The sequence below is a fragment of the Arthrobacter sp. SDR-2R genome (assembly GCF_057747955.1).
On sequence record NZ_CM173231.1, the window covers coordinates 2,665,536 to 3,588,281 of the forward strand.

Genomic DNA, 922,746 nt, shown 5'->3' on the forward strand with positions numbered 1-922,746 from the left:
ACAACGCCGGCTTCCGCCAGCAGGGCCACAAGCCCTGCCATGTCCAGTGCGCCGGCTGCGGAATCGACGGCCGCCGATCCGGCCCGGGCCGCGATCGCCTCCGCGAGGTCCTGCTCGCTGCTGTCACCGATAATGACCACCCGCGAGCCGTCCGCTGCGCAGGCAGCGGCAAGTTCGGCGAACTTGTCAGCAGGCCAACGACGGCGGGGGTCGGTGGCGCCGGGATGGATCACCACCAGCGGCTGGCCGGCGGCGCCGTCTAGGGCTTCGTGTGCGGCTCCCCCGCCGGCGGGCGCCAGCCGGGCTTCGAGATCGACCGGGAAGGCACCAGCGAACCCGGCCACTTCCAAAGCCCTGAGTGGTTCGTGCTGGTAGTAAAGGTAGGGGACGGTGCGCTCGAGGCTGGCTGCATCGGCAGTCCGGGTCCCGACGGTATGACGGGCGCCGAGCCTTAGCAGGAAGGGGTTTGAATAGCGGCCGCCGCCATGAAGCTGGACAGCCAGGTCGAAGGTGCGGCCCCGCATGTCGGCAAAGAAACGGTCCAGTTCAGCTGCCTCTTCCTGCCCAGGCCTGACTCCTTCGGCGAAAGGCAGGACCACCACCTCATCCACGGGGCTTTTCACCGCCTCCAGCAGCGCCTTGTGGATTGGTGTTCCCAGCAGCGTGATGGTTGATCCCGGATAAGCCACCTTCAGTGCCGCCATGGCCGGGATGGCGAAAATCAGGTCGCCCAATCCTCCGCCGCGCAGGATGACAATCCTGGACACGTCGGTGAACTTCTCCAGCACAGGACCGACGCCCACGCCGATTTGTCCTGCACCGCCAAACTCTGCGGTGAGTTGTTCCACACACTGCCCCTTCCGTCATGCAGGGGGACCAGTACCCTGTCCCCCCACTGCCCACGCGGCCGCAATGCGCTCCTGGAACGTGCGGCTGCTCCTTAGGACCTTTACCCAATAGGCGGCGGATTCACGCTCACTGTTGGGGAATACCCTCCCGATGCTGTACGTTTCATACCCGACAGCCAATCAAAGAAAAGAGAAGCACCTAAAGTGGCAACCGATTACGATGAACTGCGTTCCGACGTCAAGGAATCGCAGGACAACTCACTCGAGCAGCTCCAGTCAGCAAATGCTCCCGACGCCCGCAGTGTTGTGCAGGAGTTGGACGAGGCTGACGGACTGGACGGCGCCGGCGTCCCTGGCGGCGAATTCGTCGCTGAGGAGCTCGTAGTCCAGGTCATCCCGCAGGCTGAGGATGAGTTCACCTGCTATTCCTGCTTCCTGGTCCGCCACCGGTCCCAGATCGCCCGTCAAAAAGACGGCCACAGCTACTGCACTGAGTGCGAAGGCTAGTCGGGAACCTTTCGGGCAGCGATTCGCACGTCCCACCAACGCCGAAGGCACGCCGCAACGGGCGTGCCTTTCGACTTTAAGCCTTCGCCCAGCTGGGGTGCGTAGCGTTGGAGTAGGACATTTACGACGCCAACTGGCAGCCAGGAGGCAATGTTGGACAGCTCCGCGAGCTTGTGGAACACCTTCAGTGCGGCGTTCGCGCAGGCAAACGTACCCAACGTCACCTGGATCGAGATGCTGTTGTCCGTGGCGGCAGCCATCGGTCTGTCCATACCCCGCCGCAGCTGGCGCTACTTCGGGCTCCTCGCTACCACCACCCATGAGCTGGGTCACGCGTTCGCGGCCTTGACGTCCGGTCAGCGGCTGTCGGGAATCCGCCTCAGGCTTGACCATTCCGGAACCACCACCACTTACAGCAGGAGCCGGCTTGCAGCAGCATGGTCCTGCTTCTGGGGATATCCGGTACCGGCTATGGTCGGTGCCGCTTTCGTCTGCTGCGGCCTTGGCGGGTGGGGCCCGGCTGCCATGGCCGTGAGCCTGTTGGTCCTGGCCGCGTCGCTGATCTTCCTCCGCAACCTTGCCGGTTTCATCATCACTGCCGCCGCCATCGCCGGCGCGGCTGCCCTTACCTTCCTTGCACCGGCGCCAGTCGTGGGGCATGTGGCCGTCATCTTCGGTCTTGCACTCCTGGTGGCTGCTGTCCGTGACCTGCTCAAACTCACGAACGTCCACATCCGGCGTCGCGGAAGCCTTGGCAGCTCCGACGCCTACCTTCTGTACCGCGCCACCTCCGTCCCCTCCGGAGTCTGGATTGCTTTATTCACCCTCCTGGTTGCCGGAGCGTGGCTGGTTGCCTGGCAGCCCGTCTCGGCGATCCTCGGGGAAGGTGCCTGGAACGGATAGCCGGCGAATAGGCTTGTGGCATGAGCCAGGAAACGCACAGCACCCGTGGAGCCTATGTGACCGGCGGCACGGAGTTCACCCGGGACACCAATTACATCGAGGACCGGATCACCAGGGATGCCTCCCCGGGCAGCAAGGGCGAGCCGGGGTGGCCGGTGGAAGCCGGGCGCTACCGCCTCATCGCCGCCCGTGCCTGCCCGTGGGCAAACCGCACCGTCATTGTCCGCAGGCTGCTGGGCCTGGAAGAAGCGATTTCCCTGGGCCAGCCCGGCCCTACCCACGACGCTCGCTCCTGGACGTTCGACCTGGATCCCGGCGGAGTGGACCCCGTCCTGGGCATAGAGCGCCTCCAGGAGGCCTACTTCAAACGGTTCCCCGGCTATCCGCGGGGAATTACCGTGCCTGCCATCGTGGATGTACGCAGCGGTGAAGTCGTGACCAACAACTTCCCCCAGATCACCCTCGACTTCTCGACCGAGTGGACGGACTTCCACCGGGCAGGTGCGCCGCTGCTCTACCCTGGACACCTCCGCGACGAAATCGACCAGGTAAACAAGCGCGTCTTCACGGAGGTCAACAACGGCGTCTACCGCTGCGGTTTCGCGGGTTCCCAGGAAGCCTACGACTCGGCGTACGACCGGCTGTGGACTGCGCTGGACTGGCTTGAGGACCGCCTGTCCCGGCAGCGCTATCTGGTGGGCGACACCATCACCGAGGCGGATGTGCGCCTGTTCACCACGCTTGCCAGGTTCGACCCCGTGTACCACGGCCACTTCAAGTGCAACCGGCAGAAACTCAGTGAGATGCCGCATCTGTGGGGCTATGCACGGGACCTGTTCCAGACGCCGGGTTTCGGGGACACTATCGACTTCGTGCAAATCAAGCAGCACTACTACATCGTGCACGAGGACATTAATCCCACGGGCATTGTTCCGGCCGGTCCGGACCTGGGCGGTTGGCTGCAGGACCACGGCAGGGAATCGCTGGGGGGCCGGCCGTTTGGAGACGGCACGCCGCCCGGGCCGGTCCGGCCAGGCGAAGAGGTTGCGCCGGGACACGGCGCGTTGCGCTAGACAAACCTCGGGCAGGAAATCGCTTTCCTGCCTACACTGAGGGCATGCAGACATCTCTTGGTTCCGTGGCGCCAGGGGTACGAAAACGTCCTGGCCCTGTTTGAGTCGTTCCTCGCTGAGGACTCCCGGTACAGCGCACAACTCGCCTGCTACCACAACGGGATGCCGGTGGTGCGCCTGACGGGCGGCCCCGACATGGCTTCGGAAACCGTGACCGGGGCCTATTCCTGCTCCAAGGGCGTTGCCGCCATGGTCATCGCCCTGATGGGCCAGGATGGCGTCCTTGACCTGGATAAGGCAATGGTCCATTACTGACCGGAATTCGGTGGCCACGGAAAGGACAGGCTGCTGGTCCGGGAAGCGCTGTCGCATCAGGCAGGACTGATGGGCGTCGAGGGCGGATTCCGCCTGGATGAATTCACCACGTCCGCGGCCGCGGCGCGCCTTGCCGCTGCCGCTCCCGCCTGGGAGCCCGGGCGGCAGTTCGGCTACCACGCCCTGACCATCGGAATCCTTATGGAGGAGTTGTGCCGCCGCGTCGCGGGCGAGTCGCTGCAGGCCATGTACGACCGCAGGATCCGGCAGCCGCAGGACGTGGATTTCTTCCTGGGGCTCCCGGAGGAGCTGGAGCCACGGTACAGGGACGTCCTCTATGAAGAAGATCCCGGCCAGGGCTGGGTTGATCCACTCAGCCTCGAAGGCATGAACAGCAATGCGCCGGTCAGCACCGTCATGGAACTGCCGAACATCCGCGCCGTCCGGGCGGCCGGAATGTCCGCCGCCGGCGGTGTGGGCTCCGCTGAGGGCCTGGCGCGGTTGTACGCCGCTGCGACCACAGGCGTCGACGGGGACAAACCGTTCCTGGCGGCCCGGACGGTGGAGGCCATGACCCGGGAACAGGTGTGGGGCCTGGACCGCTCTTCAGGCCTGGACAACGCGTTTGCGGTCGTCTTCATGAAGCCCCACCCTTCCCGAAACTTTGGCAGCCACCGGGCCTTTGGACACGAGGGTGCCAACGCGGCGCTCGGTTTTGCGGATCCGGCCTACGGGCTTGGCTTTGGCTACATTCCACGCCGCCAGGAGGAGGGCCGGACGCCGGGAAGGGCGCATCGCCTGGCCGCCGAAGTGCGGCGTTCCGCAGCGGGCTTGTCCTGAAGGGCGCCCGGCCCTACTGTGGTCCGGATGGGCAACACTCAAGCACGACCGGATGCACGGTGGGCTCGGGGGACCCAACTTCTCAAACAATCGGTGGCGGGGCTCTCCGCTGCCTTTGCGGCGCAGCGCCTGCAGTTGGCTGCCAAAGCCGCGCTTGCCGCGGGCCTGGCGTTCGCCATCGCTCCGCTAATGCCGGGCGCGGCCTCGCACTATGCGTACTATGCGCCGCTGGGGGCCCTGGTGGCCATGTACCACAACGTCGCGGGCTCAGTGAAGCAGGGGGCGCAGGCCCTCGCGGGGCTGGCAATGGGAATCGGCCTTGCTTTCATTCTGGTCAGCCTTGCCCAACCCTCCCCGTTGACGGTGGCCCTGTTCATGGGAGTCGGTGTGCTCCTGGGCGGCTTGCCGGGTATCGGCTCGGGCCGTGACTGGATTCCGACGGCGGCCCTGCTGGTCCTGCTGGTGGGCGGAAGCAACGCGGACGATTTCTCCTTTGGCTACCTGGTCCAGATGGGTGCGGGCGTGGGCGTGGGGATCGCAGTCAATTTTCTGATCTTCCCGCCGCTGCACTTTGATGCAGCGGCTTCAAGCCTCGATGATCTCCGCCTCGCCCTTGGGCGGCAGCTTACGGACATGGGGGCGGCGATTACCGAAAAGTGGCCTCCGGAGCACGAGGACTGGGCGCGCCGGTCGGACGAACTGGCCGAAGCAGCTCGATCGGTGCGGCATCTGGTCAAGGAAGCCGATGCCAGCCGCCGCGCCAATCCCAGGCGGAAGCTGCACCCCAGGGACGTGGACAGGGACTACCGCGACCTGCGGGAACTGGAGCGGGTCACTTTCCATATCCAGGACATGACGGACGTGCTCTCGGACGTCATCTGGGAAAGCGACGCCCCCTACGATATCCCCCTGCAGGACAGTGAACCGCTTGCTGCCGCCATCACGGCCACCGGTGAGCTGCTGGCGTCCTACAGCGAAGCTGACGAACAGACCCAGAAACACCGCTTCGCCGCCGCGAAAGAGGCGGTGGACGCCTGCATGGCGGCCGCTGCAGGCAGGGAGGCAACCCAAGGCACCGTCCCTGCCTCCGAATCGGTCCTCCTCAGCCTCCACCGGATCCTGCGGGCAGTCCGCCCGCAGGACTAGTCCTGGCGCCGGGAACCGGGCTGGCTAGAGCGCGGCAACCGTCCCGCTGAAATGGCGGCGCCCGGAGCGGGGGCTCCAGGCGACAAAGCGCGAGTGTCTCCATGCCCCTGATCCGCTTTGTTCGGTGGCGATTTCCAGGGCAACCCGGGAGGGCAGGAACACCGGAGCCTCGAACTCCACGTCCCACGTGAAGGAGTCACCGCGGGCAGGGCCGACATCTGCGAGCGCACGCGAGGCCAAGTACATCCCGTGTGCTATCGAACGCCGCATGCCCAGCGCTTTTGCCGACAGCACGCTCAGGTGGATCGGGTTGAAATCCCCGGATACCGCGGCGTAGGCCCGCCCCGTGTCAACGCCCAGGTGCCACAGGGCCGTCGGGTCCGGCGGCGTGAAATCGGCCTTCGGTGGCAGCGCAGTAGGTTTGTCGATTCCCGGCAGGAACACGCCCTTGGCCAGGTAAGTGGAGACGCCCCGCCAATGCACATCCGGCGAGCCGGCAGGGCGCACTTCCGCTACCACGTCCACCTGCGTGCCGGAACGGTGCCCACGGAGGTTTTGCACCCAAGCGGTCATGTCCAGAACGTCCGTGAAGACCAATGGGGACCTTTGTTCGACGCTGTTGTGCAGGTGGATCATGCCCAGCAGGGGCAGCGGGAAGTCGTCGCGGTTAAGGACGCTCATGGCCAGCGGGAATACGATCGCGTGGATGAAACCGGCAGGCAGGACATCGCTTGCCGTCTCACCGATCAGGTGCTGGTAGGCCGTGAGGTTTTCCACCCCCACCACCACCCCCCTGACTTCATGGCTCTCGGCCGGGAGGACGGCGGAGTCATGTGTGCCCAGGAGCCTGCGCCGTGCCGCCTGGGCGGCGGCGTTGACGTAGAGCTTGGACAAGGACGGCATCTCGGCCAGGATCACCGGCTGTGCGAGCGTCATGCCCCCACCAGGTTTTGCCCGCACACCCGCAGCACCTCCCCGTTGATTCCGCCTGCGGCGTCGCTGGCGAGGAACGCTATGGTCTCGGCGACGTCGGAGGGCAGGCCGCCCTGCTGGAGTGAGTTCAACCGTCGTGCCACTTCACGGACGGCGAAGGGGATGCGCGCGGTCATGTCGGTTTCGATGAATCCGGGTGCCACCGCATTGATGGTGCCGCCCCGGGACGCGAGCAGCGGGGCGCTGGCACGGACCATTCCCATAACTCCCCCCTTGGATGCGGCGTAGTTGGTTTGTCCCCGGTTCCCGGCGATGCCGCTGGTGGAGGCAACAGAAACGATACGCGGCGAAGACCGGAAGTGTTCTGAGGCCAGCAGGGCCTCGTTGATCCGGAGTTGGGCGGCGATGTTGATGTTGATGACCTGGTTCCACCGCGCCTGGTCCATGTTGGCCAGCAGCTTGTCCCGCGTAACCCCGGCATTGTGCACCACGATGTCCAGACGTCCGTACCGCTGTATGGCGTGGTCGATGATCCGCCGGCCCGCGTCCGCTGCGGTGATGTCGAGCTGCAATGCCGTCGCGCGTACCTCATTGGCTACGGCCGCCAGCTGGTCTCCCGCTGCCGGAATGTCCACCAGGACCAGCGTGGCACCATCGCGGTGCAGCGTCCGGGCAATCTGCGCGCCGATGCCGCGGGCTGCGCCGGTAACTACTGCCACTTTTCCTGCAAGTGGCTCTTCCGGGTCGGCGGGCAGTGCGCCGTCCTCCGTTGAAACCGTGAGGAACTGTCCGTCCACGAACGCTGAACGGCCGGAGAGGAAGAACGTGATGGCACCGAGCGTGCTGGGGCTGGTGGAAGTGGTGCCATCAGCGAGGAGCACACCATTTCCGGTTGCTCCGGCACGCAGTTCCTTGGCAAGGGATCGCAGGAAGCCATCCACCCCCTGGCGTGCTGCTGCAGCGTCGGGAGTGGCAGCTTCCGCCGCCGGGCGGGACAAGGTGATGATCCGGCCCCCGGCCCGCAGGTCGCGGAGGGAACCCGCGGCCGCCAACACAGGCTTTTCCAGGTCCGCCGGGTGCCCGAGCTCATCGAGGACCAGGATGATGGCACCCAGTTTTTCGGCCGGAACGGCGTGCCGCCTGACATCGAGGTCCCAGGACAGCAGCTCGGCGGCAAGTTTGTCCGCGCCGGGGGTGTCGCCCAGGACAACGACAGGCCCGGTCACCAGGGGCTGCCCCGGCTCGTAGCGGCGCAGGACAGCGGGCTGCGGAAGGCCGAGTTTCTTTGCGAGGTTGCGGCCTACGCCGCTGTTGACCAGTTGTGCATATGTGTCAGCCATGCCGTCCCCTACAGAGATTCCAGGATCGCGACGACGCCCTGGCCGCCGGCTGCGCAGACGGACACCAGGCCGCGCGAAGGACGACCTGTGGACGCCGACTTGGCGTGGAGCATCTTGGCAAGCGTGCCGACAATGCGGCCGCCGGTCGCCGCAAACGGGTGGCCCGCTGCCAGCGAGGACCCGTTGACGTTCAGGCGCGAGCGGTCGATGCTGCCAAGAGCACCGTCCAGGCCGAGGCGGGTACGGCCGAATTCCTCGTCCTCCCACGCGGCCAGGGTGCTGAGGACAGTGGCGGCGAATGCTTCGTGGATTTCGAAGAAGTCGAAGTCCGCCAGCGTAAGGCCTTGGCGGGCAAGGAGCCTGGGCACAGCGAACACGGGGGCCATCAGCAGCCCGTCCTTGCCGTGGACAAAGTCCACGGCCGCAGCTTCAGCGTCCACCACTGCTGCCAGCTTCGGCAGGTCGCGGGCATCTGCCCACTCGTCGGACGCCAGCAGCACTGTGGAGGCACCATCGGTCAGTGGGGTCGAGTTTCCTGCCGTCATGGTTGCATCTGCCCCGAGGTTCCGGCCAAACACCGGCTTCAGGGACGCAAGCTTTTCCAGCGATGTATCGGCCCGCAGGTTGGCGTCCCGCGTCAGTCCGCGGTAGGGGGTCATGAGGTCATCGAAGAAGCCGGACTCGTAGGCGGCAGCCAGATTGTGGTGGCTGTTCAGCGCCAGTTCGTCCTGGGCTTCGCGGGAGATCTTCCATTGTGCCGTTGTGAGGGCCTGGTGTTCACCCATGCTCAGGCCGGTGCGGGGTTCTGCCGTGCCCGGGGCCAGCGGTGCCAGGTCCTTGGGCCGGAGGCGGCTCAGGATCTGCAGGCGCTGGGGAAGTGTCTTGGCGCGGTGAAGGTCCAGGATGACCTCGCGCAGCCCTTCGCTGACTACCACCGGCGCGTCGGAGGCTGAGTCCACGCCACCGGCAATGGCCGAGTCGATCTGCCCGAGCTTGATCTTGTTCGCCAGGCCCACCACCGTTTCAAGTCCCGTGGCGCAGGCCTGCTGGAGATCGTAGACCGGGGTCTCGGCGGAAAGTGCCGAGCCCAGCACGGCCTCCCGGGTGAGGTTGAAATCCCTGGAGTGCTTGAGTACGGCGCCGGCGGCCACCTGGCCCATCCGTTCGTCCTGGAGCCCAAAGCGTGCGATCAGTCCGTCCAGGGCAGCTGTAAGCATGTCCTGGTTGGAGGATTTTGCATAAGCGCCGCCGGCACGGGCGAACGGGATCCGGTTGGCCCCTACGATCACTGCCCTCCTGGTTGCCGGGACCCCGGCCGCGATTGATCCGTCGGGTGTGGGGGTGGACTGTCCGTCTGTGGACATGGATGGCTCCTCTGGTCACATGTGGTTACCGATACCCAGCGTACCTGATACGCTGGGTATCGTGAACTTTCAGGACACGCGCTTTCCAGCGACGGTTGAGCTGCCGTCTTCCGCCAGCTCTGACGGCCGTTCGGCGCGCTGGCAGAGCCACCGGGAGGAACGGCGCCGCGAACTCATCAAGCAGGCCCGCCGCGCTGTGCACGCACTGGGCAGCGACGCCTCCATGGAGGACATTGCAACGGCGGCAGGAACCTCGAAGTCGGTCTTTTACCGGTATTTCGGGGACAAGGCCGGACTGCAGCAGGCCGTGGGCGAAGTGGTCCTCAGCCAGATGCAGCACCGCATCCAGGAAGCAGCGCAAAGCGCTGTGACCCCCCGGGAAGGTTTACTGGCCATGGTCTCGGCATACCTGCAAATGGCGGACACCAGTCCCAACGTGTACACGTTCGTCACGAGCTATGCCCCCGGCGACCCCGCCAACCCGCCGCACCCGTCGGCGGCAGGCGGCCCGCTGGGCCACTTCTTTGACGCAATTGCGGACATGATCGCCACCCCCATGCGGTCGCACCTGGGCGACGACAGGGAAACCGTCATCGGCTACTGGCCCAAGGCGGCAATCGGCCTGGTGCGGAACGCCGGCGAACAATGGCTCAGCACTCCGGACTCCCCCTCCAAACCAAGCCAGGAGACCATGGCGCGCCAGATAACCGCCTGGCTGTGCGTGGGCATAGCCCCCGAACTCACTCCCGCCCCACCGACCACCAAGTTATCCGCCAAAGAAGGACTGTGACATGACTGACGTAGTGGACCGCCCCGCCCGCAAGGGGCTTCGCCCCGCGGCGACCCCTGCAGCCAAACCCGCAGGCAGCAGCCCTGCCCCCGCCGTCGACGTCGAGGCACTGGGCCGGCAGCTCCTGGGCAAGTGGGCCGACGTGCGGCTCCAGGCAAGGGACCTGGCCGCCAGGCCGGAACTGCACAAGACCGAGGGCCTGACGCACACCGAACACCGCGCCCGCGTGTTCGACCAGCTCAAATACCTTGTGGACAATGAAGCCGTGCACCGCGCCTTCCCGGCGGCACTGGGCGGTTCCGACGACCACGGCGGAAACATCGCCGGGTTCGAGGAGCTGGTGGTGGCTGACCCGTCCCTGCAGATCAAAGCCGGCGTCCAGTGGGGACTCTTTGGATCCGCGGTGATGCACCTGGGCACCGCAGACCACCACGCCAAATGGCTGCCGGGAATCATGAACCTCGAAATCCCCGGCTGCTTCGCCATGACAGAGACGGGCCATGGTTCGGACGTGGCCAGCATTGCCACCACCGCAACCTATGACCCCGCCGCCGGGGAATTCATCATCCACACCCCCTTCCGCGCCGCCTGGAAGGACTACATCGGCAACGCCGCCATCGATGGCCTGGGCGCCGTGGTGTTCGCCCAGCTGGTTACCCGCGGGGTTAACCACGGGGTGCATGCCTTCTACGTTGACCTGAGGGACCCCGCCACCAGGGAATTCCTGCCCGGGATCGGCGGGGAGGACGACGGCATCAAGGGCGGCCTGAACGGAATCGACAACGGCCGGCTGCACTTCACCAACGTCCGCATCCCGCGGACGAACCTCCTGAACCGGTACGGCAACGTCGATGCCGACGGGACCTACACGTCGCCCATCGCCAGCCCCGGCCGGCGCTTCTTCACCATGCTGGGAACGCTGGTGCAGGGCCGGGTGTCACTGGACGGTGCCGCCGTCGCAGCGTCCAAAGTGGCCCTGAAAGCAGCCATCCAGTACGCCACCGAACGCCGCCAGTTCAACGCCTCGTCGCACACGGAGGAAGAGGTCCTGCTCGACTACCAGCGGCACCAGCGGCGCCTCTTCACCCGGCTTGCCACCACTTACGCGGCCGGCTTTGCCCACGAGCAGCTCCTGCAGAAGTTCGACGATGTCTTCTCCGGTGCCCACGATACCGACGCGGACCGACAGGACCTGGAAACCCTGGCCGCAGCGCTGAAGCCGCTGAGCACCTGGCACGCCCTGGACACCTTGCAGGAATGCCGGGAAGCCTGCGGCGGCGCCGGCTTCCTGATTGAGAACCGGTTCGCATCACTGCGCGCCGACCTGGACGTGTATGCCACCTTCGAGGGCGACAACACGGTGTTGCTCCAACTGGTGGCCAAGCGTCTGCTGGCCGACTACGCCAAGGAATTCCGCAGCGTGGACTTCGGCGTGCTGGCCCGGTACGTGGTGAACCAGGCTGCCGGCGCAGCTGTCCACCGCACCGGACTGCGCCAGGTGGCCCAGTTCGTGGCCGACACCGGTTCGGTCCAAAAGGCTGCCATCGCGCTGCGGGACGAGGAAGGCCAGCGCGCCCTCCTTACCGACAGGGTGCAGACCATGGTGGCCGAGGCCGCGGCTGCTTTGAAGGGCAGCAAACGGCTGCCGCAGGACCAGGGCGCCGCCTTGTTCAACCGGCACCAGAACGAACTTATTGATGCCGCCCAGGCGCACGCCGAACTGCTGCAGTGGGAGGCGTTCACGGACGCCCTGCAGCAGGTGGACGACCCCGGAACCAGGAAGGTGCTGACCTGGCTGCGGGACCTATTCGGCCTGTCCCTGATCGAGAAGAACCTGGCCTGGTACCTCATGAACGGCCGGCTCTCCATGCAGCGGGCACGCACCGTGGGCGGGTACATCAACCGGCTGCTGGAGAGGATCCGGCCCCATGCCCTGGACCTGGTGGACGCCTTCGGGTACGGCGGGGATCATGTGCGGGCGGCCATCGCAACGGGCGCCGAGAAAACCCGGCAGGACGAGGCCCGGGCCTACTTCCGGAATGAAAGGGCAAGCGGGCAGTCGCCCGTGGACGAGAAAGTCCTGATTGCCAGGACGGCAGCGGCCCGGAAAGCCTGATCAGCCGCCGGCGCGCAGGCCCGGAAAGCACGACGGCGCCGCTCCCCCTGGCTGGGGAGCGGCGCCGTCGTTGTTGCCGTCCTTAGGCGTCCGTGGCGGTACGCTCAGCGGGCCGCAGGCAGCACCGAGCGGTAGACCTCAAGGGTGGTCTCCGTGATGGACTCCCAGGAGAAGTGCTTTTCGGCGCGCTCCCGGCCTGCCTCTCCCATTGCGCGGGCCCGTGCGGGATCGGATACCACCTCGGTGAGGGCCTCAGCGAACTCCTTGACGAACTTTTCAGGGTCCAGGGGCGTGCCGGTGCCGTCGGTCACCTGCTCCAGGTCCACCAGGAGTCCGGTCCGGCCGTGCTCAACCACCTCGGGGATACCGCCCGTGGCGCTGGCCACCACGGCTGCCCCGCAGGCCATGGCTTCGAGGTTGACGATGCCCAGCGGTTCATAGATGGACGGGCACGCGAAGGCGGTGGCATGGCTGAGCACCTGGATCAGCTCATGGCGCGGCAGCATCCGTTCGATCAGGACAACGCCTGTGCGCTGCTTCTGCAGCTCTTCGATGAGCGCTGCGGTTTCGGCTGCCAGTTCGGGGGTGTCCGCGGCGCCAAGGCACAGGACCAACTGAACATCGGCGGGAAGCTTCGCCGCCGCCCGCAGGAGGTAGGGGACGCCCTTCTGCCGTGTGTTTCTTCCCACAAAGACGACGCTTGGCTTGGCGGGGTCGATGCCCAGGGCGCGGACGGCGTCGTCGTTTTCATCACGCTGCCAAAGCTCCACGTCGATGCCGTTGTGGACCACGCGGACCTTTGTGGGATCCACGTTGGGGTAGCTGCGCAGGATGTCCTGGCGCATGCCCTCGGAGACGGCGATGATCGCCGCAGCCGCTCCATAGGCCGTCTTTTCCACCCAGGAGGACAGGGCGTAGCCGCCGCCGAGCTGCTCAGCCTTCCAAGGCCGCAGCGGCTCAAGGCTGTGCGCGCTGAGAACGTGCGGGATACCGTGCAGCAGGGAGGCCAGGTGCCCGGCCATGTTGGCGTACCAGGTGTGCGAATGGACCAGGTCCGCGCCTTGGACGTCGGGCACGATTCGCAGGTCGACGCCCAGGGTCTGCACCGCTGCGTTCGCCCCGCCCAGGTCCTCCGGGACCTGGTAGGACGTCACGGTCGCGCCATGGTAGTCGGCGTCGCGGGGAGCCCCAAAAGCACGAACCTGCAGGTCAACGTGCTTGCTAAGCACCCTGCTCAATTCGGCTACATGCACCCCGGCGCCACCGTAGATCTCCGGCGGGAACTCTTTAGTCACAATGTCTATTCGCACAAGACCCAAGGTAGTCCTTCACGCATAACTGTTCTAGTGTGAAGGAGTCCGGGCCTACCGGACTGTCTTGGGGAGTTACGAAGGCGTACAGGAGCGACCATCATGCCGTTAACGAAAAAAGTCCTGGCCATTGTCCTCGCAGGTGGCGAGGGAAACAGGCTGATGCCACTGACGGCAGACCGGGCAAAGCCCGCCGTGCCCTTCGCCGGCAGCTACCGCCTCATCGACTTCGCGCTGTCCAACCTGGTCAATTCCCGCTACCTCCAGATCGTGGTGCTGACGCAGTACAAGTCGCACAGCCTCGACCGGCACATCTCCGAGACGTGGCGGATGTCCACCCAGCTGGGCAACTACATCGCTTCGGTTCCCGCCCAGCAGCGCGTAGGCAAGAGCTGGTTCCTGGGCAGCGCCAACGCCATCTACCAGTCCCTGAACCTCATCCACGACGCCAACCCGGACATTGTTGTGGTGGTGGGCGCCGACCACGTGTACCGCATGGACTTCGCCCAGATGGTGGCACAGCACGTGAACAGCGGTGCCAAGGCAACGGTGGCGGCAGTGCGGCAGCCGCTGCACATGGCCGACCAGTTCGGCGTCATCGAAGTGGACCAGAACGATCCCCAGAAGATCGCCGCCTTCGTTGAGAAGCCGTCCTCCACGCCCGGCCTGGCTGCCGATCCTTCACAGTTCCTGGCCTCCATGGGCAACTACGTGTTCGACGCCGATGCCCTGGTGGCTGCGCTGCACGTGGACGCTGAGCGCCTGGACACCAAGCACGACATGGGCGGGGACATCATTCCCTACTTCGTCAACCGCGGCGAGGCCGGCGTTTACGACTTCACGCTCAACGACATCCCCGGCTCCACCGAACGCGACCGCACCTACTGGCGCGACGTTGGCACCATCGACTCCTTCTACGACGCCCACATGGACCTCATCTCCCCACTGCCGGTGTTCAATCTCTACAACTCCGAATGGCCCATCTACACGCGGCAAAGCATTTCCCCGCCGGCCAAGTTCGTCCGCGGCAAGAACAACACCGTGGGCACGGCGCTGGACTCGATCGTCTCCAGCGGCGTGGTGATCTCAGGCGGCGTGGTGGAAGGCTCCGTGCTGTCCAACGACGTATACGTGGCCACCAGCGGCAGGGTCATCGACTCGGTACTGATGGACAAGGTCCAGGTGGGCGAAGGGGCAGTGATCAACCGGGCCATCCTGGACAAGAACGTCAAGGTGCCAGCTGGTGCCGCAATCGGACTGGATCCGGACCTTGACCGCGCCCGCGGCTTCAAGGTCACCGATTCCGGCATCACTGTCCTTGCCAAGGGCCAGGAAGTCCCTGAGCCGGGCGAAGAGGAACGCCGGCTCGCTGCACGGCACCTCAGCCAGCTGCCCAACGCCGTGAAGGCCGCCACGGACCAGTACCCGAACATGCGCGAGGCCGCGGACAAGGTGGCTGACACGCACGCCGCCGCGGCCGCGGAAGCCGCGCCCGGCGCCAGGGTTTCCTGACCCCGGGCCCTCCCCAAAGGCATCCTGCAGGCCGGGACACCGCTGATGGTGTCCCGGCCTGCGGCGTACGCTGTAAAATTTTCCCAATGAGCTCCCCCGATCTGACCCCTGAGGACATCCAGGCCTGCCTCAAGGTCCTGAACACCATCCACGCCTATGACGAGGAGCATCCGGACTACATCTCTGTACGCCGCGCCACCGGAAAGATGTTCAAGGCCGTCAAGCGCCACCGCAGGGTCACCAAGCGCGACTCGATCGCCGACGCCGACCGGGCCGTCATTGCCCAGACGGCCACCGCCGCACCGGACCGGATCGATGACGAGACCCGCGGCAACAAGCTGGCGCCCTCAGCCACCGGCAAGATTGCGGGCCACCTCATCCGGTCCCGCCCCTGCTACATCTGCAAGCAGCACTACACGCAGGTGGACGCCTTCTACCACCAGCTCTGCCCCGAATGCGCTGCCTTCAGCCACAGCAAGCGCGACGCCCGGACCGACCTGACCGGCCGCCGCGCCCTGCTGACCGGGGGCCGCGCCAAGATCGGGATGTACATCGCCCTCCGGCTGCTGCGCGACGGGGCGCACACCACCATCACCACCCGCTTCCCCAAGGATGCGGCCCGGCGCTTCGCCGCCATGGAAGACAGCGGCGAGTGGCTGCACCGGCTCCGGATCGTGGGCATCGACCTGCGCGATCCTGCCCAGGTCATGGCACTGACCGACTCCCTCAACGAGGCCGGTCCACTGGACATCATCATCAACAACGCCGCCCAGACCGTGCGTCGCTCCGGCAACGCCTACAAGCCGCTGGTGGACGCCGAGGACGAGCCGCTGCCCGCGGCGCTTGAAGCGGCCAACGGCGGCCCCGAACTGCTGACCTTCGGCCATGCCCATGACAAGCACCCGCTGGCGCTTGCAGGCAGCGTCACCGAACATCCGGTCCTGGCCGGCGACGCCATCACATCACTGGCATTGTCCACCGGATCCGCGTCGCTGGAGCGGATCGCTTCGGGGACCGCCATCGACGCCGGCGGCCTGGTCCCGGACCTTGCCACCATCAACAGCTGGACCCAGGTGGTGGACGAAGTGGATCCCCTCGAGATGCTCGAGGTGCAGCTCTGCAACGTCACCGCGCCGTTCCTGTTGGTCAGCCGCCTGCGCGGGGCCATGAAGCGCTCCTCCGCACGGCGGAAATACATCGTGAACGTCTCAGCCATGGAGGGCCAGTTCTCCCGCGCCTACAAGGGCCCGGGACATCCGCACACCAACATGGCCAAAGCCGCGCTGAACATGATGACCCGCACCAGCGCCCAGGAGATGCTGGACACCGACGGCATCCTGATGACCGCGGTGGACACCGGCTGGATCACGGACGAACGTCCCCACTTCACCAAGGTCCGGCTCATGGAGGAAGGCTTCCACGCACCCCTGGACCTGGTAGACGGCGCGGCCCGCGTTTACGATCCAATCGTCATGGGCGAAAAGGGCGAGGACCAGTACGGTGTCTTCCTGAAGGATTACAAGCCCAGCCCTTGGTGAAGGGCGTATGCTCACCGCATGAGCAACGAGTCATCTACCCAAGTGCAGAACCTCGAACACCATGAATGCTGGGCCCTGTTGCGTACCGTATCCGTGGGCAGGCTGGCAGTACTGGTTGAGGGACGCCCGGACATCTTCCCGGTGAATTACACGGTGGACGGCGGCACGCTGGTCTTCCGGACCGGCCAGGGAACCAAACTCTCGGCGGCGACCGGCGACGATGCTGCAGTAGCCGTGGAGGCGGACGGTGTGGACGCCGACACGGGCCTGGCATGGAGCGTGGTGATCAAGGGCACCGCCGCCCTGGTCAAGAGCACCGAGGAGGTGCTGGAGACCTCCCGCCTGTACCTCTTCCCGTGGCAGTCGGGGCGGAAGGACGCATTCGTGCGCATCACCCCGGACTCAGTCACGGGCCGCCGCTTCAAGGTCACTGATCCGATGACATGGTGGACCCAGATCAGCAGCACCGCCAGGACGGCGCCGGAATAGAGCCGGCGGCCCGGGTTCCCCGGCGATGGAAGCCGGGGAACCTGACGTGGCTCAGGCGAGCTGCGTGATCTCCACGCTGACTTTCAAGGCGGACCCGCCGCCTCCGGACAGGATGCCCTTGAGCGGTGGCACGTCACGGTAATCCCGTCCGCGGGCCACCGTGACGTGGAAGTCGCCGGCGGGTTTGTGGTTGGTGGGATCCCAGCTGCGCCAGTCACCGTCCCACCATTCCAGCCACGCGTGCGACTGCCCGGCCACGGTCTCGCCGATGCCGGCGCTGGACCGCGGGTGCAGGTAGCCGGACACATAGCGGGCCGGAATGCCGCAGCTTCGCAGGGCACCGATGGCCAGGTGCGCCAGGTCCTGGCACACGCCCTGGCGCTGGCCCCAGGCTTCCTCCGCATTGGTGGTGACGGCGGTGGAGCCGGACATGTACGTCATCTCCCCCCGCATCCAGGCAAAGACGGCCATGGCGGCCTCGTGCGGGTTTTTCCCGGCCACGACGTCCGGGATGATGCCCAGCACTTCGTCGCCCGGCCCGCTTAGCCGGGACTGCGGCAGCCAGTCGCTGAACGCGTCCAGCGTCTCCGGGGAGGCAAGGACGTCCCAGCCCACGATGTCCGCTTCAGCCGGGATCTTCTCGGCACGGTGGACTTCCACCGTGATGTTGGAGACCACCTCAAGGTTCTCGTGCGGCATCTGCATGTCGAACGCGGTCACCCTGGTCCCCCAGTAATCGCGGTACGTGCTCACCGCCGCCTGGGACGGGGACACCTTCACCACGGACTCCAGGACCACCTGCTGCGAATCCGTCAGCGGCGTCATCCGGGCCTCGTTGTAGGACAGGGTCACCCGTTTGTTGTACTTGTAGGCCGTCCTGTGGACGATGCTCAACCGGGTCATGACACTTCTCCCACCCAGGCAAGTTCGTCCGCCTGATTGAAGTACTTACGGGAAATGGCATCCGAGGCCTGGGACACTGCCTTCTGTACACGCTCCATGTGCTCGGGCAGTTCGGACATGAGGTCATCCGTCCGGTGGAACTCAAGGAAGGTCCGGGCCTGCCCCACGATGCGGCGGGCGTCGTTGATGAAGCCCACCCGCTGCGCGGACGGGTCCAGCTTGGCCAGGCACTCGTCGGCGTCCCGCAGCGCGTAGACGATGGAGCGGGGGAACAGCCGGTCCAGCAGCAGGAACTCCGCGGCGTGCTGGTCCCCGAATGCCGCCCGGCGGGTGCGCAGGAAGGATTCATAGGCACCGGCGCAGCGCAGCATGTTGACCCAGGACATGCCGGCGGAGAGCACGTCGCGGGTGGACAGCATCCTGGCCGTCATGTCCGCGCGTTCCAGCGAACGGCCCAGGACCAGGAAGAGCCAGCTTTCGTCATGGCTCACTGTGGTGTCGGCAAGGCCGCTGACCATGGCGGTGCGCTCCAGGGTCCAGTTGCAGAAGCGGTAGGTGCCCACCACGTCCTTGCGGTGCTGGCTCAAGCCGTAATAGGTGGTGTTCAGGCTCTCCCAGAGGCCCGAGGACACGGTTTCGCGGGCACGGCGGGCATTCTCACGGGCAGCACCCAGGGAGCCGGCGATGGACGTGGCGCTGGTCTTGTCGTAGGCCAGGGCATGGAGCAGTTCCGGCAGGCCGAAGTCCTCGCTCTGCGGCCGGGCACCCATGACCGCCAGCAGTTCCTGGGCCACGCTCTTGCGCTCCTCCATGGGGAGGTGGTTCAGGCGTTCCAGGTGAACGTCAAGGATGCGGGCGGTTCCGTCCGCCCGTTCGACATAGCGGCCGATCCAAAACAGGGACTCGGCAATACGGCTAAGCATTCGCGGCTACCTCCAGCGTGCCCGGAACAGTGAAAGGGAAATGCCCGACGGCGGCGCGGCTCACTGCTGCTGCTCCGACTGGCGGTCGCGCCAGTTGCTTTCCACCGGCCACACGGAGACCCGTTCACGGACCGTGACGGACTGCCGGGGCACGGTTTCCACCGGCATCTGGGGTGAATCGGCCAGGACCCAGGTGTCCTTGGATCCGCCGCCCTGGCTGGAGTTGACGATCAGGGACCCTTCCTTCAGTGCCACGCGGGTCAGGCCGCCCGGGAGCACCCAGACGTTGTCGCCGTCGTTCACGGCAAAGGGCCGCAGGTCCACGTGCCTCGGGCCGAATTTGTCCCCGCCCAGGGTGGGAACGGTGGAGAGCTGCAGTACCGGCTGGGCAATCCAGCCGCGGGGGTCCGCGATGATCCGCTGCCGGAGGGCGTCCAGTTCGTCCTTGGAGGCATCCGGACCGATGACCAGGCCCTTGCCGCCGGAACCGTCAACGGGCTTGACCACCAGCTCCGCGAGGTTGTCCAGGGTGTACTCCCTGGCCTCCTTTTCCTCCAGGCGGAAGGTGTCCACGTTGGCGATGATGGGTTCCTCGCTGAGGTAGTAGCGGATCAGGTCAGGCACGTAACTGTAAACCAGTTTGTCGTCGGCCACGCCATTGCCCACCGCGTTGGCGATGGTGACGCCGCCGGCGCGGGCGGCATTCACCAGTCCGGGGCAGCCAAGCATGGAATCGGAGCGGAACTGGAGCGGGTCAAGGAAGTCGTCGTCGATCCGCTTGTAGATGACATCCACGCGCTGTTCACCGGCCGTGGTGCGCATGTAGACGCGGTTTCCGCGGCAGATCAGGTCGCGGCCCTCCACCAGCTCAACGCCCATCAGGCCGGCCAGGAGGGTGTGTTCGAAGTAGGCGCTGTTGAACACCCCAGGCGTCAGGACGACGACGGTGGGATCGTCCACGCCCGCGGGTGCGGTCTTGCGCAGGGCCGAGAGCAGGCGGCGCGGGTATTCCTCGACGGGCCGGATGAGCTGCTGGCCGAAGGCCTCGGGCAGGCCCTTGGCCATGGCACGCCGGTTCTCCAGCACGTAGCTGACGCCGGAAGGGACGCGGACATTGTCCTCCAGGACCCGGAAAGTGCCCGCGGCATCGCGGACCACGTCGATGCCGGAGATGTGGACCCGGACCCCGCCTGCCGGCTCGAAGCCGTGGACCTGCCGGTGGAAGTGGGCGCTGGTGGTCACCAGCTGGCGCGGGATCACGCCATCGGACACCACGGTCATCTTGTCGTAGACGTCGTTCAGGAAAGCTTCCAGGGCGCGGACGCGCTGGGCAACGCCCTTTTCCAGCACGTCCCATTCGGCCGCCGGGATGACCCGGGGAACGATGTCCAGCGGAAAGGGCCGCTCCTCGCCCGCGTAGTCGAACGTCACCCCGCGGTCCAGGAAGGTGCGGGCCATGGAGTCGGCGCGTGCGCTGACGTCCGCCAGGGAGAGCTTCCGGAGCGCGTCCGCCACCTGCCCGTACGAGTCCCTGGCCTGCTGCCCCGGGGCGAACATCTCGTCGTAGGCTCCGGTGCGGCCTGCGGCCTCGGAGTAATCCTGGAATAGGTCTGACATGTCCAATAGCCAACCATCTTTTTGTTTCGAATTCATTACTGCCATCCATTCTGGCGTGTTGGCGCCAATGGCCCGGTTCGTACTTTACGGGCACTGTCGGGCACAGTAGGAGAGTGCCAGTCAGCAGAATCCTTCCAGCGCCGGGCCACGGCGGTTCCGGACCCGGGATTGCCCGGCTGGTTCCGGGTCTGCTGACCGCCGCTGCCGCCGTCGCGGCGGCGTTCCTGGTGCATGGGCTGCTGCCGGCCCTTCCTGCCATGACCCTGGCCGTGGTCCTCGGCGTGCTCGCCGCCAACCTGCCCGGTGCCGGCGGCTGGACGGCGGGCCGGGCCCGCCCGGGACTGGACTTCGCCGGCAAGCACCTGATGCGCGGTGGAATCGTACTCCTTGGACTGAAGGTCAGTGTCATGGACGTCCTGGGCCTGGGGTGGCTGGCACTGGTCCTGATCGTGGGCGTCGTGGCCGCCAGTTTCGGCGGGACGTACGCGATCTCCCGCCTGTTCCGCCTCCCGCCCGTGACGTCACTGCTGGTGGCCACCGGATTCTCCATCTGCGGTGCCTCCGCCATTGGCGCCATAGCCGCGGTCCGGCGCATCCGGCATGTGGAAACCGTCCTGCCCGTGGCCCTGGTCACCCTTTGCGGGACGCTGGCCATCGGCGTCCTGCCCCTCCTCGCCCAGCCCCTGGGACTCACGGCCACAGTCTTCGGGGCGTGGACCGGCGCGTCGGTCCACGACGTGGGCCAGGTGGTGGCCACGGCGCAAACCGCAGGTACCGCTGCCCTGGCGGTCGCCGTCGTCGTTAAGCTCACCCGCGTGCTGCTGCTGGCGCCCGTCGCCGCCCTGGCGGGTGCGCATCACCGCAACGGCGTGCGGGCCTTGGGCGCCGAGGGCGTGACAGCGGAAATGCCTCCGCTGGTGCCGCTGTTCGTGGTGGGCTTTGTTGCCATGGTGGGCCTGCGCTCCACGGGCTGGCTGTCCGGCGGCTGGCTGGACCTCGGGACCACGCTGCAGGACATCCTGTTGGGTGCGGCCCTGTTTGGCCTTGGCTCTGCGGTGCGGATCCGCACCCTGCTCCACACCGGCGGGCAGGCACTCCTGGCGGCCCTCGCGTCCTGGCTCCTGATTGCCGTGCTGGGCCTGGGTGCCGCCTTCCTGATCGCCGGCTGAGCCAACGAATCAGCACCGTGATTAGATAGCCGGGTGTCACATGAGAATCTGCAGCGCCGTGAAGCCGCTGAACGTTCAGCACTTGTCCGCACCACCAGTTACGACATCTTCCTGGATGTGCGGCAGGCAGCGGATCCGGCGGTCCCCGGGTACACCAGCCGCAGCGTCATCACCTTCACCGCAAACCCCGGTGCCACCACGTTCCTGGATTTCATCGGCAGCGACGTGCACAGCGTGTTCCTCAACGGCAAGGGGTTGCGGGTGGACGACGTGGTGGACGGCGCACGGATCCGGCTGGACAACCTGCGGGCCGAAAACCAGGTCACGGTCACCGGAACAGCGCTGTACAGCCGCTCCGGCGAAGGCATGCACCGGTTCGTGGACCCCGCGGACGGCCAGTGCTACCTGTACACGCAGTACGAGCCCGCCGATGCCCGCCGGGTCTTCGCGAACTTCGAACAGCCCGACCTGAAGGCAACCTTCACCTTCCATGTGATGGCCCCTGCCGGGTGGCAGGTTGCCTCCAACGGCGCCGAGGCCAACCGCACCCTGCTGACCAGCGATCCGGCCACCGCGTGCTGGGACTTCGCCACCACCCTGCCCATGTCCACGTACATCACCACGGTCCTGGCCGGTCCGTATTTCAAGGCCGAGGACCGCTGGCAGGCCACGCTCGACGACGGCACCAGCCTGGACGTCCCGCTCGCCCTCTACTGCCGCGCGTCCATGGCGGACTCCTTCGACACCGCGCAGCTCTTCAGCCTGACCAAGAAGGGCCTCGACTTCTTCAACCGCCTCTTCGACTTTCCCTACCCCTGGGGCAAGTACGACCAGGCGTTCGTCCCCGAATACAACCTCGGCGCCATGGAGAACCCGGGGCTCGTCACCTTCACGGAGAGCTACGTGTTCACGTCGCGGGCCACGGACGCCCAGTACCAGGCGCGGGCTAACACGCTCATGCACGAGATGGCGCACATGTGGTTCGGCGACCTGGTGACCATGCAGTGGTGGGATGACCTGTGGCTGAAGGAATCCTTTGCGGACTACATGGGAACGCTCGGTGTTGACCGGGCCACGGACTGGGACACGGCCTGGGTCAACTTCGCCAACAAACGCAAGGCATGGGCCTACGTGCAGGACCAGCTCCCCACCACGCATCCCATCGTGGCGGACATCCCGGACCTTGAGGCTGCCAAACAGAACTTCGACGGGATTACCTACGCCAAGGGCGCCTCGGTCCTCAAGCAGCTGGTGGCCTACGTCGGCTTCGACGCCTTCATCGCCGGGTCGCGGGAGTACTTCCGGAAGCACGCCTACGGCAACACATCCCTGGCCGACCTCCTCGCGGCCTTGGCTGCCGCCTCGGGGCGGGACCTGTCCGAATGGGCCCGGCAGTGGCTGCAGACCTCCGGAATTTCCCGCTTGTCCCTGGACCTCGGATCCGCCGGCGGGAAGGACGACGACGGCGTGCCGGGCCGGGTGGCCATCGTCCAGGAAGCAGTGGACCCGGTGACGGGACGTGAGGAGCTGCGCCCCCACCGCCTCCGGGTGGGCTCCTACGATTTTGACCCCGACGGCGCACTGGTGCGGACCGGAAGCATCGAAACGGACGTGGCCGGCGCGCGGACCGGGCTCCCCCAGCTCGCCGGGCGGCCGCGGCCGGCACTCCTGCTGGTCAATGACGAGGACCTGACGTACGCCAAGGTGCGGCTTGATCCGGTGTCGGAAGCCACGGTCCGTGCATCCCTGGACCGGATCAAGGACCCCATGGCCCGCGCCCTCTGCTGGACTGCACTGTGGAATTCCGCCCGCGACGGCGAAAGCCCGGCGAGCCAATATGTTGACGCCGTGGCCGCCTTCGGTCCCGCTGAGACGGGCATCGGGGTGCTGCTGAATATCCTGGACAATGCAACTACCGCCGTCGAACGCTACACCCCGGCGGACACCCGTGACAGTGTTCGTGCTTCCTTCCTGGCGGCAGCCATAGCGGAGCTGGACCGGGCGGTCCCGGGCTCCGACGCGCAGCTTGCCTGGGCGCGCACCCTTGCCACCCTCAGCCGGCACGATGCAGCAGCGCTCCCCCGGCTCCGCGGCCTGCTGGACGGCACGTTCCCCGTGGAGGGCCTGGCGGTGGACGCCGAGCTGCGCTGGCAGCTCTGGCATGCGCTGGCCGCCAACGGGCAGGCCAGCGCGGCCGGGCTCGACGCCGAGCTGGCGCGGGACACCACGGCCTCAGGCCGGGCCGGACACGCAACTGCCATGGCATCCCGCCCCGACCCGGAGGTCAAGGCAGCAGCCTGGCAGGCCGCGGTCCAGGGGAATGAGCTCTCCAACCAGCTCCTCACCGCCACCATCACCGGCTTCACCACCGCGCCGCCGGCCTTGTTGGAGCCGTACGTGGAGCCGTACTTCGACTGCCTGCGCACTGTCTGGGATGAGCGCAGCATCGAAATCGCCAGCCGGATTGTCCGCGGACTCTATCCCGCAGCGCAGGACCTGGCGGCGGGCACACGCCCCGAAGACCACCCGGTGGTCCGCCGGACGGACGACTGGCTGGCCGCCAACCCCGGCGCACCGCACGCCCTGCGCAGGATCATCATCGAGCAGCGCAGCCACCTGCTGCGGGGACTCACCGCGCAGGCCGCCGGGTAATCTGAGCGCTAACCGCGGTGCCAATGGACCCGTCTTGCGCAGTGAAGGCCGGGGCCGGTGCGCACGGGCGGTCCCTGCGCATCGAACCCTAAGGCCAGGGCGCTGCCCGGTTACGGGACCCTATGGAGCCATTCCCTGGTGCCGAACTTGGCGGCCACCCGTTCCTCGGCGGCCGCCAGTTCGTGTCCCGCCAGCTCTGACGGCGTTGCCCCGTAACGCTCGCTGAAGACCGCCATCATCGCCTCGATGATCGACGTGCGTGCCAGGCCAGTCTGGCGCCGCAGCGGGTCCACCCGCTTCTTGGCGCTGCGGGTGCCCTTGTCGGAGAGCTTCTCCTTGCCGATCCGCAGGACCTCCACCATTTTGTCGGCGTCGATGTCATAGCTCATGGTGACATGGTGGAGCATGCCGCCATTGGCCAGGCGCTTCTGTGCGGCGCCGCCGATTTTTCCCTGGTCCGTGGCAATGTCATTAAGCGGGATGTAGAAGGCGTTGATGCCAAGCCGTTCCAGTGCGGCCATGACCCACGCGTCCAGGAAGGGGTAGGAATCGGCGAAGCTGAGCCCGTCCACCAGGGTCTGCGGCAGGTAGAGCGAATACGTGATGCAGTTGCCGGCCTCCATGAACATCGCTCCCCCGCCGCTGATCCGGCGGACCACGTTGATGCCATGCCTGGCGACGCCGTCGGGGTCCACCTCGTTCTGCACGGACTGGAAACTGCCGATGACCACGGACGGCTCCTGCCAGTCCCAGAACCGCAGCGTGGGCGTGCGAGCCCCCGCGCCGACGGCCTCGGTGAGCACCTCGTCCAGGGCAACGTTGATTTCGGTGGGAAGCACGGTAGGCGCAATGACGTTCCACTCGTGGTCTCCCCAGGAGGTTGCCTTGGCCAGGGCACGGCGGACGGTGACGGCAACGGCGTCCGCGGAGAAGCCGAACAGCACGGCTCCGGCCGGCAGTGCGGCCGTGACGGCGGCTGCGAGGTCCTTGGCGGGCGCGGTGTCCGGCAGGCCGGTCAGTGCGCGGTTCATGTCCTCCAGTGCCTCGTCCGGCTCCAGGAAAAAGTCCCCGCTGACGGAGACGCCGGACAAGGCACCGTCCACCACGGCCAGGTCAACCACCACGAGCTTGCCGCCCGGAACCTTGTACTCGCCGTGCAGGCGCTGGTTGCTGGCGGCATCATGGGCAGGAATATGCGGCTCGGTCATGCTTTCCATCCTGCCCCAGAAAACGGGTGCACGGTTAAAAGCGGAATGCCCGCGCCGTTTCCGGTGCGGGCATTCCATCAGACCTTGGGGAAGAAATTTACTTCTTGCCGCCGAAGCCCTTGAAGCGAGCGTTGAAGCGCTCGACGCGGCCTGCAGAGTCCATGATGCGCTGCTTGCCCGTGTAGAACGGGTGGGACTCGGAAGAGATTTCGACGTCGATGACCGGGTAGGTGTTGCCGTCTTCCCACTCGATGGTCTTGTTGGAAGACACGGTGGAGCGGGTCAGGAACTTGGTGCCGGAGGCCAGGTCGTTGAAGACAACAGCTTCATACTTCGGGTGTGTATCAGACTTCATAATGGGACCTTTGTTCGCGCAGCTGGATTTTGCCAGCTGCCAGGTATGAATGGGATGGCTGGGATCTGTTGCATCAGCCGAAGCTGAAAAAGCAGGACAACCAGCTATCCATCATAGCGGATGCGGGAGGGACTGACGAACCGGTTCACCTGCGGCTTCGCCTACCCCTTCCGCGCCCGGAGCTCCCAGAACGCCACGGCCGAGGCGGCAGCAACATTGAGGGAATCCACACCGTTGCGCATGGGGATTTTGACGGCGAGGTCGACGGCGGCGAGGGTCTGGGGGCTCATGCCGGCGCCTTCGGTGCCAAGCACCAGGGCGAGCCTGTCCACGTTGCGCGAGGCGACGGCGTCGACGTCCTCCGCGTCCGGCGTCAGCTCCAGTGCGGCAACCGTGAAGCCGTGGTCCTTGAGCACCTGGAGGTCGCCCGGCCAGTCCTGCAGGCGCGCCCAGGGAACCTGGAACACCGTGCCCATGCTGACCCTGACGCTGCGCCGGTACAGCGGGTCCCCGCACCGGGGTGAGACCAGGACGGCGTCGATGTCCAGCGCCGCGGCAGAACGGAAGATGGCGCCCACATTGGTGTGGTCCACGATGTCCTCCAGGACGGCCACACGCCGCGCTCCGGCCAGGAGATCCGGCAGCGGCACCGGCGCAGGGCGCTGCATGGCCGCCATGGCGCCGCGGTGCAGGTGGAAACCCGTGATTTCCTCCAGCAGGGCTGCCGAGCCAATGAAGGCCGGGACGTCGGGATATGCCTGGAAGACGTCGCCGAGGTCCGCCATCCACTTCTCCGCCAGGAAGAACGAGCGCGGCTGGTGGCCCGCAGCCAACGCCCTGCGAAGGACCCGCGACGACTCGGCGATGTACATCCCCTCGGCGGGTTCACGGAGCTTGCGCAGGTGCACGTCCGTCAGGGTGGTGTAGTCGCTGACGCGCGGGTCATCGGCAGAGTCGAGGTAGTGGAAGGTCACCCGGTGATTATTTCAGCAGGTTGGCGATCATCACGCCGAGGGCCACGATGCCCAGGCTGAAGATCACCGCGCGGAGGACGCGCGGCGAAAGCTTCCGGCCTACCTTCGAGCCCATAAGGCCGCCGATGGTGGAGCTGACCGCAATGAGCAGCACCACCAGCCAGTTGATCCGGTCGAAGGCGAACAGCAGGTAGGAGATGGCCGCCACCATGTTCACGCCGAGGACCAGGATGTTCTTCATGGCGTTGGCGTTCTGGATGGTGCCGGTGAGGAATATGCCCAGGATGCCGACCAGCAGGATTCCCTGCGCCGCAACAAAGTAGCCGCCGTACACGCCGGCAAGGTACACCAGCACTATGAGGAGGATCCCGTGGCGCTTGTCCCGGACGGCGTGCTCCGGGTTGGCCTCGCGGTTGCGCACCCAGTCCTGGAGCCGCGGCTGGAACACCACCATCAGCAGCGCCAGGACCAGGAGGACCGGCGCAACGTAGTGGAACACCTTCTCCGGCAGGTGCAGCAGCAGCCAGGCGCCGGAGACGCCGCCCAGGACCGATGCCGGCAGCAGGCGCAGCACCTGCCGTCCCCGGCCGGCCAGCTCGCGCCGGTACCCGAAGGCGCCGGCAGCGGTCCCCGCCACCAGGCCCATGGCATTGCTCATGGAGGCCACCACCGGGGCCACGCCCAGGGCGATGAGCACCGGGAAGGTGACCAGGGTGCCGGACCCGACCACCGCGTTGATGGTGCCGGCCCACAGGCCGGCGATGAACACAATGATGCTGCTGAAGAGTTCCAAGGTAGTTGGCGCAGGCCTGCTCTAGCGGCGGGCTGTGGCGGTGTAGCGCCCGGCGTTTTCGGTCACCGACAGCGGCAGGCCGAAGGTGGTGCTCAGGTGCTCTTCGGTCAGCACCTCGGTGATGGGACCGGCGGCCACCACGCCGCCGTCACGCAGCAGCATGGCGTGCGTGAAACCCGGAGGGACTTCCTCGAGGTGGTGCGTGACCAGGACCATGGCCGGCGCGGCCTCGTCGCTGGCGAGTTCGCCCAGCTTGTGGACCAGCTCTTCGCGGCCGCCCAGGTCCAGGCCGGCGCCCGGCTCGTCCAGGAGGAGCAGTTCGGGGTCCGTCATGAGGGCCCGGGCGATCTGGACGCGCTTGCGCTCGCCTTCGGACAGGGTGGCGAAGGTCCTGTTGAGGAGCGGCCCCATGCCCCAGTCGTTCAGCAGACGGAACGCGCGGCGTTCGTCGTCGCGCTCGTAGCCTTCGCGCCAGCGGCCGGTGACGCCGTAGGCCGCGGTGACCACCACGTTCAGGACGTTCTCCTGTTCGGGGATCTGGGTGGCGAGGGCTGCGGACGAGAGGCCGATGCGCGGGCGGAGTTCGAAGACGTCGACGCGGCCCAGGACTTCGTCGAGGATGCCCGCGGTGCCGCTGCTCGGGTGGAGCCGGGCCGCCGCGATCTGGAGGAGGGTGGTTTTGCCGGCGCCGTTGGGGCCCAGGATGACCCACCGTTCGCCTTCATTGACCTGCCAGTCAACCTTGTCCAGCAGGGTTTTCTTACCTCGGACAACGCTGACGGAGTCCAGTTCCAGAACATCACTCATAGGAGTAGACACTAGGACAAAAAACAAGATGACTGATAACCGGTGTGAAGGCCCCCTAAGTGGCAGTCTCCGGCTGGCGCCGGCTTTGCCCTCAACCGCCGTCCTGGGCTCCGGCCGCCGGCACAGTTCCGGAACGCAGCCTGCCGCCCAAGTACTGCCCTGCCCTGTAATACCAGTAGGGCCAGGCCAGCCACGCTGCGCCCACCGCCGCTGCCCCGGCCGCCATCAGTGCCGTCCGCAGCCACGCCGGCCGCTCCACGGAGAAGCCTGCTGCAGCCAAGGCAAATCCAAACAGCATTCCACCGCCGATGGCGCGCCCCAATCCGGACAGGCTGCGCGGATAGTCCTCCACCCTGCGCAGCCGGGCGTGGATGGCCAGGAACCACGCGCCCTGCAGGGTGATGGACGCGACGGAAACAGCGGTGGAAGTGTTGAAATCAAGCAATCTCAGGACAAGCAGTGCGGAACTGGCAGCACCTGCAGCGCAGGCTGAAACCGTGAGCCAGGTCACTGGCTCCGTCCACACCGCACGGGGCGCCCTTCGGTGGACCTGAAGGATGACCGGAATGGCCAGCACGTTGAACGCAGCGCCGGTGGCGTCGTTGATGGTGCCGAATACGTAAGGGCCGCCCCGGGGGACCTCGACGGCGTACATGACCCCCAGGGTCACCGCGCCCAGGGCCCCGGCAGCTGCCGCGGCGTAGGCGCACACTGCTGCGGTCCTGTCGCCGGGAATCGTGGTTGGCTGGTCCATCTGTGTCTCCTGGTGTCAGGACGCGTCCGTCGGAAACCCAGCCACGATTATGGTAGGCCCGGCAGCAGTGCCGGCGCTATCCGCCTGTCCGCAACGAATTCCGGTCGTCCGGTCGGCGCTGGCTAAGATTGCAGGCATGACTTCGAACGTGACTGCGGTCAGCTATGGCCGCAATGTGACCCCAACCGGGCTGGAGGAGCTGCGTTCCGTCCTTGCATCGCACGGCGCCCAGGTGCTGTCCGAATCGTCTCCGGCGGACGACCGGTACCAGGTCCGCATCCTCGAACTGGCCCTTCCGGACGTGACCGCGGCGGCGCTCGCCGCCCTGCGCCGATCCGTGGCGGACGCCGCGACCGGAGATTTCGACACGGCGCTTGTTCCAGCCGGTCTTCGGGCCGCTGCCCGGAAGCTGCTGATCATGGATGTGGATTCCACCCTGATCCAGCAGGAGGTCATCGAACTCCTGGCCGCCTACGCCGGCAAACGCGAGGAAGTCGCGGCTGTCACGGAAGCTGCCATGCGCGGCGAACTGGACTTCGCCCAGAGCCTGCACGCCCGGGTGGCGGTGCTCGCGGGGCTGCCGGCCAACGTCGTCCATTCCGTGCGCCACGAAGTGAAGCTCAGCGAAGGCGCCGGGGAGTTGGTGGCGGCGTTCAAGGCGGCCGGCCACGTTGTGGCCGTGGTCTCCGGCGGGTTCAACCAGATCCTTGAGCCGATTGCCGCCGACCTGGGCCTGGACTACTGGCAGGCCAATGAACTTGAAATCGTTGACGGCGTGCTGACCGGCAGGGTGCTGGGCGCGGTGGTGGACAGGGCCGCCAAGGAGAAGTACCTGCGGGAGTGGGCCGCGGCGGAGGACATCGCCCTGGAGCACACCGTGGCTGTAGGCGACGGCGCCAACGACCTGGACATGCTCGGCGCTGCGGGGATCGGGGTGGCGTTCAACGCCAAGCCTGCCGTGCGCGCCGTGGCCGACGCAGCCCTGAACATGCCGTACCTGGACGCCGTCCGCCACGTGGCCGGCGTCTGACCCTGCTGGCGCCTTAAATGGCTGTGGCTCCCGCCGCCGAATTGCCCGGCAGCGGGAGCCACGTTCCTGGTACCTAGCTGGAAGGCTGCTGGGCGCCCTTGCCGAAGTAGTCGGCTCCGCCGGCGTACTCGGTGTGGCCGGATTCGACGTCGGCCGTTGCCATGCCGGCCACCACCTGGGCGAACTCCTCCACGGAATACAGTTTCCCGGCTTCCGCGCGGCGGGCCTCAATGGCGCCCGGGGTGGAGCGGTCCAGGAGCGTGGCGGTGACGGTGCCTTCGATCATGTCGCCGGACACCACCACCAGGGAGATGCCCTTCTCCGCCAGGTTGGGGATCAGGCCGCGCAGGGCATCCTCGCCGGCGCGCTTGCTGCGGGCCACGGGCTCATAGGCCGGCATGGTGGGGACGGTGTTGATGAAGTGGGCCTGGTGGCTGGTGACGAACACCACGCGGGAACCTTCCTTCATCAGGGGCACTGCGGCGTTGAGCATGTTCACCTGGGCGTCGCGGTTGAGCTTCAGGGCGTAGTCCTCCCCCATGCCGGTTTCCATGCCGCCGGAGGCGTTCAGCACCAGGATGTCCAGCGATCCGAAGTTCTCCATGGCGGCACTGGCGAGGGCCTGCACGCCCTCCTGCGTGGTGAGGTCGGCGCCGACGGCGACAGCGCGTCCGCCGGCGGCTTCAATTCCCTGCACCACCTTGTTGGCGCGGGGCGCCTTCTGGCGGTAGTTGACCACGACGGCGGCCCCCTCCGAGGCGAGGATCTTTGCTACGTCGGCGCCGATGCCCCGCGATGATCCCGTGACGATGGCCGTCTTGTTGTCCAGCAGTCCCATTCGAGCTTCCTTTGTTCAAAACATCTAAATCGTTGTGGTCTGCAGTCCATCATGCCAGCGGCTGTTGCCGATATCCCTTGTGCGGCTCCGACAAATAAGCGCCGCCCGGCTAGTTTCCTGCAGGGGCAAGGTCCGGACGAGTCAGTGGCCCATGCCCAGGCCGCCGTCCACGGGGATGACCGCGCCGGAGATGTAGGCGGCCTCGTCGCTGGCGATCCACCGGACCACGTTGGCCACCTCGGACGCTTCGGCAAAGCGCCCGGCGGGGATGCTGGCCAGGTAGTCCTTCTGGGTGGCTTCGGGGAGCTCGGCGGTCATGTCGGTGTTGATGAAGCCGGGAGCGACCACGTTGGCCGTGATGCCGCGGGAGCCGAGTTCGCGGGTGAGGGACCGGGCGATGCCCACCAGGCCGGCTTTGGAGGCGGAGTAGTTGATCTGGCCCGGGGCGCCGTAGAGACCGGAGACGGACGAGATCAGGACCACGCGGCCCTTGCGAAGCCGGATCATGCCCTTGGAGGCACGCTTGATGACACGGAAGGCGCCGGTCAGGTTGGTGTCGATGACGGAGGTGAAGTCGTCCTCGCTCATGCGCAGGAGCAGGGTGTCCTTGGTGATCCCGGCGTTGGCCACCAGCACTTCCACCGGGCCGTGGGCAGCCTCCACTTCTTTGAACGCTGCGTCAACGGAAGCCTCATCGGTGACGTCCGCCTTGACCCCGAGGATGCCGTCAGGCAGCTGGGTTTCGCTGCGGTAGGTCACCGCCACCTTGTCACCGTTGGCCAGGAACGCCTGGGCGATGGCCAAGCCGATGCCGCGGTTGCCGCCTGTGATCAGGACGCTGCGGGGCGCGGAAGCTGTTTCAGTCATAGAGGGGCTCCGGATTCTGCGGCAGGCTGCGCCGCGGTAGCGGGTGTGGTTTGGGCTGCCTCCGATCTTAGCGGCAGGCCCGCTGCGGGTTTGGGCAGCACTGCCGATGGTGCGAGAATTGAGGGAAGCCTTTGGAGCGTGATCATCCACCGTGACCCTTGAAAACCATGCGGGACATTCCGCGCCCGAAGAACCGGGCCGGTTCTCCGGCGACACCGAGGTCCACAGCATTACCGACGCTGCCGGCGCGCACTCTGAGGACATGCGCCAGCGGATGATCAAGTACGCCCTGGCGATGGGGATCCGCATGGTGTGCCTGATCCTGATCTTCGTGGTGGACGGCTGGTTCAAGATCATTGCCGTGGCGGGCGCGGTGTTCCTGCCCTGGATTGCGGTGGTCATCGCCAACGGGAGCGACAAGGCTGAGGCCCACAGCGATTTGCTGCTGGATTCCGCTCCCCTGGCCGAGATTGAAAGCCCGGTTCTCCCGGATACGGAAGACCAGCCGGGAAGCGCTGTGCTCCAGGGCGAACTGGTGAAGGATGAGGAGCCCGGGCCCGGGGAGGAGCGGCAGGCATCATGAGCATTTTCGATTTTGCAGCAGGATCGGACCTGGCATCCGAAACGGCCGCCATCTGCTCACGGAAGGCTTGCAGGGCCCAGGCGTCCTGGCAGCTCCTCTGGAACAATCCCAAGATTCATGCGCCTGAACGCCGCAAGATTTGGCTGGCCTGCGCCGACCACCGGGACTGGCTGGAGGAGTACCTGCAGACGCGGGGGCTCTGGAAGGAAACGCTTCCCCTGCGCCCAGGCGACGACGGTTCACCCGAGCAGGACATCTGAATGTACCGCTTCCTCTTTTCCAGCAAATGGCTGGGCTATCTCCTGCTGGCCGCGATCTTTGCCACCGCATGCGTCTTCCTGGGCCGCTGGCAGATGGACCGCCGCGCCGAGACGCTGGCCGAGATCAACCGCGTGGTCAGCAACTACTCGGCCACACCCATCCCCTTCACGCAGGCACGGGACCAGTTCAACCAGCTGGACCCGGCCAAGGAGTGGACCCAGGTTGAGCTGAAGGGCTCCTACGATGCCGCCGGCCAGCGGATTGTCCGCAACCGCCCGCTCAACGGGCAGCCGGGGTACGAGGTGGTGGTCCCCTTCCGCCTGGCCACCGGCGAAACCGTCGTTATCGACCGCGGCTGGCTGCCCATCGGAAACAAGAACCCGGGCAGCCCGGATTCGGTGCCGGCACCCCCGTCCGGTGAGGTCACCGCCGTCGTCCGCCTGAAGCACGGCGAGCCGGAACTTCAGCGCGGGGCGCCCGAAGGCCAGCTCGCATCGATCGACCTGCCCACGTACGCCGCGCAGCTGGGCTATCCCCTGCTCACGGGGGCCTACGGCCAGCTTGCGTCGGAGACGCCGCCGTCCGCCGACATGCCCGTCGCGTTCCCCAAGCCGTCCACGGACGAGGGCACACACTTGTCCTATTCACTGCAGTGGTTCGCCTTCGGCGTGCTCATGTTCGTCGGCTTCGGTTACGCGGCCCGGCAGCAGGCCCGCAATGCAGCGATCGACGCCGAGGAGGAGGAAGAGGCTCTGCCGGACGGCGCCGTGCATTCAGCCGTCCCCGCCTCCCGCCGCCGGCCGGCCCCGCCGCGCAAGCGCAAGAGGGCCACGGCGGAGGAGGAAGAAGACGCCCTCCTGGACGCACAGGGGTACTGAGGCATGACCACGGACGACGGCGGCCCTGTCGCCTTGGTGCGGGCGGCCTTGGTGGGTGCCGGAGTCGGCGACACGGTGCGGACCTTTGAAGCCGGGGTGCCGACGGCGGCGGCGGCTGCAAAAGCTCTGAAGTGCGATCTGGCGGCCATCACCAACAGCCTGGTCTTCGACCTCAACGGTGAGCCGCTGCTGATCCTCGCAAGCGGTGCCGCGCGCGTCGATACAAAGCTCGTGGCCGGGCAATTGGCCCAGGGCCGGATCCGGCGCGCCTCCCCTGCCTTCGTCCTGGAACATACCGGCCAGGAGGTAGGCGGGGTAGCCCCGGTCGGCCACCCGAAGCGAATCAGGACCCTGCTGGACTTGAGCCTCCAGGAGCACGAAACCCTCTGGGCCGGAGCAGGGGACCACCAGTCAATGTTCAGCATCACCTACGCCCAGCTCCGGAGGATCACCGGCGCCCTGGAGCTGAAGGTGCGCTAGGCCAGGGTGATCAGGTCCAGGTAGTCCTCGTTCCAGAGGTCTTCGACGCCATCGGGAAGCATGACCACGCGTTCGGGGTTCAGGGCTTCAACAGCGCCCTCGTCGTGGCTGACCAGGACGACGGCGCCGGTGTAGTTGCGCAGGGCGCCGAGGATTTCGGCGCGGCTGGCGGGGTCCAGGTTGTTGGTGGGTTCGTCGAGGAGGAGGACGTTGGCGCTGGAGGCCACGATGGTGGCCAGGGCCAGGCGCGTCTTCTCGCCGCCGGAGAGCACGCCTGCCGGCTTGTCGACGTCGTCGCCGGAGAAGAGGAAGGAACCGAGGATGCCGCGCACCTCGGCGTCCTTCATGTCCGGCGCAGCGGAACGCATGTTCTCAAGCACCGTGCGGTCGTGGTCCAGGGTTTCGTGTTCCTGCGCGTAGTAGCCCACCTTCAGCCCGTGGCCCGGGATGACTTCGCCGGTATCAGGGGTGTCCACCCCCGCGAGCATGCGCAGCAGCGTGGTCTTGCCGGCGCCGTTGAGGCCCAGGATGACCACCTTGGAACCTCGGTCGATGGCCAGGTCCACGTCGGTGAAGATCTCCAGCGAGCCGTAGGACTTGCTGAGACCGTCGGCGGTAAGCGGGGTCTTGCCGCAGGGTGACGGGTCCGGGAACCGGAGGGCTGCCACGCGGTCCTGCTCGCGGACGGCTTCCAGTCCGCTGAGCAGCCGTTCGGCGCGCTTGGCCATGTTCTGTGCGGCCACGGCCTTGGTGGCCTTCGCACGCATCTTGTTGGCCTGGTCCATGAGGACCTGTGCCTTCTTCTCTGCGTTGGCCCGTTCACGCTTCCGGGCACGCTCGTCCGTCTCCCGCTGCAGCAGGTACCGCTTCCAGTCCATGTTGTAGAAATCGATCTGGGCACGGTTGGCGTCCAGCAGGAACACTTTGTTGACGGTTGCTTCCAGCAGGTCGGTGTCGTGGCTGATGACGATCAGGCCGCCCTGGTGGTTTTTCAGGAAGTCACGCAGCCAGGCGATGGAATCGGCGTCCAGGTGGTTCGTGGGTTCGTCCAGGAGCATGGTTTCGGCATCGGAATAGAGGATGCGTGCGAGCTCCACGCGGCGCCGCTGGCCACCGGAAAGTGTTTTGAGCGGCTGGTTCAGCAGGCGGTCAGGGAGTGCCAGGTTGGAACAGATGGAGGCAGCTTCGGCCTCGGCGGCATAACCGCCGGCCGCGAGGAATTCGGACTCCAGCCGGTCGTACCGGTTCATGGCCTTGCGCTGGACGTCGGCGTCCTCGCTTGCCATCTCGTCGTGCGCCTTGCGGAGTTTCCCGACCACGATGTCCAGGCCGCGGGCGGAGAGGATCCGGTCCCGTGCCAGCTGCTCCATGTCAGGGGTGCGCGGGTCCTGGGGCAGGTAGCCAATTTCACCGCTTCGGGTCACCTTGCCGGCCGCGGGAAGGCCTTCGCCCGCAAGGACACGCGTCAGCGTGGTCTTGCCGGCGCCGTTCCGGCCCACCAGGCCGATCTTGTCCCCTTTATCGATGCGGAAGCTCACCTGGTCCATCAGGAGCCGGGCACCGGCACGCAGTTCAAGATCCTGGACAGTAATCACAGCAGGTAAGGCCTTTCACAACAGGGAACGCCCTGGTCCGCGCACGTACTACGTAAGGGACGCTGGGGCAGAGTGGCCGGAGAACGGCACAGTCCAGTCTACCGTCCGCCGGAGCAGTGCACTTTCCGCGGGAACCTGCTGCGGGGAATTGCTGCTGATGCCGTGGGCGTCACCGCGGCCTGCGGCCCCGGAGTGTCGGAGAGAATGAGGTCATGGAATTCGATCGGCTGCTCCAGATCCGGCGCATCTACGCCCAGCCTGCCGCGTTGGAGCTGCCCCGGGGACAGGAGATCGTGGCACGCTGGCCGGATGCCGACGTCGTACTGGTCGAAAACCATTGGAACATTCCGGACGTGCATGGTGACGAAACCAACGTCCCGCGCTGGTCCCGGATCAAGACAGAAGCGCTGGTCCTTGGCGTCAAGAAGTCGCTGGCCGTCAAGCCCAATGGGCGGTCAGCAGACTTCATCGCACCCTCCACAGCCAACGGCTGCGCCATGGCCTGCGCCTACTGCTACGTGCCGCGCCACAAGGGCTACAGCAATCCGGTCACGGTCTTCGCCAACATTGGCCAGATCGCCGGAGCCATTGAGCGGCACGCCGTCCGCCAGGGGATCAAGCTGGAGCCCAACCAGTGCGACCCGGAACTCTGGGTCTACGACATCGGCGAAAACAGTGACTGCTCGGTCGATGCACTGATCAGCGACAACGTGGAGGAGCTTGTCACGCTTTTCCGCGAACTGCCCAATGCGAAGCTGTCCTTTGCCACCAAGTTCGTCAACCCGGCAATGCTGGACTGGGAGCACGGCGGGCACACCCGGATCCGCTTTTCGCTGATGCCCGCGGACCTGGCGAAGTCCATTGACGTCCGGACGTCGCCGGTGGCGGAGAGGATGGCCGCCATCAACGACTTTGTTGAGGCCGGCTACCAGGTGCATGTGAACTTCTCCCCCGTCATCATCACCGACACCTGGCTCTCGGACTGGGAGCAGCTGCTGCGCCAACTCGATTCGACCCTGACGTCGGCGGCCAAGGAGCAGCTGGCCGCGGAAGTCATTTTCCTGACGCACAATGACCAGCTGCACCAGGTCAACCTGGGCTGGCATCCGCAGGCTGAAGACGTCCTGTGGCGTCCCGATCTCCAGGAAGCCAAGGTCTCGTCGAACGGTTTCAGCAACGTCCGGTACCGGGCGCGGGCGAAGGCGGGGTACGTCCGGCAGCTCACCACACTGATGGGGAAGTTAACTCCCTACTGCCGCATCCGCTACGCGTTCTAGGGTTCGCTCCCGAGGTACGCGCTGTCCGTCAGGCGTCATGCTTCTTCGGGCCAGGGGCCTCGGCCCGGGTCGTTTCCGCGTGCTCGTCGTGGCCGCCCTTGGCCTTGCCGAACGGCAGTACTTTCAGCAGCGGTCCTACGACTGCCAGGATTACCAGGCCCCAGGCGAGACCGATAACTGCCGAGCACAGGGTGTCGACCAGCCAAGCCAGGAAGCCGCCCACAACCGCAACCCCGGCCACCGGGTGCTCGAGTGCATGGATCAGGTCATAGGGTGCATGCCAGCCGAGGTCGTGTGCCCCCTGCACCATGATGTGCCCGCCCACCCACAGCATGGCGATTGTTCCCACCAAGGTAATGGTGGTCAGCACGGCGGGCATGCCCCTCACCAGCAGATGCCCAAGGCGCTTGGCGCGGGGAGAGTCCTTGGCAGCCAGATGGACCCCGATGTCGTCCATCTTGACGATGAGTGCAACCGCGCCATAGACAAGCACCGTGATGGCGAACGCGACCATGACCAGGATGAATGCGCGGACCCAGATGGACTCGGCGGCAACCTCGTTCATGGAGATGACCATGATTTCGCAGGACAGGATGAAGTCCGTGGTGATGGCGCCCTTGACCACCTTGGCCTCTGCATCGTGCCCGCGGTCCACCGCCGGAGTATCCCCGTCCTCTTCGTGGCCGCCGCGGAGTTTGTGCCAGACCTTTTCTGCGCCCTCGTAGCAGAGGTAGGTGCCGCCCAGCATGAGGATGAACGGGATGATTCCCGGGACGAACGCGCTGATGAGCAGCAGGGCCGGGAGGATGATCAGGAGTTTGTTCCGGATGGAGCCCCAAAAGATCTTCTTGATCATCGGCAGTTCACGGGACGGGTCCGAGCCCGACACATACTGCGGGGTGACGGCGGCGTCGTCGATCACGACGCCCGCGGCCTTGGCCCCAGCCTTGGCGGCGCCGGCCGCGACGTCGTCCACCGAGGCGGCCGCAATCCGGGCCAGGGCCGCAACGTCATCGAGCAGGGCAACCAGGCCGCCGCTCACAGCTGGCCTCCGCGCAGCACGGTAACGGACCGATGGGTATTGAGGGCTGGGTGCGAGAAGGGCATGTTGGGAGTATATTGCAGCGGGCGCTCAGCCCTTCTTCAGTTCCTCGGCGAGCATTACGATGATGCCGCTGGGCCCCCGGACGTAGGTCAGCTTGTAGACGTCTTCGTAGGTGGCCACACCGCGCAGGGGGTGGCAGCCGTGCGTCGCCGCGATTTCAAGTGCTGCGTCGATGTCCTCCACTGAGAATGCGACGCGGTGCATGCCGATCTCGTTGGGCAACGTGGGTGGAGTCTCGATCGCCGCGGGGTGGATGTACTCGAAGAGCTCAAGGCGGCCGTGTCCGTCCGGGGTTTGGAGCATGGCGATTTTGGCGTGGTTCCCGTCAAGGCCCACGGCGGTGTCCGCCCACTCTCCACTGACCGTCTGCCGGCCCAGGACGGTGAGTCCGAGATCGGTAAAGAACGCGATGGCCGCGTCAAGGTCGCGGACGGCTATGCCGACGTTTTCCAGCTTGATGGGCATGGCCAGACATTACCAAGTCGCAGGGGGTTTCAGGACACCAAACGGACAACGCGCCGGTCCGGTCCTCAGAACCATGAGATGTAGGACCGGGTCGGGCTCCAGTGAATAACGCCGCCCTGGTAGTTCTGGGCCACGCTTCCGTCATTGCCCGTCGCGTATTCGTTACTGGTGGGGTATCCGAGGCGGCCGGATTCAAACCCTGTGGAGGCCCAGATTGAACGGATGCCGCCAACGGAGATGTGGGCCCCTGTTGCCGGCGACCAGATGATGGCGCCGCCCTGGTAGTTCTGGTACACCCCGCCGTCCCTGAGCCCGCCCACTTCGTCGGTGACCGGGTATCCCAGCCCGCCGTTTTCAAACCCCGTGGCCGCCCAAAGACTGCGGATCGCCCCCACCGAGATGTGGGCCCCTGTTGCCGGCGACCAGATGATGGCGCCGCCCTGGTAGTTCTGGTACACCCCGCCGTCCCTGAGCCCGCCCACTTCGTCGGTGACCGGGTATCCCAGCCCGCCGTTTTCAAACCCCGTGGCCGCCCAAAGACTGCGGATCGCCCCCACCGAGATGTGGGCCCCTGTTGCCGGCGAGTAGAGGATGCATCCGCGTTCAAAACACTGGTATCCGCCGTTGTCCTTCAGGCCGTAGATCTCCGGGGTGGTGGCTGCTCCCAGCCCACCGTTGAGTGACGCCGCCTTCACCGCAATGGGAGTCTGCGCGGGTGCGGGCGCAGCCGTGGTGAAGGTCCACGTCCTGTCCGATGCCAGAGGATTGCCTGCTGCATCCTTTACCCCGGCCACGCCGCCCGTGATGGTTGCCGTGTACGTCGAACCGGCCGCCAGGTCGGCACTGGGGTTCAATGTGGCCACTTTGTCTGTGCTGTTGTACGACACGGCGGCCGGCACCGTCGTCGTCCCCGTCTTCAAGGTGAACGTGTTCGCTGTAATCGTCGAGGCAGTCATGGCCTCCGAGAACGTCCCGGTCACGTTCGCCGCCACTGCCACACCCGTGGCACCGGCAGCGGGAGACGTCGCCGTCACGGTGGGGGCTGCCGTATCAGTGCTGCCGCCGCCGGTCGGATCGTAGTAGTGCCAGTACCGGCTGGTCGCATTCGCATCCGCAAGCACCAGCAGGCCGCTGTTCGCCGTGCCACGGTCGGCACTGTTGAGGTTTTGTTTGGTCGAGGTCACGTTGTGCACATATTGGTCGGCGTCCACGATGCGGGCTGTCTTGGTGGTGGTGAAGCTGATCTTGTCCAGCGGCGTGGACTTCTCGTAGATCGCGCCTCCCGTACTGGTGCAGACACCGGCATCCGTCGTGCCGCTAGGTTTCGGATAGGTGGCGAAAGTACGCAGCCGCTGGGTGCTCTCGTCAATCATCACGATCACGCGGTTGGGACACTCCGCCACGGTTGCGATCGTGTGCGCCGACCACGTGGTTCCACTGAGTGCCAGGAGCTGTATCAGGGGCTGCGATGCTGACGTGTAGGACGTCTTGATAGCGGCGAAAACCCTGCCACCCGAGGAGTCCAGCCACTTCAGATTCATATGGTCATCGCTGCTGCTCTGGCCCGAAACTGCCGCAACGGGGGTGCTCCAGGACGTGGTCGAGGCGCCGTCGACGTGGTAGCTCCAGTACATGCCATCGGTGGAGTCGCCGACCTGCCGGCTCCACATGACGCCCATCTTCCCGTCGAACGCGATAACGGCCGACGTGTCATCCACGGAGACGTTGCTCATCGATGCCGGATGCTGGAAGGGGGTTCCCCACGTTTTGCCGTCCGTGGCGGTCACGTTGAGGTAGATCCTGTTTCCCTGCTGCCACGTGGCCCAGACCCTGCCAGTGGTGTCCTTATCGATGGTCAGGACCTCAACTTTGGAGTTGTTGATCTGGGTGGAACTCAGCAGGCTGTACTTTTTGGTGCTCGAGTCATAGCTGTAGCGGCGCAATGTTGTGGGGTAGTTGGGCTCAGCCGGCAGCTCGTCGTTAACGAACCGGTAGCTGGCCACATACAGCGTCTTCCCGTCCCACAACACGTCGTGGTGGGTGCTTGGGCGGGGATCAGTTGCCACACCCGTATCCACCCAGGAACCCGTCGCGGCATTGAACCTGAAGATGTGGAAATCCGACGTGGCCGAACTCCACAGGTTGCCCCACCAGGAGCCGTCGGTGAACCACAGCGAACTGGTGGCCCGCTTGGTGCCCGTGGGACTGTCCGTTCCTGTATGCGATGGACCTTCAACGCCAACATCACCGGTGGCAGCCGACGCCGGGACCGGCACTGCCAGAGCAGCCAGCACAACCAACATCGCTGTCAGGAGGCCGCAAGCCAAGCGATCAAGTCCTAGCAATTGGAAAAGCGCGGCCCTTCTGGAACTACTGCCACGCTCGCCCCTGTGGAAAAACGGACTATAAATCAATTTAGCTCCCCGGAGTCCAATGCCACCGCCAATTATCAGTTCGTTCAGTGTCATTGCTGGGGGCATCCGAAACAATCCCGGGCTCCCCCTAATCCCTGCCCCTACACGGCAAAAGGAACGTATTCTTCGGGTTTCCACAGCAGTTCCACATTGTTATTGCATAGACTTCAATTTTGTGGAGGCCTGCTAAAAAGCATTTTCAGCACGAAACCATTTACGTCTGAATTGACAGTTCTGCTGGATGTTTGCAGCGGTGTATGGACTACCGCTCGTGATCCGTTCCGGCACTTCCTATCGCCTGCGGAGCGCACACGGGTCCACCTCCGTCAACCGCCGGTCTGTACAGCGAATACCAAACGACGGGAGACTATCGCCATGCGCAACCTCACCTTCGCCATGAACATGAGCGTGGATGGCTACATTGCCGCGCCCGGGGACAACCTCGGCTGGGGCGTACCGAGCGACGAGCTGTTCCAATGGTGGTCGGACCGGGTTGCGGTGACCGGGCTGGCGCTGTACGGGCGCAAACTGTGGGAGACCATGAGCTCCCACTGGCCGACTGCCGACCAGCAGCCTGGCGCCACACCGGCGCAGATCGAGTTCGCCCACCGCTGGCGGGAGATGCCGAAGGCAGTGTTCTCCTCGACTATCAGCACGGTCGGCTGGAACACCCGCCTGGTCACCGGCGACGCGGTCACCGAAATCACCCGGCTCAAGGCCGGCGACGGCGGCGCCATGGACATCAGCGGTGCCACACTCGCCGGGGCGGCCATGCGGGCCGGGCTGATCGACGACTACGTGCTCGTCACCCATCCGGTCCTGGTGGGCGGCGGCACGCCGTTCTTCACCGCCCTGGACAACTGGGTAAACCTGAGCCTGGTGGAGACCCGGCCGTTTCCCGACGGCGTGCTGCTGACCAGGTACGAGACCAGGCGCTGAATACCCGACGTCGGGTCAGCATGGCCCCGGGCCAACCAAGCATCTCGCTGCACTCTGTTATGAGGCGATGGACGTTCGTGCAGGATCGTGTTCTTCACCAAAGGCGACCGTCCGGGTATGGATCCGACTGAGGGGCAGCGGCCCATTCAATTGGGCCCATTCGGTGCCTCGAAGGCCTCTGCACCTCGAAACACCGGGACTCTTACTTACCCGAGTCATGAGACAGATCCAGACGGACCAGGGGACGAGTTTGGCTGTCCGCAAGGGGATCGGCTACCGCACCGTTGTGAAGTGCTCAACGACCGGGAACGGGTCGTAGAAATGGTGCAGCAGGCCCTTCCATTGCTCGTAGTCGGCGGACCCACGGAAGCCGTCGGTGTGAGCTTCCATCGAATCCCACTCAACGAGGAGAAGGTACACGTTTGGGGACTCGATCGACCGCGAAATCGAAAGACTGCGGAACCCCGGCTGCCTGCTGATCAGAGGTCGCGCCACCCGGAATGCCTCTTCGAAATCCGACTCGCTGCCGGTACGGACGGGGAGGATCGCGTGCTCCAGAATCACTCGCTCAGCTTCTCACAGCCGTCCGGTTGACGATCCCTTACGGGGACAGGATGTAGCGTCGTTCCGGCCGGCCCGGCGAGTTGCGAACCTTAACGTCGGACGTTGGAATCCAGCCGGCACTTTCGTAGGAGGCGATGGCTCTCGTGTTGTCAGCGATAACCCAAAGCTCCATAGAAATCTGCACGTCCAGCGAGTGGCGTCGGACATGATCAAGGAGTTGGCGCGCAAGACCGTTGCCCCAGGCTTCCGGGTCAACTGCTAGATAGAGCACTTCCAAAACATCCAGTCGAGGAACGACGATCGAGAACGCCATCGCGCGATCACCAGTACGGGCCATTAGTAGCAGCGCCCCGTCAAGGGCAAGCGCTGATTCAATACCCGGCAGTTTGTCGTCGACCGCTGGAATTACGGGGAGTTGATCCCGCAGAGCGGTAGCGCGAGCCCAGATTCCGGCCGCGTCCCGTGCGGACGCGCTTCCCTGCTCCGCACGAACGTCTGGAAGTGGTGTTAGGTTCATTAGTCGATCCTGTCACGACGACGAGCAGGGATATCTCAGTGCGCATTGGCTCAGCCTGGGGAAGTGACGATGTACCGCCCGTAAGCCGGTGGCCGAGCGCGCGGCCACGCAAGATTCTTCCCTCGGCACCGTTGCTGGCCTCCCTATGCACGTTTACCCCGCACGATGATTGCACGGTGAAGGTGCGGCGGATTCAAGTGGTCGACGCAACAACGGGCTACTTTCGGGCTCTGTCGCCCTGTGGTTGAAGTCTACGAGAGTACGAAGGGGAGCTATAGAACGGCCCCCTGGATAGGCTGCGCAAAGAGGTTATCCCTCATTAGAAAGATCGCCTGTAGATTCGGTACCGGGACGTCCAAAGAACACGTCCTTCCGCAATGAAGGGGGCGTTGTCGTGGGCCTTGATGGTTACAAGGGAAAACCAATCGTGGAGATAACTGAGCACTGGCGATCGCCCTTAGGTGCCAGCGCCGCCATCGAAGCCATTGCGGGATCGTTCGCTAAGTCACGCGCGAAGGTTGAAATCGACGGCGGAGCGGTACGTATCCGTGCTGGCTCTAATTGGTTTTATAGGATCCTCGGAAACCTCCTTTCAGGCGAGAAAGTTCTTCCAGTTGCCCTGGAGGTTACGGCGACAGCAATCGATGACGGGTGCAAGCTTCAGGCACGCGCTTTTGACACTTTCGGGTGGCGTTTGACGGACCGAACTTTTTTCGGCGCAGAACAGTCTTTTAGGAATCGCCTTGAAGATCTACTGAAGAGTGCTGCCACTGCAGGCCACGTTGTGAACCGGAGGATAGGGGCAGACTGACGGGACGCGAGAGAGGCGTCGCCAGTCGGCAGCTGGAGGCTCTTGGCGCGGGAGCCTATCCGTCCGTCGAGAATTGAAAGATTGCTGCCGGAGTGAGGTAGCCGAGGCTTTTGCGTGGCCTGCTGTTCAGCTCGACGCAGACCTGTTTGACGTGGACCTCTGAATGGACGGAGAGATCCGTACCCTTTGGGAAGTATTGGCGCGCGAGGCCATTAAAGTTCTCATTCGCGCCGCGTTGCCAGGGGCTGGACCGCTCCGCGAAGTAGATCCGCAGTCCGGTAGCGGCCGCTAATTCCTGATGACGGGCCATTTCCACGCCTTGGTCCCAAGTCAGTGTCTGCTTCAGGTGAGCCGGCAAGCCTGAGAAGGCAGCGATGATCGCTTGGTTGGTCTGCGCTGCGGTGTGTCCGTGCGGAAGGTTGATGATGATTCCGTAGTGGGTCTTTCGTTCCCGTAAGGTGACCATAGCGGATGCGGAACCAACCCCCACGATGAGGTCACCTTCCCAGTGGCCGGCCTCTTCTTTGGCATCAACCTCTGGCGGTCTTTCGTGAATCATCGTCATGTTCTTCACGACGGAACCATGACCTGATCCTGTCCGCCAGCGGTGCTTACGAATCTTTCGCCCTGTGCGCAGGCGTGGCTTGCCAGCCGTTCTTAGCCCGCCATGATCGCCGAACAATAGTGCTTGGTAGATTGTCTCCGGACAGAGCCGCAGCGCTGGTTCAGCGGGAAATTCCAGCGCCAACCACCCGCAGATCTGCTCCGGCGACCAGTGACTGGTTAGCTTTGTTTGCACCAGTGCGTGCAGGCGTGGATTAGCGTGCAATTTCCGATCCCTCGGCCGACGTCGCTGGCTGCGCGCTTCGTGATCGGCGATATGGGGCAAGTAGCGCCCCCGGGGATCACGGTGCCGGTCAAGCTCCCGTTTGATGGTCGAGGCATGCCTCCCCAGCTCCCTGCCAATTTGCCGCAGAGAACATCCCAAGCGGAGCAGGTCCGCCATTTGAAGCCTCTCGCGCAGGCACAAGTACCTGCCCGATGGTGGTTTGAGGCTGGCCCGTGGCTGTTGCGCCCTCTGGTTCCGAAGCCTTGTCCCGATAACCCTGCTCACGCCCAACATCCTGCAGGCGGCAGCATTGGAAGCACCGGAGCCCACCAACTCCCAATATCGTGTCTCCCGTAACGCGCGTCGCTTTTGTGCTGGAGACAAAGGAGCTGCAACCCTCTCGGCAACGATCCTCGCGGTCCGAATCGCTTCCCGCTCGGCTTTCAGCAGACGTGCTTTTTCGGCTTCCAGTTCTTTTCTCCGTTGGGCTTCCCATCTAACGGTTGTCCCCGGGGACAGTCGTAACGCATCGACAACCTCTGCCAGCGGAAGTCCACTTCGCAGAGCGATGAAACGCCGGTAGACCCACCGGTACCCTGTCGTGTGCTTTACGCCTGCTGATGTTGCAGCAGCCAATACGCTCATGCCGGTGGAGTATGAGGACCAGAACGCTTCCTCAACAGCTGGGTCGACTTGGAAGTGATGGCGCCCGGAGCTTCTCAGGAAGCGTTCGTTCCATTTCTCGGCATTGCGTGACGTGAATCCCAGTTCGACCTGGGCAGCTACGTGGTCGAGGCCTTTGCTGCGGAATCGGAGGTACTCATCACGCAGCCACCGGTAACCCGTCTCCTTACCGACTCCGGTCACCCGTACTGATAATCTGAAACTCTTGCCCTCCTTTATGAGAGCAAGAAACCTGACACCGGTGGGCGAATCGAACTGTTGATACATCGAAGGAACTCCCTGGATTGGGTGTTGCTTCGATCAACAGAATCAGGGGTGCCCTAACCGCTACACATCAAATCGTCTCAAAACCGGTGGTTTTCTGGACGGTTTCGAGACGTCGGAGCAGATGGGGGCATGAGGACCAAGGTACGCCGGCATGGCAGTGGGATGCGCGCCGGCCAGCTGCGCCTGCGGCGCCTACACGATTCGACGTGAGGCCGGTAGGACGGGGGCCACGCCCTGGCGCCGCCGGTGTCGTCACCTGCTCCTGGGGTTCTCCCCCGAGACCCAGAAGCCGGGAGACTCCCGCAACAAAGTCTGACAACCGTTCGGTGGAAGAGGTGCAGCCACCAGTGGATAGGAGCCTCGTCGGTACGATCAACAGTGGGGGCCTCACGCGCCGGAAGAAGCGACAAGACCCGTGACCGAGGGCTCTTTGTGCCCAGCCCGAGGCAGGCGCGGCCCGGTTTAGTAGATCCCCTACAAAATGGGCGGTGATCCACCCCGGTAGCGTCGGCTGTACATTAGATTCCGCTTGTACAACCCCGACAGGACCACCATGAGCAATACCGAGACCACCCCCAAGAACGGCCCGCGGACGGAGCGCCGCCGCTGGAACGGCACTGACCTTGGGCTGATCGCCGTTTTTGCCGCCCTCGTGGCCGGCGCAGCCCTGGTGCCCGGACTGGCCCTGAACGGCTTCGGCGTCCCCATCACCTTCCAGACCCTGGCCGTCATGCTCACCGGACTGGTGCTGGGCCCCGCCCGCGGGTTCGCCGCCGTCGGGCTTTACACGCTCCTTGGCCTGGCCGGCCTGCCCATCTTCAGCCAGGGCCGCAGCGGCCTGGGCATCCTCGCCGGACCCTCGGCCGGCTACATCATCGCCTTCCCCATCGCCGCAGGCGTCGTGGGATGGCTGGCCACCGTGGTGATCAAACGCACCACCAAGGCCCGCGCCCTCTGGTTCTTCGTGGCTGCCACGGCCACGAGCATCGTGGTTGTGCACTCGCTGGGCATCCTGGGCATCGCGCTGAACTCCAAGGCCACCCTGGAGCAGGCCTTCCTGAGCGACCTGGTCTTCTACCCGGGCGACATCATCAAGAATGTCCTCGCCGCCGCGATCGCCGTCGCCCTTCACCGCGCCTTCCCCGACGTCCTGGTCCGCCGCGCGCGCCGGCGTACCGCCGCGTCCGAAAGCGCCTAGGACCTCCCGCCATGCCCGCAGTGACCTTTGACCAGGCGTCCGTCGCCGTCGAAACGGAGAACTCCGCACAGCCCAAAGTCCTCCTTGACGCGGTGACCCTCCGGCTGGAGGAGGCACGCGTGGGCGTCATCGGCGCCAACGGCTCGGGCAAGTCAACGCTGCTGCGCCTGGTCAACGGGCTCATCCAGCCCACCACCGGCACGGTGACGGTCGACGGCGACGATACAGTGCGTGCCGTGCGGAAAGTCAGGCGGAACGTCGGCTTCGTCTTCACCGATCCCCTCTCCCAGCTGGTGATGCCCACCGGCAGGGAGGATGTGGAGCTTTCCCTGCGCCGTTCCGTGAAAAACGGCCCCGAGCGGCGCCGCCAGGCCGGCCAGGCGCTCGAACGGCTGGGGCTCCTGCACCTGGCCGACCAGAGCATCTACGAGCTGTCCGGCGGTGAGCGCCAGCTCATGGCGCTCGCCGCCGTGCTCGCAGTGAACCCTGCGGTCCTGGTCCTGGATGAACCCTCCACCCTCCTTGACCTGCGCAACCGTGAGCTGCTCCGCCGGACGCTGGCCAACCTGGACCAGCAGATCATCATGTCCACCCATGACCTGGACCTGGCACTGGAAATGGACCGCGTCCTGGTCATCGAAGCAGGCCGCGTGGCATTCGACGGCGCCCCTGGCGAAGCCGTGGCAGCCTACCGTTCGTGGTGCCTGCAGGGGCTGAATCCGGCAGGCAGGGACGCTCCGTGAGGGGCCACGGATTCCTCCTGGCCAATTACGTGCCAGGCAACTCCCTTCTTCACCGCGCACCGCTGGCGCTGAAGTTCGGGCTTGTGTTTGCCTGCGGCCTGGCGTCCTTCGTCATCGTGGATTGGCGCATCTCCGCTGCCGTGCTGGCCATGCTCACCGGACTGTTCCTGTTGGCAGGCGCCGGCGCGAGACGGATCTGGGGAGCCGTCCGGCCGCTGGCTCCAGTGCTGTTGGCCATCGGGTTCTTCCAGTGGTGGCAGCTCGGCGGCCCCACTGCGGCGCGGATCGTCCTGAACATCCTGGTCTGCGTGGTGGCGGCGTCCCTGCTCACCGCCACCACACCCATTCAACAGCTCCTGGATGGCGTTGTCCGGCTGGCGCGTCCGTTCAGGAGGCTCGGCGCTGATCCTGAACGCTTCGCCCTGACTATTGGCATCATGCTCCGCAGCATCCCGTTCATTGCCGGCACGTTCGCCGACGTCCGCGATTCCGCCCGGGCACGGGGCCTGGAGCGCAACCCGCGCGCATTGATCCTGCCCGTGTTCATCACCTCCGTGGCCTACGCCCGCCAAACCGGCGAAGCGCTCGCCGCCCGCGGCCTCGGCGAGGCCGAGGACTGACACAGCCCCCCTGAAGATCAGGCTGGCGCCAGCTGCCGGTACTCCAGCAGTGCCGCGGTCCCCATGCCGCCCGCCATGCTGATCATCGCCAGCCCCAGGGTTCCCGGCGTGCCGGCGCCCCTCGCCTGGGCCAGCAGCCGCGTCACCAGGACGGCCCCGGACGCACCGTAGGCATGCCCCAGAGCCAACGCACCGCCGTCGAGGTTTGCCCGCTCGGGATCGATGCCAAGCTGGTCCAGGCAGGCAAGTGCCTGCGACGCGAACGCCTCATTGAATTCCACCAGGTCCACCTCGCCGGCTGACACCCCGGCACGGGCCAGCACCTCCCGCGCGGCAGGGGCAGCACCGATCCCCAGTACCTGGGGGGCCACGCCGGCTGTGCCGGTGCCGCGCACCACCAGGCCGTCGCGTGCCCCCAGCCGGCGTGCGCGCTCCAGGGAGGTGATGACGACGGCGGCGGCGGCGTCCGCGTCGAAGCAGGAGTTTCCGGCGGTAACGGTTCCTCCCGGCACGAAGGCGGCCGGGAACCTTGCCATGATGGCGGGGGTCAGGCCGGCCCGCGGGCCGCCATCGACGGAGACGGTCCCGGCAGCGGTGGCCAGTGGCACGAGTTCGCCCGCGAAACGCCGGTCCCGGGTCGCCGTGAGGGCCTTCCGGTGGCTGGCAAGGGCGAAGGCATCCTGGCGGTCCCTGCCGACTCCGTATTCCGCGGCCACCGTTTCCGCGGCGGTACCCATGTCCGGATCGCCGTAGCTGGCCGGCACAAACTGGGCGCGGGCGTAAAACTCCGGGCCGCCGTCGTCCCTCCGGTTGGCGCGCAGGGGCGCGGTGCTGGTGCTCTCCACTCCCCCAGCCAGGTAAACGGGGCTGCCTCCTGCCGCCACGAGCCGGGCCGCGAGGACGATGGCGTCCAGTCCTGAGCCACACTGCCGGTCCACGGTGATCCCGGGTACGGTGACGGGCAGACCCGCCTCCAGCAAGGCCAACCGGGCCACGTTTCCGCCGCCGCCCACCGCGTTGCCGATCACGACGTCGGCAACGGAGTCCGGATCCAAGGACAGTTCGGAGACGAGCGCGCGCAGCACCGGGGCCAGGAGTTCATGTGCCCGCAGGGTGCGCAGGGCTCCGTTGACCGGGCACACCGGGGTGCGGCGGGCGGCGATGATCACCGGCTGGCGGTCCGGTGGCAGGAGCTCAGCGTGCACCGCGTCAGCCACCAAGGGGCCGTACCCTGGGATCCCGGGTGTTGATCCACTCCAGCAGCAGGTTCCGGCTGACCTTGCCGCGGTCCGTGGTGGGAAGTTCCGGCAGGAGGTAGTACTGCAGGGGCCGCTTGTGCCGGGACAGGATATCCTCCAGGCCGGCGCGCAACTGCGTGGCCGTCAGCCCGCCATGGGATGCAACCACTCCCGCCACCACGCGCTGGCCGCGCAGATCGTCAGGCACGCCGGCGGCCACCGCTGCCGCCACACCCGGGACTGCCGCCAGGGCCAGTTCCACCTCGTGCGGGTAGACGTTCCTTCCGGCGGTAAGGATCATGTCCGCGCGCCGGCCAAGGATGTGCAGCTCGCCGTCCAGAAGGTAGCCCTGGTCCCCCACCGTGTACCAGTCGCCGAAGGACCGCAGCGCCTCGCCGTCGTCGCCCCACAGGTAACCGTTGCTCACCATGCCGCTGCGGACGCAGATGTTGCCGTAGCCGCCATCCGGAACCTCTCCGCCGTCGTCATCCAGGATCCGGACGTCCACGCCGGGAAAGGGCCGCCCGATTCCCGTACCGCCCGCCGCCGGAACCTGTCCCGCGGCCAGGCCCAGGCCGGAGACGAAGCTCAGCTCGGAGGCCCCGTAGTACTCATAAATGGTGGCGTTCGGCGCCCAGCGCCGTGCCGCTTCCAGGGTGCGGGCATCGAGTTTGGAGCCTGCACAGATGATGGTGCGGATTCCGGAGGCGTCCACGCACCCTGTCATCCCCCGTTCGCTGAGCATCCGCAGCATGGTGGGCACCAGGACCAGCCGGGTGACCCGGTCGTGGGTGATGGCAGCGTGGACGTCGCCGACGTCGAACGTCTCCAGTGTTTGGAACTCGGATCCGGCGTAGAGGCATTCGGCCAGGGCATAGAGGTTCAGGCTGGCAGCCAGCGGCCCGGGCGCAAGGGTGACGTCGTCCTGGCGAAGCCCGAAAAACTCGATTGAAGCGTCGAAGGACTGCTGCCATGACCGCCGGGAGCGGGTAAACGCCTTGGGTACAGACGTAGTGCCGGAAGTGAGGCCGATGAGGAAGCTGGAGCCAGGCGGGCCGTCGGCCAGCACGTCGTCCGGGGAGACCTGGGCCGGAACGGCGCATGCCTCCACCCGCCGGACAATATCCTCCTGCAGCGGTGCGGGCCACGAAGGGTCCAGGACCGCGCACTGGCGGCCGCCGGCCACGGCGGCTGCGAACTTCACGGCAAAGTCCACCGAATTGGACTCGCACAGGGTACTGACGGACTTCATCTCCGGCACCAGACCCGCGGCGGCATCCAGCAGCTCCGCCCAGTCCAGTCGCCGGCCCGCGATCACCACGGCAGTGTCCTGCGGCCGTTGCCCAGCCCAGAGCTGGATCTTGTCGAGGAAAGGCACGGACCAACTTTACCTGCCGCCACGGGTTGAGCCCCCGGCCCGCGGGTATTGTGACGATATGAGTTTCAATGACAACGTGCAGCTTGATCCTTCCCAGGTCCAGGACCGTAGGGGCATGGGCACCGGCGTGAAAATCGGCGGCGGAATCGGCGGCGGCCTGGTGCTGCTCGTTGCGCTCCTGCTGGGAATCAACCCGAACATGCTCGGCGGGCTGGTGGACAACGGTGCCGGCGGACAGTCCCAGGGCACGGCACCGGCCTGCACCACCGGAGCGGACGCCGATGCCCGCCTGGACTGCCGGATCACCGGCACGGTGAACAGCCTCAATGCGTTCTGGCCCGGCTACCTGAAGCAGTACAACGTGCAGTACCCCCGCCCGGAGGCCGTGATCTTCAGCGGCGGCACCAACACCGGGTGCGGGGCCGCAACCTCCGAAGTAGGGCCCTTCTACTGCCCCACGGACACTACCGCCTACTTTGATCCCGGTTTCTTCCAGGAACTCGTGGACCGGTTCGGTTCCTCAGGCGGACCTCTGGCCCAGGAATACGTAGTGGCGCACGAGTTCGGCCACCACGTCCAGAACCTGCTGGGCGATCTGCAGCGGGCGCAGCAGGACCCGCAGGGACCGGAGTCCGGTTCCGTCCGTACGGAACTGCAGGCGGATTGCTATGCAGGCCTGTGGGCCAAGTACGCATCCACCACGCCGGACCCGTCCACCGGGCAGCCCTACCTGGAACCGCTCACCCAGCAGGACGTCAACGACGCGTTGTCGGCGGCCGCATCAGTGGGCGATGACCGGATCCAGAAGGCAGCCACCGGACGTGTCTCCCCCGAAGGCTGGACACACGGCTCCAGTGAGGAACGCCAGCGGTGGTTCAGCCGGGGCTACCAGACCGGCGACATCAAGCAGTGCGACACCTTCAGCGCCGCCAGCCTCTAACCTCGATGGAACGGGGTACGACGACGGCCGGTCACCTTTCGCGGGAATGGTGACCGGCCGTCGTCGTACTTTTTTCTAGATGTTGAAGCCGAGGGCCCTCATCTGGTCCTTGCCGTCATCGGTGATCCGCTCGGGACCCCAAGGCGGCATCCAGACCCAGTTGAGGCGCCAGTCGTCAACGACGCCGTCCAGGGCCTGGCCCACCTGCTCCTCGAGCACGTCGGTGAGCGGGCAGGCTGCGGTGGTGAGCGTCATGTCGATCAGGAGCGCACCGTCGTCATCGGAGTACTTCAGGCCGTACAGGAGGCCCAGGTCCACCACGTTGACGCCAAGCTCAGGGTCGATGACGTCCTTGAGCGCCTCTTCGACGTCCTCCAGGGCCGTGCGGCCCGGCTTGATTTCGGTCATGACAAGTCCTTACTAGGCCTGTGCTGCGGCGGCAGCCGCGATGGTGGCTGCGCCGGCGCCCTTGGCGTAACGGTCGTAGCCTTCTTCCTCGAGGCGGTCGGCCAGCTCGGGGCCGCCCTCCTCGACAACCTGTCCGTCCACGAACACGTGCACGAAGTCAGGCTTGATGTAGCGCAGGATGCGGGTGTAGTGCGTGATGAGCAGCGTGCCCATGTTTCCCTCGGAGTGCGCACGGTTGACGCCCTCGGACACAATCTTGAGCGCGTCCACGTCCAGGCCGGAGTCGGTCTCGTCCAGGACGGCGAACTTGGGCTTGAAGAGCTCCAGCTGCAGGATCTCCACGCGCTTCTTTTCGCCGCCGGAGAAGCCTTCGTTGACGTTGCGCTGGGCGAAGTCGGCGTCGATGCGCAGCTTCTCCATGGCGGCCTTGACGTCCTTGGTCCAGGTGCGCAGGGCAGGCGCCTGGCCGTCGATGGCGGTCTTGGCCGTGCGCAGGAAGTTGGTCATGGTGACGCCCGGAACCTCCACCGGGTACTGCATGGCCAGGAAGACGCCGGCGCGGGCGCGCTCGTCAACACTCATGGCCAGCACGTCTTCGCCGTCCAGCGTGATGGTGCCACGGGTGACGGTGTAGCGGGGGTGCCCTGCAATGGTGGACGCGAGGGTGGACTTGCCCGAGCCGTTGGGGCCCATGATGGCGTGCGTCTCGCCGGTCCTGATGGTCAGGCTGACGCCCTTCAGGATCTCCTTGGTGCCCTGTTCCGTCTCAATGCTGACGTGCAGGTCCTTGATCTCAAGAGTTGACATGCTCTTCTTTCTTTTCGCTCGTAAGTCTGGTGCTGCGGGCGCTCAGTAGTTGTCTACTGCTGCGCCGTTCAAAACGTTGGTGACGTCCACGTAGACGTCGTCCCCGTCGAGTTCGACGGCGAAGACCGGCACGGGATCGTAGGCGGGGAGCTGGAGCGGCTGGCCGCTGCGCAGGTCGAACTGGGAACCATGCCCCCAGCACTCGATGGCGCAACCTTCCACGTCGCCTTCGGACAGGGAAATGTCCGCGTGCGAGCAGGTGTCACCGATGGCGTGGATGTCCCCCATCGAGTCCCGGACCACGGCTACGGGGTAGCCGTCCACCAGGATGCGCAGCGCCTGCTTGACCTGGATGTCATTGGCGCTGCACACCAGCTCACCCTTGGGTTTGCCGCTCATACGTTCCTGCCTGCCTGTCTCTAGTAGTCGATTGCCGCGAGTTCGCGTTCCACGGCATCGGTCAGGCGCTCTTCGAGGGCCGGGACCTTGATCTGCTGGATGATCTCGTTCAGGAAGCCGCGGACCACCAGGCGGCGGGCAACATCCTCGGGGATGCCGCGGGCCATCAGGTAGAACAGGTGCTCGTCGTCGAACCGGCCGGTGGCGCTGGCGTGGCCGGCACCCTCGATCAGGCCGGTCTCGATCTCGAGGTTGGGCACGGAGTCCGCGCGGCAGCCGTCAGTCAGGACCAGGTTCTGGTTCTTCTCGTAGGAGTCGGTGCCCTCGGCCTGCTTCTGGATCAGCACGTCGCCAACCCAGACCGTGTGCGCACCCTTGCCCTGCAGCGCGCCCTTGTAGAGGACGTTGGACTTGCAGTTGGCCACGTTGTGGTCCACGAAGGAACGGTGCTCCAGGTGCTGGCCTGCATCGGCGTAGTAAAGGCCCAGGAGCTGTGTCTCGGCGCCTTCCCCGGCGAAGCGGACGTTGGAGTTCAGGCGCACGATCTTGCCGCCAAGAGTTACGGCAATGTGCTTGTACACGGCGTCCTTGGCAACCTCGGCGTCATGCTGTGCCAGGTGCTTGGCGTCGTCCCCCCAGAGCTGCAGGGAAACCACCGTGAGGTGGGCGCCTTCGCGAACCAGGACCTCAACGTTGCCGTTGTGGTCTGAGGTGCCGTCGTGCTCGATGATCACGACGGAGCGGCTGTTGACTCCGGCTTCGATCACCACGTGGGAGTTGGTCCGGCGGCCTGCGCCGTTGCCGGTCAGGACCAGGCGCACCGGCTCGTCCAACTCGGCGTTCGCCGGGATGGAGATGAGCTGGGCGTCGCCGGCGTTCGCGGAAGCCACGACGGCGGCACGGTCGGCGGGGACGAGGGTGGCGCCACGGGGGGCCTCACCTGCGCGGAGGGTCCGCTGGACCACGGCTGCAGGTGCCTCGACCGTAACGCCAAGGGCGCCGGCCTCCGACGGGGTATCGGACAGCAGGTTGGCCAGTTCACGCACCGGGGTGAAGCGCCATTCCTCTTCCCGGCCGTTGGGCAGGGCGAAATCGGCCACGTCATGGCTGGTGAGCCGCTCGGCGCGGGAGGCCATGACCTGTGTGCCGTGGCTGTGGTGGCGGTCCACCTTGGAGGCGACGAGGTGCTCGCCCTCCTCGGTGAAACCGGCGATCGACGGTGCGCCGACGCGCGCCTTTTCGGTAGTTGCTTCGGCAGTCATTAACCGACGGATCCTTCCATCTGGAGTTCGATGAGGCGGTTCAGCTCGAGGGCGTATTCCATGGGCAGTTCGCGGGCGATCGGCTCAATGAAGCCGCGCACGATCATGGCCATGGCCTCGTCCTCGGGCATGCCGCGGGACATGAGGTAGAACAGCTGTTCCTCGCTGACGCGGGAAACGGTGGCCTCGTGTCCCAGCTGGACATCGTCCTCGCGGATGTCGATGTACGGGTAGGTGTCAGACCGGGAAATGGTGTCCACCAGGAGGGCGTCGCAGCGCACGGTGTTGGCCGAATGCTTGGCTCCTTCCCGGATCTGGACCAGGCCGCGGTAGGCGGCGCGGCCGCCACCACGGGCAACGGACTTGGAGATGATCGAGCTCTTGGTGTTCGGCGCGATGTGCACCATCTTGGAGCCGGTGTCCTGGTGCTGGCCCTCGCCGGCGAAGGCGATGGACAGGGTCTCGCCCTTGGCCCCTTCGCCTACGAGGTACACGGCCGGGTACTTCATGGTGACCTTGGAGCCGATGTTTCCATCGATCCATTCCATGGTGGCGCCTGCTTCGCAGATGGCACGTTTGGTCACCAGGTTGTAGACGTTGTTCGACCAGTTCTGGATGGTGGTGTACCGGACGCGGGCGCCCTTCTTGACGATGATCTCCACGACGGCGGAGTGCAGCGAGTCCGAGGTGTAGATCGGCGCTGTGCAGCCTTCGATGTAGTGGACGTAGGAGTCCTCGTCGGCGATGATCAGCGTGCGTTCGAACTGGCCCATGTTTTCCGTGTTGATGCGGAAGTAGGCCTGCAGGGGGATCTCCACGTGGACGCCCTTGGGGACGTACACGAACGAGCCGCCGGACCAGACGGAGGTGTTCAGCGAGGCGAACTTGTTGTCGCCTACCGGGATGACGGTGCCGAAGTACTCCTGGAAGATCTCCGGGTGTTCCTTCAGCGCGGTGTCGGTGTCCAGGAAGATGACACCCTGCCGCTCAAGGTCCTCCCGCAGCTGGTGGTAAACAACCTCAGACTCGTACTGGGCGGCAACACCCGAAACAAGGCGCTGCTTTTCGGCCTCGGGGATGCCCAGCTTGTCATACGTGTTCTTGATGTCCTCGGGCAGGTCTTCCCAGGTGGCAGCCTGCTTCTCGGTGGAGCGCACGAAGTACTTGATGTTGTCGAAGTCGATGCCGGAGAGGTCCGCGCCCCAGGTGGGCATGGGCTTGCGGTCGAAATACTTCAGGCCCTTCAGGCGCAGGTCGAGCATCCATTCCGGCTCGCTCTTCTTCGCCGAAATGTCCCGGACTACCTCTTCGTTGAGCCCACGGCGGGCGTTGGCGCCGACATCGTTCTTGTCAGCCCAGCCGTACTCGTAGTTGCCGATGCCGTGGAGCTCGGGATTCTTTTCCAGAATCTCCGAGATCACAGTGTTTTCGGCGACTGCTTTCTCTGATAGTTGGTCCGTCATCACGGCCTTTCTTGCTGATGGTTGATTACTTCGTCCAGGCTGGCGGGGGCTGCCGCCGGCACCGTGGCCGGTTTGGCAGGCAGCCTGCCTGTAGGAATATGTGTGGTGCAGACGTGGCCGCCGCGGGCCAGCGTGGAGAGGCGGCGGACGTCAACGCCCACCAGCCTTGAAAAGACTTCGGTCTCGACGTCGCAGAACACCGGGAAGCGGGCGGCGAGCTGCTGGATGGGGCAGTGGCCCTGGCAGAGCTGCACGCTGGAAAGCGCCGCGGGCAGCGGTGCCTTTGCCTCGATGGACGCAGCGGAGGCCACGAAGTTGTCGCGGGTCAGCGCCGCTGCGAGTGCGGTGGCGCGGTCCCGGATGTCCGGGCCGGCCTGCTCGATTTCGGGTGCGTAGCGCCGCTCCATGTCCGCAAAGCGCTCCTCGGCGAAGGCGCGCACCGCGTCCGGGCCTGCCATCTTTTGCAGCTGCTGGAGCGCAAGGGCGGCGATGTCCAGGTAGTCGTTGCCCAGGCTGGACTGGCCCTGTGAACTGAGGACGTAGCGGCGGGCCGGACGGCCGGCACCCGCGCCGGGCTTGGCCACCCGCTTGACCTCGATGACGCCCGCACGCGAGAGGTGGTCCAGGTGGCGCCGGACGGCGGCCGGGGTGAATCCCAGCATGTCGCCCAGTTCGGCCGCGCTGACGGGCCCGTGCTCCAGGACGGCAGCGAGGACCCGGTCCCGGGTGCGCTCGTCGGCATCAGCCACAGGCCCGGGCGCAGGCACGGCAGTAGCGTTGGTCATGGAATACACAACACAATCATGTCGTAATTTAGTCCCGCACTCCAGTAAGGGCAGGCTGACCTATGCCAGGCAGCTGCACAGGCCCGGGGGACGGTGCTAAATACTACATCCCGTAGAATACTGTGGTGCGATCCCCCCAGTCCCCCGTTCTGTCCATCCATGGGCTCATCAAGGACGTCGGCCCCCTTTCCAGCCTGGACGGAAAGATGCTCAGGGTTGTCAGCGGCGTTTCACTCGTTGCCGAGCGCGGACAGGTAACCGCCCTCCTCGGCGCCAACGGTGCCGGAAAAACCACCACCCTCGAATGCGCCCAGGGCCTGCAAAAGCGCAGTGGCGGCACCATCTCGCTGCTGGGCCAGGACCCGGCGGCGGCAGGCGCTGACCTCCGGTCCCGCGTCGGCGTGATGCTGCAAGACGGCGGCCTCCCGCCGTCGGCCCGGCCCCTGCCGCTGCTGCGGCACATCGCCGGGCTGTACGCCCGCCCGTGGCCGCTGGAAGACCTGGTGGGCAGGCTGGGCATCGACTCCTTCAGCCGGACCAGCGTGCGCAGGCTGTCCGGCGGCCAGAAACAGCGCCTGGCACTCGCCGCCGCCCTGGTGGGCAGGCCCGAAGTATTGTTCCTGGACGAGCCCAGTGCCGGACTGGACCCGCAGTCCCGGCAGCTGGTGTTCGACCTGATCGCCGAGTTGCGTGACAGTGGGATGGGGATCATCCTCACCACCCACCTGATGGACGACGCCCAGCGCCTGGCGGACTACGTGTACATCATCGACGGCGGCCGCAACGTTGCCGAAGGGACCGTGCAGGAACTGCTGCAGCGCAGCCCCGTTGCGGACCAGGACGGCGGGCACATCCGGACGCTGGTGTTCGAAGCCCCGCCCGGGCTGGACCTGGCAGCCGCTTTGCCGGATGACGTGGACGTTTCCGAACCCCGTGCCGGCAGCTACACCATCACCGGCGCCCTGACGCCCCGGCACCTCTCCGCCCTGGCCCGGTGGTGGGAGGCGAAGGGAATCATGCCCGCCTCGATGAGCCTTCAGGCGCGTAGCCTTGAAGACGTCTTTTTGGATATCTCGGGAAAGGACATCCGATGAGCACCGCAGCAATGCAGGAGGCCCAGCAGCCGGCGCCCCTGCTGCGCCGGGTCCTGCTGCAGGGCAAGTACGAGGCACTGACAATGCTGCGGAACGGCGAGCAGCTGATCCTGGCAGTGGTGCTGCCGCTGCTGGCACTTGTGGGCCTGACGGTCACCCCGTTCCTGGACGGAATGGGATCCAGCCGCATCAACGTGGCCGTTCCCGGAATCCTGGCCCTGTGTGCGATGTCCACGGCCTTCACCGGCCAGGGCATCGCCACCGGCTTCGACCGCCGCTACGGCGTACTCCGGTTCCTGTCCACCACCCCCTTGGGCCGCGGCGGCCTGATTGCCGGCAAAGTCCTGTCGGTCCTGGCCGTTCTGTGCCTCCAGGTGGTGGTGGTTGGCGTGGTTGCCCTGGCCCTGGGATGGCAGCCGACGGCGGCGGGCTGGCTCCCGGGGCTGGCGCTGCTCGCGCTGGGCGCGGCGGCTTTCACCGCGTTGGGGCTGCTGGTGGCCGGGACAGTCCGGCCGGAAGCCACGCTGGCCATCACCAACCTGCTGTGGATCCTCCTCGGCGCCATGGGCGGCATCGTCATCCCCGCGGGGCGACTGCCTGCCGCCGCGCAGGCAGTCGTGCATTTCCTGCCCTCCGGCGCCCTGGGCGAATCGATGCGGGCCGCCTTCCTGGACGGGGCCGTGAACGGCGGCGCCGCCCTCATCCTGCTGCTCTGGACGGTCATCGCCGGCGCCGCAGCCATCCGTTGGTTCAAGTGGAATTGAGATAACCGTGTCCACGGCTTCACGCCTCCCCCAGCTCGCCGGCCGCCTGGCCTCGCGGCTCCCACGCACCGTGGACGTCCGCATCCGCCGCCTCGCCGTCGCCTCCCTGATCGGCCAGACGCTTCTGGTGGTCACCGGCGGCGCCGTCCGCCTCACCGCATCGGGCCTTGGCTGCCCCACCTGGCCCCGCTGCACCTCCGACTCCCTGGTAAACACTCCGGAGATGGGCATCCATGGCTTCATCGAGTTCGGCAACCGGCTCCTGACGTTCGCGCTGGCCGCCGTCGCCGCCCTGATGCTGGTGTACCTGTGGAACCTCCGGAAGGAGCGCAAGGACCTCTTCCTCCTGGCACTGGGCCTGCTGGCCAGCATCCCCGCCCAGGCCGTGATCGGCGGTGTCACCGTGCTGACCAACCTCAACCCGTGGGTGGTGGGCCTGCACTTCCTGGTCTCCATGGCGCTGGTGGTCTTCGCCACCCTGCTGGTCAACCGTGCCTTCGGGCGGACCGGCCGCTTCCTTGCCACCCGGCCCGCCGCCCTGCCCGCACCCCTGCGCCCGGTGACGGCCGCCGTCGCGCTTTTCTCCGCCGTCGCCGTGATGCTCGGTGTGGTGGTCACGGGGGCCGGCCCGCATGCCGGTGACGCCGATGCTCCCCGCAACGACCTGGACTGGGATTTGTTCTCCCACATCCATGCCGTGCCCGCGTACCTGGTGACTGCCGGGACTGTAGTGGCCCTGGTCCTGGTCATCAGGCGCCGCATTACGGGCCCCTTCCGGACGGCCGTCCTGGCCCTCCTTGGCGTCACCGTGCTCCAGGCGGTGATCGGGTTTACGCAGTACTACAACGGTATTCCGGCGCTGCTGGTAGCGGCCCACATGCTCGGCGCGGCCCTGCTGATGGCGGCATCGACCAACGCCTGGGACATCGCCCGTTCCAGTGCCGTGGACTCATCCAGGGCAGCGAAGTAGGCGCCCGCCCACCCGTACAGCGCGCAGGCGCCCCGGCCCGGGATGGGGCCGGGGCGCCTGCGTTTTACCGCCTTTGTATGTTTCGCCGCCTTGCAGGCGTCCCGGGAAATTACCGTTCAGCGAAGGCGTTGATCCGAAGCCCGGACCCGCCGGCCGGGTCAAGGTTCCGGATCCCCGTGGCGGTGATCTGCAGGACCTGCGCGGTGGCAATGTCGTAGAAGAGGCCCGTTGCCTGCACCTTTCCCTCCACCAGCGCCGGGCCCGTCACCGGGTGGTCCTGCAGCTTGGCCAGTTGCACGGCCACGTTGACCATCGCCAGTTGGTCCACCCGGGCGTAACCCGCCGCCGCCGCCTGCCGGCCCACCGGATGCCCTGCCAGCAGCTCCGTGTAGCTGGGCCGGGCGTGATCCAGCCACTGTCCGAATGCCGGACCAAGCGAACTGTTGTCTTCGCCGCCGGCCTCTGCGAGCAGCGCCTTCATGGCGCCGCAGTTGGAGTGCCCGCAGATGGCGACCGACTGCACTCCCAGGCCGTTGACGGCAAAGGACAGGGCAGAATCCGTTGAGGCGTCCTGGCCATTGCCGCACACCACGTTGCCGATGTTCCGCAGCGTGAGCAGGTCCCCCGGGCCGCTGCTGGTGATCAGGTTCGGATTGACGCGCGAATCGATGCAGCCCACGAACAGGCTGTCCGGGTTCTGTCCTTCCGTCAGGTCATGCACCAGCGGACGGACCTGGTGCGCAAACCGGCGGTGGTATTTGTTGACGCCCTGCAACAACGGCTCCTTCCTTGGCGGAAGGGGCAACTCGGTGGCTTCCTCGCGCCGGGGAGCCTGGTGGGCGGCGTCCCGGAACACCGAGTTGCCGTGCTCCTCAAGGTTCACCGTGCCGCCGGCGGCCTGGTGCTGGAGCTGCCAGGCCAAGAGGGCTTCCCGGAAGGAATGGTCAACATAGTCGGCGTTGAGCTCCACCACCACGTCCGCGCCGGCGGGCACCGACTGCAGGACGCCGTTGAGCTTTGGCAGCGCGAAGAAGCTGCATGATCCCGCGATGGTCACCCGCCAGGGCGACGGCGGTGCGGCGGGACGGTGCGCCTGGATGGGGGCCCGCAGGACACGCCACAGCACACTGGCAGCGGCGAGGGCCAGGCCGATCATGACTCCTTCCAACAAGTTCAGGAACACCACGCAGATGAGGGTAACCGCGTAAATGGTGAGGTCTCCCGTGCGCAGGCTGGTCCGGATGTCCGCCACCTTGATCAGCCGCGCGCCGATAACCACCAGCAGGCCGGCCAGGACGGCCAGCGGGATCAGCTGGATCAACCCGGCAAAGAGGGCAGAGAAAGCCAGAACCCAGACACCGTGCAGCACTGCGGATGTCCGGGAAGCCGCTCCCGCTTCCACATTCGTGGCGCTGCGGACAATGACGCCCGTCACGGGCAGGCCGCCCAGGGACCCGGAAACGATGTTTGCGGTGCCCTGCCCGATGAGCTCCCTGTTCAGGTTGGTCCGCGGACCGGTCTGCATCTTGTCCACGGCCACGGCCGACAGGAGGGACTCGATGCTGGCGATGAGGGCCATGGTCAAGATGGCAAAAGCGAACGCGCGCCAGTTGCTGTCCGGAAGCTGCGGCAGGGCGATGGCATCGAAAATGGAGCCATCAAGGGAGATGCGCTCAACACCGGGGGCAAAGGCCACGGCCAGTGCGGTTCCTGCCGCGACGGCGGCCAGGGGGCCCGGAACACGCCGGACCGTGGCGGGCAGGAACTTCCAGCACAGCAGGATTGCCACGACGGCCAGTCCCAGCAGGGCCGCGTGCAGTTCCAGGTTGGTGATGGCTGCCGGCAGTGCCGCAAGGTTCTCGAGGGCCGAGCCTGCCGGCCGGGATCCGAGAAGCACGTGGACCTGCTGCAGGATGATGGTGACACCGATGCCGGCGAGCATGGCTTTGACCACCACCGGTGAGACGGCCAGGGCGGCCCGGCCCACGCGACTGATGCCCAGCAGGAGCTGCACGGCGCCCGCGGCCGCGGTGATGGCGCAGGTCACCTGCCATCCGAACTCCTGGACCAGCCCGGCCACGACGACGGTCAGCCCGGCCGCGGGTCCGCTCACCTGCAGCGGTGAGCCGCCCAGGCTTCCGGCCACGATCCCGCCCACGGCTGCAGCGATGAGGCCTGCCATGATGGGGGCTCCCGACGCGGCTGCGATGCCGAGCGAGAGCGGGAGGGCCACGAGGAACACCACCAGGGATGCGGGTACGTCGGCGCCCAAATGGGCAGCAAACGGCGGGCGGCGGAAGGTGAAGCGGCCACGGCTTCCCCTGCCTCCCGGCGGGCTGTGGCTGGGGGCGGGAATTGTGGAGGGACGGACTTCCATGGATTTTTTCCTTTGATCGAGGGAAGGGTCCACCCCACCGTAAGCAGCCGGTCATGATGGATGACACTTAAAGTGACCGATATGACAAAAATGTCATATCGGTTTCGATTCCGTGCACGCGCAACCTGCGCCGGTTAAGCAAACGGCGGCCCCCACCACTCAGGTGGGGGCCGCCGATGGGCTTGGGCCGGGGATGTGCGCCGGGGATCTGCGCCCCGGGGCCTAGCCGGCCATGATTGCATGCCCGACGAACGGGTCCACCGCCAGCGCGATGAACAACAGCGTCAGGTAGCTGATGGAGCCATGGAAGACCTTCATGGCGCGCTTGTCCGGGATGTCCTCGCTGTGGGCGCGCGAATACAGGGCATGGGATTCATAGAGGAACCACGCGCCGGCCAGGACTGCGGTTACGGTGTAGACCCAGCCGGCCCCACCCGCAGGAATCATCAGCAGGGAGCAGGCCACCATGGCCCAGGCGTACAGGACCACCTGGACGGACACCACCTTGGCGCCGGCGATGGCACCGAGCATGGGGACGTTGGCGTTCCGGTAGTCCTCGCCGTAACGCATGGACAGGGGCCAGTAGTGTGGCGGGGTCCACAGGAAGATCACCATGAACAGGACGACCGCCGGCCACTCAACAGAGTTGGTGACGGCAGCCCACGCGATCAGCACCGGGAAGCAGCCTGCTGCACCGCCCCAGACAATGTTCTGCGCCGTGCGCCGCTTGAGGATCATGGTGTAGATGACCACGTAGAAGAAGATGGCACCCAGCCCCAGCCAGGCGGAAAGCGGATTGGCTCCGAACCAGAGGATCACGATCGAGGCGGCACCCAGCAGCCAGGAAAAGACCAGCGCCTCGCGCGGGGTGACTTCACCGGTGACCAGAGGCCTGTTCTCCGTGCGGTGCATCAGCTTGTCGATGTCGCGGTCGATGTAACAGTTGAAGGCTCCGGCGCTGCCCGCAGCGAAGGCACCGCCCACCAGCGTGGCGAGGATCAGTCCGATGGATGGGAAGCCCCGCTGGGCGTAAATCATAGTGGGCAGGGTGCTGACCAGCAGCAGTTCGATCACGCGCGGCTTGGTGAGGGCGAGATACGCCTTGGCCTTACGGGCAAACCCGGCGCCGGAGGCCCGGGATGCGTTCAGCGGCGTATCTGTTGTGCTCACGGTGGCAGTCACCCGTTCTGTGTGGCAGTTGAGGCTGGCAGTGCAGCTCCGGTCGTGCGGCCCGGACCCGGGCACGGCAAGAAGGGAGGAAATGCTTCAGGTGCGTGCAACAGTCGGGAAACCCCGGACGGCGATAGGGATGCACGCCCGGCGTTGGCCTCCGAATATCATACCGCGCCGCGGGCGCTGTCCCGGCCCCGCCATATGCGCAGATGATTGCTCACGGGCCCATTCGAGCAGATTAACTCAACCCTTCGTGACGGTGATTCACAAAAGGGGAAATTGCGTCCAAAACGTGAGATTTGGGCCGCCCGCAGAATGGATAAGAGCTAAGCTGTCAACAGATCAGCACGCAGCAAGAAAGCGGTGGAAAACGCATTCCCGCTGCTGTCCGTGACTGAATGCAAGGATCAACGTTTCGATGGTGAACGGCTGGTACACACCGCAGCAGGCGCCACGCAGTGCGCCCTTAAACGGAACCGGTGTACAGCCGCCATCAGCACAGAGAGGGGCCCGGTTTTCGTGCCACATTTGGAAGAGCAAGAACTGTCATGGACCAGCTTGGACCAGCGCGCCGTGGACACCATCCGCGTCCTGGCCGCCGATGCCGTAGAGAAGGTGGGCAACGGCCACCCCGGAACCGCCATGAGCCTGGCCCCCGCCGCTTACCTTCTTTTCCAGAAGCTGATGCGCCATGACCCGCGCGATCCGCAGTGGCTGGGCCGCGACCGGTTCGTCCTGTCCCCCGGCCACACCTCGCTGACCCTTTACATCCAGCTGTTCCTCTCCGGCTACGGCCTGGAACTGAAGGACCTGGAGGCGCTTCGCACGTGGGGTTCGCTGACCCCGGGACACCCGGAGTACAAGCACACCGCCGGCGTGGAGATCACTACCGGACCGCTGGGCCAGGGCCTGGCCTCCTCGGTTGGCTTCGCCTACTCCCAGCGCCGCCAGCGCGGCCTGTTCGATGCTGATGCCCCCGCCGGCGAATCGCCGTTCGACCACACCATCTGGGTCATTGCGTCCGACGGCGACCTCCAGGAAGGCGTCACGGCCGAGGCTTCCTCGCTCGCCGGCCACCAGGAACTCGGCAATCTCGTGGTCATCTACGACGAGAACCACATCTCCATCGAGGACGATACCGACATCGCCTTCACCGAAGATGTCCTGAAGCGCTATGAAGCCTACGGCTGGCACACCCAGCGGGTGGACTGGACCAAGACGGGCGAATACAAGGAAGATGTGCAGGAGCTGTACTCGGCCCTGCTCGCAGCGAAGGCTGAGACCTCCAAGCCCTCCATCATCTCCCTGCGCACCATCATCGGCTACCCGGCGCCCAAGAAGCAGAACACCGGCAAGATCCACGGCTCCGCCCTCGGCGCCGAGGAAGTCGCAGCGCTGAAGGAAGTCCTGGGCTTCGACCCGTCCAAGTCCTTCGATGTGGACCAGGAAGTCCTGGCCCACGCCCGCTCCGTAGTGGACCGTGGCGCCGCCGCCCGCAAGGAATGGGAAGAGTCCTTCAATGCCTGGCAGGCAGCCAACCCTGAAGGCGCGGCTCTGCTGCAGCGCATCGAGGCCAGGGAACTCCCCGAAGGCGTGGACGCTGCCCTTCCGGTCTTCCCGGCAGGCAAGGACGTTTCCACCCGCGCAGCATCGGGCAAGGTACTGAACGCGCTGGGCCCGGTACTGCCCGAACTCTGGGGCGGCTCCGCCGACCTCGCCGAGTCCAACAACACCACCATCGAGGGCTCGCCGTCCTTCGTGCCGGCCTCCAAGCAGACCGGTGCCTGGTCCGGCAACCCCTACGGCCGCGTGCTGCACTTCGGCATCCGCGAGCACGCTGCTGCCTCGATCGTGAACGGCATCAGCCTGGCGGGCAACACCCGCGCCTTCTCCGGCACCTTCCTGATCTTCAGCGACTACCAGCGCCCCGCCATCCGGCTCGGCGCGCTCATGGGTGTTCCGTCGCTGTACGTCTGGACCCACGACTCCATCGGCCTGGGCGAAGACGGCCCCACCCACCAGCCGGTGGAACAGCTCGCCTCGCTGCGTGCCATCGTTGGCCTGGACGTGGTCCGCCCCGGCGACGCCAACGAAGTGGCAGCTGCGTGGAAGACCATGCTCGAAAACCACAGCAACCCTGCCGGCATCGTCCTGACCCGCCAGAACATCCCCACTTGGGAACGTGGCGCGGGCGACGCCGACGGCGACACGTTCGCTTCCACCGCAGGTGTTGCAAAGGGCGGCTACGTCCTGGCCGAGGCCTCGAAGGACGGCGCCACGGTTCCGGCCGACGTGATCCTGATCGGCACCGGCTCCGAGGTCCAGTTGGCCGTCCAGGCCCGCGAAGCCCTCCAGGCCGAAGGCATCGCAGCCCGGGTTGTCTCCATGCCGTGTGTCGAGTGGTTCAAGAAGCAGGACGCCGCCTACCGCGAATCCGTCCTGCCCGCCGCCGTCAAGGCACGCGTTTCGGTGGAAGCAGGACTGGCCCTGGGCTGGCGGGAATTCGTCGGCGACGCCGGCCGTTCCGTAAGCCTTGAGCACTACGGCGCTTCCGCGGACTACAAGCGCCTCTTCCAGGAGTTCGGCATCACGGCAGAAGCAGTGGCTGCCGCAGCCAAGGACTCCATCTCCAGCCTCCAGGCCTGAAACCCTCATCTTTTAGGAGATACAAGAAATGACTACTCCCACCCAGCAGCTCTCCGACGCCGGAGTCTCCATCTGGCTCGACGACCTTTCCCGCGGACGCCTGCAGACCGGCACCCTCCGCAAGCTCATTGAAGAGAAGAACGTGGTCGGCGTGACCACCAACCCGTCCATCTTCCACGCAGCCATCACGTCCGGCACGGACTACGACCACATCATTGCCGGCAAGGCCGCAGAAGGCGCCAGCGTGGAAGACACGATCTTCGAGATCACCACCACCGACGTTGCTGATGCCTGCGACCTGTTTGCACCCGTGGCTGCTGCCACCAAGGGCGTTGACGGCCGCGTCTCCATCGAAGTCGACCCGCGCCTTGCCTGGGACACCGCAGGGACCATCGCCGAGGCCAAGCACCTCTCGCAGCGAGTCAACAAGGACAACGTCCTGATCAAGATCCCGGCAACCATCGAGGGCCTTGAAGCCATCACGGCAACACTGGCCGAGGGCATCAGCGTCAACGTGACCCTTATCTTCTCGCTGGAGCGGTACCGCGCGGTCATCAATGCATTCCAGTCCGGCCTGGAACAGGCCAAAGAGAACGGCCACGACCTTTCGAAGATCCACTCCGTTGCCTCGTTCTTCGTCTCCCGCGTGGACACGGAAATCGACAAGCGCCTCGACAAGATCGGCACCGACGAGGCAAAAGCCCTCAAGGGCAAGGCCGGCGTGGCCAACGCCCGCCTGGCCTACCAGGTCTACGAAGAGCTCTTCGCCACCGAACGGTGGGCGCTGCTGGCCGACGCCGGGGCTCTCCCCCAGCGCCCCCTGTGGGCTTCCACCGGTGTGAAGGATCCTGCTTACCCGGACACCCTCTACGTCACCGAACTCGTGGCCCGCGGCGTGGTGAACACCATGCCGGAAAAGACGCTGGATGCCACCTTCGACCACGGCGTGGTTACCGGTGACACCATCACCGGCACCTACGCCGAAGCAAACGCAACCCTCGACGCCCTTGAAAAGCTCGGGGTCTCCTACAACGACGTCGTGGCACTCCTTGAAACCGAAGGCCTGGACAAGTTCGTGGCCAGCTGGAAGGAACTGCTGGCCGACGTCGAAGGTGCCCTGGCCTCTGCACGGAAGGCTTCCTAACACCTATGAGCACTCTCAGCTTCGACGCCACCGGCGCTGCCCAGCACGCGCTTGAACAGCACCTTCCCGCCCTGGTGGAGGACCGGGTCGCCACGCGGATCTTCGCCAAGGACCACACCCTGTGGGGTCCCGACGCCGAATCGGAGTCGGCAATCCGCCTTGGGTGGGTGGAGGCGGCAACAGTCTCACAGCCTTTGGTCAAGGACATCGTGGAACTCCGCGACGCCCTGCGCGCGGAGGGAGTGAGCAGGATCGTGCTCTGCGGCATGGGCGGATCCTCGCTGGCCCCTGAGGTCATCGCGGGCACCGCCGGCGTCGAGCTGACAGTGCTGGACAGCACGGACCCGGACCAGGTCCGGGCTGCCCTGGCGGACCGGCTGGGCCAGACCGCAATCGTGGTCTCGTCCAAGTCCGGCTCCACCCTGGAGACCGACTCGCAGCGCCGGATTTTCGAGCAGGCCTTCACCGAGGCCGGCGTGGACGCCAAGAGCCGGATCATCATCGTGACGGACCCGGGATCGCCGCTGGACAAGGCCTCCCGTGAAGCCGGCTACCGCGCCGTCTTCAACGCCGACCCCAACGTGGGCGGCCGCTACTCCGCGCTGACAGCGTTCGGCCTGGTTCCTTCCGGCCTGGCCGGCGTGGACATCCAGGCATTCCTGGACGAAGCCGAGGAAGCTGCCGAGATCCTCAACGACGACGCCCCTGAAAACATCGGGTTGGCACTGGGCGCCGCGCTGGGCGGAACCAGCCCGCTGCGGAACAAGGTCGTCATCGCCGAGGACGGCTCCGGCATCGTTGGCTTCGCGGACTGGGCTGAGCAGCTCATCGCCGAGTCCACGGGCAAGCTGGGAACCGGGATCCTGCCGGTCGTCGCGGGGCCGCAGGCCCCGGAGGTAACCTCCGGTGCCCCCGACGTCCTGGTGGTGCGGCTCGTCGCCGCGGATGCCGACGTCGAACCCGGTGACAACCAGGTGGCCATTGCCGGCGGCCTTGCCACCCAGATGATGGTGTGGGAGTTCGCCACCGCCGTTGCGGGGCGCCTGCTGGGGATCAACCCCTTCGACCAGCCCGACGTTGAGGCCGCCAAGGTGGCAGCGCGTGGGCTGCTGGACGCCCAGCCGGAGCCCACGCCTGCGGCATTCGTCGACGGCGCCATTGAGGTGCGCGGCGGGGACTGGCTCGGAAACGCCGCCACGGCGGAGGGCGCCGTCAAGGCCCTGCTGGGCACCCTGGCCGCGGACAGCTACCTGAGCGTCCAGGCGTACTTCGACCGGCTGGCGTTCGCCGGGCTGGAGGGTATCCGGGACGAACTTGCCGCCGCGACCGGCCGTCCGGTGACGTTCGGCTGGGGTCCGCGCTTCCTGCACTCCACCGGCCAGTTCCACAAGGGCGGTCCCGCCATTGGCGTGTTCCTCCAGGTCACCGCCACCCCCGCCGAGGATCTGGGGATCCCGGACCGGCCCTTCAGCTTTGGCGAACTCATCGCCGCACAGGCAGCAGGCGACGCCCAGGTCCTGGGTGGGCACGGACGTCCCGTGCTCCGCCTCCACCTCACCGACCGTGCCGCCGGCGTGGCGCAGCTGCAGGACATCGTCGCTGCCCTGTCCACCCGCGCATCCGCTACCGAAAGCTAAGGCGCAGAAGCAACCATGCCAGAAACTGAATACGGCAGGAAGGGCGCGGGCCGCGGGCGTAATCCGTTGCGCGATCCGCGTGACCGCCGTTTGAACCGGATTGCCGGTCCGTCGTCGTTGGTACTCTTTGGGGTCACGGGTGATTTGGCCCGGAAGAAGCTCATGCCTGCGGTGTATGACCTTGCCAACCGCGGGCTGTTGCCGCCGAGTTTCGCGCTGGTGGGTTTTGCCCGCCGGGAGTGGGACAAGGAAGATTTCGCCGCCGAGGTGAAGGCCTCGGTGCAGGCCCATGCGCGGACGCCGTTCGATGAGGCCGTGTGGAACCAGTTGTCCGAGGGCATCCGGTTTGTCCAGGGCGAGTTCGACGACGACGCGGCCTTTGAGCGCCTTGGTGAGACCATCAAGGAACTCGACGACGTCCGGGGCACCCGGGGGAACCACGCGTTCTACTTGTCGATCCCGCCCAAGGCGTTCGAGCAGGTCTGCCGGCAGCTCTCCAAGCACGGCCTGGCGCAGGCCGAGGGGGACAAATGGCGGCGCGTGGTGATCGAAAAGCCGTTCGGTCACGACCTGCAGTCGGCCAGGCAGTTGAACGACATCGTCGAATCGGTGTTCCCGCCGGACGCGGTGTTCCGGATTGACCATTACCTGGGCAAGGAAACGGTGCAGAACATCCTGGCGCTGCGTTTCGCGAACCAGTTGTTCGAGCCGTTGTGGAACGCCAACTACGTGGACCATGTCCAGATCACCATGGCCGAGGACATCGGCACCGGCGGCCGGGCAGGATATTACGACGGCGTGGGCGCGGCCCGCGACGTGATCCAGAACCACCTGCTGCAGCTGCTCGCTTTGACGGCGATGGAGGAGCCGATCTCCTTCAACGCCGATGACCTGCGGGCAGAGAAGGAAAAAGTCCTCGCCGCGGTCAAGCTCCCGGACGACCTGTCCACGCACTCGGCCCGCGGGCAGTTCACCGGCGGCTGGCAGGGCGGCGAGCAGGTCCAGGGCTACCTGGAGGAAGAAGGCATCCCCGCCGATTCCACCACCGAAACCTACGCCGCTGTCCGGGTGGACATCCACACCCGCCGCTGGTCCGGAGTGCCGTTCTACCTGCGGGCCGGCAAGCGCCTGGGCCGGCGCGTGACCGAAATCGCGGTGGTCTTCAAGCGCGCCCCGAACCTGTTGTTCCGTGACCACGGGGAGGATGACTTCGGGCAGAACGCCGTGGTGATCCGGGTCCAGCCCGATGAGGGCGTGACCATCCGATTCGGTTCCAAGGTCCCGGGCACGCAAATGGAAGTCCGCGACGTGACCATGGACTTCGGCTACGGGCACTCGTTCACGGAGTCCTCGCCGGAGGCGTACGAGCGGCTGATCCTGGACGTGCTTCTGGGTGAGCCGCCGCTGTTCCCGAGGCATGAGGAAGTGGAGCTGTCCTGGAAGATCCTTGACCCGTTCGAGGAATACTGGGCGTCCCTGAGTGAGCAGCCCGAACCCTACGCCCCCGGTTCCTGGGGCCCCGCCTCGGCCGATGAGCTGCTGGCCCGTGACGGACGAACCTGGAGAAGGCCATGATCGTTAACCTGCCCGACACCACCACCTCAAAGGTGTCCAAGAAACTCATGGCCCTGCGCGAGCAGGGCGGCGTGATCGCGCTGGGCCGGGTCCTGACCCTGGTGGTCGTGACCAAGTCCGGGCTCGAGGAAGAAGCGATCGAGGCCGCGAACGACGCCAGCCGGGAACACCCCTGCCGGATCATCGTCCTCGCCGACGCCGGGAAGGACGCCGAAGACCGGCTCGACGCGCAGATCCGGGTCGGCGGGGACGCCGGCGCCTCGGAAGTGATCGTGCTGCGCGGCTACGGCCAACTGGCCCACGAGTCCGAGTCCCTGGTGGCCGCGCTGCTGCTCCCGGACGCCCCGATCGTGGCCTGGTGGCCGCACGGCGCCCCCGCGAACGCGTGCGAGACCTCCATCGGCGCGATCGCGCACCGCAGGATCACCGACTCCGCGAACGAACCCGACCCCCAGGCCGCACTGGAACGGATCCACCGCACCTACAAGGCCGGCGACACCGACCTCGCCTGGACCCGGCTGACCAACTGGCGGATCCAGCTCGCGGCAGCCCTGGACGAAGTGGACTCCTCACCGGTCACGGCCGTCGCGGTCGAAGGCGCCTCGGACTCACCCTCCACCATCCTGCTGGCAGCCTGGCTCACCCTGACCCTGGACGCACCCGTGACCATCGTCGCGGACCCGGCAGGGACCGGCATCCGCCGCGTCCGCCTCAGCCGCCCCGGCGGCGACGTCCAGCTCTTCCGCCCCGGACTTTCCGTCGCCGAACTCACCCAACCCGGCCAACCCGCCCAACGGATCTCCCTCCCACGCCGCAGCCTCCGCGACTGCCTCGCCGAAGAACTCCGCCGCCTCGACCCGGACGAAGTCTTCGGGGAAGTGATTACTATGGGACTGCCACGTACCAATCTAAGGAGCGTCCGACCCAGTGAGCGTTGACCCACGAGTAAGCATCCATCCAGATTCGTCCGTCCTCATGGCCGCCATCGCGGCCCGCCTGATCACCAAGCTCGTTGATGTGCAGGACAAGTACGGCGAAGCCACCGTGGTGCTCACCGGGGGAACCGTGGGGATCGGCACGCTGAAGGCGGTTGCGGACTCACCGGCAGCGCCCGCCGTCGACTGGTCCAAGGTCAACTTCTGGTGGGGCGACGAACGATTCGTCGGGTCTGCCGATCCTGAGCGGAATACCAGGCAGGCGTTCGACGCACTGCTGTCCCACATCCCCGTCGATCCGGACCGGGTGCACTCCCCTGGTTCTTCGGATGAGTTCGGCACTCCGGAGGAAGCCGCCGAGGACTACGCCCGCCAGCTGCGGGAAGCCGCAGCAGACGAACACGCGGCCGACATGTCCGACGACCGGCCGGAGGAGCCGTCCTCGCTCCCCCGGCTGGACGTGGTGCTGCTCGGCGTGGGGCCCGACGCACACATCGCATCGCTGTTTCCGGAACAGGCCGGCATCCGCGAAAAGGAGCGCACGGTGGTGGGTGTCAGGAACTCCCCCAAGCCGCCGCCGCTGCGGATCTCGCTGACCCTTCCCGCCATCAATACGGCGGCGGAGGTTTGGATGGTTGTGGCCGGTGAGGACAAGGCAGGAGCTGTGGGGCTGGCCCTGGCCGGGGCCAACCCTGTGCAGGTACCGGCGTCCGGCCCCCGTGGAACGTCCCGTACCCTGTGGTTGATTGACGAGAATGCAGCCTCACGTGTCCCGCAGCAGTTGGTCCGGAAGGACGCCGCGGGCGCGTAGCTTTTCCAGCGCTCCGGCCAGGACGTCTTCGGCGTCCTGGGCGGAGCGCCGTTCTTTAACGTATTCCAGATGGCTCTTGTAGCCGTCGTCGAAAGGGTCGTCAGCAGCCGCGGCCCGTCCGTCCCTGGTGGCGGGTCCGCCACAACGCCTGCAGTCCCACGTCGCGGGAATCTGGTCCTCGGGCATCTTCAGGAACACGGGCTGCGTCTCATGCCCCCTGGCACACCAATAGGACACCCGGATACGGGGAAGAGGGCGCGGGGACGAGTCGTTGGACTGCAGGCTCGACCCGGACCCTGCAGTAACCCCGGCGCGGGTGCCCCGGAAGCCTGATGACGGATGGACCATTACGACTCCTGCCTCGAAGCGGACGCCGGGGACCTGCAGCTTAAACAAGACTGTGGCCGCCGGGTGAACCGACAGCCACAGTCTAATTGGCAGGCCTACCGGGCGGCAGGGCCTAAAGGACCTTGTACAGCAGGGGTCAGGAATCCCCGGTCCCGCTGAACCGCATGATCAGGCCAAGGGCGATGATCACCACGCCCCACGTCACGCCCAGGATGATGGTGAAGCGGTTGAGGTTCCGTTCTGCCACGCCTGAAGAGCTGAGGCCCGAGCTCATGCCGCCGCCGAACATGTCGGACAACCCGCCGCCGCGTCCCTTGTGCAGGAGGATCAGCAGCGTCAGCAGGAGGCTGGTGATGCCCAGGAGGATCTGCAGAATGACATGAAGAACGTCCACGACGGCCTTTCAGAAGTTGGGATTGCGGGAGTTTTCGCTGGCTGGGGACTAGTCCGCGACCAGGTGGCTCTCGAACCTGACAATATTAGCAAACTCGGCGGGGTCGAGGCTTGCGCCTCCCACCAGCAGGCCGTCCACGTCGCGTTCCTGCAGGATCGCTGCCGCGTTGTTGGCCTTTACCGAACCGCCGTAGAGAAGGCGGGTCTTGCCGGCTGTCCCGGCACCGAACAGCGATTCCAGCTCGGCGCGGATGGCGGCGCACATTTCCTGTGCGTCCTCCGGTCCTGCCACTTCACCGGTGCCGATGGCCCAGACGGGCTCGTAGGCCACCACCAGTTCGGCGGCCTGTTCGGCCGTCAGGCCGGACACTCCGGCACGGAGCTGCTGCAGCGTGTGGTCGACGTGGGTTCCGGCCTGGCGGATCTCAAGGCCTTCGCCGACGCAGAGGACCGGGGTGACCCCGTGCCTGAAGGCGGCCTTGACCTTGGCGTTGAGGACGTCGTCGGATTCATTGTGGATGGTGCGGCGTTCGCTGTGGCCCACCAGGACGTACTTGCAGCCGAGCTTGTTCAGGAACTGCCCGGAAATGTCGCCGGTGTAGGCTCCTGAGTCGAACTGGGACAGGTCCTGGCCGCCGTAGGCGACCTGCAGGTCGTCGCCCTGGACCAGGGTCTGGACACCGCGGAGGTCCGTGAACGGCGGGAAGACGGCCACCTCGACGCGGCTGTAGTCGTGCTTGGCGTCGGAGAGGGTCCAGGCCAGCTTCTGCAGGAGCGTGATGCCCTGGACGTGGTCCATGTTCATTTTCCAGTTGCCCGCGATGAAGGGCTTGCGGTCGAAAGCGCCGTTCGTTGACGTAGTCACGTAATCTCCAAAAAGTTCTTGATATGTGTGCGGCCGGCAGGCTGCCGCGGGCAACCTGCCGGCCGGAGGACTGCGAAGTCCGTTTACTGCTGGGAAAGCAGCGGTGGTTCTACCGGCCTGGCCCTACCGGTCCAGGACGCTGAGGCCGGGGAGTTCCTTGCCTTCAAGGTATTCCAGGCTGGCGCCGCCGCCAGTGGAAATGTGTCCGAACTGGTCATCACTGAAACCCAGCGTGCGCACGGCGGCAGCGGAGTCCCCTCCGCCCACCACGGTGAACCCGCCGGTTTCGGTGAGGGCCTGGGCGATTGCACGGGTGCCGGCCGAGAATGCCTCGAATTCGAAGACACCCATGGGGCCGTTCCAAAAGACTGTCCGCGCGCCCTTGATCCGTTCGGAGAAGGCAGCCGCTGTATCCGACCCAATGTCCAGGCCGATGCCCTGGGCGCCGAAGCTGCTGCCTTCAATGGCGTCGGCTGCCACGGTCTCGTGCCTGGCGTCGGCGGCGAACTTCTCTGCCACCACAACGTCCGTGGGGACAACGAATTCCGTGCCGGCATCGGCCGCGCGCTTCAGGTAGTCCTTGACGACGGTGATCTGGTCCTCCTCAAGGAGGCTGGAGCCAACCTTGTGGCCTGCTGCCGCCAGGAACGTGAAGAGCATGCCGCCGCCCACCAGGATGGTGTCAGCCTTGCCGATCAGGTTGTCGATGACCGCGAGCTTGTCCGAGACCTTGGAGCCGCCGAGCACCACCACATAGGGGCGCTGGGTGTCGGTGGTCAGCTTTCGGAGGACTTCCACTTCGGTGTGCACCAGGTCGCCCTGGTATGACGGAAGCCGGGTGGCGACGTCATAGACACTGGCATGCTTGCGGTGGACGGCGCCGAAGGCGTCATCCACGTAGGCGCCGTTGCCGCCGGTGAGCGCCACGAGCTCATCCGCGAAGGCTCCGCGTTCAGCGTCGTCCTTGCTGGTTTCGCGGGCGTCGAAGCGGACGTTCTCGAGGACCAGCGCTTCACCGTCCTGCAGTGACGCGGCGGCTGCCTTGGCGGCATCGCCGACGGTGTCGGCTGCAAGGGTGACCTTGAAGCCTGCCAGTTCGGCGAGGCGGTCCACTGCGGGGCGGAGGGAGTACTTGTCTTCCGGGGCGCCCTTGGGGCGTCCGAGGTGGGCTGTTACCAGCACGCGGGCACCGGCGTCCGTGAGCTTTTGCAGCACTGGCAGGGAGGCCTTGATACGGCCATCATCAGTGACTGTAGAGCCGTCGAGCGGCACATTCAGGTCACTTCGAACCAGAATGTACCGCCCGCGGACACCTTCAGCGATCAGTTCGTTGAGGGTGTGAGATGTCATGTGTCTAACCCTAGCCCAGCTTGGATGCGACAAGCTCCGTAAGGTCTACGAGGCGGTTGGAGTAGCCCCATTCGTTGTCATACCAGGAAACAACCTTGACCTGGTTGCCGATGACCTTGGTCAGGCCGGAGTCGAAGATGGAGGATGCGGGGTCGCCGACGATGTCGGAGGACACGATGGGCTCGTCCGTGTAGGTCAGGAAGCCCTGCAGTTCCTCGGATTCTGCGGCGCGCTTGAGGGCTGCGTTGACTTCCTCCACGGTGGTCTCGCGGGAGACGGTGACGGTGAGGTCGGTGGCCGAGCCGGTGGGCACGGGAACGCGGATGGCGTAGCCGTCCAGCTTGCCCTTCAGCTCAGGCAGGACCAGGCCGATGGCCTTGGCGGCGCCGGTGGAAGTGGGGACCATGTTGATGGCGGCAGCGCGGGCGCGGCGCAGGTCCTTGTGCGGGCCGTCCTGCAGGTTCTGGTCTGCGGTGTAGGCGTGGACGGTGGTCATCAGGCCGCGTTCGATGCCGAATTCGTCGTTGACCACCTTGGCCAGCGGGCCGAGGCAGTTGGTGGTGCAGGAGGCGTTGGAGATGATGTGGTGCGTGGCGTTGTCGTACAGGTTGTGGTTCACGCCCATCACGATGGTGATGTCCTCGTCCGAGGCGGGAGCGGAGATCAGGACCTTTTTGGCGCCGGCATCGATGTGCTTCCGGGCATCGGCGGCCTTGGTGAAGAAGCCGGTGGACTCGATGACGATGTCCACTCCCAGTTCGCCCCAGGGGAGGTTGGCGGGGTCGCGCTCAGCCAGTACCTTGACGACGTTGCCGTTGACGACGATGTTGCCGTCCTTGACCTCAATGGTTTCCTTCAGGCGGCCGCCCACGGAGTCGTACTTGAACAGGTGGGCCAGGGCTTCGGGGCTGGTGAGGTCGTTGACTGCAACGATCTCCAGGTCGGCGCCCTGTGCCAGGGCTGCGCGGAAGTAGTTGCGGCCGATACGGCCAAAGCCGTTGATACCAATACGGGTCGTCACTTTTTCAGTCTCCTTGGTGCTTTCAGAAGCACAACTAGTTGAGCGGGCTATCAAGCCAACTAACAGATCCCGCACGCCATTGGGCAGAGATGATTTACAAACGGAGGGCGACCAGCCTCATTGCTGAAGGCTAACCGCCTTCCGTGACCTATCTTACGTTTAACTGGGTCCGCCCCCGCAAGTGCGGGGGCGGACGGTCCACATTGCGGGTGGTTTAAGTCCGAATGTGAAGTTTGTTACAGCAGGGTATGGTGCCGCCCACTACGGGAGGGTGATGAGTCCCGTGGCGTTGGTGCGTGCTGCCTCGAAACGCTTGGCAACGTCCGCCCAGTTGACGATGTTCCAGAAGGCCTTGACGTAGTCGGCCTTCACGTTGACGTAGTCCAGGTAGAAGGCGTGCTCCCACATGTCCAGCATCAGCAGCGGGGTGGTTCCCAGTGCCGTGTTGCCCTGCTGGTCGTACAGCTGCTCGATGACGAGGTTTCCGCCGATGGGCTCGTAGGCGAGGAAGCCCCAGCCCGATCCCTGGAGGCCCAGGGCAGCAGCGGAGAACTGTGCACGGAAGGCATCGAAGGAGCCGAAGGCGTCATCGATCGCGGCAGCCAGCTCACCCTCGGGCTTGTCGCCGCCGTCCGGGGAGAGGTTCTTCCAGAACACGGAGTGGTTGATGTGGCCGCCGGTGTGGAACGCGAGGTCCTTGGAAAGCCGGTTGATGTTGGCGAAGTCGCCCTTTTCGCGCGCCTCGGCCAGCTGGGCGAGGGCGTTGTTGGCGCCTGCCACGTAGGCGGCGTGGTGCTTGCTGTGGTGCAGTTCCATGATCCGCGCGGAAATGTGCGGTTCGAGGGCGGCGTAGTCGTAGCTGAGTTCCGGCAATACGTACTCGGTCACAAAATCCTCCAATATCGTGGACCTGTCTGGCCCGGTTGGTAACTCTCGGATTGTGCATCCGGGCAGCTGGTGCCCGGAATTATTTTTGATTCTATGGGGCGGTTACTCGTCCAGCATTTCGGGCGTCACATTGGCGTCCGTTCCGGGAATGCCCAGGTCAAGGGCGCGCTTGTCCGCCATGGCCAGCAGCCGGCGGATCCTGCCGGCAATAGCATCCTTGGTCATGACGGGGTCGGCCAGGCGGCCCAGCTCGTCCAGGCTGGCCTGCTTGTGCGCCACCCGCAGTTCGCCTGCGTACTTCAGGTGGTCCGGAACGTCGTCGCCGAGGATTTCCAGTGCCCGGTCCACCCTTGCCCCTGCCGCCACCGCTGCCTGTGCGGAACGGCGCAGGTTGGCGTCGTCGAAGTTGGCGAGGCGGTTGGCGGTTGCCCTGACCTCCTTGCGCATGCGGCGCTCCTCCCAGACCATCAGGGCGTCGTGGGCTCCCATGCGGGTCAGGAGTGCGGCGATGGTGTCACCGTCGCGGATCACCACCCGGTCCACTCCCCTGACTTCCCTGGCCTTGGCCTGGATGTCCAGGCGGCGGGCCGCGCCCACCAGGGCCAGGGCGGATTCGGGTCCCGGGCAGGTGACCTCCAGCGATGATGACCGGCCGGGTTCCGTGAGGGAGCCGTGGGCCAGGAAGGCCCCGCGCCAGACGGCCTCGGCGTCCGCCGCGGAACCGTTCACGACGGCGGACGGCAGCCCGCGCACGGGGCGTCCGCGTCCGTCCAGGAGGCCGGTCTGGCGTGCCAGCGCCTCGCCGTCGCGGACCACGCGGACGACGTAGCGGCTGGCGCGCCGGAGTCCGCCGGCGGAAACGACGATGATTTCGCTTTGGTGTCCGTAGACCTCTGCGATGGCGGCACGGAGCCTGCGCGCCGTCGAGGCCAGGTCCACTTCCGCCTCGATGACGATCCGGCCGGAGATGATGTGCAGTCCCCCGGCAAACCGGAGCATGGCGGAAACCTCAGCCTTGCGCACTGATGACTTCTTGATGTCCAGACGGGACAGTTCTTCCTTGACTGATGCTGTCAGTGCCATGGCACCTTCCTAACTGTTCCCAAAAATGTCCTGGTACGCCGTCGCCAGCCGCAGCGGCTCGTGGACAGGGCGGCGTCCCGACGCCCCTACTTTACCCAAGACCACCTCTGCGCCGAGCATGCCGGCGGCCTTCTCGAACTCCCGGCGGTCCGGTATGGAGGTGGGATCGGCCAGGACCACGTCCACGCTGAACTCCGGCGCGTAGCGCCGCAGGACGTGGAGATGGTCCGCCGCCGTCATGCCCGTGGTTTCCTTGGTGTCCGTGGCAAGGTTCATGGTCAGGCAGCGTTTGGCGGGGGTGCTGCAGAGGGCCTGGCGCATCTCCGGCAGGAGCAGGTGCGGCAGGACGGACGTGTACCAGGAGCCCGGACCCAGGACCACCCAGTCCGCCAGTTCGATGGCCGTCAGGGCGTCCGTGCAGGCCGGCGCCGCTTTCGGCAGGAGGCGGACCTCCTCGAGTGAGCCTGCCACGGCACAGCGGGCCTGGCCGTGGATGGTTTGCAGCGCGGTTGAGCCGTCAGGTGCGGTAACGCGCACATCACCTTCAATGGTGAGTGGCACGGTGGACATGGGCAGGACCTGGCCGCGGGCGCCCAGCAGGGCACCCGCCCATTTGAGTCCTGCGACGGTGTCCCCCAGCAGTTCCCAGAGCGTGACGATCAGCAGGTTCCCCATGGCGTGCTCGTCCAGCGATCCGCCAGGTCCCTTTGCGGCGCGGAACCGGTGCTGCATGACATCGCGCCAGGTACGGCCCCAGTCGGTGTCGTCGCAGAGCGCAGACAGCGCCATGCGGAGGTCTCCCGGCGGAAGGACACCGTACTCCTCGCGCAGACGCCCCGACGACCCGCCGTCGTCCGCCACTGTGACCACCGCGGTGAGTTCGGAGGTGAGCAGGCGGAGCGCGGACAGCGAGGCCGCAAGGCCGTGGCCGCCGCCCAGGGCCACCACGTTGGGGCCCTTGTCCTGCTGGCCAGAGCCCTTGCCGGCGGCAGGCGGCACCAGGGGCAGTGCTCCGGTGAAAAGTGCCATTATTCGCGGCCCAGATCCCGGTGCGCGGTGGTCACCGTGACCCGGGGGTACTGCGCAAGTTTCTTGGAAAGTTCCACGGCGACCGCAACGGAGCGGTGCTTGCCGCCCGTACAGCCGACGGCGATGGTGGCGTAGTGCTTGTTCTCCCTGCGGTAGCCCTCCAGGACGGGTTCGAGTGCCAGGACATACCGGTCCACGAAGTTCTTGACGCCTTCGGCCTCGAGCACGTAGTCGCTGACGTCCTTGTCCAGGCCCGTCAGCGGGCGCAACTGCGGTACCCAGTGCGGGTTGGGGATGAACCTGACATCGGCCACATAGTTGGCGTCCACCGGCAGGCCGTACTTGAAGCCAAAGCTCATGACATTCAGCCGAAGCGCCACCGGACCGGTTTCGCTGAACAGTTCGGTGATGGCGGTGGCCAGCCCGTGGACGTTGTAGTTGGAGGTGTCGAGGACGACGTCGGAGCTGTCGCGCAGTTCCTGCAGCAGCTCACGTTCGGCAGCGATGCCGTCCAGGATGCGTCCGCCGCCCTGCAGCGGATGGGGCCGCCGCCCCTGTTCGAACCGCCGGACCAGGACGTTGTCGCTGGCGTCGAGGAACAGGACGCGGAAGGTGACACCGCTCGCGGCGAGTGCGCCCAGGGCTGCGCGGATGTCCGCGAAAAGGCCCTTGCTGCGGACGTCGATCACCACTGCCAGCCGGGGGATGGACTGCGGGGCGTGCGAAACAAGCTCCGCCAGCGTGCCCAGCATCTGGGGCGGGAGGTTCTCCACGACATACCAGCCATGGTCCTCCAGGGCGTCCGCGGCGGTGCTCCGCCCGGCGCCGGACATTCCGGTGACCACCAGCAGTTCCGCTTCGAGCGGTTTGACGGGCTCCAGCCCGTCCTGATCCGCTCCGGATCCCGCCGTCGTGTCTGCCATGAAGCCTGCCCCGTTTCCTCGTTGTCCACCGGCAGCCGTGATGGCACTGCCCGTCCTTTACCCTAGCTAAATTTCCGGGAACTCCGCTAAGTCTCGATGATTTCGCCGGTGGTCATGTTGATCGCGGGCACGGCAACGGCCTCGGGCCCGTCAGCGGCGAAGTGGTTCACGATGGCGCTGGCGAGTGCCGGACCAATCCCCTTTGCCTGCGAAAGCTCTTCCACGGTTGCGGCCTTCACGCCCTTGACCGATCCAAAGTGGGCCAGCAGGGCCTTGCGCTTGGAGGCGCCCAGGCCCGGAACAGCGTCCAGCGCGGACACGGTCATGGCCTTGCCGCGCTTTTGCCGGTGGAAGGTGATGGCGAAGCGGTGCGCCTCGTCACGGATCCGCTGGAGCAGGTACAGCCCCTGGGAGGTTCGGGGCAGGATGACGGGAAAGTCGCTGTCCGGAAGCCACACCTCCTCCAGCCGCTTGGCCAGGCCCACCACGTAGACGTCGTCGATGCCCAGGTCCTTCAGGGCGCGGGCCGCTGCGTTCACCTGTGGCTGCCCGCCGTCCACCACCACCAGGTTGGGCGGGTAGGCGAACCTGGCCTTGGGTGCAGGAGTGGTGGTGTCCAGCACGGCGGCGTCCACGTCCGGTTCCAGGCCGTCGGATGCCAGGACGGATTCGTCCACCTGCGCGGACTTGTCCTGCAGGTAGTGGCGGAACCGCCGGGTCAGGACGTCATGCATGGCCGCCGTGTCGTCGGCGGCCGCGGGGCCGGTGATGGAGAACTTGCGGTAGTCCGACTTCTTGGGCAGCCCGTCCTCCACCACCACCATGGATGCCACCACGTTGGTGCCCTGGACATGGGAGACGTCGAAGCATTCGATCCGGAGCAGGGGCACGGGCAGGTCCAGTGCCTCCTGGAGTTCCTGGAGGGCCTGGGACCTGACGGTGAGGTCCCCGGCGCGCCGCGTCTTGTGCAGCTTCAGCGCGTGCTCGGCATTCTCGCGGACGGTGGACATCAGCGCCGCCTTGTCTCCGCGCTGCGGCACCCGGATGTCCACCTTGGCGCCACGGATGCCGCCCAGCCATTTGGCAAGGTCCTCCGCGTTGCTGGGCGCCACGGGCACCAGGACTTCGCGCGGCAGCCGGCCATGGGTGTCGCCGTCCTCGCCGTAGACCTGCTGGAGCAGGTGCTCCACCAGGTCCGGAGTGGTGAAATCCTCCACCTTTTCCACCACCCAGCCGCGCTGGCCGCGGATCCTGCCGCCGCGGACGTGGAACACCTGGACGGCGGCTTCCAGCTCATCCTCATGCAGGGCGAAGACGTCTGCATCCGTGTCCTCGGACAGCACCACGGCGTTCCGTTCGAAGACCTTGCGCAGGGCCGTGATGTCGTCGCGGAGCCGGGCGGCGTGCTCATAGTCCAGCTTCGCCACGGCGTCGGCCATCTGCTTTTCCAGCTTGTTGATGAACCGCTTCGCCTCGCCTCCCATGAAGGCGCAGAAATCCTCGGCAAGTGCCTTGTGGTCCTCCGGCGAGATCCGGCCCACGCAGGGCGCGGAGCACTTGTCGATGTATCCCAGCAGGCACGGCCGCCCGCTGGCCTCCGCCCGCTTGAAGACGCCGGCGCTGCAGCTCCGGACCTGGAAGACGCGGAGCAGGGTGTCCATGGTCTCGCGGATGGCCCCGGCGGTGTACGGGCCGAAGTAGCGGGTCCCCTTCCGCTTGTCCCCCCGCATGACCTGTACCCGGGGGTACTTTTCGTTCATGGTCACGGCGAGGTAGGGATAGGTCTTGTCGTCCCGGAACACCACATTGAACCGGGGCTTGAATTCCTTGATCCAGGTGTATTCCAGCTGCAGCGACTCGAGTTCGCTGCCAACGACCGTCCACTCGACGCTGCTGGCCGCGTGCACCATGGCATAGGTCTTGGGCAGCAGTCCGGCCGGGTTGGCGAAATACGAATTCAGCCTGGACCGCAGGCTTTTCGCCTTGCCCACATAGATGACCCGGCCGTGCGGATCACGGAACCGGTATACGCCCGGGTTGGTGGGGATTTCACCGGTTTTGGGCCGGTAACTTGCTGGATTTGCCACCTATCAAGTCTACTGAGTCGCGCCGGGTCTCCCTGCCAGCCGGCCAGGACGGGGTCCGTTCCGGCTGTCCCTGGCCGGCTTGCCGGCTATTCCGGGGTCTTGCTCTGGTTGTAACTGGCCGAACGTTCCTGGCCGCTGAGTTCGGCGATGGCGTCCATGATGCGGTCCGTGACCTCGCGGCGGGCAGGCAGGGAGTGGTCCGGGCCGGTCTTGTCGAAGTACAGCGGCTCCCCCACCTTCATGGTGAAGTGCTGCGGCCTGACCCCCTTCTCGCCGGCGCGCTGCAGCTTCTCGGTGCCGATCAGGCCCACGGGAATCACCGGCGCCCCGGTAGTGAGCGCCAGCCAGCCGACCCCGGTGCGTCCCCGGTAGAGGATGCCGTCCCGGGAACGGGTTCCCTCAGGGTAGATGCCGATGCCGCGGCCTGACTCCAGGATGTCCAGCAGTGTCTTGAGCGCCTGGACACTTGCGGCCTGTTCGCCGCGCTCCACCGGAATGGAGCCCACGGATTCGAAGAACGCCTTCATGACCTTGCCCTTGACGCCGCCGGTGGTGAAGTATTCGGCTTTGGCGAAGAAGGCGACCGGCCGCGGCATCAATGCCTGGACGATCACGCTGTCGAAGAAGGACAGGTGGTTGGGAGCCACGATAAACGGGCCGTCGGAGGGGACATTGTCCAGCCCGACGACGGTGGGCCGGCAGGTGCCGGAGATCAGGTTGCGGGTGGTCCAGCGGACGGCATCAAACATTTCCATCGTTGCTCACCCCGCTCATTGCCGCGACGTGGACGGCCTGCAGACGCTCGATGACCGCGACCAGCTCCTCATCGGTGCTGACGACAGCCACGGAGCCGGCTTCCTCCAGTTCCCCGTCCGGAGCGAACCCCCATGCGACGCCGATGCAGTCCAGTCCGTTGGCGATGGCCCCGGACACGTCCTGGGCGCGGTCCCCCACCATAATGGCGTGCTGCGTGTCCAGGTCCCGCAGGGCGGCAGCGATGATCTGGGTCTTGCCCACGGGAACACCGTCCACTGCCGCTTCGTCATCGCCGGAGCCGTGGATTCCGTGGAAGAGGCCGTCGATGCCATGATGCGCCAGCACCGTATGCGCCAGACGCTGTGGCTTTTGGGTGGCTACTGCCACAGGCCGGCCCGCTGCGGCGAAGGATTCAAGGATCCCGCGGATGCCCGGGTACAGCCGGCTTTGGGCGATTCCGGTGGCCACGTAGTGTTCGCGGTACCGGCGGACCACCTCTTCCAGGCGGTCCGCCGGTACCTTTGCCACGTTGAGCAGGGAATCGCTCAGCTTGGGGCCGATCATCGCGTTGAGCAGGTCCTGGCCGGGAACCGGGAGCCCCAGTCCGCGGAGGGCCGCGGCAATCCCCTCGGTTATGCCACCTGCCGGGTCGACAAGAGTGCCGTCCAGGTCAAAGATCACGGGCACTGTTGTTGAAGTCACCGGGTTAGTTTCTCATGACAGCAGGAGTGCCTGAAACTCGCATTCCCCGTGAGGAATATTTCGGTGGAATTTCCTCCGGTCAGCCGAGTATCTCGGCCAGGAACTTCCCGGTGTGGCTGGTGCCGGACTTGGCCACCTGCTCCGGCGTTCCGGCCGCGACAATCTGGCCGCCGCCCGAACCGCCGTCGGGCCCGAGGTCAACCAGCCAGTCGGCACTCTTGATGACGTCCAGGTTGTGCTCGATGGTGATCACCGTGTTCCCCTTGTCCACCAGCCCCTGCAGGACCATCAGCAGCTTGCGGATGTCCTCGAAGTGCAGGCCAGTGGTGGGCTCGTCCAGGACGTAGATGCTGCGGCCGTTGGAGCGCTTCTGCAGCTCCGCCGCGAGCTTGACGCGTTGCGCTTCACCGCCGGAGAGGGTGGTGGCGGGCTGTCCGAGGCGGACATACCCGAGTCCCACGTCCACCAGGGTGTTCAGGTGCCGTGCGATGGGCGAGAAGGCCGCGAAGAACTCGGCGCCCTCTTCGATGGGCATGTTGAGGACGTCGGCGATGGTCTTGCCCTTGTAGTGCACCTCCAGGGTCTCCCGGTTGTAGCGCGCACCGTGGCACACCTCGCAGGGGACGTACACGTCAGGCAGGAAGTTCATCTCGATCTTCAGCGTGCCGTCGCCGGAGCAGGCCTCGCAGCGGCCGCCTTTGACGTTGAACGAGAAACGGCCGGGCAGGTAGCCGCGGACCTTGGCCTCGGTGGTTTCGGCGAAGAGCTTGCGGATGTTGTCGAAGACACCGGTGTACGTGGCCGGGTTGGACCGCGGCGTGCGGCCGATGGGGCTTTGGTCTACATGGACCACCTTGTCGAGGTGCTCCAGGCCCTGGACCGTCTTGTGCCGTCCGGCCACCTGCTTGGCGCCGTTGAGCTTGTTGGCCAGCACCTTGTAGAGGATTTCATTGACCAGGGTGGACTTGCCCGAACCACTCACGCCCGTCACCGCGGTGAAAAGACCCAGCGGGAAGGCTGCGTCGACGTTCAGGAGGTTGTTCTCCCGTGCGCCCAATACCTTGATCTCGCGCTTCTTGTCGTACTTGCGCCGCTTCCGGGGCACCTCGATGGCCTTGCGGCCGGACAGGTAGTCGCCGGTCAGGGACTCCTTGTTGTCCAGCAACTCCTTGTAGGTTCCCGAGTGGACCACCTGGCCTCCATGCTCGCCCGCGCCGGGTCCGATGTCCACGATCCAGTCGGCCACGTGGATGGTGTCCTCGTCGTGCTCCACGACGATCAGGGTGTTTCCCATGTCGCGGAGCCGGGTGAGGGTTTCGATGAGCCTGCGGTTGTCCCGCTGGTGCAGCCCAATGGAGGGTTCATCCAGGACGTACAGGACGCCCACCAGGCCGGAGCCGATCTGGGTGGCGAGCCGGATGCGCTGCGCTTCGCCGCCGGACAGGGTGGCCGAGGGGCGCTCCAGGTTGAGGTATTCCAGCCCCACGTCCAGGAGGAAGGTCAGGCGGGCCTGGATCTCCTTGAGGACCTGGTGGGCGATCTGCGCCTCGCGCCCGGTCAGCACCAGGTTGTTGAGGAAATCCGCGCAGTCCCGCATGGGCAGGGCGGCAACCTCGGCGATGGACTTGCCGTTGATCAGCACCGACAGGGATGCCGGGTTGAGCCGCGCGCCGTTGCAGGCGGGGCAGGGAACCTGCCGCATGTACTCCTCGTAGCGGTCGCGGGCCCAGTCGGAATCGGTCTCGCCGTGCTTGCGGTGGACGTACTGGATGGCGCCTTCAAACCCGGTGCTGTACTTGCGTTCGCGGCCAAAGCGGTTGCGGTACTGCACCACCACCTTGTGGTCCTTGCCGTGCAGGATGGTCTGGCGCACGTCCTTGCCCAGCTTCTCCCACGGTGTGGTCATGGAGAAGCCAACCTCCTTGGCCAGGCCCTCGAGGAGCCGGTTCCAGTACTCCGTGGTGGCAGTACCCAGTGACCAGGGCGCGATGGCTCCCTCCGACAGGGAGAGTTCCGGGTTGGGAACAATGAGTTCCTCGTCAACCTCGAGGCGGGTGCCGATGCCGCTGCAGGCGGCGCAGGCGCCGAAGGGGTTGTTGAACGAGAAGGAGCGCGGCTCGATTTCGTCGATGGCCAGGGGGTGCTCGTTGGGGCAGGCGAGGTTCTCGGAGAACGCCCGGATCCTTTCGGGGGCGTCCGCGTCCACGTCGACGAACTCCGCCAGGACCCGGCCCTCGGCCAGTCCCAGCGCGGTCTCGATGGAGTCGGTGAGCCGCTGGCTGATGCCTTCCTTGACCACCAGGCGGTCAACCACCACTTCGATGGTGTGCTTGAACTGCTTGCCCAGCTTGGGGGGATCGTTGAGCTGGACGAGGTTGCCGTCCACCCGCGCCCGGGAGTAGCCCTTTGCGGTGAGTTCCTTGAAGAGGTCCACGAACTCGCCCTTGCGGCCACGCACCACCGGCGCCAGGACCTGGAAGCGGGTTCCCTCGTCGAGTTCGAGGAGCTGGTCCACAATCTGCTGCGGCGTCTGCTTTGACACGGGTTCACCACAGACGGGGCAGTGCGGCCTGCCGACGCGCGCCCACAGCAGGCGCATGTAGTCGTAGATCTCGGTGATGGTTCCTACAGTGGACCGCGGGTTCTTGCTGGTGGATTTCTGGTCGATGGAGACAGCCGGGGAGAGCCCTTCGATGAAATCGACGTCGGGCTTGTCCACCTGGCCCAGGAACTGGCGTGCGTAGGCGGACAGCGATTCGACGTAGCGGCGCTGGCCTTCGGCAAAGATTGTGTCGAACGCCAGCGAGGACTTGCCGGATCCGGAGAGGCCGGTGAAGACGATCATGGCGTCGCGCGGCAGGTCGAGGTCCACGTTGCGCAGGTTGTGCTCCCGCGCGCCCTTCACCACAAGGCGGGAGAGGTCCGGGCGCTGCGGGGCGGCGGCGGCAGGGACCGCGAAGGACGTGGAGGGGGCAGGGGTTTCTTCAGCTACGGCTTTAGGCACCCCATTATGCTAATCGAAAACTTTTTCGAACACTCGCGGTTCCGCCGTCAGGGAACATCGTAGGCGGCCGCCAGGATTTTCACGGCCTCGGCAAAGCTGGCCCCTTGGGATTTGGCGACGGCGGCGTATGCGGCGGCTGCGGCGGACAGGCCGCCCAGGCGCTCGTCACGCGCGGCAACCACCGTACCGTTCCGGCCACGGGTGGTGACGATCCCGGCGGCCTCCAGTTCCTTGTACGCCCGGGCCACGGTGTGCGGGGCGACGTCGAGCTTCTCCGCCAGGGCCCGCACGGCAGGCAGCCTGGTGCCCGGCGCCAACGCGCCGCTGTCCGCCAGATGGATGACCTGAAGCCGGAGTTGCTCGAACAGCGCCACGCTGCTGGCCGGGTTGGGGCGCCAGGATCCCGGGAAGTCGCCTGCGGCGCTCACAGGCCGCCCTCCAGGATGCCCGCACGGCCGTCGCGTTCGGCGAACTGTGCGTTGTACAGCCGGGCGTAGTAGCTGTTGGCGGCAAGGAGGCTGTCATGCGTGCCCTGCTCGACGATCCGTCCATGGTCCATGACGAGAATTAGATCAGCGTTCCGGATGGTGGACAAACGGTGGGCAATCACGAAACTGGTCCGCCCCTGGCGCAGCCGCTGCATCGCCTGGCGGATGAGCACCTCCGTCCTGGAATCGACCGAACTTGTGGCCTCATCCAGGACCAGCACACTGCGCCCGGCGAGCTGCGCCCTGGCGATGGTGATGAGCTGCCGCTGCCCCTGGCTAAGCTGCTCGCCGCCGTTCTCCAGGACTGTGTCGTAGCCGCGCGGCAGGGACCTGATGAAACGGTCCGCGTGCGTTGCCTCCGCGGCGGCAACTATGGCCGCATCCGCAGCGCCTGGCAGCCCGTAGGCGATGTTTTCCCGGATGGTCCCGGCAAAAAGCCAGGAATCCTGGAGCACCACGCCGAACCTGCCCCGCAGCTGGTCGCGGGGAATTTCCGCGATGTCCCTTCCGCCCATGGTGATCCTGCCGGACGAAGGTTCCAGGAACCGCATCAGCAGGTTCACCACGGTGCTCTTGCCCGCGCCCGTGTGCCCCACGATGGCCACCGCCTGGCCCGGTTCCACCGTGAAGGTGAGGTTGCTGACCGCCGGAACGGAACCGGGATAGCTGAAGGTGACGTCATGGAAGACGATGCGGCCGGCGGCGGGAGCGCCGGCCGCTGCGCCGGCCGGTTCCTGGAGGTCTTCCCCGGCATCGAGGAGCACGAAAACCCTTGCCGCCGAGGCTGCGCAGGACTGAATAACGTTGAGCAGGCCGCCGATTTGCCCCACCGGCTGGGTGAACAGCCGGCTGAATTGGATGAAGGCCTGGACGCCGCCGATGGTCATGGCGCCTGCGATGACCTGCAGCGCACCCACCACTGCGACAGCAATGTAATTGAGGTTGGACATCAGCACCATCAGCGGCTGGACCACACCGGCTGAGTACTGGGCTTTGGCTGCCGCCCGGGCCAGGCGGCCGTTGCTGCGGCTGAAGACCTCCGTGGCCTGCGCCTGCCGGCCAAAGGCCTTGATGACTTCATGCCCGCTAATGAATTCCTCCACGTGCGCGTTGAGTTCGCCGGTCTCCTTCCATTGCCTGGCGAAATGCTCCTGGGACCGCCGGGCCACCAGGACGGTGATCCAGGTGGAAACGGGGACGCTGGCAATGGCAATGGCCGCGAGCAGCGGCGAGATCCACAGCATCATGGCCAGCGACCCGCACAGCATCAGGACGGACACGATGAGCTGGGTCAGAACCTGGTTCAGGGCCTGGGCAATGTTGTCGATGTCGTTGGTGGCCCGGCTCAGGACATCCCCGCGGGAGCGTTCCCGGAAATACGTGGAGGGGAGCCGGTGCAGCTTGTCCTCAAGCGCTGCTCGCAGGCCATACATAAGTCCCTGCACCGCACGTGCCGTCAGAGCGCCCTGGATCCAGTTGAAGAGGGAAGCGAAAACATACATCAAGGCCACGGCTGCCAGCAGGACTCCGAGGCGCTGGTCCAGGCTTCCCTGGAAGATGCCCTGCACCACCATGTCCGTGGCGTCGCCCAGATACTTGGGGGCGGCAACGTTGACCCCTGCGAAGGCGCACGTTGCCGCCACGGCCCCCAGCATCTGCAGCCGGAACGGGCGCAGCAGGCCAAGGAGCCTGCGGGCGGTCGGCCAGAACCTGTGCGCCGATTCCGCGGATTCCTCCACCGCCGTCACAGTGTGCCGTCCAGCGCGAGCTGGGAGTCTGCGATTTCCCGGTAGGTGGCGGACGTTTCCAGCAGCTCCCTGTGCGTTCCCTGCGCAACCAGCCGGCCGTCGTCGAGCACCAGGATGAGATCCGCGTCTTCGACCGCGGAAATGCGCTCGGCCACGATGATGACCGTTGCGGCGGCGAGCGCCTGGTCAAGTGCGCGCCGCAGCCTGGTGTCGGTGTCATAGTCCAGCGCGGAGAAGCTGTCGTCAAAGAGGTAGAGGGGCGCTTTGCGCAGGAGGGCCCTGGCGATGCAGAGCCTTTGCCGCTGGCCGCCCGACAGGCTGGCGCCGCCCTGGCCGACGGGGGTGGCAAGTCCAAGCGGGAGGTCGCGCATGAAACGCATGGTCTGGGCAGCCTCCAGGACAGCCCACAGTTCCTGGTCCGTGGCGTCGGGGTCCGCCATCCGCAGGTTGTCTGCGATGGTTCCCGTAAAAAGGTGGGAGTGCTGGGGCACGATAGCCATGGCAGCGCGGAGTTGGTCCAGGGGCAGGTGGCGGATGTCGTGGCCTGCAAGGGTGATGCGGCCGTGGGTGGGGTCCAGGAAACGCGGGATCAGGTTCAGCAGCGTGGTCTTGCCGCTTCCGGTGGAGCCCACGATTGCTGTGGTGGTACCGGGAGCTGCCGTGAAACTGATGTCCGCGAGCACGGGCGCTTCTGCTCCCGGATAAGAGAAGGCAACATCGTGGAACGCCAGCGTTGCCTGCCGCCCCGGCAGCACGGCGCCGGGCGGCGGAGGCGCGGCTGCCTTGTCACTGGCTGCCTTGTCGCTGGCCGCTCGGTCACTGGCCGCAGTGTGATTGCCCGGATCGCCGACGGACGGCTCGGTGTCAAGGACCGCCTGGATGCGTTCCGCGCAGACTGCCGCCCGCGGCGCCGTCATGAGCACGTACATGGACATCATGATCGCCAGCAGTATCTGCATGATGTAGGCGATGAACGCCGTGAGCGCCCCAAGGTTCATCTGGCCTGCCTGGATCCGGTGCCCGCCGAACCACACCACCGCAACCGAGCTGGTATTGACCACCAGCATGATGATGGGCAGCATCCCCGCCACCAGGAGCGCGGACTGCAGGTTGTTGGCGGTGAGGCCGGCGTTGGTTTCCGCAAACCGCCGGACCTCATGGCCCTGGCGGACAAAGGCGCGGATGACATCCACCCCGATGATCTGCTCGCGAAGAATCCCGCCGGACCGGTCCAGCAGGTCCTGGCCCTCACGGTAGAGCGGAATCAGCCGCCTGACAATCAGGTACATGATCAGCAGGAGCAGGGGCACGATGACGATCACCACCAGGGACAGCGCAACATCCTGCTGCACGGCCAGGACGATGCCGCCTACGCCCATGGCGGGCCCGGCAAAGAGCATGGTGAAGACAAGCACCGCGAAGGCCTGGATCTGCTGGACATCGTTGGTGGCGCGGATGGTCAGGCTCTGTGTTCCGAACAGGGCCACGTCCTGGGAGGACAGGGACTGGATCCGGGTGAAAACCTCGGCCCGCAGGCGGTGCCCGATCCTCATGGCCACCACCGCCCCAAGGTAGCCGGCAGCAATGGCGGACGCTGCCTGCACCACGGCAATGACGGCCATGAGCACGCCAAGGCGCGAGACCACCCCCGGCTCCCCTGCGACAATCCCGTCATCGATAATGGCGGCGTTCACGGTGGGCAGCAGCAGGTTTGCCGCCGCCTGGATCAGCTGAAGGAAAACGATCGCCCATACATACGCGTATTGACCGGCAAGCTGCCGCTTCACGAGTCCGACCAGCAAAATACCCCCTGTAAATGCATGGGCCGAAGAGGGGGCCAGCGGCTTGACCCCTAAACCACAGTCGCCATTGTAAGCCAGATCACTTTTCACTGCTGTCACAGCCTGTGACGGGCGTGGAAAACCCGTGGGCCGGGTACCGGTTAGCCGGCTTTGCGGCCCACTGCGAAGATGCGGCGGAAAGGCAAAACGGTGCCGTGGACCCCGCGGGGGTAGGCGTCCCGCAAAGAGGCCGCGTACTCGGTCTCGAAACTCCTGGCGTCCTCCTCGCCCAGGGCGGCCATCACAGGCCGCAGTGCCGTGCCCCGGACCCATTCCAGCACGGGGTCCGGCCCCGGCAGGACCTGCAGGTAGGTGGTTTCCCACGCATCCGCCGCGCAGCCGGCGTCGAGCAGGATCCGCAGGTATTCCTCCGGCTCCCCCACGGCCTCCCCGCCCCGCAGCACACCGTCCAGCTTTGCAGCCCAGCGGTCCGACCCCGCGATGTCCCGCATCAGGGAGTGCGAGGGGGCGTTGAAATTTCCGGGTACCTGCAGGGCGAACCAGGCCCCCGGCCGGAGCACTTCCAGCCACTTGCGCATCATGTCCTGGTGGCCCGGAACCCACTGCAGGGCGGCGTTGCTGACCACAACGTCCGTCTCCGGACTGGGCATCCAGCCCTCGATGCCGGCCTGCTCAAAGCGAAGGGAGGGCTTCTCCTCCGCCAGTGCCGACGCCTTTGCCAGCATGTCCGCGGAGGAATCCAGGCCCAGGACCCGGGCGCCCGGCCAGCGGTCAGCCAGGGTTGCCGTCAGGTTCCCTGGCCCGCAGCCCAGGTCGACCACGCGCTTGGGCCGGTCGGCATGGATCCGGGCCGTGAGATCGAAGAACGGCCGGTTCCGGTAGTCGCCGAACTGGACATACTTGGCGGGGTCCCACTTCATGAATCTCTCCAGCTTCTGACGCGCACACGGGCAAGGCGTAGCCTAACCCGCCAGGGACTCCGGATCCGGCCGCAACGTGGCACTAAGGTTGAAGTCAATGAAACTCGTTGACCAGCTGATCGATCTGCCCGCCCCCGCCCCATCCGCCGCCGTCGACCCCGACGCCCTTTACACCCGGTTCGTGGAGTGGACGGAAAGCCGGGGCCTGTCGCTGTACCCGGCACAGGACGAGGCCATCATGGAGCTGGCAACCGGGGCGAACGTCATCCTGGCCACGCCCACCGGGTCAGGGAAGTCCCTGGTGGCCATTGCGGCGCACTTCCAGGCCATGGCCCAGGGCCGCCGAAGCTATTACACGGCACCGATCAAAGCCCTGGTGTCCGAGAAATTCTTCGCGCTCTGCGACATCTTCGGAGCAGAGAACGTGGGCATGATCACCGGCGACTCCGGGGTGAACCAGGATGCTCCCATCATCTGCTGCACCGCCGAGATCCTGGCCAACATCGCGCTCCGGGAAGGCGCCGCAGCCGAACTCGGTGCGGTGATCATGGACGAGTTCCACTTCTACTCCGACCCGCAGCGCGGCTGGGCCTGGCAGGTCCCCCTCATGGAGCTTCCGCAGGCCCAGTTCCTGCTGATGTCCGCCACCCTGGGCGATGTCACCCGGTTCGAGGAGGGGCTCACGGCGCTGACCGGACGTGCGACCACCACCGTCAGTTCCGCCGAACGGCCCATTCCGCTGCACTACTACTACCACCAGACACCCGTCCACGAGACGCTGGAGGAGTTGTTGTCCACCCGGCAGGTGCCCGTCTATGTGGTGCACTTCAGCCAGCTCGAAGCGATCGACCGTGCCCAGAACCTGATGAGCATCAACGTGTGCACCCGGGAGGAAAAGGACAAAATCGCGGAGCTGATCGCCAACTTCCGGTTTGCCGCGGGCTTTGGGAAGACGCTGAACCGCCTGGTCCGCCATGGGATCGGTGTGCACCACGCCGGGATGCTGCCCAAGTACCGGCGGCTGGTGGAGCAGCTGGCGCAGGCGGGGCTGCTGAAGGTCATTTGCGGCACGGACACCCTGGGCGTGGGCATCAACGTCCCCATCCGGACGGTGCTGCTCACGGCTTTGAGCAAGTACGACGGCGTCCGCACCCGGCTGCTCAACCCGCGTGAGTTCCACCAGATTGCGGGCAGGGCAGGCCGTGCGGGCTACGACACCGCCGGGACAGTGGTGGTGCAGGCACCCGAGCACGTGACTGAGAACGTCAAGGCGATGGCCAAGGCCACCGCCAAGTTCGGCGATGACCAGAAGAAGCTGCGCCAGGTGGTGAAGAAAAAGCCGCCCGAGGGTTTCGTCTCCTGGGGTGAGCCCACGTTCAAGCGGTTGGTGGAATCGGTACCGGACCCGCTGACGTCCAGCTTCACGGTAACGCACGCCATGTTGATGAACCTGATGGAGCGGCCCGGCGACCCGTTCGCGGCGGCCCGGCGGCTGCTCACCGAAAACCACGAGCCGCGCGCTTCCCAGCTGCGGCTGATGAAGAAGGCCCTGGGCATTTACCGGGAACTGCTGGCCGCCGAAGTGATCGAACGCATCCCGCCGGAGGAGCAAGGCCCCGATGGCCGTTCCGTCCGGCTGACCGTCCATCTGCAGCCGAACTTCGCGCTGAACCAGCCGCTCTCCCCCTTTGCGCTTGCCGCACTGGAGCTCCTTGACCCGGAGTCGCCGTCGTACGCCCTGGACGTGGTGTCCGTGATCGAGGCGACCCTGGAGAAACCGCGGCAGATACTGTCGGCGCAGCAGAAGAAGGCGCGCGGCGAAGCGGTGGCCGCCATGAAGGCTGAGGGCATCGACTACGACCAGCGGATGGCCATGCTGGACGAGGTCACCTACCCCCAACCGCTCGCGGAGATCCTGGGCGAGGCGTTCGAGGTCTACCGGAAGGCCGCGCCGTGGGTGGGCGACTTTGAGCTTGCACCCAAGTCGGTAGTCCGCGACATGTACCAGCGGGCGATGAACTTTGGCGAATTCGTCCAGTTCTACGGCCTGGCCCGGTCCGAAGGAATCGTGCTGCGGTACCTTGCCGATGCCTTCAAGGCGTTGCGCCAGACTGTTCCGCAGGACATGCTTCGCGAGGACCTGGAGGACCTGACCGCCTGGCTGGGTGAGCTGGTGCGGCAGGTGGACTCCAGCCTCCTGGACGAATGGGAGGAGCTGGCCTCCGGGGCGGCGCCGACGCCGCATGACGCGCCGCCTCCCCCGCCGCCGTCGCTCACCTCCAACATCCGCGCCTTCCGGGTGATGGTGCGCAACGAGATGTTCCGGCGGGTGGAACTGTTCGCTGACGAGGACGCGACGGCGTTGGGCGAGCTCGACGGCGGTTCCGGGTGGGGTGCCGAACGCTGGGAAGACGCGCTGGACGACTACTTCGACGAACACGATGACATCGGGACCGGGCCCGACGCCCGCGGTCCAGGCCTGCTCATGATCACCGAGGAACCCGGAACGTGGAAGGTGCGCCAGATCTTCGATGACCCGGCGGGCAACCACGACTGGGGGATCTCCGCCGAGGTGGATCTTGCGGGCTCGGATGCCACCGGGACAGCGGTGGTCAAGGTGACGGAGGTTAACCGGCTCTGACACCGACCTGGCCGGGGCAGCCGTCCCGGCGCCGGCGGTAAGCTCGGAGAATGAGTGCAATCCGCCCCGCAACCCGCCACGACGTGCCCGCCATCCTCCGAATGATCCATGAACTGGCCCATTACGAGAAGGAACCCGACGCCGTCCGGAACACGCCCGAGCGCCTGGAACAGGTGCTCTTCGGCGACAACCCCCGCGTATTCGCGGCCATGGCCGAAAACGCGGCGGGCGAGGTGCAGGGCTTCGCGCTGTGGTTCCTGAACTACTCCACCTGGGAGGGCGTTCACGGGATCTACCTGGAGGACCTTTACGTCAGCCCTGAAGCCCGGGGCGAAGGCCACGGCAAGGCGCTGCTGCAGCACCTTGCGGCGATCGCGGTCGAGAATGGCTACGCACGGGTGGAATGGAGCGTGTTGGACTGGAACGAGCCCTCCATCAACTTTTACCGCCGCCTGGGTGCGCGCCCCATGGACGGCTGGTCCACCTTCAGGCTGACCGGCGAATCACTGGACCGGTTCGGCCGGGCCACGTCCCGCGACTCCCTTCCCGCTTCTGCCCGTGGCTGACGCGCGCCGGGTCCAGGCGACCGCCGTCGGGCATGACGTCAAGGCCCGGCATGAATTCCGTGGCATGCGCACGGTGGAGCACTACTTCACAGTCCCGCTGGACCATTTTGCTTCGGAGGATCATGCCGTGGCCGGCGGCCAGCCTCGCGGCGAAACCATCACGGTTTTCGCCCGGGAGTACGTGTCTGCTGCGCACAGCGAAGAAGCCGCCGCGCGGCTGCCGTGGCTCCTCTTCCTGCAGGGGGGCCCGGGCGGCCGCGGCAACAGGTGGGGTTCCCTGGGTGGCTGGAGCAAAGCCGCGGCGCAGGACTTCCGCATCCTGATGCTTGACCAGCGCGGCACGGGCCTCTCCTCGCCCATTGACCGGATTACCCTGCCCGGGCGCGGAAGCCCTGCGGAGCAGGCGGCCTACCTTGAGCACTTCAGGGCGGACTCGATCGTGGCGGACGCTGAGGTGATCCGCCACGCGCTGGAATCACCGCCGTGGACAATTTACGGCCAGAGCTATGGGGGATTCTGTGCGCTCACGTACCTGTCCTTCGCGCCCGAAGGTCTGCGCGAGGTGATGGTCACGGGCGGCCTTGCCCCGCTCACCGGTTCCGCGGACGACGTGTACCGGGCCACGTACCAGCGGGTGGCGGCCCGCAACGACGAGTACTTCCGCTGGTATCCCGAGGACAGGAACGTTGTGGAGCGGATTGCCCGCCACCTGCGCTCCACGCCGGAGTTCCTGCCCGACGGCGGCCCCCTCACCGTGGAGCGGTTCCAGATGGCGGGGGCGTTCCTGGGCGGCAACACGCGCGTGGACAGCCTCCACTACCTGCTCGAGGACGCCTTTGTGGACACGGCGGCCGGACCGCGCCTGTCCGACGCGTTCCTGGAGCAGCTCCAAGGCGTCATCTCCCGCCGGTCCAACCCGCTGTACGCGCTGATGCACGAATCCATCTATGGCCAGGGGCAGGCCACCGATTGGTCAGCGTGGCGGATGCTCGGCGAAAACCCCTGGTTCCGGCCGGATGCCGACCCGCTGCTGCTCACGGGGGAGATGGTGTATCCGTGGTACTTCGAGCAGGACCCTGCCCTCCGGCCACTGCGGGAAGTGGCGGAACTGCTGGCCGGCAAACAGGACTGGAAGCCGCTGTACGACGCGCGGGTACTGGCCCGCAATACTGTTCCCGTGGCTGCGGCAGTCTACTCGGACGACATCTACGTGGACCGGGAGCTTTCGCTGCGGACCGCCGCTGCGGTGCGCGGGCTGCAGGTCTGGGAGACGGCGGACTTCCATCACGACGGAATCGCCGACGACGGTGAGCGGATTTTTGCCCGCTTGCTGGGCATGGTGCGGTCAGGCGCCCGCTGACCGGCGGTGTGACAGGCGCGTGGCCACCGCTGCGGCCAGGACGGCCGCCCCGATGGTCCCGCCCAGAAGGTTCAGGCCCAGGTAGCCGGCAACACCCAGGACAAGTCCCGACACCGCGCCGCCCAGAGCCCCCGCGGCCCCCATCAGCATGTCGGAGACACCCTGGACCGCCACCCGGGCTTCCTGCCCCACGCTTTCCGCCAGGAGCGTGGAGCCGGAAATCGTGGCCGCAGACCAGCCCATGCCCAGCAGGACCAGCCCGGTGGCCACCGCGGCGGTTGAGGACTGGCCGAACCCGGCAACGGCCACCGCCGCGATCAGCAGCGTGAAGCCGATCATGATGGTCTCCATCCTGCCCGCCCTGTCGGTCAGCCAGCCCATGACCGGGGAGAGCGCAAACATCCCGGCGATGTGAAGTGAGATGGTGAAGCCTATGATGACCAGCACGTCCCCCTCGGCAACGTGCCCGGCGTGCGGACCGGGTCCCTCCACGAGGTGCTGGAGGTGCAGCGGCGTCATCGACATCACGCCGACCATCACCGCGTGGGCTGCCACGACGCCCGTCACCGCCAGCAGTGCTGTCCGCGATCCACGGATGGCACGAAGCCCCCGGCTGAGCGAACCCGGGGAGGCAGCTGCGGCGGCCGCGGAGACAGTGGGTGGGGCGTCCATGGGAGGGGCTTGCGAGGGGGCGGCAGCAGCGACCCCGGTTCGCGCTGCCGCTGACGGCGGAAAGGCTCCACCAGGGCCGGCGGCCGCACGTTGGCGTGCCAGCAGCAAGGGGTCGGGGCGAAGGCCTGCGAACAGGATTACAGTGGCAATGAGGAGCCCGGCCCCGGAAATCACAAAAGGACCAGCAACCGGAGGCAGGCCCAATGCTGCCCCCACGGCTGTGCCCGGCTGGATCAGGTTGGGTCCGGCAACGGCGCCGACAGTCACGGCCCAGACCACGGTGGACAGCGCCCGCCCGCGGTGTTCGGCAGGAGCGAGATCGACGGCGGCAAACCTTGCCTGCAGGCTCGCGGCCGTGCCCACCCCTATGCCTGCCGATCCAAGCAGCAGCAGGACGAAGAGGCCGGAGACAACGGCCAGCACCATCAGCACGGCGCCTGCCAAAGCGGCCGAGAGACCGGCCACCTGCCCGGCCCGGCGTCCGCGCCGTTCCGCCAGCGATGCCAGCGGCAGTGCCGCGGCCGCGGCCCCGAGGGTCATCACCGTGGCAACGGCACCCGCCCAGGCGCTGGAACCGGAGAGTTCCACGGCCAGGATTGAGCCTATGGAGACGGTTGATCCCGTCCCAAGTCCACTGAATACCTGGGCCACGCTCAAGAGCACAACAGTGCGCCGCTGCACGTGGCGCACGTCCTGCTCCATCACAAGTGTGCGGGCCATGTTCAGAGCATAGTCCCGGCGCGGCGCACGCCACAGGGGTTTTTGCCCGCTGCCTCAGGAAGGGTTAAATGCCGGATCCCGGCCGCGCGTGCGGCCGGGATCCGGCGGATTGGAGCGGGCGGGGGCGCCTAGTCGACGTCGCTGTGGCTCCTGCGGACGTCTTCCTCAAGCCGGGGATCCATCTTGGCAGCCTGCGCCTTGGAGCTGACCAGGCTGGCGACCACGGCGATGATGATGGTGCCCACAATGACGGCAAGGGAGACGAACGTGGGAATCTCCGGCGCCCATTCGATGTGGTGTCCACCGTTGATGAAGGGCAGCTCGTTCACGTGCATGGCGTGCAGGACCAGCTTGACGCCGATGAACGCGAGGATGAAGGACAGTGCGTGCTTCAGGTAGATGAGCCGGTTCATCAGGCCACCGAGCAGGAAGTACAGCTGCCGCAGTCCCATGAGGGCGAAAAGGTTGGCCGTGAAGACAATGAAAGGGCTCTGGGTCAGGCCGAAGATGGCGGGAATGGAGTCAACCGCGAACAGCAGGTCCGTGAGGCCGATGGTGATGAAGACGATCACCATGGGGGTGAACACCTTCTTGCCGTTCACCGTGGTCCGCAGCTTGCCCCCGTCGAACTTCTCGGACATGGGGATGACCTTGCGGATCCTGGCAATCAGCGGGTTTTCCCGGTCTTCTTCCTCTTCGCCCTCGTCCTGGGCCTGCTTCCAGGCCGTCCACAGCAGGAATGCGCCAAAGATGTAGAACACCCAGCTGAACTGTTCGATGACGATGGCGCCCAGCATGATGAAGATGCCTCGCAGGACCAGCGCGATGATGATGCCCACCATCAGCACTTCCTGCTGGTACTTCCGGGGCACGGAGAACCTGGCCATGATGATGATGAACACGAACAGGTTGTCGATGCTGAGGCTGTATTCGGTGACCCAGCCGGCCACGAACTGGCTGCCGAACTCGGCACCCGTGAAAGCGAACATGGCACCGGCAAAGGCCAGGGCGAGGCTGACATAGAAGGCTACCCACAGACCGGCTTCCTTCATGGACGGCTCGTGCGGCCGCCGGACCACCAGGAGGAGATCGATCAGGAGAATCAGGCCAAGGACGACAAATGAGCCGACCTCGAACCAAACAGGCAAATCAAGCACAGGGAAGCCTTTCGCAGGGTACACAAAAATGGTGTAAGTCTCTCCGGCCTGCCTGTGCACTTGGTGCTGATGCGGCGGCCCGCTACGCCCGGCAGGGCAACTGTGCCCTGCGTGTTGACGATCGTAGCGCTTGGGATACTCCCCTACGTGCCATTAACTGTACCCCAGGGGGCTGACCGGCGCGCCCCGGGACGCGGGCGCACGTCGCTGGATAACGTTTTCCCCCAAACCGTTGACGGCCGCCGGCACGCTTGCAATAATCACGTCCAGGCGGGAAAGCGGTTTCTCGCTTCGACCCGGCGTCCCGGCGTCATTCCCAGAAAATCAAGGTTGGTCAATGAAGACTCCTCATCGCACTGGCGTGGTGGCCAAGGCCCTTGCCACCGCCGCCGCGCTGGCCATGCTGGCCAGCGGCTGTTCGTCCTCCCCCTCTTCATCGTCGGGCGACGGCGGAAACGTCACCATCCGCTTCACCTGGTGGGGCAACGACCTGCGGAACAAGCAGACGCAGCAGGTGATCGATGCATTCCAGGCTTCGCATCCCAACATCACCGTCAAGGCTGAGCCCGGGGTGTGGAGCAGCTACTGGGACAAGCTGGCCACCACCACGGCCGCCAACGATTCACCGGACGTGATCCAGATGGACCAGGCATACATCGCCGAGTACGGCGGCCGGGGCGCGCTGCTGGACCTGTCCAAGCAGGGCAACGTCGACACGTCCAAGATTGACCAGGACGCCCTGAAGTCCGGCCAGGTGAGCGGCAAGCAGTACGGCCTGAGCACCGGGCAGAACGCCAAGGCCGTGATGATCAACACCAAGATGTTCCAGGACTACGGGGTTCCCATCCCGGATGACAAAACCTGGACCTGGGACGACTACGCCCGGACCGCCGCCCAGATCGCGGCGGCTGCGGGCAAGGCCGGCCAGACCAACTACGGCAGCTCCTACTCCCTGACCGACTCCGACCTGAACACCTGGGCCATGCAGCACGGCGAGTCGCTGTACTCGGCGGATGGCGGCCTCGGCTTTGACGAGGGCACGGCAGCGTCCTTCTTCCAGAACGTGTTGAACCTGCGTAACAAGGGCGCCGCCCCACCGGCCAACATTGCCACCGAGGACATCAGCGCCCCCGTGGAACAAACCCTGTTCGCCACCGGCAAGACGGCCATGTCGTGGTGGTGGACCAACCAGGTGAATGCGCTCCAGTCCGCACTGAAGACCGAGGTGAAGATCCTGCGGGCACCCAGCTCCACCGGCAGCGCCAAAGACAACGGCATGTCCTACAAACCGTCCATGTTCTGGTCAGTTTCCTCGCGCAGCAAGCACCCCAAGGAAGCCGCAGAAGTGGTCAACTACATGCTCAACAACCTGGATGCGGCCAAGACCATCCTGACTGAACGCGGCTTCCCCACCAACTCCGAGGTCCAGACGGCGATCGACCCGCTGCTGACCCCTGCGGACAAGGCCGCTGCCGCGTTCCTGAAGGACATCAAGCCGGACCTGAAGAGCGGTCCGCCGGTACCTCCCACCGGTTCCTCCGGCGTCCAGGCGCTTATCCAGCGGTACAGCACTGATGTCCTGTTCGACCGGAAATCCCCTTCGGATGCTGCGAAGGGCCTGATGCAGGAAGCTAAGGGAATGATCGACTCCGCCAGGAAGTAAGGCAACAGCACCACAGCAGAGAAAGCGCGACGGCGGGCACCCGGGGTGGGTGCCCGCCGTTTCCGGTCATGGCTGCGGCTGCCTGGAAAAGCAGCGCCTAGGCGTGGCCGGCCGCCTGCATCTGCCGCAGCTCCTTCTTCAGGTCGCTGACTTCGTCGCGGATGCGGGCCGCCACCTCGAACTGCAGTTCAGCCGCAGCGCCGTGCATCTGTTCCGTCAGCTGCTCGATCAGGCCCACCAGGTCCTCGGCCGGTGCAGCGGCCAGCCCGTCCGCACGCACCTGCGCTGCGCCCTTGGCGCCCGACTTGCTGCGCTTGGCACCCTTGGCCAGCCGGTTGTTGTTCAGCAGTTCCTGGGTGTCGGCGTCCTCGCGGGCCAGCTGGTCCGTGATGTCCGCGATCTTCTTGCGCAGCGGTTGCGGGTCAACGCCGTGTTCCTTGTTGTAGGCCACCTGGATGGCGCGCCGCCGGTTGGTTTCGTCGATGGCGTTGGCCATGGAGTCAGTGATCCGGTCCGCGTACATGTGCACCTGGCCCGACACGTTGCGGGCGGCACGGCCTATGGTCTGGATGAGCGACGTTGAGGAGCGCAGGAAGCCTTCCTTGTCTGCGTCCAGGATACTTACCAGGGAGACCTCCGGCAGGTCCAGTCCTTCACGGAGCAGGTTGATGCCCACCAGGACGTCGAAGCTGCCGAGGCGCAGCTCCCGCAGGAGTTCAACGCGCCGCAGCGTGTCAACGTCGGAGTGGAGGTACTCCACCCTGATGCCGTGCCCCAGGAGGTAGTCCGTCAGGTCTTCGGCCATGCGCTTGGTAAGCGTAGTGACCAGGACCCGCTCATCCTTCTCCACCCGGGTGCGGATCTCGCCCAGCAGGTCATCGATCTGGCCCTTGGTTGGTTTGACGATCACTTCGGGGTCGATCAGCCCGGTGGGGCGGATGATCTGCTGGACGAAGCCGTCGGCCTTGCCAAGTTCGTACTTGCCGGGGGTGGCGGAAAGGTAGACGGTCTGGCCGATCCGTTCCAGGAACTCATCCCACTTGAGGGGCCGGTTGTCCATGGCGGAGGGCAGCCGGAAGCCGTGGTCCACCAGGGTCCGCTTCCGGGACATGTCGCCTTCGTACATGGCACCGATCTGCGGGATGGTCACGTGGGATTCATCCACCACCAGCAGGAAGTCGTCCGGGAAGTAGTCCAGCAGGCAGTGCGGCGCAGATCCGCCGGGGCGGCCGTCGATGTGCCGCGAGTAGTTCTCGATGCCGTTGCAGAAGCCCATCTGCTGCATCATTTCGAGGTCGTAGGTGGTCCGCATGCGGAGGCGCTGTGCCTCCACCAGCTTGTTCTGGCCCTCCAGGACCGCCAGCCGCTCCGCGAGCTCGGCCTCGATGGTCTTGATGGCGCGGCTCATCCGCTCCGGCCCGGCCACGTAGTGCGACGCGGGGAAGACGTACATCTCCGTCTCCTCCCGGATGACATCGCCCGTCACCGGATGGAGGGTGTAGATGTTTTCCACTTCATCCCCGAAGAACTCGATCCGCAGCGCCAGTTCCTCGTACATGGGGATGATCTCGACGGTGTCGCCCCGTACCCGGAACGTGCCGCGGTGGAAGTCCATGTCGTTCCGGGCATACTGCATGGACACGAACTTGCGCAGCAGGGCATCCCGGTTCATCTCCTGGCCCCTGCGCAGCGTGACCATCCCTGCGATGTATTCCTCCGGCGTTCCCAGACCGTAGATGCAGGACACGGTGGCCACCACGATGACGTCACGGCGGGTCAGGAGGGCATTGGTGGCGGAGTGGCGCAGCCGTTCGACTTCCTCATTGATGGAGGAGTCCTTTTCGATGAACGTGTCCGTCTGCGGGACGTAGGCTTCGGGCTGGTAGTAGTCGTAATAGGAAACGAAGTATTCCACCGCGTTATTGGGCAGGAGTTCGCGGAACTCGTTGGCCAGCTGGGCGGCGAGGGTCTTGTTCTGCACCATTACCAGGGTGGGGCGCTGCACCTGTTCGATGAGCCAGGCAGTGGTGGCGCTCTTACCGGTACCCGTGGCACCGAGCAGCACCACGTCCTTCTCGCCGTTGTTGATCCGCTCCGTCAGCTCCGCGATGGCCGCCGGCTGGTCGCCCGCGGGCTTGAATTCGCTGATGACCTCAAAGGGCGCTACAACACGGTTGATCTCCTGCGCAAGGCTCATGGATCTAATCTACAACCGGGCACCGACACTGGGCGGTCCCGTCCGTTACAGGCGAACAGCCGCCCGTCCAAGGACCTGCCTCAGGACGCGTACGACGGCGGCACCCACCCTGTTGCCTCGGCCCAGGCGGACATGCGCGGCCAGGCAACGTCGGTGAACCAGGGCTCCTTGGCGTCCGCGTAGGCCCTGGTGGTGGCGGAGTCCGCGAAGCGTCCTGCCAGGTCCGCCTTGTGCGCTTCGTAAAGCCGGACCGCGGAGGGGTCAGTCCGCAGCCAGTCGCGGAACATCAGCGCGTAACGCCACCCGGCCGAGCCGGCGGCCCGGACATGGACGTTCACGGCCCGGCACGGGTCCGCGTTGGCGTGGAACCGCTTCTGCCATTCGGCATGATCAGGGGCGTTGGGCTTCGGGGTGTCCGATTCGGCTCCCCGTACTGCCGGGAAGCCGGCAGCCGCCAGGAGCGGCGCGATCCTGTCCGCGGTTTCCAGGTCCGGCACCGCCACTTGCAGGTCGATGACGTCCTTGGCGGCCAGGCCGGGAACGGAGGTGGAGCCGATGTGGTCCACGGCCAGGATGAGGCCGGGCGCAGCCGCTTCCAGCCGGGCCGCGATCCGGGCCGCCTGCCGTGCCCATTCCTTCCGGTGCGGCTCCAGCACCGGTCCCCCCTTCCGCGGTGCGCGGGTCCCGGCCGCCAGGTTGCGCGCAAACGGCACCAGCCGCCGGTCCCAGAGCCTGTCTACCTGCTCAAGCAGGTGCAGGATGGTGCCGGAGTTGTCCAGGACGACGTCGGCAGCGGCCAGCCGTGCCTCCCGGGTGGCCTGGGCGGCCATCCGCGCGCGCGCCGCTTCGGCGGTCATGCCGCGCTGCTCCTGCATGCGTTGCATCCGCACCTCGTCCGGGGCGTCCACCACCAGCACCAGGTGGAAGGCGGCCCCCTGCCCCGTCTCCACCAGAAGGGGGATGTCCTGGACCACAATGGCGTCTTCCTGCGCCGCTGCCGTGATGGCGGCGGCGCGGGCGCGTACCAGGGGGTGGACGATGGCGTTCAGCGCAGCCAGACGCTCCTGGTTGCCGAACACCGCCCCGCCGAGCCGTGCGCGGTCCAGCCGCCCGGCGCCGTCGAGCATGTCCGCGCCGAACTCCCCCACAATCCGCTCGAGGCCCTCGGTGCCGGGCTCAACCACCTCCCCTGCCAGCGCATCTGCGTCCACCAGCACGGCGCCACGTTCCTTCAGCCGCGCGGCCACCACCGATTTCCCTGAAGCGATCCCGCCCGTCAGCCCGATTTTCAGCACCCCGCCAGCCTACTAGTCCCCGGCCGCAGGTCCGCCGCCTGGAAGCAGGGAGGTGAGGCCGCCGGCGGGTGGGCCTAGACTGGGGCGGATGCAAGAGCAAGACAGCCGGTCAGGCACCTACACCACGCTGGCGGCCGGCCGGGACTTCCGGCACGAACTCGAGATCAAGCGCTCCCGGTTCATCACGGTCCTGCGGAGGGCCGGCACGGAGGCTGCGGCCCGTGACCTGGTGGCGGACCTCCGCCGGGAATTCCACGACGCGCGCCACCATTGCTCGGCGTTTGTCCTTGGGCCGGACCGCACCATCCAGCGCTCCAGCGACGACGGCGAACCTGCCGGGACTGCAGGCATCCCCATGCTCGAAGCCCTGCTGAAGAGGGAGACCGCACCCGGGGTGACCGACCTCAGTGACACCAGTGCCGTCGTCGTGCGTTATTTCGGCGGCGTCCTGCTCGGCGCCGGTGGGCTGGTCCGGGCCTACTCCGAGTCGGTTTCGGCAGCCCTGGACCTGGCGCCCCTGGTCCGCCGCAGCAGGCTGCGGATCTGTTCCACGGCGGTACCGCACGCCGCCGCAGGGCGGCTGGAGAACGACCTGCGTGCCACCGGCGCCGTCATGGCGGAGACCAGCTACCAGGACCGGCACACGGTGCTGCGGATTGCCGTGCCGGACCACGCAGCCGCCATAGCTGCCGCAACTGACCGCGTCCTGCAGCTGACGGCAGGGTCTGCCACGCTCACGCCCGGTGAAACGGAATGGGTGGATGAAGCCATCACCTGAAGTGACCCTGGTGGACGTCGATGAAGCCGTAGCGGACCAGCTGCTCCAGCTGGCCAAGCGCGACGCCTCCCCGGATGAAGTCGCTCCCCCACTGGGCGGCCCCGGCTGGAACCTGGAGCGCACCGCCTGGTTCTACAGCTACCATCACGCTGCGGCAGCCGGGTTGGGAGGCCCCGCAGCGGAAAAGTCCTGGGCCGTCTTCAGCGGCAGCCGGATTGCCGGCTCCGTGCGCCTCAAACGGAACGCTGGTGCCGACGTGCCTTCCGCGGAAACCGGGATCTGGCTTGGCCGGAGCTTCCGTTCGCGCGGGATCGGCGCCGCCGCCCTGGACCTGGTCCTTGCGGAGGCCCGCCGGGCCGGCCTGAGGCGCGTCACCGCGCGTACCCTGGCTGGGAACCACCGCGCCCAGCGGCTGCTCGCGGCAGCCGGGGCGGCACTGACCTCTGACGGCGAAGGGACGGTCCTCGCCGTCGTCGAGCTGTAGGCCCGGCTGACCGCAACGCCCCATGCGTTGTCGGGCAGCTGCCAGCCAGCTGTCGCGTTAAAGCACAACGGGCCCCCGCTTTCGCGGGGGCCCGTTGTGTCAGCCCGGAATCCGGGCCGGCGGCAATTAGTTGCCGGTCAGCTTCTCGCGCAGGGCAGCAAGTGCCTCGTCCGAAGCCAGGGTGCCGGCACCGGTGTCGGTGGCAGCGGGCTCGGAGGAGTAGCTGGTGGCGCCGGAATCGCCGTCACCGGACGTTGCGGCAGCAGCGTCGTCGGCAGCGTGCTGGGCAACCTGCTTCTTGTGGGCTTCCCAACGGGCCTGGGCGTCAGCGTACTGCTGCTCCCAAGCGGCGCGCTGGGTCTCGTAGCCTTCGAGCCATTCGTTGGACTCGGGGTCGAAGCCCTCGGGGTACTTGTAGTTGCCCTCTTCGTCGTACTCTGCGGCCATGCCGTACAGAGCCGGATCGAATTCGGTGCTGTCGGCGTCGACGCCCTCGTTGGCCTGCTTGAGGGACAGCGAGATGCGGCGGCGTTCCAGGTCGATGTCGATGACCTTGACGAACAGTTCGTCGCCAACGGAGACAACCTGCTCGGCCAGCTCCACGTGGCGCACGGCCAGCTCGGAGATGTGGACCAGGCCTTCGATGCCGTCTTCGACGCGGACGAACGCACCGAACGGAACCAGCTTGGTGACCTTACCCGGGACAACCTGGCCCAGGGCGTGGGTGCGGGCGAAGGTCTGCCACGGGTCTTCCTGCGTAGCCTTGAGCGACAGGGAGACGCGCTCGCGGTCCAGGTCGACCTCGAGGACCTCGACGGTGACTTCCTGGCCAACCTCGACAACCTCGGACGGGTGGTCGATGTGCTTCCAGGACAGCTCGGAAACGTGGACCAGGCCGTCTACGCCGCCCAGGTCCACGAAGGCACCGAAGTTGACGATGGAGGAAACAACGCCGGGACGGACCTGGCCCTTTTCCAGCTTGTTGAGGAAGGTGGAGCGGACCTCGGACTGGGTCTGCTCCAGCCATGCACGGCGGGACAGGACCACGTTGTTGCGGTTCTTGTCCAGCTCGATGATCTTGGCTTCGATCTGCTGGCCGATGTACGGAGCCAGGTCGCGCACGCGGCGCATCTCGACGAGGGATGCGGGCAGGAAGCCGCGCAGGCCGATGTCGAGGATAAGACCACCCTTGACAACCTCGATGACGGTACCGGTGACGACACCGTCTTCTTCCTTGACCTTCTCGATGTCGCCCCAGGCACGCTCGTACTGAGCGCGCTTCTTGGAGAGGATCAGGCGGCCTTCTTTGTCTTCCTTGGTGAGCACCAGGGCTTCGACCTGATCGCCAACGGAGACGACGTCTCCGGGGTCAACGTCGTGCTTGATGGAAAGCTCGCGGGAGGGGATGACACCTTCGGTCTTGTAACCGATGTCGAGCAGGACTTCGTCGCGGTCGACCTTGACGACGGTACCTTCGACGAGGTCTCCGTCGTTGAAGTACTTGATGGTCGCGTCGACTGCTGCGAGGAAGTCCTCAGCGGTACCGATGTCGTTAATGGCGACTACGGGGGTACCGGGCTTCTCGGTGGAGGTGATGGTCATGTAGTAGGGGCTCCGTTGTGGATAGTTAGTCGGTCAGGCAAACCGGCGCGCCCGCGTTATGGAACGCAGGCGCGATTCGCGGTGAATCCGACGGATCCTCCGGGTCATCCTGATTTTGTGGATTGCTTTCAATGCGCCCCGCGAGGGGACGCAAGTGCGTGCACGTGGTACACGCCCGTTTATTCTAGTCGCTGCCCGCAATTCGGGTCAAAGCGGGCAGGCGCAGTACGCCGGTGGCGTGTTCACCCAGGACCGGACCCCATGCAGTCAACCGACCTCAGAAGTGGGTGAGGCAGTGCGTCGCCCGTTCGACGGCGAACATCTGCATGGCCGTCAACGCCGAACCTGCCGTGTGCTCCCGGATTTTGCCGGCTGCCGCCAGCGTAACCGGACTGACCCCGCCGACGTAGATGGACGACAGGGCGGACACATCGAGGGTCAGGTCCGCCTCCGCGGTTTCCGGCAGGCGCTCGACGGTGGCCTGGCCGCCGTCAGACGAAAGGGCGTATGTTCCAGCCGTGAGGCCGAGCGGGTCCAGGACTTTCAGCGCCAGGCGGCCTGCAGTTGGGTAATGCCGCCCGGAGAGTGCCTTGGGGACATCGAGGATGCGCAGCCAGAGCATGTCCCGGCTGTCCGAGGAGTCGATGCAGCGGGGATCGTCCAGGGCCCAGGCCAGGGGGTCGTCCAACGGGGCTTCCGTCCAGGACACGCGGTCCACCAGATCGATGGCACCAAGGAACTGCCAGAGTTCCAGGTAGGCATCGTTGCTGCCGGCCAGCAGGTCCACTACTTCCACGGTGTAGGGCTCGGTGCCCCAGCCGAGGAACTTGTAGGAAACGTAGCCGTCAATGTCGCCGCCCGGGCCGTAGTGGAGCGCCACCTTGATGGCGGGGTCCTCCTTGCCGTCGCGGCCGAGCGCGCCCGACGCAAGCAGCCGATACCAGTCCTGCCGGCCTACGGACCCCGGAGTCAGCCGGTGCACCTGGTCGAAGACTTCAGGAGCCAGCTGCAGCAGGGCCTTGGGGTCGGCGACCTCCACGGTGCCGGTGGCCTGGTGCCGCAGGCTGAACCGCGCAGTGGTGTCCACCTTGGCAGTGCGTTCAAAGCTGGCCACGCCGTAGCCGAACCGGCCATAGATGGTTCCCTCTGATGCGGTCAGCGCCGCCACCGCCACCCCGTCGTCCTTCGCGAGCTGGAGGTCCTCACTCATCATCCGCCGCAGCAGCCCACGCCGCCGGTGCGAGGTGCGGACGGTAACGGCGGTGACCAGGTGGGCTTCCACCAGGCGCCCGAAGCCTACGTTGAGGGTATTGCGCATGGTGCCGAAGGTGGCCACCGGCACGTCCGCGGGCAGCGAGGAGGGCGCTACCGGGCCCGTTTGGTAGGCGCCGGTGAGGACGCGCCGGTCTGCCTCATACGTTTCGAGCGTCTTCGCGACGTGTTCCGGGGTGCGGGTGGATTCGTGGAAGCCGAAGGATACGGCGCGGCTCCAGGTTTCCGCCTGGGCGTAACCGTCTTTGCCCCTGGATACAGCACCAAAGCGCCGGATTTCGTAGTTTCCACTCAGATCAGCCACGCACCTGAGCCTAGCCAAGACCTCCGGCGCCTGGCCAGCATCAACACACGTTAGTGCCCGGCGTCGTACCAGCTGGGCCCGACGCCGATCTGGACTTCCAGGGGCACGCTCAGGTCCGCGGCTGCCGCCATCTGCTCGGTCACCAGTTTCTCCACGGCGGTCCGCTCCCCGGCAGCGACTTCCAGGACCAGTTCGTCATGGACCTGGAGCAGCATCCGCGATTTCAGGCCCTGCCCCTGCAGTTCGGCATGGACACCCAGCATGGCGCGCTTGATGATGTCCGCCGCCGAACCCTGGATGGGGCTGTTGAGCGCGATGCGCTCGGCGTTCTCGCGCAGCTGGCGATCGGTGCTGGTCAGGTCCGGCAGGTAGCGGCGGCGCCCCTCAATGGTGGCTGTGTAGCCGTCGACCCGGGCCTGGTCCACTACTCCCCGGAGGTAGTCGCGGACGGCGCCGAAGCGGTCGAAGTAATCCTTCATCAGGGTCCGTGCCTCATCAACGGAAATCTCCAGCTGCTTGGACAGGCCGAAGGACGTCAAACCATAGGCAAGACCGTAGGACATGGCCTTCACCTTGGAGCGCATGGCGCTGGTGACCTGGTCCGTGGGGACGTGGAAGATGTTGGAGCCGACGAAGCGGTGCAGGTCCTCGCCGTCCCTGTACGCCTGGATCAGGCCCGCATCCCCCGAAAGATGCGCCATGATGCGCATCTCGATCTGGGAGTAGTCGGCGGACAACAGGCATTCGTAGCCATCGCTGACCACGAAGATGCCACGGACGCGCCGGCCTTCCTCGCTGCGGATGGGGATGTTCTGCAGGTTGGGGTTGTTGGACGAGATCCGGCCGGTGGCGGCCACGTTCTGGGCGTAGGTGGTGTGGATCCGGCCGTCCTCCGCCACGGACTTCTTCAACGATTCGAGCATCTGGCGCAGCTTGGCCGCCTCGCGGTGCGCCATGAGCTGCACCAGGAACTCGTGCCCTGTCTTTTCCAGGAGGTTCTTCAGGGAAGCGGCGTCCGTGGTGTAACCGGACTTGATCTTCTTGGTCTTGGGGAGCTGCAGTTCGTCGAACAGGACGGTCTGCAGCTGCTTGGGCGAGCCCAGGTTGACCTCGTGGCCGATGGCAGCGAAGGCCTGTTCCTGCGCCTGGTCGATCACCCGCGCGAGGTCGGCAAGCTGTTCATCCATCTTGTCCATGTCGATGGCGATGCCGGCGAGTTCCATGTCGGCGAGGACCCGGCTGACCGGCAGTTCCAGGGTGGACAGCAGTTCCTCCGCCTTGCGCTCCTTGAGCTCGTCCTCGAAGTAGCGGCTCAGGGCCAGCACGACGGCGCCGGCCTGGACCAGGGCGTCGGCGGCTGCGGTGTCGTCGCCGTCGAACGACAGTTCCAGCTGCCCGGCCTTGGCCGTGGCGGCGGGGATTCCCACGTTGAGGTGGTGCTGGGCGAGTTCGGCGAGTTCATAGGTGCGGCGGTCCGGCTGGATGAGGTAGCCCGAGATGGAGGTGTCGTCCACCACGCCCTCCAGCTCCAGGCCGCGGGCAGTGAGTGCCTTGAGCGCGGCCTTGAAGCCGTGCATCACCTTGGGTGCTTCGGGGTCGCGCAGCCATCCGGCCAGTACATTTTCGGTTTCGGCGTCCTGGCCGGCGAGGTCGACGTAGACGGCGGCGTCGCCGCGCACGATGGCCAGCGCGGCGGCGTCCTCGCCAATGCGGCCGGGCACGAGGTCCACAGCGAGGGCGGTCCGCTGGCCGGCGCCTGCGGCCAGGAAGGCGGCCAGTTCGGCGGCACCGGCAGGCGTGGTGTAGTGCGGTGTTTCGATGCTGTCGCGTTCGGCGGCGGGAGTGTCAGCGTCGCCGTAGAGGGCAAACAGCCGGCCGCGGATGGCCTTGAACTCCAGCTGGTCGAAGAGGTCCTCAATCGCGGCCTGGTCGGGGCGCGGCTGGTAGAGGTCGTCCAGGGTGACGGGGAGCTCAAGATCGGTGTGGAGCTGGTTCAGCCGGCGGTTGCGCTTCACGGCGTCGACGTTCTCCCGCAGGGCGTCGCCCACCTTGCCCCCGATGGAGTCAAGGTGCTCCAGGACGCCTTCCAGGCCGCCGTACAGGTTGATCCATTTCGCCGCGGTCTTGGGCCCGACGCCGGGCACGCCCGGCAGGTTGTCGGCCGTCTCCCCCACCAGGGCGGCAAGGTCCGAGTAGCGGGACGGGCTGACGAAGTATTTCGCTTCAATGGCCGCAGCGTCCATCCGCGGGATGTCGCTGACGCCCTTCCGCGGGTAGAGCACGAAGACGTTGTCCGTGATGAGCTGGAAGGCATCCCGGTCACCGGAGACCAGCAGGACTTCGAATCCGGCCTTTTCACCCATGGTGGCGAGCGTGGCCAGGATGTCGTCGGCCTCGTAGCCGGGCATTTTGATGGTCTTGATGCCCCACGCTTCCATGACCTGCGCGATCAGGTCGATCTGGCCGCTCATCTCGCGGGGGGTTTCGTTCCGCCCGCCCTTGTAGTCGCTGTACTCGGTCTTCCGGTGGGTGGATTCGTCCGAGACATCGAATGCCACCGCGATGTGGGTGGGCTGCTGCTCCTTGATGAGGTTGATCAGCATGGAGGTGAAGCCGTGGATGGCGTTGGTGTGCTGGCCGTTGGACGTGGAGAACTTGTCCGCGGGCAGGGCGAAGAAGGCGCGGAACGCCATGGAGTGGCCGTCAAGGACCAGCAGCCGGGGCTGGTCGGTGATGGGAATCACGGGCGCTTCCGTGGCTGAAACAGACCCACCGGCAGCGGGGGTGGCGGCCTTTGCAGAAGGCCTGGGCGTGGAGGACGAAAGCTGCGCGGCAGCCTCCTCAGCGATGGCCGAAGACGGGAAAGGGGCCGGTTTGGTTGTTTCACTCACAGGTGCCAGCCTAGTTGCCATGACAGACAATTTCACGCCGGGCGCTTTCGCCGAGGAGCTGGCGGCCGCCGGCATTCCCGACCACATGCACGGCTGGCTGGGCCGGTTTGGCGTTGGCGCCCTGGTGGTCAAAATGGGAATCCATTTCCTGGAGATGAGTCCGGAACGGACCGTTGCCACCATGCCGGTGGAGGGCAACACCCAGGTGGCAGGCATACTCCATGGCGGCGCGCACGTGGTGCTGGCCGAGACCCTGGGTTCGTTCTCCGCGGGGATGCACGCCGGTCCCGGCCGGCATGCCGTCGGCATCGAGGTCAGTGCCACGCATCACCGGTCCATTGCGAAGGGCATGGTGACGGGCACCTGCACGGCGATCCATTTGGGGCGCACGCTTGCCACCCATGAAATCGTCATGACCGATGCCCAGGGACGGCGCCTGTCAACGGCACGGATCACCAACATGCTCCGGGACGACGCCGGCTGAGGTACGTGCGTCAGGACCGCGGGCCCGTTCGGCCGGGCAGCAGATAGCGCAGCTCCACGATCCCCCTGCCCATGGTGCGGGACGCAGCCAGCTCAAGCGGCGGCGTCGGTCCTTTTACCGGAAGCAGCCGCTTCCCGCTGCCCAGGACCACCGGGATGACGGAAAGGATGATGTCGTCCAGCAGTCCGGCATCCGCGAACTGGGCCGCCAGGTTGCCGCCGCCCACTACCCAGATGTTCCTGTCCCCGGCCGCGCGCTCGAAGTCGGCCATGAACTCCAGGACATCCCCGCGGACGAACGTGATGTCTGCGCCCTCCGGGGCACGGTATTCGTGGTGCGTGAAGACGTAGCTGGGTGTGTCCGTGTACGGCCACCTGCCGGGCTCGTGCTCCATCAGCCAGGCGTAGGTTTCCCCGCCCATGACGATGCAGCCCACTCCGGACATGAACTCGCCGTAACTGTCGGCCCCGCCTTCGAAACCGTCGAACTGCAGGAGCCAGTCCAGATCGTCGGTTGACGTGGCGATGAAGCCATCAAGGGACGCGGCCACAAAATATTGGATGCGCGGCATGGCCCCAGCCTAGCCAAGCGGCCCAGTCCAGCCAATGGCCCGGGCCATGCCCGGGCTGCGGCTCTCCGGGCTGCAGCTTCCGGGAATGGCTACTTGGAGAAGTACGGAATGATCAGGTACAGCCCCACCAGGACAGCCAGGCCGCACAGGCCGAAGCAAGCATAAGCGAACGAGCGCTTCATGGCCGGGGACGTCTGTTCGGCGTCAGCGGCGATGGCCGTCAGCCGGACGCCGAGCGAGTAAAGGGTCACCACTGTTGCGGCAGCAACCAGCGTGGCGCCGGCAACGGTCAGGAGTTCCAACCACTTCATCGCCGATTCTCCTTGGGGTTGTTGGCTTTGGCGTCGGCCTTGGCTTTAGCCTTGGCTTCGGCCCGGGCGCGGGCCATGGCCTTCTTCTTGGCGAACCGGACAGCCTGGCCGGCTTCCTCCACCTCGACGGCGTTCTGGTGGCTCACGGAGGACTTGCGTGAGTAGAAGAACATGAAGAGCACCGCGGCGCTGCCGGCAATCGCGGCAATGAGCACGCCCACGACGCCGGTCTTCACCAGCAGGGCGGTCAGGGCACCGACGATGCCGGCGGCAGGCAGGGTGAAGAGCCATCCCAGCGCGATCTTGCCCACCATGTTCCAGCGGACGGTGGTCCCGCGGCGTCCCATTCCGGAGCCGATGACGGAACCCGAGGCTACCTGCGTGGTGGAAAGGGCGAAGCCAAGGTGGGACGAGGCGAGGATGGCGGACGCAGTGCTGGTCTCGGCCGCGAAGCCCTGGGCGGGCTTGACTTCGGTCAGGCCGGAACCCATGGTGCGGATGATCCGCCAGCCGCCGGCATAAGTACCGATGGCGATGGCGAGGGCGCAGGCGGCGATCACCCAAAGCTGGGGACCGGACCCGGGCGCCTGGCTTCCGGCGGCGATCAGGACCAGCGTGATGATGCCCATGGTCTTCTGGGCGTCATTGGTTCCGTGTGCCAGGGCCACCAGGCTGGACGTGAAGACCTGCCCCGTGCGGAAGCCGCCGCGCTTCTGGGTGAGCTTGGTGCCCGTCTCGGGATCGTGGCGTGACGTGAGGGCGTAGGCAAGGCGCGTGCAGACGTAGGCGGCAAGGCCTGCGATCAGCGGTGCGAAGACCGCCGGAAGAATGACCTTCTGAAGGAGCGTCTCAAGGTTGACGGAGTTGAACCCTGCGCCGACGATGGCCGCGCCGATCAGTCCGCCGAACAGTGCGTGGGATGAGCTGGAGGGCAAACCCTTCAGCCATGTGACCATGTTCCACAGGACGGCCCCCATCAATCCGGCGAAGATGATCTCCGGCGTGATCTGGACGCCGCCGGACCCTTCGCGGATGATGCCGCCGGACACTGTCTTGGCCACCTCGGTGGAAAGGAAGGCGCCCACCAGGTTCAGGACGGCTGCCAGGGCCACGGCTGTCCTGGGCTTGATGGCACCGGTTGCGATGGGCGTTGCCATGGCGTTCGCGGTGTCGTGGAAGCCGTTCGTGAAGTCGAAAAATAGTGCCAGTGCGATGACCAGCGCCACCATGAAGGTGATATCCACCTGTTGCCCAATCTGCAGAGTCGACGTTCAGCAGTTTCTCTTACCCGGCTGCCTTGGACAGCATAGTTCACCAGTTGTTTGCTTTGGAATGACTTGCGGCGATGGCACAACCGGCGGGAAACCTTATCGATCGTACGCGTACCGGGCAGGAGGTCAAAACACGGGCCCGGCCAGGAAAGAGCGGAGCACGTCCAGTTCCGCGGGCGTGATTCCCTGCCGCGGATGGGGCGACACCGTGAGGATGCGCCTGCCCAGGAAGCGTGCCCATGATTGTGCTTCAGCCTCGAACGCCAGCTGGTCATCCACCCACGCCACCGAGTCGGGTCCGGTCTTCTCGACGTCGCCCTGGATGGCCCGGAGCTTCCACCAGACGGCCCCGCCTGCTGCCCCGTCCGCGGCAAGGTATGGCCAGCCGCTGCCCGCAAGTCCGACGGCGGGACACAGGTATTGGGGCGCCAGCTCCTCCCAGCTGGTAAGCCAGACACAACGCAGCCCGGGCGTCATGGCCAGGGAGTTGAGCCCCGATACGAGTTCTGCGGCGAAGGTGACGGGCAACAGCCCAGCGTCGGCGCGCTGCCAGGCGGACCCCCAGCCGGTGGTTCCCTCCGGGCCGAACGGGCAGACCACGCCGTCGACATCCAAATAAAGCGTCCGCCGCACGCTGCACCTGCAGGGGCTTCAGCCCTGGTGGAACTGCGGCGGCCTGGGACCTGCATCCAGCGGCGGTGCGATTCTGCCCTCAAGGGCCGCCACTGTGACGTCCGGCAGGACGATGAGCCCGTCCAGCTCACGCCGGGCCCGCTTGTAGGCAGACTGCCGTTCGGCCGGGGTAGCCGCATGGTTCTCGGCAATCATGAGCAGTTTCCGTGCCACGGCAAGCCGTTCGCGTTCGGGGCCGCTGAACTTGCTGTCCCTGATCCGTATGGCTTCGCGCTCGGCCACATCCAGGGCCACCGCGAAGTTGTTCACGGCCTGCCGGTAGGCGTCAAGGCCGGCCACTGATGTCAGGTCTTCGGCAGAGGGTGGCCGCAGGCCGTCGGCTTCGCGTTTGGCGCGCAGGAAGGCGACCGTGAGGGGTTCCCGGACGTCCGTCATGAGGGGAAAATCAATGAGCTTTCCCACGTCGAGCTCATAGTCAAGCCATCGCCGGTTGGTGGCATCGTGGGTGGCCATGAGCGACTTCACGTCGGCCACCGACGCCCTGTCAGCTTCGCGTGCCTGGTTCTGGAGTTTGTCCTGGTTCTGGAGTTTGTACAGTTCGACCCGGCGCCGGTACCGGCGGTCGCCGGCACGCCGCCAGCCGCCTGCCCAGCGGCCGGCCACCGCCATCAGTGGAAACACCATCCACCACTTGTCGTACAGGAACTCCATGAGGGGCCTCACGCATCAATCCTCCCAGCCCGGGGGCCCGGCCTCAAGGCGCAGGGGCAGATCCATGCAGGCTGGCCGGCCCTCCCCCCTCCACGTCCTCAGGGTCCTCAGGGTGCCGGCGTGGCCTGCGATGCGTTGACGTTGACCAGCCAGGCGACTCCGTACCGGTCGGTGCACATGCCGAAGATGTCACCCCACGGCGACTTTTCCATGGGGACTGTCACCGCGCCGCCATCGCCGCTGAGCTGCTCGTAGTAGCCGCGAAGCTCCACTTCATCATCGCCGCTGAGCGAGATGGAGATGGCGGAACCCGGGTGGTACTCCATGCTGTTGGGGGTATCAGCGCCCATGAGGACCAGGCCCTGGGTGGTGGTCAGCATGCCGTGCATGATCTTTTCCGCTTCCGCAGGATCCTCGCTGGCCTGGAAGTCACCAAAAGTGCTGAGTGTCAGCTCGCCGCCGAACACCTGCTGGTAGAAGTTCAGTGCCTCACGGGCATTGTCCCGGAAACTTATGTAGGGATTGAGGATTGTTGGCATGGCAGGTTCTCCTTCACAGGGGCCGGAACTGCTTCGGCCGGAACGCGGGCAGACAACATCCTGCCCTATCCGGCCGCCACCCGGTAGGGGAAGTCTCCCCTGTTCATCCCGTGTTCCGGGGTTTGAATGTCAGGGGACGAAACTGTTTCCGTGTCGAGGCATATCCCGCAGGAAAGGGTGCGGCGCGGGCCGCGGGAACGTAGGCTCGGGGCATGGCCCGATTCTTTGATGTGCATCCCCAGGACCCCCAGCCGCGCGCCATCGCGCAGGCAGTGAACATAATCCGCGACGGCGGCCTGATCGCCTACCCCACGGATTCCTGCTACGCGCTGGGGGCGCAGATGGGCAACCGGGAGGCGCTGGACCGGATCAGGAGCATCCGGCACCTGGACGACAAGCACCACTTCACGCTGGTCTGCCGCGATTTCGCGCAGCTGGGCCAGTTTGTGAACATCGGCAACGACGTGTTCCGCAGCATCAAGTCCGTTACCCCGGGCAGCTACACCTTCATCCTGCCCGCCACCAAGGAGGTTCCCAAGCGCCTGCTCCACCCCAAGAAGAAGACGGTGGGCGTGCGGATTCCGGACAACCGCGTGGTCCAGGCGCTGCTCGCCGAACTGGGCGAGCCGCTGCTGTCCAGCACGCTGCTGCTGCCGGACGAGGAAGAGCCGCTGACCGTGGGCTGGGAAATCAAGGAGCGGCTGGACCACCAGGTGGATGCCGTGATCGACGCCGGGGACTGCGGGGCAGAGCCCACCACCGTTATTGATTTCTCCAGCGGGGTGGCCGAGGTGGTCCGGCGTGGCATGGGCGACCCGTCCCGCTTCGAATAAACCTGCTTCGAAGTAACCCGGGCCGCACCTGCGGTCCCGGGGCACTTTGGCGGCGCCGCCGTCGTAATTTCCGACGGCGGCCGGCGTGTCCGTGCCAAAGTGCCCCGTTTTGGAGGGCGCAGGTCAGTCGTTGTTGGCGTCAGTCTGCTTTTTCGCCCGGCTGGGCTGGACCCGGGGCGGTTCGCCCGGCATCTTGGGGTAGTCCGGCGGGAAGGGCATCTCCCCCAGGCCGGCTTTGCAGTCGCGGTCCCACCATTCCAGCAGCGTGTCGATGGTCCCGGGCTTGGCGTTGAAGCCAGCCCAGGGGTCTCCCACCGTCTTCAACCGTTCCGGAACCGTGAGGATGGTGAAGTTCTTTGGATCCGCGTGTTCCAGTTCCTCCCAAGTGATGGGGCAGGACACGGGGGCGTGGGGCAGGGCCCGCGGGCTGTAGGCGCCGGCGATGGTGCGGTCGCGGTTGGCCTGGTTGAAGTCCAGGAACACCCGTTGGCCGCGTTCTTCCTTCCACCACGCCGTGGTTACTTTGTCCGGGATCCGGCGCTCCACTTCCCGGGCAGCGGCAATGACCGCGTGCCGGACGTCCAGGAATTCGCGTGTTGGTTCGACGGGTGCGTAAACGTGCAGCCCGCGGTTGCCGGACGTTTTGATGAAGCAGGTGAGGCCTGCCTCGGCGAGGACGTCCTTCAGCACCAAGGCGGCGGGAACGGCGTCGTCGAAGTCCGTGCCCGGCTGCGGGTCAAGGTCGATCCGCAGCTGGTCCGGGTTGTCCGTGTTCTCCGCCCGGGAGGGCCAGGGGTGGAAGACCACGGTGTTCATCTGTACGGCCCAGACGGCAGCTGCCGGTTCGTCAAGGACCAGCTGGGGGTGGGACCTGGCGCTCGGATACACCACCTTGACGGACCTGATGAAGTCCGGCGTGCCTTTTGGCGGGTTCTTTGAGAAGAACATTTCGCCTTCGATGTTGTCCGAGTACCGCTGGAGGGACACGGGCCGGTCCCCGTTGGCGGCGATGAATGCCTCCCCCACGTCGCAGATGTACCTGGCGAGGTCCAGCTTGGTCAGGCCCAGGTCCGGCCAGAGGACGCGGCTGGGGCTGGAGATGCGCATTTCGCGCCCGCCGTTGGGACCCGGGACAGTGATGGTGGTCTGTTCGCTCGCCATGGGGACAACGTACACCCGGCCGCCGGCAGACACCGGCATATCCGCCGGCCTCCGGCATGATGGAGCCATGCCCTCATCCGATCAGCAGCTCATGGTCGCCGTCGGTGACGCCTCGTTTTCCGCCGTCTACGCCCGTCCCGGGAAGCCCACCGCCACTGTGGTGGTGGCGCATGGTGCCGGTGCCGGCAAGGACCATCCGTTCCTCCGCGGCTTCAGCGACGCCCTGAACGGGCTGGGCCTGGCCACCCTGCGCTTCAATTTCCCGTACCTGGAGGCAGGGCGGAAGTTCCCCGACCGCCCTCCGGCTGCCATCGCCGCATGGCGGGCCGCCATGGACGCAGCCCGCGCCCAGGCGGAGGCCAACGGCGACAGCGGCCCCGTCTGGGCGGCGGGCAAGTCGTTCGGCGGCAGGATGGCGTCCATGGCCGTTGCCGACGGCATGGAGGCCACAGGCCTGGTGTACCTCGGCTACCCGCTGCATGCCCCCGGCAAGCCGGAGAAACTCCGGGATGAGCACCTGTACGGGATCACGGCGCCGATGCTGTTCCTGCAGGGAACGCGCGACACGTTTGCCACGCCCGACATCCTGGCGGGCGTCGTGGCCCGGATTGGATCCAACGCGGTCCTGCAGTGGGTGGAGGGCGGTGACCACTCCTTTGCCGTGGCGGGAAACAAGCGCCCCGCCGATGAGGTGGGTGCGTCGCTGGCGCTTCCGGTGGCGGAGTTCATCGCCGGGCACGGCTGACGCTGCTAGGCAGCGTCCTCGTGCCACCAGCCTTCCCAGGCGGCGGAAGTGAGCCGGCCTTCCGGGAACGTGCCGGTGTCGGTGTTGCGGGACCCGCCGGCCTCACTGCGTCGGCCGTCCAGCAGGAGGTTGAGGCTGTTCAAGAGAAACATGGTGTGTCCTTCCGTAGGGGAATGCGGACCACGTTGTCCGCGTACTTAAGAGCGTAGGGAAGGCATGTTTCAGCACGTCGACGCGACGTTTCGGCTGTGTATCGGAGTTCTCACGCAGCCTTCCCCGGCCGGAAAGAATCGGACGTGGTTTCAGTTCCGCTTGTTGGTCCGTGCCGTGGCGGGAGCCGACCAGGGGTCCTCCGGCCAGGGATGCCTGGGGTAGCGGCCCCGCATTTCGGCGCGCACCTGGGTGTACGGGCCGGACCAGAACGATGTGAGGTCGCCGGTGACCGCCAGCGGCCTGCGGGCCGGGGACAGCAGGTGGAACAGGACCGGGACACGGCCGCCCGCCAGGCGCGGGGATTCAACCAGCCCGAAACACTCCTGCAGTTTCACCGCCACCACGGGCGCGGCGGAGTCCCCACCTGGTTCCGGGTAGTCGATCCTGACGCGGGAGCCGCTGGGGACCTCCAGGTTTTCCGGCGCAAGCTCGTCCAGCCGGGCCGCTTCGGGCCAGGGCAGCAGCCGGCGCAGGGGGTGGGCCAGGTCGATTGAGGTGACCGGCTTCCCGGCCGCCAGGTCTTCCAGCTCGGGCCCCAGCCACTCTTCCAGCCGCCCAAGCAACGCCCCGTCCGACACATCAGGCCACGGCGCCCCCACCTCGCGGTGCAGGAAGGCGAGGCGGCGCCGCAAGGAGGCCGCCGCCGTCGACCACGAAAGGGCGGCAAGGCCGCTTGACCGCAGCGCGGCTTGCACGGCCCTCCAGCCCTGTTCGGCGGTGGGGCGCACGGGGGTTGCGGAGAGTACGACCGCTCCCAGCCGCCTGGTCCTGCGCGCGCTCAGCCGGCCGCCGCTGAATTCCGCGTCCACACTGTCGGACAGCAGGTGGGACGCCGCCGCTTCGGCAATGCCAAGGGTGATGGGGGCTGCGGCGCGGATCACGGCGCCCGTACCGGCCGCGTCCCTTCCCTCGGCGCGGGACACGTCGGCCACGGCCAGCCACTCGTGGCCTGACAACGTGCTGCCTGCCGGCAGCCCCGCCCTGGTCCCGGACGTCAGCAGGTACTGTCCGGCGCCGTCGCTGCCGGGCACGCGGCGGGCCACGCGGTCGGGAAAGGCGAGCGCGACGACGGCGCCCGCAGCTTCGTTTCCAGCGGCAGGGATGGCGGGAGGGGCCGTGGCGCCGTCCTGTTGCCGACCCGCCAGGGCGCCCAGCCGCCTGGACTCGTCCGCCCAGCGCCTTCCGGCCGGGCCTGTGTCGGCTTTGAGCTGGGCCAGCAGGCGGGTCAGGTCCGCTCCGGGTGCGCGGTGGTCCCCGGAGAGCGCGGCTACCACCCCGGCGGCGAACCGGTGTCCGGTGGAGGTGCCGCCGTCGAGCAATGCCCGGGCAAGCCGTGGATCGGCGGGGATGCCGGCAAGGGCGCGGCCCGTTGCAGTCACGTAGCCGTCACCGGACACTGCGCCCAACTCCCGGAGCACCTCAACGGCGTCATCCATTGCCTGACCGGGCGGTGCGTCCGGCAAGGCAATCCCCTTCCCCCGGGGCGCGCCCCAGCAGGCAAGGGTCAGGGCGGCGCCGGTCAGGTCCGCCACCTTGATTTCCGGCGTCACGTGGGCGGGAGCGGCACCATATGCGTGCTGCGAGTAGCAGCGGACCACTGTCCCCGGGCCTTGCCGTGCGGCACGCCCGGCCCGCTGGTCGGCTGACGCCCTGGAACAGGACACGGTAACCAGCCCGCTCATGCCGCGGCCTGCGTCCCGCCGCGGTTCCCGGGCCAGTCCGGAGTCTATGACCAGCCGGACGCCGGGCACTGTCAGGGAGGACTCGGCAAGATCGGTCGAGACGATGATCCGCGGGAGGTCCCCGGGACCACGCCCCGCCACTGCCCTGTCCTGCTCGGCTGTCCCCACCTGGCCGTGAAGTTCCAGCACGTCAACACTGCTGCCCAGCCGGCTGCGCAGGACCGCTGCAACGTGCGAGACCTCCCTGGCCCCTGGCAGGAACACGAGCGCGTCCACGGACCCGTCGGCCGCAACGGCACGTTCATGGGCGTCCGCGGCTGACGTGGCCACATAATCCAGGAAGGTGCGCGCCACTCCCCTCGCGTCCAGCCGGGCGGCGGGCGCCGGGAGCCACTGCACGTCCAGTGGATGGTTGACGGAGGGGCAGTCGACGACGGGTGCGGGCCCGGCGCCCTCGTCATCCCCCAGCAGGGCTGCGAACCGGGGCGCGTCCAGGGTTGCGGACATGGCGACGACGGCGAGGTCGCCGCGCAGCGCACGGACCTCAGCGAGCATGCCGACCAGGAGGTCTGTTTCCAGTCCCCGCTCGTGCACTTCATCCAGGACGACGGCGGCAGTGCCCTCCAGCCCGGGATCTGCCAGCAGGCGTCGCAACAGGATGCCCGGGGTGACGAACTCAATCAGGGTGTCCGGGCCCGCCTGGCGTTCCCCGCGGACGGTGTAGCCCACGCGGCCAGCCATCCGGCTGCGGTCGAGCGCAGAAAGGCGCCGGGCGGCGGCACGGGCGGCAACCCGCCGCGGCTGGGTGACGACAACGCGGCCCCGCCGGCCGTGAAGGTTCGCCAGCAGGGGCGGTACGAGGGTGGTTTTTCCCGTTCCCGGCGGTGCCTGCACAACGGCGGCACCCGGGATACCATCACTTCCCAGTGCCTCCCGCAAAGCGGAAAGGGATCCTTCGAAGGCGAGTCCGGCACCGAGCGCCCGGAGGTCGAAGGCGTCGGCGGCGGGGCGGCCCTCAGGAGGATTCATCCATCCATTCTCCCTTGGCCGGGGAGCTGTTTGCCGCTGCGGTCAGGGCTTGCCCTGGCCTTTGCCCTTGCCTTTGGCTTCCTTCGCGGTGTCCTGATGCTCCGGCCCGGGGGCCTGCGGAGCGGAGTCTGCCGGGACCGGCGCCGGAGCGACGGCCGGAACGGGGGGATCCACGGGAGCGGCTTGGTTCTGCCCGGTGCCGGCAAGGGCAGGGTCTGGCGAAACGGCGCCCGGCGCTGTGTCAGGGGATGCTGCCGCGGACGCTGCTGCCACCTGCGTGGCGAGATCTGTCCGGACCACCGACAGTGCATTCTCGATGCTCCGGTACCGCGATGCCGAAAGCCGGCCATTTGCTGCCGCATCGCCCAGGTCCTTCTCGAGGGCCTGCAGGGCAGCCAGCGCCCCATCCATCCTGTTCTCGGCGGCGGCCTGGCTGATACTCAGCACCCGGATCTGGAAACCGCGCAGGACGTTTTCGTCTGCATCCCCGGAACGGATGCCGGAGGCGCCGGCAACCAGCGCCGCCGCAACGACGGCGCAGCACAGGAGCATCAGGGCACGGACTCCGCGGCGACGCCGGGGTGCGGGATGCGGTGCGCGTTGCTCAGGAGTCAGCACCGGGTCCGCCGGTGCCTGCGCCTCAAGCGGCATGCCTGCCCCGCAGCGGGACTGCGGAGGCGGTCCGGACGGGGAGTACAGTCACGGAGGCGAGCTCCGCTGCCGGGGGTGCCACGGGAGCGCTCCGCCGCTGGGATCCTGGCCGGGCCAGGAGATGCCGGATGCCGATGCGCAGTCCGGTGGCGAACAACAGGCCGATCCCCACTCCGAGGAGCACGTGCCCGGCCATATAGTGCTGCGCGGCTCCCGGGCCACGTTCTGCCGCCACCGCCGCACCGCCAACGGTCAGCACCAGTGACAGGGCCGTACCGAAAATTGCGCCCATAGCTCCTGCTCCCATCCCATTTAATCAGCAAGCTTACTAGTAATGCTCAGCAAGCTTACTACTGGATGGAGCTAAAGCAAGGGCACGGAGGCGGGGTCCCGGGGCATCGGCAATGCCCGGTGGATTGGGCGCGCCAGTCAGCCGGCCGCTTCGAGCAGGCGCTCCGCGGGGGCGAGTCCTGCATACCGGCCCTTGAAGAACAGCAGGGGTTCGGCGTCGTTCCGGGCACTGAGGTGCCGCACGGCAGCCACCGCAATGGTGTGGTCGCCGCCGTCGTATTCTGCATGGAGTTCGCAGTCCAGCCAGGCGAGCGCGTCATCCAGCACCGGGTTCCCCAGGGGCGAGGATGCGTGGCTGACGCCGGCGAACTTGTCCGTCCCCGAGCGCGCGAACTGGCCCGCGAGGTGCTGGTGTTCGGCCGGAAGGATGTTGATGGTGAAGGACCCGGCCCTTCTCAGTGCAGGCCAGGTGGTCGATGTCCGCGCCGGGCTGAAGGTGACCAGCGCCGGCTCCAACGAAAGGGATGCGAAGGACTGGCAGGTGAACCCGGTGGGCCCATCGGGGGTGGAACCCGTAATGATGGTCAGGCCGCTGGCAAACGTGCCGAAAATGTCCCGGAGCCGGCGCGGAGCAAGATCTGAAGTGACTGTCATGGAAATGGCCTCTCATCTGGATCGTTACCTCACCAAACCATCAGCAAATCGGCTCATTCAAGCCGCCTGAAACGCACCGACCCGCGGCGAAACGAATTGTCATGCCCGTACTTCCGGCGTCATCGGCGCGTGGCTTCAGGGACGCTGACGTGTCGTTGTTTGACGCAACAGAAGGACGTAACCAGCACTGGCCGGTCGGGACAGCCCCGGTTAAGGCCGCAGGTCCAGCGCGGCCAGCAGCCGGCGGACCGAGCCGCCCAGGTTCCACTCGACGCCCAGCTGCTCCAGTTCCGCGCGCCGGTCGCCCGTGACGGGCTGCAGGCGGGCGCCCGCCTGGTCCAGGGTGGGAAGCTCCAGGTTCCGCACCAGGCGTACGACGGCGGGGGCTGCTTCCAGGTACGCGGAGGCAGCGGAGAGCTTGGCCCGGACAGGTGCCGACACGCCCGTGCCCGGCTCGTCAGCAGCCGCCAGCAACCCTTCGAGGGTTCCGTACTTCAGCAGCAGCGACGCTGCCGTCTTATCGCCGATGCCCGCCACTCCGGGCAGGCCGTCGGAGGCGTCTCCGCGGAGTGTGGCGTAGTCGGCATACTGCTGGGGCAGCACCTTGTATTTGGCCACCACGGTTTCTTCCGTGATGACTTCGAGGTTCTTCATGCCGCGGGCGGTGTAAATCACCCGGACAGCCCGTTCGTCGTCGCACACCTGGAAGAGGTCGCGGTCACCCGTGACCACGTCCACCGGGAAGCCGGCATGGCTCGCATAGGTGCCAACGACGTCGTCGGCCTCGTGGTGTGCCGCGCCCACAATGGCGATGCCGGCCAGCTCCAGCACGCGGCGGATCATCGGCAGCTGCGCCTGGAGGCCCTCCGGAACCACCTCGATGTCGGCGCCGCCGGAAACTGCCTCGGCCACCCGGTGGGCCTTGTAGGTGGGGATCAGGTCCACCCGCCACTGCGGCCGCCAGTCGTCGTCCCAGCAGGCCACGAGGTGGGTGGCATGGTAGTCGGTGCTGAGCCTGGCGATCATGTCCAGCAACCCGCGGACCGCGTTGACCGGCGTTCCGTCCGGGCGGCGGATGCTGTCCGGCAGGCCGTAAAAGGCGCGGAAGTACAGGGAGGCAGTATCGAGCAGCATGAGTCGCCGGGGCATACCTTGATCCTGACACGGAATCGGCTACCTGGGCAGCAGCGGCTGGCAGTTGCCGAGGGTTTTACGGTTCGCCGGTGAGCGGCGGGCGGTCGATGACGCGGGGGATGTACTCGAGCAGCTGCAGGCGTCCGTCGAAAATCCTGCTGTCCACCATTTCCAGGGCGACGTCCGGATAGCCGTCATAGATGCGTTCACGTCCGGTACGTCCGGTGATCAGGGGGAAGACGACCAGCCGGAACCGGTCCACTAGACCCGCTGCCACCAGGGAACGGCAGAGGCTGAGGCTGCCGAGGGTGCTTAAGAGTTCGTCGTGGGTCCGCTTCATCTGCCGGACGGCCTCGACCGCGTCCCCGGCCACCAGTTCGGAGTTCGGCCAGCGGAGGGGTGCGGCCAGGCTGGAGGAGAACACCACTTTGGGAACGGCGGCAAGACCCGTCAGGGAGGTGCTTTCGTCCGGCGAATATCCCGTGCCCCCGGCGGCAGCATCTTCCGACATCCCCGACATGAGGCGGTAGGTGTTGGCCCCCATCAGGTAGGTACGGTCCCCTCCGGCCTCCTGCTGCAGCCAGGCCAGATATTCAGGACCTTCCAGGCCCCACCAGCCAGGCCATCCCTCGCCCGAGGCGAAGCCGTCCAAGGTGATGATCATGTCCACCATCAACTGGCTCATGGCGGCCATGGTATTCCCGCCCGCGAAGCCCGGCAAGGGACCAGTGACCCGGACTCACGGACCAGCCCGGACCGCAGAACCGGTCAGAACCAGTCGCCGTCGGCGTAGGCGCTGCGGACGTGCGCCCGGAGGTACTCCCCCACCACCGCGGCACCCAGGTCCCCCACCTCCGGCGCCACGACCCTGCCGTCAACGCGCTGCGCCATCCGCCGGATGAAGCGCTCCAGGCCGGGGTCGTTGCCCAGGCGGAAGAACGTGGTCTGGACGCCCGAACGGCCAAGCCGGTCCAGTTCGGCAACGGTGGCGCGGATGGTCCCGGCGTCCGGCGGCCAGTTGAACCAGGAGTCCCCGTCCGGCAGCAGGTGCGCCGTCGGTTCGCCGTCGGTGACCACCAGCAGCACGGGCTGCATGGAGGGGTGCCGGCGGAAAAAGCGCCCCGCCAGCAGCAGGCCGTGGTGCAGGTTGGTGCCCTGTTCGCGGAGGGCCGGCAGGGCCGTGAGTTCCCCGATGTCCATTGACTGCGCGTAGCGGCCGAACGTGATCAGCTGCAGCCTGTCGCCGCGGAACCGGGTGGAGACCAGGTGGTGCAGTGCCAGCGCGGTCCGCTTCATGGGAACCCACCGCCCCTCGGCAGCCATGGAGAAGGAAACGTCCACCAGCAGGACAACGGCGGCCTGGGTACGGGCCTCGGTCTCGCTCACTTCGATGTCGCCGACGGCGAGCCGCAGTCCGCGGGCCGGATCGCCGCCGTCGGCCATGGTGCGCCGGATGGCGTTGGTCATGGTGCGGGTAACGTCCCAGGGCTCGGCGTCCCCGAACTCCCATTGGCGGCTGGAACCCGTTTGTTCCCCGGCGGCCCCGGCCACCCTGGTGTCACGGTTCCCCTGGCGCCCGGAGAGCTGCCTGGCGGTGTCCCGCAGCAGTGATTTCCCCAGCCTGCGCATTGCCTGCGGTGACAGCCGCAGGTCGCCGTCGGCACCGCGCCGCAGGTAGCCGCCGTCCTGCATGGCGCGCTCGATCTCGGCAAGCGTGCGCGCACTCACGGCTGCGTTCTCGCCCAGCTGGCGGGCAAGGGCATCAAGGTCCAGGTCATCAAGCCGGGAGCCGTTGTAGGACTGGGACAGTTGCTCAGACAGTTCGTCAAGCTCGGCGATGTCCTGCAGGACACCTGTCCCGTCACCCAGCCCCAGGCCTTCCTGTCCTTCGAAGCGTTCCGATCCCGTCCAGTCCTCCCCGGGACGCAGCGCCTGCAGGGTGGCGTCGAGCTCGCTGAGCTGGGCCATCAGCTCAGGAGAGCCGAAGGCCTGGGCCGACAACCGCATCAGCTCCTCACGCTGTTCCGGGGACATGGACTGCAGGAGCCGCTGGGCTGCGGCGGCCCGTTGCGCCAGGGCATCCACCAGTTCCTCGACCGATTGCGGATTCTCCGGAAAGAACTGGCCGTGCCTGGCCATGAACTCCTGGAAATCGGCTTCCGTGTCCTCGCCCCGCCGGTGTTTGCCCAGCAGCTCATTGAGGTCCCGGAGCATTTCGTTGACTGCCTCGCGGTCCTCATCAGTGGCGCTTTCCAGAGCCTGCTTCATGCCGGCGAACCGCTGTTCCAGGACCTCCCGGCCCAGCAGGTCCTTGATCCGGTCGTACGCTTCCCTGGCCGCGCTTGACTGCCAGTCGTAGGACGCAAGCTCGTTGACGGCCGCCGCTGTGGAGGGCGGCAGGTTCTGCAGCTGCATCTCGCGGAAGGCGCGTTCGGTGTTGTCCATCATGGCGTCCCGTGCCAGCTGCTTGCGCTCCTCCAGGATGGCGGTGTCCAGGAGTTTCTTCACTTCATCCAGGGTGCCGTCCAGCCGGTGGCGGCTGAGCAGATCACGGCGCCGCTGCTGGACGCGCCGGGCGAGATCGTCCAGTCCGTCGCGGTTCCGGCCGCCGCGCCGCAGGAACTCCTGCAGGGCATGGCGGGGCGAGTAGCCTTCCATCACGTCCTGGGCGACGGCTTCGAGCGCCTCCGCCAGGTCAACCGGCGGGGCCAGCGGGTCCGGACCGCCGGTGTACCGGCCGTACCTTGCGGACCGCTTGTGGATGGCCATGGTGCCTCCCGTGCCTAGCCGTAAATGGTTTCCTCGTCGTCGGATTCCTTGGAGATCCGCCGTCCGAGGTACAGGCCTTCGAGCGCCAGTTCGACGGCGGCTGCCCGCTGCCCGTCATTCGTCGCACCCAGGCGCCGGCCGATTTCGTCATACAGGCCTGATCCGTTCAGGGCCGGGAGGTTGCCGAGGAACTCCTTCGCCGTGACCTGCTCCCCGGTGGTGACGGTCCGGTGGCCGTCCAGGGCAGCCACGAGCGGACCCATGTCCAGGCCCTGGAAGTGCGCCCTGACAGCTTCGGCGGTGGCGGTGCGCAGGAGGTGGTCCAGGACGCCCTGTTCGCGTCCTTCCTCGCCCGATTCGAACTCAAGCTTGCCGGTCAGGACTTCCACGGCGGGCTCCAGGTCAATGATCCGGGCCACGGCCTGGTCCTCGCCCCGCAGGCTTGACCTCCGCAGCGCGGCCGCGGCCACCGTCTCTGCCCCCGCGATGGCGAACCGGGCGGAGACGCCGGATGTTTGGTTGATGGCCGGAGACTGCCGCAGCGCCCGGGTATAGCGGGCCAGGATCTCCAGGATGAAGGGAGGAACGTCCGCCACCAGCCGGCCCTCCTGCCGGATGACCGAGACCTCGTCCTCCAGTTCAATTGGGTAATGGGTCCGGATCTCGGCGCCGAAGCGGTCCTTCAATGGGGTGATGATCCGGCCCCGGTTGGTGTAATCCTCCGGGTTGGCGGACGCGACCACCAGCACGTCCAGCGGCAGCCGCAGGACGTAGCCGCGGATCTGGATGTCGCGTTCCTCCATGACATTGAGCATCGCCACCTGGATGCGCTCGGCCAGGTCCGGCAGTTCGTTGATGGCGATGATGCCGCGGTTCGAGCGGGGAATGAGCCCGTAGTGGATGGTCTCGGGGTCTCCCAGGCGGCGGCCTTCGGCGACGCGCATCGGGTCCACGTCGCCAACCAGGTCGGCCACCGAGGTATCCGGCGTCGCGAGCTTTTCCACGTAGCGCTCGGACCGGTGACGCCAGGCGATCCGGAGCCGGTCCCCTTCGGTCAGGGCCCGGGCGCGGGACTGTTCGGTAATCGGTTCAAAGGGGTGTTCGTTCAGCTCCGAATCCTCGATCACCGGCGACCACTCGTCCAGCAACCCGGCCAGGGTACGGAGCAGGCGGGTTTTGCCTTGCCCCCGTTCACCCAGAAGGACAATGTCATGCCCCGCAATCAGGGCCCGCTCCAGCTGCGGAATCACGGTCCGGCCGAAGCCGTACAAACCCGGCCAGGGGTCGCGCCCCGCAGCCAGGGATGCGAGGAGATTGTCGCGGATCTCGTGGCGAAGGTCCTTGTGGACATGGCCTGCCGCACGCAGTTCACCAACGGTAAAGATATCGGGGCGATCAGTCACCCCTCTACGGTAGTCCCCGCCCTGCGGCTAATCGAGAGTTTCCTCCAGATTCCTCGAAGCAGCGTGACGATGCGGCGTGGCCGGCCATGGGAGCCAGCCGGCGTCCCGGCCCGTGCCGGCGGGGCGCAGGCAGGCAGCGGGGCGTTAGGCTGGTTGCTGATGACTGCTGAGAGTACGTTGATCCTCCTGGTGCGGCACGGCGAAACACCCACCACGGGTACTGTCCTGCCCGGCAGGGCCCCGGGACTGCACCTTTCCGAGCGCGGCCGTGCCCAGGCGGACGCTGTTGCCGAACGCCTTTCCGGCCTGCCCGTCCAGGCCATCTACTCCTCTCCCCTGGAGCGTGCAAAGGAAACCGCGGAACCTGCGGCGGCACGGACAAGCATGGCGGTGACGGAAGAACCCGGACTTCTGGAGTGCGACTTCGGTGACTGGACCGGCGCCGCGCTCGCCGGCCTTGCGGGCCTGCCGGAGTGGCAGACCGTCCAGCACAATCCGTCGGCCTTCCGGTTCCCCAACGGAGAGGGCTTTTCCGGGATGCAGGCCCGGATGGTCGGCACCCTGGAGAACCTTCGCGCAGCCCACCGGGGCGGCGTGGTGGTGTGCTTCTCCCACGCGGACCCCATCAAGGCGGCCGTGGCCCACGCCCTGGGCACCCATCTGGACCTTTTCCAGCGGATCATGATCAGCCCGGCGTCGGTCTCCGCGATTTCCTACGTGGACGGCCGGGCGCCGGCCGTGCTCACGGTGAATTCGACGTCGGAACCCCTGAGCGGGCTGAGGTCGCCGTGATGCCGCGCGGAGTGTCATCGGATGGATGGCCGCGGGACGCGGCCGCACGGGGCATGTGGTGTCCGGCCGGGAACTGACCCTCCTTAACGAGGGCCGCGTGGAACTGCTGGGCCGCATCATGAGCGGCAGCAACGCCACCTTCCTGGTGGAGGTTTCCTGCGCGGATGAGTCCGCCTGGGCGGTCTACAAGCCCGAAGCCGGGGAACGGCCGCTCGCGGATTTCGACGCCGGCCTGTACCGCCGGGAACGCGCAGCCTATCTGCTCAGCGAAGCACTGGGGTGGGGCATCGTTCCGCCAACAGTTGTCCGATCGGACGCGCCGCTTGGGGTGGGCTCCCTGCAGTGGTTCGTCGAAGGGGACCTCGAGGAGCACTACTTCACCCTCTACGCCGACTCGCCCGGGACCCACGCCGCGTTGGCCCGGATCGCCCTGTTCGACTACGTGGCAAACAATACGGACCGGAAGAGTGGGCACGTACTGCGCAGCACTGACGGCCACATCTGGGGAATCGACCACGGCCTGTGTTTCTCTGCCGCGTTCAAGCTGCGCACCGTGATCTGGGACTTCGCCGGCGACCCCATTCCGGACAACTTGCTTGAGGACATCAGTCCCCTGGCCACCACGGTGCCTGCCGATGTGGCCGGGCTCCTCGACCACGCCGAAGTGGCAGCCCTCCGGCGGCGCGTCCAGCGCCTGCTTCAGGACAAGGTACTTCCCGTTGACCACACGGGCATGCGCTACCCGTGGCCCTTGATCTGAGTCAGCTGCGCCGGGAAATCCCGGTCCGGCCGGCGCTCACTGGGCCTCCGGACGGCCTTGCGCTGCGGCCGCGGCCGGGGCCGCCTGCTCCAGGTAGGCGCCGATGTGCTCCAGCAGGTAATGCTGTCCCAGCACCGTGGGGTGGTCGCCGTCCGGGCCGATGAGGTCGTCAAAATCGTCGCTGATCCAGCCCTCGGCGATGGGGTCCACGAACTCCCCGCCTGCCTGCCGGGCAGCGGCCCTTAGCTGGTCGCTGATGTCCACGAGGGCGGGGTCCGGGGTTGCAGAGTACGACGGCGGCCCCACCACGATGATCTTCGCTTCCGGGGCAAGGGCTTCCGCACGGTCCATCGCGGCCAGGGCGGCGCCGCCAACGTCTGCGGGCGCAAAGCCAAGGTCATTCTCTGAACCGAAAAAGACCACGATGCCGGTGTCCGGTGTCACGAAGTCTTCGACCTCGGTGCCGAAAGTTCCGTCAAGATCACCTGTGCTGAGGTAGCCGCTGCCATTCTCGGCGGCGTTGACAACCTCCAGGCCGGCGCCCAGCGGGTCCTTGCGCATCAATGCCGGCCACGCCTGCTGCGGCGAAGTGCCGTGACCGGTGCTCAGCGAGTCCCCCACTACCACTACGCGGACCGGCGCCGCGGCGGCCGGGGGCTGGGTGGGGGCCGTACTCCCTGAGGTTATGGCCAGGACCAGGCCAACTGCTCCCGCCGCTATCACGCGGCCGGGATGCCGGTACACGGGATGTCCCTGAAGCAGCACGCCGTGGTGCATCGGTCCACCTCCTGCCAGCAAATCGTCGCGGGCCGGAGGCGGCTGCGCGCCGCCAATCCGTCCCCTGTCCGTATCCCATCGTAGGCAATGGTGGGAATACTGTAGGGCCAAGGTGACCAGGATCAAAGGATGCACAGCGACTGCACAGGAACTTTAGGGGCCTTAGGTATCCCTGGGCTTGGGCGGCATCCGCCATTTGCGGCTGCCTGCGGCTACTCTTTTACCCGTGCAGCAGCAAACCGCGGGGTGGGACCCCGCAACCAGCCTTTCCGAGCAGGCACCCGGCGTGTATTTCGCTGAAGGGCCGGCGTCCAACTGGATAGTGGTGCGGGACGGCACGGGATTCATCCTCATTGACAGCGGATATCCCGATGACCGCCGCCACGTCATCGCGTCGCTGCACCACCTGGGCCTGGAACCTGCGGACGCCCTTGCCCTGCTGGTCACGCACGGCCACGTGGACCATACCGGCTCCGCGGCATTCTTTTCCGAGTCCTTCGGGACCCCTGTCCTGTGCGCTCCCGCGGAGGTGGCGCATGTGCAGGGGAAGGAGAAGCACCAAGTCACCCTGGGCCAGGTCCTCAGGCGAGCGTGGCGGCCGCGTGTGTTCCGCTGGATGGTGCACGCCATCAGGGCCGGCGCGCTGGCGGCCAGGCCCGCGACGCAGGCGGAGGCCTGGGACGACGCCACACTCAAAGCCCTGCCGGGCAGCCCTGTTGCCATCTCCGTGCCCGGGCATACGCCCGGCAATGCAGCAATCCTTCTTCCGGCTGCGGGTGCCATCGCCGTTGGAGATTCGTTTGTCAGCGGCCACCCGATCAGCCGGACGTCCGGTCCGCAGATGCTGCACGCGATGTATCACTCAGACCGGGCCGCGGCGCTGGCCTCCGTGCGGACCCTGGCCGGCGTTGATGCCCCGGTTGTCCTGCCCGGCCACGGGCCGGCCCTGCGCATCCAGCTGGACGAAGCGGTAGCCGGCCTGGTCAGCCAGGCCGGCCCGGCAAGTCCGGGCGGGCGCCGTAAGTAAGGCCGCATCCGGGCATCCCGGTCCCGGAAGGGGCCCAGGGGCACAAGCTAGAACTTTCCGTACCGTGCCCGGGCCATGGAGTACACCCCGTAACAGATGAGCCCTGCGGCGATGGCGCCCAGCAGGAACACCCCATAAGGCTGCGAGCCCAGGGTCTTCAGCCCGCCGTCCAGGCCGGAGGACTTGGAAGGGTCGGCAGTTGCGGCCGCCACGATGATCAGCACGCCAACGACGGCGAGCACCACGCCTTTGGCTGCGTAACCGACTGTTCCGAGCCACTTGACGGCGGTCCGGGCGTTGCCCGGGTCCTGCAGGTCCTTCATGAACTTCCGGGTGATGCCGCGGTAGGCGTAATAGACGCCGGCGCCGATGATTGCCAGCCCCACCGCTATCACAAGAACCACGCCTGCGGGCGCTCCCATGAGCTTTGCCGTGAAGTCACTGGCGGACTGGCTGGAGTTCTTGCTGCCCCCGGAGGCGAAGACGGCGAAGGTGAAGGCAAGGAAACCGAAGACCACGGCCTTTCCCCCGGCGCTGGCGGCAGCCTTCAGCTTCTTCTTGGAGTCTGTCTCGGAGCGCGCCCCAATAAACGCCTCACTGAGCATCCACAGGGCAAGCGCAGTGCAGGCCACCGCCCCGACCCACAGCAGAATGCCGCCGCCGGGCTTGGAAGCCAGGGATCCGATCGCCCCGGACTGGTCAGCTTCACCACCCTGGCCCCGGTCCACCTGCAAGGCGATGGCTCCGATCAGGATGTGGACCAAACCGATGAAGACAAATCCGGCACGGGCCAGAATTCGGACCGCGGGGCTGCGGCTCGCCGACGCGGCCTCGGATACTGCCTTGTTCGCTCCCTGCGACGCGTTGCCCATGGCCGGCCCTTCCTCAATATGTAGTTGGTCTTCTGTCCCCGGTCGGCGTCCCCCGCCTGCCTGCGTCACGGAATGCTTTAGTGTAAATCCGTCCGCGCTGTCCCGACAGGTCCCCTCAAGTTCCGGCCAGGCACGGTTGGCCACTACAGTCGAAGCGGTGCATGCCAAACAGAACGCTGAGCAACTGACCTCGCTGGACCTCCCGGGTTTTACGGCCGACCAGGCCGAAGACGGCTTCGTCCGGGTGCGGGGCGCCCGGGAGAACAACCTGCGCAACGTCAGCGTGGATGTGCCGCGGGATGCCATTGTGGCGTTCACTGGAGTATCGGGCTCCGGCAAGTCGTCCCTGGCCTTTGGCACGATCTACGCCGAGGCGCAGCGCCGGTTCTTCGAGTCCGTCGCGCCATATGCCCGCCGGCTCATCCAGCAGGGCCACAACCCCAAGGTGGAGCAGATCACCGGGCTGCCGCCCGCCGTCGCCCTCCAGCAGCGCCGGGGCACCGCCACTTCCCGGTCCACGGCAGGGACCGTCACCACGCTCTCCAATTCGCTGCGCATGCTGTTCTCCCGCGCCGGCAGCTATCCCGCCGGAGCTCCCCCGTTGGACTCGGACGCTTTCTCCCCCAACACCGCGGCAGGCGCCTGCCCGGAATGCCATGGCCTTGGCACCGCCCACACCGTCACTGAAGCATCACTGGTTCCGGATCCGTCACTGAGCATCCGCGACGGCGCGATCGCCGCCTGGCCCGGCGCCTGGCAGGGCAAGAACCTGCGGGACATCCTGGCCCACCTGGGCTACGACGTCGGCACCCCCTGGCGGGAACTGCCGAAAAAGGACCGCGACTGGATCCTGTTCACCGAGGAACAGCCCGTGGTGGAAGTGACGCCGCAGCGGGACCGCGTGGCCAAGCCGTACAAGGGCCGGTTCTGGAGCGCCCGGAGCTACGTGATGCACACACTGCTCGATTCCAAGAGCCCCGCCATGCGGGAGAAGGTGCTGCGCTTCATGGAAACCGGACCGTGCCCGCGGTGCGGCGGAACGGGGCTTCGGCCCGAGGCCCTTGCGGTGACCTTCGCCGGGCACACCATCGCCGGGCTCAATGCCGTGCCCATGACCGAACTGGCGGAGATCATCCGCCCCACCACCCTGCTGGCCACGGCGGGGACGGCATCGCGGAAGCAGTCATCCGAATCCAACGAAGTGGCCGTGGCCATCACCCGGGACCTGCTGCAGCGCATCGGCGTGCTGTTGGATCTTGGCCTGGGCTACCTGGCGCTGGGCCGGGCCACGCCAACGCTCTCGCCGGGCGAGATGCAGCGGCTCCGGATTTGCCACCCAGCTCCGGTCCGGGCTGTTCGGGGTGATCTATGTGCTGGACGAACCGTCGGCCGGCCTGCACCCCGCCGACGCCGAACCCCTCCTGGATGTCCTGGACCGGTTGAAATCATCCGGAAACTCCGTGTTCGTGGTGGAACACAACATGGATGTGGTCCGGCGTGCCGACTGGCTGGTGGATGTTGGTCCCCGGGCCGGCGAAGACGGCGGGCAGGTGCTCTACAGCGGGCCCGTTGAGGGCCTCGACGCCGTGGCAGGGTCGGTGACCCGGCCGTTCCTGTTCCCAAACGGTTCAGCAGGGTCAATGGACGACGGCGGCGCCGCCAGGGGTGCGCCGCGGAAACCCTCCGGGTGGCTGGACCTGCGCGGCATCAACCGGCACAACCTGCGAAACCTGGACGTGGCCTTTCCGCTTGGTGTCCTGACAGCCGTCACCGGCGTATCCGGCTCGGGAAAGTCCACCCTGGTCAGCAAGGTCCTGGCGGACGTCGCCGGCACGTCCGGGCAAGCCGGCGACGACAACCTTGAACCAGGTGACGAGCCCGGCGCGGACCGTGACGAAGAGGGTGTGGGCAGTGTGGGGCGGGTGTCCGGGCTGGATCGGATCGACCGCACGGTAAAGGTGGACCAGAAGCCGATCGGCCGCACGCCCCGCTCCAACCTGGCAACATATACAGGCCTCTTCGATGCCGTCCGCAAGGAGTTCGCTGCCACCGGCGCTGCCAGGAGCCTGGGTTTCGGGCCCGGACGTTTTTCCTTCAACGTGGCCGGCGGACGGTGTGAAACATGCCAGGGCGAGGGCTTCGTCGCGGTGGAGCTGCTCTTCCTCCCCGGCAGCTACGGTCCGTGCCCCGAATGCAACGGCTCGCGCTACAACCCCGAAACCCTGGAGGTCACCTACCAGGGCAGGACCATTGCGGACGTGCTGGGAATGACGGTCAATGCCGCCGCCGGTTTCCTGGTGGGGGTTCCCGCCGCCGCGCGGTCCCTGCAGACACTCCAGGAAGTAGGCCTGGGCTACCTTCGCCTGGGCCAGCCCGCCACCGAGCTGTCCGGTGGTGAGGCGCAGCGCATCAAGCTGGCCACCGAGCTGCAGCGCGCCCGCCGCGGCCACACGCTGTACCTGCTGGACGAGCCCACCACGGGACTGCATCCGGCCGATGTCGAACTCCTGATGGCGCAGCTCAACCGCCTGGTGGACGCCGGCAACACCGTGATCGTGGTGGAACACGCCATGGATGTGGTTGCGGCCGCGGACTGGGTAATGGACCTGGGACCGTCCGGAGGCGACGCCGGCGGGAAGCTCGTCGCCGCCGGCCACCCCGCCGCCGTCGCACGTTCAGCCAACAGCCGCACAGCGCCCTACCTGGCAGCCGCCCTCCGGGACCGGAAGGCCGGGGACGGAACGGTAGCGGGCAACGCCCTTGCCCCGGACCGCGCAGAGGCGTAGGACGGAGGAATGCGTTCCCGGCCGGCCATGCCCCCTCACACTGTGCTCCAAGGCAGGGTGGCGGTGGTGACCGGCTCCAGCCGCGGGCTGGGGTTTGCCATGGCCCGGGTGCTGGGCCTGCATGGCGCGGCGGTGGTGCTGGCATCCAGAACGGACGACGGCGTTGCTGCCGCCGTCGGGCGTCTGCGCCTGGAAGGCATCGCGGCGGACGGAAGGCGCTGCGACACCGGCGAGCCGGCGGACGTGGAAGCACTCCGGGACATGGCCCTCAGCCGTGGAACGCTGGACATCTGGGTCAACAACGCCGGCACGCCAGGGGTCTACGGACCGACGGCATCGGCGCCCGTGGATGACTTCACACGGGTGGTGCGGACCAACATCCTGGGCACGTTCCACGGCGCCAGGGCGGCCCTGCCGGTGTTCCTGGAGCAAGGCCATGGTGACCTGGTGAACCTCTACGGCCAGGGTGACCGCGGACCCGTGGCGATGCAGAACGCCTACGCGTCGAGCAAACGGTGGGTCCGCCAGTTCACGGAGACGCTGAGGCTGGAAACCAAAGGTACGGGGGTCCGGGTGCACGGCATGAATCCCGGCCTTGTGGAGACGGCCCTCCTGGGAAAGGTCACGTCGCAGGCCGGGTACGAACACCGTCTCGGGGCACTGCAGGTGGTGGTTGGCCTGTGGGGGCAGAGCGCCGACCAGGCCGCACAGCCAATCCTGGACCTTGTGACGTCCGACAAAGCGGAATACCGGTTCCTGACCAGGAGGCGGCTGGTGACCCACGGGCTGCACAACATCCTGGCCGGCCGCCTGCGGCGGACAAACAGGATGCCCCTGGAGGTCACCGTGGTGGACACAGACCGGGAGCCGTGACAGGGCCGCTCCCCCTCCCCGTTCCGCGCCCGCGCGCCGTTAGGGAACCGAGACCTTGCCAATACAGGCTTGTGACGCGGAACACACTATGCTCGACAGCACCATCGGGATCGCGGGAAGAGGCACCATGAGCATCGACACTGAGGTTGGGTCCATCCACAGCACCGGGGATGCAGCGCTGGTCACCGCGGCAGCGAATGCCATCACCACAGCCGTTGCCACCGCCATGCAAAGCGTCCTGGAACGTCACGCAGCCTACAACTGGGTCTGGACCGACGAAATCCGCTGCCGGGGGTGCGGAGCCAGCCTGCCAATACCGTACCTTTCCAGCACACGGGCCAATGCCGACCTCGTCTTCGAGGCCCACCGGTCCGCGGAAGTCGGAACCCTCCTGGCCACGGGTTCGGAGTCCCCGAACCGCCGCTGACCGGTCGCAGCGGCACCCACGGACCGGCACTCTCCTGCCGGACGCCTGGCCGCACCCTTCCGGCATCTGCCAGGCGCCGCCGTCGTACGCCCTTCATCGTTGCTGCAGGCAAATATCGGCCCGGCTCTGGACTCTTGACCGGGGCCCAACGAGACTGGCTACAACAGCTGGCCAGGCGCAGATTCCGAAAGGTCGGACAAATGGCCGGCTGCATTCATTGGGGTTTTACCGTGAAGCGATTTTCGCGGCATTGAAAGGACCTGGCCATGCCGGACTTTGCACCGTTCTTCCCGTTAATTTCCACTGTTTTGGGCGTACTTGTTGCCATTGCCTTCATTTGGGTGGCGACGAAGCTCATGTGGAAGGTGGCTGAACCCAACGAGGCCCTGATCATCTCCGGACTGACCCGGGGAACCCTTGAGACCCGGGCCGGAATGGACTTCAAGATTGTGACCGGCAAAGGCGCCCTGGTCCTTCCCGGCCTCCAGACGGTGCGGACCCTGTCGCTGACACTGAACGAAACCGAGCTCAAGGTTTCCTGCGTGACGTCACAGGGTATCCAGGTCATTGTGGAGGGCGTCGTCATTTACAAAATAGGTGACGCACCGCCGTTCATTGCAAATGCGGCCCGCCGTTTCCTGGGCCAGCAACCCAAAATGGAAAGCCAGGTCTACAACGTCTTTGAGGGCCACCTCCGCTCCATTATCGGCAGCATGACCATGGAGGAGATCATCCGCGAGCGGGACAAGCTTGGGTCCCAGGTCCGCAGCGCCAGCGGAGTGGAGATGGAGAAGCTGGGCCTGGTGGTGGACTCGCTGCAGATCAAGGACCTGCAGGACCCAACCGGCTACATCCAGAACATCGCCAAGCCGCATATTGCGCAGGTAAAGATGGAGGCCCGGATTGCCGAGGCCACCCGCAACCGGGAAGCGGCGGAGAAGGAGGCGGAGGCTGCGGCCCTGATCGCGGACGCGCAGAGCGTTTCGGCAATCCGGCAGTCCGTGGCGCAGGCCAACGCGGAACGCGCCAGGGCGAACGCAGCCCAGGCCGGGCCACTCGCAGAGGCCACGGCCCGGCAGCAGGTGGTGGTCCAGGAAACCGAAGTTGCCAAGCTTGAGGCGGACCGTGAGGAGCAGAAGCTGCAGACCAGTGTCCGCAAACCCGCTGATGCGAAGGCCTACGCCAAACGCACCGATGCTGAAGGCCAGAAGGCGGCGGACATCAGCGCCGCCGAGGCGCTGGCACGCCGCACCGAGCTCGAGGCGCAGGCGAACGCGCGGCGCACGGAACTCCAGGCCCAGGCAAATGCCACCGCAGCTGCCGCCGCAGCCGGAGCAACCAAGGTCACCGGCGAGGCTGAAGCCGCCGCCACCAGGGCCAAAGGCGACGCCGCGGCGTCCGCCATCAAGGCCAAGGCGCTGGCCGAAGCGGACGGCATCAAGGCCCGGGCCGAAGCGCTGGGCACCAACCAGGACGCCGTCATCTCCCAGCAGCTTGCCGAGAACATGCCCGCCATCATCGCCGCTGCAGCCGAGCCCTTCTCCCACGTAGGCAACATGACCGTCCTCAACGGCGGCGAAGGCGTCAACAAGATGCTGGGCGGCATCCTGGCACAGGCGGGCGACTACCTGCCTGCCCTCGCATCAGCGCTCCGGAAGGGCGAAGACACCAAGCGTCCGCCGAAGGCTCCCGGTGCATAGGCCCGCCCATGCGCAAGGACGTTGACCGGAGCCTGACGGGGAAGATCGGCCGGGTGACCGGGCGCATCGGCCCGGGCACCATCGGGGAAGTCATGCTGCCCTACCTCGGCGGCATCATGGCGTTCCACGCCCACCCGTTCGACAAAACCAGCGACTTCCCGGTGGGCAGCGAGGTGCTGGTGATCTACTACGAGCCGCCGCAAACGGTGTATGTGGACGAACTGCCGGACGTGTTAAGGCACGGCGGGTAGTCGCTTCCGCCGTCCTGCCTTCGCGGTCAGGCTACCGCCCGCCCTCCATTTTGCGGCTGCGCTGTTCCTCAGCCATGGGGCCATAGGGATATACGCCTGCCTCGGGCCGGCTGGCCTTGGTGAGCCGGTCCACTTCACCGGCGCTGAGCTGAAGGTCGGCGGCGGCGAGGTTGTCAGCGAGCTGCTCCGTGGTCCGCGCCCCCAGGATCACCGATGTGACAGCCGGGCGGTCCGCCAGCCAGGCCAGGGCCACCTGGGACGGGGTCACGCCATGGGCGTCGGCGATGTCCTGGACAGCGTCGATGACAGCCCACGTTCTTGGGTTCTCGTTGCGCGCCTTCCAGGCCTCCATGCCGCGTTCGGGGTTTTCGCCGAGGCGGGTTGCACCGGAGGGGTGCTGGTCGCGCTTGTACTTGCCGGACAGCCAGCCGCCGCCCAGGGGCGACCACGGCAGCAGTCCGATTCCTGCGTCAAGGGCTGCCGGGACGATCTCGAATTCGATATCGCGGACCAACAGGCTGTACTGGGGCTGCAAACTGACGGGCGGGTTCCATCCGTGGTTGCGTGCAACGTGCACAGCCTTGGTCAGTTGCCAGCCCAGGAAGTTCGAGAAGCCGTAGTAGGCAATTTTGCCGCGGGTCACGGCGTCGTCCAGGAAGCGGAGGGTCTCCTCCAGCGGGGTGATCGGATCCCAGGCGTGCAGCTGGTAGAGGTCGATCTGTTCCACGCCCAGGCGGCGGAGGGAATCATCAAGGGCGCGCGTCAGGCGCCGCCGTGAGGTCCCGACGTCGTTGGGCGCCGTCCCCATGGGAAAGCGCCCCTTGGTGGCGATCACCGCCCTGTCCCTCACGTCGGGGCGGTTGGCGAGCCAGCGGCCGATGACTTCTTCCGACACTCCGGCGCTGTAGACGTCGGCGGTGTCGATGAAGTTGCCGCCCGCTTCGAAATAGCTGTCCAGGATGGCATGGGATGTCTCCTCCGTCGCCTCCGCGCCGAAGGTCATGGTGCCCAGTGCGTAGCTGGTGACAACGGCGCCGCTGTGGCCAAGGGTTCGGTGCTGCATGGTTTGTCCTCGTGATCAGTGGTTGTGGGGCGGAAAGTGGCGGGAGGCCGCGTCCCTGGTCGTGGTACGGATCCGGTACAGGCTTGTGGTTGCGGTGATGTAGAGGTCCTGGCCGTCGGAACCGCCAAAGCACAGGTTCGAGACGGTCTCGGGCACTGTGACGGTGTCCAGGAGTTGGAAGGACGGTGAGTAGATCCTTACGGATGGGCCGGCGGAGGTCCAGATCCTTCCTAGGACGTCGACCCTCAGTCCGTCGGCCGGATACCCGTCTTCAAGTTCGAGCGTGCCCGTCCTGGCGAGGCGGTGCCCCTCATGCACGCTGTAGGCAGCGATGCGCAGCGGAACGCCGTAGCGGGAACCGGCCGTATCCGCGACATAGAGGACCGACTCGTCAGGCGAGAAGGCGAGCCCGTTGGGGTGCACCAGGTCGGTGACGACGGCGGTCAGTGTTCCGGCGGCCGGCTCAAAGCGGAAGACGTGGCAGCCCCCATATTCCTGCTCGCCCTCGTGACCTTCTTTGGTGCCCGGAAGGATGCCGTAGGGCGGGTCAGTGAACCAGATGCTTCCATCGCGGGCGATGACCACGTCATTGGGTGAGTTCAGCCGGTGGCCCTCGAAGGAATCCACCAGGCCCGTCACCGTGCCTTCGCGGTCGCGCTCCACCCGGCGCCGGCCGTGGCTGCACTGCACCACGCTGCCGTCGGCGTCGAGGGTGCGGCCGTTGGTGAACTCAACGCCCACCGCGTAGTCCCGGGTGGTCCCGGTGGCGGGGTTGAACTCAAGGATGCGGTCGTTAGGGATGTCGCTCCACCGAACGGTTTTCGACGACGGCACCCACACGGGGCCCTCTGACCAGACCGAACCCGTGAAAAGGCACTCAAGCCGGCCCGTGGTTAGTTCGTCAGCCAATGGAGCTCCTTTGCATTCCAGGTACCTGCCGCCGAGTTGGCCGGCAAGGTGGACGGCGCCCTGGTCCGGGGGCACGGATCCACAGGCCCGAACTTACCCTAGCCCCGGCCCTGGGTCTGCGGGACGCGCAGGCTGCCGTACCTTTCCATCCGGTGCCAGCGAAGGTGCACTCCGGCCACTGCTGTGACAACAGCCTGGATGACCACCAGGTACATAAGCTGCCGGTAGACGAACTGCTGCAGGGGAAGCGTCCAGAGCGGGCCCGGCCGTTCCCTGTCGAGCCGGAACGCGTAAGCAGCCATAAGCAACTGGACCGCCAGGAAGACGAGCCACAGCAGCCCGATCCGCAACGGGTCAAGGAAGATCAGGCCGTACAGGGCAAAAACATCGACGACGGGCGCGAAGAGGGGAAGCAGTACCTGGAGGACAAACAGGTAGCCGAGTCCGCGGCGGCCGAGCTTTCCGGCCGGCCCTTTTTGCAGCACAGCCCCCCGGTGCTTCCACATTGCCTGGAGGGTGCCGTAGCACCAGCGGTACCGCTGGCGCCACAGGGCGCCGATGGTTGCGGGCGCCTCCGTCCAGGCCCTGGCGTCCTCCTGGTACACCACGCGCCAGCCGTCCCGGCACAGCGCCATGGTCAGGTCGGTGTCCTCGGCGAGCGTGTCATCGCTGACACCGCCGACGTTGCGGAGGGCCTCGATCCGGAAGGCTCCAATTGCCCCGGGAACGGTGGGCATGCATTCGGCGACGTCGAACAGCCTGCGGTCGAGGTTGAACCCGACGACATACTCGATGTGCTGCCACGCACCCAGGATGCCTCCCCGGTTGGCCACCTTGGTGTTGCCGGAAATCGCCCCCACGCGGGGGTCTGCGAAGGGCTGGATGAGGGCGCGGACCGTATCCGGTTCGAAGACGGTGTCACCGTCCACCATGACAACAAGATCGTGGCTCGCCGCATGGATCCCGGCGTTAAGGGCGGAAGGTTTGCCGCCGTTCTCCTTGCGGATGACGGTTACGCCGGGCAGGCCGAGAGCCTCCACGATGTCGGCCGTGCCGTCGGTTGAGCCGTCGTCCACCACGATGACTTCCACCGGATGCGTGGAGGCAAGGATGGACCGGACCGCGGCTTCGATTCCTGCGGACTCGTTGTAGGCGGGGACAACCACCGTGGCCGGTTCGGTAACCGCCGGCCCCACCCTCACGTCGATGCGGCGCCTGCCGCGCCCAGCCCTGGGGAGGCGCCGCGCTGCGCGGCTATGGCGGGCAGCGAAGAACATCACCAGGACGGCGCGCACAAGAGTCACGGCACCAGCGGCAACGAGTCCCCAGGAGATGGCGGTGACAACGAAGTCACTGAGGCGGATGCCCCACACGAACGCAGAGCCGCGAATCTGTTCCATGCCGGAGGCGGGGCGCATGCTGTCAACGCCCACCGCATCCCCCACCGTGGTGACGCGGTACCCCTGCCCGGAGAAACGTGAGAGGGCGGAGTCCAGCGCGGCGACGGTCTGTTCCCTGTCACCGCCCCCGTCATGCATGAGAACCACCTGCCCCTGCGGCCCGGACGGCGCGAGATTGTCCTCGATCGCTCCGGCGCCCGGCATTTGCCAGTCCTTGCTGTCCATGCTGCTCAGCACGGTGAGGTATCCGTCATCCGCCAGCCCCCGCAGAGCGGACCACATGCTGTCCGTAACGGCCTCGTTGCCTGAGGTGTAGGGCGGCCGCAGCAGGGAGGCTGCCTGGCCGGTGATCCCCACAATCGCGTCCTGTCCGCCCTGCACCTCCAGTTCCCGGCGCCAATCTGGAGCTGCGCCGAGGTCTGTGTGCGTCAGCGTGTGGACGCCTACTTCATGGCCTTCGGCCACGATGCGGCGTAGAAGTTCAGGGTGGTCCACTGCAGCGGAGCCCACAACGAAGAAGGTTGCATGGACATGGTGTTCCCGAAGGACGTCGAGGATGCGGGGCGTCCACACGGGGTCCGGGCCGTCGTCGAACGTCAGGGCGACCGTCCGGTCCGGCGGCCTGACGGACGTTACGGTCCCGCCACGGGAATCCAGCACCGGGCCACCGTGGGAAACGGCATCCGGGACATTCCCGGATGCCTGGTTCACGGGCACCTGGTCCACGCCGGCACCGCCCAGGTGGTGCAGGTATCCCTGCACCGCCAAAGCCAGCCCCAGCGCCATCAAGGTGGCCAGGAGGACGAACCAATGGGCCCTGACATTCGCGGGCACATTGCTCTTTGCATTTCTGGTGCCCTTGTTCCGGAGGGTCATGTTACTGGCGGGAAGGGGCCGACGGCCGCGTTGCCTGGCCCGGCGCAACACCGCTGGACCCCGGCGCAACACCGCTGGTACCCGGGGCCGTCCCGCTGGAGCCGGGGGCGGTTCCAGCGGCACCGGGAGCCGTCCCGCTCAGTCCGGGTTGAGTGGACGCAGCAGGAACCGGAGCAGAAACAGGGGCGGAAGTCGCGACGGCGGTACCGCCCACCGGGGGTGCGGCCGGTGCGGCGGCCAGGGCCACCGGCACTGCCGCCGGGGACTGCTCAACGGGCGGAGCGGCGGGGCCGGACAAGGCTGCGGCAGTGTGGGAATCAGCCGCTGGTGAAGACGGCGGAATTGACGGCTGGTCGTGGGGGCCTGCCGCGGCGGGCAGGGGCAGGAAGGGCGCGGAGACCCCGGAGCCGCCAATGAACGCGGCAAGCACCAGGACGACGTATCCGGCCACCAGCCCGAGAACCCCCAGGCCAATCAGCTGGACCCGCCGGAGGCGCCGTCCTGAGGCATCAACAAAAACGGGTCCGCGCGGGGAACCTGCGGGCAGCTGATCGGAAGTCTTCTCAGGGGCTTTCATCGAGCATCAACCTTAGGGGACCCGGATTGGCTACCACAAAACCCGGGCCCCCGGCCCCTGGCCAACGGCGGGGTGGAAATCCAGGGGCGGGCCGTCACCATTCCACCCCGGCGCCGGCAAAGGCGGGCACCACTTTGGCCGGTCAAAACGAAAACGGCGTTCGAGTGCCACAACCATGGCATTGGTGTCGGATAGAATCCCCTCTCGGCGAGTCCCACTCGCCTCGATACCCGCTAAAGGGCGGAGGTTGACAGCAGAATACAAGGGGAAGCAATGAGGCATGCCGCGGCTAAGGTCCGGGCGCACGGCACCAACGGCTCCGGGGCCAGACGGGACATCCAGGGCCTCCGCGCACTGGCCGTTGGGATCGTCGTCATCTACCATCTTCGGCCTGAAGCCCTCCCGGGCGGGTTCGTAGGAGTCGACGTGTTCTTCGTCGTCTCGGGCTTCCTCATCATCGGCTCCCTTGCCAGGGAAGCGTCAAAGAACGCGTCAATCTCCGTTCCCGAGTTCTACGCACGGCGCATCCGCCGCCTCTTTCCGGCGTCGGCCGTTGTTTTGGTTGCAGTCCTGGCCGGGGCAATGCTGCTGCTTGCCCAAAGCCGCTGGCAGAACATCTCCTCCGATGTCCTGTTCTCGCTGCTCCAGGTACAAAACTGGCATCAGGCCCTGTCCGCAGTCTCATACGCCGGCGCAACGCAGGAAGTGTCTCCCCTTCAGCACTTCTGGTCCCTTGCCGTCGAGGAGCAGTTCTACCTCGTCATCCCGTTCTTCTTCCTTGGCCTGATCTCCGCGGCGCTCGCCACAGGCAAGCCGCCCGGCCGCTTCATCGTCCCGGCGTTGTCCGTGACTGCCCTGGCGTCGTTCGTCTACAGCATCTACCTGAGCGGCCATGAACACACCCTCGCGTACTTTGCCACGACGACGAGGATCTGGGAACTCGCCGTCGGCGGGCTCGCCGCTCTCCTGCCGGCACTGCCGAAACCGTCCGGCCGGCTTGCAGCGGTCAGCGGGTGGCTGGGCGTCTCTGCCATCGTCGTCCCCGCTTTTCTCTTCAGTACTGATATTGCCTTCCCCGGCAGCATCGCCGGCATCCCAGTACTCGGGACCGCCATCCTCTTGCGCACTGGCCCTCCAGCAGCAGCCGTTCCGTGGTCCGCTTCCAGGTTCCTTGCCATCCGGCCCATGACGCTCGTCGGAGACGTGTCGTATTCCCTGTATCTGTGGCACTGGCCCGTCATCGTTTTCGCTGTCGCGCTGTTGGGCCGCACGCCACGCATCAGGGAAGCGCTGCTCCTCGCCCTGCTCAGTCTTGTCCTCGCCGTAGCCTCCTACCACCTGGTGGAACAGCGCTTCCGGCACCGCTCAGGGCATGCTGGCTGGAGCGTTTACCGCCGGACTTACGCGATGGCGCTGTGCGGCGCGATGGTGGTGTCCGTTGCAGCGTGGGCGCCGTGGCAGGTAATTGAGATTAAGCGCGCACAACTGTCGACCGAACTGTCGGACCACGATTACCCCGGCGCCCAGGCTTGGTCCACCCGCCCCGCGCCGGTACCTGCCGGCCTCCCCATCCGCCCTGATCCCTCGGTCGCCATGCAGGATGTACCTGCCACCAGCGCCGGGGCCTGCGGCGTTTACGACCCCGCCGTGGTGCCTGACACTGATTGCTGGTTCGGTTCGGTGGCACAGCAGGATGCGCCTGTTGTTGTGGTTGTCGGGGATTCACACGCCGGCCAGTTTGTTGACCCCCTCATTGCCGTATCCCGGAAGATCCCGCTGAGAATCCACGCCCTGGTGCGGAACGGCTGCCCGTTTGCCTTGACTCCGCCGCGGTCCGAGACCACCCTCTACGCCAACTGTTCGAACCAAAATTCCATAACAGCCGAAAGAATCGCGGCAGGAAGACCGGACCTCGTCCTGGTTGCCGGGATGCGCGAGTCCGGTTATAAAAAGGCTCTTGGGTGGTCCTGGGCGCCGGATGCCCCGCTTGTCGAGGGTTATGTTCAGACCCTTTCCCGGCTGCGTGCTGCGGGACTGCGGGTCGCGGTCGTCGCGGACCTGCCGTATCCACAGGGCAACCCGGTGGAATGCATTCAAAAGTATGCCGACCACGGCGCTTGCGCCACGCCTGCCTCGGAGGCCCTTGCGGGCGGGGATGACGCGCTTGTTGGGGCGGCCCGCCGGGTTGGAGGCATTGAAATTGTTGACCTCTCCAGGCTCTTTTGCCGGGACGGCCTTTGCCCGGCTGTCATCGGGAACGTCTTGGTCTATCGGGACAACCACATGACCAATACCTTCGCGAAGTCACTGGGACCGGACCTCGCCGTCGCCTTACGCCTGGGGTAGGTGTCTGTTGCGGTTCCGGCAATCCCACAGACGGCGGCGGGGCCCGCTGCCAGCCAGACTTCAATAGCGGCCAGGGATTTCGACGGCGGGACTGATGACCCAGGCGCAGGCTTTGGTTAGGATCAAGGTTCCACGCTCAGTCGTTTGAGGCCTTGGCGCCCGCCGTGCCCCCGGGAGCGCCAAGGAGGCAGAGAGGCCACCATGGACGTCACACAGGCTGCTGAATATCCGCTCGATCCCTTTCCCCACTACGAACAAATGCGTGCAGCCGCTCCTGTCTTCCAGGACGGCCAATCGGGGAGCTGGCACGTGTTCCGGTATGACGATGTTCAGCGGGTGCTGTCCGAGCACGCTACGTTCTCATCCCGCATGGGCGGTGAAAATCCGTCCGGCTCCGGCCAGCTCTTCGCCTCAAGCCTCATCACCGCCGATCCCCCGAGGCACCGGCAGCTGCGCTCCCTGGTGACACAGGCTTTCACGCCAAAGGCCGTTGACGCGCTGGCGCCACGTATCGCCGACCTCACGGACGAACTCCTGGAGGGGATCGCGGCCCGCGGGAGCGGCGACCTGATCAAGGAATTGGCGTACCCGCTGCCGGTCATCGTGATTTCCGAGCTCATGGGCATCCCGGCGGAGGACCGCGAGCGTTTCAAGCAATGGTCCGACGTGATTGTCAGCCAAACCCGCACTGGCCCGGCCAGCGACGGGCAGGACGCAACCGCCTCAGAGATGATCGAATACTTCCTGGCCCTCATCGACCAACGCAGGAGCCGCCCCGGCAGGGACCTGATCAGCAGCCTGCTGTCTGCCGAGATTGACGGCCAAAAGCTCACGGTCCCTGAACTGCTCGGCTTCTGCAGCCTGCTGCTCGTCGCCGGCAATGAGACCACCACCAACCTGATCGGCAACGCCGTTCTATGTTTGTCTGAGTCGCCGGGCTCTCTCGAGCGTGTCCTTAAGGAGCCGGCCCTGCTTCCCCAAACCCTCGAAGAGGTACTGCGGTTCCGGTCGCCGGTCCAGTCCATGTACCGGGTGACGGTGGCCGAGACGATTTTGGGCGATCAGCGAATCCCGGCCGGGGCACCGGTTGTTGCCTGGATCGGGTCCGCCAACCGCGACGGGCAGCAATTCGAGCGGCCGGCGGAGTTCGACATTGACCGCAACCCCAACCGTCATCTGGCGTTCGGCCACGGCATCCACTTTTGCCTCGGCGCGCTTCTTGCCCGGCTGGAGGCCAGGATTGCGCTGGAGGCACTGCTGGCCCGCTTGCCTGGGCTCTCCTTGGCTCATGAAGCGCAACTGGAGCGGATGGAAAGCACCATCGTTTACGGACTGAAGGCACTTCCCGTCAGGTGGCAGCCTGCCTGACGCACGGACGGCCGAGTCCACGGGGAGACCCCGTATGCACCTGAAGCCGGCACTGCGACCGCCAGCCGCCCGGCATCATTCGGGGGTGCCCGTTTCTGCGGCGTAAGCGGTCGCCTGGGCCCGCACCTGACGGATGTAGGCATCGGACTGGTTGTAGGAGTGGATGGCGTCTGCCCACCCCTGCGGGGTTGTGAGGTCCCGGCCGTGGGCGCACAAATATGTGGCCGCGCTGAGGGCGGCGTCGTCGATGTTGGACGGGTCCGCTGTTCCGTCCCCGTTCCCGTCCCTTCCTGCAAGCCGCCACGTGGAGGGAATGAACTGCATCGGCCCCACCGCGTGGTCCCACCGGGCGTCGTCGTCAAGGGCGCCGCCATCCGTATCCGCGATGGCGGCGAATCCATCGCCGTTAAGGCTTGGTCCCACGATGGGCCCGCTCGCATGGCCGTTGCTGTCCAGGCGGCCGCCGCCATAGGTTCCATGGGCTGATTCGACGAAGCCGACAGCAGCCAGAGTATTCCAGCCGATTCGACACATCGGGGTGGCGTCATTGGCGGTGGCGGCGGCACCAACGTAGGCCCGCAGGGCCCGGGCAGGGATACCGGTCTGGGTGGAAGCCTCCAGCAGCCACTGGGCGTCCGGGCTGCGTGTTACGTTGACGGCGGTGTCGATGCCGGCGGGGCCGAGTGCGAAAGTTGCCCCTGCCCGCGGCGGTGCGGAAAAGGCCACCCGGGCGTCCGCGCCTGGCTGCCGGATGAGCCAGAAGGAGACAGCAGTGCTGATGCAAACGACAAACAGGCTGAAAACAACAAAGCGTTTTACACGGAGCACTGACTAATCAAACCATCAACCGCGAGGGCTGAATGACGAGCCGGTTCCCAACCCACCATGCAGCGCCCGGGAACATCGTCGGATCCATCTTCTTCAGCACGCAGTATCGGTACCATCAGGCATGGGCAGGAAGAACTACCTCATCGAAGGCGGCTCAGGAACCGGCAAGACCGCTGTCTGCGACGAGTTGCGCCGGCGCGGTTATCACGCAATCAACGGTGACCGCGAACTGGCCTATCAAGGCGATCCTGAGACCGGTGAACCACTCGCCGGCATCACCGGCGTCTCCGTGCACCATCACCATCTCTGGAGGGTGGACGACGTGAAGGCCCTCACCGAAGACCGGCGGGAGGCGGTGACGTTCTTCTGCGGCGGATCCAGGAATCTCTCAAAGTTCATTGAGCTTTTTGACGCGGTGTTCGTTCTTGAGGTGGACCTCGAAACGCTTCGCCGGCGGCTTGATGCGCGCCCAAAGGACGAGTGGGGAGGGCGCCAGGCTGAACGGAAGCTCATAGAACGCCTTCACGGAACACGGGAAGAAATCCCGTCCGGTGCCATTGCGATCGACGCTACTGCACCACTCCAGAGCGTGGTGGATGACATCCTCCACAGGACCGGAACAGGTTCCGGGAGCTAAGCAGGCGGTTTACGAAACCTGCGCGCGATGGTTGTCTGCAAGGACGGCAAGGTCGCGGATCAGGCGCTGTACCTCATGTTCCCGCCTGCTGGAACGCGAGGTCTGTTGAACCGTGCCGGGTCTTGCCAAGGGCCCCACAGGTGGAGCGGGCACCGGCCGCGTCACCGTATGTTCGTCCTTGGCGGCCGGCGGATTGCTTGTGCTCATGCGGCCCCCCTTGGCCTGGTCAATTGGGGGACTGTCCCCCAAGTCGTAGCTGTACGGCCACTTTAGGAAGCCCTGCGGCCACGGGGAAGATATTTTGTCCACTACAGGGATTTATTGTTTCAATCTTGAGCTTGGCTTCATTGTCGGCTGTCGACCAAGAACCCCCACGGCCTCCCGCCGCGAAGGTGCTGCCAGTGACCGGACCATTGCCTTGAAACGCGGGCATGGCGACCATGGAAAGGTGGGAATGAAGGACAGGCAGCGTGGTCTTGCTTTCACCCTTTGCTTGCCGATTGTGGCCTGGGGAACCGCCGGCTGCGCGTATGAGTACAAAGAGACTGTGCAGAGTCCCATGACGAGCCCGTCCCCAGTCGCTGATTCCCCTGCCCCCTACGTTGACCCGCTCGTCCTGGAGCGCGAGGTGGGAAACTATGCTGAGCTGGACCGGCTTCTTAAGGCAGTACCCGGGCCTGCGCTCCTTTTCGAGGAAGGACCCCTGGATGGCCCCGTCAGGGGGTTTGGCACGATGGCGAAGGTGCCGGCGGCTGGGCTGTACACCGTGACCGTAGCCTGCGTGGGTGGTTCCGGCGCTGTGGTCTCCGTGGGGCAGGAGCATCCCGGCGCCCCCTTTCAGCCGGTGGAGCTGTGCCTGAAGTGCGCAGGGGCCACGTCCAGGGTCCTCCCACTTGAGCAGGGGTACGTTTTTGCGCATCTGGTGCTGCCCGTTCCGGGCGATACGCCGTGGACAGGGGCGGTGGGCGGAGTACGTGTCACCGGTCCCGGCGCGTCATCGTTGGGCCCGTCACCGGATTCTTTGTTGGACTCCTCCAAAATCGAGTCGCCCAGGGAGAACTAGCGTCTGCTGTGAGGCATATTCCATGTAGACGCAAAGGACCAATTAATGACCATCCAGGCAAACCTTCCCAGCGTCGGCAGCACCGGGACCACCGCGGGCGGAGGCTGCGCAATCCTGGAAACCGCCCGCCGGCAGGTTCTCGGGGACGGCATCGGCCTGAACCAGGCCCAGCTCGAAGAGGTCCTCCGGCTCCCGGATGAGGCACTTCCAAGCGCCCTTGAATTGGCCCACCAGGTACGGCTCCGCCACTGCGGGGAGGAAGTGGAGGTAGAGGGCATTATCTCCATCAAGACCGGCGGCTGCCCGGAGGACTGCCATTTCTGCAGCCAGTCCGGTCTCTTTGACTCCCCCGTCCGTGGCGTGTGGCTGGATATCCCGGAACTGGTCAAGGCCGCCAAGGAGACAGCCGCCACCGGGGCCACGGAGTTCTGCATCGTCGCTGCCGTCCGGGGGCCCGACATCAAGTTGATGAACCAGATCAAGTTCGCCATCGACCGCATCACCCAGGTAGTGGACATCAACATCGCCTGCTCGCTGGGCATGCTGACGCAGCGCCAAGTGGACCAGCTCAAGGAGTGGGGGGTGCACCGCTACAACCACAACCTGGAAACGGCACGCAGCTACTTCCCCGAAGTCGTCACCACCCACACCTATGAGGAACGGCTGCAGACCTGCGCCATGGTCAAGGACGCCGGCATGGAACTGTGCTGCGGCGCCCTTATCGGAATGGGTGAAAGCCTGGAGCAGAGGGCTGAACTGGCCGCCCAGCTCGCAGCCCTGGAACCCCACGAAGTGCCGCTCAACTTCCTCAATCCCCGGCCTGGAACCCCGCTGGAGAGCCAAGGCATCATGGAGGGCAAGGACGCCCTCCGCGCCATCGCCGCCTTCCGCCTGGCCATGCCCCGCACCGTTCTTCGGTACGCCGGCGGCCGCGAACTCACCCTCGGCGACCTCGGCACCCGCGATGGCCTGCTCGGGGGCATCAACGCCGTCATCGTGGGCAACTACCTCACCACCCTCGGCCGCCCTGCCACCGCAGACCTGAACCTGCTCGTGGACCTCAACATGCCCATCAAGGAACTTCAGAAAACGCTGTGAAGAGAGCTTTTCCCTCCATGCATTCAGCCGCCGGGAACTTTTGCGGGCACTGCGGCGAGGCGTTCGACGGCGGCAACCACCCGCCGTCGTACGCCCACCAACGCTGCGGCGAACGCATGGCAATGGAACCGCCGCGGTACTGCGCCGCCTGCGGGCGCCGGATGAAAGTACAGGTGACGCCGCTTGGCTGGACAGCGGAGTGTTCCCGGCACGGCGTGGTGGTGGCCTGAGCCGGGGGCTTCGTCCACGTCTATTGACTATGGTGTGGCACCGCGCTATACCTCAACTAAGTCCAGCAGCAGGCCCCGCTCAGCTCAGCCGGAGGCCGCTGTGACATCACCCCTATCCCCCACCCGCTGCAGGATCCTGCGCGTCAGCAGCCACCCCGGACCCCACCATGGCATGGGACCGCCCGTGGTGCGTCCGGGTACAGAGGCACCACGCCAATGACCCCGTTCTTTACGTGAACCAGCAAACCCCTGCTTCCTGAGGAAGTGCCGCAGTGGACACGATTCCGACAGTGCTCCTTGTCATCGGCGTTGCGTTCGCCTGGATCGGCCTGACCGTCCTCGTGATCGTCCATCTTCGCCGCCGAAGGAGCGGATCCACCCTGGTGGCGTCAGCGCCGTCTACCACGGTCCACCTTCATGCAAGGCCATGGCACAGCCGCATGCGCCGAAACCGTGCCGCTCCACACCCCCGGAGGGTAAGCCGGCGGCGGGCACGGGGCCGAGGCAATACCCCCCACATCTGATCACTGTCTCGAAAGCAGCGCCGCGCTGGACCCTTGCATACTGAAAGCACCGCCATGGTCCCAGGCACCAAATCGCCTCAAGGAAGATAAGCCGTGTACCGCCTTCTTCGCTTTGCAGGCCCCGGCAAAGTAGAGATCATCGAGGGCCAGAGCGTTGCCCTCCAGCCCGGAGAGGTTCGGGTCCGCACCCTGTTTTCGGGTATCTCGGCCGGGACCGAGATGACCGCGTACCGGGGCACTAATCCCTACCTGACCTCCGAATGGGATCCCGGGATCCGCCTGTTCCAGCAGGATCTACGTGAACCGCGGCTTGGCTACCCCCTGGACGGGTGGGGATACTCGGAGGTCGGAGAGGTCGTGGAGGTTGCTGCCGTGCCCGACCCGGTCGATGAGGGGAAGGACGCCGGCCGGCCTGTCAAAGTCGGAGACACCGTCTGGGGCATTTGGGGGCACCAGTCCGAGGCTATCCTGCTGGCAAAAACCGTGGCCGGTCACCAACTGCCCGAGGGCATGGACCCGCTCGCTGCCGTATTTGTGCGGGTGGGAGCGATAGCCCTGAACGCCGTCCTGGCAGCTGACCTGGGGGTGGGTTCGACGGTTGCCATTTTTGGCCAGGGCGTCATCGGCCTGCTGGCCACCCGCTTCGCCGTTTTGAACGGCGCGACGGTGATCGCAGTTGACGGAATCAGGGTGCGCCAAAACAAGGCACTCGCTTGGGGTGCGGAGGAAGCCTTGGCGCCGGACCCGGATCCCGCAGCCCGGATTCGCGAACTTACCGGCGGCATGGGGTGCGATTGCGCCATTGAACTCAGCGGGAACTACCGCGCCCTCCACGAGGCCACGCGGGCCGTGGGTGCCGATGGCACAGTGGTTGCTGCCGGCTTTTACCAGGGCGGCGCGGCACCTCTCCGCCTGGGAGAAGAGTTCCACAACAACCGGGTCCAGATACTCGCCTCGCAAATCGGTTCGGTCCCAAACCGGCTGCGCACCCGGTGGAGCGTTCCCCGCCTGGAACAGACAGTGATCGCTTCGATCGCGTCCGGCGCCCTGGATGCAGCCTCGCTGGTGACCCACCGGTTCGACATCGCAGATGCTGCCAAGGCCTACGAGCTGTTGGATAACAATCCCGAGTCTGCCCTTCAGACAGTTTTGGAGTTCCGATGATCCCGCTCACCGTACAAGAGCAGCACCTGCCCGGTAGCTGCCTGGAGGAGAAATTTGAGAGAGCCGTTGCCTGGGGCTTCGACGGAATTGAGCTCCGCGCCCAAGGCGACCTGGGTTTCCAGAACCGTCTGTCCGAGCTTCGGCGCGCACGGAAGAACGGAGTGGTCATGCCCACCGTATGCGTGGACATGCTTCACTTCATCGGAGACTTTGACGAGGCCCTCCGTCGGGACGCCGTGGTTCAACTTCGATCCCAGCTAAGTGTCATGGCCGAGCTGGGGGGCCGGGGCGCCGTAACCCCGGCCTCCTACGGCATGTTTTCAAAACGCCTTCCCCCGTTCATTCCGCCGCGAACCCAGGAGGAGGACACGGCCGTGCTTGTTGATGTTCTCGGTCAACTTGGCGGGCACGCCGCGCGCGAAGGCGTAGAACTCTACCTGGAACCCTTGAACCGGTACGAAGACCACATGGTCAACACACTCGCCAAGGGCGTGGAACTGCTGCGGAAAGTCGGACTCGGTTCGGTCAAGCTTGCCGCAGACACCTATCACATGAACATTGAAGAAGCAGATCCCGCAGCGGCCCTGGAGGCAGCGGGCGCTTTCGTCGGCCACGTCCAGGCCAGCGACTCCAATCGACTGGAACCGGGCGCCGGCCACATCGACTGGGCTCGGATCGGCGCCGCCCTCAAGGCCATGGGGTACCAGGGAACAGTGGCCCTCGAGTCCCGGCTTTCCGGTCCCCCTGAACTGGTCCTGCCCCGAGTCCCGGAACTGCTCAGACGCTTCCTCTGAGACGCTGGCCTTCCGGGGGATAATCCATCGGTGGCCGGCGCCTTTGTAGAACGATGCTTTCTTGCCGCCGCTGAACGCCCTCCTACATCCGTCCCGAGGCAAGATCTGCGTCGACATTCGCATCCGCACCGCTCATGTCCTGCGAACTGTCCGAACGCACCGTCTCTTCCTTGGACGCCTGCATTGAGCGCCAGACTGCTGCCCCGGCCGCCAACGCTACGAGCCCTGCGATCCACCACCACATCCGGAAGGCCGGCTGCCGGGACCTCACCGGGCCGCGTCTCTTGGCTCGTCCGGCCGGTTTCGGGCCAACGCGCTTAAGCTGTCCCTGGACCCGTGGCGTCAGTGTCTCCACACCCCCGGCAAGCTCATCGGCCAACCGGCGCAACAGCGCCTGGAGGCGGGGAGAAGCGGTCTCGATGCCTGCATCCAGCCCGGCCACCGCCCGCTGAAGCGCAGCCTGCACACCAGGCGTGGCCCATTCCCTGCCTCTGGCCAGCTGGCCCATGAGGTTCTCGGAGAGATGATGGACCCGCTCGGTTTCAGTCATTGCTGCTCTGCGCATGGATGCCTCCTTGATGTAATGGATGACGACAGACTAGGGCGCGGAGAAGTGCCCAAACAGGGTCTTTGGAACCAAGACAGGTCTCCGGGGCGTCCCGGCGCTCCAGAGGTACAGGGTGCCATGACCAAAGCCCCTACTCCGCCATTGCCTGCACTATCACGCTGGGAGTTGGGGGTAGCAGCTCCCGGGTCACCGGCGGGCGCGCGTTTGGTCAGGCAGGAGGGTCCCCATGACAACGCAACCACAGCCCGGAGTGCCGCTCGTTTCGGGCGCCGCCGGCAAGGGGTTCTCCTCGTTCACGAGGCGCCATCCCTTGCCTGTTTTCTACCTCCTCGCATTTTTCATCTCCTGGGGCGGAATGGTTGCCATTCTCAGTGCAGGGCACCTAACCGTAACCTGGGCCGCGGCGGCGCTCCCGGCAGGGCCCGCCGCAGCCGGCGTTTCCCTTACCGCCCTTCTATACGGCCGAACAGGGCTTCGGGAACTCGGGACCCGGCTGCGCCAATGGCGGGTGGGCCCCCGGTGGTACCTTTTCGCCCTTCTTACTGGCCCGATCGTCATGGCTACGACGGCGGCCATGGTCTCGATGATGTTTCCGGGTTACTACGCGGGCACGACCACACTGGAGGGGACAGCGGCCATTATCCTGGGCGGCCTCCTGGTCGGGCTCGCGGTCGGCATCCTGGAAGAGCTTGGCTGGACGGGCTTTGCCCTGCCCAGACTCCGTAGGCGTTACGGCATTCTTTTGACTGGCCTCATCATGGCCCTGCTGTGGGGAACCTGGCACTACCCGATGTTCGCGGACAGCACTGACCCTTCAGGAGCTATACCAAACGCGGTTATCGTGGCGGTGTTCCTGTTTGCCTGGCTGCCCCCATTCCGGGTGCTGATGGTGTGGGTCTACGACCGGACAGGGAGCCTCCCGCTGGCGATGCTCATGCACGCGCCGCTTTCGGCAGGGGCGTTCATCAACTCTTTCATGGCATCAGGTACGGCGACCGGGATGGCGGTCCTGATGCCGGCACTGCTTTGGGGTGCTGCATTCTGGACGATTGTTGCGGTTGTCTTCCTCGTCAAAGCCCGTCGACTTCGGGACGCAAACCCTTAGCGCACCACCTTGCGGTGGCCTGCGTCCAACCGCTGGGTCCACCCCCGCGAATCGAGGTGTTCCAGCAGTGGAACCGCTATCCGGCGCGTCGTTCCGAGGGCTTGGCGCGCCTGGCTGGTGGTAAAGGGCTGCTCCAGGCCGGCTAGGGTTCGCATCGCAAGGGCCGGCGCCGTTGGCAGCAGCACCACGCCGTCACGCAGCCTCAGCAGGCGGCCCGAGCGTTCTGCAGCAGCCAGCTCCCGCGTGCCCAAACCCAGCGCGGCCAGCTCCTCGGATTCCGGGGCCTGGAACGTATGCGTGGTGAGCCTGCGCTCCAGCTCGGCAATTGCCGGTTCGATGGGGCCAAGGTGGCCCCGGCTGCCGGGCAGCCGGATGTGGCCTGCGTCCTGTTCCAGGGCGGCCCCACGGATGACATGGGAAAGCAGCTTCTCGTCGGGCAGGCGAAGCAGGTTGCGGGCTGCCCCCATGGAAAGGCCCGGCGCCAAGGGATCGGATTCCTGCAGCGCCTGGACTGCGTTGCGAAGCTGGTGCTGCCAGGCCTCAAGGACAGGAGCGTGCACCCACCAGTCGTCGATGACCTGCACGCCGGACGGCCCTTCCGGGTCCTGCCCGGACAACAGCCCGAGCCGGCGCAGATGCTCCACCTGCACGGCTTTGCGGGCTGCCACCTCCCCCAGCACGTCACCCGCCGGGTCCATGCCTGCAAGCCGCTGGGCCCAGTGGGCGCCGTCTCCGCGCCGCCGCAAGGCCGGTGGATCGGCGTCGAGGATGCGTGCCCCGCCCAGCACAGAGCGGCTTCCGGGGTCGCGCAGCACCAGCCGGTCGCCCAGGACGAGAGGCAGGTGCCTGTCGAGGACGAGCCTAGCGTGGTCGGCGCCGAAAGGACGCAGCCTGGCCGGCACGGACGCGGTGCCAACATGGACCATGAGCTGCTCCGGCACATCCGTATACGCCACACCGGTGGTCCGTTGGATGCCCACGACGCCGGTGGTGGGCCAGGCATCGAGGGTGAGCAGCGCATCACCGCGCCGGATGTCCGTGGCGGAAACGTCGCGCAGGTTGAGGGCCACACGGCTGACTGGCGCCACCGAGGTGTACGAGGTGTCGCGGCTTTGCAGGCCGCGGACGACGACGGACCGGGAACCAAGGTGACCAAAGAGGCCCAGCCGGTCCCCCTGGACGATCGTTCCTGCGGCCAGCGTTCCGGTCACCACGGTGCCGGAACCGGTGATCGTGAACGACCGGTCCACCCACAGCCGGACCCGCCCATCTGTGGCGGGTTGGGGCACACTGGCCAGGACGCCGTCGAGCGCTGAACGCAGCTCAGCCAGGCCGGTGCCGTCGATGGCGGACACGGCAACGGCCGGGGCATCCCTCAGACCAGTCCCGGCCAGCTCCACCCGGGCGCGTGCCAGGACGTCCGCCACCCGCTGGCTGGACGCCCGGTCCGCGCGGCTGAGGACCACCACACCGTGCTCGATGCCCAGCGCCGCCACGGCGTCCCGGTGGTCACTCGACTGGGCCTGCCAGCCTTCGTCGGCGGCGACGACGAAACACACCACCGGCGCGGGTCCGATGCCGGCAAGCATGTTGCCCAGGAAACGCTCGTGGCCGGGGACGTCGACGAACGCAACGTCCTGCCCGGACGGCAACGTGGTCCAGGCGTAACCCAGGTCGATGGTCAGCCCGCGGCGCCGTTCTTCGTCCCAGCGGTCCGGCTCCATGCCGGTAAGGGCGCGGACAAGGGTGCTCTTGCCGGAATCGACGTGACCGGCCGTGGCAACGACGTGCACGGTTCAGCCCGCCCTGCCTGCATCCGCAGCCTCGAGGGCTGCCAGCGCCTGCCGAATGGCCTCGAGAATCCGGTCGTCGTCCGCGGCGGGCACGCACCGCAGATCGATCAGGCAGGAACCGTCGTGGACGCGCGGAAGCACGGCGGGATCGCCGGTACGCAGGAGCCGCGCCAGTCCTTCGGGGAGCCGGAGCGCCCACCCGGGCAAGGCAAAACCGGGGGCGCCCCCGCCGCCTACCCTGCCGTCATGCGGCACCACCGCTGCCCCGAGTTCCTGGGCCAGCCGTTCCGTGCGGCGCCGCAATTGCCCGACGTCGGCGTGCAGCGCCTGTACGACGGGCGGCATTCCGCCGGCCACGGTCGCCTCCAAGGCAGCGAGGGCAAGTTTGTCGGCCCGGACGGCCCGGGCAAGCGGGTGGCGGGCCAACCGGGTGATGACCTCCTTGCGGCCCAGCAGCAGGCCCGCCTGGGGTCCGCCGAGAAGTTTGTCGCCGCTGGCGATGACGACGTCGGCCCCGGCCGCCAAAGCGGAGGCAACATCAGGTTCATCAGGGAGGTGCGGGTCGGGTGCCAGCAGTCCACTGCCAAGGTCGGCCACGAGCGGTACTCCGTGTGCCTGCGTCAGCGGGGCCAGTTCATGCAGCGGAACAGCGGAAGTGAAACCGTCTACCCGGAAGTTGCTCGGATGGACCTTCAGCACGCAGCCCGTATCGGGGCCGAGGGCCGCTGCGTAGTCGTGCAGGTGGGTCCGGTTGGTGGTGCCCACCTCGCGAAGCCTTGCCCCTGTCGATTCCATCAGGTCGGTGAGCCTGAAGCCTGCACCGATCTCAACGAGTTCGCCGCGGCTCACCACCACGTCCCGGCCGGCGGCCAGGGCTGTAGTGGCCAGTACCAGCGCCGCTGCTCCGTTGTTGACCACCAGTGCGTCCTCAGCGGCGGGACAGGCGGCGAGCAGTACCGCCCGGGCCCCGGCGCCACGGCGGGAGCGGTTTCCGTCAGCCAGGTCGAGTTCCACGTCAACGTAGCCGCTGGCTGCGATAACAGCTTCGACCGCGGCCGCGGAAAGGGGTGCCCGCCCCAGGTTGGTGTGGACGATGACCCCGGTGGCGTTCAGCACCGGGCGGAGGGTTGTTGCCTTGCGGTCAGCGACGGCGGCCAGCAGGACTGGCTCCACCTGGCCGGGAGGAAGGTCACCGCGCCGGGCCTGGTCCTGGATGTCCCGGACGAGTTCGCGGATCACACGCTCACTCAGCCGTGACCGGGCTTCGCGGACGGGCGGCAGTGCCAGCAGGTCGTCCGTGCGGGGAATCAGGCGGCGGGGATCGACGTGGTCCACAGCCCTCCTCATATCGCGGCATTCACTGCCGAAAGTTGGCGGTGGCGGACGGGAATCGAACCCGCCAGGCCGAGATGCTCAGCCGCACCGGTTTTGAAGACCGGGGGGCCCACCAGGACCCGGACGCCACCGCGCCTCAATATAGCAGGTCGATTCACGGGGGTACGCTAGGCGGGTGAATGAGGCCCAGACGTCAGTCCAGCAACTTGATGAGGGCGCCGTGGGCGCCCTTCGGCTCACCGACTACGCCCACGGAGGAGGCTGTGCCTGCAAGATCCCGCCGGGTGAGCTCGAAGATGCCGTCCGTGGCCTCATCGGCCAGCCGGGCGCAGAGGTGCTGGTTGGCCTGGACAGTGGCGACGACGCGGCGGCCGTCCTGGTGCGGGACGACCTCGCGGTTCTTACCACGGCGGATTTCTTCACTCCCGTTGTCAACGATGCCTTTGACTGGGGCCGGATCGCCGCCGCCAATGCGCTCTCGGATATCTATGCAATGGGCGGCCGGCCGGTCACGGCCATCAACCTGGTGGGCTGGCCCCGCGGCGTCCTGCCAATGGAGCTGATGACGGAGGTCCTCCGCGGCGGGCTTAGTGTGGCGTCGGAGGCCGGTTGCCCGGTGCTTGGCGGACACTCCATCGACGATCCGGAACCCAAGTACGGCATGGCCGTCACCGGCGTCGCGCACCCGGACCGGCTGCTGCGCAACGACGCCGCCCGGCCGGGCCTGCCCATCACGCTGACAAAGCCGATCGGCGTCGGGCTTCTCAACAACCGGCACAAAGCGACCGGTGAAGTGTTTGCCGAGGCGATAGCGACCATGGTGGGTCTCAATCGCGACGCGTCCGAGGCAGCGGTGGCCGCCGGCGTCCGGGCAGCAACGGACGTCACGGGTTTTGGCCTGCTTGGCCATCTTCACAAGATGGTCCGGGCATCGGAAGTGGGCGCAGTGATCGACCTGAAGGCGGTACCGCTGATTGATGGAGCCCGCGAGGCACTGCGCGACGGCTTTGTCTCCGGCGGGACCCGGCGCAACCTCGACTGGGTGCGGCCGCACCTGCAGACCGCACCGGGCATCACCGAAGACGACCTGCTGCTGCTTGCCGATGCCCAGACTTCCGGCGGGCTGCTGGTGGTCGGCGAGCTGCCAGGGCACCCCGTCATCGGCCACACCACTGCCGGCCGGGGCATCAGGATCCGCTGATGCCTGGCGGCCAGGTCAGCTGGCGGTCGTGATCGCGTCGCCGGTTACGCCGGCTGCGCGGCGGGCTGCGAGCCGGGCCTTCTGCGGTTCGATGGTGTACCGCGGGTCCTTGGCAGAGGCCAGCCCCGCTTCGAAGATGCCAAACCGGGTCAGTGCAGAAGCGGCCAGCAACGCCACCCCCGAAGCGGCAGCTGCGACGCGGTTGCGGCCACCCAGCACGGTTCCCAGGCCGCCGGCGACTGCCAACCGCTCGCTCCACTTCAGCATGGTGCCTGCCTTGCCCTGATGAAGGGGCTCGGCTGCCACCGGATCCATCCGGCGCTCCATGATCTTCATGGCAAGCACGTCGCCCACGACGCCAAGCACCGCGAGTTTGCGGGCGGGACCGGTCTCGCGGGCCGGCGTGGTGACCATGGCGAGCCCGGCAGAAGCGAGGCACGCCGAACTGACGAAGACGAACGGCAGTTCCTCGTGCGCAGCGTTCCAGGTGGGGGTGGCGGTGTCGCCAAGCAGGACAGCTGTGTATGCCGCCAATGGTCCGGCGAACACCGCAGCCTCGACGCCCGCCGGTCCTTCCACGGCCTGCAGCACCCTGCGCAAGGGTCCCAGCGGCAGCCGGTTTCCGCTCATCCGGTCGATTTCGGCCACTGCGGCAACACCCGCACCTGCGCTGAAGGCGCTGAGGATCCAGGAGCCCACGCTCATCGGCGAGGTCACTTTGAAGGTCCGCAGCATATGCAGGAAACGCTCCGGCCTGCCCAGGTCCTTCACCAACGCGACGGCGCCGGCACTCACGGCGGCCAAGGCACCCAGCCGGGCATTCCGGCGAAGTATCGGCCGTCCGGTCAACTGGCCGCCGAGGCCAAGCAGCGCCGAGCCTGCTGCCACGCCGCCCAGGAACAGGTAGATGGCAACGTCATCGCCCCACGGCGCGGGCTTTACGACGGGGCGGCCGTAGTAAGAGGTGAATTCAGGCTCCGGGACCATGGGCACTTCGCGGGAACCGTCCCCGTTGTCCCTGCGGCGGCGCAGGCCGGGTTTGCCGTCCTGCCGGCGGCGCCGGGCACGCTCCGCCGGCCGGAAGCTGTCGAATTCCGAAAGGGTCACGCCCGTCCTCCCAGGAAAGCCAATGCTGCAGCCGCGGCCATGCCCGCTACAGCCATGCCTGCCCGCCGGTACATCTGCGGCAGGTCGGCTGTGGGGACGCGCGGGTCCGGCGGGAGCCCGTACACCTCGGGCTCATCCAGCAGCAGGAAGACCGATCCCGTTCCACCGACGCCGTCGTTCTCGTTCGCACCGTAGAGCCGCGCTTCGGTGAGGCCTTGCGCGTGCAGGTGGGCCACCCGCTCCCGGGCTGTTTCCACCATGTCGTCGTGGTCGCCGAACTTGATGGACGTCGTCGGGCATGCCTTGGCGCACGCGGGCGTCTCATCGGCCACCAGCCTGTCGTAGCACAACGTGCACTTCTGGGCCACGCCCACGTTGGGGTCGGCGGGATGCTTTTCGTGCTGCTCGTCCCGCTGGCCGGCCACCTTCACCGTGCCATTGCTGCGGCGTTCGATCACGCCGAAGGGGCACCCGGCCACGCAGGTTCCGCAGCCGTTGCAGACGTCGTCCTGGACCACCACGGTGCCGAATTCGGTACGGAAAAGGGCCCCCGTGGGACAGACGTCAAGGCATCCGGCGTGGGTGCAGTGCTTGCAGACGTCGGAGGACATCAGCCATCGGAAGTCTGCCGTGTCCGGGGGCGTCGTGTCGGCCTCTGCCAGATCGGTCGCTGCGGACCCTGCCGTGGCGGGAGGACCAATGCGGGGCATGCCCAAATTGACCAGGGCCCGCCCGGATTCCCGGGCCTCGGTAATGCGTTCCTGGCCTTGCTCAATGAACGCCACATGCCGCCAGGTGCTGGCGCCCAGGGATCCGGTGTTGTCGTAGGAAGACCCCAGCAACTCGAGGTTTCCGTCCTGCGGGTTGTGGTTCCATTCCTTGCAGGCAACTTCGCAGGCCTTGCAGCCGATGCAGATCGAGGTGTCGGTGAAGAATCCCTTGCGCGGATGGTTGTGTTCCCAGTGGGCATCGGCGGTGGGGTCGGTCGGTCCGGACAGCTGGCCCATCTAGTCCTCCGTTGTGGGATCGGTATGCGGGGCGGGTTTGTTGCCTTCCGCCGTCGGATTGGTGACGGCGCTGTTCCCCGTCTCGATGGTCACTCCTGCCCGGGCCTGGTACTCCGCAACCAGGGCAAGCAGTTCCTTCCCCCGCGGACGGCGGCCCGGACGGATATCGCACGAAGCCACCTTGGACTCCTGGATCTGGACGTTGGGGTCCAGGGTCACACCCAGCAGGTCGTTGGCCGCGTCACCACTGACCACGGCATTGCTGCCGACGCCCCAGTGGTAGGGCAGCCCAATTTGATGCACGGTGTGGCCGCCAACAGCCAGGGGCCTCATCCGGTCCGTGACAAGAACCTTCGCCTCGATGGCGGAGCGCGGCGAAATGATCGTGGCCCACCCGTACGGCTCAAGTCCGCGCTCGGCGGCCAGTTCAGGCGAGACCTCGCAGAACATCTCCGGCTGGAGCTCCGACAGGTATGGGAGCCAGCGGCTCATCCCACCCGCCGTATGGTGCTCCGTGAGCCGATATGTGGTGAAGACGAACGGGTAGACGTCTGCCCCGCTGGTGCCGGCGCTCGGTGCGCTGAGGTTGTCCGCGCGGGGGAACACCAGCCGCGCAGGACTTTGCTGCTGCGGATAAAGCGCGTTCGCCACCGGTGATTCCTGCGCCTCGTAATGGGTGGGAAGGGGTCCATCCATGAGGCCCTTCGGCGCGAACAACCAGCCTTTGCCGTCTGCCTGCATGATAAAGGGATCATCACCGCTGAGTGCGGCTGGACCACCGACAGAGGGATCGGGTTTGCTGCCAGGTGCCCGGTCAACCGGGAAGTCCGGCACGTCGTCTCCGACCCACTTACCCTGTTCCTGGTCCCACCAGATGTATTTCTTCCGCTCGCTCCACGGGTTGCCGGCCGGATCAGCCGACGCGCGGTTGTAGAGGATCCGGCGGTTGGCCGGCCATGCCCAGCCCCATTCCGGGGCCGCAGGCCCCTGTTCCTTGCCCGGCTTCCGGTTGGCGGCGTGGTTGACACCGTCAGCGTACACGCCGGTGTAGATCCAGCAGCCGGCCGCCGTGGATCCGTCGGCGCGCAGTTCGGTGTATGCCGAGAGCGGCTTGCCCGCATCCGGGCCGTCCAGGTGGCGGCCGTTGATTTCCGCCAGCACGGCTTCACCATCAGGTTCGCCATGCCCGTCCGTGGGGTAGTCCCAAGTGAGGTCCAGCAGCGGACGGTCCCGTTCGTCCTGCGACCCGGCCAGTTTCTCCCGGATCCGCTGGCCCAGTTCGAAGAAGAACTGCAGCTCGCTCTGGCACTCCCCCGGCGGCGACACCGCCTGGTGCCGCCACTGCAGCAGGCGCTGGGTCTGGGTGAAAGAGCCGGCTTTCTCAACGTGGGTTGCGGCAGGCAGGAAGAACACTTCGGTCTCGATGTCCTCGGTGCGCAGCTCCCCGGATTCAATTTCCGGACCGTCTTTCCACCACGTGGCCGACTCGATGAGGTTCAAGTCACGCACCACCAGCCACTTCAGGTGCGACATGGCCAGGCGTTGCATCCGGCCGTGGGCCGAACCCACTGCAGGATTCTGGCCGAGAAGGAAGTAGCCCTCAACTTCGTCCTCGAGCATGCCCATTACTGTCTCGTACGTTCCGTGGGCCCCCGTCAGTCTCGGGAGATAGTCGTAAGCCCAGTCGTTGTCCGCGTTGGCAGCCTCACCCCACCAGGCCTTTAGGAGGCTGATGGTGTAGGCGTCGGCATCAGCCCAAAAACCCTTCTGTTGCTTCGAGCCAATGACTGACAGGTACTCCTCAAGGCTGTCATGGCGTCCGGCGCTGGGCATGGGCAGGTACCCGGGCAGAAGGTTGAAAAGGGTGGGGATGTCCGTTGAGCCCTGGATGCTGGCATGGCCACGCAGGGCCATGATCCCGCCACCGGGGCGTCCGACGTTCCCGAGCAGAAGCTGCAGGATGGCGGCGGCCCGGATGAACTGAGCCCCAAGGGAGTGCTGGGTCCAGCCGACGGCGTAGGCGAAACACGTCGTGCGGTCGCGCCCGGAGTTTTCCGTGATGGAGCGCGCCAGGTACTCGAAGTCCGCGGCGTCGATCCCGCACATGTCCTGGACCATCTCCGGGGTGTAGCGGGCGTAGTGCCGCTTGACGATCTGGAAAACAGTCCGCGGGTCCTGGAGGGTGTCGTCGCGCTGCACTTCGGCGTGCTCCAAAGGTGGTCCGCCGCTGCCAAAGGCGTGGCCGGCGGCGCGGGCCGTGGCATCGGCTCCGTGTTCCGAACCTGGCCCGGGCTCATCGATGGCACCGTCCCCTTTTTCCGCATAGGCCCACGATGACGTGTCGTAGGCGCGCTTCTCCGGATCAAAGCCGGAGAACAGCCCACCCAGGTCCTCGGCGTCGCGGTAATCCTCATGGACCAGCGTGGCGGCGTTGGTGTACGCGCTGACGTACTCCTTGAACCACAGGTCATTGGTGAGGACATAGTTGATGAGCGCACCAAGGAGAACCACGTCGGAGCCTGCACGAATGGGAATGTGCTTATCCGACACTGCCGACGTCCGCGTGAACCTGGGGTCAACGTGGATGACCTTGGCTCCGCGGGCTTTAGCCTCCGCTACCCACTGGTATCCCACGGGATGGCACTCGGCCATGTTGGAACCCTGGATAACGATGCAATCGGCGTTGGCCATGTCCTGCAGTGACTGCGTTGCACCACCGCGTCCAAACGAGGCTCCCAAACTGGGAACCGTGGCGGAGTGTCATATGCGGGCCTGGTTCTCGGTCTGCACCGCCCCTGCAGCCGTGAAGAGCTTCTTGATCAGGTAGTTTTCTTCGTTGTCCAGGGTTGCGCCGCCCAGCGAAGCAATGCCCATGGTGCGGCGAAGCAGCCGGCCCTGGTCGTCCTCCTGCTGCCACGTCCTGCGGCGCGTTTCGATGAACCGGTCCGCCACCATCTCGACGGCCGTGGCCAAATCCAGGTGTTCCCACTCCCTGGAGCGCGGCGCACGGTAAAGCACCTTGGTCTGCCGGCCTGGTGAATTGACCAGTTGCTCGCTGGCAGAACCCTTGGGGCACAGGCGGCCGCGCGAGATGGGTGAGTCCGGATCGCCTTCGATCTGGATGACCTTTTCGTCCTTGACGTAGACACGCTGTCCGCAACCCACGGCGCAGTAGGGGCAGACGCTCTGGACAACGCGGTCAGCAGTAGCTGTGCGGGGGGCAATGGCCTGGGTCTTGGCCGAGGTGACAGCGGGCCCACGGCCCAGCAGATCCCCCGTCGACAATTGACGGATGACCGGCCATTGAAGGAAACTTCGCGGTGCCATTTGTGGAGCATATCCCGAAGCGCCGCGAAAGCAACAGGACAGCGTTCGCGTGTCTTCCGCAGAAACTACGGCGCCGAAATTCAAGTAGTCCCCACAAAAGTCAAGGAGCACGACGACGGGACGCACCGCCGTCGTGCACCTTCCGCCGGTGCCCCCTCCCCCAGGCGGACGCAAAAAGACATTCGCCCCGGTCCGACCGCCCCGCGTTCAGCTTCATGGTGGAACGATGGACGCATCAGAAGGTAAAGGGAGAGAATTTTGAACCAGTTTGATAACTCCGACGACGGTGTTGAAGGCGGCGAACGCGGTTCGCATGCGGGCGGCACCCCCGCGGCCTTTACGGTCGACCAGTTACTGGAAGAGAGCCGCAGCGGGCTCGTGCGTGTCCACCCTTCGGATCTTGAGCGGGAAATGGCAGCGGGCGCCCTTGTTGTTGACATTCGGCCCGTGGATCAGCGGGACCGGGACGGCGAACTTCCGGGAGCCGTCGTGATCGACCGCAACGTTCTTGAGTGGCGGCTCGATCCTTCCAGCGCCCACCGGCTCCCGATCGCTGACGACCCCGCCCGCCGCATCGTGGTTGTGTGCAACGAGGGCTACAGTTCCAGCCTCGCTGCGCACACCCTGCAGAGGCTGGGGCTGATCCGTGCCACCGACCTGATCGGCGGTTTCCAGGCGTGGGCGGCGTTGCGCAACCAAAGCAGTGAGTAACCGGCCCCGGGCCAGCGTCCAACCGGATTTCACACGCCTTAGCTGATGCGCGCCCGGGTCCAGTCAGCACGTTTTTTCGTAGTTTTTGGCGGTGTCAATTAATAGATTGACACCCTGCGTGGCACGAGTCACACTGTTGCATATGGTGATCGATGTTGCGTACAGCGCGAACAGGGACGTCCCCGACGGACGCATTGGTGCAGGTCGATCCTCCCCAACCTTTATGACTGCAAAGTTGCGGCAACGCCGGTTGCCGCCTCCAACTCTGTGGTCGCCACGAATCGCACACCAGCCAGCCCTCCCGGGAGGAAACCCAACATGACTGCTTCAGTGAACGTCCCCCTCAAGCGTGGAAAACTCGCTGCATCCCTGCCTGCCGAGCAACTGGCGGAAATCACCGAACTGTTCGAGTTCCGGCGCACGGGATATTCCCTCGATGCCCCCTTCTACACGGACCCGACGATCTTCAACATCGACATGGAGGCCATTTTCGGGCAGCACTGGATCTTTGCCGCCAGCACTGCCGAACTGCCGGAACCGGGCGACTACGTCACTGTCGACTACGGGCCCTATTCCCTGATCGTGCTGCGCAACGACGACGGCGGCGTGAACGTACTGCACAACGTGTGCCGGCACCGCGGCGCCCGCGTCCTGACGGAATCCACGGGATCAACGGGAAACCTGGTCTGCGGCTACCACTCCTGGACCTACTCGCCCAGCGGCGACCTGATCCACGCCTCGGCCCCGGGGGAAACGAAGTTCGACAAGAGCTGCTTCGGCCTCAAGCGCGCCCACGGCCGGGAGGTGGCAGGACTGATCTTCGTCTGCATCGCGGACGTGCCGCCGACGGACTTCGATGAAACCGCAAAGATCTTTGAGCCCTACCTCGCGCCCCACGATCTGTCGAAGACGAAGATTGCCTACCAGCAGAACATCATCGAAGAGGGCAACTGGAAGCTGGTCATGGAGAACAACCGGGAGTGCTACCACTGTGACGGCCACCCCGAACTCGCTTGCTCCCTCTTTCCCACCTGGGGCCTCACGGAGGGGCTGATCCCGACGCACCTTGAGGAAGTGTGGGACCGCAACAAGAACGCACAGTCATCGCTCGAGGAGCGCTGCCGCCGCTACGGCCTTCCATACGAGGTGGTCGAGGAGCTCGACACGCGCATCGCGGGAATCCGCATCTCACGGGAATCGCTCGACGGCGAGGGCGAATCGTTCTCGCCCGACGGACGCAGGCTTTCCAAGAAACTGCTTGGCGACCTTCCGGACTTCCGCCTTGGCCGCTGCTCGATGCACCTGCAGCCCAACAGCTGGTTCCATTTCCTTGGGGACCACGTCATCACCTTCGGTGTCTTCCCCATCAACGAACACCAGTCGCTGGTGCGAACCACCTGGCTCGTGGCGGACGACGCGGAAGAAGGCGTCGACTACGACCTGGACAAGCTCACCTACACCTGGAAGCAGACAAACCTGCAGGACAAGGCGTTCGTGGAGCTGTGCCAGAAGGGTGCCGGCAGCCCTGCCTACCAGCCCGGCCCCTACATGAAGAGCGAATACCAGGTGGAGGCCTTCATCAACTGGTACGTTCAGCGCGTTCAGGAGCACTTGGCATGACGGAACTCCTTACTGAAACGGTAGTCCAGGAACCCCAACGCATCCGTGGCCTTGAGATGCCGTGGAACAGGGTAATGGGCAGCGCCGAGGCACCCGCCCGCGCTGCACGTGCTTTGGGTCCCTGGCATCCGCAGGAGTTCATGGCGGAATGTGTGGAGACCGTACCCGAGGCCGGGGGCATGATGACCTTCGTGTTCCGCCGCTGCGACGGCGCACCCCTGGCATTCAGGGCCGGCCAGTACGTGAATATCGCCTTTCCCGTGAACGGCGAGGACCAGGAACCCGTGGACCGCAGCTACTCAATCTCCAGCTCACCCACGGAACCCTGGACCTTCAGCGTCACCGTTAAGCGCGATCCCGGCGGACTGGTTTCACCGTGGGTGCATGACAACGTCAAACCCGGCACCGTCCTGGACATGCTGGGACCCGTGGGGGCATTCCACCTGCCCGATGCCGACCGGCGCGCACGGTACCTCTTCCTGGCTGCCGGCGCGGGCATCACTCCGATCATGTCGATGCTGCGGACCATCCACTCGCTGCCCGGTACGGCCAATGTGGTAGTGCTCTACCACGGAGCGGAAGCCGGCGGCTTTGCCTTCCACCGTGAACTGGCCTACATTGCGTCGGTGGACTCGCGCGTCAAGGTCTTCTACGCCCTTGGCGACCGCGGCCGGCCCGAGGAGTGGGATGGCTTCAGCGGAAGGCTGTCCTCGGCCATGATCGACGAGGTCGCTCCTGATGCCAACGGCCGCCAGGTGTACGCCTGCGGCCCGGAAGGTTACCTGAACACCGCCACCGAGCTGCTTAAGAAGGTCGGCGTCGACGACACCTCCATTTACATGGAGTTCTTCTCGGGGGATCGCCAGACACTCCTTGAATACCAGGCAGAAATCGCGCTCGCTTCGGACATCGCGGAGGAGATCGCCGAGGAAATCGCCGATTCCGCCGAGGACTACTTCGAAAGCCAGCCCAGCGCGTTCGGGCTCTACGAGCCCGGCTACGACGACGAGGGAACCTTGAAGGCCACGGGGCTGCCGCTGGAAACGGTCGACCCGGGCCCGGCGGCCGCCGAAGGCGGATCAGATGCGGAACCGGAGGCCGCGTCCCCCGACGCCTCCAGCTTTGACACTGTGGGAACGGGCAGCCTCACGTTGTCCTTCATGCGGACGGGCATCAATGTGCGGATCGGCCCGGACGAACACATCCTCGGAGTGGCCCAGCGTGCAGGCGTCCGGATCGGCGCGAACTGCAAGGAGGGTATGTGCGGCTCCTGCAAAGTCGTCAAGCTTTCCGGCGAGGTGGAGATGAACCACCAGGGCGGGATCCGGGCACGTGAGATCACTGCAGGCAAGTTCCTACCCTGCTGTTCAACCGCGCTGACCGACATGGTTATCGACGCCTAGCCGCTCGGTCCGGCCCGCCCGGCACCTCAATCCACCCCCCTTGCTTCACGAAAACTGACAACTCTTGCCCCACGGAAGGTCTGATGCAGCCGGCGTCAGGCCTTCCGCGCCAATTCGAACACCAACCATAGGAGCCATGCCCATGTCAGCCAACAAAGCCGTTGCGTACAAGGCACCCGGGATTGTCGAAATCATCGATACCCCCTACCCCACCTTTGAACTGAAGGCCGGCCCCGGAGTCAATCCCGTCAACGTCGGCCGGAAGGTCCCGCACGGCGTCATCCTGCGCACCGTGAGCACCAACATCTGCGGGTCGGACCAGCACATGGTTCGCGGCCGCACGACCGCCCCCGCCGGCCTGGTCCTGGGTCACGAGATCACCGGGGAAGTCATCGAGACCGGGCCCGACGTCGAGTTCATCAAGGTCGGGGACATCGTCTCGGTCCCGTTCAACATCTCCTGCGGGCGCTGCCGGAACTGTAAGGAGCGCAAGACCGGGATCTGCCTGAACGTGAACCCGGACCGCCCAGGATCCGCTTACGGCTACGTCGACATGGGCGGCTGGGTCGGAGGGCAGGCGGAGTACGTCCTGGTCCCTTATGCCGACTGGAATCTGTTGCGGTTCCCCGACCGCGACCAGGCCCTGGAGAAGATCCTGGACCTGACCATGCTCTCCGACATCCTCCCCACCGGATTTCACGGCGCCGTCACGGCAGGTGTCGGCGTCGGGTCAACCGTCTATGTTGCCGGGGCCGGACCCGTAGGACTTGCCGCGGCCGCAAGCGCCCAGCTGCTGGGGGCCGCCGTGGTCATCGTAGGGGACCTCAATGAGGATCGTCTCGCCCAGGCCCGGTCCTTTGGCTGCGAAACGGTCAACGTGGCCAACGGCGACCCGGCCGACCAGGTCGAGCAGATCCTCGGCGTTCGGGAGGTCGATGCCGGTATTGACGCAGTCGGTTTCGAGGCCCGCGGGCACGGGCATGGCGCCAAGGAAGCGCCGGCCACCGTGCTCAATTCGTTGATGGACCTCACCGCCGCCGGCGGGTCCGTGGGCATTCCCGGCCTTTACGTCACCGGAGACCCGGGCGCCGCGGACGAGGCGGCCCAGAAGGGTTCACTGTCCCTGTCCCTGGGCACTGGCTGGGCAAAGTCCCTCTCCTTCGCGACCGGCCAGTGCCCGGTGATGAAGTACAACCGGCAACTGATGATGGCGATTCTGCATGACAAGATCCAGATCGCCAAGGCGGTCAACGCCACAGCCATAGCGCTGGATGATGCACCGCGGGGGTACGCGGAATTCGATGCCGGAGCGGCCACAAAGTACGTCCTGGACCCGAACGGCTACCTCAGCAACTAGATCCGGGCAGGAAGCGGGCTGCCTGGGCAGGCTACCTCGTGTGAGGTCCGCCGGTTCGTCACCGGCGGACCCGCTCCCCCTGTCCGGTATCGCTCCCCCGCCGCCTGCGGTTCTCCGGCCGGTTCAAGTGACGGTGAGCTCCGTGTACATCCCTGCCCAGTAGTGGCCCGGGAGATTACAGAACAGTTCATACCGCCCGGGCGGCAGGTCAAGCGTGACCCAGCCGCTCGTGGACGGCAGGATCCCCTCTCCTTCACCTTCGGCGCAGGCAGCGGAGGCCTCGCCCAGGCTGCCGGCCTCGTCGGCTCTTCCGTCCCGGCCCACGGGGCGCGTTCCTGCGCTCTGGGTGCCCGCCACGGGGACGACCAGCATTTCATGGGGAATGGTGCCGGCGTTGACGACCAGGAAGGACACTTTGCCGTGGACCACGGTGGCCCGGTCCGCGGTCAGGCGCATGCTGCCGCGCATCATCCTGGGACCGGCCATCATGGGCCCGCCCCTATCGATGGTAGTGACGTTCACGACGGTGCCCGCGAAACTCGGCGCCGCACAGCGGGTGGTGCCGGGATTCCCTGCTCCGCCCGGATTCGGGCCACCGCCCAGCAGCGCGATCCCCGTCATGGACAACGCGGTCAGCATTACTGTCGCGATAGCCCCGATCAGGATCTGCGTGCTGCGGGAGAGTGTCTTCACGGCCTGCGTCGGAGAGCAGCCCGGCGTTCATTCAGCTCGGTAGCGTCGATTTCCCCCCGCGCGAAACGTTCATTCAGGATCCGCTCAGCCTCATCATGAGCAGACCCATAGTATCCCCCGTGCCCCTGGCGTCCGCCGCGGACCAGAAGAATCACGACCGTCACCACACCACCCCAGAACAGCAGCATCATCAGGGCCATGACAATCCAACCGCCCACACCCCAGTCGCCATACCATCCGTACATCATCCCCGGACCCGCCCCTTCAATCCCTGCCGTTCATTCCAGCTTTGCGCGGTCACCGCCGGGCGAACAGAGCCATTAGTCACCTGGTTTCGGGCCTTCCCGAAACCACGGGATTCCCTGGCGTCCCGCCCGTCGCGACGGCGCATTCCGCCGGATCGTCCATCTGTGCTGTGTTCAAACCAAGCCTTGAACAGCAGGCACTTTCTCATCTGGCTGACATGCAGAGCCGGTCAAGGGTCTCGTTCAGGGAGGACTCGACCTGGCTGTCCAGGAGGTCACGCCTGTTCCCGGTGGACGGGCCTTCGAGTTCGGTGGGCAGTGATGGCGTTGTGACTGTCATCGCCGCCTGGTAGCGCCCGTCAGCGCTGCTGACTGCTATGGTCCGGTATCCCCAGAATGAGCCCCTTCCTTCGTGCCGCGACTCTTTCGAGCATCCGTCCGCCTGCTCCCACAGGCCCAGCCCGTAGGGGCCAAGCCCGGGCCTGGTGTTCACCCTGGAAGGGCTCCTGCCCGTGGATACCCTCCACGCCGTTACGGTGGGCAGGCAGGGTTGTTTCGGACGCTCGAAGCAGTGACAAACACAACGGGAAGGGCGCGCTCACTGAACGGAGCGCGCCATACATGGCACGCCTCTTCACTGGCAAAGCGGTTACGGTGGAGTTGCTGCGGGAAATGGAGACCAGCCCGGTTTCGCCCCGACGGACTGGGCATGTGGGAGCAGGCTCCGCAGCCCTGCACAACTGACCAAAGAACTATTCTGACTGTCTTGGCACCGTCGAATCAAGGGCACAACAAAGCCTCGGACCAGCAATGGTCCGAGGCTCCCCAGATGCGCCTAACGATCGATGCGGACGCTGAGATCCAGGTGGATGTTCTCGGCCATGAGGCGGTCCTGAAGGTACTGGGCGAGGCTCGCATCGGTCGCGGTGTGCGGGCCTTTCGGCGCAGCCCCGCGGAACAGGGCCTGGGTGTTCGTTGACTTGATAACGTCCAGCGGCGTCCACCGGAGATGTCCGTCGGTCATCCGCTCGATGTCGGTGCGGAAGGTGCGCCGGTGGTCGTCTCGGACCGAGGCGCGCATAGTGAAGGGAATGAAAGCAGTGGGCAAGAGGGTCCTTTCGAACGAGGCAGCCAACCGTCGGCGCCTCACTGGGAACAAGCTCAAAACCAGCACTGGTATTCCCTCTAAGCCAGAATGAGGTGGGCGTCACTGACGGACGTCAAGGACCCGCTTGTTGGGGGCAGGACCTTGAATGGGGATAGGGCCGGCGGCCGTGGCAGCTTTGAGACAGGATGCTGCCCTCTAACCGCCGCCGGCCCAGCCTTTCCCGGGCATCTGCGTGGGAGGGCTCCTGCGCCGATGATACCTGCGTGCCAAGAATCATTTGGGGCCCGGGCCTCGGCTGGAGCTGACACCGGAGCTTGAAAGACGACGCCGGCTGGACGCTTAGCTTTTGGCGTCGAGTCCGGCCTGCGAAATGAGCTCGCTCAGCCACGGCCGGTGTTCGCGGTGGAAAGTGATGCCCTCCGGCAGGCCCTGCACCGATGGGCCAGAGGGGGTGATGTCAATGGTGATCCGGCCCCCGGCCAGGGGCGCATTGGTAATGTGCAGATCCCCGTACGATGCCGGCAGAGCAGGATCCATCCAGAAGCCGCCCCGCGACACGTGGGCGTCGTACCGCATCAGGCTGGTGATCAGCATGATGGGTGTGGTGGCCGCCCACGCCTGGGGTGAGCAGGCCGTGGGGTACGGCACCGGTTCGGTTACCTGTTCCCGGCTGAAACCGCAGAACAGTTCCGGGAGCCGCCCGTCGGAGTAGTCCGCCGCTTCAAGCAGGGCCGTGGCGATCCGTTGCGCCTCCTCCACGAAGCCGTAACGCATCAGGCCCGCCGCGATAATGGCATTGTCGTGGGGCCAAACAGACCCGTTGTGGTAGCTTGCCGGATTGTAGGCGCCCATGTTCGTGGCAAGGGTCCGCACGCCCCATCCACTGAACATTTCAGGCGACATCAGCCGCTCGGCCACCATCGGCACCTTGTCATCATCAATGATGCCGTGCCACAGGCACTGGCCCATGTTTGAGGCGCAGGCATCCACCGGGCGTTTCCTGCCGTCCAGCGCTACCGCGAAGTAGCCGCGTTCCGGCAGCCAAAACGCCTCGTTGAACCTCTTCTTCAGCGCCGCCGCCTCATCGGTGAGCTGCGCGGCCAAACCCGCGTCGCCGCCGTCGTACGCCATCCACGCCCGTGCCTGCAGCGCGGAGTACACCAGCGCCTGCACCTCGCAAAGGGCTATCGGCGGCTCGGCAAGGGTGCCGTCAGCGAAGTTGATGCCGTCCCACGAGTCCTTCCACCCCTGGTTTAGCAGGCCGTGGTCATTGAGGCGGCAGTACTCGACGAAGCCGTCGCCGTCCTTATCGCCGTAGTTCCGAACCCAGTCCAGTGCGCGGTCCGCGTTGGGCAACAGTGCCGCAATGGTTTCCTTCGCGAAACCCCACCGGCTGACGGAGGCCAAAGTCATCACGAACTGCGGAGTGGCGTCCACGCTGCCGTAATAGACCGACTTTCCGCCCAGAGCCAGCCCGGAAGATACCCCAAGCCGTACCTCGTGGAGGATCTTCCCGGGTTCCTCCTCACTCACCGGGTCCACCACCTTGCCTTGGCGGTCAGCCAGGGTCTGCAGGGTGCCAAGAGCCAGTGACGGATCCACAGGTAGGGCCATTTCTGAAGCCCACAGCGAATCACGCCCAAAAAGGGTCATGAACCATGGCGCTCCTGCGGCCACCACAATCCGCTCCGGATACGCAGGGTCCTCGATCCGAAGTGCGCCGAGGTCGTCGTAGCTGCGCCGCAGCGTCCGTTCGATGGACCGGTTGGTCATCTGCAGCCTGGGTATCTTCGCGACCCATTCCTGGTGCCGCCGGTCACTCTGTGAGGTGCCGTGCCGGACAGGGCGTGAAACGTCCTTTTGCGCGGCCGGTGCAACGCTTAGCCGCGTTCTCCAGTGGCCGGAAGCGGGCACCATCGCCTGGTATGTGAGTGCGCCGGCGGTGGCCACGGCCCCGCGTCCCCGCACCAGGACAGCCTTCCGCAGGTCCTGCCATGCCGCGCTGATAATCAGGGAATCACCGTCGGCTCCACGGACGACCTCCCAGCGCCGCTGGACCCTCGCCTCCTTCACCTCGAACAGGTCCGCGAAATCCGAATCGACGCCAACGGAGACGCTGCACTCCACAGGGTTTCCGGAGTAGTTGCGAATGGTGATTTCCTCTATCACGCCGTCAGCGACTTCCCGCAGGCGCTCCACGATCAGAGGGCTGTCCGCGTATCCGTCCCCGCGCGGAACGCGGCCGATGAACAGTGCCCGGTAGGGTTCTTTCGTTTCCGCGGCCAGCGGCTCAAGCGACTGGCCGTTCACCGTCATGCTCCACCCGGACAGGATCCGGGTGTCCTCGTGGAAAACACCGTGGGGAAGTTCCGAATGGATGTCGCCGTTGGCAGCGGAGATGCAGAAACATGAGCCTTCCACCAGCGTTACAGTTCCCGCCCCCACCGGCCCCGCCGCTGTGTCCGCATTCCATCCAGCCATGTCCGCTCCTCTGACGGCTACGACCGTTCCCGGCGGAATAGACGATACGCCGCCGCCAGGGCTCATGAAAGGGCCATCGGCAGGAGTGGCAGGGCGTCATCCCGCACATCCTCGACAACGGACTGGAGCGACGTCGACCGCATGAAGACCTGGGTGGAACTCCCCCGGACGGCATCGCCGGCGGGACGCGAGTTCATGGGGACGAGCCCCAGCCGTTTCAGACTGGTCCTGGTGAGGCTGGGGCATGTGGCTGTCCCGTGAGTATTGGAGGACTGCTGACTTCACACCCGTCTGCAGGCCCTTAGGAATTGTCAATAAATGTTGACGCTGGCGATTTCCGTCAACTAATGTTGACGCATGGAGGTGGACCGGATGAAGACATTGGTTGCATCAATGGACGGCAAGGGCCCCGCTGACGCGTTGCGCGCGGTCGCTGAGCTGCAGAAGGAGGTTGGGCGCACCGAAGCGTCCCTGGTCAGGAAGGCCCGGCAGGCCGGCCTTTCTTGGGAAGCCATTGCCCTGTGCCTGGGCGTAAGCAAACAAGCCGTCCACCGCAAGTACGGGAAGCGCTAAGCGCTGCTCCTCAGTCTTTCTACCGGCTCGTCCCCGCCGGATGGGAGCAAACTTTGGCAGGACAGACAGGTGCCCCATCTCCCGCGCCGAAGAAAGTAGCCGTCCGAGGAAGTTTCCCACCACAATCAGCAAAGTCTTGTTGTGCCCGCTCCCCCGGCCCTTGCACCGGTGCTGGCCATCCCGAACCAACCCGACACAGCCGGAAACGAAGCCGGCTGTTCGCTGTTCAGCTTTTTGATTCGGGGTCGACTGCCTGGCTCTTTGCCGCTGCTGGCGACCGGGAGGGGCGGATGCGAGACGGTGGCGAGGGCCCTTCGACACGGACGTGCAGCTCGTTGTCCCCGCGCAGAATGGCGCGGAGCAGCCACCGCTCCTCCCATCTGAGTGACCTGAGCGCGTGACCGCGCCGCAGTAGCAGACCCCCGTTCGGGGTGGCGTACCACTTCTGCAGATCTCCCAGCTCCTCGGCTCGCAGCAGCGCGACCGTGCTGCCCGCCGCCGAGTCGATCATGCTGACAAGCGACGAAGGTCCCGTCAGATCGGTCGAAACGACTCGCCGCTCGCTCTCGGCGAGGATTGTCTTTTGCGCTGCGCGTGTCACGACGAGGGGACGGGACGGGCCGTCCAACAGCCCGGTCAGCACGTCCGCCGCAGCGTCAGGGCGGCCCGTTCTCCGCGCCGCCGCCTGCATCCGCTGCAGGCGGCCCGGCTCCCGCAGCAGCTCGTCGATCTTCCAACCGATCGTCGCGGGAGTGTTGCAACGGACCGCCGCCCCCTGCTCCATCAGGTAATCCCCGTTGCGAACCTCCTGCCCCGGAATGGGGTTCACAAGCACCATGGGCAGCCCTGCAGCCATGCACTCCGCCGCCGCCAGACCGCCCGGCTTGCCCACAAACAGGTCGGCGCGGCGCAGCAACTCGGGCATCTCCGCCGTGAAGCCGAGCACGCGGTAGCGGTCGCCAGCGGGCGCCACTAGCTGTTCGATACGCTGCCGCAGGGCATCGTTGCGTCCGCACAGAACCGTGGCCGTGAAGGATGAGCGCATGTGCAGCGTCTGCCGCACGACCGAGACGGCATAGTCTCCGCCAGTCGCGCCCGCCGAGATCAGCAGCATCGGGGGCTCGTTTACATCGCGCGCAGGCGCTACATCCAGCTGGCTGGCGATCGGGATGCCCGTGGCCGCGACGCGGTCGGGGGGCAAACCCAGCGCTATCAGCTCCACCCTGCCCTCTTCCCTGGCCAGGAAGAGCGCATGGAACGCCCCCGTAAGCCATAGGCCCTGGAAGTCGTAGTCCGTCATGACGACGGCGGTCCGCGCGTCAATCACGCCGCGAAGGAGCAGCGACGCCAGCAGTTGGGCTGGCAGGAAGTGCGTGCACAGGATTGCGGTCGGCCGGAATCGCTTGATCGCACCGATCACCGGAAGAGCGTTCACCCGTGTCCAGGGATCAACTGGGACCCGGCGCCGGAACGGACGGTCGTTGATGTCGTAGCCCCACTCGACCAGCCAGGGCAAGTCCTTGACCAGGACGAAGTAACCCTTGCCAAGCAGTGAGCGGTAGAGCACGCTGCTCACCTGCAGCACGTCGAGCACCTGCACCTCATCAATGTCGGCGCGCGCGGCACACGCCTGCCGCAGCGCCGCCGCGGCGCTGTTGTGCCCCGCTCCTACCCCTGCTGACAGGATAAGTACGCGCTCGCTCCCAGCGGCGTCGGGGCCTCGTGCCGAGGTTCTGCGCATGAAACGAGTCTAACCGGCCCGGCTTTTCCCACCACCGCCTGACCCCAAGTAGTACTCGATCGGCGTGGGCTTGGTTCTCCTGTTGACGGCCCTGCAATCCTTGGCCCCTCAGGCTTTCCGGCAGGAGTTGTGTTGGAAGCACCGTCCATGACCTAGCCCTCTCACGTCTGCCACAACATGAGCGATTCCTTTGTGCTTTCTGAACGTGTCTGTGAATCTCAAAAAGTCGCTATTTCTGGTGCTGACCTATAGGCGAAGTGAGGTGCCCTCCAGTAAGCAATTTCACGGGCATAAAAATAACCGCGAAGCGTGGACTACTTCCTGGCTGCTCGTTAACCCCAGTGGCGTCGGCTTCTTGCCGGTTTTGGGTGTCGTTACTTTCGTTGCAATGTACCTGCGCCTCAGGCGTTTTGGGCGTTTCGATAGGCAAATAAGCGAAACAGCTACCTGACCTGTTCAACGCGCGACATATCCGAATATCAGTTAGGCCCTGGACAGAACCGTTGGGGCCTAACTGCTCCAATCAGGATTCACTCGCACCGAACGGCAGGTACGCCCGCAGCAGGCGGAACGATTCGGTCATGAACGGCCAGGGAGAGCCCGTATGCACTTCTGAAAGGTGGCACAAACATTGTTGGTTCGCTTCGACGCCTACTGACTACAGCCTTCAGGCACAATGGCGTCATGTGCGGCAGATACGTGATGTCCAAGGCCACCGGCGACCTTCTGAGCTACTTTGATGCCAAAGAGGTAGAAGGTGACCCGCCTCCTCCGAGCTGGAATGTGGCGCCGACACAGAGCGTGCATATCGTGGCTGAGCGCCTGGACGAGGGTTCCATCGAGCGGCATCTGCTCGTGGCCCACTGGGGTCTGGTCCCCTCTTGGGCGAAAGACATCAAGATCGGCAAAAAGCTGATCAATGCCCGCAGTGAACTGGAGAAGCCGTCTTTCCGCAAAGCGGCGGTCAAACGAAGGGCAATCCTCCCGGCTGACGGATACTTTGAGTGGCAGAGCACCTGCTGGGCTCTCTGCCGGAGCCAACCCTGACACCCCGGGTTGTCAGCACGAGGGTAAACAGCGTCCGTAACAACGGACCTGAGCATCTCGAGCGGGCCGGGTGATCGAGGCGTAGAGCACCACGATGCCGTTCCCGCATGCCCCGATGTGGCTTATGGCTGGCAGGCTTCGCGTCCCATGTAATTGTTTTTGCATGGCGAAATTGGCCGGCATTGAAAGGTCAAGGATGCCTTCAAGGAGTAACAGTTCTATACGGGAAGGGCGCGCGCTCAGCGAACGGGGCGCGCCTTCTTCGTGCCCTCTGACCTTCCTGCGTTTGAACTTGAAATAGCGTGGCACCAGGCCACTGGCTGCCTCCGCTCTCCGGCCGTCTCTGCGGCGGGAGGAGGATGGAGTTAAGAGGTGCCCGGAGGGCCGTCCGCCATGTCGAAGAGGTCAAGGACCGCTGCGCCCTCCTCCAGCAGGGGGTCGCGATCGGCTGTCTGCGCCACGAGCCGGGTTACGTCGCTCATAAGGGTCTGCACATACTGCCGAACGACGGCGCGGTGCGCGGCGTCTCCGAACCAGGCGAGATCACGGCACACCCGCAGCAACGCCCTGACGACGCGGGGTTCGTTCGATCCGTAACGCCGAACCTGTCCGAGGGCCAGATCGACGAGATAGGCGAAGTCGCGGGCCGGGATGTGGAGCCTGACCGTACCTTGGGCGTCTGTCACTGCTCGCGGGCCGTGCTGCCTGAGTGTAAGCGCGGCGAGGATCGTGCCCAGATGGTCGACCGCCTGGTTCGCCGTGTATGGGTCATTAATAGCTGGCGAGAGCGCCTTGGACGCGACGTCCGCGAGCTGTCGGATCCCGAACGCGACGTCCTGCTCCAGGGTCCGTTCGTAGCCGATGCGTACACTCTGCGCTAGTGCACGCCGAAGCGGGGCGGAAGCCTCGGGCACATACGGTCTCCCGCTGCCGTCAGCGACGTCCCATACCCAGGCGATGGGTGCTCCGGCAACCACGTGCCGGCCCACCATGGGCACCATCAGTGCCTTCAGGCCCCGCTCCGCGAGTGCACCGACGAATGGCCCGACATGGAAGGCCTGGACGTATCCCGATGCCGGTGCCGGCAGGGCGGTGGCACCCTGCGGCACGTCCGGCATGGGGATCCCAGGGTCGCCGGGGACGTATGACTGCTCGATCACCTTCAGCGTCGCCGTCTCGACGCCCTTCATGACTTGGTCCACCTGGATCGAATGCGATAGATGGTGGACGAAGAACACGAGCATCACCATGCTCACGAACAGCAGCATCAGCGCGCCGCTAACGGCGAGTCGGGGGTACTCCTCGATGCGTTGGCCGCCTGCGATGCCCACCGTGTAGAGCCCCGCCGTGCTGTACGCGAAGGTCGCGACGAAGGCGCTCAGGGTCAGCTGGTTGGGGATGTCGCGGAGGAAATTCCGCAGGAGCCGAGGGCTGAACTGCGTCGACGCGAGCTGCAGGGCCACCACGGTAAGTCCCAGGACGAGGGCGATGACCGTGACCATCGTGCTGGCGATGCTCACGAGCAGGTTCCGGGCGTCATCGGATGTCCCCTGGAAGAGGAGGACAGCAAGAGGCGACCTCTTGTCGATCTGCACAGCGGAAAGGCTCGCCCCCGCGATGAGCGCGAGCACGACGGCGCATGTCGGCATCGCCCACAGTGCGCTCGCCAGATACTCCCGAAGAGCCACACGCTTCACATGTGCCACTCTCTGCCGACGGTCCTCGGTCGTCAAGGGGCGCTGTGCTGAGTGCTGAGTCCGGTCCACCGGAGGTCACTGGTCTTCGCAGGACGGAAGCCCATGGCATCCATGCCCTTGCTGGTCTCCTCAATACCGCCACCGCCGAACCACCCGAGGTGTTTCTGCCACCCGTGTGCGACCAGCACACCGCCAAGTCCGGCACGGAACAGGGCGGGCTCCCCGAGTTAGGTTTTTTACCGCTACTGCTTTCGGGAGCTACCCCAAAAGCTCCCAGTCCCAGCCATAGATAACCACAGGAGTCATAGGGTTTGTAGGGATGCGGCGATGTCGTTGGCGAGCAGTTGGGTTCTTCGTGGGGCGCGAAGTGTCCTCCACGGGGCATGAGCGTGTATCCCCTTACGTCGTACGTCCGCTCCGCCCAGCTGCGTGGTGGGGTTGCAAGGTCGTGCGGGCCGAGGGCGACAGCGCTGGGGCGAGGGTGAGGGGCAGGGTCTGCTAATGCTGGTAGGCGCCCTCGGCTGCGATCCGCGCCTGAACCTTGTCTAGATGCTCCCGCTCCTCATCGGTAACTGTCGCCTCGTCAATGTGAAGCGGGGCAGCGACCGCCAAGAGATGGTACCTGCGACGGCGCCACGATACGCCTGCCCGAGCCGCGAGGTGATTCCGGCGCCGAGATCACCACCATGCGCCGCGTACTGCTGGAGGCCGAGATGACGGTCATCAAGTGGTGCCAGAGTTTAATGCGTTTGCTCGTCCAAAGTTGGTCGCTGGGGCGAGAAGGGAAACCCAGGAAGGGCCGGAACGATCACCGTAAGGGCGCGGTCTGGGTCGCCACCGCAGCGCGACGGCGTGGCCAGGCGCTGTGCCACTTCAAGGAGCTCGAGGACACTGATTGGCCACCCATTGGTAAGAATGCTTACTCAATTCGGACGGGAGGGAAAATAGATTGTCTTCAGTGAAACTATCGTGGGCGCCATCATCCCGGGTCCGCGTCGGCATCTTCCCCAGAGATGGACGAGAAAAAAGTCCGTGCCACCCCGACGTCGACGGTGTTGGCGTGCATGGGTTCGCGAAACAAAGCTGTCAGGGTCCGCTGCGCCAGCCCCGACGCCTAAGCCCGGGGTGAGGTGTCCCGTCGTCGATATGGCGTACCGGTCTGAAAGCCGCTGACTCCTGTATAGCCGCCTCGGTTACATTGATATTCCATACTCTGGACTTCTGCATTCGACAGTCGTACTCTGACGGGCACGAGCTGGGGAAGCCGCAAAGGAGGGGCCATGTCCTCAGCGCTGGAAATTCTCGAACTCCGCGTCCATGGGGTTCGTAATACTCCGCCTCATGAAATGTTGGGGGTCGAGCCGGGCGATGTGGTGCCAGCCGACGCTGACGGCATCAAACTCGCCGACAATCTAGCTGGTTTCTACAAAGCTAAGCAGCCGCCCGCGGAAGCATTGTTGGCGCCAGATTCGCGAATACGGATAGAGGCATACAGCTGGGGCAAGCTGGACCGCTTCGCGCCGTCTGGACTTCTAGGCAAGGCTGCCCGGGCACTATATAACATCGGGTGGTTTTTGATCGCACCATTCGGTCTTGCTAACGCTGCCTACTGGGCCCGTGTTCTAAAGGCTGACAACCGTCGCGAAGGCGATGTCGGTCCAGGCACAGGCGCGGCGCTCGTGCGTCTCTTCAGTCTGCTGTTGACGCTCTTGTTCGCCACTGCCGTGGCCACGGCCGCCATGGACTTTGTCGCTGTTCAGTGCTTTCGTACTGAGAATGGGCAACGCCAGATGTGCGATGCCTTGCCGCACTGGTTCGATGGTCTTCGCGACCTGGAGCGGGGTCAGCGCCTTGCCGCCGTATCAATTTTTCCGATCCTCGCCGTGACACTTTTGGCAGCCGTTAGCCTGTCCAGCGATGTTCGTTTCCGCACCCGGTTCACCGATCAGAAACGGGTTCAGAGTCATTTGAAAGTACCCGGGGAGAAGCCAAAGACCCGGAGAAATATGTTGAAGGACGCACCTGTCCTCGCTGCACCGCGGCTCTGGATTCGCAGGGTCAACTCGCCGACGGGCGTGGCGCACATTGCCGCGACTGTCCTGCTCGTCGCATTCCTGCTCGCTGCTGACCTCAAGGCAAATTCGAAGGACGACGCTGCCGCCGCCACAACTTTTGCGGCTATTGCCTGCTTTTTGCTTGCAGTTGTAGCAGGATCTGTCATGGTTTGGGGATCAAAGAGCGTGCGGGCACCCTTCAAGGTCAGGTTCTCGCGAATGGCCTTGGCGGTGGCTCTTCTCCTTGCGAGTCTCCTCGTCTATCTTTTGACCGTCGTGGTGGTCTGCCGCGCTACTACTGTGAACGAAACAGCCCCCTTTACCGTGGCCCAGATCGTGCCGATCGTGCTGGTGGCCCTCCTGGCGATATTTGCGACGTCGGGGTGTTTCATGCGACTGAGCCCGGCTGCCGCCGTCTTCTGGGGAACGCTGTTATGGTGTTGCGGCTTCATCGGCGGCCTCATCATCGTCAGCCGCTTGGATAGGGCACCAATGTCCGTAAGCGCGGCCTATGGAGTGTGCGCAATCTGCTTGATCGCTGTGGCGGCTTCCCTCATGAAACAGGGAGAGAGGGCTCCGGTGCGGCCACTTGGCCGGAAGGCTGAAGCGTGGCACGGTCTTGCTCCTGCCGTGATGATGTACCTCAGCCTCCTGCTCGCTGCCTTCTACTCCAGCGCAATCGTCGTCGGAATCGGCAACTGGCTGCAGGCTGGCGGACTCCTTTGGCAACAGGACACCAACCATCCGCTCTTCCGCAACCTACTGAAGGACGACGCCTCTGCAATCAAAATCCCCTTCCTCTACTGGGCAGCTGGTGGAGTCATGGTGCTCCTGGTCCTGGCCGCCGTACTGTTAGTGGCCGCGCTAATGCTCAGCAGCCTATGGAGTGGTAACGGAGTCACAAATCCTGACATCGCTGAGGTTGAACAGCCCTATACATCGGAGATTTTGGCTGTCCGTCGCAGAAGCGCCTTGCTTCAGCGCGGGGAGCGAGTAGTAGAGATCGCAGCCCTGGCAACTATGTTTGGCGTCATCGTGGTTCTGGCATTGACGATCCTCCATGAGTACGGTCCAGGCCGCCAGTGGCTGCAGCAACAATGGCTTTGGGAAACGTTCGCACCTGCCGGCACCTGGGTGACCACATGCGCACTAACAGCAGCAGGGGCCCTGATAGTGGGCGCAGCGATTACCAGTGCGGCAGTGGGAACAGGCAGGCCGCTGGGGCTCCTCTGGGACTTGGTGGCTTGGCTGCCAAGGGCCGGCCATCCTTTTGGTCCTGCTTGTTACTCCGAACGCGCGGTTCCCGAACTGGCAAGCAGGATGCTCCAATGGCTCACGGACCAGAAAAAAGTAGATGATCCGGAGGTGCTCGATCAGGTGCAGCCTGCGCGTCGCATCCTCCTGGCTACGCACAGTCTTGGAGCCGTCCTAGGCATCGCCGCCCTGTATCATCTCGCGGCCACGGTCCAACAAAAGGAGCTCGACGCGCGAGAAAATATGGCTACCGCAGCCGCCAAGGAAGCCGCCGAGCAGAAGACCAGGGAGCTCCTATCCAGGATCAGGCTGCTTACTTTCGGGATTCAGCTCCGCCCATACTTCGGGAGGTTCTTCCCCGACCTGTGGGGACCGGCTGTCCTTGGAACGCCAGGAGTAAAGGGACCACGCTACTTCGCAAGCGATCCATGGAAGGACCGCTTTTTGCCCACGCCACCACCCCTACTGCCGCAGAATCCGCCTCAAGGCCATCTTGTGGGGCTTCTGCGTGGAGGAGCAGACGGCCCAGGAGTTTGGCAAAATTTATGGCGCCGAACGGACTACCTCGGCTTCCCTGTCTACTCGTATCCAAACGACACTGCAGATAAGAACGCACTGGATGCCACCGCCCTTGAGATTGAGCCTGACTCCTATCAGGCGCTAGTAGCTACCCACGGGAACTACTTCAAGACAAGCAGTTATGCTGTCGCCCGTGAGAGCCTACTGAAGGATTGGGAGTTCCAGGAAGGGCGTGCGCCTGCCGGCACAACCATGGCGGTCGTGGTTGTTGGAGTCATGGGGTGGTTCTGGTGGCGCCTGAGACCGGACGGCTCCCGATTGAAAGTCCAAGCCGCGAAGGACAAGCCGGATGAGATGTAACTTCGCCCCGGCTTCGGCTCCGTGCAGAGATTCTTATTGCCCTGGGCTCTCGATTACATACCCGGTATTAGGAACAACGGATGAAAGACAGATGGCCTTTGACCTGCGGAATCACTGTGCCCGAAGTGGGACTCGAACTACATTCTGGGCCTTGCAGACGCTGAGAACTCTATACAAAATGCGGAATCCGAAACAGTCCGAGGGCTGTTCGACACAGTCAGAGGCGAAGGGTGTTGACATTGTCAACAGACCGGTTTTCACCGCCGGAAACGTCTTCTCCCGACGGTCTAAGATCCGCCACTCCCCCCGAACCTCGCCGCTCCAGCCCAGTCCAACGCCGGTACAATCGAATCCGAAGCCTAGGGTGTGGGCACTTCCACACCCTTTCCTGACGGTTCAGGCTGGCCTAGCGTGGGATTACATGCCCGGAAATCAGGCCTGCGGATTCCTGCAGTTCAGTGTTGCCGGCAGCGACGCCGACCACGAGGTCAAAGCCCTCATCTGTGGTGAAGTCATGGCGATATCCGTTGATCCACAGCAACAAGACCGTCAGCGGGGCAACGAGAGTACGACGTACCGGGGAGCTTCCGCAACTGTCGCAATCCATCGGGGGAAGTCGCCATCTGGCGCCTCCTAGAAGGACAGTGACTCGCTACGGACATTAGATTAACGTTCGTATCAGCCGACGTCGCCATGCCTGAGCGGAGGTCGGCATGACGTCACTGACAGCCGTCTCAAGTTCCACCCCATATGCACGAATGACCCGCATCCCGTGCTCTGGAGCGCCTTCCATCATGGCCCTGATCGTGGCGGCGTCGCTGAAAATATAGGCGGCGAGAATATCGAGCTCATCCCGAAGTTCCAGCTTGAGGTCGAACAGCGCGCTCCGAAATCGGATGTACTCACCGAAATCATCGGCGTCTTCCATCGCTCGTCCGACCACAAGGAGCTGATGGACTGGAATAACTGCAAGATCCGGATGATCTACATCGCCGTGAGGAAGACATTCGTGGTTCCAAACAGCGCCTCCATAGGAATGGAGGGGCACAGCTATTCCGTACACATTGCTGGTCGGGGCAGCCCAGGTCAACCCGTCGACTGTCACCCCACCGCCACGTCTGACCGCATCCATTCGTAGCTTGAGCTGTGTCGCTGCCTTGCTCACATGGTCCGTGAAAGTGTGAATGACGGTGCCAGGCGTCTGGACGGCAGCCATGGCTTTGCATTCACCGATGAACGTATGCACTGACGAGTCCCGGAAGATAAAGTCCGTTTCACCTTTGTTCTTTGTCTCGGGGATTGGGATAAAGACAGGGGCAAGCGGAAGGTCGATTCCTGGGGGTAGGACCTGACGGAGGGACCGTATCACTGCATTCTCAAAAAGGTCGGAGCGGTCCTTGTTGTCGGCGAGGAGACTGCGGGCCAGATTGAGGAGGGCCAATTCAACCTTGTATGTCGCCTCTCGCACTGCCACCGGCGCGAGGATGCCTCCGACCTTGACGAACGGATAGGCCTCAATTTCGAGCGTATCCACTAACTCCTCGAAGGATTTGGATCGGTACTCGTCGCCCTTCACCGCCAAGGCCTCCACCAGTGGGCGAGCGAACGGGGAAGGCGATGGCACTGCCCCGACTGCTTCCCCGGCCGCCTGCCGATCCACCCTATTTACGTATGCCTCAACCCACTTGAAGAGATCCGTGACGGCCCGCTGACTAACCAATTCCAAGCCGCCGTACTTGGTTCGATTGCTCTCAATCTCACGAGCCATGGAGCTACAGAAGAGTTCTGAAACCCAACGGAAGTGCACATCAACCGACCACATGCGCCTCTGTGTCTCCTGCCACGGGTTCACCTGAACTCCACGCGCAAGGCCCTTGTCGATGTCAGCGACCTGCCAGATTATTCGTGAAGTGGCCAACCACGCGCCGCAAGCAGCAGCGAACCTCTGAACGTTCTCCGGATTCCTATCGGCGCCTCGCCCTGAAACCGCGAGAATCCAGTGAAACCGGTTGAATCCGGCGCTGCTGGCATACCTTGCTGCAGATGAATTCGCCATCGCTCGCTCAAGAGCCTTCATGTCCAAAGCGGTGGCACTGTCCAAGATTCCAAGGAGAAACTCGGCCCTTCGGCGTGACCTGTCCCTGTAATCGCCCACTCGGGCTAATACGGCTTCGCGCTCCTCCGGGCTGGCTTTGCCTGCAAGCACATCAACAATTCCCTCGGTGACAGCGGACGGGAGAGCCCGCCGCTCTTCCTCACAGAAGCGTCGCCGTTCCTCTTCTGCCGCCCATTCTGGTCCCGACTGCCTCTGCCCCATCTGTCTCTCTTCTTCGTGGTTCCTTTCCGAATCCTAAGTGCCTCACAGAGCTCATCTGGATATTCAGGCGCGACACCCAGCGGTGCCTGCTATTCAATCCACTCCCGAGGGATCAACGCGGTTCCATCTCGCCAAGTCTCGATGATTGAACGTTGGAACCATGGGTCGCTGAAGTCAGCATGGTCGAAGGCGATGATCTGCAGCTCTCCATTGAGCTCAGATGTGGCGTCGTACATCATCTTGTAGAGATTGCGGGTGTTGTCACGGTCGGTATCTGACAGTTCATCTAAGTCACCTCCAGTCTTGCGGTCTCGTGGAAAGAAGGCCTGGCTGGGCTGGTCCAGCACGATGAATCGTGGAACCGGTCTGGTGGCTTCGATGAAGTAGCCGTGCAGGGCCAGATAGGCCGTTAGGTGGTACCCGACCCAGCTCATTCCGCTGCCAATGGCTCCGGCGTCCATGTACGCCGGCCCGCGTAGAGTGTCGGCAACCACCGTCAGACGGTAGGGGTCGATACGGACACCGTGCTCAGAGTGCTCAAGTGGAAAGGCCTGTGCAAGTCGCGTCATTCTGCGACTGACTATGTTCAGAACGGAATCGACCGCTGAACGAAGCGCATCAGGATCCAGCTCCTCAGTGAGCAGCTCGGCCTGGTCGCGGAGAGTCGCGACCTGCTCTAGTAACGCCGACATCGTGTCGTCGCGATCGAGTGAGGTAGTTTCAAGATGCTGGGCAATGCGACCTCGAACGAAGCTCTGCTGATCCCAAAACTTCCCTGCTCCTGCTCGAGCGTCATCTGTGAGCGCAAGTTCATCTAGCGCTCCGTCAACGTCTGCGAGCTCCGCCCTCGTCCGATTCCGGTCCTGGACCAGCTCCGTGCGGGCTTCGCTGATCCTAGGCTGATCCCTCTGGGCGAGCTCAATTCGCCGGGCAACACGACCAAGGCTATTTGGTGATGGCGCCATGAGCGTCAGCGTCCTCAACAAGAGTGCGCTGGCATACGGGGCACGCCGCGGCGGGGTCGTTTGAGTCAGGGATAAGGCCAATCGAAGCAAGCCGAACGCGGTGTTCGTTTAGTTCGGCTCCATATTCAGTATCAACGCGAGCAAACTCCTCCAAGCCTCGAATCTTGTCGTTTATCTCGCGCAGAGAATCTCTGAGCGCAACACGACGCGCCAGCAGGCGTTCTGTTTCGGCCTGATCATCAACGTACTCGGCATCCGCTATAGACGAAACCGGATAGAGAACTCGCGATAAGAGCTCAAGGGCCTCCCCTGCATCACTAGGGACGACATCTGAGGAGAGAAGACCACTAGCTCGTGCATCGGCAATGAGCCCAGCTGCGCGGCCCACACCGAGTTCTCTCGCTTCCCGGGCTTCGTCGAGCTTGCGGGTATGACGCCGGATATCGCGACGCAGTTCTGATAATTTCTCCCTCTTCCGGAGAGTGTCTGCTCCCTGGGCGCCGAGAAAGTACGGGAAAGTGTCGCGGATCGCCTGCTTCTGGTAGTCACGATTCTGGCGGTGGAAAAGCAGATCGGGGTTGGCGATTTCTCCCTGGCCTTGGAAGCTGTAGTACAGGGCGTGCTTGAAGTTAGCAGCAAGGGCACGGCGGGTCTGCCCCTCCCCCGGTACGTGGAGGTTCTCCTCAATGCCAATTAGACCACCGAGGTAGTCAAGCAGGTCGGTCGTGTTGGCGTTGACTACTAGTTCAGCGAAAGTCGGGACTTCCAGCGAACCGATGGTGAGCATAACTTGCGAGCTACTCACGCCGTGCGGAGGAGCAGGTCGGCCGATGAAGAACGAAGTGTCGCCAACGTGCGCGAGCAACCCGTACCACGCGACCGTGTTTTGAATTGGCCCGAGGGGTGCATTGGGGCTGTCACCCCCGAGCAGGAATCGGAGGATTCCGATGATGCTCGTTTTCCCCGTACCGGATTCTCCAGTAATGATGTTGAGTGTGCCGGGCCGGAATCGGATTTCCCGTATCCCGCCATCGGCGTTGTAGAGAAGTAGTGCGTCGAGTTGCATTACGGTTGGACTCCCCAGTGTGCGAGCGTATTGGCTTCATCGATGTCAGATACTCCGAACCACTTTCCGAGAAACTTGGCTGCCCGAAGGCAGCTATTCCAGTCGGCTGTGGGGTGAAGCGTACGCGGACGTCTTCCCACAGTGCCTGCGGCGAGACCATCGTGCGTTCCTGACAAAACTGCATGCCGGAGCCCAAAAGTGATAGCAGCGGCGGTGAATGGCCGGAAGCCCCGGACTCTATCAGGGAGGTCCATAACGAGGACCGGGTTCTCTCGAAGCCAGCTCCACATTGACGTAGCAGTAGTCCCTGGAAGCGCTTCCCGTGTCGGCCTATGCAAAGCGGTGGGCAACAGAAGGAAAGCAATAGTGATGGGCATAGGAGCGTCCGCCTTCTCGGAGTACCCCTTGCAGGCGTTGTGGAGCAGGACTGAACAGAATGCGGGATTAAACAACGCGCTTGTTTCAGAACCAAACCCGGGCCCGAGAGTTTGAGCACTCATACAGATTCCTTAAATCCACTCACGGTTTGGCCTCGGCGAGCCGATGTCGCATGAGGTCGATCCAGTCCCGGTGCCAGCCGATCTCAAGTCGGTCGGCGAGAATGTGAAGAGAGCCCAGAGGCAGATACCCAGACCTTACTCCTGAACGGATTTCTGGAAGACTGCACTGCTGCATTGAGGCATAACGCTCCCGAGCCTCACGTCGCGCCTCGGCAGCATCGGCTCCGACCTCGTCGGCGGGTTCCCCGAGCGGGAGGAATACACGGTTCCACTCCTCAGTGAGAGACGGGACTGCCCCGGCTTTTGTTGACTCGGGGTCTTAGGCCGCTGTGAGCGCGGTCCGGTTGATTGTTTCATATTCGATCGGCGTGAGTTTTCCCAGCCGTCTTTGCCGTCGCCGGCGGTGGTAGGTACGCTCGATCCAGGTCGTGATGGCCAGGCGGAGTTGCTGGCGTGTGAGCCACCGCTGGCGGTCCAGGACGTTCTTCTGCAGCAGCGAGAAGAAGGATTCCATTGCGGCGTTGTCCGCGCACGCGCCGACCCGGCCCATAGACCCTGTAAGCCCGTGGTGCCGGAGCGTTTCGACGAAGCGGCGGGACCGGAACTGGGATCCGCGGTCCGAGTGCACGACGGTTCCGGCTGGGCGGCGTGTCCGCACGGCGTTTTCCAGTGCGGCGACGGCGAGCGAGGACTTCATCCGTGGGTCCATCGAGTAGCCGACGATCCTGCCGGAATAGACGTCCTTGACCGCGCAGAGGTAGAGCTTCCCCTCTGCAGTGGGGTGTTCGGTGATGTCTGTCAGCCACAGCTCGTTCGGCGCCTCAGCGGTGAAGTCCCGCTCGACCAGGTCGTCGTGGACCGGCGGTCCTGGTTTCCGGTTCAGGCCACGCTTCTTGGAGAACACCGACCAGATGCCGTGGTCTCTGCACAGGCGCTGGACCCTGTTTTCGCCCGCCGTGATGCCCTTCTCGGGGAGTTCGTCGGCGATGAACCGGTACCCGAATGCCGGGTCGTCCGCGTGGATGTCCAGAGCGGCGTTGACCAGGTGTGCATCGACCCAGTCCCGGTCCGTCACCGGGCTGGCCTTCCACCGGTAATAGCCTTGCTTGCTGAATCCCAACACCCTGCAGGTCACCGCCACGGGGACTCCGTCGGCGGCAAGATCCGTGACCAGCGGGTAGATCATTTTGGGTTGATGTCCCTTGCCAAGTAGGCGGCTGCCCGGCGCAGGATCTCGTTCTCCTGTTCCAGCAGGCGGTTCCGCTTCTTCAGCTCGCGCATCTCGGCCGACTCCGCCGCGGCCGGGCCGGCCCCGGATTCCTTGCGCTCGGCGATGGCAATCCACCGTTTCAGCGTCGTGACCGAAAGCCCGAAATCCTTGGCAATCTGCGTCAGCGGCGCCTCGCCCTTGCGGGCTACATCAATAACATCCTGGCGGAACTCCGCCCCATAAGCCGTGGGCATGGTCAACATCCTTCCACGAGCACAAGCTCGCTAGGTCAAGGAGTCAACAAAACCGGGGGCAGTCCCTGGCATCAGTTGCCGGCAGCTAGGAACAGAGGCCGTTCTCTCGGCTATTTCCGGGCTGAGAGAGGGCGGGTGAGTCTAGGCGTCGGGCCCATCCTCCGAGTAGGACAACAAGTACGAAAAGTTGATCCAGTAGGGCAAGTCCGAGTTGACTTCTTCTACCGCCGCTTTGACCTCATCGGGAATCCGCATTGCCGAATACACCTCGTAGTGCTCTTTGTCGACTCTTCTGACAAAGGCACGGTCCCAGCTACCTCGGGCTATGAGGCTGTCATTGATGATCTTTTCAAACCGGGCTGGACGACTTCCATCCTCTGCCGCTGCGGTGATAGTAAGGCCGCCCTTTTTGTCTCCCCGTTCCAGCAGCTTTTCGACACCGTCAAAGGTCGCACGAGAGTTTTGATCAAGTTTCAAGACCAGCTGGTGAATGTCCTCCAGACGTAACTGCGTCGGCGACATCTCGGGCTTATAGGCGTAATCGTTCTTTTCAATGCGCGCGAAGATGTCTTCCATCTTGCCCCAGTGGTAGTTGAAGGCCTCATCCAGAATGTTCTGGGCAACGGGCAAGGAACGTGCCTTATTGAGAGAATCAATTAGCTTCTTGAATTCAGACTTCCGCCCTTGGGGTTTCTTGAGCTGCCTAAGCTGGAAGTTCTTCAGTGGGCTTGTGAGATCAGCCAAGTCGAGATCGATCAGGATGGGGACAACATTGCTGTCTCCCTCTACCGACTTCCAAAGCGCTCCGGCCTCGTAGTTGATCCACGATCGATCCTGGTTCTCTGCTGTGGTGACAATGATGCCGTATTTCGTGTCTGAGAGCTGGTGGTGGATCTCAGCCATAGAGAGCGTGCCCGAATCGATGTCCATGTCGCTAACCCACGGCTGAAGATTCTGCAGTACATGGGGAAGCCAGCCCCGCAGCTGGATCGCGAAGTCTTTAGATTTCTCGCCGGACCAGCTAATAAAAACCTTCACGACACTTCCCCATCCTCAACTGAATTGCTCAGCCAAGGGTACCAACGTCACCTTGGTTCAGCTCGTCCGCTTTGAATACTTCCCGCCCGGAAACGTGCCGCCAGATCACGTGGTCCAGCCGCCTCGGCTGGGTCGGATAAAGTTCCGCCACCTGCTGGATCAGATCGGCGGTCTCCATCGGCGTCAGTTTCTTTGCGTCGAGTCCCGCGTGCTTTGCCACGAAGCGGATAACCATCCGGTCGGGCTTTACGGACTGAAAGCCGGCAAGAATCAGAAGGTAGTTATAGGTCACTCCCGACTTCTGGCTGGGCAGCCCCAGCCAGGCATCCTTCAACTTTTCTCGGCTCGCTTCGTCAGCGTAGGCCGCACGCAGTTCATCTTGCGTGGTGATCTGAAAATCTTCCTCCTCCAGCAGCGCAGCCGCGCGCCGGATGATTTCAAGCTTTAGCGGCGCATTCTTCTTGGTGTGGGACGGCTTCCTATTATTGACCATCTCCGCCCAGCCAGCGCTACCTCCTGCCGCCTTGAAAGTCTGTAGCAGCTCGGCGGTTCCGTCTCGGTCGGCGTCTCCACCCTCGGCCTTCCTGTAGGCCCGGTATTCGTTCACAACATTGATGACGGCCTGATACTTCGAGCCCGTGGAGTAGATGGAATCAATGATTGAAAGGGCTAGGCTATCCGGATAGCCGTCCGCCGTTATCCACCGCGACTCATCGCCAAAGATGGAACGACACACTTCATTAAGTCTATGGGCTGCTGGGGTGAGATCAGTCGTCATTTCTGGACTGTAGCAAGGTTTCATCATCCAGCTCGTCAGGAGTGAGGTATGTATACCAGCGCAGTTCATCAAGAGTGGCGGGATTCAGCAAGAAGCCACTCACAGAATCAAAAAAACAGAGACTCGGCGCCCCACGATTTAACACAGGGCTCACCCACTGAGTAGTGGTCATCGGAATGACTCATAAAATCCCAGCCTGTTCGACTACCCACTTACCGAGCGCTTCTTCATACTCAGTTTTGATCAGGTGGCCATCTTCCTGGTGCATATCGACAGTTAGTCGAACAGGCCTAGCAGCACCTAATACCTCTAGATCGATATCCAACTTCAGCGACGGGCTACTCCGGAGAATCTGACGTTTGTGTGGCGGGATGTTTTTCGATGCGAAGCCCAGAGTGACCGCACCCGACGTAGTAACTGTGATGGCCTCCCTAGTCGTAATGGGTGCGGCTAAGGGGTCCGGCTGTTTATCTTTATCGAGCACCTGCGGCCCTACCTTCGTTGCGAAAGCCTCATCACCTATCCAAAGCCGTCCCCTCATGATGTGCGTAGGAAGCGTTACGGCTTCGCGCCCGTTATGGGCGATGAAGACGCGAAGGTTGCCGCTGCAAACTAGCGCCTCTTCCTGTCGTTCCGAGCGGCCCTGCGGAGTGGCCCTCCGAACCTCCGGTCGATATGTGGCGCGAAGAAAACCCTGAAGTGCGATTACTTCAGGCAGCCTAGTGCTCGGTATCAACATTCTGAGCAACTCGTCACGTCGGGCGCTCCGAGTTCCCGTACCTTCTCGCATTGGTACCTCTAGGCTCGGGTTGGCAGAACCAGTCTTGACCACATACGGAGCGCGGTCGGAAGCGATAGCAACGGCTACGACGCTTTCTTCATTGGGACCAACCGGAACGTGAATGTGACGCGTCATCTCAGGAGGCGTGTGGTCGAACTTGTTCGTAATTTGCGCCCACCAGTCGAGAATGTCGGTCCCAGCTACATCGTGGACCGCTCCGTCCTTTTCATCGATGCCGATGATGTAGATGACCGGATCGCCTGCCGCCCGGTTTAGGCTGCCTGCCAACTGACGCGCCTTGTTTTCCTTAGGCCAGTCTCTCTTGCACTCGATGAAATCATTCTCCACGGACTGTCCGGCTCGTATCCGATCAACGGTGGAAATCACTCTGGCTTCAAGATCGATGGCGCGCATGGCGTCCACGCTATCCAATGGCAGCGACAAGCTCTATCTGGCGTTGACCGTTGGCGTGGTATGTCCTAGATCTGACGCCTCGTCAAGGAACAGCACTCCGCCGTGCGCGCCGGGTATATGCATCTGGCCGCCCTCGTAGCCCGAGCAGGGACCGGCCCACCGTCCCGTTGATGAGCCGTAGCATGTTCCAGCTTTCACCTAGGGAGGGATTCGGGTGCGCCCCCAAGGGAACATCTGGTCCGCCAGGTGCAGAGGATGCTGCGCGATCCAGCGCCCCTTGCCAGAGGCGCGCGTGTCACACATGACGACTTCCGAAAAGTCAAGCTTTGTCAACACTCAAAGAGGAAACAGGCCCTTGACCTGCGAAAACACTGTGCCCGAGGTGGGACTCGAACTGTATTCCAGCCCTAGCAAACAGTGGAGGCTCCCGGAAACATGCGGAATCGGAGGCAGTCCAACCGGTGTCCGACCCACTTCGACGGCGAAAGTGTGGACATTGTCCACGCCCCCACTTCCCCCGAAATGTGTCCCCCACACCGCGCCGGCGTGGCCGGCCGATATGCGTCGGGCTAGGTGCTTGGTGCCACAACGTCCTCAAGCACTGACCTGTCGAAGAAGCGGATCTCGCCCGTTGCTTCGAAGAACACCGGAACAACTGACGTGCTCAAATCTTTGGACGTTTCGTAGATATCGGCCGCGCCCCCATGCTTCCTGGCAATTGTTCCAACCAGCTCGGTACCGCGAACCCGAACAGTTCGATATTTGTAGCTCATCATGACTCCTTCGTCGGCTAGGCAACCCTACCCCCTAGGAATCCCGCTTCGGGAGGTTTGCTCCTGTGAGGCCAAACCAGTGGTGGGGACGGCCTCGGCGCACTCCTCCGTTCCTGGGCCGGGGCTCCGTCGTAGCCACTCCTCTTGAACGGGTCTTCTTTGGCAAGAGAACGCGCATTGAATGCCTCCATGGCTCAGGCCCCGGGACGCCGGCCCCGAGGGCGTGCTCCAGCCATTACGCCCCACGCGGAGGCAGCGGCAGGCGCACGTTCATGGGACCTGTTCGATCTCCATTGCTGGAGAGTCAGCAGGAACACCCGCATCAAAGAGAGCAAAACAATAATTTAATCGCAAATGAGAAATTATTCTTGACTCTGTCCGGGCTGGGTCGTAGGCTCAGTGTGCGGCATAGAACACCACAAGCACCCGCAGCAGATGTTGAGAAGAGGCACTTTCATGGACCACCCATCTCCCTTTGACCTGACCGGGCGCAGGGCCCTGATAACAGGGTCAAGCCGGGGTATCGGGAAGGCTTTGGCGACGGGCCTTGCCAAGGCTGGAGCCGCCGTCGTGCTCCATGGCTTGGACCCGGCACGGCTGGAAGCCAGCCGTAAGGAACTGGCGGAATTGTTCGGTGCGGACAAGGTTGGCGCCGTTTCCTTCGACATCACCTCGGAAACCGAGGTGGCGGCAGGGATAGCCCATGCCGAGGCGGCCTACGGCCCGCTCGACATCCTGGTGAACAACGCGGGTATCCAACACCGCGTCGCCCTGTTGGAACTGGACATCGCCGACTGGAACCGGGTGCTCGCTACCGACCTCACCAGCGCTTTCCTGGTGGGCCGCGAAGCCGCCCGACGGATGCTGGAGCGCAATCGCGGGAAGATCATCAACATCGGCTCCGTCCAATCCGACCTGGCCCGGCCCACCATCGGCGCCTACACGGCAGCCAAGGGCGGGCTGCGCAACCTCACCCGCGCCATGACCGCGGAGTGGGCATCCCGGGGCCTGCAGATCAACAGCATCGCCCCCGGATACATCCACACCGAGATGACCCAGGTCCTGGTGGATGACGAGTCCTTCAACTCCTGGATCCTCGGCAGGACCCCGGCCGGCCGCTGGGGAACCGTGGACGACCTGTCCGGGCCGGTAACGTGGCTCGCCTCGGACGCGTCGAACTACGTCAACGGACAGACCATCTTCATCGATGGCGGAATGACAACGGTGGTTTGAGATGACAACAACAGCAACGAACACAGCCGGCCCCGCCGTCGTGGTCCACGGCGTCGGCGACCTCCGGATCGAAACCATTGACCACGCAGCTCCCCAACCCCACGAGGGCGTGGTGGACATCGCCTATGGCGGCATTTGCGGCTCGGACCTGCACTACTGGCTTCATGGCGCCGCAGGCGAATCCCTCCTCCGCGCTCCCCTGGTGCTCGGCCACGAAGTAGTGGGCACCGTGGTCCAGGCCGCCGCAGATGGCACCGGTCCCGCGGTTGGCACCAACGTTGCCGTACACCCTGCCACCCCGGGTGGTACGGGCGCCCGCTACCCCAAAGACCGTCCCAACCTCTCCCCCGGGTGCACCTACCTCGGCAGCGCCGCCCGCTTCCCGCACACCCAGGGCGCCTTCAGCCGCTACTCTGTGCTGGCCGCCAGGATGCTCCGGCCCCTCCCCGACGGGCTTTCCCTCCGCTCGGCCGCACTCGCCGAACCAGCCAGTGTTGCCTGGCACGCCGTCGCCCAGGCCGGTGACGTCGTCGGCAAACGCGTCCTCGTGATCGGCAGCGGTCCCATCGGCAGCCTCATCGTTGCCGTCGCCAAGCGTGCAGGCGCCGCGGAAATCACCGCCGTCGACATGCATGAAGGACCCTTGAAGATCGCGACGGCGGTGGGCGCCACGGGAACAATCCTCGCCACCGATGCGGACGCCATCGCGGCCGTCGAGGCAGATGTGGTGCTGGAATCCTCCGGCAACCACCGTGGGCTCGCATCGGCGCTCCGCGGTGCCATGCGCGGTGGGCGCGTAGTCATGGTGGGCCTCCTGCCATCCGGTGACCAGCCCGTCCCGATTTCCCTGGCCATCACCCGCGAACTCCAGCTGGTGGGTTCGTTCCGCTTCAACGACGAGATCGACGAGGTCCTGGCCGCCCTTGCGGACGGTTCCCTGTACGTGGATCCGGTGGTCACCCATGAATTCCCTTCCACCCGGGCCCTCGAGGCCTTTGACCTCGCCAAGGACGCCACCAAGTCCGGCAAGGTGCTTATCTCCTTCCGCAACGAATAACGCCACCAGGAGCCCCGCCATGATTTCAACCTTCACTGCAGCCGCCCAACGTTGCCGGACGTCCCTGCCCATGACCGCACGCACCGGAACCCACTGCCCCGTCAGCGGCACGTGGAACCCGGTCGGCGACCGGCAGAACAGCCAGCTGTTCTTCGAGGGCAGCGTTATGCCGCCGTTCGACGGCGCCCCCGTGGTGTGGGTCCTCGACCCGGACGCGGAAAGGCACTAGTGTGGCCGTCCAGCCTGTGCGGGCGGGCCGGCGGCGCCGCTTCGAACCCATCGACCAGGAAAAGCTCCGCGACGAACTTGCTATGAACAGGCAGCACATCGCACAGGCGGACAGCAGCATCCGCACCGCCCTCAGCCGCCTGAATGAAAGTGTCGCCCAAGCCCTCGCGGACCGCGTCCCGGTGCCCGCCCTCGCTGAAGCTGCCGGTGCCAAGAAGGTCGACGTTCGACGACGGCTCGGCCTGGGGTATAAGGACCTCGCGCCTGCCGGCTGGTCCGCTGCCGCGCATATCACGGCGATACGGGGAAATGCCCAGGCCCTGTCCGGGTGCATCGAGCGCAAGTCGGAGCTGGAGGCGCGCCGCCGGTCACTGACGGTGATGGCCCTGAAGACAAGCCAATTGGATCTGTTTGAGGTTGCATCCCTGGCGGCCATTCCTGCAGAGATCATCCGGCGCGAGATGCGCGGAATCACCTTGCGAAGCGTACGGCTGGCCGAGCGAAACTAGTCCGCTCCCCGGGCAGGCAGAAACTGGCGACAGATCAGCCGGCGGGTTTTGTCCGGCCTGTTTTGTCCTGGTCCCAACCCTTGAGGGCGCCGCACAGGGCCGCGACCAGCCGCTCGCTGGCCTGTTGCCTGGACAGCCCGACAGTATTGATCAGGTCGAGGATTTCGCGGGGGTCAAAAAGAATGTTCCAGAGGAACATGGCCTCGTCGCCCAGCGGGCTCAATCCCAGTTCGGTGCAGGCTTCCTCCAGCGGCCGCTGCAGTGCCTCTGCCTGGACGGTGAGGTAAAACGCACCGGTGCGGAGCCGGGCGAGATAGCCCTCGCCGGAACGGGTGTAGAGCATGGCGCCGCCGTGCTTGACCACCAGGTCCACCCATTTGCGGCTGACGGCTTCGAGTAGTTCGAGTCCGCCCGTGGTCTGCTTAAGGCTGTAGTCCCGCAGCTTCTGGCCCACGTTGAAGCGGTACTCCGCCAGGACTTCCTCAACTGAGGCGAAATGCCGGTAGGCAGTGGCCGTGGAAATCTCGGCGTGTTTGGCGATGTCGGTCATGTTGATCGGCCCGCGGCGCGCGGCAAAAAGGGCCCCGGCCGCATTGATGAGTTCCCTGCGGTTTCGTTGGGTGTCGCTTCGCACTCCCCAGCCCCTTTCTGTTGCGTTCCAAGCTTATTGCCTGTGACCGGCGTCCGGGCCGCACCAGCCTTTCAGGGCTCCGACCAGCGTGGCGACCAGGCGCCGCGCCGTGTCCTCCGGGGAAAGACCGAGTGTTTCGATCAGGTCGAAGATCTCGCGCGGATCGAACAGGACGTTCCACAGGAACATTGCCTCGTCGCCGGGATTATCCACGCCCAGGTCCCTACAGGTGTCCCCGAGCGCCGGGCTGAGGGCGTCCGCCTGGACCGTCAGGTGGGTGGCACCGGTGCGGAGGCGGGCGAGGTAGCCTTCGCCGGACCTGGTGTGAACCATCGCCTTGCCATGGGCCACTACCAGTTCCACCCACTTGGTGCTCACCAGTCGGAGCAGTTCCAACCCTGTGGCGTGCTGCTCCCGGCTGTATTCGAGCAGCTCGCTGCCCACATCGAACCGGAACCTGGCAAGGACGTCGTCCACGGAAGCGAAATGCCGGTAAGCCGTGGCGGTGGAAACTTCGGCAGCGCGGGCAATATCGGCCATGGTGGCTTGCCGTCCCTCGGCGAACAGCCGACCGGCGGACCGGATGATGTGCTTCCGGTTGCGCAGCGTATCGCTGCGCAACCCGGGAGCGGCGCTGGTGGCAGCCACGGGTGGCTACTTCAGGGCTGCGAAGCCGGCGGCGAGCCGTTCCACGCCCTTGGTGATGGCGTCGGCGCTGGCCGCATAGGAGAGCCGAAGATGGTGCTCGCCGTTGCGGCCGAACTCGCTGCCGGGTCGGACGGCCACGCCATGGCTGCGCAGGTGCGCCACCATGTCCGCTGCCGGCAGGTCGGCGTCGTACCTGGGGAAAAGGTAGAACGCACCCTCGGGCGAGCTGACCGTCAGGCCCGGGATTTCCTTCAGCCCGTTGTACATCAACTCACGGCGGCCAGCGTAGGAGGCGTGCATCCGCTCAATGTCCGGCCCGCAGGTCTGCAGCGCGGTGAGCGCGGCCAGCTGCACGGCAGTGTTCATGGAGCCGTTGAAGGTGTTGTGCACCCGGGCGGCGGACGCGATGACGTCGGCGGGGCCCCAGAGGTAGCCCACGCGCCAGCCGGTCATGGCGTAGCTCTTGGAGAACGTCTGGCAGTAGATGGTCCGGCCCGCCAGACCCTCGACCTCCAGGGCGGAGGTGAATGGCTCAGCTGTGTACACCAGATCGCTGTAGGCCTCGTCGGAGAGCACCAGGATGTCGGTGCCGGCAACGAGCTCGGCCAGGGCGTCCAGCTCGGCGCGGGAATGGACGATGCCGGTGGGGTTGGACGGGTTGCAGAAGACGAACATTTTCGCGCCGACCAGGGCGGCGGCCAGCTTATCCAGGTCCCAGTGCAGGCCCTCGGCCAGGGGTACGGGCACGATCGTGCCACCGGCCATGCTCACCAGGTCCGCGTACAGCGAGTAGGTGGGATCCGGGATGACCACCTTGTCCCCCGGGTTCACGGTGCCGAGGATGACGGCCGCCAGTCCTGCCGTGCCGCCCTGGGTCACCAGGATGTCGCTGGTGCTGACACCGGCGCCCAGCAGGCCGCCGATCTTCACCGCGAGGGCATCCCGCAGGGCCGGTTCACCCAGCAGCGGGGAGTAGTGGGTGTGGCCGTCCTGAAGCGCCTGGGCGGCAGCGTCGCGTACCTGCTGCGGGGTGTCGAAGTCCGGCTCACCCATGGCCAGCGACACCAGGTCACCGCTGGACTGGGGTTGCTGGACGCGCAAGGATGTCCGGAGGATGCGCTGGACGGCTTCCGACGGCGGGAAGCTGAGGACGCTGGGAGCTGCAGGTGTGGTCACGAAGGTGTCCTTTCAGACAGGAAAGATTTGGGGGAGGCTTTAGATCAATGGGGGGGCTGCTGTGGTGGCCGCGGCTATGCGGTGGTTTTGGGAAGGTCTTCTTCGGGCGCGCCCGTCCAGCGGCTGATCTCGATATCCCCTGAGGTGTCCCGCTGCACGGTAGGGGCGATGACCAGCTCCTGGACTACGGTGCGCTGCGGCAACGTGGCGACCAGGTGGATGGCGCGGGCCACGTCCTCGGGCTGGACCATGGCTTCACGTTCCTCCTGGTGCGGCGGCCGGGCGCGGTTGTCCAGGATGGGCGTGGCCGTCTCACCGGGGAGGATGGTGACAGCGCGCAATCCGTCGTTCCGGAAGGTGGTGTGCAGGTAGGTCATGAAGTTCCGGACCGCCGCCTTCGCTGCCCCGTACGCGGCGCCGCCCAGCAGGTTCGGGGTCACTGCGGCCAGGGACGAGACGGTGATGATGGTTCCGGTGTTGCGGCTCAGCATGTCCGGCAGTACTGCCTGGGTGAGCAGGAATACGGCGTTCAGGTTCACGTCCAGGACCTGGTTCCATTCCTCCTCGGGGATCCAACGGACGTTGAGGACCTTGCTGGCACTGCCGGCGTTGTTGATGAGGATGTCCACGGGGCCAAGGGTTTCGCGCGTCCAGGCCACCAGGGCCTCCACTTCATCCTTGGTGGCGATGTCCGCGGTGCGCACATAGGCGCTGGCGCCGGTTGCCAGGATTTCTTCAGCCAGATCCTCCAGCACATCCTGCCGGCGTCCGACAAGCACGACCGCAGCGCCTTCGGCTGCGAGGACCCGGGCGGTTTCCCTGCCCATACCGGTACCCGCGCCGGTGATGATGGCGACCTTGCCGTTCAGAAGCTCCATGGTGCATCTCTTTCGTCCGGCGCGCTCCAGTGAGGCAGCGCGGCAGGTGGGAGCCGGAAACCCGGCCAAAACAAGAACATGATTAGATTTGAGAATAGTTTCTCATTTGAAACTGGGTGCGTCAACAGTTCAGGCGGCCTGCGTGCCGGGCGCCGCTGTTTCCGCGGCCTGCGCGTCGCGGGCAAGGGGAAGCCCGACGGCGGAGAACAGGCTGCGCACACGTTCGTCCAGCTGCCAGAGCAGCCGTTGCTGTTCACGCCACCGCTCGACGGCGGTCTCCTGGCTTACCCACCGGAAGGTCATCTTCCGTCCCGGGCTGGCCTGGCCCAGGAGCGGCAGGGACGCCTTGGTCGCCACGGCCACGATGGGATAGCCGGCGGTCAGGGTGCGCGAGCGGCCCAAGATAATCAATTCGTCGCCGTGCGGGATCTCGAAGGCGCCGATCGGGACACCATGCGAGATGATCTCCCCCAGCCCTTCGGGGTGGATCACCGGCCCATCCAGGCGGAGGCCTACATGGTTGGATTTCCCACCCACGGTGTACAGGCTGCCCTGCAGCAGTTCCCTGATGCCCGGCGTCCTGTCCGTTTCCGGGCCCTCCACCACATCCACGGTCCAGACCCTGGGACTCAAATCCGGGACGGAAACCGGCAGGCGGAACAGCGGCTGGCCCAGGTAAGGCTGGCTAAACCCCCGGTACTGGCTGGAGAGTCGCACTTTTTGGCCTGCCGCCAACTGCTGCGGGAAGCCCATTCTGGATTCCGGAGCAACGCTGCCCATAAAACGCGGCGCATCCAGGTCCCCGCTGAAGGCCAGGTAATTGCGCATCCCGTCCCTCGCGTTGGAAATGACGGCACGGGTGCCGGCAGGAACACAGACCGGCTGCCACATAGGCGCCGGTACTCCCCCGACGGTCAGATCGGCAGGTGTCCCGGTGACGGATATGAAGGCGTCGTGGGAGGGGGTGAAGGCGAACCTGCCACCCATGGTTTCCATCAGTGCAGCCCCCCACCGGTTCCCTACGAGGATGTTGGCCGTGGCCGCCGAGTGTTGGTCGGCTGCGCCACCGCAGGGGACGCCCAGATACTCGGAATTCTCGCGGCCCAGGTCCTGAAAGGTGGACAGCCAGCCGGCCTCGTGGATGGTGAGGGTGACGTCCTGGTCAGGCTTCGCTGCCACGCAGGCCTCCTTCCTGGTTGTTTGCGGGCCGGAGGAACCGGCCTGCAAGTTCAGCCCAACGGCTCTCCGGGATTCCTTCGAAGCGGACGCGGTCCCCCGGCCGGTACGATGTGGCCGGATCCTCATGGATGTCACAGATGGTCAGTGGCGTGCGGCCAATGACCTTCCAGCCACTGGGTCCTGGAAAAGGCTGGATGATGGCGCTCGTTCCGGCCACCATCACCGACCCCGGGGCAACATCGGTCCGGGGCTCGGCACACCGGCTGACCTGGCCGGGGAACTGCACGCCGGCCATCATTGGCGCCATGGCCGCTGCCAGGAGATTGATGGTCAGCGTAGAGGCGGTGAATGCCTCCAGCGTCGCTTCCGGGCTGAGCCCCAGCTCATCGGCCACGCCCGGCAGGTCGGGCGAGAACTGCCCGCTAACCACCATAGGAATAACGAAGTCGTTCGCCCCGAGCGCCGGGCCGTTGTCCAGGAGCCCCATACCCGCCACCGCCAGCCGGACTGTCTGGGCGAGCTGGCCGTGGCTGACTGCGAGGCAGTCAAACTCCACGAGGAGGGATTCTGCCCCCGCCACCAGGTTCAACACCCCGAACGGGCGCACCTCCAGGAGGATATCCCGCAGCCGCCTGGCGCCTGCCCGCCGGACCTCGGCGTCGTCGTCGGCGATCCTGAGCATCAGTGCCGAATCCCCAAAGGGTTCGGCCTCAACGCCAGGAGGATGGCGGAGGGTGGCTGCTGGCGGGGGTTCCGTGGTCATGTTTCCTGCTCGGTGGTGCTGACGGGGGGGCCGGGACTGTGGATCAGGCTGCCGAGGCGGCCTTTGCTTTCTCGGCGAGGACTTCCTGGAGGCCTGTTGCGTTGATTCCGGCTTCGTCCAGGGCCGCCCGGAGGGCCGTACCGTTTTCCAGGACCTGCGGGTGGTCGCCGTGCAGGAGCACCACATCGGCGTCGTGGCCCAGCGGAACGACCTTGCCGGTGACGGCACGGACGGTTCCTTCCGTGACTACCTGGACCACGCGGCGGCCGATCTCTTCAGGATCGTGGAGCAGGGCGCCCTCGGTGTTGCGGGAGACGGGCATGCCGTCCTCGCCGTAGCCGCGGTCGGCCAGGAACACGTAGCCCACTTCAAGGCCACGCTTTCGGGATTCATCCGCAAGGAGGCCGTTCTGGCAGATCACGATGTACGAGGGGTCGTAGGCTTTGATGGCGTCGGTGATGGCGCGGGCGTGCTTGGCGTCCGTCTGGGCGATGCTGCCCATCCGGCCGTGCGGGGCCACATGGCTGATCTTCCCGCCGTGGATCCGGGCGAATGCATCCAAGGCACCGATCTGGTAGAGGACGTCGGTACGGATTTCCTCTTCGCTGGCTTCGATGAGGCGGCGGCCGAAGCCCACAAGGTCCGGGTAGCCCGGGTGGGCACCCAGTTCGATGCCGCGCTCCACGCACGCCTTGACCGTGGCGTCCATCACGCGCGGGTCCCCGGCGTGGAAGCCGCAGGCGATGTTGGAGGCGGTAACCAGGCCGAGGAGGGCCTCGTCGTCGCCGATGGTGTAGTTTCCGTAGCTTTCGCCGAGGTCCGCGACGACGGCGACTGAATTGATGCCCAAGGTGACTCCTGATGGTTCGTGGTGCGCTGCTTATGGTCCGTTGACGGCGGCCTGACGGCAATGGCGGCAGGCCGCCGTCGTTCGTGTCTTTGTTAGTGGGTGGCCAGCGGCTGACCCTTGGTTTCCTTGAGGAAGAAGACCGAAGCCAGGGTGATGATGGCGGTGCCGATGGAGGCGTAGGCCGGGACCATGCTGTTGCCGGTGGCCTTGATGATCTCGGTCATTACCAGTGGGGCGCTGCCACCGAAGATGATGGTGCTGATGCTGAAGCCGATGCTGTAGGCGCTGTAGCGGACGGTGGTGGGGAACATTTCCGTCAGGACGGTATGCACCACGGCCGCGTGACCGGAGAATGCGATGGCCAGAACGACGGTTGCCACGCAGGCGAGCAGCATGTTTCCCGTGACGATCATCAGGAACATCGGATAGGAGACCAGTGCCATCAGGACGGCCGAGCCGGCGAGGACGGGCTTGCGGCCGATCCGGTCGGAAAGGCGCGCCATCAACGGAATGCTGACGATGATGGCGACCAGGCTGAAGGCGGTCACGATCAAGGCCTGCACCATGGAAAAGTTGTTCCCGGTGCCGAGCTGGGTCTTGAGGTAGGTGGGCATGTAGGCGAACAGCAGGTAGTAGCCCGGACCGTTCAGAGCGGGCAGGAAGATGGTGAGCGCGATGGCTTTCAAGTGGCGCTTGGAGGAGAAGACGGTACGCAGCGGGTTGCGTTCGACTTCGTTGCGCTCCCGGAGTGCGGCGAAATGCGGGGTGTCCTCCATCTTGGAGCGGATGTAGTAGCCCACGTAGCCGAGCGGAAGCGCGAAGAGGAACGGGATGCGCCAGGCCCAGGACTCCATGGTGGCGTCACCCAACGTGGTGATCAGCACGGCGGAAAGTGCGCTGCCGAAAAGCAAGGCGCAGAAGGAGCCCACGGCGATGAAGCTCATCGCGAAGTTACGGTGGCGGTTATGGGCGTATTCGCCCACGAACGCCATGGCGCCGGCCACCTCGCCGCCGGCCGAGAAGCCCTGCAGGATCCGGAAGAGGATCAGCAGGGCCGGGGCCGCCCACCCGATCACGGACGAGGACGGGATGAGGCCGATGCAGGCCGTGGCGCCCGAGATCAGGAGCAGCAGGACGGCCAGGAGGTTCTTGCGGCCCAGCTTGTCGCCCAGGAAACCGCAAATCACGCTCCCGAACGGGCGGGCCAGGAAGCTGACCAGGAAGCCAACGTTCGTGAGCAGAAGGGATCCGAGATCTTTGGAACCCATGATGTTGATGGCCAGGTAGGTGGTCAACAACCCGTAGATCCCGTAGTCATACCACTCCACGAAGGAGCCCATGGTGCCGGCGAAAGTCGCCTTGCGCACCACCTTGCCGTCGGCGGTGACGACCTTGATTTGTGCGGTGTTCAGTTCCACTGAGTCCGTCGATGCAGTAGTCATTGGATTTCTTTCAGTCTAGGGCTGGTTCAGGGCGCCGGGATAGCGCATTAGCTGTATTCGCGGGTGACTTCGGCCGTCATTTCCGCCTCGTGGGCGGCGACGGCAATGACGCGCTCGAGGATCTCGGCGGCGCGGGCCTGCGGGATGATCACGACGCCGTCATCGTCTGCGGCGACGATGTCACCGGCGGCGCACACAATGCCGCCGATGGCCACGGGTTCGCCGATCACGCCCGGGCCATTCTTGAACGGGCCGGCGGGGGTTACACCCCGGGCGAACACCGGGAACTTGATTTCAGTGATGGTGTGGCGGTCACGGATGTAGCCGTCAATTACCGCACCGGTGGCCCCTGCGGCCTCAAACCGCTGCGAGAGCTGTTCGCCCACCAAGGCGCGGTGCTCGTGGCCGAAACCGTTGATGACCACCACATCTCCGGGCTGGATGTAGTTCAGGGCCTCGATCACGGCGGCGTTGTCGCCCGCCGCGCCCAGGACCGGCAGCGCCGAACCCACGCAGTGGGCTCCGGACCAGACGGCGCTGATGCCGCCGTCGACAATGCCCAGGCGTTCCATGGCGTCGCCGATGTTGGCCACCGGGAAGGCTTCGAAGGCCTTGACCAGCTCCCTTGGCGGACGGGTCCAGGTGGCCTTACGGACGGTGAGTTCGAGGGTTGTTGCCATGGTTGTTGTCACCTTTGTTGGTACGGACGACGCCGACTCCCGATCCAGGAGGATCAAATGAGGCGGCAATCACATATGAGAAAAGTTTCGCGTTTGTTTGCAGATTCGTCAAGGGGTCCACTGTTGCTGCGGGAAATAAGTCCAAGGCTTTGTTGCCGGCATGTAAATTCCTGCAGGCCAAGGTAACGAGCGTGTGTCAGCTCACAATTTCCCGTTGACTTGACAGGAGGGATAAGAGAAACTCTTCTCATTCGCGAACTTTCTCGCAGATTCCCCTTGTACCGAGGAGACACCATGCACGGACGAACTACGACCCTGGCCGCAGCCGCGGCGGCTGCATCGCTGCTGCTGACCGGCTGTACTACGGGTACCACCAGTACCGGCGGAAACGGCGGCAGCGCCGGCCCGTCAACGGACACCATCCGGACCGCCCTCAATGCGGACCCCACCACGTTTAACGCCGCCAAGGCCAACGCGAAAGACGACTACGAGGTGGCGCGTTTCCTCTTCGACACCGTGGTCCGCCGGGACGCTGACGGAAAATTCATTGGCGGCCTGGCGACGGACTGGACCTCTACCGCTACGGATGCGTCGCTGACCATCCGGAAGGACGCGACCTGCGCGGACGGTACCGCCATCACGCCGAGCATCGTGGCCAAGTCGCTGACCTATTTCGCGGATCCGGCCACCAAGAACAACTTTGGCAAGCTGGTCTTTGGCCCCGGCCAGCCCACCATCACCGCCGATGACACCTCAGGCAAGGTCTCGATCAAGCTGGCCCAGCCCTGGTCCGAGCTGATCGGCGGCCTGACCTTGGCGCAGACCGGCATCATTTGTCCTGCGGGGCTCGCTGACCTGGACGGCCTGGCCAAAGGCTCCGTACAGGGGGCCTTCTCCGGCCCATACACCCTGACGAAAGCCAGCCACGGCGTCAGCTACGACATGACGCTCCGCCAGGACTACAAAGCCTGGCCCAAGTGGTCCAAGGCACCCGAGGGCACACCTGCCAAGACCGTGCGGTTCTTCCCCGGCGTGAACAAGACCACCGTCGCCAACCAGCTCCTTACCGGCGAAATGGACGTCTCCGACATCGCCCCCGCAGATACGGCCCGCTTCGAAAGCAACAAAGACTACACCGTCACCACCGTGCCGTTCGCCGGCATCTTCCTACTCTTCAACCAGCGGCCCGGGAGCCCCTTCACCGACCCTGCACTCCGCAAGGCCGTAGCCCAGCTGATGAACCAGCAGGCCTTCAACGCCGCGGCATACGCCAACAAGGGCATCACGTACAATTCCATCGTCGCCCCCACGGTCGCCTGCGCGCTTAAGGACAGCTCACACATCACCAAGGAAGACGCTGCGGCCGCCAAAGCCGTGCTCGCCGGCAAGACCTTCAAGATGGTGGGTACCACCAGCATCGGCCCGAACGGCGCCGGCAGCACCTATGTCCAGGAGGCGCTCCGCGCCGCGGGTGCAACGGTTGACCTGAATCTCGTGGACAACGGCACCTGGGCCACCATGACACAGACCAAACCGGAAACATGGGACATGACCGTGCAGGGCGATGCCAACTTCGTCGGCACGGTGGCAGCCTCGCTGACCCGCATCGCCGGTGTCCCCACCGATAAGGGCGGGCGCAACATCGGTGGCGGCGAGAACGCCGACATCCTTGCCGACATCTCGACCGCCCAGGCAGCCACCGATGACACCCAACGGTGCTCAGCCTACGAACAGGCCCAGATCAGCGCCTTGGAGGATAACGACATCTATCCGTTCGTCGGCGAACCGCAGATCGTTGCCCAGCGCCCCGGATTCTCCATCCAGGCACCCTCAGGCATTGTCGACTACGGCACCCTGCGGATCACCAAGTAGGAAAAGGTTCTTCCACGATGACCGAACCCACAATGCTCTCCAAGGAAACACTCATCCTTGAAGAGAGCCAAACCCCGGGGGCCACCAAAGGCCCCCGGGGCGGCTCCCGGGGGCTCTCCCCCTGGGCCGCCTATGCCCTTCGCCGCGCAGGCGGTGTCCTTCTCTCCGTGGCGCTGCTCGTCGTCGTAACCTTCTTCATGGTGCCGCTTCTCCCCGGCGACCCGGCCGTTGCCGTTGCCGGGGCCGACGCGACCACCGAACAAATCGAGGCAATCAGGGAAAGCCTGGGACTGAACCAGCCCCTGCACCTGCAGTTCATCCAGTACGTCGGGCACCTGCTGACCGGAAACCTCGGCGAGTCCTTCGCCTACAGCACCTCAGTGTCCTCGATCATCACCACCAAGCTTCCCTTCACGGCGGAGATCGCCATCCTGGGCATCCTGGTCACTTTGCTGCTCTCCGTTCCCGCTGGAATGGCGGTCGGCATCCTCACGCGCGGCGGACGGCGGAAGTGGCTCGATGTGTCCTTCGGTATGCTCACCGGTTTCTTCCAGGCTGTGCCGCAGTACGTCGTTGCCACCATGTTGGTGGTGGTTTTTGCCATCACCCTCAAGGTACTCCCGGCAGCGGGTGCCGCGACCCTCACTTCCCTGATCCTGCCGGTGGTCGGCCTCTCCATCGCCCCCATCTGCTCCATCGCCCGCGTGGTGCGCCGCGAAACAGCAACAGTCCTGGAGCAGGACTACCTCAGGACAGCCCGCGGCTGGCGGCTGCCATCCCTGCGGCTCTACGCACGCCATGCCCTGCCCAACCTGATGACCACCACCCTCACCCTCGCCGGCCTGATCCTTGCCGGCATGCTGGGCGGGGCGGTCATCATCGAAAACGTCTTCAACTGGCCCGGACTGGGCAAGGAAATCGTCACGGCAATCATCAACAAGGACTACCCCGTCATCCAGGGCATCATCCTGGTCCTGGGGTTCCTGGCCATCATCCTCAACCTGCTGGTGGACGTCATCCTCGGCATCATCGATCCACGTACCCTCGGAGGGGGAAAGTCCCATGGCTGAACAGCGCCGCGCTAAACGCCGCATGCGGTGGACAACAGGCCTCATCCTCGGCATCGGACTCATGAGCGTCATGGTCCTGGTAGCCGTACTGGCGCCACTGTTCCTCACCGAGGCCGCCGAAAAGCTGACCCCCGACGCATCCCAAGGGCCCGGTCCGGTGCACCTGCTCGGGACCGACGACTTCGGCCGGGATGTCCTGGCACGCTCCCTCGTGGCCACCCGGCTCACGCTGCTCATGACTGCAGCCACGACGGTGATCGCCGTCGTGGGAGGCGTGCTGATCGGCACGTTCATCTGGCTGGCGCCGTCAAAGATCCGCAATGCAGTTCTCAGGGTCATTGATGCCGCCGTGGCCTACCCCAGCCTCATCTTCGCGCTGCTCATCGCGGCCATCCTGGGCCAAGGTGCCGGCTCTGCCGTCCTGGCGATTGCCATTGCCAGCATTCCTGCGTTCGCACGGCTCACAGCGAACATGGCCGCCTCGATCTCGCAGCGGAACTACGTCTCCACGGCACGGCTGCTGGGCGTGCCCGGTCCCCGGCTTATCACCCGCCATCTGCTGCCCAACATGGCCGAGCCGCTGCTGGTACTCACAGCAACTGTCTTTGCCACCACCCTCATTGAGCTGTCCAGCCTTTCGTTCATCGGCCTCGGTGTCCAAAACCCGGATTACGATTTCGGCCGGCTGCTCAACGAAGCACTCGTGAATATCTACTCCCAACCGCTGCAGGCGGTAATGCCCTCCATCATGATCACCCTGGCAGGATTGAGTGCCATGCTGATCGGCGACGGCCTGGCCGCTGCCACCGATCCACGCGGCGGACGGAAGTTCGGCAGCGTCAGAGCGGCCTCCGAGGTGCCGGCCTCGCTCCGGGCAGATCGTGAAGCCTTGGTGGAGGTGGACAACCTCACCGTCAGCACCCCGCACGGGGTGCCACTGGTCAAAGGCGTATCCCTCAGCATCCATGCAGGTGAAGTGGTGGGACTTGTGGGCGAATCCGGCTCCGGCAAGTCACTCACCGCCATGTCCATCGCCGGGCTCCTCCCGGAAGAACTGGTCGTCACCGCTCATTCCATGCGGCTGGGCGAACTGAACCTGCTCGAGAAGAACGACCCCCGGACACTGGCTACCTCCATCGGGTTGGTGTACCAGGATCCGGGCACCAGCTTCAATCCCGCCCTGCAGATCGGCTCCCAGCTGACCGAGGTCAGCAGGGTCCACCTTCGCCAGCCCCGGAAGACGGCCTATGCCAAGATGGTCCAAGCACTCGCGGATATCCGCATCACCGAGCCGGAGAAGCGGATGAACCAACATCCGCACGAGCTCTCCGGCGGCATGCTCCAGCGGGCTATGATCGCCTCCACCCTGGTGACAGATCCCCGGCTGATCATTGCCGATGAACCCACCACGGCACTGGACGTCACCGTACAGGCGGACGTGCTTCGCCAGTTCCGCACCATCAACAGGGAAATGGGAACGGCAATGCTGTTCATCTCCCATGACATTGGCGTGGTGCAGGCCCTCTGCGACAAAGTCATCGTGATGAACGGCGGGAAGATCCTCGAACGCCTCACCGGAGCACAACTCGCTGCCGGCAACGTCAGGCATCCCTACACCAAGGCGCTGCTCGCCGCGACGCCAAGCATCGCCGAACGCAAAGCTGAACTCGTCTCCGTCCGCGCCGAGGACTTCACCTACGACGAAATTCCCGAGGATGTACCGGACCGCATTGCCACGGAAGGAAAAGACCAACCATGACGACTCCTCCAACACCCGCAGTGCCGGTCCTGGAAGTCCGGGACCTTGAAGTCACCTTCGGGTCCGGACACTCAGCCGTCAAGGTACTCAAGGGTGTCTCCACCGCCGTCACCCGAGGCAAAACCCTGGGCATCGTGGGCGAATCCGGCTCGGGAAAGTCCACCCTGGCCAAAGCCATCGTCGGCCTGAACCCGGTCAGCGCCGGAAGCATCGCCATCAACGGCCAGGACGTGGCCCGGATGACCGGCGCCCAGCGCCGGGCCATGCGCCGGGAAGTCCAGATGATTCCCCAAGACCCCTACTCCTCGCTGAACCCCCGCCGCACCATCGGCCAAACGCTCGCCGAGGCCATCGACCCCGTGCGCTCAAACCCCAAGCTCCACCGCGTCAAGATCTCGCACTGGCTCTCCACCATCCGCCTCGACCCGGAGGTGGCCGGACGGTACCCGCACGAGTTCTCCGGCGGTCAGCGCCAGCGCATCGCCATCGCCCGCGCCCTGGCCGTTGAACCCAAACTGATCATCGCCGACGAAATCACCTCCGCCCTTGACCTCTCCGTCCAGGCGGAGATTCTGAACCTCATCAGCCGGCTCCGCACCGAACTGGACCTCACCATGGCCTTCATTTCCCACGACCTGGACGTTGTACACCACGTCAGCGACGAGATCATGGTGCTCTTCCACGGCGAAGTGGTCGAAATCGGAGACGTCGACAGCGTCTACGGAAACCCCCGGCACCCCTACACCCGCAAGCTCATCGACTCCGTCCCCGGCGGCCCCGGCTTCGACATCGGAGAACGCAAAAAGGCCGCCTAGAATTCGTCAGCCCTGCCGAACCGGGGCGCCGCCAAACCCACACCACACAGGTCACAGGAAAGCCGGCCCGGGCACCACGCCCAGGCCGGCTTTCCTATGGGACGTGTTCAGGTGACTGGCCCGCCTACTCCCCTGCCGCCGTCGTGGCCGGCTTCGCCGTCCCCGCGCGGACCGCGGTGGCGACGGAGTCTGCCAGCTGATCCGGGGAGCGTCGCACGTCCAGCAGTACATGCGCTTCATCAGCACCCAGCGGTTCCAGTGCTTCCAGCTGCGACGCCAACAGCGAAGCAGGCATGAACTCATGGCTCCGGGCAGCCATCCGGGCCCCGAGGGTGTCCGCGGAGCCTTCGAGGTGCAGAAACAACACCTCGGGGGCGTGCTCCCGCAGAAGATCGCGGTAACGGCGCTTCAGGGCCGAACAGGCAATAATGACCCCATTTCCTTCCCGCTGACCGGACTCCAGCGTCCGCCCGATGACCCGCAGCCATGGCCGCCGGTCATCATCATCCAACGGAATTCCCGACCGCATCTTCTCCCTGTTCGCCACCGGATGAAGGTCATCGCCGTCGATGAACCGGACGCCCAGCCGCCGGCCCAGCAACGCTCCAACGGTCGACTTTCCCGACCCGGAGACACCCATGACAACCATGGGCGGAATGTCTTTATTACTCATGTGAATTTGCCTCCACAGAACTCTTGCCTGACCTCGGATGAAGTGAGATGATTGTCACACATGAGAAAAGTTTCTCAGATAAGGATTGGTGAAGTCAACGCATCCCCGGAGACAACACCGGCCATCTGAGCCCAGAACAACCAGCGAGGCGCACCGATGCAAACAGTCCGTACCGTCACCTTCCCCGACCGGGACCTGCTCGCCAAACTCCAGCCCCTGCCTGCAGGGATCAACGCCTCAGTGTGGGACCTGAAGTCCGATCCGGAAAACGTGGACCTGGCGGACATCGACGGCGTGATCCTCCCGTACATCGACGCGTCCGCCGTCCTTGGCTCACTGTCCAAAGCCCCGAACCTGAAGTTCGTGCAGACCCAGTCCACGGGCTTCGACGGCGTCCGGGAAGCAGCCGGACCCGCGGCCGCGGTAGCCAGCGCCTCCGGCGTTCATGCCGCTGCAACGGCCGAGCTGGCCATCGGCCTCATCATTGCCAAGCTCCGCGGGATCGACGACGCGGTACGGAACCAGCAGACCGGCAGCTGGCTGCCGCAGCGCCGCTCCTCGCTCGCGGACCGGCGGATACTGCTGGTGGGTGTCGGCGGCATTGGACACGAGATCGCCAAGCGGCTGGCACCGTTCGAGGTCGAGATCACCCGGGTCGGCAGTTCCGCGCGCGAGGACGGCGAGGGGAGGGTTCATGCTTCTTCGGACCTCGCAGACCTTGCCCGTACCCACGACGTACTGGTTGCCGTGACGCCGCTAAATGACCATACCCACAAACTGGTGGACGCCACCGTTCTAGCCGCCCTGCCGGACGGTGCCCTCGTGGTCAATGTAGGACGTGGACCAGTCGTGGACACCGAGGCCCTGACGGCAGAAGTAGTCTCCGGCCGCCTGCACTGCGCCCTGGACGTGGTCGATCCGGAACCCCTGCCGGCTGACCACCCGCTATGGTCCGCCCCCAACGCGCTCATTACACCGCACATCGGCGGCAACGCCTCCGCTTTCGAACCGCGCATCCTGAAGCTCCTCGCCGCACAGTTGAAGGCCCTGGCCCAGGGTGAGCGGCCCGCGAACCTGGTCCAGGCCGGCTCCCTCTAACCTGAGTCCCCGCCCGATCCGCCGTTGAATCCCCCCTTCGAGAAAACGACCACCGCCATGAAAAGCAGAACCCTCATCCACCAGAAGTTCGAAGACCGTCTCCGCGACAGTTCACCACAGAGGACAACCGCCCACGATAATCGGCCCTTCGCCCGGGGAAACGAGGGCCAGTCACCGGAGCAACTAACACCCGGTGCATCCCATGCTGCCGCTGAGTACCAGACGGCGGGGGCATACTCACCCAGTGCCTGACCAGCACCGGGGACGGGAGAAGTCCTTGCCCCGGCAGGGTGACCGGCACTTTGAAGTATCCCTTCCGGACGCGACCTCTCCAGATTAATATTGCCGGTATCCGCACCTGGCCTGCAGCCGCATGGGAGCCATCAACAGCGGCAGCTGCGATCCCGGAAGTTCACTGCCGGCGCCAGTAATGATCCACTCCGCCGAGTGGCATCGGTCGGAATCATAGGGATACGCAGCGGTGACTAGGCAGGAAGTAGGTCACGATGGCGGGATGGAATGCGGACACGGCTGCGGGCCCCGTGGGCGCAGGGTCAGTGACGCTCGTTGAAGGCTCGTCGTTCTGCATTTCGCTGCCCAACGGGGACATCCACCCGGAGCATCCGCACGGGCTTTTCGTCCAGGACGCCCGGATACTCTCGGGCTGGTCTCTGACGGTCAATGGTCAGCAGCTGGAGCCCCTGACGGCTGAGACGAAGGAACCATACCGGGCGTTGTTTGTCGGCCGGGTCCCACGCGCTGACGGGTACGCCGACAGCCCCCTGATCGTGGAGCGGCTGCGCGAAGTCGGGGCAGGCATCCAGGAGCACATCACCGTGCGAAACTTCTCTGTGCAACCGGTTGAGTGCCTCATCGCGGTGAACGTGGAGTCGGACTTCGCGGACCTTTTCGAGGTTAAAGAGGCACAAATCCGACGGCGCTGGGACCAGACCCGCCACGCCGACGAGGATACGCTCATCATCCGGGCGTCCTGGCAGGACGTCCGGAAGGGCATGGTTGTTCAGGCCCCCGGCGCTGACATTGCCGGGGAAGCCGTGGAGTACCGGGTGTCAGTGCCGGCCCACGGTAGGTGGGAAACGGTCATAACCGTACTGTCGGGCGCTGACGGAGAAGCCCCGACGGCGTTCGCCCACCCTGATGGGGAAGGACTGTCTCCCCGTGACAGGCGCCGCCGGGAGTGGGTTGCGAAGATCCCGGTACTGCAGATGGGGAACCGGTCCGTAGAAAGGACCCTGCGGCGCAGCTATGACGACCTCGGGGCCTTGAGAATCGAGGACCCCCACCATCCGGAGCGGGTGGTGGTCGCCGCAGGCGCTCCCTGGTTTATGACCCTGTTCGGGCGGGACTCGCTGTGGGCATCAGTCATGGCAATGCCGGTCGATCCGTCCCTGGCCCTGGGCACACTGCAAACCTTGGCCGAGCGGCAAGGCACCGTGGTTGACCCTCTGACCGAAGAAGAGCCGGGAAAGATCCTCCACGAGGTCCGGCTCGACGTCTCAAGCGGCTTGTCCTTGGGCGGGAAGTCAAACTACTACGGCAGCGTCGATGCCACTCCCCTGTTCCTGATGGTGCTCGGCGCCGTCAACCGCTGGGGATTTGCTGCCGATACCTTGGCCGCCCTGTTGCCACATGCGGATCGTGCCTTGGATTGGATCATCAATTACGGCGACAAGGACGGCGATGGCTTCGTCGAGTATCAGCGGCTCAACGAGCAAGGACTCATCAACCAGGGCTGGAAAGACTCCTGGGACGGGATCAACTTCGCCGATGGGACCTTGGCCGAGCCGCCCATCGCCCTCTGCGAGGTGCAGGCCTACGTCTACGTTGCCTACCTGTCGCGGGCATGGATAGCCTACGATGCCGGAGACACGGATCTTGGGAACGAACTGACCGAGCGTGCTGCGAAACTGAAGAAAGCGTTCAACGAGCAATTCTGGATTCCGGAACGCGGCTATTACGCCATCGCGCTCGACGGAAAGAAACGGCAGGTGGACGCCTGCGCATCAAATATGGGGCACTGTCTACTGCAGGGCTTGATTGACGAGGACAAGGCGCCCCAGGTGGCCGAGCGGCTGATGTCTCCGGAGATGTTCAGCGGCTGGGGTGTGCGAACCCTGGCGAGCGACATGGGAGCCTACAACCCTGCCAGTTACCACAATGGATCCGTGTGGCCCCACGACAACGCCATCATTGCCGCCGGATTACTCCGCTACGGCTTCGTCGAAGCAGCGCAACGGATCGCCACCGCGATGATGGAAGCAGCTGAGTTCTCCGCCGGTCGGCTCCCCGAACTCTTCTGCGGTTTTAGCCGGGACCACCTTGCCGCTCCCGTGCCCTATCCAACTGCCTGCTCACCCCAAGCGTGGGCAGCCACCGCGCCCATCCAAATAGTGACGAGCCTCATGCGGTACGATCCCGTTGTTTCCGCAGGGCGGGTATGGCTCGATCCCGTCCTCCCGGACTCGTTCGGGGATCTGCACATCACCAACGCCCCGCTCGGCACTGGTCGCATCACCATCGACATCGCCCATTCCACCCCCACCGTCAACGGACTGCCTAACGGTATGGAGTTCCTCAGGGGGCAACGTCCCTGGATGATCGAACTGGTTGAGCAAGCCACCCGCCGTCGCACAGCCGGGGCCAGTCTCCAAGGCAGGCCAACTTCAGGCTAGCTTCCGTGGAGACGTGGCCAGCATAGACAGGGGTTGCACTGCAGCTCTGCTCAACGGTTGGGGCAAGGAAGGTGCCGACCGTGAAACGAACATCTCCGTAGAAGACGTCCGTCCTCGAACCCCGTCGGCACCCCCTCAGTTCCTGCCGCATCCCCGGTGGCGGCCGACCAACCACTACCGACCCGCCGCAAATGACAGGGAGGAGGCGCCTATCTCACCCGGTGTGCCCTGGGAGCGCTTAGGCTGCCAACTGCCTCGGCGAGAGGCTGCGCCGCCCCTGCCCTGTGTGACGGGGCTGCGCAGACCCCGTGCGCTTGTCCGCGGGTGCTATGCGGGTAATGGCTCCCGGCTGCTTATATTGGCTGGTCTTGCGAGGCCGAAGTGCTCGCGGAGGGTTCGTCCCGAGTATTCCCGCCGGAAGAGTCCGCGGTCTTGGAGGATGGGTACGACGTGGTCCACAAAGGTGTCCAATCCGGAGGGCAGTACGGGTGGCATGATGTTGAACCCGTCTGCGGCGCCGGCGTCGAACCATTCCTGGATGGCGTCGGCCACTTGGTCGGGGGTTCCGGCGAAGGTCCGGTGTCCGCGGCCGCCGCCGAGCCGTCCGATGAGTTGCCGGACGGTGAGGTTTTCGCGCCGGGCGAGGTTCACGATCAGGGTGTACCTGCTCTTCGCGCCTTCAATCTGGTCCTCCGAGGGTAGTTCGGCCGGCAACTGGGCATCCAGCTTCAGGGACTCTGCCGGAACACGCAATACCCCCGCGAGCTGGTTGCGGGCGTACTCGGGCAGGATCAGGTCATCGAGTTCATGCTCGAGCCGACGCGCTTCCTGTTCCGTTGACGCGATGACGGGGACTATACCTGGCAGGATTTTGATCCCTTCCGGATCCCGGCCGACGGCTGCTGTGCGCTGCTTCAGATCTGAATAGAAGGCCTGCGCGTCCCCCAGGGTCTGGTGGGCGGTGAAGACCGCCTCTGCATACTGTGCGGCAAAGTCCTTGCCGCTCTCCGAAGAGCCGGCCTGCACGATCACGGGATGTCCCTGGGCGGACCTTGGAACATCCAGCGCCCCCTCGACCTGGAAGTGCGGCCCGATGTGGTTGGCCTTGTGCACGCGGGTATTGTCCGCCCAGACGCCTGCAGCCTTATCGGCCACGATGGCGTCATCCTCCCAGCTGTTCCACAGCTTCAGGGCGACGTCCAGGAATTCCGCGGCGCGTTCGTAACGCTCGGCGTGCACAGGCTGACCTGCCAGGGAAAAGTTCTTCGCCGCCGCGTCCCCGGCCGTGGTCACGACGTTCCATCCCGCCCTGCCGCCGCTGATCTGATCCACCGAGGCAAAGCGGCGGGCGAGGTTGTACGGTTCGTTGTACGTTGTTGACGCGGTGGCTATGAGCCCGATGCGCTGCGTGACGGCCGCTATCGCTGCGAGCAGCACGGTGGGTTCCAGGCTCCCGTAGGGCCGCTGGGTGACATCTCCGTGAAGGACCGGGGAGTCAGCGAAGAAGATGGAGTCCAGTTTTCCGCGTTCGGCTGTCTGCGCCAGCCTCTGGAAATGTGCCACATCGGTCCCGGCTTGGCTGTCGCTTTCCGGTAGCCGCCATGATGCCTCATGGTGGCCGGTGCTCATCAGGAAGGCATTGAGGTGAAGCTGCCTCTGCCCGGCGGTCATCGCTGAGCCCCGGCGAGCTCGGCCGAGTCAAGGACAACGGTTTCGGAGTAGGTGGATGAATCGCCCTTGATGGACGTGCTGTGGCGGCCGTCAACTCCGACCGGGATGTCACCGGCGACGGTGACGCGGTTCAGTTTGCGGGGCTGGCCGTCGTAGTTGTCGGGGGCGTAGTGCTGGGTGATCCGGTTGTCGAAGAGGACCAGTTGGTTCGGTTCCCAGTTCACCCGGACTACGTTTTCCGGGCGGGTGATGTAGGCCTGGAGGAGCCGGAGAATGTCCTTGGATTCGGTGTTGGAGAGCCCCACGATTCGGAGCCGCTGGGCGAACCCGCCGATGAACAGGCCGCGCTCCCCCGTCAGCGGGTGGACCCGCACCACCGGGTGGGCGGTTTCGAAGTGGATGCGGGTGAATTCCTTGCGGCGTTCCTCGGCGTTGGCGTGTTCCAGGTTCTTGGGGACGGAGTAGTCGTAGTCGTTGGTGTGGATGGCCCAGAGCGTGTCCGCGAAATTGCGCAGCTCTTCCGGAAGGTCCCGGTAGGCGCCGGCTGAGGACGCGATGAGGGTTTCCCCGCCGTAGGTTGGCAACGTGATGCTGCGCAGCGTGGAGGCCTGGGGCGGGTTGACCACGAACGTGACGTCGGTGTGCCAGTTGTTGGCGCTGCCGTTTTCGCTGTCCACCGGGAGGACCGCCGGTTTCCCGTCCACGGACGCGACCGTGGGGTGGGCGTTAGTGAGCGGGCCGAAGCGGCTGGCGAAACGGACCTGGGCGTCGTCGTCGAGCACGTTTGCTTCCCGGAAGACGAGGGCCTTGTGTTCGTTCAACGCTTCACGGATCTGGGCGATGGTGCCCTCGCTGAGATCCGCGCTGAGATCCAGCCCGCGGATTTCGGCCCCGATGCGGGAGCCCAGTTTGGTGAACTTGAGCTTGGTTTCAGTGATGACGGACATGATGGGTTCCTTTGCAGTTCAGTACGTTTGCGGATCAGTGCGTTCGTGGTGCGGTGCGTGGGTGGTTCAGGGTGTGGAGAGTGCAGGAATTGTCAGCCGTTCCCGGAGCCGACGGCAGTGCGCCAGCGGGAAAAGTGGCGTTCGACGCCGACCAACAGGTAGTTCACGGCCAGACCCAGCAGCGACACGGTCAGGATGCCGGCGTACATGTCCGGGATGAGGAAGCTGCTTTGAGAGTTGACGATGAGATAGCCCAGGCCGGCCTTCGCCCCGACCATCTCAGCGGCGATGAGGACAAGGATGGATGAGGTCCCTGCCATGCGGATGCCGGTGAAAATGGTCGGTACCGCTGACGGAAGGATGACTTTCTGGAAGAGCGTGAAGTTCGACAGTCCGAGGGACCGGGCCGCCCGGATCAGCAAGGGGTCCACGGTCCGCACCCCGGCAATGGTGTTCAGAAGCACCGGGAAGAACGCGGCGTAGGCGACAATGCTGATCTTGGAGGTTTCGCCGATCCCGAGCAGCAGCGTGAACACCGGGAGCAGGGCCAGCGCTGCGGTGTTGCGGAAGACTTCCAGCAGGGGGTTCAGGAACCGGTCAAGGGCTCCGTACCAGGCCACCAGCAGACCCAGCACGACGGCCGAGACCACGGCGATGCCGAACCCGCTAACGGAGCGGGTAAGGCTCGCAACGAGATGGTTCTGCAGCTGGCCTTTGGCGATTAATGTGCCTAGGGCGGCGAGGACCTCGTGCAGTGGCGGCAGGAACACCCGGGTGGAGTCGGGGGCGAGATAGAGGGGCCCGAGTTCCCATAAAAGCAGGAACAGCAGGACCGCGCCGGCCCTCCAGAGGGCACGGCCGCCGTTCACTGCACCGCGTTTGACCAGGGAAAGACCCGTTGCAGGGACGGCAAGTCTGCGCGGTGCCGCGTCACCGGCCTGGGGAGTTGTTGAGGCCTGGGTGGTGGAGTGTGCGTCTGAGGTCAGAGTTGTTGCGCTCATCAGGCTGCCTTTCCACTGATAGGTTGCGGGGCTTCATCGGGTGCGGTGCCATCGGGGAGAATCTTGGCGTGGCCGGCCTGCTGGGCCTTGAGGACTTCGTCGTGAAGGAGCGCCCAGACCTTGTGCCGGTGCTCGACGAAGACCGCGTCGGATCGAACGTCTCGGTCACCGGTCCGGTCACCGAGGTTGATCGGAACGATTTCCTTGAGCCGGCCCGGGCGTGAGCTGAGTACGGCGACGCGCTGCCCCAAGTACACCGCCTCATCGATGCCGTGGGTGATGAAGATGATGGTCTTGCCGGTGGTTCGCCAGATCCTCAGCAGCTCTTCCTGCAACTGTTCGCGGGTCTGGGCGTCCAGGGCAGCGAAAGGCTCGTCCATCAGCAGGACATCCGGCTCATAGGCGAGGCTTCTGGCAATTGCCACGCGCTGCTTCATTCCACCGGAGAGTTCGTGCGGGTAGCGGTCTTCAAAGCCCGCCAGGCCCACAAGGTCCAGGTAGGTGCGGGCTTTCTTTGCACGCTCCCTGCGGCTGAGCCGTTTGCCGTCCGGTCCCGGGCCTTCCAGCCCGAACGAGACGTTGGCTGCAGCCGTGCGCCAGGGAAACAGTGCGTATTGCTGGAAGACGACAGCCCGGTCCTTGCCCGGCCCCGTGACCTCTTTGCCATCCAGCAGGACCTTTCCAGTATCCGGCCGGGTAAGCCCGGCCAGGAGGTCCAGGAGAGTGGTCTTCCCGGACCCGCTGGGACCCACCAAGGTGAGGAACTCACCGGCGACGACGTCGAGGGTGATCCCGTCCAGGGCCGTCAGTGTGGAACCGAGCGGGGCGTCCTTGGTGGGCCTGACGGTGAAGGTCTTTCCGACGTTCTGCAGGCTGATCTTGGGTGCGGCGGTCTGCGTCATGATGAGGCCTTCAGCAATCCGTTGTATTCGTTGGTGTAGTACTTAGACGGTGTGATGTCGCCCGTGACGATGCCGGTGTCCTTCAGCCAGTCTGACCAGCGGCTGAAGTCCTGATCGGTGATAGCTCCCTTGGCCGGCACTCCAACGCTCTTCCAGTACTTCAACGTCGCGGTGCTTTCATTACGCTGGCGCTTTTCGATGATGCTGGTAAAGCGGGCGATGACCTCCTCTCGGGGTGTGGTGCGTTCCCATTCGATGGCCTTGGCCATGCCGGTGGTGAAGATCTTCGCGGTCTCGGGGTTCTGCTGGATGAAGTCTTTCCGCAGGACGTACTGGCCGCCGGCGAACGTTCCGAACAGTTCGAAGTCGCTGAAGAGGGAACGGAGGCCGCCCTTGGCGACGGCGTTGTCCTGGAGCACGCCTCCCAGGACTCCGACGTCGACCTGGCCGCGGCGGATTGCTTCCTCGGTGTCGTTTGGTGGAACGACCACGAGCTGGACCTGTTTGATCTCTTCCTGGCTGAGGCCGTTCTTCTTCAGGTAGCTGTTCAAGACTGCATCGGAGTGCGCGCCCAGGGTGTTGACGGCCACCTTTTTGCCGATCAGATCGCGCGGGGACCGGATCGGGCTGTCGTCCTTGACGTAGAAGCCATTGAACGTCTTCTCGTCCTCCCCGTAGTAGTTAATAACCGCCGTGACCGGGGCACCTGCCTCAATGAGCTTGACCACCGCACCCGAGAACGCACCGCCAAAGTCGGTGGCACCCGTGGCAGCCGATTGAATGCTGGCCGGCCCGCTGATGGTGTTTCCCACCCAGTTCAGCTTCACGTTCCCCAGGTAGCCGAGGTCCTCGGCGAGCTCGGGAAGGCTGACGCTGTTGGCCGAGCCCTCATAACGCAATTCCGTGACCTCGGGCGCTCCGGAACCGCCCTGCGCGGTCGCCGGACCCCCACAGCCGGACACCACCAAGGAGACGGACATGGCCGCGGCCAGGCCAAGGACGGAGAAGGTTCTTCGGGATATGTGCGGGTTTCTCATGGAGGGCTTTCTGAGCTTCGGGGATGGGTTGTGCGGGTCTAGGGCTTAGCCCGGCTGGCTTGTGTCCACCATGAGAGCAGAGAAGAAACCACCGCAGAAGAGCGACGTTCATCCGGGGAAACCGGGAGTAACCGGCAGATCACACGGCGTCGCGCGGAGCAAACCCGACGCACAAGGACGTGCTGCGGAAAGTGGCGAAATACCGGGCAACGCAGGGCAACTCCACGACACCTACCCGCCGGTACACCGTCACGCGACGTCACCATGTGTCCTCAAACAACCCGCGCACCGTCCGACAACACGGCTTCTCCAGGCGAATTGTGAAGAGGGCGTTGGGGAGAGGCCCATCCGTGACCATCCAAGCCGGGTCCGCGAGCGATGGGAGGGCAAAGGATTTCTTAAAGCGATGGGAGGGCAAAGGATTTCTTAAAGCGTCGAGGCATTGTTACCGCACCGTGCCCGGAATCATCACCATCGGCCGGCCTGGTGCACGTCTGAAGGACGCATCTCGAGTTGGGTCCCCGCCGGAGTGTCTGGGGAACGATTCCGACCGCTGATAACTCGCGCAGGTTCGAGGCGGCGGTCAGCAAACTCGGCAGCCGAGTTCCACAGATCGGCTGTCACCGTGGTGGACAGTACGGCTGTGTACTGGACCAGAGCAGGTCTGTATGTCCTCGCCGCGTACAGAGGTGAGGCGTCACGCGTGCCTCAGGAGGAAGTGGATGGTTAGTCGCCGCCGGCACAGGTGTAGGCATGACCTTCGTGGCAACGGCAATTTTCCACCCGCGGCAGGACGTGACCTACAGGCGGGAGAGCGGCATGGATCTGACGGTCCAGACTTGGATGAGGATGCGCAGCATACGAAAGTCGAATTAGCACCCGAAGCTGCATTGCATGTTTCCCGACTCAACGTGTCTCGAAACCTCCGCGCCTCGAAACCCTAGCGTTTCGACACAATCGGGCAGCAGGCGAGCGTTGGCCTGGCTGCCTCTTACGGCCGCCTAGGGGCATACGGAGGCGAGACGCAGCGGGCTGAAGCACTGCCATTCATAGGACCAAGCCGCCCCAAACCGCAGTCACGTTGCGCTCCAAGCACCGCTTTTCAGGCACTGTGGTCGAGTGGTGTAAAAGCCCAACCTGCCATTGGACCCGAGTCCTCTCGGTCCTCCAATAAAGCAGACTCAAGTGTGTAAACTGTCCACACCCTCTTTGGCAGGACAAACCCGAGGCGCGAATCTCGCCAGCACACCTAAGACCGCCTCCCCGAGGCGCTCTTTAGCGAGATCGCGTGAGTCATGTCGTGCCCACTCCCCAGGCCCATGAATAGGTCTAGGACCCCAGGCCCACCCGACAATTCCGGAACGAGGACGCACAAGAACCCACTCAAAGCAAGGCGGAAGTCTCACTAGCCAGGACTTGAACCCGGCCACCCCACACAACTGAACAGGACACCGCGGCGGCCAGGCCCCAGCCCGCGGCCCAACCCGTCAGAGCGACGAGAACCAAGCGTTGTCAACACGTCAAAGCAAAATCGCCTCTGACGAAGGGATATGTCGTGCCCGAGGTGGGACTCGAACTACATTCTCGCCCTTGCAAACACTGGGAGCCCGCGAAAACATCGGAAATACGGGCGCATTTGGAGGCAGTACGGGATAGTCCGGGACCAGGAGTGTGGACAAAGTCCACACTCCTTTTCCAATTAACTCGTGAAAGACGGGCTGTAGTGGTTAGTCAGGGAATCGCTTGCATCGCCGGGGTGGGTCCGTCGGTGCCAGTGGTGCAGATACTGACCCGGGGGTCGAAGGCGATGGCGCCGGGCTCGACTGCGATCAGTCCCCCATCCACCGGGATCGTGGCGGCGTTGACGTACGAGGCCTGATCGGAAAGCAGCCAGGCAATGACATCGGCGACCTCGGAGGATGCGGCCGGGCGCCGGCTTGGGACGAACGCTGTGGCGAGGCTATAGGCTTCCTCGCGATCGATGCCGCTGTGTTCAGCGAATTCGCCCATCTCCATGTCGGCCATCTCTGTCCGGGTCCAGCCAGGGCATACTGCGTTGGCGCGCACCCCGCGCGGTCCGTAGTCGACGGCCACGGACTGCATCAACATGGCAAGGCCGGCCTTCGTGGCATCGTAACCGGCGATTCCAGCGGTAGCCCGAAGTGCGGCCGCCGAGGCCACCCCTACGATCGAGCCGTTGGCTTTGATCAGGTGCGGCAAGGCGGCACGGACTAGTAGGAAGGGCCCGGTGAGGTTGGTGCTGACCATGGCGTTCCAGTCTTCATCGGACAGCTCGCCGGCACTGCCGGCACGGACAATTCCGGCATTCAGTACCAGGCCGTTGATGGTGCCGAATTGATCCACGGTGTCCTCGACCAGCCGTTCCATATCGGAAACCGAAGCGACGTCTGCGACAATAGCGTGGGCGCCGGTTGTTTCAGCGACCTTGGCGATAGCTTCCCGCCGGCGTCCACAGATGACAACTTCCCACCCTTGGCCCCGGAGTGCTGCGGCGGTGGCGGCTCCGATTCCGGTTCCTCCGCCCGTAATAACTGCAACTGGTGTGGGGGTCATTTGGATCTCCCGGTTCTGTTTCGGAGTGTGTGCTGTTGCCGTCTCATGAAGGACTAACCCTTCGACTTAAACAAGGGTGCGGCGTACCTTTGCGCGTCATTCTGGTGGCTTCAATGCCGAAATGCTTTCCCCATCGACGATGGCGGATACCTTGCTGCCGCCAGAGGGGCGGCAGCAAGGTATCCGCGTCAGATTACTTCTTTGGCGTAGTCGATGTCGCGTCTGCTCCTGCCGAAAACCAGGCCGCCAAGCATCGCGGCGGGAATGAGGACGAGCAGCCATTTCGCGGCGGCGTTGTCAGGCCCAATGAGGGAGTCGTAGTTCTCGATCGTCACGTAGCCGATGTAGGAGAGGATCAGGGTGGAGAGAGTGGGTGCGATCTTGGTCGCCCAGATACTGGTGTTGTCTTTGGTCCGGAAGAAGAACACGACGATGGATACGGACGCCACGATGAGGATGGTGATGAAGGCTGCCGTTGCCAAGGCGCTGAACCAGGCGAACACGACGGTCAGCGGATCTGCGCCGAAGACCAGGAAGGCAACCACGACGATGCCGACGGCCACGCCGTTGGCCAGGGCTGCGGTGGCGGGACTCCCATCCTTGGAAACGGTGGCCAGCCTGGCCGGCAGGACTCCGGCACGGCTGAGGGCGAAAAGGTAGCGGGCGAACATGTTCATCAGGCCCAGCAGCATGGCGAGGTAACTGGTCACGACGAGAACCTGCATGGCCATGCTCAAGACGCTCCCTCCACTTTCGGAGGCGAGGTTGAAGATGAATCCCGCAGGGTCATCCGTTGCCGCCTGTTGGATGTTGTCCACCCCGATGGCCCCTCCGATAACCCAGATGGAGAGCGTGTAAAAAATTCCGACAAAGGCAATCACGGCGTAGAGGGCCCGCGGGATCGTCTTGCGGGGGTTGATTGCTTCTTCAGAGAAAACCACGGTTGCTTCGAAGCTGGTGAAGCACAGGAAGGCGAACAGCAATGCAATGCCCAGGCCCGGGCTGAAGAGGTTTTCTGGCGTGAAGCCAGAGAATGTGAAGACTCCTGGCCCCTTGCTGGCAACGAGCACGATAACGAGGGCAGCCACTACGAGCGTTTCACCAATGATGAGGACGGCCAAGAGTCGGATGCTCGTGTCGACGCCCCGCATAGTGAGTGCCGTGGAGATCAGAAGCAACGCGACAATCCAGACGAGCGGGGGCACGGAGAGTCCCGTGATGCTCTCCAGCAACTGCCCGGCGAAGACGCCGAACTGCGACCAGAGCCCGACCTGCAAGCTGAGGTACATCAGCAGCGCCAGACCAGCTCCTGCCGTGGCCCAGGGTGTACCTAGGCCTTTGGCGATGTAGGCGACGAAGCCGCCGGCGTTGGTGACATACCTGCTCATGCGCAGGTATCCGACGGCGAAGAGTGCGATGAGCAGGGCAGCGATCGCGTAGATCAAGGGGGCTGCCGGTCCAACCGCAGCAAAGACCACGGGACCGGTGCCCACGACGGCTGCCATGGGGGCCGCCGCTGCGATGACGAAAAAGGCGATGGCGAAGACGCCGAGTTTATTTGAGCGGAGATGGCCTGCTTGCGGTGGGACAGGTGTGCTGGACGGCGTCGTTGCCGGCAACTCGCTGACATTATCAATCATGGGTTTTCTCTTTCGGGCAGATAATGGCCGTAGCCGTGGTCGGGCTTCCTCAGACGAGGAGCCGTGCCTTGAGTTTGTTTGTGAGCGCCGGAGTGATGCCGAGTCCGTCTTCCAAGTAGGAGTGACGTGATCCCCAGGCGTGCTCCACGCTGTGCCATGCGGCTTCGAGGTACCCTTGCCGCGCTTCCAGCAAGGGTGTGATGACTGTTCGCAGGTGCCTGTCGATGGGCGCGACGCTGCCTGCGGAATCTCTGATGAGGTATTGGTTCTCCGGCAATGAACTCTGAACGTAGTCTTCGAGGATTGCGGTTTCAGGTACTCCCAGGATGGTCAAAAGGATGGCTATTGCCCATCCGGTTCTGTCCTTCCCTGCCGAGCAGTGGACGACGACTGGCAGCTCAACTCGAGCCAATGACTGAAGGAAAATGGCAAATACCGATGGGTTGCCGGCTATGTCACGGGCATAGAGCCGGTGCATTACCTCTTCAGCCTCCGCAGCAGTCAGCGTCCTGCCAAGCTCGCTCACGCGACCTTCGCGAACCGCAGACCACAGGCACGCGTCCCTGCTGTCTTGAGCCTGAAGTGGCGTTTGTACAGCCGTTAGCGCAGGCACGCAACGGTCTTCGGCGTCGGATTCCCAAGGACTTCGCAGATCCATGAAGTGCAGGCGTGCCGCCTCCAGCCTCTGACGGTCCAGGGCTGTCGAGTATCCGAAGTGTCCACTCCTGTACACCATGCCTTCAGCCACACGGGATCCTCCGTGCGTTGGCAGTCCCCCGAGGCTTCGGAAGTTCCGGACGCCCTCAAGGGAGTTAGGGCCAGCCAAGCCTGGTGTGACCTGTTTCATACATAAAAGGTAAACACTGAATGTTTCGTACTGCAATAGAACACGTTAAATGTTTGTTGCATGACTAGTTCAGAACTTAGGCATAGTGTTCAATGTTTTCAACCGCATCGGAGCGGCCGCGTACCTCTTCTTCAAAGTTTGCACAGACTGTTCACTTTTAGGATCTGATGTGCAATCATGTGAAGCAGATCACCAGCACCCCACACGAAGGACCAGAAATGAGTGCCTCCAACAAGCCCCTCTCCCTTCGGGAACGCAACCGCATGAGAACCCGCGGCGACATTCTCGACACCGCAGCTGAGCTGCTGAGTTCGGAGGGGTACGCCTCTACCGCGCTCGAGGTCCTCAGCCAGCAGGCGGGTATTTCGAGGGGCACCATTTATGCCCACTTCCCCGGCGGAAGGGACGAAATTGTCCGCGAAGTTTATCTGCGGATCGCCGACGCCGTGTACGTACGAGGGATCAGCTTGCGGGATCCCCTGACGGACCCCGGTGCAAGAATCACGGCGCTGGCCACGGCGTTGGTGGAGGCGACAAAGGAGCCCAAGGGCCGGTTCTACGGGGTGATGGGACCGGACCTGGTGTCAGCACTATCGGACGTCATGGGCTCGACTTCCCGCTCTTTCGAAGAGCTCATTGCGCGGGATCTGAAGGATGCCAAGGACAGCGGCACCTTGCCGGAGGACGCACCGACTGAGGCCTTGGCTGCAACGATAACCGGGGCGATCCGCGCTGCCGGGGCTGCTGCAGCACGTGAGCCGGCGAACGCCGGGCCAGCGGTCGCGGCTATCCGGTTGCTCATGGACGGACTTCTAGTACGAGCCACTGTCTGACCCGCCAAGGGTCCGAAAACCACTAACGGAGGAATTTGTGTCAACACAACACTACGACGTCATCGTCATTGGATTGGGCCCCTGGGGCTCATCGGCGGCGTGGCACTTGGCAGCCCGCGGCAAGTCCGTGCTCGGCCTGGATAAGTTCGCACCGCCACACATGCACGGCTCGCACGGAGGCGCCACACGGCTGGCCCGGCAATCCAGCAGTGCAGGAGCCCAGTACACCACCTTCACAAAGCGGACCTTTGAGTTGTGGGACGAGTTGGCCGCGAAAACCGGGACCCGGCTGTTGGAACGTTCGGGAACTGTGTTCGTCGGCGAACCCGGATCAATGTGGTTCGACAAAACGGTGGCATCCCTGAACGCGTCCGATTTTGAGTACGATGCCCTCAACGCGTCGACGGCACGGAAGCGGTTCCCTTGGGCCACGATTAAAGACGACGAAGTCGCCGTATGGGAGCCAAACGGCACCGTTGCCCTCGTCCACCCCGCCATCAAGGCCCTGCAGTCGGAGGCTCGCCGGCTCGGCGCAACCCTGCGCACGGGAGAAGCGGTTCAAGGCTGGGATGAGAGCGCTTCGGGCATCGTCGTGAGCACCGATCAGGGTAACTATTCAGCCGACAAGGTCGTCGTCACCGTGGGTGCCCGCGCCAACCATTTGATGCAACTGGATCTGCCCTACAAGGTGGACCGTCAGGTGCTGGCCAATTTCCGCCAGGACGGGCCACCGAAGCCGGCCATCTACTTCGCCAAGCCCCCAGGATCGGACGAGGCACCGGCTTACGGTTGCTCCGAGCCTAACGGTGAATGGAAGTTCTCTGTCCCCGGGAAGGGAAACTGGATCGATCCCGAGGACCTCAGTCAGGACCTCAGGCCCGGAGACCTCGAACGGATCCAGGAAGTCCTCAGCGCCAGGCTTCCGGACATCGACACCAACCCGGTATCGACCACCGTATGCATGTGGTCTGAGGTGGAGGACGGCCATTGGGTTATCGGTGGACACCCGGAGTCGTCCAATGTCGTCATCGGCACCGGAGACATGGGCCGAGGGTTCCGCTATGCAGCGGTTGTTGGTGAAATGCTGGCCGATCATGTCGACGGCGTTTCCCGCCCCGAAACAAACCTGTTCCTGCCTTCACGCTTCGCCACAGCAAAGGCGTAAACAGTGACACCGGCAGATGTCCTGACCGCACCGTTACAGAGCTTGTGGGAGCTCGTGAAACAGTGCGAACAGTGCAGCCAGGACAACCTCCGACCCCAACACAGTGCACCTGCATTCGAACATCGAAGGACATCCAATCCTAATGACCATCGTCCCTGATACCGAAATCACCAGCATTGAGGCGGTGCTTTCGACGAACCCCGACTGGGGTGGCTGTCACGTCACCGCACATTCCCTCTCCGGCGGCCAGGCCCATAAGAACTACCTCGTCGAGGACGGTTCCCGTCGTTGCGTCGTCAAGCTCTGGAACAACTACTGGGAAACGGTAGGAGTTCTGCCCGCCGCCCACGTTGTTCTGGAAAACACGAGAATTGCCGCCGAGATCGGCGTAGGCGCGCCCGTCATAACAGTCTCAAACGAACCCTTGGCGCTGGCTCTCGACTTTGTTCCGGGAGGCCACCCGAGGCTAAGCGACGACGATGACTCCGTCACCCGACTCGTCCCTGCCCTTCAACGGCTTCATCACTCCGGCCGCCGGTTCCTCAACGACATCAACCCCTTCAACCTGGCCCGACAAAGGATGGAGGCCGCCAGAAGACAAGGTATCGAGCTGCCGCCCGGAACGTCAGCCATCCAGGCCCTGATGGACCGTCTGGAGACCGTCCTGGCCCTGGATCCGTCCCAGTTTGTTCCCTGCCATCTGGACATTTGGGATGCAAACATCATCAAGGACACCTCCTCGATGAACTACAACATTATCGACTGGGACCTCGCCGGCAACTCGGACCCGTGCTACGAGATTGGATTTATTGCAGCGCAAAACGGATTCGGGAAAGAGAAGGCACAGGCACTCTTCGAGGCCTACTTCGGCAACACTGACCCAGTAAAAATGGCCCGCGCCAGGCTCTTCATGGCGGTGGCTCATTGGTCCAACAGTGGACTGTGGATCACCGCAATGGGGAACGCTGCGCCCAACGACGACGCCGACTACGCAGGGGAACTGCGTACCTGTTGGGAAGGGCTGATCACCGAAATAACAGCCCCTGACTTCCCCGACCTAATAAAGGCAGCCGCAAAACCAGCAGCTCTCGTCTAACACCCCCCGCCGCGCGTTAGCGCCTAACCAAGGCTGGCTCTACACCAGTCGATACGACTACGCCCATAAACAGGAAAAGATTTCGGAGCAACAGATGAACGACATCACACAGCAAGAAGCACACAAGATAGTTGAAGCGGCACGAGAGGCAGCCCTGGCCTCGGAAACCCTGATGAACATTGCCGTTGTAGACGCCGGCGGAAACCTCAAGGCCTTCACCCGCATGGACGGTGCGTGGCTCGGCAGTATCGACATCGCCATCAAAAAGGCACGCACGGCCCGTTACTTCGACATGCCCACCGGAGACATCGGCTCCATCTCGCAGCCCGGCGGACCGCTGTTCAACATCGAAGTTTCCAATGGCGGCCTGATCACCTTTCCCGGAGGCATCCCACTGACCAAAAACGGGGTGACCATCGGCGCCATCGGTGTCAGCGGCAGCACCGTGGAAAACGACCACCTGGTCGCTACTGCCGGCGCCCAAGCCCTCTAACCGGTTGCCGGGGCCGGCCATCGACCGTCCGACCCCGGCAACACCCACCGACTCATGTTCCGGACTCAAATCCGCACCAACGGCCAAGGACAGCAATGACACTCGAAACAGCCACAGAACCGGCACCCGACGCACTCCTCCAGGAAGGTCTCATTAACCGCCGCGAACGCACCATCGGGCGCCACTCCCCGCTGTTCTATGCCACTCCCCTGGAAATCGTGGCCGGCGAGGGCGTGTGGGTCCACGACGCCACCGGCAAGACCTACCTGGATGTCTACAACAACGTTCCCCACGTCGGACACTCCAACCCCGTCGTCCGCGAAGCAATCACAACCCAGCTGCAGACCGTCAACCTCCACACGAGGTACCTCAACTCACGCGTCGTTGAGTACGCCGAAAAGCTGCTGGCGCTCTTCGATTCCCCCTTGGAGCGGGTGTTCTTCACCAACAGCGGATCAGAAGCAAACGAGCTCGCGCTGCGAATCGCACGGCAACACACCGGCAACACCGGCATCCTTATTTCGGACCACAGCTACCACGGCAACACCACGACCCTTGCCGAATTGACCACCGGCCTCCAGGTCAAAGAACCCCTCGGCGCCCACGTACGCCCCATTCGTATTCCGGACGCAGCAGGGCTGACACCGGCTAAACGAAAGCGCCTCCTCCAGGAAGCGCTGCGCGACGTCGACGCAGCCATCTCCTCGCTCCAGGCCGAAGGCTACGGCGTCTCAGCCATCCTGTATGACCCGCTGTTCTCAACCGAGGGACTCCTGCAGACCCCCGACGGCTACATCGAGGCAGTCACCGACCGGGTCCGTGCTGCCGGCGGACTGATCATCGCGGACGAGGTCCAGTCAGGCTTCGGACGGACCGGCAACCACATGTGGGGCCACCAGGCTTTCGGCACCACCCCTGATCTGGTGACACTTGGCAAGCCGATGGGCAACGGCCACCCCGTAGGTGGCGTCATCACCACGCACGCACTGATGGAGGAATTCGGGGAAAACAACACCTACTTCAACACATTTGCTGGAAACCCCGTTTCGTCGGCAGCCGGCCTTGCTGTGCTCCAGGTCATGGAAGAGAACGGGCTTGTTGAAAATGCACACCAACTCGGCAAGTTCATCGCTGACGAACTCGCAGCCCTTACTAAGGGCAACCCCAGGATCAAGGGCGTACGCGGCAGGGGCCTCTTCTTTGGCCTGGAAATCGTCAATCCCGACGATGCGACGCCGGACCCCGCCGCCACCAAGGCACTCACAGAAGAGATGCGTTCCCGCGGCGTTCTCATCGGAAAGATCGGTCGCCACGAAAACGTCCTCAAAATGAGGCCACCGCTCGTCTTCGAACTCGAACACGCCCAACACATGATCGAGCAACTCCGTCTGGCACTGGAAACACTCGACGGCCCTACTGATCAAACCAATGGTGACCATCCCGGATTCACACGGAACAACAACTAACCACTCAATGAGGAGAATGCCATGAACACCACACCTGTCCTGACCGAGGGCTCCGTTGCTGCCCGGACCATCTTCAATCCCGCCACCGGTGAACCCGTCGGCGACGCGCCCGTCCACACGGTGGCGGACCTGCAGCACGCCATTGACGTGGCAGTCGCCGCCCAGCCCGGCTGGGCCGAGCTCGGCCACGAGGCACGGTCCGCTGCACTGTTGAAGGCCGCCGACGCCATCGAAGCCCGCGCCGAGGAACTCGCCCAATTGCTGTCCCGCGAGCAGGGCAAACCGCTGAACGGCCCCAACGCCCGCTTCGAAGTCGGCGCCTGCGCGGCCTGGCTCCGCGCCGCCGCCGGGACACCGCTCGAAGCCGAAACCCTGGTCGATGACGGTGAAACACGCGCCGAGCTGCATTACCGGCCCATCGGCGTCGTCGGGGCCATCGGACCGTGGAACTGGCCCATGATGATCACCGTCTGGCAGGTCGCCCCCGCCCTGAGAATGGGCAACGCCGTAGTGGTCAAACCCTCCGAACACACCCCGCTCAGCGTGCTTGCCCTCGTTGAAACCATCAACGAAGCCCTGCCCGAAGGGCTCCTCACCGTAGTCTCCGGCGGACGCGATGTAGGCGAGGCCCTCGCCTCGCACCCCGCCATCGGGAAGATCATGTTCACCGGCTCCACCGCCACCGGCAAAGCGATCATCAAATCCTCCGCGGACACCGTCAAGCGGCTCACCCTGGAACTGGGAGGAAACGACGCCGGCATCGTCCTGCCCGACGCCGACCCGAAGGCCATCGCCGAAGGCCTGTTCTGGGGCGCCTTCATCAACACCGGCCAAACCTGCGCCGCCCTGAAACGCCTCTACGTCCACGACGACATCTACGACGCCGTCTGCGACGAACTCACCAACGTGGCCAAGGCCATGCCAATGGGTAACGGCCTGGACGAAAACAACGTCCTCGGACCGCTGCAGAACAAGGCACAATACGAGATCGTCGCGAACCTCGTGGAGGCCGCCAAAGCCTCCGGAGCCCGCGTCCTCCTCGGCGGAAACCCGGACACTGACCAGCCCGGCTACTTCTACCCCACCACCCTCGTGGCCGACATTGACAACGACAACCCACTCGTCGCCGAAGAACAATTCGGCCCCGCCCTGCCCATCATCCGCTACAGCACCATCGACGAAGCAATCCAGAAAGCAAACGCCCTCGACGTCGGACTCGGCGCCTCCGTCTGGTCCTCAGACCCGGCAACAGCCCGCAACGTCGCCGCCCGCATCCAAGCCGGCACCGTCTGGATCAACAAACACGGCGCCGTCGACCCACGCATCCCCTTCGGCGGCGCAAAACAATCCGGCTACGGCCTCGAATTCGGCGTCGAAGGACTCAAACACCTCGGCGTCCCCCAGGTAATCAACGGCTAAAACACCACTGACTGGTGGGGGCACCGCCGCAGGCGGTGCCCCCACCACGGAAGGCCAAGGCTAAGGGCCGCACGCTAGATACAGCGACCCAGTAGTGCCAATCGACATTGCGGAGGATTACTTGAACCGCCACACCCGTGCAGTTGAGGTAAAGGACTGGTCCATGCTCCGGGCCGGCGACAGGGTTGCCGTCTCAGAAGACCTCTTCTACCAAGACGGGCTCCAAGTAGAAGAAACAGCAGCAGAGATAGGCGTGATCTGGGTCCGCAGAATCTCCAGTGGTGACCGCCAGCTTCTCAGCGTCGGGACCCACAGAATCTGGCATCTCGACACTAAAGACATCTGATCCGCCCCGGTTCAACAGCAAGAACGCAAACGAAGGTGCACATTCATGGTTCATAAAGTCCAAGCAGTTGTGGTTAAGGAGAAGAACGCCCCTGTGTCGTTGGAGACCATCCTGGTGCCGGATCCGGGGCCGGGGGAGGCGCTGGTGGACATCCTGACCTGCGGCGTCTGCCACACCGACCTGCACTACAAGCAGGGCGGTATCGGAAACGACTTCCCGTACCTCCTGGGCCATGAAGCCACCGGTGTGGTCAGTGCTGTCGGCCCCGACGTCACGTCCGTGGCCCCCGGCGACCGGGTGATCCTTAACTGGCGTGCCGTCTGCGGGCAGTGCCGTGCGTGTGCCAAGGGCCAGCCGCAGTACTGCTTCAACACGCACAACGCCACGCAGAAGATGACCCTGGAGGATGGAACCGTGCTTTCGCCGGCCCTGGGCATCGGCGCTTTCGCCGAGAAGACGCTGGTGGCCGCCGGGCAGTGCACCAAGGTGGACCCGGACGTTGACGCAGCCGCGGTGGGGCTGCTGGGTTGCGGCATCATGGCCGGCATCGGCGCCGCGATCAACACCGGCGAGGTCAAGCGCGGGGAATCCGTGGCCGTCATTGGCTGCGGCGGCGTGGGCATCGCTGCGGTCGCCGGGGCCAGGCTGGCCGGTGCCACGACGATCATCGCCGTGGACATCGACGACAACAAGATCGACATGGCCAAGTCGCTCGGTGCCACCCATGGCGTGAACTCGCGCCAGGAGGACGCCGTGGAAGCCATCCGTGCCCTCACCGGAGGCCACGGAGCGGACGTGGTGATTGACGCCGTCGGCCGCCCTGAAACCTACAAGCAGGCCTTCTACGCCCGCGACCTTGCCGGCCGCGTGGTGCTGGTGGGTGTCCCGACGCCGGAGATGACGCTGGAACTGCCGCTGCTGGATGTTTTTGGCCGCGGCGGGTCGCTGAAGTCCTCCTGGTACGGCGACTGCCTTCCGTCCCGTGACTTCCCGATGCTCGTCTCGCACTACAAGCAGGGCAACCTGGACCTGGATGCGTTCGTGTCCGAGCGGATCACCATCGACCAGGTCGAGGAAGCGTTCGGCAAGATGCACGAGGGCAAGGTGCTGCGCTCCGTCGTCGAGGTCCAGCCGGCCGGGGCGTCCGCATGAGCGTCACCATCGAAAACCTGGTCACCTCCGGCACATTTTCGCTCGACGGCGGCACCTGGGACGTGGACAACAACGTCTGGATCGTGGGCAATGACGAGGAATGCATCATCATCGACGCGCCGCACGACGCCGCCGCGATCATCAACCAGGTCCGCAGCCGGAAGGTGAAGGCCATCCTGCTCACGCACGCGCACAACGACCACATCGGCGCCGCACGCGAAGTCGCCGATGCCCTGGGCGCACCGATCCACCTGAACAAGGAGGACCTGGTGCTCTGGGAGCAGGTCTACCCGGACGCCAAACCGGACCACTACCACTCCGACGGCGACGTGTTCCAGGTGGGCGGGGCAACCCTGAAGGCAATCCACACACCCGGCCACTCGCCCGGGTCCACCTGCTTCCACCTGGAAAGCGAGGGGACGGTCTTCACCGGGGACACGCTGTTCAACGGCGGCCCAGGCGCCACCGGACGGTCCTACAGCGACTACCCCACCATCCTCGCCTCCATCCGCGAACGGCTCCTGACCCTCCCGGCCGACACCGTGGTCCGCACCGGCCACGGCGGGAACACCACCATCGCCGCCGAGCAGGAAACGCTGAACACATTGGCGTAGTGCCTGGAAGTCGTGTTGCCACAGCGGCCACGACGGCAAACCTGTCAGGAGCTGTACCCGCCGAGGTCCTCGCCGAACGACAACGCCATCGTTCCGCTGCGCTTCAACGCGTCTACCACCACGGCAGGCTCGATGGCCTGCGCCCGCGTGGCCCACTCAGCCCCTTTTAGATAGGTAGAAAGTGCTGCGCGGCTTGGAAATACGGCATCGACAACAAGCTGGAAGTCACCGGCGAGGACCGCGGCATACCGTACTGACGAAGAAGGAAGCATTTCCGCTTCGACACGGTCCAGTTCCGGAAACGGCACCTTGACCCACAGCAGAACCTCCACCGGCAAACCGAGCAGCGCAGGCTCGAAGACCGCACGGATGAACAATGTGCCCTCGCGCCGCATCCGCTCCACCCTGCGCTGGGCGGTCTGCACTGAGAGCCCAGTGATACGCGCCAGTTCTTCATAACTGGCGCGGCCATCGCGTTCCAGTGCCCGGAGAATCTGCCGGTCCTCTTTGCCCAATTGCTCCACGTGCTCCAGGGCGGTGGGAGCCTCCGAGTACCGGGTTCCGCCCATCGCCTCAATCTCCGCCGGCGTCAGGACGCCGGGATTCCACTGATGCATGGTCCTGGGATAGCTGAGGACCGGATACGTGGCGGCCGACCTCACCCCCGGGATGCTCCCTATGTCCCGGATGAGCAGCTCTGCAAACTTGGAAGCAGGGCTGGAAAACTCCGCCGCACAATCCGCCGAACCGGTGAGGATGTAGGTGTACAAGGTCTCCGGCCGTCGCGCGAGGGCCGCAGCGGCGATTCCTGCTGAGCCCGGATTGCAGGCAACCTTCAACACAAACTGTTCCAGATGCCTGAAGCGGCTCGGATTCGGCAACGCGCGTATCCGCACCCGCCCGTCCCGGAGGAGCTCGGAGCCCCTCCGCGCCACCGTCCGTTCGGCCTCCCCCAATGCTGCGGCCACTTTCGCCCACGAGGCGCGCCCGTCTACCTGGAGGGCGCCGACAATCCGCTGGTCCAGCTCATCCAGCACATCCATTTCCCGCTCCCTTTTACGACTTCTTTGTCACCTCCAACTCTAGACTTTCCGCCAGACTTTTGGCTGATTCTTCCACTTATCCAGAAATCATTGTCGGAAACACGTGACCCAGCACACGATTGTTGACGAAGTCGATACCTAGTGAAGGAAAAGCAATGACAGGCACAGTCGCAATGACGCGTCAGGGAGCAGTTCGCGGGGTCACGAACGATGACACCATCAGCTGGCGCGGGATACGGTACGCCGCTCCCCCGACCGGAGCCCTGCGGTGGCAGGCTCCCCAGCCGGCAGAGCCGTGGGAGGGCATTCTGGACGTGACCACGTTTCCAACGCGTGCCCCGCAGGTGCTCGCGGCCGAGCTCGTGCCGCCTGGCGGGGCAACGCCGTCGGACGATGACTCGCCCATGGGTGAGGACTGCCTCTTCCTCAACATCACCGCACCGACGCAGTCGGCAAACTCGCCCTGTCCGGTTCTGGTCTGGTTCCACGGCGGCGGATACACCTGGGGATCAGGAGCCAACTTTATCGGCGACGGGACAGCCCTCGCCCTCGAAGGCACCATCGTGGTCACCGTCAACTACAGGCTGGGAGCCCTCGGCTTCCTCAAGCTGGACCACCTCCTCGGCGAGCAGTACGCCTCGTCGGCGAACGCAGGCCTACTGGACCAGATCGCTGCACTGAAATGGGTCCGGGACAACGTGGCCGCATTCGGGGGAGACCCTTCACGCATCACCATCGCCGGTGTTTCCGCCGGGGCCAAGAGCGTGGTCAATCTGATGGCCTCGCCAATGGCCGAGGGCCTGTTCCACCGCGGAATCATTCAAAGTGGCGGCGAGCACCTCAACACCCCCGACACCGCAGAGCAGGTCACCGCTGCACTGCTTCGCACCCTCGGCCTTAGCCCTGCGGATGCCACGGAGCTCCTAACGATGCCCGTTGAGACAATCCTCGCCGCACAGCAGGAGATTGCCGCCGGCGTCAGGGCAACCTGGGTCTGGCGCCCAACCGTAGACGGACTCATTCTTCCCGAGGCCCCGGTCCACGCCTTCGCCAAGGGCCGCGCCAGGGGGATCAACATCATGGCCGGCGTGACAGCCAACGAGGCCGGAAGCTACGACCTCGCCGACCCGTGTGCATCGCAACAGTCACCACGCGTCCTACAGGAGATCTTCGGGGACGAAGCAGAACAAGTGCTGGACATTTACCGGAGCGCCTTCCCAGAGGCGGACGAGCGCCGCCTACACTGCGCCGTGCTGGCCGACGAACGGTACGGCATCCCCACCATTCGGCTGCTCGACAGCCAGTCCGAACACGCGTCCTGCTGGCGTTACCGCTTCGATGCTCCAAGCTCCGGCGCCCCCAAGGAGAAGTGGGGGTTCCATGGCGCCGACGTTCCCTTCGTCTGGGACATCGGACTCGAAGCGGCAGAACCGGCGTTACAGACTCTGGCATCAGGAATCCGGCAGGCGTGGACAACCTTCATCCACCACGGAAAACCCGAAAGCCACGACCTGCCCTTCTGGCCGGAATACCGGCGAACAGAACGGTGGACAATGTTGCTGGACACCACCCCAACAGTGATCCCGGACCCCCGGCAGCAACAACGGCAGGCATGGGAATCGGCAGAGTGGCAGCCCGACACCTGGTGGACATTCCCCGCCCTGCATCCAGCACACAACACAACCCACTGACGAGCGAAAGAGTCCGTACAATGACGTACACCCACAACACAGCTTCAGAAGGCACCGGGGACCTGCCAACCACCCTCTACAAGAAACTCGCCTGGCGAATCCTGCCCCTGGCCTCCATCTGTTACGCCGTGGCCATCATCGACCGGGTCAATATCGGCTTCGCAAAGCTCGAAATGAGTGCCGACATCGGTCTCTCGGCAGCTGCCTACGGGCTCGGCGCCGGGATCTTCTTCCTCGCCTATATCTTCTTTGAAGTGCCCAGCAACATGATCCTCGAACGCGTCGGCGCAAAAATGTGGATCGCCCGCATCATGGTCACCTGGGGCGTTGTCACCATCGCTACCGGCTTCGTCCAAAACACTGAACAGTTCTACATTGCCCGGATCTTCCTCGGTATCGCAGAGGCCGGCTTCTACCCAGGCATGGTCTACTTCCTATCCCAGTGGTTCCCACGCAAACGCCTCGCCCAGGCCCTGGCACTGCTGGTTATCGCAGGACCCATCGGCAGCATGTTCGTCGGCCCCCTCTCCGGCTGGGTCATGTCCAGCCTGGGGGGACTCGCAGGTATCGCAGGCTGGCAATGGCTCTTCGTGATCCAGGGCATTCCGGCAGCCCTCCTTGGCATTATCTTCTTCTTTGCCGTCGCCAGCACACCGAAGGACGCCGCGTGGCTCACCAATGAGGAAAAGACCGCCATTGCGGCAAGCCTCGGCCCGGCCGGCGCGCGTGAGAAAGCAACAACGCAGTTCAAGAAGGCCATCACCAACAGGCGGGTCTGGCTCCTCGGCGTCATCCTGGCAGCCAACTACATAGGCATCTACGCCGTCGTCTTCTGGATACCAACCATCATCAAGAACACCGGCGTAACGGATGTAATGACGATCGGCTATCTGTCCTCCGTCCCGTTCGCAGTCGCTGTCGTGGCGACCATCGCCCTTGGCATCTACTGCGACCGCAGCCAGGCCCACCGGCGGGTACTGGTCACGGGCATGGTACTGGCCGCACTGGGACTGGTCGCCAGTGTGGCCACCGGCGATCAACTGGTCCCCACCCTCATCGGAATATCCCTCGCAAGTGCACTCTTTACCGCCACCGGCCCCATTATTTGGGCGGTCACCAACCTCCAACTCAAGGGCATGACGGCGGCCGCCGCAGGCATCGCGTTGATCAACACCGTGGGCTCCATAGGGTCCTTCCTTGGCCCTTACGTCATGGGGCTCGGTCAGGACTGGACCGGCAATGTCATCGTCCCCCTCTTGTTCATCGCAGGCGTCGCGGTAGCCGGGGCACTCGCTGCCCTTGCCATCCCCCGCACCCCAACGAATCAGGAAAACATCGAAGAAGGGCATGACAGCGGCCTGAAAACGGCACCCCCAGGGAAAGCAGGAGCGGCGTCGTGAGCACCCTCTCCGAAACAGTCCGAACCGTGATGGCGGCCTACAACAACGGAGACGCGGAACCCCTGATCGCCACTTTCCACGACGACGTTCAATACAACATCGTCGATCTCGACAAGACATACCAAGGTCTGGAGGAAGTTAGCGCCTTGGCCCGCGAAGGGGCCGGACAAACCCGGTTTCACCTGCACGATGTCGCTTCAAGTGGGCCACTCATCGCCTTCACCTACGACCACCACAACCCTCTAGCCGGCATGAGCTACCAAGGGCCAGGACTGGCCGTCCAAAAGTACGATGCCCAAGGGCGGCTGCTCGCACAGTGGGCCTATAGAGCCTAAAGACCGAACAAGGGACGACGGCGGGATTCCCGCCGTCGTCCCTTGTTTTCCTGACCGCTGTAGTACAAGGACAATATGAGCCGATCCACAGCCCAGGGTGTGGACAATGCGACACTCTTCCTTTTGGGCAGTGACGCCCTGTTGAGGCTGACGGATTCTTCAATATCGGCTCCTGACTGAAAGCCAAGTAAGCCGCGCCTTTACGAGGCACTTCTCCGTCACCTGAGTGAGTCGAATGGTGCAGTCATGGCGTAGTCCAGTTGTACGTGAGAAATTGACGGGGGCTCCATGGATCAAATGACTGCAGAACCCGGTGTTCGCGCTTCGGCAGCAGGTTGCTACTCTGAGCCTGGAGCCCCTTATGGCTAAGGAGAGGCGTTCTTTGTGGATTTGAACCTTATCCGGGTGTTTGCGGCGGTTATCGAAGAAGGCTCAGTGACGGGAGCCGCCGAGCGGCTGAAGATTTCCCAACCATCCGTTACTCAGGGGCTAAACAGGCTTAGCCGGTTCACGGGCGCGCCACTGTTCCGGCGGGAAGGGCGCGGAATCGCTCCTACCCGCTCGGCACTGCAGCTATACGAGGAGATTGGCACGCTACCGAAGCTTGCCGATGCGGCAGTTAACAGACTCACGAGCTTTGACCCCACTACGGCACAGACCACGTTTCGAATCGCTCTGACTGACCTGGGGCAAGCGGTCTTCCTTCCGGCACTGGTATCCGGTCTTGCTGCAGCAGCCCCACACTGCAGCCTCGATGTAGCCAACCTCAATACAGAAACGGCAGGTCAGGACCTTGCCTCGGGCCAACTGGACCTTGCCGTTTCGTCAAACCTGCTTGCAGAGTCGCTGTTCACCTCGGTGATCCGTTGGGATCGATACGTCTGTGTTTCCCGCCCCAACCGATTCACCGGTGAGAAGCCAACGTTCGAGGAACTGACTGTACTTCCGCGAATCGTTGTGCGCGGGACAACAGGGCATGCCCTTATGCAGTCACTATTGCCGCCGCCGGTACCAGGTTCTGTGTATCTTTCAGGCTTTTCAGCGATTCCTGGCATCCTTTCCGCCTCGGACTTGGTCGCCTTCGTTCCGGAGGTTGTCACGCCTGACTGGATCAGTCGATGGGGCCTTGAGGTCAGGGCTTTGCCCAGCGACGAGTTCGCTGCCCCAGTCCGTGCGCATGCAGCGCTGGACAGGTCTTCATCGGCGACATCCTGGTTTGTCGACTGGGCGATCAAAAGAATGCAGGCCTCCTGACAGGAACTTAGGTCCGGAGACCGCGTCGCAAACCCATAGGTACCACCTATGAATACATGCCTGAATCTTTATTAGACCTGGGTGATTGATGTCACTTAGCCTTTCTAGTGAGGCCCGGGACCGAAACTCGGACTAGGCGAAGAGGCGGCATGTTATGCGTTGGCCTCCTGCAGATCCCGAGTCCCAATTACTGCTGGGGCTTCGCAACACATTGAAAGAGGACGCCGGTGACCCGCAAGAAGACTGTTTTGGAATCCAGCCTGGACGTTTTCCGTGCCCATGGCATGACAACCGTCTTCGGGAACCCCGGGTCAAATGAGCTCCCCTTTCTGGCGGGCCTCAACGAAGACTTCGATTTTGTCCTTGGCCTGCACGAGCAGGTGGTTGTCGGCATGGCGGAGGGCTATGCCCGGGCTACCGGCCGTCCAGCCTTGGTCAATCTTCACGCGGCTTCGGGGTCCGGCAATGCCATGGGCGCCCTGACGAACGCTCGATACGGGCACACGCCGATGGTCATCCTCGCGGGTCAGCAGGTGCGGCGAACTGTGGGCCAGGAGACGATGCTTGCCAGCGCGGATGCCGCCATGCTGCCGGCACCGCTTGTGAAGTACTCGCACGAGCCCCTCTCCCCTGCTGACGTACCGCGGACGTTGGCTCAGGCCATTTTTGAGACGTCCACCCAGCCCTGCGGGCCGGTGTACGTCTCAGTCCCGCTCGACGACTGGGCCGAGACAGCCCTTGAAGACGATGTCCTGCTGAACACCCGTTCCGTCTCGTCGGCAGGGGGCCTCACACCAGGACTAACCCAGGAACTCCTCTCCCTCGTGGATGGGGCAAAGAATCTCGCCCTCGTCGTTGGTCCCCAAGTAGACGCAGCTGCGGTCCTTGACGCCGGTGTTTTCGACGACGTTATCTCCCTCGCGGAGAAGACCGACGCTTCCGTTTACGTCGCCCCTTCCCCCTCGCGCTGTCCTTTCCCCACTACGCACCCCAACTTTGCCGGTGTCCTGGTTCCGGGCATCTCTTCCGTGCGGGAGCGCCTGGCGGATCACGATGTGGTTCTTGTTCTGGGCGCGGCGGTCTTCCGGTACCACCGTTGGGAGCCGGGACACTACCTCACTGCCGGAACACAGGTGGTCCAACTCACCCAGGACCCCCGTGAAGCAACGCGTGCGCCGTACGGCCGCGCGATCGTCGCTGACGTAGCCGAGGCGGCCAGGACTCTCTCCGAGAGCGTCAAGGACCGCGGCCGGCGGCGGGGACCGCGCGGTACCCGCGTCCTTCCACCTGCCAAAACCTCGCCGGATGGTATGACCGGCACTGAGGTCCTCGAAGTACTAAACGCCAACGCCCGCACCGACGTTGCGTACGTCAATGAGACGACAACTCTCGACCTCGAATACCTTGAGCGCATCGCCATCGACCGCCCGGGCATGTACCACTTTCCCGCCTCAGGCGGTCTCGGCTTCGGCCTCCCCGCAGCAGTAGGCATGGCATTGGGTGATCCCTCAAAGACCGTCGTGGCCACGGTGGGCGATGGTTCGGCCAACTACGGAATCACCGCCCTGTACACCGCCGCTCAACGCCAGACCCGCACGGTCTTCGTCATCGTCAACAACTCCAGCTACGGGGCCTTGGCCGCCTTCGCACAACGCATGGGCGTACCCGATGTGCCGGGCCTTCAACTTGGCAGGATCGACTTTGTCGCCATCGCCGAAGGCTACGGCGTTCCAGCAATCAGAAGTGAAACCCGGGAAGAGTTCGTACTGGCGTACAAGGAAGCCCTGGAAGGAACGGGCCCGTTCCTCATCGATACGCGAATCACTGCTGACTGAGTATCTAAACCGCCACACCCTACCGCGCCCGTGCCCACTTCCCTGGGCTCGGCTGCGACGGACCCCCGCGGGGCCCTCTCCACCCTTTCACCGCCTGCTGCAGTCCATTCGGGCTGCCATCGGGCATCTATACCTCCCAACCCCAGGTAAGGAATCGCAATGACGCACTCCACCCCCGGCTCCCTCATGGCAGGAGCACCGCTGACCAAATTCCACATGATCCTGCTTCTGTGCTGTTCGTTCATCATGTTCTTCGATGGCTACGACCTGATCGTCTACGGCTCCGTACTCCCGACCCTGATGAAGGAGTGGAACCTCGGGCCGGACCAGGCAGGATGGCTTGGAAGCGCCGCCCTGATGGGCATGATGTGTGGGGCCCTCGTTCTGGGTTCCCTTGCCGACCGGGTCGGACGACGCCCGATCATCGTCCACGGAACCCTCCTGTTCTCCCTCGCAGCGATCGCTACAGGCTTTGCCCCTAACCCGGACGTCTTCTGGGCCTTGCGTTTCATCACTGGCATCTTCCTGGGAGGCGTCATCCCCAACATCGTTTCCCTTATGAATGAACTTTCCCCTGCCGCTAAACGGCACACCCTGACCACGATCATGTTGAGCATCTACTCGGTCGGATCGATCATCGCCACCCTTGTTGCAATGTGGATCCTCCCTCTGCTCGGCTGGAGGGCAGTGTTCTTTGTCAGCGGCATCTCCCTGCTAATCCTTCCCCTGATCTACCGTCACATGCCCGAATCCATGGCGTTCCTCATGAACCGCGGCCGTGCCGCTGAGGCCCGCAAGCTGCTGAACCGGTCAGCCCCGTCCGTTGATGCGTCCTCGGCTGACTGGTCACTGCCTGCAGCCAAAGAGCGGGAATCCGTATCTCCAGCGGCACTTTTCCGGGCCGGACGCGCACTCGGTACGCCCATGATCTGGGTCGCCTTCGGCATGTGCATGCTCATGGTTTACGGCCTGAACACCTGGCTTCCGAAAATCATGATCGCCAGCGGCTTCGACCTCGGCTCGAGCCTGCAGTTCCTGGTCGTTCTCAACATCGGGGCCACCGCCGGCGCCCTCGCCGGGGGCTGGCTCGGTGACCGGTTCGGCAACAAGAAAGTGCTGGTGGCATTCTTCGCCCTCGCAGCCATCTCCCTTCTCCTCCTCGGCATGCACCCCTCCCCCGTCCTGCTCAACGCCTTGCTCTTCTTGGCTGGAGCCACCACGGTCGGCACCCTGGCAGTTGTGCATGCCTTTGGCGCCGATTTCTACCCGGCCGCCATCCGGTCCACGGGTGTCAGCTGGTGCTCGGCCGTGGGACGTTTGGGAGCAATCGCAGGGCCGGTACTTGGAGGAAGCCTGCTGGCGATGAATCTTCCACCGGAGCAGAACTTCTTCATCTTTGCCGCCCCTGGGATCGTCGCCATCATTGCCGTCCTCCTTGTCTTCACAACGCGGACCTCCCACAAAAAAGATGCGTCGCAGCCGGGTCCGGTAGCAGCCGCGACCCACGCAGGCACCAACTAGAGACAAAACCAAACAATCCAATCAGGAGTGAAAGATGACTGTAGAAATCGAGCGCGAAACCCCCAATCAAACTTCATGGATCACCGGGAACCAGTTCATCGGTGGTCAGTGGCGCGCTGGCAACTCCCCGTCGGTGTTGAAGGTGTCCAACCCATTCAGCGGCGAACAACTGCTCGAGCTTCGGCAAGCAGACACCAGCGACCTGGACGACGCCTTCAGCAGCGCGGAAGCAGCAGGCAAAGCGTGGGCAGCCACCAGCCCCGCCGCCCGTCAAAAGGTCATGCTGAAAGCGGCACAGATAATGGAAACCCGCCGCGAGGAAATCATCTCCTGGCTCATAGCCGAATCCGGCAGCACTGTCCTCAAGGCAAATATCGAGCTCGGTGCGGCCATCGGCATCACCATCGAATCAGCTTCCTTCCCGCACCGGGTCCAGGGGCGCATCCTTGAGTCAAACACCGCCGGCAAAGAAAACCGGGTTTACCGCCGGCCGCTGGGAGTCGTCGGCGTCATCAGCCCCTGGAACTTTCCACTGCACCTCACGCAGCGGTCCATCGCCCCCGCCTTGGCCTTGGGCAACGCCGTCGTCATCAAGCCAGCCAGCGACACCCCGGTCACCGGCGGGCTCGTACTGGCGAAAGTCTTCGAAGAAGCAGGCCTGCCGGCAGGGGTCCTTAACGTCGTCATCGGGGCAGGATCAGAAATCGGTGATGCATTCGTAGAACATCCGGTTCCGTCCTTCATCTCGTTCACGGGTTCCACCCCGGTGGGACAGAACGTGGCACGCCTGGCATCCAGCAGCGAACATCTCAAGCACGTGGCGCTGGAACTTGGTGGCAACAGCCCCTTCGTGGTGCTTGCAGACGCAGACATTGACCAGGCGGTCAGGGCCGCGGCGATGGGCAAGTTCCTGCACCAGGGACAGATCTGCATGGCGATCAACAGGATCATTGTCGATGATGCAGTCCATGATGAATTCGTGGAGAAGTTCGCTGCCCGTGTGCGTAACCTGCCCGTGGGCAACCCGGCTGATCCAGCCACCATCATCGGGCCAGTAATCAACAGCAAACAGCTTCAGGGGCTGCAGGAAAAGATCCGGCTCGCCCAAGAGCAGGGTGCCCGCACGGTACTCGACGGGCAGGTGAACGGAAACGTCCTGCCCCCGCACATCTTCGCGGACGTTAATCCCGACATGGAGATAGCCCGTGAGGAAATCTTCGGACCGCTGGTAGGCATCCTCCGGGCCCGGGACGAACACCATGCGCTCCAACTGGCCAACGACAGCAGCTTCGGGCTTTCGAGCGCGGTCTTCACCGGAAGTCCCGAACGTGGAGTTGCCTTCGCAAAGGGCATCAAAGCCGGCATGACACACATCAACGACATCCCCGTCAACGACGAACCACACGTTGCCTTCGGCGGAGAGAAGAGCTCCGGGCTCGGCCGCTTCAACGGCGAGTGGGCGATCCAGGAATTCACCACAGACCACTGGGTCAGTGTCCAGAGCAGCCCCCGCCAGTACCCGTTCTAACACCGACAGGACCATACCAATGACCATTGGAATTCTCGGCGCAGGGGCAATGGGCCAGTTGTTTGGTGCCCGGTTGCAGCTTGCCGGCAACGATGTTGTGTTCATCGATGCTTCAGCGACGACCATCGAAGCCTTGAACCGTCACGGGATTAGCCTGACCACCGACGGACAGGCCGAACATGCACCAGCCAGGGCAGGCACGGCGCAGGACTTTGCCGAACCCCTTGAGCTGGTGGTGGTGTTCACCAAAGGGTTCCACAGCGCTGCGGCCATCGAATCCATCCGGCATCTCATCGATGAGCGGAGCATGGGGCTGACCCTGCAGAACGGGCTTGGCAACGCAGAAATCCTGGCGAAGGAATTTGGTGCGGAGAGAACGTGGATCGGGATCACGGACTTTCCGGCTGATCTGGAACGGCCGGGCTTTCTCAGCACAAGCTCCGGCGGGAAGGTCCGTCTCGGGCCGCTCACCGGCGGCCTGGAACGGGAAACGGATGATCTGGCGGCCAGGCTCAACACGGCGCGCCTGAATGCCACGTCCGATCCGGCCATCCATCAGGCCATCTGGGAGAAAATCGCCTTCAATGCCGCTTTGAACACGCTCAGTGCCGTGACCGGCCAAACTGTAGGGGAAATCGGTTCAAGTCCGGAAGCCCGTCGCATTGTTGATCGGGTCTTGGATGAAACCACCGCGGTCGCCCGGACCAAGGGAGTCACACTGCAGCGGGACCGCGTAGAGTCAGCTCTTGAGAATGCTTTCACCCGTCATAAGGACCATAAGACGTCCATGCTGCAGGACCGGGAAGCCGGACGACGCACCGAAATCGACTACATCGGCGGCGCTGTAGTGCGCCTCGGACAGGAGGCGGGCGTCCCCACACCCGTGCTTTGGACGCTATCGAAACTAGTCCTGTCAGCTGTATCGTAAATCGGATTCCCCGGAAATCGGGCGTCTGAGGGCGTTACCAAATAATAGAACGGTCTTCCTGCCCGCTGGACAGGAAGACCGTTCTGTTTTGCCTGTGTGGTGCGACCGGATGGGATGGATTCCGAGTCAGCAGACCGTGTAGCTAGTGGGCGTCCAGGTCCGAGGAAAGGAGCGCAGCCAGTTCGTCCGCAACCCTGCCTGCATCCTCGCCTGCTACGTCGATGACGACTTCGTCCCCGTGGGCTATGCCCAGGGTGATGATGGAGAGGAGGCTGTGGCCGTCCACGGTCTGGCCGTTGGTACTCAGGGATACGTCATGAGCGGAGTCTGCTGCTGCCCTGGCGAAAACCGCAGCCGGGCGCGCGTGCAGGCCTGCGGTGGACGCTATCGTTGCTGTTCGTTGTGTCATGGAGGTGCCTTTCGTGATGGCGAGGGTGTGCCGCGCCATTTTTATCCGTTTGATGCCCTGGCGATGTGCAAGGCGAGGAAAGCCACTTCCTCGTTGGGCAAGTCTGTGTGGTACTTCTGAGCGACAAAGGTCCGCACCCGTTCGGCTGCGGAGACTGCCTTCGGATAACGCTCGCTGAGACTGTTGAACAGGAAATCGTCATCGCTGGTAAGCAGTCGGGAGGCGAAGAACCGCTCAGCCATGTACTGAAGGTGGGTTATAAAGCGGGACGTATGGAGGTCCTGACGGTCCAGGCTCACCCCTGATACGTTCGACACGATGGTCGAAACCGCCCTGATGAGCTCGACGACCCGCATCGAATCAAGTCCGGCTTTGCCCCGTTCGGCGTTGGCTATGTGAAACGCGATGTTGGCCGCTTCGTCGTCAGGAAGGTTGAAACCGCCCTGTTGATTCATCCTCTCAACCGCGCGGGATCCCACGGCGTATTGCGTCGGATAAACGTTCCGGACCTCCCAGGCGAGCCGGTTGACAACGAAAAGTCCGCGTCTTTGGCGCTCCACGGCGAAGTGGAGGTGGTCTGTGAGCGACAGGTAGATGTGTTCGTCCAGTTCGAGGCCTTCGGCCTTCGCGTCGGCAACAATAGCCCGGGTGAACTCGGCGAACTCGCCAGGGACCTGTCCAAGCAATTCAACGAAGTTTCGATGGTTGGCATCGTCAAGGGACACAAAGACCCGGTCGACACCCGTCCCGTCCACCCAGGTGCCTGCCTTTTGGCCGTAACCAATTCCCTTGCCGAGCAGAACATGCTCAACTCCCTGTTCGTCTTCGACGAGCAGGACGCTGGAGTTGAGCACCTTTGTGATGATCTGCATGTGTTTGTCTCCGTTGACGATGCCAAGAACTTCGAAGCAGTGCTAGCTCAAGTCGGCCCCGTTGGATGCGATGACCTTTTGATACCAGAAGAACGAGTCCTTCCTGTATCTCTTACCACTTCCGCGGCCGAGATCGTCCTGGTCAACGTAGATGAAACCGTAGCGCTTTGATATCTGTGAGCTTGATGAACTGATCAGGTCGATGGGCGCCCAGCTTACGTATCCCATGAGGTCCACCCCTTCCTCTATGGCCTGGATCATTTGCTGGAAGTGTGCCCGGAAGTACTCGATCCGGTACGGGTCGTGGATCCTGCCGTCCTCCGTGAGTTCATCACGCATTCCCAAACCGTTCTCGACGATGAACAGGGGTTTTGCGTAGCGGTCGTAGAGGTCGATCAGCGCGATCCTTAGTCCGATCGGGTCGATTTGCCACCCCCACTCGGTGGATCCCAGGAAGGGGTTCTTCACGCCGAGCACGGTGTTTCCGGGCGTGCGCTCCGCGTTGGGGTCTGCCGACTCGGTCATGGAGTTGTAGTAGCTGAACGATATGAAGTCGATGGTATTTTCGGCCAACAACTCCACATCACCATCCTCAAAAGGAATCTTCACACCCCGCAATTCGAGGGCACGAAGTGCCAGACGGGGGTAGCCGCCGCCTGCCTGGACATCGGAGCAGAGGTAAAGGAGCCGTTCCTTGGCTTGGGTCGCCGCCACGTCTTCCGGCCGGCAGGTATTGGGGTAGGTCACAAGCATGGTCAGCATGCAGCCCATCTGGGCATCAGGTGAGATCTCCCGCAGCAGTCTGGTCACCGACGCAGCGGCGATGAACTGATGGTGCAGAGCCGTGTAACAGGCCTGATCCAGGCTGCCTTCAACGGTCTGGTCAATGATGCCGCCCGACGTGAACGGGTGCCGTGTTATGCCGTCGATCTCATTGAAGGTGAGCCAGAGCTTGACCAGGTGTCCAAACTCTGTGAAGCAGGTCCGGGCAAAGCGCTCGAAAAGTTCGATCGTCCGGCGCTCAACCCAGCAGTTGTTTTTCAGAGCCAGTGCCAGCGGGGGATCATAATGCGAGAGAGTCACCAGAGGCTCGATGTTCAGGCGCCGCATTTCAGTGAACAATGCCTTGTAGTAAGCGACGCCTTCGGCCAGCGGTTCAACCTCTTCGCCCGTTGGGAAGAGCCGGGTCCAGGAAATAGAAACCCGCAGCGTGGTGAAGCCCATTTCCGCGAATAATGCCAGGTCGCCGGGGTACCGGTGATAGAAATCTATGCCGCGCCGTTTGGGATACATCTGGTCGTTCTGGTCGGCCAGCGCCGCGTTGATGCCTTCCACCGTCACCTGATGGTGAACGGCGTAGTCCTTGGGATCCGCGTGAGGTTTGTAGGTTGCGACGTCGGAGACAGCCGGACCGCGGCCCCCCTCGCGCCAGGCGCCCTCTACCTGGTTTGCTGCCAGGGCGCCGCCCCATCGGAAAGTTTCAGGCAGTGGCATCGATCTTCTCCTTGATTTTTTCGTTGACGACCAGAAGCAGGTCTCCGGCCGCAATGGCGTGTGGTTCGACGGGGCTGACATCGAAGCGGGCAGAGTTGACTATGACCACGGGAGTAGTGGTGTCATAACCCGCATTCGTGATTGCGGCGAGGTCTGCTTCGAGCAGTAGTTGCCCGGCTTCGACCCTGTCACGGACTGACACGTGGGTAACGAACGCGCTGCCGCCAAGACGAACTGTGTCGATACCGACGTGGATAAGTACCTCGACACCGTCATCACCGCGAATGCCGATTGCGTGCTTCGAATCCAGAAGGGCCGTCACCACCCCTGAGAAGGGAGAGCGAACCTCACCGTTAGTGGGCCGGATGGCCAGTCCCTCTCCCAGCACGCCCGTTGCGAAGACCGGATCGGACACCTCCGAGAGCGCGATGGCCTCCCCCGTGAGCGGGCTGAGGATGCGGGCTCCCTCAGGCGTCTCAACTTTCACGTCGCCGAACTGGCGGACGGTTGCGGACACATCGTCACGCCACAGGATAGCTGCCGTCACGAAGGACACCCCGACGGCCACCAGCAGTCCAATGACCGCATGCAGAAGGTTCTGGGGGTTGTCGGCGTCGATAAAGGATGTGATGCTCGCGAGCCCTGGCCCAACCGCGACGAAACCGGCCACGTGCATTATGCCCATGTAGGCTCCGGCTGACACCGCCCCTGCGACAACGGCGATGAAAGCCCTGCGGTTCTGAAGAGTGACGCCGTAAAGGGCCGGTTCAGTGATACCGAAAAGTGCCGAGATTCCGCCAGACAGAGCGGTGGCACGCAGCGCGGGACTCTTGGTGCGGACGGCAACGCCAAGGGCGGCGCCGGCCTCGCTGAGGTTGTGGGCCAGGGAGGCGGGCTGGTAAAGCGATTCCCGTCCGGTCGCGGCGATCGTTGCGATGGTCGGAGGAATAAAGGCTTTGTGCATCCCAACGGAGATGATCAGGGGCAGCACGCCTGCCAGCAGTGCGACGGCGACCCAACCCAGTGAGCCGTGCAGCCCGGTCATAGCACCGGTGAGAAGCGTTCCGAGCCAGAATCCAAGCGGCCCGAGCAGGAAGATCATCGCTGGTGCAACGATGACGATGCACATCATCGGTACGAAGAAGATCCGGATGGGAGCCCACGCCAGCTTAGTGAAGAGCGGCTCTATGACGGCCAGCAGCAGGACCGTGAGGATGGCGGGAAATACCTGGGCGGTGTAAGCCACAACCGGTACGGGAAGGCCGAAGAGTGCGGCGCCGCCCTCCTTGGTGGCCAATGCAGTGAAGGCGGGGTAGACCATCACGCCCACGAGACCGATGGCGAGAGGTATGTTGACTTTCAGTTTCCTGGCGCTGGTATACGCCACCAGCAAGGGAATGAACCCGAAGACCGCATCGGGAATGACGGCCAGCAGTTTGTAGCTATCGCTCTTAGCGTCCAGCCACCCCAGCGCAGATGCCAAAACGAGCAACGATTTGAAGATACCGGACCCCGCAATGGCCGGAATGATGGGGGTGAATACGCTAACAACAAAGTCCATGACGGTACCGCCCAGGGACTTCCAGCTGTATGGGACCCTTTCAGATGGAGAAGTTGGCTGGCCGCCCGGTCCTCGAAGCGCCTCTATCGCCGCAAAGGTGTCAACAACCCGGTCGCCGACAACGACTTGGGTTTGGGACGAACCCTTGACGACGCCAAGGACGCCCGGAACCGCCTTGAGTGCAGCCACATCGGCCTTGCTGTCGTCGGCGAGGCTAAAGCGTAGGCGCGTTGAGCAGTGGTGCAGGTTCGTGATGTTCGCGTCGCCGCCGACATGCTCCAAAATCGCTTTCGCGTTCTCCTGGGTTGTCATGGGTCCTCCTTTGGATTCCAAGTCCATGCGCGTACGCACCGATGCGTTTCCTCGTCGTTCAGGCACAAAAAAAGGACCCAACGTACCGCTTTTTGAAAAGCGTTACATTGGATCCTGCCTGCACTACCAGTCACATGTCCGACCACCAGAGTAGCGCCTGTCACTAACTCACGCAATAGCCCCCATGGAGCGCGAACACTGTCGCACGATGTGGCTGAGCAGTATCAGGTGAAGTACACACCCAGCCTGACGGCAGAAATCGGTGCCAAAAGCGTCAGCTTAGGCCCCAATACGTAACCTTCGGCGATAAATGGCGGCGTTTTCACGACGCTACCTGACGCATGAGGTGGTTCTACAAGAGGAATGGCTTACGCCCTCGGCGGTGGAGCGGTGGCCAGTAGCGCACATGGATATACAGCTCCGGCAGTGAATCCTGCTAGTTAGCCCCGCTGACCGCGCCGGCAGTGATGTGGCCGCCTAATGCCACCCAGAGGTAGCGGATTGACCTTTCTACGCCTTGCCGGTCGACGCCGGCCAGGAGCTGCAGCACCAGTCCATCCAGTGCCGCGAAGGCAGCCTGGGCCGCACCCTCCTCCTGACCGAATCCGATTCGACGTAAACCCTCTGCGAACGCGGCAACGTAGCGTGCGTACAACTGTTGCACGGCCTCGGCGAGTTCGGGCCTTCGCCGTGATTCCAGGATCATCTCGTACTGGAAGATTTGCAGGTCGGGATTTTCGGCGATCAGCGCGAGGATGCTTTCGCAAAACTCTTCTTCCGTCGCGGGGAGTTCTTCCAGTTGCGACAGTCCGATGGATTGCTGCACCGACCAATCGAGGGCTGCCTTGATCAGCGCGTCCCGAGTGCCGAAGTGGTGGGCCACCAGGGTGTTGTTGACCCCCGCTTGCTCCGCCACGGCGCGGAAGGTCAGGCCTCTCAGGCCCTTGCGCGCCACGACGTGCACTGTCGCAACCAGCAGCGCCTCCCGGCCTGTGCCATACCCCTTGTGCCTATCCCCGTTCATGGCTTGATTCTATCGTTCTCCGAGCGTCTATTGACGTCGACACTCAGCAGGTGCTTAGATGTGATGGAGCGCACAACTAAGCGGGCGCTTAGTAATTATTCTTTCTCTCGAGGAGACAACGATGTCCACTTCCCAGACCACCACCGGCTTCACCGTCCACGACGCCTTTGATCCGCAGAAGTACGAGCCGTTCATCCTGGGCCAGGTCCAGTGGGTCCGCAGCCCGGGCGACGGGGACCGGCCTGCGCTCTCTGCCGGTTTCTGGCACGTCACTACTGAAGAGGCTCCGGAGCCTTTCGATCTTCTGATCGAGGCCGACGAGACTCTCCACATTCTTGAGGGCCACCTCCACATTGAAGTTGAAGGCGGAGAAAGCTTCGACCTTCGTCCCGGCTGCGCGGCTTCCTTCAATAAGGGCACCCAGACCCGATGGACCGTCATTGAAGACACCACCGAGTTCTTTGTCTACTCCTGATCAACAGCCGCCAGCTGATCAATTCCCAGAATCGTTTTGAAAGCAAAAGAGCCGAACGTGACTAACACCAACCCAACCGCGGAGCAAGCGGACGTCATCATCATCGGTGCCGGCTTCGCTGGTCTCACCGCCGCCCGCGAGCTCCGCCAGGCCGGGCACTCCGTCGTTGTCCTCGAAGCACGGGACAGGATCGGAGGGCGCACCTGGCTGGACGAGCAACTGGGCCGTCCCTTAGAGATGGGCGGGACATGGGTGCACTGGACCCAGCCCTATGTCTGGTCCGAGATGAAGCGTTACGGGCTGGGTACCGTACAAAGCCCGGTCCCTGAGACGGCCTACTGGTGGGCCGGCGGTGAGCGCCACGAGGGCACCCCGGAGCAGTTGCTGGGCGATATCGACGAACCGAACCGGAAACTCATGAACGAGTCCCGAACCTACTTCCCGCAGCCGTTCAGCCCGTTCATCAGCCCGGACATCAAAAGTATTGATAATGTCTCGCTGCCCGAGAAATTCACCGAACTCGGACTCTCGCCCTACTCCCGCGACATCCTGGAATCGTTCTGGGCACTGAACTTCAACGGCCCCGTTGACCACGCAGCCTTCACCCAGGCCCTGCGGTGGGTGGCGCTGACCAACGGCGACTGGATGGTCAACTTCGAAGCCTGCGCGACGTTCAAGATCCAAGGCGGCACCGGCAAACTGATCAACAGCATCGCCGAGGGCACTGACGTACGGCTCGGAACGACGGTCGCCGCAGTCGAGTACGCCGGCGACAAGGCGTCCGTTATCACCAGCACCGGCGACACCTTCGAGGCAGGACACGCGATCTGCACCGTGCCCCTCGGCGCTCTGGGAACCATCGGTTTCCAGCCCGCACTGCCGGCTCCGGAGCAGCAGGCCATCACCGAGGGCCAGGTCTCCAAAGGCATTAAGGCCTGGATCACCGTCAAGGGCGAGGTCAAGCCCTTCGTTGCCCTCGGGGCCGCGGACTGGCCCCTGAACTACGCTCAGGCGGAATACGACCAGGATGGCAACACCATCCTGGTGGCCTTCGGCCCCGACACCGCCCGCCTCGATGCGACCGACCTCCAGCAGGTCCAGGCCGCCGTCGACCTCCTTGTGCCGGACCTTGAGGTCCTGGACGTCGCCAGCCACGACTGGACCAGCGATCCCCTCTCGGGACAGACCTGGCCTATGCACCGCACGGGATTCCTCACCGAATCCCTCCCCAGTTTCCAGCAGCCACACGGGCCCCTGCTGTTCGCAGGTTCCGATTACGCCAACGGCTGGGGTGGCTTCATCGACGGAGCCATTGAAAGCGGAATGGAAGCAGCACACACTATCAACCAGCGTCGCGCCTAAGCCTGCACGGCTACCCCAAAGAATCCTCAAAGAAGGTTGACATCCACCATGTCAAAGACAGAAACATCCACGGGTTCAACCGCGGCAACGACGCCGGGCACCGACCTGAAAAAGGGCTCCATCGGAGTCCTCGGCATCCTTTTCTTCGTCCTCTCCGCCCAAGCACCACTGACCGGAATCGCGGGGGCATCCGGCCTCACGGTGTTCCTCGGCAACGGGGCCGGGGCTCCCGGGGCCTACCTCACGGTCGGCGTCGTCATCATCATCTTCGCCGTCGGATTCATCGCCATGAGCCGCAGGATCCGCGCCAACGGCGCCTTCTACGCTTACGTCGGGGCAGGTTTGGGCCGGCATACAGGTGCCGGCGCCGCCTGGCTGGCGCTGCTGGCCTACGGCACCGTCCAGGCCTGCATGTACGGGCTCTACGGCGCCAGTCTCAGCGCCCTCGTCGCGACCTACACGGGAGTGACCATACCGTGGTGGCTGCTGGTGCTGGTCACCATGGGCGCCGTGCAGCTCCTGGGTTCAAGGAACGTTGAACTCGGAGCCAAATTCCTGGCCTTCCTCGTGGGCGCCGAAGTTGCCATCCTGCTCGCCTTCGGCATCAGCGTGCTGGCCTCAGGAGGAGGACCCGAAGGAATCAGCCTTTCCGCCAGCTTCTCACCGGCCGCGATCGCAGCAGGGGCACCGGGGGTGGCCATCATGTTCGCCGTAGCGTCCATGTTCGGCTTCGAATCAACCGCGATCTACTCCGACGAGGCGAAAGATCCACGGCGCACCGTTGCCCGGGCCACCTACCTCTCGGTCAGTGTCATTGCCATCTTCTTCGCCTTCATCACCTGGATGCTCGTCTCCTACTACGGCCCGACAGCCGTACAGGGAGCCGCCGGCGCAGCGGTCGAATCCGGCGACGCCACCTCGTTCTTCTTCGCAGCAGCCGTCGACAAACTCGGTGCCTGGGCCGGCCCGGTCGGGGGCGCCTTCCTCATCACCTCGGTCCTGGCGGGCATCATCGCCTTCCACAACGCCATCAACCGCTACCTCCACTCCCTGGCCCAACGCGGCTCCGTCCCAGCCCGCCTGGCCCGGACCAACTCCCACGGCGCACCCTACGCCGCCGCGTACGTTCAGACCGCGATGGCCCTGGTGATGACAATCCCGTTCGCGATCCTGGGGCTGGACCCGGTCCTGACCCTTTTCGCCTGGTTCGCCGGCGTCGCGGTTGTTGCGTTGCTGGTCCTCTATGTCCTGGCATCGGTGGCCGTCGTCGTCTTCTTCCGCCGCCACGGCGGGCAGGGGATCTGGCAGACACTTATCGCCCCGATCCTGGCCGTAATCCTGATGACCGCGGTGCTCTGGTCGGTGGTCAGCAACTTCACCACCCTCATTGGCGGTGACGCCGTCACAGCCAACTGGCTGCTCGTGATGGTCCCGGTCGCCTTCATTGCCGGCATGGCCCTGGAGCGCCGCAACCGAAGCGAACACACCATCGAATTCACCGACACCGCCGTCACAGCCGAACCCGCTGCGACTAGAGCACGATTCGTCCCGCCAGCTCCAAGCAACTGAATACCCAGATAAGAGGGATCTAATGAACACCACACCCGTCCTGACCGAGGGCTCCGTTGCTGCCCGGACCATCTTCAATCCCGCCACCGGTGAACCCGTCGGAGACGCCCCGGTGCATACGGTGGCGGACCTGCAGCACGCCATTGACGTGGCAGTCGCCGCCCAGCCCGGCTGGGCCGAGCTCGGCCACGAGGCACGGTCCGCTGCACTGTTGAAGGCCGCCGACGCCATCGAAGCCCGCGCCGAAGAACTCGCCCAGCTGCTGTCCCGCGAGCAGGGCAAACCGCTGAACGGCCCCAACGCCCGCTTCGAAGTCGGCGCCTGCGCGGCCTGGCTCCGCGCCGCCGCAGGGACACCGCTCGAAGCCGAAACCCTGGTCGATGACGGTGAAACACGCGCCGAACTGCATTACCGGCCCATCGGCGTCGTCGGGGCCATCGGGCCGTGGAACTGGCCCATGATGATCACCGTCTGGCAGGTCGCCCCCGCCCTGAGAATGGGCAACGCCGTAGTGGTCAAACCCTCCGAACACACCCCGCTCAGCGTGCTTGCCCTCGTTGAAACCATCAACGAAGCCCTGCCCGAAGGGCTCCTCACCGTAGTCTCCGGCGGACGCGATGTAGGCGAAGCCCTCGCCTCCCACCCCGCCATCGGGAAGATCATGTTCACCGGCTCCACCGCCACCGGCAAAGCGATCATCAAATCCTCCGCGGACACCGTCAAGCGGCTCACCCTGGAACTGGGAGGTAACGACGCCGGCATCGTCCTGCCCGACGCCGACCCGAAGGCCATCGCCGAAGGCCTGTTCTGGGGCGCCTTCATCAACACCGGCCAAACCTGCGCCGCCCTGAAACGCCTCTACGTCCACGACGACATCTACGACGCCGTCTGCGAGGAGCTCACCAACGTGGCCAAGGCCATGCCAATGGGTAACGGCCTGGACGAAAAGAACGTCCTCGGACCGCTGCAGAACAAGGCACAATACGAGATCGTCGCGAACCTCGTGGAGGCCGCCAAAGCCTCCGGAGCCCGCGTCCTCCTCGGCGGAAACCCGGACACTGACCAGCCCGGCTACTTCTACCCCACCACCCTCGTGGCCGACATTGACAACGACAACCCACTCGTCGCCGAAGAACAATTCGGCCCCGCCCTGCCCATCATCCGCTACAGCACCATCGACGAAGCAATCCAGAAAGCAAACGCCCTCGACGTCGGACTCGGCGCCTCCGTCTGGTCCTCAGACCCGGCAAGAGCCCGCAACGTCGCCGCCCGCATCCAAGCCGGCACCGTCTGGATCAACAAACACGGCGCCGTCGACCCACGCATCCCCTTCGGCGGCGCAAAACAATCCGGCTACGGCCTCGAATTCGGCGTCGAAGGACTCAAACACCTCGGCGTCCCCCAGGTAATCAACGGCTAAATTTTCCCTTCTGGATAGCCCGCGTCTGGCCACCACCGATCAGGGGCGGGTTATCCATTCACATCTGCCTCTGCAAAGGATGAACATGTCAAAATCCCATCACCGAACCCATCAGGAAGTCACCGACTGGTCATCCCTTCAGCCGGGCGACGCAGTCGCTATCTCCGACGATCTCCACTGCCCGGATCCGGCATATGTTGAAATAACAGCGCCCGAGCTCGGTGTTCTATGGATTCGCCGGCCAAAGATCGGGGAACGGCGGCTGCTCCACACCGAAACCCACCGCATCTGGCGCCTAGTCCCGAACAGCCCGAGCTGAACAATAGACTTCGGCCGCGAGAAACTGCTTGTCGGATCCCTCCGACACCGGTTTCGCTGGAGAACCAACCTCTCATCTCTCATGTGTCTCGAAAAGCAAAAGCCTTCCAAGACACCCCTTTACGGCCAATCAAAGGAATAGGGTTCTGCGTCATACCGTGTTTCCTGACGTCTCGCTAAGTCGTCTCAGCGAGGGAGGTCTTAGCAGTGCCTTCAAGAGGCCTTTTCGAGCCACAGTGGCAACGTGAGACACCTTGGCTATACAAGGGTCAGTTCATCCAGTCAGGATGCGCAGCTGCAGCTCGACGCGCTTGTCGCGGCCGGGGTCTGTCGCGTCGACAGGCTCGGCCTGACAACGACAATCACGCTGAGTGCCGGCAGGTCCTCTGGCTCGGTTCGCAATAATCAAAGGCTCTGCGAACTAAAAGCCATAGCTGTTCATGAGCTGGACGGCATGTGCGGTGATCAGAACTGTCAGGGATTGCGCAAGCTCAATAGCTTCGTCCTCGAAAAAGCAGATATAGGTGTTGACACTTTACACATTCGGTTTGACAGGACAAATGCATGCGGGCCTCCCTTTCTACCGGTCCTTCAGACCGGCCTGCGGCAGCACAGGAGAGCAGGTGCGTACAGGTCATGTTGTCCCCACTCCCCCGCGGCATGAATAGGTGTAGGCCACCACCGGCCAACCCACCAACATAACGGAACGAGGAACCGCAGACCCGCACGACAGCAGGCGGAAGGCCAACCAGCCAGTGCCTTGAACCCGCTACCCCACACACCTGAAAAGGCTCCGCGGCAGCCAGGCCCACTGCCCGCGACCCAGCCGTCAGAGGGGCGGCACCACACGCCATGTCTACACGTTAAAGCAAAAAGCCCCTCCGACGAGGGGATCTGCTGTGCCCGAGGTGGGACTCGAACTACATTCCAGGCCCTGCAAACACGGGGAACCCGCGAAAACATGCGGAATCCGTGCCCGTTCGGAGACAGTACGGGCTAATCCGAGGCCAGGAGTGTGCACATTGTCCACACTCCTGGCTCGGGATTTCTTTGCTTGGTTTCCCTTACTTTGCGTAGGCGGCCGGGACCTCGTAGTTCGCGGCCAGCGGAGGGAGCTTCGGGACCGGGTGCGGACCGCTGGAAAGCCAATCGTTGCTGATTTCGGTGGCTTTAGCGGCGTGGAGGACGAGCTGTGCCGCGAGGGCAGAACCGGTGATTTTGGCGTAGGCTACGGCGGTCTCACCGACTGCCTCGGTGTGTTCGAGGAGCGGGAGCAGGTGTGCTGAAGTGACGTTGCTGAGTTTCCCAACCCGTTTGCCGTCGAGTTCGTACCTCGACCAGCGGGCGCTGTGTGCCGTTTTTCAACGTGTTGATCGCTTTGTGCAGGCTGACCAGCAGGAGGCCTCGACGGTCGGTTGGGACGTGGCTGGACAGCATGTCGAAGTGGTTCTCTTCCTTCAGGACCTGAATTCCTGATCCCCACGGCAAGAGCGTGCTCACGCCTGTGGGGGCCGCGTTGAGTGGAGTGATCAGTTCCGGTTCTGGCAGCGCAATGGTGACGCGTGCACGAAGCTGGGCGCCGTCGTCGTATCCCCAAATGCGAGCGGTAGTTGCAGCGAGCAGTCCGCTGGCGATGCTTCTCCTGATTGGTTGTTTATAGCGAAGCGCGTCCTCACGACTGAGATAACCAAGCACCCGGCCTCTCCACCGAACACTGATGGCATTAGCATCGTGCGGGTTGTCCGGCTCAGCAACCAACTCCACCTCAACACCTTCAACTTCACCGTCGGACCCGCGAATGGATATGGCTCCGTTGGCGAGGAGCGCGGTCTTGATTGCCTTAGCGTAGGCGTGCTCACCAACGACCTCCACGTTCGACCACGCAGCGCGACCAAGGGAAACAGGATACGAGCGCTTAGGGGAGGAAGAAGGCTGATTGACCGCTGCAATTGGTTCCAGTGGCACCGCGTACGACGAATCCTGATGAGGCGAAGCGGCATTGTCGGGCTGACTTTCGTGCTGCGAAAGCGCCGTCGTGACCGCCAGGCGTGGGAGGACGCCACCTATTCAGCCACTACTGAAGAATCTCTCAGGGTCCCTGGTGGCGGTATCGAAAACTTGGCTGATGACGCCGCGTCCGCCCGCGTTCAGCCTCGCCGGGCTTTCGCCGACGAAGGTAAGGAGGTTTGCTGCCTCTCGAATAGGAGACCCCAATCTTGGGGATCCTCACCGTAGTTATTGTGCGACGCATTGCCGACTTCGTGACCCGGAAGGGGCCGCCCCCCAACGCTTGCGCTCAATCCGCGCTTCGATGCGGTGATCCGCACCGGCCCAAAACTCTTTGACTTGTGGTAACGAAACCCCAAAGCCGTACCCCCGATAAATCTGGCATACGAAAGCCAGTTCTCCTCATACGAGAGATTCTATGCATCAGCAATCCGTCCAGGACCAAACGGCCACCAAGCGAAATCTCCACGCCGCTGCAAAAAAGCCTGAGCGCCCTCAACAACCGCCGAAGTCATGCGGTCCCATTCTTCAAAACCCATGGAAAAGAACAAACTCATCGCTGCTTGTCATTCTGATATGTCCATGGTCGCTGGGCGGGCCCTCCGCGCAACCAGGGCGCTACACGCCGACCCCGGAACCGAAAACTTCCCAGACCGGAGTCGGATGGCGCCGGGACGAAGTTTTCAGCCCCGGCGCCGGTCCCCCAAGTTGCACTCCGTCCCCTCAGCCCAGCGGATGGTCCCCTACCAGAACGACGATCACGACCAACAACCGCAGACAAAACAGAAATCAAGGGTGAAGGAAACGGGATCATGGAAAAGCTCACGATCAAAACACCATCGGATGTCCTCAGCTTCATCGGGCACACCCTGGGCTTCTGGCCCCAGGAAAGCCTGGTGTGCATCACGATGAACGACAACAGCATCGGTGCCACTCTCCGTGTCGACCTCCCCCACCAACCGGGCCAGGAGCTCAACTACGCACGAACGGTCGCCCACTACCTCACCAGTGACACCACTGCAACATCGATCCTCTTCGCGGTCTACACCAGCGAAACCACCCAGCCCGGGGAGGCCAGGCCGCAGGCCGGAACGATCGCCGCCCTCACCGGGGTCCTCGCCGAGCAGGGAATCACCATCCGGGACGGCCTCCTCATCGGCGACGAAACCTTCTCCCCCTACGACGGGGAACCAGGCACCAGCCTCGCCCTGCCCGTCAATTCCACCCAGACCAGCGCCATCAACGCGGAATTCATCTACCGCGGCAGCTATGTCCAACCCACCGACCGCATCACCCTTCCAGCCACCGGCCCGACAGCAGCGAAAGCCGCCGCGGTTGAAAGCCACATGGACTCCATCAAGTCTCAACCGGCCGAAACGGCCCTCCTTCACGGAAGGGAACTCTGGGGCAACATGCTCGGCTCGACAGACTTCCCCAGCGACGACGACTGCCACGCCCTCGTCGCGAACCTGCAATTCCCCGCCATCCGAGACAGGCTCATAGCCGACATCCCTGGGATGGACGAACCCATGCAGCACATCCTGTTCGCCCAAACCACACAGGCCCCGAAGTGGTCGCGCATCGAATGGGCACAACATCTCCTCCTGCACGCGTACACCCGGACCTCCCCCGAACACGCAGCACCGGTCCTCACTGCGATTGGCTACATCAACTGGTGGGAAGGCAAGGGCAGCAAAGCACACCAATTCCTCCAACTCGCCCTCGATACCGACCCCGCCTACCGCCTCGCCCGCCTCAGCGACCAAATGGTCGGCTCCGGCATCGTCGCAGGCTGGAACATGGACAAGAGCACGGCTTACAAAGCACTACCGTTCGACATGCCCTAATTCATGTCCCCGTAAGACGAAGGCAGTGTACTTCCTGTTAACTAGTGACAGTGAATCTTCCCTCCCGGCGGCTTCGCCAGCGAGCCACGGCTCCGACATCCCGCTACCGAGCAGATGTGGTTGACGGAATCTCCATTATCGGTTCTGGGAAATGGCCGAGGCAGGGAGCCCTGGAAGGGGCTCCAGGAGTACTCTTCGCTGCTGTCCGGTTCGGCCCATTCCCGGGCCGCGACGAGGTGTCCCTCAGCGGGCAGGCCCTGCTTTTTTGCAGCCGGGAATCTGCTGTAGGTGCGGCCGACGACCGTTTTGTCTGAGTTTGACCGGCCAAGGCTGCAGCGGAAGCTGCGGGAACTCTTGCTTCCTGCAGATCGGATGCCGACCGTTATGGCCATGCCTATGGACTAGTTTGTCGTATCGCAGAATGCACGCTGTGGCAGTGAAGAATTCAAGCCGCCATGATCTCTATCGGGCCGCTGCCTGGTGGGAAGCTTTACTGTTCCTGCAAGTAGTAAGTAACCGCACTTTGCGGGTGGGGCGTCCAGCAGTGAGGCATCGCACTCCAGACCCACCTACACGGCGGTGGCGTCGGCGCCATCTGCACGCCAGCTCCCCCGGCCCGTGCCAGGTCGAGGTCAAGCGGCTTCACGTAGACAGCCGAGGGATTAAAGGTGGGTGTGCGAGTCCAGTGCGACGCGAAGTGGTCAACATTCCTAGGGACTCAGTTACTGCGGGTACCGATTCCGGAACCTTTTCGGCTGGGGAGCAAATGAATGGAACCGCTTAGAGTTGGCGGTGGCAAGGGTGTTGTGGGTCTCGAGCCACCAGGTCTTATCCACCTTGTCTGGGATCCCGATGTTCGTTTCCGAGCTGTCAGCGCGCTCCGAAGCTCCCATTGCTTGCTGGACACCTACATCAACAACTTGCTAGACAGCCCCTTTTAACCCGGTCTCTAATCCCATCAGCTTTGTGTACACCCCAAACTGACAAACCCGAGTGTTAGGTCGGACCTTCCTCTGAGAAGACCTTAGAACACTGTCGGAAAGGACGAGGGTCGGAGGCTGTGGTCAACCGCTGCCGGCTCGGCCTGAGGCGATGTTGGTCGCCGAGGAAAGGTCATCATTTAGGCTCTGGTATGAAGGACCTTGACGTGCCTTGTAGGTGTCTTCTCGACGAGGCGTCGGTGCTGTGGGCCTTCCATCGTCAGCCAGAGGACGTGCCCGTTTGTTGTCACGTCCTCCACGTGGCCTTTGTCGAGGATCTTTCCCTGTTCGTAGATCTCAATGTTCTGGCCAACGAGCAGCGTCCAATCGTCTTCAGGTTGCCGCATGGTGAAGTCACCCGTCGTGGGAGCGTGCTGGGAATGACTGCGGGAGGTGGTGTCCATGAGGATTCCTGGTAGTCGATGCCGTGCGGAGCCAGCGGGTGTTCCCGACCTGCGGGGACTCTGTGGTGCAGCGGGAAGGCGCCGGCAGCCATGCGGGCACCTCCCCGGAGCCTTCCGGAACTGGCTCTTATTGCACGGACCAGGCACCGTCTGAGGGCAGGACAGCGCCGGAGATGTTCGTTCCGTCATCACTAAGCAAGAAGGTTATCGATGCGGCTAACTGGGATGCCTCTGCCACGGGAGGAATCATCTGCATGAACGGGCCGAGACGTTTCGCGCCGAGTTCTGAGCGGAAGGTGGCTTCGATTCTCGTCGCGACCGGACCCGGGGCTACTGCATTGACCCTGATACCTTGCGGGGCGTACATGAAGGCGGTACTGCGCGTCATGCCGAGAACGGCATGTTTGGAGGCGGTGTAGGCCACTCCGGCGGAGTTGCCGCGCAGGGCGGCCTCGGACGCAACGTTGACAATTGATCCCCGTTCCGCGGCGATCATCGCGGGGATCACGGCCCGGGTCAGGCGGAACATCCCATCGACGTTGACCGCGAACACTCTGGTCCAGACGTCGTCGGACACTTCATGCAGCGGCGTCATGTCGTCCATAATCCCTGCGACGTTTGCGAGGGCGTCAATCCGTGCTCCGGCTGCGTTGATGATCCTGGCAATGTCCTGATCCTGGGTGATGTCCGCCTGCACCGGGACGATGTCCGCCTCGGGGTGGGCACTGGCCAGCTCGTCGAGCCGGTCAGCGGCGATGTCTACAGCGACGACCCTCCCCCCTTCCCGCGCGATCCTGGAAGCGGTGGCGCGTCCGATGCCCGAGGCGGCCCCGGTGACGATCACGGTCTTGCCGGAGAACCGCCCGTCCGAGATCCGTTCAGCCCACTGCCCTGCCTGCGCAGTGGCGTCGTCGTCTTCCGTGTCGTTCTCTGGGAGTACTCCCGCGTTGACTTCGCGCACCAAGTGATCCAGGTCTGCTTGCGGAAACTGGGCCCCGCCCAGTTCGACCAGCTTTTGGAGGGCGAAGTGTTCGATGGGTTTGAGGGCTGTTTCGTCCTGCCCTGCAGCCGCGAGCATTCCCCTCAGCAGCGGGCCGCCCGCCGGATGGTCAAGCCATTCCCGGATGGAACGGGAACCGGTGAGTGCTTGTGTGGTTTCGGTCATTTTGCTCCTTCCAGAGCGTGTACGGAGGAAGTTGTTGTCTTTTCGTTGTCGGGTGCTGCTGTTTGGTTGGCTGAGGGTTTGGTGCCGGCGAGTCCGGTCCAGCGGGAGCGGAGGGTGTGGGCTGCGGCTTTCGGCTTGCGGTCCCTGGTGAAGATGCCTTTTCTGTTGCCGTCCACACGGTGGATGCCGTTGGAGGTTTGGAAGTCGGCGAAATTCCAGACGTGTTCTCCGATGAAGGCCTCGATCCTGTCAAAGACGCGGTGGTTCATGGTGAGGTAGGACTGCTGGTATTCCTCGCTCCAGGGCAGGTCCCACACCGAGTGCTGCCCTGGCATGGTGTCCGCCCCGTACTCGCTCATCATGACGGGTTTGCCGAACGCCTCCACCCAGCCGCGCAGATCGGCTTCGAGGTACTGCTCGGCCGTTGCAAGGTCACCGGTGAATACGTACCAGCCGTAGTAGCGGTTGATGCTGAGGACGTCGAAGAGGTCGGCGATCTTGTCGTTCTGGAAGGTGGCGAACATAACCGCCGCGTAGGTCAGCGGACGGGTGGGATCCAGTTCCCGCGCGAGCTTCACAAGAGGTTCGAAGAATTCCCGGGCTCCTTCCTCGTTGGAGGCCGGCTCGTTGGCGATGCTCCACATCACCACGCTGGGGTGGTTCTTGTCCCGGGCGATCACTTCACGAAGGTGCTGCGCGTGCGCGGCCTGGGTCTCATGGTTGAAAGTTTCGGGAGAGAAGGTCGGCTTGGGGCCTATCCCGGTGAGTCCGCCCTGGACTCCCAGGTTCAGGCCGACGGCAGCCGTCTCGTCGACGACAACGATGCCGTGGCGGTCCGCGAATTCCAGAACCTCCTCGGCGTAGGGGTAGTGCGAGGTTCTGAACGAGTTCGCGCCCACCCAGTCCAGGAGCTGGAAGTCGTGTACCAGGTAGGCGTTGTCGTGACCCTTGCCACGGACTGCCGTGTCCTCGTGTTTGCCGAACCCGGTGAAGTAAAACGGTTTGCCGTTGATGAGGAATTCGGTCCCAGTGACCTCGAGGGTCCTGACGCCAAACGGTTCGGTGTAACTGTCAATCACCTCGTTGCCCTCGACGAGCTCGACCACAAGGTCGTAGAGGTAGGCGGCGCCCGGCTGCCAGAGATTGACGCTGTCGATGGCGAGAGTTCCGCTGCTTCCGTGCGCCGTGGCGACTTCATGTCCTGCGGCGTCGATGGCGCGGACACGGACGCCGGTTTCGTGGCTGGCCGTTACGGAATAATCGACGATACCGGTCTGGCCGATGACACCGGTGACGATGGTGATGTCGCTGATGTGGCGTCGTGGTTTGCTGTAGAGCCACACCGACCTTGCCAGGCCGGCGTAGTTGTAGAAGTCATGCAGGTAGGTTTGCTGGCGCCGCCCGTCCCGGGTGGCGGTGATGCTGCCCGGGGGAATGGTCTCGCTGGTCAGCTCGTTGTTCACCCCGACCGTGAGACGAAATTCCCCGCCGGGGGTGACGTGGTCGGTGATGTCGGCCTCGAAGGGCGTGTAGCCACCGACGTGCCGGGCGACCAGAACGTCGTCGACGTAGACTTTTCCTTCGTGGGTGGCTGCGTCCAGGCGGAGAAGCACGCGCTCCCCTGCCCAACCCCGCGGCACACGGACTGTTCGCTGGTACCACACCCATCCCACGTGGTCGCGGATCTTCTGATCGGTGAAGAGGTCGTTGTAACTGGCCGGCACGGGGGCCTCAAGCTGGGTTTCCAGGGTCCCGGTCCAGGGCTCGCGGACATCTGCGTCGGCGACGGCGAAACGCCAGAGCCCGTCGAGGTTTACAAGTTCTCGGGTGGTGGTGGGGCGGGGTTTTAGCACTGGGTGTCCTCCTGGTGATTATTGGTACGGGTTGATGATGTGGGGTGGTTCGCGCAGCAGCGGGCCATCCTTCGATTCAGGCGTGTGTGATGTGGCCATCACTTTCAGAGGTTGCGGCGGCTTCCTCAACCTGATGGCGGATGGTGTCCAGGGTTCGGAATACGGCAATGGTGTGGGACGCGGGATGTGTCGGGTGCTGGGTTGCTCCGGAGCGGATCGCTTCGCCGGCGGCGCGGAGCATGGGGACGTATCCGTTGCCTTCGCGGTGATGTTGTATCGGGTCCGGGGCGAACATTGTGGCCCAGGATCCCCCATGGACAAGGAGGGTTGTCGATGTCCAAAACATGCCCGGGAGTGTGATCCATCCCTTGGTGCCGCTGATCGCAGCGGACGGATCGAGGAATTCGGTCATTGAACTCGCGCATTGGGCGAACCGGCCGTCCTCGAACTCAAGGGTGAAGTGTTCGGCGAAGTCGAGGCCGTCGGCTCTGAGCCGTCCGCGGGCGTGGATGCTTGCCGGTTCACCAAAGATGGTGTGGGCCAGCGTGACAGGGTAGATGCCCTGATCCAGAAGTGTTCCGCCGCTGCGTGCCACGTCCCACCTGCTGCCGCCGTCGGGGATCAGGGGAAAGCCGAACCCGGCACGCAGGCTTGCTGGTGTTCCGATGATCCCGGACTCCAGGAGTTCAACAAGGTGCTGGAACGCGGGATTGAACTTCATCCACATGGCCTCCAGGAGGAACAGGCCCCGGTGTTCAGCGAGGGCGAAGAGTTCCTGGACCTCGCGCGTGTTCGTGGCCATGGGCTTTTCGATGATCACATGTTTGCCGGCGTTCAGCGCTTGGCGGGCCATCGCAGCGTGGGTGGCAAAGGGCGTGGCGAGATACAGCGCGTCAACCAGGGGATCGGTGATCAGTGATGTGTAGTCGTTGGTCGAACGCGGGAGACCAAATTCCTCGGCGAACCGGGCCGCCTTGGTGTGGTCCCTGCTGAACACAACCTCTACGTGGTTGCCGGGAATGAGCTGCAGATCGGGCACGATGCTGCGGGAGATGGTGCCGGTCCCGGCGATGGCCCACCGCAAAGTGCCGTGGGGATGAGACGACGTTCCGTTCATGGGTTTCCCTATCAAAGTCGGGGGTTTATGGGTTGAAGAAACTCGTTAGGAAGGGCACCTGCTGCCCGACGTAGCCGCCTATGACCCGGCAGAGGGGTCCGTGGCATCTGCCAGGTATTCGAAGCGCTCCACGCGCGCCGGTCCGTCAAGGGCTTCCAGTCCGATGACTCTTCCCGTGAATCCGCCGGCGACTTCCGTGGACAGGTACCGGCCATCAATGGTCGCCAACACGTGGAAGTTGTCCGCTATGTAGCCCAGCTCAACCCGGTCCGGCCCTGTACGGGCACCATGCTGCTGCGGATTTCCTCGTGTCCGGAGCGCCAAAGGCGCTGTCGGCGGGATGCCGGTCGCTGATGCGAGAGTCTGGTCCAGAGGCCCAATGACAGCACGGGCGGATATGACGTTACCGCGGCGCTCAACCCCCGCCCAGTGTGAGTCGTCGATGCGGAGGATGAGGGCCAGGTTACCGGCGGGCGCGTCCACGGTCACCTGCCACTGGGCGTCCTGTGCCCTGACGGCGAGCAGCCGTTTGGCTTCCCTGTCCTCGGCCCTGCGTCCTGGGTCCAGGGTGAGGCCTCCGTTTCCGTTGGACCGGCAGAAACTGCCGGGAGGAACGCCCGGGGAAATCCAGCGCGGATGCAATTCCGGCTTGGTGAAGTCGTCAATGAAAGAGGTGGTTGTCTGGGGTTCCGGGTAACGGTCCGGGATGATTACGGGCCACTCGTTGGACCAGTCCACGCCGGAGAGGAACGTCTCGCGTCCGTTGACGTGGAAGCGCGGGAATTCCCCTCGTGGACGGACGCCCAGATAGACCATGGCCCAGGTGCCGTCGCGGAGTTCGACCAGGTCGGCGTGGCCGGTGTTCTGTACCGGGTGGGAGGTGCTGCGGTGCGTGAGGATCGGGCCGTCGGGATGAGCCTCGTAGGGCCCCGTGACCGTACGGGCGCGGCCTATGGTGACCGCGTGGCCGGGACCTGTTCCGCCTTCTGCGACGAGGAGATACCACCACCCGTTCTTGCGGAACAGGTGCGGGCCTTCCGGGGAGGAGAGCCCGGTTCCCCGCCAGATCAGTTCGGTTTCGGACAACAACTGGCCGGTGAGCGGATTGACCAGGGCGTGCGCGATGCCGCCCCTTGGGTCAGCCCAGGCGAGGTGGCAGTTGCCGTCTTCATCCCAGGACAGGTCCGGGTCCCAGCCGATGGCACCTGTGGTGTAGACGGGGTCACTCCAGGGGCCGGACGGGTCCTGGGCGTGAACGATGAGGTGCCCCTTGGCAACGTCCGTGATGTTGGTCGTTGCCATCCAGAACCTTCCGTCGTGAAAACGGATGGTGGGCGCGTAGATGCCTTTGCCGGCCCCGGAGAGGCCGGGGCTGACATTGAGCTGGCTTTCGCGGTCCAGGACGTTACCGATCTGTCGCCAGGTGCGCAGATCCCTGCTGGTGAATATTGGTACGCCCGGGAAGTACTCGAAGCTGGAGTTGATGAGGTAAAAGTCATCACCTGCCCGGCAGATCGACGGGTCAGGGTGGAAACCCGGAAGTATGGGTGCTGCCCCCATTATGCGACTCCAGCCTGGACGTTCTGTTCGCGGTGGAGCTCGGCGAGCCGGTAGCGTTCGGCGCGGCGTTTCTCCTGTTCCACGGGGTCTGCGATCGGCGCCGCGAGCAGCAGTTTCTGTGTATACGGGTGTTCCGGGGTGGACGTGACCAAGTCCGCTGGTCCTGTTTCCACGACGTCTCCCCTGTAGACGACACTGACGCGGTGGCTGATGTGGCGTACGGCTGCCAGGTCGTGGGAGATGAACAGGTAGGCGACTCCGGTCTGGCGTTGAATGTCGATAAAGAGATTCATGACCCGGGCTTGGGTGGAAAGGTCCAGGGCCGAGACGGGCTCATCGCAGACGATGAGTTTGGGTTCGGGGGCCAGGGCGCGGGCGATGGCGACTCTTTGACGCTGGCCGCCGCTGAACTCCCGCGGCAGGCGCTCGGCAGCGTCGCGCGGGAGACCTACCTGGTCCAGCAGCTTTTGGACGCGGGTTCGTGCTTCGCGGGCTGCTGCTCCTTGGACTATGAGGGGTTCGCTCAGGGTATCCCCGATGGTCAGTGAGGGGTTCAGCGAGGTATAGGGGTCCTGGAAGACGACCTGGATGTCTTTGGACAGGATTCGGCGGTCTTTAGGGCTGGCGTGGGTGATGTCGGAGCCTTGAAAGGTGATCCGTCCCCCGCTGGGCTTCACCAGACCCAGGACCGCCCGGCCGATGGTGGTTTTCCCGGATCCGGATTCGCCCACGACGCCGAGCGTTTCTCCCTCGCCGATGCTCAGGGAAACCCCATGCAGGACCTCGGTGGACTTGGGACGGAATCCGCGGTCGGTGAATGCGACGCGAAGGTCAGTCACGTCCAGTAGTGGCGTCGTCATGATTTTCTCTCCCCAGAAGCCGCCGCGACGGGCACGGGCGGGTCGGTTCGTACGGTGTGTTCGTCAAGGATCGAGCCCAGGAGCAGTTGGGTGTATGGGTGCTTGGGTTCGCGGAGCAGCTCCATGGCCGTGCCCGACTCGACAATCTGGCCGTCCTGCATGACGGCGATCCGGTCGCAGATGTCCGCGACCACGCCGAAGTTGTGGGTGACGAGCAGGACCGCCATGTTCAGTTCGGCCTGGAGGTCCCGTAGCAGGTCCAGGATTTCGGCCTGGACTGTCACATCGAGCGCGGTGGTGGGTTCATCGGCGATGAGAAGCTTCGGACGGCTTGCCACCGCTCCGGCAATCAGGACGCGCTGCGCCATTCCGCCGGAAATCTGGTGCGGGTAGGACCCGAACGTTCGCGGGGGATCCTGGATTCCGACGCGCTCCAACAGTGCGAGCACCCTGGCTTTCGCTTCCGCCCCGGAGATGCGGGCGGATGCGCGGAGGCCCTCCACGAGTTGCGCGCCGACAGTGTACGAGGGGTCAAGGTTCGACATGGGTTCCTGCGGTATGTAGGAGATCCCGCGGCCGCGCAGGGCGCGCAGGTCCTGCTCCCGGAGGCCGAGCAGTTCCCGTCCCTCGACCTGAATGGAGCCACGGACCACCACCGCCTCCGACGGGAGCACCCCCAGGACAGAGAAGGCGGTTTGGGTCTTCCCTGAACCGGACTCACCGACCAGGCCGAGGATCTCCCCTGCGCGAAGGTTGAGGCTGACCCCTTTTACGACCTCCTTCAGTTGCCCCGACGGCGTGGGGTAGGCAATTGCCAGGTCCTTCACGGACAACAGCTCTCCTGAACCGTCGCTGCCGGCGCCCTGTGTTGTGTTCTGGACACTGGGCCTGGCCGATTTTGCGGGTTTCAGTTTCACACCCTCGAAGGCGTCCCGCAGGGAGTTGCCGAGCAGTACGAGGGATGCCGTGAGGGTTCCGAGCAGGACACTGGGCCAGATGAATTGGGTCGGGTCCACGTACAGGTTGGTGAAGCCGTCCGCGATCATCGCGCCGAAGCTGGGAACGAGGTGCGACCCGACTCCCAGGAAGGCCAGGCCGGACTGGAGGCTGATGGCGGAACCGGCCAGGAAGGCGGTGGCGATGATGATGGGGCCGCGGACCACGAAGAGGACGTGCCGGCCCAGGATGCGGAGGTTGGAGAGCCCGGATACTCGGGCGGCATCCACGTACAGTTCATTCTTCACCCCGACAACGAGGTTCCGTACGAGGCGGTAAATCCCGGGTGAGAGCAACACACCAAAGATGAGCATGGTGGCGCGGTAGTCGCCCTTGGTGATCGGCATCAGGACGATGAGCAGCAGCAGCCCGGGGAAGGTCATAATGAGGCTGAAGACCCATTCTGTCGCGCTGCGCAGCCGCCGTCCGAAGTAGCCCCCGATCAGGCCGAAGGTCACGCCAATGACGAGGGCGACGCTCGCGCCGATGAGGGCTGCGATGATGCTTGTGTTGATTGAATGCAGGAGCCGGGACGCGATGTCGCGGCCGTTCTGATCAGCGCCCAGCGGGTACCCGGGCGTTCCTGGCACTGCGTTGATTGCGTTGAGTTGGGCCTCGTTGGGGTCGTGGGGGCCGATCCATGGGGTCAGGAGTCCGAGGACGATGATGACCAGCAGCAGCGCGGAGGTGATGACCGCTTGGGGGTCCCTGAGGAGTTTCCGCAAGGGAGATTTCCTTGGCGGGGTGGCCAGCCCGGGGTCGACGCTGAGTTCTTCGATGCTCAATAGATTCTCGCCTTCGGGTTGAGCCAGCCGTTTGCTACATCGGTAATGAGGTTCACCGTCACCACGAGCATGACGCCGAACAAAGTGATGCCCATGATGACGGGGATGTCGCCTTGGAGGGAGGCGTTGAACGCGTACTGGCCGTACCCGGGCAGCGCGAATACGTTTTCGATGATGAGCGCGCCGCCGAGCATTTGGATGAATTCGAGGGACAGGACGGTCAGTGCCGGGCTCGCTGCGTTCCGCAGCGCGTGGCGGAGCACGATGGACCGCGTCCGGATTCCACGTGTTCGCAGCGTGCGTACGTAGTCCTTGCGGAGTTCACCGATCATCGATCCGCGTATTTGCGCGGCCATGTTGGCCACTCCTCCGATGACGAGCACGATCACCGGAATGGTGATCGAAGCCGCCCACTTTGCGGGGTTTTGCGCGAAGGGGGTGAACCCGGTTGCCGGAAGCAGCTTCAGGTTCACAGCGAGGACTGCCACGAGGGCGATGGCAATGAGCAGCCCGGGAACGATGTGGCCAATCAGTGACAAGCCCTGGGATACTTTGTCGGCCACGCCGCCGCGTGAGGCTGCCCAGACCCCCAGGGCGACGCTGATGATCACCGTGATGATCAGCGCGGTAACGACCAGCGAAAGGGTGACACCCAAACGCGAAGCGACTGCGGGTGCTACGGGTTGGCTGGTGAAGAGGGAAGTGCCGAAGTTGCCAGTCAGTACTGATCCGAGCCAATCCAGGTATTGGACAAGGGAGGGCCGGTCGAAGCCGAGCTGGGTCATAAGGTCTTTGATGGACTCGGGAGTCGCTGCGCTCCCCAGCCGTTCGCGGGCCACGGATTCCAGCGAGCCGCTGAGGAGGAAGAACGTGATCATGGTAACCAGCAGCGCGAGGACGATGCCTGCGCCAAGGCGGCGCAGCGCGTACCCGATCATGCGCTGCCCCGGGATGTTTCCACTGGCATCTTTGAGCTCCTTGTGGTGGGGGTGACGGAAACGAGGGATGGCTGGCAAGGCCCGGCCCGCGCCGGGCCTTGCCAGGTTGTGAAGCTAGTGGCCCGATACCGCGAAGTCACGGACGGTAGGCAAAACGACCACCGAGGGGAGGAAGTCGACGCCGGGGGCGGTCGCCCAGAGGGTGCCGACATAGGCGATAGGGGCGTTCAGCGCGTGCTTGACGGTGTATTCGCTGATCTTTTTGTAGAGGTCCGCTCGTGCGCTGTCATTTGGCTCGTTGGCGACGTCCTGGAGCAACTTGTCGAATGCAGGGTCCTCCCACTTGAAGGGGTTCAGGAACGCCTGGGGGGTGTACATGTCCCCCACTTCCCGGCCCGCTTCGTTCAGGCCCGCAAACCAGAGCACGGCGGGATACTTTTTGGAGGCAACGGACGCGGCGGTGTTCTGCGGGGGTACCGGCTCCCACGTGACCTTGATCCAGATGTCAGCCAATGCCTGGGTGATGACGGGCTCAAAGTTCTGCGAGACGACGGTGCTGGGCATCGTCATCGAGAACCCGTCCGGGTAGCCGGCCTCTGCGAGAAGTTTGCGCGCCTTCTCCATATCGAACCCATAGGTGCCCTCGAGGGCGGAGTTGTATGCGTCCCCGTTGGGGTTGAATACCTGGTCCGTCGGTTTGCCGACGCCGTTCAGGAGCGCTTTCACGATCTGCTCCCGGTCAAAGGCCAAGTTGATGGCCTGTCGGACCCTCTCATCTGCCAGTGCCGGGACGAGTTCGCCCTTCCGGTCAGCCAGGACCAGCATGAGGGCAGCAGTAGCCTGCACCTCCTTCACCGTGAACCCGGCGCCTTCGGCCTGTTTCCGCTGCGGAGCCTGGATCAGAGCCGCTTTGACTTCGCCTGCCTGGAGCGCGTTGTATTGTGCGGTCCGGTCCGCGATGACCTTCACCTTGACCGTTTTGAAGGGGAATGCTGCCGCGTTCCAATAGTCGTCACGCCGCTCCATGACGTACTCGGTACCGTCAGTTGTGGCGTCGGACAACACGTAGGGACCCGACCCGGTCGGGCGAAGCTTCGTTGTTGCCGAGGACAATGATTGAGCATCCCCGATGACGCCCGTCGCCTGTGCCAGGTAGTTCAACAGGGACGGCTCCGGTGAGGACAGTTGAAGAACAACTGTTGAAGCGTCGGGCGCCGAAACGGATGTCACTTTTGCAAGCTTGGACTGCTGCTGGCCAGGAGTGGTCCGTGTGCGTTCGAGGGTGGCGACAACGTCCTTGGACGTCACCGGAGCCCCGGTACTGAACTTCAGGTCGCCACGAAGTTTGAGGGTCAAGGTGCGCAGGTCATCCGAGTATTTCCAGCTTTCAGCCGCGTTGGGCTGGACCTTTCCGTTCTTGTCAACCATCAGCAGTGTGTCGAAGATCGACGCCCACACGTAGGACTGCTGCCCCTCGGCAAGTTGTGATGGGTCCAGGGACGCCGGCGGCGCCTGCACGGCAATGCTCAGCTCTTGATCACGGGACGGTGCCTGCTGCGGGGACGAGTCAGCGGCGGGCGATGAGCAGGCCGCGGTCGCCAGCAGCGCAGCAACAGCCGTTCCGGCGGACGCCGCGCGTGTCAGCGATTTCACTCGGGACAAGATGGAAATCATGTCGGGAGACTCCTTTGTCATTTGGGGTGTAAGGACAGTGCGTATTTGTGGACCAAAGTCGGATCATGGAATTTGTGGTGAGCCGCATCACAATGAAAGCATTCAAAGATCTTTAAGACAATCGGTTGACAACAAATTTCAGCAAATTTGTTTCCGTGTCATAAACAGTGCCCAAAAGATTAATTGGGCGCAGCAAAACAGCCCACAAGTCGCGCATTTGCACGGCGCAGCGCAGGCCACCAGAAGAAATATTGGAGAATTATGGCAACGGCTAAGGTTGACCGGCCGGGTTAACTGGGTGCCCCAATTGCACCAGCAGGGCATGAAAATACTAGATTTGGGATATTACCTCTGTAATTTTTCGCTGAGCTTCCATTACGGGCTGCCCCGTCAGTGCTTTAAACGCTTGAGAAACTTCCGACGCCACGTCGAAGGTGGGATTGATCAGCCATTGCAAGCGCAGCCCGCTCCAAACGGCCACCACCTGGCGGGCGACGACCTGAGGATCCAAGCCCGGCAGTGCAAAACCGTCGGCCTGCCGCCTTTGGATACCCTTGGCGAACTCGGCAACTGCGCGCTCCTGGTGGTCTTTGAGGAAGTTGTGTGCCGGATGGTCGGGGTTCACCGCTTCGGCGCTGAGCGCGAAGAAGAGCCGCGTCACGGCACGATCCTCCGAGCTAAGTCCCGCAAGCGCCCGCGAAGGCCACTCATGCCTTTGCCCGTCACTGCCCAGGAACTGCTGCGTCAGCAAGGCCCGGCTGTCCTGATTGGCCAACTCCATGGCCGCAACGAGGATGTGATCACGCGTAGGGAAGTGGTACAGCATTGCGGTCTCGCTCATACCGGAACGGGACGCAACTTCGGACGTCGTGAGGGCGCGATGACCCTTCTCAAGAACGATGTTCAGGGCGGCACGCGCAATTGCCGACCGCCGTTCAACTGTCTTGGCGTAAGGCTTTCGCGTCCGCGTCGTCGACTCCATAGCTGAATATTATCGGAAAACCGAGCAGCACACTATAGTTATCCGCTTCCAATCCAGATACACCGCACGGAAAAGTACCTCTGAAGCTAAAAACAGAACCGTACTCAGAAATGGCGTTCGAATGACGACGCCGGCGTTCGCCAGCTGCATACCTTCCTGACCGCGGCAGCCCGAGCGAACCCTATGCTGCCAGGAGGCGCCCACTGGAGCCGCGCAGGACCAGCTCCGTTTCAGCGAGGAGTGTTTGGGTCTCGCCTTGAGATCCACCCAGGAGGTCCAGCATCAGCCGGGTCGCCAGAGAACCACATTCGCCCAAGGGAGAGCGAATGGTCGTCAAGGCCGGGGTGGTGAAGTCGGCGCCAAAGATGTCATCAAACCCCACGATGCTCAGGGCATCGGGCACCAGGATTCCCGCAGCCTGCAGCTCCTGCATCAACCCTATGGCCAGGAGATCGTTATAGGTCATGACAGCAGTGGCACCGCTTTCCAACACCGCCCGGGCGGCCCGACGGCCACCTTCCAGAGTGGGCTTCGTCGACTCCAGCCGTGTGGCCGCCAGCTTCGACCACTCACACGCCGCCTGAATTCCCTCCCACCGGCGGTCAGACATCCAGGAGCGGGGAGGACCGGCAACATACACCAGCTTCTTATGGCCATGGGAGGCCAGGGCCCGGACAGCTTGGCCTATCCCCTTTGCTGTATCCGGGACAACGCAGGTGACGCCCTGAATCTCCCGGTGGATCACCACGACATGCTTGTCACGGGCAAGACCCCGAATGTCCTCGTCTTCCATGCGGGGACTGGCGAGGATGACGCCATCCACAGTTCCAAGCATGCGGCGCGCCGCCGTCAATTCCGCGACCCCGGACTCGTCCGATTCGGCAAGCACCAGGGTGTAATCCTGCCCGGCAGCAGACTTTGCCGCACCCCGGATAATTTCGAAGAACGTTGGATTGGTAATATCAGCGACGATCAATCCCAAGTTTTTGGTCTGCCCGGACTGAAGTGCACGAGCAAAAGGGTTCGCGCGGAAGTCCAATTCTTGAACCGCGTCCTCGACGAGTTTCTGTGTTTTCAGACTGACCCGGCCGGGCTTATTAAGTGCTCGGGAAACCGTTGATGGATTTACGCCTGCCAATTTAGCAATATCGTATATTGTTACCGACGATGATCCCCCGCCCCCACTCGCCTTAAGCGCTTTCACCTGCGTTCGATCGACCTCTTTTCCGTGGTCAGGGGTCATAGCACAATGGGGCTTTCCTGAAGGCGGTATTTAGGCGGCCGCGCGAAGAGCAGAAGTCCGGTTCCATGGCGGTCATACAATTCTTCTCCGAGTGGTTTTCTGGTATCAGATGGTTTGTCCTGCGTCGGCGAGGAGTGTGCTGCCGGTCATGATGGTTGACAGGTCGCTTGCGCAGAAGAGGACGACGCGCGCGATGTCATCCGGGGTGCCCATGCGGCCGATGAGGCTGTTGGTCATCACCGCCATGGTTTGGCCGGAGTCTTCGTGTGGCGCGTGTGCTGCTGCCGCGGCCATATTGCCCTCGGTGGGAACGAAGGTGGGTGCGACGCCGAGGACGCGGATTCCGAGGGGCGCGAATTCGAGGGCCATCTGTTTGGTCATTCCGCGGACGGCGTGTTTGGATCCGACGTAGGCGGAGAGCCCGGGAGCTGTCCCGGTGAATCCTGCGGTGGAGACGATGTTGATGATCACCCCGCCGCGGTTGTCGCCGGTCATGTGCCGTGCTGCTTCCCGGGACCCGTTGAAGACGCCGCGGGTGTTCACGGCGAAGACCTGTTCCCAGGTGCCGTCCGGTGTTGCCAGGATCGGAAGGCTGGGAAAGATTCCGGCGTTGTTCACCCAGATATCGATGCCATCAAATTCTTCGGATGCTGTTTTAGCGGCGGCGCCGACCGATTGTGAGTCGGTAACGTCCATGGCTGCCCCCAGTGAGCGCACCGGGAAGCGGGCAGCAATATCGTCGGCACTGGCCTGGGCCCGTTCGGCGTTGATGTCGCCGATGAGGATGTTGGCACCGGCTTCTGCAAGCCGGAGCGCGATCGCTTTTCCGAGCCCTTGCGCCCCGCCCGTGACGACGGCGTTCCGGCCGGCCAGTGAAAGGAGGTTTGCCAGTGGTGTTGCGGACACGTCCGCGAAGGCGGTTGTCATGAGCGGACCCCGGCGCCCAGTTCGTTGTGCTGGGCCACGCGGCCGAGCCAGGCGAGGCTTGGTTTGGGGGTGCGGGTGAAGGAGTCCCTGTCGACGGATACCAGGCCGAAGGTGGGCTCCCAGTGTCCCCATTCGAAGTTGTCCAGGAGTGACCAGTGAAGGTAGCCGCGCACGTCGATTCCTTCAGCGATGGTTTCGTGAAGGCCGGCGAGTGCTTCGGTGGTGTAGCGGATCCTTTGGTTGTCATCGGCGGTCGCGATCCCGTTCTCGGTGACAAGGACGGGAACGCCTTCGGTGATGTCCCAGGCGTGGCGGACAGCCATGCTGAGTGCGTCGGGGCGGTAGGCCGTGCCGACCAGGGTGTTGTCGGGGCGGGGCGGGTGCGGGACGAGGCCGTTGGCGTCCACTTCCTGGCTGGAGTAGGCCTGGACGCCAACGAAGTCGTCGCCGCGGCTGCCCTCCCAGTAGACGTCCTCTTTGCCGTACCGGATTTCACGGAGCTTTTCCTCCCCGCCGGGGGCCGGGGTGAGGGCTCCGGCGGCGATGGTCCATCCGACCTTGGCGGTGGTGCGTGCCCGAATGATGTCCCGGGCGGCATGGTGGATCGCGGTGAAGGTGCGGCCGATTTCGGGATCCGCGTACGTGAGGAATTCACCGTGCGACTGTTTCTGCTCGCCTTCACCTTCAACGGTGGGGCTTTGCCATTGGGCTCCTTGGGTCTGCTGCATCCGACGCATGGCGGTCATGATGGCCGCCTGCATGTTCGGCTCGTTCATAGTCACCACCCACTTGACGCCCTCCAGGATGCCCGTGGCTGCGGTGACGTAGCGCTGGAACTTTTCGGAGGCATCCGGTGCCAGCCAGCCGCCGTCGTTCGCGAACCATTGCGGAGTGGTGAAGTGCTGCAGGGTGACCACCGGCGTAACGTTCCGCTCGAAGCAGTACTCGATCATGCGGCGGTAGTGGGCGAGCTCGGCCTTGGAGAAGTGCCCGGGGACCGGTTCGATCCGGGACCATTCGAGGCTGAACCGGTAGGACGTCAGGCCGGCGTCGGCGAGGAGCGCGATGTCCTCCCGGTGGCGGTGGTAGCTGTCGCAGGCGTCGCCGGAGAGTTCCATGCCGGGCATGGTCAGTTCTCGGGCCCACCAGTCGCTGTTCACGTTGTTGCCTTCAATTTGGTGGCCGGCAGTTGCGGCGCCCCATAGGAAGCCGTCGGGGAAAGTAGCCATATCATCCTCTTCGTTAAGTGTCGTGCCGCCCTGTCGGGGGCAGTTTTCAAACTGTTGCCGCTGAGCGGCGCGGGTCTGCTGTGCTTGTTTGCGCGAAAGCGCCGGCGGCACGAAACCTGCCGGGGCCAGCGGCGTATTCGGTGCCGTTGGGGAAGACGATGCGGGCGGTAGTGCCCGCGGGTATGTCGGCGTCGATACGTATTTCGTCACCGTCGAGCTGCCAGTGAACGCTGATCGTCCCGTTTGGCGTTTCGTGCGATCCGCGAGCCCACGTGAGGCTTGGACCAGGGGTTGGGGCGATGACGATGGACCGCCAGGCCACCGATCCGGAATCCTGCCGCAGGCCGAGCGTGTATTCGTGGAGGAATCGGAGAACGGTGCCCTTGCTGTAGTGGTTCAGGGAATCGTGGGCGTTGCCCTCGTGGTCGATGCCTTCCCAGGATTCCCAGATGGTGGTGGCGCCCTTGTCTACCATGTACAGCCACGACGGCGAACTGCTCTGCAGGAGCAGCTCGTACGCGACGTCCTCACGGCCGGCCTCAACGAGCACCGGCAGGAGGTCCCCCGTGGAGAGGAAACCCGTTCCCACATGTGTGTCCGCGTACCGGATCAGCTCGACGAGGCGGTTGGCGGCAGTGGCGCGGGCTACGTCGGGCAGGAGGTCGAATGAGAGCGCCCGGACATAGCTGGCCTGGCTGTCCGCGGCAGTGGTGCCGTCCTCGCGAAGGTAGGCGGCCTGCCATGCCTGCCGGACGGACTCCGCAACGGCCGCATACGTGGCTGCCTCTTCCGTCCGTCCCAGAACGTGGGCTGCCCGGGAAAGTGTTGCCGCGGACCGGTAGAGGTACGCGGTGCCGACCTCGCCCTTGTCTTCCATGAACCAGGCCATCGGGTTGTCCTGGACGGGGTCGATCAGTTTCCCGCTGGCGTCGCGCTTTTTCGGTTCGGTCCATTCGCCCCAGTGGAAGGTACCGTCCCAGAGGTACTCCTCGAAGGGTTCCGGTTCGGAAGCCGTCTGGGCCCGGGTGTGGTGGCGGCTGGTGCGTGCCTTGTCGAGGGCCCATTGGACCCACCGGGTCATGGCGTCCCAGTTCTCGGCGAGAACCGCCTCGTCCCCGTACTCCTCATAAAGGGCCCAGGGAACCGCGACGATCGCGTCCCCCCACCCGGCAGACCCGGTCATCATTGCGAACTGGTCATCGAGGTTTTTTTTAATGCGGCGACCGTCGGGGGAAAAGTTGGTGATCCGTCCGTCCTCAAGCTGGTCGTCGCGCACGGACCTCAGCCATTTCCGGCTGAACCCGAGCACGTCCCGCAATCTGGTGGCGGTGGAAATGAACACCTGGTAGTCCCCCGTCCAGGCCAACCGTTCCCGGGTGGGGCAGTCGGTCGGGACGTCGACGGCGTTCCCGAGGAAGCTCCATTCCCCGATGCTGTGCAGGCGGTTCACGTCCTCGTTGCTGCACGAGAAGTCTCCGGTCCGGCGAAGGTCCGTATGAACCACCTGCATGCTCAGCGTCGACGGATCCAAGGTGGCTCCGTCACGGCTGATGCGGGCGTATTGGAAGCCGTGGACCGTGTGCCGGGGTTCGAACACTGCGGCGGAGGGTCCGGCTGTCACTTCATCACGCTGCAGGAAGACTCGTATCGGTTCTCCCGGCCGGCGGGAATCAAGGTGGGAGGTTGAGAGGTCACCGTCCGGGCCGAGGTGTTCGCCGTACTCGATCACGGTGCGCGTGCCGTCTGGTCCGAGGTTCCCGAGGCGGATCCAGCCGGACGCGTTCTGGCCGAAGTCGGCCACCCATACACCCGGCCTGATCTCAGAAATGTGTTCCGGCGGGCGGGAGTCAATGACTCGGACCGGCGGTGCCGGTGACCAGTCGATGGGTGGTGTCTCTACCTGGCCGACGAGTACTTTTGACGTTGGTTGAGCAGGCTTGCGGAAGTCAACGCTTTGACCATCCATCAAGTCGGCGCGGGTCGTGGTCGAGGAGGCGCTCGTCCAGGTGCCATCCGTGAGGATCACCCGGCGGGTTCCGTCGCTGAGTTCGATATGCAGTTCTGCGCGTGTCCCGAGGGTGGTGCCCCAGCCGGCGGGCAGCCGGAACGCGCCGACCTGACCGCGGTACCAGCCATCGGACAGCTCAAAATCCACCTGGTTGTGCCCCGGCACCAGTGAGGACGCCACGTCGAAAGCCTGCGCGTATAGTGTGCGGTCATACGACGTCGACCCAGGGGAAAGTTCCGCGGTACCTGCCCGCTCGCCGTTGACAAACGCCGTGTAGACGCCGAGGGCTGTGGCGTAAAGCCGGGCTGATTTCACCTCAACCGGCAAGTCGAAGTGGGTACTGAGGATGTGTGCGGGCCGGTGGCCGTAGCCCGGGTCCACCGGCTCAGCCGGGGAGATCCAGGATGCGGTCCAGTCTGCGTCCAGCAGTCCGGCTTCGAAAGCGGACCAATCAGACCAGTCATCCGAGGCTGCTGCCCGAACCCGCCACTGGACCCGCTGTCCGCTGCGAAGAGGCCGCCAGGGCCAGAAGACGTACAGTCGCTGGTCCGTCGTCATGGTGGGCTGGGGTACGCCGTCGATGGTCGATTCGAGTTCGTACGGAGCGGTGGTAGCCGCCGGAGTCTTCCATGACAGCCGGGGGGCAGGTCCCGTGACGGGGAACTGGTCTCCACCGCTGTCGACGGCAAGATCGTAAGGCACTGCGCCCATGGGTGGTTCCTTCTTCCTTGGTGCAGCCGGTGCTACCGGACTGATTTGACCTTGAGTGCGATCACTGTGCCGCCCAGCAGGGCCAAGACGGCGCCGCTGAGGTAAAGGAGCGTGTAGTTCTTCTCCGCCCCGATGGCGCCGAGCGTGATAACCACGGACGCGATGAGGGGTGCTACTGCGCTGGGGATCTTCTGTGCGAAGGCCACCACCGCCATGTAGCGGCCAGTTTCGGTGCGGTCGGGCAGGATCGCGAAAATAATGGCTTGGTCAACTGTTGCGAACACTGCGATCGAGGTCTGCATGAGCACCGCGCCGATGATCAGCTGGGGCAAGGACCATGCGGTTGCCTCCGCCAAGGCTCCCCCGACAAAGAGGACCGCGGAGATCACCACGAACAGGCGGCGGCGCCGCAGTTTGTCGGACAGGAAACCGCCCAGCAGAGCGCCGGCCGCGGCAGCGACCACGCCCAGCATCCCGATGGTGGCCACGACCCCGGCCACTTCCCGGACGGGGAGGTTGAGGCGCTGTGCGTAAAAGAAGGTGCCGAACGTGGTGTTGAAGTACAACCCCATGAAGAACACGAACCGGCCCAGCCAGTTCCAAGCAAAGTCGGGGTACCTGCGCACGTTGAAGCCGTAGCTGGCCACCACCGACTTCGCAGTAACCTGCGAAGTTACGGCAAGGTCCTTCGAGCTGCCCTCGGGCTTGATGATCGGAAGCAGAGCCAGGAGCACCGCGCCAATCACGCCAGGGATAACGAAGACCAGCAAGGTGTTCGACGAAACGGCGTAGGCCACCCCGATACCCAGGACGGGCGCGATCTGAGTCATGAGCCCCGTGAGTGCAGAGACCTTTCCACGCTGTTGCTCCGGCAGCTTATCGGCCATCAAGTTCTGGATCGCGGCGCCGGAAATGGACCAGCCGGACATGCCCAAGACCCAGCCCGCTCCGACGATCATCAGGTTCGGGGCAAGCCCCATCACGACCAGACCCGCCAGACCGATGCCCGTCCCCAGGAAGATGAACGGGGTACGGCGGCCAAAACCGGACCGCATCCGGTCACTCCAGATTCCCACCATCGGGCTGATGACCAGATAAATCAATTGGGCCGTGCCGGTGATGTAACCCAGCACCTCTTCATGGCCTGGAGCCAGTTCGCTGATCCGCACCGCGATGCCATACGAGAGGGGCACCATCATGGCGATGGATGCGCCGAAGCTGGCGAGCATCAGCCAAAGAATGTAACTCCTGCTCACAGGTGACTGAGGTTCCTCGGGGAGGGCCCTAACACCGTCGGAGGCTTCGCCGGGATTTTGGTTTCCGGGCACCGGCTGCGCGGCCGCAACGCCGCCAGCGAAACGAGAAGCCTCTTGTTCGTTCGTAGTCACCTATGACTCCTTAATCGAATGGCTTTCAGCCCTGCGGCAACGCGGACTCCGGACGACAACGGTGTCGAAAGCCAAGTAAATAGTAACCATTATGGTTAGTCTTCGAGAAATAGTAGTCACGATGGTTACAATTGGCAATACCCTCACCACGGAATAGCGAGCATCAGAAATGAGACGATCTTCGTGACCACGACTGCAGAGCAAGAGAACGAGATGAAGGCAGCCCCACGACGGCGCGGCCCGTACGCGTCAACGCCCGCACGACGGACGGAGATCGTCAGGGCCGCTTCAGCAAGCTTCGCCGAGCATGGCTACGAAAGGGCATCCCTGCGGGATATTGCTGCCCGGGCAAACTTGACCCACGCCGCATTGCTCCGCCACTTCGCCACGAAGGATGATCTTCTGCTGTCAGCCCTCGCCCAGCGCGACGCCGACGATGAGGAATTCGCCCGACGGATCCTTGAATCCAAGGTGCCCAAGGAAAAGGTCATGAGCAACATCCTTCAGGAGGAATTTGCCCACCCTGAACAGCTGCGGAACTGGCTGGCCATCACCATCGCAGCAACAAACCCCAACCACCCCGCGCACGATTTCTTCATCGCCCGCCGAGAACGCATGCGCCAACACTTCACGAGCAAGAGACTCGCGACCACGCAGGACAGTAAGGAACTCAGCGCAGACGACAAAGTGACCATGGTGATGGCGATGGTCGACGGCCTCCGGATACAGTTCCTCCTCGACCCGCAACGGGCGACACTGCACCTCATGGACACCCTCATGCAGTTCATCGCCTCACCAGAGCAAACCCAAAGTCAGTCCGATTGATCCAAGGAATACCCGCTCGGGGAGCTGATTGATACCGACGGGAGAGTTCGGCGCACGGACGGCGAGCTAAAACCAAGGCTCTGTCGGGAGTCGGATGACGCGGGACAAACCGTCTGCCGACGTCCGGCCAAAACCAAGGCACGGGACACGGGCACCGCCGAAGAATGTGTGAATGTTTCGTTCCGCACGGGGCGGCAAACTGCACTTCAACCGCCGCAGGTGCCGTAACGGGGGCTCCGACGCTAAGGTTCAGGCTGCTCTTCTGGCGGGGTCAGTGCGTGTGGGCCAAGAACCGTAGAGTTGCGTCCACCCGAATGTCGTCAGATGGGACTCAGAGCCACGCAGGTTGCAAGGGGCGGGAGGCTGTGCCAAGGGGTTCACCTTTTAGCGCTTGCCCTGGGCGATTTCAGGGCCGGTACAGAAGCGACTCTCTTCTTTGGCCCGGTCGTCCGCGGATGGACCAAGTCTCAGTCGTCATTAGAACGGTCCTCATAAACGGTGTACCCGCAGGCGACATCCGCAGCGGTTTCGACAGTGTATTTTCCCGGTCCTCGTCGGGTTACTCTGATGCCATGTTTCAGATCGAGGGCATCGGGGATGACTTTGCTGACAGCCGAGTTCAGAAGATCGTCAACTTGGGAGGCGTCCGTCGTCGTAACGCGGCAGATCGTGCCAAGGTTTTGAATCATTGCTCTTTCTTATCTTTTTCGCCAAAGCTTTTGTGCCTTCAGGCGGCACCCGGGTCTTTGCCGCGTCTTATCATCCAAAGGATGCTTCGGTCTGCTGCGGTCATGTTAACCGTGCCGGGGATGGCCGGGAGGTTAGGCGAAATTACCTGAATTGTGTCTTGGCGGCCAAGCGTCGACCAGTTGGGGGTGGGAGTGGTCATCTCTTTTTCGCGCTCCATACGCCTGGGTTAACCAGAGGGATGACTGTTTTACCATTTCCGACTCTGCAACCGGTTCTGTTGAAGCTTCGGCCCTTGAAATGCTTTTGCCCTACTCTTGACAGTGCTCCTTTGCTGCGCGAAGAAGATGATCGCCTATTCTGGTTAGTTCGCTACGGAGTCTGATGATTTCTCTTGCATGGGCGGCCAGCCTCCGATCTTCCGCTGTTTGTTCGGGGATTGCCGTTGGAACAGTCTGGCGCTCGTCGACCGTAAAGATCATCATGCATCGTGTGGTCAGGGAGAGTTTGTCTGGACCCTGTTGAGGGGCTGACCTCACGAGGATGCTGATGTGGATGTCGCGGCCGTTGACCAGGATGGCACGGGCATCAACTTCGACGATGTCTCCGATGCGTATTGGGTGGTGGAAGTGGATGCCTCCCGAGTATGTGGCATGCACCCCTTCTGGGCTGCAGAGCACGGCACAGGTTGCAGCTGCCTCGTGGATCCACCGCATGACGGTCCCGCCGTGGGCGTTCCCTGCCCAGTTCGCGGTGTCAGACCCGGCAACGAACCTGAGGGTGCTTCTGGATGCGGTGCCTTCTTCGGAGTACTGCTCGGCCAGCATTGCGTCTTTGATCCGGGTCCGCACCGGTATTCGTTCCAAGGCGAGTTTCTGCCGTGCGGAGTCTTCGAGGCTTTGAGGTTTCCAGGGCCTGACGCGGTGTGGTCTGCCCTGTTCGTTCACGGCGACGAGTACCAGGATGCAGTGCATGGCGCGGCTGAATTCTGACTCCTGGAGTCCCCGGGCGTGTACGGAAACCAAGACGTGGATGCTGGAGCTGCCGGTGTGGATGACTTTGGCGTCGACCTCGACCACATCGCCGGGGCCTATGTTCCCGTCGTAGTGGACGTTTCCGACATATGCGGTGACGCAATAGCTAGTACTCCAGGCAGCGGCGCAGGCGTAGCCGGCCCGGTCTATCCATTCAAGAACGCGGCCTGCCTGCACATGCATACCGGTGTGGTCCATGTCTTGGGGTGAGGTAAGGAAGCGCAGCGTCAGCTGGTCTTCTGCGGCCGGCCGGTCGGGGGTTGTTGTGCTGGCAGTGATGGTCTTGTCCGTTCTCGTGGCCGGTCAGCCAGAGCGGCTGAGATGGGCGCGGATGGCACGTGCTGGAGGTGTTGAAAGCGTTGGCCCATCATGGAGGTGGGCCAACGTTGATGGGCGGGATCCCCGGTTGGTTTAGTCTGTCTCGGGCGCCCGGCGGTAGTGGCAGTCAGGGTCGCATGCCTCGGCCGGCGCGCCTTGGGGCATGGTTCGGTTCCTTGCTGGTTTGGCGGGTGCTGTGCGTGGCAAGAGTCCTGGTCCTGGTCCTGGTTATGTTTTTGGTCTTTTTGTGGTGGAGGCGGCCCGCTCAGCGTGTCGTAAAGGCTGCGGTGCGCAAGCTCCGCAGGGCACGCAGGACGATGGTGAGGATTTCAAAGTCCCTGTTCGTTGCTGTTTCGCTGGCGCTGAGTTCTGAGAGGGCGTCCGAGATCAGCCTGAGCCGGTTTTCAATGACCAGATGGGTCACCTGGGTCGAGCTGACCGCCTGGGGTAGGGCCAGCGCGACGGAGGCACTGGAAAGGACATCATAGAAATCCTCGCGCAGGGCAGCCCGTGCCATAGTTTCCCAAGGGTCGTTGCGAGGCAGCGAATCAATCCTGCTCAGCAGGCGGCTGCCTTCGATTTGCTCGAAGAGATCAAAGTACGTGGTGGCGAGCAGGGACGGAACAACACCTGTTGCCGCCGCTGCATCAGCTATGTCCAGCAATGGGTACTGGTAGAGCAGCGCTGCACTCTGCCGCGCAAAATCCTCTGGCACTCCCCTGGCCTTGAGTTCGGCGGCGCTTTCCTCGATCCCCTGAACCTGGCCAGGATGCAGAAGCGCCTCCAGCTGAGCCGACAGTTTTTCCACCGGACGCCGGTATTTTTCGATCTCCGCCAGGACGTCGAGAGTTTCGGTCTGGTGTTTGAGGAACCACCTGCTTGATCGGTCGAGCAGGCGCCGCATCATGCGGTCCATCCGCTCCTGCACGATGGCCGGGACCTTGCCGTCCAGTCCTCGGATATAGCTGAAGAAGGCTGGCTGGTTCCAGATTCCGGCAGATATGAAATATGCCCTAACCGCGTCTGCTTCACTGGCACCCGTTTCCTCGCACAGGCGGAACACGAATGTGATGCCTGAGTGGTTGAGGATCCTGTTTGCCAGGGAGGTCGCGATGATCTCCCTCTTCAGGGGATGGCCTTGGAGGTGCTTACGGCCTTTTTGCAGAAGCTGGTCAGGGAAGTACTCCTCAAGTTCCTGTTGGGCCCACGCTTCGTCGGGTATGGTGCTGGCGAGGATTTCCTGGCTCAATGACGATTTCATGTGGGCGAGGAGCAAGCAGATCTCAGGCCGGGTTAGGCTCTTTCCGCTGTCCAGCCGGCGAAGGACTTCCTCATTGCTGGGCATGGTGTCCAACTCACGGTGAAGGCGGCCTTTGGCTTCCATGAAGTCTATTGCCCGCAGGTACACCTGTGTCATGGACTGGGTGTGGTCGACAGTCGTTCCGAGCGCGAAGTTTTGCTCGTAGTTGTTGGCAAGGACCGATTTCGCCACATCGTCGGTCATGGCGCGCAGGAGGCCTGCGCGTTCGGATACGGCGATGTCCCCTGCGGTTACGGCGGAGTCAAGCAGGATCTTGATGTTCACTTCATGATCAGAGCAGTCCACGCCCGCCGAGTTGTCGACGGCGTCGGTATTGATCCGAACCCCGGCCAACGATGCCTCGATCCGACCCCGGGGAGTGACTCCTAGATTTCCGCCTTCACCGACGATGTCAACCCTGAGCTCGTTGGCGTCGATGCGCACGGAGTCATTGACCTTGTCCATCACGTCAACATGGGATTCGCGGCTGGCTTTGACGTAAGTTCCGACGCCCCCGTTGAACAGCAGGGTCGCCTGGGCTTTCAGAATCGCCTTGATGAGCTCCTCGGGTGTGAGGGTGACGGGTCCTTCATACCGCAGGGCGTGCGCCGCTTCGGGTGAGATGCGGATGAGTTTGGCCTGGCGGGAGAACACTCCCCCACCAGCGGAGAGTTTGGTGCGGTCATATTCGTCCCAGGATGAACGTTCGAGGTTGAAGAGACGTGAGCGTTCCTCATAGGACTGGGCCGGGTCAGGGGTTGGATCGAGGAAGATGTGGCGGTGGTCGAAAGCAGCCTTCAGCGCGATTTTGTCGGTATAGAGCATGCCGTTGCCGAAAACGTCACCGCTCATGTCGCCGATGCCGATGGTGTCAATCGCGGCTGTATCCCATGGGAAGCCCGCTTCCATGAGGTGTCGTTTCACGGACTCCCACGCTCCTCTGGCGGTGATGCCCATGGCTTTGTGGTCGTAGCCGACCGTCCCCCCAGATGCGAAGGCGTCGTTGAGCCAGAATCCGCGTTCGACGGCGACTGCGTTGGCCAGGTCCGAGAAGCGCGCGGTACCTTTATCTGCCGCGACCACGAGGTACGGGTCCTCTGCGTCATACCTGACGACGTCAACCGGGGGCTGGATCACCGTCGCGTCGCCTGTGGCCACCACATTGTCGGTGAGGTCCAGCAAACCATTGATGAAAGTTGTGTAGGCTTCCCGCCCGGCGTTCGCGGGGTCGGTTCCTGCTGAACCTTTGACGTAGAAGCAGCCCTTGGCCCCTGTTGGCACGATGACGGCGTTTTTGACGACCTGTGCTTTTACAAGATCGAGCGCCTCGGTGCGGAAATCCTCCCGCCGGTCACTCCAGCGAAGGCCACCCCGTGCGATGGATCCAAAACGCAGGTGGATGCCCTCGACTGTGGCGGCATACACCCAGATTTCGTGTTCCGGGCGCGGCTCGGGCAGCAATGGCAGATCGCCGGAGGCAAGTTTCAGTACGATGTAGGCTTTGGGTTCGGCATTGAGGCCGCGCTGGTAGAAGTTGGTTCTGACGGTTGCCTTCATCGCTGCCAGATAGGAGCGGATGATCTTGTCGTCGTCCCGGGCGGTGATGTCGTCAAGGGTTTCCAAGATGCCGGTCAGCCTCGCCTGGGCCACGCTGCTGTCAGGGGTTTTGCCCGGGTTGAAGCGGCTGTCAAAGTACGCGATCAAGCGCGCGGCGATGTTGCCGTGGCCTGCCAGCACGTGGGCGACGCGTTCCAATGAGAACCCGAGCCCGCTCTGCCGAAGGTAGCGGAAGTACGCGCGCAGCAGCAGAGCGTCGCGGTAAGAGAGACCGACCGCGGTGATGAGGCCGTGGAAGGCATCGGACTCGGTCTTTCCGGCCCAGACTGCCCGGATCGTTTGTTCGATCTGGGCGTGGTTTCCTTCGCCGGTGGTTTCACTGTCGGCGCTGTCAATGCCAAGGTCGTAGATCCAGGCCGGCCGCTCATCCTGCGTGACGACCCGATATGGCCTCTCATCCAGGATGGCGATGCCCAGATCGCGGAACGGCGGCACAAGGTCCTCCAGGGACAGTTCCACCGGACTGATGATTTTGAGCCGTTGACGGCCTTCGCCCGCTCCCGGGCGGTAGAACTTAAGGGTGTACTCCCCGGCCGCACCTGACCAGTCCTCAATGGCAAGGCAGTCCCGGACTGCTTCCGCGGCGCCGAACACTTCACGGTAGGACAGCGGGATCGCCCCGAGCCAGCGGCGAGTCAGAATATCTGCCTGGCCGGCTCCAAGGGCGCGGCGGGCCTCAGCCGTGAAGGAGGTATTCCATTCTGCGACCCAGTCGGCCAGGTTCGTCGAAATGCCGCCAGGAGCAGCGTTAGGTGGTGGTGTTTCTTCGCCTTCGCGGGGGCGGTTTCGGGCTTGATCTTCGGTCAGGTGCGGCATTGGGGAGCTTCTTTGATCCTTGCTTGGGGGCCTATGCGACGGACAGGCCCGGCCTGATGAGGGCGGAGAGGAGTTCCACTACGGCCAGGTGCGTGGTGACGTCGATGTTGTCGACCTTGGGGTCGACGATGCCAACGACGGAGTTGATGAGCCCGACGTCGACGCCCCTGCGCAGGAGTGCGGCTTCCAGATCGGGGGTGTGGAGGATTCTCGGGTTCCGCAGGCGCGCAGCCAAGGCTGCCGTGATCGCGTAGCAGCCCCAGTTGGAACATGCTGCCGTCACCAGCGCCTGGACCTGGGTTGTTGCCCCCAGGCCGCCGCCGCATGCCGTAGACCCGTCGGCGCCGTGTGGGATGTGGGCCGCGACGGCGTCGGCGACGTTGCCCATGCCGATTTCGTTGCCTCCGTCTCCGACGGCGACCGTGGGGATACCGCGTTCGAAGGCGAGGTCGAAGACGCGGTCTACGCGGGCGCGGTCCTGGCCGAAGTTGATCCCGCGCATGTTGTAGTAGAACCCGTTCTTGTTCCGGCCGACCCGTTCGGTGGAGAACAGCAGGGAGGGCTTGTACTCGTCGAGGACCTGCTGCGCGGCGGCGGGTGCTTCATCATCGCTGGTGGTAAAGGGAACGAGTGCCACGGCCAGCAGTGTTCCGCCGGTGTTCGCTTCGATGGCTTTTCCCGGGGGCAGGACGGTCAGTCCGGCTGTTTCGAAAATGGGGCCAAGGGCGGGGATGAGGGTCTCCTCGGCCAGGACGACGGGTGTGGCCCCCTTGCCGAGCGCCAGTGCACGTGCAATGACAGCCGCGCCGGCGGGGCCGTCGTTTTCGCCGATGGTCGGGGAGATCCAAGCGCGCGAGACTGAGCCGGTGGTCATCAGGACCGTGGATTTCTCCGGGACGGCTGCGAGAAGTTCCGCGGCGCGGCCCACGAGGGACCAGCCGTCCTGACGCTGCAGGGCTGCCTCGAAGAGGTGCTCGACGCCGCGGCCGCCGAAGTCGATGTTGACGATGCGGTCCAGCCGGTTATCCTGGGCGGCGAGTGTCCGGCTCAGGGCGCTGGGTTCGTAAGTGGTCAGTTCAGGCATGGGTGTCAGCTCCCGAGGATCAGGGTGGAAATAGCGTTGGTGTCGTGAAGTTGGGCGGCCAGGGCGTCCAGTGATTTGTCGACTGCGGCGGCGACTTTCAGTGGTCCGCCGGTCCGGCGAAGGGCGTCCAGGGTGGGTTTAAGACGAAGGGACACCCTTGCTCCCGGCTGTCCGTGGGTGTTGACGGTGAGGATGCCGTGGTCCCGGAGCAGGAGGGCGCCGAGCGCGGAGGCGGTCTCGGAGGGAACCAGGGTGCTTTCTTCCCGGCCGGACCGTTGCATGGCGATGGCGTGAATGTCGTCTTCGTGGACCATCGGGCCCAGGTCGCTGCGTTCCACGACGGCGCCAAGGAGTGCTTCGAGCGCGTCGGAGATCTGCTGCCCGGATATGGATTCGGTGCGCAGATCCTCCGGGTCGAAGCTTTGCAGGGACCGGAGGGCGCCGGCGGCAATCGGTGCGCGGGCTTCGGCGCCGACTTCCGAGGCCTGGGCTGAGGCAGCTGCGACCAGGGGCGGGCGGCCGACCAGAATCCCGGCGCGCGGTCCGGCGAGGCCGGCCTTGTCGCAGTTGGTGATGCTCAGGTCGGCGCCGAGTTGCAGCGAAGGCTTGCCTCCGTGCAGGACGGTGCGCAGGCGGGCACCATAGGCTTCATCGAGCAGGACCACAGCATTTTCGGCCTGGGCGAACTTGACCGCGGCGGCGGTACCTTCATCTTCCAGCCGTTCCAAGCTGGACGTGACGGTGGTGACGACAACCAGGGCAGGCTTGTGGGTTCGGATCAGGTCCTGCCAGTCCCCGTCGATGCCGGATTCAAGGCAAGGGACGCCGGCGAGCCGGGAACCGCGCGGAAGTGAGGCGTGGGAGCGGGCGTTAACGGGAACGATCGAGATCACCGGTTTGCCGGCCGAGAGGGCGCAGATGACTGCGATGATGCCTGCTGTGGTGCGGTTGAACACCGCGGCCGCATCGTCTGGGCGACCGCCGAGGTGGCCGATGGCTGCCTTGCGCAGTTCTTCCGCGAACAGGCCGGGGCCCACCCATTCCTCGGCGTAGGTGGCAAGGTCTTCCACCCGGAGAGGAAGGTCCCGCTGGTTGCCTGTGTAAACGGCGACCGCGTCTGCACCCGCGGCCCGGACGCGTTCGGCGGCGACGGCCTGTCCATGGCGGAGGCGGCGGCCTTCGGCGATGCTGGAGTCGATGATGGCACCGCGGGCGTAGCCGACCATGGGGTCGATGGGGTTGCCGAACCGGTCGGTCCTGACCGATGGTGACGCGGACTGGCTAGCAGACAAGACGAGGGCCTTTCGTTGTGGCGGTGTTGAAGATGTGGATGGGTTGGGGCTCGACGGTCTGGGCGCGGGAGGCGGTGGTCGCCGCGACAGCCTCCATCAGTGCTATGACGTGCTGGTGGGTTGCCAACGGAATACCATCGGTCTGCAGTGCCGATGTGCCCGTTGCACCGTCCCGGGCGCCGGCCTCCAGGCAGGCTTTGAGGAGGATCTCTTCGGCGGCGCCTGTGTGGCAGGCCTCCGGCAACCGAAAGCTTGCCGCCAGTGCCGCGGCGAGGGCGTAGGCTCCCCAGTTGGAGACGGAGGCGCTGACGGTGACCTGGGTCTTGGTCACCGTGTAGATGCCTGAATCGCATCCTGCCCGGCAGATCCCGTCGCCAGGAAGGCGGCTGGCGATGCGGCGCCGGTGGGCGCCGAATCCGATCTCATTCCCGCCGTCGCCGATCCCGATGGTCAGGATTGAGGACCTTGCAGCGAGGTTGGCCAGGTGATGCAGCTGGGCGACATCGTCGGCGGACCGGCAGTCCCCCCGCACACCGTGGAAGCGGCCCTGTGATCCTGGACCGTCGCGTTCGACGAAGACCACCGCTGCGGGGTGATAAAGGGTGACCAAGCGTTGGGACGCCTGGCGTCCTTCGCGTTCCCCGGGTTCCACTAATTCGATTTCGGGTTTGAAGCCTGCCGGATAGGTCAGGGCATCCACTGCCGCCCTGACGGCGGGAGCGTGGCGGGCTTCGGTAACCATGACGACCTTGGCGCGGAGGGTCAGGGTGATTGCCCTGCCCAAGGCTGCTGCGCCCATGGGTCCGTCCGTCTCGCCCTGGGGCAGCCATGGGCCGATGCCTGCCCCAGTGGCGATCAGGACTGTTGAATTGTTTGCTACGGATTCCCGCAGGCGCCGCTCGGCGACACCTGTGAGGGGTTCCCCGAAATAGTCCCGGCAGGCACCGTAGAGTCCCGCGACGATTCCGGCAGGGAGTTTGCCGTCAGCGGGCCGGATCTCGATGCTCATGAGCCGGTCAAGGCTCTCCATGATTGCGGCGAGGTGCCGCTCGTCTGCCACGGGGGCGGCGGTTGGTGCTTCTGCGCTGTGGGTTTTCGGGGAGGTGTTCATGATCTAGACGTCAATCCGGCTCTTGTAGGTCTCTTTCAGCAGGAAGGTGCAGGTGACGCTGATGACTGCTGCGATGATCACGTACACAGCGACCAGCTTTGACTGGCCGGTGGTGCTGACCAGCCAGGCTGCCACGATCGGGGTCGGTGCGCTGGAGATGATGCCTGAGAGTTGGTAGGCCAGCGAGGACCCGGTGTAGCGGTACCGGGACGGGTACTGCTCGGCGTAGATCACTGCGTGGAGGGAGCCGGTTGAGGCGTGGCCGATGCCGAGGCCGAGGATCAGGGCCAGCCAGACCAGGGGCTCGGAGGCTGACTCCAGGAGCCAGAAGAAGGGGAAGGCGTAGAGGCCGAGGAACAACGAGCCTGCACCGTAGACCTTCTTGCGGCCAAAGCGGTCCGACAGCCAGCCGAAAACGGGCTGCAAGCAGAGGTCCACGGCTGCGGCGATCAACAGGCCGGTTACCGCCCAAGTCCTGGGCAGGTGCAGGTTTTCGGTGACGTAAACCAGGGAGTATACGGTGATGAGGAAGTAACCAACGTTGGCCGCGCTCTGCAGGAAAACAAGGTTCAGTGTGCGGCGCTTGTCGTTGGCAAAAACCTCGCGGATGGGAAGCTTGGCGATCTTGCCTTCCTCCTGGACCTTCTTGAATGCGTCAGATTCGGTCACGGCCAGACGGATGTACATACCGATAGCGAGCAGGAGGAAGCTTGCCAGGAACGGGATGCGCCAGCCCCAGCTGAAGAAGTCCTGGTCAGGCATGGACGAAACGGCTGCGAAAGCACCGGTGGAAAGTAGCAGACCAGCCGGAACACCCATCTGCATGGTAGCCCCGAACAGTCCGCGGCGGCCGGCGGGTGCGTGCTCGACCGACATCAGGGCTGCACCGCCCCATTCACCGCCGAGAGCGAAACCCTGGAAAACGCGCAGGATGATCAGCAGGATGGGGGCCCAGATCCCGATGGTCTGCTCCTCGGGAATAAATCCGATAAGCCCGGTGCAGAGTCCCATCACCGACAGCGTCAGGATCAGCATCTTTTTGCGGCCGAGCTTGTCGCCGAAGTGCCCGATGACGACGCCGCCGACCGGGCGCAGCAGGAAGGCCACGGCGAAGGTTGCCAGGGAACTGAGCGTGGCAACCGAGGGCTCCATGTTGGCGAAGAAGACCTTGGGGAAGATCAGTGACGCCGCGGTGCCGTAGAGAAAGTAGTCGTACCACTCGATGGTGGTTCCAATGAAGGAGCTGGCAGCTGCCTTGACGGAAACCCTGCCCTTGGTGTCGACCGGTACCGGTTCGATTACACCTTGACTGCTCATGATGGGTCCTTTCGGTTCCGGCGTCGTTGCCGGAACACCTGATGGAGGATCTGGGATGGCCAAGCACCTTTTGTGCATGGATCTGGTGGTGGATGGCGAGAGAAGGCGGTTGCGAGAGTCCTGTCGCCTTCTCCCGCCGGCTATTAGAGAGCGATGGTGATGCTCTTGCGCTGGGTGTAGCTTTCGAGTGCTCCTTCGATGGAGTACTCGGCACCGATGCCGCTCTGCTTGCGGCCGCCGTAGGACATTCCGGGAAGCTGGCCGCCGGCGCGGTTGATCTGAACCCATCCAGCGTCGATGTTTTCCGCCATCCGGAGGGCGGTGTTGAGGTCCTGGGTGAAGACGTAGGCGGCGAGGCCGTAGTGGGTGTCGTTCGCCCAGGCGACAACGTCGTCTTCGGTCTTCCACGGGATCGCCACCAGGACCGGGCCGAACACTTCTTCCCGCGAGATTCGCCAGTTGTTGTCGACGCCGGCGATGACCGCGGGCGTCAGGCGCAGCGGTGTGTCCGCGTCCAGGGCCTCCGAAGGACCGCCGGCCAGGAACTGTGCTCCCTGGTCCGCTGCTTCCTGGACGAATTCGGAAATCTCTTGGTAGCGGGTCGGGTTGATAACCGCGCCCATGTCGGTGGCCTCATCGAGAGCGTCGCCGATGACGAGTTCGTTCACGGCGGCGACGACCTTCGGCATGAAGTCATCCCAGATGTCGGCGTGGACGAACAACCGGGAGCCTGCGGTGCAGGACTGGCCCTGACGTGCGAACCGCATTGCCGCAACGACGTTCTTGGCAGTTTCGTCGGTGTTGCTGTCCGGGAAGACGATGGCGGGGCTCTTGCCGCCGAGTTCCAGCGTCGCGTGGCCGATACGGTCGGCGACCGCGTGCAGGACACCGCGTCCGACTTCGCTCGATCCGGTGAAGGACACCTTGGCGACATCCGGGTGCTGTGACAGTGCGGCGCCTGCCTCGGAGCCGCGGCCGGTGACGACGTTCAGGACGCCGGTCGGCAGGATCTCGGCGGCCAGTTCGCAGACGCGGATAACGGCCAGGGGCGCGTCTTCGGCGGGCTTGAGGATCAGGGTGTTGCCGGTGGCCAGGGCCATGCCGATCTTCACGGCCCCCAGGACCAGGGGTGAGTTCCACGGAATGATGGCCGCTACAACGCCCAGCGGGTCGCGGGTGGAGTAGCTGAACAGTCCCTGGCCCAGCGGGAGGGTTTCTCCCTTTTGCTCGGAGGCGGTGCCGCCGTAGTAGCGGAGCACTTCGGCGGTGGAGGCTACCTCTCCGCGGGACTGGGTGCGGATCGCGTTTCCGGTTTCCGCGGCGAGGAGGCGGGCGATGTCTTCGGCGTTGTCCGCCACCGCATTGCCCAGACGGGTCAGGAAGGCCCCACGCTCCCTGGCCGGAAGCTGCCGCCAGGTGCGGAACGCTTTCTGGGAGGATGCGACTGCCTGGTCCACGTCCGCTGCGGTGCTGCGGCCGATCGTGGTGATGATGCTCCGGTTGCTGGGGTTGTGGACGTCGAGGGTGCCGCCGTCCTTGGGATCAATCCACTGGCCGTCGATCAGGAGACCGGTTGAGCCCTTGCTGGGGAGCACGAGGGTGGGCTGGGTCGTCATGCGTTGTTCTCCTTCGCGTCGGCGCGCAGTTGCAGGCCGAACAGTTCCTCGTAGATTTCATTGACTCCGGTGGAGTCCTGTCCGCCTAGCCCTTTGGCACGTGCGGCGTTGTAGGTCTGCATGACCAGCTGGCTTACCGGCATCGGGAACTGGCCAAACTCCTTAAGGCACAGGCTGATATCTTTGTGCATTAGGTCCAGCGCGAACAGCGGTGGCCGCTCTTCGGTGAACAGTGTCTTGCCGAAGTGGTCCAGCATCTTGCTGCCGGCAAGACCGGCGCTGTAAACCTCGGTGAGGGTTTTCAGGTTGCCGCCGGCCTTGATAGCTGCGGCGAGAACCTCGCCCGCTGCAACCGTGTTGATGGCGACAAGCATGTTGTGGCTGAGTTTGGTCAGCTGACCGGCCCCGACCGGACCGCAATGCACGATCCGGGACGAAATCTGCTCCAGGTACGGGCGGACCTTCTCCAGGTCCTCCGGGCTGGCTCCCACCATCAGCAGGAGCGTCCCGGCAGCTGCAGCAGCGACGCCGCCGCTGACGGGCGAATCCACGAAGCGGCCGCCCTTTGCCTCTGCAGCGGCCGCCAGGGAACGAGCGGTTTCCGGGTCGACCGTGCTCATATCGATGATCGTCACACCAGCGAGGTCGGCTGCGAGGACACCACCGGGGCCTTCAATGGCGTCGCGGAGGATCGCCGGGTTGGGCAGGCTGGTGAAAACAACATCAGCGCCTTGGGCTGCCTTTGCCGGAGACTGCGTGGCGATAGCGCCCTGCCGGACAAGTGCCTCCACTGCCGCAGTCTTAGGGTCGAAGATCTGGACGGCGTGGCCGGCTTCGAGAAGCCGGGCTGCCATGCCGGACCCCATGCGGCCGACGCCGATAAATGAAAGTGTCGCCATTCTAGTGTCTCTTTCTTGTCCGTATCCCTGGAACGGTGCGTTGCAGGGACAGCAGAGCGGGTATTTCAGTACCGACGTCCCTGAGGCTGAATTTGGACACCCTGTTGAAGTAGGGAAAGCGGTACTTACGATTTGCGGGACTTTGATGAGTTGATCCAGGTCACATCATCGCCGCCTAGAAAAAGGTTACGCATCAAAAACAGTCGGTACAAGCTTCTTTTAGTTGCACTAAGGGAAAGAAAGTCTTTCCTCTACCTGCGGGCGCCGCGGACTTCCCCAATAGTCCGCCCGTGAGCGTCAAGACGAGCCACCCGTAAGGTAGAGTTCGCTGAAAGATGCTCATAGGGGCAGTTTTTCTGACTCTCCGAAGATGAAGGTCGAACAGGCACAATGATCAACGTTCAGCGACTGAGGCTGCTGCGGGAGCTGTCCTTCCTAGGGACGATCTCGGCCGTGGCGGACTCACTGGGCCTGACTAGGCCAGCCGTCTCACAGCAGCTGTCCCAACTGGAAAAGGACACCGGACTGGTCCTCGTGGAGCGCGCCGGACGTAGCGTGCAACTTACGGGCGCCGGGATGCGGCTCGTCGAGCAAAGCCACGAGGTTTTCGAGTCCCTCGAACGCATAGATGCGGAACTCGCCGTGACGAGGGAATCCATTTCCGGTGACCTGCGAATAGCGGCCTTTCCGTCTTTTTCGGCGACGGTACTCCCCGGCGCGATGTCCTTGCTGCGTTCCTCGCACGCGCAGCTAAAGGTCTCCATGGTTGAGCATGAGCCCGCCGAAGCCATTGTGGACCTGATGACCAAACGGGCCGACGTAGCGGTGCTTGATAACCTGTCCCGACACGACCCGCGCAACGAAGCGGTGATGTACCAGCCCCTCTTCGGGGATGACTTCTACGTGGTGATGCCAGAAAAGCACCCTTATCGCAAGCTCGACACCGTGCCCTTGGCGCATCTCGCAGAAGAGGACTGGGCCCTGAACAGGTCGGCCCGGGTCTACCACTCGCTGGTCTCCGACGCCTGCCTCGCCGAAGGGTTTGCCCCTAACATCACCTGCGACTGCAAGGACACCACAACCGTCCTGCAAATGGTGAGGGCCGGTTTGGCAATCTCTATCCTGCCCGGACTGGCTCTCACCGGGCACCAACAAGGAATCGCCATACGACCCCTGGAGCCACTTCTCAAACGTGAAGTTCTCTTCGCCACCCTCAAAGGCCGCGCCGGCCATCCAGCCATCCAAGAATGCTTCCGCGCCATGAGGTCCTCATACGCCCGTAGGAGCCAGCCCAGCCTTCTGGGGCTGTCCAACGAAACGTCGGAGACGGCATGACCTTCCTGCCGCCAGCATTCGGGATCGGCCCGAGCAGCTTTCTGAAGGTAGCCCGGCGGCAAGTAGATGCCACGATCTGAGACCCAGGCGAACCGGACGGGGTTCATAACAAGGGCCGCATCGCAACAGGTGTCGCCCGTTTTTCAGGGAACCTGCTGCGAGCCTGAGCACATGAAGTACACCGAAATCTGTCGTCCGAGCGCTCGACCAGGGTGGATGTCGCCTGTCAGCCCGGCCTAGTCTTGCATGACACGGCTATTGACCGAATCCCCCTTGTAGCCATTTATGCAACAGGTGTAGAAAGTAGCTCCGAGAACTCCCAACCCCTAGCGGATTCTAAACGCGGAACATCAGCGCATCCCCACCCGCGCAGCGGGACACAGATGGCCGCTGAGGTGGTTAACGAGGGGCAGCATTGCTGCTTTTGGTTCACCGGCTCCGGAAATCCATTCGATGTTCCAGATTGTGCTAGCTTGGCGCAGTTCAACACAGGGAAGTGACGCACCGAGGGTGGCCATGAGTGACCGACTGAAGGAGCAGGGTGCGGGCAAGATAATCAGTCCGTCCACCCTTCGAGCGATCATGGAGCGGATAGCGCGGCCCTCTTTGTCAACGTCGCTCCGTGAGCAGCTCAGGATTAGATGGACTCCCTTGGGGGTCAGAAATCCTTCGACTTCCTGAACTAGCTGGCTCACGTTGGAATGCACGATTTCCGGGACGATGATTCCCAATGCACCGCTTCGTGAACTGCGCAAGGCGGCTGCGACCGCGTTGCTCGTGTAGCCCAGTTCTTGTGCTGCGCGGGTCACAGCTGAATGAAGTTCAGGGGAGACGTAGCCGCCACCGTTTAAGGCGCGTGACACTGTTGCCGTTGACACCACTGCCTGCTCGGCCACAGTTTTGATAGTTATGGCATGCCTGCGTTTGTCGCGGTTGTGCGCCTCGACGTCCGCCCGCTCAGGCTTTCGCATAGCTTTCCACCCCTCCCCATTAGATCGAGGATTTGTCAGGCGCGGGGCGGGCCAGGTCATCGATAGCAGCCATCAGCCATTCCGGATTGGCTCGACCATCACAGACGGCAACTCGCATTTCTAGTACAAGATCCTCGTTGACAGGCAGGCAGCGCCGTCCGTGGACGGCAATTGCCGGGCAGAAGCCAACATAGTCTTCGTCTCGGGCAAACCAAGGAAACCCCGAGGGATTCCAAGCGACCAGCGTTGCGACATCGGTGATGACGGCCAGCCACGGCGAAGTCGACCCATGGGCGTTTTGAATTCCTTCCCCGTCTGTTGTGACGAAGTCCGCGTACACAAAAGGCGTGCGCCAAAACAGGCCGCCGTAAAAGGCCCCCTCTTTTCCATTCGTATGAGGGCTGCCAAAAGTGACATCATCGCCGCACGCAGAGAGTGTCGAACGCCAGTCAAGCCTCCAGCCGGCATTGGCTTGGCGTAGGACTAGCGTCCGCTTTTCTCTCAGCAAAACAGTGCTATCCGGGGCGACCCACTCAATCAACTCGTCAATCGTGTCGTCGGACTTGCTCCGTTCGACCACGGCCTGGACTCCATGATTGTCAAGCATCACGGAACCGACCTCGCGAACAAAGGTTCGACCGCCCCAAAAGCTGACACCATTAACATCGGGCAGGGCAGCACTGACCCCAACATGATGGGCATGGTCCGGGGCGAACAGTTGCGTGACGGCGATCCCACCAGTAGTCCTAGCCTGGAGATAGGGACGGGGCGAGAGATGCCGTGGCATGTTGGTCCCCTCCTCATATGTCGCAACCTCGAATTCGGCTAGGCGCAAGGTGCTGGTCATTGCCGTGGCCCCGTTGTTTGTCGGATCATGAGCTCGGGGCGAAATATGGCGGGTGCGACGTGGGCTTCACCCTTGAGCTCGGCTCGAAGAGCGACCCAGGCAGCTTCACCTAAGGATGGCTTCGGAAGTTTCATTGTCGTCAGAGGGGGCGAGGCGAACCGGGCGAAGTGAATGTCGTCAAAACCGGCGATCGAGACGCGTCCAGGCACTGGGACGCGATCTTCATTTAGTCGGCCGAGTAAGCTCAAGGCGAGAAGGTCATTGAATGCGAGGACTCCCGTGACGGTGGTGTCCTTTAAGGTATCCCACGCATAGTAACCATCTGAGAGCGACGAACCGCAGGGCACTTTCCTGATGGTCACTCCGGGGTGGGCCATCTCGACCTCACGGAAAAGGGTATCGAGAGTGGTTTGTGAGTTTCTGATGGCTGGACCGTCAAGGTAGGCAATCCGCGTGTGCCCGAGTGCTATCAGGTGTTCCGCAAGGGTGCGAATGCCGAAGATGAAGTCAGCGGAGACAGATGCCTCCGTTTGGAAGTGGGCTTCGCGTGTGATCACAATCGCTGGTTTCACTGTGGGCAGTAGTTCAGCCAACTGTTCCTCGGACATTCTCGGCGAGCACAAGAGGACAGCGTCGGTCCGGTTGCGGGCGTCCAAGACGAGTGCGGCCTCGTCGTCTACCTCTTCGTGGCTATCGGTGACGAGGATGCGATACCCATCGGCGGCAGCTGCGCTGTTGAAGCCTTGAAGGATCTGCTGGAAAGTGGGGTTGGAGAGATCTGGAACTAATACACCCACGGTTTTGCTCTGGCCCAGAGAAAGAGATCGAGCTGTATCACTGGGTGAATAGCCAAGTTCTCCCACGACAGTCCGGACCCTGTCGGCAATCTCGCCGTTCACTGTCGGGACGCCATTCATCACGCGTGAGACGGTGGCGCGGGAAACCCTGGCAGCAGCCGCCACATCAGCTATGGTTACGGCACGAACAGTCACAGTGTGCCTACGTTGCGTCCCCATGCGCCTTCCCTTCGTCTTCAGAAACAATGATGTCGAATGGACCGAACCGGCCGCTGGCCGGTTCGGTCCCCAGAGGCGCTGCTGCGAAAAGACCCAGTTCCGCGCCAATCCACTGGCCGGATTCTGCAGTGAAGATATCGCACAGTTCCTTCTGAAAACCGTCGGCCTCAAGCACGATCGAAACATTGGCAACAGCGTCTGTGGATAGGCGAACCGTTAGCGAGGTCGGCGGCACGCAAGCTCTTCGGCTCCGCACCCGGCAGGCCGGTGGGCCGCAAAGCGCCTCAACAGCAAGTCGGCCTGCCGCTGGCAGGCCAGCAAACTGATTTTAGTCAGCCTGGAGAGAGGAACGGACATCAAAGTCCCGACCACACTCGGGGAAAACTCATTAGGGTGGTCACGGACATGATGTTACGGGCCCTCCGCATATTCGGCCCTCGGGTCAGGCCGGCCCATGCCGGCAACCAGCCAGTGAAGCTCAAAAGCTGAATATGTCCACGTTGGCAGTAAATACGGAAAAGAGTGGGGAATTCGGCTACGGAACAACTGCTACGACGTCGGCAGCGTTGGGTACACCGGTAGCGAATGGACACTCACGTTTCAGGCCCCCAAGGCCTCAAACCCGGTCTCTTTGGCTGAGCCTTCGACAGATGTCCGATACGACACCGCCGTACCCGGCAAGACCACGACAGGCTGTGTGATTCCGGGCATCACGTATAACTCCGCCTACTACCCGTCCTTCACCGGGCACATCTCAAAGGCTCAGAAGAGCGGCCTTCCAGGAGGCTGGGATGGAATTCCCCTGCCCGGCTCGTCGACACAACGTTGCAAGCTGAAAACAAGAACAATGCATGCCCTTCGTCTTGCATCCGACCTGAGGGTCAATCATGTGATGAGTATCCGTTCGCCAGCACATTTAGCGGTGCTTATCATTGGGCCGTGCGAAAGTCATGGCACCGGCAGGGATGCCGCTGCTACCGGGTTGGTAAGGCTTCCGATTCCTTGGATCTCCACCGTGGTCTCATCGCCCGGGGCGAGGAACCTGGGAGGAGTCATGAACCCGCCACACCCGGATGGGGTACCGGTGAGAATCACGTCTCCGGGGCGCAGGGTGAAGTGCCTGCTCAGGTAAGAGATAAGCGCCCTCACGCCGAAAACCATGTGCGCTGTGTTTCCGTCCTGAACGATGTTCCCGTTGACCCAGGTCCTGATCCGGACGTTCTGCGGGTCGGGAATTTCGTCGGCAGTGACGATGACAGGGCCGATGGGACAGAATGTGTCCAGTCCTTTGCCCCGCACCCATTGGGGATCAGCCCGCTGAACGTCCCGGGCCGAAATGTCGTTCGCCGCCGTGTATCCGAAGACGAATTCCAGGGCGTTTTCTTCCGGGATGTTGCGGGCCGTTTTGCCGATGATGACCGCGAGCTCGCCCTCCCAGTCAGCCTCTGTCGTCACGTCCGCGTCAAGAATGATGGGGTCTCCGGGCCCGACGACACTGGAGGAGAGTTTCGGGAAAAGATACGGCGTCTCTGGGATCGGGAATCCCATGTCCCTGATGGTGTCCCTGTAGTTGAGGCCGATCCCGAAAATGGTTCCTCCCGGATACGGGGCCAAGAATGCGTGGTGGGTCAGGGGTTCCTCGGCGGTATCTATTTCAGGTGCTTCCCCCGCCGTGATGGCGCCCAGGTCTGTCTGGGTTAGGACCCGCCATTCCCCAGCATCCTCGACAGCGATGCGGGTGCGTTCCTGCAGGGATATTCGTGCAATTCTCAAGCTATTTTCTCGTTCCTGCGGTAGGAGATGTGGCGTAGTTGATCGCCGGGTCATAGCCGAGACGGCGAGATATGGCTTCGGCGGTGCTGGCAACTACGGCGCCGATACGCGAAAGTTCAGGGCTGATTCGATCGGTTACCCCGGCAACGCTGATGGCGGCCACGGGCCGGCCCATGTTGTCGCGGATGGCGGCACCGCAACAAGTGCTCGACGGATCGATTTCACCATGGTCCTCGGACCAGCCGCGTTCGATGGTGCGTCGAACCTCTTCCTCCAAAGCCTGACGCGTGGTGATGGTGTGGGGTGTGAAGCGGTGATAGATCATCTTGGAAAGGATCTGCTCCCGCTCCTCCTGCGGCAGCGCGGCCAGGTATGCCTTGCCGACGGATGTGCAGTGCATGGGCCTCCGCGCCCCGACGTCGCCATGAACGGCGACAGTCTGGGGTCCTTTATCCCGGTAGATGAAGACCATCTCCGTACCGCGGGGGACGCCCAGATTGACTGACTCGCGGGTCTGCTGGACAAGCATCCTCAGGTATTCAGGCGCGACCTGAGCGACATCACTTGACTGCACGGCGGCAAGCGCCAGGCGGGCCGCAGCCGGACCCAGGTGCCAGATCCCAGCATGGCCGATGTCATCAACGTAGCCACGCTGCCGCAGGCGCTCCACCAGTCGGTACGTGGTGCTGCGACTCACGTGAACGGCTGCGGCGATCTCCCCGGTAGTCGCTCCCCGGGTCGTCGCCAAGAAATCAAGAATGGAAAGACTCCGGTCCAGGGCCGAAGCAGCTGCTTGGTCCTTCGCCCCACTCATACCCTCCTTCGTCTCACTGGATGGGACTTCGCGGTGGGTACTGTCCCGCTCCTCGATAAGTTCGCTCATTCCGGTGCTTCACCTCACAATCCGCTAGGTATTTCCTCGGTCTCTTGTCTAGCATCGATCCTAACAGGAATCCCGATAAACGAGACAGCTTCCCAGAAAATGAAACTTTTGAAGCGAAAAGGAGCAGGAATTGAGCATCCAATCCCAGCAGGTGGACCCGCAGGTCCTGGAAACCCTTAAGAAGGTCAGCACCGCGACGCTGGCAACCCAGCTGTTCAAGCACGGCCTGCGGCAGCAGTTTCTGGTCGGCGTGGCATCCGTGGGCCAGGTCAAGGAACCGTTCGCCGGAGAGGCGTTCACAATGCGCTTCATCCCTGCCCGCGAGGATCTGGACACCCTTGAGGGGCTCGCCGATGAGGACAACCTTCAGTGGGCCGGAGTTGAACAGCTTCAGCCGGGCCACGTCATGATCATCGACAGCCGCAGCGACATCAGCGCCGCCTCCGCCGGTGACATGCTTGTGACCCGCGCCATGCACCGGGGGGCGAAGGCCTTCATCACCGATGGTGCCTTCCGTGACGGCTATGTCCTGGAAACCCTCGACATTCCGACCTATGCCCGGGCCATCACCGCAACCACTCGCCTCACCAGCTTTCACGTGGCCGATCTCCAGGTTCCCGTCGGTTGCGCGGGCGTCGCCGTCTATCCCGGCGACATCGTCGTGGGGGACCCCGACGGCGTGATTATCGTTCCGCGGTCATTGGCCCCGATCATCGCCGAGGACGCCCTGGAGCAGGAGACGCGCGAGGCCTACCTTCATACCCGCGTACACAACGGAGAGTCCCTGCTCGGCCTCTACCCCCCGAACGAGAAGACGATGGCCGAGTACCAGGAATGGAAGGCATCACGATGACGGCACCCGCCAACCTCGCCACCCAGTACGAAGCCCTCATCAGGACCTACTTTGATGGCTGCAACGAAGCCGACGTGGAAAAAATGGCCGGATGCTTCACCGAAGATGCTGTCCACTACTTCCCCCCGAGCATGTACGGCGGGGCCTGGCACGGCCACCGGCTGATCGCCGAACGATGGGCGCATTTTGTCGCTACCAAGGGCTCGGCATGGACCATCGACCGCCTGGTCGTCGCACCCGAATCACACCAGGCCGTCATCGAATGGACCCACTACAAAACCCTCGAAGGCACCATCCTTCGCGGCGACGAATGGTACGTCTTCGACGAGAAGACCGGCCTGATCAAGGAAATTCGCGCCTACTACGCCGCGGCCCAACACCCCGGTGTCCCCGTCACAGAGCTCGAAGGGTTCGACTACGCCGGCCGCGGCTATTACCTCACCTGCCCAGTCCCCCGCCCTGCAGCCTCCGAGACTGCTGACGCCTAAATCCCACTTCAGCCCGCCGAAGACGACGGGCACGAGACAACGGAGACTCCAATGAAGTACTTGAAGACCCTTGCCGCCATCTCACTGGCCGGTGCCATGCTGGTCACCGGATGCGGCGCACCTAAACCCCCCGCCGCAGCCGATGCTCCCGCCGGTGCAGTCGCCTTGCCTACTGAGCCGCTGACCATCAACGTCGTGGACGTCGCAGGGAACCTCCAGCTGAGCCAGAAGATCTTTGACAACTACCAGAAGGAACACCCCAACCTGGTCAAGGAATTCACTTTCCAGAAGGTCAACGCCCCCGAACTTGTCGGCAAGCTTCAGGCGCAGCAAAAGGCCGGACGACTCGACATCGACCTGGTCCTGACAGGTTCTGACGGGATGGCCTCAGGCCTGAAACAGGACGTTTGGTACGACCTCCTCGGACAGCAGAAAGCCAACCTTCCAGACACCGCCACCCTCTACGACGCGAACGTCAGTAAGTTTCAGAAGCTCGCCCAGGGCAAAGGCCTTTCCTTCGTCTTCTACCCCGGCGGTCCCCTTCTGGAATTCGATCCCGCCAAGGTGCCTAACCCGCCCAAAACACCCCAGGAACTTCTGGACTGGGCGAAGGCCAATCCCAACAAGTTCTTCTACGCCCGGCCTGCCAACTCAGGCATAGGACGGGCGTTCCTTATGGGGCTGCCCTACATGCTTGGCGACAAGGACCCCAAAGACCCCGTCAACGGTTGGGAAAAGACCTGGGCCTACCTGGCGGAACTGAACCATTACATCGACTACTACCCCACTGGCACCGCCCAGACAATGAGCGAGCTGGCGCAGGGAAACCGGTGGATGGTTCCCACCACGACGGGCTGGGACATCAACCCACGTGCCATCGGCCAAGTACCCGCTGAGATGCAGGTCAGCGCATTCAAGAACTTCACCTGGGTCGGTGACGGCCATTTCATGACCGTACCGAAGGGCATCGAAGGCCAGCGCCTGGCCGTCGTCCTGGACTTCATGAAGTATGCGCTGAAACCTGAGCAGCAGGCCCTCACCTACGATTCCGGCTACCTGTACCCGGGACCTGCCGTCAAGGATGTGCCGTTGTCCATGGCTCCCCAGGAGAGCCAAGACCTGATCAAGAAGTTCGGCCGCCCCATCTATGACGAGCTGATCAAGAGCCAGCCGCTGGAAATCCCGCTCGAAGCTGATGCCATGGTCTCTGCCTTTGACCTCTGGGACAGGAACATCGGCGGCGCCAAGGTGCAGAAAAAGTAACCGGCGAAGTATTAATCCCTAGGAGACAACGACGTGACCAGCATTAATACCAAACCCCAGCTCGGACAACTCCGGCTGCAGGGCGTCACCCGAAAATTCGGGCCCATCACAGCCCTGGATCATTTGAACCTGACCATCGAAGGCGGAGAGTTCATCGCTCTCCTCGGCCCGTCCGGCTGCGGAAAGTCCACGGCTCTGAGCTGCCTCGCCGGCTTGCTGCCGCTCAGCGAAGGCGCCATCTGGGCCGACGACGTCAGGATCGACACCCTGCCCTCGGAACGACGTGAGTTCGGCATGGTGTTCCAGAACTACGCGCTCTTTCCCCACCTCAGCATCCGCGACAACGTCGGCTTTGGCCTGAAGGTCCGGGGAGTGAACAAACAGGAAATGCGCTCCCGGGTCGATGAGGCCCTGGCGATGGTGGACCTGCAGGAGCACGCTTCCAAGCTCCCCGGCCAACTATCGGGCGGCCAGCAGCAGCGCGTGGCAATAGCCCGCGCCGTGGTCCTCCGGCCCCGCCTCGTTCTCATGGACGAGCCCCTCTCCAACCTGGACGCCAAGCTCAGACTTCAGATGCGCACAGAAATCCGGCGGCTGCATCAGAGCCTGAAGCTCACCACGATCTACGTCACGCACGACCAGGAAGAGGCACTGGCCCTCGCTGACCGAGTGGTGGTTCTGCGCCGTTCTAAGGTCGACCAGGTGGGGCCGCCCGAAGAGGTCTACAACCGGCCGATCAACACCTACGTCGCGTCCTTCATGGGGTTCCGGAACCTGTTCTCTGTCGAGGCCTCCTCACCAACGGGTCAGCAGGGAATCGTAGACGCCCGCTCCCACGGCAATTCCTTCCAAGTCATGGCCCAGCGCCCGATCCAGGGAGGCAACGCCATCATGGCCATCCGCCCGGAAGATTTCCAGCTCGGCCCCGTGGACGGAAACTCATTGCGAGTCCGTGCGGTAGTCGTGGAGTTCTCCGGACACAGCTTTGTCGTCGAAGGCGTCACGGAGGCCGGAGAGGTCATCCACCTCCGCCTCAAGGACCGCGTCAGCGCCGGTGACACGTTCGAAGTAGGGTTCTCCCCCTACAGTGCGCTGCTCTTCACCGGCGATGAATGCTCTGATGACGTCGTCCAGGCTGCGGCAGCCGTCCAGGTCGAGGTCTTCTCGTGACCACCACTACCAACCGCACGGACGCCCCTACGCTGAATTTCCGGCACAAGCTGGCGGACCGCGGCATCGACCCTTTGCTGGTGTTGTTGCTCCCGGCCGTTCTGCTCCTCGGCGGACTCTTCGTGTACCCGATGTTCTACGGCGTCAGCATCTCGATGGACCCGCTCCAAGGTGGCGGGCCATTCGTCAACTACGTGAACTTCTTCACTGACCCGTTCCAGTCCTCCACCATTTGGAAGACATTGGGGCTGGCACTGCCGGCCGCGCTGATCAACGTCGGCGCATCCGTCCCCATTGCGATGCAAATGCGCCGGAAGTTCCGCGGCAAGCGGCTCCTCACCGCAGTCCTGGTACTGCCCGTCAGCCTCGGCACGGTGCTCGTCGCCGATGGCCTGCTCCGCTATTTCTCCCCCACCGGGTGGTTCAACCAGGCACTCCTGGGCCTCGGGCTCGTCGATGAACCGGTACGGCTGATCTACAACTACGCAGGCGTGCTCTTTTCCCTGATCATCACCGGCTTTCCCTTTGCCTTCCTGCTGACCCTGTCCTACCTTTCCGGCATTGACCCGACACTGGAGCGGGCCGCCGCCACCCTCGGTGCAACCAAGTGGCAGCGCACCAAGTACATCGTGATGCCGCTGCTCGCACCGGGTCTGGCGATGACCTTCTGCCTGACGTTCGTCCTGGCATTCGGCGTCTTCCCCTCAGCGAACCTCGTGGGCGAACCGACCGGTTCGACACGCGTGTTGTCCATCGCGGCATATCAGGCAGCGTTCGAACAATACGACTTCTCGCTCGCCTCGGCCATTGCCGTCATTATGGGTGTAGTGGAGATGGTCATCATCGGCGCGGTCCTGTTCCTGCGCAGCCGCTTTTATGAAGGATCCACAGCAGGAGGCAAGGGCTGACCATGACAACCACAACAACCCCCTCAAGCACGTCCCGCAGGGCCAGCGAGGCGCCACCGGCACCTGTAAAGAACAAACGCTCGCTGCTCCAGATCACCGTCTGGGTCGCCGTCGGCTTCTTCCTCCTGAACCTCGCCGGGATCATCCTCTCCGTCATCGTCAACGCCCTCGGAACAACATGGTTCAAGGGACCGCTCCCCGAAGGCTTCACGGTCCAGTGGTTCGGCCAAGCATGGCAGGATTTTAACCTCGCCCAGGTGCTGGTTACCACGCTCCAAGTGACCTTCAGCGTGCTGGCACTGTCCCTGGCATTCGGTGTGCCGGCCGCCTACGCCCTCGCCCGACGGGACTTCCCCGGCAAGAAGCTGGTCATGCTGCTGATGCTGCTGCCGGTCATGCTCCCTCCCATCACCTACGGCGTCCCCCTGGCGACACTGATGTACCAGCTTCAGCTGACCGGCTCCCTCACGGGGGTCATCCTCGTGAACCTCGTTCCGGCCCTGCCGTTCGTCATCCTTGTCATGACCCCATTCATCGGCCAGCTGGACAGGAACCTGGAGTCCGCGGCCCGCATGTGCGGGGCCAACACATGGAAAATGTTCCGGATGGTCCTTGTCCCGCTGCTCACCCCAGGCATCCTGGCGGCAGGCGTGCTGATCCTCGTCCGGACCGTGGCCATGTTCGAACTGACGTTCCTTGTCGCCGGGCCCAAGAGCGAAACGCTCATCGTCGCCCTCTACTCGGCTGCATTCTCCACCGGAATCCGGAGCGCCCAGACTATTGATGCGATGGCCGTCATCTACACCGTTATGACTTCGGTGCTGCTGATGATCGCGCTTCGCTTCGTCAACCCCACCCAGATTGTCGGTCAAGTGAAGGGTGCCGCAGACGATGACTAGGCCGAGCACCATCGAGCGGATCGAAATTTTTCCGCTCGAGCACAAGCTGAAGGACGGCGGCTTCGGCACCTCCAAGGTCCGGGTTGCGGCCAGGACGGCGACCCTGGTCAGGGTCACGACCTCGGACGGGATCATCGGCTGGGGCGAATCTTTCGGGCCGCCCCGCGTCGTCGCGGCCCACCTCGAAGATCTGGGCCGGGCAGTCATCGGCCAGCCACTGGAACTCAGGGAAGGTGCCTGGCTGAGCCGGCTCAACGCCGGGTACCACCTGACCAAGGGCGGCCTGCACGTTGCAGCCATCAGTGGCCTGGATACCGCGATGTGGGACGCTGCCGCGCGAACGTACGGTGTTGCAGTTTCGGCCCTGCTCGGTGGACGGATCCGTGATGAGGTAACCGCATACGCCTCCACCGGCTACTACCATGAATCGGACGACATCGGGATCCTCCGGGACTACATCGAAGAAGCCGTCGACGAAGGTTTCACTGCCGCGAAAATCAAGGTCGGTTCGGGCGTCCATGACGATGTCGAACGCACAGGCCTCACCAGGGACCTCTTGGGGCAGGGGGGGCTGGTCATGGTGGACTACAACGCCAACGCCACGGTGGACACGGTCCTGGCTTCACTGCGTGAGGTAAAGGAGTTTAGTCCCTCCTGGATCGAGGAGCCCCTGCCGCCGGACGAAACACACGGGTGGGCCATGCTGCGCAACAATACGGACCTTCCGTTGGCGGCAGGAGAGGCCCTTTACACCCGGTTCGGGTTCCGCGACTACATCGCGGAAAAGCGCGTCGACATTGTCCAGCCCAACCTTTCCGTCTGCGGGGGGTTCACGGAGGCGAAGGTCATCGCACAAATGGCCACCGCGTGGAACCTCCGCGTCACCCCTCATGTCTGGGGGACCGGCGTTCTGATGGCCGCCACCTTGCAACTGCTCTCCACCCTCCCGGCATCACCTTTCGGTGAAAGGAACGCCTACCCGCCACTGCTTGAATACGACCGGGGAGAGAATCCCTTCCGTGAAGGCGTTCTAGAGGAGCCGATACTGGCTCGAAGCGGCCAGGTCACCATTCCGACAGGGAACGGCCTTGGCGTTGACATCAACGAAGATGCAGTGAGGATGTGGGCTTTGCCCACACACACACTGGACATCACCTCCCCGTGAAAGAGAAGGCATGAACAACCAGCAACCCACCACCTGGGCTTCCCCCGGCATCACCACAGGGCACGGGGCCCTCACAGCCCGGACCGCGTTCGTCACCGGAGCAGGGCGGAACATCGGCCGTGCCATTGCGATCCGGTGCGGATCCGAAGGCGCGCGCGTCGCCGTCAACGACGTTGATGCGGCGGCAGCTGAGGCCGTCGTACATGAGCTGCGGGACGCCGGCGTGGAAGCATTCGCCGCGATTGGCGATATGTCCGACTTCACTCAGGTCGACCGGGTTTTCGCGGAAACCGAGGAAGCTCTGGGCACAGTCGACATTCTGGTCAACAACGCCTATGTCCGCTGTGGTGACACCGCATGGGGCAATTTCCTGTCAGTGGAACCATCCGACTGGGAACTGTTCGTGAGTAAGAACATGAACATGCTCTATGGATGTACGCAGCGCACAGCGCGCGCCCTGGCCGCCCAGGAGAAGAAGGGGTCGATCATCAACATCAGCTCCCACGGAGCCGAACGCGCCCACCGCAATCACATCCCCTACGACTCGGTCAAAGGCGCGATGGAGTCCTTCACCCGCGCCGTCGGCGTCGACCTCGCCCCGTGGGGCATCCGGGTCAACGCCCTGCGCCCCGGCGCAATCGCCGTCGAGGGAGAACCGCCCATGTGGGACGGCAAGAAGGACCTGCGCGCCGCCCAAATCCCATTGGGGAGGGCAGGAACACCCGAAGACATCGCAGCCGGAGTCATCTTCCTGGCCTCCAATGAATCAGCGTTTGTCACCGGACAGGCCTTCAACATCGACGGCGGCATGCTGGCCCAGGGACGTGCACCCCAGGTCGAAGGCGTGCCGGTAATGCACCCGGGAAACGCCACGCCGGTTCCCCCCACACTCTTCCACTGACCCGTCCCCCAGAGCCAAGGACCCCAGCATCATGACCACCATCGCAGGCACCAACCCCTACACCGGAGCCCTCCTGGACCCGGTAGCAGAAGAAAGCAACCCCGCGGATGTTGACCGCATCGTCGAGAGCGCGGGCAAGGCCTTCGCCTACCTGGAGGGCATCGGCAGGGTAGGCCGGGCCGGGCTGCTTCAGGTCCTCGCGGACAGCCTGGACCTGAACGCGGAAGAACTGATCCAGGCCGCTGACGAGGAGACCGGAATCGGCCCGACCCGGTTGACCGGGGAACTGAAAAGGGCGAGCTTCCAGATGCGGTTCTTCGCCGAAGTACTGCTGGAGGGCAGCTACCTCGAGGCGACCATCGACACCGCCGGCGAGACTCCAATGGGACCGCGCCCGGACCTGCGCCGGATGCTCCAGCCTATCGGCCCGGTGGCCGTTTTCGGATCCAGCAACTTTCCCTTCGCCTTCTCCGTCATCGGCGGCGACACAGCATCGGCCCTCGCCACAGGCTGCTCCGTGGTGCTCAAAGCGCACAGCTCCCACCCCCGAACCTCCAAAATCTCCTACGAGATCATGGCCGCAGCGGCCATCAACTACGGGGCGCCTGAAGGGACCCTGGGAATGGTCTTCGGCCAAAAAGCGGGGACAGCGCTGGTCAGTCACCCCCTCATTCAAGCTGTCGGGTTCACAGGGTCCCTTGGCGGCGGCGACGCCCTCATGGAAGCAATCAACCGCCGGGAACAGCCCATCCCCTTCTACGGCGAACTCAGCAGCATCAACCCCTTGGTTGTCGCCCCGGGCGCCGCCGCCGAACGGGGCGCGGACATCGGTGCCGGCCTTGCCGCCTCCATCACGACCTCCGCCGGGCAGCTGTGCACCAAACCCGGCGTCGTGTTCGTGCCGCACGGCCCCGAAGGCGACAGCCTCGTCTCCAGGCTCACGGAAGATCTGTCGTCCACCAGCGTCTCACCCCTGCTGAACCGCAGGATTTTCGAAAGCTACGCCGCCATCACCCGCGCACTGGAGGACCAGGAGGACGTGGCCAAGGTCGCCACCGGCAAAGTCCCCGACGAAGGCGGGTTCCGTGTTTCTCCCGCCGTCTACAGCATCGACGCCACACGGCTGCGCCGGGAGACGGTCGAGGAATGCTTCGGCCCCTCTGCTATCATCGTCCGCTACGGGACGCTACCCGAACTCGAACAGGCACTGTCGATGATCGAGGACTCCCTAACCATGACCATCCACTTGGGCGAAGACGACGACGACCTGGCCCACCGGCTCACCGAACTCGGAAGGGCCCGGGCCGGCCGGATCATCTACAACGGCTACCCGACGGGCGTCAGCGTGGCCTGGGCCCAAACCCACGGCGGGCCTTGGCCATCGACTAACTCCCTGCACACCTCCGTCGGAGCAACCGCCATTCGCCGCTTCCTGCGCCCGGTCACCTATCAGGACGCCCCGGTCAGCGTCCTCCCGGACGAGCTCAAGGACGGAAAAATCACTATTCCCACCCGAATCAACGGGCACCTTAACCTGCCCCAACCATCGGCCTGACCATGACCACAGAACTCCTGCTGACCCGGCAAGAAGACAGCGCCTACCAGGCACAGCAATGGCAGTGCCCGGATAACTGCGACTACTGCACCAGCCCGGAAACGGACTGATGAAGGTCCACCTCCAGACCGACCAGCTCCGCGCCGTACTGGACTCCCTCGGCGCGGAGCTGGTCTCCCTCCAAAACAGCACTGGCAAAGAACTGCTCTGGTCAGCAGGGCCCGAATGGCCCCGACACGCCCCGGTACTGTTCCCAATCATCGGGCGGGTCCCCAGTGAAGTCCTGCACTACGAGGGCCGGAACTACCCGATGACACAGCACGGATTCGCACGGGACAACCATTTCACGGTCCTGGAAACCACTGCCCACACTGCCCGCTTCCTTCTGCGCAACAGCCCGGTAACAGAAGCGATGTTCCCGTTTCCCTTTTCGTTGGAAAGCAGCTGGTCGATCTCCGGGCCCTCCCTCGACCTCACCCTCTCTCTCACCAATACGGGCACCGGCCCCATGCCGGCATCCCTCGGCTGGCACCCGGCTTTTCGGTGGGATCCATCCCCGGGATCGCAGCTACTCTTCGACAAGGAGGAAACTGCTGACACCCGGCGGGTTGATGCCCACGTGCAGCTCACAGCTGCCCGGTTTCCGACACCGGTGCACCAAAAGGTCCTGACGCTGACCGAAGACCTGTTCGCCGACGGAGCGATCATTTTTGAGTCAATGAAAAGCCGTACCGTCCGGTACGTCTCGCCTCAAGGCCCGGTACTTGACCTGGCTCTCGCTGGCTTCGCGCAGTTCACGGTGTGGAAGCAGCCCGGGGCGGACTTCGTGTGCCTTGAGCCTTGGGCAGGCCTGCCGGCACCGGCGTCCTATCGCGGAGAAGTACTGGCAAGCCCAGGACAAATGCTGGTCCAACCAGGCGAGGAACGCAGTTTTAGCTGCCGGCTCACTACTCATCCGTAATCGCTCACAGGATCAGCAACAAGCGGTTACCAACAAACGATGCAGCAACAGAGATGGATCCATGGAAGGTCTGTGATAACAATGACCCTTGATATGTCCCATTGGAGAAGCCTCAGCCGCGGCGAGGAGATTGAAGTCCTCGATGACGCCCTCGTCATCGCACGCGGTGTGGTCGATGATTTCACTCACGATCGGCGCATTCTCTGGCTCCACCTGACTTATGGTGGCGGCAGGCGGATGTTTCACCACGAAGACGGCTGGCACGTCCGGGCCGCACGCCGGGAACAGTAGCGCCGCCCGATCATGGCTTCCTCAGAGACTCCATCAGAAGGTTGAACAGCCCGTACGTCGTTCACTAATTGCGACGTTCGTATCCCAGTTGGCGGGAAATGGCGGCCGCGGTTGCCGAGACCAGAGGACCAAAAGTAGCCGTCTGCTCCTGCATTCGATTGGCAGGACCGGCGACACTGATCGCTGCCACGACGTGCCCGGAGTGATCGAAAACCGGGGCGCCGCAACAGGTGCTGGAGAGATCGAACTCCTGGTGTTCCTCAGTCCATCCGCGCTCCAACGAGAGCCTGATGTCATCCTCCAGCCTCGCCTTTGAGGTGATCGTGTGGGGAGTGTGTGGGCGGAGCTCGAGCTGGCGAATCAGCACTGAGCGCTCATGCTCTCCCATCCCCGACAAGTAGGCCTTACCGATGGAAGTTGCGTGCAGCGGGCGGCGAGCTCCCAGTTCGGCACTAACCCGAACTGACTGAGGTCCAAGCTCGCGGTAGACGAAGACAATTTCCTGACTATTGAGTACGCCGAGGCTCACACTCTCACGTGTTTGCTGAGCCAGCGCCCGAAGTAACTCCGGAGCAACGTCCATCACTTCGACCGATTGCACCGCAGCCATGGCCAGGCGGGCGATGGAAGGGCCGAGTCTCCACTGGCCGCCGGGGGTCTGGATGATGTACTGATCTTCATGCAAGCGCTCCACGAGCCGGTAGGTAGCACTGCGGCTGATTCCCAGCGCTTGGACCAGGTCGGCCGTGGAAGCTTCTTTGGTTCGGGCAAGGTGGTTGAACAGTTCCAATCCGCGGTCCAAAGACCCCTTTCCCACCGTCGCAGTGGATGCCATACCGTTTCCTCTCCCGTGGTTCACGCCCTTCGGAGAGTCCCTATGGACTCGGCATAGAGCGAGAAACCAATGGGTCCTGAACCTAGGGGCCGGATTGTCGTCCCAGTCCTTGGAACATCCTAGTCCCGATCAATGGGACTTGTTGCCGTTGTACTCTATGAAGGCTTCGAGGCATCCCGGGCAGGCTTGACGGCTCCTTTTTAAACCAGGCGTTCGGTTTTAGGGATGGCTCTCCTCCGTTACTGCTGATGGGTGAAGCGAAGAAGAAGAGTGCTTTTAACCTCTAGGGCTCGTCTCGTCATGATTCGGTCGCGGTGGTCGGACGTGTGATCAATGAGTAGTCGCAGCGACTTTCGCGTCATGGCGGTCGTGGAGGTCCTGTTCAATCTGCTCCAGGCTGCGGCCCTTCGTTTCAGGGACAAACTTGAGGCAGAACAAGAATCCGACGATATTGCATGCCACGAAAAGCACCATCGTCCCGGCGAGACCGATCGACTCCCGCAACAGAGGGAAGCCGAAGGTAACTGCTAGCGTCGCGAACCATGTGACCATGCTGGCCATGCCCATGGCGGCGCCACGGACGCGGAGGGGGAAGATCTCTCCGAGGACAACCCAGTTAACCGGGCCCCAGGTAAGGGAGTAGCTGACAAACATGACGGACATAGCGATCAGCATTGACATCGCGTTAGCCTGATCGCCTTTACCCGCCTCCAAGGCCATTGCGGCCATGCAGATGGCCATGCATGCGCTGCCACCGACCAACAGGGTCCTGCGGCCGACCCGGTCGATGAACTGCAGCCCGATGGCCACGGATACCACCTTGATCGTTCCAAGAATAATCGTGAATACCAGCGCATTCTCGTGCGGCAAATTCAGGCTTTCGAAAATCGTGGGTGCGTAGTAGGTCACCATGTTCAGCCCAGTGGCCTGGCACAGGACGGGAATGCCTACACCGACGATGACGGCCGGGCGTACCCATCTGGCCAGGAGTTCTCTATGCGAGCTTCTGGCGTCTACGCGGCTGATCGCTTCAATGTCGGAAGCCGCTTCCTCCGCGGAACGGGTGGCATAGAGCAGGCGCGCCGCCTCCTCTGTACGCCCCTTGGTCATCAGCCAACGCGGGCTCTCAGGCAGGAAGGGAAGGCCGGCAACGAGCAGCAGTGCCGGGAGCGCGCCGCTGGCGAGCATGAGCCGCCAGTTTTCGGTATGGGCAAGGAGGAAATTAACACAGTAGCCAAGCAGTAAACCGGTGACGATCATCAGCTGGTTGAGACCTGCGAGGCGGCCGCGCGCCTTCGCAGGCGCCATCTCTGACAGATATACGGGCACCAGCGCTGAGCATCCACCCACCCCGAGTCCGAGGAAGACTCGCCCGGCAATTAGAGCACCGCTGTTCGGTACGACGGCGCAGACCACTGAGCCGACAATGAAAACAATTCCCAGAGCCAGGAGTACGCGGCGACGGCCGATACGGTCCGACAACCGGCCTGCACTAACCGCTCCAACTATTGCACCAATGGAAATCCCACCGACGATCAAGCCGGTGGTGAGGGCATCTTGGGGGAACCCCGGAGTCTTATAGATGTAGGACAAAGCTCCGGCGATGATCCCGGTTTCATACCCAAAGAGGATGCCTCCCAGGGCCCCGAAGAAGTAAATCAGGGCGGGCTTAGGTACCGGGCTGGTCCGTCCCACGGTGGAGGGCCCTTTGGTAATAGATGACATTGAAAAACCTTCCGGGGCCGAGCGGTGGCCGAGGGACAAAGGAGGAGCATCCCGGTAAGCGGGATATGCGTACGCTCACTGGGATTGTGTCATCGAATACGCTAGCTTAGCGTTGCGCCCGTCACAAGTCTTAGCGACGAGGAGAACCCGCACCAAGGCTTGGGGATTGCAGCCAGTGTCCGCGCCACGCTAGCGGGCTCGCGCAATGGGAGCGTTCGCGATTGCTTTCAGGCATAAGCCGGCGCCTCTCAAGGAGGGCGACCTCCCGCCGCCATGTTCCTTGGCAGGGGCGCCTAGTTACTCGGAGGTCGTAGGGTGAGATCTCGGTCCGCCAGCCGTGGCTGCGGAAGGAGTCGAGCCGGAGTCTGACGACTTGCAGCAGCACAAGAGGAGAGAGCCGATCGAGAAGCTCCTCCCCATGGCAGGGATACCGTGCTGGCCCATCGGGCAGCGCCCCAGAGTGTCGCAAAGTAGCCGAGAGCCGGCACGTTATGGTGACGGACGTGAACCGGGCTTAGGGAGTATTTACGGTGGTCTGCCAAGCAGTGCGGCCCAACCCCTACAAATGCAAGGTCGAGATGGGGAACACCCCAACCTGACGTCACGCAGCTGCGGAAAAGCGCGTCAGAATAGGGTACGAAAAGCAGTTCCTGAACATGCCCACTGTTGAGTCTTAGAGTCCGACCTGACAACCAGCTCGGAGGTGCCGACGACGGCAGCCCGAAGCGCAGAGTTATGCTCAACGAGGCTGGAGATGTCGAAAATGCCTTCCTTGGTTGCCTCGCGAGGCCGCTGGAGCAGGGCGTGCTGGAGTTGGTGCCAAGATATTAATATGAAGTCTCGCCTCTTCGACCTCAACTCCACCTGGCAGCTCCCGGCCTCGCCCAACGAGGTATGGGCCGTCATCGCAGACACCGACATGAGTTGGCCCCAGTGGTGGCCGCACTGCACCTTCGCTACGCCCTTGGAGCGAACCGAAGCCGCGAGCAACGCGCAGGAGGATATCCTGATGACCACCACGGCCCACCTAAACTTCAAGGCGTTCCTGGGTTACACGCTCACCATTACCATTCATCCCACGAAGGTCGCCATGCCACGTGAGATAGAGTTCGACGCCGGCGGGCACTTGCAGGGGACCGGGCGGGTAAGCCTCGTCCCCCAGGAACAAGGCCAGACAACTCGTATGGACATAGAGTGGCGCGTGCGGCCTACGCAGCGCTGGATGAACGTACTAACACCGGTTGCCGCTCCGGCCTTCGTAGCAGCACATGCCCTGATGATGCGGCAGGGGGAAAAGGGCTTGCAGCGAGAACTGGCCAACAACCGCGCCAAGAAACCTGCGTAGACCCGTCTACATTCACCTAGCCAGCTGAGGACAACAGTTCTAGGATGTAAGCAAGTTAGCCGAGCTGGGGAGCCTTCGCAGCCCACAGTTCGAGCGTGCAGTAGCAAGCACTATGAACGGGGGCCACGATGAAGATTCATCCCACCCTCGCTGACAGCCTCCGGCGCCAGGAGAGCCCTTCCTCGAACGACTGGGAAACCACCTTCCGCACCATGGTCCTCTACGATCTGGCGGCAGACATTGAACTTGGCTTCTTCCTCTCGTACTACCGGAATTTTGCTATCCCGCGCATAGCGGCCACTCTCTACCGGAACGGCGAAATCCTGGAGCGTCCCATGAAGCGCTCTTACGACACTGCAGTCGTCATTTACGAGCTCATCGCAAGCGGCCTCGATAGCGACCGGGGAGAGCACATGGTCGCCCTGCTCAATCGCGCTCACCGCAACGTCCCCGGCAGCGCGGACGATTACCTCTACGTCCTTCTGACCCTGCTGGTCGTCCCGGTTCGCTGGGCCCAGCAGCATGGGTGGCGCCCGCCCACAGGAGCAGAGCTAACCGCTGCAGCCCGTTTTGTCGCAGAGTTGGGATCCCGGATGAACGTACAGGGTATGCCGGAGACCTATGCCGAAGCGGAGCGTTTCTTCGACCAATACGAGGCAACCCATGTCTCTGCATCGATTGAAGGCCAAAAGCTGATGGACGCGACAGTTCAGGTCTTTCAGAGCCGTCTGCCGCTTCCTCTACGACCCTTCGCTGCAAGAATGATCAGTGTAATGCTCGCTGATGACCGGCTCGTTGGCGCCCTCGGGCTCCCCCGCAGCGGCCGAGGCTCCCGAGCCACCTTGGGAATTATTCTGGCAGTCCGCAACGCCCTCCACCGCCGGCTGCCGTTGCAGCGAAAGCCTCATTTCACGCCAGGAAAGGCCGGCTCGTCTTTGTACCCGGGCGGCTACTCGCTCGATCAAATCGGCCCCGTCAAGGTCCCTGACCCGTCAACCTTCCAAAGCAATGAACTATCGTGAAGCTCGAAAAGTAGCCCGCAAGGCCGAGCAAGGCTTTGGGTTGCCCAAGGCGCCAACGCTCCAGCTCATTCAGGACAAACTGGAACGGCAAAGAAGCCGCCCCATCATTGTCGACGAACTACCCGGCCTATCCGGATCGGAACTCTGCGGGGTCTGGCTCATCTGCGCTGACCGGGACATCGTGTTGCATGCCCCCGTGAAGTCGGCCTGGCACCGGCAGCAGATCGTCCTTCACGAGTTCAGCCACATGATTCTCTGTCATGACCTCGAACAAAGTAGCGCAGACCTTGCCGCGACCTTCCTGCCTGACCTGAGCCAGGACGTACTCCGCGTGCTCGGACGCAGCAGCTACACAGACGGCGCAGAACTCATGGCTGAAGTCTTGGCCGACCAACTCGCTACTCGGATCATCAACAGCGACGTCGATGCCATGCCCGAGCCCTTGGCATTTCGACAAGTATTCGGCTGATGGAAGCGGTCCCTGCCGCCGCACTCTGGGTCCTGACCGTTCTCAGGCTTCCAACAGCGCTCGATGCTCACCGTGGAAGCGTCTTCCGCGCCACTATCCTCGCTGCGATCGCCTGTACCCTTTATGTCCCAGCGGTCTACTACACCGTCGATCCATTACTTGGCGGACACAACCGCGTCGGGCTGGTTACCCTCTTGTCCTTGCTCCTGGGGTTCTGGCAGTTTCGCACGGCGATTCTGCTGGCAGCGGTTACAGATACAGAAGTACGACGGCGGCAGCTCGTCTTGGGCAGATTCGCTGCTGCCGCCGTGTGCACCACTGTGACGGCCGGGTTTCTCGCCAGCCGCGTGGATGGCACCGATCCCAACTTGCCGCTGACCTACGCCGACCAGCCCGGGATGGCAGTCTTCCTCTGGACAGGCTCCGCTTTCATCATGTGGGTCTGCCTCGACATAGCCCGGGTCTGCCGCAGCAACGTCCCGCACATGCACGCACCGGCCTTCCGGTCGGCTTTTTCCCTCATCGCAGGGGGATGCGTCCTCTTCGCACTTGTCCTGCTGGACCGGCTGATCTACGGCGCTGTGTTTGCAGCTGAAGGCGCCGACAGTCAAACAGCTGCCGCACTGACAGGCTTCTACTGGATCGGAGAGACGGCTGCTGTGCTCCTGGTCAGTCTTGGACTACTTCTCCCCCGCATGGCGGGACGCCTCCGGCAGGGCATCTTCGCGCTGCGGGCAAGGCTACTTCTCATGCAGATCAAGCCAATTTGGAATGACGTGACAAGTTGCCAGCGTGAGCTGGTCCTGCAGGACCACCGCCCCGGTTTGCTCGTGTTCTTCTCCCGCCACGCGGAAGCCCAGCTTCACCGGCATCTAGTCGAAATCCTAGACTGTGAATTGGCGAGTCCCCTAGCCCGCGAGCGCCTCAACGTACACCACTTGTCGGTAGTCGAACGCGCCGAGCTCTTACTCGAGAGCCGCTCCACGCCCCACCTTCCTCGTTAGAATCCAGCCCTCACACCTCTGGCATCCAAGGCGCCAGCGTTAGATGCTGTCACGGCCAGTCATGTTGCCCCGCTGAGCCTCGCTGATGAATCAACGTGAACCAGAAGAATTGCGAAGAGTGCCGTACCACTTTCGAAGCGACGCGGAGGAGCCACCGGTTCTGCTCCCAACGTTGCGCGAACAGGCACCGGAGTCGTCGCCACCGAGCCACAATTCGACCTTCTACAGTGCCGGCAACAACTTTGAGCTCGCCGCTCCTCAAAGCGCAGTTGCAGGCTACGAAGCGTCGTCTGGAGTCCGAGAGGATATCCTGCGAGCGCCAACGCCAAGTGGTTCAGTCCAAGCTCCGCTCTCAAGCCGCAGAGATCGACCGGCTCGAAGCCGAGAGTTCGGAACAGCGGCTGAGCATCAACCTCCTCCAGTCGGAGGTCGCACGCCTTAAACGAGCTCAACGGACTAATGTGCAGGACCTGGCGCACACCGCGGCCTTGCTTGTCTCAATCTCCCGTGCCAAGGGAGTGGCCCTTGACGTCCGAACCTTGGACATCCTCCGCCGGCGGGGTTGGGATCCAAGCAAACAGCAAGCAGGGGCACCCCGACTGTGACCATGTCTATCGCACGTCTGTCTGCCCAGTCGGGTCTGCGCTACCTGTTCAAGACGACGATGATGGATGACTTTTCCGGTTCTCCCCCGGACCCCACCACGTACTACATGAAGGCGGGCACACCCCAGGGGCGTTGGATTGGCGGCGGACTAAACGGCATCGGTAAGACGCTGGGTGACGCCGTTACGGAAACCGACGCAAGAGCGGTATTTGACATGGCGGTGCATCCGCAGACCGGCACTCCCCTGGGCAGGCCGCACGCCCAATCTGCCGCTGTCGAGAACAAGGCCGGCCAATCAGCTCAACGGCGTGCGGTCGTTGGCTTCGACCTGACGTTCAGCGTGCCAAAGTCGGTGTCCGTACTCTGGGCGCTGAGCCCGCACAGCAAGCAGCAGCAGATCCTGCGAACCCACCACGAAGCGGTAGAGGCGACCCTTGCGTGGCTGGAAAAGAACGTCATCCACACAAGGGCCGGCCGTAACGGAGTCGCCCATATCGGGACCCAAGGAGCTGTTGCCGCCGCGTTCGACCATTGGGAGTCACGAACCGGGGATCCGCAGCTCCACACCCACCTTGTTATCGCCAACCGCACACAACGGGTCACCGACGGAGCCTGGGTTACCCTCGACTCGCGAGCTCTGTACAAAGCAGCCGTTGCGGCGAGCGAACACTACAACGGCCTGCTGTTCGACGCCCTCCAACGGGACCTTGGGTGCGACCCCGAGATCCGCGCTCCCCTCACCACAACGCACAACCCCAGCCAACAGCTCACCGGGATCGATGAAGAACTCATCCGCGAATTCTCCAATCGCTCCCGCCTCATCGACTTGGAAACTGATCGTCTTGTGGCAGCGTGGACCAAGGATCACTGCCAGACTCCCTCGGCTACGACTACCATCAAACTCCGCCAGCAGGCAACCCTTTCCACTCGCGCCCCGAAGCCCGAGAGTCCCACACCACTGCACCAGCTCTCTGAGCAATGGCAGGCTCGAGCAATTGCCAAAGGTTTTCAGCCATCTGACGTCCTCGCCCACACCATCAACCGCTCCCGCGTCGCCCCTTTTACCTTCCTGGACTTCACTCCCGACTGGACCTCCGCTGTCGCGACCATCGCCAGGGAACGGGTTGCCGGAAAACGCTCCACCTGGAACCGCTGGAACCTACTTGCAGAAGCGGAGAGAGTCTGCGCCCAAATCCGCTGCAGCACCTCATCAGACCGGGCCGCTTTGATAGATGCAGTCGCCACCGCTGCCGAACAACAATCAGTTCCCCTGAACGAGTACCGCTACTCCCTTCCACCGAACGCTGGCCCGGACCTGCAGCTCAACCAGCGGAGCGTTTTCGACTTCCATGGGTCACGCCTCTACACCGACGCTTCAACACTCGCTTGCGAGGACGCCATCATGACAGCAAGGAAGGACCACGGCGGACCGGCTGTCCGCCCATCAGTCGTCATGGACTCGCTGGACAGCGGCCGCCGTGTGCAAGTGCCGAGGCTACATGCCGATCAGCGCGCGGCAGTTGCGGACGTCGTCCTTAGCAGAAACCGGCTGGACGCCATCGTCGGCCCGGCGGGAACGGGAAAAACCACCACGTTGAGTGCGGTGAAGGCAGTTTGGGAGGCAGAGCACGGAGCGGGCAGTGTCGTCGGGCTGGCCCCGGCTGCCGCGAGCGCGGAGGTGCTGGGCACGGAACTTCGCATGGTCACCGAGAACGTTACCAAATGGCTGCACGAGTCGCTGGGACACGGGGCGGCCACACGGGCTGACCGCTTCTTCCACATTGAGGAACTCCTGAGTTCGTCCAAGTACAGCGACCGCCGGAGCACCGTATTCGCCCAGGAAGCTGCCCGACTAGCCGCAACCCAACAGCGCTGGTGCTTCCACCCGACTCAGCTCGTCATCGTTGACGAAGCGTCTATGGTGTCCACCTTTCAGCTTGCTGCACTTGTGCAACAAGCAATGGAAGCCGGCGCGAAAATTCTCCTGGTAGGAGACCCAGGCCAGTTGGACGCAATCGACGCCGGCGGCGTCCTCGGCTGGCTGGACCGCCAGGGACTCACCACCCGCCTCAGCACTATTTGGCGATTCCACGACGAGTGGGAGCGCGCCTCGTCCCTCAAGCTGCGGGCAGGAGACTACTCGGCGATCGAGGACTACGAGCAGCATCGGCGGATCCGCCACGGCTCTTACCTAAGCATGCTGGACGAGGCGTATCTTGCGTGGCGGGCCGACAGGCGCGCTGGTAAGTCGTCCATCCTGATTGCCGCAGACAACGAGACGGTCAGCATGCTCAACGAGCGGGCCCGAGCAGACCTGGTGGCCCAGGGCGTTGTGGATGCAGAGCTGGCAGCTCAACTCGCCGACGGCTTGCAGGCCGGTTCCGGTGACACCATCATCGCCCGCGGCAACAATCGCCGGCACATCGACAGCGAAGGCGAATTTGTCCGAAACGGGACGCTGTTCGACGTCAGAGCGGTCAACAGGCACGACGGGTCAGTTCTCGCAGTACGGCGGGAGACTGGGGCGAGCGTCGTACTCCCCCGGGCCTATCTTGAGACGTCCGTTGAGCTCGGCTACGCGACTACCGCTCACCGATCCCAAGGGCTTACGGTCGATACCGGGCACACAGTGGTCACCCCAGGACGGTTGACCCGCGAGCTGCTCTACGTGAGCATGACGCGCGGCCGGTCCGGGAACGCAGCATATGTCAGCGAGGGCGACGACTCAGAACACCAAGCCGTCGACCCCTCGCTGCAGCTGTCGTGGCGCAGCATTCTCGGTGAGATATTGGCCGCAGAGGGTGCCGAGCGGACTGCCCACGAGGTCCGCGAAGCAGAGAGCAGGAAGGCGGACAACCTTGAACGGCTGTATGCCGAGTACGAATACCTCGCGCAGATTGCCGCCGGTGAGGACCTCAGACGTTGTCTGGGAAAGCGTGCCCCGCTCGCAGTGCAAGAACTAAGCGCGTCACCGTCGTGGGGCGCTGCAGTTGCCGCCTGGCGAAAAGCTACAGCGGTCGGCCGTCACGGCGCAGAGCGCGTCATGGAGCGGACCGTGCAGGGCAGCCATTCAGTGCACGACCCGATGGCCCTCCTTAGCGCGTGGCTTCGTCGCTACACAAAAGGAACACCGACGACGGCGACAGACCCTTTGCGCGAATCGTTCCCGGTACTTGGACCCGGGTTGGCAGACATGATCGTCCAGGTCCGCGAACGCATCCGGCAAAGGATGGAATCCGTCACCTGGGCTGCCCTGACGCAGGGTGCTCCGTGGAAGGACGAGCTGACTGCCGCCGTGGGTGCGACAGAATTCTTGGGCGGGCTGATTCGCGATGTTGCCCTGTTCAGGGACAGATGGGGAATCTACGATTCTCACCTGCCATTGGGAGCTCCCCCGGCGAACTACGAATGGGAACAGCTGGGCCAGCGGGAAAGACTTCAGGAAGCAATTGAGAGCGCCGGCAGCTGTCAGCCCGCCCCTCAGCCCGAGATCAGCACATTTGATATGCGTCGATCGGGGCAGGTCGTCCTTACGAGTTCGGGCTGGTAGATCTAAGCTGATGTAGAGGCAAAACATTGGTCGTGAACCCAGCGGTGAAACCGAGAGTTGCGACAGCCGGGTTGGTACTGGCCAGCGCGGTTGTTCTATCCGCGGCTGCCCTCTCTCTGGTTCTCCTTCCCTCCGCCGGCGTTCCCTTCTCCGCAAAGTTAGTAGGCGGCGCCACGCTGTTCGCTGCTGCACTACTTACTGGATGGCAATGGTGGCGACGGACTACACAACGGCGCGCCTGGCTGGAACAGGCGACGGAACAGTGGAGATCCTTCAGCAACGCCAAAGCGCTCGGCGGCACAACAGCGGAGGTAACGCTGGTCAGCGTTGATGCAGTACAACCCACAGGCTCCTGGGTCACAATCCGGTGGAATCGCTTCAACCACACTCAGCGGGCCTGGCTGGAGTCGCTTCCGGAACCGATCTGGCCCGGATCGGTTCTGCTCATCTCCCCGGACCCATCCCAGGTTATGCCTGGCGCGCCATGGCCGGACACGTACTTCATTCAGGCGGTCGATTGTTTGGCCTGGGCTCCTGCCGAAGGGCGCGGGGCGGCTCCTGTAACGCCATCCGTTGTGAGGGCACGGAATACCTGAAGCTCCTGCCGCTGGTTTGGTCCCGAAACCCTTATTCGAACATATGTTCTATAGTTGTTTGCGTGATCAAGTCCGGCTCGCCAGAAGACCTCGAGCGCATGATGGCCCGGATGGACGCTGAGTCCACCCGTCCGATAGATGATCCGGCGCCTATTCGGGACTTCCCGAAGTATGCCCGGCCGTTAGTGTATGTAGGCGGAATCTATGGCAAGGCCGTTGGCTGGACCCACAAGTACGGTCTCATCGAATGGCTGGATGCCTCCGGCAAGTACCACATGGGGTGGGCCCACTCTTCGAGCATCAAGCGGGTGGAACCGGACGAATGGAAGGGCAGTTCGCGGCTATAGCAGGCACCGCGGTCCATCAGCGAGACAGCATGACAATGGCCTGGTCCTCGGCGGAAGGACCAGGCCATTGCCATGTCTCGCTAGGGGGCAAGCTCAGTAGGCCCTCCCAACGGCGCAGGGTCAGAGACTAACCTCATTCCGCGCCGGCTCGCCGAAAGGGGATACCGACACCGAACCCTTGGTTGCGATGTTGTACGTCGGCTCCGGCGCCGCTTGCAGGCCCGCCTCGGTTGAAGCGCCAGGCCCAGCGGCACGCGCAGAACGTTGGTATACAGCGGTACCAAAGCGAAGGTCCGGGCCAATGGTCTCGGCTACGATCCGACGAGCCTCGCGCCGCTCCCCATCCTTTTCAAAGGAACGGAATTCCAGCTCACCCGAAACGGTGACGGGGTCGCCCTTCTTCAGCGAATTGGAGGCATTCTCGGCGAGCGCCCGGAACGCGGAGACGTTGTGAAAAACAGGCTCACCGTCATGCCAGGATCCATCTGGCCCCTGGACGCGCTGGTTCACCGCAACGCGGAGCTTGGTGTGGGCCACCCCCGACTCGCCGTAGGTCAGATCCGGATCTGCCACGAGGTTGCCGGCGATGTTGATCGGTATTCTGGTGCTCATATCGTGCGTCCTTCCTTCGCGGACGGGACTTTCCCATCCCACGCTTCAAAGCCGGCCTACGGGCCAGAAATCTCCAGGCCACGCGACGGTTCCTGTGCCGGTTTCACGCCCGCATAGGTTTCCTGGCCTTCAACTTGCAGGGAGGCTTCTGCAGCCGGAACCTTCCCGCCTAGTCCTGGCGGATCGGTCACTTCAAGAATTTCCTTGCTTGCGGCCGTCACCCGGCCAAGCACTGATTTGGCAATATCCACGCGCGAGGCCGGCTCCTTTCGGGACGTAACTCCGGCGGCTGAATGCTCCGCTTCGATAACTGCATCAGCCCAGCCGGACAGATAGCTTGCTGATTGAGGCCCTCTATCAATTCCATGCGCCTTAAGCACCGTGTAGGCCACTGACTCCGCCTCGACTTCTGCCAGCCCGCGGTGGTCCACGCTGCTTCCATACAACTTGCCCACGTTGTCGTTCGGGCCGTGCAGCAGAACGTGCCCGAGCTCGTGCGCAAGCACCGCTGCCCGTTCCTCCGGGTTCAGCCAGCCACCCACCTGCACCCGGTGCTGGGCAAAGTCCGTGAAGCCGCTTGTGAGCCCGAACTGCGAGTCCGTGACTTGCACTGAGAAGCCGTGAGCGCGGGCAACTCCAGCCAGCGACTCCCACAGCCGCGGCACCTCGACTGACGTGAGCCCAGCTGATCGAGGAACCAGCAGCGGGGTACCCTCGGTCTGGGAGACGTCGAAGACAGCCTGGCCCCGCCAGCCAGTGATGAGCGTCTTCTTCCCCTCGTCAACGGCGCCGTTGGGAGCCTTGTCGCCAACAGGGATGCGGTGACGGGTGCCGTCCGGCAAGAGCACCTGTTGAACGCGGGCCGTCCTTGGCGCAATCACCCACAAGGCATGCTCACCACGAAGAACATTCCGCCCGTGCCGCTCCCATTCCTTGAAGCCCGCCACGAGCGTGGGCTCGTCGGTACCGCGCTGTGCCATCTGCATCATCAGCAGGGCAACGTTCCCGCCGGAATAGCGCCACAGGCTGGCGGAAGCGTCAAGGAGAACCTGCCAATGTGATGGCGACTCGACAGCCTTTTCAAGAATCGAGTGCAGTCCGTCCATTAAGGCAGCAACACGTTCCTCGGGCGCCAGTCGCTGAGGCTCCAACGGGGAGTTCGGGCCAGCGGAGGGGCTTGACGGAACTTCGGGTGCAGCGGCCACGACAGCCACCCTTCTGTTTCTTGGACCGCAGCTCAGCTGCGCAGACACCAGTTCATGGCGACCAGGTCATTGGAGCGACATGACTCAGAATTCGGGAACCAATTGATGGGCCGCCTTGCACCAGTCGAGGAAGGCCGGATCGTCGTTCGCAAGCATGCGCGGTGCGGGATCCTTGTGTGCCTGCAGTCCTACGCATCCGGCCGCCCTGGTGTGCGTCCTAAGACGTTCGACTGCGTGTGGGAGCCTTTCATGGAAGGCGAGCGGCCCGAAGCCAGGATCGTCCGTTGTGTAGGAGGCCAACTCCGCGCGGTGAAGCGCGTACAACTCAGCCACGATCTCAGGGTGACGCCACCAGCAGTCCGGGACGACCGACGTCGTCAGTTGGTAGGTGGCCACGAGCCATCGCACCCACGCAAATAGCGATCGCCATGCCTCCTGTGATTGCTCGGTCGTCATCTCCCGCCAGCGGCGGGTCACGGACTTGGGCCCAGCCTGTCCGGCAAATGCCGACCTGAAAAGTTGTGCAGTAATCTCGTCGTCCCCAAAGGAACCCGAGGAGGGAACATCAAACTCGTCGACGTTGTCACGGCTATGCATCAGGAGCCCCTTCGGTCTTCTGTTGACGCTGCTTGTGCCCGTCGGCCAACAGGCGCTCCATCTCAGCCTTCAGGCGGCGCAGTTCCCCGGCGTCCTTGCGCTTGTGCCATTCCAGGAGATCCAACAAAATAGGCCGCGTGCGCCGACCCAGCATGAGTGCGGTGCCAGCTGGGAGGCGTCGAATCTCGTCCAAGGCGATCACCGGACGGTCGCGAAGCTGTTCGCCGTCCTGCCGGCCCTGTGACGACCAGGAACGCGTGGTGAGCGTCAAGCTGCGCTCGCCGAGCAGACCGGCGAGCGATCGGAGGTCGTGTTCGTCAGATCCGCCTCCGAAAATCACCTTAATGATGGCGGAGTCCCATATTGTTGACGCTTCATCGATGGACCAGCCCGAACGGGCCTGAGAAAGGGATTGGAGGACGACGAGGGTGGAGATGCCGATGCCGCCGCCATCAGCCAGCGCCACGGGTAGGCCCGGCCAGGGAGCCAGGTTGGCGATCTCATCGAGTATGAGGGACAGCGGCGGCTCAAGCCTGCCGCCTGGCGAAACGAACGCCATTTCGCGAGCCGCGCTGTCAATGTCGTCGATCAGGGCGGACAGGTATGGACCGGCAGCAGCCGCGCCTGCGCGCGTGCCGATCAAATAGAGCGTGCCCCGTTCCCGAATGAACGCCTTCGGATCAAACTCCTCGGACTCATCCTGCGGGTTCAGTGCAGCCAAAACCTTCGGTGAAGACAGCGGGGCAACCGCTGCCGAGACACCGATCCAAGAGTTCGAGGTATTCCGCGGGTCGTCTTCCAGGATTCCCATCAGGTCTGACTGCCAACCAAGCGCCGCGCCAGGCGTGCCCAGGACTTCCAGCGCTTCCCGGGCAAGCACAGGGCTGGAGGACCAGCGTCGGAATGCAGCCACTCCCTCGCCGGACAGGGCAGCAGCATGGAGCAGGCATTGGAGGACGATCAGCGAGCGCTTCTGCCACGCAGCGTTTTCGCCCTTCATTTCCGTGTCCGCGGTAATGACCAGCGCTCGCCGGGTGGCAACGTCCGGGTCCTCACATCCCCGCACCGGTGACCAGCGGAGGGACGACGGCAAGCCTGACATGCCTTGGGGATCGAACACCGTCACCGGGCGCCCGTCAGAAGCCCTTGCCTTCATGGTCACTACAAGGTTGTCAGCCCGCGTAGACGTCGTTACGACGGCACCGGGCGCGTCGAGGATCGCATTGATGACCACGTAGAGGCCCTTGCCGGACCGGGGAGCACCCTGGATCACCATCGATTCTTCAGTGGAAACGTGGACCGTGACGCCGCGGGATCGACCCAGGGTCCAGGACAGATCCTGCACCGAAGGCTTCACCAGTCCCGGGCGCGTGAACTTCCCCCGCTTCTGCACCGCCCTCGCCCCAAAGTCGTGGACGATTTCGGCGCGACGGGCAACGCCGTCCCGGTTCAGGATGTCCTGCCGGAGCCATGCCCCCGATTGCTTCCACCGCCTCCACGCAACCAGCGCAGCCACGGCGAGCGCTCCGACCAGCAGCAGGGCCGGAGCCAAGATCCACCAAACGCTGTCCGTGCCGACTGCGCAGTCCCCACTGCGGATGACTATCCAGTCCATCCTGTTGGCCAAAAGTCCGACGACGGCACCCGGGTTGAAGGGCGACGGCGGCAAGGCGCCGCAGTGCCAAGAGGTCGCGAGCTGCGCCGCGGCCTGCACCAACGCGCAGAGACATACGTAAGCCGCCGCTCCAACGAGAGCAGCGGTGACGAGCGGATTGTCGCTGGCAGCCCGGGAACTCACTAGCTGTCTCACAGCATCCTGCCGTCAGTCCCGAAAACGTCCAACTCGTCCGTTGTCACCCGGTTGGCAACGATGAAGGAGCGGTTGCCGACCTTCCAGAGACCGACGCCCTTCGGAAGATTCTCAACGTGCTCGCACTCGGCTTCGGTAAGGCCCAGCGCTTCCTTGGTAAGCCGCATTGCGTCGTGCTTCTGGCGGTAGATGATCCTGGTGTCCGCTTCGGTGAGGAGACCCAGGGCTTTCTGCCGATGTCCGCTGGTGCTGTCACCAATCTCGTTGAGGTCAGCGACTTTATGCATGATCAGCAGGTTGGCGATGCCGTAAGTTCTGGCCAAACGCCACTGTTCGCTCATCTTCGCCAGCATGTAAGGATCAGCGAGCATCCGCCAACCTTCGTCGTAGACGACAAGGCGCTTGCCGCCGTCGGGATTGGTGATCGCCGCCTCCAGCCAGGTAGCGCCGCAAGCGGCCGCTAATGACAGGGCTTGCTCCGAAGCCCCAATGAGCGCCGAAGTGTCCATCACCATCATTGGGGCGTCCGCGTCGAAGGCTACGGTGGACGGAGCATCAAACATGCCCTCGAGATCACCGGACACCGTGCGTCTAAGGGAATGGCTGACGGCGGTTCCGCCCTCGACCCCGACGAGAGCTACCATCTCCTTCGACGGTCGCAGCAAATGGTCAAGCACCATGGGCAGCGTGGGGTTGGAGTTTTCCGCCATTGTTTCCATGAGGGCGATATCCAAGGCCGTGTGCTCGACGGGTCGGAGCGGCATTCCTTGACGCATGAGGGAGACAAGTGCCACCAGGAGATACCGGCGCCGCTGGCGAACAACAGCCTGCCACTGTGCTTCAGTGAGGGCGCTTGACCGTGGCCCGGCATCCAGTGGATTTACTCGTGCGGGACGGCCTGGTCCGACGGAAATGACCTTTCCGCCTACAGCTTTGGCGACGGCAACCCACTCACCCTTGGGATCGGAGGCGACGGCGGCTTTCCTGCCCAATGTGATGGACCGCGCGACGAGCGACTTGCCGCACATCGACTTGCCTGTGCCGACGGTTCCGATAACGACGATGGATGGGCCGCTGATGATCCCTTTGTCGTAAAGGATCCAGGGATCGTAGGAGAAGGCTCCTGACCCGAAGACATCGGTTCCGATGTAGGTGCCTTCATGCCCCAGCCCGGACTCTGTGAGGAACGGGTAGGCGGCCGCGAATGTCATGGTCGAGGCGCGGTGCGGTGCCGGACGCAACCGGTGTGGGCCCCGGAGCGAGTTCGGCTCCTTGTTCCCCCAATCTCCCGTGAAGCGAAGCTTCTGAAGTCCGGGCTGTTCATCCTCCGACGGAGCACTCGCCCGCTTGGACGCCCAAGGTGCGGACCGCCGTCGTGCTTTCTGATCCCCCCGACTTACCCCCAACGGAAGGTACTCGAAGCTGCCATTCGTCTTGTTCACCGCAGTCCTCTTCCCAAGGGCAACGCGCTCGCAACGAAAGCCGCCCATTGCTGTCCGTAGAGAAGCCGCAGCTCAACGAAAGCTCCCGCTGCCGCGGACTCAAGCTCCTGGCGGTGTCGTGCCAAGTCCTCCAGTGAGGTCGCTGTGACGGTCATATAAGAGGCCGGACGGACGTCACCGTGGCCGGCGACAATCTCTTCTTCCCTCTGTGTCACTTCTTCTTCCTCGGCCCTTTGCTCACGCGTGAGCGGCCTGTCGAAGCGGGCATTGATACGGCGACGGGTCTCGTGGGCTTCCTGGGCTGAACGGATGTCGCGCAGAGCTTCAGCGGTCGGTACCGCCCGAATAACCTCGGTGAAGGTGTGGCGGAATTCGCCCACATAGATCAGAGGGTGGAGGAAGCCCGGGAAGACTTTCTGCCGCGGCCATTCAGCAATCCAAAAGGTCTGGTGGAAGCCGGAATCTGTCCGCAGGTAGGTCCAGTGCTCCTCTACACCCATCGGGCCTTGCCTCATGAGCTCATCCGTCGACTCTGCTGCTGGTGCACTCGACGCCGAAGCTGTCGCGGCCATCGCTTTGCCGGCGGGCAAAAGGGCAGGATCGAAAGCGCCGCGAATGATGGCAAGCAACCCCGCCTCGCCGAACCATTCCTCGACCTTGACGTTGTGAGTACCCAGCGACGTTCGTATCGCATCGACTTCGAGCCGTAGGACGTGTTCAAGGCCGGTGACGCCCCCGCCCGACTCCCTGATCCGCCGTCGCGCCTTACTCGTGTCCAGGACAACCGCGACGACCAGCTCATGGCTCATAGCCGAGCCGGCGGCCCCCAGTAAGTCCTCGTATGCACGATGGCCCCACCCAGCGGCTTCCTTGTTGTCTCGCGCCGGCAGGGCGTTTTCCCTGTAAAACTCCCAGAGTGCCGATGACGGGTAGGGCACGGTGTAGTCCTGAATGGCGATGCGGGCAATGCTTTGCCGTTGGGCCATGCCGGCCTGAACCCGTGACCAGGCCTGGACTGCCCACGCTTTATCGTCAGCGTCCAGGAGAGCAAAGGACCGCGTACTGCACCGCAGCACTACGATTGCCTCCTTGCCGTGGCCATCGACCAGGAAGCATTCCCCACGGGCGGTAGTTCGAATCTCCAGATTGCCCAACCCGCCGGGAAGGGCAAGTCGGCCGGCGATGCGTGGAGCTTCAGGCTTTGCGAGGAACCTCGTCTGGCCCACAGCTGCGCGGTAGAAGAACGTTGCGATCTGTTGTGCCCAGACTGGATATGGGACACGGGAGTACTGCAGTATTCCGAGCAGTATGAGCACGAGCCACATAGGCCCAGTGGTGAATAGTCCGATTGGACCATGGCTCGCTGATGCAACGATCGCGACGGTAACTCCCGCGGCAACAATGAGCAATTGATACCACTTGAGTCCGAGGAAGAAACCGCGGCGCTCGTACCTTGGGAATTTGACGGCTTCCAACGCGCGCCCGTCTTCAGACATGAGGGGTGCCTCCCTTCGGAGGATCAATTCTGGGTGGCTGGGGTTTCGGAGGTTGCGGGCTCGACGGACCTGGGGTGTTAGCGGGAGGCCGCGCTCGCGGTCCCGGTTCGGTAGGCGTGCTTTGCCGGGCTCGCGCTGGAACCGCGCCGCCTTGGCTCGGTGGACCTACACGCACGAACCCTGTGGTTTCCGCGGACTGCGGTGCACCCGGTGATCCGGTTGACGATCCTGTCTTCAAGGCTCTCTGTCCTCCATCGGGGCCCGGTGAGGTCAACCCGGCGGGCACAGGAGGAGCTGACACCTGTGTCGGGAAGACGTTACGGCTTGAACTGATGGGCCGTGTCATGGCGGAACGACTCACCATGTTTGCGAGAATCAGTCGGCCGCCTGCCTGACGACTGATTTGCCGGGCCGCAACACTGCTGCTTCGCGAGAGCACGTGGCCACCGCCCGCCGTTTGCGCAGCTGCAGCGAGTTCCCCTCCAGCGAAGCTCACGAGGCGCAGGGCCATCATGGGTGCCCCACATGCGAGGGCCATGCCTACGGTTCCGGCTGCCAAGCCCGCGAAGGACTTGGAATCGGCAAAGAGCTTTACGGCGACGGCCAGGACTGTTGCAGCCAAGGGCTTGGCCACAACCAACGCGATGACGACCTCACACCAGCGGCGAGCCCAGGATTTTGTCTTGTCCCAAGGCAGCAGCATGAGGGCCACGGGGGCGACGGCGGCGAGGACAACGAGGGCGAACGAGCGGAAGATCATCGAGCACATCAGAATGAAGGCGAGTATCCAGACGACCACGACTGCCATCATGGTCACCACGGCCGCGCCCGCCGGGCCGCCGGTGTTTCCGGGAGCCAGTGAAACCAAGTTCCATTCCCGGCCACTTCCCTGCGGCGCTCGTTCAAAGCCGAAGAGCCGCATGAAGACAAGATAGGGGTCGGACCCAATCGATTGGAGGAGGGCGGCAGACGCCAGGTCTGTTGCCCTCGTCAACTGCCGGACGAGGTACACGGCGGCGCCCACCAATGGGATCGCGACTGCTCCGCCTATCAAAGCTCTTCCAATGCGTCTTGGTTGCTGGCTAATGAGACCCGAGAGCAGCTGCAAGATCATTACGACGGCGAGCGGAGTCAGCATTACTATCACCCACCAGCTCGTGAGTCCCTGGATGGACAGCCACTGGGAGTCGTCGACGTTCGACACAGTGAAGGCACCCGTGATGAAGGCCCACAGCCACGACGCCATGTTCTGCAGAATGTTTGCGAACAGTGACGTGACCGCGCCGAGGGCGTTGTCGTTGGCCTGCGATACCAGGCCGCATCCGGGTGGCCACCATCCATTGAGATCGCACTCAACGGGCATGACCTAGAACCCGAGAGGGAATGCGGTCTGCGACCAGAGGATGTAGCCGTTGATGCCGCCAAGGATGGCAGCCACGGGGCCTGTCCAGAGGAGTATCACGCCTCCGCTGGAAGCCAGGCGCGACGATTGGCTCAGCTTGCCGGCCAGCAGCAGGGCTGCGCCGATGATCGCCACGATGGCGATGATGATGAAAGCGCCGACAAGGATGCCGCCGCCAATTTGTTTGAGCGATTCAAGGAAGGGGAAACTCGCGTTCGGCGTGATTCCCGGGTCCACCGCTGCCAAAAACATGGGTGCTCCGTCCGTCGTATTCCATGGAGTGAGCAGATGAGCTCACAAGTTCATGGGAGGTGAAGCATGGAACGACATGACCTGAACTTCGAACACGCCTATCGAGCGGCGTGACGACCAGACGTGCAATGACCCGCCCCGTTGTTGAGGTAGGAGATGGGTCACTCAGGCCCGTTTTTCCCCTGTTCAGGCGAAATTCTCGGCGTCCAATGGTTCCTGGCGTGGCGATTAAGTCGACCGGGCCGAGCATGACCGGGGGCGATGTCGATCTCGCAGAGACGTCAGCGAGTTGTCTGACTAACGGACGTTGGGTAACGAGGTGAGGGTCGGCATGCGCCCCGGTCGACTTGATCACCACGCCGCAGCATCGATGGTGGTGAAGTTCGTCGCCACACACTGATCGTGAATAGTCTTGCCTGCTCCCGGAGGAGTGCACACCTAAGTATGCATGCGCTCTGACATGTGGTTATGTCCCAAAACGGACATCCCGGCGTGGGAGTTTTGGAGGCTCAGCTCTCGTCGAACGGCAGGCGGACGACCTCATCGCCCGGGTCTTCCGGACTTGCTGGCGGAGCCGCGCTCGGGTGGTCCTGGTACAGCGCGTCCGAGGCGCTCTGGTCGTAGGTGTCGGAGAGGCCAGCACCCTTGGTCCCGAGGACCTGCTCCCAGTTGAATCCCATACACACGACTTTATCGGCCGGTATCGAACTCGCGAAGGATCGCGTCGACGCGCGCGGTGAGTTCGTCGGCGCGCTTGAGGATCTGCTCTTCCTCCTCATGTGACATCTGCCGCCGGGGGCTGGCCTGCATCGCAGCCGCAGCAGGCCCCGGCCCAGGTGCGGGCTCCGGACCGTCGAACAGCAGTGCCGCGGCAATGATGACTGCCGACAGCGAGGATGGATGCATGGAGCGGTAGGCATCGATCCATCCCCAGCGGTCCACGGCTGGCAGCATGCCGATGAAGAGGTGCCAGTCCGGATTGGGATCCGGCCGCAGGTGCCGGTGGGCGGTTCCTTCTTCGTCGAGGCGGTGCCCCAGGGCCCCGACGGAACCGTGCGACCACCCTCTGTTGGTGCCGATCACATCAAGCCACGACCAGGTGGCGCACGCCGGGCAGGCGATTGGCTCCCGGCGACGCCGATCCGCCCGCGCAGCCGCTCGACACGACCAGATCCGGTGCGGAGGATTCTGACCCGGTCCTACTAGGTGCAGAACAGGATTTTAGGCCAGCGCCCCGTGCGACGTCGTAATCGGCCGATTTCGTCAGCTCGTACCGCGACTAGTCTTATTGCGCAGGCGGATCCAGCATGACGCGGCGAGAGAGCTTAACGGCGACCCGAAAGGCAACAGTGCTGGATTTGTGGCTGTCGTGCCGCGTTGACCGATAGCGTGTGACGGAGGACGTCGTAGTCGAAAGGTGCATGCAGTGGATACTCATCCTCGAAGCCCGCGAGATCTTTTCGAGGGTCGTCGCCACTTTGAGATTCCCGCGTTTCAACGTCCCTATGTCTGGGATGAGGAGAGCCAGTGGGCCCCTCTGTGGGACGACGTGGTCCGGGTCACCGAGAGCTATCTTCTTGACGGGGGTAAGCCCCCAATTCCGAATCACTTCCTCGGCGCGGTTGTTTACGAGTCGAAGACACCATCTGCCGGCGATGTGACACGACACGAGGTCATCGACGGCCAACAACGCATGACGACACTTCAGCTCTTGCTTGATGCTGCACATGAAATCGTCGCTGGGCGCGGACACCAGACGGAAGCGGATCAGCTCGAAGAGCTCATTCTGAACAAGGCGTTGACCTTCAAAGGCCGCATCGAGCGCTTCAAACTCTGGCCATCCCAGGCGGACCGAAGCGCCTTTGCCCATGCCATGGATCCAGAGGAACCGCGGGTCGAGGAGCATCGAGTCATCGAGGCCCACGACTTTTTCCGGCGCGAAATAGAACAGTGGCTGATAGGAACGCCGGATGAGGAAGGGATCGTCCCACCCGGAACTGAAGAGCTCCGCGCCAAGGAATTATGCTCGACGCTTGAACATCGGCTGGTCGTCGTCGCCATCGACTTGTCAGGACATGAAGACTCACAGCTGATCTTCGAAACGCTGAACGACCGGGGCACACCTCTGCTGAAAGCGGACCTCATCAAGAACTGGGTCTTCCGCAAGGGCGAACAGATTGGTGCTGACGTGGACAAGTGGTCCAGGACGCACTGGGCCGACTTCGATACCGTATGGTGGCGGGCTGAAATCTCCCAAGGCCGTCAGATTCGGTCCCGCGTGGGCGGGGCTCATCGACGGTGGTGAGTCCGGCAAGGGTAAGCGAACGCTGCTCGACGCCTTCAGCCTTCTGGTGCTCAACGAAGAAATCATCCAGAGCCACATCGATCTCTGGACTGAAGCCGACATCAAGGAGCGCTCTGTAGTCCTGACCAAGGCAATCACTCAGGTCTGGCCCGGTCCCTCAATGGAGATCCAGGAAGCTGCCTTCGAAGCGGCAAGAGCTTAGTGTTCCGGCAGCTTGATCTCGGTGTTGGTAGCCAGGTCGATGAGTGTGCCGTCTGTATCGGTGATCGTGGCGATGCCCTGTTTGAGACCAGCCTCTGAACACTTCATGCAGCCGCTGAGGAGAAACCAGGCGCGGGCCACGAACCGGGAATTCTGACCGCATAGCGTCGTGGTGGGTGCAGACTTCAAAGCCAGGTGAGTGGAAGTACCACCTACTGTTATGACCACCATGACATCCTGCGTGCGTTTCCAATCCGGGCCGTACGCCTCATTTGCGAGGATGTTCGGCAGACTGTTCCGGATCGTGATGGGCTCGGGTTCAGACATGGGATCATCCTATGCGGGAGGACCGTCTCTTACGGAGAGGATGACCGCCGGAGGCCTGACTCAGTCGTAGCCGCTAAATATGCAAAGTCAGGCCTGCAGGGGTTCGTCGCAGGCTTTGCAGGCCTTCCGGCCACCGACGCCGGCTTCTTCGACGACCAGCAGCCGTTTGGGGTTGTCGTCCCAGACGTTGCCCACTGAGTTGCACCAGGCCGGGTGATAGACCTGGCCGGAGCTCACCACGTAAACCTGGCCCGGTCCTACTTTGGGTGAGCCATCGCTGCGGCGGGACGCTGGTTCGATCGCGTGCAGCTCGCCCCGTTCATTGGACTCCTGCTTGGCTTTTGCTGCCGCCTGCCAGGCGCGGCGTGGACGTGGTGTCATCGGTCGATCAGTTTCTGTTGAGGCCGAATAGTCGTGTCATCAGCGCGTCTTTGTAGTGCGACTCTGCTGAATCAACTTCTGTGGAAGGTGTGCTGGGTCCGAACACGCGCAGAAGGCTGAAGACAAAGTGCCGGGCGTGGTCTGTCTTGGTCGTTGCTCCGGCTGCGCTGTCGTAGGCAAGTTCGCGCAGAGCGACGTTTCCGCCGTGGCCGTCGCGCGCGTAACTCGTCCACCGTCCGAGAATGCGCTCAGCGCCATCGGCCTTTCCGACGTATTGCTTGCCGTTGGTGGAGTCCGTGATGAGGTAGATGCCCTGAACTTCCTTCAAGGCAGCGCGCCAGTCGGCGTATCGGGGGTTCTCCACCATGTCGCGGAGTTCGTGGTAGTTGAGCAGTACGCCGTCGAACCCAGGGAAGGGAACCTTGTCCCGGTCGGCGATTTCCAACACGGGCAGGTTCGCGGCGCTGGTGGCGCGTCGGTGCCAATTCCGCGGGCTGTCCCATTCGATCACGAGCCGGTCATTGAGGGGTGCAAGGAAACCCGACATGCGCAGGTCGAAGAAACGGTTCACCTCAGTGCGCTCTGCGGCCAGCTCTCCGTGGTTCTCCAAGGTGCCCCACAGCCGCGAGCGGCGCTTACCGTCGGCGATGAGGATCACCCAGAAACGGGGAGGGTCCGTGGGGAATTGCCGGGGTGAGAGACCCTGCTCCATGGTGTAAGCGAGCACCCGTTCTTCGGTCAGGTCTTCGGGACCACGCAACGCACTGGGGTCGCCGGGCCTGAAGGCATGGCGGATAAGCAACACATCCTCCAGCCGGACCGCAGAGTCACAGTCTGCGCCCATGCCAATCAATACATGGCCGAGAGTGAGAGATGCGCGCGAAGCCGGCATCGCAGAAACCGTTGTCTCCGCAGACACGTCGAGAGCAAGATCAGACACGGAAACACCTTATGTCATGAGCCGGGCGCGGCAGCTTTAGTGGCCCGTCGCTTGGCCGTGTCCGGATGGGACACGTATGCGGCGGCGACTGCCTGCCCGAGCCGAGCAGAGCTGACGGGATTGGCATCCACATAAATTTAGTGTGTCCGGACCACGGCGTGCACAGCTTCATCTCTATGCCACGACGACCGGCAACTCGTCCCAGTGGTGCCGGCAGCGCTTCGGGGCTGCCGCGCTTTGCTCAAGGCCTTGTGGGGTACACTCGCTGTCGTGAATTGCGGCTGGCCAAATCGGGCGTCAGTCTTGAAGCATGACGACCACGAAGAGCCCGGGTGACGGCGAAGAAGACAAAATCCTGGCGGACTTCAGAACACTGATCGAAAAGTTACCGCCGCTGCCGCCGACTCCGCTTGGTGAATGGAACCGAGATGACGAGGCCGCGGTCCGTGCCGTCGGCATCGCGTGGGGGTGGCTTATCCGAACCCTACGCACTGCCGAGGCCATCAGGTTATTAGAACACCGCGGATTCGGCGTCGAGTGTGCTCCGCTCCGACGCTCCGTCGTCGAACACGTCATTAGGCTCCACTGGGCCACCACCGTCGACACCCGCAGATTCGTCGAAGCAGCATTGAACAAGCGCAAACATAGCTTGGGCAACATCACACTTGCGGCGGAGGCCGGCACCCCTCTACCCGATGGCGCGCTGGATATCATCGAATTACTCAAGTCCGAAGCGGATCCCGGATCGGAAAGCGTCTCCTTCAAAGACCTCAAGTCCTTGATGAACGACATCCCCGATTACCAGATTCTTTTCCAAATCTGGCTTACGGACACCCAAGAATCGCACGCAACGCTGACCAGTTCAGAAGCCTATGTCGAGTTCGACCCCGATGAGCCCGGACTGCATCTTCATATGGAGCCAACTCCGCATGATCGCTTCCGTGCGATGCTCCCCAGCATGGTGCTGCTAGGCACCGAGGCCTTCGTGCATCTGGCCGGCATAGCAGACCAGTTAACGGAGCCGCTTGCTGACATTCGGGATCGCGTTACACAATTGGGAACCGCGCAAAACTCAGCCACCGGGCCTGAGTAAGTCTGCCCGACACATTAGTAACGAGATGCGCTCACGCGTCGTCTCGGATGTAAGTTATGCCAAAAGCCTTGACTTGGCGGTATTCCTGAAGCTTGGTTGCAAGTTCGAAGGCGTCGCCCGTGATGTACTGAAAGATGTCCAACCCACGGCCGAGCACGATCCTCCATCCGGTGTCGGTGAGGATGGACCGATCGTGGATTGCTCCGTCGAAGACGATGTCGACGTTGATGCCGGCGACAGAGGCTCCCTGTTTGACTTTCAGCAACAGTTCGAACTGCTTGCGGAGCTTGTCTGGTCCCTCGGTGTTCTCAGAGGTAACGAGCCGGACATTCACTTCGTCGGCCGCGTCTTTGGTGGCCGCGATGCACTCGATGAGTTCCATGAAATTACGGGCTTGGTGGAACTGCCGGATGTAAGGGTCAGTTATGGTGATCTGCGTGGCTCCGCGCAGGTACGGGACCAAGAGAGTCTCGAAGGAGACCCCACGCTGGTTCTCCTGGAACTCCTGGTGACCCTCAAACAGCGGCTTTACGGTGATAGCCTCGGGCGCAATTGGTTGACCGTCTTCCGCAGACGTCGCGGCGTGCCCAGTTGGATCGCCCGTTGCCTCCTCCGCGTCCGTGCTTATGCGGCGCTCACGGTAGTAGTACGCCGGGTACTCGTCCTCTTCAAGCGTAGAGACTGAGTGCCATGTACCGGCTTTGTCGAGGTAGCCGAACTTTACGTTTGCCATCGTTGAGTCGATGCGGAGGATCTGGTCTTTGACCCGCTTGCGGCCCTCGATGGCGAACTGCAGGATCTCTTCGATCTCTTCGCGTGTCGCTTCCCCATGCGGGTATAGGATTTTCGTCAGCCCGGAGAAGGTCTTGTGGATGCCGTCGCGATCTCGTGTCGAGATGTCCGATGACAGTGTGAAGTGCTGCTGGTAGCGGTCGGAGTAGTCCGCCGAGCGCATCGACTTGAGCACCTCGGCGATGTAGTCGACGACGAACCCGTACCCGTTGGAGAACATCTCGCCTCGGATGGTGTCGACTTCCCACCCTGGGATGTAGTGGTGCAGGCGGTCGAGGTACGCCGAGTCGTGGTAGCTTTCGGGAAGCTCGTCGAACAGGTCGGAGTGTTTGAGCATGTAGGGCACGGTGTGCGACGTGTTGCCGACGAACACCATTGAGGCCTCCGCGCCGAGCGTCTCGACGCCGCGGGAAAACGACTTGTTCGCCATGAAGTTCTTCATGATGTCGACGAGCGCCTTGTCGGTGCGCTTCTTCTTCCCTGCGAACTCGTCGAACGCGACGACATCCCAGTAGCCGACCAGCCCGATGCGGCCATTGGAGTTGTTGACGAACAGCTTGGGGACGGTGACCTCGCCCCCGGAGATGAGCATGCCGTGGGGTGAGAACTCCGAGAAAATGTGCGATTTACCGGTGCCCTTGGGTCCGAGTTCGACGAGGTTGTAGTTTCGCTCGACGAAAGGGATGAGCCGCACGAGCTGGATGAGCTTGGCGCGGCGTCCGAACAGTTCGGGATTGAACCCGATCGACTGCACGAGCAGGTCAGTCCACTCGCCGGTTGTGAACTCTCTCCGCGCTGCGAGATAGCCCTCGAAGTCGAACTTCGACAACTGGATTGGCTTGATCGACCCCAGTATCCACGGCACCATTCGGGCATCGTCGCTGTGGAAGTACTCGATGTCGCAGATGCACCAAACACCACCGACAAGAAGTTTTGGGTGGGCCTTGATCGTCGCGGATTCGACGAGCACGCCCTTGATGCCGAGGTTGGCGAACTCTGCCTGGTAGACATCATCCTTCTCGTTGAGCGTGACCGTCACTTTGTCAATGATGCGGTGACGCCCACGCTCCTTGATCGTGGATTTCACGAGTTCGGACTGGTTCCGGTTTACGTAGTGTTCGGCGAGGATCTTGCGCACCGTGTCGATGCCCGCCTGGATGGTGGCCTCGTCGTCGGATGCAGCATATTGGCCGAGCAGGTACTCCAGCACATAGGAGGGCACAATCGCGTTGCCCTTGACGGCCTTTACCAGGTCCTTGCGGACTACAACGCCGGGGAAGAGCCTGTTGATCTTTCGATCCAGTTCGCTCTGCACCGGAGTGGCGTCTGCCGGTACGTTGGCCCTATCGGGTGTCTCTTGACTGACCTCGCTTACTTCGCTCATGGCTGCACTCTCCTTAGAAGTCGAAGTCCGAGGCGAACGATCGCTTGAGCGTGTAGATCGCCTTGGCGTACACCCGCCACTGGTTGGTGCCCGGGATGAGTTCTTCAAGCCGGAACTCGACCGGGCGGTTGTTGTAGTCGTTTGCGTCTTGGCTGAGCAGCATGTGCGCGTTCTGATAACGGTCACGCTGGTCTGTCGAGGCTTGGTCGAACGTGAGCGAGAGATGGTTCGATATGAGGATCTCGCCGACATACAACCCCGCGCGCAGCACAAGGGGGCGAACCTTCTCGCTAACCGGCTCGGCCTGAAACAACTTGATGACCAGCTGGCCTGTCGTGATCTTGTCCGACTCGGGCATGATCTTGACGTTGACCGTTCGCACGTCGCTCTTGCGCTTCTTGTTGATCGCCAGCACCGGGACGACGATCTCCTGCAGGGCCGCACCGCCGTGGACGAATCGCGAGCCTGCACCTGGCAGCCGCAGCCGATGAATCGACTTTGGTATCTGCACATCCAGGTCTCCATCGAGGCCGAGTTGGGCTGACGTGAAAGTCTTGAACGCGGAGACTTCCTTCAAGCCGTGACCGAGGACGTAACGGCGGTTGATCACCTTGATGTCGTCACCTTGCGGCAGCGTCGATAGATAGAAGGCGTCCTCGAGTGCCGTGTCCTGGAACAAGAAGCCGTGGTCCGCCGTGATGAGGATGTTCGTCGCGTTCGCGTTGGTCAATCGCTTGACCAGATCGACCAGTTCGCGAAGCGTGTCCTCGGCGGCCTCAAAGACCTGACGTTCAGTGCCGGCCTTGTCACCCGTCGCGTCGATGCGGTTGTGATAGACGTACAGCACCTGATATTGCTGGTACAGCTCCCGCAGCTCGTCCCGGGTCAGGGAGAAGACGTTCTCGGCCTGGATCGCTTTCCCGTCAACGGCGTCGAGGAGCTTGCTGCGGTTCACGGTGCCGTCTGTGCGCTGACCGTCCGCCAGGACGGGATCCCCGTCCTTGGAGTGTCCAATAGTGCTGTGTGGCAGCAGTGCCGCCATCCCAAGCTGGGTGTAGCTGGGCAGCACGCCGAGCATGGCTTTCAGGTCCGCATCGTAGCGGTCTTCCTGGCGGATGCGTGAACCAAGTTCGTCAGCGATCTCATAGCGCAGGGCGTCCGAGACGATGACGACGGCCTTGCGCCTGCCGTCTCTCGTGATGGGTGCAACGTGGTCTGTGAAGAACGAGGTTTGGGGCCGGAGCAATGTGGAACGCCACTGGTCGATGCCATCGACCTGCTGTTGCCAGGCGTTACCGAGCTCGTAGAGAAACTTGTTGGCGTAGAACTTCTCCACTTGGATGCGCAGGATCTCCAGCGGACCGGAAAACTCGGCTGTACGGGCAGCATAGGTGAACTGCCGGTAGAGCTGATCGATGCGGAACCAGTCACCCCGGTATCGCTCCAATCCCTCATCGAGCGACTGCATCGACAGGTTGAGCGTGCCAAGCGCGGTCAGGAGTTCCGAGGCGCAGCCGATCGCTGTGTACAGCTTTCGGTACCCGTCGACCCAGATGCTGCTCTGACGGCTGCGGATCACCTCTGTAACCTCGCGACCTGTGACCGTTCGCTCCGCGACTGCACGAGCCAGATCGCTGATGATCTTTCGGTCAGTCTCCTCGAATAGGTCGTTGCCCAACAGGTCGCGGAAGCTTGCGTCCTCGATGGTGCCGGCATAGTCCAGATCTTGCGCTGCGCGCTGTGCGAGCTTCGTCAATGCCTCCTGGCTGCGCCGGTCGTAGCGAAGGCTCCCGAAGTCGAGCTGGATGTTGCGTAGGCCTCCGGGTCGTTCGGACTTGAATCCGTTATTGGCCTGCCGGAATACCCACAGAATGAAATCGGCGATGCCCGGGCTCGGCGACATGTAGCCGTAGATCGACGCCACACCTTGCCAGAAGAACTCGTCGAGTCCGTGCTCGGCAAGGGCACCGTACTTGGCGTCCGCACCGAGGGCGTTCTCGATCAGCAGACTGCGCGTGATCTCCAGTAGGCTATGCTCGCTCTGACCGAGCAGGACGGCCGACATCTTGGCTTGCAGCAGCCGGGCGTCATCGTCGGCGTCCAGCAGCTTCTTTAGGCTTTGAATGCGCTTGGCAACGCGGAAGAAGCTCTCACGCGCCTGCACGACTTCGCCAATATCGGCGGTGGTAAGCCCCAGTTCCTGCTGCACCAGCGAGGTCCGGTCTGCTGTAAACACTCCGTAGGCCAGTTCCAGGTCCAGCAGCCAATTGCCGATTCCCGTCGGAACGGGACCCGCGCGGTAGACAAGGAACTTCGACTTTGGCTCCTGGTGCAGCAGCCGGTTCTTTACCGCATACTCGTCATTGATGACGCGTACAGTCTGCACACCTTCCAGGGCGAGCGTGTCGAGGTCAGCGGCATACTCACCATCGGGGTCGTGCCAGAACACCACGCGTTGCGTCTCAAAGCGACGCTCCAGGTGAGGCCTGACGGCGGATGTCTCACTCATCGCTGGCCTCTAGTCCGGGGATCTTCTTCAAGGCAGCACCGAGCTTCGGATAGTTCGCCTTCACGCCGTCGTCGAGGTCGATCTGTACCTGCTGGGTCGCCAGCGGGTACAGCACGTCGTGCTCGTACTCATCGAGTTCGAGCAATACCTTGCGCAGGCGGTCGACCTCTTTCTGGGCGGCGGCCTGCTGCCGTGGTGCACCTGTGCCGGCGGCAAGTCGCTCATGGTGCTCGCGGCTGGCGGCGAGCTTTGCTTTGAACTCGCGCAAGTACTCGTTGAGCACCGTCGAGACGGTCGACGGAGTGTAGCGGTGCATGTAGATCAGGGCGTTGAATGACCCCTTGGGACTGGAGAATAGCCAGTAGATAGGGCGCTTCTTGTACCGCTGGACATGGTCCTTGTAGAAATCCTGCACAAAGTATTTCCGCATGTCCTTCCCCAATGCGTCCTCAACAAAGCGAAGATTCTCCTGGAAATGATCCTCACCGAAGGACACTTTCAGGAAGTCCCGGAAACGCTCGACAATGTCATCCAGGAACCAGCCATCGGACAGGATGGGCAGAACATTGTCCTTATCAGGCATGAACGATGGGTTCGGTACCGTCTCCAGGTAGTCCTGGAGCGTGTCCCCCTGATTCGCCAGGATCAGGCCCGACGCGTCGAGGCTGTAGCGACCAAACATGCAGCCGACCGCGTAGGAGACAAGGTCCTCGACTCTGCGCGCGGCGAGCATCCTTCTTCTCGCATCTGCGTCCTCGACATGACCGAATGCCCAGTCGGCGTTGGTGCTCAGGGTCACGTCCTTTAGGGCGACAGCAGGATCCACCACGGTCGCAAGCCCCAGCGAGTCTGCGAACAACAAGTTGTTCTGCTGCTCGAGTTCTGCCAGGCGGGCGGAACGTGCCTCGAGCGCTCTCATGACTTGAGCGAGAGTCTCGCGCAGCGCTAGTCCGCTCGCTCCAGCTGCAACTAATGGGTTCTCAGAGAATTCACGCGACACTTCCGCTTCATCCCAGTCAGCACGAGCAATGGACAGCGCTTCGCGAGCTACATCTTCGATTTTGGCCACTGAAAGCGTTGCTGGCCACGGAAGGCTCGCAACGTTTCCCGGCTGGAAGTTCAACGTCGGGTTGAGTGCTCGGAGGAGGAAGTCTGCAACGTTTGACGAGAGATAGGCAAGAAGCACTAGAACGGAGACCGAACTCGTTGACGGAAAAATGTTCGCGGACGGGTCATTGAAGATGTACCCAGCCGGATGATAACGGCCCGAGAAGCGGCCCGACGAAATTTTGGACCATGTGACGCCTTCTCGAAAAATATCGTCCAGGTTGAAGTTGTGGGCAAGGACGCGCGATCCGGTCGGGTCCAGCCGCGTCTGCAACTGACGCCCATCGTGCTGCCAGTCGACGACGGCTGTGGCATTTCCGTACCACTTCCGGTACTCGCCGCCCTTTGAGATAGGAAACCAACGACGCCCAGACTCTGCGGCTTCAATGCGAGTCATCCCGGTTGCAATGCCAGCTGAGGACACCTCGAACCATTCGCGAAGGTATCTGTTGTTGTCTCCTGTGATGAGTCCTATACGGGTATATGCGACGGTGGCGAGGCTAGTTCCGCCAGCAAAGGCCGGAGCAATCTCGTCCGCGATCCAGTAGGCGATTGGTACGCCCGGAAGGTTTCTAAAATCTCGTGTTGCTGCCGTAAATCGCCATTCACACATTGGATCTCCAATTGCCTCGAGAGCTCGAGGTCCCTGATTTTCAGCACCCCTAAAATCTGTGAGGCGGATGTAAGTTCCGGATAGGTGGACTTCAGCCGAATTTTTCAGAGTGAACGTGCAAATTGGCACGGTTGCGCCGTCAAACCCCGAATACTCAAGTTGAACCAAGCTTGTAATCGTTTTCTGGTCGATGAGCTGGGCTCGGAGCTTCTCATAGGAAGATATGAACATCCACACATATGGGGTCATGAACCCCAAATGACCCCCATCGAGAGCAAGATCGGTGTTTCGCAATATGAAAGCCGCGAATAGATCTGCCTTGACCACGGGATCATTTTTGGTCAGCCATTGAGAGAGTTTCGGGTCCATGTTCTTCGCGCCCATGTAGGGTGGGTTCGCGACGACCACGTGGTATCGGGTGGAGAGATACTCGGACTGCCGGATAACGGTCCGGGCACGGTCCACGAGAGACCCATCGAAGAGTGTCTGAACATCTTCCAGCGATTCAAGGTGCTCCTTAAGGTGCTGGATAAGGGCCTGGTTCGGGCGGATCAGTGATCCGAACATGTCCGCATCTTCAAACGCCTGCCAGAACGCAATCTCCGTACGCTTGTTCCCGCCTCTGGCGACAAGTGTTGCCAGCTCTTCCGTCGTGAACCGCACAGGCTCCAGCACACAAACATTCGGCTCCGTTCCCTTCCCTTTGTTCAGGAACGATCTCTGCACCCCGCGAGCCTTCATCACCAGGGCGAAGGCCGCCAGCGCCCCTGCCCTGTGGTCAATCTCGGCCCCAAATAGATTGTGCCGGAGGATCAGGCCAGGGATGTCTGATGGCGGGTAACCCGACTCCTCATACATCATGTACAAAAGGTCAAACGCGTACGTGAGCATGTGTCCGGACCCGCACGCTGGATCCAGAACCCTCAACTCCTCTGGACCGCTTATTCGAAGGAAATCCGTCTCCGTCCCCTCCGGAGCAATGTAATACTCCATCTGGTCTGCCAGGGACGAGTGTGGATTGTTCAGGAGCCACAGGCGGCCTAGCGAATTCTCCACCAGATACTTCACGATCCAATGCGGAGTGAACAACTGCGTCGCCGCCGGGATATCGCTCGTCGTCGCCTTCCTGTTTTTCTTGAACCCGGCAAAGACCTCGTCCTTACGAGCCGAAATATAAAACTGGTAAAGCCAACCTATGACCTCGACGTCCTGACAGACCTCTTCGGCGAGCACGTTTGCCGCGCGTCCCAGCACGGAGTCAGCGGCGAGCAGATTAGCGGGGATTAGCAGCTCCGTGTAGTCGCCCTCCCGCTCGAACATGAACGGCATCGAGCGGTTCCAGTGGCGGCAATACTCCGCGAGCAGCAGCGCGTACGCTTCACCCTGCGGGTCGTCGCTGCGGCGTGTGCCGTTGAGCAGGCTCGTGACGCGCTCCACTGTGCGCTTGTTCGTGACGACGGCGCTGTCGATGTTTCCGCGCTTTGCCTCCGATAGAACCTCCGGCTGCCCTCCCTCGCGGCCCGGTTCGGGCGAGACGACACCGATGCCGGTGTAGCCGTTGGCGTCCATGAACCGCAGCGCGATGATGCGGTTGAACCAGGAATAGGCGACCTTGTCGGCTACTGTGTCGCGGCCCTTGTCGCTGCCACCGTTGGCGTTGACGGCCTTCTCCAACGCGGCAACGGCGTTGGGCTGCTCCTGGCGCAGCTCTTGCGAGCCGAGAACAACGGAGATGCGCGCTGTCACCTCGCGGATGAGTGCAGTGCGGGCCCAGGCGGCGAATGACTTCAGCGGTGCGGTTTCCATCAGAGTGCGATTCGCTTTCCGTCGTTGAGCGTGTTCAGCAGCGCGCTGCGGAGCGCATCGAGGTACCGGTCGACGTCCTCCTGGTTCTCCAACACACCGTGGGCACCGGGCACTGTGATCGTCTTGACCGAGATGGTCTGCCTGGGCGCTGTCGCAGTGCCGTCGTCGCCGCCCGTGGGCCGGGCAGAGGATGCGAGCTGGTCGAGTAGCGCCGGGTAGGTCTTCTCCTCGAAGCTGTTGCCCTGCTCGCGGATGAGCGCGATCTGCGGTTCAATGCCTACGCGTGCGAGGGTCTGGTCGATTGTACGGGTGACCCGCTGCTGTGCTTCCTCGGTGGCATTGTTGTAGTAGGCGCTGTCGAGTACCTCGGTCTTGCGTCCTTCGATGACCTCGATGACCATCCTGCGGTTGGTAGCGAGTGCCTCCTCGACCTGCGCGCCGAGGGCGTCTGCAGCCTGCTTGAGCTGAATCATGCGGTTGCCGCGGAAGGCGTTCGGGTCGTCCAGGATCCGCTTGACGACCTCAGTGTCGCTTCCTGTGGGCAGGTATCCAAGGTTGTTCGCGTTCGCGGCGAGCAGCGCGACGGCATCGTCGTAGATGACCTTCTGGCCACCGCCCAGGAACGACTGGATCGTGTCGATCACGTTCTCTTTGGCGTCCAGCAGCTCGTCGCCAAGACTGAACTCGCTCAGATACCACTCATCGGGCTTGCCCACGGCCCGCTCGAGCAGGGCGATGGGGGCGGCCAACTGCTCCACGAACGGGTACTTTGACCCGCTCACCAGCGCTCTTAACTCGTCGAGCTTTGCCCCGAGCTTTTCGCTGCCGTGCCGGGACAGTTCCAGCGGGTCTTTCGGTGGGGTGGCCTCGTCGAAGAAGTCGGTGCAGAACTTGCGGAACGTCGCGACCTTGCGCTCGTCAAAGAGCTTCTGCGGGGCGACCACGGAATGCGAGTGCTTCTGCGTATTGCGCAGAACGGCAGAGACCTCGGTCCGCTTCAGCACGTTTCCATCGACGGTGACCGTGATCTTCGAGTTTCCAACGAGCCAGGCGATGACGACCTCTATCGAGGCGAGATCCCATCCGTAGGGCTTGGTCTGGAATGCTTCCACGATCGTCTTGACCGTTACCTGCTCACCGAGCCGGTCGCGCTGCAGCACGAACGAAAGCACCTCATCACCTGGGACAGCCAGCATCGACAGCGCCGAATCATCGAACATGCCTGACAGGTCCGGGTTAGCGAAGGTGGCAACCTGCTGCTCGCTGTACGTAACGCCGCCGAGCAGGCTGAGCTGGGTATAGGTGCGGCTGATGAGGTCCTGGAAGCCGTCGGTCACGCGCGCGATGGCGTCCTGTGCGGAGGAGGTTACGTCGGCGGCGTTGATCACGAGGTCCGCCTTGCCAACTGCGCGGCGGATGCGCTCGATGAGTTCCTTTTCGCGCTCGACGTTCTGCGTCGCCTTCGAGCGCAGGATCTGGTCCTCGATTGCCGACAGCGAAGTCGTCTGCTTGCGCTTGGTGTACTTCTCTGTCTTGATCAGCAGGCGCAGGTCCGAAAGGGCCCGCTCGTCGGGCTCCAGGATGACACGGAGCTCGTCTTTGCCCGCGCTGTGCATCCGTGTCTCTTCAGGGCCGAATGGGTACTCCGGCGTAATGAAGTGTACTGTCAGTTCGCGTTGCTGCCCGTACACCTGATCGTCAAGTTTGTACCCGAAAGCGAAGTCCTGCCCGTTCTTGGCGTACCGCAGCTTGCTCGTGCGAACGACATCGCCGGAGATGATCTTGAAGAGCCGGCCGCTGACATCCGAGGCATCGATATCGACGTTCTTGATCTCCTCCTCGATTACCTGCTCTTCGTTGGTCAGGTACTCGTAGAGGTTGCCGTTGCGCTGCACGTACGTCTGCGTCTCCAGCAGCGTCAGTGCCTCCTGCACCTGCTTGGCCAGGGCGGGCAGGTCAAGTCCGAAACGGTCGTAAACCAGCACGGTCAGGTTGCGTGGGGTGGCGTGGAAGCCCTCGACATACTTCACCAGGAACAGAGCCTTGAGCAGCCGCACAGCCAGTTCGTTATCCAGGTTGCGCTCGGCAACGTCGATCGAACGCTGCGCGGCTGACTTCAACGAAGCGCGGATGCCCGCGAACATGTGATCGAACGTCGCCAGCCTGCCCACTTCGACATCGCCGATGCCCTTAGCGACCTGCTGCACGACGCCGAGCATCGACCGCTCACCAACTGAGCTGTTGCGCCCCTCGAACACATTGTGGTCGGAGATGCCCTCGATCGCCGCTTGGAACAGCGGGAACTGGTAACTCACAAACGGGTAGGTGCCGACGAAGTGCGCCTCGTCGGTGTAATTGCGATACGTCTTCGCGCCGTCTACGAAGTCGAACAGGGTCTTGAAGTTGGCGTGCTGCTCGGCATAGATCGAATTCAGCGTGGCCTCGCCCGCCTCGTTCTTCTCCAGCAGTCGCTTGCGGATGACCTCTTCCACATCGGCGCTGGTGAGCTTCACACGGGTGGCGAACCGGGCCTGGATCTTGGAAAAGTCGTTGCCCTGCTGCCTGGTACGGTCACCGACGACCTTGTCCATGTCTTCCTGGGAGGTCACGAACACCCACGCCCGGCCCTGGCACTTGGTGTTCAGCGACTCGGCGATGGTCTGGAGGTTTAGCATCAGGTGCGTGTTCGATCCGATGAACTGGCCGACCTCATCGACGTAGAAGTTCAGCCGGTAGCCGTCTTCTTGCTTGTCGAGCCACGCTTTCACCTCATCGGCGAAGTCCTCGATGGAGACCGAATACTCGTTGCGGTACTTGGTGAGGATGTTAGCCGGCGTGCCCTCGGCTTGGCCGCTTATCTCGGCGTAGGCCTTGGCCACGTTGACCTCTTCGAGCACGCCCTCTTCACGTCCCTGCGTCCAGTCGCGCCCGGAGATACGGGCATATGCGGCTTTGAACGCCTCGTACTGGCCTCGGTTGTCCAGGTCCCTTTCGAACCTGGCAACGTGCCCCTGGTTACCGAAGTAGCCGCGGCTCTCATCGAAGACCTTGACGAACACCTTCAGCAAGGCATCGGTCTGGTCCTTAGTAATAAGGGTGGCCTTCTGGTCGATGTTGAACAGGAGGCTCTTCGCCGGGATCCGCTCAGCCTTGGTCAAAAGCGCCGGCAGAAACGCATCCTGGGCCTTGGACCGGAAACTCTCGGAGACACGCGCCCGAGGGAAGTCCTGGCCTTCCACGTCGCCGAGGAGGTGCGCAAGCAACTTCAACAAGTGCGACTTACCGGAACCAAAGAAGCCCGAAATCCACACGCCGTTGGCATTGGTGTAGTCCGTATACGCCTCAAGCAAAAGCTCCATGCCCTTGGCCGCCTCGTTGGTCAAGACGTACTCATCAACCTCGGTACCCAGGTGCGCGGCATCGTCAGCCTTGATGACACCCTCTATCGGGCGCTGGACGTCCTTGGCGAAGATCTGGTTCAGATTCATCAAGTCAAGCCTCCTGTTCCAAGATGTTCTTGGCTCGGTAAAACTGGTCGTCTTTGAGTCGCCCGAATAGAACGAGTGATGACCCCAGAGTGTCAGACTGCTCGTAGCGCCCCGGGAAAAACGTAAGCATCGGCTTATCGGTCACAACGCTCTGCAAGTTGTGCAGCACGTTGTGGGAGCGGATGTATGGGAAGACCTCACCAATGCCTGTGAGGAAGACGATGTCGAAGTCAGCCACACCGAGCTTGGCCCGGATGGCAGCCGCGATGTGTAGCTGCGGATCGAGCATCCCTTGGAGCAACTCACGGAAATCCGCCTTGTCCTGCTCGGGTTCAAGCGCGATCAGCCGATCCCAGACTCCGCGTTCCTGAAGAATCTCCACGGACAGATCGTAGAGGTTGACCTCGCGGACAACGATGCCCTTGTTCGCCAGGCGGTTCTTGATACGCTTCTTCGACCCTGCAACCGCGAGTGCGTCCTCAGGATCGTAGGGGTAAATGAAGAACGGTACCTCGTTGCTCAGGCCCTCCATCTGGAGAAATCGTCTGCCACTGAGAACAGCGAACAGGTGCTCTTCCTGTTTGGATAGGTCGGTCCGTGTCACGGTTGTGCCCTCCCGGAAGTAACAGCATCGGTGGTTGGGAAGAATCGGAGGTCATTCGGAGCATGCGCGGCCAAGGCGGTGGCCACCCTTTGAGACATCATCGCCTGCTGTATGTGCCCGCTGTTGGAAAGCAACCCTGCCTCATTAAGCATCCGGAACAAGTTTGAACGCAGCTTGCGCCGCGTGGAGTCCTTGAGTTCAGACAGCTCGGTGTGCCACAAAGACTTGCTTCGCACGAAGCTGTCGAAATCGTTGAGATCGAGTGACGGCGTAAGCAAGAGAAACCGCTCGCGTACGACCTCCTCAGCGAACTCACCAATCAGGTCATATCGACGGCAGGCCGCCGCCCACATCAAGTGTCCGCGCTCGGTAGAAGTCGCCTCGATGAGTAGTTTGATTTCGTCGTCGGTCAGCACGGCGAGCCGTTGGATAACCTCACGCGCCAGCCTGAGCCCAGAGGCAACTGTACGAGCCTGAAGCAGGTTCTCCCCCGCGACCACCGTTCGAACTCTTGCCCAGTCGCGTTCACGCAAGTAAATGGGCGCAATGATCGCCGCCTCACGCATGAGGAGGGCACCACTGGTAAATGAGAGTGCGTAGCGCTGCGCCTCGGCATGCTGCTCGATCACGTGTAACCCCCCTTTCAGTTTTTCAGGCAAGTAGTTTTGGCGTTGTCAGAGAGGTATTCCTTCAGGTGCGGCCGTCAGCTCGGCGTCTCGTCGTCGCTCGATGCTGCAGAGCCTCCGCTGCGGACCCACTCGTCTACCTCGCTTGCCTGGAACTTCCAGAGCCTGCCGACCTTGTGGGCCGGCATGCGTTTGTCACTGATCCATGTGTAGACCGTGTCCTTCGTGATCCCCAGGTGCGCGGCAATGCCATCGGCGGACAGCCATGGTTCGGCCACGGTGGAGCCTCCAGTCGGGGTTGGCAATGTCGAACAAGAGCCATCCTAGCTTCAACTGCAGGTCTTCTTAGGGTTTGAACGGGTTTGAACGGGTTAAGCCGTATGAGTTGCGTGGCTTCACCCGCAGGACATCGTCCGACAGCTGATCTTCTTCTTGCCTGATCGTGCGGCCGAGCAATCCTTCAGTTGGGGTACCGCGCTTGGATTCGACAGTCCAACCGGTTTTCCACACAGGCCACGACTTCGCTACCGGCAGCCAGCCACTGATGCTGCACTGGAGGCATGCTCAGCTACGAAGACTTCATCTTGCTCGGCGAGGAACGGGTCCCCGTCATCCAGGAGCACGAGGAGGGCCGCTGCTGGTGCGGCCAGACCTGGGATTGACCGGAACTGACCTGGCAGTATGCATGCTGGTGCTTCCTGATGCCCAAGCGCTTGCTTCAGTCCGGACCGGGATCCGTGCTGGGGTGCGGCCACGTGAGCATGGTGGAATCCAGCGACCCCGAGGCGGCCGCGCGTCACCCTCGCTCACAAGAACATGCCGCCCCCCGCCCACTGGGCGGGGGGTCACTCTTACTTAAGGGCTGAAGTCACGCCGGCGAATCCCGCATGGGCGGGCTCTTTGGCTGTCGATACAGAAATGTGCGTCTCCTTTGATTGGCGGGCATAGAGTGCGATGAGACAATTCATGTCAGATGCCTCGACGAGCACGAGAAGTTCCGGTTGACGCCATCATGTCTCTTCGAGCCGCCTATGAGCCAGAGATACCAGAGCCTCAACCCTTGCCTTCAGGTCTGGGTTGATGCGAACGTTCTCGAACCGCAGCTGACGAACACCATAGGCGAGCACCACCGACCAATATTCGCGGTCCGAAGCCCTTCGAGAGTCCATCCAGCTTAGGATCGTGGCATACCAGGCGGGAGACAAAGAACCACGCGCGAACGATGCCTCGCCAAACCGCTCGGAAATGTCGTCTACCGAGGGCCAGTCCGCGCCAAGGAACGGCGAGTCGGGATGAACCCAGCTAGACATCATGAGAACCGCGGGGTCCCGGAGCGAGCTAGAGTATTGGTTTTCGTCCGAGTCGATAATGACGGGTAGATCGTCGCACACCAGAACATTCGCTGCATGCAGATCGGTGTGGCTCATCACCGAAGACGTGGTGACCCACAGCTCAGGAGTGGGCGCGCTTAGGCCGAGCGCGGAAAGCTCGCGGACAAAGTTCTCCCACGTGATGATCTGTTCGACGATGTCTCGAAGAGGCACTGTTCGCGCGGGCGATTGCTCAAGCGTATCGAGACTCGTGCGAAGCACTTCGGTGATCCTCGCCGCTTCCATGTCGTGGGAACCGATGAGGCGCATTAGTGAAATAGGGGACGTGCCAGCAAGCTGCAAGATGGCGACTATTGCGCCGCCCATGAGGCCGCCTATGACATCGACACGACGCGCTATTGCGTCCTTCGCGAGCAGATCTTGTAGTCCCCCGGCAGCCGGGATCGCCTCGCCTACCTTTGCCACCACGTCCGCGATGGGACCGCTTGGAGATACCAGTTCACAGCGCCAGACGGGTGCGCCCGTCAGACCGCCGGCGAGCGGTTTTGCGGAAATGGCTGATGCGCCATAGTGATGTGCAATTCGTCTGAGTACTCGCTTCTGACGCGCGTCGATCGTGCCATTCACAGTGACTTCAATGACGTCGAAGCCAGCGATGACTTCCCGCAGATCCTTAATCAGGCGTTCAAACTTGTCGAACTGGGACTTTCGAAGCACAGACACTCGGTCTATGCGCACGTCTCCTTCCTGGAAGACGAAGCCCGCGCCTTCCATCGTCTCCTGCGCATGGTCGAAATCGGTGTATCCGCTGAAGACGATGACGCGAGAGTCGGGGTGGGCGGACGTGACGATCCGAAAAAGCTCATCACCAAGCTCATCCACGGCGTTCTCGCCTGCGCGCATGGGCAACTTTCGATCCAGTACGAAGAGGTCGATCAGCTGGTCAGTCGCTTCTACGAAGGCAAGCGCTTTCTCGACTGATTCGAAAGTGATCAGTTCGTAGCCTGCGTCAACAATTGTCGAAGACGCCTCCGCGAGTTGCTGCGGATCGTCATCAACCAATATGGCACACGGGTTGGCCATCAGCCTCGTCCTCCAGTAAGCGTGAAAGTTGCGGCTCCGCTTCGGCCTGCAATCCTGAAGCCGTATCCGAGCTTTTCTGTCGCCGTCTTGATGAGGGCCATACCGATCCCTTGGTGCCCGCTTTTCGTCGATATTCCCGTTGTCTCGACGTCTTGGATGTCGAACTGGGTACCAGCGAATGGGTTGGACACGCGAACCCAGAATCGTTCGCCCACCAGGCTCCAGCTCACCTCGATGGGGCGTTCTTCGTCCGTTTCCAGCGATGCGTCTATGGCGTTCTGATAGACATTCGCCAACACTATTTCGAAGAGACCGATGTCTGTGACGATGAGCGCTGGGCGGTCGCCGAGGTCCGGAGCTGGCACGAAAGTCGGGTCGGTAGTCATGTCTGGCCAGCATTCGCGCAGTGTCCGCTCTAGGTCGCACTCCACAAGATCCAAGTCGGAACCCTCACGTATAAGCGCGACCAGGGCGTCGATGCGACGCTCCAATCGATTGACCGCGTCACTGGTTGCACTTCGCTGAAATTCTGCGACTTCGTGGCTTGCTGCCTTGCGGATCCACCCGATCGGCGGCGAGAGCTCATGCCGGATCAGTCGCGCTAGTTCCGGGATACTCCCATGTGATGACTGCGCCCCCTCGCCCGATGAATCTGACCCAACTGCATTCGTCCGAGATTCTCGGGTCGCCAGCACGTCATTGAACATTTGACGAATCTGCGGCACAGACTCTCGCTGCATCGCACGCATGAGTACGCGCACCGGAACTGCTTCCGGATTCGCCTTGATCCACGCGGCGGCGCGCAACCTCGCGGAAGGCGACTCCGAGTTCAGGGAATCATCGAGCCAATCGAGCCCGGGCTCACCGTGGCTAGTCATTGCTGCTGTAGAACCGGGCTCGTCGCTCGAAGGCTTCGCGACCGCCCTCCATGATGGTTGTGATTGCGGAGATAACCGGTGGGGAGTCGAATGCCCCCGAGTCGACCACTTCGCCGTGTTGCCCGTCGCTCGCCAAGACGAACACGCGCCCCGCCGCTCCGAGTACAGGGATGTTTGCGTTGTGTGTTGCGACGATCGTCTGGACCTGGTCGCCCGTGCGATGGTTCATCGCCGACACGACGTGATCTACTAGGTACGCGTTATCGAGATGATCTTCGGGCTGATCAAGGATCAATGTCCGTTCTCGTTCGGACAGCACGATCGGCAGCGTCACGGCGCACTTCTGCCCAGCGGACAAATTGTCGACGCTCTTGTCCACGGCACCGTCACGGAGTAGGAAGTCGACGCTGTCCCTGAGACAAACTTTGGCGAGACGTTCGACTCCGTCGGCGGAGTCAAGCCCACCAATCACGCGCGCTGCCTGTTCTTGAGAGAGATCCCCCGCCGACGCGAGTCCGTCGACATCGCGTGCCTCGACCATCTCCAGGAGCATTTTGGGAAGTACGCGCGCCGCAAGCGAGTCAATGAGGGTGGCTCTGGTGTGAGTGCCTTTGAGGCTGTCGGTGAGGACCTCACGAAGTTCGGACGCGTCCGCAAGGTGTTCGACTACGACAACGATGTGATGGTCGATCTGCCGTGACGTGGATTCAGCAACGGCCTGCCGTGCACGAAACAGACGTTCCTCCTCCGCTTCGACGTGGGCGAAAGCGGCATCTCGCCGTTCCCTAAGCGACTGCAGTTCTGCTGACAGCACTACAATCTTCTTGTCGTTGTCGTCGAGTTCTCGCAGCTGGGCATCAACGTTGCGAATCTGGGCGGTGATCTGCCCCAGCCCCGCCTCTGCCTGCTCGAGGTTCTCTCGCAGTGGTGCCGCGGTTTCACGTAGCTTTAAATCCTCCCCTGTGGCCCTCGCGATTTGTCCGGATACATCTCCATCGAGGACGCCGATCGAGGTTCGAAGACTGTCGGCGTCTGTGTGAACCGCGTGAAGAGCCGCAGCGAGGGGTACTTCGTCTGCGATGAACTCGCTGTTAAGCATGTCGAGTTTAGCGAGAATCTGGTGCACGGTGTCGACAGCAGCACTCATCCGACCTAAGAGTTCTTTCGCGTTCCGAAGATTCGAACTCTTCCGGACGATCGCGCTCGAACGCGCCTCGATCTCGCGCAGAGTGTCGCGCTGAGCAGCGAGCGGGCCCTGCGCATCGCCGACCAATGATTCTTCCTGTGACCGATAGATTTGCAGGTCAGCTTCAAGGCCCGCGCGTTTGAGTGACTCTTCTTCGCACTTCTGCAACTGGCCGCGAAGATCGAACATCTCGCGAGAAAGTTGGCCAAGTTCGTCGCGCGGCATTGCGGTGGCTTCTTCTCCCGCACGGAGGTCCAGGAGCTTGAGCCGGTTGGCCGCGTCAGAAGCAATCTCTTCTAGCTCGCTCTGTCCGAGGACGAGCAAAGAGTGAGACAAGTCGCGGTCTCGCCCACGCCCCTTCGCGTCGACAATGACCTGTGTCGCGCCGGTCTCGTCTTCCAGATCCACGATCACCTCGCCTACGCCCAATACCGTGGATAGGAACTGCTCACGCTGCTGTCGCCGATGCTTGTCGGCATGCTCGGCTCCAAGTGCGTGCCGCAGCAACTCCAGCAACGTCGTCTTACCAACGCCCCGGGACCCGATGACGACGTTCAGCCCACGAACGAACGAAACGTTCAGCCCATTGAGAAAGCCTCCGTTAATCCGGAGTCTGGTAACCCACATTGGCTGTGCCTTTCGCATTGGTATCGGGTCTCACGAACGAGACTACAAGCTCACCCTAAGCGGGAGGTCGTGCGTGCAGGTCTCAGTCGGAAAATGGATGGGGGAAGCCCCTCGAACGATCACGACTTGGGGGCCGTGTCTATCGCCTGGGTTCAGACATCCGTCTTCCCTGCACGCCACTGACGAAACTCGTTGCCGGTGAATGTCGCGCCGCAGGTCGTACAGCGGTAGTCGCCACTGTCCATTCCTCCGTGGTACTCCTTTGATAACTGCGGGTGGTCGCACGACGGGTTGCCCTTGTTGGCCCACCGTTCCTCAAGTCTGTTCGCTTCCTCAAACTGCACTGCCGCCTCCGATTGGATCTAAGGACTCTCGGCAACTCTAGCCGGGAACTTACGGACATAGGCGCAACGACCCAAGTCGACATGACGTCTATTCAACTGCTGTTCGTTCGGGTCATCGGGCCGGGAAACGGGACCGGACGGAGCTAGACTGCGTATGGAGCGCGTGCAGCCGCTCACCATCAGTGGGAGGTATTGGTCGTGGCTACCGCATCGATGCCCGAGCGTTCGGCCGAACCAAGTGCAGCGACTGATGACCTTGACGGCATCGTCAAAGACGATTTTGGTATGTTTTCGCCGCTTACGCCTGATGAAAAAGTTCCGCTTGGTCGGCTGTTGACACCAACTCGTTTCTGATCGCGAGTTTGGATTCGGTCTTGGCGCGATGCATGGGTTACCCGAATTCCGCAAGGATGGCGCTGACTCGAGCATTGAGTTCATCGGCTCGGGCGAAAACCTCAGCCTCTTTTTCCGGCGAGATGTGAGGCACTGACGCTGTGGGCTGTTGAATCTCTTTTGGTTGGTCGATCGGAGCATCTTCAAGCAGCCAGGGCATTGTTCCGATCAGCAAAGACAGTGATGACCGGTGCATCGAGGTGTATAAGTCCAAGTAGCCCCAACGATCGATCGCCGGCAAGAGGTTTGGGCAGTCGGGCCAGTCAGACCATTCAGGGCTCGGGTCCTGGAGACTATGGCGATGCACCCCTGCTGGTTCATCACGGCGGTGCGCGAGCGACCTGACCGCGGCCGAGGCCCAGCCAGTGTTCGTGCCGAGCACCTCGAGCCACGACCATACAGCGCATGCTGGGCAGGCCACCTCTTCTTCCGAGGTTCCAATCCCGGTGCGCAGTTCTTTGAACGAAGCAGGGGTCAGCCCAAGCGCCTGTTCCCTGGTGAGACCGAGCCCGCCTTGATGATTCGGCGCGAGCAGCACGCCGGCGAACATCAGTCGACGAAGACGCAGGCGACCTATCCAGAACGTCGCGGGGTTGTTGATTCGAGCAGCGCCCTGTCGCAATAGCGATCCGAGCGCTGCGGAGTCTGCGCGGTGTGCTGCAGGCCAAGCTGTCACCCGGGGTTCGGCTTTGGTCACTTCCGCTCGGAGCGAAGCCAGCAATCGCTGCGATGGCCCAGCCTGCCGAGCGAACCGTGAGAGAACGCTCTCGTCTCGGTCTTCGGGTGGGGTCCCGGTGACCTCACACCAGTCAATCCATAGTTCAGTAAGAGCAGAAGTGATGCTGGACATCGTCTCAGCGTCTCACGCGACGGTACGCATGTCTCATGGCCTGATAAGCGCACTTATCAGGGACCCAACGGCAAATGTCACTACACCGACTTGCTCCGAGCCAGATCGTGGGAAGGACAGTTCCCGCAAGCGGCCCGACGGGCCGCCCTATCCGCGGGTGGCAGATCAAGCCACTAGCACGCGAGAGGGACATGCGTGGATGATCCGAAGCGTGAACGCCTCAGCGCGTAGCAGTGACCACATTTAGAATTGATCCCATGGAGCGCAAAGGTAAAAAGGGGCAGGCTTCTTCCGAGGCCGCCGCTAAAGCCATCGCGTTGCGGCCGATCCCGCCGGAGGCCATTCGCTCCGGGGCCACTGTCGCGGCCGCCATCGCGATCCGTCGCGAGCAAGAGCGTCTGACGGCACTCGGGGGCAATCCAGACCGGCGCTGACGCGAGCTTGCGATTGGACCAGAAGTCATCCCTAAGCAGTCGGGAATTCGGCGTCCGCCGGCAACCCTGTACTGCACCTTGAACGGCCAGGGGCGCTACGCTCGGAATCCTCCGACCGCCACACGCCGGCGGGTTCCTGCGGTGGAGTAGACTCGGACAATCATGATCAGCCCGTTGCCGTCAGGCAGGCCTGATTTTCTTTGCCACTGCAGGCTCCGCTTCTCTGCGAAGGCTGCTCTCAGTTCGTCGACTGATTCGGGATGCGGTGGTGCAGCCGAACGAATTCGACGGGCACCTATTTGTCGCGGCGCCCGTGCCGTCGTAGGGCTCCGATATCAAGGCGGCGCGGGCCTCGGTTGCCTGCTTGGGCCCGGCCTCGGTCTTCCAGCCCACCTCGTCCACGATCGCTCCCAAGTCTGAGCTCGAGACAGTCCATGGCGATATCAAAGGCCAATTCCATGTCGGTAACCCGCGAACCGGCTACGCACCGTCTTCCTTAGCCCCACGGGCAAAGTCGGCGAGTGACAGCGCCATCTGCGCCTTTGTGAGCAGCAGGTGTCCCCCTGCCATCCTTGATCAAGGTACTGGTCTCATGAGTAGGCGATCTCCGTCACCACGTCACCTCTCCATGCTCCTCTATATAGGCATGGTAGATCGGTTGGGATCTCGCAGTGGTCGGTGTCCCGGAAGCGGGTCTCATCGACCACACTCCGAAAGTTTTGGGGGCCAGAGGCGGGCACCCACCTCGTAACCTGCAGTCACACCGCTCAGTGAGGGGAGGTGGGTCTGACGCCAGATGCCCCACCAATCGCGACAGGAGCAGTCAGCGCGGAAGCAGATCAAAATAGGCGGTGCCAGAATTCCAGCTGATTGGGTGCAGTAATGTACCCACGGCAGGGTTCAAGGCACTCCACATCATGCCGTTGCCGGCGTAGATGCCAACGTGCCCCCAGTTGTTCGGTCCCTGCGGATTCTGAACCACCAAATCCCCCGGCTTCGGGGTGTCCGTTTGTACCCCCACACGCCACTGCTCTACCCGGGGCAGTTCGATACCGGCCTGACGGTAGATCCATTGCACGTAACCTGAACAGTCCCATGCCTTAAATGCAGTACCGCCCCACACATACCGTCCGCCTAGACCTTCCTGCGTGAACCGTAGGATGTCCTGGCGGAGCTGACTTAGATTTTGCCAAGGGGCCCCAGACCGCTCTACGGGCGGTGACGATGAGCAAAGAGCCGGCGATGTGTCTGTTTCCAAGGCCGCAACGACGGCTGTCGCTGCCCGTTCCCAACGCGCATAGAGCTCGGGGAAAGCAGATACCTGGACCGCCTGGGCAGCCAGGCCTTTGTCCATTGCCTGCCACCCCGGTATGTCGAGCAGCCCTCGAGGACTTCCTCGGTTTGGTCCCAGTGGGCCGCCATAGAAGGCGCGGGCGTTGTAGAAAGCGTTCATTAGCTGCTCGACACTCCCCCAGCCCGCCCCGGGACGCTGTTGGGCCGATCCTATCGAGTCATGGTCACTGCCGACGCCGTCATTCGGAAAGCCCAGGGAAGCCGGCACGCTGGGGTTTGCGAGTACGCGCAATCCCGACTCCTGCATTGCCATCATGATGGCAATGATCTGTCCCGACCGGGGTACGCCGAGCTGTTTGCCGACCCCGACGTACGCGCGCGCCACGCTTTCCTGTCGCGAGTTCAGCTCGTATAGGACCTGGCTGCCATCGCGGACCTCCAGGCCACCGCCAGTCCCCGTACCCGTGCTGATAGATGCGGCATCAGCCGGAACACAAGCGACAGTTGGCTCCCTTCTCAGACCAGCAAGTAGAGCCACACCCGCGACGAACGCCATCAGGCCGAGAAGCACAAGGACAGTCGAAGCGGCAGCGACACCCTTGAGGAGTGCCCGCCTTTTAACCAGACCGGCCACGGCCATAGGACCGAGCATCAGTAGACGATCCGGTCTGCGGTCGCATAGAAGGCCACCATGACGCAGCGGTCAGCCGGAGCTGTAATCGCAGGCGGGCAGTTCAGCATCACCGTTATAGGTGCGGAATAAGCGTTTTGGTCCCTGCTCGTCTCATCGACCACTTGCACGATCACAGTGCACACATGAAGGCCTACCCAGGGAGGTGGGAATTCCTGAACTTTGGCCAACTCAAGATCGCAGCGAACAGATTGCGCTGTGCCGGTCCGGCGCGCCGACTCCCGTCCAAGGCTCGCGAAGGAAGTGGCAGTCACACCAGTGGCCTCGAACTCTTTGACTAACACCGATAAGGGGTTGGATCCATCGGGAAGCAACTCCCACCACGAGCGCACCCGTGCATACACATCCGAATACGACGACGAGCGGCTGTCCCAGGTGTAGATTCCCCTTGCTGCCTCTAAAGCGAGCGAACGGAAGTCGCGCGTTGGCGAAAGATCAACAGGCGAGGCCAGTGCGGCCACATTGGTTTCGCCAGGGAGAGCAGAGGGCGCGCCCGTTGCTGCGGGTGTCCCGGAAGGTACTGACGCTGGAGGCATGCTTGGTGTCGGGCTTGGGACCGGCGCCGCAGCGGACCTACCGACCGGCCGGAACAGGATGACAAGGCCGCCTATCAGCAACACAACGAAGAGTCCGGCAACGAACGAGCGCTGACGGCCCACCGGAAGGAGTGCACGCAGTCCCCGGCCAACCATGACTTATGCAGTCTGCCTGTTGGCCTCGTGCTGGAGCACGCGCCAAGCTGTCCGGTACAACTGCCGCGCGAAACCGATATTCACGGCGACATACCGCTCAGTGACACCAAGCTCCGTCGCCAGCGCCGCCATCTGCACAGACCTAGGCAGGCCGCGCAACCCTGGACGGACTATGGTCTCCGCGACTCTTCTCAGAACAGCCGTGGGAAGGCAATCCGCAGCGCACCGGCAAAGACCTTCCATGCTGACCCCCGGCTCGGGGTGGCAGTTCAAAGCAGCATTGATAGTCATGGCGGTCTGCCGCACGACGGTAACGGCATGCCAGCGCCTCCTGTCCCTTGGCGAGGGCGGCCCGTAATGCCTTGGCCCGACTAAGCTTGAGACAGCCAATTGCCAGGTATCCTCCCTCACGTTTTTTTGCACCAGGCCAAGCATGGCCTGAGCCCAGGCGTGATCGACATACTTCTCCGTGCTGTCCCAACCCAACCCGGCGCTGACGACAGCAAGCACTTCAGGTGAGGGTTCCGCCGTCGTGAAATCCATGAGCAGCGGCAAAGTCTGATGACTAAGTTCGCGCCGGACGTGTGCCGCGCAGATCTTGTTGCAGACACCTTGGACCCAGGCTTCGAACGGAATGCCGGGCAACTCCCGGTAGCGCCCCTTCGTCACGCCGTCCCATACGGCGACCCGGATATCCTGCATGAGGTCGTCCACATCGCACATGCGCCCAATCCGCGTAAGACGGGAAACCACGTAACCCTGAACACTGTTGACCGCGCTCATGATGCGGTCGATCGGGATATTGCACTCCCCTGCCGCAGGAGGGTTTAGCAATGAGACGTCGACAGTGATGGTCTTAACTGGTTCCCGGATGGGTTTATTTGCTTTGGCGTCGAGTTCCACGACTTCACCGCTTTTGTTCAGATCGAGTAGTAAGCAGAGTCGCGGGTAGAGCAACTCGCGGATGTGGATGCGCAGATCCACCAACGACCAGTAGAAGCTATAGAAGTTATTGTCGAAGATACTTAAAGTATCGTCAAGGGTGCCGTTCTTACTTTTTGGTCAACCTTCGGGAAGAATGTGGCTATGCCGCGGATTACCCAGCCACACGACGCCGCCTGGTCGGCTGACGTTGAGGCTGCCGTCGCCACTTTTGGCAACCGGTCGCGGAACGAGATTCTCCGATTCCTCACGGCGAATGGACCGGCGACGCGAGGCGACATTGTCGCAGCCGTCAGCGCCGGCGAACCGAGCGTAGCTAAGCACCTCACCGCCCTGGAGGACGCGGGCGTGGTGATAGTCGACGTCGAACCTGGGCGCCGGCACGGGCGCTCGCCCCGGTACTCTGCCAACGCAGCCCGAATAAAGGAACTGCTCGACGCGCACCTAGGCTACCTGCTCGAGAAGTAGTGGCAACGTTTGCGACGGCGGTAGCGCCTGTTCGATCTATTCCGCTGCTTCACCCGCGTCTGACGATGAACCCGCCGCTGCTTGCTCACCTTCCGGCCGCCGGCTGATGTCCCTGTTCAAATACTCTGTGATGACACGAAGCGTTTCCGGGGACACATCACCAAGAGTCCTGGCCGCAAACGTCTTCACACGAGCTGCGCGCAGGGACTTCACAAACTCAAGCTGTGAATCAATGCGCTCGGGCAGGTCAGCGGCCTCGCCTCCCTGCAGATACCCAGGGTCGACATTGAAGATTTCACACAGAGCTCCCAGCAACGCCGGGTCACTGACGAGTCTCCCCGTGCCGTCCTTCATGTAGAACCAGCGGGCTCTGGAAAGCTTGATTCCCCTGCTCTGCAGCTTCTGCTGAACCTCACGGAACGTGACCGGCTGACCTCGCTCGGCAACCACAACATCAAGCAGAAGGTTCAGGCGTCGCGCCAACTCTGCCTGTGGAGACGAGCCAGCACTGAATGCCTCTTGGTCAGAAGACAAGACCCGCCTCCCTTCTGGTGCGATGGTTCACGCCGACCCTGGTGCCAGTATTCCTCTGCGGAACGCCGCCTGCAATAAGGCTTGCGGGTTGCTTCCATCCCCTTACGGATGAGCGTATCGTTCTCCTGTAGACCCGTCTACAGGTCGTTCAGCTCAGTCATTCGGCGGGGGTCTCCGTGGCAGAGGACATCTTGATGAACCGGACGCGAAGCCGACTCCTTCGGTTCCTAATCGTGCATGGTCCAGCGTCTTGCGGGCATGCCTCTCGTGCCCTGGGACTTTCGCAGTCGACCGTCCGTCGACAGATCACGCTGCTGAGCGACGCCGGTCTAATCACCCCGCTAGCAGGAACCTTCGGCGCCCAAGTGGACCTAATTGAGAAGCATCTTCAGGAGCTATCCGCCGGGTTCCAATGTCCTGTTACCGACCTCAGGAACCCAGACCATGAGGACGCGCACTCGTCCGAATCGCCGTTCCACTCCTGCGAATGCCCAGGAACGTCGGAGGAAACCAGCTGAACAAGGTCGGATCGATTTTTTGAGGATTGCTCTGAAACTTCAAAAATGGAGTCGTCTGTTTCCGGCGCCATAGAGGATGAGAGTGGAGTCGCAAGCTCGCCGGCACGTGCCACCCGACGGTCGAGCGATCATTAGGATGCTCGACCCGCGGCTCGGGCGCCTACTTTGCCACTTAGTACATGCAAGCCCACCGGGCCATTGACGCATCCAAGGACCAGGCAGACAGGACCATGCTTTCAGCGCCGTTACACAGACAGAAATGAATGGCAGGATCTACCAACTGCCTGAAGTACGAAGGCAGGTACAGCTATTGGCGGAGACTTCAGAGGTAGTGCAACCATGACGTGTACCAAGCGGTTCTTGTTTAGTCTAGGAAGTTCACGCGTCCCTGGCGCGTCACATAGGGACTTGAACCGCCAGGCCCCACTTATCGCGGCGAGGCATCCCGGGCATTCCCGGTTATTGCCGCCGCACCTTGATGTCGGGGTGGTTCTCCTCGACCCAGTCGGCCATCCGGTTGCCCCGCAACGCTATGAACTTCAGCGAGGCTTCCCGAACCCTGATGTACTCGTCTTTTGTGACCGGGACGCCGGAGCGCGTGAAGACCTTGTCCTCGTCATCCTCCTCGAGGAAGAAGGCGATCTTCCCCTCCGGCGTCACGAGATCCTGGAAATGGAAGAACTCCACGAACTTCTCGAACGTGCCGAAGAGTTCGAAGAAGTCCCAATAGTTAGTGATGACGTCGGCGAGGGGGCTGTCTGGTTCCTTGGCGTAGTGGCGCCGGATGCACTCCAGCGTCAGGTCCATCCGGTCCGCAATCTTTGCTCGCATTCCCCTGGCGGTGTTGAGGGTGGGCAGGTGTATTCCCCTGACGGGCCAGATCATGGCGCTGCCGATCGTGTACGGCGGGTCGAAATAGCGGCGCTTCTGCTCCTCATTCAACTGGGCCTTAGCCTCGACCAAGGCCTTGGGCTTCACCCACCTGGTGTAGGAGTTCGTGATGGCGTCACTGCCGAACGTGATCGATTTGTCGGGCGTCTGCTCGAACATCAGGTAGTTTTTCCGACGCACCTTGGGAATTTCCGAGACCGCCAGTTCGAACAGCTGGCCCCCGCATAGCTCCTTCGTCCAGAGCAGCTGATGGTCAGCCTTGAGCCGCGGACTATTGGAGTCCGCGTCCGTTCCCGGAGGCGTGGTGTCGAGAAGGTAGTCGAAGGCGATGTCGAAGACGCGCATGGAAGGAAGTCTAGGTGGCCGCCTATTGCGAACCGCGGAACCTGCGGCTGAAACAAGCTTGTCTCCCGCGGGCGGTCGCGGATGTCCCTCTGAGGGTAGACGAATTGTTAATTTACTGGCGGAAAGCACGGGCTTCCGATTGTTAAGGTCCGCCCAGAAACCCCGCAAACATAAGGACTGATTGTAAATTTTCGGGCCGAGTGGACTGTTATTATGAGTGTCGTTAAGGTATATGCGTGGTCTTTAACGCGTCGCTGACAAAAGCTCGGCGCCGACGGACACAACCGGAGAGGTCTGCAGGATCTTGCCTTGTCCCTGCTCCGGTTCGACTCGCGCGTTGGCGGAGTCAGCTCATGTACAGTCGCGAGACCGCCCCTTGCACACGGCGTGCCGCACTGTCCCTTACCTGGGCGATGCTATTCCTGAGGCGACTGAACTGCTCGGCAACCACGGCATCGGTCTGGGCGATCGATTCTTCGTTCCGGAATTCCCACAAGACGCGCTCTCCGCTCATGGGCGGATTCTGGTCTCACACTTCGCGGAAGGGTTCGCAACTCTTTACCGGGCGACTACTCCAGAATCCATTACGTGAACGAGTTGATCGATGTGCTACGCGGCGCCCTCGGCGACACAGATGTGCAAGCGCTTGTGCACGCGGCGACGGCGGGGGGATTCCTTGTGGCAGCCCACACCACTGATACCCGTGATAAACCCAAACGCTACGCTACGAAGCCGAATTTGAAGGCCGCGCACCGGCGGTCACGCCGTGCTCCTAACGGTCACCGCACGCCGGCTGCGGCGACATCCGGCTATGCCGAAGGTGTCGGATATTCTGACCGTAAAAAGGCGAGGTGGGGCAAATTGACGAACAGCAGGCAATAGCGGCCGTAGCGAAGGCATTGAAGAGTATTCCCGAAAAGAATTTCAGCGCGTGGCCGGGCGGGTGGCCTGACCAAATCGGTTTGTCTCTCGTCGATGCCGTGTTCTCCATCCGAGCCGTCTATAAGACGAAGCACCCGGCCAAAGGCGTCCTCGGCAGGGCGAAGTTATTCCGAGACGCCTACCCCGACGCCGCAAACGACCTTGAGTGCTTGCGCAACCTAGGCGAGAAGCGAATAAGGGAGGTCATGGGGAACGGTAAAACCGTCGGACGCTTCAAGAGCGAGTGCATCATCCAAGCGGCCGACAACTTTCTTTCTCTCACTCCCCCAGTTCGCAGCGCGACGCACCTCCATGCACTCGACCCGGACCACAGAAGTGCCTACACGGAGGTAAAGGGCCTCGGCGACGTGACATACGAGTACCTCACCATGCTGCTTGGCCAGCCCGGGATCAAGGCAGACCGAATGATCCGTGGCTTTGTCGATGCCGCACTCAAAGAACAACATCTGGCGCCTGTGAAGGCGGAAACTGCTAGGCGAATTGTCGCCGCCGTGCATGCCGCGGAGCGCCCCGATGTTGAGCTTCAGAAGTTCGACCACGCGATCTGGAAATCACCACATCGGCTTGCCTGTTAGCGCAATGCCAGCTCGACTCGTCCGATTACAGAGTTGCTTAGAACCGCCAAGAGGTCAAAGGTCGTCAGCATTGGAATGGCCTCGGCTCAGCACAGCGATCGGCTAAGGGCCCCCGACAGGATTAAAGGCAGTTCTTCAGGACGCCGACAATGACGTCATGCTCGGGTTGGGTGACCCAAAGCGCGTACTTGGCCTTGACGTCAGTTTGCCGCTCGACATATTCACACCGAAAAGCTTTGTTCGGGGGAAGCCATGTTGCGGCGTCTTTGTCGCCTTTGGCGCTGTTAGTAGGGCCGTCGGCGGCCATGAGGTTCAGTGGGTCGTTCGCGAGCTCTTTGCGCTGATCTGCGCTCAGCTGCTGGGCACCTTTCTGCCACGCGTCGCTAAGCGGGACAATGTGGTCAATTTGGATGTCGGAGCTGGCGTCCTGCCCGCGGACGAAGTTGATCGTGGTGCCCGTGTACTTGTCGGCCAGTGTGCCTGTCGCGACGACGCAGTTGCTGGTACCGGGTTTGAACGTCTCCTCGGTCAGGTCGCGGGCGAGGATGTCATTACGTGTGTCGCAGCCGTTGTGGTCTGTGTCGGCCCAGGCGGGTCCGAACTCATCGCGGGTGTAACCAGTCTTTGGGGCTCGGCCCTTGACCGGGATGGTCTCAAGCTGGACGAGGGCTTGTCCTGCCTCTCGGGCAGCGCCACCGCCCGAAGACTGACCAGCAGAGGTACTTGGAGCGGTTCCGATGCCCTCTATGGCATGGGCGGCAGCGTCACAGCCGGCAAGCGGGCCGACCAGCAAGAGGGCGGCAGCGACTGTCAGGGCTGGGGCAATCGAGCGAATGATTTGAACGGCCCTTCCGTATTGAGGCGAGTTGCTTCACACTAACTTCGGCCACCTTGTGCAAGCGGTAAGAGGACATGTCGTGCCCGCCACACCGGAGCAAGTGTAAGAACTGAACCAGGAAGCCCCTGGCAGGCCGAATCAATTCACCGTGGCCAGGCGGGCCTTGGAACGGGTCCCTATCAGCCGCTGCTTGGTCAGGGGTTGCTCCGTTGATTGCTTGGACTCCGCGCCACCAGGAAGGATCTCGCTCAATCTCGCAATTTCCCGGATGTGCTCTGAGGTAAAGATGATCTTTCCCTTGCCCCAGCAGGCGTGAGGGAACTTTCCGCTGGTCGCGCCGTCACGCAGCCAAGACTCAGTGCAGCGCATCAACGCTGCTGCTTCGGCAGGCTCAAAAAATTCGATATCCACAGCGTCTCCCAGGAATAGGTGCACGTTTCCCAGTTCATGCACCCGGCAGGACTCGCCAACATGACCGAGATCCGTAGTCGCCGGCGCCGACTCCCTTAAGGCTCGCTACAGCCGCTGGAAAGCCGTCACGGACCGCTCAGTGGCGTCGGCACCCACCTGCAATGCCTCAGGCATCAAGTGCCCGTAAACCTGCTCCGTGGTCTTCGTGGAAGCGTGCCCGAGCCGGCGCGAGATAGTGAACAGGGGGACGCCGTCCTGGATCAGCCAGGACGCGTGCGTGTGGCGCAGGTCGTGGATTCGCGGGCTTTTGGTCAAGCCGATTGCCTGGGCCGTGCGAACGGCAGGCACCCAGTAGTCAGCCCAGTAGAGCTTGTGGACGATCCGGCCGCCCGTGGGCGTCGTGAACACCAGTTCCTTTCCTGGCCTGCTTGCCACGAGCGGGATCAACAGCTCCACCAACGCCGGGTTCAGCCCTATGGTCCTCTTGCCAGCTCCGGTCTTGGTCGCGCCAACATAGAACTGGTTTTGACCATCCCGCTTCCAAGCCTTGTTGATCCGGGCAGTAGGTGGTTTGGAAAGGAGGTCTACATCCGCCACGGTCAAGGCTGTCGCTTCTCCAAAGCGCGTACCGGTCATGACCAAGAAGTCCGTGAAGGCCCTGTACCTCTCCCCCATCCCCTCCATGATGAGTCTGTACTCGGCATGAGTCAGGAACATGGCCTCATCTTCAGCCTTCTCAATGTTCGGCAACTGCACCCCGCGGCAGGGATTGCGGCCGATGTAGCCGAGCATCTCGGCGGTGTTCATCGCAGCCGATATCAGACCATGGATGTTGTGGATTGTCTTGGGTGCCTTGCCCTTAGCCATCATGGACTTCACCCAGTGCGCGATGACGCGGTAGTCGAGCTTGTCCACGGGAACATGACCGATGACTGGCCGGATGTGGAGGTCCAGCATGGTCTGGTACGTCTTGACCGTTCCGCTCGATGGGCGGACTAGCAGGTCGATGTGTTCCTGGATGACTTCCGCCACAGTGGGCGGACGTTTCTCATTCGTCAGGATGGCGTGCTGAGCGATCTCAAAGGACTGGCCGTTGGCGTCCAACAGCCGCTTAAGGGTTTCCGCCTCGGTAAGAGTGGCTACGGTAAGGCCTTGGGCGGTCTTGGACTTCTTGTCCCGCCAGCGAACCATGTAGGACTTCGAACCGTCCTTTTTGGTGCGAGTACTGATGCTGGCCACACACAAAACGGTACGCTCGTGTACACACTTCGGCGGATTTTGTACACGCACATTCCTTCAACAGGCCCTTGACCTGCGGAAACGCTGTGCCCGAGGTGGGACTCGAACCCACACACCTTTCGATACCGCATTTTGAGTGCGGCGCGTCTGCCAATTCCGCCACTCGGGCGCGGATTACGCGGAGCCAAAGTACGCTCACAGCTGACTGTGAGCAACGCGATCGCTTCACGTACGCGGAATTACTCTACATGCAGATAGGCTGAATTCCAGAATCGCGCCGCCGTCGCCGCAAACGAACCCTGCAAACCAAGTACAGCAGCGGTGGCACCTAAGATAGTGATGTCCCGCCGTACCTTTTCAAGGAGATCCCGTGACTGAACAGACGGAGTCCAAGCCCACGTCCCAGCCGGCGCGCCGCGTCATTGTGGCAGAGGATGAAACCCTCATCCGCCTCGACATCATCGAGATCCTGCGCGGCGAAGGTTACGATGTCGTGGGTGAGGCGGACAATGGCGAGAAGGCCGTCCAGCTCGCCGAGGAACTCAAGCCGGACCTGGTCCTCATGGACGTCAAGATGCCCGTCATGGACGGCATTTCTGCGGCCGAAAAGATCGTCAAGGCCCGTATCGCCCCCGTGGTGCTGCTGACCGCCTTCAGCCAGAAGGAACTGGTGGAGCGTGCCCGCGACGCCGGCGCCATGGCCTACGTCGTCAAGCCCTTCACCCCCGCGGACCTCATCCCGGCGCTGGAGATCGCACTCTCTCGCCACGAGGAAATCAAGGCCCTCGAGAGCGAGGTGTCCGACCTGCAGGAGCAGTTCGCCACCCGCAAGCTCGTGGAACGCGCCAAGAGCCTGCTGACCACCAAGATGGGCCTGACCGAACCCGAAGCCTTCCGCTGGATCCAGAAGACCTCGATGGATCGCCGCCTTAGCATGCGCGAGGTTGCAGAGACCATCATCAACCAGGTCAACTAACGCGCCGGCCGGGCCCGAAGAGTTTCCGACGGCGGCCCGGCCCCCACGGGTACCCTAACGCGCACAGCACCAAAGCAAAGGACCCCTGCCAACCGGCAGGGGTCCTTCGCTGTGTCTGAAGACTAGGCCTGGGCCTTCTTCTTCTTTTCCGGCCACGGGCCGAGCTTTTCCTTGTTGCTGGCGACGTCTCCGGCGCGCGTGGAGTCGGCGAGGTCGCCCACCTTGTGCACCTTCAGCGAGTTGGTGGAGCCGGCCTTTCCGGGAGGCGAACCGGCGGCGATGACCACCAGGTCACCGTCTTCCACAAGTCCCATTTCCTCAAGGCTGCGGTCCACCTGGGCCGTCATGGCGTCGGTGTGGTCAACCATCTGGACAAGCACCGGCTGGATGCCCCAGGTCAGCGCCATCTGGTTCCAGACCTGCTCCACCGGGGTGAACGCGAAGACCGGCTTGATGGGCCGCAGGCGGGAGAGCCGGCGGGCCGAGTCACCGGACTGGGTGAACGCACAGATGTACTTGGCGTCCAGCTGGTCGGCGATTTCGACGGCGGCACGGGTGATGGCGCCACCACGGGTCCTGGGCTTGGTCCCCAGCGGGGGGACGCGCTCCAGGCCGTGGACTTCGGTGGATTCGATGATCCGGGCCATGGTCTTGACCGTCTCGATCGGGTACTTGCCCACGCTGGTCTCACCGGACAGCATGACGGCGTCAGCACCGTCCAGGACGGCGTTGGCGCAGTCGGAAGCCTCTGCACGGGTGGGGCGCGGGTTGTCGATCATGGACTCAAGGACCTGGGTGGCCACGATGACCGGCTTGGCCCAGCGGCGTGCCAGTTCAATGGCGCGCTTCTGCACGATCGGCACTTCCTCCAGCGGAAGCTCCACGCCCAGGTCGCCACGGGCCACCATGATGGCGTCGAAGGCGTCGATGATCTCGGGCAGCTGCTCAACGGCCTGCGGCTTTTCGATCTTGGCGATGACCGGTACGCGGCGGCCTTCCTCGTCCATGATCTCGTGGACGCGGGCGATGTCCGTAGCGTCCCGCACGAACGAAAGCGCCACCAGGTCCACGCCGCGGCGCAGCGCCCAGCGGAGATCGTCCTCGTCCTTTTCGCTCAGCGCGGGCACGTTCACGGCCACGCCGGGAAGGTTGATGCCCTTGTTGTTGGACACCATGCCGCCAACGGTCACCTCGGTGACCACCTTGACGTCGTCCACCGCCGTGGCACGCAGGGCCACCTTGCCGTCGTCGATCAGCAGGGCATCGCCCACCTTGACGTCCTCGGTGAGGCTCTTCAGCGTGGTGGAGCAGATCTCCTGGGTACCGGGAACGTCTTCGGTGGTGATGGTGAAGACGTCACCCACGGCCAGGGCGTGCGGACCGTCGACGAAACGGCCCAGGCGGATCTTGGGGCCCTGCAGGTCGGCCATGATGGCCACGGCCTTGCCAAGGTCGGATGCTGCCTTGCGGACGTTCTCATAGGTGTTGTCATGCACGGAGTAGTCGCCGTGGCTCATGTTCATGCGGGCGACGTCAACGCCGGCTTCCAGCACCGCGAGGGTGTTTTCGTAGCTGGCAATTGCCGGGCCAAACGTAGCCACAATTTTTGCGCGTCTCATATACCTACCCTATTGGTCTCTTGCATTGGTTAAGTTGTCTGCGAGGTGAACCCTCGATGCATCCTGCGGGACTGCGGCCAGAGGACAGCGGCTAGAGGACGGCGATAGCCCGGTCCGTCGGTGCTACGGGAGCGGGAAGGATCGTGCTTCCCATCAGGTACTTGTCAACGGCGGCAGCGGCGGCACGTCCTTCGGCGATGGCCCACACGATCAGGGACTGCCCGCGGCCGGCGTCACCGGCAACAAACACCCCCTCGGTGTTGGTCATGTAGTAGCCGTCGCGGGCCACGTTGCCGCGGCCGTCGAACTCGGCGTGCACCTGTTCGGTGATGCCGGCAGGCTCGGCACCGGTGAAGCCGAGGGACAGGAACACCAGGTCCGCCGGGATGATCCGCTCGGTGCCGGCCTTCGGGAGGCGCTTGCCGTCAACGAACTCGGTCTCCGCCACCTTCACGCCGGTCAGCTTGCCGTTCTCGCCAACGAACTCGACCGTGGACGCGAGGTAGGTGCGTTCGCCGCCTTCCTCGTGCGCGCTGGCCACCTCGAACAGGGTGGGGAACGTCGGCCACGGCTGGTGGCTGGCACGCTCCGACGGCGGCTGCTTGCCAATCGCCAGGGTGGTCACCGAGGCAGCGCCGTGCCGGTGCGCGGTCCCCAGGCAGTCAGCGCCGGTGTCGCCGCCGCCCAGGATGACAACATGCTTGCCGTGGGCATTGATCTGGTTCTCGATGGTTTCCCCGGCAACAGCGCGGTTGGCCGGCACCAGGTAGTCCATGGCGAAGTGGATGCCGTCCAGGTCGCGGCCCGGGATGGGCAGGTCACGCGGAACGGTGGCGCCGGTGCAGACCACGACGGCGTCGTAGCGCCTGCGCAGCTGCTCCCAGGTGACGTCGGTCCCCACGGAGACGCCGGTACGGAAGCGGGTGCCCTCGGCCTTCATCTGCTCGACGCGGCGGTCCACCTGCTCCTTTTCCATCTTGAAGTCGGGGATGCCGTAGCGGAGCAGGCCGCCGATCTTGTCGTCCCGCTCATAGACGGCAACCGTGTGGCCCACGCGGGTGAGCTGCTGGGCGACGGCGAGTCCTGCCGGGCCGGAGCCAACCACCGCAACGGTCTTGCCTGTCAGGCGTGCGGGCGGCAGCGGGTTGACCCAGCCGTTGTCCCAGGCCTCGTCGATGATCGAGACTTCCACCTGCTTGATGGTGACCGCGGGCTGGTTGATTCCCAGCACGCAGGACGCCTCGCACGGCGCCGGGCAGAGCCGTCCGGTGAACTCGGGGAAGTTGTTCGTGGCGTGCAGGCGCTCGATCGCTTCCTCACCCTTGTCCCGCCACATGAGGTCGTTCCACTCGGGAATGAGGTTGCCCAGCGGGCAGCCCTGGTGGCAGAACGGGACGCCGCAGTCCATACAGCGTCCGGCCTGGGCCTTCAGCGTGCCTTTTTCCTGCGCCTCATAGACCTCTTTCCAGTCCATGATGCGGACGGGAACAGGACGGCGTGGCTGGGTTTCACGCTGGCGTACTTTCAGAAATCCGCGTGGATCAGCCACCGGTCACCTCCAGGATTCGAGACCATACTTCTTCGCCGTCAGGGTCAAGGCCCTCTTCGATGGCGTCGAGACGGGTTTGCAGCACAGCCGCGTAGTCGCGCGGCAGCACCTTGGTAATGCGGGCAGCGGTGTCATCGAAGTTCTCGAGGAGACGCGCCGCCAGCTGGGAGTCAGTTTCTTCCACATGCTTGACCAGCAGGCCGTGGACGATGTCGCGGTCTTCGGCGTCCAGCTCGCGGAGCTGGAGTTCGCCGGACTGCAGGGCGTCCTTGTTGACCTTGGCAGTGTCCAGGTCCAGGACGTAGGCGGTTCCGCCGGACATGCCGGCACCGAAGTTGCGGCCGGTGCGCCCGATGATCAGCGTCTGGCCGCCGGTCATGTACTCGCAGCCATGGTCGCCAATGCCTTCGACGACGGCGGTGGCACCGGAGTTGCGAACCAGGAAGCGTTCGCCCACCTGCCCGCGCAGGAACATCTCGCCGCTGGTGGCGCCGTAGCCGATGACGTTCCCGGCGATGACGTTGGTCTCCGCCTTGAACACGTTGGTACGGTCCGGGCGGACGACGATCCGGCCGCCGGAGAGGCCCTTGCCCACGTAGTCGTTCGAGTCGCCGTAGAGCCGCAGGGTGATGCCGGCAGGCAGAAAGGCACCCAACGACTGGCCGGCGGTGCCGTTCAGCGTGATGTCGATCGTGTCCGTGGCCAGCACATCCGTGCCGAAGGTCTTGGTGACCACGTGGCCCAGCATGGTCCCCACCGAACGGTCGGTGTTGATGACGTCAACGGTGATCTTCACCGGGCTGCGGTCCGTCAGCGCTTCCGTGGCCATGGTGATCAGCCGCTGGTCGAAGTGCTTGTCCAGCTCATGGTTCTGGCCGGTCATGTTGCGCAGCGGCGCGTCGTCGTCGAACTCCAGGCCGTGCAGGATCGGGTCCAGGTCCAGGCCGTCGGCCTTCCAGTGGTCGATCGCCTCGCGGGCGTCCAGGACCTCTGCGTGGCCAATGGCCTCCTCGAGGCTGCGGAAGCCAAGCTCCGCCAGGATCTCGCGGACTTCCTCGGCAAGGAACTCGAAGAAGTTGACCACGAACTCCGGCTTGCCGCTGAAGCGGGCGCGCAGCTCGGGGTTCTGCGTGGCCACACCCACGGGGCAGGTGTCCAGGTGGCAGACGCGCATCATGATGCAGCCTTCCACCACCAGCGGAGCGGTGGCGAAGCCGAACTCCTCGCCGCCCAGCAGCGCGGCGATCACAACGTCGCGGCCGGTCTTGAGCTGGCCATCCACCTGCACCACCACGCGGTCGCGCAGTCCGTTGAGCATCAGCGTCTGCTGGGTTTCGGCCAGGCCGAGCTCCCACGGGACACCGGCGTGCTTGAGCGAGTTCAGCGGTGAGGCGCCGGTACCGCCGTCGTGCCCGGAAACGAGTACGACGTCGGCCTTGGCCTTGGTCACGCCGGACGCCACGGTGCCGATCCCGACTTCCGAGACCAGCTTCACGTGGACCCTCGCCGAGGGGTTGGCGCGCTTGGCATCGTAGATGAGCTGCGCGAGGTCCTCGATCGAGTAGATGTCGTGGTGCGGAGGCGGGGAGATCAGCCCCACGCCGGGGGTTGAGTGCCGTGTCCGGGCCACCCAGGGGTAGACCTTCTGCGCCATCAGCTGGCCGCCTTCGCCGGGCTTGGCACCCTGGGCCATCTTGATCTGGATGTCGTCCGCGTTGGTCAGGTAGAGGCTGGTCACGCCGAAACGGCCGGACGCGATCTGCTTGACCGCAGAGCGGCGCTTGGGATCGAGCAGGCGATCCACGTCCTCGCCGCCTTCACCGGTGTTGGACTTGCCGCCCAGCTGGTTCATGGCGATGGCCAGCGTCTCGTGGGCCTCCTGCGAGATGGAGCCGTAGCTCATCGCTCCCGTGGAGAACCGCTTAACGATGCTGGAGACCGGCTCCACTTCCTCAAGGGGCACGGACGGCCGGTCGTTCTTGAACTTGAGCAGGCCGCGGAGGGTCATCAGGTTGGTGGACTGGTCGTCCACGCCCTTGGTGTAGGCCTTGAAGATGTCGTAGCGGCGCTCACGCGTGGCGTGCTGCAGCCGGAACACGGTCTCCGGGTTGAACAGGTGCGGTTCGCCGTCACGGCGCCACTGGTACTCGCCGCCGCCCAGCAGGGGGCGGTGCGGCTGCTCGATGCCGCCCTCGGGGTAGGCCATCTGGTGGCGTGCGGACACTTCGGCCGCGATCACGTCCAGGCCCACGCCGCCCAGCTGGGAGTGCGTGCCGGCAAAGAACTCGTCCACCAGGTCCTGGCCCAGGCCAAGGGCTTCGAAGGTCTGGGCGCCGGTGTAGGACGCCACGGTGGAGATGCCCATCTTGGACATGATCTTCAGGACGCCCTTGCCCAGGCCCTTGATCAGGTTGTAGACGCCGTCCTGCGGGGTCACACCGGTGACGTCGCCGGCAGCGATCAGCTGCTCCACGGATTCCATCGCCAGGTACGGGTTGACGGCGGACGCGCCGTAACCAATGAGCACGGCCACGTGGTGCGTCTCGCGGACATCGCCGGCCTCGACCACCAGGGCAGTCTTGGTGCGGTTGGCGCTGCGCAGCAGGTGGTGGTGCACGGCGCTGACCAGCAGCAGCGATGGGATGGGTGCCCACTGGGCGTTGGAGTCACGGTCGGACAGCACGATGTACTGCACGCCGCGGTTGATGGCACCGGAGACCTGCTCGCAGATCTCGGTGAGCCGGGCGCGGAGCGCGTTCTCACCGCCTTCGGGCCGGTACAGGCCGCGGACCTTCATGGCCACGCGGTTGCCGTCGGCGTCCTCGATGTTGGCGATCTTGGCGAGCTGGTCGTTGTTGATCACCGGGAAGGGCAGCTGGACCTGGGGCTGGCGGACCTGCTTGGTGTCCAGCAGGTTGCCGTTGGGTCCGATGGCGCAGGTCAGGGACGTGACCAGTTCCTCGCGGATGGCGTCCAGCGGCGGGTTGGTGACCTGCGCGAAGGACTGCACGAAGTAGTCGAAGAGCAGGCGGGGGCGCTTGGACAGCACGGCCACGGGGGTGTCGGAACCCATGGCGCCCAGCGGCTCGGCGCCGGTGCGGGCCATCGGGCCGAGCAGGATCTTCAGTTCCTCGGTGGTGTAGCCGAAGGTGCGCTGGCGGATGTTCACGGACGCGGCAGTGTGCACCACGTGCTCACGCTCGGGCAGGTCGTTGAGGTCGATCAGGTTGTCCTTGACCCACTCCGCCCACGGGTTGGCCGCGGCAACTTCGGCTTTGACCTCTTCGTCATCGATGATGCGGCCGGCCTCGGTGTCCACCAGGAACATCTTGCCCGGGGACACGCGGCCCTTCTTGACCACCTTGGAGGGTTCGACGTCGATCACGCCCACCTCGGAGGCGAAGACGATCAGGCCGTCTTCGGTGATCCAGAAGCGTCCGGGGCGCAGGCCGTTGCGGTCAAGGGTTGCGCCCACCAGGTTGCCGTCGGTAAAGGACACGGCGGCGGGGCCGTCCCACGGTTCCATCAGCAGGGAGTGGTACTCGTAGAAGGCGCGACGGGCCGGATCCATGGTGGCGTGGTTTTCCCAGGCCTCGGGGATCATCATCATGATCGAGTGCGTGATGGGCCGGCCGGACAGCCACAGCAGCTCCGCTACCTCGTCGAACGAGGCGGAGTCGGAGGCGCCGGGGGTGCAGATGGGGTACAGCTCTTCCGGCGAGTCGCCCAGCAGCGGGTTGGCGAGCTGGGACTGGCGGGCGCGCATCCAGTTCCGGTTGCCCTTGACGGTGTTGATCTCACCGTTGTGGGCAATGGTCCGGAACGGCTGGGCGAGCGGCCAGGACGGGAAGGTGTTCGTGGAGAAGCGTGAGTGCACGATTGCCAGCTTGGTCTTGAACCGCTTGTCCGAAAGGTCCGGGTAGAACGGCTCCAGCTGGGCGGTGGTGAGCATGCCCTTATAGACGATGGTGCGCGAGGACAGCGAGGGGAAGTACACGCCGAACTTGTTCTGGGCACGCTTGCGGATGCGCCAGGCGCGCGAGTCGAGCTCGTTGCGGTCCAGTTCCTCGCCGTTGGCGGATGCCAGGAAGGGCTGGGAGAAGTAGGGCATGCAGGCGCGGGCCATGGCGCCCACGAGGTCGGCGACCACCGGCACTTCACGCCAGCCGAGGACCTTCAGGCCCTCATCGGCGGCCAGGCCCTCGATACCTGCCTTGGCGGCGTCGGCCTCGCGCTGCTCGGCAGGCAGGAACGCGGTACCGGCGACGTACTGGCCCGGTGCGGGCAGCTCGAACTCGGTGACCGCACGGAAGAACTCGTCGGGGATCTGCATGAGCAGGCCCGCGCCGTCGCCCGTGCCCTCGTCAGCACCCACGGCACCGCGGTGCTCCAGGTTGCGCAGGGCGGTCAGGGCGGCGTCGACAATGTCATACCCGGGTTCGCCGCGCAGGGTCGCGATGATCGCGAGTCCGCAGGCGTCCTTCTCCTGTTCCGGGTTGTAGAGCCCGGCGGCCTCCGGCATGGCTGCGAAGCGCTTGAACGGCGACATTGCAGTCTCAGGCTGGTCCGGTTCGGACCAGCTGGGAGTGTGAAGAGTTTGGGTCATGGGAGACGTCCTTCCTCCTGATCGTGCGTATGGAAGGGACACCGTTGGCCCCACTCGTCGGCGCCGCTGCGGTGGGCACAACAAAGTGTTGATTACTGGAAATTGTAGGTCAGCGCAGCCTGCTGAACTAACGGTTACGCAGGCCCCTGCCCGAGGCATCATCAGCCAGCAAATCCATGCTGGGCGGACGGTGCCCCATGCCACGACATTGTGGTTTTCGGGCGCTTCGAGCGGTGGCTCTGCTGCCCTGCCTGGCCGGCGCCCTACTTGCCGGTGCCGGCCTCCGGTGCGGGTCCTGTGGCTGTGCTGCCGGAGTGTCCGGCAGCCGTTGCATCCGTTCCGGGCTTTGAGCCCGCCGGTGCCGCCGCGGCTTCTTCCGTGGGGTCGGAAGCATGCCTGGAACCGCTGTGGTTATCAGGGAGATTACCACGCGAATCACTATCTGAGACAACATCGTCCGGATCACGGACTTCATGACTGGCCACGGAATCGGTTCCCGGTTCCACGGTTTTCTCCGCTCCGTGCCCCGGAAGGTACACGGTGTCCGGGTCCGTCCGGCTTTTGAGGCCCAACAGGATGAAGGCGACCAGGGCCGCCAGGAACACGAAGATGCTGGTCCACACGTTGAGCCTGGTGGTGATGCCGAAGATGGTGATCTGTTCGGCGTCGTCGATGCGCATTGCCTCGATCCAGACCCGGCCCAGGGTGTAGTACATGGCGTACAGCCAGAAAAGCCGGCTCCGGCGGAAGTTGAAGCGCCGGTCCAGGGCCAGCAGGATCAGGACGCCGGCCAGGTTCCACAGGGACTCGTAGAGGAACGTGGGGTGGAAGAGGGTGTCCGCGGGCATGCCGGCGGGGAAGTTGGGGTTGTCGGCGTCCACCTGCAGGCCCCACGGCAGCGTGGTGGGACCGCCGAAAAGTTCCTGGTTGAAGTAGTTGCCCCACCGGCCTATGGCCTGGGCCAGGAGCAGGCCCGGGGCCGCTGCGTCGGCGAATGCGCTCAGCTTCACTCCGCTGCGGCGGCAGCCGATCCAGGCGCCAAGGGCCCCAAGGACCACGGCGCCCCAGATTCCCAGCCCGCCGCGCTGGATCTGCGGGATCAGCGAGAGGTCTCCGGTGCCGTCGAACCCCGGGCCGAAGTAAGCGTCCGGTGATGACACCACGTGGTAGAGCCGGCCTCCGATGATGCCGAAGGGGATGGCCCAGATGACGATGTCCCAGACGCTGCCTTCAGGGGCGCCGCGCCTGGCCCAGCGGACGGATGTGAGCCAGAGCCCCGCGACGATCCCCGCGAGGATGCACAGCGCGTAGGCGTGGATCCGGAGGCTGCCCCAAGGCAGGGGAATGTCGAAGCCGGACCAGTCCGGGCTGGGGATGCTGGCCGGCACCATCGTGGGTACCAGCGCGGCTGCCTGAAGGAGTGGCTGCATGTCCTAGGCCCCGGCTTCCTGCGCCGGGCCCGGTTCAGGCGCCAGGCCGGTGCTCAGGTCCTTGGTGAGGGCGGCGACGGCATCCACTCCCCCGTCGCGGAGGGCCGCCACCAGGGCGGTGCCCACGATGACGCCTTCGGCGTAGGCGGCGATTTCGCGGACCTGGTCCGCGGTGGAGACGCCCAGCCCGACGCAGACGCGCTCGGCGCCGGCGCCGTGCGCCGCCGCCACAACGTCCTTGGCTGCGGTGCTGACGGAGGTGCGGGCACCGGTGACGCCCATGATGGAGACGGCGTACACGAATCCACGGCTGGCATCCACGGTCCGCTGCATGCGCTCCGCGGTGGAGGACGGCGCCACGAGGAACACACGGTCCAGGCCGTACTTGTCCGAGGCTTCCATCCACTCGGCGGCCTCGTCCGGAATCAGGTCCGGGGTGATCAGCCCGGCTCCCCCGGCTTCGGCCAGCCGGCGCGAGAACTCATCCACGCCCATCCGGACCACCGGGTTCCAGTACGTCATGACCAGGACGGCGGCGTCGGTCCTGCTGGTGATGCCGGCCACGACGTCGAACACCTGGCTGACGTGGAAGCCCTTGGCCAGTGCCTCGGTGGTGGCGGCCTGGATGACCTGGCCGTCCATGACGGGGTCCGAGTAGGGAATGCCGATCTCGATCAGGTCCGCGCCGTTTTCCGCCAGGGCAATGCCTGCGGCGATGGTGTCCTCCACACTGGGGTAGCCGGCGGGGAGGTAGCCGATGAGGGCGGAGCGTCCCTGGGAGCGCGCCCTGTCGATGGCTGCTGCCGACTTGCTGGTCATCTCTGCCCGGTTGGCCATTTCTGCACTGCTCACAGCTGCTCCCCCTCTTTGCCGATCTCGGATTCGGCGGAATTCTTGTCCAACAGGTCAAACCATTCGGCGGCGGTGGCCACGTCCTTGTCTCCGCGTCCGGACAGGTTGACGATGACGATCTTTTCGGCCGCGGCCGCCGGGTCTTCGGCAGCAAGCCGCTGTCCCACCTTGATGGCTCCGGCCAGCGCATGCGAGGACTCGATGGCGGGGATGATGCCCTCGGTGCGGCACAGGAGGCGGAAGGCCTCCATGGCTTCGCTGTCCGTGATGGGCTCGTAGCTGACCCGTCCGATGTCGGCCAGGTAGGAGTGCTCGGGTCCCACGCCGGGGTAGTCCAGGCCGGCGGAGATGGAGTGCGACTCGATCGTCTGGCCGTCGTCGTCCTGCATCAGGTAGGAGCGTGCACCGTGCAACACGCCGGGCTTGCCCAGGGTGATGGTGGCGGCGTGCCGGCCGGTTTCGACGCCGTCGCCGCCGGCCTCGAAGCCGTAGATCTTCACGGAGGGATCATCCAGGAACCCGTGGAAGATGCCGATGGCGTTCGAGCCGCCGCCGATGCAGGCGCAGACGGCGTCCGGGAGGCGGCCCTCCTGCTCCAGGATCTGGGCGCGGGCTTCCTCGCCGATGACCTCGTGGAAGTAACGGACCATGGCCGGGAACGGGTGGGCTCCGGCAGCGGTGCCCAACAGGTAGTGGGTGTTGCCAACGTTGGCCACCCAGTCCCGGAGGGCCTCGTTGATGGCGTCCTTGAGGGTCTGGGATCCGCTGGTGACGGGAATCACCTTGGCGCCCAGGAGTTCCATGCGGGCGACGTTAAGCGCCTGGCGGCGGCAGTCCTCGGCGCCCATGTACACCACGCACTCCAGGCCCATCAGGGCGGCAGCGGTAGCGCTTGCCACGCCGTGCTGGCCTGCGCCGGTCTCGGCGATGACGCGCGTCTTGCCCATGCGCTTGGCGAGCAGCGCCTGGCCAAGGACGTTGTTGATCTTGTGCGAACCCGTGTGGTTGAGGTCTTCGCGCTTGAGGAAGATGCGCACTCCCCCGGCGTGCTGGGAGAACCGCTTGGCTTCGGTCAGGAGGGACGGCCGGCCGGAGTAGTTCTTGTTCAGGTCAGCGATCTGCGCACGGAAGTCGGGATCGTCCTTGGCCTTGTTGAAGGTCTCTTCAAGTTCGTCCAGGGCGGCGATGAGGGACTCGGGCATCCATCGCCCGCCGTAGTTTCCGAAGTACGGCCCCGGGGCGTGGCGGAGGGATCCGCCCTGCAGGAATGCTTCCGCGGTGTTGTTGTCAGCGTTTCCTGAGGGTGCGTCAGCCATCAGTCCTGTCCTGTTCGGTGGTGGTTGGTCAAAAAGTTGCTGTTCCGGCGGTGGCGGCCGGACTGGTGTGCTGTCCTGCGGGCCGGCGTGCCACGGGCCCGCAGGACGACGGTTTGGTGCGTTTCGTCAGCCGCGGGCGGCGATGGCGGCGGCACCTGCGGCAGTGAACTCTGCGATGCGTTCCCGGGGCGTGGCGTGGCTTACCAGTGCCTCGCCCACGAGTATGGCGTTGGCGCCGCTGCCGGCGTAGTGCGTGACGTCGGCGGCGTCGCGGACGCCGGATTCGGCAACCACCACGGCCTCGGTCGGAATCAGCCCCGCCAGTGCGGCAAAGACGGAACGGTCGACGTCGAGCGTTTTGAGGTTGCGCACGTTGACGCCGATGATCCGCGCGGTGGCGGCCACGGCCCGCTCGATTTCCTCTTCCGTGTGGGTCTCCACGAGCACGTTCATGCCCAGGTCCCGGCTGAGGCCGCTGAATTCGGCCAGCTGGGCGTCCGAGAGGGCAGCCACGATGAGCAGGATGAGGTCGGCGCCGTGGGCACGGGCCTCCCAGATCTGGTACTCGTCGAGCGTGAAGTCCTTCCGCAGCAGCGGGATGTCGACGGCGGCGCGCACGGCGTCGAGGTCGGCCAGGGACCCGTTGAAGCGGCGCTGTTCGGTGAGGACGCTGATGACGGAGGCACCGCCGTCGGCGTACTGCCGGGCGAGCGACGCCGGATCCCCGATGCTGGCGAGATCGCCCTTGGAGGGGCTGCGGCGTTTGATTTCGGCAATGACTTTCAGCTGTTCCCGGGTTGGGGAGGTGCCGCCGAGGGCTGCCCACGCGTCACGGGCAGGTGCCGCGGCCTGGGCCAGGTCCTTCAGCTCAGCCAGGGAAACGAGCCGTTTCCTGGCCTCCATATCCTCCCTGACACCGGCGTTGATGTCGTCGAGAACAGTCGCCATCAGTGGCCGGAGTTCTTCAGCTTGCTGCCTTCGACGCCGTAGCCTGCCTTGCGCATGACGTATCCGAGGATCAGTCCGACGACCATGACAACGGCGCCGCCGATGAAGATGGGGGTGCTGGCGATGACGAAGGCGATGGCTGCGATGAGCGCGCCGACGAGCATGACGATGACGCAGGTCCACGCGGCCGGGCTGTTGCCGTGGCCCAGTTCCTGGCTGTGGTCGATGGCGCCGGGGGCAACGGTGCGGGTGCCTGACTTGGAAACGGACGCAGGTGCTTTGCTCATGGAAATCTCCTCAGGATGGATACTGCTTACATTCTGCCATTTTTTGGCTGCCGCCCGCGTACTGCAGGGCCTGCCGCCCCTGCCGGCGCCGGCGTCCGCCGGTCTTAGGTGGGGTCCTCGCCCCGGGAAAGCCGGTCCCAGCTGTCGATCTCGTCCACGGAGCCGGCCACCGCCGTGGCGCCGGCGGCCGTGGGTGCTGCCGCTCCGGCCGCGTCATATTTGGTGCGCGTCTTCCAGTAACGGGAGGCGGGCAGGATCAGCAGGGCTGACAGGGCGAGAAGGCAGCCCGCGACGACGGCGAGCAGCGGGAACGGGGTAACGTCCACGTGCGCCTGGCTGCCGGAGACGCCGGTGGCTGCCGCAATGGACCCTTGCGCCGCGGCGAGCGGATCGGCCAGGACGGTGGCCGCCGCCGTCACCACGCCTGCGGAGGCAAGGACGATGATGGCCGTGATCACCCACCGGGCGATCCTGCCGGCGATGGCCGCTGCGAGCCCGCCTGCCAGGGCCACCAGGGCCAGGGCCGTCACCGTGGTGGCGGCCTTGCTGCCCTGCACCTGGATGGTGCTTTGGGCGGCTCCGGCCTGTCCCACCTGGTTGGGGTCCAGAGTGGCGGTCATCCAGGTCTGGGTGGTGGTGCCGAAGGCGGCCAGCGCCAGGAGGGTAATCAGCATGACCAGGGTGGACTTGCGCGCCCAGACCGGCACGGCCCGGGTCTTGCGGGCTTTGCCGGCCTTGGCCGCCGTATCCGCCTGTCCTGCCTTGGCCGCCTCTTCGGGGCGGCCTGCCGCCATGCCGGAGTCCGGCATCAGGAAACCGACCCGTCAGGAAGGGATTCCGCGGAAATGTTGTGCAGCGATCCGGCCGTGTGCACGGCGCGCAACGGAGCGGCGGCCTTGTTGACCGTTTCCAGGGCCTCGGTAGGGTTCACGGAGTCTGCCACGATGCCACCCCCTGCCTGGACGTAGGCGCGTCCTTCCCGGATCAGGGCGGACCTGATGGCGATGGCCATATCCATGTCGCCGGCGAAGTCGAGGTAGCCCACCACGCCGCCATAGATGCCACGGCGGTGCGGTTCCAGCTCGTCCAGCAGCCGCAGGGCACGGGGCTTGGGTGCGCCGGAGAGGGTGCCGGCCGGGAAGGTGGCCTTCAGCACGTCATAGGCTTTGGCCTGCGGAGCCAAACGGCCCACCACGGTGGACACCAGGTGCATGATGTGGCTGAAGCGCTCCACCTCCATGAACTGGGTGACGTCCACCGTTCCCGCCACGCAGACCTTGGACAGGTCGTTGCGGGACAGGTCCACCAGCATCAGGTGCTCGGCGCGTTCCTTCTGGTCCGCCAGGAGCTCCTCGGCCAGGGCCTTGTCCGCCTCGACCGTCTTGCCGCGCGGACGCGAGCCGGCGATGGGGTGGGTGATGACTTCCTCGCCGGTGACCGTGACCAAGGCTTCGGGCGAGGAGCCGACGATCGAGTACTCGCGGCCCTCGGCGTCGGCCAGGCTGAAGATGTACATGTACGGGCTGGGGTTGGTGTTGCGCAGGACCCTGTAGACGTCCAGCGCGGACGCCTTGCACTCCATCTCGAACCGGCGCGAAATCACCACCTGGAAGACCTCGCCGTCCACGATCGCTTCCTTGCCGCGGTCCAGCGCCGCAAGGTATTCAGCCTCGTCCCAGCGTTCCTGGACGCTGGAGGCAAAGTCCAGGGCCGCCGGCGTCAGGACGGAGACCGGCTGCAACACCGGGGTGCTGATTTTGGCCAGGAGTTCCTTGACCCGGCGCACGGCGTCGTGCCAGGCCTCGTCAACGCGTTCGGAGCTGTTGTCGAAGTTGATGGCGTTGGCGATGAGCAGGACCGTACCGTCCACGTTGTCATGCACGGCCATTTCGGTGACCAGGTTCAGGGCCATTTCCGGCAGCTGCAGGTCATCCTCGGGCGGGCTGACCAGCCGTTCCCAGTGCCGGACGGTTTCCCAGCCGAGGAAGCCCACCAGCCCGGAGGTAAAGGGCGGCAGCCCTTCGAAACGGTCGGTGCGCAGCGCCTCCACGGTGTCGCGGATGGCGTCCACCGGACTGCCGCTGACCGGCACGCCCGCGGGCGGCTGGCCCAGCCAGTGCGCCTGGCCGTCCTTGGTAGTCAGGGTGGCACGGGACTTGGCGCCGATGAAGGAGTACCGGGACCAGGCTCCGCCCACCGCTGCCGATTCCATCAGGAAGGTGCCGGGCTGACCCTGCGCCAGCTTCCGGTACAGCCCGATGGGGGTTTCGGCGTCGGCGAGGACCTTGAGCCGGACGGGAATGACGCGGCTGTGGCCGGCAAGTTCCCGGAATTCCTCGAGGCTCGGGCTGATGGTTCCAAGGTCCTGCATGGTTATGCTTGTCCGCCTGTTCTTCGAAAGGGCCGGCATTGCCGGGCGCCTTGGTGTGCTTGCTGGGGTGGCCGGGGTGTGGAGGAAACCCGGCCGGGCAGCGTGTCCGCCTAGCCTGCGTGGCCTGCCACCACGTCGAGGTCCCTGCCGTCGAAGCAGGTGCGGGTGCCCGTGTGGCAGGCCGCGCCCACCTGGTCCACGCGCACCAGCAGTGCGTCGCCGTCGCAGTCCATGGCCACGGATTTGACCCATTGCACATGCCCCGAGGTATCACCCTTGCGCCAGTACTCCTGCCGTGAGCGGGAGTAGAAGGTCACCCGGCCGGTGGTCATGGTGCGGTGCAGCGCCTCGTCGTCCATCCAGCCGAGCATGAGGACTTCGTTGGTGTCGTACTGCTGCACCACCGCGGCCACCAGGCCGGCGGCGTCGCGCTTGAGTGCCGCGGCTACCTCCATGGGCAGCGGGCTGGCCGGGACGGATTCCCCGGACGACGGCGGCACGGATGCCACAGGCTGGGACACGGCGGATCCTGCGGTGGGGACGGGGGTTGGCTGCTCAGACATCGGGTCAAGTCTAGTGCCTTCACGTGCCCGTCCTCCTGTTGTGAACAACGGCACGCCACCTGCCCCTGCGCTGCTGCCCAACTCCGCGCCTGTCGTGCTAGTTTTCCAAGTGATGCATTTCGTCGAACCGTCCCGAGAAGTCCTGGCCGAAACCCTGCTTGCGGCCGGCCCTGATGCGCCCACACTGTGCAAGGGCTGGCGTACCAGGGACCTTGCCGCGCACCTTTACCTGCGCGAGCGGAAGGCCGCCGTCGGGCTCGGTTTGATCATCAAGCGCCTGGCCAAGGCCTCGGACCAGGCAACCGCCAAGCTGGCAGCCAAGCTGACCACCAACGAGGACTACGCCCGGCTGGTCAACACCTTCCGCGCCGGTCCGCCGGCGCTGTCGCCGATGAAGATCAAGGCACTGGACGAAAGTTCCAACCTGATCGAATACTTCGTGCACACCGAGGATGTCCGGCGGGCCGTGGACCGGTGGGCGCCCAGGGCACTTGATGAAGCGTACTCTGACGCGCTGTGGGACGAACTGGTCAAGCGTGCCGCCATCCTCTACCGCGGCGTGGACCTGGGCATTGTCCTGGTCCGTCCGTCCGGTCCGCGGCATGTTGCCAAGCGCGCCCCCGTTTCGGTGGCGATCGTCGGCGAGCCGGGCGAACTGCTGATGCACGCCCACGGCCGGACACGCCACGCGCTGGTCACCTTCGAAGGCCAGCCCGACGCCGTCGCCCTCCTCCAGTCAGCCGAAGTAGGCCTCTGACCCAACTGGGTCGCAGTTGTTGTCGTTATGAGCGTTCATAACGACAACAAATGCGAGTCAGTCGGGTTAGCGGACTTCGAAGCCGGCTTCCCGGATCGCTTCCTTGACCTGGGACATCATGTTGTCCGGTCCCCAGTGGAAAATCGAAGCCGCCAGGACGGCGTCCGCGCCGGCTGCGACGGCCGGCGGGAAGTGTGCGGGCTCTCCGGCACCGCCGGACGCGATGATCGGGACCCTGACGGCAGCCCGGACCAGCTTGATGAGTTCGAGGTCGAACCCGTCCTTGGTGCCGTCGGCGTCGATGGAGTTCAGCAGGATCTCCCCCACCCCGCGGTCGGCCGCTTCCCTGGCCCACTCGATGGCGTCGATGCCGGTACCGGTGCGGCCGCCGTGGGTAGTCACTTCGAATCCCGACGGCGTGGGCTGGGACCCCGGGCGGGTGCGGCGGGCGTCAACGGACAGGACGAGCACTTGGGAACCGAAGTGCCGGGTAATTTCGTCGATGACGTCGGGGCGGGCCACGGCCGCGGTGTTGATGGAGGCCTTGTCGGCGCCGTAGCGCAGGAGCTTGTCCACTTCCGCCACGCCGCGGACGCCGCCGCCCACCGTCAGCGGGATGAATACTTCTTCGGCCGTGCGGCGGACAACGTCAAACGTGGTCTCGCGGTTGCCCGAGGAAGCTGTGACGTCAAGGAAGGTCAGTTCGTCGGCGCCGGCGTTGTCGTAGCGGTGGGCGAGTTCCACGGGGTCGCCGGCATCGCGCAGGCCCTCGAAGTTGACGCCCTTGACGACGCGTCCGGCGTCGACGTCGAGGCAGGGAATGACGCGTACTGCTACTGCCATGGGGTACTCCTGGAGTCTGTGTTGGTTGCTGCGGGGCCGGCTCAGATGCGGCAGGCGTGGATGCTGCTGACCAGGATGGCGCGGGCGCCGAGGTCGTACAGTTCATCCATGATGCGGTTGGTTTCCTTCTTGGGAACCATGGACCGGACGGCCACCCAGTCGGAGTCGCGCAGCGGCGAAACCGTGGGCGATTCGAGGCCAGGCGTCAGGCCGGCCGCCTTCTCCACGAGTTCCTTGCGGATGTCGTAGTCCATCAGCACGTACTGGCGTGCCACCAGGACGCCCTGGAGCCGGCGGATGAGGACGTCGATTTCCTTGGCGGTGCCGTTGGCGGCGCCCCCGTTGCCGGTGCGGCGGATCAGGACGGCCTCGGATTTGAGGATGGGGTCGCCGAAGATTTCCATGCCGGCGGCCTTGAGGGTGTTGCCGGTTTCCACGACGTCGGCGATGGCGTCGGCGACGCCCAGGCGGACCGAGGATTCAACCGCGCCATCCAGCCGGACCACCTTGGCGTTGATGCCGCGTTCGGCCAGGTAGTTGCGCAGCAGTCCGTCGTAGCTGGTGGCCAGGCGCTTGCCCTCGAGTTCCTCCACCTTGCTGAAGTCGCCGACGGGTCCGGCAAAACGGAAGGTGGAGCCGGCGAAACCCAGCGGCAGCAGCTCTTCGGCTTCCACGCCGGCGTCCAGGAGCAGGTCGCGTCCGGTGATGCCGACGTCGAGTGTTCCCTGGCCGACATAGACCGCAATATCGCGGGGGCGGAGGAAGAAGAACTCGATCTCGTTGTCAGGGTCCACCATGACCAGTTCGCGCGTGTCGCGGCGCTGGCGGTAGCCGGCTTCGGAGAGCATGGCGGAGGCGGCTTCGGACAGGGAGCCCTTGTTGGGGACGGCTACTCGCAGCATGGGAAATTCTTTCTGGGGTGGAAGGTCTGGGTTTTCAGGCAGTGCAGGCCACGGCGGGCCCGGCGGCAGTGCGCCGGACCGGTGGCTACAGATGCTTGTAGACGTCTTCCAGGGTCAGGCCTTTGGCGAGCATCAGAACCTGCAGGTGGTACAGCAGCTGGGAGATTTCCTCGGCCGCGGCTTCATCGGATTCATATTCGGCAGCCATCCACACTTCGGCTGCTTCCTCAACGACTTTTTTGCCGATGCCGTGAACACCGGACTCCAATTCAGCGACGGTGCGGGAGCCTTCCGGGCGGGTGGCTGCCTTCTCGCTGAGCTCAGCGAACAGCGTCTCGAAATTCTTCACGCCCTCCAGCCTACTTGGTGCAGCCGCAGCGGCGCTTCCCGGGCCGTTGCATGACGGGCGCGATGTGAGCGAATACACACACCGCGCCCGTGCGACAACCTGACGCCGGGTCCGGCGCTGCGCCTAGCTCCGGTACTGCTTGAGGACGACGGCGGTAGCCAGCGCAGCTGTCACGGCCTCATGGCCCTTGTCTTCCTTGGAGCCGGGCAGGCCTGCCCGGTCCAGCCCCTGCTGTTCGTTGTCGCAGGTGAGCACGCCGAAACCCACCGGCACGCCCGTGGACACGCTGACGTCGGTGAGGCCCGACGTCGCGGCCTGGCAGACGTAGTCAAAGTGCGGGGTTCCGCCGCGGATTACGACGCCGAGGGCAACAACGGCGTCAAAGTGCGGTGCCAGCCGCGCTGCGGCAACCGGGAGCTCGAAGCTGCCGGGAACCCGCAGCACTGTGGGCTCCGCGATGCCGGCGTCCTTGGCGGCCCGGAGTGCGCCGTCCAGGAGCCCGTCCATGATCTGTGTGTGCCAGCTTGCTGCGATGATGGCCAGTTTCAGCTGCGACGTCTCGGCCGGGTTGAGGGTGCTGAGGTCGATGTCGGGGGCGCCGTGTCCACTCATGGGTTCTTGTTCCGTTCAGTCTTGTTCGTGGTCGAAAGGGGTTTCAGGGGCGGGCACGGGCACGGGAGCCACCCCGGTGTCCAGCAGCAGCCGGTGTTCCATGCGGTCCTTCTTGGTGCGCAGGTAGCGGATGTTCTGTTCGCGGGACGGCACCTCCGTAGGCACCATTTCCACGACCTTCACGCCCGCCTTGGCCAGCCTGTTCTGCTTGTCCGGGTTGTTGCTCAGCAGCCGCACCTCATGCAGGCCCATTTCGGCCAGGATCTGGGCTGCGGCCTTGTAGCACCGGGCGTCAACGGGGAGGCCCAGCTGCTCGTTCGCCTCAACGGTGTCGAAGCCGGCCTCCTGCAGGGCGTAGGCCTTGATCTTGTTGGCCAGGCCAATGCCGCGGCCTTCCTGGCCGCGCAGGTAGAGCAGCGTGCCGCCGTTGTCCCGGATCAGTTCCAGCGCGAAGGCAAGTTGTTCGCCGCAGTCGCAGCGGTAGGAACCGAAGACGTCGCCGGTGAGGCACTCGGAGTGCAGCCGCACCAGTGGTGCTTTACCGTCAGTGGGAGCGTTGGGGGAACTGACGGCGAGGTGTTCCACACCCGTCACCAGGTCCGTCCATGCCTGTGCCACGAACTCGCCGAAGGCCGTGGGCAACTGTACAACCGGCCCTCCGCTGACGGGATGGGGCGCTGCGCCGGACACCGTGTGGTGTTTCCGGTGGCCGTTCTGGTGGCTGTCGTCGCTGGCTGCCGCTGCCGTCATCGCTTCTCCTTCTCTTCGCCCGGCGTTACCCGGACATCCTCACGCTGGGTTCCCCCGGCCCCGGCTTCAAGATACGCCACCAGGTCCTCGATGGAGATCAGGGGGCATCCATGTTCAGCTGCGAACGAACGGAGCCCGTCCAGGCGCATCATTTCACCGTCGTCATACACCACTTCCGCGATCACCCCGACAGGCTCCAAGCCTGCAAGGCGGCACAGATCCACCGCGGCCTCGGTGTGGCCCTGGCGTTCCCGCACTCCACCGTCAACCGCGCGGAGCGGGAAAATATGCCCCGGGCGGGTCACGGATGCAGGACCGGCGTGCGGGTCGGCCAGAATCCGGGCGGTCAGGGCCCGGTCCGTGGCGGAGATTCCGGTGCTGACGCCGGTGGCGGCGTCGCAGGACACCGTGTAGGCCGTGCCTTTGGCGTCCTCGTTGATCGCCGTCATGGGAGGCAGTGCCAGTGCATCCGCGCGGTCTCCGGTCAGCGGCACGCAAATGACGCCGGAGCTGTACCGGATGGTCCAGCCCATCAGGGCGGGCGTGGCGTGCTGGGCGGCGAAGATGATGTCGCCTTCGTTTTCGCGGTCCTCGTTGTCGACGACGAGCACGGGCCGGCCGGCGGCCATGGCCCGGACTGCGTCCTCAACGGAGTCCAGTCCCACGGCAGGCGCGGACGTCCGTCCATCGGTCACAGTGACAGCCTCCGCGGATGCGGCGGGTTCCAGGCGTACGGCGGCGTTCACCGTGCACCTCCTGCAACCGCGGCGCCACCGGTACCGGTTGCTGCATCCGCGTCGCGGAAGGCCAGCAGCCGCTCGGTGTACTTTGCCAGCACGTCGACCTCCAGGTTCACCCGGCTGCCGGTGGTTTTGGTCCCCAGGCCCGTTTCTGCCAGCGTGGTGGGGATCAGGCCTACCTCGAACCAGGGTTCCTGCTCCGAAGCCGGGCTGACGGCCGTCACGGTGAGGGAGACGCCGTCGATGGCGATGGAGCCTTTCTCGGCAATGTAGCGGGCCAGGTTGGCGGGGACGCCAAAACGCAGCCGCTCCCAGTTGCCCTGGGGTTCGCGTTCCAGCAGGACCCCCACGCCGTCCACGTGGCCCTGGACCACGTGTCCGTCCAGCCGGCCGCCCGCGGGAACACAGCGCTCCAGGTTGACCGAATCGCCGGCTGCGAGTTCGCCGATGGTGCTCCGGACCAGGGTCTCCCCCATGACGTCCACGCTGAACTCCTTGCCGTCGATGGCGGTTGCCGTGAGGCAGACCCCGTTCACGGCGATGGAGCCGCCAAGTGCCAGGCCTTCGGTGGAGCCGGGGGCGTGCAGCCGCACGGTGGCGCTGGTGTTACCGTCACGCTCGACGGACAGCACCTGCCCCTGCTCGGCAATAATTCCGGTGAACATCAGTAGCCTCCCTGGGCTTCTTCCGCGCTGCCGCGGGTTGGTGGGTGGTCGAGTGCAACTTTCCGTTGCGGTCTGAGGTGAAGCCTGAGGTCCCGGCCGAGCGTCCGGACGGCGCCGCCGTCGGCCTCGTCCCATTCCCATTGCTGGGCGTCCGGGAGGCTGGTGATGCCCAGCCCGTTCAGGGCGGGGGTGCCGGATCCCAGCAGGGTGGGGGCAAGGTAGACGATGAGTTCGTCTACCAGGCCGGCAGAGAGGAAGGAGCTGAGGATCCGTGAGCCGCCTTCCACCATCACATGCCGGATCCCGGCTTTGTACAGCAGGGTCAACGCTTCGCGGGGGTTCCGGGTGGGGAGGTGGACAGCCAGGCCGTCATCGCCGTGGATCGCGGCGTCGTCCGGAATTCCGCGCAGTCCCATGACAGCCCGTACCGGCTGTTTGGGTGCGGGGTCTCCGGAGGGTTCCCGGGCGGTCAGGCGGGGGTTGTCCACCAGCACGGTCTGGGTGCCCACCAGGATGGCGTCGATGCGGCCGCGGATTCCGTGGTTGTCTGCCAGCGACTCAGGGCTGGAGATCCATTGGCTGGTGCCGTCTTCGGCTGCTATCCGGGCGTCCAGGGTCTGGGCGATGTGGAGGGTGACGAACGGGCGCTTGGCGGCGACTGCCTCAAACCACTGGCGGTTCAGGTCCAGGGATTCGTCGGCGCCGAGGCCACTGCGGACCCGGACGCCGGCCGCCCGCAGTGTTGCTGCGCCACCGGCCGCCGGGTCATGGGGGTCGTCGACGGCGTACACCACGTCCGTGATGCCGGCGTCGATGATCGCCTGCGTGCACGGCCCGGTGCGGCCCACGTGGTCGCAGGGCTCCAGCGTGACCACCATGGTGCAGCCGGATAGATCAAGGCCGACGGCGGCGGCCTGGGCGATTGCGTCCGCTTCGGCATGCGCGGTGCCGGCGCCGCGGTGGTAGCCGGTGACAAGTTGGCGCCCGTCAGGACCGACGACGACGGCGCCCACCAGGGGATTCGCTCCGCGCGGACCCTGCAGGGCTGCCTGCAGGGCGTGCTCCATGGCGCGGGTTTCGTCGGCGCTGAAGGCGGTGACCACCCCGGCCGCGGGCTTCAGTTCCACCGGGCCCGTCATGCGGCGGCCGGGACGGATGGGGTGCCTGCCTTGGAGGCGGCAGTATTTTCGGCGGTTAAGAGCCATCGCTGGGGGTTCATGCGTGTCGTTCCTTCCCTTTCGAACCGCGATGGCTCCGGGGATACGACAGCAGAACGTTGCGGACCCAACGGGCCCACTGATACAGCTGTACGTGCTTCTCTCATCCAGACTTTAACTGTCGGTACCGGAATTCCACCGGTTCAACCGTCCGCCGGAATCCTCCTGGGAGGAAGCCGGCTCGCGGGTCGCGGACTGTCACCGCCGGTTCGGACTTACACCGACCCCGGAGCACGTATGTGTGTTGTTATTGTGCCACAACCGGCCGGGGCACCCGGTTATTCCGTCGCCCCGCGTAATGTCCGGCTGCCCTTGTGGCGCAGCAGGTCGATGGCTGCGGCGGGGTCATCGGCGCCGTAGACGGCAGAGCCCGCCACAAAGACGTTGGCGCCGGCCTCGGCGGCGCGGGTGATGGTTTCCTCGGTGATCCCGCCGTCCACCTGGATGGCTACTCCCAGCCCGGAGCCTTCCACAGCTTCGCGGGCCCGGCGGATTTTGGGGAGCGTGACGTCCAGGAACGCCTGGCCGCCAAAGCCCGGTTCCACTGTCATGATGAGCAGCATGTCCAGTTCCGGCAGCATGTCGAGGTACGGCTCCACGGGGGTGGCCGGGCGAAGCGCCATGCCCGCTTTGGCCCCCCTGCTGCGCAGTTCCCGCGCCAGCTTGATGGGCGCAATGGATGCCTCGGCGTGGAACGTGACCGATGCCAGGCCTGCGTCGGCGAACCCGGGCGCCCAGCGGTCCGCGTCGGCAATCATCAGGTGGGCGTCGAGTGGAACCGGGCTGACGGCCTGGATCCGCTGCACCACCGGCAGCCCGATGGTCAGGTTGGGGACGAAGTGGTTGTCCATGACGTCCACGTGCACGGCGTCGGCGTTGCTGATCCGCCGCAGTTCGGCCTCAAGGTTGACGAAGTCGGCGGAGAGGATGCTCGGGTTGATGCAGCATTGCGTCACAGGGTTGCCTTTCGGATGAACGTGCGTTGGTCGCAGGGAAGTTCCAGCCCGATGCAGGGAGCGGGCGGGGCTGGTAGCCGCAGGTCGGGAAGCCGGGAATTCTTCCTGATCAGGTTTCTTTGCCTGTCAGGGTTTCTTCTCCTGTCAGGGTTTCTTCTCCTGTCAGGATTTTTTCTGTATCAGGGCCAGGAACATGGCATCGGTGTGGTGGATGTGGGGCCAGAGCTGCGCGGTCAGTTCATGGCCCGCGCCAAGGCTTCCAGTGAGGCTGACTGCGTCAAGTGCGGCGCCGGCATCGAGGAGTTCCAGGTCGCCGCGCTTCCGGAGCACGTCGGCCACAACAGCTGTGGTCTCTGCCGGGTGCGGTGAACACGTCACGTAGGCCACCACTCCCCCGGGCCGAACCGCGGCCAGGGCAGAGTTCAGCAGCTCGCGCTGCAGTGGGCCCAGGTCTGCAATGTCCTTGGGCGAGCGACGCCACCGGGACTCGGGCCTGCGCCGAAGTGCCCCCAGGCCGGTGCAGGGAACGTCCACCAGGACACGGGAGTATTGCCCCGGCTGTTCGGCGCCTACATCCCGGCCGTCGCCGGTCCGGACCTGCCAGCTGTCCTGCGGTACGGCGGACAGTGCCTGGCTGACAAGCTTTGCGCGGTGCGGGGCGGGCTCGTTCGCAAGAAGCGTGGCCCCCCGCTGGTGCGCAAGGGCACCAAGGAGTGCCGCCTTTCCACCCGGGCCTGCGCAGAGGTCGAGCCACGCTTCACCGGCACCATCGGCCGCCTGGCCGAGGTTCACTGCGGCCAGGGCCCTGGCCACCAGCTGGGAACCGACATCCTGCACCCGGAGGGTACCGGCGCGTACGGATGCCAGCCGCCCCAGGTCACCGCCGCTGGAGAGCGCGGAGCCTTCCACCAGTTCCCCGGGGGTGGCACCGTTTTCCAGCGCTTCGTCGAGGCTGCCCAGCCCCGGCAGGGCCACAAGGTTGACCACAGGGGCGGCGTTGTCCGCTTCGAGCAGGTCGTTGATCTCGGCTGCGGGCCGGCCATGGGCCACGAGCGACTGGCGCATTGCCCGGACAATCCATTCGGGGTGGGCGTACCTGAGCGAGGCAATCTTCGTCTCGTCGGTTTCGCCCTCCACCAGCAGGTCCAGCCATTCCTCAAGGGGGTGGGCAGTGACCTTGCGGAGGACGGCATTGATCAGCGCGGAGGGTCCCGCCCCGATGACGGCACGGGCAAGTCCAACCGTCTGGTCCAGTGCGGCGTGCGCGGGGACCCGCATGGCCAGCAGCTGGTGGGCGCCGATACGGAGGGCGTCGAGGACGGCGGGGTCAAGCTGGGCCAGGGGCCGGTCCACGCACCGCGCCAGGATGGCGTCGTAGGTGCCTTGGCCGCGCAGGGCTCCGTAGCTTAGTTCCGTGGCGAATCCGGCGTCGCGTTTGTCCAGCCGGTGGTGCCGGATCCGCGCGGGCAGCACGAGGTTGGCGTAGGCGTCCTCCTCAGCCACGGCACGCAGCACTTCGAAGGCCACCAGGCGGGCTGGATCGGCGCGCCTGGTCCGCTGCGACGGCGCCTGCCCGGTGAAGTTCCGCTGCGGCCCGCGGTTGCGTTCCCGCCCTTTGGCATCCCTTCTGCTGGCATCCCGGGGTCCGCCCTTGCCGCGGCCGCCTCCTCCGGCGCTTCCCCCTCCGCCGGTGTTTGGTCCGCCCGTGTTCCGTCCACCTGTATTACCGCCGGACACGCTCATTCGAACACCACACCCTCCAGTGAAGCCATGCCGCGTGCCCAGTCGGCTGCAGCCATCATCTTTTTCCCAGCGGGCTGGACCCGGGTGAGTTCCACGGCGTGTGAACCTGTTCCCACCAACACGGCTTTCCCCTGCAATGCCACTGAGCCAGGGGCAAGTCCTGAAATATCCGGCCGGAGCCGGACAGGTTCGAGCTTGACCCGCTGCCCGTCCAGCAGGGTCCAGGCGCCGGGCTCAGGGGTGACTCCGCGTGCCTGCCTGTTGATGGCAAGGGCCGGGTGGGACCAGTTAAGGTGTCCGTCTTCCAGGGTCAGCTTGGGTGCCAGGGAGACCTCTCCGGCCTGCGGCTGCGGCGACGCTTTTCCGGCCTCGATGGCGGACAGTGTCTGCGCCAGCAGGACGGCACCGCTGCGGGAAAGCCGCTCAAGCAGGTCTCCTGCCGTGTCCTGGGGCCTGACCGCCTCGGTGAGGGTGCCAAAAACAGGACCGGTGTCGAGTCCCTCTTCAAGCTGGAAGGTCACGGCACCTGTGACATCGTCTCCGGCAATGACGGACCGCTGGACCGGTGCCGCGCCTCGCCAGGCCGGCAGCAGGGAGAAATGCAGATTGACCCAGCCGTGCGGCGGTATGCCCAGGGCCGCAGGGGGGACCAGTCCGCCGTAGGCAACGATGGCCGCGACGTCCGGCTGCACTGCGGCGATGGCGGCGACGGCGTCGGCGTCGACCCGGGCGGCACGGATGACATCAATGCCCAGTTCCCCGGCCCGTTGTGCCACCGGCGACGGCGTCAGTACGCGTTTGCGGCCTACCGGGGCATCGGGACGGGTCAGGACCGCGACCACGTTGAAGCCGGCATTGACGAGGGCGTCCAGGGATGGCACGGCGACGGCGGGCGTCCCCGCGAAGAGGACCCTCACCCTGCTCCGCCAAAGCTGGAGCCGGGGGTGCTGGTTTGGCCAAAGCCGGCACCGCCGAAACTCGATCCCACGTTCTTGGCGCGCTTGGCTGTGGTCCGACCGGCGACGGCGTCGTAATTGGCGTTGCGGATGGACCGCAAGGCAGCCTTCCGGTCTTCGCCTTCGAGGCGGTCGGTGTAGAGGATGCCGTCCAGGTGGTCATTTTCGTGCTGGAAGCAGCGTGCCAGCATGCCCTCCCCGTCGATGGACACCGGATGTCCATGCATGTCCACACCGGTGACCCGGGTGGCGCGGAAGCGGCGGACAGGGAAACCGAGGCCCGGAATGGACAGGCAGCCTTCCACCTGGTCCGGCTGGTAGTCCCCGCTGTTCTCCAGGACCGGATTGATGATGTGCCCTTCCACACCGTCGATGCGGTAGGTGAAGACGCGCTTGCTGACGCCGACCTGCGGGGCGGCAAGCCCTGCACCGTCCACGTCCTCCATGGTTTCGGTCATGTCGGCCACCAGTTTGGCAAGCTCGGGTCCGAATTCCGTCACGGGATCGGCAACTGTGCGCAGCACAGGATCACCGATGATGCGGATATTCAGAATAGCCATGCGCTGTTTGTCCTCACGGTTGGCGGCAAAGGGAACCTATCCAGTTTAGGTGCAGTCTCTCCGGGTCCATCCGGCGCTTAGGCGGTACGGGCCTGTGCCAGCGGCGGGGGTGCGATGGGCAGCAGCGCGGTGCCTGCACTGATGGTGTCCGCCGACAGTTCCCAGACCCGGCGCAAGGCGCAGAATTTCCACCAGTGGTGCTTGAGGACCTCGGGGTTGGCACGGACGGGCCGGACCTCCGTCTCCCCGATGGCGACGGCCAGCAGGACCGGGTTTTCGCCGTACTTCCAGGGCTCCCAGGTTCCCGCCTCCGCATCCACCAGGCTTTCCTCCGCCTTCATGCCGGCCACCAGCTGCATCACTACTTTGTCGTCCAGCGGTTTGACCAGGCCGTCGCGCGTTGTGCCCTTGGTCTTGTAGTCGATCAGGCAAATGCGTCCGTTGATCCGCGCCACAAGGTCAAGGGTGCCGGCGTAGCCCACGGTGTTGTTCCAGACCGTGATCTCGGGGGCGATGGGCTCCACCTGGAAGAGCTCCCACCACTCGTCGAAGCGGACCGCGAACGCTTCCTCCCCGTTTGCGGCCAACGCCTCACGGGCCTCCTTCATGGCGTGGGGACGTCCCAGCGCGCGCAACGCCACCTGCTCGCAGTAATTGTGGACGCGGTCCCCGCGCCGGGCGGCATCATCACGATAGGTTTCCGCAGCCTTGGCCGCACGGTTGATGGCCTGCTTGATTTTGGCCGGGCTGCCCAGGCAGTCCGACAGCAGCGGATCATTGGCCAGGCTGCTGGCACCCATGTAACCGAACCAGCCATCAAGGCCATGCGGCTGCTGGCTGATAACCGTGGTGATGGAAGGTACGGAAAACTGCTCAGACGTTGACCGTGCGTACATCCGGCCGTATTCGGTGGCGTGGGCGAGAAGCGGATCAGTCATACAAAAGACTCTTTCACAGGGGGCCGACAAAAGCTCCGGGAGGCAGGCGCTGCACATGAAAAAGGCCCGTCTCCGCTGCTGATGAGCGGAAACGGGCCTCTGCGGTGGGCGATACTGGGTTCGAACCAGTGACCTCTTCGGTGTGAACGAAGCGCGCTACCACTGCGCCAATCGCCCCGATGCATTTGAATGCTAGCCCACCTCTGCCCTATTTCAAAAATCGAACAACACACCCCGCTGACCGGTACCGCGCCGCCGCCCCTGCCTGGCCGGGAATCCTCGAAAGCAGCCCGGCGGGACACAGCCTGCCGCCCCCCGGGCGCCCCTGCCGCCGTCGGAAATTACACACCTGTAACTCGCAAAATCCGCGTGATTACAGCGATCTGGAGGCACACAATGGGCGCAGGGCCGAAGCGATTTGGAGAATCCCGGAACCTCCTATATTGTTTTTACTCGTTGGAACGCGAGGAAATGCTGGAAACGGCAGGGAATCAACCCTCCAAAATGCGGACGTAGCTCAGCTGGTAGAGCACCACCTTGCCAAGGTGGATGTCGCGAGTTCGAATCTCGTCGTCCGCTCGCAGGACACTGTCACAGCAAAAGTTCTTCGGAATTGACGCTAACACGGTGGGTTGGCCGAGAGGCGAGGCAGCGGCCTGCAAAGCCGTATACACGGGTTCGAATCCCGTACCCACCTCGGTGAAAACCATGGTTTCCGGATCCTTCGGATGCAATGGGCGATTGGCGCAGCGGTAGCGCGCTTCCCTGACACGGAAGAGGTCACTGGTTCGATCCCAGTATCGCCCACTGGCAAGGCAACTTGCCCGCAGTACCACCGGTTTACCGGTCTATCCTGCACACGCGGACGTAGCTCAGCTGGTAGAGCACCACCTTGCCAAGGTGGATGTCGCGAGTTCGAATCTCGTCGTCCGCTCTCTTACATCCCACAGCCGGTCTTCCGGTTCGGGGCGATTGGCGCAGCGGTAGCGCGCTTCCCTGACACGGAAGAGGTCACTGGTTCGATCCCAGTATCGCCCACCATGTAAAGCAGCTCTGCGGAGCTGCTTTTTTCGTATTCCCAATCCGCTGCAGGCGAATTCCCTTGGCACACCTTTCACGCCCGGATAGGATCGAAGGCGCGAGGAGCGACCTGGCTCCGCGACAGAAGGGAGGTGCTCGTGGGTTTGATTGACGATCTAAAGGGCAAGGCTCAGGGTCTCATCCGCGGCAACGAGCAGGCCATCAAGGACGGCATCAGCAAGGCCGGCGATTTCGTCGACACGAAGACCGGCGGCAAGTACGCAGGCCACGTCGACAAGATCCAGGATGGCGCTTCCAAGCTCATTGACAAGAACGGAACGCCGGGCCAGGCACCTGCCCCCGAACAGGTTCCCCCGGCAGCTCCTGAAAATCCGGTTCCGCCGGTGGACAGGGCTCCGTAAAGGATTTGGCCGGGGCCTTGCCCCAGCACGTCAACGGGGCGCGGGTCCCGCCGCGAGGCGGCGCCCGCGCCTTTGGCGTTTAAAAATGCCCTCGGCTGCCCGGCCAGTCTGCCTTTGGCAGCCCCGATTGCCGGTTCCCAAACCCGCGCCGGTAACCTGCCGGGTATGCCCAACTCCCCCGCACCCTCCAGGACAACCAAGGCCGGACTGCCGCGGTTCGACTCCCGGCCCGTTGTCGCCGGGATCGTTACCGCCCTGGTAGGCTTTACCTCGTCCTTTGCCGTAGTCCTCGCCGGCCTCAAGGCGGTGGGCGCCGATTCCACCCAGGCCGCGTCCGGCCTGCTGGCGCTGACCCTCGCCGTCGGGCTGGGCGTCCTGGTCCTCGCCTGGCGCTCCCGGGTTCCGGTGACTCTGGCCTGGTCGACGCCGGGTGCGGCGCTGCTGGCGGCAGCGGGAATGCCCGACGGCGGGTGGCCGGCCGCCGTCGGCGCCTTCCTGGCGACAGGCCTGCTGTTGGCCCTGACCGGCATGGTGCCGGCGCTTGGCAGGTTGATGGCGCGGATTCCGTCCCCGCTGGCGCAGGCGATGCTGGCGGGAGTCCTGCTCCAGCTTTGCCTGGCCCCCTTCAAAGCCCTGGGCACGGTTCCCGGTTTTGTGGCGCCGGTGATCCTGTGCTGGCTGGTGATGATGAAGTTCGCTCCGCGGTGGGCGGTGCCCGCGGCTTTGCTCATGGCCCTGGGCGTGATCGGAATTTCCCTGGCGTCCGCCGGGACGCCGGTGGATGCGGGAGGCCTTATGCCCGCACTCGCCTGGACCACGCCGGCGTTCAGCCTGCAGGCCCTGGTGGGCATCGCCGTCCCCTTGTTCGTGGTGACCATGGCGTCGCAGAACGTTCCCGGGGTGGCTGTCCTGCGGTCATTCGGATATGACACTCCGTGGCAGCCGGCGATGCTGGTCACGGGAGCGGGGACTGTTGCGGGGGCTCCCTTCGGCGGCCACGCCATCAATCTTGCAGCGCTCAGCGCGGCGCTGGCCGCGGGCGGGGAAGCAGGCGGGGACCGGAGCAGGCGGTGGGTTGCCGGCTTCACCTCCGGGCTGGCCTACCTGGTGCTTGCCGCTTTTTCCGCTGCCTTGGTGGCGGTGGTGAACCGGGCGCCGGCCGGGATGCTCGAAGCAGTGGCCGGGTTGGCCCTGCTGGGAACCCTTGCGTCGGCGATTTCGGCTGCCCTGGCGGACACGGAAGACCGCATCGCCCCGGCCGTCACGTTCCTGATGGCGGCCTCAGGCCTGGCATTTGCCGGAATCGGTTCCGCGTTCTGGGCGCTCATTGCCGGGCTGGCGGTGCGGTGGGTGCTGCAGCCACGGCGCAGCGGGACCGCCTCTTAGGACGGTTCGTGGTTCTGCCCTTCACGCGCCAGGGCGGTCAGGCGGGACACGGCGCGGAAGTATTTCTTCATGTACCCGCCGGTCATCATTTCCTCGGTGAACAGCTGGTCGAAGGGGACGCCGCTGGCCAGGATGGGAACGTCCTTGTCGTAGAGCCGGTCCGCCAGGACCACGAACCGCAGCGCCACAGCCTGCTCCTTGATGGTTTCCACGTTGCGCCACACCACGCCGTCAATGCCGTCGATCAGTTGGCGGTAGCGGCTGGGGTGGACACCGGCCAAGTGGTGGATGAGGGTGGAGAATTCGTCCTGGGCAACCGTCTTGCCGTCGAACTCCGCCTTCATGTGGGCGTTAAGTTCGCTGTTTCTCAGCGGGGCCGGTGCGGCGGGGAGGCCGCGGTGGCGGAAGTCCTCGCCGTCGATGCGGATGACCTCGAACTGGTCCGCCAGGACCTGGATTTCGCGCTGGAAGTCTACGGCGGCAAAGCGGCCGTCACCCAGGGAACCCGGCAAGGTGTTGGACGTGGCGGCGAGCTTGACGCCGGCGTCGGCCAGTTCCCGCATGAGCCGGGACATCAGGACGGTGTCGCCGGGATCGTCCAGTTCGAATTCGTCGATGCAGACCAGCTTGTAGCTGCTCAGGGCGTCAACGGTTTTGCGGAAGGACAGGGCGCCCACGAGGTTGGTGTACTCCACGAACGTGCCGAAAGCCTTGGGGCCCGGCGAGGCATGCCACAGCGAAGCGAGCAGGTGGGTCTTGCCCACGCCAAACCCGCCGTCAAGGTAGATGCCGGCACGGGAATCGTCCTTTTTGCCGAACAGCTTCTTGAACAGCCCGCCTCCGTTACCCGACCCCACGCCGTCGGCAAACCCTTCCAGTTCGCGCACGGCGGCGGCCTGGCTGGGCTGCTTGGGGTCCGGGCGGTAGCTCGCAAAGGAGACCTCCCCGAACCGCGGCGATGGGTAGAAGCCCTTGAGGAGTTCGTCCACCGAAACTGCCGGAGTGCGGGCGGCAAGCTGTTCGATCTGTACCAAGGTGGTCCGTTCTGCTGGTGGTTGGTCCCCAGAAAGGATACCGGCAATGCGGACCGGACCCGGGCTGGTTGCCTCCCTCCCGACCGAGGGCGTGACGAAGGCAACATTTCGTCCTATTAACGGAATACGGACAACGTCATGGGCGCTGGCTAGGGTGGGAACAGGTTCCAATGCATGTTCCACGGTTTCCCGTGCTCTTACTGAAAGGCCAAGCCATGCCCTACCCGGTTGAACAGAATGAGAAGTTCGCAGCCTACGCCCACCCGGAGCGGCTCGTTTCCACGGAGTGGCTCGCGGCTGCCATCAAGGACGGCGCAGTGGCCAATGGCGGGCTGGTGGTGGTGGAGTCCGACGAGGACGTGCTGCTGTACGAGACCGGCCATATCCCCGGTGCCGTCAAGATCGACTGGCACACCGACCTGAACGACGAAGTGTCCCGCGACTACATTGACGGCGCGGCCTTCGCTGAGCTGGCGGCGTCCAAGGGCATCTCCCGGGACAGCACCGTGGTCATCTATGGCGACAAATCCAACTGGTGGGCCGCATACGCGCTCTGGGTCTTCACGCTCTTTGGCCACCAGGATGTCCGACTGCTCGACGGCGGCCGGGACAAATGGATCGCCGAAGGCCGCGAGCTGACCAAGGACCGGCCTGCCCCCGCCCGGGGCAGCTACCCGGTGGTTGAGCGCGACGACGCCCCGATCCGCGCCTTCAAGGACGACGTCCTGGCTCACCTGGGCAAGCCCCTCATCGACGTCCGCTCCCCCGAGGAATACACCGGCCAGCGCACCCACATGCCTGCCTACCCGGAGGAGGGCGCCCTCCGCGGCGGCCACATCCCCACTGCGGCATCCATTCCCTGGGCCCGTGCCGCCGCAGCTGACGGCACCTTCCGCAGCAGGGAGGAGCTGGAGGCCATCTACCTGGGCGAAGCCGGGCTGTCCGAGGGTGACGACGTCGTGGCGTACTGCCGCATCGGCGAGCGGTCCAGCCACACCTGGTTCGCCCTGAAGTACCTCCTGGGCTTTGATTCCGTCCGCAACTACGACGGATCGTGGACCGAGTGGGGCAACGCCGTGCGCGTGCCGATCGTCAAGGGCGCCGAGCGTGGTTCCGTTCCCGTCGCCGTCGGAGCCTGACGCAGGACCACCCGCGTAGACTTGGAACGATGACTACTCAAGCTTTGCCTTCCGCCCTGGCGGCAATCGTGGACGACTTCCAGGCCCTGTCCGAACCCGAGAGGCTGCAGCTGCTGCTGGAGTTCTCCGAAGGACTGCCGGAGCTCCCCGACCGGCTCAAGGACCACCCCGAACTCCTGGAGCAGGTGGTGGAGTGCCAGTCGCCGCTGTTCCTCACCATCGAGACAGAGAAGAACGACGCCGGTCCCGCCGGCGCCGTGCGGCTGTACTTCAAGGCCCCGGCTGAGGCTCCCACCACCCGGGGTTTTGCCGGCGTCCTGCACGAGGGACTGGACGGCCTGTCCGCGGAGGAGATCCTGTCCGTGCCGGACGACATGCCGGAGCTGCTGGGGCTCACCCGGGCCATCACCCCGCTGCGCATGAGGGGCATGACCGCCATGCTGGGAAGGATCAAGCGCAAGGTGGCCGCCGCCGCCAAGGTCGCCTGACCCCGCCTCCATGGCACGCAGGAACGGCTCCCAGGGAACCCCGGCCACAGCGGCTTTGACCGCGGCCGGGGTTCCCTTTGTGCTCCGCCCCTACACCCACGATCCGGCGGCCGCGAGCTATGGCACCGAGGCCGCCGAGGCCCTCGGCATTGATCCGTCCCGCGTCTTCAAGACGTTGATGGTGGACGTGGAGGGCCGGCTGGCCGTGGGCATCGTACCTGTCAGCGGAACCCTCGACCTGAAGGCAATGGCTGCCGCGCTCGGAGCCAAGAAGGCTGCCATGGCTGATCCCGCAGCGGCCCAGCGGCGCACAGGCTATGTGCTGGGCGGCATCTCCCCGATCGGCCAGCGCCAGCCCTCCCCCACGGTCCTGGACTCCTCCGCGTTGCGGCTGGAGACGATGCTGGTGTCCGGGGGGCGCCGCGGCCTGGACATCGAGCTAGCTCCGGCCGACCTCATCCGGCTGACGGAAGCTGTTGCGGCGCCCATCGGTTCGCCGGCTGCGGGCAACTCCCGTCCATAGCAGTGCAGGGGCTGGGAGCCCCTGGCTACTCGATGACGTACCGCTGCATCATGTCGTTGTCCTCGTGCTCCAGGATGTGGCAGTGCCAGACGTATTCACCCGTGAAGGATGAGCCGATGGCCAGTGGGTCACCTCCTGCCGCGGCCGCACCGAAGGGGACGCGGATCCGCGTCACTTCGCCAGGCATCGCCACCACGGTGTCCTTCCATCCCTGTTCATTGGCCGGCGCGGCCTTGGGACGGCCGATCAGGAAGGGCTTGACCGGTACAGCGCACCCCCTTCCGGGCGTGACGAGTCCGGTTTTGGGGTCTACGTAGTCCGTGGCCTCAAGGTAGGAGTCGGCATCGAACTTTTGCCGGTTGAGCACCTGGAACTGGGTGAAGTGAAGGTGGATCGGGTGGGCGTCCACGGTGGTGTTGATGAGTTCCCACTGTTCCAGTGTGTCTTGCTTCACCACCGTGATGTCGGGGCTGTCGAACATCCTGTTGTTCAGCAGCGCCATGATGGGAACGTCATCGGCGTTCGCCACTTCCACCAATGCCATGGACCTGGTGGCCACGGTGGGCAGTTCCACGAGCCGGGTGAGAGGCTCGGACCGCAGCTGGGCCGGCAGCGGCACCGTATAGCCGGGCTCGGAGAGGACAGTGAACTGCATGATTTGTGGGAGCGGGATGGCGCCGCGCTGGACAGATTCCGGCCCGTTCGGGAAGGGCACCCGGGCACTGTTGGCCAGGACCACCTTCGAACCTGCCTTCAGCCCGGCGAAGTCCACCACAATGTCTGCCCGCTCACCGGGTCCCATGACCAGCCTGTTGAGCCTGACCGGGGCGTCCAGCAGGCCGCCGTCGGACCCTATCTGGTGGAAAGTGACTGCGGTGCCGTCCGCGATGAACTTGAAGTCGTAGAACCGCGCGTTGGAGCCGTTGAACATCCGGAAGCGGTACTTGCCGCGGGCCACGTCCAGGTTGGGCCGGCATTTTCCGTTGACCGTGGCAACATCGCCGAAGAACTCAGGGGCCCAGGGCCGGGCTGCGCCGTCTGCGTCCACTAGTTCAGGGTTGGGCGGGTAGGCAAACGAGCCGTCCGGGTTGAACATGCGGTCCTGGATGACCAGCGGCAATTCATATGGCGGCGGTGGAAGATGTGTCCCGTCGCCGGTGTCGATGCCCGTACTGCGGGTGTCCCGGAGCAGGTAGCCACCGGCCAGCCCGGCATAGACATTCAGGCGGGTGAGGCCCAGCGCGTGGTCGTGGTACCAGAGGCCGGCCGCATCCTGGTTGTTGCCATAGTGGTAGGTGTACGAGGCGCCGGGCCGGAAAGTCTGTCCAGGGCCGCCGTCGGACGTTGGTGCAGTGTTGCCGCCGTGGAGGTGGACAGCCGTCCTGGGAGATCGGGCGTCGTTGCTGCCAGGCGGGACCAGCTCGGGGTCGATGGCGAAGGCAAGGGGATGCCGCCCAATATCGTTGTGGACGGTGAGGCTCAGGGGCGTACCCTTCCGGGCGATGATGACCGGCCCCAGGTAACTCCTGGATGATGCAGCGTCCTGGTACGTCAGCGTGTCGGTCAGGCCCATTTCGGCCTGGAAGCGGTGGCGGGAGTTGCGGGCCCACAACTCAAGGTTGCCGCCGGACCGCATGTCGATAACCCCCAGGTCGGCGAGCGCGGGAAGCTGCTCCGTAAAGGTACCGGGCGGGGAAACAGGGGCCGCCAGTCCCGGGCTGGCCCCGGATCCATAAGCCTGGGTCAGAACACCTGCACCGGCCACAGCGCCGGCCTGCAGCAGTTGTCGTCTTGTAATGCGCATTTTGGGGCCCCATTTCTTCGCAGCGGTATCCCCCCTTGGGCAGCAGGATAAACCTGTGCTTTAGTCCGTCATAGGGTCACGGGTCCCCTCTGTAAGGGGGTGGGCCACCCCGGTATGCCCTCCAGTCGGCCCCGCGGCCCGGCCGGTGAAATGGTCCATGGTTTGGTTGACCCCCAGCACGTCCATGACCCGGTCGAAGACGCCAACCGGAAGGACCCGCAGTGCCGGCAGCAGGTTCACGATGGGCGGCAGGACCAGCTTTCGGCGCCCGGCTTCGATGGCATCCAGGACCTTGGTTGCCACCTGCTCTTCCTGGAGGATGGGAAGGAGCCGGGGCCAGCGCGTCCGGACGCCGTCGAACATCCCCGTGTCGATGTAATAAGGGCACACCGCCAGCGTATTGACACCAATTTTTCCAGCGCGGAGCTCGGCACGGAGTGATTCGTTGAAACCGAAGGCGGCAAACTTGCTGGCGGAATAGTCTGTCTGGCGGGCGACGCCCACCAGGGCTGCAGCACTGGCAATGGTGACCACGGTTCCCCGCCGGCGGTCTACCATTCCGCCCAGGAAGCCGCGGGTGACCCAGTACAGGGCCATGACGTTGACCTTCATGGTCCTTTCGATGGCTTCTTCCGTGGAGTCGAGGAGTGCCAGGCCGCTGACCACTCCGGCGTTGTTGACCAGGATATCCACGGGTCCGGCAACAGCCGCCGCGGCCTTTAGGCCCCCACGGTCCGTGACGTCCACGGCATGGGCTTCGGCCAAACCGCCGGCAGCCCGGATCTCGTCGCGCACCGCCGTGCCGCGTTGGACGTCCACATCCCAGATCACCACCCGGCTTCCGCGCCGGGCTGCTCCAAGCGCCAGGCGGCGGCCCAGCCCGCTGCCGCCTCCCGTGATCAGCACAGTTGCGCCGGAAAGCCTGGTTCCCTGGGGCATATCAGTCCTCCTGCGATGTTGGCGGCGCGTGTCCCGGCGCCACGGGCAGTGTCCTTTGACGGCTTCGGGGTACGCGGCCCATCACCCTGATGGCCCCTTTCATGATCCGTGCGTAGGTCCGGTTGGACATGCCGGGAAGGGGTGCAACACGGAGCAGCCGCTGCACGGCGATGGTCTGCGGCTCGGTGTACTTGAGGATGCCTTCCCGGCCGTGGCGGCGGCCTGCGCCGGACTCCTTCATGCCCCCGATCGGTGCATCATGGGATGCCCAGGTGGCTGCGTAGCCTTCATTGACATTGACCGTTCCCGTCAGAAGCCTGCGGGCCACTGCCTCGCCCCGCCGGGCGGACCAGACGCTGGCATTAAGTCCGAAGTCGGAATCGTTGGCCAGGGCAACGGCTTCGTCGTCGTCCGTTGTGCGGTAGACGGCCACCACCGGCCCAAAGGTCTCTTCCCTGGCAAGGAGCATCTCCTGCGTGACTCCCGTCAGGACCGTTGGCTCGTAGAACAGCGGCCCCAGATCCGGCCGGTGCCGTCCGCCGGTGACCAGTTGGGCTCCTTTGGCGAGCGCATCCTGGACGTGGCGGTCAACCCGTTCCAGTTGCGCCGGGCTGATGAGGGATCCCATGCCGATGTCCCAGTCCGGTCCGGGAGCCATGCGGATGCCTTTCACCGCGGCCGCGAAGGCGGCCAGGAAGCTGTCATGGACGTCTGTGTGCACGTAGATCCGTTCGATGCTGACGCACAGCTGTCCGGAGTTGGAAAAACAGGCGTGTACCGCGCCGGCGGCGGCTTTGCCCACATCCGCATCGGCCAGGACCAGCATGGGGTTCTTGCCGCCGAGTTCGGCCGAGAAGCCGATCAGCCGCTCACTGCACTGCCGCGCCACGGTCTTGCCGGTCTGCGAGGATCCGGTGAACATCAGAAAGTCGACCCGCGCGATCAAGGCAGGGCCAATTGCAGTGCCGGGCCCTGTGACCACTTGGAACAGGCCTGCGGGAAGCCCCGCCTGCCGGAGCAGTTTGAGCATCAGCAGGGCGGTGAAGGGCGTCTGCGAATCCGGCTTCAGGACGATGCCGTTCCCGGCCAGCAGGGCCGGGACGGCGTCCGAGACCGCAAGGGTCAGCGGGTAGTTCCAGGGGCTGATGACCCCCACCACTCCCTTCGGAAGACGGTGTTCGGTGGTGCGGGTCAGGACCGGGGCGGCGCCCTTCCGGCGGCGCGGCCCAAGGTGCCGTTCTGCGGTGCGCGCGTAGTAGTCCGCCGTCAGGACCACGTCCGCAAGTTCCTCAAAGGCGCTCAGCCGGGACTTGCCGCTCTCTGCCTGCACCAGGTCCAGGATGTCCTGCTCCCGGTCCAGCACCAGCCGGCGGAAGCGCCGGATCACCCGGCAACGGTCTTCGACGGAAACGCCTGCCCAGTACCGCTGCGCCACGCGGGCAGTTCCGACGGCGGCATCAACGTCGGGTGCGCTGCACACGGGCACTTCGCCCACAAGCGTGCCGTCAAAGGGTGCGTGCGAAGCCTGCGTCGGGGCGCCCGGTGCTGCCGCAACCAGCCTTGACAGTCCCGCGGCGAGATCCCGGCCCCGCGCGCTCAAGGCCGCCGACCCGGGCTGTTGTTCGTGGAGTTGGTCCGCCATGTCACGCCCCCGCAGCGGTGTGCCCGGCCAGCGTTCCAGGGGTGAGCCCCGTGCCGGGGTTGAGGCGCGGAGCGAGCTGCTGCCGGAGCCAGGCCTTAACCAGCCGTTCCCAGCGCTCGGGGTCCACATTCCATTCCTTGGTGTGCCGTGCGTGGTTGAACGTCTCGAACGTGACCATCTCCGGGTTCCGTTCGGCCAGGAGCGCGGACGGTCCGTAGGGCACGTACTCGTCGTCAACGCTGTGGATGATCAGCGTGGGTGTCCGCAGCTCCACGGCCCGGGACACCCAATCCATGATCTTCAGGTCCACCGGTGCCGACAGGCCGGTCAGGCGGCGCCCCAGCGGGTGGCCCAGCATCAGCTGCCCGTAGCGGCCCACCAGCGACGGAATCCGGTTCAGCTGTGCATGGTGCGCCAACACGGTCACCCAGTCGATCACGGGTGCGTCAAGCACCATGGCCCGGATCAGGTGCCGGTACCGGGAAAGGTCCGCGGTCTGCAGGCAGATGGCCCCTCCCATGGACCAGCCGAACAGGACAATTTCCTCGGCCCCCTCGGCCAGCGCATACTCAATGGCGGCTTCGATGTCCTGCCACTCCGTAGAGCCCAGGCCGTACCGTCCGTCATCGGCCGACGGCGCCAGCCCGTCGTTGCGGTAGGACACCAGCAGGCTGGTCAGGCCCAGCTCCAGTGCCGGTCCCACCGCCCGCAGCGCTTCCTGCCGGGTGGCTCCGCGGCCGTGCACCATGATGGCCCAGGTGCGGGCTGTCCCCTTGGCCCGGACCAGCCAGGCCGGCGCTTCCCCGCGCTCCACGGGTATCAGCACGTCCTCGGCAGGAATTCCGACGGCGGCCGGGTCAGGGTAGGTGGCGCCGCTCCACCATCCCCAGCGGGCCGTGGACAGGTCGCCGCTGTAGACGGCTTCGACCTCGCGCAGGACCGTGCGTTCGGCCGGCGAGTAGGAGATGATGCGGCCGATCCGCGCGTGGCCCTTGCCGCCGTCGAAAAAGAATCCGTAAACCCCATCCACGGTGGTGTCGTCATTGGCGGCCAGGATCACCTGCTGCTTCTGCCCGTCCCGGATTACGGCCAGCAGTTCCTTGTCCGCTGCCCGTTGCCGGGCCGGGGTAATGACGCGGCGGGCAAAGTACACGGCGAGCGCGGACGAACCGGCGCCCAGCAGGCTGGCCACGGAGCCGCCGGCGACGGCTCCGCCGATGGCCCACTTCGCCCCCGGCGACATTCCGCCGGAATCCCTGGTGGTTGCAGTCATTGCAGGGCGCGCTCGCCGGAAAGGTGCCATGGGACTATTCTTACCGGCGTTACCGCCGATACCCGCATTCCCGGGCAGGAACGGCACGGCGGCGCACGGCTCTCCGGTCGTGTTCCGGCACTTTCTCCAAGTGCGGTGCGGGCGCCCCCGAGCGGCGCTAGGCTAAGGCCATGAGTGATCCGATCATCATCCTGACTGAAGAACCCCTGGGCGCGGACGACCGCGTGAACATTGAACGGCTGGTGGATGGGTCGGACAGCCGGCTACTGGTCCTGGTCCCTGCGAACACCGAGCGCCACCTGCTCGTGGACTTCCTCGAAAACCTCTCCATGCTGGACGTTGCCAAGGCATTCCGGGAACTCGCCGGCCGCAACCCGGACGCCGCCGCCGAGCGGGCGCACGCGGATGAAACGCTCGCCACCTCGCTTGCCGCGCTGGAGGGCCTGGGCTCGGGTGTGACCGGCCAGGTGGTGGAGGGGAAGGCGGTGGACGGCCTTGTGGCGAAGGTCCGGGAAACCGGCGCCTCGCAGGCCGTGGTGATCACCAGGCCGCATGCCGTGGCCGATACCTTCCACACCGACTGGGCCAACAAGGCGCAGGACCAGCTCGGTGTCCCTGTGCTCCACCTGTACGCGGGCTCGGGATTTATCGGCGACTCCTGAGCGTTGGGAATGCTATGAGCATCTTTGGAAACAGCATCTTCGGTAACAAGTCGGCAGGCGTTGTTGGCGGGGCACCGGCCAATGCCACGCAGGACCCTGCCCGGCATGACACTGCCACGCAGGACACCCCTCAGCAGGACTCCGGCATCCCGGAAACTACCGTCAGGAAGAGCGATGAACAGTGGCGGGAGGAACTGACGCCGGAGGAGTACCACGTGCTGCGGCAGGCCGGAACCGAGCGCCCTTACACCGGTGAGTACTGGGATACCCACACAGAGGGTGTGTATCAGTGCCGGGCGTGTGGCGCCGAACTGTTCACCAGCAACGAAAAGTTTGACTCGCACTGCGGCTGGCCTTCCTTCTGGGCTCCGCTGGCTGAGGGGAATGTGCGCTACATCCACGACAGGACCCTGGGCATGGAAAGGATTGAGGTGCGGTGCGCGTCGTGCGACTCGCACCTGGGCCACGTCTTTGAGGGCGAGGGGTATGGAACGCCCACCGACCAGCGCTACTGCATCAATTCGGTGTCACTCCGGCTGGTGGCCAGGGATGATGCCGGGGACAGTACGCCGGAAAGCTGAACCGGAGAGGGCAGCGTTCCGGGACTGATCCCACAGCGGAGGGACAGTCTCGATCCTTCCCGGAAACCATCGAGGCTAAGCATTTCTTACGAATGAGTTGTTTTGGCATAAGTCCTGCTGGTTGCTTGTTACGCTCACCGGAGAAGCAAGCAACCAGAAAGGCAGCCGACGATGACAGAGACCCTGACCACCGCCGTCACCGGGATTTCCGCACAGGACCACGACTGGCTCCGGCTCAAGGCCGCCGCCACCGCACTGCAGGCGCTCCAGGTCCAGGACGGGTCCGTCCCCAACCCCGCGGACCACGGGGAGGCAGCGCAGTACGTGGATGCCATTGTGGCCGCCATCCGGGCCCTGGCCCCCGCCTTTCCGCACGACGCCGACTACCTGGACGCCGCCTGCAAAGACTTCGAGGCATGGGCCGCCGGCGGCTTTCCTGTCCCCGACTTCCTCTCCTCGCTCCTGGCCTTCCAGCCGCAGGAGCACCGCCGCGACGGGCTGCAGCACCTTGTGGTGTTCCCTATGTACACCCAGAACGGCAGCAGCAACAGGCTGGTGGAGGCTGTGCTGGTGGAGGTCATCTGGCCCGAATTCATCGCCGGACTGGAGGCCGGGGACTACTCGAACAAGCTGTTCGTCCCCATCCGGTTCGTCGACTTCACTCCCGGCTACGACACGAACTCGGCCGTTCTCTTCCCCGAGACTGTGGCCGTCAGCCAGACCCCCACGTTCACATGGGGCGCCATCTTTGCCGACCGTGAAGCCGCCCGGTTCCGCCGCGTGCTGAAGGCCGCCGCGGAGATCACGGCCCTGGAGCTGCCGGAGGCCGCCGCGGAACTGCTCGCGGACCAGGACCTCACCGAGGCCACCTTCGTGATGTGGGACCTGATCCACGACCGGACGCATATGCGCGGAGACCTGCCGTTCGATCCGTTCATGATCAAGCAGCGGATGCCCTACTTCCTGTATTCGCTGGAAGAACTGCGCTGCGACCTCACGGCCTTCCGCGAATCCGTCCGGATTGAGAAAGACGACCACGCCGGCCCGGAGGCACGCAGGCACGCGAAGCTGGTCCAGTACGCCATCATCTTCGACCGGATCTTCCGCTTCGCCATCACCGGCACCCGGGTCCGCAACTACGACGGCCTGGGCGGCCAGCTGCTGTTCGCCTGGCTGCACCAGCAGCACGTGCTCCACTGGACGGACAGCAGGCTCAGCATCGACTGGGACCAGGTGGCAGAGGCCGTCATCGCCCTCGGCGCCAGGATCGACGAACTGTACTGGCGCTCCATCGACCGGCCCAAAACGGCCCACTGGCTCGCCGCGTACCAGCTGATCTCCGGAACGGTCACCCCCCACCCGGCATCCGTCTGGGCAAAGGGTCCGCAGGCCCTCCCGCTGGACGGACCTCCGCGCGGCCTGACGGACCAGGTGCTGGACGACGAATTCCCGCTGTCCATGTTCTACGAAGCCCTTGAGAAGAAAATGCGCCCGGTCATCGAATCCACTGCCGGCATCACCGGCCGCTCCGCGCTGTGAGCAGCGCCGGTCCGGCCGGGGGCGCGCCCTCCGCCCGGCCGCTCACTGTCCTGGTGGCCGGCGGCAGCGGCGCGTCGGGAATCGCCGTGGCGCGGGCACTGGCCGCCGCGGGGCACCGGGTGGCCACGGCGGGCTCCGACCAGGCCCGGATCACGGAGGCAGCGCGGAAAGCGGGCGACGGCGTCAGTCCCTTTGCGTGCGACCTGGCGGTTTTGGCGGACGTCCGGCGGCTGCGCGACGACGTCACCGGCGCCTTGGGGGCGGTGGACGGCGTGATCCACCTGGTGGGCGGCTGGCGCGGGGCCAAGGGCATCGCGGACCAGTCCGACGACGACTGGGACTTCCTGGAACGCGGCGCCATCACCACGCTGCGCAACGTGTCACGCGTCTTTTTCGACGACATCGCCGCCTCCACGTCGGGAAGGTTTGCGATGGTTTCATCCACTGCCCTGGATCAGCCCGCCGCAGCGGTCGCCAGCTACGTGGCGGCGAAGGCCGCCGCGGAAACCTGGACCATGGCCATGGCCGATGGCTTCCGCCAGGCCTCCGGGAGCAGCGGGAGCCCGGCGGCCGCCACCATCCTGGTGGTCAAGGCGCTGGTGGACGATGACCTGCGCCGCGCCCATCCCCAGCGGAAATTCCCGGGGGCAACGGACGTAACTGACCTGGCTGCCGCCGTCGTCCGGCTTTTCACCACTCCGTCCGCCGAACTCAACGGCGCCCGGCTCCGGCTGGCGGACTGACCGCCTGTCTGGCCTTGCCTGGCGTGGCAGTACCTAAACTGAAAGCGTGAGCAACCCTATGACCACCACAGCAGAAACCCGTGCGGCGCTACGGCTGCATGATCCCAACGTGCGCGGATTTGCCTCCGACAACTACTCCGGGGTCCACCCGGAAGTCCTGGCGGCCCTTGCCGCAGCCAATGGCGGACACCAGGTCTCCTACGGCGAAGACGACTACACCGCGCGGCTGCAGGAACTGATGGTTGACCACTTCGGCCCAGGCATCGAATGCTTCCCCGTCTTCAACGGCACCGGCGCCAACGTCCTGTCGCTGCAGTCCCTGCTCCCCCGCTGGGGTGCCGTGGTATGCGCCTCCACCGCCCACATCAACATGGACGAGAACGGGGCACCGGAACGCATCGGCGGCCTCAAACTCCTGCACGTGCCCACGCCGGACGGGAAACTGACTCCTGAACTGATCGACCGGGAGGCCTGGGGCTGGGGTGACGAGCACCGAGCCCAGCCGCTCGCCGTCTCCATCACCCAGACCACGGAACTGGGCACCTGCTACACGCCGGAAGAAGTCCGTGCCATCGCCGACCACGCGCACGCCAGGGGCATGAAGCTGCACATGGACGGGGCGCGGCTGGCCAACGCGGCAGCCCACCTGGGCGTGCCCCTGCGCGCCTTCACCCGGGACGCCGGCGTCGATATCCTCTCCTTCGGCGGCACCAAGAACGGGCTGCTCTTCGGCGAAGTAGTGGTGGCACTGAACCCGGAAGCCGCCCACGGCCTGGTCTACCTGCGCAAGATGGACATGCAGCTGGCCTCCAAGATGCGTTTCATGTCCGCCCAGTTCATCGCCCTGCTGGAAGGCGACCTGTGGCTGCGCTCGGCCGCACACGCCAACGCCATGGCCACCCGGCTGCGTGCCGCCGTCGACACCATTGAGGGCGTCCGGCCCACCCAGGAAACCGAATCCAACGGAGTCTTCGCCATCCTGCCCCCCGGCACGGCGGACCGTCTGCGCAAGTCCTTCCGGTTCTACGACTGGGATGAGGCGAAAGGGGAAGTCCGGTGGATGTGTTCCTTTGACACCACGGAGGAGGACGTCGATACCTTTGCTGCCGCGATCCGCCATGAGCTCCGGGAATACCGCGCCGGCCAGGCCGGGTGAGCGGCCGCCGACGGCGAGCCTTCCTGCCCCGGCCCGTCCCGCCCCGTAATCTGCCAAGGTGAACGCACTGGACCAGGTTCCCCCGGATTTTCTCCACGCCTTGGGAACCCTCAGAAAAGCCCGCTGCCGGAAGGAACTTCGCCTCGCGGAGATCCCAGCCCCCGCGCGGCTGGCACCCTTCGCCGTCGCGCTGGGCGCAGAGGTGATGGCACCGGGCGCCGCAACCCCGGCCACGCCGGTCCACGGACCTGCGGCCATGGCGTTTGCCGCCGCATCCGGAACGGCCGCCCCGGGACCGGCGGACGAGGACGAAACGGAGCTGGCCACCGGACGCTTCATCCTGCTGCACGATCCGGATGGCTCGGCGGTCTGGGACGGCGAGTTCCGGATTGTCACCTACATCCGTGCAGAGCTGGAACCGGAAATGGGCAACGACCAGATGCTGGGAACCGTGGCGTGGACCTGGCTGGTGGAGGCGTTGGAAAACCACAAGGCGGCATACCGGGCAGCCGGCGGCACCGCCACCCGCGTCCTCTCCGAAAGCTTCGGGACACTGGCCGGGCGGCCCGGGTCCATCGACATCGAACTCCGGGCCTCCTGGACGCCCGCTTCCTCCGACGTCCAGGCCCACCTTGAGGCCTGGTCCGACATGGTGTGCACGTTCGCCGGCCTGCCGCCGCTCCCCGACGGCGTCACCGCACTCCCACCCCGTCGGCGAAGCCAGCAGAACGGTTATGGGGCAGCCCGGTAAACTGGGGGCATCATGACCCCAAACATTCCGGAAAACACCACGGCCGGCGTCCCGGCTGCTGCTGCCGCATCCCACATCACGGTGGAGGGCTTTGACAGCCCCATCCCCGAAATCATCGACCTTGACTCCCCCCGGGACGGCGTTCCGCTGGTCATCGAAACTGCGTCCGGCCTGGAGCGGTGTGCCGCGGCCATTGCCGCCGGCACCGGACCCGCCGGCGTGGACGCCGAGCGCGCATCAGGTTTCCGCTACGGACAGCGCGCCTTCCTGGTCCAGATCCGCCGCGAGGGCGCCGGAACCTGGCTGATCGATCCCGAACCGTTCGAGAACCTGGACATCATCAACGACGCCCTGCGGGGCGTCGAATGGATCCTGCACGCCGCCACCCAGGACCTGCCCTGCCTTTCCGAGCTCGGGATGTGGCCGGACAAGCTCTTTGACACCGAACTCGCCGCGCGCCTGGCCGGGCTGCCCCGGGTAGGCCTGGCCGCCGTCATCGAGCAGCTGCTGGGATTCGGGCTTGCCAAGGAACACTCCGCGGCCGACTGGTCCACCCGGCCCCTGCCGGAGCCCTGGCTGCGCTATGCCGCCCTGGACGTGGAAGTCCTGACCGAACTGCGTGAGGAACTTATCGAGCTGCTGGAGGCGGACGGGAAACTGGAGTACGCCCAGCAGGAATTTGCGGCAATCCTCGCAGCGGGCATCGCTCCCCCGCGCGTTGACCCGTGGCGGAAGACCTCGGGCCTGCACCAGATCCGGGACCGCCGCCAGCTGGCCGCAGTCCGCGAACTGTGGCTGGAACGCGACTCGCTGGCGCAAAAACGCGATGTGGCACCGGGCCGGCTGCTCCCCGACTCGGCCCTCGTCGCCGCGGCGAAGGCCATGCCCGCCACCGTCCCACAGCTGCTCACCACCAAGGGGTTCCACGGGCGCGCTGCCCAGCGCGAAGCGCCGCGGTGGCTGCGCTGCATCGCGGCCGCCCGGGACCTGGAGGACCTGCCACCCCTGCACCTGGCCACCAACGCCCCGCCGCCGCCGCGGGTCTGGGCCGACCGCGATCCGGAAGCCGCTGCCCGCCTGGCCACGGCCCGGCCCCTGCTCCAGGCGAAAGCCGAGGAATTGAACCTCCCGCTGGAGAACCTCCTGACGCCCGACTACCTCCGGCGCGTGGCCTGGCGGCCGCCCGCGGACGTCACTGAAGACTCGATTTCCGCGGAATTGCGGACCCTGGGCGCCCGCCCGTGGCAGGTGGAACTCACGGCTCCGCTGATCTCCGCCGCCTTCCTGGACCCGCAGCCGCTTCCACCCAAGGAACCCAAACAGGCCGCTGCGGCGGCCGGCCAATAACCTTTTCGCGTCAGCCCTTGCAGGCTAAGTTACTCACGAGTAACATCGGTGTGACCGACGCCAGGTGAGTGCCGCACTCCGGCATGCGCCCGGCGCTACGTCTCGATGAGGAGTTACACGTGAGCCAGCACGGAAGCGGCGCATCCCCGCGCACTGTCCGCGACGTCGTCTTTTTGGACGGCATCCGCACACCCTTCGGCAGGGCCGGCGAGAAAGGAATTTACGCCGGAACCCGGGCCGACGACCTGATCGTGAAGTGCATCCGCGGCCTCCTTCGCCGCAACCCGTCCCTGCCTTCGGAGCGGATTGATGAGGTGGCCATTGCCGCCACCACCCAGACCGGCGACCAGGGCCTCACCCTGGGCCGGACCGCCGCGCTGCTGGCCGGTCTCCCCCGGACGGTCCCCGGCTTCGCCATCGACCGGATGTGCGCCGGTGCCATGACGGCCGTCACCACCACGGCCGGCGGCATCGGATTCGGCGCCTACGACGTGGTGGTTGCCGGCGGAGTGGAACACATGGGCCACCATCCCATGGGCTCCGGCGCCGACCCCAACCCCCGGTTCATGTCCGAGCGGCTGGTGGACCCGGCAGCCCTGAACATGGGAAACACGGCCGAGAACCTGCACGACCGCTTCCCCGCCATCACCAGGCAGCGCACCGATGCCTACGCGGTGGCCTCGCAGGACAAGCTGGCAGCCGCCTACCGGGACGGCAGGATCCAGCCGGACCTGGTTCCCGTTGCCGCCCGGAAGCCGGGCGAGGGCTGGACCGTCCACAGCAAGGACGAACCGCCGCGCCCGGGCACCACCATGGACGACCTGGCCGCCCTGCGCACGCCGTTCCGGGCCCACGGCCGGGTTACTGCCGGAAACGCCGCCGGCCTGAACGACGGCGCAACCGCCGCTGTCCTTGCCTCCTCCGAGGCCGCCGCAGAGCTGGGGCTGCCCGTGAAGATGCGGCTGGTGAGCTACGCCTATGCGGGGGTGGAGCCCGAGGTGATGGGCATCGGCCCCGTCCCGGCCACCGAGAAAGCACTGAAGAACGCCGGGCTGACCATCGGGGACATCGGCCTGTTCGAGATCAACGAGGCGTTCGCCGTCCAGGTCCTGAGCTTCCTTGACCACTACGGCATCGCCGACGACGACCCCCGGGTCAACCGGTACGGCGGCGCCATCGCCGTGGGGCACCCCCTTGCCTCCTCCGGTGTCCGGCTGATGATCCAGCTGGCCCGCCAGTTCGAAGAGGACCCCTCCGTGCGGTACGGGATCACCACCATGTGCGTGGGCCTTGGCATGGGCGGCACCGTGATCTGGGAGAACCCGCACCACCCCGACTACAGCGGAACCCCCTCCGGGAAGACCGCCGCCGTTTCCGAAGGAGCCATGGCATGAGCGCCGCAGATTACCGCAAGTTGGCGGACCTTTTCCCCAACGAAACCGTGACCCACTCCTATGTGCAGGACATCGCCCTGCCAGGCACGGCGGGCAGGCCCAGCCCGGGCACCTTTGCCCTCGTCACCCTGGACAACGACCTGGACCACACCAAACCCACCACCCTGGGCCCCAACACCCTGGTGGAGCTCGGCACCGTCCTGGAGGGCCTGCGCGACCGTGCGGCCCGTGGCGAGATTGTGGGCGTCGGGGTGACCGGCAAGCCGCATTACCTGGTGGCGGGCGCGGACCTCTCCGCCGTGAAGTCGCTGGAAAAGCGTGAGCACGGGCTGTGGATGGCACAGCTGGGCCACGACGTCTATGCAACCCTGGCAAACCTTGGCGTCCCCAGCTTCGCCTTCATCAACGGCGCCGCGCTGGGCGGCGGCCTGGAAATCGCCCTGCAGTCCACCTACCGCACGGTGTCCACGGGGGCGGGTGCCCTGGCGCTTCCGGAAGCCTTCCTTGGCCTGGTGCCCGGCTGGGGCGGCGTCTACATCCTTCCCCGCCTGGTGGGCCCGGAAAATGCCGTAAAGGTCATGATCGAAAACCCGCTCAGCAACAACCGCCCCCTCACCGGTGCGCAGGCATTCGGCATGGGCATCGCCGACGCCCTCTTCGAGCCTGCCGACTTCCTGGAACAGTCGCTGGCCTGGGCGGCCGGTGTCATCTCCGGTGAGGTGGTCCCGGAGCGGGCCAACGCCGTCGACCCTTCCTCCCCTGACGCGGCAACCCGCTGGGCCGCCGCGGTGGACGCTGGGCGGGCCTTCGTCGAGACCAAGACCTCCAATGCCTCCCCCGCCCCCGCCAAGGTCCTGGACATCCTCGAGGCCAACCGCACCATGACAGCGGCGGAGTCCGCCGCGCTGGAATGCGAAACACTGGCCGGGCTGATGCAGACGGATGAGTTCCGCTCCACCGTCTACGCCTTCCTCGACCTGGTGCAGAAGCGTGCCAAACGCCCGGCCGGCGCCCCTGACCGCAAGCTGGCCCGGCCCGTCACCAAGGTGGGCGTGGTGGGCGCCGGACTGATGGCCGGCCAACTGGCCCTGCTTTTTGCCCGCCAGCTGAAGGTGCCCGTGGTCCTGACCGACATCGACCAGGCGCGCGTGGACAAAGGCGTTGCGTACGTCCACGCCGAGGTGGACAAGCTGCTGGCCAAGCAGCGCCTAAGCCAGGACGCGGCCAACCGGACCAAGGCGCTGGTGACGGGCTCGGTGTCAAAGGACGCCTTCGCTGACGCCGACTTCGTGATCGAGGCCGTCTTCGAGGAACTGCACATCAAGAAGCAGGTCTTCGCCGAGCTGGAAGGCATCGTGGCGCCGGAGTGCATCCTGGCCACGAACACGTCCTCGCTCTCCGTGACGGAAATGGCCGCGGACCTGCAGCATCCCGAACGGCTGGTGGGCTTCCACTTCTTCAATCCCGTGGCTGTGATGCCGCTGCTGGAAATCGTCCGCGCCCCGCGCACGGACGATGCCGTGCTGGCCACCGCCTTCGAGCTGGCCAAGGCGCTGAAGAAGAACGGCGTGCTGGTCAAGGATGCGGCCGCGTTCGTGGTCAACCGCATCCTGCTGAGGCTCATGGGGGAAGTCACGGCGGCCTTCGACGAGGGCACCCCGGCGGAGGTGGCGGACGCCGCGTTGCGGCCCATGGGGCTGCCCATGACGCCGTTCACGCTGCTGGCCATGGTGGGCCTGCCCGTTGCGCAGCATGTCCAGGAGTCCCTGAACGCCGCCTTCGGCGACCGCTTCCCGGTCTCCGATAACCTCAAGAAGCTCATCGACAACAACGTCAAAGCACTGTGGGAGACCGCCCCGGACGGTTCGCGGACCATCCCCCAGTCCACGCTTGAGCTGCTGTCCTTTGGCTCCAGCCCGTCCACGGCGGAGCAGGTGCTGCACCGCGTCCAGGATGCCCTGGCTGAGGAAATCGGCCTCATGCTGGACGAGGGCGTCGTCGCCGGACCCGAGGACATCGACCTGTGCATGATCCTGGGCGCGGGCTGGCCCATGTTCCTGGGTGGCATCACGCCGTACCTGGACCGGGTGGGGGCCGCGGAGCGGGTCAACGGCAGGCGTTTCCTGGCACCGGGCGTCGCGTCCCCCGCCGCAGGGTAACCGGCAGCCAGGACGGTGGGTGCTGCCTGTCAGGCCGGGGTCAGCCGGCCGCCGTCGAGCGTCAGGAGCCGGTGCGCCGCCGTCCGTGCGTAGCCCAGGTCATGGGTGACCAGCACGACGGCGGCGCCCGCCGCTGCTGCCGATCCGACGGCGGCGTCCAGCAGGGCCAGCCCGTCCCCGTCCAGTGCCACGGTAGGTTCGTCCAGCGCCAGGACGGCGGGCCTGCGCGCCAGGACGGTGGCCAGCGCCAGGAGGCGCTGGGCGGACGCCGGCAGCTCGGCGGGGTGCTCGTCGGCGGCCTCCGCCAGCCCGACGGCCTGAAGCGCCGCGGCGGCGCGGCCGGCAACCATGTCCCGGCCCACCAATCGCTCCAGCCCGAAGCTGACCTCCCGCAGTACGGTCCGTTCAAACAGCTGGTCGCGGGGCTGCTGGAACAACAGGCCCACGGATGCAGCGGTCCGTCCGACGGGGTCGCTTGAGATGTCGCTGCCGCTGACCAGGACAGTTCCCGCGGTGGGTCGCAGCAGCCCGTTGAAGTGCCGCAGGAGCGTCGATTTTCCGGCGCCGTTGGGCCCGGTGACCGCCACGATCTCCCCCGGGTGGATCTGCAGGCTGATGTCCTGCAGCACTGGGGTGCCTGTGTTCAGGCCGCCCGCCGGTGCCGCCCTGCCCCATCTTCTGCGGCTTTCTTTTCCGCGAACCTGCGGGTCCGGGTACGCGAAGGAGACGCCGCGGAGCTGCAGGGCAGCCGGCCCCGCCTGCCGGGCTGCAGGCCGCCTTGGCGGTACCGCGGACTCCGGCACGGCAGGACGCCTGATTGCCCGGGGCAGCACTGGCGGGACACCGCCATCGTTGGCATGCCCCGCTCCCATACCGGCGGGATGCCCCGCTGCCGTGACCATGCCCCCAGCCAGTACCACCCATGTGTCTGCGTCCAGGAGCAGGGGGTCGACCACCTGGCTGAGGATTACGATGGCGGTACCCCGCTTCAGCAGGTCCAGGACCAGGGTGGCAAGACCCTCCGCCCCTGCCGCGTCCAGGGAGGCGAAGGGCTCGTCCATGACCAGCACAGGAGGTCCGGCGATGATGGCGCAGCCGATGGCCAGCCGGCGGAGCTGGCCACCGGAAAGCGTCCCGGGGTCCTGGTCCAGCAGGCCCTGAAGTCCCAGCAGCCCGGCCGTGCGCTGCACCGCCGCCTGCATGTCACCACGCCCCGTACCGGCATTCTCCAGTCCAAACGCGAGTTCCTCCGCCACCGTGGCGCGGACGGTGGACAGCACGGCGCCGGGGTCCTGGGGGACAAAGCCCACGTGGCGGCCCCACTGGGCGGGATCGATCCGCGGGTCCCCCGCGCCGCCGGCAAACTCCAGGCGCGTGCCGGACAACTCAAGGAACCCTGCCAGCGATCCGTGGCCGCCCGGAGGCAGCCAACCGGCCAGCAGGCGGCCCAGGGTGGACTTCCCGCTTCCGGAGGCGCCCAGGATGGCCGTGAAAGAGCCCGGTGCAAGAGATATGGCGACATCCTGCAGGGCCGGGACCTGCCCGTCGTGGAAGGTGAAGTGCCGGATCCCGGCGGCCAGCACCGGCCTGCCTGACGTGGCCGCATTACTGGCATGACTGGCATTGCCCGCATCACTGGCATTGCTTTGGCCGCGGGACACCATGGGCTCAGCCACCTGCGCCCGCCTGCACTACCCGGAGAACCACTGCCGCCAGGGCAGCGAGCACCAGCACGATGCGTACTGTCCGCTGCCGGCCGGAATCAGCCACCTCGCGGTAGCTGGTCCGCGGCCAGGTGTTGTTGAGTCCCCGGGCTTCCAGGGCGGCAGCACGGGTGCCGGCATCATCGATCAGGGAGAGGACCAGCGGAACGGCCTGCAGCCGGAACGCGCCCAGCCTGGACACCAGGCTGCGGGAGACCACCAGGCCGCGTGATTCCTGGGCCTGCCGGATCCGCTGCGCCCGGGCGGCGATGGCCGGCAGCAGGGTCAGGGTGGACGCCAGGACGAAGGCGAACCGGCCCTGTACGCCGCGGGCGGACAAGGCCGCCACGAGGTCGGGCACGCGGACGCTGAAGGAGAACAGCAGGAGGGCCAGGACCACGGCCGCCAGCTGCAGGAACCGCTGCCCGGCGAAGGCCAGGCCCTCCTGGGTGATACGGGCAGGTCCCCACTCTGCCAGGACGGTCCTGCCCTCCGGGAAGAACAGTCCGTGCAGCCACAGCAGCGACAGGCCAAGCGGGACCAGGACTGCCGCAGCCGCCGGGAGCACCCGCCGGGCCGTGCCGCCCGCCACGGACAGGCCAAGGCAGGCGGCAACCACGGCGAGGGACAGCGGCCAGGTGCCGGCCGCCGTCGTAATGGCCGCCGTGGCCGCGGCAGCCGTCAGCGACGTCAGCGGGTTAAGGCGTTCCCGCCTGGCCGGCGCTGCCGTCCTGCCTGCCGATGGTGCCGTCACAGCGTTGCGGTCAGCCCTTCCGTGCAGAATCCGGGGAGGTGCCCTGCGCGGGACCGTGCCCGGGCCCCTGTGCGGGAGCGTCAGCCGCGGCCTCCACGGGGGTGTTGCCGGCCAGGACCCGGTGGCGCCGCACGAAAGGGAACTGCAGGCGTGCCCTGCGGGGCAGCGCATAGACCAGGATGGCCACGACTGTGAACACGATGGCCTTGTCCATAGGGTCGGAGATCAGTGCCTGCTTGGTGATGGCGGCCAGGAGGGTGTCCCCCATGGCCCGGAAGGCGCTGACGATGGCCCCCGTGGCCACGCCGGAGGTGCCCCCGAAGACGAAGGCGGCCACCGGGGCGGACACCACGCCGGCGATGATTCCGGTGGCGAAACCGGCCACGGGAGCCAGGTAGAAGCGGCGGAAGAGGCCGTAGCGTGCTGCCAGCCCGGCCAGGCAGCCAATGAGCGCGGCGCCGGCTGCGAACGGAAGCACCGTGGGGTTGAAGAAGGACCAGACGATGCTGCTGAGCGCTCCGGTAGCGGCACCGGCGGCCGGGCCGGCCAGGACCGCGATCAACACCGTGCCGATGGCGTCGAGGTAGAAGGGAACCAGGGTGCTGCCAACGAACTGGCCGAGCACGATGTTCAGGACCAGGGCCACCGGAATGAGCACCAGGGTGGACGCGGGCAGCGTGGGCAGGAAGGCGACGATCAGCAGGACTGCGCCTGCCAGGAAGCCGGTGAGGGCGATCAGGGCCGATGCGCTGCCCGGACCTCCGGTGATGTCTGCCGGCTGGTTGAGCACCAGGTAGACATAGGTGGCCGCGATGGCCAGGGCGCCGAGGATCTCCAGCAGCCGGCGGCGGGCCGCCGGGCGTTCCTGGGACGGAAGCGTCAAAGAGGGCGATGACATGGGGAATGTTCCTTTGGGTGCAGGCAGTGGCCCGGCAGCGCCGGGCCGGAGTGTGGCTGCCTATGTCACCTCGGCAGCAGCCGGCGGCAACTGCGCCGGGCCGGTCCGTGGCCCATTCTACCGGCCATCGTCCGGCAGCGTCCCGTGCCGGGTGGCCCGGTCATGACGGGTCCGCCCCTGCCCTGTCAGCCAACCCGGCGGGCCAGGCTTCCGATGGCGGACACGAGTTCGCGGAACGCCTGCTCCGGGTTGTTGCTGTCGACAATCCTGGCGTTTGGGGGTGTGCCCCAGAGCCCGCGGAAGTCGGCCACAGTGGTTCCCGCCAGGAGCGGCGAATCCGTTTCGACGTCCACGGTGGCGGTCCGCGCCGTGTACTCGAGCGTGCCTGCCGCGACTCCTGCGGCGAAGAAGTCGTGGACGTGGGCCAGGTATCCCTGGTCGTAGAGCCGGTGGAATTCAAAGTAGAACCGCAGGGCATCTGAAAGGTGCCTGATGAGGGTGTTGTCGGAGGTGCTGCGCCGCCCTTCCGGCTGTTCCGGGAGCAGCAGTTCGGGAACGCCGGCACCCGCGGCCCGGGCCAGCGCCGTGACGTGGGCCGGGTGCAGTTCCATGCGTTCGGTGGTGTCGAGGGAGCAGACGATGGGGAGTTTCTCCAGCGGCCTTCCCCGGTACGCGGCGTAGACCTCCTTGGCGGCGTGCGGATCCACGTGCGTGTTCCACTCGGCGGTGGGGGTGGTGTTGCCCTGGTGGTAGAAGGCGCCGCCCATGATTACTGCCTTGGCCAGTAGGTTGGGCAGTTCCGGTTCCTTGCGCAGGGCCAGGGCGAAGTTGGTCAGCGGTGCGGTGATGAGCGCGGTGAGCTCGCCTGGCCTGGCCCTGGCATGTTCGATCCAGAGGTCCACGGCGTCCCGGTCGCAGAGCCGCCCGGCGGGTTCGGGCAGCACGGCGTACCCGATCCCTTGCGGTCCGTGGGTCTCAGGGGTGGTGAGCAGCGGGATGGACAGGGGCTGGCGGGCACCAACCGCCACCTGGACCCCGGACCTGCCGCACAGTTCCAGCAGGGCCAGGGTGTTGCGGGCAACCTGGTCCGCGTCCACGTTGCCGGGAGAGGCCGTGACCGCCACGATCTCCGTGTCCGGGAGGGCGGCCAGGTAGGCAAGGGCCAGGGCGTCGTCGATCCCGGTGTCAACATCCAGGAGGTAGGCGGGCACGGCGGCCTAGAAGAGCGCGACCTTGGGCACTGCCGGGAAGATCCCGTCCAGGTCAGCCAGGTCTTCGGGCGTGGGGACCCAGTTCGCCGCTTCCGCGTTCTGCCTGACCTGCTCCGGCCTGGTGGCCCCTGCGATGACGCTGGCCACCGAGGGCTGGGCGGCAAGCCAGGAGAAGGCCACCTCGATTTCAGTCAGCCCGCGTTCCTTCGCGAAGGCGCTGAACCGGCCCAACTGGTCCCAGTCGGCGTCGTCCACCATGTTGGTGCGGGTGTGGCTGAGCCGGGACCCCTCCGGGGCATGGCCCGGTGAGTACTTGCCGGTGAGGAGTCCGTTGGCCAGCGGGAAATACGGCAGGACACCGAGCCCGAACTCCTCCGCGGCGGGCGCCACCTCAAGCTCGGCACGGCGGTCCAGGAGGTTGTAGTGGTTCTGGGTGGAGATGAAGCGGGCCGTGCCCAGTTCGCGGGCCACGTACTCCGCCTGGGCGATCTGCCAGCCGGAACGGTTGGAGTGGCCGATGTAGCGGACCTTGCCGCTGCGGACCAGGGTGTCCAGCGCCGCGAGGGTCTCATCGATGGGGGTCAGCGGATCCGGGGTGTGGAACTGGTAGAGGTCGATCCAGTCCGTGCCGAGGCGCCGCAGCGAGGCCTCCACCGCCTGGATGATGTAGCGCCGCGACCCGCGGGCGCCGAAGTCCGGCCCGCTGCCGCCCTTCATGTCCATGCCGAACTTGGTGGCCAGGACGACGCCGGAGCGCTTGTTTCCGAGGGCCTTGCCGAGCATGGTTTCGCTGAGTCCGGGCTCCCGCCCATAGGTGTCGGCAACGTCGAAGAGGGTGATGCCGGCATCCACCGCTGCGTGGACGACGGCGTCCGTGGCGTCCTGCGTCTCGGTGGCGGTATTGGCGCGGCCAAGGTTGTTGCAGCCAAGGCCCACGGTGGAGACGGTCAGGCCGGATTTTCCAACGCGGCGGTAACTGGTCAAGGACGCCTCCTAGAGGGTGAAGTTGCTGGCGGGCTTGGCTGAGTGCTTGAGTTTGAAGTGGCCAGGGTCGCCGTAGGGGGCGGCGCCGATGCTGAGCTTGGTGAAGTCAAGGTCCTCGCCGCGGGCGCAGACTTTGATGGCGTTGACGGCCTTGTTCACGTCCGGGCAGAGGCAGAAGATGTTGAGCTTGTAGTCAGTGAATTCGGACCGCTCCACCGTGCCCAGGCCGCGCCAGGCGAGGTGGCTGATCAGGGCGTCCGTGGCCTTCTGCTCCAGGTAGCGGTCCCGGTCGGTGCCCTCCCTGGTCTTGAGCGCGAACTGCGCCACCACCCAGAACTGTTCCTCGGTGGGGATCTCGGCGTAGCCGTCCTCCGCGCACTGGGCTGCGAAGGCGTCCAGGAGGCCCTCCGCGGCAGCAGCATCCGGGACGTCGGTTTCCTCGGTTTTGCTCTGGTGCCCCACGGCGCCGAAGTTCATGACGAACTGGGAGTACTCCTCGTCGAACCAGGCCTCCCGGAAGTGGAGGGTGCCCTCGTCGTCGCGCTTGTAGACCCTGACAATGCCGCTCATTTACGTCCTTCTGTAAACCATTCGACGTCGGTGCCGTCGAATGGCGCCTGCTGTGCCTTCACGGCGTGGTAAAGCCCGTCCGCTGCGGCCTGGATGTCTTCAATCAGTTGCTGCGGGTAGCGCATGGAGACGCTGTGTTCGGCGAACTCGTCCTGGTCGTCGATGAAGACGCCGCGGTCAGCCGTCCGGATGACGTCCAGGTCCATGTCGATCACGTGGAACTCGGTCACCGCCGGCCGGATGTGTGTCCATTCGTGGCCCACCGCCAGGTCGATGTAGACCCGTACTCCCGCCGGATGCGCGGAGTCGTAGAACGTGGCCACCCAGTCACCCTCGCGCGGCACCAGCAGGACGGCGTCGGAGCGCGTGTAGAACGCGGCGCCGGGACGGGAACAGAACTCGTTGGTGCCCTGGAAAATCCACCACCCGTGCCGGTCTTCGCCCAGGTACCGGCCCGGCACCACCCAGTGGGCCTTGCCGTTCCACTTCCGGTTCCGGGAGACCACCAGCTGTCCCGGCTTTAGACCGTTGGGAACGCGCGTGGTGGTGGTGTGCAGGACCGGTCCGGACTCCCCGGCGGGGCCGGGATACTTCAGCTCGTCCTCGTCCCTCACAGGATCGGGAGGCTGCCGGTGGTGGGGTGCTGCTGCCCGGGCAGGGGCCGCGCAAACGGAACCTTGGTTCCCAGGACCTGCGCAACGACGTCGTGGGTGATCTGCTGGGCGGTCAGCCCAACGCGCTCCAGCACCTGGTTGCGGGTGCCATGCTCCAGGAACTCGACGGGCAGGCCAACCTCGTTCAGGGCGGTGTCCACGCCTGCCGCCCGCATCTCCTGCCGGATGCGCGATCCCACGCCACCGGCGCGGACGCCGTCCTCAATGCAGATCACCAGCCGGTGGTGCGAGGCCAGCGCGATGATGGAATGGCGGACCGGGAGGACCCAGCGCGGATCCACTACGGTGGTGCTGATGCCCTGCGCCCCGAGCCGGTTGGAAACGTCGAGGGCCAGCTCGGACATCGCGCCGACGCTGACGATCAGGACGTCGTTCTCGGTGGAGCCGGAGGGGCGGCGGGCAAGGATGTCCACGCCGTCGCTTAGCCGCTCCAGCGCCTCGACCGCCGGACCAACGGAGCCCTTGGAGAAGCGGACCACGCTGGGGGCGTCGCTGATGGCCACCGCTTCGCGCAGTTCCTCCCGGAGCCGGGTGGCGTCGCGGGGCGCTGCCAGGTGGAGGCCGGGGACGATCTGGACCATGGCCATGTCCCACATGCCGTGGTGGCTGGCGCCGTCCGGGCCGGTGACCCCTGCACGGTCCAGGACAATGGTGACGCCTGCCTTGTGCAGGGCCACGTCCATCAGCAGTTGGTCGAAGGCGCGGTTCAGGAAAGTGGCATAGACGGCAACCACCGGATGCAGCCCGCCAAAGGCCATGCCGGCGGCCGCGGTGAGCGCATGCTGTTCGGCGATCCCGACGTCGATGACGCGCTCGGGGTGCTTGGCCGCAAATTTGTGCAGGCCCACCGGGATCAGCATGGCGCCGGTGATGCCGACAATGTCCTCGCGCTCGTCGGCGATGGCGGCGATCTCATCGGCGAAGACGGAGGTCCAGGACTGGGCGCCCCCACTGCCGGTTGGTTCGCCGGTCTCGGGGTCGATGATGCCGACGGCGTGGAACTGGTCTGCTTCATGGGCCCGGGCAGGAGCGTAGCCGTGGCCCTTCTCCGTCATGGCGTGGACGATGACGGGGCCGCCGTAGTTCCTGGCGGTGGAGAGCGCGTGTTCCATGGCCTGGAGGTTGTGGCCGTCCACCGGACCGATGTATTTCATGCCCAGGTCCTCGAACATGCCCTGCGGGGCCCACCAGTCCTTGATGCCCTTCTTCATGGCATGCAGGCTCTTGTAGGTGAACTGGCCCACCGGGCCGCCGTTCTGGAGTTTCTTCTTCCACCAGTCCAGTGCGCCCTCATACGCCGGCGCGGCGCGGAAGGAGTCGATGGTGGGGCGCAGGGAGGCAAGGTAGTCGGCGAATCCGCCGACGGTGGGCGCGTAGGAGCGGCCGTTGTCGTTGACCACGATGACCACGCGGCGCTTCTTGTCCGCGGCGATGTTGTTGATGGCTTCCCAGGCCATCCCGCCGGTGAGGGCGCCGTCGCCCACGATGGCGACGACGTGCCTGTCGCCTTCTCCCGTGAGCTGGCGGGCGCGGGAGATGCCGTCGGCCCAGGACAGGGAGGAGGATGCGTGGGAGCTTTCGACGATGTCGTGCTCCGATTCGGCCCGCGCGGGGTAGCCGGAGAGTCCGCCTTCCTGGCGAAGGGTGCTGAAGTCCTGGCGTCCGGTCAGCAGCTTATGGACGTAGGACTGGTGGCCCGTGTCGAAGACGATGCTGTCGCGGGGCGATTCGAAAATGCGGTGCACGGCCAGCGTCAGCTCCACGACGCCGAGGTTGGGTCCGAGGTGGCCGCCCGTCTGGGAAACGTTAGTGATCAGGAATTCCCTGATCTCCGAGGCCAGCTGTTCCAGCTGTTCCTCGGTCAACTCGTTCAGGTCCTGCGGATTCCGGATGGTGTCCAAGATTCCCAATGACCCCTCCTTCGGGTGGTAGACGTGCCGTTTAACTCTAACGCCTTGGCTTGGCTGCAAAGCCGAAGCCCCGGCTGGTCGGTGACCGGCCGGGGCTTCGGGAGGATGGTGCCTGCTGGCAGTTACCGCTAGTTGGCGGAGATCTGGCGCAGCACGTACTGCAGGATGCCGCCGTTGCGGTAGTAGTCCGCTTCACCCGGCGTATCGATGCGCAGGACGGCGTCGAACGACTTCGAGGAGCCGTCCTCGGCGGTGGCGGTGACCTTCAGGGTCTTGGGCGTGGTGCCCTCGTTCAGGGCAGTGACGCCCTCCACCGAGAAGGTTTCCGTGCCGGTCAGGCCCAGGCTGGCAGCGTTCTCCCCGGCCGGGAACTGCAGCGGCAGGACGCCCATGCCGATCAGGTTGGAGCGGTGGATGCGCTCGTAGCTTTCGGCGATGACAGCCTTGACACCCAGCAGGGCGGTACCCTTGGCGGCCCAGTCACGGGACGAACCGGAGCCGTACTCCTTGCCGGCCAGGACCACCAGCGGGGTGCCGGCTGCCTGGTAGTTCTGCGCGGCGTCGTAGACGTAGGCCTGCGGGCCGTCAGCCTGGGTGAAGTCGCGGGTGAAGCCACCCTCAACACCGTCCAGGAGCTGGTTCTTGATGCGGATGTTCGCGAACGTACCGCGGATCATCACCTCGTGGTTGCCACGGCGCGAGCCGTAGGAGTTGAAGTCCTTGCGCTCCACGCCGTTGGCCAGCAGGTACTGGCCGGCGGGGGTGTCGGACTTGAACGAACCGGCCGGGGAGATGTGGTCGGTGGTGACGGAGTCGCCGAGCTTCAGCAGCACGCGGGCGCCGGTGATGTCCTTGACCGGTTCCGGCGTCGCCTGCATGCCCTCGAAGTACGGGGGCTTCCGGACGTAGGTGGACTTCTCATCCCAGGCGAAGGTGTCGCCGGCCGGGGTATCGAGGGCCTTCCAGCGGTCGTCGCCATCGAAGACGCCCTCGTAGCCGCGGGCAAACATGCCCTTGTCGATCGAGGAATCGATGACCTGCTGGACCTCGACCGGGTTGGGCCAGATGTCCTTCAGGAAGACGTCGTTGCCGGCTTCGTCCTGGCCCAGTGCGTCGTTCTCGAAGTCGAAGTCCATGGTTCCGGCCAGGGCGTAGGCGATGACCAGCGGCGGGGAGGCCAGGTAGTTCATCTTGACGTCCGGGTTGATCCGGCCTTCGAAGTTGCGGTTGCCGGAGAGGACTGCGGTGACGGAGAGGTCGTTGGCCTGGATTGCCTCGGAGATCTCGGCGTCGAGGGGGCCGGAGTTGCCGATGCAGGTGGCGCAGCCGTAACCCACGATGTAGAAGCCGAGCTTCTCCAGGTAGGGGGTCAGGCCCGACTTGTTGTAGTAGTCGGTAACAACCTTGGAACCGGGGGCAACGGAGGTCTTGACCCACGGCTTGGCGGCGAGGCCCTTTTCGACGGCGTTGCGGGCCAGCAGTGCTGCCGCCAGCATCACGGACGGGTTGGACGTGTTGGTGCAGGAGGTGATCGAGGCAATCGACACCGCACCGTGGTCCAGCTCGAATTCGCGGCCGTCAGCGGTCTTGACGGCCACCTTCTTCGTCGGGCGGCCGTTGGACTTCGGTCCGTGGGCGTGCGGGGCTTCCTCGGTGAGGTGGGTTGCCGTGGCGGTGAACGAGGGTGAGTCTGACGCCGGGAAGCTCTCGTCGATCGCTTCGTCCAGGCTGCCGTCGGCGAGGTCCACCTTGACGTAGTTGCGGAGGTCTTCGCGGAACTGCGCCTTGGATTCGGTGAGGATGATGCGGTCCTGCGGGCGCTTCGGGCCGGAGATCGACGGAACGACGGTCGACAGGTCCAGCTCGAGGTACTCGGAGAATTTGATGTCGCGGGAGGGGTCGTGCCACAGGCCCTGTTCCTTCGCGTACGCCTCCACGAGGGCGACGTTCTGCTCGGAGCGGCCGGTGAGGCGCAGGTAGTCCAGGGTGACGTCGTCGATCGGGAACATGGCAGCCGTGGAGCCGAACTCCGGGCTCATGTTGCCGATGGTGGCGCGGTTGGCCAGCGGCACCGCTGCGACACCCTCGCCGTAGAACTCCACGAACTTGCCCACCACGCCGTGCTTGCGGAGCATCTCGGTGATGGTCAGCACTACGTCGGTTGCGGTGGCGCCGGCGGGGATGCTGCCGCTGAGCTTGAAGCCCACGACGCGCGGGATCAGCATGGAGACGGGCTGGCCGAGCATGGCGGCCTCGGCTTCGATGCCGCCCACGCCCCAGCCCAGCACGCCCAGGCCGTTGACCATGGTGGTGTGGGAGTCGGTGCCTACGCAGGTGTCAGGGTAGGCGCGCAGGACGCCGCCCACTTCGCGGGTCATGACGGTGCGGGCCAGGTACTCGATGTTGACTTGGTGCACAATGCCGGTTCCCGGGGGAACCACCTTGAAGTCGTCGAACGCGGTCTGGCCCCAGCGCAGGAACTGGTAGCGCTCACCGTTGCGCTGGTATTCGATCTCCATGTTGCGCTCCAGCGCGCCGGAGTTGCCGAAGGCATCGATCTGGACCGAGTGGTCGATGACCATCTCGGCCGGCGCCAGCGGGTTGACCCGCTTGGGGTCGCCGCCCAGTTCCTTGACGGCTTCACGCATCGTCGCCAGGTCAACCACGCAGGGAACGCCGGTGAAGTCCTGCATGATCACGCGTGCCGGCGTGAACTGGATTTCTGTATCGGGCTCCGCATTAGGATCCCAGCCTGCCAAAGCGCGAACGTGATCGGCAGTGATGTTCGCGCCGTCCTCGGTCCTCAGCAGGTTTTCAAGCAATACCTTGAGGCTGAACGGAAGGGCTTCTGCACCTTCAACGGAGTTCAACCGGAAAATTTCGTATTCGGTTCCGGCTACATTAAGTTTGCCTTTTGAACCGAAGCTGTCCACAGTGCTCATCGCAGGACTCCTCTCGCAACAGTTTCATCTTTGTCGCGCGGTTGACCGCCTGCTAGTTAGGACGCCCTAAGTAGTTACAGGGCCCGAAAATTGCACACGGCCGGCCGAGAATTCGGGCGCGACGTGGGACTACTACGGTCATCGTAGTCCAAAACCGCGGCCGCATCACGGAGCCGGAGCCAGCAGTGCCACGGTCTCAAGGTGGTGGGTGTGCGGGTACAGGTCGAAGGCCCGGAGGCCGGCGAGGTCCCACCCTGAGCGGCGGAAGTAACCCAGGTCACGGGCGAACGACGCCGGGTCGCAGGACACGTAGGCAATGGCACGGGGCTGCGAGGCGACGAGCTGGCCGACGACGGCTTTCCCGGCTCCGGCCCTGGGCGGGTCAAGGACCAGGGCGTCGAAATTCCGCGGTTTCTGGCGCAGGACCCGTTCCACGCGGCCCTGGACCACCTCCACCTGCGGCGCGGAGTGCAGGTTTTTCCGGGCGTCGCGGCTGGCGCCGGGCGCTCCTTCGACCGAGAGCACGGATCCGGTCTCCCCCACTGCGTCGGCCAGGACAGCGGTGAAGAGCCCGGCTCCTGCGTAGAGGTCGGCCACCACGGCTCCGGGGTGGAGGAAGTCTCCATGCCGGAGGAATTCTGTGACAGCCCCCACAAGTGTCCCGGGCGCGTCGCGGTGGATCTGCCAGAAGCCCTCTCCGGTAACGCGGAAATCGTGTCCCTCGGCGGACTCCTGCACCCAGGTCCGGCCGCGGAGCTGTGTCACGTCACCGGTCAGCGCATCAAAGGCCGCCACGGAAACGTCCCCCGGCACTTCCGCAGCAATTGCCCTCAGCCGTTTGTCCTTTGTCCCGGGCGCGGGTGCAAGGAGCACCAGGGGCCGGGAAGCGTTGGCCGGAGCGGCCACCTCAACCCGCTCGATGCCCTGGAGGTCCAGGTCCCACAAGCGCAGCGCGTTGATGGCGTCGCTGGCCAGGGGCATCTCCCGCACCGGGATGATCTGGTTGGAACGGTGAGCGTGCATTCCCAGCCTGCCGCCGGGGGTGACCGAAAAGCTGGCCCGTGTGCGCCACCCAAGGCCGGTGCCGCCGTCGGACTTTTCCCCTACCGCCTCCACGCTGCCCGCCCAGGCGGCGGGCAGCTGCTCAAAGCCGGCCAGCCGGGTGAGCTGTTCGGCCAGGACGTCCGCCTTGAGGCTGCGCTGCCGGGCCAGTGTCATGTGCCCGAACTCCGCACCCCCCACAGGCGGGTGGCCGTGGCCCCATGCCCGGCGGGAATCCGCAGGATGCCAAAAGTGCTCCACCCGGTCGGGGGAAGCCTCGAGCACCTCGAGGACGTCCGCCCGCCAAAACTTGGCGTCGTCCGCTGCATCGGTCAGCCGGACCCGGACTTTCTCTCCCGGGATGGCGTGCCGGACAAAGATGACCCTGCCCTCATGCCGCGCAACACAGTGCCCGCCATGGGCCACGGGCCCGACGGCGAGGACCGCCTCTTCGCCTGCATGCCCGGCAGCGTCCGGTGCCTGCGGCGCGGCTGTTGAAGTTTTTGCGGTCACTGGACGTCCTGGAGGTTCTTTGCTTCTTCGGATGATTTGAGCTGCCACGGAACACTGGCCACCATGACTCCGGGTTCGAAGTGCAGGCGGGTCTTGATGCGCAGGGCGGTCTGGTTATGCACCAGCTGCTCCCACCACTTGCCCACCACGTATTCCGGGATGTAGACCACGATCAGGTCCCGCGGGGAGTCCAGGCGCATTTGCTTGATGTACTCCATGATGGGCGTGACCGTCTCGCGGTAGGGGCTGGCCAGGACGGTCAGCGGGACCGGGATTTCGAGCTTTTCCCAGTCGGCGATGGTGTGGGCCGTTTCCTCCGCGTCGATGTCCACCGTTATGGCGTCCAGCCGGGAGGGCCGGGACGCACGGGCGTAGGCCAGCGCACGCAGGACGGGTTTGCGGACGTGGGACACCAGCAGGACGGCGTGCACCCTGGTGGGCAGGGCCCGGGGTGAGGAGTCCTCATCCACCGCGAGTTCCTTGGCCACGTTGTCGTAATGCGCCCGGATGCTCCACATGATCAGGAAGAGGACGAACATGGCCAGGAGGGCGATCCAGGCGCCCTGTTCGAACTTGGTGATGAGGACGATGACCAGCACCAGCCCGGTCATGCCGAAGCCGATGCTGTTGATGGTGCGGGACTTCATCATCCGGCGCCGGACGGCTTTGTCCTTGGCAAGCTTCAGCTCGCGCCCCCAGTGCCGGATCATGCCGAGCTGGCTGAGGGTGAAGGAGATGAAGACGCCCACGATGTAGAGCTGGATGAGCTTGGTGACGTCCGCGTCGAACGAAATGATGAGCACCAGGGCGCCTGCCGCGAGGGCAAGGACACCGTTGCTGAACGCAAGCCTGTCGCCCCTGGTCCGGAGCTGGCGGGGAAGGTAGCCGTCCTGGGCCAGGATGGAGCCGAGGACCGGGAAGCCGTTGAAGGCCGTGTTGGACGCGAACACCAGGATGACGCCGGTGGCCGCCACCACGATGTAGAACGGGATGCTGCCCGGGCCGAAGATGGTCTGGGCAATCTGGCTGATGGCCGGGTTCTGGACGTATCCCTCCGGCAGCGGGTTCCCGTCGAGCAGGAATTCCGTGGCCGGATCCAGCACGATGTGGACCTTGGTGGCGTTGGCCAGGTAGATGATGCCGGCCAGCATCGCGGCGCCGATCACCCCCAGGAGCAGGAGGGTGGTGGCCGCATTCTTGCTCTTTGGGTGCCTGAAGTTCGGCACGCCGTTGCTGATCGCTTCCACGCCCGTAAGCGCTGCGGCGCCGGAGGAGAAGGCCCGGAGCAGCAGGAACGCGCCGGCCAGGCCCACCAGGCCCTGGTCGAAGCCTTCCGTGGGGACGATGGTGAAGGCCGCCGACGGCGCCTCCCCCAGCTGCCCCGTTGCGGCCTGGAACACGCCCACCGCGGTCATGCCCAGGATCGATGCCATGAAGATGTAGGTGGGGACGGCGAATACGCTGCCCGCTTCCTTGATGCCGCGCAGGTTGACCAGGGCAAGGATGACGACGCCGATGGTGGCGATGACGGCCTGCTCACCGTGCAGTGACGGTACAGCAGTGGTGAGGTACGCCGCTGCCGAGGACATGGACACGGCAACGGTCAGGACATAGTCCACCAGGAGGGCCGAGGCTACCGTCAGCCCGGCGTACTTGCCGAGGTTTACGTTGGCGATCTCGTAGTCGCCGCCGCCCGACGGGTACGCGTGGACGTTTTGCCGGTAGGAAGCGACAACGGTCAGCAGGACCACCATCACCGCCAGTCCCACCAGGGGCGAGATCGCCACGGCGCTCACACCTGCCAGGGCAAGGGTCAGGAGGATCTCGTCCGGCGCGTAGGCTACGGAGGAAAGGGCGTCGGAGGCGAAGATCGGCAGTGCGATCTTCTTGGGAAGCAGGGTATGGGCCAGCCGGTCGTTCCGGAACGGCCTGCCCACCAGCACGCGTTTGACGGCGTTCAGTATTGTCAACACCCCACAAAGCTAGTCTGAATCGCTGACGATGTCATGACGGGCCCCGGCCGGGCCTAACCGGGGCCGTGCCGGTAGAGTTCTAGCTGCACGATCCTGACTTACATATGGAGGAGATACGGTGGCGCATTTCGTGATCATGGGATGTGGCCGGGTGGGGGCAACGCTGGCGCACACGCTGGAGGATGCCGGACATTCCGTGGCCATCATCGACCAGGACGACCGCGCCTTCCGCCGGCTCCGCCAGGGCTTTACCGGACGGAAAGTCACGGGCATTGGCTTTGACCGGGACACCCTCAAGCAGGCCGGGGTGGGCGAGGCCTATGCCTTCGCCGCGGTCTCCAGCGGGGACAACTCCAACATCCTGGCCACCCGGGTGGCCCGTGAGACCTTCCACGTCCCGCACGTCGTCGCAAGGATCTATGACCCGGGACGCGCCGAGATTTACCAGCGCCTTGGCATTCCCACCGTGGCGGCCGTCCGCTGGAGCGCCGACCAGGTGCTGCGCCGCATCCTTCCCGAACAGCACCTCGCGGGCGACTTCCGGGAGCCCTCCGGACGCCTGGTCCTGGCCGAACTGGACCTCGACGCCGGCTGGATCGGGCACCGCATCAGCAGCATTGAGAAGGCTGCCGATGTGCGCGTGGCGTACCTGACCCGCTTCGGCGAGGGCCTGCTGCCCGACGCCGGAACCGCCTACCAGGATGGCGACACCGTGCACGCCATGCTGCAGGTGGACCGCAGCGCCCAGATCGCCCAGATCCTCGCCAAAGCCCCCGCCAAGGAGTATCAGTGAAAGTCGTTATTGTCGGCGCCGGCAGCGTCGGATCGTCCATTGCCCGCGAACTGCTGGCGCACAAGCACGAAATCCTCCTTATCGACCTCAAACCGGAAGTGATCGGGCGCAGCGGCCTGCGGGGCGCCCACTGGCTGGTGGGTGACGCCTGCGAGCTCTCCACGCTGCAGGGCGCGAAGGTGGAAGACGCCGACGTGGTGGTTTCCGCCACGGGCGATGACAAGGTGAACCTGGTGGTGTCCCTGCTGGCCAAGACCGAGTTCGGGGTTGGCCGGACGGTGGGCCGGGTGAACAACCCCAAGAACGACTGGATGTTCAACGATTCATGGGGTGTCGACGTCGCCGTGAACACCCCGCAGCTGATGACGGCCCTGGTGGAAGAGGCAGTGGAGATCGGCGACCTGGTCCGGCTGCTGACGCTTCAGACGGGCGTGGCGTCGCTGGTGGAATTCACCGTCCCGCATGATTCGCACGTGATCGGCATGACCGTGGGCGACATCCACTGGCCGGAGGACGCCACCCTGGTGGCGATCCTGCGGGACCAGGCACCCATTACCCCCAGCCGCGACGACGTGATCGACGGCGGCGATGAACTCTTCTTCGTCACCACCATCGCCGCCGAAGACCGGCTGCGGGAGCTGCTTTCCTCCGCACCCGGCAGCATCGACACCGCCGGCATCAACGGTGGAGAGCAGGCGGGCGGCAGCGCCCAGCCGGCCACCGCCAGCGGATACGGCCCGGTCCCGGAGGACGACGGCTTCGACGGCTAGGTCCGCCGCTGCCCGGGGAGAGGCCGAGGGGGCGGCCTGGCCGTCAGGCGGGCTGGTCTGTCAGGCGGGCTGGTCTGTGCCGGCTTCAGGCTCCGCCGGGGCAGGCCGGGTCACCAGCCAGGCCACCCAGACGCCCAGGATGTACAGGGGGGCGCCCATGATGAGCCGTGTGGTGGCGAGGGCGGCCAGGCCGTCGGTGCCCATCAGGTAGAGGGGCACCTGCACAATGAGCCGGAGCGCCAGGACGCCCACGATGATCCAGGTGCCCAGGCGGTACGCCTTGACCCGGTCAGGTTCCTTACGCCATTCCACGCCCTCATTGCGGATGAAGCCAAAGAGGAGCCCGGCCACGGGCCACTTCACGGCAATAGAGATGACCATCGCCAGGATGTAGGCGGCGTTGGTGAAGAAGCCGGGGAGGTAGAAGTCTTCGGCCTTGCCGGTGGTGTTGGCCAGCCAGGCGGAGATGCCGACGCCGACAATCCCCGCCAGGGCCTGGGTCAGAGGCCGCCGCTGTATCAGGCGGACAACGGTGAACACGGCTGCCGATGCCAGGGCGGCCACCAGTGACAGCGTGAGCTCGCGGGTGATGGTGAACGCCACCAGGAACACCAGGCCGGGAACGATGCTCTCGGCAATTCCCTGCACTCCCCCGGCGCTGCGCAGCACGTCCACCTGCCCGTCGTGGGTGCGGTGGAGTCCCGCTTTGGCGGCGTACCCGGCGGCGAGGCCGGCAACGGGCGATGGACCGGGAGCCTGCGGCCGGCCCTGCTGTTCTCTGCCCGGATGTGCAGGGCCGGACGGCTGTTCGGGCTCTTGCGCGGTCATTCGTTCTCCTGGCGGGACAGTATCTCGTAGCGGGGATTGAATATGGTGGGCATGTCTTCGCCCCGGGCCAGCATCCCCTCAACCCGGATCCGCGCGCCCGCTTCGATGCCCGGCACGCGGCGGCGGCCCACCCAGACGACACGGAGCCGGGGCGGCCTGCCCCGCTTCGGACCAGGGGCCGGACGTTCGGCGTCATCCTGGGACAGAATGGCACTGAATTCCGGGGTCCGGTCGGCAGGAACAAAGGTCACCGATTCAATGTGCCCCTGGCACATGACGCGTCCCTTGTCAGGAAGTTGCTCCAGTCTGGTGATCCGGCCGGACGCATGGACCGGGTTGTTGTGGGGAGACTCAGCCGATCTGGGTAATTTCGGGACCACGTTCGGGCTCCTCCAGGGTGGGCGCGGCGGGCGGAGGAGTGGCGGAGGCGTCCTTCGGCAGCCTCAGCTGCAGGAGGTCCCGCGGGGGCATGGGGCTGTCGCCACGGACCACTACGACCTGCCGGAACAGTGCTTCGAGCGGTTCCGCGGCGGGGCGTTCCAGCGCCGCAGGTCCGCCCAGGACGCCGCGCAGGAACCAGCGGGGACCATCGACGCCGATGAACCGGGCCACGCGGTAGCCCTGGCTCCCGTCCGGGAGCCCGGCAGGCAGCTTGGCCACCAGCTCGGTACCGAAAGCCCCTTCCACCTCTTCAACCTGGCCGCCCTGCGCACCGACCGACTGGCCGATCTGTTCGCGGATCTCATCCCACAAGGTCTCGGTTTTGGGCGCTGCAAAGGCCTGCAGCTGGAGGCTGGAGCCGTCCAGGTCCAGGGTCACCGCCACCACGCGCTGTGTTGCCTCCTCGACTTCGAGGCGGAGCTGAAGGCCCTCGCTGGGCGTGATCAGCAAGGCACCAAGATCCACATAGCCGTCGCGGCTGCTGATCTCGGCCTCATCGAAGGGGCCGTCCTGGCGGCGGGCGGCGGTGGCGGATCCGCTTTCTTCGCCGTCCGCAACCGTGAGCTCGTCGGCCGGCTCTGCCGGCTCTTCACTCTTTGCTTTCCTGCCGAACCCAAAGACCATGGGTGACTCCTTAATTCTGGAAAAGTGCCAGTCCTGAAACCTGCCGGCGAAACTTTGGAGGTTCCGCCGTCGTGCATGCCGGCGTGGCTGCGGGTGCAGCCTGAAGGTCAGGCTCCGGGGACGCTGAACCCGCCGGTGGAACCGAAGCCTCCGGTGCCCCGCACGGATCCGCTCAGTTCGCTGACAGGAATGAATTGGGCGTGCTCCACCCGCTGGATAACCATTTGGGCAATTCTATCGCCGCGCCGGAGCTCAATGGGCTGGGACGAATCGGTGTTCAGCAGTGTTACCGAGATCTCGCCCCGGTAGCCCGCGTCAACGGTGCCGGGGGCGTTCACGATCGTCAGGCCATGCTTGGTGGCCAGGCCGGAGCGGGGGTGGATCAGCGCCACGAACCCATAAGGAAGGGCAATGGCCACGCCGGTGGGGACCAATTTGCGCTCACCGGGCATCAGGACCACGTCCTCGCGGGCGCGGAGGTCTGCGCCGGCGTCGCCCGGATGTGCGTAGGACGGTGCTTCCAGCTCAGGATCCAGCATCTTCAACTGGACCTGCAGGGTGGGAGCGGCGGTGGCGGGCAAGGCTGCGTCCGGGACAAGGTCTACCGTGGCGGGATGATCAGTCACAGTCACTCACTCTAACCCGCGCCCCCAAATCACTCCTAGGGAGACTCCCGGGGAGGCCGGGCCGCAGAGCCTGTCCCAAGGTGAAATAGCCGGCCAAAGGTGGAAAGCTTGGGCTATGCCCGATTCAAGCTCGCCTGCGTCCGTTCCCAGCACACCCTCTGCCGGGACACCTGTTGTCTACAGGGAGAAGCTGTGGCCCAACGCCTGGATCTGGATCATCGCGGCCGGCGTCTCCGCAGCGGGCATCCTGGTTTTCGCCCCCATCAGCATGGCGGCAGGCTACACCGCGGCATTGGTGCTTTTCGCCATCATCGCGGTCCTCCTGGTTGTTTCCACCCCCGTCATTTCGGTCACGGCTGACACCCTCACCGTTGGAAGGGCCACCATCGAACGCCGTTTCGTCGGCGCTGTGCAGCAGTTCAAGGCCGGGGAGGCGACCGCGGAACGGGGCACCCGGCTCAACGGGCTCGCCTACCTGTGCATCCGCGGCTGGATCGATCCCGTTGTAAAAATCGAGATCACGGACCCCGCCGACCGGACCCCCTACTGGCTCGCCTCGACCCGCCATCCGGACCAGCTGACGGCAGCCCTGACGCGGCACTGACGCCGCCGGGGCCGCCGGTCCTTGCGCCCGCACGCACCTTTCGGGCCTGCTTCCAGCGGAAAATGACGGCGCGCCCTGCTCCTTGAGCCAATTCCCCGCCGCCGGGTGGCAGAGTTTCGATTGATAGTAATGCCAGGGTGGAGGATTTGTATGCAGGATCTACGGCTTGTAGGCGTGCACGACGACGGGACGCATCTCCTGTTAAGCGGGCCCGGCGGCGAGATGTTCCAGCTGCCGATCGATGAGGCCCTCAGGACGGCCAGCCGGTCCACGGCCAGGCCGCGGACGGAGAGGCCGGCCGTTCCCATGTCCCCCCGGGACATCCAGGCACGGATCCGTGCCGGTGCCACGGCTGCGGACGTCGCCGAGCTGTCCGGGATGCCGCTGGCCAAGGTGGAGCGTTACGAGGGCCCTGTCTTGGCGGAGCGCGAATATGTGGCCCAGCAGGCGCGGAAAGTTGAAGTCGCGGCGCCTTCCCCCGGCCACGACGTCTACCGGTCCGCCTTCGGCGACAACCCGGCAACGCTGGACGACATGGTGGCCCACCGCCTGTCCGCCCACGGCATCGACCCCTCAACCGTGGAGTGGGACTCGTGGCGGCGCCAGGACGGTACCTGGACTGTCTCAGCAAGCTTCGAAGCCAAGCCCGGGGGTACCTCGGGAATCGGCGAAGAACCTCCTGCACTGTGGACCTTCAGCCCGGCACGGAAGTCCCTGCAGAACACCAACCGCTGGGCGCAGCAGCTGAGCGAACTTGAACCGCTGGACGGGCCCGTTCCGGCCCGCCGCCTCACCGCGGTTTCCGACCGCCCCTTTGATTTCGAGACGGACGCGGATGCGTCCAGGACGTCGCCGGCCGGCCAGGGAGTGCCCGTGCAGGATTCCGGCAAGGAATCCGACGGCCTCCTTGACATGCTCCGCTCCCGCCGCGGCCAGCGCCTGGGCGTAGATGAGGATTCCGACGACGCACTGGCGCTGCTGCTGACCCATGGCGTGCCCGCTGCCCACCCGCGCCCTTCCGAGGTGGCGGCTGAACCGGAGGCCGGGGAGACGGAACCGCAGGATGACCAGCGGGATGCGCCGGCAGCCCAGGGCGACTCCTTCATCAGGCGCAGGGACACCAGGCCTTCCATGCTGTCGAGGCTCAGCATCCTTCCGCCGCACCGTGACAGCCACGATGATGCGCTGCGGCTTCACGACGGCGTCAGCACCGACACGAGGGAAATCACCATTGCGGCGTCCCCGCAGAAGCCCGCCGGTCCGACTCCCGGGGCTGGTTCCGGAACTTCCGGCGGCGCCGGGCTGGACGAGCTGCTGGGCAGCAATCCCCGCCGCCCGGCGGCGAAGCAGGAAGACGCTTCCCCCTCCACCGGACAGCTGCCGGAGACTGAGGCGCCGGAACGGCCCGCACGGCCCAAGCGGTCCAGCGTGCCGTCCTGGGACGAAATCGTTTTTGGCACGCGGAGCGACTAGAAGCTCTCTCCCCGCACCGATGATGGCATTGGCCGCGTTACGCACGGGCGCGTGCTAGGCTCCCCACCACACGGCCGCTTCACATAGCGCAATCACCAGGAGGTCTGCGGTGCCGGACACAACCTGCCACATGTCCATCTCCCTGGACGGTTTCGTCGCCGGGCCGGACCAAAGCCGCGACAACCCCTTGGGTAGACGCGGCATGGAACTGCATGCGTGGCACCTGGGCGACCCCCGGGCCAACGACGCCGACAAGGTGGCCAGCGAATGGCTTATGCGCCCGCGCGGCGCTTATGTGATGGGGCGGAACATGTTCGGCCCTATCCGCGGAGACTGGGACGGGGAATGGAGCGGTTGGTGGGGACCCGAACCGCCCTACCACGCGCCAGTGTTCGTCCTCACGCATCATGCCCGCGACTCCCTCCAGATGGAGGGCGGGACGACCTTCCATTTCATCACCGACGGCTTCGATGCCGCCTACGCTGCCGCCCGTGACACCGCCGGGGACAAAGGCGTGGACATCGCCGGCGGGGCGTCTACCGTCCGGCAGGCGCTGATCGCGGGAGTAATCGACGAACTCACCCTCGACATCGCGCCGGTGCTGCTCGGGTCAGGGGAACGGATTTTCGACGGCGTTGAATCCTTCGGCTTTGAACCCGCCGAAGTGCTCCACTCGCCGCTGGCAACGCACATCCGCTATCGCCGCGTACACTGACGGCCGCCACGTTCACGTACGGCGACATGCTCCAAAGGCTCAAGCGCTGAGGTATTCCTGAAGTGCCTCTTCGAGGAGGCTTCGTTCGCCGGGCAGGAATCCTGGCGGCCACTTTGGTGGTTCCCAGTCCTGGTGTTCGCTTGTGTAGTGGCGGCCGGTGGGTGAGGTCCAGCCGGGTGGTTTGTTTTTGCTGGCCGGGGTGGGTTTCCAGGCGGTGGTGTGCCGGAGCCGGTGGTGTTTCGGGCAGGGCTGTCCCAGGTTGCTGATGCCGGTGGTGCCGCCGTGGTGCCAGGCGAGGAGATGGTCGGCCTCCGTGTCCAGGGAGGTGTTGCTGCAGCCCGGGAACGGGCATTTCCCGTCCCGCATCCGCAGCCAGGCCCGCATCGCCCTGGGAACCCGGTAACTCTTCCGGCCGATCTCCAACGGCGCCCCGTCCCGCGGGTCCACCAACACCCGGTAAAACGAGGCCGCCCCGTCCGCGACCAGTCGCCGCGCCATCGACGCCGGCACCGGACCATACCCGTCCAGCATCGCCGGCTCATCGGTCAGGCCCATCAGCGCGAACACCGGAACCGTAACCAGCACCTCGGCGCGGACCGGCGACGGCCGGTGGCCAGTTCCCGATGCGGCGCTGGTACCGCTGCCGCTGGTGCCGGCGCCCGGCCCGGCAGCAGCCACGACGCCGGCAGTGGCACTGGCACTGGCACTGATGAGACTGGTGCTGCCGCCCCGGGTGTTGCCGCCTCCGAGGATCGCTGCGGCGAAATTGTCGGCCCGCAGCTGGGGCATGGTCCTGTCCTCGGCCGGCCCCTGCAAACCCCGTGCGGCAGCGGTGAGCCGGTTCCACCCAGACATGGCCTGGTCCGCGGGCAGGTACGCGCCCAGCCACGCCATCCCGTCCCGGTCCGCCCGGAACTCCACCCGCCGCTCCGCCACACCCCTGGCATGCCGCTTCTCGATCGATTCGGCGTGGTGGCGTTCCCGCCAGGTCCGGGCCTTGACCCGGAACCGGTGCGCCGGCAGCTCCCCAACCGGGCAGCCGCGGGCCGGGTCATGTGCGTCCAGGTCAGGGGCGTCCGGGTCCGGTGTATCGGGTGGCAGGAAATGCGCCTCCAACGCCGCCGCCCCCGCCACATCAAGACCCGCCGTCTCATCTGCCATCACTATCGCGTGCTGCCACGACAGGGTCCCGGACTGCAACGCCTCCAAAGTCCGCGGCAAGCTGCTGGTCAGGGCGTGGGACGTGGCCAGGAACGACGCCGCCGCCCGCGGACCCAGGGCCAGCACGCACCCGATCTCCGCCGCGACCGCCATCTCCTGCGCCACCACCGGCGCCCCCGGCCCCGCCACAGCATGCGCAGCCTCCGCGTACCCCACCGCAGCCTTCGCCTTCACCCCCGCAACCCGCGCCTCCACCTCCCGGGCCCCGGCAAGAATATCCAGGCAGCCATCGGCCAGACCGGCCAGCGGATCAGCATCCGCGAACGCCTCCAGACCCGCCCCGTCCACCTCAGCCTGAAGCACAGCAAGGGCAACACGGATCTCCTCGAACGCCCTCACCGCCGCCGCCTTCCCCATAAACCCATCATGGCAAGGGGGTCCGACAAACAGAGCTGGCCACCTCAGTTTCAAGGGCAGCCCCGCTTCAGGGGTTTCTTTGACGAAGAGGGTGGGGCTAAGCCCCTCGGCTCCCGCCGGGTCCGCCGGAACCGCGCCAGAGGCAGGCGTCGACGTCGAACGGGAGCAACTGGTCCTGCTGGGCCATCAGGTTGGCGCCGTGGGCCGTCACCCGCCGCATGAAGTGGCGCCGGCACAGCGTTTCGTAGCCCACTACGGGTACATGCCCGGCGTCCGGGGCGGCGGCAGCCTCAACCACCATGTCCACGTCACCCACCACCACCTGCGCGCCCTCGGTGACCATGACGCCGTCGACCGTCCTGGCGTTGTGCGTTGCACGCCGCCCGCACCAGCAGAGCGCCTCCACCTGCAGCACCTGAACCCGGTCGGCAAGCTCGATGAGCCGCTGCGAACCCGGGAACAGCCTGGTGCGGAAGTCGGCCGTGATGCCGAAGGCAAAGACGTCGACGTCGATTTCGTCCACCACCTTGGCCAGCTGCTCCACCTGCTCCGGGGAGTAGAACTGGGCCTCGTCGCAGATCAGGTAATCCACACGCTGGCCCTGGGTGCGGCGAAGCATGACTTCTTCCCAGAAGTCGGTGCTGTCCAGCACCTCCACGGCGTCCGTCTCCAGGCCCAGGCGGCTGGAGATCCGGGACTCTCCGGCGCGGTCGTTGCGGCTGAAGCGGACGCCGCCGCGGCCGCGGGCCCGGTGGTTGTAGTCCATCTGCAGCGCCAGCGTCGATTTACCGCAGTCCATGGTGCCGGAGAAGAAGATGAGTTCAGCCACGCCGGCGGTTCCTTCCTTCGGCGGTGAAGCAGAGCAGCGGGACCTCCCGCTCCGCCTTCGTCAGCGAGCCGTGCTGGCCCACCACTTCCATGGCGGTGGGCCGCATGCGCCGGCCGTCATAAAGTGCGACGGCGTCACGCGCCGCGATCATCACGTCACCGATCCTGCCCGCAACAGCGGGACGGACGTCACCAAAAAGTCCCCCGGCAACGGCTTCCTGGCGCGTAAAGGCCCATACCCGGTCGCCGAACCGCGCCTTCCAGGCGGCAAGCAAACGTTCCGCTGCCCCAGCACCGGCTTCCAGGTCCGCCTCCTCCAGATACAGGTGCACCATCCGCGGTTCACCGGCCGTATGGCGCACCCCGTCCACCAACCCGGGGTCGGTGGAGAAATCAATCCGCTGGGATTCCGGGACGTCCAGCATGCCGTGGTCTGCGGTGAGCACAATGGTGGTGCCGGCGGGAAGCGTGGAGTTGAGCCGTTTGACGGTGGAATCGAGCTCCTCCAGCTGGTGTTCCCACTGCTCGGAACGGCAGCCGTGGCGGTGGCCCGCCTTGTCCAGTTCGTTGACGTAGAAGTACATGAGGGACGGGCCGGAGGCCGCCATGGCCTCGGCCGCGGCCGCGGTCCGCGCATGCGCGGTTATCCCGGAGATGAACCTGCCGCCCCGCAGCGCGGCGCGGGTCATGGGCGAGCCGTCGAACTGGGAGAGGCTGACGGTGCTGACGTCCACCTGTTCGGCGATCTGTTCAAACACCGTGGGGAAAGGCTGCCAGGTGGACGGGTCGACGCCCGGATCCCAGTTCCCCAGCAGATTGACCACCTTGTCCTGGTCAGGGTCCAGGACGTCGTAGCCCACCATGCCGTGCTGGCCGGGCGGAAGTCCGGTTCCAAAGCTGGACAGCGCCGCCGCCGTGGTCGAAGGGAAGGCGGAATCCAGCCACACGGGGACCTCGCCCTGCCCCGCCTGGATCACGGACCGCAGGAAGGGCGTGTGGGCCGCCTTTTGCTTCAGCAGGTTCCTGCCCAGGCCATCAGCCAGTACAACGCAGACCCGGGACGCGTCCGGTAGCCCAAGCGTATTGGTAAAGCCCACCACGCCGAGGCTTGCCGCGGCGCTGGTGAGGACTTCAGCCACGGAACGCTGTCCGTAGGCCGGAGGGGCTGGAAGGTCGGCTGTGCGGCCGATGGTTGGGGTTTCCTGGATGGCGCGGTGGCGGTCTTCCGGCATCTCAGCGCTGCTGGTGCCCGCGGCTGAGCCGGTTTCCGAACACCCCGGACCGCGTCCGCGGACCCATGGACTGGGCATGGGTTACGGGAGCCGCGGAACCGGTGTTGACCGCCCGCAGGGCCCTGGCGAAGAGCTTGGCGTCCTGCACTGCCTGCAGCCCGTCTGCCTCCGCGCTGATGCGGAGCACGATGTCTTCCTGGGCGATGGTTCCGGTGTAGCCGTGGTCAGCTTCGCACTGCGGATCGCCGCAGCTGGCCGGACCCATGTCCAGGCGCTGGCCACCGGACCATGCAATGGACAACGTAAGTTCCCGGACGGGGTCGGAGGGCTTGTAGTTCTGCGGTTGGGCGTACATGTAGCTCAGGACCACGGACCGGATCTGGGCCACGGGAACGGACTCGGTGGAGATCTGGGCGACGATCTGCTCCCCCGCCTCGTCCAGTTGCTGGTCGTCCACGTGGGTGATCACCAGCATGTCCGCGGTGAGGACCAGCACGGTGATGTGGCGGCGCACCTCTGCCCGGTCGAAGTGGGTTTCCAGGTGCACCAGGTGGGCCACGCAGTCCCGGCCGTCCAGTGCGTCGTCGACGACGTCGGAGACCAGGCGGGGGTAGAAGCCGGCCTTCTGCAGCGCGTCTTCCAGGCTCTGGCCCTGTGTTCCGTGGTTGTGTGAGCTGTGCTGGCGGAGTGCCTGGTTTTCATTGCCGGGCGTTTCGGGCGCCGAAGCGGGAGGCTGGAAGCTCATGCCCCCATTTTCACAGATCGTCCGGTCACTTGCTAACCGCGTCAGCCCAGCATGGCGCGGCGGGCACTGTCCGTGCGCTGCGCGGCGTTGCCGATGCGTACATCAGCGGCGAGGATGGTGGCCCCGGCGGTGCCGCACAAAACCGGATTGAATTCCACCAGCGCGATCTCCGGGTGGTTGTCCTTCATCCAGGCCAGCCTGGCGGCCAGGTCCTCCAGCACAGGGACGTCGACAGCCGGCAGGCCCTGGTAGCCGAAGAGCTTCCGGGACGCCCGCGGAGCTCGGATGAAGTCGTGCACGTCCGCCGCGGAGAGCGGCGGAACCCGGTGTGACCAGTCGTCCAGGAGGTTGACGGCGTCGCCGGCGAGGCCGAAGGAAATGACCGGGCCCAGCAACGGATCCTCGATGGCACGGAAGGTGCAGGCCTGTCCCACCGGCGCCATCGCCTGTACTTCCAGGGCGGGATCACCGTAGGCCGCGAGCGCGCGCCGCATCTGCACCACGTTTTGGCGCAGTGATTCGGCGTCCTCAATGCCCAGCCTGACCCCGCCAAGGTCAAGCCGGTGCCGCAGCGCGGGGTCGGTGGTTTTCAGCACCACCGGCCAGCCCAGCGCATCTGCCGCTGCCACGGCCTCGTCCGGTGTGGTGAATCCTGCAGAGGGCAGGACTGAGATGCCGTAATGCTTCAGCAGCGAAGCAGCCGCGGCCGGGTCCAGCTGCTTGAGCTGGTCGCCCGTGACGTCCCCGAGCAGGGCGTCCAGCTCGGCCTCCGCCTTGCGGGGGTCGCAGCCGGCGGGTTCGACGAAATGCCCCTGGTCACGGCCGGCCCACTCCGCATAACGGACCACGGCCGCGAGCGCGGCCACGGCAGCCCCGGGGTTGGAAAAGCAGGGGACGGTACAGCCCTCCGCTCCCACCAGGCCCTCCACGTTGATGGCGGGGTCCAGGATGCCGGTGAAGGCGGCCACCACCGGCTTCCCGGCAGTAGCTGAACATTCGGCCAGGACCTGCGCCACCGCGTCGGCGGTCAGCCCTCGGGCAGGCAGCAGCGCGGCGACGGCGGCGTGCACGGCATCGGAGGCCAGGGCGTCAAGGAGGGCGGTCCGCAGTGCGGGCAGGGCCACCGACTGGCCGGCATCAAGGTCCAGTCCCGAAACCACCCGGGCAACGCCCAGCCCGTGCGCGGCGGCACTGTCCGCCACCACGTTGCCCAGCGCCTGGGAATTGCTGAAGATGGCGACGTCGGCTCCGGCGGGCAGTGGCTGCCCGGACACCACCTGCGCCACATCCACCAGCTGTTCCACGGTTTCCACGCGGATCACACCCGACTGGCGCAGCATGGCATCCAGCGCCCCGGCCGGCGCCTGGGTGGTCCGGACGGCGTGTCCGGGCGGCAGACGGAGCCCCATGGTGTCCGACTTGGCCACTATGACCGGCTTGGTGCGGGCCAGGCGCCGTGCGATGCGGGAGAACTTGCGCGGGTTGCCGATTGACTCCAGGTAGAGGCCTACGGCGGAGGTGTCGGCATCGTCTTCCCAGTACTGCATCATGTCGTTGCCAGAGACATCCGCCCTGTTGCCTGCCGAGAGCAGGCTGGACAGTCCCAGCCGGCGCCGGGCCGAGGCGGCGTAGAGCGAGACGCCGATGGCGGCCGACTGGCTGAACAGGCCCAGGCCGCCGCGCAGCGGCATGGTGGGCGCCATCGACGCGTTCAGCGACACGTCCGGGTGAGTGTTGGCGATGCCCAGCGACGCCGGGCCGATCACCCGCATCCCGCTGGCCCGGGCCTGGCGCACCAGGGCGCGCTGCCGCAGCAGGCCCCGCTCGCCGTCGTCGGCAAAACCTGCCGAGGCGATCACAACGCCCTTGACGCCCGCTGCCGCGCACTCCGCCACGACGCCGGCCACTTCCTCGTAGGGAACGGCGATGATTGCCAGCTGGACGGGCTCGGGGACTTCGGAGAGCTTGCCGTAGGACATCATCCCGGCCAGTTCCAGCGCCTCCGGGTTGATGGCGTACACGGACCCGTGGAAGCCGCCCTCGATGATGTGCTCCAGCAGTTGGTACCCCACGGTGCCCCATTTGCGGCTGGCACCGATGACGGCAACGGACGACGGCGCCAGCAGGTCCCGGACGCTCCTCGCCTCGGCGCGGTGCTCGCGGGATTCCATGACGGCGCGCGATTTTTCGGTGGGGTCGATATTGAACTCGAGGCTGACGACGCCGTCGTCGAAATGGCGCTTGACGTCGTAGCCGGCGTCGGAGAAGACCATCAGCATCTTGCGGTTTTCCGGCAGCACCTCGGCGGTGAACTTCCGGATCCCGTTTTCATGCGCGGCGGCGGCAAGGTGCTCCAGCAGGATGGAGCCGATTCCCCGGCCCTGGTGGGCGTCGGAGATGTTGAAAGCAACTTCGGCCTCCGTGGGATCGGCAAGCCGGTCGTAGCGGCCGATGCCGACGATTTCGCCGCGGATGGTGATGACGAACGCCACCCGGTCCTTGTAGTCCACTTCGGTGAAGCGCTTGAGCTCCTTGGCCGACAACCTGGCCTTGAACGCAAAGAAGCGCATGTAGATTGAATTCTGCGACTGTCCGGTGTGGAAGGCCTGCACGGCGTCCGCGTCCGACGGATGGATGGGCCGGAGATGCGCTGTCCCGCCGTCACGCAGGACGACATCGGCTTCCCAATGTTCCGGATATTCGCCGTCCCCGGGCTGATCCACCATAGGCTTAGCCTAGCCAAAAACTATCGCAGCACACCCCCAAGGCTGCACAGTAACCCCAGAAGGATTCACCAAACCCCATGGCCCGCCGCCAAAGTTCCAAGCCCATCGTGGAGAGCGACTACACGGAAAACATCGTCGATATCGATGTCACGTCCGAAATGCAGGGCTCCTTCCTGGAGTACGCGTACTCGGTGATCTACTCCCGGGCCCTCCCGGATGCCCGCGACGGGCTGAAGCCGGTACAGCGCCGCATCCTGTACATGATGAGCGACATGGGGCTGCGCCCGGACCGGGGCCACGTCAAGAGCGCCCGCGTGGTGGGCGAAGTCATGGGAAAGCTGCACCCCCACGGCGACGCCGCCATCTACGACGCCATGGTGCGCATGGCGCAGGATTTCTCGCTGCGGCTGCCGCTGATCGACGGGCACGGCAACTTCGGATCGCTCGACGACGGCCCGGCAGCACCCCGCTATACGGAAGCCCGGCTGGCTGCGGCCGCCCTCACCCTCACCAACCACCTCGACGAAGACGTGGTGGACTTCGTCCCCAACTATGACAACCAGCTGACCCAGCCGGACGTCCTTCCCGCCGCCTTCCCCAACCTGCTGGTCAACGGCGCCACCGGCATCGCCGTCGGCATGGCCACCAACATGGCCCCGCACAACCTGGTGGAGGTCATCTCCGCCGCCCGGCACCTCATCGCGCACCCTGACGCAACCCTGGATGACCTCATGCGGTTCGTCCCGGGCCCGGACCTGCCCAGCGGCGGCCGGATCGTCGGCCTGGACGGCATCCGTGACGCCTATGCCACCGGCCGCGGCTCGTTCAAGACCCGGGCCAAGGTGGAGGTGGAACAGCTCTCCGCGCGCCGCACCGGCCTGGTGGTCACCGAACTGCCGTACATGGTGGGCCCGGAAAAGGTGATCGAGAAGATCAAGGATGCCGTCAACGCCAAGAAGCTGACCGGCATCAGCGACATCGTGGACCTGACGGACCGCAAGCACGGCCTGCGGCTGGTCATCGAGCTCAAGAACGGCTTCAACCCGAACGCGGTGCTGCAGCAGCTGTACCGCTACACGCCGATGGAGGACTCCTTCGGCATCAACAACGTCACCCTGGTGGACGGCCAGCCGCAGACGCTGGGCCTGGTGGACCTGTTGCGTGTCTACGTCGACCACCGCATCAACGTCGTCCGGCGCCGGACCGCCTTCCGGCTCGGGAAGAAGAAGGACCGCCTGCACCTGGTGGAGGGCCTCCTCATCGCCATCGTGGACATTGACGAGGTCATCCAGATCATCCGGTCCTCGGACGAGGCCGCCGCGGCCCGCGAGCGGCTGATGTCCATCTACGACCTCACCGAAATCCAGGCCAACTACATCCTGGAACTGCGCCTCCGGCAGCTGACCAAGTATTCCCGGATCGAGCTGGAGAAGGAGCAGGACGAGCTTCGCCGCGAGATCGCGGAGCTGGAGGCGATCCTGGGCTCGGAGGAACTGCTGCGCACCGTGGTTTCCGACGAACTGGGTGCCATTGCCGAAGACCACGGCACCCCGCGCCGCACCGTGCTGCTGGAGTCCGAGGCCGTGTCCCCCACCGTTGCGTCCGCCGAACTTGCCGGGGCCAACGGGAAGAAGGGCAAGGCCGTGCCGCTGGCACTGGAGATCGCGGACGACCCCTGCTGGGCCATCCTCACCGCGTCCGGCCAGATAGCCCGCACCGGCAACCAGGAGCCACTGGCCGAGGCAGGGCCACGGAGCAAGCATGATGTGTACACCTCAGTGGTTAAGACGTCGGCCCGCGGCGAAATCGCCGCCGTCACGTCGCTGGGCCGCATGCTCCGGCTGCAGGTCATGGACATGCCGGTCCTGGCGCCGGTGGCCGGACTGCCCAACCTGGCGGGCGGCGTCCCCGCAAAGGATTTCCTCACGCTGGTGAAGGGCGAAACCCTGGTGGCGTTCGTGCGCCTGGATGAGGTCCTGGCCATCGGCACCGCCCAGGGCGTGGTGAAACGCGTCCAGCCGGACTACCCGCTGAACCGGGAAGACTGGGAAGTCATCACCCTCAAGGACAAGGACACCGTGGTGGGCGTGGCTCCTGCCGGTGACGATGCCACCGAACTGGTGTTCCTCACCAGGGAGGCCCAGCTGCTGAAGTTCCCCGCCGCCGCCGTCCGCCCGCAGGGGCGTACCGCCGGCGGGATGGCGGGCATCAAGCTCGCCGCAGGTGACCAGGTGATCTTCTTCGGCGCCGTCCAGCCCAAGGACGAGGCCGCCGTCGTGGTCACCATCGCCGGGACCAACGGCGCCCTGCCGGGCACGGCCCCTGGCACCGCCAAGGTCACAGCCTTCTCCGAGTATCCGGCCAAGGGCCGTGCCACCGCCGGGGTCCGGTCGCACCGGTTCCTGAAGGGTGAGGACATGCTGCTGCTGGCCTGGGCAGGGCACGGCCCGGCCAAGGCTTCATCCGCTGCCGGGGTGGCCCGGTCGCTGCCGCAGGAGCATGGCCGCCGCGACGGCTCCGGCGTCCCGCTCTCACAGGCCGTCGAAGCAGTGGGCCCGGCGATGGCATGGACGGACGGACCGGCAGCCGGGGAATAGCCCGGGCGCCACGGGCGATGCCGCGCGTCCGGCGCTCAGCCCGCTATGTCCCTGCGCCGGAAGCCGGCGACGGCAAGCCCCAGCAGCACGGCAACGGTGGCAGCGGACACCAGCACGCTGTCCCAGGCCACGCCCTGCCGCAGGGGGTCGTGGGCAACGTACTGGAAGAACGGCGACACCTTCTGGATGCGGTCGAAGGCATCCACCAGCGGCGCGAGGGCGTTGACGATGTAGGCGAGGACTGCCAGCACGGCCGGAACACCCCGGCTGAGGCCGGTCCGTCCGGTCCCTGCTGAAAGGGCAAGGGCAACGGTACCGAAAACGACGCCCAGCAGCGCTAAATGCAGCATGGCGGCAGCCACCTTGCCGGCCGGAAGGACCAGGTCCACCACGCTGCCCTCCAGCACCAGCGATATTCCCAGCACGGCGGCCAGCAGGAAGGTGCCCAGCACCATGGCCAGGAACTTGTCCACCACCACCCGGCCCCGCCCCACGGGGTTGGAAAGCAGCAGGTCCATCGTGTGCCGGTCCTCTTCCCCGCCGATGGCGCCCGCGCCGGAACTGATGGCATAGATCAGCACCGCAATCGGCCCCATGAAGGACAGCAGCTCCACCTGGATGTATCCGGTGGGAGTGGACATGTCGGCGCTGGACGTGGCGAAAAGCGAGCGGAACGCCTCCGGCATCTGCTCGATGAAGCTGCTGATGGAGGGCTGTGACTTCACCGCGGGCCAAACGGCCGCGTACGTTGCCACGATGAGTGCCAGGGAGACGGCCCACGCCACCAGCAGCCTGCCCTGGTCCCGGAGCGTCTTCAGCAGGACGTTAGCCAGCATGGCGCGCCGCCGTTCCCGCGCCGGCGAGGCTGGCGCTGCCGGGTCCGTCCATTCCGTAGTAGCTCAGGAACGTCTCTTCCAGCGGCGCTTCAGAGCATTCGAAGTCCACCACCTCCCGGGCGCTGACCAGCTTCAGCAACGCATCCAGGGCCGCCTGCGGCGCATTGCAGCTCAACGTGGTCCCATCCACCAGCAGGTCCCGCACGCCGGGCACGCCGGCGAACTCCGCCGCGGACACCTCCGCCGCGAAGCGGGCCCGGACCCGGTGCAGTGAACGTGCGGCGAGGTCCTGCAGCCGCTCCACCGCCACCAGCTGTCCCTGGCGCACCACCCCGATGCGGTCTGCCACGCGCTCCACCTCGCCCAGCACGTGGGAGGAAAACAAGGCGGAGCCGCCCTCGGCAGTATGTTCACGCAGGATGGAATGGAAAACCTGCTGCACCAGCGGGTCGATTCCGCTGGTCGGCTCGTCCAGCACCAGCAGCCGCGGCCGCGACATCACCGCCAGGACCACGGCGAGCTTCTGGCGGTTGCCGCGGGACAAAGTGCGTGCGGGCCGGCCCAGGTCCAGCTCCAGCCGGGCCGCCACCTCGGCCGCCCGTTTGCCGTCGTCCCGGTGCCGGAGGTGGGCGCAGTAGGCCACGTGCTGGCTGCCGGTGAGGCGGTCGTAAAGCGCCGGCTCACCTGGCACGTAGCCCACCAGGCGGTGGACGTCCCGGGACTGCCGCCAGGCGTCCAGTCCCAGCACCGACGCTGTACCGGAGGTAGGCCGCAGCAGCCCCATCAGGAGCCGGATGGTGGTGGTCTTGCCTGCCCCGTTGGGGCCCAGGTAGCCGAACACCTCGCCCGGCCCAATGGTGAGTGTCACGCCGTCGAGCGCAGTGTTGCGGCCGAACCGCTTGGTCAGGCCCGCCAGCCGCACCATGCTTTCGGCACCGCTTTCCGCGCCGCTTTCCGCACCCCCGCGCTCTTCCGGGCTCATGCGGCAAGGCTATGCCGGGCGCTGCACGGGTCCCAGAGTCTTTCGGCCCACCGCTTAGACTGCTCCCATGCCTATCGTTCCTGATGAAAAGGACTGGACCTGGGTCCTGTCCCGCCCCTGCCCGGAATGCCATTTCGACGCTTCCAGCGCCACCCCGGCAACGGTACCGGGAAGCATCGAAAGCCTGATCCCCCGGTGGCTCGCCGTCCTGCGCCGGCCGGACGCGGCGCAGCGCCCCGATGACCACACCTGGTCCGCGCTGGAGTACGCGTGCCATGTGCGGGACGTTTTCGCGCTGTTCGACCAGCGGCTGAACCTGATGCTGGCAGAGGATGACGCCCGCTTCGAGGATTGGGACCAGGACCGGACCGCCATCGAGAAGGACTACGCCAACGCCGATCCGGCCGAGGTGGGCCGCGAACTGGCGGCGGAAGGACACCAGGCCGCCGAGTCCTTCGCCGGAGTCCATGAGGACGACTGGGGACGCAAGGGGCTGCGCAGCAACGGCTCGCAGTTCACCGTCCTCACGTTGTCCCAGTACTTCCTGCACGACGTCGTCCACCACCTTCACGACGTCAGCGGCTAAAGGCGCAGGCACGCCGGGGACCGTCCCGCCTTAGTGGGAAGCGGCCAACGATTCCCGGGGTTGTCCGGCGAAGGCCGAAAGATCCAGCCTGGCGTCGTCGGCCTTGATGTCAGCAGGATTGTGGGTAACCAGCACCACGGTGCGGTCCCGGAGTCCCGTGCGAAGGTCCGCCAGCATGGCTGCCGCCGATTCGGCGTCCAGGTGGGCAGTGGGCTCATCCAGCAGGATCACCTCCGCACCGGTCAGCAGGGTCCGCGCCACGGCCAGCCGCTGGCGCTCGCCGCCGCTCAGGAAGGCACCGCCGGGACCGATCCGGGTGTCCAGGCCCGCCGGCAGCCGGGCCACCAGGCCGGCAAGTCCGACGGCGGCCAGGACAGACTCCAGCTCGTCGTCCGCCAGGGTTGGTGCACCGTTCCCGGACGGCCGGCCCAGCATGAGGTTGCCGCGGATGGTGGAGTCGAACAGGTGTGCCTCCTGCGGACACCACGCCGCCCGGCCGGTGACCAGCGCCCGCCCCGCGGCCGGCGGCAGGAAGCCAAGCAGCACCGAGAGCAGGGTGGACTTTCCCGACCCCGATGGTCCGGTGACCGCCAGCCAGCGCCCGGGACCTGCCACCGCGAACACGCCGGAGAAGACCGGGACGTCTCCGGGCCAGGCCGCGGCCAGGTCCACCAGTTCAAGGCCCGGAGTGCCGCCGGCGCGGCCGGGAACGGACTGCAGCCCAGCAGACACGTCGAGGCGGCCGTCAAGGGCGCCCGACTCCCCCACCCGGCGCATCACGGCACGGAGCGCGGGGAACTGGCGGACCGCCGTCGTCATCGCTGCGTAGGGTTCCACCAGTGCCAGCAGCAGGAGGACCACCACGGCTGCCGTGGCCGGGGCAACCTGGGCCGCAAGGACCCCGGGAGCTGCCAGCCACGCGGCCGCCAGGGCTGCCGTGCCGCAGGCCGCGGTGGCGACGCCGTGTCCCAGCCCGTCGGCCCAGGCAGAGCGCTGCGATGCGCGCGTGGCCTGGCGGTCCTCCGCCAGCAGGGCGTCAAGCACGCGCGGCGCCACGCCGTTGGCGTGCAGTTCGGCCCGGGCATCGAGGGCAGCGGTGACGCGGCGCAGGACGCCGGACCGCAGGGACTGCTCGGCGTTGGCGGATTTGCGGTCTCCCCACAGGGCGGCCGCGGGTGCCAGCAGCAGGCCGCTGATGGCCGCGCCGGCCACTGCGGGAAGGGCCGCCGGCACCAGCACGCCGGTGGCAGCCACGGCCAGGACGGAAACCGCGAGCGCCGTGAGGGGTGGCAGGACCACGCGTGGAAGGAGGTCGCGGACCGTGTCCACATCGTCGATGACCGTCCCCAGCACGTTGCCGCCCTGCAGGAGCCGGCGCAGCGACAGCGCCCTGCGGCTCAGAGATTCCCAGAGCCGGCCGCGCAGGCGGGTGAGCGCGGCGAAGACGGCATCATGCAGCAGCAGCCGCTCCCAGTAGCGGAAAACGGCCCGGCCGATGCCGAAGAACCGGACGCCGACGATCGCCGTCAGCAGGTAGAGAATGGGCGGCTGCTCGCTGGCCCGGATGATGAGCCAGCCGGAAAGGCCGGAAAGCGCGACGGCGAAGACGGCCGCCAGGGTGCCCACGACAGCAGCGGTGGCGAACCTGCCCCGCACCGGCGCCAGGAGGGCCGCCAGGAGGCGGGCCGCGCCTGGGGCAGCGCGAACGCTTGGGCTGACGGACCCGCTGGTGCCCGCTTCCGCCGCGTCGTCAACGCGTGCGCTGACATTGCCGGCGGAAGCGGCGTCGGCAGAGCCGGGTTGGGTGGAGCCGCTTCCGCCGGGGCCGGGCAGGATGCCGGTCGCGCCGCCGCCGTGGTGCGGTGCTGCGGCAGCCCGGACCGCCGGCACGACGGGCACCAGCAGGTCTGCGAGCCGGCGGGTGCGCTGGTTGTGGGCCACCAGGATCACGGTGGCCTGGCCGCGGAGCCGCCGGATGGCCTCCTCCACAATGAGTGCGGAGGCGTCGTCCAGGTGTGCCGTGGGCTCGTCCAGCAGCAGGAGGGTGGCACCGGCCTCGATCCTGGCCAGTCCGCGGGCCAGTGCCACGCGGCGCAGCTCGCCCGGGCTCAGCTCCGCCTGGTGCTTCGCTGCCAGGTGGGTGGCTCCGGCCCTCTCCAGGCAGCGGCGGGCAGTCTCTTCGCCGGTAAAGCGGTCGGGGCCATGGGTGGGGTCCGGCGAGAGGTACAGCAGCACCTCCTCCAGCACGGTTCCGGCCACCATGACGGGATGCTGCGGCACCCAGGCTACTGAACTGCGGTCCAGGCCGCTGATGGATCCGGTGATGCCCGCCCCGTCACCGGCGCCGATGGTTCCGGCCAGTACGCCCAGGACAGTGCTCTTGCCGGCAGCGCTGGGTCCGTCCAGGGCGGTGATCCGATCCTGGGGGGCGGTGAAGGTGAGGGGGCCGACGGCGGCTCCGGACCGGCCGGCGTAGGTCACCGTGAGTCCGGTGACCTCGAGTGGGGCACCGGGCCTGCCGGCCCTGGCCGCCGGCAGGGGTATCGCTTCGGCCGCGCCGGTCACGGCGGCTGTTTCCGCGAGTGCCACCCGGCCGTCGTCGCTGGCGTGGTGGGCGGTGCCCAGTTCCCGCAGCGGAAGGTAGCAGTCCGGTGCCAGGAGCAGCGCCAGCAGGCCGGCCTCCAGCGGCATGTCGCCGTGGACCAGCCGGACGCCGATGAAGACCGCCACCACGGCGACTGAGATGGTGGCGATGAGTTCCAGGGCCAGGGCGGACAGGAACGCGGTCCGCAGGGTGCCCATGGTGCGGGAGCGGTACTCTTCGGAGATTTCTTCGAGGGCCTTGCGCTGGGCGGTTGCCCTGCCCAGTCCCACCAGGACCGGCAGGCCCTTGGCGAGCTCCAGCATGTGTGCGGACAGCCGGGCCAGCGACGCCTGGGCCTGGCGGACGCTGTCCTCGGTGTACCGGCCGATCAGCACCATGAACAGCGGGATCAGGGGCACCGTGAGCACAATGACCAGCGCGCTCACCCAGTCCGCGAAGAGGATCCGTGCCCCCAGCAGCAGCGGCACGGCGGCGCAGTTGACCAGCGCGGGAAGGAACTGGGTGTAGTAGCTGTCCAGGGCGTCCAGGCCGCGGGTGGCCAGCACCGCCAGGCCGCCGTCACCCGGCCCGGAGGACCGGACGCCCGTGCGCAGGGCACGCCCCAGCAGTTCTGCCCGGAGTTCTTCCTTGACCCCCAGCGCCGCCCGGCGGCCCGCGACGGCCTGGCCCCAGACGCTCAGGGAGCGGAGGACGACGCCGGCGAGCCCGGCGGCGAGCTGGGTTGCCCAGTCCGGGTTTCCGGCCACGAGTCCGGCCAGGACCGAGGCCACGGCCTGGCCGATCAGCACCAGGGAAAGCGCCTTGAGCGCGGCCAGGACGCCCAGCCAGTAGATTGCTGAACGGGTGGCCGGACCGGCGGGAAAGGTTGGCCGCACGTCAGCCCTTGGTGGTGAACGCCCTGGCGGCCACCGCCGGGAGGAAGCTGTGGGCTTCCGGGATGTGGGCGGCGCTGACGCGGCGGCGGAAGACCCAGTAGGTCCAGGCCTGGTAGGCGATCACCAGGGGAAGGCCAAAGGCTGCCACAATGCTCATCAGTCCCAGGGTGTAGTCCGAGGAGGAGGCGTTGGAGATGGTGAGGTCAAACGCGCTGTCCAGCGTGGAGGGCAGCACCACCGGGAACACGGCCCCGAAAATGGACGCCGTGCCCAGAACCAGGAAGGCGCCCAGGGCCAGGAAGGACCGGCCTTCGGAGCCCTTCCGGGCCAGCAGCCAGGCAGTAACGGCCGCAGCAACGGCCAGGACGACGGCGGCCCAGGTCCAGGGTTTGCCGTCCATGAACTGGATGGCGAGGGCCCACGCCGCGATGGGCAGGAGCAGGGCCGGCAGGAGCCGAACGAACCACTGGCGGGCGCGGTGCCGTACCTCCCCGTCGGTCTTGAGGGCGAGGAACGCCAGCGCGTGGAGCAGCGCGAACCCCACCACGGCGATACCGCCCAGCAGGGCGTAGCCGCTGAACCAGGCCATGGGGCCGCCTTCGCGGTCGCCGTTGGCGTTCAGCGGAAGGCCGGTGGTGGTGAGGGCCAGTGCGGCGCCCACGCCGAAGGCGGCAAAGAAGGAACCCAGCGCGATGGCCCAGTCCCACCGGTTCCGCCAGCTGTCCGTGTCCACCTTGCCGCGGTATTCGAACGCCACCGCCCGGAAGATCAGTGCCAGCAGGACGACCAGCAGCGGGAGATAGAGCGCGGAGAACAGCGACGCGTACCAGAGCGGGAAGGCTGCGAAGGTGGCGCCGCCGGCGGTCAGCAGCCATACCTCATTGCCGTCCCAGACGGGTCCGATGGTGTTCAGCAGCACCCTGCGCTCGGTGTTGTCGCGGGCGAAGAGCTTCATCAGCATCCCCACGCCCAGGTCGAAGCCCTCCAGGAAGAGGTAGCCGGTCCACAGCACCGCGATGGCGATGAACCACATGGTGGGAAGCAGTTCCATTTGTTTGTTTCCTCTGCTTGGTTTCGGGCTAGTAGGCGAAGGCCAGGACGTCGTCTGCGTGTTTAGCGTCCCCGGGGCCGCCGGGTCCCGGGGTGGCGTCCTCGTTCTCGTCCACCGGCGCGTGGACCAGTTCGGGCATTGCGGAGACCACGCCGCCGCGGATGTACTTGACCAGCAGCTTCACCTCCACCACCAGCAGGACTGCGTAGACGGCCGTCAGGGCCACCAGCGAGGCGATCAGTTCCCCTGCGGAGACACCCGGCGACACGGCGGCGGCGGTAAACATGAACACCTGGTCGATGCCGCTGGGATCCGGGTTGGGCGCCACGACGAACGGCTGGCGGCCCATCTCGGTGAAGATCCAGCCGGCGGCATTGGCGCCGAAGGGGGCCAGGATGCCAAAGACTGCCAGCCTCATCATCCAGTGCGACTCCGGCACGGTCCCCGTGCGGGTGAGCCACAGCGCCACAAATGCTGCCAGGGCGGCGAGTCCGCCAAATCCGATCATCATCCGGAATCCCCAGTAGGTGACTTCCATGACGGGCACGTATTCGATTTCCTGGCCGGCCCGCTCACCGTAGATGGGGTTGTCCGGCAGGTTGGTCCCGTAGTTGGCCTTGTACTCGGGCAGCAGGCTGTTGACGCCCTTGACCTCGGTGGTGAAGTCGCCCTTGGCAAGGAAGGACAGGATGCCCGGAACCTCGATGACGGCCACGACGTCGTCGCAGTTCCTGGACCCCACGTTTCCGACGCTCAGGACGGAGAAACCGGTGCCGTCGTGGCAGGCCGCCTCCGCGGCGGCCATCTTCATGGGCTGCTGCTGGAACATCAGCTTGCCCTGCAGGTCGCCGGTGACCGCGGTGCCGGCGAAGGAGATCATGGCCACCACGGCGCCGATCCGCAGGGACCGGATCCATACGCTGTGGTCTGTACGGTCACGGCCGGGGATGCGGACGTCTTCACCGGGGATGACCTTGCCGTCGGCACCCACCGTGTCAACGCCGTCGTGCCGCCTCCGCCACAGGTGGTACCAGGCGATGCCCAGGAGGAAGCCGCCGGCCACGGCCAGGGCGCCGAACAGGGTGTGCGGGACGGCCACGAGCGCGGTGTTGTTGGTGAAGACGGCCCACGCGTCGGTCATGACGGGCCGGCCGTTGATCATTTCCACCCCTACCGGGTGCTGCATCCAGCTGTTGGCCACGATGATGAAGTAGGCCGAGAGGGCCGATCCAATAACGGCCACCCAGAGGCAGGCAAGGTGGATGGCGGGCTTTAGCTGCTTCCAGCCAAAGATCCACAGTCCCAGGAAGGTGGACTCGACGAAGAAGGCAAGGAGGGCCTCGAGGGCCAGCGGGGCTCCGAAGACGTCACCCACGAACCGGCTGTACTCGCTCCAGGCCATGCCGAACTGGAATTCCTGCACGATTCCGGTGGCCACGCCCATGATGAAGTTGATGAGGAACAGCTTTCCCCAGAACTTGGTCATGCGCAGGTACTCGGGTTTGCCGGTGCCGTACCAGGCGGTCTGGATGACGGCCACCACCAGGCCCAGGCCAATGGTCAGCGGCACCATCATGAAGTGGTAGACGGTGGTGATGCCGAATTGCCAGCGTGCGATTTCCAAGGCGTCCATGGCAGTCCCTACTGTTTAGCCAATGTAGTTTTCTACGCTTTGTAGAACTGTAACTTCTACAAAGTGTAGAACATTGGCAGTGGCGGGCGAAAAACCAATCGCCCTCCCCTAGCATGGCGCGGCAGGGGCCGGCGCGCCACATGTTCTACCCGATGTAGAACCCGGGCGGTTTTCGGGGTAGATTTGGTTATGTAGTTGAACAACCGCGCGACGTCACCGGGCGCCTTAGAATGCGCGGTGCGGGGAAACAAAAGGAAAAGTGAAATGGCTAGTCTTGGTGAACTGGAACGGGCAGTCATGGACCTGCTCTGGGCGGGCCAGGAAGCGGCTACGGCCAATACCCTGAGGGACCAGCTGGCGCGCACGTCCGCGGCGCAGGGCGGACCGGGCCACGAAGGCAAGGAACTGGCCGTCACCACGGTGCTCACCGTACTCTCCCGCCTGGAAAAGAAGGGGCTGGTGGAACGCGAACGCGGAACCCGCCCGCACCGGTACCAGGCCGTGTCCAGCCGTGCGGACCACACCGCCGAACTCATGCATGAGGTCCTCGGATCAGCCCCGGACCGCGAGGCCGTCCTGGCCCGCTTCATCGGGTCCGTTTCCGAAGGTGAAGCCGAGACGCTGCGTAAACTGCTGGGCCACCTCTAGCACACCATGTTCTGGGCCTCATACCTGCTGGCGGTCCTGGCGATAATCCTGGCCTGGCCGGTGCCAATTCTCCTGTCACGGGCCCAATGGCCGGCAAGGTCGCCGTTCACGGCCATGCTGCTGTGGCAGGCGATCGCGCTCGCGGGTGGACTCTCCATGATCGGCGCCATGCTGGTCTATGGCCTGGAACCAATCGGTGACAACCTCATCGCAGGGCTTCGCGCGCTGGCGGGAATGGTGCTGTTGAATGCCCCCACCACGGCGTTGGGCTTTTGGCATATCTTCGCACTGTCCACTGCTGCCCTGCTGACGGCCCACCTGGTGTTCACGCTGCTGCTGACGTACTACAAGATCCAGCGGCAGCGGCGCCGGCACCGTGAACTGCTCGCACTGTTGGCCTCCCCATCGGCCCAGGATGCCGGGACGCTGGTGATCAGCCACGACTCCCCCGTCGCGTACTGCCTCCCGGGGGGCGCCCGCTCCGTGACCGTGCTGTCGGACGGCCTGATGGCCGCCCTCGAACCGGACGAGCTGCGGGCCGTCCTGATTCACGAGAACGCGCACCTCAGCCAGCGGCACCACCTGCTGCTCTGGGCCTTTGCCGCCTGGCGGCAGGCCCTCCCGTGGCTGCCCACCACCCGGCTTGCACAGGAATCGGTCAACTCCCTGATCGAGATGCTGGCCGACGACGTCGCACTGCGGACGGAGAGCAAGGCCACCCTCATCAAGGCGATAGCCATCGTTGCCAGCGGGTCGACCGGAAACGCGGGCGCCGGCGACATCCGCCCGTCCTCGCCCTCGTTGGCCCTGTCCGGGCTGGAGTCGGCGTCGGGCGGACCGGGCTCGGACGCGGTCAGGACCGCGGCCTCCCGGGTCAGCCGCCTCCTGACCCCCCAGCCCCAGCTTCCTGCGGCCGTCCGCAGCGCCGTGTTGGCCGGGTCCGTCCTGCTGCTGGCGCTGCCCACGGCACTGCTGGTGGTTCCGGGGCTGCTGGGCTGACGCCGCCGTCGCGCTTCAACCCGGCGGGTGGGCTTGTCAAAGCCCCGGGATCGCCGAACCCATCCCAGCGCCCGGCGACCCTGCGCCCGGTCAGGCGTCGATGCGCTCCCGGTCCAGGCTGGACGCGCCGGCGATGATGAAGTCCTTGCGCGGGGAGACGTCGGAGCCCATCAGCAGGTCGAAGATCTCCTCTGCCTGCTGCGCGTTTTCGATCCCCACCTTGCGCAGGGTGCGGTGCCGCGGGTCCATAGTGGTCTCCGCCAGCTGCTCGGCGTCCATCTCCCCAAGGCCTTTGTACCGCTGGATCGGCTCCTTGTACCGCTTGCCCTCCTTGGCCAGGCGGGCCAGCAGGACGTGCAGTTCGGCCTCGGAGTAGGTGTAGATCATCTCGTTGGCCTTCTGGCCGGCGTTGATGACCTCCACCCGGTGCAGCGGCGGAACCGCGGCAAACACCCTTCCCTCCACGATCATGGGCCGCATGTAGCGGAAGAACAGGGTCAGCAGCAGGGTCCGGATGTGGGCGCCGTCAACGTCGGCGTCAGTCATGAGGATCACCTTGCCGTACCGGGCCGCATTGATGTCGAAGCTGCGGCCGGACCCCGCGCCCACCACCTGGATGAGCGCTGCACATTCGGCATTGGAGAGCATGTCCCCCACCGATGCCTTCTGCACGTTGAGGATCTTGCCGCGGATGGGCAGCAAGGCCTGGAAGTCGGAGGACCGGGCCAGCTTGGCGGTGCCCAGCGCGGAGTCGCCTTCCACGATGAACAGTTCGGAACGTTCGACGTCGTCCGTCCGGCAGTCAGCGAGCTTGGTGGGCATCGAGGACGTTTCCAGCGCGTTCTTGCGCCGTTGGGTCTCCTTGTGCACGCGGGCCGAGATGCGGGACTTCATCTCGTTGACGATTTTTTCCAGCAGCAGGGCCGACTGGGCCTTGTCGTTCCGGTTGCTGGAGGACAGTTTGGCGGAGATCTCCCGCTCCACCACCCGGGCCACGATGGCGCGCACGGCGCTGGTGCCCAGGATCTCCTTGGTTTGGCCCTCGAACTGTGGTTCGGCGAGCCGTACGGTCAGGACCGCGGTCAAGCCGGCGAAGATGTCGTCCTTTTCGATCTTGTCGTTGCCGGCCTTGAGTTTGCGGGCATTGGTTTCCACGGCTTTCCGGAAAGTCTTGACCAGCGCCTGCTCAAACCCTGACTGGTGCGTGCCGCCCTTGGGGGTCGCGATGATATTGACGAAGCTTCGCACGGTGCTGTCGTAGCCGATGCCCCAGCGGAGTGCAACGTCCACTTCGCAGTCACGTTCGACCTCGGCCAGCTGGCTGTGCCCCCGTTCGTCAAGGACCGGGACGGTCTCCTTGAACTTCCCTGATCCATGCAGCCGCCACACGTCGGTCACCGCCGGGTCCGCGGCCAGGAACTCGGCGAATTCGGAGATGCCGCCGTCGTGGTGGAAGACCTCCTCGTGCGGGCCGGCTTCTCCCGGGGTTCCGGGGAGCTTGCGCTCATCCCGCACGGTGAGCTTGAGGCCGGGCACCAGGAAGGAGGTCTGGCGTGCGCGGGCAGCAAGGTCCTCGTAGGAGAACTTGGCATCCGGGGTAAAGATCTGCCGGTCCGCCCAGTAGCGGATCCGGGTCCCGGTGACTCCGCGCTTGGCCTTGCCCACAATGTCCAGTACCGAGTCATCGACGAACGGAGTGAACGGCGCTGCGGGGTCCGGGCGGGACCCCGTGTCCTTGAAGCGTCCGGGCTCGCCGCGCCGGAAGGACATCCGGTAGGTCTTGCCGCCGCGGTCCACCTCGACGTCCAGGCGCGACGAGAGAGCGTTGACCACTGACGCTCCAACGCCGTGCAGGCCGCCGGAGGCGGTATAGGAGCCGCCGCCGAACTTGCCGCCGGCGTGCAGCTTGGTGAACACCACTTCGACGCCGGTGAGCCCCGTCTTGGGTTCCTTGTCGATGGGGATGCCGCGGCCGTCGTCGTGGATCTCCACAGAGTTGTCCGCGTGGAGGATGATGCGGATGTCGTGGCCGAACCCGGCAAGCGCCTCATCCACGGAGTTGTCGATGATCTCCCAGAGGCAGTGCATGAGGCCGCGCGAGTCCGTTGAGCCGATGTACATGCCCGGACGCTTGCGGACGGCTTCGAGGCCCTCCAGTACGGAAAGGTGCCGGGCGGTGTACTCAGAGCTTGGTGCCACTGGTGATGAACTCCTTCAGGGACGTGGAAGCGGCGCTGGGACCGCACCTTCTAGGGTAGTCGGCGGCAGCGGCGACAGCCGTCTGCCACACCCGCAGCGCCTTGTGCGCCGCGCCACCAGCCTCCGTGATCCGCGGAACTGGGCAATTCTTGACCTAACCTTGCGGATACGCGGACAGCGAACTTGCCCCATCCTTGCGATGGATCGGATACGAATACTGGTTATATAGATGTACTGATCTACTAAGGAGGCCGACATGACAACAGCAGTGGCAGACCGCACACTAAACGCACTCGACCGGTGCGACCGTTGCGGAGCTCAGGCATATGTCCGGGTTGTACTCGAGTCCTCCGGCGGTGAGCTGTTGTTCTGCGGCCACCACGCCCGTGCAGTGGAGGCGACGCTCAAGCCGTTGAGCTCCGGCTGGCACGACGAGACGGGAAAGCTTCACGAGAAAGCTGCCGTGGAAATCGACTAGATGAGGCATCGGTAACAACGAACCCTGCGGGGCCTTTCCACCACGGAAAGGCCCCGCAGGCGTTTAACGGGCCCCGCAGGCCTTCAGCCGCACGGAGGGAGCTCATAAACAAACAGGGGCCGTTCCGGAATCCACCGTGCAGTGGGTTCCCGAACGGCCCCTGTTTTGTCGTGCGGAAGAGGTTAGTCCAGGTAGTCCCGCAGCACCTGCGACCGGGAGGGGTGCCGGAGCTTGGACATGGTCTTCGACTCGATCTGGCGGATCCGCTCGCGGGTGACGCCGTAGACCTTTCCGATTTCGTCTAAAGTCTTCGGCTGTCCGTCAGTCAGGCCAAAGCGCATGGCAACCACGCCGGCCTCGCGTTCGGAAAGGGTGTCCAGGACGGAGTGCAGCTGTTCCTGCAGGAGGGTGAAGCTCACGGCGTCAGCCGGAACAACGGCTTCCGAGTCCTCGATCAGGTCGCCGAATTCGGAATCGCCGTCCTCACCCAGGGGGGTGTGCAGCGAAATCGGCTCGCGGCCGTACTTCTGGACCTCGACCACCTTTTCCGGCGTCATGTCCAGTTCCAGTGCCAGTTCTTCGGGCGTGGGTTCGCGGCCCAGGTCCTGCAGCATCTGGCGCTGTACACGTGCCAGCTTGTTGATGACCTCGACCATGTGCACCGGGATACGGATGGTGCGGGCCTGGTCGGCCATGGCGCGGGTGATGGCCTGGCGGATCCACCAGGTGGCGTAGGTGGAGAACTTGAAGCCCTTGGTGTAGTCGAACTTCTCCACGGCGCGGATCAGGCCAAGGTTGCCTTCCTGGATCAGGTCCAGGAACAGCATGCCGCGGCCGGTGTAGCGCTTGGCCAGAGAGACCACCAGGCGGAGGTTGGCTTCCAGCAGGTGGTTCTTGGCGCGCTTGCCGTCGTGGATGATGAATTCGAGTTCACGCTTGTACTTCGGATCCATGGAGCCGTCGTCCGCGGCGATCTTTTCCTCGGCGAACAGCCCGGCCTCGATCCGCAGCGCAAGGTCGACTTCCTGCTCCGCATTGAGCAGCGCCACCTTACCGATCTGCTTCAGGTAGTCCTTGACGGGGTCGGCCGTGGCGCCGGCAGACATAACCTGCTGCACGGGCGCGTCGTCGTCGTCTGCATCGGAGTAGACGAAGCCCTTGCCGCTGCCGGCGGCACCCTTGACGGGGTCGGCGTCGACGTCCTCTGCTGCGTCCGGACCTTCGAGGACGATGTCGTCGAGGTCTTCCTCGACGTCTTCGACCTCGTCCGGGTCAACGTCACCGGCGGCGGACTTTCCCGCAGCCTCGGCTGCGGCCTTGGCGCCGGGCTTGGGCCCACGCTTCTTGGGCTCGCGCTTGCTGTCGCCTGCAGCCTCGCCGGCCGAAGCCTTGTTGGCTGCCCGCGTAGCTGCCCGCTTGGCATTGGTCGCGGCCTGCTTCTCCTCAGGGGACAAGACATCCTGGGCGGCGGAATCCTTCTTCGTGGAAGACGGGGTCACAGAAAACCTTTCTAGCGGTGGTCTGTGGAATCACCATACGGGCAACACCACTATGACCCTGTCAAGTCCGTGGTGGAAACCAAGCACCACCACGGCCGGCAGAGTCACTTAAGACAACTCCCGGAGTGGCTGTAATGTTCCCTTGCGGGGACGCTTACAAGCACTCGATACACGGACCCAACCGGGTCTCGGCATCCATTGTCTCACGATTTGCCCGGATCCAACCTCCCCTGCCGCCATCCGTTACGGCTGCCCCGGCGGGCCCGGCCCGGCCGGGGCATGTCCGGCCGGCTTCACGACGCTCGGGTCCGGCTCACAGCTTCTCCTTCTCCCCAGCAGGATCCTTCGGGAACTTTTGCCAGGCCGCCTCCTTCCGGGCGGCCCAGCCACAAAGCGTCCCCCTGCCCACGATATCCAGCAGGAGCTCGGCAAGCCGGTACTCCGGTTCAAGCTCAAGCGCCCGGCCCAAGTGGGCAGCCGCGTAGGAGCCGCGTCCCCGGGACCAGGCCACCCATCCTCGGAGCGTGAGCGCTGCTGCGGCCGGGTGTCCGCCCAACACTGCCAGGTGCCCCAGAATCCGGTCCAGCGCGTCCAGTCCGGCCCAGTCCGGCGCGGCCGGCGCCAGGCCCATGAGGACCTCGCCATAGCCGGCAGGAACAGCGCCGGAAGCGGCACCGCCCGCCCGGCGCTGCTGCCGGCCGGCGAATCCCGGCGGAGGCAGCAACGGCAGCGCCACTGCGGAAACGTCGCCCCCGTCCTCGGAAAGGACGCCGAACTGTTCTGCGCCTGCCTCCGCGGCGGCCCGTCCCGCCGCAGCCATCACGAGCAGGGCGTCGCGCCAGGTGGGAACGAGCAGCGTGGCGCGCAGGAAGGCGTCCCGTTCAACGTCCGGAATCCACTGCCCGTCATGGCTCCGCTCCAGCAGCAACTCCCAGAAGTCAAGCACCGCGTTGAACTGTGCCCTGCTGCGGGACTGCCCGCCGAGCTCGTCCTCCCAGCCGGCCTGTGCCTCAAGGACGGCCGCCAGGTGCATGGCAGGGACCGGGGCTTCCGGCTGGCTCCCCGCTCGTGGCGCGGGTCCAATGCTGCTGCCCCGGTAGACCATCTCCGTATTCAGCATGCTGTCCCTGATCTCCTGCACGGGACGTCCCGGAAGCGGGCAGCAGGAGGCGTCGCTGCACAGGGCGTCCCGCCAGTACTCATCGCCCACCAACCAGGCATCGCGGACAGGCATCCCGGCCTGGTCCAGCGCACGTCGCACCGTGTCGACCAGGAGGTCGTAGGCGGATGGCGGTCCCATTCCGGCGTCGCTGGTGAAGACAGCCAGCAAAGAGCCGTCAGCGTCCTGGTCTGATTCAAGGTAGCGCCGGACGGCACGGGCAAACGCGGCGGGGTCGGCCTGGTTCGCCGGGCCCGGAAGGTCAAGCCGGAGTGTGGCTCCGAGCGTGGTGCCGTGCAGCGTCATGGCCACCAGGCTGGCAGCTGGCCAGTACCCGAGCGAATGCGGAATGAAGCCAAGGATGTCTTCCGGGCCGCGCACTATTAATCGTTCTGAACCTGTCATGGCTCCAGCATTCGCCGCCGGCGGGGGCGCGGGCAGTGGCCAGTCCGGCTATGTGGGTAACCGGTGCCGTGGAGGAAGAGTGCGGGGAACCCGCGAACGGGAGTGGCTCAGTCGTCCGTGGGCGTCGGCTGGCGGCGGCGGGCCAGACTTTCACGGCGCTGCCGGGCGATGGCGCTGCGCAGCGGCGGAACCACGATGCCCTGGGCGGCCATTTGCCGGCGGACCTTCCGGCGGGAGGCCAGGATGGCTGCGGCACCAATCCCCAGGAGCAGGAACTGGACGCTCAAAGCCAGCCGGAAGGGTGCCAGGCCGTAGAGCACCCCCTGTGAAAACCCGGTGGCGTTCAGGACGTCGAGCACAAGGCCAATCAGGAAGATGGAGACCAGGGCAGCGATGAAGCCACCAACGTTGACAATGCCGGTGGCAGTGCCGATCCGGTGCGCGGGGTTGAAGGTCCGCGCGAAGTCGAAGCCGATCATGGAACCGGGGCCGCCGATTGCGAGCACCACCACCAGGCCTGCCAGCAGCCACAGCGGAGCGCGCCCGGGCAGCAGCAGCACCGCGGCCCATGCCGTGGCGGTGGCGCCGGCGATCAGCAGCACCATGGTGGAACGGCGCAGTGGATGGCGCGAAACGAAGCGCCCGATGAACGGGCCCACTGCCATGGCTGCGGCAACGTACAGGGCCATCAGCGCTGCGACGGTGGCTGCGTCCAGGCCCTGGCCCGAGATCAGGAACGGGTAGCCCCACGTCATGGCAAAGACGGTGCCACTGAACTGGATGGTGAAGTGGCTCCACATTCCCAGCCGGGTTCCGGGCTGGCTCCAGGCACGGGCCAGTGAGGCGCCGGTGGCCTTGAGCCCCTGCCGGGCGTGCGGCCGTTCGGTCCCCGGTGGGACATCCTGCAGGAGCAGGAGTACCAGCACGACGGCGAGTGCGGACATTCCTGCCAGCATCAGGAAAGCGGGGGTCCAGCCGGACAGGTGCAGGACCAGCGCGAAGGGCAGGACACTGAACAGCTGACCCAACTGGCCGGACATGCCGGTCAACTGCGTGACCAGGGGGACGCGGGCGGGGGCGAACCACAGCGGGATGAGCCTGATCACCGAGATAAAGGTCATGGCGTCGCCGGCGCCCACCAGGACACGGCCAAGGACTCCCCCGGGGATGCTCTCGGCGAAGGCCAGCTGCACCTGTCCGAGTCCCATCAGGACAGCGCCGCCTGCGATCATGGCACGCGAGCCGAACCTGTCCACCAGCAGGCCCACCGGGATCTGGAGCCCGGCGTACACCAGCAGCTGCAGGACGGTGAAGAAGGAGATGGCGGACGCCGTGGCGTGGAACCGCTCCGTGGCCTCGAGCCCCACCACGCCGAAGGAGGTCCGCTGCGCCACGGCCACCAGGTACCCGAAAATTCCAATGGTCCAGATAAGCCAGGCGCGGGGAGCAGTCACCAGTTCATTATGCCCGGCGCGCGCCCGCAGCCCGGAAGCCGTGACGTCCCGCTACTGCCCCGGGTTCTCCCTGGCCAGGTAGGCCTCCACGGCGGCACCCAGGTCGTCGGCGTCGGGAAGCTCGTCGTTCTCGTTGGCCAGGAGCGACCGGCGGACGATGCCGTCGGCCTTCTCGTCGTAGCGTGTCTCGAGGCGGGAGACCACCTGCTGGACCTCCTCGGACGCCTCGATCTGCTGGGCAATCTGCCGGCTGACCTCGCGCCCGGACTCACGGAGCCGGTCGGTGGGCAGCATCAGGGACGTTGCGGCGCCAAGGTATTCCAGGCCGGCGACGGCGGCGGTGGGGTACTCGGCCTCGGCGAGGTAGTGCGGGACGTGGATGACGTAGCCGGCAACATTGCGGCCCGCCTCCACGAGGCGCAGCTCCAGGATGTGGCCAACAGCGGCGGGAACTTCAACGGTGGGCTTCCACACGGAGATGCCCTCGATCAGCTCAGGCCGGTTCCCGTGTACCGTCACGCCCACGGGCCGGGTGTGCGGCACGGGCATGGGGATGGAGTGGATCCATGTGACCAGGTTGACGTCCAGCTTTTCCACGATGTTCACCACGGCACGGGCAAACCGTTCCCATTGCAGGTCAGGTTCGAAGCCGGCCAGGAGGAGGAATGGCTTCCCCAGCCCGTCCACCAGTCGGTAGAGTGCCAGCCGGGGCTCCTGGTAGTCCTGGATGTGGTCTTCCACGAAACTCAGGTGCGGCCGGCGGGACCTGTAGTCAATCAACTGGTCCGCATCGAAGACCGCCACGGGCTGGGCGTCGAGGGTGTCCAGCAGCTCGGCGTTGATCTGCTTCACCACATGGCCGGCGTCGGCGAACCCGGTGAAACCCATGACCAGGTTCAGCCCCTGCAGCTCCGGGCTGTGGAACAGCTCGATGTTGCTGGCATAGAGCGCGTCGGGGTCCAGCAGGGAGCCGGAAATCCGTTCAAGCACGGCGTGTTCCTTTCAGGGGTACGGGTGGACATCATTCATAACGCCGCAGGGGCACCCGGCATTCCGGGCCGCGGTGTGGCGCACGTCTCAGGAAATTCTGTCGCTCCGCAGGGGAACGGCTACGATCGGAACTGGCCTGCCAGGCGGGCTTGCAACCACCCGGGCACCGTCCAGAACGGCCGGATCCGGGCCACCATGGCAGAGCGCCCAACATGCATCCCTGCCCGATCGTTTCGAGAATTGAGGACTCATCCCTGTGGTCAAGAATACTGAAGTCAACCTTAGTACCGTCTCGCGGGACCTTAAGAGGAACCCCAGCGATGCCGTGGTGATCGGGGTGGGGCAGGGAAGCGACGGGCCCGTCCTGCTGGACAACCCGCTGACGGCGAAGTCCGCGGAGGCCCTGGCTGACTCCCTCAAGGCACTCGGAGTTACCGGCGCGGCGGACCAGCTGGTCCGCCTCCCGGGACTGCCCGAAACCGGCGCCGGCATCCTGGTCCTCGCCGGAGTGGGAAAGGTGCCGGAAGGCACACCGCTCACCGGTGAGGCACTCCGCCGGGCAGCGGGATCCGCGGTCCGGCAGCTGGCCGGCCTCGCCACCGTAACCCTGGCGTTCCCGACGGCGACGGTGCAGGATGTCTCGGCCGTCGCCGAGGGTGCCGCGCTGGGCGCCTACGCCTTCACCGAGTTCCGGTCTTCCACGGACGGGCTCAAGGATCCCGTCCGCAATGCCGTCATCTTCACGGAACTGGCAGGCAGCACGGACCTGGGCGCCGCACTGAAGCGGGCAGGACTGGTGGCCAAAGCCGTCAACGCGACCCGCTCACTGGTCAACACGCCGCCGAGCCACCTTTACCCGGAGTCCTTCGCCGAGGCCGCCAAGGACCTTGCCAAGGGCCTCCCCGTCAAGGTCACCGTCTGGGACGAGAAGCGGCTTGAGAAGGAAGGCTTCGGCGGCATCATGGGCGTGGGCAAGGGCTCCACCCGCCAGCCGCGGCTGGTTAAGGTGGAGTACTCCCCCGCCAAGGCCACCGCCAAGGTTGCGCTGGTCGGCAAGGGGATCACGTTCGACACCGGCGGCATCTCCCTCAAGCCGGCCCTGAACATGGGCGACATGAAGAGCGACATGGCGGGCGCCGCCGTCGTACTTAATACTGTTTTGGCCCTTGCCGGCCTGGGCCTGCCCGTGAAGGCGACCGCCTGGCTGTGCATCGCGGAGAACATGCCGGGCGGCGGCGCGTCGCGCCCGGCCGATGTGCTGACCATGTTCGGCGGCAAGACGGTTGAAGTCCTCAACACCGACGCCGAAGGCCGCTTGGTCATGGCGGACGGCATCGTTGCAGCCAGCCGCGAATACCCGGACGCCATCATCGACGTGGCCACGCTGACCGGCGCGCAGCTCATCGCCCTCGGCAACCGCACTGCCGGTGTCATGGGCTCGGAAAGCGTCACGGGCGCCCTCAAGGCGGCGGCCGACCGCACCGGCGAACTGGTCTGGCCCATGCCCCTGCCGGAGGAGCTGCGCCCCAGCCTGGATTCCCAGGTGGCGGACCTGGCCAACATTGGCGAACGCCACGGCGGCATGATGACCGCTGCTGTGTTCCTTCGCGAATTCGTGGGTAAGGACAAAGCGGGCGAACAGATCCCCTGGGCGCACATCGATATTGCGGGGCCGTCCTTTAATAACGGCAGCCCCTACGGCTACACCCACAAGCAGGGCACCGGATGCACTGTCCGTACCCTGGTTGCCTACGTGGAGGACATCCTGGCCGCGGCCTGAGCAAGCTGCCTGGGTCACGGGCTCCAGGCCCCATGCCGCGCGGCCCTGCGGTGCAGTGATTGCTGTGCCACAGGGCCGCGTGACACTGGACACAAGCGCTCCACAAACGCAGCGCCAAGGTGGAGCATGGATAGGTGGTTCGCTAAGGTGAACCACGGTAGTCACAAATGCAAGAGAGTTGCCCTGCTGACATAATCACGGCAGTGCAAGTTCCAAGACCAGATGATGCGCGCAGAACGCGTCATCGTTCACGCGAGGGAGCGTTTTAGTGGCCGATCAGGCAACTGCGCAAGAATTCGACATCCTGGTACTCGGTGGCGGCAGCGGCGGATACGCTGCGGCGCTGCGTGCGGTACAGCTCGGCCTCACCGTCGGCCTCGTGGAGAAGGGCAAGCTGGGCGGCACCTGCCTCCACAACGGCTGCATTCCCACCAAGGCCCTGCTGCACTCCGCAGAGCTGGCCGACCACGCCCGTGACTCCGCCAAGTACGGCGTGAACGTCACCCTGGACGGCATCGACATCAACGCCGTCAACGCGTACAAGGACGGCATCATCGCCGGCAAGTTCAAGGGACTGCAGGGACTCATCAAGTCCAAGGGCATCACCGTCATCGAGGGTGAAGGCAAGCTGCAGGGCACCGACACCGTCGTGGTGAACGGCACCGCGTACAAGGGCAAGAACATCGTCCTGGCCACCGGTTCCTACTCGCGCACCCTTCCCGGCCTGGAAATCGGCGGCAAGGTCATCACCTCCGACCAGGCCTTGACCATGGACTTCATCCCCAAGAGCGCCATCATCCTGGGCGGCGGCGTCATCGGCGTCGAGTTCGCCTCGGTCTGGAAGTCGTTCGGCGTGGACGTCACCATCGTCGAAGGCCTGCCCTCCCTCGTTCCCAACGAGGACGCAACGATCGTCAAGAACTTCGAGCGCGCCTTCAAGAAGCGCGGCATCAAGTTCTCCACCGGCGTCTTCTTCCAGGGCGTTGAGCAGAATGACGACGGCGTCAAGGTCACCCTGGTGGACGGCAAGACCTTCGAAGCCGACCTGCTGCTGGTCGCCGTCGGCCGCGGCCCCGTCACCGCCAACCTGGGCTACGAGGAGGCCGGCGTCACCATCGACCGCGGCTTCGTCATCACCAACGAGCGCCTGCACACCGGCGTGGGCAACATCTACGCCGTAGGCGACATCGTCCCCGGCGTGCAGCTGGCCCACCGCGGCTACCAGCAGGGCATTTTCGTGGCCGAGGAAATTGCCGGCCTGAAGCCCGTGGTGGTCGAGGACATCAACATCCCCAAGGTCACCTACTCCGACCCCGAAATCGCCACCGTTGGTTACACCGAAAAGGCTGCCAAGGAAAAGTTCGGCGAAGACCAGGTGCAGACCCAGGAATACAACCTGGCCGGCAACGGCAAGAGCTCCATCCTGGGTACCTCCGGCCTGGTCAAGCTGGTCCGCCAGAAGGACGGCCCCGTGGTGGGCGTCCACATGATCGGCGCACGCATGGGCGAGCAGGTTGGCGAGGCCCAGCTGATCGTGAACTGGGAAGCCTACCCGGAGGACGTGGCCCAGCTGGTGCACGCCCACCCCACCCAGAACGAAGCCCTCGGCGAAGCGCACCTGGCACTGGCCGGCAAGCCGCTGCACGGCTAGTTTTCCGCAGCATTACCAGGCCCGGTGCACCCGGTCGTCCAGACCGGGTGCACTAGGCTTCCAACAAGGCAGCAATCATTCGCACTAAAGATCAATAAGGAGAACGGGGACGACATGTCTGAATCCGTTAACTTGCCCGCCCTCGGTGAGAGTGTCACCGAAGGAACCGTCACCCGCTGGCTCAAGCAGGTAGGTGACCGGGTAGAGGTGGACGAGCCGCTGCTCGAAGTCTCCACCGACAAAGTAGACACTGAAATCCCCTCTCCTGTAGCTGGCGTGATTGAAGAAATCCTGGTCGCTGAAGACGAGACCGCCGAGGTGGGCGCACCCCTGGTACGCATTGGTGACGGCTCCGGCGGCGGTTCCGCCCCAGCCGGGGAAGCTCCCGCTGCGACACCGGCCCAGGAAGCTCCCGCTCCTGCGGAGGCGCCTTCCACCGAGGCACCCGCTCCTGAAGCCCCGGCCCAGGCACCTTCCGCACCGGAGGCACCGGAGGCACCCGCCGCAGGCGGCGGCGAAAGCCATGAAGTAACCCTCCCCGCACTGGGCGAAAGCGTCACCGAAGGCACTGTCACCCGATGGCTCAAGGCCGTTGGCGACCAGGTGGAGGTCGACGAGCCCCTGCTGGAAGTCTCCACGGACAAGGTGGACACCGAGATCCCGTCCCCGGTTGCCGGCACGCTGCAGGAAATCCGGGTCAATGAGGACGAGACCGCTGAAGTCGGTTCCGTGCTGGCCGTCATCGGCTCCGGCGCTGCCGCTGCTCCGGCTCCCCAAGCTGCACCGGCCCCCGCCGAGGCTCCCCGGCAGGAAGCCCCCCAGCAGGAAGCTCCGGCTGCCGCCCCGGCCCCCGCTGCTCCGGCACCCGCCCAGGAAGCGCCCAAGGCAGCCCCCGCTCCCGCTGCAGTCCCTGCAGCCCAGGAGGCCGCACCGGCCAACGGGTCCGAATCCGGCTACGTCACTCCCCTGGTCCGCAAGCTGGCCAACCAGCACGGGGTGGACATCACTTCACTGTCCGGCACCGGCGTCGGCGGCCGCATCCGCAAGCAGGATGTCATCGCCGCCGCTGAAGCCAAGGCGGCTCCCGCTGCCGCACCGGCCGCAACCCCTGCCGCATCCGCACCGGCCGCATCGGCTGGAGCTGCCTCCTCGCTTCGCGGCACCACCCAGAAGGCTCCCCGCATCCGCCAGGTCATTGCCCGGCGCATGCGCGAGTCCCTGGAGATCTCCACCCAGCTCACCCAGGTCCACGAGGTGGACATGACCAAGGTCGCCAAGCTGCGCGCCAGGGCCAAGAACTCTTTCCAGGCCCAGAACGGCACCAAGCTGACGTTCCTGCCCTTCATCGCCAAGGCCGTGGCCGAGGCCCTCAAGCAGCACCCCAAGCTCAACGCTGCCTACGACGAGGACAAGCAGGAAATCACCTACCACAACGCCGAACACCTGGCGATCGCCGTCGACACTGACAAGGGCCTGCTGGTTCCGGTCATCGCAGACGCCGGCAACCTGAACCTTGCCGGCCTCGCCGGCAAGATCGCCGACGTTGCCTCCCGCACCCGCGACGGCAAGATCGGCCCGGACGAACTGTCCGGCGGCACGTTCAGCATCACCAACATCGGCTCGGTGGGCGCGCTGTTCGACACCCCGATCATCAACCAGCCGCAGGTGGGCATCCTGGGCACCGGCGCCATCGTCAAGCGGCCCGTCGTGGTTGCTGACGAAAACGGCGACGACTCGATCGCCATCCGCTCCATGATGTACCTGTCCCTGACGTACGACCACCGCCTGGTGGACGGTGCCGACGCCGGCCGGTTCCTCCAGACCCTGAAGGCACGCCTCGAAGAAGGCGCTTTCGAAGCGGACCTGGGGCTCTAGCCTCCGCAGCAATACGACAACGGCGGTGCCGGCATGGGTGGGAAACCTCCCGCAGCCGGCACCGCCGTCGCGGTTTAACCAACGCAGCCGCCTGCGCCCGGAGCCCCCGTGCGCGTGGCTTTGCTACGGGCCGTAGAACTGACTGGCTAAGCTGGAGCCATGAATATTCTCTTCAACATCCTGGTTTTCCTGCACGTGGTGGGAGCCGCCATGATCGTGGGCTACTGGATCGCCACGATGCGGACGCCCACCGTGCACCCCCGCCAGCGTGACGGCGCCTTCCTGCAACTGCTGACCGGCATCGCCATGATGGGCATCCTGCCGTTCCTGCCGGACAAGGATCCCAACTACGCCAAGCTGGGCATCAAGTTCGTCATCGCCGTCGTGGTCGCCGTCCTGGCTGTCATTGGGACACGCAAGGCCAAGAACGGCCAGCCCGTCTCCACCGGGCTCGCCCATGGCGTGGGCGGGCTGGCCCTGGTCAACATCGCCATCGCCACCATCTGGCAGTAACCGCTCCACCCCGGGGGCCCCGGTCATAATCCTCTGAGAGCGGACAATCCGTGCACAGGAGGTGCCTGGTCCCTAGGATGGAAAACGGTGGGTCCGGCCGCGGGTGCCGGGCCCGGATCGAATCGACGCTGAGGAGAGACATGGCTACAACACGCAACGCCCACACGGTATGGACCGGAAGCCTGACCGAGGGCTCTGGCAACACCACCCTGGACAGCTCCGGCCTGGGCACCTTCGATGTCACCTGGAAGGCGCGCACGGAGGCTGCCGGGGGAAAGACCAGCCCCGAAGAGCTGATCGCTGCAGCCCACTCCGCCTGCTTCTCCATGGCCTTCAGCCACGAACTCAGCCAGGCGGGATTCACGCCGGAGGAGGTCAACACCAGGTCCGAGGTTGGCTTCCAGCCCGGCACCGGCATCACCGGCAGCCACCTGACCCTGGAGGCCCGCATCCCCGGCATCTCGCAGGAAGACTTCCAGCGCATTGCCGAAGCCGCCAAGAAGGGTTGCCCCGTGTCCCAGGCCCTGGCCGGCATCGAGATCACCCTGGACGCCACCCTGCAGTCCTAGGCGACGCCGGTCTTGAGCGCATGATCTGAGCGCTACAGTCTGCACAACGCAAACGCCCTGCCTTCCGGGCAATCCCGGAGAGGCAGGGCCTTTGCTGTTGCCGGGGAAGGCTAGCTCTCCTGCCGGCGGGCGGGCAGCGGAGCGGGCTTCAACCGGCGGTAGCCGGAACGCGCCGGCGGCCGGTCGGTGGGCAGTTCCTGGATCATTTCCTTCAGCGCCCCAATGCCGTACTCCAATTGGGGATCGCGCCCCGCGGCGTAGGCGTGCGGCGGGAAGGTCACTTCGATGTCCGGATCAACGCCGTAGTTCTCCACGCTCCACCCCACGCCGCCGCTGAACCAGTTGGCATAGCGGGGCTGGGTGACGCCGGTGCCGTCCGCCAGCGCGAACCGGTTGTCGATGCCCACCACACCGCCCCACGTACGTGTTCCGATGACCGGGCCGATGCCACGCAGCTTCGAGACCTGGGTGATGATGTCGCCGTCGGACCCGGCAAACTCGTCCGCGAGGATGATCACGGGCCCCCTGGGTGCGTGGTGGGGGTAGGTCCGCGGCTTTTCCCCGCGCGGCATGCTCCATCCGGTGACCTTGCGGCCTATCAGTTCCGCGACGAGCTGCGATGTGTGTCCCCCACGGTTGCGGCGGACATCGACGATCAGGCCGTCAAGTGCTGTTTCCGTATCGAGGTCGCGGTGCAGCTGTGCCCAGCCGTTGGCCATCATGTCCGGGATATGCAGGTAGCCAAAGGTTCCGTTGGACGCTTCCCGGACGGTGCGCCGGTTGCCGGCAACCCATTCCTGGTAGCGCAGCCGCTCCTCATCCTTGATGGGCACGACGGCGACCCGGCGCTGGGTGCCTTGGGCACCGCCGTGCCCCGGGCCGTTGAGGAGGGTCAGCTCCACGGCACGGCCGGCCGCTCCCACCAACTGCATGGCCGGGGTGACGGCTCCGGACAACGGGACGCCGTCAATGGCCAGCAGGATGTCTCCCGCCTTGGCCCCAACCCCGGGCCTGGTCAGCGGGGAGATGGCAAGCGGGTCGGAGGACTCGCCGGCCAGGATGCGGCTGATTTCCCAGCCGTGGGCGGTGTGCGCCAGGTCTGCGCCCAGCCTGCCCTGTCCCCGGCTGCCGCGTTCGGTAACCGGAGCGGGGCGCACGTATGCGTGCGATGTCCCCAGCTCGCCGTGCAGTTCCCACAGCAGGTCCACCAGGTCATCGTGGGAGCCCAGCCGCCCGACCAGGGGCCGGTAGCGGGCGTGGATGGATTCCCAGTCCTGCCCCGCCATGTCCTCGGTCCAGAAAAAGTCCCGCTGCAGGCGCCAGGCTTCATCGAACGCCTGTCCCCAGACGCTGAGCGGGTCCATCAGGACGCGGATGCGGCCCAGGTCCACTTTGACTGCCTTGCCGGAGTCCTCGTCCGCCTTGGCGTCAGAAGGCACCACGGTGACCTGTTTGTCGGAAACCAGTACCACCTTGCTGCGGTCGCCGGAGAGCCGGTAGCTGTCCACGGCGTCCACCAGGGTGGTCTGCCTGCGCCGTCCGATGTCGTACCGGACCAGGCTGGGGCTGGCGTCCTTGTCCTCCTGGCTGGCCTTTCCGTCGCCGGTCACGCCGGCCAGGGCTGAGTCGAGCCAGAGGAGGGCGCCGTCAACGGCCTTCAGCGAGCTGTAGTTGCCCTGCGGCACGGGAACGCTGATGACGCGGTGCGCCAGGCCCTCCGCGTCCACGTGCACGGCAGGCACGGCATCATCCCGTGCTTCGGCGCCGGCTGTGGCATCCGCGTCCGTTGTGGTTTCCGGCCCGGCGCCCGCGGGATCAACGGAAGGGCCAAAGGGCGACGGCGTCTCCGCGGCCAGTGCCACGAGGTACGGCTTGATGGGGCTGGGGAAGGAGAGGTCGAACGAATGTCCGTCGTACACGGGATCGAAGCTGCGGTTGGACAGGAAGGCGAGGAACTTTCCGTCCGGGGTGAAGGCGGGCGAGGCGTCGCGGAAGCGTCCGTCGGTCACGTCCACCGGTTCGGCATCGAGCTGGTCAACGGTGGCCAGGCGCAGCCGGCTGCGCGAGCCAAAGGACGTGACCGGTTCAGACCAGGCCAGCCAGCGGGAGTCCGCCGACCATGCCAGCTCGGAGATGCTGCCTTCGCCAATGCTGGCCACCCGCGAGAGATCTCCGCTGCGGGTGTCCAGGACGTGCACGTCGCCAAACGAGGTACCCAGGGCAACCCAGCGGCCGTCGGGGCTTGCTTCCAGCGAACTGGCGCGTGACGGCGTGGGGACGGTGATGCCTGGTTCTGCCGCGGGTTCCTGGGCGTCGGCCGCGGGGGCCGGGGCCTGCGGTGCAACATCTGCCTGCTGTTCGTCGTCCGCGGGCACGTGGACGGCCCCTCCGGACAGCACTGCCGCGCCGGACGCGGGAACAGGCTGCGGCAGGCTGACCGTTTCCGGCCCTGCCGCGCCGTCCTGTGCCGTATCGGCGGGAGCGGGATTTTCAGAATCGGGAGTTTCAGAAATTGCGCCGGCCTTGCCGCCGCTTGCCGGCGCGTGCCCGGCGCCGTGCGGTACTGGAGCGGCAATGTCCTTGATATGCAGTGCCTCCACGCCGTCGTGGTCCGCGATGTAGGCGATGCGGCCATCCCCCAAGGGCCGGGGAAGCCGGGCCCGCACTCCCGGGGTGGCCTCGATGATGCGGGACGGCCCGTCCTTGTGCCGCAGCCAGTGGATGGTTCCGTGCGACTCCACCGCGCTGGCGGCCCCCGCCGCATCCGGCGCCACCGCGCCCAGGTGCTTGACGGCATCGAGGAGGGCGGGACGCCTGGTCTGCGATGCCGAGCCAAGGGTGATGTCCAGCTTTACAGCCTCCGAGCCAAGATCATTCAGGACCCAGAGTTCGCCGGCTGATTCGAAAATGACGCGCTTGCCGTCCGAGGCGGCGTGCCGGACGTAAAAGTCCTGGTGGTCGGTGTGGCGCCGCAGGTCCTGTCCGTTGGGAAGGACCGAGTACAGGTTGCCGTAGCCTTCGTGGTCGGACAGGAAGGCAATCCGGCCGTCCACCCACAGGGGATCGGTGAGGTTGCCGTCAACGTCCGGCAGCAGCCGCTCGAACTCCCCGTTGCCGTCGCGGTCGATCCACAGTTTTCCCGCCGTCCCGCCACGGTACCGCTTCCACCATGCCGGTTCGCGGGACAGCACGCTGGCCAGCACCACGGGACGTTCGTCGCCCACCTCGGGGCCAAATGCAACGGATTCCACCGGCCCGTAGGGGAGCTCCTGCGCCCAGCCGCCCTCCAAAGGGACACTGTATGCGTGGGTGTGCCGGCTTTCGGCCTGGCGGAAGGCGCTGGTGACCACCACCGAACCGCCGGCAGTGAATCCCTTGACCTTCGTGGTGCTGTGGCCAAAGTAGGTGAGCTGGCGGTACCCGCCGCCGTCGACCCGTGCCGACACAACTTCCGGCGCCGTTCCCTGCACAACCGTCCAGACCAGGCGCTTGCCGTCCGGGGTGAAACGCGGGTTGCGGGCAGGAAGCTGGAGCGACGAGACGCGCCACGCGCGGCCGCCGCCCAGGGGCGCAATCCACACGTCGTCCTCGGCCACGAAAGTGACCAGATCGCCGTGCAAATGCGGGAAACGGAAGTAGCTCGAAGAGGTCATCGTTCGATCATAGTCAACCCCTCCCCTGCGCCGCGGGAGGTACACAGCCCTTGCTGCCGTGGTGAGATGGACCATGCATATCGTCATGGCCGGCGCCTCCGGGCTCATCGGCAGCTCCATGTCCGCAGCCTTCCGCAGTGCCGGCCATTCGGTGGTGTCCCTGGTCCGCCGGCCGCCTGCCGGTGCCACCGAAATCCGCTGGGATCCGGCGGCCGGTGTCCTGGACCCCGGCGTCCTTGCCGGGGCAGACGCCGTCGTCAACCTCGCAGGTGCCGGAATCGGCGACAGACCCTGGACGCGGAAGCGGGTGGCGGAGCTGTTCAGTTCCCGGCTGGGGCCCACCAGGACACTGGTGCAGGCCATGGCACAGCTGGATGCCCCGCCGGCAACCTTCATCAGCCAGTCGGCGTCCGGCTTCTACGGCGACGCCGGCAATACTGTCCTGCGTGAAGACGCACCCGCCGGTTCCGGGACTTTGGCGCAGATCTGCGTTGAGTGGGAGCAGGCTGCGCTGATGGCGCCGGCAGGCGTACGCGTGGTGACGCCCCGCACCGGGGTGGTGTTCAGCCGTTCCGGTGGCGCGCTGGGAAAGCTGCTTCCACTGCTGCGCCTGGGAGTTGGTGGTCCGTTCGGCAACGGCCGCCAGTTCTGGCCCTGGGTAACGCTTCCGGACGTTACGGCCGCCTTCCTCTTCCTCCTCGAAACACCGGTCTCCGGCGCGGTGAATGTGAACGCGCCGGAGCAGGCGAACGTCAACACGATCGTCGCGGCGCTGGCCCACGCCCTGCACCGGCCCGCCATACTCAGGGTCCCGGCCCCCGTGCTGCGCACGGTGATGCCGGGCCTCGGCGAGGAATTGCTGCTGCACAGCCAGCGGATGGAACCGGCAGTCCTGTCCTCGGCCGGATTCCAATGGCAGCACGGGCGCCTGGAAGACGCCGCCCGCTGGGTGGCCGGCCAGGACCCCGCCGCCTAGCCCGGCCCTTCCCCGGGCGCGCGGACCGCCAGAATGTCGCTGACCCGCCATTGGCCGTCCACGAACACCAGGACCAGCCGAAGCCGCCGTTCCGGGCTGGGAGCCCCCGCTGCCAGCACAGCACCCGCCGCATCGAGTGTTTGGTACCCGGAGGTGGCCGATGTCACCGCCAGCACCGCCCGGTCCGGGGTCCCGCCGTCTTCGGCCGCCACCCCGGACAGCGTGCTGGTAAATCCGGCGAGGCGGTGCCCGGAAGGGTGGAGTTGGCCGGCGATGCGCTCGTCGGCGGCAGCTGCAGGTGACCCGGCGGCGTTCACGTCCCCCAGCAGCTCCAACCTGCCTGCTCTGAAGGCATAATCCCGCAGTGCCGCCAGCCCCTGCACGGCAACCACGGGATCAGTAGCCCTTGCCCGCTGCCGGGCCTCGTCAACGGAACCAACCGCTTCCGTCCCGCCGGCAACAGTCCCGGATGCGGCTGCGGACACCGGCGGCCGACCGGCTGCGGGACCATCCGGCCCCGCCCCTTGGCCCGCCCCCTGGCCGGCGGCCGCGGACAACCACCATATTCCGGCTGCCAACGCAGCAACTGCCGGCATGACTGCACTCACCACCACCCGAGTGCCCCGGCCGGCAACAGTCCCATCCGCGTGCCTTCCGCGCGGCGCAGGCGCCGCGTTTGACGGCGGCAGGGCGCTTGACTGCGGCAGGGCGCTTGACTGCGGCAGGGCGGTGTTCGGCGCCGGCACCGGCCGCGCTGGCCAGCGCCAGGTTTCCATCCGGCGGCGCATGCCCTGGAGTTTCATGCGAAGGCTGCCGCCCTTGGACGGACCGGGAACGTGCCGCCGTGTCAGCAGCTCTGGCAGGACGGTGGGATGGACGGCATCGGAGAGGTCCACCGGCTGGGGTTCGGCGCTGCGGTAAACGGCCGCGGCCAGCGACACCGCGTCAGGGCGCAGCCTCCGGTCCTCGTTCAGTCCTGCTTCCAGGGCAGCCGCCAGATCCTTGGGGACACCTGGAACCAGGAGGGACAACGGCGGACGATCGGCAGTGCGGCCGGGCACCTCACCCGTGAGGCAGAACCAGCCCAGGGCCGCCGCGGAGAACACATCGCGTCCTGGCTGGAGGCCGGCGCGGACGGCGTCCACGGGGGAAGGATCCAGGAATCCGCCAGTTCCAAAGGTCGCCGCGCTGCCCGGGTCGCCGAGCATCCTGGCGACGCCGAGGTCGGAGAGCATGGGCTTGCCCTGCCCCGTGAACAGCACGTTCCCGGGCGAGACATCCGAGTGCGTGAAGCCTTTTCCATGCAGGTAGCCCAGGGCCTGGAAGATGGGAGTCAGGACGGTAACCGTCTCGCCTACGGTGAGCCTGCCACGGGCAGACACCAACTGGGCCAGCGAGCCGCCGGCGGCATAATCCATGGTCAAGGCCGTACCGCCGCCGGGCCCTGCCACCCGGACCACGTCGTGCGCCGTGATGAGGTGCTGGTGGTCCAGGACCGACAGGATCCGGATCTCCCGCCGCACATCCTCTTCGCTGACGGCCGTGCTGCCCAGGGACCGGCGGCCTGCGCCGCGGAAGCATTTGAGCGCGCAATCCCTGCCGGTCCTTTGTTCCCTGGCCAGCCACACGTCGGCACTGCCGCCCCGGCCCAGCAACCTGCCGACGTCATAACCGGGAACCTCCGGCGCCTGTGCATCGTCCATACTGCATGTCTAGTCGAGTTTCGGCCCTGCTGCAGAAGTTATCCACAGGCGTGCCCGCCGCGGTCACAAAGCGGGGCGCCGGTGAGCTTGGACACTAAACCGGGCCGGTGCGGCTGCGGGGTCTAAGCTGGATGCCATGACTCTTGAGTTTTCACAGCTGGGTCTTGCCCCTGACTTCGTTGACTACATGGAAGGCTGGGACGCCCAGCGCGAACTCCATGACAAGGTTGTCGCCGGAGCTGCACCCAGCACAGTCCTGCTTCTGGAGCACGCCGCCGTCTACACGGCCGGCAAGCTGACCGAGGACCATGAGCGGCCGTTTGACGGTACGCCGGTGGTTGCGGTGGACCGTGGCGGCAAACTCACCTGGCACGGGCCGGGCCAGCTGATTGCCTACCCCATCCTGAAGCTTAGGAACCGCGCAGGCATCCGGGATTACGTGGAGCGGCTGGAAGACATCATGATCACGGTCATGGCGGACTATGGCATCAAGGCCGAACGCATCAAGGGCCGGGCCGGCGTGTGGATCAAGGCTGACGCCAAGGGCCCCGACCGCAAGATCGCGGCGATCGGCATCCGGGTCCTGAACGGCGTCACCATGCACGGCATTGCCATCAACTGCAGCAACGACCTGGCACCCTACGGCCAGATCATCGCCTGCGGCATCACCGACGCCGGCGTGACCACCATGTCCCTGGAAACAGGCCGGGACATTCGGCCCGCGGATATCGTGGACCGTTTCGTGGAGGAATTCCACAAGCATGAAGAAGCATTGGTTTCGAGCCCTGAAGGAGCTCTACTGTGACATTGGCACCTGAAGGCCGGAAGATGCTGCGGATTGAGCAGCGCAACGCTGCGGTCCCGGTGGAACGCAAACCGGAGTGGATCAAGGCCAAGGTCCAGATGGGCCCGGAATTCGTCCAACTCAAGAACCTGGTGAAAAAGGAAGGCCTGCACACCGTCTGCGAAGAGGCCGGCTGCCCCAACATCTTCGAATGCTGGGAAGACAAGGAAGCCACCTTCCTGATCGGCGGCTCCGAATGCACCCGCCGCTGCGACTTCTGCCAGATCGACACCGGCAAACCCTCACCCCTGGACCGGTTCGAACCCACCAAGGTGGCCCGCTCCGTCCAATCCATGCAGCTGCGCTACGCCACCGTCACCGGCGTCGCCCGCGACGACCTGGAAGACGAAGGCGTCTGGCTCTACGCCGAAACCGTCCGCAAAATCCACGAACTGAACCCCGGCACCGGCGTGGAACTGCTCATCCCGGACTTCTCCGGCAAACCCGAGCACATCAAGGCCATCTGCGACTCCGCCCCCGAGGTCTTCGCGCACAACGTGGAAACCGTGCCCCGGATCTTCAAGCGGATCCGCCCCGCGTTCCGCTACGACCGCTCCCTGGACGTCATCACCCAGGGCCGGAACCTGGGCATGGTCACCAAGTCCAACCTCATCCTGGGCATGGGCGAAACCCGCGAAGAAATCAGCGAAGCACTCCGCGACCTCCACGCCGCCGGCTGCGACCTGATCACCATCACCCAGTACCTGCGCCCCTCCGAACGGCACCTGCCCGTGGACCGCTGGGTCAAACCCCAGGAATTCGTGGACCTCCAGCACGAAGCCCAGGAAATCGGCTTCCTCGGCGTCATGTCCGGCCCCCTGGTCCGCTCCTCCTACCGCGCCGGGCGGCTCTGGGCCACCGCCATGCGCAAAAAAGGCCGCGACATCCCCGCCGAACTCGCCCACATCGCCGACGGCATCCAGGACTCCGGCACCACCCGCCAGGAAGCCGCCACCCTCCTGGCAGCACATTCCTGACCTCCTGCCATGAACTGGCCAAGGGCCGGACGCCGGAAGATTCCAGCGTCCGGCCCTTGGCTTTTGTCACGTAGAATTGAGGCACTATGGCGAAATCCCCTGACTCCAGCAACTCCACCCCGTCTGGCTCAAGCGCGGTGAAGCGCGGCCTCTTCACGCGCAAGCCGAAGGAAGCAAAGGCCAAGAAGCCCAGCAGGCTTAAGCAGATCGGCGAGGTCTTCACCATGACCCGCCGCCACGACCCCATGGTTCCGTGGCTGATGCTGCTGGCGTTCCTGGGCGTTGTGGCGGTGAGCTTCCTGGTGGGCTTCTGGCTGGACAACTGGATTACCGGCCTGATCATCGGCATTCCGCTGGGCCTGCTGGCGGCCACCTTCATCCTGTCCCGCCGGGCCGAACGCGCCGCCTTTGCACAGATCGAAAACCAGCCCGGCGCCTCCGGCGCTGCCCTGGGCACGCTCCGCCGTGGCTGGATCACCGAGGAACAGCCCGTGGCGGTCAATCCGCGCACGCAGGATGCCGTGTTCCGCGCCGTGGGCCGGCCCGGCGTCGTCCTTGTCAGTGAAGGCCCCGCCCACCGCGTGAAGCCGCTGCTCGATGCTGAGCGCAAGCGCCTGGCGCGCATCCTGCCCAACGTTCCTGTGCACACCATCCAGACCGGGCACGGCGAAGGCCAGGTGCCGCTGAGCCAGGTGGCCAAGCACATGGGCAAGATGAAGAATGAACTGACCAAGCTGGAAGTCAGCACCGTGTCCAAGCGCATCGCCTCGATGGGTACCCGGCTTCCCATTCCCAAGGGCATCGATCCCTACAAGGCCCGTCCCAACCGCGGACGCTAGCTGGTGGGAACGCCCCGGTACCGGCACTGCCGGCCGGGGCGTTTTTTCTTGCGCCCCAACCGCTTGCCTGAACCGCTAGCCTAAACCGCCTGCGCGCCTTAACGGCGCACCCCTTCCCCCACTGCCGGACCCAGACATCCACCCATGACAGGACGTGACCATGAACCCCAGGACAACCGTGATCCGCGCCTTCCGTATCCTCGCAGTGGCCGAGGCCTGCAGTTGGGCCGCGCTCCTGGCCGGGATGTACTTCAAATGGATCGCCGGAACCACTGAGCTTGGCGTCCAGGTGGCGGGACCTGTGCACGGCGCGCTGTTTGTCGGCTATGGGGTTGCCGCGCTGATGCTGTGGCGGGTGCAGCGCTGGCCCTTCATGGTGGCTCTGCTGGCGGGCGTCTCCGCCGTCTTCCCGTTCGCCACCCTCCTTTTTGAGCGCTGGGCCGGACGGCGCGGTTTCCTCAGCGCCCCGGGGGCAGAAGCGCCTGCCGCTGAACTTGCGTCCAGCCGGGCGTAGGCGGACGCATCACTGACCGTGGACTCCTCTGATGCAGGACTGCAGGCACAGCCGTCAGCCAAGGGAGGGCCGTCCTCCCCACGCGCCCAGGGCCGTAAGCGAATGGTCGCGGTCCTCTCCCTCCTGCGTCCTGTTGGCCCTGGCCGGCGTCCTGATCGTGATCAGCGGAGGGGATGCCGGCAGGCTGCTCTCCGCCGGTTTCGGGACCGGCGAAGTCCTGATGGTGGGCGCCGTGGTTGTCTGGACGGCGTACACAGTCATCGGCCGCCTGGCCCCCAAAATCCCGCCGATCACGGCCACAGCTGTCCAGGCAGCGGCAGCGGTGGCCCTGCTGGCCCCGGTCCGCTTCCTGACAGGCGGACTGGCCCTCCCCTCAACCGGCAGCGCGCTGGCGTCCCTGCTGTTTATCGCCGTCTTCCCGTCGGTGCTGTCCTACCTGCTCTGGAACCGCGCCCTGACGGTCCTGCCCACCGGTGGCGCAGGGGTGTTCCTCAACCTCATCACGGTCTTCACAGCAGTCCTCACCATCCTCGCCGGGCACGTCCATACAGCGGCGCAACTGGTGGGCGGCGCCATCGTGATCGGCGGCGTGGTCATCACCAACGCGCCGGCCCTCCGCCGGCAGCGCGCAAGGACCGGAAAGTGAACGGCTAAGGGAATCGGCGGACGCGCAGAAGGGGCACGCGGTGCTCAGCGGCGGATGAGGAGCGTGTTCATTGCCTTGTCGTGAAGGCCGCGCTGATCCGGATCAGAGATCACGGCGGGGATGACCAGGCAGAGCAGCGCGGCCCTCACCAGGGCCGCGAGGGGTCCGGGGGTGCCGCCTCCCGGCTTCACCACGGCGATGCCCATGACCCGGTGCCCGATGCTGTATCCGAGTGTTCCCACCAGCAGGATCTGCTCAATCGCGAAGACCGCCAGGGTGGCCCAGGAGTCACCGGCAAAGGCAAAGTTGCTGATCAGCAGGGCGATCCCCCAGTCGATGCAGATTGCTGCGATCCTGCGGCCCGCCCGGGCAATGGAGCCCGGACCGGACTCCGGAAGGCCCAGCCGCTCCCCCGGATATTTGGAAATACCGGAGGTGTCCGGTCCGCTGAGCCAGGACCCAATGTCTTTGCGATCTACCACCGTCCAAGCTTACCGATCCCCGGCACGGCGGCGCGCCCACAGTGTGGATAGGACTCGACCACAGTGTGGACGGAAGATAGCGTGGTCATAGCAGGGCATTCTGTAACCTGCCCGAAACAAAGCGGACACGGACGGGAAATGCCGCATCCATAGTCTGTTAGCAGTTTCAAGCAATCCCCCGGCAGGTACGCAGCAGGGAAAACCCCGCGTTCTCCCTGCTTTTGGATTGCGCTGGATCATGTGGCTTGCATGCCAGATATTTACATATGCGTTAGGAGCATAGATGTTCAAGACTGCGGACGAAGTCCTCAAGTTCATCAAGGACGAAGATGTAAAGTTCGTCGATATCCGCTTCACCGATCTTCCGGGCGTCCAGCAGCACTTCAACGTCCCCGCCAAGAGTGTTGACGCTGATTTCTTCGTCAACGGCCAGCTCTTCGACGGTTCCTCCATCCGTGGCTTCCAGGGCATCGCCGAATCTGACATGCAGCTGATCCCGGACGTCACCACCGCGTTCCTGGACACCTTCCGCATGGAGAAGACCCTCGCGCTGAACTTCTCGATCGTCAACCCGCGCACCGGAGACCCGTACCACCGCGATCCCCGCGGCGTAGCCGAGAAGGCTGAGGCCTACCTGGCTTCCACCGGCATCGCCGACACCGCGTTCTTCGCCCCCGAAGCTGAGTTCTTCGTGTTCGACAACGTCCAGTACCAGTCCTCCCCGCAGGGCAGCTTCTACAAGATCGATTCCGAGGAAGCCTACTGGAACACCGGCCGCGAGGAAGAAGGCGGCAACCTCGGCTACAAGACGGCCGTCAAGGGCGGTTACTTCCCGGTTGCTCCCCAGGACAAGCAGGCTGACCTGCGCGACGCCATGTGTGTTGCCCTGGACGAAGCCGGCCTCGAGGTCGAGCGCAGCCACCACGAAGTTGGCTCCGCCGGCCAGGCTGAGATCAACTACAAGTTCACCACCCTGACCCACGCTGCGGATGACCTGCAGAAGTTCAAGTACGTCATCAAGAACACCGCTGACGCGTGGGGCAAGTCGGTCACCTTCATGCCGAAGCCGGTCTTCGGTGACAACGGCTCCGGCATGCACTGCCACCAGTCGCTCTGGAACGGTGGCGAGCCGCTGTTCTACGACGAGAAGGGCTACGCCGGCCTGTCCGACACCGCCCGCTGGTACATCGGTGGCCTGCTCAAGCACGCCTCCGCCGTCCTGGCCTTCACCAACCCCACGGTGAACTCCTACCGCCGCCTGGTCAAGGGCTTCGAGGCTCCGGTCAACATGGTGTACTCCCAGGGCAACCGCTCTGCCGGTATCCGTATCCCCATCACCGGTTCCAACCCGAAGGCCAAGCGCATCGAGTTCCGCGCTCCGGACCCCTCCTCCAACCCGTACCTGGCGTTCGCTGCGCAGCTGATGGCCGGCATTGACGGCATCCGCAACCGCATCGAGCCGCCGGCTCCGATCGACAAGGACCTCTACGAGCTCCCTGCCGAGGAAGCCAAGGACATCCCCAAGGCTCCGGGCACCCTGGAGGAAGCACTGGAGGCCCTGCGCGAGGACAACGAGTTCCTGCAGGCCGGTGGCGTCTTCACCCAGGACCTGATTGACACCTGGATCGAGTACAAGTACGAAAACGAGATCCGCCCGCTGTCCCTGCGCCCGAACCCCTACGAGTTCGAGCTCTACTACGGCGTCTAGTTCCAGCCCTGCCCAGCAGGAATCCTGAACAGTAAAAGGCGGCCACCGGTGATGAACCGGTGGCCGCCTTTTGCGTTGCCCGTTCCTTCAGTGGCACGGGCGGCAGCTGTTAGGCGGGGGCCCGGCTCCAGACGTGCTGAGACCGGGAGCCGGCCCCCCTGACGAATGCCCCCCGGAACGAAGACTGTCCAGCCTTCCCCCCAACAAGGTTGGAGAACACCGCCAATCCACATGATCGGGCAAACGCTTGCTAAGCGCAATGCCGGTACGGAGAGTTACGCCGGTACCGTTGCCGAAAAGCTGCGGAACATGGTTCGTTGGGGCCCTGCCGGCCCGCCGGTATACGGTCCCGAGTCGACGAAGCCGGCGCGGCGGTAGGCGGACAGGCCCGCAGGGTTTTCCTGGTTGACGGACAGTACGACGCCGGACTCGCCAGTTTGGTGCCGCGCGGTGAGCTTGCGTCCGGCCTCCACAGCGGCGGCGGCAGCGAGCGTGCCCATGCCCCTGCCCTGGTGGGGCCGGTCGATGAGGAACCCGCGCAGCAGCCATGCTGAGTGGTCGTCAGGCCAGCCTGCAAGCGTTGCCGCCCCGGACTGCAAGGTCAACAGGCCGACGGCGCTGCCTCCGGCCTCGACCACGTACGGCCGTCGTGATTCTTCCGCCAGTCCCGCAAGGGCCATCCGCAGCGGGTCGCCGACGAAGCGGTCCTGGCCCGGCACCAGCGACATTTCCGCGATGGCGCCCAACTGGATGGCGCGGGCGTCCGAATCAAGGTCCCGCAGCGGGACCAGCCAGACCCACGGCGCTGGTTCAGTGCCCATAGAAGAGGCGTTCAAAGACTGCCCTGGCCCGACGGCTCACCCTCAGGTAGTCCTCCTCCAGCGCGGCGGCGCGGCCCGGTTCATAGCCGCACCAGCGGGCCACAGCTTCGAGATCGCGGCGCGAGGAGGGCAGGACGTCCGAGGCCTTGCCGCTCCAGATGACATTGGCTGACCGGATACGGCTGGCAAGCCGCCAAGCCTCGGCGAGGAGCCGGGCATCGGCGCCGTCCAACAGGCCCAGTTCCGCCGCGGCTGCCAGGGCCTCCAGGGTGGAGGTGGTCCGGAGCTCCGGATGCTTACCGGCGTGCTGGAGCTGCAGCAGCTGCACCAGCCACTCGACGTCGCTGAGGCCGCCGCGGCCCAGTTTGAGGTGGCGTGCGGGGTCGGCGCCGCGCGGCAGCCGTTCGGACTCCACCCGCGCCTTGACGCGCCTGATTTCGCGCACGTCCTGCTCCGAGACGGACTCCGGGTACCGGATGGGATCGATGAGCCTGATGAAGTCAGCGGCCAGGGCGTCATCGCCGGCCATGGGGCGTGCCCGCAGCAGGGCCTGCGCTTCCCAGATCAGGGACCAGCGGCGGTAGTACTCGGCGAACGAGTCCAGGGAGCGCACCATGGCCCCGTTCTTGCCCTCGGGCCTGAGGTCGGCGTCCATCTGCAGGACACGTTCCGCCATGATGGCAGGCTTCAGCGGCTGCGTGAGCAGGCTGGATACCTTGGCAACGATGCGGGCGGCCTGTTCCTGCGCCTCCGCTTCGGAGAAGCCCGGCAGTGCGCGGTGGACGTACATGACGTCGGCGTCGGACCCGTAGCCGATCTCGCGGCCGCCCTGGCGGCCCATGGCCACCACCAGCACCGTGGTCTTGAGCGGGCCGCCGGCGGAGACAATGCCTTCTGCCACCCGCAGGGCACCCAGGACGGCGGCGCGGTCCGTGTCGGCCAGCGCCCCGCCTACCCGTTCCTGGTCCAGGAGGCCGGCGGAATCAGCGATGGCGATGCGCAGGATTTCGCGCCGCCGGATCAGGCGGATCAGGCGCATGGCGCTTTCCGGGTCCGCGTGCCGTGCCATCTTCGCGGTGATTTCCTGCCACTGGGCCTCGAAGCCCAGCGGCACCAGGTCCTTGTCCTGTCCCAGCCAGGCGACGGATTCCGGCGAAACTTCCAGGAGGTCTGCGATCAGCCGCGAATTGGAGAGCATGTGGCACAGGCGCTCGGCCGCGGCGTTGGAGTCCCGGAGCATGCCCAGGTACCAGTGCGTGGTGCCCAGGGCCTCGCTGACGCGGCGGAAGGCAAGAAGGCCGGCATCCGGGTCCACGCCTTCCGCGAGCCAGTCCAGCAGGATGGGCAGGAGCTGGCGCTGCAGGGCGGCCCGGCGGCTTACCCCGGCCGTCAACGCCTCAATGTGGCGCATTGCCCCCTGGGGGTCCCGGTAGCCGAGGGCAGCCAGCCGTCCCTGCGCTGCCTCGGGCGTGAGCCTGGCGTCCTCGCTGCTGAGCTTGGCCGCGGTGTTCAGCAGCGGCCGGTAGAAGATGCGCTCGTGCAGTTCACGGACGGAACGCTTGGTGCGCTGCCATGCGGACAGCAGGGAGTCCGGGCTGGGCCGCTCGTTGGAGAAGGGGCCCAGCACGGCTTTGGCCAGTGAGCGCAGCGCAGGCTCCGCCACGGGCATCAGGTGGGTGCGGCGCAGCTGGAACAGCTGGATCCGGTGTTCCAGCAGCCGGAGGTAGCGGTAGGCGTTGTCGAAGGCGGCAGCGTCGGAACGGCCGATGTACCCTCCGGCTGACAGCGCGGCGATCGCGGAGGTGGTGTCCCGCCGTCGTAATGTCTCATCCGCCTTGCCGTGCACCAGCTGGAGCAGCTGGACAGTGAATTCGACGTCACGCAGGCCGCCCCGCCCCAGCTTGATCTGGCGCTGCTCCTCGGCGGCCGGGATGTGCTCGGTGACCCGGCGGCGCATCGCCTGGACGGACTCGACAAAGCCCTCGCGGCCGGCCGAGTTCCAGATCAGCGGCGCCACGGCGTCCTCGTAGGCGCGGCCCAGGGCGGCATCACCGGCGATGGCACGGGCTTTGAGGAGCGCCTGGAATTCCCAGCTTTCCGCCCACCTGGCGTAGTAAGTCTCGTGGGAGGCGAGGGTGCGGACCAGCGGCCCCGATTTGCCTTCGGGCCGCAGGTTCGCGTCCACCTCCCAAAGTCCCGGCTCCCTGGCCACTGATGAAATGGCCCGCGAGATCCCGCTCGCCAGTGCCGTGCCGATGGTGTTGGCGTGGGCGTCCTCCAGGCTGCCGGCGTCCACCACGTAGATGACGTCGACGTCGGAGATGTAGTTCAGCTCCCGGGCGCCGCATTTGCCCATGCCGATCACCGCAAGGCCGACGTCGGCCACATCGGCAGCGCTGTGCTGGTCCGCGGCCTCGGCCCGGGAGACGGCGAGGGCAGCCTCGATGGCGGCAGCGGCAAGGTCCGCCAGTTCACCGCCCACCGATGGCAGGAAGTCCAGCGGATCCGCGGCGCACAGGTCCTTGACGGCGAGATCGACAAGTCCCCGCCGGTAGGCGGTGCGCAGGGCGGCATAGGCGTCCACGCCGGTAACGGCGGCCACGGGACGGGCCGCCCGGGGGTCGGCCCCCACGGATTGCAGGAGCGTGGCGCGCAACAGCCCCGGGTTGGCCGGCAGTGGCTCGGGACTGGCGCGGACCTCGAAGGCCTCCAGGTGCTCGGGGTGCCGGATGAGGAACTCCCCCAAAGCCTCCGAGGCCCCCAGGACCCGGTACATCGGTTCGCTGGCCTCCGGCTCGGCGTCCGCCAGCTCCCGCAGCTGCGGGTGCTTTTCGATCAGCCGGACCAGGGACTGCAGCGCGGTATCCGGACTGGCCGCAAGGTGCAGCCCGGCAAAGAGCCTGTCCTGGTCCAGGCCCTCGAGTTCGCGCGCGGAAAGGAACCGTTCGCCCTTCTCCAGGTCGCTGAATCCGGCCGCGATCAGGCGGCGTGCCAGGCTCACGCCTGGCACCTAGAGGATGCCGAGGTTGCGCTGCAGCTCGTAGGGCGTCACCTGCAGCCGATAATCCTGCCATTCGGCGCGCTTGTTGCGCAGGAAGTGCTCGTAGACCTGCTCGCCCAGGATCTGCGGCATCAGCTCCGAGTCCTCCATGGAGCGGATGGCGTCGTGCAGGCTTGCCGGCAGCGGATCGTGGCCCATGGCGCGGCGCTCGGCCGAGCTGAGCGACCAGACGTCGTCCTCAGCGGCTGCCGGCAGCTCGTAGCCTTCCTCAATGCCCTTCAGCCCTGCACCGAGCAGGACGGCATAGGCAAGGTAGGGGTTGGCCGCGGAATCGATGCCGCGGTACTCGATGCGGGCGGACTGGCCCTTGCCCGGCTTGTACAGCGGCACGCGGACCAGGGCGGAACGGTTGTTATGCCCCCAGCTCAGGTAGCTGGGAGCCTCGCCGCCGCCCCACAGGCGCTTGTAGGAGTTGACGAACTGGTTAGTGACTGCCGTGAACTCGGGGGCGTGCTTGAGGATGCCGGCAATGTACTGGCGGGCCGTCTTGGACAGCTGGAACTCGGCACCTGCCTCGAAGAACGCATTGCTGTCCCCCTCGAACAGCGAGAAGTGCGTATGCATTCCGGAACCGGGGTGGTCGGTGAACGGCTTGGGCATGAAGGTGGCGTAGGTTCCCTGCTGCAGGGCCACCTCCTTGATGACCGTGCGGAACGTCATGATGTTGTCCGCGGTCTGCAGTGCGTCGGCGTAGCGAAGGTCGATCTCGTTCTGGCCGGGACCGCCTTCGTGATGGCTGAACTCCACCGAGATTCCCACCGATTCCAGCATGGTGACGGCGGTGCGGCGGAAGTCCTGGGCCACGCCGCCGGGAACGTGGTCGAAGTAGCCGCCCTCATCCACCGGCACGGGTGCGCCGTCCGGACCCGGCTCCTGGGACTTGAGCAGGTAGAACTCGATCTCGGGATGCGTGTAGCAGGTGAAGCCCATGTCCGCGGCCTTGGCAAGGGTCCGCTTGAGGACGTTGCGCGGATCAGCGGTGGAGGGCTCGCCGTCGGGAGTCAGGATGTCGCAGAACATGCGTGAGGTCTGCTCCGTCTCGCCGCGCCACGGCAGGATCTGGAAGGTTGCCGGGTCCGGCTGCAGCAGCATGTCCGATTCGAAGACGCGGGCCAGGCCCTCAATGGAGGAACCGTCGAAGCCGAGGCCTTCCTCGAACGCTCCCTCGACTTCCGCCGGCGCCAGCGCCACGGACTTCAGCGAACCCACGACGTCGGTGAACCACAGCCGCACGAAACGTACGTCGCGCTCTTCGATCGTGCGCAGGACAAATTCTTGCTGGCGGTCCATGATGGCCTCTTCTCCGGTCAACGTTCATGCTCCGGGGCCCGCGCAAAGGGGAAAGCCGGCAGCAGTTCATCATCACTGTACTAATCATTCGGCGCCGATGCTTGAGCCTGCGCCGTGCGTAACACAGCATTAACCTGTTCGGCCGCCCAGGCCGCCGCCCGCCCGGGTCTCCAGCGCCCTTTGGCGCCCGTCCAAAGCGCCGCTATGACGCTAATCACCTTTGACCGGCGCCGCCCGCGGTAGCTAGGACGCCGGGTACCGCACTACGCTCATCCCATGGCCTCCAGCAAGAGCTCCGACTCCAGCGCGTCCGCAGAAGTACCCGCACCTTACGGAAGCGGCCCGGGCACACCGGCCGCGGCCGCGGCTGCGGCCCCGGCCCCGGCGGAACGGAAGCCGGCAAAGGTCCGCATCCACCACCTGAAGCAGGCCAAGAACGACGGCACCAAGTTCGCCATGCTTACCGCGTACGAGCAATACACGGCCGAGATCTTTGACGCAGCCGGCATCGAGGTGCTCCTGGTTGGCGATTCGGCGTCGAACAACGTGTTCGGCAACGAGACCAGCCTTCCGGTGACCGTGGACGAACTGCTCCCCCTGTGCCGGGCCGTCGCCAGGACCGCCAAACGCGCCCTGGTGGTGGCGGACCTTCCGTTCGGCAGCTACGAGGTCAGCGCCGAACAGGCCGTGGCCGCCGGTGTCCGTTTCCTGAAGGAAGGGCTGGCCCACGCCGTGAAGATCGAGGGCGGGAAGTACTACGCTCCAACGGTCCGGGCCATGGTGCAGGCAGGCATTCCGGTCATGGCCCATATCGGCTTCACCCCCCAAAGCGAACACGCCCTGGGCGGGTACCGTGTCCAGGGCCGCGGCGACGATGCCCGGCGCCTGATTGACGACGCCGTCGCGCTGGCGGACGCCGGGGCGTTCTGCGTGCTGATGGAGATGGTGCCTGCCGAAACAGCGGCGGCGGTCGACGCGGCAGTGAGCGTTCCCACGGTTGGCATCGGTGCCGGCAAGGCGACGACCGGCCAGGTGCTCGTGTGGCAGGACATGGCCGGCCTGCGGGGCGGCCGGATGGCCAAGTTCGTCAAGCAGTACGCGGACCTGCGCAGCACATTGCTCGACGCCGCCACCGCCTATGGCGAGGACGTCCGGTCAGGCCAGTTCCCCGGCCCGGAGCACTCGTTCTAAACCCGCCCGGGTAAGCCGGCTGCAGCGAGGCCGGACGCACCCAACGGGTCAGTCGTCGTCGTCCTTTTCCCAGGCCTCGTTGCGCGCTTTGACCTTTTCCAGGGCGTGTTCGGCTTCCGCCCGGGTCTGGTAGGGCCCAATGAGCTGGCTCCAGTCCGACATCCGGTCCTCTTCCACCTCGTGGGTCTTGATGTTGAACCAGTACTCAGTCATCGTTGCTCCTCGTTCCGGCGACAGGGAAAGCCGGGGGTGATCCACGTAACACAAACACTTACGCGTGCCCTCCGCCGCTTGTCGGTTGTTAAGCGTTCTGTGGTGCCTTATATGATCAATCTATGCCTTCCCTTGCCTCGACTGCACCCATTGGCACCCTGACCCCGGGTACCGTGAGTCCGCAGCGTCCCGTCCCGGCGTCCATCCCCCGTCCGGAGTATGTCGGCAAGCCCGCCCCGGCCAAGTTCACCGGTTCCGAGGTCAAATCCGCGGAGACCATCGAGAAGATCCGGATTGCCAGCAGGATCGCGGCCCAGGCCATCGTTGAAGTGGGCAGGCACATCCAGCCGGGCGTCACCACGGATGAGCTGGACAAGGTGGGCCATGAGTTCCTGCTGGACCACAACGCCTACCCGTCCACGCTCGGTTACCGCGGATTCCCCAAATCGCTCTGCTCGTCCTTGAACGAGGTCATTTGCCATGGCATTCCGGACAGCACGGTGGTCCAGGACGGCGACATCCTGAACATCGACATCACTGCCTACATCAACGGCGTCCACGGCGACACGAACTTCACCTTCCTGGTGGGGGACGTTGACGAGGAATCACGGCTGCTGGTGGAGCGCACCAGGGAGTCGCTGAACCGCGCCATCAAGGCCGTGGCGCCCGGACGCGAGATCAACGTCATTGGCCGTGCCATCCAGTCCTACGCCAAGCGGTTCGGCTACGGCGTGGTGCGCGACTTCACCGGCCACGGGGTTGGCGAGGCATTCCACACCGGGCTGATCATTCCGCACTATGATGCCGCGCCTGCGTACAACACGGTGATCGAGGCCGGCATGGTGTTCACCATCGAACCGATGCTCACCCTGGGCACCGTGGAGTGGGACATGTGGAGCGACGACTGGACCGTGGTCACCCGGGACCGTCGGCGCACCGCACAGTTCGAGCACACCCTGCTGGTCACCGAGACCGGCGCCGAAATCCTCACCCTCCCGTAACCCGGCCATGCCCGCACGGGCATGCTGCCGGCGCAGACCGGACACCTGTTACCGGCCGCGCAAGCGGCCCCTTTTCCTGCCCGCCCCTGTCACACGAACGGAATCCCATTGGCCAAGAAGGACGAAAAACCGCACAAGAACGCACCGCTGATCGGCATCGACATCGGTGGCACGGGCATCAAGGGCGGCATTGTCGACCTGAAGAAGGGCAAGCTCCTGGGTGAGCGCTTCCGTGTGCCCACGCCCCAGCCCGCCACCCCGGAGGCTGTGGCCGAGGCCGTGGCCCTGGTGGTGGCCGAGCTTTCTGCGCGCCCCGAGGCTCCTGAAGCCGGCTCTCCCGTGGGCGTGACGTTCCCGGGGATCATCCAGCACGGCGTGGTCCATTCGGCCGCCAACGTGGACAAAAGCTGGCTGGACACCGACATCGATGCCCTCCTTACCGCGCGGCTGGGCCGTCCCGTGGAGGTCATCAACGACGCCGACGCCGCCGGCCTGGCCGAAGCACGCTACGGTGCCGGCGCCGGCGTGTCCGGCACGGTCCTGGTCATCACCCTCGGTACAGGCATCGGTTCGGCCTTCATCTTCGACGGCAAACTGGTCCCCAACGCCGAGCTGGGCCACCTTGAAATTGACGGCTTCGACGCCGAATCCAAGGCATCCGCTGTGGCCCGGGAACGGGACGGGCTGTCATGGGACGAGTACAGCGTGCTGCTTCAGCGCTACTTCTCCCACGTGGAGTTCCTGTTCTCGCCGGAACTGTTCATCGTGGGCGGCGGAATCTCGAAGCGCGCGGACGAGTACCTTCCCAACCTCAAGCTCCGCACCCCGATTGTCCCGGCTGTCCTGCGCAACGAGGCAGGCATTGTGGGCGCCGCCCTGGAAATCGCCCTGAAGCACAAGCTGGCCAAGTAGGAGTGGTGCCGGTGGCGGCTGCGGCTTCCCCTCCGCTGCCGCCACCGGAGTCTAGAGGGGGCTCTTCTCGGAGCTCTTGGCGTTGCCGGCCGGGCCTTTGGCGTCCTCTTCGGCCTCGTGGCGGAGCAGGGCGATAGCAGTTTCGAAATCCTCAAGGGACTCGAATGCCTGGTACACGCTGGCAAACCGCAGGTACGCCACCTTGTCGAGTTTCTGCAGTGGTCCAAGGATCACCAGGCCCACCTCGTGGGCATCGATTTCGGCGGCACCGGACGCCCGGATTTGTTCTTCGACTTCCTGGGCCAGCATGGCGAGGTCATCCTCGCTCACGGGGCGCCCCTGGCAGGCCTTGCGGACTCCGTTGATGACCTTGCTGCGGCTGAAGGGTTCGCCCACCCCGGACCGCTTGATCACGGAGAGGCTGGTTGTTTCGACGGTGGTGAACCGGCGGCCGCATTCGGGGCACTGCCGGCGCCGGCGGATGGCTGAACCGTCATCCGCCATCCGGCTGTCCACCACGCGGGAATCGGGGTTGCGGCAGAACGGGCAGTACATGTCGTTCCCCCCTTTTCGCTTGTGGTGTGCAAGATTCCTTGGAAGCCATCAGCACCGCCGGGGGCAATGCTGTGGCGCCTCCCAGTTTACGGGCACATGTGGGGTAATAACAATCCTGTAATTACTACATGTAGTGGTGTCACCCCTGGCCGGGGAACCGCACCGTGACGGCGTCGCCGTGGGCGGGAAGGTCCTCGGCCCGGGACAGGCTCACGATGTGCCCGCTGACCTCGGCCAGGGCTTCCCGGCTGTAGTTGACCACCTGGATGGCGCGCAGGAAGGTGGTGACGTTCAGGCCCGAGGAAAAGGCGGCGGTGCCGCTGGTGGGCAGCACGTGGTTGGAGCCTGCGCAGTAGTCGCCCAGGCTCACCGGGCTGTAGTCGCCGACGAAGATTGCCCCCGCATTGCGGATCCGTGCAGCCACGGCTGCGGCATCGCGGGTCATGATTTCCAGGTGCTCGGCGGCGTAGGCGTCGCAGGCAGCGATCCCCTGCTCCAGTCCGTCCACCAGCACGACGCCGGACTGCGGGCCGGACAGCGCCTCCCGGACCCTGGCCGAGTGTTTGGTTGCAGCGGCCTGAAGCTCCAGTTCAGCGCGCACGGCCGCGGCCAGCTCTTCCGAATCGGTGATCAGGACCGATGCGGCCTTGGGATCGTGCTCGGCCTGGCTGAGCAGGTCTGCGGCAACCAGCGCCGGCTGGGCGGAGTCGTCTGCCAGGATGGCGATTTCCGTGGTTCCCGCCTCGGAGTCGATTCCAACAACGCCCTTGACCAGCCGTTTGGCCGTGGCGACGAAGATGTTCCCGGGCCCTGTCACCACATCGACGGGCTCCAGCGCGGGACCGGCCGGTGAGGCTTCGACGCCGTACGCGAAGGCGGCGATGGCCTGCGCACCGCCGATGGCATAGACCTCGGTGACGCCCAGCAGCGCCGCTGCGGCCAGGATGGTGGGGTGCGGCAGGCCGCCGAACTCCTTCTGCGGCGGTGAGGCCAGGGCAACGGATTCCACGCCTGCCGCGAGTGCGGGCACGACGTTCATGATCACCGATGAGGGATACACGGCAAGGCCGCCGGGAACGTACAGCCCCACCCGCGCCACGGGGACCCAGTTCTGGCTGACGACGGCGCCGTCGCCAAGTTCGACGTCCACGTTGCGGGGGCGCTGGGCGTCAGCGAATTTCCGTGCCCGGCTGATCGATTCCTCCAGCGCGGCCCGCACCTCCGGTTCCAACTGGGCCAGCGCTGCGTCAATCGCCTCCCTGGGGACCAGCGGGTGGTCCTGGGCCACGCCGTCGAACCTTTCCGCCAAGTCCGCCAGCGCCGCAAAGCCGCGCTGCCGGACGGCGGAGATGATCTCCAGGACCTTTTCTTCGGCATCCGCCACGGTCTGGCCCTTGGCCCGGGGAACGGCGGCGCGCAGGGCTGCGAGCGTCAGGTTGCGGCCGCGAAGGTCGACGGTGCGGAAATCGACGGCGGCTGCCGCGGGGGCGGGAAACTCCGGGAAAGTGGTCACCGGACTATTTTACGGGGCTGTTCGCGCCTGCCTGTTCCGTCCCCTTCTCCCGGGGCTTCCTGCCCGCCCCGCCGAACAGTTCCAGCACGAAGACCGACATTGCCGTGGCGGCAGGCCACAGCAGCAGCACCGGCCACGCCCGGAGGGAAAAGGCGATGCTGGCGTTCGCCGACGCATCAACAGCAGGTCCCAAGAGCCGGCCTGCAAAAACCCCGGTCCCCCAGGCGAGTACACTCCCTGCCAGCGCTCCGGCAAGGCCGGTCAGCAGGGCCGCCTGCGGGTCCGCACGCCTGCCATCCGCCAGGAACACGGCCAGGAGGCAACCGGCCAGCACCAGGATCCCTGCCAGGGTGAGGTCGCGCGGAAGCCACACCAGGGGAACCGTGCCCGACGCCAGGGCGGGATCCCGTGTAACCAGGTTCAATCCGCCCGGCGCCAGGAGCCACCACAGGATGCCTGCCGGAATTCCGGCCGCCGCCGGAACCAGCAGCAGGGACCAGGGCAGCCGCCGTGCGGAGTTTGTCATGCATCACACCTTAACAAAGGTTCCTGCCAGGTGATCCGGCCACGCAGTGCGTGCGGCTGTTCTCCGCCCCGGCCGCGGGCCAATAGGCTTGGAGGAAGAGTTACACCACTTAGTGCAGGAGTTCCGGTGACCGACAGCAGCGAGCCGTTCGAGCAGACGTTCAGGGAGATGTTCCGCCGCCACGCCGCGGGCGTTGCCATCATCACCGTGAACTACCAGGACGAGCCCTACGGCTTCACCGCCACCTCGGTGGCGTCGCTGTCCGCCAAGCCGCCCCGGTTCACGTTCAACATGGCACGCAGTTCAAGGTCCTGGCCGGCCGTGGCCAACACCCAGTACCTGGGTGTGCACATGCTGGGGCTGGAGAACCAGGAACTGGCCGCCCGCTTTGCCCGCCCGGGCAACCGCTTCGAAGGCAACCACTGGGAGATCGGTCCGCACGGTGTGCCCATTCTGAAGGACGTCGCAGGGTGGCTGATCGGCGAGGTGCAGATGCGGCTCTCCTTCGAGAACAACGCGGTGGTGGTGGTCCAGGTGGTGGACGGCCAGGTGGGCGGCGAGGGATCACCCCTGCTGTACCACGGCGGCGCCTACGGGCAGCCCATGCCGCTGGATTACGAAATCTAGGCGCGGCACGCAGCCCCACCCCCGCCCCCAGCCACGCACCCGGGCAGGGCACGACGGCGGCAGGTGCCGGCCGCCGTCGGCTGTTCCTTTGTCAGGCGTCCAGGCAGGGGTCAGGCGTCCAGGCAGGCGGGGCCCAGCAGGACCTTCAGGTCGCCGAACAGCGACGGGCTGGGGTTGACGCGGAGGTGGACCGGCAGGCCCATGATTTCCGTGCGGGTGTCTCCCTGCAGGTGCAGCCGCACCTCCGAATTGCCCCGGTGGGTGCGCAGCACATCGCCCAGCTCGGTGACCACGGCCTCGGTGGCCTTGTGGGTGGGCATGGTGATCACCAGGGGCCCGTTCAGCCCTTCGCTGAGGTCCGGGACGGACAACTCCATGCAGTTCAGGGTGATGGCGCCGTCGTCGCGCTTCTGCAGCCGGCCCTTGACCACCACGATCAGGTCCTCGGCGAGGACGGAGGCGATGGGCCCGTAAACCTGCCCGAAGAACATGACCTCGATCGAGCCGCCCAGGTCTTCGACCTCCGCCCGGGCGTAAGCGTTGCCGCTGGCTTTGGCGATGCGCCGGCTCAGCGACGTGATCATGCCCGCGATGGTGATGATGGCGCCGTCCTGCGGACCGTCCTCGCCCAGAATAGTGGTGATGCTCATCTCGGCGTGCTGGGCCAGAAGTCCCTCGAGGCCCTGCAGCGGATGGTCCGACACGTAGAGTCCCAGCATGTCCCGCTCGAAGGAGAGCTTGTCCTTCTTCTCCCACTCGGGCAGGTCCGGAATCTCGATGCTCAGGGAGGACGACTCCGAACCCGCTTCCTCGAATCCGGCGAAAAGGTCGAACTGGCCAATGGCCTCGTTGCGCTTGAGGGTGATGACGGAGTCGATCGCCTCTTCATGGATCATTGCCAGGGCACGGCGGTGGTGGCCCAGTGAGTCGAACGCCCCCGACTTGATGAGAGATTCGATGGTCCGCTTGTTGCAGACCACGGCCGGCACCTTCATCAGGTAGTCCTTGAACGAGGTGAAGGCGCCCTCGCTTTCGCGGGCGGCCACCATGGCCTCGACGGCGTTGACGCCCACATTGCGGATGGCACCCATGCCAAAGCGGATGTCGTTTCCCACCGGAGTGAAGTTCAGGGCAGACTCGTTGACGTCCGGCGGAAGGACCGTGATGCCCATGCGCCGGCACTCGTTGAGGTAGATGGCCGATTTGTCCTTGTCATCGCCCACCGAGGTCAGCAGGGCCGCCATGTATTCCGGCGCATAGTGCGCCTTGAGGTACGCGGTCCAGTAGGAGATCACGCCGTACGCGGCGGAGTGCGCCTTGTTGAAGGCGTAGTCGGAGAAGGGCAGCAGGATGTCCCAGAGGGTCTTGACGGCCTCCATGGAGTAGCCGTTGTCCTGCATGCCCTGGGAGAAGCCCGCAAACTGCTTGTCCAGCTCGGACTTCTTCTTCTTGCCCATGGCGCGGCGGAGGATGTCCGCCTGGCCCAGGGAATAGCCTGCCAGCTTCTGGGCCACGGCCATGACCTGCTCCTGGTACACAATCAGGCCATAGGTGCCGCCGAGGATTTCCTTGAGGGGTTCCTCGAGTTCCGGATGGATGGGGATCACTTCCTGGATCCCGTTCTTGCGCAGCGCGTAGTCGGTGTGCGCGTTGGCGCCCATGGGGCCCGGACGGTAGAGCGCCAGGACGGCGGAAATGTCTTCGAAGTTGTCAGGCTTCATGAGCTTGAGCAGCGACCGCATGGGACCGCCATCGAGCTGGAAGACACCCAGGGTGTCGCCGCGGGCCAGGAGTTCATAGGACTCGGCATCGTCCAGCTCGAGGTTTTCCAGGTCCAGCTCGATGCCCCGGTTCATCTTGATGTTCTCAAGGGCATCGGAAATGATCGTCAGGTTCCGCAGGCCCAGGAAGTCCATCTTGATCAGGCCAAGGCCCTCGGACGTGGGATAGTCGAACTGGGTGATCACCTGGCCGTCCTGGAAACGGCGCATGATGGGGATGACGTCGATGATCGGGTCGGAGGACATGATCACGCCGGCCGCGTGCACGCCCCACTGCCGCTTCAGGCCTTCAATGCCCAGGGCCGTCTCGAAAACCTTGGCGGCTTCGGGGTCGGTGGCAATGAGCTGCCGGAAGTCCCCCGCCTCGCTGTAACGCTTGGCTTCCGGGTTCTGGATGTCCGCCAGCGGGATGTCCTTTGCCATCACGGCCGGCGGCAGTGCCTTGGTCAGCTGCTCGCCCATGCTGAAGGGGTAGCCAAGGACACGGGAGGAGTCCTTGAGGGCCTGCTTGGTCTTGATGGTGCCGTACGTGACGATCATGGCCACGCGCTCGTCGCCGTACTTCCGGGTCACATAGTCGATGACCTCGGAACGGCGCCGGTCATCGAAGTCGACGTCGAAGTCGGGCATGGAGACGCGGTCCGGGTTGAGGAACCGTTCGAAGATCAGTCCGTGGCGCAGGGGGTCGAGGTCGGTGATGCGCATGGCGTAGGCCACCATCGAGCCTGCACCCGAACCACGCCCGGGGCCCACCCGGATGCCGTTGTTCTTGGCCCAGTTGATGAAGTCGGCAACCACCAGGAAGTAGCCCGGGAAGCCCATGGAGGTGATGACGCCGAGCTCGTAGTCGGCCTGCTTGCGGACCTCGTCCGGTATGCCGCCCGGGTAACGGTACTTCAGGCCCTTGTCCACTTCCTTGACCAGCCAGGAGGTTTCGTCCTCGCCGGGCGGGCAGGGGAACCGCGGCATGTAGTTGGCATCCGTGTTGAAGGACACCTCGCAGCGCTCGGCGATGAGCAGGGTGTTGTCGCATGCCTCCGGATGGTCGCGGAAGAGCTCCCGCATCTCCTGGGGGGATTTGAGGTAGTAGCCGCTGCCGGAGAACGCGAACCGCGAACCGCCGTTGTCATAGGTGGGTTCCAGCAGCGTGGAGCCGGACTGGATGGCCAGCAGCGCCTCGTGTGCCTTGGCGTCGTGCTCGTGGGTGTAGTGGAGGTCATTGGTGGCCACCAGCGGCAGGTTCAGGTCCTTGGCCAGCCGCAGCAGGTCACCGGTGACGCGCCGTTCAATGTCCAGCCCGTGGTCCATCAGTTCGCAGAAGTAGTTGTCCGCGCCGAAGATGTCCCGGAATTCGGCCGCTGCTTCCAGGGCTTCGCGGTACTGGCCGAGCCGGAGCCGGGTCTGGACCTCACCGGAGGGGCATCCGGTGGTGGCGATCAGCCCTTCCGAGTAGGTGTTCAGCAGTTCGCGGTCCAGCCGGGGCCACTTGCCGAACACCGAGTCAAGCGAGGCGATGGACGAGGCCCGGAACAGGTTCCGCATGCCCACGTTGTTGTAGCTCAGCAGCGTCATGTGGGTGTAGGACCCACCGCCGGAGACGTCGTCCTTGCGCTGGGATTCGTCGCCCCACCGGACGCGTTCCTTGTCCGTCCGGGCGGTGCCGGGGGTTACGTACGCCTCGACGCCGATGATCGGCTTGATGCCCTTGTCCGTGGCCTTTCGCCAGAAATCGAAGGCACCGAACAGGTAGCCGTGGTCCGTCGTGGCGAGGGCAGGCATGCCCAGGCGCTCGGTTTCGTCGAACAGCTCCCCCAGCCGGGCAGCTCCATCCAGCATGGAATATTCGGTGTGGGTGTGCAGGTGGACAAACGAATCTTTGCTGGAACTCACCGCACCATTCTAAGCGCTGCCGCTTTGCTGCTCCGCCAGGAGGCCCGTGTCAGGCCTGTCCCGATTCGAGTACTTCCAGTGCGTAAGCCAGGTCCTGGGGGTAGTCGCTGGCGACCGTGACACGCTCCCCCGTCACGGGGTGGTCGAATGACAGTGCGCGGGCGTGCAGCCACTGGCGGGTAAGCCCAAGGGTGGCGGCAAGGCGGGGGTCGGCGCCGTACGTGAGGTCGCCGGCGCAGGGGTGGCGGAGTGCGGAGAAGTGGACCCGGATCTGGTGGGTCCGCCCGGTTTCAAGGTGGACCTCCACCAGGCTGGCCTTGCCGAATGCCTCCAGGACCTCGTAATGGGTCACCGAGGGGCGGCCATCCTCGATGACGGCAAAACGCCAGTCATGCCCGGGGTGGCGTCCGATGGGGGCGTCGATGGTCCCGGTCAGGGGATCGGGAAGGCCCTGCACCACCGCGTGGTAGACCTTGTCCACCGTGCGCTCCTTGAAGGCGCGTTTCAGGGCTGTGTAGGCCCGCTCGGACTTGGCCACGACCATCACGCCGGAGGTCCCGACGTCGAGGCGGTGGACGATTCCTGCCCGCTCCGGGGCACCCGACGTGGAGATGCGGTACCCGGCGGCGGCCAGGCCGCCTACCACTGTGGGCCCCACCCAGCCGGGCGAGGGATGGGCGGCCACGCCCACGGGTTTGTCGACGACGACGAAATCGTCGTCGTCGAGCAGGATGTTCAGGCCTTCCACAATCTCCTCCACGACTTCCAGCGGGTCACGCCGCTCCGGGACGGTGACGTCCAGGACGTCCCCGGCCACGAGTTTTGCCGACTTTCCCAATGCCTTGCCCCGGTTCAGGACGTGGCCCTCCGCCAGCAGGGACGCGGCCACGGAACGGGATACCCCCAAAAGGCCGGCCAGCCCGGCGTCAGCCCGCGTCCCGCCGTATTCGTCAGCCACCACAACGCGCTCAGTCATGGGCGGTCTTTTCCTTGTGCGCGTTCCCCAGCCGGGTTCCGTCCAGCGCGATTCCGCGGATGGTCAGGAGGCAGATGATGGCGACGGCGGAGACGACGGCCGAGTCGGCGATGTTGAAGATGGCGAAATTGGGCAGCTGGATGAAGTCCACCACGTGGCCCATGCCGAAGGACGGTTCGCGGAAGAGCCGGTCGGTGAGGTTGCCCAGGGCCCCGCCGAGCAGCAAACCCAAGGCAAGGGACCACCACGCAGAACCCAGCCTGCGCACCTGGAAAAGGATGGCGACGGCCACGGCGGCCATGATGATGGAAAACACCCACGTGACATTCTCACCAATGGAAAACGCAGCACCCGAATTCCGGATGAAGTACCAGTGCAGGAGGGGCGGCAGGACGGGAATCCGCTCCCCTTCCACCATGGTGGAAGTGACCCAGAGTTTGGTCAGCTGGTCCAGGACGTAGGCGAAAACCGCGAACCCGGCGAACAGGGACAGCAGCACTGCCCGGCGCGGGCGTGGTGAGGGTGGGACAGGGCGTGCCGCATCCGCAGCGAGTTCGTCAGTCATGGTGCTTTCAATTCGTGGTGCTGGGTCTCAATGCCAAAAGCCGGTGGCCGAGGAATCCTCAGCCACCGGCTTTCAGAATACGTGCTGCCAGACTTAGTTGGCTTCGCTGACTTCCGGGGTCGCTACTGAGCCGCGGGCATCCAGGTCGCGGAGCTGGCCCTCGATGTAGGCCTTCAGGCGTGAACGGTAGTCGCGTTCGAAGCCGCGGAGCTGCTCCACCTTGCGTTCCAGGACGGACCGCTGCTGCTCCAGCGCGCCGAGGATCTTGCGGGACTTCTCCTGGGCGTCGTTGACGAGGCTGCTGGCTTCGATCTGCGCTTCGGCGATGATCTTGTCCTTCTGGGCCTGGCCGTCGGCGACGTGGCGGTCGTGCATCTGCTGCGCCATGGCCAGCAGGCCGGCAGCGGATTCAGCGGAAGGAGTGGCCACGCCTGCAGGGGCGGCCGGTGCGGCGGCAGCCGGGGCAGCCGGCTGGATGTCCTTCTTCTTGGCTTCGGCAGCCTTCGCCTCGGCCTCAGCCTTTTCACGGGCCTCGTCCTTGTCGGCCTTGACCGGCGCGGGGACCTTCTCCACCACGGGGGCGGCAGCTGAGCTGGCCGGAACACTCGAACCTGCTTCGGCGAGCTTCTTGCGGAGCTCGTCGTTTTCCTGGTTCAGGCGGCGGAGTTCAACGACGATTTCGTCCAGGAAGTCGTCAACCTCGTCCTGGTCATAGCCCTCGCGGAACTTGGTGGGCTGAAAGCGCTTGTTGACAACGTCTTCTGGCGTCAAAGCCATCTGGTCACCTCACTGGTCTGGTTAGTCAGTAGGCCTTCCGGCCGTCAAAACTACGGTACCTAAATTTGGTCTGCTTACTCTAATTCAACACTGCGGTGTCAAACGCGAGGTTTCTTCGCTTTACACTAGCTGTTCCCGGGGGGAACACCTTGCATTGCCCGGCCCTGGTGGGTAAATCAGGCCAGTCCCCTGGTGACGCTCATCGCAATGCTGACGCCGATGAACAGGATCAGGAAGCCCAGGTCCAGGGAGACGCCGCCGAGCCGGAGCGGCGGAATCATGCGCCGCAGGCCCTTCAGCGGCGGGTCGGTAATGGAATACACGGCGTGCGCCACCACCAGAGCCGCGCCCCGGGGCCGCCAGTCCCTGGCAAACATCTGCACCCAGTCGAACACCAGGCGGATGATGAGGGCGACAAAGAACAGCAGCAGGGCGAGATAGAGAAGTCCGAAAACAATTCCCATGACTTATTTCATATCTCCATGTTCGTGCGGCCCATCCATCGTGGCGGCCGGGATCGTACTGCCGGTGTCTTGTCTATTTCAGCACAGATGCCAGACAGGTGTCCCTGCCTGGCATCTGTGTGCAGCCTCTGCGCTCAGCTTTGGTTGAAAAAACTGGCCTGCGTATCGCTGGCCTTCTTGTCGTCACCGATCACTTCAACGTAGGACGGTGAGAGCAGGAACACCTTGTTGGTCACCCGCTCAATGCTTCCCCTCAGGCCAAAGACAAGTCCGGCCGAGAAGTCCACCAGGCGCTTGGCATCGGCCTCACCCATGTCCGTGACGTTCATGATCACCGGAATCCCGTCCCGGAAACTCTCACCGATGAGCTTGGCATCGTTGTAGGAGCGCGGGTGGATGGTAGTGATCTGGCGAAGTCCAGTGTTCTCTTCGCGGCTGGAAGCCGCACGCTTAATGGGGGTCACAGGGGCGCGGTATTCCTCTTCAGGGGCGTAGGACGCCTCGCGGCTGACTTCGCGGACCGGCGCCGGAGCGCGGCGTTCCTCGCGGTCAACTTCCATCGGTTCGTCCTCATCCTTACGTGTGGTCGTTTGCTCGGGCTCGTAATGCTCATCGCCGTCGGCGAGCCCAAGATAGATCATTGTCTTGCGCAGAGCGCCGGCCATGGTCGACTCCTAATCGTGTCCCGTAAGCGGGCCGCCCAATGATTTGACAGCACTGGAGTCCCCCGCCCATCACTTCCAATAGCTCCGACGCTACCCCACGGCGGGACGGGAACCGAGAACATCCGAACCGATTCGCAGGTGTGTCGCCCCGAACTTGATGGCCGCCTCCAGGTCCTGGCTCATGCCTGCCGATATGGCAGTGGCGGAGGGGTAGTCCGCAGCCAGCCGGGCGGAAATTCCCGCGAGCTGTTCGAACGCCGGCTCAGGTGGCGCGCCCAGCGGGGCAACTGCCATCACGCCGGCCAGGTTCAGGCCTTCCGACCCGGCGATCCGTTCTGCCAGGAGTGGCACGTCGGTGGGGTCCGCACCGCCGCGGTGCGTGCCGCCGTCGTGCTCAAGGCTGACCTGGATGAAGCAGTCCAGGGGTGCCCGCCCGGTGGCGTCCATTTCGTGGCGAACCGCCTTGGCCAGCGCCTCCACGAGCTGGGGCCGGTCTACGGAATGGACGGCGGAGGCATAGCGGGCCACGGACTTGGCCTTCTTGGTCTGCAGTTGGCCAACGAAATGCCACGTCAGGTCCAGGTCTGCCAGCTCGAGGGCTTTGGCGGCAGCCTCCTGGTCCCGGTTCTCGCCCACATCCGTAACTCCAAGGGCGGCCAGGCGCCGGATATCGTCCGCGGGGTGGAACTTCGTGACCACGATCAGGGAGGGCAGCCTGTCCCCGCGGCCGGCGCCCGCAGCCGCGGCTGCGATGCGCTTCCGTACGGCGGCAAGCCGTTCCGCAAGTTCGGCACTGCGCGAGTCATCCGCACTGCCGTGCCCGGTACCTGCAACCTCAGTCATGGCACCAGACCAACCCGGCAAAACGGCCGGTATTGCGGTCGCGGCGGTACGAATAGAGCGTTTCCGTCTCAAGGGTGCAGCCCCCTGCGTATTCCACGCCCACGCCCGCACCCTCGAGCTGGCTGCGCGCACCGGCAGGAAGGTCCAGGGCAGGTGTCCCCCAGGACGTGGTGCTCCGGGCGGCGGGGACCACGGCAGCCACCTCATCCCGCAGTGCTGCAGGAACCTCGTAGCAGGACCCGCAGATTGAGGGTCCCAGCCAAGCCCGGATCCGTGACGCGCCAAGGGACTGCATGCTGTCCACGGCGGCAGGAAGGACACCGTTTGCGATGCCCGGGCGGCCGGCGTGCACCGCGGCAATCACGGGCCCGGCCGCGGACTCCCCGGCAAGCAGCACCGGAATGCAGTCCGCAACCATGACGGCCAGCGGAAGTCCGCGGGACACCATGGCGTCGGCTTCAGGGCCGGGAGACTCCGCTTCCATCAGCGCCACGCTGGTCCCGTGGACCTGGTTCATGAAGCGGAGCGCCCGGGGCGCGACTCCGATGGACCGCTCCAGGCGTGCCCTGCGCTCCAGGACGGCAGCGGGATCGTCTCCTACATGCAGGGCAAGGTTTCCCGCATGCACGTCGGTGAATGCGGCCGACACCCCGGGGAGGATCTCGGCGCGCCAGTGGAACAAACCGGTGCCTACTTCAGGAAGTCGGGGACATCCAGGTCATCCGAGTGGGTGCCGGTCAGGTCCGGCTCCACGACGGAGGGCAGGTCGACGTCGAAGCCCGAGTCAGCGGGGACGGCAGCGGGGCGCTGCTGCCCCCAGTTGCTGAGTCCCGCGGCACCAACACCGGCATGGATCGGCTGGACGTTCTGCTGGTGGTTTCCGTTGCCCTGGTGGTTTCCGTTTTGGGGGTGGGCAGAGGCGGGCGCCGCGGCAGGGGCAGCGGGCCGCTGCGGGGCGGTCTGCGGCTGGGACTGGTCCATGGAGGGCGAGGTGGCCTTGACGTCGTCGAATCCGGCAGCGATGACCGTGACGCGTGCTTCATCGCCCAGGGCATCGTCGATGACGGCGCCGAAGATGATGTTGGCCTCGGGGTGGGCCACTTCCTGGACCAGCCGCGCGGCCTCGTTGATTTCGAACAGGCCAAGGTCCGAGCCGCCCTGGATGGACAGCAGGACGCCGTGGGCGCCGTCGATGGACGCTTCCAGCAGCGGCGAGGCGATGGCCAGTTCGGCCGCCTTGACGGCGCGGTCTTCGCCACGGGCGGAACCGATGCCCATGAGGGCCGAGCCGGCACCCTGCATGACGGACTTGACGTCGGCGAAGTCCAGGTTGATCAGGCCGGGCGTGGTGATGAGGTCGGTGATGCCCTGGACACCGGACAGCAGGACCTGGTCCGCGGAGCGGAAGGCGTCGAGCACGGACACGTTGCGGTCGCTGATGGACAGCAAACGGTCGTTGGGGATCACGATCAGGGTATCCACCTCGTCGCGCAGGGCGTCGATGCCGGCCTCGGCGGAACCGGCACGGCGGCGGCCCTCGAAGGTGAACGGGCGGGTGACCACGCCGATGGTCAGGGCGCCGAGCGAGCGGGCAATGCGGGCGACGACGGGCGCGCCGCCGGTACCGGTGCCGCCGCCTTCACCGGCGGTGACGAAGACCATGTCGGCGCCGCGCAGGACTTCCTCGATCTCGTCCGCGTGGTCCTCGGCGGCCTGCTTGCCCACCTCGGGATTGGCGCCGGCGCCCAGGCCCCGGGTCAGTTCCCGTCCGACGTCGAGCTTCACGTCGGCGTCGCTCATGAGCAGGGCCTGGGCGTCGGTGTTGATGGCGATGAATTCAACACCCCTGAGGCCGACCTCGATCATGCGGTTGACTGCGTTCACGCCACCGCCGCCGATGCCGACGACTTTGATGACGGCCAAGTAATTCTGCGGAGCTGCCACGTTACGTGTCCCTTGTTCGTGTCTTATTGCGAAAACTGATGGAGAGCTTGAAGCCTGCAACCTTAACCTTCGAGTTGAAGGTTATAGTTATGTCAAGTAACTCTTGTCTGTGACGGTATTTCCTCTGGTTCCCACATTCAATAACCGGGTCCGCGTGTCGGATTAATACCGGGAAAGAAAGCGCTCAGCGCGTCACGGGGTGCCGGGGCACACTGACATCGTAGACCCTGACCGGATTCTTGGGATCGGCCGGAGCCTTGAGGAGGGCGGCCAGGACCTTGGCCTTGAGTTCCTTCTCGGAGGCGTTGCCCCACACGATGGTCTGGCCGTCCACCAGCTTGAGTTCAACGGCGTCCACGGACTGCGCGGACGCGTTCGAGAGCTTCGCCAGCACGTCGGCCGGCAGGGCCCCCAGGACGGCGGCGGTGGCGCGGAACAGGTCCTGGCCGATCGCGCCGGCGCCGCCGTCGATCACCGGCAGCGACGCCGACGCCGGATCGTCCGTGGTAGCCAGCTGGACGCCGTCGACGTCCACCAGCTGGTACTGCTCCCCCTGCTTGACCAGCGCCACGGGCACCCGCTCGTGCACTGCGACGGCGAGGGTGGACGGCGGCCGTGCCTCGACGGACACGGACTTGACCTGGATCAGGTTGTCCAGGAGCCCGCGGACGTCGTTGTCGCTGATCTGCGGCAGCGGCTTGCCGCGCAGGGGCTCCAGCGCAGCCTGCACCTGGGCCGGGGTGAGAAGCCGCGTGCCTGTCACCGAGACGTTCTGCAGGGCAAGGACCGGTGAGTAGACGGCTCCGGCCAGCAGCCCGGCCACCAGAACCAGCACCGTTCCCACGGCGACGAGGATCTTCTTCCGGCGGCGCCGGCCTTTGGGCTCAGGGAACGCAAGGACTGTCGCGCCGGCGGCCTTCTGTTCCTTGGCCGGATTGGAGGGCGCCTGGTCCGGGACGCTGCGGGATGCGGTAATCACATCGCCGCTGCCACCGGCTGCGGGGGTCGGGGAAGATGCGGCCCCCTTGGGGGCATTGTCACCTGCGTTGTTCGCGGCGGTTTTCCCGGAACCGGGATCGGGCCGCCTGTTCCGGGCGGCCGGGGCGTAGGTGGGGCGTCGGGAGCTAGGCACTCAGTGCCTCCACAATTTTCGGGCCGTAGGCTGTGACGTCGCCGGCGCCCACGGTAAGGACAACGTCCCCGTCCGCAGCGGCCCGTGCCAGGGTGCCTACGGCGTCGTCGGCCGTGACCAGTCGACCGCCCTCCGTGAGGTGGTCCGCGATGAGCTGGCTCGTGACGCCCGGGATCGGGTCTTCCCTCGCCGGGTAGATGTCCAGGACCAGGGCGGTATCGGCCAGGTTCAGGGCATCGGCGAACTCTGCCGCGAATTCACGGGTCCGGGAAAACAGGTGCGGCTGGAACAGGACATGGACCTTGTGGCCGCCTGCCACCGAGCGGGCTGCGGTGAGGGCGGCGCGGACCTCCGTGGGGTGGTGGGCGTAGTCGTCGAATACCCGCACGCCCCGTGCCCCACCTTTGAGCTCAAAGCGGCGGGATGCGCCGGAGAAGCGGGCCAGGCCGGCGGCCGCGGCTGTCGCGTCCACCCCGAGCTCGAGGGCCACCGCAAAGGCGGCTGCGGCGTTCAGCGCGTTGTGCCGTCCGGGCACCTGCAATGACAAAGGGAACCGCGCACCGCCGGCGGATATGGCAACCTGCCCCGGGCCGCCGTCGTCCAGCCTGACGTCCGCCGCATCACCGGTGCCGTACAGGACCACCCGTGTGTTGCCCCGCGCCCGGGTCCGCTCGGCCAGGGCCAGGGCTCCGGCGTCGTCGGCGCAGGCCACCAGGAGGCCGTCAGCGGGCAACAGGGCCGTGAAGCGGTCGAACGACTCGTAGACGGCTTCAGCGGTGCCGTAGTAATCAAGGTGGTCAGGTTCCACGTTGGTGACGACGGCGATGCGGGGCCGGTAGTTCAGGAAGGAGCCGTCGGATTCATCAGCCTCGGCAACGAAGATGCCGGACGTACCATGCGCAGCGTTCACGCCGAGTGCGGGGATGTTGGCGCCGACGGCAAAGGACGGATCCAGGCCCGCCGCGCGGAGCAGCACCGTCACCATCGAGGTGGTGGTGGACTTGCCGTGTGTTCCAGCCACTGTTACCACGGTGTCGTCGCCCATGGTGGCTGCCAGGGCCTGGGACCGGTGCAGCACGGGCAGTCCCGCCTTCCGCGCCGCGGCGAGCTCGGGGTTGTCCCCGCGGATGGCCGAGCCCGCAACCACGGTCTGCGCGTCGGCCAGGTTTCCGGCGGAGTAGCCGACGGCGATGCGCGCCCCGGCCGCGGCGAGGTCGGCCATGACGGGCAGGTCCTTCGCATCGGATCCGCTGACCGGGACTCCGCGCGCCACCATGATGCGGGCCACGGCGGACATGCCGACTCCCCCGATGCCGATGAAGTGCACCTTTCCCAGGGATTCCAGCCGGGGGGTGTTGTGGGGGCTCATGCAGATACCGCTTCCAGGACAAGACCAGCCATGCGCTGGTCGGCATTTCGGATTCCGAGCCGGTAGGACTTGGCTTCCATTTCGGCCAGCCGTGCTTTATCGGTGACCAGCGGGATCAGCTCCCGGGCAACCCATTCCGGAGTGAAGTCACGGTCGGCCACCAGCACGGCTCCGCCTGCGGCGACCAGGCCGGCCGCGTTCAGCGCCTGTTCCCCGTTTCCGATGGGCAGCGGCACCAGGACTGCCGGGACGCCGACTGCGGCCACTTCGCTCACCGTTGCCGCTCCCGACCGGGCCAGGAGAAGGTCGGCCGCGGCATAGGCAAGCTCCATGCCGTCGATGTACTCCACCTGCCGGTAGCCATCCGCAGCGAGGGGTTGGCCCGTTTGGTCCAGGACTGTCTTGCCGCGGCCGGTGATGTGGAGGGTCTGGATACCGGCGTCCGCAAGGTGGCCAACGACGGCGGCGATTGTCCGGTTGATGCTCTGGGCGCCGGAGGAACCGCCGGTGACGATCAGGGTTGGCTGCTGGGGATCGAGCCCCAGCGCCTCGCGTGCGGCGGTGCGGGCGCTCTTCCGGTCCAGGCCGGAAATCTCCTTCCGCATGGGCATGCCCACGTGCACGGCATTGGGCAGCGGGGTGCCCTCGAAGGCCACGGCAACCCGGCCCTTCAGGAAGGCCCCCACACGGTTGGCCAGTCCCGGACGGGCGTTGGCTTCATGGATCACCACGGGGATCCGGCGCTTCCGCGCCGCCAGGTACATCGGCGTGCACACGTAACCGCCTACGCCCACCAGGACATCGGCCTGCGCCCGGTCCAGGATGGCGCCGGCCTGGCGGACTGCGCCGGCCAGCCTGGCCGGCAGGCGGAGCAGGTCTGCGGAGGGCTTGCGCGGAAGCGGCACGCGGTCGATCGTGGCCAGCTGCACGCCGGCGGCCGGAACCAGCCGGGTTTCCATGCCTGAGGGCGTACCAACCGCCAGGATGGCGGCATCCGGGGCTTCGCTCCGGAGGGCGGCGGCGATGGCGAGCAGCGGGCTGATATGGCCCGCCGTTCCGCCGCCGGCCAGGACAATGGAAGGGTGTGTCGCAGTCATTTGGGGTCAGGCACGCTTTCTGGAATTCTTTGGTTGGTTCTGTTTCCGCCCTGGCCGGGCCTTGAACTTCAGCATCCGTTTGGGCCGCATGGCCGGAGCCATCTGCTCCCGCGCCAGCGAGAGGACAACGCCCACGGCGCACAGTGACATCAGCAGCGCCGAGCCACCGTAGGAAATGAACGGCAGCGGCACACCGATGACGGGCATCAAACCCGTGACCACGGACATGTTCACGGTTGCCTGGCCCAGCAGCCAGACCATGATGGTGCCGGCCAGGACCCGGTGGAACATGTCCTCCTGTGCCACCACCACGCGGTAGATGGCGGCACCCAGGATGGCAAAAAGGACCAGGACGACGACGGTCCCCACCAGGCCGAGTTCCTCGCCGATGATGGCGAAGATGAAGTCGTTGTGGGCTTCGGGGATCCAGCTGTACTTTTGCCGGCTCTGCCCCAGGCCCACACCCAGCCAGCCGCCGGAGGCAAGGCCGTACATGCCGTTGGTGGCCTGGTAGTTGGCGTCGATGCCGTCGGCGCAGGACTGGCCGGTCCACCACGAGGTGATGCGGCACATGCGGTTGGAGCTGGTGATGGCCATGACAGCGGTGCCGGCAGCAGCGATGATGCCGGCGATGCCGAAGAGGTAAAGCGGAACACCTGCGAAGAACAGTGCGGCGGCCATGATCATCATGATGATCATGGCGGTGCCGAGGTCGTTGCCCACCAGGATCAGCACGATGACGATGGCTGCCATGGGCACTGCGGGGACCAGCACGTGCTGCCACCGGCTGAGCAGTTTGCCCTTCCGGGCCAGCACCGTTGCCAGCCACAGGGCAAGGGCGAGTTTGGCCGCTTCGGAAGGCTGGAAGGTGATCCCGCCCAGGTCGATCCAGTTCCGGTTGCCGTTGACCTCGTCTCCCACCACCTGCACCAGGCCCAGGAGCAGCACGGCAACACCCACGGCGGGCCATGCGAGGCGTTTCAGCCAGACGACGTTGATCCGCGAGAGCACGAACATGGTGAAGATGCCGATCGCTGCGAAGATCCCCTGTTTCAGGGCGTCCCCGTAGGGGGACTTGCCGGCAGCGATGGACTCAACGCTGGAGGCGGAGAGGACCATCATGATCCCGATAGCCGTCAACGCAAGCGTGGCGCCGAGGATGAGGTAGTACGTGGAGCCGTTCCGGGACGTGCCTGTTCCCTCCAGCGCCGACCAGAACCGGCGGTAGATGGTCCGCAGCTTCGCGCCCGCCGCAGCAGGCTGCCGGGTGGCCGTGGAGCCGGGGCGTGGCTTGCCACCCCGCGGCTTGCCACCCTTCGGCCGGGTGGGCGTGCTGACCATCGTTACTCCTCGCCGGTCTGGGCCTTCCCTTCCACCAGCTCGCGGACAGCGTCGATGAAAGTACCACCACGGTGAGCGTAGGAAGAGAACTGATCCATGGAAGCAGCTGCCGGCGCCATCAGCACGGTGTCGCCGGATTCGGCGAGCCGTGCCGCTGACGCAACGGCCCGGGACATCACCTGTTCTCCGTTGCCGGTGGAACCGGCGGAAGTGCCACCGGGCGCCGAAGCAGTCTGCACTCCTTCAGTCTCGCCTGCCCCCGGCTCGATCACCGGGACATCGGGCGCGTGTCGCCGGAGGGCCTCCCGGAGCTGGGAGGAGTCCGTTCCGATCAGTACCACGGCCTTGAGCCGGGCTGCGTGGTCCCTCACCAGGTCGTCGTAGCTCACGCCCTTGGAGAGGCCGCCGGCGATCCAGACCACGTTGCTGAAGGCCGACAGGGATGCGGACGCCGCATGCGGGTTGGTGGCTTTGGAGTCGTTGACCCAAAGGACGCCGTTCAGGCGGGCTACAGGCTGGATCCGGTGGTCGCCCGGGACATAGTCCAGGATGCCTTGGCGGACAGCCTTGGCGTCTACGCCGTACGCGCGCACGAGGCCGGCGGCGGCCAGGGCATTGGCAACCATGTGGCGCGGAGCCAGCGGACCAAGGTCGGTCATTGAGGCCAGCTCGGCAGCGCTGTTCCTGCGTTCCTCAATGAACGCCCGGTCCACCAGTAGTCCTTCCACCACTCCGAGCATGCTGACCGCGGGAGTGACCGTCGTGAAGCCCACAGCGCGGCAACCCTCCACCACATCCGCGTTTTCCACCATGCGTTCGGTTTCCACCTGCTCCGCGTTATAGATGCAGGCCTTTTGGGTTCGCTCGTAGACCTTCGCCTTGTCGGCGAGATACGAGTCGTAGGAACCGTGCCAGTCCACGTGGTCTTCGGCCACATTGAGGCAGACGCTGGCTACCGGCGACACGGATTCCGCCCAGTGCAGCTGGAAACTGGAGAGTTCGACGGCGAAGACGTCGTACTCCACGGGGTCCCGCAGGGCATCGAGGATAGGGGTGCCGACGTTTCCCACCGCGATCGCCTTGAGCCCGGCGGCACGCAGCATCGATTCGGTGAGTCCAACCGTGGTGGTCTTGCCGTTGGTGCCCGTGATGGCAAGCCAGTCGGCCGTCTTCCGGCCTTCCCGGGTGCGCACCCGCCAGGCTAGTTCGACGTCGCCCCAGACGGGAATGTGTGCCCGAGCCGCGGCAGCCAGCAGGGCCTGGTCCGGGCGCCATCCGGGTGACGTCACGATCAGTTCGGGTAGTTCGCCGTCGATGCGGGGTATGTGGGTGACGGCGTCCGGTCCCAGCAGCACGTCGGCGGCGCCCACGATCTTCAGGGTGTCGGCATGGGCCCGGGCCGTGTCGCTGGTGGCAGCATCGACCACCACCACGCGTGCACCGAGTTCGATCAGGGTGTCTGCGGCGGCGAAGCCGGATACTCCGATGCCGGTCACGACCACGCGGAGGCCGGCCCAGTCGGAGTCCCAGGAGACAAAGTTTGCCAGGCGGGGGGAAACGGTCACAGCAGTACAACCCATTCAGCGTAGAAGATGCCAAGCCCGACAGCGACGAAGAGGCCGCCCAGGATCCAGAACCGGACCACGACGGTGACTTCGGCCCACCCCTTCAGCTCGAAGTGGTGCTGCAGCGGCGCCATCTTGAACACGCGTTTACCGCCGGTGGCTTTGAAGTAGCCCACCTGGATGATGACGGACAGGGTGATCAGCACGAAGAGGCCGCCCACAATGCCGAGCAGGAGCTCGGTCCGGGAGAGGATGGCAAAGCCGGCCACCGCTCCGCCAATAGCCAATGACCCGGTGTCGCCCATGAAGATCTTGGCCGGCGAGGTGTTCCACCACAGGAAGCCCACCAGGGCGGCGCTCAGGATCGCCGCCAGCAGGGCCAGATCAAGGGGATCCCGGACCAGGTAGCAGCCACTGCCGGCTTCCCGGGGCGAGCCGCAGGCCTGGTTGCTCTGCCATATGCCCATGAGGGTATATGCACCGAACACCATGATCGAGGCTCCCGCGGCAAGGCCATCCAGGCCGTCCGTGAGGTTCACGCCATTGGTGGCGGCGGTGACGATCAGGTTGGACCAGATGACGAACAGGATGGCGCCGAGGACGGTTCCGCCGAAGGCGAGGTCGAGCCATGGCAGGTCGCGGACCAGCGAAATCTTCGTTGACGCCGGCGTCAGGCCCGCGCTGTTGGGGAAGTTCAACGCCAGGATGGCGAAGATGATGCCGACGGCTCCCTGGAGGATGAGCTTCGCCTTGGCGTTGAGGCCCAGGCTCCGCTGCCGCGAGATCTTGATGAAGTCGTCCAGGAATCCCACCAGGCCCATTCCGACCATGAGGAACAGCAGGATCAGTGCCGAAGCGGACGGCCCGGGCGAATCCGGGTTCATCATCAGCATGATGAGGTGCGTTAGCCCGTAGCTCAGCAGTACCGCGGCTACGACGACGGTTCCGCCCATGGTGGGCGTTCCACGCTTGGTGTGGTGCGACGTCGGGCCGTCGTCGCGGATGAACTGGCCGTAGCCGCGGTGCACCAGGAGGCGGATGAAAAGGGGGGTGCCCACCAGGGCGAAGAGCAGGGCCAGGCCTGCGCCGATCAGCAGAGCAATCACAGCAGAGTGCTCCTTTCGTCGGCAGGGGTCGGGGTTGGGGGTAATGCTATCCGATCGCCCAAATGGCGAAGCCCGACACTGTTGGAGGACTTGAACAGCACCAGGTCACCCGGCTGGAGTTCGGTGTCCAGGATGTCGTGGGCCTCCTCCACGGTTTCGGCAAAGAGGCACTCGTCGCCCCAGGACCCTTCCTGCACGGCGGAGACGTAGAGCGCCCGCGCCTCCCGGCCCACCACCAGCAGCCTGGAAATGTTGAGGCGCACCACTTGGGTGCCCACGGCGGTGTGCTCGCGGATGGAGTCATCCCCCAGTTCCAGCATGGCTCCGAGGACCGCCCAGGTGCGGCGGCCGCGGCCAAGGTCGGCCAGCGTGCGGAGGGCTGCGCGCATCGATTCGGGGTTGGCGTTGTAGGCGTCGTTGATCACGGTGACGCCGTCCGGCCGCTCCGTGCGTTCCATGCGCCAGCGGCTGGCGGCGGCCTGGCTGCTCAGCGAAGCTGCGATGTGGTCTGCCGGTACTCCGGCGGCCCATGCGGCAGCCGCGGCTGCCAGCAGGTTTCCAGTGTGGTGCGCTCCGATAAGCCGGCTGGCCACGTGACGGGGAGCACCGCCGTCGGGCAGCTGCAGGTCGAATTCTGGGCTGCCGCCGGCGTTGGTGTCGGCATTCAGGGCCTGCACCTGGGCGTCCCGGTGTCCGTCGGCGGAGAAGCCGAGGACCTTGGCCGGGGTACGGCTGCGCATGGCGGCGACGCGTTCATCGTCGAGATTGATGATGGCGGTGCCGGCGGCGGAAAGGCCCTCAACCATCTCGCCCTTCGCCTGCGCTATGTTTTCCACGCCCCCGAACTCGCCGGCATGTGCTGTTCCGACTGCCAGGACCACTCCGATGTCCGGCTTGACCATCTCCGCGAGGTAGCGGATGTGGCCGATGCCCGTGGCTCCCATCTCGATGACAAGGTAGCGGGTGTCGGTGTCCGCCCGGAAGACGGTCAGCGGAACGCCCACCTCACCGTTGTAGGAGCCCTGCGGCGCCACGGTGTTGCCCTGTCCGGCCAGGATGCCGGCCAACAGGTCCTTGGTGGTGGTCTTGCCGGCCGAACCGGTGATCCCCACGACGGTAAGCTGCTCCCCCGCTTCTGAGCGGGCGGAGCGGATCCGCCGGACGGCTTCGGCGGCAAGGGCGCCCATTGCCAGGACTGCATCCTCAACCACGACGGCCGGGTAGGCAGTGCCTTCCGGCGCCTCGACGGTGCGCTCGACGAGTGCCAGGACGGCGCCCGCTGCAAAGGCAGCGTCGATGAAGTCGTGGCCGTCGGCGTTCTCGCCCGGCTTTGCGACGTACAGCGAACCGGGGGTGGCTTCGCGTGAATCCGTCACCACCGAGAGGGGCGTAATTCCGGGATCGGCGTCCAGGCGCCCGCTGGTGATTTCGGCGATTTCCGCCGCAGTAAATGCAATCATCTCGGTCTAGGACTCTATCCGGTCGTCGTGGAGAACGTTGAATCCCCTGGCTGTCAAGGCGCTGCGCAGCTCCACCCTGTCGTCCAGGGCGAGGTTCACACCCTTCACTTCCTGCCAGACCTCGTGGCCGCGGCCTGCCACCAGGATGGTGTCCTGCGGCCGCGCCAACGCTGCGGCGTGCCGGATGGCCTCGTCCCGCGGAAAGACCTCAAGGATGTCAGCCTGCAGGGATTCCTTTTCCACGGCCTCCCGGGCACCGCCGAGCACGTCAGCCCGGATGGCTGCTGCGTCTTCGTCGTGCGGGTCGTCATCGGTGATGATCACGGTGTCAGCAAGCCGGGCGGCAATGGCTCCCATGGCCGGCCGCTTGCCCTGGTCCCGCTGGCCTGTGGCGCCGAAGACAACGATCAGGCGGGAGTCCGGTTCCGGCGAGCGGACTGCCTCCAGGGCCCGCGCCAGGGCGTCGGTGTTGTGCGCGAAGTCCACCACGGCGGCGGGCTGCTCGGCGACCAGCTGCATCCGTCCCGGCACGGCCACGGTGAACGGGTCGCTGCTGTCCAGGGCGGCCTGGAGGTCGGGGACTTCCACCCCGGACGTGAGCACCATGAGCGTCGCCAGGGCCGCGTTGGCAACGTTGAAACTGCCGGGCAAACCGGTGTGGATGTTCAGGACGGCGCCGGCCGGCCCGGTCAGGGTGAAGTCGGTACCGAGCCCGCGCGGCGAGGCAGCGCTGACCGTCCAGTCCGCGGCGGCCTGGCCGCTGGTGCTGAGCGTGGTGACGGGCACCTGGGTGGTGGCGGCCAGGCGCCGTCCCCACTCGTCGTCGACCGTCACCACGGCAGCCCTGGCGCGCCCCGGTGTGAAGAGTTCGGCTTTGGTGGCGAAGTAGCCGTCCATGGTGTGGTGCAGGTCCAGGTGGTCCTGGGTGAGGTTGGTGAATCCGGCGACGTCGAAGAGCAGGCCATCCACCCGCTGGTACGAGATGGCGTGGGAGGACACCTCCATGGCTGCGGTGTCGAGCCCGCGTTCGTGCATGAGGGCGAGGAGCCCGTGGACTTCGGGCGATTCCGGCGTGGTGAGGAGGCTGGGGATCGGCTCTGCGCCGGCCAGGATCTCGATGGTGCCGATCAGGCCCGGCTGGCGGCCCAGTGCACGCAGCAGGGAGGTGATGAAGTAGGTGGTGGTGGTCTTCCCGTTGGTCCCGGTGACGCCGAAAAGCTGCAGCGGGCGGCCGTCGCCGGACTGGCTCCGGTAAATCATGGCGGAGAGGGGGCCCACCTCGTTGCGCGGATTGTCGAGGACGAGCACGGGCACGGGCGTGTCCGCGGACAGGGCAAGCAGGCGCGCCCCGGCCTCGTCCGTGAGGACGGCGGCAGCTCCGGCCCCGATGGCATCCGTGGCGAAGTCAGCCCCGTGCCTGCTTGCCCCGGGGAGGGCCACATACAGGTCGCCGGGCTCCACGGTGCGTGAGTTGATCGAGATGCCAGTGATTTCCACGTCGGCGGCGGGGGCGGGGACGGCTACGCCAACGGCCTGTCCGACGGCGGCCAGCGGCACGGCCGCTACGGCTGCAGGCCGGAAGCGGCCCGGCGTGTCGTCCCGGGCCGTGTCGTTGCCGGGCGTGGTGAACTCTGACAAGGGGATCTCCGATGGTGCTAGTGCGTGCCCGGCATGGTTCGCGCCGGGCACTGTGATGCGCTGGATGCTGCTGGTACTTCCGGCGTGGCGCAGCTGCTACTTGGCGTACTGCGGCATTCTGGCCGGCTGGCCGGTGGAAGGCTGGACGTTGTAGGTCCGCAGCGTCTGGCTCATGACGGACCGGAACACCGGTCCGTTGGTGATGCCGTAGATGCTGCCCTTCGGCCGCTGGAGCACCACCTCCACAATAAACCGCGGATCATCCATCGGCGCCATTCCCACGATGGAGGCCGTGTACCCGCAGTAGCCGGACTTGCCGTCGTCGCACGGTGATTCGGACGTGCCGGTCTTGGCCCCAACGCGGTAGCCGTCGATCCCGGCGTCCTTGATTTCGCCTTCGGTGACAGCGCTTTCAAGGATGTCCTGGACCTGTTGGGCCGTGCTTTCGGAGACAATCTGCCGCGACGGCTGGGCCGGCACTTTCTCCTCGGCGCCGTCGGGGGAAATGTAGGAATCGATCAGCCGCGGCTGCAGCATGACGCCGTTGTTCGCGATGCTCTGGTAGGCACGGACTGTCTGGAGGGTGGACTGCGAAACGCCCTGCCCGAACAGGACGGTGTACTGCTGGCGTCCGTCCCATTGGTCCGCCGGCGTGAGGATGCCCGATGCCGTGGCGGGAAGTCCGATGTCCGGTGCCTCGCCGATGCCGAACTTCTTCAGCCAGTCGTAGCGTTGTTCCTTGCTGAGCCGCTGTCCGGCCATAACCGTTCCGGTGTTCATGGAGTAACCGATGATGCCGGCCAGTGTCCGTTCCTCGGTGCCATGGGCAAACGCGTCGCTGAAGGTCTGGCCGTCCACGGTGTAGGTGGGTGGAATAGTGAAATGGTCCAGGGGGCTGGCGAGTCCCTCGTCGATGACGGCTGCAGCCGTCATCATCTTCTCCACCGAGCCGGGCTCATAGGCGGCCGTCACGGAACGGACGCCGCGGTCCTTGGCCGCCACCAGCCCCGGGTTGTTGGGGTCCGGGGAGTTGGTATCAGCCAGGGCCAGGAGGTTCCCGGTCTTGGCGTCCATCACAATGATGACGCCCCATTCGGCACTGAGTTTGTCCGCCTGGCTCTGGATGGCCTGCTGGGCAAAGTACTGAAGATCGGAATTGAGCGTGAGTTTGACGTCCTTGCCGTTTTGCGGTGGGGTCAGCTCGTCAAGACCCACCGGGATGCGGAGCCCGTCGGCACCGATCTCGAACAGGCGCTTGCCGTCTTTGCCCTTGAGCTGGTCGTCCTGCGTCTGCTCGATGCCTGCCTGGCCCGTGGTGCCGTCCTGGAGGAAGCCCACAACTCCCCCGGCCACGGCGCCGTTGGGGTAGACGCGTTTGCTGACGCCCTCGGCCACGATGCCGGGCACCTGGAGCTTGGAGATGCGGTCCTCGACGTCGGGCTTTACGTCCTTGGCCACAATGTAATAGGGCTGTTCCCCTGTCACTGCGTCACGGACCGCGTTTGAGTCCATGCCCAATGCCGCGGCAAGTTCTGAGATCGCCTGGTCGCGGCTGACGTCCACCAGTTTGTCGTGGCCGTCGGCCTGGGGCTCGAGGCGTTTGTAGGCGTCCGTTTTGGTGTTGACGCGCTGGTCCACCACGATGTTGTACCGGATCACGCTGTTGGCAAGAACAGTGCCGCGTGAGTCCAGGATGCTGCCGCGCTCGGCCGGAAGGATCGCCGAGGTCATCCGGCTGTTCAGTGCCGCTTCGGCCATGCCGCCGACGTCAAGCCCCTGGACCAGGAAGAGCTTCCCGCCCACCACCAGCAGGAGCGTGAGCATGACGCCCAGTCCCAGTCGCAAGCGCTTGGTGGCGTTGGGTTCCTTGCTTTTTCCTGCTTTGCCGGTCGTCTCCGCCACCGTGATATTCCTTGCTGCTCGACGCTGCTGCCTGACCTGCCTGCTGGCCTACTGTCCGGGGACCTTCTGCTGGGGCGCCGGAACAGAGCCGCCGTGAAGCTCGGGCGCCGGAGTTGCCGCGGCAGCCGCAGCCGCAGCGGCAGCCTGCGCGGCAGCGGCAGCCTGCGCGGCAGCGGCCTGGGCAGCAGGGGCCTGGGCAGCGCCGGCGGAGGGAGCGGCGGCAGGAGCCTTGCCGGTTTCTGCCGTCCTGGCCTTGTCCGCCGTGTCACCCTTGGACGCAGGCGGCACAATAAGCTGTCCGGCCACCGCCGGCGATGGGATAACGGCTCCCGCTGCTGCGCCCTTGACCGCAGGCGTGGCCTTTCCTGTCACTGACAGCGTGGACAGGTCGATCTGGCCTTTGACGGTGGAGGCCACCATTCCCAGTTCGGTGGCCTTGGCCGCCAGGTTCTGCGGGGCCTCGAAGTTCTGCACCTGCTGGGTGAGGTCCTGGTTCGTCTTGGTCAGCGTGCTCTGCTTGGCACGCAGTTCCACCAGCTGGTACTGGGCGGTGGACACCGAGATATTCAGGACCAGCACCGCCATCAACGCCACTGCGAGCATGGCAAAGCAAAGGACGACGAACGGCGCCCGGCGTTTCCGCGGCGCAGTGCGGACCACGGAAAGCGGGGTGCGGCCCTTCCGTCCACCGGCGGGGTCGGCCGCGCGCCGGGTGTCGGCCGCCGAACTGCCTGAGACAACGGGAAAGTTCTTGACGGCGGCGGTGCTCATGCAGCTCTCCTGGCTCTGATTCGTTCTGCCGCGCGGAGCCTGGCGGAGGCAGCGCGCGGATTTTCGGCGATTTCGACGGCGGTGGGCACCTCGGTGCCTTTGGTCAGGGTCTTGAGTTCGGGCTTGTGTTCTTCCAGCTCAACGGGGAAGCCAAGGGGAGCGGAAGACTTGGAGCGGGCCTGGAGAACGCCTTTGACGATTTTGTCCTCCAGGGAGTGGTAGGACATGACCACGATGCGGCCCCCGATAGCCAGGGAGGCCACGGCGGCGGGGACGGCACGCTCCAGGACGTCGAGTTCCTCGTTGACCTCGATCCTGAGGGCCTGAAAGGTCCGCTTGGCAGGATGTCCACCGGACTTCGCTGCAGAAGCGGGAACCACGGAACGGATCTGCTCCACCAGTTCGCCGGTGGTGGTGAACGGTTTGATGGCCCGTGCCGCGACGATCCTGTTGGCAATCCGTCCGGCGAACTTTTCCTCGCCCCATTTGCGGATAATCCGGACCAGGTCCTCTTCGCTGTAGGTATTGACCACGTCCGCCGCGGTCTGGCCCCGGCTGGTGTCCATGCGCATGTCCAGGGGCGCGTCAAATGAGTAGGCGAAACCGCGTTCACGCTCATCCAGCTGCAGGGAGGAAACACCCAGGTCCATCAGGATCCCGTGCACTTCAGCCACACCGAGGTCCTCCAGGACGTCCTGGATCTCGTCGTACACCGCGTGGACCAGGTCGATCCGGGCGGCGAACGGAGCCAGCCGCTCCCCCGCCAGGGAGAGTGCTTCCTCGTCACGGTCAATGCCGATGAGGTGGAGGTCGGGAAACCGCTGGAGCATCGCCTCGGAATGACCGCCCATGCCAAGGGTGGCGTCCACCGCGATGGGGGTCTCGCCGCGGAGCCTTGCTGCTTCGAATCCCGGTGCCAACAAATTGATGCACCGGTCGCGAAGGACCGGCACATGGCGTTCGGACGTGGGCTTGGGTTGATCGGTCATGCCTGGTCCTTTCCCGCCGTCGTTGTCACCTGCTGCTTCTGGGACCAGATCCCCATCCGTGCCTACCGTTCCGCCCGCCTGGCTCCGGGGAAGGTGAGCCAGGTTGGCAGCCGGTGGGCCGGCTGGAGATCTCATCCAAGAAGCCACCTGCCGCCCCGCTCCGGAATTCAGAGAATGCCCGGAATGGGATCGTCAGTTTCGGAAAAGGCTGTTTCCTTCTCCGCAAGGTATTCATTCCAAGCCTGGGCGTCCCAGATCTCGGCGCGGGTACCGGCGCCGATGACGGCAAGTTCCCTTCCGAGTCCTGCATACTCCCGGAGCGCCGGTGGAATGGTCACGCGCCCCTGCTTGTCAGGTACCTCGTCAGAGGCTCCAGAGAGAAATACGCGGATATAGTCACGTGCCTGCTTGGAGGAGATTGGCGCCTCCCGCATTTGCTCGTGGACCCGTGCAAATTCCTTCTCGCTGAAGACGTAGATGCAACGTTCCTGGCCCCTCGTGAGCACCAGGCCGCTGGCAAGCTCCTCGCGGAACTTGGCGGGGAGAATGATCCGTCCCTTTTCATCCAGACGCGGCGAGTGTGTGCCCAGAAACACTGGCCCACCGCCTGTCCGTAGTCAGGAACTGCACATCCCCTAATGTTGCAACCACCCTCTTATGTCCTCCACATTACTCCACTTTCCACCACAGTCAACGCGAAACTGCCATGTGAGCAGGTAATTTATGGGAAATGGTCCTTGAAATGGCGCGGAATCCAGGCCGTGGTGGAAAGTGGAGGACTTTTTGCTCCGGGCGGGGCGAACCGGAGTCCCAGGGCCGCCCGGACGGCGGAATTGCCGTTAAACACGAAAAGACCCGCCGCAGCGGGTCTTTTCGTGCAGTCCCCCTCCTCGAGGGGGAGAGAAATGGAGGAGCCTGGTACCCGGAGGTCCCGGCTGTTTAGGGTTCACCCCTGCGGCGCTCGTCCCAGCGCTCTTCGAGGTTGCTCATGAAAGAACTGCGCTGCTTGCCCGGTTTTCCGCCGCCGGCCTTTGACGCGGCCGTCCCGCGGGAACTGCGCATGGTGGCGAAGTACACCCCACCGCCCATCACCACGAAGCCCAGGACGCCGACAAAGATGTTCTGGAGGGTGACCCCCACCAGTAGCAGGAAGACGCCGGCAAGTGCGCAAAGGACCCCAATAACCACATGCCTCGTGGACCAGGAACGTCCCGGGTCCGAACCCATTGAGTTCGCGAACTTCGGGTCGTCCTCGTGAAGCTGCTTCTCAAGCTGCTCAAGCAGCTTCTGTTCGTGCTCCGACAGCGGCATCACGACCTCCTTTTGTAGGCCAACGTCCGGGCTGATCCCAGCCACTACTTCTACTTCCCTTGAAACGCCTGCTGTTGCTGGAAAGTTCCCGCCTGGCCGACAGTGGCCAGAACAGGAACGCAGCACGCGTACGCGGGAGCGGGAGCATGTCCAAGAGGGTCCGGCAGTAAGTCCATTCACTCGAAAACTATGTATCTATAAGGATAGATTGTTGAGGGCTGATCTGAAAGACGGCAATGACTTTGCCGGACCCCTCCGGCGGGCACTCAGGCGGGCCGCTGGGAACTGTCTCCCGGCCGGCTTTCGTGCTCCATCAGGCGGGCGGGCAGGACGGATTTGCTGCCGAATTTGCGCGTCACCTCGTCCAGTGCCTGCTCGGCTGCCCGCCAGTTGTCATCCCTGCGGTCGATGCTCAGCTGGAGCGAGGTCCTTGCAGCTTCCTCCAGCTGCTCAGCCCTTACTCCCACCAGCCGCACAGCCATGGCCCGGGTCCCGAGCGACTCCAGGAGCTGGATGACCACTGCGTAGATCAGCTGGGCACTGTCCACCGGAGTCTGGACTGTCCTGCTGCGCGTGATGGTGGAAAAGTCGGCGAAGCGCAGCTTCAGCGCCACGGTCCGGGCAACCATTCCGGAGCTCCGCAGGCGCGCGGCGGTGCGGTGGGAGAGCCGCAGCAGTTCCCGGCGAAGGAGGGCGTCATCGGCGGTGTCCACGGCGAAGGTCTCTTCGGCGCCGATACTCTTTTCCAGCCGTACCGGGGTAACGGGACGGCGATCGATGCCCCAGGCAAGCTGGTGCACGTGCTCCCCCGTTGCCCCCAGTACCTTCTTCAAGTACGACACCGGCGTCGCCGCCACGTCCGCCACCGTCCTGATTCCCATCTTGGCAAGCACCTCTCCGGTCTTGGCGCCGACGCCCCAAAGGGCGCCTACCGGAAGGCTGTGAAGATAGGGCACGGTTTCGTCCGGCCCGATGAGCAGCAGGCCGTCGGGCTTGCAGCGGGTTGAAGCGATCTTCGCCACGAACTTGGTTTCCGCAATTCCCACGGATGCAGTAATGCCCAGTTCCGCTGCCACGCGCCGCCGGATGAGCTCGCCGATTCCCCTGGGCGGGCCCAGCCGCCGCAGCGCCCCCGTGACGTCCAGGAAGGCCTCGTCAACGCTGAGCGGCTCCACAAGCCCCGTGATGGATTCGAAGATGGCCATCAGTTGCCCGGACACCTCGTAGTACAGCTTGTGCCGGGGTTCAATGACCACCGCCTGCGGACACATGCGCATGGCCACGGCCATGGGCATCGCCGACTTCACACCGAAGGCGCGGGCCTCGTATGACCCTGAGAGGACCACCGAGCGTTCCCCGGGGAAGCCAACAATGACGGGCTTGCCCCGGAGCTCGGGGCGCGTCCGGAGTTCCACTGAAACAAAGAAAGCGTCCATGTCCACGTGCATGATGCACGAGGGCCGGCGGCCCGGAGGGCGCGCGGCGGTTGGCTGGTTCGTACCTGCGGGCCCCACGGATCCCATCCTATCGGTTCACCGGAGACTGCAGGTTTGTCAGGGCGGCAGGGGAGGCTGGCTAAACTGGAGGCTGGTTCCGCCAACAACACCAGGAGGAAAGTCTCTGTGACGGCTATTGGAAACTTCAAGCCAGCTGGCCTGGCCGCGCTTGCCGCCATCGGGGCACTTACCCTGGCGGCATGCCAGACCCCGTCCGGCCAGGCAGAGCCGTCCCGGTCCGCATCCGTCGCCGCGACCCAATCCACTGTGACCGCCTCCCCCAGCCCCTCGGCGTCGCCCAACACGTCCGCAACCGTGGGCGCCGTCGTGGCGGGCTTCCCCCAGCAACTCCTGCCCCTGATGCCGGGGGCAACGGTGGTGTCCAGCAGCTTTGACAAGGCCTCAGCGCCCGCCACTGCAGCCCTCGTGGGTACTGTCACGGCGCCCACTGCCTCCGTGATGGACTTCTATTCCAAGGCTTTGGAAGGCCAGGGCTTCAAGGCCGTTCCCGGGGACAAGGTGGGCGCGGTGGCTTCCAAGGATTTCGTCCGCGGTGACAACGAGACCGTGAACCTCTCCGTGGTGGAAGCCGCCGGTGTTTCCACTTTCACCATCGGGGCCAACGTGGCAGCTGAGTCAGCCAAGTGACGGCCGCGGAGCAGTTGAGGAATGAACAGGCTGATTTTGTGGCAGGAGTTGCCGGCGAGCTGACCAGCTTCCTGACCGCACGCCAGTCGGTGATGTCCGGCATTTCCCCGGACATCGAGCCCATCATGGGTTCCATCTCGAATTTGGTGACCGGCGGAAAACGCCTCCGCGCCCTGATGTGCTATTGGGGATGGCGGGGTGCAGGCGGCGAGGCCGGATCAGGCCAGGTGGTCACGGCCGGGGCAGCCCTCGAGCTGTTCCAGGCTGCCGCCCTGATCCACGACGACATCATCGACCGTTCGGACACCCGGCGGGGCGGTCCCAGCGTGCACCGCCGCTTCAGCCAGCTGCACACATCGCAGGGCTGGGCGCTGGACAGCGAACGGTTTGGGCAGGCCGCAGCGATCCTTGCCGGCGACCTTTGCCTGTCCTTCAGCGAGGAGGCGTTCACCGACATCGGCGAGCCGGCCGCGTCGGGCAGCAGGGCCAGGCTCATCTTCAACCTCATGCGCGCCGAGGTCATGGCCGGACAGTACCTGGACATCCTGGAGGAAGTGGCCGGACCGGTCCGGGACCGCGCCGGTGCCGTTGGCAGGGCGCAATCGATCATCCGGTTCAAGAGTGCCAAGTACTCCACCGAGCACCCCTTGGCGTTGGGCGGAGCTTTGGCCGGAGCGTCCAATGACCTGCTCCGCGGCTATTCAGCGTTCGCCCTCCCGCTGGGCGAGGCCTTCCAGCTCCGCGACGACGTCCTGGGCGTGTTCGGGGATCCGCTGACCACAGGCAAGCCGGCCGGCGATGATTTGCGTGAAGGGAAGCGGACCGTTCTGGTGGCCCTCGCCCTGGACCAGGCTTCGCCGGAAGAGTCCGCGTTCATCGATGCCAGCCTGGGCAGGCCCGATCTGTCCGAATCCGACATCGTCGAAATTCGACGGATTATCGAGGATTCCGGCGCGCTGCAGGCCACGGAAGTCCTTATCAATGAATTCGGCGCGGCAGCATTCGATGCCCTTGACGGGCTTCCGTTGGACGAGCTGCCCAAGACCGCCCTTCGGAAGCTGGCTGAAGCTACCGTCAGCCGAGCCTCCTGAAAGCGGCAGCTACCAGGCCAGAGTCTGGGCCCTGCGCCTGATTTCGGTCTTGCGCCCTTCCCGAAGGGCATCGATGGGGCGGCCGCGCAGGGATTCGTCGGCGGTGAACAGCCAGCCAATAAGGTCCTCGTCCGAATAGCCGGCATCTGCCAGCACCACGATGGTCCCCTTAAGGCTGTCCACTACCTGGCCGTCCTGGATGAATTCCGCTGGAACCGACCGGATCTTCCGTTCCCCAACGCGCAATGCAGCGAGGGCATGTTCGTCAATCAGGCTGTGGACCTTGGTGATGGAGACATCCAATAAACGGGCGACGTCGGGCAGTGGCAGCCACTCGCCCACCAGGTTTTCTACGTTATTCACGGATCAAGGTTGCCACGCTGCGCACCCCCGCGCCTAGTCGGAGCATTCCATTCCGCTCCTGGCCTGCGGACACTCCCGAAAAGAGGGCATTACGGGGAATCCCAAAATTCTTGTGCTATCCGCTAATTCATGAGAGATTCACACTCATAACATTTGTAACACTAATAACTTGAGTCACAGTAGTATCAAGATTGACAGCGGCATCCCCGTCCGCGTCCGCACCCGCAGTTGAGAAGAGGATTCCTTCCGATGACGACGTCCCGCTCGCCAAAGCAGCCCCCCAAGCCGAGTCTGCCGATGATTGCCGCCACCACAGCGGCGCTGCCAGCGGTCGTATTGTCATCCTTGGCCCTCGCCCAACCTGCCGCAGCACAGCAGCCCGCACGGAACATCCCCAGCAGCCTCGCAGCAGCCATGAAGGCCCAGGCTGCAGCGAAGGCAGCCGGAACGGTGATTCCCGCCGCCGTGGTATCCACCACCATCCCGGCCGCCTTCCAGCCCGCACAGCCGGCGGCACCTGCGGAGTACACGATTGCCCGCGGCGACACCGTCAGCGCGATTGCCGGCCGCTTCGGCTTGGATACCGGCGAAATCCTCAAGCTGAACAACCTGCAGGCCAACACCATCATTTACCCGGGGCAGAAACTAAAGCTGTCCGGTTCGGCTGCACCTGCGGCCCCCGCACCTGCGGCTGCCCCGGCTGCTCCGGCCCCTGCTGGTGGAGCAACGTACACGGTGAAGCCGGGCGACACCCTCGGTGCGATCGCAGCAAAGCACAACGTAGCCCTTTCCGACGTCTTCACCTGGAACAATCTCTCCATGCGCTCCATCATTTACCCGGGGCAGAAGATCAAGGTGGGTGGCGGCGATTCCACGCCTGCTCCCGCGGCGGCCCCGGCCCCCGCCCCGGCCGCACCTGCGCTGGCCGCCACCTCAGCACCGGCAACCGGCTCCTACACGATCAAAGCCGGAGACACGCTGTCGGCGATTGCATCCCGGCACGGGGTAAAGCTGTCTGACCTGCTCTCGGCGAACAAGCTGGGCATGACCAGCATCATCTACCCTGGCAGCAAGCTGGCCATTCCCGGCGGCTCCGGCCAGTCGGATCCGCAGCCGGCTGCTGCGGCCCCGCAGCCTGCTGCCGCGCCCCTGGTGCCCAGCTCCTTCCTGGGCTTCAGCTACCCGGCTGCCGTGGTCAGCTCGGCCAATGAAAACAAGGCCCTGCTGAACGCCTCCCCCGTTCCCTCGCGGGATGAAATGAAGAACATCGTTGCCGATACGGCACGCCGGATGGGAGTGGATCCTTCCCTGGCCCTCGCCTTCGCCTTCCAGGAATCCGGTTTCAACCAGCGCGCCGTGTCACCGGCCAACGCCATCGGCACCATGCAGGTCATTCCCAGTTCCGGGCAGTGGGCCTCAGACCTGGTGGGCCGGAAGCTGAACCTGTTGGACCCCTACGACAATGCCACAGCCGGCATCGCCATCATCCGGCAGTTGCTGGCCACCAGCAAGGACCAGGACACCGCCATTGCCGGGTACTACCAGGGCCAGTACTCGGTGAGCAAGTACGGCATGTACGACGACACCAAGGCCTACCTCGCTGCCATCAAGGCGCACCAGAAGAACTTCGGCTGAGCGGGCCGCCGGCCAGTTCCTGAGTGCGGGTCCGAACCGTTACCGGTTCGGACCCGTTTTCGTGTCGGACGCGTTTTGCTGCGGGATTAGGATCGTATGGTGCAGGAACACGTGTCAGACCCAGTTGCAGGGACCCTGGTGGACAACCGTTATGCAGTCACCTCCAGGCTTGCCCGTGGCGGAATGTCCACCGTCTACCTGGCCATAGACCAAAGGCTGGACCGTGAGGTGGCGCTGAAGGTGCTGCACCCCCACCTCGCTGCTGACGGGAACTTCCTGGACCGGCTGGGCCGGGAGGCAAAGGCGGCCGCCCGGCTGTCGCATCCGCACGTGGTGGGTGTCCTTGACCAGGGCAATGACGGCAACACGGCCTACCTCGTAATGGAGTACATCAAGGGCCACACGCTGAGGGACGTTCTCAGGGAAAGGGGTGCCCTGCCTCCCCGGCTGGCGCTGGCACTGATCGATCCGGTGGTGGAGGGCCTGGGCGCGGCACACGCTGCCGGCTTTATCCACCGTGACGTCAAGCCTGAGAACGTCCTGATCGCCGATGACGGCAGGATCAAAATAGGCGACTTTGGACTTGCCCGTGCCGTTACCAGTTCAACCAGCACCGGGGCCCTGCTCGGAACGGTGGCCTATATCTCCCCGGAACTGGTCCTGGGCAAGCCGGCAGACGCCCGCAGCGACGTCTACTCCGTGGGCATCATGCTGTATGAGATGTTGACCGGCAGGCAGCCGTTCGAGGGCGAAGTCCCCATCCAGGTGGCCTACCAGCACGTCAACGGAACCGTGGGCCCGCCATCGGACCTGGTGCCGGGGCTGGCCGGGGAAGTGGACGAACTGGTGCAGTGGTGTACTGCCAATGATCCGGAAAACCGGCCGGTGGACGGCAATGCCCTGCTGCAGGAACTGCGCCACATCCGGACCAACCTCACTGATGCCGAACTGGACCTGCTGCCTCCTGCAGCCGCTGCCGCCGCGTCCCAGCACCAGACCGAGGTCCTGGCACGGCGCAGCAACCCCACAACGCTGATGCCTCCCGCCCGGCCCGCCGCCCCTGCCTACCCGCCCGGCCGGCAGGAGGCACCGGCCCCGTCGGCATCGGCGGGCCCTGCCGCCCAGGTGCCATATCACCAACGGCCCGGATTAGCATTGCCCGACGACGACGATGCGGACAGCGGATGGTCTCCCCCGCCGCCGCGGCTGGGCAAGCGGGCCCAGCGCCGGGCGGACAAGGAAAGCGGGAAACTCCGCGCCCTTGCCGCTGCCACGCCGGTGCGCACGCTTCGGGAGGGAAATCCCCGCCGCCGCGGCATCCTTTGGGTCCTGGTCCTCATCATCGCCGCACTCCTGGCGACGGGCGCCGGCTGGTTTTTCGGAATGGGTCCGGGCGCCGCGGCCGCCGTACCGGCGGTCGCCAACAAGACTGTGGCGCAGGCCCAGCAGTTGCTGGGCGGAGTGGGCTTCCGCTCCACTACGAGCGATGTCTTCGACGACGAGGTGCCCACCGGGCTGGTAGTGGGCACGGACCCCGCCGCGGGGACGGAGATCCGGAAGTTCCAGCCGGTTTCCCTGCTGGTTTCAAAAGGTCCCCAGCTTTTTCCCTTGCCGAAACTCACGGGCGGAACCTTGTCTGAGGCGAAGACCTCCCTCAACTCCGATGGCATGGCCCTGGGCACTGTCACTGAACAGTTCGATGAACAGGCGGCTGCTGGAACCGTCATGTCGCAGGACCCTGCCGCGGGCACGCCTGCCCGCCACGGCACCCCCGTTGCGATCGTGGTTTCCAAGGGCCCGCAGCCCATCGCCGTCCCTTCGGTGGTCGGGAAATCCGGGGACGACGCCGTGGCGGCACTGAAGGCAGCAGGCCTCACTGCCAAAGTAGCCCCGGAGGCGGTGTTTGACCGGAACATCCCGGAGGGCGCCGTCGTCAGCCAGTCCCCCGCCAACGGGACACTGACCCGGGGTGGCACTGTTACCCTGACCATTTCCAAGGGCCCCAGGATGGTGGCGGTGCCGAGCTACATCGGCAAGCAGGCAACTGAAGCGCGCAAGGCGCTGGAAGCACTCGGCTTCCAGGTCCGGGTGAACAACATTTTGGGCGGCTTCTTCGGCACGGTGAGGGACCAGTCGCCGGTGAACCGGGAAGTTCCGGAGGGCTCAGTCATCACCATCACCGTGGTGTAGCCCCTTGTCTTTCAATGAAAAAGGGTGGGCCGGCAGTGCCGGCCCACCCTTTTACTGCCCTGGTCCTAGTGCTTGGCGAGGGCGCCGGCCACCAGGAACGCCATCTCAAGGGACTGCATGTGGTTCAGGCGGGGATCGCAGACGGACTCGTAGCGGTCCAGGAAGGCCTCCTGGTCGATCGGGTCCGCGCCACCCAGGCACTCCGCGACGTCATCGCCGGTCATCTCGACGTGCAGGCCGCCCGGTACCGTCCCCAGCCCGTGGTGCACCTCGAAGAAACCGCGCACCTCGTCAATGACGTCGTCGAAATTGCGCGTCTTGTAACCGTTGGGCGACGTGACGGTGTTGCCATGCATGGGGTCCGTCACCCACAGGACCTGCGCGCCGGAGGCGGTGACCTTTTCGACGACGGCCGGCAGTTTTTCGCGGATGTTGCCGGCGCCCATACGGGTAATGAAGGTGAGCCGGCCGGGTTCGCGGTCCGGATCCAGCTTGTCGATCAGGCGGAGGGCGTCATCACCGGTGGTGGACGGCCCGAGCTTGACGCCGATCGGGTTGCGCACCCGTGAAAGGAAGTCGACGTGGGCGTGGTCCAGCTCGCGGGTGCGCTCCCCGATCCAGAGGAAGTGGGCCGAAGTGTCGTACGGGAAGCCGGTGCGGGAGTCGATGCGGGTGAGGGCGCGTTCGTAGTCGAGCAGCAGGGCCTCGTGGCTTGCGAAGAACTCAACCCGCTTAAGTGCTTCGAAATCGGCGCCGCAGGACGCCATGAACTTGATGGCCCGGTCGATGTCGCGGGCCAGCGACTCATAGCGGGCGTGGGCCGGGTTCTCGGTGAAGCCCTTGTTCCACTGGTGCACGGAGCGCAGGTCCGCGAAGCCGCCCTGGGTGAAGGCCCGGATGAGGTTCAGCGTGGATGCGGAAGTGTGGTAGGCACGCAGCATCCTCGACGCGTCGTGGCCGCGTGAATCGGGGGTGAAGTCGTAGCCGTTGACGATGTCGCCGCGGTAGGCGGGCAGGGTCACTCCGTTACGGGTTTCGTCATTGGAGGAGCGGGGCTTGGCGAACTGGCCGGCCATCCGGCCCATCTTGATAACCGGCATTGCTGCGCCGTAGGTAAGCACCACGGCCATCTGGAGGATGGTTTTGACCCGGGCGCTGATCTTGTCAGCCGTGGCGGCCTCGAATGTTTCGGCGCAATCACCGCCCTGCAGCAGGAACGCCTTGCCTTGGGCGGCAGCAGCCAGGCGCTCGCGCAGCACGTCCACTTCGCCGGCGAACACCAGCGGCGGCAGGACGGAGAGTTCCTTCACCGAAGCCTCAAATACATCCCGGTCCTGCCAACTGGGCTGCTGGGAAATGGGAAGGTCCCGCCAGTGGTCCAGTCCGGGATAGTTTGCCGCTCCGCTCTGGGCGGTGCTGGACAGCGAAAAGGCGGGTTTTGCAGATAGCTCAGTCACCCTCTAAGACTAACGGCAGGGCGGCACCACCGGGCACCTGGCCGTCACGCTGACCGCCGCCGCCGTCACAACTGCGGCGCGCCCCGTGGAAGGTCCGGCTACCCCGTCGCCGATGTTCCGGCGTCGTCCCCGGCGTCGTCGCGGGCACCGGGCTGCGGTACGGACGGTCCTCCGGCGCCTGGCTCCGGGACAAAACCATTGTCGGCGGCCACCGGAGCGGCAAGCGGTTCGGCTGCAGCCACGGGTTCTCCGGGCTTGCCGGCGAGCCGAAGCTTCACCACGGCGGCGTACTCGTCCACGTACTCCTGCCCGGAAAGCCTCATCAGCTGGGACATGATCTCATCCGTGACCTTGCGCTGGACCGTCCTGTCCTCTGCCTGCTCACGGTACTGGCTGAAGTCCAGCGGTTCGCCGAAGATCATCCCGATCCGGCGGATGTTGGGCAGCCGTTTGCCGATGGGCTGGACCTTGTCAGTGCCGATCATGGCAACCGGAATCACTGGGACGCCGGCCTGCAGGGCCAGCCTGGCCACGCCCACCTTGCCGCGGTACAACCGCCCGTCGGGGCTGCGCGTGCCCTCGGGGTAAATGCCCAGCAGGCCGCCTGCGTTAAGTACTTCCATCCCGGCATTCAGGGATGCGGCAGAGGCAGCGCCTCCGGACCGGTCCATGGGCAACTGGTTGGTGAGGCGGAAGAACGCGGCAGTCAGCCTGCCCTTGATTCCGGTGCCCGTGAAGTACTCGGACTTGGCCAGGAAGACCACGGGCCGCCGCACCATGAGTGGCATGAAGATGGAATCGGAGAATGAAAGGTGGTTGGAGGCGATGATGGCGGCCCCCTGCGCGGGAATATTGTCCAGGCCCTTGACCCAAGGCCGGAACAGCAGCTTGATCACCGGACCGAGGAAGATCCTTTTCATAACCCAATAGAACACGTGGTGAACCTCTCCGGAAGGCAGCCCCCGGGCCCTGCGTCGGGCCTGGCCAGCGAGTCAATGCAACCCTACTCTAGTGAGATTTGGCGGGAACAGTGACACGATGGAGTCATGACTGAAAGCAGCATCCCGACCCGGCCGGCCGCTTTCAGTTATCCAGGCCACGGGGCCAATGCCCGCATCGGGGTAGCCATATGCCACGGCTTCACGGGCAGTCCGCTGAGCATCATGCCGTGGGCGCAGCACCTGGCGGAGCTGGGGTACGCCGTATCCGTCCCCCTGCTGCCGGGGCACGGCACGGACTGGCGCCAGCTTGCGCGGACAAGCTGGAAAGACTGGTACCGCAGCTACGAAACGGCCCTCCTGGATCTCTCGGGGCGCACCGATGCCTGCTTCGCCGCGGGTCTGTCCATGGGCGGTGCCATTGCACTGCTTGCGGCGTCCCGCCACCACGTGGCCGGTGTCAGTGTGGTCAACCCCGGGCTGAGCTTCTACGACCGGCGGGTGCGGATCATAGGACTCCTCAAATACTTCCAGCGGACCACGGTTCCCATTCAGGAGGACCAACCCACGGCACCCGCGACGGACGACGGCGACTATTCGCTGACTCCGCTGGCTGCCGTGCATGAGCTGAAGAAACTGTTCGGGGCGGCAGTGCGCGGCCTGCCCCGGGTGGACGCCCCGGTCCAGGTCTTCAAGTCGCGCACTGACGCCGTTGTTCCGCCAACATCGCTGGCGCTGCTGCGCAAAGGGCTGGCCGGACACCTCGCGGAAGTGACGGACCTTGCCAGCAGCGGACATGTGGCTACTCTTGACGTTGACGCGCCCGTAATTTTCGCCCGGTCGGCAGAATTCGTCGCCGCCCACGCCCGCCGCACCAGCACCTTGGAGACGACATGACGTCCGGTCCGGACCACAGCCCCTTCAGCAGTGCCTTCAGCGGCGAAGGGCCCCGCACGGGAGTCGTCCTGTCCCACGGCTTCACGGGGAGCCCCCATGGCCTGCGCGCCTGGGCCATGGCCTTCGCCGCGGCCGGTTTCGCCGTCCGGATGCCGCTGCTGCCGGGCCACGGGACCAGTTGGCAGGACCTTGCCCGAACCCGCTGGCAGCAATGGCACGGCGCCCTGGATGACGCCTTCCTGGAACTGGACGCCGAGTGTGACCAGGTCTTCGCGGCGGGCCTTAGCATGGGCGGGGCCCTGGCCCTGCGCATCGCGGCCACCCGGCCGGTCGCCGGAGTCCTCCTGGTGAACCCCGGCCTGGTGATTGACGATCCCCGGGCGTCGCTGGCCGGGCTCCTCAAACTGGTGCTGAAAAGCACCCCGTCCATCGGCAATGACATCCTCAAGGCAGGTGTGGACGAGGGCGCGTATGCCCGCACCCCTGTGGCCGCGGCCCATGAGCTCAACAAAATGTTCAAGGACACTGTCCGGCTCCTCCCACGGGTCACGGCACCTGTCCAGGTGTACCGTTCCGCTGTGGACCACGTGGTGTCCGATGCCAGCATGGATGTCCTCCGGCGGGGCCTGGCACACGCGCCCCTGGAAGTGGTCCGGCTGGAGAACAGCTACCACGTCGCCACGCTGGACAACGACGCCGACCGCATCTTCGAGGGGTCGGTGGACTTTATCCGCCGCGTGCTGGCATCCGGGCCCGCCAGCCCGGCCGGACCGGGACAGGAGGTCCGCAGTGAACAGGCCTGATTCGGAGCAGCCGGACCAGGGTGCCAACCAGGACGACGCCGTATGGCTTGACTTGGTGGCGCGGCTCGAATCGGACACCGTGGCCATTCGGCCCGACACTCCTGTATCCGGGGAGCAACCGCCCACCGGGATTGTGCCCAATGAAACTGCGCCCACCGGAAGTGGACCTACCGCGCCCGAAACGCCTGGCCCGTCCTCCTTCCGCGACTTCGATCCCTTGGGCCTGGCCGGGAGGCCGCCGGCCGAACCGTCTGCGGCGCAGCGCCAGGCGTCAGGTGGGCCGGACGGTCCTACGGCAAGCGGGTCCCCGGAGGGACCGCGGGACTATGAGGTGGACGACGACGGCGAGGAGTTCGTGCCGGAGGAACCGCCCAGCCTGGCCGGCACCGATCCCCTGACCATGCTGGCCTGGCTCGGCGCCGTAGGTGGACCGGTGGCGCTGCTGCTGTCGGCAATGTTCTGGCGCACGGCGCCCCTGCTGGCCATCGTCGGCATTGTTGCCGTGTTCGTGCTGGGGACGGTGTACCTGATCATGAAGCTGCCCGAAGAAAAGAACGGCGACGACGACGGCGCGAGGGTCTAGCGCAGCTCCTCCTGGGCCACCGCCGGACCAGCCGCCGTCGTCAATTGCGGACGCGGCTGCTGACGCGCGAAAGGTCGGCCGCGCCGATGAGGCCCGCGTTGGGGCCCAGGGCCGCCAACTCGATCCCTGCGGCCGGGCGGAATCCGCGGCCCGTCAGGTTCCGCGCGAACGCTTTGCGGGCCGGCTCCACCAGCAGGTCGCCCGCCGAGCAGAGCCCGCCGCCGATAACGAAGAGGCCCGGGTCCAGCGCCGCCGCCAGGTTGGCCAGCCCCAGGCCGAGCCATTCGCCAACTTCCTCGATCAGCTCCCGTGAGGCGGGATCGCCGGCCAGGGCCAGTTCGGTCACGATGGCTCCGGTGATGGCCTCGGGATGTCCGCCCACGGCTGCCAGCAGGTCGTGGGCCACCGGCGAGTTCGACCGGGCGAGCAGCCTGGCTTCGCGGCCCAGGGCGTTGCCGGAGGCGTATTGTTCCCAGCATCCGCGGTTGCCGCATTCGCAGCGGTGGCCTCCGGGCATGATGATCTGGTGGCCGAACTCCCCTGCCACGCCGAACCGGCCACGTTCCACCCTGCCGTCCATCACCATGGCGCCCCCGATGCCGGTGCCCAGCGTGATGCAGACCAGCCGGTCCTCTCCCTGCCCGGCGCCAAAGCGCCATTCGGCCCAGGCCGCGGCGTCGGCGTCGTTGGTCAGCAACACCGGACGGCGGAGGAGCCGCTGGAGGTTCTCACGCAGCGGTTCGTTGCGCCAGGCCAGGTGCGGGCTGAAGAGCACGGTTCCACCGGCCAGGTCCATCCACCCCGCAGCACCGATGCCCACGGACCAGATGCGGTGCCCCCGGCCGAGTTCCTCCACCAGTTCCACGATGACCTGCTCCACTGCCCGTGGGTCGGTGCCCGGGGTGGACCGGCGGGCTTCACTGAGGATCCTGCCTTCCGCGTCCACCACCCCGGCGGCCACCTTGGTCCCCCCGATGTCTATGCCGATGGCCAGCCCCTTGCGGCCAAGGCGAAGGTGCCCGCCCACACTTCCGTGCAACTGTCCGGCGCGGTACGTGGCGGGACGGCGGCGCCAGGGCGCTGGTCTTTTGAGGGGGCCGGCCTGATCGCCGGACGACGGTCCGTACATAGTGCACCATTCTAGGCGGGCGGAAGGATTGTCTTGACATACAGTCCCCCATGCAGCGCCCATTGACGGCTAAGTTACTCGCCAGTAGGTTTGTGTACTGCACAGTTCCGGCAGGGGTACTAGTCTTTAGGCAAACCCCTGCGCGGGACTTCAGATATCAAAGGAGCTATAGTGCGCGAATTCAGTGTTCCGCCCCTGGTTGTTGTCCCTCCGGAAACCAACATCACCGACCTGGTGCTGCGGCAGGCAGCCAAGCCCAGCAACCCGGCACTGTTTTCCCGCCTGGACTCCGCAGGCTCGTGGCGCGACGTGTCCGCCACCGAGTTCCTCGCCGACGTGAAGGCGCTGGCCAAGGGGCTCATCGCCAGTGGGGTGGGGGCGGGCGACCGCGTTGGCATCATGTCCCGCACCCGTTACGAGTGGGCACTCGTGGACTTCTCCATCTGGTTCGCCGGGGCTGTGTCGGTGCCCATCTATGAAACCTCGTCCCCTTCCCAGGTTGCCTGGAACCTGGGCGATTCCGGCGCTGTGGCGGCATTCGGCGAGTCCGCCCATCACGAAAACGTCATCCGGCAGGCCGTCACCGCCGAAGGACTCACGGCAGTGCAGCATGTGTGGCAACTCGAGGGCCAAGGCCTCGACAGCCTTCGCGAGGCAGGCCGCGACGTCAGCGATGAAGAGCTGGAGTCACGACGCAGTGCAGCCGGCCTCCACGACATTGCCACGATCATTTACACGTCGGGCACCACAGGGCGTCCCAAAGGCTGCGAACTCACGCACGGCAACTTTGTGGAGCTGTCCGACAACGCACTGGCCATCATCGGTGAAATCGTCCACGAGAACGCCAAGACCATCATGTTCCTCCCGCTGGCCCACGTGTTTGCCCGCTTCATTTCGGTGCTGGCCATGGCGGCCGGTACCACCGTGGCCCACACTCCGGACATCAAGAACCTCCTGGCCGACCTGCAAAGCTACGAGCCGACATTCATCCTTGCGGTGCCCAGGGTCTTTGAAAAGGTCTACAACTCCGCGCTGACCAAGGCGGAGGACGGCGGCAAGGGCGCCATCTTCCACCGCGCCGCCGAAACTGCCATTGCGTTTTCCAAAGCCCGCCAGAACGGACACGTGGGACTGGGCCTGAAGCTGCGGCACGCACTGTTCGACAAACTGGTGTACGGCAAGCTGCGGGCGGCGATGGGCGGACACGTTGCCCACGCGGTGTCCGGCGGCGGCCCGCTTGGCGAGCGGCTGGGACACTTCTTCCAGGGCATCGGGATGCAGGTGCTGGAGGGCTATGGCCTCACCGAGACCACCGCCCCCATCACGGTCAACACCCCGTCCCGGATCAAGATCGGTTCGGTGGGCAAGCCCCTCCCGGGAAACGCCGTGAAGATTGCCGACGACGGCGAGATCCTGGCCAAGGGGGTCTGCGTGATGCGGGGCTACTACCGGCGGGACGACCTCACAGCAGAGGCGTTCACCGATGGCTGGTTCCACACCGGTGACATCGGCCGGCTGGACGATGAAGGCTTCGTCTGGATCACCGGCCGCAAGAAGGAGATCATCGTCACCGCGGGCGGCAAGAACGTCATCCCCGCGTTGCTCGAAGACCAGATCCGTGCCGACGCCCTGGTGTCGCAGGTCCTGGTGGTGGGTGACAACAGGCCGTTCATCGGGGCCCTGGTGACCCTCGACCAGGAAGCGCTGCCAGGGTGGCTCCAGCGCCACGGCCTTCCGGCGGACACCACCCTTGAGCAGGCGGCGGGCAACCCGGTAGTGAAGGCAGCAGTGCAGGACCTGATTACCGCGGCAAACACCTCGGTTTCCCAGGCCGAGGCCATCAAGTCCTTCCGCATCGTCCCGGCAGACTTCACCGAAGCCTCAGGGCACCTGACCCCCTCCATGAAGGTGAAGCGGGCGCAGGTGATGAAGGACTTCGAAACCGTCATCGAGGAGATGTACTCCGCGCCGCGTTCCTGACGTCCCACAACAAAGGAAGGGTCCTTCACCTTGTGAAGGACCCTTCCTTTGTTGTGCAGCCTTACCCTACTCTTCGATGACCAGCAGCAGGTCCCCGCCCTGGACCTGCTCCACCGCTGAGATGGCCAGGCGGGAAACCTTGCCGCCCACCGGCGTCGTGATGGACGCCTCCATCTTCATGGCCTCGATGGTTGCCACCGTGTCACCCGCGTTGACGGAATCGCCGGGCTTGACCGTGACGGTAACGGCACCTGCGAACGGTGCGGCCACCTGCCCGGGCTGGGCGGGATCGGCCTTCTCGGCGGCCTTGACGTTGCTGACCACCGACCGGTCGCGCACCATGACCGGGCGGGACTGGCCGTTGAGGGTGCACATGACGGTGCGCATGCCCTTCTCGTCCGGCTCCGAGACCGCCTCCAGGGAAGCAATCAGCCGGACACCGCGCTCCAGCTGGATCTCGTGCTCGGTGCCGCGCTGCAGCCCGTAAAGGTAGTCGCGGGTATCCAGCACGGAGATGTTGCCGTAGGTCTCCACGCTCTTCAGGTAATCCTTGGTGGGACCGTCGAAGAGCAGCCGGTTCAGCGTGCGCTGGCGGGTCTTGGAATCAGACTTCAGTGCGGCGCTGTCCTCGGCGCTGAGTTCCACGTCGCGGACTTTCACGCTGCGGCCTTGGAGGGCCTTGGTGCGGAAGGGCTCCGGCCAGCCTCCGGGAGGATCACCGAGCTCGCCGGACAGGAAGCCGATCACGGAGTCCGGAATGTCGTAATTCTGCGGATTCGCCTCAAAATCAGCGGGATCGGCGTTCAGGCCCACCAGGTGCAGGGCAAGGTCGCCCACTACCTTAGACGACGGCGTCACCTTGACCAGATGCCCCAGGATGCGGTCCGCGGCGGTGTACATGTCCTCGATGGCTTCGAACCGCTCCCCCAGCCCCAGCGCCATGGCCTGCTGGCGCAGGTTGGACAGCTGGCCGCCCGGGATCTCGTGCTTGTACACGCGGCCGGTGGGGCCGGGCAGGCCCGACTCGAACGGTGCGTACACGCGGCGGACGGCCTCCCAGTACGGCTCGAGCGAGCTGACGGCGTCCAGGCTGATGCCGGTGTCCCGTGGAGTGTGGGCAAGGGCGGCGACAAGGGCCGACGCCGAGGGCTGGCTCGTGGTGCCGGCCAGGGATGCGGAAGCAACGTCCACGGCATCCACACCCGCGTCGACGGCGGCCAGCAGCGTGGCCAGCTGGCCACCGGCGGTGTCGTGCGTGTGCAGGTGGACCGGCAGGTCGAACCGTTCGCGGAGGGCAGCCACGAGCCTGGCGGCAGCTGCGGGACGGAGCAGGCCGGCCATATCCTTGATCGCCAGGATGTGGGCTCCGGCGTCGACGATCTTCTGTGCCAGCTGGAGGTAGTAGTCCAGCGTGTAGAGCTTCTCCTCCGGGTCCAGCATGTCGCCCGTGTAGCAGAGGGCCACCTCGGCGACGGCGGTGCCGGTGGCGCGCACGGCACGGATGGCCGGTGCCATCTGGCTGACGTCGTTCAGGGCGTCGAAAATGCGGAAAATGTCGATGCCGGTGGCGGCCGCCTCGTTGACGAACGCCTCGGTGACCTCCTCCGGGTACGGTGTGTAGCCAACGGTGTTCCGGCCGCGCAGCAGCATTTGGATGCAGACGTTCGGCATGGCGGCGCGCAGGGCAGCGAGCCGGTCCCAGGGGTCCTCCCCCAGGAAGCGCAGCGCGACGTCATAGGTTGCTCCACCCCAGGCTTCCACGGACAGCAGCTGTGGAAGGAGCGCCGTGACGGCCGGACCGGCGGCAACGAGGTCCCGGGTGCGGACGCGGGTGGCCAGCAGGGACTGGTGCGCATCGCGGAAGGTGGTGTCCGTGACGGCCACGGCGTTCTGCTCCCGCAGCGCCTTCGCGAAGCCTTCCGGCCCCAGCTCGAGGAGTTTCTGGCGCGAACCCGGTGCTGCCGTTATGCCTTTTACGTCAGGCAGCTTCCGGGCGGGATTGGAGTGCACGGTCAATTCACCGTTGGGCTTGTTGACGGTGACGTCGGCCAGCCAGGTGAGGAGCTTCGTGCCGCGGTCTGCCGAAACGCGGGCCTTGAGCAATTCCGGGCGCTGGTCAATGAAGTTCGTGGCCACATCCCCGGCGATGAAGTCGGGATCGTCCAGCACTGCCTGGAGGAAGGGGATGTTCGTGGAGACACCGCGGATGCGGAATTCGGCCAGGGCACGGCGGGCCCGGGCCACTGCTGCCGGGTAGTCCCGGCCGCGGCAGGTGAGCTTGACCAGCATGGAATCAAAGTGGGGGCTGATTTCGGCGCCGGAGTAGACCGTACCGCCGTCCAGCCGCACGCCGGCACCGCCGGCCGAACGGTAACCGGTGATCTTTCCAACGTCGGGCCGGAAACCGTTTGCGGGATCTTCCGTGGTGATGCGGCTCTGCAGTGCTGCGCCGCGCAGCTTGACGGAGTCCTGTGACAGGCCAAGGTCGGCGAGGGTCTCGCCGGAGGCGATCCGCATCTGGGCCTGGACCAGGTCCACGTCCGTGACTTCCTCGGTGACCGTGTGCTCCACCTGGATGCGCGGGTTCATTTCGATGAAGACGTGCTGGCCTGCCCGCTCGCCCTCGGTGTCCACCAGGAACTCGACGGTACCGGCGTTGACGTAGTTCAAGGCCTTGGCGAACTTCACCGCATCGCGGTAGAGGGCCTGGCGGATGCCTTCATCCAGGTTGGGGGCCGGAGCGATCTCGATGACCTTCTGGTGCCGCCGCTGGATGGAACAGTCGCGCTCGAAAAGGTGCATGACGTTGCCTTCGGCGTCCGCGAGGATCTGCACCTCGATGTGCCGCGGGCGCAGGACAGCCTGCTCCAGGAACATGGTGGGGTCACCGAACGCCGCGTCCGCTTCGCGCATGGCCGATTTCAATGCCTCGGGCAGGGCCTCGCGGGTATCCACGCGGCGCATGCCGCGGCCGCCGCCGCCTGCCACAGCCTTGGCGAAGATGGGGAATCCGATCTCATCGGCCGCGGCCAGGAGCTCGTCCAGGTCCTTGGACGGCTCGCTGGACTTCAGGACCGGCACACCCGCCTCGCGGGCCGCCTTCAGGGCGGCAACCTTGTTGCCCGCAAGCTCCAGCACCTCGGCGGGCGGACCCACGAAGGTGATGCCGGCTTCCTTGGCCGCACGCGCCAGGTCCGGGTTTTCCGACAGGAAGCCGTAGCCCGGGTAGATGGCGTCCGCGCCGGACTCCTTGGCCACCCGTACCACTTCTGCGACGTCGAGGTATGCCCGGACGGGGTGGCCTTCCTCGCCAATCAGGTACGCCTCGTCCGCTTTCTGGCGATGGATCGAGTTTCGGTCCTCTTGGGGAAAAACGGCAACGGTCTTGGCGCCCAGCTCGTAGCCGGCGCGGAAGGCCCTGATCGCGATTTCACCGCGGTTGGCCACCAGAATTTTGGAAAACATGCTTCTCCTGCATCATTGCGGGGTGGATCGATGAGTGGTCACAGTGTCTAGGACCTACAAGGACAAACACAAATCTTTGTGGCAACAGTCACAGATTTTCCCGTCATGTCCCGATCGCTTTCAGCCTGGCTGGCGGAAACCGCCCCGGCAGCACAGTCGGTGCCATGCCGACGCCCGGTAAAGCAGGATTCGCCGACGCATCAACATATGATGAGTAGGGCGGCAGGACCGTCCGGCTTCGGCTCTGCCGAGGCAAACATTACCCCCAACACGGCATCCGGCGTTAGGTTTTGGTCTCTCAAGTGCAAGTAGTCAGCATCAGCAGCCTCAAGGGTGGAGTCGGCAAGACTTCCGTCACCACAGGATTGGCGTCTGCGGCGCTTGCCGCCGGAGTCCGCACGCTGGTGGTGGACCTGGATCCGCACGCCGACGCCACCACGGCCCTCGGCGTTCAGCCGGGCGACCAGTTGGATATCGGCCGGATGCTGAAGAGCCCACGAAGGGCGAAACTGGCCGGGAACGTGGTGCGCAGCAGCTGGGCTGACCGCACCCCCTCCAACGGCGCCGGGCCCGCTGTCCTGGATGTCGCCGTCGGCTCTGCCTACACCGGAATCTACGACCGGCCGGACCTTGGCCGCCGGGACCTCCGCAGGCTTTCCGCCGTGCTCGCCGGCGCGGAAGAGTACCAGCTTGTCCTCATCGATTGCCCGCCGTCGCTCAACGGCCTGACGCGCATGGCGTGGGCTGCCAGCGACAAGGTCGCCCTGGTTGCCGAACCTGGCCTGTTCTCGGTTGCCGGCACGGAACGCACCATGCGGGCCATCCAGCTGTTCAAGCAGGAGTTTGCGCCCAATCTGTCACCGGCGGGCATCGTGGCCAACCGCGTCCGCAGCGGCTCTTCCGAGCACACCTACCGCCTGGCGGAGATGGAGTCCATGTTCGGCGAACTCCTGCTGAGCCCGCGGATTCCCGAACAGGCCAACTGGCAGCAGATCCAGGGCGCGGCGCACCCCGTCCACCACTGGCCCGGGGATTCAGCCAAGTCCGCGGCCGGTTTGTTCGACGAACTGCTGTCCACCCTGATGGCGTCCGGCAAGGGTCTGCGCAGCCGCGCCCGCTAGGACCTCACGTCTTAAAGAATCAGGGCGGCACTCCAGCTGGAGGGCCGCCCTGATTGTTTACGTGTAAGAACCAGTCAGCTGATCTTCCGGGCGGCGCGCCGCTTGCTCAGTTCATCGTCCGGAAAGGACTGCTCGGCGGCATGCTCGCTGGGCAGGGACGCGAGGCTGCCTTCCACCTCGCGCCAGACGCGTCCCACGGCAATGCCGAAAACGCCTTGGCCGCCCTGCACCAAATCAATGACTTCGTCCGCGGACGTGCACTCGTAGACACTGGCGCCGTCGCTCATGAGCGTGATCTGGGCCAGGTCCTCGACGCCGCGTTCCCGGAGGTGTTCAACGGCGGTGCGGATCTGCTGAAGGGAAACGCCGGTGTCGAGGAGCCGCTTGACCACCTTGAGCACCAGGATGTCCCTGAATCCGTACAACCGCTGGGAGCCGGATCCTGCCGCGCCGCGGACGGCCGGCTCAACCAGGCCCGTCCGGGCCCAGTAATCGAGCTGGCGGTAAGTAATGCCTGCTGCCTTGCAGGCCGTAGGACCGCGGTAGCCGGCGTCCTCGTCCAGTACGGGAAGGTCCTCGGTGAACAGGAGGCCCTGGGCACCGCTCACGGGCACAGCAACACCAGCCGTGGGCTGTTTCAGCCCGCCTGCTTCGCCTTTGGGACTCACCTGGATCCTCCTTGTCGTACGCTCCCGGGAACTTGTAACGGCAAGCCTTGGCATGAAGACCATGCGTGTAATTATTCCGCGGGGCGCACTTTCCAGTGTGACTTGCGCGGCTGCCGTAAGCAAGGGAACTTGATACTTCGACGTTAGGCCCGGCAGGTCCCCAGGTCAAAGACCTTCGGGGGTTGGAAGAGGCGTGTCGAAACTTTCAGGCTTAACTTTAACCTTAACGTGACCTTAGCCGTCGAAATCCTCAGGTTCCACATCGTCAAGGAACTCACGGAAGCGGCGCAGTTCGCGCTCCTCATCCACGGTGGGGCCGGGCTCTGTATCCTCGCCTTCGTCGTGCTCAGTGATGCGGACGCCGGCCTCATCCATCACGGAGTCGGCGCACCAGATCCGGCACTTGGCGCGGAGCGCCACCGCAAGGGCATCAGACGCCCGCGAGCTCACCGTGGTCCCATTTTCGAACTGCAGCTGCCCGTAGAAGATGTTGTCCTCCACCGCGACGATGTTGACACTGACCACTGAGTGGCCCAGGGACTCCACGACGTCCACCAGGAGATCATGGGTCATGGGCCGGGGCGGGACCACACCCTGCTGGGCAAGGGCGATGGCGCTGGCTTCCGGGGTGCCGATCCAAATGGGGACGTGGCGTTCGCCGTGCATCTCCTTGAGCAGGACCAGCGGCTGGTTTGAAGGCAGTTCGATGCGAACGCCTACAATCTCGACTTCAATCATCAGATGTCCATGCGTGAGATGTGGTCCTGCACCAGGGCCCGGTGCAGGGTGAGGCAAAGATCGCTGATCTCGCGGGCCGCCTCTGCCGCGCGCGCCTGTGATGCAGAGTCCTTGCGCGAGGCAAGCGGCGCCACAGCGCGTTCCACCAGGCCGAATTCCCGTTCGGCCGCGGCCTGGAAAGGCCGCAGGTGCCTTGGTTCCAGCCCGTGGCTTTCCAGCTGGACGCACGCGCGGGCCACCTGGAGGGCATGTTCGTCGAACTGGCCGTTGCTGTGGCTGATGAGGCCGAAGCTCAGGAGCGACTGCAGCAGGGGCACGCTGGCGCCGGATTCGGTGCGGAGCTGTTCCTCGCTCAGTTTCCGGCCGCGGTTCTGAAGTTCGGCGGCCAGCTCGTCGGAGACTATGCGCGGGGAAACCACGACGCCGGGAGGCAGGTTCTCCGGCCGTTCCCCCCTGTCAATGGCGTCAAGGTAGTCCTTGATGACTTTCAGGGGCAGGTACTGGTCCCGCTGCAGGGCCAGTACAAAGCGCAGCCGCTCCACGTCACCGTCGGAATACTGGCGGTAGCCGGCAGGGGTGCGGCGTGGGTTGATCAGTCCCTTTTCCTCAAGGAACCGGATCTTCGACGCGGTCATGCCAGGGAAGTCGGCGCTCAGCTGGGCGAGAACTTCGCCAATGTTCAGGACCTGGGGGCCCCGGCGTTCCGGTTGTGCCATTGCCACAGGCAGCGGTCCCCGGGTCAGCTGCGGCCTGCAGCCGTGGCAGGGCTCAGGTAGAAGGTGAGGCGGAATTTGCCGATCTGGACTTCGCTGCCGGACCTCAGCTCCACGCGGTCCACGCGGTCGTGGTTGACGTAGGTGCCGTTGAGGCTGTTCATGTCCACGACTTCGAAGCTGCGTGCCGTGCGCCGGAATTCGACATGGCGGCGCGAAACCGTGACATCGTCCAGGAAGATGTCCGCGTCCGGGTGGCGCCCCGCGGTGGTCACGTCCGAATCCAGCAGGAACCGGGCGCCGGCATTCGGCCCGCTGTGGGCCACGAGGAGCGCGGAACCGGCGGGCAGGGCTTCCACCGAGTTGCGCTCTTCCGAGGACAGCCTGGGCGCGATGGTGGGTTCATCGGTGATGGGGGTCAGATGGATCGAGGTGGTCTCCGACGCCTTAGCCGCACCCGTGCCGTAATCCCCATCGGCAGGGTTGTGTCTGTGGCCAGCCATGGATTCCTCCTCTGTGACGCTGCAGGCGCAAACCTGCAGCCAACGTTTGCTCTCCGGCCCTGCCAGCAGGTCCGGCGCCGGCTCCCGATCCGGGGGCTGACGTGCGAAGACGCTTTGCCTGCGGCGCGGGGCCGGACCGGAATTACCGGTTAGCTTTAGCCTACCTGTTGTTCGTACTCGGATGCACTGAGCAGGGACTCAACTGCATCCGGTTCGGCGAGTTTGACCTCGATGAGCCAGCCGTCACCGTAGGGATCGGTGTTGATCAGGGCCGAATCGCTGTCCAGGGAGTCGTTCCGGGCCACCACTTCGCCGGAAACGGGTGCGTAGATGTCGCTCACGCTCTTGGTCGACTCGACCTCGCCCACCACTTCGTTCGCCGTAATCTTCGTGCCGACTTCGGGCATCTGGGCGTAGACGACATCTCCAAGGGCGTCCTGGGCAAAGTCGGTGATTCCCACGCGGACCACGCCGTCGGCATTCGGGGCCGTGACCCACTCGTGTTCGGCGGTGTAGGACAGGTCTTCGGGAATGTTGCTCATGGGTGGCCTTTCATCGGGGTACGCGCCAATGTCAAAAAGGGGCCCGTAAAACGGGCCGCCGCTGAAAGTATAGGCATAACTGCCGGGGCCGGCGCGGGCGTTTCTGACAAGATGGGACCCATGAGTGCAAGCACCGGTTCAGCATGCCGGGGACAGGAAAGGTAGGCCATGCCGGAACTGCCTGAAGTCGCCGGTCTGGCCGCGTTCCTTGATGAACAGCTGCGGGGCTGCGTTGTAGCGAAACTCCAGATTGTCTCGTTTGCCGTGCTCAAGACGGCCGATCCGCCGTTCAACGCCATCGAGGGCCGCACCGTGTCCGGTGTCCGCCGGTTCGGAAAGTTCATCAGCATTGACACGGACGGCATTTCCCTGGTGTTCCATTTGGCGCGCGCGGGCTGGGTGCGCTTCACGGACTCCCCCGCCGACAGCCAGCTCAGGATGGGCAAGGGCCTCATCGCAGTGCGGGCTGCTTTCTCCGGTCCCGACGGGCCGCGCGGGCTGGACCTGACGGAAGCGGGCACCAAGAAAAGCCTGGCCGTCTACGTCGTGCGGGATCCGCAGGACGTGCCGGGCATCGCCACGTTGGGCCCGGATCCGTTTACCGAGGCGTTCGACGCCGACATGCTGGCTGCGATCCTGGCCGGCAGTTCGCAGCAGGTCAAGGGACTGCTGCGCAGCCAAAGCGTGATCGCCGGCATCGGCAACGCTTACAGCGACGAGATCCTCCATGCCGCCCGGGTCTCTCCGTTCGCCATCGCCAAATCCCTGGACCGGGAGACGGTGCAGGTGCTGTACGACGCCATCCACAGCGTGCTGGGCGAGGCGCTGGCCGAAGCAGCCGGCAAGCCGCCCAAGGACCTCAAGGACGTCAAACGCAGCCACATGCGGGTTCACGCCCGGACCGGACAGCCCTGCCCCGTCTGCGGCGACACGGTACGGGAAGTCTCATTCGCGGACACTGCCCTTCAGTACTGCCCCACCTGCCAGACCAAAGGCAAGATCCTGGCCGACCGCAGGACTTCGAAGTTCCTGAAGTAGGAAGATCCGGCACCCAAGGCATCCCGCGGCTGCGGACGGTGTCGCGGGTGACCGGATTGCGGTTCGGGACCTCTGGCCCTGCCCCGGAACACCCCTGGGGCGTAGCGTCTTGACCAAGGCTCGCATGTCTCGGTCACCACGAAGGGGTCACAATGCGCAGGTCCCGCCCCACAGTCATCGGAATGGCCTTGGCCCTCGCCCTCGGCGGTGGTCTCGGGGGCACGGCCCTGGTGCCCGCCGCGGCCGCCGTACCAGCGGTGGCGGTGCAGCGGAGCGGTCCGGCGTCGATGGCGGTCCAGCAGGCCGGTGACGACGCGATTGTCCAGCATTACGAGCAGCTCGGCGGCAGCGCATCGTTCCTCGGCACGCCAGTCGGGAGCGCGTACGACATCGCTGGGGGCCGCGCGCAGGATTACACGGCCGGCACCATCTACTGGAGCCCCGGCACCGGAGCCCACGAGGTCCATGGGGCAATCCGCGGACGCTATCTCGCCTTCGGCGGACCCGCAGGCCTCCTGGGCTTCCCACTCACCGACGAGACCGCCACCCCGGGCGCCGCCGGCCGATACAACGACTTCGCCGCAGGATCCATCTACTGGAGCCCCGCCACCGGAGCCCACGAAGTGCACGGGGCAATCCGCGGACGCTATCTCGCCTTCGGCGGACCCGCAGGCCTCCTGGGCTTCCCACTCACCGACGAGACCGCCGCCCCGGGCGCCGCCGGCCGATACAACGACTTCGCCGCAGGATCCATCTACTGGAGCCCCGCCACCGGAGCCCACGAAGTGCACGGGGCAATCCGCGGACGCTATCTCGCCTTCGGCGGACCCGCAGGCCTCCTGGGCTTCCCACTCACCGACGAGACCGCCACCCCCGGCGCCCCCGGCCGATACAACGACTTCGCCGCAGGATCCATCTACTGGAGCCCCGCCACCGGAGCCCACGAGGTGCACGGGGCAATCCGCGGACGCTATCTCGCCTTCGGCGGACCCGCAGGCCTCCTGGGCTTCCCACTCACCGACGAGACCGCCACCCCGGGCGCCCCCGGCCGATACAACGACTTCGCCGCAGGATCCATCTACTGGAGCCCCGCCACCGGAGCCCACGAGGTGCACGGGGCAATCCGCGGACGCTATCTGGAGCTCGGCGGCCCGGCAGGCGTGCTCGGATTCCCGCTGACGGACGAGACAGGCACCCCCGACGGGGTCGGCCGGTACAACCACTTCAGCGGCTCGAATGCCGGCTCGTCGATCTACTGGTCGCCCGCCACCGGAGCCCACGAGGTGTACGGCGCAATCCGGGCCCAGTGGGCGGCCCTCGGCTGGGAGCGCAGCCGGCTCGGCTACCCAACCAGCGGCGAGTACGGCATCACGGGCGGCCGCCGCAATGACTTCCAGCACGGTTCGATCCTGTGGCACGCGGCCAGCGGCAGGATCGAGGTCATCTACACCAGCGTCCCGCCGGCGCTCCTGGGCGTGGATCTTGAGCGCATTCCGACTGCGCAGAAGGTTGTCGCGCTCACGTTCGACGCCGGCGCCAACGACGCCGGCCTCCGATCGATCCTCGCCACCCTCGCAGCCAACGGCGTCCCGGGCACGTTTTTCCTCACTGGAGACTGGGTCAACCAGTTCCCCTCCGACCCGGCGCTGATCTACAACGCGGGGCATCGGATCGGCAATCACTCCATGACCCACCCGGACTTTACCGCCCTGACGGACGCCCAGATCACGGCCGAGATCAGCAGCGCGCAGAGGACCATCGAGGCCGCTGGAGGCGACCCGCTCCCGTTCTTCCGCTTCCCGTTCGGCGCCCGCGATTCCCGCACGATTGCAGACGCCAACGCCGCCGGGTACGCGGCGATCCGGTGGACCGTCGACACCTTGGGTTGGCAAGGCACCATGAACGGAACGCGCGGCCCGGGGTTTGTCGTCCAGCGCATCATGGCTTCCGCACAGCCCGGGGAGATTGTCCTGATGCACCTCGGCTCGAACCCCGACGACGGTTCAACGCTCGACGCCGCGGCCCTCCCGCAGGTGATCTCCCAGCTCCGGGCGGCAGGCTACGGCTTCGTCACCCTCGACGCCGCCCTCGGCTAGCTGGGCCACCGACGGGCTGGTTCATATCCCACCAACGCAAAAGCCGCGGAAACCCTAAGGTTTCCGCGGCTTTCTGGTCGGGCTGACAGGATTTGAACCTGCGACCCCTTGACCCCCAGTCAAGTGCGCTACCAAGCTGCGCTACAGCCCGCTGGTTCCGCCGTTCTCCGCTGAACTCAACCCGAGGGTTTTCATCAGCAGTCCGGCCGAACCACCTAGAAGAGCTTACACGATCCGGAGGGGTGCCTGTGACACTTTCCGGTGATCAGCCCCAAGGTGTGTCGCAATTAACGCTTCCGGCCACGCTTCTCGCGCACGCGCATGCTGACCTCAATCGGGGTTCCCTCGAATCCGAAGGTCTCCCGCAGGCGGCGCGTGATGAAACGGCGGTACCCGGGGTCCAGGAATCCCGTGGTGAACAGCACGAATTTGGGCGGGCGGCTGGAGGCCTGGGTGCCAAAGAGGATGCGGGGCTGCTTGCCGCCGCGGACCGGGTGGGGGTGGGCGGCCACGAGCTCGCCCAGGAAGGCGTTGAGGCGCCCGGTGGCGATCCGCTTGTCCCAGTTCTCCAGGGCAAGGTCCAGGGCCGGGACCAGGCGGTCCTTGTGCCAGCCGGTCTTTGCCGAAATGTTGACCCGCGGCGCCCATTCCACATGGGCCAGGTCCTGCTCGATCTCGCGCTCCAGGTAACGGCGGCGTTCATCGTCGAGCAGGTCCCACTTGTTGAATGCCAGGACCAGCGCGCGGCCGGACTCGATGGCCAACTGCAGGATGCGCACGTCCTGTTCGCTGAGGACCTCGTCCACGGCGAGGAGCACGACGGCGACCTCCGCCTTCTCGAGCGCGGCCTGCGTCCGAAGTGAGGCGTAGTAGTCAGCGCCCTGCGCCATGTGCTGGCGGCGGCGGATGCCGGCGGTGTCCACAAAGCGCCAGGTGCGGCCGCCGAGTTCAATGAATTCGTCAACGGGGTCACGCGTGGTTCCTGCGGTGTTGTCCACCACTACGCGCTCGGATCCTGCAAGCTTGTTCAGCAGCGAGGACTTGCCCACGTTGGGGCGGCCGATCAGGGCGATACGGCGCGGGCCGCCTGAGCGGTCTGTTCCCTCGATCGTTGAGTATTCAGGGAGCACGTCCATGACGTGGTCCAGGAGGTCCGCGACACCTCGGCCGTGAAGGGCAGAGACGGGGTAGGGCTCGCCGAAACCGAGGCCCCACAATGCGGCGCTGTCCGCTTCCTGGGCGAAGTCGTCCACCTTGTTGGCCACCATGATGACCGGCTTCTTACTGCGGCGCAGCATCTTCATGACGCCTTCGTCCGTGGCGGTGGCGCCCACTGCGGAGTCCACCACGAAAAGCACGGCGTCGGCGAGTTCCACGGCCATCTCGGCCTGCTCGGCGACGCGGGCGTGGATGCCGCGGGCGTCGTGCTCCCAGCCGCCGGTGTCCACCAGCGTGAAGTTGCGGCCGTTCCAGTTCGCGGAGTACATGACCCGGTCACGGGTGACGCCCGGGGTGTCCTCCACCACTGCTTCGCGGCGGCCCAGGATGCGGTTCACCAGCGTGGACTTCCCCACGTTTGGCCGGCCGATGATTGCCAGGACGGGATCCAGCTTGACGGGACCGTCAAAGTCCTCGTCGCCGTACTCCCCGCTCAGCAGGGCGGCATCGTCCTCGTCAAGCTCGTAATCCTCCAGGCCGGCCCGGAGGGAGGCGGCACGCAGCTCCGCTTCGTCGTCGCCAATCGCTGCCAGCCGTTCGGCAACCTGGTCGGTGCCGGTGGGAGTGTATTCGTCGTCGGTGCCGGAAGGCCCGGAAGTCTGGGTGGTGTCGCTCATTGCACTGTCCTTAGTGGTCATCTGCCGGCGTCCCCGGCTACTGCTGTCAAGTCGTTGTCGTCAGCGGAAGGCAAAGGCTGCCCGCTGAGTTGGATAGCGTCCTGGACGTGCCCGGCCAGCGCTGCACGAATGTCTTGCGCCGCCCTGTCCATTGAAGCACGCCCGCTTTCACCGGCCCGGCGGGCCAGGGTAAGGGCTGATCCGAAGCTGACGTGGAATCGCCGCCCCGGCCGCGGGACGAAGTCCAGGTGCTCGTCGCCCTGCCGGGTGCCCAGGATGGCCACCGGAACAACCGGTGCCCCGGAGTTCAGCGCCAGCCAGGCCACGCCCCCGTTGATGTCCGCGGCTGCCCCGCTCCCCCGCGTCCCTTCCGGAAGAATCCCAACGCAGCGTCCGGCGTCGAGCACGTCCTTGCAGCGCTGCAGCGCCGCCCGGTCACCCTGCCGGTCCACCGGAAGCTGCCCGGAGGCGGTGAGTACCCGGCCCAGGAAGCCCTGGAACATCTCCTGTTTTACCAGGATGTGCATGGGCCGCGGCGCCGCGCCGAACATGACCGGCCCGTCGAGGAAGCTGATGTGGTTGGCTGCGAAGATCACCGGACCGCCGGTGGGGACGTTGCTCCTGCCCCTCACCGTGGTCCTGTAGACCACGTGGTCCAGGATCCATCCCACCGGCCTGCTCCACGCCATGGTCAGTCGGGTTGGCACACCCGCCCGGGTCTCAGTCACGGTTGAGGACCTTTGTAACGATCACGAGGGCGGCATTGACGGTCTGCTCGAAGTCCAGGTCGGAGGAGTCCAGCGTGACCACGCCGTCTGCCGCCTGGGTGAAGTTCACCACAGTTGAGTCCCTGGCATCCCGGTGGGTCACCTGGGCTGCCAGCTGTTCGGCGTTCTGGGTACCGCCCAGCTGGATGCCGCGCCGGCGGAGGCGGGCTTCCTCGCTTGCGGTGAGGAGCATGCGCACCTCGGCTCCGGGCGCGACGACGGTGGTGATGTCCCGGCCTTCCACCACCATTCGGCGGTGGTGCTTTTCAATCAGGTCCCGCTGCCTGCGGATCAGTTCGGTCCGGGCACCAAGCGTGGTGGCCACGGAGCTGACCGCGGCGGAAATTGCCGGTTCGCGGATGGCATCGGTGACGTCCACGCCGCCTACCCGCACGTATTCCTCCTGGGGGCTGGTGCTCAGTTCCAGCACAAAGTCCCGGGAGGCCTGTTCCACGGCCGGCGTGTCATCAAGGTCAATCCCCTGGTTTACGCAGTACCAGGTCAGTGCGCGGTACATCGCTCCGGTGTCCAGGTAGGCCAGCCGCAGCCTGCGGGCAACCTCCTTGCTCACGCTGGATTTACCGGAGCCGGACGGTCCGTCGATGGCAACCACCAGCGGCCGGCCGATGCGCAGGGCGCGCATGGTCTCGAGGAGTTCCTGTGTCATTACTGAAGTACCCGCCATCCGCGGTCGTTGAGAGCTTCGATCAGGTGGTCGTGCTTGTTCGGCAACACAGACAATTCCACCATGCCAACGTTCTGTCCGGAGGAATGGTCCAGCCGAAGATCCTCGACGTTCACACCGATTTCACCGATCTCGGTGAGCAGCTGCGCGATCTGGCCGGGCTTGTCATCCACCAGGACGGTGAGCCAGGAGTATGCCTGCGGCGGGCCGCCGTGCTTGCCGGGAATCCGGGCCTGGCCGGCGTTGCCCTCACTGATCAGCTGTGCCAGGTCCAGCCGGGCTCCCGGTGCCGTGGGCTGTTCCAGGGTTCCGATGAGGCGGTTCAGGTCCTCGCGGACGCCGTAGAGGATCTCCACGACCTTGGCTGCATTCCCGCCGAGGATCTGCACCCAGAGGGTGGGATCGCTCGCGGCAATCCTGGTGACGTCCCGGAGGCCGTTGCCGGCCAGCGACAGGGCGTGCAGTGGCGTTCCCTGGAGGCGGCTGGCCAGCAGGGATGACATGACCTGGGGCAGGTGCGACACCAGGGCCACTGCTTCATCATGTTCGTCCGCCGTGAACTGCGAGACAACCGCTCCAAGATCCGAGGCAAGCGACCGTGCCACTTGCAGGGCAGCGCCGGAGGTCTCCCCGGAGGGGCACAGCACCCAAGGCATGGAGGTGAACAGCTCGCCGCGGGCGGCCACCGGTCCCGATTTTTCCCGCCCGGCCATGGGGTGGGTGCCCACGTACCGGGTGAGGTCGGCACCGAGGCTGCGCAGACGGGCCAGGATGTCAGCCTTGACGCTGGCTATGTCCACCACGACGGCGTCGGGGTAGTCAGCCAGCGCCTGGCACACGACGCCGGCCGTCACGTCCGGCGGGGCGGCAACCACAACCAGTTGCGGTTTGCGGCTGCCCAGCTCGGACAGGGGACGCCCGGCACCGATGTCCACCGCAACCGCCTGGTTGGTGGGTGACGGATCGGAAAGGAACACAGGTACGCCACGCCCCCGCAGGCCCAGCCCAATGCTGGTGCCCAGCAGTCCGGTACCAATCACCACCACCGGGCCATCCAGGTGGCCGCGGCCCTGGCTTTTGAACGCGGACATGCGTCAGAGTCCTACGGATGCCAGCAGGTGGCCGACTTCCTGCTTGCCCAGGTTGCGGATGCTGCCCTGGCGCTGGTCCCCGAGTCCGATGGGGCCCACCTTGACGCGGACCAGCCGCTGGACCGGGAAGCCGACAGCATCAAAGAGGCGGCGGACAATCCGGTTCTTACCCGAGTGGAGCACAACCTCGATCAGCACGTGGCCCGGGGTGGAGTCCACCAGGCGGAAGGAGTCAACGGACGCGAACCCGTCCTCCAGTTCCACGCCGGCTTTCAGCTGGGCGCCGACGCCCTGCGGGAACGGCCCGCGCACCTGCACCAGGTAGGTCTTGGGAACCTCGTAGGACGGGTGGGTCAGCCTGTTGGCGAGTTCGCCGTCGTTGGTCAGCAACAGCAGGCCTTCGGTGGCGACGTCGAGCCTTCCCACATGGAAGAGGCGTTCGCCGGTGTTCTTGTTGCTCTTCAGGAAGTCGCTGATGCACGGCCGGCCCTCGGGATCCTCCATGGTGGACACCACGCCCTTGGGCTTGTTGAACACCATGTAGACCAGGTTCTCGTCCAACTGGATCCGCAAGCCGTCAACATGGATGACGGCGGTCTTGGGATCGACGCGCATGCCGAGTTCCGTAACCACCTGGCCGTCCACCTCAACGCGGCCCTCGGCGATCATTTCTTCGCAGACGCGCCGGGATGCGACTCCGGCGGACGCCATTACTTTCTGGAGGCGCACGCCGTCTGCATCATGGAGTTCGGACTGCGGAACGTTTCCGCGGGGGCCCTTCTTCCGGCCGGGCTTGCGGACCGGACCCAGGTTCTGGCCGAAGCGTTCGCTGCCGAATGCACGGGAAGCGGCTGTCCCGGGTGCACCGGTACGCGGCTTGGGCTTGAGGGCACCGGGAGTTCCGGGAGCCTTCTTGGCGCCGGGCTTGCGTGCCGCGGGCTTGCGCGACGACGGCTTGGCGCCACGGGCGCCCTCCGATGCCCGTGCCTGCTGGTCCCCCGCCAGATCGGGGTCGATGAAGCGTTCCTCGCGCGGCTTGGGGGCGCGGTGGGGCCGGCCCCCGCCGAATCCTGCTGCCCGCTTGGCTGTTCCGCCGCGGGAACCGCCGCTGAAGCCGCCGCCCTGTGCGCTGCGCTGCTGGGAGTTGTTGCGCTCGTTGCCGCCGCGTCCCGAACTGTTACGTGGTGAACCCTGGCGTCCCGCCTGTGTCATGACCCGTCCTTCAATGTGTTTTGGCCGGCAGAGATGTCCAAGGACAACCCTAGCCAGCCGCGCAGACTTCGTCTGCCCTGATAGAAAACCTGATAAACAAACTGCTCATGAGACCGCTGCCGGCAGAAGGGTCCTGCCTACATGGTCCCGGCGTCGTAGAACTCTGCGATCCCGTCGAGTCCCGGAAGGTGCGGCGACAGCTGGGGCAGGTCCTCCACTGAACTGATTCCCATCCGTTCAAGGAAATAGGAGGTGGTCCGGTAGAGGATTGCGCCGGACTCGGGATCCGTTCCCGCGTCCTCGATCAGCCCGCGCTGGGCAAGCGTCCGTACGACGGAATCAACATTGACACCGCGAATTGCAGACACCCGGGCCCGGGAAACGGGCTGGCGGTACGCGATGACTGCCAGCGTTTCCAACGCCGCCTGGGTAAGCCTGGCGGTCTGCCCCTCAAGCACATATTTGCCGACAATGTCGGCAAACTCCGTGCGCGAGTAGATCCGCCAGCCACCGGCGATGTTCCGCAATTCAAAACCCCGGGGGCTGGAACCAATGCCAGCGTGGCTGGCATCCTCCATCTCCGGGGCTTTAACAGTATAGCCGTTATACTCACGCTGCAGTTCTGCCAGCAGGGAGCGGACCGCTGTGACCGTCAGGCCTACCCCGGCTGCCAGCTCTTCCTCCGTGGCGGGTTGGTCCAGGACCATGAGCACCGCTTCGAGGGCAGCCTTGGCACCGCCGGGGAGGTCGTCGAAGTCCGGGCTGTGGTCCGCGTCCTCCCGTGGGGCCGTGTCCTCCGGCTTCCATGTGTCCTCAAGCATTGCCCCGCCTTCCACGGCCAGGTCCTGCGGCTTGGAATTCACGCCTGCTCCTCATACTCTTCGCTCAGGTTTTCCGCCGACCAGTCGCGGCCTTCGGCTGTCCAGTGGATGGCAAGCTCGGACAGCGGGGACAGCTGGTCGAACGACACGGCCCGGTCCCGGAACAGTTCCAGGAGCGCCAGGAAGCGGGCCACCACCACCAGGGTGGAATCGGCGTCGGCAATCAGGGAACGGAAGGTCTGGGGCGACTCCTGTTGCAGGCGAAGCCCCATCATCCGGGCCTGTTCCTTGACGCTGACGTTGCTCCCATGCAGGTGGCCGAGTGCCACTTGCGGCGGCTGGGCGGGCGCTTTGGGCCGGAGCGCGGCCTCGGCCAGCGCGGCGAACTGTTGCGGCGTGTGTTTCCACACCAGTTCAGGGAGCATCGACGCGAAGTGCTCCTCCAGGGCCACCTGGCGTGGAAAGCGCCGGCCTTCCTGGTGCAGGGTTTCGCCCAGGATTCCTGCCACCTGCTTGAAAGCCTTGTACTGCAGCAGCCGGGCAAAGAGGAGGTCCCGCGCTTCCAGAAGGGCGATGTCCTCGTCGTCCTCCACCTCACCCGCGGGAAGGAGCCGTGCCGCCTTGAGGTCAAGCAGCGTGGCGGCGATCACCAGGAATTCGCTCGCCTCGTCCAGGGCCCACTCTTCACCGAGCCGCTGCAGTTTACGGATGTACTTGATGAACTCATCCGTGACGGTGGCAATGGCCACTTCTGTTATGTCCAGCTGGTGTTTGGCGATCAGCCCCAGAAGGAGGTCGAAGGGACCCGTGAAGTTGGCCAGCCGCACCTCGAAGCCGGGTTTGGATTCGGCCACGGCGTGGTTAGGGTGCGCCGCCGCGGGAGATCAGCTCCTTTGCCAGCCGGCGGTAGGCGTCGGCGCCCACGTGGTTTCCGGCGTAGCTGGTGATGGGCTCCGCGGCCACGGTAGCGTCTGCGAACTTGATGGAGCGCTTGATGACAGTTTCGAAGACCTTGTCGCCGAACGCCTCCACCAGGCGGGTGATCACTTCGCGGCTGTGCAGTGTCCTTGCGTCGTACATGGTGGCCAGTACGCCGTCCACCTGAAGGCGAGGATTCAGCCGGTCCTGGACCTTGTCGATGGTTTCGACCAGCAGCGCCACGGCGCGGAGGGCGAAGAACTCGCAAATGAGCGGGATGATGACGCCGTGGGCTGCCGTGAGGGCGTTGACGGTCAGGAGGCCCAGGGAGGGCTGGCAGTCGATGAGGACGACGTCGTAATCGTCTTCGACTTTCTTGAGCGCACGGTCCAGGACCTGTTCACGCGCCACCTCGTTGACCAGCTGGACTTCCGCGGCGGAGAGGTCGATGTTGGCGGGCAGCAGGTCGACGTTCTCGACGCCCGTGTGGTGGATGGCGTCACGGATATCCACCTTGCGGTCCATCAGGACGTTGTACACCGTGAGGTCCAGCTCATGCGGGTTGACACCAAGGCCGGCGGAGAGCGCGCCCTGGGGGTCGAAGTCCACCAGGAGGACGCGGCGGCCGTACTCGGCGAGCGCCGCGGCGAGGTTGATGGTGGAGGTGGTCTTCCCCACGCCGCCCTTTTGGTTGACCATGGCGATGACGCGGGCCGGACCGTGGGAGGACAGCGGCGCGGGTTCCGGGAACTCCCGGTATGGGCGCCCGGTGGGCCCCATCACCGCGTTTTCCAGGTCGAATTCCGTGCCCTCCAGAGTTGCTGAACCCTGTTCGCTGCTCACGTATCTGTCCACACTTTCGATGACGGTGATTTCCTGCCGCTGGCTCACCAGCGCCGTTCGTTCTGCTCCCTAGGTTACAGCGCCCGACACGGCATCCGACGGAACTTGACTTTCCGCGAATGTTGAGCCTTGACCCTCTAGCTGAGGTCGAAGGTTGCACTGCCTGGGAACGCAGGACCGCCCCCGCAGCATGGCTGCGGGGGCGGTCTCGTGGGGTGTCCTGGCGGTGGCTAGGCCTTGGCAGCCTCGCGGGCGCCCTCTTCCTTGGGTGCCATTTCGCCGTGATGGTGGACCATCATGGTTGCCTCGTCGAAAGGTTCTTCGCCGGACAGCACCCGGCCAACCTGGCCGCCGTCGATCTCCTTGACCCAGGTGCCGATCAGGACGGTGGCCACCGCGTTGCCCGTGAAGTTGGTCAGGGCGCGGGCCTCGGACATGAACCGGTCGATGCCGACGATCATGCCCACGCCGCCGAGCAGTTCGGGCTTGTGTGCCTGCAGGCCGGCCGCGAGGGTTGCAAGGCCGGCACCGGTCACACCGGCGGCACCCTTGGAGGCGATGATCATGAACACCAGCAGGGAGATCTGGGCGCCGAGGTCCAGCGGGGTGCCCATGGCGTTGGCCACGAACAGGGACGCCATGGTCAGGTAGATGGCGGTTCCGTCCAGGTTGAAGGAGTAGCCGGTGGGAACGGTGACGCCGACGACCGGCTTGGAGACGCCGAGGTGTTCCATCTTGGCGATCAGCCGCGGCAGTGCCGCTTCCGAGGACGACGTGGAGAAGATGATGAGGTACTCACGGGCCAGGTACTTCATCAGCTTGAAGATGTTGACGCCGGCAACCACCTGGAGCAGGCCGCCCAGGATCACCACGATGAACAGTGCGCAGGTGATGTAGAAGGCGATCATCAGGGTGAACATGCTGACGATGGCCTGCACGCCGGTTGCGCCCACGACGGCGGCGATGGCACCGAAGGCACCTACCGGAGCGAGCCACATGATCATGATGAGGATGCGGAACACCAGTGCCTGGCCGTAGCCGACAGCCTTGAGGATCGGGGCACCCTGGGCGCCCATCTTCTGCAGCGCGAAGCCAACCAGGATGGCTGCCAGCAGGGTGGGCAGCACGGGGACGTCACTGGGGATGATGCCCAGCAGGAAGTCCACGGTGCTGTCGGTCGCCGCCTTCTTGTTGGGGTCGTACGGCGTCAGCTTCAGGCCCTCGCCGGGGTGGATGATGTTGCCTACCACCAGGCCGATGGCCAGGGCGAAGGTTGACATGATGATGAAGTAGCCCAGTGCCAGGCCGCCTACCTTGCCGACGGTGGCTGCCTTGGCGATGGAGCCGATGCCCAGGACGATGGTGCAGAAAATGACCGGTGCGATCATCATCTTGATGAGCTTGACGAAGCCGTCGCCCAGGGGCTTGAGGGACTTGCCCACCTCCGGGAACAGCAGGCCCACCACCGCGCCGAGGACGACGGCGGCGATAACTGCGATGTAGAGGTAGTGGGACTTGTCCAGTCCCTTGCGCCGCGGGGTCGCGGTCTCGAGCGACTCTCCTCGTTGAGAAGCCATGATGTGTCTCCTTGTGGATATTCTGATAGACGTTGCGGCGCAGTCTCTGGGCTCAACACGTCCGTCCAATGTGATATCCATCATTGGGCACCCCGTGATCCAGCTCACCGTTGCGTTCATATTGGTCGCGGTATCGGCAGGGTCCAAGGGAGGCAGGCATGATCCACCGCTGGAGTATCGCCCGCCGGCTCTTCCTGGCGAACCTGCTGATCGTCGTGTCGTTTATCGCCATCGTGGGAACGGCCGCCTACGTGGACGCGCGGGACCGGACGTATGACGAAGCGGGCCGCCGGATGGAAGGCGTGGCTGCCTCCATCGCCGCCAATCCCCTGGTGCTCCAGGCTGCTGCCACGCCGGACCCGTCCGCCGTCCTGCAGCCGTATGCCAAAGACGTCACCACCGCGGCCCACGTGGACTTCATCACGATCATGGCGCCGGACCGTACCCGCTGGACCCACCCGCGGGACGAGGAGCTGGGCCGGCCCTACATCGGCTCCATCGATGAAGCACTCCGCGGCCACACCTACACCGAAGTGACGGCAGGTACGCTGGGCCCGTCGGTGCGGACCATTGTTCCGGTCAAGGATTCTGCGGGGACAGTCAAGGCCCTCGTAGCGGTGGGTGTTACCGTCCGCAGCGTCGATATCGCCTTTGCCGGGCGCCTTCCCGTCCTGCTGGCCGTCGGCATGGCCCTCCTGGTGGGCGGTTCACTGGCGTCGTGGCTGCTGGGCAGGTACCTGCGGCGGGTTACCCGGGGCTGGGGTCCCGAACAGCTGGCACAGCTGTTCGCCTACTACGAGTCGGTGCTGCACTCGGTCCGGGAAGGGCTGATCCTGATCGATGCCCGGAAGCGCGTGGTGATGTACAACGACCAGGCTGCCGAGCTGCTGGGCCTGGCCGACACCGGCAACAATGACCCCACCCGGCCCCCATCGCTGGCAGACCTTCCCCTGGACGACGAACTGCGCAGCCTGTTCGAGTCCGGGCGGACCACCAAGGACGAGATGGTCCTGACCGGCTCCCGCGTGCTGGTGGTCAACCAGGGGCCGGCCCGGGGTCCCGAGGCCCGGGGCACCCGCGGGAAGGTCCCCGTCTACGGGACCGTGGCCACCCTCAGGGACCGGACAGAAATCGAAGCGCTGGGCAACGAACTGCAGACCATGCGCACCCTTTCCGACGCGCTGCGCGCCCAGACCCACGAGCACGCCAACCGGCTGCACACCATGGTTTCGCTCCTGGAACTCGGCCGGACCAGGGAAGCCCTGGACTTTGCAACCCAGGATCTGGCCCTGAGCCAGCAGCTGACAGATGACATGGTGAGTTCGATCGATGAACCGGTGGTGGGCGCCCTGCTCATGGGAAAGGTGGCCGAGGCCCACGAACGCGGCGTCCAGCTGGATCTCTCCACCCTGGGCTCCGGCACGGCACCCGGGGTGGCCGTCCAGGACCTGGTGACGATCCTGGGCAACCTGCTGGACAATGCCATCGATGCCGCCGCCGATGCACCCCCTCCGCGGAGGGTGGTGCTGACGCTGGAGGCCGATGAAGAAGGCCTGGACATCGCCGTCAACGATTCCGGAACGCCCATCGACCCCACCGATGCGGAAAAGATCTTCCGGCACGGATTCAGCACCAAGCCTGCGGGGGCCGGGGGCCGGGGCATCGGCCTGGCCCTGGTGCGGCAGGCGGTGCAGCGTTTGGGCGGTACGCTGGCCATCAACGGCCGGCGCGGCGCCAAGTTCGAAGTATTCCTGCCTGCAGCGGTGTCCGCGGAGAAGGAGCACAGACAGTGAGCAACATCCGGGTCCTCGTCGTCGAAGATGAGGCCATCGCTTCGGCAGCGCACGCGGCCTACGTGGGGAGGCTGGAAGGATTCGAGCTCGCCGGGACAGCCCCCGACGGCCAGTCGGCCCTGCGGCTGCTGAACGAATTCGTGGCCGCGGGAGAGCCCGTTGAACTGGTCCTGCTGGACATGAACCTGCCCGACCTGCACGGCCTGGACATCGCCCGCCGGATGCGTTCGGCGGGGATCCTGGCGGACATCATTGCGATCACCGCCGTGCGCGAACTGGCGATCGTCCGCAGCGCCGTGGCAATCGGCGTGGTCCAGTACCTGATCAAGCCCTTCACGTTCGCCACGTTCTCCGACAAGCTGGAAAATTACCGCCAGTTCCGGCAGCAGTTGGCCGGTTCCGGCGCTGGCCCGGGCAAGGGGGGCGCCTCGCAAAGCGAAGTGGACCAGGCCTTTGCCAGCCTCCGGGCGCCATCCGAACTCCCGCTGCCCAAGGGACTCTCAACCTCGACGCTCGGATCCGTCCAGGAGTTCCTCCGGGGGCAGCCCGAAGCAGTGTCCGCCACGGAGGTCATGGACGCCCTGGGGATGTCGCGCGTGACGGCTCGGCGCTACCTTGAGTACCTGGCCGATGCGGGAACAGTTTCCCGGACCGCCCGCTACGGCACCCCCGGCAGGCCGGAGAACGAATACCGCTGGAACACCCGCTGAGCCGCTCGGGGTTGGACGTGCGCGCCCCGGCCATGCGCCTCAGCCAGCCTCCGCCTCCCCCGCCCGGAGTGCTCCGATCAATTGATCGATGACGCCTGGATCCTCGATGGTGGACGGAACGGTGTACTCCTCGCCGTCCGCTATCTGGCGCATGGTCTTGCGGAGGATCTTCCCCGAACGGGTCTTGGGCAGTGCATCCACCACTGTCACCTGTTTGAAGTCCGCAACCGCACCAATGTCCCGCCGGACCAGTGCCACTAGATCCTTGGCCAGGACGTCTTCGGCGATGTCCACCCCGGTTTTGAGCACCACGTAGCCGCTGGGACGCTGGCCCTTCACGGGGTCGGCGAGGCCGATCACGGCGCACTCCGCAACGGCCGGATGCTGGCCGATCACCTGTTCCATGGCGCCGGTTGAGAGCCTGTGGCCGGCAACATTGATGATGTCGTCCGTACGGCCCATGACAAAGATGTACCCGTCCCGGTCCTGGTAACCCGAATCGCCGGTGGCGTAGCAGCCCTCGAAAGCCTGAAGGTAGGAAGAGATGTAGCGCTCATCATTCCGCCACAGCGTTGTGAGGGTGCCCGGCGGCAGCGGCAGTCCAACCACGATGTTGCCCTCGGTGCCGGGTTCCACCTCTCCGCCTGCGCCGTCGAGGATCTGCAGCCGGAACCCGGGCATGGGCACGCTCGGGGAGCCGGCCTTGATGGGCAACTGCTCCAGGCCACGCGGGTTGGCGCAAATGGCCCACCCGGTCTCGGTCTGCCACCAGTGGTCCACCACCGGCACGCCGAGGGCCCGTGATGCCCAATGGAAGGTGTCCGTGTCCAGCCTCTCGCCGGCAGTGAACAGGGTCCGCAGGCTGGAGATGTCGTACTTCCGCAGCAGCGACGCCGCCGGATCCGCCTTGCGGATGGCCCGGAGTGCCGTGGGCGCAGTGAAGAGCACATTGACCCTGTGGTCCCGGACCACGCGCCAGAATGCGCCGGCATCCGGGGTGCCTACGGGCTTGCCCTCGTACATCACCGTGGTGGCGCCGGCCAGCAGCGGGCCATAGACAATGTAGGAGTGCCCCACTACCCAGCCGACGTCTGACGCGGTCCACATCACGTCGCCCGGACCGACGTCGTAAATGTTCTCCAGGGTCCAGCGCAGGGCGACGGCGTGGCCGCCGTTGTCCCGCACCACTCCCTTTGGCGTGCCGGTGGTTCCGGATGTGTAGAGGATGTAGAGCGGATCGGTGGCCTTCACCTCAACGGGAGCGGCAGGCTCTGCGGAAGCCATTTCCGTGTCCCAGTCCAGCCAGCCCGCATGGTCCGCAGCCTTGGACGCGAATCCGTCGCGCTCCTTGACCAATACGGGAAGATCCGGCATGCCCGCCAGTTCCAGCGCCTCCGCGACGGCCGGCAGATACTCGATGCGGCGGGCGGGTTCGATCCCGCCCGAAGCGGTCACCACCGCAGTGGGTGCGGCGTCCCGGATCCGGGCCGCGAGCTCCTTGGGCGCAAAACCGCCGAACACCACGGAATGGACCGCGCCCAGCCGGGCCGACGCCAGCATGGCGATAGCGGCTTCCGGGATCATTGGCATGTAAATCACCACGCGGTGCCCCTTTCCCACGCCATGGCCGCGCAGCACACCGGCAAAGCGCGCCACGGCGTCCGTGAGCTGGGCATACGTGTAGCGGTGCCGGGTTCCCAGCATGGCCGAGTCATGGATCAGGGCCACCTGCTCCCCGCGGCCTTCGGCGATATGCCGGTCAAGGGCGTTGTAGCAGGTATTCAGTGTGCCGTCGGGAAACCAGCTGTAGAGCGGTGCCCGCGTGGAGTCCAGCGCCTGCGCCGGAGGAGAGCTCCAGGCGATGTTTCCCGCGGCCTCCAGCCAAAAGTCGTCGGGCTCTTCGATGCTGCGCCGGTAACTGTCCCGATAGCCGGTGGTGACCATAACGTAATCCCGTCCACGACGTTGTGATGCAGCTCATGCTAGCTGGCGGAGTTAACCACCACAAGGGTCGTTGTATACAAGGAAGTCAATTTCTGGCATATTTTCTCAAAGGTCCATTCTTTTGAGCCCAGTTGTGTATACACTGATGCAGTCAGCCGAGGAAGGAGACGAGCATGCGCGCCAGCGACAAGGCCTATGCCGCCCTGCGCGATGACATCATCGAATGGCGCCTGGCGCCGGGTACGGTCCTTGCCGAGGTGGAACAGTCCGAGCGTCTGGGCGTCTCGCGCACACCGCTGCGGGAAGCCTTGGGCCGCCTTACGGCGGAAGGCCTCACGACGGCAGGCGGCCGCGGCGTCGTCGTCACCGACATCTCGCTTGAGGACATTGACGAACTGTTCGAACTCCGCGAAACCCTTGAGGGCAGGGCGGCGGCACTGGCTGCGCGGCGCGGCGAGGCTGCGACGTTCGAGCGCCTGCAGCGCGAACTGCTCGAGGCTCCCGCATTGATTGGCGGTGACGAGCCGGCCCTGCATGACTACTACGAACTGGTGGGCCGGCTGGACACAGCAATCGACGCCGCCATCTCCAACTCCTACCTGGCCCAGGCCATGCGCAGCCTGCGCGTTCACCTGGTCCGGATCCGCCGGCTTGCCGCCGACGATGCCTGCCGGCTCACTGCCGCAGCCGCCGAGCATGCCGCCATCGCGGAGGCGATCGCGGCCGGCAACCCCAGGCTCGCCGAGGCGGCCACCATCGTCCACCTGCACCGAAGCCTCTCCCACGTCAAAGCAACCCACGCATCCCACCCGAAGGAGCACCATGGTTAAGGAACACCACGTCCGCGTCTATAAAAGCGAAGAAAACCTGCCCCGCGAGGACCAGCTGGCCTACAAAATCGCCCAGGTCGCCGCGGACCCGGTGGCTGTGTCTGACGACGTGACCGCTATGGTGATCAACCGCGTCATCGACAACGCCTCGGTGGCGATCGCTTCCCTGAACCGCGCGCCGATCGTCGCCGCCCGTGCCCAGGCGCTCACCCACGGCCCCAGCACCGGCGGCAAGGGGTCCAAAGTCTTCGGCATCGAGGACCGTGTGTCCCCGGAGTGGGCAGCCTGGGCCAATGGGGTGGCTGTCCGGGAACTGGACTACCACGACACCTTCCTCGCGGCCGACTACTCCCACCCCGGGGACAACATCCCGCCGATCCTCGCCGTCGCCCAGCACGTTGGCGCCAGCGGCCACGACCTGATCCGGGGCATCGCCACCGGGTACGAGATTCAGGTCAACCTGGTCAAGGCCATCTGCCTGCACAAGCACAAGATCGACCACGTGGCCCACCTCGGCCCCTCGGCCGCGGCCGGGATCGGCACCCTGCTTGGCCTCGATGTGGAGACCATCTTCCAGTCAGTGGGCCAGGCGCTGCACACCACCACCGCCACCCGGCAGTCCCGCAAGGGCGAGATCTCCACCTGGAAGGCCCACGCCCCGGCCTTTGCCGGCAAGATGGCCATCGAATCAGCGGACCGGGCCATGCGCGGCCAGACCTCCCCCGTGCCCATCTACGAAGGCGAAGACGGCGTCATCGCCTGGATGCTCGATGGCCCGGACGCCTCCTACATGGTCCCGCTTCCCACCCCGGGTGAAGTCAAGCGTGCCATCCTGGACACCTACACCAAGGAACATTCCGCGGAGTACCAGGCACAGGCGTGGATCGACCTTGCCCGCAAGCTGCACCGCGAACACCCCGAGGTCACCGATCCGGCCAACGTCGAGTCAGTGCTGATCAAGACCAGCCACCACACGCACTACGTGATCGGCTCCGGCGCCAACGACCCCCAGAAATACAGCCCCACCGCGTCCAGGGAAACCCTGGACCACTCCATCCCGTACATCTTCACCGTGGCCCTGCAGGACGGGGCCTGGCACCACGTGGACTCCTACGCACCGCAGCGCGCCGCCCGTCCGGACACCGTGGAACTGTGGCACAAAGTCAGCACGGTGGAAGATCCCGAATGGACCCGCCGCTACCACTCCCTGGACATCGCAGAGAAGGCTTTCGGCGGCTCGGTGGAGATCACGCTCAAGGACGGCACCGTCATCACCGACCAGATCGCCGTTGCCGACGCCCACCCGCTCGGCGCCCGCCCCTTCGCCCGGGAACAGTACATCAACAAGTTCCGCACCCTCGCCGCCGGGCTCGTGGAGGAGGCTGAGATCGAAAGGTTCCTCACCGCCGTCGAACGCCTCCCACAGCTCGCCGCCGGTGAGCTGGACCAGCTGAACATCACCGCCGCTCCCGGCGTCATCGACCTCGCGGCGGCACCGAAGGGACTGTTCTAGATGCTGTACTCAAAGACCACCCCGGAACAGAAGCGGGTCCGCTTCCGGGAACTGCTGGCCTCCGGGACCATCCAGCAGTTCCCCGGCGCGTTCAACCCGCTCTCCGCCCGGCTGATCGAGGAAAAGGGCTTCGCCGGGGTGTACATCTCCGGCGCCGTCCTCGCCAACGACCTCGGCCTGCCGGACATCGGCCTGACCACCCTGACCGAGGTAGCCACCCGGGCCGGACAGATCGCGCGGATGACTGACCTGCCCTCGATCGTTGACGCGGACACCGGCTTCGGGGAGCCCATGAACGTGGCACGCACCGTCCAGGAACTCGAGAACGCAGGCCTGGCCGGCTGCCATATCGAGGACCAGTTCAACCCCAAGCGCTGCGGCCACCTCGACGGCAAGAACGTGGTGGACCAGGACACCGCCACCAAACGCATCAGGGCCGCGGCCGACGCCCGGCGGGACCCGAACTTCCTGATCATGGCCCGCACCGACATCCGCGCCACCGAGGGGCTGGAAGCCGCACAGCAGCGCGCCAGAGCCCTCGTCGAAGCCGGCGCCGGCGCAATCTTCCCCGAAGCCATGAAGGACCTCAGCGAATTCCAGGCCATCCGCGACGCGGTGGACGTGCCGATCCTGGCCAACATGACCGAGTTCGGCAAGAGCGACCTCTTCACCGTGGATGAACTGGCCGGCGTCGGCGTCAACATGGTGATCTATCCGGTGACGCTGCTCCGTAGTGCCATGGGGGCTGCTGAGCGTACTCTGGAATCGATCAAATCCGACGGCACCCAGGAGGCGCAGGTTCCAAACATGCTGACCCGTGCCCGGCTCTACGACCTCGTTGACTACGAGGCCTACAACCGCTTCGACACCGGCGTGTTCAATTTCCAGATTCCCGGAACGTGACACCCGGCACCTGACACCCAATCGGAAGGCCGGCCTCCGCCGGACGAACAGGCTTTAGGAACAAAGGAGTTTCAGCATGGCTGAAAATGAGATCAAAAAAGGCCTTGCCGGCGTGGTGGTGGACTACACCGCCGTTTCCAAGGTCAATCCGGACACCAACTCCCTGCTCTACCGCGGCTACCCTGTCCAGGAACTGGCAGCGCGGTGCAGCTTCGAGGAAGTGGCGTACCTGCTGTGGAACGGTGAACTGCCCACCAAGGACCAGCTTGCCGAGTTCAGCGCGAAGGAACGCGCCGGCCGCGCCCTCGATCCGGTGGTGAAGCAGGTGATCGATACCCTTCCGGTCACTTCGCACCCGATGGACGTCTGCAGGACTGCTGCTTCCGTTATGGGGGCACGGCATCCCCTGACCGGGGATTCCTCCCGGGAAGCCAACATGGCCAAGGCCGTGGACCTGTTCGCCGCCATGCCCGCGGTGGTGGCCTACGACCAGCGCCGCCGCCACGGGCAGGATGTGGTGGAGCCCCGCGAAGACCTTGGCTACTCGGCCAACTTCCTGTGGATGGCCTTCGGCGAGGAGCAGGTGCCGGAGGTGGTGGATGCCTTCAACGTCTCGATGATTCTTTACGCCGAGCACTCCTTCAACGCCTCCACATTCACCGCCCGTGTGATCACCTCGACGCTCTCGGACCTGCATTCAGCCGTGACCGGTGCCATCGGCGCCCTCAAGGGTCCGCTGCACGGCGGCGCCAACGAAGCGGTCATGCACACCTTCGACGAGATCGGCATCCGGCAGGAGGAGTCCCTGGAGGAAGCAGCGGCCCGGGCCAAGGCATGGATGGAAGACGCCCTGGCGCAGAAGAAGAAGGTGATGGGCTTCGGCCACCGTGTCTACAAGCACGGCGACTCCCGGGTCCCCACCATGAAAGCCGCACTGGACAAGATGATCGCCCACTACGGCCGGCCGGAACTGCTGGGGCTGTACAACGGGCTCGAGCAGGCCATGGACGAAGCCAAGGCCATCAAGCCGAACCTCGACTACCCGGCCGGGCCCACGTACCACCTGATGGGCTTTGATACGCCCACATTCACTCCCCTGTTCGTGGCCAGCCGGATCACAGGCTGGACCGCCCACATCATGGAGCAACTGGACGCGAACTCCCTGATCAGGCCGCTGAGCGAGTACATCGGTCCGGAGGAGCGGCACCTCCCCTGACTCCTGGCAGGAACGTCCGACGGCGGCCCGGCACCCAGATGCCCGGGCCGCCGTCGGCCGTTAATTGCCTGCTCAGTCCAGCAGGCTCTCGGATGAGGCGACTGATTCGTTGTCTGTGTGCATGGTGACCACCACGTTGATCCTTCGGCCTTCCAGAACCACCGGGAGCCAGTGGTCGGCGTCCTGCCACATGCGGTCCACGGGCAGCGTATCCACCCGGAACCATTCAGGCAGGATCTCGTCGCTGGGTGCCGGCTCGCCCTGCCAGGTCCGGGCGGTGAAGAGGGTGGTCCGCATATTCCATTCCGGGCGGGCCGGAAAGACGAAGTGGACCGATCCGGCGTCCGCCAGGTCCTCAACCCGCAGCACCACACCGGTCTCTTCCAGGACCTCCCTGATGACGGCCTGCGCGTCCGACTCCCCCGGTTCCACGTGGCCGCCGATGCCCACGATCTTGCCCCTGCCGAACCCGGTCTGTTTCAGCCCGAGGAGTACCTCGGGGCCGCCCGGCCCGTCACGGAGCAGGAAGCAAAGGGTCACAGCGGCTGTGGTCATGCCTTCAAGCCTATGGGGTCCGGGAGTTGTCATCGGGGAAGCGCCAAGGGACGCCGGATATGCCAAGCTCTAGGTGTGACTCCCGAAACAGGACACGGAATACGGGCCGCCAGGATTTCGGCCATTGACACCCGCCTGCCGGAGTGGCTGGTGCGCAACCCATTGTATTGGGGCTGGGCCTGGGCCTGTGTCTGGACGGCGCTCATCCTTGCAGATGAGTTCGTGAACCTGGCTGGTTGGACGTGGTACCTGCTGGTGGCAGCAGCGGCCCTGCCCACGCTGCTCAGCACCCTGGCCGTTCTCCACGTGACTCCCCGGCAGCAGGTGAAAGCCGCCCGGGAGTCGGTTTTGGGCCTGTTCTTCGTGCGGTTCCTGGCACTTGTTGCGGCCTTCATGGTCTGGGCCATCTCGGTGGTGTTCAGTGCGTCGATCTCAACCACTGTCCAAGCGGTGGCGGGAGACTCAGAGCGCGAGGTGACGGCTCTGGGCTTCACCCTGATGGCGGCCCTGGTGCCGCTGGTGGTAGCCGTCCTGTGGTTGGCGTTTGTCGCCCGGTGCGCCTGGTTCCTTCGGCGGCTTCGCGGCTGGCGGCAGGTGCCCACGCTCTCCCGCGTACCGAAATCCTTCCTCCGCGGCCGGCCACGGCTGCGCCGGGTGGTGATCGGCCTGGCACATCCCGGACTGATGTTGGTCGCCTGCATGGGAACTTCTGTGCTGGCTTTCCTGCTGGGGCCCGTGGAACTGACCATCGAGGCCATGTTCTAGCTGTCCGCGCGACCCTGGCGGCCGGACGTGCCCTGCCTGGCGGAACGTCAGCCCAGCGCGCGGGGATGAGCGGCCGCGTAGATTTCCCGGAGCGTATCAGCCGTGACCAGCGTGTACACCTGGGTTGTGGTCACCGATGCGTGGCCCAAAAGTTCCTGCACCACCCTGACGTCCGCGCCGCCTTCGAGCAGGTGGGTGGCGAAGGAATGCCGCAGCGTGTGCGGTGAGACGTCCCGGGTGATGTTGGCCTTCTCCGCCGCCGCCTTGAGGATGGTCCAGGCGCTCTGCCGGCTGATCCGGCCGCCGCGGGCATTCAGGAACAGCGCAGGCGTGCCCTTGCCCTTGGCAGCAAGCAGCGGCCGGCCGCGGACCAGGTAGGCGTCCAGCGCCCGGGCCCCGTAGGAGCCCAGCGGCACCAGCCGCTCCTTCGACCCCTTGCCGAACAGCCGGACAATGGCAGGCCCGGATTCCGGCCCGGCAAGGGAGATGTCATCAACGTCCAGTCCCACCGCTTCGCTGATCCTGGCTCCCGTGGAGTAGAGGAATTCAAGCAGGGCGCGGTCCCGCAGTCCGGCGGCAGTGTCCGTTCCTGCCGCCTCCAGGATGCGGGTCACTTCGTCAACGCTGATGGCCTTGGGCAGCCGTTTACCTGCCATGGGTGGGTGGACGTCGCGGGCTGGATCGGCCGGCGTATAACCTTCGAGGGCCCAGAACTTGTGCAGGCCACGGACCGCCACCACCGTCCGGGCCGCGGACCGGACCCCCAGGGTGGAACCGCCATCGGAACCGTCCGACAGGGCGCGGACGTAACCCGTGACGTGGTGCCGGGTGATGTCCTCCGGCCGGCCGCAGCCGGCGGCGGCAACATACCGGGCGTAGCGGGCCAGGTCCCGGCGGTAGGCCGCCAAGGTATTCGCTGCCAGTCCCCGTTCCACACCCATGTGCTGGAGGTAGTCGGTAATTGCACGGTCGATGGCGGAAGGTACAGGTGCCGGGGCAGCGGCAGCCTCCGCCGGGCCCGGTTCGACCGCCGGCGCTGCTTCAGCCGAAGGAGGCGCCATCAGCGCTGGCTGGGGTGGGCGGGCCAGGGGGCGTCGGCGGGGCGGAGGCCTTCATAGTCATTGGCGCGGGCGGCAGCGGCAGCCAGGATCCCGACGACGGCGGACGGGTTGTGCAGGCGTCCGGCCAGGACGGACGCCACGGCATCATCCAGGCCGATCCAGTGGAACTCGATCTCCGCTTCCTCGTCCGTCCGTTCGTGGCGTTCGTGGTGCGGCACTTCGGTGAGGTCACGGGCCAGGTAGATACGGATGGCCTCGCTGGAGGATCCCGGGGAATTGAAGACATCCGCCAGGACGTTCCAGGTCCCGGCAGCAAGGTCCGCTTCCTCGGCCAGTTCGCGCGCCGCCCCCACTACGAAGTCTTCGCCTTCAACATCCAGCAGGCCCGCCGGAACCTCCCAGAGGTCCATGCCCACGGGGTGCCGGTACTGCTTCAACAGCAGGACCTGGCCCTCGGCGTTCATGGGCAGGACGGCTACGGCGCCGGGATGGTCGATGTAATCGCGGGTGAGGGCGTCCCCGGCGTCCGAGAGCTGGAAGGTGTCGCTGACTACATCCCAGATCCTGCCCTGGTAGACCTTCTCCGTTGACAAAAGACGGCGCGGGCTTGGTGCATCCGAAACCTGTTTGGCAGGGGTGGCTTCAGGTGTACCAGGCATCGCGCCGTCCTTTGTGTGTTCTATCGACTACTTAGCGGTAACGGTACCCGATGCCGCATGTTCGCCGGCCGGGGGCACAGCCGTGTCGGCAACGCCCTCCTGGCCTGCACCCTGGCCGCCCGCGTTCCGGTGGCCTACGTTCTGGTGGTCAAGTGCAGCCTTGACCAGGCCGGCGAACAGCGGGTGCGGGCGGGTGGGCCGCGAGCTCAGCTCGGGATGGGCCTGCGTGGCCACGTAGTACGGGTGCACGTCGGCGGGCAGCTCAACGAATTCCACCAGCTTGCCGTCCGGGGAAGTGCCGGAGAAGACCAGGCCCTTGTCCGCAATCTGCTGGCGGTACTTGTTGTTCACCTCGTAGCGGTGCCGGTGGCGTTCGCTCACGGTGGTCTTGCCGTAGGTTCCGGCGATGACCGAGCCTTCATCCAGTTTGGCTTCGTACAGTCCAAGGCGCATGGTGCCGCCCAGGTCGCCGCGGCCTTCCACGTACTCCAGCTGCTCCTCCATGGTGGCGATCACCGGGTACTTGGAGTCCGGCTCGAATTCGCTGGAGGAGGCACCCTCCAGGCCCACCACGTTGCGGGCGTACTCGATCACCATGCACTGCAGGCCGAGGCACAGGCCCAGCACGGGCAGCTTGGTTTCGCGGGCAAACTTCAGGGCGCCGAGCTTGCCTTCGAGTCCACGGATGCCGAAGCCGCCGGGAACGCAGATGGCGTCCACGCCGTCGAGGGCCTTGACGGCGCCTTCGCGGGTCTCGCATTCGTCCGACGGGACCCAGCGGATCTTGACCTTGGCCTCGTTGGCGAAGCCGCCGGCACGCAGCGCTTCGGTGACCGAGAGGTAGGCGTCAGGCAGGTCGATGTACTTGCCCACCAAGGCAATCTCGACGTGGTGCTTGGGGTTGTGGACGGCTTCAAGCAGCTTGTCCCAGCTGGTCCAGTCAACGTCCTTGAAGGGCAGGTCAAGGGCCCGGACGATGTAGGAGTCAAGGCCCTGTCCGTGCAGGGTCTTGGGGATGTCGTAGATGCTGGGGGCGTCCGCGGCGTTCACCACGGCGTCGATATCGACGTCGCACATGCGGCCGATCTTCTCCCGCATGGCCTCCGGCACTTCACGGTCCGAACGGATCACGATCGCCTCGGGCTGGATGCCGATGGACCGCAGCGCGGCCACGGAGTGCTGGGTGGGCTTGGTCTTCAGCTCCTGCGAGGGGCCAATGTACGGCACCAGGGAGACGTGCAGGAAGAACACGTTTCCGCGGCCGATGTCCTGGCGGACCTGGCGGGCGGATTCGAGGAACGGCTGGGATTCGATGTCGCCAACGGTGCCGCCGATTTCGGTGATGATGACGTCCGGGGCGTTCTTGCCCTCGGCGGGCAAACGCATGCGGCGCTTGATCTCATCCGTGATGTGCGGGATGACCTGGACGGTGTCCCCCAGGTACTCGCCGCGGCGTTCCTTGGCAATCACCGTGGAGTACACCTGGCCGGTGGTGACGTTCGCGGACCCCTCGAGGTTTTCATCAAGGAAGCGCTCGTAGTGCCCGATGTCCAGGTCCGTTTCGGCGCCGTCGTCTGTGACGAAGACCTCGCCGTGCTGGAAGGGGTTCATTGTGCCCGGATCCACGTTCAGGTAGGGATCGAGCTTCTGCATTGTCACGGACAGGCCGCGTGCCCGGAGCAGGTGACCAAGGCTGGACGCCGTCAGTCCCTTACCAAGCGAGGACGCCACACCGCCGGTGACAAAGATGTGCTTCGTCGTCTTGGAGGAGCCCGGGAACCGGGAATTTACACGGGAATTTGATCGCTGCACCACGGAATTCGAGCCTATCATCAATTCGTCCGTCCCGTGGTTGTCCCTGTCAGGCCCGCTGGGGCAGGAGCTTGGCGTCATCCAGCAGTTCCTGGGCGTGGGCCTGCGCGGTTTCGGAGTCTTCCTGGCCGGCCAGCATCCGGGCGAGCTCACGGACCCGCTCCGGACCGTCGAGGAGGCGGACGTCACTGGAGGTGAACCCGGTGGCGGTGCCGCCGTCGGCTCCCCTGACGGAAGTCTTGGTGACGGTGATGTGCTGGTCCGCGAACGCTGCCACCTGCGGCAGGTGCGTGACCACCAGCACCTGCACGTGGCGTGCCAGCATGGCCAGGCGGCGGCCGATCTCGACGGCGGCGCGGCCGCCCACGCCGGCGTCCACCTCGTCGAAGACGAAGGTGGGGACGGGATCGACGGCGGCAAGCACCACTTCGATGGCCAGCATGACGCGGGACAGCTCACCGCCGGACGCCCCCTTGCCCAGCGGCCGGGCCGGGGCGCCCGAATGCGGCCGCAGCAGGAAGCTGATGTCGTCCGCGCCGTGCGGGCCCAGCTGACCGGTCGGCTCGAGGTTGATCACCAGCGTGGCATCGGCCATGGCCAGGGCCTTGAGCTCCGCACTGACGCGGCCGGACAGGTCCTTTGCGGCCTTGGCGCGGATCTTGCTGATGCCCGCTGCCTGCTTCTTCAGCTCCGCCTCGGCGCGGACCACCTCAGCGTCCAGGGCCTCGATGCGGGACGAGTCGTCCTGGAGCTCGTCGAAGCGGACGCGCGCCTGCTCCGCCCACTCCAGCACCTCGTCGATGGTGGGGGCGTATTTCCGGACCAGTTTGGCCAGCGCAGCGCGCCGGTCCTCGATCTCGGCCAGCCGCTCCGGGCCCTCGGAGTCCAGGCTGGCCTGGTAGCTGGCCAGCTCGGCGGCGATGTCAGTAAGCAGGAAGCCCACCTCGGCCAGCCGGGCGGCTGCGGAGCCCAGCTGCGCATCGTGCTCGGACACGTGCTCCAGGGTCCGCTTGGCGGAGTCCACCAATGTGGTGGCGTCACCGGCTTCACCAAAGTCCTCGGCAATGAGTGCCTGGTGGGCGGTGCTCGCGGCGATCCGCAGTTCCTCCACGTTGGCAAGCTTCACGGCCTCGGCCTTCAGGAGCTCATCCTCCCCCGGCTGCGGATCCACCTCGTCAATCTCGGCAAGGGCAGCCTCCAGGGATTCAGCTTCGCGGAGCCTGTCGCGGGCGGCGCTGCGGAGGTTGTCCAGCTCGGCCTGGCTGGACTTCCACCGGCCATACAGCTCCTGGTAGGCGGCCAGTGGACCGGCCAGGTTGTCGCCGGCGAACTTGTCCAGGGCTTCACGCTGCGCCGTGGCGCTCTTGAGCCGGATCTGGTCCGACTGTCCGTGCACCACCACCAGGGTCTCGCCGATCTCAGCCAGTACGCCCACAGGTGCAGCACGGCCGCCCAGGAAGGCACGGCTGCGTCCATCCGCACCAAGGCGCCGGGCCAGGATCAGCTCTGCGCCGCCGTCGAACTCTTCCGCCTCGGCACCGGCGTCCAGGGCACGCGCAATGGCCGGGTGGCCGGCGTCGAGCTTCAGGACTGCTTCAGCGGTAGCACTCTTGGCGCCGCTGCGGACGGCCCCGGCATCCGAACGGGCGCCCAGCAGCAGGCCAACGGCGGTGACCACCATGGTCTTGCCGGCGCCGGTTTCGCCGGTTACGACGCTCAGTCCAGGGCCGAGCGGAAGCGTTGCGTCGGTGATGACGCCCAGATCGCGGATTCTCAGTTCTTCAAGCATGGATTCACTTTGCAGTCGACGGATCGGGATCGCTGTCGGAGTTCTCCACATGCGGCACGGGCAGCGGCGGCATGGGCCGCGGCGTCCGCACAATGGGGATGGGGCCGGTGTGCACGGCGTCGGACTTGGGTACCGGCCCGCGCCAGCCGTGGATAGGCAGCTCGAACTTGCGGACCAGCCGGGCGGAGAACGGCGTCTGGTGGGTGCGGGCCAGCCGGACAGGAGTGGCGGACTTGGTCACTTCCACGCGGGCTCCCGGCGGCAGGTCCACCGAGCGCCGTCCGTCGCACCACAACACGCCCTGGGCGTCGGTCCGGCCCAGCACCTCCACTGCAAGCTTCGACCTGGGCGACACCACCAGGGGCTTGGCGAAGAGTGCATGGGCGCTGATGGGCACAATGACCAGGGCCTCCACCTCCGGCCAGACCACCGGACCGCCCGCCGAGAACGCGTAGGCCGTGGATCCGGTGGGGGTGGCCAGCACGATGCCGTCTGAGCCGAAGGACGTCAGCGGGCGCTCGTCCACCTCGGTCACGACTTCGAGCATGCGTTCGCGGTTGGCCTTCTCGATGGCGGCCTCGTTTAAAGCCCAGGTGTGCCAAATCTTCTGGCCGCGGACCCAGACCTGGACATCGATGGTCATCCGCTCTTCAACCGTGTACTCGCGGCTGGCAACCCACTCCACGGTCTGGGCAAGGTCCGCCCGCTCGCTTTCGGCCAGGAAGCCCACGTGGCCCAGGTTGACGCCCAGCAGCGGCACATCCACCTCACGGACCAGTTCGGCGGCCCGCAGGATGGTGCCGTCACCGCCAAGGACCATGACGAGTTCCACATCGGGCAGCTGGACGTGGTCGTGGAGGACCTCCACCGGCTGGGCCAGGTGCCCAAAGAACCTTTCCATGTCCCCCAGTTCGGACTCCTGCATCACGGGGACCATGCCGGAGGCGTGCAGCAGGGCGCAGGCTTCCCAGGCGGCTTTCAGTGATTCCTCGCGGCCGGTGTGGGCAAGGACCAGTACACGCCTGCTCATCAGGTTCCGCTCTCTAGTGGTTAGGCCAGATTTGTCCGAGCAACGCAGCGGCTGCTGCCTCTCGCTCTTCGATCTTAGGCAAGTCTTTGCTGATCCTGCGTTTTATCCACAGGAAGTATTCGACGTTTCCGTCCTGCCCCGGCAGCGGACTGGCCGCCAGCCCGCAAAGGTCCAGGCCGGCGTCGAGCGCTGCCCCGGCCACCTTCTCCACGGCCATCCGCCGCTCACGCTCCGAGTTGACCACGCCGGTGCGGCCCAGGCGGTCCTTGCCGATCTCGAACTGGGGCTTGACCATCAGCACCAGGTCGCCGCCGGGTTCGGTGCAGCCGGCCAGTGGCTGGACCACGAGGGTGAGGGAAATAAAGGACAGGTCGGCGACGGTCAGCGCTGCCGGGCCGCCAATGTCTTCCGGAGCCATGTACCTGACGTTCATGCCTTCATGGACGTCCACGCGGGGGTCGTCGCGGAGGTGCGGCACCAGCTGGCCGTGTCCGACGTCGACAGCCACCACGTGCGCGGCACCCCGCCGAAGCAGGACATCGGTAAAGCCCCCGGTGGAGGCGCCGGCGTCCAGGCACCTCTTGCCCGCCACCGAAACTTGGGGGAAGGCGTCGAGGGCCCCGGCCAGCTTATGGCCCGCGCGGCTGGCGTAGCTGTCCTGGTCATCGTGTTCGACGGCGAGGTCCCGGCTGTCATCAACCTGGAGGGAGGCCTTGGCGAGGACCTGGCCACCGGAGCTGACCTTGCCTTCGGCGATGAGCGTCGCGGCATGGGTGCGCGACCTCGCCAGCCCGCGTGCCACCAGTGCCTGGTCGAGGCGAACCGGCATCAGGCTGCACCCCCGGCGGGACCGGGCAGTGTGGAGCCGGTCCCGGTGGGGGCGGTCTCTGCGGGATCAGCACTTGCGGGATCGGCGTCTGCGGGATCGGTGCCTGCGGGATCGGCGTTGAGGGCGGCCAGCAGTTCATCGTGGAGGTCGTCGTAGACGGTCCCGTGGTCCGGGACAGGGAGCCCGGGCATGTCGAAAAGCCTGGCTACGGCCTGCGCAACCTGCGGATCGGTGAGGTCCATCCCACCTGGCTGCGGCCACTCCGGGGCCGGCTGGGCTGTCGCGTCGTCCGGTTCGGTCAGCTCAGTCATTCAACCAGTCTAGTGATCCAGCCACACCAGCTTGGGCGCCTTCGGGGCTGCGGCGTCCGGCGTCGCCGCCCACCAGGCCGCACATGCGGCCCGCCAGGAGTCGAGCTGGTCCTGGCTGCCAATGATGCCCACGGCTCCGTTGGCCACGCGCGCGGTTGACTGGCCGCACGTATACGTGCCGTCGTCGTGCGTCACTTCGGGGTACGGGCGGTGCAGGCCGGCCAGGTTTTCGATGATGTAGTTGGGCCGTTCCGCAGACCTCGCGGCCAGAATGGTTTCGCGCGTGTCGACGCCGGTCAGGACAGCAACGGTGGCAAAGCCCGCGTTGTTGCCGCCCAGGATGTCCGTGTCCAGCCGGTCGCCGACCACCAGGGGACGCTCGGCCCCGAGGCGCTTGGCTGCCGAATGGAACAGCGGAGCTTCGGGCTTTCCAGCAACCTTGGGCTGCTGCCCCGTGGCAGCAGCGACAGCGGCAACCAAGGTGCCATTTCCCGGGGCGATGCCACGCGCCTGGGGAATGGACATGTCCGTGTTGGTGGCCACCCAAAGCGCCCCGGCGGACACCACGTAGGTGGCCTCTGCCAGGTCCTTCCAGCCGATGGTTGGGCTGAAACCCTGGACGACCGCGACCGGTTCCTCCGCCTGGCTGCCCACCGGCACCAGGCCCACCAGTTCAATTTCGCGGGCAAGCGCCGTGCTGCCCGTGATGAGGATCCTGGACCCTGGTGGAAGCAGCGAGGCCAGGAGCTCGGCTGCCGCCTGCGAGGAACTGACCACCTGGTTGTCCTCGGCGGGGGCACCAAGCTCACGGAGATGCGCTGCCACCTCCGCCGGGGAGCGGGAGGCGTTGTTCGTCACATAGCCCAGGCCGATACCCAGGCCGGAGAGCTGCTGCAGTGAATCCACAGCTCCGGGAATGGCGTGGGGCCCGGCATAGACCACGCCGTCCAGGTCGGCGAGCAGTGCGTCGAAGCGGGAAACCAGTGAAACGTCACTCATGCTTGTCAGTCTTCCCGGCGTTCTTCATCATGCTGGGTGGCACCGCTGTCCTCCGCTTCGGCATCACCGGCAGCTTCGGAATCCAGCTCGTCCCGTTCCACCGAGTCCTGGTCCGATTCGGCGTCGTCGGAGACGAAGTAGTCGGCGTCCTGGTCGTCCAGGTTGCTGTCCTGGGCTGCTTCCGCTTCGGTAGCGCGGGTGCTTTCAGCTTCGGCGTCTGCGTCACCGGCGGTGGGGGTTTCAGCGGGAGCTTCGGTTTCGGCGGCGCCGGAGGCACGCTCCAGCAGCCGGCGTCGCTCAGCCTCTTCCCGTGCCTCTTCTTCCTCGTCCCAGCCGAGGTCGATGATTTCGGGTTCCTGGTCCGCACCCTGGCCCAGCGCGTTTTCTGCCACGACCGCCTGGCGGTTCCACTTTTCCGACTCTTCCTGGCGTCCCACCGCTGCAAGTGCATCGGCGTAGGCACGGAAGAGTCGCGGACTGTAGGAGAAGGCACGGTTGATGTCCAGCTGCGGAATCTCCAGTTCCGCTACTGCCGCGTCCAGCTGGCCCAGATCGGTCCGTGCACCGGCTGCCACGATTGCCAGTTCCACCTTGCCGGGCGCGTCAAGGTCCCGGGCTTCCTCCGAGCGGGCAACATCGAGGGCACGGTCGGGGCGCCCCAGGCCACGCTCGCAGTCGGCCATCACGGGGAGGTGCACGTTGGAACCACTGATCCGGCGGAAGGTGCGGAACTCGCGGAGTGCCTCACCGTAATGGCCGGCAGCATAGGCCGTCAGGCCAACGGCCTCGCGGACGGCTGCGAGCCGTCCGCCACGACGACTGGCGGCGAGGGCGTGCTGGAAGGCAAGCTCGGGCTCGTCGTCGATAAGGCGGCCGGCCATCACCAGGTGACGGGCAACCCACTCTGCGCTCTTGGGCTCAAGGGTCTTGATCTGGTGGTGCGTGGCTCGGTCCAGTTCCTTGCCCGTGACGTCCTCATCGATCTCGGGTGAGCGTTCCCGGTCAGGGCGGTTGGCGCTGCGAAGGTCTGCGGCGTTGGGCACGCGGACAGGGCGCTCCTCCTGGCGGTCGCGGCCAAAGCCGCGGGGGCCGGAGCCGCCACGACCTGATTCGGCCCGGGAGTCGCCGCGGTCGAAGCTGCGCGGTGCGCGATCCTGCCTGTCACCAAACGGCTTGCGGTTCTCGCCACCGAAGCCGCGGCGGTCGCCTTCGCCTTCGCGGCGCGGACGGTCACCGAAAGGCTTCCGGTCACGGTCACCACCGCCAAAGCTGCGGCGGTCGCCCTCACCGTCACGGCGCGGACGGTCACCAAAGGGCTTACGATCACGGTCGCCGAAGGGCTTACGCTCACGATCACCGAAAGGCTTACGCTCACCGCCACCAGTACCACCGGTGAAACCACGACGGTCACCCTCGCCGTCGCGGCGGGGACGGTCACCAAACGGCTTACGATCACGGTCGCCGAAAGGCTTCCGGTCGCGGTCACCCTCACCGTCACGGCGCGGACGGTCGCCAAACGGCTTACGATCACGATCACCAAACGGCTTACGATCACGATCACCGAAAGGCTTCCGGTCGCGGTCACCCTCACCGTCACGGCGCGGACGGTCACCAAACGGCTTACGATCACGATCACCGAAAGGCTTCCGCTCACCGCCACCAGTACCACCGGTGAAACCACGACGGTCACCCTCGCCGTCGCGGCGGGGACGGTCACCAAACGGCTTACGATCACGATCACCGAAAGGCTTCCGCTCACCGCCGGCCCCGGAACCGCCGCGGGAGGGGCTGTTGCCGTCGCGGTCCGAGCGGGACCGGAATCCGCGGGGATCCCCGCCGGAGTTGTTGTTGCCGCGGAACGCGCCGCGGTCGTTGCCGCGGTTGCCCCCGTTGTGCTCGGCCATATGGATTCCTCCTGTTGTGAGCCGACCACTGGCGCAACTGCAGCCGCTCGTTTCGTTTCCTACGCAACCCGAAATCAAGCGCTTCGAAGTCCGTACATCTTCATCAATTCTAGTGGAGCCGCGAAATCCCAAGGGACAGCGGGCCCCTTGGGAGCGGTATCGTGGCCATCTTCACAGGCGACGCCCCATCACATCCTGCCCGTTTCCGCGGGATGCGCCATCACATCCTGCCCGTTCGCCGGCCACGCCTCATCACTTCGTGAAAGTCTTCTGCCGTGGCGCGGGACCTGGTGTCGCGTCACCGGTGAGGGGACGAAAGCTGATGGCGCGTCACGGGGCCCAGGTGCGGGATCGTGTTGTGGTGTTGGTGGGTTAAATGTGGGAGGCCCCAACCTGGTGGTTGGGGCCTCGACCAATGTGTGTCCGGCGGTGACCTACTCTCCCACACCCTCCCGGGTGCAGTACCATCGGCGCTGTGGGTCTTAGCTTCCGGGTTCGGAATGGGACCGGGCGTTTCCCCCACGCTATGACCGCCGTAACCCTTGTACCCGCCCGCCCGGTGTTTTGTTCGGGGGTGGGAAGTCTGGTGGTTACAACATTGTGGTGTTGTTATTCAGTTGTGTTGGTTCCGTGCCGTGACAACCCGTGTGTTGGGGGTTGTTGGTTGGGAACCACATAGTGGACGCAAGCAGAGTTTGTATGTATCTGTGTGGTGTAAGTTGTTGGCCTATTAGTACCGGTCAGCTTCACGAGTCGTTAGTCCTCGCTTCCACATCCGGCCTATCAACCCAGTGGTCTGGCTGGGGGCCTCTCACACCCGAGGGTGTATGGAAATCTCATCTCGAAGCGAGCTTCCCGCTTAGATGCTTTCAGCGGTTATCCCATCCGAACGTAGCTAATCAGCGGTGCACTTGGCAGTACAACTGACACACCAGAGGTTCGTCCGTCCCGGTCCTCTCGTACTAAGGACAGCCCTTCTCAAATTTCCTGCGCGCGCAGCGGATAGGGACCGAACTGTCTCACGACGTTCTAAACCCAGCTCGCGTACCGCTTTAATGGGCGAACAGCCCAACCCTTGGGACCTACTCCAGCCCCAGGATGCGACGAGCCGACATCGAGGTGCCAAACCATGCCGTCGATATGGACTCTTGGGCAAGATCAGCCTGTTATCCCCGAGGTACCTTTTATCCGTTGAGCGACGGCCATTCCACAATGTACCGCCGGATCACTAGTCCCGACTTTCGTCCCTGCTCGAGATGTCTCTCTCACAGTCAAGCTCCCTTGTGCACTTACACTCGACACCTGATTGCCAACCAGGCTGAGGGAACCTTTGGGCGCCTCCGTTACTTTTTAGGAGGCAACCGCCCCAGTTAAACTACCCATCAGGCACTGTCCCTGACCCGGATTACGGGCCGAAGTTAGATGTCCAAAGTGACCAGAGTGGTATTTCAACGATGACTCCACCCGAACTGGCGTCCGGGCTTCAACGTCTCCCACCTATCCTACACAAGCCACTCCGAACACCAATACCAAACTATAGTAAAGGTCTCGGGGTCTTTCCGTCCTGCTGCGCGTAACGAGCATCTTTACTCGTACTGCAATTTCGCCGAGTTTATGGTTGAGACAGCGGGGAAGTCGTTACTCCATTCGTGCAGGTCGGAACTTACCCGACAAGGAATTTCGCTACCTTAGGATGGTTATAGTTACCACCGCCGTTTACTGGGGCTTAAATTCTCAGCTTCGCCTTGCGGCTAACCGGTCCTCTTAACCTTCCAGCACCGGGCAGGAGTCAGTCCGTATACATCGTCTTGCGACTTCGCACGGACCTGTGTTTTTAGTAAACAGTCGCTTCCCCCTGGTCTCTGCGGCCCCGATCCCCTCCACACCGCAAAGGGTGTATCAAGGTTGGGGCCCCCCTTCTCCCGAAGTTACGGGGGCATTTTGCCGAGTTCCTTAACCATAATTCTCTCGATCGCCTTGGTATTCTCTACCTGATCACCTGTGTCGGTTTGGGGTACGGGCGGCTAAAACCTCGCGTCGATGCTTTTCTCGGCAGCATAGGATCACCAAATCCCCCCAAACGGGGGTCCCATCAGATCTCAGGCACCATGAGTGGCGGATTTGCCTACCACTCGCCCTACATCCTTAGACCGGGACAACCATCGCCCGGCTCGGCTACCTTCCTGCGTCACACCTGTTAATACGCTTGCCTCCCGGGATCAGGTCCTGCGCTCCACCAAAACCCTCACACCACAAGGGCGCTCGGGCAGGCTTCGGGCAGTTAGTATCCCCCGCTCAGCATGGGCGGTTTTTCGCCGGTACGGGAATATCAACCCGTTGTCCATCGACTACGCCTGTCGGCCTCGCCTTAGGTCCCGACTTACCCAGGGCAGATTAGCTTGACCCTGGAACCCTTGATCATTCGGCGGACGGGTTTCTCACCCGTCTTTCGCTACTCATGCCTGCATTCTCACTCGTGTAGGCTCCACCGCTGGTTTACACCGCGACTTCACCGCCCACACGACGCTCCCCTACCCATCCACACGCCTGAACCACAAGGGCTTAGCTAAAATGTGAATGCCACAACTTCGGCGGTGTACTTGAGCCCCGCTACATTGTCGGCGCGGAATCACTTGACCAGTGAGCTATTACGCACTCTTTTAAGGGTGGCTGCTTCTAAGCCAACCTCCTGGTTGTCTGGGCAACTCCACATCCTTTCCCACTTAGCACACGCTTAGGGGCCTTAGTTGGTGGTCTGGGCTGTTTCCCTCTCGACTATGAAGCTTATCCCCCACAGTCTCACTGCTGCGCTCTCACTTACCGGCATTCGGAGTTTGGCTGACGTCAGTAACCTTGTAGGGCCCATTAGCCATCCAGTAGCTCTACCTCCAGCAAGAAACACGCAACGCTGCACCTAAATGCATTTCGGGGAGAACCAGCTATCACGAAGTTTGATTGGCCTTTCACCCCTACCCACAGCTCATCCCCTCCATTTTCAACTGAAGTGGGTTCGGTCCTCCACGACGTCTTACCGTCGCTTCAACCTGGCCATGGGTAGATCACTTCGCTTCGGGTCTAGATCACGCCACTCACACGCCCTATTCAGACTCGCTTTCGCTACGGCTGCCCCACACGGGTTAACCTCGCGACGTAACACTAACTCGCAGGCTCATTCTTCAAAAGGCACGCCGTCACCAGAATCAGACTGGCTCCGACGGATTGTAAGCACACGGTTTCAGGTACTGTTTCACTCCCCTCCCGGGGTACTTTTCACCTTTCCCTCACGGTACTGGTCCGCTATCGGTCATTAGGGAGTATTTAGGCTTATCAGGTGGTCCTGACAGATTCGCACGGGATTTCTCGGGCCCCGTACTACTTGGGATACTCTCACAGGCGGTACAAACACATTACGGTTACGGGACTAACACCCTCTCTGGCCGGCCTTTCAAAACCGTTCACCTATGCGCGCACATCACACCCCACCAGCCCGGCAGAACTGGTATGGAAAGTCCCACAACCCCGACCATGCAACGCCCGCCGGCTATCACACATGGAACGGTTTAGCCTGATCCGCGTTCGCTCGCCACTACTAACGGAATCACTATTGTTTTCTCTTCCTGCGGGTACTGAGATGTTTCACTTCCCCGCGTTCCCCCCACGCACCCTATGTGTTCAGGTACGGGTCACCGAGTCACTCGCGCGCTCGGCGGGGTTTCCCCATTCGGACACCCTGGGATCACAGTCCGGTTATCGACTCCCCCAGGCTTATCGCAGATTCCTACGTCCTTCTTCGGCTCCTAATGCCAAGGCATCCACCGTGTGCTCTTAAAAACTTGACCACAAAGATCAAAAACATTTCTCGAGAGAACCACAGAAACCAACCACACCCCAACACCCAAAGGGCATCAACAGCGCAGCCAGATCCAGGTTCATTAATCTTGGAAATTGCTTCTTATACAAGATGCTCGCGTCCACTATGTAGTTCTCAAACAACAACCCCACACCACACACCCCACACACCCACAACAGGCGCACGGAACGTCACGGCAGGGAAACCAGAAACAAACAAACCCGACAAGGAACCACCACGACCAAAGCCGCAGCAACCCCTCCCCGGCCCTGTTGCCTCAGGACCCAACAGTGTGCCAAACACTACCCAGCAACCCAAACCAGCCGCGTTCCAGAACACCCGCCCTCCCCCGAAGAGAAGAACAAAACATTCGTACTAACCACACCGGTCCGTGCCACCAGGCACCTATTTGTTGATATTCCACCCATGAGCACCCGCCACGGAACAATCGTCCATGCTGCGGGCTTGCTTCCTGACAACCCCCCACACCGGCATTCACCAGCACAGAAGAGTTGGAGGTGCTCCTTAGAAAGGAGGTGATCCAGCCGCACCTTCCGGTACGGCTACCTTGTTACGACTTAGTCCCAATCGCCAGTCCCACCTTCGACAGCTCCCTCCCACAAGGGGTTAGGCCACCGGCTTCGGGTGTTACCAACTTTCGTGACTTGACGGGCGGTGTGTACAAGGCCCGGGAACGTATTCACCGCAGCGTTGCTGATCTGCGATTACTAGCGACTCCGACTTCATGGGGTCGAGTTGCAGACCCCAATCCGAACTGAGACCGGCTTTTTGGGATTAGCTCCACCTCACAGTATCGCAACCCTTTGTACCGGCCATTGTAGCATGCGTGAAGCCCAAGACATAAGGGGCATGATGATTTGACGTCGTCCCCACCTTCCTCCGAGTTGACCCCGGCAGTCTCCTATGAGTCCCCACCATCACGTGCTGGCAACATAGAACGAGGGTTGCGCTCGTTGCGGGACTTAACCCAACATCTCACGACACGAGCTGACGACAACCATGCACCACCTGTAAACCAGCCCCAAAGGGGAAACCACATTTCTGCAGCGGTCCGGTTCATGTCAAGCCTTGGTAAGGTTCTTCGCGTTGCATCGAATTAATCCGCATGCTCCGCCGCTTGTGCGGGCCCCCGTCAATTCCTTTGAGTTTTAGCCTTGCGGCCGTACTCCCCAGGCGGGGCACTTAATGCGTTAGCTACGGCGCGGAAAACGTGGAATGTCCCCCACACCTAGTGCCCAACGTTTACGGCATGGACTACCAGGGTATCTAATCCTGTTCGCTCCCCATGCTTTCGCTCCTCAGCGTCAGTTAATGCCCAGAGACCTGCCTTCGCCATCGGTGTTCCTCCTGATATCTGCGCATTTCACCGCTACACCAGGAATTCCAGTCTCCCCTACATCACTCTAGTCTGCCCGTACCCACCGCAGATCCGGAGTTGAGCCCCGGACTTTCACGGCAGACGCGACAAACCGCCTACGAGCTCTTTACGCCCAATAATTCCGGATAACGCTTGCGCCCTACGTATTACCGCGGCTGCTGGCACGTAGTTAGCCGGCGCTTCTTCTGCAGGTACCGTCACTTACGCTTCTTCCCTACTGAAAGAGGTTTACAACCCGAAGGCCGTCATCCCTCACGCGGCGTCGCTGCATCAGGCTTTCGCCCATTGTGCAATATTCCCCACTGCTGCCTCCCGTAGGAGTCTGGGCCGTGTCTCAGTCCCAGTGTGGCCGGTCACCCTCTCAGGCCGGCTACCCGTCGTCGCCTTGGTAGGCCATTACCCCACCAACAAGCTGATAGGCCGCGAGTCCATCCAAAACCACAAAAGCTTTCCACCAACCACCATGCGATGGAAGGTCATATCCGGTATTAGACCCAGTTTCCCAGGCTTATCCCAGAGTCAAGGGCAGGTTACTCACGTGTTACTCACCCGTTCGCCACTAATCCACCAGCAAGCTGGCATCATCGTTCGACTTGCATGTGTTAAGCACGCCGCCAGCGTTCATCCTGAGCCAGGATCAAACTCTCCGTTGAAGTAAAACAAAAACAGACACAACCACAACCACCGGAAATAACGGCAGAAACAGCTGCACAAAATTTGAAACCAGCTAAAAACACCATGCACACCACGGGGTGGCGGCACAGCACAATCAACCAATTACATACATAATCGGTATCAACAAACTTGGCACACTATTGAGTTCTCAAACAACAGACACATTCGAATATTCCCGGAAACAATTCGAAAGAATTTCTTTTCCGTATTTCTTCGCTGCGATGTTTCCATCTTATTTCATTCATATTCACTTTCGCAAATCCGGATTTTCTTCCGGAATTCACTCGGTGGAATGAATCCGCCCAGCACAACGGGAAGCAATTTCTCCAATTCCACGCGGTGCGCGGCAAGAATTGCTTCTCATAAGTTGGGGGTTTGTCACCACTCAGCGGCGGCGACTCAGAAAACAATACACGCCCCCCAGCGGCCGTGCAAATCGGCCGCCGAAGGGCGTGCATACGGACCGTGAAGGTGCTAGGGAACCAGCACCTCAACAGTGGCCAGGTTCTTCTTGCCCCGGCGCAGGAGCAGGTACTGGCCGTGCAACAGTTCAGACTCGGAGATCACGGCCTCCGGATCTGACACCTTCGCGTTGTTCACGTAGGCACCTCCTTCACCAACGGTGCGCCGGGCGGCGGACTTGCTTTCCGATAGACCGGACGCCACCAGCAGGTCGACGATCCCCATCCCGTCCACCTGCACCGTGGCCGAAGGAAGTTCGGAGGTAGCCGCCTGGAGCGTTGCCTTGTCCAATGCGGCCAGGTCGCCGTTGCCGAAAAGCGCCGCTGAAGCGGCGATGACTTTTTCGGTGGCGTCCACGCCGTGCACCAGTGAGGTCACTTCGAAGGCCAGCTTCCGCTGTCCTTCCCTGGCAAAGGGACGCTCGGCCACGGAAACCGCGATCTCTTCGATCTCGGCCCGGGTGAGGAACGTGAACACCTTGAGCCGGTCCACAACGTCGGCGTCGGCGGTGTTGAGCCAGAACTGGTAGAAGGCGTACGGGCTGCACATGCCCGCGTCCAGCCAGATGGCGTTGCCCTCGCTCTTGCCGAACTTGGTTCCGTCGGAGTTGGTGATGAGGGGAGTTCCCAGGGCGTGGACGCTCTTGCCCTCCACCTTGCGGATCAGGTCGGTACCGCTGGTGAGGTTGCCCCACTGGTCCGAACCACCGGTCTGCAGCACACAGCCGTAGTCGCGGTAGAGCTGCAGGTAGTCCATGCCCTGCAGGATCTGGTAGCTGAACTCGGTGTAGCTGATGCCCTCGTCGGAGTTGAGGCGGGATGCCACGGCGTCCTTGCGCAGCATCGTTCCAACCCTGAAGTGCTTGCCCACTTCACGCAGGAAGTCGATGGCGCTCAAGGGCGCCGTCCAGTCCAGGTTGTTTACGATCCTGGCAGCGTTGTCACCCTCGAAGCTGAGGAAGCGGCTGACCTGGGCCTGCAGGTAGCCCACCCACTCCGCCACCGTGTCCTTGGTGTTCAGGGTTCGTTCAGCGGTGGGGCGGGGATCGCCGATCATACCCGTGGAGCCGCCAACGAGTCCCAGTGGCTTGTGCCCGGCCAGCTGCAGCCGCCGCATGACCAGGAGCTGGACGAGGTTTCCCAGGTGCAGGCTCGGGGCGGTGGGGTCGAAACCGCAATAGTATGTGACCGGCCCGTCGGCGAGGAGCTTCTCAAGCTCTGCTTCGTCGGTGGACACATGGACCAGCCCACGCCACTTCAGTTCCTGCCAAATGTTGGCGAAAGTGGGATCGTTGCGCTGCGGTTCGAGGTTGTTCAGTTCTGGCACGCTTCCTAAGTTAGCAGTAACGCCCGGCGCCGGGTCAGCCAGCAATCCCGGCAGGCACGGGTTGCGAGGCAATCAGCCGCAGGCGCTGTGTTGCACGTGTCATGGCTACGTACAGGTCCCCCACCTTGCCGTGCTCATGGTTGAGCATGACGGATGGTTCCAGGACCACCACGCCGTCGAACTCCAGGCCCTTGGCCTCGCGCGGGCTGATCACCACGATGTCCTGCTCGTAGCTGCCGGCGCCGGTGCCGATCCGTCGCCCATACACGGCACGCAGTGCTGCTGTGGCCTGGGGCAGGAGGTCACCATCGGCGATCACGGCGAGCAGGCCGCCGTCGAGCGCGTCAAGTTCTTCCGGGAGGACCTCCACGAGCCGGCCGACCACCGCGCCGTTCCCTACTTCGTCGATGATGGGCGCCCAGCGCCCCTCACGAACGGCCTTGGGCGCGGAAACCACAAGGCCCGCCGCGTTGGCCATCCTGACGGCGGCTTCGGCGATCTGCGAGGGCGTGCGGTAGTTGACGGTCAGCTCCTCCAGCTGCCAGCGGTCACCGAACAGCGGAGCAAGCGCCCCCTGCCACGAGTTGGCTCCGGCCACGGAGCTGGTCTGCGCGATGTCGCCCACAATGGTGAAGGACTTCAGCGGGCAGCGCCGGACCAGGAGCCGCCACTGCATGGGTGAGAGTTCCTGCGCCTCATCCACCACGATGTGCCCGAAGGCCCAGGTGCGGTCGCTCGTTGCGCGTTCGGCAGCGGTTTGCCGCCCTCCCTGTTCCTGGTTCTGCTCGGCCAGTTCCTCCGCGGACATCAGGGGGTCCACGCCGGCGGCCTGCATGTTGACCAGGGTCTGCTTGGCGTTGGCAAGGTCGCGGGCACGGTCATGCTCCTGCTGGGCCAGTCCGCGCCCGGCGGCCGGGTCCAGCTCGCCGAGCAGTTCGGCGGCCTCGTCCAGCAGCGGCACGTCCGATTCCGTCCACGGGGCATCCGCGGGACGCTGCAGCAGCGCCCGCTGGGCCGGGGTCAGGTTGGGGGTGCAGAATTCCAGCACCTCCGGCTTGCTGAACAGATCCGAGATCAGCTTCTCCGGCGTCATGGGCATCCAGCACAGGTTCAGCGCAATCCGCACATCGCGGGCCGTTCGGACATCTTCGGCAAGGTACGAGCGGTCCGCGTTGTTGCCGAGGTTGCCGGCTTCGACGAGCTCGGTCATCTGTTCGGTCAGCTCGCGCAGCAGGATCTTCACGAACGTCACGCGTGCCTCGTTGTACGGCTTCCCGGTGGCGCGGGCACGTTCCCTTGCACGCCGGACCTGCCGGGGTGTGAGGGTGAGCTTGCGGCCGTCCACTTCAAGGATCCGGTTCTGCGCGGGGACGCGCATGCGGTTGGACACGGCGTTGGCCACGATCGCGGCCATGTCCAGGCGGCCCTTCAGGGCTGCCACGTCCGCATCTGTTTCGGGAACGGCATTGATGCCGGGCATCAGGCGGCCCACGCTGGCCATGACGACACCGGTTTCCCCGAGCGAGGGCAGCACCCGTTCGATGTACTTCATGAACGACGACGACGGCCCCACCAGGAGCACGCCGGCACTTTTGAGGCGGTCACGGTGGGTGTACAGCAGGTAGGCGGCCCGATGCAGGGCCACGGCGGTTTTGCCGGTGCCCGGCCCGCCCTGGACCACGACGGCGCCGGAAATGGAGGACCGGATGATGCGGTCCTGTTCCGACTGGATGGTGCTGACGATGTCCGACATGCGGCCGGTCCGCTTGGAGTTCAGGGCCGCGAGCAGGGCCCCTTCGCCCTGCAGCGATTCGTCGTCGGTAAGCATCCCCGCGTCCAGGACGTCGTCCTCGATCGCCTTGACGTCCCGCCCCTGCAGGATCAGGTGCCGGCGGCGGCGGACGCCCTGCCGGTCGAAGGCCGTGGCCTGGTAGAAGTGCCCGGCCTCGGGCGCACGCCAGTCCACCATCAGCCGCTGCAGGTCCTCGGTGGTAAGCCCGATGCGGCCAATGTACTGGGCTTCACCGGAGTCCAGGTCCAGGCGGCCGAACACCAGCCGGTCATCGACGGCGTCCAGCTGGGCCAGGCGGTCCTCATACAGTGCAGCGAACGCATCACGTTCCGAAACGTTCTGCATGGTGCCCACGGCTCCGGCGCGCCGGACCTGCGCCAGCTGGCGGCGCTTTTCCTCCCGGAGTTCCTCCAGCCGGGCATACAGGCCGGCTACATACTCCCGTTCGTGGGCCAATTCGGCGTCGTGCATTAACGTTCCCCTATCGCGAAAGACAGACCGTCCATTCTACAACCATTTCCGTTAACGCTTGTGAAACGTTGCAGCCGGCAGTCAACGTGCCGGCTGCTTCCGGATCCGGGGCTTGGCAGCCTTGTATTTGGAGACGGTGGGGTCGCCGGTGAGCCAGAATCGCCAGGCGTATTCCGCCGATCCCCCGGCGCCGGCCACGCCCACCCGCGGGCCCGTACTTACCGGACCGCCGGTGCAGGAGGGAAGCTCCAGGCCGAAAGGTGGAGCCAGCGCGTCCCGGCCACTGTCCGCCGTCGTCAATCCAAGCGCTTTGGCCAGGCGGGCCGGACCGCTGGCCAGGTCGGCGGGCGTTCTCGACGTCGGACGGCGCCGTTGCGCCAGTTCAAGTCCGTCCACCACCTCCCCTGCCCGCAGCAACAGGGCGGACGCAACGCCTGCCGGGCCGCAGACAATGTTGGTGCAGTGGTGCATGCCGTAGGTGAAGTAGACGTAGAGGTGCCCGGCGGGGCCGAACATTGGCGCATTGCGGGGTGTCGGGCCCCGGTAGGTATGCGAGCCCGGGTCCGGATGGAGCGAATCCTCGGGCCCAAGGTAGGCCTCCACCTCGGTGAGCCGGATGGACACCGCGCCGTCCCGGGACTGGTGCGTCAGTACGGCGCCAAGCAGCTGCGGGGCGAGCTCGCGGGCATCTCCGGACAGGAAACTCCGGAGCGTCCCGGCGTCCGGAGCACTTTCGTTCATTGCTCGACTTTACCCGGATGCCGCCCGTTTCATCCGCCCGGCAGCCGCCCCGGCGCCGGATTCCCGCCCTCCACGGCCATGTCCGATTTCCGCTAGTACCGGCCGGGGTGGGCTGGCAGGATGGAGGAATGGACTTCTGGCAGCGCTACCGGGCAATCGATGCCCGCGACCCCCGGTTCGACGGCCAGTTCTATACCGCCGTCCGCACAACCGGGATCTACTGCCGCCCCTCCTGCCCGGCCCGCACCCCCAAGGCGTCCAACGTGACGTTTTACGAGACGTCCGCCGCGGCACACGAGGCGGGATACCGGGCCTGCAAGCGCTGCCTGCCGGAGGCGGTGCCGGGAACCCCTGCCTGGAACGTGCGGCAGGACGTTGCGGGCCGGGCCATGCGGCTGATCAACGACGGCGTGATCAACCGGGACGGGGTGGCAGGCCTCGCGTCCCACCTGGGGTATTCGCAGCGCCAGCTTAACCGGATCCTGGGGCAGGAACTGGGTGCCGGTCCCCTGTCGCTGGCCCGCGCTGCGAGGGCGCAGACCGCACGTACGCTGCTGGTGTCCACCTCCATGAAGCTGGCCGACATCGCCTTCGCGGCCGGCTTCAGCAGCGTGCGGCAGTTCAACGAGACCATCGCCGAGGTGTTCGACATGACCCCCACCGCACTTCGCAGGACGGTCCGGCACCCGGCCCCCGGTGGCGGCACGACGGCGCTGACCCTTGGCCTGCCCTACCGTCCGCCGTTTGATCCAAGCATCTTCTCCTTCCTTGCGGTCCGTGCCATCCCCGGCATCGAGGAGGGTACGGCCACCTCCTACGCACGGACCCTGCGGCTCCCCCATGGCGATGCGCGCTTCCAGGTGGCGTACGACGGCGGCACGCGGGCAAAGCAGCTCACCCTCACCGTGGGTGCGGTGGACCTGCGGGACCTTCCGGCGCTGCTGAGCCGCGTGCGGAGGCTGTTCGACCTGGACGCAGACCCCGAAGCGATCGACGGTGCCCTCACGGCCGACCCCAGGCTTACCGCCTCCGTTGCCGGCGCTCCCGGAATGAGGATGCCGGGGGCGCTGGACCCGCAGGAACTGCTGGTGCGGGCCATGGTGGGCCAGCAGATCACGGTGGCGGCGGCCCGGACCGCACTGACCCAACTGTCCGCCGCCGGCAGTCCCAGCAGCACGGCCGGCGACGGCCTGGACAGGCTCTTCCCGACGCCGGCCCAAATAGCCGCGGCCGGCCACCTGCTGCGCGGGCCCAGGAGACGGACCGAATCGCTCCTCCAGGCGGCCTCGGCCATGGCCGCCGGAGAACTGGAGTTCGGCTATGGGGACGACCTAACCGGCCTGGGCGCCAAACTGCTGCCCTTGCCGGGGGTGGGACCATGGACCGTGGGGTACGTGGCCATGCGGGTCCTGGGCGCCCCGGACGTCTTCCTCGCCAACGACGCCGCCGTTCGGAACGGAATCCGCGCCATCGATAATGGTGACAGCGCCCTGAGCCCGGACTTCCGGGAGACCAGCCCGTGGCGCTCCTACGCCACCATGCACCTGTGGCGCGCCGCAGCACGGCCCGCACCGACAACAACCGTTCCCGCGAAAGGGATGCCATGAAAGCGCAACTGATGCAGCTGTCCACGCCTGACGGGCCCTTCACCATCCTTGCCCGGGACGGTGTGGTCCTCGCTTCGGGATGGACGGCAGGCCTTGCAGAACTCACCGGACAGGTCCATCCCACGCTGCGGCCCGACGCCGTGGAGGACGTGGCAAGCCTTGGCGGGATCTCGTCCGCCGTTGAAGCCTTCTACGACGGCGACCACGCTCCCGCCATGGCAGTACGGGTCCTGCAGCAGTCGGGCCCGTTCCGCGCCCACGCCTGGGACGTGCTGCGCCAGGTCAAACCCGGCTCACCCGTTACATACACCGAGTATGCGGCCCTCGCGGGCAACCCGCGTGCGGTCAGGGCGGCGGCCAGCGCCTGTGCCTTCAATGCAGCGGCGTTGTTCGTTCCCTGCCACCGGGTGATCCGGACCGATGGCTCGCTGGGCGGCTTCCGCTGGGGCCTGCCCATCAAGGAAAGCCTGCTGGCCCGCGAGGCTGGCCAGGACTGCTTCAGTTGAGGACGACTACTTTGGGTCGGGCATCGCCGAAGGCCAGGGCAGCAGGGCGGGAAGGTCGGTGCCGTCCCCGGCGGCGGTGGCCCGCAGGCTGTCCAGCGACGGCTTGCGCCCAGCGAGCCAGGCGGCGATATCCGTGACCATGCCGCTGACGACGACGGTGCTGCCGCCGGCGCCAAGGGCCAGCGGCGGAAGTGCCACCGGCTGCAGGACAAGCCGGGTACCGGCCGGGACGCGGGCGGCCAGGAAGTCGAAGAGGTGGGAGCAGAATTCCCTGTTCCAGGTTTCGGGTCCCGTGCCGGCATCCAGGTCCGCGGTGTGGATGACGAGCTCGCGCCATAGCGCCAGCCCCGCATCGAAGATGACGCCGTCGCGGAACGCGATGGGCGTCTGCCACTCATCCCCGTCCAGTGCGTCAAAAGCCGCCAGCGCGCGGCGCAGCGCAGCATCGACGTCCTCCCTGTGCTGCCCAAGGCTGTGCCCCGCGGCCAGATCGATGGCGCGGTTGCGGCCTTCCACGCCGCCGTCGTAAAGCTCCACCGTTTCACCGCGGCGGCCGTACTCCACCTGACGGGCCAGGGCGTCGCAGATTCCGGCGAGGTGGGCCAAAAGGTGCCCGCGGCTCCAGCCGGGAAGCGTGGACGGAGCACGTTCGCCGCCGTCGGGAATCCGGTCCAGCCCGGCAGTCAGCGCGGCGCCGGCCGTGTGCAGTTCGGCCAGGAGGCCGGCAGGAGAAGGAGAGGTCATGCGGCCAGCCTAGCCGAGCACCCAGGCGCGCCAGGTACTTATTCCAGCGGCGATCCGTCCGGCCCGACACGGTGCCGGACATGGTTGCCGTCGTTGCTGGCCTGCCAGAACTCGATCTCGACGGGCTGGAGGGCGTAGAGCTGCCACTGGGGATTGTCGCTTCCGTCGGCCCGGGGCCGCTCGTGCCAGTCCACCGCGGAAGCCTCGGCAGAAAGCTCGGCCACAGCGCCGGCCACCCGGACCTGGCGGCCCAGGCCCGGCCAGTAGAAGTTCATGGCGGCACGTGGTTCAGCGGCCAGCTCCCGGCCCTTGCGGGAGGTGCGTGACGTGGCGAAGTGCCAGCCGTCGTCGTCAATGTTCTTCAGGATCAGCATCCGCGAGGACGGCTGCTGCCCACCGCCGGATGCCTCGCCCACCGTGGCCAGGCTGAACGCGTGCGGCTGCTGCTCCCCCGCGTCCAGCGCCTCATCCAGCCACTGCTTGAACAGCAGCGCCGGGTCCTGCGGGGCGTTGTCCGGGTCGAAACCGGGCAGGCCGGAGGGGAAATCGGGAAGGGTGCGAAGGAACTTGCGGAAGGTTTCGCTCATGGCTCCACCCTAGCCACAATCAGCAAGGGGCCCCGCGGAAAAACCACGGCGCCCCTTGCAGATCCGGTATTTAGCCTGCGTACGCCCGGACGTCGGCGAGCTCGGCTTCCAGTGCGGCGAGCTGGCGTTCGACGGCGGCCGGCGCCGTTCCGCCCTGGGAGTTGCGGCTGTTCAGGGAGCCTTCCGTGGACAGGACCGTGCGGACCTCGGGGGTGAGATGCTCCGAGATGGCAACGTACTCCCCGTCCGTAAGGTCCCACAGTTCCACACCACGGGATTCCGCCTGCTTGACCGCCGCGCCGGAGAGTTCGTGCGCCTCGCGGAACGGCACGCCCTGGCGGACCAGCCATTCGGCGATGTCCGTGGCCAGCGCGAAGCCCTGCGGGGCCAGCGACTCCATCCGTTCAGTGTTGAACTTGAGGGTGGCGATCATGCCGGAGACGGCCGGAAGCAGCAGCTCCAGGGTGTCGGCGGCGTCGAATACCGGTTCCTTGTCCTCCTGCAGGTCGCGGTTGTACGCAAGCGGCAGGCCCTTGAGCGTGGCCAGCAGCCCGGTGAGGTTGCCGATCAGGCGCCCTGCCTTGCCGCGCGCCAGCTCTGCCACATCCGGGTTCTTCTTTTGCGGCATGATCGAGGACCCCGTGGAGTACGAATCATGCAGCGTGACGAAGGAGAACTCCTTGGTGGCCCAGAGGATGACTTCCTCTGAGATCCGGGAGAGGTCCACGCCGATCATCGAGCAGACCCAGGCGAACTCGGCGAAGACGTCGCGGGACGCGGTGCCGTCGATCGAGTTATGCGTGGCGGAGTAGAAGCCCAGCTCAGCGGCCACTGCTTCCGGGTCGAGCCCCAGCGAGGAGCCGGCCAGGGCACCCGAACCGTACGGCGAGACGCCGGCCCGCTTGTCCCAGTCCTGCAGCCGCTGCACGTCGCGCAGCAGCGCCCAGGCGTGGGCCAGCAGGTGGTGGCTGAGCAGGACCGGCTGGGCGTGCTGCAGGTGGGTGCGGCCCGGCATGGCAACACCGTGGTGTGCCTTTGCCTGCTCCACCAGGGCATCCACCGTGGCAAGGACGCCGCGCGCGATGATCCTTGCGTGGTCGCGCAGGAACATCCGGCCCAGGGTGGCCACCTGGTCGTTGCGGGACCGGCCGGCGCGGAGCTTGCCGCCCAGCTGGGTTCCGGCCCGCTCGATCAGTCCGCGTTCCAGGGAGCCATGCACGTCCTCGTCGGATTCCGCCGGCAGGTACGCCCCGGACGCCACGTCCTCGTCCAGCTGCGTGAGGGCCGCCAGCATGCCTTCGAGCTCGGCATCGTCCAGCAGTCCTGCTTTGTGCAGGACGCGGGCGTGCGCCTTGGAGCCGGCGATGTCGTAACGGGCCAGGCGCCAGTCGAAGTGCGTGGACTTGCTTAGCGCCGCGAGGGCGTCCGCGGGGCCACCGGCGAACCGGCCGCCCCACAGCGCGCCTGTGTTGGTGGCTTCCAGTTTTTGCCCAGCCACAGGGGCTACTTCCCTGCGACCCGGATGTCGCGGCCGGAGGCAACCTTGGCGGACATGCCCCACAGCTCGATGAAGCCCTTGGCCTGGGACTGGTCGAAGGTGTCGCCGGTGTCGTAGGTGGCCAGCGAGAAGTCGTACAGCGAGGTGTCCGAGCGGCGGCCGTTGACGATGGCCTGGCCGCCGTGCAGGGTCATGCGGATGTCGCCGGAGACGTACTTCTGGGTGTCCTCGATGAAGGCGTCCAGGGAGCGCTTCAGCGGGGAGAACCACTGGCCGTCATAGACCAGCTCGGCCCAGCGCTGGCCAACGGTGGCCTTGAAGCGGGCCTGCTCGCGCTCCACGGTGATGTCCTCGAGGTGCTTGTGCGCGGTGATCAGGGCTATGGCACCGGGGGCTTCGTAGATTTCGCGGGACTTGATGCCCACCAGGCGGTCCTCGACGACGTCGATGCGGCCCACGCCCTGGGCGCCGGCGCGGCGGTTGAGTTCCTTGATGGCCTGCAGCGGAGTGACCTTGACGCCGTCGATCGCTACCGGGACGCCGGCTTCGAAGGAGATGATGACCTCATCCGGGGCCGGCGGGAACTCCGGGGTGGCGGTGTAGTCGTAGATGTCCTTGGTGGGGGCGTTCCAGATGTCCTCGAGGTAGCCGGTTTCCACGGCGCGTCCCCAGACGTTCTGGTCGATGGAGTACGGGTTCTTCTTGGTGGTCTCGATGGGCAGTCCCTTTTCCTCGGCGAAGGCGATGGCCTTGTCGCGGGTCAGGGCGAGGTCGCGGACCGGTGCGATGCACTTCAGGTCCGGGCCCAGGGTCTGGATGCCCACCTCGAAGCGGACCTGGTCGTTGCCCTTGCCGGTGCAGCCGTGGGCCACGGTGGTGGCGCCGAATTCGCGGGCTGCCTTCACCAGGTGCTTGACGATGACCGGGCGGGAGATGGCGGACACCAGCGGGTAGTGGCCCTGGTAGAGGGCGTTGGCCTTCAGGGTGGGCACGCAGTATTCGTTGGCGAACTCGTCCGATGCGTCGGCCACGTAGGCCTCGACGGCGCCGCAGCCCAGGGCGCGCTGGCGGATGGTTTCCAGCGATTCGCCGCCCTGTCCGACGTCCACCGCCACGGCGATGACCTCGGCACCGGTGGCTTCACCGATCCAGCCGATGGCGACGGACGTGTCCAGGCCGCCGGAGTAGGCCAGCACAATGCGTTCAGTCACTTTAGATGCTCCTTGTTGGGGTTGGTTGGTTCGTTGTCTTCAAGCTTATTGCCCGGCTTCTTCTGCCATTTGCAGGAAGCGGGCTGCCAGGTCCGGTCCGCCCAGCGGGTCGCGGGAGACCAACAGGACGGTGTCGTCCCCGGCGATGGTGCCCAGGATGGACGGCATCACCGAGTGGTCGATGGCCAGGGCCAGGAAGTTCGCGGCGCCCGGCGGAGTGCGCAGGACCGCGATGTTGGCCGAGGCTTCGGCGGTGACCAGCAGTTCGCTGCACAGCCGGGCCAGCCGGGCATCCAGGATCTCCTGCGTCACGCCGCTTTTCGCGGCCCGCTCGCCGCCTTCGCCGGGAACGGCGTAGACCAGGACGCCTTCCTTGCCGCGGACGCGGACGGCGCCCAGTTCCACCAGGTCGCGGGACAGCGTGGCCTGGGTGACCTGCACGCCGTCGTCGGCCAGCAGCGCCGCAAGCTCAGCCTGGGAACGCACGGACTGCCCGGTGAGGATGGCGGTGATGCGCGCCTGCCGGGCGGTCTTGGTGGCCGGGCTGGTGCCCGGGGAGGACGGCTGGGCGGACACTAGAACGTGCTCTCTCCGGTGCCCTCGACGGGGGAAAGGCCGTCAACGAAGGCCAGGCCCGAGCGGTGCATCAGCCAGGCCATCAGCGCCTTCTGGGCGTGCAGCCGGTTTTCCGCCTCGTCCCAGACGATGGACTGCGGGCCGTCGATGACGTCGGCGGAGATTTCGTAGCCCCGGTAGGCCGGGAGGCAGTGCAGCACGACGGCGTCATCCGCGGCGAGTGCCATGGCGTCCGAATCGACGGAGTAGTCCCGGAACAGCTGGAGCCGGGCCTCCTTCTCGGCTTCCTGCCCCATGGAGACCCACGTGTCGGTGGCCACGACGTCGGCGCCCTTCAGCGCTTCCTTGGCATCGGTGGTGATGAGCACGGAACCGCCGGTTTCAGCCGCGCGCTCCTCAGCCGCGGCCACGATGTCCGCGGCCGGCAGGTAGCCCTCCGGGCCGGCGATGCGGACGTGCATGCCGGCGGTGACTCCGGCCAGCAGGTAGGAGTTGGCCATGTTGTTGGCGGCGTCGCCGAGGTAGCTCATGGTGAGTCCCTTGAGGTCGCCCTTGTGTTCCTTGACGGCCAGCAGGTCCGCCAGGAGCTGGCACGGGTGGTAGTCATCGCACAGGGCGTTGATGACGGGAACCCTTGAGTTCTCCGCCATGGCCACCAGGCCGGCGTGGGCGCCGGTGCGCCACACAATGGTGGAGACCATCCGTTCGAGCACCTTGGCGGTGTCCTCCACGGATTCCTTGTGCCCGATCTGCGCCTCGCCGGGGTTGATGACCAGGGCATTGCCGCCCATGTCCGCGATGCCGGTGGCGAATGAGACCCGGGTCCGGGTGGAAGTCTTGTCGAAGATCACGGCCACGGTCTTGCGGCCGCTGCCTTCAGCGGCGAACGGCTGGACGCTGTAGGGGGCCGCCTTCATGCGGGCGGCGAGCTCCAGGACTTCCGCCTGTTCGGCGGGGCTGAGGTCGGTGTCCTTGAGGAAGTGCCGGGTTGCGGTGGTCACTGGGCGTCCTTAGCTGTCTGGAGGATTGCCGGGAATGCGGCGAGGAACGTGTCGGCCTGTGCCGTGGTGAGGATCAGCGGCGGGGCCAGGCGGATGGTCCGCGGGCCCGGGCTGTTGACGATGAAGCCTGCGTCGAGGCCCGCCTGCACGACGGCCGGTGCTACGTCGGCGTCGAGGTCGAAGCCGATCAGCAGCCCTTCACCCCGGACCTCGGTGACGCCGGGGATCGCGGCCAGTGCGGAGCGCAGGTGTTCGCCCACGGCCGTGGCGTTGGCCAGGACGTTCTGGCTTTCGAGGGCGTGGAGGGTGGCGAGGGCGGCTGCCGTGGCCACCGGGTTTCCGCCGAAGGTGGTGCCGTGCTGGCCGGCGGACAGCAACGACGACGTCTGCCCACCCATGGTGATCAGGGCACCGATGGGGAATCCGCCGCCCAGCCCTTTGGCCAGGGTGATGGCGTCAGGGACAATCCCCGCATCCTCGCTGGCGAGCCACTTGCCGGTGCGGCCGATGCCGGTCTGGACCTCGTCCAGGATCAGCAGGGCGCCGGCTTTGCTGGTGGCCTCCCGCGCGGCCTTCAGGTAGCCCGGCGGCAGGGGGCGCACACCTGCCTCACCCTGGATGGGCTCCAGGAACACGGCGGCCACGGTTTCGTCCACTGCTGCCTCCAGCGCAGCAATGTCGCCGAACGGGATGTGCACCACGCCACCGGGCAGCGGCTCGAAGGGCGCCCGGTAGGCCTCTTTGGCGGTCAGTGCCAGGGCGCCCATGGTCCGGCCGTGGAACGCGCCCTCGAGGGCGATGATGGTGGTCCGCTTGACCGTACCGTCGCCGGTATTGCGGCGGGCAAGTTTGAAGGCGGCCTCGTTGGCTTCGGTGCCCGAGTTGCTGAAGAACACCTTGGAGCCGGCAGGAGCGTGCGCCAGTTCCAGCAGTTTTTCGGCCAGCGCCACCTGGGTGGGGCTGGTAAAGAAGTTGGAGACGTGGCCCAGTGTGGCCAGCTGGCTGGCGATGACTGACGTCACGAAGGGGTGGGCGTGGCCCAGGGCGTTCACAGCGATCCCGCCCAGCAGGTCCAGGTACTCCTTGCCGTCGGCGTCCCACACCAGGCAGCCGGCACCGCGGACCAGGACCCGTTGCGGCGTGCCGAACACGTTCATCAGCGAACTGGAGTAGCGCGAGAGCCACTCGGAGCCTGCGTGGCCCGTGGTTTCCACCAACTCGGTGACTGAAGGCTTTTCAACCGTGTTCATCCGTTGATCTCCTCGTCCGGGACAACCTGGGTGCCGATGCCCGCCGTCGTAAATGTTTCCAGAAGCATGGAATGGGCCAGGCGCCCGTCCACGATGTGTGCCCGTTCCACGCCCTCGTCAACGGCCTTGAGGCAGGCCGCCATCTTGGGGATCATCCCGGACTCGAGCCTGGGCAGCATCTCCCGCAGCTCCGACGCCGTGAGGGAGGAGATCAGGGAAGTCTTGTCCGGCCAGTTGGCGTAGAGGCCTTCGACGTCGGTGAGGATCACCAGCTTCGAAGCGCCCAGCGCCGAGGCGACGGCGGCCGCTGCGGTGTCCGCGTTGACGTTCAGGACCTGGCCCGTGGGCTGGAACCGCGCGGTCCCCGCCACGCTTTCTCCGCCGTCGACAATTTCCGGGGCCACCGTGGAGATCACGGGGATGCGGCCGGCGTCGAGGATGTCCACGATGCCGGCGGGGTCGACGCCCACCACCTCGCCCACCAGCCCGAGGTCCACCTCTTCGCCGTCCACCACGGTGCCGGTGCGGACAGCGCGCAGCAGCCCGCCGTCTTCACCTGACATGCCCACGGCGTAGGGCCCGTGGGAGTTGATCAGGCCCACCAGTTCGCGTCCCACCTGGCCGGTGAGGACCATGCGGACCACATCCATGGCCTCGGGCGTGGTGACCCGGAGGCCGCCCTTGAACTCGGATTCGATGCCCAGCCGGCCCAGCATGGAGTTGATCTGCGGGCCGCCGCCGTGGACCACCACGGGGTGGATCCCCACATGGTGGAGGAAGACGATGTCTTCGGCGAAGGCGCGGCGGAGTTCGTCGTTCACCATGGCATTGCCGCCGTACTTGATCACCATGGTGGTGCCGGCAAACCGCTGGATCCAGGGCAGCGCCTCGATCAGGGTTGCCGCCTTGTCCTGGGCAGCGGACATGCTTGTGGTTTCACGCGTTTGGGTGTTCATGTTGTCACTTTCCGCAGCGGTTCATGCCTTGGCGGGCAATGGCTGGAGGGGCCCCTAGCTGGAGTAGGCGCTGTTCTCGTGCACGTAGTCATGGGTGAGGTCGTTGGTCCAGATGGTGGCCTCGGCATCGCCTGCCTGCAGGTCGATTTCCACCAGGACTTCGCGCGGCTCCAGGTCCACCAGGCTGCGGTCGTCGCCGATGCTGCCGTTGCGGCAGATCTGGACGCCGTTCATGGCCACGTTGAGCTGGTCCGGCTCAAAGGCGGCGTCCGTGGTGCCCACCGCGGAGAGCACGCGGCCCCAGTTGGGATCCTTGCCGAAAATGGCCGCTTTGAACAGGTTGGAGCGGGCCACGGAGCGGCTGACGGTTTCGGCGTCCGCTTCGCTGGCAGCGTTGAACGTGCGGATGGCGATGTCGTGGCTGGCGCCCTCGGCATCGGCGATCAGTTTGCGGGCCAGCTCGGCGCAGACCTTGGTCAGCCCGGCACCGAAATCCTCGGCCGAGGGCACAGCCGCGGAAGCGCCGGAAGCCAGCAGGACAACCGTGTCGTTGGTGGACATGCAGCCGTCGGAGTCGGCGCGGTCGAACGTAACCCGCGTGGCGTCGCGGAGGACGACGTCGAGCATTTCGGGCTGCACCACGGCATCCGTGGTGAGGACCACCAGCATGGTGGCCAGGCCGGGGGCCAGCATGCCGGCGCCCTTGGCGATGCCGCCGATGCTGAATTCCTGGCCGTCGGCGTCGGTGCCGATGAAGAGGGCCGACTTGGGCACGCTGTCGGTGGTCATGATGGCCGTGCCGGCGTCCGGTCCCCCGTCGGTGCTGAGTGCTGCTGCAGCGGCCTCGACGCCCGGCAGGATCTTGTCCATGGGCAGCTGCTCGCCAATCAGGCCGGTGGAGCAGACGAACACGTCGGTGGCTGAGATGCCCAGGACCTCGGCCACTTTCTCCGCGGTGCTGTGGGTGTTCTGGAAGCCCGTGGGACCGGTGCAGGCGTTGGCCCCGCCGGAGTTGAGGATGACGGCATCCACGCGGCCGTCCGAGACCACCTGGCGTGACCAGTGCACGGGGGCTGCGGCCACGCGGTTGCTGGTGAACACGGCGGCGGCGGCTTTGGATGGTCCGTCGTTGACGACCAGGGCGAGGTCCGGGTTGCCGGAGGCCTTGAGTCCGGCGGTGACGCCTGCTGCCCGGAATCCCTGGGGGGTGGTGATGGTCACGGAGCTACTCCCTGCAGGTTGAGGCCGGCGGTTTCGGGCAGGCCGAGTGCGATGTTCATGGACTGCACGGCTCCGCCGGCAGTGCCCTTGGTCAGGTTGTCGATCACGCAGGCGACGACCACCCGTCCCGTGTGGGCGTCGAAGGCCAGCTGCATGGCTGCGTGGTTGGAACCCTGGACCGATTTGGTCCCGGGCCACTGGCCCTCGGACAGCACGTGGACGAACGGCTCGTCGTCGTACGCTTCGGTCCATGCCTGCCGCAGCTGCGCTGCGGTGGTGCCGGCCTTGACCTTGGCAGTGGCGGTGGTCAGGATGCCGCGGCTCATGGGAGCAAGGGTGGGCGTGAAGGAAACGCTGACTTTTTCCCCTGCCGCGTTGGAGAGGCCCTGCTCGATCTCGGGGGTGTGCCGGTGTCCACCGCCCACGCCGTAGGGACTCATGGAGCCCATGACTTCAGCGCCGATCAGGTTGACCTTGGCGGCCTTGCCCGCGCCCGAGGTGCCGGAGGCGGAAACGATCACGACGTCGTCGGGCTCCAGCAGGTGCGCAGCGAAGCCGGGGGTCAGCGCCAGGAGGGCGGACGTTGGGTAGCAGCCGGGAACGGCGATGCGCTTGGCGCCCTTGAGGGCTTCCCGCTGGCCGGGCAGCTCCGGGAGTCCGTAGGGCCAGGTGCCGGCATGGGGCGAGCCGTAGAACTTCTCCCACGCGGCGGGGTCTTCAAGGCGATGGTCGGCGCCGGCGTCGATGACGACTGTCCCTTCGGGAAGCTGGGCGGCGATCTCGGCGGAAGCACCGTGCGGCAGCGCCAGGAAGACGACATCGTGGCCGGAGAGGTTCTCCACCGTGGTGTCTTCAAGGATGCGGCTGGCCAGTCCATGCAGGTGCGGCTGCAGTTCGCCGAGGCGGGACCCGGCATTGCTGTGCGCTGTGATGGCACCGATGGTCACACCGGGGTGCCCCGCCAGAAGGCGAAGGACCTCTCCCCCGGCGTAGCCGCTGGCACCCGAAACCGCAACAGAAATAGTCATGCTCCGACTATACAGCAATAGTTATGCATTGATGCCGATATTTATGCATGGCCGTCCTTGAGGCCTGCGGTTACGCCGGGACTTGCCGTGCCGGTCTGCGGTGTCCCTAGGATGGTCTCGGCAGCCGGGGCCGGAAACGCCGGGACCCGCGAAAGGAGAGCCATGACGCATGCAATCGTCGCACGGCAGGCAGGCGGACCGGAAGTCCTTGACTACGCCGAGGTTCAAACACCCGCTCCGGGGCCGGGCCAGGTGCTCTTCAAAGTCGGGGCGGCCGGCGTCAACTTCATCGACACCTACAAGCGCAGTGGGACCTACAAAGTCCAGTACCCCTTCACCCCCGGCACGGAAGCCGCAGGGACGGTGGAAGCCGTGGGCGAAGGCGTCACCGGCTTCTCCGTGGGCGACCGGATAGCCACGGCCGAGGGCCTGAACTGCTACGCGGACTACGCCCTGGTGGATGAGGACGCCGCACTGCCGGTACCGAAAGGCCTGGATGTCTTTACCGCCGCCGCCCTTCCCCTCCAGGGCATCACCGCGCACTACCTGGTCAATTCCACCTTCAAGGTGGAATCCGGGCACACCGTACTGCTGCACGCCGGGGCCGGCGGGGTTGGACTGCTGCTCATCCAGCTGCTCAAGGCAAAGGGCGCCCGGGTCATCACCACCGTGTCCAATGACGGGAAAAAGGCCCTCGCCCTTGAGGCCGGCGCGGACCATGTGCTGCGCTACGAAGGTTTTCCGCACCACGTGCGCGAGCTCACCGGCGGCAAGGGCGTGGACGTGGTGTACGACGGCGTGGGTAAGGATACGTTCGACGGCTCCCTTAACGCCCTTGGTGTCCGGGGAATGCTGGTGCTGTTCGGCGCAGCCTCCGGCCCGGTCCCGCCATTTGACCCGCAGCGCCTCAACGCCGGGGGTTCCCTGTTCCTCACCCGGCCCACCATGGGCCACTACCTGCGGGATGCCGCGGAGCGACGCTGGCGCTCCGACGAGGTCTTTGCAGCGGCCGCCGGCGGGAGCCTGAAGGTCCGCATCGGGGCCCGCTACCCGTTAAGCCAGGCCGGGCAGGCACACCGCGACCTTGAGGGCCGGAAAACCACCGGAAAGGTTCTCCTGGTGCCGTAGGAAACCCCGCTTCGCCGGATAATGAAGAAGTCCCCGCGCCCATTCAAGGGTGCGGGGACTTCCGTGGTTCACGGGTTTGTCCTGCTTAGCGCTGGACGGCTCCGAACCGTTCCGCGGCCAGGGCAACTGCCTGCTCACGCGCGGCCGAGGCTTCGTCAGCGGTGAGGGTGCGGTCAGCGGCGCGGAAGCGGAGGCCGAAGGCCAGCGACTTCTTGCCCTCCTCGATGCCCTTGCCTGCGTAGACATCGAACAGCGCGACGTCCTCCAGCAGCTCACCGGCGCCTTCACGCAGCGCACCAAGGACCTCGTCCGCGGGCACGTCGGCGGGAACAACGAGTGCAACGTCCTGCGTCGCCACCGGGAACGTGGAGATGTGGCGGGCCACGATCACATCCGGTGCCGCCTCAAACAGGGCGTCGGCATTGAGTTCAAGTGCCACCGAACGGGCCGGCATGTCCGAGGCCGCCAGCAGCTTGGGGTGCAGTTCGCCCGCGTACCCCACGGTCTCTCCCGTCCGCAGTGCGAGCCGGGCGGTGCGGCCGGGATGGAACGCCTGGTGGCTGCCCTGCGTGACCACAAGGTCGACGCCGAGGACGTCGCCCGCAAGGCGGGCAACATCCAGCGCGTCGGCCCAGTCCCACGTCCGCGGAGTATGGCCGGCAGCAGCCGGGGAATCGTGGCCGGTGAGGATGGCGGCCACATGGAACGGCTGGTCCGGGACGCCGTCGTACAGTGCGTCGAGCACCTCGTCGGCGGGCTTGGCGCCCAGCGGCGGGATGGAGGCAGTGCCCACGGTCCCGGCGGGAAGGAACACCAGGCCCGATTCGAACAGGGCGAGGTCGCGGAAGCCGCGCGAGTGGTTGCGCTTGGCCACCTCGATCAGCCCCGGCAGGATGGACGTGCGCAGGTAGCCCTGTTCCTCGCTGATGGGGTTGGCCAGCTTGACCGCGCTCCGCTGGGCACCCTGCTCGGCGACGCCAAAGGTGTCGTTGGCGGCCTTGGACACGAACGGGTAGGACAGCACCTCGGTCAGGCCGGCGTCGGCCAGCGACTGGATCAGGCGCCGGCGCTGCTGCTGGATCCGGGTGAGTCCGCGCCCCGGAGGGGCCACCGGCAAGGTGGCCGGGATCTTGTCGTAGCCCACCAGCCGTGCGATTTCCTCGGTCAGGTCTTCCTTGGTCTCCAGGTCGCTGCGCCACGTGGGCGGCGTAACGCTCCAGCCGCCGTCGTTCTTCTCCACGACGGCGCCCAGGTCCTCAAGGGAGGTGACGATCTGCTCTTCGGTGAAGTCGACGCCGATGCGGGCAGCGGCGAAGCCGGCGGGCAGCCCGATGGTGATGGTTTCCGGAGCCGTGCCCACGTCGGTTCCGGGTTCGTCGGCGGTGCCGCCGGCCAGTTCCACCAGGAGGTCCACCACGCGCTGGGCGGCGACGCCCGCCACCTGCCAGTCAACCCCGCGCTCGAAGCGCTTGGACGCCTCGGAGGGCAGCTTGTGCCGGCGACGCGACCGCCCAATGGACACCTCGTCGAAGTGCGCTGCTTCCACCAGGACGTTCGACGTCGAGTCACTCACCTCAGTGGCGGCGCCGCCCATGACGCCCGCGATGCCGATGGCGCCCGAATTGTCGGTGATCAGCAGGTCCTCGGCGTCAAGGGTGCGCTCCTTGCCGTCCAGGGTGGTGATCTTCTCGCCTGCGGAGGCACGCCGCACCACGATGTCGCCGGACAGCTTGTCCAGGTCGTAGCAGTGCGTGGGCTGGCCCAGCTCGAGCATGACGTAATTGGAGATGTCCACCGGCAGGGAGATGGAGCGGATGCCTGCCAGCCGGAGCCGGGACACCATCCACGGCGGGGTGGGGCGGGTAGCGTCAACGCCGCGCACAGTGCGTGCCACGAAGCGGTCGCAGCCGGGCTTGCCGTAAATGGGGGCGTCGTCGTTGAGTTTGACGCCGTAACCCCCGGACAGCTCTGCCGGGGCGTTGACCCTCGCGGCAGGGTCCGTGAAGGCGGTGCCGGTGGCGTGGGCGTACTCGCGGGCAACCCCGCGGATGGAGAAGGCGTACCCGCGGTCCGGGGTGACGTTAATTTCCGCGGCCTGGTCATAGAGGCCCAGCAGTTCCATGGCGTCGGTGCCCACTTCCGGGTCCAGCCCGATGCGGGACAGCACCAGGATGCCGTCGTGGTCCTCGCCGATGCCCAGTTCGCGGACTGAGGCGATCATGCCGGCGGACAGGTGGCCGTAGGTCTTGCGGGCCGAAATGTGGAAGTCGCCGGGCAGCACGGCACCCGGAAGCGTGACCACCACTTTGTCGCCCTCAACGAAGTTGTGGGCGCCGCAGATGATGCCCTGGACGCCGGAGGGGTCAATGCCGTCCCCGGTGAGGGTCTGCTCCTGCCCCTCGGGGACAACGCGGACCTGGCACCAGTTGATGGTCTTGCCGTTGGTCTGGGGTTCCTTGACCAGGCTCAGGACCTGGCCCACCACGACAGGGCCCCTCAGCGTGTCCGTGGGGCGGTGGACCGCTTCTTCCTCGAAGCCCACCTTGACCAGTTCGGCCATGACGTCTTCGGCCGTTGCATCGGCCGGTACGGCCGCGAATTCACGCAGCCAGGAAAGTGGGATACGCACTGTTAGATCTCCATCCCGAAGTGCTCGCTGAACCGTACATCGCCTTCGATCATGTCGCGCATGTCCCCCACCTCGTTGCGGAACATGAGGGTGCGCTCGATGCCCATGCCGAAGGCAAAACCTGAATAGACGTCCGGGTCGATGCCGGCGGCGCGCAGGACGTTGGGGTTGACCATGCCGCAGCCGCCCCACTCGATCCACGCCGGGCCGCCCTTGGCCCCGGGATGGAAGATGTCCAGTTCGGCGGACGGCTCCGTGAACGGGAAGTAGTTGGGGCGCAGCCGGATCTGGGCTTCATCGCCGAACATCTGCCGGGCGAAGTGCTCAAGGGTGCCGCGCAGGTCCGCCATGCTGAGGTTCCTGTCGATGGCCAGGCCCTCGAACTGGTGGAACACCGGGGTGTGGGTGGCGTCCAGTTCATCCGTGCGGAACACTTTGCCCGGGCACAGCACGTAGATGGGAACCTCGCGTTCCAGCATGGACCGGACCTGCACCGGGGAGGTGTGGGTCCGCATCAGCAGGTGGGCTTCAGGCGGTTCCACGAAGAAGGTGTCCTGCATTTCGCGGGCAGGGTGGTCCGGCTTGAAGTTCAGGGCGTCGAAGTTGAACCACTCGGATTCCACCTCGGGGCCTTCGGCGATTTCCCAGCCCATGCCCACGAAGATGTCCGCCACGCGGTCCTGCAGCGTGGAGAGCGGGTGGCGGGCACCTGCATGACGGCGGCGCGGAGCGGCGGTGACGTCCACAGTTTCCTCGACCAGGATCCTGGCGTCGTTCTCGGCTTCCAGTACCGCCGTGCGGTCGGCGAGCGCCTTGTTGACCCGGCCGCGGGAGGCGCCCATCAGCTTCCCGGCGAGCGCCTTCTGGTCCTTGGGCAGGCGGCCAATCTCACGGTTGGCTAGGCTCAGCGGGGACTTCTCGCCGCTGTGGGCAAGGCGCACCGCCTTCAGCTCGTCAAGGGTGGCCGCACCGGCGATGGCGGTGATGGCCTGATCTACAGCGGCGTTGATGGCGGCCTCATCCGTGGGGTTCGGGATGGCGGCGCCCGGCAAAGTTTCAGTCATCTACTGTTCTTAGCTACGAGTCGTGGCTGCCGGCGGCCGGGGCAGCCGTTGGCGGTTTCCCGCCCGGCGCGTCCGTCGCTGGCAGGTCATGGATGAATGCGCTGAACGTCAGTGTCATTCAATGACCAGGTCAGGGCTCGCCGGCAGGACCGGCGGCCACTGCCCTCCAGTCTAGTTGAACCCTCCGGCTACCATGGCCTCATGACTTTGCGGCAGCGCGCGGGTACTTTTCACGGCCCGACGACGGCCCAACGGCTCAGGCGGGCAGCGAACCTCCTGAACGGGAGCACCCTGGCCGGGCTCGCCGTCGCGCTCGCCGCCCGGACGCAGATCAGCCGGGGCCCCCGCGGCCTGATCATTGCCGCAGGCTACCGCTGGCGGTTGCCGTTCGCGCACGCCTACACCATCGGGAACGTCGTGCTGTGCCGGAGCACGGCCGGTGGGCTGCTGTCCCGGCCCGCACTCCTGGGACACGAGGAAGGGCACTGCACCCAGTACGCGTGGTGCCTCGGGTTGCCCTTCATCCCCCTGTACCTGGCAGCAGCCGGCTGGTCGGTGCTGCGCACCGGAAATCCGGCAACGGGCAACATCTTTGAGCGCCGGGCCGGGCTGGCGGCCGGCGGCTACCCGCCCACTGCGTCGAGGCGCGCGTGATGGGCCCGGAGGCCCCCGCGCACGGGGATGCGCGAACAGTCACCGCCACGGGCACGGGATGGGCGGAGGCACCCCCTGACCTGATGCTGGTTTCGGTGGGCGTCGAGTGCCGTGCCGGATCGGTGGAGGAGGCGTATGCGGCGGCCGCGGAAGGCCTGGCCATGACGGGCTCGGTCCTCCGCGGCCACGGTGTTGCACCGGCCGATATCCGCTCGGCGGGGATGAGCGTCCGTGCCGACCTCGCCTGGCGGGACGGCGAGGGCCAGAAGTTCGTGGGGTACGTGGCGGCCAGCAGCGTCACGGTCCGGCTCAGGGACATCGCCACCGCGTCCGCCACCATTTCCGCGGCCGTCGACGCGGCCGGGGATTCCGCCCGGCTGAACAACCTGCAATTGGTCCTTTCGGACGACACCGCCGTCCGGGCTGAGGCCCGGGAAGCCGCCTGGCACGACGCACTCCGCACTGCCGGACAGTACGCAGCGTTGGCCTCCGCCCGCCTGGGACCGGTGTTGTCCGTGACGGACCAGCGCCCGTCGCCGGGCCCGGTTCCCCTGGCGGGCATGCAGCGGGCCTCTGCCCCGGAGGGCATGACGGTGGAACCGGGCGCAAACCGGGTGGAGGCAACCGTGACCGCCACGTGGGCCTTGGAGCAGTAGGCCGCCCTTCCACCAGGCCGGTACCTCTGGGCGACCGGCTGGTATCAGCGCGCGGCGCCTTGACTTCCATTCGAACATGTTTTCGAATGGAGCCATGAGATGGGAAGCGCAGGCACTGGTACCCGATACGCCTGACACCGCGGGTGCCGCTGCTCCGGCGCTGCTTCCGCTGGCAGGACTGGTGCGTTCCGTCACCACCCCCGAGTTCGCCGGCATCACGTTCCACGAGGTCACCGCCAAATCGGTGCTCAACAGGGTCCCGGCGGGGTCAAAGATGCCTTTCGAATGGACCGTCAATCCCTACCGCGGCTGCAGCCATGCCTGTGTCTATTGCTTCGCCCGCAAGTCCCACACCTACCTGGATTTCGACGCCGGGATGGACTTTGACAGCCAGGTGGTGGTGAAGGTGAATGCCGCGGAGGTCCTCCGCAAGGAACTGAACAAGGCATCCTGGACACGCCAGCAGGTGGCGCTGGGTACCAATACGGACCCCTACCAGCGGGCCGAGGGCCGGTACCGGCTCATGCCCGGCATCATTGCCGCCTTGGCGGAATCCGGCACTCCCCTGTCCATCCTCACCAAGGGAACGCTGTTGGCGCGGGACATCCCGTTGCTCAAAAGGGCTGCCACGCAGGTGCCCGTGGGGCTGGGCATTTCCCTGGCCATGACGGACGAGGCCCTCTCGGAGGCCATCGAACCCGGTACCCCAGGACCCAGGGCCCGGCTGAAACTCGTCTCCCGCTTACGTGAGGCCGGACTGCCATGCGGCGTCATGGCCATGCCCATCCTGCCGTGGTTGTCGGACAGCGACGAAGCACTTGATTCCCTCTTCGCTTCCCTGGCCACTGCCGGGGCCACCGGCGTTACGGCCGGCGCCCTCTACCTGAAACCTGGCACCCGGGAGTGGTTCATGCAGTGGATTGCCAAACACCACCCCGAATTGGCCGGCCGCTACCGGCGTCTGTACGGGACGGGTTCCTACGCCTCCAAGGAGTACCGCACCTGGCTGGCCGGCAGGGTCCGCTATTTCAAGGCACGCCATGGGTTTTCGCATTCGTCCGGCTTCAGCCACCGGGACCTGGACGATCCCCGTGCCGAGGAAGCGCAGTACCCGGCAGGAAGCATTCCGGCCGGCACGAATGCCGGGCCCCCCGGCGTCCCTTCTTCGTCCCGGCCCTCGCAGCAGGACGCGCTTTTCTAGCGGCTCCGGCCCAGCGACGATCCCACGGATTCCAGCAGCGCATGGACAATCGGATAGTCGGCGGGGATCCACGGCAAGGTGAGGACAGCTTCCCGGTCCCGCAGGTCCACCCAGCGCAGTTCGTCATGGTCTTCAAGGGGCAATGGTTCGCCGTGGGTCACCTCAGCGAACCACACCCTCATACTGGCCCGGTCATTGAGGGGCCAGCCAGCCGGTGTTTCCGCATGAAGTTCCAGTCCCAGGCGCACGCCGATTCCCAGTTCCTCAGCCAGCTCCCTCACCAGCGCCGTTTCGGGTTCCTCCCCGGGCTCCACCTTGCCGCCGGGGAACTCCCACAGCCCCGCCAGGTGCTCCGGCGCGCTTCGCCGTGCCACCAACAGGGCCGCCGGATTGGCCAGCCGGTCCACCACAGCTCCGCCCACAACCTGAATCAGTCCAGTCACCGGGTCATTCTATGGGCCACAATGGAGTGTCCGGGAACAGCATTCCCGCCTTAGGAACAGTTCCTGCCGGGAATACGTCCTGCCCAGCCGGGGTTTGCCACACTGTCCGGACCGTCCTGCCCCACTGCCGTGGCATCCGTCCCTTGCGAGTCCCACGTTTCAAGAAGCAGGAATATGAGCAGCGTTCTTTCCCCGTCCACGGCAACCCGCAGCACGACCCCCAACATCGGCATGGCGATTTTCGCCCTGGCCATGGGCGGCGTAGGCATCGGCGTCACCGAGTTCACCATGATGGGCCTGCTCAAGGAAGTGGAGCAGGGCCTGGCAATTACCACTCCGCAGGCCGGCAACCTGATCTCCGCCTATGCGCTGGGGGTAGTGGTAGGCGCTCCGCTGCTGGCCGCCGTCGGCGCCAGGCTCCCCCGCAAGAAACTGGCGCTGGGGCTGCTGCTGTTCTTTACCGTGGCCAACCTGGCGTCATTCGTTGCCCCCGACTACGGCTGGATGCTGGTGTCCCGCTTTGCCGCCGGCCTGCCGCACGGAGCGTTCTTCGGCGTTGCAGCCGTCATCGCGGCTTCCCTCGTTCCGCCCACACGGCGCGGTTGGGCCATCTCCATGGTCATGGCCGGGCTCAGCGTCTCCAACGTCGTGGGAGTACCGTTCGCCACCTGGCTGGGACAGACCTTCGGCTGGCGCCTGCTGTTTGTCCTGGTCGGTGCCATCGGCCTGCTGGCACTGGCCATGGTGTGGAAATTCGTCCCCTTCCAGCACGCCCACCCCGACGCGAGCATCCGGCGCGAGCTCGGGGCCCTCAAACGGCTCCAGGTATGGCTGGCACTCCTGGTGGGCATCGTGGGTTTCGGCGGCTTCTTCGCCACCTATACCTACATCGCCCACACCATGACCTCCGTGGCCGGCATCCCCTCCACCCTGATCCCCCTTGTGGTGGCGCTCTACGGTCTTGGCATGGTGGCCGGGAACGTCGTCGGCGGCAGGCTCGCTGACAAATCCGTCATGGGCACCCTGTACCGGGTCCTCCCTGCCATCGCCGTGGCTCTGGTGGTCTATGCGGTGGCGGCGCACTGGCAGTGGAGCGCCATGGTCATGGTGTTTGTGGTGGGAGCTTCCGGTTCCATGCTCATCCCCGCTCTGCAGACCCGGCTGCTGGACGCCTCGCCGGATGCCCCATCGCTGGCATCCTCCCTCAACCATGCCGCGCTGAACGTCGCCAACGCGCTGGGAGCCTTCCTCGGCGGCCTTGTCATCGCCCTCGGGTGGGGCTTTGTTGCCCCGGCGCTGGTCGGCGCCGTCCTCGCCGTCCTTGGTTTCGGCGTCGCGCTCCTCAGCGGCCTGCTCGAACGCAAGAGGCCGCTGGCTGCCTGAGGTTATGCGCACGGAGCCCCGAAAACGGGGGCCCGCGCTGTCCTAACGATGCAGCAACGCCGTCACCCGAGCTACTGACTTTGCAGGGGGCTTATGTTAGCTTGAGCCTCATCGGGACTATTAATCCCGGTCACAATAAGGAGGAGACATGGGTTTTCTTGCTTGGATTATTTTGGGCCTCATAGTCGGGGCCATCGTTAAGGCCGTTATGCCCGGACGGGTCGGCGGCGGCTGGGTCACCAGCCTCATCCTCGGTGTCGTCGGTGCCATTGTTGGCGGCTGGATTGGCAGCCTCCTGTTCAACAAGGGCGATCTTGCCTTCTTCGACCTCGGCACCTGGATTCTCGCTATCGTCGGCGGCCTGCTTGTCGCCGGCATCTACGGAGCAGTCACCGGACGCGGAAAAGCAACCCGCGCACCCTGATCACTCTGTCTACCAACACCCCATCGGCCCCGGACTTCCGGGGCCTTTCTTTTTTTAGAAGGTCCCTGGCCTTTCCCCGAAGTTCCCGGCCGTGGCGCGTCCCTATCCGGCCTGTTCCTGCCCCACTGCAGCTGCCGCACGGCGCTGGGAGCGGGCGCTGGCGTAGAGGCATACCGTGGCCGCCGTCCCAAGGTTGAGGCTCTCGGCGGCGCCGTAGACAGGAACGGCCACCCGGTGGTCGGCCAGTTCCAGCTCCTCCGCGGAGAGTCCCTGCGCCTCGTTCCCAAAGAACCAGGCCGTGGGAACGGCGAGGTCGTACACAGACTCCGGCCCTGTTCCGGTGAGCCGGCGCCGGGCGTTCTCGTCCTGCAGGACATCAAGGTCCAGCTGCCCGTAGCCGTCGGCGGCAAGGATGCCGATGCCGCGGGCCTTGCAGGCTGCAGCGAGTTCCGCGGGATCGGCGGCCAGCACCACCGGAAGGTGGAACAGCGAACCTGCGGTGGACCGGACGGCCTTGGGGTTGTAGATGTCCACGCTGGACGTCGTGAACACCACGGCGTCGGCACCGGCGGAATCGGCCGCACGCAGGACCGTTCCCGCGTTCCCCGGGTCCCGCACCTGGCACAGCACGGCAATCAGGCGGGGCCCGGCGTCGAGCACGTCCGCCAGAGCCACGTCCACAAACCTGCAGACCGCCACTATCCCCTGCGGGTTGACGGTGTCCGCCATGGCTGCCAGGACCTCATCCGTGGCCAGCCGTGCGCTGGTGCCCTCGGAGAGCTCTTCAAATTCGGGAAAACGGTCAAGGCAGCTTTCGCTGGCGAAGACCTCAGTCACTACTCCGGGACCTCCCGCCGCAAGGCGCTGCTGGTGGAGCTTGAGTGCCTCACGGACGGCCTGCGGGCCCTCGGCCAGAAACTGCCCGCGCTTTAAACGGGCCGGGCGCCCTGCAAGCTTTGCCACATCCCTGACCCGATCAGCTCGGGGGTTGGAAAGTGGAAGGTCTTGCGGGCGCCCGGTTTCGTTCATACAGAAAACTGTAGTAGCTGCTGCCACCAGTTCCTGAACGGGCCCCTCAGGCGAGGGGCGGAAGCTGCTTGCCTAGGCTGCGGCTGCCTTCTTGGCGGAGGTGTCTGCCGGAAGGGAGTCCTTGGCCACCTGGACCAGCGCGGCGAAGGCGTTGGCGTCAGAGACGGCAAGCTCGGCCAGCATACGGCGGTCAACCTCGACCTCGGCGGCCTTCAGGCCCTGGATGAGGCGGTTGTAGGTGAGGCCGTTGGCGCGGGACGCAGCGTTGATGCGCTGGATCCACAGGCGGCGGAAGTCGCCCTTCTTCTTCTTGCGGTCGCCGTAGCTGTACACAAACGAGTGCAGCAGCTGCTCCTTGGCCTTGCGGTACAGGCGCGAACGCTGTCCGCGGTAACCCTTTGCGCGTTCAAGAACAACCCGGCGCTTCTTGTGGGCGTTGACCGCCCTCTTCACACGTGCCACGTGCGTACTCCTTCGAAAATCTGATCCCAAGCATCTACTGCCGGTGAACCGGCGGCCTGAGAATGCTGTTTGGCAGGTGACGGACCGCCAGGCGGCGGCCCCTCATAGAACTTGGAAATTAGATGCCGAGCATCTTCCGGATGACCTTGGCGTCGCCCTTGAAGACGATCCGGTCGCCGGCAAGGCGGCGGGTCAGGCGGGAGGACTTGTGCTCCAGGTAGTGGCGGCGGTTGGCCTGCTGGCGGCGCAGCTTGCCGCTGCCGGTCAGCTTGAAGCGCTTCTTAGCACCACTGTGGGTCTTCATCTTCGGCATGGGAACCGATCTCCTTACGTTTCTGCAGGCCCGGGGGCCGCAGTTCTATCGCGCAGCCACCCCTGCGGGCAGCATGCTGGTTGCTGACTGCCGGAGGCGTACCCCGGCAGCTGTGAACTAGTTGGTCTTCTTGCCGGCCGGCTTCGGCGCTGCCTTGGGGGCAGGGCGCGCAGCAGGCTTCGGCGCAGCAGGCCTGGCCACCGGCTTGGGTGGTGCAGGCACAGCGGCCGGTCTCGGTGCCGCCGGCGCGGCGGCTTCCGGCTTGGCGGCAGCTGCAGGCCTGGGAGCCGGAGCGGCCTTCGGCGCAGCAGCCTTGGGGGCTTCCTGCTTCGGAGCTTCCTGCTTCGGCGCTTCCTGCTTCGGCGCAGCAGCCTTGGGGGCTTCCTGCTTCGGAGCTTCCTGCTTCGGCGCAGCAGCCTTGGGGGCTTCCTGCTTCGGAGCTTCCTGCTCAGGTGCCTCAACAGCGGGCGCCTCGGCGGGGGCGTTGTCCTCGGCCACAGCCTCCGGCTCCGTGGAGACGGTGAAACCTTCGGGCAGCAGGTCCGCCAGTGACTGCGTCAAGGGGGCCTGGTCCTCGCCGGACGTGTCAACGCGTCCGGAAGCCTTGGCTTCGTTCTGGGCCTTGGCCTCGGCCCGCTGCGTGGCGCGCCGTGCCTCAGCCTTGGCTTCAGCCTTGTTCTTCAGCGGCCCAACCACCATGACCATGTTGCGGCCGTCAATGCGGGGGCTGGACTCCACCACGCCAACTTCGGCGACGTCGTCCGCGAAGCGCTGGAGCAGGCGGATGCCCATCTCCGGACGCTGCTGCTCACGGCCACGGAACTGGATCATGGCCTTGACCTTGTCCCCGGCACCGAGGAAGCGCAGGGCGTGGCCGCGCTTGGTCTCGTAGTCGTGGGTGTCGATCTTCAACCGGAAACGGATTTCCTTCAGAACAGTGTTCGTCTGGTTCTTCCGGGCCTCACGTGCCTTGACCGCGGCCTCGTACTTGTACTTGCCGAAGTCCATCAGCTTGCACACCGGAGGCTTCGCCTGAGGTGCAACTTCAACGAGATCAAGGTCGGACTCGGCAGCCAGTCGCAGGGCATCCTCAATACGGACGATTCCTACCTGTTCACCTGCAGGGCCGACCAGCCGCACCTCGGGGACGCGGATACGCTCATTGATTCTTGGCTCGCTAATGTTAAAGCTCCTGTGTTTGTTGTTGAGTCCGGCAAATAGAGAAGGCCCCCAATTGCCGGAGCAATCGAAGGCCTCAGATAGGTTGGCTCGGCAACCCCGTCAGGGCTGCACGCACACAGTCCCGGCGTGTGCCGGTCCATGCCCAACCAGATACCCGGCAACCTTACGTCCCCTGCAGGTTCCAAAGGAACGCCTGGGACAGCGGCTGACGCGGGTGGGAGAGAACTCCGCTTGCAAACTGGAAGCCATTCTACAGAAAAAATTCCCGTCAACGCCGCAAAAGCGCTGTTGGGAACCTGATCGTTTGGGACAATCCCTGAAATAACGACATCCAGTCGGTCTGTGTCAAGCTTACCAGTATGAGCACCTCAGACAGTAATTCGTACGTCTTCGAGCCCGGTGACGCAGGCGCAGACGTTTCACAACAGATCCGGGACATCTCGGAAGTCCCCGCCATCGAGGTCATCACCACGGCCGCCGTGCACCTCATGAGCGCAGCCGCGGTAAAGCTTGGCCTGGCCGCAGAAGACAACGCGGCCGAGCTGAAGGACCTGGACGAGGCCCGGAAGCTGATCACCGCCCTGGCCGGCCTGGTGACGGCAGCTGCCCCCGAAATCGGCTCGCAGCACGCCGGACCGTTGCGCGATGGGCTGCGGTCCCTCCAGCTGGCGTTCCGTGAAGAGTCGCTGATTCCGGATGCACCGGGCAAGGGCCCGGGCGAAAAGTACACCGGCGCAGTGAACTAAGGAAGAACCCACCCAAGCAGCGTCCGACGGCGGGACGGCCTTTCAAGGTCGTCCCGCCGTCGTCGTTTCCAGGCAAAGCACCCGGGGCTTGACCGGCCACTCCGTACCTGCCGTTCAGCGCGGCGGACGGAAATATCGGGCGGCGGCTTTTCGGCGGCGCTGCTGGAGGGCCAGGCCCACCAGGCACAGCACGACGCCGGCGGCGCCAACCGAAACGAAACCCCCGGACGGTCCCATGAGGTCGATGAAGATGCCGGCCAGCGGCGAGCCGAGGGCAACACCAGCGGTCAGGGCTGAGCCGTACCAGCCCATCGCCTCCCCGCGCCGTTCCTCCGACACCAGGTCCGCGACCGTTTCGGAGGCTGCGGAGAGGACGGGGGCGCAGAGCAGGCCGGGCAGGATGGAAACCAGTGCCAGCGTCCAGGTGTCGTGGGCGAAGGCCATGGGCAGCGTCAGCGCCGCCATTCCCAGCAGCAGGATGACAGGCGGGATGGGCCGGTGCATGGCGCCGTAGATGAGTCCGCCCACCACCGAGGCGGCGCACCAGAAGACGAACACGATGCCGATCTCGCTCTGGCGGCCTCCGGTTTCCAGCGCCGCAACGATGCCAACGTCGGTACCGCTCAGGACCATGCCGGCGCCGGCGGCAACGGCAAAGAGTGCCGCGACCGTTGCGGTGAACCACGCGAAGCCGCCCGCCAGCCTTCCGCGCAGTCCCTCTGCCGCACGGCTGGCCGTCCCGGCCGGTGACAGTTCCGCGGCGGCTTCCTGGACGTGGGCCGGAGCGGTGGCGACCACGGCGGCTTCCGCGGCATGTTGCTCATCCCCGGCGCATTCGGCGGTTTGCGCCGGGCTGCGGGTGGGCGGGTTGAACCACATGAGGGACAGCCCTGCCAGGGACGTGGCCACGCCCACCACGGTCAACCCGGCAACGGTAAATCCACTGGTGGCCACCACGGCGCCGGCGGCCGGCCCGATCATGAATACCATTTCGGTGGTGATGGCGTCCAGGGCGAACGCGGTGCGGCGCTGGTCGCCCTCCGCCAGGACGCCCAGGGACTGCCGGACCACGCTGAAAATTGGCAGCGTGAGCAGGCCGCCCACGAAGACCAGTGGGAGGAGCCACTGGTAGGACACGTGCGGCACCACAGACCAGATCAGCGTCTCCGAGATCACGGACGGGATGAGTGCGGTCCGCAACCCTACGGTGTCAACGCGCCTGCCGCGCCACGGGGCGCCCAGGGCAATACCGATGGTCATGACCGCTGCGGCGGCGCCGGCCGCGGCATAGCCCTGGCCAAGGGTGAGGACGATGTGCAGGGTCAGGAGCACCCCGGCCGCTGAGTGCGGGATGCGGGCGATCATGCCAACCAGCAGCAGCCGGCGGATTGGCCGGACGGCGAGCAACTCCCGGTAGAGAGCGAAATTCACGAAACGGTCCTTCAGGGTATGCCGCAGCACTGGCGGGGATCACCCATCCGGCTGCGTCTAGTCGGGAGCGCGCCTCAGTTTGATTTCCAAGGAGTCGACGCGCTCCCCAAACAATACATTCCGCGACCACTCCGCCTGGAGGTTGGCCACCAGTTCCTGGACCCCGGCGGCGTCCAGGCCGTCCTCAAGGTACAGCACCACCTGAAGTTCCGGCCCGGCACCCCCGCCAGGGACTACTGCGCCATCGGCAGCACTGGAAGCCACTCCCCTGCCCGGCATAAGCCCAATGCTGCGGATGGCGGCGAACCCGGAGGCTGCGCGCGCCATTTCATCGGCCAGCTGGGGGTCGTTGTAGGAGGGGGTCCAGTCGTGCTGCTTTGCCAATGCCCAGACCCCCGGACGGCGCACCACGAACGTCACGTCGGCGCCCGGGTCCAGGACCAGGAGCTCGGCGCCTTCGGCGACTGCCGAGAGGGCAGCCCGCGCGGCGTACACGGCGACGGGCCGGGCCTCGGGATGCCAGGCGGCCAGCCCGGCGGCCGAGGTGAAGGCGGGGAGGGCAGTCCTGCCGTCAGCCGCCTTCAGCGTTACCAGCGCCATGTCCGCCTGCTTGTCAGCGTGCAGTCCGTGGGCTGTTTCCGACTCTTCAGCCAGCTGCGCAACAATCGGAATGAAGACCCGGGCCGTTGCCAGGGCGGCCACGACGCCCGCTTCATCGCCTGCCCCTTGCCGGAGCGCGTCCAGGGCGGCGAGGTAGCCGGCGTCGGCCGTTCCGTCGTCGTCCTCGAAGTTGTGGATCCTGCCGTCGTCACCGGCCAGGCTGCGTCCTGCCCATGGCTGGCCCGCCGAATCCGTGGCGCCACCAGCGCCGGACAGGGCTGCCGCGATATGTCCGGGCAGCTGGCGTGCTGGCTGCCGCCCTGGCTCCTCGACGTTAGGCATGGGGTCGATGTCCGCCGGGTCAGCGCCGGCCGGCGACGTCGAGGGCTTCGGGCAGCGTGAAGGCTCCGGCGTACAGGGCCTTGCCCACAATCGCGCCTTCCACGCCCAGCGGGACCAGGGACCGGAGGACCTTCAGGTCGTCCAGGCTGGAGATGCCGCCGGAAGCCACAACCGGCTTGCCGGTCTTTTCCACCATCTGGCGGAGGAGTTCGACGTTGGGGCCCTGCAGAGTGCCGTCCTTGGTCACGTCGGTCACGACGTAGCGGGAGCAGCCGGCCTCTTCGAGACGGCCAAGGACCTCCCACAGGTCCCCGCCTTCCTTGGTCCAGCCGCGGCCGGCGAGGGTTGTTCCGCGGACGTCGAGGCCCACGGCGATTTTGTCGCCAAAGCGTTCGATGGCCCGGCGGGTCCACTCCGGGTTCTCCAGTGCAGCCGTTCCCAGGTTGACCCGGGCCACGCCCAGGTCAAGGGCGGCTTCCAGTGTTTCGTCGTCGCGGAGGCCGCCGGAGAGCTCCACCTTGATGTCCAGCCGGCCCACGACTTCCCGGAGCAGGTCTGCGTTGGAGCCGCGGCCGAAGGCGGCGTCCAGGTCCACCAGGTGCACCCATTCGGCGCCTTGCTGCTGCCAGTTCAGCGCAGCTTCAAGGGGGGTGCCGTAGCTGGTTTCACTGCCCGCCTCGCCCTGGACCAGCCGGACGGCCTGGCCGTTGACGACGTCGACGGCTGGCAGCAGTTCAAGTACCGGCAGGTCATGTGCGGTGGTCATACTCATCCTCGGTGTCGATTTCGGTGCGGAAAGCAGGGCGCTGGGTCCGCGATGCTGTTGGGGTGAAGTTGGCGGCCCTCGCGCTGTGGGCTGTGGTCAGTTTGCCGGCACGGTCAGCAGGTAGGCCGCCACCAGTGACATGGCGGCCAGAACGTAGAACGCCACCTGTGTCCAGAGTGGCTTGCGCTGCTGCCGGAATGAGATGCCGCCACCTATGAGGATGCCGGCGAGGCCCATCAGGAGTACCGACCACATCTAGGCGTCACTGCCGGCGTCCGCCGGTGCTGCAGCGGATTGACCGCCGGCCGGTTTCCGCAGGCCTTCCACCCAGTTGCGCAGGAGCCGCGCACCGGCGTCGCCGGACTTTTCGGGGTGGAACTGGGTGGCGCAGAGGGGGCCGTTCTCGACGGCGGCGATGAAGGGGCCGCCGTGTTCGGACCAGGTGACCAGGGGCGGCGCCATCCGTGGCTGGATGACGTCGAAGTTCCATTCCTGCACGCCGTATGAGTGCACGAAGTAGAAGCGTTCGTTTTCGACGCCGGCAAAGAGTTTGGAGCCTTCCGGCACCTTGACCGTGTTCCAGCCCATGTGCGGAACCACCTCCGCGGGGAGGGCCTCTACCTTGCCGGGCCATTCGCCAATGCCTTCGGCTTCGGTGCCGTGTTCCACTCCGGCTTCAAAAAGGACCTGGAGGCCCACGCAGATTCCAAGCACGGGGCGTCCGCCTGCCACCCGCCTGCCGATCAGCCTGATGCCGTCCACGGCCTTGAGTTCGCGCATGACGGTCTCGAACGCACCTACGCCCGGAACCACCAGGCCGTCCGCGTTCAGTACATCCTCGGGCTTGGCGCTCAGGACTACTTCCGCGCCGGCACGTTCCAGTGCCCGGACTGCGGACCTGACGTTCCCGGAACCGTAATCGAGCACGGTGACCGTGGGTTTGCCCTCGGGTGAAGGCAGCTTGCCTGATGCTGACGGATCGATGATCGCGCCGTCTTTGAGGACCTGGCCGCTCACAGCGCCCCCTTGGTGGAGGGGATGCCTTCAACCCGGGGATCGGGTTCGACGGCGGCGCGGAGGGCGCGGGCGAAGGCTTTGAACTGTGCCTCGACGATGTGGTGCGGGTCCCGTCCGGCCAGCACGTTCATGTGCAGGCAGATGCCGGCGTGCAGGGTGATGGCTTCGAAGACGTGGCGGGTCAGGGAACCGGTGAAGTGGCCGCCGATCAGGTGGTACTCCTGCCCGGCCGGCTCGCCCCCGTGCACCAGGTACGGGCGTCCGGACACGTCCACCACAGCGTTCGCAAGCGCTTCGTCCAGCGGAACGGTGGCCTCACCGAACCGGCGGATCCCGGCCTTGTTCCCGAGGGCGGTCCGCAGGACCTCGCCGAAGGTGATGGCCACGTCCTCAACAGTGTGGTGGACGTCGATGTGGGTGTCACCCGTGGCCTTGACCGTCATGTCGATCAGGGAGTGCTTGCACAGGGCCGTGAGCATGTGGTCGTAGAACGGCACGGAGGTATCGATGTCCGATACGCCGGTTCCATCGAGGTTGATCTCCACGAGCACGGAGGACTCGCTGGTGGCACGCTCCATGCGGGCGGTCCGGGCCGCAGCTGTATTCGATCCGGTGGGACTCATGGTGAAGGATCCTTTGTGGGAGAAGAAGTAGTTCAAGGCGCCCAGCGCCGCAGTATCAAGTCTAGGCGGGAAGCGCGGCCTGGCCCGCAAGGATGCGTTCCAGGGAGGTAAGGAAGGCTGTGGTTTCCGCCTCAGTGCCTGCGGTGACCCGAAGGTGGCCGGGGATGCCCACGTCGCGGATGAGCACTCCGGCGTCCAGCAGCTCCTGCCATACCTGGTGCGGATTTTCCAGGCCCCCGAAGAACACGTAGTTGGAGTCCGAGGCGGCAGGCTTGAGGCCCATCCTGGTCAGTTCGGCCACAATGCGGTCCCGCTGCGCCTTGATGTCCTGGACATCGGCCATCAGTGCCTCGCGGTGTTGGAGCGCGGCCAGTGCGGTTGCCTGGGTAATCGCGGACAGGTGGTACGGAAGGCGCACCAGCCGCAGGGCATCGGTGACCTCCGGGGCCGCGGCCATGTAGCCGAGGCGGGCGCCGGCGAGTGCGAAGGCCTTGCTCATGGTGCGGGAAACTATCAGCCGCTCCCGGCCGGGCAGCAGGGTCAGGGCGCTGGGCGTGCCGTCATGCGCGAACTCGTGGTAGGCCTCGTCGACGATCACCACGGTCTGGCTGTCCTCGCCGGCGTCATAGACAGCCTCCACAACGTCAAGCCCCAGGCCGGTCCCCGTGGGGTTGTTGGGCGAGCAGAGGAAGACGATGTTGGGCCGCAGCTCCTCGACCTGCCGGGCGGCGGATTCGGCGCTCAGGTCGTAGCCTTCCGAGCGCACTCCCGTGATGTATTGGGTGTCGGTTCCGCTGGCGAGCAGAGGGTACATGGAGTACGTGGGTGGAAAGCCCAGGGCGGTGCGGCCGGGGCCGCCGAAGGCCTGGAGGATCTGCTGCAGGACCTCGTTGGAGCCGTTGGCTGCCCAGAGGTTTGATTCGTCGAGCCCGTGCCCCAGGTATTCCGCGAGAGCTTTCCGCAGGTCGGTGAATTCCCTGTCCGGGTACCGGTTGAGGCCTGCAGCTGCTTCCGTGACCGCCGCGCTGATGGCGGCGCGCACGTCCGCCGGAACACCATGGGTGTTCTCATTGACGTTCAGCAAAATGGGAACGTCCAGTTGGGGTGCCCCGTAGGGGGTCAGCCCGCGAAGATTGCTGCGGAGGGGAAGTCGGTTCAGACGCTCTAGCTGGTCGTTCACCTGAACAGTTTAGTTGCCGCGGCAACTACCGGAAAATGTGACGGATTCTGTTCGCCACCGGCGTTGCTGTCCCGGTCATCTTTCTCAAAGGCCAACACCAGGTGCCGCTCAGTGCGTGGGGACGAACAGCTGCTGCCCCGGCAGCACAGCGGCGGCCGGAAGGTTGTTGAGCTGGACGATGTCCGCCACCACGTCCCGGGCATCGCGGTCCGGAGCAACAGCGCCTGCGATGCTCCACAACGACTGGCCCGCCTGCACCGTCACGGTGACCGTCGGCGTCACGGCCAAATCCGCAGCTGAATCGGATGCCTTGGCCGGTGCGTTGAAAAGTCCGGACAGGGACAGCAGGAGTACCGCGAGGAGCACAAGCGGAACTCCGATCAGGACGATCCGCCCCCGGCGGGTCAGCCTCAGGGGCGCTGCTGACGGCGTCCGGCGCTGCGAGGGCTTCCGGGTCTGCAGGGAAACGCGGTGCGTAGGTGAAACCTGGTGAAGAGATAAAGCTGACATGAACTAAGCCCTCCTGGACCTGCCGTGCTGCCCGGGTGTCCGCCCGCTGCCGCCCTGCCGTTCACACCGTGTCCGGAGCTTCTCCGGCCATGTTTTCGAACGGGGCAATCGCTGGTTAGAACACATGTTCGAACTTTGCTTGTTAAGTTTTAGCACCTATCAACGAACAATGTCGAGACTCGCTAGAACAAATGTTTGAAAAAGCAATGTGGCTGGCCTAGCTTTGAATCAAAGAACAACCACCACTGAAGTTGAACAGCAGGGTCTGACAATGACAGTGGGAGTCCTTCCGGCGGCGCTGTGGAACAGGCCGCAACGGAAGATCCGGCGGCAAGCGAAAGGCATTGGCGAATATGGCAGCAGCAGCCGCCGGGGGCAGGACCGCCCCGCAACCCAGGAAGACCGCCAAGGGCTTGACCCCCCGGCAGAAGAAGATCCTCGAGACCATCCAGCGCTCGGTCAATGACAACGGCTACCCGCCCTCCATGCGGGAGATCGGCGACACGGTTGGCCTGGCCAGCCTGTCCAGCGTGACCCACCAGCTTTCGCAGCTGGAGAAGCTGGGTTACCTGCGGCGCGACCCCAAACGGCCGCGGGCCATGGAGGTGCTGATGCCCCTCACGCTGGACAGCGGAAGCAATGCCGCCGGCGCCTCCCCCGCGCCGCAGGCCACGGGCGGCGGTGCCACGGTAACGGAGCTGCCCACCGCGCTGGATACGGCCATGGTTCCGCTGGTTGGCCGGATTGCTGCCGGCGGTCCCATCCTCGCTGAGCAGCTCGTGGAGGATGTCATGCCGCTCCCCCGCCAGCTGGTCGGCCAGGGCGAGCTCTTCATGCTTAGGGTGGCCGGCGACTCCATGGTGGATGCCGCCATCTGTGACGGTGACTGGGTGGTGGTGCGGCGCCAGGCGGACGCAGCCAACGGGGACATCGTTGCTGCCCTGCTGGATGACGAGGCAACCGTCAAGACATTCCGCCAGCGCGACGGCCACACCTGGCTGCTGCCCCAAAACACGCAGTACGAACCCATTCTGGGCGACCATGCCACCATCATGGGCAAGGTTGTCTCGGTCCTGCGTTCCCTCTGACCGCGTCTCCCGCGAAGGGACGGCCTGCCGGAAATTGCACGGCGGCTGCCCCCGCTGGCGTCGTTCGCCTGCCGGGCCCTACGTGGTCGCGTCCGCGCCCAGCCTGGCCAATGCCGCCAACGCCTTGCTGCGGTCCTTGGTAGCCCAGAACGGCGGCAGAGCGCCGCGGAGGAATCCGGCGTAGCGCTCTGTTGCCAGCCGGGAATCCAGAACGGCCACCACTCCCTTGTCTCCGGTGGACCGGATCAGGCGGCCGGCACCCTGGGCCAGCCTGATGGCGGCATGCGTGGCCGAGACGGACATGAAGCCGTTTCCGCCGGCCTGGGCCACGGCACGCGAACGCGCGGTCATCAGCGGATCATCCGGCCTGGGGAACGGGATGCGGTCGATCACCACCAGGCGGCAGGAGCCTCCCGGAACGTCAACCCCCTGCCACAGGGACATGGTCCCGAAGAGGCAGGTATCCGGTTCGTCGGCGAACTGCTTCACCAAAGCTGTCATGGTCGACTCGCCCTGGCAGAGGACAGTCACATCGAGCTTCGGCCGCAGGGCGTCGGCAGCCTCTTCGGCAGCCCGTCGGGATGAAAACAGGCAGAGGGCACCCCCGCCGGACGCTTTGATGAGCGCTTCCAGTTCCTCCAGCGCCTCCGGCGAAACGCCGCGGCCCGGCTTTGGCAGGTGGCCGGCCACGTAGAGGATGCCCTGTTTCGGGTAGTCGAAGGGCGAGCCGACATCCACACCCGTCCAGCTGGGTGCGCCGTCGCCGATGAGGCCCAGTCCCCCGGCCGCGGGTTCAAATGCCGAGCCAATGGCGAGGGTTGCAGACGTCAGCACGACGGTGTGCCCGGCGAAGAGTCCTTCCCGGAGCCTGCCTGCCACGGACAGCGGCGCGATATTGACCAGCACCGGGGCATTGTCATCGGGCTGGGAATATCCCTGGCCGGGATCGAACGTGCCGGCCCGGGAAAACCACACGACCTCGCGGTTTTCACGGGCAGCAATAAGCCGCTCACACAATTCCAGGATGAGCATGAGGCGGGACCGGGCCAGCTGCCGGCCGCCGTCGGCCGTGGCGTTGCTGTCCCCCTTGGAATCGGACAACGCGGCCCGGCACGCCTCCCGCAACTGGTCCATGCAGTCCAGCTGTTCGTCGTTCAGCCCGTTGGGAAGCAGGCCGCTGGGCGCACCGGCGAGGGCCAGTTCAAGGTTTGCGGCTGCGGCGTTCAGCGCGTCCACCGTGATGGCGGTATGTTTGCGGGCGCCGGAAGCGGCAGCGTGGACCATGGCCACCGACAGCTGACCGGACACGGCTCCGGTGACCCGGTCCTGCAACTCGTGCGCTTCATCCACCACCACGACGTCGTACTCGGGCAGGACTGCAAGTCCTTCGAAGGCGCTGACGGCCAGCATGGCGTGATTCGTCACCACCACATCTGCCTCGGCTGCGTCCTGCCGGGCCAGCTCGCTGAAGCACTCGGCGGCCATGGGGCACTTTTGGGCCCCCAGGCACTCCATGGAAGTGACGGAGACCTGGCGCCAGGCACGGTCCGTCACACCAGGCAGGAGCTCATCCCGGTCGCCGGTGGCCGTCTTCTCCGCCCACTCGCGGAGCCGCACCACCTCCTTGCCAAGCTGGGACGAGGGTCCGCCCACGGAGGCGGCAAAGTGCGGGACGCTGGCGTCTTCGCCCAAGGAGAAAAGCTGACCCTCGGAAGGCTCCTCGGAGGGGAACCCGCCTTCCAGTTTGTGCCGGCAGACATAGTTTGACCGGCCTTTCACCAAGGCAACCTTGACCGGCCGTTCCAGGGCCGGGGTGATGTTCTTCAGCAGCCGCGGCAGGTCCCTGCCAACAATCTGGGTTTGCAGGGCCAGCGTGGCCGTGGACACCAGAGCGGGCTTGTTGCTCTCCAGGGCGTGGGCGATGAGCGGCACCAGGTAGGCCAGCGACTTGCCCGTGCCCGTGCCCGCCTGGACCAGCAGGTGGTTGCCGGTTTTGATGGCCCGGGCCACCTGCCGGGCCATCTCGTGTTGTCCGGTGCGGCTTTGTCCGCCCATGCCGGCGACGGCGCGGTCGAGCAGTTCGATGACGAACTGCTCGCCGGCCGTCTGCGCGGTTTCGCCGGCGGCGGGGTCAGTCATTGACGATGAACGGTTCCAGTTCGGACGCCAGGCCCTCGCGGACCTTCACCGCAGCCCTGGTACCTGCCTCAACGTGGTCAACGCTGAGGATTTCAGCGTCGGACTCATGGAGCTTGCTGACCAGGTCTCCGCGGTCATACGGGATGAGGAGTTCCATCTTGACCGAAGGCCGGGGAATGGCTTCGCTGATGGCCTTCAGCAGTTCCGGGATGCCCTCACCCGTCCGGGCCGAGACCACCACATGCCGCGGTTCGCGCTGCTTCAGGCGCTCCACCACGAACGGGTCAGCTGCATCAGCCTTGTTCAGCACGATGATCTCCGGCACCTTGCGGGCATCAACTTCGCTGAAGACCTTCCGGACGGCGGCGATCTGCCCTTCGGGGTCCGGATGCGACACGTCCACCACGTGCAGGATCAGATCCGAGTCCGCCACTTCCTCGAGGGTCGAACGGAAGGCCTCCACCAGCTGGGTGGGCAGCGAACGGACGAATCCAACGGTGTCGGCCAGGGTGTATCCCAGGCCGTCCGCGGTTTCCGCCTTGCGGACGGTGGGATCCAGGGTGGCGAACAGTGCGTTCTCCACGAGGACTCCGGCGTCCGTAAGCCGGTTCAGCAGTGAGGACTTGCCGGCGTTGGTATACCCGGCAATCGCCACGGAGGGCACTTCATTACGACGGCGGTTGGCCCGCTTGGTCTCGCGTGCCGGCTTCATTGCGGCGATTTCACGCCGCAGCTTGGCCATGCGGGTACGGATCCGGCGCCGGTCCAACTCGATCTTGGTTTCACCAGGACCTCGGGAGCCCATGCCGGCGGCAGCGCCACCCACCTGGCCACCGGCCTGGCGGGACATCGACTCACCCCAGCCGCGGAGGCGCGGAAGCAGGTACTCGAGCTGCGCGAGCTCCACCTGCGCTTTGCCTTCACGGCTCTTGGCATGCTGGGCGAAGATGTCAAGGATCAGCGCCGTGCGGTCGATGACCTTGACCTTGACGATGTCCTCAAGTCCGCGGCGCTGGGAAGGCGCAAGTTCAGCGTCCACCACCACCGTGTCCGCGCCCGTGGACATGACGATGTCCTTGAGCTCCAGCGCCTTGCCTGACCCCAGGAAGGTTCCCGGGTCCGGCTTGTCACGGCGCTGCACCATGCCATCCAGGACCTCCGAACCGGCGGTCTCGGCGAGGGCTGCCAGCTCACGCAGCGAGTTTTCGGCGTCGGCAAGCGTTCCCTCGGACCAAATCCCGGCCAGGACCACGCGCTCCAGGCGCAGCTGGCGGTATTCAACTTCGGTGACGTCTTCGAGCTCGGTGGACAGGCCTGCCCTTCGGCGCAGCGCGCGCCGTTCCTCGAGGTCCTGCTGGTCGCCGTCGTATGTTGAGTGTTCTTCGTCGAGCCGGGAAATGGCCTGCGCCTTGCCGAGCACCGCTTTTCCATTGCCGCTGCTCTCACCGCCGGGCGTGCTGACAGTCTTGGCCGGGACGTCCTTGGCGAGGATCCGGTCGATAACAGCCTGGATTTCCTGCGGACTCATGTCCTGGGCGGCTGGATCGGAACCGGTGTTGGGCTGGCTGGTCATGGTCTCCTTTGAAGATTCGGCAATTCCAGAATAGTGCTGATTGCTTGGAAGTTGGAACGTATTCGCGCTGGGCTGACGGCCTGCGGTCATGCAATTCTCCTGGTTGTCTCGCGGCCGGCTGCGATGCCGGGGCCGGGATGCCGCGTCAAGGGGCGGCAGGGCTAAAAAGGCCGGAAAAATAGCGGGAAGTGCAGCAGGAGGCTGACTTTCGAGTATCGTCCGGCGGCCGGGCAGAACAGATGCGTCTGGCCGGTGCACAAGCGGAAGGCTGAAAAACCTGCATCGCTGCGGGACGGGCTGTCGCTGGAGGACAGGCTGCGGGGACGGGCGTGGCCCGTGCCGGCTACTCGAAGATCAGGAACATGCCATCCAGCGTAGCAGAGGGGGTTCTGCACGGTTTCCCATTACGCTGCAAGGGGAACTACTCTGGCCAGTTATGGAGTCCGCACACTATTTCAGCACGTCCCCCGCCGGCCCCTTTACCCGTAAGCCACTCACGGTGGAGCTGGCCGGCGAGACCCGCAGGCTCCACACCTCCGCGGGAATCTTCAGCCCGGACGGGATCGACAAGGGCACCGCGGTGCTCCTCGCCGATGTTCCGGCGCCGCACCCCCAGGGGAACCTGCTGGATATCGGATGCGGCTGGGGGCCCATCGCACTCACCATGGCGCTGCTGGCGCCCGGGTCGACGGTCTACGCCGTGGACGTCAACGAACGCTGCGTCGCCCTGGCCAACGAAAACGCGGCCGCGCTGGGGCTGTCCAACGTCGTCGCCAGTACACCCCAGGAGGTGGACGCCGGCGTCAGGTTCGACACCATCTGGTCCAACCCGCCCATCCGGATTGGCAAGGACGAACTGCACGCCCTGCTGAAGCTGTGGCTTCCGCGCCTCGCGGACGGCGGCACGGCATGGCTGGTGGTGCAGAAGAACCTGGGCTCGGATTCGCTCCAGCGCTGGCTGGCCGCCGAACTGGACAGTTCCTTTACCGTGACCCGCGAGTCAACGTCCAAGTCCTTCCGGATCCTGAAGGTTACGAAAGCGTCCCGCTCGCCACAATGACGGCGGGGCCGCTGAGTTCCACGTGCTCGTGGCCGGCGGGGCCGGCGAAGAACTTCACGCCCACCACACCTCCGGGAACGTTGACCCGCCAGGCATCAGGGGCTTCCGCGCCGGCCCAGTGCCGGATGGCGACGGCGGCAGCACAGGCCCCCGTTCCGCAGGACTGGGTCTCCCCCACGCCTCGCTCATGCACCCGCATGGTCACGGATCCGACGCCGTCATGGACCAGAGGCTCCGCAGGGACGACGAACTCCACATTGGTCCCATTCACGGGGACCGGATCGACCTTGGGAGCCGTGAAGAGGCGGGTGCCTTCGAGCTCGCTGAGTTCCGCGAGGGCCACTACGGTGTGTGGGTTGCCCATGCTCACGGAGAGGGCCGGCCGGGGAACTTCCAGGCCGTCGGCAGTGACCAGGGAATCCATCGCCTTGGCGCTGGCCTCCCCGGGGAATATGAACTCCCACGGGCCCATGTCCACCGCGTAACCGTTCCCTGTCCGGACCACGGTCTTGACCCCTCCGCGGGTGCCGATGGTGAGTGATCCGCCGTCGGGCAGGTCGATCAGGCCCTCGGACCGCAGGAAGTGGACGAAGACCCGCACGCCGTTGCCGCACATTTCAGACAGTGAGCCGTCGGCATTGCGGTAATCCATGAACCATTCGGCGTCCGGGGCATCGGTGAGCAGTTCCCGGCCTTCCGGCAGGAAACGGGACGGGACAGCCCTGATCAGGCCGTCGGCGCCGATTCCCCGGTGCCGGTCGCAGAGCGCTGCGGCCTGGTCTGCGCCGATGGCGTGCACCCCCTCGGGATCGGCCACCAGGACGAAGTCGTTGCCGGTGCCATGCCCCTTGGAAAAGCGGAGCCCGCTCAGTGCGTGCAAGGCAGTCCCAGTGGCTTCTGCGGGGGTTGCATTCATGGTCACAAGCGTAACGGCGGATGCCGCCGGTGCTGAAACCGCGGCTACCGGCCCGGATCCTGGACGCACACCTCGGCCGCCTTACCCGTCAGCTCCGGGTCCTGCCAGTCCAGCCAGGTGATGCGGGGGTCGGCGCGGAACCACGTCAACTGGCGGCGCGCGAACTGCCGGGTGGCCACGATTGTTTCCTCTGCGGCCTGCTCAACTGTTGACGTGCCGTCGATGACCCGCAGGAACTGTGAATAGCCCAGTGCACGGGATGCTGTTTTGCCCTGCCGAAGGCCCCGCGCGTCCAGCATCCGGACCTCCTCCAGCAGGCCGGACTCCACCATCCGGTGAACCCGTACCGCCAAGCGCTCCCGCAGGACCTCCCGGTCCACGCTCAGGCCCACCTGAACCGCAGGCTGGTAGTACTCGCGGCGCGGCATGAAGGAACTGAAGGGCCGTCCGGTAAGTTCATGGACTTCCAGTGCGCGGATAATCCGCCGGGCGTCCGAGACCCTGTCCGCGGATACGGGGTCCAGGGCCCTCAGCCTGTCCAGCAGCGCCGGGGTCCCCAGCCGTATGTGGTCCGCCTCCAGTCGTGCACGGAGCTTGGGGTCGGTCCCCGGGAACTCCAGGACGTCCAGGGCGGCCCGCACGTACAGTCCGGAGCCGCCCGCCAGGATTGCGCGCTTGCCGCGGGCATGGATATCCCCGATGAGGCTGCGGGCCTGTTGCTGGAAGTCGGAGACGCTGGCTTCCTGGGTCACGTCCAGGATGTCCAGGAGGTGGTGCGGCACTCCCCTGCGCTCGGCCGTCGTGATTTTGGCAGTGCCAATGTCCATGCCGCGGTAGAACTGCATGGCGTCAGCGTTGATGACCTCGCCGTCCAGTTCGAGGGCAAGGTTGACGGCCAGGTCGGATTTGCCGGAGCCGGTGGGACCGACGACGGCGATGACAGGCGGGGCAGTCACCTTCAGCGGGTGCGCAGCGGCAGCGAGGGCATGCCAAGGGCGACAGCCTTGGGTCCAGCGCCGGAGCCTGGGGCAGGCACACCACAGGAGTCGGCCTGGGACCTGTCCCAGGCATCCCCCGCCCGGGACCGGCGCAGGCTGTAGTCCTCCGGCGTGGGATCGGCCACCAGGTGGAAGGCCGCCGCCTCCGTAATGGTGACGGTGACGAGGTCTCCGGGCCTGGGTGCCGGGGCTCCTTCGGGGACTGAGAAGTGGACAAGCCGCTGGTCCTGGGAACGGCCGGACAACCGGTGGGTTTCCTCCGATTTCCGTCCGGACTGGGCGGTGACCATGACTTCCAGCCTCCGGCCCAACTGCTTCCGGTTTTCCTCGGCGGCGATCCTGTCCTGCAGGGCGGTGAGGCGTTCGAAGCGTTCCTGGACCACGGCCTTCGGCAGCTGGTCCGGCAGGTCGGCAGCGGGCGTGCCGGGGCGCTTTGAATACTGGAAGGTGAAGGCGGTGGCAAAGCGTGACTTTTCCACCACGTCCAGCGTCGCCTGGAAGTCCTCTTCGGTTTCGCCCGGGAAGCCGACGATGATGTCGGTGGAGATGGCGGCGTGTGGAATCCTGTCCCGGACCTTGTCCAGGATGCCCAGGAACTTCGTGGAACGGTAGGAACGCTTCATGGCGCGGAGGATGCGGTCCGAACCGGACTGCAGGGGCATGTGCAGCTGCGGCATCACGTTGGGCGTCTCGGCCATGGCATCAATGACGTCATCGGTGAAGGCGGCCGGGTGCGGGCTGGTGAAGCGGACGCGTTCAAGGCCCTCGATTTCGCCGCAGGCGCGAAGGAGTTTGGAGAAGGCCTGGCGGTCGCCGAACTCGACACCGTAGGAGTTGACGTTCTGGCCCAGGAGGGTCACTTCGATGGCGCCGTCGTCCACGAGCGCCTGGATTTCGGCGAGGATGTCTCCGGGCCGGCGGTCCTTTTCCTTGCCGCGAAGGGCCGGCACGATGCAGAACGTGCAGGTGTTGTTGCAGCCAACGGAGATGGATACCCAGCCGGAGTAGACGGAGTCGCGTTTGGTGGGGAGCGTGGAGGGGAAGACGTCCAGGGACTCCAGGATTTCCAGCTGGGCCTCATTGTTGTGCCGTGCACGGTCCAAAAGTGCGGGCAGGGCGCCGACGTTGTGGGTGCCGAAGACAGCATCCACCCATGGTGCCTTCTTGAGGATGGTTTCGCGGTCCTTTTGGGCCAGGCACCCGCCCACGGCGATCTGCATGCCGGGGTTGGCGGCCTTCACGGGCGCCAGGATGCCGAGGTTGCCGTAGAGCTTGTTGTCCGCGTTCTCCCGGACTGCGCAGGTATTGAACACGACCACGTCAGCATGGTCGCCGGCTGCTGGTACGTAGCCCGCATCCTCCAGCATGCCGGCCATGCGTTCGGAGTCGTGCACGTTCATCTGGCAACCGAACGTGCGGACCTGGTAAGTACGCGGCTGCACTGCCCCGGATTGCGGAACAGCACCGGCTTGCGCATCAGCAGCAGGCTCAACGGACGCGGCAGCGCCGGAATGGGGGGAAGGAATGGTCAAACTCACCAGTTAAGGGTACCGGCTTTGGAGCATCCCGCTGTCGGGATCCTGCCGGGAATCCAGGACGTCGTTGACGATCCTGAACGCCTGGGACGGCTGGTAGCCCTTCCTGGCCAGCATGGAGGCGAGCCGCCGGACGGCTTTGTCCCGTTCCGACTGGTCAGGCAAAACCGTCCCGGGCCGGAGCTTGCGCTCCACCAGTGCGCGTGCCGCCGCTTCCTCGTCGGCGTCCGTCAGCTGCTCCAGGGCAGAAGCCGCCGTTTCCTGGTCGATGCCCTTCTCGGCCAGTTCGCGCCGGAGAGCGCCCTTGGCAAGCTTGCGGGACTGGGACCGGCTCCTGACCCACATATCGGCAAACTCGGCGTCGTTGATCAGGCGCGCCTCCTGGAACTTGTCCAGCACCGCCTCGGCGACGTGTTCGGGGATATTCCGTTCCGCCAGTTTCCGGGCAAGCTGCAGCCTGCTCTTGGGAGCTGCCGTGAGCTGGCGGTACACGATGGCCTGCGCCACCGAGAACGGATCCGGTTCGGCGTCAACAGCCTGCGGATCCTCAGGGATGGAAAAGCCGTCCGGCGGCCCTGAAGAGGGGCCGCCGGACCGGGCCCGCCGTGAACGTGGTCCGGTCAAGGGCTAGAACCCGTCGACGGCTTTCAGCTTTGGCGCGTCCTTGGACTCGTCCTCGGCGGGCTTGACCCCTACGCCGAGCTTTTCCTTGATCAGGCGTTCCAGTTCAGCCGCGAGCTCGGGGTTGTCGCGCAGGAAGCGGCGCGAGTTCTCCATGCCCTGGCCCAGCTGGTCGCCGTCGTACGTGAACCAGGAACCGGACTTCTTGATGATGCCGTGCTCCACGCCCATGTCGATGATCCCGCCTTCGCGGGAGATGCCTTGGCCGTAGATGATGTCGAACTCAGCAACTTTGAAGGGCGGAGCCATCTTGTTCTTGACGATCTTGGCCTTGGTCCGGTTACCGACGGAATCGGCACCTTCCTTGAGGGTCTGGATCCGCCGGACATCGATGCGGACCGACGCGTAGAACTTCAGGGCCTTACCACCGGTGGTGGTTTCGGGGGAGCCGAAGAAGACACCGATCTTTTCGCGGAGCTGGTTGATGAAGATGGCGGTGGTCTTGGTCTGGCTCAAGCGTCCGGTGATCTTACGCAGGGCCTGGCTCATGAGCCGTGCCTGGAGGCCGACGTGGCTGTCGCCCATGTCACCTTCGATTTCGGCGCGCGGCACCAGGGCGGCGACGGAGTCGATGACGACAACGTCCAGCGATCCCGAGCCGACCAGCATGTCCATGATCTCGAGCGCCTGCTCACCTGTGTCCGGCTGCGACACGAGGAGGGCGTCGGTGTCCACACCCAGCTTGGCGGCGTAGTCGGGGTCCAGGGCGTGTTCTGCGTCGATGAATGCTGCGATGCCGCCGGCGCGCTGGGCATTGGCCACGGCGTGCAGGGCAACGGTGGTCTTACCCGAGGATTCAGGACCATAGATCTCGATGACACGGCCCCGCGGAAGGCCGCCAATCCCCAGAGCGACGTCCAGTGCGATGGAACCGGTGGGGATGACTTCGATCGGGGCGCGTACTTCGTCGCCCAGGCGCATGACCGACCCCTTGCCGAACTGCTTGTCAATCTGGGCAAGCGCTGCTTCCAGCGCTTTTGCACGATCCGGGGCTGCCGCCATGGTTGACACCTCTAATGCTTTCTCGATGGTGGCCTTCGCGGCCGTTTTATTGGTCATCTCTGACGCTACTGGGACCCACTGACATTCCGGCCTGAGGACAACGGCTATGTGGATAAGCCCAATAGAAAAAGCATAGCGTTATCCGAACAGGTATTCGAAGAGTGCCGGTCCTGCGGCGTGTCCGTCCAAGGGCGCTTCGGCTGCGGCAGGCTCACGAAGGACCCACCCGGGAAGCCGTTGTTAGGCTGCTAGTCGCGGCGAGGGGCGATGTCCCGGCCCAGCCGCCGTTCGGCCGGGACGTCCTGGACATCGCAGACTGCCAGCCAGACTTTGCGCGGTTCGATGCCTGCAGCCAGCGCCTGGTCCGCAGTGCGCCCGCCGACGCCGGTCAGGACCAGGGTACTGCTCAGCACGCGGGAGTACCCCGCACCGAACTCGTCATCCATCAGACGCCAGTACTCGCTGATTCGCATCGGTAAATCCTCTCATGATTGCGGACCCTAGAATTGTTGCCATGAGCAACTCCCCGGATCTCCCGCCGCCGCCGGACGCAGGCGCTGATGCCGCCGATACCGCGCTGCAGAATGTTGAACACCAGATCAGCCTCTTCTGGCGGCGGGCCAGGGCCATCTCCAACCAGCTCTCGCGCGAAGTCCACCCTGACATGGAGCCTGCCGCGTACGGGCTGTTAACGGTTATCCGCCGGGAAGGGCCCATCCGCCTGACCGAACTTGCCATGAACATCGGGGTGGGCAAGCCGTCGGTCAGCCGGCAGATTGCCTTCCTGGAGAGCCTCGGACTGGTATCCAAGGAAGCCGATCCCCTGGACCGCCGGGCACAGTCCATCCGGCTGACGCCCAAGGGCGAAGAGAAGATGCACCAGGTCCAGGACGCCAGGCGCCAGGTTTTCCAGGAACGGCTGCGCGAGTGGCCCGTGCAGGACCTGCAGGAGCTGGCCCGCTACATGGCCAAGCTGAACTCCACCTACGAGCGTGACGGATTCCCCAGGGAAGGCGGAGGCGGCTCCCCCGCAGAAGAGGAATAGCCCGCAGCGACGAACAGCCGGCAGGAGTACCACCAGCCGGGCACATCAATTGGGCGCCAACGCAGGAAGCCCCCGGCGCCGCCGGGGGCTTCCTGCGTTCCAAGGCCCACCTGCGGTGGGGCTGGCTTTACCGGGCGCCGGAGAGAAGGCCCGTGGAGAGTTCGTCGTTCAGTTCAGTGTTGAGGTCGCGCTCGAGGTCACGGCCGTAACGCTGGGAGAATTCCTGCGGAACTGTGTCCGGAACTGCGACGCCTTCGGCTACTGCCACACGGTCGCTGACTTCACGGAGCATGCTTGACAACGGAACATCCAGTGCCGAGCAGATTGAGGACAGAAGCTCTGACGAGGCTTCCTTCTGGCCGCGCTCCACTTCGCTGAGATACCCCAGGGAGACGCGGGCGCTGTGCGAAACTTCACGGAGCGTGCGTCCCTGACGCTGGCGGACATCGCGCAGCACATCACCGATTTCGTGACGAAGTACTACCATCTTGCGCTCCTTCTGTTCGCTCTTAGCCTGTTCGGCGAGGCCCACATCCTTCCAGCGGACAACGCCGTTTACGGATACGGGCTGCTTTACCATCTGTATCGCCTTGCTCCCTCATTGGTCAGGTTCACCGTGGGGCGAACCGTCGTGGTCATTTCATCCTAGGCGCCTCCACTATCCGGAAGCGACACAATGTAATAACTAATCGGTACCGGCTTTTGTTCCCGGCAACTTTACGCCCGGTAACTTGGGGTCCGGCAGGCGTCAGGCGGGCAGTGCCTCGAGGAGCCGTTCCAGGGCGGCGGCGCAGGCTGCGGCCCTGATGTCGGGCCTGCTGCCGGTGAAGGAGTATTCGAAAGCCGCCGTTCCGGCCGCTGTGGCAATTCCAATGTAGACGCGCCCCACGGGCTTGCCGTCATGGGCATCGGGACCTGCCACCCCCGTTGTGGAAATCCCGACGTCGGCGCCCAGGACCGTGCGTGCCCCGGCTGCCATGGCACGGGCAACGTCGGGGTCCACGGAGCCGGCACGGGCCAGGAGGTCGGCAGGAACGTGCAGCACCGCGTCCTTCACTGAGTTCTGGTAGGCGACCACACCGCCCTGCAGCATGCCGGAGGCCCCGGGAGTGTCGGCAAGGACAGCGGACACCATCCCCGCCGTCAACGACTCGGCGGTGGCGACGGTCTGCCCGGACTCGAGCGCCTGCTGGACGGCCTGCCCGGCCAAACGGTGGAGGTTGCTCATGCCTGGTCCTGGCCCGTCGCTGATTCCTGCCCGCTGGCTGTGTCCTGCCCCGTCACTGTGCCCTGCCCTGTGACAGACCCTGCCTGCCGTTTCCCCTTCGCGCGCAGTCGCAGGGCCTCGATGACGTATTCGACGCCGGTCCACAGCGTGATCGCCACGGCAGCCATCATGACGGCAAACGCAACCCAGGACATCCAGGGCGCGAATGCCCCGAACGGCAGAAGGTAGAGGAAGATCGCGGCGGTCTGCACCACGGTCTTGAGCTTGCCGCCCCGCGAGGCGGGAATGACCCCGTACCGGATCACGAAGAAGCGCAGGGCGGTGATGCCCCATTCCCGCACCAGGATCACCAGCGTGGCCCACCAGGGCAGCTCACCCAGCAAGGAGAGCATCACCAGCGCGGAGCCGATCAGGAGCTTGTCTGCGATGGGGTCCGCGATCTTGCCGAAGTCCGTGACCAGGTTCCGGCTCCTGGCGATGTCGCCGTCGAGCTTGTCCGTGTAGATGGCGACGGCGAAGGCCGCCACTGCCGCCCAGCGCCATGGTCCGGAAACACTGTGCAGGCCGGGCGCGTCCGCCACGAGGAACCACACAAAAAACGGGACCAGCGCGATGCGGATCATGGTCAGGACGTTGGGAAGGTTCCAGACCCCGGCACGGCCCTGGCCGGCGGCGGTTGCATCGGTGCTAGTCACGTTCCTAGGCTACCGGCCTAGCGCCCGGTGAGGGACCATGCGTCTTCGGAGCCGTCGTCGTCATCGCCGTACCCGCCGGGGGCGGAATCCGAGCCGTCGTAATATTCGACGTTCTGCTTCCGCTGGTCCAGGTCCGCCGCCACCAGGTCTTCGGCGTAGCCGCCCTGGGCGATGTTGGCGTTGGCATTGTCGCTGAGGGCAGCGGTCTGGGAATCGGGGCCGGCCGGCGCCTCCTGGCCCTTCATGGCGGCCAGGACGGCGGCGAGGTCATCAGGTTTGACCAGCACATCGCGCGCCTTGGAGCCCTCGGATGGTCCCACGACGCCGCGGGATTCGAGCAGGTCCATGAGCCGTCCGGCCTTGGCGAACCCGACGCGGAGCTTGCGCTGCAGCATGGAGGTGGAGCCGAACTGCGTGGTGACCACCAGCTCCGTCGCCTGCAGCAGGACCTCGAGGTCATCCCCGATGTCGTCGTCGATCTGCTTCTTGGGCGCTTCGGCAGCAACGTCGTCACGGTAGGAAGCCTGCAGTTGCCCCTTGACGTGTTCCACCACCTTGTGGATCTCCGACTCGGTAACCCAGGCGCCCTGGACGCGCATGGCCTTGGAGGCGCCCATGGGCAGGAAGAGCGCGTCACCCTGGCCAATGAGCTTCTCGGCGCCGGGCTGGTCCAGGACCACGCGGGAGTCGGTGACGGAGGACGTGGCGAAGGCCATGCGCGAGGGCACGTTGGCCTTGATGAGGCCGGTGACAACGTCCACGGACGGCCTCTGGGTGGCCAGCACCAGGTGGATGCCGGCGGCACGGGCAAGCTGGGTGATGCGGACGATCGAGTCCTCCACGTCGCGTGGTGCCACCATCATCAGGTCGGCAAGCTCGTCGACGATCACCAGCAGATACGGGTAGGGCCTGATGACGCGCTTGGAGTCCACCGGCGGCTGAACCTTTCCGGCCCGCACCGCCTTGTTGAAATCGTCGATGTGCTTGAAGCCGTAATTTGCGAGGTCGTCGTAGCGGGCGTCCATTTCGCGGACCACCCACTGCAGCGCCTCGGCGGCTTTTTTGGGGTTGGTGATAATGGGCGTGATCAGGTGCGGGACGCCCTCGTAGGCCGTCAGCTCCACGCGCTTGGGGTCCACCATGACCATGCGCACCTCGTCAGGGGTGGCCCGCATCAGGATGGAGGTGATCATGGAGTTCACGAAGGACGACTTACCGGCGCCGGTGGCCCCTGCCACCAGGAGGTGCGGCATCTTGGCCAGGTTGGCCACCACGTAGCCGCCCTCCACGTCCTTGCCCACACCCATGACCATGGGGTGGTCGGTGCGCCGCGCATTCTGGCTGCGCAGCACGTCGCCCAGTGACACGGTTTCGCGGTCGGTGTTGGGGATTTCGATGCCGATGGCGGACTTGCCGGGGATGGGGCTCAGGATGCGCACGTCGCTGGAGGCCACAGCGTAGGAGATGTTCTTGGACAGCGCGGTGACGCGCTCAACCTTGGTTCCGGGAGCAAGTTCGATTTCGTACCGGGTGACGGTGGGACCACGGCTGAAGCCGGTGACGGTGGCGTCGACGTTGAACTGCTGCAGGGTATCCGTCAGGGCAGCGACGACGGCGTCATTGGCTTCGGTGCGCTCCTTCGGGATCGAGCCGGGTGTCAGGTAGTCCGAGGCAGGGAGGGTGTACGTGACGTCCCCGGCGAGCGAGAGCTGTTCGGTCCGCTGCGGGATGGGAACGGGCGGCGGCGCGGGGGCCACCGGGTTGGAGGGCACGGTGGGCGCGGCGGCGGCTTTGGCGGGAGCGGCGGCACCGGGGATGACCAGGGGGATGGCCTCGGTGGCGTTTTCCGCCGGAGGTGCCTGGGCACCGGCACCCAATCCCTGGGCTGCCTTGATCTTTTCGACGGCGATCTCCGCCTGGGTGGGGCGCCGCACTCCGGGCGCGGGCCGCTCGGGTTCGGGCTCGTCGTCGTCAATGACGGCGTGCTCGAAGGCTTCGTCGCCCACGTAGCCCTCAAGGCCGGCGTCGGACTCCTGGTCCTTGCCGAAAAGCTTCCGCTTCTTCTTCTTGGGCGCAGCGGCAGCCGTGCGTTCGAGGTAGCTGCGGTCGTGGGTGTCCTGGTGTTCCTGGTCCATCAGGTCGATGCCCATGAGGTGTTCATAGGCGCCGCGGATGCGGCGCGGGATCGCCGTGAACGGGGTGGCGGTGATGATCAGTACCGACACAAAGGCCAGCAGGGCATACAGGGCTACAGGCACAGCCGGATGGATGGCGGCCAGCGGCGTGGCGGCCAGGAAGCCGAGCATCCCGCCGGCTTTGCGGAGGCCGTCGAAGCCGTCGGCCACGGTGGGCTGGCCGCCGAGGATATGAGCCAACCCGCACCCGGCGAAGGTCATGATCAGGAAACCGATGCCCACCCGGTTATTGCCCCGGCCGTCCGAGGGCCGGCGGAACAGCCGGAAGGCGCACACGAACAGCATGAGCGGGAGCAGCAGGGAGATCCAGCCGAAGGTGCCGTTCACCACGGCGTAGACGGCGTCCGGGAACCAGCCCGTCAGTCCCCACCATGCGAAGGTGGCGATGAAAATACCAAGGGCCAGGTTGAAGAGGGCGGCACCGTCGCGGCGTTCCTCCGTGGGGAGGTCGCTGACGTCGTGGCCGATGCGGCGCACTCCCCCGCCCACCAGGTGGCCCACTCCAAGCCACGCTCCGCCCACCACGCGCAGCAGCCAGGGCTGGTGGTGCTCGACGGCGGGAAGCTGGCGGGTGCGTGCAGTGCTGGTTGAGCCGCCGCGCCCTGTCCTGCTGGCGGTGGAGCCGGTTCCGCGGCCTGTGGAACTGCCCGCTTTGCTGCCGGAGCTCCCCCTGCCGGTACCTTTGGGCGCGGAAGTAGTACGTGTGGCCATAATAGCCACGGTACCGGAAGCATGCTGTGATTCCGGGGATATCGGGGCCGCCGGGCCACCCGCCGGGCGCCAGGTGCGGACCTGCCCGGACGCGCCCGGGGACCGTCCGGATGCGCCGAAGGGCCCGGTCCATGAAGAACCGGGCCCTTCCGGGTGTGCACCAGCGCGACGCCAGCCTGGTGTCAGGCCTCGAGCACCACGGGAATGATCATGGGCTTGCGGCGCAGCTTGCGGTTGACCCAGGTTCCCACGACGCGGCGTACCACCTGCTGGAGCTGGTGGCTGGTGTGGTCGGCGTGGTTCTGGACCGCTTCCTCCAGGGCTGCGTTGATCTTGGGGATGATGTCGTCGAAGACCGAATCGTCCTCGGCAACGCCGCGGGCGTGGATCTCGGGTCCGGACACCACCTTGCCGGTGGCGCGGTGGACAACGGTGATGATGGAGATGAAGCCTTCATCGCCCAGGATGCGGCGGTCCTTGAGGTCGGCGTCGGTGATCTCGCCCACGCTGGAGCCGTCCACGTAGACGAAGCCCACCTCGACCTGGCCGACGATGTCTGCCTGGTGGTCGCGGAGGTCGATGACCGTGCCGTTGTCAGCAAGGATCACGCTGGCATCCGGGACGCCGGATTCGATGGCGATCTTGCCGTTGGCGATCAGGTGCCGGGTTTCGCCGTGCACGGGCATGGCGTTCAGCGGCTCAAGGATGTTGTAGCAGTAGAGCAGCTCGCCGGCGGCGGCGTGGCCGGAGACGTGGACCTTGGCGTTGCCCTTGTGGATCACGTCGGCGCCGAGCTTCAGGAGGCCGTTGATGATGCGGAACACCGCGTTCTCGTTGCCCGGGATGAGGCTGGAGGCCAGGATGACGGTGTCGCCGTCCCCCACCACCACGCGGTGGTCGCCGTTGGCCATCCGGGACAGGGCCGCCATGGGCTCGCCCTGGGAGCCGGTGGACATGAGCACCACGCGGTTGTCCGGAAGGTTGTCGATGTTCTTGATGTCCACGATCAGTCCGGCGGGGACGTCAAGGTAGCCCAGCTTTTCGGCGATGGCCATATTGCGGACCATGGAGCGGCCCACGAAGGCCACCTTGCGGTTGTGCTTGGCCGCTGCATCCAGCACCTGCTGCACGCGGTGGACGTGGGAGGAGAAGGAGGCCACGATGATGCGCTTGGTGGCCTGGCCGAAAAGCCGCTCCAGCGTGGGGCCGATTTCCTTCTCGGCCGTGGTGAATCCGGGGACGTCGGCGTTGGTGGAGTCGGACATGAAGAGGTCCACGCCTTCTTCACCCAGTTTGGCGAAGTGCCGGAGGTCAGTGATGCGTCCGTCCAGCGGCAGCTGGTCCATCTTGAAGTCGCCGGTATGCAGGACAGTGCCGCCCGCCGTGCGGATGAACACCGCCAGGGCATCCGGAATGGAGTGGTTCACAGCCACGAACTCGCATTCGAACGGCCCGAACTTCTCAACCTGACCCTCTTCCACTGTCAGCGTGTAGGGCCGGATGCGGTGCTCCTGCAGCTTCGCCTCGATCAGCGCGAGGGTCAGCTGAGATCCCACCAGGGGAATGTCGTTGCGCAGGCGCAGCAGGTACGGCACGGCGCCGATGTGGTCCTCGTGGCCGTGCGTGAGGATCACGGCCACGACGTCGTCCAGCCGGTCTTCGATGTAGGAGAAATCCGGCAGGATCAGGTCAACGCCGGGCTGGGTTTCCTCGGGAAAGAGGACGCCGCAGTCCACGATCAGCAGCTTGCCGTCGATTTCGAACACGGCCATATTCCGGCCGATCTCCCCGAGTCCGCCAAGCGGAACGATCCTGAGCGTGCCCTGGGGCAGGCGCGGAGGGGTGACAAGGCCGGTAAGGGCAGTTTGGGTCATAGTGCACTACTTTCCAGGCGGAAGGGTGCCGGTCTTAGCCTCAGGAGAAGACCAGCCCCGCTTCCGCCAAATCCCCGCGGATGGTTTCGATCTCGGTTTCGTCCGGCTCCACGAGGGGCAAACGGACGATCGAGTTGGGCAGGACTCCCTGCCATTTAAGAATCTGTTTGGCCGCCACGGCGCCCTGGACCCGGGTCATGGTGGCGCGTACCACCGGCTGCAGCTCGAAGTTGATCTTGCGCGCGGTGCCGAGGTCGTTGGCGTTGATGGCGTCGATGAGTTCGCGGAAGCGGCGGGTGGCGACGTGGGTGGTAACGCCCACCAGGCCGACGGCGCCCAGCGCCATCCAGGGAAGGGTCAGTCCGTCGTCGCCCGAGTAGAACAGGAGGTCCGTTTCCGCCATGACACGGGTGGCTGCCATGAAGTCGGCCTTGGCGTCCTTGACGGCCACGATGTTGGGGTGCTGCGCCAGCCGGATCATGGTGTCTGGCTCGATGGCGATGGAGGACCGGCCGGGAATGTCGTACAGCATGACGGGTACGTCCACGGCCGAGGCGATGGTCTCGAAGTGGGCGCGGACACCAGCCTGGCTGGGCTTGTTGTAGTAAGGAGTCACCAGGAGGAGGCCGTCGACGCCGAGGGCAGCAGCCTGCTGGGAAAGGTGGACCGAGTGCGCGGTGTCGTTGGTGCCGGTGCCGGCGATGATGGCCGCCCGGCCGCCGACGGCCTCCTTCACGGCGCGGAACATGCCGAGGTTCTCTTCGTCAGTCAGCGTGGAGGTTTCACCGGTGGTGCCGGTGACCACCAGGCCGTCACAGCCGTCGTCGACAAGCTTGCTGGCCAGCGCTGCCGCCTGGTCGTAGTCCACTGCGCCGTCCTTGGTGAACGGCGTGACCATGGCGGTCAGGAGGGTACCGAGGGCAGGGATATGCGCGGAAGAGTCAGCCATGGAAAAAACGTTACCCTGTCCCTGGCTGGTTATGACAATGCCACGGGCGTGACAAGCGTCAAATACGGCTACGCCCGGACTTCGGAGTATCTGCTCCGGCGTGGCAATAGCGGCCGACGGCGGCCTGCCGGAGGTCCTCAGCCCAAGTGGCGAGCCGCTGCGCCGCCCGAACGTAGTGGAACAGCTCCGTGGGCGTCAGGGCGTCGATGTCTGTTTCCGCGAGTCGGCGGGCCAGCTCCGCTCCTTCCGGCTGGGCGGACAGGCTGATGCCTTCCCGTTCCCACTGGACGTCCTCGGCCGGACGCCCGGAGACAAGTTGGCGGAACAGGTAGTCCACCACGCCCGGGCTCATCGCCTTCAGCACTCCTGAACCCCGGCTTTCCTGCGGGGCAGGCTCAAATCCCTGCGGAGCAGGCTTAAATCCCTGCGGGGAAGCGGCTCCCAACGATGGCATCTCCATGGCCCCAATGCTATTCGAACATATATTCGAATACAAGAGCCCACACCTCCGCGTCTCCCCCTGCGGCAGCCAGCCCACGGACGCATGTGAGACGATCTGGTCATGACGTCCCGCACCCCGGCCACCCGGCCCCGGAAGACCGCAGACCGTCAACAACCGGGGCGTCTTAGGGGCATCGATGCGGCCCGTGGCCTGGCTTTGCTGGGCATGATGGCCACTCACCTGCTGCCGACGTTCGAATCGAACTCAAGCCTCACACCAACTTGGATCGGCCTCACGTTCTCGGGACGGGCCGCCGCCCTCTTCGCAGTGCTGGCGGGTGTCGGGCTTGCCCTGTCCACGGGAAAAAACAGGCCCTTGGAGGGCGCCGAACTCTCCGCGGCCCGCCGCGGGGTGGGGCTGCGCGCACTGGTGATTGCCGCCGTCGGACTGACCCTCGGCGGCCTGGACGTGAACGTGGCCATCATCCTGGTCCACTACGCCGTGCTGTTCCTGTGCGTCCTGCCCTTCCTGGGGCTGGGCGTGAAGCGCCTGTGTGCGTGGGCCGCCGGCTGGATCCTGGGCTCCCCGGTGCTGGCCTACCTGCTGCGGCCCTGGCTCCTTGCCCCGGAGCCGCCATTGAGGCTGGGCCACAACCCGGCATGGGGGGACCTCGGAACGCCGTCCCGGCTGCTCGCGGACCTGTTCCTCACGGGCTACTACCCGGTGCTGCAGTGGCTGTCCTACCTGCTGGTGGGGCTGGCCATCGGCCGCCTGGTGCTGACCAAGGCGCTGGTCCCCGCGCTGCTGCTGGTGGGCGGAACGGTAGTGGCCGTGGCGGCCAAGAGCCTGGGTGTCGCGGCCATGGAGGACTGGGGCGGCCGCGCAGCGCTGGAGAAGGTCCTCAACTCACCGGGCTACCCGCTGGGCAGCGTACTCCAGGTGAACCTGGCCGGACTCCCCCAGGAAGGTTCATGGTGGTGGCTGGCATCGGCCGCACCGCATTCGGGTACGCCGCTCGATTTGCTGCATACCTCGGCAGTTGCGGCGGCCGTCATCGGTGCCTGCCTGCTTCTGGGGCGGCTGGCCGAATGGGTGGACCTGGACCTGCTGCTGCCGCTGCGGGGACCCGGCGCCATGACGCTGACGCTGTACACCGTCCATGTCTGGGTGGTCTCCAGCTTCTACCTCAAACCGCTGCCCGCCGGCTGGACCGAGGACGGAATGTACTTTGCCCATGCCGCGGCTGCCATCGCCGTGGGCATCGTGTTTGCGGGGATGTCGTGGCGCGGCCCCCTGGAATGGGTGGGCCATACTGCAAGCCTGGTGGGGCGCGGCGGCTTCAAGGCCCTGTCCTGAACCCCTGCGGCAGCAGGGGCTAGGATGCCGTGGTGAAGAGCTTCACAGCGTCGCGCATGGAAGCCCGCGCGCGTTTGCGGTCCCCGGCGGCGTCATAGGCACAGCTGAGCCGGAACCAGGAACGCCAGTCATCAGGAGCGGCCTCGGCTTCGGCCCGGTACTTTTCGAACTCCGCGTCGGCTGCGGCGCGGACAATCCGGCCACCGGGCGTGCGGGGAAGCTCGTCCACCGGCAGCCCGCCTTCGGCTTCCAGGACCTTGGCCATCTGCTCGGTGCGGGCGCCAAACATCAGTTCGCGGATCAAGGCCCACGCGCCAACAATGGGCAGCACCAGGTAGGCGGCCCCGATGGCCTTGGCGGTGAGGTTGCTGTCTGCAAGGAGCAGGAGCGAGCGCTGGAAGGACACCACCAGGTAGAAGACCAGCAGCAGCGTCACCGCTCCCACCCAGATCTTGGTGCGGTTCTTAAGGAAACCGGCTGCGAACCCGTTCACGGCCTAGAGTCCCAGGTCCAGGTAACCGTCCAGGCCCACGGTCAGCCCGGGGTGGGCAGCGACGTTGCGCACGCCCAGAAGCACGCCGGGCATGAACGACGCGCGGTCGAAGGAATCGTGGCGGAAGGTCAGCTGCTCGCCGGGACCGCCCAGCAGGACTTCCTGGTGGGCCACGAGGCCACGGAGCCGGACGCTGTGGACGCGGACGCCGTCCACGTCGCAGCCGCGTGCACCCGCGCGTTCTGAAGTGGTGGCATCCGGGCTGGGCGGCACCTGGGCAGCCTTGCGTTCAGCGGCGATGAGCTCTGCGGTGCGGACGGCGGTGCCGGAAGGGGCGTCCACCTTGTCCGGATGGTGGAGCTCGATGATTTCCACGGACTCGAAGTACTTTGACGCCTTCGCGGCGAACGCCGAAGCCAGCACAGAGCCCAAGGCAAAGTTGGGCGCGATGAGTACGCCCGTTTCCGGGTGCTCCGCCAAAAGGGAATCCAGCGCGGACAGGCGTCCCGCGTCCCAGCCGGTGGTGCCCACCACGGCGTGGATCCCATGCTCGACGGCGAAGCGGACGTTGGCTTCGGTGCTTTCTGGGACTGTGAGGTCCACCAGGTACTGGGCACCGGAGGCCGTCAGCTGCTCCAGCGAGTCACCCCGTCCCAGGGCTGCGACGAGCTTCAGGTCGGGCGCGGCATCAATGGCCTTAACGGCCTCGGCGCCCATGCGTCCACTGGCGCCAAGGACGGCCACCAGTTTGGGGGCGGGGTGTTGTTCGGTCATGGGATTAACCCTACCGGCGGGACAGGTTGGGGCAGGAACCGGACGGCGTGCGTTACCTCGCAATTTGGCGGAGCAACGCCGGCCGGCCCGGGCAGCGTGGAGGCGCGGCCCGGCGTGCCCCGGCGCGGCATCAGCTGCCGGCGCCGACCCATTCCACAGTGCCGTCCGAAAAGAACTGTTCCTTCCAGATGGGCACCTGGTCCTTGATCCGGTCCACCAGCTCGGAGCAGACGGCAAACGCCTGTCCGCGGTGCGCGGCGGATACCGCGCACACCAGCGCCGGGTCCCCGATCTCCAGCATCCCGATCCGGTGTGCGGCCCAGATCCTGACGGGTTGGGCTGCCTTTCCCGCGGGGGTCTCCCCGGCCGCGTCACCGGCCTCGGCGTCCTGCTCGGCAACCAGGCGCGCGACGACGTCGGCCATCACCTGGTGCGCCGTAGGGTGCGCACTGTAGCTGAGGCGCTCGACGGCCTTGCCGCCGTCGTGGTTGCGCACTACACCGCTGAAGCTGACCACCGCACCCGCAGTGTCGCTTTCCACCGCGGCAATCGCCTGGTCCACGGAGATGGGCTCCGCGCTCAGGACTGCCCGCACTACCTCGAATGCTGCTTCAGTGCCCATGTCCGCCTTCCAACTGGTCGCAAAGATGTCCGATCACCGGGTCCAGGACGCTCAGCCCATCCATGACACCCTTCGGTGACCCGGGCAGGTTCACAATGAACGTCTGCCCGGCAGCGCCCGCATAGCCCCTGCTCAGGGCCGCCAGCGGAGTCTTGACAGCGCCGGCACGCCTGATCGCCTCCATGATGCCCGGGATTTCCCGGTCCAGCAGGGGCAGGGTGACGTCGGGTGTCCGGTCGTCCGGGCTGAGGCCGGTTCCGCCGCTGGTGATGACGACGGCGGGACGCTGGGTGAGGAGCGCCCGGATGGCAGCGCCCACGGGCTCGCCGTCGGGAACCACCATGGCCGGGAAGACGTCAAAGCCGTGTTCAGTGAGCCAGTCGGTGATCACGGGGCCGGTTTCGTCGTCGTAGATGCCCGCTGCGGCACGGGTGGACGCGATAACGACGCCGGCCTTCCGCCCCTGCACGTCGCCGTGGCGGTGGGGTTCGGAGACGTCCAGGATGTTGGGGTCGGTCACAGTGCCCAGTCTCCGCTCTTGCCGCCGCTCTTGGCCAGCACCTTGATGTCCGTCAGGACGGCATGCTTGTCCACGGCCTTGATCATGTCGTAAACGCTGAGGGCTGCCACGGAGGCAGCCGTCAGGGCCTCCATTTCAACTCCCGTGACGCCCCTGGTCTTCACGGTGGAGCTGATGGTGACGGCGGCCGCGCCGAGGTCGAAGTCAACGGTGACTTTCGAGAGGGGCAACGGATGGCACAGCGGAATCAGGTCCGGCGTCTTCTTGGCCGCCATGATGCCGGCCACCCGGGCAACGGCCAGGGCGTCGCCCTTGGGGAGCCCGCCGGAGCCCAGGAGCTGCATCACCTCGGGGGTGGTCCGGACGGTGGCGGTGGCGGTGGCCTCCCGCGTGGTCTCGGCCTTGGCGGAGACATCAACCATCTGGGCGCTGCCGTCCTGGCGCAGGTGCGTCAGTGCGGGGGTATGTTCTGCGTTCACAGCATCCATACTTCCACCTCGTCGCCGTCAGCGAGTTCCGTTACACCCACAGGGACATGAACCAGGACGTTCGACCCCGCGAGTGCGTGCATCAGGTGCGAACTCTCGCCGCCCTCCAGCTTCACGGTCCCGTCCGGCTGCAGGCTGCCGCGGCGGACCTGGTGCTTGTGCCCGGGAGAGGTGAGCGGACGGCCCGGGCCCCCAAGATCAAGGCGGGCGCGCAACGGCAGCCTCCGGCCCGGTGCCCCCAGCAAGGCTGACAAAGCGGGACGGAGGAACATCTCGAAGGACACCAGGCAGCTGACCGGATTGCCGGGAAACCCAAGGAATGGCACGCCGTCGAACGTTCCCAGTCCCTGGGGGCCGCCCGGCTGCATGGCCACGTGCACGAAGCGGACCGGCTGGTCCGCCATTGCCTGCCGCACTACCTCGTAGGCTCCCTTGCTGACCCCGCCGGTGGTGACGATCAGGTCAGCCCCCGGGCTTTCGGTCCGCAGCAGCGCCTGCAGTTCCGCCGGAGTGTCGGTGGAGATGCCGGTGCGGCGGACTGTGAGTCCCGCCTGCTTCATGGCGGCCTCAAGGAGCGTTCCGTTGGAGTCGTATATTTTGCCGGGAGGAAGCGGCAGGCCGGGTTCCACCACTTCGTCGCCCGTGGTGACGAGCAGGACGGTCACCGCCTTGTACACCGCCACCTCCGGGAGGCCCAAGGCAGCGAGCAGCCCCAACTGGGCCGGCCCCAGGCAGGTCCCCGAGGCCAGCGCCCGCTCCCCCGCTGCGATGTCGCTGCCCGGGAAGCGCACGAACGTTCCCGGCGCGGTGCCGGGCAGCCGCACGGTGGCGCCGCTGCCGTCCCCCGCTGTGTTTCCGGGGTCCAGGAAGTGATCGGGCACCGCCTTTTCAATGGGTACGACGGCGTCGGCCCCCGCCGGGATCATGGCACCGGTCATGATGGGTGCCGCGGTTCCCGGTTCGAGCGGCTCCGGGCTTGACCCGGCCGGAACCGGGGGCATGATGCGCAGGTCCCCGCCGCCGTCGGGAAGGTCACCGGAACGGACGGCGTATCCGTCCATCTGGGAATTGGCGAAAGGAGGAAGGCTGAGTGGCGCGGCCACATCGTCCACCAGGGCCCGGCCCAGCGCCTGGCTAAGCGGGAGGGTTTCCATCCGGTCCATTGACAGGAGCGGCCGCAGGAGTTCCACGACTGCGGCGGCATGGCCAGCGACCGACCGGGAACCCTCCGCTGCATGGTGGACGTGGCCTTCCGGGGTGTGGTCTGCCAGGGCGTGCGGGGTGTGGCTGGTCATGGATACGCCTTTGGTCTGGGCCGTCAGGGTTTGGGCCGTCAGGGTTTGGGCCGTCAGGATTTCACGTCAACTCTAACCGTGTGGAATCCCGTGGCGCCGTCCGGTGCGGGCGGCCGCGCGGTTTCGTCCTGGGGTTCGCCCGCCAGGTTGGTGGCCCGGACCTGGACCTCGTACTGCCCCGGGGCAAGGTCCATGGCCAGCTTCCACTGGTACCAGGTGTCGGCGGAGATTCCCGTGGCCAGTTCCGCTTCCCGCCAGGGTCCCCGGTTGATCCGCAGTTCCACGTTCCGGATGCCGGTGTGCTGGGCCCAGGCAACGCCGGCGAAGACAACTGTTCCCGCGTTGACCGGGCGGCCGCTGCGGGGGACGTCGATGCGGGACGAGGTCTTGATGGGGCCGCGCGCGGACCAGCCGCGCGGGGTCCAATATCCGGCGTCATCGGCGAACCGGGTGACCTTGAGCTCGGTGACCCATTTGGTGGCCGAGACATAGCCGTAGAGGCCGGGAACCACCAACCGGACCGGGAAGCCGTGCTCCAGCGGGAGCGGTTCACCGTTCATGCCCACGGCAAGCAGGGCGTCCCGGTTGTCGGTGAGGACATCCAGGGGCGTCCCGGCGGTCCAGCCGTCGGCACTGCGGGAGAGGACCATGTCTGCGCCCGGCTGGGGAACGGCCAGGGCCAGCAGTTCCCGGACCGGCCAGCCGAGCCAGCGGGCGTTGCCGATCAGGTCGCCGCCCACTCCATTGGAGACGCAGGCAATGGTGATGTGCCGCTCGGTGAGGGGCTTCGCCATTAGGTCGGCGAAGGAGAGCAGGACTTCCCGGGCCACCATGCCGGTTACCTTGAGGACCCAGGTATCCGGGCTGACCGCCGGGACGGACAGCGCGGTGTCGATCCGGTAGAAATCCCGGTTCGGGGTCACCAGCGGCGGCATTCCGGCAACACCGGCTTCCGCAGCAGGGGGCACAGGTATTGCCGGCGATGCCGCTGCGGGCAGGGTGATGCGTGCCCTGGCCTCATTGACAGCCATGGTGGCCCCGCGCCAGATTCCCGCCAGTACTCCCCCTGCCGCAGCGGCCGCTGCGGTGATGCCCAGGGCCTGGAAGAAGCTGCGGCGCGATTGGGTGGCCGCGGAGTCCGGTGTGGCCTCGCCGGGGGCAGCGGGAAGGCTGTCCTCGGGATGATCTGCGGCTGCTTGGTGGGAGGCTGCTTGGTGGGAGGCTGCTTGATGGGAGGCTGCTTGGCCGGCAATCGCGGCATCCCATGCATGCAGCCTGCGCAGCAGGAACCGCAACAGCACGACGGCGGCCACCGCGGCCAGGAGCGGCGGAACGAGGGACAGGGGGGTCATCTGGGAACGCATCAGGACGGCGGCCGCTCCGGCAAGTCCAAAGATTCCGATCACGGCAGCACCAGTGAACCGGCGGCGGCGCTCGAGCGCTCCGGCCAGTGCGGCCAGGGCGGCGATGACCAACGCCATTCCCACCAGGAGCGCTGCCTTGTCGGCCGTGCCGAAGACAGAGATCGCCCAGTCCTTGACGCCCGGAGGCACGGCATCGATCACGGCGCCGCCAACGGCCGTCAACGGCGAAAGGGAGGGGCTGAGAACCCCCGCAGCCAACTCCCCTGCTGCAATACCGCCGCCTGCCGCGGCTATCCCGGCAGCCGCGGCCCAACCACCTCCGGCGCGCGGGACTGCCGGTCGTGGGAAGGGACTGTCCGCCCGCTCCCCAAGGCCGGCGCCGCCGTCGTACGCCGCATGCCCGCGCTGGGAACTCCTCACAACACCAGCATAGGTTTGCCGGTGGTCCCCGGCGCCGGTGCCGCCGGGATTCCTGCCCCGCGTCTCACAGCGGGGTCACGGGTGTGATGGGCGGCTCAACGTGGCGTAGCCTGATTTCATGACTGTCCAGCTAGGCATGCCGCAGCCGCGGGAGGAAGCAGCATCGCCGCTGCCAGGCGTTCCCGCGCGCCGGCCAGCGGATGCACCGGCCGGGCTGGCGGACCGCTACGGCCGCCGCGCCACCGACATGAGGCTGTCCCTGACGGACAAGTGCAACCTCCGCTGCACCTACTGCATGCCGGCGGAGGGCCTGGAATGGCTGGCAAAGCAGGCCGTCATGTCCGCCGAGGAGATCGTGCGGATCGTCAAGGTAGGCGTGGAGCAGCTGGGAGTGCGCGAACTGCGCCTCACGGGCGGTGAGCCGCTGGTGCGGCACGATCTGGTCCAGATCATCTCGGCACTGCGGGCCAACCACCCGGACCTGCCGATCTCCATGACCACCAACGGCGTTGGCCTGGCGAAGAAGGCAGCGGCCCTCAAGGACGCCGGCCTGACGCGCATCAATGTGTCGCTGGATTCCCTGCATGAGGAAACGTTCACCAAGCTGACCCGGCGTCCGTTCCTGGACCAGGTCCTGGCGGGTGTGGACGCCGCCTGGGCTGCCGGCCTGGGCCCTGTGAAACTGAACGCCGTCCTGATGCGCGGCATCAATGACCTCGAGTCGCCGCAGCTGCTCGCGTGGGCCTTGGAGCGCGGGTACGAACTGCGGTTCATCGAACAGATGCCGCTCGATGCGGACCACGGCTGGACGCGCCGCAACATGATCACGGCAGCCGAGATCCGCGGGCTGTTGTCCCGGGACTTTGCCCTCAGTCCGGATCCCCGCGCACGTGACGGCGCTCCTGCGGAGCGGTTTGAAGTACGACGGCGGGCGGCAGGTTCCGCGGACGCGGACGGACCGGTGCTGGGAATCGTGGGAATTATCGCCTCCGTCACCGAGCCGTTTTGCTCCGACTGCCGGCGCACCAGGATCACCGCCGAGGGCAAGATCATGAGCTGCCTGTTCTCCCGCGAGGAGTTCGACCTGCTGGGCCTGCTGCGGGCGGGCGCCACCGATGATGATCTGGCGCAGCGGTGGCAGGACGCCATGTGGATCAAACCGAAAGCCCACGGCATGGACCACGTGGGACTGGATGCTCCGGACTTCGTCCAGCCGGACCGCAGCATGAGTGCTATCGGGGGCTGACCGGGATGCTTGTACGTTATTTTGCTGCCGCACGCGCTGCGGCAGGCTTCGAGGAAGAAAAGTTCAACCTTCCCCAGGGCGCCACCGTGGCGGACCTGCTCGAGGCCGTGCTGGCCGTGGACCGCCCTGAACCCCCTGCCGGGACCCCGCCCCTTTCCCGGCTTCTTTCCCGCAGCAGCTTCCTGCTCAATGAGGTGGCCGTACGGGACCAGGCGGCGGTCCTTGGTCCGGACGACGTGGTGGACGTACTGCCTCCGTTCGCCGGCGGGTAAGTATTCGCGCACGTCCAGGCGAATGGGCAGCAGCCGCCCTGGCCTTGCCAAAGCTGCCGTGGCTTTGAATGTCAGACCCCTGTTGGATGATGTTTCCATGGGAATCGGCACGGGTGTTGGGGTGGTTTTGGAGGGTGTTTCTGCCTCTGTTGCTGCCCTCGATGCGCTGGACCGTGAGGATCATTTCCTTGCCGCCGGGACCGGTGTTGGCGCTGATGTCGATGTGCTGCAGCGGCGGTATGAGCTCCGGCTGGAACGGCTGGAGGCAGTCTCCCGGGTCGAGGCTCAGCTCGCTGCGGTCAAAGCTCGTGATGCCGTGGAGTGCGTCGGTTTCCAGCAGGCACTGCTTGCCCCCGACGCCCCGGTGGATGAGCGCATGTTTTCGGAGATGTCCGCGGTGGAGGAGATCGCCGGTGTCCTGAGCATCAGTTCCGCGGCCGCAGGCGCTTTGGTGGAACAATCCCGGCGGGTGTGTTCCCTGCCGCCGCTCCTGGGCGCCCTGTCAGCCGGTGCCGTGTCGTGGCAGCATGCCAGGATTGTCGCCGATGAAACCGAAGGGCTCACCCCGGACGGGGCTGCTGCCTTGGTGGCGCACTTCTTCGACCCCGACGCCCCCAACCCCGCCCGCGGCGCCGCGCCCGGTGAACTGGTGCCCGCCCGGTTCCGCGCCAAGGTCCGCGCCTGGCGGGAACGCCACCACCCCGAAACCCTCGAAAAACGCCACGCCAAAGGTGTGGCGGACCGGCGGATGGAATACACCCCGGACCGTGACGGCATGGCCTGGCTCTCGCTCTACCTCCCCGGCGACACCGCCTGCGCCATCTGGAACCGCACCACCGCCACCGCCCGCGGCCTGCAGGGCCCTGACGAGCCCCGCACCCTCACCCAACTCCGCCCCGACATCGCAGCATCACTCCTCCTCGGCGCAGGAAACACCACGGCCACGGCCGAGGCTGCTGTGGGTGGGGCTGCACGGGCTACAGGTGATACGGCGGGAACGGGCGCAGGCAGCGTTTCCGGCACAGGGAGCACTGGTGATGTTGGCAAGGTCCCCACCCCGCGGGCCGATGTCCTGGTCACCGTCCCGGTCTTCGCCCTGCTCGGCCTCACCGATGAGCCGGCGGTGCTGGACGGCCTGGGCCCGATCCCGGCGTCGATGGCGCGGAGGCTTGTCGCGGACGGGGCGGAGTCGTTCTACCGCGTCCTGGTCGACCCCCGCGACGGGGCACCCCTGGAGATCGGACGCACCCGCTACCGGCTCCCCGAAACCATCAAACAATGGATCCGCATGCGGGACCGGAAATGCACCTTCCCCGGCTGCACCAACCACACCCCCGACAACCACACCGACCACCTCACCGCCTGGGAACACGGCGGCAGAACAGCCGTCCGGAACCTGGCGCAGCTGTGCCCCAAACATCACCGCTTGAAGCACGCCCGCACCTGGACCCCCGACCCCGCCACCAACAACGGACCACCCGGCTGGACCTCACCCACAGGCCGCCACTACAACCCCGAACACCAAGACCCCCAACCAACCCACTGGCCGCCAGGGCTTCTGCGGAGGAACAGCACCGTGTCCGGGCAATCCGCAGCGGCAGTCTTGAACCCGCCGGCAGCGCCAGACCCACCGGCAGTCTTGAACCCACCGGGAGGGTTGGGCACACCCCGGAAAGCGGACGAAGCGGGGCTACGGGAACCACCACCGCCTGAATTGCGGCGCGATCTGCCGTTTGGGCTGCCGCAATGGTGCCAGTTGCTGGCTGACATGCCGGAGTGGCTGGAGGTGCCAAGCGAGGAGCCGCCTGGCGGGAACTTGCTTGAGCCGGATCAACTCCCGCCAACAGATCCTTTGTGGGACGATTTCTACGCCATGCCGTTCTTCCTGCCGCCAGACCCGGCGGGGAATTGGGACGTGCTCTTGTCGTAGGACTTCCCCAGGGGCATGTGCGTCAACGCGTGGCTCCAGGAGACGACGGCCCACCGCTAGACCCGGGCCCCCGTTCCCAGGGCAATGGCCAGCAGTGACGCCCGGCTGTGGACTCCGCAAGCCTGGAAGAGTTGCTTGAATTGGTCCTGGACCGTGTACGGTGTCACGCCCTGGGCATCCGCCATGGCTGCCGTATCGGCCCCTGTTGCAGTGAGCCACAGCAGTTCCCCCTGCCGGGGTGTCAGGCCAAACGCCCGGGCAAACATGTCAAGCCGCGCGGCAGGCGTGCTGGCCTGAATCGTCACGGCCACCGGTGGAGTGGGTCCGGACACTCCCGACTCCATGCGGTTGGCCCGCAGGGAGGCCCAGCGGCCCGCCCCGACGTACACCCTGCATTCCGCGGCGTGGGTGTCCACCAGTGCTTCCCTTGCCGCCAGCTGGGCAGCAACGTTCAACACCTCAGCAGGCACATGATCGTGAGGGACCGGACCAGGCTGAAGCAGCTGCAGCCAGTCGTCCACGGACGCCGTTCGGCCAGCTATCGCCAGATCGTCGTCCAGGGTGAGGACAGCCTGCTCCGGCAATCCGGGCTGCCCGGCTCCTGTCCCGGCGGCCGGGTCCGGGCCAGGTTCCGGTTCCAGTCGAGTCCGAAACTGCCTGGCCACGGACCTCCGCAGGCCGGCGGTCACTGCCGCTGCGGGCTCGCCCAGGTACGCAGTTTCCTCATCCGTGAAGGGGACCGAATCGCCCGTCCGCCACAAATCGAGCCAGGCCCAGCACCCATACTTGTCGGCAAACACGACGGACAGTACATCGCGGACCCCATAGCGTTGCAACACGCCACTCCACACCGGGCTGCGGGAGGGCTCTCCCTGCGTTGCCTTCAGGAGGGATGCCGCCGGCACCGGCGAATGCATCAGCTCGGTCCAGCGGCCGGCCCCGGAGAGGTACTTGAGGCGGATAAGTGTGGGCAATTCCTGAGGGCAGGGAATCCTGGCCCTCGGCGCCATCCCTACCGTCGTGACGGGATCACACAACGGCCAAACGAATGCATCGAAAGGCACCATGGTGGCCACTTCTGCCAGAATCGCTGTCCGGAGAGCTTGGTGATCCAGGTCCGAGCCTGCCAGGAGTCGGATGCGCTCCTGGCTCCGGTTTCCAGCCCAGCCCTTGGTCATGTTCCAAGTATGCTCCGGCCATCCCGGGCAACCCGGAGGCGCTGCCACCCAGAATTCTGGGATACCCGCCGCAGCCCGGACCGTCTAGCTTTAGCAGCGTGGAGCGTCCTCCAACCTGGCGGGACGAGTAAGGAGACTGGGATGTTCACCCTGCAGATCGAACACAGCATCACCGATTTCAGCACGTGGAAGGCGGCATTCGACCGGGATCCGGTGGGCCGGTCCGCGTCAGGGGTTCTCGCGCACCGGATAGGCCGGCCCGTGGGCGAACCGCAATACATTGTTGTGGAACTCGACTTCGCGGACCTGGCCCAGGCAGAGCAGCTGCTCACGAACCTTCGAACACAGGTATGGCGTTCGCCCGCCAACGCCCCTGCCCTCGCCGGTGCACCGAAAACGCGCATTATCGAGGCGGCATCGTAGCCCATGCCTCAGGCGCGGTGAAATTCCGAGCGCATGAATGGCCTGTAGGACAAAGCCTCGCCGTCCACACCGGCCTCCGGCGCGTCGCCGCCGTCGTCCCGCCCGGGCGAACGCAATTCGGTGACGTGTGTCAGGACACCGTTCGCCACCTCGATGGAGTGGCGCGTCCAGCCTCCGGCATTGCGGCGTTCAACACGGAGGACGCCGTCGCGCCAGGTACAGCGGGCGGCGTTGCCGGGCGGCACGCCGGTGCTGTCAACGTAGTACCACAGCACGTCGTCGTGGACCGGATCGATCGTGAAGATGCCGTGGCCTTCGAAGTGGCTGCCGTCCGGTTCAATGTGCCGGTAGCTCTGCACCACGCCGAGACCCCCGGCAACCTGCGTGTAGGACACCTGGGCGCTCACGCGGTGTTCCGGCCCCCAGGGACCGGCAGCCACGTGTGTAAAGCCCTGCCAGTGACCCAGCAGGTTCGTTAACGCCGGATGTCCGTGCTCCGCTCCTGGCCCGTTCACCGTTCCGCCTTCCCCTGTTGAAGAATCACTCCCCACTCAGGATGGACTCTGCAGAGCCGGGCCGCCAGCGTCTCCGCGGCATCTCCGCGGCGCGGGGTGCTACAGGCCGAAGGTTTCGGTCTCGTCGAACGGGCCAACCACGGTGACGGTCCGGGGCGCGGCGGCGAGTTCGGCGGCAAGTTCCTGGACCTGTTCCGTGGTGACGGCTTTGATCAGCCGCAGTGTTTCGTCAATGTCCTGGTACTCGCCGGACACCAGTTCGGCGCGGCCCAGCCGGGACATCCGGGAGCCGGTGTCCTCCAGTGCCAGGACGATTCCGCCGCCCAGTTGTCCCACGGCCTTGCGCAGTTCGTCGTCTGAAATCCCGTGTTCCGCGAGCTTGTCGAGCTCCACAGCCAGCAGGTCCAGCACCTGCCGGACCTTGGGCGGCGTGCAGCCCGCGTACATCCCAAAGTAGCCGGCGTCGGCGTAGGACGAGGCAAAGGAGTAAGTGGAGTAAACCAGCCCGCGCTTCTCACGGACTTCCTGGAACAGCCGCGAGGACATGCCGCCGCCCAGGACCGCGTTCAGGACACTCATGACGTAGCGGCGTTCATCGGTGGCAACGATCGTGGGGCAGCCCATGATGATGTTCGCCTGCTCCACGGCCCGCTTGACCACATGCAGGCCCGCCGTTCCCGTGATCAGGGCACGTTCGGTGGAACGCCGCTGCACCGGCGCGGCGTCCGGCTTAAGCGACCAGCCCGCGGTCTGGAGGGCATCCACCACGAGTCCGCATACGACGTCGTGGTCCAGGCCGCCGGCGGCGGTAATGACCAGCTCTTCCGGCTTGTAGTACCTGCGGTAGTGCTCCCACACGGAATCGCGGGCTACGGCCTTGATGGCGGCGGGAGTGCCGCCGATGGGCCGTCCCAGCGGATGGCTGCCGAGGACCGCGGCGACGAAGTGCTCGTGCGCCACATCAGTGGGGTCATCACTGTCCATGGCAATTTCTTCCAGGATGACGTCCCGTTCCTGCTCCATCTCGTCAGGATCCAGCACGGCGCCGGTGATCATGTCAGCGATGACGTCGATGGCCATGGGAAGGTCCGAGTCCAGCACCCGCGCAAAGTAGCAGGTGCTTTCCTTGGCCGTTGCCGCGTTCGATTCGCCGCCCACCTCGTCAAACGCGGAAGCAATCTCCAAGGCCGTGCGGCGCTTGGTGCCCTTGAACAGCAGGTGTTCAAGGAAGTGGGTGGACCCGTGCTGGCCGGGTGCCTCGTCACGGGATCCGACGCCCACCCAGAAGCCGATGGTGGCAGACCGCTGTCCCGGCATCGCCTCGGTCAGTACCCGCACTCCCCCTGGCAGCACTGAACGCCGCACCTCGGACCCGCCGTCGGAGCCGTGGACCAGGGTGTCGCCGGCGTGGTTCTGCTCAAGCGGCAGGGGTACAACAGTCATTGATGCCTTTCAGGACGGGCAGCCGGATCTGGCTGCCATCGTAACAGCGGCGGGACCGGTGGATCATCCACCGGTCCCGCCGATTCATGCTTATGCCGGGAAGCCCCTGCTGTTAGACCTCAGCGCCTTCAGCAGGCTCCGTGGCGTGAACGCGCTCGGTGTCGTCGGCGCCTTCCTCTTCAGCCACGACCGGAGACAGGGACAGCTTTCCGCGGTCATCGATCTTGGTGATTTCCACCTGGATCTTCTGGCCCACGGAAACAACGTCGTCAACGTTGTCCACCCGCTTGCCGCCGGCGATCTTGCGCAGCTCGGAGATGTGCAGCAGGCCGTCCTTGCCCGGGGTCAGCGACACGAAGGCACCGAAGGTGGTGGTCTTGACCACCGTGCCCAGGTAACGCTCGCCGATCTCCGGGACCTGCGGGTTGGCGATGGCGTTGATGGCGGAGCGTGCTGCATCTGCAGACGGACCGTTCGTGGCGCCAATGTAGACCGTGCCGTCGTCCTCGATGGAGATGTCGGCGCCGGTGTCTTCCTGGATCTGGTTGATCATCTTGCCCTTGGGGCCGATGACCTCGCCGATCTTGTCCACGGGGATCTTGACGGCGATGACGCGCGGTGCGAACTCGGAGAGCTCGTCCGGGGTGTCGATGGCCGAGTTGATGACCTCGAGGATGTGCAGGCGCGCCTCTCGGGCCTGCTTCAGGGCTGCCGCGAGCACGGAAGCGGGGATGCCGTCGAGTTTGGTGTCCAGCTGGATGGCCGTGACGAACTCGGCGGTACCGGCAACCTTGAAGTCCATGTCACCGAAGGCGTCTTCGGCGCCGAGGATGTCGGTCAGTGCCGCGTAGCGGGTCTGGCCGTCAACCTGGTCGGACACCAGGCCCATGGCGATGCCGGCGACGGCGGCCTTCAGGGGCACACCGGCGTTCAGCAGGGACAGGGTGGAGGCGCAGACGGAACCCATCGACGTGGAGCCGTTGGAGCCGAGGGCCTCGGATACCTGGCGGATGGCGTACGGGAATTCCTCGCGGGACGGCAGCACGGGCACGATGGCGCGCTCTGCCAGGGCACCGTGGCCGATTTCGCGGCGCTTGGGCGAGCCCACGCGGCCGGTCTCACCGGTGGAGTACGGCGGGAAGTTGTAGTTGTGCATGTAGCGCTTGCGGGTGACGGGAGACAGCGAGTCGATCTGCTGTTCCATCTTGAGCATGTTCAGCGTGGTGACACCCATGATCTGGGTCTCGCCGCGCTCGAAGATGGCCGAACCGTGAACGCGGGGCAGAACCTCGACCTCTGCGGTGAGCTGGCGGATGTCCGTCAGGCCGCGGCCGTCAATGCGGATCTGGTCCTTGAGGATGCGCTGGCGCACAACGTGCTTGGTGACGGAGCGGAAAGCAGCGGACAGCTCCTTTTCGCGGCCTTCGAACTGGCCTGCCAGGCCGGCGAGGACCTCGTCCTTGAGCACGTCGGAGGCGTTGTCGCGTTCCTGCTTGTCGGCGATCTGGAAGACAGCGGCGAGCTTTTCGGCGGCAGCGGATTCGACGGCGGCGTAAGCGTCGTCTTCGTAGTCCAGGAAGACCGGGAACTCGACCGTGGGCTTTGCAGCGCGTGCGGCGAGGTCGGCCTGGGCGTCGCAGAGTGCCTTGATGAACGGCTTGGCAGCCTCCAGGCCCTCGGCCACAACCTCTTCGGTGGGGGCGCTGGCGCCCTGTTCCTTGATGAGGTTCCAGGAGTTGTCGGTTGCTTCGGCCTCGACCATCATGATGGCGACGTCGTCACCGGCAACGCGGCCTGCAACCACCATGTTGAACACGGAGTTTTCCAGCTGCGAGTGCTTGGGGAAGGCAACCCACTGCGATCCGTTTTCGTCGTTGACCAGGGCAACGCGGACGCCGCCGATGGGGCCGGAGAACGGGAGGCCGGACAGCTGGGTGGACATCGAGGAAGCGTTGATGGCAACGACGTCGTACAGCTCATCGGGGTTGATGGCCAGGACGGTGACCACGATCTGGACCTCGTTGCGCAGGCCCTTGATGAAGGCGGGGCGCAGCGGGCGGTCCATCAGGCGGCAGGCCAGGATGGCTTCGGTGGACGGGCGGCCTTCGCGGCGGAAGAACGAGCCCGGGATACGGCCGGCAGCGTACATGCGCTCTTCGACGTCGACCGTGAGCGGGAAGAAGTCGAAGCCTTCACGCGGGTGCTTGCCGGCGGTGGTTGCGGACAGCAGGGCGGTGTCATCGTCGATGTACACCATTGCTGCGCCCGCTGCCTGCTTGGCGAGGCGGCCGGTTTCAAAGCGGATTACGCGCTTGCCGAAACGGCCATTGTCAATGACTGCTTCCGAGAACTGGATTTCGGGACCCTCCAAGAGAGTCACCTCCGTTTCTATTTACGGAAGTCCAGCCGCATCAACCCAGCCAGCATCTGTCTACTGGCCCTGCACCCGGTCATCGATCGAGACCCACGGGCCGCCGGCTTCAGTCAACGAAGCCGTTCCCGGGGATCACTACCGAGGACCGCGAATGCGTGATGCGGTTGATCCTCCTGTTTAGTTTTTATTTGAAGGAAGGCGGCCCGTTCCGGAGGGAAAGGGCCGCCCCAAAGTGTGACTAGCGGCGCAGGCCGAGACGCTCGATGAGCGAACGGTAGCGGGCGATGTCAGTCTTCTTGAGGTAGCTCAGCATGCGCTTGCGACGACCAACCATGGCCAGCAGACCGCGCTGGGTGTGGTAGTCGTGCTTGTGCTCCTTCATGTGCTCAGTCAGATCCTTGATCCGCTGGGTCAGGACAGCAACCTGGACCTCGGGTGAACCGGTGTCACCTTCGCCAGTTGCGTATTCCTTGATGATGGACTGCTTTACAGCGGCGTCAAGTGCCACAATATCTCCTTGGGATGTGCCGTGAGGGCCCAGGTCAGTAATTCACTGCCGGGTCTGCCGTGTTGGTCCTGATCCGGATAACCGGAGAAGGCCGACTACAACAGGAACCAGCCGCCACGGACTGCAGCCGGATCCATCGTCCAGTTTACCGGGCGCGGCCTAACCTTGTCGAAACAGTGCGCCGTCAGCCCTGCAGCCGGGCCCGGATCGCTGCCATGCCCTGGAGCACTTCCGCAAAACTGGTGCTCAACGGCGACAACCCCACCCGGATGCCATGGGGAGATCGGAAGTCAGGGATGACGTCCCCTTCCCAGAGCGCTTCCACGGTGGCCTTGGTGAAGTTGGGATGGTCCACCGTGATATGCCCGCCCCGCTCCCCCGGGTTCCGCGGCGACGCCAGTTCGGCTCCCAGCGGGGCCAGCCAGGCATCGAAGACCTCCACGGCGAATGCGGTCAGGGCCAGGGACTTCTCCCGGATGGCAGCCATGGTGGCTTCCTCGATGAGGTCCAGGGTTCCCCGCATGGCGATCATGCCGAAAATGGCGGGGGTGCCGCTGAGGAAGCCCCGGATGCCGGCGGCAGGTTCATAGCCGGCGGCCATCTCGAAGGCGTCCTTCCGCCCCATCCAGCCCCAGATGGGCTGGTTCAACGAGGGCAGGTGCCGGGCATTGACGTAGGCGAAAGCAGGCGAGCCCGGGCCCCCGTTGAGGTACTTGTAGGTGCAGCCGGCTGCGAAGTCCACGTCGGCACCGTCCAGGTCGATCTCCACCGACCCCGCGGAATGGCACAGGTCCCACACCACCAGCGCGCCGGCGTCGTGCACTGCCGCGGTGATCCCCGGCAGGTCCGCGAGGTGGCCTGATCGGTAGGCGATCTGGCTGAGGAGGACGACGGCGGTCCTCGGTCCGGTGGCCTGGCGCACCTGGTCAAGGGTCACCCCGGCGGCCGGGTCGGGCTCGATCCAGCGCAGGGTGAGGCCTTCCTCGAGGGCGATGCCCTCCACCAGGTAGCGGTCCGTGGGAAAGTTTTCCGTATCCAGCACCAGCTCGCTGCGGTCTGGATCCTTTACGGCGGCCAGGGCCGCGCGGATCAGCTTGTAGAGGACCACGGTGGTGGAATCGGCAATGATGGTCTGCCCCGGAGCAGCTCCGAGGACGGCGCGGCCGAGCTGGTCCCCGATGGCCTGCGGCATGCTGAGCCACTGTTCGTCCCAGCCACGGATGAGGCGTCCGCCCCACTCGTCCCGGATGAAGGCGGCGACGTCGTCGGCAGTGCGCGTCAGGGGCCGGCCCAGGGAGTTGCCGTCCAGGTAGGACAGCGGTGTGTCCGTTCCAATGAAAAGGTCCCGGTAGTGTGCCAGGGGGTCCCGGCGGTCCAGCTCTTCGGCGCGCCGGCGGAGCGCTTCGGCAGACACATCGAGGTGGTTTTCCTGATGGATGCTCATTGTCCGATCTCCGTCCTGACAGCGAATAATTCCGGGAAGAACGTCAGTTCAAGGGCCTTTTGCAGGAAGGTCACACCGCTGGATCCCCCGGTGCCGGTCTTCATGCCGATGGTCCGCTGCACGGTGCGCAGGTGCCGGAACCGCCAGAGCTGGAAGTTGTCCTCCAGGTCCACCAGTTCCTCGCATGCCTCGTAGGCAGCCCAGTTGTCCGCCGCGTTTTCATAGATGTGCTTGAAAAGCGGGACCAGTTCCGGGGTGAACTCATGGGCCCGGGTCACATCACGGTCCAGGACCGATCCCGGCACATCGAAGCCCTGCCGCGCGAGATAGGCCAGGAACTCGTCGTAGATGCTGGGGGCAGCAAGCAGATCGGCCAGCATGGCGTGGGCTTGCGGATCGGATTCGAAGACGGGCAGCATCTTGCTGTTCTTGTTCCCAAGGACGAATTCCACCGCCCGGTACTGGGCCGACTGGAACCCTGACGAGTTGCCCAGGAAGCCCCGGAACTGCGAATACTCGGTGGGTGTCAGGGTGGCCAGGACAGACCATTGTTCGGTAAGGGTCTTCTGGATGTGCTTGACCCGGGCAATGCCCTTGAGCGCGGAACCGAGGTCATCCCCGCGGAGCCACGCGGCCGCGCTGCGCAGCTCGTGCAGGACCAGCTTCAGCCACAGCTCCGTGGTCTGGTGCTGGATGATGAACAGCAGTTCATCATGGTGCTCGGGCTGGCTGACCGGCTGCTGCGCGCTGAGCAGCGTGGGAAGCTGCAGGTAGGAGGCGTAGCTCATCCGCGAGCTGAAGTCGCGGACAATCCCCTCATCCAGCTTGCGGGTGTTCTTTTCGACGGACACGTGCTGCCTTTCGTTGTTGTCACCCCGTTGTTGCAGCCACGTTTTGCAACCGGCGGATGCTGCAGTCAGTGGTGGCTGAGGAGCTGGTGGGCCTGGGCCACATCCAGCCGCATTTGTTCCACCAGTGCCTCAGGGCCACGGTAGGCCACCATGCCGCGAAGCCGCGCCACGAATTCAACAATCACTGTCTGGCCGTACAGATCGAAGTCCTCCACGGCCTCCTTGGGCCTGTCGATGACGTGCGCCTCCACCTGGCGGCTCACGCCCTCGAACGTGGGATTGGACCCCACCGAGATCGCAGCAGGCCAGCGCGTGCCCGCCTGGTCCACCAGCCAGCCCGCATAGATGCCGTCCGCGGGGATCAGCCCCGTGGCGTTCGAGGAAAGGTTTGCCGTGGGGAAGCCGAGGGCGCGGCCGCGGGCTGCCCCGTGAACCACTTCGCCGCGCATTCTGTGCGGGCGGCCCAGGACCGAGGCGGCGGTGGCAACATCGCCTTCCTGCAAGGCTTCGCGCACCCAGGTGGAGGAGCAGCGCCGGTCCGTGCCGTCGTCGTCATGCAGGGGGTAGCCCTCGGCGCCGAACTCGCTGATGACCTGGACATCGAAGCCGAACTTGTCGCCCAGCGCCTTCATGGTGTCCAGGTCTCCGGAGTTGCCCCGTCCAAAGCGGGCGTCGTGGCCGATCACCACGTGGCTGGCGTGGAGGCAGTCCACCAGGTACTGCTCCACGAATTCCTCAGCCGTGAGGCTGGCCAGATCCAGTGAGTACTTGATCACCAAAATGGCGTCCAGTCCGAGTCCGCCCAGCGCGTCCAGTTTGTCGTCCAGGCCCATGATGAGCTCGGGCGCGGCCTCGGGCCGGTGGATTACCGCCGGGTGGGGGTCGAAGGTCACGGCCACAGCCTTGGCGTGGGAAAGGCGGGCCGAGCGGATCAGCTGGGACAGCACCTGCTGGTGGCCGCGGTGAACACCGTCGAAGTTGCCGAAAGTGACAACAGATGGGCCGAAATCCGCCGGGACATCGGACGGATCGTTCCAGATGTAAACCATCACCCTCGCCTTAAGCTGCCTGCAAGCCACATTCCGGAACCATGCCGGCCGCGGAACTCTTCAAGGTTACCCGGATTCACTGTGCTGCCTTTGACATCACTGCGCGGCTTTGGAACGCGCTTCAGCCGCCACCGAAGGCCGGCGCCGGTAGAGCCACACCAGTCCCAGGATGGGCAGCAGCAGCGGAATGAAGCCATAGCCGCGGCCAAACAGGGACCACACGGTCTCGTGCGGGAACTGCACGGAGTCCAGGATGCTCAGGGTACCCACCACCAGGACGCCCACGAGTTCAACCAGCACCGCGGCAACGGAGACCTTGAACCAGGTGGTTCCGGCCCTGGCCAGCGACACCGTGGCCACCACGTACACCAGCGCGGCGAAGGCGGAGAGCAGATAGGCCAGCGGAGCCTCGGAGAACTTGGTGAGGATCTGGTATCCGGCCCGGGCCGTGGCCGAGATCGCGAAAACGCCGTACACGGCAATCAGCAGGCGGCCTGGCCCGGTATTGCGGGTATTGCGGGTGGGTGCCTCGCCGGGAGCCGCCGGGGCTTGCTTGTCGTTCATTCCTGCTGCTTCTTCCACTTCAGTACCAGATCTGGTTCATTCGGGCGGCCATGACGAGTGCCGTGACGCCGACCGCGGCCAGGACAAAGTTGCTCCACCGGGTGCGCTCCAAAATGGACCAGTAGATTGCCGCCGGCGGCAGGAGCATGGCGGTGGCCATGTAGCCCCAAAACTCCCACGCCTCCCCGGCAATCGGTTCGCCGGCGATCACGCGCACGATGGACCCCACCAGGTACACCACCAGGGCCGCTTCCACGGCTGCGACGGAGAGGATGGTGACGTCGTTCGGCGCCTTCTTGAGGATGCCCGCACCCAGGCACACCAGCGTGGACACCAGGCCGACCACGAGGATGATCCAAAAATATGCGTCCACGTGTCAGGCCTCCGCGGCGGCGGTTGCGGCCGTCCCGGCGCCGGGGGCGAAGACGAGCACCGGCTTGGCGTAACTGCCTGCGTCGGCAAGAAGGGCCACGAGGCTGCCGTCGGGAGCGAAGGCGGCGGCCGGATGCTCCACAGTGGCGGCGCCGGGAGCGCCGGGGGCCGCGCCGGCAGCGATCCGCCGCCCGAAGGATATCTCCGTGGTTTCCTCGGCGCTGAGTTCGCGGTTGGGCATCAGTGCCCGGGCAGCCTGCGACATTTCCAGGACGTTGAGCTCTTCGGCGAGCTGTTCGAGCGTGCGCGCCTGGTCCAGCGAATAGGGGCCCACATGGGTCCTGCGGAGGGCAGTGAGATGCCCTCCAACACCCAGCGCATTGCCAAGGTCCCGGGCCAGGGCACGGATGTATGTGCCCGAGGAGCATTCAACGGTGACGTCGAGGTCAATCACACCCGCCGCCGGATCCCGCCGGACGGCGTGCACCTCGAACCGGTGGATGGTGACAGGGCGTGCGGCCAGCTTCACATCCTCGCCGGACCGGACGCGCGCGTAGGCGCGTTCGCCGTTCACTTTGATGGCGCTGACGCTGCTTGGCACCTGCTCGATGTCGCCTGTGAGTGCCGCGACGCCGTCGTGAATTGCCTGCTCAGTGACACCGGAAGTGCCGGCCGTGGCCGTGACCTCCCCTTCCGCGTCGTCCGTGACGGTGGCCTGGCCCAGCCGGATGGTGGCGGTGTAGGTCTTTGAGGTGCCCACGATGTAGGTCAGCAGGCGCGTGGCCTTGTTGATGCCGACCACCAGGACGCCCGTGGCCATGGGATCCAGGGTTCCGGCGTGCCCTACTTTCCGGGTACCTGCGAGGCGCCGCATCCGGCCAACCACATCATGGCTGGTCCATCCCTGCGGCTTGTCCACTATCACCAGTCCAGAAAGCACGCCTCCCAGTATATCGGCGCTGGTTGGCCCGCCGGCCCACGCCACCACCCCGGTCCCGGACGCACCGCGGCAGCCCGACGGGGACGGCTAGGATGGCTGCCATGCCTGAGCTTGCCGCCCATGTCCGCGACGTGCCCGTCAACCAGATCCGCGAGATCACCGAGGCCGCGTGGCGTACTCCCGGCGCCATTGTGTTGAGTATCGGGGAGCCGGGTTTCCCGCTCCCCCGCCATGTCCTGGACGCAGGCATCGCCTGCCTGGACCGCGATGAAACCAACTACACACCCAACGCCGGGATCCCCGCCCTTCGGGAAGCGTTCGCTGCCAGGTTCCGGGAAGAACAAGGGGTGGACGTCGGTGCTGACCGCGTCTACGTGGTGGTCGGGGCGCAGCAGGGCCTGCATTTCACCATGAGCCTGCTGCTGTCCCCCGGCGACGAAATCCTGATCCCCAACCCGGGCTACCCCACCTTTGCGATGACCAGCCGGTTGCTCGGTGCCGTGCCGGTGGGCTATCCGCTGCGCCCCGAACACAGCTTCCAGCCACAGGTTGCCGACGTGGAGGCCCTCATCACCAGCCGCACCCGGGTGCTGGTGCTCAATTCCCCGTCCAACCCCCTCGGAGCAGTGCTGGGTGAAGAAGTGGTCCGGGAATTGATGGACCTGGCCCGCCGGCATGACATTTGGGTGGTTTCGGACGAGTGCTACGAGGCGTTCACTTACGATGTTCCCCACGTCAGCCCGGCAAGGTTCGACGGCGGCACCCCGGCGGATGCACGCGTGTTCACTTCGCTGACACTGTCCAAGACGTACGGCCTGACGGGTCTGCGAATCGGCGCGCTCATCTGCCCGCCCGGCCTCAAACAGCAGATGGACAACGTGATGGAATCCATCGTGTCGTGCGTGGCGTCAGCGCCGCAGTACGCGGCGCTGGCTGCCCTGACCGGGCCGCAGGACTACGTCCGGCACGCCCACCAGCACTACCGGGAGAACCGGGATGCCGCCTCGGCAGTCCTCACCGCAAAAGGGATCCGCTATCTGCCGGCGCAGGGGGCGTTCTACCTTTGGGCCGATATGTCCCATGTGACCGGCGGGGACGTGCGGGCCTGGGTTCGGCGTTTCCTGGCGGATTCCGGTGTGGCGCTGGCCCCAGGGACCGCCTTCGGCTCCATCGGCGAAGGGTGGGTCCGGATCGCGCTGTGCGGCCGGAAGCAGGATCTGCTGGACGGGCTGTCCCGGCTTCCGGACGGCCGGCCCTGACGTCCTGGGTTGATACCTGGCTTGGCCGGCCGGCGAAGCTGCCTGCTCTGTTAGCTGCGGGCGCCGGCGAGGGCCTTGTCCAGCCAGGAACGGAGGACGCCCGCCGGTGCGGCGCCGGCCTGGCGGGCTGCGACCTTTCCGTCGACCAGAACCATGAGGGTTGGAATGGCCTGGACGTCGAACCGCCGCGACAGGCCCGGAGACGCGTCCACATCCACCTTCACCAGCTTGATCTTCCCGGGCCGCTCCCGGGCCAGCTGGTCCAGGACGGGGCTTACCATGCGGCAGGGCCCGCACCAGGCGGCCCAGAAATCCACCAGCACCGGAACCGGCGACTGCTCCGCCACGGCGGCGAAGTCGCTGTCGCCCGCGGACACGATCCAGGGCAGGTCCGCCTTGCAGTTGCCGCAGCGGGGATGTCCGGAGGCCTGGGCCGGCACCCGGTTGGTCTTACCGCAGGCGGGGCAGCGGAGTAGGGCGGATTCCATGGCTAGTATTCCTTCCTGCTGTCAAAGGCGCGCCACGCCTGGAAGGGGACGTCCGACGTCGGGATGTCACTCCTGGTGACGGGCATCAGCTCCGGGTCCGCGCCGCTGAAGTAGTCGTAGAAGAGGGCGTCGTCGAAGCCTGCCGCAGCGGCGCCGTGGCGGTCCGCGGCGAAGTAGACGTGGCCGATCCTGGCCCACAAGGCAGACGCCAGGCACATGGGGCACGGCTCGCAGCTCGCGTAAAGGACAGAGCCGGTGAGGTCGAAGTCCGCCGCAGCCGCGGCCGCTACCCGGATGGCCACCACTTCCGCGTGGGCAGTGGGATCGTTGTCCCGGGTCACCCTGTTGACCCCGGCATGCACGCGCCCGTCAGGTGTTACCACAACAGCTCCGAAGGGGCCGCCGCCTTCACCAACATTTTGTGTGGCCAACTCCACGGCCTGTTCAAGGTACTGGGCAAATGCAGGGTGCCGTAAGCCCCGGTTGCCGTGTTCTGCGGAGGTCATAGCACGATCCTAGCCATGTGCACCCCATAGGGGGACGGAAAGGGGGCCAGGAAGGGGGCAGGCCCCCAACGCCTACCCGCTGGTAGGAGCCTACGCTGACGCCCGGGGGATATATTTCGCCTCTACGGAGGCGCCACATCCAGCCCGCAAGGGCCTCGCACCCCGGAGTACCCCATGAAAAGAAAACTCACCTTTATCGCCTGCATGGCAGCCGCCATGATGGTCCAGGCATCACCGGCGTTTGCCTCCACTCACGACCCGGACTTTGAAGTCCTGGGTACAGGACTCCTCACCCCACTCCACCTTGCCGTTGGCAAGGGCGAATCAGTCCGTGTCAGCCAGGACTTCGCCGGCGTCCTTACCCGTGTGGAGCACGACGGATCGACAGAAGACGTCTACACCGCCAAGAAGGGTTGGGAAGTCGCCGGCGTGGAAATCCGCGATAGCACCACGTACTTCCTGGAAAGCATCGGAGCCGGGCAGGGTGATCCGGCCAAGCTCCAGGGCTACTTGAAGTCCATTGACTCCAGAGGCGATGTGGACACTATTGCCAACTTCGCGGAATACGAACGGAAGCACAATCCCGACGGGGACCAGCACTACGGCTTCGGGCCAGACGTCAGCGACAAGTGCCTGGCAGACTGGCCGGCCTTCCCACCCGCCCGATACACGGGCACGGTGGATTCCCACCCGTACGCCTTGGCAGTCAAGGACAGCACCGCCTACGTGGCTGACGCCGGCATGAACGCGATCCTCAAGGTAAATCTCAAATCGGGCGCCATTTCCACACTGACGGTCCTGCCGCCAAGGCCGGCCAAGGTCCCCGCTGGCCTGCAGATTCCACTTGACATGGAAGGCCACACGATGACGGTTCCTGACTGCGTTGTTGGCGAGAAGTACGCGTTCGAACCGGTTCCCACCGATGTTGAAATCGGTCCGGACGGCTGGTTGTACGTCACGTCACTGCCTGGTGGCCCGGAGGGACCGGAACTGGGTGCTCGCGGTGCCATATTCAAGGTGAATCCGTGGAACGGTGACACGACTGTTTGGGCGGACCATATCCTGAGTCCTACCGGTCTGGCCGTGGCCGACAACGGGGACATTTACGTGGCATCGCTGTTCGGCGGGGAAATCCTGAAGTTCAACTGCGACGCGGATCGCTCGCGTTTCCTGGAGGTGAACCTGCCCGCGGATGTTGAGTTCAAGGACGGGGATGTCTTCGCCACCGTGGATGCGCTGCCGGCGCAACCCGATCCGTCGATGCCTAACGCTCCCGCTCCCATGCCTGCCGGCAGGGTTATCGAAGTTGATCTTCGATAGGCGGTAGCCAAACACGCAGCAGGACCCGGAGGTGCCTCCGGGTCCTGCTGCTGTGTTTGCGGAAGTCCGCTGCCTACTTGTTGGCGTCCTCGTCGAGGTCTTCGTCGTCGCTGAGGTCCAGGTCCTCTTCGTCGAAGTCGTCCTCGTCGATGTCAACGTCGGCGACCGCGTCGGACTTGTACGGATCCGCGTCGCCGGCGTGCCGGGCGTTGGCGGCAAGGGCGGCAACCTCGGCATCCCGCTTCTTGGCCTCCCGGAGCAGTTCCTCCAGGTTGGAGGCGTTGACCGGAATCTGGTCGGCCACGAACTCGAGGGTGGGGGTCAGCCGGACGGTGATGTTCCGGCCCACCTCCTGCCGGAGCACACCCTTGGCCTTCTCAAGGCCCTTGGCAGCGTCGGCCTGGACAGCCTGGTCCCCGAAGACGGTGTAGTAAACAGTGGCATGCTGCAGATCATTGGTCACGCGGGCATCGGTAACGGTAATGCCCTCAAGCCGGGGATCCTTGACCTTCCGGCCCAGGGCCTCAGCAACAACAACCTTAATCCGCTGCGCCAATTTGGCAGCACGTGCCGGATCAGCCATGAACAACTCCTAAAAGAAGAAAAATTTGGGACGTACGACGGCGGCGCAAACGTCAGCCAACGCGCCCAGGGTCTGGATGCCACGCACCCAAGCGAGCCGATGACGCACCCGTTGGATTTTTTCCGGCGGCCCGGGAGTGGCATCTAAGGAAATAGCCGAGGGTCCCGACGCGAGCTTGCGAGTGTTGGGAAGGCCATTTCCGCTGCCGAAGCTGGGCGGCGCGGGATCGAAGATCCCAAGCCGCCCAGCGAAGGGGCGGGGCCGCCGGAAAAATCCAACGGCCCCGGCCACGGACTAACAAGAGTTAGACGCGCGGCTTCTCGCGCATCTCGAAGGTCTCGATGATGTCGCCTTCGGTGATGTCGTTGTACGACCCAAGGCCGATACCACATTCGAAGTCCGTGCGGACCTCGGTGGCATCGTCCTTGAAGCGCTTGAGCGACTCAACGGTGAGGTTGTCACCGATGATCTTGCCGTCGCGGCTGACGCGTGCCTTGGCGTTGCGTCGGATGATGCCCGAGCGGACGATCGAGCCGGCGATGTTTCCGAACTTGGAGGAGCGGAAGACTTCGCGGACCTCGGCGGTGCCGAGCTGGACTTCTTCGTATTCCGGCTTGAGCATGCCCTTGAGCGCTGCCTCGATGTCATCGATTGCTGCGTAGATGACGGAGTAGAAGCGCATGTCCACGCCTTCGCGGTCTGCCAGTTCGGCAACCCGCTCGGCGGGCTTGACGTTGAAGCCGATGATGACGGCGGAGTCGACCGTTGCCAGGTTGACGTCGTTCTGGGTGATGGCACCCACACCGCGGTGGATGACGCGCAGCTGCACGCCTTCGCCGACGTCGATCTTGAGCAGCGCGTCTTCGAGGGCTTCCACGGCACCGGACACGTCACCCTTGAGGATGAGGTTGAGGGTGTCGATCTTGCCTTCGGCGACGGCCTGGTCGAAGTCTTCCAGGCTGATGCGCTTGCGGCGCTTGGCCAGGGCGGCGTTGCGGTCGGCTGCTTCACGCTTCTCGGCGATCTGGCGGGCAGTGCGCTCGTCAGCAGTCACGAAGAAGGTGTCGCCGGCGCGCGGCACGTTGGACAGACCCAGCACCTGGACGGGGCGGGACGGACCGGCCTCGGTCAGGGCGCTGCCGTCGTCGTCGAACATCGCACGGACGCGGCCGTGGGCCGTGCCTGCCACGATGGTGTCGCCGACGCGCAAGGTACCGGACTGGACCAGGACGGTTGCAACAGCACCGCGGCCCTTATCCAGGTTGGCTTCGATCGCGATGCCGCGGGCGTCCTTGTTCGGGTTGGCGCGCATGTCCAGGGCAGCGTCCGCGGTGAGCAGGACGGCCTCGAGCAGCTCGTCGATGTTGAGGTTCTGGCGGGCAGAGACCTCCACGAACATGGTGTCGCCACCGTATTCCTCGGGAACCAGGCCGTACTCGGTCAGCTGGCCGCGGACCTTCTCCGGGTTGGCGCCTTCCTTGTCGATCTTGTTCACTGCCACGACGATCGGCACGTTGGCCGCCTGGGCGTGGTTGAGGGCTTCAACGGTCTGCGGCATCACGCCGTCGTCCGCTGCGACCACCAGGATGGCGATGTCGGTGACCTTCGCACCACGGGCACGCATGGCGGTGAACGCCTCGTGGCCCGGGGTATCGATGAACGTGATCTTGCGGTCGTTGCCGTCGTGGTTGTGCGTGACCTGGTAGGCACCGATGTGCTGGGTGATGCCACCGTGCTCGCCTGCCATGACGTCGGACTTGCGGATGGCATCGAGCAGCCGGGTCTTACCGTGGTCGACGTGGCCCATGACGGTGACAACCGGGGGACGTGCTTCCAGTTCCTCGTCGCCTTCGGCTTCGAGTTCGGCATCAAAGTCGATGTCGAAGCTGGAGAGCAGCTCGCGCTCCTCGTCCTCAGGGGAAACGACCTGGAGCTTGTAGCCCAGTTCCTCGCCGAGCAGGGCGAAGGTGTCCTCGTCCAGCGACTGGGTGGCGGTGGCCATTTCACCAAGGTGGAACAGCACCGTCACCAGTGCGGCGGGGTTTGCCTCGATCTTGTCGGCAAAGTCCGTGATGGACGAGCCACGGCGGAGCCGGATGACGGTGTTGCCGTCGCCGCGGGGTACGCTCACGCCACCCAGCGACGGGGCACTCATCTGCTCAAGTTCCTGGCGCTTTGCACGCTTCGACTTGCGCTGCTTGCCACGGCCTGCGCCGCCCTTGCCGAAGGCACCCTGGGTGCCGCCGCGGCCGCGGCCGCCCTTGCCGAAGCCACCGCCGGCGGGAGCACCGCCGCCGGCACCGGGACCACCGGTACCGGGAGCGCCACCAGGGCGTCCAGGACCGCGGCCGCCGCCGCCCGGACGGCCGGCACCTGCGGGTGCGGGACGCTCAGTGCGGTTGGGCATCATGCCGGGAGTAGGACGGGGACCGCCGGGACGGGGAGCGCCCGGACGGGGTCCGCCTGCGCCTGCTGCAGGACGGGGGCCACCGGCACCCGCTGCGGGACGCGGCCCACCCGGACGAGGTCCGCCTGCACCTGCTGCGGGACGGGGACCACCGGGGCGGTCGCCGTCGGTACGGCTGCCACCGGGGCGGGGCATACCCTGCGAAGTGGCGAAGGGGTTGTTGCCCGGACGGGGGGCGCGTTCACCGTCTCCGCCGCGGCCGCGGGGCATGCCCTGCGAGGTGGCGAAGGGGTTGTTGCCCGGACGGGGACCGCCGGGACGCGGGCCGGACCCGCCCGGCGTGGATCCACCCGGACGGGTGGAGGGAGCCTGGGTTTCGGCCTTGGGTGCCGGGCGTGCACCGGGCTTGGCGCCGGTGGACGGAGCACCCGCGGACGGAGCCGCGGGGGCGGCAGGCGTGGCGGCCGGCGAAGCCGGTGCTTCTGCCTGTGCAGGTGCGGTGGGGGCAGCGGGAGCCGGTGCCTGTGCCTTGGGGGCCGGAGCCTTGGGCGCAGCGGGGCCGGGAGCCGGTGCTGAAGGGCGTGATTCTGCCACGGGGGCAGGTGCCTTGGGTGCAGCGGCGGGCGCTGCGGCCGGGGCCGCTGACTTGGCAGCGGCGTCGGGGAAGGCGTTGCGCAGTTTCCGCACAACGGGGGCCTCAATGGTTGACGAGGCGGAGCGAACGAATTCGCCCAGTTCCTGCAGTTTTGTCACTGCATCTTTGGAAGTTATACCGAGCTCTTTGGCGAGCTCATGTACGCGGACCTTGGCCACATTTCTCCTGTCTCGGTCCGCACCGAGCCAGGCACGAACCGTCTACTTCTTACTGCGGACCCCAGCCGCTGTTGATGCGAAGGGGCCCATTGCAGAGCGCAACAAAGTTGTCATCGTTACGCACTCATCGCTGGGAACTCATCGGGTTTCCATCAGATTTCTGACCCGCTTTCAGGTTGGACGGTTGGTGTTGCAGCCACCGGGGCGGCGTCAACGTTCGGACCTGACATGATCCAGTGTTCGACGGCGGCTGTTCCGGTTGCGCCCGGAAGGGCACGTCCGAATGCTCGCCGCTTGATCGCCAGAGCCAGGCACGATTGGCTGGGGTGCAGCCATGCACCCCGGCCAGACATCCGGCGTCGTTCATCCACCAGGACAGCGGTTGACCCGCTGCCTTCGGCGACGAGCCGGAGCAACTGCGACCGCGGGCCTTTCTTCCGGCACCCGATGCAGGTACGTTCAGGTTGACTTCCGGTGGAAAGCACTTCTGCCACGGTCATCGTCCTGACGTTCATTCTGCTGGCCGAAGGTTTACCGGTTCCGCAGTTACGGAAACGAGCACGCCCAAGGCACACGGCTACCGGCCGTTAGGCGCGGTCCTATCTATTCTAGCCCCTTCGGGCCGTTCTGCCAGAAACCGGGTGGCTGCCGCGTCGCGCCAGCCACCGGTGCCTGGACGTTACTTGTCGCGGGAAACCGCGGCGTCGGAGACGATGTCGATGCGCCAGCCGGTCAGCTTCGCCGCCAGCCGGGCGTTCTGGCCTTCCTTGCCGATGGCCAGCGACAGCTGGTAGTCGGGAACGACAACCCGGGCGGAGCGCGTGGCTTCGTCCGTGATGGTGACGGAATTCACGCGCGACGGCGAGAGTGCGCTGGCGATGAAGGTGGCCGGGTTCTCGCTGAAGTCAACGATGTCGATCTTTTCATCGTTCAACTCGGTCATGACCGCGCGGACGCGTGAGCCCATCTCGCCGATGCAGGCACCCTTGGCGTTGATCCCCGGGGTGTTCGCCTTGACGGCGATCTTGGTGCGGTGGCCGGCTTCGCGGGCCAGGGCAACGATTTCCACGGAGTGGTCGGCGATCTCGGGTACTTCGAGTTCGAAGAGCTTGCGGACCAGGCCCGGGTGGGACCGGGACAGCGTGACGGACGGACCCTTGGTCCCGCGGTGCACGTCGATGACCAACGCGCGAAGGCGGTTGCCGTGGATGTACTTCTCACCGGGAACCTGCTCGGGCGGCGGCAGCAGGGCTTCGATGGAGCCGAGGTTTACCTGGATCATGTGCGGGTTGTTGCCCTGCTGGATGGTACCGGACACCAGTTCGCCTTCGCGGCCCTTGAATTCGCCCAGGACGTTATCGTCCTCGACATCGCGGAGGCGCTGCAGGATGATCTGGCGAGCAGTGCTGGCGGCGATCCGGCCGAACCCTTCCGGGGTGTGCTCGAATTCACCGATGGGGGCGCCGTCGTCGTCAATCTCCACGGCCCAAATAGTGACGTGGCCGCTCTTGCGGTCCAGCTCGGCGCGCGCTTTCTCGAAGGCGCCGGGTGACTTGTGGTAGGCCACCAGGAGCGCCTGCTCGATGGTGGGGATCAGGAGGTCCAGCGGGATTTCACGCTCACGCTCCAAAAGTCTCAGTGCGCTCATGTCAATATCCATCAGGCCTCCTCAGAAGGTCCATTGTGTTCAGGTTCCAGACCGTCCTCGGGGAGGTGGCTGAATTCGATCTCGACTTTTCCGTTGCGGATCCTGTCGAAAGGAAGTTTTACGGGTTCGCCCTGCCGGGGCTTCATGCCCTTTTTGACGGCGACCTCGGGGACCAGGGTGACTCCCCCATCGTCCACGGACTGGATGCGGCCGGTGATGTTGTCGCCCTGGATCACGTTCACCTTGACCATCCGGCCGCGGGCCCGGTGCCAGTGGCGGGGTTCCGTCAGGGGGCGCCCCACGCCGGGCGAGGACACTTCGAGGTCGTACGGACGGCCGTCGTCGTTGGGATCGTTGTCCAGTACATCCGAGAGCACTTTGGAGATGTCCGCAATGACGTCAAGGCTGACGCCACCGCTTTCCTCCTGCGGCAGGTCCACCACGACGTGGACCACCCGGTGCGAGCCGGGGATGATGGCCACATCCTCCAGGTACAGGCGGTTGGCCTGGACTGCGGGTTCCAGGAGGGCCCGGAGCCGGGCAGCTTCGGGGTTGTGGGCCGGCGCGGATCCGCTTCCCGTACCGGTGTGGTCTGGTGAAGCCGTGGCTTCTGCATTGCTCACGATGCCGGCCGCCTCCCTATAGATGATGTGGTTTTACTAGCGTAGCTATTTTACCGGCCATTGGTGCACCCGGGTTCCCCTTCAGCGTGACACCATGGTCTGTTGTGAAAGACCGCCCCCAGGACCCCAGCCCCCGCATGCGCCCGCTCCGTTTTGCCGTCTTCGCCCTTGCCGCGCTGGTTGTCCTGAGCCTCGGTTTTGCCCTGGTTCCCGCGGAAAAGCCCGCACCTGCCCAGCCTTCCTTCTCGGAGCGGGCCCGGGCGGCGGCGTTCAGCAAGGCAGTGGACCTGCGTACTGCGGGAATGCAGCTCGCCTCCGCCGGTGCCGCGGACGCCACCGTGCTGGAGCCGGTTGTGACCTTGCTGACCATCCAGGCAAGGGCACTGCTGGGCCCTGCCCCGGAGTCAGCGCCGGCGTCGCCCCCACCACCTTCCACTTCCGGCCTCCCCAGTGCCAATCTTCCCAGCGCAAATCTTCCCAGTGCCGATCTTCCCAGTGCCGGCCTCCCAACTGCCGCCGAATTTGTCCAGGCCCTGGCTGACAGCGGCGCCGCGCGCGTCAAGGACGCGGAAACGGCCGACGGCGGCATGGCGCGGCTTCTGGCGGGCACCGGCACGGCACAGCTCCTCGCGGCCGGGCGTCTTGCTGCCGCAACGGGGATGCCCGCGCCGCAGGGACACGCAGGAACGCAGGGACAGTCAGGAACGGAGGGTACGGGAGTAACTGAGGGACAGACTTCCGGGGCAGCGAGAACCCCAGCGCCCTGCCCCTCGCCTTCGGCGCCGGCCACCGTCCCGGAGACCACCGGGCCCGGCACTGCTGCGGGGATACGCCAGGCACTGGCCGCTGCCATCACCGCGGAGCACCAGGCCACCTACGGCTACCAGGCGGCACTCCCCCGGCTGGCGCCCGCGGAGGAGGGACCGGCGTCGGAATTCCTGGTCCGGCATAAGGAACAGGCCGCGGCCGCGGAGGAACGCCTGCTGTCTGCCTGCGGCGCGCCCGTGCCGCAACAGCCCGGGTACGTCCTTGATCCTGGCTTCCTGGCAGCACCGGCCGCCGGTTTGGGCAAGCTTGAGGCGGCCACGCTGGCGGCCTACGGCGACGTCGTGGCGGTATCCCAGGGCCAGGACCGGCAGTGGGCAATGTCAGCGCTGCAGTCTGCCGCCGGACGGGCCCTGCGGTGGGGCGCAGACCCCGGACCTGTTCCCGGCCTGGCCCTGGACGTCGACCAACTGCCCGCCCTCCCTGCCGGTGCCAGGCTTCCTGCCAGCGCCGGCCCCACGACGTCGCCAACCGCATCCTGAACCCGTGCGGTCTCAGCGTGCCCGCTTCGTTCTGTCGCGTGCCCGAAGAAAGCCGCCAACAGGGTGGCGATGGGCGGGCATGGGTGGTTTGCTGATGGGATGAACGCGGACCAACCGGCCGACGACCCGGGAGGGACGGCAGCGAGCCCCGGGCTCAACAGCCACCTCGAGACCGAACCACACGGCAACGATATTGCGCACCGGCTGAACTGGCTCAGGGCTGGCGTCCTGGGCGCCAATGACGGCATTGTCTCCGTCGCTGCCATTGTGGTGGGCGTGGCCGGGGCCACCGCCGAAATAGGACCCATCCTCACGGCAGGCGTCGCCGGAGTGGTGGGCGGTGCAGTGTCGATGGCCTTGGGCGAATATGTGTCGGTCAGCAGCCAAAGCGACAGCCAGCGGGCCCTGATCGAGAAGGAACGCCGCGAACTGGCGGAAGAACCGGAAGCGGAACTGGCCGAGCTGACCGCCATCTACCAGGCCAAGGGTCTCACCCCTGAAACGGCGGCCAAGGTTGCCCGGGAGCTTACCGCCCACGATGTGCTGGCCGCGCACCTGTCCGCCGAGCTCAACATTGATGAGGCGGACATCGTCAGCCCCTGGCATGCGGCTTTCGCTTCCGCCATCGCGTTCACCGTCGGGGCCATCCTGCCCATGCTGGCCATCCTGCTTCCGCCGCCGGAGATCCGGGTCCTGCTGACTTTTATTTCGGTCCTGCTGGCTTTGGCCTTGACGGGGGCAGTTGGCGCCTGGATCGGCGGCGGTTCAAAAACACGCGCCGCCGTCCGCGTGGTGGTGGGCGGTGCCTTGGCGCTCGCTGCAACATTCCTGATCGGCAACCTGCTCGGGGCCTCCGGTGTTGTCTGACCCCGCGGTGCCTGACGCTGTGATTCCTGACGCCGTGATTCCCGATCCCATGATTCCTGACAACGGGATGACCAACCCCATGGTGAGCGGCTCCGCGGCGGCGGTCCCCATTCCGCCCGGCCTTTCGGCCCGCTACGCCCGCAGCAGCGAGGGAAGGGCATGGCTTGTCAGCCTTCCGGTCCTGCTGCGGGACCGCTTGGAGCAGTGGCAACTGGCGGTTGACCTGCCGCCTGCGACCCTGCCGTGGAACGGCCACGGCGGCTTGGTGGTGCCGGTGCGCCGGCACGATGGCTCCCCGGCAGCGCTCAAGATCGCTTTTCCCCACGACGAGGCAACGGTGGAGCGGCATGCCCTTGCGCTTTGGGACGGCCGGGGCGCAGTTGCGCTGCTGGCCTCTGATGCAGGGTCTTGCGCCATGCTCCTGGAACGCCTCGACGCCGGCAGGACGCTGGCGGACCTGGCGATGGAGGACGCCGCGCAGGTGTGGGGCGGGCTGGTGCGGCAGCTGGGGATTGTCCCTGACCACCGCCCTGAGTGGCGGGAATTCGGTCACATCGCGGCCAGGGCGGAACAGTGGAGTGACGACCTTCCAGCGGACTGGGAGCAGCTGGGCCGGCCGTTTCCCAGGTGGCTGTTGGAGGCAGCCCTGGAGGTGTGCCAGACGCGCGGCGCGGTGGGACGCCGGTCCGCGCACGATCTGCTGGTCCACACCGACCTCCATTTCCTGAACATCCTGGCGCGCCCGGGCACGGACGGGCCGCCGGCACCGGCAGGTTACGCGGCGATCGACCCCCAGCCGATGATCGGCGAGCCGGAGTTCGCGGTGGCGCCGCTGCTGTGGAACCGCCTTGGAGACCTGCCGGCAGTCCAGGCCGGGCCGGCGCTGCTCAGCCGCTGCAACGACTTCAGCACGGCCGCCGGACTTGACCCCGATGTAGCCCGGCAATGGGGTATCGCCAGGGAGGTGGACAATGCCCTTTGGTACGCGTCGCACCGCCATCCTGGCGACCTGGCCCGGTCCCTCTGGGTTGCCAGCACCCTTGCCGGAAACACCTTGGAAGGCCTCCCGCATCCCCATGCGCTGCCGGAACCCGGCCAGGGCGGCTAAGGGCACTCCGCACCCCGAGAGGGCCGCACCGTCCGGTGAAGAACGATCGAAAAACCGTCAGGAGTTCCGAACAGCAGCCAGGGCTGAGCGGACAGCATCCACGGCTATGGCCACCTCGTCGTCCGAGGTATGCCAGTTGCTCACCGAAACCCGAAGGATGTCGCGGTCCCGCCACCGTGAGCCGGACATCCACACCCTTCCCTCCTCGATGATGCGGGCTGTGACTGCGCGGGTGGTGTCGTCGTCGCCAAAAGCCAGGCACACCTGGGTGTAGCCGACGTCGTTGAGCACCTCCACGCCGTCCAAAGCCGCCATGCCTTCGGCGATTGCGGTGGCAGCAGAGGCCAGTCCGCCCACCTGGGCTGCCACGCCGTCCCGGCCCAGGCTTTTCAGGGCCGCCCATACCGGCACTCCGCGGGCCCGCCGGGACAGTTCCGGGACCTTCTCGAACGGGTCGCCCGGGCCTTCCGCATCGTGGACGAGATAGCTGGCGTGCAGGCCCATGGCGGCCCGCAGGGCTGACGGGTCCCTGACGATGGCAATGCCGCAGTCGTACGGCACATTCAGGGTTTTGTGGGCATCCGTCCCCCACGAGTCCGCTTCCTCACAGCCGCGCATGAGGTGCCGCAGTTCCGGCGCGGCCGCGGCCCACAGCCCGAAGGCGCCATCAACGTGCACCCAGGCGCCATGTTTGCGGGCAACGGCGATGGCCTCGGTGAAGGGGTCGAAGGCGCCGGAGTGCAGGTTGCCTGCCTGGAGGCACACCAGGGCGGGGCCGGTGCCGGCGGCAAGGGCGGCGTCCAGTGCTGCGGGGACCAGGCGGCCCTGCCCGTCGGCGGGGACCTGCGCTGGCTGTCCCAGGCCCAGGTAGCGCAGGCCAAGGTCCACGGTGTCGTGCCGTTCCCGTCCCACGAAGCAGCGGATCCGGGGTGCGCCGAAGAGTCCGTCCCGGTCCAGGTCCCAGCCCGCATCGGCGAGCAACCGCCAGCGGGCGGCCGCCATCCCGGTGAAATTTGCCATGGTAGCGCCCGTGACGAATCCGACGTCGGCAGTCGAAGGCAGGCCCAGCAACTCCAGGACCCACTGCCCGGCGGCTTCCTCAATCGCCGCGGTGGCCGGGGTTGCATAGCGGAGCCCGGCGTTCTGGTCCCAGGCACTGACCAGCCAGTCCGACGCCAGGGCCGCGGGCAGTGTCCCGCCGATAACCCAGCCGAAGAACCGGCCCGAGGGCATGGCCATGAGCCCCGGCCCCGCTGCGTTGGCCAGGAAATTGACTACCTCATCGGCGGGCATGCCCGCCGGCGGCAGGGGCCCGCCAAACACTGCGGCGAGCTCGGAGGCGTGCAGGCTGGGTCCCACGGGGCGGTGGGAAAGGCTGTCCAGCCAGGCCTGCGCATGCCCCGCTGCGGCCGCCAGTGCCGGGGTGTACCCGTCATCGCCGTGTGCCATACCTGCATGCTACGCCGGGCCGGTCCACGCCACGAGGAGCAGTTTTTAGGGACCGGTCAGGCGAAGTTTTCCTGCCAGACGTCGTAGCCGAGCTTGATGATCAGGGCCGCAACAACCACCAGGAAGACAATGCGGACAAACTTGCTCCCCTGCTGCACTGCGGTGCGTGCGCCAAGGTAGCCGCCGGCCATGTTGGCTCCCCCGAGCAGCAGGCCGATGCCCCACAGGATGGATCCGTGCGGCAGGAAGAACAGCAGTGCGCCGGCGTTGGTGGCCATGTTCACGATCTTGGCCTTGGCGCTGGCCTCGAGGAACGCGTAACCCATGGCGGATACCAGGGCGATGACCAGGAAGGATCCCGTCCCCGGGCCAATGAGGCCGTCGTAAAAGCCGATCACTGCCCCGATGAGGCAGGCAACGACGTAATGCTTGTGGCCGTCGTGCCGCAGCGCTGTCAGCTCACCGACCCCGGGTTTCAGGGCGGTAAACAGCGCGACGGCGACCAGCGCCACCACGATGATGGGCTTGAATACCCCGGCCGGCAGGGTGGCAGCAAGGCTCGCCCCGCCGAAACTGCCCGCCAGGGCTATCACTGCCATGGGGATGGCGGTCCGGAGGTCCGGGCCCACCCGCCGGTAGTAGGTGGCGGCGCTGGTGGCGGTTCCGAAGATGGAGCCCATCTTGTTGGTGGCCAGCGCCTGGACGGGTGCGATCCCGGGCACCAGGAGCAGCGCGGGAAGCTGGATAAGCCCCCCGCCGCCCACCACCGCGTCAACCCACCCGGCTGCGAATCCAGCCACCACGATCAGGATGATGGTGGCGGGCTGGATCGATTCGAAGCCGGAAATCACTGGTTTCGAACGGCGTTAACCACGTAGTCCACGGCCTTGTCCACCTCGATGTTCTCGGCTTCCCCGCTGCGGCGGTCCTTGATTTCCACCACGCCGTCCACCAGGCCGCGGCCCACGGCCAGGATGGTGGGCACACCAACCAGCTCAGCGTCGCCAAACTTCACGCCCGGCGAAACCTTGGGGCGGTCGTCGTAGATGACGGACAGGCCGGCGTCCTCAAGCTCTGCCGAAAGCCTTTCGGCAGCCTGGAAGATCTCCTCGCCACGACCCACTGCCACCACATGCACGTCGGCCGGGGCTACGGTGCGGGGCCAGATGAGTCCGCGGTCATCGTGGTTGGCCTCGGCCAGCGCGGCAACGGCGCGGGTCACGCCAACGCCGTAGGATCCCATGGTGACCACCACCTGCTTGCCGTTCTGGTCCAGCACCTTGAGGTCCAGGGCTTCGGCGTACTTGCGGCCGAGCTGGAAGATGTGGCCCATCTCAATGCCGCGGGCGGTCTCCAGGGGGCCCGAGCCATCGGGTGAGGGGTCGCCCGCGCGTACTTCGGTGCACTCAATGACGCCGTCCCAGCCGAAGTCGCGTCCGGCCACCAGGCCGAAGACGTGCTTGCCCGCCTCGTTGGCGCCGGTAATCCACGTTGTTCCGCTGACCACGCGCGGGTCCACCAGGTACAGCAGCTTGGTGGCACTCTCCGTGCCCAGGAGCGGCTGGTCCAGCGAAAGTCCGGGGCCCAGGTAGCCCTTGACGATCAGGGGCTGCTTCTTGAGGTCTTCCTCGCCGGCCTGCTCGAGTCCGATCTCGCCCGCGATCGGCAGGAAGGCGCCAATGTTCGCCTCCACGCGCTTGAGGTCCACGGCGCGGTCGCCGGGGACGCCGATGACCACCATCTGCCGCTCACCGGTGGGCAGCGTGACGGCGAGGACCACGTTCTTGAGCGTGTCCGCCGCAGTCCAGGCGCCGCCGTCGGCCTCTTCGCGCGGGGCAATCTGGTTCGCCGCGGCGACCAGCGTCTCGATGGTGGGGGTGTCCGGGGTGTCCAGGACCTCTGCGGCCGGGGCGTTGCTGAAGTCGATATCGTCGGGGACCACGGTGGTGACGGCTTCCACGTTGGCTGCATAACCGCCGGCCGAGCGGACGAAGGTGTCCTCGCCGATCTCGGTGGGGAACAGGAATTCCTCGCTCTTGGACCCGCCCATGGCACCGGCGGTGGCTGCCACCGGAACCACCTCGAGGCCCAGGCGCTCGAAGATCTTCAGGTAGGCGCCCCGGTGGGCTGCGTAGCTGGCGTCCAGGCCGGCGTCGTCGACGTCGAAGGAGTAGGAGTCCTTCATGATGAACTCACGGCCGCGGAGGAGCCCTGCCCGCGGGCGTGCCTCGTCACGGTACTTGTTCTGGATCTGGTACAGGCTCAACGGGAGGTCCTTGTACGACGAGTACAGGTCCTTGACCAGGAGCGTGAACATCTCCTCATGGGTGGGGGCCAACAGGTAGTCCGCACCCTTGCGGTCCTGGAGCCGGAACAGGCCTTCACCGTATTCGGTCCAGCGGTTGGTGGCCTCGTACGGCTCGCGGGGCAGCAGGGCCGGGAAGTGGACTTCCTGGGCGCCGATGGCAGCCATTTCCTCACGGATGATTTCCTCGACCTTGCGCAGCACGCTCAGCCCCAGCGGAAGCCAGGTGTAGATGCCGGGGGCCGCCCGGCGGATGTAGCCGGCGCGGACCAGGAGTTTGTGGCTGGCAACCTCGGCATCGACGGGGTCTTCGCGCAGCGTGCGCAGGAAAAGCTGGGACAGTCGTATGACCACGGGTGGTATCCGTTTCTGGGGAAGTGCTGGGTCAGCAGGGCCGGACAATTCGTCTGGGTACTAATCTACCGGCACTCAACAAGCGGCACGGACTGCGGACCCCGGACACAGTAGGGCCACGCCCGGCAATACAAAGCCCCTGGCCCCCCAATGAGGCTGGTCATCGCATCCGGGCGTGGCCCAACGCCGTTATCGCCTAAGTACTGGTGAGGACTGGTGAGACCGCCCACCCCACTTCCAGCGCAGCTAGGTTGAACCTATGTGATCGCGCACACGTTTGACAAGTGTTTTTACTTTATGAACCTGTTGACGGCTGTCAGGGCCAGGCCTAGCTTTAATTCATCAGGTGATGAATTAGCCGTTGTGCGGCGCCACCTGCGGACGCGCCCGGAGGCAACAATGTCCCATGCAGCATCCACTACGTTGGACCGCGGTGGCGCGGCCGGTGCGGTCGTGGCCGCGTCGCTCTCTGTCAAACTGCGGCGGCAAGCCGTGCTCCACAGTGTGGACTTCACCATCCCGGCGGGACGGATCACCGGCCTGCTGGGGCCCTCCGGGAGCGGCAAGACCACCCTGATGCGGACCATCGTGGGAGCGCAGCGCATTGCCGCCGGAACCCTCGAGGTGCTGGGGCTGCCCGCCGGAAGCCCGTCCCTGCGGCGGCAGGTGGGCTACGTTACCCAGTCACCCAGCATCTACCCCGACCTCACGGTCGAAGCGAACGTGCGCTATTTCGGCGCCATGCACCGGAAAGGCAAAGCCGACGTGGCGGAGGCGATTGACGCCGTCGGACTTGGCGCCCTGTTCCGCCGCAAGACGGCCGACCTGTCCGGCGGCCAGGTCAACCGGGTATCCCTGGCCTGCGCCCTGGTGGCGAAGCCACGGCTGCTGGTATTGGATGAGCCCACGGTGGGCCTGGATCCCGTGCTGCGCGCGGACCTTTGGGACCGTTTCCGGGCCATGGCGGAGTCAGGAACAACACTCCTCATATCCAGCCACGTCATGGAGGAGGCAAGCCGCTGCGAAACGCTGCTGCTGTTGCGCGAGGGGCGGCTTTTGGCCCAGCTCACGCCGGAGGAGCTGGCCAGGCAGGGGCACAGCGCCAACCTGGAGCAGGCCTTCCTGGCCATCATCAGGGAGCAGGAAAATTACGACGCCGGGATCCCGCCGAAGCGCCATGCCGGCAGGAGCGGCGAAGGGGCAAGGATGCAACAGGGCAGGAGCGTGCGGTGATGGACGTCCGGATGATGCTCGCGACGGCACGCAGGGTGCTCAGCCAGCTCCGCCATGACCACCGCAGCATCGCCATGATCCTGGTGGTCCCGGCACTGCTGCTCACGGCGGTGTACTTCCTCTACGAAAATGAGTCAGTCCCGCCAGGCGCGCCACGCACGTTCGACCGCGTTGGCCTGATGATGCTGGCCATTTTTCCGTTCGTGGTGATGTTCCTGGTCACCTCGATCACCATGCTTCGGGAGCGCACCTCCGGAACCCTGGAGCGGCTGCTGACGACGCCCGTCCACAAGGCCGACCTGCTGTTCGGCTACGGTGTGGCCTTTTCCCTGATGGCCGCCCTGCAGTCCCTGGTGGCCACGGCTGTGGCGTACTGGATTTTCGGGCTCGACATCGCGGGGGCACCGGGTTACGTGGTGCTGATCGCTGTGATCAACGCCGTCCTGGGGGTGGACCTTGGCCTGTTCTGTTCGGCGTTCGCCAGGACCGAGTTCCAGGCGGTCCAGTTCATGCCAGTGGTGGTGGTGCCGCAGATCCTGTTGTGTGGGCTGTTCGTGGCGCGCGACCGGATGAATGATGTGCTGGAAGCGATCTCCAATGTGCTGCCCCTGACTTTTTCCGTGGATGCCCTCCAGGAGGTGGCGTCCCACGCGGAGGCGACCGGGCGGCTGTGGCAGGACGCGGGCACCATGGCGGCCATCTCCTTTGGTGTCCTGGTCCTCGCCGCCTTCACGCTGCGGCGGCGGACTCCGTGAAGCTGTCCCGTCCTTCAACCGGCCCGGAGGGCCCTGATGCGTTTCCGGTCCGCAGGGGCCGCCGGGGCGGCGCCACGGAGTCCCGGGAGCACATCCTCGACGCTGCCCGGAAGCTCTTCGCCGAGCACGGCTTCGAGGGAACCAGCCTGCGGCAGGTGGCCCGCGCCGCAGGGGTGGATCCGGGAATGGTCCACCACTTCTTCAAGGGCAAGGATGAACTCTTTGCCCTCAGCGTGGAGCTGCCGGCCGACCCGGAACAGGTGCTGGCGGGCATGGCGGACTCGGACCCCGCCCAGCGGGCGGAACTGATCGTCCGCACGGTGCTCCGCCTGTGGGAGAGCCCCGCGCAGGCCGGCCTGCTGGCCTTCCTTCGCGGGACGATCGGGTCCAAGGCCAAAACGGCACTCCTGCGGGAAACGGTGACCCGCAGGGTGATCACCAGGATCATGGCAGCTGTTCCCGGGACGCCTGAAGAGGTGGCGCTGCGCGGAAGCCTGGTGGCCACCCAGGTGGTGGGCCTGATGATGGTGCGCTACGTGGTCCGGCTGGAGCCGCTCGCGTCCGCAGCCCCCGAGGACGTGGTGCGGCTGGTCGCGCCGGCTGTCCAGCGGTACCTCACCGGGCCCCTGTCCTGAGGAGGTCGACGGACGTGTCCCGGAGGCCGGGTTCTACTTGACCAGGGCGGCAGCCGAGTCCAGGAGCGCACCTGCCCGACGGACCGCGTCTGCCTCGGTCTCGCCGCCGGACGCCACCGAGGCGATCAGTACGCCGCGGTGGACCACCTGCGCCCTGACCATGGACTGCGTGCGGCCATCAGGCAACGCACTGTCCGTGCGGTAGGCGACCGCGCCCGGCAGCCCGGTGACACCCGTTACCGGAGTAATGGTGACGGCAACGTCCATGCCTGACACCGTCATGGTCATGGAGGAGCACTTCGCCAGCTGCTCGGACGGGTCCGTAACCTGGGCCAGGACGCCTTTATCCAGGCCGGCCACCAGCGACAGGGCCGTGACCGCGCCGGTGGCGGTGTCAGTACTCATGCCTATCGCCATGGTTGCATCCTCCACGGACGGCACCGTGCCCGCCGCAGCGAGTTCCTTGCACTCCGCCGGCTGGACGTCGACGGAGGAGATCATGGCCTTGGTTTGCTCGATCGCCGCAGCGATGTCGGCCTTCGGCAGGACGGAAAGCCTGCGGTCGGCAGCATCCCGGACCTGCCCCACGATGGCAGCCAACTGGTCACTGGTGTAACCCGTGGCTGTTGGCGTTGGTGTCGGGGTGGGCGTCGGCGTCGGGGTTGGCGACGCGGTCGGTGTTTGAGGGGCTGCAACCGTGGCCGGTGAAGAGTCCGCTGACTGCGGGGCGGCCGGACCGCCACATGCCGAAACCGCTATGGCCAGAAGGGCCGATGCCCCGAAAGTTCCCAGCACGGACGTCTTCAATTTTTCCCCCAATATTCAAATGAACGCGGACCGCTGCCCGGCTAGAAAAGAACTGTAGCGAACGTCCCCACCTGGCGGAACCCCACACGTTCGTAGGTGGACCGCGCCCGGGTGTTGAAGCCGTTCACGTAGAGGCTGGTCACGGGGGCGATCTGCCGGGCCTTTTCCACCACTGCCGACATGTAGCCCGCGCTCAGCCCCCGGCCGCGGAAGATCGGATTCATCCAGACGCCCTGGACCTGGGTGACGTCGTCGGTGACTGCCCCGAGCTCGGCTTTGAACACCACCTCACGGGCGTTGTTGAGGTGGACCAGGGAATGTCCCTGCCTGATGAGGCCCTCCACGCGGCGGCTGTAGAATTCCCTGCCGCCGAGGTAGGGCGAGTACCCCACCTCTTCCTCGAACATGGCGGCGCAGGCGGGAAGGATGCGGTCGAAGTCGGCGAGGTTCCCTTGGTCCAGGCCGCGGTTGGGCTGGACAAGGGGCGGTCCGTCGATGATCATCAGCGGCTGGTCAGCCCTGACCTCGTGTGCACGGTGGCCCAGCACAGCGAGCTCGGCGTTGAGTGCCAGCACTGCGGGGGCCGGCCCAAAGGCAGACGCATACCGGCGGCCGGAACTGTTTGCGGCGTCCGCTACAAGGGGGGCCAGGGCGGGATCAAGCTGGACCGGAACCAGGTTGGCTCCGGCCCAGCAGGCACCCGTCAGGATGCCGTCGTCGAAAACCCCGATCACACCGGCGCCCCCGCTGGTGGGCGCCGCAGTCCCCGTGGCCCGCAGGTGGGCCAGGATGAACACGTTGGCCACAGGGTCCTGCTGGGCCAGCAGTTTCAGCGCGGGAGTGTCCTGGCCATCAAGCGTGCGGACAGAAAGCCCCGCAGGGTCTGGAGTCTCCCTACGAGACGCTAACCACGGGGCTACCCTTGACAGCATCTTCGCCATCGGCCTCCCCCATCTCTTCCGCGATACGCATAGCCTCTTCGATCAGTGTCTCAACAATTGCGCTCTCGGGAACAGTCTTGATGACCTCGCCCTTAACGAAGATCTGGCCCTTGCCGTTGCCCGAAGCCACGCCAAGGTCAGCCTCGCGCGCTTCGCCGGGGCCGTTCACGACGCAGCCCATGACCGCCACGCGGAGGGGAATTTCCATCCCTTCGAGCCCGGCGGTGACCTGTTCAGCCAGAGTGTACACGTCAACCTGGGCACGGCCGCAGGAAGGACAGGACACGATTTCCAGCTTGCGGGGCCGCAGGTTCAGCGATTGGAGGATCTGGTTGCCCACCTTGATTTCCTCCACCGGGGGCGCGGAGAGGGACACGCGGATGGTGTCACCGATCCCCCGGGAAAGGAGCGCGCCGAAGGCCGTTGCGGACTTGATGGTGCCCTGGAACGCTGGACCAGCCTCCGTGACGCCAAGGTGCAGGGGCCAGTCACCCTTTTCGGCGAGCATTTCGTAGGCTGCCACCATGATCACGGGGTCGTTGTGCTTCACGGAAATCTTGAAGTCGTGGAAGCCGTGCTCCTCGAAAAGGGAGGCTTCCCAGACGGCTGATTCAACCAGCGCTTCGGGGGTGGCCTTGCCGTACTTCTTGAGGATGCCCGGCTCCAGGGACCCGGCATTGACGCCGATGCGGATGGAGGTGCCGTGGTCCTTGGCGGCGGCGGCAATCTCCTTGACCTGGTCATCGAACTTGCGGATGTTTCCAGGATTCACGCGCACGGCTGCGCAGCCTGCTTCGATGGCCGCAAAGACGTACTTGGGCTGGAAGTGGATGTCCGCGATGACCGGGATCTGGGACTTCCGGGCGATGATGGGCAGCGCCTCGGCATCGTCGGCGGACGGGCAGGCGACGCGGACAATGTCGCAGCCGGACGCCGTGAGTTCGGCGATCTGCTGCAGCGTGGCGTTGATGTCCGTGGTGGGCGTGGTGGTCATCGACTGCACGCTGATGGGGAAATCAGATCCCACGCCTACCGAGCCGACTTTGATCTGGCGCGTCTTGCGGCGGGGGGCAAGGACGGGCGGTGGTGCTGACGGCATTCCCAGGCTGACCGAGGTCACGTGGACTCCTTGAGTTGAAAGGGGTGAAAAGGCGGCTACGCGGCGATCCCGGCCAGCATGCCGGTTACCGGAGACCATTCGGTGATGCGGGTTCCGGCGACCACTCCGGCCGCGGCGAAAGGATCCTGCTTAAGGATCGAGTTGAGGGCGCCTTCATCGGTTGCCTTGAAGATCAGCAGGGCGCCCGCGCCGTCACCGTAGGGGCCGCTGGCCACGATGACGCCGTCCTGCGCCAGGCCGCCGGTCCATTCCCGGTGTGCGGGCCGGACCTCGTTGCGGGTGTCGGTGGAGTTGGCGGCATAAACGTACTCAACGGCAAAAACTGTCATACCGCTACCCTATCGCCATGGCCGGCTTGGTACCGTACCGTTCCCCCTGGAGCAAAAGTGCCCCGCACCGGAGCAGGCCCGCCGGAGCAGGAGTTTCACTGCCAGTGCAGGAGTTTCACTGCCAGGCGGGAGTCTCACTGCAGGAAGAGGACCTTCACCGCGGCCGCGGTCCCGGCCGCCCAGAGCATGGAGGTGAGGGTCCCGATGATGAAGCGCTCGGCGGCCACCGGCGTCTCCTTCAGTTCGGCGAACCTGCCCAGGCCCTTGATGGCGACGATGTAGGCGATGGCCACGGGTTGGCCGGTGAGGATGGCAAGGCACACCCCCAGCCGCTCCAGCACGCCGATGATGGCGCCGCCGCGCAGGATGCGTTGGCTGGGCAGCGCGGGTCCGGCAGCCGGCCCGCCCGACGCCGGCCCGGCGGCAGGGGCGGTCAGCTCACCGTCCACTGCCTGGCCGGCCGGCCTGCCGGCAGCATCAACCGGCCCATCAGGGGCCGTGACCGCGTCCGGAGCAGTGACCGCGTCCGGAGCAGTGACCGCGTCCGGGTCCGGGGATGAGGCCCTGCCCGGTTCCCCGCGGCTGGCGATGGGGGAAGGATCGTCCACGGTGACGTCGGCAGAGGGGTCCTGTTCCGTCCTGCGGGCTTCCTCCGCGGCCTTGGCAGCATCGGCTTTGTCGTCGATGGTCCGGGCCAGCTTGAACACCAGCGCAGTGACCGGCCAGCCGGCAAAGCCAGCCACCACCAGCGCCACTGCCACCCAAAGTGCGGTCACCTGTCTCCTTCATTGGGGTTGTCTTCGATCCGGCCGTCCGGCTCCTTCAGATGCTGGACACTCCTATGCCTGGCCGTCGTTGAGTGCCTGGGTAATCTGCGAGTCGGCGTAACCAAGAAGCATGGAGGCTGCCGGCCTGGCTGCCCATTCTTCCTGCCAGCCGGACCGAAGCACGGTTCGGCTCACCGATTGCTCCGAGATTCCAAGTTCACGGGCCACCTGCTTCTGGCTTCCATGCCGGCCCGGGCCCTGGCCACCAGCACCCAGGCGGCGCAGGGCATCCACCACCCGCCACTGGGCTTCCGTGCGGTCCTGGACAAGCCGGCCGAGCAACCGGAGCACTGCTTCCGCGTTGGCACACGCCCGGACCCCCTCCCCCGCAGGAACGCCCCTGCCGGCCTCCCCCGCCATGATGCCGGGCACCACCGACAACGGCACCTGGGAACCGGCGCTTTTGGCGTGTTCAACCGCCCTGCGGGCGGCAACAAAAGCAGTCCCGGTCCCTTCCCGCGGACTGGCATCCGGCGGCAGCGAAACGCTGCCGACGCCGATGCCCACATACCAGCGCCCTTCGCGGAGCGCGTGCAGTGCTATCTCCACCACGGCGGAAGCCTCCCGCACCACCCCCTGCACCTCGTCCCCGACGGAACGTTCGAACACCGGGTGCGCCGGCCCCGGGAGTTCGAGGCGGGCAACCTGTGCAAGGAAGGACGGAACCCGGTCCTGGTCGCCGGTGCTTCCGCGTTGGTCGATGGTCATGACGAACATTCATCAACCATAGGCGGTTGATCCCGTACGATCAATCGCATTTGGCTGATTTTTCGAAGTCAGCCGAAACTGAATGACTATCCGAAGAGATTGACGGGCTTGACGATGTCTGCGTAGATCAGCAGCGCGCTCATCCCCATCAGCAGCGCTGCAACCACGTACGTGACGGGAAGCAGCTTGGCGATGTCGAACGCTCCGGGATCCGGCCGTCCGCGGAGCTTTGCCACCCGGCGCCGAATGCCCTCATACAGGGCCCCGGCAACATGGCCGCCGTCGAGCGGCAGGAGCGGAATCAGGTTGAACACGGCAAGCGCAAAGTTCAGTCCGGCCAGCAGGCCAACAAGCGTAGCCACCCGGGACTGCAGCGGTACGGCCTCCATGGCCGCCACCTCGCCCGCCACCCTGCCGACGCCCACCACGCTGATGGGGCCGTTGGGATCGCGGGGCTCCTCGCTGAAGGCTGCCTTCGCCACTCCCACCACACGGGCCGGCAGATTGAAGACAACGCCGGCCACCTGGCGGATGTTCTCCCCCGCCATGGGCAGGACGGACGACGCCGGCTGGGCCACCAACGCCGTTTGCGCACCGATGCCGAGGAATCCGACGTCCTGGTACTGGAGGTTGCCGGCAGCATCGGTGGCCTGCCGTCCGTCGCTTCCCATCACGGGCCGCGCCGACAGGACGGGGGTCACTGTGGTGGACACGGGATTGCCGTCCCGCTGCACGGTGATGGCTACTTCCCTGCCGGCAGAGGCGCGGATCCACTCAGTCAACTGCTCCCAGCTGGTGACGGGTTTGCCGTCGAAGGAAGTAATCGTGTCGTTTGGCTTCAACCCGGCCGCCGCGGCGGGCGTCAGCCGGCAGTCCGCAGAGTCGGGATCGACGGTTTGGCCCGCGGCCACCTGGCATTTGGAGACGTCCGAAATGGTCGTGGTGGCGCTGGCAATGCCGAAGCCCATCAGCAGCACGGCGGTGAGCAGCACGCCAAGGATCATGTTCATGGCCGGGCCGCCCAGCATCACAATCACTTTTTTCCAGACCGGCAGGCGGTAGAAGACCCGGTGTTCGTCGCCCGGCCCCACTTCCTCGTGGGCCATGGAGCGGGCCTCGGTGGCAAGTGTCTGGAACATGCCCGTGCTGGAGGGGCGGACCGAGCCGTCGTCCTTGTTCGGCGGGTACATGCCGATCATGGAGACGTAGCCGCCCAGCGGAACGGCCTTCACGCCGTACTCGGTTTCGCCCCTCCGGCGGGACCACAGCGTTGGCCCGAAGCCGATCATGTACTTTGTCACGCGGACTTTGAAGAGCTTGGCCGGCACCAGGTGCCCCACCTCGTGGAGCGCGATGGACACGGCAATACCCAGGGCGACGAAGACGACGCCGAGGATGAAAAGTAGGACAGGGGTCATGGAGGTGGTGCTGCTTCCTAGAGACTTCTGACTGCTAAACGTTCGTGGGCCCGGGCACGTGCCCAGCTTTCAGCATCCAGCACTGAATCCACCGTCAGCCCGGAGGAACCTGAGTGTTCGCTGAGCACACTGTCCACGGTATCGACGATGTCGGTAAACCGGATCCGGCCGTCGTGGAACGCCGTCACTGCCTCTTCATTGGCCGCATTGAACACGGCAGGGAAGGTGCTTCCCTGCCGGGCGGCGTCCTTGGCAAGGCCGACGGCGGGGAAGGCCTCGGCGTCCAGCGGCTCGAAGGTCCAGGTAGCGGCCTGGGTCCAGTCGCACGGGCTGGCGGCCTTGGGCACGCGCGCAGGCCAGCCAAGCCCCAGGGCGATGGGCAGCCGCATGTCGGGCGGCGAGGCCTGGGCGATGGTGGAGCCGTCGACGAACTGGACCATTGAGTGGACGATGGACTGGGGGTGGACTACCACGTCGATCCGGTCCAACGGGATATCGAACAACAGGTGGGCCTCGATGACCTCCAGGCCCTTGTTGACCAGCGTGGCGGAGTTGGTGGTGACCATCATGCCCATGTCCCAGGTGGGGTGGGCCAGTGCCTGCTGCGGGGTGACGTCGTGGAGCTCGTCCCGGCTCCTGCCCCGGAACGGTCCGCCGGAGGCGGTGAGGATGAGCTTGTCCACTTCGTCGGCGGTGCCTGAACGCAGGCATTGGGCAATCGCGGAATGTTCCGAGTCCACCGGCACGATCTGGCCGTCCCTTGCCGCGGCCTTGACCAGGCTGCCGCCCACGATCAGCGACTCCTTGTTGGCAAGGGCCAGGGTGGCTCCGGACTTAAGGGCCGCCAGGGTGGGTGCCAGGCCGATGGAACCGGTGATTCCGTTGAGCACCACGTCAGCCTCGACGGCGGCGATCCGGGCGGAGGCGTCGGGGCCGGCCACGATCTCCGGGCGGTATTCCGGTCGGCCTGCCGCTGCGGCGGCGTCGCGGATCAGGCCTTCCAGCCGTCCGGGGTTTCCGGAGGCGATCCCCACGGCCGCGGCCCCGGTGTGGACAGCCTGCCGGGCCAGGAGTTCCAGGTTGCCGCCCCCGGCACTGAGTGCCACCACCTCGAACAGGTGCGGGGCGCCGTCGACGACGTCAATCGCCTGGGTGCCGATGGAACCGGTGGATCCTAGGAGGACGACTCTGCGTGGCTGCATTGCTTAAGTATCCCGCACCCTTCCCGGCCTGCCTGCGCCCCTGGCCTGCAGACGGGCCTTAATCGCCTTGACCCGCGGACGGCCGGGCGTAACGTGGATTGCGTGGACTGGCTCACGTGGTTTGATGCGCCGGAGTACGAATTTGCCCGGCAGGTGCTGCAGCGGGGTGTCGCCGCATTGTATTTCGTTGCCTTCCTCTCCACGCTGAACCAGTTTCCCGCCCTGCTCGGCGAGCGCGGGCTCCTCCCGGTGCCGGAGTTCCTGGCGGCATTCACCCGCCTGCGCCGGCCAACGCTGTTCCGCTGGCGGTACTCGGACAGGCTGCTTCGCGGTGTCTGTGCCGGCGGCCTGGTGGTGTCGGCGCTGCTCGTGGCGGGGATACCGCAGGGCGGGCCGCCGTGGGTCCCGATGATCGCCTTCCTGGCCCTGTGGCTGCTGTACATGTCGATCGTGAACGTGGGCCAGACGTTCTATGGGTTCGGCTGGGAAATGCTGCTCCTGGAAGCGGGCTTCACCGTGGCGTTCCTGGGCTCCAACCAGACGGAGCCGCCCCGGACCATCCTGATCCTGATTGTGTGGCTGGTGTTCCGGCTGGAGTTCGGGGCGGGAATGATCAAGATCCGCGGTGGCCGGGAATGGCGGGACCTGACGGCCCTGTACTACCACCACGAGACCCAGCCCATGCCCGGGCCATTGAGCCGGCAGGCCCATCTCCTGCCCAAGCCGCTGCACCGTATCGAAGTGGTGGGCAACCACATCGCCCAGCTGGTGGTGCCGTTCCTGCTGTTCGCCCCGCAGCCGGTGGCCGGCGTGGCGGCGGGGGTCGTCGTCGTGACCCAGCTGTGGCTGGTGGCCAGCGGCAACTTCGCCTGGCTGAACTGGATGGCAATCGTGCTGGCGTTTGCAGCCGTCAGCGATCCCGTGGCGCACGCCGTCATACCGGCAATCCCGGCAGACTGGGACGCCGCCACGGGAGGCCAGCAGGAGACCCCGCTGTGGTGGCTGGCCATCACCCTGGCAGCATCCGCCCTGCTGCTGGCCCTGAGCTACTGGCCGCTGCGGAACCTCTTCTCCCGCCGGCAGCTGATGAATGCCAGCTTCAACCGGTGGCAGCTGGTCAACGCCTACGGCGCGTTCGGCACCGTGACCAGGCAGCGCATCGAGATTGTGGTGGAAGGCACGCTGGACGACGATCCCGACGACAACCCGGAATGGCGCGAGTACGGTTTCAAGGGCAAGCCCGGGGATGTCCGCCGGATTCCGCGGCAGTGGGCCCCGTACCACCTGCGGCTGGACTGGCTGATGTGGTTCCTGCCGCTGCGCAGCGTGCACGAGGAATGGTTCTACGCGTTCCTGGCCAAGCTGCTGGCGGCGGACCGGCAGATGCTGCGGCTGCTGCGGCATGACCCGTTCGACGGCGCCGCGCCGCACTGGGTGCGCGTGCGCAGTTACCATTACCGCTTCGCCACGCGGAAGGAGTTCCGGGAGACGGGGAACCGGTGGGTGCGGACGCTGCTCTACGAGCCCATCCCGCCAACGTCCCTGCGCCGGTCCCCGGGACGCCAACGCTAGCCGAACGTCCCGCTATGCCTCCACGGCGGCCCGGCGCACGATCTCCTGGGCGTGCTTGAGGATGGGCCCGTCGATCATTTTCCCCTGGTACTGGAACACTCCCGATCCGGCCGATGCTGCCGCATCCAGGAGGGCAACCGCGGCGGCCACCTCGTCTTCCGAAGGTGCGTAGGCCTTGCGGACCACGGCGGCCTGGCTGGGGTGGATGCAGGCCTTCGAACTGAAGCCCGAGGCCACGGCGTCGGCAGCCTCGGCTGCCAGTCCGTCAAGGTCGGGGATGTTGGTGTAGACCGCATCCACCGCTTCCTTGCCGTAGGCGCGGGCTGCCAGCAGGACGGCGGAGCGGGCGTGCAGCGCAACCGCCCGGTAAGCGCCGTCGTCCTTCCGGCTGGACGTTCCACCCAGGGTGGCCAGCAGGTCCTCGGCGCCCCACATCAGGCCCACCACGTTAGGGGCGGCGGCGATGGCAGGCGCATTGAGCACGCCAAGCGCCGTTTCGCACAGGGCAATCACCTGGTAGCCCTCCAGCGCTTTGAGCTGTTCGGCGGATTCGGCCTTGGCCAGCATCACCGTGCGGTAGGGGGTGTGGGCCAGGCAGTGCAGGTCCTTTTCGAAGTCCTCAGTCCCCACGGGATTCACCCTGACAATGGTGCAGCTGGGTTCGAGCTCAGGTTCCACACCGGTGGTTCCCAGCTGGGCCAGGATGGCGCCTCGGGCGCGCTGCTTGTCAGCCGGCGCCACCGCGTCTTCAAGGTCCAGGATCACGGCGTCTGCCCGGGCGGCGGCTTTCTGGTAGCGCTCCGGCCTGTCGGCGGGGCAGAAAAGCAGTGCGGGGCCCATTACGAAAGTCATACCGGCATTGTCCCCTGTCCGGCGTCCTGCGTCTTGGCGTGGGCGTCGCGCGTCCACATGAGGCAGCTGCGGGTGGCCCGGGCCACGACTGTTCCGTCCTGGTTGCGCCCGGTGTGCTCCATGGTCACGATGCCCTGGCCGGGCCGTGAGGAGGAAAGCCGCTTTCCGGTGACGGCTGTCTCCGTGTAGAGCGTGTCTCCGTGGTAGAGCGGGTGCGGGAAGGAGACGTCGGTCAGGCCCAGCTGGGCGATGATGGTTCCCTGCGTGAGCTGGGTGACGGACTGGCCCACCATGGTGGCCAGGGTGAACATCGAGTTCATGAGCCGCTGGCCGAAGGGCTGCCCGGCGCTCCAGGCAGCGTCCAGGTGCAGGGCCTGGGTGTTCATGGTCAGCGTGGTGAAGAGGACGTTGTCGGCTTCGGTCACGGTGCGTCCGGGCCGGTGGGCGTACAGCACGCCCTCCTCCAGCTCGTCGAAGTACAGCCCGCGCTGCTCGATGACCCGCCGGCCGCCGTCGTCCTTTTGCCTGGAAACCGGACCGTTGCCATCCGTCATACGGTCAGTTCCTGGTCTTCCTCGAACAGGTCGGCGCCGGTGGCGGCCACCACGTCCTCGAGCGATACGTTGGGGGCCAGTTCGCGCAGCACCAGGCGTGAAGGGCCGCCGTCCTTCACGATGTCAATGACGGCGAGGTCCGTGATGATCCGGTCCACACAGCCCTTGCCGGTGAGGGGCAGGGTGCATTGTTTGACGATTTTCGGATTCCCGTTCCGGTCCACATGCTCCATCATCACGATCACCCTCTTGGCCCCGAACACCAGGTCCATGGCACCGCCCATGCCCTTGACCATCTTGCCGGGGATCATCCAGTTGGCGAGGTCGCCGTTCTCCGCCACTTCCATGGCGCCGAGGACGGCGAGGTCCACGTGGCCGCCGCGGATCATGCCAAAGGATGTCGCGGAGTCGAAGAACGCCGCTCCCCTGTTGACCGTCACGGTTTCCTTGCCGGCGTTGATCAGGTCCGGATCCACCGCGTCGTCCGCAGGGTAGGGGCCGACGCCGAGGATGCCGTTCTCCGAGTGCAGCACCACCTCCACCCCGGCGGGAATGTAGTTCGGGATCAGGGTGGGCATCCCGATGCCCAGGTTCACGTACTGGCCGTTGCGAAGCTCCCTGGCCACCCGCGCGGCGAGTTCGTTGCGCCTCCAGCCCTTCGTTTCGGCGGGGGACGTGGAGTCGCCGGGCCCTGCATGCTGCTGGGAACCGGCCCGCCGGTATTCCGCGCGGACGGCTTCGGGGCGCGGCGCTTCAGGGCTGTTCGGATCCATGGTCATGCTCCTGCCTGCTGGTGGCTGCCTGGTGTTCTTCCTCCTGGGCCCGGCGCCGTCAGGGCAACGGTCCGCTTTTCGATCCGCTTCTCCCCGTCCCGGGCCAGGACCACGCGCTGGACGAAGATGCCAGGAGTGTGGATGTGTTCGGGGTCCAGTTCGCCGGGCTCCACGAGTTCCTCCACCTCGGCGATGGTGATCCGGCCGGCCATGGCGCACAGGGGGTTGAAGTTCATGGCGGTGGCATGGAACACCAGGTTGCCGTGGCGGTCGCCCTTCCAGGCGTGCACCAGCCCGAAGTCCGGTGTGAGGGACTCTTCCAGGACGTAGTCCACGCCGCCGAATGACCGCACTTCCTTGGGCGCGGAGGCAACCGCGATGCCGCCGTTGGCGTCGTACTTCTGCGGCAGGCCGCCGTCGGACACCTGCGTGCCCACCCCCGCCTTGGTGTAGAAGGCCGGAATGCCCGCACCACCGGCCCGCAGCTTTTCAGCAAGCGTGCCCTGGGGTGTGAGCACTACCTCGAGCTCACCGGCCAGGTATTGGCGCGCAAATTCCTTGTTCTCGCCCACATAGGAGCTGATGGTGCGGCGGATACGCCCGTCCCGGAGCAGGATGCCCAGGCCCCAGTCGTCCACCCCACAGTTGTTGCTGACGGTCTCCAGACCGGAGGTGCCCGCCCGGTGCAGGGCGTCGATCAGGGCAACCGGAATTCCGCAAAGGCCGAACCCGCCCACCGCCAGCGAGGCGCCGTCCGGGATATCCGCAACCGCCGCGTCGGCGCTGGCAACAACCTTGTCAATCATCAGTGATCCTCTCAGGCCGGCTACGGTCCCAGGTCCTACAGACCCAGTTCGCGGGCGATCAGCATCAACTGGACCTCCGTGGTGCCCTCCCCGACTTCAAGGATCTTGGAATCGCGGTAGTGGCGCGCCACGGTGAACTCGTTGATGAAGCCATAGCCGCCGAATACCTGGGTGGCATCCCGCGCGTTGTCCATGGCCGCCTCGCCTGCGACCATCTTAGCGATGGCCGCCTGGGTCTTGAACGGCTTGCCGGCAAGCATCCGGAAGGCCGCGTCGTAGTACGCCAGGCGGGCGGTGTGGGCCCGGGCTTCCATGCGGGCGATCTTGAACGAAATGGCCTGGTACTTGCCGATGTTCTGCCCGAAGGCGCTGCGTTCCCTCGCGTATTTGACCGAGAGGTCCACACAACCCTGGGCTGCGCCGGTGGCCAGCGCCGCAATGGCGATCCGGCCCTCGTCCAGGATGGACAGGAAGTTGGCGTAGCCGCGGCCTTCCACGCCCAGCAGGTTCGCTTCCGGGACGCGGACATCCTTCAGCGTCAGGGGGTGCGTGTCCGATGCGTTCCAGCCCACCTTGTTGTACGGCTTTTCCGCCTTGAAGCCGGGAGTGTCGGTGGGCACCAGGATGGTGGAGATGTCTTTTTTGACGGTCCCGTCCCCGCGTTCCTGCTGCCCGGTTACGGCAGTGACAGTGACCAGCCGGGTGATGTCCGTTCCGGAGTTGGTGATGAACTCCTTGGTGCCGTTGATGACCCAGTTGCCGTCTTCGCGCCGGGCATGGGTCTTGGTCCCGCCCGCGTCCGACCCGGCCTCGGGCTCGGTAAGTCCAAAGCCTGCGAGCGCCTGGCCGGACGCCAGCATGGGCAGCCACTGCTGTTTCTGCGCGTCCGTGCCGAAGCGGTAGACGGGCATGGCCCCGAGGGACACCCCGGCCTCCAGCGTGATGGCGACGGACTGGTCCACCCGGCCGAGCTGTTCCAGGGCGAGGGCCAGTGCGAAGTAGTCCCCGCCCATGCCGCCGTATTCCTCGGGGAACGGCAGCCCGAACAGGCCCATCTCGGCCATCTGCTTCACCACTTCGTACGGGAAGCTGTGCTCTTCGTCGTGCTTGGCGGAGACCGGGGCCACCACGTTGTCCGCGAAATCGCGCACGGTGTCGCTGAGGTCCCGGTATTCCTCGGTCAGTTCAAAACCGGTCATGGTCAGGCTCCTTCGCCTTGGATTGCAGCTGCGTCTGTTGCTGTTTCTGTGCTGTCTGTTTTTACGCCGGTGGCAGCGGGATGGATGGTGGCCAGCACCTGGTCGGCCTTCACCAGGTCACCGGTACGGGTGGCCAGGTGGACCGTCCCGGCCAGCGGGGCCACCAGGTGGTGCTCCATCTTCATGGCCTCCACGGAAACCAGGACTTCCCCGGCCTGGACGGCGTCCCCGTCGGCCACCGGGACGGCCACGACCGTCCCGGGCATCGGCGAGCGCACCTCCGGGTCGGCTGCCCCTTCCTGCCGCTGGATGGCGGCCAGCACGCGTTCCAGCCGCGCCTCCCGGGTCAGTACGTCCAGGCGGCAGGACCAGCCGTCGTTGCCGAGGTAGAGCTGTGTGGGGCCGTCGGGCACCGCGTTATCCCACGGTTGGACGGCAGCCCCTGTGGAGTCCGCAGCCAGCCGGTAGCCGTGGTGCTGGCCATCGAGGTCAAGTTCGAGGCCTTGCCGGCTGGACCACTGCAGGGCGGCCGGATGCTGCGGACCGCCGCTGACGGCGACCACGGCTCCGGCTCCCCCATTGGGACTGCCGCCGACCTGCACGGTGGCCACGCCGCCGTCGGGCGTTCCCAGGCTGATCCGGCGTGGTGCCGCTGCGCCGAGCCGCCAGCCGTTCCTGCCCTGCCACGGCCCGCGCCCGGGGCCGGGGCCGGGGGTGTTCTGTGCTTCCAGCGACAGGACGAACAGCGCGGCGGCCACCAGTTCGGGGTTCCCGATGCGCCGGAATTCCAGTCCGGGCAGCTTCCGTTCGATCAGCCCGGTGTCCAGGTGCCCTGCCTTGACGTCGGAGTCGTTGACCAGGAGCCGCAGGTACTCGACGTTGGTCTCGATGCCCAGTGCCGTGTAGCCGGCCAGGGCACCATCCAGGGCGGCCAGGGCGGCGGCACGGTCCACGGCCCAGGCGATCACCTTGGACACCATGGGGTCGTAGTGCGCCGACAGTTCCAGGCCTTCCACCAGCGAGGAGTCCACACGTACCCGCCCCTGGGTGCCGGCGGGCAGTTCGTCGAGCATCAGCACGGTCCCGGTGGACGGGAGGAAGTTCTTTTCGGGCACCTCAGCGTAGACCCTTGCCTCCACGGCGTGGCCGGAAAGCTCCACGTCCGCCTGGCGGACGGTCAGCTCCCCGCCCGCTGCGATCCGCACCTGCCATTCCACCAAGTCGATGCCCGTGACCATTTCGGTGACGGGGTGTTCCACCTGCAGCCTGGTGTTCATCTCCATGAAGAAGAACTCGTCCGGCGCGTCATCGGAGACCAGGAACTCCACGGTCCCGGCGCCCACGTAGTTCACGCTGCGGGCCGCGTTGCAGGCGGCCTCGCCAATCCGGTCGCGCACTTCGGGGCCGTTGGGCAGGCCCTCGAGCAGGGGCGACGGCGCTTCCTCGATGACTTTCTGGTGCCGCCGCTGGAGGGAGCATTCGCGCTCGCCGAGGTGGATGACGTTGCCGTGGCTGTCCGCCAGCACCTGCACCTCGATGTGCCTCGGGGTGGTCACCAGGCGCTCCAGGAACAGGGTGTCGTCGCCGAATGCGGCGGCGGCGACGCGCCGGGCCGTGGCCAGGGCGGCGGGCAGGTCCGCCTGGTTTTCGACGGCGTGCATCCCCTTGCCGCCGCCGCCCGCGGACGGCTTGATGAGGAGCGGAAAGCCGACGGCGGCAGCAGCCTCCATCAGTTCGCTGTCCGTCATGCCGGGCTTGGCAATGCCGGGGACGACGGGCACGCCGTACCCCGCCACGTGGTTCTTGGCGCGGATCTTGTCACCCATGACGTTCAGCGCTTCAACGCCCGGGCCAATGAACGTGATGCCGGCCTTTTCCAGGGCCCTGGCGAAGTCCACGTTCTCGCTCAGGAAGCCGTAGCCGGGGTGTACCGCTTCCGCCCCGGACTGCCGGCACGCGTCCACGATGGCGTCCGCGTTCAGGTAGCTTTCGGTTGCAACGGCGGGGCCGATCCGCACGGAGGCATCGGCTTCGCGCACGTGCCGGGCGCCGGCGTCGGCATCGCTGTAGACGGCGACCGAACGGATGCCCAGCTGCCGCAGCGTCCGAATGACGCGGCAGGCGATTTCGCCGCGGTTGGCCACCAGCACGGTGCCGAAGAGGGGCTTGCCGTCGGCCGTTGCGGTGGGGACTTCCCCGGTAGTGGCTGTGTTGGTTTGCATGGTCATTGCTGGCTCACATCCGGAAGAGGCCGAAGGAGGTCTCCGGCAGGGGGGTGCGGGAGACGACGTCGAGCGCCAGGCCCAGGACGGTTCGGGTATCGGCGGGATCGATGACGGCGTCGTCCCACAACCGTGCAGTGGAGTAGTAGGGGCTGCCCTGGTCCTCGTACTGCTGCCGGATGGGCGCTTTGAACGCTTCCTCGTCATCGGCCGGCCAGTCCTCCCCCGCCGCTTCATACTGGTCCCGCTTAACGGTGGCCAGCACGCTGGCGGCCTGGTTGCCGCCCATCACCGAGATCCGGGCAGCAGGCCACATCCACAGGAACCTCGGCGAGTAGGCACGGCCGCACATGGAGTAGTTGCCGGCACCAAAGGAGCCGCCGATCACCACGGTCAGCTTGGGGACCCGCGCGGTGGCAACGGCCGTCACCATCTTGGCGCCGTTCTTGGCGATGCCGCCCTGCTCGGCGTCCCTGCCCACCATGAAGCCGGAGATGTTCTGCAGGAACAGCAGGGGGATACCGCGCTGGTCGCACAGTTCAATGAAGTGCGCGCCCTTGAGCGACGACTCGCTGAACAGGACGCCGTTGTTGGCCACGATTCCCACCGGGTGCCCGTGGATCCGGGCGAAACCTGTGACCAGGGTGGTGCCGTAGTCCTTCTTGAACTCATGGAACCTGCTGCCATCCACCAGCCGGGCAATCACCTCGTGGACGTCGTAGGGCGCATTGACGTCCGTGGGCACCGCACCATAGAGCCCGTCCGGGTCCACGGCGGGTTCGACGGCGGCCTCCACCTGCCAGGCGGGCGCGGCGGGAGGCGGCAGGGTGGAGACGATGTCCCTGACGATCTGCAGGGCGTGCTCGTCATTTTCGGCCAGGTGGTCCGTCACGCCTGAGACCCGGGAGTGCACCTCGCCCCCACCGAGTTCCTCGGCCGTCACGATTTCCCCGATGGCCGCCTTCACCAGCGGCGGTCCGCCCAGGAAGATGGTGCCCTGGTTCCGGACGATGACGGTTTCGTCGCTCATGGCGGGGACATAGGCGCCGCCGGCCGTGCAGGACCCCATCACGGCGGCGATCTGTGGAATTTTGGCGGCTGAGAGGCGCGCCTGGTTGTAGAAGATCCGGCCAAAGTGGTCCCTGTCCGGGAAGACCTCGTCCTGCTTGGGCAGGAAGGCCCCGCCCGAATCCACCAGGTAGATGCAGGGCAGGCCGTTCTCCAGCGCGACCTCCTGGGCGCGGAGGTGCTTCTTCACGGTCATGGGGTAGTACGTGCCGCCCTTGACGGTGGCGTCGTTGGAGATGACCAGGACCTGCCGGCCGTGCACCAGGCCGATGCCGGCGATGACTCCGGCACCGGGTGCGTCATCGCCGTACATGCCGTTGGCGGCCAGCGGTGCGATCTCCAGGAACGGGCTGCCCTCGTCCAGCAACTGGTCGATGCGGTCCCGCGGCAGGAGCTTGCCGCGGGCCACGTGCCGCTCGCGCGACTTCCGGGGCCCGCCCAACGCTGCATCCGCCAGCCTCTTCCGCAGTTCGCCGGCGAGCGACAACTGCGCTTCCCGGTTGGCGCGGAAGGACTCGCTTGCGGGGTCAAGCCGGGTGGCCAGGGTCTCCATCGACGGTCCGTCCTAAGGGTGGGCCAAGCCGGCCCAAGCCAACTCGGTTAGTGACTAATAACTGAAATTCAGGTTAGTCTCGATTAACTGTGATGTCCAACACACTGCTGCTTTGCTAGAATCTGCGGGGTCCAAGGAGGAAAAGTGCGCAGCAATACAGTGCAGCCGGCCCCTGCCACCCAGCCCGTTCCCACAACCCAGTCCGCTCCCACAACCCAGCGCGGCAAGGCCAAGGAGAACCGGCGGCAGGCTTTGCTGTCCGCCGCGGCCTCGTTGTTCGCGCTGAATGGCTTCAACCGCGTTTCGCTGGAGGACCTCGGCGCGGCGGCAGGCGTCAGCGGCCCTGCGGTCTACCGCCACTTTCCCGGCAAGCAGGCCGTCCTGGCCGACCTCCTGGTCACCGTGAGCCAGGAATTGCTGGACGGCGGGCGGCGGGTGGCGCAGAGCACGCCCAATCCCCTGGCTGCCCTGCGGCAACTGGTGGAATTCCAGGTGGATTTCGCGCTCGGAAAACCGGACGTAATCCGGGTGCAGGACCGTGACTTCAGCAACTTGTCGGAGCAGGACCAGTCCGCGGTGCGTACCCTGCAGCGCAGCTACGTGGAGGTCTGGGTGGACATCCTGGGCAAGGTGCACCCCGGCATCGGTGCGGCTGAACTGCGCATGCGGGCCCACGCGACATTCGGCCTGATCAACTCCACGCCGCACTCCGTCCGGCGCCACGGCACCGGATTGACGGCCGGGGTTGCCCGCCCCCTGCTTGAACGGATGGCACTGGCAGCCCTGATGGTGGACAGCGCACCTACAGCCGAACGGGGCGCCTAGTCCCCCGGTCAGACCATCGTGAGGACCATTCCCGGCTCGGCAAGGATCGCTCCGACGTCGGCCAGGAACCGGGACCCCTGTTCGCCGTCCACCAGGCGGTGGTCAAAGGACAGGCTCAGCGTGAGCACCTGCCGCAGTGCCACCTCGCCCTTGTACTCCCACGGCATGGTCCGCACCGCACCCAGGCCTAGGATCGCCGCCTCCCCCGGGTTGAGGATGGGGGTACCCGCGTCGATGCCAAATACGCCGATGTTGGTAATGGAGATGGTACCGCCGGACAGGTCAGCGGGCTGGGTCTTGCCAGCCCTGGCGGTTTCCGCGAGCGCTGTCAGCGCCTGGGCAAGCTGCGGGAGCGCCATGGCGTCAGCGTCCTTGATGTTGGGGACCATCAGTCCGCGGGGTGTGGCGGCGGCAATGCCCAGGTTCACGTAGTTGAAGGTGACGATCTCCTGGTTGTCCTGGTCCCAGCGGGAATTCAGCGCCGGGTTCCGCCGCACCGCCACCAGGACGGCCTTGGCAGCGAGCGTCAACGGGGTGAGCCTGATTCCGGAGAACTCCCTGCTGTTCTTGAGTTTCGCCAGCAACTCAAGGCTGGGCGTGACATCCACGGTGAGGAATTCGGTGGCGTGCGGAGCGGTGAAGGCGCTCTGCACCATCGCCGCCGCGGTGAACTTGCGCACGCCCTTGATGGGAGTCCGGGTCTCCCGCTCCCCCGGCCGGGTTCCACCGGCTACCGGCACGGGTCCGGCCGGCGGCGCAGCAGGCTCGCCCTCGTGCCCTGCAAAGTCCTGGACGTCCTCCCGCGTGATCAGCCCGCCGGGACCTGTGCCGTGCACCTGCGCGAGGTCAACTCCCAGGTCTTTGGCCAGTTTGCGGACGGGAGGCGTGGACCGGGGTCGCTCGGCAGGCTGGACATGGCCAACCTGGACATCGGCAACCTGGACATCGGCAGGCCGGGCGGGTTCAACCACCGGCGCCAGGTTCCCGGAAGCCTCCACCGGGGCGAAGTTCCGCGGCCGCCGCGTTGGCCGGCCGGAACCTTCGACGACGGCGCCGTACCCCACCAGGTTGGGTTCCCGTTTCGGCGTCTCCGCTGGGTTGGGAGTTTGCACGGAAGCCTCCCCCATCCCCGGCGAAAAGGCGCCGGTCACCTGCGCTGGTGACGCACCGGCGTCGTCCGGCACCTCGAAGGAGACAATCGGCTTGCCCACCTCCACCACGGAACCCGGCTGTTCGTGGAGTTCCTTGATGACGCCGGCAAACGGCGACGGGAGCTCCACCACGGCCTTGGCGGTTTCCACTTCGGCGATGACCTGGTTCAGGCTGACGGTGTCGCCAACGGCCACTTTCCAGCTGAGGATTTCGGACTCCGTGAGTCCTTCACCCAGGTCGGGGAGCCGGAATTCCTTGATCATGGTGGCGCTCATCCTTCCAGCCCGCTCAGGGAATTGGGGCGGCCCAGGGCGCGGTCCACGCCATCGAGGATGCGGTCCAGGCCCGGCAGGTGGTGCATTTCCAGCTTGGAGTACGGGTAGGGAATGTCGAACCCGGTCACCCTCACCGGAGCGGCCTCCAGATGGTAGAAGCAGCGCTCCGTAATGCTGGCCGCCACTTCCGCGCCCAGCCCGCCGGATTGTGCGGCCTCGTGCGTCACCACCAGGCGCCCGGTCTTCCGCACGGACGCCACCACGGGCTCATAGTCCACGGGCGCCAGCGAGCGCAGGTCGATGACTTCAATGGAGATGCCTTCGTCCGCCGCGGCGGAGGCGGCATCCAGGGCTGTCTTGACCAGGGGCCCGTAGGCCACCAGCGTGACGTCGCTGCCGTCGGTCAGCACGCGTGCCTTGTCCATGGGCAGGGCGGAACTCGGGTCCACGGACTCGTCAACTTCGCCTTTGTCGTGGTAGCGGCGCTTGGGTTCGAAGTACAGCACGGGGTCGTCGCAGGCGATGGCCTGCTGGATCACGGTGTATGCGTCCTGCGGGTTGGCCACGGTCACCACCCGAAGCCCTGAGGTGTGGGTGAAGTAGGCTTCCGGGGATTCGGAGTGGTGTTCCGGCGAGCCGATGCCGCCGCCGAACGGCACCCTGATGGTGATGGGCATCCTGACCGCCCCGCGGGTGCGGTAGTGGAGTTTTGCCACCTGGCTGACGATTTGGTCGAACGCCGGGTAGATGAAGCCGTCGAACTGGATCTCCACCACGGGCCGGTAACCGCGGTAGGCCAGGCCTACGGCGGTGCCCACGATGGCGGACTCCGCGAGCGGGGTGTCCACCACCCGGTGCTTGCCGAAGTCTTTTTGCAGGCCGTCCGTCACCCGGAAGACGCCGCCCAGGGCGCCGATGTCCTCGCCGAGGAGGACCACCTTGGAGTCGTTTTCCAGCGACTTGCGCAGCCCGGCATTGATGGCACGGGCAAAGGTCAACTGGGTCATCAGCGTGCACCTTCCTTGGAAACGGCTCCGTCGGGGTCACCGAAGGACGCCAGGTAACGGGCGTAATGGTCCTGCTGGCGTTCCAGCCAGGAATTGGGCGTGCTGTAGACGTGCTTGAAGATGTCCATGGGCTGGGGGTCCGGCATGGTGGTGCATCCGCGGCGCATCTCCGATGCAACGGCATCGGCTTTGTCCTTGACCTGCTGCTGCAGCTCCGCGGTCAGGATCCCCTTCCGGTCCAGGAGGCCGGCCAGCCGGGAGATGGGGTCCTTGGCGGCCCAGTCCTCCAGTTCATTGGCGTCCCGGTAACGGGTGGGATCGTCGGCGGTGGTGTGCGGGCCCATGCGGTAGCTGACGGCCTCGATGAAGGTGGGGCCGCCGCCGCGACGGGCCCGGTCCAGTGCCAGCCGGGTGGCAGCCATGACCGCCAGGACATCGTTTCCGTCCACCCGCAGGCTGGGGATGCCGAAACCCGTGGCCCGGTCCGCGAGCTGGATGTGGGACTGCAGCCGTACGGGCTCGGAGATGGCCCAATGGTTGTTGGTGCAGAAAAATACCACCGGGGCCTGGAAGCTGGCGGCGAACACCATGGCCTCGTTCAGGTCGCCCTCACTGGTGGCACCGTCCCCGAAGTAGGTGACGGCCACGGCGTCGGCGCCGTCATTCTGGATCCCCATGGCGTAGCCCGTGGCGTGCAGGGTCTGGGCGCCGATGATGATCTGCGGCGTTGCCATGTTGATGCTGTACGGGTCCCAGCCGCCGGAGGCGTTCCCCCGCCACACCCGGAGGAGGTCGGTCAGGTCAACACCGCGGCAGTACGCCACTCCGTTCTCGCGGTAGCTGGAGAACACGAAGTCGTCCGCCCGCAACGCCCTTCCGGACCCTATCTGGGCTGCCTCCTGGCCCAGGAGCGGGGGCCACAGGGCCAGTTCACCCTGCCGCTGCAGGGCCGTGGCCTCCACATCGATCCGGCGGATGACGGTCATGTCCTCGAAGAGGGAGCACAACTGATCGTCGGTAATGTCCCGGACCCAGAAATCAAACTCCGGGTGGCTGATGCGCTCACCTGACGGGGTGATCAGCTGGAGGAGATCCGGTCCGGCTTCGCCGGGGGTTTTCGCGCTTTCGGGGGTTTTTGCGCCGCCAGGGCCCGTTTCGTCTGTAGACACGATTGCCGCAACCTTCGTACGTCGTTGACCCGTGGTTTGCGGACTTTTGGCCCTGCCGCCACCGGCCTTCCGGGCGTCATTGCCCCAGATACTGTGACCCTACTCACAATGCCCAACGGGTACAACCACTGCGGCGCTTATTGAGCAGGATGCCCTGTCTGGAGGGCTGGCACCGTGCTAGCGTTGCGCATTATGCGAGCTTTGGATGGCACTGACACCCGCCTGTTGTCGGCACTCGCGCAGGATCCCCGCCGCACCGTGGTGGCCCTCGCGCAGAAGCTGGGCCTGTCCCGCAATACCGTCCAGGCGCGCATGGCCCAGCTGGAAAAGAAGCACGTCTTCCTGTCCTTTGAACGGCGCATCAATCCCGTGGCCCTGGGGTATCCGCTCATGGCTTTCATCTCCGTCCACGTGCAACAGCAGAGGCTCGGGCAGCTGGCGGAGGACATTGCCGCCATCCCCGAGGTGCTGGAAGGTTACGGGCTGACAGGATCAGCGGACCTGCTGCTGCGCGTAGTGGCCAGGGACGCAGAGGATCTCTTCCGTATCAACGGCAAGATCCTGGCCTGTGATGGCGTGGAGCGGGCTGACACCGCCCTGGCGATGGGTGAGTTGATCCCCTTCCGGGTGCAGCCCCTGCTGGACCGCGGCTCGGAGGGCGCATAGCGCAGGCACCGGACCTTCCGCGCGGCGCTGCACGCACGACGGCGGCGGGCAGGGTTATAGGCTGGTTTCCGTCATATGCCGGGCCGGGAGAGGCCCGGGCCAGTTCGCCGGCGCCACAGCGCCTGTCAGACGAGAGGCTTCCCTTTTGAGCAGTCCCCAGGATCCGTACCGGCAGGGCCGGGCGGGCTACACGCCACAGCAGTTTCCAGCACTGCCGGAGCAGCCCGCCCCGTTCGGCCTCCCGGGGGAACCGCCCCGGCAGCGGAGCCGGCGGAGGCTGTGGATCATCCTTGGCAGCATCGGCGGGGTGCTGCTCCTGGTGATCCTCGGCGTCGTCATCCTGGTGAACGTCGTGGGAAGCGCCACCAACCAGGCCAGGGGCCTGGCGGACGGCTTCACCAGGAAAGTCATCGCCGGCGACACCTCCCGCGCCTATGACGAATACCTTGACCCGGCCCTGCAGAAGCAGCTTTCCAAGGAGGCCTTCATCTCAGGGGTGAAGAGCCTGGAGATGGACAGTTCCTGCCAGCCCGCCTACAACGAGCTCAAGGTGGCCACCGACAACGGGATGAAGTCGGCCGAGGTAGTGGGCCAGATCAGCTGCACCGGCAAGAAGGTGGACCTCGCCTACCGCTTCGAAGGCACGGACCGGCTGCTGATGACCAACATCAAACTGCGGCCGGCAGCCTAGCCGGACGGCCGGCGCCCCGGGCAGCGGGGCACCGATCGGGAAAGTGGAAAGGGTACTGATCTTTTTACCCATCCATGCGCGGCCATGATCCGAATCGCTTCCGAGGGTCCCGACCAGGGGCCTGTTTATCCGGCGGGAACTGCTGCCCGCCCTATCGGAAGGAACCGGCCATGCGCAACTCACCCAACCGCCTCGTCGCCACCGTTTTCGGAGCCGTCTACCTGCTGGTGGGCCTCCTGGGCTTCGCTGTCACGTCCGGCGTCGGTTTCGCCGCCACCGAAGGCGCGAACCTCATCATCTTCGAAGTCAATCCGCTGCACAACGTCATCCACCTGGCCATCGGCGCCGCGCTGCTCTTCGCCGGGCTTCGCGGAACGGCCACCGCCCGAACCGTGAACGCCACGGTAGGCGCCGTCTACCTCCTGGTGGGCATCGTGGGTCTGTTCCTGCTCAACTCGCCGCTGAACATCATCGCCCTGAACGGCGCCGACAACGTCCTGCACCTCGCCAGCGCCGTACTCCTCCTCGGCGTGGGCCTGTCGCTGGACAAGTCCCCGGCCACCGCAAGGGCTTAGCCGTGGCGGTCCCGGTACCGGTCCGGCCGATGGCGCCGGACCAGCCAGGCCTGCAGGCGGGCAGTGCTGTTCGACTCGTCACCGGGTTTGCGGGCTTTGGTGCGGGATCGGTCAACCTCGCCATTTCGTCCAGTATCTTTTCGGCAGCAGCGGGACCTGCGGCCACCCCAGCGGTTGCCGCAGGTGTTGCGGCCGGGGCCTGGGGGCTGATGCTGCTCGCCGCTGCCGTGGTGTTCCTGGCAAGGGACCGGCTGCCGGGCGGCCGGAAGTCGCGGTATGTGCTGGCCGGTGCAGCCGCCGTCCACCTGGCCGCGATGGCATCACCTCCCGTTGCCGGCCCGGCCTCGGGCCTCAGCCTGACCCACCTTTCGGCGTTGCTGCTCACGCTGATGATCCTCGCGTCGCTCGGGTGGCTCCAGCGCGAACGGCAGCACCGCGAACCGCGGGTTCCGGCCGCAGGGGCCGGAGGGCGGCCGGGCCGGCTGTTGCTGGGAGCTTTCGCCGGCGCCGTCCTGGTGGCAGGGATTGCGACGCCGGGCCTCGCCGCCTCGACGGCCGGCCAGTACGCCGTCCCGCACGGCGGGCACGGGAACCCGGCGCCGGGCGGCCACCACCAGCACTGAATCCCCCCTTCCGGTAAACCGCGCGGGGGGCGGCAAACGCAAAGAGCCTCCAGGCCGCGGTATGCGGCTGGAGGCTCTTCGCTGTCATGCCGACGCTGCCGGCATATCCACCAGTGGCCAGCCAGTTAGTGGTCCATTGATCAGTGGTCCCGCTGTCAGTGGTCCGGCTGTCAGTGGTCCACGGCCTTTTCGGCTCCGATGCCCGTGAGCGAGCGGACTTCCATTTCCGCCTGCTTCGCGGGGTCTTCCGTCCTCTTGTCCAGGGTGGTGCCCAGCCAGCCCAGGAAGAAGGCCAGCGGAATGGACACAATGCCCGGGTTGCTGAGCGGGAAGAGGGCGAAGTTGGCCCCGGGGATCATTGAGGTCTTCGCACCGGAAACCACCGGGGAGAACACGATGAGCAGGATCGCCGCGGCCAGGCCGCCGTACATGCTCCACACGGCACCCTGGGTGGTGAACTTCCGCCAGAACAGCGAGTAGATGATGGTGGGCAGGTTGGCTGAAGCGGCGACGGCGAAGGCCAGCGCCACCAGGAAGGCAACGTTCTGGCCGTTGGCGAAGATACCGCCCAGGATGGCCAGGATGCCGATTACCACCACGGTGCGCCGGGCCACCCGGACTTCAGTCGCCGCGTCGGCCTTGCCCTTGGCGATGACGTTGGCGTAGATGTCATGCGCGAAGGATGCGGCAGCCGTGATGGTCAGGCCTGCCACCACCGCCAGGATGGTGGCGAAGGCGACAGCGGAGATGAAGCCGAGCAGCAGCGGCCCGCCCAGGTGGAAGGCCAGCAGCGGGGCGGCAGCGTTGACGCCGCCCGGGGCGCCCTTGATGGTGTCCGGACCCACCAGGGCCGCAGCACCGTAGCCCAGCACCAGGGTGAACAGGTAGAACAGGCCGATCAGCCAGATGGACCAGACCACGGACTTGCGCGCTTCCTTGGCCGTGGGCACCGTGTAGAAGCGCATCAGGACGTGCGGCAGGGCTGCCGTGCCCAGGACCAGCGCCAGGCCCAGGGACATGAAGTCCAGCTTGGAGGTCTCGGTCTTGCCGTACTGCAGGCCCGGGTTGAGCACGGCCGGGTTGTTGGCCGTCTCCACCGCGCCGCCCAGCAGGGCGGAAAGGTTGAAGCCGTAAATGGCCAGGACCCACAGGGTCATGACTGCGGCGCCTGCGATCAGCAGCATGGCTTTGATGATCTGGACCCAGGTGGTGCCCTTCATGCCGCCGATCAGGACGTACATGATCATGAGGGCGCCGACGACGACGATCACCAGGGCCTGGCCACCCCAGTCGCTGATGCCCAGCAGGAGCGAAATCAGGCTTCCCGCACCGGCCATCTGGGCCAGCAGGTAGAAGAAGCAGACGGCCAGGGTGGAGATGGCGGCCGCGATCCGCACCGGGCGCTGCTTCAGCCGGAAGGAGAGCACATCGGCCATGGTGAACTTGCCGGTGTTGCGCAGCAGTTCGGCCACCAGCAGCAGCGCCACCAGCCAGGCCACCAGGAAGCCGATGGAGTACATGAAGCCGTCATAGCCGTTGATGGCGATGGCACCGGTGATGCCCAGGAAGGATGCTGCCGACAGGTAGTCGCCGGCGATGGCGGTGCCGTTCTGCGAGCCCGTGAACGAACGCCCGGCAGCGTAGTAGTCGGCGGCAGTTTTGTTGTTGCGGCTGGCGCGGAACACGATCACCATGGTCACGGCCACGAACAGGCCGAAGATGCCCATGTTCAAAAGGGTGGTTTCCTTGAGGGCGGCAACGTCCACCGCGGCTGGGATTGCGATCATTTGTTGGCTCCGCCCACTCGGTTTCCATTCTTATCGAATTCGTGGCCTTCGATCTCATGCCTGATTTCCGAGGCGATGGGGTCCAGTTTCCGGTTCGAGTAGTGGACGTACCAGCCGGTGATGGCAAAGGTCGAGATGAACTGGAGCAGGCCCAGGATCAGGCCCACGTTGATGTTGCCCCAGACCTTGGTGGACATGAACCCCACCGCGTAGTCGGCGAGCAGGACATAGGCGAAGTACCACAGCAGGAAGGCCACTGCCATGGGGAAGACAAAGCTGCGGTGACGCTTGCGCAATTCCTGGAACTGCCCGGTCGACTGGACCTGCTCGAAGTCCACGGACGCCGCTGCGTCCGGAGTATGGGCATCATTACCCATGATTCCTCCTCATTGAGTTGCCGGTACACACCGGGCGGCAGGCCCTGGGACGAAGGCCCCGGACTGGGGCTTCGGACAGGGACACTGCGCAGAGGCACTGCACAGGAACACCGCAGATGTGACACCAATCACTCTGCCGCTGCCGGCCTGCCCGTTCCAGAACTTCGCCGCCCACGGTCGCTCAACGGTTGCGATGCTGCGGCAAACGGCACCCGCCGCTACGCTGGGCACCATGCCGGACTCCCCCCTCCTCACCGCTGCGGCCGTTGCGGTGATCGCCATGGCCATTGCCGTCGTCGTCGGCGTGGGCCTGAAGGTGCTCCGCTCCTTCAGGGACCTTGGCACTGACGCCGAGCGCGCCACCTACCACACGCTCCACGCGGCATCCCAGGCCGGGCAGCACCTGCGCCGCGGCCTGAACCCGGCCGGCGCTGCCAAAGCCAGCCGCCAGCTGCGCACCCTCCTGGGCTGCGACGCCCTGGCGATCACGGACACGTCCGGCGTGCTGGCCTGGGACGGCGGCGCCGAGGACATCCGGCCGCACCTGATGGAACTCGCCGCAGGGGTCCTTTCGTCGGGCCGGACCGCTGTCCTCTCCGCAGGCGTGGACGGAACCGGCGGCCGCCTTGCCGGCGTCGTCGCCCCGGTGCGGGCCGGCACCCGTATAGTCGGCGCCGTGGCCGCCTTCGCTCCTTCCGCCGGGGCGGGCCTGGTCAGGGCGACGGGGGAAGTGGCCGACTGGGTGGCGGTGCAGGTGGAGCTCGCGGAATTGGACGCGTCCCGCACCCTGCTGATGGAGGCGGAAGTGCGGGCGCTGCGTGCCCAGATCAGCCCGCACTTCATCTACAACTCACTGAACGCCATCGCATCGTTCATCAATACGGACCCTGAACGGGCCAGGGAGCTGGTGGTGGAGTTCGCGGACTTCACCCGCTACTCCTTCCGCCGGCACGGCGACTTCACCACCCTCGCAGAGGAGCTTCGCTGCATCGACCGCTACCTGCTGCTGGAACGGGCCCGGTTTGGTGAGCGCGTGCAGGTCAGCCTGCGCATCGCCCCCGAAGTGCTCAGCACCGTCATCCCCTTCCTCAGCCTCCAACCACTGGTCGAGAACGCCGTCCGGCACGGGCTCGAGGCCAAGGCGGGGCCCGGTCATATCAGCATCACCGCCGAGGACGCCGGCGCATTCGCGGAAGTCACCATTGAGGACGATGGCGTGGGAATGGACCCGGAGCAGCTCCGGTCGGTGCTGGCGGGGCATGCGGACGGGGACCACGTGGGGCTGCGGAACGTCGATGCCCGCCTCCGGCAGGTGTACGGCAACGACCATGGACTGGTGGTGGAAACCGCGCCCGGTGAGGGAACGCTGATCACCATGCGGGTGCCAAAGTCCCAGCCCGGGCACGATGCGTGAGGCGGCCGCTGCAGCTGGAAGTACCCTAGGAGAATGATTAACGTCCTCGTCGTTGATGATGAGCTGCCCGCCGTTGAGGAACTGGCGTTCCTGCTGGGCAGGGACGAACGCATCGGCAAGGTGCTGCGGGCGACGTCCGGCGCTGAAGCACTCACGGCCCTGTCCGCCGGGAGCATCGACGCCGTCTTCCTGGACATCCATATGCCCGCCGTGTCCGGCCTGGACATCGCCGGCGCCATCGCCCGGAGCAGCAATCCCCCGGCCGTTGTCTTTGTCACCGCCGACGAGGAGCACGCCCTGGCGGCGTTCGAACTCGCCGCCGTGGACTACCTGCTCAAGCCGGTGCGTGCCGAGCGCCTGGCCCGCTCCGTGGGGCGGATCAGTGAACTGCGCGACGGCGGCGCGGCACCGGAGATGATCACGGTTGACCAGGGCGGGACCACCAGGATGATCCGCCGCGACGACGTCACCTACGTCCAGGCGCAGGGGGACTACGCGCGGCTGCACACCGCCGATGCCAGCTACCTCATCCGGGTGCCGCTGGCCGACCTTGAACAGCAATGGGCGGACGCCGGCTTCATCCGCACCCACCGCTCCTACCTGGTGGCACTGAAGCATGTGTCCTCAATGAAGCTGGCGGCCGACGGGCCGCGCGTCACGGTGGCGGGCGCGGGCCTCCCCATCAGCAGGCGGCACCTGCCCACCGTGAGGGAAAGGCTGGAGGCCACCAGGATCAGGCCGCACGCATGAGCCGCGTCCGGGTCACCGCACCGCACGCTTTCCCCCGGTCCCCGGCGCAGGGCGGGCGGCGTTCGCTCGAATCGCGTGAAGCCGCACAGGATTCCGAGGTGGGTCAGGTGTTCGTCCGCTCCCTCATCAGGTCCCAGCTGCGGCTTGCCCTGGTGGTGGCGGGCGGCTTCCTGCTGATCCTTGCCGCTTTCCCGTTGATCCTTGTGGTGGTTCCCGGCCTGGCCGAAACCCGGATCGGCGGCCTCCCGTTCGGCTGGCTCCTGCTGGGGGTTGGGATCTACCCGGTGATCGGGTTGAGCGCCTGGCTGTACGTCAGGACTGCGGCGCGCAACGAGGCCCGCTACCGGGACCTGGCCGGCGAACCATGAACACGCGTTCGCACCACAACCCGGTGAGGTACGGGTGAATGCCGGCGTCGCCATGGCAGCCGTGGCGGTGGTGTCCCTTGCCACGGCCATTATTGGTTTCTACGGGCTGCGGATCTCACGCACCACGGGGGACTTCTACGTTGCCTCGCGCACCGTGCGGCCGTGGTGGAACGCGTCGGCGATCGGCGGCGAGTACCTGTCCGCCGCCAGCTTCCTGGGCGTGGCCGGGCTCATCCTGCTGTCCGGGACCGACGCGCTTTGGTTCCCGGTGGGATACACCGCCGGCTACCTGATGCTGCTGCTCTTCGTCGCCGCGCCGCTGCGGCGTTCGGGCGCCTACACCATCCCGGACTTTACCGAATCACGGCTCTCTTCCAGGACGGTGCGGAGGGTTACCAGCCTGGTGGTGGTCGTGGTGGGGTGGCTGTATATCGTCCCGCAGCTCCACGGAGCGGCCCTGACCATCCACATCGCCACGGGCCTGCCGTCCTGGGTGGGTTCCGTGGCCGTCGTGGTGGTGGTTTGCCTGACGGTGGTGGCGGGCGGAATGCGGTCCATAACCTTTGTCCAGGCGTTCCAGTACTGGCTCAAGCTGACCGCCCTGGCCGTGCCCATCCTGTTCATCATCTTCGTGCTGGCGGGCCACGGGGCCCAGCCGCAGTCCGCGCCGGCGGTCAACCCCACGGACCTGGCACCCGCCGGGCTGTACCAGAACGTGTCCCTGCTGGTGGCCCTGCTGTTCGGCACCCTGGGGCTGCCGCACGTGCTGGTGCGTTTCTACACCAATCCGGACGGGCACTCGGCGCGGCGCACCACCCTGATCGTCCTGGGCCTGCTGTCCGTGTTCTACCTCTTCCCCACGGCCTACGGCCTGGTGGCCCGCATGTACGCACCCGGCCTGGCCCGTTCCGGACAGCCGGACGCCATGGTCCTGCGGCTGCCGGGTGAACTCGTCGGCGGGATGCCCGGGGACCTGCTCTCTGCCCTGGTGGTGGCGGGCGCCTTCGCCGCGTTCCTGTCCACCACGTCGGGCCTGGTGGTGTCGCTTGCCGGCGTCATCAGCCAGGACGTCCTGGGCGGCAGCGTCCGCGGTTTCCGCCTCGCCGCCGTCGTGTCCGCCGTCGTCCCCCTTGGCTTTGCCTTCATGACGGGATCCCTGGCACTGGCCGGCAGCGTGGGCCTGGTCTTCGCCTTCACCGCCTCCACTGTGTGCCCGGTCCTGCTGCTGGGCATCTGGTGGCGCGGCCTGACCGACGCCGGGGCCATCGCCGGCATGCTGACCGGCGGGGTGCTGTGCGGCGGGGCAATGATTGCGGGCTCCGTGACCGGTTCGGTGCAGACACCCGCGTGGCTCGCGCAGCCTGCGGCGTGGAGCGTGCCTGCCGCCTTCGCCGTCATGGTCATCGTGTCCCGGGCCACCTCCCACCGGGTTCCCGCCACGATGCCGCGGATCATGACCCGCCTCCATACCCCGGAGCGGCCGCTGGCCACCGAACGGGGGCCGGGAGGACAATAACGCCATGTCCACCCAGGACGGCGGTGCGTCCGACCAGCATGGTGCAGTTCCAGCCTCCGTGCGTGCGCAGCTGCTCGCCACGGAACACTGGGGCCTGCTGGCATCCCGCAGCACGGCCCAAGGCGAGGTACTGACCCGCATCAGCATGTTCCTCACCTTTACGTCGGCAAGCCTGGTCAGCGTGGCGCTGGTGGGGCAGGCCACAGGGTTTTCGGATGCCTTTGTCCTGCTGGCCGTGGTTATTCTCTTCATCGACGTGGCGATCGGGCTCCTGACCCAGCTCCGGGTCATGAACGTGGCGCACGAGGACCTCATGTACGTCACGGCCATGAACAGGTTGCGGGCTGCCTACGTGGACCTTGATCCGGGAGTGGCACCGTACCTGATGGCTGCGCACCACGACGACGAGGCAGGCTCCCGGCAGACTTACTACTTCTTTGGGGGCAGGGGCAACTTCAGCCATGTGGCGGGCAGCAGCATGATCTTCATGGCGACGGCGAACGCCGCCTTGATTGCCATCCTTTCGGGCCTGCTGGTGACTCTGGCCGGAGCGGGTATGGCGGCAGCCATTGTGGCGGGCGCCGCATGCGGTGCAGGGTTCCTCGGCGTGGCCGCCGTGAAGGGGTACAGGGGCTATCGCGATGTATGGCGTCGTTTTGCGCCGCTCTCCCCCACTCCGCCGCGGGACCGGGAATAGCGGCTGCGGGGCGTGGCCCGTCAGTCGATGGCAGCCATCAGTTCGACGACGCGGTCCAGGAAGGCATCCACCTGGGATTCCTCGTAGCCATCCTGGCCAACCGCCGGGCGGAAGACTGCGCGGCGCACGCTGTCCACGCTCAACGGCGTGTCCTGTTCGAGGTAGGCGACAAGTTCGTGGCACAGCCGGTCGACGTCGGCCGTGTTGTAACTGCGGGCCTTCTTCTTGGTGGGCCGGCGGAAGCGGTCACCGTCCGGCCGGTGCAGCCGTCCCCGGAGGATGCCGGAGAGGCTTCCGATCTCGCGCAGCCAGGCTTCCTCGCCCTGGGCCGCGATGAGCTCATCCCGTTCCCGGCGGGCGAAGGCGTCCTCCAGCCGGTCCAGTGCGGCGTCCACGACGGCCGCGGAGTAGCCGCCCTTGACGGGGTCGAAGGACACGGCCCTGACATCGGCGCTGTTGACGGGGTCGGTGGCGGCATGGGGTGTTTCCAGCGAGACCCGCGCCCGCTGCAGGAACTCGTCCACCTGCTTGGCGTTGTACCCGTACTCACTGCGCTGCACGCGCTCAAAGGACGCAGGGATTTGCCGATGAATGTCCAATGCCACTTCGATTCCTTCAATGCTCTTCAGCCGTAGTGCTTCCGCACCAGTCTAGGATGCCGGGGTTGCTTCAGCCGCCCGGGCCCTTTTTATGTCGGACGCCCGGTTGTGCCGGGACTGATGGGTTATGCGCCGGCCACGAGCCCGTACAGGATGAAGGCCACGGGCGAGGCGAAGACGATGGAGTCCAGCCGGTCCATGACACCCCCGTGTCCGGGCAGGATGCTGCTCATGTCCTTGACGCCCAGTTCACGCTTGACCATGGATTCGCCAAGGTCACCGGCTGTGGCCGCGGCAACGGTTCCCACCGCCAGCACCACTCCTACCCACCAGGGCTTGTCCAGCACGAAGATGGCAGCCAGCACGCCGATCAGCATGGCGCCCGCCGCGGACCCTGCGAATCCCTCCCAGGATTTCTTGGGGCTGATCTTCGGCGCCATGGGGTGCTTGCCGATGGACGCGCCCACGAGGTAGCCGAACGTGTCGTTGGAGACCACCAGCAGCAGCATGACGGCAATCTCCCACGCACCGATGGGGGCGGCGCCGCCGGGCCAAAGCCCCAGCGGCGTGGTACCGGCCGCATGCAGCGGCAGTGCCGCGAAGCTGATGAAGAACGGTACCCAGCCCAGCGTGAAGACACCGGCGAAAATGCTGTTGGCCGATCCGGCGGCGCTTTCGATCGACCGCCACAGCAGGACTGCCACGGCGCTGAGGAGCAGGGCAAACAGTTGACTCTCGATGCCGCCGAAGTAGGCGGCGAAAGGCAAGGCCACCGTGCCGGTCATGACCGGCACGATGGGCATCCTGGTCCCGTTGTGCTCCAACGCCCGGTAGATCTCCCACACGCCAAAAACGGCGAAGGCCGCGACGATGGCTACGAAAGCCAGCGGGATGAACAGCAGGCCGCCCAGGACGGCAAGCAGCATCGCCAGGCCCACCACGACGGCGGCGGGCAGGTTCCGCCCGGCCTTTGGCGTCGGGTTGCTCCTGGGCTGCTTCCCCCGTGTGCGCGCCCTGGGTGCGGGGGCCTGATCTGCCTGGCCCATCAGACTTCGAGCAGCTCTGCTTCCTTGCGCTTGAGCAGCTCGTCGATGCCGTCCACGTGTGCCTTGGTGAGGCTGTCCAGTTCCTTTTCGGCGCGGGTGCCTTCGTCTTCGCCGGCCTCGCCGTCCTTCACCAGGCGGTCAAGGGTCTCCTTTGCCTTGCGGCGGATGTTGCGGATGGAGATCTTGGCGTCTTCGCCCTTGGTCTTGACGATCTTGACGTATTCCTTGCGGCGTTCCTTGGTCAGCTCCGGGATGGTGATCCGGATGACGTTGCCGTCGTTGGACGGGTTGGCGCCGACCTCGGAATCGCTCAGTGCGCGTTCGATGTCGCGCATGGCGGACTTGTCGAACGGGGTGATCAGGATGGTCCGGGCGTCCGGGATGGCGAAGGAGGCCAGCTGCTGCAGCGGGGTGGGAGAGCCGTAGTAGTCCACCAGGACCTTGTTGTAGAGGCCGGGATTGGCGCGACCGGTACGAATGGAGGCGAAGTCTTCCTTGGCTACCTCAACCGCCTTGTCCATCTTCTCTTCGGCCTCAAGCAAGGTATCTTCGATCACGGTCTCTCCTGACGGTTCTGGTGCAGTCCGGGGCGCCGGTTCCCTGCACTCACGTGGTTCTTTGTTGCCGTTTCCGTCCCCGCCGGGAGGGGCGGGGACGGAACTGTCCTGGAATCATCCTAGCCGGAGCTAGGCAGTGACCAGCGTGCCCAGCTTTTCGCCGAGGATGGCGCGGGTGACGTTGCCTTCACCCTCCATGCCGAAGACCACCATGGAGAGGTTGTTGTCCTTGCACATGGTCATGGCCGTCTGGTCCATGACGCGGATGTCGCGGCGCAGCGCATCGTCGTAGCTCAGGGTCTCCAGGCGTTCCGCGGTGGGGTCCTTCTTGGGGTCTGCGGTGTACACGGCGTCCACCCCGCTCTTGGCCATGAGGACCACGTCGGCATGCACCTCCAGGGCCCGCTGGGCTGCCACGGTGTCGGTGGAGAAGTAGGGCAGGCCGGCGCCGGCGCCGAAGATGACCACGCGGCCCTTCTCCATGTGGCGGATGGCACGGCGCGGAATGTAGGCCTCGGCCACCTGGCCCATGGTGATGGCACTCTGGACGCGGGTTTCCACGCCCGCCTGCTCCAGGAAATCCTGCAGTGCAAGGCAATTCATGACCGTGCCCAGCATGCCCATGTAGTCGGCGCGGGATCGGTCCATGCCGCTCTGGGACAGTTCGGCGCCGCGGAAGAAGTTACCGCCGCCCACCACGATGGCCACTTCCACCTGCGGGACGGCCGCCGCAATCTGCTTGGCGACGTCGCGGACGGTCTCGGGGTCGACACCGAGTTTCCCGCCGCCGAAGACCTCGCCGGAAAGCTTCAGGAGGACCCGCCGCTTGTTCTTCTCGGAATGGATGACAGTGTTGACGGCTTCCATGATGCCTTCCCGTTGATGACTCTGAAAAAAGGGTATCCTGCCGGATCCTGTGGTCGGAACCGGCCGCGCTCCATGTGGACTGCGCGCATGCAAAAGGGGCGGCCACCGAAGTGGCCACCCCCTTGCGGAATCGACTAGGAGCCGACGCGGAAACGCGTGAACGCGGTTCCCTTGACACCGGCCTCTTCGAGGATCTGTGCCACGGACTTCTTTGCGTCCTTCGCGAATGCCTGGTCAACCAGGACCTCGCCCTTGTAGAAGCCCGTCACGCGGCCTTCCACAATCTTGGTGAGGGCAGCTTCGGGCTTGCCTTCGGCCTTGGCGGTCTCCTCGGCAATGCGGCGCTCGGACTCAACGAGTTCGGCAGGAACGTCCTCACGGGTGAGGTAGTTCGGAGCCATGGCGGCGATGTGCACGGCGACGTCGTGGGCGGCGGTGGCGGCGGCTTCGCCTTCACCGTCGACAGCGAACAGGACGCCAACCTGGGCCGGGAGGTCCTTGGAGGTCTTGTGCAGGTAAGCGTCAACCGTTGCACCCTCGATGCGGGAGATGCGGCGGACAACAACCTTCTCGCCCAGGACTGCGCCCTCTTCGATGACGACCTCGGACAGCGGCTTGCCGTCGACCTCGGTGGCCAGCAGGGTTTCGAGGTCGGCGGCGCCGGACTCGACGGCGACGGCCAGGACCTTGTCGGCCAGCTGGATGAACTTGTCAGCCTTGGCAACGAAGTCGGTCTCGCAGTTGACCTCGATCATGACGCCGACGCCATTGCTGACCTTGGCGGCCACGAGGCCTTCAGCGGTGGAGCGGCCTTCGCGCTTGGTAGCGCCCTTGAGGCCCTTGATGCGGATGATCTCGATGGCCTTCTCGGCGTCACCGTTCGCTTCGTCAAGAGCCTTCTTGACGTCCATCATGCCGGCGCCGGTGCGCTCGCGCAGGGCCTTGATGTCCGCGGCAGTGTAGTTCGCCATGTGAACCCCTCTGTCTAGAAAATGTGTGGTGGTGTACGGACCGACAGGACGGCGGCCCACAAGGTGGGCTGCCATCCTGTCAGCAGTTCCGGCTGCGGACAGCGCGGAAAATCCGGATTTAAGTTGTGTTACTTGGCGTCTTCGGCGGGAGCCTCGGCGGCGGCCGGAGCTTCGGCTTCTTCAGCCGGAGCAGCGGGGGCTGCAGCAGCTTCCTCGGCCTTGCTGCCTTCGAGGAGCTCGCGCTCCCACTCAGCCAGCGGCTCTTCCGGAGCTTCGGTGGCGCCCGTGCCGCGGTTGTTGCGGGCGATCAGGCCCTCGGCAACGGCGTCGGCGACAACGCGGGTCAGGAGGTTCACGGAGCGGATGGCGTCGTCGTTGCCCGGGATCGGGAAGTCGACTTCGTCCGGATCGCAGTTGGTGTCCAGGATGGCCACAACCGGGATGTTCAGCTTCTTGGCCTCGTCAACGGCGAGGTGTTCCTTCTTGGTGTCCACGACCCAGAGCAGGGACGGAGCCTTGGTCAGGTTGCGGATACCGCCCAGGTTGGACTCCAGCTTGGTGAGCTCGCGCTTGAGGAGCAGCAGCTCCTTCTTGGTGTACGCGGAGCCGGCGACGTCGTCGAAGTCGATCTCTTCGAGTTCCTTCATGCGCTGGATGCGCTTGGCGACGGTCTGGAAGTTGGTCAGCATACCGCCGAGCCAACGCTGGTTGACGTAGGGCTGGCCCACGCGGGTGGCCTGCTCGGCAATTGCTTCCTGGGCCTGCTTCTTGGTGCCGACGAAGAGCACGGTGCCGCCGTGGGCAACAGTGGCCTTGACGAACTCGTAGGCACGGTCGATGTAGGACAGCGACTGCTGAAGGTCGATGATGTAGATGCCGTTGCGCTCGGTGAAGATGAAGCGCTTCATCTTCGGGTTCCAACGGCGGGTCTGGTGTCCAAAGTGGACGCCGCTGTCAAGCAGCTGGCGCATGGTTACGACGGGCATTCCGACGCTCCTTATTTTCCGGCAGGTCATTCATGAGAAAACCCGGAGGCTTCTTACCCTGCCAATAGTTGACGGTTGATTAGCGTGGCCCGGGCGGGCCGTGCTCCTGGCATCCACCGCCCTTCCCATCAGGACCAAAGCCTGACCGCAGGAAGCGCAGTCCTCCGTGCACGACACCGGGGCGTCGGCAGCCGGAGGGCTGGATGCGCGTAGTCAGCCGCCGCTCCCCCACACTTCTGAATGAGATGTGCCGACGCAATCCGGACAGGGGCATGTACCGCGGGGGTAAACCACTGGGACGGGAAGCGTTGAGGGCGCAGCAAACTGCTCCATCAAGTGTACTACAGGCGTCCCCTTCCACCGGACACCCGGCGCTGCCGGCGCACGCCGCCAGGTGGTTGTCCACATAGGCGGAAAATGCCCTGCCGGTACCACGCGCGGCCGGGCAGGCTGGTCCCATGAAACCACCGGTGCTCCTGGCCGCACTCCTGCTGTTGCCTGCGTCCGTGGCCTCGCCCGGCCCGGCCCTGCCGTCCGGCGCTGGCACACTCCAGGCAGCCACACTCCAGGCATCCACACTCCAGGCATCCACCCGCGCGGCAACCATCCACAGGGACAGAACGACGGCGGCTGCCGCGGCGGGTGCAGCACCTTCCTGGCAGTGGCCGCTGGCACCGCGCCCGCCTGTGCTGCGCGGTTTCAATCCCCCGCCAAAGCCCTGGCTCAGCGGCCACCGGGGCGTTGACCTGGGTTTCGCCGTGGCCGGGGCTCCCGTCACGTCCCCCGCGGCGGGAACGGTGGGCTTCGTGGGGGTCGTGGTGGACCGGCCCGTGATCACCATCGACCATGGCGGTGGACTGCGGAGCAGTTTCGAACCCGTGGAGAGCACCCTGGCAGTCGGGGCCACCGTAACTGCGGGCCAGGTGGTGGGGGCCGTGCTGCCGGGACACTGCCCGGCGGCGCAGTGCCTTCACTGGGGAGTCCGGGACGGAGAGGACTACGTCAATCCGCTGCAGTTCGTCCTGGACCTTCGCCCGTCCATCCTGCTTCCGCTGCCAGGCCCGCCGTGACCTGCAGTCCGGTCGGTGCCAGCCGGACAGTGCCTGAGGGCCGGTCGGGAGCGGCGGGCCGGTCGGGAGCGGCGGGCCGGTCGGGAGCGGCGGGTCGGTGGCGGCCAGGCGGTGGGGTGGCACCTTGGGCATGCCGGCTAGACGATGGCCGAGATGCCCGTGATGGCCCGCCCGGTGACCAGCGTGTTGATCTCGGCTGTGCCCTCGTAGGAGTAGATGGCCTCGGCGTCGGCGAAGATCTTGGCCATCTCGAAGTCGGTCACGATTCCGTTGCCGCCAAGGATGCTGCGGCCCAGCGCCACGCTGTCCCGCATGCGCGCCGTGGCGAAAGCCTTGGCCAGCGCCGACTGTTCGTCCCTCGCCGCGCCCTCGTCCTCCAGCTGTGACAACCGGACCATCATCCCCGTCGAACTGACGGTGTTGCCCAGGATCCGGACCAGCTGGTCCTGGATGAGCTGGAAGGAAGCCAGGGGGCGGCCGAACTGGTGGCGCTCCACGGCATACCGGCGGGCAACGTCGAACGCGGCCAGCTGGAGACCAACGGCCTGCCAGGCGACGGACAGGCGGGTGGCCTTGAGTACTTTGTTGACGTCCCGGAAACTGTTGGCGTTGGCCAGTTTGAAGCGTTCCGGGACCACCACGTCCGCCAGGACAATGTCGGCGTTTTGGACGGTGCGCAGGGAGATCTTGTTCTCGATCTTCGTCGCGCTGAACCCGTCAAGCGTGGTGTCCACCATGAAGCCCTTGACCTGGTTGTCCGCCACGTCCCGGGCGTACACCACCACCCAGTCGGAAAAGGTGGCGTTGCCGATCCACCGTTTTGCCCCGTTGAGGATCCAGTTGCCTCCGTCTTTCCGCGCCGTGGTGCGCGTTCCGCCAGCAACATCGCTGCCGCCCAGCGGCTCGGTCAGGCCGAAGGCACCGATCTTCTTCAGCGAGTAGATGTCGGGAAGCCACGCGTCCTTCTGCTCCTGGGACGCCAGCAGCTCGATGGAACCGGTGAACAGCCCGTCGTGCACGCCCAGGAATGTGGCGATGGAGGCGTCGGCACGGGTGACCTCGGCGTGCAGCATGCCGGCGAAGAGGTTGGAGTACCCCTGCCGGCGGACGGGGCTGACCAGGTCCAGGCCGGCAAGCTTAGGCACCAGGTCCGCGGGGAACTCACCGCGGTTCCAGCAGTCCACCGCGATGGGCCTGACCTCACGTGCCAGGAAGTCGCGGACCTCGGCGAGGCGGTCCTGTTCCTTGCCGGAGAGAAGCTGTTCGAAGGCAAAGAAATCCCCGTCGGCGTAGGGAAGTTCGTGGGGATCGGCTGCGGAGGTGGCCATGGGTACCTTCTTTGGTGATCAGCGCTGACCATGCCGCGGAGCGGAGCACGGTATGTTACTGGTCAGTAACATACCGCAGGATGCGGGGTTAACCAAGAAAACCGCGGCCAACGAAGATAGTCGGCCGCGGTTGTCGATTGGCGGTAGGGCTACTCGGACTTGAACCGAGGACCTTAGGATTATGAGTCCCGCGCTCTAACCAGCTGAGCTATAGCCCCAAACCCCCGCAGACACGTGGTCAAACGCCACGCTCCGGCAGGGCAGAAACACTCTAGCAAACCCGGGAAAGGGTTCAGACCACTTTGTCCTCGTAGGTGGCGCCGCGGTAGAGGTCCTCGAAGGTCTGCAGCGTCGTCTGGATACTGTGCGGCTCCACCATGTGGCGGCTGGCACGGCCCATGGCGCGCTGTTCTTCCTTGGGCAGCTCCAGGACCTGGGTGATCTTCTTGGCGAGGTCGTCACTGTCGTTGGGCGTGAACAGATACCCGTTCTCGCCGTCACGCACCAGGTGCGGCAGCGCCATGGCGTTCGCAAGGACCACCGGGGTGGAGGCGGACATCGCTTCCAGGGTCACCAGCGACTGCAATTCCGCCGTTCCGGGCATGCAGAACAGGTCCGCCCGGATGTAGGCCTTACGCAGGTCCTCGTCGCTGGCAAGGCCCAGGAACTTCACCCGGTTTCCCAGCCCCAGACGCCGCACCAGGTCCTCGAGGGCGGAGCGCACTTCGCCGCCGCCCACGATCTCCAGATGGACGTTCAGCTCCGGCGGGGTCTTGCCGATGGCCTCGATGAGCACGTCCACATGCTTTTCCTCCGCCAGGCGTCCGGCAAACAGGACGGTGGGGTTGGCATGGGGCTCGATGTGTTCGCCCGGCTTGAGTTCGTAGGCTGCGGAGTCGATGCCGTTGGACAGCGGGAGGACTTTCCGCAGGAAGGCGTGGTCGTGCATGGCCCGGGCGGCCAGGGGCGTGGGGGTGGTCACCACGTCTGCCTGTCCCATGACCTTGCCCATGTCCTTCCAGGAGACGCGCCCGATGATGTCCTTGAACCACTGCGGGAAGGGCAGGAAGGGGTTGAGGTTTTCGGGCATGAAGTGGTTGGTGGCGATGATCCTGACGCCGCGTTTCACGGCCTCATAGAGCACGTGCTCGCCGATCATGTAGTGGCTCTGGATGTGCACCACGTCCGGCTTGACCCGGTCGAAGAGCAGGCTGATGTCCTTCTTGATTTCCCAGGGGAAGCAGAGGCGGAAGGTCTCGTGGGTGAAAGCCCTGTGCGAGCGCAGCCGGTGCACGGTTGCTTCCTCGCGGAACTCGGTGAAGCTCTTTCCCTTGCTGTCGCGGGACGCCAGGACATGGACGTCGTGTCCCCGTGCAGTCATGCCCTTGGCCAGCCGGTATCCAAACTGTGCCGCGCCGTTCACGTCCGGCGGATAGGTGTCCGCCGCGATCAGGATGGTCAGGGGGCGCTGGTCGGCTGGCGTGGTCATATGGAGTACTCCTGATGGTCACGGTGCGGGCAGCGTGGAACTGACAGCACGGTTGGCCGGCGGCGCAGTTGGCCCGCGGCCTCGTGGGATTGCTTGGAATTGCTGGAATGGGCTAGTGGGACGGCCTGCCGGCGGCCTTCCGAGCGTCCTTCTTGCGCTTGGTGACCTCCGGGTGGTGCCGGGAAAGGGCGATAACCCCAACGATAGCAAGGCAGGCGGCCGTTCCCATCGCAATCGCCATGACGGCATGGACGTCGGGACGCAGCTCACCCAGGATGATGATGCCGATCGCGATGCCCACCATGGGGTCGACAACCGTGAGGCCGGCAATCACCAGGTCCGGCGGACCGGTGGAGTAAGCGCTCTGCACGAACCAGGACCCCAGGCCGCCGGCCGCGACGATGGCCACCACCGAGTACCACTGCACGTTCAGCAGGAACAGGCCGTTGGGGTCCAGGAGGTGCTTGCCGATGATCCTGGTCAGGACCGCGACGAAGCCGAACAGGATACCGGCGCCGAGGATGTAGACGAACGCGTTCATGCGGTGCTTGAACATCACGGCCAGCGTGCCGAACAGGCCCACCGCCAGGGCGAGCAGCAGCACGATGGTGAGTTCGTCCGCCAGGCTGACGTGGTGGCTCTCCTGGGTGACGTTGACCGCCAGGAGGACAAAGAGCGCCGAGCCGGTGACGCATGCGGCGATGGACACGGTGGTGGCACGGTTGATGGTCAGGTCCTGGTCCCGGGCGTTGACCACGGTGGTGATCACCAGGGCGATGGCGCCGATGGGCTGGACCACGGTGAGCGGCGCGGAGACCAGGGCCACCGCGTTCATGGCCATTCCGGTGCAGAGCAGCAGGAGCCCGAACATCCACCGGGGGTTGCGCAGGAGGCGCAGGAACCCGTTGGAACTCAGGGCGAGGCCGCCGGTGTCGGCTTTGACAGCGCTGCCCTGGCGCTGGGCGCCCAAGGCCAGGCAGAAGGCGCCCAGCACCGCCAGGCCGACGGCAACCCACACCATCAGCCGTTCCCGCCGTCGTGCTGTTTCAGTTCCCTGCCCTTTCGCAGGATGGCCCAGAAGTAGTTGTAGGCGGCCACCCAGTGGCCAACCAGGCCAAGGCCCAGCACCACCCAGGCGGCGATGAAGAGTTGGCCGGCGAAGCCGGTGTCCAGGCGGGAGAGGACCAGCAGCGGCGTTCCCAGGAGCAGCAGCCCGGTCCGAACCTTGCCCACCACGCTGACAGGAAGATCCGGGTGCCCGCGGAAAAGGGAGAGCGTCAGGACCAGCAGGACGGCGTCGGGGACTACCAGCGCGGCCAGGTACAGCCAATGCACGACGCCGGCAATCACCAGGGTGAACGCTACGGCGAGCAGGGCCAGCCGGTCGGCGATCGGGTCAAGGACCCTGCCGAGCTTGGAGGCCTGGTCGAAGCGGCGGGCAATGTAGCCGTCGATCCAGTCCGTTCCGGCCATGATTGCCAGGACGACCACGCCGGCTCCATATTCCTTTTGGGCCAGGACGAGCCACATGAAGAGCGGAACGCCCATGAACCGCACCACGGTGAGCAGGTTGGGGATGGTGAGTACGAGGTCGTGGTCCACCTGCGGACGGCCGGGGCGGGCACCTGCACCAATGAACTTCACCCGTCCCCCTCTCCTTCCTGCGCCGCGTGGCGGTCTTTCGGTCATGAGTTGTTGAGCGGAAACGGCCTAGTTGGAGCGGAGCAGCTTTCGGAGGAGGACCACCAGGACGGTTCCGGCTGCCACGAAAGCTGCCAGAGGCTTCCACCGCGTGGACAGGTCCGCGGATCCGGACAACGCCGCGAACCTCTGCCCCGCGGCCTCCACACCGCGCTGCGCCAGCACCTGGCTCTCGCGGGCTTTGACCTGGGCGGCGGCCAGCACGTAGCGGGCCTGCGTCTTGAGGTCCAGCTCCACGCCGAGTTCGTCACGGACCTCGGTGATGTGGTGGCGCCGCTGGCTGAGCCGGCGGACAAGCTCGGGCTCGGATGCGTGCGGGAATTCCTTGTCGTGCTCGGCGGCCTTTGCCGCCTTCTCGGCCTTGGCCTTGGCAGCTGCTTCAGCCTTGGCGGCCTTCGCAGCCTTGCCCTCCGGGCTTTCAGGATCCAGCACAGCCGGGTTGAAGGCGGACCCTTCGCGGGCCACGCCGATATCGTGCCTGATGCCGCGGATGGTTTCCTCCGGCATCAGCGGCATGGCCTTCTTGAACCTCGCGAGGCCAACCAGTCCGCCAATGAGGGCCACCAGCAGGAAAGCGGCGGACACCAGGAGGGCTGCCAACCAGGCGGGCATGATGGTGGCCAGTCCCATGATGGCTGCGACAATCAGGCCCACCACCAGGAAGGCAAGGAACAGGAGCGCCACGGCGAAGAAGGCCGCAGCCACGCCGACCTGGATTCCCTTGCGCTTGAGTTCGATCTTGGCGAATGCGATCTCGTCATTGAGCTGGCGGGGCGCCAACCGGAATAGGAGTCTTGCCGTCCCGGGCAGCGCAGTGATACGCAATCCGGGGCTGGTACGCCCGCTGTGACGTCCGCTCATCGGTTCCGCCTTACTGGTCTCATGGGTCACATACTGCTTCCGTCTACTGCGGAAATGTGCAGCCGCACAGTCCACGCCACCCAAACTACCATTCAGGTTCAGGGCGAACTTGGGGGCTTGCCGGGCGGCGCGGCCTACAACGCTGCAAAAACTGCCGTGGCCGGGCCTAGGATTGTTCTCCGTGACCAATCCCCCCAATCCGGGCGACCTGCTGAGCCGCCGCCGCAAGCTGCTGTACATCCTCCTCCTGGGCGCCCTCACGGCCCTCGGCCCGTTCACCATCGACCTGTACCTGCCGGCCTTTCCCGCGCTGGAGGCAAGCCTGGGGGTGACCGAGGCGCAGGTCCAGCTCACCCTGGCCGGGACAACGGTCGGTTTTGCGTTTGGTCAGCTGGTGGTGGGTCCCTTCAGTGACAGGTTCGGCCGGCGGACCCCGCTGATCCTGGCCACGGCAGTGCACATTGCGGCCTCCCTGGGTGCTGCCCTGTCCACGGACATCGCCACCTTGGGAGTCTTCCGTGTGCTCATGGGGGTCGGCGCGGCCGGGGGCGGCGTGGTGGCCATGGCCATGGTGCGTGACCTGTTCTCCGGCTATGCCATGGTGCGGATGTTCTCCCGGATGTCCCTGGTCAACGGGCTGGCACCCATCCTGGCCCCCGTCATCGGCTCACAGTTGCTCCTGGTGATGCCGTGGCCCGGCATCTTTGTGTTCCTGGCGGTATACGGGACGTTGGTGATCGTGGCCGCCCTCCTCCTGGTGCGCGAGACCCTTCCGCCGGAGAAGCGGGGCCAGAGCGGCATGACGGCCCGGCAGCGCTACAAGGCACTCTTCAGCGACCGGATCTTCGTGGGGCTGCTGATGGTGGCCGGCTTCAACTTCGGCGGCCTCTTCACCTACCTCTCCGCCTCCCCCTTCCTGTTCCAGGAAGTGTTCGGATTCTCTGCCCAGCAGTACGGGCTGCTGTTCGGCATCAATTCCCTGGGCATCGTGGCCGGCGTGCAGACCAGTGCCCGGCTGATCAGGATCGTCCCGCCGCAATGGATCCTGGCAGGGGCCACCGCCTGGATGTTCCTGATGGGCCTGCTGATCGTGGTGTTCGACCGGGCGGGCCTTGGGCTGTGGGGCGTGATGGTCCCGCTGTGGTTCTACATCCTGGGCACGGGCTTCATGTTCCCCTGCGTGCAGGTGCTGGCGCTGGCGGGCCATGCGGCCCAGGCCGGGACTGCGGCATCGCTGCTGGGTGCGGCCACGTTCCTCATGGCAGGACTGATTTCGCCCGTTGTGGGCTGGCTGGGCATCACCAGCGCCGCGCCGATGGGTGCGGTGCAGGCCTCCTGCATCCTGCTGGCCATCGCCGCCCTTTGGCTGGTGGTCCGGCCGCGCACCGTACCTTCAATCCACTGAGTGCCTTCAATCCACTGAGCCCCTTCGATCCACTGAGCCCCGTCAATCCACTCCACGTTCCAGCCGTCCTGTGAAAGGCAGCCCATGAGCAGCAAACCGCACCGCAACGGCAGGGGACTTTTCCTCGGGGCGGTGCTTGGCGCCGTCGTGGGCTATTTCGCCGGCCGCGCCCTTGGCAACCCTGCCATCGGCATCGTCCTCGGGATGCTGCCAGGCGCCGCTCTCCTCTACCGCGTGAACCCTGGACCGGGGAAGGGTGGACCAGGGAAGGACGGACCAGGGAAGCGCGGGCGCAGGAACCGCCGCTGACCGACATGCCGCACTGCAGCGGCTTTCCCTGCCCCTGCGGCTGCCTGCAGGGATAAAATAATCCCGTGTCCAGCTGGCAGAACCAACCGCCACTTCCGGCCACATGGCAACGGTGCGACGCCCGAATCCTGCCACTGTGGTGGGAGCGGCTGTGCGCGCAGGCGGGCCAGCAGTCGGCGGCACTGTACGCGGCCGGGCTGTTCACCGAAGACCGGCGCCGGCCCATCGCCCAATGGTTCAACCCCGCCTTCAATGCAGCCCTGCTGGTGGCGCCGGAGACCTCGCCGGAATGGCCCGTGCAGCGGTTCGGCATCTTCTACGCCCCGCCGGACGCCGGTTTTGTCAGGATCCACTCCGCTCCGCACGAATGGAACCCCCGCGAGCCCCGGAAGTCACCTACCGAGAAGGAGGCCTTCGAGGCAGCAATTGCCGAGGCCGAAAGATTCCTGCAAGTGGAAATGGACTTCGTCTAGCCCGGCTTCCCGCCCCGCGGAAAGAAAAAATCCCCGTTCCTCCGAGTGGAGGAACGGGGATTTTTCGTAGCGCTCCTCCTGCTGGACTTGAACCAGCAACCCTTCGATTAACAGTCGAATGCTCTGCCAATTGAGCTAAGGAGGAATGAAGCAGGTATGACATTAGCAAAGGATTCCGGCCCAAGGGAAATCGGCGGTTTCACGGGCCCACACGCCCCATATGGGAGACAAAAAATCCCCGTTCCGGAGGCCGGAACGGGGATTGGAAGCTCCTCCTGCTGGACTTGAACCAGCAACCCTTCGATTAACAGTCGAATGCTCTGCCAATTGAGCTAAGGAGGAATGAAGCGGGTATTAGCCTAGCAAACACCTGCGGCGGAAACGAAATCGGGCGGCCGGTGACCTCTGCCACGCCCGCCCACCCCAGGCTCCCGCCTACGTCTCCGCGCGCAGTGCCCTGCGTTCCATCTCCAGCATCATCAGTTCACGGTTGAGCCGCTGGTAGGTTTCCGGATCCGTTGCGGCGTCCAGGCGCTGCAGCTGGCCCATCTTGTCCGCCTTGACGCGGGTGATCTGGAGTTCGAAAAGCCGGGACAGGATGTCGCGGCAGTACTTCAGCACGGCTTCCTCCGTGTGGGCAGGCAGCGGCACCACGGCAAGCTCCGAGACGAGCGGGCGGAGGGGCTCGGGAACCTCGTGCATGACGTGCTCCACCCAGCGCACGGGATCGCCCACAAGCCCGGGGCCGGTGGCGCGCATGGCGTCATGGACGGCCTGGAAGGCGGGGGTGGCAAACCTGGCGGCGGCGAACCGCTCCCAAACCCCACCGGCCAGCAGCGACGGCTGCTGCAGCGCCACTTCCAGCGCCTGCCGTTCCATGGACGCCACGGGGTCCCGCGGGTCGGGGCGGTGGTAGGAGGGCACAGCGCCCGACGACGGCCCGGCAGCCACGCCGGGCCCGCCGGCCTGGGAGGTGGCGGAGTTGGCAGTGGCCGGGTGGGCAGCCCCTCCCCCCTGCTGTTGGCCGGGTGCGGCGGGGCGCCCCGTGTCTCCGCGCTTTACGGCCGCATTGACCAGGCGCAGGACCTCGTTGGGGTCCGGCATGCCCAGCCAGCCGGTCAGCGCCTGGCAGTAGCCGGTGCGGGTGGAGGCGTCGCGGATGGCCGCCACCACGGGCACGGATGCCTTCAGGCCCTGCACGCGGCCCTCGACGGTGTCCAGGTTGAACTGCTTCAGCGTGGTGCGGATGGCGAACTCGAACAGCGGCCGCCGGGACTGGATCAGGGCGTGCACGGCTTCATCGCCCCGGCTGAGCCGGAGGTCGCAGGGGTCGGCACCCGTGGGTTCCACGGCCACGTAGGTCTGCGCGGTGAACCGCTGGTCCTCCTCGAAGGCCCGGAGGGCCGCCTTCTGGCCGGCGGCGTCGCCGTCGAAGGTGAACACCACCTCTCCCCCGGTGCCGTCGTCTGACAACAGCCGGCGGGCTATCTTGATGTGCTCGGTGCCGAACGCGGTGCCACACGTGGCCACCGCCGTCGTAATTCCCGCCAGGTGGCAGGCCATCACGTCGGTGTAGCCCTCCACCACCACCAGCTGGCGGTCCTTGGCGATGCTGCGCTTGGCGAGGTCGATGCCGTACAGGACCTGTGACTTCTTGTAGAGGGTGGTTTCCGGGGTGTTCAGGTACTTGGGGCCCTGATCGTCCTCGTAGAGCTTGCGCGCGCCGAAGCCGATGGTGTCGCCGGCCATGTCCTTGATGGGCCAGATGAGGCGGCCACGGAAACGGTCGTAAATTCCCCGGTTGCCCTCGCTGAACATCCCGGTGAGCTTGAGCTCGGCATCGGTGAAACCGCGGCCGCGGAGATGCTTCAGGAGGGCATCCCACCCTTGCGGGGCGTACCCGCAGCCAAAGTGTTCCGCCGCTGCCCTGTCAAAGCCCCGGCCAAACAGGAAATTCCTGGCCTCGGCGGCGCCGGGGGTGAGCAGCTGGGCGCGGAAGAACTCGTCCGCGATCTTGTGCGCGTCCAGGAGCCGCTGGCGGCGGCCCACCTCCTCGCGGTTGGGCCCGGTCCCGCCGTCCTCGTAGCGGAGCTCGTAGCCGATCCGGGCGGCAAGCTTTTCCACGGCTTCCTGGAAGGAACTGTGGTCCTGCTTTTGCACGAAGGCAATGACGTCACCGTCCTCGCCGCAGCCGAAGCAGTGGTAGCGGCCTACCTGGGGACGGACGGTGAAGGACGGCGAGCGCTCGTCGTGGAAGGGGCACAGACCCTTGAAGGTTCCCAGCCCGGCACCCTTGAGCGTGACGTAGCCGTCCACCACTTCCTTGATGTCCGTGCGCTGGCGTACTTCGTCGATATCTTCACGTTTGATCAGCCCAGCCACACAGCAATCTTAGTGTCAGGCCTGGCCCCTACCGGCCAGGCACCCTCTGGTCCGGTTGCTGCGGCGTCCGCCCGTGCAGGCTCAGTGCCAGTTTGGGGCAGAGGAAGACGGCCTCCTGGGCGGCTTCCCGGTCGGCTTCCCGCAGGGGCACGTCCGTGCGTTCGCGGCCCGCCTTGCCGCGGGCCACGGGATACCCCCAGTCGTCCCGGTCCAGCACGCCGGGAAGAAGTTCGGTGCACAGGCCCCGGCCGTCACAGCTGGTCCAGTCGATGTGCAGGTACGTCGTCATGCCGCTGCGCCTCCCGGACCCGTGCAGTATCCGGAAAGGTGGGCCCGGAAGTCCGGGGCAAACACCTCAAGGGCGCTGCTGACCAGTCCGGTGGTTCCCTCCGGATGCCGGCATGCGCCGCGGCCGGAAACCAGCCGCCCCAGGCGGTCCAGCTCGGAGGCCAAGCGGGGATTGCGTTCCCCTCCGCCAATCCTGTTCAGGACGGATGCCATGGCCGGCAGGCCGAACATGCATGGCCCGCATTGCCGGGCGGACTGGTTGGCCAGGTAGCTGACAATCCGGGCCGTCGCCTGGATGCCGCAGTCCTGCAGGTCCAGGGCATGGATCACTCCTGCACCCGGCCGGGCGGTCCGGTCCGGCGGTCCCGCGGGCGAGATGGCGTGTGCCCCGGGACGTACCCACCGGCCGTGGTAGCCGCCCACCAGGACGGCGGACAAGGAGGCAGGATCCATCCCCGCTTCCTTCAGGACCGCGGAAAGTTGCACGCCGCCGGGCACCTCCAGCACCACATCCCGGACCGGGGCGGGGCCGGACACGGACACCAGCCGGGTGCCGGGATCCGTTGCGGTGCCGGCCTGGCGGAACCACTGCGCCCCGTAGCGTGCGATCAGGGCAACCTGGGCCAGGGTTTCGACATTGGCCACCAGGGTGGGGCGGCCGTTGAGTCCCGACTCGCTGAGGCGCCCGCGCTGGTGCGTGGGCACGGCGGCACCGTTGGCAATCATGTTGACCACCGCGCTCGACTCCCCGGAGATGAACGTTTCGGGCGACTCCACCAGGCGGATCTTCGCGGCCCCCGGGCGCTCTTTGAGCGCCTGCCGCATGCGGGGCAGGCTGGCCGCCGGCGCGTAGACGTACATGCCGGCGCCGCCCAGGGCAGCGGCCAGGACCAACAGTCCGTCGATGACGAGATGGGGCGCATGGGCCAGGAGCGTCCGATCCTTGAAGCTGAGCGGTTCGCCTTCGGCGCCGTTGGCGATCACCACAGGCTTGGCGGAAAACAAACCCTTCCTGCCCTGGCCGGCGGCCGCCGTGGCCTTGCGCCAGGTTTCGAAGGCGGCCCCACCCCGGCCAGTCAGTCCGGCCACCGCCAGCGCCTTCAGCAGGCCGCCCGCGGCAGGCTGCGGCTCCCAGGGCCCGAAGGTTTCCAGGTGCTGGGCCCACCCTGCGTCGGGGCCTGCGGCCAGGAGGCGCGGCTCCTGGTGGCTGCTGTCCCGGGATGCCGGCCGGTGACCGCTGTTGTGGGGGTCATCGTGGCCCTTCCGGGACACCGTCGGCTGGATCCCGGAGGCCACCTGGGGGTGCATGTCACGGCTCACGGGAGGTTTCCTTGCCTGGCATGCGAGGTCTCGAGGAAGGACGGGCTCAGCCGCCACAGCAGGGCCGCGGCAACAGCCACCGCGGACGCCACAGCCAGCAGGAGGAACCAGCCGCTTGAGGCGTCGGTGCCGTTGCCGAGGGCGTGCGCCATTGCCACCGGCCACACGCCGTAGCTGAGCCAGTGGACGGCCTTGAAGCTGCGCAGCCCGATCCGGTGGCGCAGCAGCCCCGTCACCACCACAGCCAGGACAAGGTCCAGGGCCACCGTCCCCAGCCCCTGCCAGAACGGCTGGAAAGAACCAAGGAACGGCACCACGATGTCCACCGGGTTCAATTTTGCGTAGGAGTCAAGAAGCAGGGAGCCCACGTGCAGCCCCAGGAAGACCGTGGCGAGCAGGGAGATGTTCCGGTGCAGGAGGCTGATGGAAAACCGGGGCAGCACCATGAACGGCCGGCCGGACCGGTTCAGGATCCCCAGCAGTACGGAGCCGGTGAACAGGGCAAGGGACACAAACCCACTGACGCGGCCAAAGGCCCACATCGCTTCATCCATGGCGGACACCCCCACCGGCCGTGAAGCTTCCAGCGCTGGTGCCTGCAGCGTTTGCGGCAGGGTGGCAGCCACCGGCCGGCCAGCCACCGGTGGTTGTCACCCTGCCTCTGCTGTCCACGAGCCGGGCCGGGATCCCTTCGGCCCGGAACCATTCCAGGGCCGCGAAGCCGCGGACTATGGCAGCAGTACTGAACGCGTTGGCTTGCAGGCAGGTAAGGGCCGCCACGGTCACCGAACGCCAAACTGTTTCGGCCGGGAGGCCAAAGCGGGGGTCAAGGATGTGGTGGACGGTCGTCCCTTCGTGCGTCCAGCGGCGCTTTTGGGTACTGGACGTAGCCAGGGCATATCCCGGCGCCAAAGAGATTTGTTGGGCTGGGTCTGCGGGAAGGTCCTGAACCAGGATCTGCCACTGGCCCGGCTTCCCTTCCACCGTGGGTCCCGGCCCTGCGGACGCAAGGTCGCCGCCCAGGCCCACGAGGACCCCGCAGCCCAGCTTCCGGTGCACCTCGGCGGCGGCAAGATCCGCGGCGACAGCCTTGGCTGACGCGCCCAGGTCGAGGCGCAGGTCAGCCGGTACGGTCAGCTTGGCCGAATCGAGTGTTACCCGGGACCATCCCGGGAGCCTGGGAGCAGGGTCGGGCGGCAACGGGACGTGCGGCGACGGCGCGGGCAGCGCCGGCACCGGCACGCTGTGCAGCCCGGGCCGGCCCTGCATCTCCGGGCCGTGGCCCAGGGCTGCCAGGTCTGCCCCGAGCGTGGGATCCACATCGCCGCCGGTCATCTCCGCCACGTCCAGGGCGCGTTCCAGGAGCAGCCGGAACAGTGGGCTTACGCTGACGCCCGACGCCATTCGCGGCTGGAGCCGCACCAGTTCAGAATCGCCGCGGAAACGGCTGCAGGCGAGGTCGACGGCGGCCACCACGCCGCGGACAATGGCTTCCGCCGCGGCAAGCCTGCCGGGATCGGTAACGGTCACGGATGCGTCCAACTGCCAGACTGTCCAGCTGGATTGCGCTGTGCTTTCCGGAGTTGCTGTGGCTTCCGGAGTTGCAGTGGCTTCCGGAGTTATGGTGTCGACGGAGGCTGCTGCGCCGCCGGTGGTGGTGGAACCAGCAACCCCGGTACCGGAAACATCTACGCTGTCCACGTCAGGACCCCGAGGACCTGCCATGGACGGTGGCGCCGTTCCCGGGCTGGACCGGACTGGTGCTGCCGTTATTGCCATAGCTCTTGGAGCGGCGCGTGCTGTTGTCTTTGCGGGTTCCGTAGCCGTCGCCGTCAGAGCGGGAAGAACCGGATTTGGGCGTGCTCCCCTGGGTGCTCTTGTCCTGCGTGCTCTTGTCCTGGGTGGTCTTGTCCTGGGTGCTGCTGTCCTGGGTGTGGGTGGTCCTGGCTATCACGGACGGCGTTGCAGCATAGACGGCAGCCGCCGCCACGCCGGCAGCGGCGAAACTGCCAACGCCCACGGCCGCGGTAATCCCGGTGGCGAGGCGCTTGCCCCTGCTGCGAGTACTCATGACCTGCTCCCGATCCTAGCGGCCCGTCTTTCCTCCCATGGTGCGCTTCATTCCTGTGTAGATCCTTTAAGGAAGCTGTTGATCCGGCCGATGTCCAGGGGCGGTCTTCACGGGCGGTTCACCAGAGCGAGGGCAGGCTCCCCACCAAACGCTCGTACATGGCCAGGGCGGACCCGTCGGTGAGGGACGCCACCTGGTCGATGATCACGCGAAGGCGGGCGCCGTCGTCGTCCGCCGCCCGCCAGTCCGCCGCGAACATCGGCTCCAGATGCCGGTCCCCCGTGGCGCTGAGGGCTGTCACCAGGGCGTGCAGCACCTCGCGCTGGCGCTCATAGATGGGCTGCCGGTGTTCGGTGGTCATCACGAAGGTGGTGGCAAGGCCCTTCATCACCGCGATTTCCATGACGGTCTCGTCCGGGACCATGAGTTCGGCGTTGTAGCGCGTGAGGTTCTCCGGCCCGTAAACGGCCCGGGTGGTTTCCAGGGCGCTCTGGCAGAACCTGCCGATCAGCTGGCTGGTCATGTTCTTCAGGGCAGCCATGGACTTGCGGCTTCCATCCGCCTCGCGGACCCAGACGTCGGTGGCTTCGAGCCGTCCCAGGGCGGCGTCGATGGCGGCGGGGTCGTTGTGCGGGAGATACCACTGCTTGGCGTACCCCACCACCCGGGCGCGGTGGTCCGGGTTGTCCATCCAGCGCAGCTGGAAGTGGCCGGCAACGATCGCGTCCTCCACGTCGTGCACCGAGTAGGAGATGTCGTCGGCCAGGTCCATCACCTGGGCTTCCAGGCAGGTCCGGCGTTCCGGGGCGCCCTCGCGGATCCAGTTGAAGATGGGCAGGTCGTCCTCGTACGCGCCGAACTTGCTGGTGCGCTGGCCGTGGATCACCGGCGCTTCCAGCGCGGACCACGGGTATTTCGACGCCGCGTCAAGGCTGGCGCGGGTGAGGTTCAGTCCGGCAGGCCGGCCGTCAGCAGTGAGCACCTTGGGTTCGAGCCGGGTGAGCAGGCGGAGGGTCTGGGCGTTGCCCTCGAAACCGCCGATGGCATGGGCCACCTCGTTCAGCGCCGATTCGCCGTTGTGGCCGAAGGGCGGGTGGCCCAGGTCGTGGCTGAGGCAGGCGGTGTCCACCACGTCCGGATCGCAGCCCAGGGCACGGCCCAGTTCGCGGCCTACCTGCGCCACTTCCAGGCTGTGCGTGAGGCGGGTGCGGACAAAGTCGTCGGTGTCCGGTGCCACCACCTGGGTTTTGGCGCCCAGCCTGCGCAGGGCCGAGGAATGCAGCACCCGGGCGCGGTCCCGCTCAAAGTCGGACCGGTAGGTGCTCTTCGGCGGCTCCTCAAACCAGCGGGCAGAATCGTGCGTGTCGTACCCGGGAAGCGCCAGGGCGGCGGTGGGGGTTCCTGCCGTCGGTGTTTCAGCCACCGGAAACATCCAGTTCTGCGGCGGAAATATCCCGGGACTGATCATCGTTCAGGGCCCGGGAGTCCAGCCAGTCCTTGGGCAGGGCAGGCCTCTTGGGTGAGCCGGCGCGGCCGCGCGGGCCCTCGGCGTCCACCCCCGGATAGGGCGAATCCAGATCCAGCTCGGCCAGGGTGTCCCGGAGCACCTCCAGGCTGGTGACCAGGGCCAGCCGGGTGCGCAGTTCCCCGCCCACCACGTAGCCCTTGAAGTACCAGGCGATGTGCTTGCGGATCTCGCGCAGCGCCTTCCCTTCATCGCCGAAGGTTTCCACCATCAGTTCTGCATGCCGGTAGACGCCCTCTGCCACCTGCCGCAGGTTGGGCCGGTGGCGGACGTCGCTGCCTTCGAAAGCGGCCTGCAGGTCGCCGAAGAGCCACGGCCGGCCCTGGCAGCCGCGGCCCACGACTACGCCGTCCACGCCGGTTTCGCGGACCATCCGGACGGCGTCCTCCGCGGACCAGATATCGCCGTTGCCCAGCACCGGGATGTCGGGCAGGGCCTCACGGAGCCGGGCGATGGCGGACCAGTCGGCCTTGCCTGAGTAGAACTGGGCGGCGGTGCGCCCGTGGAGGGCGACGGCGGCAACGCCGGAATCGCGGGCGATGCGGCCGGCGTCGAGGTACGTCAGGTGGTCATCGTCGATGCCTTTGCGCATCTTGATGGTCAGTGGAACGTTGCCTTTGGAGGCTTCCCTGACGGCGGTCTGCACGATCGAGGTGAAAAGGTCGGTCTTCCAGGGCAGGGCGGAGCCGCCGCCGCGCCGGGTCACCTTGGGAACGGGGCAGCCAAAGTTGAGGTCGATGTGGTCCGCCCTGTCTTCCTCCACCAGCATCCGGACGGCGGCGCCGACGGTGACGGGGTCCACGCCGTACAGCTGGACGGACCGGACCTTTTCGTCCTCGTCATGCGAGATGATGCGGAGGGATTCGGGTGTCCGCTCCACCAGCGCGCGGGAGGTGACCATCTCCGCCACGTACATGCCGCCGCCGTACTCACGGCAGAGCCTGCGGAAGGCGGAGTTGGTGATGCCGGCCATCGGGGCCAGGATCACCGGGGTGTCAACCGTGATGGGTCCCAGCTTCAGGGGCGGGAGTTCCAGCTTGGGGGCGGGGGGAGTTGCTGCAACAGTCACCTGTCCATTGTTGCAAAGCCGGGCAAATCGGCCATTCCCGCCAGTGCCAGTGGCCCGTCGCAGGTTTTGGGCAACCGGATTTCCAGGCTGGCCGACGCCCAGCAGCACGCGGCAGCAAAGCAGCCCGCTGAAAGGCCGTCCGTCGTAAGGCTGTTCAGCCGCGGTCGGCCCGGCGGCCCCGCCGGGTGGCGGGTTCGTGCACTTGTTCGTTCACTTGTTCGTGCGGGGGTTCGACGGCGGCGCGCCGGCTGCGCTGCTCGAGCGCGGCAGCGGCGAGCGCCCCGGTGTCCGCAACGCCGTCCGCGGGGCTGTGCCCGCCGTCGTTCTTTCCGTCTCCTGCTGCAATGTCCTGCGCCTCAGTGTCCTGTGACCCGGCAACCGCAGGAGCGGCGTCCGCGGCCCTGATGCCGGTTGCCTTGACTACGAGCACGGCGATCAGGGTGGTGACGGGGATGGCCAGGACCAGCCCGATCGATCCCACAAGGGTCCGGATGACTTCCTCGGACAGTTCGGCGCTGGTGAGGGTGTCCAGCAGCGGCCGGTCGTAGAGCATGACGATGATGAGGATGGGCAGTGCGGCGCCGGCGTAGGCGAAGGCGATGGTGTACACGGTGGAGGCGATGTGGTCGCGGCCGATCCGCATGGCGGAGGTGAACAGCTTCCGCGCACTGCTGGCCGGTGCCAGTTCGTAGAGCTCCCACACCGCGGAGGACTGGGTGATGGTGACGTCGTTGAGGACACCCAGGCCGGAGATGATGAGTCCGCAAAGGATCACCCCCGAGATGGAGATGTTGGCCGAGGTGTTCACCAGAGTGGCGGCGTCGTGGCTGCCCACTCCGGCAAGGTTGGCGGCGTCGGTGGCCCAGGCTGCCAGCAGCGCGGTGATGGCCAGGCCGAAGATGGTGCCCAGGAGTGCGGTGGATGTGCGCGCGGAGAATCCGTGCGCGAAATACAGCACCCCGATCATGATCACGGTGGAACCCACCAGGGCCAGCAGCAGCGGCGGTTTGCCTTCCACCAGGCCTGGAAGCAGGAAGTTGGCCAGCACGAAATAGGCGCCCACCAGCCCGATCAGGGCCCGGAGGCCGCGCCACCTGGCGACCGCGATGACCACCGCGGCGTAGAGCACGGCGAGCAGGACAATCGGCAGCGTGCGGACGAAGTCCACGAAGATGTAGGCCGGTGAGCCCTGCGAGCCCGTGGCGCCCTGGACCTTGGAGAGATTCAGGTACCGGATCTGGTCCCCGGGCTTGACCCCGTGCGAGGAGGCCACATCCGGGTTGATGACCACCTTCACCGGGCTGCCGCCCTTGTCCGGCTCCGTGAAGGCGAAGGTGCAGTCCGAGCCCTGTCCCGGCGGCTGCTGTGTGGTGCCCTGTTGGCCCGTGCCCTGTTGACCTGTCCCCTGTTGGCTGGTGCCCTGTTGACCCGTCCCCTGCTGGCTGGTGCCCTGCATGCAGTTTTCGGTCACCACGTTCTGGATGGTGCCCGTATCGAAGGTCACCCCGGGGGCTGTGGAGTACGGGTTGGCGAGCGAGACACCTTCCCTGCTGCCCGACGGCCACAATGCGGCCATCCCGGCCAGGGTCAGCAGCGCCAGCGGAATGAGCACCGCGGCAAGGATACGGTTCGCCTTGCTGCGGGCAGCCATCGCCTGGGGCGTCGGCTCCGAATGATCCAAGGAAGCATGGGAGTGACCGGCGCCCATCAGCAGTACAACCTCATGGTTGAACTCTACGTGGGCCGCCTTAGGGTTTATAAATGGACCATCGGGATGGGGAGGAACCAGGTATGGGCAACCGTGGTACGCGTGGGCCAGGCGTTCAAGGGGCAGGAGTTCAAGGCGAAGGTGACGCCGGCGGGGTGCAGGCCGGGCAGGCGCCGGTGGTTCCCGGCCACCAGCCTGTACTGAGCGTCCTTGAAGCATCCGGCGACACCAAGGGCGTGGTCCTGGTCCTGCACGGCGGCAAGGCCCACAGCCGCGATCCGGTGGAGGCCCGGCACCTGAGCCCGGCCAGGATGGTCCCCTTCGCCAGGCACCTGCACCGCGCCGGCCGGAAACACGGGCTGGCCGTCTGGTCACTGCGCAACAGCGTCCGCGGCTGGAACGGGCCTGACATGTCGCCGTTGCAGGATGCCCGCTGGGCGCTGGGGAAGATTTCCGAACGCCACCCCGACGTTCCGGTCTTCCTGCTGGGCCACTCCATGGGCGGCCTGACAGCCGTGTGCGCAGCGGACCACGCCCAGGTTGAGGCCGTTGTGGCGCTTGCCCCGTGGCTGAGCCCGCAGACTCCCGCAGCCAGTGTCGCCGGAAGGAAAGTCCTGATCATCCACGGCACCACCGACCACATGACCAGCCCCTCCCAGTCCCTTGCCTTCGCCCGCCGGGCCTCGGCCGACGCCGCGAGCATGCAGTACGTGGCCCTCAAAGGCGTGGGGCACTTCATGCTCCGTAAGATCCGGGTGTGGCAGACACTCGCCACCGGGTTCGTCATCAAGTCCTTTGCCGAGAGCACGGGCGCCGCAGTCCGGCCGTCGCCTGCCTTCACCCGGCTGCTGCCGGACTCATCCGCCCAGGTCACCCTCTAGGCAGTTTCCCATGCCCTGGCGTCCACCAACCAACGACCGCTTCTACCGGCTGATCGTCCGGACCGGGCAGTTCCTGCGCTGGGCGCTGCGGCTGGACATCCACGCAACCGGCCTGGAACACCTGCCCGAAAAGGAACCCACAAGGGGAGCCTCCCGGGAGGTTGTCCCCGGCAAGGGAGCGGTGTTCGCCGTCACGCATTTCGGCTACCTGGACTTTGCGGTGCTGGAGCTGCTCCTGTGGCGGCACGCCCGTGCCCAGCTGCGGTTCCTGGTCCACCAGGGCGCGGCAGACCATTGGCTTGCCGGCCCCGCCATCAGCGCCAGCGGCCACGTGGTGGTGGGATATACGGACCGTTCGGACGCCTATGACGCCGCGGTGGCCAAGCTGCGCGACGGCGAGTACCTTGCCGTGTTCCCGGAAGCGGGGGTCAGCCGCAGTTTTACCGTGCGCGAGTGCCGCACTGGGGCTGTCCGGATGGCTGCGGAGGCCGGCATCCCGGTGATTCCGGTGTCCGTCTGGGGCGCCCACCGGGTGTTGACCCGCGGCCACGGCTTTTCCCTGCGCCGCAGCTGGCGGGCGCCGGTACGGGTGCACGTGGCCGAACCGGCGGTCTATCCGCCTGACGTTGACGTTGAAGCGGCCACGGAAGCACTGCGCCGGACACTGCAGTCAGGGATCGACCAGTGCATCGCCGGGTTTCCCCTCCGACCGGAATCCGGCGCGTGGTGGATGCCCGCGCACCTGGACGGCAGCGCGCCGACCGACGCCGTGCGGCAACTCCTGGACGCAGCCGACGCCGCCGCGGGCCGCCGTCGGGCTCCCCGCCGAAGGCAGGCCCCGCAACGGACAGCCCGCTCCCCCAAGTGACCCGCACTTGTCCGTTCGCAAGCACCGTGTGCGGGCGGTTGGTGCGGGCCGCCTGGGGGCAGGCAGGCAGTTCCTTAGTCCGAGACCACCAGGGTTTCAGACCCCGCCAACCGTGCCTTGCCGCTTTCCAGCAGGGGCTCGACGGCGGCGCGCAGGGCGGCCATGGAGTCGTCCAGTTCCAGCATGACCGGGTGCTGGTACGCGATCAGGGCAAGCATGTCCCGGACCGCCTCCGCGGCATCGTCGGCGTCCAGCGAAGGCTCGTGCCCCACGAACACGTCGGTGGGCGTCTCGGACCCCCTGCTCGCGGCCACTTCCGGATGGGGTGCGGCGTCGGGGTCTGCCGGCGCCGCGTAGCTTACGGCGAAGGCACGGATGCGGCCCTTTTTGCTCGGCACAACACCGGCCCCGAACGCGGACTCCGGCTGCGCCCGCAGGACGATGGCTCCGTGGGCCCCGGTGAGCTCGTCCAGGAACAGCTTCTGCACCTGCCCCACGGACAGGACGCCGGGCGAGTCCCACCCGTGGATGGAGGTGTAGTACCGGCCCACCACGTCGGTCAGCTCCACGGAGCCGGTGGCCAGGTCCATCACCACGTCCGAGCCGGCGTTCCCGCCACTGGCCGCGCCGCCGTCGTCCTTGGCGGGGAACACCGGAAGCCGCAGGGCGCCCGGCTCCACCACCACAAGGCGGGAACGCTGGATGGGTGCCAGCCCAAACGCCTCGGCAAAGGCCGCCCCCGCGGTGCCGGGCTCCACCTTGGCGCGCAGCCTGGTGACCCCCGACGGCGCGTGTTCGGCCTCGCGCCGCAGCATGGTCAGGAGGCTCGCCCCGATGCCCGCGCGGCGGTGGTCGCGGGCCACCTCGATGTAGCACCAGAGGCGTTCCGGGTGCAGGGAGGCCTCATAGACGACGCCGGCCGCCACCGGAATGCTCACGCCGTCAATGACGTCCTCTGCCACGACGCAGCGGCGCCACGGGGAGCCGTCCCTCCCGTTGGAGGACACGGCCAGGGCCCCGCGGAACTGGCGGGCCTGGGCGGTATCCGGGTCGCCCCAGATTTCCAGGAGCGCCAGGTCGTCGCCGTCCCGCCATTCGCGGTATTCGATGGCCATGCTCAGGCCCCGATCAGCCGTGCCGCCAGGTAGCCCTCCACCTTGTCCAGGGAGACCCGCTCCTGGCTCATGGTGTCCCGCTCGCGGATGGTGACGGCCTGGTCCTCCAGCGTGTCAAAGTCCACGGTGATGCAGAACGGGGTGCCGATCTCGTCCTGGCGGCGGTAGCGGCGGCCGATGGCGCCGGCGTCGTCGAAGTCGATGTTCCAGTTCTTCCGCAGCTGCGCGCCGAGGTCCTTGGCCTTCGGGGACAGGTCCTCGTTGCGGCTCAGCGGCAGCACGGCGGCCTTGACCGGGGCCAGGCGCGGGTCCAGCTTCAGGACGGTGCGCACGTCCACGCCGCCCTTGGCGTTGGGGGCCTCGTCCTCGGTGTAGGCGTCCACCAGGAAGGCCATGAAGGAGCGCGTGAGCCCGGCCGCAGGCTCGATCACGTACGGGGTGTAGCGCTCGTTGGTTGCCTGGTTGAAGTAGCTCAGGTCCTGGCCGGAGGCCTTCGAGTGCGTGGTGAGGTCGAAGTCGGTGCGGTTGGCGATGCCTTCGAGTTCGCCCCATTCCGAGCCCTGGAAGCCAAAGCGGTATTCGATGTCCGTGGTGCCCTTGGAGTAGTGGCTCAGCTTCTCTTTCGGGTGCTCGAAGAAGCGCAGGTTTTCCTCGCGGATGCCCAGGCCGGTGTACCAGGCCATGCGCTCCTTCATCCAGTACTGGTGCCATTCCTCATCGGTGCCGGGCTCGACGAAGAACTCCATTTCCATCTGTTCGAATTCACGGGTGCGGAAGATGAAGTTGCCGGGCGTGATCTCGTTGCGGAAGGACTTGCCGATCTGGCCGATGCCGAACGGGGGCTTCTTCCGGGAGGTGGTGAGGACGTTGTTGAAGTTCACGAAGATGCCCTGGGCGGTTTCCGGGCGGAGGTAGTGCAGGCCTTCCTCGCTGGCCACGGGGCCCAGGTAGGTCTTGAGCAGGCCGGAGAACTCCTGCGGTTCGGTCCACTGGCCGCGGGTGCCGCAGTTGGCGCAGGCAATGTCCTTCAGGCCGTTCTCGGCCGGCCGGCCCTTCTTTTCCTCGTATTCTTCCTCGAGGTGGTCGGCGCGGTAGCGCTTGTGGCAGGAGAGGCATTCCACCAGGGGGTCGGAGAAGACCTCTACGTGGCCGGAGGCTTCCCATACCTGGCGGGGCAGGATGACGGATGAGTCCAGACCCACCACGTCTTCGCGGCCGCGGACCATGGACTGCCACCACTGGCGCTTGATGTTTTCCTTCAGCTCCGCGCCCAGGGGGCCGTAGTCCCAGGCCGAGCGCGAGCCGCCGTAGATCTCACCGGCCTGGAACACGAAGCCCCTCCGCTTGGAGAGGGAAATGACCTGGTCGAGGACGGACTTTGCTGCCATGGGGTAACTCCAATTTCTACAGGGCCGCTGGGTGCGGTCCGCGGGTTGTCAGGCCCCGGCCGCCGTATGCCTGGAGGCACAGTGGGCAGGGTGCCGGGGCGAATGAAGGAAGATCGTTGAAAAGCTCGTGTCCTAGCGTACCGGCCGCTGCCTGCGGAGCGCGCCCCGCGGCCACGGCAGAGTTGCCAGGATGATCGCGGCGAGGGTCAGCAGGGTCCCGAGGACGGTGGCCGGGGCGACGACGGTGCCCGGGGCGGGCAGCGCCAGGTCCAGGGCCAGCGAGCCGAGCAGCTGGCCGGCAATCATGCCCAGCCCGGTGACCAGTACGCCAAGGCTGCGGACCAGGAGGGCGCCGAGCCCAATGAAGACGCAGCCCATGGGACCGCCCAGGTAGTACCACCATTCGGACGGCAGCGGGTTGGCTGGGCCGGCCACCGCCAGCTTCACCGCCAGCGCTGTCCAGAGCACGATGCAGCCGGCCACGAAGTTGACCAGGGTGGCCGCGATCGGCGTGCCGTAGTGGACGGTGGCGGTGCCGTTCATGGCCTGCTGGAAGCTCATCAGGAAGCCAGCCGCCACGGGCAGCAGGATGGGAAGCAGCAGGGAGGACGGACCACCGTCGGTTCCGCCGGCCTCCGCGCCGCTGAACCGGGGCGAAACCGCCCAGGCGACGGCGGCGATAGTGAGGACGCAGCCAATGATGCGGATGCCGGTGACGGATTTCTTCCCGGCCGGCCCGATTCCCAGGCGGTCCACCAGCAGGCCGCTCACGGTCTGCCCGGTGACCGTGGCCACGGTGAAGAGTGCCACGCCCAGGATGCCCACCGTGAACGACTGGGCAAAAACGAACAGCGCGCCGATGGCACCGGCCACCACGTAGATACGTGGAAAGGCGCGTTTGCGGACCGCGGGAAGGATGCCGGCCAGCCCCGCCCGCCCGCGCGGCAGGACCAGCGAAATCACGATCATGACCAGCAGGCCTGTGCTGAAACTCACGGCCGCCGCGGCGATGCCGTCACCGAGGCGGGCGCCCAGGGCCCCGTTGATGCGCCCCTGGACTGGGATGGCAAGGCCGGAACCCACGGCCAGGGGCAGGCCTGCGAGCACCGGCAGGCGGGAAGGGGAGGTCATTGAATCCACCTTAGTTCAGGCATTATTGCTCTATGAGCAACCCCATTGACGACGTCCCCATCCGCGACAGCATGATCCGGCTGGGCCAGCTGCTGAAGCTCGCCAACCTCGTGGAGGACGGCGTGGAGGCGGCGGAGCTCATCAAGAACGGGCTGGTCAAGGTCAACGGCGAAATCGACGACCGCCGCGGCCGCCAGCTGCACAACGGCGACGTTGTCACGGTGAACGGACAGCGTGTCCGGGTAGTGGCGCCCGAAACGGACTGACGCAACGCAGGCGCACTGCCCGGCGGAGGACGTGCAGGCCGCGTGACGTGACGTCCGCCGGGACTGCCGGCCGCCGTGGTACGCCTACTTGTTCAGCACCTCGTGCGTGAGGAACTCCCCCACGTGCCCGATCTCCTGCTGGTTGATCCCGTGCCACATGCCCGTGTAGAGCACCTTGGTGAGCTTGACGTGCTTGCGGACCCAGCCCATGGTGTACTCGATCTTGTCCTGGGTGATCACCGGATCCTGCTGGTCCCGGCCCCAGAACATGGGCACGGTGCCGTCCAGTTCATCGTCCCTGAACGAAGGGTCGCCGGCTGCGTCCACCACGAAACCGGACAGTCCGACGACGGCAGCGAAGTCCGTGGGCCGCTGCCGCAGGAGCGTGGTTGCCATGGCCATGCCCATGGAGAAGCCGAGCAGGGTCACCGACGGATGCCCCACCCGGATGGTGTCGATCCACTCCAGTACGTACGCCGAGGCCTTCTTGACCCGCTCCAGCGAGTACTCGATGGAGGCCGTGAGCGGGAACCAGGTGTAGCCGGGGCCCGTGGCGATCGGCGCACGCACGGACGCGACGGCGAAGTCCCCGGGCAGCAGGTCGGCCAGGCTGAGCAGGTCCCGCTCATTGGCGCCGTAGCCGTGGAGGAGCACCAGCAGCGGCTTGCCGTCGCGCTGGTCCTCCGGATGGGACCACAGGACAACGGGGGCAGGAAATACTTCGGCGTCAGTCATGGTTTCCATTCATATCAGTTACCCACAAGTAACAACCTACGTTCGCGTAGGCAGTGAAGCGGAAGGCAGGATAGGACCGTGACTGACTCAAGTGACATCAAGGCCCCGTCCGCGCACCCGGGATCCCACCCGTGGACCCGTTACGTGGCGATGGGCGATTCCTTCACCGAGGGCATCGGCGACCCCGAACCCGCGAGCCCCGGCGGCCACCGCGGCTGGGCCGACAGGGTGGCCGAGGAGCTGGGCAGGACCCAGCCTGACTTCGCCTACGCCAACCTGGCCGTCCGCGGCCGCCTGCTGCAGCAGATCGTTGACCAGCAGCTGGCGCCTGCCCTGGAGCTGAAGCCGGACCTGGTCACCCTGTCGGCGGGCGGCAACGACCTCATCCGCCCGGGCGGCGACCCGGACGTGCTGGCCGAAAAGCTCGATTCCGTGGTCCAGATCCTGTCCCTGGGTGGTGCCACGGTGGTCCTGTTCAACGGACCCGACACCGGCTCGTCAGTGCTCGGCAGGATCCGCAGCAAGGTGGCCATCTACAACGAGAACCTGCGGACGGTGGCAACGCGGCACGACGCCATCATCGCGGACATGTGGTCGCTGCGGCAGTTGAGCGATCCGCAGATGTGGGACCAGGACCGGCTGCACTTCTCCCCGCTGGGGCACCACACCATAGCGGCCATGGTGCTGGACGCGCTCAACGTTGAGCATTCCCTGGAGCCGCTGCAGCCCAAGCCCCTGCCGCCCCGGACCTGGCGCGAGGCCAGGAGCGGGGACCTGGTGTGGGCGCGCGAATACTTCGTGCCGTGGGTGCTGCGGCGGCTGCGCCGCCAGTCCTCCGGGGACGGCATCACGGCAAAGCGGCCGACGCCGGGCCCCGTCTTCGGTCCGGGCGTTCCCTTGGGTGCGGGTGAGGGCCCGTTGGGAACGTCGGAGCCCAGCCGCCGGTAAGGCCGCCCGGGGTTAGGCTGGAAGGACAACACTCGAGAGGCGCGGCACCGTGAGCAGCTTGTTTTTCTGGATTATCGTCCTGTCCTTCGTCGTCCCCATGGCCATGCGGATGTACCGGCGGTCCGTGGCACGGCGGGACCGGGACCAGTCGTTGCCCGGGCGCTTCCCTGGACAGTTCCCGGGGCAATACGGACAAGACGGGTATCCCGGCCCCGGCCAGTACCCGGGACCGGGCCAGTATCCAGGCTCGGCCGGGCCGCAGAGCAACCAGCCCCGCGACGGCTATACCCAGCAGGACTACTTCTCCGGCGGCTTCCGCAGTATCCAGCGGCCGCAGCCCCTGGGCGACCCGCAGCCGTTGCCCCACCAGTACGGCCAGCAGCCTCTGCCGGACCCCGGCTACGGTCCCCCGCAGGGACAGGGGTTTGGTCAGCCAGGCTTTGGCCGGCCCGGCTTTGATCAGCAGGGGTCTCAGCAGCCGCGTCCCGGAGAGCCGACGCCGGGACAGTCCCCAGCGCCGGCCACTCCCCCGCCGCCGGCAGCACCGCAAGGGTACCGCGCCCGCAAGCTCGCGGAACTGGACCAGCAGTACACCAACGGTGAGCTGTCCATGGAGGACTACATGAAGCGGCGCAGCGACATCATGAACGGCTAGTAACAGGAGCGCCACCGGGCCTGCCCGGTGGCGCTCCTTTATGCGTTCAGTGCTCCTGTCAAGCTCAGTGGACCTGCGGGAAGCCCAGGTCAATCACCGAGGTGGAGGGATCCGGCCAGCGCGTGGTCACCACCTTGCCCCGGGTGTAGAACCGGATGCTGTCCGGGCCGTACATGTGGGTGTCGCCGAACAGCGAGTTCTTCCAGCCGCCGAACGAGAACGTGCCTACCGGCACCGGAATGGGCACGTTGACGCCCACCATGCCTGCCTCGACGTCGAACTCGAACTGCCGGGCCGCCCCGCCGTCACGGGTGAAGATGGCCGTGCCGTTGCCGAACTCGTTGTCGTTGACCAGCTTCACGGCGTCGCCGTAGGTATCGACGCGGACCACGGACAGGACCGGGCCGAAGATCTCGTCGTCGTACACCTTCATGCCCGGCTTGACGTGGTCCACCAGGCTGACGCCGATGAAGAATCCGTTTGAATCGAACTGCTGCGAGCGCCCGTCCACAACCACGGATGCGCCTTCATTTTCGGCCCCCGCCACATAGGAGGCCACGCGGTCCCGGTGCTCCGCGGTGATCAAGGGGCCCATCTGGGACGCGGGGTCCGTTCCCGGGCCGATCTTCAAACCCGCCATGCGGCTGGAGATTGCCTTCACCAGGTCGTCCGCGATGTTGCCCACGGCCACCAGGACGCTGACGGCCATGCAGCGTTCGCCGGCTGACCCGTAGGCGGCCGAAACCGCAGCGTCGGCAGCCATGTCCAGGTCGGCGTCGGGAAGCACCACCATGTGGTTCTTGGCACCGCCCAGTGCCTGCACCCGCTTGCCGTGTTCTGCCGCCCGCTTGTAGATCGACTGGGCAACGGGAGTGGAGCCGACAAAACTCACGGCTTTGACGTCCGGGTGCTCCAGCAGGACATCCACGGCTTCCTTGTCACCGTGGACCACGTTCAGCACCCCGGCCGGCAGGCCCGCTTCGGCGAAGGCCTCCGCGATGAAGACGGCGGCCGACGGGTCCTTCTCGCTGGGCTTCAGCAGCACGGTGTTGCCGCAGGCCAGGGCACTGCCGATCATCCACAGCGGCACCATGGCCGGGAAGTTGAACGGCGTAATGCAGGCTACGACGCCCACCGGCTGGCGGACGGAGTGCACGTCCACCCCGGTGGAGACCTGCTCGGACCGCTCGCCCTTGAGCATGTGGGACAGGCCGGTGGCGAAATCGATGTTCTCCAGGCCGCGGGCGATTTCGCCCTCTGCGTCGGAGAGGACCTTCCCGTGCTCGCTGGTGAGGATGGCCGCGAGCTCGGGCTTCCGCTGGGTCAGGATTTCGCGGACCCGGAAGAAGATGCCGGTCCGCCGGGCCAGGCTGGTGGCCCGCCAGGCCGGCAGCGCGGAACGGGCAGCCGCGATGGCTTCCTCTGTCCGTGCCGCCGAGGCAAGCGCCACCTGCTTCTCCTGTTCACCGGTGGCTGGATTGAACACCGGGCCGAAGCGGTCTGCGTCGCTGACGCGGGTGCCGTTGATGTAGTGCGGGATGGTTTCCACGGGGAGTCTCTTTTCCTGCGTTGTGTGGTGCGGGCTAGTTGGCGGACGGCGCCGGGTTGGCGGGTTCGAGTGAGCCGTCCACGAGCTTGATGATCATGGAGCAGTCCTTGCCGGCGTCACCGGCGTCAATAAGCCGCTGGAACAGCTGCTGGACGTGCCTGCCGATCTCCAGGGGCGTGCCGGTATCCTCGGCTGCGCTGATGGCCAGCCCAATGTCCTTGTTCGCCAGCTCTGTGGTGAAGGTGGGCGCGAAGCCGTTGTTCGAGGCTGCGGTAGGAACCACGCCGGGCACCGGGTACCAGGTCCGCAGTGCCCACGAGTCGCCCGAGGAGACAGAGGCAATGTTCCAGAAGACCTGCTTGTCCAGGCCCAGCCGGTCGGCGAGCACAGCGCCCTCCGCGGTGGAGGCCAGGTTGATGAAAAGCATCAGGTTGTTGCAGATCTTGGCCGCCTGCCCCGTGGTGGGGCCGCCCGTGGGGATGATGTTGGCGGCCATGGGGCCGATGTAGCCCGTGGCGTCCGCCACGGCCCCCTCTTCGCCGCCAACCATGAAAGTAAGCGTTCCCGCTTCCGCCCCGCTCATTCCACCCGACACCGGCGCGTCCACGAAGCGGAAGCCGGCGGCAGCAGCGGCGTCGTGCAGTTCCTGGGCGGAGGCGACGTCGATGGTCGAGGAGTCAATCAGCAGCGTCCGGGTGTCCGCGTGCGCCAGCACTCCGTCCCCGCCGAGATACACCGCACGGGCGTGTTCACCCTTGGGCAGCATGGTAAACACGGCGTCCGCACCATCGACCGCTTCGGCGATGCTGGCGGTCCGCTTGACGCCACCTGCTTCAGCGGCTGCCAGGGCTGCCGGGTTGAGGTCGAAACCGCGCACATCATGCCCGGCTTTCGCCAGGTTTACGGACATGTGGCCGCCCATGTTGCCCAGGCCAATCCAACCGATAACTGCCACGAGTAAGCTCCTTTGCTTCCATTCCAGCCGTACTGCCGGCATGTCTGTGTCAACGATCACACCCTGTTAGAGTGCAATCAAGGGGAAAAATCACAGAGGCCATGTGCATTGATGCACATCGAAGGAAGGACCGCAGTGGACCTGAGACGGTTGCCAAGCCCCGACGACCTGCTCATCCTGCTCACCGTTGCCCGCCTGGGCCGGTTCAACGCGGTAGCCGAGACGCTGGGAACAACCCACACCACCATCTCCCGCCGCATCCTCGCCCTGGACAGGCAACTGGGCGGCCGGACTTTGGAACGCAGCCCCCAGGGTTGGGAGCTGACACAGCTCGGTGCCGCGGCCGTGGAAGCGGCAGAGGCGATCGAAGGTACCCTTGGCTCGCTGTCCGGCCTGATCAGCCAGGACCAAAGCACCCTCGCCGGCCTGGTCCGCGTCGCCACGACGGACGGCGTGGGAGCAGTGTTCGTCACCCCGTCGCTGGTGCGGCTCCAGCAGCAAAACCCGCAGCTGAACATCGAAATGCTCAGCGCCACCCGGAAAGTCAGCCAGAACCGGTCGGGCGTGGACCTGGAGATCGTGGTGGGCCGGGCGGACGTCACCACCGCGCAGACAATCTTCCTGAGCAACTACTACCTGCGCCTCTACGCAAGCTCAGCGTATGCCGCCCGGCATGGCCTGCCGGAAACGCTCGACGACGTGGGGCAGCACGCGTTTGTGTCCTACGTCGAGTCCGCACTCCAGGTGGCGGAGCTGGGGCCGCGCTGGTCCTCGCAGCTTCCGCTGCCCAGGACGAGCTTCCAGGCCACCAGCGTGTTCGCCCAGGTGGAGGCGGTACGGCAGGGTGCGGGCATTGGGCTGCTGCCCAACTTCATGGTGGCGGGCTGCGGGGACTTCGTGCCCGTCCTGGCGGCCGACTTTGAGCGCCAGCTCCCCATCTGGGCCGTTGCCCGCCCGGAGTCGCTCCGGTCCGCACCGGTCCAGGCGGTGATTGCGGCACTCAAGGCGGAAATGAAGGAGCGCTCCGGGGTGCTGGCGGGGTAGGCGCGGTTCTTGCGGACCCAGGCCCCCCGAACAAGTCAGGCCTGGAACAGCCGCCTTACCACCTGCCCGGATGCCAGCGCGTCCAGGCCCTCATTGATCTCGCTGAGCGGCCGGGTGTCAGTGTGCAGCAGCTCAACCGGCAGCCTGCCTTCGCGCCAGAACGCCAGGTACTGCGGAATGTCGCGCGCCGGCACGGCATCCCCCATGTAAGAGCCCAGCAGCCGTTTTCCCGCCCCGGCAAACTGCAGGGCCGGCACCGTCAACTGGGCGGACGGATGGGGCAGGCCCACCGACACCACGGCGCCTCCCCGCGTCACCTGCTCCAGGCAGGAGGCGATAACGCCTGCTGATCCCACTGCTTCAATGGCAACGTCCACACCGTCCCCGGACGCTTCCGCGATCAGCCGTGCCGCGTCCTCCGGCGTTCCCACCGATGTGGCGCCGGCGTCGCGGGCCAGCTGGTGCTTGCCTTGGTTTGGATCGATGGCAATGACGTCGGCGGCTCCGGCGAGGCGCGCTGCCATGACGGCTGACAGGCCCACGGCTCCGAGGCCGAACACCGCTACGGACTGCCCCGGACTTACAGCCGCGGTATTCAACACTGCACCCATTCCGGTGAGCACGGCGCAACCAAACATCGCGGCAACCGTGTCCGGGACGTCGTCGTCGATCACCACCACCGATTCCCTTGCCACCACTGCGTAATCGGCGAAGGCCGAGACGCCAAGGTGGTGGTTGATCCGTTCCCCTGCCGGAGTCCGCAGCAGTGCCGGCCCGTGCAGCAGGTCGCCGGAGCCATTGACCTCTGCTGCACGGTGGCAGAGGGCCGGCCGGCCGGCCAGGCATGCACGGCACCCGCCACAGCTCGGCACGAAGACCAGCACCACATGGTCGCCCACGGCCACGTCGGACACGCCGGCCCCCACGGACACCACCCGACCCACCGCCTCGTGGCCCAAGGCCATGGGCAGCGGCCGGACGCGGGAACCGTCCACCACCGAGAGGTCCGAGTGGCAGAGGCTGGAGTAGGTGATGGCAACACCAAGCTCACCGGCGCGGGGCTCCGGCTGCTCCAGTTCCTGCACCAGCAGCGGAGCGGCCTCGGAGTAGGTCTGCTTCCCGTTGCCGGCCCCCGTGGTGGGGGCGGCGGGAACGGTGGAGTACAGGACGGCGGCTTTCACGGATCCTGCTACTTCTTGCGGGCGGCAAGGAGGTCGGCGGTGCCCTGGGCGTCGGCGGCGTCCACGTCGTGCAGCGAGATGCCGCGGGTTTCCTTCAGGAAGTAGACCGCGACGGCGGTAATGGCGCAGGCGATCAGCAGGTAGACCGCCACGGGGACGGAGGACTTGTAGGCGCCCAGGAGCGAGGCGGCGATGATCGGGGCCAGGGATCCTGCCACGATCGACGTCACCTGGTAGCCCAGGGACACCCCGGAGTAGCGCATCCGGGTGGGGAACATTTCCGCCATGATGGCAGGCTGCCCGGCGTACATGAAGGCGTGGAACACCAGGCCGATCATGATGGCGGCCAGGATGATGGCATCGTTCTTGGTGTCCATCATGGGGAAGGCGAAGAAGCCCCAGGTGGCCCCCATGATGGCGCCGGCCATGTAGACGGGCCTGCGGCCAAACCGGTCCGACAGCTTGCCGACCATGGGCACGACTGCGAAGTGCAGGGCGTGGGCAAGGAGCAGCAGGAGGAGGATGCGGGTGGTGTCGGCCTGGACCACGGTTTTCAGGTAGGTGATGGAGAACGTGACCACGAGGTAGTACAGGATGTTTTCCGCCAGGCGCAGGCCCATGGCGGTGAAGACGCCGCGGGGGTAGCGCCGGAATACCTCAGCGACGCCGTAGCCCTTGTGGCCGGCTTCGACCTCTTTGCGGGCTTCGAGGAAGATCGGTGCGTCATTGACCTTGGTGCGGATGTAGTAACCGATCAGGACGATCACCGCGGACAGCCAGAACGCTACGCGCCAGCCCCACCCCAGGAAGGCGTCCTGGGTCAACGTGGAGGACAGGGTGAACAAGACGGCGGTGGCAAGCAGGTTTCCCAGCGGCACTGCCGACTGTGGCCAGCTGGCCCAGAAACCGCGGGATTTGCTGGGGCTGTGTTCGGCCACGAGGAGGACGGCGCCGCCCCACTCGCCGCCAACGGCGAAGCCCTGGGCGAACCGGAGGACCACCAGCAGTGCGGGAGCCCAGTAGCCGATCTGCTGGAACGTGGGCAGGCAGCCCATGAGGAAGGTGGAGACGCCTACCAGGATGATGCTCAGCTGCAGCAGCTTCTTGCGTCCGAACTTGTCGCCGAAGTGGCCAAAGACGATGCCGCCGATGGGGCGCGCCACGAAACCGACGGCATAAGTGAGGAAGGCGGCGATGATGCCATCCAGTTCTGTGCCGGCGTTGGGGAAGAAGGCCTTTCCGAACACCAGGGTGGCAGCCGAGGCGTAGAGGAAGAACTCGTACCACTCAACAACGGTTCCGGCCATGGAGGCCGTAACCACTTTCTTAAGGCCTGAAGCCTTGACGTCGGTTTCCTCTGTGCGCCTTGCGGCGGAGCTTTCCGTACTCATGCGAACTCCTTCGGCGTCGTCGTCGACACCACGGGGACCAATCAATGGCGGCCGGGTGTGATGCACACCACGAACGCACCGGATTCGATTGAGTATGGTCTGCCTGCGGTGCAACCTCAACGCCGATTAGTGCAGAAGGCATCTGCAGGAATGCACATGCGCGGCGCTAGGCCAGGAAGCTGCTCCGGAGCTGGCTGCCCAGCTGCCCGATCTCGGTCAGGAACCCGTCGTGCCCGATCGGCGCCTGGATGACGTGCACGTCCACGTCCCCCGGCAGGGCCTGGGCCAGCTCACGGGACTGCGACGGGAAATACAGCCGGTCCGAATCCACGGCGGCCACGAAGAACCTGGCGGTGGACCTGGCCAGGGTTTCGGCCAGGGTTCCGCGGCCCCGGCAGATGTCATGGCTCATCAGCGCCTCGGTGAGGGCGATATAGCTGTTGGCGTCGAAGCGCTTCACGAGCTTGCTGCCCTGGTGGTCCAGGTAGCTTTCCACCTGGTAGCGGCCGCGGGCGGCCAGAGCCTCACCCTTCAGGGGCGACTCCGGCGCCTGGGGTTCCCGGCCGAAGCGGCCTTCCAGTTCAGCCGCGGACCGGTAGGTGATGTGGGCAATGCGCCGGGCAAGTGCCAGCCCGGCTTCCGGGCAGGGGCCGCCGTAGTAGTCGCCGCCGTTGAAGTGTGGGTCCTGCCGGATGGCCAGGGTCTGGGCCTGCGCGAAGGCGATCTGTTCCGCCGTGCTCGCGGCACCCACGGAGATGACGGCGCAGCGCTGCACCCTCTCCGGGTAGGTCACTGCCCATTCAAGGGCGCGGGCGCCGCCCATGGATCCGCCCAGGACAGCGAACCAGCTGCTGATGCCCAGCTGGTCAGCCAGCCGGGCCTCTGCCACCGTGCTGTCCCGCAGGGTGACCAGGGGGAAGCGGGAGCCCCAGGGGGCTCCGTCCGGGGCGGCCGACGACGGGCCCGTGGACCCGTAGCAGCCGCCCACGATGTTGACGGACACCACGAAGAACTTGTCCGTGTCCACGGGAGCGCCGGGACCGGCCAATTGTTCCCACCAGCCTTCTTCGTCCGTGTCGCCGCGGGTCACGTGGGTGCTGCCGGTCAGGGCGTGCTCGATCAGGATGGCGTTGCTGGCGTCGGCGTTGAGCGTGCCCCAGGTTTCGTAGGCCAGCGTGACGTCCGGGAGGTATCCCCCGGCTTCAAGTTCCAGCCCTCCGATGGAGGCGTAGCGGACAATTCCGTGTTCGGGGATGGTGGTTCGGGCGACGGTAATCGTCATGGCAAGACCTCTTCTACGCGCTTGCCTGCCGTCGTCTGACCGGCAGGCCAGGTCCTCACCCGGGGCACCCCACCGCGGATGGAGGGTTGCCGGCCAGCAAGCCGGGGCTGTCACTGGCACTCATGACCTGGTTCGAGTGTACGAAACACCCCCCGCTCCAGGCCAAGAGTGTGACTGGTTGTGACTTCCCCGCTTGCCGGCCCTCCCGGCGTCAGCCCTGGCGCGCTTTTAGCTCTGGGCGCCTTTGGCAGCGCGGAAACCCGCTTCCAGGTCGGCCAGGATGTCGTCGATGTGCTCCAGGCCAACAGAGAGCCGGACCAGTCCCGGATTCACCCCGGCCACCGCTTGCTGCTCCGGCGAGAGCTGGCTGTGGGTGGTCGACGCCGGGTGGATGACCAGGGAGCGGACGTCGCCGATGTTGGCCACGTGGGAATGCAGCTCCAGGGCGTCGACGAAGCGCTTGCCCGCCTCCGCTCCGCCGGCAAGGTTGAAGGCCACGACGGCGCCCGTTCCCTTGGGCCCGTACTTGCGGCCACGCTCGTACCAGGGGCTGGAGGGCAGCCCGGCGTAGGCGACGGATTCGACGTCGTCCCTTCCTTCCAGCCAGCGCGCCACTTCAGTGGCGTTGGCAACGTGGCGTTCCACCCGCAGGCTCAGCGTCTCCAGGCCCTGGGAGATCAGGAAGGCGTTGAAGGGGGAAACCGCCGAGCCAAGGTCGCGCAGCAGCTGGACGCGGGCCTTGAGGATGTAGGAGAGGTTGGCACCCAGCGCACCGTCGGCGCCTAGGTCGCGGGCGTAGACCAGGCCGTTGTAGGTGGGGTCCGGGGTGTTGAAGCCGGGGAACCGTTCAGGGTCCTTGCCGAAGTCGAATTTGCCGGAATCCACGATCACGCCCGCTATTGCGGAGCCGTGGCCGCCCAGGTATTTGGTGGCGGAGTGGATCACGATGTCCGCACCCCACTCCAGTGGGCGGATCAGGTAGGGCGTGGACAGGGTGTTGTCCACGATCAGTGGCACGCCTGCCTGGTGGGCCACCTCGGAGATGCCTTCGATGTCCAGGACGTCCTGGCGGGGATTGGACACCACTTCACCGAAAAAGAGCTTGGTATTCGGCTGGACGGCGTCGCGCCACTGGTCCAGGTTGTCGGGATCCTGGACGAAGGTGACCGAGATGCCGAACTTCTTCAGGGTGTGGGCGAACAGGTTGTACGTTCCGCCGTAAAGACTGGGGCTCGCCACAATATGGTCCCCCGCCTCCGCAATGTTCAGCACCGCGAACGTCTCGGCGGCCTGGCCAGAGCTCAGCAGCAATGCGGCCAGGCCTCCCTCAAGGCTGGCGATCCGCTGTTCGACGGCATCCTGGGTGGGGTTGCCGATCCGGGTGTAGATGGGTGCAAGTTCGGCGAGGGCAAAGCGGTTGGCTGCGCTTTCGGCGCTGGGGAACACGAAGGACGTGGTCTGGTAAATGGGGAGCGCGCGGGCTCCGGTGGCACTGTCGGGCTCCTGGCCGGCATGGATCTGGCGGGTTTCGAAAGACCATCCGTTGGACATCCAAATCTCCTTTGACGTGGGCCCGGAATGCGTGGGGCAGTACGGGCCGCGCTTGCTTCCGGCTCTTGCCGGACAGCCAGGTCCTCACCCGGGGCACCCCACCGCGGGTGGAGGGTTGCCGGCCAGCGAGCCGGGGCTTGGCGCTGGCACTCATGACCTGCGCCCAGTCTAGGAACGGGGTAGTCGCCATGGACAGCATTGTGACGAACAAGGTCGCCCTGCATGGCTTTCGAGCCGCCACAGGTGGGCCGCCCCGCACCCGGCCGGGGACGCCGCCGTCGTCCTTCTTGCCCATGTTCCCGGCCCTTTTCCCGGCCGCCTTTCCAGTAAGGGTACCCTTAGCTGAGAGCCGGATCACAAAGTGCCAAGATGTTGCCATGCGCATGGATCACGTCTCTTACGCCTGTGAACAAGATGGCCTCGCGGCCACTACCGAACGTATTTCATCTGCCCTCGGCGTTGAGGCAGTGAAGGGCGGGGTGCACCCCCGGTTCGGAACCCGGAATATGATCATCCCGCTCGCCGGGCACAAGTACCTGGAAGTCGTAGAGGTCCTGGACCACCCGGCTTCGGACAAGGCACCGTTCGGACAGGCCGTGCGTGCCCGTTCCGCGGCCGGTGGCGGCTGGATGGGCTGGTGCGTCGAAGTGGACGACCTCGCCCCGTTCGAGGCACGCCTTGGCCGCGCCGCGGTGAACGGCAACCGCAAGTTCCCGGACGGCCGGGAGCTGGTCTGGAAACAGATTGGCATCCTTGGCCTTATCGCCGATCCCCAGGTGCCGTACATGCTCAAGTGGGAAGGCGACCCGGCACTGCACCCGTCCAACGCCTACCCCAGCAACCTTAAGATGAGCTGCCTGACCATCGCCGGCTCCGCGTCCCGCGTGACCGAGTGGCTGGGTGAACCGGTGGAGAAGCCGCTTGAGGACGTGGCGGTGGAGTGGGTCGCCCCGCATGGAACTCCGGGCATCCTGTCGGTCACGTTTGAAACCGCCAACGGAGCCGTCACCATCTGACGCTCCACCCCAGCCTCCCGGAATGTCCGGGAGGGGGTTCACCGGGCCAGTACCCGGATCAGCTTCGGCCGCCATCAGGTGGTGACAACGGCGTCACTACCCGATGGCGGCCGAATTCATTTAAGTGGCTGCTTCCTACATCGCTGCGATCCAGGTCTGAATGTCGGTGCCTCGCTGGATGATGTGGGTATGGGAATCGGCACGGGTGTTGGGGTGGTGTTGGAGGGTGTTTCTGCCTCTGTTGCTGCCCTCGATGCGCTGGACCGTCAGGATCATTTCCTTGCTGCCGGGTCCGGTGTTGGCGCTGACGTGGATGTGCTGCAGCGGCGGTATGAGCTCCGGCTGGAACGGCTGGAGGCAGTCTCCCGGGTCGAGGCTCAGCTCGCGGCGGTCAAAGCTCGTGATGCCGTGGAGTGCGTCGGTTTCCAGCAGGCACTGCTTGCCCCTGACGCCCCGGTGGATGAGCGCATGTTTTCGGAGATGTCCGCGGTGGAGGAGATCGCCGGTGTCCTGAGCATCAGTTCCGCGGCCGCAGGCGGGTTGGTGGAACAGTCCCGGCGGGTGTGTTCCCTGCCGCCGCTCCTGGGCGCCCTGTCAGCCGGTGACCTGTCGTGGCAGCATGCCAGGATTGTCGCCGATGAAACCGAGGGGCTCACCCCTGACGGGGCTGCTGCCTTGGTGGCGCACTTCTTCGACCCCGACGCCCCCAACCCCGCCCGCGGTGCCGCGCCCGGTGAACTTGTCCCCGCCCGGTTCCGCGCCAAGGTCCGCGCCTGGCGGGAACGCCACCACCCCGAAACCCTCGAAAAACGCCACGCCAAAGGCGTCGCGGACCGGCGGATGGAATACACCCCGGACCGCGACGGCATGGCCTGGCTCTCGCTCTACCTCCCCGGCGACACCGCCTGCGCCATCTGGAACCGCACCACCGCCACCGCCCGCGGCCTCCAAGGCCCTAACGAGCCCCGCACCCTCACCCAACTCCGCCCCGACATCGCAGCATCATTCCTCCTCGGCGCAGGAACCCCTGCGGGCGAGGCTGCCGGGAGTAGTGCGGATGTTGGACGAGCTCCCACTCCGCGGGCCGATGTCCTGGTCACCGTGCCGGTCTTCTCGCTGCTCGGGCTGACCGATGAGCCGGCGGTGCTGGACGGCCTGGGCCCGATCCCGGCGTCGATGGCGCGGAGGCTTGTCGCGGACGGGGCGGAGTCGTTCTACCGGGTCCTGGTCGACCCCCGCGACGGGGCACCCCTGGAGATCGGACGCACCCGCTACCGGCTCCCCGAAACCATCAAACAATGGATCCGCATGCGGGACCGGAAATGCACCTTCCCCGGCTGCAGCAACCACACCCCCGACAACCACACCGACCACCTCACCGCCTGGGAACACGGCGGCAGAACAGACATCCGGAACCTGGCCCAGCTTTGCCCCAAACATCACCGTTTGAAGCACGCCCGCACCTGGAACCCGGATCCCGCGACGGAACACGGACCGCCCGGTTGGACCTCACCCACCGGCCGCCACTACAACCCCGAACACCAAGACCCCCAACCAACCCACTGGCCGCCAGGAGTAGTGCCGCTTGCCGCCGTTCCAGCCTGGCCGGAGCCGGAAATGGAGGAACCGGAAGTGGAGGAACCCGACGGCGACAACCTGCTGGACCCGGAGGACCTTTGCGCTGCTGATGCCCTCTGGGACGACTTCTACGCGAAACCCTTCGTGTTGCCACCAGACCCACAAGCAGACTGGCCGTTGCTGCTGACGCTGATGTGACAGCAACAAGCATGGCTGGAGCCGCGCAGGCTGGTGTCCCGGGTCCTACCCCAACCCCATGGCTTTGCCGAACAGGCTGAAGCCAACGAAGGCCACGATATCCAGCAGGGCGTGGGCGATGACCAGTGGCATGACCCGGCGGGTCCGGGTGTACAGCCAGGCAAAGACCACGCCCATCACGGCGTTGCCAATGAAGGGACCAAAGCCTTGGTAAAGGTGGTAGCTGCCGCGCAGCACGGAGCTCGCCGCAATGGCCAGCGGCATGCTCCAGCCGAACTTGCCAAAGCGGTCCAGGAGGTAGCCCACCACAATGACTTCCTCAAGCACGGCGTGCCGCATGGCGGACAGGATGAGCACAGGCACGGTCCACCAATAGGCATCCAGGGCGCTGGGGATGATGGCGGTGGTAATTCCGAGCGCCCGGCCGGCCGCATAGAGACCCAGCGAGGGTATGCCGATCAGTCCAGCCAGTCCGAGGCCCTGGAGCAGATCCCTGCCGGGCCGGGCGAAATTGAACCCCAGTTTCTGAAAGGCAGAGCGGGAGGTGCCCGCCTCGCCCGGCACTGCCTGGCGCTGGTCCGTCAGGAAGTAGAAGACCAGCAGCACGGGCACCAGCGCAAAGATGATGTCCAGCAGCTGATATGTGAGGTCGAAGTATTCGCGGGTGCTCTGGGAGCGGTTCAGGGTGGACGTGCCCTCGGCAAGCGGGGCGCGTGTCATCTTGTCCAGCAGCTGCACCACGGAGTAGACAGCCGACTGGCCCAGGGACAGGCCCAGGACGATCCATACTTCGAGCCGAAGGCGACGGCGGGAGGGAACCAGCATGTTCCCATCTTGCCTTCAGTTTCTGGATCCGGCCTGATGGAGCGGCTGGTGTCCGCAGTCGTAAGCGGGCAGCGGTGCGCCGCCGGAGGAGCCCGGTGCCGGCAGTTCGGGTCAGGCGGGCGCGACAATCACTTCCGTGCCGTTGGCTTCAAAGGCAGCCTTGTCGCGGGGCGAGATGCCGGCATCGGTGATCAGCCGGGTGAAGTTGTAGCCGTCCATGGTGGCGAAGGCCCGCACGCCCACTTTGGAGGAATCGGCCAGGACGTAGGACACCCTGGCCCTGCTGGCCAGCAGCGCATTGACGGAGGCCTCCCCCTCCCCCGTGTTGGTGGGCCCGACTTCGGGATCGATGCCGTTGACGCCGATGAAGGCGATGTCCAGCACCACCTTCTGCATGATGATGTCCGTATAGGGCCCCACCAGTTCATAGGACCGCGGGTTGAGGATTCCACCGGTCACCATCACCTTGATGTTGGGCCGTACGGCCAACTGGCCCGCGATGTTGATGGCGTTGGTAACCACGGTGAGGGTGGGCTGGTTGGAGGGGGCGTTCAGGTCTTCCCGGGTGGCCAGGATCTGGGCGAGCGCTGTGCTGGTGGTCCCTCCGCACAGGCCGATCACAGCGCCGGGCCGGATCAGCGCCGAGGCGCACTGCGCGATTTGTTCCTTGGCTTCGGCGTGGTCGTCGCGGTTGTAGCGGCCGGGGAGGTCGTAGGCCAGGGCACCGGTGGTGGCGCCGCCGCGGGTACGCGTCAGCAGCCGGCGTTTGGCGAGGCTGTCCAGGTCACGCCGAGCGGTGGCCGGGGATACGTTGAGGGTGCTGACAATCTCGTCGACCTCCACCTGGCCGGTTCTGGCCAGCAGGTCAAGAATCGCGGTCAGCCGGTCAGTGCGCGTCATGCAAGCGGGGCCTTTCCGTACATCAGCCACCACGATCGATGACGTTTCCTGATTATAACTCAAGGAAAACAGTCAGGAACAATCAAAAAACGGTATGGACCTACCGCTCCCTGGCTCCGGCCCGCCACACAGCGTACGTCAATGGCATGCCGGGACGGTAAGCGAGATGCGTTGCGGACGGGGCGTTGAGCAGGTGCAGGTCGGCGCGGTGCCCGACGGCGATGGACCCCACGGCGCGTTCACCGTCCGCATCGCGCCCGCTTTCCTTGTGCAACGCCAGTGCGCCGCCATAGGTGGCGGCGCGGACGGCCTCATGCACGCTCAGGTGCATCTGGAGGACGGCGGTGGTGACGCAGAATGCCATGGAACTTGTATACGACGTTCCGGGATTGCAGTTGGAAGCGAGCGCCACCTGCACACCGGCGTCGAGAAGCGTGCGGGCTGGGGCCAGCGGCTGGCGGGTTGAGAGGTCGCAGGCCGGGAGGCAGGTGGCCACAGTGCCCCGCTCGCCTGTGCCGGTGGCGGGGTCCCACCCGGACCAGGAAGCCGCAAGGGACTTCACGTCCTGCCCTGCCAGGTAGTTGACGTGGTCCACGCTGGCGGCCGCCATCTCCACGGCAAGCTGCACGCCGGGGCCCTCACCCAGCTGGTTGCCGTGCACGCGCAGGCCCAGTCCGGCGTCGCGGCAGGCCGTCAGCACGCGGCGGGACTGTTCGGCTGTAAACGCGCCCTCCTCGCAGAAAACGTCGGCCCACTGGACGTAGGGGCGGACGGCATCAAGCATCGGTCCGCAGACCAGGTCTGTGTACTCCTCCGGGTCCTGTCCGGCAGGAACCAAGTGGGCGCCCAGGTAGGTCACTTGGTCCGCCACGCCGGCGGCGATACGCGCGCTGCGGGCCTCGTTCCCGATATCCAGGCCGTAGCCGGTCTTCGTTTCCAGGTAAGTGGTCCCCTGCGAGACTGCCTCGGCAACCCGGCCCATGGCCAGGCGGGTGAGGTCAAAGTCCGACGTGGAACGCGTGGCGTTCATGGTGACGGCGATGCCTCCGGCAGCGTACGCCTCCCCCGCCATCCGTGCTTCGAATTCCGCGGTACGGTCCCCGGCGAACAGCAGGTGGCTGTGGGAGTCCACCCATCCGGGGAGCATGGCGCGGCCGCCGGCGTCGATGGCTTCGTCCGCCGCCGGGGCCTCGGCCGCGGCGCCGATCCACGAGATCCGTTCGCCCTCGACCACTACCGCCGCGTCCTTCAGGACCCGGTGTTCAAGGTCCTGGGTCATCAGCTCGGCAATATTGGTGATCAGGGTGCTCATTGAACCATTCTTCAGCGTCGGATGGACCAGCGGCTGGCAGCAAGGGCCCGCGCTGTCCGGGATTCCGGACCGTCGGCGGCGGCACCTCCGGACGCTCCCTGGCCGGCGAGGATCTGGTCAGCCGCCAGCTCAGCCATCGCAGCGGAGGTCTGGAAGCCGTAGCCGCCCTGCCCCACGAGCCAGTAGAAGCCGGGGGCTTCGGCATCGAAGCCCGCCACCGGAACCCCGTCGGCGGCCTCAGTGCGCAGGCCGGTCCAGGCGCGGCGGATTCCCGTGATCCCCAGGCTGGTGATGGAGTTCAGCTTTTCCACCAGGCGCTCCACGTCGCCTGGCCGGGGCCGCGCGTCCTCGGGGCCACTGGGCACGGTTTCGGACGGCGAAACCAGGACGTCGTCACCGTCAGGGCGGAAGTAGAAGGTATTGTCCGCGGCCGCCACCATCGGGGTGGCGGCAGGCAGGGGGCGTTCGACGGCGGCAATCGCCGCAGTGCGCCGGTACGGCTGCAGCCCCAGCTTCTCGACGCCGCTGATAACTGCGAGCTCATCAGCCCATGCACCGGCTGCATTGACCAGGACGCCGGCTTCAAAGCCCTCGGCCCCGGCACCTACCTGCCATCCGGAACCCAGCCGTTGCGCGGAATGCACCCGTGCGCCGGTGATGATATCGGCTCCGGCCTCGAGTGCCTGTTTGCGGTGCGTGTCCAGGAGCAGGGGCGCGTTGCAGCCAAACGAGCCAGTATCCAGTCCGGCGGCGGCGAAGGTTCCCGGGAGCAGGGCCGGGCACAGCTCAAGCGCGCGGTCAACGGCGATGGGCTGCATGTGCCCGCTGGATTCCGCGGCAACATCGGCCTCGGAGCCGATCAGCATGAAGCTGCGCGGCGTCAGGACCGGTTCCGGCAGTTCCGCGTCCCGCGCCGCGATCAGTTCCAGGGTCCGGAGCGTGAGTTCCTGCACCACGGGAGGGCCATAGCTCGGGATCAGCTGCCGGGCGGAGCGGGAGGACGTGTGGTACGCCAGCTCCTGCTCCGCCTCCACCAGTGCCACGCTGCAGCGGCCGGCCAGCGCGGAGGCCAGGGACAGGCCGGCAATGCCGCCGCCCACGATCAGGACATCGTAATGTGCTGCCATCCGTCCATCCTTGCAGAGTTCGTGGCCGGTGGAACTTTCGTCAGGCTGCTGCTTCGGCGCGGCTGGCGACGAAGGCACGAACGCACGCTTCGACGTCGTCCGCTGAATGGGCGGCGGACAGCTGCACCCGGATCCTCGCGGCACCGCGCGGAACCACGGGGAAGCTGAAGGCGGTGACGAAGACGCCGTGCTGCAGCATCCGGTCGGCAACCTTGGCGGCCATCACGGCATCGCCGAACATCACCGGCACGATGGCGTGTTCGCCGGGCAGCAGGTCGAAGCCCTCCCCGGTCATGCGGCGGCGGAACAGTTCGGCGTTTTCGAAGAGACGGCGGCGCAGGTCGGCCGAGTTTTCCACCAGGTCCAGAGCCTTGAGGGTGGCGGCCACAATGGCGGGAGCCACCGAGTTGGAGAACAGGTAGGGGCGCGCCTTCTGCCGCAGCATGGCAATGATCTCCCTGCGGCCGGACACGTAGCCGCCTGACGCCCCGCCCAGGGCCTTGCCGAAGGTGCCGGTGTAGATGTCCACGCGGGAGGACACGCCGGCGTGTTCGGGGGTGCCCGCGCCGGTGGCGCCCATGAAGCCCACGGCGTGGGAGTCGTCCACCATCACCAGGGCGCCGTACTTTTCGGCGAGGTCGCAGATGGCCTCGAGCGGAGCCAGGTAGCCGTCCATTGAAAACACGCCGTCGGTGACGATGATCTTCCGGCGGGCGTCCTGCGCCTCCTGCAGGCGGGCCTCGAGCTCGGCCATGTCCTGGTTGGCGTAGCGGTAGCGGCGCGCCTTGCACAGCCGGATGCCGTCGATGATGGAAGCGTGGTTGAGGGCGTCCGAAATGACCGCATCCTCGGACCCGAAGAGGGATTCGAAGACGCCGCCATTGGCGTCGAAGCAGCTTGAGAACAGGATGGTGTCCTCGGTACCCAGGAAAGCGGAAACCCTGGCCTCGAGTTTGAGGTGCAGGTCCTGGGTTCCGCAGATGAAACGGACGCTGGCCATGCCGAAGCCGCGCTCGTCCATGGCGGCCTTGGCGGCATTGATGATGTCCGGGTGGTCGGCCAGGCCCAGGTAGTTGTTGGCGCAGAAGTTCAGCACGTCGGCACCCGGCGCGCCGATCTGTCCGGCGGTGATGTGGCTGGACTGCGGCGAGCTGATGCTGCGTTCGGTCTTGTAGAGCCCGGCGGTGCGGATTTCCTCCAGCTCGTCGCGAAGCTGGTCCTTGATGGAGGTGTACATGGGTTTCCTTACAGTCGGGTCCAGTCGAGGACTACTTTGCCGCCCACGCCGCTGCGGGCAATGTCGAAGCCCTTCTCCCAGTCCGTGGCGGGAAGCGTGTCCGTGACCACGGCGGAGATGCCCGCATGGAGCACGGGGTTGGATGAGAGCATGGCGCTCATGGCGTACCAGGTTTCGTACATCTCCCGGCCATAGATGCCCTTCAGGGTCAGCATGTGGGTGACCACCTTGCCCCAGTCGATGATGATTTCCTGGCTGGGCAGCCCCAGCATGGCGATCCGGCCGCCGTGGTTCATGTTGTCGATCATCTCAGGCAGGGCGGAGGGGTGGCCGGACATTTCCATTCCGACGTCGAAGCCTTCGCGCATGCCGAGCTCGCGCTGGGCGTCGCGGACCCGGGTGGTGGAGACATCGATGGCGAGGTCGGCCCCGAGCTGCCGGGCCAGGTCCAGCCGGGGCCGGGAGACGTCGGTGATGGCGATCTTGCGGGCTCCGGCGTGGCGGGCGACGGCGACTGCCATCAGGCCAATGGGGCCGGCCCCGGTGATGAGGACGTCCTCCCCCACCAGCGGGAAGCTCAGTGCGGTGTGCACGGCGTTGCCGAAGGGGTCGAAGATGGCGCCAAGTTCGGGCGTGACGGAGGGGTCGTGGTGGACCCACGCGTTGGTCTCGGGGATCACCACGTACTCGGCGAAAGCCCCGTCGCGCTGGACCCCCACGCTGACCGTGTGGATGCACATCTGGCGGCGTCCTGCGCGGCAGTTCCGGCAAATGCCGCACACCACGTGGCCTTCCCCGGAGACCCTGTCGCCAACCTTGACTTCGCGGACGTCTTCGCCCACCTCCACCACTTCGCCGTAGAACTCGTGGCCGGCGATGAGGGGCGCTTCGATGATCCCCTGGGCCCAGGAGTCCCAGGACTGGATGTGCAGGTCCGTGCCGCAGATCCCGGTGGTCATGACCCGGATCTTCACGTCCGCCGGACCGGCCTCCGGCTCGGGCCTGTCGACGAGTTCGAATCCGGCCTGCGGGCCGGGCTTGTACAGGGCCTTCATTGGCGTCCTTACTTCTTGGCATTCAGATCTGAGGTCTTGTCCTCCTCATTGAAGCCTCGGCGAAGCGTTAGCACAACAGGAATTTTCTCAATCAACGATTTAGGAATTGCTAATGATTAGACTGGCGTGGTGGAGATACATCAGCTGGAGATCCTGCGTGAACTGGGCGCCCTGGGGAGCGTGAAGGCCGTAGCAGACACCCTCATGGTGACCCCGTCTGCGGTCTCGCAGCAACTGGCCCACCTGCAGCGAACAGTCGAGGTGCCGCTGACACGCAAGGAGGGCCGGAACCTGGTGCTCACGGAAGCCGGCCAAGTGCTCGCCGACGCAGGCGCCGCCGTCGTCAGCGCCATGGCCGACGCCCGCGGAGCCCTGGGCACCTACCACCACTCGCCGGCCGGCCGGGTGACGCTCAGCGGCTTCCACAGTGCCGGGCAGGCGCTGTTCGCGCCGCTGGCACGCATGCTGGACCGGCCGGAACACCCCCGGATCGAACTGTCCGATGAGGATGTTGCCCAGCAGGACTTCCCTGCCCTCACCGCCCGGTACGACCTGGTCCTGGCGCACCGCATGGACCACAGTCCCCGCTGGCCCGCGGAACGCGTGGCCGTGATCCCGCTGGCGCACGAGCCCCTGGACGTGGCACTGCCCGCCGGCCACCCGTTGGCCCAAAAAGATACGGTCACGGCGGACGACGTCGGCGCCGAGGCCTGGGTGACCAGCCACCCCGGCTACTCCCCCGCCGATGTCCTGTCTGCCGTCGCTGCCGTGTCCAGCCGGGAGCCAAACATCGTCCACCGCATCAACGACTACTTCACGGTGGCGGCGCTCGTGGCCGCGGGCGGCGTGGTTGGGCTGCTGCCCAGGTACACGGCAGGGCCGGTCCTGAATCCGGGCATTGTGCTGCGGCCCCTGGAAGGCATCAGCACGCGCCGCAGGATAGACCTGCTGGCCAGGCCGGAAAACCTGAAACGGCGGGCGGTGGTGATGGTCTGCGAGGCGCTGGAGGACATCATGGCCGGGCTGGTGCGGCAGGGCTGACCTGGGCTCAACCCGCGCTGGAGGGGCAGTTCAAGGGCAACCGGACGCTATGCCCCTTCGTCGTCCTGGTGGTTCCCCTTGCCCATCTTGTGTCCAAGGCCGTGGCCGCGTCCCAATCCAAGGCCAGGCCCGTCACCGGCACCCTTCACGATCCGTTTGGCTGCTGCCTTGTCCCCGTCCTTGGTGCCGGAGATGCGTACCGTGTCCCCGGCGGCGATGTCTGCGGTGGTTCCGTCCGTCGGCTTAAGCCGCTTGCCGTCGTCGCCTGTTGGAAACATGGTGATCCTGGTATCGGCGTTGACGGCGTAGGTCTGGGAGTAGCCGTCCTCGCTCTTGACGGTGATGGCCGAATCGCTGACCGATTCCACCGTCCCACGCTGTTCCAGGACGGTCTGGAACGTGCCGTCGGCGTTCTTGACCACGCCCTCGCCGTGGAGTGCCTGCGGACGCTGGGCCTTCTTGTCCTGCTTGTCCTGCTTGTCCTGTTGGTCCTTCTTGTCCTGCTGGCCGGGTGCAGTGTCTTTGCCTGGTGCCGTGTCTTTGCCTGGTGCCGTGTCTTTGCCTGGTGCCGTTTGCGAGGGCGACGGCGTCGGCGTGCCCGTGGCGGACCACGCCAGGGCCGTCCCTGTACCCGTCAACGCCAGTGCCACTGCCCCGGCAAGCAATGCCTTGCGCGCCCTCATCGGTTCCCTTGCCACCATGGTTGTTCCTCCCGCACGCCGCCGGGGCACCAGCGCCCCGTGGGCTCAAGTGTAAGTCCGCCGCGGACGCGCAGCCACGGGTACTTTCAGCCGGCGGCACCTGAGTACTTAAAGCCCAACTGGGTCGCAGTTAATGTCGTTATCAGCGTTCAAAACGACATCTGCTGCGACCCAGTTGGGTATGGGAGTGCTAGACGGTGACGCCCAGCTTCTCCAGGATCAGTTCCCGGACTCGGGCGGCGTCGGCCTGTCCGCGGGTGGCCTTCATGACCCCGCCCACGATGGCGCCGATGGCCTGGACCTTACCGCCGCGGATCTTGTCCGCGACGTCGGGCTGGGCAGCGAGTGCGGCATCGATGGCTTCCAGGAGGGGGCCGTCGTCGGAAACCACGGCGAGTCCGCGCTTCTCGACGATCTCTTCGGGGGTGCCTTCGCCGGCGAGCACGCCGTCCAGCACTTCCGTTGCCATCTTGTTGTTGATCTTGCCGGCCTCCACCATGCGGTTGAGCTCCACGATGGTTGCGGGCTGGACGCCCAGCTGGCCGGGGTCGACGTCGGCGGCCTTGGCGCGGCCCACGATCTCGCCCATCCACCACTTGCGGGCCACGGACGCGGACGCGCCGGCCGCGATGGTTTCCTCGATCTCGTCCAGGACGCCGGCGTTCACCACGTCGCGGAATTCCAGGTCAGAATAGCCCCAGTCGGCCTTGAGCCGCTTGCGGCGCTCGGCCGGCGGTTCTGGCAGCGTGGCGCGCAGTTCCTCCACCCATTCACGGGACGCCACCACGGGGACCAGGTCCGGTTCCGGGAAGTAGCGGTAGTCGTCCGCGTCCGACTTGGGCCGGCCCGACGTGGTGGTGCGGGTGTCCTCGTGCCAGTGCCGGGTCTCCTGGACCACGGGATTGCCGGAGTCCAGGACGGCGGCGTGGCGCTGGATCTCGTAGCGGACGGCGTGCTCGACAGCGCGCAGCGAGTTCACGTTCTTGGTTTCGGACCGGATACCGAACCGTTCCCGGCCGTGCGGGCGGAGCGAGACGTTGGCGTCGCACCGCACGTTGCCGCGTTCCATGCGGGCATCGGAGACGCCAAGGTTCTTGACGATCTCGCGGATGGCGGCCACGTAGGCCTTGGCCAGTTCCGGGGCGCGGGAGCCGGCGCCCTCGATGGGCTTGGTGACGATTTCCACCAGCGGGACGCCGGCGCGGTTGTAGTCCACCAGCGAAAAGTCGGCGCCGTGGATGCGGCCGGTGGCACCGCCCATATGGGTCAGCTTTCCGGCGTCCTCCTCCATGTGAGCGCGCTCGATCTCCACGCGGAACACGGTGCCGTCCTCCAGTTCCACGTCCAGGTAGCCGTCGTACGCGATGGGCTCGTCGTACTGGGAGGTCTGGAAGTTCTTGGGGGTGTCCGGGTAGAAGTAGTTCTTCCGGGCAAAGCGGCAGGATTCGGCGATCTTGCAGTTCAGCGCCAGGCCGATCTTGATGGAGGACTCCACCGCCGTCTTGTTGACCACGGGCAGCACGCCGGGCATGCCCAGGTCCACCTCGTTGACGTTGGTGTTGGGCTCGTCGCCGAAAACGTTGGGTGCGGAGGAGAACATCTTGGTCTTGGTGTTGAGCTCCACGTGGACCTCAAAGCCCAGGACGGGGTCGTACTTCTCCATGGCCTCTTCGAAGCTCAGGATTGCCTCGGTGTTCATTATTTTGCCTCCTGGGCTTCGAGGGTACCGGCTGCGGCAAGGTCGGGAGCCTGGGCCAGCAGCGGGCCGCCCCACTTGGCTTCGAGCAGCGATTCGAGCACCGCGCCAACCCGGTAGAGGCGGGCGTCCTCGCGGGCCGGGGCCAGCAGCTGGATGCCGACGGGAAGTCCGTCCTCGTCGGCCAGGCCGCCGGGCAGTGACAGGCCGGGAACACCTGCCAGGTTGGCGGGGATGGTGGCGACGTCGTTCAGGTACATGGCCAGCGGATCGTCCAGCTTTTCCCCCAGCGGGAAGGCCGTGGTGGGGGCGGTGGGTGAAATCAGGACGTCGGCCTGTTCAAAGGCGGCGTCAAAGTCCCGCTGCACCAGGGTGCGGACCTTCTGGGCCGAGCCGTAGTAGGCGTCGTAGTAGCCGGCGGACAGGGCGTAGGTGCCCAGGATGATGCGGCGCTTGACCTCGTCGCCGAACCCGGCGGCGCGGGTGGCACCCATGACGCGTTCAATGGTCATGGGCCCGTCCTCGGGGAGGACGCGCAGGCCGTACCGGACGCCGTCGAACTTGGCCAGGTTGGAGGAGGCCTCGGACGGCATGATCAGGTAGTAGGCGCCCAGGGCGTACTGGAAGTTGGGGCAGGAGACCTCCACGATCTCCGCGCCGGCTTCCTTGAGCAGCTCCAGGGCGTCGTTGAAGCGGTTTTCGACGCCGGCCTGGTAGCCCTCGCCGTGAAGTTCCTTGATGATGCCGATCCGCAGGCCATCGACGTTGCCGGTCTTCGCGGCAGCCACGAGGTCTGCCAAGGGGTCCGGCAGCGACGTGGAGTCGCGGGGATCGTGGCCGCCGATGACCTGGTGCAGCAGGGCGGAGTCCAGCACGGTGCGGGTGACCGGGCCGATCTGGTCCAGCGAGGAGGCCATGGCGATGGCACCGTAGCGGGAGACGCTGCCGTAGGTGGGCTTCACCCCAACGGTTCCCGTGACGGCACCGGGCTGGCGGATGGAGCCACCGGTGTCCGTTCCCAGGGCGAGGGGCGCTTCGAAGGCGGCAACCGCCGCAGCCGAGCCACCGCCGGAGCCGCCGGGGATCCGGTCCAGGTCCCAGGGGTTGCAGGTGGGGCCGTAGGCCGAGTGCTCGGTGGAGGAGCCCATGGCGAATTCGTCCAGGTTGGTCTTGCCAAGGATGGGCATCTTCGCGGCGCGCAGGCGCTCCACCACGGTGGCGTCGTACGGGCTGTGCCAGCCTTCGAGGATTTTGGACCCTGCAGTGGTGGGCTGGCCGATGGTGACGATGAGGTCCTTGACGGCGATGGGGACGCCGGCCAGGACGTGCAGGGCCTGGGCCTCAGCACCGCCGGCGGCGCGGATGGCGTCCACCTCGGCGGCGACGGCGAGCGCTTCCTCGGCGTTGACGTGCAGGAAGGCGTTGACCTTGCCGTCGACGGCGGCGATGCGGTCCAGGTAGGCCTGGGTAACTTCGACGGCGGTGACCTCGCCGGCGTGGAGCTTTTCGGCCAGCTGCGCGGCGGACAGGCGGATCAGGGTGTCGGCGCTGGTGCCGGCGGTGTTGTGTTCAGTCATGGTTATGCCTCATCCAGGATGGCCGGGACCTTGAAACGGTTGTCATCGGAATCCGGGGCGCCGGAGAGTGCCTGTTCCGCCGTGAAGGTGTGTCCAACAACGTCGTCGCGGAACACGTTGGTGAGCGGAATGGGGTGGGACGTGGCCGGGACGTCATCCCCGGCGGCCTCACTGACGGACTTGACCGAATCGACGATGACGGCGAGCTCGCCGGCCATCCTGTCCAGCTCTTCGGCACTCATCTCGATGTGAGCGAGCCGCGCGAGATGCGCGACGTCGTCACGGTTGATCGCAGCCATGGATCTCCCCTGCAAAGTTCGGATTGTTTTCCGATCCAGTCTAGTGCGGAAACGCAGATGCCCGTCTGACGGCCCCCAGCGGGCGTCAGACGGGCACCTTACCTACCCGGTCCTGCCTCGGGGACAGGAGCGCGGGCAGCTAAAGACTAACCGATACCAATGGCTCCAGTCAGCAGCCCGACGCCGAGCATTACCAGGGAGATGACGGCAGTGCGCCACAGGACCTTCTTGTGGTGGTCACCGAGGTCCACCTTGGCCAGCGAAACCAGCAGCAGGATGGCAGGGACCAGCGGGCTCTGCAGGTGGAACGGCTGGCCGGTGATGGAGGCACGGGCCATGTCAGCGGCGCCAACGCCGTAGTGGGCGGCGGTCTCGCTCAGCACCGGCAGTACGCCGAAGTAGAAGGCGTCGTTGCTCATGAAGAACGTCATGGGGATGCTCAGGATGCCGGTGATGACCGCCATGAACGGGCCCATGGAGGACGGGATGATCTGGACCAGCCATGCGGACATCGCTTCCACCATGCCGGTGCCCTTGAGGACGCCGGTGAGGACGGCTGCGGCCATGACCATGCTGACCACGGCAACGATGGAGGGGGCGTGGGCGATCAGCTGGGCGCCCTGGTCCTTGACCTTGGGGAAGTTGACCAGCAGGGCGACCGCGGCGCCCACCATGAAGACGAACGGCAGCGGGATGATGTTGGCTACGAGCACCACCATGACGGCGACGGTCAGGGCCAGGTTGAACCAGAACAGCTTGGGGCGAAGGGTGGAGCGGTTCGGGTCAAGGGCGGTGTCGGTGAGTCCGGCGCCGCTGTCCTCAAGGAGGGTGTCGGCGCGGTCCAGTACGGCCACGGAGGATCCTGCCGGGGAGCCGTCGACGGCGGGGGCTGCTCCGCCGGGGTTGCCCTGGCGTCCGCGGCCGGTTCCGGCACCCGTGCCGCCGGTTCCGCCGGCGGAGGCACCGCCGTCGGACATTCCGTCAAACCCTGCCGCCGTCTCCGGGACGCCCCAGATTTCCGGAGCGGTGGCACGGAGGCGGTTGCGCTCCTGCAGGCCCAGCAGCCAGGCGAAGGCGAACACGACCACCAGGCCGGCCACCAGGGACGGGATCATGGGGACGAAGACGTCATTGACGTCGATCTTCAGGGCGGTGGCGGCGCGGGCGGTGGGGCCGCCCCACGGCAGGATGTTCATGGTGCCGTTGGCCAGGCCGGCCACGCAGGTGAGGACCACGGGGCTCATCTTGAGGCGCAGGTAGACCGGCAGCATGGCGGCCGTGGTGAGGATGAACGTGGTGGACCCGTCGCCATCCAGCGACACGGCGGCCGCCAGGATGGCGGTGCCCAGGACAACCTTGGCGGGGTCGTTGCCCAGCTTGCGGAGGATGAACTTCACCAGCGGGTCAAAGAGCCCGACGTCGATCATCAGGCCGAAGTAGATGATGGCGAACATCAGCAGCGCCGCGGTGGAGGTCATGGACTTCATGGAGTCCATCACCATGTCGCCGATGCCGAGGCCGGCACCGGCAAAAAGGCCAAAAACAGTAGGGACAATGATCAACGCCAGCACTGGCGTCAACTTCTTCGTCATGATCAGCACCATGAATACCGCGATCATGGCGAATCCAAGTATTACCAGCACGGCCGGCTCCTTCTTGTGAACAGCACCACAGCGTTGTGATGCGTGCTACAGACTGTAGGGTGGCGTCCGTCACGGCAGTGCCTTTGGCTCAATTGATTGGCATACTGCTTATTGGGAGCATTTTGCTCATTGTGCTCACGGGCCGGCGCGCTGAAACCACCGGCTCGGCCGCACCCGCACCTACGCAAACACACCCCTGCCAATACACTGCCAATACACCGTCAAGGAGGATGAATGCAGCGTTCCGTGCCCCGGCCGCCGCTGCGGTTTTCCACCCAGACGCTGCTGCTGCAGCTGGCGGTGGTGCTGCTGGTGGTGCTGCTCAGCGCCACCGTGCATGCCTGGCTGACGTACGACCGGGTTGGCAGCGACGCCGAAAACCAGGCCCTGACGCTGGCGCGCACCGTTGCCTCGGATCCGCAGGTCAGGGCCGACGTGCTGGCCATCAGTGAACAGCCCGGCACTCCCCCGCCCGGCGAGCTTCTGGCCGGGCCGCTCCAGTCAGCAGCCGAGGCAGCGCGGACCCGGACCGGAGCGCTGTTCGTGGTGATCACTGACGAAACCGGGATCAGGCTGGCCCATCCCGATCCCCAGCGGCTGGGTGAGAAAGTCAGCACGGACCCGTCCGAGGCGCTGTCCGGCCAGGAAATCACCACCCGGAACACCGGAACCCTGGGCCCCTCCGCGGGCGCCAAGGTTCCCGTGTATGCGCCCGGCAGCATCACGGTGGTGGGTGAGGTGAGCGTGGGCTACTCCATGGAGACGGTGGCCCAGAGCGTGGCCCGCGACATCGGGCCGGTGGCGCTGACGGCCGCGGGTGCCCTGCTGGCCGGGATCCTGGGGTCCTTCCTGCTGCGCCGCCGCCTGCAGCGGCTCACCCTTGGCCTGGAGCCGGAAGAGATCAGCACGCTGGTCCACGACCAGGTGGCGGTGCTGCAGGGCGTGGACGACGGCGTCATCGGCGTCAGTGCCGACGGCCGGGTGAGCGTCTTCAACGCCGCGGCGCAGCGCCTGCTGGAGTTGCCGGATCTGTCCGACACCCGGTGGGAGGATGCCCCGGTTCCGGAGCAGCTGAAGTCCCTTACGCGGACCGCGGCCGGCGCTGTGGCAGTTCCAGGCGCTGTGACAGTTCCAGGCGCCGTGACAGTTCCAGGCGCTGTGACTGCTGCAGGCTCCGCCGGTCCGGCCGTGGAGGCGCTGGAACTGGTGGCCGGTGGCCGGGTCCTGGTGGCGAACGCCCGCAAGGCGCTGCACCGCCGGGAGGACCTGGGCTGGGTGATCATGCTGCGGGACCGCACCGAGCTGCAGCAGCTGACCCGCCAGTTGGACGCCGTGGGAACCATGTCCACCGCGCTGCGTGCCCAGCGGCACGAGTTCGCCAACCAGCTGCACACCCTGGCCGGCTTCCTGGGCATCGGGCAGCACCAGGAGGCACGCGACTACCTTGCCCGGTTGGCCGCCACCGGTCCGCTGAAGTTCCCGGTGGACCAGGCGGAACTGTTGCAGGACCCGTATCTCCAGGCCTTCGTCGGCGCCAAGGGCGTGGAGGCGGACGAGCGCGGCGTTGCGCTCCGCATCGGCCCGGAGACCCTGGTCAGGGGGCAGGTCACCGAAGCCCAGGACGTGACCACGGTGCTGGGCAACCTGATCGACAACGCCGTCAACGCCGCCGTGGCCGGGTCATCAACGGAGCGCTGGGTTGAGCTTGAGGTGCTGGATGAGCCGGCCGACGACGGCGGAACACTGCATATCGTGGTGGCGGACTCGGGTGACGGGCTGGCAGAAGGCACAGACGCGGAGGGTGTGTTTGCCGAGGGTTTCACCACGGCCTCCGGCCCTGTCCGGGCAGGTGGCGGACAGGGCTTCGGACTGGCTCTCGCGCGCCAGCTGGCACGGCGCCGCGGCGGCGACGTGAAAGTGCTGGAGCGCGGAACCAAGGGCGGGCCGGGCGCCGTGTTCATGGCGACCCTTCCGCAGACGACGGCGGGAAAGCCCGCCGCCGCAACCCCGGGGGCAGCCGGAAAGGATGAGAATGGCTGACGATTTTCGGGTCCTGATCGTGGACGACGACTTCCATGTGGCCAAGCTCCACGCAACGTATGTCGACTCGGTGGCAGGGTTCCTGGCGCTGGCGCCCGTGGGCACTGCCTCCCTGGCACTGCAGGCCATCCACAGCCTGCGGCCGGACCTGGTGCTGCTGGACGTGTACCTGCCGGATGCATCGGGCCTGGACCTGCTGCAGCAACTGGATGTGGACACCATCATCCTCAGCGCCGCCTCCGATGCCTCGTCCCTCCGGGTGGCGTTTCGCCGGGGAGCGCTGGGATACCTGCTCAAGCCCTTCACTGCGGAGTCGCTGTCCCAGCAGCTGCGCTCCTATGCCCGGTACCGGCGCCTCCTGGGCCAGCCGGGGGCACTGGACCAGGAGGCGGTGGAACGTGCAAAACGTTCCCTGATTCCGGGTGATGTCACGCCGTCGTCGAAACCCCGCTCCGCCACCGAAGCGGCAGTGCTGGAGTCCCTGGCCCCCGGTGAGCAGTACTCGGCCGCGGAAGTGGCCTCCCGGGTGGGCGTCTCCCGGGCCACCGCCCAGCGGTACCTGTCCTCCCTGGCCGACGACGGCGCGGTGGACATCCAGCTCCGCTACGGCACCACCGGCAGGCCGGAACACCGGTACGGCCTGCCGGCGCGGTAGTCCAGGGAGAGCGTCAGGCAGCTTTCTGGGCGACGAGTTCGATCTCGACAAGCATCTTCGGATCCAGGAACGGCAGCACGTGGACCAGGGAGAGGGTGGGGCGGATGTCACCGAACACCTCGCCGTGCGCCCGGCCGGCCTCTTCCCATTTGCTGATGTCCGTCAGGTACAGCTTGGACTGCACCACGTCCTCGTAGCCGAAGCCGGCGTCGGCCAGGACCTTGCCGAGTTTCTGCAGGATGTACTGGGTCTGGGTGTAGAAGTCGTCCCCCACGATCCCGTCGTCACCGCTTGCCGCGGTTGCGGAAATGTAGAGGGTGTCGTCCACCTGGACGGCACGGGAGTAGCCGAGGGTCTGTTCCCAGACGGATCCGCTGCCGAAGGTTTTGCGCATGGGTGGCCTTTCAAAGCTGGAATGGGTCGCCACCACTGTAGGGCTGCTACAGGTCGCGCCGGTAAACCAGCAGTTTTGTGTCGGTTCCGGGAACGAACCAGTCCCGTTCAGCCACCCGGTGGAAGCCGGTCCTGCGGTACAGGCCGTGCGCGCTTTCCCAGTCTTTCCCCGTGGTCAGGGCCACCGCGCGGATGCCCGGAAGGGTACGGGCATAATCGATGATTGCCTCCACCATGGCCCGGCCGGCGCCGCTGCGCTGGACGGCAGGGTCCACTACCAGCATGCGGAATTCCAGCTCGTCCGGCAGGGCAATGTCCGCGTAGGGTTCCCCGGCGAGCGCCAGCGTGACGGAGCCGATGATGGTTCCCTCCCGTTCGGCTACCCAGATGGTGGCCTGTTGGGCCCGTTCAGCAACGTCCATGATCTTGACCATGTACGGATGGGCGGGGTCGTCGAAGTAGCCTGCGGAGAGATAGGAGTCGCCGGTGATCCGGGCGATGGCCGGGAAGTCGGCTTCGACGGCGGGACGGATGGTTGGCTGCTGCTGCACCCGTCAATGGTAGTGGCGGCCCGGCCCCGGTTCCGGCGGAAACGCGCTTTCCGTGATCGAACTATCAGAACCGGTGAGCGGTACCAGTGCAGTACCAGTGCAGTACCAGTGGGCAGTGCCGGTGTTGCAGTGCCGGTGTTGCAGAGCCAGTGTTGCAGAGCCGGCCCGGCTTCCCGCGCCGCCTAGAGCGGAAACTTGCCGCTCAGCTCCAGGCTGGCCGCGCACGTCCAGGCGTCGAGCCGCTCCTCATCGGTGGGACCGCCGTCGAGCGGGCTGGTCAGGCGTGGCCTGCGCACCCAGCAGCCGGCTTCCTCCGCGATCAGCGCCCCGGCCGAGAAATCGTGCTCGTTCAGGCCCCTCTCGCCGTAGGCGTCATGCGTTCCGTCCGCCACCATGCACAGGTCCAGGGCCGCGGAACCAAGCCGGCGGACATCGGCAAATCCATCCATCAGGGTGGCGAAGGCGGCAGCCTGCTGGGAGCGGATGCCGGGTTCGTAACTGAATCCGGTGGCCAGGATCTGCCCGGTCCGGCCCGGGACCGGGCCCTCAAGCCTGGTGGTGGTTCCGCGCTCCTCCAGCCAGGCACCCCGGCCGCGGGCGGCGTAGTAGATCCGGCCCAGCGCCGGGGCGTTGACCACGCCGGCCAGCCAGGCGCCGTCGGAGTCGGCAACAGCCACGGAGGTGGCGTAGTAGACGATGTTGCGGATGAAGTTGGTGGTGCCGTCCAGCGGGTCGATGGACCAGCGGTGGCCGGTGGGATCGGCGGGGCGGGTGGTGCCCTGTTCCTCGCCGGTGATGCTGTCCCCCGGGCGGGCCGCGGCAATGACGTCCCGCACCGCGTTTTCGGCAGCGACGTCGAAGGCCGTCACCCAGTCCCCGGCCGCCCCCTTGTTGCTGGCGTCCAGCGCGGTGCCGTCCCGGCCGGAAAGGACCCTGGCACCGGCAGCGGCTGCCTGTTTGGCGACCTCCAGCAGTTCCGATGCGGACGTCATGCGTTCTCCTCCACTGCGGCCGGTACGGCCGCTTCCCCGTTGGCGTCCCCGTCCGCTCCCGGCGCTGCCGCATCCCCCAGGGCTGTCGCATCCCCCAGGGCTGCCGGGCCGCCGTCGAGCAATTGCCGGAACCCGTCCTCGTCCAGCACTGGAATCCCCAGCTGCTCTGCTTTGTCCAGCTTGCTGCCGGCACTTTCGCCGGCCACCACGTAACTGGTGTTTTTCGAAACGGAACCGGCCGCCTTTCCGCCGCGGAGCAGGATGGCCTCCTTGGCCTCGTCGCGGCTGAAGTTGGGCAGCGAGCCGGTGACCACCACCGTCAGCCCTTCGAGCGTGCGCGGCATGGATTCGTCCCGTTCGTCCTCCATGCGCACCCCGGCGGCGGCCCAGCGGTCGATGATTTCAAGATGCCAGTCCTCCGCGAACCATTCCTTCAGCGCGGCGGCGATGGTGGGACCCACGCCGTCCACATGGGCCAGCTCCTGCTCCGACGCTGCCCGGATGCGGTCCATGGAGCCGAACGCCTGGGCCAGGGCCCGGGACGCCCGCGGGCCCACGTGCCGGATGGACAGGGCAACCAGCACCCGCCACAGGGGCTGGGTCTTGGCCTTTTCGAGTTCCTTGAACAGCTTCTGCGTGGTGGCGGTGGGCTTGGACGGCGACTTGGCCGTGCCCTTGCTGAAGAAGTACGGCACCAGCTCGTACTCGCCGGTGGGAACGCCCTTGGTTTTCTTCTCCCTCCGGATCCGGACGCCGGCCAGGTCCTCGGGGGTGAGGTCGAACAGTCCGGCTTCGGAGGCCAGGGGCGGAACATCGGGTTCGGCCGGCTGGGTCAGCGCAATGGCCGCTTCCCAGCCCAGGGCCTCGATGTCGAAGGCGCCACGGCCCGCTACGTGGAACACCCGCTCACGAAGCTGCGACGGGCAGGACCTGGCGTTGGGGCAGCGGACATCCACGTCCCCCTCCTTGGCCGGGGCCAGCGGAGTACCGCAGGATGGACATTCGGTGGGCATCACGAAATCCCGCACGGGCGGGTCCTGCTGGTCCCGGAGGGCCAGCACCGGGCCCACGATTTCGGGGATGACGTCGCCCGCCTTCCGCAGGACCACGATGTCGCCGATCTTGACGCCTTTGGCCTTGACCACGTCCTGGTTGTGCAGGGTGGCCATTTCCACCGTGGAGCCGGCCACCTTGACCGGCTCCATGACCCCGTAGGGGGTGACGCGGCCGGTTCGGCCCACGTTGACCTGGATGTCCAGCAGCTTGGTGTGGACTTCCTCCGGCGGGTACTTGTAGGCCACGGCCCAGCGCGGAACGCGGGTGGTGTTGCCCAGGGCCCGCTGGGTGGCAAAGTCGTCCACCTTGATCACGATGCCGTCGATTTCGTGGAGCAGCTTGTGGCGCTGGTCCCCGTAGCGCTTGATGAAGCCAAGGACGTCTTCCCTGGTCTCCAGCACCTCGAAGTACGGGCTGACCGGCAGGCCCCACTCCTTGAGCAGCCCGTATGTTTCCGACTGGCTGCTGGCCGCGAGCCCCTCGCGGGCGCCGATGCCGTGGACGAACATCTTCAGCGGCCGCTTGGCCGTCTCCGCGGGGTCCTTCTGCCGCAGGGAGCCGGCGGCCGCGTTGCGGGGATTGGCCAGCGGTGCCTTACCGGCTTCGATCAGGGCCTCGTTGAACTCCGCGAACGCCTTGGAGGGGATGAAGACCTCCCCGCGCACCTCCATTTCGGCGGGGAAACCGCTGCCGCGCAGTTCCTGCGGGATTTCCTTGATGGTGAGCAGGTTGTGGGTGATGTCCTCGCCCGTGGTTCCATCGCCGCGGGTGGCAGCCCTCACCAGTCTGCCGTCGCGGTACAGGAGGTTGACAGCAAGGCCATCGATCTTGAGTTCGGTAAGCCAGGCTGCCTTGGTGCCGCCGTCCCCGATTTTTTCGATGCTGGCCTCGGCCCGGTTGAGCCAGGCCTCAAGCTCGTCCAGCGAGAAGACGTCTTCCAGGCTGTACATCCGCTGCAGGTGCTCCACGGGCGCGAAGGCGGCGGATACTTCGCCGCCGACTTCCTGCGTTGGCGAGTCGTTGGCCACCAGTTCCGGATGCAGCGCCTCGATCTCCTCGAGGCGGCGGAAGAGGGTGTCGAACTCGGCGTCCGAAACCAGGGGTGCGTCCTCCTGGTAGTACGCGAACCGGTACTTCCGCACCAGGTCCGCGAGGTTTTCGTATTCCTCGCGGATGGCTTCGGTGGGAACGGCTTCGGGCTCGTGTGGTTCCGCGGTTCGGGTGGCGGTCTGTTCTGCGGGTCCTGGTCCTGTGCTCACAGACCTATCTTGCCTTACACCTGCGACAGCCAGCGGGCAGGGCGGCGTGAACGCTGTCAGTGCGAGCGCAGCCGGTTCCGGTTTCGGTTCCACCAGGCGAAGGCGCCCGCGGAAACGCCCACCAGCAGCGTTCCAAGGGCGATGGGCAGGAGCGCAGGTCCGCCGGGGCCCTCGTCACGGGCAGGGGCAGCAGCGGCAGCCATCCGGGCAGGCCCGGGAGTCCGGTTGACCGGGCTGTTCCAGTCCACCCCGCTGGAGGGGCCGGTCGGCGGCCGGTAGCCGGCAGCGGGTGACGTGGTTCCGGTGGCGGACCCATCCGGGAGTTCCGCTGCCGTGGCGGGAGGCCCGGCCGGGTCGGGAGTGCCTGCCTGCGGCTGCGCGGCTGGCTCCGTTGGCTGCGGCTGGAGTGGCTGGGCGGGAGGCTCGGCGGGTGGCGCCGGCTGGGCCGGCGGCTGGGCAGCCTCCTTGGATTTGCGGGGCCGGCCGGGGTCGGGGTTGTCGGCAAGGATGGGCACGCAGACAAGACCGCAGTCTGGTGGGGCCTGGGTGCCTGCCGTCGGAGAGGGGTCCGCGGTTGCAGCCAGCGCGGGACCGGTGGAAAACAAGCCGAGGGCCAGGGCAAGGACAGCTGCTGATGACGTCGTCGAAACAGTGCGGACGATCGGGGCGGACGGGGTCATTGCTACCTTTCGATGCGCGCAGTCCCCCCACCGCGGCTTTCTGGTGTCCCCGGTAGTCTTCTACAACGTCCTGCGGGGCCGCAAATCCCGACGGATCGCGGCCCCCGCATTCATCGGCGCTGTTCAGTCCCGGTTTTCGGGCGGGAGCGCCACCTGGATTTTCCGTGCCTTGCCCCGCCCCACCACGTACCCGCGGCCCGGAATGAAGTCCGGGCTGACCCGGCCCAGGGACGTGTTGAGCAGGCTGTCGCCCTCAATATCCCCCGGGTTCAGCAGCAGGCCGCGGCGGCCCGATTTGAAGGGCTGGGCAAGCTGCCAGGCGGAGGACCAGGTGGAGGATTCGGACTCGCCGATGACCCATTGGTCTGCTTTGAGGGACGCCGTCACCAGCCGCGCCATTCCTGACTCGGCGATGGTGTCGGTGAACTCGGTGATGCCCTCGATGAAGAAGGCCACGGTGCCAGGGTTTCCGGTGGAGTGCTCCACCAGGTCCTCCACCACTTCGGCGACGTCGTCCGGGCCCACCACGGCGCGGTTCCAGATGGGGAGGGACGCGACGGCGGACCGGCGGGACCCGAGGTAGACCAGTTCCGTGGCGGGATTGGACCGGCGCAGCGCGTAGGCCAGGGTGACCAGCGCCACGGTGCGCCCCGAGCCCGGCGGGCCGGCCAGGAGCAACGGTCCGCGCGCCATGAGTTCGGCCGGTTGCAGGGACTCGTCGTCCACTCCAATAACGGGCAGGTCGGGGCTGCCGGCCGGCAGGACATCCAGGTCCACCTGCTCGGGGAGACGCTCAATGCCCGGGGCGGTTTCCAGGCCCTGCCGCTGCATGGCTTCGCTGAGCTTATGGACCTCGCGGGCCTGCAGGGCCAGGTTCGAATTGCCGCCCAGGACGGCCAGCTGGACTTCAAGCCCGTCCAGCAGCCCACGGCCCGGGGGCGACGTGGCCGTGAGGACATCCCTGGGAACATCCATGGAAATGTAGTCGTCCTCAGAGGACAGGCGCAGGACCAGGCGGCGCTGGATGGAGGCGAGCAGGGACGCGGGGACGGCGTTGGGCCGGTCCCCGGTCACCACCAGGTGGATGCCCAGGGTCCGGCCGTCCGTGGCCAGCTGCAGGAAGATGTCCCAGAGCCCGGAAAGCTTGCTGTGCTCGTACGCCTCACGGAAGGCTGACATGCCGTCCACCAGCACGAAGATCCGCTTCTCGTCCGGCCGGTTGGCCAGCCTCCGGTACTCCACGATGGTGGAGGCGCGCACCTCGGCGAACTGCGCGGAACGCAGCTCGGCGATGTCCCGGAGGAGGCGCAGCAACCGCCCGACGCGTTCGACGTCGTCGCCATTGATGATTTCCCCCACGTGCGGAAGCTCCTCAAGCATCCGCAGCCCGGAAGAGCCGCAGTCGATGCCGTAGACGTGGACGGGGCCGCCGCGCGGGGTGACGGCCCCGGCAATCGCGATGCCGCGCAGGGCGGCGGACTTGCCGGAACCACCGGTGCCGTAGATGGCCATGTTGCCGTCGCGGTCAGGCTCGTAGAAGACGGTGGGCTGGTCCTGGTGGACGGGGTCGTCCGCGACGCCCAGCAGCAGCTGTTCGTCGGTGCGGGGGTTGGGCAACTTGGAGAAGTCGTAGGTCTTGGCCAGCTCGTCCAGCCATGGTTTCCGCGGCGGCCGGATGGCCAGGGTGTCCGCCGCGTGCACGATGGTGGAGGTCATCCTGGCAATGTCATTGGGACCGGCCGGTTCCGGGGCCGCAGGCTTTTCGGGTGCCGGAGCTTCCCAGCTGGGACCGGAGCCGAAGGCCATCTCCACGATGTCGATCTGGGGGCGCTGCGGTTTATCCGTGGTCCAGCCGCCGGCGTAGCCGGTCTGGAATCCCTGGATCCGTCCGGGCCCGGTCTTGGCGGCACCGCGGCCCGGGATGGCGGGGTCGAAGTAGGCCGCATCCGGCACCCCCAGGATGTCGGTGGCGTCGTCCTCGTCGGCCATGCGCAGCGCCACCCGCAGGTTGGTGTTGGCGCGCAGGTTGTCCTTGATGACGCCCGCCGGCCGCTGGGTGGCCAGGATGAGGTGCAGGCCCAGGGAGCGGCCGCGGGCGGCGACGTCCACCACGCCGTCCACGAATTCGGGCACGTCGTTGGCCAGCGCGGCGAACTCGTCCACGATGATCACAAGGTACGGCGGCGCCTCCGGGTCCGCCTCCCGCTGCAGGGCCAGCAGGTCCTTGGCCTTCTTCCGGTTCAACAGCTGCTCGCGGTAGTGCAGCTCCGCGCGCAGGGATGTGAGGGCCCGCCGCACCAGGTGCGGGGAAAGGTCCGTGACCAGGCCCACCGTGTGTGGAAGGTTGATGCAGTCGGCAAACGCCGCTCCGCCCTTGTAGTCCACGAAGAGGAAGCTGACCCGGTCGGGGCTGTAGGCCGCAGCCATGCCCATGACCCACGACTGCAGGAACTCGGACTTGCCGGCACCGGTGGTGCCGCCCACCAGGGCGTGCGGTCCTTCGTTCTTCAGGTCCAGGTACAGCGGCTCGATGCCCTTGGAGCCCACCAGCGCCCTGAGGGTCCCGTTGTCCTTGCGGTTGGCCACGGCGGTGGCGTGCAGGGAGTTGTTTTCCGTCCAGCGCTCCACCACGGCCTGCGGATTGTCCAGGAAGTCCTTGCCGATCAGGGCCGCATAGGACACCGCGCGGGGCAGGTCGGAATCGTCATTGACCGGCTTGCCCACGTCAACCACGGGCGCCAGCATCCGGGCCAGCTGTGCTGCGAGCTCCGCGTCCACGCTCTCGCAGCTGACCGGGTAGGTGTGGCGGCCCAGCCGGACCTGGCCGGTGGTGGTGCCGTGGTCGCCGTCCACCACCATGAAGTCACGGCAGGCAGCCGGGAGTGACTGGATGTCAGTGGCCACCCACAGGATGTGCACGCCGGAGTCGGGACCGCGTTCGGCCAGCCGGGTCAGGCGGCCGCGGTCCACCGGGGCGTCGTCCTCCACGATGACCAGCACGGAGGGAAGGACCGGCTCTTCGGGCTCATGCTTTACGGGGTCGATGCCGGGGCGCAGGTCCGGGCCTGACCGTTTGGCCGCCGCCTCCCGGGCGTCGACCAGGTCCTCGAGGCGGGCCAGCAGTGAAGAGCCGCCGGCCGACCCCGCGGCAAGGTGGTCCCCGCCCAGCGGGCTGTGGCCCGAGCCTACGTGCGGCAGCCACTGCAGCCAGTTCCAGCGCTCCCGGGACTGGGCGGACGTGATGGCGGTGAGGACCACCTCGGCCGGGGAATGCAGTCCCACCAGCTGCAGCACCATGCCACGGGCCACGTCGTCCACCAGGCCGCGGGCGCCGGCGATCCCCAGCGCGCCGGAGGTGCGCAGCTGGGACACCACGGGGACGCCTTCGATCCCGCTGAACTGCTTGATGCAGTCCTGGATTTCGCGGCTGTACTGGACCTCGGTGTCGTTGCTGGAGGGCTCTTCCAACGGGATGCGGGACGGGGCGGTCCCCAGCCCGAACCGCAGGCCGAGGAACGACGGGTGTTCCGGCCGGTGCGTCCACAGCAGCGGCCCCAGCTTGTAAATCGCGTCCACCGTGTCGCTGACGGACGGCGCTTCCTGCAGCCGGACCGCGCGTTCCACCTGCTGCAGTTCCGTAAGGTCCTGCCGGAATGCGGCCATGGCGGCGCGGAACTGCTTGAGCTGCTCCTTCTGCTGCTTCCGGGTCCGCATTGTCTGGTCCACGTGGTGGCCCACGATGAACAGGGGCATCATCAGCATGAACACCATGGAGAGCACGTTCTGCGTGACCGCGAAAATGACCGCGCCCATCATCAGCGGTGCCACCAGCATGATGTAGGGGAAGGGATGGTCCTCGGGGCGCTTGGGCCCGGCAGGAAGAACCCGCTTGGGGACGTCGAAGCGGGGCACCACCCGCGGGGAGCGGTTGAAGTCCACCAGGGGCGACGTCGGCGCTGCCGCATGGTTGTGGCCCAGCGGCACCACGGTGACGGTGGTGTCACCCAGGGTCACCGTGTCGGAGGAGTTCAGCGTGGCCCTAGTGACGGGCAGCCCGTCCATCAGCAGGCCGTTGGCGGAGTTGGTGTCAACGATCTCGATGCCTTCGCCTACCGTGATCCGGGCGTGCCGTTTGGAGGTCAGCGGATCCGTCAGGCGGATGTCCACGTCCCGGTCCCGGCCAATGTAGCTGGTGCCGGTGGGCAGCGAGAATTCGCGCCCGGCGTCGGGCCCTGACAACACGCGCAGGGTTGCGGCGGCCGGTCCCCGGTTGGCCCCGGGTTCGTGGAACTGCCCACTGACCTGGGCCAGCGATACCACCGAGCCGGGGCGCAGGCCTGATTCGAGGAGGTTGTCCTCCCGGGCCAGGATGTTCCCGCTGATGCCGGCACCCACGAATGCTTCATCGATCCGCAGCGAAAGGTTGTCCGGCGCGGGGGTGCCTTTACGGGCGGGGTCCGCCGTCCACAGCACGGTGGCGATGTCGGCCACGGTGGCCATGCCGTCCACCGTGACGGCCAGGTCCTTGGCGTCGGCGGGTTCGCGGCGGAGTGTCAGCCGGATCCTCATCCTTCGTCCACGCCCCTCATCTTCTCCAGCAGGTACAGGTCATCGGGTGTCACCAGGTGAGTGGTGACGGCGTGTTCAACCAGGCGTGCCCGGCGGTTGGTTGCCAGCTTGCCGCCGCCGCCGCGCAGTCCCGCCACGCCCACCCGGTCCAGCTTGTCGCAGACGTTGTCCAGCTTGCGGTTGAAGCGCGTCAGTGCCCAGCCCAGGGTCTTGGCGGCCGCCGCGGAGGACGGGATGGTGCTGAAACCGGTGCCCTCACGCCGGAGCACAGGCTCGGCGAGCGCCACGATCAGCGCCTTCTGCGCGTCCGTGAAGACCACGGGGCCGATGGTGGTGTCCCCGTTGCCGGCTTCTTCGCGGGCTTCCTGCCGGAAAGACGGCGTCTTCACGTGCACGGCGAACTCGTAGGTGGTGGGCCCCGCCGTGAAGATGACATTGGTGTGGCTGAACACCAGCGGAATCCGCGCACCGGGTGACAGCCAGGCCTGCATGCCGCCGGAGGCGTCAGCCACGGTGGCGGAGAGCATGCTGCCCACGTTGCTCAGCCACCAGATGCCGTCGTAGCGGGCGACCTGCAGGAACTGCCGGTGCAGGTACGGGTTGTCGTCCACCTCAAGGTCGCCTTCACGGCCGATGTTGAAGATGTCCTCATCCGATGGCTCGTACCATTCGCCACAGAAATCTATTGCTAGATCCCCCATGATCTGTGCCTCCTCAAGGCAGAACTGTTGCGGTAGTCGGAGTGGTGGTGTTGCCGTGAAACCGGCAGTGCGGGACGTTCATTGGCCGGTGCAGGCGATGGAACCGGACCCCAGCGGTGAGAACGCACCGTCCGAGCGGACGATCATGACCTGGATGCAGGTTTGCCCCGACGGGTTGGGCCTGAGCCGGACGGGCGCCTGCGCGATGGATTGGTAGTCGCCGCCCCCACCGATGGTATAGACCCTCCATTTGTAGGTATCGCCCGGCTTGGGGTCGGGGTTGTTCCAGTAGAAGGATGCCTCGCCGTTGGTGTCGACCGTTCCGGCCAGGCCTTCGACATCGGGCACGGTGCCACTGTCCAGGGCGTCCGCAGGGGGTTTGCTGGCCTGCTGGGTTTCCACCGCCTTGGGGGTGCCTGTCGCCGTGTTGGCCACCACGATGCCCACCACAGCCGCCAATACCAGGAGGGTGCCGCCGGCGATTGCGAGCCAGAGGTTGCGTTTGCCGTGGTCGGCCTTCGGAACCGCTTGCGGCTCGTCCGCCTTCACCGCCCGCTGGACTGTTGCGTCCACGGTGTAGCCCGTGTCCTGCGTTCCTCCTGTGCCCGTGACGGGTGCACCGTAGTTGGCCGTCCCTGTGCTGCCACGCAGGACGGTGGACTGCGCCCACTCCCCCTGGCCGGCGCCGTCGTCCGTGGCTGCCGCCGGAGCAGCCGCCCCGGTGGCCGCCGCCCACGTGGTGCGGGCCGGAATCTGCGGCACTGCCGGGGCAGGCTGCCATTGGCTGGGGCTGGCGGGAGCAAAGTGCGACGGCGGGAGGGCGCCGCCCCCGGGCCCCGTCGCGTCAGTCCCGGTGCCGGTCGGGTTGGGGCGGGTGCGGGCAGGGAACGTGGGTGCGCTGCCGGTCCGCTCCGGATCGATGGCAGCAATGCTGCGGACGCGCGTCTCCTCGGTGCCGTCGTCCGGGTGGCCCTCCTCCTGCTGCGGCTCCTCCAGGACCTCGAAAGGCGTGACGGAAAGGTTGAGCTCGGCCTGGATGCGCTGCAGGGCCAGGGCGAAGGCGTGGGCCGAGGAGTACCGGGACTGGGGCGATTTGGCCATGGCGGTTGCCAGGGCCAGTTCCAGTGATTCCGGCACATCGGCACGGCCCAGCCGCGGCAGCGCCATGTTGCTGATCCGGTTGATCAGTTCGCGCTGCGAGTTGTCCGCGCCCGGCATCACGAAGGGTGAACGTCCGGCCAGCAGGGTGTACAGCGTGGCGCCGAGGGCCCACACGTCCACCATGACGCCGTCAACGCCGCCGTCCCGGAACTGTTCGGGCGGGGACCAGGGAATGGACATGCCCGAATCGTCATCAGAATCCCCGGCCAGGGTGCCGGAGATGCCGAAGTCGGTGAGGGCAGGACGGTTGTAGTCCGTCACCAGGATGTTGGCGGGCTTGATGTCGCGGTGGGCGATGCCGGCGCGGTGGGCGGTTTCGACGGCGGAGGCCACCTGGATGCCGACCGCCAGGACCTCGTCAACGCTGAAGCGCTGCCGCCGGTAACGCACGTCCAGGCTGGGCCGGGAGCAGTACTCCATGGCCAGGTAGGAGTGCCCGTCATCGGTGACTTCCGCTTCGAAAATGGTGACGATGTATGGGTGCGAGGACAGCTGGGCCATGAGGTTGGCCTCGGACTCGAACCGCCGCCGCGCGCCCTCTGTCTTGAGGTCCGAGAGCAGCACCTTGACGGCGACTTTCCGGCGCGGCCTGTCCTGTTCGTACAGGTAGACGTCGGAAAACCCGCCGGAGCCGAGCAGGCTGATGTAGGTGAAGCCCTGGATGCGGGGCGGCGGCGCAACGGGCCGTTTGGAACTCAAGGAATCTCCTCAAAACGCAGTGAGATATTGTCGCCCAGCTCCGCGATGTCGCCGTCGAGCAGGATGGCCATCTCGTTCTGGGCCAGGCGGCGCGGCGGTTGGCCTTCGCGGACCAAGACAGTGCCGTTGGTGGCCTTGAGGTCGCAGAGCATCACGTGCCAGCCCTCAAGCCGCACCTCGACGTGGGACCGGGAAATGTCGCCGCCGGGGCTTGCCACCTGGACGAGCCGCGGCATCACGCCGCCCTGCACCCGGGACACTGACGGCTGCCTGCCGATGACCATCGACTGGTCGAGGTCCAGCAGTTCGCCGGTGGACAGGCGCATCCGGCCCAGCCTGGGACGGGCCACCTGCACGGCATCCGGCAGCAGGGCAGCCCCGCAGGCGCTGCAGAGGGCACGTGTGGGTGGGTTGGCGTGGCCCTGGGCGCAGACGCGGGCCAGCACCATTGGTCCATTGGCGGGGTCCTGCTGGACGGCCGGCGCGTTTGTTGCCGGACCGGACGCGGTTCCCGGCAGGCTGCTTTTCATCACCGTCTGGCCATCGTGGTCGGGGTCGAAACCGGTGCCGGTGCCGGTGCCGGTGCCGGATACAGCAGGCGCCGGTACGACGGGCGCAGGTGCCCCGGATGCCGGTGGAGCCAGTGGCGTGCCGTGGTTTGGCGGCGGGGTGAAGCCAGGGGCGTCGTGGGCCGGCGTAGCTCCCCCCGTGCGCCACGGGACGGAGTCGATGAGGACGCCGGCGGAGGCAGGACGGGGCCGGCCGGAGGGCTCTCCAGTTGTACCGGCACTGGATCCAACTCCAAGTCCGGCGCCAGGTGTGGGCTGATGGCGGCTGTCGGTCTCTGTCGCAGTCCCGGGACCGGCTGCCGGTACATCCGGGGCCGGGTCCTCCGGGCTGCGGAGGGCGGGCAGGCGTTCGGCTGCCGGCAGGGCCGGGCGCTGCTGCGGGGACACCTGGCCGGAATCGTCATCAGGGTCCTCACGCACGGCAGCGTCTTCGATGTGCCGCATGACGGTGCGGTCCCAGAGATGGTCATAGGACGTCGTCATCTCCGCTGCGGGACCGGCGCCGGCTCCGGTGGGGGCAACGCCGGCGAAGCCTGTCTCCGGCACCTCAATTGGGGCGGGCTCACCTGAAGCATTCCCCACAGCTTCTCCCTCAGCGCCGCGCTCCCCGCCGGCACCAATCTCACCGTCGACACCAATAATGAAATCCGGGGCAATAGTGGCATCGGGGTCATGGGCATCCCGGGCGTGGGCGTGTGCGGCTTCCGCTGGATCGACCACCCCGTCGGCCGGGCGTTCATCAACGTCCTCTTCGATGACCCCCAGCACCGTTTCGGCCGAGGCTGCATGCCCGGGCAGGAGCGTGGTTTCGGGCAGGTCTTCCGCCTCGTCCGGAACGTCCGGCTCCCGCAGGTCAGCCGGGGCGTGGCCGGCGGGAGCAGCAGAAGCCTCGTCGCTGCCGGAAGTTTCCGCCGGTGCAACAGCATCCGCGGCGGCCGGAGCATCGACCGCAGCCGGGCCGGAGCGTGCGCCCAGGGTCAGGGACTGCAGCAGCACCACGCCCTCACCGAGCGGCAGCTCGGGTTGTTCGGTGGCGAGCCCGGCGGTACCGGCGGTCCCAGCCGCAATCGCCACCCGGCACGTGCCGGGGACCACGAATCTGCGTTCGTTCCAGGTGGTCACGTCCCGGCCGTCGAGGTCCACGGCTCCCCCGGGCTGTTCGACGGTGAGGTCGATGTCGCCCCGCAGGAAAACCCGCAGGGATCCGTTGAAATCCAGGATGCCGAAGGATGGGATGCGGGTGAGGGATCCGCCGGAAGTGCTGGTCACGGCGGCGAGAATCTCGTGCGGCTCAGGCCGGCCGGCCAGGAGTTCCCACAATGCGCCTGCGAGTTCCGCGGGCGACCCGGGGCCCAGGAGGACTGCGGTGCGGGACCTGACAATGCCCAGCCAGGTGCCGGGGATGTAGCTAGCGGCGGTCATCGTCCGGCTCCCCGTTGTGGTCCGCGGTCTCCTCCACCGGTGCGGGCAGGGGCTGCGTCACGGCTTCGGATGCCTGCGGCCGCGGCAGGGTCACTTCGTCCCCGTCAGCGGAGGTGAGGCGGGGCGCGGTGGTGCCAGCGCCGTCGTCGTTCGAAACGTTCCTGGCGTCCACCACGATGGCCGTGACGTTGTCCCGGCCGCCGCTGCGCAGGGCGGCCTGGATCAAGGCGTCCACCGCCTCCTGCGGATCCGCCACGCTGCTGAGGATCCGGAGGATGTCATCGTCTGCCAGTTCCCCCGTCAGGCCGTCGGAGCAGACCAGGACGCGGTCGCCTTCCTCCACGGGAAGGAGCCAGTAGTCCGCTTCCGTCTCGTCGCCCGTGCCCAGGGCCCGGGTGACCACGTGCCGCCGCGGGTGGACGGTGGCCTCCTGGGCGGTGATTTCGCCCGCGTCCACGAGTTCCTGGACCTCCGAGTGGTCGACGCTGATCTGCTCGAACCGTCCCTGGCTGAGCCGGTACGTGCGGGAATCGCCGATGTTCACCACCAGCCAGTACGGCATGCCCATCTGTTCCACCACGACAGCACCGGTAAGGGTGGTGCCGGCACGGGCTCCGGTGGCCTCACGGATCGAGTTGTCCGCACGCACCAGGTACTGCTGGAGGACGGCAGCGGTGATGCTCCGCTCCCCCGTGGCCACCTGGGGAATCCCGGCCAGGGCCCGCACGCACAGGCCGCTGGCGATTTCGCCGGCTTCATGGCCGCCCATGCCGTCAGCGACGGCGAAGACGGGATCGGCGGCGATATACGAATCCTCGTTCAACTCCCGGCGGAGTCCCCTGTCCGTCCCGTAGCCGTAGCTGAGGCTGAGTCCCGGCCCCGGCTGGATGGTGGAAACACTGGCGGGGTGCTGGTTCATGCCTGTCCTAGGTAAAAGGTACGGTCTCCAAAGTGCACGCTGGATCCCGGGGTAACAAACGTGGGGACGCCCGGCACCAAGGGGGTGCGCAGGCCGTCCGGGGTGGTGACGGCGCTTCCATTGGTTGACTGGCGGTCCGTCACCCAGATGCCCGCGCCGTCGGTGAGCAGGTGCAGGTGCGTCTTGGAGATCGAACGGCCGGGGTCATCCACAGCCAACAGCTGGGCCTGCTGTTCCCCGGCCTGCCCCACCGGGTTCCGGCCCACCAGGACGCTGCGGTCCAGCTGGAAGTCGCGGCCGTCGTCCAGGCGGATACGGAGGACGGCCACAGGGGCGGGGCCGCCGGTTCCGGGCCGCACCTGGGTGCGTTCGACGTCGTCGTCCACATGCGGCGGGGGCATCCGGTGGCCGGCGGCGGGCGGCGGCGCGAAGGAGGCAGGTGGGCTGTAGGGCAAGGTCTGCGACGGCAGGGCGGCCGACGGCGAAGGTGCCTGGGGTGCCGGAGCCGGAGCTGCCGGAGGTTGCGCCGCAGGGGTTTGCAGAGGGGCATGAGGGGCTGGGTGTACAGGGGCTGGGTGTCTGGGTGCTGGGTGTCCGGGGGCTTGGTGTACGGGGGCTTGGTGTACGGGAGTCTGGGCCACGTTGGCGCCGGCCACCGGCGACAGGACCTGCTGCACGGGCGGCAGGTCCAGGGGCGCGAAGCTGTAGGGCCCTTGGATGCCGCCGGTGGTGATGGGGTCGCGGCCCGCCTTGACATCGAACACCAGGGTCTTGGCGGCGGTGTCATTCCAGCCCCGCAGCCCGCCGTCCCTGTCCCACCGGCTGGAAACCACCACCAGCACGGCCCACGCGCCACCCACCAGGAGCAGCGGGCCAAGGATGGGCAGGGCGGCGTCAAACCACTTGAAGACCACCACCAGCACCGCGGCCAGCACGGCCAACAGGATGCCTGCTCCGGTGATGAGGCCACGCAGGAACACGGCGCCGGCGCCGGGAGCGTAACCGTCCTGGTCCGCGCTGCGGATGCCCATCAGAAGGTTCCCGGGCGTTTTGCCGGTGCGTGCTTCCAGCCCGAGGACCACGAAGAGGTAACCCAGGGTCAGGCCAAGGCCGATGCCGCCAAAGAGCACCAGAGAGGACGTGTCATAGACAATGAAGCCACCGCTTCTGGTGCGGGTAATCCCGGCGAATCCGATGGCAAACGTCACCACCAGCACCGCCACCCCAGGCAGCCAATCAATGACGGCAGCGCCAAGCCGCTTGCCCGCCGCAGCCGGAACAAGCTGAAGGTTCACTGCCATTCCCGTTCCTCCCCCTGGAGCGGCCCCCACCCTTGTGGTACCGCCCGTCCTGCCCGGCACGGTACCCGTATGCAAGGTGCCCGCTTGCGCGGTGCCCGTCAATGCGGTGCCCGCCGGCTGTGCCGGGGGCCTTTCTACTACCGGGATAGTACCGGGAATCCCGGACGAGTGCGCGGGGCGCGCTTCCCCGGGATCGCTCCTTGCTTGGTCCGCCGACAGGTCCGGGGTGCGGGGGCGGCGCGCCGCCCTGTTGGGCAGCGGCGCGCCGCAGGCAGTGCAGAACGTGGCACCCGCGGGGACGGGCTGCCGGCAGCGCGGGCAGCGTTCGGGATCGAAGGTCACTGCTGGCCGGGTCCTTGCTGGTTGGGTCCTTGCTGGTTGGGTCCTTGCTGGTTGGGTCCTTGTTGAACAGGCCCTTGCTGAACAGGCGGTGCGCCGGCACTGCCGGAGGCACGACGGCGGCGGGCAGCGATGAACCCGGATACCGCCGGCAGCGACACCCGGCCGCCGCGCAGGCTGGCGCCCTTGCCTGCGTTCATCGCGGCCCGGGCGTCGGCAAGCAGCGAACGCGGCGAGAACCGTGCCTGCTGCCGCCGCCAGAACCCCATCCCGGAGGTCATCTCCTTGAGGGAACCATCAACGATGGTCCAGTACTCGCGGACATCCTCTTCGGTTGGTTCCCCGGCGCCGAAGATCGAGGCGTCGGCCCGGCGCGCCAGCATGGTGGTGGTCCCCTGGGTCGCCGGGAAGGCATCGGCCAGGACCGCAGCGCTTTCCCGCCGTGTCGAACGGGTGTCGACGGCGGCACCCAGGTCGGTTGCCAGGCTCACCACCTCGTTCCAGCCCCCGCCCACGCGCTGGGCGGGATGGCCGTCCCGGAAACGGGACTTCCGCCGTCGTGCCTTCAACAAGGCGATCAGCAACAGCGGCAGGCCCAGGATCACCAGCGGGATGGCGGCGACGCCCAGCGCGCCCAGGAGGGCGCCCCAGAACAGCCAGGGATTGTTCTTTTTCTGGTCCGCGTCCAAGGCGTCGGGTGAGGAGTCCGGCGGCAGGTCCGCGGGCTCCTGCGGCGGGGGCGGCGGCTGCAGCACCTGCGGCTTGGGCTTGGACTTGTTCTCGGGGTCCGGCGGAATGGGGATGTTGTCCTTTGGCGGGGTGGGGTCGAAGCTGACCCAGCCCACGCGTTCAAACGCGACCTCCACCCAGGCGTGGACGTCCTTTCCGGTGATCTTCACCTCACCCGCACCGTTCTCCGGGCTGGTTGGCTCAGGGTAGAAACCCATCACCACGCGGGACGGGATGCCCAGGTGCCGGAGCATCAGGGACATGGCCACCGCGTACTGTTCATCGTCGCCGAGCATCTGCTTGGCGGTCAGCAGGTTGCGGATCCGGGCTGAACCGTGGCCGGAGACGCTGGGGAGCTGCCCCTCGCTGACCAAACCGTTGCTGAAGGCCCCCGTCTTCTGGAAGTGCGCCTCGATCTGGCGCACCCGGTCGATGGCCGTGGGCGCGTCGGCGGACAGGTCGTTGGCCTGGGAGCCCACCACCGGCGGAACTTCCAGGGGGTCGGGAAGGGAGACCTTCGCGAAGTCGTACTGTGTCAGCTGCCCGTGCTCGAGTTTGGCGGGGTCGGACACCTGGACGGTGTAGGAGTCGCCGCGGGACAATCCGCTGGTGGTGACGGCGGTGTCCGTTCCGGGGTTGAAGTAGAGGCCGGCAGCCGCAGCCGAGCCGGACTGGTCAAAGCTGATGCCCGTGGTCTTCCGGCCGCCGGGGACGAAGAAGCCCTGGTAGTCCTCCACGTTGATGCTGATCGAGTAGTCGTTGGTGGGCACTACCCCGGATGTGTCGGCCAGGGTGTTGATGGACTTGGCGTCGCCCACCTTGCTGAAGTTGCCCGAACCGTTGGGGTCCATGTTGTAGTTGGTGCCGTTGAAGGCATCCAGGGCGCCAAGGCGCACCCGGCCGTCCCGCGGGAGGCCTTTGACGACGAACAGGGTGTCGTCCTTCTTGTCCTTGACGTAGCTCCGGAAACTGGCCAGGGGGGTGATGTAGTCCTTGGGATCGAACGGCGGTACCACCACGTTGCGGAGGACCTTCCGGTCATCGCCGGCGCTGACCATTGGCGCGGCCACCGCGGTGATTCCCACGCTGGCGGCAATCACCCCCGCGGCCATGCCCAGCCGGCGGATCCTGGCGCGGCGTGCGGTGGCACTGTCCGCCTGGGGGCTGTTCACCGCTACCCGGCGGGTGCTGTTCCGGCGCAGGGCGTCCCGGCGGAAGGTTGCCCAGGCGATGCCGAGGACGGTCAGGCCGATGCCGCGTTCCAGGGTCAGGAACGCGGCGTTGGTGCTGAAGGCGATGCCCGTGACGAACAGGACCAGTACCGGCAGGAGCGGCAGGTAGGGGCTCCTTGCCCGCCAGGTAAGGAGCGCTGCCACGAGTGCCAGGACCAGCGAACTTAGGAAGGGGACGATGAGCACGCCGCCGGCGGTTCCCACCGGCACCCCCACCGTCAGCATGTCCTTCCAGGCGAAGACGACGCCCAGGAGCAGGGTCCGCAGCGAATCCAGGGTGGGGACGAATCCGGCGATGGCGGCGTCCGGCACCGCCAGCAAGGTTCCGAACACCAGGTAGGCGGCCAGGGCCAGGGCGGTGGTGATCAGCAGCCCCAGTCGCAGGTGGGCGTTCGCCCCGCCGATGCCCAGGCCAAGGATGATGCCGCCGAACCCGGACAGGAGGTAGTACGGGTCGCCGCCGAAGCTCAAACCGAATCCGAGCAGGCCCAGGCCCAGCAGGACCACCAAGGCTCCGGCATCGATCAGGAAATGCCAGGCCGGCTGGCCGTCCGCAAAGGCCGAATCCGGGGTGGCGGCCTTGCGGCGGGTACGGGTTTGCGGGGAACCGCTTTGTGGCGAATGGCCGGGTGCGGTGCTCATGCGGCAGCCTTTCTCAGCACGATGGCAAGGTCGGCCAGGTCGCCGAGCGTCAGGACAGTGAGGTCTGCGATGTTGGCCCTGGAGGGGGCGGCGCCGGTTTCCACCCGGACCGCCAGGCTTCGGACGCCGGGCGGGACGGAGGCTGCAGCGGAACGGAGCTGGCTTGCCGTCACATTGCTGCCCACCACGAAGAACACGACGGAGGCATTGGGCACCGTGTCGGCCAGGGTCCTGGCAAGGTCGACGGCGGTGCGGCGCATCGGGGTGCCGACGATCCGGGTCATGTCATCAAGCATGTTGCGGCCGGTTTCGCAGCGCAGGGGTCCTTTTTGCGTGAGCACATCCAGTTCCCGCTGTTCGCGGATTGCCTGCCGGCCGATGGAGGCGGCCACCGAGATGGCCATCTCGAACTCGTTGTCGGAAGCGTATTCGTCCGTGTTAATGGACAGCGAGATGGCCAGGTGGGCGCGGCGGGTTTCCTCGAACTGGCGCACCATCAGCTTGTTGGTCCGGGCCGTGGTCTTCCAGTGGATGTGCCTGCGGTCATCCCCGGGCACGTAGTCGCGCAGGGCGTGGAAGGAGACGTCGGCGCTGGACAGGTCCGTGGTGGGCATGCCCTCGAGGTCGCGGATGAAGCCTGCGGCGGAACCGGCCAGGGCAACGGTGCGCGGGTGGACGAAGAGGTCCTCCGGCTCGGTCCAGAGGACCTGGCGGCGCAGCAGGTGCAGGGGGTCGGCCCGGACGGAGCGCACCGGTCCCACCACGATGACGGCGCGCCGGGCGGTGGGGATGGTGAACAGGTCCTCATGGACCTGTCCGGGCTTCATCCGGGGCAGGTGGAAGACCGCCGTGGTGCTGCCCACCGGCAGTTCCAGCGCGGCCGGCAGCAGCGGCCGGGCCGACGTGTTGGAGACGGCAATGCTGCCGACGGCGCTGTCCCCCACCGCCACCCGCGTGCGGGCAAGGTCCAGCACCACGCCGTAGGAGGACCTGCCGAGGATGAAGGCCACCGCGATCACGAACATGGCGAAGGCGGCAATGGACGCTGCCGTGGCTTCCTGCCAACCGAAGGCCTGGCCTGTGGCCCACAGCAGGATGGCAGCGGCCAGGACGGACCACCCCAGGATGCTGACCACGGACAGCACCGGCCAGGCGTACCTCAGCCAGGTGTCCCGGACAGCCCGCCCTGCGGGTGACAGGGCGAGGAGGGCGGTGCTGCTGGCTTCGGACCATACGGCCGCGGGGTGCAGCCGGGTGGGGCGGCCGTTCCGGTGGAAGGGTTGCCGGAGACGCTCCGCGAGCCGGGTCAGCGGGGCGCCGCTGGACGTGCCGTCAGACATAGGGGTGTGCCTTCGTTGTTGCGCTGGAATGTCAGTGGTGGTGGCTGCGGCTTGAAGCCGCGGGCCCGGCGCCTCAGGCGTTGGTGCGCTGCTGCGGGGCGGCGACGTCGGCGAGGATCCTGGTCAGCACGGCCTCAGGGGTGGCGCCCGAGAATTCGGCTTCGGGGTCCATCACGAACCGGTGGGTCCACACCACGGGTGCCAGTTCCTTGATGTCATCCGGCAGCACAAAGTTCCGTCCCTGCGAGGCAGCCCAGACCTTGGCGGCCCGGACCATGGCCAGGGCACCGCGGACGGAGACGCCCAGGCGCGTCTCCGGGGCACTGCGGGTTTCCTCGCAGAGCCGGGAGATGTACTCAAGCACTGCGGTGTCCACGTGCGCCGTGGCGGCGAGGTCGGCCATGTCCGCCACCGCCTGGGTGGTGATGACGGCAGACAGGTCCTTGGACCGGTCCTTCAGGTTGTTTCCGCCCAGCAGCCGGACGGTGGAGGCGTGGTCCGGGTAGCCGATGGAGGTCTTGATCAGGAAGCGGTCCAACTGGGCCTCGGGCAGGCGGTAGGTACCTGCCTGCTCGATGGGGTTCTGGGTTGCCATGACCATGAAGGGGCGGCCTGCCTCGTACGTGACGCCGTCCACGGTGACCCGGGATTCCTCCATGACTTCCAGCAGCGCCGACTGGGTCTTCGGCGAGGCACGGTTGATTTCGTCGGCCAAGACGATGTTGTTGAAGATGGGGCCCTTGTGGAACTCGAACTTCTGCGTCTTCTGGTCGTAGATGGTCACACCCGTCACGTCGGAGGGAAGCAGGTCAGGCGTGAACTGGATGCGGTTGTTGGAGCCCTGCACCGTGGCGGCGAGGGCCCGGGCCAGGGAGGTCTTCCCGGTGCCCGGAGCGTCCTCGAACAGGACGTGGCCCTCGGCCAGCATAGCGGTGAAGGTCAGCCGGATGACGTGTTCCTTGCCCAGCACCGCCTGCCCCACGTTGGCAACCAGCTTTTCGAACGTGTCGGCAAACCACTCGGCCTGCTCAATGGTCATGGTCATGAGATGTGCTTCCTTCTACTGGTCGAAATTCCCTGTTTGATGCTGGAGCTTGCTAGCGGTTCGGCATGCCGGCCGGCGGGTTGCAGCCCACGTTGGAGGTGTCGCAGCGGAGCCAGTTGCCCGCGGCCATTCCTTCGCTCAGGTGGTACCAGATGCCGCTGGGATTGTTCGAGGTCTTGTACCAGACCTGGTAGCGGTCAGCCCGGGAGTAAGCGCCTGCGTCGAGCCAAATCCCCTCACCCGTGCACTGTGATGGGTTGCCGGCAACGTAGCTGTCGGTGCCCTTGCGGGGCTCCGTGCAGCTGCGGACAGGGCTGGCCGTGACGTTCCAGGATGTGGGCGGCGGCGGGGTGTTGTCTGGACCGGAGGTTGAGGTTGCCGGTCCGCCAATCGCCCCGTCCACCACCGTTACGGCGCGGACGCGCAGCCTGTGGCTCTGGTTCCATCCACCGGCGCCCGCGTCATAGCTGGTCGCCTTGCCCACGTTCTGCCAGCCTCCGCCGTCCATGCTGACCTCATAGTGGTTAAGCGGACGGCCGTTGGTGCTGGGGCTATTCCAGGTCCAGTGCACCTGCCCGTCGCCCTTCGCCGATGTCGTGCCGTTCACGTTGGGGGCATTGGCCGGACCATAGGGGTTCCCCGTGCCGATGGCCTTCGCGTCGCCGGACATGTTGTTCTTCGTGGACGTTGCGATGATCGTGACAGTGATGTCCCTGCCGTTGGTCATGCCGCCAATGGTTCCGCCCCCGGCCTTGATGGCGCCGGTCTTGCCGTCGGCGTTGTAGGAGTAGGCAATCTCGGACGCCGTGGAGCCGTTGCGCTGGGCATCCGTCAGCGGCGTGAACGTAACCTCCAGCTGACCGCTGGTTCCGTTCTCCCGCACCGTCCCGCCGTTTACCTGTCCGGGTTTGCCGGCCGCCCGGATGGGGGCCGACTGCGCACTGGTGGCACTGGTACCGGCCTTGTTGGTGGCAGCCACCGTGAAGGTGTAGTTGGACTCGGAGTTGTCCACGGTGACGTTCTGCGAGGTGCCGGCAACCTGCTGGCTGGCCACCGCCGCGCCACCACGGAGGGTGGTCAGGGTGTAGGACGAGACAGGGTCGCCATTGTTGTTGGGCGCGGACCAGACCACCCGCAGCTGGCTCTGCGAGCCCACCGGAGTTGCCTGCGACACGCTTGGCGCGGCAGGGGTCGCGGGAACACCGGCCGGGACTTCGGCCGCCGAATACGGGCTCCACTCGGACGGGTCCTTGGCGTCGTTGCGGGCCAGGACGCGGACCTTGTATGACACCCCGTTCTGCAGTCCCTTCCACACATAGCTGACGGAGGTCAGGTTCTGGATCTGGGCGTTCTGGCCGGCCGGCGCCGGTGAGATCTCCAGGTCGTAGGACTTCACCGGGGAGCCCTTGCTGGCCGGTGCGGTCCAGTTGACGGCCAGTTGCTTGTCGCCGAATTTCAGGGATGGGGCCAACGGAGTATCCGGTTTGACGTCCGGCCGGACGTCAAACGAGGCCGGCGACCGGTCCGACTCGCCGAATTCATTCGTGGCCGTGACCTGGAAGTGGTAAGTGGTGTTGTTGGTCAGCCCGTTCAGGGTGCAGGTGTTGGCGGGGCAGTCCTGCCGGAACCCGCCCTCCCCATACACCGTGTACTTGGTGATGGCTGAGCCCCGGTCCGCGGGGGCGGACCAGTTGAGCAGCGCGGTTTGGTCCCCCACACTCTGTGCCTGGGGCGTGGTGGGCGCTGCAGGTTTGTCCTTGACTGTCAGCCGGACCCGTGCCGTGGCATGCCGGGAGCTGTCCTGCGTCTTGTCCTCCACGGTGTACGCCACCACCAGGGTTCCGGTGAAGCCGGGAGCAGGCGTGACCGTCACCGAGTCGCCGTTGACGCCTACGTTGCCGCTGCCTGTTTCGGTATTGGCGGCGATGATCTTCAGCGGTGTTTCAGGGAACGGGTTGGCGTCGTTCGCCAGGACGTTGATGGTCACGGGCTTCCCGGCGGCGGCGTTAGGCTCCACGTCGTCATTGGCCACCGGCTTGGGCCGGTTGGAGGCTGTCACGGCGAGCGGGTACGTGGCCGTGGCTTCGAGGCCGCGGGAGTCCGTCGCCTTGACCTGCACGGCGCCCCTGGTCCCCGTGGCCGTCGAGTCCGCCGCGGAAACCTTCAGGGTCCTGCCTTCGATGCGTGCACTGAAACCGCCGGGCGGGTCGCCCACCAGCTGGTATTTCATCTTTTCGACGTCGTCCCGGTCGGGATCGGAGGTCAGCTTTCCCAGGTCCGTGCTGGCCGTGTCACCCTTCGGGACATCAACGTCCGCGCCGAGCAGCTCCGGCGGGTTGTTTTTGTTGGGGTCCGGCAGGACCTTGGTGCGGATGCTCAGGGTGGACTTCAGCCCGGCCGGATCATCAGGTCCGGTGCCGTCGGTCACCTCGAACGTGAGGGACCCCGGGCCCACGTAGTCGGCGCCCGCCGTGTACTTCAGGCCGGTGCCGTCTCCCGTGACCGGATTCCCGCCGTCGGCACCGATGAGTTTGATCCGGTCCACCTGGGTCAGCCGCGGCGAGCGTCCCTCCCGTACCTTGACCCAGTCCTTCAGGTCGACGTCCACGGACTGCCCGGCCACCACTTCAAGGACCTCGTCCTTGGCCAGGGTGGGAACCTGCTGGCCCAAGCCCGGCACCCAGATGATGGCCGTTGACTGCTGGCCGTCCACGTCCTCCACGGTGTACGGGACCAGCTGGGGCTGTTCCGTAAGGTCCACCAGCATGTTGCCGTTGCCGCCAGGCCGCGCCGTGGTGGCCTCCGTGCTGATCTTCAGGTTCTCGCCCACGCCGTCGGGGTCCTCGTCGTTCTTGAGGACCGGCACATCAACGGCGGTCTTGCCCATGGCCTGGGCAGACGTCACCCTGTCATCCCGGGCAATCGGGGCTTTCAGGGGCACTTCGTTGTCAACCACCAAGCGGATGGTGGCCTGCGCCGTGGCATCCCGGTCGTCGGCGACGGTGTACCGCACATTGACGGTTCCGGCCTCGTTCGGGGCCAGGAGGATGATGCGGCCGCTGTTCCTGCTGACGGTGGCCTGCAGTGCCGGGTCGGCGTCGATGCCGTCGGTGAGGATGCGGATGCGGTCACCGTCGGGATCGGTATCGTTTGCCGTTGCGTCGACGGCGATCTGCCGGCCCGGGCGTACCCGGACCTCGTCATCCACCGGGGTGGGCTTCTGGTTGGACTCGCCGCGGGGTGCGATGCCCACCGTCACCGTGCCCGTGTTGATGGCGCCCTGGCGGTCCACCACTTTGTAGCGGAAGGTGTCTGTACCGGCGCCGTCACCTGCGGCGGTGAAGTCGATGAAATTGCTGCCCACCGTGGCGGTTCCCATGGCAGGGGTGCTGTCGATGCCGGTCAGCTGCACCGAGTCGCCGTCGGGGTCAATGCCGTCAAGGGGGACCGGAATCCGGACGGTGCCGGCCGCCACCACGCGGGCGGTCAGGTTGCGCGGCTGGGGGCGGGAGTTCTCCGCGCCCTCGAGCGGCAGGATGTGGATGGTGACGGCGGCTGCGCTCTTCTGGCCCTGCGGATCCACCGCGTTGTAGATGGCGCGCACGGTCTTGGGCTGGCTGCCGGCAATGAAGCGGAGCGTGTTCTCGGAGACGAAGCTCTTGCCGTCGGCGGGATCCACGGCCTGCGGCAGGACGGGGTCCACAGACAGTTCCTGGCCCTGCGGGTGGGTGTCGTTGTCCAGGACGGGGATGGTGACCACGTCGTTGACGCGGACATTGATTTCATCCGGTTTGGGTTGCGGCGCCTCCACCACGGCCGGCGCCGGGACGGGCACCACTGACACGCTGCCGGTGGCCGACTTCCTGCCGTTGGACATGGTGTATTCGAACAGTATGGGGTCCTTGGTCCCCAGGACGTCGGTGATCCGCAGGACGCTGTGGTTGATCACGCTGACGGACACAGTCGCGTTATCGGGGAGTTTGACGGACTGCAGCACCAGGACGCCGCCGGAGGGGTCTGAGTCGTTGGCCAGAGTGTCCAGCAAGACGCTGCCGCCGGTGGGCATCAGGGCCACGTCATGGACCGCCACGGGGTCGCCGCCGTCGTTGCCGGATTCCACGTCGACGCGGATGAGGCCCTGGCTGCTTTGCGGGCCGTTGCTGGCAATGTAGGTGAGGTAGACCGGACCGGGGGTGGTGCTGCGGAACGTGAAGGTGCCGCCGTCGGTGACGGGGCCGAGTTCGGCAGGGCCGTTGGCTTCCACCTGGGCCAGCCGGAGGGCACCACCGTTGGGATCGACGTCGTTCTTCAACGGGGAGATGACCAGGTCCTGGCCCACGACGGCGGTGACGTGGTCGGCGTTGACCACGGGTGCCAGGGCGCCGGGCGGCTGGACATTGACCACCACCTTGCCGGTGACAGTGGCGCGGCCGTCCCAGATGGTGACCTGGACGTTCTTCTTGCCGGCCGTGGCCCCGGAATCCTGGAAGGTGAGCAGGCCGTCGCGCCGTACCTTGACCTGGTCCTGGTCGTTGTCGGCCTTGGCGTCCAGCAGGACCAGGTCATCGCCGTCGGGATCGATCCAGTCGGTGAGGATGTTCTGGCTGACGGTCTTGCCCTGTTCCACCAGCATGGTGGTGTCTTCGCCGCGCTTGAACTTCGGCTGCTTGTTTTCATCGGGTCCTACGACGCTGAGCGTGACCTGGCCGGTGGCGGACAGGCCGCGGCCGTCGGAGGCGCTGTAGTTGAAAGTCTCCGTGCCGGGTTTGGCGTCCGCGGGCACGGTGATCTGGAACGCCGTACCGCCGTAGATGCTTTCCAGGGTGCCGGACTTGGGCCCGGCCTCCCCGACCGCTGCGGTGAGCACGTCGCCGTCGGGGTCGGAGTCGTTGTCCAGGACGCTGAGGATGGTGGTGCGGCCCGGGCGGACGCCGACGGCGTCGGGCTTGGTTTCGGGCGGCCGGTTGGGTTTGGTGCGGTCCGGCAGGATGTTGATGGTGTTGTTGTCCGCCGACTCCTGGTCCTGGTCGTCGGACTGGTTCTTTGGTGGGATGACGTCGTCCCAGTTGTTGACCAGCTGCATGTTCTGGTTCACCAGCCACACGTTCCCGGAGTTCACATCATTCAGGACCACCAGGTCCCGGTTAACCCGGAAAACATACGACGGCGACGCACTCGCCCTGGGCACGTCAACCTTCTTATCGTCACCATCATTGACGCAATCCCGGACATACTTGTTCGCACCCGACCACGCCGCATGCACACACCCGCCCAACTGCACCGGAGCAGCAGGGACACCCTCGCCGTCGAACGCCACCACCTTCGCCGCTCCCCCGTCAAGCGGCTGCTTCAGCAACGCCTTCCGCGTGGCCAGCGCCACAACATCACTGCCCGGCCCCGCCTGCTGCAACTTCGCATCCCTGGCATTCTCCAGCGCCAGCCGCTTGCCACCAGGCAGGAACAGGTTCCCCGCCGCGGCATCCAGCACCACCGGCCGGTCCCCCACCACCGTCACCTGCAGATCCCCGGCACCCTTAAGCCCATCCCACGTGCTGGACTCCGACGACGTCACCTCACCGTTGGCGTCAACACCCGTCACCGTCACAACACCGGTCTTAGGGTCCGCCGAATACACCCGGTCATCAGAACCCACCGCAGAGACGATGCCCGCCGAACCGACCATCACCGGCTCCGACGCTTCCTTATCAAAACCATTCACGGTGGACGGCGACACCGCCCACACCTTCCCCGATGCAGCATCCGTCACCGAAATCGTCCGGGTGCCGAAACTCACATCAGCTGCGCCCGGCAACTGCTTATCCCCACCGAGGCGCATATTCGCCGGCGACACCTGGTTCAACGTCGAACCGGTCTCGTCATCGACGAACACCTCGCCTGCATGCTGCAACACATCGAACGTTGTCGACGCCGGCGTCACCGCGCCGTCCAACACCCGCGACGGATAGTTCAACCGCCCCACCGCATTCCTGGACTTCGACACCACCCACACGCCGCCGTCATTCAACTCCACCTCAGTGGTCTTGAACCCCGGATACAACACAGCACCCGTCACCAGAACGGCCACAACGGCACCAAACGCAGTTCCGGTGACCAGTTTCTTGTGTCGCTTCTTCAGCCCAAGCTTCCCCAGCAGTGTTGTCACAGCGATTTTTCCCCTGTTGTAGCGCCGTCGTGCGGCAGCATCACAGGGCGGAGCACACCTGCCCCGCCCATATTTTTTGCCACCCCCAAAGGTGGCCGAGACCTGGCGAATAGCCGCAAAATGGACGGCCCGCGAAGGTACCAGCAGGCGTGGACCCTCCGCCAATCACCCTACCCGTTGCCTTTTAGGGCCGCGATGGGGAGCGCTCCCCACACGGCCTTCAGCGTCAACGAACGAACCGACTATAGCGTGATTAGCCACCGAGTGGACAAAATCTTTTTCCGGCCCCGGCCAGGGGGAAAAAGACGAGGGATTCCTAGTCCAGGACCAGGCCCTTGCCCCGGCCGCGGGTGAGGCGGACGGGATTGATCTCACCGAAGCCGCGGACATTTTCCGGGGCCTGGGGAATCATGATGAACCGCTCGTCGTGCTCCAGGGCGGAGGCCGTCATGGAGTCGACCAGAACCGTTCCGGGATCGGCAAGGGTGGTCAGCCGGGCGGCCAGGTTGACCGTGGGACCGTAGATGTCGCCCAGGCGGGACAGGATCCTGCCCCACACCATGGCCACCCGGGCTTCGGGAAGGATCTCGTCCTCGGTGAAGGCCTCGGCCAGCGCCAGGGAGATTTCGGCACCGGCCGCCGGAGTTTCGGCGATGTACAGGACTTCGTCGCCCACGGTCTTGACCAGACGGCCGCCGCCCACGGAGATGATTTCGGCGCACTTGTTTTCGAAGCGCTGGACCAGCCGGGCGAGGGTCTTTTCGTTCATCCGGCGGGACAGGCTGGTGTAGGAGACAAGGTCCGCGAAGCCAACCGCGCGGGCCAGGGGCAGCGGCGCGTCGTCCTCGTCGCCTTCACGGCCTTCCTCGCTGGCCTGCAGCCCGGCCTCGGCACGGACGGCGAGGCGCTGGACGCCGGCGTTGAGTTGGCGCCGCCATGAATACACCAGGACCTCTTCCAGCGCGTCCACCAGCGCGGGAAGTTCGTTGACCAGGCGCTTGCGGGCCACAGCATCGGTGACGCCCTGCTCGTGGACCATGTCCTCCACCAGGGCTTCGATCTGCCAGACCACCATGCGGTCCGTCATCTGCCCGATGGAGCGGGTCACCGAAATGGCTGCTTCTTCGGTCAGCTTGCCGGCGCGGACCAGGTCCACCACGGTGGACAGGGCGGCCTGGTCGCGTTCGGTGAAGGCAACGTCCTCGTCGCCGAAATTCGGAAACCCCAGTGCACGCCAGAGCTTGCGGGCAGAGAGCAGGGAGAGTCCGGCGCCGGCGGCAACTTCACGACGGCGGAGCTTCCGTTCCCCGCCCAGGAGGCGGGCTTCGAGGGCCTTCATGGCCAGGCGTTCGGCGGACATGGCGCCGGTGGGCGGGTGCCGGTCTGCATCCGGCATGGCCTCGGCCGGCGTGGAACCGGGTTCCGGCGCGGATCCGGGTTCCGGTGCGGCGTCGCCGGAAGCTGCCACCTGCACGGGCGCAGCGTCAGGATCAAGGGCGGCGGTGGCAGGGGCGGTGCTGTCGACGCGTTCCTGCTGGTCCTCATCGGTCATCCCGTCCACCTTCTCTCATGTCCTCCGGAAAAGCACCGGCAGGGTAATGCGTCGCGCCATCCGGCTGGGCGCTGTCGTCCGGCAGTTCCCCGATGGCGTCGAGGATAAAGTCGCGGAATTTGGCAACCTCAGGCACGTCGCGGAAAGTCACCACGCCCTGGTACCCGGTTTCCAAGGATATATTCCCCGAGCGCACCAATCGCTGCAGCAGCGATTCGTGGACCGTCAGGTTACGCACCGACGCCAGGTTCACCTGCTGGTCCCGCCGGTTAAGCAGCCCGTACCGCGCCACCATCCGTTGGCTGGTAAGCGTGTAGCGGGTGCCCTGCCAGCGGAGCAGGCGCGGCAGGCAGTAGCCCAGCCAGACAGCCGCAGCAGCGAGGACGCAGGCAGTGACAAGCCACGGCGTCCACTGGCGGCCAAGGGCAGGAGCCATGCGGGCTGCCCCGCCGCGGACGATCCAGGCACTGGCGTACGCCGCCAACGCCGGCGCCAGCACGAAGGCCACGGCTGCCCCGGCCAGCTTCCGGGGCTGCGGGCGGGTAGTGACGATGACCTGCTCCCCGGGAACCAGGATTCTACGCATAACCACCTTGGCCTGGCGCGTCCGGCGCCGTCCAGGGCCGCAGGTGCACCACGTCGCCGGCGGTCACCACGTGCTCCCGCGAGTCGCGGTCCACCACCAGCAGGGAGCCGTAATCGTCCAGGCGGGACGCGTGTCCAATGATCTCGTGGTCGCCGGGCAGCTGTGCGCGCACTTGCTTGCCCAGGGTGACCATCACGGCTTCCACCCTCTTGTGCAGCGACGGGCCACCGGCCATCCCGGCCGCAGGGTCGCCGTCGGCGTTGCAGAAACTGCGGTACAGGACCGCAAAGTGGGACAGGTAGCTTTTCAGCAGCGCGGTCCGGTCCGTGGTGCGGGCACCTTCCAGGGCCACGGAGGTGGCGGTGGGCACCGGAAGTTCGCTTTCGGTCAGGGTGACGTTCAGGCCCGTCCCCAGGATCACCGGGGGCACGTTGCCATCAACCATCGGCCCCAGCTGGGCGAGGATGCCGGCGATTTTCCTGCCCCGCACCAGGACGTCGTTGGGCCACTTGAGCTCGGCCGGAATCCCGGCCGTTTCCAGGAGCGTCTCACGCAGCGCCAGCGCTGCGATCAGGGACAACCAGGAGTAGCTCTGGGTGGGCAGGGGCCTGCCGTCCGCGTTGACCGGACGCAGCACCACGGACACGGACACGGAGCTCAGTGGCGGCGCTTCCCAGCGCCTGTCCAGGCGTCCCCTGGCGGCGTTCTGGTACTCGGCGGTCAGCACGGAGAGGTCAGGCCAGGCCGAAGGTTCCACCGTGACACCGCGCAGGAGGTCCGCGTTGGTGGAGCCCGTGGAGTCCACCACGTCGATCCGCGGTATTCCGGTGGCAGAGAGGAAACGCTGGTCGGCCAGGTCCCCTCGGTTCAGGGGGGTGCCCGGTGCGTGTGCGTCGTCCATACCCAAATCCTACCGAGCCTGGCCCGGTCCCACCGAGCCGTCTGCCGCCCCGGGAAGGACAACCCGGCCACGCCCGTACGGCCGCCTAGAGGAAGATGTCCGGAACCAGACGGTCTTCGGGTGCTCCCAGGCTGTAAGGACGGAAATCGGTCACCCCCGCTGCCGCCAGGACCTGCTCGTCCGTGTAGAAGTTGCCCGACGGCGGCCCGCCGGCCGCGAGGTTGCTGCCGGTCAGGATGGCGTGGGCGGCGTCCGCCATGATCTGCGGTCCACGCGCCGCCAGCACCATGGTTTCGCCGTGGGGCATGTTCCGGATGGCGGCGGTATCGATGAGGGTGCAGGGCCACAGGGAGTTGACCCTGATGCCGTCAGCCTTCAGTTCCTCCGCCAGCCCCAACGTGGTCAGGCTCATCCCGTATTTGGCCATGGTGTACGCAAGGTGCTTCCCCGCCCAGGAGGGGTGGAGGTTCAGCGGCGGCGAGAGCGTGAGGATGTGCCCCTGTTCCGACTTCCGGAGCGCCGGGAGCGCCAGCTTGGACAACAGGAAGGTGCCGCGGACGTTGATGTCCTGCATCAGGTCGTACTTTTTCATGTCCACTGCATCAGTGGTGGAAAGGTCGATGGCGGAGGCATTGTTGATGACGACGTCGATGCCGCCGAACCGCTCAACGGCTGCGGCCACGGCGCCGGCCACGTCTTCGTCCCTGCGCACATCGCCCACCAGCGGCAGCGCCTGGCCGCCGGCCTCCTCGAGCTGCGCAGCCGCCGTATACACGGTGCCCGCCAGCTTGGGGTGCGGCTCCCCCGTTTTGGCCAGCAGCACTATATTGGCGCCGTCCCGCGCCGCCCTTGTGGCAATGGCCAGTCCGATTCCGCGGCTGCCGCCGGAGATGAGGATGGTCCTGGCCGCCAGGGAACCGGTGGCCCGGTAGGGGCTTTCGGGAGCATGCAAAGCATCATCGCTTGAAGTCATGGCAACACTGTAACCCAACTAAGTTACCGGCGAGTAACATTGAGGGGACGTGGCAGGAACGGCAGAAAATTGTAGGTTCCCTACAGCTGCGGGCGTCCAAAGCGTCACTAGACTTGCCAGCAGGGTTCGTCTTTTGTGTGGATGCTACTTAAAGCTCCGGACAGTACGGGCCCGCCAGCCAACAGAATTGACCTGCTACAGAGCCGGAGACACTTGATGAGCCACGATCTGACAACGACTGCGGGAAAGATTGCCGATTTCCGCGACCGCCAGGCGCGCGCCGAACAGCCCTCCGGCCCCGAAGCCATCGAAAAGCAGCATGCGCGCGGCAAGAACACGGCCCGCGAGCGCATCGCCCTGCTGCTGGACGAAGACTCGTTTGTAGAATTCGACGCCCTGGCCGTGCACCGCTCCACCGCCTTCGGCATGGAGAAGAAGAAACCCCTGGGCGATGGCCTGGTCTCCGGCTACGGCACCGTCGACGGCCGGCTGGTGGCGGTGTACAGCCAGGACTTCACTGTCTACGGCGGATCGCTGAGCCAGGTCAACGGCGAAAAAATCGTCAAGGTGCAGGAGTTCGCGCTCCGCAACGGCTGCCCCGTCGTCGGCATCCTGGACGGCGGCGGCGCCCGCATCCAGGAAGGCGTGGCCTCGCTGGCCATGTTCGCGGACATCTTCCGCAACAACGTCCACGCCAGCGGCGTGGTGCCGCAGATCTCCCTGATCATGGGGCCTTCCGCCGGCGGCGCCGCCTACTCCCCGGCCCTCACCGACTACGTGGTGATGGTGGACAAGACCTCGCACATGTTCATTACCGGCCCCGACGTCATCAAGACCGTCACCGGCGAGGATGTGGACATGGAAACCCTGGGCGGCGCCCGGCAGCACAATGCCACCACCGGAACGTCCGCCTACCTGGCCTCGGATGAGACCGACGCCATCGAGTTCGTGCGCGAACTGCTGGACTTCCTGCCTTCCAACAACCTCTCCGAGGCACCGGTGCTGGGGCACCAGCAGGAGTTGGAGGTCGACGACGACGACCTCGCCCTGGACACGCTGGTTCCGGATTCCGCCAACCAGCCCTACGACATGCGCGCCGTCGTCGAACAGATCGTGGACGACGGGCACTTCCTGGAGATGCAGGCCCTGTACGCCCCCAACGTGATGATCGGCTACGGCCGGGTGGAGGGCCACACCGTGGGCATCGTGGCCAACCAGCCGCTGCAGTTCGCCGGCACCCTGGACATCGCGGCGTCAGAGAAGGCCGCCCGGTTCGTGCGGCACTGCGACGCCTTCAACATCCCCATCATCACCCTGGTGGACGTCCCCGGGTTCCTCCCCGGCAAGGACCAGGAATTCCAGGGCATCATCCGCCGCGGCGCCAAACTCCTCTACGCCTACGCCGAGGCCACTGTTCCCAAGCTCACCGTCATCACCCGCAAGGCCTACGGCGGCGCCTACATCGTGATGGGCTCCAAGAAGCTCGGCGCCGACCTGAACCTGGCATGGCCCACGGCCCAGATCGGTGTGATGGGCGCGCAGGGCGCGGTGAACATCCTCTACCGGCGCGACCTCGCCGCGGTCGCCCAGGACGGCGGCGACGTTGAGGCCCGCCGCGCCGAGGTGATCCGCCAGTACGAGGAAGAACTCCTCAACCCGTACCAGGCAGCCGAACTGGGTTACGTGGACGCCGTCATCGCCCCCTCCGATACCCGGATCCAAATCATCAAGGGACTGCGTGCCCTGCGCGACAAGCGCGCCAGCCTCCCCGCCAAGAAGCATGGGAACATCCCGCTGTGATGGCCACCGAAAATACCGGGACCGGGCCGGCCGCCGACGCCGCCGAAGCGCTTGCCGCCCCGCTGCTCTCTGTGGTCAAAGGACAGCCGAACGCCGAGGAACTGGCCGCACTGACCGCCGTCGTCCTCTCCCTTGGCGGCGCCGAACCTGCACGTGCGGACAAACCGACCGTGCGGCACTGGGTGCGCCGGCAGCAGCTCAAGCTCGAACCCACGCCCGGTCCCGGTGCCTGGAAACGAAGCCGCGGCTGAGTCCCGGGCGTGGATCCCCGGCGGCGTGGGCCCAGGCCCCGGCGCAGTCCGGGCGATAGTCTCGTCATGTGACTACAGACACTGCACCCGCCGCGCGCCCGCACACCCGGATCGACGCCGTCGCGGACAACTACACGGACACCCTCATCAGGCTCAACCCGACCTTCGCCACTACCCTTGGCCTGCCGGGACATGAAACGGAGTACCAGGATTTCTCCCCCGCCGGCATTGCCGGATTCGCGGAGGCGGCGCGGGAGGCCCTGGTTGCCCTTGAGGGCCTGGAACCGGAAGACGACGTGGACGCCGTCACCCTGGACGCCATGCGGGAACGGCTCGGCCTGCAACTGCTGATCCACGCCTCCGGCTGGGAATACGCGGACCTGAACAACATCGCCTCCCCGGCCCAGGACATCAGGGCCATCTTCGACCTCATGCCCACCGGCACCGAACAGGACTGGGAGCACATCGCCGGGCGCGCCCACAACGTGCCGGCCGCCATCAGCGGCTACACCGAATCCCTGCGCATGGCCAGGGACTCCGGCCGGGTGGCCGCTGCCCGCCAGGTGCGGACCGTCATCGAACAGGTGGCCAAGTACGCCGCCCCGGACGGCTTCTTCGCCAAACTGGCCGCAGAGGCCACCACGGCTGACGGGCCACTGCCCGCTGCGCTGCAAACTACGCTCGACGCCGGTGCTGACGCCGCCCGGGGTGCCTACGCCCGGCTGGCAGAATTCCTGCGCACCGAACTGCTCCCCGCCGCGCCTGAGAAGGACGCCGTGGGCAGGGCCCGCTACGCCCTGGCCTCCCGCTCCTTCCTGGGGGCGGAAGTGGACCTGGAAGAAACGTATGCCTGGGGCGTCGAGGAACTGGACCGCCTCATCGCGGAACAGGAGCGCGTTGCGGACACCATCAAGGCAGGCGCCACCATCGCCGAAGCCAAGGACATCCTCAACAACGACCCCTCCCGGCAACTGAAAGGCACCGAGGCGCTCCGGGAATGGATGCAGGGCCTCTCCGACAAAGCCGTTGCCGAACTCGCCGGAGTGCACTTCGACATCCCCGACGTCATGAAGAAACTCGAGTGCCGGATCGCTCCCACCGACGAGGGCGGCATCTACTACACCGGCCCGTCCGACGACTTCAGCCGCCCCGGCCGCATGTGGTGGTCCGTCCCCGCCGGCGAGGACACGTTCACCACCTGGGCTGAAACCACCACCGTCTACCACGAGGGCGTCCCGGGCCACCACCTCCAGGTGGCCACCGCAACCTACCGCCGCGAGCTGCTGAACAAATGGCGCCGGAACGTCTGCTGGACCTCCGGCCACGGCGAAGGCTGGGCACTCTACGCGGAAAAGCTCATGCAGGAACTGGGCTACCTCAACGATCCCGGCGACCACATGGGCATGCTGGACATGCAGCGCATGCGCGCCGCCCGCGTGGTCTTCGACATCGGCGTGCACCTCGAACTCGAGATGCCCCGACGCTGGGGATCCGGCACCTGGACCGCGGACAAGGGCTACGGCTTCCTCAAGGAAAACCTCCCCATCAGCGAAGGCCAACTCAATTTCGAGTTCACCCGCTACCTCGGCTGGCCGGGCCAGGCCCCCTCCTACAAAGTAGGCCAGCGCCTCTGGGAACAGATCCGCGCCGAACTTGAGGCCCGGCCCGGGTTCGACCTCAAGGAGTTCCACACCAAGGCCCTCAACATCGGCTCCGTTGGACTCGACACGCTCCGCCGGGCGCTGCTCTCGTAGTCTCCCCCTTCGGGGAGGGAGGGCAACAGGAGACATTAAGCACACCCGGGGCGGGAATAAGTAACATAGGCCGCCGTCTGCCTTGTGTTTGCTCGGTTTGCCGGCTTCCTGCGTGATCGTGGGCGCGTAATATTTCTCAATGTTCGTTCGTCGTGGTATGCGGGGTGGCTCTAGCGTAGTCGGGTGAGCACTCAGACAAGCACCCCGTCCCCCGCAGGGAAGACCGGATTCCAGCTGCCCAGGTGGGCGGGCTCGTTCGGCTTCCAGATCATCGCCGCCCTCATCGTGGGCCTTGGCCTCGGCCTGCTGGCCAAGTACACCGGCAGTACCAAGGCCAACCCCAACGCCCTCGGCGCCACCCTGCAGACCATCGGCTCAAGCTATGTGTCCCTGCTGCAGACCGCCGTGGTCCCGCTGATCTTTACCGCCGTCGTCAGCTCCATCTCCAACCTGCGCCAGGTGTCCAACGCCGCCAGGCTGGCCTGGAACACGCTCCTGTGGTTCGCCATTACGTCCCTGATCGCCGTGCTGATCGGCATCGGCCTGGGCGTGCTGCTGCAGCCCGGCGCCAACACCGGCATCAGCGGGGAAGCCAAGTACACCGGCAAGTCCGGTGACTGGTGGGCCTTCCTGGTGGGCCTCTTCCCCAAGAACTTCCTGGGCCTGGGTGCCAGCTCCACGGTCGGCGATTCCGGCGCCGTCACCACCTCGGTCAGCTTCAACGTCCTTCAGATCCTCGTGATCGCCATCGCCGTGGGCGTCGCCGCGCTCAAGGTGGGCAAGGCTGCGGAGCCGTTCCTCAACCTCAACGCCTCAGCCCTTGCCGTGATCCAGAAGGTCCTGTGGTGGATCATCCGCATCGCGCCGCTGGGCACCGTTGGCCTCATCGGCAACGCCGTGGCCGTCTACGGCTGGGACACCATCGGCTCGCTTGGCAAGTTCACCGTGGCCATCTACGCCGGCCTGGTCCTGGTGCTGTTCGTCGTTTACCCCATCCTGGTCCGCAGCCACGGACTGTCCATCAAGCAGTACTTCTCCGGCGTCTGGCCCGCCGTCCAGCTGGCCTTCGTGTCCCGCTCGTCCGTGGGAACCCTGCCGCTGACGCAGCGCGTCACCGAACGCAGCCTGGGCGTCCCCCGCGCCTACGCCTCCTTCGCCGTGCCGCTGGGCGCCACCACCAAGATGGACGGCTGCGCAGCCATCTACCCCGCGATCTCGGCAATCTTCGTGGCCCAGTTCTTCGGCATCCAGCTGGACTTCAGCCAGTACCTGCTGATCGCACTGGTTTCCGTCCTCGGTTCCGCCGCAACCGCCGGCACCACCGGCGCCGTGGTGATGCTCACCCTGACGCTCTCCACGCTGGGACTGCCGCTGGCCGGCGTCGGACTCCTCCTGGCCATTGATCCCATCCTGGACATGGGGCGCACCGCTGTGAACGTGGCCGGCCAGGCCCTGGTTCCCACCATCGTGGCCAAGCGCCAGGGCATCCTGGACGAATCGCTGTACAACGCACCCCGCAACGGGACCCCGTTCGTGGATGACAGCGACGCCGATGCTGCCGCCGGCGAAACCGCTACCGACGGCACCAGCGCCGACACCGCACCCCGCGAACTGCAGGATGCAAAGGCGTAAGGCACAGACAGCAGCAAGGAAAGGCGTCCCCGGGAGATTCTCCCGGGGACGCCTTTTTGCAGTCAGGGCTGCGCGTATCGCTCAACAACAGTGATGGTCAGTGCCAGCCACCTCCGATTACCCCGTTCTGGATGGCTTTCGTCACGGCGTCGGCTTCAGCCTGGGTCAGCTTTCCATCCGCTACAGCCTTGTCCAGGCGGGATTTGAGTCCGGCTGCATGTTCGGCCTCTTCCTCGCTGCGGATCTCCTGCAGCGCTGCGGTCACCTTCGCTTCATCGATGCCCAGCGATGCAGCAAGGGACTTGGCGAGTGCAGCCTCGCGGGCGGCAGGATCCGGCTTCTGGCCCTCGGCCGGCGGCGTGGTGGGCTTGTTGGCTTCGCGGAAGGCCTTCAAGGCGTCGGCCACCTTGGCTTCATCAACGCCCAGCTTCGCTGCCAGCGCCGAGGCCTGCTCCATCCCATGGCCGCCGCGGCCGCCGTGCCTGCCCATGCCATCGGGGGCGCTGCCGGTAGTTCCGTCAGCAGCACTGGAACCCGCGCTGGGTGTGGGAGTGGGCGTCGTGGTGGCGGATGCCATGCCGGCCACGCCGATTCCGGCACCAAGCGCCAGCGCTGCGGCCGTCAGGCCCACGGTCATCTTCTTCGTGCGTCTCATGTCGTGTCTCCTGATTCGCCGTCAACTGACGGCTCCTGGTGATTCGCCTCGGGCGAGGCATACCAAGCATCCGGCGCAAGGATCAGGAAGGGCTGTCGGGAAGCTATGGTTCTCCTGTGAATTTAAGTTGCATTGAGTGCAAACTTGCACGTAGTGTAAGCGCGTGACATCACCCGTTGCCCCGCCGGACGAACCCGCCGCACCTTCCCGGCGCGAGCTGAACAAGGCCGCCACCCGCCAGGCGATCACCGACGCCGCACTGGGATTCCTGCGCTCCAAAGGCCCCGGAAACTTCACGGTGGAAGACATCGCCGACGCCGCGGGGATCTCGCGCCGCACCTTCTTCAACTACTTCAGCAGCACCGACGCCGCCCTGGCCTCCATCGTCCATGGCTTCCTGGACAACGCGATTCAGCAGTTGCGCCTCCGCCCGGCGGACGAGCCCATGCTGGAATCCGCCCAGGCCGCGCTGATGGCCCTTGCCGACCCCAAGGCCGTGGCGCCGCTGGCGGAACTGTTCACGCTGACCCAGCAGAGCCCGCTGATGTCGCACCCGGAACTCGAGGCGTGGGACCACTGCCGGGCGCAGGTCTTCACCGTCGCCCGCGAACGCCTCGCCGGCACCCCCGGCGCCCAGGACGAGCTTTATGTCCACGCCCTGGCCGGCTCGATCATCTCCTGCGGAAAGGCCGCCATGGAGGTGTGGTTCAGCCGCCGCGGTCCGGACCTGACACCCGCATCCCTGGCCGAGCTCCGGCAGTTGCTCATCGATGCCATGGCCCTGCTGGCCACCGGCTTCAACACCCCCGCTCCACCATCCGCCACCCGTTCCTCCTGATCAGATCGGTTCACCCGCATGGCACTGCTCCTCTACCGCCTCGGCAAGTTCTCCTACCGCCGGCGCTGGCTTGTCATCTCCCTGTGGCTCGCCGTGCTGGTGGCCGTGGGCGGCTCGGCCGCGGCATTCCACGGCACCCTGTCCAACAACTTCCAGATTCCCGGGACCGAAACCCAGCGGATTGCGGACAAGCTCAAGCAGGAGCTGCCCTCGGCCTCCGGCGGCAGCGCCACGATCGTTTTCGAAGCCCCGGACGGCGGCTTCACGGCCCAAAGCCGGACGGCCGTGACGGAGGCGCTGAAGAAGCTCCAGACCCTCCCCGAGGTGCGTGGCACGGTGGACCCGTTCGCCACCCAGGCACAGGTGGACCAGGCCGGCAAGGCCATCACCGACGGCGAACAGCAGCTGGCGGCCGGGCAGGCACAGCTGGACGCCTCCCGGGCCCAGCTTGAAGCCGGCAAGGCGCAGTTGGCGGCAGCCGAGCAGCAGCTCACCGCCGCCGGGGCGCCGGCAGCACTGATTGAAGCCCAGCTCGGCCAGCAGAAGGCAGCGCTGGCCCAGGGCCAGGCCAAGCTGGACGCCGGCGCCCAGGAACTGGCGGCCAACAAGGCCAAGCTGGAACAGGGCAAACGGCAGGCCCAGGCAGCATCAGCCATCCGCTTCGTGTCCGGGGACAACAAGGCCGCCGTGGCACAGGTGCAGTTCAAGACCTCCATCAACGGGCTGGCCCCGGCCGTGCGCAAGCAGGTGCAGGAGATCGCCCACGAGACCTCCGCGGCAGGCGTCACGGCGCTGGCCAGCAAGGAAATCACCGAGGACATTTCGGCACTGTTCGGCACTGCGGAAATCGTCGGCATCGCTGTTGCGGCGCTGGTCCTCATCCTCATGCTGGGCACGCTGATCGCCGCCGGGCTGCCCCTGCTGATGGCCATCATCGGCGTCGGCGTGGGCGTCGGCATCACGTTCGCCCTTTCCGGCCTGTTCGACATGAGCTCCATCTCGCCCATGCTGGCCCTGATGCTTGGCCTCGCCGTCGGCATCGACTACTCGCTGTTCATCGTCAACCGGCACCGCACCCAGCTCCTTGCCGGCATGGATGCGGAGGAGTCTGTTGCCCGGGCCAACGGCACGTCCGGCAACGCCGTGGTCTTCGCCGGCCTGACCGTGATCATCGCCCTTGCCGCCCTGGTGGTCCCCGGGCTGCCCTTCCTCGCCGTCATGGGCCTTGCGGCAGCGGGAACCGTGGCCGTTGCGGTGCTCGTGGCCATCACCCTGACCCCTGCCATGCTGTCCCTGATTGGACGGCGCATCATCTCCCGGCGGGCCTGGGCCAAAGCCGAAGCCCACAACGCCGAACCGGACCACGAAACGGCCGACCTCGCCGCCGATAAGGAACGCAGCACCCGCGGGTGGGGCGGCCTGGTCACCCGGCACCCGTGGGTGGCACTGATCGCGGGCATCCTCCTGCTGGGCACCCTTGCGCTGCCCGCCACCCAGCTGCAGCTGGCCCTGCCGGACGGAGGCTCCGAACCCGTGGAGTCAGAGGCCTACCAGGCCTACGACCTCACGGCCCGCAGCTTCGGCGAAGGTGTCACCGGACCCATCGTGGCCGTCGGCGAGTTCCCCGCGGACCTGGACGAAGCCCAGGCACAGAAGCTGCAGTACGACATCGCGGACAAACTCCGTGCCGTGGACAATGTGGTGGCAGCCGTGCCCGTCGCCCTCAGCGAGGACCGCCGGACCGCCGTGTTCCAGGTCATCCCCAAGGAGGGCCCGGCCAGCGCCACCACCGTCAAGGTGGTCTCCGAGCTCCGCGGCCTCAACGGGGAGATCCAGTCCGACTACGGCGTGGCCATGGGACTGACCGGGCAGACCGCCGGCAACGTGGACGTCTCCACCAAGCTTGGTGACGCCCTGCCGCCCTACCTGGCCATCGTCGTCGGACTTTCCCTGATCCTGCTGCTGCTGGTGTTCCGGTCCATCGTGGTCCCGCTGCTGGCCACGGGCGGCTTCCTGCTGTCCCTGTCCGCCGCCTTCGGTGCCGTGGTGGCGGTATACCAGTGGGGCTGGCTGGGGAACATCTTCGACGTGGCCAACCCCGGCGCCGTGCTCAGCTTCCTGCCCATTATCCTGATCGGCGTGCTGTTCGGCCTGGCCATGGACTACCAGGTGTTCATCGCCTCCGGCATGCGCGAGGCATACATGCACGGATCGTCCGCCAAGGAAGCGGTCAGGGTGGGCTTCCGGCACGCGGCCGCCGTAGTCACCGCGGCCGCGATCATCATGGTCAGCGTGTTCTCCGGCTTCATCTTCAGCCACCTCACCATGGTCCGGCCGCTGGGCTTTGCCATGGCCTTCGGCGTACTGTTCGACGCCTTCGTGGTCCGCATGACCATCGTCCCGGCCGTGATGTACCTGCTGGGCGCCAGGTCCTGGTGGCTGCCGCGGTGGCTGGACAGGATCCTGCCGGACGTGGACGTGGAGGGCGCCAAGCTCAACAGGGGCCAGGCAGCACCCGCCTCCGGCGAGCTGGTCCACTAGGCTGAAGCCGTGCTCCATCTGATTCTCGCCTCCCAGTCCCCCGCCCGCACCAAGCTCCTGGCCGAGGCCGGCATCCGGCACACCGTGCTGGTCTCCGACGTCGACGAGGCCGCCGTGCAGGCGCGGTACGGCGTCACGGACCCGCACGACACCGCGCTGCTGCTGGCCCGCGCCAAGGCCGAGGCCGTGGCGGCGCTGCCGGAAGCGGACGGCGCCCTGGTGCTGGGCTGCGACTCGGTTTTTGAATTCGACGGCGAGGCGCACGGCAAGCCCTACACCGCCGACGTCGCCCGCGAGCGGATGCTCCGGATGAGCGGCAGCGCGGGAGTGCTGCACACGGGCCACTGGCTGGTGGACTGCAGGGACACGGACGACGACGGCGGCAGCGGCCGCGGCTCGGGCGCCACGGTGGGGGCGGTCGCCTCAGCCGAGGTTTCCTTCCTGGAGATGGATCCGGCAGAGATCGACGCCTACATCGCCACCGGAGAGCCGCTCCACTGCGCGGGCTCCTTCACCATCGACGGCCTGGGCGGCGCCTTCATCCGGAAGGTCGACGGCGACCCGCACGCCGTCGTCGGCCTTTCCGTCTCCACCCTGCGCGGGCTGCTCGCGTCCGCCAACGTGCGCATTACGGACCTCTGGCCCCGGCGGTAAATCGCCCGGTTTCCACACTGCTTGTAGCTTCCCTACAAAGGACGGCCGGTTTACACGCGGATTCCGCAAGTAATATCGGCGGAACCTCCAAAAGCGCGCTAGGCTCCCTGAAGGAAAGAAGGAGACGCCTTGTCAGCAAATTTGGAGCAGTCCGCAGGTACTACACAGCCGAGCCTCACAAAGGTGCTGATCGCCAACCGCGGCGAAATCGCCGTGCGCATCATCCGGGCGGCCCGGGACGAGGGCATTGCCTCCGTGGCCGTCTACGCAGATCCGGACCGGGACGCGCTGCACGTCCGGCTGGCTGACGAGGCGTACGCCCTGGGTGGCACCACCGCGGCGGAGTCCTACCTGGTGATGGACAAGATCATTGACGCCGCCCGCCAGTCCGGCGCCGACGCCATCCACCCCGGCTACGGCTTCCTGGCCGAAAATGCCCAGTTCGCCGCACGGGTGATCGAGGCCGGCATCACCTGGATCGGCCCCTCCCCGGAGGCAATCTCCGCCTTGGGCGACAAGGTCCAGGCCCGGCACATCGCCGAAAAGGTGGGCGCCCCGCTGGTTCCGGGCACCGCCGACCCCGTTGAGTCCGCGGACGAAGTCCTGGACTTCGTGGACCGCCACGGCCTGCCCGTGGCCATCAAGGCTGCCTTCGGCGGCGGCGGACGCGGCATCAAGGTGGCCCGCACCCGGGAAGAAATCCCGGAGCTGTACGAATCCGCCGTCCGTGAGGCCACCGCAGCCTTCGGCCGCGGCGAATGCTTCATCGAGCGCTTCCTGGACGCCCCACGGCACGTGGAAACCCAGTGCCTGGCCGACGCCTACGGCAACGTGGTGGTGGTGTCCACCCGCGACTGCTCCCTGCAGCGGCGCAACCAGAAGCTCGTGGAGGAAGCCCCGGCACCGTTCCTCACCGAGGACCAGAACCGGCGCCTCTACGAATCCTCCAAGGCCATCCTGAAGGAGGCCGGCTACCTCGGCGCCGGAACCTGCGAATTCCTGGTGGGCCAGGACGGCACCATCTCCTTCCTCGAAGTCAACACCCGCCTCCAGGTGGAGCACTGCGTGTCCGAGGAAGTCACCGGCATCGACCTGGTGCGCGAACAGTTCCGGCTGGCCAGGGGCGAGGAACTGGGCTACGGCGATCCCGAGGTCCGCGGACACTCCATCGAATTCCGCATCACCGGCGAGGATCCGGGCCGCAACTTCCTGCCGGCCCCCGGCACGGTCCGCGTCCTGAAGAACCCCACCGGTCCCGGCGTGCGCGTGGACTCGGGCGTGGAACAGGGCGACGTGATCAGCGGGAACTTCGACTCCATGCTGTCCAAGCTGATCATCACCGGCGCCACCCGGCCGCAGGCCCTCCAGCGTGCCCGCCGCGCCCTGGAGGAGATGGTGGTGGAGGGCATCCCCACCGTCATCCCGTTCGACCTCGCAGTTGTGTCGGACCCCGCTTTCGCCCCGGCCGAGGGCCCGTTCAAGGTCCACACCCGGTGGATCGAAACCGAATTCAGCAACAACCTTCCCGCCTGGACGCCGGATGCCCCAACCGATGCAGACGGCTCCGCAGAAGACCGCCAGCGCGTCGTGGTCGAGGTGGGCGGCAAGCGGCTGGAGGTGGTCCTCCCCGCGTCCCTGGGCACGCCGGGCACTGCAGCCGGCGCCGCCGCCAAGCCGGGCAAGTCCAAGAAGCGGTCCCGCTCCGCCGGTCCCGCGGCTGCCACCGGCAACGCCCTGACCTCCCCCATGCAGGGCACCATCGTGAAGGTGGCCGTGGCGCACGGGGACGTTGTGTCCGAAGGTGACCTGGTGGTGGTCCTCGAGGCCATGAAGATGGAGCAGCCCCTCACCGCACACCGGTCCGGGACCATCACCGGCCTGACGGCAACGGCGGGCGAAACGGTGTCCGCGGGCGCCATCATCGCCACCATCGAAGACTAGAAAGCAGTCCTTGCAGCCATGCTCGCACCCAGCTTCCAGGAAGAAGTGGACCGCTACCACCAGGCGGTTCCCGAAATCACCCGGGGCAACCCGGCCCCCATCAAGGAGCTCTACTCCCGCCTTGACGACGTCACCCTGGCCAATCCCTTCGGCGGCATAGCGCGCGGCTGGGCCCAGGTGGAGGCCCGGCTTGACCAGGCGGCGCGGCAGTTCCGCGACGGCGAGATGCTGGGTTTCGACACCGTCACCTCCTACACCGCCCGCGACACCGCCTACCTGGTGGAGACCGAGCACTTCCGGGCACGGCTGGACGCGGCGGCCGCCACCGAGGAATTCGCGCTTCGCGTGACCAGTATCTTCCGGCGCGAGGAAGGCTACTGGAAGCTGGTGCACCGCCACGCCGACCCCGCAGCCCGGCCACAGTCCCGCCGGTCGCTGACCCAGCCCGCCGGCTGAGCCGGTGCTGGCAGGGGGCGCCGCCAGGATGCAGACTTAGCTCATGCTGCCTTTCCTGCTCCTCGCCTCCCGCCCGGAAGACGCTGCCGCGGAGGAGGAATATGCCGCCTACCTGAGGTACGGCGGGCTTGAGGAACGGGAGCTGCGCCGGGTCAGGCTCGAGGCCGCTCCCCTGCCCGCGCTGGATCTTGCGGATTATTCCGGCGTCATCGTGGGCGGCAGCCCGTTCACGTCCAGCGATCCGCCGGAGCAGAAGAGCCCGGTCCAGCACCGGGTGGAGCGGGAGTTGTCCGGCCTCCTGGACCAGCTGGTGGCCCGCGACTTTCCCTTCCTGGGCGCCTGCTACGGGGTGGGGACGCTGGGCCGCCACCAGGGCGCAGTCATCGACAGGACCTACGGCGAGCCGCTGGGCGCCGTGGAAATCGAGCTGACGGATGCCGGGCTGCAGGATCCCCTGCTGCAGGGCATGCCCCGGACCTTCACGGCCCTGACCGGCCATAAGGAAGCGGTCAGTTCCCTGCCACCGCACGCGGTGCTGCTGGCGCGCTCAGCCACGTGCCCCGTGCACATGTTCCGGGTCAAGACCAACCTTTATGCCACCCAGTTCCATCCCGAACTGGACACCGACGGGCTGGTGACCCGGATCGATATCTACCGGCACGCCGGCTACTTTCCGCCCGAATCCGCCGAGGAGCTGATGGCGGCCGCACGCCAATTCACGGTCACCGAGCCCATGGCCGTGCTGAAGAACTTCGTGGCGCGCTACGCACGGTGAGCATGAAAATGCCCGGCGGGCCGGATGGCCGCGCCGGGCATTTTCGGCACCCGAAGCGTCAGGCCACGTTGTTCTCGTAGTCCAGGTCGCGGGTTTCGCGGGTAAGGAACAGCGCAATCAGGGTGAGCACGGCCATGGCCGTCAGGTAGACACCCACCAGGACAGGGCTGCCCTTGGCCGCTTCCCACAGGGCCACGGCGATGAACGGTGCCACCGCAGCGCCCAGGATGCTGGAGAAGTTGTAGCTGATCGCCGAGCCGGTGTAGCGGACGTTCGTGGGGAACAGCTCCGGCAGCAGCGCTCCCATGGGCCCGAAGGTGAGGCCCATGAGGGAGAACCCGAGGATCAGCAGGCCCATGGTGCCCACAAAGCCACCGCTGAACAGCGGAACAAACAGCAGGCCGAACACGAAGATGCCCGCGGTGACGGCGAGGAGCATCTTGCGCCGGCCGTACTTTTCGGCCAGAGGTCCGGAGACCAGGGTGAAGATGCCGAAGAAGACGACGCCGGCAATCAGCATCCAGAGGAAGTCGTTGCGGGTGTAGCCGAGGCCTGGAACGAACGCGGCAGCAGCGGCGTCAGACATGGGCTTTCCGGCCTTTTCGGCCGCGGCCTTGGCACCTTCGAGGGTTGGCTTGGTGCCGTAGGTAAGGGTGAACGTGGTCATCAGGTAGAAGAGCACGTACGTGGCCAGCATGATGAAGGTGCCCAGGATCAGCTGGCGCCAGCTGGTCTTGAAGACGCGGCCAAGCGGCAGCTTGGCCACCTCCTTGGATTCCAGCACCTTGGTGAAGGCGGGGGTTTCGATCAGCTTGAGCCGTACGTACAGGCCCAGGATCACCATGACGGCGCTGAGCAGGAACGGGACGCGCCAGCCCCACGCCTGGAAAGCTTCCGGCGTCAGGGTGTAGCTCGCAACCAGGAAGATGACGTTGGCGATGATGAAGCCGATCGGGGCGCCCAGCTGCGGGAAGGTGCCGTAGATGGCCCGCTTGTTGGCAGGGGCGTTCTCGGTGGCCAGCAGCGCGGCCCCGCTCCACTCCCCGCCGAGCGCAAGGCCCTGGGCGAAGCGCATGACCACCAGCAGGGCCGGTGCCCAGAATTCCCAGCCCGGAACCAGCGCGGTGGGGAGGCAGCCGATGAGGAAGGTGGCAATACCCATGGTCAACAGCGACGCCACCAGCGTGCCCTTGCGGCCGAACTTGTCTCCGAAGTGCCCGAAGACGATGGAGCCGAGCGGCCGGGCGATGAATGCCACGCCAAAAACGGCGAAGGAGCTCAGCAGCTGGGTGGTTTCGTTCGCGCCCGGGAAGAAGAGCTTCGGGAAAACGAGCACGGCGGCAGTGGCATAGACGTAGAAGTCGTAGAACTCCACTGTGGTGCCGATCAGGCTGGCCACGATGACGCGGCCGCGGGAGTTCACCGGCTGGTGCGAACCAGGCACCGTGGTGGTATCGGTGGATGACATAGGTAAACGCTTTCGTGAGACCGGCCGGGCACAGGCAGGGCTGCCTCCCGGCTCGAATAGTTAGAGTTCGATCTTACTTCGCCGCGTCCAGTCAATGGACGAAACGTCCACCATTCGGACGTGTGTTGCATGTCTCACCATGCGATCCGGCAGGCCGCCTCACGCCGCCGGGCCGGACCGGATAGGCAAAAGTCACAGCGCGTTAACAAACATCGACCGTCCGTGAAACGCGCCGTCCCTACCTTTGAGGAACAACATCCCCCTGAAGGAGGTAACCCGTGACTGTTGACCGCACCGTCGATGCCGGCGTACAGCCCGGCTCTACCCGCACCACAGACACCCCTGCCCTTGAATTCCGCCCCGGCCGCTGGATCGCCAACTGGGATGCCGAGAACAAGGAGCAGTGGGAAACCGCCGGCCGCGCCATCGCCCGCCGCAACCTGAACTGGTCCATCTTCGCCGAGTTCCTCGGCTTCGTTGTCTGGCAGCTGTGGTCCATTGTGGTGGTCCAGCTGCCGGCCGCCGGCTTCACATTCTCCACCTCGGAGATCTTCTGGCTCATCTCCATGCCCAGCCTCGTGGGCGCCACCCTCCGCATCCCGTACACCTTCATGGTTCCCCGGTTCGGCGGACGCAACTGGACCATCGTGTCCGCCCTGCTGCTCCTGATCCCCTCCACCGGCCTGGCGCTGTGTGTCTCCAACCCGGAGACGCCCTTCGGCGTCATGCTGCTCGTGGCCGCCCTGGCCGGCTTCGGCGGCGGCAACTTCGCCAGCTCCATGGCGAACATCACTTTCTTCTACCCGGCCAGGGAAAAGGGCTGGGCGCTGGGCCTGAACGCCGCAGGCGGGAACCTGGGCGCCGCCGTCGCACAGCTTGCCGTTCCCATCGTGATCACCCTGCTGGCCGCCGGCACCGTCAACCTTCCCATGGCCGGCTGGATGTGGGTTCCCTTCATCCTTCTCGCAGCGTTCGGCGCCTTCAAGTACATGAACAACCTCACCAGCGCCAAGGGTGACGTGGCCGGCTCGGTCGCTGCGCTCAAGGAACCGCACCTGTGGATCATGGCGCTGCTGTACATCGGCACCTTCGGCTCATTCATCGGCTTCGCCGGTGTGTTCCCCAAGCTGATCAAGGACTACTTCCCCGCGTTCTCCTCCATCGGAGTAGGCACCGTGGCCCTGTCCCTTGCATTCCTGGGCCCCCTGGTGGGCTCGCTGGCCCGCCCGTACGGCGGACGCATGGCGGACCGCATGGGCGGGGCCCGGATGACGGTCACAGCCTTCGCTTCCATGGCCGTCATCACCCTCACCATGATCTGGACCCTGCCGCTGAAGAACTTCTGGCTCTTCCTGGTCCTCTTCCTGATGCTGTTCACCGCCAGCGGCTTTGGAAACGGTGCCACCTACCGGATGATCCCCGTCATCTTCGCCACCTCCAGCCGGGCCGCACGCAACGGCGCCAGCTCCGTGGCAACCCAGCGCCTGGCGTCCTCGGCACTCGGGCTGATCTCAGCGATCGGCGCCTACGGCGGCTTCGTCATCCCCCAGGTCCTGAACGCTTCCAGCACCGCCAGTGGCTCCTACACCCCGGCCTTCTACGGATTCGTTGCCGCCTACGTGGTGATGCTGCTGGTCTGCTGGACCTGCTACATCCGCAACGCCGGCCGGAACGCGATGGGACACGTCTAACATGACCAAAAGCGCCGACACGCACTGCCCCTACTGCGCCCTGCAGTGCGCCATGACGCTCACGTCCCCTGCGGACCTGGCCCCGGCTGCCCAGCCGGGGCCAGGCCCCGTGCCTGCACCGAATCCCGCGCCCGCACTGGAGGTTGCAGGCCGGGACTTCCCCACCAACCGCGGCGGCCTCTGCCGCAAAGGGTGGACCTCCCCCACGCTCCTGAACCACGCGGGCCGGATCACCGAGCCGCTGCTGAAGGGACCCGACGGCGTCCACCGGCCCATCGGCTGGGACCAGGCCCTGGACCTCGCCGCCCAGGCAGTGAAGGACGCCCGCGCACGCCACGGCGCGGACGCCGTCGGCGTCTTCGGCGGCGGCGGACTCACCAATGAGAAGGCCTACCAGCTGGGCAAGTTCGCCCGGCTGGCCCTGGGCACCTCACGCATCGACTACAACGGCAGGTTCTGCATGTCATCCGCCGCGGCCGCCGGAATGCGGGCGTTCGGCGTGGACCGCGGCCTGCCCTTCCCGCTCGAAGCCCTGGACACCGCCGGCACCATCCTGATGCTGGGGTCAAACGTTGCCGAGACCATGCCCCCGTTCGTACAGCACCTGCGCGGAGCCCGCGACGCCGGCGGGCTGGTGGTGGTTGACCCCCGCCGCTCCGCCACGGCAGCCTTTACGGCCGACGGCGGCGGCCTGCACCTCCAGCCGCTGCCGGGCACCGACCTTACCCTGCTGCTGGGCCTCTCCCACGTGGTCATCCACGAGAACCTGGTGGACACCGCCTACATCGAAGAGCGCACCTCGGGCTACAGCGCCGTAGTCCGCAGCGTCAACGCCTTCTGGCCCGAACGCGTCCAGTCGCTGACCGGCGTCCCCGCGGAACTGATCCGGCAAACCGCCCGCATGCTCGCTGCCGGGGCGCGGGAAGGCGGAAGCTACATCCTCACCGGACGCGGCGTGGAACAGCACGTGGACGGCACCGACACCGCAACCGCGGCCATCAACCTCAGCCTCCTCCTGGGCCTGCCGGGCTCCGCCCGCAGCGGGTACGGGACCCTTACCGGCCAGGGCAATGGCCAGGGCGGCCGCGAGCACGGCCAGAAGGCGGACCAGCTCCCCGGCTACCGCAAGATCACCGACCCGGCTGCCCGCGCACACGTCGCCGCCGTCTGGGGCGTTCCGGAGGAGACCATCCCCGGACCCGGCCTGCCCGCCGTGCAGCTGCTGAAGTCACTGGGAAAGCCCGACGGCGTCCGGTGCCTTTTTGTGCATGCCTCCAACATCGCGGTGGCAGCTCCCGACGCCAACGCCGTCATCGAAGGGCTGCGGAGCCTGGACTTCCTGGTGGTCTGCGACTTCTTCATGTCCGAAACCGCCGCGGAGGCGGACCTTATCCTTCCCGTGCTGCAGTGGGCGGAGGAGGAGGGGACATTGACCAATCTGGAGGGCCGCGTCCTGCGCCGCCGCCGTGCCATCTCACCGCCGGCTGGTGCCCGGAGCGAGCTGTGGATCATGGCCCGCCTCGCCGAGCGGCTGGACGCCCCGTCCACCTACAGCGAGGATCCGGAGACGGTCTTCGAGGAACTGCGGCGTGCCTCCGCCGGGGGCCTGGCAGACTACTCGGGCATTGACTACGCCATGCTGGACCGCGGGGAGGCCGCCTACTGGCCCTACCCGGCCGGCAGCAGCGGAACGCCGCGGCTGTTCGCCGGCCGTTTCGCCCACCCCGACGGCAAGGCCGTGATGGTCCCGGTAGTGCCGCGCCGCCGTCGTACTTCTGCCGGCGATGGCGGGACCTCCGGAGACCCCGCCGGCAAAGCCATGACCCTCATCACCGGCCGGCTCCTGGAGCATTACCAGTCAGGGGCCCAGACGCGGCGGGTGGCCGAACTCGTCGCCGCACAGCCCGAGGCGAGGGTGCAGATCCACCCCTCGGCGGCAGCCGCCATGGGCATCGCCGCCGGATCGCTGGTCTCCGTGGCGAACGTGCGCGGCGAGGTGGTGTGCCATGCGGAGCTGAGCACAGCCATCCGCCCGGAGACGGTGTTCCTGCCCTTCCACTTCCCCGGCTCCGAAAGCGCCAACCGCCTCACCGAAGCCGCCACTGATCCCATCTCCGGGATGCCCGAATTCAAATTCAACACCGTATGGGTCCGGCCCGTGGCCGCACCCGATTCCGCCCGCATGCTGCAAACGACGGAGGCCTCATGAGCGAGCAGATTGTCATCGTGGGATTCGGCCCCGTGGCCGCCAGGCTGGTGGACGAGCTCCTGCCCGCCGTGCGCGCAGGGCAGGTCCAGGTCACCGTGCTCGGTGAGGAACCCGAGGCAGCCTACAACCGCGTCCTGGTGGCCGACCTCGGCGTCGGCCGGACCACCGCTGAAGCACTGGCCCTTGCCGATGCCGCCGAGCTGGCCGCGGACGGCGTGGACGTCCGCCTGGGCATGCGGGTCAAGCGCGTGGACAGGCCACGGCAGCAGGTCCTGCTTGCTGAAGGAGCACCCGTGCACTACGACCGGCTGGTGTTCGCCACCGGATCCCGGCCCGTCATTCCCAACCTGACCGGCATCAACCCGGATCCTTCCTCCCCCGTGCTTCCCGCCGGCGTCACCGCGCTGCGGGACCTTCGCGACGCCGCTGTCCTGCGGCAGGCGGTGGACGGCGGCAAGCGCGTAGTGGTCCTGGGCGGCGGCGTCCTGGGCCTGGAAACGGCGCTGGCCGCCGCGGAGGAAGGCGCCACCGTCACGGTGGTCCACAACGGCCCGCACCCCCTGGGGCGCAGCATCGACCGTGCCGGCGGGGCCGTCCTCGCTGCAGGGCTGCGGCGCTGCGGGGTCCGGGTGGCAGGCAACGCCCGTTCCACCGGCGTTGAGCACAACGCGCCCGACGGCGGTTTCTCGGCTTTGCTGCTGGACGACGGGCAGGCGATTGACGGGGACCTCCTGGTCATTTCATGCGGGGTGCGTCCCCGGACGGAGCTGGCCGACGGCTGCGGGCTGGCCACCGGCACCGGGATCCTGGTGGACCACACGCTGCGGGCGCACCACGAACCGCATATCTTTGCCATCGGCGACTGCGCGGAGGTCCACTGCCCCGACCCGGGCTGCGCCGCATGCCGGAACGCCACGGGGCCCTCCGGCCTGGTGGGCCCTGGCTGGCGGCAGGCCGAGTGGCTGGCGGGCTACCTGACCCTGCTGTCCTCCGGTGGGGTGGAGGAGGCGGAACTGCTGTCCGCGCTCCCGCCGGAACAGCCCGGCGTCGTGGTGCTGAAGGCCCGCGGCCTGAACATGGCTGTGGCCGGGAACAACGACGCGGATCCGTGGGACGAGGAAGCGCTCACGGCGGGCGCGGCCAACGGCAGGGCCCGCCTGCAGGTGGCCCAGTGGGCTGATCCTGAGCACGGCCGGTACGTCAAGATGACCACCCGAGGCGGAGTGCTCGAAGGCCTGGTGGCGGTGGGCATGCCCCGCACGGCGGCCGAGCTGGTGGGACTCTTCGAACGCGGCGCCGAACTGCCTGCGGACCGGTCGCTCCTCCTCCGCCTGGACGGGCCGGACCAGCTGCCGGGCGCAGCCGCGGACCCGGCCGGGACCGTGTGCCGGTGCGCCGGAGTCAGCGGGAACACCATCACGGGCGCCGTGGCCGACGGCTGCTCCACGGTGGCGGACGTTTCCAAGGCCACCCGGGCGGGCACAGGATGCGGTGGCTGCCATGAGGACATCAAGGGCCTCATTGAACGGCATTTCCGGGCGGTGCCGGCAGCCTGAGTGGCGTGTTGTGGTTGCTTTTCACACCCCGAACAATCGTCCCGTGACCAGGTAGATCCCGTAGATGCCCGCGGCCAGGAGGACACCCAGATAGGACAGCACGAGCCTCGTGTCGCGCAGGTAGCACTTGGATTTCATCAGGCCGCGCCGCCGCGCTTTCCAGTATCCGATGAACCCGATGGCTGCAAACACGGACAGCGCCACGGGCCCTGCCAGCCACCCCAGCAGGGCAACCGTGGCGAAGATGCACAGGCGCAACGGGTCAAAAGGTGGTGCTTCGGCGTTGTCAGGGCCGGAACCCGGAGGGGCAGAGGGCACTGCAGGCATGACGCCGTGCTTGGCGCCCAGAAGCTCTGAGGGCAACGGGCCGGCGGCGATCCGCCGGGCGTGTGACGCGGAGTCCATCATTCCTCCCTAGACGTGACGCATCGGAATCAGCCGTGCACCAGTGGCCGTGCTCATGCGTTGCCTCGCCAGCGAGGGCCAGGCCTGCACTGCGCAGAACGGCGCGCATTGATGCGCGCCGGCGTCGCTCTTGGTTCCCACGTGCACGCAGCATTGGGTGAGCCGTTCCTCGATCATCGTGGAGATGTCCATGAAAGGTTTGACCATGATGCGCGTTACCCGTTCCGCGAGGAGCCTGCGGAGGCGTTGCTGCTGCCCCGGGAGTTTGCCCGCCGCCAGGGTGGTAAGCGTGCCGATGCCAAGATCGCACTGGGTGCAGACGTTCTTCCAAAGGTCCATCGTGCGGGGGTGGGACAGGGACGCCTGTTCGCTCAACAGGTCAAGCAGCGAGGTTTTCATCAGGTTCCGCAGCTCCAGGGGGATGGCGCTGTCGGCGATCCGGTTCGCAAGGCTGTCCGGGTTAAGCTCGAGCCAAGTGAGCAGCTGATCATGCCCAATCAATGCTGCCAGGGACCTCCAGACGCCGGCGTCGTCCTTCAGCATGTAACCCACTGAGGCGCAGTGCGGGTGGGAGCAGGGCAACGCTGTCAGGTCGTGCCAGGACACCACGCCGTTGGTCTGCCCGGCCAATCTTTCAAGGACGCCTGTGTGGGTGAGCCGGTCCATGGCATCGATGCCGTGTCCGCGTCCGGAACCGAAGACGGGCTGCAGCGCCACCCCTCCGATAAAGGGAGTCTCCAGGGCACGCATCACCACGGCACCGACTTCACCGTCGTTGACGCCCAGGGATGCTGTCATGGTCAGCGTGGTGAAAACGCCTGCATCCGACAAGCGCGAAATTGCCGCGTCCTTGAAGCGGGTAAGGTCTCCGCCGCGGTGGTGGATCGACGATTCCCTGGATGGACCGTCGTACTGGAGGTACACCTCCACCCTGTCCCGGTGCTGTTCCAGCAGGGCAAGCAGGTGGTCATCGGTGGCAATGAGCATGCCGTTGCTGTTCACCATGATCCTGACGATTGGCCGGGAAACGAGTTCATCCAGCAGTTCGGCAAGATATGGGTACAGCGTTGGTTCACCGCCGGAGAGCATCAGCACATCAAGGCGGTTGTTTTCCCGGTCCAGGCGGGTGTCAACATTGTCAAGCACCTCCCTCAATGGTGCGACTCCCTGCAGTTGTGGGCCGGATGCGGTGAAGCAGGTGGGGCAGCGCAGGTTGCAGTGCTCAATAATGTCCTGCAGCAGGATGCAGGTGTGTTGCGTTTGCATGGCTGGAAGCCCAAAGGCATATGCCTCAGGGACAGGGCGGAAATTGTCGGTCTGGTCAGGGATGTGCTGCTTGGTGGGCGCCTGCCACTTCTCCAGGTAGCGGAGGATTTCCGGAGACTCGTCGTACAGGGTGCGGACCAGCCCATGGTCCGGGCAGCCCCGTTCGAGCCACACGCGGCCGTCACGAATGAGCAGCGTCCCTGCCAGCCGGCGGACCTGGCTCAGTGGAGGGTTGGTTTCGTGGCATTTGGGGCAGAAAGCGGTCACATAGCGGTGGATCCTGTCACCGCGCAGCGGCTGTCCCGGACCGGGCAACTGTTGAGACTTCATGAATCGGCGCCCCTTCTCAAACTCCGGATTGCACCAGGGCACCCACGCAAAGTCCCCCGCCGAGTAACGTAAATATGCCGAGCCCGATCAGCAGCCCGGCCCCGGTGCGCGCGGTGCGGGGACTGACGGCAAGAACAACAGCCAGCCCCAGATAGACGGCGATCGGGACGAAGGCTGCCGGCCCGGCGAAGATGCTGGTTGCCCATGCATTCGGTGGTGCGATGTTCGGTGCTCCAATGCCTACTGTTGCCCAAAGGTAGAGGATGTACAGCGCCACAGCCCCGTAGACGACTCCAGACCCCAGATAGCCGCCCCGCGGTTCCGGCTGCTGCCCACGCCGTTGCTCCTCCGGCGGAACCCCTTGACCGTCATTCATGTCAGGCCCGGACCTGGGCAAGGAACGCGACGCAAAGGCCGCCACCCAGCAGGGTGAAGACTCCCAAACCGATAAGCAGCCCTGCACCCAACCGGGCCGTCGAGCGCCTGATGGCCAGAGCGATGGATACCGCCAAATAAACGGCAATGGGGATAAACGGGGCTGGCACGGCCAGGAAGGTGGCTGACCAGGCATACGGTCCCCGAGCCATCGTCCCCAGTACATAGACGGCGTAAAGGGCCAGCGCCCCAAAGACGATGCCGGCCGCCAGGGAACCGCCGGCAGGTGATTGCGGCGGCAGGTTGCCCTGGTCCGGGGGCTGCGGCGGGATGTCCGGAGCGTCACTCATGCTGCGGTTCCTTCCATCTCTCGGCGGAGCGGCGAGCCGAAAACACGCCGGACCCGCCACACCAGGAGGGGCAAAACCGCCAGCAGGAACCATTGGGGCCGGCTCATCCCCAGCCACAGCACCTCATTGCCCCGGACAAACTCGACCAGGAACCTGAACACGGCGTAGGCGCTGACGAAACAGATAAAGAGGTCGCCGGGGTGGGGCAGGCGGTCCCGGAAACGCCACATCACGGCGAAAGCGGCCGCGTGAAAGAAGATCTCGTAGACGAAAGACGGATGAAGCCCCACCCCGGCCGGCGCCCCGATCAGCGCGGCCTGGGCCGGGGTGAGAAGGATTCCCCACGCTCCCCCGGTTGGCGTGCCGGGGAGCTCTGTCAGAAGGCAGCCGATGCGCCCGATGATGAGGGCCAGGGCTACAGCAGGGGCCAGCAGATCCCCCGTCGGCTGCCGGTAACCGGTCAACCGTTTGGCCAGGAGCACGCCGCCCCAGGCCCCCACAAGCCCGGCCAGGATGCTGCGGTCGCCGTTGCCCCACCAGTCAGCAAGTGAAACCTGGCGTGAGATATCCCAGGTAAGCAACCTGGAACCGATGGCCCCGAAGGCAACGGCAAAACCGGCTATCGGCCACAACCGCGGATCCGTCAGCCCGCGGCGGCGCTTCTCATATGCGTAGAAGAGCAGGGCTGCGAGAATTCCCAGCCCGACGAACCCGGCATGCACCAGCCCGTTTCCCGCGAAGGGAAGCCCAATCATGAGCAGAGTGTAACAACGGGTTGCCCAGCGAATGCGGGCCCTTCGGCCCTTACATGTGGACGTGCAGGCGGCGGGCGGCTTCGGAGATGGATCCGGTCAGCGACGGGTACACCGTGAAGGTGCTGGCGACGTCGTCAACGTGCAGCTTCTGCTTGACCGCGATGGAGATCGGGAAGATCAGCTCCGAGGCGTTCGGCCCCACCACCACGCCACCGATCACCGTGCCGGAACCCTTCCGCGCAAAGATCTTGACGAACCCGTCCTTGGCGTTGCGCATCTTGGCGCGGGCGTTGCTGCGCAGGGAGAGCTTGACGACGTCGGCCTGGTACTTGCCGGACTCGATCTCGGCTTCGGATACGCCAACGTTGGCGATTTCGGGCGAGGTGAAGATGTTGGATGCCACCTGGTGGAGCTTGAGCGGGGTCACGCCGTCGCCCATGAAGTGCGCCACCGCGATGCGGCCCTGCATGGCGGCCACGGAGGCCAGCGGCAGGACGCCCGTGCAGTCACCGGCGGCGTAGACGTTCGGGGCCGTCGTGCGGGAGACGCCGTCCACCTTGATGTGGCCGCTCTCGCTGACGGCGACGCCGGCCTCCTCGAGGCCCAGGCCTGCCGTATTGGGGATGGACCCCAGGCAGAGCAGGCAGTGGCTGCCGGTCACCGTGGAGCCGTCGGAAAGGGTCACCACCACGCCCTTGTCGGTGCGTTCCACGGTCTGGGCACGGGAACGGGACAAAACCCGGACCCCGCGGCGTTCGAAGACTTCCTCCAGGACCACGGCGGCGTCAACGTCGGAGCCGGGCAGCACGCGGTCGCGGCTGGACACCAGGGTGACCTTGGAACCAAGGCCGTTGTAGGCGGAGGCAAACTCCGCGCCGGTAACGCCGGACCCCACCACGATGAGCTCCTCGGGCAGCTCGTCCAGGTTGTAGATCTGCGTCCAGTTCAGGATCCGCTCACCGTCGGGGCGGGCGGTCTCCAGCTCGCGCGGGTGTGCGCCCACGGCCAGCAGGATGGTGTCCGCCTCTACAGTCTCGGTGCCGTCCACCGTCATGACCTCGATGGTGTGGGTGTCCAGCAGCCGGCCGGAACCCGCAATAATCCGCACGCCCAGCTTTTCCAGGCCGTCCCGGATGTCCTGGGACTGGTTGCGGGCAAGGTTGAGGAGGCGGTCGTTGATGTGCTTGAGGTCTGCTCGCATCACCGGCACGAAGTCGCCGCCGTCGACGTCGAACTTCACTCCCAGCTCGCCGGCCTCTGCCACGCGGGTCATCAGGTCGGCCGTGGCAATGAGGGTCTTGGACGGAACCACATCGGTCAGCACGGCGGATCCACCCAGGCCCGCGCGTTCGATGATGGTGACCGTCGCCCCGAGCGAGGCGGCCACCATGGCGGCTTCGTATCCGCCGGGACCACCTCCCAGGATTGCGATCCGGGGGGAGCTGAAATCTGGATGCGTAGTCACAGTCATCCATTCTCGCCCATTTGCCGCTGACCACCAAGAAAACAGGGCGCTCTCCGGGCCGGCCGTGACGGGGGCAACACGGGCGGCACGATAACTTGTACTGGTGAGTACAACAGACTTCCTGAACACGGACCCGTTTGCCGCCGCACGCGCCGCAGCGGACTACATCGCCGAAGAGACAGGCGTGGACCGGCATGACACTGCCCTGGTCCTCGGCTCCGGGTGGGGCGAGGCCGCCGACCTCATCGGCGAGACCACCGCCACCCTGTCGGCCGAAGAAGTCCCCGGCTTCCATGCCCCCGCCGTGGAAGGCCACGTGGGCACCATCCGCTCCATACTGACGCCCTCGGGAAAGCGCGCCCTGGTCCTGGGCGCCCGCACGCACTACTACGAGGGCAAGGGCGTCAGGGCAGTGGTCCACGGAATCCGGACCGCGGCGGCCGCCGGGTGCAGCACCCTGGTCCTCACCAACGGCTGCGGCGGACTCAACGAGGACTGGGCCCCCGGCACCCCGGTGCTGATCAAGGACCACATCAACCTCACCGCGTCCTCACCGCTGGAAGGCGCCACCTTCGTGGACCTTACCGACCTGTACTCGCCGCGCATCCGCGGGCTGGCCCGCGAGGTGGACCCCACCCTGGACGAGGGCGTGTATGCACAGTTCCCCGGCCCGCACTACGAAACACCGGCCGAGGTGCAGTACGCCAAGCGGATCGGTGCCGACCTGATCGGCATGTCCACGGCGCTGGAAGCCATCGCCGGGCGGCACTCCGGGATGGAAGTGTTCGGAATTTCGCTGGTCACCAACCTCGCGGCCGGGATCAGCCCCCAGCCGCTCAGCCACCAGGAAGTCATCGAATCCGGCCGGGCAGCCGGCCCGCGCATCTCCAGGCTGCTGGCCGATATCATCGCCCGGCTCTAACGGATCAGGCGCCCAGGGTGCGTCACGGGCACGGGCAATGACGATAGCGTTAGGCCCATGACGTCTTCCGATGCCGAACTTCGCCTGCTCACCGAAGCCCGCGAATGGGCTGCCCAAGACCCGGATCCCGCAACGAAGGCGCTGCTCCTTGAGCTTGTCCGCCTTGTTGAGGACGGCGATCCCGCGGCCCGGCAGGAACTGGAAGACAGCTTCCGCGGCACGCTCCAGTTCGGCACGGCAGGGCTGCGCGCCGCCCTGGGCCCGGGGCCGAACCGGATGAACCGGGTGGTGGTGCGCCGCGCCGCAGCGGGACTCGCGGCCTTCCTGGGGGACGCCGCAGCCAAGGCCGCCCCGGGCACCCGCCCGCGTGCCGTCGTCGGGTATGACGCCCGGCATAACTCGGATGTCTTCGCGGCCGAAACCGCGGCAATCTTCACCGCGGCCGGCATCGAAGCCTTCCTGCTCCCGGCGCCCCTCCCCACTCCCCTGCTGGCGTACGCCGTCCGCGCCCTGGACTGCGACGGCGGCGTCATGGTCACCGCCAGCCACAACCCGCCCCAGGACAACGGGTACAAGGTGTACCTGGGGCGGCATGCTGTGCCGGCAGACGGCGACGGCGCCCAGATCGTGGCGCCCTACGACGCGGAAATCGCTGGCCGGATCAGCGCCGTGGGGCCGCTGGAATCCATCACGCTGGCAGAGGGCGGCTGGACCGTCCTGGACGGTTCGCTGGCAGCCGGGTATGAGCGGGCGACGGCGGCACTGGCCATGGCGGACCGCTTCCCCGCCCGGGACCTGCGGATAGTCCTCACCCCGCTGCACGGCGTCGGCGGCGGGACTGCGCTGGACGTCCTGGAAGCGGCAGGTTTCAAAGATGTCACCGTGGTGGCTGAACAGGCCGAACCGGACCCTGATTTCCCCACCGTAAGTTTCCCCAACCCGGAGGAACCCGGCGCCCTGGACCTGGCCCTCGGGGCGGCCGCGCAGCTGGACGCCGACCTCGTGATCGCCAATGATCCCGACGCCGACAGGGCAGCCGTGGCGGCAAAGGACCCCGATACGGGCGCCTGGCGGATGCTCCGGGGCGACGAAGTGGGTTCCCTGCTGGGCGCCCACATGGTGGCCCGGCTCGCGGACGGCACCGCCGGCGCGGACGCTGACGGCCGGGGCGTCTTCGCCAATTCGATCGTTTCCTCACGGCTGCTGGCCCGCATCGCCGCCGCGGCCGGCTTCGCCCATGAGGAAACACTGACCGGGTTCAAGTGGATCTCCCGGGTTCCCGGGCTGGTCTACGGCTACGAGGAGGCGCTGGGGTACTGCGTTGCCCCGGAGCTGGTGAAGGACAAGGACGGCATTTCTGCCGCCGTCCTGATCGCCGAACTCGCGGCAGCGGCCAAGGCCGCAGGCAAGACGGTCTTCGACACCCTGGATGAGCTGTACCTCCAGCACGGCCTGCACGCCAGCGACCAGCTGAGCATCAGGGTTGCGGACCTGGGACTCCTGGACGCCATGATGAACCGCCTGCGGGTTTCGCCGCCGGAATCGTTCGGACAGTCCGCTGTGGAGGTCTTCACGGACCTGGCTGAAGGCAGCGCGCACCTGCCGCCCACCGAAGGGCTGCTCTACATCACCCGAAACCTGACCCGTGTCATCATCCGGCCCAGCGGCACCGAGCCCAAGCTCAAGTGCTACCTCGAGGTGATCCACCAGGTGGGGTCCGCCGCGGAACTGCCGGCAGCGCGCCAGGCCGCGCGTGCCTCGCTGGACGAGGTCCTGCACGACGTCAGCGAAGCGCTGGGCCTGTAGGAACTGCCGGTTAAACACCAAAGGGCGCCTGGGCCACTCAAGGCCCGGCGCCCCTTAAGGGGTGCGGGTGTTACAGCTGCACCTCGACGATGCCGTCGGTGACCCGGGTGCTGAATGCTGCCAGGCGCAGGCCCGGTGTGGTGAAGCATTCGCCGGTCTCAAGGTCGTAGACCTCCTTGTGCAGGGGGGAGGCGATGGTGGGTCGCGTCCCCTTTGAGCCCAGGATGCCGCGCGCCATGACGTGGGCTCCGGTGGCCGGGTCCTCGTGTGCCACGGCGAAGACTTCGCTGGGGCCGGTGCGGAACAGCGCCACCTGCCGGCCTGCCACCAGTGCGGCCTCGCCCCAGGCTGGTTCGAGGTCCTCCACCGCGCAGACACGGTGCCAGCCGGTGTGGAATCCAGCGATGTCAGATTCGGCGGCGAGCGCCCCAAGTTCCAGTGTTGCCGTCATGTCCGGCTCCTTTCCCTGTGCCTGTTGTCCTTGCACGGCTGCTTTTGCGGCCGTTTCCAACGCTAGGGTCCGGGTGTTTCAACGGGGTGCGGTGAATGTGTCCGGCGCGTAAAAGAGACCTAACCCGCCCGGAAATGCGCTCGTGATGCAGAAGTTAAGTTGGCGAAACAAATGGGAAACTGAAGCGAAACTGCGTCTCCCTAGTCTGGATGGACAGCTCGTCAGAGAAGGCTGCAGGAAAACTGCCTGCGGCCCATGCGAAAGGCCCATCAGTGACCGAACAGACTTCAAGCACAGAGACTCCGCGCCGCATCGTCGTCGCCGGCGGCGGCCCCGCGGCCCACCGTTTTGCGGACGCAATGCATGCCCGCGGCCTCGATGGCTGGCATGTCACGGTCCTCACCGAGGAAGTCCACCTCCCCTATGACCGGGTGGCGCTGTCCAAAGCCCTCACCGACAACGACGTCGACCTGACGCTCGGCGCGGCGTCCATGTGGGACCACGCCGGCCTGGACCTGAAGACCGGCGAGCGCGTCGTAAAGATCAACGCCGAAGCGAAGACGGTGGAAACCGCCGCCGGCAACAGCTACCCCTACGACGAACTCGTGGTCGCCACCGGCTCGAATGCGGCCCGCCTGCCCATCCCCGGCGCGGAGCACACGCACGTCTACCGCACGCTTGAAGACGTCTGGGCCATCAACAAGGCCATCGCGGAGCTCACGGAGAAGCTCGGCCGCAAGGTCAACGCCGTCACTATCGGCGGCGGGCTCCTGGGCCTCGAGTCAGCTGCCGGCACCGAGCAGCTCGGCGCCAACCCGATCGTCATCGACGGTTCCCAGTGGCTGATGGCCACCCAGCTCGACGAGGGCGCGGGCCAGGCCATGGGCAGGCTCATCAAATCCAAGGGTTTCGAAGTCCACGGCGGGGTCTTTCCCTCGGAGGTACTTTCCGATGACGACGGCCAGGTCACCGGGGTGCTGATGGCCGACGGCCGCGTCATCGACGCCGACATCGTGATCGTCGCCATCGGCGTCCGTCCCCGCGATGAACTCTTCCGCGCCGCCGAGGGCGAGGAACAGGTATTCAGCCTGGGTCCCCGCGGCGGCGTGGTCATCAACGACTACTGCGAAACCGAAGTGCCCGGCATCTGGGCCATCGGTGAAGTGGCCAACTACGGCGGCATGTGCCTGGGCCTGGTGGCGCCGGCCAACACCATGGCGGAGATCGTGGCCGACCGGCTGCACGGTGGGGATGCCACCTTCCCGGGCTTCGACACCGCCACCAAGCTCAAGCTGTCCGGTGTGGACGTGGCCAGCTTCGGTGACGCGTTCGCCAAGACCGAGCACGCCCTGGAAATCGTCTATGCCGACCCGGCCCGCGGCGTCTACCAGAAGATCGTGACCACGGATGACGCCAAGACCCTCCTGGGCGGCATCTTCGTCGGCGACGCCTCCCCCTACATGAGCCTGCGCCCGCTCCTGGGCCGCGAGCTCCCGGCCGAACCGGGCGCCTTCCTGAGCGCGGCCGGCGGTGGCGAGGCGCCGGAGACCGAACTGCCGGATGACGCCACACTGTGCTCCTGCAACAACGTCACGGCCGGAACCATCCGTGACACCATCAACGCCTGCGGCGCCTGCGAGGGCAACGCCCCGGTCCAGGAACTGGGCGAGTTGAAGGGCTGCACCCGGGCCGGCACCCAGTGCGGCTCCTGCGTCCCCATGCTGAAGAAGCTGCTGGAAACCGAGCTGACCAAGTCCGGCGTGGAGGTCTCCAAGGCCCTCTGCGAGCACATCGAACTGTCCCGCCAGGAACTGTTCGACGCCATCCGCGTCCTGGGGCTGACCTCCTTCGAAGAGATCATGGCCAAGTACGGCACCGGCGCCGGCTGCGACATCTGCAAGCCGACCATCGCCAACATCCTGGCCAGCCAGAACAGCGCCTACGTCCTGGACGCCGGCCGCGGCACCCTGCAGGACACCAACGACCGCGCCCTGGCCAACATGCAGAAGGACGGCACCTACTCGGTGGTCCCCCGCATCGCCGGCGGTGAGATCACCCCCAAGAAGCTGGGCGTCATTGCGGCCGTGGCCGAGAAGTACGGCCTGTACACCAAGATCACCGGCGGCCAGCGCATCGACATGTTCGGCGCCCGGCTGGAGCAGCTGCCGGAGATCTGGAAGGAACTCGTGGACGCCGGCTTCGAGTCCGGCCAGGCCTACGGCAAGAGCCTGCGGACCGTGAAGTCCTGCGTCGGTTCCACCTGGTGCCGCTTCGGCGTCCAGGATTCGGTGGCCATGGCCATCAAGCTGGAACTGCGCTACCGCGGCCTGCGCAGCCCGCACAAGCTCAAGATGGGTGTTTCCGGCTGTGCCCGCGAATGCGCGGAGGCCCGCGGCAAGGACGTGGGCGTGATCGCCACGGCCGACGGCTGGAACCTGTACGTGGGCGGCAACGGCGGAGCCACCCCGGCCCACGCCCAGCTCCTGGCCAAGGACCTGGACGACGAAACCCTGATCAAGTACATCGACCGCTACTTCATGTACTACATCCGCACCGCGGACCGGCTGCAGCGCACGGCCCGCTGGCAGGAGGAGCTCGACGGCGGCATCAAGCACGTTGAGGACGTGGTGGTGAAGGACACCCTGGGTATCGCCGAGGACCTTGAGGCCGCCATGGCCAAGCACGTGGACACGTACGTGGATGAATGGGCAGACACCCTCAAGGACCCCGAACGCCTGCGCCGGTTCCGCTCCTTCGTCAATGCCCCCGACCAGAAGGACGACTCCATCACCTTCGTCCCGGACGAGCGCGGCCAGATGCGCCCCGCCACTCCGGAGGAAAAAGGCAAGGTCCTGATCGGGGCTTCCATCCCGGTCCGCTCCGCCACCACGGATACCCCTGGAAACGAGGCATAGCCATGCAGCTCAGTATCGACCTCACCGGCCGGAACGTTTTGGTGGCCGGCGCCCCCGACGCCGCGCGGCAGGCGGTGCGGCGGTACCAAGCCGCGGGCGCCGTCGTGCACCGCCTTGGCAGCCCCGAAGAGGCGCGGCTCGTCCACCTGCCGGAGCGGCTTTTCCTGGTCGCCGCCGTCGAGGACGGACGGCCCGGCTGGGACGCCTTCCTGGACCGCTGCCGGAAGACCGGCATCCCGGTCGCGGCCGAGCCTGCTGCGGGACCCGCCGGACACGTCACCCTGGTGGGCGGCGGCCCCGGCACGAGCGACCTGCTCACCGTGGCGGCGGTCAAGGCACTCCGCGATGCCGACGTCGTGTTCTACGACCGACTGGCGCCGTACCAGGAACTGCCGCGGCTGACCTCCGCGGAACTCGTGGACGTCGGAAAGAAGCCTGGCCACCACAAGGTCAGCCAGTCTGACATCGAAAAGCTGATGGTGGAAAGTGCCCTTGCCGGCAACAACGTGGTCCGCCTCAAGGGCGGGGACCCCTACGTCTTTGGCCGCGGCGGCGAGGAAGTTGCCGCCTGCGTGGCAGCCGGCGTCAAAGTGCACGTCATCTCCGGCGTCACCAGCGCCATCTCGGTCCCGGCCGCAGCAGGCATCCCGGTGACCCACCGCGAAGTCAGCCACATGTTCACCGTGGTCTCCGGGCACGCCCCGCTGACAGAGAAGGAGCACCACCACCTGGCCGGTCTGGGCGGCACCATCGTGGTGCTCATGGGCATCGGCACCCTCCACCAGCTGGCGGCAGGCCTGCGCCGCGCCGGGATGCGCCCGGACATGCCCATGGCCGTGGTGGAGCGGGGCTACCGGCCCGGCCAGCGCACCACCATCGCTGACCTCGGCACCATCACCTCCGCCGCTGCCGGCTGCAGCAACCCGGCAGTGCTGGTCATCGGCGAGGTGGTGCGGGTGGCTGAAGCGAACCGTGACCACGCCGGTGCCGCCGCAGACCTGGACAGGCTGGCGGCCTCGCTGCTGGGATCATGAAAGGATTGACCCCCATGACTGCACTTGCACCGGCTGAACCAGCCCAGGCCGCACCGACGACGCAGGCCGAAGAAGCCACCGATGCCGCGGAGTCGCCCTTGGAAGGGTTCCGCATCGGCGTCACCTCGGACCGGCGGTCGCGCGACCTGATCGAGGCCCTGGAGCGCCGGGGTGCCGAAGTGCTGCATGCGCCGGCGCTGAAGATCGCCCCCGTCCAGGAGGACATGCGCCTCATCGAGGACACGCGGGCCATCATCGCCGCCAAGCCGGACCTGTGCATCGCCACCACCGCCTACGGCATGCGCCGGTGGTGCGAGGCCGCTGACTCCTTCGGGATCGGCGACGAACTGCTGGAAACGCTGGGAAACTGCCGCATGTTCGTCCGGGGGCCCAAAGCCCGCGGTGCCGTGCGCGCGGCCGGCCTTGCCGACGTCGGCATCAGCAGCGACGAAACCACCGCCACGCTGGTGGACATGCTGCTCACCGAAGGCGTCCGGGGCAAGACCGTCGCCATGCAGCTGCACGGCTACACCGACGTCCGCCAGATTGAACGCCTGCGGATGTCCGGCGCCACGGTCCTCACCGTCACGCCCTACCGGTGGGTCAAGCCCGACGGCGAGGACAGGCTGCCGCGCCTGATCGAGGCCGCCTGCAGCGGGAACCTGGACGTCCTGACCTTCACCAGCGCCCCAGCCGTGGACGCGATGTGGAGCACCGCCCACGAAATGGGCCTGTACAAGCAGCTGGTGGAAAGCCTGAAACTGAACGTCACCACCGCCGTGGTGGGTCCCGTGACGGCACAGCCACTCCTGGACGCGGGCGTGACGCCGCTCATCCCGGAACGTTTCCGCATGGGGGCCCTCATCCGGCTGGTGTGCGAGCACCTGGCCCTGAACCATGTCCGGCGGCTGGACACCCGCTCCGGGAACATCGAGCTTCGCGGCCGCAGCCTGCGGATCGACGGCCAGGCGGTGGAACTGGCACCTGCTCCCCTGCTGCTCCTGCGCGCCCTGCTGGGTGCCGGCGGCGCTGTCCTGTCCCGTGAATCCCTCTCCGACCTGCTGGAACTCCGGGGTTCCGTGCACGCACTGGACATGACGGTCAGCAGGCTGCGTTCGTCACTGCCGGACGGAAAGCTCATTGAAACGGTAGTCAAGCGCGGGTACCGGATCCGCGTCTAAGGAACGCCTGTGCCGGCCACTTGTGCGCCGGGAATGGCGGATTGTGTCCGCCGGCCGGTGAATGAGAGGTGGGTCACGGGTTCTGTTACCGGCCGGTAAATACTGGCGAACACGGGCCCGGTAAACAGCAATGGGTGGGTAACACAACCGAAAAAGCAGGCCCCTACGCTGGGTTCCATCATGAAGTTCCGGCCGGTTCCCGGCCGCCAGCGAAAGGGCCAGCACATGTCCGCTCCGGCACCCTCAACGTCCACCTCCGCCGCAACCCGCATCGTCATCGCCGGCGCCGGCCCCGCCGCCCAGGCCCTGGTGGCCCAACTGGACCGGGCACGGTTCGCCGGCACCATCACCGTGCTGAGCAACCGCGATGACACCCCCGCGGAACTGCTGGAGCTGGCCATGCTCCCCCAGGTCTCCGTCCGCTTTGGCCAGCCGGCCAGCCACATCGATGCTGCCAAGCGCACCGTGGCAACCGCCGACGGCATGGAATTCGCCTACGACGAGCTGGTCATCGCCACCGGTTCGGCTCCCGTGGCCAACCCGGTGGACGGCGCCGCGCAGTGCCTGAGCTACTCCACCATCGATGACGCCCCGCGCATTGCGGACGGAGTGCAGGAAGTCACCCGTGAGCTGGGCCGCCGCCCCATGGGGATCCTGGTGGGCACCGGGGCAGCGGCAGGGCAGGCCGAAGCGGTACTCCGGGCCAAGGGGGTGCGGCCAATCCGCACCACCGCCCGGCCCGCGGCCATCATCCCCGCCGTCGTTTCCGGAGGGGCCGGTTCCCCCCTCGCCGCCTCCGCCGTGGTCTTTGAAGACGGCAGCAGCATGACCGGCGACCTGGTGGTCCTGGCCGAGGAGCGGGTATCCCGGGACGGCCTCGCCGCCAGCGCGGGCCTGCGGACGGCCGCCGGCGGCGGCATCGAGATCAGCAGGGACTTCCGGACGTCCGTGCCGGGGATCTGGGCGATCGGCGACGCAGCAGCGTTCGACGGCGTGCGCCTGGGGCTGCTGGTGGCCGCCGCGTCGGCGGCAGGTGCCTGTGCCACCCAGTTGCTGACTGCCGCGGCTGCAGCGCCGGTCCTTCAGGCTGCCGCCTGAGCGGCCGCCACCGGCGCCGTGCGCTGTGACAAGATGGTTCCCGAAACCGAGTCAACGCCGGGCCCACAAGGCCCTTCGAGAGGACCATCATGAGCAACGAAGCCACCGTTCACGCAGGAACCGCTGATCCGGCCGGGACCGCGAACATCGCCTCCTACATCGACCACACGCTGCTCAAGCCCGAAGCCTCGGAAGCTGACGTGCTGAAGGTCTGCGCGGAGGCAGCCGAGTACCGGTTCAAGTCGGTCTGCGTCAACCCCATCTGGGTCAAGACCGTCACCAAGGCGCTCAAGGGCTCCGGCGTCCTCACCTGTTCCGTGGTGGGCTTTCCGCTGGGGGCCACCCCTACAGACGTGAAGTCGTTCGAGGCCCGCGGCGCCGTGCTGGACGGCGCGGACGAGGTGGACATGGTGATCAACATTGCCGCTGCGAGGGCCGGTGACCAGGGCGCCTTGACCGAGGACATCGCCGCGGTGGCCGAGACGGTGCACGCCGGCGGCGCCATCCTGAAAGTCATCATCGAAACAGCCCTGCTCACGGATGAGCAGAAGGTGCTGGCATGCCGGGCGGCCGTTGAGGCCGGGGCGGACTTCGTGAAAACCTCCACGGGCTTCAACGGTGGCGGCGCCACCGTTGAAGACGTGGCCCTGATGCGCCGCGCGGTGGGCCCTGACCTGGGGGTCAAGGCCTCCGGCGGCGTACGGTCCCTGGCCGACGCGCAGGCTATGATTGCAGCAGGTGCAACACGAATTGGTGCCAGCTCCGGGATTGCCATCGTCAAGGGTGAACAGGGTTCAACCGCTTACTGACCGGACCCGGAAGCGGCCGCAGACCAAGCCCCGCGGGGCCGAGGAGGAACATATGTCCAGCCAGATCAACGCGTCCAGCCGGGACTCGGCGTCGAACCAGGACTCCGTCCGGACCCCGCAGAACGAGAACAACCTCGCCACCAGCGTCATCCTGTTCGCGGTCTGCTTCGTGCTGTTCCTGGGCGCCATCTACTCGCTGTCCTTCCTCAGCCTGGGCAACCCGTGGCCCATGGCCGCCTGCCTGGCCCTGTTTGCGCTGGCCTTCTGGATCCCGCAGACCATCCTGGGCCGGTCCGACTCTGCGGGCGAGCACTAACACCCACTCCATACAGCAAACAACGGACCGGCGGACTTTTCCGCCGGTCCGTTGCTGTTTCCCGCTGAAGGGTGTTGCCTGCTAGAACCAGAGCCTGATCCAGGCGCCCGCGGCAGCCGCCGCACGGCCCCAGTACTGTTGGGCGATGGCCCAGCCGGCCATCGACATGCCCACCATGGCATATGCGCTGACCGGGATCAGCACCAGCCACTCCCGCTTGGAACCGGCACGCCCCAGCAGGGGAAGGGACAGGGCGCCGTTGGCCCGCCAGACGTTCCGCAGCAGGGGCAGCCGGCGCAGTATTTTCGGCGGCCGGACCACCAGCGGCCACAGCAGCGGCACTCCTCCGGTGGTGATGAGGTCGCCCACGATGTGCACCACCACCCCGATCAGCATCGAGGTGGGCAGCCAGGTCCACTGCCCCGGCGCGTATACGGTGACCAGGCCCGCCATGACCAGCGCGAAGATCCAGTTGGAGACAAAGCCGCTTTTGGGAAAGAGCTTCAGCGCCTTCGCCGCAATGTTGATCAGGAACATGCACAGCAGCCCGGCCCCCACGGACAGGCGGCCCCAGCCGGTGTCCAGGTGCACCTGCGATGCCAGGCCGGCGAGGAAGACAAAAACCGCGGCACCAAGGATGGAGTGCGTTCCCTGCCGGTGGCCCCCGCTGGCGTTCTCGATGCCGCGCGCAATCACGTTGGACAGCGGCGGCAGCGAGTGGGCCACCGTGCTTGCCCGGTGGTCCCAGTCGCACACCAGTGCCGTGCCCGCGGTGGCCATGCCGCCGATGAGGATGCCCGTGGGATCCAGAGGGTACCAACCCAGGGTGTAGGGGCCGGTGGACGCAACAGCTACCCACGCCGCGGCTCCAGACGCGGCGTGGTGTCCTCCCATCACGTGCTAGCCGCTGACTGCCGGGGCGGCGAGCGGGGCGTCGGAGAAGATATTCCGGATCACGCCGTTGGCCCATTCCAGGATCTCGGCGTCCTGCAGGTCCCGGCCGCCGATCCGTGCCGTCTTGGGCTTGGGGATGAGGACGGCGTCGAGTGCGGGTTTGGACTGCGATCCGGGGTACATCCGGTTCAGGCGCATGATCTTGGATTCCGGGAGCGAGGCCGGGGAGAACTTGATGAAGTTGCCCTGCAGAGCGACGTCGGACAGGCCGGCTTCGCGCGCACCAACACGGAAGCGTGCCACCGCCACCAGGTTCTGGGCGGGCAGCGGAAGTTCACCGTAGCGGTCAACGAGCTCGGCCTGGACCTCGTCGATGGCCTCATTGGTGATGGCCGCTGCGAGCTTCCGGTAGGCCTCCAGGCGCAGCCGTTCGCCGGGGACATAGTCGTGCGGCAGGTGGGCGTTGACCGGCAGCTCGATCTTCATCTCCGCGGCCTTTTCTTCGGCCTCGCCCCGGTAGTCCGCCACGGCCTCGCCCACCAGCCGGATGTACAGGTCAAAGCCCACTCCCTGGATGTGGCCGGACTGTTCGCCGCCCAGCAGGTTGCCGGCACCGCGGATTTCCAGGTCCTTCATGGCCAGCTGCATGCCGGCGCCCAGTTCGTTGTGCGCGGCCACGGCCTTGAGCCGTTCCAGCGCCACCTCGCCCAGCGGCTTCTCTGACGGATACAGGAAGTAGGCGTAGGCGCGTTCACGGCCACGGCCCACGCGGCCGCGGAGCTGGTGCAGCTGGGACAGGCCGTACTTGTCCGCGCCGTCCACGATCAACGTGTTGGCGTTGGAGATGTCCAGGCCTGTCTCGATGATGGTGGTGCACACCAGCACGTCGAAGCGCCGCTCCCAGAAGTCAACGATGATCTGTTCCAGGCGGCTCTCGGACATCTTGCCGTGCGCCACCTCGACCCGTGCCTCGGGCACCAGCTCGCGGATCCTGGCGGCCGTCCGCTCGATGGTGGACACCCGGTTGTGGACCAGGAACACCTGGCCTTCACGCATCAGCTCGCGGCGGATGGCGGCCGAGGTCTGCTTGTCCGTGTACGGGCCCACGTAGGTCAGCACGGGGTGCCGTTCCTCCGGCGGGGTGGCCAGGGTGGAGGTTTCCCGGATGCCGGTGAGGGACATCTCCAGGGTGCGGGGAATCGGGGTGGCACTCATGGCCAGGACGTCCACGTTGGTGCGCATCTTCTTCAGCGCTTCCTTGTGCTCCACGCCGAACCGCTGTTCCTCGTCCACGATCACCAGGCCCAGGTCCTTGAACTCAAAGTCCTTGGCCAACAGCCGGTGCGTGCCGATCACCACGTCCACGGCACCGCTCTTCACACCCTCCGCCGTCTCCTTCGCTTCCTTGGCGCTCTGGAACCGGGACAACGGCTTCACCCGCAGCGGGAAGCCGGAGAAGCGTTCGGTGAAGGTCTCGTAGTGCTGCTGGGCCAGCAGGGTGGTGGGCACCAGCACCGCCACCTGTTTGCCGTCCTGCACCGCCTTGAAGGCAGCGCGCACCGCGATCTCGGTCTTGCCGTAGCCCACGTCGCCGGACACCAGCCGGTCCATGGGAATCTCCCGCTCCATGTCCGCCTTGACCTCGTTGATGGTGGTCAGCTGGTCCGGCGTCTCCACGTACGGGAAGGCCTCCTCCAGTTCCCGCTGCCAGGGCGTGTCGGGTCCAAACGCGTGGCCACGGGAGGCCATGCGGGCAGAGTACAGCCGGATCAGTTCGCCGGCGATCTCCTTGACGGCTTTGCGGGCCTTGGACTTGGTGCTGGCCCAGTCCGCGCCGCCCATCTTGCTCAGCACGGGGGTTTCGCCGCCCACGTAGCGGGTCACCTGGTCCAGCTGGTCCGTGGGGACGAACAGCCGGTCGCCGGGTGCGCCGCGCTTGGCCGGCGCGTACTCCAGCACCAAGTATTCCCGGACGCCGTCGCCGCCGCCGGCCACCTTGCGCTGGATGAGTTCCACGAACCGGCCAATGCCGTGCTGTTCATGGACCACGTGGTCCCCCGCCACCAGTTGTAGGGGATCGACGGCGTTGCGCCGCTTGGAGGGCATCCTCCGCATGTCCTTGGTGGACCCGGCGGAGGTCCGTCCCAGCAGGTCGGCTTCGGTGAGCAGGCCCAGTTTGAGGCCGTCCAGGACAAAACCACGGCCGACGGCGGCAGTAGTCACCTCGATGATGCCCGGCTGGGGTTCGTGGTCCAGGCTGTCCACCCGGGCACAGGGAATGTCGTTCTCATGGAACAGCTCGGCCAGGCGCTGGGCCGGCCCGGGCCCTTCCGTGGCCACCACGATCCGCCACTGGTCGCGGACGTGCGAACCGATGAACTCCATCATTTCCGCCACGTCGCCCTGGTAGCCCCGCGGCTCCCGGGCATGCAGGTTCAGCACGTCGATCTCGGGCAGCAGCTCCGCGTCCTGCGCCAGTGACGTAATCGACCACCAGGACACGCCGTGCTCCAGCGAGGAGGTGCGCGTTTCCGCCAGGGACCGGAAGCTGGCAGAGTGCAGCGCCGCACTCGCCTGCGAGCTGAGGTCCAAAGGTGCCGCACCGCCGTCGGACGCGGTGGACCATGCCGCTTCGAGGAACTCCTCGTTGGTGGCGGCAAGGTCGTGGGCGCGGGTGCGCACCTTCTCCGGCTCGATCAGCACGGCGATGGAGTCGGCAGGCAGCTGGTCAACGAACGGAACCATCGCATCCACCAGCACCGGCGCCAGGGATTCCATGCCCTCCACGGCGATTCCGCCGGCGATCTTCTCCAGCATGTCCGCGGCGGCCGGAAGCTGGGACTTCAGCGTGGCGGCGCGGGACATGACGGACGGGGTGATGAGGATTTCCCGGCACGGCGGGGCATGCAGTTCGGTGGGATGGTGGACGCCCGGGGCGGACAGCGAGCGCTGGTCGGCCACGGCAAACCAGCGCATCTGGTCCACTTCGTCCCCGAAGAACTCCACCCTGATGGGGTGGTCCTCGGTGGGCGGGAAAACGTCGATGATGCCGCCGCGGACGGCGAACTCACCGCGGTGCGTCACCATGTCCACACGGGCGTACGCGGCGTCGGCAAGGCTCTTCACGACGTCGGAGAACGGCACCTCCTGGCCTACCTTCAGCGTGACGGGAACCAGGTCGCCCAGGCCCGCCACCACCGGCTGGACCACGGCGCGGACCGGCGCGACGACGACGCGGAGCCGGCCCGCCGTCGAGCCTTCCGGGTGCGCTGGATTTTCCGGATGGGCCAGGCGGCGCAGGACGGACAAGCGGCGGCCTACGGTGTCCGAGCGGGGCGACAGCCGCTCGTGCGGGAGGGTCTCCCAGCTGGGGAACTCGGCCACCGAATCCGCGGGCAGGTAGGCGCGCAGGGCCGCAGTGAGGTCCTCCGCCTCCCGGCCGGTGGCAGTGACGGCCAGCACCACGCCCGGCTCCATACCGCCCGCCTGTTCCGCCTTGGCCGCCAGCCCGTCAGCCATCTCCGCGAGCAGCACCGGACGAAGTCCCGGAGGAGCGCTGATCTGGTAGTCCTGTCCGCGGACGGCGAATCCCCGGGCAGCTTCGGCGCGGACCCGGGCGAACGTCTGGTCCGGCGCCAGGGCACGGCGCAGCCCGTCCAGCGACGGGGCGGCACTGGTCTTGGCGGGCCTGGCCGTGCCTGTCCTGGACGTGCCAGTGCTGGACGTGCCCGTGCTGGATGTGCCTGTGCTGGATGTGCCGGCGGCGGACTGGCCGGGAAGACTCATGGCAGAAGCTCCTGTGGTGTTCATCGAGGGTCGCAGGCAACGCGAAAACCCGAAATTCGCTGCGAATCCCGGGTACTCCCAGCCTACAGCGCAGGAACGACATGGCAGCGCGGCGCCCACAGGCCTAGGCTGGCAGGGCCGGACAGTTGCCCGTTCGGAGCCCCTTAGTTCGGAGCCATTTTGTTGGGAGCCGTGTTGTTCGGAGCCGTGTTGTTCGGAGCCGCGGCCCGTCCGGACGGGCCGGGGCTCCGAACAACAAAGGACGAAGCCAGGCCGGCACGAACAGGGGCCAGGACCATACAGGAGCCAGCATGACTGCAATGAGCGCCCAGCCAGCACCAAAGACTGTCCTTGTCACCGGGGCCACCGGTTACATCGGCGGCCGCCTGGTGCCCCGGCTTTTGGAAGCAGGCCACACCGTCAAGGTGCTGGTCCGCTCGCCGGACAAGATCGCCGGCGTGCCCTGGCGGGACAAAGTGGTCGTGGTGGAAAGCAGCCTGGACGACGGCGACGCCCTCCGCGACGCCCTGGCCGGCGTCGAGGTCTTCTATTACCTGGTGCATTCGATGGCCGCCGGCGCGGGATTCGAAGCCAAGGAAAAGGCCATGGCCAGGACGGCCGCGGATGCTGCAGCGGCCGCGGGGGTCCGCCGGATCGTCTACCTTGGCGGCCTGCACCCCCAGGGGGTGGAGCTGTCCACCCACATGCGGTCACGGGAGGCGGTGGGCAAGGTCTTCCTGGAGAGCCCGGTGGACGCCGTAGTGTTCCAGGCAGGCGTGGTGATCGGCTCCGGCTCCGCCTCCTTCGAGATGATCCGGCACCTCTCCGAAACGCTGCCTCTGATGCCGGCGCCCAGCTGGGTGCGCAACAGGATCGAAGCCATCGCCGTGCGTGATGTCCTCTACTACCTGGTGTCCGCAGCGTCGCTGGAGGGCCCCATCAACCGCACCTTCGACATCGGCTGCCGGCAGGTGCTGACCTACGCGGGGATGATGCAGGAGTACGCCGCCGAAGCGGGCCTGCCCTACCGGGTGGTGCTGGCGCTGCCGGTACCGGCACCCAAGCTGGCAGGCATGTGGGTGGCCCTGACAACACCTATCCCGCTCTCCATGGCCGTGCCGCTGGTCCAGTCCCTGCAGCATGACGCGGTGGCCAACGAACACGACATCGACCAGTACATTCCCCAGCCCGACGGCGGCCTGACCCCCTACCGCACGGCGGTGGCCCTGGCGCTGGGAAAGGAGCGGGACGGCCAGGTGGAGACCACCTGGGCCAACGCCGGTGCCGACTCCGATCCGCTTCCCAGCGACCCCGATTGGTCGGGGCACAAGGTATACATCGACGAGCGGACCTTCCACGGCGATGTGGACCCGGCCCACGTCTGGACGATCATCGAGGGCATCGGCGGGCGCAACGGCTGGTATTCCCTGCCCCTGGCCTGGCAGGTCCGCGGCTGGCTGGACAAACTGACCGGCGGCGCAGGCCTGCTGCGTGGCCGGCGGCACCCGCACACCCTGGCCATCGGCGAAGTGGTGGACTGGTGGCGGGTGGAGCAGATCGACCGGGGCAGGCTCCTGCGGCTGCGGGCCGAGATGCGGGCGCCGGGACGGGCCTGGCTGGAGCTTTCCGTGGAGCCCGACGGCGCGGGCAGCCGCTACCGGCAGCGCGCCATCTTCTTCCCCAAGGGATTGAGCGGACGGCTCTATTGGCTCGCCGTGCTTCCGTTCCACAGCCTGATCTTCCCGGCCATGGCCCGGAACATCACCGCTGCCGCCCAGAAACTTGCCGATGCGGAGCCCTCGCCGGTCACCCCGTAGGATGTTGGAGGCGTAAATCCTTTCCCCAAATCCCAGGAGGACCCATGGCGCTGAGCGCAACCACAACCCTTCCGCACTCCGTTGACAGCGTTGCTGCTGTGCTGGTGAACGAAGATTTCCAGCGCCACGTCAGCCAACTGGTAGGCGGCACCCTGGAGTCCTTCAGCGTGGACGGTGACATCGCAGGGGCCTTCAACGCCACCTCGGTGCGTACCCTCCCCACCACGCGCCTGCCCGAGATTGCCCGCAAGTTCGTGGGTGAGCACCTGAAGGTGACGCAGGTTGAAAACTGGGAGGCCCCGGCCGCCGACGGCTCCCGCCAGAGCAACATTTCGCTGAAGATCGCCGGCGCCCCGGTGGATGTCACGGCCGTCCAGCGCCTGGTGGCCGATGCCGGTGGAACCCGGGTGGAGCTCGAGGGCGCCGTTAAGTCCTCTGTTCCGTTCCTGGGCGGCAAGATCGCCGACGCCGCCGAACCCATGGTGGCCAAAGCCCTGAACCTGCAGGCCGCACAGGCTCAGGCCTGGCTGGAAAGCCACTAACCCATGCAGCTTCCCGTCCTCGCAGCGCTGGTCCTCATCGTCGCCGGCGTCTGGTCCCTGGTGGTCTGGCCGCAGTTCCTGCGCCGCGTGATGAAGGATCCCCGCGCCCGCGATGCGGCAGGAAAGGCCACCAAATTCCTGACCGTGCACGTGGTGCTGGTGAGCATCTCCATGGTGCTGGGACTCGCCACAGCGGTGATCGGCGTTCTCGGCCTGCTGGGCTGAACCAGCCGTTCCACGGCGCGGAAACAGCCCGGACCTTACTCCTGTTGGAGCAAGGTCCGGGCTGTTTCCGTCTGGCCTGGGTTGCCTGGCCTAGGCTGCCTGGTTAAGCGCGTCCTCCGCAGCAACCCAGGAGATCATGGCGCACTTGACCCGGGCTGCGTAGCGTGCCACTCCTTCGAACGCTGCCGCATCCCCAAGCAGCTCAGGATCAGCATGGACCTTCCCACGGGACCTCAGCACCTCCCGGAAGCTGTCGATAATTTCGTGCAGTTCAGCCACGGTCATGCCTTCGGCGAGGTCGCTGAGGACGGACGCCGAGGCCATGGAAATGGAGCAGCCGGCGCCGTCCCACGCCACCTGTGCCACTTTCCCGTCCTGGACGGCGAGCCGGAGTGTGACTTCGTCGCCGCATACGGGGTTGAGCTGGTGCGACTGCCCGGTGGAGGTGCCTTGGGGCGCTTCGGTCGCGGCGAGCCCGCTGCCGTGGCGGGCCTTCGAATGGTCCAGGATGATCTGCTGGTACAGCTGGTCAAGGCTCATGGTGTCACCTTTCGTCTTCTCCGCTATGCGCGGAAGTAGGCCCGGACGCCGGCAACGGCTTCAAGGAAGCGGTCCACGTCGTCCGTGGTGTTGTAGAGGTAGGCGCTGGCCCGGGTCGTGGCGGTCAGTCCAAGCCTGCGGTGCAGCGGCTGGGCGCAGTGGTGTCCCACGCGGACGGCGATTCCCCGGGAGTCCAGGAACTGTCCCACGTCATGGGCGTGGACGCCTTCGACGTCGAACGCGGCAAGGCCGATCCGTTCCTTTCCGGCTGCCGGGCCCAGGACCCGGACGCCGGGAATGGATTCCAGCCCCGCCACCATGCGCTGGCCCAGTGCGGCCTCCCACGCATGGATCCGGGCCAGCCCGGTTTCCGTCAGGTAGTTCGCTGCGGCCGCCATGGCTACCGCCTGGGAGATGCGCTGGGTGCCCGCTTCGAAGCGCTGGGGCGCCGGGAGGTACTCGGCCCGCTCCATGGTGACGGTAGTGATCATTGACCCGCCGGTCAGGAACGGCGGGAGGATGTCCAGCAGCTCCTGCCGCCCGTACAGCACGCCAATCCCCGTGGGGGCGAGCATCTTGTGGCCGGAGAAGACCGCGAAGTCCACGCCGAGTTCCTTGACGTTCAAGGGCAGGTGGGGAGCCGACTGGCAGGCGTCCAGGACAACCAAGGCGCCGGCCGCATGCCCGAGGGCCGTCAGTTCCGCTACCGGGTTGATGATTCCCAGGACGTTGGAAGCGTGGGTGAAGGCCAGGACTTTGGTACGCGGGCCGATAATCCCGGCGGCCTGGTCCATGCGAAGGCTGCCGTCATCTCCGATGGGGATGTACCGGAGGGTGGCTCCTGTGCGGAATGCCAGCTCCTGCCATGGAATCAGGTTGGCATGGTGTTCCATCTCGGTCACCACGATGTCGTCCCCGGGCCCCAGGGACAGCTCCCCGAGCCGCTGGTCGCCGCGGCCCTGGGCAGCCCACAGTCCGGCATTGGACAGCGCGTAGGAGAGGAGGTTCAGTCCCTCCGTCGCGTTCGAGGTCCAGATGGTTTCCTCGTAGTCCGCGCCGATGAAGTCGGCGATGGTTTGGCGGGCGTCCTCGAAGACTTCGGTGGCCTCAACCGCAAGATGGTGGGCGCCCCGGTGCACGGCAGCGTTGCGCTGCTCATAGAATTCCTGCTCGGCTTCGATGACGCTCACGGGGTTCTGGGATGTGGCCCCGGAGTCGAGGTAGACCAGCGGCTGTCCGTTCACCAGTTGATTGAGGACCGGGAAGTCATTGCGGATGCGCAGCACCTCGGCGTTGTCCATGACAGGTACGGCACGTTCCAGTGTGGCTGGCGTTGATACTACGGCCAAAACGAACTCCTTGGGCTGCCCATGTCTGACAACCCAATTGTCCCACACACGGCTGTGGCGGCCGCCCGGAAGGGGCGGCCGCCACCGCTGCCCCGGGCTTCGGCCGAGGGAGTAAAGGGCCGGCGACGGCTGGGGGGAGAGTCTCGGTCTCAGAAGACTCTGACGTCGCCGGCCCCGTCTTGACCCGGTCCCTGGGGACCGGAAGTTGAGAGGGCCTCACTGTCCTGATTGGCTGCTCTGCGGCTTCCGGCCTGCCGCTTTGCTTTGCCTCCTTAAGTAAATCCTGTGGGGCCCTTACGTACACGAGTAGGGTGTACTCGAATCCAGGCGGGTGCACTACCGGGTTGGCGCTCCTGCGCACCCTCCGGGCGGGATGGTTGGCGGGCTTGGGTACGACGGCGGCCCGGCGGTGCTTCCCGGGTGGAAACACCGTGGGCAGCGGGTGGCCGGGGGCAGGGATTTCGACGTCGGGCGGTCAGCAGGGATTCCGATGCCCGACTGGCAGCACGGAGGCACGGCAGGGCCGGTTTGGGAGGCCAGACCTACTTTGGCAGGGCCGCTTCCAGCTCATCGCGGCTGCGGACGCCGAGCTTGACGTAGGTGCGGTAGAGGTGGCCCTCCACGGTCCGGACGGAGACCATGAGCCGCTGTGCGATCTCGCGGTCGGTCAGGCCCTGCACGGCCAGCTCCACGATGTCCTGTTCGCGCCTGGTGAGGCGAACGGTGGGCGCCGCGGCGATGAAGCGTCCTTCACGGAACCGCTCGCCCAGTTCGTGGTCGCACTTTTCGCGCTGGGCCACGGCCTGGCGTGAGCGCCGGCGTTCACCGGCCTGCTCCAGCACCGTGCTGGCACGGGCATAGGCTTCGCGGGCCAGGTTGACAAAGCCTGCCTCCTCCAGCGAGGCAGCTGTTGCCATGAGGGTGTCGCCGTCGGCATTTTCCCAGGCGGTGGCCAGCGTCAGAAGAGCTTCTGCCCACCGGCCTTCCACGTCCCGGGCCGCCGCCTGCACCATGGGCACCACCGAGGGGTCGCCCAGGTCCCAGCACATGGCCAGGACCTGGAGCAGGTTTCCCTTCCGTGCGGAGGCCTGGGTGGTGGTCATCAGCGTCTGCAGTGCGGCCAATCCCTTGCCGTCGCGGGCCAGGTATTCGGCGGCAGCGGCCATGTAGGCCTCTGCCAAAAGATCATGCGCCGGCCAGCCGGCGTCGGCGTCCTTGTGATCCTGTTCAAGGCGCTGTGCCTGTTCCGTGTCGCCCAGCCGGGCCGCGGCGTAGAAGCCGAGGGCCGTGCCGAACCGGTACAGCTGCAGCGGGTCGTTGAGCCTCAGCGCCTCAACAGCGGGCAGCAGGACCTGATAAGCGCGTTCCATCCTCCCCTGCCGCAGCAGCGAATACCCCCGCAGCAGCTGGAGGCTCCCGTTGAAGGTGGCCGCGCCAAGCGTGTGTCCGGCCGCGTAATGGTCGATCTCGCGCTCTGCCGGCTCCCATTCACCCATGGCCAGGTAGTCGGAGACGAGCCTTCCCAGCACGAACTCAGGGAAGAAGAACAGGCTGCCTTCGAGCGGGGGAAGTTCCGAGGCTGCCAGCAGTGCGGCCTCCAGCCCCTGCACGGGGCGTCCCGCCGAGCCGAGGGCGTGGGAGAGAAGGCCCTCAGCCAAGGCGCGGAGCGGTTCTCCGGCTTCTGCCGGGGGGCGCTTCCGCATCGTGTCCACTTCGTCGTTCAGCGCCGGGAAGTTCACCTCGGCACCGAGGTGGAGCAGGTGCAGGAGCCCTTCCTGCCAGCTCCTTTCGCCGTCGCTGGAGAGCGGGACGTTCTTTTCGACGTCGTCCGCGATCATCCCCAGGGGATGGCCGATGGCCAGGTGGGCCGAAACCCGGAGCAGCAGGACGGCCGGTCCCTGGGGATCATCGGCCAGCGGGAGCCAGCACTCGTCAAGGAGTGCCGCGGCCCCGGTATAGGCGCCCTCGTTATACAGGGCCCGCGCCTGGATGGCCTGGGCCAGCGGAACCATGGCGGGGTCGTGGATACGGGACGCAATGGACCGTGCACTGTCGTTGCGGAACCGCAGCAAGGCTTCCTTGGCCGCGGCCAGCATCTCGTCGTCGCTGACCCTGACGCCGCACTCCAGGGCCCACTCCACTGCCCGCAACCGGCCCTCCCCGCGCAACTGGGTGGGATCCTGGTGGGCCCTGACCTTCTCCAGCAGCTGGAGGCTGCGGGAGACCGACACGGTGTTCCGGATGGCGCCGGCGAAGAGTCCGTTCCAGATGGAAAGCTCCGCCGGGATGCCGGGGGCTTCGACGATGATCTGCTGGTCCAGCAGGGACCGGACCACGGCTGCCCCGCTGATGTCTTCGATGACCTTCCTGCCCACCGGCCCGGCAAGGGCGATGAGCTTCAGTGCTTCCTGCTCTTCGGTCCGGCGCCGGAGATGGTCTTTGGCCACCACGCCTGCGAGGCGGTCCCCATCCGCGGGCAGCGGGCCCAGCAGCATCCAAATTCCGTTGCGCTTGGCGAGGACGCCGGCCTCGGCGGAGTCGTGCAGCAGGGCGTCGAGGATCCGGGGATTGCCGCTTGATGCGTTCCAGATGGAGTCCACCGTTGCAGCCGGCACGGTCCCGTCGAGGACGTGGTCCAGGACTTCTTCAATCTGTTCACGGTTGAGGGGCCGGAGGTCCACGCGTTCGGCCAGGCCGTCGTACCAGAGCTGGTCGAGCGGCTGTGGGAGACCCGGCCGTGGCCGGGCGGCAGCGAGCACCGTTGCCCATCCGGCCGAAATCACCTCGGCCAGCACCCCCGCGGAAGCATCATCGAGGTGGTGGGCATCGTCCACCGCCAGCAGGACCGCTCCCCCGCTGCCGGCCTTGAGCTTCTCAAAGTAGGACCACATGGAACGCAGCACCGCGACCGGCGAGACGGACTCCTCGGCGGTGAGTTCCCCCGTATAGGGTGTCAGGACTCCGAATGGCACTCCGGCCAGGGCCGAACTGGCGTGGATGCGCAGGATTTTCATGTTTCCGGCCAGGCGCTCGGTCACGGCGTCAGTGACGGCCGACTTTCCGATGCCCGGGCCGGCCATGATGAAGACGGCCCGGTGGGTTCCGTTCCGGACCATGGTGCAGATGCGGTCCACCGGCTCGCGGCGGCCGGTCAGGAGCCGGTGTGCAGTCGCCGGCTTGTGGCCATTAGACGAGTCCAGTCAGATCACCCCTTGAAGTTACGCCAAGCTTGGTGAAGACCTGGTACAGGTGGCCTTCCACGGTGCGCACGGAAACACCCATTTCCATGGCGATGTCACGGTTCGAGACGCCGCGGCCGGCCATGCGGGCAATCTGCCGTTCCCGGCTGGTCAGCAGCGGGCTTCCGCTGCTGGGAACAATGGGAAGGTTGGCCACGGTGGCAGCCAGGATGTCCAGCCGGGCCTGCGCAGTCCTCGCCGAAAGGGCATCCCCGTCCTGCCGGGCAAAGTCCACTGCCAGCGCCATGCACCTGGCCTCGACCGCATCGAGTTCGAGCGTGGCTGCAATTTCACCGCCGGCAAGGAGGGTTTTGGCATCCTTTGTCCTGCTGCCGACTGCGATCAGCCGCGAGACATCGGCCAGCGGTCCCTGCCGGCGGCCTGCGATCTCCTCCAGGAGGCGGAAGTCGGCGTCGCTGCCGTTCACCGTTGCTGCCAGCAGGTAGATGCCGGCCACTGTGTGCCTGCCCGCCTCCAGGTTCCGGCGGGCCCCTTGTTTCAGCGCTGCCACTGCCTCGGAGTCGCCCAGCCAGCGCCCCGCCACGAGCGAACAAAAATCGATTATGCTCTCCGTGGCAAATCCTGCCTTGCCCGGCGCCCTTTGCAGTTTGGTGAGGTACTTGCGGGCGAACGCGGCGTTGCCGGTCTGGGCGTACGCCAAAGCCGTGGCTGCGTAGGCGGTACGCAGTGCGGCCTGGACAGGCTGCAACTCCAGCTGGGCGGCGGCTGAGATCAAAGGCTCCAGGGCGGTCTCGCCGCGCCCGGAAAAGACAAAGGCCACGCCTGCTGCGAGTTCGGTGGCGGCGCTGCGGTATGGAAGCCGGTGGGGCTGGCCCGTGCTGAATGGGCTGAGGAGGTCGATGCAGCGGCGCCACTGGCCGGCCATCAGTGCGACGAAGTAGGCCTCCCTGGCGTAGCGCTCGCGCAGGCCCACGACGTGCGAGGCGTCCGTGAGCTGGCCGCCGAGCTTTCGCATGAGGCCCAGCGCGTCCATCTCGCGCCCGGTCATGGCCAGCGCGCCCATCAGGATGATCGCGCACTGGAGCCGGAACCCGGTGTCCGGATTGCCTGCGGGATCGGCAGCCCGCTCGAGCGCCGGGATCATGGCGGCGTAATCGCCGGCATGGGCCTGGTATTCGAATTCACTCAACGAGATACGGTTTGCCGCCACCGCTGCCGCTGCCGGCCAGGAGGAGTTGTTGTCCGCTTTCCCGAGCCGTTCCCGCGCCGCGGCGAGCAGTTCCCGGACTTTGCCCGCACGCTCCGGAATGCAGAGCATGACCCGCGCTTTGGCGGCCACCACTTCGGCGTACTCCAGGGGATCCAAAGCCTCGAGTTCAGGCTGGGAGATGCCATCCAGGGCGGAAAGTGCCTGGACCGGCATGTCCAGCTGCAGGTACGCCGCAGCCTTTTGCCGCTGCGCCGATGCCCACCCGGCGTCGGTCCTCTGCACCATCTCCGCGTACGTCAGGGCAAAACGGGGGTCGAAGAGCTGGACTGCGGCCTGGGCGGCCGCGAGTGCCAACTGCGGGCTCAGCTCGGCCTCGCACTCATGGGTCCACGCGGCGAAAGACATCAATTCTTCCACCGTCATGGCTGCCGGGTCCGGCTCCTGGCCGCCCAGCAGGACGCTGCGCAGCTCCCGCCGGCGGGAAATGCTCAGCCAGGTCCGGACTACGTCACCGATGTACTTCTCCCGCAGCGACACCCAGCGGTGCTCGGAGTCGTCGATCTCCAGCAGGCCGCCGTCTTCCATGTCCGCAACCACGTCCGCGCCATAGATGGCGGTAAGGGCGGCCAGTTCCACCCGCCGGGCACAGGAAAGCATTTCGATGACGTCCCGGGTTTCGGGTGTCTCCCGTGACCAGCGGGACCGGACGATGTCGTCAAGGCTGGCGGCGCCGTCGAGCACCACTTTGTCCCGCAGCGTCCAGACCGAATCGGACAGGACCAGGTTTCCGGAGAGCTGCTGTTCGGTGACAAGCGCTTTGAGCAGCAAGGGATTTCCACCCACCATCTGGTGGTAGGTGGTCACCAGGGAAGAGGCGACGCGGTGGCCCAGCAGGGAAAGGAGCACCTGCCGGGTTTGGAGTTCGTTGAGGTTGTTGAGCCGCACTTCCGTGAGCTTCCGCTCCGTCAGCAGCCAGTGGAAGTCTGCCGGCAGGTCGCTGGCGTTGGGGGCCACAGCGATGATCTTTGCCGTGCCGGTCAGCAGGACATTCAACAGCACCCCCGCACTCATGTCGTCGATGCAGGCCGACGTGTCCAAAGTGATGACGCAGGGCCTGCCGGCGGCGTCGCTGCGGATCAGGGAGGTTATGCCACGGAGGATGGCGGTGGGCGAGCCCATGTAGGCCTGCGGGAGCCGGGCCAGCAGGAAGGAGAGGCAGCCGTACGGGGTGCTGGGACCGGAGGGGCCGCTCCGGAGTTGCAGCGACCAGACATCGGGACCCAGGTCCGCAACGGCAGCGCGCGCCAGGGAGGACTTGCCCACGCCTCTGGCTCCGGTGATGACAACGCCCAGGGAGTTTTCGCTGGTCAGTGCGGTGCGGACAGCATCCAGGTTGGCGCTTCGTGCAGGCATGGACCATTGCTGGCCCTCCGGCGCCGCGGAGGGTGGTGTGGGCAGCCTGTCACCCTGAGGTGTTGACCCACGTCCCCAGCTGAGTGGCTCGATTGACATGAACTTTTCCCCTACATCCTGCAATAGCGGGATGTAGCCCCATTGCTCCCCCGCATAGGAAGAAGAGTACCCCCTGCCACAGACAAGGAAACAGGGTCAAAAGGAACTTTTACGATTCCAGCTGTTGTGATCCCGATTTGGCCGGGTGGAACCTCTGCTGGGCAGCCGTCAATCCATCGCGCAACAGGGACTCGACGGCGTCGGCGGCATCGTCCAGCAGGAAGGGCAGTTCCTTGTGTTCCGCGGTGCCGAAATCACGCAGCACGTAATCGGCTGTGTCCATCCTGCCAGGCGGCCTTCCCACCCCCACGCGGACCCTGAGGTAGTCCTTGGTACCCAGGGCCTTGGAGATGTCCCGCAACCCGTTATGGCCGCCCTCGCCGCCGCCGAGCTTGAGCTTGACGGTGTTGAACGGAATATCGATCTCGTCATGGACAGCCACCACGTGGTCTGCGGGGATCCCGTAGAAATTGGCCAGGGCGGAGACCGGGCCGCCTGAAACATTCATGTAGCTCATCGGTTTCGCAAGGACCACGCGCGGGCCGCCGATCCCCAACCGGCCTTCAAGGACCTGCGCGCGGGCTTTGTGGGTCTTGAATCCGGCGCCGATGCGGCCGGCCAGTTCATCGAGCACCATCTGGCCTACGTTGTGCCTGTTGCCTTGGTACTGGGCGCCTGGGTTGCCGAGGCCAACGATCAGCCAGGTATCTGTCATGGAGTCAATCCTATTGGGGGCGGTTACGCGGAAATGGAACGGCGGTGTGCGGACATGACAGTGGCCGGGCCCGTGGGGGTCCGGCCACTGTCGTGAATTGCGGTGAAATTACTCTGCTGCGGCTTCTTCTGCTGCGGGAGCTTCTGCTGCTTCGCCGGCAGCTTCGGTTTCTGCTTCCTCGGCGATTTCGATGGCTTCGGAGATGTTCACCACGAGGGCTTCGGGGTCGGTCAGCAGGGCGGAACCCTTGGGCAGGACCAGGTCGGAAGCGTGGATGTGCTCGCCGGCGGCGCGGCCTTCGATGCTGACGACGACGGACTCGGGCAGGTGGGTTGCCTCGGCCTCGAGGGACACAACCGTCAGTTCCAGGTTGTGGACGGTGCCGGGAGCGGTTTCGCCTTCAACGTGGACCGGAACGTCAACCGTGACCTTCTCGCCCTGGCGGACGGTCAGGAGGTCGATGTGCTCGATGATCTGCTTTACGGGATCGCGCTGGACGTCCTTGACCAGGGCCAGGTGGCCCTCGCCGTTGATGTCCAGGGACAGCAGGGCGTTGGCGGTGCGGACGGCCAGGGTGGTGGCCTTTGCCGGCAGGGTGACGTGGATGGGCTCTGCGCCGTGGCCGTAGATGACGGCGGGGATCAGGTTGTTCATCCGGGCGCGGCGGGCGTAGCCCTTGCCGAATTCGGTGCGCAGTTCTGCTGCGAGCTTCTGCTCAGACATGGATATCTCCTTGAAGACTAAACGGTGTTCAGCAAGGGCGGAGGTCTGGTGTGACCTTCAACGCCGGGCGCCGGAGGGCGGCCCTTCAAGAAGGCAGTCCTTCAACCGAAGGACTGATCAGACCCAGTCGATAACGGAGGCTATGCCCTCCCTCGCCAAGGTATCGCTGACCAGCTTACCAGCGCCGGGGCCGTTTGCTGAAAACGTCCCCGGCCTGGTGCGGGGCTATGCCTTGCCGTCGAAGAGGCTGGTGACCGAGCCGTCGTCGAACACTTCGCGGATGGCCCTGGCGATCAGCGGTGCGATGGAGAGCACTGTCAGCTGCGGGAAGCGCTGGGAGGACGTCAGCGGGAGGGTGTTGGTGACCACCACTTCGCGTGCGCCGGACTCGGAGAGACGGCGTGCGGCCGGATCCGAGAAGACGGCGTGCGTGGCGGCGATGATGACATCCTTGGCGCCGGCGTTCTTCAGGACCGTGACGGCGCCGGAGATGGTTCCGCCGGTGTCGATCATGTCGTCGATCAGGACGCAGGTGCGTCCCTCGATCTGGCCCACCACGGTCTTGGAGACAGCCTGGTTGGGGACGGTGAGGTCACGGCTCTTGTGGACAAAGGCCAGGGGCGCGCCACCCAGGCGCTCAGCCCACTGTTCCGCGACCCGGACCCGTCCGGTGTCCGGGGAGACAACGGTGATGTTGTCGGCAGCGACACGGGTGCGGATGTAGTCGGCCAGGAGCGGAATGGCCATCAGGTGGTCAACCGGCCCGTCGAAGAAGCCCTGGATCTGGGAAGTGTGCAGGTCCACGCTCATGATGCGGTCCGCGCCGGCGGTCTTGTAGAGGTCGGCAACGAGGCGGGCGGAGATGGGCTCGCGGCCACGGCCCTTCTTGTCCTGCCGGGCATAGGGGTAGAACGGCGAAACCACGGTGATCCGCTTGGCGGAGGCCCGCTTCAGCGAATCGATCATGATCAGCTGTTCCATGAGGTGGTTGTTCAGCGGTGCGGGGTGCGCCTGGATCACGAACGCGTCGGTGCCGCGTACGCTCTCGCCGGCCCGGACATAGATCTCGCCGTTGGCGAAATCGTAGGCATCAACGGGAAGGAGGTCAGTGCCGAGTTCCTTGGCGATCTCCCGGGCAAGCTCGGGATGGGCCCGCCCAGTGGCGAGCACCAGCTTCTTCTCGCCGTGCGCCGTAATTTCACTCATGGTTACTTGCCCTCTTCTGTAGATGCCGGGGTACTTGAGGAGTCATTGATGGCCGCCTGGGCCAGTTCAGCGGAGCGGGTTCCCGGGCGGTGCGCGGGGACCCAGCCTTCGGCGTTGCGCTGGGCGGCAACGCTGAGCGCCAGCGCGCCCGCCGGCACGTCCTTGCGGATCACCGCGCCGGCGCCGCTGTAGGCGCCGTCCCCCACGGTGACCGGGGCAACAAAGACGGTGTTGGAGCCTGTACGGACGCCCGAGCCGATGACCGTGCGGTGCTTCTTCTCGCCGTCGTAATTGGCCGTGATGTTTCCACAGCCGATGTTGGTGTCCTCGCCGATTTCGGCGTCGCCTGCATAGCCCAGGTGGGACAGCTTGGAGCCGCGGCCGATGGTGACGTTCTTGGTTTCGTAGAAGGCACCGATCTTGCCCTTTTCACCAAGCACGGTGCCGGGGCGCAGGTACGTGAAGGGGCCGACGGCGGCGCGCGGGCCGATCACGGAGCCGGAACCGTGGGTGCGGATCACCGTGGCGCCCTCGCCGACGGTGACGTCGGTCAGGGTGGTGTCAGGGCCGACGACGGCGTCCCGCGCCACGGAGGTGGCGCCGTGCAGCTGGGTGTTGGGCAGGAGGCGGACATCCTCGTCCAGGGTGACGGAGGAATCGATCCAGGTGGTGGCCGGGTCGACGACGGTGACGCCGGCCCGCATCCAGGCTTCCACCGTGCGCCGGTTCAGCTCGGCGCCGAGCGCGGCAAGCTGGACGCGGTCGTTGGCGCCCTCCACCTGCCACCGGTCCGCAGTCACGACGGCCGCGACCCGGCCGCCTGATTCGCGGGCCAGCCCCAGTACGTCGGTGAGGTATTTCTCCCCCTGGACGTTGTCAGTGGTGACCTTCCCCAGTGCCCCGCGGAGCACCGCGGCGTCAAAGGCGTAGATCCCGGAGTTGACCTCCCGGATCAGCCGCTCTGCCTCGGTGGCGTCCTTGTGTTCGCGGATGCCGGTAACGGAGCCGTCTTCGCCGCGGAGGATGCGGCCGTAGCCGGTGGCGTCGTCAAGGACTGCCGTGAGGACGGTGACGGCGTTGCCGTCGCGTTCGTGGGTGGCGACGAGTTCGGTGAGCAGTTCCCCGGACAGGAGGGGCACGTCACCGTAGGTGACCACGACGGTGCCTGACAGTTCCTGTTCGGCGTCCAGCGCCTGCAGCGCGGCCTCCACGGCGCGGCCGGTGCCGGGGATGTCGTCCTGGTCCACGATGACGGCCTGCGGATCCAGTGCTGCGACGTGTCCCTCCACCAGGTCCCGTTCGTGGCGCACCACAATGGCGAGCCGTTGCGGGTTGATGCTGCGGGCGGCGCGGAGGGCGTGGCCCACCATGGACAGTCCGCCGATCTCGTGGAGGATCTTCGGTGTACGCGACTTCATCCGGGTACCGGCGCCTGCTGCCAGGACGATTACAGCGGCCGGGCCGGTATTCTCGGGGATCACGTAACGGGTTCTCCTTGCTTGGTTGTGCTTGCGCTTTGCGGCAGCCGGCGGGCCAGCCCGCCGGGCACCGGGTGCCATCCTCATGATCGCTCCTTGCGCAGCAGTTCCGCCCATAGGATTCGAACCTATACTCCACGGCTCCAAAGGCCGGGGTGCTGCCGTTACACCAGAGCGGACCGTGCCGAAAGACTCGAGGCCCGGGCACAAGTCCCTATTTTGCCATGGGTTCAGGCCACCGCGCGACACGGGGCGTTGGGTCCTGCCGGTCCCGCGGAATCCCGTCCCCGGCGGTGAGGCATGATGGGAAGGTGAGCAACAACCTTCCGCGGACGCGGATGACTGGCCTGCAGCGCCGGAGCCAGCTGATCGACGTCGGGCGCGGCCTTTTCGCCGTCCGCGGCCTGGACGGGACCACCATCGAGGAAATCGCCGCCTGCGCAGGAGTGTCCAAGCCGGTCATCTACGAACACTTCGGGTCCAAGGAAGGCCTGTACACCGAGGTGGTGGACGGTGAATTCCACATTCTCCTGGACTCGATCAACGCGGCCCTCACCGAGGAAGCCAAACCCCGCGTCCTCGTCGAACGCGCCGCGCTGGCACTGCTCACCTACATCGAGGAACGCACCGAAGGGTTCAGGATCCTCATGCGCGATGCTCCCCCGTCCCAGCCGGAGGGCGCCTTCTCCACCCTCCTCTCGCACGTGACCGCGCGCGTGGAACACATCCTCTCCGACGAATTCTCCCGCCGCGGCTTCAGCGGCGAGGACGGTGCCATGTACGCCCAGATGCTTGTGGGCATGGTGGCCATGACCGGCCAGTGGTGGCAGGACAGCCGCCAGCCGGACAAGCACACGGTCGCCGCGCACCTGGTCAACCTGGCATGGAACGGCCTGACCGGCCTCAAGAAGGAGCCGGAGCTGCAGTCGGAGCCGTAAGCCCAAGCCGCCTTCGCCGTGGTCACTGACACGGCGCAGGGGCCCTTCGCCGTCGCTTAGACACACCGCATAGGTGACGTTCCGGTCGCTGGGCGACCTCCACGCCGCGATGCGCGACTACACGAAGGCCCCCAGCTCCGCTCTTGCCCGCGTCGCCTTGGTCAGTCGCCCAGGAGTTCCGAGGCCTCGAGCCACTCCATTTCCAGGGCGTCTTTTTCGTCGGCCAGGTCCTTGAGCTGCTTGTTCTGTTCGGCCAGGGCGTCGAAATCGGACTTCTCCGTGCTTTTGACCATGTCGTCGTGAAGCTTCTTTTCCTGCTGGTCCAGCTTCTTGATCTGCCGTTCGATCCTGTTGAGGGCCTTGCGGGCGTCGCGCTTCTCGGCCTCGGACGGGCCGGTCCCGGTGGCCGGCGCCTGGCCCGCGCTGGTGACCGGGTTTCCACCGCCGGTGACGGTGGAACCGGCGAGGGCGGCTTCGCGCAACTCGAGGTACTGGTCCACGCCGCCGGGGAGGCCGCGGAGCTTGCCGTCGCCCAGCAGCGCCATCTGGTGGTCGGTGACGCGTTCGAGCAGGTAGCGGTCGTGGCTGACCACCACCAGCGTGCCGGGCCAGCCGTCCAGGACGTCCTCGACGGCGGCGAGGGTGTCGGTGTCAAGGTCGTTGGTGGGCTCATCGAGCATCAGCACGTTGGGTTCACCCACCAGCAGCCGGAGCAGCTGCAGGCGGCGCCGCTCACCGCCGGACAGGTCCCTGACCGGTGTCCACTGCTTCTCGTTGGTGAAGCCGAGCTGCTCCACGAGCTGCCCTGCGCTGAATTCCTTGCCGCCGACGTTGAAGGAACGCTTCTCCCGCTCGATGACCTCGATCACGCGCAGGTCCGAGACGTCGTCGAGCTCCTTGACCTCCTGGGTGAGAACGGCGGTGACCACCGTTTTGCCCCGCTTCAGCTTGCCCGCATCGGGTGTGATCTCGCCGTTGAGCAGCTTCAGGAGGGTGGTTTTTCCGGCACCGTTGACGCCCACCAGGCCCAGGCGCTCCCCCGGAGCCAGGCGAAGGGTGATGTTGTCGAAAAGCTTCCGGCCGTCGTCGGCGCCCTGGAAGTTGAGGGACACGTTCTCCAGGTCCAGCACGTCCTTGCCCTGGCGCGCCGTGGCCATCTTGCTCAACGCCATGGAGTCGCGCGGGGCGGGAACGTCCTCAATGAGCGCGTTGGCGGCCTCGATCCGGAACTTGGGCTTGGCGGTGCGGGCCGGGGCGCCCCGGCGCAGCCAGGCGAGCTCTTTCTTGACCAGCTGCTGGCGTTTGCCCTCCACCACGGACGCCATGCGGTCGCGCTCCGCGCGGGCCAGGACGTAGGCCGCGTAGCCGCCTTCGAAGGGGTCCACGATCCCGTCGTGCACCTCCCAGGTCTTGGTGCAGACTTCGTCCAGGAACCAGCGGTCGTGGGTCACCACCAGGAAGGCGCCCTGGTTGGGCCGCCAGCGCGTCTTCAGGTGCCGGGAAAGCCAGGCCACGCCCTCGACGTCGAGGTGGTTGGTGGGCTCATCCAGCATGATGACGTCGTGGTCCTCGATGAGCAGTTTGGCGAGGGCCACCCGCCGTTTCTGGCCGCCGGAGAGGGCGTGGACGTTGGCATGCCAGTCGACGTCGGACACCAGGCCGCCCATGATCTCGCGGATCTGCGGGTTGCGGGCCCATTCGTAGTCGGCCTGGTCACCCACGATGGCGGCACCCACCGTCAGGTCGCCGTCGAGCACGTCGCTCTGGTCCAGGTACCCCACATTGACGTCGCCGCGTTTGGTGACGCGGCCGGAGTCCGGGGTGGAGCGCAGCGCCAGCAGACGCATGAGCGTGGACTTGCCATCACCGTTGCGGCCCACCATGCCGATCCGGTCCCCCTCCTCCAGTCCCAGGGTGATGCCGTCCAGGACGGTGCGGGTTGCGTAGGAAACCGTGAGGTTCTCGCCGCCAAGAAGGTGTGCCAAAGGGAACTGCTTTCTGCTGCCGGACTGGAAGTCTTAATTAAAGGAGGATGTCGGAGATGATGCGCGCGCCGGGGACCGGGCCGTGGACGGGAAGGGCTGTCAGGCCGTAGCGCCGCAGGTCCTCCGCCAGCGCCTCCGCAGCAACGGAATCATCAGCCAGCAAAGCCACGGTGGGGCCGGAACCCGAAACGATTCCGGCAATGGCCCCATGGGATTCGCCGATTCCCAGCGTATCGCGCAGCGCCGGCGACAACTCAATGGAAGCCCGTTGCAGATCGTTGACCAGCACCCGGCTCAAGGATTCGGCATCCCCGCCCCGCAGCGCCGTCAGGATTTGTGGATCCACTCCGGTGGGCTCACTGGCCTCCACCCCTTCGGCCTCACGCAGCCGGTCCAGCGTCCGGTACACCTCGGGGGTGGACAGGCCGTAGTCGGCCACCACCAGCACCCAGTGGGTCTGCGCCTTGGCCAGCGCCGGAGAGAGTTCATCGCCCAGGCCAAGGCCGACGGCGGTCCCGCCCAGGAGCGAGAAGGGGACGTCGGCGCCGAGTTCGGACGCCAGGTGCGCCAGTTCCTCCCGTGACAGCCCGCTGTTCCAGAGTGCGTCACAGGCCAGGAGCGTGGCGGCGGCATCGGCGGATCCGCCGCCCATCCCGCCGGCCACCGGGACCCGCTTGGTGATCTCCAGGTGCACCCCCGTGGCGTGTTCGGAGACGTCAGCCATGATGGCAGCCGCCTTATGGGCAAGGTTGTTGCTGTCCAGGGGAATATCGACCGCGTCGAGGTCCAGGGTGCTTTCGGGGCTGAGGCTGATGGTAATCCCGGGCTCGGCGGTGCTGGTCGCCGCCACTTCCTCGTAGAGGGACACCGCGAGGTAGACGCTGGCCACGGAATGGTAGCCGTCCGGCCGGAGCGGACCGACGGCCAGGGAAACATTGACTTTGCCGGGCGCCTTGACGCGGACCGTCCTGGCGGCGAACCGCCCCCTGCCTGCCTTGTCCAGTCCCGCGCTCACGGCCGTTTTTCCCGGGCTTCGGCGATCCTGGCGAACGCGGCGATGTCGATGACCTCGCCGCGTGCGGTGGGGTCGACGCCGGCTGCGAGCAGGCAGCGCTCGGCCTCCGGGGCTCCCCCGGCCCAGCCCGCCAGGGCGGCCCGGAGCGTCTTGCGGCGCTGCGCGAACGCGGCATCCACCACGGCAAACACCTGCTCGCGGGTGGCGGTGGTGGCGGGCGGTTCGCGGCGGGTAAAGGCCACCAGCCCGGAATGGATCTTCGGTGCCGGCCAGAAAACGTTCATGCCGATCACGCCGGCCTTGCGCATCTGGCTGTACCAGGCGGCCTTAACGGACGGCACCCCGTAGGTCTTGGATCCCGGGCCGGCTGCCAGCCGGTCAGCCACCTCGTCCTGCACCATCACCAGGCCGTGCCGCAGGCTGGGGAAATACTGCAGGAGGTGCAGCACCACCGGAACCGCCACGTTGTAGGGCAGGTTGGCCACCAGTGCTGTCGGCTCGACAGGCAGCTCGGTGACCTTCATCGCATCGGCATGCACCAGGTGGAAGGAGTTGGCGGCGGCCGGCCGCCATTCCTGCACGGTTTCGGGCAGCTTCGCGGCAAGGACAGGATCAATTTCGACGGCGACAACTGCCGCCGCGGCGTCGAGCAGGCCCAGCGTGAGGGACCCCAGCCCCGGGCCCACCTCAAGCACCGTTTCATCCGGTCCCACGCCCGCCGCGGCGACAATGCGCCGGATGGTGTTGCCATCGATGACAAAGTTCTGCCCCAGGGTCTTGGTGGGCCTGATCCCGATTTCCTCTGCCAGCCGGCGTATGTCGGAGGCACCGAACAACGGTGCGGGCACGGCGGGGATCGGTTCAGTCACCTAGGTATCCTATCCCGCGCGGCACGTCCGCCCTGCCGGGTTAACGGCCGTGGCCGGGCCCGGGTACCCCGGGCCCGGCCACGGCCATTGACTCTGCGCTTATGTCCGGTGGATCAGCTGGTTGCTGCCCAGCCGCAGCCCCAGGGCGACAGGCCGCGCTGCGCGTAGACGCGGTTGGCGATGTCGATCTGCTGCGCCTTGGTGGCGAGGCTGGCGTTAGGGGCGTAGGCGCCGCCGCCGGCTCCGATCCAGGTGCGGATGTCGAACTGGAGGCCGCCGTAGTAGCCGTTGCCGCTGTTGATGCTCCAGTTTCCACTGGATTCGCACTGCGCAATCTTGTCCCACATGGCCTCGTTCATCATGGCCGGTGCAGCTGCGCCGGTGTTGGCGCCGGCAGCGGCCGCAGGTGCGGCCTGGGGTGCAGGCTTGGCCTTGGTGCCAACGGTGACTTTCTCGGTGACCGGCTGCACGGCCACCTTCTCGGACACCAGCGTGCGGGACGCTTCCCGTCCGTCCACGAGTACCAGCTTGAAAGTGCGTTCCAGCTTTCCGGCGGCGCCCGCCTGGGTCACTTCTTTTTCGCCCTTGAGCATGTCTGCGCTTTCGGCGGTAACGGTCTCGAAGGGCACGTCTTCACTGGTGACCGTGGTCTGGCTGGTGTCCACCCGGGACACCTTGATGACCATGTTGTTCACCACGTTGGCGTTGGCCGGCTGCGAGGTGCGGTCGTTGGCGGCGAGGGTCACGCCGGAATCCTCCAGCACCTTGCCAACGGTGGGGGCCGTGGTGGTGGCGGTGTTCACTTTGCCGTCAGCCACAATGCTGACGGTCTTGGGCGTGGAGATCGAGACGTAGGAACCTGCCAGCGAAAGGGTGGCATCCTTGGGCGCTGAAACGGACGAGGCACTGGCGACGCCGAGTTCTGTCACCAGGTCTTCGACGTCCTGGGCTGTGGTGTTCACCGTCTTTTCAGCCCCGTCAAGGCTGACTTTGACTTCCTTGGCCTGGTTGATGTTGATGACGGTGCCGTTCTGGACCGTCGCGTCGAGGGAAGGCGACACGCGGTCGCCGGGCTTCAGTTCCAGGTTGGCACTCTTGACCACCTGTTCCACTGTTCCGCCAAAGGACTGCACGGACGACGCTTTGCCGTCCACGTTGAGCGTGACTGTTTTGTTATTGCCCACGAAGGCTACGAGGCCTGCGACCAGGCCGCAAAGCACCAGCAGCTGGGCGCCAACTTTGATATAGCTGAACTTGCCGTCCGATGTGAAGAACTTGATCACGATTGCCCGTAACTCTCGGTCCATCCGGGCACGGGGAAACGCGCAATAAAATGCCCGGAGCAACCTTGAAAAGGACAGTCCGGGCACCGGTGCGCCGCCACACTCCGCGCAGCGGCATGGCCGGATACTGGACAAGCCGGGCCGGCTGCGAATGAAGTGAAATTACCCGTTGGCCTTCCCCGACCCCGGCTAATAGTTTCCCACTGTAACCGTAGCGTTATAAAGTGGCCAACATTTTTGCATACCAGATATGCATTTAGCAGCCGGCGGGGGAAGGAGTGTCAGGCCCAGGATCCGTATGCCCGTACGGTATTTTCGCTGATTGCGCTGCACAGGCCGGCCAGGTCGGAGCCTGTCAATTCTGCCATGGCCCGCACGGTGTACGGGACCGTGTAGCTCGCGTTGGGACGCCCCCTGTGCGGGTGCGGGGTCAGGAATGGAGCGTCCGTTTCCACCATGATGAGCTGCCGGTCCGCGACGGCGAGCGCGGCGCGCAGATTCGTGGCGTTCCTGAACGTCAGCGTGCCGGCAAAGGACATCCACCAGCCCTGGTCGTTACAGGTTTTGGCCAGGTCCTCGCCACCGGAGAAGCAATGGAACACCACCCTGTCCGGCGCGCCCTCTTCCTGAAGGACGCGCACCACGTCGCTGTGCGCGTCCCGGTCATGGATCTGGAGGGTGAGGTCCAGGCGTTTGGCAATGTCGATATGCCGCCGGAACGAGTACTCCTGGTGCCGCAGCCCCTCTCCCTCGGTGCGGTAGAAGTCCAGTCCGGTTTCGCCGATGGCCCGGATCCGGGGATGCGCCGCCAGGCGTTCGATTTCGGCAAGGGCCGCTTCCAGTTCACCGCGGGCAGCATAATGCGGCGCGTCGTTGGGGTGCAGGGCCACGGCGCCCAGGAGCCGTTCGTCCCGGTCCACCGCCTCCACCGTGAACCGTGAGGATTCGAGGTCGCAGCCCACCTGCACGGCGCCCTGGACTCCCACGGCCGCCGCTGCATCCAGCGCAGCCTTGATCCCCACCGGCCCCTTTCCGTCCGGGAAGTCCAGGTGGGTGTGGTTGTCCATGACTGGTACCGGCAGGGGCTCCGGTGCGGGCGGAAAATCCTTCCGGCGGCCGGCGGCCTGGTCCGGAGTCTCCTCGTCTGCAGGTACCCGGTAAGCGGCGGGAATTGACGAATTGCACATCCACCCAGACTATCGGCCGAAAGGTACCCCCATATTTGCCGGAACTCTCTGTCAGGCACGGCAGTTGTGTTAGTAGTCTGGAACGAACACACGCGCACGCCCACCAAGGGGCGAAGGCAGGCTTGCTGTCCCGTCCAGGTGAAACCCGGGCTGAAAGGTTGCCGATGGAACCCCACCGACGCACTGCCAACAATGGAAGCGCACCGAACCTTAACCTGGCCGGCGTCGCTGATTCCGTCAGCCACCTGAACGGGCACCGGCCTGCGGCCATGGACCCGGTGTCCTTCCACGCCGCGGCGCAGCGCATCCTCACCACGGTCAATACCGTCATCGACGGCAAGTCCGATGCCGCCAAGCTGGCGCTCACCGTACTCCTCGCACAAGGCCACCTGCTGCTCGAGGACGTGCCCGGCGTCGGGAAAACCCTGCTCGCAAAGACCCTCGCCCGGACCATCGACTGCACGGTCAACCGCATCCAGTTCACCCCGGACCTGCTGCCCTCGGATGTCACCGGGGTGTCCATCTACAACCAGGCCTCAAGGCTGTTCGAGTTCCGGCCGGGTGCGGTCTTCGCCAACATCGTTATCGGTGATGAAATCAACCGCGCATCCGCCAAGACGCAGTCCGCCCTGCTGGAGTGCATGGAGGAGCATCAGGTCACCGTGGACGGCACGTCCTACAAGCTCGATGAGCCGTTCATGGTGGTCGCAACCCAGAACCCCATTGAAATGGAAGGCACCTATCCGCTGCCGGAGGCCCAGCGGGACCGGTTCATGGCCCGGATTTCCATGGGCTACCCGGACAAGGCCGCAGAGATCGAGATGCTCGAAACCCACCAGGCGGTCTCGCCGCTGGCCAATGTCTCCCCCGTGGTCACCGCGTCCGACGTCGCGGCCATGACCGCCACTGTCCAGCAGGTCTATGTCTCAGACGCCGTGAAGGAATATACGGTGGCAGTGGGCAGGGCCACCAGGGAAAGCCCGCTGCTGCGGCTCGGCGCCAGTCCCCGTTCCATGCTGCAGCTGCTGCGTGCCGCCAAGGCCACAGCCGCCCTGGAGGGCCGCGACTTCGTCCTGCCGGACGACGTGCGGGACGTGGCCGAGGCCGTCCTGGCGCACCGCATCATCCTGGACCGGAAGGCGGCGGGCGCAGGCGAGACACCCCACAGCGTCCTGCGGGGCATCCTGTCCAGGCTGCCCGTGCCACAGGCCCAGCCGGGGCAGCCCAACCGGGCCGCGGCCGCCGCCGGCAGCAGGAACCGCTAGGCACGGACCATGGCCCTGCTGGATAAGCTTCCGCGGCACCTGTTCACCAGGCGCGGCTGGGGCATGCTCGCAGCCGGGGCCTTCACACTGGCCGCGGCCCAGGTCATGGGGCGCCGGGACCTCCTGACACTTGCCATCTTGCTGCTGGTCCTGCCGCTCGTCTCCCTTGCCGGCGTCAGGCTGGTCAAGCCGCGCTTCCGCGTCTACCGCGAATTCAATCCCTCCCCTGTGGAAACCTCCGCCCCGGCGACGGTCCACCTTGCCGTGGCCAGGACGGGCCCGGGCAGCGGACGGGTTGCCATGGAGGAGCGGCTGCCGGCGCACTTCGGCCACGCGCCGTCCTTCCGGTTCCCGTCCCGTTCGGCCACCGGCGGCACAAGCCGCTACGAATACCACCTCACGTCCAGGTACCGGGGGCAGTTCAGGATCGGCCCGGTCACGGCCGAGTTCACGGACCCTTTCGGCCTCTCCCTGCACCGGCAGGCGATTGACGACGGCGACATCCTCACCGTGACGCCGGCCGCCGTCGTCCTGCCTGCCGCCGGGCTGGCGGGAGCGCGGGGGAACGACGGCGTCACCGCCACCCGTGTCCGGGCAAACCCGAGCGACGACGACATCATGACCCGGGAATACCGCCACGGTGACCCGATGCGACGGGTCCATTGGCCTGCCACGGCACGGCATGGGTCCTTGATGGTCAGGCAGGAGGAGTCCGTGACCACGCCGGAAGCCACCATCATCCTGGACCATCGGGCCAGTGCGTTCGGCGGGGGCTCCGGCACGTCGATGCCGGGCCTGCCCGTGCCGGAGGGGCATGCGCCGGCCACCAGCGACACCTTCGAGTGGGCTGTTGTTGCCACCATGTCCGTCAGCGCACACCTTGCCGAGCGCAACTACAGCCTTCGGGCGCTGGACACGGGCGGGGAACCGGCGTTCCTCCACTCCCCCTCGTCCCCGGAACCGGCGGTGGAAGAATTCAGCGGATCATCCGGCCTGCAGTCCATTGCCGAAAGCCTTGCCGCCATCCACCTGTCCGGGGCGCCCCACCCCCGCCGGGACAGCACTCGCGGGGACGATGTGCAGCGGGGTGTCATGCAGCGGGGTGTCATGGCCAGGAACGCGCCGCGCCCGGGCGCCCCGAAAGTGCGGACACAGGGAAGCCCGGAGCAGGGACTGCCGGCCTTTGACGACCACTTGATGGACAAGCTGTCCGCCCATCGGATGCGCGGGCCACTGATCGCTGTCCTGGGTCGCATCACCAGGGAGGAAGCCGCAGCATTGGCCCCTGCCGCTTCGTACGGCACCAACGCGTTCGCCATCCTGGCCGTGGAACGTCCCATGGAGTCCCAGGATGTCCTGGAAGTGCTGCGGCAGGGCGGCTGGCGGGCGGTGGCCGTGGCGCCCGCGACGCAGCTTGCCGCCGCGTGGCGCCAGTTCGACCAGGACCCGGCCCTGCCGGTGGTTACGGCGGCAGAGGTCCGGCGGGGAGCAGGGGTGGCCACATGACCATGGCGCCGGCCCGGCCAACGGGTGCTGGCCACGAGGCACAGGCACAGCATGAAGTGCCTGCGGGACGCCTGCGCGCCGGCGCCTACCCGTGGGCCATGGGGGGATCCATCACCGTGGCCGTCTGCGGCGCTGCCCTGTCCTTGAACGGTGTCCTGCGGGGCTGGAACTGGTACTGGCCGGTGATGACCACCGTGCTGGTGGTGGCATTCACGCTTGCCGCGCTGCGTTCCGTCCGGGCCCAGCCCCTGCTGGTCACCGCAGGCGGATTCGTGGCACTGGGCGCCGTCCTGACGTTGACGTTCTTCCGCGGCTCCAGTTTCCTGTGGGTTGTCCCTACAGGTGCCACGCTCCCGGACCTGGACCGGCTGATCCGGCGGGCCAGCGAGACTGTCCTGGCAGAGACTGCCCCAGTGGCGCCCAACGCCGGGATCGTCATGGTGGTCTGTGCCGTGCTTGGCCTGGCGGTCATCCTGGTCGATGCACTCGCGGTTCCGCTCGGGATGCCGGCCGCCTCCGGCACAGGCCTGCTTGCGCTGCTGGTGGTTCCGGCCATGATCAAACCGCAGAGCGTGGGGGTATGGAGTTTCGTTGCCACCGTGGCGGGCTACCTGCTGATCCTCGCCTGCAGCCAATGGTTTGCCCCGGACGGGAGGTTGCAGGGCGGCTCGGCCCGAAGCCCCGGCCTGGTGCGCAGGGCCGTGCTGACGGGCTCCGTGGCGCTGGCAGCCACCCTGGTGCTGCCCCTGGCGATTCCCGGCTTCGACACAGGCACGTTCCCGCAGGGTTCACGGCTGAATCCGTGGGGTGCCGCCACGGGCCTGAATCCGATGATCACCCTGGGCAACAGCCTTCGCACACCGGACGGAAGCGGCAGGATCACCTACGCCACCACGTCACCCAACCCCCTCTACCTGCGATCGGTCACCGTGGACAATTTCGACGGCGATTCGTGGGGACCGGACGACCGCACCGCCTCCAGGGTGCCCCTTGACGGCCGGATCGACCCCGGGTATCCGGTCCTGACCGATGAGCAGGTGCGGCTGGTGACAGCCATCGACACCGGGTCCTTCACCAGTCCCTACCTGCCGGCGCCCTATGCGCCCGAGACCGTCCGCGGACTGGGCGGACAGTGGACCTGGGATCCGGCCACGCTGAGCATCAAGGGCACTGACACCACCACCCGGCGGCAGGAGTACGTGGTGACCTCCGCGGTGCCCAAGCTTTCCGCGGCGCTCCTGGCCCAGTCCTCAGGGCCCGCACGGGGCATCCCCGACATTTTCACCCGCATCCCGGGCAACGTCCCGGACATCGTCAAAACCACGGCACAGACCGTTGCCGGGGGTGCGGGGACGCCGTACCAGAAGGCCCTGGCCATCCAGAAGTACCTGCGCTCGTCCGAGTTCACATATTCACTGCAGTCCCCGGTGCAGGGCGGCTATGACGGTAACGGCCTTTCCGTCCTTGCTGACTTCCTGCAGCAGAAGAGCGGTTACTGCATCCATTACGCATCGGCGATGGCGGTGATGGCCCGCCTGGACGGAATCCCCAGCAGGATCGCCGTGGGCTATGCCCCCGGCAGGCTGACCGGGGCGACGGTCTCTGTGTCCGGCCAAGGCGCCCTCCCGGAGTATGAGGCAGATGCGCGCGACGCCCACGCCTGGCCGGAATTGTACTTCCAGGGCCTGGGCTGGGTACCGTTCGAGCCGACGCCGTCGCGGGGGGTGGTCCCGGACTACGCAACCGAGGCCTCAGCGCCTTCGGTCGCGGATTCCCTGGGCAACAACGACGGCCTCATCCCCGACACGGCCCCGGTTCCCGCCCCATCCCCCAGCACCACTGCCCAGGCCGTCCCCGGCGCCGGCAGCAGCACAGGCGACTCCGCGCAATTGACCCCCTGGTTCCTTGGTGCAGCCGCATTGGTGGGCTTGCTTCTCCTGGTGGCCGCCCCCCACCTGGTTCGGAGGGGTATCAGGTCACGGCGGCTGCGTCCAAGGCGACCGGACCTGGCCGTACCGTCGGCATGGAATGAGATCAAGGATCTTGGCGCCGACTACGGCCTGCCCCCCGCGGACAGCGAGACGCCCAGGGCATATTCATCCCGGTTCCGGGCTGAACTGCTGGGTGAGCCCGGAGGCATGGACCAGGAGGCGCACGGGGCAGTGTCGCGCTTTACCTCGGCGTTCGAACATTACCGGTACGGCCGCCCGGGCGGCACTGGTTCCCCAGGCTCCGGCCCCGACCCGACCGAAGGCGACATTGCAGCCGGGGTTGCGGCCGTGGAAGCGTCCCTTCGGGCAAACGCCACCCTGCCCAGGCGTTTGACGGCGGCATGGCTTCCGCCGTCGGTCACCCGCCGGCTGGGCCAGCTGCTCAGGATGCCGTTCATTGCGGCCGGCAGGATCATCCGCACAGCACTTCACGCTGCAGCGCGCCTACGCCCCGGGGCGCCCGGGCATCCGTCGGCAGGACGGCGTTCCAAGGCGGGGGCGGCCGACGGCCGCCGCGGGGCCGGGCAGGGCTGAACGGCAGGTGCCGGCCGGGGAAACCCCGGCCGGCACTTGTACGCTGCGAAACTTCCGGAACTAGCCGGCGTAGGGGTCGGCGATGCCGATGTACTGGGTGTAAAGGTATTCCTCGATGCCTTCGAGGCCGCCTTCGCGTCCCAGGCCCGACTGCTTCACGCCGCCGAAGGGCGCCGCGGCGTTGGAGATGACGCCGGCGTTCAGACCGAGCATGCCGGTTTCGAGTTTCTCGCCCATCCGGATGCCGCGGTTGAGGTCCTTGGTGAAGACGTAGGCCACCAGCCCATATTCGGTGTTGTTGGCCAGGCGGACGGCTTCGTCCTCGGTGGAGAAGGTGATGATCGGAGCGACGGGGCCAAAGATTTCCTCGGAGAGGATCCGGGTGCCTTCGGTGACGCCGGAGAGGATGGTGGGCTGGTAGAAGTAGCCCGGTCCCTCTACCGGTGCGCCGCCCAGGACGGCCTTCGCGCCGGAGGCGACGGCGTCGGAGACCAGTTCGTGGACTTTGTCCCGGCTCTTGGCGTCGATCAGCGGCCCCACCTTGGACTCGGGCTCGGTGCCGCGGGCGGTGGTCATGTCCTTCATCTTCGCGGCGAACTTCTCCGCGAACTCCCCGGCTACGGACTCGTGCACGATGAAGCGGTTGGCTGCGGTGCACGCCTCGCCCATGTTCCGCAGCTTGGCCAGCATGGCGCCGGTAACGGCCGCGTCCAGGTCAGCGTCCTCAAAGACCAGGAACGGGGCGTTGCCGCCCAGTTCCATGGAGGTCCGCAGCACGGTTTCGGACGCATCGGCCAGCAGCCGGCGTCCCACCTCGGTGGAACCGGTGAACGACAGCTTGCGCAGGCGCGAATCCTTGATCAGCGGCCCGGTGGTGGCACCGGCCGTTGAGGTAGGGATGACGTTCAGGACACCGGCAGGCAGCCCGGCCTCCTGCATCACGGCAGCGAACAGCTGGGAGGTCAGGGGCGTCAGGTTGGCCGACTTCAATACCATGGTGCAGCCGGCGGCGACGGCCGGGGCGATCTTGCGGGTGGCCATGGCCAGCGGGAAGTTCCACGGGGTGATCAGCAGGCAGGGGCCCACCGGCTTCTTGGTGACCAGGAGCCGGGACTTGCCGTCCGGCGAGACCGAGTACCGGCCGAAGGCCCGGACTGCTTCCTCGGAAAACCAGCGCAGGAACTCGGCGCCATAGGTTACTTCGCCGCGGGCCTCGGCCAGCGGCTTGCCCATTTCCAGGGTCATCAGGAGGGCGAAGTCTTCTGCACGTTCGGTGACCAGGTCGAAGGCCCGGCGCAGGATCTCCCCGCGTTCGCGCGGCGGCACCTTTGCCCAGGATTCCTGGGCAGCCGCGGCAGCATCGAGGGCTGCCGCACCATCCTCGGGGCCGGCGTCGGCAATGCTCAGCAGCACCTTCCCGGTGGCGGGATCCTCGACGTCGAACGTCTTGCCTGAGGCGGCGTCGCGCCACTCACCATTGATGAGCAGCCCGGTGGGAACGGAGGCCAAAAGCCGGGTTTCGCGCTCGGCCGAAACGGCCGGCTGTGCAGTGACAGTCACGATGACTCCCTCGTCAGTAGGGTTGTGGCAGCCCATCGCCGCGGCCGGAGTGACCGGGATCATGGGGCTGATTAACAGCCAGACTACTGCGGGGCATGGCTATGGTCTACGCCGATGCGCACTGCGGAATCGCGGCTTCGCTGTGCACCTGCACAGGCGCCGAAAGCGGACCGTGGCCCGGCTAGCGGGCCGCCAGGACGGCCGAGTAGAGCTCCCTCTTGCTGACCCGGACGTCTTCGGCGACGGCGGCGACGGCCTCCTTGAGCCGGATGCCCTGGGACACCAGCTCATTGACGGCAGCCACATGGTCCTCCGGGGTGCCGGCCGCCTGCTCAGGAGCCCCGCCGAGCACCACGGCGATCTCGCCGCGGACCTCCGTGTCCTCGGCCCACTGGAGCAGTTCGCCAACAGTGCCGCGGATGACTTCCTCGTACGTTTTCGTCAGTTCCCTGCAGACTGCGATGGGCCGGTCCGGCCCGAACCTCTCGCGCAGCGCACGCAGCATGGCTTCGAGCCGGTGCGGCGCCTCGAAGAACACCATGGTGCGCCGCTCCCCGGCAAGGTCCGCCAGGCGGGAGGCCCGTTCGCCGGCCTTGCGGGGAAGGAATCCCTCAAAACAGAACCGGTCCGTGGGCAGGCCCGACAACGCAAGGGCCGTGAGGACCGCGGACGGTCCGGGAACCGCGGTGACGGGAAGTCCCGCCGCAATGGCGCCTTCCACCAGCCGGAAGCCGGGGTCGGATACCGACGGCATCCCGGCGTCAGTGACCATCAGGAGCGTGCTGCCGGAGCGCACGTGGTCAAGGAGCTCAGCGGTCCTGGTGGCCTCATTGTGCTCGTGGTAGCTGATGACGCGGCCCGCCACGTCAATGCCCAGGCTTTGGACCAGACGGTGGAGGCGCCGCGTGTCCTCAGCGGCCACAATGTCTGCAGTGCCCAGCAGTTCCACGAGGCGGGCCGAGGCGTCTCCGGTGTTCCCGATGGGAGTGGCGGCAAGGACGATCCGTCCCGCGGTCGCAGGGCCGGGTTCGGAAAGGGGGCTGGGGTTCGGGTCCACCCACCAAGCCTACTGCCGCCGGGTCTCCGCAGCCGCAAAAGGTAGCATGGGGCTCGTGACGCAGACCTCGACGCGGCCCACGGGGCCCGGGAAACCCAACGCCGCGGGATCCCCGGCCGAAGCCGGGGCAACCGGGACGGCACCCGGCGGCAAGGCCGCCCGCCCCTGGATCAGCCGGCCTGATGAGGCGTTCACGGTGGAGGCACTGCGGGCAAGGCTCATTGGTACCGGCATGTCCTGGCGGGATTATCCGCCGTCGCTCCGGCTGTGGTTCGTCCTGGTCCCGGTCCTGACGGCGGTGGCCGGCGGCCTCCTCCGGTTCATCCGCCTGGAAGTGCCGCACAAGCTGGTGTTCGACGAGACGTACTACGTCAAGGACGCCTACTCCTACCTCATGAGCGGCTATGAGCGCAGTTGGCCGGACAAGGCAAATGATTCCTTTAATGCCGGCAATCCGGACGTCCTGCTGAACACTCCCGAATACGTCGTCCATCCACCGGTGGGCAAGTGGATGATCGCGGCCGGGATGTGGCTGTTCGGGCCGGAGAATCCCTTTGGCTGGCGCTTCGCCGCAGCCCTCACCGGCACCCTCACGGTGCTGCTGGTGTCCTTGATCGCCCTGAAACTGTTCCGCTCGCTTCCGCTCGCGGGTGCCGCGGGGCTGCTCCTCGCCGTCGACGGCCACCACCTGGTGATGTCCAGGACGTCCTTGCTGGACATTTTCCTCACGTTCTGGATCCTTGCCGCGTTCGGCGCCCTGCTGATGGACCGCGACGACGGGCGCCGTCGCCTGGCGGCCCGGCTTGCCCATGCCGCCGCCACGAACGGCGGACAGCCCCCGGCCCGGGCGCTGCTGGCCGGACCGTGGCTGGGCGTGCGCTGGTGGCGGGTGGCCGCGGGGGTCTGCCTGGGCCTGGCCGTGGGCACCAAGTGGTCCGGCCTGTTCTTCCTGGCGGGCTTTGGCCTCCTGACCGTGCTGTGGGACCTCAACGCCCGGCGGGTGGCGGGCATCCGCGGCTGGATCAGCGGCGGCGTGATCCGGGACGGAATTCCCGCCTTCGCGGCCACCGTGCCCGTCGCAGCCATTGTCTACTCGGCTACCTGGACCGGCTGGTTCCTTTCGGCCAATGCCTACTACCGTCACTGGGCGGAGAGCAACCCGTCAGCGGAATGGGGCTGGCTGCCCGACTCCGTCCGGTCCCTTGTCCACTACCACCTGGAAGCGTACAAGTTCCACCAGGGCCTGAGCTCCGAGCACCCCTACCAGGCCAGCGCCTGGAGCTGGCTGGTGATGGGACGGCCGACGTCGTTCTTCTATGAATCCCCGCCCCAGGGCACCCCGGGCTGTGACGTGGAAAAGTGCACCTCCGCCATCCTGTCCGTCGGTAACCCGCTGATCTGGTGGGCAGCAGCCATCTCGCTGGTGGTCCTGCTGTTCTGGTGGGTGGGACGCCGGGACTGGCGCGCCGGGGCAGTGCTGGCCGGGGTGGGCGCGGGCTACCTGCCATGGTTCATGTATCCGGAGCGGACCATGTTCTACTTCTACGCGGTGTCCTTTGAGCCGTTCCTGGTCCTGGCCCTGGTGTACTGCCTGGGGCTGGTCCTGGGCCGGGCCACGGATCCGCCGTGGCGCCGTCGCTCCGGCATGTATCTGGTGGTCCTGTTCCTGGCGGCGGCGCTCCTGCTGTCGGCGTTTTTCTACCCGATCTGGACCGGCGAGGTCATCCCGTACGTCGACTGGAAGGTCCGGATGTGGATGCCATCCTGGATCTAGGGCAGGATGGCAACAGAGACCTGAAGGAGCCGCTGCCGCGGCATGGCAGCGGAAACGGAGACCTGCTGTGAGAGAAGCGAGCACGGAACTGCTGGTTGAGCTTGAGGCCAACAGCAACGTGACTGACCTGCTGCTGGAGCAGCACGCCGCCAACCCGGCCCACGCCCTGTACCGGCGGAAGGGCCCCAACGGCTGGGTGGATATCCCCGCGCAAAAATTCCTCCAGGACGTCAGCGCCCTGGCCAAGGGGCTCATCGCCGGGGGCCTGGAGCCCGGCGACACGGTGGCCGTGATGTCGTCCACCTCGTACGAATGGACCCTGGTGGACTTCGCCATCTGGTTCGCCGGCGGTGTGACGGTGCCCATCTACGAAACGTCCTCGGCCAGCCAGGTGGAGTGGATCATCCAGGACGCAGGGGTCCGCCGCGTCTTCGCCGGTGACCGGGCCACGGTGCAGCTGGTCAGCGGAGTGGTGGCCGGTTGCGCCGAGCTCAGCGACCGCCTGGTCAACGTGGTGCGGATGGATTACGACGGCGAGGCCCCGGACCTTGCCAGCCTCGCCGCTGCGGGCACCGGAGTCAGTGATGCTGAACTGGAGCGGCACCGCAGCCGCGCGGGGTTGGCCGACCTCGCCTCCCTGGTGTACACATCGGGCACCACGGGCAAGCCCAAAGGGTGCGAGATCACGCACGGGAATTTTGCCCTGGTGGCCAAGAACATCGTTGCGTTCCTGCCCGAGATCCTGCAGGAGGACCAGGCCCGCACCCTGATGTTCCTGCCGCTGGCCCACGTGCTGGCCCGCGCCGTCCAGGTGGTGTGCCTTGCCGCAGGGGCAACGCTGGGGCATACCCCCGGGGCCGCCCAGCTCCTCGAAGACCTCGGCACGTTCCGCCCCACCTTCCTGCTGGTGGTGCCGCGCATCTTCGAAAAGGTCAGGGCCACGGCCGCCCACAAGGCCGCTGTGGCAGGCAAGGGCAGGCTCTTCGACGCCGCAGCGGCTGCCGCCATCGAGTACTCACGCGAACAGGACCGGCACAGCCGCGGCGAGGGGCCTGGCCCGGGCCTGTTGAGCCGGATCAGGCACGGGATCTATGACCGGCTGTTCTACCCGCGGCTGCGCCAGGCGATGGGTGGCGAGGTGGGATACACCGTGTCCGGGGCCAGTCCCCTGGCTTCCGAGGACGCCCATTTCTTCCGTGGCGTAGGCATTCCCGTCCTGGAGGGGTATGGGCTGACCGAGACCACGGCGCCATGCACCGCGAATACGCCTTCCCGCACCAAAGTGGGAACGGTGGGCATTCCCATCCCGGGCACCACCATCCGGGTGGCCGAAGACGGCGAAATCCTGGTCAAGGGAATCGGTGTTTTCCGGGGCTACCATTCCAATCCGGAGGCTAACGCCGAGGCGTTCGTGGACGGATTCTTCCGTACCGGAGACCTCGGTGAACTCGACAAGGACGGTTTCCTTACCGTCACGGGACGCAAAAAGGACCTCCTGGTCACGGCCGGCGGCAAGAACGTGGCGCCCGGGCCGCTGGAGGAGAAGATCCGCAGCCACCAACTGGTGGCCCACGCCGTGGTGGTGGGCGACGGCAAACCGTTCGTGTCAGCCCTGCTGACCCTGGACCCGGAGGGCGTTGCCAACTGGCGGTCCGAACGGGGCCTTCCTCCCCTCCCCCTCAGCGAAGCCGCGAACGATCCCGCCGTCCTGGCTGCGGTGCAGGAGGCAGTGGACCTGGCCAACCGGATGGTGTCCAAAGCCGAATCGGTGCGCACGTTCAGGCTTCTGGACGCCGAGTTCAGCGTCGAGTCCGGGCACCTCACACCGTCCCTGAAGCTGAAGCGTTCCGCAGTGGTCCAGGAGTTTCAGGCGGAGATTGCCGGAATCTACGGCTGATCCGCCGTGGCCGGCCCCGTCTTGTCCCGGTCCGCCTTTTCCCGGTCCGCCTCGTCCTGATCCGCCCTGGCCGGCTTTGCCTGTTGCGCAATGCCGCGGCGGCGTCGCGTGGGCCAGGTGAGGACCATCGTCACAATGGATGCCAGGAGCACCAGGCCCGCGATGGCGATGCCGGCGTCGATCCAGAACTGGCTGGGGAACAGCCGGATCAGGGTGTCATCCAGGCTGAAGGTCCAGGATCCGGCGGCGAAGAAGACCCGGTGGAATTCGGTGAAGAACTGCTGCCAGCCCAGGGCCGCCAGCGTGCCGAGGCCCAGGATCAGTGCCAGCGTGATGATGGAACCGGCGAAGAGGCCGCGCCGGGTCCCGCCGGTGCTGCGTTTGCGCAGGTACAGGATGGCGGTCAGCGCCAGGAGGAGCAGCAGTGCACCGGCACCAAAGGTGGACAGGATGACAACCTTGACGTCGGCCATGTGGCTGACTTCGCCGTCCTTGAAGAGCTTTTCGCCGCCGCGGTGCACCAGATCGCCCAGGTACCTGGGGCCCGCCCAGTTGCTCAGGTAGTCCACCGCATAGGAGCCGTACGTCATTCTGTCGTCGGTGTTGAAGCCGTATCCGTCACCGGGGAACCCGGGACGGTTGTACTCCACCCAGAGAAAAAGCGGGCTGGTCACGGCCCGGACGGCCAGGATCAGCAGGATTACCGGGTAGATGATGGCCAGCAAAACCTGCATGACACGCGGTGCCACGGGTTTGGCGTTCGCGGCGCTTTCGCGCTGGGCGTTGCGGCGCTCCACTTCCTCCTCGGGGGGACGGACGTGCAGTGCTGACGTGGGAAGGGGTTCCTTGAAGACCGGCGAACCGGTGCCGGGCCCGGCCGCGGCGGAGCCCGCGGTGGAAGTGTGTTCCGCGGGCCTGCGGGAGGCGGCAGCTGCGGCGGCTGGGGCTCCGGCGGTGGAGGAGCCGTTGGCGGAGGATCCGACGGCGGCTTCCGCGGCCTTGCGGTCGGCCCGGCTTCCTGGCTGGGCGGCCTTGCTTCCTGCCGCTGCCTGGTTCCGGCCGGCGTGTCCGCCGGCCTCGTCGGGGCCGGTCCTATTGATGCCGGGCTTGTCGCCGGCTGGCTTTTCTCCGCCTGGCTTGCCAGCGGCAGGTTTGTCCCCGGCCGGTTTGTCCCCGGCCGGTTCGTTCCGGGCCGGTTTGTCCCCGGCAGCGGGCGTCAGCCAGGAAAATGCGGGCTCGTCGGAGTCCCCGGACGTGTCCAGGAACGGCTCCGGCTGCGGCGTGGCGCTTTTGGCGCGGGCCGGTGTCTCGTCATTCACAGCAGCGTCACTTCCGTTGGGTTCCGCACCGGTCCCAGTCAGCCGGTGCGATTCATTCTGCAGTCGAGCCTACCGTCCGGAAGTTCCGCCGGGCGAGGAACCACCCCGTCAGGATTACAACGATTCAGGCAGCGATTTCCGTGTAGCCGGCATCCTCGCGGCGGAGGTCGCCGCGCTCCCCTGCAAGGCAGGCGCGCCTGCCCCACACCAGGACGTAGACCCAATACGCGCTGAGAACCGCCGCCCCGATTCCGATCCTGGCCCAGGCCGGCAGCGGACTGGGGGTGACGAACCCTTCCACCAGGCCTGAGACGAACAGCACCACCACGAGCCCCAGGGCCACCGTAATCAGTGACCTGCCCTCTTCCGCGACGGCGCGGCCCCTGGTCCGTCGTCCGGGTGCGACCATTGCCCAGAAGACCCGAAGGCCTGCTGCGGAGGCAACGAAGACGGCGGTGAGCTCCATGAGCCCGTGCGGCAGGATGTAGCTGAAGAAGACGTCGGACTTGCCGGCAGACGCGAAGATGCCCGCTGCAATGCCCACTCCCTGGGCATTGCTGAACAGGATCATTGGCACCCACACACCGGTGATCCCCAGGGCCACGGCCTGTGCGCTGATCCAGGCATTGTTGGTCCAGACGGCACCGGCAAAGGACGCTGCCGGGTTCTCCGAGTAGTAATTGATGAAGTCCTCGTTCACGTACTGGGCGGCAGCGGCTTCCGAGGCCACGGCCCGGAGGGCTTCGGGGGACGTCCCGATCCAGATGGCGTACGCGGCAGCGATGAGCACGAAAGCGGTGCCGCAGGCCAGGGTCAGCCAGGTCAGCCGGTACAGGGCCGCCGGCAGGGCCACGACGAAGAACCGTGCAAGGTCAGCCAAGGCATTCGAGCGGGCGCCGGTGAAGCGGGTCCGTGCCTGGGCCAGCGTGGCCGAGAGGGACGCGGAGAGTCCGCTTTCCGGCGCCATGGAACGGACCAGCGACAGGTGGCCGGACGTGGACTGGTACAGCGCCAGCAATTCGTCGGCTTCGGCTCCGGTGAGCCTGCCCTTGCCGGCAAGCTTACGCAGGCGCGCCCACTTGTCCGCATTGACGGCGGCGAAGGCATCCATGTCCACGGCTACAGCCTAGCGCCCGGCATTAGAATTTGACCGTCTGCACCATGTGATCGTTCGAACCACCAGATGCGAAGGGCAGGGATGCAGTGTGAGCCCGATAATCACCGGCGAGGCAGTGGTGCTGGAGCTCCGGCCGGCGAGCTTCGCCGCCCGGGCCCTGGGCCTGTTTATCGACGCAATCGTCCACGTAGTCCTGCTGGTGCTGGTCATGATTGGCCTGTCGGCCGCAGGCGCGGACCTCGACGGGGCAGCCGCGCGGGCCCTGGGCCTGGCCGCCGTCGTGTTCTGCCTGGTGGTGGTGCCCGTGGCCGTCGAGACCCTGAGCCGGGGCCGATCGCTGGGTAAGCTGGCCACGGGCCTGCGGGTGGTCCGTGAGGACGGCGGCGCCATCCGGTTCCGGCATGCGGTGATCCGCGGCCTGACCGGGTTCCTTGAGATCTATCTGACGTTCGGCGGCCTTGCCCTCGCCGTGGCGCTCTTCAACGACAAGTCCAGGCGGCTCGGCGATTTGCTCGCAGGCACCTATGCTGTCCGCAGCCGGGTACCTGCGGACCAGGCCCTCCGGGTCTTTGTTCCACCCCATCTGCAGTCGTGGGCTGCAGCGGCGGATATTGGCCATATTCCGGATGCCACAGCCCGCAGGGCCGCCCAGTTTATCCGCCAGGCCGGCCGGATGGCACCGCTGTCCCGGGCGGGCATGGCGCAGGCCATCGCCGCTGAACTCTCCGCACACGTGGCTCCGCCCCCGCCTCCGGGCACGGGCGCCGACGACTATCTGGCCGCCGTCGTGGCTGAACGGCGGCAGAGGGAGTTCACCAGGCTGTCGCTGTCACACCGGCGGAACACGGAGATCGGGGAACGGCTGCAGCGTCTGCCGTTCTCCACCTGACCTAGTTGTCGTATTCGCTCCACGGGATATTCCAGTCGCCGAACCCGTCGGTATTCGCCGCGTAGTCACCCTCGGTGTTGATGATCTGGACCACGTCGCCGGTTCCCATGTTGTCGAACACCCACGCCGCTCCGTCGGGCAGGAAGCCGATGCACCCGTGGGACACGTTGGCGTTCCCGATGTATGGAAAGGCCGATTCAAGGGCCTGGTGGATGTAGGCGCCGCTCAGGGTGAGGCGGATGGTGTATTCGACGTCGGCCTCACCGTAGTAGGCAGGATCGTCGGGCTTCAGCCCGATGCTTGCCGCCCTGAAGTGGTCAAAGCGGTTCTTCTCCATGAGCACTGCATATCCCTTTGCCGAGGGGAAGCGCTTATCCCCCATGCTGACGGGCAGGGTCTTGACGGGCTGGTCGTTGACGCTGAGCGTGAAGGTATGCGCGGTGGCATCGGCGACGGCCACCTTCTTTTCTCCGATCGAGACATTCACCTTTTTGTTGAAGTTCGCGATTTGGCCGTTGCCCAGGTCAACCCCGAAGAGCTGCATGTCCATGGTGACGGTGGAGTTCGCTGCCCAGAAGTTCTCCGGGCGGTACCGGACCATGGTGTCGCTGTACCAATGGAATGCTCCGGCCTGTCCCGCCGTCGTGGTGATCTTGATGGCCTTTTCCACGGCGGCGCGGTTGGTCACGGGTTCGCTGAAGATGATCTGCAGGGGCTGCCCCACGCCCACCTTCATGCCGTTCAGCGGGTAGACGGCGGCGTCGGCCTCGTGGGAACTTGTCACCGTGTTGAAGGACTGCGTGGTGCTGGTCTCGCGTCCGGCGGCGTCCTTGACCACGTAGGTGTAGCTGTACTCGGTGTTGAATTCCAGGGGCCCGGTGGCGGACCACGCCGTCCCACTGGCATCGATGCTGCCATCAATGGTCTTCCCCGCCGTACTGGCGAGCGTGACGCGCTGGATGGTCCCGTTGCCCACTTTCAGGGACACCGGGGCCGCAGGGTTCACCTGCTTTGCACCGTTGGCCGGCGCCGCGTCGAAAGTCACGGGCGGAACAACGGGGGAAGCGATGCCCGGCGATGTCCGCAGTGCGGAGCCTGCTTCGGATTCAAGCGGGCCGCCGGCAAGGCCCGGGGCGACGGCGGCGAAAACCCCGCCCAGGGCAGCCAGGACACACACGGCTGCCACGGCAAGGATTTTCTTGGCAGTCCCCCGCCGGCGGGGCTTTACATCAGGCTCCATGTTTCGATCCTAGGTGCAGAAAATAACGGCCCGGGCGCTCGATGGCGCCCGGGCCCTTACGTCTCAGTAACGATAGTGCTCGGGCTTGTACGGACCGGCGACGTCGATGTCCAGGTATTCCGCCTGGTCCTTGGTCAGTTCCGTAAGTTCAACGCCCAGGGCGTCCAGGTGCAGCCGGGCCACCTTTTCGTCCAGGACCTTGGGCAGCACGTAGACCTTGTTCTCATACTCGTGCTGGTCCCGCTTGGTCCACAGCTCGATCTGCGCAATGGTTTGGTTTGCGAACGAGTTGCTCATCACGAAAGACGGATGGCCGGTTGCGTTGCCAAGGTTGAGCAGGCGGCCCTCGGACAGGACGATAATGGAGCGCTCCGCCGCCGTGCCTTCCTCAAAGACCCATTCGTGGACCTGGGGCTTGATTTCGACCTTTTTGACGCCGGGGATGCGGGCCAGGCCGGCGATGTCGATTTCGTTGTCGAAGTGGCCGATGTTGCCCACAATGGCCTTGTTCTTCATGCCGGTCATGTGCTCGGCCATGATGACGTCTTTGTTGCCCGTGGTGGTAATGAAGATGTCGCCCTGGGCCAGGACGGATTCCAGCTTGGCCACCTGGTAGCCGTCCATGGCCGCCTGCAGCGCGCAGATGGGGTCGATCTCGGTGACAATGACGCGTGAACCCTGGCCGCGCAGCGCCTCGGCCGCGCCCTTGCCCACGTCGCCGTAACCGCAGACGACAGCGACCTTTCCGCCCATGAGCACATCCGTGGCCCGGTTGATGCCGTCGGGCAGCGAGTGGCGGATGCCGTACTTGTTGTCGAACTTGCTCTTGGTGACGGAGTCGTTGACGTTGATGGCCGGGAAGAGCAGCTTGCCCTGGTCAGCCAGTTGGTAGAGGCGGTGGACACCGGTAGTGGTCTCCTCGCTGACGCCCCTGATCGTGGCTGCCGTTCGGGTCCACTTCTGCGGGTCCGCGGCAAGCGAGCGGCGCAGCACGTCCAGGAAGATGCCGTATTCCTCGGAATCCTCGGCATCGGCGGACGGCACGTTGCCGATGGCCTCGAACTCGACACCCTTGTGGACCAGCATGGTGGCGTCGCCGCCGTCGTCCAGGATCATGTTCGGACCCAGCTCGGGGTTGGAGTCGGCGCCGGGCCAGGTGAGGATCTGCTCGGCGGTCCACCAGTATTCCTCAAGGGTCTCGCCCTTCCAGGCGAACACGGGTACTCCCCTGGGGTCCTCAACGGTACCCTTGCCCACCACCACGGCCGCGGCGGCCTCGTCCTGGGTGGAGAAGATGTTGCAGGAGGCCCAGCGGACCTCGGCGCCCAGCGCGGTAAGGGTCTCGATCAGCACCGCGGTCTGCACCGTCATGTGCAGGGAACCGGCGATCCGGGCACCCTTGAGCGGCTGGGTGGGGCCGAACTCCTCGCGGAGGGACATCAGGCCGGGCATTTCGTGCTCCGCCAGGCGGATCTGGTGGCGACCGGCTTCCGCCAGGGAGATGTCGGCAACTTTGTAGTCAAAAGTCATGGGTGGTCCTTTGCTTGGTCCGGGTCCTGGTCCAGTCCCCGTTCTGCTGTTTCTGTGCGGGCGGATACAGGTGAACTAGAGCCCTGCCGCGGCGTGATCGTGCTGGTCCGAACCTGCCGATGCTGCTGTGGCCAGCAGTTCAGGAGGCAGCAGCAGCGGAATCCCGTCTTCGATGGCGTACCGGTTCCTGATCCCCGTATCCCCGGCGGCAGTGGCCACCAGTTCTTCGCCCTCCTGGACCAGCGGCGAGCCGGTCACGGGGCAACGCAGGACGGACAACAGCTCGGGACTGATCTTAGGCATTTGTTCATGCTCCCTGGCGGGCGCGCTCGCGCCGGTAGCGGAAAGATGTGCAGCTTCCAGCGTACCGCCAGATGGAGGTCAGGAAGGTTCCCGGAGGACCCGCAGGTGCCCCCGGCGTACCCCTTCGGCGCCCGCAGGAGCTTCAAGGGCGGAATGGTGGCCGCGCTGGGCGCTTGGCTGGGCTTCCGGGGGGAGGGCGGCGGCGTCCCGTACGGCGTTGGCGAGCGCCAAAAGGTCATCCGGCCCTGGCTGCTGGGGGGTCGACGGCATGGCCAGGCGCAGCACTTCCCAGCCGCGGGGAACGGTCAACGAGTCAGCGTGCTGCTCGCAGAGGTCGTAGCAGTGCGGCTCCGCATACGTGGCCAGCGGACCCAGGACTGCGGTGGAGTCTGCATACACGTACGTCAGGGTGGCTACCGCCGACTGGCGGCAGGCTGACCTTGAACACTGACGGATAGCTCCCACGACATCACAGACTACCCCTTGGCTGCGCAAAAACCGCGCATTGGCGCACGGGCCGACGCGTCTCCGCAACCACAGGGATGTATCGCGTAAATCCTCCCCCGGGTTTAGAGTCGATGTATGCAGTCATCGAACCATGAATCAGGCTTTTCGGTCCGGTTGGCTGACCCGGATGCCAGCACGGCAACGGGCGTGGAGACTGCCGGCAGGAGCTTCTTCAGGCGGCGCCGGAACCGCCACGGGCGTGGCCTTCGCGGTGAGGTGATGCTGCCCACGCACCCCGGATACCGGACGCGTGCCGACCGCTTTGACGACATGGTGCTGGATTCAGCCCAGCGGCTGCACGATATTTGGGGCAAAACACTGGACGGCGTGCGCTTTGGTGTGGACGAGATCCCGCCGGACCTTGAGCAGCTGGCCGCCCATGCCACCACGCCGCCGATGGGTTCCTACACACCCGCTTCCGGTGATGACGGGCCCATGATTACGGTGTACCGGCGGGTTGTGGAGCAGGCCTGCTCCAGCGTGGAAGAGCTCCAGGACCTGGTCCACGATGTGGTGGTGGAACACACGGCCGAGATGCTCGGCGTGGCTCCGGAAACCTTGGATCCCGTGTACCGCCGCCGCTATTGATAACGGCAGCCGGGAACCTTTAGTAGCCCAGCGTGACCGGGACTGTTTCCCGCCCGGCCGCAGCAGCCAGGAAAGCCAGGGAGGAAACATCGTTCCGGCCGTCCTGTCCCACGAGCACCGCTCCATAGGCTGCGCCGCCTGACGCGGACACGACATAGCCCACGACGTCGGCCCCGTCGGCCTGTGCCGGAATGCTGATGGAGGCGGTTGTCCCCCCGGCGATGTCCGCGGTGGCCGCCGGCCGCACCTTTCCATCAGCCGTGATGGGTGCGTAAGTGATGGTGGCCCGGGCGTCCAGGGCGCCGAAAACCAGCTGGCGAAGTCCTCCCTTGGGAACGGGAACCACGTGCTGGCTGCCGAGCCGCACGGCGGACGCCGCCCATGCCACGTCCAGGGGCTGCCCCGCCTGGAGGCCGCGGCCCATGCGTGCTGCCGCAACGAAGGACACGTCGGATGAGGCCGCGACGGTGTACTGGCCGGCAGGAACCCCGGCCAGGGATACTTCCGTGGTTGACCCGGCTTTCGCGGTGATAACACCGCCGGAGGGAAGCGCATGCTGGCCGTCCCGACCGTACAGCTTGATCTCCACCACGGCGTCGGAGGCGCCGGGAACGGTCAGCTCCAGGGCGGGGCCCGCGTCCCGGTACCCCGGCTGCCCGGTCAGTGCAGCGACACCGGCCGGATCCTGGATGTCCACCCCCGTCATTACCTGGCGGACTGCGGGCGCAGCCCCCGGGCTAATGAAATCCACGCCGCCCGGGGTAAGGCCGCGCAGGACACTTTGCTGGATTGACGCGGCAACCGGGCCACCGGCGCTGCGGACATGCACGCTGAGCTGGGACTCGTTGGGCGCCAGCCCTGCGAGGACTACGCTGCGCGTGGTGCCGGGGGCAACCAGCAGTCCGCGGCTGCCCGGAGCCTGGATCTGACCGCCCGCCCCGAACAGCTCCAGGCTCACGGTGGCAGGAGTGCTGGAGGCGTTGGTCAGCGCCAGCACGGAGGTGCGGCCAAGCGTGGTGGCGGCACCTGCAAGCCACTGGTCGTTGGAGGGTTGCGCGCACGTCGCCGCGGCACTGCCCTGGAGGTCGCCGTCGCTGGCGATGTACTTCATGGCACCCGCAGCCGATGCGTTCTGGTTTGCCAGGGCGTTGGCACTGAGGACATTGACCTGGTCCACCGCGCGGTCGGCAACTACTCCGGCAAGGAGCTCCTGGGGGGTGCCGGCAGTGGGCGCCGCGCCGGGGTCCTTGGCGATTTCGACGGCGGCCGTTCCGTCCAGTCCTGACAGCCGGCTCCCCGGCAGCACGCCGCCCGCGCCAAGCACAGCGGCGCTGACCCTGGTTGCGGCCGTGGCTGACTCGGGCCGGAACTGGGCGTCAGTGCCCGCGTCGGTGCCTTCCAGCAGCCGCGCAGGCCCGGGGCAGACTCCGACGCTGGCTCCTGCGGGAACAGCGGCTTCCGCGGCCGGCACAGTCCGGCTGGTTTCCGGATGCGGCGTCAATGACCCCGCGGCCACCACGGCACCGGTGCCGGCAAGGATGAGGACGCCTGCCGCCACTCCGGCCGCGGATGCTGCGCGGCCCTTGGCGCCGGGCAGCCGGGTAGCGCCGCGGCCGGATGCCTTCCTGCCTGTCCCGGTCCCGGTCCGCTCCGGGGCCGGCTGCTTGGTTGCGGGCTGCGTTCCGGCATCGGACTGCGCCGTGGCCGGTGGGGTGTGGTCATGCATGTTGGTGTTCCTTACGCAAGGAGCCCTCGTCACGGGAGAGGCCGGTCCGCGGCCGTCGGGCCGGCATGGGAATGGCAAGGATGGCTGTCAGTCCGATCACCGTGATCTGGGCGGCGGCAGTCCAGAAGGACCACGGGTTTTCGTACCGGACGGTAAGCCGGCCTCCCGATGCCGGAAGGGTAAACGCCTGGGACCAGCCTGAGGTGGTGGAGGTCAGCTTCCGCCCATCGAGCCAGGCAGTCCACCCGGGATCAGCGCGTTCGGCAAGCACCACCAAACGGCCTTCGGCACCTGGCGGGACTGCGGCGTCGACCTCATCAGTTCCGGATGCCACCAGCGCCGTGGCCGCGCCACGGGGATCAACAATGCGGACACGGTGGGCAACATCGGCGGCCTGGATGACCGGCTGGTTCAGCGGGCTGATGCGCCACAGCCAGCCAACGTCGGTCTGTCCCACGGCCACCAGGCCGGGAACTGCATCCATCCGGCTGGCGGTCAGCTGGGCTGCGGTGTCCGCGGAGCGGAGCACCACGAATCCGACACCGAGTTGTTCCAGGTCCGTCCGCGGGTCCACGCCCTGCCCGGCAACCAGGGTGGCTGCAACGCGTCGAAGCGCAGCGGTGACGTCGTCGTCGCCACGTACCTCTTCCGCGCCGGGAGCGCCAATGATGTTCCGTGCGGAGGCGATGGCAGACAAGCTGTCCAGGGTGGTGCCGCTCCCGCGCATCAGGGATGCATTGAAGGTACCGTCGTCGCCGGTACGGAGCAGGAGGGTTCGTGTCTGCTCGGGTCCGATCCCCCGGTCAATGGCGGTGGCGGGAAGGGACCGTCCGGCAGTGGCTTCCACCAGCCGCGGCGCGCCCAGGGCTCCCCCGGCCCCGGGAGGGGCTGGGCTGGTGGCATCTCCCAGCGTGGCCACTGAAGGCGCGGCCGTTGCTCCGGCCGGGCGCAGCAGGTTTTGCGCGGACCAGGCGGCCATTCCGGCCAACGGTCCTGCCAGCAGTACCACCAGGCCCAGTGCCAGGCCGGCGCGTGCCGCAGTCCGGGTCTTGGCCCCGGTACCGGAAGCCCGTGCCGCAGCGGACAGCAACTGCTCGGCTCCGAGGAGGGCTGCCGCGAGGAGGGCAAAGGACGCGGCAGACACTGCCGGCCCGGTGAAGGGCGTTACTAGGACGTCCTCGTTCAGGCCCGTGGCAACGTGGCTGGCCAGCCATCCACCGGCAAGGAAGATCACCGCGGCAACCCAGAACCATCTGGCAGTGCCGGCACGCCCCCACGGGCCCAGGAGACCCACCATGGCAAGGACCAGCACGGGCACGGCGACCAGCAGTGCCAGCAGCAGGGCCCACGGCATCGGTCCGCCCGTGAAGGCCGCCAGCCCCTGTATGCCGCCAGCAGGGTCGAATGACAGGGGCTGGCCCAGGATCTGCTGCCAGAGTGGGGCGGCGTCGAATCCCAGCGGGAGTCCGGGGTCGGCCAGGAGTGCCCTCGGCCGGTCAAGCGTCGACAACGCGAAGGGGACAAACAAGGCCGCACTGGGCAACAGCGCCCACCACACTGTCCGCCCGCGCCTTCCCAACAGGACCCCGCAGAGCACGATGACCGCGGCCGCAGGGACAAGCAAAGAGGGCGCCGACGCCGTTGTGACCGCCAGCGCAAGGCCGGCAGCTGCGGCTGCCGTCCATGATGGCACCCCGTTGATGCCCGCCTTGGCCGGCGGCAGTTCGGCCGGCCGGTCGTCAAGGGCTGACGCGGGGTTGAAACGGCCGTGGCCTACCGCCGAGCCCGTAGCGCGCAGCAGGCCCAGGACCACCAGCGGCAGCATGATGTGCGCGATCAACGCACCGGCGCGACCCTGGTTCAGTGCCACCTGGAGTGCTGGAGCAGCAGCCCAAAAAATCGCCGCCACGAACCTGAGCCGGCGGCGCACTGTGACCCCGCCCGCGGCGAACCACGCGGTGAGTCCGGACAGCGGGGCCCCGAGCAGGAGCAGCCACGCCATGGCGGGGTTGGCGTCACCTCCGCCGAGGACGCCGATGATCCAGAGCACGTAGTCAAAGGGATCGCCGTGCCCCGGGAGTCCCGCCCCCAGGCTGATCCACCAGCTCGAGGCATGGTGCCAGATATCGCCCAATTGGGCGGAGACAGGAATCAGGGCGCCCCCGGTTACGGCCCCAGCGCGGAACAGCCCCGCCAGGGCCAGGAGCGAGGCGACCGCCGCAATAATGACGGCAGCCAGGGCGCCGTTACCCACCCATCCGCGTTTGCTGGTGGCCAGGGCGGCGAAATCGTCCGCGGCATCGCCGGTGGGCTGGTGCGCGAGCGGATCCTGCACGAGGTGGTCTGCGCCAGACCCGTCGGATCCCAGGGCCTCCATCAACGACCTGCGGTGGCTCCAGACCTCGCGTCGGGGCGTTTGGAGCTTGCGGATCACGGACCGGCGGATGCGCCGGGTGCGTTTGGCTGTCCGCCGGGCCCTCGCCACGGCCCCGGGCCGGCCAAGGGCAGCGCAAGTGGCAAGGAGTTGGGAAATGCCGTGGCCGGGATCCTTGACCACAACGCTCAGGACAAGTTTGAAGAGGCTGCCCAGCAGTGCACCGATGCCGTGGAGGGGCACCATCCAGAGCGGGCTGTGCTTCAGGCGCAGGTGGACCTGCGCTTTCCGGGCTGCGGACGGGTTTCCAAGGGCGTGCGGGCGGTGCGCCACATGGAACATACGGGCTGCGGGGACCACCACGACGCGGTGGCCTGCCAGCCGGTTACGCCAGCAGAAGTCGACGTCATCGCCGCTGCCGGGCAGGGCGGGGTCGAAACCGCCCAGGTGTTCCCAGATGTCCCGCCGGACAAGCATGCCTGCGGAGTTGACGGCGAAGGTATCAGTGCGGCCGTCGTACTGGCCCTGGTCCATTTCGTCAGCGTCGATCAGGGTAAGCCGCTCCGCCCACCGGCTGGTGGACAAACCCACATCCATCAACTTCCGCGGCGAATGCCAGTCCAGCTGTTTGCAGCCGGCAACAGTCACTGAAGGCGCACGCTCCACGGCGCCCAGGAGTTCAGCCAAGGCCTCAGGGGCGGGCGCGGCGTCGTCGTGCAACAGCCAGACCCACTCCGTACCCGGACCGTCGACAGTTGCCTCGAAGGGCGCCAGCGCGCCAAGCGCGGCGGAGACGGCGGCGCCCATACCGCCCTTGCCCCGGGGGTGGCTGACAGTGGCGGCCTCCCCCAAGGCTTCCTGAAGGAGGCTGTGCGAGTCGTCGCGGGATCCGGTGTCCACGCCAATGGCGCGGTCCACGGGCCTGGTTTGGGCCGCCAGGGCCGAAAGGGTTCTGGGCAGATAGGCACTGCCGTTGTGGGCGACCACAACGGCAGTGACATGGACATCCTGAAGAATTAGATTGCTCGCTTCCTTAGCCGCCGGCGCTCACGCTCGGAAAGGCCTCCCCAGATGCCGAACCGTTCGTCATTGGCCAGCGCATACTCCAGGCACTGGGACCTGACGTTGCAGGCACCACAGACCTTCTTGGCATCGCGGGTGGAGCCGCCCTTTTCCGGGAAGAATGCTTCCGGATCCGTCTGGGCGCACAATGCGTCCGTCTGCCAGCCAAGTTCGCCCTCGTCGTCGAAGTCCTGCTGGAGCGGAAGTCCAATCCATACCGGCTGGGCGGTACCGGGCGCTGCCAGCTCCATGGGCGGATCCAGGTCGTCTTCCGGCTCGGCGCCGCCGTCAAGGAGGGCCTCGTGTGCCGCAAGGAACGCGGTGGCCTGGTCCTCGAGGATGCTGCCGGAATTCCTGTTGTACCGCTCTGCGGCATCAGGATCGGCGGGGTCAACATACCAATCACTCGGCACCCCCCGCGCACGGTATTTTGCCGTTGCCTGACCGGCCACGACGGCATCTTCCTGGATACGCTCTGCTTGCCCCACGGCGACCCTCCTGATGTTTCAGCCACTGCCTGGATACGTGGACACTCGGTTGTGTGCCGGTATTTACGCAATTGCTTTAGTTACCTAATTACACGTGTGTAACTAGGGCGAGTCAAGCCGTTGCCGGGATAATAGACAGTCCAACCTGGGAAGTTTGCGCACGCCACGCCCGGGATTTCCATTCACCCCGGCGTGGCGGATGCCGCGGGGTACCGATAAGGGCCAAACGGACCCCAAATTCTCCGGATCCGCGGGGAAAATACCCGGTCCCCGCCGAAATAGCAAGCACGCTTAGCAGTGTATGTGATTATTATCACCCTGGGAGCCGGCAGGAAGCTGCCGCCAGGAAATGGGCACCGCCGGGAGGCCCGGGAAGGTGGCAGGATGAAGCCATGACGACAATCCCCGCCATAGACCTGATGGGCACCCTTCGCTCCGGAAATTCCACGGCGCCCCGCCTGACCTGGTACGGGCCCGACTCGGAACGGGTGGAACTGTCGGGACGGGTCCTGGACAACTGGGTGGCCAAGACCAGCAACCTGTTGCAGGACGAGCTGGATGCGGAGCCGGGCATGCGCCTGCGGCTCGCGCTGCCGGCCCATTGGAAGGCTTTGGTCTGGGCCCTGGCCGGCTGGCAGCTTGGACTGGAAACCGTGCTCGACGGCGGCCCGGCAGATTTCCTGGCCACGGACGATCCCGCCGGCGCCGGGGAACAGGACGACGCCGTTATTGCAGTTGCGCTGCCCGCCCTGGCCATGCGCTGGACCGGGGAGCTTCCCGCCGGCTGCCTTGACTACGCCGCGGAGGTGCGGTCCCACGGGGATGTGTTCATGCCGCACGCCGACCCGGATCCTTCAGCCTGCGCGCTCCGGACGCACGATGGGCGAACCATCCTGCACAGCGAACTGACCAGCAGTTTCGCCCTGCCGCACTCGGAAGGAGCCAGGGTGCATGTTGCTGCAGACCAGGGACTGGAATCCGCGTTGGCCAACGCGCTGGGGGCCTGGCGGCAGGGCGGCTCCGTGGTGCTGACCCATCCTGACGTGGCGCTTACCGACAAACTGCTCGCAGACGAACGGATCCACGGCAGTTAATCAGGTTGCACAGCCTAGGCCTGCGGACCGCCGTCGGCCGGGGTGGGAGCCGGGCGTTCAGCGGCATGTGCGTGCTCCCTGTGCGGGTGGGCTTCGATGATCTCGTGGTCGTGGGAGAACTCCGGCTCCTGGTCCAGTTCCTCGTTGAACACCAGGAAGCGGTACGCGAAGAAGCGGACCACCGTGGCGACCAGGATGCCGGCCACACCCGCCAGGAACAGCAGGTTCTTGTCGTCGATGCCCATCCAGTATTTGGCCAGTGCCGTGAATCCGGTGGAGATACCGATGCCAATGCCATTGATGATGGCGAACATGACAAATTCGCGGAGGATGTTGGCCTGGCGGCGGTGACGGAACGTCCAGAAACGGTTCGCCACCCATGAGAAGACGGTAGCGACAGTGGCACCCACAAAGCGGGCCTTCGCCTCGCTGTCCGACATGGGACCGTGCATCAGGTAATACGTCAGCCCGTTGTCGATGACGAACGCCACACCGCCCACCGCACCAAATTTGGCCACCTCGCGCCAGAAGAGTGAGGCGAGTCCCCGGATACGATCTGAAAGTGCGCTAAACATGACCCTCCATGGCCGTCCGAACTGTGGGCCACACGGCCAAATGCCCATTTTAGCCCCCAAAGCCTTGAGCATGTGTTGCCGGCCAGCAGACCGGGTAGCCCAGCGGCGTAAAATCTGCGTCCCCCGCCGGGCGGGAAAAGCGGGATCGGGCCCCTCTTCGGTAGGCTGGCAGATGTGACTTTCCCAGTGATAGGCGTGGTTGGCGGCGGCCAGCTCGCGCGAATGATGGCCCCTGCCGCTACCGCACTCGGCTTTGAACTCCGCGTCCTGGCCGAGGGCGACGACGTTTCCGCAGTGTCGGCCGTACCGGCCACGCCGGTGGGCGATTACAAGGACCTGCAGACGCTCCTGGAATTTTCCAAGGGCCTGGACGTGATGACGTTCGACCACGAGCACGTGCCGACGGACCACCTTCGAGCCCTCCTGGAGGCCGGAGTCAACGTCCAGCCCGGACCGGACGCCCTGGTCCATGCCCAGGACAAACTGGTCATGCGTGCCGCCATCGACCGGCTGGAACTGCCCAACCCGGCCTGGGCGTCGGTCGCGGACGTGGACGCGCTGGTCCGCTTCGGCGACGAAACCGGTTGGCCTGTCGTGTTGAAGACCCCACGGGGCGGCTACGACGGCAAGGGGGTCCGGATCGTGGGCTCAGCAGACGAGGCCGCTGAAGCCGGGGACTGGTTTGCCGCCATGAGTCCCCTGCTGGCAGAGGCGAAAGTCGAGTTCACCCGCGAGCTCTCCGCCCTCGTGGCACGCACGCCCGACGGCGAGGCACGGGCCTGGCCGGTGGTCCACACCATCCAGGTGGACGGTGTCTGCGACGAGGTGATTGCTCCCGCGCTGGACATTCCGCTGGAGGTTGCTGCCGCCGCGGAGGACGCCGCCCTGCGCATCGCCGCCGAGTTGGATGTGACCGGCGTCCTTGCCGTGGAACTCTTCGAAACACCGGGCAGCGGTGCCGGATTCCTTATCAACGAACTGGCAATGCGTCCGCACAACACCGGCCACTGGACCCAGGACGGTTCAATTACCAGCCAGTTCGAACAACATCTTCGCGCCGTCCTGAACCTGCCCCTGGGCGCCACCGATGCGCTGGCGCCCGTCGCGGTCATGAAGAACTTCCTGGGCGGGGACAACCAGGACCTGTACTCCGCCTACCCCATGGCTCTCGCCGCCGAGCCGGCCGCCAAAATCCACTGCTACGGCAAATCAGTGCGGCCCGGACGTAAGATCGGCCACGTCAACCTGCTGGGATCGTCAACCGCGGAAGTCGACGCGGTGCGCCGGCGGGCCACGGCCGTGGCAGGCATCATCCGTGATGGACGGGTTGGCACCGAAGAACCTTCCGCAATATTCGAGGAGAATGCATGAGCGCCGAAGCAACCACAGCCGCCGGTTCCGGCGCCGGTCCCCTGGTGGGGCTGGTCATGGGCTCCGACTCGGACTGGCCCGTCATGGAGGCTGCGGCCGACGCCCTGGCCGAGTTCGGCATCCCCTTTGAAGCGGACGTCGTATCGGCCCACCGGATGCCCACCGAGATGATCCGGTACGGCCAGACCGCCCACGAACGCGGCCTGCGGGTCATCATTGCCGGCGCAGGCGGCGCCGCCCACCTGCCGGGCATGCTCGCCAGCGTCACGCCGCTGCCCGTGATCGGCGTTCCCGTTCCCCTGAAGACCCTTGACGGAATGGACTCCCTGCTGTCCATCGTCCAGATGCCGGCCGGCGTGCCGGTTGCCACGGTATCCATCGCAGGGGCGCGGAACGCCGGGCTCCTGGCCGTACGGATGCTGGCCTCCGGCACAGATGAGCTTGCCTCTTCATTGCGGGCGGACCTCCTGGATTTCGCCGCCGACCTCAACGCCGTCGCCTCCCGCAAGGGGGCCAGCCTGCGGCAAAAAGTCAGCGAAGTCTTCCCCGGCGGCTCAAGCGCTCTCCGGGGCAGCCGTTAGGGCGGCGGGCATGGCCAGCAGCAGCAGCGTGCTCAACACCGGCTCCGGCGCCTCCATGACGGACCCGGTACGCTATCCGGTCAGTGCTTCCCCCGCGGTCCGTACCAAGCGTGCGTTCGTGCTGGTCCTGTTGACGCTCCTGGTACCGGGCAGCGCGCAACTCGTCGCCGGGGACCGGAAGCTGGGGCGGACTGCCCTGCGCGTAACGCTCTGCGTGTGGGCGCTCCTGGTACTGACAGTGGCCATGCTGCTGCTCAACCGGAGCCTGGTCATCAATATCCTCACCAACCCGATCACGTCGATGGTGCTGGTGGTCCTGCTGGCGGCGCTGGCGCTCGGCTGGGCCTTCCTCTTCCTGAACACCCTCCGGCTCATCCGGCCTGTCCTGCTGGCTCCGCGGGCGCGTCCCGCCGTCGGCATCGCCCTGGTGCTCGCGCTGGTGGTGGGAAGCGGCTCCCTGGGCTACGCCGCCTACCTGCTGAACGTGGGCCGCAACGCGATCGGCAACATCTTTTCCTCCGGCCCGGCCATGGAGCCCGTGGACGGACGCTACAACTTCCTCATGATGGGCGGCGACGCCGGCGACGACCGCACCGGACGCCGGCCGGACAGCCTCTCCATCCTGAGCGTGGACGCCCAGACGGGGCAGACCGCCATCATTTCGGTCCCCCGGAATTTCCAGAATGCACAGTTCAGCGCCGGCTCCCCCATGCGCGCCCTCTACCCTGACGGGTACAACTGCGGTGACGAATGCCTGATCAACGCCATCAATACCGAGGTCACCAACGAACACGCCGACCTCTACCCCGGCGTGGCAGACCCCGGCGCCCAGGCGACCATGGAGGCCGTTTCCGGCACCCTGGGCATGCAGATCCAGGCCTACGTCCTGGTTGACATGGAGGGCTTCTCGACGCTCATCGACGCCATGGGGGGTATCCGGATCAAAGCCGGGGGCTGGGTTCCCATGAGCGGCTATTTCGACGAGGCCACCAAGACCCACGGCATGCCGCTGGGATGGATCCCCGCCGGAGACCAGACGCTCAACGGCGCCCAGGCACTCTGGTACGGGCGCTCCCGCGAGTACGTGGACGACTATTCCCGCATCCAGCGCCAGCAGTGCGTACAGCAGGCCATGTTGAAGCAGCTGGATCCGGCCACCCTGCTGTCCAAGTTCGAGGACATCGCCCGGGCCGGAACAAAGGTGGTGGAGTCCAACATCTCCTCCGCCCAGCTGGGCAGTTTCCTGGACCTCGCCATCAAGGCGAAGGGCAAGGACGTCAAGCGGCTCACCATCGGACCGCCCGACTTCGACCCCTCGTTCTCCACCAACCCTGACTTCGACCAGATCCATGAGCGCGTGGACCAGCTGCTGGCATCAGCATCCGCCAAGGGTGCCCAGTCGGCCGGAATTCCCGACGACGGGATCACGGTTCCCCAGGCCGGCGCCGGCCACGTCCAGGCTGGCGGGGCCGTCCCCGCCAGTCTGCCCGCCGCGGGCAATGCCGCCCAGCAGCCCTCGCCGTCGGACTTCACCCCCGTGACCACGACGCCCGATGGGGAGCCGATCACCGAGGAGATGCTGACCCAGCTCAAGCTCGCGGGCGACGAAGAGGCCATCCGCCAACTCGTGGCGACCAACGGACAGTGCGCCCCGCTGTAACCTTCAGCCCCATCGGGCCAAACACCCAGTGCCCAGCCATCAGGGCCACACATCTGCCCACCCATAAGGAACGGAACGGTTTTGTACGAGATTGAGAACGTCCTCCGGGACTACGCCTGGGGTTCGACGACGGCCATCGCCTCGCTGCTGGGCCGTCCCGAGTCAGGGCGCCCGGAGGCCGAGCTGTGGATCGGGGCACACCCTGACTCTCCCTCGGTGGCCCACCTGCCCGAGGACGGGTCCCGGAGCCCGCTCGATGCCCTCATCTCCTCTGACCCTGAGCATTTCCTGGGCGCTGAATCCGTCTCCGCGTTCGGCCCCCGGCTGCCGTTCCTGGCCAAGATCCTCGCGGCAGCCCAGCCCCTCTCGCTCCAGGTCCACCCGAGCCTGGAACAGGCGCGGGAGGGGTTTGCGCGCGAAAATGAGGCCGGGATCGATCCCCATGCCGCCCACCGGAACTACAAGGATGACAACCACAAGCCGGAGATGATCCTGGCACTCACACCTTTCGAGGCGCTGTGCGGGTTCCGGCCGGCTGCGGAGACCCGGAAGATTTTGCAGCACGTTGCGGCTGCCTTCCATGGCGGCGGACAGGCGCCGGAGCTGCTCCGGGCCCTTCTTGGCGACCTCGACGGTCCGGATGAGGGTGCGGCGCTCCGCCGAGCCTTCGAACGGCTGATCACGGGCGGCACGGACGTGGCAGAGGAAACGGCCCTGGTGGTGGCAGCCCTGGTGTCCGGGGCTCCGCTTGAGCCATACCAGGCAGAGCTGGGTACCGCCATCAGCCTCAACGAAAAGTACCCCGGCGATCCCGGCGTCCTGATTTCGCTGCTGCTGAACAGGATCTCACTGAAGCCGGGCCAGGCGGTCTACCTTCCTGCCGGGAACGTGCACGCGTACCTGCACGGGCTGGGCGTGGAGGTCATGGCTTCCTCGGACAACGTCCTGCGCGGCGGCCTGACGCCCAAGCACGTGGATGTGCCCGAACTCCTGCGCACCATCGACTTCCATCCCGTGGCCGTGCCGATGCTGGACGCCGAAAAGACGGTGCTGGACCAGGACATCTTCCGCCCGCCGTTCCGGGAATTCCAGCTGCAGCGCATCGAACTGGGCCCTGACGCCGGTCCCGTTCCACTGGCCCAGGCCGGACCGGCCGTGATCATCGTGGTGGCAGGTGACGTGTACCTCGACTCCCCCAAGGGGGACCTGCAGCTGTCGCGCGGCGGCAGCGCATTCATCGCCGCTGCGGAAGCTCCGGTCAACGTCCACCGGGCGGCAGGCAGCGACGGCACGGCGCTGGCATTCGCGGTGACCACCGGTCTTTAGCAGGGCCGCGCCGGCAACAACAAAGGGCGACGGCGGCACCCACCCGGGTGCCGCCGTCGCCCTCCTGTCATAGTGCGGTCAGCTAGCCGGCCGCAGCTTCCGGACCAGGGGCACGACACGGCCGGCTGCGGTCTTCACCAGCCGGCGCCCCTGCTGGAGGCCCTTGCGGGCCAGCGGCATGGCTGTGGCGTATGCGGGGTAGAACGGCGACAGCGGCCTGTCCCAGGTGCCCAGCAGCATGTTTTCGTGTTTGGCGAACTGCTTCTTGAAGTCGGAAATGCCGTCGTTGAGCAGGCCGTTGAAGTCGTACCGGCTGCAGCCGTCCTCGCGCATGGACTGCAGGGCCGCCCACTTCACGCCGTAGTTCACGCGCTGCTTCTGCCCCTCGGCAGAGACCCCGCCGTAGAGCTCGAACGCGGTGGCACCGCTGCGGGACAACCACGTGAAGGCAAGCATCTGCTCGCCGTCGAACGCGGCGATGATCGGTGAGGCGTCGCCGAGGTTGCGGAAGATGTCGCGGTAGTACTGGTCTTCGTGGATCCCGAAGCCCGCCCGTGCCGCAGTGTCGTGGTAAATGGCCAGCACCTGTTCCAGCTCGGAGTCGTTCTTGACCTTGCGGAATTCCACGTCGCTTCGCATGGCCTTGCGGATGTTCGCACGTGTGGACTTGGACATCTCCGCCATCAGTTCGTCGTCGGAACGGGTGAGGTCCAGGATGAGCGTGCGCGGGATGAGCACGGTGTTGGCGGACTCGCGGAAGCCGGCGGCCGCGACGGCGCCGGCAAAACCTGAGTCGCGGTCCCAGTCGGGTTCGATGCTGAGGGCCACGCCGCGGTGGCGGAGGGCAGCGTGCTCGGCCAGCCGGTTCAGGACCACCTGGGCGTTCTCCACGGAGCACATGGGACCGCGCGGAATGTAAACCAGCGCCCGGAAGGGGACGGGAAGCCTGCGGACCAGCAACTGGGCGCAGCCAATGATTTCCTCGCCGGCCTTGACCAGGACCCTGTCCACGGACCAGCCGTGCGTTGCCTTGGTCTCGCCCCAGCCCCACAGCTGTTGCGGATGCCCCTGGAACCGGTCGACGTATTCGTCCCAAAGGGCGCGGTCAGTACAGGGCACAACAGCAGGAATCATGGCTTAAACCCTATACCAAGGCATTAACGGCAAAGCCCCGGTGCGCACGCGGTGCCCCGGGGCCCTGACATCCTGCAGTGGCTGCGGATCAGCTCTTGCGGGCGTAGCCTTCCCACTTGTCGGCGCGGTGCTCGCCATCGACGAAACGGATGGTGCCGGACTTGGAACGCATGACGATGGACTGGGTGAGGACCTTGTCCTTGGAGTAGCGGACGCCCTTCAGAAGGTCACCGTCGGTAATGCCGGTGGCGGCGAAGTAGCAGTTGTCGCTGGAGACCAGGTCGTTGGTGGAAAGCACGCGGTCGAGGTCGTGGCCGGCGTCGATTGCCTTCTGCTTTTCCTCGTCGCTGGTGGGCCACAGCCGGCCCTGGATGACGCCGCCCAGGGACTTGATGGCGCAGGCAGCCACGATGCCTTCCGGGGTGCCGCCGATGCCCATCAGCGCATCCACGCCGGTGCCGGAGCGGGCCGCGGCAATGGCGCCGGCGACGTCGCCGTCCATGATGAACTTGGTGCGTGCACCGGCCTCGCGGATTTCCTCCACCAGCGGCTTGTGGCGGTCGCGGTCAAGGATCATCACGTTGAGCTGGTTAACCTTCACGCCCTTGGCCTTGGCGATCAGGTGCAGGTTCTGCTTGACCGGCAGGCGCAGGTCCACCATGTCCGCGGCCTCGGGACCGGTGACGAGCTTTTCCATGTAGAACACGGCAGAGGGATCGAACATGGAGCCACGCTCGGCTACGGCCAGGACGGCCAGGGCGTTGTTGATGCCCAGTGCAGTCAGCCGCGTTCCGTCGATGGGATCAACGGCCACGTCGCATTCGGGGCCGGTGCCGTCGCCGACGCGTTCACCGTTGAACAGCATGGGGGCTTCGTCTTTTTCGCCCTCGCCGATCACCACAACACCGTTGAAGTGGACGGTCTGCAGGAAGGAACGCATGGCGTCGACGGCTGCGCCGTCGGCGGTGTTCTTATCGCCGAAACCCACCCAGTGGCCGCCGGCAATGGCCGCGGCCTCGGTGACGCGGACAAGCTCAAGGGCGAGGTTGCGGTCCGGCTCGTCGTGGCCCACCGCAAGGGACGATGAAATCGTGGAGTACTTCTGGGTCATGGACGCTGGTGACACGTGAACCTCTTCTTCGAGTGGCGATCATTGAACCCGCCCGCCGGTGCAGCAGGACGGTGATTCCTCTGCTATCGATCATAGTCGCGGCACCGCGCCGAGGGCGGCCCATGACGCAACCGCGCAATGTGCACCGCAGCCCCCCTCGCGCCCCGGGACATGGCCGAATGGAAGTCCGGCTCCGGGATGGGCGACTATAGAGGGGTGAATGACATGCAGGAAGCCACCAGTCCCAGCTCCGGCCAGGCACAGCCCGAGGGCCGTTCCGGCCCCGCCGGCAGCAGTGCGGACACCCCGGTTAAGCCCGTCATTCCGGCGGCGGCCGCCAAGCGCGCCAACGCCTCCGTGATCGGCATGATCATTGCCCTGGTGCTCAGCATCGCGGCGTTCCTGCCCGTTGTCCTCATGAATCCCCAGCCCAAGGGCGATGGCTACCGGCCGGACATCGATGTTGCCTCGGTGGCACGCAACGCTGCGGATGTGGCGGGATTCACACCCATTGCCCCTGATACCGGCAATGCCTTCCGCCCCAACTACGCCCGGTGGGAAGCCGGCACGGGCAGCGGCGTGCCCACCTGGGAGGTTGGCTATGTGACCCCCAAGACGTCCTTCATCAGTTTGGTGCAGACCAGGAGCGCCAACCCCACCTGGCTCCTCCAGCAGACCAAAAACGCCCCCGTCACCGGCTCACGGAACGCCGGCGGCAAGGAGTGGGAACTGCGCGACACCGGCAAGGGTGAAAAGTCGATGGTGCTCAACTACAGGGGCAGTACCATCGTCCTCTCCGGCGCCGCGCAACTGGACGAATTCGCAACGCTCGCCGCCGCCGTCGTCAACTCCCTTGAAGGCAGCCCCGCCGTCACAGTTTCACCGTCGGGTGCGCCTACGCCGTAAGGTGGGGCCGTGACGACTAACCTGACTCCTGCACTGGCCTGGCGCCGCCTGCGCGAAGGCAACGAACGTTTCGTACAAGGCCAGTCCTCCCATCCGAACCAGAATGCCTCCCACCGCTCATCGTTGGTGGAGACACAGAACCCCTTCGCGGTGATCTTCGGCTGCTCCGATTCACGGCTCGCCGCAGAGATCATTTTCGACGTCGGCCTCGGCGACGTTTTCGTGGTCCGCACCGCCGGCCAGGTGATCGACGACGCCGTCCTGGGCTCCCTGGAGTACAGCGTCGGCGTGCTGGGTGTACCGCTGATCGTGGTGCTTGGGCACGACAGCTGCGGTGCCGTGACGGCCACCAAGGATGCCGTTGAGACCGGCGACATGCCTGCGGGGTTCATCCGCGACCTCGTGGAGCGCATCACACCCTCGGTCCTGACGTCCCTGCGGAATGACCAGCCTGAGGTCAACGACATGGTGGTGGAGCACGTCAAGCAGACATCGCAGCGGCTGGCGGACAGCTCGCGTGTGATTTCCGACGCAATCGAGGGCGGCCGCACCGCGGTCATCGGGCTCTCCTACCGGTTGGCAGAGGGCCGCGCCGACCTTGTTTCCGGAATCGGCGAGCTCTAGGACCCACGTGCCGGCGGTCCACTGGACCGCCGGCAAAGCTCCCTTAACGGTTTTCGATGGGGCGCCGGATCGCCATAAGCTAGCCCCATGACTTCCACTGAAGAGTTCCGCATTGAACATGACACGATGGGCGAAGTCCGCGTCCCCGTGAACGCACTGTACCGCGCGCAGACGCAGCGGGCAGTGGAGAACTTCCCCATTTCCGGCAAGACCCTTGAGCGCACCCACATCGAGGCGCTGGCGCGGGTCAAGAAGGCTGCCGCCCAGGCCAACGCAGAACTGGGCGTGCTCGACGGCGAGCTGGCCAAGGCGATTGCAGACGCTGCCGATGAGGTGGCCGCCGGCAAGTACGACGGCGACTTCCCCATCGACGTTTTCCAGACCGGCTCCGGCACCTCCTCGAACATGAACACCAACGAGGTACTGGCCGAACTGGCTACCCGCGCCCTGAAGGCCGCCGGCAGCGACAAGGTGGTCCACCCGAACGACCACGTCAACGCCTCGCAGTCCTCAAACGACGTGTTCCCCACCTCGGTCCACGTAGCTGCCACCTCGGCCCTGATCAACGACCTCATTCCCGCCCTGGGCTACCTTGCCGAGTCGCTGGAGCGCAAGGCTGTTGAGTTCAAGGACGTCGTCAAGTCCGGCCGCACCCACCTCATGGACGCCACCCCGGTGACCCTGGGCCAGGAGTTCGGCGGCTACGCCGCGCAGGTCCGCTACGGCATCGAGCGCATCAACGCTTCGCTCCCCCGTGTTGCCGAGGTTCCGCTGGGCGGGACCGCCGTGGGCACCGGCATCAACACCCCTGCCGGTTTCCCTGAGCGCGTCATCGAGCTGCTGGCAACGGACACCGGCCTGCCGCTGACCGAAGCCCGCGACCACTTTGAGGCGCAGGCCAACCGCGACGGCCTGATCGAGGCGTCCAGCCAGCTGCGCAACATCGCCATCTCGTTCATGAAGATCAACAACGATCTCCGCTGGATGGGTTCCGGCCCCAACACCGGCCTTGGCGAAATTGCCATCCCCGACCTCCAGCCGGGCTCGTCCATCATGCCCGGCAAGGTCAACCCGGTCATCTGCGAAGCGTCCATCATGGTCGCTGCCCAGGTCATCGGCAACGACACCGCCATCGCCTGGTCCGGCACCAACGGCGCCTTCGAGCTCAACGTGGGCATCCCGGTCATGGCCGCGAACCTGCTGGAGTCCATCCGCCTGCTGGCCAACACCAGCCGGGTCATGGCCGACAAGATGATCGACGGCATCACGGCCAATGTGGAGCGCGCCCGCTTCCTGGCCGAGGCCTCCCCGTCCATCGTCACCCCGCTGAACAAGTACATCGGGTACGAGAACGCCGCCAAGATCGCCAAGACCGCCGTCAAGGAGGGCCTGACCATCCGCCAGGCCACCGAGAAGCTCGGCTTCGTCGGCGACGGCGACGGCAAGGTTTCCGAGGCCGACCTCGAGAAGGCACTGGACGTCACCACCATGACGTCCCCCGCCCACAAGGCCTGACGAACCACCGCCCAAAAGTACGACGACGGCCGGTACCTTTCCTGCGAAAGGTGCCGGCCGTCGTCGTACTGCTATTAAGGCCTCTTTCATAAGTTGCACGGATAACTGAATAGTGCAAAACTTTACTCCATGAGTTTGAGTGCAAGTTCGGAGGGCCTCAGGGAGCGGAAACGTGCAGCCACCCGCAGCGCCATCACGTCAACCGCCCGCGCCATGACCGCCGAGCGGGGCCTCAACGGCTACACCGTGGAGGAAGTGTGCGACGCCGCCGGAATATCGCGCCGCACCTTCTTCAACTACTTCCCCACAAAGGAAGACGCCATCATCGGGCACGCCGAAGACGACATCCCGGCCGAAGCCATCGACGAGTTCGTTGCCGGCGGAGCAGACTCTCCCGCCGGCGAAATCTCCCCCACACTCTTTCGCGACCTCATCCGGCTCTCGCTCCGCCTGGCCGAGGGCATGTCAGCCTCCGAAGAGGAAACCCGGCAGCTGATTGGCGTCGTCCACAAGGAGCCCCAGCTCATCCTCCGCATCATTGGCGTCACGGAGCAGCGCGAAGCCCAGTTCGCCATGGACGTGGCCCGCCGCGAAGGAGTGGCCCCCGACCACCCCGTGGTGCAAATGGCCGTAGTGCTGCTCAGTACCATCGCCCGCAAGAGCAGCATGGCCTACTTCTCCGACGGCAACACCCGCAGTTACCCGGACCTGCTCCTGGAGAACATCTCCGCAGCCAGCGTCCTGTTTTCCCAACCCTTCGATATCCCGGACACTGCCGCAAAAGGACAACCATGAGCACCGCCACCACCAAGGCACCGGCAGGACCCCTGCTGCTGACGCAAAAACGCATCTGGATTATCTTCTCCGCACTGATCGCGGGCATGCTCCTCTCCAGCCTGGACCAGACCATCGTTTCCACCGCCATGCCCACCATCGTGGGCAAGCTGGGCGGCGTGGAGCACCAGGCGTGGATCACCACCGCCTACCTGCTGGCCACCACCATCGTGATGCCCATCTACGGCAAGTTCGGCGACATCCTGGGCCGGCGCAACCTCTTCCTGGTGGCCATCGCGCTCTTCACCCTGGCATCTGTTGGATGCGCACTGGCCACCGACTTCTGGGGCTTCGTCATCTTCCGCGCCATCCAGGGCCTGGGCGGCGGCGGCCTCATGATCCTGTCCCAGGCGATCATCGCCGACATCGTTCCCGCCAAGGAGCGCGGCAAATACATGGGCCCGCTCGGCGCCATCTTCGGGCTCTCGGCCGTAGCCGGACCGCTGCTGGGCGGCTTCTTCGTGGACCACCTCACCTGGGAATGGGCCTTCTATATCAACATCCCGGTTGGCCTTGCTGCGTTCGCCATTGCCTGGTTCGCCCTGACCCTTCCCAACAAGAAGGCAGAAAAGCGGATTGACGTGCTGGGCGTTGTGCTGCTGTCCGCGGCCACCACCTGCCTGATCTTCTTCACCGACTTTGGCGGCAAGAAGGACGAGGGCTGGGATTCACCCCTCACCTGGGCCTTTGGTGCCGGACTGCTGGTTTCCGCCGCCGCTTTCGTGATGGTGGAGCGGCGGGCTGAGGACCCCATCATTCCGCTGAGCCTGTTCCGGAACCGGATCTTCATCAATGCCACGGCCATTGGCTTCACCCTTGGCCTGGGCATGTTCTCCGCCATCGCGTTCGTCCCCACCTTCCTGCAGATGTCGTCCGGCACGTCGGCAGCCGAATCCGGTTTGCTGATGCTGCCGATGATGGCAGGCCTGATGGGCACGTCCATCTACTCCGGTATCCGGATCTCCAGGACCGGAAAGTACAGGATGTTCCCCATCCTCGGTGCCGTGCTCACCATGGCCGCCATGCTGTGGATGACCACGCTTGCCGCCAGCACCCCCATCTGGGTGATCTGCGTCCAGCTGTTCCTGTTCGGGGCCGGCCTCGGCCTGATCATGCAGGTGGTGGTCCTGGTGGTCCAGAACTCCGTTCCGGCCGACCAGATCGGCACCGCCACCAGCACCAACAACTACTTCCGCGAGGTGGGCGCAGCCATGGGCGTGGCGGTGTTCGGCTCGATCTTCACCACCCGCCTTTCGGAGGCCTTGACCAACGCTTTCACGGGGGCAGGTGCTACCGCTGAGCAGGCCGGGCAGTCCACCCGGACCCTGGACCCGCAGGCACTGAACCAGCTCCCGGAGCAACTGCGTGACGCTATCGTAAATGCCTACGCCGACTCGCTGGCACCGGTGTTCTGGTACCTGCTCCCCTTCATCGCCGCGGCACTGCTCCTGGCCCTCACGCTGAAGCAAATTCCGCTCTCGGACACGGCCGGGATGGTGGCCCGCGGCGAGGCAGTGGGCGGCGAAGAAGCCGAGCGGCTCGCCGCCGGCCTCGCCGGAGCTCCCGCAGGCGCCGCCGGCACCAAGGCGGACACTGGACGGGACACTGATTATGACGCAGGTGGGCGCGGGGACCACGTGAAGGACGACGACGGCGAGCTGGTTTCGCCGGGCCGCTGACCGCCGTCGGATACCCGCTTTTTCAGGGCTCGAAGTGGACGGCTCCGGAGGGCGCCAGTGCCTGGCGGATGCTGGTGAGGTGGCCGGGCATGAGTTCGGGAAGGTCGTCCATGCTGAACCAGCCAACAGCCAGGGATTCGTCGTCATTGACCCTGGCTTCGCCGGAGACGTAACGGCACAGGAACACCACGTCCAGGAACTCGCAGATGTCACCGTTGGGATAGGTAACCGGCCCCACCGCGCCCACGGACACCACACGTTCCGCTTCGGCCACCACAGCTGTTTCCTCGAAGATCTCCCGGATGAGCCCCCGTGCAGGCTGCTCCCCCGGGTCCAGCATGCCGCTCACCAGCGCCCACTGCCCGTTGTCTGCCCGCTGGGCCAGCAGGATACGGCCCGCATCATCCACCACGACACCCCGCACCCCGGGGACCCAGATGGGATCGTTGCCGATCTTCTCGCGCAGCTTCAGGACGTATTCAGGTGCAGGCATACCGCCAGCCTATCGAACAGCCCGGGCAACATCGCAGGCAGCTCACGCGGGCAGCAGCATCGCGGCGGCGGCGCCGGCGAGCATGAACGGGCCGAACGGGATGGCGGACTTCAGGGTGCCCCGCCGGGCCGCCAGCAGGGCCAGTGACCACAACCCGCCCAGCAGGAACGCCAGGAACGTGCCCGCGAACAGATGGCCCCAGCTGAGGTAGCCAAGGTACATTCCCAGCACTCCCGCCAGCTTGACGTCGCCAAACCCCATCCCCGGCGGATAGATGAACCGGAGGACAAAATAGAACAGCCACAGGATCGCGGCGCCGGCCACAACGCGGAGGGCAGGGATGGCCAGGATCCCGCCGGTGTTCCCTGCAGTCGGCACGGGACCGGCCCAGGCAACCGCGGCCGCCGCCAGGAGGAGCGCACCGGCCACCGCATAGGACGGGAAGACGATCCTGTTGGGCAGGAGGTGGTGCCGGACGTCGATAATGGTGAGCCGGACCGCTATCACCGCAAAGTAAAGGCAGGCCGCCAGTACCAGCCAGAAGGCCAGCGGGGTGTGCTGCCAGAGTTCGCCGAGTCGTCCGATCACCCCTCGGATGCTACTGGATCCACCATTCCGCCCGTAGCACCCCCGCGTAAAATGTGGATATGTCGACCTGGGACTCCCGGCGCCGGGCGGTTCCGGGCCCTCCTTCCGTCCCCGCGGACCTGGCCGCGATGTTCCGGAACCTTTGCCGGTCTTCCCCCTGGAAGTGGCAGGCGCTGCGTTTTGAGTACTGGGACCAGGCCTTTGCGTCAGCTCCCACGCCCGGTGCACCTTCGTCCGTGCGTGGCTCCGCCGGCCGGGGGCGCTCCGCCTTGAAAGCCCTGAGGGCCTGGTCCTTCACAGCACCACAGGCATCAATGACTCCCGCGACGGCATCTACGTCAGCGCCACCCGTAAGTCCTGGCTGCTCCCTCCGCACCTGGTCACACCCGTGTACGACGACGCCGGACTGGTCCGCCGCCGGCCGGAAGCCGCCTACGGCGAGCCCGGGTTCGGAAATGGACGCTTTTCAGCCGCCCTGGACCCCGTGGAATTGGCCGGGAACGCCCCCGTGCCCATCGAGTTCCCGGGCAGCAACGCCCTGGACATCCGGGACACCCGCTTCGCCGAGCACGAAGGCCGGCCGGTTTTGGAGGCGGTGGTGGCCCCCAGCGCCGCCTACCGCCCGGGCGATCCTGCCGCCCCCCTCTGCCTTCCCGGAAGTTCGCTCCTGCGGGTGGACATGGGTACCGGCGTCTGCGTATCCAGCCAGTCACTGGAGCAGGAAACCGGGGAGTATGGCCACTGGATCCGGATCCTCGCCGTGGATGAGTACATGCTCGATGACCTCTTCCTGGCACAGTCCATGAATCTCACCGACGTCCGCCGGCACATCAGCTGGGACATCGCCGCCAAGGCATGACAACCCCGCATGCCACCGATCGGCTAGGCTTCGCGGATGACTACCCTGGGCTCCATCTGGCCGCTGTTCGACCTCACGCTGTCCACGCCGCGGCTGGAGCTGCGCCCCATCACCGACCAGGACATCCCCGCGGCCGTGGCGGCGGCCCGGGGCGGAATCCATGACGCCGGCAGGAACCCCTTCAGCACTCCCTGGACCGAGCTGCCCGACGAGGAGCTGGGCCCCAACATGGCCCGCTGGTACTGGCGCTGCCGGGCCGAATGCACGCCCGAAAGCTGGACGCTGCTCCTCGGCATCTGGCACGAAGGCCAGTTCGCCGGCTGCCAGGACGTTGGAGCCAAGGACTTCGCGGCCCTCAGGACAGTCACCACCGGATCCTGGCTCAAGCAGTCCGTTCAAGGCCGCGGCCTGGGCAAGGAGATGCGTGCCGCCGTCGTCCTTTGGGCCTTTGACTGGCTGGGGGCAGAAGTCGCCGAATCCGAGGCAGCCATCTGGAACAGCGCCTCCCTTGGCGTGTCCCGCTCCCTCGGCTACGAACTCAACGGCACCACCCGCAAAGCCTGGGGCCCCAAAATCGAAACACTCCAGCACATCCGCGTCACCCCGGAGACCTTCAAGCGCCCCGACTGGGAGCTGAAGGTAGAGGGCCACGAGGCTGTGGCCAAGTTCCTCAAGGTCACCTGATTGCCTTACCGTGGCAGGGTTCGTCCGCCCCGAGTCCTTCGCCGTCGCTTAGACACCTCCCGACGCATTGCTCCGTTCGGCGATGCGCTCCTCCACGAAGGACTCGAACCGGACGTGTGCCAGGGCGCGCCTTCTGAACACTTCCGGTAGGGATCCCGCTCGAGCGGGGCTGCGGTCCTTCTCGTAGGAGCGCATCGCGACGCATCGGCCGCCGGAGGTCGCCCAGCGACCGGAGACGGCCCTATGCGTTGTGTCTAAGCGACGGAGAAGGGCCGTGGCCCCGCGAACCCAACCACTGCCACGCACGAAAAGGGCCGTGGCGGGACGAACCCGGCCACGGCCCTCGGCGAGGTGTCGCTAACCTTCCAGAAGTTCGGTGACCAGGGCGGCGATGGGCGAGCGTTCGGAGCGGGTCAGGGTGACGTGGCCGAAGAGGGGGTGTCCTTTCAGGGTTTCGACGACGGCGGCGATTCCGTCGTGGCGGCCGACCCGCAGGTTGTCCCGCTGGGCGACGTCGTGGGTGAGGACGATCTTGGAGTTCTGGCCGATGCGGCTCATGACCGTCAGGAGCACGTTCTTTTCCAGGGACTGTGCTTCGTCGACGATCACGAAGGCGTCATGCAGGGAACGTCCGCGGATGTGGGTGAGGGGCATGACCTCGAGCATGCCGCGGTCCATGACCTCCTCCACTACTTCCTGGCTGACCAAGGCCCCGAGGGTGTCGAACACGGCCTGCGCCCAGGGGTTCATTTTCTCGGACTCCGAACCTGGCAGGTAGCCCAGTTCCTGTCCGCCAACCGCGTAAAGGGGCCGGAAGACGATCACTTTGCGGTGTTCGCGGCGTTCCAGCACCGCCTCGAGGCCGGCGCAGAGGGCAAGGGCAGACTTGCCGGTGCCGGCGCGGCCACCAATGGAAACGATGCCTACGGCGGGATCCATCAGCATGTCGATGGCCAGCCTCTGCTCGGCGGACCGGCCGTGGAGGCCGAACACGTCGCGGTCGCCCTTGACCAGGCGCACCTGCTTGTCGGCGCCCACCCGGCCGAGCGCGGAGCCGCGGTTGGACAGCAGGACCAGCCCGGTGTTGACGGGCAGCTCGGCGGCCGCGGGGATGAAGACGGGCTCGTGGCCGTACAGGGTGGAAATCTCCTGTTCGTCCGCTTCGATTTCGGCAACACCCGTCCAACCGGAGTCCTTGACCAGTTCGTTGCGGTACTCGTCGGCGGTAAGTCCCATGGCGGACGCCTTGACCCGCATGGGCAGGTCTTTGGACACGACGGTAACGTTGCGTCCTTCGTTGGCAAGGTTTTTGGCGACGGCGAGGATGCGGCTGTCGTTGTCCCCGCTGCGGAAGCCCAACGGCAGCACCTCGGACGAGATGTGGTTGAGTTCCACCATCAGGGTCCCGCCCTCGTCGCCGATGGGAAGGGGCTGGTTCAGGCCGCCGTGCTTGACCCGGAGGTCGTCCAGGAGCCGCAGGGCTTTCCGTGCGAAGTAGCCGAGTTCGGGGTCATGCCGTTTGGCCTCGAGTTCGGTGATGACCACGACGGGAACCACTACCTCATGCTCGGCAAACCGCAGGAGTGCGCGCGGATCCGAGAGGAGGACGGAGGTGTCGATGACGAAGGTGTGGATGTCGGCTTCCCTTCCGGAGACAGCAAAACCGGCCGCAGCATCAGTTGCTGCGCCGGTTTCAGAGGTAGCTCGCTCGGCGCGAGAGGTAGCTTTTCCACCCAGTCCAAACAGGACCTCGGGCAGTTGTTCAGAAGTAGCCACATCGACTCCAGCCCCGGGCGCCAGCCCGGAATTGTTATTGGTGAGGCGGCTCGGCCAAGAGGCCGGGTCCGGCCTCCCATACAACCGGTGCGATGTTTCGCTCCATGTACTGGCCTCCCCGATCAGCCGGCGGTTTTGCCTGCTGATGGATATAACGTAAATCCACCCGGGGTAATTTCCGCAACCATTACGCGGCGATTTCTCTCGCAGGTGTGTGAACTTGTTATGAACCGGGGGTTTCAGGTGCCAAAGCGCCGCTGGCGGCCGGCGTAGTCGCGCAGGGCGCGCAGGAAATCCACCTTGCGGAAAGCAGGCCAGAGGGCCTCGCAAAAGTAGAACTCGCTGTAGGCGCTCTGCCACATGAGGAAGCCGGATAGCCGCTGCTCCCCCGACGTCCTGATCACCAGGTCCGGATCCGGCTGTCCGCGCGTGTACAGGAAGCGTGAGATGTCATCAACGCACAGGTCATCGGCAAGCTTGGAGATGTCCATGCCCTTGGCGACGGCGTCGTGCAGGAGTTCCCTGACGGCGTCGACGATTTCACGCCGGCCCCCGTAGCCCACCGCCACGTTGACATGGATTTTTTCCCGGACGGGTGTCCTGGCGGTGAGCTTGTTAAGGCGCTCGGCCAGGTAGTCCGGGAGCAGTTCAGGTGCGCCCATGGCGTGTACCGAGATGTTGGCGTCCTCGTCCAGCCGGTCCAGGGTGTTGGCGATAATGCCCATCAGGAGGTCCAGTTCCTCGCTGGAGCGGTTCATGTTGTCCGTGGACAGCATGTAGAGCGTCACCACTTTTACACCGAGTTCCTGGCACCAGCCGAGGAATTCGTGGATTTTGTCCGCCCCGGCCTGGTGGCCCTGGCTGGTGGGTGCGTTGAACTGCTTGGCCCAGCGGCGGTTGCCGTCCACCATGACGCCGATATGGCGGGGGATCCGGTCGCGGGGAAGGTCCCTAAGCAGCCGGCGTTCGTAATAGCCATAGAGGAACCCGGGCAACTCCACGCGTCCACTCACCTGACTTTCCTGCCGTACGTACATCCACATCCTAGGCTACCGCCCGTGGCCGGCTGGCACGGCCAGTACCCCGGGAACATCAAAGCAGGGATGTTACCCGCGGGTAACTTACCGGCCCGTAAGTTATTCTGTTGGCATGAACAGCGACTCTCCGCACGCCTCCCGGGACCCCCAGCCGGAGGAGCGGAACACCGCCGCGGAACCAGGGCCCAGCGCCATGGATGACGCCGCCGTCCGCCTCGCGGAACTACTGATGATCAAGCCCAAGTGGCGGGGGTGGATCCACACGGTCACGGCCCCGCTCGCCCTTGCCGCCGGGATTATCCTGGTTGTCATTGCCCCCACCACGGACCGCCGGATCACGTCCGCCATCTACGCCGCCACAGGTGTTTTGCTCTTCGGCGTCAGCGCCGTCTACCACCGCGGCAACTGGTCCCCGCGCGTCAAGCTCGTTTTGAAGCGGCTCGACCACACCAACATCATGCTGGTGATCGCCGGCACCTATACGCCGCTGGCATGGACTCTCCTGGAACGCCAGCAGGCGGTGATCCTCCTGTGGGTCATCTGGTCCGGAGCCATCCTCGGCGTGCTGTTCCGGTTGCTGTGGACTGAAGCCCCCCGCTGGCTCTACGTGCCCATCTACATCGCACTGGGCTGCGGCGCGCTGTTCTACCTGCCGCAGTTCTTCCAGGCAAGCATCCCGGCGGCCGTGCTGATCTGCGTGGGCGGCGTCCTCTACATTGCGGGCGCAATTTTCTACGCGCTGAAGAAGCCAAATTTCAGCTACCACCACTTCGGCTTCCACGAACTATTCCATGCGTTCACCGTGCTCGCCTTCGCGGCACACTTCGCGGCGATCGCCATGGCAGTCCTCGACTAGAACCCCTTCACTCCGGAGCCGGCCCGGCCGAAGGGACAGCCCTATTCGCGCGGCTGCGGATGTCCCCCGGCACTGCCGTTTCCGTTGGCATCGGTAGCTTCCGGAGGCGTCCCGCCGTCGCGCCCGTCCTGGACGTCCGCGGCGTCAACATCTGCGGCAGCTGCAGCGGCCAGGCGCTCTTCCTCCACCTGGGCCCGGTAGCGCACCCTGCGGATCCGACGCACCATATCCACAATGAGCAGGGCAGTCGCCACGACGAAGAACGCCGTCATGATGAACCCCAGCAGGCCCGGCGTCACCTGGTCCTCGGAAATCCCCTCCCGCAGTGTCGGAGTAGGCAGCGGGGTCGGCGTAGTGGCGAGGCTGAGGAGCAGAGATTGCACGGTTAATACCTTCTGGTGGAGCGGATGCAGCAGGAAGCGGACGGGACCGGCCGTCGCCGCGCCTGTCTTCTACGCAAGATAGAAATAGCCTGCCGTGTCTATCTTAGCCCGGCGAACAGGTCCTTCTCGGGGAGCTCGGAGGGCACCCTGGAATGGATCAGCGAATAGTCCTCCCACGGCCAAACCCGGCGCTGCATGTCGGGCGAAACGGCGAAGAAGAACCCCAGCGGGTCCACCTGCGTCCGGTGCGCGCGCAGCGCATCGTCGCGGACTTCGAAAAAGTCCCCGCAGTCAATCTGGGTGGTGGTGGGGTGCGCGGCCGGCGGCGGGGTGTGCCCCTCGGCGTCGGACTCCAGCCAGGCGGCCAGGCGCTCGGCGTACGGTGACTGCAGCCCTGCCTCCTCCAGCGCAAAGTGCAGTGCCCGGAACCGCTCAGGGCTGAAGGCGCGGTCGTAATAGAGCTTGCCTGGCTCCCATGGCTCCCCCGCCTCCGGATAGCGTTCGGGATCGCCTGCGGCCTCGAAGGCTTCCACGGCCACCCTGTGCGCCATGATGTGGTCCGGGTGCGGGTAGCCGCCGTTCTCGTCATAGCTGAGGATGACGTGCGGCTTGAAGGAACGCACCAGCCGCACCAGGGGCGCCGCGGCCTGGTGCAGGGGCAGGGTGGCGAACGATCCGGTGGGGAGCGGCGGCAGCGGGTCGCCTTCGGGAAGGCCCGAGTCCACAAATCCAAGCCACCGCTGGCGGATCCCGAGGATGGCGGCAGCCTGCTGCATCTCCAGCCTCCGGGCACCGGCCATATCCCGCTTGGGGTGGGGTTCGTCTTCCACCGCAGGATTTTGGATGTCGCCGCGGGAACCGTCGGTGCAGGTTGCCACCAGCACGTCCACACCGGCAGCCGCATACATGGCCATGGTCGCAGCACCCTTGCTTGATTCGTCATCCGGGTGGGCGTGGACCGCGAGCAGCCGCAGCGGCACCTGGGAGTTGCTGGACGCTGTCATGGAGGGGACGGCTCCTAATTCTTCTTTTGCGGCTCGTGGCAGCTTTCGGATGGTGTCGCGGGTGCGCTGCCTCGCCGGCAGCTGCAGCCGCCGCAAAGCGCCGGCGGAAAGGGAACTAAACTGGTCTGGTGACTTCCCCGGACCAGCCGGCCCGCCCCGCGCCCGCAGACACTAGCCTAGCCAATCGGTATGGTGCTAAAAAGCGCCGGCTCTCCCCTAAGGCCACCCGGGCCGCGATCGGCCTGGCGCTTGCCGCGGGAATCGGGTTCCTGGCGTGGGTGACCACATCGAATTCGCTCTCCGGAGTGACGTTCAAGGACGTGGGTTACAGCACCACCGATGCCACGCTCGCCGAGGTGGACTTCCAGGTGACGCGGGAACCGGGCAAGCCCGTGAAATGTGCCGTGAAGGCGCTGGATTCCAAGTTCGCTGTGGTGGGCTGGAAAGTGGTGGACATCCCGCCTTCGGTGGCGGATGGAACGGCCGACGGCGGCAGGACGGTGGCCCAGCGCGTCACGTTGCGCACGGAGTCGGAGTCGGTATCGGGCGTGGTGGACAGCTGCTGGATTCCAGCCGGGGCGTCCTGAGCAGTGTGACGTGGAACGCTTCCCTGTTGGGTTATCTCCAGAGGATTGACTACAATGGGGAGATACCTTTACCCCGCTGAGCTGGTTGCTGTTCCACAAGTGGCCACCGTGGCGGGGTCTTTTGCATTGTAGGACCACTAGAGGAGAAGTCCGTGTCTACCACCAACAGCGCATCTGCAGCCTGGCTCACCCAGGAAGCTTTTGACCGCCTGAAGGCAGAGCTGGACCACCTTTCCGGCGCTGGCCGGGCGGAGATCGTCCAGAAGATTGAAGCAGCGCGGCAAGAGGGGGACCTCAAGGAAAACGGGGGCTACCACGCGGCCAAGGAGGAGCAGGGCAAGATTGAGGCCCGCATCCGCCAGCTGACGGCACTGCTCCGGGATGCCCATGTGGGTGAATCGCCTGCCGATGACGGCATCGTGGAGCCCGGCATGATCGTGGTGGCCAGGATCGCGGGCGACGAGGAGACCTTCCTGCTGGGTTCACGTGAGATCGCGGGCGACTCAGACCTGGATGTCTTCAGTGAAAAGTCGCCGCTTGGCGCTGCCATCCTGGGCCACAAGGAGGGCGAGACCCTCAGCTACGTGGCGCCCAACGGCAAGGACATCAAGGTGGAGATCCTCTCCGCCAAGCCCTACGCCGGCTAGCTCCGCGCATAGCTTTGTACGCGCAGTGCTCCGTAACAGGACAGCGCGAAACCGGGAAGCGGTGGCCCTCCCCCCAGGGGACGGCCACCGCTTCCCGTTAAGGCCTTGTGCCGGGCCTACTTCAGGCCGGCTGCTATAACTTCGCCGGCATCCCAGACGCGCGCGGACGAAGCAGCAGCGCCGCCACCACGCCGCCGGCGGCCCCGCCAAGGTGCGCCTGCCAGCTCACGTATCCGGACACGAACGGCAGGGCGCCCAGGAGAATGCTGCCGTAGCCCATGAAAAGGACCACTGCGAGCAGGACCTGGCGCCAACTGCGGTTGAAGAAGCCCCTGACCAGCAGGAACGCAAAGAGCCCGAACACCAGGCCTGAAGCGCCCACGGTGATGCCGTTCCCGATCAGCCACACCGTCAGCCCGCTGCCGAGCCAGCTGAAGGCAAGGGCGGTGAGGAACACGCGCAACCCGGAGAGGAACACCAGGAAGCCGAAGACGACCAGGGGCAGGCTGTTGGAAAGCAGGTGGTTCAGGTTGGCATGCAGGAGCGGGAAGGTGAAGATGTCCAGCAGCCCGTCGGCACTCCTGGGCCGCAGGCCGAAGGTCCGGGTGAGGGCCCCCATCATCAGTGTGTTGACCACTTCGATGGCGAACAGCACAGCCACAAAGCCGCCCAGCACCACCAACCCGCCCTTCGCGCGGGACGCGATGGCCTGCCGCCCGGGGAGGCGTCCGTTGCCCGTCAGTCCTGCCAAGGCCCGTTCCTAGTGCACGACGATCGGCTGGAAACCCTCGGCACGGAGTGCGCTGAGGACCTGCTCACCGTGCTGGTGGCCCTTGGTTTCCAGGTTCACGGTGATGGAGACGTCGCCCATGCTGATGGAGCCTCCCACCCGCGTGTGGTCCAGGCCGGTGACGTTGGCATCGTTTTCGGCAATGATGCGGGCAATGGTTGCCAGTGAGCCGGGGCGGTCATCAAGCATCATCCGCACCGTCATGTAGCGGCCTGCGGCGGAGAGGCCGCGCTGGATCACCTTGAGCATCAGCATGGGGTCGATGTTTCCGCCGGAGAGCACGGCCACGGTGGTTCCCGGGTTCTCGATCTTGCCGTCCATGAGGGCTGCAACGCCCACCGCCCCTGCAGGTTCAACCACCATCTTGGCCCGTTCCAGCAGGAAGATCAGGGCGCGGGCCAGGGAGTCTTCACTGACGGTGACCACATCATCCACCAGCTCGCGGATGATGCTGAAGGGCAGCTGCCCCGGACGCCCCACGGCGATGCCGTCCGCCATGGTGGAAACCTTCTTCAGCGGCACCAGCGCGTCGGCGGCCAGCGAGGGCGGGTAGGCGGCGGCGTTTTCCGCCTGGACGCCAATGATGCGGATCTCCCGGCCCAGTTCCCTGGCGCGGGCCTTGATGGCAACGGCGACCCCTGCCAGGAGCCCACCGCCGCCCACACCCATGAGGATTGTGTCAACGTTGGGGACCTGCTCGAGGATTTCCAGGCCCACGGTGCCCTGGCCGGCCACCACGTCCACATTGTCGAACGGGTGGACGAAGACCATGCCCGTTTCGTTGCTGTAGCGCTGGGCTTCAGCGAGCGCCTCGTCCACGTTGTGCCCGTGCAGGACCACTTCGGCGCCATGGCTGCGGGTGGCGGCGAGCTTGGGCAGTGCCACGCCCAGCGGCATGTAGATCCGGGCCTTGATGCCCAGGCTCTTGGCGGCGACGGCAACGCCCTGGGCGTGGTTGCCGGCGGAGGCTGCCACCACTCCCCGCTTTTTCTCGTCCGGGGAGAGCCGCGCCATCCGGACGTAGGCCCCGCGGACCTTGAACGAGCCGGCGCGCTGCAGGTTTTCGCATTTGAAATAGACGTCGCCGCCTACCATGGTCCCCAGCGCCCGCGACGATTCCACGGGAGTGCGCGCGATAATCCCGTCAAGCAGCTTCTGCGCCTCAAGGACATCGTCCAGTGTGACGGGAAGGGTTTCAAGGATCTTCACGGACTACTCTCCTCTGGGTTCTGCCCCGGTGCCTTCCGGGGAGGAATCACGGGCATCGCGGTGTTCGGCTGGAGTGCCGGACGCCGCGTCCTTCCCCGCGCCAGGTACAGACGGCGGTTCAACGTCCTTGATGGTGTTGTCCCCGCCTGCTCCGGCCGTGATGGGCTTCCCGGCAATTACCGGCACCTGTTCATGTTCCCACGTTCTTGCGGCGATGTAGCGAACAGCCGAATTTGCTACGGCCAGGATGGGTACCGAGAACAGCGCTCCGGGGATGCCGGCAAGGTAGGAACCGGCCGCAACGCTGAGGATCACAGCCACCGGGTGCAGCGAGACTGCCTTGCCCATGACCAGGGGCTGCAGGATGTGGCCTTCAAGCTGCTGGACCAGCAGGACGATGGCCAGCATGATCAGGGCGTTGATGGGGCCGTTGGCCACCAGCGCCAGCAGGATGGCCACGATACCGGTCAACAGGGCGCCCACCACCGGGATGAAGGAGCCGAGGAAGACCAGCACGCCCAGTGGAAGCGCAAGCGGGACTCCGATAATGGCGGCGCCCACGCCAATGCCGAGCGCGTCCACTGCCGCGACGAACATCTGGATGCGCGCGTAGCTGACCATGGACGCCCAGCCCCTGCGGCCGGCGCCGAAGGTGGCGGCCCGGGCTTTGCGCGGAAGCATCTTCACCAGGAACGCCCAGATCCGGTCACCTTCCAGGAGGAAGAAGATCAGGATGAACAGCGACAGCAGCATGCCGGCAGCGAAGTGCCCCGCGGTGCTGCCGAAGGACAGGGCGCCGCTGAGGATGCTGCTGCTGTTGTTCTGCAGCGCGTCGGTGGCTTCCCTGATGTACTGGTCGATCTGGGCGGCCGTGAGGTGCAGGGGGCCGGCAGAGAGCCAGTCCTGGACCTGCCGGACGCCTTCAAGGGCCTGGGAATAGAGCTCGCCGAATCCCACCGCCAATTGCCTGCCCACCAGGGCCAGGGCACCGACAATGACACCGATGAACCCGAGGACCGTCACGGCGACGGCTAGCCCAGCAGGCAGCCCGTGCCGCTTCAGCCACACCGTGACCGGGCTCAGGAGACCGGCGAGGAGGGCGGCCACCATAATCGGGATGATCAGGAGGGTGATGTGGCTGAGCAGCCAGACCAGCGTCCCCACCATCAGGAGAATCAGGCCCAGCCGCCACGACCAGGACGCCGCTATGCGGATGCCGTAGGGTATGTCCTTGTCCAGCTCACGGTCCGTCAGGACCCGCAGCGGCGCAGCGGAGGCGGGCGCCGGCGCTGAAACCGGGCGGGCCAGGGTAACGTCGTCCTCGTTAGGCGTCATATGCCAATACTTCCCCAGCTGCGGCCCGATGGGAAACTACTCCCCCGCCGCGCCGGGCTTGTAGTCGATGCCCCATTGCATGCTGAAGGACTCCCCCGGAGCCAGCCACCGGAGACCGTCGCCGGAGTTGAACGCGTTGGCCGGTCCCGTCATCGGCTCCACCGCCAATGCACGGCTACGGCCCGGGTACACCGTGCTCACGAAGATGTGGACGTAGCGGCAGGCCTCGTCCTGCCACAGCGACACCTCCCCGCCGTCGGACGCCGCGAGGGTGTGCCGCGCCTTGCCCCCTTCGAAGCTGAGGTCCGTCAGGGCCACGTCCACCGCCAGGTCCGCGATGTGCCGCCCGGACCGAAAATCCACATCCCCGGCTACAGG

General features: G+C 65.8%; 794 protein-coding genes, 13 tRNA genes, 3 rRNA genes, 9 pseudogenes and 3 riboswitches (2 of these 822 running past the window's edge). Of the genes and pseudogenes, 291 read left to right on the top strand and 528 right to left on the bottom strand.

All coding sequences use genetic code 11. The annotated features are described in order from the left end of the window. A protein-coding gene (locus AC3ANU_RS12420; protein WP_134164742.1) for a glycosyltransferase family 9 protein crosses the window boundary here: on the bottom strand, window positions 1–848 show its 5' portion. 295 nt of this gene lie to the left of the window's left edge; only the first 848 of its 1,143 coding nucleotides appear in the window; it begins with the start codon at window positions 846–848; the stop codon falls past the left edge of the window. Window positions 849–1,052: 204 nt separating this feature from the next. On the opposite strand from AC3ANU_RS12420, the gene AC3ANU_RS12425 reads away from it, so the two are divergent. From AC3ANU_RS12425 to AC3ANU_RS12445, 5 genes and pseudogenes are all read left to right on the top strand, one after another. Next, window positions 1,053–1,355, top strand: coding sequence for a DUF4193 domain-containing protein (locus tag AC3ANU_RS12425; RefSeq protein ID WP_018761323.1), 303 nt, complete (start codon window positions 1,053–1,055; stop codon window positions 1,353–1,355). A gap of 150 nt (window positions 1,356–1,505) precedes the next feature. Beyond that, window positions 1,506–2,258, top strand: a complete 753-nt coding sequence (locus AC3ANU_RS12430) for a M50 family metallopeptidase (protein WP_488314611.1) — start codon at window positions 1,506–1,508, stop codon at window positions 2,256–2,258. A 20-nt stretch (window positions 2,259–2,278) separates the two neighbouring features. Beyond that, entirely contained in the window at window positions 2,279–3,331 is a 1,053-nt protein-coding gene (locus AC3ANU_RS12435; protein WP_488314612.1) for a glutathione S-transferase family protein, read from the top strand. 44 nt (window positions 3,332–3,375) lie between these two features. Continuing rightward, window positions 3,376–4,486, top strand: a pseudogene (locus AC3ANU_RS12440) (serine hydrolase domain-containing protein). A 93-nt stretch (window positions 4,487–4,579) separates the two neighbouring features. Further along, window positions 4,580–5,632: an FUSC family protein gene (locus AC3ANU_RS12445; RefSeq protein ID WP_018771143.1), complete on the top strand. Its 1,053-nt coding sequence runs from the start codon at window positions 4,580–4,582 to the stop codon at window positions 5,630–5,632. A gap of 24 nt (window positions 5,633–5,656) precedes the next feature. Here AC3ANU_RS12445 and AC3ANU_RS12450 read toward each other — a convergent pair whose 3' ends face one another. The 3 genes from AC3ANU_RS12450 to AC3ANU_RS12460 are packed head-to-tail and all read right to left on the bottom strand — an operon-like array spanning window position 5,657 to window position 9,269. Next, entirely contained in the window at window positions 5,657–6,568 is a 912-nt protein-coding gene (locus AC3ANU_RS12450; protein WP_488314613.1) for a MaoC family dehydratase, read from the bottom strand. Further along, window positions 6,565–7,905 carry a 3-oxoacyl-ACP reductase gene (locus AC3ANU_RS12455; protein WP_488314614.1) on the bottom strand — a complete coding sequence of 447 codons (1,341 nt, stop codon included), beginning with the start codon at window positions 7,903–7,905 and terminating at the stop codon, window positions 6,565–6,567. Before AC3ANU_RS12455 ends, AC3ANU_RS12450 begins: the two co-directional genes overlap by 4 nt. An 8-nt stretch (window positions 7,906–7,913) precedes the next feature. Continuing rightward, on the bottom strand, window positions 7,914–9,269 hold the full coding sequence (locus AC3ANU_RS12460) for an acetyl-CoA C-acetyltransferase (RefSeq protein ID WP_018771146.1): 1,356 nt from the start codon (window positions 9,267–9,269) through the stop codon (window positions 7,914–7,916). Window positions 9,270–9,288: 19 nt separating this feature from the next. Here AC3ANU_RS12460 and AC3ANU_RS12465 point away from each other — a divergent pair, with 19 nt between their 5' ends. Continuing rightward, window positions 9,289–10,059, top strand: a complete 771-nt coding sequence (locus tag AC3ANU_RS12465; RefSeq protein ID WP_196804786.1) for a TetR family transcriptional regulator — start codon at window positions 9,289–9,291, stop codon at window positions 10,057–10,059. 1 nt (window position 10,060) lies between these two features. Then, on the top strand, window positions 10,061–12,175 hold the full coding sequence (locus tag AC3ANU_RS12470; RefSeq protein ID WP_018771148.1) for an acyl-CoA dehydrogenase family protein: 2,115 nt from the start codon (window positions 10,061–10,063) through the stop codon (window positions 12,173–12,175). Between the two features lie 104 nt (window positions 12,176–12,279). On the opposite strand, the gene glgA is transcribed toward AC3ANU_RS12470, so the two are convergent. Next, complete coding sequence (glgA, locus tag AC3ANU_RS12475) at window positions 12,280–13,485, bottom strand: glycogen synthase (protein ID WP_488314615.1); 1,206 nt, start codon at window positions 13,483–13,485, stop codon at window positions 12,280–12,282. Between the two features lie 102 nt (window positions 13,486–13,587). On the opposite strand from glgA, the gene glgC reads away from it, so the two are divergent. From glgC to AC3ANU_RS12490, 3 genes are all read left to right on the top strand, one after another. Next, window positions 13,588–14,997 carry a glucose-1-phosphate adenylyltransferase gene (gene glgC, locus AC3ANU_RS12480; RefSeq protein WP_018771150.1) on the top strand — a complete coding sequence of 470 codons (1,410 nt, stop codon included), beginning with the start codon at window positions 13,588–13,590 and terminating at the stop codon, window positions 14,995–14,997. 86 nt (window positions 14,998–15,083) lie between these two features. Further along, window positions 15,084–16,535: an SDR family NAD(P)-dependent oxidoreductase gene (locus AC3ANU_RS12485; RefSeq protein WP_056390307.1), complete on the top strand. Its 1,452-nt coding sequence runs from the start codon at window positions 15,084–15,086 to the stop codon at window positions 16,533–16,535. Between the two features lie 18 nt (window positions 16,536–16,553). Then, window positions 16,554–17,024: a pyridoxamine 5'-phosphate oxidase family protein gene (locus AC3ANU_RS12490; protein ID WP_026266057.1), complete on the top strand. Its 471-nt coding sequence runs from the start codon at window positions 16,554–16,556 to the stop codon at window positions 17,022–17,024. A gap of 51 nt (window positions 17,025–17,075) precedes the next feature. Here the strand turns inward: AC3ANU_RS12490 and AC3ANU_RS12495 are convergent, their stop codons facing one another. Genes AC3ANU_RS12495 through AC3ANU_RS12505 form a run of 3 tightly spaced genes read right to left on the bottom strand, consistent with a single transcriptional unit; the run spans window position 17,076 to window position 20,467 of the window. After that, a complete protein-coding gene (locus AC3ANU_RS12495; protein WP_018771153.1) occupies window positions 17,076–17,927 on the bottom strand; it encodes a transglutaminase family protein in 852 nt (283 codons plus the stop codon). After that, entirely contained in the window at window positions 17,924–18,850 is a 927-nt protein-coding gene (locus AC3ANU_RS12500; RefSeq protein ID WP_013600945.1) for an alpha-E domain-containing protein, read from the bottom strand. The genes AC3ANU_RS12495 and AC3ANU_RS12500 overlap by 4 nt, the downstream gene beginning before the upstream one ends. Window positions 18,851–18,910: 60 nt before the next feature. Then, window positions 18,911–20,467 (bottom strand): circularly permuted type 2 ATP-grasp protein, encoded by a 1,557-nt coding sequence (locus AC3ANU_RS12505; RefSeq protein WP_056390300.1) that lies wholly within the window; start codon window positions 20,465–20,467, stop codon window positions 18,911–18,913. A 113-nt stretch (window positions 20,468–20,580) separates the two neighbouring features. On the opposite strand from AC3ANU_RS12505, the gene AC3ANU_RS12510 reads away from it, so the two are divergent. Beyond that, the gene (locus AC3ANU_RS12510; protein WP_488314616.1) at window positions 20,581–21,636 is read left to right on the top strand and encodes a YeiH family protein; all 1,056 of its coding nucleotides are present in this window, start codon (window positions 20,581–20,583) and stop codon (window positions 21,634–21,636) included. 33 nt (window positions 21,637–21,669) lie between these two features. Next, window positions 21,670–24,288, top strand: coding sequence for an aminopeptidase N (pepN, locus tag AC3ANU_RS12515; protein ID WP_488314617.1), 2,619 nt, complete (start codon window positions 21,670–21,672; stop codon window positions 24,286–24,288). A 110-nt stretch (window positions 24,289–24,398) separates the two neighbouring features. Here pepN and lplAB read toward each other — a convergent pair whose 3' ends face one another. The 6 genes from lplAB to AC3ANU_RS12545 all read right to left on the bottom strand — a co-directional run bounded on the left by lplAB (window position 24,399) and on the right by AC3ANU_RS12545 (window position 29,179). Then, window positions 24,399–25,496, bottom strand: coding sequence for a lipoate-protein ligase LplAB (gene lplAB, locus AC3ANU_RS12520; protein WP_488314618.1), 1,098 nt, complete (start codon window positions 25,494–25,496; stop codon window positions 24,399–24,401). A 97-nt stretch (window positions 25,497–25,593) separates the two neighbouring features. Beyond that, window positions 25,594–25,851 (bottom strand): type B 50S ribosomal protein L31, encoded by a 258-nt coding sequence (locus AC3ANU_RS12525; protein ID WP_018771158.1) that lies wholly within the window; start codon window positions 25,849–25,851, stop codon window positions 25,594–25,596. Window positions 25,852–26,012: 161 nt separating this feature from the next. Beyond that, window positions 26,013–26,825 carry a TrmH family RNA methyltransferase gene (locus AC3ANU_RS12530; RefSeq protein ID WP_056390291.1) on the bottom strand — a complete coding sequence of 271 codons (813 nt, stop codon included), beginning with the start codon at window positions 26,823–26,825 and terminating at the stop codon, window positions 26,013–26,015. 7 nt (window positions 26,826–26,832) lie between these two features. Then, complete coding sequence (locus tag AC3ANU_RS12535; RefSeq protein ID WP_488314619.1) at window positions 26,833–27,618, bottom strand: sulfite exporter TauE/SafE family protein; 786 nt, start codon at window positions 27,616–27,618, stop codon at window positions 26,833–26,835. Between the two features lie 21 nt (window positions 27,619–27,639). Further along, complete coding sequence (locus tag AC3ANU_RS12540; protein WP_018771161.1) at window positions 27,640–28,425, bottom strand: ABC transporter ATP-binding protein; 786 nt, start codon at window positions 28,423–28,425, stop codon at window positions 27,640–27,642. Window positions 28,426–28,516: 91 nt separating this feature from the next. Next, window positions 28,517–29,179 carry a hypothetical protein gene (locus AC3ANU_RS12545; protein ID WP_488314620.1) on the bottom strand — a complete coding sequence of 221 codons (663 nt, stop codon included), beginning with the start codon at window positions 29,177–29,179 and terminating at the stop codon, window positions 28,517–28,519. 136 nt (window positions 29,180–29,315) lie between these two features. Between AC3ANU_RS12545 and serB the strand changes: the two genes are divergently transcribed. Then, complete coding sequence (serB, locus tag AC3ANU_RS12550; protein WP_488314621.1) at window positions 29,316–30,209, top strand: phosphoserine phosphatase SerB; 894 nt, start codon at window positions 29,316–29,318, stop codon at window positions 30,207–30,209. Between the two features lie 73 nt (window positions 30,210–30,282). On the opposite strand, the gene AC3ANU_RS12555 is transcribed toward serB, so the two are convergent. Next, complete coding sequence (locus tag AC3ANU_RS12555; RefSeq protein WP_018771164.1) at window positions 30,283–31,047, bottom strand: SDR family oxidoreductase; 765 nt, start codon at window positions 31,045–31,047, stop codon at window positions 30,283–30,285. 141 nt (window positions 31,048–31,188) lie between these two features. After that, window positions 31,189–31,914: a beta-ketoacyl-ACP reductase gene (locus AC3ANU_RS12560; RefSeq protein ID WP_018771165.1), complete on the bottom strand. Its 726-nt coding sequence runs from the start codon at window positions 31,912–31,914 to the stop codon at window positions 31,189–31,191. Window positions 31,915–32,065: 151 nt separating this feature from the next. On the opposite strand from AC3ANU_RS12560, the gene AC3ANU_RS12565 reads away from it, so the two are divergent. The 4 genes from AC3ANU_RS12565 to AC3ANU_RS12580 are packed head-to-tail and all read left to right on the top strand — an operon-like array spanning window position 32,066 to window position 34,116. Then, window positions 32,066–32,497, top strand: a complete 432-nt coding sequence (locus AC3ANU_RS12565; protein WP_018771166.1) for a DUF3099 domain-containing protein — start codon at window positions 32,066–32,068, stop codon at window positions 32,495–32,497. Then, a complete protein-coding gene (locus tag AC3ANU_RS12570; protein WP_144599722.1) occupies window positions 32,494–32,757 on the top strand; it encodes a hypothetical protein in 264 nt (87 codons plus the stop codon). Before AC3ANU_RS12565 ends, AC3ANU_RS12570 begins: the two co-directional genes overlap by 4 nt. Further along, window positions 32,758–33,636, top strand: a complete 879-nt coding sequence (locus AC3ANU_RS12575) for an SURF1 family cytochrome oxidase biogenesis protein (RefSeq protein ID WP_018771168.1) — start codon at window positions 32,758–32,760, stop codon at window positions 33,634–33,636. Window positions 33,637–33,639: 3 nt separating this feature from the next. After that, the gene (locus AC3ANU_RS12580; protein ID WP_488314622.1) at window positions 33,640–34,116 is read left to right on the top strand and encodes a YbaK/EbsC family protein; all 477 of its coding nucleotides are present in this window, start codon (window positions 33,640–33,642) and stop codon (window positions 34,114–34,116) included. Here AC3ANU_RS12580 and AC3ANU_RS12585 read toward each other — a convergent pair. Then, window positions 34,113–35,711, bottom strand: a complete 1,599-nt coding sequence (locus AC3ANU_RS12585; protein ID WP_018771170.1) for an ABC-F family ATP-binding cassette domain-containing protein — start codon at window positions 35,709–35,711, stop codon at window positions 34,113–34,115. The two genes, AC3ANU_RS12580 and AC3ANU_RS12585, sit on opposite strands and share 4 nt — an antisense overlap. 212 nt (window positions 35,712–35,923) lie before the next feature. On the opposite strand from AC3ANU_RS12585, the gene AC3ANU_RS12590 reads away from it, so the two are divergent. After that, window positions 35,924–36,988, top strand: coding sequence for a spore photoproduct lyase family protein (locus tag AC3ANU_RS12590; RefSeq protein WP_488314623.1), 1,065 nt, complete (start codon window positions 35,924–35,926; stop codon window positions 36,986–36,988). Between the two features lie 28 nt (window positions 36,989–37,016). Here AC3ANU_RS12590 and AC3ANU_RS12595 read toward each other — a convergent pair whose 3' ends face one another. The 3 genes from AC3ANU_RS12595 to AC3ANU_RS12605 form a co-directional block, all read right to left on the bottom strand. Continuing rightward, entirely contained in the window at window positions 37,017–38,030 is a 1,014-nt protein-coding gene (locus AC3ANU_RS12595) for a DUF808 domain-containing protein (RefSeq protein ID WP_144599718.1), read from the bottom strand. A 90-nt stretch (window positions 38,031–38,120) separates the two neighbouring features. Then, a complete protein-coding gene (locus tag AC3ANU_RS12600) occupies window positions 38,121–38,558 on the bottom strand; it encodes a VOC family protein (RefSeq protein ID WP_018771173.1) in 438 nt (145 codons plus the stop codon). Window positions 38,559–38,623: 65 nt separating this feature from the next. Beyond that, on the bottom strand, window positions 38,624–40,861 hold the full coding sequence (locus tag AC3ANU_RS12605; protein WP_478223385.1) for an Ig-like domain-containing protein: 2,238 nt from the start codon (window positions 40,859–40,861) through the stop codon (window positions 38,624–38,626). Between the two features lie 486 nt (window positions 40,862–41,347). On the opposite strand from AC3ANU_RS12605, the gene AC3ANU_RS12610 reads away from it, so the two are divergent. Beyond that, entirely contained in the window at window positions 41,348–41,911 is a 564-nt protein-coding gene (locus AC3ANU_RS12610) for a dihydrofolate reductase family protein (protein ID WP_018771175.1), read from the top strand. Between the two features lie 273 nt (window positions 41,912–42,184). Here AC3ANU_RS12610 and AC3ANU_RS12615 read toward each other — a convergent pair whose 3' ends face one another. The 3 genes from AC3ANU_RS12615 to AC3ANU_RS12625 form a co-directional block, all read right to left on the bottom strand. Further along, complete coding sequence (locus AC3ANU_RS12615) at window positions 42,185–42,475, bottom strand: antibiotic biosynthesis monooxygenase family protein (RefSeq protein ID WP_488314624.1); 291 nt, start codon at window positions 42,473–42,475, stop codon at window positions 42,185–42,187. Between the two features lie 37 nt (window positions 42,476–42,512). Beyond that, entirely contained in the window at window positions 42,513–42,992 is a 480-nt protein-coding gene (locus AC3ANU_RS12620) for a GNAT family N-acetyltransferase (protein WP_018771177.1), read from the bottom strand. An 866-nt stretch (window positions 42,993–43,858) separates the two neighbouring features. Then, entirely contained in the window at window positions 43,859–45,583 is a 1,725-nt protein-coding gene (locus tag AC3ANU_RS12625) for an IS30 family transposase (protein ID WP_488314625.1), read from the bottom strand. 553 nt (window positions 45,584–46,136) lie between these two features. Here AC3ANU_RS12625 and AC3ANU_RS12630 point away from each other — a divergent pair. Genes AC3ANU_RS12630 through AC3ANU_RS12640 form a run of 3 tightly spaced genes read left to right on the top strand, consistent with a single transcriptional unit; the run spans window position 46,137 to window position 48,144 of the window. After that, window positions 46,137–46,781 carry a biotin transporter BioY gene (locus AC3ANU_RS12630; protein ID WP_488314626.1) on the top strand — a complete coding sequence of 215 codons (645 nt, stop codon included), beginning with the start codon at window positions 46,137–46,139 and terminating at the stop codon, window positions 46,779–46,781. An 11-nt stretch (window positions 46,782–46,792) separates the two neighbouring features. Then, a complete protein-coding gene (locus AC3ANU_RS12635) occupies window positions 46,793–47,524 on the top strand; it encodes an energy-coupling factor ABC transporter ATP-binding protein (protein ID WP_478223390.1) in 732 nt (243 codons plus the stop codon). Then, a complete protein-coding gene (locus tag AC3ANU_RS12640; RefSeq protein WP_056390257.1) occupies window positions 47,521–48,144 on the top strand; it encodes an energy-coupling factor transporter transmembrane component T family protein in 624 nt (207 codons plus the stop codon). The genes AC3ANU_RS12635 and AC3ANU_RS12640 overlap by 4 nt, the downstream gene beginning before the upstream one ends. Before the next feature lie 17 nt (window positions 48,145–48,161). Here the strand turns inward: AC3ANU_RS12640 and AC3ANU_RS12645 are convergent, their stop codons facing one another. Together AC3ANU_RS12645 and AC3ANU_RS12650 are read right to left on the bottom strand one after the other, a co-directional pair. Then, the gene (locus AC3ANU_RS12645; RefSeq protein WP_488314627.1) at window positions 48,162–49,361 is read right to left on the bottom strand and encodes a thiolase family protein; all 1,200 of its coding nucleotides are present in this window, start codon (window positions 49,359–49,361) and stop codon (window positions 48,162–48,164) included. Beyond that, window positions 49,354–50,760: a class I adenylate-forming enzyme family protein gene (locus tag AC3ANU_RS12650; protein WP_488314628.1), complete on the bottom strand. Its 1,407-nt coding sequence runs from the start codon at window positions 50,758–50,760 to the stop codon at window positions 49,354–49,356. Before AC3ANU_RS12650 ends, AC3ANU_RS12645 begins: the two co-directional genes overlap by 8 nt. Before the next feature lie 58 nt (window positions 50,761–50,818). Between AC3ANU_RS12650 and ypfJ the strand changes: the two genes are divergently transcribed. Beyond that, window positions 50,819–51,700: a KPN_02809 family neutral zinc metallopeptidase gene (gene ypfJ / locus AC3ANU_RS12655; RefSeq protein ID WP_026266205.1), complete on the top strand. Its 882-nt coding sequence runs from the start codon at window positions 50,819–50,821 to the stop codon at window positions 51,698–51,700. 75 nt (window positions 51,701–51,775) lie between these two features. Here the strand turns inward: ypfJ and AC3ANU_RS12660 are convergent, their stop codons facing one another. The 6 genes from AC3ANU_RS12660 to AC3ANU_RS12685 are packed head-to-tail and all read right to left on the bottom strand — an operon-like array spanning window position 51,776 to window position 56,824. Then, entirely contained in the window at window positions 51,776–52,108 is a 333-nt protein-coding gene (locus tag AC3ANU_RS12660) for a metal-sulfur cluster assembly factor (protein ID WP_018761278.1), read from the bottom strand. A 12-nt stretch (window positions 52,109–52,120) separates the two neighbouring features. Next, on the bottom strand, window positions 52,121–52,915 hold the full coding sequence (gene sufC, locus AC3ANU_RS12665) for a Fe-S cluster assembly ATPase SufC (RefSeq protein ID WP_018772108.1): 795 nt from the start codon (window positions 52,913–52,915) through the stop codon (window positions 52,121–52,123). Window positions 52,916–52,957: 42 nt separating this feature from the next. Then, window positions 52,958–53,314 carry a non-heme iron oxygenase ferredoxin subunit gene (locus AC3ANU_RS12670; protein WP_018772109.1) on the bottom strand — a complete coding sequence of 119 codons (357 nt, stop codon included), beginning with the start codon at window positions 53,312–53,314 and terminating at the stop codon, window positions 52,958–52,960. A gap of 20 nt (window positions 53,315–53,334) precedes the next feature. Further along, the gene (gene sufD, locus AC3ANU_RS12675; RefSeq protein WP_018772110.1) at window positions 53,335–54,576 is read right to left on the bottom strand and encodes a Fe-S cluster assembly protein SufD; all 1,242 of its coding nucleotides are present in this window, start codon (window positions 54,574–54,576) and stop codon (window positions 53,335–53,337) included. Next, the gene (gene sufB, locus AC3ANU_RS12680) at window positions 54,576–56,039 is read right to left on the bottom strand and encodes a Fe-S cluster assembly protein SufB (RefSeq protein ID WP_018772111.1); all 1,464 of its coding nucleotides are present in this window, start codon (window positions 56,037–56,039) and stop codon (window positions 54,576–54,578) included. Before sufB ends, sufD begins: the two co-directional genes overlap by 1 nt. Next, complete coding sequence (locus AC3ANU_RS12685) at window positions 56,039–56,824, bottom strand: helix-turn-helix transcriptional regulator (protein ID WP_134165355.1); 786 nt, start codon at window positions 56,822–56,824, stop codon at window positions 56,039–56,041. Before AC3ANU_RS12685 ends, sufB begins: the two co-directional genes overlap by 1 nt. A 125-nt stretch (window positions 56,825–56,949) precedes the next feature. Between AC3ANU_RS12685 and AC3ANU_RS12690 the strand changes: the two genes are divergently transcribed. Genes AC3ANU_RS12690 through AC3ANU_RS12700 form a run of 3 tightly spaced genes read left to right on the top strand, consistent with a single transcriptional unit; the run spans window position 56,950 to window position 59,652 of the window. After that, entirely contained in the window at window positions 56,950–57,918 is a 969-nt protein-coding gene (locus AC3ANU_RS12690) for an ABC transporter ATP-binding protein (RefSeq protein WP_056390246.1), read from the top strand. Continuing rightward, on the top strand, window positions 57,915–58,682 hold the full coding sequence (locus AC3ANU_RS12695; protein WP_018772114.1) for an ABC transporter permease: 768 nt from the start codon (window positions 57,915–57,917) through the stop codon (window positions 58,680–58,682). Before AC3ANU_RS12690 ends, AC3ANU_RS12695 begins: the two co-directional genes overlap by 4 nt. A gap of 7 nt (window positions 58,683–58,689) precedes the next feature. Beyond that, complete coding sequence (locus AC3ANU_RS12700; RefSeq protein WP_018772115.1) at window positions 58,690–59,652, top strand: COX15/CtaA family protein; 963 nt, start codon at window positions 58,690–58,692, stop codon at window positions 59,650–59,652. A gap of 109 nt (window positions 59,653–59,761) precedes the next feature. On the opposite strand, the gene AC3ANU_RS12705 is transcribed toward AC3ANU_RS12700, so the two are convergent. Both AC3ANU_RS12705 and AC3ANU_RS12710 read right to left on the bottom strand, forming a co-directional pair. Beyond that, window positions 59,762–62,029 carry a SulP family inorganic anion transporter gene (locus tag AC3ANU_RS12705; protein WP_488314629.1) on the bottom strand — a complete coding sequence of 756 codons (2,268 nt, stop codon included), beginning with the start codon at window positions 62,027–62,029 and terminating at the stop codon, window positions 59,762–59,764. A 222-nt stretch (window positions 62,030–62,251) separates the two neighbouring features. Beyond that, the gene (locus AC3ANU_RS12710; protein WP_018772117.1) at window positions 62,252–63,211 is read right to left on the bottom strand and encodes a heme o synthase; all 960 of its coding nucleotides are present in this window, start codon (window positions 63,209–63,211) and stop codon (window positions 62,252–62,254) included. A 519-nt stretch (window positions 63,212–63,730) separates the two neighbouring features. Between AC3ANU_RS12710 and tkt the strand changes: the two genes are divergently transcribed. Genes tkt through pgl form a run of 6 tightly spaced genes read left to right on the top strand, consistent with a single transcriptional unit; the run spans window position 63,731 to window position 71,950 of the window. Continuing rightward, entirely contained in the window at window positions 63,731–65,848 is a 2,118-nt protein-coding gene (tkt, locus tag AC3ANU_RS12715; RefSeq protein WP_026266206.1) for a transketolase, read from the top strand. A gap of 28 nt (window positions 65,849–65,876) precedes the next feature. Then, window positions 65,877–66,992 carry a transaldolase gene (gene tal / locus AC3ANU_RS12720; RefSeq protein ID WP_018772119.1) on the top strand — a complete coding sequence of 372 codons (1,116 nt, stop codon included), beginning with the start codon at window positions 65,877–65,879 and terminating at the stop codon, window positions 66,990–66,992. A gap of 5 nt (window positions 66,993–66,997) precedes the next feature. Further along, window positions 66,998–68,629, top strand: coding sequence for a glucose-6-phosphate isomerase (locus AC3ANU_RS12725; protein WP_488314630.1), 1,632 nt, complete (start codon window positions 66,998–67,000; stop codon window positions 68,627–68,629). A 15-nt stretch (window positions 68,630–68,644) separates the two neighbouring features. Next, window positions 68,645–70,204, top strand: a complete 1,560-nt coding sequence (zwf, locus tag AC3ANU_RS12730) for a glucose-6-phosphate dehydrogenase (RefSeq protein WP_026266207.1) — start codon at window positions 68,645–68,647, stop codon at window positions 70,202–70,204. Next, entirely contained in the window at window positions 70,201–71,142 is a 942-nt protein-coding gene (locus AC3ANU_RS12735; protein WP_134165361.1) for a glucose-6-phosphate dehydrogenase assembly protein OpcA, read from the top strand. Before zwf ends, AC3ANU_RS12735 begins: the two co-directional genes overlap by 4 nt. Before the next feature lie 37 nt (window positions 71,143–71,179). Then, window positions 71,180–71,950 carry a 6-phosphogluconolactonase gene (gene pgl / locus AC3ANU_RS12740; protein ID WP_263422505.1) on the top strand — a complete coding sequence of 257 codons (771 nt, stop codon included), beginning with the start codon at window positions 71,180–71,182 and terminating at the stop codon, window positions 71,948–71,950. Here the strand turns inward: pgl and AC3ANU_RS12745 are convergent. The 17 genes from AC3ANU_RS12745 to AC3ANU_RS12825 all read right to left on the bottom strand — a co-directional run bounded on the left by AC3ANU_RS12745 (window position 71,903) and on the right by AC3ANU_RS12825 (window position 91,357). Next, entirely contained in the window at window positions 71,903–72,298 is a 396-nt protein-coding gene (locus tag AC3ANU_RS12745) for an RNA polymerase-binding protein RbpA (protein WP_026266190.1), read from the bottom strand. The genes pgl and AC3ANU_RS12745 overlap by 48 nt on opposite strands. Window positions 72,299–72,434: 136 nt before the next feature. Beyond that, window positions 72,435–72,692 (bottom strand): preprotein translocase subunit SecG, encoded by a 258-nt coding sequence (secG, locus tag AC3ANU_RS12750; protein ID WP_018771976.1) that lies wholly within the window; start codon window positions 72,690–72,692, stop codon window positions 72,435–72,437. A 48-nt stretch (window positions 72,693–72,740) separates the two neighbouring features. Beyond that, window positions 72,741–73,556, bottom strand: a complete 816-nt coding sequence (gene tpiA / locus AC3ANU_RS12755; protein WP_018771977.1) for a triose-phosphate isomerase — start codon at window positions 73,554–73,556, stop codon at window positions 72,741–72,743. Between the two features lie 123 nt (window positions 73,557–73,679). Then, the gene (locus tag AC3ANU_RS12760) at window positions 73,680–74,906 is read right to left on the bottom strand and encodes a phosphoglycerate kinase (RefSeq protein WP_488314631.1); all 1,227 of its coding nucleotides are present in this window, start codon (window positions 74,904–74,906) and stop codon (window positions 73,680–73,682) included. 10 nt (window positions 74,907–74,916) lie between these two features. Next, on the bottom strand, window positions 74,917–75,927 hold the full coding sequence (gene gap, locus AC3ANU_RS12765; protein ID WP_018771979.1) for a type I glyceraldehyde-3-phosphate dehydrogenase: 1,011 nt from the start codon (window positions 75,925–75,927) through the stop codon (window positions 74,917–74,919). Window positions 75,928–76,188: 261 nt separating this feature from the next. Then, window positions 76,189–76,815: a superoxide dismutase gene (locus tag AC3ANU_RS12770; protein WP_018771980.1), complete on the bottom strand. Its 627-nt coding sequence runs from the start codon at window positions 76,813–76,815 to the stop codon at window positions 76,189–76,191. A gap of 102 nt (window positions 76,816–76,917) precedes the next feature. Next, window positions 76,918–77,898: a DNA-binding protein WhiA gene (gene whiA, locus AC3ANU_RS12775; RefSeq protein ID WP_015937022.1), complete on the bottom strand. Its 981-nt coding sequence runs from the start codon at window positions 77,896–77,898 to the stop codon at window positions 76,918–76,920. Between the two features lie 9 nt (window positions 77,899–77,907). Next, window positions 77,908–78,927, bottom strand: coding sequence for a gluconeogenesis factor YvcK family protein (locus AC3ANU_RS12780; protein ID WP_488314632.1), 1,020 nt, complete (start codon window positions 78,925–78,927; stop codon window positions 77,908–77,910). Beyond that, window positions 78,927–79,850, bottom strand: a complete 924-nt coding sequence (gene rapZ / locus AC3ANU_RS12785) for an RNase adapter RapZ (protein ID WP_018771982.1) — start codon at window positions 79,848–79,850, stop codon at window positions 78,927–78,929. The genes AC3ANU_RS12780 and rapZ overlap by 1 nt, the downstream gene beginning before the upstream one ends. Before the next feature lie 86 nt (window positions 79,851–79,936). Continuing rightward, entirely contained in the window at window positions 79,937–81,937 is a 2,001-nt protein-coding gene (gene uvrC, locus AC3ANU_RS12790; RefSeq protein WP_268003114.1) for an excinuclease ABC subunit UvrC, read from the bottom strand. 86 nt (window positions 81,938–82,023) lie between these two features. After that, a complete protein-coding gene (locus tag AC3ANU_RS12795) occupies window positions 82,024–82,692 on the bottom strand; it encodes a lysophospholipid acyltransferase family protein (RefSeq protein ID WP_026266192.1) in 669 nt (222 codons plus the stop codon). Then, window positions 82,679–83,395 carry an HAD hydrolase-like protein gene (locus tag AC3ANU_RS12800; RefSeq protein WP_488314633.1) on the bottom strand — a complete coding sequence of 239 codons (717 nt, stop codon included), beginning with the start codon at window positions 83,393–83,395 and terminating at the stop codon, window positions 82,679–82,681. Before AC3ANU_RS12800 ends, AC3ANU_RS12795 begins: the two co-directional genes overlap by 14 nt. A 79-nt stretch (window positions 83,396–83,474) precedes the next feature. Further along, window positions 83,475–86,399, bottom strand: coding sequence for an excinuclease ABC subunit UvrA (gene uvrA / locus AC3ANU_RS12805; protein ID WP_018771986.1), 2,925 nt, complete (start codon window positions 86,397–86,399; stop codon window positions 83,475–83,477). Window positions 86,400–86,446: 47 nt separating this feature from the next. Beyond that, window positions 86,447–86,827 (bottom strand): GntR family transcriptional regulator, encoded by a 381-nt coding sequence (locus AC3ANU_RS12810; protein WP_018771987.1) that lies wholly within the window; start codon window positions 86,825–86,827, stop codon window positions 86,447–86,449. Beyond that, the gene (locus AC3ANU_RS12815) at window positions 86,824–88,635 is read right to left on the bottom strand and encodes an ABC transporter ATP-binding protein (RefSeq protein ID WP_056390226.1); all 1,812 of its coding nucleotides are present in this window, start codon (window positions 88,633–88,635) and stop codon (window positions 86,824–86,826) included. Before AC3ANU_RS12815 ends, AC3ANU_RS12810 begins: the two co-directional genes overlap by 4 nt. Next, entirely contained in the window at window positions 88,632–90,437 is a 1,806-nt protein-coding gene (locus AC3ANU_RS12820; RefSeq protein ID WP_488314634.1) for an ABC transporter ATP-binding protein, read from the bottom strand. Before AC3ANU_RS12820 ends, AC3ANU_RS12815 begins: the two co-directional genes overlap by 4 nt. Window positions 90,438–90,577: 140 nt before the next feature. After that, entirely contained in the window at window positions 90,578–91,357 is a 780-nt protein-coding gene (locus AC3ANU_RS12825) for a trans-aconitate 2-methyltransferase (protein WP_134165367.1), read from the bottom strand. A 97-nt stretch (window positions 91,358–91,454) separates the two neighbouring features. Between AC3ANU_RS12825 and AC3ANU_RS12830 the strand changes: the two genes are divergently transcribed. The 3 genes from AC3ANU_RS12830 (at window position 91,455) to AC3ANU_RS12840 (ending at window position 95,924) form a co-directional block, all read left to right on the top strand. Beyond that, window positions 91,455–93,998, top strand: a complete 2,544-nt coding sequence (locus tag AC3ANU_RS12830; protein ID WP_488314635.1) for a DEAD/DEAH box helicase — start codon at window positions 91,455–91,457, stop codon at window positions 93,996–93,998. Window positions 93,999–94,048: 50 nt separating this feature from the next. Next, window positions 94,049–94,564 (top strand): GNAT family N-acetyltransferase, encoded by a 516-nt coding sequence (locus AC3ANU_RS12835; RefSeq protein WP_018771992.1) that lies wholly within the window; start codon window positions 94,049–94,051, stop codon window positions 94,562–94,564. Window positions 94,565–94,628: 64 nt separating this feature from the next. Beyond that, a complete protein-coding gene (locus AC3ANU_RS12840) occupies window positions 94,629–95,924 on the top strand; it encodes an alpha/beta fold hydrolase (protein WP_488315975.1) in 1,296 nt (431 codons plus the stop codon). On the opposite strand, the gene AC3ANU_RS12845 is transcribed toward AC3ANU_RS12840, so the two are convergent. Next, window positions 95,910–97,316: an MFS transporter gene (locus tag AC3ANU_RS12845; protein ID WP_488314636.1), complete on the bottom strand. Its 1,407-nt coding sequence runs from the start codon at window positions 97,314–97,316 to the stop codon at window positions 95,910–95,912. The genes AC3ANU_RS12840 and AC3ANU_RS12845 overlap by 15 nt on opposite strands. Window positions 97,317–97,444: 128 nt before the next feature. Further along, the gene (locus AC3ANU_RS12850) at window positions 97,445–98,473 is read right to left on the bottom strand and encodes a TerC family protein (protein WP_018771995.1); all 1,029 of its coding nucleotides are present in this window, start codon (window positions 98,471–98,473) and stop codon (window positions 97,445–97,447) included. Window positions 98,474–98,810: 337 nt separating this feature from the next. On the opposite strand from AC3ANU_RS12850, the gene AC3ANU_RS12855 reads away from it, so the two are divergent. Then, on the top strand, window positions 98,811–100,136 hold the full coding sequence (locus AC3ANU_RS12855; protein WP_026266194.1) for an ABC transporter substrate-binding protein: 1,326 nt from the start codon (window positions 98,811–98,813) through the stop codon (window positions 100,134–100,136). Window positions 100,137–100,233: 97 nt separating this feature from the next. On the opposite strand, the gene uvrB is transcribed toward AC3ANU_RS12855, so the two are convergent. Further along, complete coding sequence (uvrB, locus tag AC3ANU_RS12860; protein ID WP_018771997.1) at window positions 100,234–102,333, bottom strand: excinuclease ABC subunit UvrB; 2,100 nt, start codon at window positions 102,331–102,333, stop codon at window positions 100,234–100,236. 80 nt (window positions 102,334–102,413) lie between these two features. After that, window positions 102,414–103,628 (bottom strand): dephospho-CoA kinase, encoded by a 1,215-nt coding sequence (coaE, locus tag AC3ANU_RS12865; RefSeq protein ID WP_488314637.1) that lies wholly within the window; start codon window positions 103,626–103,628, stop codon window positions 102,414–102,416. Between the two features lie 88 nt (window positions 103,629–103,716). Between coaE and AC3ANU_RS12870 the strand changes: the two genes are divergently transcribed. Beyond that, the gene (locus tag AC3ANU_RS12870; RefSeq protein WP_018771999.1) at window positions 103,717–104,406 is read left to right on the top strand and encodes an IMPACT family protein; all 690 of its coding nucleotides are present in this window, start codon (window positions 103,717–103,719) and stop codon (window positions 104,404–104,406) included. Continuing rightward, window positions 104,390–104,890: a GNAT family N-acetyltransferase gene (locus AC3ANU_RS12875; RefSeq protein WP_488314638.1), complete on the top strand. Its 501-nt coding sequence runs from the start codon at window positions 104,390–104,392 to the stop codon at window positions 104,888–104,890. The genes AC3ANU_RS12870 and AC3ANU_RS12875 overlap by 17 nt, the downstream gene beginning before the upstream one ends. 126 nt (window positions 104,891–105,016) lie before the next feature. Here AC3ANU_RS12875 and rpsA read toward each other — a convergent pair whose 3' ends face one another. From rpsA to polA, 3 genes are all read right to left on the bottom strand, one after another. Next, a complete protein-coding gene (gene rpsA / locus AC3ANU_RS12880) occupies window positions 105,017–106,492 on the bottom strand; it encodes a 30S ribosomal protein S1 (RefSeq protein ID WP_018770974.1) in 1,476 nt (491 codons plus the stop codon). A gap of 277 nt (window positions 106,493–106,769) precedes the next feature. Beyond that, window positions 106,770–108,068, bottom strand: a complete 1,299-nt coding sequence (locus AC3ANU_RS12885; RefSeq protein ID WP_488314639.1) for a GNAT family N-acetyltransferase — start codon at window positions 108,066–108,068, stop codon at window positions 106,770–106,772. A 50-nt stretch (window positions 108,069–108,118) separates the two neighbouring features. Beyond that, entirely contained in the window at window positions 108,119–110,761 is a 2,643-nt protein-coding gene (gene polA, locus AC3ANU_RS12890) for a DNA polymerase I (protein ID WP_488315976.1), read from the bottom strand. A 217-nt stretch (window positions 110,762–110,978) separates the two neighbouring features. Here polA and AC3ANU_RS12895 point away from each other — a divergent pair, with 217 nt between their 5' ends. Further along, window positions 110,979–111,443, top strand: coding sequence for a hotdog fold thioesterase (locus AC3ANU_RS12895; RefSeq protein ID WP_026266023.1), 465 nt, complete (start codon window positions 110,979–110,981; stop codon window positions 111,441–111,443). 10 nt (window positions 111,444–111,453) lie between these two features. On the opposite strand, the gene AC3ANU_RS12900 is transcribed toward AC3ANU_RS12895, so the two are convergent. From AC3ANU_RS12900 to AC3ANU_RS12925, 6 genes are all read right to left on the bottom strand, one after another. After that, window positions 111,454–112,014 carry a dihydrofolate reductase family protein gene (locus AC3ANU_RS12900; RefSeq protein ID WP_134165375.1) on the bottom strand — a complete coding sequence of 187 codons (561 nt, stop codon included), beginning with the start codon at window positions 112,012–112,014 and terminating at the stop codon, window positions 111,454–111,456. An 89-nt stretch (window positions 112,015–112,103) separates the two neighbouring features. Continuing rightward, window positions 112,104–112,325, bottom strand: coding sequence for a hypothetical protein (locus AC3ANU_RS12905; RefSeq protein ID WP_018770979.1), 222 nt, complete (start codon window positions 112,323–112,325; stop codon window positions 112,104–112,106). Next, the gene (locus AC3ANU_RS12910) at window positions 112,322–113,569 is read right to left on the bottom strand and encodes an inorganic phosphate transporter (RefSeq protein WP_018770980.1); all 1,248 of its coding nucleotides are present in this window, start codon (window positions 113,567–113,569) and stop codon (window positions 112,322–112,324) included. The genes AC3ANU_RS12905 and AC3ANU_RS12910 overlap by 4 nt, the downstream gene beginning before the upstream one ends. A gap of 153 nt (window positions 113,570–113,722) precedes the next feature. Then, complete coding sequence (locus AC3ANU_RS12915; protein ID WP_056390203.1) at window positions 113,723–114,229, bottom strand: HAD domain-containing protein; 507 nt, start codon at window positions 114,227–114,229, stop codon at window positions 113,723–113,725. Between the two features lie 18 nt (window positions 114,230–114,247). Continuing rightward, window positions 114,248–114,952, bottom strand: a complete 705-nt coding sequence (locus AC3ANU_RS12920) for a hypothetical protein (protein ID WP_134165376.1) — start codon at window positions 114,950–114,952, stop codon at window positions 114,248–114,250. A 95-nt stretch (window positions 114,953–115,047) separates the two neighbouring features. Further along, window positions 115,048–115,479 carry a VOC family protein gene (locus tag AC3ANU_RS12925; RefSeq protein ID WP_134165377.1) on the bottom strand — a complete coding sequence of 144 codons (432 nt, stop codon included), beginning with the start codon at window positions 115,477–115,479 and terminating at the stop codon, window positions 115,048–115,050. Window positions 115,480–115,691: 212 nt separating this feature from the next. Between AC3ANU_RS12925 and AC3ANU_RS12930 the strand changes: the two genes are divergently transcribed. Beyond that, on the top strand, window positions 115,692–116,312 hold the full coding sequence (locus AC3ANU_RS12930) for an L-threonylcarbamoyladenylate synthase (RefSeq protein ID WP_134165378.1): 621 nt from the start codon (window positions 115,692–115,694) through the stop codon (window positions 116,310–116,312). Window positions 116,313–116,435: 123 nt separating this feature from the next. Here AC3ANU_RS12930 and ligD read toward each other — a convergent pair whose 3' ends face one another. Beyond that, window positions 116,436–117,473 (bottom strand): non-homologous end-joining DNA ligase, encoded by a 1,038-nt coding sequence (ligD, locus tag AC3ANU_RS12935; protein WP_134165379.1) that lies wholly within the window; start codon window positions 117,471–117,473, stop codon window positions 116,436–116,438. Between the two features lie 67 nt (window positions 117,474–117,540). Here ligD and AC3ANU_RS12940 point away from each other — a divergent pair, with 67 nt between their 5' ends. Next, the gene (locus AC3ANU_RS12940; RefSeq protein ID WP_488314640.1) at window positions 117,541–118,218 is read left to right on the top strand and encodes an alpha/beta hydrolase family protein; all 678 of its coding nucleotides are present in this window, start codon (window positions 117,541–117,543) and stop codon (window positions 118,216–118,218) included. 5 nt (window positions 118,219–118,223) lie between these two features. Here the strand turns inward: AC3ANU_RS12940 and AC3ANU_RS12945 are convergent, their stop codons facing one another. The 9 genes from AC3ANU_RS12945 to AC3ANU_RS12985 all read right to left on the bottom strand — a co-directional run bounded on the left by AC3ANU_RS12945 (window position 118,224) and on the right by AC3ANU_RS12985 (window position 128,044). Next, on the bottom strand, window positions 118,224–118,370 hold the full coding sequence (locus tag AC3ANU_RS12945; protein WP_018770987.1) for a hypothetical protein: 147 nt from the start codon (window positions 118,368–118,370) through the stop codon (window positions 118,224–118,226). 150 nt (window positions 118,371–118,520) lie between these two features. Next, window positions 118,521–121,142 (bottom strand): ATP-dependent helicase HrpB, encoded by a 2,622-nt coding sequence (hrpB, locus tag AC3ANU_RS12950; protein ID WP_488314641.1) that lies wholly within the window; start codon window positions 121,140–121,142, stop codon window positions 118,521–118,523. Window positions 121,143–121,184: 42 nt separating this feature from the next. Continuing rightward, a complete protein-coding gene (locus tag AC3ANU_RS12955) occupies window positions 121,185–121,793 on the bottom strand; it encodes a hypothetical protein (protein ID WP_488314642.1) in 609 nt (202 codons plus the stop codon). Next, window positions 121,783–122,085, bottom strand: coding sequence for a hypothetical protein (locus tag AC3ANU_RS12960; protein WP_488314643.1), 303 nt, complete (start codon window positions 122,083–122,085; stop codon window positions 121,783–121,785). The genes AC3ANU_RS12955 and AC3ANU_RS12960 overlap by 11 nt, the downstream gene beginning before the upstream one ends. A 137-nt stretch (window positions 122,086–122,222) precedes the next feature. Beyond that, the gene (locus AC3ANU_RS12965; RefSeq protein ID WP_018770991.1) at window positions 122,223–122,738 is read right to left on the bottom strand and encodes a flavin reductase family protein; all 516 of its coding nucleotides are present in this window, start codon (window positions 122,736–122,738) and stop codon (window positions 122,223–122,225) included. Between the two features lie 210 nt (window positions 122,739–122,948). Continuing rightward, a complete protein-coding gene (locus AC3ANU_RS12970; RefSeq protein WP_488314644.1) occupies window positions 122,949–123,887 on the bottom strand; it encodes a 5'-3' exonuclease in 939 nt (312 codons plus the stop codon). 61 nt (window positions 123,888–123,948) lie between these two features. Continuing rightward, window positions 123,949–124,566 (bottom strand): dihydrofolate reductase family protein, encoded by a 618-nt coding sequence (locus AC3ANU_RS12975; RefSeq protein ID WP_018770993.1) that lies wholly within the window; start codon window positions 124,564–124,566, stop codon window positions 123,949–123,951. A gap of 74 nt (window positions 124,567–124,640) precedes the next feature. Further along, a complete protein-coding gene (locus tag AC3ANU_RS12980) occupies window positions 124,641–126,641 on the bottom strand; it encodes a vWA domain-containing protein (RefSeq protein ID WP_018770994.1) in 2,001 nt (666 codons plus the stop codon). Between the two features lie 14 nt (window positions 126,642–126,655). Further along, complete coding sequence (locus AC3ANU_RS12985; RefSeq protein WP_018770995.1) at window positions 126,656–128,044, bottom strand: sigma 54-interacting transcriptional regulator; 1,389 nt, start codon at window positions 128,042–128,044, stop codon at window positions 126,656–126,658. A gap of 159 nt (window positions 128,045–128,203) precedes the next feature. Here AC3ANU_RS12985 and AC3ANU_RS12990 point away from each other — a divergent pair, with 159 nt between their 5' ends. Beyond that, on the top strand, window positions 128,204–128,836 hold the full coding sequence (locus AC3ANU_RS12990; RefSeq protein WP_142073092.1) for an MSMEG_4193 family putative phosphomutase: 633 nt from the start codon (window positions 128,204–128,206) through the stop codon (window positions 128,834–128,836). Between the two features lie 25 nt (window positions 128,837–128,861). Further along, window positions 128,862–129,596 carry an SCO1664 family protein gene (locus AC3ANU_RS12995; protein ID WP_488314645.1) on the top strand — a complete coding sequence of 245 codons (735 nt, stop codon included), beginning with the start codon at window positions 128,862–128,864 and terminating at the stop codon, window positions 129,594–129,596. A 36-nt stretch (window positions 129,597–129,632) separates the two neighbouring features. Here the strand turns inward: AC3ANU_RS12995 and AC3ANU_RS13000 are convergent, their stop codons facing one another. Continuing rightward, window positions 129,633–130,373, bottom strand: coding sequence for an SGNH/GDSL hydrolase family protein (locus AC3ANU_RS13000; RefSeq protein WP_018770998.1), 741 nt, complete (start codon window positions 130,371–130,373; stop codon window positions 129,633–129,635). Between the two features lie 226 nt (window positions 130,374–130,599). On the opposite strand from AC3ANU_RS13000, the gene AC3ANU_RS13005 reads away from it, so the two are divergent. Next, the gene (locus AC3ANU_RS13005) at window positions 130,600–131,400 is read left to right on the top strand and encodes an MBL fold metallo-hydrolase (RefSeq protein WP_488314646.1); all 801 of its coding nucleotides are present in this window, start codon (window positions 130,600–130,602) and stop codon (window positions 131,398–131,400) included. A gap of 47 nt (window positions 131,401–131,447) precedes the next feature. On the opposite strand, the gene AC3ANU_RS13010 is transcribed toward AC3ANU_RS13005, so the two are convergent. Continuing rightward, window positions 131,448–132,272, bottom strand: a complete 825-nt coding sequence (locus tag AC3ANU_RS13010; RefSeq protein WP_488314647.1) for a DUF1206 domain-containing protein — start codon at window positions 132,270–132,272, stop codon at window positions 131,448–131,450. 184 nt (window positions 132,273–132,456) lie between these two features. On the opposite strand from AC3ANU_RS13010, the pseudogene AC3ANU_RS13015 reads away from it, so the two are divergent. From AC3ANU_RS13015 to AC3ANU_RS13035, 5 genes and pseudogenes are all read left to right on the top strand, one after another. After that, window positions 132,457–135,058: pseudogene (locus AC3ANU_RS13015) on the top strand (excinuclease ABC subunit UvrA). 9 nt (window positions 135,059–135,067) lie between these two features. Continuing rightward, window positions 135,068–135,931, top strand: a complete 864-nt coding sequence (locus AC3ANU_RS13020; RefSeq protein WP_488314648.1) for an SDR family oxidoreductase — start codon at window positions 135,068–135,070, stop codon at window positions 135,929–135,931. A gap of 127 nt (window positions 135,932–136,058) precedes the next feature. Further along, a complete protein-coding gene (locus tag AC3ANU_RS13025; RefSeq protein WP_043425306.1) occupies window positions 136,059–136,358 on the top strand; it encodes a hypothetical protein in 300 nt (99 codons plus the stop codon). Between the two features lie 266 nt (window positions 136,359–136,624). After that, window positions 136,625–138,058: a flotillin family protein gene (locus tag AC3ANU_RS13030; protein WP_018771004.1), complete on the top strand. Its 1,434-nt coding sequence runs from the start codon at window positions 136,625–136,627 to the stop codon at window positions 138,056–138,058. Between the two features lie 8 nt (window positions 138,059–138,066). Then, window positions 138,067–138,309: a hypothetical protein gene (locus AC3ANU_RS13035; protein ID WP_018771005.1), complete on the top strand. Its 243-nt coding sequence runs from the start codon at window positions 138,067–138,069 to the stop codon at window positions 138,307–138,309. Between the two features lie 31 nt (window positions 138,310–138,340). On the opposite strand, the gene AC3ANU_RS13040 is transcribed toward AC3ANU_RS13035, so the two are convergent. The 4 genes from AC3ANU_RS13040 to AC3ANU_RS13055 all read right to left on the bottom strand — a co-directional run bounded on the left by AC3ANU_RS13040 (window position 138,341) and on the right by AC3ANU_RS13055 (window position 143,134). Continuing rightward, window positions 138,341–139,372 carry an aldo/keto reductase gene (locus AC3ANU_RS13040; RefSeq protein ID WP_018771006.1) on the bottom strand — a complete coding sequence of 344 codons (1,032 nt, stop codon included), beginning with the start codon at window positions 139,370–139,372 and terminating at the stop codon, window positions 138,341–138,343. Window positions 139,373–139,387: 15 nt separating this feature from the next. Then, entirely contained in the window at window positions 139,388–140,281 is an 894-nt protein-coding gene (locus tag AC3ANU_RS13045) for an SMP-30/gluconolactonase/LRE family protein (protein WP_018771007.1), read from the bottom strand. Between the two features lie 98 nt (window positions 140,282–140,379). Beyond that, window positions 140,380–142,515, bottom strand: a complete 2,136-nt coding sequence (locus AC3ANU_RS13050; protein ID WP_488314649.1) for a bifunctional polysaccharide deacetylase/glycosyltransferase family 2 protein — start codon at window positions 142,513–142,515, stop codon at window positions 140,380–140,382. Window positions 142,516–142,558: 43 nt separating this feature from the next. Beyond that, the gene (locus tag AC3ANU_RS13055) at window positions 142,559–143,134 is read right to left on the bottom strand and encodes a ribosomal eL19 family protein (protein WP_018771009.1); all 576 of its coding nucleotides are present in this window, start codon (window positions 143,132–143,134) and stop codon (window positions 142,559–142,561) included. Between the two features lie 273 nt (window positions 143,135–143,407). Between AC3ANU_RS13055 and AC3ANU_RS13060 the strand changes: the two genes are divergently transcribed. Together AC3ANU_RS13060 and AC3ANU_RS13065 are read left to right on the top strand one after the other, a co-directional pair. Next, on the top strand, window positions 143,408–145,480 hold the full coding sequence (locus AC3ANU_RS13060; protein ID WP_018771010.1) for an acyltransferase family protein: 2,073 nt from the start codon (window positions 143,408–143,410) through the stop codon (window positions 145,478–145,480). A 201-nt stretch (window positions 145,481–145,681) separates the two neighbouring features. After that, the gene (locus AC3ANU_RS13065; protein ID WP_224084452.1) at window positions 145,682–146,848 is read left to right on the top strand and encodes a cytochrome P450; all 1,167 of its coding nucleotides are present in this window, start codon (window positions 145,682–145,684) and stop codon (window positions 146,846–146,848) included. Between the two features lie 75 nt (window positions 146,849–146,923). Here AC3ANU_RS13065 and AC3ANU_RS13070 read toward each other — a convergent pair whose 3' ends face one another. After that, window positions 146,924–147,676, bottom strand: coding sequence for a lytic transglycosylase domain-containing protein (locus tag AC3ANU_RS13070; protein ID WP_018771012.1), 753 nt, complete (start codon window positions 147,674–147,676; stop codon window positions 146,924–146,926). Window positions 147,677–147,797: 121 nt separating this feature from the next. Here AC3ANU_RS13070 and AC3ANU_RS13075 point away from each other — a divergent pair, with 121 nt between their 5' ends. The 6 genes from AC3ANU_RS13075 (at window position 147,798) to AC3ANU_RS13100 (ending at window position 153,186) form a co-directional block, all read left to right on the top strand. Further along, window positions 147,798–148,313 carry a hypothetical protein gene (locus AC3ANU_RS13075; protein ID WP_018771013.1) on the top strand — a complete coding sequence of 172 codons (516 nt, stop codon included), beginning with the start codon at window positions 147,798–147,800 and terminating at the stop codon, window positions 148,311–148,313. Between the two features lie 559 nt (window positions 148,314–148,872). Then, window positions 148,873–149,376, top strand: coding sequence for a hypothetical protein (locus tag AC3ANU_RS13080; RefSeq protein ID WP_488314650.1), 504 nt, complete (start codon window positions 148,873–148,875; stop codon window positions 149,374–149,376). A 45-nt stretch (window positions 149,377–149,421) separates the two neighbouring features. Further along, window positions 149,422–150,474, top strand: coding sequence for a biotin synthase BioB (bioB, locus tag AC3ANU_RS13085; protein WP_488314651.1), 1,053 nt, complete (start codon window positions 149,422–149,424; stop codon window positions 150,472–150,474). Next, window positions 150,471–150,704, top strand: coding sequence for a biotin synthase auxiliary protein BsaP (gene bsaP / locus AC3ANU_RS13090; protein ID WP_261377334.1), 234 nt, complete (start codon window positions 150,471–150,473; stop codon window positions 150,702–150,704). The genes bioB and bsaP overlap by 4 nt, the downstream gene beginning before the upstream one ends. Window positions 150,705–151,321: 617 nt before the next feature. Then, window positions 151,322–152,392 carry a zinc-dependent alcohol dehydrogenase gene (locus AC3ANU_RS13095; RefSeq protein ID WP_488314652.1) on the top strand — a complete coding sequence of 357 codons (1,071 nt, stop codon included), beginning with the start codon at window positions 151,322–151,324 and terminating at the stop codon, window positions 152,390–152,392. Continuing rightward, a complete protein-coding gene (locus AC3ANU_RS13100; RefSeq protein ID WP_488314653.1) occupies window positions 152,389–153,186 on the top strand; it encodes a sugar phosphate isomerase/epimerase family protein in 798 nt (265 codons plus the stop codon). Before AC3ANU_RS13095 ends, AC3ANU_RS13100 begins: the two co-directional genes overlap by 4 nt. 82 nt (window positions 153,187–153,268) lie before the next feature. Here the strand turns inward: AC3ANU_RS13100 and AC3ANU_RS13105 are convergent, their stop codons facing one another. After that, window positions 153,269–153,751 carry a hypothetical protein gene (locus tag AC3ANU_RS13105; RefSeq protein WP_018771018.1) on the bottom strand — a complete coding sequence of 161 codons (483 nt, stop codon included), beginning with the start codon at window positions 153,749–153,751 and terminating at the stop codon, window positions 153,269–153,271. A 229-nt stretch (window positions 153,752–153,980) separates the two neighbouring features. Between AC3ANU_RS13105 and AC3ANU_RS13110 the strand changes: the two genes are divergently transcribed. Next, complete coding sequence (locus AC3ANU_RS13110; protein WP_488314654.1) at window positions 153,981–154,859, top strand: CPBP family intramembrane glutamic endopeptidase; 879 nt, start codon at window positions 153,981–153,983, stop codon at window positions 154,857–154,859. Here the strand turns inward: AC3ANU_RS13110 and selB are convergent. The 3 genes from selB to AC3ANU_RS13125 all read right to left on the bottom strand — a co-directional run bounded on the left by selB (window position 154,856) and on the right by AC3ANU_RS13125 (window position 158,118). Beyond that, window positions 154,856–156,652, bottom strand: coding sequence for a selenocysteine-specific translation elongation factor (selB, locus tag AC3ANU_RS13115; protein ID WP_488314655.1), 1,797 nt, complete (start codon window positions 156,650–156,652; stop codon window positions 154,856–154,858). The genes AC3ANU_RS13110 and selB overlap by 4 nt on opposite strands. 3 nt (window positions 156,653–156,655) lie before the next feature. Further along, on the bottom strand, window positions 156,656–157,987 hold the full coding sequence (gene selA, locus AC3ANU_RS13120) for an L-seryl-tRNA(Sec) selenium transferase (protein ID WP_224084444.1): 1,332 nt from the start codon (window positions 157,985–157,987) through the stop codon (window positions 156,656–156,658). Between the two features lie 36 nt (window positions 157,988–158,023). Then, a tRNA-Sec gene (locus AC3ANU_RS13125) sits at window positions 158,024–158,118 on the bottom strand. A gap of 89 nt (window positions 158,119–158,207) precedes the next feature. Between AC3ANU_RS13125 and selD the strand changes: the two genes are divergently transcribed. Next, the gene (gene selD, locus AC3ANU_RS13130; protein ID WP_144600025.1) at window positions 158,208–159,188 is read left to right on the top strand and encodes a selenide, water dikinase SelD; all 981 of its coding nucleotides are present in this window, start codon (window positions 158,208–158,210) and stop codon (window positions 159,186–159,188) included. A 15-nt stretch (window positions 159,189–159,203) separates the two neighbouring features. Here selD and nrfD read toward each other — a convergent pair whose 3' ends face one another. Genes nrfD through fdh form a run of 3 tightly spaced genes read right to left on the bottom strand, consistent with a single transcriptional unit; the run spans window position 159,204 to window position 164,629 of the window. After that, window positions 159,204–160,295 carry an NrfD/PsrC family molybdoenzyme membrane anchor subunit gene (gene nrfD / locus AC3ANU_RS13135; RefSeq protein WP_056390125.1) on the bottom strand — a complete coding sequence of 364 codons (1,092 nt, stop codon included), beginning with the start codon at window positions 160,293–160,295 and terminating at the stop codon, window positions 159,204–159,206. Next, complete coding sequence (locus tag AC3ANU_RS13140) at window positions 160,292–161,302, bottom strand: 4Fe-4S dicluster domain-containing protein (RefSeq protein ID WP_018771024.1); 1,011 nt, start codon at window positions 161,300–161,302, stop codon at window positions 160,292–160,294. The genes nrfD and AC3ANU_RS13140 overlap by 4 nt, the downstream gene beginning before the upstream one ends. After that, on the bottom strand, window positions 161,303–164,629 hold the full coding sequence (gene fdh, locus AC3ANU_RS13145) for a formate dehydrogenase (RefSeq protein WP_134165406.1): 3,327 nt from the start codon (window positions 164,627–164,629) through the stop codon (window positions 161,303–161,305). Between the two features lie 258 nt (window positions 164,630–164,887). Between fdh and AC3ANU_RS13150 the strand changes: the two genes are divergently transcribed. The 4 genes from AC3ANU_RS13150 to fdhA all read left to right on the top strand — a co-directional run bounded on the left by AC3ANU_RS13150 (window position 164,888) and on the right by fdhA (window position 169,720). Continuing rightward, window positions 164,888–165,340: a rhodanese-like domain-containing protein gene (locus AC3ANU_RS13150; protein WP_488314656.1), complete on the top strand. Its 453-nt coding sequence runs from the start codon at window positions 164,888–164,890 to the stop codon at window positions 165,338–165,340. 318 nt (window positions 165,341–165,658) lie between these two features. Then, window positions 165,659–166,960, top strand: a complete 1,302-nt coding sequence (locus AC3ANU_RS13155) for an aromatic ring-hydroxylating oxygenase subunit alpha (RefSeq protein WP_018771028.1) — start codon at window positions 165,659–165,661, stop codon at window positions 166,958–166,960. After that, entirely contained in the window at window positions 166,957–168,363 is a 1,407-nt protein-coding gene (locus AC3ANU_RS13160; RefSeq protein WP_018771029.1) for a ferredoxin reductase, read from the top strand. Before AC3ANU_RS13155 ends, AC3ANU_RS13160 begins: the two co-directional genes overlap by 4 nt. A 142-nt stretch (window positions 168,364–168,505) precedes the next feature. Beyond that, window positions 168,506–169,720 carry a formaldehyde dehydrogenase, glutathione-independent gene (gene fdhA / locus AC3ANU_RS13165; protein WP_018771030.1) on the top strand — a complete coding sequence of 405 codons (1,215 nt, stop codon included), beginning with the start codon at window positions 168,506–168,508 and terminating at the stop codon, window positions 169,718–169,720. A gap of 123 nt (window positions 169,721–169,843) precedes the next feature. On the opposite strand, the gene AC3ANU_RS13170 is transcribed toward fdhA, so the two are convergent. The 6 genes from AC3ANU_RS13170 to AC3ANU_RS13195 all read right to left on the bottom strand — a co-directional run bounded on the left by AC3ANU_RS13170 (window position 169,844) and on the right by AC3ANU_RS13195 (window position 174,444). Continuing rightward, window positions 169,844–170,413 carry a sulfocyanin-like copper-binding protein gene (locus AC3ANU_RS13170; protein WP_488314657.1) on the bottom strand — a complete coding sequence of 190 codons (570 nt, stop codon included), beginning with the start codon at window positions 170,411–170,413 and terminating at the stop codon, window positions 169,844–169,846. Continuing rightward, window positions 170,410–170,661 (bottom strand): SHOCT domain-containing protein, encoded by a 252-nt coding sequence (locus AC3ANU_RS13175; RefSeq protein ID WP_018771032.1) that lies wholly within the window; start codon window positions 170,659–170,661, stop codon window positions 170,410–170,412. Before AC3ANU_RS13175 ends, AC3ANU_RS13170 begins: the two co-directional genes overlap by 4 nt. 202 nt (window positions 170,662–170,863) lie before the next feature. Then, a complete protein-coding gene (locus tag AC3ANU_RS13180; RefSeq protein WP_488314658.1) occupies window positions 170,864–171,151 on the bottom strand; it encodes a hypothetical protein in 288 nt (95 codons plus the stop codon). Window positions 171,152–171,493: 342 nt separating this feature from the next. Continuing rightward, entirely contained in the window at window positions 171,494–171,766 is a 273-nt protein-coding gene (locus tag AC3ANU_RS13185; protein ID WP_026266036.1) for a hypothetical protein, read from the bottom strand. Window positions 171,767–172,105: 339 nt separating this feature from the next. Next, a complete protein-coding gene (locus tag AC3ANU_RS13190) occupies window positions 172,106–174,247 on the bottom strand; it encodes an amylo-alpha-1,6-glucosidase (protein ID WP_478221806.1) in 2,142 nt (713 codons plus the stop codon). Window positions 174,248–174,309: 62 nt separating this feature from the next. Then, a complete protein-coding gene (locus tag AC3ANU_RS13195) occupies window positions 174,310–174,444 on the bottom strand; it encodes a hypothetical protein (RefSeq protein ID WP_488314659.1) in 135 nt (44 codons plus the stop codon). 160 nt (window positions 174,445–174,604) lie between these two features. On the opposite strand from AC3ANU_RS13195, the gene AC3ANU_RS13200 reads away from it, so the two are divergent. Continuing rightward, a complete protein-coding gene (locus AC3ANU_RS13200; protein ID WP_018771053.1) occupies window positions 174,605–174,820 on the top strand; it encodes a death domain-containing protein in 216 nt (71 codons plus the stop codon). 226 nt (window positions 174,821–175,046) lie between these two features. Here AC3ANU_RS13200 and AC3ANU_RS13205 read toward each other — a convergent pair whose 3' ends face one another. After that, window positions 175,047–176,561, bottom strand: a complete 1,515-nt coding sequence (locus AC3ANU_RS13205; protein WP_488314660.1) for an MGDG synthase family glycosyltransferase — start codon at window positions 176,559–176,561, stop codon at window positions 175,047–175,049. Window positions 176,562–177,245: 684 nt separating this feature from the next. Between AC3ANU_RS13205 and AC3ANU_RS13210 the strand changes: the two genes are divergently transcribed. After that, window positions 177,246–177,608: an SOS response-associated peptidase gene (locus tag AC3ANU_RS13210; protein WP_018771055.1), complete on the top strand. Its 363-nt coding sequence runs from the start codon at window positions 177,246–177,248 to the stop codon at window positions 177,606–177,608. Between the two features lie 365 nt (window positions 177,609–177,973). Here AC3ANU_RS13210 and AC3ANU_RS13215 read toward each other — a convergent pair whose 3' ends face one another. Further along, window positions 177,974–179,257 carry a DUF2254 domain-containing protein gene (locus AC3ANU_RS13215; RefSeq protein ID WP_081620236.1) on the bottom strand — a complete coding sequence of 428 codons (1,284 nt, stop codon included), beginning with the start codon at window positions 179,255–179,257 and terminating at the stop codon, window positions 177,974–177,976. A gap of 1,328 nt (window positions 179,258–180,585) precedes the next feature. Here AC3ANU_RS13215 and AC3ANU_RS13220 point away from each other — a divergent pair. Continuing rightward, window positions 180,586–183,492: a hypothetical protein gene (locus tag AC3ANU_RS13220; RefSeq protein WP_488314661.1), complete on the top strand. Its 2,907-nt coding sequence runs from the start codon at window positions 180,586–180,588 to the stop codon at window positions 183,490–183,492. 661 nt (window positions 183,493–184,153) lie between these two features. On the opposite strand, the gene AC3ANU_RS13225 is transcribed toward AC3ANU_RS13220, so the two are convergent. From AC3ANU_RS13225 to AC3ANU_RS13270, 10 genes and pseudogenes are all read right to left on the bottom strand, one after another. After that, window positions 184,154–185,809, bottom strand: a complete 1,656-nt coding sequence (locus tag AC3ANU_RS13225; protein WP_488314662.1) for a hypothetical protein — start codon at window positions 185,807–185,809, stop codon at window positions 184,154–184,156. 89 nt (window positions 185,810–185,898) lie between these two features. After that, entirely contained in the window at window positions 185,899–186,774 is an 876-nt protein-coding gene (locus tag AC3ANU_RS13230) for a DUF3732 domain-containing protein (RefSeq protein WP_488314663.1), read from the bottom strand. Then, a complete protein-coding gene (locus AC3ANU_RS13235) occupies window positions 186,755–187,840 on the bottom strand; it encodes an ATP-binding protein (protein WP_488314664.1) in 1,086 nt (361 codons plus the stop codon). Before AC3ANU_RS13235 ends, AC3ANU_RS13230 begins: the two co-directional genes overlap by 20 nt. After that, complete coding sequence (locus AC3ANU_RS13240; protein WP_488314665.1) at window positions 187,840–188,340, bottom strand: three component ABC system middle component; 501 nt, start codon at window positions 188,338–188,340, stop codon at window positions 187,840–187,842. The genes AC3ANU_RS13235 and AC3ANU_RS13240 overlap by 1 nt, the downstream gene beginning before the upstream one ends. A 19-nt stretch (window positions 188,341–188,359) precedes the next feature. Continuing rightward, window positions 188,360–188,566: pseudogene (locus AC3ANU_RS13245) on the bottom strand (ABC-three component system protein); the annotation flags it as partial. Window positions 188,567–188,659: 93 nt separating this feature from the next. Then, a protein-coding gene (locus tag AC3ANU_RS13250; RefSeq protein ID WP_347887693.1) for an IS3 family transposase occupies window positions 188,660–189,804 on the bottom strand; the annotation gives its coding sequence in 2 pieces (ribosomal slippage) (window positions 188,660–189,528 and window positions 189,528–189,804; 1,146 coding nt in all). Between the two features lie 141 nt (window positions 189,805–189,945). Then, window positions 189,946–190,842, bottom strand: a complete 897-nt coding sequence (locus tag AC3ANU_RS13255; protein ID WP_488314666.1) for a toll/interleukin-1 receptor domain-containing protein — start codon at window positions 190,840–190,842, stop codon at window positions 189,946–189,948. Between the two features lie 28 nt (window positions 190,843–190,870). Beyond that, window positions 190,871–191,620, bottom strand: a complete 750-nt coding sequence (locus AC3ANU_RS13260) for a hypothetical protein (protein WP_488314667.1) — start codon at window positions 191,618–191,620, stop codon at window positions 190,871–190,873. 181 nt (window positions 191,621–191,801) lie between these two features. Continuing rightward, on the bottom strand, window positions 191,802–192,815 hold the full coding sequence (locus AC3ANU_RS13265) for a hypothetical protein (protein ID WP_488314668.1): 1,014 nt from the start codon (window positions 192,813–192,815) through the stop codon (window positions 191,802–191,804). Window positions 192,816–193,384: 569 nt separating this feature from the next. Beyond that, window positions 193,385–193,591: a hypothetical protein gene (locus tag AC3ANU_RS13270; protein ID WP_488314669.1), complete on the bottom strand. Its 207-nt coding sequence runs from the start codon at window positions 193,589–193,591 to the stop codon at window positions 193,385–193,387. Window positions 193,592–194,044: 453 nt separating this feature from the next. Here AC3ANU_RS13270 and AC3ANU_RS13275 point away from each other — a divergent pair, with 453 nt between their 5' ends. The 4 genes from AC3ANU_RS13275 to AC3ANU_RS13290 are packed head-to-tail and all read left to right on the top strand — an operon-like array spanning window position 194,045 to window position 196,615. Then, window positions 194,045–194,821: an SDR family oxidoreductase gene (locus tag AC3ANU_RS13275; protein WP_488314670.1), complete on the top strand. Its 777-nt coding sequence runs from the start codon at window positions 194,045–194,047 to the stop codon at window positions 194,819–194,821. 1 nt (window position 194,822) lies between these two features. After that, window positions 194,823–195,878: an L-idonate 5-dehydrogenase gene (locus tag AC3ANU_RS13280; RefSeq protein ID WP_488314671.1), complete on the top strand. Its 1,056-nt coding sequence runs from the start codon at window positions 194,823–194,825 to the stop codon at window positions 195,876–195,878. 19 nt (window positions 195,879–195,897) lie between these two features. Then, complete coding sequence (locus AC3ANU_RS13285; protein WP_488314672.1) at window positions 195,898–196,107, top strand: hypothetical protein; 210 nt, start codon at window positions 195,898–195,900, stop codon at window positions 196,105–196,107. 1 nt (window position 196,108) lies between these two features. Next, complete coding sequence (locus tag AC3ANU_RS13290) at window positions 196,109–196,615, top strand: hypothetical protein (RefSeq protein WP_488314673.1); 507 nt, start codon at window positions 196,109–196,111, stop codon at window positions 196,613–196,615. A gap of 34 nt (window positions 196,616–196,649) precedes the next feature. On the opposite strand, the gene AC3ANU_RS13295 is transcribed toward AC3ANU_RS13290, so the two are convergent. The 9 genes from AC3ANU_RS13295 to AC3ANU_RS13335 all read right to left on the bottom strand — a co-directional run bounded on the left by AC3ANU_RS13295 (window position 196,650) and on the right by AC3ANU_RS13335 (window position 204,862). Beyond that, complete coding sequence (locus AC3ANU_RS13295; protein WP_488314674.1) at window positions 196,650–197,249, bottom strand: TetR/AcrR family transcriptional regulator; 600 nt, start codon at window positions 197,247–197,249, stop codon at window positions 196,650–196,652. A 30-nt stretch (window positions 197,250–197,279) separates the two neighbouring features. Next, window positions 197,280–197,894: a TetR/AcrR family transcriptional regulator gene (locus tag AC3ANU_RS13300; RefSeq protein WP_488314675.1), complete on the bottom strand. Its 615-nt coding sequence runs from the start codon at window positions 197,892–197,894 to the stop codon at window positions 197,280–197,282. Between the two features lie 6 nt (window positions 197,895–197,900). Continuing rightward, the gene (locus AC3ANU_RS13305) at window positions 197,901–199,070 is read right to left on the bottom strand and encodes a pyridoxal phosphate-dependent aminotransferase (protein ID WP_488314676.1); all 1,170 of its coding nucleotides are present in this window, start codon (window positions 199,068–199,070) and stop codon (window positions 197,901–197,903) included. A 74-nt stretch (window positions 199,071–199,144) separates the two neighbouring features. Continuing rightward, a complete protein-coding gene (locus AC3ANU_RS13310) occupies window positions 199,145–199,948 on the bottom strand; it encodes an SDR family oxidoreductase (RefSeq protein ID WP_488314677.1) in 804 nt (267 codons plus the stop codon). Window positions 199,949–200,077: 129 nt separating this feature from the next. After that, window positions 200,078–201,127, bottom strand: a complete 1,050-nt coding sequence (locus AC3ANU_RS13315; protein ID WP_488314678.1) for a 5-oxoprolinase subunit C family protein — start codon at window positions 201,125–201,127, stop codon at window positions 200,078–200,080. Beyond that, window positions 201,111–201,890, bottom strand: a complete 780-nt coding sequence (locus AC3ANU_RS13320; protein ID WP_488314679.1) for a carboxyltransferase domain-containing protein — start codon at window positions 201,888–201,890, stop codon at window positions 201,111–201,113. Before AC3ANU_RS13320 ends, AC3ANU_RS13315 begins: the two co-directional genes overlap by 17 nt. A 43-nt stretch (window positions 201,891–201,933) precedes the next feature. Beyond that, complete coding sequence (locus AC3ANU_RS13325; protein ID WP_488314680.1) at window positions 201,934–202,740, bottom strand: LamB/YcsF family protein; 807 nt, start codon at window positions 202,738–202,740, stop codon at window positions 201,934–201,936. Between the two features lie 92 nt (window positions 202,741–202,832). Continuing rightward, on the bottom strand, window positions 202,833–204,182 hold the full coding sequence (locus AC3ANU_RS13330; RefSeq protein ID WP_488314681.1) for an MFS transporter: 1,350 nt from the start codon (window positions 204,180–204,182) through the stop codon (window positions 202,833–202,835). Window positions 204,183–204,229: 47 nt separating this feature from the next. Next, window positions 204,230–204,862 carry an RraA family protein gene (locus tag AC3ANU_RS13335; RefSeq protein ID WP_488314682.1) on the bottom strand — a complete coding sequence of 211 codons (633 nt, stop codon included), beginning with the start codon at window positions 204,860–204,862 and terminating at the stop codon, window positions 204,230–204,232. A gap of 294 nt (window positions 204,863–205,156) precedes the next feature. On the opposite strand from AC3ANU_RS13335, the gene AC3ANU_RS13340 reads away from it, so the two are divergent. Genes AC3ANU_RS13340 through AC3ANU_RS13355 form a run of 4 tightly spaced genes read left to right on the top strand, consistent with a single transcriptional unit; the run spans window position 205,157 to window position 210,378 of the window. Continuing rightward, window positions 205,157–206,734: an ABC transporter substrate-binding protein gene (locus tag AC3ANU_RS13340; RefSeq protein WP_488314683.1), complete on the top strand. Its 1,578-nt coding sequence runs from the start codon at window positions 205,157–205,159 to the stop codon at window positions 206,732–206,734. Between the two features lie 17 nt (window positions 206,735–206,751). Then, on the top strand, window positions 206,752–207,804 hold the full coding sequence (locus tag AC3ANU_RS13345; RefSeq protein WP_488314684.1) for an ABC transporter permease: 1,053 nt from the start codon (window positions 206,752–206,754) through the stop codon (window positions 207,802–207,804). Then, entirely contained in the window at window positions 207,797–209,563 is a 1,767-nt protein-coding gene (locus AC3ANU_RS13350; protein ID WP_488314685.1) for a dipeptide/oligopeptide/nickel ABC transporter permease/ATP-binding protein, read from the top strand. Before AC3ANU_RS13345 ends, AC3ANU_RS13350 begins: the two co-directional genes overlap by 8 nt. Continuing rightward, a complete protein-coding gene (locus AC3ANU_RS13355) occupies window positions 209,560–210,378 on the top strand; it encodes an ATP-binding cassette domain-containing protein (RefSeq protein ID WP_488314686.1) in 819 nt (272 codons plus the stop codon). The genes AC3ANU_RS13350 and AC3ANU_RS13355 overlap by 4 nt, the downstream gene beginning before the upstream one ends. A gap of 124 nt (window positions 210,379–210,502) precedes the next feature. On the opposite strand, the gene AC3ANU_RS13360 is transcribed toward AC3ANU_RS13355, so the two are convergent. Then, window positions 210,503–211,051 carry a gluconokinase gene (locus AC3ANU_RS13360; RefSeq protein ID WP_488314687.1) on the bottom strand — a complete coding sequence of 183 codons (549 nt, stop codon included), beginning with the start codon at window positions 211,049–211,051 and terminating at the stop codon, window positions 210,503–210,505. Between the two features lie 156 nt (window positions 211,052–211,207). On the opposite strand from AC3ANU_RS13360, the gene AC3ANU_RS13365 reads away from it, so the two are divergent. Then, window positions 211,208–212,149, top strand: coding sequence for a 2-hydroxyacid dehydrogenase (locus AC3ANU_RS13365; protein WP_488314688.1), 942 nt, complete (start codon window positions 211,208–211,210; stop codon window positions 212,147–212,149). Window positions 212,150–212,655: 506 nt separating this feature from the next. Next, window positions 212,656–214,842, top strand: a complete 2,187-nt coding sequence (locus tag AC3ANU_RS13370) for an amylo-alpha-1,6-glucosidase (protein ID WP_488314689.1) — start codon at window positions 212,656–212,658, stop codon at window positions 214,840–214,842. Window positions 214,843–215,169: 327 nt separating this feature from the next. Here the strand turns inward: AC3ANU_RS13370 and AC3ANU_RS13375 are convergent, their stop codons facing one another. From AC3ANU_RS13375 to AC3ANU_RS13410, 8 genes are all read right to left on the bottom strand, one after another. Next, a complete protein-coding gene (locus tag AC3ANU_RS13375) occupies window positions 215,170–216,513 on the bottom strand; it encodes an LLM class flavin-dependent oxidoreductase (RefSeq protein WP_488314690.1) in 1,344 nt (447 codons plus the stop codon). Continuing rightward, window positions 216,510–217,460 (bottom strand): TauD/TfdA dioxygenase family protein, encoded by a 951-nt coding sequence (locus AC3ANU_RS13380; protein ID WP_488314691.1) that lies wholly within the window; start codon window positions 217,458–217,460, stop codon window positions 216,510–216,512. The genes AC3ANU_RS13375 and AC3ANU_RS13380 overlap by 4 nt, the downstream gene beginning before the upstream one ends. Before the next feature lie 92 nt (window positions 217,461–217,552). Then, window positions 217,553–218,461 (bottom strand): ABC transporter permease, encoded by a 909-nt coding sequence (locus tag AC3ANU_RS13385; RefSeq protein ID WP_488314692.1) that lies wholly within the window; start codon window positions 218,459–218,461, stop codon window positions 217,553–217,555. Beyond that, entirely contained in the window at window positions 218,461–219,363 is a 903-nt protein-coding gene (locus AC3ANU_RS13390) for an ABC transporter ATP-binding protein (RefSeq protein ID WP_488314693.1), read from the bottom strand. The genes AC3ANU_RS13385 and AC3ANU_RS13390 overlap by 1 nt, the downstream gene beginning before the upstream one ends. Then, a complete protein-coding gene (locus AC3ANU_RS13395; RefSeq protein ID WP_488314694.1) occupies window positions 219,360–220,400 on the bottom strand; it encodes an ABC transporter substrate-binding protein in 1,041 nt (346 codons plus the stop codon). Before AC3ANU_RS13395 ends, AC3ANU_RS13390 begins: the two co-directional genes overlap by 4 nt. Window positions 220,401–222,131: 1,731 nt before the next feature. Next, a complete protein-coding gene (locus AC3ANU_RS13400; protein ID WP_051081424.1) occupies window positions 222,132–222,974 on the bottom strand; it encodes an SDR family NAD(P)-dependent oxidoreductase in 843 nt (280 codons plus the stop codon). Window positions 222,975–223,162: 188 nt separating this feature from the next. Further along, the gene (locus AC3ANU_RS13405) at window positions 223,163–224,614 is read right to left on the bottom strand and encodes an APC family permease (protein ID WP_478221865.1); all 1,452 of its coding nucleotides are present in this window, start codon (window positions 224,612–224,614) and stop codon (window positions 223,163–223,165) included. Between the two features lie 49 nt (window positions 224,615–224,663). Continuing rightward, window positions 224,664–225,461, bottom strand: a complete 798-nt coding sequence (locus AC3ANU_RS13410; protein ID WP_488314695.1) for a tyrosine-protein phosphatase — start codon at window positions 225,459–225,461, stop codon at window positions 224,664–224,666. 218 nt (window positions 225,462–225,679) lie between these two features. Between AC3ANU_RS13410 and AC3ANU_RS13415 the strand changes: the two genes are divergently transcribed. The 9 genes from AC3ANU_RS13415 (at window position 225,680) to AC3ANU_RS13455 (ending at window position 234,045) form a co-directional block, all read left to right on the top strand. Next, on the top strand, window positions 225,680–226,294 hold the full coding sequence (locus tag AC3ANU_RS13415; RefSeq protein ID WP_056390044.1) for a TetR/AcrR family transcriptional regulator: 615 nt from the start codon (window positions 225,680–225,682) through the stop codon (window positions 226,292–226,294). Between the two features lie 37 nt (window positions 226,295–226,331). Further along, complete coding sequence (gene solA, locus AC3ANU_RS13420; protein ID WP_081620240.1) at window positions 226,332–227,459, top strand: N-methyl-L-tryptophan oxidase; 1,128 nt, start codon at window positions 226,332–226,334, stop codon at window positions 227,457–227,459. A gap of 142 nt (window positions 227,460–227,601) precedes the next feature. Then, window positions 227,602–228,555, top strand: a complete 954-nt coding sequence (locus tag AC3ANU_RS13425) for a phosphotransferase (protein ID WP_018771073.1) — start codon at window positions 227,602–227,604, stop codon at window positions 228,553–228,555. A gap of 94 nt (window positions 228,556–228,649) precedes the next feature. After that, window positions 228,650–229,048, top strand: a complete 399-nt coding sequence (locus AC3ANU_RS13430) for a GlcG/HbpS family heme-binding protein (RefSeq protein ID WP_488314696.1) — start codon at window positions 228,650–228,652, stop codon at window positions 229,046–229,048. Between the two features lie 95 nt (window positions 229,049–229,143). Beyond that, complete coding sequence (locus AC3ANU_RS13435) at window positions 229,144–230,514, top strand: aspartate aminotransferase family protein (protein WP_488314697.1); 1,371 nt, start codon at window positions 229,144–229,146, stop codon at window positions 230,512–230,514. Between the two features lie 21 nt (window positions 230,515–230,535). Next, window positions 230,536–231,933: an aldehyde dehydrogenase family protein gene (locus AC3ANU_RS13440; protein ID WP_488314698.1), complete on the top strand. Its 1,398-nt coding sequence runs from the start codon at window positions 230,536–230,538 to the stop codon at window positions 231,931–231,933. 94 nt (window positions 231,934–232,027) lie between these two features. Next, window positions 232,028–232,279 carry a hypothetical protein gene (locus tag AC3ANU_RS13445; RefSeq protein ID WP_026266041.1) on the top strand — a complete coding sequence of 84 codons (252 nt, stop codon included), beginning with the start codon at window positions 232,028–232,030 and terminating at the stop codon, window positions 232,277–232,279. 45 nt (window positions 232,280–232,324) lie between these two features. Next, window positions 232,325–233,431, top strand: a complete 1,107-nt coding sequence (locus AC3ANU_RS13450) for an S-(hydroxymethyl)mycothiol dehydrogenase (protein WP_224084435.1) — start codon at window positions 232,325–232,327, stop codon at window positions 233,429–233,431. Next, window positions 233,428–234,045 (top strand): MBL fold metallo-hydrolase, encoded by a 618-nt coding sequence (locus AC3ANU_RS13455; RefSeq protein ID WP_488314699.1) that lies wholly within the window; start codon window positions 233,428–233,430, stop codon window positions 234,043–234,045. The genes AC3ANU_RS13450 and AC3ANU_RS13455 overlap by 4 nt, the downstream gene beginning before the upstream one ends. 44 nt (window positions 234,046–234,089) lie before the next feature. On the opposite strand, the gene AC3ANU_RS13460 is transcribed toward AC3ANU_RS13455, so the two are convergent. Continuing rightward, window positions 234,090–235,088, bottom strand: a complete 999-nt coding sequence (locus AC3ANU_RS13460) for an Lrp/AsnC family transcriptional regulator (protein WP_488314700.1) — start codon at window positions 235,086–235,088, stop codon at window positions 234,090–234,092. Between the two features lie 155 nt (window positions 235,089–235,243). Here AC3ANU_RS13460 and AC3ANU_RS13465 point away from each other — a divergent pair, with 155 nt between their 5' ends. The 8 genes from AC3ANU_RS13465 to AC3ANU_RS13500 all read left to right on the top strand — a co-directional run bounded on the left by AC3ANU_RS13465 (window position 235,244) and on the right by AC3ANU_RS13500 (window position 245,580). Continuing rightward, entirely contained in the window at window positions 235,244–236,779 is a 1,536-nt protein-coding gene (locus AC3ANU_RS13465; RefSeq protein WP_488314701.1) for a carboxylesterase/lipase family protein, read from the top strand. Window positions 236,780–236,799: 20 nt separating this feature from the next. Next, window positions 236,800–238,179 (top strand): MFS transporter, encoded by a 1,380-nt coding sequence (locus AC3ANU_RS13470; protein ID WP_056391283.1) that lies wholly within the window; start codon window positions 236,800–236,802, stop codon window positions 238,177–238,179. After that, window positions 238,176–238,514: a nuclear transport factor 2 family protein gene (locus AC3ANU_RS13475; protein ID WP_056391280.1), complete on the top strand. Its 339-nt coding sequence runs from the start codon at window positions 238,176–238,178 to the stop codon at window positions 238,512–238,514. Before AC3ANU_RS13470 ends, AC3ANU_RS13475 begins: the two co-directional genes overlap by 4 nt. Before the next feature lie 384 nt (window positions 238,515–238,898). Continuing rightward, window positions 238,899–239,768 (top strand): LysR family transcriptional regulator, encoded by an 870-nt coding sequence (locus tag AC3ANU_RS13480; RefSeq protein ID WP_133832282.1) that lies wholly within the window; start codon window positions 238,899–238,901, stop codon window positions 239,766–239,768. A 227-nt stretch (window positions 239,769–239,995) separates the two neighbouring features. Then, window positions 239,996–241,603: a benzoylformate decarboxylase gene (gene mdlC, locus AC3ANU_RS13485; protein WP_134164202.1), complete on the top strand. Its 1,608-nt coding sequence runs from the start codon at window positions 239,996–239,998 to the stop codon at window positions 241,601–241,603. A gap of 159 nt (window positions 241,604–241,762) precedes the next feature. Continuing rightward, entirely contained in the window at window positions 241,763–243,124 is a 1,362-nt protein-coding gene (locus tag AC3ANU_RS13490; protein WP_488314702.1) for an MFS transporter, read from the top strand. A 34-nt stretch (window positions 243,125–243,158) separates the two neighbouring features. After that, on the top strand, window positions 243,159–244,652 hold the full coding sequence (locus AC3ANU_RS13495) for an aldehyde dehydrogenase family protein (protein WP_082581738.1): 1,494 nt from the start codon (window positions 243,159–243,161) through the stop codon (window positions 244,650–244,652). A gap of 19 nt (window positions 244,653–244,671) precedes the next feature. Beyond that, the gene (locus AC3ANU_RS13500) at window positions 244,672–245,580 is read left to right on the top strand and encodes a ketopantoate reductase family protein (protein WP_056391271.1); all 909 of its coding nucleotides are present in this window, start codon (window positions 244,672–244,674) and stop codon (window positions 245,578–245,580) included. Between the two features lie 142 nt (window positions 245,581–245,722). Here the strand turns inward: AC3ANU_RS13500 and AC3ANU_RS13505 are convergent, their stop codons facing one another. The 5 genes from AC3ANU_RS13505 to AC3ANU_RS13525 all read right to left on the bottom strand — a co-directional run bounded on the left by AC3ANU_RS13505 (window position 245,723) and on the right by AC3ANU_RS13525 (window position 251,252). Continuing rightward, the gene (locus AC3ANU_RS13505) at window positions 245,723–245,989 is read right to left on the bottom strand and encodes an HPr family phosphocarrier protein (RefSeq protein WP_056391300.1); all 267 of its coding nucleotides are present in this window, start codon (window positions 245,987–245,989) and stop codon (window positions 245,723–245,725) included. A 41-nt stretch (window positions 245,990–246,030) separates the two neighbouring features. Beyond that, the gene (locus AC3ANU_RS13510) at window positions 246,031–246,861 is read right to left on the bottom strand and encodes a PRD domain-containing protein (protein ID WP_133832281.1); all 831 of its coding nucleotides are present in this window, start codon (window positions 246,859–246,861) and stop codon (window positions 246,031–246,033) included. Between the two features lie 42 nt (window positions 246,862–246,903). Further along, window positions 246,904–248,355, bottom strand: a complete 1,452-nt coding sequence (locus AC3ANU_RS13515) for a glycoside hydrolase family 1 protein (RefSeq protein WP_133832280.1) — start codon at window positions 248,353–248,355, stop codon at window positions 246,904–246,906. Beyond that, on the bottom strand, window positions 248,342–250,228 hold the full coding sequence (locus AC3ANU_RS13520) for a beta-glucoside-specific PTS transporter subunit IIABC (protein WP_488314703.1): 1,887 nt from the start codon (window positions 250,226–250,228) through the stop codon (window positions 248,342–248,344). The genes AC3ANU_RS13515 and AC3ANU_RS13520 overlap by 14 nt, the downstream gene beginning before the upstream one ends. A 436-nt stretch (window positions 250,229–250,664) precedes the next feature. After that, window positions 250,665–251,252: a TetR/AcrR family transcriptional regulator gene (locus tag AC3ANU_RS13525; RefSeq protein WP_082581737.1), complete on the bottom strand. Its 588-nt coding sequence runs from the start codon at window positions 251,250–251,252 to the stop codon at window positions 250,665–250,667. A 121-nt stretch (window positions 251,253–251,373) separates the two neighbouring features. On the opposite strand from AC3ANU_RS13525, the gene AC3ANU_RS13530 reads away from it, so the two are divergent. From AC3ANU_RS13530 to AC3ANU_RS13550, 5 genes and pseudogenes are all read left to right on the top strand, one after another. Further along, window positions 251,374–251,727, top strand: a complete 354-nt coding sequence (locus AC3ANU_RS13530) for a cupin domain-containing protein (RefSeq protein WP_056391255.1) — start codon at window positions 251,374–251,376, stop codon at window positions 251,725–251,727. Between the two features lie 57 nt (window positions 251,728–251,784). Further along, window positions 251,785–253,089, top strand: a complete 1,305-nt coding sequence (locus AC3ANU_RS13535; protein WP_133832278.1) for a flavin monoamine oxidase family protein — start codon at window positions 251,785–251,787, stop codon at window positions 253,087–253,089. A 48-nt stretch (window positions 253,090–253,137) separates the two neighbouring features. Beyond that, complete coding sequence (locus AC3ANU_RS13540) at window positions 253,138–254,658, top strand: APC family permease (RefSeq protein WP_056391249.1); 1,521 nt, start codon at window positions 253,138–253,140, stop codon at window positions 254,656–254,658. 22 nt (window positions 254,659–254,680) lie between these two features. Then, on the top strand, window positions 254,681–256,078 hold the full coding sequence (locus tag AC3ANU_RS13545) for an aldehyde dehydrogenase family protein (protein WP_488314704.1): 1,398 nt from the start codon (window positions 254,681–254,683) through the stop codon (window positions 256,076–256,078). A gap of 562 nt (window positions 256,079–256,640) precedes the next feature. After that, window positions 256,641–256,731: pseudogene (locus tag AC3ANU_RS13550) on the top strand (recombinase family protein); the annotation flags it as partial. Between the two features lie 904 nt (window positions 256,732–257,635). On the opposite strand, the gene AC3ANU_RS13555 reads toward AC3ANU_RS13550, so the two are convergent. Together AC3ANU_RS13555 and AC3ANU_RS13560 are read right to left on the bottom strand one after the other, a co-directional pair. After that, window positions 257,636–258,361, bottom strand: a complete 726-nt coding sequence (locus AC3ANU_RS13555; protein ID WP_165838102.1) for an HIRAN domain-containing protein — start codon at window positions 258,359–258,361, stop codon at window positions 257,636–257,638. Window positions 258,362–258,543: 182 nt separating this feature from the next. Next, window positions 258,544–258,723, bottom strand: a complete 180-nt coding sequence (locus AC3ANU_RS13560) for a hypothetical protein (protein WP_165838103.1) — start codon at window positions 258,721–258,723, stop codon at window positions 258,544–258,546. A 492-nt stretch (window positions 258,724–259,215) separates the two neighbouring features. Between AC3ANU_RS13560 and AC3ANU_RS13565 the strand changes: the two genes are divergently transcribed. Further along, complete coding sequence (locus AC3ANU_RS13565) at window positions 259,216–260,250, top strand: DUF4192 domain-containing protein (RefSeq protein ID WP_488314705.1); 1,035 nt, start codon at window positions 259,216–259,218, stop codon at window positions 260,248–260,250. Between the two features lie 1,120 nt (window positions 260,251–261,370). Here the strand turns inward: AC3ANU_RS13565 and AC3ANU_RS13570 are convergent. From AC3ANU_RS13570 to AC3ANU_RS13645, 16 genes and pseudogenes are all read right to left on the bottom strand, one after another. Then, complete coding sequence (locus tag AC3ANU_RS13570) at window positions 261,371–261,634, bottom strand: hypothetical protein (protein WP_134164231.1); 264 nt, start codon at window positions 261,632–261,634, stop codon at window positions 261,371–261,373. A 127-nt stretch (window positions 261,635–261,761) separates the two neighbouring features. Beyond that, a complete protein-coding gene (locus AC3ANU_RS13575) occupies window positions 261,762–262,799 on the bottom strand; it encodes an SDR family NAD(P)-dependent oxidoreductase (protein ID WP_134164232.1) in 1,038 nt (345 codons plus the stop codon). Beyond that, window positions 262,796–264,652, bottom strand: a complete 1,857-nt coding sequence (gene uidA / locus AC3ANU_RS13580) for a beta-glucuronidase (RefSeq protein ID WP_134164233.1) — start codon at window positions 264,650–264,652, stop codon at window positions 262,796–262,798. The genes AC3ANU_RS13575 and uidA overlap by 4 nt, the downstream gene beginning before the upstream one ends. A 76-nt stretch (window positions 264,653–264,728) precedes the next feature. After that, a complete protein-coding gene (locus AC3ANU_RS13585) occupies window positions 264,729–265,769 on the bottom strand; it encodes a Gfo/Idh/MocA family protein (protein ID WP_134164234.1) in 1,041 nt (346 codons plus the stop codon). A 78-nt stretch (window positions 265,770–265,847) separates the two neighbouring features. After that, window positions 265,848–267,329: a glycoside hydrolase family 43 protein gene (locus AC3ANU_RS13590; RefSeq protein ID WP_488314706.1), complete on the bottom strand. Its 1,482-nt coding sequence runs from the start codon at window positions 267,327–267,329 to the stop codon at window positions 265,848–265,850. Further along, window positions 267,329–268,189: an ATP-binding cassette domain-containing protein gene (locus AC3ANU_RS13595; RefSeq protein ID WP_488314707.1), complete on the bottom strand. Its 861-nt coding sequence runs from the start codon at window positions 268,187–268,189 to the stop codon at window positions 267,329–267,331. Before AC3ANU_RS13595 ends, AC3ANU_RS13590 begins: the two co-directional genes overlap by 1 nt. Continuing rightward, window positions 268,186–269,970, bottom strand: a complete 1,785-nt coding sequence (locus AC3ANU_RS13600) for a dipeptide/oligopeptide/nickel ABC transporter permease/ATP-binding protein (RefSeq protein ID WP_488314708.1) — start codon at window positions 269,968–269,970, stop codon at window positions 268,186–268,188. The genes AC3ANU_RS13595 and AC3ANU_RS13600 overlap by 4 nt, the downstream gene beginning before the upstream one ends. After that, a complete protein-coding gene (locus AC3ANU_RS13605; RefSeq protein ID WP_134164237.1) occupies window positions 269,967–270,908 on the bottom strand; it encodes an ABC transporter permease in 942 nt (313 codons plus the stop codon). The genes AC3ANU_RS13600 and AC3ANU_RS13605 overlap by 4 nt, the downstream gene beginning before the upstream one ends. Before the next feature lie 114 nt (window positions 270,909–271,022). Further along, window positions 271,023–272,561, bottom strand: a complete 1,539-nt coding sequence (locus AC3ANU_RS13610) for an ABC transporter substrate-binding protein (protein ID WP_488314709.1) — start codon at window positions 272,559–272,561, stop codon at window positions 271,023–271,025. A gap of 352 nt (window positions 272,562–272,913) precedes the next feature. Beyond that, window positions 272,914–273,423, bottom strand: coding sequence for a TetR family transcriptional regulator C-terminal domain-containing protein (locus tag AC3ANU_RS13615; RefSeq protein ID WP_488315977.1), 510 nt, complete (start codon window positions 273,421–273,423; stop codon window positions 272,914–272,916). 3 nt (window positions 273,424–273,426) lie between these two features. Further along, a pseudogene (locus AC3ANU_RS13620) lies at window positions 273,427–273,564 on the bottom strand (hypothetical protein); the annotation flags it as partial. A 181-nt stretch (window positions 273,565–273,745) separates the two neighbouring features. Then, window positions 273,746–274,807: a LacI family DNA-binding transcriptional regulator gene (locus tag AC3ANU_RS13625; protein ID WP_134164240.1), complete on the bottom strand. Its 1,062-nt coding sequence runs from the start codon at window positions 274,805–274,807 to the stop codon at window positions 273,746–273,748. Between the two features lie 105 nt (window positions 274,808–274,912). Continuing rightward, on the bottom strand, window positions 274,913–275,734 hold the full coding sequence (locus tag AC3ANU_RS13630; protein WP_134164241.1) for an SDR family oxidoreductase: 822 nt from the start codon (window positions 275,732–275,734) through the stop codon (window positions 274,913–274,915). Then, window positions 275,731–276,963, bottom strand: coding sequence for a family 1 glycosylhydrolase (locus AC3ANU_RS13635; RefSeq protein ID WP_134164242.1), 1,233 nt, complete (start codon window positions 276,961–276,963; stop codon window positions 275,731–275,733). The genes AC3ANU_RS13630 and AC3ANU_RS13635 overlap by 4 nt, the downstream gene beginning before the upstream one ends. Window positions 276,964–277,009: 46 nt before the next feature. Continuing rightward, window positions 277,010–279,682: a family 78 glycoside hydrolase catalytic domain gene (locus tag AC3ANU_RS13640; protein WP_134164243.1), complete on the bottom strand. Its 2,673-nt coding sequence runs from the start codon at window positions 279,680–279,682 to the stop codon at window positions 277,010–277,012. A gap of 32 nt (window positions 279,683–279,714) precedes the next feature. Continuing rightward, entirely contained in the window at window positions 279,715–280,938 is a 1,224-nt protein-coding gene (locus AC3ANU_RS13645) for an MFS transporter (RefSeq protein ID WP_488314710.1), read from the bottom strand. A 315-nt stretch (window positions 280,939–281,253) separates the two neighbouring features. On the opposite strand from AC3ANU_RS13645, the gene AC3ANU_RS13650 reads away from it, so the two are divergent. After that, a complete protein-coding gene (locus tag AC3ANU_RS13650) occupies window positions 281,254–281,895 on the top strand; it encodes a TetR/AcrR family transcriptional regulator (protein WP_488314711.1) in 642 nt (213 codons plus the stop codon). 467 nt (window positions 281,896–282,362) lie between these two features. Here AC3ANU_RS13650 and AC3ANU_RS13655 read toward each other — a convergent pair whose 3' ends face one another. From AC3ANU_RS13655 to AC3ANU_RS13695, 9 genes are all read right to left on the bottom strand, one after another. Beyond that, complete coding sequence (locus tag AC3ANU_RS13655) at window positions 282,363–282,584, bottom strand: hypothetical protein (RefSeq protein WP_488314712.1); 222 nt, start codon at window positions 282,582–282,584, stop codon at window positions 282,363–282,365. 309 nt (window positions 282,585–282,893) lie between these two features. After that, a complete protein-coding gene (locus AC3ANU_RS13660; RefSeq protein ID WP_134164245.1) occupies window positions 282,894–283,814 on the bottom strand; it encodes a hotdog domain-containing protein in 921 nt (306 codons plus the stop codon). Between the two features lie 385 nt (window positions 283,815–284,199). Then, window positions 284,200–287,667 carry an NAD-glutamate dehydrogenase domain-containing protein gene (locus tag AC3ANU_RS13665; RefSeq protein WP_488314713.1) on the bottom strand — a complete coding sequence of 1,156 codons (3,468 nt, stop codon included), beginning with the start codon at window positions 287,665–287,667 and terminating at the stop codon, window positions 284,200–284,202. A gap of 31 nt (window positions 287,668–287,698) precedes the next feature. Further along, a complete protein-coding gene (locus AC3ANU_RS13670) occupies window positions 287,699–288,751 on the bottom strand; it encodes a DUF4392 domain-containing protein (protein ID WP_134164247.1) in 1,053 nt (350 codons plus the stop codon). A 5-nt stretch (window positions 288,752–288,756) separates the two neighbouring features. Next, entirely contained in the window at window positions 288,757–290,043 is a 1,287-nt protein-coding gene (locus tag AC3ANU_RS13675; RefSeq protein WP_134164248.1) for an aminotransferase class I/II-fold pyridoxal phosphate-dependent enzyme, read from the bottom strand. Continuing rightward, entirely contained in the window at window positions 290,033–291,154 is a 1,122-nt protein-coding gene (locus AC3ANU_RS13680) for a glutamate cyclase domain-containing protein (protein ID WP_134164249.1), read from the bottom strand. The genes AC3ANU_RS13675 and AC3ANU_RS13680 overlap by 11 nt, the downstream gene beginning before the upstream one ends. Before the next feature lie 3 nt (window positions 291,155–291,157). Continuing rightward, on the bottom strand, window positions 291,158–292,471 hold the full coding sequence (locus AC3ANU_RS13685; protein WP_134164250.1) for an MFS transporter: 1,314 nt from the start codon (window positions 292,469–292,471) through the stop codon (window positions 291,158–291,160). 143 nt (window positions 292,472–292,614) lie between these two features. Beyond that, complete coding sequence (locus AC3ANU_RS13690; RefSeq protein ID WP_134164251.1) at window positions 292,615–294,087, bottom strand: aldehyde dehydrogenase family protein; 1,473 nt, start codon at window positions 294,085–294,087, stop codon at window positions 292,615–292,617. Beyond that, window positions 294,084–294,986, bottom strand: coding sequence for an NAD(P)-dependent oxidoreductase (locus tag AC3ANU_RS13695; protein ID WP_134164252.1), 903 nt, complete (start codon window positions 294,984–294,986; stop codon window positions 294,084–294,086). Before AC3ANU_RS13695 ends, AC3ANU_RS13690 begins: the two co-directional genes overlap by 4 nt. A 390-nt stretch (window positions 294,987–295,376) precedes the next feature. On the opposite strand from AC3ANU_RS13695, the gene AC3ANU_RS13700 reads away from it, so the two are divergent. Beyond that, window positions 295,377–296,321: a LysR family transcriptional regulator gene (locus AC3ANU_RS13700; protein ID WP_134164253.1), complete on the top strand. Its 945-nt coding sequence runs from the start codon at window positions 295,377–295,379 to the stop codon at window positions 296,319–296,321. Window positions 296,322–296,671: 350 nt separating this feature from the next. Here AC3ANU_RS13700 and AC3ANU_RS13705 read toward each other — a convergent pair whose 3' ends face one another. The 4 genes from AC3ANU_RS13705 to AC3ANU_RS13720 form a co-directional block, all read right to left on the bottom strand. Next, window positions 296,672–297,217 (bottom strand): LacI family DNA-binding transcriptional regulator, encoded by a 546-nt coding sequence (locus tag AC3ANU_RS13705; protein WP_488314714.1) that lies wholly within the window; start codon window positions 297,215–297,217, stop codon window positions 296,672–296,674. Window positions 297,218–297,311: 94 nt separating this feature from the next. Beyond that, window positions 297,312–298,139 carry a DUF6807 family protein gene (locus AC3ANU_RS13710; protein ID WP_488314715.1) on the bottom strand — a complete coding sequence of 276 codons (828 nt, stop codon included), beginning with the start codon at window positions 298,137–298,139 and terminating at the stop codon, window positions 297,312–297,314. After that, a complete protein-coding gene (locus AC3ANU_RS13715) occupies window positions 298,136–299,131 on the bottom strand; it encodes a LacI family DNA-binding transcriptional regulator (RefSeq protein ID WP_488314716.1) in 996 nt (331 codons plus the stop codon). Before AC3ANU_RS13715 ends, AC3ANU_RS13710 begins: the two co-directional genes overlap by 4 nt. Before the next feature lie 7 nt (window positions 299,132–299,138). After that, complete coding sequence (locus AC3ANU_RS13720; protein WP_488314717.1) at window positions 299,139–299,330, bottom strand: hypothetical protein; 192 nt, start codon at window positions 299,328–299,330, stop codon at window positions 299,139–299,141. A 650-nt stretch (window positions 299,331–299,980) separates the two neighbouring features. Between AC3ANU_RS13720 and AC3ANU_RS13725 the strand changes: the two are divergent. Then, window positions 299,981–300,043: pseudogene (locus AC3ANU_RS13725) on the top strand (hypothetical protein); the annotation flags it as partial. 60 nt (window positions 300,044–300,103) lie between these two features. Here AC3ANU_RS13725 and AC3ANU_RS13730 read toward each other — a convergent pair. Together AC3ANU_RS13730 and AC3ANU_RS13735 are read right to left on the bottom strand one after the other, a co-directional pair. After that, window positions 300,104–300,928 (bottom strand): fumarylacetoacetate hydrolase family protein, encoded by an 825-nt coding sequence (locus AC3ANU_RS13730; RefSeq protein ID WP_488314718.1) that lies wholly within the window; start codon window positions 300,926–300,928, stop codon window positions 300,104–300,106. A gap of 1 nt (window position 300,929) precedes the next feature. Continuing rightward, on the bottom strand, window positions 300,930–301,811 hold the full coding sequence (locus AC3ANU_RS13735; protein WP_134164269.1) for an IclR family transcriptional regulator: 882 nt from the start codon (window positions 301,809–301,811) through the stop codon (window positions 300,930–300,932). 130 nt (window positions 301,812–301,941) lie between these two features. Between AC3ANU_RS13735 and AC3ANU_RS13740 the strand changes: the two genes are divergently transcribed. The 11 genes from AC3ANU_RS13740 (at window position 301,942) to AC3ANU_RS13790 (ending at window position 312,265) form a co-directional block, all read left to right on the top strand. After that, a complete protein-coding gene (locus AC3ANU_RS13740) occupies window positions 301,942–302,664 on the top strand; it encodes a ribonuclease activity regulator RraA (RefSeq protein WP_208324238.1) in 723 nt (240 codons plus the stop codon). Further along, a complete protein-coding gene (locus AC3ANU_RS13745; RefSeq protein WP_134164270.1) occupies window positions 302,661–303,152 on the top strand; it encodes a nuclear transport factor 2 family protein in 492 nt (163 codons plus the stop codon). The genes AC3ANU_RS13740 and AC3ANU_RS13745 overlap by 4 nt, the downstream gene beginning before the upstream one ends. A 51-nt stretch (window positions 303,153–303,203) precedes the next feature. Further along, complete coding sequence (locus tag AC3ANU_RS13750) at window positions 303,204–304,415, top strand: extracellular solute-binding protein (RefSeq protein WP_134164271.1); 1,212 nt, start codon at window positions 303,204–303,206, stop codon at window positions 304,413–304,415. Between the two features lie 33 nt (window positions 304,416–304,448). Then, complete coding sequence (locus AC3ANU_RS13755; protein WP_285246602.1) at window positions 304,449–305,585, top strand: ABC transporter ATP-binding protein; 1,137 nt, start codon at window positions 304,449–304,451, stop codon at window positions 305,583–305,585. Further along, a complete protein-coding gene (locus tag AC3ANU_RS13760; RefSeq protein ID WP_208324239.1) occupies window positions 305,582–306,493 on the top strand; it encodes an ABC transporter permease in 912 nt (303 codons plus the stop codon). Before AC3ANU_RS13755 ends, AC3ANU_RS13760 begins: the two co-directional genes overlap by 4 nt. A 2-nt stretch (window positions 306,494–306,495) precedes the next feature. Beyond that, on the top strand, window positions 306,496–307,392 hold the full coding sequence (locus tag AC3ANU_RS13765) for an ABC transporter permease (protein ID WP_134164272.1): 897 nt from the start codon (window positions 306,496–306,498) through the stop codon (window positions 307,390–307,392). Beyond that, entirely contained in the window at window positions 307,385–308,557 is a 1,173-nt protein-coding gene (locus AC3ANU_RS13770) for a mandelate racemase/muconate lactonizing enzyme family protein (RefSeq protein ID WP_134164273.1), read from the top strand. Before AC3ANU_RS13765 ends, AC3ANU_RS13770 begins: the two co-directional genes overlap by 8 nt. Before the next feature lie 10 nt (window positions 308,558–308,567). Further along, the gene (locus tag AC3ANU_RS13775; RefSeq protein WP_134164274.1) at window positions 308,568–309,458 is read left to right on the top strand and encodes an SDR family oxidoreductase; all 891 of its coding nucleotides are present in this window, start codon (window positions 308,568–308,570) and stop codon (window positions 309,456–309,458) included. A 31-nt stretch (window positions 309,459–309,489) separates the two neighbouring features. After that, window positions 309,490–311,013: an aldehyde dehydrogenase (NADP(+)) gene (locus tag AC3ANU_RS13780; RefSeq protein ID WP_134164275.1), complete on the top strand. Its 1,524-nt coding sequence runs from the start codon at window positions 309,490–309,492 to the stop codon at window positions 311,011–311,013. Window positions 311,014–311,122: 109 nt separating this feature from the next. Beyond that, complete coding sequence (locus AC3ANU_RS13785) at window positions 311,123–311,974, top strand: aldose 1-epimerase family protein (RefSeq protein WP_134164276.1); 852 nt, start codon at window positions 311,123–311,125, stop codon at window positions 311,972–311,974. Window positions 311,975–312,055: 81 nt separating this feature from the next. After that, the gene (locus AC3ANU_RS13790) at window positions 312,056–312,265 is read left to right on the top strand and encodes a hypothetical protein (protein WP_134164277.1); all 210 of its coding nucleotides are present in this window, start codon (window positions 312,056–312,058) and stop codon (window positions 312,263–312,265) included. Window positions 312,266–312,329: 64 nt separating this feature from the next. Here AC3ANU_RS13790 and AC3ANU_RS13795 read toward each other — a convergent pair whose 3' ends face one another. Further along, the gene (locus tag AC3ANU_RS13795; RefSeq protein ID WP_134164278.1) at window positions 312,330–313,100 is read right to left on the bottom strand and encodes an IclR family transcriptional regulator; all 771 of its coding nucleotides are present in this window, start codon (window positions 313,098–313,100) and stop codon (window positions 312,330–312,332) included. 330 nt (window positions 313,101–313,430) lie between these two features. Then, window positions 313,431–314,825, bottom strand: a complete 1,395-nt coding sequence (locus AC3ANU_RS13800; protein WP_134164279.1) for a sugar porter family MFS transporter — start codon at window positions 314,823–314,825, stop codon at window positions 313,431–313,433. An 832-nt stretch (window positions 314,826–315,657) separates the two neighbouring features. On the opposite strand from AC3ANU_RS13800, the gene AC3ANU_RS13805 reads away from it, so the two are divergent. The 6 genes from AC3ANU_RS13805 (at window position 315,658) to AC3ANU_RS13830 (ending at window position 323,764) form a co-directional block, all read left to right on the top strand. Continuing rightward, entirely contained in the window at window positions 315,658–316,170 is a 513-nt protein-coding gene (locus AC3ANU_RS13805; RefSeq protein ID WP_166673061.1) for an SRPBCC family protein, read from the top strand. Window positions 316,171–316,298: 128 nt separating this feature from the next. Then, window positions 316,299–317,192, top strand: coding sequence for an oxygenase MpaB family protein (locus tag AC3ANU_RS13810; protein ID WP_488314719.1), 894 nt, complete (start codon window positions 316,299–316,301; stop codon window positions 317,190–317,192). Continuing rightward, complete coding sequence (locus tag AC3ANU_RS13815; protein ID WP_134164281.1) at window positions 317,179–317,661, top strand: hypothetical protein; 483 nt, start codon at window positions 317,179–317,181, stop codon at window positions 317,659–317,661. Before AC3ANU_RS13810 ends, AC3ANU_RS13815 begins: the two co-directional genes overlap by 14 nt. Further along, window positions 317,661–318,665, top strand: a complete 1,005-nt coding sequence (locus AC3ANU_RS13820) for a hypothetical protein (RefSeq protein WP_134164282.1) — start codon at window positions 317,661–317,663, stop codon at window positions 318,663–318,665. Before AC3ANU_RS13815 ends, AC3ANU_RS13820 begins: the two co-directional genes overlap by 1 nt. Before the next feature lie 607 nt (window positions 318,666–319,272). Next, complete coding sequence (mobF, locus tag AC3ANU_RS13825; protein ID WP_488314720.1) at window positions 319,273–322,821, top strand: MobF family relaxase; 3,549 nt, start codon at window positions 319,273–319,275, stop codon at window positions 322,819–322,821. A 658-nt stretch (window positions 322,822–323,479) separates the two neighbouring features. Continuing rightward, window positions 323,480–323,764 carry a hypothetical protein gene (locus AC3ANU_RS13830; protein WP_141160681.1) on the top strand — a complete coding sequence of 95 codons (285 nt, stop codon included), beginning with the start codon at window positions 323,480–323,482 and terminating at the stop codon, window positions 323,762–323,764. Window positions 323,765–323,884: 120 nt separating this feature from the next. On the opposite strand, the gene AC3ANU_RS13835 is transcribed toward AC3ANU_RS13830, so the two are convergent. The 10 genes from AC3ANU_RS13835 to AC3ANU_RS13880 all read right to left on the bottom strand — a co-directional run bounded on the left by AC3ANU_RS13835 (window position 323,885) and on the right by AC3ANU_RS13880 (window position 333,663). Next, window positions 323,885–324,376, bottom strand: coding sequence for a single-stranded DNA-binding protein (locus tag AC3ANU_RS13835; RefSeq protein WP_141160682.1), 492 nt, complete (start codon window positions 324,374–324,376; stop codon window positions 323,885–323,887). A gap of 56 nt (window positions 324,377–324,432) precedes the next feature. After that, window positions 324,433–325,482 (bottom strand): ArdC-like ssDNA-binding domain-containing protein, encoded by a 1,050-nt coding sequence (locus tag AC3ANU_RS13840; protein ID WP_141160683.1) that lies wholly within the window; start codon window positions 325,480–325,482, stop codon window positions 324,433–324,435. A 183-nt stretch (window positions 325,483–325,665) separates the two neighbouring features. Beyond that, window positions 325,666–326,178 (bottom strand): hypothetical protein, encoded by a 513-nt coding sequence (locus tag AC3ANU_RS13845; RefSeq protein WP_141160684.1) that lies wholly within the window; start codon window positions 326,176–326,178, stop codon window positions 325,666–325,668. Continuing rightward, on the bottom strand, window positions 326,171–327,976 hold the full coding sequence (locus tag AC3ANU_RS13850) for a type IV secretory system conjugative DNA transfer family protein (protein ID WP_488314721.1): 1,806 nt from the start codon (window positions 327,974–327,976) through the stop codon (window positions 326,171–326,173). Before AC3ANU_RS13850 ends, AC3ANU_RS13845 begins: the two co-directional genes overlap by 8 nt. Window positions 327,977–327,984: 8 nt before the next feature. Then, a complete protein-coding gene (locus AC3ANU_RS13855; RefSeq protein ID WP_133247125.1) occupies window positions 327,985–329,199 on the bottom strand; it encodes an ATP-binding protein in 1,215 nt (404 codons plus the stop codon). 227 nt (window positions 329,200–329,426) lie between these two features. Then, the gene (locus tag AC3ANU_RS13860; RefSeq protein WP_109864360.1) at window positions 329,427–330,926 is read right to left on the bottom strand and encodes an SCO6880 family protein; all 1,500 of its coding nucleotides are present in this window, start codon (window positions 330,924–330,926) and stop codon (window positions 329,427–329,429) included. Further along, window positions 330,919–332,289 carry a type IV secretion system protein gene (locus AC3ANU_RS13865; RefSeq protein ID WP_109864359.1) on the bottom strand — a complete coding sequence of 457 codons (1,371 nt, stop codon included), beginning with the start codon at window positions 332,287–332,289 and terminating at the stop codon, window positions 330,919–330,921. The genes AC3ANU_RS13860 and AC3ANU_RS13865 overlap by 8 nt, the downstream gene beginning before the upstream one ends. A gap of 3 nt (window positions 332,290–332,292) precedes the next feature. Then, a complete protein-coding gene (locus AC3ANU_RS13870; protein ID WP_109864358.1) occupies window positions 332,293–332,580 on the bottom strand; it encodes a hypothetical protein in 288 nt (95 codons plus the stop codon). Between the two features lie 509 nt (window positions 332,581–333,089). Continuing rightward, window positions 333,090–333,260: a hypothetical protein gene (locus AC3ANU_RS13875; RefSeq protein ID WP_160147650.1), complete on the bottom strand. Its 171-nt coding sequence runs from the start codon at window positions 333,258–333,260 to the stop codon at window positions 333,090–333,092. 10 nt (window positions 333,261–333,270) lie between these two features. Further along, a complete protein-coding gene (locus tag AC3ANU_RS13880; protein WP_488314722.1) occupies window positions 333,271–333,663 on the bottom strand; it encodes a hypothetical protein in 393 nt (130 codons plus the stop codon). Window positions 333,664–334,006: 343 nt separating this feature from the next. Here AC3ANU_RS13880 and AC3ANU_RS13885 point away from each other — a divergent pair, with 343 nt between their 5' ends. Continuing rightward, entirely contained in the window at window positions 334,007–334,885 is an 879-nt protein-coding gene (locus AC3ANU_RS13885) for a DUF262 domain-containing protein (protein ID WP_488314723.1), read from the top strand. Window positions 334,886–334,931: 46 nt separating this feature from the next. Next, window positions 334,932–335,087: a hypothetical protein gene (locus tag AC3ANU_RS13890; RefSeq protein WP_488314724.1), complete on the top strand. Its 156-nt coding sequence runs from the start codon at window positions 334,932–334,934 to the stop codon at window positions 335,085–335,087. On the opposite strand, the gene AC3ANU_RS13895 is transcribed toward AC3ANU_RS13890, so the two are convergent. The 3 genes from AC3ANU_RS13895 to AC3ANU_RS13905 all read right to left on the bottom strand — a co-directional run bounded on the left by AC3ANU_RS13895 (window position 335,084) and on the right by AC3ANU_RS13905 (window position 336,734). After that, window positions 335,084–335,413, bottom strand: coding sequence for a hypothetical protein (locus tag AC3ANU_RS13895; RefSeq protein WP_488314725.1), 330 nt, complete (start codon window positions 335,411–335,413; stop codon window positions 335,084–335,086). The genes AC3ANU_RS13890 and AC3ANU_RS13895 overlap by 4 nt on opposite strands. 87 nt (window positions 335,414–335,500) lie before the next feature. Further along, window positions 335,501–335,794 (bottom strand): hypothetical protein, encoded by a 294-nt coding sequence (locus tag AC3ANU_RS13900; RefSeq protein ID WP_488314726.1) that lies wholly within the window; start codon window positions 335,792–335,794, stop codon window positions 335,501–335,503. A gap of 7 nt (window positions 335,795–335,801) precedes the next feature. Beyond that, window positions 335,802–336,734, bottom strand: coding sequence for a GIY-YIG nuclease family protein (locus AC3ANU_RS13905; RefSeq protein WP_488314727.1), 933 nt, complete (start codon window positions 336,732–336,734; stop codon window positions 335,802–335,804). 310 nt (window positions 336,735–337,044) lie between these two features. Between AC3ANU_RS13905 and AC3ANU_RS13910 the strand changes: the two genes are divergently transcribed. Further along, window positions 337,045–337,827, top strand: a complete 783-nt coding sequence (locus AC3ANU_RS13910; protein ID WP_488314728.1) for a DUF5677 domain-containing protein — start codon at window positions 337,045–337,047, stop codon at window positions 337,825–337,827. A gap of 31 nt (window positions 337,828–337,858) precedes the next feature. Here the strand turns inward: AC3ANU_RS13910 and brxL are convergent, their stop codons facing one another. The 10 genes from brxL to AC3ANU_RS13960 all read right to left on the bottom strand — a co-directional run bounded on the left by brxL (window position 337,859) and on the right by AC3ANU_RS13960 (window position 355,861). Next, complete coding sequence (gene brxL / locus AC3ANU_RS13915; protein WP_488314729.1) at window positions 337,859–340,003, bottom strand: BREX system Lon protease-like protein BrxL; 2,145 nt, start codon at window positions 340,001–340,003, stop codon at window positions 337,859–337,861. Window positions 340,004–340,016: 13 nt separating this feature from the next. Further along, window positions 340,017–342,512 carry a BREX-1 system phosphatase PglZ type A gene (pglZ, locus tag AC3ANU_RS13920; protein ID WP_488314730.1) on the bottom strand — a complete coding sequence of 832 codons (2,496 nt, stop codon included), beginning with the start codon at window positions 342,510–342,512 and terminating at the stop codon, window positions 340,017–340,019. Further along, entirely contained in the window at window positions 342,505–346,038 is a 3,534-nt protein-coding gene (gene pglX / locus AC3ANU_RS13925) for a BREX-1 system adenine-specific DNA-methyltransferase PglX (RefSeq protein ID WP_488314731.1), read from the bottom strand. Before pglX ends, pglZ begins: the two co-directional genes overlap by 8 nt. Further along, window positions 346,038–349,526 (bottom strand): BREX system P-loop protein BrxC, encoded by a 3,489-nt coding sequence (gene brxC, locus AC3ANU_RS13930; protein ID WP_488315978.1) that lies wholly within the window; start codon window positions 349,524–349,526, stop codon window positions 346,038–346,040. The genes pglX and brxC overlap by 1 nt, the downstream gene beginning before the upstream one ends. A 4-nt stretch (window positions 349,527–349,530) precedes the next feature. Next, entirely contained in the window at window positions 349,531–350,130 is a 600-nt protein-coding gene (locus tag AC3ANU_RS13935) for a DUF1788 domain-containing protein (protein ID WP_488314732.1), read from the bottom strand. Next, window positions 350,127–350,759, bottom strand: coding sequence for a DUF1819 family protein (locus tag AC3ANU_RS13940; protein WP_488314733.1), 633 nt, complete (start codon window positions 350,757–350,759; stop codon window positions 350,127–350,129). Before AC3ANU_RS13940 ends, AC3ANU_RS13935 begins: the two co-directional genes overlap by 4 nt. Before the next feature lie 74 nt (window positions 350,760–350,833). After that, the gene (locus AC3ANU_RS13945; RefSeq protein WP_347783594.1) at window positions 350,834–351,034 is read right to left on the bottom strand and encodes a helix-turn-helix domain-containing protein; all 201 of its coding nucleotides are present in this window, start codon (window positions 351,032–351,034) and stop codon (window positions 350,834–350,836) included. A gap of 732 nt (window positions 351,035–351,766) precedes the next feature. Continuing rightward, window positions 351,767–353,170: a protein kinase family protein gene (locus AC3ANU_RS13950; RefSeq protein ID WP_488314734.1), complete on the bottom strand. Its 1,404-nt coding sequence runs from the start codon at window positions 353,168–353,170 to the stop codon at window positions 351,767–351,769. Then, window positions 353,170–354,048: a sensor histidine kinase gene (locus AC3ANU_RS13955; RefSeq protein ID WP_488314735.1), complete on the bottom strand. Its 879-nt coding sequence runs from the start codon at window positions 354,046–354,048 to the stop codon at window positions 353,170–353,172. The genes AC3ANU_RS13950 and AC3ANU_RS13955 overlap by 1 nt, the downstream gene beginning before the upstream one ends. Next, the gene (locus AC3ANU_RS13960; RefSeq protein WP_488314736.1) at window positions 354,041–355,861 is read right to left on the bottom strand and encodes an AAA family ATPase; all 1,821 of its coding nucleotides are present in this window, start codon (window positions 355,859–355,861) and stop codon (window positions 354,041–354,043) included. Before AC3ANU_RS13960 ends, AC3ANU_RS13955 begins: the two co-directional genes overlap by 8 nt. A gap of 542 nt (window positions 355,862–356,403) precedes the next feature. Here AC3ANU_RS13960 and AC3ANU_RS13965 point away from each other — a divergent pair. Then, window positions 356,404–356,559, top strand: a complete 156-nt coding sequence (locus AC3ANU_RS13965; RefSeq protein WP_488314737.1) for a hypothetical protein — start codon at window positions 356,404–356,406, stop codon at window positions 356,557–356,559. A 37-nt stretch (window positions 356,560–356,596) separates the two neighbouring features. On the opposite strand, the gene AC3ANU_RS13970 is transcribed toward AC3ANU_RS13965, so the two are convergent. Then, the gene (locus AC3ANU_RS13970; RefSeq protein WP_488314738.1) at window positions 356,597–357,148 is read right to left on the bottom strand and encodes a hypothetical protein; all 552 of its coding nucleotides are present in this window, start codon (window positions 357,146–357,148) and stop codon (window positions 356,597–356,599) included. Window positions 357,149–357,705: 557 nt separating this feature from the next. On the opposite strand from AC3ANU_RS13970, the gene AC3ANU_RS13975 reads away from it, so the two are divergent. Further along, window positions 357,706–357,882, top strand: coding sequence for a hypothetical protein (locus AC3ANU_RS13975; protein ID WP_165838088.1), 177 nt, complete (start codon window positions 357,706–357,708; stop codon window positions 357,880–357,882). An 823-nt stretch (window positions 357,883–358,705) separates the two neighbouring features. On the opposite strand, the gene AC3ANU_RS13980 is transcribed toward AC3ANU_RS13975, so the two are convergent. The 3 genes from AC3ANU_RS13980 to AC3ANU_RS13990 all read right to left on the bottom strand — a co-directional run bounded on the left by AC3ANU_RS13980 (window position 358,706) and on the right by AC3ANU_RS13990 (window position 361,542). Further along, window positions 358,706–358,960 carry a C40 family peptidase gene (locus AC3ANU_RS13980; RefSeq protein WP_488314739.1) on the bottom strand — a complete coding sequence of 85 codons (255 nt, stop codon included), beginning with the start codon at window positions 358,958–358,960 and terminating at the stop codon, window positions 358,706–358,708. Window positions 358,961–359,826: 866 nt separating this feature from the next. Then, complete coding sequence (locus AC3ANU_RS13985; RefSeq protein ID WP_488314740.1) at window positions 359,827–360,327, bottom strand: hypothetical protein; 501 nt, start codon at window positions 360,325–360,327, stop codon at window positions 359,827–359,829. Window positions 360,328–360,561: 234 nt separating this feature from the next. Beyond that, on the bottom strand, window positions 360,562–361,542 hold the full coding sequence (locus tag AC3ANU_RS13990) for a hypothetical protein (RefSeq protein ID WP_134164336.1): 981 nt from the start codon (window positions 361,540–361,542) through the stop codon (window positions 360,562–360,564). 102 nt (window positions 361,543–361,644) lie between these two features. Between AC3ANU_RS13990 and AC3ANU_RS13995 the strand changes: the two genes are divergently transcribed. Next, window positions 361,645–361,968 (top strand): ArsR/SmtB family transcription factor, encoded by a 324-nt coding sequence (locus AC3ANU_RS13995; RefSeq protein WP_109864167.1) that lies wholly within the window; start codon window positions 361,645–361,647, stop codon window positions 361,966–361,968. Between the two features lie 36 nt (window positions 361,969–362,004). Here the strand turns inward: AC3ANU_RS13995 and AC3ANU_RS14000 are convergent, their stop codons facing one another. After that, window positions 362,005–362,502, bottom strand: coding sequence for a hypothetical protein (locus tag AC3ANU_RS14000; protein ID WP_109864168.1), 498 nt, complete (start codon window positions 362,500–362,502; stop codon window positions 362,005–362,007). Between the two features lie 194 nt (window positions 362,503–362,696). Here AC3ANU_RS14000 and AC3ANU_RS14005 point away from each other — a divergent pair, with 194 nt between their 5' ends. Continuing rightward, on the top strand, window positions 362,697–363,020 hold the full coding sequence (locus AC3ANU_RS14005; RefSeq protein WP_109864169.1) for a winged helix-turn-helix domain-containing protein: 324 nt from the start codon (window positions 362,697–362,699) through the stop codon (window positions 363,018–363,020). Between the two features lie 459 nt (window positions 363,021–363,479). Here the strand turns inward: AC3ANU_RS14005 and AC3ANU_RS14010 are convergent, their stop codons facing one another. Beyond that, window positions 363,480–364,256, bottom strand: a complete 777-nt coding sequence (locus AC3ANU_RS14010) for a DUF6994 family protein (protein WP_134164338.1) — start codon at window positions 364,254–364,256, stop codon at window positions 363,480–363,482. A gap of 851 nt (window positions 364,257–365,107) precedes the next feature. On the opposite strand from AC3ANU_RS14010, the gene AC3ANU_RS14015 reads away from it, so the two are divergent. Beyond that, entirely contained in the window at window positions 365,108–365,773 is a 666-nt protein-coding gene (locus AC3ANU_RS14015; RefSeq protein WP_134164339.1) for a hypothetical protein, read from the top strand. A 121-nt stretch (window positions 365,774–365,894) separates the two neighbouring features. Here the strand turns inward: AC3ANU_RS14015 and AC3ANU_RS14020 are convergent, their stop codons facing one another. The 4 genes from AC3ANU_RS14020 to AC3ANU_RS14035 form a co-directional block, all read right to left on the bottom strand. After that, the gene (locus AC3ANU_RS14020) at window positions 365,895–366,566 is read right to left on the bottom strand and encodes an HNH endonuclease family protein (RefSeq protein WP_488314741.1); all 672 of its coding nucleotides are present in this window, start codon (window positions 366,564–366,566) and stop codon (window positions 365,895–365,897) included. A gap of 183 nt (window positions 366,567–366,749) precedes the next feature. Then, window positions 366,750–367,022: a hypothetical protein gene (locus AC3ANU_RS14025; RefSeq protein ID WP_133247110.1), complete on the bottom strand. Its 273-nt coding sequence runs from the start codon at window positions 367,020–367,022 to the stop codon at window positions 366,750–366,752. Between the two features lie 105 nt (window positions 367,023–367,127). Further along, window positions 367,128–368,126, bottom strand: a complete 999-nt coding sequence (locus AC3ANU_RS14030) for a tyrosine-type recombinase/integrase (protein WP_488314742.1) — start codon at window positions 368,124–368,126, stop codon at window positions 367,128–367,130. A gap of 222 nt (window positions 368,127–368,348) precedes the next feature. After that, window positions 368,349–368,430, bottom strand: a tRNA-Leu gene (locus AC3ANU_RS14035). A gap of 201 nt (window positions 368,431–368,631) precedes the next feature. Between AC3ANU_RS14035 and AC3ANU_RS14040 the strand changes: the two genes are divergently transcribed. Beyond that, window positions 368,632–369,237 (top strand): ANTAR domain-containing response regulator, encoded by a 606-nt coding sequence (locus AC3ANU_RS14040; RefSeq protein ID WP_009358190.1) that lies wholly within the window; start codon window positions 368,632–368,634, stop codon window positions 369,235–369,237. A 122-nt stretch (window positions 369,238–369,359) separates the two neighbouring features. Here the strand turns inward: AC3ANU_RS14040 and pyk are convergent, their stop codons facing one another. The 11 genes from pyk to hisI all read right to left on the bottom strand — a co-directional run bounded on the left by pyk (window position 369,360) and on the right by hisI (window position 384,778). Continuing rightward, entirely contained in the window at window positions 369,360–370,856 is a 1,497-nt protein-coding gene (gene pyk, locus AC3ANU_RS14045; RefSeq protein ID WP_134164340.1) for a pyruvate kinase, read from the bottom strand. 91 nt (window positions 370,857–370,947) lie between these two features. Next, window positions 370,948–372,405: a glutamate synthase subunit beta gene (locus AC3ANU_RS14050; RefSeq protein WP_056393678.1), complete on the bottom strand. Its 1,458-nt coding sequence runs from the start codon at window positions 372,403–372,405 to the stop codon at window positions 370,948–370,950. Further along, window positions 372,398–377,011 (bottom strand): glutamate synthase large subunit, encoded by a 4,614-nt coding sequence (gene gltB, locus AC3ANU_RS14055; protein WP_056393676.1) that lies wholly within the window; start codon window positions 377,009–377,011, stop codon window positions 372,398–372,400. The genes AC3ANU_RS14050 and gltB overlap by 8 nt, the downstream gene beginning before the upstream one ends. 263 nt (window positions 377,012–377,274) lie before the next feature. Continuing rightward, the gene (lgt, locus tag AC3ANU_RS14060; RefSeq protein ID WP_056393675.1) at window positions 377,275–378,441 is read right to left on the bottom strand and encodes a prolipoprotein diacylglyceryl transferase; all 1,167 of its coding nucleotides are present in this window, start codon (window positions 378,439–378,441) and stop codon (window positions 377,275–377,277) included. 3 nt (window positions 378,442–378,444) lie between these two features. After that, on the bottom strand, window positions 378,445–379,278 hold the full coding sequence (gene trpA / locus AC3ANU_RS14065) for a tryptophan synthase subunit alpha (RefSeq protein ID WP_056393673.1): 834 nt from the start codon (window positions 379,276–379,278) through the stop codon (window positions 378,445–378,447). Between the two features lie 11 nt (window positions 379,279–379,289). Further along, window positions 379,290–380,609: a tryptophan synthase subunit beta gene (gene trpB / locus AC3ANU_RS14070; RefSeq protein WP_134164343.1), complete on the bottom strand. Its 1,320-nt coding sequence runs from the start codon at window positions 380,607–380,609 to the stop codon at window positions 379,290–379,292. Window positions 380,610–380,735: 126 nt separating this feature from the next. Then, window positions 380,736–381,557, bottom strand: coding sequence for an indole-3-glycerol phosphate synthase TrpC (trpC, locus tag AC3ANU_RS14075; RefSeq protein WP_488314743.1), 822 nt, complete (start codon window positions 381,555–381,557; stop codon window positions 380,736–380,738). Further along, window positions 381,557–381,844 (bottom strand): HGxxPAAW family protein, encoded by a 288-nt coding sequence (locus AC3ANU_RS14080; RefSeq protein ID WP_018770784.1) that lies wholly within the window; start codon window positions 381,842–381,844, stop codon window positions 381,557–381,559. The genes trpC and AC3ANU_RS14080 overlap by 1 nt, the downstream gene beginning before the upstream one ends. Before the next feature lie 104 nt (window positions 381,845–381,948). Beyond that, entirely contained in the window at window positions 381,949–382,653 is a 705-nt protein-coding gene (locus AC3ANU_RS14085; RefSeq protein WP_488314744.1) for a Trp biosynthesis-associated membrane protein, read from the bottom strand. Further along, window positions 382,653–384,215: an anthranilate synthase component I gene (locus tag AC3ANU_RS14090; protein WP_488314745.1), complete on the bottom strand. Its 1,563-nt coding sequence runs from the start codon at window positions 384,213–384,215 to the stop codon at window positions 382,653–382,655. Before AC3ANU_RS14090 ends, AC3ANU_RS14085 begins: the two co-directional genes overlap by 1 nt. Window positions 384,216–384,325: 110 nt before the next feature. After that, window positions 384,326–384,778 carry a phosphoribosyl-AMP cyclohydrolase gene (hisI, locus tag AC3ANU_RS14095; RefSeq protein ID WP_018770780.1) on the bottom strand — a complete coding sequence of 151 codons (453 nt, stop codon included), beginning with the start codon at window positions 384,776–384,778 and terminating at the stop codon, window positions 384,326–384,328. 112 nt (window positions 384,779–384,890) lie between these two features. On the opposite strand from hisI, the gene AC3ANU_RS14100 reads away from it, so the two are divergent. Beyond that, complete coding sequence (locus AC3ANU_RS14100; protein WP_018770779.1) at window positions 384,891–385,535, top strand: TIGR03085 family metal-binding protein; 645 nt, start codon at window positions 384,891–384,893, stop codon at window positions 385,533–385,535. Between the two features lie 66 nt (window positions 385,536–385,601). Here AC3ANU_RS14100 and hisF read toward each other — a convergent pair whose 3' ends face one another. The 14 genes from hisF to AC3ANU_RS14170 all read right to left on the bottom strand — a co-directional run bounded on the left by hisF (window position 385,602) and on the right by AC3ANU_RS14170 (window position 396,943). After that, the gene (gene hisF / locus AC3ANU_RS14105) at window positions 385,602–386,378 is read right to left on the bottom strand and encodes an imidazole glycerol phosphate synthase subunit HisF (RefSeq protein WP_018770778.1); all 777 of its coding nucleotides are present in this window, start codon (window positions 386,376–386,378) and stop codon (window positions 385,602–385,604) included. 41 nt (window positions 386,379–386,419) lie between these two features. Then, the gene (gene hisG / locus AC3ANU_RS14110; RefSeq protein WP_018770777.1) at window positions 386,420–387,280 is read right to left on the bottom strand and encodes an ATP phosphoribosyltransferase; all 861 of its coding nucleotides are present in this window, start codon (window positions 387,278–387,280) and stop codon (window positions 386,420–386,422) included. Between the two features lie 85 nt (window positions 387,281–387,365). Then, window positions 387,366–387,629, bottom strand: a complete 264-nt coding sequence (locus AC3ANU_RS14115) for a phosphoribosyl-ATP diphosphatase (protein ID WP_009358176.1) — start codon at window positions 387,627–387,629, stop codon at window positions 387,366–387,368. 123 nt (window positions 387,630–387,752) lie between these two features. Beyond that, a complete protein-coding gene (gene ribH / locus AC3ANU_RS14120) occupies window positions 387,753–388,241 on the bottom strand; it encodes a 6,7-dimethyl-8-ribityllumazine synthase (RefSeq protein ID WP_018770776.1) in 489 nt (162 codons plus the stop codon). Between the two features lie 15 nt (window positions 388,242–388,256). Then, entirely contained in the window at window positions 388,257–388,991 is a 735-nt protein-coding gene (ribA, locus tag AC3ANU_RS14125) for a GTP cyclohydrolase II (protein WP_018770775.1), read from the bottom strand. Beyond that, entirely contained in the window at window positions 388,988–389,737 is a 750-nt protein-coding gene (gene ribB, locus AC3ANU_RS14130; RefSeq protein ID WP_018770774.1) for a 3,4-dihydroxy-2-butanone-4-phosphate synthase, read from the bottom strand. The genes ribA and ribB overlap by 4 nt, the downstream gene beginning before the upstream one ends. Further along, window positions 389,734–390,396: a riboflavin synthase gene (locus AC3ANU_RS14135; RefSeq protein ID WP_134164347.1), complete on the bottom strand. Its 663-nt coding sequence runs from the start codon at window positions 390,394–390,396 to the stop codon at window positions 389,734–389,736. The genes ribB and AC3ANU_RS14135 overlap by 4 nt, the downstream gene beginning before the upstream one ends. Then, window positions 390,396–391,535, bottom strand: coding sequence for a bifunctional diaminohydroxyphosphoribosylaminopyrimidine deaminase/5-amino-6-(5-phosphoribosylamino)uracil reductase RibD (gene ribD / locus AC3ANU_RS14140; protein ID WP_134164348.1), 1,140 nt, complete (start codon window positions 391,533–391,535; stop codon window positions 390,396–390,398). The genes AC3ANU_RS14135 and ribD overlap by 1 nt, the downstream gene beginning before the upstream one ends. Window positions 391,536–391,703: 168 nt before the next feature. Further along, window positions 391,704–391,852, bottom strand: a riboswitch (FMN riboswitch). 39 nt (window positions 391,853–391,891) lie between these two features. Further along, on the bottom strand, window positions 391,892–392,569 hold the full coding sequence (rpe, locus tag AC3ANU_RS14145) for a ribulose-phosphate 3-epimerase (protein ID WP_018770771.1): 678 nt from the start codon (window positions 392,567–392,569) through the stop codon (window positions 391,892–391,894). A gap of 162 nt (window positions 392,570–392,731) precedes the next feature. Then, complete coding sequence (locus tag AC3ANU_RS14150) at window positions 392,732–394,312, bottom strand: RsmB/NOP family class I SAM-dependent RNA methyltransferase (RefSeq protein WP_056393659.1); 1,581 nt, start codon at window positions 394,310–394,312, stop codon at window positions 392,732–392,734. Beyond that, window positions 394,309–395,229: a methionyl-tRNA formyltransferase gene (gene fmt / locus AC3ANU_RS14155; protein ID WP_056393658.1), complete on the bottom strand. Its 921-nt coding sequence runs from the start codon at window positions 395,227–395,229 to the stop codon at window positions 394,309–394,311. The genes AC3ANU_RS14150 and fmt overlap by 4 nt, the downstream gene beginning before the upstream one ends. Then, entirely contained in the window at window positions 395,226–395,828 is a 603-nt protein-coding gene (gene def / locus AC3ANU_RS14160) for a peptide deformylase (RefSeq protein ID WP_018770768.1), read from the bottom strand. Before def ends, fmt begins: the two co-directional genes overlap by 4 nt. 77 nt (window positions 395,829–395,905) lie before the next feature. Continuing rightward, window positions 395,906–396,766, bottom strand: a complete 861-nt coding sequence (locus tag AC3ANU_RS14165) for a PD-(D/E)XK nuclease family protein (protein ID WP_018770767.1) — start codon at window positions 396,764–396,766, stop codon at window positions 395,906–395,908. Between the two features lie 105 nt (window positions 396,767–396,871). Next, window positions 396,872–396,943: transfer RNA gene (locus tag AC3ANU_RS14170), tRNA-Val, on the bottom strand. Window positions 396,944–397,272: 329 nt separating this feature from the next. Here AC3ANU_RS14170 and AC3ANU_RS14175 point away from each other — a divergent pair. From AC3ANU_RS14175 to AC3ANU_RS14205, 7 genes are all read left to right on the top strand, one after another. Further along, window positions 397,273–397,345 (top strand) — tRNA-Gly (locus tag AC3ANU_RS14175). 47 nt (window positions 397,346–397,392) lie between these two features. Next, window positions 397,393–397,463 (top strand) — tRNA-Cys (locus AC3ANU_RS14180). Between the two features lie 38 nt (window positions 397,464–397,501). After that, window positions 397,502–397,573 (top strand) — tRNA-Val (locus AC3ANU_RS14185). A 54-nt stretch (window positions 397,574–397,627) separates the two neighbouring features. Then, window positions 397,628–397,700 (top strand) — tRNA-Gly (locus AC3ANU_RS14190). Window positions 397,701–397,732: 32 nt separating this feature from the next. Continuing rightward, window positions 397,733–397,807: transfer RNA gene (locus tag AC3ANU_RS14195), tRNA-Val, on the top strand. 137 nt (window positions 397,808–397,944) lie between these two features. Further along, entirely contained in the window at window positions 397,945–398,208 is a 264-nt protein-coding gene (locus tag AC3ANU_RS14200) for an antitoxin (protein WP_488314746.1), read from the top strand. Window positions 398,209–398,373: 165 nt separating this feature from the next. Next, window positions 398,374–399,594, top strand: coding sequence for a benzoate/H(+) symporter BenE family transporter (locus AC3ANU_RS14205; RefSeq protein WP_488314747.1), 1,221 nt, complete (start codon window positions 398,374–398,376; stop codon window positions 399,592–399,594). Here the strand turns inward: AC3ANU_RS14205 and zapE are convergent. Beyond that, on the bottom strand, window positions 399,591–400,628 hold the full coding sequence (zapE, locus tag AC3ANU_RS14210) for a cell division protein ZapE (protein ID WP_018770764.1): 1,038 nt from the start codon (window positions 400,626–400,628) through the stop codon (window positions 399,591–399,593). The genes AC3ANU_RS14205 and zapE overlap by 4 nt on opposite strands. A gap of 215 nt (window positions 400,629–400,843) precedes the next feature. Between zapE and AC3ANU_RS14215 the strand changes: the two genes are divergently transcribed. From AC3ANU_RS14215 to ybaK, 3 genes are read left to right on the top strand one after another with little or no spacing between them, the layout of a single operon-like run. Beyond that, the gene (locus tag AC3ANU_RS14215; protein WP_018770763.1) at window positions 400,844–401,767 is read left to right on the top strand and encodes a sulfurtransferase; all 924 of its coding nucleotides are present in this window, start codon (window positions 400,844–400,846) and stop codon (window positions 401,765–401,767) included. Between the two features lie 29 nt (window positions 401,768–401,796). Further along, on the top strand, window positions 401,797–402,255 hold the full coding sequence (locus AC3ANU_RS14220) for a SufE family protein (RefSeq protein WP_056393656.1): 459 nt from the start codon (window positions 401,797–401,799) through the stop codon (window positions 402,253–402,255). A 10-nt stretch (window positions 402,256–402,265) separates the two neighbouring features. After that, window positions 402,266–402,778: a Cys-tRNA(Pro) deacylase gene (gene ybaK / locus AC3ANU_RS14225; RefSeq protein WP_134164352.1), complete on the top strand. Its 513-nt coding sequence runs from the start codon at window positions 402,266–402,268 to the stop codon at window positions 402,776–402,778. Window positions 402,779–402,803: 25 nt separating this feature from the next. Here ybaK and AC3ANU_RS14230 read toward each other — a convergent pair whose 3' ends face one another. From AC3ANU_RS14230 to AC3ANU_RS14245, 4 genes are read right to left on the bottom strand one after another with little or no spacing between them, the layout of a single operon-like run. Further along, window positions 402,804–404,582 (bottom strand): multicopper oxidase family protein, encoded by a 1,779-nt coding sequence (locus tag AC3ANU_RS14230; protein WP_488314748.1) that lies wholly within the window; start codon window positions 404,580–404,582, stop codon window positions 402,804–402,806. Between the two features lie 60 nt (window positions 404,583–404,642). Next, entirely contained in the window at window positions 404,643–405,521 is an 879-nt protein-coding gene (locus tag AC3ANU_RS14235) for an SDR family oxidoreductase (RefSeq protein WP_488314749.1), read from the bottom strand. A 1-nt stretch (window position 405,522) separates the two neighbouring features. Further along, window positions 405,523–407,163, bottom strand: coding sequence for a succinic semialdehyde dehydrogenase (locus AC3ANU_RS14240; RefSeq protein ID WP_488314750.1), 1,641 nt, complete (start codon window positions 407,161–407,163; stop codon window positions 405,523–405,525). Between the two features lies 1 nt (window position 407,164). Then, window positions 407,165–408,436 (bottom strand): alpha/beta hydrolase family protein, encoded by a 1,272-nt coding sequence (locus tag AC3ANU_RS14245; protein WP_488314751.1) that lies wholly within the window; start codon window positions 408,434–408,436, stop codon window positions 407,165–407,167. A 170-nt stretch (window positions 408,437–408,606) separates the two neighbouring features. Here AC3ANU_RS14245 and AC3ANU_RS14250 point away from each other — a divergent pair, with 170 nt between their 5' ends. From AC3ANU_RS14250 to AC3ANU_RS14290, 9 genes are all read left to right on the top strand, one after another. Continuing rightward, a complete protein-coding gene (locus AC3ANU_RS14250) occupies window positions 408,607–409,098 on the top strand; it encodes a hypothetical protein (RefSeq protein WP_142073487.1) in 492 nt (163 codons plus the stop codon). A 14-nt stretch (window positions 409,099–409,112) separates the two neighbouring features. Beyond that, window positions 409,113–409,679 carry a peptide-methionine (R)-S-oxide reductase MsrB gene (gene msrB / locus AC3ANU_RS14255; RefSeq protein WP_488314752.1) on the top strand — a complete coding sequence of 189 codons (567 nt, stop codon included), beginning with the start codon at window positions 409,113–409,115 and terminating at the stop codon, window positions 409,677–409,679. Window positions 409,680–409,850: 171 nt separating this feature from the next. After that, the gene (locus tag AC3ANU_RS14260) at window positions 409,851–411,218 is read left to right on the top strand and encodes a DUF6421 family protein (protein ID WP_488314753.1); all 1,368 of its coding nucleotides are present in this window, start codon (window positions 409,851–409,853) and stop codon (window positions 411,216–411,218) included. Then, window positions 411,215–411,961 carry an SDR family NAD(P)-dependent oxidoreductase gene (locus tag AC3ANU_RS14265; RefSeq protein ID WP_018770753.1) on the top strand — a complete coding sequence of 249 codons (747 nt, stop codon included), beginning with the start codon at window positions 411,215–411,217 and terminating at the stop codon, window positions 411,959–411,961. Before AC3ANU_RS14260 ends, AC3ANU_RS14265 begins: the two co-directional genes overlap by 4 nt. 58 nt (window positions 411,962–412,019) lie before the next feature. Continuing rightward, complete coding sequence (locus AC3ANU_RS14270) at window positions 412,020–413,117, top strand: threonine aldolase family protein (protein WP_018770752.1); 1,098 nt, start codon at window positions 412,020–412,022, stop codon at window positions 413,115–413,117. Between the two features lie 58 nt (window positions 413,118–413,175). After that, on the top strand, window positions 413,176–413,868 hold the full coding sequence (locus AC3ANU_RS14275) for a DUF3000 domain-containing protein (RefSeq protein ID WP_056393644.1): 693 nt from the start codon (window positions 413,176–413,178) through the stop codon (window positions 413,866–413,868). 12 nt (window positions 413,869–413,880) lie between these two features. Next, window positions 413,881–415,215 carry an HRDC domain-containing protein gene (locus AC3ANU_RS14280; RefSeq protein ID WP_144599647.1) on the top strand — a complete coding sequence of 445 codons (1,335 nt, stop codon included), beginning with the start codon at window positions 413,881–413,883 and terminating at the stop codon, window positions 415,213–415,215. Window positions 415,216–415,334: 119 nt separating this feature from the next. Continuing rightward, window positions 415,335–416,609, top strand: a complete 1,275-nt coding sequence (locus tag AC3ANU_RS14285; RefSeq protein ID WP_488314754.1) for a thiolase family protein — start codon at window positions 415,335–415,337, stop codon at window positions 416,607–416,609. Then, window positions 416,606–418,768: a 3-hydroxyacyl-CoA dehydrogenase NAD-binding domain-containing protein gene (locus AC3ANU_RS14290; RefSeq protein ID WP_488314755.1), complete on the top strand. Its 2,163-nt coding sequence runs from the start codon at window positions 416,606–416,608 to the stop codon at window positions 418,766–418,768. The genes AC3ANU_RS14285 and AC3ANU_RS14290 overlap by 4 nt, the downstream gene beginning before the upstream one ends. Before the next feature lie 29 nt (window positions 418,769–418,797). On the opposite strand, the gene AC3ANU_RS14295 is transcribed toward AC3ANU_RS14290, so the two are convergent. From AC3ANU_RS14295 to AC3ANU_RS14345, 11 genes are all read right to left on the bottom strand, one after another. Further along, window positions 418,798–420,444, bottom strand: a complete 1,647-nt coding sequence (locus AC3ANU_RS14295; RefSeq protein WP_134164360.1) for an ABC transporter ATP-binding protein — start codon at window positions 420,442–420,444, stop codon at window positions 418,798–418,800. Then, window positions 420,437–421,225: an energy-coupling factor transporter transmembrane component T gene (locus AC3ANU_RS14300; RefSeq protein WP_488314756.1), complete on the bottom strand. Its 789-nt coding sequence runs from the start codon at window positions 421,223–421,225 to the stop codon at window positions 420,437–420,439. The genes AC3ANU_RS14295 and AC3ANU_RS14300 overlap by 8 nt, the downstream gene beginning before the upstream one ends. A 10-nt stretch (window positions 421,226–421,235) precedes the next feature. Further along, window positions 421,236–422,123 carry an ECF transporter S component gene (locus tag AC3ANU_RS14305; RefSeq protein ID WP_134164364.1) on the bottom strand — a complete coding sequence of 296 codons (888 nt, stop codon included), beginning with the start codon at window positions 422,121–422,123 and terminating at the stop codon, window positions 421,236–421,238. A 185-nt stretch (window positions 422,124–422,308) separates the two neighbouring features. Then, window positions 422,309–423,334 carry a nucleoside hydrolase gene (locus AC3ANU_RS14310; RefSeq protein ID WP_134164365.1) on the bottom strand — a complete coding sequence of 342 codons (1,026 nt, stop codon included), beginning with the start codon at window positions 423,332–423,334 and terminating at the stop codon, window positions 422,309–422,311. Between the two features lie 6 nt (window positions 423,335–423,340). Further along, window positions 423,341–424,318, bottom strand: a complete 978-nt coding sequence (locus AC3ANU_RS14315) for an aldo/keto reductase (protein ID WP_134164366.1) — start codon at window positions 424,316–424,318, stop codon at window positions 423,341–423,343. Window positions 424,319–424,327: 9 nt separating this feature from the next. Further along, entirely contained in the window at window positions 424,328–424,888 is a 561-nt protein-coding gene (locus AC3ANU_RS14320; RefSeq protein ID WP_134164368.1) for a hypothetical protein, read from the bottom strand. Then, on the bottom strand, window positions 424,885–425,502 hold the full coding sequence (locus tag AC3ANU_RS14325) for a DUF402 domain-containing protein (protein ID WP_018770741.1): 618 nt from the start codon (window positions 425,500–425,502) through the stop codon (window positions 424,885–424,887). Before AC3ANU_RS14325 ends, AC3ANU_RS14320 begins: the two co-directional genes overlap by 4 nt. After that, complete coding sequence (gene dxs / locus AC3ANU_RS14330; RefSeq protein ID WP_018770740.1) at window positions 425,499–427,472, bottom strand: 1-deoxy-D-xylulose-5-phosphate synthase; 1,974 nt, start codon at window positions 427,470–427,472, stop codon at window positions 425,499–425,501. Before dxs ends, AC3ANU_RS14325 begins: the two co-directional genes overlap by 4 nt. A 128-nt stretch (window positions 427,473–427,600) precedes the next feature. Continuing rightward, window positions 427,601–430,414 (bottom strand): aconitate hydratase, encoded by a 2,814-nt coding sequence (locus tag AC3ANU_RS14335; RefSeq protein ID WP_488314757.1) that lies wholly within the window; start codon window positions 430,412–430,414, stop codon window positions 427,601–427,603. A 165-nt stretch (window positions 430,415–430,579) separates the two neighbouring features. Next, complete coding sequence (locus tag AC3ANU_RS14340; RefSeq protein ID WP_134164370.1) at window positions 430,580–431,968, bottom strand: TRAM domain-containing protein; 1,389 nt, start codon at window positions 431,966–431,968, stop codon at window positions 430,580–430,582. Then, on the bottom strand, window positions 431,965–433,941 hold the full coding sequence (locus tag AC3ANU_RS14345; RefSeq protein ID WP_043425214.1) for an APC family permease: 1,977 nt from the start codon (window positions 433,939–433,941) through the stop codon (window positions 431,965–431,967). Before AC3ANU_RS14345 ends, AC3ANU_RS14340 begins: the two co-directional genes overlap by 4 nt. A gap of 118 nt (window positions 433,942–434,059) precedes the next feature. Here AC3ANU_RS14345 and AC3ANU_RS14350 point away from each other — a divergent pair, with 118 nt between their 5' ends. Both AC3ANU_RS14350 and AC3ANU_RS14355 read left to right on the top strand, forming a co-directional pair. After that, window positions 434,060–434,734 (top strand): potassium channel family protein, encoded by a 675-nt coding sequence (locus tag AC3ANU_RS14350; protein WP_018770736.1) that lies wholly within the window; start codon window positions 434,060–434,062, stop codon window positions 434,732–434,734. Next, window positions 434,731–435,504 (top strand): potassium channel family protein, encoded by a 774-nt coding sequence (locus tag AC3ANU_RS14355; protein WP_018770735.1) that lies wholly within the window; start codon window positions 434,731–434,733, stop codon window positions 435,502–435,504. The genes AC3ANU_RS14350 and AC3ANU_RS14355 overlap by 4 nt, the downstream gene beginning before the upstream one ends. Window positions 435,505–435,564: 60 nt before the next feature. Here AC3ANU_RS14355 and AC3ANU_RS14360 read toward each other — a convergent pair whose 3' ends face one another. The 4 genes from AC3ANU_RS14360 to dut all read right to left on the bottom strand — a co-directional run bounded on the left by AC3ANU_RS14360 (window position 435,565) and on the right by dut (window position 438,023). Next, on the bottom strand, window positions 435,565–436,332 hold the full coding sequence (locus AC3ANU_RS14360) for a DUF3159 domain-containing protein (RefSeq protein WP_018770734.1): 768 nt from the start codon (window positions 436,330–436,332) through the stop codon (window positions 435,565–435,567). Further along, on the bottom strand, window positions 436,329–436,583 hold the full coding sequence (locus AC3ANU_RS14365; RefSeq protein ID WP_346656251.1) for a single stranded DNA-binding domain-containing protein: 255 nt from the start codon (window positions 436,581–436,583) through the stop codon (window positions 436,329–436,331). Before AC3ANU_RS14365 ends, AC3ANU_RS14360 begins: the two co-directional genes overlap by 4 nt. A gap of 100 nt (window positions 436,584–436,683) precedes the next feature. Next, window positions 436,684–437,397, bottom strand: coding sequence for a DUF3710 domain-containing protein (locus AC3ANU_RS14370; RefSeq protein ID WP_018770732.1), 714 nt, complete (start codon window positions 437,395–437,397; stop codon window positions 436,684–436,686). Window positions 437,398–437,504: 107 nt separating this feature from the next. After that, window positions 437,505–438,023, bottom strand: coding sequence for a dUTP diphosphatase (gene dut / locus AC3ANU_RS14375; RefSeq protein WP_018770731.1), 519 nt, complete (start codon window positions 438,021–438,023; stop codon window positions 437,505–437,507). Between the two features lie 115 nt (window positions 438,024–438,138). On the opposite strand from dut, the gene AC3ANU_RS14380 reads away from it, so the two are divergent. The 3 genes from AC3ANU_RS14380 (at window position 438,139) to AC3ANU_RS14390 (ending at window position 440,815) form a co-directional block, all read left to right on the top strand. Beyond that, window positions 438,139–438,627, top strand: coding sequence for a DUF3093 domain-containing protein (locus AC3ANU_RS14380; protein WP_018770730.1), 489 nt, complete (start codon window positions 438,139–438,141; stop codon window positions 438,625–438,627). 150 nt (window positions 438,628–438,777) lie between these two features. Beyond that, window positions 438,778–440,100 (top strand): septation protein SepH, encoded by a 1,323-nt coding sequence (gene sepH, locus AC3ANU_RS14385; RefSeq protein WP_134164373.1) that lies wholly within the window; start codon window positions 438,778–438,780, stop codon window positions 440,098–440,100. A 109-nt stretch (window positions 440,101–440,209) separates the two neighbouring features. Then, window positions 440,210–440,815: a dihydrofolate reductase family protein gene (locus AC3ANU_RS14390; RefSeq protein WP_026265995.1), complete on the top strand. Its 606-nt coding sequence runs from the start codon at window positions 440,210–440,212 to the stop codon at window positions 440,813–440,815. Window positions 440,816–440,854: 39 nt separating this feature from the next. Here AC3ANU_RS14390 and AC3ANU_RS14395 read toward each other — a convergent pair whose 3' ends face one another. The 5 genes from AC3ANU_RS14395 to AC3ANU_RS14415 form a co-directional block, all read right to left on the bottom strand. Then, entirely contained in the window at window positions 440,855–442,393 is a 1,539-nt protein-coding gene (locus AC3ANU_RS14395) for an HNH endonuclease signature motif containing protein (RefSeq protein WP_488314758.1), read from the bottom strand. Between the two features lie 97 nt (window positions 442,394–442,490). Next, a complete protein-coding gene (locus tag AC3ANU_RS14400) occupies window positions 442,491–443,222 on the bottom strand; it encodes a thymidine kinase (protein WP_018769693.1) in 732 nt (243 codons plus the stop codon). Continuing rightward, complete coding sequence (locus AC3ANU_RS14405) at window positions 443,215–444,453, bottom strand: alkaline phosphatase family protein (RefSeq protein ID WP_488314759.1); 1,239 nt, start codon at window positions 444,451–444,453, stop codon at window positions 443,215–443,217. Before AC3ANU_RS14405 ends, AC3ANU_RS14400 begins: the two co-directional genes overlap by 8 nt. Window position 444,454: 1 nt before the next feature. Beyond that, complete coding sequence (locus AC3ANU_RS14410) at window positions 444,455–445,198, bottom strand: DUF5998 family protein (protein WP_018769691.1); 744 nt, start codon at window positions 445,196–445,198, stop codon at window positions 444,455–444,457. Between the two features lie 41 nt (window positions 445,199–445,239). Further along, entirely contained in the window at window positions 445,240–447,924 is a 2,685-nt protein-coding gene (locus AC3ANU_RS14415) for a bifunctional acetate--CoA ligase family protein/GNAT family N-acetyltransferase (protein WP_488314760.1), read from the bottom strand. 77 nt (window positions 447,925–448,001) lie between these two features. On the opposite strand from AC3ANU_RS14415, the gene AC3ANU_RS14420 reads away from it, so the two are divergent. After that, entirely contained in the window at window positions 448,002–450,521 is a 2,520-nt protein-coding gene (locus AC3ANU_RS14420; protein WP_056389836.1) for a DNA gyrase/topoisomerase IV subunit A, read from the top strand. Window positions 450,522–450,556: 35 nt separating this feature from the next. On the opposite strand, the gene AC3ANU_RS14425 is transcribed toward AC3ANU_RS14420, so the two are convergent. Continuing rightward, complete coding sequence (locus tag AC3ANU_RS14425; protein ID WP_488314761.1) at window positions 450,557–451,357, bottom strand: ABC transporter permease subunit; 801 nt, start codon at window positions 451,355–451,357, stop codon at window positions 450,557–450,559. Continuing rightward, window positions 451,347–452,339 (bottom strand): ABC transporter ATP-binding protein, encoded by a 993-nt coding sequence (locus tag AC3ANU_RS14430; RefSeq protein WP_018769687.1) that lies wholly within the window; start codon window positions 452,337–452,339, stop codon window positions 451,347–451,349. The genes AC3ANU_RS14425 and AC3ANU_RS14430 overlap by 11 nt, the downstream gene beginning before the upstream one ends. Window positions 452,340–452,406: 67 nt before the next feature. Between AC3ANU_RS14430 and AC3ANU_RS14435 the strand changes: the two genes are divergently transcribed. Further along, on the top strand, window positions 452,407–452,925 hold the full coding sequence (locus AC3ANU_RS14435) for a DinB family protein (RefSeq protein ID WP_018769686.1): 519 nt from the start codon (window positions 452,407–452,409) through the stop codon (window positions 452,923–452,925). Window positions 452,926–452,955: 30 nt separating this feature from the next. Here the strand turns inward: AC3ANU_RS14435 and cydD are convergent, their stop codons facing one another. The 3 genes from cydD to AC3ANU_RS14450 are packed head-to-tail and all read right to left on the bottom strand — an operon-like array spanning window position 452,956 to window position 459,089. Continuing rightward, on the bottom strand, window positions 452,956–456,405 hold the full coding sequence (gene cydD, locus AC3ANU_RS14440; RefSeq protein ID WP_488314762.1) for a thiol reductant ABC exporter subunit CydD: 3,450 nt from the start codon (window positions 456,403–456,405) through the stop codon (window positions 452,956–452,958). Between the two features lies 1 nt (window position 456,406). Next, a complete protein-coding gene (gene cydB / locus AC3ANU_RS14445; protein ID WP_018769684.1) occupies window positions 456,407–457,456 on the bottom strand; it encodes a cytochrome d ubiquinol oxidase subunit II in 1,050 nt (349 codons plus the stop codon). Between the two features lie 28 nt (window positions 457,457–457,484). Beyond that, window positions 457,485–459,089, bottom strand: a complete 1,605-nt coding sequence (locus AC3ANU_RS14450) for a cytochrome ubiquinol oxidase subunit I (protein ID WP_488314763.1) — start codon at window positions 459,087–459,089, stop codon at window positions 457,485–457,487. Between the two features lie 264 nt (window positions 459,090–459,353). Between AC3ANU_RS14450 and AC3ANU_RS14455 the strand changes: the two genes are divergently transcribed. Both AC3ANU_RS14455 and AC3ANU_RS14460 read left to right on the top strand, forming a co-directional pair. Continuing rightward, window positions 459,354–459,737, top strand: a complete 384-nt coding sequence (locus AC3ANU_RS14455) for a BlaI/MecI/CopY family transcriptional regulator (protein ID WP_018769682.1) — start codon at window positions 459,354–459,356, stop codon at window positions 459,735–459,737. Window positions 459,738–459,743: 6 nt separating this feature from the next. Then, on the top strand, window positions 459,744–460,736 hold the full coding sequence (locus tag AC3ANU_RS14460; RefSeq protein ID WP_488314764.1) for a M56 family metallopeptidase: 993 nt from the start codon (window positions 459,744–459,746) through the stop codon (window positions 460,734–460,736). A 90-nt stretch (window positions 460,737–460,826) separates the two neighbouring features. Here AC3ANU_RS14460 and AC3ANU_RS14465 read toward each other — a convergent pair whose 3' ends face one another. Next, entirely contained in the window at window positions 460,827–462,935 is a 2,109-nt protein-coding gene (locus tag AC3ANU_RS14465; protein WP_056389822.1) for a DNA gyrase/topoisomerase IV subunit B, read from the bottom strand. A 256-nt stretch (window positions 462,936–463,191) separates the two neighbouring features. On the opposite strand from AC3ANU_RS14465, the gene AC3ANU_RS14470 reads away from it, so the two are divergent. Beyond that, window positions 463,192–463,413: a DUF7455 domain-containing protein gene (locus AC3ANU_RS14470; RefSeq protein WP_018769678.1), complete on the top strand. Its 222-nt coding sequence runs from the start codon at window positions 463,192–463,194 to the stop codon at window positions 463,411–463,413. A 182-nt stretch (window positions 463,414–463,595) separates the two neighbouring features. On the opposite strand, the gene AC3ANU_RS14475 is transcribed toward AC3ANU_RS14470, so the two are convergent. The 4 genes from AC3ANU_RS14475 to AC3ANU_RS14490 all read right to left on the bottom strand — a co-directional run bounded on the left by AC3ANU_RS14475 (window position 463,596) and on the right by AC3ANU_RS14490 (window position 468,920). After that, on the bottom strand, window positions 463,596–464,912 hold the full coding sequence (locus AC3ANU_RS14475) for an RNA polymerase sigma factor (RefSeq protein ID WP_018769677.1): 1,317 nt from the start codon (window positions 464,910–464,912) through the stop codon (window positions 463,596–463,598). Between the two features lie 313 nt (window positions 464,913–465,225). Continuing rightward, the gene (locus AC3ANU_RS14480) at window positions 465,226–466,476 is read right to left on the bottom strand and encodes a DUF4192 domain-containing protein (protein ID WP_488314765.1); all 1,251 of its coding nucleotides are present in this window, start codon (window positions 466,474–466,476) and stop codon (window positions 465,226–465,228) included. Between the two features lie 107 nt (window positions 466,477–466,583). Next, window positions 466,584–467,930 carry an MFS transporter gene (locus AC3ANU_RS14485; RefSeq protein WP_134164382.1) on the bottom strand — a complete coding sequence of 449 codons (1,347 nt, stop codon included), beginning with the start codon at window positions 467,928–467,930 and terminating at the stop codon, window positions 466,584–466,586. 51 nt (window positions 467,931–467,981) lie between these two features. Further along, window positions 467,982–468,920, bottom strand: a complete 939-nt coding sequence (locus AC3ANU_RS14490) for a proteasome assembly chaperone family protein (protein WP_018769674.1) — start codon at window positions 468,918–468,920, stop codon at window positions 467,982–467,984. 256 nt (window positions 468,921–469,176) lie between these two features. Between AC3ANU_RS14490 and AC3ANU_RS14495 the strand changes: the two genes are divergently transcribed. The 5 genes from AC3ANU_RS14495 to AC3ANU_RS14515 all read left to right on the top strand — a co-directional run bounded on the left by AC3ANU_RS14495 (window position 469,177) and on the right by AC3ANU_RS14515 (window position 475,308). After that, a complete protein-coding gene (locus AC3ANU_RS14495) occupies window positions 469,177–470,700 on the top strand; it encodes a leucyl aminopeptidase (protein ID WP_134164383.1) in 1,524 nt (507 codons plus the stop codon). Window positions 470,701–470,968: 268 nt separating this feature from the next. Next, window positions 470,969–472,351: a dihydrolipoyl dehydrogenase gene (lpdA, locus tag AC3ANU_RS14500; protein WP_018769672.1), complete on the top strand. Its 1,383-nt coding sequence runs from the start codon at window positions 470,969–470,971 to the stop codon at window positions 472,349–472,351. A gap of 114 nt (window positions 472,352–472,465) precedes the next feature. Further along, window positions 472,466–474,226, top strand: a complete 1,761-nt coding sequence (gene sucB / locus AC3ANU_RS14505) for a 2-oxoglutarate dehydrogenase, E2 component, dihydrolipoamide succinyltransferase (RefSeq protein WP_488314766.1) — start codon at window positions 472,466–472,468, stop codon at window positions 474,224–474,226. A gap of 159 nt (window positions 474,227–474,385) precedes the next feature. Continuing rightward, the gene (locus AC3ANU_RS14510; RefSeq protein WP_134164385.1) at window positions 474,386–474,739 is read left to right on the top strand and encodes a hypothetical protein; all 354 of its coding nucleotides are present in this window, start codon (window positions 474,386–474,388) and stop codon (window positions 474,737–474,739) included. A gap of 140 nt (window positions 474,740–474,879) precedes the next feature. Further along, window positions 474,880–475,308, top strand: a complete 429-nt coding sequence (locus tag AC3ANU_RS14515; protein WP_018769669.1) for an OsmC family protein — start codon at window positions 474,880–474,882, stop codon at window positions 475,306–475,308. A 110-nt stretch (window positions 475,309–475,418) separates the two neighbouring features. Here AC3ANU_RS14515 and AC3ANU_RS14520 read toward each other — a convergent pair whose 3' ends face one another. Further along, window positions 475,419–478,961 carry a S41 family peptidase gene (locus AC3ANU_RS14520; RefSeq protein ID WP_488314767.1) on the bottom strand — a complete coding sequence of 1,181 codons (3,543 nt, stop codon included), beginning with the start codon at window positions 478,959–478,961 and terminating at the stop codon, window positions 475,419–475,421. A gap of 73 nt (window positions 478,962–479,034) precedes the next feature. On the opposite strand from AC3ANU_RS14520, the gene AC3ANU_RS14525 reads away from it, so the two are divergent. Then, the gene (locus AC3ANU_RS14525; protein WP_018769667.1) at window positions 479,035–479,937 is read left to right on the top strand and encodes a TIGR01777 family oxidoreductase; all 903 of its coding nucleotides are present in this window, start codon (window positions 479,035–479,037) and stop codon (window positions 479,935–479,937) included. On the opposite strand, the gene AC3ANU_RS14530 is transcribed toward AC3ANU_RS14525, so the two are convergent. Further along, complete coding sequence (locus AC3ANU_RS14530) at window positions 479,934–481,640, bottom strand: serine/threonine-protein kinase (protein ID WP_488314768.1); 1,707 nt, start codon at window positions 481,638–481,640, stop codon at window positions 479,934–479,936. The genes AC3ANU_RS14525 and AC3ANU_RS14530 overlap by 4 nt on opposite strands. Before the next feature lie 136 nt (window positions 481,641–481,776). On the opposite strand from AC3ANU_RS14530, the gene lipB reads away from it, so the two are divergent. The 5 genes from lipB to AC3ANU_RS14555 all read left to right on the top strand — a co-directional run bounded on the left by lipB (window position 481,777) and on the right by AC3ANU_RS14555 (window position 485,460). Next, complete coding sequence (gene lipB, locus AC3ANU_RS14535; protein WP_488314769.1) at window positions 481,777–482,445, top strand: lipoyl(octanoyl) transferase LipB; 669 nt, start codon at window positions 481,777–481,779, stop codon at window positions 482,443–482,445. After that, a complete protein-coding gene (lipA, locus tag AC3ANU_RS14540) occupies window positions 482,442–483,461 on the top strand; it encodes a lipoyl synthase (protein WP_224084417.1) in 1,020 nt (339 codons plus the stop codon). The genes lipB and lipA overlap by 4 nt, the downstream gene beginning before the upstream one ends. A gap of 86 nt (window positions 483,462–483,547) precedes the next feature. Continuing rightward, complete coding sequence (locus AC3ANU_RS14545; RefSeq protein WP_018771547.1) at window positions 483,548–484,300, top strand: DUF4191 domain-containing protein; 753 nt, start codon at window positions 483,548–483,550, stop codon at window positions 484,298–484,300. 160 nt (window positions 484,301–484,460) lie between these two features. After that, a complete protein-coding gene (locus AC3ANU_RS14550; RefSeq protein WP_018771546.1) occupies window positions 484,461–484,814 on the top strand; it encodes a DUF3817 domain-containing protein in 354 nt (117 codons plus the stop codon). Window positions 484,815–484,947: 133 nt separating this feature from the next. Then, entirely contained in the window at window positions 484,948–485,460 is a 513-nt protein-coding gene (locus AC3ANU_RS14555; RefSeq protein ID WP_488314770.1) for an EamA family transporter, read from the top strand. A 44-nt stretch (window positions 485,461–485,504) separates the two neighbouring features. Here AC3ANU_RS14555 and AC3ANU_RS14560 read toward each other — a convergent pair whose 3' ends face one another. Then, window positions 485,505–485,942 (bottom strand): RDD family protein, encoded by a 438-nt coding sequence (locus tag AC3ANU_RS14560; RefSeq protein WP_488314771.1) that lies wholly within the window; start codon window positions 485,940–485,942, stop codon window positions 485,505–485,507. A gap of 283 nt (window positions 485,943–486,225) precedes the next feature. Here AC3ANU_RS14560 and glnA (AC3ANU_RS14565) point away from each other — a divergent pair, with 283 nt between their 5' ends. Continuing rightward, window positions 486,226–487,650 (top strand): type I glutamate--ammonia ligase, encoded by a 1,425-nt coding sequence (gene glnA, locus AC3ANU_RS14565; protein WP_018771543.1) that lies wholly within the window; start codon window positions 486,226–486,228, stop codon window positions 487,648–487,650. A 275-nt stretch (window positions 487,651–487,925) separates the two neighbouring features. Here glnA (AC3ANU_RS14565) and AC3ANU_RS14570 read toward each other — a convergent pair whose 3' ends face one another. The 3 genes from AC3ANU_RS14570 to glnA (AC3ANU_RS14580) are packed head-to-tail and all read right to left on the bottom strand — an operon-like array spanning window position 487,926 to window position 492,822. Next, the gene (locus AC3ANU_RS14570) at window positions 487,926–488,471 is read right to left on the bottom strand and encodes a GNAT family N-acetyltransferase (RefSeq protein ID WP_268002929.1); all 546 of its coding nucleotides are present in this window, start codon (window positions 488,469–488,471) and stop codon (window positions 487,926–487,928) included. Continuing rightward, the gene (locus AC3ANU_RS14575; protein ID WP_488314772.1) at window positions 488,461–491,472 is read right to left on the bottom strand and encodes a bifunctional [glutamine synthetase] adenylyltransferase/[glutamine synthetase]-adenylyl-L-tyrosine phosphorylase; all 3,012 of its coding nucleotides are present in this window, start codon (window positions 491,470–491,472) and stop codon (window positions 488,461–488,463) included. Before AC3ANU_RS14575 ends, AC3ANU_RS14570 begins: the two co-directional genes overlap by 11 nt. A 9-nt stretch (window positions 491,473–491,481) precedes the next feature. Further along, complete coding sequence (gene glnA / locus AC3ANU_RS14580; RefSeq protein WP_488314773.1) at window positions 491,482–492,822, bottom strand: type I glutamate--ammonia ligase; 1,341 nt, start codon at window positions 492,820–492,822, stop codon at window positions 491,482–491,484. Between the two features lie 276 nt (window positions 492,823–493,098). Between glnA (AC3ANU_RS14580) and panB the strand changes: the two genes are divergently transcribed. Then, window positions 493,099–494,013: a 3-methyl-2-oxobutanoate hydroxymethyltransferase gene (gene panB, locus AC3ANU_RS14585; RefSeq protein WP_488314774.1), complete on the top strand. Its 915-nt coding sequence runs from the start codon at window positions 493,099–493,101 to the stop codon at window positions 494,011–494,013. A gap of 48 nt (window positions 494,014–494,061) precedes the next feature. Here panB and AC3ANU_RS14590 read toward each other — a convergent pair whose 3' ends face one another. Continuing rightward, window positions 494,062–494,226 (bottom strand): SPOR domain-containing protein, encoded by a 165-nt coding sequence (locus tag AC3ANU_RS14590; RefSeq protein ID WP_488314775.1) that lies wholly within the window; start codon window positions 494,224–494,226, stop codon window positions 494,062–494,064. Window positions 494,227–494,348: 122 nt separating this feature from the next. Between AC3ANU_RS14590 and map the strand changes: the two genes are divergently transcribed. Together map and ppgK are read left to right on the top strand one after the other, a co-directional pair. Beyond that, complete coding sequence (gene map / locus AC3ANU_RS14595) at window positions 494,349–495,227, top strand: type I methionyl aminopeptidase (protein WP_018771537.1); 879 nt, start codon at window positions 494,349–494,351, stop codon at window positions 495,225–495,227. A 108-nt stretch (window positions 495,228–495,335) separates the two neighbouring features. Next, the gene (gene ppgK / locus AC3ANU_RS14600) at window positions 495,336–496,139 is read left to right on the top strand and encodes a polyphosphate--glucose phosphotransferase (RefSeq protein ID WP_018771536.1); all 804 of its coding nucleotides are present in this window, start codon (window positions 495,336–495,338) and stop codon (window positions 496,137–496,139) included. A gap of 51 nt (window positions 496,140–496,190) precedes the next feature. On the opposite strand, the gene nrdR is transcribed toward ppgK, so the two are convergent. From nrdR to AC3ANU_RS14615, 3 genes are all read right to left on the bottom strand, one after another. Beyond that, window positions 496,191–496,694 carry a transcriptional regulator NrdR gene (gene nrdR / locus AC3ANU_RS14605; protein WP_018771535.1) on the bottom strand — a complete coding sequence of 168 codons (504 nt, stop codon included), beginning with the start codon at window positions 496,692–496,694 and terminating at the stop codon, window positions 496,191–496,193. 139 nt (window positions 496,695–496,833) lie between these two features. Next, window positions 496,834–498,207, bottom strand: a complete 1,374-nt coding sequence (gene hisD, locus AC3ANU_RS14610) for a histidinol dehydrogenase (protein ID WP_144599607.1) — start codon at window positions 498,205–498,207, stop codon at window positions 496,834–496,836. Between the two features lie 4 nt (window positions 498,208–498,211). After that, entirely contained in the window at window positions 498,212–498,733 is a 522-nt protein-coding gene (locus AC3ANU_RS14615) for a hypothetical protein (RefSeq protein ID WP_056389783.1), read from the bottom strand. A gap of 126 nt (window positions 498,734–498,859) precedes the next feature. Here AC3ANU_RS14615 and AC3ANU_RS14620 point away from each other — a divergent pair, with 126 nt between their 5' ends. Next, window positions 498,860–499,360: a flavin reductase family protein gene (locus AC3ANU_RS14620; protein WP_018771532.1), complete on the top strand. Its 501-nt coding sequence runs from the start codon at window positions 498,860–498,862 to the stop codon at window positions 499,358–499,360. A 110-nt stretch (window positions 499,361–499,470) separates the two neighbouring features. Here the strand turns inward: AC3ANU_RS14620 and dnaE are convergent, their stop codons facing one another. The 23 genes from dnaE to dinB all read right to left on the bottom strand — a co-directional run bounded on the left by dnaE (window position 499,471) and on the right by dinB (window position 526,469). After that, a complete protein-coding gene (gene dnaE, locus AC3ANU_RS14625) occupies window positions 499,471–503,031 on the bottom strand; it encodes a DNA polymerase III subunit alpha (protein WP_018771531.1) in 3,561 nt (1,186 codons plus the stop codon). Between the two features lie 49 nt (window positions 503,032–503,080). Then, entirely contained in the window at window positions 503,081–504,007 is a 927-nt protein-coding gene (locus tag AC3ANU_RS14630; RefSeq protein WP_488314776.1) for an RluA family pseudouridine synthase, read from the bottom strand. After that, window positions 504,000–504,572 (bottom strand): signal peptidase II, encoded by a 573-nt coding sequence (gene lspA / locus AC3ANU_RS14635; protein ID WP_056389775.1) that lies wholly within the window; start codon window positions 504,570–504,572, stop codon window positions 504,000–504,002. Before lspA ends, AC3ANU_RS14630 begins: the two co-directional genes overlap by 8 nt. Window positions 504,573–504,665: 93 nt before the next feature. After that, window positions 504,666–505,349: a DivIVA domain-containing protein gene (locus AC3ANU_RS14640; RefSeq protein ID WP_056389772.1), complete on the bottom strand. Its 684-nt coding sequence runs from the start codon at window positions 505,347–505,349 to the stop codon at window positions 504,666–504,668. A gap of 176 nt (window positions 505,350–505,525) precedes the next feature. Further along, entirely contained in the window at window positions 505,526–505,813 is a 288-nt protein-coding gene (locus AC3ANU_RS14645) for a YggT family protein (RefSeq protein WP_018771527.1), read from the bottom strand. A gap of 134 nt (window positions 505,814–505,947) precedes the next feature. Next, a complete protein-coding gene (locus AC3ANU_RS14650) occupies window positions 505,948–506,478 on the bottom strand; it encodes a cell division protein SepF (protein WP_018771526.1) in 531 nt (176 codons plus the stop codon). A 90-nt stretch (window positions 506,479–506,568) separates the two neighbouring features. Continuing rightward, on the bottom strand, window positions 506,569–507,321 hold the full coding sequence (locus AC3ANU_RS14655) for a YggS family pyridoxal phosphate-dependent enzyme (RefSeq protein ID WP_018771525.1): 753 nt from the start codon (window positions 507,319–507,321) through the stop codon (window positions 506,569–506,571). Beyond that, window positions 507,314–508,003: a peptidoglycan editing factor PgeF gene (pgeF, locus tag AC3ANU_RS14660; RefSeq protein WP_488314777.1), complete on the bottom strand. Its 690-nt coding sequence runs from the start codon at window positions 508,001–508,003 to the stop codon at window positions 507,314–507,316. Before pgeF ends, AC3ANU_RS14655 begins: the two co-directional genes overlap by 8 nt. Window positions 508,004–508,011: 8 nt before the next feature. Then, window positions 508,012–509,265 (bottom strand): cell division protein FtsZ, encoded by a 1,254-nt coding sequence (gene ftsZ, locus AC3ANU_RS14665; protein WP_488314778.1) that lies wholly within the window; start codon window positions 509,263–509,265, stop codon window positions 508,012–508,014. A 184-nt stretch (window positions 509,266–509,449) separates the two neighbouring features. After that, on the bottom strand, window positions 509,450–510,397 hold the full coding sequence (locus tag AC3ANU_RS14670) for a cell division protein FtsQ/DivIB (RefSeq protein WP_488314779.1): 948 nt from the start codon (window positions 510,395–510,397) through the stop codon (window positions 509,450–509,452). Next, window positions 510,390–511,766: a UDP-N-acetylmuramate--L-alanine ligase gene (gene murC, locus AC3ANU_RS14675; RefSeq protein WP_488314780.1), complete on the bottom strand. Its 1,377-nt coding sequence runs from the start codon at window positions 511,764–511,766 to the stop codon at window positions 510,390–510,392. Before murC ends, AC3ANU_RS14670 begins: the two co-directional genes overlap by 8 nt. Then, complete coding sequence (gene murG / locus AC3ANU_RS14680) at window positions 511,763–512,863, bottom strand: undecaprenyldiphospho-muramoylpentapeptide beta-N-acetylglucosaminyltransferase (protein ID WP_488314781.1); 1,101 nt, start codon at window positions 512,861–512,863, stop codon at window positions 511,763–511,765. Before murG ends, murC begins: the two co-directional genes overlap by 4 nt. Before the next feature lie 6 nt (window positions 512,864–512,869). Further along, window positions 512,870–514,204: a putative lipid II flippase FtsW gene (ftsW, locus tag AC3ANU_RS14685; RefSeq protein ID WP_268002921.1), complete on the bottom strand. Its 1,335-nt coding sequence runs from the start codon at window positions 514,202–514,204 to the stop codon at window positions 512,870–512,872. A 2-nt stretch (window positions 514,205–514,206) separates the two neighbouring features. Then, entirely contained in the window at window positions 514,207–515,784 is a 1,578-nt protein-coding gene (gene murD / locus AC3ANU_RS14690; RefSeq protein ID WP_488314782.1) for a UDP-N-acetylmuramoyl-L-alanine--D-glutamate ligase, read from the bottom strand. Further along, window positions 515,766–516,875, bottom strand: coding sequence for a phospho-N-acetylmuramoyl-pentapeptide-transferase (gene mraY / locus AC3ANU_RS14695; RefSeq protein ID WP_018771517.1), 1,110 nt, complete (start codon window positions 516,873–516,875; stop codon window positions 515,766–515,768). Before mraY ends, murD begins: the two co-directional genes overlap by 19 nt. Continuing rightward, entirely contained in the window at window positions 516,872–518,335 is a 1,464-nt protein-coding gene (locus AC3ANU_RS14700) for a UDP-N-acetylmuramoyl-tripeptide--D-alanyl-D-alanine ligase (RefSeq protein ID WP_488314783.1), read from the bottom strand. The genes mraY and AC3ANU_RS14700 overlap by 4 nt, the downstream gene beginning before the upstream one ends. Before the next feature lie 6 nt (window positions 518,336–518,341). Then, the gene (locus AC3ANU_RS14705) at window positions 518,342–519,973 is read right to left on the bottom strand and encodes a UDP-N-acetylmuramoyl-L-alanyl-D-glutamate--2,6-diaminopimelate ligase (RefSeq protein ID WP_018771515.1); all 1,632 of its coding nucleotides are present in this window, start codon (window positions 519,971–519,973) and stop codon (window positions 518,342–518,344) included. Window positions 519,974–520,069: 96 nt separating this feature from the next. Then, window positions 520,070–521,875 (bottom strand): peptidoglycan D,D-transpeptidase FtsI family protein, encoded by a 1,806-nt coding sequence (locus AC3ANU_RS14710; protein WP_018771514.1) that lies wholly within the window; start codon window positions 521,873–521,875, stop codon window positions 520,070–520,072. Window positions 521,876–521,923: 48 nt separating this feature from the next. After that, the gene (gene ftsL / locus AC3ANU_RS14715; RefSeq protein ID WP_018771513.1) at window positions 521,924–522,646 is read right to left on the bottom strand and encodes a cell division protein FtsL; all 723 of its coding nucleotides are present in this window, start codon (window positions 522,644–522,646) and stop codon (window positions 521,924–521,926) included. After that, window positions 522,643–523,635, bottom strand: a complete 993-nt coding sequence (gene rsmH / locus AC3ANU_RS14720; RefSeq protein WP_018771512.1) for a 16S rRNA (cytosine(1402)-N(4))-methyltransferase RsmH — start codon at window positions 523,633–523,635, stop codon at window positions 522,643–522,645. The genes ftsL and rsmH overlap by 4 nt, the downstream gene beginning before the upstream one ends. A 167-nt stretch (window positions 523,636–523,802) precedes the next feature. Then, a complete protein-coding gene (mraZ, locus tag AC3ANU_RS14725) occupies window positions 523,803–524,231 on the bottom strand; it encodes a division/cell wall cluster transcriptional repressor MraZ (RefSeq protein ID WP_018763545.1) in 429 nt (142 codons plus the stop codon). A gap of 343 nt (window positions 524,232–524,574) precedes the next feature. Next, window positions 524,575–524,946 carry a DUF3040 domain-containing protein gene (locus tag AC3ANU_RS14730; protein WP_018771511.1) on the bottom strand — a complete coding sequence of 124 codons (372 nt, stop codon included), beginning with the start codon at window positions 524,944–524,946 and terminating at the stop codon, window positions 524,575–524,577. Between the two features lie 266 nt (window positions 524,947–525,212). Next, window positions 525,213–526,469 carry a DNA polymerase IV gene (gene dinB, locus AC3ANU_RS14735; protein ID WP_488314784.1) on the bottom strand — a complete coding sequence of 419 codons (1,257 nt, stop codon included), beginning with the start codon at window positions 526,467–526,469 and terminating at the stop codon, window positions 525,213–525,215. A gap of 99 nt (window positions 526,470–526,568) precedes the next feature. Here dinB and AC3ANU_RS14740 point away from each other — a divergent pair, with 99 nt between their 5' ends. Together AC3ANU_RS14740 and AC3ANU_RS14745 are read left to right on the top strand one after the other, a co-directional pair. Continuing rightward, window positions 526,569–527,090, top strand: a complete 522-nt coding sequence (locus AC3ANU_RS14740; protein ID WP_018771509.1) for a hypothetical protein — start codon at window positions 526,569–526,571, stop codon at window positions 527,088–527,090. Further along, window positions 527,087–528,181, top strand: a complete 1,095-nt coding sequence (locus AC3ANU_RS14745) for a polyprenyl synthetase family protein (protein ID WP_056389738.1) — start codon at window positions 527,087–527,089, stop codon at window positions 528,179–528,181. The genes AC3ANU_RS14740 and AC3ANU_RS14745 overlap by 4 nt, the downstream gene beginning before the upstream one ends. Window positions 528,182–528,190: 9 nt before the next feature. On the opposite strand, the gene AC3ANU_RS14750 is transcribed toward AC3ANU_RS14745, so the two are convergent. Continuing rightward, on the bottom strand, window positions 528,191–528,544 hold the full coding sequence (locus tag AC3ANU_RS14750; protein WP_026266108.1) for an Rv2175c family DNA-binding protein: 354 nt from the start codon (window positions 528,542–528,544) through the stop codon (window positions 528,191–528,193). 249 nt (window positions 528,545–528,793) lie between these two features. Here AC3ANU_RS14750 and AC3ANU_RS14755 point away from each other — a divergent pair, with 249 nt between their 5' ends. Both AC3ANU_RS14755 and pknB read left to right on the top strand, forming a co-directional pair. Further along, window positions 528,794–530,179, top strand: coding sequence for a lytic transglycosylase domain-containing protein (locus tag AC3ANU_RS14755; RefSeq protein WP_026266107.1), 1,386 nt, complete (start codon window positions 528,794–528,796; stop codon window positions 530,177–530,179). A gap of 96 nt (window positions 530,180–530,275) precedes the next feature. Further along, complete coding sequence (gene pknB, locus AC3ANU_RS14760; protein WP_488314785.1) at window positions 530,276–532,369, top strand: Stk1 family PASTA domain-containing Ser/Thr kinase; 2,094 nt, start codon at window positions 530,276–530,278, stop codon at window positions 532,367–532,369. Window positions 532,370–532,434: 65 nt separating this feature from the next. Here pknB and AC3ANU_RS14765 read toward each other — a convergent pair whose 3' ends face one another. Continuing rightward, on the bottom strand, window positions 532,435–533,826 hold the full coding sequence (locus tag AC3ANU_RS14765) for a class II 3-deoxy-7-phosphoheptulonate synthase (RefSeq protein WP_488314786.1): 1,392 nt from the start codon (window positions 533,824–533,826) through the stop codon (window positions 532,435–532,437). A gap of 98 nt (window positions 533,827–533,924) precedes the next feature. Then, window positions 533,925–534,761 (bottom strand): lysophospholipid acyltransferase family protein, encoded by an 837-nt coding sequence (locus tag AC3ANU_RS14770; protein ID WP_026266106.1) that lies wholly within the window; start codon window positions 534,759–534,761, stop codon window positions 533,925–533,927. Window positions 534,762–534,872: 111 nt separating this feature from the next. On the opposite strand from AC3ANU_RS14770, the gene AC3ANU_RS14775 reads away from it, so the two are divergent. Genes AC3ANU_RS14775 through AC3ANU_RS14785 form a run of 3 tightly spaced genes read left to right on the top strand, consistent with a single transcriptional unit; the run spans window position 534,873 to window position 537,047 of the window. Next, window positions 534,873–535,661: an alpha/beta hydrolase gene (locus AC3ANU_RS14775; protein ID WP_018771502.1), complete on the top strand. Its 789-nt coding sequence runs from the start codon at window positions 534,873–534,875 to the stop codon at window positions 535,659–535,661. Then, entirely contained in the window at window positions 535,658–536,464 is an 807-nt protein-coding gene (locus tag AC3ANU_RS14780; RefSeq protein WP_018771501.1) for an alpha/beta hydrolase, read from the top strand. Before AC3ANU_RS14775 ends, AC3ANU_RS14780 begins: the two co-directional genes overlap by 4 nt. Beyond that, window positions 536,451–537,047, top strand: coding sequence for a hypothetical protein (locus AC3ANU_RS14785; protein WP_018771500.1), 597 nt, complete (start codon window positions 536,451–536,453; stop codon window positions 537,045–537,047). The genes AC3ANU_RS14780 and AC3ANU_RS14785 overlap by 14 nt, the downstream gene beginning before the upstream one ends. Before the next feature lie 40 nt (window positions 537,048–537,087). On the opposite strand, the gene AC3ANU_RS14790 is transcribed toward AC3ANU_RS14785, so the two are convergent. Beyond that, a complete protein-coding gene (locus AC3ANU_RS14790) occupies window positions 537,088–538,176 on the bottom strand; it encodes an ROK family glucokinase (protein ID WP_026266105.1) in 1,089 nt (362 codons plus the stop codon). A gap of 171 nt (window positions 538,177–538,347) precedes the next feature. Between AC3ANU_RS14790 and AC3ANU_RS14795 the strand changes: the two genes are divergently transcribed. Next, window positions 538,348–540,156, top strand: coding sequence for an AMP-dependent synthetase/ligase (locus tag AC3ANU_RS14795; protein WP_056389730.1), 1,809 nt, complete (start codon window positions 538,348–538,350; stop codon window positions 540,154–540,156). 66 nt (window positions 540,157–540,222) lie between these two features. Here AC3ANU_RS14795 and AC3ANU_RS14800 read toward each other — a convergent pair whose 3' ends face one another. Further along, complete coding sequence (locus AC3ANU_RS14800) at window positions 540,223–543,621, bottom strand: pyruvate carboxylase (RefSeq protein WP_018771497.1); 3,399 nt, start codon at window positions 543,619–543,621, stop codon at window positions 540,223–540,225. Between the two features lie 302 nt (window positions 543,622–543,923). Between AC3ANU_RS14800 and AC3ANU_RS14805 the strand changes: the two genes are divergently transcribed. Then, window positions 543,924–544,742, top strand: coding sequence for a ParA family protein (locus AC3ANU_RS14805; RefSeq protein ID WP_018771496.1), 819 nt, complete (start codon window positions 543,924–543,926; stop codon window positions 544,740–544,742). Window positions 544,743–544,816: 74 nt separating this feature from the next. On the opposite strand, the gene AC3ANU_RS14810 is transcribed toward AC3ANU_RS14805, so the two are convergent. The 5 genes from AC3ANU_RS14810 to gcvH all read right to left on the bottom strand — a co-directional run bounded on the left by AC3ANU_RS14810 (window position 544,817) and on the right by gcvH (window position 547,906). Then, window positions 544,817–545,410, bottom strand: coding sequence for a MerR family transcriptional regulator (locus AC3ANU_RS14810; RefSeq protein WP_018763528.1), 594 nt, complete (start codon window positions 545,408–545,410; stop codon window positions 544,817–544,819). Between the two features lie 234 nt (window positions 545,411–545,644). Then, a complete protein-coding gene (locus AC3ANU_RS14815; protein WP_018771495.1) occupies window positions 545,645–546,148 on the bottom strand; it encodes a bifunctional nuclease family protein in 504 nt (167 codons plus the stop codon). Further along, complete coding sequence (ftsR, locus tag AC3ANU_RS14820) at window positions 546,148–546,864, bottom strand: transcriptional regulator FtsR (RefSeq protein WP_018763526.1); 717 nt, start codon at window positions 546,862–546,864, stop codon at window positions 546,148–546,150. Before ftsR ends, AC3ANU_RS14815 begins: the two co-directional genes overlap by 1 nt. A 23-nt stretch (window positions 546,865–546,887) precedes the next feature. Beyond that, entirely contained in the window at window positions 546,888–547,364 is a 477-nt protein-coding gene (locus AC3ANU_RS14825; RefSeq protein WP_018771493.1) for an FHA domain-containing protein, read from the bottom strand. Between the two features lie 155 nt (window positions 547,365–547,519). Continuing rightward, complete coding sequence (gcvH, locus tag AC3ANU_RS14830) at window positions 547,520–547,906, bottom strand: glycine cleavage system protein GcvH (protein ID WP_018763524.1); 387 nt, start codon at window positions 547,904–547,906, stop codon at window positions 547,520–547,522. Between the two features lie 168 nt (window positions 547,907–548,074). On the opposite strand from gcvH, the gene AC3ANU_RS14835 reads away from it, so the two are divergent. Together AC3ANU_RS14835 and AC3ANU_RS14840 are read left to right on the top strand one after the other, a co-directional pair. Continuing rightward, window positions 548,075–548,944, top strand: coding sequence for an Fpg/Nei family DNA glycosylase (locus AC3ANU_RS14835; RefSeq protein WP_223994725.1), 870 nt, complete (start codon window positions 548,075–548,077; stop codon window positions 548,942–548,944). Window positions 548,945–549,096: 152 nt separating this feature from the next. Then, entirely contained in the window at window positions 549,097–551,040 is a 1,944-nt protein-coding gene (locus AC3ANU_RS14840) for a polysaccharide deacetylase family protein (RefSeq protein WP_488314787.1), read from the top strand. A 74-nt stretch (window positions 551,041–551,114) separates the two neighbouring features. Here the strand turns inward: AC3ANU_RS14840 and AC3ANU_RS14845 are convergent. The 10 genes and pseudogenes from AC3ANU_RS14845 to AC3ANU_RS14890 all read right to left on the bottom strand — a co-directional run bounded on the left by AC3ANU_RS14845 (window position 551,115) and on the right by AC3ANU_RS14890 (window position 560,789). Then, window positions 551,115–551,191 (bottom strand) — tRNA-Pro (locus AC3ANU_RS14845). A 136-nt stretch (window positions 551,192–551,327) separates the two neighbouring features. Further along, window positions 551,328–552,875 carry a ribosome biogenesis GTPase Der gene (gene der, locus AC3ANU_RS14850; protein ID WP_018772027.1) on the bottom strand — a complete coding sequence of 516 codons (1,548 nt, stop codon included), beginning with the start codon at window positions 552,873–552,875 and terminating at the stop codon, window positions 551,328–551,330. A gap of 10 nt (window positions 552,876–552,885) precedes the next feature. Continuing rightward, window positions 552,886–553,564 (bottom strand): annotated as a pseudogene (locus AC3ANU_RS14855) (lysophospholipid acyltransferase family protein). Between the two features lie 31 nt (window positions 553,565–553,595). Further along, window positions 553,596–554,309 (bottom strand): (d)CMP kinase, encoded by a 714-nt coding sequence (cmk, locus tag AC3ANU_RS14860; protein ID WP_488314788.1) that lies wholly within the window; start codon window positions 554,307–554,309, stop codon window positions 553,596–553,598. Next, the gene (locus AC3ANU_RS14865) at window positions 554,309–555,418 is read right to left on the bottom strand and encodes a prephenate dehydrogenase (protein ID WP_488314789.1); all 1,110 of its coding nucleotides are present in this window, start codon (window positions 555,416–555,418) and stop codon (window positions 554,309–554,311) included. The genes cmk and AC3ANU_RS14865 overlap by 1 nt, the downstream gene beginning before the upstream one ends. A gap of 3 nt (window positions 555,419–555,421) precedes the next feature. Next, complete coding sequence (locus AC3ANU_RS14870) at window positions 555,422–556,630, bottom strand: pseudouridine synthase (RefSeq protein WP_488314790.1); 1,209 nt, start codon at window positions 556,628–556,630, stop codon at window positions 555,422–555,424. Window positions 556,631–556,767: 137 nt separating this feature from the next. After that, entirely contained in the window at window positions 556,768–557,493 is a 726-nt protein-coding gene (gene scpB, locus AC3ANU_RS14875; protein ID WP_488314791.1) for an SMC-Scp complex subunit ScpB, read from the bottom strand. Further along, the gene (locus AC3ANU_RS14880; RefSeq protein ID WP_018772021.1) at window positions 557,490–558,305 is read right to left on the bottom strand and encodes a segregation and condensation protein A; all 816 of its coding nucleotides are present in this window, start codon (window positions 558,303–558,305) and stop codon (window positions 557,490–557,492) included. Before AC3ANU_RS14880 ends, scpB begins: the two co-directional genes overlap by 4 nt. Window positions 558,306–558,312: 7 nt before the next feature. Further along, on the bottom strand, window positions 558,313–559,212 hold the full coding sequence (locus AC3ANU_RS14885) for a ParA family protein (RefSeq protein WP_026266195.1): 900 nt from the start codon (window positions 559,210–559,212) through the stop codon (window positions 558,313–558,315). 230 nt (window positions 559,213–559,442) lie between these two features. Further along, window positions 559,443–560,789, bottom strand: coding sequence for a C4-dicarboxylate transporter DctA (locus AC3ANU_RS14890; protein ID WP_018772019.1), 1,347 nt, complete (start codon window positions 560,787–560,789; stop codon window positions 559,443–559,445). Between the two features lie 158 nt (window positions 560,790–560,947). Here AC3ANU_RS14890 and AC3ANU_RS14895 point away from each other — a divergent pair, with 158 nt between their 5' ends. Beyond that, window positions 560,948–562,582, top strand: a complete 1,635-nt coding sequence (locus AC3ANU_RS14895; RefSeq protein WP_134164418.1) for a sensor histidine kinase — start codon at window positions 560,948–560,950, stop codon at window positions 562,580–562,582. After that, window positions 562,579–563,292: a response regulator gene (locus tag AC3ANU_RS14900; protein ID WP_488314792.1), complete on the top strand. Its 714-nt coding sequence runs from the start codon at window positions 562,579–562,581 to the stop codon at window positions 563,290–563,292. The genes AC3ANU_RS14895 and AC3ANU_RS14900 overlap by 4 nt, the downstream gene beginning before the upstream one ends. Window positions 563,293–563,331: 39 nt before the next feature. Here AC3ANU_RS14900 and AC3ANU_RS14905 read toward each other — a convergent pair whose 3' ends face one another. Then, entirely contained in the window at window positions 563,332–565,236 is a 1,905-nt protein-coding gene (locus AC3ANU_RS14905; RefSeq protein ID WP_488314793.1) for a propionyl-CoA synthetase, read from the bottom strand. A 173-nt stretch (window positions 565,237–565,409) separates the two neighbouring features. Between AC3ANU_RS14905 and AC3ANU_RS14910 the strand changes: the two genes are divergently transcribed. The 4 genes from AC3ANU_RS14910 to AC3ANU_RS14925 all read left to right on the top strand — a co-directional run bounded on the left by AC3ANU_RS14910 (window position 565,410) and on the right by AC3ANU_RS14925 (window position 569,698). Next, window positions 565,410–566,066 carry a GntR family transcriptional regulator gene (locus AC3ANU_RS14910; RefSeq protein ID WP_018772015.1) on the top strand — a complete coding sequence of 219 codons (657 nt, stop codon included), beginning with the start codon at window positions 565,410–565,412 and terminating at the stop codon, window positions 566,064–566,066. Beyond that, a complete protein-coding gene (locus AC3ANU_RS14915) occupies window positions 566,059–567,579 on the top strand; it encodes an MmgE/PrpD family protein (RefSeq protein ID WP_018772014.1) in 1,521 nt (506 codons plus the stop codon). The genes AC3ANU_RS14910 and AC3ANU_RS14915 overlap by 8 nt, the downstream gene beginning before the upstream one ends. Next, window positions 567,580–568,482: a methylisocitrate lyase gene (prpB, locus tag AC3ANU_RS14920; protein ID WP_488314794.1), complete on the top strand. Its 903-nt coding sequence runs from the start codon at window positions 567,580–567,582 to the stop codon at window positions 568,480–568,482. Between the two features lie 76 nt (window positions 568,483–568,558). Then, window positions 568,559–569,698 (top strand): bifunctional 2-methylcitrate synthase/citrate synthase, encoded by a 1,140-nt coding sequence (locus AC3ANU_RS14925; protein WP_018772012.1) that lies wholly within the window; start codon window positions 568,559–568,561, stop codon window positions 569,696–569,698. 72 nt (window positions 569,699–569,770) lie between these two features. Here the strand turns inward: AC3ANU_RS14925 and AC3ANU_RS14930 are convergent, their stop codons facing one another. Further along, complete coding sequence (locus tag AC3ANU_RS14930; protein ID WP_144599563.1) at window positions 569,771–570,253, bottom strand: 8-oxo-dGTP diphosphatase; 483 nt, start codon at window positions 570,251–570,253, stop codon at window positions 569,771–569,773. Window positions 570,254–570,328: 75 nt separating this feature from the next. Between AC3ANU_RS14930 and AC3ANU_RS14935 the strand changes: the two genes are divergently transcribed. Continuing rightward, window positions 570,329–571,018: a hypothetical protein gene (locus tag AC3ANU_RS14935; RefSeq protein ID WP_488314795.1), complete on the top strand. Its 690-nt coding sequence runs from the start codon at window positions 570,329–570,331 to the stop codon at window positions 571,016–571,018. Window positions 571,019–571,065: 47 nt separating this feature from the next. Here AC3ANU_RS14935 and xerD read toward each other — a convergent pair whose 3' ends face one another. The 15 genes from xerD to AC3ANU_RS15010 all read right to left on the bottom strand — a co-directional run bounded on the left by xerD (window position 571,066) and on the right by AC3ANU_RS15010 (window position 592,128). After that, the gene (xerD, locus tag AC3ANU_RS14940) at window positions 571,066–572,079 is read right to left on the bottom strand and encodes a site-specific tyrosine recombinase XerD (protein ID WP_056389686.1); all 1,014 of its coding nucleotides are present in this window, start codon (window positions 572,077–572,079) and stop codon (window positions 571,066–571,068) included. Continuing rightward, complete coding sequence (locus tag AC3ANU_RS14945) at window positions 572,079–572,738, bottom strand: NUDIX domain-containing protein (protein ID WP_488314796.1); 660 nt, start codon at window positions 572,736–572,738, stop codon at window positions 572,079–572,081. The genes xerD and AC3ANU_RS14945 overlap by 1 nt, the downstream gene beginning before the upstream one ends. 27 nt (window positions 572,739–572,765) lie before the next feature. Next, window positions 572,766–574,571: a CTP synthase gene (pyrG, locus tag AC3ANU_RS14950; protein WP_488315979.1), complete on the bottom strand. Its 1,806-nt coding sequence runs from the start codon at window positions 574,569–574,571 to the stop codon at window positions 572,766–572,768. 28 nt (window positions 574,572–574,599) lie between these two features. After that, window positions 574,600–576,339: a DNA repair protein RecN gene (gene recN, locus AC3ANU_RS14955; RefSeq protein WP_478222032.1), complete on the bottom strand. Its 1,740-nt coding sequence runs from the start codon at window positions 576,337–576,339 to the stop codon at window positions 574,600–574,602. A 4-nt stretch (window positions 576,340–576,343) separates the two neighbouring features. Next, window positions 576,344–577,369: an NAD kinase gene (locus AC3ANU_RS14960; RefSeq protein WP_018772005.1), complete on the bottom strand. Its 1,026-nt coding sequence runs from the start codon at window positions 577,367–577,369 to the stop codon at window positions 576,344–576,346. Between the two features lie 13 nt (window positions 577,370–577,382). Beyond that, window positions 577,383–578,198, bottom strand: coding sequence for a TlyA family RNA methyltransferase (locus AC3ANU_RS14965; RefSeq protein ID WP_478222033.1), 816 nt, complete (start codon window positions 578,196–578,198; stop codon window positions 577,383–577,385). Beyond that, window positions 578,198–578,509: a hypothetical protein gene (locus AC3ANU_RS14970; RefSeq protein WP_478222034.1), complete on the bottom strand. Its 312-nt coding sequence runs from the start codon at window positions 578,507–578,509 to the stop codon at window positions 578,198–578,200. The genes AC3ANU_RS14965 and AC3ANU_RS14970 overlap by 1 nt, the downstream gene beginning before the upstream one ends. Window positions 578,510–578,518: 9 nt before the next feature. Next, the gene (locus AC3ANU_RS14975; RefSeq protein ID WP_056389678.1) at window positions 578,519–579,508 is read right to left on the bottom strand and encodes an HAD-IIA family hydrolase; all 990 of its coding nucleotides are present in this window, start codon (window positions 579,506–579,508) and stop codon (window positions 578,519–578,521) included. A gap of 5 nt (window positions 579,509–579,513) precedes the next feature. Further along, on the bottom strand, window positions 579,514–581,412 hold the full coding sequence (locus AC3ANU_RS14980) for a hypothetical protein (RefSeq protein ID WP_223994695.1): 1,899 nt from the start codon (window positions 581,410–581,412) through the stop codon (window positions 579,514–579,516). A gap of 421 nt (window positions 581,413–581,833) precedes the next feature. Next, window positions 581,834–581,950 (bottom strand): 5S ribosomal RNA (gene rrf, locus AC3ANU_RS14985). Between the two features lie 171 nt (window positions 581,951–582,121). After that, window positions 582,122–585,251, bottom strand: a 23S ribosomal RNA gene (locus tag AC3ANU_RS14990). A 540-nt stretch (window positions 585,252–585,791) separates the two neighbouring features. Further along, window positions 585,792–587,314: ribosomal RNA gene (locus tag AC3ANU_RS14995) — 16S ribosomal RNA — on the bottom strand. The 16S, 23S and 5S rRNA genes sit together here, the layout of an rRNA operon. A 496-nt stretch (window positions 587,315–587,810) precedes the next feature. Beyond that, the gene (gene tyrS, locus AC3ANU_RS15000; RefSeq protein WP_056391308.1) at window positions 587,811–589,124 is read right to left on the bottom strand and encodes a tyrosine--tRNA ligase; all 1,314 of its coding nucleotides are present in this window, start codon (window positions 589,122–589,124) and stop codon (window positions 587,811–587,813) included. A 34-nt stretch (window positions 589,125–589,158) separates the two neighbouring features. Then, window positions 589,159–591,387, bottom strand: a complete 2,229-nt coding sequence (locus AC3ANU_RS15005) for a HelD family protein (RefSeq protein WP_488314797.1) — start codon at window positions 591,385–591,387, stop codon at window positions 589,159–589,161. A gap of 81 nt (window positions 591,388–591,468) precedes the next feature. Continuing rightward, complete coding sequence (locus AC3ANU_RS15010) at window positions 591,469–592,128, bottom strand: DNA-3-methyladenine glycosylase (protein WP_018771551.1); 660 nt, start codon at window positions 592,126–592,128, stop codon at window positions 591,469–591,471. 128 nt (window positions 592,129–592,256) lie between these two features. Between AC3ANU_RS15010 and AC3ANU_RS15015 the strand changes: the two genes are divergently transcribed. Further along, entirely contained in the window at window positions 592,257–593,735 is a 1,479-nt protein-coding gene (locus tag AC3ANU_RS15015) for an AlkA N-terminal domain-containing protein (protein WP_488314798.1), read from the top strand. Then, complete coding sequence (locus AC3ANU_RS15020) at window positions 593,732–594,241, top strand: methylated-DNA--[protein]-cysteine S-methyltransferase (RefSeq protein WP_488314799.1); 510 nt, start codon at window positions 593,732–593,734, stop codon at window positions 594,239–594,241. The genes AC3ANU_RS15015 and AC3ANU_RS15020 overlap by 4 nt, the downstream gene beginning before the upstream one ends. 6 nt (window positions 594,242–594,247) lie before the next feature. On the opposite strand, the gene AC3ANU_RS15025 is transcribed toward AC3ANU_RS15020, so the two are convergent. From AC3ANU_RS15025 to argC, 10 genes are all read right to left on the bottom strand, one after another. Then, complete coding sequence (locus AC3ANU_RS15025) at window positions 594,248–594,985, bottom strand: maleylpyruvate isomerase family mycothiol-dependent enzyme (RefSeq protein ID WP_223994685.1); 738 nt, start codon at window positions 594,983–594,985, stop codon at window positions 594,248–594,250. Between the two features lie 38 nt (window positions 594,986–595,023). Continuing rightward, complete coding sequence (locus tag AC3ANU_RS15030; RefSeq protein WP_134166030.1) at window positions 595,024–595,572, bottom strand: pyridoxine/pyridoxamine 5'-phosphate oxidase; 549 nt, start codon at window positions 595,570–595,572, stop codon at window positions 595,024–595,026. Between the two features lie 70 nt (window positions 595,573–595,642). Then, complete coding sequence (gene argH / locus AC3ANU_RS15035) at window positions 595,643–597,070, bottom strand: argininosuccinate lyase (RefSeq protein WP_488314800.1); 1,428 nt, start codon at window positions 597,068–597,070, stop codon at window positions 595,643–595,645. A gap of 5 nt (window positions 597,071–597,075) precedes the next feature. Further along, window positions 597,076–598,281 (bottom strand): argininosuccinate synthase, encoded by a 1,206-nt coding sequence (locus AC3ANU_RS15040; protein ID WP_488314801.1) that lies wholly within the window; start codon window positions 598,279–598,281, stop codon window positions 597,076–597,078. Between the two features lie 45 nt (window positions 598,282–598,326). Then, entirely contained in the window at window positions 598,327–598,857 is a 531-nt protein-coding gene (locus tag AC3ANU_RS15045) for an arginine repressor (protein WP_018771558.1), read from the bottom strand. Next, a complete protein-coding gene (argF, locus tag AC3ANU_RS15050) occupies window positions 598,857–599,858 on the bottom strand; it encodes an ornithine carbamoyltransferase (RefSeq protein WP_018771559.1) in 1,002 nt (333 codons plus the stop codon). Before argF ends, AC3ANU_RS15045 begins: the two co-directional genes overlap by 1 nt. Continuing rightward, a complete protein-coding gene (locus tag AC3ANU_RS15055; protein ID WP_223994683.1) occupies window positions 599,855–601,108 on the bottom strand; it encodes an acetylornithine transaminase in 1,254 nt (417 codons plus the stop codon). The genes argF and AC3ANU_RS15055 overlap by 4 nt, the downstream gene beginning before the upstream one ends. Further along, complete coding sequence (gene argB, locus AC3ANU_RS15060) at window positions 601,105–602,064, bottom strand: acetylglutamate kinase (protein WP_018771561.1); 960 nt, start codon at window positions 602,062–602,064, stop codon at window positions 601,105–601,107. Before argB ends, AC3ANU_RS15055 begins: the two co-directional genes overlap by 4 nt. A 54-nt stretch (window positions 602,065–602,118) precedes the next feature. Then, the gene (gene argJ / locus AC3ANU_RS15065) at window positions 602,119–603,285 is read right to left on the bottom strand and encodes a bifunctional glutamate N-acetyltransferase/amino-acid acetyltransferase ArgJ (RefSeq protein WP_056391324.1); all 1,167 of its coding nucleotides are present in this window, start codon (window positions 603,283–603,285) and stop codon (window positions 602,119–602,121) included. Beyond that, on the bottom strand, window positions 603,282–604,313 hold the full coding sequence (gene argC / locus AC3ANU_RS15070; RefSeq protein WP_026266113.1) for an N-acetyl-gamma-glutamyl-phosphate reductase: 1,032 nt from the start codon (window positions 604,311–604,313) through the stop codon (window positions 603,282–603,284). The genes argJ and argC overlap by 4 nt, the downstream gene beginning before the upstream one ends. A 162-nt stretch (window positions 604,314–604,475) precedes the next feature. Here argC and AC3ANU_RS15075 point away from each other — a divergent pair, with 162 nt between their 5' ends. Further along, complete coding sequence (locus tag AC3ANU_RS15075) at window positions 604,476–605,441, top strand: quinone oxidoreductase family protein (RefSeq protein ID WP_018771564.1); 966 nt, start codon at window positions 604,476–604,478, stop codon at window positions 605,439–605,441. Window positions 605,442–605,526: 85 nt separating this feature from the next. Here AC3ANU_RS15075 and pheT read toward each other — a convergent pair whose 3' ends face one another. Next, complete coding sequence (gene pheT, locus AC3ANU_RS15080) at window positions 605,527–608,070, bottom strand: phenylalanine--tRNA ligase subunit beta (RefSeq protein WP_488314802.1); 2,544 nt, start codon at window positions 608,068–608,070, stop codon at window positions 605,527–605,529. A gap of 2 nt (window positions 608,071–608,072) precedes the next feature. Beyond that, window positions 608,073–609,134, bottom strand: a complete 1,062-nt coding sequence (pheS, locus tag AC3ANU_RS15085) for a phenylalanine--tRNA ligase subunit alpha (protein WP_144600331.1) — start codon at window positions 609,132–609,134, stop codon at window positions 608,073–608,075. 201 nt (window positions 609,135–609,335) lie between these two features. Between pheS and AC3ANU_RS15090 the strand changes: the two genes are divergently transcribed. The 3 genes from AC3ANU_RS15090 to AC3ANU_RS15100 all read left to right on the top strand — a co-directional run bounded on the left by AC3ANU_RS15090 (window position 609,336) and on the right by AC3ANU_RS15100 (window position 611,645). Beyond that, window positions 609,336–609,788: a hypothetical protein gene (locus AC3ANU_RS15090; protein WP_268002894.1), complete on the top strand. Its 453-nt coding sequence runs from the start codon at window positions 609,336–609,338 to the stop codon at window positions 609,786–609,788. Continuing rightward, window positions 609,788–610,444: an SIMPL domain-containing protein gene (locus AC3ANU_RS15095; RefSeq protein WP_488314803.1), complete on the top strand. Its 657-nt coding sequence runs from the start codon at window positions 609,788–609,790 to the stop codon at window positions 610,442–610,444. Before AC3ANU_RS15090 ends, AC3ANU_RS15095 begins: the two co-directional genes overlap by 1 nt. Window positions 610,445–610,538: 94 nt before the next feature. Then, the gene (locus tag AC3ANU_RS15100; protein WP_018771569.1) at window positions 610,539–611,645 is read left to right on the top strand and encodes an Rv2578c family radical SAM protein; all 1,107 of its coding nucleotides are present in this window, start codon (window positions 610,539–610,541) and stop codon (window positions 611,643–611,645) included. Here the strand turns inward: AC3ANU_RS15100 and AC3ANU_RS15105 are convergent. Continuing rightward, window positions 611,642–612,088, bottom strand: coding sequence for a (deoxy)nucleoside triphosphate pyrophosphohydrolase (locus AC3ANU_RS15105; RefSeq protein WP_056390889.1), 447 nt, complete (start codon window positions 612,086–612,088; stop codon window positions 611,642–611,644). The genes AC3ANU_RS15100 and AC3ANU_RS15105 overlap by 4 nt on opposite strands. A gap of 174 nt (window positions 612,089–612,262) precedes the next feature. Between AC3ANU_RS15105 and AC3ANU_RS15110 the strand changes: the two genes are divergently transcribed. Then, window positions 612,263–613,471 (top strand): MFS transporter, encoded by a 1,209-nt coding sequence (locus AC3ANU_RS15110; RefSeq protein ID WP_056390891.1) that lies wholly within the window; start codon window positions 612,263–612,265, stop codon window positions 613,469–613,471. A 148-nt stretch (window positions 613,472–613,619) separates the two neighbouring features. Then, the gene (locus tag AC3ANU_RS15115; protein WP_018771572.1) at window positions 613,620–613,895 is read left to right on the top strand and encodes a GlsB/YeaQ/YmgE family stress response membrane protein; all 276 of its coding nucleotides are present in this window, start codon (window positions 613,620–613,622) and stop codon (window positions 613,893–613,895) included. A 102-nt stretch (window positions 613,896–613,997) separates the two neighbouring features. Here AC3ANU_RS15115 and AC3ANU_RS15120 read toward each other — a convergent pair whose 3' ends face one another. The 4 genes from AC3ANU_RS15120 to infC form a co-directional block, all read right to left on the bottom strand. After that, entirely contained in the window at window positions 613,998–614,924 is a 927-nt protein-coding gene (locus AC3ANU_RS15120; RefSeq protein ID WP_488314804.1) for a TrmH family RNA methyltransferase, read from the bottom strand. Window positions 614,925–614,996: 72 nt separating this feature from the next. Next, on the bottom strand, window positions 614,997–615,386 hold the full coding sequence (rplT, locus tag AC3ANU_RS15125) for a 50S ribosomal protein L20 (RefSeq protein ID WP_018771574.1): 390 nt from the start codon (window positions 615,384–615,386) through the stop codon (window positions 614,997–614,999). Window positions 615,387–615,504: 118 nt separating this feature from the next. After that, window positions 615,505–615,699: a 50S ribosomal protein L35 gene (gene rpmI, locus AC3ANU_RS15130; RefSeq protein ID WP_018771575.1), complete on the bottom strand. Its 195-nt coding sequence runs from the start codon at window positions 615,697–615,699 to the stop codon at window positions 615,505–615,507. A gap of 117 nt (window positions 615,700–615,816) precedes the next feature. Then, a complete protein-coding gene (gene infC, locus AC3ANU_RS15135) occupies window positions 615,817–616,839 on the bottom strand; it encodes a translation initiation factor IF-3 (RefSeq protein ID WP_488314805.1) in 1,023 nt (340 codons plus the stop codon). 401 nt (window positions 616,840–617,240) lie between these two features. On the opposite strand from infC, the gene AC3ANU_RS15140 reads away from it, so the two are divergent. Further along, window positions 617,241–617,627, top strand: a complete 387-nt coding sequence (locus AC3ANU_RS15140) for a DUF1844 domain-containing protein (protein ID WP_018771577.1) — start codon at window positions 617,241–617,243, stop codon at window positions 617,625–617,627. 114 nt (window positions 617,628–617,741) lie between these two features. On the opposite strand, the gene AC3ANU_RS15145 is transcribed toward AC3ANU_RS15140, so the two are convergent. The 8 genes from AC3ANU_RS15145 to AC3ANU_RS15180 all read right to left on the bottom strand — a co-directional run bounded on the left by AC3ANU_RS15145 (window position 617,742) and on the right by AC3ANU_RS15180 (window position 624,096). Continuing rightward, complete coding sequence (locus AC3ANU_RS15145) at window positions 617,742–619,058, bottom strand: MFS transporter (RefSeq protein WP_488314806.1); 1,317 nt, start codon at window positions 619,056–619,058, stop codon at window positions 617,742–617,744. A gap of 57 nt (window positions 619,059–619,115) precedes the next feature. Next, a complete protein-coding gene (locus AC3ANU_RS15150) occupies window positions 619,116–620,000 on the bottom strand; it encodes an SseB family protein (protein ID WP_488314807.1) in 885 nt (294 codons plus the stop codon). A 19-nt stretch (window positions 620,001–620,019) separates the two neighbouring features. Next, entirely contained in the window at window positions 620,020–620,766 is a 747-nt protein-coding gene (gene priA, locus AC3ANU_RS15155) for a bifunctional 1-(5-phosphoribosyl)-5-((5-phosphoribosylamino)methylideneamino)imidazole-4-carboxamide isomerase/phosphoribosylanthranilate isomerase PriA (protein WP_018771580.1), read from the bottom strand. A gap of 96 nt (window positions 620,767–620,862) precedes the next feature. After that, window positions 620,863–621,021 (bottom strand): hypothetical protein, encoded by a 159-nt coding sequence (locus tag AC3ANU_RS15160; RefSeq protein ID WP_488314808.1) that lies wholly within the window; start codon window positions 621,019–621,021, stop codon window positions 620,863–620,865. Then, a complete protein-coding gene (gene hisH / locus AC3ANU_RS15165; protein ID WP_018771582.1) occupies window positions 621,022–621,783 on the bottom strand; it encodes an imidazole glycerol phosphate synthase subunit HisH in 762 nt (253 codons plus the stop codon). Further along, on the bottom strand, window positions 621,780–622,406 hold the full coding sequence (gene hisB, locus AC3ANU_RS15170) for an imidazoleglycerol-phosphate dehydratase HisB (protein ID WP_018771583.1): 627 nt from the start codon (window positions 622,404–622,406) through the stop codon (window positions 621,780–621,782). The genes hisH and hisB overlap by 4 nt, the downstream gene beginning before the upstream one ends. Window positions 622,407–622,467: 61 nt before the next feature. Further along, a complete protein-coding gene (locus AC3ANU_RS15175) occupies window positions 622,468–623,586 on the bottom strand; it encodes a histidinol-phosphate transaminase (protein WP_026266116.1) in 1,119 nt (372 codons plus the stop codon). A gap of 108 nt (window positions 623,587–623,694) precedes the next feature. Continuing rightward, complete coding sequence (locus tag AC3ANU_RS15180; protein ID WP_081620253.1) at window positions 623,695–624,096, bottom strand: LysM peptidoglycan-binding domain-containing protein; 402 nt, start codon at window positions 624,094–624,096, stop codon at window positions 623,695–623,697. 353 nt (window positions 624,097–624,449) lie between these two features. On the opposite strand from AC3ANU_RS15180, the gene lexA reads away from it, so the two are divergent. Continuing rightward, window positions 624,450–625,184 carry a transcriptional repressor LexA gene (gene lexA, locus AC3ANU_RS15185; protein WP_018771586.1) on the top strand — a complete coding sequence of 245 codons (735 nt, stop codon included), beginning with the start codon at window positions 624,450–624,452 and terminating at the stop codon, window positions 625,182–625,184. Between the two features lie 78 nt (window positions 625,185–625,262). Here lexA and AC3ANU_RS15190 read toward each other — a convergent pair whose 3' ends face one another. After that, window positions 625,263–627,323, bottom strand: coding sequence for an ATP-dependent DNA helicase (locus tag AC3ANU_RS15190; protein WP_488314809.1), 2,061 nt, complete (start codon window positions 627,321–627,323; stop codon window positions 625,263–625,265). Beyond that, on the bottom strand, window positions 627,316–628,896 hold the full coding sequence (gene hflX, locus AC3ANU_RS15195) for a GTPase HflX (RefSeq protein WP_488314810.1): 1,581 nt from the start codon (window positions 628,894–628,896) through the stop codon (window positions 627,316–627,318). The genes AC3ANU_RS15190 and hflX overlap by 8 nt, the downstream gene beginning before the upstream one ends. Window positions 628,897–629,332: 436 nt before the next feature. Here hflX and AC3ANU_RS15200 point away from each other — a divergent pair, with 436 nt between their 5' ends. Then, a complete protein-coding gene (locus tag AC3ANU_RS15200) occupies window positions 629,333–629,956 on the top strand; it encodes a class I SAM-dependent methyltransferase (RefSeq protein ID WP_018771589.1) in 624 nt (207 codons plus the stop codon). Here AC3ANU_RS15200 and dapF read toward each other — a convergent pair. From dapF to AC3ANU_RS15230, 6 genes are all read right to left on the bottom strand, one after another. Beyond that, window positions 629,928–630,872: a diaminopimelate epimerase gene (gene dapF, locus AC3ANU_RS15205; RefSeq protein ID WP_056390943.1), complete on the bottom strand. Its 945-nt coding sequence runs from the start codon at window positions 630,870–630,872 to the stop codon at window positions 629,928–629,930. The genes AC3ANU_RS15200 and dapF overlap by 29 nt on opposite strands. A 44-nt stretch (window positions 630,873–630,916) precedes the next feature. After that, window positions 630,917–631,828 carry a tRNA (adenosine(37)-N6)-dimethylallyltransferase MiaA gene (miaA, locus tag AC3ANU_RS15210; protein ID WP_018771591.1) on the bottom strand — a complete coding sequence of 304 codons (912 nt, stop codon included), beginning with the start codon at window positions 631,826–631,828 and terminating at the stop codon, window positions 630,917–630,919. 2 nt (window positions 631,829–631,830) lie between these two features. Beyond that, the gene (miaB, locus tag AC3ANU_RS15215; protein ID WP_488314811.1) at window positions 631,831–633,408 is read right to left on the bottom strand and encodes a tRNA (N6-isopentenyl adenosine(37)-C2)-methylthiotransferase MiaB; all 1,578 of its coding nucleotides are present in this window, start codon (window positions 633,406–633,408) and stop codon (window positions 631,831–631,833) included. 3 nt (window positions 633,409–633,411) lie between these two features. Beyond that, entirely contained in the window at window positions 633,412–633,912 is a 501-nt protein-coding gene (locus AC3ANU_RS15220) for a regulatory protein RecX (protein ID WP_196804798.1), read from the bottom strand. A gap of 120 nt (window positions 633,913–634,032) precedes the next feature. Further along, window positions 634,033–635,088, bottom strand: coding sequence for a recombinase RecA (gene recA / locus AC3ANU_RS15225; RefSeq protein ID WP_026266121.1), 1,056 nt, complete (start codon window positions 635,086–635,088; stop codon window positions 634,033–634,035). A gap of 248 nt (window positions 635,089–635,336) precedes the next feature. Then, complete coding sequence (locus tag AC3ANU_RS15230; protein ID WP_018771595.1) at window positions 635,337–635,561, bottom strand: DUF3046 domain-containing protein; 225 nt, start codon at window positions 635,559–635,561, stop codon at window positions 635,337–635,339. Between the two features lie 41 nt (window positions 635,562–635,602). On the opposite strand from AC3ANU_RS15230, the gene AC3ANU_RS15235 reads away from it, so the two are divergent. After that, complete coding sequence (locus tag AC3ANU_RS15235) at window positions 635,603–636,133, top strand: MarR family winged helix-turn-helix transcriptional regulator (RefSeq protein ID WP_018771596.1); 531 nt, start codon at window positions 635,603–635,605, stop codon at window positions 636,131–636,133. A gap of 127 nt (window positions 636,134–636,260) precedes the next feature. On the opposite strand, the gene AC3ANU_RS15240 is transcribed toward AC3ANU_RS15235, so the two are convergent. The 7 genes from AC3ANU_RS15240 to AC3ANU_RS15270 all read right to left on the bottom strand — a co-directional run bounded on the left by AC3ANU_RS15240 (window position 636,261) and on the right by AC3ANU_RS15270 (window position 644,245). Further along, window positions 636,261–636,713, bottom strand: coding sequence for a helix-turn-helix domain-containing protein (locus AC3ANU_RS15240; RefSeq protein WP_018771597.1), 453 nt, complete (start codon window positions 636,711–636,713; stop codon window positions 636,261–636,263). 168 nt (window positions 636,714–636,881) lie between these two features. Further along, a complete protein-coding gene (locus AC3ANU_RS15245; RefSeq protein ID WP_018771598.1) occupies window positions 636,882–637,361 on the bottom strand; it encodes a CinA family protein in 480 nt (159 codons plus the stop codon). Further along, window positions 637,358–638,056: a CDP-diacylglycerol--glycerol-3-phosphate 3-phosphatidyltransferase gene (gene pgsA / locus AC3ANU_RS15250; RefSeq protein ID WP_223994654.1), complete on the bottom strand. Its 699-nt coding sequence runs from the start codon at window positions 638,054–638,056 to the stop codon at window positions 637,358–637,360. The genes AC3ANU_RS15245 and pgsA overlap by 4 nt, the downstream gene beginning before the upstream one ends. Window positions 638,057–638,073: 17 nt before the next feature. Continuing rightward, on the bottom strand, window positions 638,074–640,962 hold the full coding sequence (locus tag AC3ANU_RS15255) for an FtsK/SpoIIIE family DNA translocase (RefSeq protein ID WP_223994653.1): 2,889 nt from the start codon (window positions 640,960–640,962) through the stop codon (window positions 638,074–638,076). 182 nt (window positions 640,963–641,144) lie between these two features. Then, window positions 641,145–642,836: a ribonuclease J gene (locus AC3ANU_RS15260; RefSeq protein WP_018771601.1), complete on the bottom strand. Its 1,692-nt coding sequence runs from the start codon at window positions 642,834–642,836 to the stop codon at window positions 641,145–641,147. Window positions 642,837–642,876: 40 nt separating this feature from the next. Then, a complete protein-coding gene (gene dapA / locus AC3ANU_RS15265) occupies window positions 642,877–643,785 on the bottom strand; it encodes a 4-hydroxy-tetrahydrodipicolinate synthase (RefSeq protein WP_018771602.1) in 909 nt (302 codons plus the stop codon). 58 nt (window positions 643,786–643,843) lie between these two features. Further along, window positions 643,844–644,245 (bottom strand): hypothetical protein, encoded by a 402-nt coding sequence (locus AC3ANU_RS15270; RefSeq protein ID WP_223994651.1) that lies wholly within the window; start codon window positions 644,243–644,245, stop codon window positions 643,844–643,846. Between the two features lie 102 nt (window positions 644,246–644,347). Here AC3ANU_RS15270 and AC3ANU_RS15275 point away from each other — a divergent pair, with 102 nt between their 5' ends. Continuing rightward, on the top strand, window positions 644,348–645,583 hold the full coding sequence (locus AC3ANU_RS15275; RefSeq protein WP_488314812.1) for a heparan-alpha-glucosaminide N-acetyltransferase domain-containing protein: 1,236 nt from the start codon (window positions 644,348–644,350) through the stop codon (window positions 645,581–645,583). Between the two features lie 19 nt (window positions 645,584–645,602). Here the strand turns inward: AC3ANU_RS15275 and AC3ANU_RS15280 are convergent, their stop codons facing one another. From AC3ANU_RS15280 to AC3ANU_RS15310, 7 genes are all read right to left on the bottom strand, one after another. Continuing rightward, the gene (locus tag AC3ANU_RS15280; RefSeq protein ID WP_018771605.1) at window positions 645,603–646,076 is read right to left on the bottom strand and encodes a hypothetical protein; all 474 of its coding nucleotides are present in this window, start codon (window positions 646,074–646,076) and stop codon (window positions 645,603–645,605) included. A 3-nt stretch (window positions 646,077–646,079) separates the two neighbouring features. Beyond that, a complete protein-coding gene (dapB, locus tag AC3ANU_RS15285) occupies window positions 646,080–646,850 on the bottom strand; it encodes a 4-hydroxy-tetrahydrodipicolinate reductase (RefSeq protein WP_223994647.1) in 771 nt (256 codons plus the stop codon). Between the two features lie 130 nt (window positions 646,851–646,980). Beyond that, window positions 646,981–647,472 carry a molybdenum cofactor biosynthesis protein MoaE gene (locus AC3ANU_RS15290; RefSeq protein WP_018771607.1) on the bottom strand — a complete coding sequence of 164 codons (492 nt, stop codon included), beginning with the start codon at window positions 647,470–647,472 and terminating at the stop codon, window positions 646,981–646,983. Beyond that, window positions 647,462–647,992 (bottom strand): MogA/MoaB family molybdenum cofactor biosynthesis protein, encoded by a 531-nt coding sequence (locus AC3ANU_RS15295; RefSeq protein ID WP_223994645.1) that lies wholly within the window; start codon window positions 647,990–647,992, stop codon window positions 647,462–647,464. The genes AC3ANU_RS15290 and AC3ANU_RS15295 overlap by 11 nt, the downstream gene beginning before the upstream one ends. Next, the gene (moaC, locus tag AC3ANU_RS15300) at window positions 647,989–648,480 is read right to left on the bottom strand and encodes a cyclic pyranopterin monophosphate synthase MoaC (protein ID WP_026266123.1); all 492 of its coding nucleotides are present in this window, start codon (window positions 648,478–648,480) and stop codon (window positions 647,989–647,991) included. Before moaC ends, AC3ANU_RS15295 begins: the two co-directional genes overlap by 4 nt. Then, complete coding sequence (locus AC3ANU_RS15305) at window positions 648,468–649,775, bottom strand: molybdopterin molybdotransferase MoeA (RefSeq protein ID WP_018771610.1); 1,308 nt, start codon at window positions 649,773–649,775, stop codon at window positions 648,468–648,470. The genes moaC and AC3ANU_RS15305 overlap by 13 nt, the downstream gene beginning before the upstream one ends. A 53-nt stretch (window positions 649,776–649,828) precedes the next feature. After that, on the bottom strand, window positions 649,829–651,412 hold the full coding sequence (locus tag AC3ANU_RS15310) for a molybdopterin-dependent oxidoreductase (protein WP_488315980.1): 1,584 nt from the start codon (window positions 651,410–651,412) through the stop codon (window positions 649,829–649,831). A 265-nt stretch (window positions 651,413–651,677) separates the two neighbouring features. Between AC3ANU_RS15310 and moaA the strand changes: the two genes are divergently transcribed. The 3 genes from moaA (at window position 651,678) to AC3ANU_RS15325 (ending at window position 655,007) form a co-directional block, all read left to right on the top strand. Beyond that, a complete protein-coding gene (gene moaA / locus AC3ANU_RS15315) occupies window positions 651,678–652,805 on the top strand; it encodes a GTP 3',8-cyclase MoaA (RefSeq protein ID WP_488314813.1) in 1,128 nt (375 codons plus the stop codon). Window positions 652,806–652,810: 5 nt separating this feature from the next. Next, the gene (locus AC3ANU_RS15320; RefSeq protein ID WP_488314814.1) at window positions 652,811–653,077 is read left to right on the top strand and encodes a MoaD/ThiS family protein; all 267 of its coding nucleotides are present in this window, start codon (window positions 652,811–652,813) and stop codon (window positions 653,075–653,077) included. Between the two features lie 97 nt (window positions 653,078–653,174). After that, window positions 653,175–655,007: an HNH endonuclease signature motif containing protein gene (locus tag AC3ANU_RS15325; RefSeq protein WP_223994643.1), complete on the top strand. Its 1,833-nt coding sequence runs from the start codon at window positions 653,175–653,177 to the stop codon at window positions 655,005–655,007. 56 nt (window positions 655,008–655,063) lie between these two features. Here AC3ANU_RS15325 and AC3ANU_RS15330 read toward each other — a convergent pair whose 3' ends face one another. Then, window positions 655,064–655,981, bottom strand: coding sequence for a helix-turn-helix transcriptional regulator (locus tag AC3ANU_RS15330; protein ID WP_223994641.1), 918 nt, complete (start codon window positions 655,979–655,981; stop codon window positions 655,064–655,066). Window positions 655,982–656,326: 345 nt separating this feature from the next. Here AC3ANU_RS15330 and AC3ANU_RS15335 point away from each other — a divergent pair, with 345 nt between their 5' ends. After that, the gene (locus AC3ANU_RS15335; RefSeq protein WP_018772255.1) at window positions 656,327–656,608 is read left to right on the top strand and encodes a hypothetical protein; all 282 of its coding nucleotides are present in this window, start codon (window positions 656,327–656,329) and stop codon (window positions 656,606–656,608) included. A gap of 8 nt (window positions 656,609–656,616) precedes the next feature. Here AC3ANU_RS15335 and AC3ANU_RS15340 read toward each other — a convergent pair whose 3' ends face one another. The 10 genes from AC3ANU_RS15340 to truB form a co-directional block, all read right to left on the bottom strand. Further along, window positions 656,617–657,159, bottom strand: a complete 543-nt coding sequence (locus tag AC3ANU_RS15340) for a DUF1579 family protein (RefSeq protein WP_488314815.1) — start codon at window positions 657,157–657,159, stop codon at window positions 656,617–656,619. A 63-nt stretch (window positions 657,160–657,222) separates the two neighbouring features. Then, window positions 657,223–658,566, bottom strand: a complete 1,344-nt coding sequence (locus AC3ANU_RS15345) for a M16 family metallopeptidase (protein WP_488314816.1) — start codon at window positions 658,564–658,566, stop codon at window positions 657,223–657,225. 112 nt (window positions 658,567–658,678) lie between these two features. Next, the gene (locus tag AC3ANU_RS15350; protein ID WP_488315981.1) at window positions 658,679–660,937 is read right to left on the bottom strand and encodes a polyribonucleotide nucleotidyltransferase; all 2,259 of its coding nucleotides are present in this window, start codon (window positions 660,935–660,937) and stop codon (window positions 658,679–658,681) included. A 241-nt stretch (window positions 660,938–661,178) separates the two neighbouring features. Next, entirely contained in the window at window positions 661,179–661,448 is a 270-nt protein-coding gene (rpsO, locus tag AC3ANU_RS15355) for a 30S ribosomal protein S15 (protein ID WP_013600532.1), read from the bottom strand. A 184-nt stretch (window positions 661,449–661,632) separates the two neighbouring features. Next, entirely contained in the window at window positions 661,633–662,892 is a 1,260-nt protein-coding gene (locus AC3ANU_RS15360; protein ID WP_488314817.1) for a kynureninase, read from the bottom strand. Then, on the bottom strand, window positions 662,889–663,743 hold the full coding sequence (gene kynA / locus AC3ANU_RS15365; RefSeq protein ID WP_488314818.1) for a tryptophan 2,3-dioxygenase: 855 nt from the start codon (window positions 663,741–663,743) through the stop codon (window positions 662,889–662,891). Before kynA ends, AC3ANU_RS15360 begins: the two co-directional genes overlap by 4 nt. A 65-nt stretch (window positions 663,744–663,808) precedes the next feature. Beyond that, complete coding sequence (locus AC3ANU_RS15370) at window positions 663,809–664,792, bottom strand: bifunctional riboflavin kinase/FAD synthetase (protein ID WP_018771969.1); 984 nt, start codon at window positions 664,790–664,792, stop codon at window positions 663,809–663,811. Window positions 664,793–664,888: 96 nt separating this feature from the next. Continuing rightward, on the bottom strand, window positions 664,889–665,356 hold the full coding sequence (locus AC3ANU_RS15375; RefSeq protein ID WP_056389955.1) for a hypothetical protein: 468 nt from the start codon (window positions 665,354–665,356) through the stop codon (window positions 664,889–664,891). 19 nt (window positions 665,357–665,375) lie between these two features. Beyond that, window positions 665,376–665,729 carry a hypothetical protein gene (locus AC3ANU_RS15380; RefSeq protein WP_018771967.1) on the bottom strand — a complete coding sequence of 118 codons (354 nt, stop codon included), beginning with the start codon at window positions 665,727–665,729 and terminating at the stop codon, window positions 665,376–665,378. A 3-nt stretch (window positions 665,730–665,732) separates the two neighbouring features. Beyond that, window positions 665,733–666,668, bottom strand: coding sequence for a tRNA pseudouridine(55) synthase TruB (gene truB, locus AC3ANU_RS15385; protein WP_026266187.1), 936 nt, complete (start codon window positions 666,666–666,668; stop codon window positions 665,733–665,735). Window positions 666,669–666,769: 101 nt separating this feature from the next. Here truB and AC3ANU_RS15390 point away from each other — a divergent pair, with 101 nt between their 5' ends. Beyond that, entirely contained in the window at window positions 666,770–667,927 is a 1,158-nt protein-coding gene (locus AC3ANU_RS15390) for a pyridoxal phosphate-dependent aminotransferase (protein ID WP_488314819.1), read from the top strand. Window positions 667,928–667,977: 50 nt separating this feature from the next. Here the strand turns inward: AC3ANU_RS15390 and trxA are convergent, their stop codons facing one another. After that, window positions 667,978–668,415 (bottom strand): thioredoxin, encoded by a 438-nt coding sequence (trxA, locus tag AC3ANU_RS15395; RefSeq protein ID WP_018771964.1) that lies wholly within the window; start codon window positions 668,413–668,415, stop codon window positions 667,978–667,980. 2 nt (window positions 668,416–668,417) lie between these two features. Beyond that, window positions 668,418–668,921 (bottom strand): nucleoside deaminase, encoded by a 504-nt coding sequence (locus AC3ANU_RS15400; protein WP_488314820.1) that lies wholly within the window; start codon window positions 668,919–668,921, stop codon window positions 668,418–668,420. Between the two features lie 174 nt (window positions 668,922–669,095). On the opposite strand from AC3ANU_RS15400, the gene AC3ANU_RS15405 reads away from it, so the two are divergent. Further along, window positions 669,096–670,241, top strand: a complete 1,146-nt coding sequence (locus AC3ANU_RS15405; protein ID WP_488314821.1) for a ScyD/ScyE family protein — start codon at window positions 669,096–669,098, stop codon at window positions 670,239–670,241. Window positions 670,242–670,314: 73 nt separating this feature from the next. On the opposite strand, the gene rbfA is transcribed toward AC3ANU_RS15405, so the two are convergent. The 5 genes from rbfA to AC3ANU_RS15430 form a co-directional block, all read right to left on the bottom strand. Beyond that, the gene (gene rbfA, locus AC3ANU_RS15410) at window positions 670,315–670,824 is read right to left on the bottom strand and encodes a 30S ribosome-binding factor RbfA (protein ID WP_018771961.1); all 510 of its coding nucleotides are present in this window, start codon (window positions 670,822–670,824) and stop codon (window positions 670,315–670,317) included. A 304-nt stretch (window positions 670,825–671,128) separates the two neighbouring features. Continuing rightward, window positions 671,129–674,044 (bottom strand): translation initiation factor IF-2, encoded by a 2,916-nt coding sequence (infB, locus tag AC3ANU_RS15415; protein WP_488314822.1) that lies wholly within the window; start codon window positions 674,042–674,044, stop codon window positions 671,129–671,131. Window positions 674,045–674,196: 152 nt separating this feature from the next. Beyond that, the gene (locus AC3ANU_RS15420; protein WP_166673076.1) at window positions 674,197–674,559 is read right to left on the bottom strand and encodes a YlxR family protein; all 363 of its coding nucleotides are present in this window, start codon (window positions 674,557–674,559) and stop codon (window positions 674,197–674,199) included. 164 nt (window positions 674,560–674,723) lie between these two features. Further along, window positions 674,724–675,704 carry a transcription termination factor NusA gene (nusA, locus tag AC3ANU_RS15425; RefSeq protein WP_018771959.1) on the bottom strand — a complete coding sequence of 327 codons (981 nt, stop codon included), beginning with the start codon at window positions 675,702–675,704 and terminating at the stop codon, window positions 674,724–674,726. Then, complete coding sequence (locus AC3ANU_RS15430) at window positions 675,704–676,315, bottom strand: ribosome maturation factor RimP (RefSeq protein ID WP_056389881.1); 612 nt, start codon at window positions 676,313–676,315, stop codon at window positions 675,704–675,706. The genes nusA and AC3ANU_RS15430 overlap by 1 nt, the downstream gene beginning before the upstream one ends. A 104-nt stretch (window positions 676,316–676,419) precedes the next feature. Between AC3ANU_RS15430 and AC3ANU_RS15435 the strand changes: the two genes are divergently transcribed. The 3 genes from AC3ANU_RS15435 (at window position 676,420) to AC3ANU_RS15445 (ending at window position 679,597) form a co-directional block, all read left to right on the top strand. Further along, window positions 676,420–677,622, top strand: a complete 1,203-nt coding sequence (locus AC3ANU_RS15435; protein ID WP_488314823.1) for a DUF4439 domain-containing protein — start codon at window positions 676,420–676,422, stop codon at window positions 677,620–677,622. A gap of 99 nt (window positions 677,623–677,721) precedes the next feature. Beyond that, window positions 677,722–678,489: a VIT1/CCC1 transporter family protein gene (locus AC3ANU_RS15440; protein ID WP_018771956.1), complete on the top strand. Its 768-nt coding sequence runs from the start codon at window positions 677,722–677,724 to the stop codon at window positions 678,487–678,489. Window positions 678,490–678,556: 67 nt separating this feature from the next. Next, the gene (locus AC3ANU_RS15445; protein ID WP_488315982.1) at window positions 678,557–679,597 is read left to right on the top strand and encodes an aminoglycoside phosphotransferase family protein; all 1,041 of its coding nucleotides are present in this window, start codon (window positions 678,557–678,559) and stop codon (window positions 679,595–679,597) included. A 57-nt stretch (window positions 679,598–679,654) separates the two neighbouring features. On the opposite strand, the gene AC3ANU_RS15450 is transcribed toward AC3ANU_RS15445, so the two are convergent. The 3 genes from AC3ANU_RS15450 to AC3ANU_RS15460 are packed head-to-tail and all read right to left on the bottom strand — an operon-like array spanning window position 679,655 to window position 683,705. Beyond that, window positions 679,655–681,046 carry a pyridoxal phosphate-dependent decarboxylase family protein gene (locus AC3ANU_RS15450; protein ID WP_056389885.1) on the bottom strand — a complete coding sequence of 464 codons (1,392 nt, stop codon included), beginning with the start codon at window positions 681,044–681,046 and terminating at the stop codon, window positions 679,655–679,657. Between the two features lie 56 nt (window positions 681,047–681,102). Next, window positions 681,103–681,897: a sulfite exporter TauE/SafE family protein gene (locus AC3ANU_RS15455; protein ID WP_056389888.1), complete on the bottom strand. Its 795-nt coding sequence runs from the start codon at window positions 681,895–681,897 to the stop codon at window positions 681,103–681,105. Beyond that, window positions 681,894–683,705 (bottom strand): proline--tRNA ligase, encoded by a 1,812-nt coding sequence (locus tag AC3ANU_RS15460; protein ID WP_488314824.1) that lies wholly within the window; start codon window positions 683,703–683,705, stop codon window positions 681,894–681,896. Before AC3ANU_RS15460 ends, AC3ANU_RS15455 begins: the two co-directional genes overlap by 4 nt. A gap of 399 nt (window positions 683,706–684,104) precedes the next feature. Here AC3ANU_RS15460 and AC3ANU_RS15465 point away from each other — a divergent pair, with 399 nt between their 5' ends. The 3 genes from AC3ANU_RS15465 (at window position 684,105) to AC3ANU_RS15475 (ending at window position 686,328) form a co-directional block, all read left to right on the top strand. Next, entirely contained in the window at window positions 684,105–684,938 is an 834-nt protein-coding gene (locus tag AC3ANU_RS15465; protein WP_056389894.1) for an ABC transporter ATP-binding protein, read from the top strand. Then, on the top strand, window positions 684,938–685,693 hold the full coding sequence (locus AC3ANU_RS15470; RefSeq protein WP_488315983.1) for an ABC transporter permease: 756 nt from the start codon (window positions 684,938–684,940) through the stop codon (window positions 685,691–685,693). Before AC3ANU_RS15465 ends, AC3ANU_RS15470 begins: the two co-directional genes overlap by 1 nt. Before the next feature lie 92 nt (window positions 685,694–685,785). Further along, complete coding sequence (locus tag AC3ANU_RS15475; protein ID WP_488315984.1) at window positions 685,786–686,328, top strand: TetR/AcrR family transcriptional regulator; 543 nt, start codon at window positions 685,786–685,788, stop codon at window positions 686,326–686,328. Window positions 686,329–686,361: 33 nt separating this feature from the next. On the opposite strand, the gene AC3ANU_RS15480 is transcribed toward AC3ANU_RS15475, so the two are convergent. From AC3ANU_RS15480 to dxr, 8 genes are all read right to left on the bottom strand, one after another. Beyond that, the gene (locus AC3ANU_RS15480; RefSeq protein WP_082581695.1) at window positions 686,362–686,928 is read right to left on the bottom strand and encodes a hypothetical protein; all 567 of its coding nucleotides are present in this window, start codon (window positions 686,926–686,928) and stop codon (window positions 686,362–686,364) included. Between the two features lie 248 nt (window positions 686,929–687,176). Next, window positions 687,177–688,067, bottom strand: coding sequence for a GNAT family N-acetyltransferase (locus AC3ANU_RS15485; RefSeq protein WP_056389905.1), 891 nt, complete (start codon window positions 688,065–688,067; stop codon window positions 687,177–687,179). Then, entirely contained in the window at window positions 688,030–689,196 is a 1,167-nt protein-coding gene (ispG, locus tag AC3ANU_RS15490; protein WP_018771945.1) for a flavodoxin-dependent (E)-4-hydroxy-3-methylbut-2-enyl-diphosphate synthase, read from the bottom strand. Before ispG ends, AC3ANU_RS15485 begins: the two co-directional genes overlap by 38 nt. Before the next feature lie 35 nt (window positions 689,197–689,231). Next, window positions 689,232–689,525, bottom strand: coding sequence for a YciI family protein (locus AC3ANU_RS15495; RefSeq protein ID WP_018771944.1), 294 nt, complete (start codon window positions 689,523–689,525; stop codon window positions 689,232–689,234). A 134-nt stretch (window positions 689,526–689,659) separates the two neighbouring features. Further along, window positions 689,660–690,301 carry a hypothetical protein gene (locus AC3ANU_RS15500; protein ID WP_488314825.1) on the bottom strand — a complete coding sequence of 214 codons (642 nt, stop codon included), beginning with the start codon at window positions 690,299–690,301 and terminating at the stop codon, window positions 689,660–689,662. 63 nt (window positions 690,302–690,364) lie between these two features. Continuing rightward, a complete protein-coding gene (locus AC3ANU_RS15505) occupies window positions 690,365–691,069 on the bottom strand; it encodes a MarR family transcriptional regulator (RefSeq protein ID WP_377204785.1) in 705 nt (234 codons plus the stop codon). Between the two features lie 77 nt (window positions 691,070–691,146). Further along, window positions 691,147–692,478, bottom strand: coding sequence for a M50 family metallopeptidase (locus AC3ANU_RS15510; RefSeq protein ID WP_144600360.1), 1,332 nt, complete (start codon window positions 692,476–692,478; stop codon window positions 691,147–691,149). A gap of 17 nt (window positions 692,479–692,495) precedes the next feature. Beyond that, window positions 692,496–693,680, bottom strand: coding sequence for a 1-deoxy-D-xylulose-5-phosphate reductoisomerase (gene dxr / locus AC3ANU_RS15515; protein WP_488314826.1), 1,185 nt, complete (start codon window positions 693,678–693,680; stop codon window positions 692,496–692,498). Between the two features lie 102 nt (window positions 693,681–693,782). Between dxr and AC3ANU_RS15520 the strand changes: the two genes are divergently transcribed. Beyond that, window positions 693,783–695,252: a lipase maturation factor family protein gene (locus tag AC3ANU_RS15520; RefSeq protein ID WP_488314827.1), complete on the top strand. Its 1,470-nt coding sequence runs from the start codon at window positions 693,783–693,785 to the stop codon at window positions 695,250–695,252. Between the two features lie 12 nt (window positions 695,253–695,264). Here AC3ANU_RS15520 and AC3ANU_RS15525 read toward each other — a convergent pair whose 3' ends face one another. From AC3ANU_RS15525 to AC3ANU_RS15555, 7 genes are read right to left on the bottom strand one after another with little or no spacing between them, the layout of a single operon-like run. Continuing rightward, window positions 695,265–696,104, bottom strand: a complete 840-nt coding sequence (locus AC3ANU_RS15525; protein ID WP_478222075.1) for an HpcH/HpaI aldolase/citrate lyase family protein — start codon at window positions 696,102–696,104, stop codon at window positions 695,265–695,267. Further along, window positions 696,101–696,658 (bottom strand): MaoC family dehydratase, encoded by a 558-nt coding sequence (locus tag AC3ANU_RS15530; protein WP_018771676.1) that lies wholly within the window; start codon window positions 696,656–696,658, stop codon window positions 696,101–696,103. Before AC3ANU_RS15530 ends, AC3ANU_RS15525 begins: the two co-directional genes overlap by 4 nt. After that, window positions 696,655–697,437 (bottom strand): CoA transferase subunit B, encoded by a 783-nt coding sequence (locus AC3ANU_RS15535; protein WP_488314828.1) that lies wholly within the window; start codon window positions 697,435–697,437, stop codon window positions 696,655–696,657. The genes AC3ANU_RS15530 and AC3ANU_RS15535 overlap by 4 nt, the downstream gene beginning before the upstream one ends. Then, a complete protein-coding gene (locus tag AC3ANU_RS15540) occupies window positions 697,434–698,237 on the bottom strand; it encodes a CoA transferase subunit A (protein WP_018771674.1) in 804 nt (267 codons plus the stop codon). Before AC3ANU_RS15540 ends, AC3ANU_RS15535 begins: the two co-directional genes overlap by 4 nt. Before the next feature lie 35 nt (window positions 698,238–698,272). Further along, window positions 698,273–699,436, bottom strand: coding sequence for an acyl-CoA dehydrogenase family protein (locus AC3ANU_RS15545; RefSeq protein WP_018771673.1), 1,164 nt, complete (start codon window positions 699,434–699,436; stop codon window positions 698,273–698,275). Window positions 699,437–699,438: 2 nt separating this feature from the next. Next, window positions 699,439–701,664, bottom strand: a complete 2,226-nt coding sequence (locus tag AC3ANU_RS15550; RefSeq protein ID WP_478222078.1) for an acetyl/propionyl/methylcrotonyl-CoA carboxylase subunit alpha — start codon at window positions 701,662–701,664, stop codon at window positions 699,439–699,441. 7 nt (window positions 701,665–701,671) lie between these two features. After that, window positions 701,672–703,279, bottom strand: coding sequence for a carboxyl transferase domain-containing protein (locus AC3ANU_RS15555; protein ID WP_056389937.1), 1,608 nt, complete (start codon window positions 703,277–703,279; stop codon window positions 701,672–701,674). 144 nt (window positions 703,280–703,423) lie between these two features. Here AC3ANU_RS15555 and AC3ANU_RS15560 point away from each other — a divergent pair, with 144 nt between their 5' ends. Next, the gene (locus AC3ANU_RS15560) at window positions 703,424–704,104 is read left to right on the top strand and encodes an SACE_7040 family transcriptional regulator (protein WP_478222079.1); all 681 of its coding nucleotides are present in this window, start codon (window positions 703,424–703,426) and stop codon (window positions 704,102–704,104) included. A gap of 8 nt (window positions 704,105–704,112) precedes the next feature. On the opposite strand, the gene AC3ANU_RS15565 is transcribed toward AC3ANU_RS15560, so the two are convergent. The 3 genes from AC3ANU_RS15565 to pdhA are packed head-to-tail and all read right to left on the bottom strand — an operon-like array spanning window position 704,113 to window position 707,707. Continuing rightward, window positions 704,113–705,531: a dihydrolipoamide acetyltransferase family protein gene (locus tag AC3ANU_RS15565; protein WP_488314829.1), complete on the bottom strand. Its 1,419-nt coding sequence runs from the start codon at window positions 705,529–705,531 to the stop codon at window positions 704,113–704,115. Then, complete coding sequence (locus tag AC3ANU_RS15570) at window positions 705,528–706,538, bottom strand: alpha-ketoacid dehydrogenase subunit beta (RefSeq protein ID WP_018771669.1); 1,011 nt, start codon at window positions 706,536–706,538, stop codon at window positions 705,528–705,530. Before AC3ANU_RS15570 ends, AC3ANU_RS15565 begins: the two co-directional genes overlap by 4 nt. After that, on the bottom strand, window positions 706,538–707,707 hold the full coding sequence (pdhA, locus tag AC3ANU_RS15575) for a pyruvate dehydrogenase (acetyl-transferring) E1 component subunit alpha (RefSeq protein WP_478222081.1): 1,170 nt from the start codon (window positions 707,705–707,707) through the stop codon (window positions 706,538–706,540). Before pdhA ends, AC3ANU_RS15570 begins: the two co-directional genes overlap by 1 nt. 192 nt (window positions 707,708–707,899) lie before the next feature. Here pdhA and AC3ANU_RS15580 point away from each other — a divergent pair, with 192 nt between their 5' ends. From AC3ANU_RS15580 to AC3ANU_RS15595, 4 genes are all read left to right on the top strand, one after another. Continuing rightward, window positions 707,900–708,373, top strand: a complete 474-nt coding sequence (locus AC3ANU_RS15580) for an Lrp/AsnC family transcriptional regulator (protein ID WP_142073819.1) — start codon at window positions 707,900–707,902, stop codon at window positions 708,371–708,373. Between the two features lie 145 nt (window positions 708,374–708,518). After that, window positions 708,519–709,064, top strand: coding sequence for a hypothetical protein (locus AC3ANU_RS15585; protein WP_018771666.1), 546 nt, complete (start codon window positions 708,519–708,521; stop codon window positions 709,062–709,064). A gap of 170 nt (window positions 709,065–709,234) precedes the next feature. Further along, window positions 709,235–709,639, top strand: a complete 405-nt coding sequence (locus AC3ANU_RS15590) for a DUF4383 domain-containing protein (RefSeq protein ID WP_056389952.1) — start codon at window positions 709,235–709,237, stop codon at window positions 709,637–709,639. Window positions 709,640–709,641: 2 nt separating this feature from the next. Next, the gene (locus AC3ANU_RS15595) at window positions 709,642–710,262 is read left to right on the top strand and encodes a hypothetical protein (RefSeq protein ID WP_223994594.1); all 621 of its coding nucleotides are present in this window, start codon (window positions 709,642–709,644) and stop codon (window positions 710,260–710,262) included. Between the two features lie 170 nt (window positions 710,263–710,432). On the opposite strand, the gene AC3ANU_RS15600 is transcribed toward AC3ANU_RS15595, so the two are convergent. Further along, window positions 710,433–712,049 (bottom strand): solute symporter family protein, encoded by a 1,617-nt coding sequence (locus AC3ANU_RS15600; RefSeq protein ID WP_018771663.1) that lies wholly within the window; start codon window positions 712,047–712,049, stop codon window positions 710,433–710,435. Next, window positions 712,046–712,426 carry a DUF485 domain-containing protein gene (locus tag AC3ANU_RS15605; RefSeq protein ID WP_018771662.1) on the bottom strand — a complete coding sequence of 127 codons (381 nt, stop codon included), beginning with the start codon at window positions 712,424–712,426 and terminating at the stop codon, window positions 712,046–712,048. The genes AC3ANU_RS15600 and AC3ANU_RS15605 overlap by 4 nt, the downstream gene beginning before the upstream one ends. Before the next feature lie 232 nt (window positions 712,427–712,658). Between AC3ANU_RS15605 and AC3ANU_RS15610 the strand changes: the two genes are divergently transcribed. Genes AC3ANU_RS15610 through AC3ANU_RS15630 form a run of 5 tightly spaced genes read left to right on the top strand, consistent with a single transcriptional unit; the run spans window position 712,659 to window position 717,171 of the window. Then, window positions 712,659–713,840 carry a sensor histidine kinase gene (locus AC3ANU_RS15610; RefSeq protein WP_056390028.1) on the top strand — a complete coding sequence of 394 codons (1,182 nt, stop codon included), beginning with the start codon at window positions 712,659–712,661 and terminating at the stop codon, window positions 713,838–713,840. A gap of 33 nt (window positions 713,841–713,873) precedes the next feature. Beyond that, a complete protein-coding gene (locus AC3ANU_RS15615) occupies window positions 713,874–714,590 on the top strand; it encodes a LytR/AlgR family response regulator transcription factor (protein WP_018771660.1) in 717 nt (238 codons plus the stop codon). Next, window positions 714,587–714,958, top strand: a complete 372-nt coding sequence (locus tag AC3ANU_RS15620) for a DUF485 domain-containing protein (protein ID WP_018771659.1) — start codon at window positions 714,587–714,589, stop codon at window positions 714,956–714,958. Before AC3ANU_RS15615 ends, AC3ANU_RS15620 begins: the two co-directional genes overlap by 4 nt. A 52-nt stretch (window positions 714,959–715,010) precedes the next feature. Next, window positions 715,011–716,474, top strand: a complete 1,464-nt coding sequence (locus AC3ANU_RS15625; RefSeq protein ID WP_377204789.1) for a sodium/solute symporter — start codon at window positions 715,011–715,013, stop codon at window positions 716,472–716,474. A gap of 4 nt (window positions 716,475–716,478) precedes the next feature. Next, window positions 716,479–717,171, top strand: coding sequence for a hypothetical protein (locus AC3ANU_RS15630; RefSeq protein ID WP_488314830.1), 693 nt, complete (start codon window positions 716,479–716,481; stop codon window positions 717,169–717,171). 20 nt (window positions 717,172–717,191) lie between these two features. Here the strand turns inward: AC3ANU_RS15630 and AC3ANU_RS15635 are convergent, their stop codons facing one another. The 6 genes from AC3ANU_RS15635 to rpsB form a co-directional block, all read right to left on the bottom strand. Further along, on the bottom strand, window positions 717,192–717,776 hold the full coding sequence (locus tag AC3ANU_RS15635) for a DivIVA domain-containing protein (protein ID WP_488314831.1): 585 nt from the start codon (window positions 717,774–717,776) through the stop codon (window positions 717,192–717,194). A gap of 119 nt (window positions 717,777–717,895) precedes the next feature. Further along, window positions 717,896–718,816, bottom strand: coding sequence for a phosphatidate cytidylyltransferase (locus AC3ANU_RS15640; protein WP_018771655.1), 921 nt, complete (start codon window positions 718,814–718,816; stop codon window positions 717,896–717,898). After that, window positions 718,816–719,373 (bottom strand): ribosome recycling factor, encoded by a 558-nt coding sequence (gene frr / locus AC3ANU_RS15645; RefSeq protein ID WP_018771654.1) that lies wholly within the window; start codon window positions 719,371–719,373, stop codon window positions 718,816–718,818. Before frr ends, AC3ANU_RS15640 begins: the two co-directional genes overlap by 1 nt. Before the next feature lie 129 nt (window positions 719,374–719,502). Further along, a complete protein-coding gene (gene pyrH, locus AC3ANU_RS15650) occupies window positions 719,503–720,240 on the bottom strand; it encodes a UMP kinase (RefSeq protein WP_018771653.1) in 738 nt (245 codons plus the stop codon). Window positions 720,241–720,374: 134 nt separating this feature from the next. Beyond that, the gene (gene tsf / locus AC3ANU_RS15655; RefSeq protein ID WP_018771652.1) at window positions 720,375–721,211 is read right to left on the bottom strand and encodes a translation elongation factor Ts; all 837 of its coding nucleotides are present in this window, start codon (window positions 721,209–721,211) and stop codon (window positions 720,375–720,377) included. Between the two features lie 128 nt (window positions 721,212–721,339). Beyond that, on the bottom strand, window positions 721,340–722,197 hold the full coding sequence (gene rpsB, locus AC3ANU_RS15660; protein ID WP_018771651.1) for a 30S ribosomal protein S2: 858 nt from the start codon (window positions 722,195–722,197) through the stop codon (window positions 721,340–721,342). Window positions 722,198–722,655: 458 nt separating this feature from the next. On the opposite strand from rpsB, the gene AC3ANU_RS15665 reads away from it, so the two are divergent. Next, entirely contained in the window at window positions 722,656–723,267 is a 612-nt protein-coding gene (locus tag AC3ANU_RS15665) for a M23 family metallopeptidase (protein WP_018771650.1), read from the top strand. Window positions 723,268–723,404: 137 nt separating this feature from the next. Here the strand turns inward: AC3ANU_RS15665 and AC3ANU_RS15670 are convergent, their stop codons facing one another. The 6 genes from AC3ANU_RS15670 to AC3ANU_RS15695 all read right to left on the bottom strand — a co-directional run bounded on the left by AC3ANU_RS15670 (window position 723,405) and on the right by AC3ANU_RS15695 (window position 728,646). After that, window positions 723,405–724,595 carry an acyl-CoA dehydrogenase family protein gene (locus tag AC3ANU_RS15670; protein ID WP_488314832.1) on the bottom strand — a complete coding sequence of 397 codons (1,191 nt, stop codon included), beginning with the start codon at window positions 724,593–724,595 and terminating at the stop codon, window positions 723,405–723,407. A gap of 144 nt (window positions 724,596–724,739) precedes the next feature. Further along, window positions 724,740–724,813 (bottom strand) — tRNA-Ile (locus tag AC3ANU_RS15675). Window positions 724,814–724,887: 74 nt separating this feature from the next. Further along, window positions 724,888–726,084: a glycosyltransferase gene (locus tag AC3ANU_RS15680; protein ID WP_018771648.1), complete on the bottom strand. Its 1,197-nt coding sequence runs from the start codon at window positions 726,082–726,084 to the stop codon at window positions 724,888–724,890. Between the two features lie 112 nt (window positions 726,085–726,196). Continuing rightward, window positions 726,197–727,105 carry a DMT family transporter gene (locus tag AC3ANU_RS15685; RefSeq protein ID WP_018771647.1) on the bottom strand — a complete coding sequence of 303 codons (909 nt, stop codon included), beginning with the start codon at window positions 727,103–727,105 and terminating at the stop codon, window positions 726,197–726,199. Next, on the bottom strand, window positions 727,105–727,728 hold the full coding sequence (locus tag AC3ANU_RS15690; RefSeq protein ID WP_018771646.1) for a CDP-alcohol phosphatidyltransferase family protein: 624 nt from the start codon (window positions 727,726–727,728) through the stop codon (window positions 727,105–727,107). Before AC3ANU_RS15690 ends, AC3ANU_RS15685 begins: the two co-directional genes overlap by 1 nt. Window positions 727,729–727,794: 66 nt before the next feature. Beyond that, on the bottom strand, window positions 727,795–728,646 hold the full coding sequence (locus AC3ANU_RS15695) for a phage holin family protein (RefSeq protein WP_026266129.1): 852 nt from the start codon (window positions 728,644–728,646) through the stop codon (window positions 727,795–727,797). 181 nt (window positions 728,647–728,827) lie between these two features. Between AC3ANU_RS15695 and AC3ANU_RS15700 the strand changes: the two genes are divergently transcribed. The 3 genes from AC3ANU_RS15700 (at window position 728,828) to AC3ANU_RS15710 (ending at window position 730,833) form a co-directional block, all read left to right on the top strand. Further along, window positions 728,828–730,051 (top strand): multidrug effflux MFS transporter, encoded by a 1,224-nt coding sequence (locus tag AC3ANU_RS15700; RefSeq protein WP_018771644.1) that lies wholly within the window; start codon window positions 728,828–728,830, stop codon window positions 730,049–730,051. A gap of 84 nt (window positions 730,052–730,135) precedes the next feature. Further along, window positions 730,136–730,360, top strand: coding sequence for a hypothetical protein (locus AC3ANU_RS15705; RefSeq protein WP_488314833.1), 225 nt, complete (start codon window positions 730,136–730,138; stop codon window positions 730,358–730,360). Window positions 730,361–730,425: 65 nt separating this feature from the next. Next, complete coding sequence (locus AC3ANU_RS15710) at window positions 730,426–730,833, top strand: hypothetical protein (RefSeq protein ID WP_018771642.1); 408 nt, start codon at window positions 730,426–730,428, stop codon at window positions 730,831–730,833. 72 nt (window positions 730,834–730,905) lie between these two features. On the opposite strand, the gene AC3ANU_RS15715 is transcribed toward AC3ANU_RS15710, so the two are convergent. From AC3ANU_RS15715 to AC3ANU_RS15765, 11 genes are all read right to left on the bottom strand, one after another. Then, a tRNA-Asn gene (locus AC3ANU_RS15715) sits at window positions 730,906–730,978 on the bottom strand. A 124-nt stretch (window positions 730,979–731,102) separates the two neighbouring features. Then, a tRNA-Asn gene (locus AC3ANU_RS15720) sits at window positions 731,103–731,175 on the bottom strand. A gap of 93 nt (window positions 731,176–731,268) precedes the next feature. After that, window positions 731,269–733,215: a DNA primase gene (gene dnaG / locus AC3ANU_RS15725; RefSeq protein ID WP_018771641.1), complete on the bottom strand. Its 1,947-nt coding sequence runs from the start codon at window positions 733,213–733,215 to the stop codon at window positions 731,269–731,271. A gap of 28 nt (window positions 733,216–733,243) precedes the next feature. After that, the gene (locus tag AC3ANU_RS15730) at window positions 733,244–733,504 is read right to left on the bottom strand and encodes a ferredoxin (RefSeq protein WP_134164485.1); all 261 of its coding nucleotides are present in this window, start codon (window positions 733,502–733,504) and stop codon (window positions 733,244–733,246) included. Then, complete coding sequence (locus AC3ANU_RS15735) at window positions 733,501–734,823, bottom strand: NADH-ubiquinone oxidoreductase-F iron-sulfur binding region domain-containing protein (RefSeq protein WP_488314834.1); 1,323 nt, start codon at window positions 734,821–734,823, stop codon at window positions 733,501–733,503. Before AC3ANU_RS15735 ends, AC3ANU_RS15730 begins: the two co-directional genes overlap by 4 nt. Next, window positions 734,820–735,377 carry a ferric reductase-like transmembrane domain-containing protein gene (locus AC3ANU_RS15740; RefSeq protein WP_223994590.1) on the bottom strand — a complete coding sequence of 186 codons (558 nt, stop codon included), beginning with the start codon at window positions 735,375–735,377 and terminating at the stop codon, window positions 734,820–734,822. The genes AC3ANU_RS15735 and AC3ANU_RS15740 overlap by 4 nt, the downstream gene beginning before the upstream one ends. Then, window positions 735,370–736,524: an FAD:protein FMN transferase gene (locus tag AC3ANU_RS15745; protein ID WP_488314835.1), complete on the bottom strand. Its 1,155-nt coding sequence runs from the start codon at window positions 736,522–736,524 to the stop codon at window positions 735,370–735,372. Before AC3ANU_RS15745 ends, AC3ANU_RS15740 begins: the two co-directional genes overlap by 8 nt. A gap of 1 nt (window position 736,525) precedes the next feature. Beyond that, window positions 736,526–736,894: a hypothetical protein gene (locus AC3ANU_RS15750; protein ID WP_488314836.1), complete on the bottom strand. Its 369-nt coding sequence runs from the start codon at window positions 736,892–736,894 to the stop codon at window positions 736,526–736,528. 118 nt (window positions 736,895–737,012) lie between these two features. After that, window positions 737,013–738,326, bottom strand: coding sequence for a deoxyguanosinetriphosphate triphosphohydrolase (locus AC3ANU_RS15755; RefSeq protein ID WP_051081449.1), 1,314 nt, complete (start codon window positions 738,324–738,326; stop codon window positions 737,013–737,015). Next, window positions 738,310–739,488: a tRNA dihydrouridine synthase DusB gene (gene dusB / locus AC3ANU_RS15760; protein ID WP_018771634.1), complete on the bottom strand. Its 1,179-nt coding sequence runs from the start codon at window positions 739,486–739,488 to the stop codon at window positions 738,310–738,312. Before dusB ends, AC3ANU_RS15755 begins: the two co-directional genes overlap by 17 nt. A gap of 154 nt (window positions 739,489–739,642) precedes the next feature. After that, window positions 739,643–741,139: a YibE/F family protein gene (locus tag AC3ANU_RS15765; RefSeq protein WP_056390001.1), complete on the bottom strand. Its 1,497-nt coding sequence runs from the start codon at window positions 741,137–741,139 to the stop codon at window positions 739,643–739,645. A 42-nt stretch (window positions 741,140–741,181) separates the two neighbouring features. Between AC3ANU_RS15765 and AC3ANU_RS15770 the strand changes: the two genes are divergently transcribed. From AC3ANU_RS15770 to AC3ANU_RS15780, 3 genes are read left to right on the top strand one after another with little or no spacing between them, the layout of a single operon-like run. Next, window positions 741,182–741,400: a hypothetical protein gene (locus AC3ANU_RS15770; protein ID WP_488314837.1), complete on the top strand. Its 219-nt coding sequence runs from the start codon at window positions 741,182–741,184 to the stop codon at window positions 741,398–741,400. Then, a complete protein-coding gene (locus AC3ANU_RS15775; protein WP_018771631.1) occupies window positions 741,352–742,077 on the top strand; it encodes an alpha/beta hydrolase in 726 nt (241 codons plus the stop codon). The genes AC3ANU_RS15770 and AC3ANU_RS15775 overlap by 49 nt, the downstream gene beginning before the upstream one ends. 10 nt (window positions 742,078–742,087) lie before the next feature. Next, a complete protein-coding gene (locus AC3ANU_RS15780; RefSeq protein ID WP_488314838.1) occupies window positions 742,088–742,945 on the top strand; it encodes a lysophospholipid acyltransferase family protein in 858 nt (285 codons plus the stop codon). 74 nt (window positions 742,946–743,019) lie between these two features. Here AC3ANU_RS15780 and AC3ANU_RS15785 read toward each other — a convergent pair whose 3' ends face one another. The 3 genes from AC3ANU_RS15785 to AC3ANU_RS15795 all read right to left on the bottom strand — a co-directional run bounded on the left by AC3ANU_RS15785 (window position 743,020) and on the right by AC3ANU_RS15795 (window position 746,579). Continuing rightward, complete coding sequence (locus tag AC3ANU_RS15785) at window positions 743,020–744,060, bottom strand: GNAT family N-acetyltransferase (RefSeq protein ID WP_488314839.1); 1,041 nt, start codon at window positions 744,058–744,060, stop codon at window positions 743,020–743,022. A gap of 2 nt (window positions 744,061–744,062) precedes the next feature. Beyond that, a complete protein-coding gene (locus AC3ANU_RS15790) occupies window positions 744,063–745,448 on the bottom strand; it encodes a glycine--tRNA ligase (protein ID WP_018771628.1) in 1,386 nt (461 codons plus the stop codon). A 132-nt stretch (window positions 745,449–745,580) separates the two neighbouring features. Then, window positions 745,581–746,579 carry a DMT family transporter gene (locus AC3ANU_RS15795; RefSeq protein ID WP_018771627.1) on the bottom strand — a complete coding sequence of 333 codons (999 nt, stop codon included), beginning with the start codon at window positions 746,577–746,579 and terminating at the stop codon, window positions 745,581–745,583. Between the two features lie 32 nt (window positions 746,580–746,611). Here AC3ANU_RS15795 and AC3ANU_RS15800 point away from each other — a divergent pair, with 32 nt between their 5' ends. Further along, entirely contained in the window at window positions 746,612–746,845 is a 234-nt protein-coding gene (locus AC3ANU_RS15800) for an RNA-binding S4 domain-containing protein (protein ID WP_488314840.1), read from the top strand. 84 nt (window positions 746,846–746,929) lie between these two features. Here the strand turns inward: AC3ANU_RS15800 and AC3ANU_RS15805 are convergent, their stop codons facing one another. Next, the gene (locus tag AC3ANU_RS15805) at window positions 746,930–747,580 is read right to left on the bottom strand and encodes an alpha/beta hydrolase (RefSeq protein ID WP_056390009.1); all 651 of its coding nucleotides are present in this window, start codon (window positions 747,578–747,580) and stop codon (window positions 746,930–746,932) included. A 78-nt stretch (window positions 747,581–747,658) separates the two neighbouring features. On the opposite strand from AC3ANU_RS15805, the gene AC3ANU_RS15810 reads away from it, so the two are divergent. Together AC3ANU_RS15810 and AC3ANU_RS15815 are read left to right on the top strand one after the other, a co-directional pair. Continuing rightward, window positions 747,659–748,528: an SGNH/GDSL hydrolase family protein gene (locus AC3ANU_RS15810; protein WP_134164491.1), complete on the top strand. Its 870-nt coding sequence runs from the start codon at window positions 747,659–747,661 to the stop codon at window positions 748,526–748,528. A 49-nt stretch (window positions 748,529–748,577) separates the two neighbouring features. Next, window positions 748,578–749,183, top strand: coding sequence for a hypothetical protein (locus AC3ANU_RS15815; protein ID WP_488314841.1), 606 nt, complete (start codon window positions 748,578–748,580; stop codon window positions 749,181–749,183). Between the two features lie 64 nt (window positions 749,184–749,247). On the opposite strand, the gene AC3ANU_RS15820 is transcribed toward AC3ANU_RS15815, so the two are convergent. Continuing rightward, window positions 749,248–750,732: a CoA-acylating methylmalonate-semialdehyde dehydrogenase gene (locus AC3ANU_RS15820; RefSeq protein WP_018771622.1), complete on the bottom strand. Its 1,485-nt coding sequence runs from the start codon at window positions 750,730–750,732 to the stop codon at window positions 749,248–749,250. Between the two features lie 34 nt (window positions 750,733–750,766). Next, complete coding sequence (gene mmsB / locus AC3ANU_RS15825; protein WP_056390018.1) at window positions 750,767–751,687, bottom strand: 3-hydroxyisobutyrate dehydrogenase; 921 nt, start codon at window positions 751,685–751,687, stop codon at window positions 750,767–750,769. 141 nt (window positions 751,688–751,828) lie between these two features. On the opposite strand from mmsB, the gene AC3ANU_RS15830 reads away from it, so the two are divergent. After that, on the top strand, window positions 751,829–752,731 hold the full coding sequence (locus AC3ANU_RS15830) for a LysR family transcriptional regulator (protein WP_488315985.1): 903 nt from the start codon (window positions 751,829–751,831) through the stop codon (window positions 752,729–752,731). Between the two features lie 35 nt (window positions 752,732–752,766). On the opposite strand, the gene AC3ANU_RS15835 is transcribed toward AC3ANU_RS15830, so the two are convergent. The 4 genes from AC3ANU_RS15835 to AC3ANU_RS15850 all read right to left on the bottom strand — a co-directional run bounded on the left by AC3ANU_RS15835 (window position 752,767) and on the right by AC3ANU_RS15850 (window position 758,136). Then, entirely contained in the window at window positions 752,767–753,912 is a 1,146-nt protein-coding gene (locus AC3ANU_RS15835) for a zinc-binding dehydrogenase (RefSeq protein WP_488314842.1), read from the bottom strand. A gap of 8 nt (window positions 753,913–753,920) precedes the next feature. Continuing rightward, the gene (locus tag AC3ANU_RS15840) at window positions 753,921–755,303 is read right to left on the bottom strand and encodes an MFS transporter (protein ID WP_018771618.1); all 1,383 of its coding nucleotides are present in this window, start codon (window positions 755,301–755,303) and stop codon (window positions 753,921–753,923) included. A gap of 166 nt (window positions 755,304–755,469) precedes the next feature. After that, on the bottom strand, window positions 755,470–756,585 hold the full coding sequence (gene metX, locus AC3ANU_RS15845; protein ID WP_134164492.1) for a homoserine O-acetyltransferase MetX: 1,116 nt from the start codon (window positions 756,583–756,585) through the stop codon (window positions 755,470–755,472). 12 nt (window positions 756,586–756,597) lie between these two features. Then, window positions 756,598–756,713: riboswitch (SAM riboswitch) on the bottom strand. Between the two features lie 100 nt (window positions 756,714–756,813). Further along, window positions 756,814–758,136 (bottom strand): bifunctional o-acetylhomoserine/o-acetylserine sulfhydrylase, encoded by a 1,323-nt coding sequence (locus AC3ANU_RS15850; RefSeq protein WP_056390026.1) that lies wholly within the window; start codon window positions 758,134–758,136, stop codon window positions 756,814–756,816. A gap of 43 nt (window positions 758,137–758,179) precedes the next feature. Next, window positions 758,180–758,294, bottom strand: a riboswitch (SAM riboswitch). Window positions 758,295–758,513: 219 nt separating this feature from the next. Between AC3ANU_RS15850 and AC3ANU_RS15855 the strand changes: the two genes are divergently transcribed. Beyond that, window positions 758,514–759,152 (top strand): VOC family protein, encoded by a 639-nt coding sequence (locus AC3ANU_RS15855; RefSeq protein WP_026266126.1) that lies wholly within the window; start codon window positions 758,514–758,516, stop codon window positions 759,150–759,152. Window positions 759,153–759,341: 189 nt separating this feature from the next. After that, window positions 759,342–760,928, top strand: a complete 1,587-nt coding sequence (locus AC3ANU_RS15860) for an HNH endonuclease signature motif containing protein (RefSeq protein WP_488314843.1) — start codon at window positions 759,342–759,344, stop codon at window positions 760,926–760,928. Window positions 760,929–760,973: 45 nt separating this feature from the next. Here AC3ANU_RS15860 and AC3ANU_RS15865 read toward each other — a convergent pair whose 3' ends face one another. The 6 genes from AC3ANU_RS15865 to tdh all read right to left on the bottom strand — a co-directional run bounded on the left by AC3ANU_RS15865 (window position 760,974) and on the right by tdh (window position 767,384). After that, the gene (locus AC3ANU_RS15865) at window positions 760,974–761,753 is read right to left on the bottom strand and encodes a CPBP family intramembrane glutamic endopeptidase (protein ID WP_488314844.1); all 780 of its coding nucleotides are present in this window, start codon (window positions 761,751–761,753) and stop codon (window positions 760,974–760,976) included. A gap of 111 nt (window positions 761,754–761,864) precedes the next feature. Further along, window positions 761,865–762,653 carry a DeoR/GlpR family DNA-binding transcription regulator gene (locus tag AC3ANU_RS15870; protein WP_018771901.1) on the bottom strand — a complete coding sequence of 263 codons (789 nt, stop codon included), beginning with the start codon at window positions 762,651–762,653 and terminating at the stop codon, window positions 761,865–761,867. Between the two features lie 100 nt (window positions 762,654–762,753). Then, on the bottom strand, window positions 762,754–763,965 hold the full coding sequence (gene hutI / locus AC3ANU_RS15875; protein ID WP_488314845.1) for an imidazolonepropionase: 1,212 nt from the start codon (window positions 763,963–763,965) through the stop codon (window positions 762,754–762,756). An 11-nt stretch (window positions 763,966–763,976) separates the two neighbouring features. Then, window positions 763,977–765,092: an NAD(P)/FAD-dependent oxidoreductase gene (locus AC3ANU_RS15880; RefSeq protein ID WP_478222098.1), complete on the bottom strand. Its 1,116-nt coding sequence runs from the start codon at window positions 765,090–765,092 to the stop codon at window positions 763,977–763,979. Between the two features lie 40 nt (window positions 765,093–765,132). Further along, the gene (locus tag AC3ANU_RS15885) at window positions 765,133–766,329 is read right to left on the bottom strand and encodes a glycine C-acetyltransferase (RefSeq protein WP_134164498.1); all 1,197 of its coding nucleotides are present in this window, start codon (window positions 766,327–766,329) and stop codon (window positions 765,133–765,135) included. 8 nt (window positions 766,330–766,337) lie between these two features. Next, window positions 766,338–767,384 carry an L-threonine 3-dehydrogenase gene (tdh, locus tag AC3ANU_RS15890; protein ID WP_134164499.1) on the bottom strand — a complete coding sequence of 349 codons (1,047 nt, stop codon included), beginning with the start codon at window positions 767,382–767,384 and terminating at the stop codon, window positions 766,338–766,340. Window positions 767,385–767,513: 129 nt separating this feature from the next. Between tdh and AC3ANU_RS15895 the strand changes: the two genes are divergently transcribed. Then, a complete protein-coding gene (locus AC3ANU_RS15895; protein ID WP_018771896.1) occupies window positions 767,514–768,425 on the top strand; it encodes a LysR family transcriptional regulator in 912 nt (303 codons plus the stop codon). Between the two features lie 47 nt (window positions 768,426–768,472). Here AC3ANU_RS15895 and AC3ANU_RS15900 read toward each other — a convergent pair whose 3' ends face one another. The 5 genes from AC3ANU_RS15900 to AC3ANU_RS15920 all read right to left on the bottom strand — a co-directional run bounded on the left by AC3ANU_RS15900 (window position 768,473) and on the right by AC3ANU_RS15920 (window position 774,341). Further along, window positions 768,473–769,126: a DUF5666 domain-containing protein gene (locus AC3ANU_RS15900; protein ID WP_488314846.1), complete on the bottom strand. Its 654-nt coding sequence runs from the start codon at window positions 769,124–769,126 to the stop codon at window positions 768,473–768,475. Window positions 769,127–769,316: 190 nt separating this feature from the next. After that, window positions 769,317–770,825 (bottom strand): Asp-tRNA(Asn)/Glu-tRNA(Gln) amidotransferase subunit GatB, encoded by a 1,509-nt coding sequence (gatB, locus tag AC3ANU_RS15905; RefSeq protein ID WP_018771894.1) that lies wholly within the window; start codon window positions 770,823–770,825, stop codon window positions 769,317–769,319. Beyond that, a complete protein-coding gene (gene gatA / locus AC3ANU_RS15910; RefSeq protein ID WP_488314847.1) occupies window positions 770,825–772,399 on the bottom strand; it encodes an Asp-tRNA(Asn)/Glu-tRNA(Gln) amidotransferase subunit GatA in 1,575 nt (524 codons plus the stop codon). Before gatA ends, gatB begins: the two co-directional genes overlap by 1 nt. A 2-nt stretch (window positions 772,400–772,401) precedes the next feature. Further along, window positions 772,402–772,698: an Asp-tRNA(Asn)/Glu-tRNA(Gln) amidotransferase subunit GatC gene (gene gatC, locus AC3ANU_RS15915; protein ID WP_018763018.1), complete on the bottom strand. Its 297-nt coding sequence runs from the start codon at window positions 772,696–772,698 to the stop codon at window positions 772,402–772,404. 146 nt (window positions 772,699–772,844) lie between these two features. Continuing rightward, window positions 772,845–774,341, bottom strand: coding sequence for a CitMHS family transporter (locus AC3ANU_RS15920; protein WP_134164501.1), 1,497 nt, complete (start codon window positions 774,339–774,341; stop codon window positions 772,845–772,847). A gap of 234 nt (window positions 774,342–774,575) precedes the next feature. Here AC3ANU_RS15920 and AC3ANU_RS15925 point away from each other — a divergent pair, with 234 nt between their 5' ends. Beyond that, window positions 774,576–776,381 (top strand): sensor histidine kinase, encoded by a 1,806-nt coding sequence (locus AC3ANU_RS15925; protein ID WP_488314848.1) that lies wholly within the window; start codon window positions 774,576–774,578, stop codon window positions 776,379–776,381. Beyond that, entirely contained in the window at window positions 776,374–777,036 is a 663-nt protein-coding gene (locus AC3ANU_RS15930; protein ID WP_018771890.1) for a response regulator, read from the top strand. The genes AC3ANU_RS15925 and AC3ANU_RS15930 overlap by 8 nt, the downstream gene beginning before the upstream one ends. A 13-nt stretch (window positions 777,037–777,049) precedes the next feature. On the opposite strand, the gene AC3ANU_RS15935 is transcribed toward AC3ANU_RS15930, so the two are convergent. The 20 genes and pseudogenes from AC3ANU_RS15935 to AC3ANU_RS16030 all read right to left on the bottom strand — a co-directional run bounded on the left by AC3ANU_RS15935 (window position 777,050) and on the right by AC3ANU_RS16030 (window position 808,810). Then, complete coding sequence (locus tag AC3ANU_RS15935; RefSeq protein ID WP_056390984.1) at window positions 777,050–777,430, bottom strand: RidA family protein; 381 nt, start codon at window positions 777,428–777,430, stop codon at window positions 777,050–777,052. Window positions 777,431–777,476: 46 nt separating this feature from the next. After that, window positions 777,477–777,980: a GNAT family N-acetyltransferase gene (locus AC3ANU_RS15940; protein WP_018771888.1), complete on the bottom strand. Its 504-nt coding sequence runs from the start codon at window positions 777,978–777,980 to the stop codon at window positions 777,477–777,479. 182 nt (window positions 777,981–778,162) lie between these two features. Continuing rightward, entirely contained in the window at window positions 778,163–778,972 is an 810-nt protein-coding gene (locus tag AC3ANU_RS15945) for an inositol monophosphatase family protein (protein ID WP_056390981.1), read from the bottom strand. Continuing rightward, window positions 778,969–781,287 carry an NAD-dependent DNA ligase LigA gene (gene ligA, locus AC3ANU_RS15950; protein ID WP_488314849.1) on the bottom strand — a complete coding sequence of 773 codons (2,319 nt, stop codon included), beginning with the start codon at window positions 781,285–781,287 and terminating at the stop codon, window positions 778,969–778,971. The genes AC3ANU_RS15945 and ligA overlap by 4 nt, the downstream gene beginning before the upstream one ends. A 56-nt stretch (window positions 781,288–781,343) precedes the next feature. Next, window positions 781,344–781,967 carry a hypothetical protein gene (locus AC3ANU_RS15955; protein WP_488314850.1) on the bottom strand — a complete coding sequence of 208 codons (624 nt, stop codon included), beginning with the start codon at window positions 781,965–781,967 and terminating at the stop codon, window positions 781,344–781,346. A 123-nt stretch (window positions 781,968–782,090) separates the two neighbouring features. Further along, window positions 782,091–786,536 (bottom strand): type VII secretion EssC family protein, encoded by a 4,446-nt coding sequence (locus AC3ANU_RS15960; protein WP_488314851.1) that lies wholly within the window; start codon window positions 786,534–786,536, stop codon window positions 782,091–782,093. Next, window positions 786,533–787,237 (bottom strand): hypothetical protein, encoded by a 705-nt coding sequence (locus AC3ANU_RS15965; protein ID WP_018771884.1) that lies wholly within the window; start codon window positions 787,235–787,237, stop codon window positions 786,533–786,535. The genes AC3ANU_RS15960 and AC3ANU_RS15965 overlap by 4 nt, the downstream gene beginning before the upstream one ends. Before the next feature lie 78 nt (window positions 787,238–787,315). Next, window positions 787,316–789,097, bottom strand: coding sequence for a serine/threonine-protein kinase (locus tag AC3ANU_RS15970; protein WP_488314852.1), 1,782 nt, complete (start codon window positions 789,095–789,097; stop codon window positions 787,316–787,318). After that, a complete protein-coding gene (locus AC3ANU_RS15975) occupies window positions 789,094–791,088 on the bottom strand; it encodes an FHA domain-containing protein (RefSeq protein WP_488314853.1) in 1,995 nt (664 codons plus the stop codon). Before AC3ANU_RS15975 ends, AC3ANU_RS15970 begins: the two co-directional genes overlap by 4 nt. Continuing rightward, a complete protein-coding gene (locus AC3ANU_RS15980) occupies window positions 791,075–792,007 on the bottom strand; it encodes a PP2C family protein-serine/threonine phosphatase (protein WP_056390964.1) in 933 nt (310 codons plus the stop codon). The genes AC3ANU_RS15975 and AC3ANU_RS15980 overlap by 14 nt, the downstream gene beginning before the upstream one ends. Next, window positions 792,004–793,308 carry an RDD family protein gene (locus AC3ANU_RS15985; protein ID WP_488315986.1) on the bottom strand — a complete coding sequence of 435 codons (1,305 nt, stop codon included), beginning with the start codon at window positions 793,306–793,308 and terminating at the stop codon, window positions 792,004–792,006. Before AC3ANU_RS15985 ends, AC3ANU_RS15980 begins: the two co-directional genes overlap by 4 nt. 285 nt (window positions 793,309–793,593) lie before the next feature. Continuing rightward, window positions 793,594–793,650, bottom strand: a pseudogene (locus AC3ANU_RS15990) (hypothetical protein); the annotation flags it as partial. Beyond that, entirely contained in the window at window positions 793,647–796,250 is a 2,604-nt protein-coding gene (locus AC3ANU_RS15995; RefSeq protein WP_488314854.1) for a transglutaminase-like domain-containing protein, read from the bottom strand. The pseudogene AC3ANU_RS15990 and the gene AC3ANU_RS15995, both read right to left, overlap by 4 nt. After that, window positions 796,247–797,590: a DUF58 domain-containing protein gene (locus tag AC3ANU_RS16000; RefSeq protein WP_488314855.1), complete on the bottom strand. Its 1,344-nt coding sequence runs from the start codon at window positions 797,588–797,590 to the stop codon at window positions 796,247–796,249. Before AC3ANU_RS16000 ends, AC3ANU_RS15995 begins: the two co-directional genes overlap by 4 nt. 73 nt (window positions 797,591–797,663) lie before the next feature. Next, window positions 797,664–798,635 carry an AAA family ATPase gene (locus AC3ANU_RS16005; RefSeq protein ID WP_488314856.1) on the bottom strand — a complete coding sequence of 324 codons (972 nt, stop codon included), beginning with the start codon at window positions 798,633–798,635 and terminating at the stop codon, window positions 797,664–797,666. A 52-nt stretch (window positions 798,636–798,687) separates the two neighbouring features. Then, window positions 798,688–804,798 (bottom strand): Ig-like domain-containing protein, encoded by a 6,111-nt coding sequence (locus AC3ANU_RS16010; RefSeq protein WP_488314857.1) that lies wholly within the window; start codon window positions 804,796–804,798, stop codon window positions 798,688–798,690. Window positions 804,799–805,114: 316 nt separating this feature from the next. Continuing rightward, window positions 805,115–806,194 (bottom strand): adenylate/guanylate cyclase domain-containing protein, encoded by a 1,080-nt coding sequence (locus tag AC3ANU_RS16015; RefSeq protein WP_223995152.1) that lies wholly within the window; start codon window positions 806,192–806,194, stop codon window positions 805,115–805,117. Window positions 806,195–806,339: 145 nt separating this feature from the next. Further along, the gene (locus AC3ANU_RS16020) at window positions 806,340–806,936 is read right to left on the bottom strand and encodes a PH domain-containing protein (protein WP_018770088.1); all 597 of its coding nucleotides are present in this window, start codon (window positions 806,934–806,936) and stop codon (window positions 806,340–806,342) included. Further along, window positions 806,929–807,837: a biotin--[acetyl-CoA-carboxylase] ligase gene (locus AC3ANU_RS16025; protein WP_488314858.1), complete on the bottom strand. Its 909-nt coding sequence runs from the start codon at window positions 807,835–807,837 to the stop codon at window positions 806,929–806,931. The genes AC3ANU_RS16020 and AC3ANU_RS16025 overlap by 8 nt, the downstream gene beginning before the upstream one ends. A gap of 85 nt (window positions 807,838–807,922) precedes the next feature. After that, on the bottom strand, window positions 807,923–808,810 hold the full coding sequence (locus AC3ANU_RS16030; RefSeq protein ID WP_223994533.1) for an SDR family oxidoreductase: 888 nt from the start codon (window positions 808,808–808,810) through the stop codon (window positions 807,923–807,925). 216 nt (window positions 808,811–809,026) lie between these two features. Between AC3ANU_RS16030 and AC3ANU_RS16035 the strand changes: the two genes are divergently transcribed. From AC3ANU_RS16035 to AC3ANU_RS16050, 4 genes are all read left to right on the top strand, one after another. After that, window positions 809,027–810,610: an acyl-CoA carboxylase subunit beta gene (locus AC3ANU_RS16035; RefSeq protein ID WP_018770091.1), complete on the top strand. Its 1,584-nt coding sequence runs from the start codon at window positions 809,027–809,029 to the stop codon at window positions 810,608–810,610. Then, on the top strand, window positions 810,610–810,861 hold the full coding sequence (locus AC3ANU_RS16040; protein ID WP_018770092.1) for an acyl-CoA carboxylase subunit epsilon: 252 nt from the start codon (window positions 810,610–810,612) through the stop codon (window positions 810,859–810,861). The genes AC3ANU_RS16035 and AC3ANU_RS16040 overlap by 1 nt, the downstream gene beginning before the upstream one ends. 68 nt (window positions 810,862–810,929) lie before the next feature. Continuing rightward, the gene (locus tag AC3ANU_RS16045; protein WP_488314859.1) at window positions 810,930–812,615 is read left to right on the top strand and encodes a DUF885 domain-containing protein; all 1,686 of its coding nucleotides are present in this window, start codon (window positions 810,930–810,932) and stop codon (window positions 812,613–812,615) included. Window positions 812,616–812,798: 183 nt separating this feature from the next. Further along, on the top strand, window positions 812,799–814,247 hold the full coding sequence (locus AC3ANU_RS16050; protein ID WP_018770094.1) for a dicarboxylate/amino acid:cation symporter: 1,449 nt from the start codon (window positions 812,799–812,801) through the stop codon (window positions 814,245–814,247). Between the two features lie 97 nt (window positions 814,248–814,344). Here AC3ANU_RS16050 and AC3ANU_RS16055 read toward each other — a convergent pair whose 3' ends face one another. Further along, entirely contained in the window at window positions 814,345–814,902 is a 558-nt protein-coding gene (locus AC3ANU_RS16055; RefSeq protein ID WP_026265903.1) for a hypothetical protein, read from the bottom strand. 163 nt (window positions 814,903–815,065) lie between these two features. Between AC3ANU_RS16055 and AC3ANU_RS16060 the strand changes: the two genes are divergently transcribed. The 6 genes from AC3ANU_RS16060 (at window position 815,066) to AC3ANU_RS16085 (ending at window position 822,107) form a co-directional block, all read left to right on the top strand. Continuing rightward, the gene (locus tag AC3ANU_RS16060) at window positions 815,066–815,740 is read left to right on the top strand and encodes a TetR/AcrR family transcriptional regulator (protein WP_018770096.1); all 675 of its coding nucleotides are present in this window, start codon (window positions 815,066–815,068) and stop codon (window positions 815,738–815,740) included. Between the two features lie 18 nt (window positions 815,741–815,758). After that, window positions 815,759–818,281 (top strand): MMPL family transporter, encoded by a 2,523-nt coding sequence (locus AC3ANU_RS16065; protein WP_144600448.1) that lies wholly within the window; start codon window positions 815,759–815,761, stop codon window positions 818,279–818,281. Window positions 818,282–818,290: 9 nt separating this feature from the next. Continuing rightward, complete coding sequence (locus AC3ANU_RS16070) at window positions 818,291–818,935, top strand: Maf family protein (protein ID WP_018770098.1); 645 nt, start codon at window positions 818,291–818,293, stop codon at window positions 818,933–818,935. A 129-nt stretch (window positions 818,936–819,064) separates the two neighbouring features. Beyond that, on the top strand, window positions 819,065–820,876 hold the full coding sequence (locus tag AC3ANU_RS16075) for an acetyl/propionyl/methylcrotonyl-CoA carboxylase subunit alpha (RefSeq protein ID WP_051081389.1): 1,812 nt from the start codon (window positions 819,065–819,067) through the stop codon (window positions 820,874–820,876). An 18-nt stretch (window positions 820,877–820,894) separates the two neighbouring features. Beyond that, entirely contained in the window at window positions 820,895–821,332 is a 438-nt protein-coding gene (locus tag AC3ANU_RS16080) for a YybH family protein (protein WP_018770100.1), read from the top strand. Window positions 821,333–821,375: 43 nt separating this feature from the next. Then, window positions 821,376–822,107: a glutamine amidotransferase gene (locus AC3ANU_RS16085; protein ID WP_056393546.1), complete on the top strand. Its 732-nt coding sequence runs from the start codon at window positions 821,376–821,378 to the stop codon at window positions 822,105–822,107. Between the two features lie 58 nt (window positions 822,108–822,165). On the opposite strand, the gene AC3ANU_RS16090 is transcribed toward AC3ANU_RS16085, so the two are convergent. Further along, entirely contained in the window at window positions 822,166–823,575 is a 1,410-nt protein-coding gene (locus tag AC3ANU_RS16090; protein WP_018770102.1) for an MFS transporter, read from the bottom strand. Window positions 823,576–823,853: 278 nt separating this feature from the next. On the opposite strand from AC3ANU_RS16090, the gene AC3ANU_RS16095 reads away from it, so the two are divergent. The 3 genes from AC3ANU_RS16095 to AC3ANU_RS16105 are packed head-to-tail and all read left to right on the top strand — an operon-like array spanning window position 823,854 to window position 829,031. Beyond that, window positions 823,854–825,266, top strand: coding sequence for an MFS transporter (locus AC3ANU_RS16095; RefSeq protein WP_018770103.1), 1,413 nt, complete (start codon window positions 823,854–823,856; stop codon window positions 825,264–825,266). 1 nt (window position 825,267) lies between these two features. Then, window positions 825,268–827,475 carry a molybdopterin oxidoreductase family protein gene (locus tag AC3ANU_RS16100; RefSeq protein ID WP_488314860.1) on the top strand — a complete coding sequence of 736 codons (2,208 nt, stop codon included), beginning with the start codon at window positions 825,268–825,270 and terminating at the stop codon, window positions 827,473–827,475. Continuing rightward, a complete protein-coding gene (locus tag AC3ANU_RS16105) occupies window positions 827,472–829,031 on the top strand; it encodes an FAD-dependent oxidoreductase (RefSeq protein ID WP_488314861.1) in 1,560 nt (519 codons plus the stop codon). Before AC3ANU_RS16100 ends, AC3ANU_RS16105 begins: the two co-directional genes overlap by 4 nt. Before the next feature lie 21 nt (window positions 829,032–829,052). On the opposite strand, the gene AC3ANU_RS16110 is transcribed toward AC3ANU_RS16105, so the two are convergent. The 6 genes from AC3ANU_RS16110 to AC3ANU_RS16135 are packed head-to-tail and all read right to left on the bottom strand — an operon-like array spanning window position 829,053 to window position 833,977. Beyond that, the gene (locus AC3ANU_RS16110) at window positions 829,053–829,439 is read right to left on the bottom strand and encodes a hypothetical protein (RefSeq protein ID WP_478222118.1); all 387 of its coding nucleotides are present in this window, start codon (window positions 829,437–829,439) and stop codon (window positions 829,053–829,055) included. Window positions 829,440–829,445: 6 nt separating this feature from the next. After that, a complete protein-coding gene (locus tag AC3ANU_RS16115) occupies window positions 829,446–831,032 on the bottom strand; it encodes a radical SAM protein (RefSeq protein WP_488314862.1) in 1,587 nt (528 codons plus the stop codon). Between the two features lie 16 nt (window positions 831,033–831,048). Further along, window positions 831,049–831,408 (bottom strand): hypothetical protein, encoded by a 360-nt coding sequence (locus tag AC3ANU_RS16120; protein WP_043425075.1) that lies wholly within the window; start codon window positions 831,406–831,408, stop codon window positions 831,049–831,051. Window position 831,409: 1 nt separating this feature from the next. Further along, window positions 831,410–831,757: a hypothetical protein gene (locus AC3ANU_RS16125; protein ID WP_478222120.1), complete on the bottom strand. Its 348-nt coding sequence runs from the start codon at window positions 831,755–831,757 to the stop codon at window positions 831,410–831,412. After that, window positions 831,754–832,512: a prolipoprotein diacylglyceryl transferase gene (locus AC3ANU_RS16130; RefSeq protein ID WP_018770109.1), complete on the bottom strand. Its 759-nt coding sequence runs from the start codon at window positions 832,510–832,512 to the stop codon at window positions 831,754–831,756. Before AC3ANU_RS16130 ends, AC3ANU_RS16125 begins: the two co-directional genes overlap by 4 nt. Window positions 832,513–832,561: 49 nt before the next feature. Beyond that, entirely contained in the window at window positions 832,562–833,977 is a 1,416-nt protein-coding gene (locus tag AC3ANU_RS16135) for an NAD(P)H-quinone dehydrogenase (protein WP_018770110.1), read from the bottom strand. 103 nt (window positions 833,978–834,080) lie between these two features. On the opposite strand from AC3ANU_RS16135, the gene AC3ANU_RS16140 reads away from it, so the two are divergent. Together AC3ANU_RS16140 and AC3ANU_RS16145 are read left to right on the top strand one after the other, a co-directional pair. Beyond that, complete coding sequence (locus AC3ANU_RS16140) at window positions 834,081–834,899, top strand: purine-nucleoside phosphorylase (protein ID WP_056393537.1); 819 nt, start codon at window positions 834,081–834,083, stop codon at window positions 834,897–834,899. A 57-nt stretch (window positions 834,900–834,956) separates the two neighbouring features. Beyond that, the gene (locus tag AC3ANU_RS16145; protein WP_488314863.1) at window positions 834,957–836,705 is read left to right on the top strand and encodes a phospho-sugar mutase; all 1,749 of its coding nucleotides are present in this window, start codon (window positions 834,957–834,959) and stop codon (window positions 836,703–836,705) included. Window positions 836,706–836,775: 70 nt separating this feature from the next. Here AC3ANU_RS16145 and nirD read toward each other — a convergent pair whose 3' ends face one another. Beyond that, the gene (nirD, locus tag AC3ANU_RS16150; protein WP_018770113.1) at window positions 836,776–837,156 is read right to left on the bottom strand and encodes a nitrite reductase small subunit NirD; all 381 of its coding nucleotides are present in this window, start codon (window positions 837,154–837,156) and stop codon (window positions 836,776–836,778) included. A 272-nt stretch (window positions 837,157–837,428) separates the two neighbouring features. Between nirD and nirB the strand changes: the two genes are divergently transcribed. From nirB to AC3ANU_RS16180, 6 genes are all read left to right on the top strand, one after another. Further along, complete coding sequence (gene nirB / locus AC3ANU_RS16155; RefSeq protein WP_488314864.1) at window positions 837,429–840,071, top strand: nitrite reductase large subunit NirB; 2,643 nt, start codon at window positions 837,429–837,431, stop codon at window positions 840,069–840,071. Window positions 840,072–840,073: 2 nt separating this feature from the next. Then, window positions 840,074–841,105, top strand: coding sequence for a uroporphyrinogen-III C-methyltransferase (gene cobA / locus AC3ANU_RS16160; RefSeq protein WP_488314865.1), 1,032 nt, complete (start codon window positions 840,074–840,076; stop codon window positions 841,103–841,105). Between the two features lie 14 nt (window positions 841,106–841,119). Further along, a complete protein-coding gene (locus AC3ANU_RS16165; protein WP_018770116.1) occupies window positions 841,120–842,286 on the top strand; it encodes a uroporphyrinogen-III synthase in 1,167 nt (388 codons plus the stop codon). A 225-nt stretch (window positions 842,287–842,511) separates the two neighbouring features. Further along, window positions 842,512–843,384, top strand: coding sequence for an FAD-dependent oxidoreductase (locus AC3ANU_RS16170; protein WP_488315987.1), 873 nt, complete (start codon window positions 842,512–842,514; stop codon window positions 843,382–843,384). An 89-nt stretch (window positions 843,385–843,473) separates the two neighbouring features. Next, window positions 843,474–844,193, top strand: a complete 720-nt coding sequence (deoC, locus tag AC3ANU_RS16175; protein WP_018770118.1) for a deoxyribose-phosphate aldolase — start codon at window positions 843,474–843,476, stop codon at window positions 844,191–844,193. Between the two features lie 52 nt (window positions 844,194–844,245). After that, window positions 844,246–844,509 (top strand): hypothetical protein, encoded by a 264-nt coding sequence (locus AC3ANU_RS16180; RefSeq protein ID WP_018770119.1) that lies wholly within the window; start codon window positions 844,246–844,248, stop codon window positions 844,507–844,509. A gap of 81 nt (window positions 844,510–844,590) precedes the next feature. Here the strand turns inward: AC3ANU_RS16180 and AC3ANU_RS16185 are convergent, their stop codons facing one another. After that, on the bottom strand, window positions 844,591–845,403 hold the full coding sequence (locus AC3ANU_RS16185) for a metal-dependent hydrolase (RefSeq protein ID WP_488314866.1): 813 nt from the start codon (window positions 845,401–845,403) through the stop codon (window positions 844,591–844,593). A 6-nt stretch (window positions 845,404–845,409) separates the two neighbouring features. Next, a complete protein-coding gene (gene mfd, locus AC3ANU_RS16190) occupies window positions 845,410–849,189 on the bottom strand; it encodes a transcription-repair coupling factor (RefSeq protein ID WP_488314867.1) in 3,780 nt (1,259 codons plus the stop codon). 311 nt (window positions 849,190–849,500) lie between these two features. On the opposite strand from mfd, the gene AC3ANU_RS16195 reads away from it, so the two are divergent. The 3 genes from AC3ANU_RS16195 to AC3ANU_RS16205 are packed head-to-tail and all read left to right on the top strand — an operon-like array spanning window position 849,501 to window position 851,773. Further along, window positions 849,501–851,006 carry an SDR family oxidoreductase gene (locus AC3ANU_RS16195; protein WP_488314868.1) on the top strand — a complete coding sequence of 502 codons (1,506 nt, stop codon included), beginning with the start codon at window positions 849,501–849,503 and terminating at the stop codon, window positions 851,004–851,006. A gap of 44 nt (window positions 851,007–851,050) precedes the next feature. Then, the gene (locus AC3ANU_RS16200) at window positions 851,051–851,548 is read left to right on the top strand and encodes a DUF2505 domain-containing protein (RefSeq protein ID WP_018770123.1); all 498 of its coding nucleotides are present in this window, start codon (window positions 851,051–851,053) and stop codon (window positions 851,546–851,548) included. A gap of 3 nt (window positions 851,549–851,551) precedes the next feature. Further along, entirely contained in the window at window positions 851,552–851,773 is a 222-nt protein-coding gene (locus AC3ANU_RS16205; RefSeq protein ID WP_056393524.1) for an SCO4848 family membrane protein, read from the top strand. A gap of 90 nt (window positions 851,774–851,863) precedes the next feature. On the opposite strand, the gene sufU is transcribed toward AC3ANU_RS16205, so the two are convergent. The 9 genes from sufU to AC3ANU_RS16250 all read right to left on the bottom strand — a co-directional run bounded on the left by sufU (window position 851,864) and on the right by AC3ANU_RS16250 (window position 863,885). Beyond that, complete coding sequence (sufU, locus tag AC3ANU_RS16210; protein WP_018770125.1) at window positions 851,864–852,313, bottom strand: Fe-S cluster assembly sulfur transfer protein SufU; 450 nt, start codon at window positions 852,311–852,313, stop codon at window positions 851,864–851,866. Between the two features lie 23 nt (window positions 852,314–852,336). Continuing rightward, a complete protein-coding gene (locus AC3ANU_RS16215) occupies window positions 852,337–853,662 on the bottom strand; it encodes a SufS family cysteine desulfurase (RefSeq protein WP_026265910.1) in 1,326 nt (441 codons plus the stop codon). A 542-nt stretch (window positions 853,663–854,204) separates the two neighbouring features. After that, window positions 854,205–856,778 (bottom strand): LuxR C-terminal-related transcriptional regulator, encoded by a 2,574-nt coding sequence (locus tag AC3ANU_RS16220; RefSeq protein ID WP_488314869.1) that lies wholly within the window; start codon window positions 856,776–856,778, stop codon window positions 854,205–854,207. A 70-nt stretch (window positions 856,779–856,848) separates the two neighbouring features. After that, a complete protein-coding gene (locus tag AC3ANU_RS16225) occupies window positions 856,849–859,584 on the bottom strand; it encodes a LuxR family transcriptional regulator (protein WP_186447782.1) in 2,736 nt (911 codons plus the stop codon). Window positions 859,585–859,693: 109 nt separating this feature from the next. Then, window positions 859,694–860,299: an aminoacyl-tRNA hydrolase gene (pth, locus tag AC3ANU_RS16230; RefSeq protein WP_018770129.1), complete on the bottom strand. Its 606-nt coding sequence runs from the start codon at window positions 860,297–860,299 to the stop codon at window positions 859,694–859,696. Between the two features lie 108 nt (window positions 860,300–860,407). Continuing rightward, on the bottom strand, window positions 860,408–861,022 hold the full coding sequence (locus tag AC3ANU_RS16235) for a 50S ribosomal protein L25/general stress protein Ctc (protein WP_018770130.1): 615 nt from the start codon (window positions 861,020–861,022) through the stop codon (window positions 860,408–860,410). 225 nt (window positions 861,023–861,247) lie between these two features. Further along, a complete protein-coding gene (locus AC3ANU_RS16240; RefSeq protein WP_018770131.1) occupies window positions 861,248–862,228 on the bottom strand; it encodes a ribose-phosphate diphosphokinase in 981 nt (326 codons plus the stop codon). A 2-nt stretch (window positions 862,229–862,230) separates the two neighbouring features. Continuing rightward, window positions 862,231–863,709, bottom strand: a complete 1,479-nt coding sequence (gene glmU, locus AC3ANU_RS16245; protein WP_142067958.1) for a bifunctional UDP-N-acetylglucosamine diphosphorylase/glucosamine-1-phosphate N-acetyltransferase GlmU — start codon at window positions 863,707–863,709, stop codon at window positions 862,231–862,233. A 104-nt stretch (window positions 863,710–863,813) separates the two neighbouring features. Then, window positions 863,814–863,885, bottom strand: a tRNA-Gln gene (locus tag AC3ANU_RS16250). 132 nt (window positions 863,886–864,017) lie between these two features. Here AC3ANU_RS16250 and AC3ANU_RS16255 point away from each other — a divergent pair. Then, complete coding sequence (locus AC3ANU_RS16255) at window positions 864,018–864,644, top strand: TetR/AcrR family transcriptional regulator (protein WP_056393519.1); 627 nt, start codon at window positions 864,018–864,020, stop codon at window positions 864,642–864,644. A gap of 161 nt (window positions 864,645–864,805) precedes the next feature. On the opposite strand, the gene AC3ANU_RS16260 is transcribed toward AC3ANU_RS16255, so the two are convergent. The 5 genes from AC3ANU_RS16260 to AC3ANU_RS16280 form a co-directional block, all read right to left on the bottom strand. Continuing rightward, window positions 864,806–866,629: an ABC-F family ATP-binding cassette domain-containing protein gene (locus tag AC3ANU_RS16260; RefSeq protein ID WP_018770134.1), complete on the bottom strand. Its 1,824-nt coding sequence runs from the start codon at window positions 866,627–866,629 to the stop codon at window positions 864,806–864,808. A gap of 37 nt (window positions 866,630–866,666) precedes the next feature. Further along, a complete protein-coding gene (locus AC3ANU_RS16265; RefSeq protein WP_056393518.1) occupies window positions 866,667–867,644 on the bottom strand; it encodes a 4-(cytidine 5'-diphospho)-2-C-methyl-D-erythritol kinase in 978 nt (325 codons plus the stop codon). Next, a complete protein-coding gene (rsmA, locus tag AC3ANU_RS16270; RefSeq protein ID WP_144600456.1) occupies window positions 867,641–868,513 on the bottom strand; it encodes a 16S rRNA (adenine(1518)-N(6)/adenine(1519)-N(6))-dimethyltransferase RsmA in 873 nt (290 codons plus the stop codon). The genes AC3ANU_RS16265 and rsmA overlap by 4 nt, the downstream gene beginning before the upstream one ends. Before the next feature lie 113 nt (window positions 868,514–868,626). After that, window positions 868,627–869,796: a resuscitation-promoting factor gene (locus tag AC3ANU_RS16275; RefSeq protein WP_018770137.1), complete on the bottom strand. Its 1,170-nt coding sequence runs from the start codon at window positions 869,794–869,796 to the stop codon at window positions 868,627–868,629. 281 nt (window positions 869,797–870,077) lie between these two features. Further along, on the bottom strand, window positions 870,078–870,983 hold the full coding sequence (locus tag AC3ANU_RS16280; protein ID WP_478222125.1) for a TatD family hydrolase: 906 nt from the start codon (window positions 870,981–870,983) through the stop codon (window positions 870,078–870,080). A 164-nt stretch (window positions 870,984–871,147) separates the two neighbouring features. On the opposite strand from AC3ANU_RS16280, the gene AC3ANU_RS16285 reads away from it, so the two are divergent. The 3 genes from AC3ANU_RS16285 to AC3ANU_RS16295 are packed head-to-tail and all read left to right on the top strand — an operon-like array spanning window position 871,148 to window position 876,279. Beyond that, entirely contained in the window at window positions 871,148–872,248 is a 1,101-nt protein-coding gene (locus AC3ANU_RS16285) for an AAA family ATPase (protein WP_018770139.1), read from the top strand. 9 nt (window positions 872,249–872,257) lie between these two features. Beyond that, window positions 872,258–873,754, top strand: a complete 1,497-nt coding sequence (locus AC3ANU_RS16290; protein WP_488314870.1) for a DUF58 domain-containing protein — start codon at window positions 872,258–872,260, stop codon at window positions 873,752–873,754. Next, window positions 873,751–876,279: a transglutaminase TgpA family protein gene (locus tag AC3ANU_RS16295; RefSeq protein WP_478222127.1), complete on the top strand. Its 2,529-nt coding sequence runs from the start codon at window positions 873,751–873,753 to the stop codon at window positions 876,277–876,279. The genes AC3ANU_RS16290 and AC3ANU_RS16295 overlap by 4 nt, the downstream gene beginning before the upstream one ends. A 60-nt stretch (window positions 876,280–876,339) precedes the next feature. Here AC3ANU_RS16295 and AC3ANU_RS16300 read toward each other — a convergent pair whose 3' ends face one another. Together AC3ANU_RS16300 and rsmI are read right to left on the bottom strand one after the other, a co-directional pair. Further along, a complete protein-coding gene (locus tag AC3ANU_RS16300) occupies window positions 876,340–877,839 on the bottom strand; it encodes an NAD-dependent succinate-semialdehyde dehydrogenase (protein WP_478222128.1) in 1,500 nt (499 codons plus the stop codon). 181 nt (window positions 877,840–878,020) lie between these two features. Beyond that, on the bottom strand, window positions 878,021–878,896 hold the full coding sequence (rsmI, locus tag AC3ANU_RS16305; protein WP_056393510.1) for a 16S rRNA (cytidine(1402)-2'-O)-methyltransferase: 876 nt from the start codon (window positions 878,894–878,896) through the stop codon (window positions 878,021–878,023). A gap of 46 nt (window positions 878,897–878,942) precedes the next feature. On the opposite strand from rsmI, the gene AC3ANU_RS16310 reads away from it, so the two are divergent. Next, entirely contained in the window at window positions 878,943–880,670 is a 1,728-nt protein-coding gene (locus AC3ANU_RS16310; RefSeq protein WP_223994467.1) for a dolichyl-phosphate-mannose--protein mannosyltransferase, read from the top strand. Window positions 880,671–880,737: 67 nt separating this feature from the next. Further along, window positions 880,738–882,567: an AMP-dependent synthetase/ligase gene (locus AC3ANU_RS16315; protein ID WP_488314871.1), complete on the top strand. Its 1,830-nt coding sequence runs from the start codon at window positions 880,738–880,740 to the stop codon at window positions 882,565–882,567. Here AC3ANU_RS16315 and AC3ANU_RS16320 read toward each other — a convergent pair. Beyond that, window positions 882,558–883,886: a TIGR01906 family membrane protein gene (locus AC3ANU_RS16320; RefSeq protein WP_488314872.1), complete on the bottom strand. Its 1,329-nt coding sequence runs from the start codon at window positions 883,884–883,886 to the stop codon at window positions 882,558–882,560. The two genes, AC3ANU_RS16315 and AC3ANU_RS16320, sit on opposite strands and share 10 nt — an antisense overlap. 124 nt (window positions 883,887–884,010) lie before the next feature. Beyond that, window positions 884,011–885,003 carry a stage II sporulation protein M gene (locus AC3ANU_RS16325; protein ID WP_488314873.1) on the bottom strand — a complete coding sequence of 331 codons (993 nt, stop codon included), beginning with the start codon at window positions 885,001–885,003 and terminating at the stop codon, window positions 884,011–884,013. Window positions 885,004–885,091: 88 nt separating this feature from the next. Between AC3ANU_RS16325 and AC3ANU_RS16330 the strand changes: the two genes are divergently transcribed. Next, entirely contained in the window at window positions 885,092–885,892 is an 801-nt protein-coding gene (locus tag AC3ANU_RS16330) for an RDD family protein (RefSeq protein WP_018770148.1), read from the top strand. Between the two features lies 1 nt (window position 885,893). Here AC3ANU_RS16330 and AC3ANU_RS16335 read toward each other — a convergent pair whose 3' ends face one another. From AC3ANU_RS16335 to AC3ANU_RS16350, 4 genes are all read right to left on the bottom strand, one after another. After that, window positions 885,894–887,132 (bottom strand): L,D-transpeptidase, encoded by a 1,239-nt coding sequence (locus AC3ANU_RS16335; RefSeq protein WP_018770149.1) that lies wholly within the window; start codon window positions 887,130–887,132, stop codon window positions 885,894–885,896. Between the two features lie 63 nt (window positions 887,133–887,195). After that, a complete protein-coding gene (gene ahcY, locus AC3ANU_RS16340; protein ID WP_488314874.1) occupies window positions 887,196–888,662 on the bottom strand; it encodes an adenosylhomocysteinase in 1,467 nt (488 codons plus the stop codon). Window positions 888,663–888,737: 75 nt separating this feature from the next. After that, on the bottom strand, window positions 888,738–888,965 hold the full coding sequence (locus AC3ANU_RS16345) for a Trm112 family protein (protein ID WP_488314875.1): 228 nt from the start codon (window positions 888,963–888,965) through the stop codon (window positions 888,738–888,740). A 78-nt stretch (window positions 888,966–889,043) separates the two neighbouring features. After that, window positions 889,044–889,430, bottom strand: coding sequence for a DUF3499 domain-containing protein (locus tag AC3ANU_RS16350; protein ID WP_026265913.1), 387 nt, complete (start codon window positions 889,428–889,430; stop codon window positions 889,044–889,046). Between the two features lie 117 nt (window positions 889,431–889,547). On the opposite strand from AC3ANU_RS16350, the gene AC3ANU_RS16355 reads away from it, so the two are divergent. Then, window positions 889,548–890,060, top strand: a complete 513-nt coding sequence (locus AC3ANU_RS16355) for a metallopeptidase family protein (protein WP_018770153.1) — start codon at window positions 889,548–889,550, stop codon at window positions 890,058–890,060. 19 nt (window positions 890,061–890,079) lie between these two features. Here the strand turns inward: AC3ANU_RS16355 and AC3ANU_RS16360 are convergent, their stop codons facing one another. Genes AC3ANU_RS16360 through AC3ANU_RS16370 form a run of 3 tightly spaced genes read right to left on the bottom strand, consistent with a single transcriptional unit; the run spans window position 890,080 to window position 895,710 of the window. Continuing rightward, a complete protein-coding gene (locus AC3ANU_RS16360; RefSeq protein ID WP_488314876.1) occupies window positions 890,080–891,786 on the bottom strand; it encodes a DUF5719 family protein in 1,707 nt (568 codons plus the stop codon). After that, on the bottom strand, window positions 891,779–895,147 hold the full coding sequence (locus AC3ANU_RS16365) for a glycosyltransferase family 2 protein (protein ID WP_488314877.1): 3,369 nt from the start codon (window positions 895,145–895,147) through the stop codon (window positions 891,779–891,781). The genes AC3ANU_RS16360 and AC3ANU_RS16365 overlap by 8 nt, the downstream gene beginning before the upstream one ends. 29 nt (window positions 895,148–895,176) lie before the next feature. Then, a complete protein-coding gene (locus AC3ANU_RS16370; protein ID WP_018770156.1) occupies window positions 895,177–895,710 on the bottom strand; it encodes a WhiB family transcriptional regulator in 534 nt (177 codons plus the stop codon). A 392-nt stretch (window positions 895,711–896,102) separates the two neighbouring features. On the opposite strand from AC3ANU_RS16370, the gene AC3ANU_RS16375 reads away from it, so the two are divergent. After that, window positions 896,103–896,804 carry a TIGR03089 family protein gene (locus AC3ANU_RS16375; protein ID WP_018770157.1) on the top strand — a complete coding sequence of 234 codons (702 nt, stop codon included), beginning with the start codon at window positions 896,103–896,105 and terminating at the stop codon, window positions 896,802–896,804. A gap of 14 nt (window positions 896,805–896,818) precedes the next feature. On the opposite strand, the gene AC3ANU_RS16380 is transcribed toward AC3ANU_RS16375, so the two are convergent. Beyond that, window positions 896,819–897,379 carry a GtrA family protein gene (locus AC3ANU_RS16380; protein WP_134164543.1) on the bottom strand — a complete coding sequence of 187 codons (561 nt, stop codon included), beginning with the start codon at window positions 897,377–897,379 and terminating at the stop codon, window positions 896,819–896,821. Between the two features lie 222 nt (window positions 897,380–897,601). Between AC3ANU_RS16380 and AC3ANU_RS16385 the strand changes: the two genes are divergently transcribed. The 4 genes from AC3ANU_RS16385 to manA all read left to right on the top strand — a co-directional run bounded on the left by AC3ANU_RS16385 (window position 897,602) and on the right by manA (window position 902,317). Further along, window positions 897,602–898,750, top strand: a complete 1,149-nt coding sequence (locus AC3ANU_RS16385; RefSeq protein WP_056393493.1) for a 5-(carboxyamino)imidazole ribonucleotide synthase — start codon at window positions 897,602–897,604, stop codon at window positions 898,748–898,750. Then, on the top strand, window positions 898,747–899,331 hold the full coding sequence (gene purE, locus AC3ANU_RS16390; RefSeq protein WP_018770160.1) for a 5-(carboxyamino)imidazole ribonucleotide mutase: 585 nt from the start codon (window positions 898,747–898,749) through the stop codon (window positions 899,329–899,331). The genes AC3ANU_RS16385 and purE overlap by 4 nt, the downstream gene beginning before the upstream one ends. Before the next feature lie 10 nt (window positions 899,332–899,341). Further along, window positions 899,342–900,991 carry an LCP family protein gene (locus AC3ANU_RS16395; RefSeq protein WP_018770161.1) on the top strand — a complete coding sequence of 550 codons (1,650 nt, stop codon included), beginning with the start codon at window positions 899,342–899,344 and terminating at the stop codon, window positions 900,989–900,991. 81 nt (window positions 900,992–901,072) lie between these two features. Then, a complete protein-coding gene (manA, locus tag AC3ANU_RS16400) occupies window positions 901,073–902,317 on the top strand; it encodes a mannose-6-phosphate isomerase, class I (protein WP_018770162.1) in 1,245 nt (414 codons plus the stop codon). Between the two features lie 78 nt (window positions 902,318–902,395). On the opposite strand, the gene AC3ANU_RS16405 is transcribed toward manA, so the two are convergent. Both AC3ANU_RS16405 and glpX read right to left on the bottom strand, forming a co-directional pair. Continuing rightward, window positions 902,396–903,451: a lipid II:glycine glycyltransferase FemX gene (locus AC3ANU_RS16405; RefSeq protein WP_018770163.1), complete on the bottom strand. Its 1,056-nt coding sequence runs from the start codon at window positions 903,449–903,451 to the stop codon at window positions 902,396–902,398. Between the two features lie 88 nt (window positions 903,452–903,539). Then, complete coding sequence (gene glpX / locus AC3ANU_RS16410) at window positions 903,540–904,562, bottom strand: class II fructose-bisphosphatase (protein ID WP_018770164.1); 1,023 nt, start codon at window positions 904,560–904,562, stop codon at window positions 903,540–903,542. A 225-nt stretch (window positions 904,563–904,787) separates the two neighbouring features. Between glpX and AC3ANU_RS16415 the strand changes: the two genes are divergently transcribed. From AC3ANU_RS16415 to AC3ANU_RS16435, 5 genes are all read left to right on the top strand, one after another. Beyond that, window positions 904,788–905,468, top strand: coding sequence for a DUF4245 domain-containing protein (locus tag AC3ANU_RS16415; protein ID WP_377204896.1), 681 nt, complete (start codon window positions 904,788–904,790; stop codon window positions 905,466–905,468). A 9-nt stretch (window positions 905,469–905,477) separates the two neighbouring features. Then, complete coding sequence (locus tag AC3ANU_RS16420; RefSeq protein ID WP_018770166.1) at window positions 905,478–906,092, top strand: carbonic anhydrase; 615 nt, start codon at window positions 905,478–905,480, stop codon at window positions 906,090–906,092. Window positions 906,093–906,179: 87 nt separating this feature from the next. Continuing rightward, a complete protein-coding gene (locus AC3ANU_RS16425; protein ID WP_018770167.1) occupies window positions 906,180–907,607 on the top strand; it encodes a class II fumarate hydratase in 1,428 nt (475 codons plus the stop codon). Window positions 907,608–907,736: 129 nt separating this feature from the next. Continuing rightward, entirely contained in the window at window positions 907,737–908,402 is a 666-nt protein-coding gene (locus tag AC3ANU_RS16430; protein ID WP_488314878.1) for a TetR/AcrR family transcriptional regulator, read from the top strand. Beyond that, window positions 908,399–910,120, top strand: coding sequence for an MDR family MFS transporter (locus AC3ANU_RS16435; RefSeq protein ID WP_488314879.1), 1,722 nt, complete (start codon window positions 908,399–908,401; stop codon window positions 910,118–910,120). The genes AC3ANU_RS16430 and AC3ANU_RS16435 overlap by 4 nt, the downstream gene beginning before the upstream one ends. A 22-nt stretch (window positions 910,121–910,142) precedes the next feature. Here AC3ANU_RS16435 and AC3ANU_RS16440 read toward each other — a convergent pair whose 3' ends face one another. Together AC3ANU_RS16440 and AC3ANU_RS16445 are read right to left on the bottom strand one after the other, a co-directional pair. Beyond that, a complete protein-coding gene (locus AC3ANU_RS16440) occupies window positions 910,143–910,613 on the bottom strand; it encodes an NUDIX hydrolase (RefSeq protein ID WP_056393485.1) in 471 nt (156 codons plus the stop codon). 42 nt (window positions 910,614–910,655) lie between these two features. Further along, a complete protein-coding gene (locus AC3ANU_RS16445; RefSeq protein WP_488314880.1) occupies window positions 910,656–911,201 on the bottom strand; it encodes a prepilin peptidase in 546 nt (181 codons plus the stop codon). A 59-nt stretch (window positions 911,202–911,260) separates the two neighbouring features. Here AC3ANU_RS16445 and AC3ANU_RS16450 point away from each other — a divergent pair. Next, a pseudogene (locus AC3ANU_RS16450) lies at window positions 911,261–912,060 on the top strand (hypothetical protein). A gap of 36 nt (window positions 912,061–912,096) precedes the next feature. Beyond that, window positions 912,097–912,744, top strand: coding sequence for a GNAT family N-acetyltransferase (locus AC3ANU_RS16455; protein WP_134164547.1), 648 nt, complete (start codon window positions 912,097–912,099; stop codon window positions 912,742–912,744). 357 nt (window positions 912,745–913,101) lie between these two features. On the opposite strand, the gene phoH2 is transcribed toward AC3ANU_RS16455, so the two are convergent. Next, window positions 913,102–914,520 carry an RNA 5'-3' helicase PhoH2 gene (phoH2, locus tag AC3ANU_RS16460; protein WP_018770175.1) on the bottom strand — a complete coding sequence of 473 codons (1,419 nt, stop codon included), beginning with the start codon at window positions 914,518–914,520 and terminating at the stop codon, window positions 913,102–913,104. Between the two features lie 239 nt (window positions 914,521–914,759). After that, entirely contained in the window at window positions 914,760–915,521 is a 762-nt protein-coding gene (locus AC3ANU_RS16465) for an isoprenyl transferase (RefSeq protein ID WP_018770176.1), read from the bottom strand. A gap of 148 nt (window positions 915,522–915,669) precedes the next feature. On the opposite strand from AC3ANU_RS16465, the gene trhA reads away from it, so the two are divergent. Next, on the top strand, window positions 915,670–916,413 hold the full coding sequence (gene trhA, locus AC3ANU_RS16470; protein ID WP_018770177.1) for a PAQR family membrane homeostasis protein TrhA: 744 nt from the start codon (window positions 915,670–915,672) through the stop codon (window positions 916,411–916,413). 41 nt (window positions 916,414–916,454) lie between these two features. Here trhA and AC3ANU_RS16475 read toward each other — a convergent pair whose 3' ends face one another. Together AC3ANU_RS16475 and mca are read right to left on the bottom strand one after the other, a co-directional pair. Then, the gene (locus AC3ANU_RS16475; RefSeq protein WP_056393479.1) at window positions 916,455–916,796 is read right to left on the bottom strand and encodes a hypothetical protein; all 342 of its coding nucleotides are present in this window, start codon (window positions 916,794–916,796) and stop codon (window positions 916,455–916,457) included. A gap of 98 nt (window positions 916,797–916,894) precedes the next feature. Beyond that, entirely contained in the window at window positions 916,895–917,800 is a 906-nt protein-coding gene (gene mca / locus AC3ANU_RS16480; protein WP_018770179.1) for a mycothiol conjugate amidase Mca, read from the bottom strand. A 128-nt stretch (window positions 917,801–917,928) separates the two neighbouring features. On the opposite strand from mca, the gene AC3ANU_RS16485 reads away from it, so the two are divergent. Both AC3ANU_RS16485 and greA read left to right on the top strand, forming a co-directional pair. Next, window positions 917,929–918,387, top strand: coding sequence for a DUF4307 domain-containing protein (locus AC3ANU_RS16485; protein ID WP_134164548.1), 459 nt, complete (start codon window positions 917,929–917,931; stop codon window positions 918,385–918,387). A gap of 152 nt (window positions 918,388–918,539) precedes the next feature. Next, entirely contained in the window at window positions 918,540–919,034 is a 495-nt protein-coding gene (gene greA, locus AC3ANU_RS16490; RefSeq protein ID WP_018770181.1) for a transcription elongation factor GreA, read from the top strand. A 133-nt stretch (window positions 919,035–919,167) separates the two neighbouring features. On the opposite strand, the gene AC3ANU_RS16495 is transcribed toward greA, so the two are convergent. The 4 genes in view from AC3ANU_RS16495 to AC3ANU_RS16510 are tightly spaced (at most 36 nt apart) and all read right to left on the bottom strand, a layout consistent with a single transcriptional unit that may run on beyond the window. Beyond that, the gene (locus tag AC3ANU_RS16495) at window positions 919,168–919,785 is read right to left on the bottom strand and encodes a rhomboid family intramembrane serine protease (protein WP_134164549.1); all 618 of its coding nucleotides are present in this window, start codon (window positions 919,783–919,785) and stop codon (window positions 919,168–919,170) included. A gap of 9 nt (window positions 919,786–919,794) precedes the next feature. Continuing rightward, window positions 919,795–921,033: a threonine ammonia-lyase gene (gene ilvA, locus AC3ANU_RS16500; RefSeq protein ID WP_018770183.1), complete on the bottom strand. Its 1,239-nt coding sequence runs from the start codon at window positions 921,031–921,033 to the stop codon at window positions 919,795–919,797. Between the two features lie 3 nt (window positions 921,034–921,036). Further along, window positions 921,037–922,368 (bottom strand): AI-2E family transporter, encoded by a 1,332-nt coding sequence (locus AC3ANU_RS16505; protein ID WP_208324252.1) that lies wholly within the window; start codon window positions 922,366–922,368, stop codon window positions 921,037–921,039. A 36-nt stretch (window positions 922,369–922,404) separates the two neighbouring features. Beyond that, on the bottom strand, window positions 922,405–922,746 hold the end of the coding sequence (locus AC3ANU_RS16510; protein ID WP_134164550.1) for an aldose 1-epimerase family protein. The gene runs 621 nt beyond the window's last position; the window shows 342 of its 963 coding nt (coding positions 622–963); its start codon lies off the right edge, out of view — the gene reads right to left on this strand; it ends in the stop codon at window positions 922,405–922,407.

Excerpts from the sequence above, each read along its gene's own strand:
- AC3ANU_RS12430 (WP_488314611.1), top strand. The coding sequence starts at position 1,506 with ATGTTGGACAGCTCCGCGAGCTTGTGGAACACCTTCAGTGCGGCGTTC.
- AC3ANU_RS12435 (WP_488314612.1), top strand. The coding sequence starts at position 2,279 with ATGAGCCAGGAAACGCACAGCACCCGTGGAGCCTATGTGACCGGCGGC.
- AC3ANU_RS12450 (WP_488314613.1), bottom strand. The coding sequence starts at position 6,568 with ATGACGCTCGCACAGCCGGTGATCCTGGCCGAGATGCCGTCCTTGTCC.
- AC3ANU_RS12455 (WP_488314614.1), bottom strand. The coding sequence starts at position 7,905 with ATGGCTGACACATATGCACAACTGGTCAACAGCGGCGTAGGCCGCAAC.
- AC3ANU_RS12460 (WP_018771146.1), bottom strand. The coding sequence starts at position 9,269 with ATGTCCACAGACGGACAGTCCACCCCCACACCCGACGGATCAATCGCG.
- AC3ANU_RS12465 (WP_196804786.1), top strand. The coding sequence starts at position 9,289 with ATGTGGTTACCGATACCCAGCGTACCTGATACGCTGGGTATCGTGAAC.
- AC3ANU_RS12470 (WP_018771148.1), top strand. The coding sequence starts at position 10,061 with ATGACTGACGTAGTGGACCGCCCCGCCCGCAAGGGGCTTCGCCCCGCG.
- glgC (WP_018771150.1), top strand. The coding sequence starts at position 13,588 with ATGCCGTTAACGAAAAAAGTCCTGGCCATTGTCCTCGCAGGTGGCGAG.
- AC3ANU_RS12485 (WP_056390307.1), top strand. The coding sequence starts at position 15,084 with ATGAGCTCCCCCGATCTGACCCCTGAGGACATCCAGGCCTGCCTCAAG.
- AC3ANU_RS12490 (WP_026266057.1), top strand. The coding sequence starts at position 16,554 with ATGAGCAACGAGTCATCTACCCAAGTGCAGAACCTCGAACACCATGAA.
- AC3ANU_RS12495 (WP_018771153.1), bottom strand. The coding sequence starts at position 17,927 with ATGACCCGGTTGAGCATCGTCCACAGGACGGCCTACAAGTACAACAAA.
- AC3ANU_RS12500 (WP_013600945.1), bottom strand. The coding sequence starts at position 18,850 with ATGCTTAGCCGTATTGCCGAGTCCCTGTTTTGGATCGGCCGCTATGTC.
- AC3ANU_RS12505 (WP_056390300.1), bottom strand. The coding sequence starts at position 20,467 with ATGTCAGACCTATTCCAGGATTACTCCGAGGCCGCAGGCCGCACCGGA.
- lplAB (WP_488314618.1), bottom strand. The coding sequence starts at position 25,496 with ATGACCGAGCCGCATATTCCTGCCCATGATGCCGCCAGCAACCAGCGC.
- AC3ANU_RS12525 (WP_018771158.1), bottom strand. The coding sequence starts at position 25,851 with ATGAAGTCTGATACACACCCGAAGTATGAAGCTGTTGTCTTCAACGAC.
- AC3ANU_RS12540 (WP_018771161.1), bottom strand. The coding sequence starts at position 28,425 with ATGAGTGATGTTCTGGAACTGGACTCCGTCAGCGTTGTCCGAGGTAAG.
- AC3ANU_RS12545 (WP_488314620.1), bottom strand. The coding sequence starts at position 29,179 with ATGGACCAGCCAACCACGATTCCCGGCGACAGGACCGCAGCAGTGTGC.
- serB (WP_488314621.1), top strand. The coding sequence starts at position 29,316 with ATGACTTCGAACGTGACTGCGGTCAGCTATGGCCGCAATGTGACCCCA.
- AC3ANU_RS12555 (WP_018771164.1), bottom strand. The coding sequence starts at position 31,047 with ATGGGACTGCTGGACAACAAGACGGCCATCGTCACGGGATCATCGCGG.
- AC3ANU_RS12560 (WP_018771165.1), bottom strand. The coding sequence starts at position 31,914 with ATGACTGAAACAGCTTCCGCGCCCCGCAGCGTCCTGATCACAGGCGGC.
- AC3ANU_RS12570 (WP_144599722.1), top strand. The coding sequence starts at position 32,494 with ATGAGCATTTTCGATTTTGCAGCAGGATCGGACCTGGCATCCGAAACG.
- AC3ANU_RS12575 (WP_018771168.1), top strand. The coding sequence starts at position 32,758 with ATGTACCGCTTCCTCTTTTCCAGCAAATGGCTGGGCTATCTCCTGCTG.
- AC3ANU_RS12580 (WP_488314622.1), top strand. The coding sequence starts at position 33,640 with ATGACCACGGACGACGGCGGCCCTGTCGCCTTGGTGCGGGCGGCCTTG.
- AC3ANU_RS12590 (WP_488314623.1), top strand. The coding sequence starts at position 35,924 with ATGGAATTCGATCGGCTGCTCCAGATCCGGCGCATCTACGCCCAGCCT.
- AC3ANU_RS12600 (WP_018771173.1), bottom strand. The coding sequence starts at position 38,558 with ATGCCCATCAAGCTGGAAAACGTCGGCATAGCCGTCCGCGACCTTGAC.
- AC3ANU_RS12605 (WP_478223385.1), bottom strand. The coding sequence starts at position 40,861 with ATGTTGGTTGTGCTGGCTGCTCTGGCAGTGCCGGTCCCGGCGTCGGCT.
- AC3ANU_RS12610 (WP_018771175.1), top strand. The coding sequence starts at position 41,348 with ATGCGCAACCTCACCTTCGCCATGAACATGAGCGTGGATGGCTACATT.
- AC3ANU_RS12620 (WP_018771177.1), bottom strand. The coding sequence starts at position 42,992 with ATGAACCTAACACCACTTCCAGACGTTCGTGCGGAGCAGGGAAGCGCG.
- AC3ANU_RS12625 (WP_488314625.1), bottom strand. The coding sequence starts at position 45,583 with ATGTATCAACAGTTCGATTCGCCCACCGGTGTCAGGTTTCTTGCTCTC.
- AC3ANU_RS12630 (WP_488314626.1), top strand. The coding sequence starts at position 46,137 with ATGAGCAATACCGAGACCACCCCCAAGAACGGCCCGCGGACGGAGCGC.
- AC3ANU_RS12635 (WP_478223390.1), top strand. The coding sequence starts at position 46,793 with ATGCCCGCAGTGACCTTTGACCAGGCGTCCGTCGCCGTCGAAACGGAG.
- ypfJ (WP_026266205.1), top strand. The coding sequence starts at position 50,819 with ATGAGTTTCAATGACAACGTGCAGCTTGATCCTTCCCAGGTCCAGGAC.
- AC3ANU_RS12660 (WP_018761278.1), bottom strand. The coding sequence starts at position 52,108 with ATGACCGAAATCAAGCCGGGCCGCACGGCCCTGGAGGACGTCGAAGAG.
- sufC (WP_018772108.1), bottom strand. The coding sequence starts at position 52,915 with ATGTCAACTCTTGAGATCAAGGACCTGCACGTCAGCATTGAGACGGAA.
- AC3ANU_RS12670 (WP_018772109.1), bottom strand. The coding sequence starts at position 53,314 with ATGAGCGGCAAACCCAAGGGTGAGCTGGTGTGCAGCGCCAATGACATC.
- sufD (WP_018772110.1), bottom strand. The coding sequence starts at position 54,576 with ATGACTGCCGAAGCAACTACCGAAAAGGCGCGCGTCGGCGCACCGTCG.
- sufB (WP_018772111.1), bottom strand. The coding sequence starts at position 56,039 with ATGACGGACCAACTATCAGAGAAAGCAGTCGCCGAAAACACTGTGATC.
- AC3ANU_RS12685 (WP_134165355.1), bottom strand. The coding sequence starts at position 56,824 with ATGACCAACGCTACTGCCGTGCCTGCGCCCGGGCCTGTGGCTGATGCC.
- AC3ANU_RS12695 (WP_018772114.1), top strand. The coding sequence starts at position 57,915 with ATGAGCACCGCAGCAATGCAGGAGGCCCAGCAGCCGGCGCCCCTGCTG.
- AC3ANU_RS12705 (WP_488314629.1), bottom strand. The coding sequence starts at position 62,029 with ATGGAAGTCCGTCCCTCCACAATTCCCGCCCCCAGCCACAGCCCGCCG.
- tal (WP_018772119.1), top strand. The coding sequence starts at position 65,877 with ATGACTACTCCCACCCAGCAGCTCTCCGACGCCGGAGTCTCCATCTGG.
- AC3ANU_RS12725 (WP_488314630.1), top strand. The coding sequence starts at position 66,998 with ATGAGCACTCTCAGCTTCGACGCCACCGGCGCTGCCCAGCACGCGCTT.
- zwf (WP_026266207.1), top strand. The coding sequence starts at position 68,645 with ATGCCAGAAACTGAATACGGCAGGAAGGGCGCGGGCCGCGGGCGTAAT.
- AC3ANU_RS12735 (WP_134165361.1), top strand. The coding sequence starts at position 70,201 with ATGATCGTTAACCTGCCCGACACCACCACCTCAAAGGTGTCCAAGAAA.
- pgl (WP_263422505.1), top strand. The coding sequence starts at position 71,180 with ATGGCCGCCATCGCGGCCCGCCTGATCACCAAGCTCGTTGATGTGCAG.
- AC3ANU_RS12745 (WP_026266190.1), bottom strand. The coding sequence starts at position 72,298 with ATGGTCCATCCGTCATCAGGCTTCCGGGGCACCCGCGCCGGGGTTACT.
- AC3ANU_RS12760 (WP_488314631.1), bottom strand. The coding sequence starts at position 74,906 with ATGACATCTCACACCCTCAACGAACTGATCGCTGAAGGTGTCCGCGGG.
- whiA (WP_015937022.1), bottom strand. The coding sequence starts at position 77,898 with ATGGCACTGACAGCATCAGTCAAGGAAGAACTGTCCCGTCTGGACATC.
- AC3ANU_RS12780 (WP_488314632.1), bottom strand. The coding sequence starts at position 78,927 with ATGGCACTTTTCACCGGAGCACTGCCCCTGGTGCCGCCTGCCGCCGGC.
- rapZ (WP_018771982.1), bottom strand. The coding sequence starts at position 79,850 with ATGGCAGACACGACGGCGGGATCCGGAGCGGATCAGGACGGGCTGGAG.
- AC3ANU_RS12795 (WP_026266192.1), bottom strand. The coding sequence starts at position 82,692 with ATGGAAATGTTTGATGCCGTCCGCTGGACCACCCGCAACCTGATCTCC.
- AC3ANU_RS12825 (WP_134165367.1), bottom strand. The coding sequence starts at position 91,357 with ATGAAGTGGGACCCCGCCAAGTATGTCCAGTTCGGCGACTACCGGAAC.
- AC3ANU_RS12830 (WP_488314635.1), top strand. The coding sequence starts at position 91,455 with ATGAAACTCGTTGACCAGCTGATCGATCTGCCCGCCCCCGCCCCATCC.
- AC3ANU_RS12835 (WP_018771992.1), top strand. The coding sequence starts at position 94,049 with ATGAGTGCAATCCGCCCCGCAACCCGCCACGACGTGCCCGCCATCCTC.
- AC3ANU_RS12840 (WP_488315975.1), top strand. The coding sequence starts at position 94,629 with ATGCGCACGGTGGAGCACTACTTCACAGTCCCGCTGGACCATTTTGCT.
- AC3ANU_RS12845 (WP_488314636.1), bottom strand. The coding sequence starts at position 97,316 with ATGGCCCGCACACTTGTGATGGAGCAGGACGTGCGCCACGTGCAGCGG.
- AC3ANU_RS12855 (WP_026266194.1), top strand. The coding sequence starts at position 98,811 with ATGAAGACTCCTCATCGCACTGGCGTGGTGGCCAAGGCCCTTGCCACC.
- uvrB (WP_018771997.1), bottom strand. The coding sequence starts at position 102,333 with ATGAGCCTTGCGCAGGAGATCAACCGTGTTGTAGCGCCCTTTGAGGTC.
- AC3ANU_RS12870 (WP_018771999.1), top strand. The coding sequence starts at position 103,717 with ATGCAAGAGCAAGACAGCCGGTCAGGCACCTACACCACGCTGGCGGCC.
- AC3ANU_RS12875 (WP_488314638.1), top strand. The coding sequence starts at position 104,390 with ATGAAGCCATCACCTGAAGTGACCCTGGTGGACGTCGATGAAGCCGTA.
- rpsA (WP_018770974.1), bottom strand. The coding sequence starts at position 106,492 with ATGACCATCACCTCCACCGAGAAGCCCGGTACCCCCGTAGTCGCCATT.
- polA (WP_488315976.1), bottom strand. The coding sequence starts at position 110,761 with ATGGCGTTCCGCGCCTTCTTCGCCCTGCCCGCGGACAAGTTCTCCACG.
- AC3ANU_RS12895 (WP_026266023.1), top strand. The coding sequence starts at position 110,979 with ATGACAGACAATTTCACGCCGGGCGCTTTCGCCGAGGAGCTGGCGGCC.
- AC3ANU_RS12900 (WP_134165375.1), bottom strand. The coding sequence starts at position 112,014 with ATGCCGCGCATCCAATATTTTGTGGCCGCGTCCCTTGATGGCTTCATC.
- AC3ANU_RS12905 (WP_018770979.1), bottom strand. The coding sequence starts at position 112,325 with ATGAAGTGGTTGGAACTCCTGACCGTTGCCGGCGCCACGCTGGTTGCT.
- AC3ANU_RS12925 (WP_134165377.1), bottom strand. The coding sequence starts at position 115,479 with ATGCCAACAATCCTCAATCCCTACATAAGTTTCCGGGACAATGCCCGT.
- AC3ANU_RS12930 (WP_134165378.1), top strand. The coding sequence starts at position 115,692 with ATGGCCCGATTCTTTGATGTGCATCCCCAGGACCCCCAGCCGCGCGCC.
- ligD (WP_134165379.1), bottom strand. The coding sequence starts at position 117,473 with ATGGCGAGCGAACAGACCACCATCACTGTCCCGGGTCCCAACGGCGGG.
- AC3ANU_RS12940 (WP_488314640.1), top strand. The coding sequence starts at position 117,541 with ATGCCCTCATCCGATCAGCAGCTCATGGTCGCCGTCGGTGACGCCTCG.
- AC3ANU_RS12945 (WP_018770987.1), bottom strand. The coding sequence starts at position 118,370 with ATGTTTCTCTTGAACAGCCTCAACCTCCTGCTGGACGGCCGACGCAGT.
- hrpB (WP_488314641.1), bottom strand. The coding sequence starts at position 121,142 with ATGAATCCTCCTGAGGGCCGCCCCGCCGCCGACGCCTTCGACCTCCGG.
- AC3ANU_RS12955 (WP_488314642.1), bottom strand. The coding sequence starts at position 121,793 with ATGCCGCTTGAGGCGCAGGCACCGGCGGACCCGGTGCTGACTCCTGAG.
- AC3ANU_RS12960 (WP_488314643.1), bottom strand. The coding sequence starts at position 122,085 with ATGGGCGCAATTTTCGGTACGGCCCTGTCACTGGTGCTGACCGTTGGC.
- AC3ANU_RS12965 (WP_018770991.1), bottom strand. The coding sequence starts at position 122,738 with ATGACAGTCACTTCAGATCTTGCTCCGCGCCGGCTCCGGGACATTTTC.
- AC3ANU_RS12970 (WP_488314644.1), bottom strand. The coding sequence starts at position 123,887 with ATGCCCCGGCGACTCATGCTGCTCGATACTGCCTCCCTGTACTTCCGC.
- AC3ANU_RS12975 (WP_018770993.1), bottom strand. The coding sequence starts at position 124,566 with ATGGCCGCCATGAGCCAGTTGATGGTGGACATGATCATCACCTTGGAC.
- AC3ANU_RS12980 (WP_018770994.1), bottom strand. The coding sequence starts at position 126,641 with ATGGCCATCCACAAGCGGTCCGCAAGGTACGGCCGGTACACCGGCGGT.
- AC3ANU_RS12990 (WP_142073092.1), top strand. The coding sequence starts at position 128,204 with ATGACTGCTGAGAGTACGTTGATCCTCCTGGTGCGGCACGGCGAAACA.
- AC3ANU_RS12995 (WP_488314645.1), top strand. The coding sequence starts at position 128,862 with ATGGCCGCGGGACGCGGCCGCACGGGGCATGTGGTGTCCGGCCGGGAA.
- AC3ANU_RS13000 (WP_018770998.1), bottom strand. The coding sequence starts at position 130,373 with ATGCACCACGGCGTGCTGCTTCAGGGACATCCCGTGTACCGGCATCCC.
- AC3ANU_RS13010 (WP_488314647.1), bottom strand. The coding sequence starts at position 132,272 with ATGGGCAACGCGTCGCAGGGAGCGAACAAGGCAGTATCCGAGGCCGCG.
- AC3ANU_RS13020 (WP_488314648.1), top strand. The coding sequence starts at position 135,068 with ATGCGTTCCCGGCCGGCCATGCCCCCTCACACTGTGCTCCAAGGCAGG.
- AC3ANU_RS13025 (WP_043425306.1), top strand. The coding sequence starts at position 136,059 with ATGAGCATCGACACTGAGGTTGGGTCCATCCACAGCACCGGGGATGCA.
- AC3ANU_RS13030 (WP_018771004.1), top strand. The coding sequence starts at position 136,625 with ATGCCGGACTTTGCACCGTTCTTCCCGTTAATTTCCACTGTTTTGGGC.
- AC3ANU_RS13035 (WP_018771005.1), top strand. The coding sequence starts at position 138,067 with ATGCGCAAGGACGTTGACCGGAGCCTGACGGGGAAGATCGGCCGGGTG.
- AC3ANU_RS13040 (WP_018771006.1), bottom strand. The coding sequence starts at position 139,372 with ATGCAGCACCGAACCCTTGGCCACAGCGGCGCCGTTGTCACCAGCTAC.
- AC3ANU_RS13055 (WP_018771009.1), bottom strand. The coding sequence starts at position 143,134 with ATGAAAGCCCCTGAGAAGACTTCCGATCAGCTGCCCGCAGGTTCCCCG.
- AC3ANU_RS13060 (WP_018771010.1), top strand. The coding sequence starts at position 143,408 with ATGAGGCATGCCGCGGCTAAGGTCCGGGCGCACGGCACCAACGGCTCC.
- AC3ANU_RS13065 (WP_224084452.1), top strand. The coding sequence starts at position 145,682 with ATGGACGTCACACAGGCTGCTGAATATCCGCTCGATCCCTTTCCCCAC.
- AC3ANU_RS13075 (WP_018771013.1), top strand. The coding sequence starts at position 147,798 with ATGGGCAGGAAGAACTACCTCATCGAAGGCGGCTCAGGAACCGGCAAG.
- AC3ANU_RS13080 (WP_488314650.1), top strand. The coding sequence starts at position 148,873 with ATGACGAGCCCGTCCCCAGTCGCTGATTCCCCTGCCCCCTACGTTGAC.
- bioB (WP_488314651.1), top strand. The coding sequence starts at position 149,422 with ATGACCATCCAGGCAAACCTTCCCAGCGTCGGCAGCACCGGGACCACC.
- AC3ANU_RS13100 (WP_488314653.1), top strand. The coding sequence starts at position 152,389 with ATGATCCCGCTCACCGTACAAGAGCAGCACCTGCCCGGTAGCTGCCTG.
- AC3ANU_RS13105 (WP_018771018.1), bottom strand. The coding sequence starts at position 153,751 with ATGCGCAGAGCAGCAATGACTGAAACCGAGCGGGTCCATCATCTCTCC.
- AC3ANU_RS13110 (WP_488314654.1), top strand. The coding sequence starts at position 153,981 with ATGACAACGCAACCACAGCCCGGAGTGCCGCTCGTTTCGGGCGCCGCC.
- AC3ANU_RS13140 (WP_018771024.1), bottom strand. The coding sequence starts at position 161,302 with ATGGGCCAGCTGTCCGGACCGACCGACCCCACCGCCGATGCCCACTGG.
- AC3ANU_RS13155 (WP_018771028.1), top strand. The coding sequence starts at position 165,659 with ATGACTGCTTCAGTGAACGTCCCCCTCAAGCGTGGAAAACTCGCTGCA.
- AC3ANU_RS13160 (WP_018771029.1), top strand. The coding sequence starts at position 166,957 with ATGACGGAACTCCTTACTGAAACGGTAGTCCAGGAACCCCAACGCATC.
- fdhA (WP_018771030.1), top strand. The coding sequence starts at position 168,506 with ATGTCAGCCAACAAAGCCGTTGCGTACAAGGCACCCGGGATTGTCGAA.
- AC3ANU_RS13175 (WP_018771032.1), bottom strand. The coding sequence starts at position 170,661 with ATGATGTACGGATGGTATGGCGACTGGGGTGTGGGCGGTTGGATTGTC.
- AC3ANU_RS13190 (WP_478221806.1), bottom strand. The coding sequence starts at position 174,247 with ATGGCTGGATGGAATGCGGACACAGCGGCGGGGCCGGTGGGGGCGGGA.
- AC3ANU_RS13195 (WP_488314659.1), bottom strand. The coding sequence starts at position 174,444 with ATGAACTCGCGTCCCGCCGGCGATGCCGTCCGGGGGAGTTCCACCCAG.
- AC3ANU_RS13200 (WP_018771053.1), top strand. The coding sequence starts at position 174,605 with ATGGAGGTGGACCGGATGAAGACATTGGTTGCATCAATGGACGGCAAG.
- AC3ANU_RS13205 (WP_488314660.1), bottom strand. The coding sequence starts at position 176,561 with ATGCGCAGAACCTCGGCACGAGGCCCCGACGCCGCTGGGAGCGAGCGC.
- AC3ANU_RS13210 (WP_018771055.1), top strand. The coding sequence starts at position 177,246 with ATGTGCGGCAGATACGTGATGTCCAAGGCCACCGGCGACCTTCTGAGC.
- AC3ANU_RS13215 (WP_081620236.1), bottom strand. The coding sequence starts at position 179,257 with ATGCCGACATGCGCCGTCGTGCTCGCGCTCATCGCGGGGGCGAGCCTT.
- AC3ANU_RS13220 (WP_488314661.1), top strand. The coding sequence starts at position 180,586 with ATGTCCTCAGCGCTGGAAATTCTCGAACTCCGCGTCCATGGGGTTCGT.
- AC3ANU_RS13225 (WP_488314662.1), bottom strand. The coding sequence starts at position 185,809 with ATGGGGCAGAGGCAGTCGGGACCAGAATGGGCGGCAGAAGAGGAACGG.
- AC3ANU_RS13230 (WP_488314663.1), bottom strand. The coding sequence starts at position 186,774 with ATGGCGCCATCACCAAATAGCCTTGGTCGTGTTGCCCGGCGAATTGAG.
- AC3ANU_RS13235 (WP_488314664.1), bottom strand. The coding sequence starts at position 187,840 with ATGCAACTCGACGCACTACTTCTCTACAACGCCGATGGCGGGATACGG.
- AC3ANU_RS13240 (WP_488314665.1), bottom strand. The coding sequence starts at position 188,340 with ATGAGTGCTCAAACTCTCGGGCCCGGGTTTGGTTCTGAAACAAGCGCG.
- AC3ANU_RS13260 (WP_488314667.1), bottom strand. The coding sequence starts at position 191,620 with ATGACGACTGATCTCACCCCAGCAGCCCATAGACTTAATGAAGTGTGT.
- AC3ANU_RS13265 (WP_488314668.1), bottom strand. The coding sequence starts at position 192,815 with ATGCGCGCCATCGATCTTGAAGCCAGAGTGATTTCCACCGTTGATCGG.
- AC3ANU_RS13270 (WP_488314669.1), bottom strand. The coding sequence starts at position 193,591 with ATGATGAGCTACAAATATCGAACTGTTCGGGTTCGCGGTACCGAGCTG.
- AC3ANU_RS13275 (WP_488314670.1), top strand. The coding sequence starts at position 194,045 with ATGGACCACCCATCTCCCTTTGACCTGACCGGGCGCAGGGCCCTGATA.
- AC3ANU_RS13280 (WP_488314671.1), top strand. The coding sequence starts at position 194,823 with ATGACAACAACAGCAACGAACACAGCCGGCCCCGCCGTCGTGGTCCAC.
- AC3ANU_RS13285 (WP_488314672.1), top strand. The coding sequence starts at position 195,898 with ATGATTTCAACCTTCACTGCAGCCGCCCAACGTTGCCGGACGTCCCTG.
- AC3ANU_RS13310 (WP_488314677.1), bottom strand. The coding sequence starts at position 199,948 with ATGGAGCTTCTGAACGGCAAGGTCGCCATCATCACCGGCGCGGGTACC.
- AC3ANU_RS13320 (WP_488314679.1), bottom strand. The coding sequence starts at position 201,890 with ATGACCACGGAACCCCCGCCAGCAGCCACCCTCCGCCATCCTCCTGGC.
- AC3ANU_RS13330 (WP_488314681.1), bottom strand. The coding sequence starts at position 204,182 with ATGACTACTGCATCGACGGACTCAGTGGAACTGAACACCGCACAAATC.
- AC3ANU_RS13335 (WP_488314682.1), bottom strand. The coding sequence starts at position 204,862 with ATGGCAACAACCCTCGAACTCACCGTCCGTAAGGCCACCTGGACCCGT.
- AC3ANU_RS13340 (WP_488314683.1), top strand. The coding sequence starts at position 205,157 with ATGCACGGACGAACTACGACCCTGGCCGCAGCCGCGGCGGCTGCATCG.
- AC3ANU_RS13345 (WP_488314684.1), top strand. The coding sequence starts at position 206,752 with ATGACCGAACCCACAATGCTCTCCAAGGAAACACTCATCCTTGAAGAG.
- AC3ANU_RS13350 (WP_488314685.1), top strand. The coding sequence starts at position 207,797 with ATGGCTGAACAGCGCCGCGCTAAACGCCGCATGCGGTGGACAACAGGC.
- AC3ANU_RS13355 (WP_488314686.1), top strand. The coding sequence starts at position 209,560 with ATGACGACTCCTCCAACACCCGCAGTGCCGGTCCTGGAAGTCCGGGAC.
- AC3ANU_RS13360 (WP_488314687.1), bottom strand. The coding sequence starts at position 211,051 with ATGAGTAATAAAGACATTCCGCCCATGGTTGTCATGGGTGTCTCCGGG.
- AC3ANU_RS13365 (WP_488314688.1), top strand. The coding sequence starts at position 211,208 with ATGCAAACAGTCCGTACCGTCACCTTCCCCGACCGGGACCTGCTCGCC.
- AC3ANU_RS13370 (WP_488314689.1), top strand. The coding sequence starts at position 212,656 with ATGGCGGGATGGAATGCGGACACGGCTGCGGGCCCCGTGGGCGCAGGG.
- AC3ANU_RS13375 (WP_488314690.1), bottom strand. The coding sequence starts at position 216,513 with ATGACCGCCGGGCAGAGGCAGCTTCACCTCAATGCCTTCCTGATGAGC.
- AC3ANU_RS13380 (WP_488314691.1), bottom strand. The coding sequence starts at position 217,460 with ATGTCCGTCATCACTGAAACCAAGCTCAAGTTCACCAAACTGGGCTCC.
- AC3ANU_RS13385 (WP_488314692.1), bottom strand. The coding sequence starts at position 218,461 with ATGAGCGCAACAACTCTGACCTCAGACGCACACTCCACCACCCAGGCC.
- AC3ANU_RS13390 (WP_488314693.1), bottom strand. The coding sequence starts at position 219,363 with ATGACGCAGACCGCCGCACCCAAGATCAGCCTGCAGAACGTCGGAAAG.
- AC3ANU_RS13395 (WP_488314694.1), bottom strand. The coding sequence starts at position 220,400 with ATGAGAAACCCGCACATATCCCGAAGAACCTTCTCCGTCCTTGGCCTG.
- AC3ANU_RS13400 (WP_051081424.1), bottom strand. The coding sequence starts at position 222,974 with ATGACCCCCACACCAGTTGCAGTTATTACGGGCGGAGGAACCGGAATC.
- AC3ANU_RS13405 (WP_478221865.1), bottom strand. The coding sequence starts at position 224,614 with ATGATTGATAATGTCAGCGAGTTGCCGGCAACGACGCCGTCCAGCACA.
- AC3ANU_RS13410 (WP_488314695.1), bottom strand. The coding sequence starts at position 225,461 with ATGAAACAGGTCACACCAGGCTTGGCTGGCCCTAACTCCCTTGAGGGC.
- AC3ANU_RS13415 (WP_056390044.1), top strand. The coding sequence starts at position 225,680 with ATGAGTGCCTCCAACAAGCCCCTCTCCCTTCGGGAACGCAACCGCATG.
- AC3ANU_RS13425 (WP_018771073.1), top strand. The coding sequence starts at position 227,602 with ATGACCATCGTCCCTGATACCGAAATCACCAGCATTGAGGCGGTGCTT.
- AC3ANU_RS13430 (WP_488314696.1), top strand. The coding sequence starts at position 228,650 with ATGAACGACATCACACAGCAAGAAGCACACAAGATAGTTGAAGCGGCA.
- AC3ANU_RS13435 (WP_488314697.1), top strand. The coding sequence starts at position 229,144 with ATGACACTCGAAACAGCCACAGAACCGGCACCCGACGCACTCCTCCAG.
- AC3ANU_RS13440 (WP_488314698.1), top strand. The coding sequence starts at position 230,536 with ATGAACACCACACCTGTCCTGACCGAGGGCTCCGTTGCTGCCCGGACC.
- AC3ANU_RS13450 (WP_224084435.1), top strand. The coding sequence starts at position 232,325 with ATGGTTCATAAAGTCCAAGCAGTTGTGGTTAAGGAGAAGAACGCCCCT.
- AC3ANU_RS13455 (WP_488314699.1), top strand. The coding sequence starts at position 233,428 with ATGAGCGTCACCATCGAAAACCTGGTCACCTCCGGCACATTTTCGCTC.
- AC3ANU_RS13460 (WP_488314700.1), bottom strand. The coding sequence starts at position 235,088 with ATGGATGTGCTGGATGAGCTGGACCAGCGGATTGTCGGCGCCCTCCAG.
- AC3ANU_RS13465 (WP_488314701.1), top strand. The coding sequence starts at position 235,244 with ATGACAGGCACAGTCGCAATGACGCGTCAGGGAGCAGTTCGCGGGGTC.
- AC3ANU_RS13470 (WP_056391283.1), top strand. The coding sequence starts at position 236,800 with ATGACGTACACCCACAACACAGCTTCAGAAGGCACCGGGGACCTGCCA.
- AC3ANU_RS13490 (WP_488314702.1), top strand. The coding sequence starts at position 241,763 with ATGACGCACTCCACCCCCGGCTCCCTCATGGCAGGAGCACCGCTGACC.
- AC3ANU_RS13495 (WP_082581738.1), top strand. The coding sequence starts at position 243,159 with ATGACTGTAGAAATCGAGCGCGAAACCCCCAATCAAACTTCATGGATC.
- AC3ANU_RS13500 (WP_056391271.1), top strand. The coding sequence starts at position 244,672 with ATGACCATTGGAATTCTCGGCGCAGGGGCAATGGGCCAGTTGTTTGGT.
- AC3ANU_RS13505 (WP_056391300.1), bottom strand. The coding sequence starts at position 245,989 with ATGACACAACGAACAGCAACGATAGCGTCCACCGCAGGCCTGCACGCG.
- AC3ANU_RS13510 (WP_133832281.1), bottom strand. The coding sequence starts at position 246,861 with ATGCAGATCATCACAAAGGTGCTCAACTCCAGCGTCCTGCTCGTCGAA.
- AC3ANU_RS13515 (WP_133832280.1), bottom strand. The coding sequence starts at position 248,355 with ATGCCACTGCCTGAAACTTTCCGATGGGGCGGCGCCCTGGCAGCAAAC.
- AC3ANU_RS13520 (WP_488314703.1), bottom strand. The coding sequence starts at position 250,228 with ATGACAACCCAGGAGAACGCGAAAGCGATTTTGGAGCATGTCGGCGGC.
- AC3ANU_RS13525 (WP_082581737.1), bottom strand. The coding sequence starts at position 251,252 with ATGAACGGGGATAGGCACAAGGGGTATGGCACAGGCCGGGAGGCGCTG.
- AC3ANU_RS13530 (WP_056391255.1), top strand. The coding sequence starts at position 251,374 with ATGTCCACTTCCCAGACCACCACCGGCTTCACCGTCCACGACGCCTTT.
- AC3ANU_RS13540 (WP_056391249.1), top strand. The coding sequence starts at position 253,138 with ATGTCAAAGACAGAAACATCCACGGGTTCAACCGCGGCAACGACGCCG.
- AC3ANU_RS13545 (WP_488314704.1), top strand. The coding sequence starts at position 254,681 with ATGAACACCACACCCGTCCTGACCGAGGGCTCCGTTGCTGCCCGGACC.
- AC3ANU_RS13565 (WP_488314705.1), top strand. The coding sequence starts at position 259,216 with ATGGAAAAGCTCACGATCAAAACACCATCGGATGTCCTCAGCTTCATC.
- AC3ANU_RS13570 (WP_134164231.1), bottom strand. The coding sequence starts at position 261,634 with ATGGACACCACCTCCCGCAGTCATTCCCAGCACGCTCCCACGACGGGT.
- AC3ANU_RS13575 (WP_134164232.1), bottom strand. The coding sequence starts at position 262,799 with ATGACCGAAACCACACAAGCACTCACCGGTTCCCGTTCCATCCGGGAA.
- AC3ANU_RS13585 (WP_134164234.1), bottom strand. The coding sequence starts at position 265,769 with ATGAACGGAACGTCGTCTCATCCCCACGGCACTTTGCGGTGGGCCATC.
- AC3ANU_RS13590 (WP_488314706.1), bottom strand. The coding sequence starts at position 267,329 with ATGGGGGCAGCACCCATACTTCCGGGTTTCCACCCTGACCCGTCGATC.
- AC3ANU_RS13595 (WP_488314707.1), bottom strand. The coding sequence starts at position 268,189 with ATGACGACGCCACTACTGGACGTGACTGACCTTCGCGTCGCATTCACC.
- AC3ANU_RS13605 (WP_134164237.1), bottom strand. The coding sequence starts at position 270,908 with ATGATCGGGTACGCGCTGCGCCGCCTTGGCGCAGGCATCGTCCTCGCG.
- AC3ANU_RS13615 (WP_488315977.1), bottom strand. The coding sequence starts at position 273,423 with ATGAGCGAGACCGCAATGCTGTACCACTTCCCTACGCGTGATCACATC.
- AC3ANU_RS13625 (WP_134164240.1), bottom strand. The coding sequence starts at position 274,807 with ATGACCCCTGACCACGGAAAAGAGGTCGATCGAACGCAGGTGAAAGCG.
- AC3ANU_RS13630 (WP_134164241.1), bottom strand. The coding sequence starts at position 275,734 with ATGACAACCGCCTTCGCGGACGTGTCCGCAACACCACTGGCAAACCTC.
- AC3ANU_RS13635 (WP_134164242.1), bottom strand. The coding sequence starts at position 276,963 with ATGGCTACTTTCCCCGACGGCTTCCTATGGGGCGCCGCAACTGCCGGC.
- AC3ANU_RS13640 (WP_134164243.1), bottom strand. The coding sequence starts at position 279,682 with ATGGGCGCAGTGCCTTACGATCTTGCCGTCGACAGCGGTGGAGACCAG.
- AC3ANU_RS13655 (WP_488314712.1), bottom strand. The coding sequence starts at position 282,584 with ATGATTCAAAACCTTGGCACGATCTGCCGCGTTACGACGACGGACGCC.
- AC3ANU_RS13660 (WP_134164245.1), bottom strand. The coding sequence starts at position 283,814 with ATGGACCACACCGGTATGCATGTGCAGGCAGGCCGCGTTCTTGAATGG.
- AC3ANU_RS13665 (WP_488314713.1), bottom strand. The coding sequence starts at position 287,667 with ATGCCGCACCTGACCGAAGATCAAGCCCGAAACCGCCCCCGCGAAGGC.
- AC3ANU_RS13670 (WP_134164247.1), bottom strand. The coding sequence starts at position 288,751 with ATGCCTGAACTGACCACTTACGAACCCAGCGCCCTGAGCCGGACACTC.
- AC3ANU_RS13680 (WP_134164249.1), bottom strand. The coding sequence starts at position 291,154 with ATGAACACCTCCCCGAAAACCCACAGCGCAGAAGCACCAACCGCCGCC.
- AC3ANU_RS13685 (WP_134164250.1), bottom strand. The coding sequence starts at position 292,471 with ATGAGCAGTCAAGGTGTAATCGAACCGGTACCGGTCGACACCAAGGGC.
- AC3ANU_RS13690 (WP_134164251.1), bottom strand. The coding sequence starts at position 294,087 with ATGACGACCCAGCCCACCCTCGTGCTCCCCAGCAAGGGCTCAACCGGT.
- AC3ANU_RS13695 (WP_134164252.1), bottom strand. The coding sequence starts at position 294,986 with ATGGCGACACTTTCATTTATCGGCGTCGGCCGCATGGGGTCCGGCATG.
- AC3ANU_RS13700 (WP_134164253.1), top strand. The coding sequence starts at position 295,377 with ATGATCAACGTTCAGCGACTGAGGCTGCTGCGGGAGCTGTCCTTCCTA.
- AC3ANU_RS13710 (WP_488314715.1), bottom strand. The coding sequence starts at position 298,139 with ATGACCAGCACCTTGCGCCTAGCCGAATTCGAGGTTGCGACATATGAG.
- AC3ANU_RS13735 (WP_134164269.1), bottom strand. The coding sequence starts at position 301,811 with ATGAGCGAACTTATCGAGGAGCGGGACAGTACCCACCGCGAAGTCCCA.
- AC3ANU_RS13745 (WP_134164270.1), top strand. The coding sequence starts at position 302,661 with ATGACGGCACCCGCCAACCTCGCCACCCAGTACGAAGCCCTCATCAGG.
- AC3ANU_RS13750 (WP_134164271.1), top strand. The coding sequence starts at position 303,204 with ATGAAGTACTTGAAGACCCTTGCCGCCATCTCACTGGCCGGTGCCATG.
- AC3ANU_RS13765 (WP_134164272.1), top strand. The coding sequence starts at position 306,496 with ATGACAACCACAACAACCCCCTCAAGCACGTCCCGCAGGGCCAGCGAG.
- AC3ANU_RS13770 (WP_134164273.1), top strand. The coding sequence starts at position 307,385 with ATGACTAGGCCGAGCACCATCGAGCGGATCGAAATTTTTCCGCTCGAG.
- AC3ANU_RS13775 (WP_134164274.1), top strand. The coding sequence starts at position 308,568 with ATGAACAACCAGCAACCCACCACCTGGGCTTCCCCCGGCATCACCACA.
- AC3ANU_RS13780 (WP_134164275.1), top strand. The coding sequence starts at position 309,490 with ATGACCACCATCGCAGGCACCAACCCCTACACCGGAGCCCTCCTGGAC.
- AC3ANU_RS13785 (WP_134164276.1), top strand. The coding sequence starts at position 311,123 with ATGAAGGTCCACCTCCAGACCGACCAGCTCCGCGCCGTACTGGACTCC.
- AC3ANU_RS13790 (WP_134164277.1), top strand. The coding sequence starts at position 312,056 with ATGACCCTTGATATGTCCCATTGGAGAAGCCTCAGCCGCGGCGAGGAG.
- AC3ANU_RS13795 (WP_134164278.1), bottom strand. The coding sequence starts at position 313,100 with ATGGCATCCACTGCGACGGTGGGAAAGGGGTCTTTGGACCGCGGATTG.
- AC3ANU_RS13800 (WP_134164279.1), bottom strand. The coding sequence starts at position 314,825 with ATGTCATCTATTACCAAAGGGCCCTCCACCGTGGGACGGACCAGCCCG.
- AC3ANU_RS13805 (WP_166673061.1), top strand. The coding sequence starts at position 315,658 with ATGAAGTCTCGCCTCTTCGACCTCAACTCCACCTGGCAGCTCCCGGCC.
- AC3ANU_RS13810 (WP_488314719.1), top strand. The coding sequence starts at position 316,299 with ATGAAGATTCATCCCACCCTCGCTGACAGCCTCCGGCGCCAGGAGAGC.
- AC3ANU_RS13815 (WP_134164281.1), top strand. The coding sequence starts at position 317,179 with ATGAACTATCGTGAAGCTCGAAAAGTAGCCCGCAAGGCCGAGCAAGGC.
- AC3ANU_RS13820 (WP_134164282.1), top strand. The coding sequence starts at position 317,661 with ATGGAAGCGGTCCCTGCCGCCGCACTCTGGGTCCTGACCGTTCTCAGG.
- mobF (WP_488314720.1), top strand. The coding sequence starts at position 319,273 with ATGTCTATCGCACGTCTGTCTGCCCAGTCGGGTCTGCGCTACCTGTTC.
- AC3ANU_RS13835 (WP_141160682.1), bottom strand. The coding sequence starts at position 324,376 with ATGAGCACCAGAATACCGATCAACATCGCCGGCAACCTCGTGGCAGAT.
- AC3ANU_RS13840 (WP_141160683.1), bottom strand. The coding sequence starts at position 325,482 with ATGGACGGACTGCACTCGATTCTTGAAAAGGCTGTCGAGTCGCCATCA.
- AC3ANU_RS13845 (WP_141160684.1), bottom strand. The coding sequence starts at position 326,178 with ATGCATAGCCGTGACAACGTCGACGAGTTTGATGTTCCCTCCTCGGGT.
- AC3ANU_RS13855 (WP_133247125.1), bottom strand. The coding sequence starts at position 329,199 with ATGACATTCGCGGCCGCCTACCCGTTCCTCACAGAGTCCGGGCTGGGG.
- AC3ANU_RS13860 (WP_109864360.1), bottom strand. The coding sequence starts at position 330,926 with ATGTCTGAAGACGGGCGCGCGTTGGAAGCCGTCAAATTCCCAAGGTAC.
- AC3ANU_RS13865 (WP_109864359.1), bottom strand. The coding sequence starts at position 332,289 with ATGCCCGTTGAGTGCGATCTCAATGGATGGTGGCCACCCGGATGCGGC.
- AC3ANU_RS13870 (WP_109864358.1), bottom strand. The coding sequence starts at position 332,580 with ATGTTTTTGGCAGCGGTGGACCCGGGAATCACGCCGAACGCGAGTTTC.
- AC3ANU_RS13875 (WP_160147650.1), bottom strand. The coding sequence starts at position 333,260 with ATGGGATTCAACTGGGAGCAGGTCCTCGGGACCAAGGGTGCTGGCCTC.
- AC3ANU_RS13895 (WP_488314725.1), bottom strand. The coding sequence starts at position 335,413 with ATGTCTGAACCCGAGCCCATCACGATCCGGAACAGTCTGCCGAACATC.
- AC3ANU_RS13900 (WP_488314726.1), bottom strand. The coding sequence starts at position 335,794 with ATGACACCACGTCCACGCCGCGCCTGGCAGGCGGCAGCAAAAGCCAAG.
- AC3ANU_RS13910 (WP_488314728.1), top strand. The coding sequence starts at position 337,045 with ATGACGACCACGAAGAGCCCGGGTGACGGCGAAGAAGACAAAATCCTG.
- brxL (WP_488314729.1), bottom strand. The coding sequence starts at position 340,003 with ATGAGCGAAGTAAGCGAGGTCAGTCAAGAGACACCCGATAGGGCCAAC.
- pglZ (WP_488314730.1), bottom strand. The coding sequence starts at position 342,512 with ATGAGTGAGACATCCGCCGTCAGGCCTCACCTGGAGCGTCGCTTTGAG.
- pglX (WP_488314731.1), bottom strand. The coding sequence starts at position 346,038 with ATGGAAACCGCACCGCTGAAGTCATTCGCCGCCTGGGCCCGCACTGCA.
- brxC (WP_488315978.1), bottom strand. The coding sequence starts at position 349,526 with ATGAATCTGAACCAGATCTTCGCCAAGGACGTCCAGCGCCCGATAGAG.
- AC3ANU_RS13950 (WP_488314734.1), bottom strand. The coding sequence starts at position 353,170 with ATGGCCAACCCGTGTGCCATATTGGTTGATGACGATCCGCAGCAACTC.
- AC3ANU_RS13955 (WP_488314735.1), bottom strand. The coding sequence starts at position 354,048 with ATGACTAGCCACGGTGAGCCCGGGCTCGATTGGCTCGATGATTCCCTG.
- AC3ANU_RS13960 (WP_488314736.1), bottom strand. The coding sequence starts at position 355,861 with ATGTGGGTTACCAGACTCCGGATTAACGGAGGCTTTCTCAATGGGCTG.
- AC3ANU_RS13970 (WP_488314738.1), bottom strand. The coding sequence starts at position 357,148 with ATGTTCGCCGGCGTGCTGCTCGCGCCGAATCATCAAGGCGGGCTCGGT.
- AC3ANU_RS13975 (WP_165838088.1), top strand. The coding sequence starts at position 357,706 with ATGGAGCGCAAAGGTAAAAAGGGGCAGGCTTCTTCCGAGGCCGCCGCT.
- AC3ANU_RS13995 (WP_109864167.1), top strand. The coding sequence starts at position 361,645 with ATGCCGCGGATTACCCAGCCACACGACGCCGCCTGGTCGGCTGACGTT.
- AC3ANU_RS14005 (WP_109864169.1), top strand. The coding sequence starts at position 362,697 with ATGAACCGGACGCGAAGCCGACTCCTTCGGTTCCTAATCGTGCATGGT.
- AC3ANU_RS14010 (WP_134164338.1), bottom strand. The coding sequence starts at position 364,256 with ATGCGCGTCTTCGACATCGCCTTCGACTACCTTCTCGACACCACGCCT.
- pyk (WP_134164340.1), bottom strand. The coding sequence starts at position 370,856 with ATGAGACGCGCAAAAATTGTGGCTACGTTTGGCCCGGCAATTGCCAGC.
- gltB (WP_056393676.1), bottom strand. The coding sequence starts at position 377,011 with ATGACCCAAACTCTTCACACTCCCAGCTGGTCCGAACCGGACCAGCCT.
- lgt (WP_056393675.1), bottom strand. The coding sequence starts at position 378,441 with ATGCAGCCACTCCTTCAGGCAGCCGCGCTGGTACCCACGATGGTGCCG.
- trpA (WP_056393673.1), bottom strand. The coding sequence starts at position 379,278 with ATGGCCAACCGGGCAGAGATGACCAGCAAGTCGGCAGCAGCCATCGAC.
- trpB (WP_134164343.1), bottom strand. The coding sequence starts at position 380,609 with ATGGCTGACGCACCCTCAGGAAACGCTGACAACAACACCGCGGAAGCA.
- trpC (WP_488314743.1), bottom strand. The coding sequence starts at position 381,557 with ATGGCGACTGTTCTCGACGACATCAACGCCGGTGTCAGGGAGGATATG.
- AC3ANU_RS14080 (WP_018770784.1), bottom strand. The coding sequence starts at position 381,844 with ATGAGCAAAGCACCTGCGTCCGTTTCCAAGTCAGGCACCCGCACCGTT.
- AC3ANU_RS14085 (WP_488314744.1), bottom strand. The coding sequence starts at position 382,653 with ATGCCGGACTCCGGCATGGCGGCAGGCCGCCCCGAAGAGGCGGCCAAG.
- AC3ANU_RS14090 (WP_488314745.1), bottom strand. The coding sequence starts at position 384,215 with ATGCAGGACCTTGGAACCATCAGCCCGAGCCTCGAGGAATTCCGGGAA.
- hisI (WP_018770780.1), bottom strand. The coding sequence starts at position 384,778 with ATGTCTGAGCAGCCAACCCCCGTCCCCACCGCAGGATCCGCCGTGTCC.
- AC3ANU_RS14100 (WP_018770779.1), top strand. The coding sequence starts at position 384,891 with ATGCATTTCGTCGAACCGTCCCGAGAAGTCCTGGCCGAAACCCTGCTT.
- hisF (WP_018770778.1), bottom strand. The coding sequence starts at position 386,378 with ATGGCAGTAGCAGTACGCGTCATTCCCTGCCTCGACGTCGACGCCGGA.
- hisG (WP_018770777.1), bottom strand. The coding sequence starts at position 387,280 with ATGCTGCGAGTAGCCGTCCCCAACAAGGGCTCCCTGTCCGAAGCCGCC.
- ribH (WP_018770776.1), bottom strand. The coding sequence starts at position 388,241 with ATGAGTGGACACGGCGCCCCCGACATCGACCTCAGCACCCTCAACCCG.
- ribA (WP_018770775.1), bottom strand. The coding sequence starts at position 388,991 with ATGACGGCAGCGGCAGCCAGCGACGACAGCCACCAGAACGGCCACCGG.
- AC3ANU_RS14135 (WP_134164347.1), bottom strand. The coding sequence starts at position 390,396 with ATGTTCACCGGAATTATTGCCGAGCAGGGGCAGGTGCTGTCCGTCGAG.
- ribD (WP_134164348.1), bottom strand. The coding sequence starts at position 391,535 with ATGACGGGCCCGGTGGAACTGAAGCCCGCGGCCGGGGTGGTCACCGCC.
- AC3ANU_RS14150 (WP_056393659.1), bottom strand. The coding sequence starts at position 394,312 with ATGAGCGTGTCCGGCGGTAATACAGGTGGACGGAACACGGGCGGACCA.
- def (WP_018770768.1), bottom strand. The coding sequence starts at position 395,828 with ATGGCTATTCTGAATATCCGCATCATCGGTGATCCTGTGCTGCGCACA.
- AC3ANU_RS14165 (WP_018770767.1), bottom strand. The coding sequence starts at position 396,766 with ATGACTGATCCGCTTCTCGCCCACGCCACCGAATACGGCCGGATGTAC.
- AC3ANU_RS14205 (WP_488314747.1), top strand. The coding sequence starts at position 398,374 with ATGCCCAACTCCCCCGCACCCTCCAGGACAACCAAGGCCGGACTGCCG.
- AC3ANU_RS14215 (WP_018770763.1), top strand. The coding sequence starts at position 400,844 with ATGCCCTACCCGGTTGAACAGAATGAGAAGTTCGCAGCCTACGCCCAC.
- AC3ANU_RS14220 (WP_056393656.1), top strand. The coding sequence starts at position 401,797 with ATGACTACTCAAGCTTTGCCTTCCGCCCTGGCGGCAATCGTGGACGAC.
- ybaK (WP_134164352.1), top strand. The coding sequence starts at position 402,266 with ATGGCACGCAGGAACGGCTCCCAGGGAACCCCGGCCACAGCGGCTTTG.
- AC3ANU_RS14230 (WP_488314748.1), bottom strand. The coding sequence starts at position 404,582 with ATGCGCATTACAAGACGACAACTGCTGCAGGCCGGCGCTGTGGCCGGT.
- AC3ANU_RS14235 (WP_488314749.1), bottom strand. The coding sequence starts at position 405,521 with ATGCCCCAGGGAACCAGGCTTTCCGGCGCAACTGTGCTGATCACGGGA.
- AC3ANU_RS14240 (WP_488314750.1), bottom strand. The coding sequence starts at position 407,163 with ATGGCGGACCAACTCCACGAACAACAGCCCGGGTCGGCGGCCTTGAGC.
- AC3ANU_RS14245 (WP_488314751.1), bottom strand. The coding sequence starts at position 408,436 with ATGACTGCAACCACCAGGGATTCCGGCGGAATGTCGCCGGGGGCGAAG.
- AC3ANU_RS14250 (WP_142073487.1), top strand. The coding sequence starts at position 408,607 with ATGAGTGATCCGATCATCATCCTGACTGAAGAACCCCTGGGCGCGGAC.
- msrB (WP_488314752.1), top strand. The coding sequence starts at position 409,113 with ATGAGCATCTTTGGAAACAGCATCTTCGGTAACAAGTCGGCAGGCGTT.
- AC3ANU_RS14260 (WP_488314753.1), top strand. The coding sequence starts at position 409,851 with ATGACAGAGACCCTGACCACCGCCGTCACCGGGATTTCCGCACAGGAC.
- AC3ANU_RS14270 (WP_018770752.1), top strand. The coding sequence starts at position 412,020 with ATGACCACCACAGCAGAAACCCGTGCGGCGCTACGGCTGCATGATCCC.
- AC3ANU_RS14280 (WP_144599647.1), top strand. The coding sequence starts at position 413,881 with ATGACCCCAAACATTCCGGAAAACACCACGGCCGGCGTCCCGGCTGCT.
- AC3ANU_RS14290 (WP_488314755.1), top strand. The coding sequence starts at position 416,606 with ATGAGCGCCGCAGATTACCGCAAGTTGGCGGACCTTTTCCCCAACGAA.
- AC3ANU_RS14305 (WP_134164364.1), bottom strand. The coding sequence starts at position 422,123 with ATGTCATCGCCCTCTTTGACGCTTCCGTCCCAGGAACGCCCGGCGGCC.
- AC3ANU_RS14320 (WP_134164368.1), bottom strand. The coding sequence starts at position 424,888 with ATGAGCGGCATTGTCAGGGTCTACAAGCGCGACGACGAGGGCACCCTC.
- AC3ANU_RS14335 (WP_488314757.1), bottom strand. The coding sequence starts at position 430,414 with ATGAGCACTGTGGACAGCTTCGGTTCAAAAGGCAAACTTAATGTAGCC.
- AC3ANU_RS14360 (WP_018770734.1), bottom strand. The coding sequence starts at position 436,332 with ATGACCGCGCAAGAGCCCGAACAGCCGTCCGGCCCTGCACATCCGGGC.
- AC3ANU_RS14370 (WP_018770732.1), bottom strand. The coding sequence starts at position 437,397 with ATGGTCTTTGGGTTCGGCAGGAAAGCAAAGAGTGAAGAGCCGGCAGAG.
- AC3ANU_RS14380 (WP_018770730.1), top strand. The coding sequence starts at position 438,139 with ATGCCCGATTCAAGCTCGCCTGCGTCCGTTCCCAGCACACCCTCTGCC.
- sepH (WP_134164373.1), top strand. The coding sequence starts at position 438,778 with ATGCAGGATCTACGGCTTGTAGGCGTGCACGACGACGGGACGCATCTC.
- AC3ANU_RS14395 (WP_488314758.1), bottom strand. The coding sequence starts at position 442,393 with ATGGGGAAGGCGGCGGCGGTGAGGGCGTTCGAGGAGATCCGTGTTGCC.
- AC3ANU_RS14405 (WP_488314759.1), bottom strand. The coding sequence starts at position 444,453 with ATGCCGGAAGACCGCCACCGCGCCATCCAGGAAACCCCAACCATCGGC.
- AC3ANU_RS14410 (WP_018769691.1), bottom strand. The coding sequence starts at position 445,198 with ATGAGCTTCCAGCCTCCCGCTTCGGCGCCCGAAACGCCCGGCAATGAA.
- AC3ANU_RS14415 (WP_488314760.1), bottom strand. The coding sequence starts at position 447,924 with ATGGTGGATCAGCCCGGGGACGGCGAATATCCGGAACATTGGGAAGCC.
- AC3ANU_RS14420 (WP_056389836.1), top strand. The coding sequence starts at position 448,002 with ATGGCCCGCCGCCAAAGTTCCAAGCCCATCGTGGAGAGCGACTACACG.
- AC3ANU_RS14425 (WP_488314761.1), bottom strand. The coding sequence starts at position 451,357 with ATGCTGGCTAACGTCCTGCTGAAGACGCTCCGGGACCAGGGCAGGCTG.
- AC3ANU_RS14430 (WP_018769687.1), bottom strand. The coding sequence starts at position 452,339 with ATGAGCCCGGAAGAGCGCGGGGGTGCGGAAAGCGGCGCGGAAAGCGGT.
- AC3ANU_RS14435 (WP_018769686.1), top strand. The coding sequence starts at position 452,407 with ATGCCTATCGTTCCTGATGAAAAGGACTGGACCTGGGTCCTGTCCCGC.
- cydB (WP_018769684.1), bottom strand. The coding sequence starts at position 457,456 with ATGGAACTGCTTCCCACCATGTGGTTCATCGCCATCGCGGTGCTGTGG.
- AC3ANU_RS14450 (WP_488314763.1), bottom strand. The coding sequence starts at position 459,089 with ATGGACGCCTTGGAAATCGCACGCTGGCAATTCGGCATCACCACCGTC.
- AC3ANU_RS14455 (WP_018769682.1), top strand. The coding sequence starts at position 459,354 with ATGGCTAGTCTTGGTGAACTGGAACGGGCAGTCATGGACCTGCTCTGG.
- AC3ANU_RS14460 (WP_488314764.1), top strand. The coding sequence starts at position 459,744 with ATGTTCTGGGCCTCATACCTGCTGGCGGTCCTGGCGATAATCCTGGCC.
- AC3ANU_RS14470 (WP_018769678.1), top strand. The coding sequence starts at position 463,192 with ATGACAACAGCAGTGGCAGACCGCACACTAAACGCACTCGACCGGTGC.
- AC3ANU_RS14480 (WP_488314765.1), bottom strand. The coding sequence starts at position 466,476 with ATGACAGGTTCAGAACGATTAATAGTGCGCGGCCCGGAAGACATCCTT.
- sucB (WP_488314766.1), top strand. The coding sequence starts at position 472,466 with ATGTCTGAATCCGTTAACTTGCCCGCCCTCGGTGAGAGTGTCACCGAA.
- AC3ANU_RS14510 (WP_134164385.1), top strand. The coding sequence starts at position 474,386 with ATGAATATTCTCTTCAACATCCTGGTTTTCCTGCACGTGGTGGGAGCC.
- AC3ANU_RS14515 (WP_018769669.1), top strand. The coding sequence starts at position 474,880 with ATGGCTACAACACGCAACGCCCACACGGTATGGACCGGAAGCCTGACC.
- AC3ANU_RS14520 (WP_488314767.1), bottom strand. The coding sequence starts at position 478,961 with ATGACCTCTTCGAGCTACTTCCGTTTCCCGCATTTGCACGGCGATCTG.
- AC3ANU_RS14525 (WP_018769667.1), top strand. The coding sequence starts at position 479,035 with ATGCATATCGTCATGGCCGGCGCCTCCGGGCTCATCGGCAGCTCCATG.
- AC3ANU_RS14530 (WP_488314768.1), bottom strand. The coding sequence starts at position 481,640 with ATGGACGATGCACAGGCGCCGGAGGTTCCCGGTTATGACGTCGGCAGG.
- lipB (WP_488314769.1), top strand. The coding sequence starts at position 481,777 with ATGACTCTTGAGTTTTCACAGCTGGGTCTTGCCCCTGACTTCGTTGAC.
- AC3ANU_RS14545 (WP_018771547.1), top strand. The coding sequence starts at position 483,548 with ATGGCGAAATCCCCTGACTCCAGCAACTCCACCCCGTCTGGCTCAAGC.
- AC3ANU_RS14550 (WP_018771546.1), top strand. The coding sequence starts at position 484,461 with ATGAACCCCAGGACAACCGTGATCCGCGCCTTCCGTATCCTCGCAGTG.
- glnA (WP_018771543.1), top strand. The coding sequence starts at position 486,226 with ATGTTCAAGACTGCGGACGAAGTCCTCAAGTTCATCAAGGACGAAGAT.
- AC3ANU_RS14570 (WP_268002929.1), bottom strand. The coding sequence starts at position 488,471 with ATGGGCACTGAACCAGCGCCGTGGGTCTGGCTGGTCCCGCTGCGGGAC.
- glnA (WP_488314773.1), bottom strand. The coding sequence starts at position 492,822 with ATGGACCGCCAGCAAGAATTTGTCCTGCGCACGATCGAAGAGCGCGAC.
- panB (WP_488314774.1), top strand. The coding sequence starts at position 493,099 with ATGGCCTCCAGCAAGAGCTCCGACTCCAGCGCGTCCGCAGAAGTACCC.
- AC3ANU_RS14590 (WP_488314775.1), bottom strand. The coding sequence starts at position 494,226 with ATGACTGAGTACTGGTTCAACATCAAGACCCACGAGGTGGAAGAGGAC.
- map (WP_018771537.1), top strand. The coding sequence starts at position 494,349 with ATGCCTTCCCTTGCCTCGACTGCACCCATTGGCACCCTGACCCCGGGT.
- nrdR (WP_018771535.1), bottom strand. The coding sequence starts at position 496,694 with ATGTACTGCCCGTTCTGCCGCAACCCCGATTCCCGCGTGGTGGACAGC.
- AC3ANU_RS14615 (WP_056389783.1), bottom strand. The coding sequence starts at position 498,733 with ATGACAAACTCCGCACGGCGGCTGCCCTGGTCCCTGCTGCTGGTTCCG.
- AC3ANU_RS14630 (WP_488314776.1), bottom strand. The coding sequence starts at position 504,007 with ATGACTGAGCGCGTTGTGGTGGCTGACGAATACGGCGGGACGCGGGCT.
- lspA (WP_056389775.1), bottom strand. The coding sequence starts at position 504,572 with ATGACTGACGAACTCGCTGCGGATGCGGCACGCCCTGTCCCACCCTCA.
- AC3ANU_RS14640 (WP_056389772.1), bottom strand. The coding sequence starts at position 505,349 with ATGGCTTTGACGCCAGAAGACGTTGTCAACAAGCGCTTTCAGCCCACC.
- AC3ANU_RS14645 (WP_018771527.1), bottom strand. The coding sequence starts at position 505,813 with ATGGGAATTGTTTTCGGACTTCTCTATCTCGCCCTGCTGCTGTTCTTT.
- AC3ANU_RS14650 (WP_018771526.1), bottom strand. The coding sequence starts at position 506,478 with ATGGCCGGCGCTCTGCGCAAGACAATGATCTATCTTGGGCTCGCCGAC.
- AC3ANU_RS14655 (WP_018771525.1), bottom strand. The coding sequence starts at position 507,321 with ATGACTGAGGTTGCAGGTACCGGGCACGGCAGTGCGGATGACTCGCGC.
- murC (WP_488314780.1), bottom strand. The coding sequence starts at position 511,766 with ATGAGCCCCCACAACACCCCCCGGCTGGAATCCCTGGGAAAGGTGCAC.
- murG (WP_488314781.1), bottom strand. The coding sequence starts at position 512,863 with ATGACTGCGACACACCCTTCCATTGTCCTGGCCGGCGGCGGAACGGCG.
- ftsW (WP_268002921.1), bottom strand. The coding sequence starts at position 514,204 with ATGGTCAGCACGCCCACCCGGCCGAAGGGTGGCAAGCCGCGGGGTGGC.
- murD (WP_488314782.1), bottom strand. The coding sequence starts at position 515,784 with ATGGGTTGTACTGCTGTGACCGTTTCCCCCCGCCTGGCAAACTTTGTC.
- AC3ANU_RS14700 (WP_488314783.1), bottom strand. The coding sequence starts at position 518,335 with ATGATTGCATTTACTGCGGCGGAAATCGCCGAAATCACCAGCGGGCGC.
- ftsL (WP_018771513.1), bottom strand. The coding sequence starts at position 522,646 with ATGAGCACCGCCGCCGTCAAGAACTTTCCCGTTGTCTCAGGCAGTTCG.
- rsmH (WP_018771512.1), bottom strand. The coding sequence starts at position 523,635 with ATGACCGATCAACCCAAGCCCACGTCCGAACGCCATGTGCCGGTCCTT.
- AC3ANU_RS14730 (WP_018771511.1), bottom strand. The coding sequence starts at position 524,946 with ATGCCGCTGTCGGAGCACGAACAGAAGCTGCTTGAGCAGCTTGAGAAG.
- dinB (WP_488314784.1), bottom strand. The coding sequence starts at position 526,469 with ATGGGATCCGTGGGGCCCGCAGGTACGAACCAGCCAACCGCCGCGCGC.
- AC3ANU_RS14755 (WP_026266107.1), top strand. The coding sequence starts at position 528,794 with ATGACGACGTCCCGCTCGCCAAAGCAGCCCCCCAAGCCGAGTCTGCCG.
- pknB (WP_488314785.1), top strand. The coding sequence starts at position 530,276 with ATGGTGCAGGAACACGTGTCAGACCCAGTTGCAGGGACCCTGGTGGAC.
- AC3ANU_RS14775 (WP_018771502.1), top strand. The coding sequence starts at position 534,873 with ATGACTGAAAGCAGCATCCCGACCCGGCCGGCCGCTTTCAGTTATCCA.
- AC3ANU_RS14780 (WP_018771501.1), top strand. The coding sequence starts at position 535,658 with ATGACGTCCGGTCCGGACCACAGCCCCTTCAGCAGTGCCTTCAGCGGC.
- AC3ANU_RS14790 (WP_026266105.1), bottom strand. The coding sequence starts at position 538,176 with ATGTACGGACCGTCGTCCGGCGATCAGGCCGGCCCCCTCAAAAGACCA.
- AC3ANU_RS14800 (WP_018771497.1), bottom strand. The coding sequence starts at position 543,621 with ATGTTTTCCAAAATTCTGGTGGCCAACCGCGGTGAAATCGCGATCAGG.
- AC3ANU_RS14815 (WP_018771495.1), bottom strand. The coding sequence starts at position 546,148 with ATGATTGAAGTCGAGATTGTAGGCGTTCGCATCGAACTGCCTTCAAAC.
- ftsR (WP_018763526.1), bottom strand. The coding sequence starts at position 546,864 with ATGGCACAACCGGAACGCCGGGGCCCCCAGGTCCTGAACATTGGCGAA.
- AC3ANU_RS14825 (WP_018771493.1), bottom strand. The coding sequence starts at position 547,364 with ATGGCTGGCCACAGACACAACCCTGCCGATGGGGATTACGGCACGGGT.
- gcvH (WP_018763524.1), bottom strand. The coding sequence starts at position 547,906 with ATGAGCAACATTCCCGAAGACCTGTCCTACACCGCCGAACACGAGTGG.
- AC3ANU_RS14835 (WP_223994725.1), top strand. The coding sequence starts at position 548,075 with ATGCCGGAACTGCCTGAAGTCGCCGGTCTGGCCGCGTTCCTTGATGAA.
- AC3ANU_RS14840 (WP_488314787.1), top strand. The coding sequence starts at position 549,097 with ATGCGCAGGTCCCGCCCCACAGTCATCGGAATGGCCTTGGCCCTCGCC.
- der (WP_018772027.1), bottom strand. The coding sequence starts at position 552,875 with ATGAGCGACACCACCCAGACTTCCGGGCCTTCCGGCACCGACGACGAA.
- cmk (WP_488314788.1), bottom strand. The coding sequence starts at position 554,309 with ATGACACAGGAACTCCTCGAGACCATGCGCGCCCTGCGCATCGGCCGG.
- AC3ANU_RS14865 (WP_488314789.1), bottom strand. The coding sequence starts at position 555,418 with ATGTCCGCGTTCAAAAGCCAGGGCCGCGGCCACCTGGATGGCCCGGTG.
- AC3ANU_RS14870 (WP_488314790.1), bottom strand. The coding sequence starts at position 556,630 with ATGACACAGGCGGGACGCCAGGGTTCACCACGTAACAGTTCGGGACGC.
- AC3ANU_RS14890 (WP_018772019.1), bottom strand. The coding sequence starts at position 560,789 with ATGGCTTCTCAACGAGGAGAGTCGCTCGAGACCGCGACCCCGCGGCGC.
- AC3ANU_RS14895 (WP_134164418.1), top strand. The coding sequence starts at position 560,948 with ATGATCCACCGCTGGAGTATCGCCCGCCGGCTCTTCCTGGCGAACCTG.
- AC3ANU_RS14905 (WP_488314793.1), bottom strand. The coding sequence starts at position 565,236 with ATGGTCACCACCGGCTATCGGGACAGTTACCGGCGCAGCATCGAAGAG.
- AC3ANU_RS14910 (WP_018772015.1), top strand. The coding sequence starts at position 565,410 with ATGCGCGCCAGCGACAAGGCCTATGCCGCCCTGCGCGATGACATCATC.
- AC3ANU_RS14915 (WP_018772014.1), top strand. The coding sequence starts at position 566,059 with ATGGTTAAGGAACACCACGTCCGCGTCTATAAAAGCGAAGAAAACCTG.
- prpB (WP_488314794.1), top strand. The coding sequence starts at position 567,580 with ATGCTGTACTCAAAGACCACCCCGGAACAGAAGCGGGTCCGCTTCCGG.
- AC3ANU_RS14925 (WP_018772012.1), top strand. The coding sequence starts at position 568,559 with ATGGCTGAAAATGAGATCAAAAAAGGCCTTGCCGGCGTGGTGGTGGAC.
- AC3ANU_RS14930 (WP_144599563.1), bottom strand. The coding sequence starts at position 570,253 with ATGACCACAGCCGCTGTGACCCTTTGCTTCCTGCTCCGTGACGGGCCG.
- xerD (WP_056389686.1), bottom strand. The coding sequence starts at position 572,079 with ATGGCGCCTCCTTCGGCTGAAGCAGCGCCGGCGGTCGAACCGGGCCCG.
- AC3ANU_RS14945 (WP_488314796.1), bottom strand. The coding sequence starts at position 572,738 with ATGCCTGGTACACCTGAAGCCACCCCTGCCAAACAGGTTTCGGATGCA.
- pyrG (WP_488315979.1), bottom strand. The coding sequence starts at position 574,571 with ATGATAGGCTCGAATTCCGTGGTGCAGCGATCAAATTCCCGTGTAAAT.
- recN (WP_478222032.1), bottom strand. The coding sequence starts at position 576,339 with ATGCTTGAAGAACTGAGAATCCGCGATCTGGGCGTCATCACCGACGCA.
- AC3ANU_RS14960 (WP_018772005.1), bottom strand. The coding sequence starts at position 577,369 with ATGAGCAGGCGTGTACTGGTCCTTGCCCACACCGGCCGCGAGGAATCA.
- AC3ANU_RS14965 (WP_478222033.1), bottom strand. The coding sequence starts at position 578,198 with ATGCCGGTTCGCCTCGACCAGGCACTGGTGGCACGCGGGCTGGCGAGG.
- AC3ANU_RS14970 (WP_478222034.1), bottom strand. The coding sequence starts at position 578,509 with ATGACTGAGCTGACCGAACCGGACGACGCGACAGCCCAGCCGGCCCCG.
- AC3ANU_RS14975 (WP_056389678.1), bottom strand. The coding sequence starts at position 579,508 with ATGAGTGACGTTTCACTGGTTTCCCGCTTCGACGCACTGCTCGCCGAC.
- AC3ANU_RS14980 (WP_223994695.1), bottom strand. The coding sequence starts at position 581,412 with ATGGCCGAGCACAACGGGGGCAACCGCGGCAACGACCGCGGCGCGTTC.
- AC3ANU_RS15005 (WP_488314797.1), bottom strand. The coding sequence starts at position 591,387 with ATGCACGACGCCGAATTGGCCCACGAACGGGAGTATGTAGCCGGCCTG.
- AC3ANU_RS15010 (WP_018771551.1), bottom strand. The coding sequence starts at position 592,128 with ATGAACGAAAGTGCTCCGGACGCCGGGACGCTCCGGAGTTTCCTGTCC.
- AC3ANU_RS15015 (WP_488314798.1), top strand. The coding sequence starts at position 592,257 with ATGGACTTCTGGCAGCGCTACCGGGCAATCGATGCCCGCGACCCCCGG.
- AC3ANU_RS15020 (WP_488314799.1), top strand. The coding sequence starts at position 593,732 with ATGAAAGCGCAACTGATGCAGCTGTCCACGCCTGACGGGCCCTTCACC.
- AC3ANU_RS15025 (WP_223994685.1), bottom strand. The coding sequence starts at position 594,985 with ATGACCTCTCCTTCTCCTGCCGGCCTCCTGGCCGAACTGCACACGGCC.
- AC3ANU_RS15030 (WP_134166030.1), bottom strand. The coding sequence starts at position 595,572 with ATGAGCGAAACCTTCCGCAAGTTCCTTCGCACCCTTCCCGATTTCCCC.
- AC3ANU_RS15055 (WP_223994683.1), bottom strand. The coding sequence starts at position 601,108 with ATGAACACGGTTGAAAAGCCTTCAGTCACCGAGTTGGTGGAAACCACG.
- argB (WP_018771561.1), bottom strand. The coding sequence starts at position 602,064 with ATGAACACCCAAACGCGTGAAACCACAAGCATGTCCGCTGCCCAGGAC.
- argC (WP_026266113.1), bottom strand. The coding sequence starts at position 604,313 with ATGACTATTTCTGTTGCGGTTTCGGGTGCCAGCGGCTACGCCGGGGGA.
- AC3ANU_RS15075 (WP_018771564.1), top strand. The coding sequence starts at position 604,476 with ATGACGCATGCAATCGTCGCACGGCAGGCAGGCGGACCGGAAGTCCTT.
- pheS (WP_144600331.1), bottom strand. The coding sequence starts at position 609,134 with ATGACTGAAACTTTGCCGGGCGCCGCCATCCCGAACCCCACGGATGAG.
- AC3ANU_RS15090 (WP_268002894.1), top strand. The coding sequence starts at position 609,336 with ATGACTTTGCGGCAGCGCGCGGGTACTTTTCACGGCCCGACGACGGCC.
- AC3ANU_RS15095 (WP_488314803.1), top strand. The coding sequence starts at position 609,788 with ATGGGCCCGGAGGCCCCCGCGCACGGGGATGCGCGAACAGTCACCGCC.
- AC3ANU_RS15100 (WP_018771569.1), top strand. The coding sequence starts at position 610,539 with ATGAGATGGGAAGCGCAGGCACTGGTACCCGATACGCCTGACACCGCG.
- AC3ANU_RS15110 (WP_056390891.1), top strand. The coding sequence starts at position 612,263 with ATGAGCAGCGTTCTTTCCCCGTCCACGGCAACCCGCAGCACGACCCCC.
- AC3ANU_RS15115 (WP_018771572.1), top strand. The coding sequence starts at position 613,620 with ATGGGTTTTCTTGCTTGGATTATTTTGGGCCTCATAGTCGGGGCCATC.
- AC3ANU_RS15120 (WP_488314804.1), bottom strand. The coding sequence starts at position 614,924 with ATGAACGAAACCGGGCGCCCGCAAGACCTTCCACTTTCCAACCCCCGA.
- rpmI (WP_018771575.1), bottom strand. The coding sequence starts at position 615,699 with ATGCCGAAGATGAAGACCCACAGTGGTGCTAAGAAGCGCTTCAAGCTG.
- AC3ANU_RS15140 (WP_018771577.1), top strand. The coding sequence starts at position 617,241 with ATGAGCACCTCAGACAGTAATTCGTACGTCTTCGAGCCCGGTGACGCA.
- AC3ANU_RS15150 (WP_488314807.1), bottom strand. The coding sequence starts at position 620,000 with ATGCCTAACGTCGAGGAGCCAGGGCGGCAGCCAGCACGCCAGCTGCCC.
- priA (WP_018771580.1), bottom strand. The coding sequence starts at position 620,766 with ATGACCACCGCACATGACCTGCCGGTACTTGAACTGCTGCCAGCCGTC.
- AC3ANU_RS15160 (WP_488314808.1), bottom strand. The coding sequence starts at position 621,021 with ATGTGGTCGGTACTCCTGATGGGCCTCGCCGGCATCCTCATAGGTGGC.
- hisB (WP_018771583.1), bottom strand. The coding sequence starts at position 622,406 with ATGAGTCCCACCGGATCGAATACAGCTGCGGCCCGGACCGCCCGCATG.
- AC3ANU_RS15180 (WP_081620253.1), bottom strand. The coding sequence starts at position 624,096 with ATGTCAGCTTTATCTCTTCACCAGGTTTCACCTACGCACCGCGTTTCC.
- lexA (WP_018771586.1), top strand. The coding sequence starts at position 624,450 with ATGGCAGCAGCAGCCGCCGGGGGCAGGACCGCCCCGCAACCCAGGAAG.
- AC3ANU_RS15190 (WP_488314809.1), bottom strand. The coding sequence starts at position 627,323 with ATGACTGACCCCGCCGCCGGCGAAACCGCGCAGACGGCCGGCGAGCAG.
- hflX (WP_488314810.1), bottom strand. The coding sequence starts at position 628,896 with ATGACCAGCCAGCCCAACACCGGTTCCGATCCAGCCGCCCAGGACATG.
- AC3ANU_RS15200 (WP_018771589.1), top strand. The coding sequence starts at position 629,333 with ATGGAGTCCGCACACTATTTCAGCACGTCCCCCGCCGGCCCCTTTACC.
- dapF (WP_056390943.1), bottom strand. The coding sequence starts at position 630,872 with ATGAATGCAACCCCCGCAGAAGCCACTGGGACTGCCTTGCACGCACTG.
- recA (WP_026266121.1), bottom strand. The coding sequence starts at position 635,088 with ATGGCGGCAGCCCCGGATCGTGCAAAAGCGCTGGAAGCAGCGCTTGCC.
- AC3ANU_RS15230 (WP_018771595.1), bottom strand. The coding sequence starts at position 635,561 with ATGCGAATCAGCGAGTACTGGCGTCTGATGGATGACGAGTTCGGTGCG.
- AC3ANU_RS15235 (WP_018771596.1), top strand. The coding sequence starts at position 635,603 with ATGAGCAACTCCCCGGATCTCCCGCCGCCGCCGGACGCAGGCGCTGAT.
- AC3ANU_RS15240 (WP_018771597.1), bottom strand. The coding sequence starts at position 636,713 with ATGGTAAAGCAGCCCGTATCCGTAAACGGCGTTGTCCGCTGGAAGGAT.
- AC3ANU_RS15245 (WP_018771598.1), bottom strand. The coding sequence starts at position 637,361 with ATGAGCAACCTCCACCGTTTGGCCGGGCAGGCCGTCCAGCAGGCGCTC.
- AC3ANU_RS15255 (WP_223994653.1), bottom strand. The coding sequence starts at position 640,962 with ATGGCCACACGTACTACTTCCGCGCCCAAAGGTACCGGCAGGGGGAGC.
- AC3ANU_RS15260 (WP_018771601.1), bottom strand. The coding sequence starts at position 642,836 with ATGACCCAAACTGCCCTTACCGGCCTTGTCACCCCTCCGCGCCTGCCC.
- dapA (WP_018771602.1), bottom strand. The coding sequence starts at position 643,785 with ATGGCTGACTCTTCCGCGCATATCCCTGCCCTCGGTACCCTCCTGACC.
- AC3ANU_RS15270 (WP_223994651.1), bottom strand. The coding sequence starts at position 644,245 with ATGGAGATGCCATCGTTGGGAGCCGCTTCCCCGCAGGGATTTAAGCCT.
- AC3ANU_RS15275 (WP_488314812.1), top strand. The coding sequence starts at position 644,348 with ATGACGTCCCGCACCCCGGCCACCCGGCCCCGGAAGACCGCAGACCGT.
- dapB (WP_223994647.1), bottom strand. The coding sequence starts at position 646,850 with ATGACCGAACAACACCCCGCCCCCAAACTGGTGGCCGTCCTTGGCGCC.
- AC3ANU_RS15290 (WP_018771607.1), bottom strand. The coding sequence starts at position 647,472 with ATGGGCACTGAAGCAGCATTCGAGGTAGTGCGGGCAGTCCTGAGCGCG.
- moaC (WP_026266123.1), bottom strand. The coding sequence starts at position 648,480 with ATGGATGCTGTGAACGCAGAACATACCCCCGCACTGACGCACCTGCGC.
- AC3ANU_RS15305 (WP_018771610.1), bottom strand. The coding sequence starts at position 649,775 with ATGACCAGCCACACCCCGCACGCCCTGGCAGACCACACCCCGGAAGGC.
- moaA (WP_488314813.1), top strand. The coding sequence starts at position 651,678 with ATGACTGTCCAGCTAGGCATGCCGCAGCCGCGGGAGGAAGCAGCATCG.
- AC3ANU_RS15320 (WP_488314814.1), top strand. The coding sequence starts at position 652,811 with ATGCTTGTACGTTATTTTGCTGCCGCACGCGCTGCGGCAGGCTTCGAG.
- AC3ANU_RS15325 (WP_223994643.1), top strand. The coding sequence starts at position 653,175 with ATGGGAATCGGCACGGGTGTTGGGGTGGTTTTGGAGGGTGTTTCTGCC.
- AC3ANU_RS15335 (WP_018772255.1), top strand. The coding sequence starts at position 656,327 with ATGTTCACCCTGCAGATCGAACACAGCATCACCGATTTCAGCACGTGG.
- AC3ANU_RS15345 (WP_488314816.1), bottom strand. The coding sequence starts at position 658,566 with ATGACTGTTGTACCCCTGCCGCTTGAGCAGAACCACGCCGGCGACACC.
- AC3ANU_RS15360 (WP_488314817.1), bottom strand. The coding sequence starts at position 662,892 with ATGAGCATCCATCAGGAAAACCACCTCGATGTGTCTGCCGAAGCGCTC.
- AC3ANU_RS15370 (WP_018771969.1), bottom strand. The coding sequence starts at position 664,792 with ATGGTTTACATCTGGAACGATCCGTCCGATGTCCCGGCGGATTTCGGC.
- AC3ANU_RS15375 (WP_056389955.1), bottom strand. The coding sequence starts at position 665,356 with ATGAACGACAAGCAAGCCCCGGCGGCTCCCGGCGAGGCACCCACCCGC.
- AC3ANU_RS15390 (WP_488314819.1), top strand. The coding sequence starts at position 666,770 with ATGCCTGAGCTTGCCGCCCATGTCCGCGACGTGCCCGTCAACCAGATC.
- trxA (WP_018771964.1), bottom strand. The coding sequence starts at position 668,415 with ATGGAATCCGCCCTACTCCGCTGCCCCGCCTGCGGTAAGACCAACCGG.
- AC3ANU_RS15400 (WP_488314820.1), bottom strand. The coding sequence starts at position 668,921 with ATGACCTCCGCAGAACACGGCAACCGGGGCTTACGGCACCCTGCATTT.
- AC3ANU_RS15405 (WP_488314821.1), top strand. The coding sequence starts at position 669,096 with ATGAAAAGAAAACTCACCTTTATCGCCTGCATGGCAGCCGCCATGATG.
- rbfA (WP_018771961.1), bottom strand. The coding sequence starts at position 670,824 with ATGGCTGATCCGGCACGTGCTGCCAAATTGGCGCAGCGGATTAAGGTT.
- AC3ANU_RS15420 (WP_166673076.1), bottom strand. The coding sequence starts at position 674,559 with ATGAACGTCAGGACGATGACCGTGGCAGAAGTGCTTTCCACCGGAAGT.
- nusA (WP_018771959.1), bottom strand. The coding sequence starts at position 675,704 with ATGGATATTGACATGAGCGCACTGAGACTTTTGGAGCGTGAGCGTGAA.
- AC3ANU_RS15440 (WP_018771956.1), top strand. The coding sequence starts at position 677,722 with ATGAACGCGGACCAACCGGCCGACGACCCGGGAGGGACGGCAGCGAGC.
- AC3ANU_RS15445 (WP_488315982.1), top strand. The coding sequence starts at position 678,557 with ATGACCAACCCCATGGTGAGCGGCTCCGCGGCGGCGGTCCCCATTCCG.
- AC3ANU_RS15450 (WP_056389885.1), bottom strand. The coding sequence starts at position 681,046 with ATGGCACACGGCGATGACGGGTACACCCCGGCACTGGCGGCCGCAGCG.
- AC3ANU_RS15465 (WP_056389894.1), top strand. The coding sequence starts at position 684,105 with ATGTCCCATGCAGCATCCACTACGTTGGACCGCGGTGGCGCGGCCGGT.
- AC3ANU_RS15470 (WP_488315983.1), top strand. The coding sequence starts at position 684,938 with ATGGACGTCCGGATGATGCTCGCGACGGCACGCAGGGTGCTCAGCCAG.
- AC3ANU_RS15485 (WP_056389905.1), bottom strand. The coding sequence starts at position 688,067 with ATGCTGTCAAGGGTAGCCCCGTGGTTAGCGTCTCGTAGGGAGACTCCA.
- AC3ANU_RS15495 (WP_018771944.1), bottom strand. The coding sequence starts at position 689,525 with ATGACAGTTTTTGCCGTTGAGTACGTTTATGCCGCCAACTCCACCGAC.
- AC3ANU_RS15505 (WP_377204785.1), bottom strand. The coding sequence starts at position 691,069 with ATGTTCGTCATGACCATCGACCAACGCGGAAGCACCGGCGACCAGGAC.
- AC3ANU_RS15510 (WP_144600360.1), bottom strand. The coding sequence starts at position 692,478 with ATGACCCCTGTCCTACTTTTCATCCTCGGCGTCGTCTTCGTCGCCCTG.
- dxr (WP_488314826.1), bottom strand. The coding sequence starts at position 693,680 with ATGCAGCCACGCAGAGTCGTCCTCCTAGGATCCACCGGTTCCATCGGC.
- AC3ANU_RS15525 (WP_478222075.1), bottom strand. The coding sequence starts at position 696,104 with ATGACTTTCGTAATGGGCCCCGCACTGCTTTTCTGCCCCGCCGACAGG.
- AC3ANU_RS15530 (WP_018771676.1), bottom strand. The coding sequence starts at position 696,658 with ATGACGGATGGCAACGGTCCGGTTTCCAGGCAAAAGGACGACGGCGGC.
- AC3ANU_RS15535 (WP_488314828.1), bottom strand. The coding sequence starts at position 697,437 with ATGACCATGGATCCGAACAGCCCTGAAGCGCCGCGCCCCGAAGCCGTC.
- AC3ANU_RS15540 (WP_018771674.1), bottom strand. The coding sequence starts at position 698,237 with ATGATTGACAAGGTTGTTGCCAGCGCCGACGCGGCGGTTGCGGATATC.
- AC3ANU_RS15545 (WP_018771673.1), bottom strand. The coding sequence starts at position 699,436 with ATGACCGGTTTTGAACTGACCGAGGAATACCGGGACCTCAGCGACACC.
- AC3ANU_RS15550 (WP_478222078.1), bottom strand. The coding sequence starts at position 701,664 with ATGACCATGCAAACCAACACAGCCACTACCGGGGAAGTCCCCACCGCA.
- AC3ANU_RS15555 (WP_056389937.1), bottom strand. The coding sequence starts at position 703,279 with ATGGAGACCCTGGCCACCCGGCTTGACCCCGCAAGCGAGTCCTTCCGC.
- AC3ANU_RS15565 (WP_488314829.1), bottom strand. The coding sequence starts at position 705,531 with ATGAGCGCCACCATGATCAAGGAATTCCGGCTCCCCGACCTGGGTGAA.
- AC3ANU_RS15570 (WP_018771669.1), bottom strand. The coding sequence starts at position 706,538 with ATGACCCAGTTGACCTTTGCCCGTGCCATCAATGCCGGGCTGCGCAAG.
- AC3ANU_RS15580 (WP_142073819.1), top strand. The coding sequence starts at position 707,900 with ATGCGAGCTTTGGATGGCACTGACACCCGCCTGTTGTCGGCACTCGCG.
- AC3ANU_RS15590 (WP_056389952.1), top strand. The coding sequence starts at position 709,235 with ATGCGCAACTCACCCAACCGCCTCGTCGCCACCGTTTTCGGAGCCGTC.
- AC3ANU_RS15600 (WP_018771663.1), bottom strand. The coding sequence starts at position 712,049 with ATGATCGCAATCCCAGCCGCGGTGGACGTTGCCGCCCTCAAGGAAACC.
- AC3ANU_RS15605 (WP_018771662.1), bottom strand. The coding sequence starts at position 712,426 with ATGGGTAATGATGCCCATACTCCGGACGCAGCGGCGTCCGTGGACTTC.
- AC3ANU_RS15610 (WP_056390028.1), top strand. The coding sequence starts at position 712,659 with ATGCCGGACTCCCCCCTCCTCACCGCTGCGGCCGTTGCGGTGATCGCC.
- AC3ANU_RS15615 (WP_018771660.1), top strand. The coding sequence starts at position 713,874 with ATGATTAACGTCCTCGTCGTTGATGATGAGCTGCCCGCCGTTGAGGAA.
- AC3ANU_RS15620 (WP_018771659.1), top strand. The coding sequence starts at position 714,587 with ATGAGCCGCGTCCGGGTCACCGCACCGCACGCTTTCCCCCGGTCCCCG.
- AC3ANU_RS15625 (WP_377204789.1), top strand. The coding sequence starts at position 715,011 with ATGGCAGCCGTGGCGGTGGTGTCCCTTGCCACGGCCATTATTGGTTTC.
- AC3ANU_RS15630 (WP_488314830.1), top strand. The coding sequence starts at position 716,479 with ATGTCCACCCAGGACGGCGGTGCGTCCGACCAGCATGGTGCAGTTCCA.
- AC3ANU_RS15640 (WP_018771655.1), bottom strand. The coding sequence starts at position 718,816 with ATGGGCCAGGCAGATCAGGCCCCCGCACCCAGGGCGCGCACACGGGGG.
- pyrH (WP_018771653.1), bottom strand. The coding sequence starts at position 720,240 with ATGGAAGCCGTCAACACTGTCATCCATTCCGAGAAGAACAAGCGGCGG.
- tsf (WP_018771652.1), bottom strand. The coding sequence starts at position 721,211 with ATGGCGAACTACACTGCCGCGGACATCAAGGCCCTGCGCGAGCGCACC.
- rpsB (WP_018771651.1), bottom strand. The coding sequence starts at position 722,197 with ATGCCCGTCGTAACCATGCGCCAGCTGCTTGACAGCGGCGTCCACTTT.
- AC3ANU_RS15665 (WP_018771650.1), top strand. The coding sequence starts at position 722,656 with ATGAAACCACCGGTGCTCCTGGCCGCACTCCTGCTGTTGCCTGCGTCC.
- AC3ANU_RS15670 (WP_488314832.1), bottom strand. The coding sequence starts at position 724,595 with ATGGCCACCTCCGCAGCCGATCCCCACGAACTTCCCTACGCCGACGGG.
- AC3ANU_RS15680 (WP_018771648.1), bottom strand. The coding sequence starts at position 726,084 with ATGACCACGCCAGCCGACCAGCGCCCCCTGACCATCCTGATCGCGGCG.
- AC3ANU_RS15685 (WP_018771647.1), bottom strand. The coding sequence starts at position 727,105 with ATGGTGTGGGTTGCCGTCGGCCTGGCGGTGCTGGGCGCCTTCTGCCTG.
- AC3ANU_RS15695 (WP_026266129.1), bottom strand. The coding sequence starts at position 728,646 with ATGAGCGGACGTCACAGCGGGCGTACCAGCCCCGGATTGCGTATCACT.
- AC3ANU_RS15705 (WP_488314833.1), top strand. The coding sequence starts at position 730,136 with ATGAGCAGCAAACCGCACCGCAACGGCAGGGGACTTTTCCTCGGGGCG.
- AC3ANU_RS15730 (WP_134164485.1), bottom strand. The coding sequence starts at position 733,504 with ATGACGACGTACCTGCACATCGACTGGACCAGCTGTGACGGCCGGGGC.
- AC3ANU_RS15740 (WP_223994590.1), bottom strand. The coding sequence starts at position 735,377 with ATGGATGAAGCGATGTGGGCCTTTGGCCGCGTCAGTGGGTTTGTGTCC.
- AC3ANU_RS15750 (WP_488314836.1), bottom strand. The coding sequence starts at position 736,894 with ATGAGTACTCGCAGCAGGGGCAAGCGCCTCGCCACCGGGATTACCGCG.
- AC3ANU_RS15755 (WP_051081449.1), bottom strand. The coding sequence starts at position 738,326 with ATGTTTCCGGTGGCTGAAACACCGACGGCAGGAACCCCCACCGCCGCC.
- AC3ANU_RS15765 (WP_056390001.1), bottom strand. The coding sequence starts at position 741,139 with ATGGCTGCCCGCAGCAAGGCGAACCGTATCCTTGCCGCGGTGCTCATT.
- AC3ANU_RS15780 (WP_488314838.1), top strand. The coding sequence starts at position 742,088 with ATGCCCTGGCGTCCACCAACCAACGACCGCTTCTACCGGCTGATCGTC.
- AC3ANU_RS15785 (WP_488314839.1), bottom strand. The coding sequence starts at position 744,060 with ATGGCCATCGAATACCGCGAATGGCGGGACGGCGACGACCTGGCGCTC.
- AC3ANU_RS15790 (WP_018771628.1), bottom strand. The coding sequence starts at position 745,448 with ATGGCAGCAAAGTCCGTCCTCGACCAGGTCATTTCCCTCTCCAAGCGG.
- AC3ANU_RS15795 (WP_018771627.1), bottom strand. The coding sequence starts at position 746,579 with ATGACCTCCCCTTCCCGCCTGCCGGTGCTCGCAGGCCTGCCCCTGGCC.
- AC3ANU_RS15800 (WP_488314840.1), top strand. The coding sequence starts at position 746,612 with ATGAGCAACCCCATTGACGACGTCCCCATCCGCGACAGCATGATCCGG.
- AC3ANU_RS15805 (WP_056390009.1), bottom strand. The coding sequence starts at position 747,580 with ATGACTGACGCCGAAGTATTTCCTGCCCCCGTTGTCCTGTGGTCCCAT.
- AC3ANU_RS15840 (WP_018771618.1), bottom strand. The coding sequence starts at position 755,303 with ATGAGTACGGAAAGCTCCGCCGCAAGGCGCACAGAGGAAACCGACGTC.
- metX (WP_134164492.1), bottom strand. The coding sequence starts at position 756,585 with ATGACGATTACCGTCGCCCGAACCACCATCCCCGAACACGGAATTGTC.
- AC3ANU_RS15850 (WP_056390026.1), bottom strand. The coding sequence starts at position 758,136 with ATGTCCAACGGATGGTCTTTCGAAACCCGCCAGATCCATGCCGGCCAG.
- AC3ANU_RS15855 (WP_026266126.1), top strand. The coding sequence starts at position 758,514 with ATGCGCATGGATCACGTCTCTTACGCCTGTGAACAAGATGGCCTCGCG.
- AC3ANU_RS15860 (WP_488314843.1), top strand. The coding sequence starts at position 759,342 with ATGGGAATCGGCACGGGTGTTGGGGTGGTGTTGGAGGGTGTTTCTGCC.
- AC3ANU_RS15865 (WP_488314844.1), bottom strand. The coding sequence starts at position 761,753 with ATGCTGGTTCCCTCCCGCCGTCGCCTTCGGCTCGAAGTATGGATCGTC.
- AC3ANU_RS15870 (WP_018771901.1), bottom strand. The coding sequence starts at position 762,653 with ATGACGCGCACTGACCGGCTGACCGCGATTCTTGACCTGCTGGCCAGA.
- hutI (WP_488314845.1), bottom strand. The coding sequence starts at position 763,965 with ATGAGCACCCTGATCACCAATATTGCCGAGCTGATGACCCAGGACCTT.
- AC3ANU_RS15880 (WP_478222098.1), bottom strand. The coding sequence starts at position 765,092 with ATGGCAGCACATTACGATGTCCTGATCGTGGGCGGCGGCATTGCCGGC.
- AC3ANU_RS15885 (WP_134164498.1), bottom strand. The coding sequence starts at position 766,329 with ATGTACACCTCCATCAAGGACCAGCTTCGCGACGAGCTGGAGGAAATC.
- tdh (WP_134164499.1), bottom strand. The coding sequence starts at position 767,384 with ATGAAGGCCCTGTACAAGCCCGGCCCGCAGGCCGGATTCGAACTCGTC.
- AC3ANU_RS15900 (WP_488314846.1), bottom strand. The coding sequence starts at position 769,126 with ATGGTGGCAAGGGAACCGATGAGGGCGCGCAAGGCATTGCTTGCCGGG.
- gatB (WP_018771894.1), bottom strand. The coding sequence starts at position 770,825 with ATGAACACCGAGGCAATCCTGAGCTTCGAAGAGGCCATGGAGAAGTAC.
- gatA (WP_488314847.1), bottom strand. The coding sequence starts at position 772,399 with ATGACTGAACACAACACCGCCGGCACCAGCGCCGACACCCTGATCCGC.
- gatC (WP_018763018.1), bottom strand. The coding sequence starts at position 772,698 with ATGGCTGCGATCAACCGTGACGACGTCGCGCATCTCGCGCGGCTCGCT.
- AC3ANU_RS15925 (WP_488314848.1), top strand. The coding sequence starts at position 774,576 with ATGCAGCGTTCCGTGCCCCGGCCGCCGCTGCGGTTTTCCACCCAGACG.
- AC3ANU_RS15930 (WP_018771890.1), top strand. The coding sequence starts at position 776,374 with ATGGCTGACGATTTTCGGGTCCTGATCGTGGACGACGACTTCCATGTG.
- AC3ANU_RS15935 (WP_056390984.1), bottom strand. The coding sequence starts at position 777,430 with ATGCGCAAAACCTTCGGCAGCGGATCCGTCTGGGAACAGACCCTCGGC.
- AC3ANU_RS15945 (WP_056390981.1), bottom strand. The coding sequence starts at position 778,972 with ATGACGTCCGCATCGGAACTGCTGGAGGTCGCCAAACAGGCAGCCGCT.
- AC3ANU_RS15955 (WP_488314850.1), bottom strand. The coding sequence starts at position 781,967 with ATGACCCCGTCCGCCCCGATCGTCCGCACTGTTTCGACGACGTCATCA.
- AC3ANU_RS15960 (WP_488314851.1), bottom strand. The coding sequence starts at position 786,536 with ATGAGGATCCGGCTGACACTCCGCCGCGAACCCGCCGACGCCAAGGAC.
- AC3ANU_RS15965 (WP_018771884.1), bottom strand. The coding sequence starts at position 787,237 with ATGGGGGATCTAGCAATAGATTTCTGTGGCGAATGGTACGAGCCATCG.
- AC3ANU_RS15975 (WP_488314853.1), bottom strand. The coding sequence starts at position 791,088 with ATGACCGCCGCTAGCTACATCCCCGGCACCTGGCTGGGCATTGTCAGG.
- AC3ANU_RS15980 (WP_056390964.1), bottom strand. The coding sequence starts at position 792,007 with ATGAACCAGCACCCCGCCAGTGTTTCCACCATCCAGCCGGGGCCGGGA.
- AC3ANU_RS15985 (WP_488315986.1), bottom strand. The coding sequence starts at position 793,308 with ATGGCAGTGAACCTTCAGCTTGTTCCGGCTGCGGCGGGCAAGCGGCTT.
- AC3ANU_RS15995 (WP_488314854.1), bottom strand. The coding sequence starts at position 796,250 with ATGAGCACCGCACCCGGCCATTCGCCACAAAGCGGTTCCCCGCAAACC.
- AC3ANU_RS16000 (WP_488314855.1), bottom strand. The coding sequence starts at position 797,590 with ATGTCTGACGGCACGTCCAGCGGCGCCCCGCTGACCCGGCTCGCGGAG.
- AC3ANU_RS16005 (WP_488314856.1), bottom strand. The coding sequence starts at position 798,635 with ATGACCATGACCATTGAGCAGGCCGAGTGGTTTGCCGACACGTTCGAA.
- AC3ANU_RS16015 (WP_223995152.1), bottom strand. The coding sequence starts at position 806,194 with ATGCCGGATGCAGACCGGCACCCGCCCACCGGCGCCATGTCCGCCGAA.
- AC3ANU_RS16020 (WP_018770088.1), bottom strand. The coding sequence starts at position 806,936 with ATGCGTAGAATCCTGGTTCCCGGGGAGCAGGTCATCGTCACTACCCGC.
- AC3ANU_RS16025 (WP_488314858.1), bottom strand. The coding sequence starts at position 807,837 with ATGGACGACGCACACGCACCGGGCACCCCCCTGAACCGAGGGGACCTG.
- AC3ANU_RS16030 (WP_223994533.1), bottom strand. The coding sequence starts at position 808,810 with ATGACTTCAAGCGATGATGCTTTGCATGCTCCCGAAAGCCCCTACCGG.
- AC3ANU_RS16035 (WP_018770091.1), top strand. The coding sequence starts at position 809,027 with ATGAGCCACGATCTGACAACGACTGCGGGAAAGATTGCCGATTTCCGC.
- AC3ANU_RS16040 (WP_018770092.1), top strand. The coding sequence starts at position 810,610 with ATGGCCACCGAAAATACCGGGACCGGGCCGGCCGCCGACGCCGCCGAA.
- AC3ANU_RS16055 (WP_026265903.1), bottom strand. The coding sequence starts at position 814,902 with ATGAGACGCACGAAGAAGATGACCGTGGGCCTGACGGCCGCAGCGCTG.
- AC3ANU_RS16065 (WP_144600448.1), top strand. The coding sequence starts at position 815,759 with ATGGCACTGCTCCTCTACCGCCTCGGCAAGTTCTCCTACCGCCGGCGC.
- AC3ANU_RS16080 (WP_018770100.1), top strand. The coding sequence starts at position 820,895 with ATGCTCGCACCCAGCTTCCAGGAAGAAGTGGACCGCTACCACCAGGCG.
- AC3ANU_RS16085 (WP_056393546.1), top strand. The coding sequence starts at position 821,376 with ATGCTGCCTTTCCTGCTCCTCGCCTCCCGCCCGGAAGACGCTGCCGCG.
- AC3ANU_RS16090 (WP_018770102.1), bottom strand. The coding sequence starts at position 823,575 with ATGTCATCCACCGATACCACCACGGTGCCTGGTTCGCACCAGCCGGTG.
- AC3ANU_RS16100 (WP_488314860.1), top strand. The coding sequence starts at position 825,268 with ATGACCAAAAGCGCCGACACGCACTGCCCCTACTGCGCCCTGCAGTGC.
- AC3ANU_RS16105 (WP_488314861.1), top strand. The coding sequence starts at position 827,472 with ATGAGCGAGCAGATTGTCATCGTGGGATTCGGCCCCGTGGCCGCCAGG.
- AC3ANU_RS16110 (WP_478222118.1), bottom strand. The coding sequence starts at position 829,439 with ATGATGGACTCCGCGTCACACGCCCGGCGGATCGCCGCCGGCCCGTTG.
- AC3ANU_RS16115 (WP_488314862.1), bottom strand. The coding sequence starts at position 831,032 with ATGAAGTCTCAACAGTTGCCCGGTCCGGGACAGCCGCTGCGCGGTGAC.
- AC3ANU_RS16120 (WP_043425075.1), bottom strand. The coding sequence starts at position 831,408 with ATGAATGACGGTCAAGGGGTTCCGCCGGAGGAGCAACGGCGTGGGCAG.
- AC3ANU_RS16125 (WP_478222120.1), bottom strand. The coding sequence starts at position 831,757 with ATGAGTGACGCTCCGGACATCCCGCCGCAGCCCCCGGACCAGGGCAAC.
- AC3ANU_RS16130 (WP_018770109.1), bottom strand. The coding sequence starts at position 832,512 with ATGATTGGGCTTCCCTTCGCGGGAAACGGGCTGGTGCATGCCGGGTTC.
- AC3ANU_RS16145 (WP_488314863.1), top strand. The coding sequence starts at position 834,957 with ATGACGTCTTCCGATGCCGAACTTCGCCTGCTCACCGAAGCCCGCGAA.
- nirD (WP_018770113.1), bottom strand. The coding sequence starts at position 837,156 with ATGACGGCAACACTGGAACTTGGGGCGCTCGCCGCCGAATCTGACATC.
- cobA (WP_488314865.1), top strand. The coding sequence starts at position 840,074 with ATGCAGCTCAGTATCGACCTCACCGGCCGGAACGTTTTGGTGGCCGGC.
- AC3ANU_RS16165 (WP_018770116.1), top strand. The coding sequence starts at position 841,120 with ATGACTGCACTTGCACCGGCTGAACCAGCCCAGGCCGCACCGACGACG.
- AC3ANU_RS16170 (WP_488315987.1), top strand. The coding sequence starts at position 842,512 with ATGTCCGCTCCGGCACCCTCAACGTCCACCTCCGCCGCAACCCGCATC.
- deoC (WP_018770118.1), top strand. The coding sequence starts at position 843,474 with ATGAGCAACGAAGCCACCGTTCACGCAGGAACCGCTGATCCGGCCGGG.
- AC3ANU_RS16180 (WP_018770119.1), top strand. The coding sequence starts at position 844,246 with ATGTCCAGCCAGATCAACGCGTCCAGCCGGGACTCGGCGTCGAACCAG.
- AC3ANU_RS16185 (WP_488314866.1), bottom strand. The coding sequence starts at position 845,403 with ATGGGAGGACACCACGCCGCGTCTGGAGCCGCGGCGTGGGTAGCTGTT.
- mfd (WP_488314867.1), bottom strand. The coding sequence starts at position 849,189 with ATGAGTCTTCCCGGCCAGTCCGCCGCCGGCACATCCAGCACAGGCACA.
- AC3ANU_RS16195 (WP_488314868.1), top strand. The coding sequence starts at position 849,501 with ATGACTGCAATGAGCGCCCAGCCAGCACCAAAGACTGTCCTTGTCACC.
- AC3ANU_RS16200 (WP_018770123.1), top strand. The coding sequence starts at position 851,051 with ATGGCGCTGAGCGCAACCACAACCCTTCCGCACTCCGTTGACAGCGTT.
- AC3ANU_RS16205 (WP_056393524.1), top strand. The coding sequence starts at position 851,552 with ATGCAGCTTCCCGTCCTCGCAGCGCTGGTCCTCATCGTCGCCGGCGTC.
- sufU (WP_018770125.1), bottom strand. The coding sequence starts at position 852,313 with ATGAGCCTTGACCAGCTGTACCAGCAGATCATCCTGGACCATTCGAAG.
- AC3ANU_RS16220 (WP_488314869.1), bottom strand. The coding sequence starts at position 856,778 with ATGGTCCGGAACGGAACCCACCGGGCCGTCTTCATCATGGCCGGCCCG.
- AC3ANU_RS16225 (WP_186447782.1), bottom strand. The coding sequence starts at position 859,584 with ATGTCAATCGAGCCACTCAGCTGGGGACGTGGGTCAACACCTCAGGGT.
- pth (WP_018770129.1), bottom strand. The coding sequence starts at position 860,299 with ATGACAGATACCTGGCTGATCGTTGGCCTCGGCAACCCAGGCGCCCAG.
- AC3ANU_RS16235 (WP_018770130.1), bottom strand. The coding sequence starts at position 861,022 with ATGTCTGAGCAGAAGCTCGCAGCAGAACTGCGCACCGAATTCGGCAAG.
- AC3ANU_RS16240 (WP_018770131.1), bottom strand. The coding sequence starts at position 862,228 with ATGAGTGAAATTACGGCGCACGGCGAGAAGAAGCTGGTGCTCGCCACT.
- AC3ANU_RS16280 (WP_478222125.1), bottom strand. The coding sequence starts at position 870,983 with ATGTGCAATTCGTCAATTCCCGCCGCTTACCGGGTACCTGCAGACGAG.
- AC3ANU_RS16285 (WP_018770139.1), top strand. The coding sequence starts at position 871,148 with ATGGAACCCCACCGACGCACTGCCAACAATGGAAGCGCACCGAACCTT.
- AC3ANU_RS16290 (WP_488314870.1), top strand. The coding sequence starts at position 872,258 with ATGGCCCTGCTGGATAAGCTTCCGCGGCACCTGTTCACCAGGCGCGGC.
- AC3ANU_RS16295 (WP_478222127.1), top strand. The coding sequence starts at position 873,751 with ATGACCATGGCGCCGGCCCGGCCAACGGGTGCTGGCCACGAGGCACAG.
- AC3ANU_RS16310 (WP_223994467.1), top strand. The coding sequence starts at position 878,943 with ATGGGGCTCGTGACGCAGACCTCGACGCGGCCCACGGGGCCCGGGAAA.
- AC3ANU_RS16335 (WP_018770149.1), bottom strand. The coding sequence starts at position 887,132 with ATGGAGCCTGATGTAAAGCCCCGCCGGCGGGGGACTGCCAAGAAAATC.
- ahcY (WP_488314874.1), bottom strand. The coding sequence starts at position 888,662 with ATGACTTTTGACTACAAAGTTGCCGACATCTCCCTGGCGGAAGCCGGT.
- AC3ANU_RS16345 (WP_488314875.1), bottom strand. The coding sequence starts at position 888,965 with ATGCCTAAGATCAGTCCCGAGCTGTTGTCCGTCCTGCGTTGCCCCGTG.
- AC3ANU_RS16355 (WP_018770153.1), top strand. The coding sequence starts at position 889,548 with ATGCAGTCATCGAACCATGAATCAGGCTTTTCGGTCCGGTTGGCTGAC.
- AC3ANU_RS16360 (WP_488314876.1), bottom strand. The coding sequence starts at position 891,786 with ATGCATGACCACACCCCACCGGCCACGGCGCAGTCCGATGCCGGAACG.
- AC3ANU_RS16375 (WP_018770157.1), top strand. The coding sequence starts at position 896,103 with ATGACGACAATCCCCGCCATAGACCTGATGGGCACCCTTCGCTCCGGA.
- AC3ANU_RS16380 (WP_134164543.1), bottom strand. The coding sequence starts at position 897,379 with ATGTTTAGCGCACTTTCAGATCGTATCCGGGGACTCGCCTCACTCTTC.
- AC3ANU_RS16385 (WP_056393493.1), top strand. The coding sequence starts at position 897,602 with ATGATGGCCCCTGCCGCTACCGCACTCGGCTTTGAACTCCGCGTCCTG.
- purE (WP_018770160.1), top strand. The coding sequence starts at position 898,747 with ATGAGCGCCGAAGCAACCACAGCCGCCGGTTCCGGCGCCGGTCCCCTG.
- AC3ANU_RS16395 (WP_018770161.1), top strand. The coding sequence starts at position 899,342 with ATGGCCAGCAGCAGCAGCGTGCTCAACACCGGCTCCGGCGCCTCCATG.
- AC3ANU_RS16405 (WP_018770163.1), bottom strand. The coding sequence starts at position 903,451 with ATGATTCCTGCTGTTGTGCCCTGTACTGACCGCGCCCTTTGGGACGAA.
- glpX (WP_018770164.1), bottom strand. The coding sequence starts at position 904,562 with ATGACCCAGAAGTACTCCACGATTTCATCGTCCCTTGCGGTGGGCCAC.
- AC3ANU_RS16415 (WP_377204896.1), top strand. The coding sequence starts at position 904,788 with ATGCAGGAAGCCACCAGTCCCAGCTCCGGCCAGGCACAGCCCGAGGGC.
- AC3ANU_RS16425 (WP_018770167.1), top strand. The coding sequence starts at position 906,180 with ATGACTTCCACTGAAGAGTTCCGCATTGAACATGACACGATGGGCGAA.
- AC3ANU_RS16430 (WP_488314878.1), top strand. The coding sequence starts at position 907,737 with ATGAGTTTGAGTGCAAGTTCGGAGGGCCTCAGGGAGCGGAAACGTGCA.
- AC3ANU_RS16435 (WP_488314879.1), top strand. The coding sequence starts at position 908,399 with ATGAGCACCGCCACCACCAAGGCACCGGCAGGACCCCTGCTGCTGACG.
- AC3ANU_RS16440 (WP_056393485.1), bottom strand. The coding sequence starts at position 910,613 with ATGCCTGCACCTGAATACGTCCTGAAGCTGCGCGAGAAGATCGGCAAC.
- AC3ANU_RS16455 (WP_134164547.1), top strand. The coding sequence starts at position 912,097 with ATGACTACCCTGGGCTCCATCTGGCCGCTGTTCGACCTCACGCTGTCC.
- trhA (WP_018770177.1), top strand. The coding sequence starts at position 915,670 with ATGAACAGCGACTCTCCGCACGCCTCCCGGGACCCCCAGCCGGAGGAG.
- mca (WP_018770179.1), bottom strand. The coding sequence starts at position 917,800 with ATGACAGCGTCCAGCAACTCCCAGGTGCCGCTGCGGCTGCTCGCGGTC.
- AC3ANU_RS16505 (WP_208324252.1), bottom strand. The coding sequence starts at position 922,368 with ATGACGCCTAACGAGGACGACGTTACCCTGGCCCGCCCGGTTTCAGCG.